Here is a 922746-nt window from a genome sequence, read left to right on the forward strand (position 1 = left end):
GATTATGAAACTCCTTTAATTGTCATTACCATAACAAAGGTAACATAGTTTCTCAAATAATTAGCACGTTACTAGTACGTCTATATACATATTGGTTTAAAAAATATTTTTTTCAAATGCTGGCTCTATACAATGCAAAGTTGATTTTATAATACTTCTACTATTAATAATTTCAAGATTATGCATAAATATCATACTTTTATTATTATTCTATAAAATGTCATACTTTTCTTTCATTTGACCCTTTATTTCTAATTTTGTATACTTCCCTCTAGTTATATATTTTCGATACGGAACAACTTCATATAGATGGGAGGAATTTTTCATGCTTCGTTATTCTCTTTTAGTTTTATTAGGAGCGTGTAGTTATGGAATTTTAGCTATTTTTGTTAAGCTTGCATATGCAGAAGGATTTTCACTTGGAGAGGTAATTGGCAGCCAATATTTGTTCGGTTGGATTATTTTGCTTGCTATTACACTTCTATTTTCTAGACATCGCGTTCCTTTAAAGCAAGCATTACTTTTATTCGTTGCAGGAACATCTGCAAGTTTTACCGGAATTTTTTATTATGCTTCATTAAAAACTGTACCAGCTTCTATTGCAATTATTCTTTTATTCCAATTTGTTTGGGTCGGAATTATCATTGAAGCAGTCGCAACAAAAACATTACCTTCAAGAGAAAAAGTTATTTCTGTTATTTTCTTACTTGTAGGGACATTTTTATCAAGTGGTTTACTTGAACAATCAGCAGGTGCTTTCGATACGACTGGGATCATTTTAGGTTTATTATCTGCTGTTACATTCGCAACATACATTTTCGTGAGCGGAAAAGTTGCTATTGAAGTACCTTCATTACCGCGCGGTGTTCTCTTAATGACTGGTGCTTTAACTTTAGTCATGATTGTATTCCCACCAACATTTATTTTTAATGGTGCCATTTCTCAAGGTCTTTGGAAATACGGTTTAGGATTAGGAACATTTAGTATCGTAATTCCATCTATTGCCTTTACAATCGGTATTCCAAAAATCGGTTCTGGCTTAGCGACTATTCTTGGTGCAGCGGAACTACCAGTTACAACAATTATGTCCGTATTCGTTTTAAAAGAGGCTGTACTATCTTCACAATGGTTCGGTGTATCACTTATTTTAATCGGGATTGCAATCCCGCAAATTGTATACGCAATGCGTGGACGTTATCGTAAACATCATACGCATAAAAAAGTCGCAGCATAAAGTGAAACTTTAATTAGTTGAACCAATCGGACTGCCCATTAATACGGGATAAACGAGAGAGGATTTTCATTTGAGAATCCTCTCTTTTATTGTTGTATACTTATGATAAATATTTTGCTGAAGAAAGAAGGCATACTACATGGTATCTATTTCAAATCAACTAAAAGAAAAACTTATTTCCATCCGTCGACATTTACATGAGTATCCAGAACTATCATATGAAGAGTTCGAAACAACAAAAGCAATAAAAAATTGGTTAGAAGAAAAAAACATTACTATCATTGACTCCAATTTAGAAACAGGAATTATCGCTGAAGTGTCTGGTAATAAAAACGGGCCAATTGTAGCAGTTCGTGCTGATATTGATGCCCTTCCTATTCAAGAAGAAACACATTTGTCCTATGCATCTAAAGTACGAGGGAAAATGCATGCTTGTGGACACGATTTTCATACAGCTGCCATTTTAGGTACTGCTTTCTTATTAAAAGAAAGAGAATCTTCCCTAAATGGAACGGTTCGCTTCATATTCCAACCAGCTGAAGAAAGTAGTAATGGCGCTTGCAAAGTTATTGATGCTGGACATTTACGTAATGTGCAAGCGATTTTCGGCATGCATAATAAACCTGATTTACCAGTAGGTACAATTGGCATTAAAGATGGTCCACTGATGGCTGGAGTTGATCGATTTGAAATTGAAATTCACGGAGTTGGTACACACGCGGCTGTACCAGATGCTGGCGTAGATCCTATTGTCGCATCCTCTCAAATTGTGATGGCACTGCAAACAATTGTAAGCCGAAATATAAGTTCATCTCATAATGCAGTTGTTAGTGTTACAAATATTCACGCAGGAAATACGTGGAACGTGATTCCTGAAAAAGCTACGTTAGAAGGAACGATTCGCACGTTCCAAGCTGAAACACGTGAAAAGATTCCAGCACTCATGGAGCGTATTATTAAAGGTGTATCTGATGCATTAGGTGTAAAAACGAAATTCCGTTTTTATTCAGGTCCTCCTGCTGTTCACAACGATAAAGCTCTTACAGACTTATCTACTCAAGTTGCCACAAAGATGAATCTTAATATCATCTCGCCTAGTCTATCAATGGCTGGAGAAGATTTCTCATTTTACCAACAGGAAATACCAGGTTCATTCGTCTTTATGGGAACGAGCGGTACACATGAATGGCATCATCCTGCTTTTACAATTAATGAAGAGGCACTGCCTATAAGTGCAGAATACTTTGCTTTACTAGCCGAAAGAGCACTTAAACAATTCTCATAAAAAAAGCCGTTCAAAGTGCATCTCAGCACCCTGAACGGCTTTTCTTATTAAGTTAAATCACGTTTTAAAAACACAGTATATGAAATACATAAAAATACGAACAAATAAAGTAGCAACATACATGATGCAAACGGGAATGTTACTCCATCAATAAAACTTCCGTTCTTTGAAATACTATATAAATCTGTGTTTGCTGGCAATAAATATTTCGCCCAGTTATATCTAGTGGCTGCTAATAACGCAATATTGCCTGATAAAGCAAGGAATAGTGAAATACCAATTGCACCTCCACTAGATCTCGTTAACACAGAAATCATAAATGCAAACGATGCGTACACAACCGTTGGTAACCACGATAAAACATAATATTTACTTGCTTCTACAAAAATGTTTTGTTTTATTATATTTCCATCTTGGAAAATAAACTCACTCCATGCAGGCTGTTGGAATTTATAAATAACAAGTCCACATAAAGCGGAGAAGATCATATTAAATATAAATAATAAAGCTGCAAATATAACGATTGCTAAAAATTTTGCTGTTAAAATTTTAAAGCGACTCGCTGGTCGTATCGTTAAAAATTTATATGTTCCCCAGCTATATTCATTCGCAAAAATTGTACTTGCATACACGAGGATAAATGGGAGCAAAATTGGAAATACGATAAAACCTGTATCTCTCATGAAAGAAAGTGGAGAACTGCTTGCCGGTGCTGTATCCGTATCTAAATGCTTCATCTTAAGCTGGTATTCTTTTACAAGCTCATCCCCTGATTTTTCTGCTAAAATAGCTTCTTTTTTCATGCCAAGCTTTTTCTCAATTTCTACAGTTCGTTCTGTATAATCTACTTTCCATCCTTTTGTTTCCGGTTCAAAATACTTTACCGTAACCCATCCTAATCCGATTATTAATACTGCAATAACTGCAAATGGAATAATCGTTCGCTTCCGCTTAAATATTTTATACAGTTCGTTATATACTAAATTAAACAATATCTTTTCCCCCTGTTAATTCTAAAAATTGCTCTTCTAACGTTTTTCTTTCTTCATATACACGATACACTTGAATATTTTTCTCAAGCAATGTACGAATAACATTTGGGATTTCTTCATCTTTTACATTAATAAGTAATTCATTATCTTTTACTAAAACATCATGCCCTAATATTTCTGCTGCTTTATTCGCATCATCTACACGTATACGGATCGTCTCCATCTCTTCGCTTTGGCTATGCTGAATATTTTGCGTAGCCACATATTCCCCGTGCTGAATAATGATAACTCTGTCACACATTAATTCAACTTCTGAAAGTAAGTGACTTGATACAAGTACAGCTTTTCCTTGTTCATGTGCAATTTTTTTTATGTACATTCTCATTTCATGTATTCCACTAGGGTCTAATCCATTTGTCGGTTCATCTAGTATCAACACGTCTGGATCGTGAATAAGTGCCTGAGCGATTCCTAAACGTTGTCTCATGCCGAGTGAATACGCTTTTACTTTGCGATCAATTACTTGTCCCATCCCTAACAATTTCACTACTTCATCGATACGTTCTTCGGTCACATTACCATTCATTCGTCCAAAATATGTTAAATTTTCATAGCCGCTCAAAAAAGGATAAAATTCAGGTGTCTCAATTACCGCTCCAATTTTCGCAGCTGTTTTTTCGAATTGCTGTTTCACAGATTGACCATCAATCCATACTTCACCTTCTGTCATACGGATCATACCAACCATCATTCTCATTAAAGTCGTTTTTCCAGCACCGTTTGGTCCGAGTAAACCGACAACCTCGCCTTTTTTCACTTCAAAACTAATATTTTGTACAAGTGTCTTTGATCCGATTCGCTTCGTTAACCGATCGACTTTTACAATTGATTGTTCATTTGTCATTCTATACAACCTTTCCTTCCTATTCTTTGTCAGGTCTTTTCACTGTAACATGATTATTTTTATGTGTAAAATGGAAAAAGGCATGATTTCTCATGCCTTTTTCTTGAAATGCAACGAATTTTTATCTTGTAAACTTTGAACAAATCGAAAACATTGCACCATCGATAATAGAAGGATAACAATCATAATTATACTCACTACTACTATTGCATATATTGTAATCGGTGCACTATTTATCCCTTGTATTCCTGCTATTCTTATAAAAATAATCGTAAATAATTTTAAAAATAACATCCCATTAACTAATCCAAAAACAAACGCTGCTCCATAAATGAATAATTGCTCCTGACATAATAAATATAGTACTTCTTTTCTTTTTATATTTTCTGCTACATAAGATGTAAACTCCTCTCTCCTCACTAGCAAAAGGGAGTACATCATTTTATATGTAGTAAAAATACATATGAAAATTAGTACAATAAACAGTGTGTAAAAATACATTTGAAATACAAATGCATCCCCTACTTTCAAAATAGCTCCTTCATTAAATTGTAACGATATCATAAAAAACAAAATCATAATACTCATAGCAATCCACATAAATTGCTTCATCCTTTTGGTAGCAAATGTTCTTATATTTTTTCTCGCTAACCGACATAAAGACATAAAATTCTTCCCCTACCTTATTACATACGCATTCTATACTACTAGTGTATAAAAATATGACATTTTAAACATCGCACTACAATCGGAATTTCTTCTAAGTCTTTAGTCCTAGAAAACGAAATGATAAAAAATCACATTTAGAATATAATTGTAAAAAGGAGGAGATTGCATGCGTATAAAATTACTATCAATCTTGTTTTTATTATTACTCACAAGTTGTAGCCAAATAAAAAACAATGAAGTTGCCATTGTTGAGCCATACAAATTAACAAAAGAGCAAGCTTCTATTTTACAAATGACTCCTTTTCAAGAAGGAAATAGCATGTTTTATAACGTTACGCTTAAAAATGATAAAGATGAAATAAATGCTACAATTGATTATTATAACAATGGTAAAAAAACAAAAGAAATTGCTAATATAGCTACCTCACATTTTTCAAAAAAGAAAGTAAAGCTTTCTTTTTTACCACCACATTTCCAATTCGATAAAGATATACAAGAAAAAAGGCAGTGGTATATGAATATTGAAGGTGCTTCAACGCTTGTTCATGAAGAAGCACCACCAAGCGTAAATAGCTCCGCAACTACTACAATCCAATCTATAAAAAATTTAAAATACAATCAAAAAACAATTTTAGCTGCTGTAATCCAAACAAGTAAAGAAACTGTAAGCGTTCCTACCATTGATGAAGAAACAGGTATTGATCTACTCTTAAAAGAAAATGAACACGTTTATCTATTCAGTATCGAGCTAAAAAAAGAACAATAAAGCGGAAATACAACTTAAGTTGCATTTCCGCTTTATTGTTTAATAAGGTGTACTTTTATGGATTTGAATTAAATCCATATTCTGTTACTACTATTGCTCATCCTCTACTTCTATTCTTTTCTTCTCTCTTGCAATTTTTAAAAACTCTAGCAGCTCTGGATTACTATTCATTTTTTTGTAAGCCACTGACATTTCTGCCACAAAATTAGAATCATATAATTCTTTATATACAACTTCTGTTTTATATAACTTATTTGCCGATACGGGTATTACTGTAATTCCAATCCCTGCCGCTACAAGCCCCATAACTGTTTGATACTCTGTTGCTTCTTGTACAATACGTGGACTAAATCCAACTTCTCTGCAAAGAGATAAAATTGTATCATACAAAGCTGGCCATACTGGTCTCGTAATAAATACAAACGGCTCATCTCGTAAATCTTCTATATGTATTTCATCTTTCTCTGCAAGTGGATGTGCCTTTGGTAAACATAAGGTACAAGATAACCTTTGAATTGGCTCTAATTCTAATAATTGTGTTGGAATTGGTGGACGTAAAAAGCCAATATCAATACGGTTATCATGAAGTGCATGAACTTGATCTGGTGTTGACAATTCATGTAATGCAACAGACACTCTCGGAAATTTCTTTCTATATTCCCTAACAATTGATGGTAAAATATCATATATCGCCGCACCTACAAAACCAATTGAAAGTGATCCTACTTCTCCCCTTTGCGCACTTTGTGCAACTTCTACTGCTTTTTCAATTTGTTCAAACGCTTTTTTTACTTCTTTTAAAAACATTTCTCCTGCTTCTGTTAGTTCAACCTTTCTTTTCGTTCTTGAAAATAATGTAACTCCCATTTCTTTTTCTAATTGCTGTATTTGTTGACTAAGTGGTGGTTGTGTCATTTGTAAACGAGCAGCTGCCCGTCCAAAGTGTAACTCTTCTGCCACAACAACAAAATATTGCAAATGCCGTAATTCCATTTTTGGACACCCTTTTCACTTTCGATTAATATGTCTAATATATTAATAACATATAATTTATATATTAGACAAATATTTTGAATGAACGTATAGTAGAAATTGTTAATTCTTTTTTACAATTTTTATGTAAAAAAAGAAAGAGGTGGTTACTGTATGAAATGGTGGAAGTTAAGCGGACAAATTTTATTACTATTTTGTTTCGCTTGGACAGGTGAATGGATTGCAAAACAGGCACACCTCCCAGTTCCAGGAAGTATAATCGGTATTTTTTTATTATTAATTTCGTTAAAATTTAACCTAGTTAAAAAAGAATGGATACAGGACGGAGCAGATTTTTTATTAAAAGAACTTATTTTATTTTTCATCCCTTCTGCAGTCGCTGTCATACGTTACAGAGATACACTAACACAATATGGAATCGATCTCATTTTAATTATTATGATTAGCACTCTTTGCGTTACCTTAGTTACAGGACTTTTAACAGAATTGCTACTAAAGCGGAAAGGATCAACGCAATGATCGGATTTCTTTGTTTACTATTAACACTATTCACATATTGGATATCAAAAAAAATGTATCAACGTTGGAATTGGAGTCTACTTTCTCCTCTTCTCGTCTGTCCCATTATTTTAATTGCTTTATTGCTCGGATTAGATACACCTTATGAAACATATGAATCTGGTGGTCACTGGTTAACTGAATTATTAAAGCCCGCAACAGTTGCTTTTGCATGGCCAATCTATAAATATTTTGATTTATTAAAGAAACATGGAATGGCTATCTTACTTAATGTCATTGTCGGTTCGTTTTTATCAGTCATTACTTCAGCACTACTAGCAAATTATTTTCAAATTGATTCATCACTAGAACATAGTTTAGCGCCACATATCGTAACAACACCAATCGCAATGGCTATTTCAGAAATGATTGGTGGTATGTCACAATTAACTGCTGTATTTGTCGTTTTAACTGCCTTAACAGGAGCATTGCTCGGTCCTTCTCTCATACGCATTTGCCGCATTAAAACAGCAATCGCAAAAGGTATTATGTTAGGAACGAGCGCAAATGGAACCGGTACATCAAAAGCATTCGAAATCGGTCCTGTGGAAGGAACAATTGCAAGTTTATCCATGCTTTTAACAGCAGGCGCTAGTTTAGTTATCGTTCCGCTTTTCTTGTCTTGGATACATTAAAGAAGCAAGTATTTACATACTTGCTTCTTTATCTATATATTGGCACAGCAATTCATAATCCTCTGGAAAAGCTAAACACAATTGTTCAATTTCATGTATCCCTTTCCAAGCAATTTCATGTATTAACTCATCAGGATCTTGGATTTTCATATTACCGCCTATTTGTTTAACAAAATAATAATGGACATACACTGGAACACCGTATGTAATACCCTCTTTTTCATATATTTTATTTACCACTTCCACATTGTAACCTGTTTCTTCCCAAACTTCCCTGATACAACATTCTTCTAGTGTCTCTCCCTTTTCAAGTCCTCCACTTGGGACAGACCATCTTTTTTCTTCTCCCTCTTTGCCCTGCAGTACCATTAAAACTTCATTTCTTTCATTTACACATACCGCTGCACTACCTATCCATCTCTCCATAAACATCCCTCCCCTACTAAAATTCGCCCTCTTTTTTATTTTCCCCTTGAAAAAAGAGGAAAATAATAAAACAATGACGAAAAATTACATCAACTTCATAGACAATCCTTTTTTAGAAATTAAAACTGGAAGGATGAAAATATGATTTCTAATTATGTTGTGGAATGTGTCTTTTGTGAAGAAAATCGAAAGGCTCGCCAAGCTATTGTCACAGTTCCCGCGACTACTCAGCTACTAGCCATTGAAAAAGTGCGTGCGGAATGCAAACGTCGCTTCGGAAAAACTGTATTATTACAAACAGAAATTAAAGAAAAAATTGTTTTTGAACAAAAAGAAAGCCGACCATAAATTGGTCAGCTTTCTTATCCGATCATATTTTCACATGAAGATTAGGGGCATCCTCTTTAAGGATCGGGATTTTCCCATTATGTACGTTCCATAATGGTCATCGAACAATATATTTCTATGCAATTAACTATTGAATAGAATAGGGCAAAACTTGTTCGCATTTTTAGAAAAGGGATAGGGATATAATTCAAGTAGTACTTCGAATACTCGAACTTTACACTCATAATATTAAAACAAATCCTTTTATATGGGAAATATGAATTACCTACATAATTCATTCGTAAAATATATTAATAGTTTGCTATATTAATTTTATCCCGCTATTTGTAAGCAGTAACCCCCTACTTATTATAATTTCACCTTACTCCATCAATAGCATACATCCAGCTAAAACCGGTGTCATAATCATCGAAAACCTCAAAAGCATTCGCGGTGCATAATTTGTAAACTTCGCGCCAATATATGCCCCTAACATGGTCCCAATTAATACTTGCAATAACAATATATAATCTAAATATCCTTCCGAACTATATCCTAGACCGCCTCCAATTGCAATCGGTAATATAACAAGCATTGTTGTCCCTACAGATTGCTGAATCGTTAATCCCAATAGAACCATTAATCCAAGCTGAATAAACGGTGCAGAACCAATCCCAAATGAACCAGCCATCATTCCAGTAACTAATCCAAGGCATATACATTTCAACAAGTAGTTCATGGAAAACTCTTTATGCTTATATAAAGATGACTGTTCTTTGTTTTGGAACATAATTAATTTAATAAACATAAAAATTGCCGATAAAAATAACATCCCAGCTGTAAACCAATGAAGAAGATGTGCTGGTATAAGTGAACCAAATTTAGAACCAATATAAGAGCCAATTGCGCCAAATCCCCCAACAATCCCGCCTATAATAAGTGCTACATTACCTTCACGGTAATGACTGACAACACCTGATAATGTCGTAAACGCCATTGCAGTTAAAGATGTTGCAAGAGCAACATGAATAGGAATATGAAATACTAAAGTGAGTATCGCGATAATAAACCCAGCTCCTCCAGCTCCAACAAATCCTAATAAAATACCCATTACTAACATTGTTATAATAATTGCCACAGACTTTCCCTCCAGTAACACAATTATCCATCATATTTATCCTTACATACAAATAAAAAGCATCCTAGATGGATGCTTTTTATTTCAATGATATGTACTTAATCTTGATTAATCAAAATAACCGCTGGACCAGCTACTACTACTCCAGCTACTTCTATTTTTTCAAATTCCTTTACTGTAATAGATATAACTCCTTCTCTTTCCATCAATTCTTTACTCAGGACATCAGTCGGGATTGCTTTCACCGTCTTACCTCCTTTTCATTTATACAATATGATAAAGTGAAACTTTCATCAGTGGGGTTTTGGTCCGTACTTATTGATTATTAACCCTCACCAATCGGGCGAATAATCGCCCAATGCATCTATATATATGCATCACCTCCGCTTTCATTCCTTATTCCACTCAAAAACCTTCTCCCCCTTCCTTGACATATTGAAAAATAAAAAAGAAGCTATAACATATAGCTTCCCTCCACGTTTCTTTAATCTTTATGCACCGTATATTCCATGACTTTACCATCTCTATCAAATTGTAAAATAAGCTGTTCGCTATCTATTGGGATAAAGCCACGTTCAGTCCCAAGATAATACAAAGTGATAACTCCTTCTCCCCCACTTCTCGTTTCCGTTGGGGCTCCTAACAATTGTGTAATTTCTTCATTTGATTTCCCTATTAATTTATATTTTTGTAATAGATCATCTACCATATGTACCCGCTTATCTGCATGATTTAACCATCTATTTTGATTAAACTTTGATGTATATTCATTTACACTTAGTTGTACAGTGCACACTATTAATGGTATGAGTGCTACTATTAACCCCCCCAACATTTGCTTCTTTTCTTCATTACGATTTTTAGAAACATATAAAATAGCCCTTTGAATCATGACTAATAAAACAAATGGTATGAATACTACAAAAATGCTCCTTACACTTAAGGGTATATGGACCATATCAATGACGAATATAAATACAATGTACATTACTATATACAAACAAAAATAGACATACAAAATGCCACGTAGCATAGCGTTCAGAAAGATCTCCCCTTTTAACTCACTATATAATTCATCCGGCTAATCATTTCTCGAATCTGTTCTAATTCTTGCACTGTATATACTATTTTTCCTGCTAAGATTTCATTTCTGAAGAACGTTACAATTTGCTCCCGATCTTTTAATCTAGGTGTTTCCTCACTTGAAAGATCTATTATTTCTTTTCCATTTTCATTATAAAAATATACAACTGGTTTTACCTTTTCTTTTATACTATTAGCCTGCATTTCTTTCAAACAATTGTATAAAATTTGAGATAGTTTCTTCGCCTTATATACTGGATTCCCTTCATTTTTCACTTGTATAGTTGCCGAATCTTTACCTACTATATATTCAAATGTCTCTTCTTTTTCAAGTTCTTGTTGATACTTACCCATTTCATCAATCATAAATGAATATATACCAGCATTTTCTTTCGTTAAACCATGAATTAATTTCTCTTCCCATTCTTTCGTCTCAAGTAGATAAATACCAGTTTTGCACAAAATGAGATGATGGATTCGATTATCGTTTATTTCACTATTATTTTTAATAAAAACATTCGGCATGATTTCAATTTCAGCATCTAATATGATGCCTTGCTCTATGAATCCTCGCTTCATATAATGTAATGTTTCGTACGTATTCATTTCAGCGCCGTTTTTAGTATATTCTCGTAAATTTGCAATTAATTTTTGAAACATATGTATTTCGTTATTATGTTTATTTTGTATTTCACCACGTTCTTTACTATGTTGCATAGCTAATTGATTCTTCATCATACGCATATTTTCAATTTCTCTATTTGCACTTACTTGTAAATCATTGTATTTTTTCTGTTCCATATTTTTTAAATTATTTTGTTGTTCTTTATGCTCTATCACCGTAGCTGCAATTTCGTTTTCATACGTTTCAATTGCTTGTTTCTTTTCAAATTCTACTTGCTGACTCTCTGATTCTAACTGTTTATTTTTATAAAACAGCACAAATACTACAGCTAATAATATTAAAACCGCACCTATTAGCACATAATTCATATTTTTACCCCTTTATTTCATTTTCGATTATTTTTTATAAATATATCTATTATAGTATACTATGGTTTCGATATAGACTTTGTAAAAGTTGTATATTTTTAATAAAAGGCACCTCTGACGGGGCACCTTTTATTTTCACTCTATTGTACACCATACTGAATATAACTTGGATCATAGTATATCCATTGATTTGTCCCTAAGCAAAGCCATCCATCTTGCTTACTCCATACTCGATACGATTCACCATGATGTAACTGTCTTATAACATTTCCATTTAATGATGGAGCATCACGCAAATTTACATTATCACCAGTAATAGTCGCCACATAATGTTTATACTGAATATAACTCGGATCATTATATACCCACTGATTTGTCCCTAAACAAAGCCATCCATCTTGTTCTCCCCAAACTTCATATGTTTCGCCACGATTCAATTGGCGAATTACACTAGACTGCAAAGATGGTCCACTTCTCAAATTCACATTATCTCCATTAATTATAGCAACCCCGTACACTGGAGTTGCATTATTAGGCGGGGAAACATTACCTCCACCACTTGCTCCATTCCCTTTTAAAGCTTCTAATGAAACTGCAGCTGATACATCACAATTTCCTACGCCTGAAATTTGTCCAGAATCTGTGTACTGCCACGCTGTCCACGTTGTCCATCCACCAGCATCAGCAGGCGGTGTACTCGAGTATTTAGCAATCCAAAGCGGTATATCACTTAATCCGCTAATTCCGAACTCATTAATATACCAAACTCCTGTATATAACATTACATCTTTTCCAGTAGCCTGTTTCACATAATTTATGAAGCTTCTTGCCCAATTCGATATAGCGTTACCAGTTAAATTACTGTTACTCGGATCTATTGGTGATTCTAAATCCAGAACTGGCATTAAGTCTGTCTGGTTATTTTGTAATATACTCACAAAATATTTTGCCTCTGAAATTGCATCATTTTGTTCTGGGCGTGCAAAATGGTATGCACCAATTAATACATTCGCATTTCGTGCTGCTTGTACATTCTTAGTAAAAGTAGGATCAATGTAGTTTACACCTTCTGTCGCTTTTGCATACGCTGCTGGAATTCCAGATGCCTTCACTGCATTCCAATCAATATTCCCTTCCCAATGAGACACATCAATAAACGTAACATTTGAACTTGATCTGTTTTGCATATAAAATCTCCTATCATTTTTTTACTTCGTATACATACAATATGTACAAGTTTCATAAGAGGACACGACATTTATGCTATAGAAACAAAGAGTAAACATATTTTGTATACAAAATAAAAAAGACCTTGTATTACAAGGCCTTTTGCAAACTCACTTTATTTTGTAGCAAATACATATTATAATACAAACCTTGCTCACTTAATAATTCTTGATGTGTCCCTCTCTCTACTATCTCTCCATCATGCATCACAAAAATTTGATCCGCATCTTGAATTGTAGATAACCTATGCGCAATGGCTATCGTCGTTCTACCTTTTCGCATTTGTTGCAACGCTGTTTGAATAGCCTCTTCTGTTTCTGTATCGATATTAGCTGTTGCTTCATCTAATACTAATACTTTCGGATTCGTTGCTATCGTTCTAGCAAAAGCAATTAATTGTCGTTGACCGCTTGAAAATGCTGCACCTCTTTCTACTACTTCTGTTTCATACTGTTTTGGTAACTTTTCAATAAACGTATTCGCTTGCACAAATCGAGCAGCTTCTTTTACTTCTTCATCCGTAATTTCTTCATTATACATACGAATATTTTGCTTTACATTTCCAGCAAATAAAAATGCATCTTGCAATACGAGTCCTATTTTCTTTCTAATTTCTCGTTCTTCAAATTTTTCTAAATCTACACCGTCTATTACAATATTTCCTGACTTAATATTATAAAATCGCATTAACAAATTCATAATCGTACTTTTTCCGCTACCAGTATGCCCAACAAAAGCAACCGTTTGCCCTTGTTTCACGTGAAATGATACATTTTTTAAAACGTCACGCTTTCCATCATATGAAAAAGTAACATTTTTAAATTCAATATCTCCATCCACGATTTGAGGATTCTCATTGCCTTTTTGAACCGGTGCTAAATCTTTCTCGTCCATTAAATGAAATACACGTGATGACGAAACAAGTGCCTGTTGGAAGAAGGACAATTTCATCATCATCTCATTTACAGGTTGGAAGAAACGATGTATATAGTTAACAAAAGCATATAAAACTCCTACTTCAACAGGGCTCTTTAAAGCATCAATCCCAAATAAACCTAGTACTAACGCAATAGCTACAATATGTACTAAATCCGTAGCTGGTCGTAAAAGTAATGCGTCTAACTTCAAAGTACGTCGCCCTGCACTATAATGTTTATTATTCACTTCTTCAAACTCTTTTCTCATACGTTTTTCTTGTCTGAACACTTGAACAATATTCATTCCTTGTATGGACTCGTTCAACTTTGCATTTAACACGCTTAGTTGATTACGTACTTCTAAATAAAAAGCTGCACTTTTCCGGCGATATAATACCATAATCGCAAACATTATCGGAATTAATACGAGAGAAAATAGCGCTAATTTTACATCTAATAAAAACATCGCTACTAAAATACCTACTAAAAAGACTACATTTTTTACAAATGTTGATAATACACTGACATAAAAATCTTTAATCGCTTCCGTATCATTTGTTATACGCGATACAAGTGTACCAATCGGCGTACGATCAAAGAAACTTAATGACAGCTTTTGAACATGTTCATATACTTCAACTCGCATATCTTGAACAATCTTAAAAGCAATGTTCTGAAAGTACAATAGATTTAAATACGTAAATAGTACTTTTAATAAATGAGCAACTATGTAAATTACAAATAAAGTAACGAGCGCTGATCGTTCAAAATCCCGCGGTACTAGGTGTTCATCGAGGAATTGTTTAATTAAAAAAGGACCCATCATTTCCGTTACTGTCGCACCAACTAAAAAGATAAATGCTAAAGATAGTAACCCTTTATATGGCTTCATATAGGAAAGCAATCTACTTAAATCACTTCGCTTCTTCTCTACCATCATACGCCTCCTTTCTCGACTAAAGCTTCTAATTGCTGGCTTTCATACATTTCCTTATACCAGCCGTTTTCCTTCATTAATTCCTCATGTGTACCTCTTTGTACAATTCTACCTTCATCAACAACAAGAATAAGATTGGCATGCTGAATTGCACTTAATCGGTGTGCAGTAATAATCGTCGTTTTCCCTGCTCTCTCCCTCTTTAAGGCACTTAAAATCGTCTCTTCTGTTTTTGCATCTACCGCTGATAAACAATCATCCAAAATTAAAATTTCAGCATTTGTTAATAAAGCACGAGCAATAGAGATTCGCTGTTTTTGACCACCAGATAACGAAACACCTCTTTCCCCTACTACTGTTTCATATCCTTCTGAAAATTGGAGGATGTCATTATGAATACAAGCAATCTCTGCTGCTTGGGTAATTTCATTATATGTAGCATCCGCCTTTCCAAAGGCAATATTCTCGCCAATACTTGCTGAAAATAAAAAATGATCTTGCGGCACGTATGAAATGGCAGAACGGACACCATGAAGTGTTATATCTCGAATATCTCGCTCCCCAATTTTTAATTCACCATTAAAATGATCATACTCACGGATTAAACATTTTAATAAAGTCGTTTTCCCTGCGCCTGTACGTCCTACAACTCCTAGCGTTTCGCCCTTCTTCAAATCAAAGTGAATATCGTTTAAATGTAACAATTCATTTTTCTTATACGAAAATGAATCAACGGCAAACGAAACATTACCGCTCGCTATTGTATGTACAGCATTTTCGCTATTTACTACATCTGATTTTTGTGAAAGAATTTTTTCTACACGGTCATATGAAGCACGCCCACGCTCCATAATATTGAATAACCATCCAAACGCTAACATTGGCCAAACGAGGGTACCTAAATATGTCGTAAATGTAACGAGATCACCTACTGTTAATTCACCTCTTACAACTAATACCGATCCGTAACATACTGCGATTAAAAAAGAAAATCCAACGATAAGAGAGATTGTCGGATCAAATAACGAATCAATACGTGCAACTAACACATTTTTATGTACAACATCTTCTGATTTTCTTCGAAACGCCTGTAAATCTTCTTTCTCTTGTCCAAGCGAGCGAATCACTTTCATTCCACTCATACTCTCTTGCACTTTATCATTGATTTCCGAAAACGATTGCTGTGCTTTATGAAACCTTTTATGTAATAAAGTTCCATAATAATTTGTCGAAATAGCTACAATCGGCATTGGAATTAAACTTAATAATGTTAACTTCCAACTAATTGTAAAACCCATCGCTACGAGTACACATCCTCCGACAGCTAATGAGTCAACAAGCGTCAAAACACCTGCTCCAGCAGTTTGCTGGATCGCTTGAATATCATTGGTCGCATGTGCCATTAAATCACCTGTCCGATTTGACTGATAGAAAGATGGACTCATCTTTGTAAAATGTTCATACAAATTTTTTCGTAATTGGCGAGCTAATTTTAATGAAGACCCGAAAATCATAATACGCCATATGTAACGTAATATGTACATCGTAATACCTACAATTACTAATAGTACAACCCATTTTAGTAACTTATCGGTCGTCAATGTTCCATCATTAATTTCATCTACAACGATTCCAATTACTTTTGGTGCTACAAGTTCTAAAAGTGCAACGCCAAACAATAAAATAATTCCAGTTATGTACGCTCGTTTTTCTTGTTTAAAAAACCACGCTAAATTCATAAACACTTTCATTTTTTTCCTCCTCCCTTAAAATGAGCGATGTTTTCAGTTTACCAAAAATACAGAATTTTTAAAAGTTTTAAAAACTATAACTAACAAAAAGAAAGACACTCTTAGCGAGTGTCTTTTAGCGCTTATTTCATTTGTTGCTTGTTCATTGCGCTCATCATTTGATTGATTTTCTTTTGGGAAGGTTTTTGTCCCATTTGCATCATCATCATTTTTAACATTTGTTCGTTAATTGGTGGATTTTTTTGTAAGTAATTCATCATGTATTTGCGGGCAATGAAAAATCCTAACGCCACGCCTGCTACTAGTGCTACTACGCCCACTAGAATACCTAACCAAATTGGCATATATTTTCCTCCTTCATGTTGTCTACCTTACAGTGTACTAAAACCTTTTCAATAAGACAAGATACAATTCGACATTTTTTACACATATGTTCGTACTTGTTTTAGAGGATTCAGCCATCCGTACTTTGTATTTTCATAATCCATAGCTAAAAATGTTAATTCACACTTTCTTAACACCTCAAAGAACGTCGTTTCCATAGAGACATTTCCAGAGGTATTCATACGAATATAGTGCGGTTTCACCATTATTTCGCCGTACTCCGCTCCCGTATAAAGTGTATGTGTATGATGTGTTCTATCATATTTACCAAGAACGCGCAAAGCTTGTTCTAATTTATGATGAATTTTCATTACTTGCAATGGCATCGTTATATACATCATTTGCTTATATAACACTTTTTTCTCCGAAAGGGACCCAGATTCTGAAAATCGAGCAAATAAATCAAAAAACAAATATTCACGACCAAAATAAGCTTTCGCAATATCCTCTTGAATTAAATACAATTCATACGTTTTCATTTTTCCACTCCCAATCTGGACAACCTTTTCTCTTCATTATATATAAGAAAATTTGCAATGATTGTCTGACTGCGGAGAGATAAAAAACTTTTTCTGTCGAAAAAACTCATTTACATAGAAAAACCTCTCCATGCCGGAGAGATTTTTCTGAAATGATTAAAGCATTTCTTTTACTTTACGAACAACGTTCTCTACAGTAAATCCATACTCTTCCATAATCTTCTCACCAGGAGCAGAAGCACCGAATGTATCGATACCTAACACATCTCCTTCAAGACCTACGTAACGGTGCCATCCGAATGTAGCACCCATTTCGATTGCGAAACGTTTTGTTACTGCTTTTGGTAATACAGATTCTTTGTACTCTGCAGTTTGAGCTTCGAAGCGATCCATAGATGGCATGCTGACAACAGCTGCGTCAACGCCGTCTACTGCTAATGCTTTTTGAGCTTCAACAGCTAGGCTTACTTCAGATCCAGTTGCAAGTAAGATTACGTCAGCCGTTTCTTTCTTGCTTGCAGAAACTACATATGCACCTTTTGCTACTTTTTCATACGTATCATCTTTTGCACCTTCTAATGTTGGAAGGTCTTGACGAGTTAATACTAAAGCAGTTGGTTTGTTTGTAGATTCTAAAGCTAGTCTCCAAGCTGCAACAGATTCGTTACCATCAGCAGGACGGATAACAGAAACGTTTGGCATTGCACGAAGCGCTGCTAATTGCTCGATTGGTTCATGTGTTGGACCATCTTCACCAACAGCGATACTGTCATGTGTGAATACATACGTTACTGGCAATTGCATTAATGCTGCAAGGCGAATTGCTGGACGTAAGTAATCAGAGAATACGAAGAACGTACCACCGTAAGTTTTTAAACCACCATGTAGTGCAATACCGTTCATTGCTGCACCCATTGCGAACTCACGTACACCGTACCAAATGTTTTTACCGCTGTAATCATCTCTTGTAAAGTCTTTTTCGTTATTCATGTATGTTTTGTTAGAACCAGCAAGGTCAGCAGATCCACCGAAGAATGATGGTACAGACTCTGCAATTGCATTAATTACAGCACCAGAAGAATTACGAGTTGCTGCTTTTGATCCTAATTCATAAGTTGGTAAGTTTTGCTCCCAACCTTCTGGAAGTTGACCGTTCATTGCTGCTTGGAATTCGTTTGCTAATTCTGGGTATGCTTGTGCATATTCACCTAGCATCGTGTTCCACTCAGCTTGCGCAGTTTCACCAACATCTTGTACTGTTTTACGGAAGTTGTCATATACTTCTTCTGCTACGTGGAAGTCTTGCTCAGCAGTCCAAGCATATGCTTCTTTCGTTAATTTTGTTTCTTCTACACCAAGTGGAGAACCATGTGAAGCTGATTTTCCTGATTTGTTTGGAGAACCGAAACCAATTGTCGTTCTTACTTCAATTAGCGTTGGGCGTTTTTCGTCAGCTTTCGCTTCTTCAATTGCTTTCGCGATTGCTTCAATATCGTTTCCATCCTCAACACGGATTACTTGCCATCCGTATGCTTTGTAACGATCTTCTACACTTTCAGAGAATGAACGATTTAAATCGCCATCTAATGAAATATCGTTTGAATCGTAAAGCACAACAAGACGACCTAATTGTAAATGAGCAGCTAATGAAGATGCTTCAGCAGAAACGCCCTCCATTAAATCTCCATCACCACAAATAGCGTATGTATAATGATCTACTACATTATACGCATCACGGTTATATTTAGCAGCTAAATGTCTTTCAGCCATTGCCATACCTACAGCAGTTGCAATACCTTGTCCAAGTGGACCAGTCGTTGCATCTACACCAGCTGTATGACCATACTCAGGATGTCCTGGAGTTTTGCTTCCCCATTGACGGAAGTTCTTTAAGTCATCCATTGTTACATCATAACCAGATAGGTGAAGTAGGCTGTATAATAACATTGAACCATGACCTGCAGATAATACGAAACGATCACGGTTAAACCACGTTGGGTTATTTGGATTGTGTTTCATAAATTGAGTCCATAATGTATAAGCCATTGGTGCTGCACCCATTGGCATTCCTGGGTGACCAGAGTTTGCTTTTTCAATCGCATCGATGGATAATGTGCGAATCGTGTTGATAGAAAGTTGTTCGATTGAATGTGACATGCTATTCTTCCCTTCGCTTATATTAGTAAACGTTTTATACATTTATATGATAGCTTCCCACGCAAGATTATACAACATGTATCGACAAATATGTTGATATTTTTTTGATTTTTTATAAAAAAATCAATGTATCCGGGAATGTATGGGCATTCAATATGACATACTTTTTCATTATTTTTATTTTAAAAAGAAAGGGAATTATCTGTATATTTATACAAATTTCTTCTACACTTACTTTTTTAAATAAGTTTTTAAAAACATAAAAAAGCATCTAACTTCGATGCTTTTCAAATAAGTTAAACAATCCGTTTCCGAATCGAGCTTGAAATCAAATCAATTATAATTACCATTAAAATAATACCTAATAAAATAATACCAACACGAGACCAATTCCGTGAACTCAGCGCAAAAATTAAAGGTGTACCAATCCCTCCTGCTCCGATAACTCCTAAAATCGCAGCGGATCGTACATTAATTTCAAATCTGTATAACGTATACGATAGAAAATCTGGTAACACTTGCGGTAACACCGCATACCAAAGTATTTGAAAACGATTTGCTCCTGTTGCTAGTAACGCTTCCGTCGGTCCTTTATCTATGTTTTCAATTCCTTCTGAATATAGTTTTCCTAACATTCCAATAGAATGCAATCCTAAGGCTAATACTCCTGCAAAAGAGCCTGGACCAACAGCTTTTATAAATAAAAGAGCCATAACTAATTCAGGAAACGTACGAACAAAACTAAGTACAAATTTCCCAAATCCTGAAGTTAATTTTCCACTACTCATATTCGTTGCCGCCCAAAAAGCAAACGGAACAGATAAAAATGCAGAAATAAATGTACCTAATATCGCAATTGCCAACGTATCAATTAATCCATGTAATAAATCTTCACCATCTGGCAAAGATACATACGACCAGTCTGGAGTCAATATCCCTGTCATAATTGCTTTTGTAATTTCTCCCGCCGTTTCCTTTATTCCCTCTAGCGGTACTCCTGAAAAAGCCCATATATAAACAAATGTAAGTGCTATAAAAATAAACGAGCGATACACACTCGGTTTCTTCGGTTTTGGTACGATTATCGTCGTTTTACTCATTATAATTTCTCCCGCAACAATGTACTTACATAATCAATTACCAATACAACAACAAGAGTATAGATGATAATAGATGCAGTTTGTTGATATTGTAAAAATCCAAGTGTACGATCATAATATAGTCCAATACCACCTGCTCCTACTAAACCTAGGACAGCCGCTGCCCGTACATTCACCTCAAATGTATATAGTACATAGGAAACAAAGTGTGCTTTTACTTGTGGAATGACTCCATAAACAATCCATTGCACCTTATTAGCCCCTACAACTGTCATCGCTTCTAGTGGGCCAGGGTCAATTGATTCAATTGATTCATACAACAATTTCGCCACGAGCCCAATTGAGAAAAAAGTAAGAGCTAAAATACCCGGAAGTGGTCCTATTCCAAAAATAGCTACGAAAATTGCCGCTAATAATAAATCTGGTATCGTTCGAATAAAATTTAAAATCAATCGAGCTGGACTGTATAAAAATGTACTAGTAAACACATTACTTGCCGCAAACAGTGCAAGTGGAATAGCTAAAATCGCTCCTAAAGTCGTCCCAATAATCGCCATACGTATTGTATCTAACATTGCTGTTGTAATAACTTGAAAATAACTCCAATCTGGCGGCACCATTTCTTTTAACAAATCCATTATATTAGGAAAACCAACTACTAGCTTTGAAAATGATGCGTCGACCTGTATACTACTTCCCCACAACAGTAAAATGAATAGAATAAACGTTAACATATGTTTTAACTTACTCGGCGGCTTCGGTATCGACTTCGAATATATCGTCACATCATTCATTTAGCTGCCACCTCTAACAATTCACTTTTCTGTGCTACGTCACCATAAATTTCAGCAAACTTTTCATCCGTTGCTGCTTCTACTAAACCATCAAAAACAATTTCGCCTGCATGTAATCCAATAATACGCGTCGCATATTGCCTAGCTAAAGCAATAGAATGTAAGTTTACAATTGTTGTAATTCCAAAATCTTCATTAATTTTCTTTAAATCATCTAATACTTGCTTTGTTGTTAGCGGATCTAACGACGCAACAGGTTCATCTGCCAATATGATTTTTGCTTCTTGCGCCAATGCTCTAGCTATCGATACACGTTGTTGTTGTCCTCCTGATAATTCATCAGCACGTGCATATGCTTTTTCTAAAATATTCACTCTTTTTAACGCTTGAAATGCGAGCTCCACATCCTCTTTCGGAAACAAACCTAACGTTGTACGCAATGTCGAATGATATCCAACACGGCCAGCTAATACATTCTTCAATACTGTTGATCGCTTTACAAGGTTAAAACTTTGAAAGATCATACCAATATCCCGGCGCATACGTCGTAAATCTTTTCCTTTTGCAGCAGTAATAGACTCACATTCAATCATGATTTCGCCTTCTGTAATCTCATGAAGACGATTTACCGATTTTAGAAGTGTAGACTTTCCAGCTCCGGACAGCCCTACCATTACAACAAACTCACCTTTTTGAATTTTCAAGTTTATATTATTCAATCCTTTTGTACCATTTGGATACACTTTGGAGACATTTCGAAATTCTATCACACATCTTACCTACCTTCTATGTATTCAAAACGGCAAACTAACTGAAAACATTCCCTTTCAGCTAGCTGCCATTTCCATATGTATTATTGCGTTTTTACTTTCTTCCCATATTCACGAACGATGTCAAATTTACTATCATCAGATTTAACATATCCTTCATGTGAATATACTTCTTTAATGATTTTGTGACCTTCCTCATTTTTTCCAATTTCAATGAAAGCATCCTGTAATTTCTTGCTCCACTCTTCATCTAAATCAGAACGTACCGAAATCGTATCGTTTGGAATTTTCTCCGTAAATTTCACTATTTTCGTTTGCTCGAATATATTCGGATAATCTTTTTTTACAATATTACGAGCATCTTGGAATACAACAGCTGCATCTACGTCACCATTTAAAAGAGCAATAAGCGACTGATCGTGACCTTTTAATGTAACAGGTTTCACATCTTTTAACGGATCAATTCCCTCTTTTAATAGAACAGCTGCAGGCCATACATACCCTGCTGATGATGTTACATCTTGATAACCAATCTTTTTACCTTTTAAATCTTTTACACTATTTATATTAGAGTCTTTTTTAACAACAAACTCAGATTTATAATAATCTACTAAATCTTTTGTAGGAGCTCCTGTTTCATCCTCTACTCCAAAACGTTGTGCTTGTAAAATTACATTTGCAGCCTTCTTTTCATGTGCTAATACGTACGCTGTTGGCGGTAAAAATCCTACATCTACTTGTTTAGATGCCATCGCTTCTACAATTGTATTGTAGTTCGTTGAAATACTAACTTTTACTGGAATATTTAACTTATCACTTAATAGCTTCTCAAGCGGTTTTGCCTTCGCCTCTAACGTATCTGCATTTTGAGAAGGAACAAATTGAACATTTAAAGTCTTCGGTACATACCCTTTTTTCGTATCTTCATTTTTACTTGCACTTGATTCCTTCGTTCCACAGCCACTTAATAATCCCGCTGCTAGTACAACTGTTGTGCTCATTGCAAAAACTTTTTTCAACATATTAATGCCTCCATTTTTCATTGTTATAAAATAACCTTTCATAAACATGAAGAAATATATCACATATTTTTACAAATAATTGATTATTTACAGAATCTTCACACATTCTATACACTCACATTAAAATTCTCTTCACATATTTGATATGATGAATTGGAAGATAACAATAGAAAAGGTGAGTCATATTGGAACAAAATCAAACTGTAACTTTAAACATCTTATTAACAAGCGATATACATGGCACTGTTTATCCTATTCACTACCAAGATAACTCCCCAGCAGAACTTGGTTTAGCTAAAATTTCTACTCTTATAAAAAAAGAACGTTCCCAAAATACAAACGTTCTTTTAATTGATAATGGCGACTTTATTCAAGGAACACCATTTACTTATCATTATGTTACATACGAAAAAAACAAAAAAAACCCAATGTCCTTATTAGCGAATTACTTACAGTATGACGCTGCAATTATCGGCAATCATGAGTTTAATTACGGGATGGGTATATTAAATAACGCTGTGACTACTGCGAACTTCCCGTACCTATCAGCAAACATTTTAGATAAAAACATAAAGAAACCTTATTTCGGAAAACCTTATATAATCAAACAGATTGAATCCAATATAAAAATCGCTATTTTAGGGGTGACAACGCACTACATTACCAATTGGGAACAACCCCATCACATTAAAGACTTACAATTTGAAGATGCATTAGAAACAACGAAAAAGTGGGTTTCTTACATTCGCAAACATGAGAAACCAGATTTACTAGTCGTAGCGTATCACGGGGGAGTTGAACGAGATTTACAAACCGGGGTACCGACTGAAGTTTTAACAGGAGAAAACCAAGGATATGCAATGTGCCATGAAATTGAAGACATAGATATTTTATTAACAGGTCACCAACACCGGGAAATTGCTCACACAATGGCTAACGGTGTAACAATTTTACAGACCGGATGTAATGGAAACTCAGTTGGAAAAGTAAAAATAACATTCGAAAAAACAAAACATAAATGGGTTAAAAAAGAGAGTTCTTCTGAATTATTATCTGTACAAGGAGTTGAGGCTGACCAAGATGTACTTTCATTGGTAGCCGATTACGAAGAGAAAACACAAAAGTGGCTTGATCAACCTATTGGAATCATTCAGGGGGATATGCAAATTTCAGATGCTATGCAAACTCGTTTGCATGATCATCCTTTTATCGAATTCATAAATAAAATACAGATGGATATAGCTAATGTATCAATTTCTTGTACAAGTTTGTTCCATAATACATCTCCAGGTTTCCCGGAACATGTAACAATGCGTGACATCGTTTCTAATTATATTTATCCAAACACATTAAAAGTAATTAGAATAACTGGAGCGGATATAAAAAATGCTCTTGAACTCTCTGCTTCTTATTTCACATTAAAAACAGATGGATCCATCACCGTAAGTCCTACCTACATAGAACCAAAGCCACAACATTATAATTATGATATGTGGGAAGGGATTTCATACGTATTAAACATTTCAAAACCAATTGGTGAAAGAGTAGAATCTTTACAGCATAACAGTGCTCCTCTTAATATGAATGAAGAATATGACGTTGTAATGAATAATTATCGTGCAAGTGGCGGGGGAAATTTCTTTATGTTTCAAAACAAACCGGTAGTAAAAGATATACCCACAGATATGTCTGAACTTATCGCTAATTATATATTGGAACATAAAACGATAGAAGCAACAGTTAATAACAACTGGAAAGTTATTAAATAACGATTTTTACATATAAAAAAGATGGGCTTCGCCCATCTTTTAATTTAATTTTGCATTATCTTGCTTTTTTAAAGCTTTTAATTTCGTCGGTGTAACATCTGTACCTTCTTCGTTAACAACTTTAATACCTTTAAGTTCGTTTAACATATTTTGACGAAATCCTTTTAAATATTGTTCACGTAGCGATTGACGCTCACGTTGCTCTTCTTCAGTTAAACCTTCAGCTTTTGCTTTTTTCGCTAAGAAGTTAATGCGTTCAACGAGTTCGTGATTAATCATCTCGAATCCCCCTTCTAATCAAAACTGATTATTATCATACAATAGTTACTCTTCTTTATCAAGCAATTGCTTCGTATACTCTACATATCTACGATGTACAGTCGCCTTTGAAACATTATGACCAAATCCACGTAATGTTGCTGCAATTTCTTCAAACGTGAGTTCACTTTTTCGCAAACGTACAATTTCCTCAATTGGCACTTCTTTTTTCTCTCTTCCTACACTTAAATGACGATTTTTTAAATTTTTTTCTGGACGATAACCTTTTTCTACTGCACGTTGCATACCTCGTTTAATTTTCAAATTATGAATCTTTCTTTGATATTCTTCAACAATACCAATAATATCTAATACCATTGAATCAGAATCCGACAATTGTAATTCACCATTATGTGTATGCGTATATACTTTTATGCCTTCTTTATGTAAACAATGCATTAACGCGATCTTCGCATTTCCTCTACCAAGACGCGTTTCATCTTGTATAAGTAACACATCAATTTGTTCGTCTCGAATTGTATCCAACACCTCTAATATACCGTCACGTTCAATTGTATATCCACTAGCCTGCTCTTCAATCACCTTAGTAACATTCATTTGATAGCGCTCAGCTAAATGCAATAATTCATCTTTTTGACGTAATAATGATGTTTCTTGCGCTTCTTTCGTTGTACTCACACGTGCATAAATAATTGCATTCATTTTGAACCCCTCTTTCTCCCTATTATTTCCCTATAGTGTAACATAAATCCGCCATTTGTTCGAACTTATGTTTGTAGAATGTTTTTTCACATGTTATACTTATTAATAAGAAAAATGAAAGAAAACGAGGTGTTAGAAAACATGGAAAAGTTAACGAAACGCCAGCAAGACATTCTCGACTTTATTAAGCTAAAAGTACAAGAAAAAGGATATCCACCTTCCGTACGTGAAATTGGTCAAGCAGTCGGCCTCGCTTCTAGTTCTACAGTGCACGGACATTTATCACGATTAGAAGAAAAAGGATACATTCGACGCGATCCAACAAAACCACGTGCCATTGAAATTTTAGGTGAAGACCGAATGGATACGGAAACACAATCTGTTATTCAAGTTCCAATTGTCGGAAAAGTCACTGCTGGTTTACCAATTACAGCGGTCGAAAGCGTAGAAGAACATTTCCCACTTCCAGCTAGTATTGTTGCTGGAGCAGACCAAGTGTTCATGTTACGTATTTCTGGAGATAGTATGATTGAAGCTGGTATTTTCGATGGAGATTTAGTTGTTGTTCGCCAACAGCAGTCTGCATATAATGGTGAAATTGTAGTCGCTTTAACAGAGGATAACGAAGCAACAGTTAAACGTTTCTATAAAGAAAAAGACCATTTCCGTCTACAACCAGAAAACTCTTCATTAGAACCTATCATTTTAAAACAAGTGTCAGTTATCGGGAAAGTAATTGGCGTATATCGTGATTTACATTAAAAATAACAAAAAGAAGATAATTACCTTATTTATATACGGTAATTATCTTCTTTTTGTATTTTGATAGATTTCCATGCATTCTATTTCTTATTAACGAGTTTCAATCGTCACATCTCCCACAGCCGTTTTACCGCTAATCTTTTTACTACCATTTCCAATTGTTACATTTTTATTTTCTTCATTAAAAATTGTTACATCTCCAGCAGCACTTTGCCCAGTAATTACCGCATCTTGTGGTTTTTCCGATAAAGTAATATCTATATCTCCCGCAGTTGAACTTGCTTCTAGATTATACTTAGAATCATGATCTTGAATATTTATTTCCCCACTTGTTGTTTTTGCGGTCACTTTCCCTAATACCTTCTTAAAGTTCACCTCACCAGCTTTTGTCGATCCCTCCACATTCTTAGCCGTTACTTGTTTCAACTCTACTTCTCCAGCAAGTGTCCTAACACTTACGCTATCACTTTTCACATCACTCATTTCGATTTGTCCAGCAGATGAATTTACTTTTACATCTTGGTAAGAGCGTTCGGGCACAAGGAGAGTCAATTTAGACGTTTGAAACCTAAAATCGTAAAAAGAAAAATCAAATGAAGCACCTTTTTCTCTTTCCCCAATAATTTTTAATGTGTCACCATCTTCTGCGATACGAATCTCTTGTTTACGTACATCTCCCGATTGCTTTACATAAAAAGAAGAGTCAGGAGATTTTTGGACAATAATATCCCCGGCATCTAACTTAACTTCTATATTTTTTAATGTTTCGTTTTTAATTACATTTTCTTTATCGCCTTTTTCAGCAGTTTGTACTGCTTTTTCATATGTTTGGGAAATTCCTATTACTCCAATAATGATACAAGCGATAGCGATTAAAAATAGTTTTTTCATCATTTACTCTCCTTTTATCATTTTGAAGTTCCATATTACATATCGTACACACAATCTCTTAAACCACTTTGTACTATAAAAAGCGATAATACATAAAAATAAACCTACCCCAACAAACGTTATACTAACGAAAAGATCCAACCATATAAAAGTACCCATAAATACTTTTCCAATAACGAAAAATGGTGTTACTACACTAGCAATACCACCGATCCAAAAAGAAAATATAAAAGCAATAATTGCGACTAACGGGCCTAACACAATAATAAAATTAAACAAACTAAGTCCAATCGCTGCCATAACAGCTCTTGTCACATTTGAAGTCGATGGATTTTTTTTCATTTCATCGAAGCGATACATCGCAAGTAATTCTTTCGCGATTACTTTCGGAGAACCAAGGCCCTGTATTATTTCCGATTCAGTTTTCCCCTCTTCTAGTCCAAACTGAAAGTGCTCTTCATAATCCAATAAAATATCTTGCCTCTCTTCCTCTGGTAACTTTCTAAGATAACTTGATAATTCTTTAAGAAACCCTTCTTTACTCATCCCATTCCACCCCTTCAATAATTTCTTGTACCCCTTTCGCAAAATCACGCCATTCTGTTACTAACAAATGAAATTGCGTCTCCCCTTGCTCTGTTAATTGATAATATTTACGAGGTGGCCCTTCCGTAGATTCCTTTAAATACGTTTGAAAATACCCTTCTTTCGTCAAACGACGTAATAAAGGGTATACTGACCCTTCCGATATTAAAAATTTATTAGAAATTTGCTGAACAAGTTCATAACCGTAACTATCTTTACGTTTTACAAGTGCTAATACACAAAGTTCAAGCACACCTTTTTTAAACTGAACGTTCAAGTGCCATCCTCCTTTCCTATCTTAGTACTGTTCAATACACGGTACCTGTTTTATCCATAATATACCACTTAGTATTGTTTATTGCAAGGTACTAAACTATATTTATTCCCTAAATTTAGAAAATGAACTAACGAAATCCTGAATAAGACTGTGTTATAACTAAGCATCATTACGTTAATATCATTGAGTGATAATCTGATTCACAAGCCACAAACTTATAGCCTTGCAGATGAGGACATAAAAATCATCGCTCGCGTTGTACAGGCAGTAAAGAATTATTAAGTTATAGCACAAGTGATTTAAAAAAGATAAAATCAATTCTTTTGAAAAGATTTTCTTAGTAACATGATTCAAAATAACCAAAAACAATCCATTATCTAGTAGTTAATATATCCAATAACTTCACTAAAAAAGCCCTGATACCGTAGTATCAAGGCTTTTTTAGTTCATAAATTATATAAAACTTACGTTTATCTGATAATGTTTTTCTATGATATCACTACTTGTTATTAATTATTGGCTTTTATGTGGTTGTTTTTCATTTTGCAACCACATAAAATTGTAATAATAGGGAATTAAAAAACCCTTGATACTAGTTGTATCAAGGGTTCAAGCCTCTTAGTATAGAGACATATATTGATCGCGTTCCCATTGGTGAACTTGTGTTCTAAAGATATCCCACTCAATCTCTTTCGCTTCGATGAAGTGCTCAAGTAAGTGTTCTCCTAGTGCACCGCATACTACTTCATTAGATTGTAATGTAACTAATGCTTGCGCTAATGTTGCTGGTAAGTCAACGATACCTGCTTCTTCGCGCTCTTCTTTTGTCATTACATAGATGTTACGATCTACTGCTGCTGGTGGAGTTAATTTGTTTTTAATTCCATCAAGACCTGCAGCTAATAATGTAGCCATTACTAAATATGGGTTTGCAGCTGGGTCAACACTACGCACTTCTACGCGTGTACTAATACCACGAGATGCAGGGATACGTACTAACGGACTACGGTTTTGTGCAGACCATGCTACGTAACAAGGCGCTTCATATCCAGGTACTAGACGTTTATATGAGTTTACAGTTGGGTTTGCTATCGCTGTAAATGCTGGTGCATGTTTTAAAATACCTGCGATGAAGTGACGAGCATCATCACTTAATTGTAAGTCACCGTTTGCATCAAAGAATACGTTCTCACCATTTTTAAATAATGATAAGTTACAGTGCATACCTGAACCGTTCACACCGTATAGTGGTTTTGGCATAAACGTTGCGTGTAAACCATGTTTACGAGCAATTGTTTTTACAACAAGTTTGAATGTTTGAATGTCATCACATGAGCGAATTGCATTTGCATATTTAAAGTCAATTTCGTGCTGTCCTGGAGCAACCTCATGGTGAGATGCTTCAATTTCAAATCCCATTTCTTCAAGTTCAAGAACGATATCACGACGACAGTTTTCCCCTAGATCCATCGGCGCAAGGTCGAAGTATCCACCGTTATCGTTTAGTTCTAATGTTGGATTTCCTTTTTCATCAACCTTAAATAGGAAGAATTCTGGCTCTGGTCCAAGATTGAAGTCTGAAAATCCTAAAGCTTCCATTTCTTTTAACACACGTTTTAAGTTGTTACGTGGGTCTCCATCAAATGGAGTGCCATCTGCATTGTAAATATCACAGATTAGTCGAGCTACTTTACCTTTTTCAGCTGTCCAAGGGAAAATTACCCAAGTGTCTAAATCAGGATATAAATACATATCAGACTCTTCAATACGTACGAAACCTTCAATCGAAGATCCATCAAACATCATTTTGTTATCAAGAGCTTTCGTTAATTGTCTCACTGGAATCTCTACGTTTTTAATTACCCCTAAAAGGTCCGTAAATTGTAAACGGATATACTTTACATTCTCTTCTTTCGCCAAACGGAAAATATCTTCTTTTGTGTATCTAGACATTATAAATTCCTCCTTAGTCCCTCTAATCGCCTTCAGAATCAGTTATCGTTAGTGAAAAAATCTTGAAATGTCACCTTGTCGCAATGAAGTTCGATTGAATCTACCTGTATGTTGTAGTTCATCTCGAAGTATTTTGCGAAGCTCAGTTTTTGAAATTTCTTTCGTTTCTTCTTTTACTTTCACTGCTTCTGTTTGATTTTCTTTCATTAGTAACACTTGTTTAATACCAGCCATATTCAAGCCTTGATCTAACAAATCTTTAATTTCTAACAACTTATCTACATCGTTAAATGAAAATAATCTACGATTCCCTTTTGTACGGGTTGGAGAAACAAGATTATGCTCTTCATAGTAGCGAATTTGACGTGCAGACAATTGTGTTAAATCCATAACAATACCAATAGGAAACAGCGGGGCAGAACGTCTATCTTCTTTCATTTTTCAGTTCCTCCTTCGCCTTAACTGCTTCTCATTTTATACCATGTTATGTTTAGTGTCAATAGATGTTAGCTTTTCTTACATGATTTTTTATAATTTTTTTATAAATTTTTTCATTCTTTTTTCTAATCGCATAAATTATTACTTTTATACGAAAAAAGCTGCCGACATCGACAGCTTCCCTTTAAGAAATTGTTAATAAATTCTTTTCAATCAATTCGTCAATCGCAGAACAAATCGCAATTTTAACATGCGAATACGTTAAGCCACCTTGCACATACGCAACATATGGCGGTCTAATTGGACCATCAGCAGACAATTCAATGCTTGCACCTTGAATAAACGTTCCCGCCGCCATGATTACATCATCTTCATAACCTGGCATATAGTTTGCATACGGAGTAAAATGCGAATTAATTGGAGATGCATATTGAATCGCTTGGCAGAAGGCAATCATACGGTCTTTATCATCAAATTGAACCGATTGAATTAAGTCTGTTCTTGGTGCATTCCACGCTGGTGACGTGTTCATTCCTAACTTTTCTAAAAACGCAGCTGTAAAAATCGCACCTTTCAGCGCTTGCCCTGCAACATGTGGCGCTAAGAAGAACCCTTGATACATTTCTTGCAGACTGTATAAAGACGCTCCAGCTTCCGCACCAATTCCCGGAGATGTTAAACGATATGCACACGCTTCAACATACTGTTCTTTCCCGACAATATAACCACCAGTTTTAACAATTCCGCCGCCCGGGTTTTTAATAAGCGAACCCGCCATTAAATCTGCACCAACATGACATGGCTCTTGCTCTTCAATAAACTCGCCATAACAGTTATCTACAAACACAACAACATCAGGTTTAATTTCTTTAACAAACGCGATCATCTCTTTAATTTGAGAAATAGTAAACGATGGACGAGTAGCATAACCTTTCGAGCGCTGAATACCGATCATTTTCGTATTATTATGAATCGCTGCTGCAACAGCCTCAAAATCAACAAGCCCAGCACTAGTTAGCGGAACTGCATTGTAACCGATATTATATTCTTTAAATGAACCTACACCTTTCCCACGTACACCAACAATTTCCTCTAACGTATCATACGGTTTCCCAGTGATATACAATAACTCATCTCCCGGGCGTAAAATACCAAATAACGCTGTAGAGATAGCGTGAGTACCTGAAATAATTTGCGGACGAACAAGTCCAGCTTCCGCCCCAAATACATCAGCATACACTTTTTCTAACGTATCACGGCCAATATCATCATAACCATAACCTGTTGTCGGGATAAAATGCGAGTCACTAATTTTATGTTTCCGAAAACTTTCTAATACACGAAACTGATTACTTTCAATCACTTCATCCGCACGTTTATGTACTTCTGTAATCTGACTCTCTACTTCTTTTACAATTGGAGCAATTTTTTCTCCATTTTTCAAACGATCAAACATTTTTATTTTCTCCTTCTTCCACTAAAAATCTCTTTAATTGCACATTAAGCGATGAATGAGTAAAAATATACCCTGCACAATCATATACAAATTTATCTTCCAGAAACTCCATCTTTGCTAATAGAGTTTCCGTCTTTAAAAGCGTTAACAACTTACCTTCACTCGGAGGGATTTCCACTCGATAACAATCCATTTCTTTCTTCATCTTCGTTTCTATCGCTTCTTTTATACGCAATAAATCACTTTCTTCAAAAGCACTAGTCATTAAGAAATCACTTTTCGGAAACGGAATAAAGTTTTGATGTAATTCATCTTTTTTATTATATAACGTAATAATAGGAATATGGTTAATTTCAAGTTCTGATAATAATCGTTTTACTGTTTTTTCATGCCCTATGTAGTTAGGATCCGCGGAATCAACTACATGTAAAATGACATCTGCTTCCCCCGCTTCTTCTAGTGTCGAACGAAAAGCAGCGATTAATGAAGTGGGTAAATCTTGTATAAAACCAACAGTATCAGTTAGTAATACTGTATAACCAGAAGGTAACGGCATCTTCCTCGTCGTTGGGTCTAATGTTGCAAACAGAAGGTTTTCTTCAAACGTATCAGCTTCCGTTAATCTATTAAACAGTGTCGATTTCCCTGCATTTGTATACCCTATTAACGAAACTTGAAATACTTTATTATCTTTTCTTCTCTCTCGATATCTTTTTCGATGTTCCACAACAACTGCAAGTTGTTTCTTTATTTCATCAATACGGGATCGAATATGACGACGATCCGTCTCTAATTTCGTCTCACCTGGTCCTCTCGTTCCAATACCACCACCAAGACGCGATAAGGACAATCCTTGCCCCATAAGACGCGGCATTGTATATTGCAACTGAGCTAATTCTACTTGAAGCTTACCTTCCCTCGACTTCGCACGTTGCGCAAAAATATCCAGTATTAGTTGCGTTCGATCAATTACTCTCGCATTTAATACTGAGGATAAATTCCGAATTTGACTCGGCGTTAATTCATTATTAAATACAATAACATCCGGCTCTAATTCTTGAGTTAACATTGTAAGCTCTTCTAATTTCCCTTTACCTATGTAAGTTGCCGGATGAAACTTTGGTCGTTTTTGCGTTGTTGACACTAACAATTCTGCTCGTGCAGTCTTCGCTAGTGATGCAAGCTCTTTCATGGAATGCATAAATTTTTCATCATCATCTTGTGGCAATTGACAGCCTACTAATATGACTTTTTCTTTTTCTTCCATCAAATATGTTCACTCATCCTTTTCGAAATTTAAACCTTCTAATATAATAGCAGAGGAAGCACATTTCATCTAGTTAGCGGGGGAGAAAATTCATGGCATGGGAGATTTTTAGCATCATAGGCACAATCGCTTTCGCACTAAGCGGAGCCATTGTTGCAATGGAAGAGGATTATGATATTTTCGGGGTGTATATTTTAGGAATGGCAACCGCATTTGGGGGAGGTGCCCTTCGTAATTTATTAATCGGTTATCCGATTGTCGCGTTTTGGCAACAAGACATGTTATTCCAAATCGCACTTTTATCAATGACTATTATTTTTCTTTTTCCAAATAAGTTAATTAGACATTGGAAAAAGTGGGAAAATATCACTGACGCTATCGGCTTATCAGCATTTGCTGTACAAGGAGCATTATATGCTCAAAAATTAAATTTACCAATTAGCGCCACAATCGTGGCAGCTGTTTTAACTGGTATCGGCGGTGGTATCATTCGCGACCTTTTAGCCCGCAGAAAACCTCTCGTTCTTCGAGCTGAAGTATATGCCTTTTGGACAATTTTAGCAGGTTTTTTAATTGGCGCTCAAATTATTGTTAGCGATTGGGCTCTTTACATTTTATTCATTTTAATTGTTTGCTTCCGCATGGTTTCTATTCATTACAAATGGCATTTACCACACAGACGTATCGAAACGAAAGAACGTTCAATCCATAAATAGCAATCTAACCTCTTTACATATCGTAAAGAGGTTTTTCTTTTCTAACGATTTTTTCTTTATATAATGTTTATACTAATTTTTAAAGTGAGGTGAATACAAATGACAAACCACGTTAATAAAGGAGCTCAAAAAAGTTCAGTAAACCAATTTGGACACGATCCTAATTCAGCACACGAAAAGAGCGCTAAAATGGAACGCTTCCATAAAGCGCACCAAGAAAAAGCAAAAAAAGAGTAAACGAACTTATACACAAAAATAGACGCACAGTTTATGTACTGTGCGTCTCCTCTTCGAGCATCAAATCCATACTCGATATTCCAATTAAATCATTTTTATCATACGTATCTTCTTGCAACAACCGCATCGCCTGTGTACGAATTGATTTTTCAACAATATTCCGTACATACCGCCCATTACTAAACGATGTAATTTGCGACGAATACTTCACCGCATGTAAATGATCCCTAAATTTCCATTCAGCTTCTTTTGATAACTGATATTCACGATCTTCATACATTCTCTTTCCAATTTCCAATAGCTGATTTACCGAGTAATCCGCAAATTCAATAATAAATGGAAAACGAGATTGCAGCCCTGGATTTAATGAAAGAAAGTGATTCATCTCTCTTGAATATCCAGCTAAAATCAATACAAAACCATGTTGTTTATCTTCCATATGTTTTACAAGCGTATCAATTGCTTCTTTTCCAAAGTCCTTCTCTCCTCCTCGAGCTAAAGAATACGCCTCATCAATAAACAAAATACCTCCCATTGCTTTTTTTATTAAGTCTCTTGTTTTTTGAGCTGTATGGCCGATGTACTCTCCTACAAGATCAGCACGTTCAGCTTCAACCAAGTGGCCTTTCGATAGAATATTCATCTCAAACAGCAATTTTCCTATCATTCTAGCAACAGTTGTCTTCCCTGTACCCGGATTCCCTTTAAACAGCATATGAAGCACTTGCTTCTCAGACTTCAATCCCTTCTCTTGTCTTTTTTTATTCACATAAATCCAAGCATATATTTCTTTTATTATCTTTTTTATATCATCCATCCCAACAAGCTTCCCCATCTCTTCTTCAATTCTCTGCAGCATTTCATGTTTAATTGTAGTTTCATTTGAAATTACCGTTTTATTTTCTGCGGCTGGCAAAGAAATTTTCTTTCGATGGTTTAACACAATATTAATTTGATTGTTGTTTTTCTTTCGCATCGATTGTTCCATACAATCACCTCATTTTATCCACTCACCAAATATTATTATTCCTGTCCCCCTTGTAAATGCCTATTTTCAGAAAAGTTTGCTATAATATAAGAAATAATTAAGGTGGTGGGACTATGGAGACAACGGAATTCCATGATACAATACAAGCCTTTTCTATTTTTTTATTGAATAAAGGCCGAAAACCCTCAACTATTAAACGTTATGTTTATGACGTTGAAGACTTCGGACATTGGTTAGAAAAAAACAAAAAGCTCCCTTCCAGTAATATATGGGCTACACTTTGTACAAAAGACTACGAAGATTACTTTTCCGATTTAAAAACGAATCGACATTACTCAGAAAAAACGATGCATCGTGTATTTATTGTACTAAATAGAATGCATCATTTTCTAAACATTCCTAACCCGTTGAAAAATATGGAAATTTCTATTCAACCAGACCGTACACTTCGTAACGAAGATTTCATTTCACCTGATGAAGAAAAAAGGTTAAAGTATATAGTCACTTCATTAGAAGGACTTTCAGAAAAACAACTTCCTGTGCGCCCTTTATTAATGGATCGCAATATTGCTATTTTAAATCTATTGATTGACTACGGTTTATCCTTACAAGAACTTACAGCATTAACAATGCATCACGTTCACTTTGAAACTAACACATTATCAATCCCAGCAACCGCAGGTGTAGAAAGAACAATTACATTAGCAAAAGAAGACAAAAAACAACTATATAATTATTACAAAAGCATCCCGGAACCAGTTCGTCCTAAATACCATAGTGATGATCCATTATTTGTCGCATTCGATTTTAACCGTGGAACATACAGGTGGGTATATGAAAATGATGCACCAAAGGCATTAACGGAAATTGCTATACAAAAAATGATTCGCCTCGAAGTGGCTAGAGCCAATTTACGTAAAGGAATTTCAGGACAACATTTTCGTAACACCTATATTTTAAACTTAATAAAAAAAGAAACTCCTGAATCAGAAATTATAAAACTCGCTGGATTCAAATCAAAAATTTCATTAAAGCGATATTATCAATACGCAGAAAATAGAAAAAACGCCTTATTGTAAGGCGTTTTTTCTATTTTTTCTTTAAACAAACGATTTTATTATGACCATTTAACTAATTTCTGCATCTACTATGATGAGTTTCGTTCACATTTTCGTGAGAAAGGAGAGATTTAATGTCTCGTTATAACGACAATCAAAACAAATTCTCCAAACCATGCTTTCCAAGTAGCGCCGGACGAATTCCAAATACTCCATCAATCCCAATTACTAAAGCTCAACTTAGAACATTTCGTGCGATTATTATTGATTTAACAAAAATAATCCCAAAACTTTTCGCAAATCCATCTCCCCAAAATATTGAAGATCTAATCGATACATTGAACCTACTGAGTAAATTTATTTGTTCACTAGACGCTACTTCCTCCCTGAAAGCACAAGGGTTAGCTATTATTAAAAACTTAATAACTATATTAAGAAATCCAACCTTTGTAGCAAGCGCTGTATTTATTGAGCTTCAAAATCTCATTAACTATTTACTATACATTACAAAATTATTCCGAATTGACCCATGCACACTTCAAGAGCTCCTTAAATTAATAGCAGCATTACAAACTGCTCTAGTTAATTCTGCTTCGTTCATTCAAGGACCTACCGGACCTACTGGACCAGCAGGCGCTACTGGTGCCACTGGGCCTCGAGGTAACACGGGCGCTACTGGACCTACCGGTGCCACTGGGCCTCGAGGTAACACGGGCGCTACTGGACCTACCGGTGCCACTGGGCCTCGAGGTAACACGGGCGCTACTGGTGCCACTGGACCTCAAGGTAACACGGGCGCTACTGGACCTACCGGTGCCACTGGGCCCCGAGGTAACACAGGCGCTACTGGACCTACCGGTGCCACTGGACCTCGAGGTAACACGGGCGCTACTGGGCCTCGAGGTAACACGGGCGCTACTGGCGCTACTGGACCTCAAGGTAACACAGGTGCTACTGGTGCCACTGGGCCTCGAGGTAACACGGGTCGCTACTGGCGCTACTGGACCTCAAGGTAACACAGGTGCTACTGGTGCCACTGGACCTCGAGGTAACACGGGCGCTACTGGCGCTACTGGACCTCAAGGTAACACAGGTGCTACTGGTGCCACTGGACCTCTACTGGACCTCAAGGTGTTCAAGGTAACACAGGAGCTACCGGCCTACTGGACCTCAAAGGTAACACGGGCGCTACTACTGGTGCTACTGGTGCTACTGGACCTCAAGGTAACACGGGTGCCACTGGCGCTACTGGTATAGGAGTTACCGGACCTACTGGACCTTCTGGCGGGCCTCCTGGGCCTCCTGGCTACTGGACCTCAAGGTAACACAGGTGCTACTGGCGCTACTGGTGCTACTGGACCTCAAGGTGTTCAAGGTAACACAGGTGCTACCGGCGCTACTGGACCTCAAGGTGTTCAAGGTAACACAGGTGCTACCGGCGCTACTGGACCTCAAGGTGTTCAAGGTAACACAGGTGCTACCGGCGCTACTGGCGCTACTGGACCTCAAGGTGTTCAAGGTAACACAGGTGCTACCGGCGCTACTGGTGCTACTGGACCTCAGGGTGTTCAAGGTAACACAGGTGCTACCGGCGCTACTGGCGCTACTGGACCTCAAGGTGTTCAAGGTAACACAGGTGCTACCGGCGCTACTGGTGCTACTGGACCTCAAGGTGTTCAAGGTAACACAGGTGCTACCGGCGCTACTGGACCTCAGGGTGTTCAAGGTAACACAGGTGGGCGCTACTGGACCTCAGGGTGTTCAAGGTAACACAGGTGCTACCGGCGCTACTGGTGCTACTGGCGCTACTGGACCTCAAGGTAACACAGGTGCTACTGGTGCCACTGGACCTCAGGGTGTTCAAGGTAACACAGGTGCTACCGGCGCTACTGGTGCTACTGGTGCTACTGGTGCTACTGGACCTCAAGGTAACACGGGTGCCACTGGCGCTACTGGTATAGGAGTTACCGGACCTACTGGACCTTCTGGCGGGCCTCCTGGGCCTCCTGGACCTACTGGACCTCAAGGTAACACAGGTGCTACTGGCGCTACTGGTGCTACTGGACCTCAAGGTGTTCAAGGTAACACAGGTGCTACCGGCGCTACTGGACCTCAAGGTGTTCAAGGTAACACAGGTGCTACCGGCGCTACTGGACCTCAAGGTGTTCAAGGTAACACAGGTGCTACCGGTGCTACTGGACCTCAGGGTGTTCAAGGTAACACAGGTGCTACCGGCGCTACTGGTGCTACTGGACCTCAAGGTGTTCAAGGTAACACAGGTGCTACCGGCGCTACTGGACCTCAAGGTGTTCAAGGTAACACAGGTGCTACCGGCGCTACTGGACCTCAAGGTAACACGGGTGCTACAGGTGCTACCGGCGCTACTGGACCTCAAGGTAACACGGGTGCTACAGGTGCTACCGGCGCTACTGGACCTCAAGGTAACACGGGTGCCACTGGCGCTACTGGTATAGGAGTTACCGGACCTACTGGACCTTCTGGCGGGCCTCCTGGACCTACTGGACCTCAAGGTAACACAGGTGCTACTGGACCTCAAGGTGTTCAAGGTAACACGGGTGCTACTGGACCTCAAGGTGTTCAAGGTAACACAGGTGCTACTGGACCTCAAGGTGTTCAAGGCAACACAGGTGCTACTGGACCTCAAGGTGTTCAAGGTAACACAGGTGCTACCGGCGCTACTGGTGCTACTGGACCTCAAGGTGTTCAAGGTAACACAGGTGCTACCGGTGCTACTGGACCTCAAGGTGTTCAAGGTAACACAGGTGCTACCGGCGCTACTGGTGCTACTGGACCTCAAGGTGTTCAAGGTAACACAGGTGCTACCGGCGCTACTGGTGCTACTGGACCTCAAGGTGTTCAAGGTAACACAGGTGCTACCGGTACTACTGGACCTCAAGGCGTTCAAGGTAACACAGGTGCTACTGGTGCTACCGGCGCTACTGGACCTCAAGGTGTTCAAGGTAACACGGGTGCTACTGGACCTCAAGGTGTTCAAGGTAACACAGGTGCTACTGGACCTCAAGGCATTCAAGGACCAACGGGTGCTACCGGCGCTACTGGTATAGGAGTTACTGGACCTACTGGACCTTCTGGTGGACCTACCGGACCTACTGGGCCTACTGGACCTAGCTTCCCTATAGCAACAATTGTTGTAACAAACAATATTCAGCAAACAGTACTGCAATTTAATAACTTTATTTTTAGTACTGCAATTAACGTAAACAATATTATCTTCAACGGCACAGATACAGTTACTGTTATTAACGGTGGTATTTATGTAATTAGCGTATCCATTTCTACAACTGCGCCAGGATGCGCTCCACTCGGAGTAGGAATTTCAATTAATGGAGCAGTCGCAACTGATAATTTCTCTTCAAATTTAATAGGCGACTCACTTTCATTTACTACAATCGAAACATTAGCAGCTGGTGCAAGAATTTCTGTTCAATCTACTCTTAATGAGATTACGATCCCTGCGACAGGAAATACTAACATCCGCCTTACTGTATTTAGAATCGCTTAAATTTCATCATATATTGTTTATGACAAATAAAAAAAGAGCGAGGAAACTCGCTCTTTTTTTGTTATGTACAATAATTCATTACTATTCTAATTCAATTGAAACATTTTTTTGTGGTACAAATGTGGAAATTGCATGTTTATAAATAAGCTGTTGCTTACCTTCTGTTTCCAGCAGGACTGTAAAATTATCAAATCCTTTAATTAGTCCACGAAGCTGGAAACCATTTAATAAGTACAGCGTAACAAACGTATTTTCTTTACGGAGTTGATTTAAAAACTGATCTTGAATATTGATTGATTGCTTCATGTCGAATCCTCCTCTTTTTCTCTACTTACTATTATTCGACTTTACTTGTAACTTTCCTTCTATGTATCGTAAAATTTCTGACGTTTTTTCACCGTCTGTAACATCAAACCACGTGACATCCATTTTATTACGGAACCACGTTAATTGACGTTTTGCATAACGACGCGAATTCGTCTTTAATTGTGACACCGCATCTTCTAAAGAGGCTCGATTCTCAAAATAATCATAGATTTCTTTATATCCAATCGCTTGAATAGATTGACAATCTCGTATCCCTCTATTATACAGCCCTTCTACTTCCTCTAATAGGCCTTGTTCCATCATCAAATCCACTCGTAAGTTAATGCGATCGTATAGCATTTCTCGATCCATTGTCAAGCCAATTAATGAAACATCATAGAGTAACTCTTTTTCTTGTTTCTCAATTTGTTCACTCATTTTTTCACCCGTCGTGTGGAAAATTTCTAACGCCCGAATGACACGTCGTACATTATTTGCATGAATACGCTCCGCACTTTCTGGATCTACTTCTTGCAATTTTTTATGTACATATTCCACACCGCGTTCTAAAGCTAACTTTTCCATTTGCTCTCGGTATATCACATCACCAGCATCATCTGTAAACTGATAATCGAATAAAACAGATTGTATATAAAGACCGGTCCCACCAACTATAATTGGTAATTTACCACGTTCTGTAATTTCTCGAATATGCTTGCGAACACGTTCTTGAAATTCCGCGACAGAAAATGAATCTTCCGGATTTTTTATATCGATCATATAATGTGGAATTCCGTCCATCTCTGCTTTTGTTACCTTTGCAGTTCCAATATCCATCGTTCGATAGATCTGCATGGAATCACCACTAATAATTTCACCGTTCAACACTTTGGCAAGATCGATACTTAACTTCGTCTTTCCAACAGCAGTTGGTCCAATGATGACAGCAACTTTTTCACGTTGCACTTCTCCCATATCATTCAACTCTCTTTATGTAATATACTCCATCTATTGATTATACCCAATCTTACCAATTTTAACGGCATGATTGCAAGTTCTTTCATTTCGGTACATGAAATTATACAGAAAAAAGAACATAGTTTGTCCAATTCTGCATATACATGATAAAAATAGTTTCGAGAGGATGAGTTAACTATGAAACAATCCACCATCAATTTTTCATCTTTGACAAAAGACCTCATTTTAGCCACTTCTACAAAAGAACAAAATTGTTCACAAGAGGAATTATACTTCGCCCTAAATTGTTTACTACGGGCTTTTCATTCTACTCTCCATGAAACAACATTACATCCAGAAAATAAAAATACAGAATATATACAAACGCAATTTTGCAGTGCATATAAAATTATTACAGGTAAAACTATTTATCCATTTCAATAATCCATAAAAAGCGGCTGCTTACATAGTTTTAAGCAACCGCTTTTTATATTAATATCGATAACCTATTGTATAACTTTCACTTTTACAGATTTGCGCCCCCAGCTATTAGCACTACCATCTGAACCGACTAATACATCAATACGATTTCCTTTAATCGCACCACCGGTGTCTCCAGCAATCGCTTCTCCATATCCTTCTACCCATACTTTTGATCCAAGCGGAATTACTTTCGGATCAACAGCAATTACTTTCATATTTGGATTTGCTGTTAAATCATGCCCCATTGCAGTTAATACACGACCACCATACGAACCATTCTCACTCGGATCTGCTGTATATGCCGTCGCTTCTACTGTAATTTCACGACCACCAGTAGGCGCACTTGTTTCAGTAGATTTTGCAACTGGTTTTGCAGCCGGTTTTTCTTTTACCACAGGTTTACTTGATTCTACATTCTTAATAGAATCGTTACTCTTAACAGACTCTTTATTCTTAACTACTGTATTATTTTTAACTGGCGTATTTGTTCTAGCTGGTGCTTCTTCTTGAGCTACAACCTCTTTCTTTTCGATTACAGGTGCTGTTCCTGTTAAAAATGGCACGTGAACATATCCAACTTTTCCATTGTAGTCGAATTGTAACCATTCATTTTGAACTTGATTCGTCGTTTCAATCACATCATTTTTATTAAGTTTACCTAAAATTTCAGAATCAGTATTCGCTCCAGCACGAACATTTAATACGCCCGCCGTTACATAATATGTGCTCTTTGTAAAATCGGCACTTACAAACGCTTCCTTACCGTTCAACTTAATTTTTGTCCATCCATTTTCTGTATTTATAACATCTAGTGTATTCCCACTGAACACTTTACCTACAAGCTTTGACTCTACATTTGGGTTTTCTCTAACATTTAATATGTCTGTTGTTACAATTGTTTCCGCTTTAGCAGAACCCGCAAAAATCCCAAGACCAAAAACTGCTGCTGTTGCTATACCTAATAATTTTTTCATGAATAGCCTCCATTTGCTTTGTTTTCGTATTTTCATTATAGCAACAGTTTTTTAGAATTTTTAGAAATCACACAATTACAAAGCATTCGTAATATACGATTAACGAGTTGTAACATAAATTTCCATATTAATAAAATGTATTTCTCATACAATCTCCAGTGGTTTTCATATATTTTTCATATAAGAGCACAAGAACTTTTTTCCAGAAAAAATTACAGTGTTACTTTTTTGTTACAAAAAATTCACAATTCGTTACATCTTTTACCAAAAAACATCAATATTCAATTGTTAACCTATTTTTTTGTAATAAAAAGAGAGCAGCTTCTAAATGAAGTGACCCCTAAAAGTTAGACACGGTTATTTCATTAGGCAGCTTGATAAAAGTGAGTCCGGTATTGTACCGGGCTCATTTTTAATTTTGCCTTAATCCGTTTCGTATTATAATAATCTATATATTTTTCTAATTCTATTTTAAAGTGCTCTACATTTTCAAATTCTTTTATGTAGAGGAACTCCGACTTCATAATCCCAAAGAAATTTTCTATTACTGCGTTGTCGTAACAGTTGCCTTTTCGAGACATACTCTGGACGATAGCTCTTGATTCAAGTGTCCGGACGTACTGTCTCATTTGATAATGCCATCCTTGATCCGAATGCATCAGTAGCTGGTGGGTTTCAGGTAAACGTTCCAATACTTTCTCTAACATGTCTGAAACAAGCGAATACGTCGGTCTAGAACCAATTGTATAGGTAATAATTTCACCATTATACAAATCTAATACAGGTGATACATACAGTTTTTCTCCAAACAATTTAAACTCTGTGATGTCTGTTACCCACTTTTGATTCGGTGCATCTGTATGAAAATTACGCTCTAAAATATTAGGTGCAATTCTACTGACTTTTCCTTTATAGGATTTATATTTCTTCATACGCACAACACACTTTAACCCAAGCTCTTTCATAATGCGCTGAACCTTCTTGTGGTTCACTTTCTGGCCACGATTCGTTAATTCATCACGAATGCGACGATAACCATAACGACCTTCATTTTCCTCATAAATCGCTTTAATCTCAGCTTTCAAATCGGCATCTACATCTGGACGATTCATTTTCTTTACTAAATCATAATACGTGCTTCGAGGAATAGTAGCTAGCTCCACGAGTGCCTTCACCGAATATTTATGCCTTAATTCATAGACTACTTGCGCTTTGTCTTGTTTTGTGATTTTTCCTTGTTTTGAACTAAGGCATTTAACTTTTTTAAGTACTCATTTTCCATCTCAAGCTGTTTAATGCGTGCTTCAAGTGCTTCGACTGATCCTTCAGCTAAAGGTTGTTTTACTTGTTTATTTGAATCTTTTTTCATGGATGGACGCCCCTTTTTCTTAGATTGAAGGGCATCAATTCCTTGTGTTTCGAGCTGTTTTTTCCAAACAGAAATCGTTGAAGGGGCAGGAATATTAAAGATAGCTGCCGTCTCAAATAAGGACATACCGTTTTCAATCATAAAGTTTAGTACGTCTAGTTTAAATTGTTGTGTGTAATTTGTACATCGTTTTAGAAAAGCTTCCAGACCATTCTGTTTATATTGGTTTACCCAATTCAAAATGATTGTGTCACTTATACCGAGCGATCTACCCATTTCTCGATAACTTTCATTTCCGTTCAAATAACGTAGAACGATTTGTATTTTTTCATCAGCTGTAAATTTAGCCATAGAAAAACTGCTCTCTTTTTATTTGTTATTGAACTTTCTTTTTCCAAACACCTAGCATAACAGCCGAGACAATTGTTCCAATTAATATAGAGAAAATATATAGTAACGGTTTATTTACTAACGCTATTACAAATAATCCACCATGCGGTGCCGGTAATGTAATTTGGAATAACATAGATAACGCACCTGCAATACTTGAACCAACAACACAACTTACGATTACTCGAACCGGATCTGCAGCTGCAAACGGAATCGCACCTTCTGTAATGAACGACGCTCCCATAATATAATTTGTTAAACCAGATTTACGTTCCGCTTCTGTAAACTTTGATTTAAAGAATGTAGTTGCGAATGCAATCGCAAGTGGTGGTACCATCCCACCAGCCATAACTGCTGAGTGCACTCCAAAATTCTGCGCTTCTATTGCAGCAATACCAAACGTAAATGCCGCTTTATTAATTGGCCCCCCCATATCAATTGCCATCATACCACCTAAAATAAGACCTAGTAATATAGCATTCGTACCGTTTAAACCATTTAACCACCCTGTCAACATTTCATTTAATGCTACTACAGGCGGAATTACTACTTTTTGCATTACAACTCCTGTAATCAATAATCCAAAGACTGGATATAACAATACAGGTTTAATTCCTTCTAATTGTACTGGTAGTCCTGAAAATAATCTTTTCAACCCTAAAACAACATATCCAGCTAAGAAACCAGCAATTAATCCACCTAAAAATCCAGCATTCGCATTCGCCGCTAAAAATCCACCTACAACACCAGGCATAAAACCAGGACGATCAGCAATAGAACTTGCAATAAATCCAGCTAAAATTGGTACAAGGAATAAAAACGCACCTGTTTTTCCTCCACCAATTGACATGAACAATTCAGCTAAAGGACCTTCCGCCTTTATACCACCAAACGAAAACGCTAGCGCTATTAAAATCCCGCCACCAACAACGAATGGAAGCATATTACTTACACCGCTCATTAAATGCTTATAAATTCCTAATCCTTTTTCTCCCTCAATACTTTCTGATTTCCCGTCCTCTTTTACACCTTTAAAGATTGGTGCATCTTGTTTGACAGCTCGCTTAAGCAGATTTTCCGTTTTTCGAATCCCATCAGCAACTGGCACTTGAATGACATGTTTACCAGCAAAACGATTCATTTCTACTTGTTTATCCGCCGCAACAATAATAGCTGTTGCACGTTCAATATCCTCTTTCGTTAAACCGTTTTTAATACCTGTTGATCCGTTTGTTTCAACTTTAATCGCTATTCCTAACTCTGTCGCTTTTGCTTTTAAGCTATCCGCTGCCATATATGTGTGAGCGATTCCAGTTGGACAAGCTGTAACAGCAAGTACGTACGGTTCATTTCCTTCTGGTTTTGCGACTTCAATCTCTTCTTCTTTTTCATTCTCTTTTTCATCAAATAGTTGAAGAAGCTCACTTTCATCCTTTGCTTCTAATAGTTGCTTGCGAAATCCTTCATCCATTAATAATGTCGATAAACGAGACAACGTTTCTAAATGAGTATTATTCGCTCCTTCACTTGCAGCAATCATAAAGAATAAGTGTGCTGGCTGTCCGTCAAGCGACTCATAATTGATACCGCTTACACTTCTACCAAAACAAATCGATGGTTGTTTAACAGCCTTTGTCTTCGCATGAGGTATTGCAATACCTTCCCCTATTCCAGTCGTACTTTGGGCCTCCCGCTTTAAAATAGCTTCTTTAAATTCCGTTTTACTATTTAAACGATTTGCCCCGTTTAATTTCTCAACTAATTCATCTATGACAGCTTCTTTATTTGAAGCTGTCAAATCCATAATGACTGTATCCCTTTTTAATAGTTCTGTAATTTTCATATGTTGCTTCCCCCTATCGCTTAGCTACAATTACTTGCGACAATAATTCTTCTACTTTTTCCTTCTTACATAAATCAGCTGAAAATGCTGTTGCACTCCCTGTTGCAACGCCGTATTGAAATGCCTTTTCAATATCTTTTGTCTGTTCATATTTGCCTACAAACCCTGCAACAAGAGAATCCCCGGCCCCAACTGAATTAATTACAACACCTTTTGGAACAGTCGCTTCATATATACCTTCTGCCGTAAATAATAAAGCTCCCTCTCCAGCCATCGATACGATAACGTGTTTTACACCTTGTTCAATTAATTTTCTTCCATAAGGTAAAACGTCCTCTACTGTTGAAAGCTCCACTCCAAACAACTCACCAAGTTCATGGTGGTTTGGCTTAATTAAAAATGGCTTATTTTTAATTACATGTTGCAGTGCACTTCCACTTGCATCTACTACTACACGAATACCTTTTTCAGCTCCAAACGCAGCAATTGATTCGTAAAAGGTATTTGGAATAGAAACTGGTACACTCCCAGCAAGTACAACACAATCTCCAGGTTGCATACTCTCAATTTTTTTCATTAACTGTTCGAACTGCTCTTTTGTTACAATAGGACCTTGGCCATTTAATTCTGTTTCTTCTTCCCCTTTTATTTTCACATTAATGCGAGTATCTTCATCTACTTGGACGAAGTTTGTTGTTACACCTTCCGTCTGTAATACCTCTTTAATAAATTGACCAGTAAATCCACCAGTAAATCCAAGTGCTATATTTTTAACACCTAAACGCTGAAGAACACGAGAAACATTAATTCCTTTTCCTCCAGGAAACTTCATATCTTTTTCCGCTCGATTTATTGTTCCTAAATCAAAGGAAGAAACTTGCACTACATAATCAATAGATGGGTTTAAAGTAACTGTATAGATCATTGTTTATCAGCCTCAATTACATTGGTTTGTTGTTTATATTTTTCTAAATCAATTTCTAAATGGTTTGTAATAATATTTGCATCTTCAACATTTGCAATTTTCGCAAACGCAACTTCTGAAAACTTACTTTCATCAATTAAGAAATATCCTTCGTTTGCTAATGTTAATGCCATTTGTTTTAAGAGCGCTTCTTCTGGATCTGGCGTTGTAAAGCCAAGCTGTTCATGTACACCATTTGCACCTAAAAAACATTTATCAAAACGATACTTCTGCATACTTTCCTGTGCCATAGCACCGATTAAAGCTTTCGTCCTACTCTTCATCATTCCGCCTAGTAAATACGCACGAATATTATTTTCAACTAAAGCTTCAATATGCATAAGTCCATTCGTAACGACAGTAATATCTTTATTTATTAAAAATGGAATCATTTCAAATGTTGTACTTCCTGCATCTAAATAAATACAATCACCTTGTTCAATAACGCTAGCCGCATACTTAGCAATTTGTTGTTTTATTTGAATGTTTTTGGATGATTTTTCGACCATCGTTGGTTCTTGCCCTTTTCCTGTTAAAACAGCGGCACCACCATGAACTCTTTTTAATAACCTTTGCTTTTCCAATTGTGCTAAATCACGGCGAATTGTCGACTCAGAGCTTTCTGTTCTTTCAACTAATTGCTGTAATTTTACAACTTTCTGTTCTTTTACAAGTTGCAATATCATTTGATGACGTTCAGGAGTTAACATTTTATTCACCTCTTCTTTGATTACAGTATAATGAAAACGGTCACAAAAATCAACCATAAACAATCAAAAATAATCAAAAACATCCACAAACATTTATAAACAGCAAAAAAAGAAACCTATTCGATCAAACAATCAAATAGATTTCTTTTCTAAATTCACTTATAAAGAAGCTTTATATATACTTAAAACATCATCTTTATTTAATTTTTTAAAGTTACCAAATTCACCATACGCCATCGCTTTATCCGCCATTAAATCAATTTCATTTTCTCCAATAGCGTAATCAGATAATGTTACTGGCGCCTCAATTGAAGTCCAAAATTGACGTAACGCCTGAATTCCTTCTAACGCAATTTCTCGATCAGTCTTTCCATCTGTTTCTACATTGAATACTCGAATAGCAAACTGTTTAAAACGACTTACATTTCCCTCTACAACATGCTTCATCCAGTTCGGGAATAAAATCGCAAGGCCACCCCCGTGTGGTATATCATGAACAGCAGAAACTGCATGCTCAATATTATGAGTCGCCCAATCTCCTTTTACTCCCATTGCTAAAATGCCGTTTAACGCCATAGTACCACAATATAAAATAGTTTCTCTATGCTCATAATTTTCTAAATCACTTAAAAGCTTAGGAGCTGTCTCAATTACTGTTTTTAAAACAGCTTCACAATAACGATCTTGTAGTTCTGTATTCGTTCCATGATGGAAATATTGTTCTAATACGTGCGACATAATATCTACCATACCGTAAATTGTTTGATCTTTCGGTACAGAAGTAGTATGAACTGGATCTAAAATCGAAAACTGCGGGAAAGTAACCGGGCTACCCCATCCATACTTTTCATTCGTTTCCCAGTTTGTAATTACCGAGCCTGCATTCATTTCAGATCCTGTTGCTGCAAGAGTAAGTACAGTACCAAATGGTAATGCCTCATTAGCAAATGTTTTTTTCGTTACAATATCCCATACATCTCCATCGTACTTACTACCAGCTGCAATTGCCTTCGTACAGTCGATTACACTTCCTCCACCAACTGCTAAAATAAATTCAACACCATTCTCTTTACAAATTTGAATCCCTTTCTTTACAGTTGATACACGTGGATTCGGTTCAACACCTGTTAATTCAAATACTTCTGCATTAATATCCTTTAAAATAGAAATTACATTATCATAAATACCGTTTCTTTTAATGCTGCCTCCCCCGTATACGAGAAGAACTTTTTTACCGAACTGTGGAATTTCAGTTTTTAACTGTTCTAATTGACCTTTACCGAAAATAAGTTTCGTTGGATTACGAAATACAAAATTTTGCATATTTCTTTACCATCCCTTCTATATGAAAAGCAACTATACTTTTGTATACCATATTTTTTTCATTTCACAAAAATATTTGCTTAATAAAAAAATCCCAGCCTACAGGCTGAGATTTTTTTATTGGTAATAAGGTGAGATCATTAAGTAAACAATAACACCAGATAAACTTACATATAACCAAATCGGCATCGTCCAACGTACAATTTTACGGTGACGTGTTAATTGATTTGTAAAACCAAATACAAGCGCAAACAATGCAAGTGGTACGATAATTGCTGCTAGGATAATATGTGTAATTAAAATGATGAAATACACATATTTAATGAATCCTTCTCCGCCAAAATGTGTTGCCGGTGCTAAGTAATGATACGATAAATACGACACACAAAATAGTAAAGTTGTCGTAAATGCTGCAAGGATAAAACCACGATGCATTTTCACATTCTTTTTAATGATCGAGAATAACGCTGCTAATAAAAATACGAACGTAAAGCTATTAAAAATCGCGTTTAACATTGGTAAAATCGTTACATCAAAATGTACTTCTCCTTCATAGCCAACAGGTCCAAAGAACAAAAATAAAATAATCGCATTTACAATTACAGAAAGCGTTATCACAATAGGAGCATAGCTTTTCTGATTTGTTGATTGATCCACCAAAATGGTCACTCCCTCTTCCTTCAAGTATGTATACATAACCTCACTATTTTAACATATTATTCACAGTGTAAATGTGACAATAGTTTGACACAGCAAGACCAGACAAAGAAAAAAATCCTTCTTAATAAAACTTCTTAAGAAGGATTTTATCGCTTTATTATTCAAATAGCAATGCGATTAGTTTTTGTTAAAAAATGTATCGCTATATGCTTGAAAAATTTCAGACACTTGATATCCCATTAATGAAATTGCTGTTAATGAAAAAAAACCAATCATAAGAAATCGAAACCACATATAAATCTCCTCCTTGTATTTAGCTTAAAAAACGTTAGCTACCTTACAAGTTGAGTGGCACTCTTCATCATCACTTTCCTTTTTCCTTACAATTGCTGTAATAAATCGAATCATAAAGAAAACTACAAAAGGAAATTGTTCGTAATTCACATTGGCATAGTTTAGCAACGGCTCGCGCTGCACATCGAACGGAGATGAGAAGGAATAGAACATACCTTGCTCTTCCATATATACAATTACAATTTTCATGCAAAATACGATTCCTAGAAACGAAACAATATCTTGCCATTCTGTCGTATATAACAGGTTATACAGCTCTAATACGTACTCTTCCATCATCATCCCCCCTTCCTTTTTTACCATTTTGCTCGCCTTCGTATAAAAAGTCAAGAAAAAAGTTTATATTCACTATGACAATAGTAATTACTTGTTTCTATGATTATATATGATTCTTTTATAGCAATGATTGGGTGTAACTCTCTTCGAAAATAAGAAAATTAGAATCGAACAGATTCCTCATTCTTACTTTTAGGATGCAAAACTGTGATATTTTTATTTCTATTAAAAATAAAATAAGAAAGTATGATAAGAACAGTAACAAACATTGTTAAAAATGCTTGTGAACGTAAAGTATCAATTGCGAACATCGCAACTAAAACTGCTATAATAGCAGCAATTGTAACATACGTTACATACGGAAAAAGCCACATTTTCACTTTCAAATTTTGTTGTTCTACTTTCCCCATTTTTTTACGCATCTTTAAATGCGAAACTGCAATAACGAGATAAACTAGTAACGCAATCCCGCCAGATGCATTCACTAAAAACAAAAAGACTTTATCTGGAGAAATGTAACTAAACACAACTCCAATATAAGCGAAGAAAGTTCCAAATAAAACCGCTCGAACGGGAACACCACTACTGTTCAATTTTAAAAATGACTTTGGAGCATCTCCTCTTTCTGCCATTGAAAAAAGCATTCTTGAATTTGTATATAAGCCTGAATTTAAGCAAGAAAGTACAGCTGTTAAAACGATAAAATTCATAATTTGTGCTGCCGCTGGTATTCCTATATGTTCAAGTACAGCTACAAATGGACTTTTTAATATGTTTGCTGAATTCCATGGCAGTAGCGTAACAACTACCGCTATAGACCCAATAAAAAATACAAGAATACGCCAAATCACACTGTTTGTTGCTGTTTTTACTGCTTTTACAGGTTCTGCAGATTCACCTGCGGCTACTGCTACAATCTCTGATCCCATAAATGAAAATATAACAACAGTAATTCCAAGCAGGACCGAACTTATACCGTTTGGCATAAATCCACCTTGTCCAATTAAATTCGAAGTGCCGGGTGCTTCTGTTCCTGGAACAAATCCTAAAATAACAGCAAGACCTAGACAAAGGAACAAAACAATACTTATTACTTTAATAAAAGAAAACCAATATTCAAACTCTCCAAATGATTTCACCGAAAAAACGTTCGTCAGCGTTAATAAAATTGTTAATATTAAACTTAATAACCAAAGCGGTATTTGTGGAATCCAATATTGGATAATACCAGCACCTGCTGTGGCTTCTATTGCAATAACAATTACCCAAAAAAACCAGTATAACCAGCCTATTGTATAACCCGCCCAAGGACCAATCGCTTCTCTTGCATACGTTGCAAATGAACCACTTGTCGGATTAACAGCTGCCATTTCTCCTAGCATTCTCATGACGAAAATGACTAGAAGTCCTGCTAATGCATATGAAACGATAGAACCTGGTCCTGCCGAATGTACAACTGCACCACTTCCAACAAACAAACCAGCCCCTATTACGCCGCCAATTGAAATCATTGTAATGTGGCGTATTTTGAGGTCTTTCTTTAGATTTTTATCCAAATCTTGTACATCCCCTTCCAAACTAAATTTTGAAACTTATGTAAGAGTACTGTGCGAAAGATTTTGTTCTATACGTTAAAATATATCAAAATATTCTGAATTTAACAATTACAATTCAACCTTCTTCAAAAATTATTACATTAGGTTTAATACTTTCCCATACACAATTGTTGAGAAAATTATAGTCCCCTTACAAAAGAAAGAATTTTCAGATATTATTAAATAAACAAGATTATACATCTAGACAACTTTTTGTATAGGAGTGTTGATATGTTAAACAAGTTCAAATTTTTTTGTTGCATTTTAGTAATGTTCTTACTTCTACCGCTATCCCCTTTCCAAGCACAAGCAGCAAACAATTTAGGTTCAAAATTACTCGTTGGATATTGGCATAACTTTGATAACGGTACTGGCATTATTAAATTAAAAGACGTTTCACCAAAATGGGATGTAATCAATGTATCTTTTGGTGAAACTGGTGGTGATCGTTCCACTGTTGAATTTTCTCCTGTGTATGGTACAGATGCAGACTTCAAATCAGATATTTCTTATTTAAAAAGTAAAGGAAAGAAAGTAGTTCTTTCAATAGGTGGACAAAATGGAGTCGTTTTACTTCCTGACAATGCCGCTAAGGATCGTTTTATTAATTCCATACAGTCTCTAATCGATAAATACGGTTTTGATGGAATAGATATTGACCTTGAATCAGGTATTTACTTAAACGGAAATGATACTAATTTCAAAAATCCAACTACTCCCCAAATCGTAAATCTTATATCAGCTATTCGAACAATCTCAGATCATTATGGTCCAGATTTTCTATTAAGCATGGCTCCTGAAACAGCTTATGTTCAAGGCGGTTATAGCGCATATGGAAGCATATGGGGTGCATATTTACCAATTATTTACGGAGTGAAAGATAAACTAACATACATTCATGTTCAACACTACAACGCTGGTAGCGGGATTGGAATGGACGGTAATAACTACAATCAAGGTACTGCAGACTACGAGGTCGCTATGGCAGATATGCTCTTACATGGTTTTCCTGTAGGTGGTAATCCAAATAACATTTTCCCAGCTCTTCGCTCAGATCAAGTTATGATTGGGCTTCCAGCAGCACCAGCGGCAGCTCCAAGTGGTGGATACATTTCGCCAACTGAAATGAAAAAAGCTTTAAATTATATCATTAAAGGAGTTCCGTTCGGAGGAAAGTATAAACTTTCTAACCAGAGTGGCTATCCTGCATTCCGCGGCCTAATGTCTTGGTCTATTAATTGGGATGCAAAAAACAACTTCGAATTCTCAAATAACTATAGAACATATTTTGATGGTCTTTCCTTGCAAAAATAACAAAGTAAAACTATAATTAGCCCCCATCAATCGGACATTTATGGGCAATCAATGCAGGATAAAAACAGCAATAGGACCCTTTATAGGTCCTATTGTTGTTTTTTATTTATGAAAATTACTTTGTCACATCTAAAGTTTTAAGAAACTGTTTTCCATCGCCCAACATCGCACGTTCCTCCGAATCATATTGTTAAATATTCTAGTCACTCTTTTGCTTCAACACAAAAACTGAAAGTTCAGGTACACTACAAAATCTAACAGGCATCCTAGTAGTCCCAATACCACGATTTACATATAAATATAACTGCTTACTCTTCCCCTCCACTTCATACATACCTTCAACATAACTCTCAGCTAGTTTGGTAGTAATTAACGGACCTACAAAAGGGATTTGGACTTGTCCTCCGTGACTATGTCCTGACAGTTGAAGATCAACTGGGTAACGATTTATTTTGGTTACAACATCCGGCTCATGTACTAATAACATGTTGAAATCATTTTGTTTCAAGTTTTTTAAAGTTGAATCTATTTTCGGCTTCCCTAATAGAAAATCATCCAAACCTGATATTGTAATATATTTGCCGTTTTCCACTTTAATTTTCTGCACTTCATTTACTAATACAAAAAAACCAGCTTCCTCCATATATTTTTTGTAAAATAAACTACCGCCCCCGCCCCTATCATGATTCCCAAACACAGCATATTTCCCTAAGGGAGCATAAATTTTCTGCAAAATAGCCTTCGCTTCCTCTCTTTCTGCACTATAAGAACCAAATTTATCTATTAAATCTCCGGTAAAAACTACTATATCTGGATGTAATTCATTCATCTTCTCCACCAAATGTTCAAGTTGCTTCAATGTAAACTCTGGCCCTAAATGTACATCTGAAAACTGTAATATTTTTTTATTATTAAATTCTTTAGGAATTGCAGAAGCTTCTATTTCATTCCATGTAACTGTTACTAGTTTTCGTTCTATTTCTGTCGCATAATAATACAAACTTACTAGTATCATTAATATACTTATAAAACTAATAATAAATATCTTTACGATTGATTTTTTTCGTTCTTTTTTTACATGATTTGTATTCATGTTTTCACCTCTAGAAACACTTTAAATCCTTATTGTTACATTAATGTGACAACATGAACTATGTTATTAATATGTAATTTCCTCCCTATTCACTTTGACAATTTTATACAGAAGTCATACCATATTTTTATAATACATATATTTTCGAATCTTTTTCTATTCATTCCATCATTTTATTACGGAGGGGTTATTCATGTCTGTATTTACACCAGAAGAAATTACGGAACTTGCTGCGAATTCCGGAAGGAAAAAAGCTCATTTATCATTACTCCCTATGCTAATTCTCGGTTTTTTTGGCGGTGCTTTTATCGCATTAGGGTATTTACTCGATATTCATGTTATTGGAACAATGCCAAAATATTGGGGATCATTTACTAGTTTTCTAGGCGCTGCTGTATTCCCTATCGGTCTTATTCTCGTTATTCTTGCAGGCGGTGAACTAGTAACTGGTAACATGATGACAGTTTCTATGGCTTGGCTTCAAAAGAAAATTACTTTATTTCATTTCATACGAAATTTAGTTATTGTTACGTTTAGCAATTTCATAGGGGCTGTATTTGTAGCCTACTTTTTCGGCCATATCGTTGGCTTAACTGAAGGAGCTTTTTTAGCGAAAACTATTTCTATCGCTCAAGCGAAACTACAAGATACACCATTGCAAGCATTTATTTCTGCAATCGGATGTAATTGGCTCGTTTGTTTAGCTGTTTGGCTCAGTATGGGAAGTAAAGAATTTATCGGAAAGATTATCGGTATTTGGTTCCCAGTTATGACTTTTGTTGCGATTGGATTTCAACACGTTGTAGCAAATATGTTTGTCATCCCAGCCGCAATTTTTGCCGGTCATTTCACTTGGGCTGAATATTTTCCAAACTTTATTTTTGTTTTCTTTGGAAATTTAGTAGGAGGTATGTTATTTGTAGCACTACCTTACTTCATATCTTATAATAAGAAACTATCTTCTTATCAAGAGAAGACTGAAATGAAGAACAAATCTCTGTCGGCTTAAATAGAATGTCTATAAAGGACCCTAAAAATATTACAAATTTCATTTTTTTTGCGAATATATGTACGTACACTTGTTCTCGAATGTTTTATACGTTATAATAACAACTTAAATAGCATTATTTACATATGAGGTGAAAAACATGAACAAAACAGAATTAATTAAAAACGTAGCACAAAATGCTGAGATTTCTCAAAAAGAAGCTACTGTAGTTGTACAAACTGTAGTAGAATCAATCACTAACACTTTAGCTGCTGGTGAAAAAGTACAACTTATCGGATTCGGTACATTCGAAGTTCGCGAAAGAGCTGCTCGTACAGGCCGTAACCCACAAACTGGTGAAGAAATGCAAATCGCAGCTTCTAAAGTACCTGCTTTCAAAGCTGGTAAAGAACTAAAAGAAGCTGTAAAATAATGAAAAATATCCTTCTCATTTATGAGAAGGATATTTTTTCATAACATAATTAATAAAAATCTGACCATTATGCTGTTTCTTTTGTTCTTTTATGCAAATAAAATCTTTACTTTCAAAAAAAGGTTTTGCGGTAATGCTCGCCTCTGTATATATCTCCCTATGTCCCAAGTTCACTGCTTCTTTTTCTAACTTCTGTAGTATGTATGAAGCGACTCTTTTTCCTTGATAATCTTTATGCGTAAATAAACGATCTACGTAACGATCATCGTTATAATCCCCAAACCCCACAATCATACCTTTATGATCCGCTACATAGCTAATATTCTTTTCTAAAGACTGTAACCAATTTTCTCTATCTAGTCGCTCCGGTGCCCACGCCTGTAGCTGTAACTCATTATAATCTTTTGCATTAACCGTATGAACTGTTTCATAGAATAATTGTAATACTTGATCTAAATCTTTTTTCTGGAATGTTCTAATTATAATATCTTTTAACATATATAAGTCTCCTTACCAAACTACCTCTTAACTTTTCTACTACATACGATTCTATATTTCTGCTTTATTATATCGTTTTAATTTCTATACGAACAAAAAAACAATACTTATTCAAGTATTGTTTTTTAATTCTATTCAATTACTTAATGTAGCTTTTTAAGGTTTTAATTTAACTCTTTGTAATCGTAATGCATTTAATACAACGGATACAGAACTAAATGCCATCGCTGCTCCAGCAACCCAAGGGGCTAAGAAACCTAATGCCGCAATTGGAATTCCTAACGCGTTATAAGCTAATGCCCAGAATAAATTTTGTTTAATATTTCTTATCGTCATTTTACTCATAAATATCGCATCAGCAATACTATTTAAGTCACCGCGGATTAACGTTATATCCGCTGCTTCCATCGCTACATCCGTTCCCGTTCCAATTGCCATACCAATGTTCGCTGTAGCAAGAGCAGGAGCATCATTTATCCCGTCTCCAACCATCGCTACTTTCTTACCATTTGCTTGCAGTTTTTTCACTTCTTCTGCTTTTCCTTCTGGCAATACTTCTGCAATTACGTGATCAATACCAACTTGCTTTGCAATTGCCTGAGCAGTTTGTGTATTATCTCCTGTAATCATCACAACGTCTAGACCCATTTTTTTCAGTCTTGCGATAGCTGCTTTTGAAGTATCTTTCACAGTATCTGCAACGGCAACTATACCAGCATATTCTTTATCGATTGCAATAAGCATTGCTGTTTTTCCTTCTCGTTCTAGCGCTTCCATTGATTTAGAAACTTCTTCAATATCAATATTGAATTTCTTCATTAATCGACGTGTACCAATTAATAAGTGTTTTCCTTCTACAACTGATTCGATACCAAATCCCGGAATCGCTTCAAACGTTTCTGAACTCGGGATATCAATTTTCTTTTCTTTAATTCCTTCTACAATCGCTTCTGCAAGCGGATGTTCAGAATTTCTTTCTGCTGCCCCTACTAATCTAAGCAGTTCATTTTCATTGAATCCATCTGCTACAATTACATCTGTTAATACCGGCTTCCCATTTGTCACTGTACCCGTTTTATCTAGAATAACCGTATCTAATCGGTGCGTTGCTTCTAAATGCTCTCCACCTTTAAATAAAATACCATACTCAGCCGATCTTCCTGATCCTGCCATAATAGATGTAGGCGTTGCAAGACCTAATGCACATGGACAAGCAATAACAAGTACTGCTATCATTTTCTCAAGTGCTCCGCCAAAATCACCAGGTGTAACAAATATCATCCATACTGCAAATGTGATAATCGCAATCACAACTACAACCGGTACGAAAATACCTGAAATTTGATCTGCTACCCTTTGAATAGGAGCTTTTGAACCTTGTGCCTCTTCTACTACTTTAATAATTTGAGCTAATGCAGTATCTCTTCCTACCTTAGTTGCTTTCACTTTTAAAAATCCATTTTTATTTATTGTCGAACCTATTACTACATCCCCAATTGACTTATCAACAGGAATACTTTCACCCGTTAACATCGATTCATCAATTGCTGACTTTCCTTCTACAATCTCACCATCTACTGGTATTTTTTCACCAGGCTTTACATAGACGATATCACCAGCTACTACTTCTTCAATCAAAATTTTTATTTCTGTTCCATCTCGCACAACTGTAGCTGTCTTCGCTTGTAAACCCATCAATTTTTTAATTGCTTCTGATGAGCGCCCTTTTGCTTTCGCTTCAAATAATTTACCTAAAATAATTAATGTAATAAGTACCGCACTCGTTTCAAAATATAAATCTGTCATATGTTCCGAAGAACCAATAGATTGAATACTTAAATATACACTATAGAAGTACGCGGCCGACGTTCCAAGCGCCACGAGAACATCCATATTAGCACTTTTATTGCGTAACGCTTTATAAGCCCCAACATAAAACTGTCCACCAATGATAAATTGAACAGGAGTTGCAAGTGCTAGTTGCACCCAAGGGTTCATTAACATATCCGGTAAATAAATAAATGACGTAAATGAGAAATGACTAACCATTGCCCACAATAATGGGAAAGATAAAATAAACGAAATAATAAACTTCTTCTTTTGTCTTTCAATTTCTTGTAATCGATGATCAGTTGATGCATCTTGATCATCTGGTTTCACTTCTAATTTATATCCTAGCTTCGTAATCGCGCTCTTCATTTCATTTACATTAACTTCATCAGGGTTAAAGTCTACTGTGGCTGATTCTAAAGCAAAATTTACTGTCGCCTTGTTCACACCATCTAACTTATTTAAACGCTTTTCAACTCTATTTGCACATGCTGCACATGTCATTCCTGAAACAGTAAATTCAGCTTTATCACTTACAATTCCATATCCTAATGATTCAACTTTTTCTTTAAATTGTTGCGGATTTGTTTTAGTTGGATCGTACATTATTTTTGTTTTTTCAAGCGCAAAATTTACATTTGCCTCATGAACACCTTCTACTTTTTTTAGACCTTTTTCAATTCTATTTGCACATGCCGCACATGTCATTCCTGATATTTGAAGATTGGCCTCTTTTTTTTCATTCATGTCTCTCACCTCTATATACCCTTATGAGGTATAATGATTAGCAAAATAAATCGTACTTCATTTAAAGTACGATTTATTTCCATATCTAAAAATAATTATTGAACATCGTATCCTTGATCTTCGATTACAGCAACGATATCTTTTAATGTTACAGCAGACGAGTCGATAGTAACTTCAACAGTTCCTTCTGCTAATTGAACCTTCACTTGTTCAACACCGTTTAGCTCTTTCACACTGCTTTCGATAGCATTTACACAATGTCCACAAGACATACCTTCAACCTGTAATGTTAACTGTTCCATTTAAAATCCTCCTCTTGTTTATTCATTGTTTGTTAATCACAATTACATCTTACCATACCCCCCTAAGGTAATCAATGGTTTTGTATCATGATTTTTCAATTATTTTCTAAAAGTTTATTTTACACACACTTTTTCACTACAATACACCCAAATCCAATATGAGGGTAAACAAAAAAACAAGCCAGTTAAATACTAGCTTGTTTTTACGCTTTTGAAAAACGTTCAAATACTGTCATTAATTCTTCAATTGCTTCGTCACCATTTCCATTTTTAATAGCTCCTGAAACACAATGACTCGTATGATTTTTGAGAACGCCCATTCCTACTTTTTTCATCGCTGCATTAATCGCTGAAATTTGCACTAAAATATCTACGCAATAACGATCATTTTCAATCATGTTTTGAATACCGCGGACCTGTCCTTCAATTCTCTTTAATCTATTTATAATCTGTTCTTTTTCTTTTTCTGATCTATGTGTTACTGCTTCATGCTCTTTATGATCCATATTATCACCTTCTTAAAGTTTCTCTTCATCCAATAAAACAATTGTTTTTTATGAGTATATCAATTATAGCATTAAATATCTACGCATGATACCCCATAAGAGTATATTTACACTTTATGATTATTCTTAACAACGCATTAGCTTCTTAATCTCAATTTTCAGTATACCCTTTCCTTTTAGTCAAAAAATCATTATATCTCTCATCAAAATTCAATAAAGTGAAACAAGAATAAGCGGGGATTACCCGCCCCCGCTTATTCTTCGTCTATAATGTTTTAATTTAAATTTTCAGATATTTAACCTAAGAATTTTTTCTTTCCATATATAATTATTGCTGATCACATACTTTTGTATCATTCACTACTGAAGTTCCTTCAACGGTTACCGTATGAAAACAGTCATTTACTCGAACTGTCACAACATTATCTTGCCGATCAATGATATGATATTCATTAAAATTTTTATTTAGAGCACTGCGAATTTGTTCTCCTTCATAAATTGGAATGCCATGTGATAGAACCCAAATAAGTCCAGCGATAGCAAGAATAGTTTTCATACGATCTACCTCCTTGGGAATATAGTGAACTTTTCATCCATACTTTTTCAGCTCTACAAATCATGATCGGAATAAACCAAGCCTTTTTGGAAATAAGTTCATTTCGTCTATTTTATGTTTATGCTAATTGTGACCGATTTGTGACAACTTTTTGTCTCTTTAGACGAAAAGTTGAAACAAAACTTTCGAAAAGGACAATTCTACATATTAAAAAAGGTTATGGAATGTTTCATCCATAACCTTTTTTCCTATACGTAACTAATAAACCTCAATCCTTTACTTAAAGACGTCGGCACAACAGATGCATGATTCTCCCCTTCAGCTTCATAAAACTTAAATTTAAGTTTATCGTGGTTTACTTGGAGAAGGCGCTCTGATAATTCATTTGCACCTACAACCATATGCTCTCGTTCAAGTGATCCAACTGTAAGGAACACTCCTGTTTCAAACTTAGCATTGTTTAATTCATGTATAAGGTTCTCTTCTTTTTCAAGAACGGATTTATTATTCCACCATATAGATGGACTACTAATAAAATAATTTTGAAAAGCGTTTAAGTTTGTAAATAGTATATGCAAAGCAAATAGTCCACCTAAAGAATGTCCAAATAACGTTTGCTTACTTTTATCAATCTCAAAATTCTTTTCAATTTGTGGTTTCAGTTCTTCTTCAATAAAAGTAAAGAAATTATGTGCTCCTCCTGTTTTAGGCCACGGTCTACCGTCTGGTTTTAAAGGGGCATCTTTTGAAATTACGCTAGGCGTAAAATCATAGCACCTTTCTTCCCCTGAAAATGCGCCTTCAATCGGATAACCCACTCCAACTATAACAGCTGGTGAAACACCAGTTTTTTCCGCTCTTACTGATTGTATTTTAACTGCTTCATGAAATGTTTGAAAAAAGGCATTGCCATCTAATACGTAAATAACGGGATATCCTGAATCCGGTGCTGGTTGCCTCGGCTTTGAAATATGAATTTGATATTCCTTACCTTCTAATTTTGAATACATTTTCCACTGCTCTGTATTAGATGTTATAATCTGCTGTTTTTCAATTGTAGTATTCACCCTATCCCCCCCTTTTAACTTGTTACATATATTTCGATTTTTTCTTCTTGAGATACAACGCTATCATAACCGAAACAAACAGGAGCCCCATTATGCGGATCAATCATGACACGCGCATCAATATGAAATACTTCTTTTAACACTTCATTTGTAATGATTTCTTCTGGGCTACCAGTTGTAACAATTTCGCCTTCCTTCATTGCAATAATTTCATCTGAAAACCTTGATGCATGGTTAATATCATGTAATACCATAACAACCGTACAATTATGTTCTTTATTTAACTTCTCCACAATTTGTAATACATCTAATTGATGAGACATATCAAGGTATGTAGTTGGCTCATCTAATAGCAACACTTCTGTCTCTTGTGCTAATGCCATCGCTAGCCATACCTTTTGTCTTTGACCACCTGATAAATTTGCAATTTGTCTCGTTCGAAATTCAGAAGTTTTCGTTATATCTAATGCCCAATCAATCATTTCTTTATCTTTTGTCGTTAACTTATTTACGTTATTTCGATGTGGATAGCGTCCATAAGAAATTAATTCTTCCACTTTAAGCTCACCTGGTGCAATTGGAGTTTGCGGGAGTAAAGCTAACTGCTTCGCAATTTCTTTCGTTGGAATTGTATGTAAATCCTGTCCTTGCAAATATACTTTACCGCTTTTTTGTTTTAAAATTCTTCCCATTGTTTTTAACAATGTCGATTTACCGCAACCGTTTGGACCTATAATTGTCGTTACTTTTCCTTCTTGTATTTCCACATTTAAATCGCGAAACACTGTAAGCTTTTCATAACTTGTTTCTAAATTTTTTGCACTTAAAATACTCACTTTTATTCCTCCTCTTACGCTTTCGCCTTATAAAGTAAATATAAGAAATACGGTACACCGACAATAGAAATAACGATTCCAACTGGTAGCTCTACAGGTGTAAAAACTGTTTTCGCAATAAAGTCTGAAGCAATTACAAGAAACATTCCGATTACGCCGCATGTAGGAATTATATACTTATGTTGAATACCGACAAGCCTTTTCGCTATATGCGGTGCCATTAAGCCAATAAAACCGATACTCCCTGAAACAGCAACACATGCGCTCACAAGCCCGATACTACTTAATAGTAAAATCGATTTCTCTCTTTCTACTGAAACACCTAAACTTGTAATACTCGTTTCTTCCAATTGAAATAAATCTAATAAATAAGCTTTCTTTTGTATAAGCGGAATTAAGATAATAAGCCATGGTAACATAGCCACAATATACTTCCAGTTTGCACTATATATGCTTCCAGACACCCACACTGCGGCCATTTCAAAATCAGTTGACTTCATTTTGAGTGATAAGTACATAGAAAAGGCTCCAAATCCTGATCCAATTGCAATCCCTGTTAATAAAAGTCGCTGTGAATCTAATTTACCGTTTTTCCAAGAAAACAGATAAATGATGATAGCTGCACCTAATCCGCCTACTAAACCAAACATTGGCATCATCATAATAGAAACCCAGTCTGTGCTTTTTAATTGCCCTTGAAAGAAAAACATAAAAATGACAATCGCTGTTCCTGCTCCGGCATTTACGCCTAAAATACCTGGGTCCGCCAACCCATTTCTCGTAATCCCTTGAATAACGGCACCCGCAACACCAAGGCCTAATCCTACTAATCCAGCAATTACGATGCGCGGAAGGCGAAACTCAAAAATAACTAAATCATGTTCTGGTACTGGATCAATTCTAAACAGTGTTTTAAATATATCTGTAATCGTAATGTCGAACGTACCATTTGTTAAACTAATATAAATAGCACATAGTATTAAAAATATAATAATCCCCATCGTCATTCCGAAACGTTGACTTGAACTTTTAAGCATGTCTCTCTCCTCCTCTAGTACGGATTAAATAAAGGAAGAAAGGAATTCCAATTAAAGAGGTAACGACTCCAATAGGTGTTTCAAATGGATAGTTTACAAATCTACTCAAAACGTCACATAACGCTAAGAAAACGCCACCAATAACACCTGCACATGGCAAAATCCACTTATAATCTACCCCAATTATAAAGCGCGTAATGTGCGGAATAATTAAACCTACAAAACCAACTTTCCCCACTAAAGCAACTGCTGTTCCTGTTAAGAAAATTACCGATAAAATTGCCATCGCTTTAACTAGTTTTGTACGTTGCCCTAAATTAATAGAAACCTCTTCGCCTAATGAAAGAATGGTAATAGATTTTGATATTAACAATGCTAAAATTATTCCAATTATCCCAAACGGTATCGTGATTTTAATGATATTAAGATCTACTTGATCTAACTTTGCATTAAACCAAAAACTAACATTTTGAGAAATTTGGAAATACGAAGCCATTGCAGCCGATACACTACTTAAAAATGTTCCAATAACTGTTCCTATAATCGCTAACCTAACTGGTGATAAGCCATTTTGAAGGAGCGAACCAAAACCAAACACGATACCGGCTCCTAGTGCAGAACCAATCATTGAACATACAACCATACCAATTGATGACATTCCCGGAAGAAAAATCATGCTAAGTGTAATAACAAAGGCAGCGCCATCCGTCACACCCATAATAGAAGGGGATGCAAGATAGTTTCTTGTCATCCCCTGCATAAGTGCTCCTGATATGGCTAGAAATGCTCCGACTAAAAGAGCTGCAACTACCCTTGGTAAACGTGAAGTAATAATAATATTATGATTTACATCGCTTGAATCAAAATGAAATAATGCGTTCCACACTGTTTCAGCGTCAATAATTTTTGCCCCATACAAAATCGAAAGTATAATTGTAAATAAGATGAGTATGGGTGCTATACATAATATAGTTACTGGTACTGCATTTGTTTTCTGCATATCATTCAACGCACCTTACTTATTGTATTATTTAGATAAATTTTTCACGGCTTCTTTTAAGAATGCTGTTTTACTCCAAGCTGTACCACCTTGTGCCATTGGATCTACAACATTTACAAATACTTTCTTTTCCTTCGCAGCATTCATACTTTGCCAAATTGGATTACTTTCAATTTCTTCTAACACTTTCGGGTTTTTATTTTCACTTGCCTCATATTGTAAGAAAATATAATCTGGGTTAAGTTCAGCAAGTTTTTCAAATGAAATTTTCTCTTGTGCTTTTACAGTTTTCAATTGTTCTGGAGCAGTTAGTCCAAGATCTTTATAAATTACAGGGTTGAAGTATACTCCTTCTGGATATAGGAATAATTCGTTTGCTCTTAGTCTTATGACAAGTACTTTTTTATCTTTTAACTTATCTCCTAGTTTTGCTTTTGCTTTTTCAGCGTCCGAATTGTAATCCTTAATAATTTTTTCTGCTTTATCTTTTTTACCAGTTAATTCTCCCATTAACTTTAAGTTATCTTCCCAATTTGTTGAAACGTGTGATACCGGGAATGTAGGAGCTACTTTCGTAAACTTTTCAGCTGTTTCTGCTGGGAATTTCGTACTCGATGTAATAACATCTGGTTTTAATTGTAGTAATGTTTCGAAATTGGGTTGCATTTTCTCACCAACAGATTTAGCACCTTCTAACTCTTTTTCAAGATATTTTGGTAATTTACCACCTACAGTAATGGCACCAACTGGTTTAATTCCAAGTACTGCCGCATCTTCCATTGACTCTAAACTAGCTGTCGCAATTTTATCTACTTTTGCTGGCACTGTATACTCTTTACCTAAATATGTGATTTTTCGTTTTTCATCTTTTTTCGTTTCCGTAGCTTTTGTCTGTTGTTTTTGCTCGCCTGAAGTTTTATCCGCACTATTACATGCCGCTAAACCTACACTTAAAACTGTAACCATCCCTAAAGTAAATAATTTCTTGTTCATCTTTATATGTCTCCTCTCGAATTTTCAAACTATATTCTCAATAAAATTTAACTATATGAACTTTGTCCCATATATATATTTCATTAGATTAATAATTTTATCCAGAACTCATTCCCGTTCACTTCCCCTAGACTATAATTCTTTTACGCCTTCATCACTTGATAATCATTTTCACTGATAATGATTATCGTTACTAAGTATATATTTAATATGAAATTATTTCAAGAATGATTTGAAAAATTTTAACAAACTGAATTAAAAAAAGAAGTATCTCCCTAATATTAGGGAGATACTTCTTTTTTTAGAAATTTATATGTAATTCAACTGGACAATGGTCTGACCCCATTACTTCACTATTAATTTTCGCTTCTGTTATTTGGTCTTTCATTCTTTCCGAAACAACAAAATAATCTAAACGCCATCCGATATTTTTCGCTCTCGCGCCCATACGATACGACCACCACGAGTATGCACCTTCTTGATTAGGATAAAGGTAACGATATGTATCAATAAATCCTTCTTCTAAAATACATGAAAATTTCTCTCGTTCCTCATCAGAGAATCCAGGATTTTTACGATTACTTTTCGGATTTTTCAAATCGATTTCTTTATGAGCAACATTTAAGTCTCCACAAAAAATAACTGGTTTCTTCTCATCTAATCGTTTGATATAGGACCTGAAATCATCTTCCCATTTCATTCTGTAATCTAATCGTTCTAATCCACGTTTTGAATTTGGTGTATATAACGTTATCATGTAAAAATCTTCGAATTCTAAAGTAATAAGTCGCCCTTCTTGATCATGCTCTTCAATGCCTAAACCATATGTAACTGAAAGCGGTTCTTTTTTCGAAAAAATAGCAGTTCCTGAATATCCTTTTTTCACAGCATAATTCCAGTATGTATAATATCCCTCTAAATTTAAATCAATTTGCCCTTCTTGTAATTTAATCTCTTGTAGACAAAATATGTCAGCACTTGATTCCTCAAGATATTCCAAAAATCCACCTTTTGCGATAACAGCTCGCAAACCATTTACATTCCATGAAATTAACTTCATCTATAGTCCTCCTCTTGATGTTTATTTCCAAATTTCATGCTATCACAAAATAGAAAACAATCATATTTTCACCTTTGTAATCTTGCTCTTACATTTATGAATACATACATACGCACTTTATTCAGGTTATACTAATTTCAGAGGTGATGTTCTATGCACAATGAAGGAGTTACATTAACAAATGAGTATTGGCAAGCAATTATTCATAATGATTCTTCCTATGATAGCAAATTCTTTTATGCTGTGAAATCAACTGGAATCTTTTGCAGACCATCATGCAAATCAAGAATACCGAATAGAAACAATGTACGAATTTTTCATCATGCAGAGCAAGCATTAAGTGAGAACTTTCGCCCGTGCAAACGTTGTAAGCCAAATGGGATCACTTTACCTAATGAAGAGTGGGTAGAACAAATTAAAGACTATATCGAAAAGCATTATGACGAATCCTTAACTCTCGACATGCTTGCGGAAATGTGTCACGGTAGCCCTTTTCATTTACAACGTACTTTCAAAAGAATAATAGGGTTAACTCCTATAGAATATATACAACAATTCAGGGTTCTTAAAGCAACCGAATACCTTTTACACACAAATCAATCTATTAAAGAAATTAGTACTGCTGTCGGGATAGAAAACCCAGAGTATTTCGCAACTTTATTTAAAAAGAAAACCGGATTTACTCCTACTGAATATCGAAAAAAGAACGAAATGAAAGAGGGATACGATAATGAATTCCTACAAAAATAATTATATATATTGGACGCTACTTACACATAAAAATTGGCGATTTCATATTGCTGCAACTGAAAATGGACTATGTTTCATTGGATCACAAGACGAAAACTTTGAAGAATTAAATATATGGGCTAGAAAAAAACTGCCCCAACATATATTGACCCATAGTCCAGATTACTTGCAAATATATACGCAAGAAGTTATCGAGTATTTAGAAAACAAGCGAGAAACTTTTACATTTCCTATCGATGCTTATGGAACTAATTTTCAATTATCTGTTTGGAATACGGTACGTGAAATTCCTTATGGAAAGACATATTCTTATACAGAAATTGCTGAAAGAATTCAAAAACCTAAAGCTGTGCGCGCCGTTGCTTCTGCTATTGCTGCTAACCCTCTTCTTATTACCATTCCTTGTCACCGCGTTATTGGGAAGAATGGGAAACTAACCGGATTTAGGGGTGGATTAGAAATGAAGAAAAAATTGCTTACATTAGAAAAGTTGCAGGTGGAATTCATATGACAGCAGAATATAATAGCGCATTATCTATAGCAGTTCCAAAAGAATTTTGTTTCCAAGAAAATTTACGTTATCTATCACGCTCTAACAATGAATGTATGTTCCATATTGAAGATAACAAAATTTATAAAGTTATCCCTGTTCAAGATGTAAATCCTTTAGTTGAAATTAGTGTGAATACAGATGGGAATATTCAAATACGTTGTTTAGAAGAACCATATACATCTGAAAAATCGATACGTGAAGCTGTAGTTAACTATGTAAAAGAATGGTTTGATTTAACTACTGATTTGGCCCCATTTTATACATTAGCTAAACATGATTTACTCCTTCAAGGACCAATTGAACAATATTATGGCCTTCGTACTTTAGGCATTCCAGACTTATTTGAGGCACTTTCCTGGGGAATTATCGGTCAACAAATTAACCTAACATATGCTTATACACTAAAAAGGAGATTAGTTGAGCAATTTGGAAGTTATGTAGAATGGGACGGTAGAAAACATTGGATATTCCCATCACCTGAAACAATTGCAAATCTACATGTAGAAAATCTTCAACAATTAAAAATGACGACTAGAAAATGTGAATATTTAATCGGTATTGCGAAGCTTATTACAGAGAGAAAATTATCAAAAGAGGATTTACTGCAAACACAAGATGTAAAGGTTGCTGAGAAACAATTAACTGCTATCCATGGTATAGGACCATGGACTGCCAACTATGTTTTAATGCGTTGTTTAAGATTTCCTTCGGCTTTTCCAATTGATGATGTTGGTCTGCATAATGCAATTAAATTTATAACAGGTTCCGAAAATAAACCGACAAAAAATGAAATAAAAGATTTCGCGGCAAACTGGGCTAATTGGGAGTCTTATGCGACTTTTTATTTGTGGCGAGTACTATATTAAAAGAACCAAGTAGCACATTCGTACTACTTGGTTCTTTTTTAAGCTTGCTCCTCAAAACGTCTTGCAATTTCCACAATAACTTGAACGGCTTTTTCCATAGTATCTACCGAAACATACTCAAATTTACCGTGATAGTTTTCACCACCAGTGAAAATATTCGGCGTCGGTAATCCCATATATGATAATTGTGATCCATCTGTGCCTCCGCGAATCGGATGAATATTTGGTTCAATGTCTAAACTTTTCATTGCTTCATATGCAATATCAACAATTTCTCTTACCGGTTCAATTTTTTCAAGCATGTTATAGTATTGATCATTCATTTCTAAAACGACTGCATCTTCGCCATATTTTTCTTGCATAGTTTTCACAATATTTTTAACGTTATTTTTACGTGCCTCAAAATTTTCACGATCAAAGTCTCGAATAATATAATATGCTTTACTTTGCTCAACATCACCATTTAAAGAAAGTAAATGATAGAATCCTTCATAGCCTTCTGTATATTCTGGCGCATCTTCTACTGGTAAATACCCATTAAACTCCATAGCAAGTTTAGTAGCATTGCGCATTTTATTTTTTGCTGTTCCAGGATGTGTATTCGTTCCGTTAAACGTTAACTTAGCACCTGCAGCATTAAAACTTTCATACTCTAAACCACCTAATGGACCTCCATCCATCGTATAAGCGAATGATGCACCAAACGCTTCTACATCAAAATGCGCTGGCCCACGACCAATTTCTTCATCCGGTGTAAATGCTACTCTTATTTTCCCGTGCTTAATTTGCGGATTATGTATTAAATGGTTCATTGCAACCATAATTTCTGTAAGACCAGCTTTATCATCTGCTCCTAGAAGTGTTGTACCATCAGTTGTAATAATGGTATGTCCTTTATATGATGGTAATTCCGGGAACTGCTCTGGTGTTAACACAACATTTAGCTCTTCATTTAACGTAATTGCATTACCATCAAAATTTTCATGAATTTGTGGTTTGACGTTTTTCCCTGTAAAGTCTGTTGCCGTATCTAAATGGGCTAAAAATCCGATTACAGGAACATCCTTGTCCGTATTAGCTGGAAGTGTTGCCATTACATAGCCATTATCATCCATCGTTACTTCTGTTAAACCAATTTCTTTTAGCTCTTCCACTAATAACTTACCAAACTCAATTTGTCCTGGTGTTGTTGGTACTGTATGACTTTCTTCATTTGATTGCGTATCAATTTTTACATATCTCGTAAATCTTTCAATAAGTTCTTGTTTCAAGTTCATTCACTCCCTTTTATGTTCCTCCCTCCATTATAATCCTTAAAACGAAATATTTTAACTTTTTTGACTGTGAAGATGTATATTTCATTTACATTGTTAACACTTTTACATAACAAAAAGAATATTAGTGAACATATTTAAAGTACAGCTTAATACAAATAAATTCACCCTATTTACGACTCTCATCGCAAATAGGGTGTTTCTGTTTTTATCTCGCAATTTAAGAATATATACTACTCATTTACAATAAAAGTATATACATCATCATAAATACAGCCATTTACTTTAATCACATACTTCCCAGGTTTATTAAAACTAATTGTGTATTTATTTAACTGAATTGCTTCTTTATCTCCAGAAAGAATATCAATGCTTCTGCCACTTAATACATACAATTCATTTAGATTCATCGTTACATCAATTGTATTGAAATTTTCTACTTTCACTTGCTGTGCTTCCGCAACGCTTACACTTGGTTCTAAAAACAGTAATCCACTTAATCCAATCGTCCCCGCTAAAGCAACTCCCGCAAACTTTTTAATCTGTTTCATTACAATGACCTCCTTATAGATTTTACGTAAAGGCAATGTCCTCCCTTACACCACAAAGCCTATATGTAATGAAATGAAAAGTAAACGGGGACTGTAAGACAAAATTCTACATCTTTTTCTCCTATTGAATATAAATCCAACGTTTGGAATTTTGACACATTTAAAATTGTTTCCCTAAACCAATTTCTCCATAATTTATTCAAAGACTGAATAATTACTTATTTATTTAACATTCTAACAATAGTTGATAAAGATGCTTTCTATTCAAAAAAAGACTTTGCTATAAAAGTAACTTTTACAACAAAATCCATGCAACTAATTTTATTCAGCTTTCCATAATCTCTCTACATTCATTAATTGTTCTTCTTTAAATTCCATCTTATATATATCCGGTTTTGACGTATTCATTAAAAATTCAAAACCATATTGTTTATCAAAATAGTTCATCATTAATGTCATGACAAGCCCATGTGTACCAATTACAATTTTGCATCCTCGAAAATCCATTAAGATTTCTTTTAATACTTTCACTACTCTTCTCTGGCAATCTGCATATGACTCTCCTTCCGTTCGTGCAAAGTCCGGATTAGAGAACATCTTCTGTACAAGTGGATACACCTCTTTGTCTGATATAACCTGATCCTCACTTGAAAACATACACTCTTTAAGATTTTCATATACTACTATTTCTTTTTCATGGAAATTAGCTGACTCCTCTATCGTTAGCATAGCCCGATTATAAGGACTGGAAATAAAAGTATCAATCCTCTCCGCTTTTAATATGTCAGTTACTCTACGGGCATCCATATGTCCCCTCTCAGTTAATCCACGCATTCTTTCATTTCCTTCTAGTTTTGGTGATTCACCATGTCTAACCATATAAATATATGTGCTCATAATTTCTCCTTAAAATTTTTTATAAAGTGAAACTTTAATCAGCCCTCACTAATCGGGCTGCCCGGCAAATAGCGAGATAAGTTAATAAATCACGTTCATTTATCCCATTTCAACACTTAGGGGTAATACTAAAATACTTTATAAACTGTGCTGATTTGTTCGTCTAATCCATTCTCCTACTAAACTCTCAAATAATTCAGGCTGCTCAATTTGCAAATTATGCCCTGCCATATCTAACACTGCTAATGTTGCCCTTGGATATTCTTCAATAATTTCTATAATATTTTGATAACCTACTGATATATCTTGTCTTCCAGTCAGTAAAAGAACGGGATTTTCATATTTTTCATGCTGAAAATCCATAGTAAGAGAGTAATTCTTTTGCAACCTTTCAATAAATTCATAATTAGCAACATCTAACCCAGGCTTAATTTCTTCTTTAAATCGCTTATATGTATATTCATTTGCTATTACAGCTAACTCACAAAACTCCTCTCTTTCTGTGGAAGTGAGCGTATTTAAAAATTCCTCATCTTGTACAATTACCTGTTTATCTGGAAGAATCCTTTTTTCTGGCTCCGCTACAACAACAGGACATACTAATAGTAATCCGCTAACTCTCTCAAACATCTTTGCAAGTATACCTTTGGCTAAATAGCCTCCATATGATTCTCCTACCAATAAAAATTTTTCAGTAGAAATGATTTCCTCAATAAATGTGATAAGCACTTCTACTATACGATCTGAACTATTTATCCAATTTGGAGCATTCGATTTTCCCATTCCAGGTAAATCAATATATATTCGCTTATAACCTTCATATTTCTGAAATACTGATTCCATACATTTCATCATTAACCTATGGTCAGGGGCGCAGCCATGTATGATAATGACCGGTTTACCCTCTCCCACAATTTCATAGTATATTTCTGAATCTTTAATTCGATATATCATAAAAAAGCCTCCCTATTTAGTGGCAATACTATTCCACTCTGTAAGAATACACGTTCTTATTTTATATCTTTTCTCAACATTTTCACAAATATTAATCTTCAGATTAAAAATAAAAAGCTCACCAAAAAAAGATACTCATCATTTTATATGCAATTTTGCATCTCCACTTACAAATCACTAAAAAAACTTTACAATTCAAAGGATGACTAAATATACAATTTCTATTTAAAGTCTTGATACAGTCTATACTATCAACCGCAATATTTTTTCAACCTTAAGAATACTTACACTCTTTAACACTTTCCTTATAAACATGATTTTTATAAGGAAATCTGATACAATTCTTAAATAATATTATTATGTATAGATATAACGAACATAGTGCATAATTAAAGAAGGTGATTTCATTGAAATTAAATAAAAATTTACAATTATGTATATTAATCGGAACATTAATATGCTATTCAATCTATTTTATGTTTTTCTATCTGTTCCCTACTCATTTTTCAAATTCAGATGTACGCTTCGCTTCACTTGTCGTTGAAGCCATTACATTTGTATCACTGATTTACTCTATATATTCTAAAAAAGTCAGTTCAAATCCGTTTTGGATATGTATTACAATAGCAATTGGTAGTTTTTTATTAGGGAAAATAGTATATACATATCAAGATAGCTTCTTCGAAATTCCAATACATCGTTTTACGGTTTCTGATGTATTTTACATGTTTTTTCTATTTTTCTGTCTTATCGCTTTCTGCTATAAAATCTTAAAGGAATGCAATAAATGGGAAAAAGCGTTCTTTATTTGTGATATATGCATAGTGCTTACTTCTATATTTACATTAGAATGGTATTTATTTAATCAACCAAATTTAAATATATTCACTCTTTCACTAGGAGATGTTTTCCTTTCATTTTTATACCCAATTGCAGATTTATTATTTCTACTGCTAGGTGTTAGTCTCTTTTTCCGTCCAACAATTTTTAATTCCAAACGGAAAATTTATATCTTTATTTTTGTATTAATAAGTTCTGCAACTTTTAACTATATTTATTTTTACTTAAATAACCACTTATCAACTGAAACGATAATATTATTACGTCTTTTATATAGAATACCTATATTACTTATTGCAATAGCTGGCTCTATTTCAGAAGATCATAATAGCCATAAAAATTATTTCCTTGTAAACCCTATAATAGGAAAAAAAGCTTTAGTTGTATTTCCCTATCTTGCTGTTGCAATACTAATCGGGTTTACATTAAAAGAACAAACATCATCTTCAACTCTCATTACAGGAAATTGTATTACTTTTATTTTCGTACTCATTCGTCATTCTATCGTACGTATGCAAAACAATTCCTTAACAAAACGTTTGCAGGCATTTAATGCCCAACTAGAAGAAAAAGTTACTTTACGGACTTCTGATTTAGTTCATAAATCAGAGGCTCTTTCTCAAAAACAACAAAAATTCAAATCATTATATGAATATCATCCTGACCCTATTTTCACCATTGATTTAAATGGAATATTCTTAAATGTAAATAAGGCTGGGAGTGTACTACTTGGAGCACCAACAGATGAGTTACTCGGTGAAACTTGTTTTTCGATTATTTTAGATGAAGATAAGCATAAGCTAGCATTGGCGTTAGAGAAAGTGAAACAACAAGAATCGGCATCCTTACAACTTAGTTCTCAATATAAAGATGGCTTTACTTATTTTTTATACGTTACAATCATTCCTATTATAATAGACGGACAAATTTCAGGAAGCTATATTATGGTGAAAGATATTACTGCACTAAAAAAACAGCAAGAAGAAATAAAATATTTAGCATTCCATGACACTGTAACGAAAATTGGTAACCGTGCCTTTTTCCATAAGAAATTAAAGAGAGTTATAAAAAATGCTGAAATAACAGAAAGCGAGTTTGCATTATTATATTTAGATTTAGATCGCTTTAAAGCAATTAACGATACACTTGGACATTCATCAGGAGACTACATATTAGAAGAAGTAGCAAAGCGCTTCCAATCATGTCTTCCATCACATACTCATCTTTCAAGAATCGGTGGCGATGAATTTACAATCATAATTGAAAACTATACTGACGAAGATTACTTATTCCAATTATGTAACCAATTATTTAAATGCATGAAAAAGTCATTTATCATACATGAGCATAAATTAACTTTATCACTGAGTATCGGCATCGCTATTTATCCACATTCCGGAATCGATACCGCTACACTTCTGAAAAACGCTAATGTTGCAATGTATGATGCAAAAGCAAAAGAACTTAACTCTGTATCTATTTATGACGATGTAATCGCTAAAAAAATTGAAAGACGATTGCGATTAGAAAAAGATTTACCAAACGCACTACAAAATGAAGAATTGTTCCTTTTGTATCAACCTCAAGTTGATAGTGAATCTAATAAAATTATCGGTGCAGAAGCTTTAATTAGGTGGAATCATCCTGAATTAGGTATTATTTCTCCATACGAGTTTATTCCGATTGCAGAAGAAACACTACAAATTATTTCAATAGGTAAATGGACATTAGAGCAGGCTTGTAAACAAATGAAACGTTGGCACGTACTCGGATATTCACATTTAAAAATAGGTGTAAATTTATCTGCTAAGGAATTTGAACAAGAGGATTTTGTAAAATCTATTTCTTCTACTTTAACAAATACAGGTTTACCAGCAAGCTCTCTTGATCTTGAATTAACAGAGCGAATTGCAATGATGGATGAGCGAGAAACATTGATAAAACTGCGTACACTAAAAAGTTTAGGGATTCACATTTCTATCGACGATTTTGGTACAGGTTATTCTTCGCTAGCCTACTTACCTTTGTATCCAATTGATACGTTAAAAATCCCGAGAGAATTTATTACAATGTCTGAAACATGTGATGATGGAATGGAAATTATTAAAACGATCATCACATTAGCAAATACATTAGGAATGTCTGTCATTGCTGAAGGTGTAGAAACGAAAGAGCACGTAAATTTCCTTCAAAAAAATAAATGTCAGTTTATTCAAGGTTATTATTACAGTAAACCTATTCATATTCATGCATTTACTGAGCTATTAGAAAACGGCATTCACCCATAGTACATAACTAATTAGAACAAATATAGCAAAAAGGAAAGAAGATACCTTCTTTCCTTTTGTTTTTCTATTTACATTTCTATTACTTCACCACTTCATTTATTATATCTATTATTTGATGAATTCCCTCATCATTTGTTTTCTTATATCCATTCATGTTTTGAATATATTTCTCCTTATTTGTATACAACTTATTTACTGCATGTATAAATGTATTCGTACTTACTCTGTCTTGGAGTATAACTTCCGCATATCCTTGCCGTGAAAAATATTCAGCATTTAAAACTTGATCTCCCCTACTGGAACTGTTAGTTAACGGGATAAGCAACATCGGTTTCTTCAAAAATAACAATTCAGAAATAGCAGTAGAACCCGCTCTAGAAACTACAACACTTGCCATATTTAGTATATGCGGCAACTCGTCGCCTATATATTCAAATTGCATATATCCCTCCATGCCAATAGATGGGTCTACCTTCCCTTTACCACATATATGAATAATATTAAAGTTTAATAGTATTGTATCTAAACATTCCCTTACCATATCATTTATCCACTTAGCACCTTGACTCCCACCCATAATTAATAATACTGGTTTATCTTGCTGAAATTCACAATATCTTCTTCCTCGTAATACGTTACCCTTCTCAATTTCTTCCCTTACAATTGGTCCTACATAAACCTTCTTCTCATTACTTACATTTTCTCCTGTCTGAGGAAATGTTGTGCATAGCTTTGTAGCAAAAGGTAATGCTATTTTATTGGCAAGCCCTAATGTGCTATCTGGTTCACGTATAATTATAGGCACACGATTTAACCATGCTCCTATAGCTACAGGAACTGAAACAAATCCTCCTGCTGAAAAGATAACGTCAGGCTTTGTTTTCTTAATTAAATTATAACTTTGTAAACAACCGCGTATAATTTTAAAAGGATCTTTAAAATTCTCCCAATCCCAATATCTCCTAAGCTTTCCCGTTGAAACACTATTGTATTTTACATTTTGCACTAATGATTTTTCAATTCCATTTTTGGATCCAATATACTCGACTCTCCAGCCTTTCTCTATAAATTTAGGAATTAATACAATATTAATCATAACGTGTCCGGCTGTACCGCCCCCAGTAAAAAGAATCGTTTTGCTCATAACTTATACCCACCTTTATTATTAAAAATCTAGCTTTCTCTTTACCTTTTAAATGTAAATAAACTTATTATTTTTTATATAAATCTTTAACTCCACCTCTATATCTTGTAAAAGATCGTTAATGAGTTCATAAAAATCATTTCCATACTCACTACACTCGTATTGAGCAAAGATTTGAATCACATATCTAGTTTCCGTCTCTAATGCTGACTTTATTCGATTAACCCTTTTTTCTTCTACATACGCTTGATATTTATGTATTGCCTCATAAATAAGCAATACATGCGCTTCTTCATCTCTCCAGTCCAGCGTATCAACAATTGAAAGAAATAGCGTATTTTGATTATCTATTACTTCATAACCATTCATATATTTCTTACACCCTTTTTTGTTTTTCATTGCACGCAGATGTCACTACACTTCGCATACTCAAGTACATCTTTTAATGATTGATGAAATTCAATTTCTGGGATCCAACCTAAATTTTTTATTTCCTCTGTTGCTAAACTCTCATTTGAGTCGCTCCCACTTTTCTCTGTTTCCTCTATAAAAAAATTTAGCTGTGTTAATTCTTTATATTGTTCTAGTACATCTAATAAAGATCGTTTTACTCCTGATCCGATATTATATTGTTTTCCATTTATTCCATCTCGTAATAACACATGATACGCTTTGACCGCATCACGTACATCTAGAAAATCTCTACTATCTTTCAAACTGTTTACTTCGATAATAGCCTTACTTCTACCTGATTCTATATCTATTATTTTCTTTGCGAGAATCGAACAAATACCATTCGATACCCCTGGACCAATTAAGTTTGAGGGCTTTGCAATGATAATATTTGAATCCATTAATCCTCCCCAAGCCTCTGCAATAATGACTTGCATCGTTTTACTTAAACTATATGGATTTGAAATTTTCATTTCGTTCATACTATCTGCTTGCAAAGCAGATCCTATAACTAATGTTCTACAATGCGAGGCTTCTTGCTTAATTGCTTCTAATAAATATAACGTTCCTATTACATTAATCTCTATATACTCAAGAGCAGCTGTCCAAGATTCTATAACCGAATTCCTTCCCGCTAAATGCAATACGTAGTCTGGCTTTATTTGTTTCATTACCTTCATTACTTCGCTCTTATTAGTTAAATTACACGTAATACCATTTCTAATTTTTTCTCTATGTGCACGATTTTGAAACATAGGAATTACATGAAAGCCCTGCTCTAAAAAATAGTGGCAAGCATGGCGGCCTGTGAAACCATTTGCACCAGTTATTAAAAGGCTCGCATTTTTTTTCATCGCAAAAACCCTCCTTTTAATAGCATTTGTTTCACCTCATGTTTTGCAAGTAAATCTTGTTGAGAACTAAAATTCTTCACATCCACTAGCGGATAGCTAGAATAATATTCTTGAAGTCCTTCGATAGGAATCGTCGGTAGTACCACAAAATAATTTTGACCAAAACTTATACTTGTTTTACTCTCTACCTCAGATAGAAGCATTTCACTTAATTTTTCACCCGGTCTTATCCCTACCTCTTTCACCTTAATATTTTCTTTTTTTGAATCTTCAATTAATATTTCCGCTAAATCTGTTATTTTACATGCCGGCATTTTCATAACAAAGATTTCCCCGCCTCTACCTTGAGATACGGCTTTAAATAACAATCCAACAGCATCTTCAACTGTTAAGAAAAATCTAGTCATATTCGCATCGGTAATCCCTACTTCTGAAGATCTTTTAATTTGTTGTTTAAAAAGCGGTACTACACTTCCACTCGTTCCTAAAACATTTCCACCACGAACACAAATGAATTTTGTTTTCTTCGTTTGTATATTCGCATGAACCATTAATTTTTCACCAATTGCTTTTGTCATCCCATACGTATTTGATGGATCAGCTGCTTTATCCGTTGAAACATATATAACTTTTTCAACTTGCATCTGTGTAGAGGCTTCAATTACATTTTGCGTACCATGTATGTTAGTTTTTATAGCTTCATAAGGATAATACTCACATACTGGAACGTGTTTTAAAGCTGCAAGATGGAATACATAATGTACACCTTGGCATGCATAGACTAGTTGATCTTTATCACGAATATCTCCAATAATAAATTTTAGCCTATCATCATTTATAAACTGTTGCTGCATTTCAAACTGAACCGTTTCATTTCTTGAAAAAACTCTAATTTCTTTCGGTGATTTTTCTAATAGTTGTTTTATAAGTTCATGCCCCCACGAACCTGTACCACCAGTAATTAAAATTATTTTATTTAACATTCCTTTTCCTCCTACGAAACATCTCAATTTAAATAATATTTATTGAATTATTTTCAATTGATTCAAATCATAATCGTCGTTTGTTACATTTAATTGACAAAATAAAAAAACAGAAACTATTAAACTTAGTTTCTGTTTTTCATTTCACCTCACAACAGTAAGATTTTCCATACTGTTTGCATGATAAATAAATTCCTTGTAAAAAAACACCGCTCATTTATTTCTTATACTCGTAATAAAATAAATAGAATGATTCATAGCCAATAATCATGTTTAAATTTATGAAAAAGGGAGGTAACGGAATGGACCGAAACAATTCATATCATACATATAACGGACCTTCCAAAGCACTGCCTCTCTCCCTATTCGATGTAAAAAATGAATTGAAACAAAAAAGCAAACTTATTCCTTCTGATACCATGTATAAATTAACGAAAGAAGAGCAACTCATCATCAACAAAATAAAAATACAAACAGAACAGCTAAATAAAAATAATGTTACAAGAACACGCGCATACTACCAATTTTACATTCAATATCCAGAAATACATTGGGCACTGCTTGGACATATGGTATCACGTAACGGCGGTTGGAATATGACTGATTTAAAGGGGGATTTATATACGAGAATTTTATCAGAGAAAGATCAATTCATATTTTTTTCTTTTTTAGAAAAAGGGAATTGGCTTATTTTCCAAGATGTATACCCTCAATTTTTACTTTACGAACAAAGTGTAAAGAGATCACAAAAGTTATTTCACCTTCTCCCTCACCTAAATGTTTCTACATTTATGGAAACGATGTGGCACCATTTTTGGAAAACAGGTAACAAAAAAACTTTAGCGATTGCCACTATTATTAATGAACAAAACTACTTAGAAAAAAGAGTGATTCAAAATGTACAATTTAAAAAGACTGTACTAAATAGTATTGGATTTAAACTCTTTGATTTCTTTCAGTTTAATCATATTCTTTTCCCATTCTACGAAAATGATAAGAAACAAAAAGTATTACTATTTGGTGATACAATGAAACATTTCACTTCCTTACATGAACGGATATTAATTGGAAAAAGATTGTACTCATTATTATTTCGAGATACACATGTTTTATCTCAAATAATAAGCTGGGCTCAACACCATCCACATACAGGATCAAGGAAAGATTACTGGCCCCATTTATTTTCAAGTGTAAATGAATCTTTTTCCCGTGAGTTTTATAAGCGCCGAATAAAGAAATGCCAGTTACGAAATGGCGCTTATCGCATATACAGCCCTGCACTCATCTATGCATGGCGAGATATGAAGCATGAAGAAGTTGACAGTGAAGATTGGTTTACCGATTGGCAAGTTGTAAATTACTTAGTTGATAAGGAGGAAAATATAAATGGACAAATTACAGAAGACTACTGCAAAACACTCGAAAAAATTGAACTCGCCATTCTCGCAAAGAAAAATGTCCTCCTCCGAGAAGAAGAATGAGTTTCTAGCATTAGTAGTTACAATCTTTCTCTCTTCTATTATTGGAACTTGCTTAGATGCCTTTTTTGTTCATAAACAAATATATTCCTTTCCGGCTAGGCCCTTCTCATCCACATTTTCGGTTAATATAGCTTTTACATTGTTCGTACTGCCGATTTTAACAGTTATCTTTATACACATTTCAAAAAAATTATCTAACGTTTCTAGAATTTTATTTATTATTTCAATCGGTATTTGTGCTAGCCTTTTTGAACAGATTGCTGAAAGTTTAGGTTTATTTGTACATAACGCGAATTGGAACCATACATATTCTTTATTTGGTTATATGATTTTTCATTCTTTTATTTGGAACGTATATAATTGGATAAAAAAATAAAGAGACCATTATAGGTCCCTTCTTAAGCATACTCTTCCGTTATTGCTAATGGTGCCAATGTTTGAAGGCTTTTAGAGCGTAAACGATAGGCAACGACTTTCTTCTTATATTGCTTAATGACATCAACATGTTCTTCATAGCTATATAGCGAAAATCTAATCTCTTTATTCCCTTTCTTCGTATCAATGACTATGGGTGTCCCTTCTCCGTGCGGCGGGAAATAATGTTTATCTAAAAACAAAGCCTCATTAAATTCATGAATAACTTGTAGTTTCATTTCTCCCTCTATATTTTTTCCATCTATCGATATAGAAGTATTTTCCACCTCAAGCTTTTGATGCAATTCAAATTTACTAATAATTGATTCCACAACAGAAGTGGGCATGCTAGAAACTAATACTTTAATAGCTCCAAAAACAAATAATGTAACTATAAACCATGTTGTCATTGTTATCATCTCCATTACATTTAAAAAATAAATTTCGTTCCATACGGTATTAGTATACTAATGAGTATTCCAGTTACAATCATCGTTACCGAACCGATTGTCGCCTCTTTCTCGCCTTCCTTCACGAGACGGCTCACACCGATAATATGTGATGCACAGCCCATTCCAACTCCTTTTCCAATCGTACTTGTTATACTGAAAAACTTAAGTACTGTTGGTCCGATAATAGCGCCTGTTATTCCTGCAACAACTACAAAACTAGAAGTCATAGATGGAATACCACCAATTTGATCCGCTAATGATAGGGCAATAGGCATCGTTGCTAACTGTGGTAAAGTAGTTAATATAAGTTCCTTATCTATATTTAAAATTCCGCCAATCACTACATTCATACTCGTTACAGCCACTATACCTATCACTACTCCAATAAGTATCGATAAAAAATTTTTCATAAGTATCTTTCGCTCTTTAAATAGAGGTATGGCTAATGCTACAATTGCAGGGCTCAATAAGCTTGAAAGAATGTCTCCTCCATTTTCCCTATACTCATGATGAGAAATACCAAAAATGAAAAATAAACAAATCATAATTGCCGTAACTGTTAACACCGGTAACGTAAATGCAAACGTAAATTTTTTATATAGCTTTGTCGCCAAGAAATAAATTGCTACAGTAATAATAATTAAGACCATTTGAATCGTGCACCTTGTCGATTTTATTTTTTTGTTGTTATTAATAATTGACTTATATACCCTGAAACAATCAAAGTTACTACAGTACTTGCAACTACTAAAAGGAATATAATACTCTCCTTACTGAAAAGAAAAGACCCGTATTCCATGAGCCCTGTTGTCGAAGGGATTAAAAATAACGGTAAAAATACGATTAACTTTTCCGCACCTAACTCAAACCATTTTAACGGTAAAACACGAGTGGAAAGGAGCAGGAACAGTATTAACATCCCTATTAAACTTCCTGGCATTGATAGATGGAATACTCCTTGAATCCACGTACCCACTAGGCTAAATACATATAGCACGCCTACTTGAAGTAAAAGCGTCACGTACTTCATTTCTTTCCCTCATTTCACTATCACACATCCATATTATGAAATCTCATTTAGCGTGTCGGCAAACCGTTTAATTCCAAGTTGAATTTGTTCTATATTCGCTCTACCAAACGTAAATCGTATATATTCATTTTTCGAACCTAAAACACTGCCCGGAACAAATGCGACACCATTCTGTATAGATTCACCTAATAAGTGATATTCATCAAACTTTCCTTTCACTTTACACCATACATGTATTCCACCCTCTGGCACGAAACATTCAACTCGGTCTCCCAATGTTCCTTCAAGCTCTGCAATTAATACATCTCTTCTTTGCTTCAATTGTCCACGAAGTATCGTAATATGTTTATGGAAATCCTTTGATTCTAAAAATTGATTTGCTACCCACTGCGTAAATACACTATGGCCAAAATCAACTTGTTGCTTTGCATCCGCTAAACGCTCAATTACACGTGTAGGACCAATTATCCATCCAATACGTAATCCTGATGCAACAATTTTTGATAATGAACTTATATAAAGAACATTTCCATTTTGGTCCATTGATTTTAATGTCGGGTTCACTTCTCCATTAAAAGAGATTAAACTATACGGATCATCTTCTACAATTGGTATACCGAACTCAGAAGACAGTTCTAAAATTTTTTTACGTCTCGCTAATGAAAGCACAGTCCCCGTCGGATTCTGATAATCTGGATTCAAAAACACCATACGAATGCGATGCTTTTTGTGCAAATCGATTAAGTCATCTGGATTCATTCCATGCTCATCAACAGGTAAATGAAATATGTTTAAACCGGCCGATTTAAACATTGGAAGCGAAAAACAATACGAAGGATCTTCAATCGCGATCGCATCACCAGGTTTTAATAAACATTGAACGATAAGATTAAGCGCCTGTTGTGCTCCTGACGTAATAAGAATAGAGCTTGAATCTGCTTCAATTTGTTTATATTGCTGAACATGTGCTGCAATTGTTTTTCTCAACATCTCATTTCCAAGTGGATGATCATAACCGAGGTTTTCCATAAATGTTTTCTCCGACAAAATTGTTCGAAATCTATCACTTGGAATTAATTCTGGTGACAGTTCACCGCTTGCTAAATTAATTAAATCATCTTTTTGTGTTTCCGTTCGAATTTGTTGAACGAGTGGTACGTTAGGTAAGAACGATCCATCCTCCACGTACCTACCCCAGTTCGGTATTCGTTTATGTGAGACACCCCATATGTCTGTATTGACCCGTGTTCCGCTTCCCTTTTGCCGTTCTACTACTCCAAGTGATTTTAATTCTTCATACGCAGCTACTATTGTACTCCGGTTCACCTGTAATTCCTTTGCTAACATACGCTCAGAAGGTAACTTACTATCAGAAGGAAATTCACCTGAAGAAATGCCTCTTTCAATATAATCCGCAATTTGTTTATATACAGGTGTCTTATCTGCACGATTTGGTTTCCATTCCATCTAGTTTCCTCCTTTCAAAACGAACTATCCTCATTTTTTACTAACAGTATTCACCGTAAAAATAGTATTAATTAGTCACATTTTCTTATCCGTAAATGGATATATCCAAAATGGTTCTCTTTCTGATTACTCAATAGCTTCTGAAATTCCAACTTCATACTCTCATTTCAGTTCTTTTACAAACTATTAAATCATTACCGCGTACCATGTTACCCCGGCCAGTAGAACAAAAAGAAGAAGAATATAGATTGCAGATAAGTTTTTCACATTTCTTTTTGTAGACTTACCGTAATTCTCCTCCACGTTTCTTGCAACTAGTACAGTCCCAAATAGCGATACAATTACAATAATAACGACTAGTGAAATTGCAAAACTCATTGTCTTTTCACCTCTCTAAGACCCATCTATTTTAATTAAAGAACTTACATAAAAACCTTCCTCTTTAAAACGTCGATAACATACTACCTTTCTTCTCTTATCATAATAGATGTTTGCAAAAAGCGGACCAACCACTTTCATGTTTTTTTGCTCATCCACTTAAAAAATAAAAAGCAACTGATCACTTAGGACCAGTTGCTTTTTTCACACGATAATTTTTCATTTAAAATTAATTCGATTTAAAAGTTTCGCCTTTTCATAATGAAACATCGACTGAGATAACTCAAAAATTGTTCCATTTACAAGATACACTGTATTTTCAATAAGAAGCGCCGGATCACCTTCATTTAATTCTAAAAGCTGTGCATTTTCTTTATTTACTTTTTCACAACTAATAACTTTATCAGCAAAACCAATATTTAATCGTAAATCTTCAATGAAATAACTGTATACAGAGCTTAATGCTATTTCTTCGTTCAAATATGGAATAATATCCTTTTTGAAATAACTTACTTCAATAGAGAATGGTTTAGCATCTACAATTCTTAAGCGCTTCAAAAAATACAACCTAGTTCCAGCTTCGCATTGCATCCGCTTTGCTATCTCTTCGTCCGCATCTATTACTTCCAGCTCTAACACTTTCGTTTCAATATTTTGTGAAACAAGATTTTTCGTTAATCCACGTAAACTTCCTAAATTAATGTAATCTGTTACAGAAGTTTCGCGTAAAAACATGCCACTACCTTGCACTTGAAAAATATAACCTCTATTCACAAGCTGACTAATTACTTTACGTATCGTATTACGGCTTACTTCAAATCGATTCATCAACGCTTCTTCTGTAGGTAGTTTTTTCGTTTCATTAAAAAGCCCATCTCGAATGTTTTGCTCTAACACATCTGCAATTTGTTTATACTTTGCACTCATACACTTTCTCCTAAAATACGCTTTTATCTGTTATAACTCTTCCCCTCTCGTTTCGATCACACGTTTATACCAATGAAACGAAAGTTTCTTCTTACGTTTTAAGTTATCATTATGATCGACAAAAATAAAGCCATATTGCTTTTTATATCCATTTAACCAACTTAAAAGATCAATCACTGACCATGCATAATAACCTTTTAAGTTAATTCCCTCTTCAATTGCACGCTTCATTACTTTTAAATGCGCTTCAATAAATTTAATTCTCGGAACATCTACAATTTCTCCGTCAATGATTGGATCTTCATCACCAAGTCCATTTTCCGTTACATACATCTTTATGTCACCGTAACGCGCTTTCAACATATGCAATCCCTCTAAGAAACCTTCGGGAGATATTTCCCATCCCCACTTTGTATATGTTTTATCATCCATTTTAACTGTTCGATAAAAACCATCAAAAGAAGGGTTACCTGGAGCAAGCGTTGAGTTTTCTCGAGAATGTTCCTCACTCTTTATATCCATATCGTATCTTTCTACTCGTATTGGTTGATAATAATTCAAGCCAATAAAATCATTTTCTTCTGCATTTTGTTTAATGATTTCTAATTCTTCAACCGTCCAATTAGGAGTCCATCCTTTTTCCTTTAATTGTTGTACAACATAAGACGGATACTCGCCTTTTAAAATTGGATCATAATACCAATAAGTTTCATATTCATTCGCATGATTTGCTGCTTGTATATTTTCTTTTTGATCATCCACACTATAAGCTGGTAAGAAAACATGTGTAATCCCAATCTCACCATATTGTTTCAGCTGCTTGTACACCGCAACTGTTTTCGCGTGTGCATAAAATACATAATGAGTCGCTTGAAAATACTTTGGAACATCATTTTGTATTCCTGGTGGATGTGCACCTTTTAAATAACCTAATCCACAAAACATTACGGTCTCATTAAAAGTAATCCAATGCTTAACTCTGTCACCAAATGCCTTAAAACAAGTTTCTGCATATTTTACGAAAGCCTCTGCTGTTCTTTTATTCGTCCATCCACCATCTTTTTCTAACGGTAATGGTAAATCCCAATGATATAAAGTGACAAACGGCACAATCCCGTATTTTAAACATTCATCAATTAAGTTGTTATAAAATTCAATCCCTTTTTCATTTACCTTTCCATCTCCAGTCGGCAATATTCTCGCCCAAGAAATAGAAAAACGATACGATTCTAATCCCATCTCAGCCATTAAGCGAACATCTTCCTTATATCGATGATAATGATCAACAGCTATATCACCATTTGTTCCATTGTATGTTTTGCCAGGAATTTTTGAAAACTCGTCCCAATTCGTAACACCTTTTCCATCTTCATTCCATGCACCTTCTACTTGATAAGAAGCTGAAGCAGCTCCGAATAAAAAATCATGTGGAAACTTCATAGTATATACCTCCATTTCATTACAACAAATCAAATTCAATCATACATATAAAATTTATAGGTACAAATTTTATATGTATGATTATATCTTATGTTTTTATTTTTTTCTATTATAAAAGTACAATTTATATTGTTGGTTATTGGAAAAGAAATAAGAAGCGATATATTTTATCGCTTCTCACTCTCATCATCTTTATTCTTTTATTAATGACTTATTCGCTCTTATAACTTCTTGATACAATAATGGTGACCACTTTTCATTTATGTAGTCTTGAATTACCCAGCCTACTCTCGCAGGATTCTTTTGTTTTATATGGTTTGCAATTTCAGGATTTATATAAGAGGCATAGTAATATGGACTATTCCATGCTGTACCACCAGAAGACAAGCTTGTAAAATTTATATATAGATGATTTAAATCCTCGCTATTGTTCATCGTTTCATTCATTGTATCTTTAATAGATTTTACTTTCTCATCATAACTCACTTTATATTTATCTTGTACTGTTACATTTACATTTTGATTTACAGTTGTGGTAAACGTCTCATTATCTGGCCAATAAAAATTATTATATCCTCCAGATTCATTACTACCACTATATCTTTTTAGTAGTACAATTTTCCCACGAGCATCTCCAAGTTTTATATTTCCTTCTGTTTTTAAAAAGATAGGATCAACAAAATAATTTTTTTCAAACGTACTACTAAATGAATCTTCTGCCCCTTTCATATCCTCATACTCTTTTTTTAAAGACATAATAATCGTTTCACTCGGGTTATCTCTTAAAAATTGTTTCGCTTCGTTTATGAATTCATGCAGTGTTACATAAAGATATAATGGCCCATGATGAAGAACTATCGTATTATCATCTGTTAAACGTCCTCTTATATCAAAAATGCGAGCTCCACGGTCCATTTGATAGCGAAAATCATATTCTTGCGTCATTCCCCATACTTGCTTAATCGGATTTTGCAACTTGAACGTCCCACTATCGTGTGTTCCTGGAATTGAAATTCGTGCTAACGGGATATTATCAGGTATAGGTTGCATCCATTTCGACCAATTTTCAAGCTCATTAACAGAGCTAGCTGCAACTACTTGCTTATCATGTAAAGCAAATACAAATGTGATAAATATTGTACTACATATGAATAATTTCAAAATTAACTTCTTATTGCTCATTATTATCCCTCTCTTTTTCTGTTTTTATATCAAACTTATTGAATATAATATAAGCTAGTTCAGAAAAAATAAATAACATTTCATCAATATGAAATATTGCATAGAAGTAAAGTTAAAAAATCATTCACATATACTAAATTAGAAAAATTTAAAGGAACTTCATCTGAAGTTCCTTTTACTTATTTTATGTTCAATACGTATGAACCATCTTTATTCTCATATTTATAGACGTATAAATAATATTTACCTGGCTTTGCATTATAAGTTCCTTTAACTACATTGCCTTCATTTTCACCATATGCTACATAGTTATTTAAATCTGATTCATGATGAAGTACCCATGTCATTCCGATATTTTGTTCATTTAGTAGAGAAATATTAATATTTTCCGGCGAGTCAATTTGGAAAGTAAATACATCTACTCTATCACTATTATGTAGCGTTCCTTTCACCGGTGTATGAAAGTTAACTTTATTTGCCTGTCTAGGCTCATTATTTGGTTCATTTTCTGTTACTTGTAATTCATTCCCACCGTTTGGTTTTCTTTGTTCATAGCCTAAGTTTACTAGTATAGACTTCAAATCTGGTAAAACACCAATTTTATCTGCATATGGATCTTTAGATTTTGTTCCTGTGCTCTGGTTGCTTAATATTGCTCTTAGTTCACTAGGTCTATATGGTTGTCCTAAATTTTCTTTAGCAATGCTTTGTACTAAAGTCGCTGCCCCAGCAATAATTGGCGAAGCACTAGATGTTCCGCTAAAGCTTGAAGTATAAAGATTTACAGCACTTCTACTTTGTTCAGCTGTAGTTGTATCTACATTTTCTCCCCATCCGTACACATCAATACGGCTTCCATAATTCGAAAACCACATACGTTCATGAGGGAAAGATGAAGAGCCAGCGCCTACCATAATTGCACCCGAATCTTTAAAATCTTTACTATTACGATTTAAGACTTGCTTACCTTTTCTATCTTTGAACTGGTCTAAATCATTCCACCCATTTGCTCCAGCCTCTATAATTACAATCCCTTTATCTGTACCAGCACGAATTGCATCAAAAATATCTGGTTGTACTTCAACAGGTAAATATTTTTCACCATATCCATCAAAGGATGCTTGCGCCTCTAATAATAAAACATCCCCAGCTTCTAACTGATTTACAGCGCTTAATATTGCATCAGCCGTATTATACTGTCCGTTATCTCTTATTTGAGAGATAACCTTTGCTTTCGCTTTTGGCGCAATCCCAATATTCCCGACTTCATTGTCCTCAGAGGATACAATTCCTAGTACAGACGTCCCATGACCGACATGCTGATCTATATTTCTTCCAGACATTAATTCAATATTTTGATGTAATAAATCCTCATGATTTAATAGCCATCCGTATTCCATATCAACAAAAGTAATACCATTTCCATTACCGCCTTGAATTCCCCAGGCGAAAGGCGCATTAATACCGTATGGGGCTGCTTCAAGATAACCTTGTTTTTTAAATCTAGGATTGTTATTAGGATTAAGAGCTACACTTGATGATTGCACTTCAGGTGGCATTATTTTCTCTTGTTTCTTCATATACGCATCTTCTATTAAAGAAGATGCCTTTAACTTATCTACTATTTCTTCTTCATACCCACTATTTTGATTTTGAAGAATATAGTAGTTTAATAGACTTGTAGATACATGATTAGGTGCTTTCACTTCAAGGTTTTGTATTTGTTCCGGGCTTACAGATGTGAATAAACGAGTAAATGTTACATCTGGATATTCTGTCAAAAGATCTTTTATTACTTTATCATTCGTTTGAGATTGTATTTGTTTTTCAATACCATCTTCATATGGCAAATCCAAATCCGCTTTAAATTTTACAATGATTTGCTTATCTGTTTCTTGTTCTATCCCTAATTTACTCTGCTGTTCTATAGAATCAGCATATACACTATTGATAGTGCCTCCTGTTCCTAAAAGTGTTGTAATGATTACAGTTGACGCACACATTTTTTGAAATATTTTCATTACATCAATCCTCCTATTAATAATTATTAATCATTATATTAATCTATAATGATTAATTCTATAACGTATTCCCTTTCTACTAAATAGATTATAGTAATCAGAAATATGAACTTCAATGTATTTTCATATGCAATATTTCATATTCTGACTCTACACTAAACGAATATGAAACTTATAGTGATTATTTATTTTATATGTGCTAATATACTTACATTAATATATTACGCATATACACATTTCAAACTACATTACTTAATCGTTTCACCTTAATTTTTTCTTAGGAGGATTTACAATGAAATTACTAAAACTAAAACATATAATTCCTTTATCTGCGGCCGCAATTACATTCGTATGTAGTCAAAGTACAGCTGAAGCTTCTACCATTCATACAGTTAAAAAGAACGATACACTTTGGGGCATTAGTAAACAATACGGAGTTTCAATACAATCCATTAAACAGGCTAATAATAAAGGAAACGATAAAACCTTTATTGGCGAACAGTTACATATTCCAGGGTCCGTGAAATCAAATGAAATCACTGTTCCTCAAAATGCCAAGCCTGCGAACATTTCTGAACAAATTATTTATCAAGTACAACCGGGAGATTCATTAGAAACGATAGCAAAGCGTTACAATGTCACTGTCCAATCTATAAAACAAATGAACAATACAGTCGGAAACAAGCTTTATACAGGACAACATTTAAAAATCAACTCAAGTATTTCACAAAAAGAAAAAGACTTAATGGCACGCTTAGTTACCGCTGAAGCAGGTGGCGAATCCTATAAAGGAAAAGTAGCAGTAGCCAAAGTTATACTAAATCGTGTAAATGCAAAAGGTTTTCCAAATACAATAACAGGCGTTATTTATGAACCTATTAAATACGGATATGCATTTACTCCTGTTACAGATGGAAGAATTAATCAACCTGCAAGTGCAGAAGCAAAAATGGCTGTAGAAGAGGCTATCTCCACAAATGGAGTAGATTCAGACTGGATTTATTTCTACAATCCAAAAACATCAACGGACAAGTGGATTACGACACGTCAAACAGTAGCAGTAATTGGTAATCATGTGTTTGCTAAATAAGATTTAAAATCATTAACAGACCTCTTCACTTAAAAGGTCTGTTTTTTTCTATGTAAGATGTTATTAATCATATGACATAGTTATTTTTTAAACTGTTTCTTCTTTCAAATAAAAATTTTTGTATTTACTCCACCACTCGTAGAAATTAATAAAGCATCAAGTTCAAAAACTCCCACTTTATTAATAAAAGCTATTTCTTAACTTCATAAAATTGTTATACACTAGAAAAATAAAAAACAAACTATTCGTTAGCAGGTGGAAGAATATGTATGATGTTACGATTATCGGCGCTGGAGTAAGTAGCATTTTTATGGCTTATTCACTAGCTAAAAGTAACAAAAAAGTTTTAATTCTTGATAAAGGTAAAGCGCTAGAAGATCGCCATTGTCCTTTAGACGAAGGAAAAGTGTGTAATTGTACTACATGTGATAAATATTTCGGGTTTGGTGGTTTAGGCAAATCTGAAGGGAAATTTAATTATACAAACGGATTTGGCGGAGAACTTGAGAAAAAAGTCGGTAAAGAGGGTTTTATACAACTCATGGCTGAAGTAGATGAAATTCTATGTCAGTTTGGTGGAAGTTCGGTTTCAAAATATTCTACTGAAAATTCAAGTCTCACTAAGAGAGCTGAAGCGTGTGGTTTACAAATGCTAACAACAGAAGTAAGACATCTTGGTACTACACTTTCCAGTAACATTTTTCAGCAGCTCTATGAATTTTTACTGACGAAAATAAAGATCCAATTTCATATAGATGTACAACATATTCTGAAACAGGAAGATCATTTTACAATAGATACAAATCAAGGAACAGTTCAAACTACGCAACTAGTATTTGCAACTGGGCGCTCTGGGGCCGATTGGTTAAAAGAAATGTGCAGTTCCCTAAATATTTCTCAGGAGCAAACACGTGTAGATTTAGGAATTAGAGTAGAAATGAAAGAACATCAATTACGTTCTATATTAAAAGATACTTTTGAAACAAAACTTTCTTATCAAGGTGAGCATTTCACAGCAACTACTTACTGTATGAATCCAAAAGGACGCATCATTCGAAAGTACGAAGAAGGTTTAGTTATGCCTGACGGTCAAAATTTTCGAGAGCAAGGAACTGGCACTTCTAATTTAAATTTCACTTTATTTATTCCTAGCTATTTTCCAACTCTCAAAGAAGCAAATGTATACGCAAGTTCAATTATTAAAGGCATTAACCAAGGACGAGATCGGATTGTTATACAGCGCTTAGAGGACTTACTAAAGAAACAACCTACGGTGGAAAACATCATGGAACATAGCCGTATACAGCCTACACTACAGGGGGATTATGGAGATTTGAATCAAGAAATTCCTCAATTATATATTGAAGGGCTCAAAGAATTTTTATTACGTTTAGAACAATTTATACAAGAACCTATTGATCAACATACTTTACTATATGGAATTGATGGAAAGTTCTATGCTCCTACGATAAAAATTAATAATCATTTTGAAACTAGTATACATGGGCTATTTTTAATTGGAGATTGTTCAGGCGTTACGCATTCATTATCTCAAGCAGCTGCAAGTGGTCTGTATGTTGGAAAGTACTTATCTGACATTTAATTTCTATCATTAAAATGTCAGTCAAATATTTTCAATTTCAAAACACTTTACTTACATATAGTAAAATTATATTAATAAAACCCCTATCCTTCCCTGCTAATAATTAACCGACAAAAAATCGGGATTTTACAAAATACATATGTAATATAACTGTATATTTAAAACGATTGACATTCAATTCTAATAAATTGAATGTCAACAGTTTTAAAAGTCTCTATCCATTTTCACTTTTATTTGTTCGATATTTTGTAACATCATCATAGTGTTTAATATGGTAGGATGTCTATAAGTCAATTTCACTACAACTATGACTTGTTCTGCCCGTTTCTCAAAAAGAGTTATATTTATGCTACTACGCTTTAAAAATCCCCATTGTATATATATGAATACTTCAAATTATTCCCTTTAGAAAACAAAGTCTAAATGGTTCATTACACTCTAATAGTTATAAAAACATAATATATAACTTTAGTTAAATAAATTATATAAAGAAGGTGTAAAAATGAAGAACAAAATAAATTTACAAATGCAAAATATAAGTTTTGTTATAATAATGGCTTTAGCGGTATGGTTAAAAACATATCTTATTACGCGATTCAGTTTTGATTTAAAAATCGAGTCTTCAACGCAAGAGCTCATTTTGTTTATTAGCCCTCTAGCCGCATCATTAGCATTTGTTGGATTAGCATTATTTGCAACTGGTGAAAAGCGAAATTATATAGCGCTCTGTATTAATTTCTTATTAACAATCGTGCTTGTTGGAAATGTAATGTTCTATGATTTTTATAGTGATTTCGTTACATTACCAGTACTTGGACAAACCTCAAACTTCGGCCAATTAGGCGGCAGTATTATAGAAATATTAAACTACAAAATTATACTCGCATTCGTAGACATTGTTTTCTTCTTTATTTTATTAAAAAAGAAATCATTGGTCTTTAAAACAGAACGTGTAAATCATTCTACGCGCTTGTTATACTTTCTTTTAACGATTGGTGTATTCTTTGCGAATCTACATCTTGCAGAAAAAGAGCGCCCTGAATTATTAACAAGATCATTCGACCGAGTCATGCTTGTCAAAAATTTAGGCTTATATACTCACCAAGTATATGACTTAACACTGCAAGTAAAAGCTGGGTCACAAAAAGCACTTGCTGATAGTAGTAAATTACAAGAAACTGAAAACTACGTAAAAGCAAATCAAAGCGAGCCAAACCCTAATATGTTTGGTGCAGCGAAAGGAAAAAACGTAATTGTCGTCACTCTTGAATCCTTGCAGACCTTCTTAATAGGCGCATCAGTGAACGGGCAAGAAGTTACACCATTCCTAAATGAATTCATAAATGAAAGTTATTACTTTGATAACTTTTTCCATCAAACTGGTCAAGGGAAAACATCTGATTCTGAATTTCTAATCGATACGTCGTTGTATCCATTAAATCGAGGAGCTGTATTCTTTACACACGGTAACAATGATTATACTGCAACTCCAGAAATTTTACGTCAGCAAGGTTATTTCACTTCTGTATTTCATGCGAATAACGCAACATTTTGGAATCGTAATATCATGTACTCTGCTCTTGGTTATGATCGTTACTATAATGAGCTTGATTACAAAATTACACCAGAAACAAATTTAAATTGGGGATTAAAAGATATCGAATACTTTGATCAATCAGTAGATATATTAAAAACTGTTAATCAACCATTCTATGCTCGTTTCCTTACTTTAACAAACCATTATCCATTTACGTATGATGAAGATACAAAATTCATTGAACCATACAACTCTGGTAATGGCGTATTTGATCGTTACATCGTAACAGCACGTTACTTAGACGAATCAATTAAAAAATTTATTGAACGTCTAAAGGCCGAGGGGCTTTACGATGATTCTATTATTGTGTTATACGGTGATCATTATGGTATTTCCGAAAAACATAATCGTGCAATGGCACAGTTTTTAGAAAAAGATCAAATAACAGAATTTGATACTTTAAATTTACAACGTACACCTTTATATATTCATATTCCTGGACAAACAGAAGGTCAAACTATTTCAAAGCCTACTGGACAAATCGATATGAAACCTACTATTCTAAATTTATTAGGTGTTGATTCTACGAATGATATTCGTTTTGGCCATGATATGTTTTCAGATGAATATACTGGCTTTGTTGTTTTACGTGATGGTAGCTTCGTTACAGATAAGTATGCATACAAAAACAACACTTTCTACGACCGTATAACAGGTGAAATTGTAGATTTACCAAAAAAAGAAGCTCAAGCCCTCATTAAACGTGCCCAAAATGAATTACGAATGTCTGACAAAATTATTGAAGGCGATTTATTACGCTTCTCAGAAAGTAATAAAATTAAAACTGGCGAAGTACAAACTAAAATTAAAGAAACAGAAAAATAATCTATATGAAAAAGGAGCAACTTATTACAGTTGCTCCTTTTTACTTTCTTATAACACATCAGATTTTTTATTCTACGCTTGTTTCTAAAACTACATCCGCAAAAGTATTATCATCACCTATATTTAAAATCACTTCACATTGACGCAATCTCAATTCAAAGAGCATGATAGAATCATGATAGATTTCAGGATTTGATTTCATCTTATGTAATATCTCTTGTTTTTCTTGTATTTCTAAATGCGTGTTTTCCACAGCTTGCTTTAAAGAGTTAAATGGATTCCTAAAGAATATATTAATATCTCGCTCTTGTGTGTTTTCAAACAGCTCAAATTGCAAGAAAAATTTCTTCATAATAGAAGCCGTTACTTCAGTATAATCTTCATTTTCTACATACTGTTTGTATTTGTTATATAGCATAGATTTATTTTTAGGAAGAACTCCAAACAATTTACCGGCACTTTTCAGTAAAAATTGTGCTGGCGTAAATCGACGTAAAATATTTACTTCATCCATTTGTATTCTAGTCGTCATCCTGTCAGTATCTCTGCGCCAGTCATCAAGCACTTTAAAGTCACATTCTAACTGTATTCTATTTTCTCCAAATAGTGAATTAAGCCCTTCACTAAGTTCTTCTAAATACGTTTGACTTTGAAGAAGCTCATTATTAGAAGTTGCAATCCAATTTTGCATAGAAAGAGCCAGATTAGGTAACACAGTTTGTTCTAAATATTTATGCACTCTTTCATTCATTGCTTTATTTAGTTCCGTATCCATGTGCCCGAAATCACTTTCTTCACTAATTAAATTAGAACAGCTCTTTAATATCTTCGGAATATTTTCAGTAAGATCATTTGTAATTTCAGTCTTCATTGAACGATATGATTGTGTAATGAAATGAATTTTTTCCCTCTCAAATGTAGTAAGGTTATTAATGCTACCGTTTAGTTTCACTAGCATATCTTCATTCCAATTAATAGCATCCACCAGATTATTTTCTTTCTCAACACGTTTATCCAAAAGATATGTAATTGTTTTTCGAATGAAAAATAATAACTTTTCAGTACGTTCTGCATCGATATTTTTATGATTAAAGTTAAAATGAATAAACTCAGTTAAATCATTTAATTGTTGACTACTTGTATATAACGAGGAATAAGGGAAAATTCTCGCATACGGGAAATATGTGTTTATTCTCGTTGCCGTATCATGTAATACCCTTTTCACTTCTGCTTCACTGTAAATGTTATCGATTTTATTTAATAAGAAATGAATTTGTAAATTTGGCGTATGTTCTTGAATACTTAATAGAATGTCACGTTCTTTATCAGTAAAAGGTGAATCCGCATTCAATACGAACAGTAATTCGTCTACAGAATTTAAATATTCGAATATCCCATCTCTAGTGTCGTTATTCCTATTAAAGCCAGGTGTCACTACAAATGTAAGTTTATTTTCATTTAAAAATCTGCATGGTAATTTAAATTCAACACACGCTCTATCTCTATATGTTTGATGGTGCTGAGACATCATATTATGGTAATCAGAGACATCTTCCGTTGTTGTAATTGCTGAGTCTGTTATAGCGTTTATTTCTATATGAGCATCATTTTTTAAAACTACTACATTTGAAATTGATTTTTCTAATATATTTTCTCCTAATATAGAGTTAATAAATGTAGTTTTTCCGTTCCCTGAAGTTCCCGTTACTAAAATACGATTTGTTCTTAAATCTGCGAGCTCGTCAACTAACCATTTAAATCGGTGACCTATTTCTATATTCTGCTTTTGTGCCCACTGTGTAATAGATTCAAAAAGGTGTAAGCTGTACTCTAAGCCATTTACATGATTAATAGAATGTGACAGTAAGTTTTCCGCATGTTCTATATTTGCTGAATCTATTTTGGAAGGGAAAATCTCATCCCATGCCAATACAGCTGCAGATGGAAATACAGCATAAGATGGATTGACTACCTTTAACCAATTTGCTAACAGATTTGGTATGATATCGTTTAATTGTCTAAGCGTATATTGACCTTGAATTAATGCAAAGTACGTTTCTTCGTAAAGAGCAGAAACTTTGTTCCATATATCGGACGAATGTATTTCAATATGTAAGAAAAATTCATTTATTGTGTTAAGCCACAATAAGTAATTTTTTTCATTTTTATAACTGTTCCAGAGTGATGAAACCATTTGCGTAAATTGTACTTGATCTACATTATTTAATGTAGCTAATGCATCATAAAAATAGTCTGGTGAAATATGTTTAGTAAACCCTTTATCGATATATCCTTTTAACACCTCAAACCAAGGATACGATTCTATGCGAATTAACTCATTCACAGCAAGCTCTACTGCACTATCAAAATCTTGCTGTTCCTCATAAAAGGAACGGGCAATTTTTGTGACATTCGGATAATCAGGATTTAAAGAAACTGCTTCTTTAATAACACCGAAAGCTGAGTCAAAATTATTTTGCTCAATGTAAAGAGAAAGTAATTGTAGTCTAATTTCGGTCATCAATATTTTATTATCAGTAGTAATAGAAGTATAAATATTTTCAGCAAATGATAACTGATTCAGTTCGAAATAAGCATCCGCAATATTTTTTTGTGCCCATGGTGCTAATTCATTACTAACCTTCTCCCATTTAAAAATAGCTGCTTCAAAATCTTGATGACGATAATAAAATTCACCTTGTGCAAAACGAATATAAGACCCATCAGAAATCTCATTTTTTTCTTCGTTTACATAAGCTTGTCCAAGTACGTCAAGAGTTGGTTTTGTTTCATTCTCCATTAGGAATGTTTCATAATACATCTTTTTTATTAATTGTTTTTCTAATCTCATCTTTTCCCCCACTATATCTTGAAAATACATTTTTAAGATATGTCAATACTTTTTGTATGTATGCTTTTTATCTTAACAAAGAATATCTTTTGGAAAATTTCATTTTCCTTTCATTTTTCAAGTTAGATTGAATTTTTATGAGAAAAGTTTCAGTTTTTTTTCAATTACCTTTCAGTTATGAAACAGCATTAAATGTTCCTAATAACCTAATAACACTATAATATTCCACATTATATTATCAAGAAAACCCCATATAAACCATATTATAAAAACAATCTATATTGAATTTATATACATAATTAACTGTGCTGTCAAACAAAAAAAACAACAATAGGAGCCAACAGCTATTCATACCATTTCTTTCTCAAATTGTTTTCCTTTAAAATGTTTCAGTAGTTATGTAATTAAATTCCATTAACCTATATAAATAACTAGTCCAAAAAATATCTATATGCATATCATGTTATAGTAAAGAATTTAGGAGATCCTAAAAGGAGGCATTTTCATGTTTGAAGATAAATCTAAAATAAATTACCCATATGAATTTACTGAAACTACAACAGTTCCTCTAAAGAACCCCATTGATAAAAAATTCAAGAACGGCACAGGTACACATAACTTCCCAATTAAGAAGCACTATAAAGAGCAAGTTCTATACACTGAAAAAATTAATAATAATAAAAATAAGTAATTGTATAGATCTTTATAACAATTAGCTAAATAAGAAGCAACATTCAACCATGCATAGTTATTTAGTTAGTAATGATACAATTCATGCACATTTTAAAAAGTGCTGTATACAGCGCTTTTTTATACATAGATAAATTTAAGCTAACACAACCAAGAAATAAACGGTAAAATTACTCCACCATATTCTCGTTTAACTATTAAATCTACATATGAAAAGGGAGCAACAGTAAATGTTGCTCCCTTTTGAAATATAATTTATTCACTCTACATAACCCTCTTAAACATCTTCTCCAACTCATAAGTAGAATGATGCACAAGAATCGGTCTTCCGTGTGGGCATGTGTATGGGTTTGTTGTTGTACGTAATTCTTCCAGTAAGGCAAATATTTGATCGTTCGTTAAATATTGATTCGCTTTAATGGATGCTTTACAGCTCATCATGATGGCTGCTTCTTCACGTAACTTTTTAATATCCACTTTTTTTAGTTTGACAACTTGCTCCATCATTTCATCGATAATTTCTGTTTCTTGTCCTTTCGGGAACCATGTTGGATGCGAGCGGACGATAAAGGATTGATGGCCGAATTGTTCTAAAAATAGCCCAACTTTTTTTAGTTCTTCTAACTGTTCTTCGACACGTAAAAATTCAGTAAGAGATAGATCAATACGGTACGGTACAAGTAACTCTTGTACTTCTTGCGCTACCCTTCCTACTTTATCACGGAAGTATTCATAATTAATACGTTCCTGCGCGGCATGCTGGTCAATCATATATAAGCCTTTATCATTTTGAGCGAAAATATATGTTCCATGCATTTGTCCAATTGGATAAAGCGGTGGTAAGTCATTCCCGTTCATTTCAATCTCTTTTATTTCCCGAACTTCTTCTTCTAATTCCTCTAGTTCAAAATCCTCTTCATTACTGTCCCACGATTTCTCTTCTTGAATTGGTTCTTCGATTATCGGTTTAGTGGATGGTTGCCAACTTTGTTCTTCTCTTATGAGCGACTGTGGTGGTTGCCATTCTTGTTTCGGCGGTTGCCACAGTTGTGGTGGCTGTTTCACAGCCTGCGGTTCTTCTTGTTTTGCATCCATGCCAGTTGGTAAAACAATGTCCGGCATAGATGGTTCTTTCGGCTTCGCATGCTCAAACTGGAACTGTTCTTGCACACTTTCGTCTTTTTCTTTTTTCTTCGTTGTTACGCCTGCATCTGGAATGAGCTGTATTTTTTTAAATGCAGCTTGCAATGTTTCTTCGATCAGCTTTAGCAATTCTTGTTCTTTACTAAAACGAACCTCTAACTTCGCTGGATGTACGTTAACGTCAACTAGCATTGGATCCATTTCAATCGATAAGAAGCCAATTGGATACCGGCCAACTGGCAGTAATGTATGGTAGCCTTGCTGAATTGCTTTCATTAGTACAAAGTTTCGAACGTAACGACCATTTACGATCGTTGACATATAATTACGAGATGCTCTCGTTACTTCTGGTAATGTTACATAGCCTTTAATTGTAAAGTCTAAAGATTCAGCTTCAATTGGAACAAGCTTCTTCGCAACTTGAATACTGTAAATCGATGCAAGTACTTGTCTTACATCACCGTTACCTGATGTATGAAGCAATTTCTTTTCATTATGAAACAGTTTTAACGATACTTCTGGATGTGACATTGCAATACGATACACGATATCTGTAATATTCCCGAGCTCCGTATGAATGGTTTTCATATATTTAAGACGCGCTGGTGTATTAAAGAATAAGTTTTGTACTGTAATATCTGTTCCTTTTCGGCTCGCAGTCTTCTCTTGCTTTATAATGTCTCCACCTTTAATTATGAGGTGTGTACCAGGCGCATCACCTGTGCTAGTAATTAATTCTAATTCACTAACAGAGGCAATACTCGGCAATGCCTCACCGCGGAAACCGAGTGTTCTTATGCGAAACAGATCGTTTTCATCTTTAATTTTACTCGTCGCATGGCGTTCAAAAGCGACGATACAGTCTTCTTCTGCAATACCATCACCGTTATCAATGATACGAATTTTCGATAACCCAGCTTCTTCTAAGTGGATTTCAATAGATGTACTATTCGCATCGATAGAATTTTCCACAAGTTCTTTTACGACTGAAGCAGGGCGCTCTACTACTTCCCCTGCCGCAATTAAGTTAGAGAGTTGGTCATCGAGTTTGCGAATTTTCCCCATCTACTTACTCATCCTTTCTTTAACTTTTTCTGTAAGCGATACAATTCGTTCATCGCTTCTAAAGGTGTCATATCAAGTAAATCGATTTTTTTAATTTGCGCCAATACTGCTGTTTCTTTTTGATCTAGCAGAGGTTTGTCTTGTTTCTTCGAAGACTGTTCTCCTCCAAAGAAAGATAGTTGCGATTCTTCTTCAGTCTCTACTTTCGTTTCCTGTATTTCTGCTATTTCCTCTTTTACAACTACAGGTTCTGGAGCAGCTTCTTGTACTTTCACTTCTACTCGTTTTGGAATAATAATTTCTTCCTGTCCTTCTAGCTGTGCTAACACTTCTTTCGCGCGGGCGATTAAGCTATCTGGAAGCTCTGCAAGTTGCGCAACGTGAATTCCGTAACTTTTATCTGCTGCCCCGTCTTGAATTTTATGAAGGAATACTACTTTTCCATTCTCTTCAATTGCTGAAACGTGTACATTTTTCAGTTGATCTAAACTCTCTTCTAACACCGTTAATTCGTGATAATGCGTAGAGAATAACGTTTTTGCACCAATTTGGTCATGAATATGTTCAATAATTGCTTGTGCAAGTGCCATACCATCATAGGTAGATGTACCGCGTCCAATTTCATCGAATAAAATTAAACTTCTTTCTGATGCGTTTGCAATTGCATTTTTCGCTTCTAACATTTCGACCATAAATGTACTTTGACCTGATATTAAATCATCCGCTGCACCAATTCTCGTAAAGATTTGATCAAATACAGGTAATACTGCTTCTGTTGCTGGTACGAAACAACCGATTTGCGACATAACCGTTACAAGTGCTAATTGTCTCATATACGTACTTTTACCAGACATGTTCGGCCCTGTAATTAAAAAGACATCCATATTCTCTGGCATAATACAATCATTCGGTACATACAATTTCCCGTTCAATACTTTTTCAACGACAGGATGACGACCATCTTTAATAAAGATTTCGCGCTTCGTTGTCAGTACAGGTTTTACAAACTGTTCTTCTTCACTAACTGTCGCAAAACTTTGCAGTACGTCTAATTCACTAATTACTTTCGCTAAATGTTGTAATTTCGGAATAAATACTTTTACTTCTTCACGAAGTGCTGTAAATAAATCGTATTCTAGCTGTACAATTTTTTCTTCAGCTTCTAAGATTAACGTTTCTTTTTCTTTCAGTTCATCTGTAATGAAACGTTCAGCATTAGCAAGCGTCTGTTTACGTTCATAGCGACCTTCTGGAAGTGCTGCAAGATTCGCTTTCGTTACTTCAATGTAGTAACCGAAAATACGGTTGTATCCGATTTTTAACGATTTAATTCCAGTAATATCACGTTCTCTTTTTTCAAGCTCAGCAATCCACGTTTTCCCGTTTTTACTCACGTAACGATATTGATCAAGCTTGTCATTATACCCATCTTTAATAATATCTCCATCTTTAATTGAAAGCGGTGGGTTTTCTTGAATACTTCTTCCTAGTAATTCTGTTAAGCTTTCACATGGATCTGCACCTTGAATTAATCTCGATGCATAAGCGTTATCTAACAAACTAATTGCTTCTAAAATAGCTGGCACTTGAAGTAATGAACGTCTTAATTGTAATAAGTCTCTTGCATTTACGTTACCAAATGCAACTTTTCCTGCTAAGCGTTCTAAATCATATACTTCTTTTAACTTTTCTTTTAAATCTTCACGTAAGAAGTAATCATTTACAAACGTTTCAACCATTTCTAAACGCTCTTCAATTCTTTCTTTCTGTATAAGTGGACGTTCCATCCACTGTTTTAACATACGACCACCCATAGCTGTTTTCGTCTTGTCCAATAACCATAATAGTGATCCTGTTTTTTCTTTCGTCCGAAGTGTTTCTGTCAGTTCTAAGTTTCGCTTTGAATGTACATCAATTTTCATAAATTGATTCGTATAATAAATTTCTACTGGTTGCAAATGATCTAAAGAACGTTTTTGCGTTCTTATTACATAGTTAAATAAACGTCCAACTGCTTTAATTAATTTTGCTTGTGAAACATTTTTCACAAGATGTTCTAATCCTTCCGGAATTGCCGTTGCATCTTCATACGAAATCGTCATTTTCAATGTTTCAGTTAACTTGTTTAGTTCATCTTTAGAAAATGAAGAATCAACAACAATTTCTTTCGAACCAGTTGCATACACTTCTAATAAAATATCTTCTACTGAACCAGTCAGTAACGTTACTGTATTTTGTCCAGTCGTTAAGTCGTTACAAGCTAATGCATATGATCCATCTTCAAAATGTGTTAATGCGGCTAAGAAGTTGTTTTCTTTCTCATCAATTGTACGCCCTTCCATCATCGTTCCTGGCGTAATTAATTGTACTACTTCACGACGTACTACACCTTTAGCTGTTTTCGGATCTTCTACTTGCTCACAAACAGCTACTTTATATCCTTTTTCAACAAGTTGTTCAATATAGTTTTTAGCCGCATGATATGGTACACCGCACATTGGTATACGTTCACTACTACCACCATCTCGGCTCGTCAATGTAATTTCAAGTTCATGGGCTGCTTTAACAGCATCCTCAAAGAACATTTCATAAAAATCGCCTAAGCGAAAAAATAAAAAGGCATCTTGATAATCTGCCTTAACCTTTAAATATTGCTGTATCATAGGCGTATATTGAGTCATACTTTTCCTCCATAATTCTTACATGATAATCTATTTTCATATATGTCGCATTTCACGGACACTCTTATCTCCTATTTCAGGAGTCTTTCTTCATTATAACATATTTCATAAAGAATCATGTTCATTCAGCGCCACTTATGTAAAGTAAAAAGCTAGGAAGAACTTCTCCCTAGCTTTCTATTACTCTTCTTCTGCATCAACGATAAAGTTCGGATCTAATTCTTCAAATTCATCATCAGCAATTTGGAAATCATCATCTGATTCTACGCAGCCTTCAGGATTTACACTTACACAAATTTTCGTTTCTCCAACTACTTCTGTTACAAATTCACGTTCTACAGTTACAACAATTTTATTACCATTTGGTGATACAAGTGCTTCTAAACAATTTGGCGGCTGAATAACACGAGCAATAATTTCTAAATCGTCACCAGAAAAGTTTTTATCACGATAACCAATACTTACTTCGTCCGTGTAGTTCACACGTTCTGTTACAACTTCAGTCTTTGTATTTCCATCAAATGAATACCAAGTGTTCACATCATAGAAACCTTCAATTTCCACATGTTTTCCATTCTTTCTTGCTTCGTACGAGTGGTTAATTACCCAGCACCCTAAAATACTTGTTGGCTCATTATTCGATTCACATGTATGCGTTGACTTTGTATACTTACGTCCTTTTCCAACCACTGCTTTTGTAATAATCTCTCTAAATTCGGACATTCGTAACCCTCCTCAATCACTATTCACTTAATCATATGCGTGACAATAGCGGAATGTGTCATTCTTTTTTTTGAGAAGACCTTACGTTTAATCCACAAAAAAAGAGATGTCAATATGACATCTCTTTAACAACCACAATTTCCTTTTTTACTTTCTACTGCTGCGCCAGTTTCACCCTTTAGTACATCGCCACCAGTTGAAATTAATATTTCATCTGTTACGTTGTTAGAAATTGTACTAGCAACTAACTGTAATAAGTCATTTACGTATGTTTGTGAAGATTTAAATTGTTGTACGACTGGAATACTGTCTAACTTATCTTGCAATGCATCAATTTCAGCTTCTACCTTTTTTAAAGCTTCCCATTTCCCGTAATGTTGCAAGTTTACTGCTTGTTTTTGCAGTGCTTTAATTTCATCGATTGCGCGCTTTACATTTTCATTTTTATGAATTTGCGCCTCTGCTTTCTTAAAAAAATCAACTTCTTCTGTTTCAGAAATCATTTTTGCTAATTCTTTCGCTTGTTCAACAATGTCATCTTTCGAATATACTTTCATCTATTATTTCACCTCAATCGGCTCTTCAACTAATTCCCCGTTAAGAGACCAAGTTTTTGCTTCCGTTATTTTTACTTTCACAAGCTGACCAATTAAAGATTTTGAAGCGACGAAGTTTACAAGTTTATTCGTACGAGTATAACCTGCAAGTACTTCCGGATTATTTTTACTTTCCCCATCAACTAACACTTCTACAATTTGACCTTTGTAACGACTATTCTTTTCAATTGCCAACGTATTTACTAGTGTATTTAAGCGTTGAAGACGTTCTTTCTTTACTTCCATCGGTACATTATCTTTCATTTTTGCAGCTGGTGTACCTTCGCGAGGAGAGTAAATGAATGTAAAGGCAGTATCAAACCCTACTTCACGATATAACGACATCGTTTCTTCAAATTGCTCATCTGTTTCATTTGGAAAACCAACGATAATATCTGTTGTTAATACTGCATCTGGAATTGCTTCTTTAATTTTTCTTACAAGTTCTAAATAATGCTCACGCGAATATTTACGTGCCATAATTTTCAGCATATCCGTACTTCCAGATTGAACTGGTAAATGGATATGTTCTACTAGGTTGCCACCTTTGCCAAGCACTTCAATTAAGTGATCATCGAAATCACGTGGATGGCTCGTTGTAAAACGAATACGGGCAATATCAACTTTACGAAGTTCGTCCATTAAATCGCCAAGACCGTATTCTATATCTTCAAAGTCTTTACCATATGCATTTACGTTTTGACCAAGTAAAGTAATTTCTTTATAACCATTTGCAGCTAAATGACGAATCTCTTGGATAATATCTTCTGGACGTCTACTTCGCTCTTTTCCGCGTGTATACGGTACAATACAATACGTACAGAATTTATCACAGCCATACATAATATTTACCCAAGCTTTAATATCACCACGACGTACTTTCGGAAGGTTTTCAATTACGTCACCTTCTTTTGACCATACTTCAACTACCGTCTCTTTCGAGAACATCGCATCTTTTAGAATGTACGGTAATCTATGAATATTATGCGTTCCAAATACCATATCTACATGCTGATTTTTTTGCATAATTTTATTTACAACAGATTCCTCTTGAGACATACAACCACATACACCAATTAAAAGGTCTGGATTTCTTCGTTTGAGTGACTTTAAATGGCCTAGCTCACCAAACACCTTATTTTCAGCATTTTCACGAATTGCACAAGTGTTTAATAAAACTACATCTGCATCCTCAGTTGAAAAAGTTGGTTCATATCCAAGTGCGGTGAAAATGCCTGCCATTACTTCCGTATCATGCTCATTCATTTGACAACCATATGTACGAATATAGAACTTTCTTCCTGTACCAAAATTGCGAAACTCTTCAGGTAAGCCAAAATCCCGTTCAATTTTAACTTCTTCTTTCCCGCGATTTTTCGCATCCTTTAAGGAAGGTGGTTGATATACACTTTCAAAGTATTTACTATAATCTTTCTCTTCTTTTTTCGTAGAGGAATTTGCTTGTTGACTTGCTAATCGTTGTTGCTCGTTCATCGGTAATCTCCTTTCACCCTTAACTATACATACTCTATAGTCCATTTTAATGCGCCTAGACTCACCTCAAAAATGGTTAGATAGCTTGAGAGATAACTTGTCCTTTGAAACTTGAGTAATCAATCTAATCATTCATAAGAATGAAGTCTTCCCCACGCAAATAGACATTCCCTTTTTATCATTTCTTGTTGTCCTACCAAAAAGCATATTGCTTTATCCCTATAAACATTACCATAGTATGATGTATTTCGCCAATTTTAACAATAAAGAGGCCCTTTATTATCTTACATTTCATAAGCAATGAACTTGCCATTTTCATACAACGATTTATATATTATTTTATCATTCTGAATTTTCTAAGTAAATAAAACTACCCTATATTTTTGTACATAAAAAAAGGTTACCAAATCGGCAACCTCCTCTTCTTACATTACATAAATTCAGCAACAAGCTCATCAAACATTTTCTGATCCATATTTAAATCAGATTTCACTAAAGGCTCTTCACTATAGCCTTTAACAAGTTCTTGATATGATGGTTGCTTAGTATTTTGATAAATTAACCCTGTTACTAAACCGTTATTTTCCATTAAAGTTTGCATAGCCATCATGCGATTAGATGGATCATATCCCTCTACTGTACTTAGTTTCGTTAAATTCTCTTTAAACCAATCGTAAGTATTTACTTTATTGTAAGTAACACATGGGCTAAATACGTTAATTAATGAAAATCCTTTATGGTTAATACCAGCTTCAATAATTTGTGTTAATTCTTTTAAATCACTCGAAAAGCTTTGCGCCACAAATGTCGCACCAGCTGTTAAGGCCATTTCCATTACATTTAGTGATGGTTCAATTGAACCTTGTGGTGTGCTTTTCGTTTTAAATCCAGCTTCACTACGTGGTGAAGTTTGCCCTTTTGTTAATCCGTAAATTTGGTTATCCATTACGATGTACGTAATGTCGATATTACGACGAATAGAATGGATTGTATGCCCCATACCAATCGCAAATCCATCACCGTCACCACCTGAAGCGATAACTGTTAAATCACGATTTGCCATTTTCACACCTTGCGCAATTGGAAGGGCACGACCATGAATACTATGCACACCATATGAATTAATATAACCTGAAATACGGCCTGAACAGCCGATACCAGAAATAACAGCAAGTTCATCTGGATTTAGGCCAACGTTAGCTGCCGCACGTTGAATTGCAGCTTGCACTGAGAAGTCTCCGCAACCTGGGCACCAGTTTGGCTTTACACTGTTACGAAAGTCCTTAAATGTTGCCATTTAATACAACCCCTTTTTTGCATTCGTTGTAAATCTCTTTCGGCAAGAATGGGTTTCCATCATATTTTAAAAGACTAGAAATTTTCTCACCATTACCAAGATTCATTTTCATAATGTTAGCAAGCTGACCTGTTGCATTGTTTTCTACTACTACAACACGCTTCGCCTTTTTCACAAGTGGATCGATTTCAGCTGTTGGGAACGGGTGAATTAAACGCACATGAGCATGGTTTACTTTCATACCCTCTTGTTCTAAACGCGTCATTGCCTCTTCGATCGCACCACGAGTTGAGTTAAATCCAACAAGCAATACGTCTGCTTCTTCATGCTTAACATTTTTATAAACAGGGGTATTAAACTTCAAGTTCTCCATTTTACGGAAACGTTTGTCCATTTGATCTTTACGGTTTATTGCTGATTCCGATGGTTTTCCAGTTTCATCATGTTCTACACCTGTAACATGGTGAACACCATTTTTCATACCAGGTAAAACACGTGGTGAAACGCCGTCTTCTGTTACTTCATAACGCTTGAAGTATGCTTTATTTTCACGTTCTGGTAATTCTACTTCTAAATCAAGCTTACCACGACGAATTTCCACTTTATCTAATTTAAGTGGTTCTACTGTTTGTTTTCCTAAAGAAAGCTGTAAATCTGTTAAGAAAATAACAGGAACTTGATATTCTTCAGATAAGTTAAATGCCTCTACAATGTCATAGAAAGCTTCTTCAACTGTACTTGGCGCCATTACGATTTTTGGAATTTCACCATGCGTACCGTAAATCATCGCCATTAAGTCAGACTGTTCTTGCTTAGTTGGTAATCCTGTACTTGGGCCGCCACGTTGTGTATCAACAATTACTAATGGAGTTTCTGTAATACCTGCTAAACCGATTGCTTCCATCATTAATGAAAGACCTGGACCAGCAGATGCCGTTAATGTACGAACACCAGCATAGTTTGCACCGATTGCCATTGTACAAGCTGCGATTTCATCCTCAGTTTGGATTACTGTTCCGCCGACTTTCGGTAATTTTTTAATTAAGTATTCCATAATTTCTGATGCAGGTGTGATTGGGTATGCTGACATAAAACGAGCACCACCAGCTACCGCACCAAATGCGATTGCATCGTTCCCAATCATAAACATGCGTTTTTTACCATCAGCTTTTTCAAGCTGCATCATGTTTACTTTCTCACCTAGTAATTCTTTCATATATTGAGAGCCACGTTTAATTGCGTCCATATTCTTTTGAACGACTTGCTCTCCTTTACGACCAAAGATTTCTTCAACAACATCTAAATAAGCTGTTTCATCTAATCCTAATACTGCACTTGATGCTCCAACAGCAACCATGTTTTTCATTAATGATGTGCCTAATTCTGAAGCAATATCTGTAAACGGTATCACATATAGATTTACATCTGTATTGTCAGGTATTGTTGGATTAAATTTCGCATCCGCAACTACAATTCCACCTGGACGTAGTTCGTGGAAATTAAAATCAATTGTTTCTTGGTCAAAAGCAATTAAAATATCTAAATCATCTGAGATCGCTCGTACTTCTGTTGTACTTACACGAATTTTATTATTTGTATGGCCGCCTTTTATACGTGATGAGAAGTGGCGGTAACCGTATAAGTAATATCCTAATCGGTTTAATGCAATACAGAAGATTTCTCCTGTACTTTCAATTCCTTCACCTTGTTGGCCTCCAACTTTCCATGAAAGTTGACTAATCATCTCCTACACCCCTTTTGGCTGCATTCATTGTAGTGTATTTTTTTACAGTAATAGTTTAGCATTTTTTATGCAAATAAACTACAACGGACGCAAATTATGCCTCTTCTGATTTCCCTGAATCTTTAGTATAAAGCTATTTTGTTTTTCATTCTAGTATTAGGTCTTAAAAAAAGCAATAAAATCAAATGAATTAATTTTAATTTTTCTGAATTTTAAACCGAAACTTAAAAACTCATATGTTCTACAAAATTATCATATAAAAATCGTTCTACAGTAGATGTAGCATAGTGTTTACAAAGCTCATTCATTACATTTTCATAATCTCGATAAACTGATACATTTACAACTGTTTCTAAAATCCCATCAAAATCTGAACCAAATCCTATATTGTACTCTCCACCTAATGAACAAATATATTCGATATGTCTTACTATATCTGTTATATTTGCTTCATTTTCATTCGTTAGAAACTGCGGTACAAAAGTGACACCGATCATGCCATTTTTCTTTATAAGAGCTTTAAGTTGTTCATCGTTTAAATTACGTGGGTGCTCGCAAAGTTTCATACAATTTGAGTGGGAAGCAATAGGATTTTTTGCAATCTCTATAACATCCCAAAAACTTCTTTCATTCAGATGAGACACATCAGTCCATACATGTAGCGCATTCAGTTCTTGTACAACCTGTTTACCAAAATTCGTTAAACCCGCCCCACGTGTCTCTAGCGCACCATCAGCTAAGAGATTGGCATAATTCCATGTTAGTCCAAAAGAACGTACTCCTAGGCGATACAACAACCGTAATTTCATTGCTTCTTTTCCAATTACTTCGCATCCTTCTAGTGTTAATATCGCTCCAACCTCGTCCTGTTTTAACATGTTAATATCATCTTTTGTCTGAATAAACTTTACACCTGGTAGGGATAAAATTTCATTATAAAAAATATCTACCATTTGTAATGCTGCTTCAAATCGGTTTTCATATGCCACTGTTTCTGGTACATATATAGCAAAACATTGTATACTTCCTTTTCTTCTCTTTAACTGTTCAAATGTAATATGTAATTGTGAATCATCGTTAAAATTCCTTTTCCCTTGTGCACTCCATAACTGAAGAAGCACGTCACAATGAGCATCAAAAATTTTCATTTTCATTCCTCCATTATAAAAACAACCTGTTTGCATACTGCAAACAGGTTGTTTAAAACTTAACGAGGTTCTACAATTAATTTTATTGCTGTACGCTCTTCGCCATCAATCATAATATCTGTAAACGCTGGGATACAAATCAGGTCCAAACCACTAGGCGCTACAAATCCTCTTGCGATTGCTACTGCCTTTACCGCTTGGTTCAATGCACCCGCACCAATAGCTTGAATTTCTGCTGTTCCGCGTTCGCGAATAACACCTGCAAGTGCACCAGCTACAGAATTAGGGACCGACGTTGCTTTAACTTTTAATATTTCCATTCCGCGTTTCCTCCTCGTTTCTTTAAAAAGTATTAGCAATTATTTCACTTTAACTTATATTCACGAGGAATGGCGCGTATTCCTGCTAAATTTTCGTAATTTTTCTAAAAAATTAAAATATAATAACTTATCTAAAATTTAACGGGAATTTACTCAAAAAATGGTTGATCGTCATTAATTAAAATACGTTCAATTTTCTTTGCTTTTCCTGTATTTGGATCCACATCAATTAACACTGCACTTAATTGCGTTCTACCATTTGTTACTTCAAATCGTACTGGTAAGTTTGTTAAAAACTTCTTCAATACTGCTTCTCTATCCATACCTAATATTCCATCATACGGCCCTGTCATTCCAACATCTGTAATGTATGCCGTTCCGCTTGGTAAAATACGGTTATCTGCTGTAGGGACATGCGTATGCGTACCTACTACTGCTGTAGCACGTCCATCTACATACCAACCTAGCGCTTGTTTTTCACTTGTAGTTTCCGCATGGAAGTCAACAAAGATAATATTCGTACGTTTTTTCGCAATATTAATTAATTCATCCACTTTACGGAATGGACAATCAATCGGAGGAAGGAAAGTACGTCCTTGTAAGTTAATAACTGCAACTTCTGTTCCATTACAGTTCACAAAGATAAGTCCTTTTCCTGGAGTTCCTTCTGGGAAGTTAGCTGGTCTTGCAAGATATTTTGCATCATCGATGAATTCAAATACTTCACGATTATCCCAAGCGTGGTTTCCAAGTGTAACTGCTTGCGCCCCACATTCTAAAAAGTTTCGATATATTTTTTCTGTAATCCCACGGCCACCTGCTGCGTTTTCTCCATTAATGATTGTTACTGTAGGTGTATATTTTTTCTTTAATGCCGGTACGTATTGTTGAATCATACCTCTACCAGGAGATCCTACTACATCCCCAACAAATAATATTCTCATATGTCTTACCCTTTCTATGTACTGCATTTTTTATTGCTATAGCATCAAGTAAATTCCTTATAATATGTTTATTATAAGTTTGTTTCACTTTTATACTATATAACTAACTGTCTTTATTTTATCCAATTCCAACACAAAAAAATAAAGTGGTGTTTCACCACTTTATTTTGCGTATTCCACTGCACGTGTTTCACGAATAACAGTTACTTTAATATGTCCTGGGTAATCCAGTTCATTTTCAATACGTTTTCGGATATCACGAGCTAAACGATGAGCTTCTAAGTCATCGATTGTATCTGGTTTTACCAAAATACGAACTTCACGTCCTGCTTGAATTGCAAATGACTTTTCAACGCCTTCATAAGACTCTGAAATCTCTTCTAACTTTTCAAGACGACGAATATAGTTTTCAAGTGTTTCACTACGAGCTCCCGGTCTTGCAGCTGATAAAGCATCTGCTGCTGCAACTAAAACTGCAATGATAGAAGTTGGTTCTGTGTCACCATGGTGAGATGCGATACTGTTTATAACTACAGGATGCTCTTTATATTTCGTTGCAAGTTCAACACCAATTTCAACGTGGCTTCCTTCTACTTCATGGTCAATCGCTTTTCCGATATCATGTAATAGACCTGCACGTCTTGCTAGTTTTTCATCCTCGCCAAGCTCTGCCGCCATAAGTCCAGTTAAATATGCAACTTCCATAGAGTGTTTTAAGACGTTTTGACCATAACTTGTACGGTATTTTAAACGACCTAAAATTTTAATTAAATCTGGATGTAATCCATGAACACCCACTTCAAACGTTGTTTGCTCTCCGACTTCGCGAATATACTCGTCCACTTCACGTCTTGATTTTTCGACCATCTCTTCAATACGCGCTGGGTGAATACGTCCGTCCTGTACTAGTTTATCAAGAGCGATACGAGCTGTTTCACGACGAATTGGGTCGAATCCAGAAAGGATTACTGCCTCTGGTGTATCATCGATAATTAAGTCAATACCCGTTAACGTTTCTAACGTACGAATATTACGACCTTCACGCCCGATAATACGTCCCTTCATTTCGTCATTTGGAAGATTTACAACCGAAACGGTTGTTTCAGCAACATGATCAGCTGCACATCTTTGCATTGCAAGAGATAAAATCTCTTTTGCTTTCTTATCCGCTTCTTCTTTCGCGCGAACTTCACTCTCTTTTACCATAACAGCGATTTCATGAGAAACTTCACTTTCTACTTTACCAAGAATAATTGCTTTCGCTTGTTCGCGTGTCAGATTGGAAATGCGCTCTAATTCTGTTTGTTGCTTTTGAACTAACTCTCCCACTTTGCTTTCCAACTCTTCAATCTGTTGTTGTCTCGCTACAAGAGATTCCTCTTTCTTCTCTAACTGTTGCTCGCGTTTATCGAGCGTTTCGTCTTTACGATCAAGGTTCTCTTCTTTTTGCATTAAACGATTTTCTTGTTTTTGTAATTCGCTTCTACGGTCACGAATTTCTAATTCAGCTTCTGTACGAAGTGTATGAATTTCATCCTTTGCTTCTAAAAGCGCTTCTTTCTTAAGTGCTTCAGCATCACGATTCGCTTCGTCTAAAATACGTCTCGCTTCATTAGCCGCACCATTAATCTTCGCTTCAGCAATAGACTTTCGAACAAAAAAGCCAACAACTGCACCGACTGTTGCAAGCAAAATGGAGATGAGTATCCAAACTGTACTCGTCATGATTTCACCTCCCCTTGCTATGAATGAAAAAAGACTGTCGGCATGTACATTGAATTACAACATACAGCAAAGACCGTCGTCCCGCTTTTTTAAGGGACTTTCTTCATTTCACAATTAAAATGTCATATTATTATTTCGGTAAGATTTAAACCTTACTCCGAATATTACTTCTCTTCTTGAGAAGAGTATATTGTATATAAGAAAAAATATACATTCTCATTGTATCTATCGTAATTTTCATTGTCAAGCGTTGTCTACTTTTACTTTCTTTGCCTTCAGCCTTGAATGTGACCTAAATTTTAAAAGTAAGGAGCCTACTATACTGGAAAACCTTAGTAATTCCCATTTCTTTTACTTAAAATATTTATATATCCCTCTTTACACAACGCATTTGAAGTAAAAAAATATTTTTTATCTATAGTATTATGCTCCTTAATAGTAGATAAAAAAATAAAAGACACGAGGCCGTGTCTTTTATTTTTTTAATCAAGAAGAGTTGAATCTTCTGCGCCCTCAGCACCAGAATCTTCACTAATTCCGTGATGCTCACGAATAAAGAAAGCAATTTCTTCTCTTAAATCTGTATTTTCTTTTAAGAACTGCTTCGAATTTTCACGACCTTGTCCTAGGCGTTCTTCATTATAAGAATACCAAGCACCGCTCTTTTGAACGATATCAAGCTCAGAAGCCATATCCAAGATTTCACCTTCTCTTGAAATACCTTCTCCGTACATAATATCAACTTCAGCAACACGGAATGGTGGTGCTACTTTATTTTTCACTACTTTTACTTTTGTTTTATTACCAACGATGTCGTTACCTTGCTTTAATTGCTCCGCACGACGCACTTCAAGACGAACAGTTGAATAGAATTTCAACGCACGACCACCTGGAGTTGTTTCTGGGTTTCCGAACATAACCCCAACTTTTTCACGAATTTGGTTAATAAAGATTGCAATTGTTTTTGATTTGTTGATTGCTCCTGAAAGCTTACGAAGTGCTTGTGACATTAAACGTGCTTGTAAACCTACGTGTGAGTCACCCATGTCGCCTTCAATCTCTGCTTTCGGTACAAGAGCTGCTACAGAGTCAATTACGATAATGTCAACCGCACCACTTCGTACAAGTGCTTCCGCGATTTCTAATCCTTGCTCCCCTGTATCAGGCTGTGATAATAGTAATTCATCTATGTTAACGCCTAATTTTTGTGCATATACAGGATCCATTGCGTGCTCCGCATCGATGAATGCTGCTTGTCCACCTTGACGTTGTACTTCTGCAATTGCATGTAATGAAACTGTCGTTTTACCTGAACTTTCAGGTCCGTAAATTTCGATAATACGGCCACGTGGATATCCGCCTACCCCTAGTGCCACATCAAGTGCTAAAGAACCACTAGAAACCGTAGAAACTCTACGCTCCGCTTGTTCTCCTAATTTCATAATTGAACCTTTACCGAATTGCTTCTCTATTTGTTTTAACGCCATATCTAACGCTGCTTGACGATCACTCATTCAAAATTCCTCCTTAACTGAATTGCTAATCTTATTATACCTATTTTCAATTCAATTTGCCAACAAAAATCGAACATTTATTCGATTTTTTTATTTTCTATCAAATAATATCTAAATTTAACCGTAAAAAAACTAGAAGAAACTTATATCTCTTCTAGCTTTTTATATAAATGATAAAATCCATATTTTGCTGTTCGTTCTCTAATTTGTTGACGACTTCCGCTTAAATTAAGAGGAAAGACTACAGTTGGTTCATCCTTAATCGAAAGCCCAACAAATACTGTTCCTGGTTCTTTCTGTTCTGAAGCATCTGGCCCTGCTACCCCAGTGAAACTAATTCCAATATCCGCTTTTAGTACATCCTTAACATTTTCAGCAAGATAACGAGCACATTCTTTACTAACTGCACCATCAGTATGCAACACTTCTTCAGGCACACGTAAAACATATTGCTTCACATCATTATGATAACAAATGACACCGCCTTTAAACACAGAAGAAACACCAGCGTTTTCAGTTACTTGATTTCCAAAAAGACCACCTGTTAAACTTTCTGCACACGCTAAAGTTAACCCTTTTCTCTTCAATAACTCGATTGCCTTATAATGCAAAAATTCTTGGTCATATCCGTAGAAAAATTCTCCAACTCTTTCTAAAATCAAATCTTCCACATGTTGAATTAGTTTCTCCGCTTCGCTAACATTTTGATGCTTAGCAGTTAAACGTAATGTCACTTCTCCATCATTTGCTAACGGGGCAATTGTTGGGTTTGTTTGTCCATCAATTAAATCTTGAACTTTCACCTCTAATTGGGACTCCCCAATGCCGAAGAAACGAAGCACACGAGAATAAATGTTTTCTCCTGTTGTAAAATTACGTAAAAAAGGCTCTACGTAACTTACATACATTGGTTTCATTTCTTTTGGCGGCCCTGGTAATAAAATATAAACTTTTCCGTTCTTATTTACCCCCATACCCGGCGCCATACCGTGGTCATTTGCAAATACTGTTGCTCCATTTAAAACGAGCGCTTGCTTTTTATTATTCTCCGTAAATTCACGGCCTGTACGCTTAAAGTAATTACTTATTAAGGCTAATGCCTTTTCATCATACACAAGCTCTTCATCTAAACTAGCAGCTATCGTTTCTTTCGTTAAATCATCTTTTGTCGGTCCTAATCCACCTGTAAAAATAAGTATATCAGCACGTTCTTCCGCAGCTTCAATCGCCTTTTGCAATCGCTTATTATTATCACCAACAACAGTATGATAGTACACGTTAATTCCGATTGAAGCTAACTTTTCAGATAAAAACTGGGCATTTGTATTTGCAATTTGTCCAAGTAATAATTCAGTTCCAACCGCAATAATCTCAGCATTCATCCCAATTCCCCCATAAACTTCTATTTTGAGTTTACAAAAGCAGCTCTATTTTTCCAGAAATAATCCCATCCTGAAATAACAGTAAAGATTAATGCAATCCATATGAAGATATCCGCAACTGGAATATGGATTAAATTTAAAGGTACATCGTGTAATAAATATGCTGCAATCGCAATAATTTGTGTCCATGTCTTAATTTTTCCTAGCTGGTTTGCTGCAACTACTTCCCCTGTTCCAGCAAGTACAAGACGTAAACCAGTTACCGCAAACTCACGACTGATAATTACAATAACAATCCAAGCCGGTACATATTGCATCTCTACCAATGTAATAAGTGCTGCCGAAACAAGTAATTTATCAGCTAACGGGTCAAGAAACTTCCCTAAATTCGTTACAAGATTATATTTTCTTGCGTAATGTCCATCAATCCAATCTGTAGCTGAAGCAATGATAAAGATAAGTGCCCCCACTAAATGCTGAATCGGTAAATCAACATCACCAATTTTGTATGAACCCCAATCAAAGGGTGCTAACATAATTACCATAAAAATTGGAATTAAGAAGATTCTAGATATTGTAATTTTATTTGGTAAATTCACAGCTATTCCTCCATCATATCAAAAACATTTGTTCATCGAAAAAAAGTCATCGAAGCGATGACTGTTATTGTGCAGGTTGCTCTATCCCTTGGTTTTTTATCACCAATCTTTGGTGAAGTTCTTTTTCTGGATCCAATGGATAAGCGACCACTTGGCCATTCAGTTTAACTTCAACATTCGTTGCATTTCCAATATTAAGTCGCACTTCTTTTAATGTTGATACATCACGTTTTTCTATTTGGCCCTCTTGTACTGTAGCGTTTAGAATCACATTCCCAGCATCATCTTTAACATCTACATAACTCGCACCTTTACCCGATAATTCCAGTTCTAATGTTTTATTATTATGAATTTCCAAAGTAGATACCTTTCCAGTTGTTCCAACTACTTTCACTTCTTGCTGTCCAGTTGGTTGTGCTGGTTGCTCCTCTTTCTTTGGTTCTTCTTTCTTTGGTTCCTCTTTTTTTGGCTCTTCCGCTTTCACTTCATCTTTCTTCGTATCTAACGGAGAATCTTTCGCTTTTTGAACTTCAATTTTCTCACTTTGAGCACTCGGAACTTTTTCATCATCTTTTCCAGTTAACGCTTGAAACACAAACCAGATTACCACTCCAACTGCGATTACTAACAGCGCAACTAAGATTTTCGGCATGTGATCTGCAATTGGCCATGATGAAGATTTTTGCATTGTTTCTTGTGTTTTTTGTCCCGTTGATACTTGTGGAACTTCACGCTTTTCAGATTGTGGTATCGTACTCTGATGTTCTACGAGCAGTTCCTCTCCATTTAATCCAACCGCATCTGCGTATTGTTTAATGAATGCACGCGCATAAAAAGCTCCTGGCAATACATCATAATTGCCTTCTTCAATTGCCACTAAATGGCGTTTTTGAATTTTTGTAATCTCATGCAGCTGATCAATAGACAAGCCTTTCGCTTCTCTTGCTTCTTTCAGCTTTTGTCCCAATTCCGTCACTACTAACACCTCAATATTTCTTTAAAAGTCAAACATAGAGAAATTATTTTGCGTACCTTGCTCAATTTCATCTACTAAATTATATTGAATTTCTTCATCATAATCGTTACGCAACTCGATAATATAATCAAAATCATCCAATGTGTATTCTGACTGACTCACAAATACATCAGGATGTTCCACAACTTTCGTTGCAGGCAATCTCATAATTTCACGAACGAGCTGCCAATGTCTTTCGTTAGCACGCTTCGTTGACACAATTCCATCTAGGATGAAAATATTGTCATCGCTATACTCATCTTCAATTAATTGACTACGAACAGTTTGCTTAATAAGAGTAGATGATACAAATAACCACCTTTTATTTGCACAAACACTTGCAGCAACAATGGATTCTGTTTTTCCGACACGAGGCATTCCGCGTATCCCAATTAGTTTATGGCCTTCTTTTTTCATAATTACTGCCATAAAGTCTACAAGTAAGCCTAATTCATCACGCACAAATCGAAATGTTTTCTTATCATCTGCATCTCGTTGTATGTACCTACCATGTCTAACCGCTAGCTTATCTCTTAGCTTGGGCGGACGATATTTCGTTACCGTTATGTTATCCATCGTATTTAAAATTGATTCAAGTCTAGAGATTTGCTCTTGATTATCACACATAAGAAGTAACCCACGTCGTGCATTATCTACACCATTAATTGTGACAATATTAATGCCGAGCATACCGATTAACGAAGAAACGTCACCAAGCAAGCCAGGTCGGTTTTTATGTATTTCATATTCAAAATACCATTCAATCATCCAAGATCACTCCCCTTGCTTACTTTACACCTACGTACTATATTATATGATTTCACCTTAATAGGGAAGCTAAATGTATAATCTACCCTGTGTAATTATTATACAAAAAAAGTAGAGAGGAGAATCTCCTCTCTACTTTTACTTATGTTGTACGAACTTAACCATTAAATTTGCAATTGTATGTTGCTCCTGTTCATCAGCAACTTTCCAAAGCTCAGCTAATAATTTCTCTTGGTCATTGCGTCCTTCTACCTCATTAGCAAGATAGTCGCCAACACGAAACGCCATATCTGATACCGCACCGCCATCTAAACCTTTGTCTTGCGCTTGCTCTAAACGTTCTCCTAAAAAGCTCTTCCACTGATCAAAATTATCTAATACTGACATAATTAAGCACCTCACTATTGAGTAATAAAATCATCCTTAATTTGTGCAACTATTCATTTTTTATGTAAGAATTTTTTAGCAGTGCCAACCGCCATTCACTCCGATAATTTGTCCAGTTATGTAAGACGCTCCTGGTGATACGAGGAATGAAACTGTTTTCGCTACTTCTTCTGGTAATCCTATTCTACCTAATGGTATATCTTCAGCAATTCCCATTTTATCTTCTTCAGAAAAAACACTTAACATTTCCGTTTCAATTGCTCCTGGTGCTACTGCATTCACACGTAATCCACTTAAAGAAACTTCTTTCGCTAAAGCTTTCACATATGAATTTTGTGCCCCTTTTACCATTGAATAAAGCACTTCACAAGAAGCCCCTATTTGTCCCCATATAGATGAAACAATTACAATATTACCACTTCTTCTCCCGATCATAGGCGGAAGTGCCATAGAAAGTAATTTATATACGTTCTTCACTTGAAGTTCTACCATATAATCCAATTCATCGTTTGTTACATCTGTTACTAGTCCAAAAATACTCTTCCCAGCTGCGTATACAATAACATCAATAGGATGTTCAATTTGTCCCCACAATTGCTCTGCTCCATCACTAGAAGCTAAATTCGCTTGAACAGGGATAACTTCTCCCCATGCCTTCTGCAATTCCAATACCTTTTCTTCACTGTTATTGTAATGAACATAAACTGTATATCCATCTTGAATTAATTGTTTCGAAATAGCAGAGCCAATTCCTCCGCTCCCTCCAGTTACTAACGCATACTTTTTCATAAAGTCCCTCTCTTATCTCTACAAGTTCAATTTTCACATAACTAAATAATACCCTCATCTTACAATTTTTCAATGATAAGATGAGGGTATCTTTTTAATTTTATTTTTTCGGTAACACCTGACAAATACTCATTTTGTCTTCTGATAACAATAATTTCGCTACTTCTTGTAAGTCTTGAACGGTTAGTCCTTCTAATACAGTCAATGCGTCAAATAGGCTAGATTCATTAAACGCGTATCGTGTAAATTGATTTGCAATATATTCTGGTGAATTCAACGAGCGTAAAAAACCACCAATTTTCTTTTTCTTCACTCGTTCTAATGCCGCCGCATCTAATTGATCATAATCTGTTTTTAATAAAATATCTTTTAAACGATTTGCCAATTCATCAGGTTGTTTCGTATCACCGCCAACCATTGCAAAACCGAAGTTATTTTCTTCTGTATAGTCATACGAGAATGAATCATCAATAAGCCCTTCATTATATAAAGTTTCGTAATGAACAGAACTTTTCCCAAATAAATAATCTAAGAGTAACGTAAGCGCAATTTCTTGTTTTAAAAGCGCTTGCCCCTTTTCCTTTAAATTAGTCGCTTTAATACCAACTAAACATTTCGGTGTTTGCACAGGCATTGAAATAATTTTTTTCTTTTCATTTACCTCATTTGGTTCTTCTTCAAATGAACGCACAATTTCTGGCTGGTTTTTATAATCTTTTTTCGCTTGATTTTCACGTACTAAATCCATTGTTTTCTCTGGATCAATTGCACCCACAACAAATAATAACATATTGCTCGGATGATAAAATGTTTCATAACATTCATACAATAAATCTTTCGTAATTTTACTAATAGATTCGATTGTCCCTGCAATATCAATTTTAATTGGGTGTTTTACAAACAAGCTATCAATTAACCCGAAGTACAAACGCCAATCTGGGTTATCTTGATACATTTGAATTTCTTGCCCAATTATCCCCTTCTCTTTTTCAACCGTTTTTTCAGAGAAATAAGGCTCTTGCACGAAGTTTAGCAATGTATTTAAATTTTGTTCTACGTTTGAAGTACATGAAAAAAGGTAAGCTGTTCGTGTAAAGGATGTAAAAGCATTTGCCGATGCTCCTTGTTTACTAAACAATTGGAAAGCATCGTGATCTTCTTTTTCAAATAATTTATGCTCAAGAAAATGTGCAATTCCATCAGGCACACGAATCATTTCTTCTTTCCCTAATGGTACAAATGTATTATCTACAGAACCATATTTCGTCGTAAACGTAGCAAATGTTTTATTAAATCCTTGTTTCGGTAAAACATATACATCTAATCCATTAGGAAGTTTTTCATAATAGAGTGTTTCTTTTAATTGCTCATAAACAATTTTCTCCATTTACTCTCCCTCCGTTCCTTGTAAAAAGTAAATTGTATCTAGTTCAATATTTTTAGCAACTTTTACAATTTCTTCTTTCGTCACACTTTCTATACCTGTAAGCCATTCTTCAACTGGACGTGTACGATCTGAAATAATACCATGATATAGCATTTCTACAAAGCCACGTGGTGTATCAATTGCCTCTAATATTTGATTTTGGATGACACTTTTTGTTTGATGTATTTCTTCTTCAGAAAACTCTCCGTTTTGCATCGCAAGCATTTGTTCTTTAATAATCTCAACTGCTTTTTCATAATTTTTCGCTTCGATTCCTGACATAACAAATAATAAACCTTTATGACTTTCAAAGCGCGATGCTGCATAGTACGCTAAACTATTTTTTTCACGCACATTTACGAATAACTTCGAATGAGAAAAGCCACCAAACAATCCATTGAACAATTGCAATGCAAAATAATCTTCATCTTTATATGTGACAAATGTACGATAACCGATGTGTAATTTACTTTGTTTTAATTCTTGTTTTTCAACAACTTCTTTTTCTTCATTATTTCGTCTATGAAGGAGTACATTTCTTTCTCTCACTGGACGAGTTGAAATAGAAAAATACTTACTTACAAGATCAACGGCGTTTTCTGAAATATCACCAATAATATATAGATCCATTTCATCTTCCGCTAACACCTTTTGATAATATTGATACAAACTTTCATTTGTAATAGACATAACACTCTCTTTTTTTCCATTTGCACTTAAACGATACGGTTCTACTTTGCACATTTCTTCAATTAAACGCTCGTTTGCATAACGCATTTTATCATCATAAGTAGCTTCAATTCTCTGTAACAGTGCTCTTTTTTCACTTTCTACGATAGAAGATAGGAAACCGTTCCCCTCCGTTGCTGGATGTAACACAATATCTGACAACATAGAAAGCGCTTTTTCAAATAACGGTGGTGCATCATGTAAATAAACTTCATTTGCAATGTCTACATAAATGGAGATAATATGGTCTTCCCCTTTTTTACTTACATCTACCGCTAAAGAAGATCCGTATAATTCTTCTAAATATTGACGAAGACGAATTACAGAAGGTAATTTTTCTGTCGCACTTTGCAATACGTATGGCAATAGGGCACGCTCTGTCACCGTCTCCTCATTTAAAGGCGCTTTAAAACGAAATACAAAGGTATTCGTTTTATATTTATCAGTCGGAATAATATGTACGCGCAAACCACCTAACTCATGTAGTTGTTGTTCCATTAGTTTCATTTATAGCCCTCCTTTACGTATATAGGAATATTCCTCTTCAATATACAGTTTTTAGAAATAAAAAATCAACTTTTCTCCCTTATTATGCTTACATATGATTCTTTCTAAAAACTTTAATATGTAAGGAACATAGTAAAATTCCGTATTAAATATATTCTATGTAAAAAAGCCCACACTAATGTGCGAGCTTTTTTATACTTATAAAATACTTATCGTTTTCCTTTTTCATAAGGAGTTCCTAAAGCTTTCGGAGCTTCAGAACGACCTACAAAACCGACAAGCGCTAATATTGTGAATATATATGGTAATATCGTTAATAAAACACTTGGAATTTGATCTAATACAGGGATTGTTCCGCCCGTTACACTTAGAGATTGCGCAAAACCAAAGAATAGAGCTGCACCTAGTGCGCCTAGTGGATTCCACTTTCCAAAAATCATAGCAGCTAAAGCTAAGAAACCTTGTCCTGTAATAGTTGCCCCTGAGAAGTTATTAGAAATTGACATTGCAAAAATCGCTCCACCAATTCCAGCAAACACTCCTGAAATACAGACTCCAATATAGCGCATTTTATATACGTTAATCCCCATCGTATCCGCTGCCATTGGGTGTTCACCAACAGCACGTAGACGAAGACCGAACGGTGTTTTATAAATAACATACCAAACAACGAACGCTAAAATAATGGCAATATATGACGTTATTGGTACGTTCGAGAAAAATATTTTCCCTAAAACCGGAATATCCGAAAGGCCTGGAATATCAATCTTTTCAATACGATACTGAATAAAGTCAGTCTGCCCTTTATCAAAAATCTTCTTAATTGCAAATACTGTTAAACCAAGAGATAAGAAGTTAATGGCTACACCACTTACAACTTGATCTGCTCGGAATGTAATAGAAGCTACCGCATGAAGTAATGCAAATAACCCACTACCAATTGCCGCAAATAGTAACGCAATCCACGGAGTCATCGTTCCCCAAGTATCACCCATTAATAAGTTTGTAACGACTCCAATAAATGCACCAAATAGCATTAGTCCTTCTAATCCGATGTTTACAACACCCGATCGTTCACTAAATACACCACCTAGTGCTGTGAAAATGATAGGTGCCGATGTATATAACGTACCCGTCACAAGAATGGCTAATATATCTAAAAAGCTCATTTATTTCCCCTCCTTGCTCATGCGTGTAAGCGCCCATCTTAACACATAACTACATGCAACAAAGAAGATGATACATGCAATAATTACATTAATAAGCTCTGACGGTACATCTGCCTCAAAGTTCATTTGAGGGGAAGCACTTTTCAAACCACCAAATAATAAAGCTGAAAGGATTATACCAAACGGATTATTCCCTCCAAGTAATGCTACGGCAATCCCATCAAATCCTACTCCTGTAAACGAAGACATCGCTGTCATACTCTGGAATGTCCCTAATCCTTCCATCGCTCCACCAATCCCCGCAAATGCACCAGCAATTGTCATGGAGAATACTACATTACGAGAAACTTTCATACCTGCATATTGAGAAGCATGCTGATTAAATCCTACTGACTTTAATTCGTAACCTAAAGTTGTTCGATCTAATAAGAACCACATTAAAATAGCGATTAAAATTGCTACAATAATTCCCCAGTGTAGACGTGAACCATCAGTAATAGAAGCAAGCCAGTCTGAAGATAGTGACGCACTCTCTTTAATATCATACGTTTTGTCATTACCCGCATGTAAGAAACGCTTAATGATGTCATACGTTACATACAAAGCGATATAGTTCATCATAATAGTTACAATAACTTCATTCACTTGAAACTTCCCTTTTAAATATCCCGGAATGAAGCCCCAAATTCCGCCCACCAATGCTGCAAATAAAATAGATAATGGAATATGAAGGAAAGCTGGTAGTGAGACTGCATAACCGAACCAAACCGCTGCAAGCCAACCAACTAACAATTGACCCTCTACCCCGATATTAAATAAACCTGTACGAAATGCAAACGCCACCGATAAGCCAGCAAGAATAAGCGGTATCATTGTACGAAGCGTTTCACCAATCGCACTTGCGCTGCCGAACATTCCTGTCCAAAGTGCACTATAACCAACAATTGGATCATAGCCACTAACTAGCATTACAATCGCTCCTACAAGTAAGCCGAAAATAACGGATAGTACTGGGACTAAAATATTTATCGTTCGTTCTGTTAAAAGCTTTTTAGCCATTTGTACCCACCTGCTCCTTCTTTGTTCCTCCAGCCATTAACAATCCAAGCTGTTGTTCATTCGTTTCTTTCGCATCAACTATTGCTACAATTTCCCCTTCATAAATAACAGCAATTCGATCGCTAACATTTAAGATTTCATCTAACTCTAATGATAAAAGTAATACACCTTTTCCTTTATCCCTTTGCTCTATTAATCTCTTATGAATAAATTCAATTGCTCCTACATCTAAACCACGTGTTGGCTGTGCCGCAATTAATAAATCTGGATTTCGGTCTACTTCACGTGCAATAATTGCTTTTTGTTGATTCCCCCCAGATAGAGCGCGTGCTAACGTTTGCTCACTAGGTGTACGCACATCAAACTGTTCAATAAGAGCCTTTGCTTTTTCTGTAATTTTGCTGAAATTTAAAATCCCTTTCTTTGAAAATGGATTTTTATAATACGTTTGCAGAACTATATTATCTCTAACAGAAAAATCAAGAACGAGTCCGTGTTTATGACGATCTTCTGGAATATGACCAATTCCTTCTTCTGTTATTCTTCTAACAGGCCAATTTGTTATTTCTTTTCCTTTAATTGCAATAGAACCTGACTCAACTTTTCGTAAACCAGTAATTGCTTCTATTAATTCACTTTGTCCGTTTCCATCAATCCCTGCAATCCCAACAATTTCCCCCGCACGAACAGTTAAGTCAAGGCCTTTTACAGCAGGTAGTTGACGTGCATCGTGAACAACAAGGTTTGCAATTGAAAGTACCTCTTCTTTTGGCTTCGCGTCTATTTTTTCTGTTTTAAAATTCACTTGACGTCCGACCATTAATTCTGCAAGTTTATTTTCATCCGTATTTGCAACGTCAACCGTTCCAATCCCTTTTCCTTTACGAATAATCGTACAACGATCGCAAACTTCCATAATTTCTTTCAACTTATGTGTAATAAGAACAATAGATTTTCCTTCTTGCACAAGCTTTTTCATAATTTGAATTAGCTCATGAATTTCTTGCGGTGTTAACACAGCTGTTGGTTCATCAAATATTAAAATTTCTGCACCGCGGTAAAGAGTTTTCAAAATCTCAACACGCTGCTGCATACCAACTGAAATATCCTGTATTTTCGCATATGGATCTACAGATAAACCGTATTGTTCAGACAGTTTTTGAATTTCTTTAGCAGCTTCCTCAACAGCAATTTTCCCTTTTTTCTTCGGTTCATTTCCGAGAATAATATTCTCTGTAACTGTAAAATTATGAACAAGCATAAAGTGTTGATGGACCATTCCAATACCAAGGTCATTTGCTATATTCGGATTTGTGATTTTTACAGGTTTACCTTTAATTTTAATTTCACCCTGCTCTGGTTGGTACAAACCAAATAGTACATTCATCAATGTGGATTTCCCTGCACCATTTTCTCCAAGTAAAGCATGTATCTCACCCTGCTTTACTTGCAGCGTAATATCATCATTCGCTACAATGCCTGGGAATACTTTCGTAATGTTATTCATCTCAATTACGTATTCCATTGTGTTCCTCCTTTTAACAGGGAACATTCCCTATTACACTATTAACTTATTAAGCAATTCGGAAGTTTTATACATACAAAGGTTAGTTCTATGAACTAACCTTTGCTATTTCTCTATTTATTTTTTTAGAGAAGCTTCATATTCTTTATACTCTTTATCTGTAGCTGGCACTTTAATTTCACCGGCTGTAATTTTCTTTTCAAGCTCTTCTACTTTTGTTAAAATTTCAGGGTTAACTTTTTTCACGTTATCAGTTGTTTTTGAAATACCAATACCGTCATCTTTTAAGCCAAACTCTTCAATTTTCCCGCCTTTTAAATTCCCATCTTTTGCTTCTTTAGCTACTTTTTCTACTGCTACATCAACACGTTTAATCATTGAAGTTAATGTTACATTTTCAGGCATACCTTCTTGATGTTGGTCACGGTCAACACCGATTACCCAAACATTTTCACCTTTTTTCTTACGGTTTTTCGCTTCTGTGAACACACCGTTACCTGTACCACCAGCAGCATGATAAATTACGTCTACGCCTTGACCATACATTGCTGAAGCAAGAACTGTACCTTTTTCAGGCTTATCGAATGCTTCTGCATATTCAGATACGATTTCAATGTTTGGATTTACTGCCTTTGCACCAGCTTTAAATCCATTTTCAAATTTACTAATTAAATCACTTTTCATTCCACCAACAAATCCTACTTTATTCGATTTTGTTGACATAGCTGCTACCGCACCTACAAGGAATGATCCTTCATGATCTTTAAACGTAATACTCGTTACGTTCGGTGCATCTACAACAGTATCTACGATTGCAAATTGTTGTTTTGAAGATTCTTTTGCTACTTCTTTAATTGCACCTTCTAATTTATAACCAATTCCGAATGTTAAATCATATTTATCTTTTGAGAATTTTTTTAAATTCGGAATATAATCAGCTTCTTTTTCAGACTGAAGGTAACGATAATTTGTCTTTTCTTTTAAACCATTATCTTTACCAAACTTTTGTAACCCTTCCCAAGAAGATTGGTTAAATGACTTATCATCAACGCCCCCAACATCCGTTACGAGACCAACCTTGAAGTCTTTATTGTCTTTCGTGTCTTTCTTGTCACTGCTCGCCTTATCCGAGTTACCACATGCACCTAAAACTGTACTTGCTGCTAAAGTTAATGATAATAAAAGGCCTGCTTTTTTCTTCATACTAGAAACCCCTCCAAAAATGATATATATTTATTTATTCTTACGCTGCTGTTCCTTACTTCTTGCTGTCACCTCCCTAAAAAGGAATTTACCTACATACGCTTTCTTAATACGTGGAAGCTAAATTTATCAGCTCTAAAGTAATTGATAGAATATAAGATTGGCTCATCATTTTGATCATAGTGCATTTGTTTTAATACAAGCAGTGCTGTTTCAGGCTCACATTCTAAAATTGGTGAGATTTTAGGGTGATAGCCAATTGGCTCAATGTGAGCAACCGCATATGTTATGCGCTTATGCGTGTTATTATGTATCACCGTTAATAATGATTCCTCATTGTAACCCGATAAGTCTGGCAATATTTCTTTTGCAAGTTTATCGATACAATACACAACAGGTTCCCCATCTGCTGTACGCACGCGTTCAATCATCACTGCATTAAAACCATCTTCACTATTAAACTTCTCTTTTTCCTCTTCTGTTAAAGTTGTAGTAGATGATGATAAAAAGATTGTTCCTGGTGTTTTCCCCACACTAGAAATCATATCTGTAATACTAGAAAGTTGTTCTATTCCAGAAGAAAATAATGGCTTTGCATTTACAAATGTCCCTACACCATGTCTACGAATGACAACATTTTCTTCTTCTAAAATACGCAACGCTTCCCTTAAAGTCGCTCTACTTACGCCAAGTTCTTTCGCTAAATCAAACTCTGATGGTAACTTTTGTCGTTCTTTATAAGCTCCATCTTTAATTTTTTCTTTGATGTGATCAATCACCCGTAGATATAGGTGACGACTATCAGATTTTACTGACATAAGACTCCCCCGCATTTCAATTATTCGACCTCTGATGTAAGACTTCTTTTCTCTTTTTTCAACTTACAACATAGTACAAATGACTAAACACCAAAATAAGTGTAATTGTCGAATAAATAATAATAATTTTTTAAAATAAAATTTTCACTCTTTATTGCATAAAAAAAACTTTGCACCATAAACATTCCTCATTTCGAGAAAAAGTTCGGCACAAAGATCCTTTACATCCTTTGTTACACACTTTTCCCCTCATAGTCTAGCAATTCATGGTTGCCAGGTAGAAACTTATGGACCTTATCTCCAAGATTATATGAGGCAGTGATTCTTTTCGAAGTAATCTTACCACTTGCTCTCATACGTGTCAACAAAATCTAACATTTTTCTGCATTAAATATCGAACATTTACATAAAACATACTCAAAGTATTCGTATTCTAAAGGGCACCCCTAAATGTAAGCCCTTTCTTTACCGCTGAGTATAGTATATAACAAAAACACTATATAAAAAAGCCTAATTGTAAAAACAATTAGGCTTTTTTTAAGAACTTTTTTCTTGTACATCATTAATGAGTACTTCTCTCGGTTTACTCCCTTCATACGGACCTACTACACCATTCATTTCCATTGCATCAATTAGGCGAGCAGCTCGCGTATAACCTACTCTAAACCTACGTTGTAACATAGAAACAGATGCTGTTTGCATTTCCACTACAAGTTGAACCGCTTCATCATATAATTCATCTTCTACTTCCTGCTTCGTATCAGGAACATCTTGCGGAATCATATCTTCTTGATATTGTGCTTTTTGCTGTCCAATAACATATTCTACAACTCTCTCAACTTCATCATCTGATAAAAATGCGCCTTGTACACGTACAGGTTTCGATGCACCAATTGGTATAAACAGCATGTCTCCACGACCTAGTAGCTTCTCTGCACCACCACCGTCAAGAATTGTACGAGAATCTGTTTGAGAAGATACAGCGAATGCAATACGTGATGGAATATTTGCTTTAATAACACCCGTAATAACGTCAACTGACGGACGTTGCGTTGCAATAATTAAATGAATACCAGCAGCACGAGCCATTTGCGCTAGACGCATAATCGCATCCTCTACATCAGACGAAGCAACCATCATTAAATCTGCTAACTCGTCCACAATTACTACAATATAAGGTAATTCGGGTTGTTTCGCTTCTGATTGACTATTATGCTCTTTTATATAATCGTTGTATCCTTCAATGTTACGTGTACCACTATGAGCAAACAATTCATAACGACGTTCCATTTCACTCACAACTTTTTTCAATGCTTGCGATGCTTTTTTCGGATCAGTTACAACTGGCGTTAACAAATGAGGCACACCGTTATATACATTTAGCTCTACCATTTTCGGGTCAATCATCATTAATTTTACTTCATGTGGTTTTGCACGCATTAAAATACTAACAATAATACCGTTAATACATACACTTTTCCCGCTACCTGTCGCACCAGCTACGAGTAAATGAGGCATTTTATTTAGCCGGGCTAATACAGCTTCACCTGTAATATCTCGGCCAAGACCAATTAACAACTTCTCTTCCGGATGATTATTAGCCTTAGAGTCAAGAACTTCCCTCAGCGTTACCATCGAAACTTCTGAGTTTGGAACTTCGATCCCTACAGCTGATTTCCCGGGAATTGGCGCTTCAATACGAATGTCCTTTGCAGCTAAAGCAAGGGCTAAATCATCACTTAAACTGACAATTTTGCTTACCTTTACCCCCATATCAGGATACACTTCATATTTTGTAACTGCAGGACCTCTATGCACTTTTGTTACTTTCGCTTTCACTCCGAAACTTTGGAATGTACGTTCTAATTTACGAGCATTCTCATAAATTTCCGCATTTTCATTTGTAACTTGCTTATTCTTTGGAAATTTTAATATATCAAGTGAAGGAAGCTTGTAATCTTTATTTTCTACATTTGAAAATTGCATAGGAGGTGCTTGCGCTTCACTCTCTAACGATTCAACAATTTTTTCTCCACGCTTTTTCTTTGGTTCTTCAATTGGCGGAGTCTCTTCAATAAACGGTGAAGTGATCAACTCTTCTTGCTCTACTTCGATTCGTTTATCCTCTTCTTCATTTACAGGATAATTCTCAGTGAAATTCGAAATAATCGGAGGATCAATTGAGATTTCTTCCATCGGCTCAATAATTTCTTCTTGTTCTGCAGCACGTTTGCTTCTTGTGCTTCTTGTTGTTTTTTTCTTTTCTGTTTGTTCAGCCGTTCTTTTGGCTCTCCAATCTTTATAATCCCCTTGCATCACTTGAAACTGACTTCTAAGAATTCTACCAACTGGAGCTAACACTTCTCCAATATGCTTATTTGTTATACAAAGTATACCGAGAATAACTAGAATAATACCAATGATATAAGCTCCTACTTCGTCAAATAAGAAGTAACATGTTGCGAACATAAGCGCACCAAACATACCACCACCTAAATGAACGCTATCTGGCCCCTTTTTCATTTCAAGAAAGAAGTTATCTTTCGTACTCACAATAACAGAAGTATTTTGCACTGCTCCATCTTTTGTAAGAAGGTTAAATAATGTAATATGACTAAACATTAATATCGCCAATACAATTAAATAAAATCCAATTAATCGTTTATTTAAAAGGTTCGGCCATCCGCGTTTTATAACAAAGGAAACCGATAAAGCTATTACACCTAACACACCAATTATGTACCACTCACCAAAGAAGAAGCGAAAAAATAACACAAACGATTTCCCTACAACGCCTAGCTGTAAAATCGTAATGATTGAAAGTGCAAAAAGAGTTAAACCGACGATTTCATAATACAAAGTTGGCTTTATCGTACGTCTTGCCTTTGCCTTCGTCCCTCTTTGCTTTTGTTTTGCCATTTCTTCACCTCGTGTTCTACATATAAGTAAAGCTCCCTTCAAAACGCTCTATTTATATGTCTGTTTTCTCTATTTTTCTGGTCTTTATATCTTCTATTTTTACACTTCTTGTAAAATGCTAAATAAACAGAAGAAAGCAGCCTACTCATGGCTGCTCAACCGTCTTGTTTTTTATATTATACCATAGCTTCTAAACAAAATCCTTCTTTTTGCTAAAAGGTTATTTTCTGACCGGGCTCAAACTCTAAATAGTGAAGTGGGTCCGTACTTAGCACACGTACAATAGAATAACATCCATGTTCCTCTTCAGAAACCATTAATTCCACACCATTTATATTTACAACTTTTTGACTTTCACATTGTGAATAATCGACCGGATACACAAGTTGCTCTGGCATAATTGTATATAAAATCATTGTAGCATTGTCCCTTCTGTACTATCTTCCGCACGAACATCTATTAATTCGTTTAATTTTCGAATCGCATTTCCAATACCGCCGACATCATCTATAAGACCGTACTTTACTGCATCCCCACCAATTACATTCGTCCCAATATCTCGCGTTAAATTTCCTTTCGCAAACATAAGCTCTTTAAAACGATCTTCTGTTACTTTCGAGTGCTTCGTCACAAAACGAATGACTCTTTCTTGCATCTTATCCAAATACTCAAATGTTTGTGGCACACCTATGACAAGACCTGTTAAACGAATTGGATGAATTGTCATCGTCGCAGTTTCCGCAATAAACGAATAGTCAGTAGAAACAGCAATCGGTACACCGATGGAATGTCCCCCACCTAAAACTAGAGATACTGTTGGTTTTGAAAGTGAAGCTACCATTTCAGAAATTGCTAGCCCAGCTTCAACGTCACCTCCAACTGTATTTAATATTAAAAGCAAACCTTCAATTTTCGGATTTTGTTCAATCGCAACAATTTGCGGAATGATATGCTCATATTTTGTTGTTTTATTTTGCGGTGGTAATTGAACATGACCTTCCACTTGTCCGATAATCGTTAAACAATGAATACGTGATTCATTCATCTGTGGTACATTTGTCTGTCCAAGCTGTTGAATTTTTTCAACTATTGAAGCCTCTTTTCCAGCTTCTTTTGGCTCAGCTTCTTTTTCTTCATTTGTATATCGATCACGTTCTGTCATTTCGCATCCCCTTTCACTCGTATATAACTATTATTTCTTAAGTTATAAATTTCATTCGATAGGGTTAAAAAGAAAAAAGATCACCCATAAGGGTGATCTTTTTATACTTCCATAATAATCGGTAAAATCATAGGTTTTCTCTTTGTCTCTTCGTACAAGAACTGTCCTAATAATTCACGAATATTTTGTTTTAACATTGACCATTCAATTGAATATTCTTTAATTGACTGCTCAACAATCATACGTACAATCTCTGTAGATCGTTCAATTAACGCTTCTGATTCACGAACATATACGAAACCACGTGAAATGATTTCTGGGCCAGAGATAATTTTCTTTTCATCTTTACCAAGCGTTACAACAACTACTAGTATTCCATCTTGAGATAACATCTTTCTATCTCGAAGAACGATATTACCAACGTCACCTACACCTAATCCATCAATTAAAACATTACCAGCTTGTACTTTACCGACTAAGTTTGCTTCATCGTCACCAAAAGCAATTACATCGCCTTTTTCTACGATAAAGATATTTTCTCTTGTAATACCTACATCTTCAGCTAAATATGCATGTGCTTTTTGCATACGGAACTCACCATGTACGGGTACAAAGTACTTTGGTTTCATTAAATTTAACATTAATTTTAATTCTTCTTGGCTACCGTGACCTGACACGTGAACTTTTCGTTCGCCGTAATAAACAACTTCAGCTCCAGCTCTAAATAACAAATCAATAATTTTTGATACAGATATTTCATTACCCGGAATTGGCGAAGCAGCAATGATAACAGTATCACCTTTACGAATTGAAATTTGTTTATGCGCTTGTTTTGCCATTCTAGATAGAGCAGCCATCGGTTCACCTTGACTACCTGTCGTTAAAATAGCTACCTTTTTCTCTGGGAAGTTGTCTACTTCTTGTAATGAAATAACCATACCTTCTGGAACATCTAAATAACCAAGACGTCTTGCAATGTCTACTACTTTCACCATACTACGTCCTACTACTGCTACTTTTCGCCCTGTTTCAGCAGCTGCATCAAATACTTGTTGAATACGATGTACATTCGATGCAAATGAAGCAACGATAATGCGACCTTCTGCGCCGTAGAACACTTTAGAGATTTCTACACCAACTTCTTTTTCTGAACCTGTATAGCCTGGGCGCTCTGCGTTTGTACTATCAGATAATAAGCAAAGTACGCCTTCATTTCCGATTTGTGCCATTTTACCAAGGTCTGCTCCACTATTTCCAATTGGAGTTTGATCGAATTTAAAGTCTCCCGTATATACGACTGCACCTTTTGATGTATGGAAACAAACGCCAACAGAATCCGGAATACTATGTGTCGTTCCGAAGAATGACACCGTTGTAGTGTTAAATTCTACTGTTGAATTTGAATCGATTGTTTTTAGGTCTACACGGCCTAACATGCCCGCTTCACCAAGTTTTTCTTGTATAAGTCCTACTGTTAATTTCGTTGCATAGACTGGAATAGATAATTTACGAAGTACATACACAATTCCACCAATATGATCTTCATGACCGTGAGTAATAAATAAACCTTTTACTCGCTCTTGATTTTCCACTAAATATGTAATATCAGGAATAACGATATCAATTCCAAACATTTCATCTCCCGGGAACATTAACCCTGCATCTACGATAAAGATTTCAGAATCAATTTCAACACAGTACATGTTTTTCCCGATTTCACCTACTCCACCAAGAGCAAATACTTTAACAGACTCATTCTCTTTTCTCTTCATGTTGTTGCCTGGTTTAAAAATCTTGCAAACACTGATTTCACTAAAATTGCAGAGACACCAGGGGAAACTCTACAACCACCATATTTTCACCGTCCAAGACGAATGTCCTTACCGTTATGCGATATCATGTCCTTGTTTATTTTTTAAACCAGGTTTCACCTCTCTTTCATTATATAAATCAAATATCTTATTCGATATGATATGAAAATTTAATTAAATTATAATTTTTCCCAATTTTGCTAAGCATACCCGTACTAAGCTACTTAGCCATATTATACCTGATACAAGAAATAGAACACAAGTTAAATCGTGCGAAAGAAAGAGGAAAAGAACGGAATGACAACAAAAGTATCGAACGTATTTCCTTTATATTTACTCCGATTTTATACTCCATATTATTTTGAAGAACTAGCCATACATACGCTAAATTCATTTCATAATAGGGAGTTTCAAGATTTATTTTTCTAGAATCCAACAAAAACACTTACAAAATGGAGTTTTTTTATGAATTACGTCACATTTGAGGGGATTTCTCTAAAAACAGACACCGTAGTTTATTACGTTTATGCCATAATATCTATCATTTTTTGACTCAGTTAAAGGGATACGATTATTTTCTTATACACATAATTAAGAAGCGATTAATATTCTTATAAGAACACATATAAGTAAGAAAAAGAGGAAAAGATTTGCATATAATAAAAAATGACCTAGTTCTACACTAGGTCATTTTTTATTAACGAGGGATAGATTGCATTACAGATTGTAACGTTACTCTTTCTTCTTCTGTTAATGGAAGAAGTGGTAAACGTACAGAACCTACATCTAATCCAACCATTTGTAACGCTGTTTTTACTGGAGTTGGACTTGGCGCCATAAATAATGAATCAGTTACTCTTACAAGTAATTGATGTAATTTTTGTGCCTTCTTAAATTCTCCTGCTTGAAATGCTGTAATCATTTCTTGCATTTCGTTTCCGATAACATGAGAGGCTACCGAAACGATACCTTTCGCTCCAACTGCCATAGCTGGTAACGTTAAACCGTCATCACCGCTGTATACCGCAAAGTCGTCCGCTGTTTTTTCAATGATTTCTGTCATTGTTAACACATCGCCGCCGGCATCTTTAATAGCAACAATGTTTTCTATTTCTGATAAACGAACAACTGTATCAACGGAGATTTGTACAATAGATCGTCCTGGAACGTTATATAGCATAACCGGAAGCGGTGTGCTTTCAGCAATTGCTTTAAAATGCTGATACATTCCTTCTTGACTCGGTTTGTTATAATACGGTGCTACTAGCATTACTGCATCCACACCAACTTCTGTTGCCTTTTTAGTTAAGTCAATAGAAGCATGCGTATTATTGCTACCTGTTCCAGCGATTACGGGCACTCTTTTATCGACAACAGATACGACATGGCGATATAACGCTACTTTCTCTTCTGAAGTTAATGTAGGAGATTCTCCTGTCGTTCCTCCTACCACGATTGCTGTTGTACCGTTATCAATTAAATAATTTACCAATTTCGTTGTCTTTGCAAAATCGATATTCCCGTTTATATCAAACGGTGTTACCATCGCGGTTGCAATTGTCCCAAAATCTATCATGGTCTCACTCCTTATTGTTCCAGTTGCTTTTCTTTTGAAAGCTCAAACGCACTATGTAATGCATTTACAGCCTCCACTAAATCAGTTTCTTTTACAAGAACCCAAATTGTTGTATGACTATCTGCCGATTGCAGGATTTGAATACCTTTTTCCGCTAAAGCTGTAACGATTTTCGCAGTAACCCCTGGGTATCCTGCCATTCCAGCCCCAACGATAGATACTTTCGCACAATGTTCTGTCACAATTGGCTCATATCCAAGGTTCTGTAATAATTTAACTGCATGACTTGATACATTATCACTCACTGTATATGCTACGCCAGTAGGTGAAATATTAATTAAATCAACACTTATTCCTTCGTTCGCCATCTCTTTAAACACATGTTGTTGCAAATCATATGCCGTTTCTTTTGCAAGCACTTTAATTTGCGTTACGTTTGATACGTGGGCAATGCCTGTAACAGGACGTTCTTCTACATCACGACCTCTTGTAGCACCGTCATATGCTGAAATAAGCGTACCTTCACTATCAGAATACGTAGAACGTACACGAAGTGGCACTTTTGCATGCATCGCAATTTCAACTGCACGTGGATGAACGACTTTCGCACCTTGATAAGCCATGTTACAAATTTCGTTATACGTTACAGTTTGAAGATGACGTGCATCTTTTACAATACGAGGATCCGCAGTCATAACACCTTCTACATCAGTGAATATATCGATGTATTCAGCATGAAGTGCAACACCTAATGCTGAAGCTGAAGTATCACTACCTCCGCGTCCAAGTGTTGTCGTATCACCTTTTTTCGTTTGTCCCTGGAATCCTGTAACGACGATTACATCTACATTTTCTAACTCTTCATGTATACGATCGCAATTCATTTCAATAATCTTTGCATTCGTAAAGTCATCATTCGTTACAAAACCAGCTTGTGCACCATTTAATGCTGCTGCTTTTATACCGTTCTCATTCAACATATTAGAGAAAACAATTGCAGAGATTAACTCTCCACACGATAATAATAAATCTTGCTCACGCTTAGAAATAGTAGATTCCTCTTGATTTACAAGACTTAATAACGTATCCGTTGCATATGGTTCACCTTTACGGCCCATAGCAGATACGACAGTAACTACTTTATAACCAGCAGCTAATGATTTTTTTATATGATGAAGCGCATGCTTACGTCCATTGTCATCACGTACTGATGTGCCACCAAATTTTTGAACAATTATTTTCATATTTTGCACCTTCTCTTAGCCGTTTACACTAATTGTAATTTTACTAAGCGCTCTGCAATTTGAACAGAATTCCATGCAGCGCCTTTTAATAAGTTATCAGATACGACCCAAAGATGGAATCCTTTATCGTTATTTAAATCTTTACGGATTCTTCCAACGAATACTTCGTTTTTACCTACTGCAGTAGCTGGCATTGGATATAACTGCTCTTCTGGATTATCTTGTAGAACAATACCTTCCGCATTTGCAAGTAAGCTCTTTAATTCTGCTACTGTTACGCCTTCTTTTTCTACTTCGATGTAAACAGACTCAGAGTGTCCTGATACAACTGGTAAACGTACACATGTTGCCGCTACTTCTAATTCAGGCATATGCATAATTTTTTTCGTTTCGTTAATCATTTTCATTTCTTCAAACGTAAATCCATTATCTTGGAATTTATCAATCTGTGGAATCGCATTAAAAGCAATTGGGAAATGCTTCTTATCACCTGATACAGGAAGAACATTTGCCTTAACTTCTTCGCCATTTAAGATTGCTTGTGATTGTTCATGCAGTTCTTCAATAGCTGCCGCACCAGCACCTGATACAGCTTGATATGTGGAAACGATTACTCGTTTTAAACCATATTGCTGACGAACTGGCTCAAGAGCTACTACCATTTGAATTGTAGAACAGTTTGGATTTGCAATAATACCATTATGTTCTTTTAAGTCGTTTTCATTTACTTCAGGTACAACAAGTGGCACGTTTTCTGTCATACGGAATGCACTTGTATTATCAACAACAATCGCACCGCGTTTTGCTGCTTCTGGCGCTAATTGTTTCGATACAGATCCACCAGCACTAAATAGTGCAATATCTACTCCTTCAAAGCTTTCAGGAGTTGCCTCTTGAACTGTAAATTCTTCGCCTTTAAATACAAGTTTCTTACCTGCAGATCGTTTAGATGAAAGTAACGTTAATTTCCCGATTGGAAATTCTCGTTTCTCTAAAGTATTTAACATTTGTTCACCAACTGCGCCGGTTGCTCCAACTACAGCGACATGAAAAGTTTTTTGCTTTTCCATCACTATGCCCCTTTCTAGATACCAATCCTTCTATAACTTAGAATCAGAAGGAGTATACAATACCCCTTCTAATCTTAATAACGTTAATTTTATCATATTCTACAGTAAGAATGATGGTTTCATCAAAAATTGTCCGTTTTTTTTCGTTTTTTAATTCATATATCTGAATTTTTCTACGACCACCGGTTGCAATTGCTTTCCTTGCAGCGCTTCTAATACTGTATCTTCCAGTAACTCCATACGAGCTACCATTGAGTTCGGTTTTTTCTCTGGCGCATCTTGACCGAATGGGACGAAGTAGATGTTTTTTGTTGCCATTAGGCGCATGAGATTTACCCCATTTAACCCTAAAGCATCATTCGTCGAAACCGCCAATACGACAGGCTTGCCATTTCTTAGCGTCGCTTTTGCTGCCATTAGTACTGGAGAATCTGTCATTGCATTTGCAAATTTACTCATAGAATTTCCTGTTAAAGGAGCGATTACCATGCAGTCTAATGGAATTTTAGGTCCAAGTGGCTCTGCTCCAACAATTGAATTAATTGCTTTAAAACCTGTTATTTCTTCAATCTTCTTAATCCACTCTGCTCCTTCTCCAAATCTAGTATTTGTTGATTGAACAGTGTATGAAACAACAGGACGTACTTCTGCTCCTTCAGCAATTAATTTTTCTAAGTGCGGCATAACTTCCTCATACGTACAATGTGAACCTGTAAATCCGAAACCAATTCGTTTCCCCTTCAAACTCATTTCTTTTCCTCCTCCTTTGCGATTGCATCTGCTGCTAATAACTGAGAAAGAACATTTGCTAAGATTTGCCCAGCCGTTTTTGGGGCAACAATACCTGGTAATCCAGGTGCTAGCAATGCTTTGACTCCTCTTTTTTCCGCATATCTAAAGTCAGTACCGCCTGGTTTAGAAGCTAAATCAATCACTAACGTATGAGCTGGCATTTTTGCAATAACATTCGCTGTTACAACGAGGTGCGGAATCGTATTAATTACAATATCGATATTTCCTACTTCTTTCTCTATGTCTTGCATATGAAAAGGAGAAAACATCATTTCTGTAATACGTGCAATATGTTCAGATCGTCTTGCTCCAACTTTGACATGGGCTCCTAATGATTGAAATGCTCTCGCAACACTCATTCCTGTTCTACCAAATCCTAGAACCATTACATTGGACCCATGAATTGTATAGTCGGTATGTTGAATTACCATCATTAATGTACCTTCTACCGTTGGAATAGAATTGTATATTGCTACATCATCACGATCAAATAATTTAACAAGTTTTCGGTTCGTAGTAGATACGAGATTTTCCAAGTAAGGTGTACCAATACCTGAATATATAGTAAAGTGTTCTGGTGTATTTTCAATTTGTTCTTTCGTTATTGAAACTTTTTCATTTGAAAAAATAGTATCTACTTCTCCTTTGGCATTTGTACCGGCAACCGGCAAAATAATTGCGTCTACAGAAGTGAAATCTAAATTTTGTATACTTTCTTTTGCTGCCCCTGTGAAACCATGATCTAACTGATCAAAACCTATCAAAGAAAGTTTCGCATCCAATTCAACTAGCTTACGAATTACTTCTAGCTGCCTTGCATCTCCTCCTATGACAGCAATATGCATCTCAGTCAACATTCCCTAATTCACCTTCTTTTTCTGTCATTTATAAGAAAAGTGCCTACTTTTTCTTTTTCCTCCACATCATATGTAATGTACGAGTTTATGGTGATTGAAAATCCAAATGCACATATGATTTATCAGGTTTCTATGTAGATACAAAAAAAGATGACCAAAATGGCCATCCTTCACTCCGAATTTGAACGATCTATACTATCACAAAGAAGCATATCGTGTCCGACTTTCTTTATTTGACTCCATGCCACCCTTACTTCTTGTGGTTCCTTTTTAAAACCTCCCCACTTACCTACAGGTATTATAAGTGTTTGTATTTGCCCGTCTTTCTCATTAATCTCTAAATCCATATAACCTAAGACTCCCATTTTTTCCGCTTTTTCTATATCTACAACCTCTTTACCACTTAATTCACTTAATCGCATACACACTCCACTCCCCTACTGAATTTTTCATTTGCATTGTCTATAATTAGTACCTATTCTATATGTATAAAAAAAATAACCTTCTCTCATTTAAAAAGAGAGAAGGTTATTTTTTATACATCGTAAAAATTGATTATAGTTTTATTCCTTTTGGAAGTTTTCCGTCTGGACTAATAAGTGCCGCAGAGAACTCGTCAGTAAACATATTGCGAATTAATCCGTCCACATTTTCTTTTGTTACAGTGTTTACACTTTCAATAATCTCATCAAGTGAACGATGTTTACGAAGAAGCAATTCATTTTTACCGTTACGGCTCATACGGCTATTTGTACTTTCTAAACTTAACATTAAGTTTCCTTTTAATTGCTCTTTACTATTCATAAGCTCTTTTTCTGTAATACCTGTATTTTTCAATGTCTCTAATGTTTCTTGCATTGTTTCATACAATGTATCTAATTGTTGGCTACCTGTTCCACCGTAAAGTGTTAACATGCCTGTATCTTCATAAGAAGAGTGGTAAGAAAATACTGAGTAAGCTAATCCACGTTGCTCACGTACTTCTTGGAATAAACGGCTACTCATGCTACCGCCTAAAACATTATTTAATACAATTAAGTTATAAATATCTTCGTGTCCCATTTGTAAGCCTTTATATCCTAGACATAAATGAGCTTGTTCCGTTTCTTTTTTACGGGCTACCTTATTGAAATGGAAAATTGGGCTATGTACTTGTTCACGGTTTGTTGTTCCTTCATAACTACCGAAATATTGCTCCACTGTTTGTAAAAATGCTTCATCAATATTTCCTGCGATTGATACAACTACATTTTCAGGTGTGTAATGATCTTTTATATATTGACGTAACGTATCACCTGTAAACGTATTAAGCGTTTCTTCTGTTCCTAAAATAGGATATCCAAGTGGATGCGTTTCATATGTTGCTTTCGTTAACATATCATGCACAATATCATCTGGAGCATCTTCGTACATTTTAATTTCTTCACATACGACATTCTTCTCTTTTTTCAGTTCTTCCTCATCAAATGTTGAATTAAAGAACATATCTGCTAAAACATCTAAAGCATATTTAGCATGCTCATCTAATACTTTTGCATAGTAACATGTATATTCTTTTGAAGTAAATGCATTCACTTGACCACCAATGCTATCAAATGATTCTGCAATCTCTCGTGCACTACGTGTTTCTGTCCCTTTAAAGAACATATGCTCTAAAAAGTGAGAAATCCCGTTATTTTTTTCATTTTCATTTCTTGATCCCGCATGGATCCAAATACCAATCGCAACCGATCTTACAGTTGGTATATTCTCCATAACTATTCTTACACCATTTTTACAAGTATATTTTTTAATCAAAAACTTTCCTCCTACTGCCAGTTTCTCTAAATAAGTGCTATTATTTAATGATAACAAGTTTAAGGATGAATGTCATGCAAATGTATTTAATCCACACGTTTTTCATCCAGTAATTCTGTTATATTCCCCACTTTATATCCTTGTTCCTTCAATTTTTTAATCATTGTATCTAATGCTTCTGCCGTTGACGAAGTAGGATGCATTAATACGATAGCACCTGGGTGTATTTTTCTCATTACTCTCTGCAATAGTACATCTGGCTCAGGTCGCTTCCAATCGATTGTATCGACAGTCCACATAATCGTTCCCATTTGGAAATCATCAGCGATTTTCACGACTTCATCTCGAAAACTTCCACTCGGCGGGGCAAACCATCTTACTTTTTGATTCGTTACTACTTCTATCATTCGATTTGTTTTTTGTAACTGCTCTCGTATTTCATCAGACGATAGCGTTTTCATATTAGGGTGCGTATAAGAATGATTTCCGACTTCTTGATTTGCATCGACAATCATTTTTGCAAATCGTAAATTTTCTTTCACCCAACGTCCTTCTAAAAAGAAAGTGGCCTTCACATCATGCTTTTTCAATATCTCTAATATGCGAGGCAAATACTCATTTCCCCATGCCACATTTATTGTTAATCCTACCATTTTTTTATTTGGATGGCCTCTATAAATTGGAGCGGGTGATAAATCTTCTAAATGAACACTCGGTGAGACTTCTTTGAATTCAAGATATTTTTGATCAAATTCCTTTAGCTTCTTCATATTATTATACGATGCTTCAATATCCACTTGTCTTCCATTATATCCAGGTGTTGCCTTCCATATTTTATCAATCATCGCATTTTGAGGTGCAATCTCATACTTTTTTGCATGCTTTTGAATTTCTTCATGCAAGTTATCTTGTGCAAAAACAGAATAAGAGCCTAAACTGACATATAAAGAAAATATACATATGTATGCCAATATACGAACTTTCATATAAACCCTCCCAAATTAACTATATAAAAACATTTTCTTCTTATCTTTGTTAATTTGAGCGTTATAATGAAAACTATACCTATGCTGACATAAAAATATATATAAATCATATTTTTACATAACAAAAAAAGCCAGTTAAACTGGCTTTTACTTATTGCTGCTCTTGTTTGTTTTCTTCTTTAGCAGCTTCTTTTTCTTGCTCTTCTTTTAGCAATACTTTTCTAGATAGATTTACGCGACCTTGCTTGTCAATCTCGATAACTTTAACTGTAATTACATCACCGATTTTTACAACGTCTTCTACTTTACCTACACGCTCAAGTGCAAGTTCAGAAATATGAACTAATCCATCTTTACCGCTGAATAATTCAACGAAAGCACCGAATTTCTCAACACGTTTCACTTTTCCTTCGTAGATTTCACCTACTTGTACTTCGCGAACGATATCTTCGATAATTTTCTTAGCTTTGTCGTTCATTTCTTGGTTTATTGAAGAAATGAATACTGTGCCATCTTGCTCGATGTCAATTTTAACGCCAGTTTCTTCAATAATTTTATTGATTTGTTTACCGCTCGGTCCGATAACGTCACGGATTTTATCTGGATTAATTGTCATTGTAATAATCTTTGGAGCGTACGCTGATAATTCAGTGCGTGGCTCTGGAATAACAGATAACATATGATTTAGAATGTGCACACGACCAACTTTTGCTTGTTGTAATGCCTCTTCTAAAATTTCACGAGATAGACCATCGATTTTAATGTCCATTTGTAGTGCAGTTACACCTTGTGCTGTACCTGCTACTTTAAAGTCCATATCACCTAAATGATCTTCCATACCTTGAATATCAGATAAAATTGTGTAATGCTCACCAGTTTTAACTAGACCCATTGCAATACCTGCAACTGGAGCTTTAAGTGGAACACCAGCATCCATCATTGCTAAAGTACTACCACAAATACTTGCTTGTGAAGTAGAACCATTTGATTCTAAAACTTCAGATACAAGACGTACTGTGTATGGGAAATCTTTTTCAGATGGAATTACAGGCTCAAGTGCGCGTTCTCCTAGTGCACCGTGACCGATTTCACGACGACCTGGTCCACGCATTGGTCTTGTTTCACCAACACTAAATGATGGGAAATTGTAATGGTGCATAAAGCGTTTTGATTCTTCTACACCAAGACCATCTAAAATTTGCACATCGCCTAATGCACCTAATGTACAAATACTTAATGCTTGTGTTTGTCCACGAGTGAACAAACCAGAACCGTGTGTACGAGATAAAATACCAACCTCTGATGCTAATGGACGGATTTCGTCACCTTTACGGCCATCTGGACGGATTTTTTCAACTGTAATAAGACGACGTACTTCTTCTTTTACAATTTTATATAAAATCTCATTTACTTGTCCTAATGTATCAGCGTCAGCTTCCTGCGCTTCGTAATGCTCAATAACACGCTTTTTCACTTCGTTAATTGCATCTTCACGTGCATGTTTCTCATGTACTTGAATTGCTGAATGCATATCTTCTTCAGCCATTTCACGTACAGCTTGGTTAAGATCAGCGTCAACTTCATAAAGTTTCACTTCTGATTTCTCTTTACCTACAGCTTGTACAATCTCTTCTTGGAATGCAATTAGACGTTTAATTTCGTCATGACCAAACATAATTGCTTCTAACATTGTTTCTTCAGGTACTTGATCTGCTCCTGCTTCAACCATGTTAATCGCATCTTTCGTACCAGCTACAACTAAGTGGATATCACTTTGTTCTTGCTGTTCTACTGTTGGGTTAATAACGAATTCGCCATTAATACGGCCAACTGTCGCACCAGCGATTGGACCTTCAAATGGAATATCTGAAATCGATAACGCTAATGAAGAACCAAGCATAGCTGCCATTTCAGAAGAACAATCTTGATCAACACTCATTACAATGCTGACAACTTGTACTTCGTTACGGAAGCCATCTGCGAATAGCGGACGAATTGGACGGTCGATTAAACGACTTGCCAAAATTGCTTTTTCACTTGGACGACCTTCACGCTTAATAAAACCGCCAGGAATTTTTCCGACTGCATATAAACGCTCTTCATAGTTTACTGTAAGTGGGAAGAAATCTACATTTTTTGCTTCTTTTGATGCAGTTGCTGTAGATAGAACCGCTGTATCGCCATATCTTACTAATACTGCTCCGTTCGCTTGTTTTGCAAGCTGACCAGTTTCAACTGTTAGCTGGCGACCAGCTAAATCTATCGAGAAGACTTGCTTTTCTTGACTCATTTAAGTACCCCTCTCAATTTAAAGTATTCAATTCTTCTATGTAAATGGATAGTATATCACAATATTCTACCTCTAGTATTGCCTAAAATTAAGTAAGCTATAAAGCGTAGAAGATATATTTTTACCTAACAAAAAAGCGGGAATATTCCCGCTTCTTTGACTATCGACGTAAGCCAAGCTTTGTGATTAATTCACGGTAACGTGTGATATCGCTATTACGAAGGTAAGTTAGTAAGTTACGACGTTTACCAACCATCTTTAATAGACCACGACGTGAATGATGATCTTTCTTGTGAGTACGTAAGTGCTCGTTTAGAGTGTTAATTTGCTCCGTTAGGACAGCAATTTGAACCTCTGGAGAACCAGTATCAGTCTCATGAGTTCTAAATTGTGCAATGATTTCATTTTTACGTTCTTGTGTTAAAGCCATCCTATTTCACCTCCTATTAATTAAACCCCCAATTACCTAGCAAGCGTCGGTGAGTCGCAATGCCAAGCAATGGTTGTCATAAAGTACATAACATAGAATACTACTTTTCATTTGAAAAAGCAAGTATATTCTTTTCGCTCATAAAATATTCTTGTGCTGTTTTCTTATCTTTTGCGATTTGTTCAACTAACTCATCAATACCGTTGAATTTCTTTTCTGCTCTTATACGCATATGCCACTCTACTGTAACATTTTGATCGTATATATCTTTGTTAAATTCAAATAAGTGCACTTCAATTGATAATTGACGCTCATCTTCTTTAAAAGTCGGTTTATATCCAATATTACATACACCATCGTACCATTCATCGTGAACTTTTAATCTCACTGCATAAACACCTACAGGTGGCAATAAATACTCATCACTTAAACCTACATTAGCTGTCGGGAAACCAATTTGACGCCCACGTTTGTCGCCGTGTATAACTGTTCCCGCTACAGTATAGGCTCTACCTAAAATAGATGGAATTTGCTCCATTTCGCCATTTCGAATTAACTTTCGTAATGCTGTAGAACTTACTTTCTCTTCTTGAAATTCAACTTTTTCAATCACAGTCTGTGTAAACTCCCCTCTTGCATGAAATGGTAAAGTCTCCATCTTTCCTTTTCCTAAACGTCCATATGAATAATCAAACCCTGCTACTACATGCTTTACATTTAAACCAATAATATAATCATCTACAAATTGTTGCGGTAATAACCCTGCAAATGATTCATCAAATTTAATCACATATAATATATCGATTCCTAAGCTTTCGACTATTTTTTCTTTATCACGCATTGGTGTAATATACTCCACATGCGCATCCTTTTTCCCTAAAACAACAGATGGATGAGGATGAAATGTCATAACTGCACTTTTATATCCTCGTTCGTCCGCTATTTTTTTCGCAGTTCGAATTACACATTGATGTCCTAAATGAATGCCATCAAAAAATCCTAATGCCATTACAGTAGGTGGTAATTCTAATTTATTTTGTTCATGTGGATGAGTTAAATGAATAAGTTTCACGCTTGAATTCACCTTTTTCTGTAATAATCCTTCCAATAATTCATTATAGCTTTAGTTCTTGATTATTCACAAGTACTTTCATCGGCTTTAACATGCCAGGATGTTTCGGATGATGTTCATAAATTGCTAAGCAACGATCATTTTTATCAAACACTGTAATAAATGGTGCTGTTATTTCTAATTCATTCTTTAAGAACATACCATTCTTTATTTTCTCTGCTTGCTTTCCATCTACAACCATTTTTGGAAACTTACTTAATGCTTCATCAATTGAAATGAAGATAGACTCTACTGTTCCATTTTGCACGTTTTCTTCAATTTCTTCAAATGATATGCAATCTTCTAATAAAAATTCACCAGATGCCGTTCTTACAAGGTGAGACATATGTGATGGGAAACCAAGTTTCTCCCCGATCATTACAGCTAACGTTCTTACATATGTTCCTTTACTACACGTTACACGGAAACGGAATGAAATATTTTCTCCTTCAAAAACTTCACGATCATCAAGTAATACGAATTCATGAATTGTAATTGTACGAACTGGACGTTCCACCTCTTGTCCTGCTCTTGCATATTCATATAATTTTTTCCCGTTTACTTTTACAGCCGAGAACATTGGTGGCATTTGTTCAATCGTGCCTGTTAATTCCGCAAGGACTTTCTCTACTTCCATACGAGTAATAGTACGATCTACTTTTTTCGTTTCAACAACCTCACCAGAAGCGTCTTCAGTTGTCGTTGAAAACCCTAATGTTACTTCACCTTCATATGTTTTCGTTTCACTTGTTAAAAATTGTGCAATTTTCGTTGCTCTTCCAACGCAAATTGGTAATACTCCTGTTACATCTGGATCTAATGTTCCCGTATGACCAATTCTCTTTTCTCGCAATATCTTTCTTAATTTAAATACACAATCATGTGATGTCATGCCTTTTGGCTTATGTAATAATACTACACCTTCCATATATGTTCACCTCATCATAATTCTTTCGTATTAAATATCCAAAACTTATTTTGCATTGAAAAAATGGATAGACAAATGTCTATCCATTATTCTTCACGTTTACCGTCTTTATTAATTTCATGTAAAAGTGTATCAATTCGATGACCATATCCGATAGACTCATCAAACTCAAAGGTAATTTCCGGTGTTTTACGAAGACGAATACGTTGGCCAATTTCTGAACGAATAAAGCCTTTTGCCTTCGCTAAACCTTTTAAAGTATTTTCTTTCTGTTCTTCGTCACCTAAAACAGAAATATATACTTTAGCAATTTGTAAATCACCACTCACTTGTACATCTGTTACTGTAACAAATCCAATACGTGGGTCTTTAATTTTACGACTGATAATATCGCCTAATTCTTTTTTCATTTGCTCGCCCACACGGTTCGCACGTAATTTCATAACTCTTCACCTCATTCAATACCATTCCAAATGTGTTATTGTACGTTCAATTTCAGGAAATGAATCGATGTACTCAAGTACACGATTCATTTCTTTTTCACAGATAACACGATTTGAGGATACGGAAACAATTGCAATTTCTGTACGTTGCCATACATCTTGGTGCCCAACTTCAGAAACAGCTACATTATAGCGCTGTTTCACACGAGTTAACACACGTTGTAAAATTGCACGTTTCTCTTTTAAAGAATGCACATCGTAAATCATACACTCGAATGAGAGTGAAGCGATAATCATCGCTTCACTTCTTCCATAATATACGCTTCAATGATGTCCCCTTCTTTAAGATCATTATATCTCTCAATTGTAATACCACACTCATAGTTTTGTGCAACTTCTTTTACGTCGTCTTTGAAACGTTTTAACGTATCAAGTTGTCCTTCGAAAATTACTACGCCGTCACGGATAATACGTACGCCACTATCACGCGTAATTTTACCGTCTGTTACATAACAACCTGCGATTGTTCCAACTTTTGTTACTTTAAACGTTTGACGAACTTCTGCTTGACCGATTACTTTTTCTTCGAATTCTGGATCAAGCATACCTTGCATCGCTGCTTCAATCTCTTCGATTACTTTATAAATAATACGGTGTAAACGAATATCAACGTTCTCTAATTCAGCTGTACGCTTCGCGTTCACATCTGGACGTACGTTAAATCCAATTACAATTGCATTAGATGCAGAAGCTAAAATGATATCAGATTCTGTAATCGCACCTACACCAGTGTGAATGATTTTAACTTTTACGCCTTCAACATCAATTTTACGAAGTGATGCTGCCATCGCTTCAACAGAACCTTGTACGTCTGCTTTTACGATTAAGTTAATTTCTTTTACATCGCCCTCTTGGATTTGTTGGAATAAATCTTCAAGGCTTAATTTAGATTTCTCACCACGTTGTGCAACTAACGCTTCTTGTGCACGTGATTCACCAATTTGACGAGCTTTCTTCTCATCAGCGAATGCCATGAAACGATCTCCAGCCTGTGGTACTTCGTTTAAACCAGTAATTTCAACAGGAGTTGATGGACCAGCAACTTTTACACGACGACCAATATCACTTACCATTGCACGAACACGTCCGAATGAAGTTCCAACAACGATTGGATCTCCAACTCGAAGCGTACCGTTTTGAACAAGTAATGTCGCGATAGTTCCTTTACCTTTATCAAGCTGCGCTTCGATTACTGTACCAGTTGCATAGCGGTTTGGATTTGCTTTGTATTCTTCTACTTCACTTACAAGAAGGATCATTTCTAGTAAGTTGTCAATGCCTTCGCCTTGAATTGCAGAAATTGGTACGAAAATAGTATCTCCGCCCCAAGCTTCTGGAACTAATTCATATTCTGTTAGTTCTTGCATTACGCGATCAGGGTTTGCAGCTGGTTTATCCATTTTATTCACAGCAACAATAATTGGTACTCCTGCTGCCTTCGCATGGTTAATTGCTTCAACCGTTTGTGGCATAACACCGTCATCCGCTGCAACAACAAGGATTGTAATATCCGTTACTTGTGCACCACGAGCACGCATCGTTGTAAATGCTGCGTGACCAGGTGTATCTAAGAATGTAATCTTCTTATCGTTTACTTCAACTTGATATGCACCGATATGCTGAGTAATTCCACCCGCTTCGCCTGCAGTTACTTTTGAGTTACGAATAGAATCCAGTAATGTTGTTTTACCGTGGTCAACGTGTCCCATGATTGTAACTACAGCTGGACGTTCTTTTAAGTTCTCTTCATCATCTTGCTCATCAATGAATGTTTCAAACTCAGTCTCGCTCACAATTACTTCTTCTTCTACTTCAATACCGTAGTCGTTAGCAATTAACTCAATTGTATCTTTATCCAAGTCTTGGTTAATTGTTGCCATAATTCCAAGCATGAAGAGCTTCTTAATAATTTCAGATGGCTCTTTGCTTAATTTTTTAGCAAGATCTCCTACTGTAAGGCTTCCAGAGAAAGTAATTTTATCTGGTGTTTCTACAATTTGAGTTTGTTGTCTACCAGCAAAGTTCTCTTGACGTTTGTCTTCGTTTCCTTTGCCTTTTTTCTTTTTCTTATTGCTGTTCTTTTTACTGCGAACAACTTTTTCTTCTACTTCAAACTCATCTGCAACAGAAGGTTTTTCAGTTTGATATTCATTATCTAATTTATTTACTACTTCATCGTCTAACATTGTCATATGATTCGAAACCTCGATATTCATTTCTTTTAGTTTTGTCATAAGATCTTTACTTGAGATATTATGTTTTTTTGCATATTCATGCACTCGAATTTTACTCATACCTTCACCCCCGGTAATTTGTATCGAGCATGCTACGCAGCTTTTTCGCAAAGCCTTCATCTAACACAGCTACAACGACTCGCTCATCTCTCCCAATCGCATGCCCTAATTGTTGTCGATTTTCGACCTTTCTCATTGGTACGTTGTAGTACGTAGTTTTATCTGTGATGCGTTTTGTAGTATTTACTGACGCATCTTCAGATAGCAATACAAGTTTTGCTTTGCCACTTCGTACTTCTTTTAAAACGAGTTCTTCACCCGAAATAATTTTCCGAGCCCGGTTTGCTAGTCCTAAAAACGATTTCCAATCGGACACTTATTTCGACTCCTTCTCAACAAGCTCAAGAAGCTCTTCATATAAAGAACCGTCGATTTTCGCTTTTAGATGATGTTCCAAAACATTTTTCTTTTGAGCTTGAAGAATGCTCTCCTTGTCCTTCGACAAGTAAGCACCTCGTCCTGATTTTTTCCCAGTTAAATCAATGGACACTTCTCCCTCTTTGGAACGAACAATGCGAACGAGCTCTCGTTTTGATTTCATTTCTTGCGTTGCAACACATTTTCGTAACGGAACTTTTCGATTGCTCATACTCATCACCTCTATTCGATTTCGTCTTCCACTGAATCGAATCCAAATGCGATTACGCTATCTTCTTCTGTTACAATACCAAGTTGTTTCGCATCAGACTCACTCTTAATGTCAATTTTCCAGCCTGTTAATTTAGCTGCAAGACGTGCATTTTGTCCACGCTTACCGATAGCTAATGATAGCTGGTGGTCTGGAACAACTACTGTTGTCGCTTTTTCTTCTTCATCTACAAGTACTTTAACAACTTGTGATGGGCTTAATGCATTTGCAACATATTCAACTGGATCATTTGACCAGCGAACGATGTCAATTTTTTCACCTTTTAATTCGTCTACAATGCGTTGTACACGTTGCCCTTTTGGTCCTACACAAGAACCAACTGGATCAACATCAGTGTTCTCTGCATATACAGAGATCTTAGAGCGATCGCCAGCTTCACGTGCTACAGAACGAATTTCTACAGTTCCATCATAGATTTCAGGAACTTCCATTTCGAATAAACGTTTTAAAAGACCAGGATGTGTACGTGATACGTAAATTTGTGGTCCTTTTGTCGTTTTTTCTACTTTCGTAATGAATACGCGAATACGATCATGTGGTTTGTATTGCTCATTAGGCATTTGCTCACTTACAGGTAATAAAGCTTCTACTTTTCCTAAGCTTACATAGATGAAACGAGCATCTTGACGTTGTACAATACCTACCATAATATCTTCTTCACGATCACTAAACTCAGAGTAAATAACACCGCGCTCTGCTTCACGCACTCGTTGTGTTACAACTTGTTTTGCAGTTTGTGCTGCAATACGACCAAAGTCTTTTGGTGTTACTTCAATTTCTAGTACGTCACCATCTTGGTAGTTTGGATTAATTTGTCTTGCTTCCTCTACAGAAATTTCAAGACGTGGATCAAACACATTGTCTACTACGTCTTTACGTGCTAAAACTTGAATTGTTCCCACTTCTGGGTTAAAGCTCACACGAACGTTTTGTGCTTGATTAAAATTGCGCTTATAAGCAGAGATTAAAGCTGCTTCAATCGCATCAATAATAATGTCTTTGCTAATGCCTTTTTCAGATTCTAATACGAGCAAAGCATCTAATAACTCAGTGCTCATGAAGATCCCCCTTCTAACTAAAACGTAACAGCAAGTCGCGCATTTGCGACTTTATCCATCGAAATTTGGATTTCTTTTTTACGTGTTTTAATTGTTAATAATAATGTTATTGTTGTACCATCGTAAGAAAGCAGTTTTCCTTCAAACATCTTTTCACCATCAATCGGCTCATATGTTTTAATTGCCACTTGTTTTCCTACCGCTTGCTGGAAGTCTTTTTCTTTCTTTAATGGGCGTTCCGCTCCAGGAGATGATACATCCAAAAAGTAAAGATGAGGAATTGGGTCCTCTTTATCTAAAGCTTCGCTTAAACGTTCACTTACCGCACCGCATTCTTCAATGTCGACTCCCTTTTCAGAATCGATGAATACGCGTAAGAACCAGTCTTGTCCTTCTTTCACATACTCTACATCTACAAGTTCAAGATTTAACTCTTCAACGATCGGCTGCGCAAATGCTTCTACAACTTCTGTGACTTTCTTATCCATAAACAGCCTCCTTCCTGCCGTCATGTACCATTTAAAAGAAGAAGACCCCGCCAATTTAAAAACGGTCTATCTTATTCTTTCTCGTTAGCTAACAAAAGCCCCTGCTGTTCAGCAGGGATTATCTGTCTTAGTATTACCAAATTTAAGAAGTAAAACTTGTAACAAAATATGTATATACGACAGAAATCTTTTACCTATCTACGTAGATAAAACATAGATAGTAACACGAAAGAGTGGGTTTCCCCACTCTTTTCTTTACACAATATACATGACATGGTTATCTCGGTTAATAGTATATCATAGGAAATGTTGATTTGCAAAGACTTTTCCTACCTACTAGAACAGTGATAACTGGTTTTGATCTGGTAAGTCTCCTAAACAACCTTGGCTATCTAAATACTCAATAATTGTTTTCGAAACCTTACTTCGCTGTTGCAAGTCTTCTTTTGATAAGAAGTCTCCATTTTTACGTGCTTCTACAATACTTAAAGCTGCGTTTGTGCCAAGACCAGGTACTGCATTAAATGGAGGGATTAATGTATCTCCATCAATAATAAATTCTGTTGCATGTGAGCGGTATAAATCCACCTTTTGGAATGAGTATCCACGCTCACACATTTCAAGTGTCATTTCTAGTACCGTTAATAAACTCTTCTCTTTCGGCGCAGCATCGAGTCCCTTTTGAGCAATTTCATCAATTCTTGCACGTATAGATGCTGAACCTTTCGCCATTGCCTCTACATCAAAATCATCTGCACGAACTGTAAAATATGCGGCATAGAATAACAGTGCAAAATGTACTTTAAAGTATGCGATACGTACAGCCATAAGTACGTAAGCAGCCGCATGGGCTTTAGGGAACATGTATTTAATCTTCTTACATGAATCAATATACCAACCTGGTACATTATTATTTTTCATGTCTTCTTCCCATTCTTCCGGTACACCTTTACCTTTACGAACCGACTCCATGATTTTGAAGGCTAATGATGGATCTAGACCTTGATAGATTAAATATACCATGATGTCATCACGACAACCGATAACTTCGCTCAGCGTACATGTACCGTTATAAATTAACTCGTTTGCATTACCAAGCCATACGTCGGTACCATGTGATAGTCCAGAAATTTGGACTAACTCTGAGAATGTCGTCGGTTTTGTCTCTTCTAACATCTGTCTTACGAATTTTGTACCAAACTCTGGTATACCAAGTGTACCTGTTTTACAGTTAATTTGTTCTTCCGTTACCCCTAACGATTCTGGACCAGAGAAAATTTTCATTACTTCTGGATCATCCGTTGGGATTGTTTTCGGATCAATACCACTTAAATCTTGTAACATACGAATAACGGTCGGATCATCGTGTCCTAGTATATCAAGTTTCAATAAATTATCATGAATCGAGTGGAAATCAAAATGCGTTGTTCTCCATTCAGCACCAATTGAATCAGCTGGATACTGTATTGGTGAGAAATCAAAGATATCCATGTAATCTGGCACAACGATAATACCGCCTGGATGCTGTCCTGTTGTACGTTTTACACCGGTACACCCTGCTACTAAGCGATCAATCTCTGCATTTCGAATCGTTAAGTTATGATCATTTGCATAACCTTTTACATATCCGTAAGCAGTTTTTTCCGCAACTGTACCAATCGTTCCTGCACGATATACATAGTCTTCACCGAACAGTACTTTCGTATAGTTATGGGCACGTGGTTGGTATTCCCCGGAGAAGTTCAAATCGATATCGGGTACCTTATCTCCTTTAAATCCAAGGAATGTTTCGAACGGAATGTCATGTCCATCTTTTACATATGGAATATTACAAGCAGGACATTCTTTATCTGGTAAGTCAAAACCAGAGCCTACAGAACCATCATTAAAGAATTCTGATTGCTTACACTTCGGACATACATAGTGTGGTGGTAATGGGTTTACTTCTGTAATTTCCATCATCGTTGCAACAAATGATGATCCTACCGATCCACGCGAACCTACTAGATATCCGTCTACTAACGATTTTTTCACAAGCTTATGTGAAATTAAATAAATTACGGCGAATCCATGCCCAATAATACTTTTTAATTCTTTTTCTAAACGTGCTTCTACAATTTCCGGTAGCTCTTCACCATAAATGCTACGCGCCATTTTATAACTCATATCACGCGTTTCATCATCAGCACCTTCAATTTTCGGTGTGTATAGATCGTCTTTTACTGGATGCACATCACCAATTAATGACGCAATCTTTTGTGTATTTGTTACAACAACTTCTTTCGCTTTATCTTCACCTAAGAATGAAAAACATTCTAACATTTCATCAGTTGTACGGAAATGTACTGGCGGTAATGAATGTCGATTTAACGGATTGGCTCCGCCCTGCGAACTGACTAAAATTTTACGATACATTGCATCCTCAGGGTCTAAATAATGCACGTTTCCTGTAGCAACAACTGGTTTATCTAACGTCTCACCTAGTTTTACTAAGTTAGAAATAATTGTTTTTAATTGACCTTCGTCTCGAACAAGTTCACGTTCTACTAAATGACGCAACACCTCTGGAGGCATTACTTCAATGTAATCATAGAACTGGGCAATTTCTTCTACCTCTTCAGGTGCCTTTTGCATCATTGCCTCGAAAACTTCACCTTTATCACAAGCCGTTCCTACTAAAATTCCTTCACGGTATTTTTTTAATAGTGACCTCGGCACACGTGGTACACGGTAAAAGTAATTAAGGTGAGAATATGAAACAAGTTTATATAAATTTTTCAATCCAACATCTGATGTGGCAAGTAACGTCATATGACTTGGACGGCCACGCTTATACGCATCCCCTTGTCCCATGCTATCATTTAATTGATCGTGATATTCAAATCCCTTTTCAATTACGTCTTTCAACATTTTCACAAGTAAATATCCCGTCGCTTCTGTATCATAAATCGCACGGTGATGTTGTGTTAATTCAATATCAAGTTTTTTACACATCGTATTTAATCGATGATTTTTCATTTCTGGGAATAAGAATCGTGCAAGTTCTAACGTATCAATAACGGGGTTATTCGTTTTTTCTAGTCCAGCCTTTTTAAAACCTACGTTAATAAAGCCCATATCAAAGCTCGCATTATGGGCAACAAGTGTATGGTCGCCCATCCATTCCTCAAACTTTTTAAACACTTCGTCCACTTCAGGTGCATCAGTTAACATATCATCTGTAATACCTGTTAATTCAATGATCGTCGCCGATAATGGTTGATGCGGATTTGCAAAAGATTCAAAGCGGTCAATAATTTCGCCACCCTTTACTTTTACAGCAGCCAACTCAATAACTGTATCGTATACAGCTGATAAACCTGTCGTCTCAACGTCGAAAACAACATACGTTTCCTCTGCAAGTAAACGATGCGCTTCGTTATATGCTATCGGTACACCATCATTAACTAAATTTGCTTCTACACCATATATAACTTTAACTCCAGCCTTCTTCCCCGCAGAATACGCCTCTGGGAAAGACTGAGCCACGGCATGGTCTGTAACCGCAATAGCCTCATGTCCCCATTTACCAGCTTGAGCAACAAGCTTAGAAACTGGAGTGACAGCGTCCATTTGACTCATCGGAGTATGGAGATGCAGCTCTACTCGTTTTTCGCCTTCTGGTGCTTTATCTTTACGAGACGGTCCTGTGATTTCATTAATATCATTTGCAATCATTACTAAATCTCGAACGAATGTATCGTTTTGAACAGAACCACGCGCTTTCACCCACATTCCTTTTTTCAAGGATTGCAGCATTGGAATATCTTCTTTGTCACGCGAGAACATTTTGATCATAATAGAATCCGTATAATCCGTTATTTTTAAAGTTAATAACGTACGTCCACTACGAAGCTCTTTTGTTTCTACATGGAAGACATATCCTTGAACCGTTTTTCTTCTTTCTTCATCTTGAATTTCTCGCATCGGTGTAATCTCTTCATCTGGCTTAATAAGATACCCGAGTGTAATCGGTCCTTCATACACAACGCTGCTTTCTTCAGCTTGCTTCTTCGCCATTTCTTCCATAGCTTGTATAACACGCTCGCGGTCTTCTTGCTGCGTTTGTTCACGAAACTTTTGCATTTCTTCTGTATTTTGCTGTATATGTGTGTCTAACTGAAAACGCGGGAATCCAAAAACTTCGTATTGATCCCCTACTGGTTTCGCAACGTTTTTCTTTAAAGCAGTAGACTCCAACTCGTTATTCACATTTATTAGCAACTTCACTCCATTCACCTGTGGAAGCTGCTTCTTTAAGTATGCGAACATAGGTGAAAATGTAATTCGTTCCGTACAAAGCGGCCAATACGCCCTCACTTCTTCTTCTGTAAATTGTTTATTCTCTGTTTCTAATGCAAATGTTGTTCTTGCAATATGAGAAAATGATTGCTTAAGCTTTGTTTCTAGCAATTCATATAATTCTGTAGGCAAAATACGTGGCACTTGTAAATCAAAATGCCAACTTTTATTCGCTTTATCAATAACGAGCCTTTCAATACCACCGCCTTGTAAATATTGATTTATAAGGTCGTCTGGTATTTGCAACTGCTGGAGCAAAATTTGAAATCGCTCTTGTTGTTCATTTGTTAAAGACATAAGCACTCTCCTTCCATTTGCTATTATAAATTGAAACGTACCACAAAGAAAGATTTCTCACCTCTTCTTTTACAAAATACGTTTACAAAGAAAGAGAAGGTACCCCATTACGAGGTACCTCTTCTTATTTTAAAATATTTGCAATATATGTTTGAAGTTCTTCTACTTTTACTTCTTCAGACTCACCTGTAGCACGTACTTTCACTTCTACAATACCTTCGTCTGCTTTTTTACCAACTGTAACACGAACTGGAAGACCAAATAAATCTGCATCTGCAAATTTAACACCTGCACGTTCTGCACGATCGTCTAATAACACTTCATAGCCTTGTTCTTGTAATGAGTTGTAGATATTTTCACCCATTTCACGTTGTGCATCCGATTTCATATTTACTGGAATTACATGCACATGGAACGGTGCTACAGCTTTTGGCCAAACTAAGCCGTTCTCATCGTTAAACTGCTCTGCAATTGCTGCCACTGTACGAGATACCCCGATACCGTAACAACCCATAATAAGTGGTTGTGTTTTTCCGTTTTCATCCAGGAATGTTGCGTTCATTGCTTCACTATAACGAGTTCCTAATTTGAATACATGACCAACTTCAATTCCGCGTGCAAAAAGAATTGTTCCGTTTCCATCTGGAGATTGGTCTCCTTCTTGGATGAATCGTAAATCTGTATATTGACTTACTTTAAAGTCACGTTCTGGATTTACATTTACATAATGGAATCCTTCTTCATTCGCTCCTGAACATCCGTTAACAATTGATGCTACAGCATGATCAGCAATAATTTCGATATCACCTGTTACATTAATCGGTCCTAATGAACCAACTTCACAATTTAATAATGCTTTTACTTCTTCATGAGAAGCAAGCTCAACAACTGAAGCGCCGTATACATTTTTCACTTTCACATCGTTTACTTCGTGATCACCACGAACAAGTACCACTACTAATTTCTCATCTACTTTAAACACCATAGACTTAATGCACTTGTCAGCTGCAATGTTTAAGAATGCGGATACTTCTTCAATTGCTTTTTGGTCTGGTGTTGCTACTTTTTCAAGTGCTTTTTCTGCTTCGTCACTCTTCGTATACGTAGCTACAACAGGAGCCATTTCGATGTTTGCTGCATAATCAGATGTGTCAGAGTATGCAATTGTATCTTCACCAACATCAGATAATACCATAAATTCATGTGTATCTTTTCCGCCCATTGCTCCAGAATCAGCAATAACTGCACGGAAATTCAAGCCACAGCGAGCAAAAATGTTAGAGTATGCTTTATATAAACGATCGTATACTTCATCTAAGCTCTCTTGTGTAGCATGGAAAGAGTATGCATCTTTCATTAGAAACTCTCTTCCACGTAATAAGCCGAAACGAGGTCTTTGCTCATCACGGAATTTTGTTTGAATTTGGTATAATGTTAACGGTAATTTTTTATATGATTTCACTTCATCACGCACAAGATCCGTAATTACTTCCTCATGTGTCGCTCCTAATGCGAATTCACGAGCATTACGATCTTTCATACGCATTAATTCAGATCCGTAAGAATACCAACGACCTGATTCTTGCCATAATTCCGCAGCTTGCATAGCTGGCATTAATAATTCTACAGCTCCTGCGCGCTCCATTTCTTCTCGAACGATACGTTCTACTTTGTGTAATACTTTTAATCCAAATGGTAGAAAGCTATAAATACCAGAAGCATTTTGACGCATAAAACCTGCACGAAGTAATAGCTGATGACTCTTAATTTCAGCATCAGCTGGAACTTCACGTAATGTAGGACTGAATACCATACTTTGTTTCATTTATTTGCACCTCTTCATTTTACTCTTACACGCAGTAAAACCCCTCACCTCGAGTTAGGTGAGGGATTTTATTCTACGAGCTCTATTTCATTATAAGTTTCACTTTATTTTACAAGAAAAACTTACGAATGTCATTCCAAGTTACAACTAACATAAGTAACATTAATAATGCAAAACCAATAAAGTGAACCATTCCTTCTTTTTGGCGATCAATTGGTTTCCCTCGTAACGCTTCAATTAAGAAGAAGAATAAACGGCCACCATCTAAAGCAGGAACTGGTAATAAATTAAATAAACCAAGATTAATGCTTAGAACTGCAGCTAAACTTAGTACACGCGTAAACCCATAATCTACAACTTGATCTGTTAGATTATAAATTCCTACTGGACCTGATAACTCATTAATAGAAAATTGACCAGTTACTAATTTAACAAGAGATTCAAAAATTAGTTTCGTCCATTGGTACGTTTGTTCAAATCCTGATTTAATAGAACCCATTACTGTTTTCTCTACAGGAGAATACACACCGATTCTACCAACTTCGTCTTTTCCTTCTTTATCGAGTGTTGGCGTTACTTTCACATTAAACTGTTCATTATCACGCTTTACTTGTAACGTAATTTCTTTATTTGGGTTTTCACGTACAATAGTAACAACATCTTTCCATGTACTTGTGTTTTTCCCATCAATAGCTTGAATTGTATCATTCTCTTTCAATCCAGCTTGCTGTGCTGCACTGTTATCCATCACTTTTCCGACCATTGGTTTGTCAATAGGAACCCCTTGTACAAATCCAAGAATCACAAAAATAACAAATGCTAAAATGAAGTTCATTGCAGGACCCGCAAAGATTGTTAAAGCGCGTTGCCCTAGTTTTTTCGAGCCAAATTGTCTATTATACGGAGCAATTTGAATTTCTTCCCCCGCAGTAATAATACGAGCCTTTTCATTCACTCGGAATGTTTGAAGCTCTTCCTCGTACTCTTCATAGCCCGAAATTGTTAAATTATGCTCCAAATCAGCTTGTTCGACTTCAATAACACGAACATTTGGATACTTTTCATATCCATCAAAAACTAATTTCACAACTTCGTCTTTTTCATTTAATACAAGGCCAACCTTTTTCCCAGGCTTTAACTCAACTGTGTCCGCATCCTCGCCGGCCATTCTTACATAGCCACCAAGGGGCAGTAATCGAATCGTATACACCGTTTCATTCTTTTCAAATGAGAATATTTTCGGACCAAAACCAATCGCAAACTCGCGGCATAAAATACCTGCTCTTTTTGCGAAATATAGATGCCCTAGCTCATGGAAAAATACGAGTGCACCGAAAATTAATATAAAGGCAATCGCTGTATTCAATTCCATAACCACCTTTGCTAAATTTGTTCCATCACAAACCGTCTTGTGGCCGCATCAATTTCCAAAATTTCCTCTAAGCTCGGTCGTGCAATGACATTGTGATGGTTCATTGCTTTTTCAATGAGGTCTTCCACTGTTAAGAAACCAATTCTCTTTTGTAAAAAGGCTTCAACAGCTACTTCATTCGCTGCGTTCATTACAGCTGGCATACTTCCACCTGCTTTTCCAGCTTCATACGCAAAACGTAAACAACGGAATCGTTCTTGGTCCATTTTCTCAAAATGCAACGTCCCTATTTCCCATAAGTTTAACTGTTTTGTGTCTGAAAGAGGCAATCTATCAGGATATGTAAGTGCGTATTGAATTGGTACTCGCATATCAGGTGAACCAAGCTGCGCCATTACACTACGATCTTCAAATTCAACCATAGAATGGATAATACTTTCTTTATGTAAAACAACATCGATTTGCTCATAAGGGATACCAAAAAGCCAATGTGCTTCAATTACTTCTAGTCCCTTATTCATCATTGTAGCAGAATCAATTGTAATTTTCGAACCCATTGACCAGTTTGGATGTCGAAGCGCATCTTCTACGGTCACATGATGCAATTCATCCCTCGTTTTATCACGGAAACTTCCACCAGAAGCCGTTATAATAAGACGAGAAATTCTTTTTTCATTTTCACCATTCAAGCACTGAAAAATAGCCGAATGTTCACTATCTACTGGAAGTAACGAAACATTATGTTTTCGTGCTGCTTCCATTACAAGATGTCCTGCAGTTACTAACGTTTCTTTATTTGCAATTCCAATTGTTTTTTTCGCCTCAATTGCACGAAGTGTTGGTAACAACCCTACGCTACCTACAACAGCATTTACTACAATCTCCGCATCTGGATGTAATGCTACTTCTAAAAGTCCTTCACTACCATATACAATTTTTGTATTACCAGAAACAGATTGTAATTTTAAAACATCTTCCTCTCTTTGCACAGAGACGATTTGCGGAGAAAATTCTTGAATTACCTTTACTGCGTAGTCAATATTTTTCCCTACAGAAAAAGCAACGAGACGGAATTGGTCTGGGTGCGAGCGTAATACATCTAAAGTTTGTGTACCAATTGATCCGCTTGCACCTAATAAACTAATGTTTTTCATGACTCCAACCCCTCGTTCATTTATTAATTGTATTGTAATAAGAAGTAGAGAATTGGTAAAACGAATAACCAACTATCTGTTCGGTCTAATATACCACCATGCCCAGGTAAAATTGTACCTGAATCCTTTACGCCATAATGACGTTTAAAAGCAGATTGTACTAAATCACCAATTTGTCCAAAAATAGAAATGATAATTGTCAGCACAATTAAAATTACTACATTCGATTCGACTGGGAAGAACACGTTGTAAACAAGTGCCACAATAATTCCACAAACGATACCGCCTAATGAACCTTCAATCGTTTTATTCGGACTAATTTCTGGCCACAATTTTCTCTTGCCCAATGCTTTTCCTACGAAATATGCGCCTGAATCAGTAGCCCATATAACAAATAATGCGCAAAATACATATTTAATTCCTAATATTCTCGTTTCATTTAAATATAAGAATCCCATTGCCACATATGTCGTTGCCATCAGTAAAAATGAAGCATTATCAAAAGTAAATGTATTCTTAGAAAGGACTGTATATGATAAAAGTAATAAAACAATCACAAATGTGATTTCCAATTTACCTAATCCAATCCATGTAAACAGTTCTGATGCACTACTTGGAATTAAAAGAATCCACAATAATACTGCAGCTAAAACTGTCGGTACTGAAATAAGCGTAAGCTTATTCATACGAATTAATTCATATAAACCTATAGAAGCAAGTGCATACACTAAAACCGTAAAAGGCACGCCACCGTATATTACGATGGGAATGAATAGCGCGGCAGCAACCACTCCAGTAATAATTCTCTGTTTCACTACCAAACCCTCTCTTTCTACACGCCTCCGAATCTGCGCCCTCTATGTTGAAAGTCAGTAATCGCATTTAGCAAATGTTCTTCTTTGAAGTCTGGCCAATACACGTCTGTAAACCAAAACTCCGAATATGCAATTTGCCATAACATGAAATTACTAATACGTAGCTCTCCGCTTGTTCGGATTAACAACTCTGGATCAGGTAAAGAACTCGTCATTAAGTAGGAGGAAAGCATTTCTTCACTTACCTCTTCAGAACGAATTTTTCCTTCCTCATTATCTTTCATCATATGTTGCACAGCAGAAACGATTTCATCTCGACTTCCATAGTTTAACGCGAAATTAAGAATTAATCCCGTATTCTCTTTCGTATCTTCCATGGCTTTCTCCATCGCTCTGCGTGTATGCGTAGGAAGACGATCTTTTTGCCCTATTACTTGGACTTGTACGTTTTCTTCAATCAATTCTGGTAAAAATGTACCTAGAAATTCTTCTGGAAGCTTCATTAAATAATCAACTTCCTTTTTCGGTCTTTTCCAGTTCTCAGTTGAAAAAGCATAGAGAGTTAACACTTTCACATTAAGTTTACTTGCAAATTTTGTAATTTTCTTTACAACTTGCATACCTTCATGATGTCCCGCAATACGAGGCATTGCTCTCCTCTTTGCCCATCTTCCATTCCCATCCATAATGATGGCAATATGTTCTGGGATATATCCTTTTTTCACTTCTTCAACGAGATGATCAAACGATGTGTCCTTTTTACCTTTAAAAAAAGGAAAGTTTTTAAACATCATTCATACCCTCCAGCAAGCAGACGTATGCCTAAAAGTGTAAAAAGACCCCCTTAAGAAGAGGGTCATATTTGCGAAGTTATCGCTATTACACTTCCATGATTTCTTTTTCTTTGTTTTTTGCGATTTCGTCAACTTTTGCAATATATTTATCTGTTTCTTTTTGGATATCTTCAGTATATCCTCTTAAATCATCTTCTGTAATCTCGCCAGCTTTTTCAAGCTTCTTAAGATCATCATTTCCGTCACGACGTACGTTACGAACAGCAACTTTTGCTTCTTCAGCATATTTTTTCACAACTTTTACAAGATCACGACGACGCTCTTCTGTTAGTGCAGGGAATGCAATACGAATTACAGTTCCATCATTAGAAGGGTTTAAGCCTAAATCTGCTTTTAAAATTGCTTTTTCAATATCACCGATAGAAGTTTTATCATAAGGTTGAATTACTAGTAAACGCGCTTCTGGAACTGTAATGTTCGCTAATTGCACAACTGGTGTTGGTGCACCATAGTAATCAACTTGTACCTTATCTAATACAGACGCGTTTGCACGACCAGCACGAACTGTTGCTAATTCACGAGAATAAGCAGCAACTGCTTTTTCCATTTTTTCATTTGAAGACTTCAATACTTGTTGTCCCATATTTATTTCCCCCTTACCACTGTTCCGATATTTTCGCCTAAAACGGCACGTTTAATATTACCTTTTTCCATAACTGAGAATACAATTAGTGGAATATCATTATCCATACATAGAGAAGAAGCTGTAGAATCCATTACACCTAAACCTTCTTTTAATACATCTAAGTAAGTAAGCGTTTCGTATTTTGTAGCTGTTGGATCAATAGATGGATCCGCATTATATACACCATCTACATTGTTTTTCGCCATTAAAATTACATCTGCTTCAATTTCTGCCGCACGTAATGCTGCTGTTGTATCTGTAGAGAAGTATGGGTTACCTGTACCTGCTGCAAAGATAACAACACGTTTTTTCTCTAAGTGACGAACTGCTTTACGACGAATGTAAGGTTCTGCAACTTGACGCATCTCAATTGAAGTTTGTACACGAGTTTGAATTCCGATATTCTCCAAGCTATCTTGAAGAGCTAATGAATTCATAACTGTCGCTAACATGCCCATGTAATCTGCCCCTGCACGATCCATGCCCATTTCACTTCCAATTTTTCCACGCCAAATGTTACCGCCACCAACAACAACAGCAACCTCTACATCAAGTTCTGCAATTTCTTTTACTTGTTCCGCAACTGACTTAATAACAGTTGGGTTAATTCCAAATCCTTGCTCTCCAGCTAAAGCTTCTCCACTTAGCTTTAAAACGACACGATTATATTTCGGTTTACTCATAATGAACCTCCAATTGCTTACATCTTTATTTTAAAAAAGGGAACACAATGTGTTCCCTAATCTGTATTAGTTACTACCTTTTACTTGGTTCATTACTTCTTCAGCAAAGTTGTCTTCGCGTTTTTCGATACCTTCACCAACAGCGTAGCGAACGAATCCTTTTAATGTTCCGCCTTTAGACTCAACGAACTGACGAACTTTCATATCAGGGTTTTTAACGAATGCTTGGTCAAGTAAGCAAATCTCTTCGAAGAATTTGCCTAGACGGCCTTCAACCATTTTCGCAACGATTTTCTCAGGCTTGCCTTCGTTTAATGCTTGTTGTGTTAATACTTGACGCTCATGCTCAACTTCTTCAGCTGTTACAGCATCGCGGTCGATGTATTTAGGGTTAACTGCAGCGATGTGCATTGCAACATCTTTAGCAGCAGCTTCATCAGTAGAACCTTCAAGAACTGTTAATACACCAATGCGTCCACCCATGTGTAGGTAAGCACCGAATGCATCTGCATCAGTTTTTGATACGATTTCGAAACGACGAAGTGTAAGTTTTTCACCAATTTTAGCGATTGCTTCGTTGATGTGCTCTTCAACTTTTTTACCGTTTTCCATTGTTTGAGCCATAGCTTCTTCAACGTTAGCTGGTTTGTTAGTTAATAAGTGAGCAGCTAATTCTTTAATTAGTGTTTGGAAACCTTCGTTTTTCGCAACGAAATCAGTTTCAGAGTTTAATTCTAAGATTAAAGCGTCGTTACCGTTTGTTTCGATGAAAGTTAAACCTTCAGCAGCAATGCGGTCTGCTTTTTTAGCAGCTTTCGCAATACCTTTTTCACGTAAGAAGTCAATTGCCTTCTCCATGTCGCCATTAGTTTCTGTTAAAGCTTTTTTGCAGTCCATCATACCTGCGCCAGTTTTTTCACGTAATTCTTTTACCATTTGAGCAGTGATTGCCATACTTTTCATCCTCCTAAAATATGTATTTATACCTTTTATAAAGGTGTTTATACCTTAAAAAAGGTGATAAAAGGCCGAACCCCTTATCACCTTTCCAACTTTGTTACGCAGTAACAGTTTCTTCACCTTGTTTTGCTTCAAGGATCGCGTCTGCCATTTTAGATGTAAGAAGTTTTACAGCACGAATTGCATCATCGTTTGCTGGGATAACGTGATCGATTTCGTCTGGATCACAGTTTGTATCAACGATACCGATGATTGGAATGTGTAATTTGCGTGCTTCAGCAACTGCAATACGCTCTTTACGAGGGTCTACTACGAATAATGCACTTGGAAGACCTTTCATATCTTTAATACCGCCTAAGAATTTCTCAAGACGCTCTAACTCTTTTTTAAGTTGAACAACTTCTTTCTTAGGAAGTACTTCGAAAGTACCATCTTCTTGCATTCTTTCGATGTCTTTAAGACGCTTGATACGCTTTTGGATTGTTTGGAAGTTTGTTAAAGTTCCACCTAACCAACGTTGGTTAACGAAGTACATACCAGCACGAGTTGCTTCTTCTTTAATAGCTTCTTGTGCTTGTTTTTTAGTACCTACGAATAAGATGTCTCCGCCTTCAGCAGCGATGTCGCGCATCGTTCTGTAAGCTTCCTCAACTTTTTTCACAGTTTTTTGTAAGTCGATGATGTAGATACCGTTACGCTCTGTGAAAATGTAACGCTTCATTTTTGGGTTCCAACGACGAGTTTGATGTCCGAAATGAACACCAGCTTCAAGCAATTGCTTCATAGAAATTACTGACATAATATAGTTCCTCCTAAATGGTTTTTGATATCCTCCGTTTACTTCATCTCTAAGCGAAACTACAAACGTAGCACCAACACTTAAATCAGTAAACGTGTGTACTTTGTACTGACACCACTGCTTACTATATCATACTGAAATATTACAATCAAGTCGAAAATGCGAACAATGTAAAACTTTCTTTGTTCATACTCGAATTCTAGTATTACCAACCTTCTTTTCTTTTAAGCAAAAAAGTAAATACAATTAATAGTTTTCCCAGAAAACACGCTTATGACACTTTTCACAAGCATCTTCTATCCATTGCACAAAAAAACTCTCCTCAATTGAGGAGAGTTTTTTATAAATTAGTTTGTTTTTAATTTAGCAAGTTCTTGTAGAAACTTGTCGTTTAGCACTTTAATGTATGTTCCTTTCATACCTAAAGAGCGAGACTCAATAACACCAGCACTTTCTAATTTACGTAGTGCATTTACGATTACAGAGCGAGTAATTCCTACGCGATCAGCAATTTTACTTGCAACAAGTAAACCTTCTGTTCCATTTAATTCTTCGAAGATATGCTCAATTGCTTCTAACTCACTGTAAGATAATGAGCTGATTGCCATTTGAACAACAGCTTTACTACGCGCTTCCTCTTCGATTTCTTCTGCTTTTTCACGTAAGATTTCCATACCTACAACAGTTGAGCTGTACTCAGCAAGGATTAAATCATCATCTAAGAACTCTTGACCAAGACGAGCTAATACTAATGTACCTAGACGCTCACCGCCACCAACGATTGGTACGATTGTAGTTAAACCTTGACCGAATAATTCTCTGTTTTCTACTGGGAATGCTGTGTAAGCACTGTTCACATCTAAGTTTGAAGATGTTTCTGTAATGTTGAATAAGCTTTGTGTATATTCTTCTGGGAATTGACGTTCTGCAAGCATTTGCTTCATGCGTTCGTTTTCGATTTGTTGGTGAATTGCATAACCTAGTAATTTACCACGACGGCTAACTACGAATACGTTTGCTTCGATTACTTCACACATTGTGTCAGACATTTCTCTAAAGTTTACAGGCTTCCCTGCTGCGCTCTGTAATAACGCATTTAATTTTCTCGTTTTTGCTAATAATTCCATTTCAAAAGTTCCTCCTACATGTTACTCACATATTTTTTCATCACTTGGAAACTAGGGCGAGTCACCTGATGACACTATTACAAAATAAACTGGCTCACATCTTTATTTTTAGCAATTGTTGCTAATTTCTCCTCAACGTATTGAGGTGTTATCGTTATTTTCTCTAACGTAATTTCAGATGCTTCAAACGATAAATCTTCAAGGAGCTTCTCCATAATCGTATGAAGTCTTCTTGCTCCAATATTATCTGTATCCTGATTAACTTGATAAGCAATCTCAGCAATCTTACGAATAGCTTCGTCTGAAAATTCAATTTCTATACCTTCAGTCGCTAATAATGCCATATATTGTTTAATTAACGCATTGTCAGGCTCGATTAATATTTTAACAAAATCGTCTGTCGATAATTTTGTTAATTCTACTCGAATCGGAAATCTCCCTTGCAATTCCGGAATTAAATCCGACGGTTTAGACATATGGAACGCTCCAGCTGCAACGAATAAAATATAATCCGTTTTTACTGATCCGTATTTTGTCGCAACATTCGACCCTTCTACAATTGGCAGAATGTCACGTTGCACACCTTCACGTGATACATCTACGCTATTCGACTGCTTACCAGCAATTTTGTCAATTTCATCGATAAAAATAATCCCGAGCTGTTCAGCACGATAAACAGCCTCTTGTGTAACTTCATCCATATCAATTAAGCGCTGTGCCTCTTCATTTGTCAAGAGTTTTCTTGCTTCTTTTACAGAAAGTTTACGTTTTTTCGTTTTTTTCGGCATAAAACTTCCTAGCGCATCTTGGAAATTCATTCCCATTTGTTCCATGCCAGTTCCTTGTAACATATCAAACATGGAAGACTGTTGTTCAGTCACTTCAATCGATACAATTTCTTCTTCAAGAAGCCCTGCAGCAAGCTTTCTCTCCACATCTTGACGTTTCTTTTCGATTTCAACATCTTCTTGTGTATCAGACGTTTGATTCGAATTTTGAGCGCCTCCAAAAAGCATCTCTAATGGATTTTTGAATCCAGATTGCTTCTCCGGACTCGGCACTAAAATTTCAACAAGACGTTGATTCGCTTGCTCTTCTGCTTTATCTTGAACTTTCACTACCATTTCTTCTTTTACGATACGAACCGATGTTTCCACCAAGTCACGTACCATCGACTCTACATCTCTACCCACATATCCAACTTCTGTGAATTTTGTAGCCTCAACCTTAATAAAAGGTGCTCCAACGAGTTTCGCCATTCGTCGTGCTACCTCTGTTTTCCCAACACCTGTCGGTCCAATCATTAAAATATTTTTAGGCGCAATTTCGTCACGTAAATTTTCAGCTAATTTACTGCGGCGATATCGATTTCTCAACGCTACAGCAACCGCTTTCTTTGCGTCTTTTTGACCGATGATGTATTGATCTAATTTTTCCACAATTTGGCGCGGAGTAAAATGTAAATGCATATAAAATGCCTCCCTTACGATTCTACAATTCTTCAACAATTATGTTGTGATTCGTATAAACACAAATATCGCCAGCAATCTCTAAACTCGCTTTCGCAATTTGCTTCGCTGTTAAGTGTTCACTTGCATATTGCTTTAAAGCACGACCTGCAGAAAGTGCATAATTCCCACCAGATCCAATTGCTAAAATACCATCATCCGGTTCAATCACTTCTCCTGTACCTGAAACAAGGAGCATAGTTGTTTTATCCATGACAATGAGCATCGCTTCTAGCTGACGTAACATTTTATCGCCACGCCATTGTTTTGCCATTTCAACAGCAGCACGCTGCAAGTTGCCATTATACTCTTCTAATTTCCCTTCAAACATTTCAAAAAGAGTAAATGCGTCAGCAACTGATCCTGCGAAACCAGCTAAAACTTTACCTTGGAAAAGTTTACGAACTTTACGAGCTGTATGTTTCATTACAACAGCATTTCCCATTGTCACTTGGCCATCTCCAGCCATTGCACATTCTCCATTATGATGAACTGCAAATATCGTTGTAGCGTGGAAATTCCCCATAGAAAAAACTCCTTTATTTGTTTTTATAGCTTTTAAAGCAATTTATGCCCGCGGGTGATGCTTCATGTAAACAGAACGCAATCTTTCTTTAGAGACATGCGTATAAATTTGTGTCGTCGACAAATTTTCATGGCCTAATAGCTCCTGTACAGTACGTAAATCCGCCCCTTCATCTAGCATATGTGTAGCAAATGTATGCCTTAACATATGGGGACTTATCCGCATTGTCAGCGAAGCCTTTTTAATGAGTTCATTTAAAACATAACGAACCCCACGACTTGTTAGCGGTGTACCTTTCGCATTTAAAAATACCATATGAGAATCTTCGTCAGTCTTATTAACTAACTGTTTTCTCCCATTCTCTATATAAGTAATTAAAGAATCTTGCGCATAGCTTCCGAACGGAATATACCTTTGTTTTTTTCCTTTTCCCATTACTAAAATTGTTCCCACCGCAAAGTCAATATCGGTAAGTTGTAAATTGACACATTCACTCACACGGATCCCAGTCGCATACATCAACTCTAATAAAGCTTGATTCCTTTGACCTAATGGCGTTTCCTTGTCAGAAACTTCAAATAATTCCTCTAACTCTTCAGCATATAAAAACTTTGGGATTGACAATTCTTTTTTGGGGAGTGACGCAAGTGCAAACGGATTATCCTTTCGATAACCTTCACGCATCAAAAAACGATATAAACTTCGTAAGCTTGATACTTTTCTTGCGACAGATTTACGGGCTAACTTTTCATCGTGCAACGTCGTTAAGTACAAACGAACATCCGCGTATGTAACGTCTAAAAAAGAGGATATGCCTTCTCGTTCCATAAATTGCACAAAATGTTCTAAATCATTTTGATAACTTGCAATTGTATATTTTGAATAATTTCTTTCAATTTGTAAATATCCAACGAATAATTGTAACAATTTCTTCACATTCACACAACTCACCTCAATAAAGGCTACTAAATCGTATCACAACTTAGTAGCCTTTGCAAGAAATTTAACTAAATATTTACAAAATTTCGAATCGTTTCTAAAGCGCGTGCTGCGTACGCTTCATTTCGTTCTACTTTCTTTTTAATCTTCTTCTCTAACGGTGCAAATAGACCGAAGTTCGCATTCATCGGCTGGAAGTTTTTAGCGTTCGTTGCCGTAATGTAATTTGCCATGCTACCCATCGCAGTTACTGGCGGTAATACAACTGGCTCTTCACCTTGCACAAGACGCGCAGCATTAATTCCTGCTAATAATCCTGATGCTGCTGATTCAACATATCCCTCTACTCCAGTCATTTGACCAGCGAAGAATAAATCATCACGTTGTTTATATTGATATGTTGGACGAAGCAAATTAGGTGAATTAATAAACGTATTACGATGCATTACACCATAACGTACAATCTCTGCATTTTCCAATCCCGGAATTAACTGTAGCACTTCTTTTTGCGGTCCCCACTTTAAATGAGTTTGGAAACCTACGATATTGTATAAAGTTCCCGCTGCATCATCTTGACGTAACTGAACAACAGCATATGGCGTTTTCCCTGTTTTGGGATCTTCCAATCCAACAGGTTTCATAGGTCCAAATACTAACGTCTGTCTCCCTCTACTTGCCATAACTTCTACTGGCATACAACCTTCAAAGAAAATTTCTTTTTCAAACTCTTTTAAAGGCACTGTCTCAGCAGCAATTAGAGCCTCATAAAAACGATCAAACTCTTCTTCTGTCATTGGGCAATTTAAATATGCAGCTTCACCTTTGTCATAACGCGATTTTAAATACACTTTATTCATGTCAATGCTGTCTTTTTCTACGATTGGGGCTGCAGCATCATAGAAGTAGAAATAATCTTCTCCTGTTAATTCTTTCAATTTTGCAGAAAGATCAGGAGATGTTAATGGACCTGTAGCAATAATTGTCGGTCCCTCTGGAATATCTGTAATTTCTTCATTCATTACAGTTACATTTGGATGGTTCTTTACGTATTCTGTTACTTTAGCTGCGAACTCATGACGATCTACAGCTAAAGCACCTCCAGCTGGTACAGAGCACTCATCCGCCGCACGAATAATTACAGAATCCATTAAGCGCATTTCCTCTTTAATAACTCCAACTGCATTTGTTAAAGTGTTTGCACGAAGTGAGTTACTACATACTAATTCAGCGAATTTATCTGTGTGATGAGCTGGCGTTTGCCTTACCGGTCTCATTTCATATAATCTAACTTGGACACCACGTTTTGCAATTTGGTAAGCTGCTTCACTTCCTGCAAGACCTGCGCCAATGACGTTTACTACTTGTGTTGTCATTTATATCACCTTTCCTTTTCTTCCCGAAAAAAATGTGAGCAGTTACGCTCACATTTGTTGTTCTTCTTCATAATCGCACGAAATACATTGTACTTGCACGCCTTTTTTCAACTTTTTCTCTACAAGCATGCCTTCGCACTTCGGACACTTACGACCAATTGGCTTATCCCAAGATACAAAGTCGCATTCCGGATACGTACCGCACCCATAGAAAAGACGTTTCTTTTTATTACTACGGCGTTCAATAATTTGACCCTTATCACACTTTGGACAAGTAACACCGATTTCTTTCACAATCGGCTTTGTATTACGACAATCTGGGAAATTCGAGCAAGCCATAAATTTCCCGTATTTACCCATTTTAAAGACCATTGGGTGATTACATAATTCACAATCTTCCCCAGCTGGTTCATCTTTAATTTCCACTTCACGCATTTCTTTTTCCGCTTTTTCTAAACGCGGTTCAAAACCTACGTAGAAATCATCAACAATTTTTACCCAATTCGCATTTCCTTCTTCTACTTCATCAAGGCTTTGCTCCATATTGGCAGTAAATTCAATGTTAATAATTTCTGGGAAAAACTCTAAAATAAGTTCAATTACTATTTCACCAAGTTCAGTCGGAACGAAGCGTTTATTATCCAAACCTACATACCCACGCTTTTGAATTGTTTCAAGTGTAGGTACATATGTTGACGGTCTTCCAATTCCAAGTTCTTCAAGTGTTCTTACTAGGCGAGCCTCTGTATAGCGCGGAGGAGGTTGTGTAAAATGTTGCTTTGGTTCTAAATCCTTTGAAAATACAGTTTCCCCTACTTCTAAAGGTGGCAACATCTTATCCTTTTCTTCAGCACCATCATCTTTTGACTCTACATACACTTTCATAAATCCTGGGAACTTTACAACTGATCCACTTGCACGGAACTGAACATTGTTATTAATGAGTCTCGCTGTCACAGTATCCATTATAGCAGACGCCATTTGACTTGCAACAAATCGCTCCCAAATCAATTTATATAATCGAAGTTGATCACGACCTAAGAAACTTTTTAGTTCCTCTGGCTTTCTCATTACTGAAGTAGGACGAATTGCCTCATGCGCATCTTGTGCATTTGACTTTTTCGTTTCTTTCTTCTTTTCTGTTCCTATGTATTCCGTACCATACGCTTCAGTGATGTAAGTACGAGCCTCTGTTTGAGCTGTTTCTGAGATACGTGTTGAATCAGTTCTCATATACGTAATAAGACCTACAGTTCCTTGTTTTCCAAGATCTATCCCTTCATACAATTGCTGTGCAAGCATCATTGTTTTCTTTGCTCGCATGTTTAACTTACGTGCTGCTTCTTGTTGCAAGGAAGATGTTGTAAACGGTAATGCAGGATTACGTTTTCGCTCTTTGCGCGTTACATTTTCAACTGAAAACGCATTGTCTTTCATCTGTTCAATTATTTCATTCACTTGCGTTTCATTTGTTAATTGAACTTTTTCACCATCTACACCGTAAAAGCTTGCTTCAAATGTGTCTTTTCCTTTTACAAATTCTGTTTTAATTGTCCAGAATTCTTCAGGTTCAAAGTTTTGAATTTCCCTTTCACGCTCGATGATTAAACGAACTGCTACAGATTGTACACGCCCTGCACTTAATCCTTTTTTTACTTTCTTCCATAATAAAGGACTAATATTGTAACCAACAAGACGATCAAGTATACGTCTTGCTTGTTGTGCATCCACTAAATCCATATTAATTGCACGAGGATGTTTAAATGATTCTTTGATTGCATCTTTCGTAATCTCATTAAACACAACCCGACAATCTGATTCAACGTCCACATTTAACGTATTCGCTAAATGCCAAGCAATCGCTTCCCCTTCACGGTCTGGATCGGCCGCGAGATAGACTTTCTTTGCTTTTTTCGCCGCTGATTTTAAATCTTTTAAGACGGGACCTTTACCACGAATGGTAATATACTTCGGGGTGAAGTTGTTCTTTACTTCTATCCCCATTTGACTTTTTGGCAAATCGCGAACATGTCCCATAGACGCGACAACTTTGTATTTTTTCCCTAAATATTTCTCAATGGTCTTCGCCTTAGAAGGCGACTCCACGATTACGAGGTAATCTGACATGCTAGTGCCTCCTTAAGAGGTGGATTCAAGTCTTCATTAATCTTATTGATTTCTCTTGTTTTTGTCAATCAAGAATGAATATACCATACAGTGCCAATCTACCATTTGTCAATAATTGTTTAATAAAAACATAAAAATATAAGGTTAATTTAAAATCTCTTCCAAGATATCTTCTGCATTTCTTACTAGTTTTGCTCCTTGCTGAATAAGATGATTCGTTCCCGATGCCCCCTCTACAAATATAGGTCCAGGAAGCGCAAACACCTCTCTATTTTGCTCTAACGCAAGGTCTGCAGTAATAAGTGTTCCACTTCTCGATTTCGCTTCTACAACTAAAACACCTTTACTTATACCACTAATAATCCGGTTCCTTTTTGGAAAATACCATTTTTTCGGTGCATAGTGCGGCGGATACTCTGTCAATAACAATATATATTCCTTCCACATTTCATATAAATGTCTATTTTCTTTCGGATACATAAAAGACAATCCATGCCCTAATATCGCAATAGTCGGGCAATGATGCCTTACTGTAATCTCATGAGACATTGTATCTATCCCTTTTGCAAACCCACTGACAATAAGCCACTCTCTTTCTAATAAAGGGTGTAAAATAAACTTCAAACTCTCATAACCATATAATGATGGTTCTCTCGTTCCAACAACTGCTAATTTATTTACTTTATTCAGGAAATCTTTCTCTCCTTTTCCATATAAAACGAAGGGAGGGTCTTGTATTTCACGTAATAATTGCGGATAATCTTCATCCCATATCGTTATATAAAAAATACGATTTCTCTCTAAATAAGATATATATTGCGGAAGATTTGAATTTTGAAGAAATTTTACTAGTTCTGAAGATTTTTTCGAGGATATTCCAGTGTAGTGTTCCATTTGTTTTTCGTTAAAATTATATATGTTCTTTAATTCTGGATCGACATATAGTAGCCTCTCCATCGCTTTCCAATAATCTGCTAGCAAGTAATGAACATGTAATAATCTCTCTCTTTTCATCTTGATTCTACTTACCCATAATTTTTATTATGTAAACAGAAAAAAGTGTAAAAAGACACCCTCAAGTAAGAAGGTGTCTTTCAACAGATTAATAGTTTTTACAAGTCTCAAATAAACCTTTTTCTTTTAAAACAGAGATTAGCGTTTCTCCCATAACTGCTGGAGTTTCAGCTACTTTAATGCCACAAGCTTCCATTGTTTTAATCTTTTCAGCAGCAGTTCCTTTACCGCCAGAAATGATTGCACCAGCATGGCCCATACGTTTGCCAGCAGGCGCTGTTTGACCACCAATGAAGCCTACGACAGGTTTTGTCATATTAGCTTTTACCCATTCAGCTGCCTCTTCTTCTGCTGTACCGCCGATTTCACCAATCATAATTACAGCATGTGTTTCTTCATCTTCATTAAATGCTTTTAACGCATCAATAAAGTCTGTACCGTTAACAGGGTCTCCGCCGATACCTACAGCAGTAGATTGGCCAATACCTTCTTGTGTTAACTGATGTACAGCTTCATAAGTTAATGTACCAGAGCGAGATACGATACCAACATGACCTTTTTTATGAATATATCCTGGCATAATACCAATCTTACATTCATCTGGTGTGATTACACCTGGGCAGTTTGGTCCAAGTAAACGTGTATGTTTACCCGCCATATATCTCTTTACGTTTACCATATCTAATACAGGAATCCCTTCAGTAATACATACTACTAAATCAATTTCTGCATCAACAGCTTCCATAATTGCATCTGCCGCAAAAGCGGGTGGAACGTATACAACTGAAGCGTTTGCGCCTGTTGCTTTCACTGCATCTTCTACTGTATCAAATACTGGTACACCTTCAATATCAGTGCCGCCCTTACCTGGTGTTACACCACCGACAATTTTCGTACCGTATTCAATCATTTGTTTTGTATGGAATAAACCTTGAGAACCTGTAATACCTTGAACAATAACTTTTGTATCTTTATTAACTAATACGCTCATTTTTCTCCCCCGCTTTCTATTAGCCCACTAGTGAAACAATTTTTTGTGCACCGTCTGCCATAGATTCTGCTGCAACAATATTTAAGCCAGACTCATTTAAAATTTTCTTACCTAGTTCTACGTTTGTGCCTTCAAGACGTACAACTAAAGGTAACTCAAGACCTACTTGTTTCGTTGCTTCAATAACACCTTCTGCAATAACATCACACTTCATAATGCCACCAAAAATGTTAACGAAGATACCTTTTACATTTTTGTCAGAAAGGATAATTTTGAATGCTTCTGTAACTTTTTCTGCGGTTGCACCGCCACCAACATCTAAGAAGTTAGCTGGGTCACCGTGGTAATGTTTAATGATATCCATTGTAGCCATCGCTAAACCTGCACCATTAACCATACAACCGATATTTCCATCTAAAGGAATGTAGTTTAAGTCGTATTTTGAAGCTTCAATTTCTTTTGAATCCTCTTCATCAAGATCACGAAGCTCTAAAATGTCTTTATGGCGATATAACGCATTAGAATCAAAGTTTAATTTTGCATCTAATGCCATAACTTTACCTTCGCCTGTTGTAACAAGTGGGTTAATCTCAGCGATAGAGCAATCTTTTTCGATAAACGCACGATATAAGCCCATCATAAACTTCACAGCTTGTCCTACAAGCTCTTTTGGAATATTGATGTTAAATGCAATTCGGCGCGCTTGGAAACCTTGCAAGCCTACTGCTGGATCAATATATTCTTTAAAGATTTTTTCAGGTGTTTTTTCTGCTACTTCTTCAATTTCTGTTCCGCCTTCTTCAGACGCCATTAAAACAACTTGAGAAGTTGCACGATCTAAAACTAGACCTACATAATATTCTTTTTTAATATCGCAACCTTCTTCGATAAGTAAGCGTTTTACTTCCTTACCTTCAGGACCTGTTTGATGTGTCACAAGTGTAGTTCCTAAAATGCTTTCTGCATATGTACGAACTTCATCTAAATTTTTCGCAACTTTTACTCCGCCAGCTTTGCCGCGTCCACCAGCGTGAATTTGTGCTTTCACTACACATACATCTGTTCCTAATTCTTTCGCTGCTTCTACAGCTTCTTCTACTGTAAACGCAACCTTCCCGTTCGGAACGCTAACCCCATAGCTTCTAAGGACTGCCTTACCTTGGTACTCATGGATATTCATGGTCCCATCCTCCCCTGTTTTCCTGTTTTACTCGAAAAGTTTTTTAATGTTTAAAAAACATTACATTGCCATTGTATAAGATGATTGGCACGCTGTCTACAATAAAGTGTCAGAAAACTGAAATCGCTTTATTCTTTTTCGAAAATAGTAATGTTTATATGCCAAAATAAAAAAATAAGCTGTATATTTACAGCTTATTTTTGAATCATATCTTTAATTGGTGCGAATGACTTGCGGTGTTCATCTAGTACTCCATGCACTTCAATTGCCTCTAAATGTTGCTTTGTGCCATATCCCATATGTTGCTCAAATCCATATTCAGGATACTTCTCTCCCAGTTCTTTCATCATACGATCTCTCGTTACTTTTGCTATAATGGATGCTGCTGAAATCGAAACACTTTTCGCATCACCTTTAATAATTGATGTTTGCGGAATTGGTGTAGGAAGCTTCATCGCATCAATTAATAAATGTTGAGGTGTACAAGATAAATTTGCAACTGCATCTAACATCGCTTGTTTCGTTGCTTGGTAAATATTAATGTCATCAATAACTTGCGGTGATACAATTCCTACTCCAATTGCAATTGCTTGTACTTTTATTTCATCATAAAAACGCTCACGTTTCGCTTCACTCAACTTTTTTGAGTCATTTAACCCTGGAATATAAAAATCCTCAGGAAGAACGACAGCTGCCGTCACAACAGGCCCAGCCAATGGCCCGCGCCCTACTTCATCAATACCCGCGATATATGTGACCCCTTTTTCACGCAAAGCATTTTCATACTTGGACATTTCAAAAAACTTCTCTTTTTCTTTCTGTTCTAACTCTTTTTGTTTATACCACTTCAAAACGAGCTTTTGAACACCTTTTCGATCATCTTTCATTAACAGTTGAAAGCGATCATCTTCTTCATTCATAATTTCTTTCAATACATTTTCCGCTTCTTTTATCGTCATAGTTTGCATTTATACAAGCTCCTTTTTAAACATATCCAAAAAGAAAAGACGCACAAACGCACGTCTTATACTTCTTCTATTTTTTCCACATCTTCCACTTGCTCTCCAAACTCTTCCGGTGTTTCAAACGTCATTTTTCCAAGTTTGCCACCACGAAGCTCACGAAGCACAAGCTCAGATGTCTTATCATAATCAATCATTCCGCCGCCCATTAAGCAGCCTCTATTTTTTCCAATTGCATCGAATAATTCCACAATATCTTCTGGAATCTCATTTAAATTATAGCGTTCTTTCAAGCGTTCTGGATAATGTTTCTCCATAAAACGTAATGCGTAAACAGCTACATCTTGTAAATTTAAAATTGAATCTTTAATTGCACCCGTTGTCGCTAAACGAAGACCCACTAATTGATCTTCAAATTTAGGCCACAGAATACCTGGTGTATCTAACAATTCCATTTCCTTCCCAACTTTAATCCATTGTTGAGCTGTTGTCACACCTGGACGATCTCCTGTTTTAGCAATATTTTTCTTTGCCAATTTATTAATCAATGTAGATTTACCAACATTTGGTATACCTACAATTAATGCACGAATCGCTCTCGGTCTAATACCTTTTGCAACCATTTTATCAAATTTTTCTTTAACAAGTACTTTACAAGCTGCTGCAATTTCCTTCATACCTTGTCCAGCTTGCGCGTTAATCGAAATTGCCATATGGCCTTTTTCTTTAAAATATGCGATCCATTGTTTTGTTAAACGATCATCCGCCATATCCGCTTTATTTAAAACAACAAGCCTTGGCTTATGTGTAATGATTTCATCAATCATTGGGTTTCGAGATGATAATGGTAATCGAGCATCTACAAGTTCAATTACAACATCAATTAATTTTAATTTCTCCGTTACTTGGCGTCTAGCCTTCGCCATATGCCCTGGAAACCATTGAATTACCATGTTGCCACCTTCTTTTTCATTTATTTCACAATACGTGCGTCTTCTAACGGCCAATATAACATATTAGCTTTACCAATTACTTGATCCATTGAAATCGTACCGATTGAACGGCTATCTTTACTAAAACGACGATTATCACCTAAAACAAATAATTGATCTTTTGGAACGGTTTTCTTGCCTGTCATTTCTTCAAGATTAAAATCATATGTAAGCGGTCCGTCAGCAATTTGCTTTTTCTGCTTGTCTAAATACGGCTCCTCATAAGCCTTTCCGTTAACATACAGTTTATCATTACGATACTCTATTTCATCGCCTGGCAGGCCTATAATGCGCTTAATGTAATCTTTATCTTCTGTTGCTCGAAATACGATAATATCAAAGCGTTTTGGATCTCCAATGTGATAACCAATTTTATTCACAATCATTCGATCACGATCATGTAAAGTAGGTGCCATCGATACCCCGTCTACGAGAATTGGCGCAAAGAAAAACTGTCTAATAACACCAGCTAATACAACAGCAATCAAAATTGCCTTAATCCATTCCCAAAGTGAACTCTTCTCTTTTTTCATGCATTTCCCCTCCACGGTTATGTAAACTGCTCGTATTATACCAAAATTTCATATAGATTGGAAAAAGGGAGCTTGTGCATTTACAAGCTCCCATACATGTCTTATCGAATTTCTTTAATACGTGCTTTTTTACCGCGAAGGTTACGTAAGTAGTATAACTTAGCACGACGTACTTTACCACGGCGAAGTACTTCGATTTTCGCGATTCTTGGCGTGTGAACTGGGAATGTACGCTCAACACCTACACCGTAAGAAATCTTACGAACTGTGAATGTTTCACTGATTCCGCCACCACGACGTTTAATTACAACACCTTCGAAAAGCTGAATTCTTTCACGAGTTCCCTCAACAACTTTTACGTGTACACGTAAAGTGTCACCAGGACGGAATGAAGGAAGGTCAGTTTTTAATTGGCCTTTTGTAATTTCTGCGATTAATTGTTGCATATTAAATTCTCTCCTTTAAACAGATGCTCTTATAAAGTCTTAATAAATTACAGCGGAACATCGTTAATACGGCTACTGATTTCAGTAGCACAAATGTTATAATAGCATATTACTAGGCCTGTTGCAATAGCAAATATATGAAGTTATTACTGCTCTCGCTTTATTTCCTCAAGCCATTTTTTCTCTTGTTTAGATAACTCTCTCTCATCTAACAAATCCGGTCTACGCGTATACGTTCGACGCAAAGATTCCTTATGTCGCCATTCATCAATGTTTTTATGATTCCCTGACATTAATACATCCGGTACCTTCATACCACGAAAATCAGCCGGACGTGTATAATGAGGATGCTCTAATAAACCTGTACTAAACGAATCCTCTACTTGTGAAGCATGATTTCCTAGCACACCTGGCAAGAGACGTACAACACTATCAGTAATAACCATAGAGGCTAATTCTCCGCCCGTTAATACATAGTCACCAATAGAAATCTCATCCGTTACGAGATGCTCACGAATTCGTTCGTCATACCCTTCATAATGCCCACATACGAAGATCAAATGTTCTTCCCCTGCAAGCTCTTCCGCTTTCTTCTGCGTAAATCTTTCGCCCTGCGGACACATTAAGACAACTCTAGGCTTACGCTCTGTCTCTTTCGTCAAATCTTCTACAGCATCAAAAATAGGCTGAGGAGTAAGCACCATACCAGCTCCTCCGCCGTAAGGATAATCGTCTACACTATTATGCTTACTTGTTGTATAATCACGAAAGTTAACAACACGAAGGTTTACCGCTTCTTTTTCTTGTGCCTTCTTTAATATAGAAGATCCAAATACACCGGTAAACATGTCTGGGAACAACGTTAAAATATCAATTTTCATTATAGCAGCCCTTCCATTACATGAATGGTTACTAATTTATTTTCAATATTAACTTGAAGTACAACGTCATCGATATAAGGAATTAAGAGATCTTGACCCTTCGGGCGTTTAATTACCCAAACATCATTTGCACCAGGAGATAGAATCTCTTTGATTGTCCCTAGCGCTTCTCCTTCTTCCGTTACAACACTGCAACCAATAATTTCATGATAGTAGTATTCACCTTCAGCAAGTTCACCTAACTGCTCTTCTGGTACTTTTATTAAAGAACCTTTAAACTTCTCTACTTCATCTACATTGTTATATCCTTCAAATGTTAATAAATCGAATGTCTTATGTTGGCGATGAGAAGTTACCTTCACCGGAAGGTAGTCTGTGCCTTTCTCATTCGATATGTATAACGTGTTTCCTACTTTATATCGCTCTTCTGGAAAATCAGTACGAGAAATAACACGGATTTCTCCTCTTACGCCATGAGTATTTACAATTTTCCCTACGTTAAACCATTTTGTCATAAATAGTATGTCACCCCTGGTTTCTATATAAATTAAGCATCTCCATTTCACAGATGGAACATGCACTCTCTATTTAAATGTTAAAAAAGGGAGAGGAATAACTCCTCGCCCTTTTTTACGTTTATTGAATTTCCAGTGTTACTTTTTCATCATTATGATGTCCCACTGAATACAAGAGCATTCGAATCGCTTTCGCAACTCTCCCTTGCTTTCCAATGACTTTTCCAACATCCTCAGGATGTACAGTTAATCGATACTTTATCTCTCCGTTGCAAAGTTCCTGTGTAACTTTTACATCTTCAGGATAATCGACAAGAGGCTTGACAATCGTCTCGACTAACTTCTTCATAGTCATTGCCTCAATTACTTACCTTGTTTAGATAAGTGGAATTTCTCCATGATACCTTGGTTAGAGAATAAGTTACGAACTGTATCAGATGGTTTAGCACCATTTCCTAACCATTTTAATGCTGCTTCTTCGTTGATCTTAACTTCAGCTGGTTGAGCAACTGGATTGTAAGTTCCGATTTCCTCAATGAAACGTCCGTCACGAGGAGAACGAGAATCTGCAACAACTACACGATAGAAAGGAGTTTTTTTAGCTCCCATACGTTTTAAACGAATTTTAACTGCCATTTATAAAGCACCTCCGAATTTATTTCACACAGATAATTATATTAGCAAAAAGACTATTGCTTTGTAAAGTATTTTTTCTTAACAGAGCCATCTTTTTTTCCTTACATGAATGGAAACTTCAATCCACCTAGTCCTTTTTTCTTACCTTTTTGCATTCCCGTCATCGTCTTCATCATTTTTTTCATGTCATCGAATTGTTTAATTAGACGATTGATTTCTTGTACAGTTGTACCGCTACCTTTGGCAATGCGCTTTTTGCGACTAGCATTGATTATTTCCGGTTGTTCTCGTTCTAATTTAGTCATAGAACGAATAATTGCCTCAATATGCCCAATTTGTTTTTCATCAACTTGTGCATTTTTCAGCCCTTTAATTTTATTTGCACCAGGAAGCATTCCTAACAATTCATCAAGCGGCCCAAGTTGACGCACTTGTCCAAGTTGTTCTAGGAAATCGTCAAGCGTAAACGAAAGCGTACGCATTTTTTGCTCAAGTTCTTTCGCTTTCTCTTCATCAACTGTAGCTTGCGCTTTTTCAATCAATGTTAAGACATCGCCCATCCCTAAAATACGGGATGCCATACGCTCTGGATGGAACGCTTCAATTGCATCTAGTTTTTCACCCATACCAGCAAATTTAATCGGCGTGTTTGTTACAGCCTTAATAGATAATGCAGCACCACCGCGCGTATCACCATCTAATTTCGTTAATACAACACCTGTTAAACCTAACTGTTCATGGAAACTTTGCGCAACATTTACCGCGTCTTGTCCCGTCATCGCATCGACAACAAGGAAAATTTCATCCGGTTTCGCAACTTCTTTAACTTTCGCTAATTCATCCATTAGTTCTTCATCAATATGCAGGCGACCCGCTGTATCGATTAAAACATAATCGTGATGATCTTCTTTTGCTTTTGCAATCGCTTGTTTCGCAATTTCAACAGGACTTACTTGATCTCCTAAAGAGAATACAGGCATGTCCAATTGCTTCCCTAATGTTTCAAGCTGTTTAATAGCTGCTGGACGGTAAATATCCGCTGCAACAAGCATCGGTTTACGGTTATGCTTTTTACGAAGCAAATTCGCAAGCTTACCTGTCGTCGTTGTTTTACCCGCACCTTGCAGACCAACCATCATAATAACAGTCGGTGGCTTATTAGCAACAGCAATTTTGCTTTGCTCTCCGCCCATAAGTTCTGTAAGTTCTTCCTGTACAACTTTAATTACTTGTTGTCCAGGTGTCAAACTTTTCATTACATCTTGTCCGACAGCACGTTCAGACACACGCTTCACAAAATCTTTTACTACTTTAAAGTTAACATCTGCTTCTAAAAGAGCTAGACGAACTTCTCTCATCATTTCTTTCACATCGGCTTCAGAAACTTTTCCTTTGCCGCGGATTTTTTGCATTGTCTGTTGAAGTCGGTCGGCTAATCCTTCAAATGCCATATTGCCGCCCTCCTAATCTAATTTTTCGATAGCTTCAACAACTTGTTTCATTTCTTCATTCACATGCTCTTCTTCGCTGATTAGCTGTTTTAGCTTTGCAACAAGTCGCTGTCGCTCTTGAAACTTTTGAAGTAATACTAATTTTTCTTCATATTCTTCAAGCATCGCTTCAGTCCGTTTAATGTTATCATACACGGCTTGGCGACTTACATCAAATTCTTCCGCAATTTCACCAAGAGATAAATCATCTAGATAATAAAGCGACATATAACTTCTTTGTTTTTGCGTTAACAACGATTGATAAAAATCAAATAAATAGTTCATTCTCGTTGTTTTTTCGAGCATGTTGGATCATCCTTTGTTAAGTGATTTCCCTTTACATGAATTAGTTTACATGTAGTCCAAAAGAGTGTCAAGTTTTTTTCTTAACATCATATATTTTTTATAGAAAAAAAAGCGGAAATACCGCTCCTTTCACTTATACTTCTTCTGTTTCTACTAAGTTCGCAAATAAACCATACACATATTGTTCTGGATCAAACTGTTGCAAGTCATCCATTTGCTCTCCTAATCCAACAAACTTCACTGGTACATCCATTTCGTTACGAATCGCTAATACAATACCACCTTTAGCAGTTCCATCTAACTTCGTTAAAACAATACCAGTTACATTCGTTGCTTCACGGAATGTTTTCGCTTGGCTTAAACCGTTTTGTCCTGTTGTTGCATCAATAACAAGTAATACTTCATGAGGAGCACCTGGTACTTCACGCTCAATTACACGCTTCACCTTCTCTAATTCTTTCATTAAATTTACTTTATTTTGCAAGCGTCCTGCTGTGTCACATAGTAATACATCTACCTTACGTGCTTTCGCAGCTTGTACAGCGTCATACATAACCGCCGCTGGATCAGATCCAGATCCTTGTTTAATCACTTCTACACCAACGCGATCGCCCCATACTTCTAATTGTTCAATCGCTCCAGCACGGAATGTGTCTCCTGCCGCTAATAGGACTGACTTACCTTCTGATTTAAACTTATGCGCCAGTTTACCAATTGTCGTCGTTTTTCCTACACCATTAACACCAACAAATAAAACAACCGTTAATTGGTCCTCTTGCATATTAATTTCGTTACTAAAATCGCTGTCGCCTTTGTAAATTCCTACTAGTTTTTCTGAAATAACAGCTTGTACTTCTTTTGGATCTTGAATGTTACGACGTTGTACTTCTTCTTTCAATTGGTCAATTAATTCCATTACCGTCGCAACGCCAACGTCTGCACCGATTAAGATCTCTTCTAACTCTTCAAAAAAATCTTCGTCCACTTTACGGTAACGATAAACTAAATCATTCACTTTATCCGCAAATGAATTTCTCGTTTTTTCTAATCCTTGTTTAAATTTCTCTGTAACTGTATCCGTTTGTTTTGAAATTTTTTCTTTTAGTTTTTTAAAAAAACTCATACTTTCCCATCCTTCCTATTCACTTGCAATAAGTTCTTCTCCGGCGTCTAAACGAACCGAAACAAGTTTAGATACCCCTGATTCTTGCATTGTTACACCGTACAACACATCAGACTCTTCCATTGTACCTTTTCTATGTGTAATTACAATAAACTGCGTCTCATTACTGAATTTCTTTAAATACTGTGCAAAACGAGCTACATTCGCCTCATCAAGGGCTGCCTCTACCTCATCTAGTACACAGAATGGTACTGGGCGTACTTTTAAAATACCAAATAAAAGCGCAATTGCTGTTAAAGCACGCTCTCCACCTGAAAGTAAACCTAAGTTCTGCAGTTTCTTCCCTGGCGGTTGTGCTACAATATCAATACCCGTATTTAGTAAATCCTCTGGATTAGTCATTACTAAATCCGCTCTACCGCCTCCAAATAATTCAGAGAATACCGATTGAAACTCCATTCTAATGCCTTCAAACGTAGTAGAAAAGCGTTTTTTCATTTCTTCATCCATTTCGGTAATAAGCTGGTGCAATGTCGCTTTCGCTTCTTCTAGGTCGTCTCTCTGCTCTAGTAAGAATGTATGACGCTCCGCTACACGTTCATATTCATCAATTGCCCCTAGGTTCACTGTACCTAACTCTTCTATAGATAATTTGATTAATTTTACTTTCTTACGCGCATCTTCTGCAGGCATTGTCATTGTATATTTTAGTTTTGCCGCTTCAAATGAAATCGTATATGTTTCACGTAAATGTTGTAATCTATTTTCCAACTCTACATCAAGTCGATTTATTCTCACTTCTTGATCTTTCAACATTTCAAGAATATATTTATGTTTACCTGTCGTTTCTTTCAAATTGCGCTCTAAATGTTCTACCCTCTCTTGCAACGATACACGTTGTTCACGACGAGAGCGAATTAATTCTGAAGTTTGATTACGATCATATGCTTTCTTCTCAATCATATTCGTAATTTGCTCTTCACCACTTGAATTAGATGTCATTTCTTGTTTTAAGAACGCTAAATCCTCTTTCGTTTTTACAAGTGTCGCATCCGTTTCTTCTTTTTCCTTCGTCAATCGTTCAACTTTTTCTTTTTGATTAAATAAGCGTTGTTGCTTTTCAGCTACCAGCACTTTTAACTCCGTCATTTCTTTTTGAACTTTTTCTTTCGAAGAATGTTGCTCACTTTTTTGTTTTGTTAAAGCTACAATTTTACTATCTAACTTAGTGATATCAGCTTGAAGATTCGTTAAAATCCCTTCTAACTCCTCTTTACGTCCTTGCATTTTTACTCGATCTTGTAAAAACCCTTCAATCTCTAAATCATAAATAGACAATCGATCATTAATACGATGTTCTTCTAATTCTAGACGATTAATCTCTTCTCTTAATTTCTGCTCATCTACACGATCTACTTCTACAGTTTGCCTTAGTTCGCGTATTTTCACTTCTTTTTCTTGAATCTCTTGTTTTACTGCTTTAACAAAGTTTTCTAACTTCATTGTTTTTTCTTCCATATCAGTTAACTTGCGAGTCCACTCTTCCAGTTCACGTTGGCGTCCTAATAAAGAAGATTTCGCTTGCTTTACCGCCCCACCAGTCATAGAACCGCCAGGATTCACTACATCACCTTCGATTGTTACAATGCGATAACGGTATTGCAGTTGTTTCGCCAACTCATTTGCTCCGCGTAAATCTTTCGCAACAATAACCGTACCTAATAAATTTGAAACTACATTTTCATATTTATTGTTGTACTGCACAAGTTCTGCCGCCACACCTACAAACGATGGGTGTTGATTTGCAATGCGTAATTGCTCAAATGATAAAGACCTGCTTTTAATAACAGCTTGCGGTAAAAACGTTGCACGTCCATGTTTATTTTGCTTTAAAAATGCTATCGCATTACGAGCATGCTCCTCTGTTTGTACAACAATATGCTGCATCGCTGCACCTAGAGCAATTTCCATTGCAACTTCGTATTCTTTCGGTACCGTTAACAGTTCCGCAACAGCACCCTCGATACCTTGCAACCTATTTTCTCTAGCTTTCAATACTTCACGTACACCTTGATAGAATCCAGAATAATCTTCTTGCATCTCTTCAAGCATTTCTTTTCGAGAACGTGCCTGTTGCACAAATTGATATGCTTGATACAGTTTTGTTTCATTTTCACTATACTGCGTCTTACATTTCCCAAGCGCCGCCTCTGTCTTCTGTATGTTTGAGAGAATGCCAGCTACTTTTTCTTTCGCTTGTTCGTAACTTTCTACAAGTTTCGTCTTTTTCGCTGTAATTTCCATACGCATTTCTACATATTTCGCATTCTCTTCATCTAGACGCTCGTTTTTAGACGTTTGCTGTTTAGATTGTTCTTCAATCATAGATAATTCATTACGATGACTAGCTTGTTGATTTAAAAGCTCAATATAGTCACCTTTTAAATTCTCAATCTGTTCCTCTAAATTGTCAGCAAAAGTAGCAAGCAGTTGCTCATTATCATGCAATTTTTGCTCCAACTCTTTTACTTCATTCACAAATTGCATTAAAGCTTCTGTACTTGACTCAATCTCACCATCGTAACTTTTAGCTTTCTCTGTTAATTCAACAATTAACTGCTCAAGTTGCGCACAATGCGTCGTAGCATTTTGCTTTCTCTCTTTTAACAACTCGCGCTGCCCTTCAAGTTTTTCTAGCTCTTTACTAGAAAGAAGAAGTACTTCTTGCAACGAGTCTACAGACTCATCTACCGCTTGTAATTGTCCTCGTAATTCCTCAAGCTCTTCTTCACTTTTTTGTAAATTCGTTGACATTTTAGCTTCTTCGTTTTTATTATGCCCAAACTGATTTCGAAGCGCTTCCCATTTCTCGTGCAATTCTTCAATTTCATGGACAATAAGCGCAGCTTCTACTTTCTCTAATTCTTCTTTATTCTCAAGATAATCTTTCGCAATAGAAGCTTGTCTTTCTAAAGGTTCTACTTGACTACTTAATTCATGAATTATATCTTGTACACGATTTAAGTTTTCTTGTGTTTCTGCTAATTTCCCTTCAGCTTTCTTTTTGCGAAGTTTGTATTTTAGTACGCCTGCCGCTTCTTCAAATACACCTCGACGCTCTTCTGACTTACTACTTAAAATCTCTTCCACTTTCCCCTGGCTAATAATTGAAAAAGCTTCTCTTCCCATACCAGAGTCCATAAATAAATCGATAATATCTTTCAATCTACATGATTGTTTATTAATATAAAAATCACTATCACCTGAACGAGATACACGACGTGTTACACACACCTCATTGTATTCAATTGGTAAACGTTGATCTTCATTATTTAAAGTTATTGTTACTTCAGCAACATTAACCGCTCTCCTCGTATCACTGCCTGCAAAAATAATATCCTCCATCTTTGCACCACGTAATGATTTTGCAGATTGTTCACCAAGTACCCAGCGAATTGCATCAGTAATATTACTTTTCCCGCTTCCATTAGGTCCTACTACAGAAGTTACACCTGGGACAAAATCAACAGATACACGCTCAGCAAAAGACTTAAACCCTGCTATTTCTAATCTTTTTAAAAACACGAAAGGCCTTCCTCCTATTCTCCGTCGTTATAAATGTTCTCTATACAAAAACAAGTATTATACGGATTTACCTTCTTTTTCATTATAAACAAAAAGAAAGTTTCATTCTATGCACAAGGAATCCCCCTCATTCAAAGGGGGATTCCTTATAGTTGTTCTTTTAATTTTTTCAATGCTTCTGCAGCAGCTTGTTGCTCTGCTTCTTTTTTCGACTTACCACTACCAAGACCTAAAGCTACGTTATTTAACGTAACACGTGACACAAATTCTCGATTGTGAGCTGGTCCTTTTTCTTGCAAAATTTGATACTCAACATTGCCACTGCCATCACGCTGAATCAATTCTTGCAACTGACTCTTATAATCCATCACATGAGAAAAAGCACCCTCATTAATTTTCGGATATACAATTTCTTTTAAGAATTCCCAAACTGTTTCTAGCCCTTGATCAAGATAAAGGGCACCAATAAACGCTTCAAAGACATCCGCTAATAAAGCTGGTCGTTCACGTCCACCTGTCATTTCTTCACCTTTTCCTAATAAAACAAGGCTACCAAATGACAATTCGTTCGCAAAACGAACAAGAGATGGCTCACATACAATAGCTGCACGTAGTTTTGTTAACTCTCCTTCGCTCATTGTCGGATATTTTTGAAACAGATACTGCGATACAGTCAGTTCCAATACTGCATCTCCAAGAAATTCAAGACGCTCATTATCTTCATGCGGTTTTTTTCGATGCTCATTCACATACGATGAATGCGTAAATGCTTGAATCAATAATTTTTCATCTGTAAACGTAATACCTATCTTTTCTTGAAACACTTTAAATGCTTCACGATATTTTGTTTCGTATTTTTTTTCTCTATATTTTCGGTACGGCATAGGTCCCTCCAGATATAAGCCAGAAAGCCCCGCTAAAAAACGGGACTTCACTTAAGCATTATAGATGACTCTCTATGTAAGTCACAGCATCGCCAACAGTAGCAATCTTTTCAGCATCTTCATCAGAAATTTCCATTTCGAATTCATCTTCTAATTGCATTACAAGTTCTACTACATCTAGGGAGTCTGCTCCTAAATCTTCCTTGAAGCTTGCAGCTGGTACTACCTCAGTCTCTTCTACTCCTAAACGATCAACGATGATTTTTGTTACGCGCTCTAAAACATCTGCCATTCCATTCACCTCCCCTCAAATATTATATTAAATATTGACCAAAAAAACTAGGTGAAATCGATTCTTTTATTACATTACCATACCGCCATCAACATTTAACGTTTGACCTGTAACATATTTGCTTTGATCAGAAGCAAAAAACGTTACAGCATTCGCGATATCTTTCGCTTCACCAAATTGAGCAGCTGGAATAACTTTTAACATTTCGGCTTTAATATTCTCATCTAGTACATCCGTCATATCAGTCGCAATAAAGCCCGGCGCAATTGCATTCACTGTAATATTTCGACTTGCTAACTCTTTTGCAGATGTTTTTGTTAATCCAATAACACCCGCTTTAGCAGCAACATAGTTAGCTTGTCCTGGGTTTCCTATAACACCAACAACCGAAGCGATGTTTATAATTCTACCGTGACGTTGACGCATCATATAACGAGATACTGCTTTTGTACATAAGAATACACCTTTTAAGTTTGTATTAATAACTGTATCCCATTCTTCTTCTTTCATACGCATTAATAAATTATCTTTAGTTACACCAGCATTATTTACAAGAATATCAACTTGTCCAAATGTATCTACTGTTTGTTTCACCATATTTGTAACATCATCAGCATTTGCAACATCTGCTCTTACCGCAATTGCATCAGAACCTAATTTTTTAATTTCATCTACTACTTCATTTGCTTTTTGTTCATTACCAGCATAATTTACTACTACATTTGCCCCTTGTTTCGCTAAATCAATCGCAATCGCGCGACCAATTCCACGTGAAGCGCCAGTTACTAATGCTACCTTCCCTTTTAACATCAGTTTTCTCCTCTCAAATTTGAAATGGTATCTTTTAATGTCTCTTCATCGTATATCGCATATGCTTTTACTGATGAATCAATTGACTTCATAAGTCCAGCAAGTACTTTTCCAGGTCCAATTTCAATAAATGTATCTACTCCCTGGTTCACCATATATTCAATAGACGGGTACCATAATACAGGCGAATAAAGCTGTTCGATTAACTTTTCTTGAATGTCTGCACCACGTGTAATAACTTCCGCCGTAACATTTGCAATAACAGGAATATTCGTGTCATGAATTGTAATTTCATTTAAAACACTTTGGAACTTCTCAGCTGCCGGCTTCATAAGTGAAGAATGGAATGGCCCACTTACTTTTAGTGGAATCGCTCTCTTTGCACCATTTTCTTTCGCTCTTTGAGAAGCAACCTCTACGCCTTGCTTCGTTCCAGAAATCACAATTTGCTTCGTACTATTCATATTAGCGATTTGCACTGCATATCCTTCACTTGTTACTTCTTCTGTAACTTGTTTCAGCATATGTGGGTCAGCACCTAATATAGCTGCCATTGCGCCTTCCCCGCCCGGAACAGCTTCTTCCATATATTCGCCACGTTTCCTTACAGCATATACAGCATCTTCAAAAGTTAATGCACCAGCTGCTACAAGAGCACTATATTCACCTAAACTATGACCAGCGACAAAGTCAGGTGTAATGTCATACTCTTTCAAAGCTGTCAAAATAGCAAAACTCGTTGTTAATAATGCAGGCTGCGCATTTGTTGTTAATGTAAGCTTTTCCTGCGGTCCTTCAAAAATCACTTCTGAAAGTGAATCTTCCAACACCTCATCTGCTTTTGCAAACACTTTTGCAACCTCTTTATTATTCTCTGCTAATTGTTTACCCATTCCAACTGCCTGTGAACCTTGGCCCGGAAAAAGAAATGCTATTTTTCCCATTTCAAATCCTCCTCTTATTGGAGTGACTCTTTCTCCATTACGCTTGAAATCGTAGGAATTACTTCTTTCGCTACCATTTCTCTCGTTTGACGAATCGCACTAAATATCGACTGATCATTAGAAGAACCGTGAGCCTTAATGACAGGTGCTTTCAATCCAAATAATGCAGCTCCTCCATACTCCGAATAATCCATTTTATCTTTTAATACCATAAGTTTTGGCTTTAATACCGCCGCTGCTAATTTGCTCGTAAATGAACTCATTAACTGTTCTTTCAACATAGAGAATAGCGCAAGTGCTGTTCCCTCTAATGATTTCAACGCTACATTCCCTGTAAAACCATCACATACAACAACATCTGCTACACCTTGCAATAAATCTCTTGATTCAACGTTCCCCACGAAATTAATTGGCGCATCTTTAAGCATTGCAAATACTTGCTTTGAAAGCTCGTTTCCTTTTCCATCCTCTGTTCCAACGTTTAATAGTCCAACGCGAGGATTTTCAATTCCTCTTACCTTCTCAGCATAAACAGATCCCATTACTGCATATTGATATAAATGAATTGGTTTTGCATCAACATTTGCTCCAACATCTAACATAACAAAACCTTTTCCATCTACAGTTGGCATTGTAGGCGATAAAGCTGGTCTCTCAATTCCTTCCATACGACCGACTACAAATAATCCAGCTGCCATTAAAGCTCCTGTACTACCTGCGGATATACAAGCGTCTGCTTCTCCATCCTTTACTTGTTGTGCCGCAAGCACCATTGAAGCTTGTTTTTTTCGACGAACCGCTCTTACTGGTTCCTCCGTTGATTCTATTTTTTCGTCTGTATGAAGAATAGTAATTCGTTCATCACTCGTTAAGTATTGACGAATTTCCTCTTCTTTCCCTACTAACGTAATATGTAAATCAGAATATTCCTTAATAGCTTTCATTGCCCCTAATACTACAGCCTTTGGAGCGTGATCTCCGCCCATTGCATCTATTGCGATTTTCATAAGTTGTTACCTTCCTCACTATAATTACTAGATCGATACATTTCAAAAGTGCCTGTAAAAACAAGTTCTTCTCCAACGAAGCTACGCACTTTGACAACCGTCCGTCCTTTATCATTCTCTACATCTTCAACGCGCGCTTTTGCAACAACACGCTCTCCTAATTTTACAGGGCGAATGTATCGAATGGTAGACTTTGCAGTTAAAGCTAATTCTTCATCAATAACCGCAACAGCTAGTGAGTTTGCTTGCGCAAACAGATGATGCCCACGAGCGATTTGATTTCTTTTAAATACATGTTCTATCTTTACTTCAAAGATAGAGATTGCATGTCTATCTAATTCAATATCAATAATTTCTCCAACAACCTCTTCTAACGGTAAAGATTTCACATCTTCTTCATGTTGCTTTGTAGCTACATGTTTAATTCTCTCTCTTAATTCAGGAATAGACAATTCCATACGATCAAGTCGTACCGTTTGTATACTCACTTGAAATTTTTCCGCTAAATCTTCATCCGTAATAAAAGGATTTGATTCGATTGTTTGTTGTAATAACTCTTGTCTTTCTTTTTTACTTCTTCTTTTTTTCATACCGCACCATCCATTTTATGACTAGGTACTAACAGTAGTATATAATCATTAAAAGTAGAATGCAACAAAAACTTTTGTTGACTCCCTTTAATCGAGCTTCTCTCCTTGGAACACACCTGTCCCATCAAGATACGTACGCAAGGCAGCATACTGATCATTGTGCCAAAACGCTTCTGAATCTACTAGTATCGCCGCATCTTGCCTTGCCGTTTCTAACGCTCGATAATCATGTACCATGTCAGCAACCTTAAATTCTGGTAAGCCACTTTGCTTACTCCCAAAGAAATCTCCAGGACCTCGTAATTCTAAATCTTTTTCTGACAATACAAATCCATCATTTGTTTCAGTCATTATGCGCATTCTTTCTTTCCCTGTTTCTGATTTAGGGTCTGCTATTAATAAACAATATGATTGTTCACTACCACGGCCGACACGCCCTCTAAGCTGATGAAGCTGCGATAAACCGAAACGTTCTGCATCATAAATAACCATTACAGTCGCATTCGGTACGTTCACACCTACTTCAACAACTGTTGTCGATACAAGAATTTGTACTTTATTTTCACTAAACTGTCCCATTATCTCTTCTTTTTCCTGAGACGATAATCTCCCATGCATCAATCCAACTTGGCATTTCCCTTGGTAATGATGCGTCAGCATACTATGTAAGTCGATAGCATTTTGCACATCAAGTTTCTCAGATTCTTCAATTAGAGGACAAATAACGTATGCCTGTCTTCCTTTTTTTATCTCCTTTTCAACGAAACCGAGAACGCGATCTAACATATCATGTTTTGCCCAGTATGTTTCAATCACCTTTCTACCTGCTGGCATCTCATCGATTATCGAAACATCCATCTCTCCAAATGCAGTAATTGCAAGCGTACGCGGAATTGGTGTCGCTGTCATAAATAATACATCTGGACTTTCACCTTTCTCCCGTAAAACTCGGCGCTGCGCTACACCAAATCGATGCTGTTCATCTGTAATAACGAGACCCAACCTATGAAATATAACTTCATCTTGAATTAAGGCATGCGTTCCAACAAGAATATCTATTTCTCCTTGTTCTAACTTCGCTAAAATTTCTCGACGTCTCGCCCCTTTAACAGAACTTGTTAACAGTTCCACCTTCATACCAAAATGCGAAAACGTTTCAGCAAGCGACTGATAATGTTGCTCAGCTAAAATTTCTGTAGGAACCATTAAAGCACCTTGATAATGAGCTAATTTCGATGCATAAAGACCAATCGCAGCAACAACTGTTTTCCCAGAACCAACGTCACCTTGCAATAGTCGGTTCATCCGATAAGGAGATGTCATATCTTTCAAAATTTCATCTACAACTCGGCGCTGCGCACCCGTTAATGGAAACGGCAGTGCATCGATAAATTCTTGTAATTCTGCTGACGGAATCTCTTTCTTCGTCCCTTTTGAATTTTCCCTCTCCATTTTCCGGAGCGTTTGCATTTTCAGCTGAAATAAGAAAAATTCTTCATATACAAAACGGCGACGCGCTTGCTTCAAATCTTCCTGTCCTACCGGAAAATGCAATGCCCTGAGCGCTTCATATCTTGGTAATAATTTATATCGCCCTAACAAACCATCCGGTAACACTTCGACTATAGAATCTCCATATTCCTTTAACGCTTGAGCAATAAAACGACGCATCTGTTTTACTGTAAGTTTCCCCTTTACTGAATAAACAGGTTCCACTTCTTGTTGACGTACAACCGGTCCAAAATGAAGTTCTGATACAGCAATTGTTTGACGATGTTGATCCCATTTACCAGTAATCGTTATCGTTTCATCTAACTTTAATTTTTGCTTATAGTAAGGCCTATTAAAACATACCGCCGTAATTAAATAACGACCGACGAGAACACGAACTGTTAAACGCGATTTCTTCTTACCATAATATTGCAGCAAAGGAGCACTATGAACCTTCCCTTCAACCGTTACACGTTCATCATGCTTTACTTCAGCAAGATCTTTCATCGCATAATCTTCATAACGGTACGGAAAATGTTCTAATAGATGAGAAACTGTATAAATACCCATCTCATGTAGTAACTCAGATGTTTCTCCTCCGATCCCCTTTACATCCGTAACAGGAACTTGTACAACATCATTCAAGATTCTCACACCCCGTCACATTATTTTCTTTATTGCATTTTATTTGAGTACCAATTAGCATCTGTAATCGCTCTCTTTCACCTTATATATTCTATCATAGGCATTCTAAGAGAAACTACTCAAATCCCTTATATAAAACAAGTAAAAAAGAGCCTCACTATTAGCAGCAAGGCTCTTTTCTCTCTTCAATATGCTAGCCTTTTGAATAAAAACTAGTAATAAACTTCATATTACTACTTCTTATCCATTAGCAAGTAAGTAATCCATTTATTTTCAAAACGAATCTTATCTTATTCTACAGAGAAGATGAAAGAATACACTGGTTGGTTTCCAGCATGTACTTCTACTTCTGCATCTTCAAATTTCTCTTCTACAAATTCAACTAACTCCGCTACTTCTTCATCAGTTGCATCTTCCCCTTGTAGAATCGTTACGATTTCAGAATCTTCATCAATAAGCGCTTCTAGTAATTGCTTCGCAGCTCCTACCTTTTCAGCATTTGTAGATACAATTTTCCCATCTGCAATACACATGAAATCATCTTTTTGAATTGCTACACCATCAATTTCCGTATCACGTACAGCATACGTAATTTGACCTGTTTTCACATGAGATAAAGCTTCTTGCATGTTTTCTTCATTCTCTTCTAACGTTCCAACTGGGTTAAATGCTAACATTGCTGCCATACCTTGAGGAACTGTTTTCGAACGAACAACAATAACTTCTTGATCTACAACTGATGCCGCTTGTTCTGCTGCCATTACAATATTTCCGTTATTCGGTAAAATAATGATTTTTTCAGCATTTGCTTCTTCAATTGCCTTCACGATATCCTCCGTACTTGGATTCATCGTTTGACCACCTTCGATAACTTTCGTTGCGCCAATGCTCTCAAATAAAGTTTTAATACCAGAACCCATAGCTACAGTTACGATACCATATGGTTGTTTTTCTTTCGATTGAGCTGGTTGCTCAGGAACCATAGTAGGTTCATCTAACAAAGCAGTATGCTGTTCACGCATATTTTCTACTTTAATCTTAATTAAACTACCGTATTTTTGCCCGTAGTTCATAGCGTCTCCAGGATGTTCTGCATGGATATGAACTTTTACAATTTCATCATCAGACACAACTAGTAGAGAATCACCATATACACTAATATCTTCACGGAATTTTTGTTCAGAGAAATTATGCTCTTTCACCTTTTCAGCCTCTAATTTCACCATGAACTCCGTACAATATCCATACTTAATATCTTCTGTACTCAATTGGCTTTGTACACTACGGTGATGTTCTGCGCGTACCATTTCATTCATAGATGGTTGCGTCGGTGCATCAGAAGAAATCGTTTCTCCTTTTAAGTCAGCTAAAAACCCTTCGTATACCACTACAAGACCTTTACCACCGCTATCTACAACGCCAACTTGTTTTAATACAGGTAATAAATCTGGCGTACGATTTAACGATGCGTTTGCTTCTTTCACAACGTCTTCCATAAACAAAACAAAGTCGCGCTGTTTTTTCGCAACTGTTACTGCATATTTACCCGTTTCTCTTGCAACCGTTAAAATCGTTCCTTCAATCGGTTTCATAACCGCTTTATAAGCCGCCTCTACTCCAGCTTCTAGTGCTGCAGCAAAATCAACTGTTGTTAATTCTTCTTTTTGTTCAATGGATTTAGAGAAACCACGGAACAACTGAGATAAAATAACTCCAGAGTTACCACGAGCTCCCATTAATAATCCTTTGGCTAAACTTACGCCGACTTTACCAGCATGCTGTGAAGGATTTGCTTTCACTTCACGCGCACCTGAAGTCATAGATAAGTTCATGTTTGTACCGGTATCGCCATCTGGAACTGGAAATACGTTTAATGCATCAACAAGCTGAACATTATTTGTTAAATTATTCGCTCCTTGCATGATCATTTGTGATAAACGTTTTCCATCAATTTTTTGAATTGACACAGATTTTCCTCCTTAATGCACATTACAAGTTTATTACTTTAACTCCTTGTACGTAGATGTTTACAGAATCTACTGCTAGTCCTACAGTTTGATCTAATGTATATTTCACTTTCGTCTGCACATTATGTGCCACTTCTGAAATTTTCGTACCATAGCTCACAATAATATACATATCAATATGTACTTCATCTTCATCTTTACGAACAATAACACCTCTAGTGAAGTTTTCTTTTCGTAAAATGTCTGTTAATCCATCTTTTAACTGATTTTTTGATGCCATACCTACGATACCGTAGCAATCTACCGCGGCACCTCCAGCAATTGTTGCAATTACATCTGTACTAATATCAATTTGACCGTACTTCGTTTTAATTTCAATTGACATCTCGTTTCCCCCTTCATAAATGGTGAAAGTGAGCTAGACTACTTTAGTTACTATCATATAATCTTTTTAAAGAAAATTCCATCGTTCTTTCTTTTCACTCTCATATTTTATGTTTTAAATTACACTTTTTTATGATGAGCAAAATAGTCCATTGTTATTATACAACATGTACCACTATAATATGTCAAGCAATTTTTATGGATTTCAACTTTTCTTCATTGACATATAGTGTCAAGTAAATTTTCTTGATTTCTTTTTTCTACGGTGTTGCATTCTCTTTTTAGTTGTGTTAAATTATAGTAGTGTTTTTAGCATCGCATAAAAGACTAACATTGAAAAATTACGTATGGTAAGGTATCAAGGGAGGGAAATATAAATGGCTCGTGTTTGTGCTATTACTGGAAGAAAAGCTCGTTCTGGTAACTCTCGTTCTCACGCAATGAACGCTACAAAACGTAAGTGGGGCGCTAACCTTCAAAAAGTTCGCGTACGCATCGACGGAAAAGTTCAACGTGTTTACGTTTCTGCTAGAGCATTAAAATCTGGCAAAATCGAACGTGTTTAATAATAAAAAAAAGAGCCGATAGGCTCTTTTTTTACTATAACAATGGAAAAAGCACCGGTGATAGGTGCTTTTTTTAATCTTTTTTGAAGGTATTTAACATTGCACGAACAATTCCACCAAGAAATTTAGGTAACTTAATTGTATAAAATCTCATGGTTTCCCTCCTAATCCCCATTACTCCACTTGGTCACTATATGATGTAAGGAGCAAAATTGTTTCTTCAATCAGTGCTTCTTATCAACATTAATATGCCAGAAGTAAATGAAAAAGTACCTTTTTCCTCAACGAGTTCGTTACTAATACAAAGTGTTGATCCCCACTCTATTGTTTTATTAGTAAGCGGGTACTTAAAACCAAACAATGTAATCCCTTCCACTATTTCAGTAACTGGTACAAAAGATACATAAGGAAAATTTTTATTTTCTTCAATTATATGTGTACCCACTTTTTTAACTGTTATTTCATTTTTATTGTCCACAATACACATTTCTATCTCTACTTCTAACCCTTTTAAAAGCATCTGTATATTTGCCAAACCGTGATCAAGCCTTCCACCGGTAGCACCAAAAATACGAATTAGTGCCGGCTTCTGTCCTAATGCCCAGTTAATTGCAATTTCTAAATCCGTTTGATCTTTTTCTCGCGGAACAATATGTAATTCGTTCGTTTGCTGTCCCATCCATACTAATTCTTCTTCGGTAACTGAATCGTAATCTCCAAACGCAACAGCCGGTGTAATCCCTTTCTTTAATAGACGGTATACTCCCCTATCAACCGCTGCCCACACTACTTCCTCATCCTCATATCGAGCAAAATCTGCACAATATTCCGAAGGTCCTCCTGCCAAAATATGAATAATCATTTTTTCTTCCCCTTCCATTGTAAAAAGGCAATCTGCCATTCGGTAGATTGCCTTTTTACATATTTTTACGCTATCCTATGAATACCTTACTAGGATAAAGTTCATCACTACCCACGAATTAAGCGAATTGCTTCACCGCGGTCTTTTTGATTGTATACTGCTGATCCAGCTACAAGTACATTTGCTCCTGCTTCCACACAAAGTCTTGCTGTTTCAGCATTTACACCACCATCAACTTCAATTTCTACTTCTAGATTGCGCTCTTTCACCATGTCTGCAACTTGTTTAATTTTCGGTAATACAGAATGGATAAACTTCTGTCCACCAAATCCAGGGTTTACTGTCATAAGTAATACCATATCTATATCTTCTAATACATGCTCAATTACTGAAACTGGCGTATGTGGATTTAATACAACGCCCGCTTTAATACCATGAGATTTAATTAACTGAATTGTACGATGTAGATGTGGACACGCCTCTACGTGAACAGTAATAATATCCGCTCCCGCTTGTGCGAAAGTCGGGATATAGTTATCAGGATTTTCAATCATTAAATGTACATCTAATGGTAATGATGTAATTGGACGGATAGCTTCTACAATTAACGGTCCAATCGTAATATTTGGTACGAAATGTCCATCCATTACGTCAACGTGAATGTAATCCGCTCCGCCCTTTTCTACATCTTTAATCTCTTCCCCTAATTTTGAAAAATCTGCTGATAAAATCGATGGTGCAATTTTAATCATAACTAATACCTCGGCTTTCTCTCTCTAATTTCTTCTACGAATTGTTTATAGTTCTTATAGCGATATTCTGTAATCTTCCCTTCTTCAACCGCAGCTTTCACCGCACATTTCGGTTCAGAAAGATGTGTACACCCTCTAAATTTACAGTATTGGCTCGCTTCTTTCAACTCTGGAAAACAATATGTAAGATCTTCTACTTCTATATCAATGAAATCTAGTGAACTAAAACCCGGTGTATCTGCTACTAGTCCACTCCCAATTGCAATTAATTCTACGTGTCTTGTCGTATGCTTCCCGCGTCCTAAATGGGAGGAAATATCATTTGTTTTCAGCTCTAATTCTGGACGTAGCACATTAAGCATTGAAGATTTCCCCACACCAGATTGACCCGCAACGACAGAAACACAATTTTCTAAGTATGGTTTTAATATATCAATACTTTCTGACGTATTAATAGAAGTAAATAAAACATCATAACCCATCTCACGATAATCATTCGCATAAGCTTCAACAGTTGCTTTCATCTTTTCATCTACTAAATCCATCTTGCTAATACAAATAATTGGCTTAATGTTATGATATTCAATCAGCACTAAAAATCGATCTAACAGTCCAGGATTAAAATCTGGTTCTACTGCAGAGAACACAAGGATCGCTTGATCGACATTAGCAATAGGAGGTCTAACAAGTTCATTTTTTCGATCAAACACTTCAAGCACATAACCTTCAGTTGGATTATCTGCCTGAAAAACAACTTGGTCTCCTACAAGTGGTGTAATTTTATTTTTTCTAAATACACCTCGTCCACGACATTGCGTAACCCCTTCTTCATGCTGCACGTAATAAAACCCACTTAAAGCTTTTATAATTTTTCCTTGTGGCATAGAATTCTCCTTTTTTGTATAAGGTGATGCTGAATTTAAAAATGAATGGATTTAAATTTTCTAAATAACGATTTCAAAACCTACCATATATACTTTCGCTAATATACATTAAATTTCCCATTAAATGCAAAAAAATATTTACAGCTGCATCACGTTACTAGCTTTTTGAATCATATATTTTTGCCTGCTATACCGTCCACTTTGTAGACAGCATAACAGGCAATAATAATAAGTAGACTTTCACTATTATTGAGTTGGATATGGTACTTCTTTATCAATAATCGTTACTCCATCTCGTACAATTTTATAGTGTCCCTTTGAACCTTCTTGAATTACAAATTCTAAAGAAATAGTCGCTGATTCAGTAATTGTTCTCGTTTCAACCGGTCTATCCATTTTTTGCTGCATGTCTTCTTTATAAATTTCTATTGTTTGCGGCTTTTTTTCACCTGTTACAGCAGGCTCATATGGGATAGAGATATTGTCCAATTTTACCGTTTTAGTCACTTTAGGCTTTTGACCATCAGAGATAATAATAGTTACTTTATCTCCCTCTTTTAATGGTGTACCTGGTTTTGGAAATTGCGAAATTACAAGTCCTTTTTCGACTGTATCTGAATACTCTCGTTTTATATCTGACGTTAGTTTTCTCTCATTCAAATAACCAGTTACACTATTTTCAGTCCACCCCGAAAAGTCACCTGGTCTAATTTGATAAGGACCTTTACTTACCCAGATTTTCAGTTCTTGCTCCGCTTCTATAACCATTTGATCAGGCGTCGGAATTTGCTCTACAATTTCACCTTTCGGCTTATCATTTTCAATATAATTTACTGTAACTTGTTTATATTTTTCTTCTAACTCAGCTTTTACACTCTCAAAGTTTTGCCCTGTGAAATTCGCCATCTTACTTTTCTTTTTCCCACCTGATTGATAGATAGTAATTTTAGCGTTTTCTTTTACGACTCTTCCTGCTACAGGGTCCGTTTTTATTACATCCCCAACTTCAACATCATCTGTATATACAATATTAGGCTCCGTCACCTCAAAGCCCTTTTCTACTAATGTATTTACAGCTGTCGTGTATTTCATACCAGCCACATCAGGAACTTTCACATCTTTCGGAATAAATAATCCTGGAATAACCGTAAGCGCTAATGTTATTCCTATTGCTAAAAATAAAAATGTTGAAATTAAAACTTTAAGCCACTTGTTACTCCGTTTTTTCTTCTTATCTAACTCAGCTGCTTCTGCTCTTATCGGTTCTTCCACCTTACTCCCTTTTAAAACAATCGTTTCATCACTTACATTTTCAAATAATTGTTCTTGTTGAATAATCGGAATCGCTTTCGTCGCTTCCATATCTTCTGGTATGTAAAACGGTTGCTCATTTATCCTCTCTGGATATAGCGCAGTTTCAATATCTCGCTTCATCGCATTGGCAGATTGATATCGATGGAACGGATCTTTTGCAGTTGCTTTTAATATAATATTTTCAACACTTTGCGGAATATTTTCATTCCATCTTTTTGGTGATGGGATTTCACTTTGTAAATGTTTTAAAGCTATAGCAACAGCAGATTCGCCAGAAAACGGTTGTCTTCCTGTTAACAATTCAAACATAACTATCCCAAGAGAATAGATATCTGATTGTTTATTTGCTATTCCGCCACGTGCCTGTTCTGGTGATAAATAATGGACTGAACCGAGCACTGAATTTGTATGTGTAATTGTTGTTGCACTTGTAGCTGTCGCAATTCCAAAATCTGTTACTTTTATTATTCCATCAGCTCGAATTAAAATATTGTGCGGCTTTATATCACGATGCACAATTTCAAAATGATGGGCGTGTGCCATAGCGGATGTTAACTGCTCCATAATATCAAGAGCTTCTCCTATAGGTAACATCCCTCGCTCAATTATGTATTGCTTCAATGTTTGTCCTGGTACATATTCCATGACAAGATAGTATATACCATCTTCTTCTCCGACATCATACATATTCACAATATTTGGATGCGACAACGTTGTAACAGACTGCGCTTCTCGATGGAAACGTTTAATAAACTCTTCGTTATTTGAGTAGTCGAGTCTTAATATTTTTACCGCTACATCTCGGCCAAGTATATCATCATGAGCTAAATATACATTGGCCATTCCGCCACCACCAATCATTTTCAGCAGCTTATAACGGTCATTTAAGCGTTTTCCAATCAGCACGTTGCACTTCACCTACTTTCGTTTGTCGAACCCGCATAATCAATAAGAACAAGTGTGATATTATCTTCTCCACCGCGATCATTTGCCAATTGAATGAGACACTGCCCTTTACCTTCAAGCTGTTCATTTAACTGTAAAATTTGTCGCATATCATCAATAGAAACTTTGTTTGATAACCCATCAGAGCAAAGAAGTAATTGATCATCTTCCTCAATCACCAACGTTTTAACATCTAACCCAACTTTTTCTTCTGTTCCTAATGCTCTTAATAACACATTCTTTTTCGGATGATACTCTGCGTCTTCCTTTGAAATTTCACCATGTTTCACAAGCTCATTTACAAGCGAATGATCTTCCGTTACTAGCGTCATTTCTCCTTCTGATACCATATAGCAACGACTATCTCCTATATGCCCTATTGTCACAAAGCTTGGTGTACAAACAGCTATTATAAGCGTTGTTCCCATACCATTACATTCTGCATTTTGCTGAGCATATTCATATATACGCTCATTAATAATCCCAACACTAGTATGTAACCATTGTTCTACTTTTTTCGGCTCATTCATATTATGTGTTTGCTTCCAATAATCATGGAATAATTGAATGGCCATCGAGCTAGCTACATCACCAGCTCGATGACCTCCCATTCCATCTGCTACTACCGCTAATACATTTCCATCTAAATTGTGAAAAACTCCTGCACTATCTTCATTATGTTGACGAACTTTTCCTTTATCCGATAGAAATACGGCTTTCATCTCGTCACCTCGTCTCTTCTTTGCGCTCCTTCGCACGCAACTGACCGCAGGCTGCATCAATATCATGACCTTGTTCACGGCGAATCGTTACATTCACTCCACGATCTTTTAACGTTTTTTCGAACAAGAAAATTTGTTCACGTGGCGTACGTACATAATCACGTTCAGGTACGTAGTTTACCGGAATCAAGTTCACATGACATTTTACACCTTTTAAGAGCGCAGCAAGCTCTTCAGCATGCTCTACTTGGTCATTTTCTCCTCCAAATAATCCATATTCAAAAGTAATACGACGCCCTGTTCTATTTACATAGTATTTAATAGCTTCCATTAAATCTGGTAATTTATAAGCACGGTTAATCGGCATTAATTTTGAACGTAATTCTGAGTTTGGAGCATGCAATGAAATCGCAAAATTAATTTGTAGATCTTCTTCAGCAAACTTATAAATTTTCGGGATAATTCCACTCGTCGAAACAGTCATATGTCTCGCACCAATATGAAGTCCTTTTTCATGGTTAATGATGCGTAAGAATCCCATTAAATTATCATAGTTATCAAATGGTTCTCCAATCCCCATAACAACAAGAGAACTTACACGTTCTTCTGTTTCATCAAGCGCACGCTGAACTTCTACTACTTGCGCTACGATTTCTCCAGCTTCTAGGTTTCGCTTTAATCCACCAAGTGTCGAAGCACAGAACGTACACCCAATACGACAACCAACTTGCGTTGTTACACAAATGGAATTTCCATATTCGTGTCGCATTAATACCGTTTCAATAGAATATCCGTCATATAATTGGAATAAGAATTTAATTGTTCCATCCGAAGACGTTTGTTTTACTAACGTTTTTAAAGTAGTAATATCAAAGGAATTCGACAATTTATCACGCAATCCTTTAGAAAGGTTTGACATATCCTCATAATTTTTTACACGTTTTTTATATAACCAATCAAAAATTTGTCCAGCACGGAACTTCGGTTCTCCTTGTTCCTTTAACCAATCTTGCATTTCATGAAGTTGTAAAGAGTAAATTGATGGTTTCTTCGTTTCTAAATTTTTCTTTTGTTTTCTTACAGTCGTTTCCATGATGCTACACCTTCTTCCTTAAACAAGCAATATAAAAGCCATCCGTCGCAAAATAATGCGGTAAAATTTGCACTTGACCTTCATCAATATACGGAGTTAATTTTTCTGGCATACGCTCTTTAAGCGTAGTATCCCATTCAAATTCAGGATGTTCTTGTAAAAATTTCTCTATTACTTGTTCATTTTCTATTTTCTCAATTGTGCACGTACTATAAACAAGACGACCGCCTTGTTTTAATAATGGTGCTATTTTTTCTAGTATTGCAATTTGAATCGTCGATAATCTTTCACTATCGCCTTTATCTTTTCCTAACTTAATATCAGGTTTACGTCTAATTACACCAAATCCAGAACACGGTGCATCTACCAATATTTTATCAAACGTTTCATTTGCAAAGTGCTCTTGCACTTTTCTAGCATCTAGCGCTTTAGTTTCGACATTTTCTAGACCAAGTCGCTCTGCTTGCTGTTTAATTAAACGTACTTTGTGTGCATGTAAATCAAGGGACATGACCTTACCAGTTCCCTTTAATCGTTCCGCGATATGCGTTGTTTTTCCGCCTGGAGCAGCACAACTATCAAGAACTGCATCTCCCGTATTCGGTTCTAAAGCGCGTGCTACAAGCATAGAACTTTCATCTTGAATAGAAAGAAATCCTTTTTTAAACGCTTCTGTATGCGCTACATTTCCTCTTTCAATCTGAATAGCATCATCTGATAAGTCACCACGTTTTGCTTCTATACCTTCACTTGCCAACAACTCAATCGCTTCTTCTACAGTTACCTTATCAACATTCACACGCGCTGTTGGTACAGGGGGTAACATGTTTACTTCGCACATTTTTTCTGCAGTTTCTAAACCGTATTCTGAAGTCCACTCTTGGACAAGCCAAACTGGATGACTTGTTGTAATTGCAAGACGTTCTACTGGATCCTTGATTTCATCTACAGAAGGTACACCTTCTCTCTGAATCGAACGTAATACACCGTTCACCATACCAGCAATTCCTTTATGCCCGCGACGCTTTGCAATCTCAACCGCTTCATGAATAGCCGCTCTTTCTGGCACTCGGTCTAAATAAATCATTTGATATAAAGATAAGCGAAGCAATACTCTTACCCACGCCTCAACCTTCTTTTTTAAAAAAGGCTGTAAATAATAATCTAATGTGTCACGACGTTGAATCGTTCCATATACAATTTCAGTTAATAAACCAATATCTTTTCTATCAATTGCACTTTTTTCAATTAGATTATTTAAAAGTAAGTTGCTATATGCACCACTTTTTTCCACTTGAATTAAACCATCAAGAGCTAATTCACGAACATTTTGTCTCATGCATTTTCTCCTAACTTCGTTCCAATTTCAGGTTTTGTTCCACGTAAAAATTGTGAACAACTCATACGCTTTTTACCAGAAGGTTGCAATTCAGTAATTTTAACACCTGTTTCATTACTCGTTGCTACAACAAAACCATCTTCTTCGATTGCAACAATCGTACCTGCTTCAGCCGGTTCAGTTATAGGCACTTTTTCCCCCCACCATACTTTAACAACTTGTCCTGCTAATGTTGTATAAGCAACTGGCCATGGATTCAATCCGCGAATGTGATTGTATACTTCTTCACCTGTTTTTGTCCAATCAATTTTCTCTTGCTCACGTTTTATATTGTACGCAAACGTTACTTCTTCTTCGTTTTGTTTAATCGGTTCTAACTTACCTTGAATTAATAAAGGCACTGTTTTAGATAGAAGGTGTGCTCCTGCTTCACTTAATTTATCAAATAATGAGCCTGTCGTTTCACGCTCTTCAATTTCAACTTCCACTTGCGTTAAGATATCACCAGCATCCAATTTTTCTACCATATACATAATTGTAATACCTGTTTTTTCTTTACCTTCCATAATTGCATAATGAATTGGTGCACCACCACGAAGTTCAGGAAGTAAAGAAGCGTGAACATTAATACACCCATACTTTGGTGCTTCTAAAATTTCATTTGGTACAATCTGCCCAAATGCAGCTGTTACAATTAAATCTGGCTCTAATGCCAATACTTTTTCATATTCATCTTTTTCACGAATTTTTAACGGCTGTAACACAGGGATACCATGTTTTTCCGCTTCAACTTTAACAGGTGTAGGTGTTAATACCTTTTTTCTACCTACTGGACGATCAGGTTGCGTCACAACACCTACTACCTCATAGCCATCTTCAATAAGACGACGAAGCACCGGCACTGAAAAGTCCGGTGTTCCCATAAACACTACTTTTATCATTTAAAAACCGCTCCTTTTAACACCTATTCTAGTTCGTTTTCTTCATAATATCTTGTCACTTTCGATGTAAATAAAACACCGTGTAAATGATCAATTTCATGTTGAATTGCACGCGCTAAAAATCCTTCCGCTTCTAATAAGAATACTTTCCCACGGCGATTTTGCGCTCTTACTTTAATATAATCGGCACGTTCTACTTCACCATAAAGTCCCGGGAAGCTTAAACAGCCTTCGGGACCTACTTGTTCACCACGTTTTTCTAATATTGATGGATTGATTAACTCGATTTTCCCAGTATCATCATCTACATCAACAACCGCTACTTGCAAGCTTACACCTACTTGAGGCGCAGCTAAACCGACTCCGTCCGCAATTAACATTGTTTCATGCATATCTTTCAACAATTTCACTAACTTTTTATCAAAGTTAATTACTCTTTCGCATGGTGTTTCTAACACTTCATTTGGATGCTTTATTATTTCTAAAACTGCCATATTTCCCTCCGCTACATTAACATTGTTGGATTAAAATCAATTGAGATTTGTAGCTCTTTTTGCATTTCTGCTTGATAATGTTCATTTACCATTTTGAGCACGTTCTTTAAGTTTGGTTCCCGTTTGTATTTTATCATGCATTGATAACGATATCTATCTTTTATCCTTGGAATCGCTGAAGCAACTGGTCCTAGCACCATTGTTTGCTGTGAGCAATGCGTTCGTAAATACGAGGCAATTTTTTCCGTCACTTGTACCGCTTTTAATAATTCTGGATGAGATACAGTTACGAGTACAACATAGTAATATGGGGGATATTGTCTTGTTCGTCTCATTTGCATTTCTTGGTCAAAAAACACATCATATTGTTGGTTCTTCGCTAACTCTATACTGTAATGTTCTGGCGTATACGTTTGAATCACAACTTCCCCTGGCAATTCATGTCTACCCGCTCGTCCACTTACTTGCGTCAATAACTGATATGTCTTTTCACTCGCCCGAAAATCAGGTAAGTGAAGCATCGTATCTGCAGTTAAAACCCCAACGAGCGTTACTTTCGGAAAATCTAATCCTTTAGCAATCATTTGTGTTCCAAGTAATATATCTGCTTTTTCTTCCCCAAACGCCTTTAATAATTTTTCATGCATTCCTTTTCGACTTGTCGTATCTACATCCATTCGAATGACTCGTGCCTCTGGAAATAGTTTTGTAATTTCTTCTTCTACCTTTTGTGTACCTGTACCAAAGAAACGAATGTATGTACTTTGACAAGCTGGACACTCAGTTGGCATATTCTCTTCGTAACTACAATAATGACATTTTAAACGATGATTCATTTTATGATATGTCAATGAAATATCACAATGCGGACATTGGACAACATACCCACAATCACGGCACATAACAAATGTAGAATGACCTCTTCTATTTAAAAAGAGTACCATTTGTTCTTTCTTTTCTAATCGATCTGCTATTTTTTCATGCAGCGCCTTAGAAAACATTGATCGATTCCCGTCACGAAGTTCTTCTCGCATGTCAACAATCTCTACCGTTGGTAAAGCTTGTTCATTCATACGTTTTTCCATTGTTAATAGTTCATAAACACCTTTTTTCGCCCTTGCAAACGATTCAAGTGTTGGTGTCGCACTACCAAGAACGATAGGACATTTATGATATTGTCCTCTCCAGACAGCTACATCTCTTGCATGATACCTCGGATTATCTTCTTGTTTGTAACTTGATTCATGCTCTTCATCAATAATAATAATCCCTAAATTCTCAAAAGGCGCAAAAACAGCTGAACGCGCACCAACTACAACTTTCACTTCTTTTCTTAAAATCTTACGCCACTCGTCATACTTTTCTCCAACAGACAACGCACTATGAAGAACTGCAACTTGCGAGCCAAACCTACCTTTAAAACGATCCACCATTTGGGGCGTTAGTGCAATTTCAGGAACAAGAACGATAGCTTCTTTTCCTTTCTTGAGCACTGCTGCTATAGATTGTAAATATACTTCTGTCTTTCCACTTCCTGTAACACCATATAGTAAAAATGGATTATAAGTTTCATTTGTAATTGATGATAAAATCGGTGTAATAACTTGTTTTTGTTCCTCCGTAAGTGGAAATGGTTTTGTTTGTTCAAAATCATCATCGTCATACGGATTTCGGTATACTTCCACATACTTTTCTGAAATGAATCCCTTTTTAACAAGTGCTTTTATTGGAGCATCTGTTATTTGTAACTCTTCTGTAATTACTTTCAACGGTGTACTTTTATAATTTTCCACAAAATAATAAAGTACATCTTGTTGTTTTTTACTTTTCAGTTCAAATGCCGCTAATTCCAATTTATCTTCTGGCAACTCCGGCTGAACCACTCTTTGCTTCTTCTTTTGTACTTTATCTTTCACCTGATAAACGACTTCAACCGTACCATTTTTAATTTCTTGTTGAATAGTTCGGTATAAATGTGGCTGTTGCTCGATTACTTCAAAATCAATTGCTTCTTTATCCTGAAATAAATATAGTATTTCAGGTGCTATTTCTTCCTGTTTACAAAGTTGTAGACGTTTTTTATACGTTGCTTTTATCGCAGTTGGAAGCATCACTTGAAAAGCTGAAATCATGTAGCATAACGTTTCACTTGTAAGCCAATATCCAAGCTTTAATAATTCATCATTTAAAACCGGTGTTACATCTAATATTTCATGGATTGTCTTTAACTTCTTACTTTCTACATCCACCGAATCTTTAATCCCAATAATAAAACCTTGCAATTTTCTTGGCCCAAACGGAACTACTACACGCATTCCTGTCTGTACAATATCTTCCCATTTTTTAGGAATAATGTAATCAAATGGTCGATCTGTCTGACGGGCAGGTACATCAACAATTACACTTGCAAATTTCATAAACGATCATCTTCTAACATCATTTCAATTTGCTTCAATATTTCACGAGCTACCTCTTTTTTCATTAAAAGTGGCAACTCAATAACTTTTCCATCTTTTCTATACATTGTTACAATATTCGTATCCGTGCCAAATCCAGCTCCTTGCGCTTTTACATCATTCGCGACAATCATATCTGCATTTTTCTCACGTAGTTTTTTCGTTGCATATTCCTCTACATTTGTCGTTTCAGCAGCAAAACCGATAAGTAACTGTTTATCCTTTTTCTGACCTAACGTTTTTAAAATATCCACCGTTCTTTCAAGTTCAATGACAGCATCACCATTTTGCTTTTTCATTTTATTCTCATGCACATATTTCGGACGATAATCTGCAACTGCTGCTGTTTTAATGACAACGTCTACGTTTTGATAATGTTGAAGAACTGCTTCTAACATATCTTGTGCAGATTCCACTTGCACTGTCGTTACATGTAACGGTGGATTTAATGCTGTCGGTCCTGAAACGAGTATAACATCAGCGCCTAAATTCGCTGCCACTTCCGCAATCGCATACCCCATTTTCCCAGAAGAAAAATTCGTCATAAAACGAACTGGATCAACCTTTTCACGTGTTGGGCCAGCAGTTATTAATATTCTTTTTCCCTGCAATGGTTTGTGTTCTGAGAAAGCTTCCTCTAACCGTGCAATAATTGCTTCAGGTTCTTCTAGTCGTCCCTTCGCTACATATCCACATGCTAAAAAGCCTTCCCCAGGCTCAATAAATGTATATCCTAGCGTTTTCAATGTCATCATATTTTTTTGAACTATTTTATTTTCATACATATGCACATTCATAGCAGGCGCAATCCATACCGGAGCTGTAGTAGCTAACAAAGTAGTTGTAATCATATCATCTGCAATACCACCAGCTAACTTTCCAATACAATTGGCAGTAGCAGGTGCGACAAGTACAACATCCGCCCAATCTGCTAAATCAATATGAGCAATAACAGCTGAGTCTTTCTCATCGAATGTATCCGTATATACATCATGGCGAGAAAGCGCTTGGAATGTAAGAGGCGTAACAAACTTCATTGCCGACTCACTCATCATTACTTTGACAATCGCGCCAGATTGTGTCAATTTACTCGTTAACGCAGCTGCTTTAAAAACCGCAATGCCTCCTGTTACACATAGAAGTATCTTTTTCCCTTTTAGCATATGACTCGTCCTCTTTCTTTTTCAAACTTATAATACTGAAATAGAATTCTCAGCTCGTCAGTACCGATATTTCATTCCTTTCGTAAAAAAATAACAACCTACTTGTAAATAGGTTGTTACCGTTACATAGAAAATTATAAAGTCTATGTTTTATTTTGTCGAAGGCAAAGGCTTATTCAGCTACTTTATCTTCACTTGGTACGTAGCTTAATGCTTCTGCATCGATTTCTTCTAATGCTTTACCTACACATTTATGAGAAACAGGTTTTTCTACAACACAGTTATTAGCAAGTTGCATTTCACGTGCGCGTTTTGCAGCCACTGTTACTAAAGTGTACTTAGAATCGATTTTTTGTAGTAATGAGTCAATTGATGGATTTAACATAATTATAGACCCTCCGTCATTTCTTTATAATATTTTGCTACCCTTTCGCGGCGGCAATGTTCGCCAACCACAATTGCTTTAATTCTATCACAAGCTAATTCAACTTGATCGTTTTCTACTACATAGTCGTAAGCGTCCATCATCTCGATTTCTTCTTTCGCTACAGTTAAACGATTTTCAATAACATCTTCAGTCTCTGTACCACGTCCGACAATACGGCTCTTTAGTTCAGATAAACTTGGAGGTGCTAAGAAAATAAATACACCTTCTGGGAAAGCTTTCTTAACTTGAATTGCTCCTTGCACTTCAATTTCTAAGAATACATCTTTTCCTTCTTGTAATGTTTTTTCAACATAGTCAATCGGTGTTCCGTAATAATTACCTACGAACTCAGCCCACTCAAGTAATTTTTCATTACGAATCATTTCCTCGAATTCTTCTCTTTCTTTAAAGAAATAATCCACACCATCTACTTCACCTTCACGCGGCTTACGTGTCGTTACTGAAATAGAGTACTGAAAACGTGTATCCTCATGGCTAAACAGCTCTTTACGAACCGTCCCTTTTCCAACCCCAGAAGGCCCTGAAAGAACGATGAGCAATCCTCTTCTACTTCTCATAAATATGTAAAACCTACCCTTCCTCACTTAAATCTTCTTTATTATTCAAACGATGTGCAATCGTCTCTGGTTGAATTGGACTTAATACAACATGCCCATCATCCATAACAATAACCGCCCTTGTTTTTCTCCCATACGTAGCATCAAGCAAAGCATTATGTTCGCGTGCTTCTTGTACTGTTCGTTTAATAGGAGCTGACTCCGGACTTACAATAGCAATAATTCGATGAGCAGATACAATATTTCCGTATCCAATATTTAAAAACCGCATGGCCATAGTTTGCGCCTCCTAGTAAGTCTATCCGATTTCTCCACCACGTATAACTTTATATATTTTTTGAAAGCTACTCAATATTTTGTACTTGTTCACGAATTTTTTCAAGGTTATTTTTCATTTCTACAACATATTTTGAAATTGTTAAGTCATTTGCCTTAGAACCAATCGTATTAATTTCTCTATGCATCTCTTGCACGATGAAATCCATTTTCCTTCCAACAGGCTCTTCAATCTGCAATGTTTCACGAAATTGCTCTAAATGACTTTGCAAACGAACTAACTCTTCATGAATATCACAACGCTCTGCAAAAATTGCGACTTCTGTTAGCAATCTTTGTTCATCTAGATCTTGATTATGTAATTCTTTTAAGCGATTTTCTAATCGTTCACGATATTTTTGTGTAACAATTGGTGCATGTGGAATAATCGCATTTACACAATTGCTAATCTCTTGTAAACGATACGCTATATCTTTATGTAATCGTTCTCCTTCGCCATCTCTCATCGTTTTCAACATATGAGCAGCTTGACGAACAGCCTCATATAAACTGTTCTCAAAATGTTCATTTACATTTTCTATTTCTTCAATTGCTGTTACTTCTGGCATTGCCATTAATTGTTCGAGTGTAATAGAATCTTGTAATTGAAATTTCCCTTTTATATCTTCCATCATCGATTGGTACTGCTCAAGAAGTGACCAATTCACACTTAATTTTCTTTCAACAAGTCCTTCACCTGCTATACTAATAGACACTTCGATGCGTCCACGTCGAACTTGCTGTGCAATTATTTTACGAATTTTGTCCTCAAATACCATCATTTGCTTAGGAAGTCGAATACTCATCTCTAAAAAACGGTGGTTCACCGATTTCATTTCTACTGTAATTTGAAAAGTATCACTTTCTACTTTCGATCTTCCAAACCCTGTCATACTAGAAATCATTTTTATCACATCCAAGCCATAAAATAACTCAATGAAAAAGGTAATAGAGACAAGGCTCTACTACCTTCTGTAAATTATATCACATTTTCATAACATTGACTATTTCAAGTTTAATCCCTTCTTATATAACATCGGCTTTTTCTTCTTAGCCTTTTTCCCTGTTAATAAAGAACCTACTAGTAGGAAAGTCGGAATTGATGACAAACCTCCAATTAATAACCAATCTCTTGCTTGTATCGGCATTGTGCTAAAGATCGGTTGTAACGGTGGATAATATATAACCACTAGCATAAGTAGTAACGAAATAATAACCGCCCCTACTAAATACACGTTCCCAAATGGATTACGGTGAAAGACAGAATGCTCACTACGACAATCAAATACATGAATAAGCTGTGCAAGTACCAACGTCGCGAACGCTACAGTTTGTGCATATTTCAGTTCATTTGGATGTTGGTTATACGCAATAATAAACGCCACTAACGTCACTGCTCCAATTAAAAACCCTCGACTTATTATTTTCCACGCAAGCCCTCTAGCGAATACCCCTTCTTTCGGGTGACGCGGTGTTCTCTTCATCACATCTCCTTCAGCCTTATCCAAACCTAATGCCATCGCTGGTAAACCATCAGTAACTAAGTTCACCCATAAAATTTGAATAGGAACCATCGGCAGTGGTAATGCAAGTAACATCGCAAATAACATAACTAAAATTTCTCCAACATTTGACGCCAATAAGTAGCGAATGAACTTACGTATGTTCTCGTATATATTTCTTCCTTCTTTAATCGCTGACTTAATTGTAGCAAAATTATCATCTAGTAAAACAAGTGAAGAGGCTTCTTTTGCAACATCTGTCCCTGTAATCCCCATCGCTATCCCAATATCCGCTGTTTTTATAGCTGGAGCATCGTTCACTCCATCACCTGTCATCGCTACTATATGTCCTTGATTTTGCAATGCTTTAACAATTTTCAATTTATGCTCAGGTGATACACGAGCGAATACATACGTATCTTCTACAACATTTTCTAATTCCTCCACATCCATATTCGCGAGTTCTACTCCTTCAACAACGCGTCCATCTGGTGGTAAAACTCCTAATTGTTCAGCAATCGCCATTGCTGTCACTTTATGATCACCTGTAATCATTACTGTTCGAATACCAGCTTCTTTACACTCTTTTACCGCCTGCGCGACTTCTGGCCTTGGCGGGTCAATCATACCTTGTATTCCAACCAACATAAAATCTTTTTCAACGTCTCTTTCATGTTCAATAGAATCCGTTACTTTTAAAGGTTTAAACGCAACTGCAATTGTTCGAAGCGCTTGACTACCTAAGCTATGAATAGCCGCCTGTACTTCTTTTCTATATAGCTCACTTAACGGCTGCTGCTTATCCCCCCATAAGATTGTTTGACTCAGTTGCAAAAGAACATCCGGTGCTCCTTTCGTAACAATAAACTTTTTCCCCTCTCGATCTCGTACAATAACACTCATCATTTTTCGAGTTGAATCAAAGGGAAATTCACGAATAATTTCAAATTTCCCTTTCAATGCCTCACGTGTTATCCCAGCTTTCATTGCCGCAGCTACAAGCGCTCCCTCTGTTGGATCCCCATCTAATACGTACGCCTTTTTCTTTTGAATAATATTTGCATTGTTACATAGTGAACCAAATGTAAGTAGCTGATAAAGTGATTTTGTCTTAGCTGGATTCACTTCTTTTTCACCTTTCATAAAAGAGCCATTAGGTTCATATCCTTGCCCTGTCACTTTCCACAATTCTCCGCCTGACCACATATGTGTTACCATCATTTTGTTTTGTGTCATTGTTCCCGTTTTATCAGAGCATATAACAGAAGCGCAGCCTAACGTTTCTACGGCCGGTAACTTCCTTACAATTGCTCTCTTTTTTATCATACGCTGTACACCAAGTGATAAAGCTACTGTAACAATTGCTGGCAATCCTTCTGGAATAGCCGCAACAGCTAGCGATACGCCAGCTAAAAACATATGATATACTTCATTCCCTTGATACACACCAGCCAATACAACGAGCGCTGTCAAAATAAGAGCTACAATAATTAATATTTTTCCGAGCTGTTCTAACCTTCTTTGCAGTGGCGTTTCCATTTGCTCTGCATTTTGCAACATATTTGCAATTTGCCCCATCGCTGTATTCATACCAGTTGCTACAACGACTCCTGTACCAGATCCTCGTGTAATCATTGTCCCCATAAAAGCCATATTTTTTTGATCCCCAATTGCAACATCTTGCCCTTGCAGTGCTTCTACCTTCTTTTGTACAGGTACGGACTCCCCTGTCAAAGCAGACTCTTCAATATATAAACTTGATGCCTCAACAAGACGCACATCAGCCCCAATACGATCACCACTGGAAAACTTAATAATATCACCTAAAACAAGTGCTTTAGATGGTGCTTTTACCCACTTTCCATTCCGCATTACAGTAACTTGCGGGGCAGCTAGTTCCTTTAAAGCTTCCAATGATTTTTCAGCTTTTCTTTCTTGAAAAAAGCCGAGAATACCATTGATAATAACAATGGCAACAATAGCAATAGAATCAATGTATTCACCTAAAAACGCAGAAACAATTGTTGCTCCAAACAAAACGAGTACCATGAAATCTTTAAACTGTGCTAAAAATACCATTAGTGCAGAAGGCCTTTTTGCTTCTTCTAATTCATTAGTACCAAATTTCTTTACTCGCCCTTCTGCTTCTTTCTCTGTAAGTCCAACCTTTACATTCGTATTCGTTCTTTCTTCCACTTCATGTGCTCGCATTCCATACCAGTTCATCCTGCTATCGACCTCCTGATTCCAGACATACTCTATTGAAAGCTTATTCAGCCTCGTCCAAAAAAATGCTATAATTAACATTTAGTTAGAAAGGAGTGTTCATTTATGGCATTCGATGGATTATTTACAAGAGCGATTACACATGAAATTGAAAATTCTCTTTACACAGGAAGAATTTCCAAAATATATCAACCTTCAAAATACGAGATTTTATTACATATTCGAGCGAATGGAAAGAACCAAAAACTAATTCTTTCATCTCATCCTACATATGCGCGTATGCACTTAACGAATCAAAACTACGATTCGCCAGCAATACCGCCGATGTTCTGTATGCTTCTTCGCAAACATTTAGAAGGTGGATTTATTGAAAAAATTGAACAAATCGACTTAGAACGCATTATTCAAATTACAGTACGCAGTCGTAATGAAATCGGAGACGAATCATTAAAAACATTAGTAATTGAAATAATGGGACGACATAGTAACATTATCTTATTAGATACGAAAACAAACGTGATTTTAGATAGCTTAAAACACGTTTCATTAGCCGTAAACCGTCACCGAACTGTATATGCTGGTGCTGAGTACGTCGCGCCACCAGCCCAACATAAAATCAATCCTCTGCAAATTGAAACCGCAGATGATTTTATTAGACCGCTAGACTTTCTATCTGGAAATATGGATAAACAACTCGTTGGTGCTTTCATGGGAATATCCCCATTATTTGCAAAAGAAGTAGTAAAGAAAGCCGGTATGGTAAACGAGAAAGCATTATCAGAAGCATTTTTCTCTATACAAACACCATTACTATCTCATGCATATACACCTACAATGATTACTGCAAATGGAAAAGAATTCTTTTATCTTTTCCCTCTTACACACTTGCAAGGAGAAGAAAAAACATTCTCATCAGTGAGCGAATTGTTAGATCGTTTCTTCTTTGGCAAAGCAGAACGTGATCGTGTAAAACAACAAGCTCATGATTTAGAACGCTTTATGCAAAACGAAAAAAATAAAAACGAGAAAAAACTCATTAAACTCGAAAAAACACTGCAAGATGCTGGAAAAGCAGATAAATATCAACTATTTGGAGAGCTACTTACAGCCAATATGTACGCTTTAAAAAAGGGCGATAAAGATATTGAGGTCGTTAATTATTACGATGAGGATGGTGGAACTGTAAAAATCACATTAGATCCTTTAAAAACACCATCTGAAAATGCACAACGCTATTTCCAAAAGTATCAAAAAGCAAAAAATTCGGTTGCTGTTGTAGAAGAACAAATCGAAAAAACAAATGAAGAAATTCTTTATTTTGATAGCTTACTTCAACAAATGGAAGCTGCTTCTTCAAAAGATATTGAAGAAATTCGTGAGGAATTAGCTGAAGAAGGTTATGTGCGCAATCGCAAAACGAAAAACGCAAAGAAAAAGCCTACTAAACCAGTATTAGATAAATATGTAGCAAGTGATGGCACAGAGATTTTCGTTGGTAAAAACAATAAACAAAATGATTATTTAACAACGAAGTTTGCCCGCCGTGATGAAATTTGGTTACATACGAAAGACATACCTGGCTCTCACGTTGTCATTCGTTCTTTAGAGCCTGCTGAAGAAACTTTACTAGAAGCTGCCAAAATTGCTGCCTATTACAGTAAAGCGAAAGAGTCTAGCTCTGTACCTGTTGATTTCACCAAAATACGCCATGTCAAAAAACCGAGTGGTGCAAAACTTGGTTTTGTTACGTACGACAATCAGCAAACCGTATATGTAACACCAGATGCTGATATTGTAATGAAATTAAAAGCGTAAATACAAAAATGCGTTGCTTATAAGCAACGCATTTTTTATATTCGTTCACACTAGTTCATATACCCATTTACTAATTCATAACATCTTGCTTTTGTCATCTTATATTTCTCTTCTGAAGCTTCTATACGCCTCATCGTTCCGTTATTTGTATCAGTACCAATTGCTTTAACTTTACTTTCTTTTTCTTTAACCCACGCAATTTGTTTCGTTTTTAACGACTGAAACGCATCAGGTGACATCGTACTTTTTAATGTACTGTAAATTTCATTTAGTTTATTATCCCACAGTTCATAATTTCCTTCTATTTCATTTACTATATCATTGGTTGACATAGCATTCGTATGTTTTTCTTGTTTATCTATAGCAGCTAATTCACTTAAAACATTTGCTCTATCTATCTTTGAAGAAGATTCTTTTTGCGATTGTTTCTCTTCTTTTGAGCCTGTATACGCACTCGAATCCTTTCTCTGTACTTGTTCTGTTTCTTGAATATTTCTTTCTTTCGTTACCTTTTCATACCTATTTTTATCTACATTGTATGAAATAAGAGATGTTTTCGCATTTACAGTAATTAATCCGTTACTATCTTTGAATATGTATTTCTTATCGCCACTATTTTCTTCACTTACAAATGACACATTCTTATCGTCTGGCATTTTTAAAATTCTATTTGCTTCTTCTTTTGTAAGTTTTAAATCTTCAGGAAAAACGAATGACCATTTATCCATTAACCATTCCCCTTCTTTATACACCAAATGAAATTCCCAATCTTGGGCCGCATGACCTATTTCATCTTCTAAACTTAATGTATGTACCGTTAAATTTTCTTTATCTTGTGAAGAAGAAAATCTTATTTCAGTTTGAAAATAATTTGGGAATGGTAACATATCAGTCTCTCTCGATCTATTAAAGTTAGCAAGCAATTCAGGAAGCTGATTCTCTACAAACTTTTCTGAAACCAATCCTTTAACTCCTTTTTTAGCTGTCTCTAAATCCCCAGGATTATTTCGGCTCCATCCATTTTCTTTTTCCATCTCACTAAACGCATTGGCTATTCCATCTACACTCTTTCTTACAATCTTTTTCGCTTCTTTTTCTGTCACTTCTGGCGCTTCATCAAGCTGTTCAATCGTTTCATTCACTTGAACTTTGTGTTCACTTGTTTCACACCCCGTTATAACAAGCATACTAGCGGCCAAACAAAATGACATTACTTTACTTAATTTCTTCATACACTCACATTCCTTAACCCAGTTTTTTTCGTTACATCTCTTTACCTATAAAAAACGTAACAATCCCTTATTATACCAATTAAATTAATCCATTTATACAAAAAATATAATATTAAAATTAAAAAGATTTTCGTTTGCGAGTTTATATTATTGTTCAGTCACATAAAAACTTACTGTAAAAATTTTATATATATTTATTTTACATTCGTCTAGTTTTTTTGACACACAGCTACCCTCTTCTCTTTTATTCTAAATAAATATACTGGCACAATTCTTGCTTTATTAATGTAAAAAGGAGGAATTAAAATGAATGTAAGAATAACTAACATCCAAAAACAACTACATAATTACGGAATCGACGGGTTACTTATTACAAAAAAAGAAAACCGTCAATACGCAACAAACTTTACAGGTAGCGCAGGCGTTGTCTTAATCGCTGCGCATAAAGCTATTTTCATTACTGATTTCCGTTACGTAGATCAAGCAAAAACGGAAATAAAAGCAGCAGAAATTATTATGCATAAAGGAAATTTAGAAGAAGAAGTTGCAAATCAAGTATCAAAATTAAAAATTCAAAAACTTGGCATAGAAGACAATAATATGACTTTGCAACAATTTAAGAAACTACAAAAATATATACATACAGAAATGGTTCCAGTGTGTGAGATTATTGAAGATATTCGACTTATTAAAGACACATCTGAAATAGAAACAATGAAAATCGCAGCTACGATCGCTGACGAAGCATTTCACCATATTGTTACATTTCTAAAGCCTGGAATAAGCGAGACTGACGTTCGAGATGAGTTAGAATTTTTCATGCGAAAAAAAGGGGCCACATCTTCTTCATTCCAAATCATTGTAGCCTCAGGCGTTCGTTCTTCACTTCCCCATGGAGTTGCATCAAATAAAATAATCGAACGAGGCGATATCGTTACATTAGACTTCGGTGCACTTTACGACGGATATTGTTCCGATATAACACGTACCGTAGCAATCGGGGAACCATCGGAAGAATTCCAAAAAATATACAATGTTGTACGAGAAGCGTTAAAGCGTGGGACTGAAGCAATTAAGCCTGGAGAAACTGCGAAAAGTATCGATGATATAACGAGGAATTACATTACAGAACATGGATACGGTCAATACTTTGGCCACTCTACCGGGCACGGTCTTGGGTTAGAAATACATGAACCACTTCGCTTATCCCAAGAAAGCAAGGCAACTTTACAAGAAGGTATGGTTGTTACAGTTGAGCCGGGCATTTACATACCGAACTGGGGCGGTTGTAGAATCGAAGATGATATTGTCATCACCAAAGATGGTTATGACGTTATTACAAAATCAAATAGAGAACTAATTATAATCCCTTGTTAATATTATGAAGGTTTAAACAAAACTTTTTTTGCACATAGAATTCCTTCTCTGGAGTATTCATTTAAAGAGGGGGAATTTTAATTGAATTTTGTAATTGATAAATTGGAGGGTTTACATGTAGAATTTTCAAAGCTTGTTTCCATGATGAATTACGCTCGCTATACAACAATGCAAGCAGTGGAAAGTTTAACAATTGAAGAACTTGATTATTTATATGATAAGGAAGCAAATTCAATTGGCATGTTATTGTATCATATGGCTGCTATTGAATTTTACTACCAAATTCATACTTTTGAAGACCGTGAACCAACGGAGGCTGAATTAGAACGCTGGTTACCTGGCATTGAATTAGGCGATCTTGGGCGTGAAAAAATAAAAGGAAACGCTATAGAATTTTACATAAATACATTACAAGAAGTACGTTCCAAAACAATCGAGACTTTTCAATCGTTACCTGATGAATGGTTATTTAAAACGACAGACTTTTGGTATGACAAACCAGCAAATAACTATTTTAAGTGGTTTCACGTTTTTGAAGATGAAATCAATCATCGTGGACAAATTCGTTTAATTAAAAAGATGCAAAAAGCTCATGCAGTAAAATGAGGAAATGCCACCGAATAAGGTGGCATTTTCTTTTATTCATTAACGAATAGCTTTTCGTTTACTATTTTAGCGACTACCACTACCAACATTAAAATGCATATTAAATATAGCATTTTCGCAATAAACAACCACCCTTGAAACATTACAATTCCATCTATTATCTCATTTCCTTTCCATAACAAAAACGGAATTGTGCTGATTATAATGACAAATTCGATGCTGAAAACCATTTTCTTTTTTCGACTATATGCTTTCCATTCATTCCAGCGATACATAGGAGCAAAAATCAATACTCCTATACATAATATAACTGGTACCCATTCACTGTTAAGAAATTGTCCTGAAATAATTGATAATAGTAAACAAACTAGCACACCATAATATCCTATTTTTTCTCTCATTCGTACTCCCCCATTCTACTTCTCCTTTAATATGTAACTTGCTATACTTATAACAATTCTTAGAAAAATAACAACTATAATTACAAGATAAAGAACGTTTGCAGAAGACATCCATTCTTGAAAAATAGACATTTTCTCCATTTGTTTCTGACCCTCTATTAAAATAACCCCTGCGAACAATGAGCAAACAACGATGATACCTATCATAATTCCGATACTTTTTACTGTATTGTTTCATACCATCCCAGTTATATAAAAGTATAAATACAAACCCGAAAACAGGTATAATACTTATCCATTCATTGTTTGTAAATAGCTTTAAAATGATTAATAGACTACAAGATATGATAAATCCCAAAAATCCAATTTTTTTGTGCATAAGCCCTCCTCGAATTCCATTTTTAGGATTAATTGTATTGTAACATCCATTTTTTTATCCTTACCATTGCAGTACATGAAATTTTACCTTTTTTTCTGTTTCTTATACTCACATACTTTCCCTACTTTCATACAATAAACTACACGATTGCCTAAGGATGTGAATGTTATGGGAGTTGAATTAACGCTATTACACGCTCTCTATGTTATTTGTTTACTCACTATTATTACCTTTTTTATTCTCCGGAAAGATACTACAATTATTTGTATCGTTTTTATCTTTTTATTAGCATTAACTGCTACAAGTTCTATCCCTCTTGCCGTTAGCGGCATTTTTCAAAGTTTTATTTACGCTATTACTGAGCTATTACCAACTATATTAATCATTTCTATTATTGTATCCATGAGCAATTTACTCGTTCATACCGGTATAAATGATACAATGATTTCACCATTTACAAAGATGATCCGTACCCCTACCCTCGCCTACTGGATTATTGGCCTTTTGATGATGACAATTTCTTTCTTCTTTTGGCCTTCTCCCGCTGTCGCCTTAATGGGAGCTATTTTATTACCGGTTGCTGTACGCGTCGGTCTCCCACCAATTGGAGTAGCAATTGCTATGAACTTATTCGGTCATGGGATTGCTTTATCCGGCGACTTCGTTATACAAGGCGCACCAAAATTAACCGCAGACGCTGCTGGTCTCCCTGTTTCCAGCGTCGTATCTGCAAGTGTTCCACTCGTTATCGTTATGGGCGTTGTGACAACTTCCGTCGCTTTTTTCTTCTTACGAAAAGAGTTTCATACAGGCTTAGCTATACAAGAATCTATTCTATCAACTGAGTCTTCTAAAACGCTCACTTCATTATCTCCTCGCACAAAGAAATGGCTCGCTATTTGTATCCCTATCGTATATATCATTGATATCCTTTGCATGATTCAATTTCAACTACAAGGAAGCGACGCAACTGCACTTATCGGCGGAACAACTGTTATTATGATTATCATCATTTCTCTCATCGCCTACAAAGGTAATGGACTGAATAAAACGACCGATTATTTCATAGAAGGGCTCCAATTTGGCTTTAAAATTTTCGGACCAGTTATTCCTATCGCTGCACTCTTTTATTTAGGAGATAGTGGCTTTGTGAAAATTATCGGAGACTATTTACCGAAAGGTTCACACGGAATCATTAACGACTTAGGCATCGCTTTATCTCAAACTGTTCCTTTAAATCAATATGTATCGGCAGGGACATTAACCATCGTGGGTGTCATTACCGGCTTAGATGGATCAGGTTTTTCAGGTATATCACTTGCTGGTTCCATTGCCAATCTTTTTGGAACAGCACTTGGCCATGGAACAGCTACATTAACAGCACTCGGGCAAATTGCAGCTATATGGACCGGGGGCGGGACGTTAATTCCTTGGGCGCTTATTCCTGCTGCTGCAATTTGCAAGGTAGATCCATTTGAACTTGCACGCCGAAACTTTTTACCGGTTGTTATCGGTTTAATTGTCACCACGATCGTTGCGATGTTTATCCTATAACGTAAGCAAGTGTTCTCTTGCTTACGTTTTTTGCTTGTAAAATTCATCATGAATTATCAGTTTTCAAGAGGGATTCGTTATTACTCAGCGAAATTATATTAGGAGAGTAATTATTTCAAAACGTTTACGAGAAACAGATTACTGCAATTAGAAAAGGGGACATACCTATGAATGAATTGATTTTTGTCTTATTAATTTGTCCGTTACTTATCTTTATCGTTTCTGTTATTGGAACGCGCAAGACGAAAACGTATTACGTAATGCCGATTGTAACGTTTGCTAGTTTTTTAATAATAGGTGTTATCGCCTTTACTCCAAAATTTTTCTTTTGGGTCGGCATGTACAGCATCTTCTCGTTTATCGTTTCTTATATGACGCTATTGTTTGTGAAAGGATATGAGGTTGCTGAAAACGCTAAATAGTTGTTAGCAAGGAGACAGCAATATGATTTTCTTTGATATTGATGGAACTTTACTTGATTATGAGGCTGCTGAAAGAAATGGTATTATAGATTTTTTTCAAATATATATTTACTTCTAGTGAACTTGGTATATCGAAACCAGATCCTGAAATTTTTCACAGAACCGTATTACAATCGAACCTTGAAATGAAAGATTGCTATTATATTGGCGATCGATTAGAGACTGATGCGATTAGTAGTACAGCAGCTGGGATGCAAGGGATATGGTTAAATCGAGATAACTCACAACTCAAGTACGATATTCCTACTATCTGTTCTTTACATGAAGTTTTAACAATAATATAAAAAACGACCGCGTTCCCCCGCGGTCGTTTTTTTCATGTTACGCTGTGATCCAAGCTTCGTTAGCTGGATTTTTACGCCACTCTTGTAATTTTTTCGTTTCAGCTTGTCCAATCATACCTTTTTCTGCTGCAACTTCAGTTAATGCACTGTAATCACTTAAAGAATATGATGCTACGTTAGCTGCTTCTAGTTTTTCTTTTCCTGCTTCTAACTCATATGTGAAGATTGATACGATTCCTAATACTTCACATCCAGCTTCGCGAAGTGCTTCTACACATGTAATTGCACTACCGCCAGTTGAAATTAAGTCTTCTACTACTACGACTTTTTGACCTTTTTCAGCTTTTCCTTCGATTTGGTTCCCTTTACCGTGACCTTTTGCTTTACTACGTACGTAGCACATTGGTAAATCCATACGATCGCTTACCCATGCAGCGTGCGCAATACCAGCAGTTGCTGTTCCTGCAATAATTTCTACAGTTGGGAAGTGCTCTTTAATTAACTCTTCTAATCCAGCTGCAATCGCTTGACGTACTTTTGGATAAGATAAAGTTAAACGGTTATCACAATAAATTGGTGATTTCATACCTGAAGACCAAGTGAATGGATCATTCGGTTGTAAAAATACTGCTCCAATTTCTAATAAATGCGATGCGATTTCTTTTTTCATACTGTTACACCTTCCCACTGTTGTTTTACTGTTTTATACGCTTCAAGCGGATTTTCTGCTTTTGTAATACTACGTCCAACTACGATGTAGCTTGAGCCAAGTTCCCTCGCACGTTTCGGTGTTGCTACGCGCACTTGGTCATTTACATCATCGCTTGCAAGACGAATCCCCGGTGTTACTGTTACAAATTCATTTCCGCATACTTCACGTAATTTTGGAACTTCAAGTGTTGAACAAACAACGCCATCAAGTCCACTTTCTTTCGTTAATTTTGCATAATGAGCAACCGCTTCTTCTAACGTTTTCTCAATGCCGATCTCTTTTTTCATCATAGCTTCCGAAGTGCTTGTTAGTTGTGTAACTGCAATACAAATCGGTCTCTCTTTTCCTTCTTGCTTACCTTCCTCTAATCCCTCAATCGCAGCTTTCATCATGCTGCTTCCCCCAGCAGCATGAACATTTACCATATCAACATCTAGACTAGCTAGGCTACGCATAGCGCTTTTTACTGTATTCGGAATATCATGAAGTTTTAAATCTAAGAAGATCTTATGTCCCTTTTCTTTTAAGTACGTAATAATCGCAGGGCCTTCTTTGTAAAATAACTCCATACCTACTTTGACAAATAACTCTTCCCCTTCAAAGTGGTGTAAGAATTGTTCTACTTCTTGTTTCCCTGGAAAATCTAGTGCAACGATTAACGACTGTGACATGTTTGCTTCCAGCTCCTTCCTTGACATTCCGAAATGTGATCAAATCCTAATTCATCTAATAATGCTGGTAACTCTTCAATAATTGTCGGACATACGAACGGATCGATAAAGTTCGCTGTACCTACTGCAACTGCGCTTGCGCCAGCATAGAAGAATTCAATTACATCTTCAGCTGTTTCAATACCACCCATTCCGATAATTGGAATGTTAACCGCTTGGCTTACTTCATGTACCATGCGAATTGCTACTGGCTTAATCGCAGGACCTGATAATCCGCCTGTACGGTTTGCTAAAATTGGTTTAGCTGTTTTTAAATCTAGACGCATACCAAGCAATGTATTAATCATCGTTAAACCATCTGCACCTGCATTTTCAATCGCTTTTGCAATTTCTACTATGTTTGCCACGTTCGGTGACAATTTCACGTATACAGGTACTTCAGAAACCTCTTTTACTCGCTTCGTTAAATCAGCAGCAATTTCAGGATTTGTACCAAAGGCGATACCACCTGTTTTTACGTTCGGACAAGAAATGTTTAATTCTAGTGCATGGACATTAGGCGCTTTAGAAATTTCCTTCGCAACCGCTACGTAATCCTCAGCTTGTGAGCCTGCAACGTTTGCAATAATTGGAAGGTCAAATTGTTCTAACCATGGTAATTCCGAATTCATTACTTTGTCTAATCCCGGGTTTTGAAGTCCGATTGCATTTAGCATGCCCCCTGGTGTTTCAGCAACACGAGGCGTTGGATTTCCATAACGTGGTTGTTCTGTCGTCGCTTTAATCATGATTGATCCTAGTACACTTAAATCGTAAAACTGTGCATATTCACGACCAAACCCAAAGCATCCAGATGCCGGTATAATTGGATTTTTTAATGATAATCCTGGTAATTCAACTTGCAATCTGTTCATAGTACAACCTCCCCGATTGGAAATACTGGTCCGTCGCTACACACCTTCTTGTAAGAATGTCCACTTGGATCTTCTTGTAAGTGGCATACACATGCGAAACAAGCTCCAATACCACAGCCCATACGTTCTTCTAATGAAATATAGGCTTTTTTCTCTTTGTAACGTCCTTCTAATGCACGAAGCATCGCTAGCGGACCACATGAATAAAGAATCTCAAAGTCAATTCCGTAATTATCAATTACATCTGTGACAAATCCTTTTGTACCGTGTGTACCGTCTACTGTCGCAACGTACGTATCACCAAGTTCTGCAAATTTTTCTTCATAGAAAACTACATCTTTCGTTTGAAAGCCTAAGATGTGAATAACACGTACACCTTTTGCAACGAGGCGCTGTGATAATTCATAAAGTGGTGGTACACCAATTCCCCCACCTACTAGTAAAGCTGTTTGACCAGCTTCTGCTTCTTCTACAGGAAAACCGTGTCCTAATGGTCCTAGTACATCTACCATTTCACCTTGTTTTCTAGTTGCTAATGTTTTTGTCCCTTGTCCTTCGGCACGATATAGCATTGTAAATTCGTTCTTCTCTTGATCTACATTACAAATACTAATTGGGCGGCGCAGAAGGGGCGCAATGCCCTCTGCTACCTTAATGTGTACAAACTGCCCTGGTTCGTTCATTTGCTGTACTAACGTTCCTTGAAGCACTAATTCGTAAATATTTTTTGCGATTTCTTTTTGGTTAACGACGATCATATTTTGCTTTTGCATCATGCATGTACCACCTCGTGACGCTTTGTTTGCGTAATTTCTTTCATTGAATGAGCTGAGAATGTCATAGATTCTAATACTCGTAAGATTGCTCTTGTTGTATCAAGTGATGTTAAGCAAGCCACACCATTTTCTACTGATTCACGGCGAATGCGGAAACCATCACGCGCTGGTTGTTTACCTTTTGTTAATGTGTTAATTACAAACTGTGCTTTTCCTTGACGGATAATATCTAGTAAGTTGTAGTCTTCAGAATCAATTTTGTTTACAACTTGTACTGGGATATTTTGCTCTTCTAATGATTGTGCTGTTCCAGCTGTTGCTAATAAGTTATAGCCGATTTCGTGGAAACGTTTTGCAATTTCCATCGCCTCTTCTTTATCTTTATCCGCTACAGTAATGATTACTGAGCCGTGCGTTGGGATGTTAATTCCAGAAGCAACTAACCCTTTATATAATGCTTTTTCAAGCGTTAAGTCTTTACCCATTACTTCCCCTGTTGATTTCATTTCAGGTCCTAATGTTGTATCAACTGAGCGTAGTTTCGCGAATGAGAATACCGGAGCTTTTACATATACTTCTTTCTCTTCAGGGTGATAGCCAGTTCCGTATCCTTGCTCTACTAGGTCTTGCCCTAAAATAACTTTCGTTGCAACATTCGCCATCGGTACGCCTGTAATTTTACTTAAGAACGGTACTGTACGGCTTGCACGTGGATTTACTTCAATTACGTACACTTGATCTTTGAATACTACAAACTGGATATTTAGTAATCCAACAATGTTTAATCCTTTTCCAAGTGCAATTGTATGTTCAATGATTTGTTCTTTTAGTTTTTCAGATAAACTTTGTGGTGGATATACTCCAATTGAGTCACCAGAGTGAACTCCAGCGCGTTCAATATGTTCCATAATACCTGGAATGAATACATTCTCACCATCGGAAATTGCATCTACTTCAATTTCTTTACCAACCATGTAACGGTCGATTAATACTGGGTGATCTGCATGAACTTTAACTGCATTTTTCATGTAGTGCAGTAGTTCTTCTTGACGATATACGATTTCCATCGCACGTCCACCTAGTACGTAAGATGGTCTTACTAATACTGGGTAACCAATTTCTTCTGCGATTGCTACCGCTTGTTCTACAGTCGTTGCTGTTTTACCAACTGGTTGCGGGATGCCAAGTTTTGTTAAAGCAGCTTCGAATTTATCACGATCTTCTGCACGGTCTAAGTCTTCAAGTGATGTTCCTAAAATTTTCACACCGTGTTCTTCTAGTTTCGCTGCTAAGTTAATTGCCGTTTGTCCACCGAACTGAACGATAACACCTTCTGGTTTTTCTAAATCGATAATATGCATTACATCTTCAATCGTTAATGGTTCAAAGTATAATTTGTCAGAAATACTGAAATCTGTTGAAACTGTTTCTGGGTTGTTGTTAATGATAATTGCTTCATATCCAGCTTCTTTAATTGCCCATACTGAGTGAACTGTTGCGTAATCAAACTCAACACCTTGACCAATACGGATCGGACCAGATCCTAGAACTACTACACTCTTACGATCTGTTACAATCGATTCATTTTCGTCCGCATATGTGCTGTAGTAATATGGCGTTGCAGATTCAAACTCTGCCGCACAAGTATCTACCATTTTGAATACTGGCATCATATTATTTTCTTTACGCATATCGTAAATTTCGCGCTCCGTTTTGTTCCAAGCTGCTGCAATGTAGTGATCGCTGAAGCCCATTTCTTTTGCAGTTTGTAGTACTTCCATATTTCCTACATTCGCTTTTACTTCACGTTCCATATTTACGATGTTTTCAACTTTTTGTAAGAAGAAGAAGTCCATTTCACACCATTCATTGATTTCTTCTTTCGTTACACCTTGGCGAATTGCTTCTGCTACAATAAACAGTCGTTCATCATCCGCTTTAATGATACGTTTTTTCATCGTTTCTTTATCAAGTTCTTTTAAGTGGTCTAATTCTAAGTGATAAATGCCAAGCTCTAAAGAACGAACTGCTTTTAGTAATGATTCTTCTAAGTTACGTCCGATTGACATAACTTCACCAGTTGCTTTCATTTGTGTTCCAAGCGTTCTGTTCGCTGATTCAAACTTATCAAACGGCCAACGTGGAATTTTTGAAACAACATAGTCTAACGCTGGCTCGAAGCAAGCGTAAGTTTTTTGTGTTACTGGGTTTACGATTTCATCTAACGTTAAGCCGACTGCAATTTTTGCTGCTAATTTCGCAATTGGATATCCAGTTGCTTTAGATGCTAGTGCAGATGAACGACTTACACGTGGATTTACTTCGATTACATAGTATTGGAAGCTATATGGATCTAGTGCAAGCTGAACGTTACATCCACCTTCAATTCCTAGTGCACGAATAATTCGTAATGACGTGTTACGTAACATTTGGTATTCACGGTCGCTTAGCGTTTGGCTCGGTGCTACAACGATTGAATCACCTGTATGAACACCAACTGGATCGATATTTTCCATGTTACACACTACAATCGCGTTATCATTTGAATCACGCATTACTTCGTATTCAATTTCTTTACAGCCAGCAATACTTTTCTCTAATAAACATTGTGTTACTGGGCTATGTTTTAAACCACTTGTTACGATTTCAATTAGCTCTTCTTCGTTATGACAAATTCCGCCGCCCGTTCCTCCTAATGTGAACGCTGGTCGAACGATTACTGGGTAACCAATTTCGTTTACAAATCCATATGCTTCATCAAGGTTATGAATAATTTCACTTGGTGGTGTTGGTTCATTTAAATCTTGCATTAATGTACGGAATAAATCACGATCTTCCGCTTGCTCGATTGCTGATAATTTTGTTCCTAAAATTTCAACTCCGCACTCGTCAAGTACGCCTGATTTTGCAAGTTCAACAGCCATGTTTAAACCTGTTTGACCACCTAATGTTGGTAGGATTGCATCAGGACGTTCTTTACGAATAATACGGCTTACGAATTCTAATGTTAATGGCTCGATGTATACTTTATCTGCTGTTGCAGTATCCGTCATAATTGTTGCTGGGTTAGAGTTAACAAGGATTACTTTGTAACCTTCCTCTTTAAGAGATTGACAAGCTTGTGTACCAGAGTAGTCAAACTCCGCTGCTTGCCCAATTACAATTGGTCCTGATCCGATTACTAAAATTGTGTTAATGTCTAGGCGTTTTGGCATAACTCTTCCCCTTCTTTCTTGAAGTTTTCAATCATTGTTAAGAAATCTTCGAATAAATCATTTGCATCTTCTGGTCCCGCTGAAGCTTCTGGATGGTATTGTACTGTAAATACCGGGAACTTCTTATGACGAAGACCTTCTACCGTTCCATCGTTTAAAGCAACATGTGTAATTTCAAGATCTGTATTTTCAACTGATTCTTCTTCTACTGCGTATCCGTGGTTTTGAGATGTAATTGCTACTTTTCCAGTTGCAAGATTTTTTACTGGATGGTTTAAACCACGGTGACCAAATTTCAACTTACTTGTATTTGCACCTGATGCTAGAGCGAACAATTGATGTCCTAGGCAAATTCCGAATAAAGGAACTTTACCGATAATGTCTTTTAACATTTCAATTGCTTCTGGTACATCTTTCGGATCTCCAGGTCCATTACTTAACATAATTCCATCTGGGCTAAGGCGTAAAATTTCTTCCGCTGTTGTGTTGTAAGGAACTACAATTACATCACAGTCACGCTTATTTAATTCTCGTAAAATACCATGTTTCATACCGAAGTCTACTAGTACAACTCGGTGACCACGACCTGGGCTTGGGTATGGATCTTTCGTTGATACGCGTTTTACATGATCTGTAAATACTGTCGCTTTTAATTGGCTTACAATGTACTCTACATCTGCATCCATGTTACAAAGGCGTCCACGTAATGTACCGTATTGACGAATTTTTCTCGTTAATTTTCTCGTATCAATCCCTGCTAATCCTGGGATATTTCTTTCTTTCAAGTAATCATTTAACGAAATTTCATTACGGAAGTTTGATGGGTGATCACAAATTTCGTTTACGATTAAACCATTTACAGATGGGTGAATGGATTCAAAATCGTCACGGTTAATGCCGTAGTTTCCGATTAATGGGTACGTGAATGTTACGATTTGACCGCAATATGATGGATCAGATAATGTTTCTTGATATCCAGTCATTCCTGTTGTAAATACAACCTCACCTGACTTTTCGATTTCGCCTCCGAAACCTGTTCCAATTAATACTGTTCCATCTTCTAAGATAAGTTGTCTTTTCATACTAATGCACTCTCCTTTTGCCATGCGATCTTACCACCAACGATTGTCATTACCGGCCATCCTTGGCATTTCCAACCTGCGAATGGTGTATTTTTTCCTTTTGATAAGAATGTTGTTGGGTCAATCTCTTCTTCTTGTTCTAAATCAATGATTGTAATATCAGCTGCTCTACCTTCTTTTAGGCGACCTGCTTCTAAGCCGAATGTATCAGCTGGCTTTTCTGTTAAGAATTGAATTAACTGTTCTAGCGTAATAACTCCCTTTTTCACAAGGTTTGTGTATAGAAGCGGGAATGCTGTTTCAAAACCAGTAATTCCAAACGGTGCTCTTTCAATTCCTTGTGCTTTCTCTTCCGCTGTATGCGGTGCATGGTCAGTTGCGATCATATCGATCGTTCCATCTAATAAACCTTCAATTAATGCTGCATGGTCTTCTTTTCCACGAAGCGGTGGGTTCATTTTAAAGTTAGGATCAGCTGATGGGATATCATCTTCACATAACACTAGGTGATGCGGTGTTACTTCTGCTGTTACTTTAATTCCAGCGCGTTTCGCATCACGGATTACACGTACAGAACCTTTGGTACTTACATGACATACGTGATAGTGGCAATCTGCTGCTTCAGCAAGCAGTATATCCCTTGCAATATGTACAGATTCACATACTGATGGGATACCGTTTAATCCGTGTTTCTCAGAAAACTTCCCTTCATGTACACAACCTTTATTAATAAGCGTATTCTCTTCACAGTGCGCAACTACTGCCATATCTAATTTTGCTGCACGTTTCATAGCCGCTAACATCATGCTCGCATCTTGTACGCCTACGCCGTCATCTGTGAAAGCAAATGCTCCAAGTTCTTTTAATGTTTCGAAATCTGTCATTTCAGAACCAGCTTGACGTACTGTAATTGCTCCGTATGGTAGTACGTTAACATGAGCTTTTTCTTCAATACGTTTTTGCAAGTCTTCCATATGTTCTCTGCAATCTGGTACCGGGCGTGTATTTGGCATTGCGCAAATTGTAGTGAATCCACCTTTTGCCGCTGCTAGTGTACCTGTTTCAATTGTTTCTTTATGTTCACCACCTGGTTCACGAAGATGTACGTGTACATCTACTAATCCAGGTGCGATTAACTTTCCGTTCACATCGATTACTTCAGCATTATCTGCCGTAATATTTTCTGCTACCTTAGCGATTTTACCGTCTTGTACGAGAAGATCCGTTGCTACGATTTTTCCTTCTTCATTCATATAACGACCATTTTTAAACAAATAATTCATGTTTCATTCCTCCTAATACATTTGGTAAGGCGCGTTTTAGTACAGCCATTCTTACGTAAACTCCATTTTCCATTTGTTTAAATATACGTGAACGCTCACACTCAACAAGTTCACTTGCAATTTCAACATCACGGTTTACAGGAGCTGGATGCATAATAATGCTTCCTTCTTTCATACGCTTTTCTCTTTCTACTGTTAATCCGTGTTTCTCATGATATTCTTTCATAATGTCTGTTTCATAATGATCATGACGCTCATGTTGTACACGGAGTAACATCATTACATCAACTTCTGGAACAAGTTCATCTAATGGTTTGTATGTTCCAAATGTGTTGTCTTCATCTTTCCACTCTTCTGGACTTGCAAAGTAAATTGTTGCACCAAGCTTCGTTAATGCTTCTGCATTAGAACGTGCTACTCGGCTATGACGAACATCTCCTACTATTGCAATCTTCAAACCTTCAAATCTTCCAAACTCTTGTTTAATTGTAAGAAGGTCCAGTAGGCACTGTGTTGGGTGGTTTCCGCATCCATCTCCAGCATTTAAGATTGGAATATTCACCTGATCTTTTAGTTCATCGAAGTAGCGATCTTGCTCGTGGCGGATGACCACTGCTTTTGTTCCGATTGATTCTAGTGTTCTTATCGTATCGTATAGAGTTTCTCCTTTTTGTACGCTAGATGCATCAGCTGAAAAGTTTAAAACATCAAGTCCTAATCTCTTCTCAGCAACTTCAAAGCTAAATCTCGTTCTCGTACTATTCTCAAAGAACAAGTTCGCAACAAAAGTTTGCTCTGTCGTTTTGCTCTCTTTTCCATTCGCAAAATCTTCTGCATCTTTTAGGATTTCTGAAATTTCTACTTCCGATAATTCACTCATCGTTAACAAATGGCTCATCGTCATCCCTCATCTTTCTGATTTTTATGTTACCACTTTTGAATTTTTATAACAACCTTTGCATAAAAATACCCTAATCGTGTGAGACTAGGGTGCAAGAAAGAAGCCACCCTTTCCGGTCTCACAGGACTGAATTAAAAGGTTATTATTATGAAGCAATCTGCTTAGATTGTTTTATTTGTTTCGTTTCCGGTAGTAGTAGATTTAACAGTACACCTACAATTGCTGCTAGTGCCATTCCTTCTACTTGGAATGATTCTCCTACATGAAGTACCGCTCCACCAATACCGATTACTAATATTACTGATGCAATCATTAAGTTTCGTTTGTCACTTAAATCTGTTTTATCATCTACCATCATGCGTAATCCGCTTGATGCGATTACACCGAATAGTAAGATTGATACACCACCCATAACTGGTGTTGGGATCGAATGAATCAGTGCAGAAATCTTACCGATAAATCCGAACATGATTGCAAATACTGCTGAACCGATGAATAAGTATACACTGTATGCTCTCGTAATTGCTAGCACACCGATGTTTTCACCATACGTTGTATTCGGTGGCCCACCGATTAGTGACGCGATTAATGTTGCTACTCCGTCACCGAAGATTGAACGGTGTAAACCTGGTTTTTCAATTAAATCTCTTTTAATAACATTTCCAAGAACAATTTGATGTCCTATATGTTCTGATATTGTTACTAGTGCAACTGGTACCATCAAGAGTACAATCTTCCATGAAAACTCTGGTGTGTATGTTACAAATGGTACTGTGAAATCTGGTACAACAAACCATTTTGCCTCAGCTACCGGCTTTAAGTCTACTAGCCCTTGGAAGTAAGCGAAGATATATCCGCCGATAATACCAAGTAACACTGGTATGATACTGAAAAATCCTCTTCCAAATATCGAGCATATAATTGTAATTGCTAATGTTACTAACGCTACTGAAAAGTGTGTAAAGCTATATTTGCCATCCGCACCGTTCATCGCCATGTTAACTGCTGTATGTGCTAAAGCTAGACCGATTACCATTACTACTGGACCAACTACGATTGGTGGTAGTAATTTCATAATCCACTCTGATCCTGATTTCTTAATTCCGAGTGAGATTAAGATGTACACAAGTCCTGCTAGCAAACCACCAAGCATTGCCGCTCCCGGTCCACCTGCCGTTTTCGCTGTTATAATCGGTGCGATAAAGGCGAATGATGATCCTAGATAAGCAGGTACTTGACCTTTCGTTATAAGAAGAAACGCTAACGTTCCTAATCCACTTGATATTAATGCTACTGATGGATTCAATCCTGTTAAAAACGGAACAAGCACTGTTGATCCAAACATCGCGAACAAATGTTGTATACTTAAAAATAACCATTTTCCCGGTTTCGGTACTTCATTAACGTCTAACACTGGCTTTTGTTCCATTGTTACATCCTCCTTCAGTTTAAATCTTTGCAATAAAAAAACTCTTTGTGCCTGTGCACAAAGAGTCCTACACTTTCGTATGCCAAATTTGACATATGAAAGCCAAGACCCTTTGGCAGCCTCACAGGACTACATTTAAAAGGGCTTTACTTATCGTATATGCTTACTCGATCTTGTTGATCTGTCTCTTGCAAATCAACTTCGATACGCTCTTCACTTGATGTTGGAATATTCTTCCCTACATAATCAGCGCGAATTGGTAATTCGCGATGACCTCTATCAACAAGAACCGCCAATTGGATTTGAGATGGTCTACCTAAATCCATAAGAGCATCCATTGCTGCTCGAACTGTTCTTCCTGTATATAATACGTCATCCACAAGGATAACTTTTTTCTTCGTAATATCTACAGGGATATCAGAACCTTTTACAAGTGGTTCTTTATTTTTCGATTGTAGTGTTAAATCATCACGATATAACGTAATGTCTAACTCTCCAACTTCCATTTCTTTTCCTTCAATTTGACCAATTCGTTCTGCCAAACGTTGTGCAATAAAAATTCCACGAGTTTTAATTCCGACAAGAACACAATTATCGACACCTTTATTTCGTTCCACGATTTCATGACTAATTCGTGTTAAAGCGCGGCGAATCATTTGGTCATCTAAAACGACAGCTTTCTCTTGCATGCTCTACACCTCCAAGCTTTTTTCTTGCGTGAGAGTAATGGTATAAAAAAAGTCCTCTCAGCGTGTGCGAGAGGACTTTTGAAAAAAGGGTACAACATACCCTAAGTATTTCAAACCGTTACCTTCTCAACCTCACGGGGCTGTGTTAAAGGATCATTATTTAACTGTTGTCAGTATCTCAGTTTTCTTATGATTTGTCAATACTATTTTCGTAAAATATTTAATGCGTCTTCAAACACTTCTGGAATCGGTGCCTCAAACTGAATATATTCACCAGTACGAGGATGATCAAAGCCTAAAATACCCGCATGAAGTGCTTGTCCATTCATATCTAACGTTTTCTTCGGACCATACTTCGGATCTCCTGCAAGTGGATAGCCAATATATTTCATATGAACACGAATTTGGTGCGTACGTCCCGTTTCTAAGCGACATTCTACAAGTGTAAAGTCTTTAAAGCGTTCTAACACTTGGAAATGCGTAACAGCGTTCTTACCATTTTCATCAACTGTCATACTTTGACGCTCTTTCTTATCACGAGCAATCGGAGCATCAATCGTTCCCTTATCATGCGGAATCACACCGTGTACAATCGCTTTGTAACGTCTCGTTACTGTTTTTGCTACAAGCTGATTCACAAGCGATTCATGTGCCATATCATTTTTAGCAACCATTAATAGTCCAGATGTATCTTTATCAATACGATGCACGATACCTGGACGCATTACACCGTTAATGCCTGATAAGTCTGTACAATGATGCATAAGGCCATTTACAAGTGTACCACTTGTATGCCCTGGTGCTGGATGTACAACCATACCACGTGGCTTATTTACAACAAGCACATCTGCATCTTCATAATAAATTTCTAAATTTAAATCCTCTGGTTGAATATCTAACTCTTCTGGTTCAGGAATTGTTACTGTAATTTCATCTTCTTCTTTTACTTTATAATTCCCTTTTACCGCTTTCCCGTTTACTGTCACAACGTCATCTTTAATCCATTGCTGCACTTGCGTACGTGACCATTCGTTATTTATCCCTGCAACGAATTTATCAATTCGCTCATTTTTTTGCTCTGCTGCAACTGTTACTTGTACTACTTCACTCATTCAATTACTCCTTCGCTTTCTTGCCTTCTAATAATGTTTGAATAATAATTAATACAACACCAATACATAATGCTGAATCAGCTATATTGAATACTGGATAGTTGTACGAGAAAATATACACGTGAATGAAATCCACTACTTCTTGTCTAAATACACGATCAATAAAGTTACCAATTGCCCCGCCCAAAATTAGGCCTAACGAAATACCTAGAAGCTTGTCTGTTTTCGCATACTTTTTCATATAAAATACAATAAACACTACAAAAACAACTGTAATAATGTAGAAGAACCACATTTTATTTTCTAAAATACCCCAAGCAGCGCCTCTATTTCGATGTGATGTTATGTATAATACATTGTCGATAATCGGAATACTCGTACCCAATTCCATGTTCTTTACAATTAACCACTTCGATATTTGATCGATAGCAATGACGAATAACGCTATTACATAATATATCATTTTCATTTCCCCCACAAAGACAGTGTACCTCAAAATTTTAGCATAGCTGCTACCTTTTCACAATGAACCTTTATAGAAGAATAAAATAAATTAAAAAAAGGTAATATAATATCGTTGTGCGTATTCATACATTTACCTTTTCATAAAAGAATTCATGAATCGTACGGGCAGTCGGCATTGTCTTCATTTGCTTTGTCGAAATTAATCTCCCCGTCTCTTCACAAATACCATACATGTCTATTTCCATTTTAAATAATGCGCGTTCTACATCCTTTAAATCCTCTTTTATATCATGTAATAGCAATTTTTTCTTTATCTCTTCCTTAATTTCATATCCAAGCTCTTGGCTGAACTCGACATCATATTTGTGCATTACTTCTTTAGCTAGTCTCTCTTGCAACTCTTTTCTCATCAATTGCAATTCTTCTTTTATTTCCATGTAAATTTCATTCACGTGTACATTCCTCCTAGCTGTAATGTACAGTTAGTGTGTCCGAAATTTATTTGCTTACCTCACACACATTTTTCCTTCACAGGAAAGAGTCTGAAAGTGATTTTGATATGCCATCAACAAAAAAACTGACTGCATCAATAGCAGTCAGCTTTTTTTATTATTTTACATAGTTTTCTTTAACAACTGTTGCACAACGCTCACATAATGTTTCATGTTCAGCATCTTTACCAATTGTTTCTGAAACTACCCAACAACGTTCACATGTTTCACCAGTTGCTTGAGCAACAACAACCGCTGTATGTTCATACTTCGGTGCATCTGCTGGCGCTTCATCCATCATACCACCAAGTTTATACTCAGAAACGATGAATAATTGCTTTAAGTCTTCGCTAATAGACTCTAACATAGCTTTCATTTCTGCAGTTGGATATAGCGTAATGCTTGCATTTAATGACTTACCGATTACTTTTTCATTACGAGCTACTTCTAGTGCTTTTAACACGTCATCACGTAATGTCATAAATGCATCCCATTTTGTTTTTAACGCTTCCGCGTCATCTAATTGTACAGCTTCTGGCATATCAGTTAATTGTACACTTTCTTCTGTTACGCCTGGAATGTATGGCCATACTTCATCAGCTGTATGCGGTAAGATTGGTGTTACAAGTTTCGTTAACGCAACAAGAACATCATATAATACAGTTTGAATCGCACGACGATCTTCGTGGTTTGCACCTTCAATATATAAAATGTCTTTTGCAAAGTCTAAATAGAATGAACTTAAATCAATTGTACAGAAGTTATGAATTGCATGATACACAGCAGCGAAGTCGTATGTCTCATATGCTTCTTTAACTTTTGTAATTAAGTCATTTAATTTCACTAACATGTAACGATCTACTTCACGAAGTTCAGCTACAGCTACTGCATTTTCACTTGGCTTAAAGTCGTCTAAGTTTCCTAATAAGAAACGGAATGTGTTACGGATTTTACGATACACTTCTGCTACTTGTTTTAAAATATCATCTGAAATACGTACGTCAGATTGATAGTCAACAGAAGATACCCATAAGCGTAAAATGTCTCCGCCTAATTGATCCATAATTTTCTTCGGTACGACAATGTTTCCAATCGACTTACTCATCTTACGTCCTTCACCATCTAGTACGAAACCGTGACTTAGTACGCCTTTATATGGAGCTTTACCTGTTACAGCAACTGCTGTTGATAATGAAGAGTTAAACCAACCACGATACTGGTCAGATCCTTCTAAATATAAATCAGCTGGACGCTGTAAATCTTCGCGCTCTTCTAATACCGCTTGGTGAGAAGAACCTGAATCGAACCATACATCCATGATGTCTGTTTCTTTACGGAATTCGCCATTTGGGCTACCTGGATGTGTAAATCCTTCTGGTAATAGATCTTTCGCTTCACGCTCGAACCATACGTTAGAACCGTGTTCACGGAATAAATCTGCTACATGGTTAATTGTTTCATCCGTAATAATTGGATCACCATTCTCAGCATAGAATACCGGAATTGGCACACCCCATGCACGCTGACGAGAAATACACCAGTCACCACGGTCACGAACCATATTATGAAGACGAGTTTCTCCCCATGCTGGTACCCATTTTGTTTCTGCTACAGCTTCTATTAATTCTTTACGGAATGCTTCAATAGATGCAAACCACTGTGCTGTCGCACGGAAAATAATTGGTTTTTTCGTTCTCCAATCATGTGGGTATGAATGTGTAATGAATGTTAGTTTCAGTAACGCGCCTACTTCTTCTAATTTTTCTGTAATTGGTTTATTAGCTTTATCATAGAATAAGCCTTCAAATCCAGGTGCCTCATTTGTTAATACACCTTTATCATCGACTGGGCAAAGTACTTCTAATCCATACTTTTTACCAACAACGAAGTCATCTTCCCCGTGTCCTGGTGCTGTATGAACACAACCTGTACCTGCATCTGTTGTTACGTGGTCTCCTAGCATAACTAATGAATCACGATCGTAGAATGGATGTTTTGCAACTGTGTACTCAAGTTCGCTACCTTTTACTGTTTTCACAACTTCAGCATTTTCCCACTCTAACGTTTTTGCAACTGTCTCAAACAGCTCAGAAGCAATGATATATTTCTCATCGTTTACTTTTACAATGCTATATTCAAGCTCTGGGTGAACAGAAATACCTAAGTTTGCAGGTAATGTCCAAGGTGTCGTTGTCCAAATGATGTACTTTTCATCACCTTCTAATACGTTCTTTCCATCTTTTACAGGGAATGCTACGTAAATAGATGCTGATTTTTTATCTTGATATTCAATTTCAGCTTCCGCTAAAGCAGATTCACTCGTTGGAGACCAGTAAACTGGTTTTTGACCTTTATAGATATAACCTTTTTTCGCCATGTCACCAAACACTTTGATTTGTTGTGCTTCATAAGCTGGCTCTAAAGTAATATATGGATTATCCCAATCTGCACGTACACCTAGACGCTTAAATTGTTCACGTTGACGTTCTACTTGTTCATATGCATACTCTGCACATAACTTACGGAACTCAGCAACTGTCATTTCTTTACGTTTTACCCCTTTATTTGTTAAAGCTTGTTCAATTGGTAAACCGTGCGTATCCCATCCTGGAACATATGGCGCACTAAAACCAGTCATTGATTTATAACGAACAATAAAGTCTTTTAATACTTTATTTAATGCATGTCCCATATGAATGTCACCATTCGCATATGGAGGTCCATCATGCAATACAAATAAAGGACGTCCTTTTGTATGTTCTTGTACTTTTTCGTAAATATTCATTTCAGCCCATTTTTCTTGCATTGCAGGCTCACGTTTTGGTAAATTCCCACGCATTGGGAACTCTGTTTTTGGCATCAGTAATGTATTTTTGTACTCCATGCTCAATTCCTCCTTACATGTATAAAAGAAACACTTAAAAAACGGAATAAAAAAGAGACCTTCTCATCCCAAAAAGGGACGAGAAAGTCTCCCGCGGTACCACCCTAGTAGATCATATACATATGTATAGAATCCTCTTTATATTCTTAACGCGAATACACGCCTACGCTTACTCTATTTGTTCAGCGCGGAACTCCAGGGTGATATTCCCACTATCTCCTTATCCTGAGCTTACACCATCCTCAGTTCGCTATATAAGGTTTGAAAAGGTACTTATCCCTATCTTCGTTTTTCTTAATAAATATGTTGTTTAAAATTATATGTAATAATGAGAAAAACGTCAAGCTTACACTGTTTCTTCTTTTTTCAACAGTTCATCTACTTCGTCTTCTAATTCAATTAGTTTATCCCAATCATCGTTGTTTAACATCTCAAGCTGTGTTTCTAATAACATACGGAAACGAGTTCGGAATACTTTCGCTTGTTTCTTTAGCTCTTCAATATCAAAAGCAACTTTTCTTGATTTTACTAATGCTTCGTTAATAATACGATCAGCATTCTTTTCAGCTTCACGCACAATTAATTTCGCTTCTTTTTGCGCATTACGTTTTACTTCTTCCGCTGCTTCTTGTGCAACGACGATAGATTTGTTTAACGTATCTTCAATATTAGAGAAATGATCTAACTTCCCTTCTAACTGCGCAACTTTTTCTTCTAAAGCTTTTTTCTCACGAATGACCAATTCATAATCTTTGATAATTTGATCAAGAAACTCATTTACTTGATCTTCATCATAGCCACGGAATCCGCGACCAAATTCTTTGTTATGAATATCTAATGGTGTTAACGGCACAACGCCACCTCCAAGTAGTTATCTAAATTTCCTCTTTCAATTATATCTTTTCTTCGACAAAATAGGAGGATTTCCTTCTAAAAAAACCAATCATTTTAGTATACCATACAAAATTCTCCATTTGTCGCGTTTTGTTCTACCTTCTACAGAAAATAATTTACTTCGGCCATATCCTCTAACAGAAAAAACATCTCCTGGATAGCATTCATAAGAAGTTTGCTCCACTGTTTTCCAATTGACTTTTACTAAACCATTTTTTATGAAAGGTTGTACTTTCTGTCTAGATAAATGTAACATTTCAGCTAACATAACATCTAAACGAAGTGAAGAAACCGTTCCAGATTTCTCTCCCCACGTTTCATCTATCTGTAGAATTTGTTCTCCTTGCACTGACGCTAAAGAGACTTTTACTTTCCCTATTGATTGTAAGTTCATCTCAATATACGATACAATTTCTTTCGCAACTACAATTTGGGCACGATTTTCTTGCAGCAAAATATCACCACATTTTTCTCTTGTTAAACCAAGAGACATAAATGTACCTAATATTTGCCTATGTTCTAGCGTATAAAACTTGGAAGGATAGTCAATTTCTAATACTTCTACTTGAAATTCTTCTTCATTTAATTCTAGATAGTCTGGATAAATAAGTGCTCTTTTACGCTCTGCATTAGGCGTTGCACCACCAAATTGTACAGCAACATCACCTTGTCCTATTACCATAGAAACAATTTGTTGTTGCCTAGGATCAAGAAAATCCGTTAACTTCACTTGATGGTACTCCGCCGCTCGCTTCCACTCTAGCACTTTATCCACAAAGACCTCCTCATCAGGCCTAAAATGTTCGTAGATGCTCATGTATTTACCTTCTTACTATAAGAAATAGCTTAATAAACTGAACAAACCAGTTTTAGCAAGTTTCAACGCAAAGATCGCAACGATTGGAGAAATATCAATCATTCCAAGCGGCGGAATAAAGCGGCGGAATGGTTCTAAATACGGTTCACAAATACGTGCCAGGAACTCTCCAAAAGATGATTCCTTTGCACCAGGAAACCATGATAGGAGAATGTAAATAATAAGTGCCCACGAGTAAATCTCGATAGCATAACTTAACACTATAAAAACTGTTGTCATGGCGTATTACCACCTCTTTATATTTGTTTCTTCTTCTTCACCGAATAACTCTGAAATCGCACCAACAATATCTACATTTTCAGGTGTACACATAAATGTTTTCGGCCCTATTTTTTGAATGTCCCCGCCTATAGCGTATACAGTACCACTTAAAAAGTCAACGATACGTACCGCTTGATCAGTAGACATTCTCTGCAAATTAATTACAACAGCTCGTCTACCTTTTAAGTGGTCCGCAATCCCTTGTGCTTCCGAATATGTGCGTGGTTCTAATAAAACAACTTTTGAAGATTGTTTTGCTGTTTCAATACTCACAACATTTTGCTTCGGTTGCGCTTTCGGAAACGTAACGTCTTGTTGTTCTGGTGGATCTTGCTGCTTTTTCATGTCTGTTTGCTCCTTTTCATAACCATATTGAGCTGCTTCTTTTTCTTCCGGTGTATCAAAAAAGAAGTATTTTACTTTTGACCAACTCATAATAAGATTCTCCTTCCTTTTACGCTTTTCCTACTAAAATCGTTCCCAAACGAATATATGTAGCCCCTTCTTCAATTGCAATTGTGTAATCGTTGGACATTCCCATTGATAATTCTTTACATGGCGCATGTAATAACTCTAGCTCCTGCACCTCTGTTTGCAGCATACGTAATTCCTTAAAACAGCGTCTGATTTCTTCCTCTTCTTCTGTAAATGGAGCCATCGTCATTAGTCCAACCACTTCAATTTTATCGAATTCTTGCAAACTTTGAATAAAAGAAACAACCTCTTCTATTGCCAATCCTTGCTTCGATTCTTCAGATGAGGTTTTCACTTGAATAAAGCATTTCACTTTCTTATCAGCACGTTTCTGAATTTCTTTCGCCAGCGAAAGACGATCTAACGAATGTAAATAATCAATTTCATTAATGATTTCTTTTACTTTTCTCGTTTGTAATGAGCCAATAAAGTGCCAATTAACTTTTGAACCGAAATGCTTGTATTTCTGTAAGAAACCTTCATTTCTATTTTCACCTAAATCGATAATTCCAGCTTCAATTACTTCGTTTGTTTTTTCAATCCCTACAGTTTTTGTAACTGCAACAAGTTTAATATCTTGCAACGAACGTCCAGCTCGAGCGCAAGATTCTTTAATAGCTTCATTTACAATTACTAAATTTTCTTGTACTGTCACTTGCTTCCTTCCTCCTTAAAACCTATGAAACTCAACATTCTTCCTGTCTTACCTTGATCACGACGATGAGAGAAAAATAGTTGCTCTTCACAGCTTGTACAAAGAGATGACATTACAATATGCTCTTCTTTTATGCCTGCTTGTACACATAATATACGATTAATTTCTTTTAAATTAATTGCGTACTGCCCGTCAGAAATTTTTTGATGAGGAACAGCACCGCTAACTACTTCCTGTGCTGCTGTTAATACACGATCATCCACAACATAACAACAAGATCCGATCGACGGCCCAATTGCAACATGAATTTCATCACTTGAAATACCTTCTGCATTCCACTTTTGAATCATTTCCTTTGCAATCTCTTGTACAGTGCCTTTCCATCCAGCATGCGCAAGTCCTATCATACCATGTGATGGTGCATAAAAATAGAGCGGAACACAATCCGCGTAACAAGACGTTAACAGAACATCTTCATTACTCGTATAAATGCCATCTGTTTTTGAAATGCCGTCCTCATATGAATAGACACCACTTCCCTTTTCCTGTTGCCCTACTTTTTCAACATGATGAGCATGAACTTGTTCAGAGCAAATCCAGTTTTCTAATGGTTTTTGTAACTTATTTGCTAAAATGCGTCTGTTTTCATGAACGTTCTCCACGATATCATTCACATGTAATCCTAAATTCATCGCATGAAAGGAGCCCGTACTTATCCCACCATCTTTTGTCGTAAATCCAGCAGTAATGTTTCCAAGTTCTTTCCACGCTTGTAAATACAGTATACCGTCCACATATTTAAATGGTTCTCTCATAATAAAGCGGCTCCTTTTAATTAAAATAACAGAAAAAAGCATGGTACTTCCTGTCTATTTTACCATACTTTTATTTTTTCATAATCCTAACAGAAAAAAAAGAGGAATTTGTAATATTCTTTATGAAATTGTCGGTGTTTGTATTGATTCTGTTACAGAATTAACAGGATTTACTCTTACAAGTATGACATCTTCCCCAATTTTCACAATTTCCTTCCAAGGAATTACAATCTCAACATCTTTTCCAAAAATACCTAGCATACGTGTCTGTTTGGAAATAATAACAGAACAAATTTTCCCTGTGTTCATATCAATTTCAATATCTCCAATATTCCCAATCCTTTTTCCATCTGAAATATTTATAACATCCTTCATCTGTAACTCTGAAATTCGTATCACCATTTTTATCCTCTCCCTTATATGACAAATTGGAAACTGTTTCTCATATTTACAGGAAGCCACCTATACGAAACACCATGCTAGTTTCATTATATGAACACTAATCCCCTACTATGAGCACAAACCATATTACATATAAAAAGGTCTCACCATAATTGGTGAGACCTTATCCTTGAATCGTTTTATTCATTTGTTTAATGGCTGACTTCTCTAAACGTGATACTTGCGCTTGGGAAATCCCAATTTCTTCTGCAACTTCCATCTGTGTCTTTCCTTGGAAGAAACGTTTTCTAATAATCATTTTCTCTCTATCATTTAAACGCTTCATTCCTTCTTTCAATGCTAATTCTTCAACCCACTGCTCGTCCTTTTGTTTTTCATCACTTAACTGATCCATAACAAAGATAGGATCTCCCCCATCATTATAAATCGGTTCAAATAATGAAACTGGATCTTGAATCGCATCTAAAGCAAATACTATCTCTTCATGAGTTACTTCTAGCACTTTTGCAATATCCATTGCTGTTGGTTCTTTTGAATTTTCTGCAATCAATTTTTCTCTTACTTGCAAAGCTTTATACGCAATATCTCGCAATGAGCGCGATACGCGAATCGGATTATTATCACGCAAATATCTGCGTATTTCCCCAATAATCATCGGCACAGCATACGTTGAAAATTTTACATTTTGGCCTAAATCAAAATTATCAATTGATTTCATAAGTCCGATGCAACCAACTTGAAATAAATCGTCAACATATTCTCCTCTGTTATTAAATCTTTGGATGACGCTCAGTACAAGACGTAAGTTTCCATTCACTAATTTTTCTCTTGCGCTTATCTCTCCACTTTGCATTTCACGAAATAATTTACGCATCTCTTCATTTTTTAATACTGGAAGTTTAGCTGTATCAACACCGCAAATTTCTACTTTGTTTCTCGTCAAAGTGTTCCCTCCTATCGGGAGTTGCTGTACAGTGTAAAGTATTTCCTTTGAAGGGGATTTTATGCATGTGGTTTTTTCACGATTTATTATTTAAATTATCTTTCCTAATACAACTAAATAGAATAAGACCAGCCTACATAACGGCTGGTCTTATTCTTTACACCATTTTATTAAATTCTTTTCGTAATCTTTTTATAATTCTTTTTTCTAAACGCGAAATGTATGACTGTGAAATCCCAAGCATATCAGCCACATCTTTTTGCGTCTTTTCCTCTCCTCCAGCAAGCCCAAACCGAAGTTCCATAATTTGTTTTTCACGATCATTTAATTGGTGTAATGCTTTCATTAAAAGGTGACGATCTACAGTAGCTTCTAAATCTTTTGTAATAATATCATCATCTGTACCTAACACGTCAGACAATAACAGTTCATTCCCATCCCAATCAATGTTTAGTGGTTCATCAAAAGAAACTTCCGAACGATTTTTGTTATTTCGACGTAAATGCATTAAAATTTCATTTTCTATACAACGCGATGCATATGTTGCTAATTTTATTTTCTTTTCTGGATTAAATGTATTTACCGCTTTAATAAGGCCGATTGTTCCTATACTAATCAAATCTTCAATATTTATCCCTGTATTTTCAAACTTTCTTGCTATATATACAACGAGCCTTAAGTTACGTTCAATAAGTAATGACCTTGCTGCCTGATCTCCTTTTGGCAATTTATTCAAAAGAACTTCCTCTTCTTCTTTTGTTAACGGTGGTGGCAACGCTTCACTTCCACCAATATAATAAATTTCATCGGTCTTAATTCCTAATTTCAGCAATACTTTATACCAAAGGTATACTAAATAAAATTTTAATTTCATCATATTATCCCGCCTCTCATTTATTAAGCGATCACCATTTTTTGCGAAATCAACATTTTTGGATGCACAATACATTGATACTCCCCATTAGTAGACAGCTGTTGTGTATTTAATCCAATTAATACTTTGTTTACAACAATAGAACTACCTTCATGGTCAACTTGCACACTGTCAGGCTTAATTGCCCACAAAAATTGACTCTCTACTCCTACTGCACGGAAAGGAATTAAGCGTAATTTGGTCGCCCAACCAGAATCATTTTCTGGTATTTGAGGAATTTCTGTTTTGGAATAAATTTGTTCTGTTAACCAAGATGGTAAGCAATGTTCTAATGATGAAACATGCATAATCATAACAGGTGTTTTTGTTAATGGGTCATAAAGTTGGTTCCCACTGTCAATAAGACCTGCGAGTTCTAGTTCTTCTTCGGCTAATTGAATTTTTACTTTCACAATTTGATCATAGTGTATTTTCGTGACCTCTACGCTTTCAATACGCTTTTTAGAAAAATAATAAATTACTGGAAAACCAAAAATAACAAATAACCAACTAATTGGATCACCGTAAGAAATTGACTGAGATTGAACCAATCCATTTACCATTTCATTCGTTTGCAAAAAGAAATGAGTTCCAATTAATCCTCCGCCAACCATAAAGGTTACAAAGTAAAAAGTAAAAACAGTTTGTGCATAATTTCTAAATGTCGTAAACCCAAATGCTGTATACACAATAAGTAACGAGTACAGTAGTTTCATAATTGGATGTGTCATCATAGAAGCAAAAGGAGTAAAGGCAAAAATAACAATAGTTGAACCTATAAATGCCCCTAACACAAGCCTCCATCTTTTGATTTTCTTTTTTAACACGGTAGCTGTTAATAAAAGCAAAAGAAAATCAATGCAGGCGTTTAACAACCAAACAACGTCGGCGTAAACAACCAAACAATTCACCTCTTTTTTCAAGTTGAGACTAGTATAATGCATATCCAATAGGAAAGTGTGTCAATTTGCGGAGGTGTTTTTTTGTTATTTTGTGATTTCTAGACATAATCTGTCGGTAAAAAATAAAAGTACAAATTCATAGAATGATATACTCTTATTTTCACAAACAAAATATATTGAAATATACGAAATAAAAAAAGACCTGCTTAGCAGGTCTTTTCCATAAAAAATAAAAAGGAGCATGAAAGCTCCTTTTTTTATCGTCTACGACGGTTACGTAAAAATGCTGGAATATCGATATCATCTGAATCTGAATGACGCTCATGTACAACTGGCTCTTCACGCTTCATTTCACGTTTTACTTCACGCTGTTTTGAAGGTTGAGCTACTGGTTGTTGCTGTTGTTGCGTGTGGTTCGCATTCGGACGAATAATTGGTTTTGGTGGTTGAGTTGCAATGCTATCATCAAAACCAGTTGCAATTACAGTTACAACGATATCATCTTTTAATCCTTCGTTAATAACAGAACCGAAGATCATATTTACTTCTGGATCTGAAGCTGAAGCTACGATGTCTGCCGCTTCTTGTACTTCATATAAGCTTAAGTTAGCGCCACCCGTAATGTTCATGATAACACCTTGAGCTCCATCAATAGATGTTTCTAGTAATGGGCTAGAAATCGCTTTTTTCGCAGCTTCTGCAGCACGATTTTCCCCATTACCAGAACCAATACCCATTAAAGCAGAACCTCTATTAGACATAATTGTCTTTACGTCTGCAAAGTCTAAGTTAATTAAACCTGGCGTTGCAATTAAATCCGAAATACCTTGAACACCTTGACGTAATACGTTATCAGCTTCACGGAATGCTTCTAACATTGGCGTATTTTTATCAACAATCTCTAATAAGCGATCGTTTGGAATTACAATAAGAGTATCTACATTTTCTTTAAATGCTGCAATACCAGATGCTGCTTGCGTCGCACGCTTACGTCCTTCAAAAGTAAATGGACGTGTTACAACACCTACTGTTAAAGCACCTAATTCTTTTGCAACTTGAGCAACAACTGGAGCTGCACCAGTTCCAGTTCCACCGCCCATACCGGCAGTTACGAAGACCATATCCGCACCACGAAGTGCTTCCTGGATCTGTTCTTTACTTTCTTCTGCAGCTTTTTTCCCTACTTCAGGGTTTGCGCCTGCACCAAGTCCACGCGTTAATTTTCCACCAATTTGCATTTTTGTTTCAGCTTTTGATAGATTTAATGCTTGTGCATCAGTGTTCACAGCGATAAAGTCTACACCTTGTACACCGTGTTCAATCATACGGTTTACAGCATTGTTTCCGCCACCGCCGACACCGATAACTTTTATATTCGCTAATTGATCTTGAGTAGTATCAAACTCTAACATGTCGAAATCCCCCTAGAACCTCATTTTTCGTGTCCAATTTTAATCCCATAAATAACGGAATACACGTTTTACTTTTGACATCATGCGGTCATCATTTTGATTATTATTGTTTTGATTACGAGTTTTTTGTTTCGTGGGTTGCTGTTGTACCGGCGTTGGTGCTGGTGCTGGTGCTGGTACTGGTTCAAAATGCTCTTGCTTTTCCTGCACATTTTTCCCACGTAATTTAGCTTTTTGATAAGAATGTTTAATTAATCCAACTCCACTTGTATATTGGGGCTCACGCACACCAATATAATCAGGAGTTGCTACACGAACATTTTCATGTAAAATATCATATGCAAGATCAAGAACACCTGGCATAGAAGCAATTCCGCCAGTTAGTACATAACCAGAAGCCACTTGCTTTACTCCTAACTTACGCACTTCATCTTGAACAAACATTAAAATTTCCTCTACACGAGCCTCTATTATATCCGATAATTCCAACTGAGAATATTGTTCTGTTTGATCACTTCCCATAATAGGAACCGTAAACATCTCTTCTTCAGATGCTGTATCATAAAAAGCATGTCCATATTTCAACTTAATTTGATCTGCATTTTCTGTTGAAGTTTTCAACCCAATCGCAATATCTTTCGTTATATGGTCTCCACCTAATGGTAATACGCTTGTCGCTTGTAACTCTCCATCTTTAAAAATAGATAAAGTTGTAGATCCTCCCCCCATATCAACAAGGGCTACTCCTCTATTTTTTTCATCTGAAGATATTGCAACTGTTGCAGCCGCTAAAGGTTGAAGACAAATATCAACAATTTCAAGACCTGCTTTTTCTACACAACGAAGTAGGTTATGTAGTAAAGTTCTCGAGCCTGTAATAAGTGTACCTTCCATTTCTAATCTTACACCGATCATCCCGCGTGGATCGTTAATCTCGTCAAGACCGTCTACGATGAACTGTCGAGGTACCACATCAATAAACTCACGTTCTGGAGCAATTGACACAACTTGTGCTGCATCTAGAACGCGTAAGACATCTTCATTCCCGATTTCACGATCTTCATTTGAAACAGCGACTACTCCGTGACAAGGAAGTAGCTGTACCTGGTTTGCATTGACACCTACTACAACTTGCTCAATGTGGATTCCCACCATGCGCTCAGCTTGTTCAATTGCTTTTTTAATTGATCGAACAGTCTCGTCTATATCAACTATCGATCCCTTCTTTAAACCATTTGATTTTACATTTCCAACACCAATAATGTTTAAGCTGTCATTAACCATTTCACCAATGATGACTTTAACATTGGATGTACCGATGTCAAGACTAACATATATTTCATTGCTGTTCATTCTTTGGCACCTCCTTCTTTATTTATACCATACAACTCAATATATGGAACAACAATCGCAACTTTACTATTTATAAGAAAAATATTCAACGTCTTTATACGTTTCCCTTTTTTAACCCTATATTTTTCTTATTTTTATTTAGCATTCAATTAAGAATATCGCAGTAAACTATGAATAACTGCTTATCTTGAAATAATTCTATTTCGAGTGTAAAGTTTACCGCCAAGTATAAGTCTACACTAAGATGTACTCATAGAAAAGTGAAACTTGTACCAATACTAGTATGAATCTAAGAATTTTTACATATTTTTCATCAAATGAACCATTCTTCTAAATTCGTATACACATAATAGAACATTCGTTTCGTTTTTTCTGCTATAAGTAACGAAAACTACCATTCTATTCTTTTTTTTCTTCCGCACCTAATTCTTTCGTATATGCACCTACTTCTAAGTCAATTAATACCTTCTTACCTGGCTCAATTGTTTTTAAAATAAGCGGATAGGCTTCCATACGTTTTGCGAAATTTTGAATTGTAGTGCTCACTTCATAACCTTCATTCATATATAAAGTAAGATGATCTTCATTCGCATTCGTTGGTGAATAGCGAATCTCCGAAATAGATTTTAAAATAGCTGGTGTTAATTTTTCTAGTTCAGCGATTAACTCCTTCATTTTCTCTTCTTTAAAAGGTTCGAAAATCGGTGCTGCAACAGGAAGTTTTCCATTAGGTAGTACATCAAGCGTTTTTCCATTCTCTAATAACGGTTGTAATTTTCCCTCTTTATTTATATAACCAATCGTTAAATATTCTTCGATATGAATATCAATATTGTTTGGAAAACGTTTTTTTACATTTACTGCTTTAATTTCTTTTCGCTTCGTTAAGTTTTCTTCAGCTTTATGTGCTGTCACTCGGAAATAACTTGTATCATATGTCACGCCTGAATCCTTCATTACTTGTTCATCCGTCATATAGTGATTTCCAAACACACTAATCTTTTTTATATTACTAAGCGGAGACCGAAAATAAATTAAAAAGAGCACTAATAAAAATAAAATTGATATGTATAAAATCAATCGATGATTAACATTTTTTTTGTTTTTTTTCTTTTGATTTTTCAATTTTGGTACACGATCTTGTAGTTTAATCACTTTACTATTATTCATGTACGATCCCCCTATGTAACATAAAGAACGGCATGTTCCTCATGCCGTTCTTATCTTCTTATTATAACATAAATGATAATGAGCGGAACGAATAACCGTTATCTTCCAATGATTTCTACTTCTGTGTGCATATCTACATCAAATTTATCCTTAATTGTATGTTTTATTAATTCAATTAAAGACAATACATCTTGCGCTGAAGCTCCCCCAGTATTAACAATAAAATTGCCATGCATTTCAGAAATTTGAGCTCCACCAATCCTATAGCCACGAAGCCCTGCTTTTTCTACTAAATCTCCTGCAAAATGTGGGATTGGATTCCGAAATACACTTCCTGCACACGGGTGATTCCATGGTTGCGTTTCACGGCGGTAATCTTTATTATTTTGCATGCTACGTACAATTTCTTCACGTTTCCCCGCCTGTAATTGAAACACCGCCTCTAAAACAATACCAGGACGTTTCGTTTGCAATACAGATGCCCGATAAGAAAACTCCAATTCTTTATTCGTTAACCAGTCAATTGCACCGTCTTCAAACAGAATGAGAGCCTTCGATAATACACTCGATATATCCGATTTATGTGCACCTGCATTCATATATACTGCACCACCGACACTTCCTGGAATACCGCTTGCAAACTCCAATCCAGCTAACCCTTGACGACTAAGTAAAGTTGACAATTTAATAAGAGGATATCCACTACCAACTCTTACCTTATGTTTTTCGACCTCTAAGTGATCTAATCCTTCTCCTAAACGAATAACAACACCTTCTATGCCTTGATCAGATACAAGAAGGTTTGAACCGCGACCAATTACAGTCCACTTCGTTTTGTATTGCTTTACTAACTGTAATGTTTTTTCAATACCGGCTACATGCTTTGGCACAATTAAAATATCCGCTGGGCCACCTATTTTCATAGTTGTATAACGTGCTAACGGCTCGTTAACCAAAACACGACCAACGTCTGCTTCTATAAGCTCATTTACTAATTGTTCCATAGACAATCTCCCCCATATTAAGTCTCCTTATGACAATAATATGCAGGGCGTTCACCTAACGTTATCCCTCTATTTACGGGCAGTACAGCTCCTAAATCAAAATTAGGTGTTAACAAAGAAATTAGGCGGAATGAGGATACCAGTAAACATCCGATTAGTGAAAGGTAATAATCAAAGAGAGAGAATCACTCCCCACTGATTAAAGCCTCACTTTATTTTTTTACAAGTTTATTCATTACTTCATACAGCTTATTTGCTGCATCTGGAATACCTAGTTGCTTAGCAGCTAACTTCATATTTTGTAATGTTTGTGCATCTAATAAAATCTCATCAATATCACGAATAAGCGTTTCAGCTGTTAAATCTTTTTCAAGTAACATTTTTGCCGCTCCTTTATCAACAACTGAACGTGCATTCTTTTCCTGATGATTATTTGTTACATACGGACTCGGTATTAACACACTTGGTTTTCCTAACGCTGTTAATTCTGCAAGTGTTGTTGCCCCAGCCCTTGAAACAACAAGGTCTACACCAGTTAGTACCTCTGGCATATTATGAATGAACGGCTTAATAATAACATTGCTTGGGTTCCCTTTTTGCTTCACGGCTTCCATCACTTTGTCATAATGTACTTCACCTGTTACATATAGTATTTCGTAGCTTTTGTTCCCAAACTGTTCAATTGCTTCAACGAAGGCATCGTTAATCGGTCTAGCCCCACGACTTCCACCAAATATAAGTACAGACTTTTTAGGAAGAGAAAGCCCAACTGAACGTTTCCCCTTCATTCCATTTTGTTCCATTACCTCTGATGCTCGTGGATTACCTGTCATTACCACTTTTGACTCTGGAAAATGCTCTATAGCTGCTTCAAAACAAACAGCAACTTTATCAACATAACGGCTTAAAAACTTGTTCGTTACACCTGGTACACTATTTTGTTCATGTACAATAGTTGGAATACCTAATTTGGCTGCAGCGTATACAACTGGTCCACATACATATCCACCCGTTCCAATTACGATATCCGGATTAAAACGACGAATATATCGTTTACTATCCTGTACACCTTTTAGAAAACGCATTACTGTTTTCACATTATCTAATGATATTTTTCGTTTAAATCCACTTATAACAATAGATTGAAATGGTATACCTGCTTTTGGAACGATTGTACTCTCTAGTCCATTTTCCGTACCAATATATAAAAATCTTGCTTCTGGATTTAACTTTTTTATTTCTCTAATTAAAGCAAGAGCTGGATAAATATGACCACCAGTACCCCCACCACTCACTAATACACGCACTACTAACTCCTCCGCTTCTCTTTTCTTATTTCCATTATATTTATTTCTATATACATATTGCATTTTTACACACATACGAAAAACCCTGTCTTATAAACAGGGTTTAGTAGCGAGAATGGCGACTTATATTTAATAATACACCTACTGCCATTAACATTAATGTCAAACTTGATCCACCATAACTTAAAAACGGCAAGGTAATACCCGTAACAGGCATTAGTCCTGTTACAACACCAACATTAATCATTACTTGAATCGCAATCATCGCCACAATACCTACTGCTAAAAACGTACCATATAAATCTGGCGCTCCTAATGCGATACGAATCCCGCGCCATAATAATAGACTAAATAATAATAACACAAATGAACCACCAATAAAACCTAATTCCTCGGATAAGATCGCAAATATAAAGTCAGTTTGTGGTTCAGGTAAATAAAGAAATTTTTGTCTACTTTGTCCAAGTCCAAGCCCAAATAATCCACCAGGTCCAATTGCAAGTAATGATTGGATAATTTGAAATCCACTCCCGAGCGGATCTGACCACGGATCTAAATATGATGTAATGCGTTTCATTCGATACGGTGCTGATGCAATTAACCCTACAAATCCTGCTACACCAATCAAACCAAACATTGCAAAGTGAAAAACTCTCGCTCCCGAAATGAATATCATAATGATACATGTCCCAACCATTACCGTTCCTGTCCCAAGGTCTGGCTGTAACATAATCATCCCAAAAGCAAGAAACACAAAACTAAGAGCCGGTAATAAACCACGTTTAAAAGATGTAATCAATTTTTGCCGTTCTGCTAAAAACTTTGCCAAGAAAATAATCATCGCAAACTTCATAAATTCTGACGGCTGAATCGAAAATGCTCCGATTCCAATCCAACTTCGTGCTCCTCCTCGAACAAGACCTACTCCAGGAATAAGAACGAGAATAAGAAGAATGAAGCAAACTAGCAAAATCACTTTTGAATACGTACGCCACACCCAATAATCAATTTTCATAATAAAAAACATAGCTACTACACCAAGACCCGCAAACAGTAATTGTCTTTTTGCAAAAAAGAATGAGTCCCCCATTTTATAAGAGGCCCAAACTGCACTCGCACTATAAACCATAATCATTCCGATTGTCAACAATGAAAGTGTTACGATGATGAGAATAAAATCAGGCGTTTTCTTCATTACCCACAAACACCACCTCTTTAGGCAGAACCTTTTGCCTTATGTAACAAAACATCAGTAGGTGTTAGCCTACTGATGTTTTGATTTACTTTATATAAGTTTATGCACAGCTTGTATAAAAATGTCTCCTCTTTCTTCAAATGTTTTAAATTGATCCCAGCTTGCACACGCTGGAGAAAGAAGAACGACATCACCATCTTTAGAATGAGCATAAGCTTTCACCACTGCTTCATCTAAAGTATCGACACTTTCAATTATATCTAATCCCGCTTTTTCTGCCGCTCTTACTAGTTTAGGAGCTGTTTGTCCAAATGTTACAATCGCTTTTACATTTTTGAAATACGGAATTAAATCATCGAATTCATTTCCGCGATCAAGCCCACCTGCTAGTAACACAATCGGTTGTGTAAACGCAGATAGTGCTTTCTCAGTCGCTAACATATTCGTTGCTTTTGAATCATTATAAAACTTACGGTTGTTAATCGTTGTTACATATTCTAAACGATGTTTTACACCCGTAAAACGTTTTAACACGACCGTAATTGCTTCATTAGAAGTACCTAATAATTTCGCAATACTCATCGCAGCTAAAATATTTTCTAGATTATGTTGACCAGGTAAAACGATATCGCTTACTTCAATAACTTTTTCACCTTTGAAATAAAGAGCGTTATCTTTTATACACGCACCATCTTCAATTTCTTTCGTTGTCGAAAACAGGATTTTTTGACCTTTAGAATACGCAGACAAAGCCATCACATCTGCATCATCCGCATTTATTACACTATAATCATTTTCTGTTTGGTTTTTAAAAATATTTGCTTTTGCTAAACCATATTCTTTCTTCGTCCCATGATAATCTAAGTGGGCCTCAAATAAATTTAAAAACGCAGCAATTTTAGGTTGGAACAATTCTACTCCCATCAATTGAAACGATGAAAGTTCTGTAACTACAACTTCATTTTCTTTTGCATCCTGTGCTACTTCACACGCTACAGTTCCAATGTTCCCTGCAATTACAGGATGCTTTTGTCCTTCTTTTAGCATTTCAAATGTCAGCATTGTCGTCGTCGTTTTACCGTTAGACCCCGTAATCCCAACAAATGGTGCTTCTGAAATACGATATGCTAATTCAACTTCCGTAACAATCGGAATTTGCTTTTCTTTCGCAGCAACTAATATTGGATTAGAATACGGGATTCCTGGATTTTTTACTACAAGAGAAATATTTCTCTCTAATAATTCTAAAGGATGACCACCGCATACAACGTCCATTCCTTTTGCTTGTAATTCTGCAGCAAGTACATTCTCTGCTAAAGGCTTTCCGTCATTTACAATAACATTTGCCCCTAACTTTTGTAACAATGTAGCTGCTGCATAACCACTTTTTGCAATGCCCAATACAAGAATATTCTTATTTTGAAATTCAGTTACAGTTTTCAATTACATCCACACCCCGATATAAATTCCTAACACAGCTAATAAAAATCCTGCAGACCAAAACGTCACAACAACACGCCACTCTGACCAACCACATAATTCATAATGATGGTGTAATGGACTCATTTTAAAGACACGTTTTCCTGTTGTTTTAAATGAAATGACCTGAATGATAACCGATAAAGTTTCCATTACGAATACTCCGCCAATAATTACAAGTAGCAATTCTTGTTTTAATAAAATCGCTACAGCTGCAATGGCTCCACCTAAAGCTAATGAACCTGTATCTCCCATAAACACTTTTGCTGGATTCGCATTGAATACTAAAAATCCAAGTACAGCTCCCACAACTGCCATACAGAATATCGCTACTCCAAATTGCTCTTGTGCCACAGCAATAATACTAAATGCTCCAAATGCAATAGCAGCTGTTCCTGATAATAAACCATCTAACCCGTCAGTTAAGTTAACTGCATTTGATCCACCAATAAGCATAAATAGTACAAGTACGAAATACGCCCAACCTAATTCAAACTTAACATCCGTTCCCGGAATCATGATGTATGTGTGGAACGCTTGCCCTTTTCCAATTAAAAAGAATGCAATAGCAATAACAAGCTGACCTACTAATTTTTGCTTTGATGTTAAACCAAGATTTCTCTTCTTAACTACCTTTATGTAGTCATCTAAAAATCCAATCAATCCGTAACCAAACGTCACTAATAGTAATAACGAAACCTCTGCACCTAAATAATTAAACTTAATCGCCATAATAAGTGAAGTTACCATCATAGATACGTATATGACGATACCACCCATTGTCGGTGTCCCTGATTTTTTTTGATGTGACTTTGGTCCCTCATCACGAATACTCTGTCCGAACTTTAATTTTCTTAAAAATGGAATAAACAATGGCGAAAGGGCAACAGAAATTAAGAATGCTACCCCAGCCGTTACTAATAAACCTTGCTCAAGCACATGTAGTCCTCCTCTCACGTTGTTACTCTTCGTTGTTTAAACGCCCTGTAATTGCTTCTTTAGCAACTTCACGATCATCGAAATGATGAACTTCTTTACCAATAATTTGATACGTTTCATGCCCCTTACCAGCAATAATAATGATATCATCTGCTTTCGCTTTAGCGATTGCATGGTGTATTGCTTCTTTTCTATCAATGATCATTTCATAGTTTTTCCCGCTTGCACCATGTACCATATCATCTAAAATAGCCGCTGGATCTTCACTTCTTGGATTATCTGATGTATAAATTGCATGAGTTGCATATTTTGTTGCAACACTTGCCATTATCGGTCTCTTCGTTCGGTCCCTATCGCCACCACAACCAACGATACAATACACATCACCTTTTGCAAATTGTTTTGCAGTTTTTAATACATTTTCTAAACTATCTGGCGTATGTGCGTAATCAACAATAACTGTATAATTTTGCCCTCCATCAACAACTTCAAAACGTCCTGGAACCCCAGCTAAATCCTTTATAACAGCAATGATTGTTTCTAATTTCACACCCGAAACAAGTCCTGCTGCTGTTGCTGCAAGTACGTTATATACATTAAATTTACCTATTAATTTCATCGTAACATTTACACTTTCATATGGTGTGACAAGCGTAAATGTAGTCCCGCCACTCGTCATAACGATATTTTTTGCCATAATATCACTTGTTGTATCAATACCATATGTTACAACTGTTGCTGCAGTACTTCTCATATACTCTTCTGTTACATTATCATCGCTATTCAGCACAGCGTACTTTTCACGATTATGATTATAACTATTGCCAAGCTGTGCAAATAGTAACCCTTTTGCATGTTTATATTCTTCCATCGTTTTATGATAGTCTAAATGATCTTGTGTTAAATTCGTAAACACCGCTACATCGTAATCACATCCGTGTACACGACCAAGATTTAACGCATGTGACGAAACTTCCATTACCGTGCTGTCCACACCTTGTTCAACCATTTTTGAAAACGTCTGTTGAAGTGTTAGTGCATCTGGTGTTGTATTTTTCACCTCAAATGTTTCATCACCGATTTTCATATTAATCGTTCCAATTAGCCCTGTTTTATGACCATGTGCTCGCATAATCTCATCCATAATATGCGATGTTGTTGTCTTTCCATTTGTACCTGTAATTCCGATTAAATGTAACTTGTGTGTCGGTTGACCATAAAAATAATCAGCTAAAACCGCTAACGAACGAAAAGTATTTTTCACAAGTACAACTGGAACGTCAACATCAATTGGTCTTTCCGCAACAATAGCAGCCGCTCCTTGTGCCGCTGCTTGCTTAGCAAAATCATGGCTATCAACCGTATATCCTTTCATACATACAAATAAGCTTCCCTCTTTCACTTTACGTGAATCAGCTTCTATAGATGTGATTTCTGGATTTTCTTTTGGAACAACTGGAAAATCATGCAAACATGATACAAGTGTATGCAACTTCATTTCACTAAACCCTCTCTACATTGTTTATTTATCTTTTTTTCAGTAAGCAACACATTACCTCCTATATAAGGAGGTAAGTGCTACTGACCTATTTATGAATGAGACACTTACTGTCTCAAATTAAGTAACTGTTCTATAAAGAACTCACTTCCACCAATTGTACCATAAAACGTACTATGTTACCTTTAATTCCCGAAGTAAATTCTAATTTTTGAGCCTTCTTTTACTTTAGCTCCCGCTTCTGGTGATTGTTTAATTACTTTCTCTCCATCTCCACTTATATCAAGCTTCAAATCGACGAGTTGTGTTTGTAAGTCTTTCTTTTTCATTCCAATTAAATTCGGAACTTCCACAGTTGGTGTATCGCCCCATTTATATTCTTTCTCAACTTGTTCTTTTCTCGGTTTCACTCCCATAACAGGAAGCGCATCTCGAAGGATATTCCCGACAATCGGAGCTGCTACCACTCCACCAAACTGTGTAACCCCTTTTGGATTATCAACAGCAACATACACAACAATCTCTGGATCATCCGCTGGAGCAAATCCGATAAAAGATACTATATAATTATTCTCTAAATATTTACCATCTTTCACCTTTTGAGCAGTACCCGTTTTTCCACCTACACGATATCCATCAATATAAGCACCTTTACCAGAACCTTTCGCTACAACATTCTCTAATGCATAACGAACTTTTTCTGAAGTTTCCTTGGAAATAACTTTTCTTTTCTCAACAGGTGTCTTTTTACTAACAACTTGATTATTTTTCGGATCAATAAACTCCTTAGCTATATACGGCTGATACAATGTTCCACCATTTACAGCCGCCGCTACAGCTGCTACTTGTTGAATCGGTGTAACAGAAACCCCTTGGCCGAATGAAGTTGTTGCTTGCTCTACTGGACCAACTTTATCTAAATTAAATAAAATCCCACTGCCTTCACCTTGCAAGTCAATTCCAGTCTTCTGCCCAAAACCAAAATTACGAATGTATTTAAATAATCGGTCTTTACCAAGGCGATCACCAAGTTCAATAAATCCCGGGTTACATGAGTTTTGAACAACTTCTAAAAACGTTTGACTGCCATGACCTCCTGCTTTCCAGCATTTCAATCTAGCTCCACCTACTTCAGCTGCTCCATCATCATAAAACGTATCCTTCTCTAAGTCTACTAAATTTTCATTCAATGCTGCAGCTAATGTAATGATCTTAAATGTTGAACCAGGCTCATACGTACTCCATACAGGTAGATTTCTGTTATACACTTCTGGAGAGACACTTTGAAAATCCGCTGGGTCAAAACTCGGTCGACTAGACATACCTAAAATTTCACCATTTTTAGGATTCATTGCAATCGCAATCATACCGTCAGGATTATAAGTTGACTCCGCAATATTCATTTCTCTTTCCATAATCCTTGTAATACGCGCATCGATTGTTAATCCTAAATTTAAACCAGCTTCTGGCTTTTTGAAATCATCACCAACATTAGGCATCCTTTGTCCTTTCGCATCTGCAAAAAAACGCACATGACCTTTGTCCCCATTTAGCTCTTTATCATAATATTTTTCTAGTCCCATAAGACCTTGGTTATCGCTACCTGCAAAACCTAATACATGTGATAAAAAGTTTCCAAATGGATAGTACCGGATAGAATCCTCTGCGATATACACGCCCTTCAAACTTAATCCTCGTACTTCTTTCGCTTTGTCATGTGATATTTTCCTTCCGCCTTTATCTAACCTTACAATCGATTCTTTTTTTGTAATCCTTTTATAAATCTCATCTTTTTCCACACCTAATACTGCAGCTAACTTCTCTGCAGTCTCTGCTGGTTTTTCAATTTGCCTCGGTACAACAAAAACAGTTGGAGCACTTTTATTCGTGGCAAGTTCCACACCATTTCGGTCTAAAATTTTCCCACGTTCGGGTTCAAAAGTAATATTACGACTCCATGAATCTTTCGCACGATCCGTTAACATATTCCCAAGAAAAAATTGCACATATCCAAGACGAATATCGATAATAGTGAAAATAAGTATACCTGATATAAGTATAAAAATAAGTCGTTTTCTAACTGTTACATTTGATACACGCATATCGGAACAAGCCTCCCTTACGCCTAGCTTGTTCCAATATATGCTTGTACTTATTTAATTAGAACTTATTCTCTTTTACCATTACGGCTTTTCTGCTTCTTGCTGTGGTTCGAGTGGCGGTACGAGTGTGACACCTAATTCTGTACCAGGTTGTAATAATGTTCCTTCCGCCACACTTTGTTCTGTTACGTATCCTGTACCAGAAGGTTTCAAGTTAAGCTGTAATGTCTTCGCTAAATTCATAACATCACGCAGTGCCCATCCTTGTATATTTGGCATTGTAGGCTTATCTCCTACCAAGAAGACTCGGTCGCCTTTTAATGTTTGTTCAGTCGCTTTTGGTACTTGTTGCTGTACTTTCCCTTCACCTAGTACGATTGGACGAAGTTTTGCTTTATCAATCGCTTTCCCCGCTTCAGCCATCGTTTTACCAGTTACATCTGGAACAGTAGTTTGTTGTTCTTTCAGATGTTTTTTCGGATCTTTCACTTCATTTGGCTTAATCTTTAAATACTCTAAACTATTTTTTGTTACATATTTAAAAATATCAGCTAAAGGTTGTGCACCGTTCTCATCATCTTTTAATTTCGGCTGTTTAACAGCTACATACACGACAAGTTGTGGATCGTCCATTGGTGCCATACCTAAGAATGAGAATATATAATTCTGTCTTCCTGTCATATAGCCGCCTTTTCCATCCGGAATTTGCGCTGTACCTGTTTTACCACCAACTGAATATCCATCAATTTTATAAGCTGTCCCTGTACCTTTCGGAGATGTAACAACACGTTCTAATAACTGTCTTACTTGCGCTGCTGTTTCCTTTGTAACAGGTTTTCCTACTTCTTCTGGCTTATGTTCTAATTTTACTTTGTCTGTTATCGGATCTACAATTTTATCAATTGCATAAGGTTTCATCATTTTCCCATCATTTGCAATGGCCGTTGCAGCTTGTACAAGCTGAATTGGTGTTACAGTGGAACCTTGTCCAAAAGCTGTTGTCACTTGTTGTATTTGCTGATCAAATAAAATTGTATTCGATCCTTCACCTGATAAATCAATGTTCGTTTTTTCATCTAATCCAAAACTATGAATATATTTTCGGAAACGTTCTGGACCAAGTTTTTGATCTCCTAAAATTGCAAACGCTACGTTTGAAGAACGCTCTACCCCTTCATCAAACGTGATAGAGCCCCAACCAGCACCGCCATTATGATCTTTTATTTTCCTATTTCCGACTTGATATGTCCCGGATTGATAATAATCTTGTCCTTTGTACACACCTTCATTAATAGCTGCCGCTAACGTGAAAATTTTCATTGTTGATCCAGGTTCAAATGCATTGGCAATTGCGTCATTATAAAAGTATTTATTATTCTCTATGTTCGGATCATAACTAGGTTTACTAGACATTGCTAATATTTTCCCCGTTTTCGGATCCGCCACAATTCCAATTAAACTTTCCGGCTCATAATGTTGACTCGCCGATTTCATCGCGTCTTCTAAATAACTTTGAATACGTTGATCCATTGTCAAATATACATTATCTCCATTTTTAGGTGCCTTCACATTCACTTTCCCACCGTCAAGAGATACCCCCCTACGATCACCTGTATAAGCTACCTCTCCATTTGAAGCTCCTAAATATTTATCCAAACTTTTTTCTAATCCAAATTGACCTACTGCAATTCCATCTTCATTCGGTTTCGCATGCCCTATAACATAAGATGCGAAATCACCATTTGGATAAACTCTCGCATTTTCGGTAATAAAAGAAACCCCTGGCAATTTCAATGCTTCTATTTGTTCTTTCTTTTCTTTCGTCAAGCCCTTACCTATCTTCCCAAATTCCACTTGACTTTTATCTTTATTTAACGTCGCTAAAATATCCTCTTCGCCTTTTCCAAGTACTCCTGCAATTTTCTTTGCAGTATCTTCTTTATTCTCAACTGAGTTAGCACCTTTTAGTGCAGCTACCATTTTGTAAGAGTTTGCGTCTTGCGCTAACACATGACCGTTTTGATCATAAATGGTTCCTCGGTTCGCTTCAAGAACTCCTTTTTTACTATGCTTTTGTTTAGCAAGTGCATCTAAATCCTGATTATGAACTGTTCCTGTTGATTGTATGTAAAAAAATCGGGCTAATAACAGCAAAAAGAGCAGGAGGAAAAATATCATAAAATAACCTGCTCCCTTATTGGTATGAAATTTAGTCATATTCTTCTTCATCGTTCCTTCACACCTATTGCCTTATTTGAGGCCTTTCACATTATTCGCATTAATTTCTAGCCCATGTTTTTTTGCAACTTCAGCGATTCGTTCATAGCGACTTAACTTCTCTACTTCAGCTTGTAATTCTTGATTTTCTTTTTGCTGCTGTACAATTTTTTCTTCTATCGTCGCTGCTTCTACATTAACTTGATAAAGGCCTGCTTTATTTCCAATAAACGCGACACAGGCATACAATAAAAAGCCAATAAACGCTACATACAACAGTTTTTCGATTCTTGTAATTTTCGCTTTAACCTTCGGCTCAGCCATCTGCTGTGGGGGCGTTTGAATTTGCACCTCTTCTTGCGCTTGTTGTTTGTACTTTACAGCTAAATTAGTCATACCTCTCTCTCCCTTTTATCGTTTTTCAGCGATTCTCAACTTCGCAGAACGCGCACGATTATTTTCTTCTAGCTCTATATCAGAAGGTAAAATCGGTTTTCTTGTAATAAGCTTTAATTTCGGCTTAAATTCATCAGGAATAATCGGTAATCCTGGCGGCAATTGTGGCGTTGTACTATTTCGCTTAAACGTTGTTTTACAAATACGATCTTCTAATGAATGGAATGTTATAACACTAACCCTTCCACCTGGCTTAACCATCTCAATAGCAGATTCCAATGCTTCTTCAAATACTTTTAATTCATCATTTACAGCTATACGAATTGCCTGAAACACTCGCTTAGCAGGATGCCCACCCGTTCTACGAGCAGGAGCCGGAATACCTTCTTTAATTAGCTCTACTAATTCTCCTGTCGTTTCAATAGCTTTATTCTCACGATAAGCTTCAATTTTTCTTGCAATTTGTTTTGAAAATTTCTCTTCACCGTATTGGAAGAAAATCCTTACAAGTTGTTCATATGACCAGCTATTTACAACATCGTACGCTGTTAATGGGGCATCTTGATCCATCCGCATATCTAGCGGTGCATCATGATGATAACTAAAGCCTCGTTCTGGTGTATCTAATTGTGGGGATGAAACACCTAAATCAAATAAAATACCGTCTACTTCTGTTATACCTATTTCCTGCAGTTTTTCAGCTAAATAACGGAAGTTACTCTTTACTGTTATAAACTGTTCACCGTATGAAGAGAACTTTTCTTTCGCGTTTTGAATCGCTATCTCATCTTGATCAAACGCTATTAATTTTCCACCTTCTGTTAATTGGGATAATAAATAAGAACTATGTCCTCCTCCCCCCAGTGTACAATCTACATATGTACCATCTGGCTTTATATCTAAGCCGTCTACTGTTTCCTTTAAAAGCACTGTTACGTGTTTAAACATTGTTGCACCTACTCTTTTTCCAATTAATTATGTTGAATGTATCCCTTCCTCTAAACACATATTTCACGCTTAGAGAAAGAAATAATACGAAAGAACGACTCATTTAACTTACCAACAAAGGCAACATACTATACAAATCGCTATTTTCTTTTATTATATACTAAATTTTATCATCTTTTGCGGGAATTTAAATAAAAAACTGTCGAAAAAGCGAATAATACGTTTACATTTTGTGCTATTTTGTCATATATTTAAGTATCCAACACAATTGCCATATTTAACACTTTTTTTGATTGATAATTCAGAAAAAAATCACTTCACAGTAAATTCAACGGAATAAAAATAAAATCCTGCTCCAAAGAGCAAGATTTTATAGTTTTATAACATGATGTTTTCCATCCCAAGAAAAAGGGTTTTCCATTACACGATCAACGAAATCCAAACCAAACTGATTTAAATAATAACATACATTCCACACACGTTCTTGCGGTGCACCTAATGGACGAAGTGCGAATTGTATACGGCGGAATTTATTTAGCTGAACCTCATACTTTTTCTCAACATTTCTTTTCAACATTCTTTCCAGCAGTTCAATTTGTTCATTAATTTTCAATTCGTTTTTCCCTGCAAACGCACCTAACCCTGGCTCTATTTTCTTTACAAATTGCTGTAAAGATGTATGAATATCGGCAATTTCTTTTTTCGCCTTTTCAAAATGAGCATCAATCGGTTCCTCTATTTGATTAGACAACCAGTTTTCACGCAATTTATCGACATCATTTAAAAACGGATCACTTTCTCTCAATTGCAAATCAAATAAATCCGTCGCTATATCTCTCTCCACATAAGTAATTGTAAGACGAGGAACGACAGGTGGCATTTGAAAACCGACAGTATGGAATACTTGTTGTAATTCACTCCAATAAGCTAATTCTCCTGGACCTCCAATAAATGCGAGCGTAGGAAATACATACTCTTGCATAAGAGGACGTGTTACAACATTATTACTAAAACGTGCCGGATTTCTCTCCATCTCTTCAATCAACTCTTCGTATGAAAAGGAATGCGCCCCATCCTTTCCAACAAACTTACCTTGTTGATCTTCAAGCAATACTCGTTCATTATCTATTTCCATGAATATATGCACTGCATGAGACTTCGTTTCAATAATCGGTTTGTATCCTAGTTCTTTAATTACTTCTTGCTGATTACGAAGCCCCTCTTGTACCTCTTTATACTTACTTATAATTCGCTTGAAAAATGGAATTTCTAACTTTCTTAATTCAGGATGATGTGAATCAACAAGGATTAAACCAGAATTAGCAAAGATTTTCGTAATAAGATGAGCAAAGAAATCTACATACGTATTCGATTTTTTCAAAGCATCATCAACAAATTTTAATACATCCTTTGTAAAATTTGTTTCTGGGTATGTTTTAAAAATCTCTTCAATCCAATTTCTACAATCTTCAACAGAAAGTTCAGACTCAGAAGCACTCGCCTTTTTCGGATTACGGTCATAAAAAATAGTTTTTTTCATCTTTTTATTTTTCGCTACAAAAGTATGGTTAATCTCATCCATATCATGGTCTTCACCCGCAATCCAGAAGACAGGGACAACTTTAACTCCTAAACTTTCTTCCTTTTCCTTTGCAAGCTGTAAAATTGAAATAACTTTATGAATTGTATAAAGCGGTCCAGTTAATAACCCTGCTTGTTGTCCAGCTATAACAACATATGTATTTTCATCTCCAAGCGCTTTTACATTTTGAAGTGTAGATTCTCCCGCTTGTAATTTTGTATTATATTCTAATAAATGCGCTACTAAATCTTGGCGGAAAAACTCCCTTTCACGCAAATCATGTAAACGTTGTTTAAAAGCATCTTCTGTTAACATATAATCAAAACATGACTGTATCTCTTTTTTACCGTTCATATAGTCCGCTACAACACCTTGTTGCGGAACAGAGATTTCTTTTATCTCCATATAATTCTTCCTTTCGTATCCAGTTCTCTCACCAATCCACATTGTAGTCAATGTTTCACGTAAAAGCAAAGAATAACACTTATACTCTTGTTTCTAACCCTTTTATTGCATCGAACAAAAATTGAAGTGTCGGAACTGGTAGTTGCTGTTTCTTAGCTTCTTCTAATACATATCCAACAATCGCATTAATTTCCGTCTGTCTATTCGCTCTTACATCCGCTAACATAGAGGATGTATTACGAGACGTTCCTTCACACACATTTCGTACCATTTGCCATACCATTTCTTTTTCTCCTCTAATAAGAAATGCGACCTCCTGAAACACTTGCTCCATCATTTGATAAAAAAAACGATTTGTGATTAATTCACCATTCTTAACTCCCAATAGTGCTGTCAATGGATTGATACATACATTTACTACTAATTTTTTGTGCATAATCTCTTCCCAATCCGTTTCTATTTGAACTGGAAAATAAGTAACAGGAAAATAACGGAATATTTTCTTGAAATGTATAGATTGACCACAAACCACTCCAAATTTTGTTACCCCTATCCCAGTATGATGAACGATATGCCCTCCCTCTTTTTTCGCACCATGTTCTACAATACCAACAGCTATATTTTCACTCCCTATTTTCAGCATCTTTTGAAGATGCGACATTCCGTTTTGCAAAAAGATTAATGATGATGCCCCTTCCACAAACGGTAGTACGTCATCTATATGATATTGCTTCACAGAAATAAATATATAATCTAAATTTTGTGCTACCATACTTTCTATCGGTAAAACAGATGGATATACTGTTTCACATCTTCCATCTCTAATACAAGTTACACCTGTTTCATTCAACTCTTCAGCCTGCTTAGCCGTTCTTGTAAACAACGTAACATCTTGGTTACTTTTTTGTAAATAAAATGTATACAATAGACCAATAGCACCTGGTCCGACAATTCCAATTTTCATTTTCACACAAGGGATTCACATTAAGCGCCCTTGCCTCCCCTCCTTTTTATATCTTTTTAAAGTACATGAGCACGCCCTATAATTTCGTTGTCCTCTGTCAAACAAATACACTCTCTTTTTTCGCTATGTATAATACTGCCTATTAATACACTTATACTCTTAGTTTAGCAAATCCTCAAAAAAATAATAAAAGAAATATACTATCTTCTTCATAAAAATAAAAAAATGAGTTATAATATTATTGTAAATATTTTTACTTTTCTGCATTCAACAAGATAACAAAAGGATGTGATGTAATGGGATTCCCAAAAGTTGAGCGCTTGCTCATCAATTATAAAACGTTAGATGAATTCAAAAAATTTAAAGGGTGCGGAGCCCAAGAACTATCTATGCTGGAAGAATTGCAAGCAAACATTATTGAAAACGACAGCGAATCTCCATTTTATGGCATTTATTATGGTGGATCACTAATCGCACGTATGAGTCTATATATGAAAAGAAACGGCGGAGAACCATTCGAAATTACAGGTCCTTACCTAGAACTTTATAAACTTGAAGTATTACCAACTTTTCAAAAACAAGGATTCGGGCAAATGCTTGTAAATCATGCGAAACAAATGCAATTTCCCATTAAAACAATAGCACGTATTCATTCAGCTGGTTTTTGGGATAAATTAAATTTCAACCCCGTATCAGTAACTGATGGTGATTTTTATATTTGGCATCCAGAAACAAATTTGAATGCGGTTACAAACGAAGAATCGGCTTAAAAAATAAAAAAACAGCTGTATAACAGCTGTTTTTTATTTCTTAAGCTTCTCTAACTTCTCATTCGAGCGAGCATTGTTTCTTTCCGCTACCATTACACTTCTTTTTTGATCGATATAATCAAGTAATGTTCTATACTCTTCTTCATATACTGATAATCGCTCCAGAAGGCGCTCTCTTTCTGTTTGTAATGATTCAACTTGTTGTTGCAACACCGTTAAAGAGTTTTCATCTTTATAATTTTGCAAGAAATCAATAACATCATTCAACGTAATTGACGTAGGTTCTAACACCTTTGTCTCTTTCACTTCATAATGTTCTACTTTACGAAGTTGCTTTGCTTCCTCAATACGTTCTTTATATTGCTTTCTTACGTAAGAATTCCATCTAAACCCACATGCTGCTGGTGTACGAGATAAATTTTTTCCCACTTCCTTAAAGGCAGAAAGTTGTGTTCCACCTTCTCGAATATGCCGGAGTACTACTTCTGCCAGAAGCAAATCTTCATCATCAGTCCAAGCATCTTGTCTTGTTGTCGCCATCTCTCTAGTCCTCCCTATGCATTTTTTATTAAGCATATGCAGTTACTAGAAAAGATAGAATACAACAACTAAAGATTAAGACAAAAAAAATAAACGCAGAAGATATCTTCTGCGTTTATTTTCCCGCAATTACTTGCTGATTACTTCTTTACCTTTGTAAGTACCGCATGCTTTACATACACGGTGAGCTAATTTCGCTTCACCACAGCTTGGGCACTCTACCATACCAGGTACTGATAATTTGAAATGCGTACGACGCTTTCTTTTTACTGTTTTAGAAGTTCTTCTAAAAGGTACAGCCATTCTTCCCACCTCCTTAAAAGAAATAGTTATTTTCATATGAAGGCCTGAACCAGTCTTCCGATTATTTGTCAAAAAACTTTGCAAGTCCTGCCAATCTTGGATCAACAGTCTTTTCTTTGTCTTCTTCCGAAATCACTTGCCAGTCTTGACCTTGCGTCGGTGCTCCACCAGAAACATCATCACTGAAAATTTGCATTGGAATCTCCAAAAGTATATTTTCCTTGATTACGGGCAGTAAGTCAAGTACTTCTCCTTCTAAAGAATGAATTTCAGCTTCAGTTTCAAATTCTTCTTGTGAAGTTTGGAACACCTCAGTTGTTTTAATGTCAAATGGTAATGTCACATCTACTAAAGAGCGAGAACATGGTAAAACCATGCTTCCAGTTATATGTAGATGAAACGTAAACTTACCGGAGCCAAAATCAACTCTTCCCGTTACATGAACAGGATTAATTTCACGAATATCTTTCTCGACCTCTTTTAGCTCACTTACATCTACCATCTCATCCAATGTCAATCCTTTATTTCTCAATTTATTCAATTGATGGATGGACCATTTCATATCATATCACCTCAAGGCAACAAACAAAATTATAGCTAGCCATTTTATATTTGTCAATGTTTTTTCTTTACACTATAATGAAGTCATCATAGTAAATAATATATAGAGTATCACGTTTTTCAAAAAGATGCTACATCGAAAGGAGAGATTACCATAAAAGCTGGTGGTATTGTTGTTGAATATAACCCTTTTCATAACGGTCATCTTTATCATGTGCAACAGACAAAAAAGTTAACACAATCCGATATAATAATTGCCGTTATGAGTGGTCCTTTTTTACAGCGTGGTGAGCCCGCACTCATTTCCAAATGGTATCGCACTAAAATGGCCTTAGCAAACGGCGTAGACCTTGTTGTAGAGCTTCCATACGTCTTCGCAACACAAAAGGCTGAAACCTTCGCAAATGGTGCTATTTCCATTTTAAATGCCCTGCGTGTTTCCGAAATTTGTTTCGGTAGTGAGGATGGACAAATCGAAAATTTTTATAATACCATCTCCATACAAAAAAACGAAGAAGAGACTTTTAACTGCCTTGTAAAACAATTCATGGACGCTGGTAATAGTTATGCAAAAGCAACATCGGATGCTTTCTCACACATTTTAACATCTGAAAAAAACATAGATATGTCACAACCAAATAATATTTTAGGCTTCCAATATATGAAAGCAATTCTGTCACAAAATAGCTCTATACAAGCTCAAACTATAAAAAGATTTGCCTCTCATTATCATGATGAAACATTTAATGACCAACATATTGCAAGCGCGACAAGCATCCGAAAACAACTCTTTAGCGAAGAAGGATCATTTACAACAATTGAACCTTTTCTCCCACAGGCAACCACTTCGCTTTTAGCAAATTACAAACAAAACTACGGGATATTACATAATTGGGAACAATACTTTTCATTTTTTAAATATAGACTCATGACGATGTCTCCAGAGGACTTACGACATATATATGAAATAGAAGAAGGTTTAGAGCATCGTATTTTATCAAAAATACAAAACAGTTCCTCCTTCTATTCATTCATGGAAGCATTAAAAACAAAACGTTATACATGGACTAGATTACAAAGAGCTTGTACACACATTTTAACAAACACAACAAAAGAGGATATACGTAGCGCAAATATAGAACAACACGCACCATATATTCGCCTGCTAGGCATGTCACAAAAAGGACAAACTTACCTTTCAAAAAATAAGAAAAAAATCGAACTTTCAATCCTTACTCATACAAAAACATTCGACCATGCCGCTTTAGATATAGAGAAAAAAGCAAACTCTGTATATTTCTCCATCATGCACGAACCGTTACGCACACAACTATTAAAACAGGATATAACACACCATCCTATTCGCTATGATGAAACAACTACAAAATTCCTATAAAAAACCTCTCTATTTCAGAGAGGTTTTTTCCTTATCCATCTTTTCTAAATATGTTAACGCATCATCCAGCGTATCCACTGGTACAATTTTCATTTTTGTTTTAATATCCTTTGCAGTCTCAAGTGCATCTTTATAGTTCGATTTCTCCGCACCTTTTTCATTTGGCGCAAAGAACACTTCAGCCCCAGCATCGCTAGCAGCCACCACTTTTTGATTTATACCACCAATCGGGCCCACTTCTCCTTTTTCATTAATTGTACCTGTTCCAGCTATTTCATGTCCTTTCGTTAAGTCTTCTTCCACAAGTTGATTATATATTTCTAATGTGAACATTAAACCTGCGGATGGTCCACCAATTTCATGAGAATTAATTTTCACTTTCGGATCGACCACTAATTCTCTTTCCGTAACGATAGAAACACCTATACCGACACGTCCATTCCCATTAGGAATCGTCTTTACATTTAAATTCTCTTTCAATTGTTTTCCATTTCTCATGTACTCAATACTTACAGCATCATTTTCTTTTTTCCCTGTCATATATTCAATAAATTGCTCCGTCTTTTCAAATGTTTTTCCGTCAACAGCTATAATAACATCACCAAGCTTAAGCTTTCCTTCTGACGGCATTCCTTTTGCCACACCAGCAACTAATACACCTTTATTTTCAAAAGATACTGAGCGATTTGCACGTTTATATGCATTATAAATCGCTGCATTTTGCGAATCTTTCATCGCATAATTTTGGCGAAATTGATATTCTTCATCACTCTCACCTTTTTGCAATATTTCTTCCGCTTTCGAAATATGTGTATATTTATTAAACTGTGCCGCTATTAAATTCACCACATTTGCTGGTCCCATTGAAACCGTAACAAGCATAAAATCACCAGATTCTTTCGTTCCACCCTCAACTTGAACATAAGGCTCTAATTTGGCAGCCATTCCTGGTTTTGTTATATAATACGGTAAACGTACGTAAACAAGTAACATCGCCAATATAACCCCTATTAAGATTGCATATATAAACCGAAAACGCTTAAACATTATGTTTCTCCTTCCACTGCTCAATTAATAAATAAATATTTGAAATATGTTTTTCTGCTTCTACTTCTCCAACTCGAATAATGTCTTCAATGTTTGTAAAAGCACGTGAACTAAATTGCTCTACAGCTGGTCGCATCATTAAATCCGATGCAATTTGCCGATTCATTACAAGCTCATGCTGCATAATTTCAATACTTTGCATGATTACGTCATAAATGGACGTAACATCGCCATTTACCTTAATTGGAGATACATCAACAGCGATAACAATATCGGCCCCTAACTCTTTCACAACCGATACTGGGATGCGATCAATGACTCCACCATCCACTAATAATCTTCCATCTATTTTTTCTGGTACAAACACTCCAGGAACAGATATGCTAGCCCTCACCGCATCTGCAACTGGCCCACTTGTAAAAACCACTTTTTCCCCCTTCAATATGTCAGTAGCCACAACAGCCGTCGGGATATCTAACTCTTCTAAATTTTTATTATATGTAAACATTTTAATCATATCTTTGACACGTTTTCCAGCAATAAATCCCATTTTCGGTACCGTGAAATCTAAATAATACTTCCGCTTAAAAACAGATGCTAATTTATACAATCTTTCAACGTTACTACTTGCCGCATAAAACGTACCTATTAGCGCCCCCATACTACTTCCTGCAATCATGTGAATAGGGATACCCGCTTCCCTTAAAACCTTTATTACACCAATATGAGCAAACCCTTTCGCTCCTCCAGACCCAAGTGCTAAACCAATCTTTGGTTCTTTCATTTTTCTCACCCTTTAATTTTTTTCATTCCTTTTTCATACTTATGGTCTAAATTCACTACGTATCCACGTATACTGAAATGAACGTTTTTTGGGACAAAGGGGGATTTACTTACATGTATGAAAAATGGAAAACCGCTTTCCTTACCATATCAATGCTATTTTTAACCTTTTCTCTTGTACTCCACCCCCAAGCCGCTTTGCAAGCTTCTATTCGCGGGTTAAATATATGGTGGGAAGTTGTATTCCCTTCACTACTACCGTTTTTCATCATTGCGGAACTTCTAATTAGTATCGGTGTTGTAAAATTTATTGGCGTTATATTAGAACCACTCATGCGCCCACTTTTTCGCGTTCCAGGGATAGGCGGATTTGTTTGGGCGATGGGAATGGCTTCTGGTTTCCCTGCAGGCGCCAAATTAAGCGCTAGACTACGAAAAAGCAATCTTTTAACTCAGATTGAAGCAGAGCGCCTCGTTTCTTTCACAAATTCTTCTAATCCACTTTTTATTTTCGGTGCTGTGTCTATCGGTTTTTTTAATAATCCGAAATTAGGAATTATATTAGCCGCTGCCCATTATTTCAGTAACTTTGCTGTCGGATTAATTATGCGTTTTTACGGCGATAATACCGCTTACAAAATTAATACACACACTACAAAAAAACGTCGCTTTCAAAACCCTTTTTTAATCCTTCACGAGACACGCTTACAAGAAAAAAGACCAATTGGTAAATTACTTGGGGATGCCATTGTTTCTTCTATTCAAACATTACTTATGATTGGCGGATTTATTATTTTATTCTCTGTGTTAAATAAAATGATTACTGTATTTCACATTACAGCAGCTCTTTCTTTTATTATGCAACATATTTTATCATTCTTCCAACTAAGTACAGATTTTAGTATACCTATATTATCAGGTATTTTCGAAATGACACTCGGAAGCCAAATGATTAGTCAAATAAATGAAACACCGCTCTTACAACAAGCTATGGTAACAAGCTTCATTTTAGCATTTAGTGGTCTTTCTATTCAGGCACAAGTTGCTAGCATATTAGCTGAAACAGATATCCGATTTAAACCCTATTTTTTCGCACGAATTATTCAAAGTATTCTTGCCCCTATTTTTACATTTGTATTTTGGACACCATTTTATGAGAAAGTGAGTTCTTTCTCGCCTATGCCAAAAGATATTCCTGTATTTTTATCCGAACATCCTTCTATACTACATGAAATTTGGACATCTTTTATACATTATGGACCAATTTTCACATTATTTTGTCTATACTTATATGTTATTTTATTATTTTTGCGCACATATAAAGAAAAACCCCGTTCACTTTAACGGGGTTTGAAACTTTTCTTTTAAAGCACGTTCTACAATAGGAGGTACAAGATCTACTACACTTCCTCCATACCTCGCAACTTCTTTTACAATACTCGAGCTTAAAAATGAATATTGATTGTTTGTCATAATAAAAAATGTTTCAATATTTTCATCTAATTTTCGATTCATAGAAGTAATTTGCATCTCATATTCAAAATCAGAAACTGCTCGTAAACCACGTAATATTGCATTTGCATTACGCATTTTTGCATACTCTACTAATAGCCCACTATGTGAATCTACTTTTACATTCGGGATATCCTTTGTCGCTTCTCGAATTAATTCTAATCGCTCTTCAACTGAAAAGAATGGTTTTTTTGATGAATTGTTTAAAACGACTACGTACACCTCATCAAATACTTTTGCTCCCCTTTTAATAATATCCAGATGCCCAAGGGTAATTGGATCAAAACTTCCTGAAGAAATAGCTATACTTGTCATTCTGTCCCCTCACCTTCATACTTATAAATCGATATTGCAGTAATCCCATAATTCTCAGCTCGTACTTTTACAAGCCTTCCTATTGAATTAGGTAAAACTACATCATTACCATGCTCTGCCATAATTAATCCATCACTATGTAGCAATCCATGTTGATCCATTATACTAATTAAAGATACAATTTTTTGCTCTTTATATGGAGGATCTATCAATATAAGATCGAATGACATTTCACGTTTTATTAGCGCCTTTACTGCACGTTCAGCATCATTTCGATATACTTCAGCTTGTTCCTGTACTCTACAACTTTCTAAATTTTGATGAATTACTTTTATCGCTTTACTATCCCGATCAACAAAAATTGCTTTATCAATCCCTCTGCTCAAAGCCTCAATTCCAAGACCACCACTACCACCAAATAAATCAAGGGCGATACCACCATCAAAATAAGGACCTATCATATTAAAAATAGATTCTTTTACTTTATCTGTCGTTGGACGTGTTGTATTACCAGGAACCGCTTTAAGTGGGTGTCCTTTACATTTTCCTGAAACTACTCTCATCTGTTGTCACTACCTTTATTTCAATCTATCGAGCGATTATAGAAAGCCATTCCCACTTCGGTAACCGTTAACAAACCACATTCACCTAACTATAGGAAAACTCGGCCTCAAATAACCTCTCGTTATTTTTATGTATTCATCTCATCATTCACTAATATGAACCCAATATGTATATTAGTTCCACTTTATCTTTTTTATCCTATCACAAAATAAAAAAAAGAAAAATAAAAAGCCCAACATAAAATTTAATTTCATTATGTATATCTTCATTTAGATTGGACATAAATAATTATAACAACATCACCTTCGATGTTGTTGCCAACCGCGGAGAAGACTTACGTTTCCCCATAAGTTCTTCCTCCGGTTTCTCCTCTCCCTTTGCCTTCTTACTAGTACATGCTAGTATAAGAAGGGCCCTGCTATGCAGGGTTTTTTTTCTTTGTGTGCTTTTCATTTAAAAAGTGAAATGGTACAGTAAAAGAAAGAGGAGGAAAAGATATGATTCAACGCTTTATAGAACTTGGAGAAGGCTACTCTGATTTATATGAATTACTTGAAATTGCCAAAACAAATCAAGAACGTATAGCACATATGTTACAATTTGAAACGATAAAAAACGATAAAAAAGTATGTTCGCTTGTTGTAATATTAAAACCAACTACTACTGGTGATTTCCAACCATTATACATATGTCGTGAAGGCATTCCTGTATTTGAAAATAAAAAAAGTAAACGTGTCATTTTATTTGAAGAAACGGCAGAACAACTCGGAAAAAAAGTGGCTACCTTTACTGTAAAACCATCTACAACTTTCCCAGAAAAAGAACTATTTTTTAATCATTTAATTGGTATTTTACGAATGAACAATTTCATTCCTCCGATGAAATAACACGTTATTTCAAGTGAAAAATCCCCGGCTAAATTTAGCCGGGGATTTTTTCTATTAGCTATAATCGTATTCTTTTGCTCGATCAGGACGGGAATTTTCAAATTCCGTTTTTAAATACGGGCGATACGACTGTTCTATCTTTTTCACAAAAGGAAGTTTGTTCAACTTATGCATCATATGCTCAATTTGTTCCATATCACAATATACTACAGCATATTTTAATCGTTTTGATATGTAATGTATGTTACCATATTTCCTTAAAATCTTGGCATGTTTCAATGAATGTAAATAAACAATCATACTTTGTCGTTGCCCGAACATAATCTTCTCCATCTTCTCCTTTTAAAAACATATATTTTATATTCTATGAAAACCAATCAGAAATTTATAACATTACAGGACAAACTCTGTATACGTTTTCTTCCAACTTCTAAAAAACGGGGTACATCACCCCGTTTTTTTACAACCACAACCTCCGCCAGTACCACAACCTCCACCACAGCCACCAGCATCAAAGAATGGATTTCCTGTTGGCACTTTAATGGAAGAAGACACTTCCGAACCGATTGCTACACTAACTTCGTCTAATAACTTCTGCAAAGCAGTTTCTGCTCTTTTAAAAGCTGCAACCTTATCATGTAAGTCCACAGAACGCTTTAATTCTCTCATTTTCATTGACACGGTAGTATAGTCAGGATGGTATTTTCCAAAACGCTGTACTTCCTCATACCGTTCTTTCATCGCTGTAAATTGCTGAATGAGCGTCTGAAGTTCCATATCTTCATGTAATTCTCTATAATACTTACGATAATCTTCTGCTATATCTGAACAGATAATCGCTTTTGCAAGCTGCTCTGCCTTATCTAATATTAATACGCTTTCTAGCGTCGCTACAATCATGAGAGACACCTCCGAGTATCCATCATACCACATTTAGATTAGAACTACTAATTGAAGTGACTTACTCAAAAGAAAGATATAATGAAACTATTTTTACACTATATCCGTACACACTTATACATTAATATGTTCCGCTATATTATATTTAAGAACATCCCACTTTCCACTATTTTGTTTCACATAACTAATACACGCATTTTTTAATGGTGTCTTAAATGTAATTTCATTTGGTTCAATGGCATGTAAAATCGCTTTTATCGCGTGTGAGTGAGCAACAATAATAATACGTTTGCCAAAATGAGTTGTCGCAACATCTTCTAAAGCAGCAAAGCAACGAGCTACAATCTCTTCATCTCGCTCCATACCTTCTACTTTACCTTCAGCAATCAACTCTCTAACAGCCGCAACCGGCTTCCCTGAAGCTTCTCCAAAATTCCGTTCAACAAATCGCTCATCTAATAAAATCGATTGTAATCCAACTGTCTTTGCAATTTCATTAGCCGTTTCTTGCGCTCTAATTAACGGGCTACTTATAATGATATCCCACGTTTCTTCTTGTAAAGCAGCTGCACTCTGACTCGCTTGCTTCTTACCAACTTCATTAAGCGGAATATCTTCTCGCCCCTGAATAATTTCTTGAAAATTCCAATCAGTTTGTCCATGTCGTACTAAACAAATTTCCGTCATGCTGCAACTCCTTTTTAAATAATCAACCTCTATTGTAACAAAAGTTCTGCATGACGGACATATTTTTCACTTCCAATTAGGTTGCATTTTGTTGCTTCATATACTGAAACATATCAATCATGATCGAAGCAACGGCCAATTGATTTTGAAACTTTTCCACTTTATCTGGTATTGTTTTTTTGAAATGTTGCATCGCCGCTAACTCAAAAGCCTCTTTTTCTTCAGGATTTCGTGTTAATTTTCTATACCAGTACGGTTGCTCTCTAATATAGCGAGATAAATCCTCATCAGCCTTTATAAACTCCATAATTTCTGCTCTCATCATCTTTCCCCCTAATCCTTTTGAAAGAAAAATGGGTTATTTTCTGAAGTACTTTGCTCTTGCTGCGTACGGTTACCTTGAAATTGCTGAATAACTTGTTGCACGCTCCCGATTGCACTCGTCACATTGGCTAAATGGTTCTGCATTTGTTCCACGTCCAACTTTTTAAAAAAAGAAAGCATTTGCCCCATCACATCAGCAGTTTTTTCCTCTTCAGTTCGATTATCTTTTTCTTTTTTATTTTCTTTTACCGAAGAAAACGCAGGCGCTCCATCCGGTCTATAAGTTGCCCATATTGGATCTTCTTCACCAAGTAAGTACCATTCTTCATAAAATTGTTGCCATGTTTTATGACCACTTCTAACCTCATGAACCATTTTAGGGTGATGGTTTACAAATTCTTTAAACTGTTGAACCGATGGATGTAACGGTCCTTTTGTTGTTGGCATAATCCTCACCTCTCCATGTATATCTACTATATAGTAAGAAAAAAAAGGCGCATGGTTCGCCTATTTTTAGACGATTCATGCACCTTTTTTTCTGCTATTTGCATACGGTCAGATTCCCACCTACAATTCAGTGAATACGAAGTAACTAATTTGGTGATGTTAACACCCCACCGCTTACAATTTCACTTTATTTTCGAATAAAGTTTTGTGTATAAAATTTATCGTATACACCAACACCTAATCCTGTAAATTGTTCATTTAATAAATTCTTTCTATGCCCCTCACTATTTAACCAACCTTGCACTGCCGCAATTCCATCACTATGTTGCGCCGCTATGTTCTCACCAGCAAGTTGAAATCCTACTTTCCCGCGCTGCAAACGATCTCCTAGTGTACCTAATGTAGGTGAGTCATGAGAAAAATAATTATTGTCTTTCATATCTTTACTGTGACCAACAGCAACATCTGCTGTTTCCTGATCCCATGTTAATAATGGTAATTTATGACGACTTCGAATGATATTTGTTAAATCAAAAATTTGTTGCATATTCCCATTTTCTACTTGTTTTATTTTTTCTGGAGTCAATGGTTGTTCTGCTATTAATTCACCTGAATAAACGAGCTGATACGGTCTTTGGCGTAATAAAGTTTCATCATCCATATAACGAACACCAATAAGCTCATGTGTAAATTGATCAAAATACAATTGCGCCCATCCATCTTCTACAGGTATTAACGGTTGTTCCATGACTTCGGTATCAGATAGCTCAAATTGATAACTATTTTTCCCTCTTTTTAATGAAATTTCATGCGAAAGCGGACTTTTTTTATATACTTCTTCATATTTTTCATTTATATAATAAGGTGGAACCTTAACTTGTTCACCAGCTGCGTATGCCGTTACAACTTTACGTTCAGAAACTCCAAATTGAACATACTGAGTTAAATCCTGGTTGTATACCCACCATTCATATCCGTATGCAGATGGCTCTATTCGAGAGGGTTCTCCCCACTTCGCTAATAAGTTTTCAGAGTCTTCACCAATCATATTTAAAACAGTGTCTGAGGAGTCTTCCTTAATTTGCTTTTTCTTTTTCACAATTTTATTTTCTTGCTTTGATTGAGATGGGGTTAATATATATTGTGAAACGAGTAATTTCCCGTATAAATCAACAGCTAAAATTAAAAATGTAATCATTACGATACGCAATAATTTCTTCAAACGATATACCTCCTGAACAAAACATAAAATTGAGATATACACAAATCCTTTTCTTTCTTTTTGTGTGTACCGTACTCTTTTCACTATATCATATTTTTGTGAAAAAAGTCTGGATTATCCCTTTTCTCTCAATATGAATTGCACTTTCTTATTATTCATACTATTATAAAAATAATGGTGTAACATTAAAAAAGGAGGTATTATATGCAATTTACAAATACGCAATTTAATGGAGCCGTCGTTGAATTAACTCTTTTAACTGAAATCATGGAAAACAACCACTTCGTACTTGCCGGACAGTGGGATTATGAGCGAGTTACATACGATTATAAATTTGAAATATTAAAGGATGTTTATTATTTACGAGTGCAAGGAGTTGCTGTTGAAGGTGACATTGGCAGTAGACACGCTGAAGTAAAACTACTTCCCCCCTTATTAGGAAAACATTATTATCCTCACGGCGTTGAATATGGTGATGATGAGACTTTCCCAACGAATGTACTTCAAAAAAGCGAACAACTCCTACAAAATGTCGAAAAAGAGTTAAAAGAATTTCAAATTATTGATTAACAAAAACAAGCGCATCAATATGATGCGCTTGTTTTATTTCCCTTCCCTAAGAATGAATCGTTTTTTTTTACTGGATATCCATAAATAGATCCATCTTTTACTTTAATCTCATCTTCCCAAGGAACCTTATATTTACCTTCAGCTAAATCTTTTACAAACGTATATGGATTTTCTTTCACCCCACCAGGAGTTGCTACATATCCTCTTGAACCTAGATTATATATATTATTTTCCAATCCCCATCCTAATCTAGCCTGATCTGCTAGTTCTGGATATACTTCAGCAGTAACAATCTCCCAAGGATTTCGATGTCCCTGTACTAAAGTAGTCCCATCAAAATTACATACTTGTCCTTCACCAAAGTAATAAAATACGCCATCATAACCCGCTAAGTTTACCGACAATGTATACATTAAATTCTGCCATGCATTTGAACGATTGGTTAGCATCCATTGTTCACTAACTTGTGTACTATATCCAGAAATACGAATTAAGACATTTGCACCTTTATAGGCCGCTTCACGAGCTACTTCAGGGAACATGCCATCATGACAAATACAAACAGCTAATTTACTTCCTCCAGGTCCATCACAAACAGGTAAGCCTAAATCTCCAGCTTTCCAAGGCTCGACTGGCACCCAAGGATTTAGCTTACGATACTTCAAAATCATTTCACCTTGTGGATCAATAATAACTGCTGTATTATATGGCTCTCCACCATCAGGATTTTTCTCCATTATTGAAAAAACACCATATACTTTAGATTCTTTACATGCCTCAGCAAATAAGTCTGTTTCTGGCCCAGGCACTGTACATAAAAATTCTTCTGTAGTCCATTTTTTTGTATTGAGCCCTTGTGTACTATATTCAGGAAATACTATCAATTCTAAACCAGGGTAACCTGATTTGGTCGAATGAATTGTTTTTATGATTTGTTGAATTTGTTTATCAATGTCTGCACGCGATTCTACTACTGGTACTGGATATTGAATTAGTGCTGTCAAAAAACCACTAATCGGCTTTACCATACTTCCACTACTACCCATTTAAACTCCCCCTTAAAATAGTTCGTGTTTATTAAAGATAACAATATATATTTGTAACTCTCTAAAAAACTTGCACTACATATGGAATTATTACGCATGAAAGCTAGTAGTAAATTTTATCTCCACTTTTAGTACACGCCTACACTAACTTAACATAAAAAATTAGAAAATTCAATCTTTTAAGGTAGCTAAAACTAAAAAGAAAAAGCGCATGGAATCCCATACACTTTTTTTACTTAGTCTGTAAATACGGCGGCAATTGTTGCAACTGCTCCTTATCCTTTTCACGTTCTCTACGTGCCCATCTAAAGAATACATAGCCTATAATTGTACCGTACACTATTTCCTGGACAATTTTCATTATGATACCACCAGTTTGCTGGTCTTGTACGACTGGCATCCAGTGCAAAAATTCTGGTCCCGTTATATTTAAATCTGATAAAGTGCCCGCTGGTACACATAGTTCCATCGCTTTCATCCAAGCAGCCGGATCCGTATACGTTGCAAATAACGGGGCTGTCGCAAAAATGATTAACGCACAAGCAGGCGTTAATAATATGCCATTAGCAAACATATAACCAAGTTTCTTTATATCACTTAATGTTTGATATTCTGGTAATGGATTTAACATCGGCCACCACATCATGATTGCTGTAAAAAACAATATAGCGAGACAAATAGGATGAGCTATTTGACTTTGTTTTACCGTATCAAAAACAACTGGTAAATGATAAAAAGAAAACAGGCCGTTAAATACAAATAACGCAATAAGCGGTTTAGCAAATGCCTTTAATATAATTTGAACAAACTTAAAAGAAGTAATGTAACGATATAACCAAATTGGTATACCAAGCAACAGTAACGGTGGAACTGCAATATACATGACTGCCATTTCAAACATATGAGCACTAAATATAATATGGCCAATTAAATCAATAGGCCCTCCCTTTACAAAATACAAAAGAACAATACCAGTCGTAAAATAAAAAATTTGCTTCTTACTTACCTTCGTCGCATTTTCAAATCGCATTCTATATGGCCCAATAATTAAGAAGTACCCAATAAGAATCGAAAGCATAAATAATAAAAAGATTGGACTCCATAAAGCCTGAAAACCAAATATCCACAAGTTACTCATTTTCACACCTACCTTCGTAAGGTTATCTCATAATATGAAGAGGGAGCTGTGACAACACAAGCTCCCTTATTTTTCACTTTTCAAATCCACACGATTGTCATAAAAGCTAAAATTGTAATTAACCCTATTAGCAGACCAGAGTAAAGAAAGAAACTTGCTGCTTCATGTCCTTTATGACTCATATGCATAAAATAATACAATTGAAAAATTACTTGTACCACTGCTAATAGTAAAATAAACGGTACAGAGAAAATCGGACTAAAAGTTTTTGGATACGCCACCGCTACAAATGCAACTAATGTTAAAAAAATCATTAATGCAAACGTAATAACTTGATGCCTCATTTCCTCCGCACTTTTTCTCTTCCGATAAACAAGATCAACTTTAGAATTATTCGTTTGCTTTATCGCCATTGTTTATCCCACCATTCCCATTAAATATACTACAGTGAAAATAAACACCCAAACTACGTCAATAAAGTGCCAATAAATCGATGCAACATAAAACTTCGGTGCATTGTATAAATTTAGACCTCTCTTCGCATTTCTAAAGATTAATGTTAGAATCCAACATAACCCAAACAATACGTGGAGTCCATGTGTACCAACAAGAGCATAAAACGCAGAGCCAAACGCACTACTTCTCATAGTATGCTTAAATTCATGTGTATAATGATAAAACTCATATATCTCAAACCCTAAAAACCCTAAACCTAGCAATACTGTTACTAGTAACCAAAGCTGCATTTTCTTAAAGTTAAAGTTTTTCATGTGATACATCGCATATACACTCGTTAAGCTACTCGTTAATAAAAGCATCGTCATAATGAAAACGAGTGGCATTTGGAACATCTCTTGAGATGTTGGTCCACCATTTGTAGAATTCTTTAACGCTAAATATGTTCCGAATAAGGAAGCGAACAACACTGTTTCGCCTCCAAGAAATAACCAAAAACCGACAAACTTATTTTTCCCTTCAAGGGTTGCTTTTTCAGGCTCTGCTGGAAATGTTTCATTCGTTAATTTTTCATCTACATGCATTATGCCTTGCCCCCCTTATCCTCTAAATCTTCTTTATGAATATGATACCCATGATCATCAATTACTGAACGTAGGAACATCGCGCCAAATGTAATGATTAAACCAATAATTGCTACTAATAACCAGAACTTATCTTTTCCGCCCTGCATATACATCGCACCAAATGCCGCTATAAACAATCCGAAAGAAATGACAAATGGTGAAAACGAAGGATTTGGCATATGAATATCACCAACTGGTTCCGCTGCTGTCATCTCTTTATTACCTTCACGTTTTTCAATCCAAAACGGATCTAATCCGCGAACAAATGGTAATTGTTTAAAGTTATATTCTGGTGTCGGTGCTGGCATTGTCCATTCTAATGTACGTGCATCCCACGGATCACGACCAGCTTTTTCTTTTGATACTGTCGTTTTAATTACATTGAATAGAAGAACAATCGTTCCAAGAGCCATAAACACCGCTCCGATGGAACTAATCATATTCCCCATTTCCAACCCTTGCCCTTCAAGATATGTGTAGTAACGGCGTGGCATACCAATCAAGCCAAGGAAATGCTGAATAAAGAACGTTAAATGGAAGCCGATAAAGAATAGCCAGAACGTTATCTTTCCTAATGTTTCATTTAATACTTTATTAAACATCAGTGGCCAATAATAATGAGCTCCTGCAAGTAAACCAAATACAACACCGCCAACGATTACATAATGAAAATGCGCTACTACGAAATAGTTATCATGAAATTGATAATCAGCTGGTGCAGATGCTAGCATAACCCCTGTAACTCCACCCATTACGAATGATGGAATGAAAGCTACTGCCCACATCATTGGTGTCGTAAAACGAATACTTCCGCCCCACATTGTAAAGAGCCAGTTGAATATTTTGATACCAGTTGGAACCGCAATCGCCATTGTTGCGACCGAGAAAATAGCATTAGCAACTGGACCAAGTCCAACAGTAAACATATGGTGCGCCCATACCATAAATCCTAAAAATCCAATTAATACAGTCGCAAACACCATCGATGAATAACCAAACAATCGTTTTTTCGAAAATGTCGCGAAGATTTCTGAGAATATTCCGAAAGCTGGGAGTATAAGAATGTATACTTCTGGATGACCGAAAATCCAGAATAAATGCTCCCATATAATTGTATTCCCGCCCAATGCCGGATTAAAGAAACTTGTTCCAAATAAACGATCTAACATTAAAAGTCCTAATCCTACAGTTAACGGCGGAAAAGCGAATAATATAAGCGAAGATGTTACAAATGTCGTCCATGTAAACATCGGCATACGCATGTACGTCATTCCTGGCGCCCGCATATTAATAATGGTTACAAGGAAGTTAATACCTCCAATTAATGTACCAATACCTGAGATTTGCAAGCCGAGTACATAGAAATCAACACCATGACCTTTAGAGGCTAAAGCTAAAGATGCATAAGATGTCCATCCTGCATCAGGTGCTCCACCTAAAAACCAACTTAAATTTAAAAATACTCCACCAAAGAAAAATAACCAAAATCCGAGTGAATTCAAAAACGGGAACGCTACATCACGTGCACCAATTTGAAGTGGTACAGCGGCGTTCATAAATGCAAACACGAGTGGCATAGCTGCGAGGAAAATCATTGTTGTACCGTGCATCGTTAATACTTGATTATAAGCATCCCCAACAAGAAAAGCGTTGTTAGGAATCGCTAATTGAAGGCGAATAAATAGAGCTTCTATTCCGCCTATTACAAAAAACAATCCACCTGCAATTAAATAGAGAATGGCAATCTTTTTATGGTCTACTGTCGTTAAATAATCCCATATGACAGCACCCATCCCCTGTTTTTTTGCTACAGAACTCACGTTTTCAACCTCCCCTTCGCGAATAATCCCTCTTTACTTTTCAACTTTTAACGTTTGTAAGTATGCATTTAATGCATCAATTTGATCATCCGTTAAGTTGCCATATTTGCCAGTCATTTTGTTTCCTGGCTTCATATTTTCAGGATCTTTCAGCCATTTTTTTAAGTTTTCTTCATTGTTTTCGGCAATACCGGCAACCATATCGCGATCCGCAAAGTTTGCTAAGTTTGGTGCGATACGAGCGGAAGGTGGTCTACTATCATTAGATCCAACTGCATGACAACCAATACAGCTTTTATTAAATATTTCTTGGCCCTCTTGCGCCTTTGTTGAAGCTACTTCTTTCTTCCCATCAATCTTCTTCATATCAGCAAGCCATTTTTTGTACTCGCTTTCATCTAAAGCTTTCACTTTAAATTGCATTAAAGAATGTGATGGGCCGCAAAATTCTGTACAAAAACCATTATAAGTGCCCGATTTATCTGCCTTTAACCACATTTTGTTCACATTGTCTGTATTTGTATCCATTTTCCCTGCTAAAGATGGAACCCAAAATGAGTGTTTAATATCGGCACCCTTCAAATTTAAATACACTTTCTTACCTGTGGGGATGACCAAATCTTGCGAAGTTACTATCTTTTCTGATTTATAAGAAAATTCCCACCAATAAAGATTCGCTGTTACATCAACAACGATAGTATCTTTATCAATATTCTTTTTCTCCATCGCACTTACATCAGCAAGTTTGAATGTATATGTAACTGTTGGAACAGCTAAGATTAGTAAAAGAATAATCGGAATAACTGTCCATATAATTTCTAGCTTGTGATTCCCTTCAACTTGCTCTGGAATATAATCTTCCTGACCTTTCTTTTGTCGGAAACGCACAATTACATATAAGAAAATAATAGTAACTACTAGTACTACTCCTACCATGATTGCACTCGCCAGTAGAAGTAAATCATATTGCATTTTTGCTACTTCTCCTTGCGGAATTAAAGTAGATTGAAAGGCTTTACCGCATCCCCCTAACAGTAAAGCCAGCAGTGAAACGAACGAAAGCAGTCGCCACTGTTTCTTCATACAAACAACCCCCACTTTCCTTGTGAATTAGATTGTACTTTATAGTTAAGTAAAGTAAATCTCAACGTAAAGAAATCCAATTATGTCGTTGTCTTAGAAGAATGTAACTACAATCATTGATACAAATAAGATTGTTAAATAATTTAGGGAATAAACAAACATTTGCACGGACCATTTGATGTCATCTTTCTTACGGAAGCCATAAAATCCTAAAACGATCCATCCGATGTTAAGCAGTGTTGCAATTACCATAAATGTTATCCCTAGTCCACTCATATAAAATGGTAGTGGTAATAAACATACTGTCCAAATCATAATTTGGCGTTTCGTAATTTCAAATCCATGAACTACAGGAAGCATTGGAATTCCTGCATTTCGATATTCATCAACACGTTTCATTGCTAATGCAAGGAAATGTGGGATTTGCCAAATAAACATAATTAAAAATAACATCCAAGCAATTGGATGGCCTAAAGATGGATCGATTGCTGCCCATCCAATTAAAGGAGGAACTGCACCAGATATACTACCTACAACAGTATTTAGTGTATACTTTCTCTTTGTCCATAAACTATATAGAACAACATATGTGAAAGCACCAATAAATCCCATTAAGACTGCCATTGGTGTTGTTAATAATAAAAATACAAAACCAAGAAGTAATATGACTAGTCCAAATGTAAGTGCAAATCCTGGTTTATACTTTCCAGTAACCGTTGGACGGGTCTTTGTTCTTTCCATTAATGGATCGATGTCTCGATCAATGTAGTTGTTTAAACAACATACCCCTGCCATAACTAATCCAGAACCAACGATTGTAAAGAATAACTTATCCAGATTGTCCATTACACTTAATCCATTAAAGTGTAATGCCAACCAAAATCCTGTAAATACAGTAAGTGTATTTGAGTTTACAATCCCCATTTTAACGAGTGCTTTTAAATCTTGTAACCGAGTTGTTTCCGGTACACTTGTAACAGCGGACTCATCATGCAGCTCACTTGTTGCATGGTTCATCACTCTAACCCCCTCTTAAAACTTTCATCTTTCTTTTTGCGCATATTTCAAATGAAATAATTCGCTTCTATATAGCAATATTATTACAGTAGAAACATTGTTAACCCATTCTACTACTAATCTACGCCCATACTCCAATATATTAAATCATATTTCCCGAACATTTTGTGAAGAAAACATGAACTTTTTGTGTCGAATATAAAAAACTTCATTCTGACTTGTCCTTATCATAACATGATGTTACCTTCTATAATAAACTATTTTGTCTTATTTAACACGTATTCTCCCCATTTCTTTTCAAAATAGCCTATTTTTCACCTAAAATTTTCCTTAGGAACCCTGTTTTTACACCTATTTTCTCCCCCTTTCCTTCCCCCTCCATTTCTTTGCTATTTTATTATTTTTTATATATCATAGGAACTAGCGCGTTTTATTCTATACATAATGGAATGAAAATATTTCGCAATAACTTCATAGCAGAAAGATGGTGAAAGAGATTGCAACGCTTTATTAAATGGTTAGCAGTCATTACAAGCCTTGATTTATTAATAGTTTTATTAGGAGGCGCTTTAGTTACAAAAACAGGTTCTGGTCAAGGTTGTGGTAAATCATGGCCACTTTGTAACGGTGAATTTGTTCCATCTAATTTATCAATGGAAACTATTATTGAACTTAGCCACCGATTAACATCCGGATCAGCTGGAATTCTTGTCACTCTCCTTTGTATTTTGTCCTGGAAATATTATAAACATGTGCGTGAAACAAAAACGTTAGCAATTTTATCCTTCGTATTTTTAGTTGCACAAGCATTAATGGGAGCAGCAGCAGTTGTTTGGGGCCAAATGCCAGCTGTACTTGCTATCCACTTCGGTATTTCCTTAATTTCATTTGCTTCTGTCATTTTATTAACGTGTCTTATCTTTGAAATTGACCAAAAATTTGATGCACGTTCACTTATTATGGACAAAAAAATGAAAATTCATATTTATGGTGTAACAATTTACAGTTATATCGTCGTCTACACAGGTGCTTTAGTACGTCACGAACGAGCTAGCTTAGCCTGTCCAGACTTTCCTTTATGTAGCAAAAACAGACCTATGCCAACTCAACTACATGAATGGGTTCAAATGGGCCATAGAGTTGCAGCGATGTTAATTTTCGCTTGGATACTATACGCGATGATTCTCGCTATTCGCCATTACAAACAGCAACCTGTCGTATATTGGGGATGGATCATTTCATTTATCCTTGTTACACTTCAAGCTGTAGTAGGAGTTTTAGTTGTATTTACAAACGCTAGTTTAGCAATGGCATTGTTACATTCTCTATTCATTTCTTGCTTGTTTGCCGTACTATGCTATTTAGTTATGTTAGGAACAAGAAGTAAAGTGAATGCAAAAGAAGCCGAATTAACTTCTAAACAAACAAAATAATTTAAAACTAAAATCCCTTGCCGAATTGGCAAGGGATTTTTTGCAATAAAAAAAGAGCTGTATTTTACACAGCTCTTTTTTTATTTTAGTGATCTAATTCAATAAGTAAATCACCCGTTTGAATCGCATCACCATCGTTAACATATACTTTCTTCACTTTACCATTGAACGGCGCTTGAACTGTCGTTTCCATTTTCATCGCTTCTGTAATTGCCATAGAATCGCCTTTTTTCACTTCATCGCCTTCTTTTACAACTACTTTAATTACCGTTCCTGGCATCGTTGCACTAATATGATTTGGATTCTCACGGTTTCCTTTCACACGTTGTGCAACTGTTGCTTTTACACTCTCGTCTTTCACGATAATTTCACGTGGTTGACCGTTAAATTCCAAGTAAAGGACACGATTTCCATCCAGCTGAGGTTCTCCAATTGATACTAGTTTAACCATCAATGTTTTACCCTGTTCAATTTCTACATCAATTTCTTCACCTAGTCTCATACCATAGAAGAACGTCGGTGTATCAAGTACAGATACATTTCCATAAAGCTCAGCAACTTTTTCATAATCCATAAATACTTTTGGATATAAAGCATATGCAACTACATCAAAAATCGTTACTTCGCGTCCAAGTTTATGGAATAATTCTTCTTTTAATGCTTCGAAATCTACTGGCTCTAGTAATTCACCTGGTCTTACTGTTAACGGCTCTTTCCCTTTTAAAATAATCTTTTGTAATTCTTTCGGGAAACCACCATACGGTTGACCTAAATCACCAGAGAACATTTCAACAACAGACCCTGGGAAGTCCATCGCATGTCCACGCTCTAAAACATCTTGTTCTGTCAGATGGTTTTGAACCATAAATAATGCCATATCACCAACAACTTTTGATGATGGCGTTACTTTTACAATATCTCCAAACATGTCATTCACACGGCGGTACATTACTTTCACTTCATCGAAGCGATCTCCTAAACCAACCGCCTTCGCTTGTTGCTGAAGATTACTATACTGCCCACCCGGCATTTCATGCATATATACCTCTGTATGCGGCGCATTCATACCACTTTCAAATGGTGCATAGTATTTGCGTACATCTTCCCAATAATGAGATAGTTTTTCTAAAGAATCTATATTAACATCTGGTTGTCTTTCGTTTCCACCTAATGCATAGTATAGCGTGTTCGCACTTGGTTGTGACGTTTGACCAGCCATAGAACTCACTGCTACATCGACGATATCAACACCCGCTTCAATTGCCTTCGTATACGTTAATATACCATTTCCACTCGTATCGTGCGTGTGCAGATGAATTGGAATCGACACTGTCTCTTTTAATGCAGAAACTAAATCATATGCTGCATTTGGTTTTAATAAGCCCGCCATATCTTTAATACCTAAAATGTGAGCTCCTGATGCTTCTAACTCTTTTGCTAAATTTTTATAGTAATTTAAATCATATTTACTACGCAGTGGATCATGGATATCCCCTGTGTAGCACATTGTTGCTTCTGCAATTTTACCAGTGTCTCGTACAGCGTCAATTGCAACTCTCATGCCTTCCACCCAGTTTAAGCTATCAAAAATACGGAATACATCAATGCCTGCTTGAGCAGAACATTCCACAAATTTTTGAATTAAATTATCTGGATAGTTTTTGTATCCAACTGCGTTTGAAGAACGAAGTAACATTTGGAATAAAACGTTCGGCATTTTTTCACGAAGATCTAGTAATCGTTCCCATGGATCTTCTTTTAAGAAACGATACGCAACGTCAAACGTTGCACCGCCCCACATTTCCGCTGAGAATAGGTTCGGTAACATTCTCGCTGTTGGCTCCGCAATTTGATGTAAATCTTTTGTACGAATACGAGTTGCAAGTAATGACTGGTGTGCATCACGGAATGTTGTATCCGTTAAAAGTACACGTTTTTGATCCTGTACCCATTTTACTAATCCGTCCGCTCCACGCTCGTCCAAAATTTGTTTCGTTCCATTTTGGATTGGCTCTGAATGTTTTAAACATGGAATACGAGCATCTGGGAATATTGGTTTTTCTTTTTTACCTACTCCTGGGAAACCATTTACTGTTACTGTACCAATGTAATTTAACATTTTCGTTCCACGGTCTTTACGTTTCGGGAACAAGAACAATTCAGGTGACGCATCGATAAATGAAGTATCATATTCTCCTGATAAGAAGTTTTTATGTTTTACTACATTCTCTAGGAATGGAATATTTGTTTTAATACCACGAATACGGAATTCTTTTAAGTTACGTTCCATTTTTGCAGCAGCTTGCTCAAAAGTAAGTGCCCAAGTTGTAACTTTTACAAGTAAAGAATCGTAGTACGGTGTAATAACTGCACCTTGGAAGCTATTTCCTGTATCAAGACGTACACCAAAACCACCGCCTGATCGATACGCCATAATTTTTCCTGTATCCGGCATAAAATTATTTAGCGGATCTTCAGTTGTTACACGAGATTGAATTGCAAATCCATGTACAACTACTTCCTCTTGCTTCGGAACACCTACCATTTTGCTATGTAATGAATGTCCATCAGCTATTAAAATTTGTGATTGAACAATATCTACTCCCGTAATCATTTCTGTAATCGTATGTTCTACTTGAACACGTGGATTTACTTCAATAAAGTAAAACTCATCATCTTTTACAAGGAATTCTACTGTTCCTGCATTTAAATAATTTACATTTTTCGTTAACTTCACAGCAGCATCACAAATACGCTGACGCAGATCATCTGAAAGTGATACACTCGGTGCAATTTCTACAACTTTTTGATGACGACGTTGTACAGAACAGTCACGCTCGTATAAATGAACAACATTGCCTTCTTCATCTGCTAAAATTTGTACTTCTATATGTTTAGGTTTTTCAACGAATTTTTCGACGTAAACTTCATCATTACCAAAGGCTGCTTTCGCTTCTGATTTCGCTCGATTATATGATTCTCCTAATTCCTCACTAGTACGCACAATACGCATACCACGACCGCCACCCCCAAGGGATGCTTTAATAATAATCGGGTAATCATACTTTTCAGCAAATTTTTCGACTTCTTCTAATGAATTTACTGGACCATCACTACCAGGTATAACTGGAATTTGTGCTAGCTGCGCTTGTGTTCTTGCTTTCACTTTATCTCCAAACATATCTAAATGCTTACTTTTCGGACCGATAAAGATAATTCCTTCTTCTTCACAACGTTTAGCGAATTGAATATTTTCTGACAAGAAACCATATCCAGGGTGGATTGCATCTACATGATTACTTTTTGCAATCTCAATAATGCCTTCAATATCTAGATAAGCATCAATTGGTTTTTTTCCTTCCCCAACTAAATAGGACTCATCGGCTTTATAGCGATGATAAGAACCACTATCCTCTTTAGAATAGATTGCAACTGTTTTTAATCCAAGTTCCGAACAAGCTCGAAACACACGAATTGCAATCTCTCCACGGTTAGCTACCAATACTTTTTGAATACGTTGCAGCTTTGTCATGATTTTCCCCCTCTACTTTCCTACCACTCTAGAGATAAAATATATACACACCTTAAAAAGCGTGAAGTTCTTCACTTTCCACATTATATTATACTTAGAAAGCTTCACTTTATTTTTATCCATCATACCTTATTTTTTAACAAATGATAAGTTTTCTGTGCAATTTGTTTCACAAAAATAGTATAGCATACCTCTTCCTTTTCTAACAACTTAATTGTATATCACATTTAACTTAATGTGATATATCTTTTAACTGAAAGAGAAATTAGTACATCATATTTAAAACTACTTAAAAATAAAAACACATCATGCTCTAAAGCACAATGTGTTTTTATTTTACAACTACAAGATGTGGTCCATTTTGTTCTTTTTCTTTCATTAATCCATTCTGTTGTTTCTCTTGTCGTTTCACGTGACTAGCAATATTGAGTAGTATCCCCATCGCAAGTAGATTAGCTAATAAAGAACTACCACCGTAACTGACAAACGGTAATGGTACTCCGGTAAGTGGTATTACTCCAGACATACCACCAACATTAATAAACGTTTGAACTCCAAACAAGCTTGCAATTCCGATAGCTATTAAACTTCCAAATGGATCTGTACACTTTTGTGCGACTCTAAATGATCGAATAATTATAAGCAATAAACAAATCAAAATGATTGCTACGCCTATAAAACCAAGTTCTTCCGATATAATTGCCATAATAAAATCCGTTTGTGGTTCTGGTAAATAACCATACTTTTGCACACTATTTCCTAATCCCCTACCATTAAGCCCTCCAGAAGCAATTCCAATAAATGAATTCACCAATTGGAATCCATCCTTTTGAGGATCATTAAACGGATCAAGGAAAACAGAAAAACGTGCCTTTTGATATGGATTTAATGCATAATTGCCAAGAAGATATAGTGCCGGAATCCATACTATAGAAGTTAAAGCAATTCGTTTAATCCATAAGTTAACCTGTACTCCCGAACAAAGGAACATAATTCCTACTGTTCCTGCAATTAACAAATCAGTACCTAAATCATTTTGCTTTAATATTAAAAACATGATTATACCAACACCAATAAGTACTGGACCTGACCCTTTGGAAACAGGTGTATTCGTTTCTTGTCTTTTGGCAAAGAAATGAGCTAAGACGAGAATAACTGTTATCTTAACAAATTCTGCAGGCTGTATTCCAAATATCCACCCGTTTGCACCGTTTACTTTCTTAGTGAAAAAGGCAGCTGCTGCTAATAATGCAACACTAATTCCATAACTCCCCAATAAAAAGATTCGTTTTCTCCACACTTTATATGGGATAATAGCAAGAATTATTAATAACACTGTTCCAGCAGCTAAAGTAATTAATTGTCTTTTAAAAAAGAAATTTGCTGGTTTATCAAATCGCGAAATCGCAACAATGGAACTAGAACTATATACCATTATTACTCCCAGCACACATAAGATAACAAGAGGAAGTAACAATGAATAATCCATTGATTTCCATACTTTTTTCATTTCATTTCCTCTTTCTGTTTCAATTTAATTATTGTTGTATTCCATATGTATATTGATTCTTCCTGCTTTATTATACAAATAAAAAGCTCAAACTAATTTAGTTTGAGCCCCCTTATTTGAACCCGTTATTGTTGTTTGTTTGTAAATGCTTCATGAAGTGCAGACAACTCACGTTCGAGCTCACCTAACATTGCTTTCCCTTGTTCTTCTGCAATAAGACCAAGGCGAACTGCAAAATCGACCTCGCGGGATAGTCCAAACATTTGTGTGTCTAACACTTCTTCATATAATGGACATTGCGGCATTGTAAGATGGTCCATTTGCACCTTAATAAGTCTTAAAATCTTCTCTGCATCCGCTTGTAGAAGGGCTAGTGCCTTTTCCTGATGATTTGCTACTGTCTCAGACGCCAAATTGATTCCCTCCGTTTCCGTCCTACTCTCCTCTATCCTATCTATTAATATTAGCGATAGTTTTAATAAATTGCAATAGAAACATTTTTTGTGACAACAGTGTCTAATGCTATTATACTGAAAAGTGGGAGTATAACACAAATGGGGGAACAACAATGAGCGAAATTTTATTTATTAACGGAAAAGTACGTTTTCCAATCACTATTGATCCAACTGTTTGGATCTTTGATGATCGAAAAGTAGATTTGACAACTTACTTTGATGAAACTAGAGAAAACACGTCTGAACTAGAAACTTATTTAAAAAACACTTCAGAACATTGGGATCGTGAAATTCGTGATGGTGCTGCCTTCCCACCGATACAACAAAGTGTAAAGAAATATAAAAAAGAACAGCTGATTACTGGAACATTTGGTATACCATTTCATCCATTCCTTGCTAACGCTGAAATTTTAGAGGACGCTACGCAAGTTGAAATTGAAACGGTAGATCATACAATGACACTTCCATTAGAAACTGTCAAAAATGCTATACTAGGCTTTTCAAAAGAAGGAAAACCATTAAAAGAAGACGGGCCTGTTCATCTCTATTTCAATGATGGATCTAATCAACAAAATCCAATCCGTAACATCCGTAAATTTACAATTATTTAAAGAAAAGGAGTGAGCTTAAGCTCACTCCTTTTTACAATAAATCTGCTGCTAGTTGAGCTAAATTAGATCGCTCCCCTTTAACAAACTTCACATGACCACTAATACGCTGTTCTTTAAACTTCTCTACAACATACGTTAAGCCATTATTATATTCATCTAAATATGGGTGATCAATTTGCTGAGGATCTCCCATCAATACAATCTTACTCTTTTCCCCTACCCTAGTTAATATCGTCTTCACTTCATGCTTTGTTAAATTTTGTGCTTCGTCAATGATAATGAACTGATCTGGAATACTTCTCCCGCGTATATAAGTAAGGGCTTCTACTTCAATCGAACCCATTCCAGCTAAAATAGCATCTAACTCTCCTGGCTTTTTCGTATTAAATAAATACTCTAGGTTATCAAAAATTGGCTGCATCCATGGTCTTAATTTTTCTTCTTTTTCTCCTGGTAAATAACCGATATCTTTTCCGACTGGAACAATTGGTCTTGCCACAAGTAATTTTTTATATAACCCTAAGTCTTCTGTTTGCATAAGTCCCGAAGCTAACGCAAGTAACGTTTTTCCTGTGCCGGCTTTCCCCGTTAACGTTACAAGCGGAATATCTTCACGAAGCAACAATTCTAATCCCATAATTTGCTGCACGTTTCGTGGTCGTATCCCCCACACTTGTTCATTGTGAAAAATAAGTTTCTTTACCTTCTTCCCTAAGTGATCCACAATGCCAAGCGCAGAACTAGAGCCCCCTAATGCATCTTTCATTACTACAAATTGATTTGGGTAAAAAGGATGATTCGCAATTTCAGATAGAGGCAATTCACCTTTCTCATAAAAATAATCCAATTGTTCTTTTGATATATATCCTTCTAAAAAACCAGAATATATATTTTCTACTTCAATTACGCGATCACTTAAATAATCTTCAGCCTTCAAACCAATTGCATCAGCTTTTACCCTTACGAGTACATCTTTACTTACTAAAATAACAGACTTCCCGTCCTCTTTTTCCTGTTCTTCTAAAGATAGATTTTTTGCTACAGCTAAAATTCGATTATCATTTGTTTTTTCTACAAAAATATCTTGTAGTTGCACAAATGAACGATGGTTCAATTCAATACGAAATGTTCCGCCGTTTTCTAGCGGGATACTTTCATGCAGCTTTCCTATTTCACGAAATTTATCTATTAACTTAGATACATAACGAGCGTTTCTTCCTACTTCATCCATATAACGTTTTTTCGAATCAACCTCTTCTAATACAACTGCTGGAATCACTACTTCATTGGTTTCAAATGAAAAAATAGATAAAGGATCCTGCAAAAGTACATTCGTATCTAACACATAAATTTTATCCAACCTGTTACCCCCTGACTCCACTTTTAAATTTGTAGAACAAGGGTTTCATCCATAAAATATGGACGAACCATTGTTATAATTATATGTACCGTGTAAACGAGGTAGAATCGAAAATCATAGTCATTAAACCTTTTATTTATTCTTTATTCATTTCTATTCAATATATTACTTTTTATTATAATTATTAACGTTAAATCACAATAACCGACTACAAAAGTGAATAAACGAATTTCTTATTTAGCATCTTTATAATTCTCTTATCCCTACTAACACTTCGTTATCCAGCTTTTTCGCTGCCCGAAGATCATATGTTTTTTCATATGTTGGTTCAATTGCAAGTTTCGCTCCATAAAACATAACATCACGCACTTCTTGCACCTTTACTTCTATTACAGTTAATTTTAGAGAAATACCTTCCATTCTATCTGTCAAAATTTCACCTGCACCACTTATAGAAAATACGGATTCATTCGCCATTATAGTCAATACCACACCTGTATTATGACGTATATTTTCCACAATACGTGAACGTTGATCTACTGCAAATCGAATACTAGTTTCACTCACTGCATACACCCAAGAAATAGCACTTACGTTAGGAACTTGTTTTTCGAAATCTGTCGTTGCTATCATAACAATACACTCTTTACGCAACGTTTGTACTAAATCCTCTGTTAAGGTAGGCTCTACTACATTCGCCATATTTTCACCTCCAAATATACTTGGTATATCCTTATCATAACTTATTTTTTGAATTGCGAAAATATTATTTTTTCCCACTATTATTCAAAAACATTATACTTCCATGATATACTTATACTGATAGAATTCGTATTGAGGTGACGAAATGAGAGTCAAATGTATGATTTGTGATAAAAAAGATATGTTAGATGATGAAAATCCTATGGCAAAAAAACTGCGTAATCGCCCTATTCATACATATATGTGCATGGAATGTTCGGAACGAATTGCAGAGCGTACAATGGAACGTCATGCAAGTGGTAATTTCCGATTATATCGTGATAAAAAAATCGAAGATGATTGGTAAAATGTAAATAAGTCCTTACTCATATAGATAAGGACTTATTTATATTTTTCTGGTTCACGATTCATCTGATCCAAAAAACAATCAATGGCTTCTAACGGAAACCTTGCAGATTTCCGTTCTCCATTTATTTCATATGTAATTAAATACATTTCCTCGTTCTTTTCGACTTCCACATTTCTTAATTTATGTTCTTCATATACCATATTTTGAAATAACAAATATGTTTCTTTTGCAGCACTATCATCTGGACGTGCTTCCGCAACTGTTTTAATTGTTAACCAATTATATAGTGCATCTTGTACTGAACGCATGAAAACTCCCCTTTCTTATCCTGCTTTTTGTTGTTTCGCTTGACGCAAACGCAGTCTATAAATTCCAAGTACAATTGCCGCTACAACAAGTCCTTCTCCAACAGGTAAAAACACAGCAAAAAAGGTTAATACTGTGCATCCAATTGCTAATGATATGTATATCACAATATTTTTTAGTACAGACAACTTTCTAGCAAACCCTAAATTATAAACGAGAGCACTTAATATAATAATCGTCCCATAAAGTAACCACATTCCTAACTCTGGATTTTCATCTACCTTACACAATTTTGCAAAAAAAGACATCCTTTCTAACACACTCTTCCCCCCTAGCAGTAAAATGCAATTTTCTTTATACACTTAATACAAGAGTAACTCGCAAAAAAAATACTGTCCACAAAAAAGAGTAAATATTCTAAAAAAATAAACAAAATAAAAAAACAACGCCCTTTATAAAGGGCGTTGTTTTTTTATTTTTACGCTTCAACAGATTTCTTTTTCTTAGCAGCTCTTTCGCGCTCACTCTTATCCAAAATCTTTTTACGTAGACGAATTGATTCTGGAGTTACTTCACAGAACTCGTCATCGTTTAAGTACTCTAATGATTCTTCTAAAGTCATTAGGCGTGGTTTCTTCATTGTTGAAGTTTGATCTTTCGTCGCAGAACGAATGTTAGTTTGTTGTTTCATTTTCACAACGTTAACTGTTAAGTCGTTCTCACGAGTGTGTTCTCCGACAATCATACCAGCATATACTTCTGTACCTGGTTCAACGAAGATTACACCACGGTCTTCAACTTGCATAATACCGTATTGTGATGCTTTTCCTGTTTCAAGTGAAACTAGAACACCTTGGCGACGTCCACCAACTTGTCCAGCGTGTACTGGTTGGTAGCAATCGAATGTATGGTTTAAAATACCGTAACCACGAGTTAATGTTAAGAATTCTGTTGTGTAACCAATTAAACCACGTGCTGGAACCATGAAAGTAAGGCGAACTTGACCGTTTCCGTTATTCACCATATCTAACATTTCACCTTTACGTGCACCCATAGATTCCATAATAGAACCAGTGTATTCTTCAGGTACATCGATTTGTACGCGCTCTACAGGCTCACATCTTACGCCATCAACTTCTTTAATGATTACTTCTGGCTTAGATACTTGTAATTCATAACCTTCACGACGCATGTTTTCAATTAAGATAGATAAATGTAGTTCCCCACGTCCAGATACGATCCACGCATCAGGAGAATCTGTATTATCTACACGTAAACTTACATCTGTTTCTAATTGTGAACGAAGACGCTCTTCAATTTTACGAGATGTAATGTATTTACCTTCACGACCTGCAAATGGGCTGTTATTTACAAGGAACGTCATTTGTAGTGTTGGCTCATCAATACGTAATAATGGTAACGCATCTTGATGTTCAACTGGACATACTGTTTCACCTACGTTAATGTCTTCCATACCAGAAACGGCTACTAAGTCCCCTGCTTTTGCTTCTTCAATTTCTTGACGTTTTAATCCCATGTAACCGAATAATTTCGTTACGCGGAATTGCTTCACGCTTCCGTCTACTTTCATTAAAGCAACTTGTTGTCCAACCTTCATTGTACCGCGGAATACGCGACCAACTCCAATACGTCCAACGTAGTCGTTGTAATCAAGAAGTGCTACTTGGAATTGAAGTGGCTCTTCGCTGTTATCAATTGGTGCTGGAATATGTTCGATAATTGTATCGAATAATGATTTCATATTCTCTTCTTGATTTGCTGGATTTGAATCTAAGCTTGCTGTTCCGTTCATTGCTGATGCAAATACAACTGGGAACTCTAATTGATCTTCGTTTGCACCAAGCTCAATGAATAAGTCGATTACTTCATCAACTACTTCATCTGGACGAGCAAAGTCACGGTCAATTTTGTTTACAACTACGATTGGAGTTAAGTTTTGCTCAAGAGCTTTCTTTAAAACAAATCGTGTTTGTGGCATACAACCTTCATATGCATCAACAACAAGTAAAACACCATCAACCATTTTCATGATACGTTCTACTTCTCCACCGAAGTCAGCGTGACCAGGTGTATCTAAAATGTTAATTCTTTTATCTTCATAGTGAATCGCTGTATTTTTCGCTAAAATTGTAATACCGCGTTCTCTTTCTAGATCATTTGAATCCATTGCGCGTTCTTCAACGTGTTCGTTCGCACGGAAAGTCCCCGCTTGACGTAATAACTGGTCAACAAGTGTTGTTTTACCATGGTCAACGTGGGCAATAATTGCTATATTACGTAAATCTTGTCGTTTTTTCAACATGTCCAACTCCTAATGTCTTTTTAATCCTTCTCTATTATAAGAGCGAAGGGGATACAATAGCAATTAAAATAAAAGCAAGAATGAAAATATAGTTGTATTCTTACTTTTGTGAAAGTAAAATGAGATTGGAGGGTGAAGAAATGGAACACATTCAATATCGCTTTTTATTAACTGCAATTATCGGTGTTATTTTCTTAATCGGTATCGGCATTATGATTGCTGAAAATAGTCCAATCGGTATTATTATTTGCATTATCGGCACATTTGTTACAGTTGGATACGGTTTTGTAACAAAAAGAAAAATGCGCAAATCACAATAACGCTAAAAAGTAAGAAGCTTATACACAGCCTCTTACTTTTTTTGTTGCTCTCATATAAACGATAACACTTCTTCATACACTCCTGGTTTTGCAACTAACACACTGCTCTTCTCTATGATAGAAAGTGGCGCTCCAGAGAATGTCGTCACCTTACCTCCAACTTCTTCTACAATTATCTGCCCTCCGCCAAAATCCCATGGTGATAATCTCGGCGTTACATATGCATCTATTCTTCCTGTTGCAACGTATACCATCTCTAATGCTGCACAGCCATATGACCTTGTGCCCCTTGCTTTCTTAACAAGTGCCATCATACTTTCCATATTAAGCAATGGATTATCTGTAAGCCATATCGCATTTAAAGCTACAATACCTTGCTCTACAGTTCCTTTTTCCAATGGAGGAATTGATATATCATTACAAAAAGCTCCAGATCCCTTGACTGCATGATATAGCTCATCATGCACTGGATCATATATAAGTCCAATCTTTCCGATACCGTTCTCATAAATCCCAATTGAAATCGCAAAATTTCTTTTTTGATGAACAAAGTTCATCGTGCCGTCAATTGGATCAATTAACCAAACAACCCCGTCAGAAGACGTTATCTCGTCTCCATAACCCTCTTCTCCTAAAATATTATGATTCGGGAATGTTTCTTTAATTTTCCCAATTAAAAACTGTTCTATCTCTCGGTCCATATTTGTAACTAAGTCAGCTGCATTTGATTTTGTTTCTATAATAAGTGCTTTTTTCATTGATGCCATTAAATGCTCTCCTGCATCCCGAATCCACCGTTTGGCGTGTGCATCGATGTCTTTCCATACTTCTTGCATGTTTAAACACTCCGATCTATACTGTTCACAGAAAAAACGAACCCTTTATAAGGTTCGCACCAACTAATTTTTTATACATATACTATTATTACGCTTCTAAGCGAATCATTTCAAGTCTTAATACTTCTAACTTTTGTACACACTCTTCTTTTTTCTGGTTATCATCTTCCATCATCGCATCATATAAAGTTGCTAATTCATAATCTAGCTCCAAACGTAGCACCGGTATTCTCTTTTCAGCATCTGTTCTCTTTAACGCATTAATCACCTGTCTCATATTATTTGCCTCCTCCCAATATTCGTCTGCCCTCGGACTAGAATTAATTCAATTTTCTGATTTTTTGTTTTATACTATACTATGTTGGATAAATCATCTATGCAACAAAATTATATTTTTTTATTTAAATTTTTTTGTGCTGTTTTTTTTATGAATAGTACAAGCTATGCTAAAATAAAAGCAAAATAGGAGTTGGAGGAACAATCATGACAATACAAATATTCAAGTCAACTGATTTTGATGTCTTTACAGTTGATGGTCTCGAAGAACGAATGAGTGCAATTAAAACGAACATTCATCCTAAGCTAGAAGCTTTAGGGGAACAATTTGCAGAATACTTATCCAAACAAACTGATGAGAACTTTTTTTATCATGTTGCAAAACACGCACGCCGCAAAGTCAATCCACCAAACGATACTTGGGTTGCTTTTTCAACAAATAAACGAGGATATAAAATGCTACCGCATTTCCAAATCGGCTTATGGGGTACTCATGCCTTCATATACTTTGGTTTAATCTATGAGTGTCCACAAAAAGTTGAGACGGCTCATGCCTTCTTAGAACATTTAAATGATTTAAAAACAAATATTCCAAATGACTTCGTTTGGTCCATTGACCATACTAAACCAAGTGTGAAATTACATAAAACACTTGAAACCGAAGACTTACAAAAGATGATTGAACGATTAGCTACTGTAAAAAAAGCAGAATTATTAGTTGGTATTCATATATCACCAGAGGAGTTTTCAGCAATGACCAACGAACAATTCCTTGCTAAGATTGAATCTACGATGCAATCACTCCTTCCTTTATATGCACTTTGTAATCGATAGTAGAAAACGGACAATTTATATTGTCCGTTTTTAGTTGTTATCACATTATATCACTTCAGTTTTTATTTTTCAAAATATTTTTTACATTTTTACAAGCTTTTGTTCTTCGACTTCTTTTGCCCTTTGAATAGCACGATATATAGAGTATCCACTTACCTCTTGAAATTCTTTATCAATTTTCTTTTCTTCTGCTTTCGATGGAACAATCTCTTTAAAACGACGATATAAACCCATTAACTCTTCTCTTATAATTCCTTTTTCATAAGCTTTCTCAATCGCTTCATAAAACTTCACCATTGTAACCATTTCCTCATTTGACCAATCATAATCTAACGGATATTGATATTCCATTTTGCACCTCATTTATCATTTCTTCTTGTTTCATTATGCTATCTTAAAGAGAATATTTTATTCTTCATTATAGCCACTCTGCATTATACACTATTTATTCATTTTAATGGAATTGTCTTCCTCTATTCATTAGTTGAGGCTAACTATTAAACATACTCACCTTAAAAATATTTTTTTCTATACATCTATAATTATTGGTGATATAATGCTTTTGTTTTATAGAAAATAAAGTGAAGCTACCATCTCAAAAACGATTTTTTGAATGGCAGAAAAACAAGCCTTATTCTAAAAAGGGCTACACTTTTTTAGAGCAGGATTATATAAAACAAATTACACTAAATATTATGAAGAAGAAGGGGTGTATAGATTGTCCCAATACGAAACACCATTGTTTACCGCTTTAGTTGAGCACAGTAAGCGAAATCCAATTCAATTCCATATTCCTGGTCATAAAAAAGGACAGGGCATGGATCCTACATTTCGCGAATTTATTGGGCATAATGCATTAGCAATTGATTTAATTAATATTGCGCCACTCGATGATTTACATCATCCAAAAGGTATGATTAAAGAAGCACAAGATTTAGCAGCAGCCGCATTCGGTGCAGATCATACTTTCTTTTCTATTCAAGGTACAAGTGGCGCTATTATGACAATGGTGATGAGCGTTTGCGGTCCTGGTGACAAAATCCTAGTACCACGAAACGTGCATAAATCAGTAATGTCAGCTATTATTTTCTCAGGTGCAAAACCGATTTTCATGCATCCTGAAATCGATCCGAAGCTCGGTATTTCTCATGGAATCACAATTCAATCTGTCAAAAAAGCACTTGAAGAGCACTCAGATGCAAAGGGCTTACTTGTTATTAACCCAACGTACTTTGGGTTTGCTGCAGACTTAGAACAGATTGTACAATTAGCACATTCTTATGACATCCCTGTACTAGTCGACGAAGCTCATGGTGTTCATATTCATTTTCACGATGAATTACCTATGTCAGCGATGCAAGCTGGTGCGGATATGGCAGCAACAAGTGTTCACAAATTAGGAGGCTCTTTAACTCAAAGTTCTATTCTTAATGTGAAAGAAGGCTTAGTGAATGTAAAGCATGTCCAATCTATTATTAGCATGCTTACAACTACATCAACTTCTTACATCTTGTTAGCATCCCTTGATGTTGCGAGAAAACGTCTTGCTACAGAAGGAACAGCACTCATAGAACAAACAATACAATTAGCTGAGCATGTTCGTGATGCTATAAATTCTATTGAGCATCTTTACTGTCCTGGAAAAGAAATGTTAGGTACAGATGCTACCTTTAACTATGATCCTACAAAGATAATTGTATCTGTAAAAGATTTAGGTATTACCGGCCACCAAGCTGAAGTATGGCTTAGAGAGCAATATAACATTGAAGTAGAACTCTCAGATCTATACAACATACTATGTCTTATCACTTTGGGAGATACAGAAAGTGATACAAATACACTTATTGCAGCATTACAAGATTTAGCAGCAACATTTAGAAATAGGGCAGATAAAGGTGTTCAAGTACAAGTAGAGATTCCAGAAATTCCAGTGCTAGCACTTTCTCCTCGAGATGCTTTTTATTCGGAAACAGAAGTCATTCCATTTGAAAATGCAGCGGGTCGTATTATAGCTGATTTTGTTATGGTTTATCCGCCAGGGATTCCAATCTTTACTCCGGGGGAAATTATTACACAAGAAAACTTAGAGTATATTCGTAAAAACTTAGAAGCAGGTTTACCTGTACAAGGTCCTGAAGATATGACATTACAAACATTACGTGTTATTAAAGAGTACAAGCCTATCAGTTGATAGGCTTTTTTTTCACCTTTTTTCCTTTTCTTCATACGATACTTAAGAATGTAACGTATAGGTGGGGATACTATTATGATTGTAATAGGCCGTTCTATTGTACATCCTTATATTACAAATGAATACGAGCCATTTGCAGCAGAGAAACAACAAATTTTATCAATAATGGCAGGAAATCAAGAAGTTTATTCCTTCCGAACAGCTGATGAACTCAGCTTTGATCTCAATTTACGAGTTAATATTATTATCTCTGCACTAGAGCTTTTTCAAAGTGGATTTCAGTTTCGTACATTTCAACAATCCTTTTGCAACCCCCAGTATTGGAAAAGAACGTCTCTTGGAGGATTCGAGCTTCTTCCAAACATACCACCTTCTATTGCCATACAGGATATTTTCAAAAACGGAAAACTATATGGAACTGAATGCGCAACCGCTATGATCATTATTTTTTATAAAGCTTTACTATCATTGTATGAGGAAGAAACTTTCAATCGTCTATTTGCAAACCTTTTACTTTATACATGGGACTACGACCAAGATCTAAGGCTCATAACAAAAAACGGTGGCGATCTTGTTCCAGGTGACCTCGTTTACTTTAAAAACCCACAAGTAAATCCAGCTACGATTGAATGGCAAGGAGAAAATACAATCTATTTAGGAAATTTCTTTTTTTACGGGCATGGCGTAGGTGTAAAAACAAAAGAAGAAATTATTTATTCATTAAATGAACGACGAGTCCCTTACGCTTTTATTTCAGCTTTCTTGACCGATACTATTACCCGTATCGATAGTCGTATAATGAGCCAATACGCTTCTTCTAGTACACCACAGACCTCCATAAGCTTTATTCCGATTAGGGATGATGCAATCGTTGCAACAGTTGGTCATACAACTACAATTTATTAAAAAAGCGCCTACACATGTAGGCGCTTTTTCTTATTATTAAGCTTTTGTATGTTCTTTATGGTCACATTCGCAATGAGATCCACATTTCCCGTATAGTACTGTTGATTTTTCATCTTCAAAATGTCCAATTGTTCCTTCACATACTTGGCATACGATTGTTCCCATTTTCATTTCCCCCTGAGTTTTAATAGTAATCTATTTATTTATCATTAAGCTTTCGCATTATCTTTTCTAGCACAGTCACAATTTGTTCCACATTTTCCGTAAAGTACCGTCGTTTTCTCATCTTCAAAATGTCCGATTGTTCCTTCACATACTTGGCATACGATTGTTCCCATTTTCATTTCCCCCTAAGTTTATGGTCCTAAAAACTTTTAGCTGTCCATTTCCTATCAATTATTGGGCTTTTGTATGCTCTGTGTGATCACATCCGCAAGATCCACATTTCCCGTAAAGTACCGTTACTTTCTCATCTTCGAAGTGTGCAATTGTACCTTCACAATCTTGACATACGATTGTTCCCATTTTTCATTTCCCCCTAAGTTTATAATCCCAAAAACTTTTTGTAACCGCTTAACTTTCTGCCTTTATTTTAATATGTTATACTTTTTACGTCAATAGGTTTTTAGTATAACACATTAAATATTTTTAATTTAAATTAGTATGCGATATTAAAATAAAAAAACAGCCATATTTATAAGTACGACTGTTTCACATTAATTATTCTTCATATTCCGCATGTAAAGAAGTTGACGGAACTAGAAATTTGAAAAACTGAGCTAACTCCTTTGCTTCCTCTTCTGATCCTAATTTAAAAATCTCCTGTATATATTGAACATTCTCTACATCATCTCGTCCGAGTAAAGTAGACCTTCCTGTTTGCATACAAACAATGAGCGGCTTTCCAAAAAACATATTTGTATAAATAACACCAAAATCATAACGTGTATCATGTGTCATAAACCCTAAAAATCGTACCTTCACACTTTCATGCTCATCATACAATTTTTCAAACATTGGTTTCCACCTTTCTACATCACGTTTCATTAATAGTATATTAAACAAAACATGTAATACTCCTTTTAATTGTCAAAAAATTCAGTAAGATGTAGAATGATAGTATTCTACTAAGCTAGGGGGAACTTATATGCAACACGCCTTTATTACGCTTGTACCGAAATCCAACCAACAATCAGTTTCAATAGATGATATAAAACAACTTTTTCATTATTATAAAACAGTTACTTCTAAAACTGGTGCCCAAATTAATTACACGTATACAAATACCGCTTTTCCTTATGAAATTTTAGATACATCTACAACAACATTAAAACTTCAATCCACTCACGACCGGTATGACTCAATTTATATTGGTGTTGGTATAGAAAATGAACAATCTTTCATCCAAGTTTCTTTACCACCTAATGCAACATTTGGTGACAAAGGGAAAGCAAATGAATTTTGCCGTTTTTTAGCGAAGAAATTAGAAGGAGAGTTACAATTATTTAATGGAAGAACAATGTATTTTTATAAACGCTAATTTAAAAAATAGATAATATGATTAAAAATAATATACAATTCGAACATGTAAGAAATAAAGCTTGCTTTCTTACGTGCAATACAAAATATGCTATTACATAGGCTAAATATAGAAATACGAAAAAAAGAATAACTTTATAATGAAACTTATCACCATTCGATAATGTTAATACAGTGGAAAAGCCACTCCATAGTAGTAAATGATAAAATATAACATGTAATATTTTCATGGAACCTTCTCCTTTGACATGCTCTATTTTATTAATATATGGGGGTAAGTTTGAATCAATTACATATTATAGGATGATATATATTACCTTCGAAGTAAGTTAAGCCTGAATCATTTGTTAAAGTATTATATATTCATTCGACAAGTACGTTTAAAGACCTTGCAAGTCATTTGATGAAAATAAAAATAGCCCCTCTCTTACAATAAGAGAAGGGCTATTTACATTACTTAAATTATTTTACAATGTGAATTGGCATTCCAAGAGCAACTTCAGCTGCTTCCATTGTGATTTCACCTAATGTTGGGTGAGCATGGATTGTTTGAGCGATATCTTCAGCTGTCATTCCAGCTTCGATAGCTAAACCAATCTCAGAAATAATATCAGAAGCACCTGCACCTGCAACTTGAGCACCTACAAGAAGACCATCTTCTTTACGTGTTACAAGTTGTAGGAAACCGTCAGTGCTGTTTAATGATAATGCACGACCGTTAGCAGCGAATGGGAACTTAGATACAGTTACAGTCATTCCAGCTTCTTCAGCTTGTTTTTTAGTGTAACCAACAGATGCTAGTTCTGGATCAGTGAAGCATACTGCAGGAATTCCGATGTAATCGATAGCTGATGCATGGCCACTAATTGCTTCTACAGCTACTTTACCTTCGTAAGAAGCTTTGTGAGCTAATGGTGGTCCAGGAACGATATCACCGATTGCATAGATGTTTGGTACATTTGTACGACATTGCTCATCGATTTCGATGATGCCGCGGTCAGTCATTTTAACTCCAACTTGCTCAAGACCGATTTCTTGAGTGTTTGGACGACGACCTACAGTTACTAATACGTAATCTGCTTCTACAGTTTGGATTTCACCTTTAACTTCAAAGCTAACTTTTACGCCAGTTTCTGTTTCTTCAACGCCTTTAGCCATAGCTTTTGTATGGATATTTACGTTACCTTTTTTCTGTAGAGCACGTTTAACAACAGAGCTCATAGCTTTTTCGAAACCAGCTAAGATTTCGTCGCCAGCTTCTACTACAGTAACTTCTGTACCGAAGTTAGCATATGCAGTACCTAATTCCATACCGATGTAACCGCCGCCGATTACAACAAGTTTTTTAGGAATTTCAGGTAAGCTTAAAGCACCTGTAGAGTTGATAACACGTTTAGAGTATTTGAATCCTGGAATTTCGATTGGTGTAGAACCAGTTGCAAGAACAGCATTTTTAAACGTATAAGTTTGAGCTGCATCTTCAGTCATAACGCGTAATGTATTAGCATCTACGAAGTAAGCTTCACCGCGAATGATTTCAACTTTGTTACCTTTAAGAAGGCCTTCAACACCGCCAGTTAATTTCTTAACTACGCCGTTTTTCCATTCTTGAACTTTTGTAAAGTCAACTTTTACGTTTTCTGCAGTAATACCCATGTCATCAGAATGCATTGCATTCTCATAACGATGACCTGCATTGATTAACGCTTTTGAAGGAATACATCCAACGTTTAAGCATACGCCACCAAGGTTAGCTTTTTCAATGATTGCTACCTTTTGACCTAATTGTGCTGCACGAATTGCCGCAACGTATCCACCAGGACCTGCACCAACAACGACTGTATCTAATTCAATTGGGAAATCTCCTACTACCATTGTTATTACGCCTCCATTACTAATAATTGTGGGTCATTCAATAGACGTTTAATTTGGTTTAACGCTTTTTGAGCAGTTGCACCGTCAATTAAACGATGGTCAAAGCTTAGAGATAATGCTAATACTGGAGCTGCAACGATCTCACCGTTTTTCACAACTGGTTTTTCAGCGATACGGCCGATACCAAGGATTGCTACTTCTGGGTGGTTGATAACTGGAGTGAACCATTGTCCACCTGCAGAACCAATGTTTGTAATTGTGCAAGAAGCACCTTTCATTTCAGCTGGAGCTAGACGACCTTCACGTGCTTTACCAGCAAGATCATTGATCTCGTTAGAGATTGTGAAGATAGACTTACGATCTGTATCTTTAACAACTGGTACTAATAGACCTTTGTCTGTATCAGCTGCGATACCGATGTTGAAGTAATGTTTATGAACTACTTCTTGAGATGCATCGTCTAAAGAAGTGTTTAACATTGGGTATTCACGTAATGCAGATGTTAAAGCTTTAACAACGTACGGAAGGTAAGTTAATTTAATACCTTTGTCAGCCGCTACTGCTTTGAACTTCTTACGGTGAGCAACAAGTTCTGTTACATCTACTTCGTCCATTAATGTTACGTGAGGAGCTGTGTGTTTAGAGTTAACCATTGCTTTCGCAATCGCTTTACGGATACCACTCATTTTCTCACGAGTTTCTGGATATTCACCAGCTGGGATTGGTTGTGCTTTTGGTGCTTCTTCTTTCGCTGCTGCTGGAGTAGCTTCTACTGCTGCTGGAGCCTCAGTTGCTGCTACAGTTTGTCCACCATTTGCAAATGCATCGATGTCAGCTTTTACGATACGGCCATTCTTACCAGTACCAGCTACTTTATGAATGTCTACACCTTTTTCACGAGCGTATTTACGAACAGATGGCATAGCAATTACGCGCTCATTTACTACTTCTGCAGTTGCTGCTGGAGTAGCTTCCGCTGCTGGAGCTTCTACTGCTGCTTCTTCAGCTTTTGGAGCTTCATCATGATCGTCACCTTTAAATTTAAGGTTTTCGTATCCAGGAGCATCAAATTTAATTAATGTATCTCCTACGATTGCAACTGTTCCTTCTTCTACAAGTACTTCAAGTACTTTACCTTTAACAGGAGAAGGGATTTCTACTACTGCTTTATCATTTTGTACTTCAAGAAGTACATCGTCTTCGTTTACTTCATCGCCTGGTTTAATAAACCATTTTACGATTTCACCTTCGTGGATACCTTCACCGATATCTGGTAGTTTAAATTCAAATGCCACGGAATTCAGCCCCCTGATTCATTTCATTATTATGGAATATGTACAAAAGAAACCAGCATGTGCTGATTTCTTTTGCACATGAAAAGCTAAAAATTAGAAGTTCATTACTTTGTTTACAGCTTCAACAATATCTTTGTGGTTTGGTAACCATACGCTCTCTGCTTGAGAGAATGGGAATACTGTATCAGCAGCTGCAACACGTACAACTGGAGCTTCTAAGTTTAAGATTGCACGGTCGTTAATTTCCGCTACAACGTTAGCTGCAATACCAGCTTGTTTTTGAGCTTCTTGAACTACAACTACGCGACCTGTTTTTTCAACAGAAGCGATGATTGTTTCGATATCTAATGGTTGAACTGTACGTAAGTCAACAACCTCTAAAGAGATACCTTCTTTTTCAAGTTCTTCAGCAGCTTTTAATGCAGCGTGAACCATAGCACCGTAAGCGATAACAGATACATCTGTACCTTCACGTTTGATATCAGCTTTACCTAAATCAATTGTGTAATCACCTTCTGGTACCTCTTGACGGAATGAACGGTACAATTTCATATGCTCTAAGTAGATAACTGGATCGTTGTCACGAATCGCAGAGATTAAAAGACCTTTAGCATCGTATGGAGTAGATGGAATAACAACTTTTAGACCAGGTTGTTGAGCCACTAATCCTTCTAAGCTATCAGCATGAAGTTCAGGAGTATGAACACCACCACCGAATGGAGAACGAACTGTTACTGGAGCAGTCCAACGTCCACCAGAACGGTAACGCATACGAGCTAATTGACCAGAAATTGAATCCATTACTTCATAAACGAAACCGAAGAATTGGATTTCTGGAACTGGACGGAATCCTTCAAGTGCAAGACCAACTGCAAGTCCACCAATACCAGACTCTGCAAGTGGAGTATCCATTACACGATCTTCACCAAATTCAGCTTGTAAACCTTCAGTAGCACGGAATACACCGCCGTTTACACCAACGTCTTCACCAAATACAAGTACGTTAGGGTCATTTTTCATTTCAACGCGTAAAGCATCAGTGATTGCTTGAATCATTGTCATTTGAGCCATGGCTTACTTCGACTCCTTTTCTTTGTAGATTTCATATTGTTCAGCTAAGTTGTAAGGCATTTTTTCGTACATGATTTCCATTAAATCCGTTACTTTTTGTTTTGGAGCTTGGTCAGCCTTAGCAATTGCTTGTTTGATATCTTCTTTTGCTTCTTCGATTACTGTCTCTTCAACTTCTTGAGACCATAGGCCTTTAGCTTCTAAGAACTTACGGAAGCGTACGATTGGGTCTTTTTGTTCCCATTCGTTTTCGATATCTTTTGTACGGTAACGAGTTGGGTCATCACCAGCCATTGTATGTGGACCGTAACGGAATGTTAAAGTCTCGATTAAAGTAGGGCCTTCGCCATTTACTGCGCGCTCACGAGCGAAAGCAGTTGCTGCGTATACAGCTAATGGATCCATACCGTCTACTTGAATTCCGTAAATACCTGCTGCTACTGCTTTTTGTGCTACAGTTTTAGCTGCAGATTGCTTTTCTACTGGAGTAGAGATTGCATAACGGTTGTTTTGAACAACGAAGATTGCTGGAGCTTTGAATGCACCTGCAAAGTTCATACCTTCGTAGAAGTCACCTTGTGAAGCACCACCGTCACCAGTGTAAGTAATTGCAACAGATTTTTTCCCACGTAGTTTCATACCTAACGCAACACCAGCAGTTTGGATGATTTGCGCACCGATAATGATCTGTGGAGCTAATGCATTTACATTCTCAGGCATTTGGTTACCCATGAAGTGTCCACGAGAGAATAAGAATGCTTGGTATAATGGTAATCCGTGCCATACTAATTGTGGTACATCACGGTATCCTGGTAAGATGAAGTCTTCTGCTTCAAGTGCGAAATGACTTGCTAATTGAGAAGCTTCTTGTCCAGCTGTAGGTGCGTAGAAACCTAAACGTCCTTGACGGTTTAAAGAAATAGAACGTTGATCTAATACGCGAGTATACACCATACGACGCATTAATTCTTTTAATTGATCATCAGATAATTCAGGCATAGCTGCTTCATTCACAACTTCACCGTTTTCATTTAAAATTTGTAATGTTTCAAATTGAGCTGCGATAGCTTTCATTTGCTCATCAACATTAAATAGGGTCTTTTTTGTTTTAGTACCCATTCCGTTCACCTCTTCCTCTCTTGAACCATATTCTGAAACGCTTTCACTGGCTATTTTCCAGTTTAAAAAGCGCAACGATGTAAACCAACATGTTTGTATGTCGGTTGAGAATAATTTTGTGTACCTAACAATCTGTACTAATGTTTTTTCAGAAACATATTAATACAATCTTGATCACGTTTTTTAGTTTACAACTATTCTAATTACGATGTCAATTACTTTGAATACGTTTTTTTATAAATAATATGCAGGTTTCTACTACACAAACGTGTTTTTATTTTTTACATCTGTATTAGTAAGCATTGACCTACTGTTATATTATTCCCTTTTTCACTTATTTTTTCTCTTAGAATAATATGTAAACGATTTAATTCTCTTTAGTTTTTCTCTCTTCGTAACAAAAATATACAAACTACTCTTCCTTTTTTAGGTAAATACCTATACATTTCTACCCTCTCTTCCATACATTATAGTAACCGCAGTATTAGCGGGAAATGATAAAGGAGGTCATCTCATGTACGGATACTCATATTGCTATCCAACTTGTTCATATCCTTCCTACGGTTATGGCGGTTCTTGTGGCGGGTCTGGACGCGGCTTCGCCTTAATCGTTGTGTTGTTTATTCTTTTAATTATCGTTGGTGCTGCTTGCATTCGCTAATTGTAAAACGAAACAACTATGGAAAGAAAAAGACGGCTTTGCCGTCTTTTTCTGTTTATCACATACATAACTACTCTATAATAGAACGATTTCCAAAATGCCTTCCCTTTCTTGCCGATGACTTTTTCTATCTCCTTTGGTAGACTAAAGAGGAAAGGAGAGATTACATATGCTTACAATGAAAGATGTTATTCGCGAAGGAGATCCTATTTTGCGCAACGTTGCAGAAGAGGTGTCCTTACCGGCAAGCGAAGAAGATACAACTACCTTAAAAGAAATGATTGAATTCGTAATAAATAGCCAAGATCCTGAAATGGCTGAAAAATATAGTTTACGCCCTGGAATCGGATTAGCGGCTCCGCAAATCGGTGTTTCAAAAAAAATGATTGCAGTTCATGTAACCGATGCGGATGGTACATTATATAGCCATGCATTATTCAATCCAAAAATCATTAGCCATTCTGTTGAACGTACATATTTACAGGGTGGTGAAGGCTGTCTATCTGTAGACCGCGAAGTACCTGGTTATGTTCCTCGTTATACAAGAATTACAGTAAAAGCAACTTCTATTAACGGAGAAGAAGTAAAATTACGTTTAAAAGGTTTACCAGCAATCGTATTCCAACACGAGATTGATCATTTAAATGGCGTTATGTTCTATGACCATATCAATAAAGAAAATCCTTTTGCCGCTCCTGATGATTCCAAACCTCTAGAGCGATAATAATAAAAAGGCGGAAGTTAATCTTCCGCCTTTTTATTATGAAATGGGTTCCATATTCACTTATAGCAATCCAGCCCACTTTAGTCCATGATATATACCGTCTTCATTAACATCCTTTGTCACATGATTTGCAAGTTTTTTCAAGTCTTCATGGCCATTTCCCATCACAATACCTGTGCCAACGGCTTCGATCATTTCTAAATCATTTAAGCCATCTCCAAATGCATACACTTGATCACGATTAAAACCTAACTTTTCAATGTATTTCTCAATTCCTTTTGCCTTAGAACCACCATTCGGAATGATATCCATTGAATATGCATGCCAACGAATAAAATGGAAATCTGGATAATGATTAATAAACTTTTCCTCTTCATTTACTTCACAAAAAAGTAGTGTTTGATAAATATTACGTTCCTCATAAAAATTAGGCTCATATGCTGGATGCTCAAAGTTTAAGCTTCCAAAGCCTTCTTTCACATAATCATGATATTCCACTGATGCTCTCATATCTTGATGGTCAAGATATACAAGTGGATATCCTTCTTGTTTTGCAAACTGAGTAAACTTATGTAAAGCATCTGGATGTAACGGATTATTAAATATTACCTCATCTTCAAAGACAACATATTGTCCATTAAAACTAACATAATTATGTATATCAAGTTCCTTACGAATATCTTCGAACATAAATGGCGCGCGCCCTGTCGCAATTGCTACATGTACACCTTTTTCTTGTAACTGTTTTACTGCATCTCGTGTAGATTGCGGAATTTTTTTATCATGATCTAATAATGTTCCATCAATATCAAAAAAGACAATTTTATCATTCATTTGTCAAAATCCTTTCTGGGACTCTATATTCCTATTTTGAATATCACTTTTCAAATTCTAAAAAAAAGTATAACATATTAAACATCTGTGAAGAAAGCGTTCCCTTTCTGACCTTATTTGTAAACTTTGCATATATATATTAGTAAAACATGTAGATACTTGTTCGGATGAATTTTCTTTTCCATTCTTCCTCATACTATACCTATAACTAACGGCTACTGATCGTTACTATAGAATAACTTTCACTGTATGGGAAAGGACAAGATTCACCATTCACTTTTGTCCTATCTCTTATATCAGAGATAGAGTTTTCACTAGTAATAGGCATGTTTAAAATAAGGAAAGGAAGGAGTAATCATGCTGAAGAAGCTGAAGAAAAAGCTCAAGCGTTATTTAAATGGTCTAGTCCGTAAAAAGACAGTCGCTTAAATTGTGCCCATTTCGGGCTTTTTCTTCATTCTCATTCGAAAAAACATGAAAATCGTGACTGTTTGCTTTATAATAAGTAACAGATAATGCAAAACATAGACAAGGAGAGGTTTTCCAAATGATTTTTAAAGTATTTTATCAAGAAAAATTAACTGAGGTTCCAGTACGTGAAAATACAAAAGTTTTATATTTAGAGGCTACGTCTGAAAAGGATGTTCGTACAAAATTAAATAAGTTCGCATATAATATCGAGTTTGTTCAGTCTGTTACTGGCGCTCATCTTGAATATGAAAAAGAAAACGCTGATTTAACATTAGCGGAAATCGTATAGCGATATGAAATTTCTAAAAAACGACCAAGTTGCTGTATTTGCTCTCGGTGGGCTTGGTGAAATCGGTAAAAATACATACGCTGTTCAATTTCAAGATGAAATTATTATAATTGATGCTGGAATTAAATTTCCAGAGGACGAACTTCTCGGAATCGATTATGTAATACCAGACTACACTTATTTTGTGCGAAACGAAGATAAAATTAAAGGGTTATTCATTACACATGGTCACGAAGATCATATCGGCGGAATCCCTTACCTATTACGTCAAGTGAACATTCCAATTTACGGCGGAAAATTAGCAATTGCACTCATCAAAAACAAATTAGAAGAACACGGCTTACTTCGTAAAGCAAAACTTTACGAGATTCAAGAAGATGACGTTATTAAATTCAAAAAAACGTCTGTATCCTTCTTCCGTACAACTCACAGTATTCCAGATTCGTACGGCGTTGTTGTGAAAACACCTCAAGGTCAAGTTGTTCATACAGGTGACTTCAAATTTGACTTCACACCAGTTGGTGAACCAGCTGATTTAACAAAAATGGCTGAAATCGGTAAAGATGGCGTACTATGTCTATTATCTGATAGTACGAACAGTGAAGTTCCAAACTTTACTATGTCTGAGCGTCGCGTTGGTGATAGCATTCAAGACATTTTCCGTAAAGTAGAAGGACGGATTATATTCGCAACCTTTGCATCAAATATTCACCGCTTACAACAAGTTGTTGAAGCTGCTGTTGAAAACAACCGTAAAGTAGCTGTGTTTGGTCGAAGTATGGAAGCAGCGATTGAAATTGGACAAAACCTTGGTTATATTCGTTGCCCGAAAGATACATTCATAGATGCATCTCAACTAAACCGCTTACCAGCTAATAAAGTTGTTATTTTATGTACAGGTAGTCAAGGTGAACCGATGGCAGCACTTTCACGTATTGCAAACGGTACACACCGCCAAATTCAAATTATTCCTGGAGATACAGTTGTTTTCTCTTCTTCACCAATTCCAGGAAATACAATTAGCGTAAGTCGTACAATTAACATGTTGTACCGCGCTGGCGCTGATGTAATTCATGGGAAACTTTCAAATATCCATACAAGTGGACACGGTGGACAAGAAGAACAAAAGTTAATGTTACGTCTAATTAAACCGAAGTACTTCATGCCAATTCATGGTGAATATCGTATGCAGCGTATGCACATGAACATAGCAAATGATTGTGGCATCCCTGAAGAAAATTGCTTCATTATGGATAATGGCGATGTTCTTGCTTTACGTTCGGATGAAGCTAGCGTAGCTGGAAAAATCCCATCTGGTTCGGTCTACATTGATGGGAACGGTATTGGAGATATTGGCAATATCGTATTACGCGATCGTCGTATCCTTTCTGAAGAAGGACTTGTAATTGTAGTTGTAAGCATTGATATGAAAGAATTTAAAGTTGCAGCAGGACCTGATATCATCTCACGCGGTTTCGTTTATATGCGTGAAAGTAGCGATTTAATCAATGATGCACAAACATTAATTACAACTCATTTAGAAAAAGTAATGGAGCGTAAAACAACACAATGGTCTGAAATTAAAAATGAAATTACAGACACATTAGCTCCATTCCTATATGAGAAAACGAAACGTCGTCCAATGATTTTACCAATCATTATGGAAATATAAGAAAAAGGACAATGCCATGAAGGCATTGTCCTTTTCTTTTCTCTTATCTTAAAAAGTGTTTAAATCGATCCACTTCATCGTCATGACCAATGACAATTAATATATCTCCTGCTTGAATATTCTCCGTAGCTCGAGGGGATACGATAACTTCTTTGCCTCGTTTAATTGCTACAATATTCAATCCAAACTTCGCACGAATATCTAATTCAATTAAAGAGTGCCCATCAATTTTTTTATTCGCAATAATCTCTACAATACTATGCTCATCTGAAAGCTCAAGGTAGTCTAGCACATTGCTTGATGCAATATTATTAGCAATCCTTTTTCCCATATCACGTTCTGGATGCACAATATGATCTGCACCTATTTTACTTAATACTTTTTCATGATAATCATTTTGAGCTTTTACAGTAATATTTTTTACACCCAACTCTTTCAAAATCAAAGTCGTTAAAATACTTGAATTTAAATTATCTCCAATAGCAACGACTACGTGATCAAAATTTCGAATACCAAGGCTTTTTAATACCATCTCATCTGTTGAATCTGCAATTACAGCATGCGAAGCTATATTTGCAAATTCATTAATTTTATCCTCATCTGAATCGATTGCCATTACTTCCATTCCTAATTGAGCTAGTTCTCGGCAAATACTTCCACCAAAGCGACCAAGTCCAATGACAGCAAATTCTTTTTCTTTCTCACCCACGGGAATTCCTCCAATAACTTCAAGTACTATTTATTTTCAGTGTAACACACTTTATATGCGTCACAAAAACTGTAATTAGCTCTTATTTTTGTTTTTGTATATAAAAATATTGTTGCAAGTAAAAAGCGATACCAACAAGTAGCATAGCAAATACAAATATATTTCCAAAAGAACTAAATGTTTCAAAAACGAATAATAATGTTTCTTGACCAAAAAAGGCAAATAGAAGCTGTGTGAATGCAAATAACAACGCCCATATGTAATGATGTTGATGGAATAAATAATGCGTTGCACCTAAAAAAGCAATAAACGAAAAGATAAAGATCCACCAATTTTCTAAAAATAGTTGCCAATTAGAAAATTGATATCCATTTACTAATATCGCAATAAGCGCGATAACTACCATCGTCGGCACACTCCAAAATAATGCCCGTCCTCTAAAGAAACGAGTGCCTTTAACATCTCCTTTTTCATGTGCAATATATGTTAGTACTACTGTGCTTATATACAAAACAGAAAGAATTGTTAAAACGATAATAAGCCAAAAATGTAATTGATAATATTCATGCTCTATATTTGTCACGATTGCAGCTAACATGCACGGAATTAACATTCCCGTCCAACCATCTACTTTTCTTTCATTCCAAAAGACCGTATTACCAATCCTTATTCCTAACAACATAAAAATAATGATACCCAATACAAATAACGTAGTTTTATTCCCTACTAAACTCGTTGAGAAAGCAATTAATCCAATAAATAAAAAGAGCACAAACCCATTCATAATTTCTAGTACAGGTGATAAATATCTCTTCACCCATTTGTATGTTTCGTCATATTCATTATTATCTACTAGACGATAGGCATAAAAACTTATCCCAAAATAAACCGCCGCAATAATAACATACGCATATAAGACGAAACATAAAATCGCACTGCTAATTTGCACGTAATTCCCCACCCTTTTTTCTATGTTTCACATTGATTTTACACACTTTTCATACTAAAAGTAAACATATATAAGTTAGTCAAATAATTAATAATGAGCAGTGGCTAAACCCCCTGCTCATTATTAAAACAGTACAATTAACTTTAATTCTTCCATTTGTATGTAAATGTCTAAAATCAATCTATACGAGCGTTACTTACACCTCAGAACAAAAAGTTTTTTGGAACCTTCAAGAAAGTGGAAGTTTTATTTTCTATTCCCTTTCCACTTTACATATTGGCTTAAAAATGTAATTGCCTTTTCAATCACTTCTTCGTCTGGTTTTAATTTTGCATGATGTAAACCATATTCTGAATTTACTCCAAGCCAAAACATAAATCCAGGGATTTCTCGAAGCATATAACCAAAATCTTCACCCGTCATTGCCTCAGTACATGTAATAACATTCATATCAGTTTGTTTATGTACAAATTCCATAAACTCTCTCGTTAACTCTTCATGGTTATATACTTGATGATACATTGCTCCGTAATCTATAATCGCCTCACACTGGAAAGAAGCTTCGATGCCTGCAACAATTGACTCAATTCTGCTTTTCACACGCTTCATTGATTCCACTGATAATGTTCGAATCGTTCCTTCTAAACGAGATTTTTCTGCAATAATATTTTGAACCGTACCACCAGTAATTTTCCCGATTGTAATTACTGCACTATCAAGAGGATTTACATTGCGACTAATAACGGATTGAAGCTGTGTAACAAGATGACTCGCTGCAACAATCATGTCATTTGCAGTATGCGGATAGGCAGCATGGCCACCTTTCCCTTTTAAATCAATATATAATTCTGAAGTATTGGCAAATAACAGTCCTTCTTTCGTTGCAATTGTCCCCACAGCGTATTCTGGTGCAATATGAAGACCAAGAATTATATTCGGTTTCCATTCTTTTAACTCTTCACTTTCTAACATAGGAAGAGCACCGCCTGGTCCTTCTTCTGCTGGCTGGAATAGAAATACAAGGTCATCATCTATTCTTTCGCTCACAGCTTTCGTTAGAAGGCCTAAACCGATTGTTGTATGTACATCATGGCCACATGCATGCATCATTCCTTCATGAATAGAAGCAAACTCGTATCCAGTTTCCTCTGTAATTGGTAAACCGTCTATATCTGCACGATAACCTATTATTTTTTCGGGATTTTTTCCATTTACTTTAACGATTACACCCGTTTTCCATGTCTTCACTTCCACAAATTCATGAGAAAGTGTTCCTATATAATCTAAAATATACTGTTGTGTTTTCCATTCCTTAAATCCGATTTCTGGAATTCTATGTAGATCTCTACGAATTTGGACAAATTTGCTTACTGTCATTTTTGCACCTCTATCTATAAAAAGCGTAAGAGCCCATTTACGCTCTTACGCTTTTTTTACTTTTTATTTCTCTGGGTTTAATTGACGAAGCTCTTGTTTAATTTCTGTTTTTGCTTTTGTCTTCTCATCAATTTCTTTAATTACACGTGCTGGAGTACCTGCAACAACTGTGTATGGAGGCACATCTTCTGTTACAACAGCTCCCGCTGCTACAACTGCACCTTTACCTACTGTAACACCCTCTAAAACAACTACATTTGCACCGATTACTACATCATCTTCAACGATAACTGGTTTTGCAGAAGGTGGCTCAATAACACCTGCAAGTACAGCACCTGCACCTACGTGACAGTTTTTACCGACTGTTGCACGTCCACCAAGTACTGCGTTCATGTCGATCATAGAACCTTCACCAATTACAGCACCAATGTTAATTGTTGCATTCATCATAATTACAGCGTTGTCACCAATTTCAACATGGTCACGAATAATAGCACCTGGCTCGATGCGAGCTTTAATACCTTTTAAATCAAGCATTGGGATTGCAGAATTACGACGATCGTTTTCTACAACGTAGTCAACGATGTGCTTATTATTCTCATCAAGAATTGTCTTAATTTCAGACCATTCTCCGAATAATACACCTGATTTTTTATTCACAAATGCTTGTACTGTTTCAGGGAATGTTACTTCTTTTAAATCCCCTTTTATGTATACCTTTACAGGAGTTTTCTTTTCACTTTTTTGAATAAACGAAATAATTTCGTTAGCGTCCATCATTTTCATTCTTGTTGCCTCCTAAATCCATTTATAATGTTACTCTACCAAACGAAAGAGCGAGTAGCAAGATAATAATCTTATTTTTCCCTTTGAATTTCTTCTATAATTTCTAAAAATGCTTGTACTTGCTTCAACTGCCTTGCCGAGTCACTTGTTAACAACCATGTTTCTCTCGTCAGTTGAACAGGTGTTTTATACATATTTTCCTGTACTTCCTTTAAAACAGTAGAAGGTAAAAGGGCATAACCTATACCATTTAAAACAAGTTGTTTACATGTTTCAATTTGGTCAACTACAATCGTTCGCTTAGGCGGATTAGAAAATAAACCATACCACCAATTTTGTATTTGTCCATAATAAGTCGAGTCACTTTTAAATTGAATGAACGGCCTATTTGTTTCTTTTAACATCGAAATATCTTTTATTTCTTTATCAACTAAATACAGTTCATCTTCAAATAATTGTTGCTTCTGACCTTTATATTCTTGTGTTCCCCTCAGTATAGCAACATGCACGTCTCCTTCATAAAACTGCTTTTGCACTTCACTACTCCATCCAGTAAACAGCGATATCTTTACAGAAGGATATTTATGCACAAACTTTTTCAAAACAGGAGGGAGCCAATATTGACCAATAACTGATGCAACAGCTATTTTTAACGTTCCATGAGTTTCCGTTCTGAAAACAGCCAGCTCACTTTTTATATCTTCTTCCCTTTGCAACATTTCTTTGGCATAATTTGCAACTTTTTCCCCTTCAGGTGTAATTGTCAATCCTTTTTGTGAGCGAATAAAAAACTTCATTCCCCATTGTTTCTCCATAGATTGTAATCGTTGACTCAGCGCAGGTTGGGAAACAAATAAACGTTCCGCCGCTTTTCTCATATTTGATTCCTGAGCTAACACAACCATCATTTGAAAATCATCAATTTGCAACTTTCTCCCTCTTTCCTTAGCTTCCATACACCTTATTTCAATAAGCTTTTCATCCTTAATTTACCCGAATGCTTTCATTCAGAAAATACAATTGTCCAGCGCAAACTTTCCTTATGTTTTATGTCTTTTTAAATATAATACATACACAAGTGATATGCACGAAAAAAAAGTGACTTCTTCGTTTCTATGAAGTCACTTTTTTCACTTTATCGATTATGTTGCCTTACTTTCTTATTCAACAATTTTAAAATAGCTCGACGTGTTAAAATCCCCTCAAAATAGCCTTCTTCATTAACAGCGCAAATAAAAGGATGATCAATTGTCATTTCTAAAGCTTTTGCAAATGAATCGTCTAATTTAAGAACAGGTATATCTTCTTTCATCACCTGCTCTACTTTCATATCATCGAGCCTTTCAAACTCAATACGTTCTAATCCTAACATACCATCTAATATCATGGCAGTACTAATCAAACCATGTAGTTTATACATTGGATCTAAGACAGGTATCGCTGAATATCCAGATTTTACAAGAACGAGTAAAGCATGTTCTAAACTATTTCCAATTTGGACATGAGCTACTTTTTCCGATGAAATCATTAAATCCTTCACAAGAATTTGTTGAAATTCGTCTTTCGGAATACTAATCATATTACATCCCCCATTTTCCCTTTTTCCTGCTTATGTTCACAACTCTATTCACATTTTATGACAGCGTTTTCATATTATTATTTTGTCCTAAATTTATTTCAATAAAAATACAATCACACAGCTATTTTAGCATACCGCACAAAAAAAAGACTACCATTCCGGTAGCGCTTAATACCCTTTATTTTTTAATCTGTAAAATAACCTTGTGATTTTTTTATATTGCATCACATCGGTCTGTTTCAAACCATTCTCAATATCTGTAAGTTCCACAGCTAAAATTTCACTTGCGTAATTTTGCTGAAATAAAATATCTAGTAGTAAACTTTCTTCTTCCTTCGTTAAAACAACTTCCCTTTGCATATACCCCTCTCCTTACACTCGCATCGTTACTCTTATTATATAAAAAATTCAACCTATTTAATAGATGTAATATTCAGTTTTTATTAAAAGATATGTAACAATCGCACACATACAAAAAAATCATTTCGTATATCGATTTGCATAGCTAAACGCCGCATAAGCATCCGGCTTAATTTTTGCAGTTAATCCCATCGCTCGAATTTTTTCTGTCATATCTAAAATAAATTCTTTTGTTAAGCCATCATTCCCAATGTCTAAATGAATTTCCATTATGAATCCAGCCCCATCTTGAGCATAAGGATGCAATAACTCCCATATTGTTTGTATATGAGTAGGCGTAAATAGACATGCGATTTCTTGACTAAACTGCGTTTCTAAATATATTTTCTCACGTAAGGTCGCTGGCTTATCTTTTACTGATCTATGGTGTAAACAACCCCAGGCACCTTTTCCAACACGATGAATATGGATTGCTGTAATAAACCTCGTATCCTTTTGATGCGCTTGCGAGTCTGTCCCAATGGATAATCGATACAAATTTCGCGGATCCTTTTCAATGAAACTACAAATACGGTTAAAGACCATATCAAAATTTAAATGTCTCTCTGAAACATTGTAAAATTTATGTGCACCGTCCACAGAGTCACGTCCTTTCAATTAGACAGACTTTTCGTATTCTCATTGTATGGGACAAAAACTAAAATTATAACTTCCTATCCTTTATTCGTTTCAATATTTCGAATTACAAAGTGACAAACTTGGCACGTATAAATTACATTTTGATTAGATTGAGCCGTTAATACATGAATAATCTCAGCAGAACTTTGACAATTAGGACAAATCACAACTGGTAAACGTTCCATACGATAACCTCCTAGTTATATTTCTCCCGCTATTTGCAAAACCCAGCGATAGTGAGAAGTTTAGCTTCACATATTCACCCGGTTGACGGGACTAATTATCCACATGGATAAGCAAACTTGCACGGATTAAATTTTCATTTTAATACCATTGTAGGAAAAATAAAAAACTTCTATACATTATGCTAGAAAGTAATAGAACTAAAAAAGGTACTGCCATGTGGCAGTACCTTTTTTATATGTATCAAGAAATGATATCGTAAATCTCAATTGCAACCATGTCGATATTATCGAATTGATATACTTGAGGTTTTTCACCTTGTTGATACACTTCTAACTCATACATTTCACTTTTATCGAAAAATTTCACGCTACATTTGCGCTCACCGTTCACTTCAAAATAGCGTTGTGCTACTTCACCGCTTTCAGCTTGTTCTTGTAGACTAACAAGTCGAGTTAAAATTCCTTGGAGTAGAGACATGAAATCTCTCCTTTCTCTGATCTTCCTACCAATAGGTTTTACAGCTATACTCATTCTATCCGTCATAACAGAAAAAATGTTCCACACTCTAGGATAAAGGTTATTGGCCAGAAACTCAACTAAAAATTTGTCGAAATGCGAAGGAAAAAACAGAAAGAACATATTTCTCCTTCATTATTGCGGTTTTTATACTGGAAGAATATAATAAAAAACAGAAAAAAAGGAGGAATTACAATGAAAAAAATTGAGGTTTATACACAACCCGATTGTCCGCCATGTGTTATTGTAAAAGAATTTTTGAAGCATAATAACGTTGCATATGAAGAATTTGACGTAAAAAAAGACGCTGCTGCTCGCAATCGTCTTTTATACGACTATGATTCTTATTCAACTCCAACAGTCGTAATTGATGGCGAAGTAGTTGCAGGTTTTCAAATTGAAAAGTTACAACAACTACTCAATATAGAATAGGAATAGGTAAATACCTATTCCTATTCTTATCCCGCTATTTGTAGGTAGTAAAACTCCCACCCACTGATTAAAAGTTTCACTTTATAATTGTTGCAACCTTTTTATTTCAGTTAAAAGTTCCTGACTTTCATGATATCCTGCTAACTTCCATTTATCTTGATCCCTTTTCAATGTTACAATTTGATATTGTCCACTTTTTGTCCGCTCATATACATATAAATTTTTATGTTCTTCATCATACGACATTTTCGTTTCTGAATTAAAAGAAAACGGCGCTTCTTTTGCCGGAAATAAATATTCACCACTTTGTTTATCACTTCTGCTATTTTCATCTGTAAATACTTGAAGGAAATTATCTGTAAAATACGGTGATAACGTCTCTATCATCTTATTCATCGGCAAATGCTTCCCACGAATTGAAAACTGGGTTTCATAGCCTTTTTGTATCGTTGTAAATACTTCTTTCCGATCGACTTCCACTTCCTCTTTTCCTAAAACAGTCGTAACACTATAACCAACTAGAAAGGCAACACATACAAATAGAACAAGCCATATTCCATATTTCCTCATTTTTTCACCTTCCTTTTAAAAGAACTTGTCTTTGTAGTATTCATTGTAACAATGATTATGCAAAGAAAGGACAGATTTCGTTCGTAAAATCTTTACAACGATAGACAGCATTTTCATCACCATTTTCACTATTACCAATTTATGATAAAAACAAACAAAAAATGCACGAATCTCTTCGTGCATTAAAATAAAACATCTTCTTCATATAAATATTCATAAGATAAATCTATAAATAAAAAGTTGTCATCATCAATCGGGAAAGAAAATGTTCGTACCATTTCTCCCGTTTCAATATCTGCATATAAATCTGAAAGCCTCGCCTTATTCTCAAAACGCATTTTCATTATATTCTCGAGAAAATACGGGCGCCAGCTCCAGTTCTTCATATAATAATCCGGCATCACAATCCATTCTCCATCTTTTTTCATAACATTTCCTGATTGTTGGAAACCATCTTCATTACAAATAAATATACGAAAACTACACTGTGATACACTTTGACTAAATTGTAATAACCAATCATTTATATCTTCATTCTTTTTTTGTTTTGATAAAACATCGCCAATGCGATCGCGTAACATCTCTGTTAAATTATAAATTTTTTGTAACTTCTTCTTTTCATGCTGAATAAACTGATGACATTCATTACCTAGTCGCTCTTTCAAAACATTCGTTTCAATAAAATCAGGTAAACATTCTTTTAAATAATTACCTTGATAATATCTTCCGCCGTTCTTCCAAGCATATTGCAGTTGATAAAAAGCATCTATTTCTTCATATAATAAAGTTGCACCAATTCTTCTAGCAAGTAATGATAAAGAATATAAAATATCTTGATAAGATTGTAAAAGTGCTGTTTGCCTTAAGTTTGTTAAATCTACTTTTAAAATATCAGGTACTAACACGCTAATACGCTCTAAATTACTTGTACCCGTTCCGACTTTATTAATCGAAATTTGAATACCATATGTACGATAATACATAAGCAAATGATTAAATTGCTCTATATCTTCTTTACATTCATGCTCTGTAATCTCTAAAACAATTTGTTTTAAATTTAAACCTTGTTCTTCATACCTCAATAAAAGTTGAAGCAAGCTTTCATCATCATCATTCATTAATACATTAGCATTCCGATGTATAAATAATAATAATTTTTGATCGCTTTCTAAATAACGATTTAAAGCTTTTTCTACTATAATATTATCCGCTTCCAGTTGAAATTCACTTGGAATCGAATCATCGTGAAAGAAAGAAGCTAAACTTTGTATGCCCTCTTCTGTTTGAATACGTCCTACTACTTCATATCCAATTACAGTATGCTCATCAGCACTAAAAATAGCTTGATAATAAGGAAGGACTTTATCCAAGTTACTCATTACATCTAATGCATCTATCAACGTGCTTCCCTCCCTTTACTTTTCAAAAATTATAACATGATATTTACGGAAAAATAATAAAAAATCCCTTCAGTTTTCCTGAAGGGATTAGAGGGGTAAAATGCTAAGGGGAATTAGCAATTCTACTATGAAGAAAAAAGAGGTCTTAAATATAACGTATATATGACCTCTTGTAAACACTTTTCTTTCATATGTCACAATTCCGTCACATTTAACCGTAAAAAAATGAATCAAACATTCATTTTTTTATCCCTTTTAAAATGGATATTGATGTAAATGTTGTCCTCCATCCATTGTCATGCAAGTTCCATTTATGTACGCAGCTTCATCTGAGCATAAATAATAAGCTAAACCAGCGATTTCTTCTGGCGTACCCAGCCTTCCAAGCGGAACACTTTGTATCGTACGCTTAGCCATTTCTTCTGAAATCCATAATTTATCAGCACCGCCCGTACGTTCAATTGGTCCTGGAGCGATAGCGTTAACTCGTATTCCATATTTACGTCCCCACTCAACAGCGAGCGTCTTCGTCATCGCTAATACTCCTGCCTTCGCTGCAGCCGAATGAATAACTCCTGGACCTGCATCCCATGCATATGTTGCTACCATGTTAATGATATTCCCTTTTATACCTTTTTCAATCCAATATTTTCCGACAGCATGGCTACAGTAAAATGTACCGTTTAATACAATATTAATGACCGAATTCCAGCCATTCACGGATAAATCTTCTGCTGGACAAATAAAGTTTCCAGCTGCATTATTTATTAAAACATCAATTCGACCAAACTTCTCATCAATCTGTTCAATCATTTTCTGAATGTCATCCGTATTTCTTACATCCATTTGTACAGGTAATACTTGCCCTGGAAATTGTTCAATTTCCAACTTTGTTTCCTCTAGTTTTTCTTTTGTACGTCCTGTAATAACAACTCGTGCCCCTTCTTTTGCAAAGCGAGTCGCCATTCCTTTTCCCATTCCACTCGATCCACCTGTTATAATAACTACCTTTTCTTTCACATACATCCCCTCCAAAAAATGAATACACATTCATTTTATCACTTTATTTAATAGAAATCTTTATATTTTTAAACTTTTCTGATATTTTAATGTAAAGAACTTTCTTTTTATTCATTTTTTTCGTAATCTATACTAATTTTTTATTATGTAAAGTATATTTTTAAATAAACTGAAAGGAGATTTGAGTAGCCTGTAAATGGAATAAAAACATTGAGGAATACTCATATTTTTATGACGCACATTACAAGAAGAAATTTTTTAAAAATTGGTATGCGTACTTGTCTCTATTCATTTATAACCAGTGGCATCGGATACTACTATGCTAAATATATAGAACCCCATTTCATTTCTTTTACACAGCACACATTAAAATCACAACTCATCCCAAAAAGTTTTCATGGTATGAAAATTCTTCAATTCAGCGATTTACATCTCGGATACTATTTCTCGCTTCAACATTTATCTCAAGTTGTTTCTAAAATTAATGCTGTAAATCCAGATATTGTCCTTTTTACCGGAGATCTCATTGATAATTATCAAACGTATACTGACACTCCTTTTGTCGCATCCATTTTAAAAAATATACAAGCCCCCTTCGGTAAATTCGCTATTTATGGTAACCATGATCACGGTGGATATGGAACTGAATACTATGAGCACATCATGCGTGAATCAGGATTTGAACTATTGCTAAATAGTGAAAAAAGAATTCGTCTAATGGATAATAGTGAAATTTCTATTTTCGGTCTCGATGATATACTACTAGGCAAACCAAAAATAGAGAAAACATTACAACATGCACGGCAAAATACTTATAACATCGTTCTTGTTCACGAGCCAGATATCGCGCCGCAAATTTCCAAATATCCAATCAACTTGCAACTTTCTGGTCATAGCCATGGCGGACAAGTACAAATTCCTTTTTTAGGGGCTATTATTACACCATCACTCGCCAAAGACTATATTGAAGGCTTCTATACGATGCAAGATTTAACTCTCTATGTCAATCGAGGTCTTGGAAGAACACGTGTCCCATTTCGTTTCATGTCAAAACCTGAAATCACAATTTTCACACTCCAACATTCGTAATAATTCGCCTATTTTCTTACATATCCTTTCTTGTACGCGCTCATCCATGTTTCGTTTACCATATGATAAAAGTGAGTCCAATAAAGGAGGTATGTTCATGTATCCATATTATCAACCAATTCCAGTCCGTTCAGCACCTATTGGTCCAGTAGGCGACTCACGCTTCTTCCCGTTTTTTGGCGTTCCCTTTCTAGCTGGAATTGCTGGTGGATTGCTCGGCGGAGCATTAGCTTTCGGCCCTCGACCATTTTATCCACCTTATCCACCACCTTTCCCGCCGCCAGCACCTTATCCTTGTTACGGTGGACCATGTCAGCAACCCTACTATTACTAGGTTAAAGTAACGATTCTTTCAAATATTATTCTCTCAACGAGCCATCTCATTACACGCTTATAATAAAACTATTGTTTCTACTCATCCTTCTATTTTTGGAGCATATGAGTAGAAAAAAGTAAAAACCTCTTATGGACATAAGAGGTTTTTACTTTTTTTCATTATTCAGCGTCTGTATTTTGATACGCCATCTTAAACAACTTCACTTGGCTATCAATTTCTTCTGTACTACCATTAATAACATAATAGTAATCACCATCTTTATTTTGTTCACGTGTTTTCACATTATCAGCTAATGTAAGCTGTAAAATCGCCTTAATTCGTGCCTTCATTTCAATATCTAATATCGGGAAAGATATTTCCACTCGCTTCTCCATATTTCGCGTCATCAAATCAGCTGAAGATAAATATATTTTCTCCTCCCCATTATGATGGAAATAATAAATACGGCTATGTTCTAAATATCTTCCAACAACACTAACTACACGAATATTTTCACTTACATTTGGAATACCAGGTCGTAGGCAACATGTTCCTCGAACAATGAGCTCTACCTTTACTCCAGCTTGTGATGCTTCGTACATTTTTTTTATTAATGGTTTATCTGTTAATGAATTCATCTTAGCGATAATATATCCATTTCCATATTGCCTATGATAACGGATTTCTTCATCTATTAAATCCATAAATTGCTCTCTTATATCAAATGGAGCAACCGATAAATGATGAAAATGTGGCTTTGTTGTATAACCACTTAAATAATTAAAGAAATTGGTTGCATCGACCCCAAAATCTTTTCTTGATGTAATATATCCAAAATCAGTATATAACTTCGCTGTTGCATCATTATAGTTCCCAGTTCCGAGATGTACGAACCTTTCGATTTTTCCGTTTTTTCTCCTTACAACTAGCGTAATTTTACTATGTGTTTTCAAGTGACTGACACCGTAAATAACGTGACAGCCTGCCTGTTCCAATTCTTTAGCCCAGTGAACATTGTTTTCTTCATCAAACCTTGCCTTTAATTCAACTAATACCGTCACTTGTTTTCCCTTTTCAGCCGCTATCTTTAACGCCTGAATAATCGGTGAATCACCACTTACACGATATAACGTTTGTTTAATCGCAAGTACATTCGGATCGTCTGCCGCATCACGGACAAAATCAACTACCGGCTGAAATGATTCAAAAGGATGATGTAATAAAATATCATGCTCAATTGCTTTTTCAAATACATCTTCTTCATCACCTAAATCTTGAGGCGGTTGCGGAATAAGAGCTGGATATACAAGATGTTCATATAAAGGAGCTAGTTTTTTATATAAAGAAAACAAACATGTTAAATCTAATGGGCCATCCATTATATATACATCTTCATCTTTTACTTCCAGAACCTCATATAATAACGCTAATACTCTTTCATCAATGTGTTCTTTCCCAACTTCTAAACGTACAGCAGCCCCCCACTTACGCTTTTTTAATTCTTTTTCAATTACCTTTAATAAATCTCTCGCACCTTCTTCATGAATCGTTAAATCTGCATTGCGTGTAATACGGAAACGAGTAACAGATGATACTGTATATCCCGTAAATAATTTATGAGTAAAGCTACTAATTACGTCTTCTAATAAAATAAATTTATGCTTTTGCCCTTCACTCGGTAAAATTATGAAGCGCTCAAGTAATGAAGGAACTTGTACAATCCCTAACTTCGTCCTGTTTTCTTCTTCCGCTTGCTTCTCATCATATAAAAGAGTAGCCAAATTCAAACTTTTGTTTAATAACATTGGAAATGGGCGATATGCATCAATAGCTACAGGAGTTAACACCGGAAAAATTTGCTCGTCAAAATACTCTTCTATAAATTCTCGCTGCTCTTTCGTCAAATCATTGAATGTTAAACGTTCAATTCCCTCTAACTCAAGCGCTGGTAATACATAATTTTTAAATGTATCATATTGTACTGTCATTAGTGCATGGGCTTTTATCGCAATTTTATTTAATTGCTTTTTCGGTGTTAAGCCAGCTTTATTTTCTGGTTGATTAAATCCAGCACTCACTTGATCCTTTAATCCCGCTACACGTACCATAAAAAATTCATCTAAATTCGAACTAAAAATACTAATAAATTTCAATCTTTCCAAAAGTGGATTATTTGCATCTTGCGCTTCTTGTAAGACACGTTCATTAAATGCTAACCAACTTAACTCTCGATTATTGTAATAAGCTGTATCATTTAAATTTACTGCATTCCCCTTCAATAATTCCATTCTCTTCACACTTCCCCTTGAAACTTTTTTACTATAATTTAGTTGATTTCATTTTATCAAATTACAATATTACAAAGTGTAAATTTTTCGTAAAGACATCCGTACAACCCTAATGTTTTAGTTCAAATAATAAATTAATATTCGTTTTTAATACTCTTTCTAACTGTTTTTTTTGTTTTTCAGCTTGTACTTTTTCTGCTAATGCCGATTGTTCACATAAAACTTTAAACGTTAATCCCTCTTCGCTTTCTGTTATAGATATGGTATCAATAAGCGATCGTTGCCTTACATTTAAAGTAGCTGAAAATTGTAAAACAGCTCCTAACAGGCGGATTTTTTTTTGTTCGCTTTTATCAAACCAACCTTCAAATGGAGATAAATGTTGTTTAAATAACATTTTTGATTTATACGATGCAATAAGCGCTAGCCTTACTCGATCTTTATGCATCATGCCATCAATTGTCTTATTCGCTAATAAATAAAACGTATGTAAACGGCTCGCTTCTTCGTCTATATATTTGCCTATATTAAATACTTTCGCAGCTTGATGGAACACTTCCCAGTCTTTTACTGACATAGAAATAAGCCCTATTTCCTCAAGTTGTTTGCAAATTAGTCTTCCATGTTTAATAAGTTGAATAACAAATTCCATGTCCATTTCGTATTCATGTGATAGTAAATGCAAACTTTCTTCAACTACGTTCGGATAATATGAAATCCCCAAATCTTTTGTCAACTCTTCATAGAAAACACCTTCTCTTAACCCTTTTCTACTTAATACAAATGCCGGTGCCTCTATAACATGAACAAGTGTATGAAATACTTCAACCGCTGGAATAATCGTATCTGCTCGATCTTTTGCTAATCCTTCCAATTTCTGAAGTTCTATGAACGACAATTTTTCCAATTCCTCTTTTACACTTTCAACATCTTCTTCTTTCATCTTGTATAAATGTAATCCTGCTATAGGATAACATATTAAATTTTGATGGATTTTTACTAAGTTCCTAGCACTACCACCAATTGCAATAAGAGGCAATTTCTTATTGATTAACCATGGTAACGTTCGAAATTGAAACTCTAAATACTGTTGCATTCCCTCTAACTCATCTTTAGTAGGAATATCACCTTTAATAAATTGTTGCTTTAAAGAAAGTGCCCCAAAAGGAAAACTATGGTACTCTAAAATCTCTCTATTTCTAAAGTATGTAACTTCCGTACTTCCCCCACCAATATCTACCGTTATTCCTTCTGAAAACGATGTAGAATTCATAACCGCCAGGTATCCGTAACGCGCTTCCTCATACTCTGATAATACTCTAAGAGTAAAGTCCGTTTGTCCTTCAACAAGCTTTTTAATTTCCTCTTGATTCTCCGACTGTCTAATTGTTGCTGTTGCAACACAAAGTACATGATGCAACTGATGGAATCTTGTACTTTCTTGAAATTGAAATAATGTCTGTAATAATACTTCTATTCCCTCTTCATTCAATACACCATCAATTAAGTAATTCCTTAACCTAGCAACAACTTTCGTATTTTCAATCTCTTTATAAAAACCTCCATTTTGCTTTTCATAAATAACTAAACGCATTGTATTAGATCCAATATCTATAATGGCATACTGTTGTTTTAATATTTCTTTCAAACTTCTCACTCTTTCATTATCAAATTTCAAAAACATATTCTATTACTATTATACAAAATAGTTGTTTTTTGTAACAATATTGCTTTAATATTGAAAATATATACAATCACTTTTTGCGTATAATAAATACCTATTTTATTTATGGTATAATAATGAAAAATTGAAAGGAGATTCAATATGAAACCTTCACAACCACAATCTCAATTACAAAACCAACATTCTATTAATCGACTAGCTCAATCTATTTTCGTTGTGAATCGTCATGCTAAAGCAGCTACTAATCCTAAATATTTATACTGGTTAAAAAAGACAGCTTTAGAACGTTTGATTGCTGAAAAAAAAGCAATTAAAGAAGGATTGCATTTTTCTAGAAACCCACGTTTTAGCCAACAACAATCTGATGTCCTTATACGTTTAGGCGATTATTTTTTCCACATCCCTCCTACGAAAGAAGATTTTCGAATTCTACCGCATCTTGGTCATCTTGAATCCTCCTATCGAAATCCGAAAACAACCTTATCTTTAACAGTAGCAAAAAAAACACTTCAAGATTATATTGGTCCTGAAGCATTAAAACAAGAAAAAAAATTAAGTGAGCCTGTTCCATGGTATAGTCGTACTTATACAAAAAAATAAAACAGTTTGGCCAAGTGTAGGCCAAACTGTTTTATTTTTTCTCTTCTTTAATTTTAATATTTGCTTGTTTATAAAAAGCTACTTTTTCTGTATTATAAGACTTTGTAAATTCATTAAATTTATCTTTTTCTGACTCAATATCCTTATAAGATTGATTTACTACTTTTACTTTTTCACTAATATCTTTTAATTTAGTACCTTTATCTTGTAACATTGTATATAACTCTTTTTCTTGTTTTAAAGATTTGTTATAGCTGTCATACATTTTATTAAATGAATCGTGGCGTTTCTCATACGTGCTTTTCACTTTATCAGCTTGATCTTTCAATTTCTTATCTTCAATTTTCTTCACATACTTATCAGCTGACTTCACTTCTTCTTGCGCTTTATTTAAAACTTCTTTTTCTTTTGTAAGCACTTTTTCTCGTTCAGTTGTATTTTTCACTGCTTGATTCAGTTTTTCTTTAACAGTTTGATTATTATCTTTTCCTTCTTGAACAATCTGGTTATATAATTCTTGTCCTTCTTTCTCTAAAGTCTCAAGTTTTTTTGCATCTTCAAACATTGTTTTTTCTTGTTTAGCAGCGTTTTCAAACGCTACATATAATTCTTCTTCTGGTTTCGGACCGAAACAACCGGCTAATAAAATCATTGATAATGTAGTTACAATTGCTAATTTACTATATTTCAACATCTCTTCCTCCTACTTATAAACGACCATCGTGTAATATAAAAAAGTTATAAAATATGTAATTGTTCTATACACTCGCATCTTTTTTACGAAGATCATTAATATTGTTTGTACAAATTATTACTTGATATTACATTATTCTTTTTGAATTATTTAGCAATTCCATATCCATCTTTAAGTATACTACTTCGTGTTTTTTAAGGCCTGTTCACACTATGTATTACTTTAATATCCACGGAATTTCACCTCAGTCTTAATAAGACTATAATAGTTCACCTGATAAAAGGTGATCGCTCCGCTCTCACGTCTATCATTCCCTTTCCAGCTTTCTATCAATTAATCTCTTTGTTCATTTTACACAGTACAATCGATATCTCGCAACAACTTACAAATATTCTTTTCATTTCCTAAAAAGGAAAAGTGTAGAGCTTGCTTTCCTCTACACTTTTAAAATAAAACACACTGTGCAAATTGCATTGGCACTACCATCATAATTATATGCTTATTTCATATATTTTTAAAGACTTTTATTACAAACGTGGCGTTTTTTGTAATAAAAGTCAAAAAAATGTTACAAATAAAACATCTTCCTATCATATATCTTCAAATCAAAGCTTCACTCATTTTCTTGCAAATTTCTATACTGGTACAATTGATTTTGCGACTTTCTCAACAGTTCTTCAAACGTTTTTCCTTCTACTGGATAGCTAGCTGCTCCAAATAAAAGAGTGACACTGAGTAAATCACCTTCTATTTCACTTTCAATATTTTTCATTAATCGTTTTGTTATTGTTGATGTTTCATGACCATTATCAATTGCTACAATAACGTACTTATTTTCATCCCACTTTGTAACAACATCGCCCTTCCGAATTGTCTTTACAATGGTACTCTCTAATTTTTGTACTAACACTCCCAACTTTTTTTCTTGCAACGTGTCTTTTAACCCTTCCCATTCTTTTACAGAAAGAATGTACACTGTAATATTACGAGAATCTCTTTCAGATAAAGCAGCTACTTTCCCAAAAAAATCAACAACAAAATCATTGCTTGCCATTCCTCCTACTTCCATACCCATACGCTCGTTTGTTCTTTTATCGTACCAATGTCCAAAATAATAACTTAGTATCATTTGCAATATATAAATAATAAAGACGGTATAAAATGATCGTGAATCCAGTTTTGCAATTACATCCTGAAGTGCAATCCATTCTGTAACTGCCACAGTATTGCCAAGCAATAATCCACTAATTTTTCCTTTATGTTTCATACTTTTCCCCCTTTTATACCAATATATGTTTCTATATCAATAATGTTTTTCTACAAAATAAAAAATGTACATATGCAATGTACATTTCTGCTTAAGCTTGTATACCTTTTCTACTCTATTTCATATATATAATATATAACTTTTATAGAAAGGAGTAATCTATATGCTACAAAAAGAGAATCTATCAGATGCTATGCGTTTGCTAGCTGGTTTTCTATTATCATTAAAATTATTATTTACCTCTTTCGGGATACACTTTATTACAAACGATCAAATCGACGCTATTGTTAATGTTGTTTCATTTTTATTTATTCTATACTTTGGCTACAAAAATAACTATGTAGGAAAAAAAGGAATGGCGCAAAAGAAAATACTCAAAAAACACAACCTTCACTAAAAAAGGAACCTTTTGTACAGGTTCCTTTTTATCATTGACGCACAACAACTTCATTTGTTTGCAGTGGGCCATATGATATCTCTTTATCTTGAAATGTATATGTAGCCTGAAAGAATGTTTGTTTAAGAGCTTTATCTTTATTAGCTTTTATTTTACAACGTAGTTCCACCTTCTCATTCGGTAACAAATCATCAATTCGCCATCTAACAAGCTGGAATAAAAACTCACTTATCCCCTTATCAACTTTTAAAGAATTAGGAATATAAGCAAAGTAATCTCGAATCATATGACTTACAACAACTCTCGAAATCATTTCTACCCCTTTATTTTCCACTTCAATTCTCATAATAAGTATGTCGTTTACATCGTAGGTCAATTCATACGAAAATTGTTCTGTATACATACTACCAATTTGTAATGTAACGGCTACTTGAGGAAATTCGTTTTCCTTTTTCGATCCGTCAATCCACAATACTGGTTGTAGCGGTATTGAATACTTTCCTGTATCCGAAATTCGTCCCCATATTTTCATAATATATATTCACCTCATTTCAGATGTAACATACACACAATGAATTCCCCAAATTCCTAAAGCTTGCTACAAGCAATGTTTAATATTTCTCTTCCTTTTATCCTATTCGACAATATGAAGAAAAAACCATTTTTCATCTATTAACAGAAGGTGTTCTTTATGAAATTTTTTTACAATTTACTTCATTCCCTTCATAGCAATATTCGTATGGCTCACTCGTTCTCTACTCATACGAAAGAATATTTTGACGGAAGAAAAAATTTGCCTTATAGTCAAATTTGACTATAATATTCTTTATGGCATATAAGTGCACTTATGGAAAAGAAATTAACATCAACTATACATTTAAATTTTTTATCCACTGCACTCAAAATTTAATATAGTTTACTTATTTCTAAAGGAGGGTTATATTTGGAAACTCAACCATTAAAAAAAGAAGCCAACAAGACAAAATTTGTTGTTGCTGGTTTACTGCTTGGTATATTAATGGCCGCAATGGATAATACAATCGTTGCAACCGCAATGGCAACAATCGTTGGAGACCTGGGAGGATTTGATAAGTTTGTTTGGGTCACATCAGCTTATATGGTAGCAACAATGGCAGGGATGCCTATCTTCGGGAAACTTTCTGATATGTACGGGCGGAAACGTTTTTATATTGGTGGCCTCATTCTTTTCTTATTCGGTTCTGCGCTCTGCGGAACAGCTTCAAGCATTGAGCAATTAAGTATTTATAGAGCTATTCAAGGGATCGGTGGTGGTGCCCTTATGCCTATCGCCTTCACAATTATGTACGATATCTTCCCACCAGAAAAACGCGGGAAGATGACAGGACTATTCGGTGCTGTTTTCGGGACATCTAGTGTATTCGGTCCTTTATTAGGTGCTTATATTACAGACTATATAAGTTGGCATTGGGTCTTCTATATCAATATTCCATTAGGACTTATCTCCTTTTTCTTCATTACTAAATACTACAGTGAGTCTCTAGAATTTAGAAAACAAAAAATTGATTGGGCTGGTGCTATTACACTTGTCATAAGTATCGTTTGCTTAATGTTCGTATTAGAACTTGGTGGTAAGGAATATGCCTGGAATTCTACTGTAATTATTGGCTTATTTACAACAGTAGTTATTACGCTTATTATTTTCTTCTTTGTAGAACGAAAAGCAACCGAGCCTATTATTTCATTCCATCTATTTAAAAAACCTTTATTCGCAGCTAGTCAAGGAGTTGCCTTTTTCTATGGTGCCGCTTTCATTATCTGTACAGTTTATATTCCAATCTTCATTCAAGGCGTCCTTGGAGGTTCCGCCTCTAATGCTGGATTAATTTTAACACCAATGATGGTTGGTTCTGTAATTGGAAGTCAAACGGGAGGACAATTAGCTTCTCGAACAAGCTATCGTAACATTATGATGGTATCTGGTGTCTTCTTCGTTCTTGGTATTTATTTATTAAGTACTTTAACAATGGACACACCTCGTTTACTCGTAACACTATTTATGATTCTCGCTGGGCTTGGTGTTGGTTTCTCATTCTCAGTATTAAGTATGTCTTCTATTCACAAGTTGGAAATGCGGGACCGTGGTTCGGCGACATCAACAAACTCATTCTTCCGATCACTCGGTATGACTCTTGGTGTAACGATTTTTGGTACAATTCAAAATCATATTTTTACAGATAAACTAAACTCTGTATTCCCCCCTGAACTAGCAAAATTAGCTCCAAAAGGCGGAGACACAAGTTTCTTATTATCACCAGGTGCTACCGCAAAAATTCCTGCTGAAATATTAGCGGGTATTAAGGAAGCTCTCGCTACATCTATTGCGAACACATTCTTCTGGGCACTCATCCCGGCTGTACTAAGTATTATTTGTATTTTACTTATGGGAAATGAACGCCTCTTTACAGGCCCTAAAAAGAAAGAAAAACAAAAGCAAGTTAGTTAATATAAAAAAGAAGCGGCATATCCCTTTATGAAAAAGGATATGCCGTTTATAATATGTATAAAGTTTTTATATACAGGAGTTGAGACAGCATGAGCATGAAATTAGTCATTCTCGGCTTACTACTCGAAGGAGATAAACATCCATATGAAGTGCAGCATATTATGAAAGAACGACAAATGGATTGTTACATTAAATATGCTAAAGGATCACTTTATTACGCCTTCGAGCAATTAGAAAAGCAAGGGGCAATTCATATTAAAAATGTAATTAGAGACACAAATCGACCTGACAAAACGATTTTTCATATAACAGAAGAAGGCAAAAAACTATTCCACACTTTACTATTAAAACAATTCGAAGCCAAAAACCAAATATATAAACCTATTTATTCAGCCTTATCTTTCGCTCACTTTAGCAATGATCACGAATTAGTTCCTATTTTAGAAAAAAAGAAAAACGATACTCTTCAATATTTACATACTATGCAAACGATATATGATTGTAATAAAGGAAAGGTTCCACGTGCACAACTATATATTTTGCAAAGTGTAATTGAGCATATTACAGTTGAATTACAATGGCTAAACACCCTCCTTAAAGATGCTATAGCAGGCCAACTTTCAGAAGTTGCTATAGATGAAGATTGAGCTATGAAAGAAGACATCCCTACTTCTTTCATAGCTCAATTTCTCTTTTCATACTGTAATATTATTAGTTACTCCAGAATATGAAAAGTCAGAATACTAAGAAATAAAAACTTTAGAATTTTCTTATTTTAAAACAGTAGACAAAATTCCAAAAATTATGTTAAAATTTGTTTCAATATCATATCGCTTGTTAAATTCCTTTCAAAAGGAAAATAGGTACACGAAAGTTTCGTTTCGTGTTTAAAAGGGAAGCTTGGTGAAACTCCAACACGGTCCCGCCACTGTAAATGCTGAGATTTCTTTTTGGTGCCACTGTGAAAACGGGAAGGTGAAAGAAATTATATGAAGCATAAGTCAGGAGACCTGCCTGTTTTAACAACACTGATAGATTCACGGATGATGATGAGGTGTTAAAACAAAAAGGAAGGCTTATTTTCTATGTCTTTGTACTTTTTGTTATAGGTATTTCCTAGTAAACGGAAATGCTTACTTTCAATTAGGGAGGAATTTAAAATGGCAATTCAAACAAGTAACTTAGGTTATCCACGTATCGGACTACAACGAGAGTGGAAAAAAACATTGGAAGCTTTTTGGTCCAATAAAATCGATGAAGAACAATTTTTAACAACAATGAAAGAAATTCGCCTTCAACACGTAAAAGTACAGCAAGAAAAAGGGATTGAACTCATTCCAATTGGCGACTTTACATATTATGATCACGTTTTGGATACTGCCTATATGCTAGGATTTATTCCATCACGTTTTTCTGAGTTTACATCTTACCTTGATGTATATTTCGCAATGGCGCGTGGCTCTAAAGATCACGTAGCTTCCGAAATGACAAAATGGTTTAACACAAACTATCACTATATCGTTCCTGAATATGAAGAGGGATTACAAATCTCTTTAAAAGATAATCGTCCACTTCGCTTATACGAAGAGGCAAAACAAGAATTAGGAGTAGATGGAAAGCCTGTTATTTTAGGACCATATACTTTCTTAAAATTAGCTAAAGGTTATACACAAGAACAATTTCCTACCATTTTAAAACAGTTAGTTGCACCTTACGTACAACTGCTTTCAGAACTACATGCAGCTGGTGCACCAGCCATTCAAGTTGATGAACCGATTTTCGCTTCTTTAACTAAAAAAGAAGTTCAACAAGCAAAAGAAATTTATGAAGCTATTCGTAAAGAAGTTCCAAATGCGACTCTTCTTTTACAAACATATTTTGATAGCGTAGAAGAAAACTATGAAGAAATTATTACATTCCCGGTATCCGGTATTGGATTAGATTTCATTCATGGTAAAGAAGGTAATCTAAATGCTATTTCAAAATATGGATTCCCAGCTGATAAAACTTTAGCTGTCGGTTGTATAGATGGCCGTAACATTTGGAGAGCTGACCTTGATGAAGTTCTTGATTTATTTACAACGTTACAAAAACAAGTCCAAACGAAAGATATCATCGTTCAGCCTTCTTGTAGCTTATTGCATACACCAATCGATAAAACAGAAGAAACTCACTTATCGACTGAGCTGTTTGATGCGTTAGCATTTGCAAATCAAAAATTAGAAGAATTAGTTCTTATTCATTCCGCTCTCACTCAAGGTACAGAAAGCATTAGTAATGAGCTGGAAACATATCGAAACGTACATCATACAATTCGTTCATCTGCTGCACGTAACCGAGAAGATGTCAAAGCAGCACGAACAGCACTAAAAGAAGAAGATTTTTCACGTCCTCTTCCATTTGAAAAACGATACGAATTACAACAAGTTGCTCTAGAGTTACCGCTATTACCAACAACGACTATTGGTAGCTTCCCGCAAACAACTGAAGTTCGTCAAACGCGAAAAGAATGGCGTAACGGTGTTATTTCAAATGAACAATATGAACAATTTATTGAAAAAGAGACAGAAAAATGGATTCGTTACCAAGAAGAAATTGGGCTTGATGTCCTTGTACATGGTGAATTTGAAAGAACTGACATGGTCGAATATTTTGGTGAGCGCCTTGCTGGTTTCTCATTCACTAAAAACGGTTGGGTACAATCATACGGTTCCCGCTGCGTAAAACCACCTGTTATTTATGGTGATGTAGCCTTTATTAACGGCATGACTATTAAGGAAACAGTTTATGCGCAAAGCTTAACAGAGAAAGTTGTAAAAGGAATGTTAACCGGACCTGTTACAATTTTAAATTGGTCCTTCGTTCGAAATGATATTCCAAGAAAAGAAGTTTCGTATCAAATTGCACTAGCTCTTCGTCACGAAATTGAACTACTTGAATCTTCCGGAATTAGAGTAATCCAAGTCGATGAGCCCGCACTTCGTGAAGGAATGCCACTAAAAGAAAAAGATTGGGATGCTTATATTACATGGGCAGTACAATCCTTCCTTTTAGCAACTTCTTCTGTAGCAAATGAAACACAAATTCATACTCATATGTGTTACAGTAACTTCGAAGATATTGTTGACGCGATTCGCGCATTAGATGCAGATGTAATTTCTATCGAAACATCAAGAAGTCACGGAGAATTTATTGATACATTAAAACATACAACATATGAAAAAGGCATCGGCCTAGGTGTATATGATATTCATAGCCCACGTGTACCGAGTAAAGATGAAATGTATAAAATCGTAGAACAATCTTTAGAAGTATGTGATCCTAAATATTTCTGGATTAATCCTGATTGTGGTTTAAAAACGAGAAGAACAGAAGAAGTTATTCCAGCTTTAGAACATATGGTGCAAGCAGCGAAAGATGCTCGTTCCCTTTTAAAAACAAACGCATAACAAAAATGGGTTATCCTTTTCTCAGGATAACCCATTTTTTATTCTTTACTTTCAAAAAAGAATTCATATTGTATTTTATATAATTCATCATCCGTTGGCTCTTCAAGAGGAATTGCTTGTAATACAACTGTATACTCACCATTTGGAATAGGTATTTGAAATTTATTAGAAAGAATACTCGTTATAACGATACTTTCATTTTCAACTGTAAAAGGAACCGTAATCGTTCTAACTACTTCTTCTTTTTCAATATGTTTCCCTGGGGTCACTTTCACTTCACAAGTATAATCAGAAAGTGCTTCAAAAATAACAGTTCCATCTGCCTTAGCATAACCTCTTTCAAAATCTTCATCAGTCCAATCTACATAAGGCTGCTCACCGTCATAGTTCATCAACATTAATTGCGAATAAGAAATCGTTAACTCCATAGTTCCCCTTCTCCTTCATTATGAAATATACAACTACTACTTCACTTCAAATTTTACTCGCGTACCATCTGGGTATTTATCTAACTTATTCCCTACCCAAGAACCTGCTCCGCGGTTATCCGCCGGACTTATATATTCAATATGTGCTCCTTTTCCGCCTTCCTTGCACATCGCCATTGGCCATTCATCACGATCATACCCTTTTTTTGATGGATATGGTGCTAACGACAATTTCCTTCTATCTGCAGCACCACCACGATCGATTGTACAAACTTCTGAATGCCCTTCTTTTATAGCATCCGTAATATGTTTTCCTGTCTCTGGATAACGTTCTTTTGGAAATTCTAACACTTGATCATACGTATTCGTTTTCTTTACACTTGTTTCCTCTGGCACAAGTACTTCATAAACTGCTACTAAAATAGACAGAATTGCGATAATTGAAATGATAATACCTTTTAATTGCTTCATGTATACCTCCATGTTTCTACCAGTTTCTTTTCCTCCGTTATTATAACAAACTTCTCCTGTATATGTTTTCAGACATTATTTTAGTTATTCCTTGCCATTCCGCCAAAAATTTTCATTTTTTCACTAATGCTGTAGAAAACTAATAGCCTTCCGACATTCTTTTTCAAAGGAAGTCCTCATAAAAGATTGAAATGATATATACGATACTTTTTGGGGAGGAAATATGATGGAAGCTACCTATAAAACGAAAGATGTCACGAATAAAACAGGCATCCCAAAACATATAGTTCGCAAATATAGTCAACTGTTAGAAGAACATGGTTATATGATTTCCAAAACAGCTGATGCTCGTATTTATAAACTTGATGATTTAAAATTATTGAAATCTATACACGAAAGAGCTGCTACATTACAAGAAGATATTTCAGAAACGATACCGATTATTTTAAAAGAAAAAGAGGCCCCACCTGTACCAGTTATACAAGATAAGCAAGAGATACAAACGAAAGAAAAAGAAGATGGGCGTAACTTTGAGGAGTTCATGTTAAAACTTGAAATGCTAGCTCAATTAAATGAGGCAATTATTCATCAAAATTCTACTTTAATTACACAAAATCGTTTAAAGGATGAGAAACTAGACGAATTGATGCAACAAGTTTATGTAAAAGAAGGCTCTCAAGAAAAAATGCTTCAAGAGTTAGTCGATCACGCCGCTCAAACAGATGCACTGCAAAAAGAAAAGATGGACTTATTAATGAATCATATGTATAAACGAGAATCCAAACAGGAAGAAAAAATGAATAAACTTGTTAGTCAAATTTATAATAAAGACAGTAACCGTGATGCACAGCTTATGCAAGTTATTCGAGAAATTCAAGAAACAAAAAGAATGGTTGCTGCCTCAAAAGAGCAAAGCTTCTTTCAATCATTTAAAAGTTTATTTAGCCGAGCAAAACAAGAAAAAACAAATGAATAAACAATATAAAATAAAAAGTTACCTTTCATCGGTAACTTTTATTCCTTATTTTGTACAGCTGGTAATATAATAATTGCTTCAGTGCCTTTTCCACTTTCACTCTTATATTCCAATGTACCATTATGCGCTTGTAAAATACTAAATGTTACCATAAGTCCTAATCCTGTCCCTTTTTCTTTTAAAGAATAATATGGTTGCCCAAGCCTTGCTAACTGTTCATTCGTCATACCAACACCACTATCTTTAACTCTTATTATGATTGTTTCGTCTTTTTGAATAGCTGTTACTTTTAAATATCCTTTATTTCCTTGAATTGCTTCAATACCATTTTTAACAACATTCATAATAGCTTGCTTCAATTTTGTCTTATCACCAATCGTATAAAGACTTTCTGAAATTTCAACTTGTAAATATACACCTTGCATCGCTGCAAATGACGACATGAGAGTGGTCATTTCTATTAATTGGGCTGATAAACAAATGTGTTCTTTTTTCTCAATTTGCGGCCTTGCTAAATTTAAGTAATCTGAAATAATTTGTTCCGCCCGATCCAATTCAGCTAATACGAGACGCATATAATCCTTATTCTTCACATCTTCCGTACTTTCTAGCAATTGGATAAATCCACGAACAACAGTTAGTGGATTTCGAACTTCATGTGCCACACTTGCTGCTAACTCACTTACAATATTAAGCTTTTCTGATTTTTGCATCTCTGTACGTAGCAATGCATTTTCATTTAAATATTCAGTTAAATACACCTGAAATACCATTGTCATGACCATGATAAGCGAGGCAAATATAAATCCGCTATATATTTGCGAAATATACGGTGTAAATCCTGTTTCCAAAAGAACAATAATCATGCCTAATACTAAAGAAACAAGCACATAAAATGATGAAATCATAAATGCTAAAATTAATTTCTTATCCCTTGAAAAAAGAGACCATTTCTTTGATAAAAATAGCGGAACTATCAATAAAAATATTACTTCTAAAACTGGAAGAAAGCTCATTCCCTTTAGTAACCATTCATATGCAACAAAAATAACCGCTGGGATTAAACCAACAATCCCACCATATAAAAAACCACTGACAATTGGAATGGGGTGAAAGTTATACCCACACACATTGCCAAAACAAATAGAGTATGTCATGGAGAGAACGAGCGTAACGCTAGATAAAAACATAATAAAGTAACGATTTGGCTTCGGAGGCATTTCTTGATAGCGATTTAAACGAATCGCTTCATATAAAAATAGTGGCAAAATTATGATGGCAATTTGAATCAATAAATCACGGATAAGCTCCATAACCTCTCATCCCCTATATGTATTTTGATATGATTATATCATTTTATAGGTGTATTTGTTTTAAAATTTTGATTTTTCTTAACATATTTGTTAATTCTTTGTTAACAACTCATAATAATTGTTACAGATTTTCGAAATGATTGTAAACCCTGTACCAAATTTCCTTCGTGCAGTATACAATGAATACGGATTACAAAGAAAATATAAAAATACTTTTTTAGACGGACAACTATAGCAAAATACAGCATATAATCCATACTATCTATGTTTACAAATAAGTGATCATTACTTTAGTAGGAGGAAGATAAATATGGCGGGTACTACGCTTGTTTTAAAAGAAGAAAATTTGGTTGTTCTAGAAAATGTTGAAAAATCAGTATATGAAGAGTTACAGCATAAAGCGGGAGATGAAAACTGCACATGTGCTGTGAACCAATCAGTCGTTCACCTTGGCAAGGTATCCTCTGTACTCTGGAATGAAGATGAAATAGATTGGGAATACGGATATTAAAAAGTCGCTTATAGCGGCTTTTTTTTCTCTTTTCTCTCTCTTTCTAAATAACATATACAAAGCGTAATCATAGAAAATATGATAAAATGAACTTAATTTTCAAACGGAAGAAAGGGAGATACAATGGAACAATTCATTAACCCTAGAGTGAAGGACATCCAAATTTCTGGAATCCGTCAATTCTCTAACATGATTCAAAACTATGATAATTTGATTTCTTTAACAATTGGACAACCCGATTTCCCTACACCTTCTCTCGTAAAAGAAGCGGCAAAACGGGCGATTACAGAAAACTATACAAGCTATACACATAACGCTGGTTTACTAGAATTACGTAAGGCAGCTTGTAACTTTGTAAAAGATAACTACGATTTACATTACTCACCTGAAAACGAAACCATCGTTACAATCGGTGCTAGCGAAGCAATTGATGTTGCATTCCGAACGATTTTAGAGCCAGGAACAGAAGTAATTTTACCTGCTCCTATTTATCCAGGTTACGAACCCATTATTCGATTATGCGGTGCAACGCCTGTTTTTGTAGATGTTCGTGAAACTGGATTTCGTTTAACAGCTGAAGCGCTTAAAAATGCTATTACAGAAAAAACAAGATGTATCGTACTACCGTATCCTTCTAATCCAACTGGTGTAACTTTATCAACAGAAGAGCTAAAAGATATTGTAGATGTTTTAAAAGATAAAAATATTTTCGTCCTTTCAGATGAAATTTATAGCGAGCTTGTATATGAACAAAAGCATACATCTATCGCTCATTTCCCAGAAATGCGTGAAAAGACAATTGTCATTAACGGTTTATCTAAATCACATTCTATGACTGGCTGGCGTGTTGGACTTTTATTTGCACCAAGCTATTTAGCAGGACACATATTAAAAGTTCATCAATACAATGTAACGTGTGCTACTTCAATCGCTCAATACGCTGCAATTGAAGCATTAACAGCAGCTAAAGACGCACCAAAAATGATGCGCCACCAATATAAAAAACGCCGTGATTACGTATATAATAGACTCACTCAAATGGGATTAACAGTTGAAAAGCCAACAGGTGCATTTTACTTATTCCCATATGTTGGTCATTTGACATCTTCATCATTTGATTTTGCACTTGATCTTGTCAAAGAAGCGGGACTAGCTGTAGTTCCTGGAACAGCATTCTCTGAATACGGTGAAGGCTACCTTCGCTTGTCCTATGCGTATAGTATCGAAACTTTAAAAGAAGGCTGCGACCGATTAGAAGCCTTTCTAATGAAAAAAGCTAAGAGTTAAACTCTTAGCTTTTTTATGCATAATGATCACAAGTTTGACGTTTTAGTAATTTATGAGGAATAATGATACACTTTGCAGTGGATTCTGCATTCTCTACTTTATCAACTAAAGCTTTTGCCGCCTCATATCCTAGCTGATAAATATTCACATCAACTGTCGAAAGTGGAGGGCTCGCAATTTCCGATAATAAAGCATTATTAAAGCTTACAATAGAAACATCTTTCGGTACAAAAAATCCTTTTTTAGAAAGAGCACTTAACACACCAAGTCCAATTAAGTCATCCGTTGCCATAATTGCCGTTGGCGGTTGCTGCAGTCCCATTAATTCCTCAACAGCTTGTTGACCACTTTCCCTCGAAAAATCAAAATGTAAAATATATTCTTTTGGTAATACAATGTCTGCTAATTTCAAGGCATCACTCATACCAGCTAAACGATCTCTCGTTACAAGTAAATCTGATCCACCACCAATGAACGCGATTTGTTTATGCCCTAATGAAATTAAATATTCTGCCACTTCTCTTGCAGCTGTATAATTGTCATTATCTACATATGTAATTTCATCTTTTCGATCATATGGTTTTCCTATTAAAACAAACGGGAAATTTTGTTCATGTAAATATTGAATAATCCGATCATTCTCCCTTGAATATAAAAGAATAATGCCACCAATTTGGCGTCCTTGTACCATCTTTACGACACCATTAAAAATTTCTTCTTCCGTTTCACCTGTCGACATGTAAAGCGCATAACCTTCTACGTGTGCAAATGAACTAATCCCTCTTATAACTTCTGGGAAAAATGGATTTTGAAAAGCTTTACTTGCAGAACTTGGCATAACAAGACCAAGTGTTTTCGTCGTTTGGTTCGCAAGATTTCTCGCATTTAAATTGGGATGATACCCTAATTCACTCATCACTTTCCTAACACGGCGCTTTGTCTTTTCACTTATACTTGGATTATCAGCAATTACACGAGAAACTGTTGATGGTGCAACATTCGCTTGCTTCGCCACATCTTTAATTGTAACTGTCATAAAAATCCCCCTCCTCTCATTTCTCTGCCATTTTTCATATATTTTATCTCGCACTCATTGCAAGTCATAAACTTTCATTTCTTATATCTTGCAAAACTAATCCTATTCTCCCTCTTCATGTATTGTAAGGGATATAGCTATTTTTTCCTATACTATAATATACTATTTATTTCACTTCTTTTCACATGTGATGTCAAATCTCTTTTCATCTCCCTATAAACTTATTTATAGGGAGATGAAAAGAAAAATGGGACGTAATGTCCCATTTTTCATCCTTTTGTACCTCCAGCTGTTAAACCAGAAATAAAGTATTTTTGTAGTGATAGGAATAAAATTGAAATTGGGATCGCAATTAACACAGAACCCGCTGCAAACGTTGTAAATTCATTACCGAATTTCTTCGCAACCATTTCATATAATCCAACTGCTAAAGTATAATTTTCTGGTGTTCGCAAAATAATACTCGCTAAAATGAAATCTGTAAATGGACCAATGAAAGTAAATAACGCTACAACCGCTACGATTGGCTTTGCAAGTGGCATAATGATTTGCCAAAAAATACGAAAATGCCCTGCTCCATCCATTCGAGCTGATTCATCTAGTTCTTTCGGAATCGTATCAAAATACCCTTTCATAAGCCATGTATTCATCGGAATAGCTCCGCCTACATAAATTAAAATTAATGCAAGGTGTGTATCAATTAATCCTGTTAATTGAGCTAATACGTATAAAGCAATTAACGCTGCAAAGTTTGGAATCATTTGCAGAATTAAAAATGTTAATAAACCATTTTTTCTTCCAACAAAACGATATCTCGAAAATGCATAAGCAGTAAAGCTAATTGCTAACACTGAGAAAATCATCGTTAAAACACTTACTTTTAATGTGTTTTTATACCATAGTAAGTAATTACTATTCTCTAGATCTAATAACTTACGATAATGATCTAACGTTGCATTTTGTGGAATAATACTTGATCCAGATAAACTATCACCCGGATTAAACGATGAGCCAATAATCCATAATAACGGATAGAAAATGATGGCACACATTACGAAAATAACTAAATAACTTAATGAGAGACGTAACATCTTCTGTCTTTTAATATTCATTTACATCATATCCTCTTCTTGGAATGATTTTGTTCTCTTAAATTGCCATAACGCAACTGTAATAACGATTAACGATAATATCATTGTAAGAGCTGCTGCTTTTCCGTACTGCGCTGAAGTCATCGTTAACTTATAAATCCATGAAATTAAAATATCCGTTCCACCTGCGTCTTGTCCAGCTACAGCAGGACCTCCACCGTTAAATAGATAGATGATACTAAAGTTATTAAAGTTAAACGTATATTGCGTAATTAATATTGGTGCTGTTGCATATAACACAAGTGGCAATGTAATTTTACGAAACTGCTGCCAAGCTGTCGCTCCATCTACTGTAGCCGCTTCATATAATTCTCCCGGAATCGATTGCAGTATACCCGTTGTCATCGCAAAGATAAACGGGAACCCAAGCCACGTTTGAATCATAATTAAAGCAATCTTCGCCCAAAATGGATCTGTCATCCAAGCAATTTTTTCAATTCCGAATAAAGCTAATACTTGATTGTTAATCGCTCCGAATGTTTCATTAAACATACCAGAGAAAACAAGAATAGATACGAATGCTGGAACCGCCCACGGTAAAATGAAGATTGTTCGAATAATTGCCTTTCCTTTAATACCGGGCTGATTTACGATAATCGCTAAGAAAATACCAAGCGCAACTTGTAATGTTGTTGCAACGAATGTCCAAATGACAGTCCAAGAGAATACACTTACAAATGTCTCTCTCCACATCGGTAAAGTGAAAATATCAATAAAGTTTTTAAAGCCCACCCAATCTACTAATTTTGCTGGAGGAGAATGATATAAATCATAGTTTGTAAATCCAATTAAAATTACGAAGATGATTGGAAATACGACAACAAAGATAAGTAGTAGAAAACCTGGTGAAACCATTAAATAAGGAAAACCTTGATCTAACAAATTACGGTATTGCTCTTTTACAGAATTTAACGGTGTTCCGATATCACGTTTCTTTCCATTTTGGTATGCATCGTATAAGTTAAATGCATATATGCCGAGCCCAAAAGCGATAACGATAAGGGCCAAGATTCCTTCTACTAATAGAAAGACAGAATGGTCACGTGGAACTTCTGTACCAAGCGTTACAATACCCCATAATCCCATATTTAATAAATCAGCAAAGGCTACAATAAATGAACCTGTTAATACTAGAAAAATAAGACCTTTTACAAATTGTTTATTATACATTTGGCCCACGCCTGGAATGATCGATAACATGGTTGCCATTTTTCTATGCTTTGAATGGTTTAACCCATTTGCTGGTTCCATAGATGTTTGCATGTTCCTTCCCCCTTTTTTCTTCCTACATGGAAGGGAGAGAATTCGTGCCTCTCATATTCGAGGCACGAATTTCACCTTATTTTTTCTTGTTATGATTTGCCTCAATATTACCTTTAATTTGTTTCACTGCACTATCAAGCGCCGCTTTTGGTGCCTCTTTATCTGTAACAACTAATTGAAGCGCATCTCCAGCTGGTTTCCAAACTTCTTGCATTTCTGGAATGTTTGGCATTGGAATTCCATTTTCAGATTGCGTTGCAACTGCTTTTGCAGCTTCGTTATCTTTAATAATTGGATCTTCCATTACTGATTTTACTGGAGGAATTTCTTTTGTTTTCTCAAATCGAATTTTTGCGTTTTCTTCATTTGTTACCCACTCAGTGAATTTTGTAGCTAAATCATTTTGTTTAGAGAAACTTGTTACATGCCATCCTTTAACCCCAACAAACGTTTTCATTGGTTGACCATTTGGTAATTTCGGCATTGGAGCAACGCCATAATCAATCCCGTTCTTTTCCATTGCTTGGAACGCCCATGGGCCATTCATGATAGAAGCTGCTTTTCCTTCATTGAATAGTCCATCAGCAGCAGGCCCACCTGATTCACCGATAATACCTTTTGGGAATAATTTTTCCTTGTACCATTTTTGAAGATATTCAGCACCTTGTACTGCTCCGCTATTATTTAATCCAACATCACTTGCATTTGGCTTTCCATCTTTTTCACCAAATACATAACCGCCCATACCTGCCATGAATGCATTAGCAAAGTAGAAGTTATCTCCTAATGCTAAAAATCCGTACTTGCCATCTTTCGTAAATTCTTTTGAGAAGTTAAACAGCTCGTCCATCGTTTCTGGCGCTTTTGGCATTAGTTTTTTATTGTAAATAAAGACTGGTGTCTCAATTGCTTTTGGTAAACCATATAATTTTCCATTATATGTCTGTGCTTCTATTGATGAATTAGTAAATTTACTCTTTACAGCATCATCTGCTTTCACTTCAGAAAGTAAACCTTCTGTTACTGCATTTCCGATTTGATCGTGTGGCAATGTTACAACATCTGGTCCAGTCCCCGCTGGTCCATCAAGGCGTAACTTCTTCACTTGATCTGTCATTTGCATTTCAACAACTTTTACTTTTACTTTATATTTTTCCTCAAAGCTTTTCACTGCTGGTTCTAAACCAACACCTTTTTTATCATCTTCCCAAACAAGAAGATCATAGTCTTTTTTCGCTTTACTTTCCTCTTTTTTCCCTGAATCTTTCGGTCCACATGCAGATAACATACCAATAGATAATGCTGAAACCGTTAATAATGATAATGCTTTCTTCATCCCAAAAACCTCCCTAAATTGTCTATGTACCTCAGTAACTGAAAACGTTTGCATTTAATAGTTTAATTGAAGCGCAAACAATATCTCAATCTATGAAAACGTTTGCGCTATTTGTCTATCATTATACATTCTTTTATTCATTTTGCAAATATTAATTTAAAAATTATGTCATTATACTCTTTATACATTGACTTTATATGAAATGAATACTACTCTTATAAGCAATATTAAAGCTACGAGAAAGGCAATCGTTTGCAATATAGGCTTTATTATTACACTTAAGGGAATACTATGTATAGAGATATTGAAGGGGGATTTTCTATATGTTTAAAGAAGCTATTTATCATAGGCCGAAAGATAATTATGCATACGCTTATGATGAACAAACAATTCACATCCGAGTACGTACTAAGAGAGATGATATTCAAAGCGCCGATCTTATTTACGGTGATCCTTACGAATGGAAAGACGGGAAATGGATATCAGCAAGTACACCCATGAAAAAAACGGGTTCTACTGCATTATTTGATTATTGGTCCATTTCAATCGAACCAAAATTTAAGCGCTTACGTTATGGGTTTGAATTAAAATCTGAAACAGACACTCTTATTTATGCAGAGCGAGGATTCTTTTCTAGCATTCCAAATGATGATGTTGGTAACTTTTTCTGTTTTCCATTTATTCATGCAGATGATGTATTCAAAGCACCATCTTGGATTAAAGACACCATTTGGTATCAGATTTTCCCTGAGCGATTCGCTAATGGCGATAGTACGCTGAATCCAGAAAACACCCTTCCTTGGGGAAGTGCGAATCCAACTCCAACTAATTTTTTCGGCGGAGATTTTTCTGGTGTTATTCAAAACCTTGATTACCTTGTTAAGCTTGGCATTTCCGGAATATATTTCACACCTATTTTCAAAGCTCATTCAAACCATAAATATGACACAATTGACTATATGGAAATTGACCCACAATTTGGGACGAAAGAAACTTTTAAAGAGCTCGTTGAAGAATGTCATAAGCACGGTATAAAAGTAATGCTCGATGCTGTGTTTAATCATAGTGGATACTTTTTCGAGAAATTTCAAGACGTACTAGAGAATGGTGAGAAGTCCGCATATAAAGAGTGGTTCCACATTCATGAATTTCCGATTATAACCGAACCACTTCCAAATTATGATACTTTCGCCTTTACACCGTATATGCCTAAATTAAATACAGCTCATCCAGATGTAAAAGAATACTTACTTGAAGTAGGACGTTATTGGGTACGAGAATTCAATATAGATGGCTGGCGCCTTGATGTCGCCAATGAAGTCGATCACAACTTTTGGAGAGAATTCCGAACTGAAATAAAGACACTAAATCCTGAAGTATATATTTTGGGAGAAATTTGGCACGATGCCCTTCCGTGGCTACAAGGCGATCAATTTGATGCTGTCATGAGCTATCCTGTTACAAACGCTCTACTTTCTTACTTTGCTAACGATTCCATTAAAGCAAGTGAATTCATGAAGCAAATTACAGAATCTCTACATTCCTACTCTATGAATGTAAATGAAGCAGCATTTCATTTATTAGATAGCCATGATACTCCAAGAATTTTAACAACATGCAACGGAGATAAAAATAAGTTGAAATTGCTCTATGTATTCCATCTTTCTTTCATCGGCTCTCCTTGTATTTATTACGGAGATGAAATTGGTATGGATGGCGGCATGGACCCTGATTGCCGTAAATGTATGATTTGGGATACTAAAGAACAAGATCATGCATTATTTACCCATATACAAACATTGATTTTATTACGGAAACAACATAAAGCATTTGGAGGACATGGTACTTTTCAATTCATCGAAGCAAATGATGAACATAATTATATTTCTTATACGAAAACATATGAGGATGAAACTATCTTTTTCGTTTTAAACCCTACTAATAGTGAAGTTACAGTTTCACTCCCTCTTCATGTTACTGGTAAGAAAATAATTAACATTTATACAAACGAAGAATTTTCAGCAGAAGCAAGTGTATTACAAGTTACACTTCCTCCATATGGATTCTCCATATTAAAATGGTAATCCAAAAAAGCCTTATGCCAATTTTGAAGTGGCATAAGGCTTTTTCTTATTTCAATTTGAACACTATCGCTTCATACGGACGTAATGGAATGTTATCTATTGATCCGATTTCTACATCGTAATTGTGTATAAATAACTCTGATTCACTATAACTAATATCCTTAGGCATTTCAAATACACTTTCATCCGCAGTAAAGTTTGCAATAACAAGTAGTTTTTCATCTCCATATGTTCTTACATAAGCAAAAATAGAAGGGTCATTATTTAATATTAAATCATATGATCCATACACAACTATTTCATTATTTTTGCGTAGTTCAATTAATTTCTTATAGTAATAAAAAATTGAACCTTCATCTTGGATTGCTTGTTTCACATTAATCTCTTTATAGTTAGGATTTACAGTAATCCAAGGTTCACCTTTTGTAAATCCAGCGTGATTCTGATCATTCCACTGCATCGGAGTTCTAGCATTATCACGACCCTTTATATAAATAGATTCCATTACTTTTTCTATATCTTCACCATGGTCTATCACTTTTTCTTTATACATATTTAACGTTTCAATATCTCGATATTCATCAATTGACTCAAATCGGACGTTCGTCATTCCGATTTCCTCTCCTTGATAAATATATGGCGTTCCTTTCATCATATGAAGAACTGTCGCTAACATTTTTGCTGATTCAATGCGATACATTCCATCATTACCAAAACGAGATACAACGCGAGGCTGATCATGATTATTCCAATAAAGGCTATTCCATCCGGTATGCTCTAATGCTTTTTGCCACTTTGTTAAATTCTCTTTTAAAGTAAGAAGTGAGCATGGTTTTACATCCCACTTTCCACCTTCTCCTGAATCTAAATCCATATGTTCAAATTGGAATACCATTTGCAATTCTTTTCGTTCTTCTCCAGTATACAATTTCGCTTCTTCTGTCGTTACACCAGGCATTTCACCAACCGTCATAATATCATAATGCGATAATACTTCCTCATTCATTTCATGTAAATATTTATGAATGTTTGGACCGTTCATAAAATGCTTATGACCTGAAACATACCCCTCTTCTTCTGTTTCAACAGCTGGTAATCCCTCTTCTTTAGAAATAAAATTAATAACATCCATACGGAAACCATCAATTCCTTTTTCTAACCAAAACTTCATCATTTCATAAACATCTTGTCTTACCTTTTCATTATCCCAATTTAAATCTGGCTGTTTTTTAGAAAACAGATGTAAATAATATTCATCTGTCATTTCATCATACTGCCATGCTGATCCACTAAACGCTGCTCCCCAGTTGTTCGGTTCTTTTCCTTCTTTTCCAGGGCGCCATATATAGTAATCTCTATATTTATTATCTTTTGATTTACGTGATTCAATAAACCAATTATGTTCATCAGATGTATGATTAACAACTAAATCCATCATCAATTTCATATTACGTTCATGCATTTCATGTAATAGCTCATCCCAATCTTCCATTGTTCCGAACTCGTTCATAATTTTACAATAATCGCTTATATCATAACCATTATCATCATTTGGAGATTCATAGACTGGTGATAACCAAATCACATCAATCCCTAACTCTTTTAAGTAATCTAGCTTTGAAATAATCCCTTGAAGATCTCCTATACCATCACCATTACTATCCATAAAGCTACGAGGATAAATTTGATATACTACACTTTCTTTCCACCATTGTTTTTCCATTATGCTACCCCATTTCATTCATCATTCATTTTTCTCTTTTTTAAGGCGCAAACGTTTTCATTAATGAATGATAACAGATTCTATCTCAATTTAAAATAGCGCTTACAATTTTTATTGTCTTTTTCTAAGAAAACATATGAAAACCACTAATAAATCTCCAATAAATGAAAACGTTTTATTTTTTTATTTATTTTTTGAATCTATTCGTTTATAATGAACTCAAAGAAAACGTTTGCATAATTATTTCTAGGGGGAAATACCATGGCAGAACTTAAATTAGAAAACATTTATAAAATATATGATAATAACGTAACAGCTGTAACTGATTTTAATTTACACATTCAAGATAAAGAATTTATTGTATTTGTCGGTCCTTCTGGATGCGGAAAATCTACAACATTACGAATGGTAGCTGGACTTGAAGATATTTCAAAAGGCGAGTTTTCAATTGATGGTAAACTAATGAATGATGTTCCTCCAAAAGATCGAGATATCGCTATGGTATTCCAAAACTACGCTCTTTATCCACATATGAGTGTATATGATAATATGGCATTTGGATTAAAACTTCGAAAAATACCAAAAGATGAAATCGATCGTCGTGTGAAAGATGCAGCAAAAATTTTAGGACTTGAACAATATTTAGATAGAAAACCGAAAGCATTATCAGGTGGACAGCGCCAACGTGTTGCGTTAGGTAGAGCAATCGTTCGAGATGCAAAAGTTTTCTTAATGGATGAACCATTATCAAACTTAGATGCTAAACTCCGTGTTGCAATGCGCTCAGAAATTTCTAAGCTACATCATCGTCTTGGAACAACAACAATTTATGTAACACATGATCAAACAGAAGCAATGACTATGGCTTCGCGTCTTGTCGTTATGAAGGATGGAAAAATCCAACAAATTGGAACTCCAAAAGAAGTATATGAAACACCAGAAAACATCTTCGTGGGTGGATTTATCGGCTCACCAGCTATGAACTTCTTCCGTGGTAAATTGACTGAAACCGATTTCGTTATAGACAATACTATAAAAATTAAAGTATCTGAAGGAAAAATGAAGATGCTACGTGAACAAGGCTATGTAAATAAGGAAATTGTTTTAGGTATTCGTCCAGAGGACATTCATGATGAACTACTATTTTTAGAAGCTTCACAATCTACTGCCTTCACAACAAAAATTGAAGTCGCTGAGTTATTAGGTGCTGAATCCATTTTATATATGAAACTTGGGAATCAAGATTTTGCGGCACGTGTAGATGCAAGACATACGTTTTCACCTGGTGACCAAATTAAATTAGCATTTGATATGAATAAAGCGCATTTCTTTGATAACCAAACTGAACAACGTATTCGCTAAAAAATTTATCTTTACTATACACATATAAAAAACCGTCCACATATATTGAGGGCGGTTTTCATTATTATACTAGGGCTTCTACTGTATGAAATGATTGTCCTTTCGTGCCAATAATACCGAAAATCGGTAAATCACTAAGCACCACTTCTTCTTGCTGTTTCATAAAAGATGACGTTAATTGTTTTATCTCTATCCAAACGTCATTAATACAAAGTACATTGGAATCGTTCTCTTGTTGGCGAGAAAAAATAGAATCTATTTTATATAAACCAGCATTTTGAAAAAGCATGTCAATGCGACTGAATGCATTCAAAGTAATGCTAATAACGCGTTGCCAATCTCCTTGCTTTTCCATATCATAGAATACAAAAAGGGCTTCTCCGCCTAGATTCGTAATTTCCTCCACTGTTGCTTGTCCACTCTCTTGATCAATGTCCGTCACAATAACTTTTGCGCCTTGTTTAGCCAACAAAAGAGCTGTATTACGTCCAATACCGATGCCACCGCCAGTTACGATAGCAACTTTTCCTGCAAGCTTCATTTTCATTACCCCTTCTATAAGTCTTACCGTCATTCAGTATACTCCTTTATGAGATTATTCTGCAAGCAAGAAAAATTGCCATTCGATTTGTAAACGTTTACTTTTTATCCTTCTTTTTTCTTACTCTTACGCTGATCAAGAACTAGACCGATAAAAATGAGAATGCCCCAAAAAATTATGCTACCTCCTGTCATCTCAACTTCCCCCTTATTATATAAAGTAAAACTTTAATCAGCCCCAAATGGTGAGATAAAGATATTATTTTTAATCATTATACCATTATCTTAATTTTCAATCTATTATAAATAGAAATGACACATTTTAGTTTTTCCTTACTGTAAATATTCACAATATACTTATAAAATAAAAAAAGACCCTTTTATATATAAAAGGGTCTTTTTTTATTTTATTATACAAGACTTATTATTTTCGTCTTTGTAATTAAGTCCTGAAAACCGCAATTGTCTTTGCGGAACAACATCATATATACGTTACATATTAATGGAATTCCTAATAGCAATACGTTCGGTAATAACACTACAAAAAATCTTATAATTAATGTTTGCAACGTTAGCTTTTCACTCTTCAATGAAATTAATTTTATTCTCGTTACCTTTTTGCCAAGTGTAACACCGTTCCAAATAAAGGGTAATACAATAAAATATATCGCCATTAATATGAAAACTACTGCGAAATCATATCTAAAATCACCTAAGCTTATATTAAAGCGCTTAAACATAGCACTATAGTTTCCGGTCATAATAGCTACTACTGCACCATACATAACCGAGATTAAAAACATGTCAATTAGGGAAGCACCTATGCGATTCATTACAAGCGCTGGACGATGCATCTTTAACTTCATTTTATGTCGACTCCTTCATATCCTTCTTTACCCGTCTCATCGTACCACTTCTAAAAAACATTGTAAACTAGCGTTTCTCTTACTTTTCTTGTACAATTTGTTACAATAGCATTATAAAGGAGGTTCCCATATTGAAAAAATGGATAATCCTATTCGTCGCCTTCCTATTAACTGGTTGTGCAGGAAACACAAGTCACTTAACTTATACGGTTAACGATGAATACGAACTCATACGTACTTCTGGAAATGCATTTGAACTTTTCCCCTCGCAAGATGCTGTATATGCCACACAATACATCCCTGCAAAAATTACAGACATTGCTTGGGATGATAAATACATTATTGCAAAACAAACTGAGGAAAAATCAGATCCAAATAACCCTGACGCAGCAATTGCAAATAAAAAAAGTGAACATTATTGGATTATTGATGTAAAGCACAATAAACGTTTCGGTCCCTACAATGAAAAGCAATTTAATGAACAAAAAGATGCGTTTAAAATTAAGGTGCCTTTTCAAAATGTAGATTCATACATAAAAGAAATAAAAAAACAGTCAGCATAATATTTGTATGCTGACTGTTTTGTCTTACATTATTTTAGTGAGATGTTAAACGTTTGTGGCTCTTTTACAACATCTTGTGTTTCTGAATCTCCTGCAAGTAAATCATCAGTTGTAAACTGAATATCCTTTACCTTGTCTTTTCCATCGTCAAGTATTAAACCAATAATACCATCTCTTATTTCACCAGGCTTATAGTCTTCTCTTGATACATTTTTTGTACCAACTAACGTATCTTCGTCATATAAAAAGTTTTGAGTGGCTACTTTAAAATGTTGCTTACCATTAATCATAACATCATTCATAGAGAAAAATTGCATATTTTTATTTCCGCTATTCTCCACTTTATATGTAATCTCAACGTAACGAATTGTATTACTAATCTCTGTTCCACTTAGCGATGCATATAATTCTGCATCTTCTTGGCTTACTTTATCCCCTAATCTACGTTTTACTTCTTCAGGAGTTAGTGCCGTGTATACTTTCAATGTATTTTTTGCCTTTTCACTCATTTGTGATAAAGAGATTACTTTCACATCTTGTACGTGAATTTTCATTGGCGCTACTTCAAATGTTTGATTCACAGAATGCATCTGCTCTAACTTGAAAGTACCCCATCCTGTTTCTTTCACTTTTTGTCCTACTTTTTTCAGCTCACGCCCACCATATTCTTTCGTTTCAGGAATAGATTCTTTCTTCTTCGGTTCAGCTTTCTTTTCTTCTTGATGGAAGCAACCACTTAACATAAGAAGAAAACTACATAAAACAAAAATACTTTTCCATGCTTTCATCATTTCATTTCTCCTAACGCTATCATTCATGAATATAAAATTAGTCCCTTGCTTTGTAAACTATAGAAACAATGACAATTCCACAAAATGAACTTGTCAGTCCAGATACTATTATACCTCCAATTTGGAAAATATGAAAATAGGGATCTAAGAACGCATGCACGATAAATATAAAAGCTGTCACAATGATTATCGAAACCCAATACTTTCTTTTTTCTAAAGCTACAATCATATCTTTCCCTGTTTCATCTTTATACTTCCATAGTACGTATAATAGCAATAATAAGCCAACACATGTACTCCCATGTTGCATATATTTATACAATGGAATACTGCGTAATTCAATTTGTAACAATGCTATTTTCATAACGAAATAGTCTGTATTATGAGTAAATGCATCCCAAACGACATGCGTGAGCATACCGAATAATGCAGAATAGCAAAATACAAAGAATTCTTTCCAGGTATGTAGCCCCCACCTCTCATCTATTGCATATGAATAATAACCAGCAAACGGTTTAGGCAAATGCGTTATAAACGGCTTTTTTAAAATGTAATGATATATGTATGCGATTAGAAATACAAGCGGTAAATTTAAATATAAGAACCCAAGCCATGTATGGCCAATAACACCATAGGGTCTAAAGTGCAAAAAATATTCAAAGTCAGGCGCCATACTACCTAATATAAGAGCCGTTACTGAAATATGTTTAGAGTGCTTTTTCGCAAAAGGAAGAACTGCTGCTGGATGTGCAAATGTAAACGGCATACTTTAACTCCTTCTCACATTTTCAATAGAATACCATATATCATAACGAGAGAATGGATCTTCATGCAATATTTATTTTCACATTGGAATATGATAGTTTAAATGATATAATCCACATAAAATATTCAGAAAACAAGAAGGGATTCAGGTGTCATTAACACTTGTATTTGCTGCCTTTTTAAATTCAAAATCCGTTATGAATTGAGGTTTATATATTGATTGACGTACCCTTTTTACAAAATGTCACATTAAAAAAAGAAAATATCCCTAGTTTTTCCGCATATCCTTACTGTTTACCCGCTATTCGAACATTACAATCACTAGCTTTCCATCCAAATGTAACATTCATTATTGGAGAAAACGGAACAGGTAAATCAACATTACTTGAAGGAATTGCAATTGCGTTAGGTTTTAATGCAGAAGGTGGAACGAAGAACTTCCGCTTTAGCACAAACGATTCCCATTCATCTTTACATGAATACCTTCGAATTTCAAAAAGTTTCAATACACCAAACGACGGTTTCTTTCTTCGCGCTGAATCATTTTATAACGTTGCTTCTTATATTGATGAAATAGATGCTGATAGAGAAGCACGTGGGAATCCGGTTATCAACTCTTATGGTGGTATCTCACTACACAAACAATCACACGGTGAATCATTCTTCTCATTATTTATGAACCGTTTTTCAGGACAAGGTTTATACATTTTAGATGAGCCTGAGGCAGCTTTATCACCAATGAGACAACTTTCCATGCTCATTCGAATGCACGAACTAGCTGAACAAGGTTCACAATTTGTTATCGCGACGCATTCTCCTATTTTAATGGCTTATCCTGAATCCACTATATATTCTTTAACACAAGAGGGAATTCACGAATCCACATTAGAAGAAACTGAGCATTACCAAACGACGAAACTTTTCTTTGAAAATCGCGATCGATTATTCCATCATCTATTTGAGTCGTAAAAAAAGAAGCAGCAATAGCTGCTTCTTTTTTATAGTGCTTCTATAAATAAGGCAACCCCGATACCGCCACCGACGCATAAAGAGGCAATTCCTTTTTCTAACCCACGTCTTTTTAATTCGTGAATTAAACTTACTGTAATACGAGCCCCTGTACAACCAATTGGATGCCCAAGTCCTACGCCACTACCGTTTACGTTCACTTTTTCACGGTCTAAGCCTAACTCTTTCTCTACAGCTAAATATTGAGCCGCGAAAGCTTCATTAATTTCAAGTAAATCTGCATCTTCCAATGACCAATCTACTTTTTCTAAACCTTTACGAATTGCTGGTGCTGGTCCAATACCCATAATTTTTGGATCTACTCCAGCTACTGAATATCCAACAATTCTAGCTAACGGTTGTAAACCTTTTTCTTTCGCTTTTTCTTCGCTCATTAATACTAGAACTGCACTCCCGTCATTAAGGCCAGATGCATTTCCAGCAGTCACTGATCCATCTTTACGGAACGCCGGCTTCAATCCAGCTAATTTTTCAGCTGTAATATCTGCACGTGGATGTTCATCCTTCGAAAATACAACTTCTTTTCTACGCTCTTTTATTGTAATAGGAACAATTTGATCGTCAAAGTATCCAGACTCGATTGCCTTCAGTGCCAATGTATGACTGCGAAGAGCAACTTCATCTTGTTCCTCTCTTGTAATTTCATATTGTTCAACTAAATTTTCCGCTGTTTCACCCATCATAATATGGTGAATCGGATCTTCTAACACTTCCCACACCGTATCACGAATTTCTCCGTGCTGTAGACGTTGTCCCCAGCGGTGCTGTTTCAATGCATAAGGGCTCGAACTCATCGCTTCTACCCCACCTGCAACAACAACATCACTTACACCTAATTGGATTTGCATTGCAGCTGACATAATTGCTTGCATACCTGAAGAACATTGACGTTGGATTGTATATCCCGTAACTGTGTCAGGAAATCCTGCCGCTAATGCAGCTGTTCTCGCCGTATTTGCTTCATCAGTTCTTTGAATACAATGACCTAAAATTACTTCATCAACTTCATGTGGTTCTACCCCGCCTCGTTTTACAGCTTCCTGAAGTACAGGAACAGCTAATTCTACTGGCGTTACATTTTTTAGCGCTCCTCCAAAAGTTCCAATTGGCGAACGAACTGCAGCTGTAATAACAACATTATGCATTTTGCACTTGCCCCTCTCTTATGTACCCTAGTCAGTTTTTAGGTGAAATTCCATAAGATGTATATCTATAACTATCATACTATAAACATACTAAAAAATCAAAATATTTAATATAATAAAAATAGAAGGAATTAACCTTCTATTCTGTCAGCGCATATAAAAACTTTTGTAAAATTTTCTCTGTCGTTTCATTCAATTTTGGCAACTTATCTACTGGAAAATATTGAAGTTTTAACCCTTCATGATCGAGCTTTAATTCCCCGCTCACATGATGTGCCTGATACAGATGAATAACATTGAAAATTTCATCGCCATTCGGATAACGGAAATATACTTCTTTTCCTGATAGAACACCAAGAAATTGCATTATTTTTGCAGTTAACCCCGTTTCCTCAAATAACTCTCTACGTGCAGTTTCTTCTGTCGTTTCGCCCAGTTCCATCGCCCCACCAGGTACACCCCAATCATATGTATCTGAACGATATTGAAGCAATACTTCTTGATTATCGTTTAATATAATAATTGCTGATCCTACGAGAATAAGCGGCCTTGTACCAACGACTTTTCGTAACTCTTCAATATACCCCATATGTAAATTCCCCTTTCCCTAACCTCCCTTATCATAACAAAATTTTGCTCTTTTTGTTCATGTAATTTTAAAGAAAAAAAGAAGCTTTCGCCTCCTTTTTTTCACCTTTATTTCTTAAAACTTTCATATTTTACAGCTTCAAAAGCTTCCTCAATTTCATCATTACGATAATGGACATATGTAAAACGCCCCAATTCTACTAATCTTGCTATTTCCTGTAACGCTTTATGCTGCTCATATGTTTCTTTCAGCTTAATATGTACATAAAACTTCATTAACGGATGTTCATATAAAGGTTCTCCCACCTCTACATATACATCTTCCACCCCTTGTACAACTCTTACATAACTTGCAAATTGATAAAGAGCTTCTCTGTCTGAAACGATTTTTAATGTATACATATATTCTCCCCCTTTTCTTTACTATATCAAAAAGATGATCACACTACGTTATAGAACTATGAAATTTTTTCGACTTGTCATCTATATATTCAATAAAGAAGGCGTTTATCCATACATGACATCTTTTCCCCACATATATTATAGGAAGAACTTTTTTTCAGTTGAGGTGTTCCTTATGGATCCATACGTCAATATATGTATTTGTATTACTCCCGGCGCCGATATTTCTGATGACCGCATCGCAAAAGATTTAGCTGTTGCAGAATCAATTTGGCACCCCATTACATTTCAAATTCAAGAAGTAATTGTATTAAATGAACTTTTCCGTTTTTTTGACCGTGAAATCAGTTATAAAAATTCCATTCAAAGTCAAGAAAAGCTGGCATCCTTTTTCCAAACATGTGTAAATGAAGCTCCTGAATGCGACCTTTATATTTGTTATATTGGCAGTGATTATTTCAAAGAAACAGCAGTAATTGCCTGCGCTTATTCTTTAGCAAAACAACAGCAACTTACTGGCTATATCGTTTTAACAAATTCGGCTGCTCCTATGAAAAATATATATACGCTCGCTCACGAAATTGGTCATATTTTATTTACAAGACGTGTTCACGGAAAACTTACTCATGCAGATCCTCATTCTCCAACCGGCTCCGAGCACCACCCTTCTCCAACCAATCTTATGTATCCGATAGTCCCGCGCCCTGAAAATGTTCCTATTCAGTCTCTATTGACGAACGAACAAAAAACACTCTCTTTACAAAGCTCTTTATTGCAAAGAAAAAAACAGTAACCCTCATGTTACTGTTTAAAACAACTTATTCCAATCAACAAAACAAATCCCGGCTGCTAGAAATAAAAATAGACAACTAAATGTAAATGTAATCCCTCTAAAAATCCCTATATAATATTTCTTTGGAAATAATTTTTGGTATATCCAGAGCAGCCGCTTTTTATTGAATTTCTAGTTCACACTTTTTCTTTCTTCAATTTTTAAAGACCATCTCATTAATCCATATATACTTCCATACATAAGTAATATCTTTGCAATTCCCCAAAATACATTTCTTTCTTCTAAGTCTTTAAATAAGAACATAATCGCAAGAGGAACAATTAGTACCAAAACACCCATCCAACCAAGAACATATACTTCACCAATAAGAAGTAATAAAAATATACTTACTGCTAATATATATGTCTGCATTGTCGACAATTGTAAAATTGGCGTCCCATACCATTTATTCATAAACATTAATAACACTAATAATAAAATAGGTATCATTACTATTACATAAATAATTCCAAACTCTACTGATTTACTTTTAAAAGAAGACATTCTAAACGCAAAAACCGTTCCAATAATTGTAATAATTAAAACGATAGGATAACCAATTACCTGTACATTTGTTAACGTAAATTGTTGATTCGGATTTCCAAATAAAATATTGGTTAGTAACCAATACCCACCTATCCCAATAATCATTCCTAAAACACTCTTTATACTTCCGCCTTTATCCTTCTCCATCTCTTTCGCTAATTCTTCCGCATACTCTTTTGGCGAATCACCAAATATATCACTTACTGTCTTTCCCTCTTTTTCACCTTCTATTAAATGAAGTTCTGCATCTTCTAGAAAGGCGTCCACATCTTCTTCTTTAATTCCTTTTGTTATTAAATATATTTTCGTATTGATTAAAAACTTTTCCCCTTCTTTAGAAATCTTCATAATAATCCCTCCCTTATTTAACCGTTGCTCTTCTATTCGTCTTCATCATAATTTCAAGGAAAATCAAAACAAACAAACTTCCGTATAAACATATAATTTGAAATAACATTGGAACAAGATCTTCCGTTGTAAATGTTTTAAACACTAACATAATTGAAAGTGGAATGATTAAATATAAGTTTTTAAACCATCCTTCAAAGTATATATTTATAGCTACTGTGATGATAAAAATCCCACCAGCTACTATATAACTTTGCACTTCGGTGAATGTGAGCATTTTTGTCGGATATATCACGTCTAATATCGTAACAGCTCCTAATAAAAACATTGGAGCGATCATAACTAAAGACCACATAGAAAACCATGTTTTTGTAAAACTTGTTACGAAGGCCATTTTGCGAAGTAGAAAATTAGGACCTATAACAACTAAAATCAATGAAAAACTATAACCGATACACTGAATAAGTGAAATCTGTAACATTCCATGATTCACTATTAAGATAGAAGCAATAATCCAAAACGATACGATATTCATTACTGTAAAACCAATTTGCTTCCACGTTTCCTGTCTATCTCTTTCCATTACTTTGACAAGTTCATTTGCATATTCTTTCGGTGAGCTTCCGAAAATATCTTCTACACTTTTCCCATCACTCTCACCCTCAATTAAATGGAGTTCCGCATCTTCTATAAAATTTTCAATATCGCTTTCTTTCACACTCTTTGCCGTCAAAAATAATCTCATATCTAACAAAAACTTTCGCGCTTCACTTGATAGCATTATTTTCTCCTTCCCTTCCCTTCAAGTAGACGTTCTACACTACTTTGCATCGTTTCCCAGCGATCCATAAATTCATCAAGTGCTTCCTCGCCTTTTTCTGTTAATGTATAATATTTTCTCTTTGGACCAGATGGAGATTCCTTCATTACGCTTGTTATTAGTCCTTCTTTTTGCATTCGTATTAATAACGGATAAATACTTCCCTCACTCGCCATTGTAAAACCATACTTCGCTAGCTTTTCACTCATTTCATAACCGTATATTTCGCCTTCAGAAATAATAGCAAGTAAGCATCCTTCTAAAATCCCTTTCAGCATTTGACTTGTCGACATAATTCAAATCCTCCTACTACCTTGCTTTACAAAATAGTATAGCAAAGACTATTTTGCAAAACAAGATAGCTAACGATATTTTTCCAAATGTTTGCAGGAATTTCATTATAGCTTCTCTAAATAGAGCACTATGAAAACTTTATTATGAAGGGATGTTTTTCATCATGGTTACAAATCGAGTTGTCTTTTTAACAGGTGCTGCAAGTGGTATTGGTTATGAAATGGGAAAGGCTTTTGCAAAAGAAGGTGCAAAAGTTGTGATTACCGATCGGCTTGAAGAACGTGCAAAAGAAGCTGCTGAACAATTACAAAATGAAGGTTTTCAAGCTATCGGTTTAAAATGTGACGTTACATCTGAAGAGGAAATTACAGCAGCAATTTCTCAAACAGTTGATCATTTCGGTTCATTACATATATTAATTAACAACGCAGGAATGCAACACGTTTCACCCATTGAAGACTTTCCAACTGAAAAGTTCGAGCTACTAATTCAAATTATGCAAATTGCTCCGTTTATTGCAATTAAGCATGCCTTTCCGATTATGAAACAACAAAAATATGGTCGTATTATTAATGTCGCTTCTATTAACGGCCTTGTCGGGTTTGCTGGAAAAGCTGCCTACAATAGTGCAAAACATGGCGTAATTGGATTAACAAAAGTTGCCGCTTTAGAAGGTGCTACGCATGGTATTACTGTTAATGCCCTTTGCCCTGGTTATGTTGATACCCCCCTTGTACGTAATCAACTACAAGACTTAGCTACTACACGAAATGTACCACTTGAAAATGTTTTAGAAGATGTTATTTATCCACTCGTTCCACAAAAGCGCTTATTACAAGTACAAGAAATTGCAGATTATGCGATGTTTTTAGCGAGTGAAAAAGCTAAAGGTATAACTGGTCAAGCTGTCGTTATCGATGGTGGTTATACCGCTCAATAAAAATAAAGTTTGCTCAAGAAGAGCAAACTTTATTTTTTATCCCGAGGATCTTCGTACTTTAGTAATTGCCGCGGGAGCTTCTCAATTGCAACAATTACCCCCTCTAATTTACTTTCAATACGGTGGAGTAAATATAATGTTACAACAATCGGAAACCCTACATTACCTATCATCTTGATCCACTCTTCCACCCTCTTCCCCTCCTTTCATTATATAAGTAAGAGAAAACACTGCATTTAGGCATAAAAAAACAAGCTATTATGTATTAGCTTGTTTTTCAAATAATGATGCAATTTCTCGTTTATAGTCCCCGCGTATAATACCTTTCTCAGTAATAATTCCTGTAATTAATTCATTCGGCGTTATGTCAAATGCTGGATTATAAACATCCGTTCCAATTGGTGCTACTTGTTTTCCAAAGATTTTCGTAACTTCTGTTTCATCTCTTTCTTCAATAATAATTTCGGCTCCAGTTTCTTTCGTAACATCAAATGTTGATAGTGGCGCAGCAACGTAAAATGGGATATTAAAGTACTTTGCTAAAATAGCTAAATTCATTGTCCCTATTTTATTGGCTGTATCTCCATTTGCGACAATTCGATCCGCCCCCACAATAATTGCGTTTATTTCTTTCGTTTGAATAGCATGAGCTGCAGTATTATCTGTTATAAGGGTCACATCAATATTTGCTTGCTTCAATTCCCACGTCGTTAAGCGACCACCTTGTAAAACTGGTCTCGTTTCACACGCATATGCATGTAAACGCACACCTTTCTCTTTTCCAATATAAAAGGGAGCTAATGCAGTTCCATATCTGGCAGTTGCGATACTTCCAGCGTTACAGATTGTTAAAATATTATCGCCATCTTTAAAACATGTTAACGCATATTCCCCAATATTTCGACACACCGCTTCATCTTCCTGTTGAATGCGAAGCGCTTCTTCTTCTAATATTTTTTGTGCTTCTTTTATTGTAGTAATCTCTCGAATAGATTCTCTCATACGATCAATTGCCCAAAATAAATTTACTGCCGTTGGGCGTGATGTCCCTAAATAGTTACAGTCTCTATTAAACTTCTTTTGAAATTCTTCGATATGTAAAGTATTATATTTTTTCGCTGCAAGCGCCAAGCCAAATGCAGCTACAATTCCAATTGCAGGCGCTCCGCGTACTTCTAACATTATGATACTTTTCCAAACCTCTTCAATAGTCGTTAATGTTTTGTATTCTGTGCTATGTGGCAATTTCGTTTGATTTAATACCGCAATTGCATCCCCTTTCCAACTTACAGATCTCGGAACAGTAACGATTGTACTCATGCTTTTACACCCCTTGAAACTGTCTGTTGAAATAATGTTCGAAACAGTTGAATATCAGCACTTTTAGATTCATATTTTATTAGTTCTTTTCCTAAGGATAGCGCTTGTTTCTTAGCTTGAATTCTTGTTTCTTTATTTTCTATTTCATCTAAATCTGCTACATGAGCTAAACCAATTGTTCTACGAATTAGTTCACATCCGGCAAATCCAACAGCATCAGTAAAGATATTTTGCAAAATAATTGGTAACCATTGTTTTTCTTTCGTATATGCTTCTACACCTTCTCCAATCCATAACTTTGTAAAAGTCTCTACAAAATAACTCCACGTCTTTTCTATATGGAAAAATAGTACACTTCTCTTCTCTTCTTCTCTAGATAACGCATTTAATAATAGATTTGCAATAAATTGACCTATGTCAAACCCAAATGGGCCATATGCCGCAAATTCTGGATCAATCACTTTCGTTTCAGAAGGTGACGAAAAAATACTACCAGTATGTAAATCACCATGAATAAGAGTTTCTTTTCTTGTTAAGAACTTATATTTATATTGTGCTACTTTTAGTTTTAAAGTTTTATCACTCCAAAGTTCATCAACCACGAGCTGTAAATCTCGCTCATAATCATTTGTATCATAATGTCCAAACGGATCTGTAAACACTAAATCCTCTGTAATTTTACAAAGGTCCGGATTTACAAAGGTACCTTCTAGTACCCTTTTCTCTTTTGACTGTAAACCAAAATCTGAAGTGTAAAATAAAACATGTGCTAGAAAACGACCAATATGCTGGGATAAAAGCGGATATTCTTCTCCGTCTATTAATCCTTTTCTTGTAATTGTTAGTCTTGATAAGTCTTCTATTACCGTTATCGCTAACTCTTCGTCATGACTGTACACTACTGGAACATAATCCGGTACATACTGCGCAAAAATTTGTAATGCCTTGCTTTCAATCGTTGCTCTTTTTATAGACAATGGCCAGCTTTCACCAACTACTTTCGCATAAGGCAGTGCTTGTTTTATTATAATGGATTTCTCTCCATCATCTAATTTGAACACGTAATTTAAGTTTCCATCTCCAATTTCATGACAAATGACATTTGCCTTCTCTTCAAAATAGCCATGATCTTTCGCATATTGTACAGCTGTTATTTCTGTTAATGAATAATATCCCATCTTCTTCTCCCCCTTTTTAAATTCAGAGGTTTTTCTAACATAGAAAAACCTCTTTCCACTAAGAAAGAGGTTTGAAGTTTATCTTCTCCCCTCTTATCTGCCAGAAAGTTTTACTTTCTGCTGGAATTAGCACCGTGCCTTTTGGCGTAATAAACGCCCCATTTCACAATGGTATTACGGTCGGTTGCTGGGCTTCATCGGGCCAAATCCCTCCACCTGCTCTTGATAAGAGTTGTATAATTTTTTGAATTTTTAACTTTATGTTGAAGACTATACCAAGAATAAAAATCACTTGTCAACATTTTATTTGTATAATTCTGGACGGCGATCCGCAAAAACTGGAATTCCTTTACGTACTTCTTTAATTTTCTCGAATTCAAGCTCTCCAAATAAAATTGATTCCTCTTCATTCGCCTCTACTACAACTTCACCCCAAGGATCCACAATTAAAGAATGACCTGCAAACACATTATTCGGATCCTTCCCTGCTCTATTACACGCAACAACATAACACTGATTTTCAACTGCTCTTGCTTGCAATAGCAAACGCCAATGTGCTAAACGAACTAATGGCCATTCTGCTACAACAAATAATACTTTTGCCCCTTTAGCAGTATGAACACGCATCCACTCTGGAAAACGAATATCATAACAAATTGTTCCAGCGCATTCAACATCATCTAGCTTAAATTCGCCCGTACCATTACCAGCTATTAAATATTTATGTTCATCCATAAGCTGAAATAAATGTACTTTACTATATTCGTTGACTAACTGTCCTTCATTATTTACAACATACATCGTATTTGTAACGCCTTGCTCTGTTTGCTTTGCTATGGACCCACCAACAATATGTACATCATATTGCTTCGCCCATTCTATTAACTTTTCTTTCGTTTCCACTCCATCCCTATCTGCAATTTCAGAAAGTCTCGTTAAATCATATCCTGTTGTCCATAGTTCTGGTAAGACGATAACATCTGGCCTTTCCTTCATAGCTTCACTTATTTTATTTTTAGCATTCTCAATATTTTTTTCTACATCTCCAAAAACAATATCCATTTGAATACATGCGACTTTCATTTTTTCAGCCCCATTCTTATTTTTCTCTTTACAAAATACTGGAAAGATTATATCATTTGTCACTAGAATTGTAACAACTTTCAAAAGAGGTGGAAAGTATGAAATTATTTCAACCTTCTGAGATAGTAACATCATTGCCAACACAATTTTTCGCTTCACTTGTTGCAAAAGTTAACAAAGTCGTTGCAGCTGGTCACGATGTTATTAATCTAGGTCAAGGTAATCCAGATCAACCAACACCGCAGCATATCGTAAAAGCTTTACAAGATGCTGCCGAAAAGACCATTCATCATAAATATCCGCCATTTCGCGGACATGAAAGCTTAAAGGAAGCCGTGGCTACATTCTATAAACGTGAATATGGCGTCGAATTAAACCCAAAAACTGAAGTTGCTATTTTGTTTGGTGGGAAGGCTGGACTAGTAGAATTACCGATTTGTTTTACAAATCCTGGTGATACGATTCTCGTTCCGGATCCAGGTTATCCAGATTATTTATCCGGGGTTGCTTTAGCAAAAGCACACTTTGAAAGAATGCCACTTATTGCAGAAAATAACTTTTTACCAGATTATACGAACATTGATGACTCTATTGCAGAGCGTGCAAAATTAATGTTTTTAAACTATCCAAATAATCCTACCGGTGCTACTGCATCAAAAGATTTTTTTGATGCAACCATTCACTTTGCTAATAAACATAATATATTAGTTGTTCACGATTTTGCTTATGGCGCTATCGGATTTGATGGTCAAAAACCTGTTAGTTTCTTGCAAGCAGATGGTGCGAAAAATATAGGAATTGAAATTTACACATTATCAAAAACTTTCAATATGGCTGGCTGGCGCATCGCTTTTGCTGTAGGGAATGAAAGTGTGATTGAAACAATTAACCTATTACAAGATCATATGTATGTTAGTATATTCGGTGCAGTTCAAGATGCTGCTCGAGAAGCACTATTAAGTTCACAGTCTTGTGTAATAGACCTTGTAAATAGTTACGAATCTCGAAGAAACGCTCTTATTTCAGCCTGTCACTCAATTGGTTGGAATGTAGACATTCCAACAGGATCATTCTTTGCATGGCTTCCCGTTCCAAAAGGATATACCTCTGAGCAATTTTCTAATATTTTACTAGAAAAAGCACATGTCGCAGTTGCTCCTGGTGTTGGATTTGGTGAGCATGGCGAAGGGTATGTCCGTGTTGGTCTCTTACATACAGAAGATAGATTACGAGAAGCCATTAATCGAATTGATAAATTAAATTTTTTCAAAAAGTAATTGACAACACGAAAAATATCTGACAAAATTCAGTTATCTTAAAAATTTAAACATTTCTAAATACTTCTTATCAAGAGCAGGTGGAGGGACGAGCCCGACGAAACCCGGCAACCGATCTACAATTGTAGACACGGTGCTAATTCTCGCAGCATTACGCTGACAGATAAGGAGCTGGTTGTAAAAAAACCTCTCCTTAGCTGAGAGGTTTTTTTATTTAACTAGGAGGTTATAACAATGAGCGGAATTATAGCGACGTATTTAATCCATGATGATTCACATAACTTAGAAAAAAAAGCTGAGCAAATTGCACTCGGTTTAACAATTGGCTCTTGGACTCATTTGCCACACTTATTGCAAGAACAATTAAAGCAGCATAAAGGCAACGTCATTCATGTTGAGGAATTAGCTGAACATGAACATACCAATTCGTATTTACGTAAAAAAGTAAAACGCGGAATTATTAAAATCGAATATCCGCTATTAAACTTCAGTCCAGATTTACCAGCGATTTTAACGACTACATTTGGAAAGCTATCACTTGATGGCGAAGTAAAATTAATTGACTTAACTTTTTCAGACGAGTTAAAAAAACATTTTCCTGGTCCAAAATTCGGGATAGATGGTATTCGAAATCTTTTACAAGTGCATGATCGTCCCCTTTTAATGAGTATTTTTAAAGGAATGATTGGACGAAACATTGGGTATTTAAAAACGCAATTACGCGATCAAGCAATTGGTGGTGTAGATATAGTAAAAGATGATGAAATATTATTTGAAAATGCATTAACACCACTTACGAAACGCATTGTATCTGGAAAAGAAGTTTTACAATCCGTATATGAAACATACGGACATAAAACGTTATATGCCGTAAATTTAACAGGACGAACTTTTGATTTAAAAGAAAATGCTAAACGTGCAGTGCAAGCTGGAGCTGATATTCTATTATTTAACGTATTTGCTTACGGACTAGATGTACTACAATCACTTGCAGAAGATGATGAAATCCCAGTTCCTATTATGGCACATCCTGCTGTAAGTGGTGCTTATTCAGCATCCAAGTTATATGGAGTTTCATCTCCATTATTACTTGGAAAGCTACTACGTTATGCTGGGGCTGACTTTTCATTATTCCCATCTCCATACGGAAGTGTTGCGCTAGAAAAAGAGGAGGCTCTTGCTATCTCAAAATATTTAACTGAAGACGATGCATCTTTCAAGAAGAGCTTTTCTGTTCCGTCTGCTGGTATTCATCCTGGTTTCGTTCCCTTTATTGTACGAGATTTCGGTAAAGATGTTGTTATTAATGCTGGCGGCGGGATACACGGACATCCAAATGGAGCGCAAGGCGGCGGTAAAGCTTTCCGTACTGCAATTGATGCTACTTTGCAAAATAAACCACTCCATGAAGTAGACGACATAAATTTGCATAGTGCACTACAAATATGGGGAAATCCCTCTTATGAGGTGAAATTATGAGTATTCAAGTATTTTGTGATTTCGATGGCACGATTACAAATAATGATAACATTATGTCCATTATGGAAAAATTCGCACCACCAGAAGCCGAAGAAGTAAAGAATAAAATTTTATCACAAGAACTATCCATTCAAGAAGGTGTTTCTCAATTATTTCAATTAATACCTACTAATCTGCACGATGATATTATTCAATTTTTAATAGAAACTGCTGAAATCCGTAGTGGTTTTCATGAGTTTATACAATTCGTAAAGGAAAATAACATTTCTTTTTACGTGATATCAGGTGGAATGGATTTCTTCGTCTATCCACTCTTACAAGGAATCATTCCAAAAGAGCAAATTTATTGTAATGAAACAGACTTTTCAGCAGAGTTTATTACAGTTAAATGGCCTCATTCTTGTGATGATCATTGTCAAAATCATTGCGGATTATGTAAATCATCATTAATCCGTAAATTAAGTGATACAGATGACTTTCATATTGTAATTGGAGATTCTATTACTGATTTACAAGCCGCGAAACAAGCTGATAAAGTATTCGCTCGCGATTTTCTTATTACAAAGTGTGAAGAAAATCATATTGCTTATACACCGTTTGAAACATTTCAAGATGTGCAAGCTGAATTAAAACTTTTGTTGGAGGTGAAGGCATGAAACAACTTTTTCGTCAATGGTATGACTTAAGCGAGATAAAAAAAGAGTTAACAACACGAAATTGGTTCCCAGCAACAAGTGGTAATATTTCTATAAAGGTTAGTCATGAACCACTTACTTTTCTTATTACGGCAAGCGGTAAAGATAAAACAAAAACCACTCCAGATGATTTTCTATTAGTAGATCATGTAGGAGTTCCCGTTTTAGAGACTGAATTACGCCCTTCAGCAGAAACAATATTGCATACACACATTTATAACAATACGAATGCCGGTTGCGTACTTCATGTTCATACAACCGATAATAATGTCATCACAAATTTATATAGTGATGCAGTCACCCTTCAAAATCAAGAAATTATTAAAGCTCTCGATATTTGGGAAGAAGGTGCAACCATTCACATTCCTATTATCGAAAACCATGCCCATATCCCAACACTTGGAGAAAACTTCCGAAAGCATATACAAGGAGATTCGGGTGCAGTATTAATCCGTAACCACGGTATTACCGTATGGGGCCGAGATAGCTTTGATGCAAAGAAGAGATTAGAAGCTTATGAGTTTTTATTCCAATTTCATATAAAACTATTATCAATTCAAGGAGGCGTTTCTAATGGCGCAAATTCGTATTCATGAAGTAAATACTCGTATTGAAAATGAAGTGGAAGTATCTAAATTTCTACAAGAGGAAGGCGTTTTATATGAGAAATGGAATATTTCTAAACTTCCTACTCATTTAAATGAAAATTATTCGTTAACAGATGAAAACAAAGCTGAAATATTAGCTATTTTTTCAAAAGAAATCGCTGATGTTTCAGCACGTCGAGGTTATAAAGCACATGATGTAATCTCACTTTCAAGTAGCACACCTAACCTTGACGAATTATTAATTAATTTCCAAAAGGAACACCATCATACAGATGACGAAGTTCGCTTTATCGTCAGTGGTCACGGCATTTTCGCTATTGAAGGTAAAGATGGGAAATTCTTTGATGTTGAACTTGAGCCAGGCGATTTAATATCTGTTCCTGAAAATGCAAGACATTATTTTACCTTGCAAGATGATCGCCAAGTTGTAGCTATTCGTATTTTTGTGACAACTGAAGGCTGGGTTCCAATCTATTAAGGTAGTTAGTTGAATAAAAGGACTTGGACCCCCTTTTCCAAACTTTTATTCACTCTACATATATACATCCTCCTATGGAACAGGCTTATTTCATTTTGAAATAAGTCTGATTTTTTATTTACTTGAAAGTACCATTTCATCACAAATTTACAGCTTAATTTTTCAAGTGCATTTTTCGAACATTTTTTGAACATTTATTGAATTTTTTCTGAAAATTCTGTTTTATATGTGATATACTACAATTAACTTAGAAGGAAAATAATATCGCAAACAGAGGGGGATAATCATGAGCTTACTTATCGCACTTATACTTGGAGTTACATGTGGAGCATTTCCTGTTATTTTAGGAGCTATTATGGAAGAGTTAGAAATTGGTGTTTTAGGATTTGTCGCATCTTGTGTAAGCGCTTTATTATTTGGTTTATTCGGCGCTATTCCTGTTTCAATTCTGTGTGCTTTTTATATAATACGCCATGCTCGTACAAAACAATTTGGTCCTAATCACATCGCACAAATTATCCCGTTCCCGGTTGAACGATGCCGACGCGCTTCTAACTTATAATTATAAAAATTAAAGATGACTAAATAAATAAAAGTCCTCAAATGAGGACTTTTATTTATTTTCTTCTAGAAATTGAAACAATTCTTGTAGATGTAGGGCATCTTCACCATAGCTAACAGATACATGAAATATACCATCAATCTCAGCTTGCATATAAAGATCCACTCCATCACGATCATATTTCAATGCCAAATAAAACTCCATTTCTTCTAACATCTTTTTTGAGGTTCGAATTACATAATGTCCCTTCTCATCTCTTCCATATTCAAATTCTGGTTCAAAATCATATTTTTGTTTAAAAGCTTCTTTTTGTTTTTCATTAATTTGCATACAAGTAGCTCGCTGTACAGTATCAATCATCTCATCAAACTTTTGAAGGTCCACCTCGTTTACCCCCTTATATATTTTTTATATAGTACTTGTGTTCCACTATTTTCTTCGCCATCCTTAATTAACTCTTCATACAATTCTTTCGCCAAACTTAAGCCTGGGACTGGTAATTGTAATCTTTCTGCTTCCTCTAAAGCAATTTTCATATCTTTCATAAAATGCTTTACATAAAATCCTGGCTCAAAGTCTCCTTTTAACATTCGAGGAGCTAAATTACTTAATGACCAGCTACCTGCTGCCCCTGTTGAAATACTCTCTAACACTTTATCTGGATTCAGTCCAGCCTTCTTCGCGTAAGCAACAGCTTCACATACTCCAATCATATTGGAAGCAATCGCAATTTGATTGCACATTTTTGTATGTTGTCCACTCCCAGCTGGTCCTTGTAATTGAATGTTTGTTCCTAACTTTTCAAGTAAAGGTAAGCATCTATCATATATTTCTTTCTCCCCACCTACCATAATTGCGAGTTTTGCTTCTTTTGCGCCAACATCTCCTCCTGAGACAGGTGCATCTAACGTATATATATTTTTTCTTTTTGCAACTTCATTAATCCGTTTTGCTAAAGTAGGTGTAGATGTCGTAAAGTCAATTGCTATCGTACCTTCTTTTGCATGTTCTATAATTCCTTCTATACCAAAATACACTTCTTCTACATCATGTGGATATCCAACCATTGTCATTACAATATCAACTTGCTTTACTAACTCTTTTGGCGTATTACACCAATTTGCACCATCTTGCACTAAAGAATCTGTTTTTGCTTTCGTTCTATTATATACATATACTTTATGACCATCTTGCATTAAGTGATAAACCATACTTTTTCCCATTACGCCAATACCAATGAAACCTATTGATAAAGTTTTATGTTCCATTTTCTCATCCCCTTTGTTCTAATAAATCATTTACCATCTTTCGGAACTCTTTATTAAAGTCATCATCCATACTATTTTTCACATTTGAAAATAAAATAACAAAAGTTCCTTTTTCTTTATTAAAATTATTGAAAGTGTTCCAACCAGATAATACACCATGATTATGAAAATAATCTGGATATATATAAAAACTAAATGCATATTTCCGTTCTGCTGAAGGTGAAAACATTGCTTGTATACTTTGTTCAGAAAGAAGTTTTCCATTTATAATTGCTTCGTCTAATTTCTTCATATCTCCAACTGTCGTATACATCTCACCACAACCATATAGCCAATCCATGCCTAACTTCTGCGCTGGTACAAGCTCTTGATCTTTTTTCACATAACCCTTTGTAAAATTTTTATCTCCAGGTACCATATTTCCCATACCGGATTCATGCATATCTGCTTTTACAAATATGTTTTCTTTTATGTAATCTCCTAAAGGTTTTTTCGATATATGTTCTATTATATAAGCAAGCACCATATAATTATAATCTGTATATCTCCAACCTGTTCCTGCAGGAAATTCTAAATTTTGACGTCCAATCCAATTAATTAATTGTAAGCGGGAAGCCGCATTAATATTGCCTTTTGCGTGTTCAGGTAAACCAGAGGTATGCGTTAATAAATGATATAGCGTAATATTTTTATTCTCCGGAAATGAAGGAATATATTTATTTACATTATCTTGAATATTCAATTTCCCTTGTTCTTGCAGCTGTAAAATAGATGTGGCAACGACTGTTTTCGTAATAGAACCGATACGATATTTTGTTTGAGGCGTATTTTCTATTTTATTTTGAACATCAGCATACCCATATCCTTTATTCAATATAACATGCTCTTTATCTGTTACCAAAACTGTTCCATTGAATTGCTTTCCGACTAAATATTGATCTAATTTTTGAGATATGCTAGCATAATCAATTTGTTGCTCTTCTTTTTCTTCTATATTCCCTTGTACTTCCGATTCAATAGTAGGATTCACTTTAGTTGTTAATACAGTGTTTTCCTTTATATTGGGGCTAACAAGAAAATAGTATACTCCGCCGCCAACTATAGCAGACAGTGAAGCCACCACCATTACTTTTTTTATCATATTGATCCTCCATAATTCCTTCGCTAAAAATTGTCCCCCTATTCTATTATCAAACAATAAAAAAAAATCGCAACAATTTGTTGCGAAAAATCACATTTTTTCTTTTCTATACACACATACTTGATTCTTTCCATTTTTTTTCGCTTCATATAATGCAATATCCGCTCGTTGCATTAATTCTTCTCTTGTAGTTCCTTGTTCATATAACGCAACTCCAAAGCTAGCTGTTAACTTCGAAATTCCAGTGAATTGCTTTGTTTCAATGAAGAATCGTAATGATTCCGCAACTTGAAATGCTTCCTTTTCTACTGTATTTGTCACTAATATAATGAATTCTTCCCCTCCCCATCTTGCAAATACATGTTGCTGCTCCACTTTAGATTTCATAAGCTCTGCAAGTTGTATTAATGCCAAATCGCCAAAATCATGACCATATGTGTCATTAACTGTTTTAAAATTATCTATATCAAATAAAATAATTGCTATTTTCTCATCATTACGTATTACCTTTTCCCATTCTACCTCTAGTATTTGTTGAAACTTTAAACGATTATAAATCTCTGTCAATGAATCTATCATAGCAAGTCTTTCTTGTTCTTGATAGATTTCATCTAATTCTGTAATTTCCGTGCACTTTACAATAAATCTTGATAAATCTTCTGGCAATGGTGTCGCACGTAATAGAAAAGTAGATACTGCCCCTTCATAATTTGACATCTTAATTCTTCTACCGCTTGATAAAGTATCGTCTAGCCATGTTATATCATGCGTCGTCGAGTAGTATCCATTTTCTCTAATAAAATGTTCAGCAAATACTAAATGTTGCTCGCGATAGGCAAACAAATTTTCATATCCGAAAAACGTTAAAAAATTTGTATTACAATCAACAATTTCATCATCTTCTACTATAAATAATAAATCATTTTGAAAATCAAACATCGTTTGAAGCAGTTCCTGTTGTAAACTAACTTGCCTTACTAAAGAAAGTTGATACAAACTCTTATTCACTTCTTCTAACACTGCTTGCGGAGTTACAGGGGCTATTACAATATTACGTATTCCTAATGCAAGTACATCTGTAAATTCCTTTGTTATTTGTTGATCCCAAATGACAATGAATGTACTTTGCGAGGTATACATATTCTTTATATATTTTATTTGAGAATAATCTGTTACATACATAATTATAATGTGCGGTTTCGTTCTTTGAAATAATAGTTCGCCCTCTTCAAAACTATTTGCTATAAACATACATTTTGGATGGATATTTTCTATCGTTTGTTGATGTTTACATCCATTTTCTATATAAAGGACATTTAACTGCAGATCTTGTAACACATTTTGGAAAACCGTATTCTCTAATAAAAAATGTAGTATGTTCATCACTAGTCTTCACTCACTTCATATATCTTGTTCTACTGAATTCCTCACAAACATTTTTAAAAGACTGTTCTCCAATAAACTTTAATTTGTGAGAAATACATATTAACAAGCTAATTGAGAATGTTATCTTCCCTTTTCACTCTATAAATTCCTTTTTTAGTGTATGATTATAGGAATTATATCGTTTGTATGAATGCCCTAGCTTATTTCTTAAAACTTGACAATTAAAATAAAGATATTATATTCTTAAATTCGATAACTTACAAAATGTAAGTTATATACATTGCGTTTTCCCGATAATTTTATATACAATTTGGAGGATATATTATGACAAACGACAACTTTTTTAACGTCCTATATGAACGCACATCTACACGTGCATTCAACCCAAATAAAGAAATCTCATCTACAGAATTACATGAGATTTTAAAAGCAGCAGCACAAGCACCTTCCGCTTGGAACTTACAACACTGGAAATTCCTTGTTTTTCAAGGTGAAGATGTACAAAAACGATTACACCCAATAGCTTATAACCAACAACAAATTCTTGATGCTTCTGCAGTAGTCGCTATTTTAGGTGATTTAGAAGCTTATAAAAATGTTGAGCCAGTATATGGTCCAATTGTAGAACAGGGATTTATGAAAGAAGAAGCAAAAGAACGCTTAGCTAAAAATATTGAATCTGCATATGCTCGTGAACAATTCCCAAGAGATGCTGCCTTTTCAAATGCATCTTTAGCAGCAATGCAACTTATGCTTGCAGCTAAAGCAACTGGTTGGGATACTTGTGCTATTGGTGGCTTCAATCCACAAGCACTGACAGACGAATTTAACGTTTCATCTCGTTACGTTCCTATTATGCTTATTACAATTGGTGAATCAACTTTAAAAGGCCACCCTGCACCTCGCATGAGCGTAGAGCAAGTAAGCGAGTGGGCAAAATAATAAAAAACGAAGGCAACTACATTGCCTTCGTTTTTTTATTCCCTGTCATAATTTTGTAATATTACTACAAATCATTCGACATTTATACTTATGGAAAAGTATATTCTATTCCCTTCTCATAAATAAACGTGACGTTTCGTGTCGAATTTTGTTAAGGCGTTGAAATATACCCGTGTATTTTTGTTACAATTGTGATACAATGATAACAAATAGATAACAAGAGAGGGATTTTCATTGAGTTCATACGGAAGCTTTATCGCACTTTTATGTTACATAGTAACTGTACTGCTTCTATATTTTATTGGTGATGCCGCAAACATCTCCATTTTACAATTTCCAAAAGAAGAAGCATTCCAATTAGAATCAGAAAAACATACTGCACGATCCATTGTACCACTACTCCTAGCTCTTCCTGTATATATCATCGTTTTATATAAAAGTAAAAAAGTGTAAAGGCTACCCATTTCATTTATTTCGGTGGTTTTTACATTTTTTTGTTATATTCCACCTATTTTAAACATCATTCCATACTAAACACCCAGCTAGTCATTTAAAATGAGAAAATCCCCTAGAAAAAATTCCACTCTCTGTCCAGTCACTAACTACCGAACTTACATAGATTATAAGTGTGAAGGGGGTGATGAGGATTATGTTTGGATCATTTGGATGCTGTGATAACTTTAGAGAATGTCATCATCATGAAAGAGAGCGCGACCATCGCGAGAAAGAGAGAGAGAGAGAGGTTAGACCACAACAACCAGCTGTATGTAACGTACTTGCTAGCATTTCAGTTGGAACAGAACTTTCTCTTTTAAGCATTAGAGGTAATGGTACTTTCAACAATGTAATTTTTGAAGGTTTCGCTAACGGTGTTGCTCTTTTCTCTGCTTTAGCTCGTAATGACAAAGACAACAAAGATAACAATAAAGACGATAAGAACAATCAAAATCGAAATACTTTTACTGGTATTTTACGTGTATGCCCAACTGATATCGTTGCAATCGCTATCTAATTCTGTCTCTTATCCTCGATAGTAAGCAAATAAGATTTACTTTTCTCATAGAAAAAACCTGAGACCGATTTCAAATCGACTCAGGTTTTTTTATTAATTAGATGCTTTTAACTAGTTCAACAACTTCTTCAGCAGTTGACATCATTAATGCTTTTTCTGCTAATGTTCCCATTTCTGCTTTTGACAACTTGCTTAGCTGTGTTCTTGCAGGAAGAATAGATGTTGCACTCATACTGAACTCATCTAACCCTAATCCTAATAGTAATGGGATAGCAAGTGAATCGCCCGCCATCTCACCACACATACCAGCCCATTTTCCTTCTTTATGAGCAGCATCGATAACCATTCTTACAAGACGTAAAATAGATGGGTTATATGGTTGGTATAAGTATGATACTTGTTCGTTCATACGGTCTGCAGCCATTGTGTATTGGATTAAATCATTTGTTCCGATAGAGAAGAAGTCAACTTCTTTCGCGAATTGATCTGCTAATACTGCTGAAGCTGGGATTTCAACCATCATACCAACTTCAATAGAATCAGAAACAGTTGTACCCGCTTCTACAAGTTTCGCTTTCTCTTCTAATAAAATTGCTTTCGCTTGACGGAACTCATCAAGAGTTGCAATCATTGGGAACATAATTTTTAAGTTACCGTATACGCTAGCACGAAGTAATGCACGAAGTTGTGTACGGAACACATCTTGCTCATCAAGACATAAGCGAATTGCACGATATCCTAAGAATGGGTTCATTTCTTTTGGTAAATGTAAGTATGGAAGCTCTTTATCTCCACCGATATCAAGTGTACGAACAACGACTGGTTGACCTTCTTTTACACCTTCAAGAACTGCTTTATACGCTTCGAACTGCTCTTCTTCTGTTGGAAGATTGTCACGGCCCATGTATAAGAATTCTGTACGGTATAAGCCAACGCCTTCTCCGCCATTATCGATAATACCTTGTACATCATTTGGTGTTCCGATATTTGCAACAAGCTCAACGTGATGTCCGTCACTTGTTACAGTAGCTTGGTCTTTTAATTTAGCCCATTCAGCTTTTTGCTCTTCAAATTTCGCTTTCTTTTCTTCAAACGAACGAAGAGTTTCTTCTGATGGGTTTACAATTACTTCTCCATCTAAACCGTCAATGATAACGATATCGCCGTTTTGGATTTTCTCCATAACAACTTTTGTACCAACAACAGCTGGAATTTCCATAGAACGAGCCATAATTGCTGAGTGAGATGTACGTCCACCGATATCAGTAGTGAAACCTTTTGCATACTTACGGTTTAACTGAGCTGTATCAGATGGTGTTAAATCTTCAGCAATGATGATTACCTCTTCAGAAATTGTACCAGGATTTGAGAAGTTAATTCCTAGTAAATGTGCAAGAACGCGTTTTGTTACGTCACGAATGTCCGCAGCACGTTCTTTCATATATTCGTTATCCATGTTTTCAAACATAGAAATAAACATTGATGCAACTTCATCCATTGCAAATTCAGCATTTACTTTTTCGCTATTTACTTTATCTTTTACTGGGTTTACTAGTTCTGGATCATTTAACACTAATAAATGTGCTTCAAAGATTGCAGCTTTGTCAGCACCTAGCTCAGCAAATGCGTGGTCCTTAATAGCTTCTAATTCAGTTTTTGCTTTCTCAAGCGCAGCGTCTAAGCGTGCAATTTCTGCAGCTTCGTTTGTAATTGATTTCTTTTCGATGTTAAATTCAGGATTTTCAAGTCTGAAAGCCTTTGCAATAGCAATCCCACTTGATGCAGCGATCCCTTGAATGTTAAGAGTCATTATTCTCCTAATCCTTCGTTTTTCATAGTTTCTTCGATAGCTGCTAGTGCTTGAGCTGCATCATCACCATTTGCAGTGATTTTAATTTCTGCGTTTTGTTGAATGCCTAAAGACATAACGCCCATGATTGATTTTAAGTTAACGTTCTTTCCGTTATACTCTAAGTTAATATCAGAACCGAATTTGCTTGCAGTGTTTACAAGTAGAGTTGCTGGACGAGCATGAATTCCTGAGTCGCTAGTTACTTTAAAGATTTTTTCCATGATAATTTATCTCCTTTAAATTACAGTATTTTTTAGTTGTATAGACGTGAGTACTACATCATCTATTGTATATAATAGGCGATGTTCGGTCAACCACATCGCCTATTATAATTATAAACATTTTGCGTCAAATTCCTACTGAATGTCAATAATAGCGGTTTCGCCCTTCTTAACATTTCCATCTTTTTTCAATTCGACTTGTTGCCCTTGTTGTAAGTTTGTAAAGACAATTGGTGTAATGATAGATGGTGCATTTTCTTTTACAAATGCAAGATCTACTTTTAATAATGGTTGGCCTTGTTTCACCTTGTCGCCTTGTGCTACAAGCGCTTCAAAACCTTCACCATTTAATTTTACAGTATCAATACCGAAGTGAATTAAAATTTCTTTTCCGCCTTCAGATTGAATACCAATCGCATGTTTTGTAGGGAATACATTGACAATCTCACCGTTCACTGGAGAAACTACTGTTCCTTCAGTTGGCTCAATTGCAAATCCGTCTCCCATCATTTTTCCTGAGAATACTTGGTCAGGTACTTCTGTAATTGGTAAGATTTTTCCTTCGATTGGTGATACAATTGTTTCATTTTCATCAACTTTTTGAGGAGTTTCTTCCACTTTTACAGGTTCTTCTTTTTCAACATGAGGTGTACGACCTGACATAATATCATGAATTTGTGATTTTAATGTGTCAGATTTCGGTCCGAAAATAGCTTGAATGTTATTTCCAACTTCAAGTACACCAGCTGCTCCAAGTTCTTTTAAGCGGTCTTTGTTTACATTCTTTTGTTCGTTAACTTGAACACGTAAACGAGTAATACAAGCATCTAAAGAAGCAATGTTTTCTTTACCACCAAGTGCTACTAATACTTCACGAGGGAGTTCGCCTGCTTCTGCTTTTCCTGCGCCGTCATTTGCATTTGCCACTTCACGACCAGGTGTTTTTAGATTCCATTTACGAATTGCAAAGCGGAATCCGAAGTAGTAAATAACTGCTAGTACAAGACCAACAATAATTACCCACCACCATGCTGTACGGCCTGGTAGTACACCGAATAATAGGAAGTCAATTAAACCACCAGAGAATGTCATACCAATTTTAACACCTAAAATTTGCATTGTCATAAATGATAGACCAGCAAATACAGCGTGAATTCCGAATAATACTGGCGCTACGAATAAGAATGAAAATTCAAGTGGCTCTGTAATACCTGTTAAGAAAGATGTTAATGCTGCAGAACCTAAAATACCTGCTGCTAATTTTTTATTTTCTGGACGTGCTTCATGGTACATTGCTAAAGCTGCTGCTGGAAGACCGAACATCATGAACGGATACTTACCAGTTGTAAATGTCCCTGCTGTTAATTCTACACCGTCTTTTAACTGTGCCATAAAGATTTTTTGGTCACCACGGATTAATTCGCCAGCTGCATTTGTATACTGACCGAATTCGAACCAGAACGGTGAATAGAAAATGTGATGTAATCCAAATGGAATTAATGAACGTTCAATTAAACCGAATATAAATGCTGCAATTGTTCTATTTGCATCAATCATTTGATGTGAGAACGTGTTTAAGCCACCTTGAATGTATGGCCAAACGAAGCACATGATAATACCTACTATTAAAGAGAATGTTGCAGTTGCAATCGGTACGAAACGCTTACCTGCAAAGAAACCTAAGTATGATGGTAATTCAATATTGAAGTATTTATTATAGCAATATGCCGCTACTATACCGACGATAATACCACCAAATACCCCTGTTTGTAGCGTTGGAATACCTAATACGTTTGCATACGCTGGATCTGCAAATCCAATTTTTACTGGGTCTGCTCCAGAACTTGTTACTTTCACTAGCTTATCTACTTCTAAGAACACACTCATCGTTTTGTTCATAATTAAGTAGCCGACGAATGCTGCTAAACCAGCTACTCCGTCTCCACCAGCTAAACCAATTGCTACCCCAACTGCGAATAATAATGCAAGGTTAGCGAAAATAATATCACCAGATTGTTCCATAATTTTTGCAACCATTACGAACCAATCTGCTTTTAAAGCAGGAATAACATTTGTTAACTGTGGATTTTGAAATGCATTACCAAATCCAAGTAAAATACCTGCCGCCGGTAAAATCGCTACTGGAAGCATTAACGCTTTTCCGACTTTTTGAAGAACACCAAAGATCTTCTTAAACATGGAAACCCTTCCTCTCTTATCTATATTGATACCTTCCGACAAACGCCAAAAAGACATGAGGAAAAAAAGATAGAACGATAGCTATACAAAGGGTAGTATATCCCTTTCTCTAGCTTACATTCCTTACTTTTCTCCACTCATGCCTGATCGAATCAGTAACACGTGTCAAAAATAGGTTTACGTATAAGTTCACTATAATTAAGGCAAACGTTTTCGTTACTCACCTTAATGTGTTTGTCGAAATTTGTATAACTTTGCAATAGTTATTATACATAACTATTGTAAGCGATTCAATCATTTTTTTTAACGTTTTCATTTTAGACAAAAATATATGGCTTTTTACACATGCTCTGCCTTTACTAAGCGTTGCAAGTGCATCGTTAAATAAATACTTTCAGCTTCATATACAGGTAGTTGCAACTCTTTTTGCATGACCTTAACTAGCTTCCAAGCCAAGTTATAGCAAGCTGGATACTCCGCCTTTAATAAATCAGCAAAACTTTGCGATTCCTCTACTTTTTCTCCTTTTTTCACCCTCTCAATAGCATATTGAAGATGACGAATAAGACGTAAATAATGAATGCTCTCTTGATCTAATGTAATTTGTAAGTTTGTCTCAATTAAAGATACAAGTTGTGCAATGAGACGGGAGTTTTGATTAACTGAAGATAAATCAGAATTTGTAAGCGAACTGTAAATGTGAAGTGCAATAAAACCAATTTCTCCTTCTGGCAATGTAATTTGCAAACGAGAATTTAAAAGTTCTACAACACCTTCCGCAATTTCATATTCCTTTGGATAGAGCATTTTTGTTTCAACTAAAAAAGGGTTATCAATTGTAAGTCCTTGTTTTAACCTTTTAATCGCAAATGAAATATGATCTGTTAACGCAATATGAATATGTTCATTTAGTGGCGATTTCGCTTTCCCTTGAATGTACAGCATAATATCGTTCATCAATTCAATTAATTTTTCACTAATATGCGGCACTAATAATTTGTATTGTTCACGATCACGTTCATTTTTTAAGACAAACATCTTTTCGATTTGTTCTTGCTCCAATACATCTTTCGCTTTTTTCCCAAATCCAATTCCTTTACCAATCACTACTACTTCCTCGTGTTCCGGATGGCTAGCAATGATGACATTATTATTTAAAACTTTTTTAATTTCTAGATAATTACTCATATAACACCACCCTCGTACTTAAATAGCCTACTTTTATGTTACAGAATATTCTTCTTTGTCGTCAATGTAAAACATCTGCCATTTAATAAAAATTCATTTTTTAGACATGTTTATATATGATGCGTATAATGTAAGAGCAACTGTACATAGAAAGGAGATAACAGCATGATTAAAATGTTTGTAAGTGATATCGATGGTACAATGATGCAACACGGAGGTCTTATTGACGAACAAGATGTTGCGGCACTGCGCAGCCTTGCCGAGCAAAATGTTATTCTTTGCTTCGCTTCCGGAAGACTTGATAATGAAATTGCAGACTTAATGAAAGCTGTAAATACAAATTTTCATCGCATTAGTGTAAATGGTGTTTTTGTATATACACATGAAAATAAACAACTATTATCTGCAACTTTTGATTCCAGCATACTTCCCGATTTGTTAGCTATGACGAATGAAGATCCTTATTTCCGTTATGTAAGTGATGAGCATAATTATTACATTGAAGAGAAAACACCTTTCATTCAAGAACTTGAAAAACAAGTAACTATGACTTCTGTTGAAGAACCAAACTTACTACAGAAGATTGATGATACAATTTTCCCAAATAAAATTTCTGTCGGTGGAACAAAGGAGAGCTTACAACTCCTTCAGAAAAAAATTGATGAAAAATTCCACGGGAAAGTTAGTACTTTCATCTCAGCAGAACAATGTTTAGATGTAATGCCACCGAATGTTAGTAAAGGCTCTGCCATTTCTGTTTTATTAAATGAGTTTCAAATAAAACCTGAGGAAATTGCTTGTATAGGGGATTCTTATAATGACATTCCTATGTTTTCTTTAACTCCTCACAGTTTTGCTATGTCGCAAGCAGATGATGCAGTAAAAAAACACGCTCACTATGTAGTAAATCACGTCAAAGATGCTGTTAACCACGTAATTGCTCATAATAAAAATACGACTCATTCCTTATAAGGATGAGTCGTATTTTTATTTCTTTACATGTTAACCATTTTCAATTCCACTGTACTTCACAAACTGAAATATACTATTTGTTACGTGCGATATTCGTAATAAATTTATAACGATCTCCACGATAAATACATTTCACGTACTCTAGCGGTATCTCACCTTCTGAATATGACCATTGACGCATTACAAGTACAGGCGCCTTTTTAGGAATATGCAGATGTTCAGCTTCATTTTCCGTCGCAACGGAAGCTTCAATTGACTGAGTAGCGCTAACAAGTTTAAAGCCCAGTTTTTTCTCTAAATGTTCATATAAAGATTGTTGCAATATCTCTTCGTTAATATCTTTTACAAGAGCTGGCGACAAATATGTCGTCTCAAAAGCAATCGGTTCATCATCAGCTAAGCGAATACGCCTCACTTCATAAACCGATTCCCCCTCCTGTATTCTCAACCGGTCTGCTATTTTAGCAGTAGCTGGAACTAGGCGGAAACTAAGTAATTGACTACTTGGGTTCATCCCACGAGAAATCATGTCTTCTGTGAATCCCGTCATTCCTTGCAATTTTTGTTCCACTTTCGGAAGTTGGACAAATGTTCCAATTCCACGCTTCCGATATAAATAGCCTTGTTCCACTAAATTATTAATCGCCTGTCTGATTGTCATTCGACTCACTTCGAACTTATCACAAAGTTCATTCTCAGATGGGATTTTATCTCCCGGCTTCCATTCGCCGTCCTCAATTAGCTGTTTCACCCACTCTTGAATCTGATAATAGATCGGAAATGGTGAATACTTGTCGATGTTCATCAGCAATCGCCTCACTGCATAAAGATAGAGCTTCTTGATCAGCGATTACGGTTACATTCGGATGACGTTGTAAAACTGTAGCCGGACACTCTTCACTATATTCACCTTGCAATAATTCTTTAACAGCTTCTGCCTTTTTAGAACCCATAGCAACAAGTAGAACTTGTTTCGCTTTCATAATGCTTCCAATTCCCATTGTAATCGCATGAGTTGGCACATCTTCTTCTTTTTCGAAGAATCGAAGGTTTGCTTGGCGTGTAGATTCTGTTAATTCAACAATGTTTGTTGGAGAATTAAACGGTGTTCCTGGCTCATTAAATCCGATGTGACCGTTTTCACCGATTCCAAGAATCTGTAGGTCAACTGGGTTAGCAGCTAGAATGCTCTCGTAACGTTTGCACTCTTCCTCTAAATCACTTGCCATCCCGTTTGGTACATAAGTTTGTTTAAATGGAAGATGATCAAACAACTGTTCTTGCATGAAATAGTGATAGCTGTTTTTATCTTCATGTGGTAAATTTACGTACTCATCTAAGTTTACAGTGGTTACACGGCTTGTATCAAGTTTATTTTTTCGCATTTCTGCATAAATACCTAATGGAGAGCTTCCTGTAGCCATTCCTAATGTTGGATTTTCTTTTGTTTTTACAACTTCTTCAATTAATTTATAACCTGCTTCTGCTAATTCTTCTGGAGTTTTTACAACAAGAATATTCATTTAATTACTTCCCTTCCTTCATATGAATTCCTAAACGAACCGTATCATATACATGTAAATCTTCATTCATCACAACAAAGTCTGCATCTTTTCCTACCGCTAATGCACCTTTATTATTTAATCCAAACTCTTCTGCTTGGTTAACTGATGTCATAAGTACTGCATCTTCGATTGAACAACCTGTAAATTCAATTACATTTCGGAAAGCTTGATCCATTTTTAGAATACTACCAGCTAACGTTCCATCTTCTAATCGAGCACTACCATCTTTTACATGTACTGGCTGTCCGCCAAGCTCATATAATCCATCTTCAAGACCTTTTGCACGCATTGCGTCAGTAATAACACTTACTTTTTTCGGTCCTTTTAACTTATATGCTAATTTCACCATATCAGGGTGAATATGAATACCATCTGTAATTACTTCAACCATTACATCTGGATTTAATAACACATGACCAACAACTCCTGGTTCACGGTGATGTAATCCACGCATTTGATTGTATAAATGTGTCGCATGTGTAATCTTTCTATTTTTTAGTTGCGCATCAATTGCATCTGTATGCCCCATTGTGCCAACTACACCAGTTTCAGCAAGATATTGTTCAAACTCTAATGCTCCCTCTTCTTCTGGTGCATATGTTACTAATTTAATTAAGTTCCCACTTGCTTCTTGCCATTGTTTAAATTGCTCAATATTTGCAGGAACGATATGTTCAAGTGGCTGTGCACCTGCACGTTTCTTTGAAACATAAGGTCCTTCTAAATGAATATATTCGAAATGCGCTCCTTTTTCTTTTGCTTCTTTCGCAGCAGTTAACGCTGCTTCAATTGCCTCTGGAGCTTGTGTCATTGTTGTTGGGAAGTAAGTTGTAACCCCTTCTTTTAACATTTCTTTACCTAGAGTTACTAACCCATCGCTATTTGCATCCATCGCATCAATATCGTATCCACCATGAATATGAACATCGATCATACCTGGAATTATAATCTTCCCTGTAGCATCAAAAACAGTTTCACTTTCTTGTGGTACATATTGAGCCATCAAACCAATTTCTTTAATGGTTTCTGCGTAACGAATAAATCCGTTTTCCACTATTTCTTGACCTGTGTAAATTTTGGCATTGATGACAATTTGCGTTTTCATTTTCATCGATCCTTTCCCATGAATTACCTACTTGTTATTATTACCTTATTCGCCTAGTTCCATCTTAATATACGCACGAGTAGTTGTCTATACATTCTAATGAAATTTCCTTTTTATTCAACAGAAAAGGAAATTTCTTACGTCTCTTATAATTATAATATATATTATTCATTTTTCCAAAAAGGGACAGTATCGCCCCCTAATATAGAAATCACTTCAACAATGGCATTAATCCGCTAGATTCTAACATAATATGTTCACCATCTGTTTCCATTTCTACTGTACGTTTATTCGTTCTATATACCATTATACCGTGCCTTTTTAAGCGTTTCACTACACTTTGGTGAGGATGTCCATACGGATTATTACTCCCGTACGATAGAATAGCAAACTGCGGTTCCACTTTTTTTATAAACGTTTCACTTGTTGAAGTATATGAGCCATGATGCCCCACTTTTAACACATCTGCATGGACATCAAATTGTTTTAATATTTCATGTTCTGTCCGTACATCCGCGTCACCCATTAATAAAAAATCCGCTTTTCCATATCGCACCTTTAAAACAATTGAGGATTCATTATTTTCATCTTTTGATTTCCCGTTGTTTAATACTTGTATAGAAACATGTGGATCCAGCGGTATATATTGTCCTTCCTTTACTGAAACGAAAGGTATCCCTCTTTTTTTTATATTATTCCGATACGTATGATAAGTAAGAGAACTATATGTTTTTCCGCTATCTAATATAAGCGATACCGGCATTTGCTCTACAATTGGAATTAACCCCCCTATATGATCCATATCGGGATGCGTACTGACAATTACATCTAAATGATTAATCCCTTTCTCAATTAATTTCTGAATAATAACCTCTCCTGCTTCATAAGGTCCTCCATCAATTAACATTGTTTGTCCATTTGGCATTATAATAAGTGTTGCGTCACCTTGCCCCACTTTTAAAAAGCTCACTTTCATTTTACTAAGATGTTGCCGATGCATATGTAAAGGAGACGTAGTATGAATGGACATCATATACCTTTTAGCTGATGCGCTATTTAAAGAAAAACATAATAAAACAGAAACTAATAATAAAATAATCCGCATACCTCTCATAACTCGTCTCCTTTTTTCATTTAGTATGGCACTGTAAATAATTGATATACAAAAAAAGCTTAGCAAAATGCTAAGCTTTTATTTCGATATCTCTTGTAAGGAACCGAAGAATAAATCTGCTTCATTCATTTGTTCATTCTCTTCAGAAAGCGGTGGTAAATCATCTAATGTTTTCAATCCAAATGTGTCTAAAAATTCTTTTGTTGTTCCGTATAAAATAGGACGCCCTGGTCCTTCTGCTCTTCCCATTTCTTTTATAAGTAAATGTGAAACCAACGTTTGTAACGCCTTATCAGTTTTAACTCCTCTAATCTCTTCCATTTCAGTCCTTGTGATTGGTTGGCGATATGCAACAATCGCTAACGTTTCGAGGGCAGCTTGTGAGAGTGAAGCAGCTGTTGGTGTATCTATTAATTTTTGATAATATGAAGCATGTTCTTTCTTTGTAGCAAAACGATATACTTTTGCATACTGTACAATTTGCAAACCACGGTTTGCACCTTCACATTCTTGTTGCATTTCTTCTAAAATATTAATTGCTTCATTCATTTCAATTTCAAGAACTTTCGCTATTTGTTCTGGATAAATCCCTTCATCACCAGAAACAAATAAAAGGCCTTCAATAATTGACTTTTGTTCTTTCCTATCCATTTCACGAGCTCCTTCCTTCTATTTTCTCATAAAAATACACATCAAAAAACCGAATCACAATTAATGCGTTCGGTTCAATATTTTTTCTCTTGTTCCAAACGATACATTAAAACATAGCATGAGATAAAATGTTGCTATCCCATTTTCACATACTTGCTCTATGCAGATTTATTAGAGCTTGATACGAAAATTTCATCAAAATTATGTTCTTGCTCAATTATGATTTGTTGGTTTTTCATAAGTTCCAGAACTGCTAAAAATGTTACAACCATTATTTCACGTTCATCATCAACAAACAAATCATAAAAACTTTGGCGACCACCCTTTATTTTTAACTGTTTTAAAATATCAGTCATTCGCTGTTCAATTGGTATTTCTTGACGAGTAATACGTGTTGTTACAGGTTTTTTTGCCTTTTTACGGCGCATTAATTTTTGAAATGCTGCTAGCATATCATATAACGTAACATCAAGAGGTAAGCTTGTCTCCTCTTCTTGTTGCAACGATGTAAAGTCAATTGGTGGACGTGTATATAGCTGTGCTCTTTCTTGTTCTCTTTCTTTTAACTCAGTAGCAACTTGCTTATATTTCTTATATTCAATTAACCTCTCCATCAATTCTTGACGAGGATCATCTATAAAATCATCACCGTTATCAAGTACATCTTCTTCATGTTTCGGCAACAACATCTTACTTTTAATTTGTAATAACGTTGCAGCCATTACTAAATACTCACTTGCAACATCTAATTGAAGTTCTTTCATCGTATGCACATAAGATAAATATTGCTCTGTAATATCTGCTACAGGAATATTATATATATCAATTTCATAACGATGTATTAAATGTAACAATAGATCTAACGGCCCTTCAAAAGCCTCTACTTTAAAATTATATTGCACAAAGCATCCCACCACATTTTTTCTATAACAACATAAGTATAGAGCATACTCATGTTCTATCCAACCTTTTTAAGAAATTTAATTAAAAATAGACCGATGCCTATGTCATCATGCCCACCACTTCATATGATAACAGTGTAGTAAGAACAATGTAGGAGGTCAAAAAACTATGGGTCACGTTGATTGTGGTTTTAGCGGTGGGTTCGCATTACTTGTTGTACTGTTTATTTTACTAATTATTGTAGGAGCAGCTTGCTTCTGCTAATATGAACAATAACGGCTAGGGGGAAACCTCCTAGTCGTTTATTGTTCATATTTCTATGATACACTTATATGTATAACCGTTAGATAGGAGCGAGAAAACATGTATCCTACCGAATACATACAATTTTTAATTCATTTCCATGGAGATTATGACTATTTTGAATGCCACGAAATACTAGAAGAGTATTGGAAGACAAAACCAAGAGGTAATCGTGATCATTACTTAGTTGGTCTCATTCAAATTGCAGTTTCTTTATACCACCAAAGACGTGCTAATTGGAATGGTTCTACAAAAATGATGAAAAGCGCAATTACAATTTTAGAAAAAAGCGGTGTGCCTTTACAACGTTTAGGAATTAATCAAGTACAACTTCTTTCCTTGCTCAATGAAAGATTGCAATCTATCCATAAAAAAGAACGTTTTGTACCTTTATTTTTACCCTTATCAGATTCATCGTTAGAGAAGCAGTGCATAGAGTTATGTCAAAAACAAAACCTCTCTTGGAAAGACTTGAATGCTATCCCAGGTGAATATATTATAAACAAGCACACTTTGCGTGATCGCACAGAGGTCATTACTGAACGAAACGAACAATTACAAAAAAGAAAGCAGAGATAATAAACTACTTATCTCTGCTTTCACGAATGTATATTTTGTTCTAGCCCTTTACATTTTTCGCAAAAACTTGCTGTTTGCTCATTTCCGCAAATTGTAAACTCAAGAAATTTACTCTTTAACTCTTGAACCATCTTCGTCCCAATCCCCACATGACGGTGAGACGGGTTCACACTCAAATGCTGAATTTCTAATACTTGATTCTCTTTTTTTACAATCCCCATTATTCCAACAAAATCTTCATTTTCTTTCCACAAATACAATTGCCAATCATCTTTTGCTTCATATTCTTTCATTGTCAATTGTAATGTTTTCACATCTTTTTCAGTTGGCATAAACGAAAGAAGCCCCATTGCAATTTTTTCATAACTTTTTTTAAAACGAATTAACATAACCCTTATCCCTTCTTACAAAAGTTACAAACTAGTAATCCCCTCAATCACTCTTTTCATATCACATTCATTTTACAATATTTTCAACAGAGTGAGAAGAGTCTAAAACAACTTGATAATCATACAAAGCGAAAAGAAGAAAGTCAAATCTATGTTTCAGCACTATTCCTTTAATAAATAGAGTTAAAAAAAGAAAATTTTATATGGAATGGAAAGAAACATATCATTCAACAGCACTTCATTTATAGTTACTCTAAAGCAGCACAATTCTAGCAAAATTAATATAACAAAAAATATTTATTGAAACATATAATGTAATGTATTCTATGTAATTGGTTAAAGGTTTGTTCTCACAAACAATATATTTTAGCAACAATACTACTTGTATGATGAGCTGTAGAAGTAGTACTCAATCTCATTAAAAATAAAAAAGAGAGCAAAAGCTCTCTTTTTCCTTACCTTATTCTTCCCAAACTTTAACTTCTTTCATTACATCGCCTTGACGCATTTTTAATACTGTTTCAATACCGCTTGTTGCTTTACCGAATACAGTATGAACACCATCTAAATGCGGCTGTGGCTCATGAACGATAAAGAATTGGCTACCGCCTGTGTTACGGCCAGCGTGAGCCATAGAAAGTGATCCTACAAGGTGTCTATGAGGGTTTCCATCAGTTTCACATGGAATAGAGTAACCTGGGCCACCTGCACCTGTACCTGTTGGGTCTCCACCTTGGCTTACGAAGCCAGGAATAACACGGTGGAATGTAACACCGTCATAAAATCCTTGCTCTGCTAATTTTTTAAAGTTTTCTACTGTTTTCGGTGCTTCTTCTGGGAAAAATTCCAAGTCGATTTTTTCACCGTTTTCCATTAATATGTATCCTAAAGTTTTCATACGTATATGTCTCCTTTCAACTATCTCAGCACTATATTACCACATTCATGACTAGAAACAAAAAGAATCCGACAATCTAGATACTTCTTTTTTGAAATGTGGAAAAAGCTAGGTGACAAATAAGAAATATATACTATAATAACTTTGTTGCCCGAAAATTTTAGAAAGAGAAAGGGAGCGATTTTTCGTGAAAACGAAATTACTAGCTCTGCTATTAGCTGTAACGGTATTTATGATGCCAACAGCTTCGTTTGCAGACATCATCGAGGGAGAATCAATTGTTACATTAGGAGAGAACTTATCTGAACAACAAAAACAAGATCTGTTAAAAGAAATGAAAGCACCGAAAGATGCTACAATTATTACTGTATCTAATGCGGAAGAACATAAATTTCTAGAAGGCATTGTTCCAAAAGCACAAATTGGTACGAGAGCAATTTCTTCTTCTATGATTACATACACAAAACCAGGATCTGGTCTTATTGTACGATCAAAGAACATTAACTGGGTAACAGATGCAATGTACACTAACGCTTTGATTACAGCAGGTGTAAAAGATGCAGAAATTCAAATTACTGCACCTTTTAAAGTTTCAGGAACTGCAGCTTTAACTGGATTAATGAAAGCATACGAAACTGCGTCCAATAAACAAATTCCTGAAGAAGTTAAAAAAGTAGCGAATGAAGAAATGGTACAAACAGCCCAGCTTGGTGATAAAATTGGTGAAGAAAAAGCAGTTCAACTTGTTGCAAAAATTAAAGAAGAAATTGCAAAAGAACAGCCAAAAACAACAGAAGATTTACGTTCATTAATTAAAAAAATTGCTGATCAACTCGGCATTACATTGACAGATGAACAGTTAGATAACTTAGTATCGTTATTTGATAAAATGAAAAATCTTAATATCGATTGGAATCAAGTTGGTAGTCAATTAAACAAAGCAAAAGAACACGTTTCTGCCTTCTTAGGTTCTGAAGAAGGACAAAGTTTTCTAGATAAAGTGAAAGATTTCTTCTCAAGTATCATTGATTTTGTTAAATCTTTATTCAAGTAAAAAAGAAGCCCGCCAGTGACGGGCTTCTTTTTTATACAAGTAATGGTAATTTCATAACAGCCTCTTCAACCGAGCGCACTATATGATTTGCTTTCTCCTTTACATATGGATGGGCATGATGAAGAGTAAATGAATGCGGGGTTACTTCAAACATAGAAATATCATTGAAAGAATCTCCAATACAAGCAACTTCATTTGCTTCAATTTGCAAATGGTCCATTAGTCGCTTTAGAGCACTCCCCTTACTCACGCCTCTTGGCATAATATCAACATAGCGTTTACCTGATATAAAAACTTCCGCTTCGCCTTGAAACGTATCTCGTAGCTCTTGATCTAACGTCACAATTTTCTCTTCTTCTCCAAAAACAAACAATTTTGCAGGGTGTACAGTCTTACCAAACTCTTCTTCTAACGCTTCAATTTCAGCGATATGCACGCCCATATACGCTTCAAAATTATGGTGATGTTCATTCTTCCTTTTTGTATATCGCTGCTCATTTGCACAAACAATATCCGCTAGTCCTTTTTTATGTATATATCGATATATTTCCTGGGCAACCACATTTTCAAAACTCGATTCATGAAATAAATTTCCATCCGGAAGCAACATTGTCGCTCCATTTAAGCCAGTTGTATAATATGGGAATGAAAACCTTTTTACAACTTCATCAATTCTGTGTGTAAAGCGGCCAGAGGCAAAACAAATATTTGTCCCTTTCTCAGCTAACCAACACAGCGCACGTTCATCTTCTTTTTGCATATGATTCACATCGTAAACGAGCGTGTCATCTAAATCACTTACAAATAATTTAATCATGTCCTCTTCCCCTTCCATACACAATATCTACTCTAAGTGTACACAAAAAATGTTTGATTTTTGTTAAAAAATAATAAATTTTTGCTAAAAAAAATAAACGGGTGTATAATCCCGTTTATTTTTGTCTTTTTACATTTTGAGGTCTTACAATACTTGGTCGTACTTTTAAACTAGACATCGTTGGACGGAGTAAAATTTTTGTTAATGCGCCCCAATCAAATGGTAAAAACGGCCATAAATAAGGTGTTTGTAAACTTTTTATAGACGTTAAAAATAAAATTAATATCGTCATACCAATTACAAATCCCATCTCATGGAAGAGGCCTGTTAAAATAATAACAAACAATTTCCCAACCTTATTCCCTAATCCTAATTCATAACTCGGTGTTGCATATGCACCAATCATCGAAACTGCTACATACAAAATTACTTCTGGCACAAACAAACCTACATCAATTGCAATTTGACCAATTAATATAGCGGAAATCAACCCTGCTGCAGACGATAACGGCGTTGGAGTATGAATGGCTGCCATCCTTAAAAACTCAAGTCCGACCTCTGCCATTAACACCTGTAATAAAATTGGTAAATGCGTCATCTTAGTCGGTCCAATAAAAGCAAGATTTGCTGGCAAAAGAGTTGGATCAAATACAAACACTAACCAAAATGGTAATAAAAATAACGAGAATATAACACCTAAAAAGCGCACCCAGCGTAAAAATGTACCGACAGCTGGATTTTGTCTAAACTCTTCCGCGTGCTGTAAATGATGAAAATATGTTGTCGGTGTAATCATAGCACTTGGCGATGTGTCAACAAGTACTAACACATGTCCTTCTAGTAGATGATTTGCTGCTACATCTGGCCTTTCTGTATATCGAATAAGTGGAAATGGGTTATAGCTTTGCTTTACAACAAATTCTTCTACTGTTTTATCCGCCATCGTAATTCCATCTACATCGATGTTATTTAATTCTTGTTTTATAATCTTTACTAAATCTGGATTTGCAACATCTTGAACGTATGTAATGCAAATATCCGTTTGTGATCTATCTCCTACTCGAACCATTTCATTTCGAAGACGTGGATCTCGAATTCTTCTACGGATTAATGCTGTATTTACAACGATATTTTCAACAAATCCATCCCTTGCACCGCGTACTACCTTTTCGGTATCTGGTTCTGTCGGCGTTCGCCCTGGATAACTACGAACATCGATTGCAAACGCTTCCGTTTCACCTTCCACAAATATCACGATGAGTCCTGATAATACTTGGAGCATTACCTCATCCATCGTTTTCACTTTACTTACTTGTTGATGGATTAAGCGATTCTCTAAAAGCTTCACTGTATCTTCTTCTACATCCCTTATCTCATTTGTATCCACCGCTTCTTCTAAAATAGGGATAATATAATTTGTATCACAAAGTCCGTTTACAAATAACACACCAATTTCTTTATTCAAAATTTGAAATTTACGAATGCCAACATCGTATGTAACGCCTAGCCCAACTGTCTGCTTTAAATAATTTTCATTGTCACTTATGAAAGTTGATATAGGGATATCCACTTTTTTAGGCTTCGTCATAAAAACCACTCCTTTCCAAAATTAATTGAATTGCTTTCTTCGTAATAGGTGATCCCCTCTCCCATTCATCATTTCCACACATCTTACCAATGTCACCGACTCCAACGATGACAGGAACATTCAAGTCATCTAAACAATAAATTGTATCTCCGCTAATTCTGCCAATTTCGCCATCTGGAAGTCCAAATTTATCAACACCGTATTCGGTTAAATTCCCATTCCGATCTACACTTACATCTACACGTGCCCATTCCCAATGATGCGTATTAGACGCTACCGCTAAAATACCGAGCACATCAATTTGTTTATGGGTAGCCACATATTTTAAAGCCTTTTCACCAGATCCTTCTCCAATAAATCCACTGTCATCAAACATGACAAATACAGGGTCATATGGCGTTTGCATAATAAGCTCAACAACTTTTTTCCCTGTCAATTTGGTTGGATTACTTTGTGATGCTGAAATACACCTTCCCCCAAATTCCTTCGTTAAAAGCTCAATTGTCCGCTTTGCATATTCATCTCCATCTGTGACCAAAACAACCCTTCGTCTCATTTGATTTATCCTTTCGGTTTACATATAAGTGCTATAAAAAACGAAAACAATATCGCTGCGGAAATGCCCGCAGACGTTAAACTAAACATGCCAATACCAATTCCTAAATATCCATGTTTTTCTGCTGCATGCATTGCTCCGTGCAATAGTGAATGTCCAAAACTTGTAATAGGGACTGTTGCTCCAGCACCTGCAAACTTTATTAGTTTATCGTACAATCCAAATCCATCTAAAATTGCTCCGATGACTACAAAAGTTGCCATTAAATGAGCTGGTGTTAACTTTATGAAATCTAACAATAGTTGCCCAATTAAACAAATAACTCCACCTACAAGAAATGCATATATAAAATCCACAATTCACTCTCCTTTAACTCTCTCAAATACGACACCATGTGCAATTGTCGGAATCGTTTCCTTCTGTTGCATCATCATCGGGCTTAATAATGCACCAGTCGCAACGACAAAAATTCGTTGTAAATTCCCTTTTTGCATCTCGTGTAATAAATGACCATATGTGACAACTGCTGAACAAGCGCAACCACTACCACCTGCAAACACTTCTTCTTGACTTGATTCATAAATCATCAATCCACAATCATTGTATATATGCCCAAGATCATAACCTTCCTCAAGTAAAAGTTGTTTCGCAATCGGCGTCCCAACAGCTGATAAATCACCCGTAACAATCAAATCATAATCATCGGCACTTCTTCTTAAATCTTCAAAATGTTGTTGAATTGTATGAGCTGCTGCTGGAGCCATCGCTGCCCCCATATCCAAAGGATTTGTAATTCCTAAATCTTGCACTTTTCCAATTGTAGCCGACGTAATTTTAATTGCACTTTTTTCATTGCTAATTAATATAGATCCTGCACCAGTCACAGTTGAATTTGCTGTCCCTGGCTTTTGTCCACCGTACTCTGTTGGATAGCGAAATTGTCTTTCAGCCGTTGCATTATGACTACTTACTGTCGCTAAGACACGATTTGCAAATCCACCGTCTATAAAAGCTGAGCCAACTGCTAAAGTCTCCATAGACGTCGCACAAGCGCTAAACATTCCTAAAAAAGGAATGCCCCACTTACGCGCAACATAATTTGCTGTCACTGTTTGATTTAATAAATCTCCCGCTAAAAAGAAATCAATTTGCGATGTTTTTATATTCCCTTTTTGCACTGCTTGTTGAATTGAGTCTGACATTAATCTTCGTTCGGCAAGCTCCCAATTTTCTTCTCCACAATGCAAGTCACCATATGAAATATCAAATTTTTTCCCGAGAGGGCCCTCAGCTTCTTTCGGACCGACAGCAGTACCCGTTGCATTCACATATATATCATTTTGAAATACCCACGTTTGTTTTCCGGTCAACCTCATACTAGCCCTCCTTTAAGACATAAAAATTTTAAAGGTATACCTTATTAACCCAATGATATATGCACCAACAACCCCAAATACAATCACACTTCCTGCCAGTTTAAACATATTTGTAGCAATCCCTAGAACAACCCCTTCGCTCTTATGTTCTAAGGCAGCGCTCGCCATAGAATTTGCAAATCCTGTTACCGGTACCGCTGATCCTGCTCCAGCAAATTGACCGATTTTATCATATACACCACACCCTGTTAAAATCGCGGATAATAAAACAAGGGTTGCAACAGTTGGGTTTCCTGCCTCTTGTTCACTGAAGTGAAAATAATGTATATAAAATTTCATCAATACTTCTCCAACTGTGCAAATGAGTCCACCTACAAGAAATGCTTTGATACAATTTAGTAAATAGTTTGGCTTTGGATGATACTCCTTCACTTTATTTATGTAATCATCCTTCAATTTCTGACTTGTCATTTATATACTGCCTCCTACTTTACGAAATAAATCCAGTGAAACAACGATCCTATTACTTTCCCAAGTACAAGAGCAACGAGTAAAACAATAATCTTCCCCTCTACCCCTACTCGTTTCGCTAAAATAGGCAGAACATTTAACACCTCTGTTAATGCCGCAGCAAGCATTCCGATGAATGTGCCACAAAATATCCCTAATATAACGAGCCAATACTGCGACGTTTGAAATGTAATGTTTTTCAAACTGCACCAAGCCCCTGTTAAAGTACCTGCAATGACTGCCCACTCAAAATATTGAATATGCTTTCCACTTCTCGTTAATTGGGCTAAGCGGGGGATTATACCAAGTACAGCTAAAAATGCGACATATCCGCTACCTACCGCAATCCCTCCAGCTAAACCAATTAAAATAACAAATCCAGACTCAATCATCGGCAAGTTGTTTCATATTATCCTTGTTTTCATTAACGATTACATACTGATCAAGTGACTGTTGGTATTGAAACATCTCAACTTCTAACGGACTCGGCTCTTCATTAATTCGCTTTTGAAATACATGATTAAAAAATAAAACCATCCCTAAGCCAAGACCTAAAGAATAAGGGATTTGAAATAAAAGTGGTTGCGCATTAAATTCTCCAGTAATCATGTAATATAACCGTTGATGTACTTGTTGCATACTTACATCTTCATGGAAATAAATGATCGCAAGGGCCGCTCCAATGAACAGTAACAGCCATACAAGCCCGAAAAAAATTGGGTGTGTCTTCTTTTTTTCGTATATAATTTCAACAAGAGTTTGTCCAGAACCGAGTAAATTAATTTGTACATGAGATGCTTTCTGTTGAATAATCTCAATTACTTTCATAACATCAATTACAACATGCGTCTTATCATGCGCTGTTATTTTGTAAACTATCTCATTTTGTAACAACTCAACTACGGAAGAATCTCCGGCAAGTTGAGCAACATCGCCCAGCTTTACTTCATAAGTAGGAGAAACTTTTAAACGATTGCGCATTTTAATATAAATCGTTTGTTCCAACTTTCATTCACCCCTTCACTCTTCCTCGTAGTTGTAGTATGGTTATTGAATTTTTTTCTAATACAATTTTTTCATAAAAAAACATCTGCACCATTTCGGTACAGATGTTTTTTACTTATGCCTTTTTCTTAAATAAGTTTACAATACTTAATGCAAGCCCTCCCCAAATGACTACTATTCCAATAACCATCATCATAATCGCTGATCCACTCATTATGAAACACCTCGATCTTTCCATTCTTTTTCAAGCTTGGCAGAATCCGAATGAATTTGTGCATCCCATTTTTTCAGGCCAATGATTATTGCAACAATGAGGAATGCTGCTGCTATCGACCAACCATACGTTACAACAAACTCAGTCGGATAATCTCCGTAGTTCTTTTTAATATTTTGGATTGTACCATCAATTAGCATATACCCTAACATAAGCGGAGTAATAACGAGTAAACTCACTCTCCAAAACGTTCCTAATTTAATATCAGATACAAAGTTTGCATGATTTTGATAAACTGGTAAACGGCGTAAAATGAGCCCTATCGTAACTACTTCCGCAAGTGCAATTGTAATTAATCCGAAATTATTAGCGAAATAGTCGACAACATCTAAGAACATAAGTCCACCACGTGTTGCAAAAACAAGAGAAACTAACACGAGAAGGGTTCCCATAATTCCAATAGTTTTTTCCCGACTTAAACTGAATTTTTCAGATACAGCGGCAAAGCATACTTCCGCGAGTGAAATAAGTGATGTAATTCCAGCAACCGTTAACGATAAGAAAAATAAAACACCAAACAACGGTGACATCGGCAATTCATTAATAATTTGGGGAAATACTACGAACGCAAGCCCAACGCCAGCACTTGCTACTTTATCAACCGGTACTCCCATATTATTTGCCATAAATCCAAGAGCTGCAAAGACCCCAATACCTGCTAATAATTCAAATCCTGAGTTTGCAAATCCAGTAATAAAGGCATTATTTGTTGTATCCGAGTTTTTCGGTAAATAACTAGAATACGTAATCATAATTCCAAATGCTAAAGATAAACTAAAGAATATTTGACCGTAAGCAGCAAGCCATACTTTCCCATCAAAAATACGACTCCAATCTGGTTTAAAGAATGCATCTAGTCCTTGCATAGCACCTTCCATCGTCACTGCACGAACAACGATAATAAGGAACATAACAACTAATAAAGGAATAAATATACGGTTAACAACTTCGATTCCTTTTTTAACTCCTTTAAATGCAACGCCAAGCACAATAATCCAAACGAGAGCTAACGGAATTAATACTTCTGGTACAAGTCCTCCAAATTGTCCTGGCTTATCTGCAACATGTAAGTACTCTTTAAATAAAAATGATTGCGTGTCTTTTCCCCATGCTCCAGTAATTGCAAAGTATGTATACGATATAGACCAAGCAATAATCACTGCATAATATGTTGAAACAATAAATGTTACGCACATTTGCCACCATCCAATAAATTCTGCACGCGGGCTAATACGGAAAAATGTAAGTGGTGCTGAGCCACGATGACGATGACCAAGGGCAAACTCAAACGCTAACAATGAAATACCAGTCGTTAATAATGCAAATAAATACGGTAAAAAGAATGCTCCTCCTCCATTTTCATACGCTGTATAAGGAAAACGCCATATGTTTCCTAATCCAACGGCAGATCCGACCGCTGCGAAAATAAATCCAGCTCTCGTTCCCCATTGTTGCCTCGTTTCCATGTTTCCTTCCCCCTTTATGACAAGTTCATACTTGGATTATATTTTAAATTGACTAAATTATCAATAAATTCTGTTAATTTTTGCGAAAATTAACATCTCTCTCCTATTAACGGCATAAAAAAATCGAATAGACAATTATTCGTCTATTCGATCTTTCATCTGTTTTAATATTTTCTTTTCAAGTCTTGAAACTTGTACTTGCGAAATGCCTATGCGCTCGGCTACTTCTGACTGTGTTTGATCTTTATAGTAACGCAAGTATACAATTAAGCGCTCTCGTTCATCTAGTTCTCTAATCGCTTCTTTTAAAGCAATTTTATCGAACCATTTCGTTTCAGATTGATCTGCAATTTGATCTAAAATAGTGATTGGATCTCCATCGTTTTCATATACAGTTTCATGTATAGATGAAGGGGCCCGGCTCGCTTCTTGTGCTAGAACAACTTCCTCTGGCGTTAGTTCTAGTGCCTCTGCCACTTCATTAATCGTTGGAGCCCTTCCGAATTCTTTCGAAAGCTCATCTCTCATCTTTCGAATTTTGTTTCCTGTTTCTTTTAAAGACCTACTAACTTTCACTGATCCATCATCGCGTAAGAAACGTTGTATTTCACCAATAATCATTGGAACTGCATATGTTGAAAATTTCACGTCGAAAGATAAATCAAATTTATCTACCGATTTCAAGAGCCCAATACATCCAATTTGAAATAGGTCGTCTGGTTCGTATCCTCGATTAAGAAACCGCTGTACAACCGACCAAACGAGGCGCATATTACTTTGAACGATTGTATCTCTCGCTTGTTGATCTCCATCTTGACTTTTTTGAATTAACGCTTTTAGCTCGTGGTCCTTTAACTGAGGTTTCTTCTTCTCATTTTTGACCTCTATGTCCATAGGCTATTCTCCTTAATTGCATAGAGCGTTACTATTTGATAAGTATTTTGTCAAATGGATTGTTGTCCCGAAAGATTCGTTTGAAATAACTTCTACTTCATCCATAAAATTTTCCATGATAGTAAATCCCATTCCGGAACGCTCTAATTCAGGTTTAGTTGTAAAAAGGGGTTGTCTCGCTTCATCTAAGTTAAAGATTCCAATCCCTTCATCTCGAATCGTGAGTTTCACCATTGCTTCTTCCAAAATTACAGAAATATAAACAATACCTTCTGCATTTCCTTCGTATCCATGAATAATTGCATTTGTAACCGCTTCTGACACAACTGTTTTAATCTCCGTTAATTCTTCCATCGTTGGATCTAGTTGTGCAATGAAAGCCGCCACTGTAACGCGAGCGAATGATTCATTTTGACTTAATGCTGAAAATTGAAGGTTCATTTCATTTCTCATCTATGCCACCCCCAACGTCGCGAGCGCGTGCGCTTCACTTTCTTCTAAGCGAACGATTTTGAATAAGCCCGACATTTCAAATAAACGCTTAACAGGCGGTGAAATTGCACAAACAACCATTTCTCCACCTAATCCCTTTACGTGTTTATATCGGCCTAATATAACACCTAGACCAGAACTATCCATAAACGATAAGTTCTCTAGGCTCAAAACAATATGATGAACACCATGTGTCTCAATCATATCTGTTACTTTCGTTCGCAACTCTTCAGCCGTATGATGATCTAATTCACCCTCTAGTCTCACACATAGGACGTCACGTTTTACTTCTAATTGCATGGAAAGACTCACACGATTTCCTCCTTATGCTCAAACTTTACTTATTCACATACATAAAGATTTTCGTGATACAAAATAAGAATCCTTCCTGCTGACAAAAGAAGAACTATTTCGTCATAAAGTGAAACCTTTCAGCATTATTCACTTACATACGAATAGAAAAGCGGCAAAATATTTGCCGCTATTTTGATGTTGAAAACATCCCAAAACTTCTTTTAAATAACTCCCACCAGCTCGCTGCAGCAACATCTTCTTTTGCTACAATTGTTTGTTTTAATAAAACATCTTTATCTTTTTTAATAACAAGTGTACCAAGCGCGTCACCTTTTTTAATCGGTGCTTTTACTTTCTTTTCAGCAATTACTTCTTGTTTTACCTTGTCCATATTCTCGCCCTTCTTCATAAGAAGAGAAACATTATCTGACGCAACTAAATCTACTTTTTCTTTTTTCCCTTTTCCTACTTGAACTGTCTTAATTTTTTCGCCGCGCGTATACAATTTCTTTGTCATATATTGTCCAAATGCATAGTCAAGAAGCTTCGTCACTTGGTTGTTCCGTTCTTTTGATGTTGGTGCTCCCATGACAACTGAAATGACACGCATGCCATTTTTTTCAGCCGATGCTGTTAAACAATATTTCGCTTCTGTCGTAAAACCTGTTTTTACTCCATCTACGCCAGGATAAAAACGTACTAGTTTATTCGTATTAACGAGCCAAAACTTTTTATCCGTATCTTCACGTAAATAATCTTCGTACTTACCTGTGTATTTACGAATAAGTGGATACTTCATCAATTCTCTCGCCATTATAGCCATATCATTTGCTGTCGAATAATGGTCTTTGGCCGGAAGACCTGTTGGATTTTGAAAATGTGTATTTTTCAGCCCTAAATCTTTCGCCTTTTTGTTCATCATATTTACAAATCCTTCTTCTGAACCTGCGATGTGCTCGGCTACTGCAACAGATGCGTCATTTCCAGATGCAATTGCAATACCCTTTAACATCTCATTTACAGTCATCTCTTCCCCAGGTTCTAAAAAGATTTGCGATCCACCCATTGAAGCTGCATGTTCACTCGCTCTAACTTTATCGTTCAGTTTTAGTTTTCCTTTTTCAACTTGTTCCATAATTAAAAGCATTGTCATAATCTTTGTCATACTAGCAGGTGGTAATTTTTCATTTGGGTTTTTATCAAATAAAACTTTACCTGTATCTTGCTCAATTACGATTGCTGACGACGCTTGTTCCGCTAACTTCGGCGTTGTTTCTTCTGTTTTCTCCTGCTTCGTTTTTTCAGATTGCGCAAAACTCACTGAAGTTCCAGAAAGCAATAACATGAAACAAACAAGTATTCCAAAAACTCGCTTCATGACTAACCCTCCATTCTATATCAGACCTATTTTTTCCAATTCTCCTTTTTTTAATACCAATTTTTTCTATTATTTTCAGTTGACAAATACATTCGTCCCCTATATTGTATTAAGTGTATTACATATAGTAGTACACTTAATACATATGAGGAAGGAGACATTGCTCTTGCATATTCAACTTGACCCAAGAAGCAACACTCCGATATGGGAACAAATTGTTCAAAATATAAAAGAACTCGTATTGAAAAGCATGTTGGCTCCAAGTGATAAACTTCCTTCTGTACGCGAACTCGCTTCTTTACTCGTTATAAATCCAAATACAGTGAGTAAAGCGTATCAAGAGTTAGAGCGACAAGGAATTATTGAAACGTTACGAGGAAAAGGAACATTTGTATCCCAATCGATTACCCCAACATTAGACGAAAGGAAAATCGCTATGGTTGAAAAGCAATTTCATCAATTACTATTAGAAGCCTCTTATCTTGGTGTTACGAAAGATAAAATTCATGATTGGATAGATTCATACTATAAAGAGATTGGAGGAAATACGGATGCTGAAAGTGACAAGCTTGAAGAAAACAATTGATACTCAAACAATTTTAGACGATGTTTCTTTCACATTACAAAAAGGTAGTATCATCGGGTTACTTGGAAGAAACGGCGCGGGAAAAACAACTTTATTACGAACGATGGTCGGCATTTTAGACCCAGACGAGGGAACTGTTACATATGAGGATATCGACATTCATAAGAATCCTGAAACGAAACAAAAAATCGTATATGTTCCGGATTCTACTAACATACTGAACGGTTATACAGTAAAAGAAATCGTGAAGTTTTATAAAGCAGTTTATACAGCTTTTGATGAACCATATTTCTATGAACTACTAGAACATTTCAACTTACCAAATAAACGAATTCGTAGTTATTCAAAAGGAATGAAAGCACTGCTTGCCATCATTTTAGCTGTTGCTGCACAGGCAGAATATATTATTTTAGATGAACCAACAAACGGACTTGATCCTATCGTTAAAAGACAGATTTTACAGTTTCTCGTTGGAGAAGTTGCAGAAAAAGAAATTACCATTTTCATCTCTACCCATCATTTAGATGAAGTGGAACAAATTGCAGATACAATCATTATGTTAAAAGGACATACTGTAGCATCTATTACGTCACTAGACGATGCAAAATCACAATTTGCAAAAATACAAGTAGCTTACGAGCGTTCATTACCTCAAAAACTAGAAAACTTAAGCAATATTAAAATATTAAATCAAACAGGAAAAGTATATACAATCTTAATTGAAGGAAATGTGGCTACAACACTCGAGAAGTTTTATAAAGAACAACCACTGCTCATTGAAGAATTAACAATGTCACTTGAAGATGTCTTCGTTACGACACTGGAGGAGGATGGATATGTTTCATAAAGCGTTATGGATGTGGAATTGGAAGCGTGGGAAATATGCTGCGTTACTATTCTTCTTTAGTTCGCTTTATCTTCTATCTCTCGGATACTATAGAAGTGCTCAGATGGAACTCGATAAATATTACGAATTACAAGAAAAAGGGGAACAGTATTATTATTTTTATACCTTTTCTGCACGAGATGGTAATAGTTTTTTGTTAACTGTTCTTATCATTGCTTTAGCCTGCTTATTGATAGGATGGGAACGTAGCAACCAATCTAATACACTACTTATGACGATGCCATTTAAAAGAAAACATGTTTTCTTATCTAAATGGGCTTTCGGTTCCTTCTGTATTGTGAGCTCGTTACTTATAAATTGGATTATTATGTATGTTATTTATAGAACAACTATCCATTTTGATTATCAATCATTTAGTCCACTTCACCGATACTTTCTTTATGCGATAGTTTCTTATGTTGCAGTCTATACAGCTGCTCTATGTATCGGTACTTTTACTGGAAGTATTGTTTCACAGGTCATTTTTTGCATTCCATGGCTACTAATGGGCCTTACATTTATTCCACTAGTGTACACTTTTACACTAAACCATTTAGAGGCTACCGATACTAAAAATAATAAATTAGATCAACAACTATATGAAATCAATCAAAAAACAAATATAGTTGTACCAATATATCGCTTTTCTATTGATTATAACTATCAGCCAGATTCTCGGAAGAGGGACAACGATCCAACTACTTTAAGAAATCCAGCATCTCACGTATATTATTCAGCCAAATCAATGTTAGTCCCTATTTTCTATACAATATTTTATTTACTACTTGGGACATATTTATATGTGCGTTCACCAAATGAAAATAGTCAAAGGATATTTATTTTCCAAAAACATTTAAAAATATGTATATGGGGGACAACCATTTACTTTTCATTACTAGGTGGCTATAAAATCAATCAATTTTATTTCTTACCTAACTACTATATCGGTTTGTTTCTCGCTGGAATCATTACTTATGTTGTATTATCACGCCTAACAAATTATAAAGTTTTTTAAAGGAGAGATCCTATGTTTCAAAAAGCACTATGGCTAAGAACGTATCAACAAAGTAAATATGTTGTATGGTTATTTTGGCTCGTCAGCTTCTATAGTTTGTCATATAAATACTATATGACTTCTATTCAACAGCAACACTTTCTAAATGACAATAAAAAATGGAACTATGTATATCATTATCACTTTGATTTAACACTTTTAGATCCTATCATGCTGTTAGGTAGCATACTGACCATTCTAGCTTGTACGTTAATTGGATGGGAAAGACAAAATAACGCTAGCGACTTGTTATGGTCTATGCCCTTTAAACGTTCACACCTTTATATAACAAAGTGGTTGTTTGGAATCTGTAATATCGCCGCTGTTGTCATTTTAAACTGGGGGCTATTTGCTATTATGAAAAGGTTGACTTTTCATAATAAATATCAAGTATTTTCACCGTTTCATAGTTACTTTATATATATGTTAATTGTATTAATCGCTATTTATACACTTGCCTTATGTATAGGAACAATCGCTGGAAATGTGATATCGCAAGGATTTCTTACTGCAGCTATATTAATCTTCCCAGCGTTACTTCCATCTCTAATATCAGGAGTCATTGCTGTTCACTCGAGTGCCGACTTTCATGAGAACAATGGCATTATACATGATGTTATGGAAAACATACGTATTTCTAGTCCAGCAGAAGATTTTACTATTAACTTTAATTATGATCCACAAAGCGCTTATACTGATCAAAATGGAGTACGTCATAACGAACCAAACTTTACAAAGATTCCGCCGGTAAAAACATTGATTGCACCTATTGCACATATACTTATTTTATTACCACTCGGTATTTATTTATATGCCCGTTCAATCAATGAGCGAAATGGTAACTATCTATTATATCCAAAGTTACAAAAGTTAGTAATGGCATGCACTATTTTCTTTGGTGGGATCGTTGGAGGTTTAATACTAAGTCGCGCGCACTCATTGTCAAGCTTTTACATCGGATTTTTAATAACTAGTTTCATTACGTATTTCTTCCTACCTAAAATATTAAAATGGAAAGTCTCTTGGAATTTCAAATAAAATAACCTCCTCTCGATGAGGAGGTTATTTCACATTCTCTCTCCTATCCCCATACACCATCTCTTCTTTCATTCCAAATCCATCACCATTTTGCACAATTTGCTCTGTCGGGGCAACTACACTTTCGGCAATTTTCCATTCCCCACGCTCTTTTACGAACACTTGTAGAAAATAGTTCATGCCATCTAATTGATATGCATTTTCTTTTTTCACATTATAGTGAATCGCAATGTAGTACACTTGAATGTTTTCTTTCCCTATTTTTGATACGTATTGCGATAGTCTCGGTATATAAAGTGCTGCTTTCTGAAAAGATAGTTGCTTCGCTTTAACAAGCGATGAACTTGTTACATTACGTAATGTGTCCCGATTACGAATATTATCGCTATGGTGGAATAATACTGCGTTTTGCATAGGACGAACCCATAATTTTGAATATAAGACTGTATTATCATTTTCAATGTACTTCACTTCTTTTCGCACTACTTGGATAGGCGTATCTGCGTACGTGAATGTTTGAAAACAGAAAAAACCACCAAATAAAATGGTAAGTGCAGCAATATATTTCATAATCTTTCCTCCGATCTTTTAATTAAAGTATCGGAGTTTCAAAATATTTTTATTCAAAAGAAAAAGGATAGGAATGCTTTCGCTTCCTATCCTCATTTATTATAATACGCGGCCAAATAGTTCTAAGACCATTTCTATTTCTTGGTCGCTCCAACCTTTAAATCTCTCTTTATAATATTCTTTACGCACAGCTTCAAGTTTTTCAGTTACTTCTCTTCCGTGCTCTGTAATTTCTAAGTACACGATTCGACGATCTGAATTAGAACGTTTTCTTTCTACTAATCCTTTTCGTACGAGACGATCTGTAACAGCTGTAATATGACTGGAGGTTACGTTTACTTCACTCGCAATTTGCGAAGCCATCTGTGGACTGTTTAAAAATAACGCACGTAATACAGAAAATTCATTATATGGCATATGTTCTGCAAAACGTGTATTAATATCATTTTGTAATAAACGTATCATTTTTCGAAATGATGCAGATAAATCTAAAATCAGCGTTTCTCTTTTTTCGTTCAATAGCCTCGTCCCTTTTTTATCATATTTACACATATTATAATCTATAAATACCTATGTTGTATATGCTTTCTTTCCTCAACATTCTCATTTATGTAACTTTTTTCATATAAATTTCTTTTTTGTTCACACATATACATATAAAAAGGATGGTGATGGAAAATGCAGGGTGGAATGAATCCTTATTTACACAACGTACGCACTGCTAATACTGGTAAAGAAGCTACTATTACTGTACAAGGAGAAGGTGTTGTAAAAGCAAAACCGAATGTTGTTATATTAACACTCGGCATTCGAACAGATGATAAAAATGTAAAACAGGCTCAAGAAGAAAATGCAGTGCAATCCAAACAATTGCTGGATGCACTTAAACAGCTTGGTATTGCCGATAAAGATATAGAGACGATTTCTTATACAATTACTCCTCAATACGAATATGTAAATGATAAAGCATTGCTGCAAGGATACCGTGTAGAGCATTTGTATGAAATTACCGTTTTAAATGTACAAAAAGCTGGGGAAGTATATGATATAGCCGTTTCAAATGGTGCAAATGTAGCAAAAGGTTTACGTTTCCGAGTATCTCATCCAAATAAATATTATGAGCAAGCTCTCATTCAAGCTCTGCACCAAGCAGTAGAAAAAGCTCGTGCTATTGCGAGTACATATAATTTAAATATTAATCCTGTTCCCCTCTCATTCGTTGAAGAATCTGCCCAATTACCAAGGGAGGTTACGTCTTATGCTACTTTACATGCGCAAGCAGCTCCACCCATTCAATCGGGAGAGTTAGAAATTATTTCAACAATACGGGCAATTTTTACGTATTTATAAATAATTTCATTTATAAGTAAACGTTATCATTTTCCTTGTTGTAAAAACATGATGTTCTGATATAATAAAGGACGGTGAGCTCTTACGAAAGAGATATCACGGGTGGGAGAGGGATATGAAAAAGAAGGTTTAACATGAAAGGAATACTTGAAAGAACATTTAAATTAGGTTTACACGAAACATCACCAAAACAAGAAGTTTTAGCTGGAGTTACGTCATTTTTCACGATCGTATATATTATGATTGTAAATGCATCAATTTTATCCGATGCTGGCATTCCTCTTGAAGCTGGAATTTTAGCAACTGTTTTCAGTTCATTTGTCGGATGTCTACTCATGGCATTTTGGGCAAATGCACCTGCTATTCTTGTCCCTGGTATGGGTGTAAATGCATTCTTCACGTACACAGCTGTGCATACGCTTGGACTAACTTGGCAAGAAGCATTGGCTGCTGTCTTTATCTCTGGTATTATTTTTGCAATTGCCGCTTTTACACCAATCGCTCGCGTGCTATCAGTATCAATTCCAAAGTCATTAAAGGAAGCAATTACTGTCGGCATCGGATTATTTTTAGCGTTTATCGGATTGCAAAAAGGTGGCTTAGTCGTTTCGAACCCAAATACTGCTGTTGCAATGGGTAAATTAAGTAACCCTGTCGTTCTTGCGACCGTGCTTACTCTTATCGTTGCACTTGTACTATTTATTCGTAACGTACGTGGAAACTTTTTATGGACGATTGCAATAGGAACTGGTATTGCATGGCTATTTGGCCTTGTTGATACAAGTCAAATCGGAAATAGTTCATTCTCATTCGCTAATTACGGCGATGTGTTTGGAGCTATGTCATTTGGCAAACTTTCTTCCTTACCGTTTTGGATTGCAACATTCTCCTTAAGCATGGTGCTTATTTTTGAGAACATGGGACTTCTGCACGGTTTATTAGAAGATGACCGTAAATTCCCACGTGCTTACCAAGCCAATGCAATTTCAGCAATGACATGTGGTCTATTTGGCACAAGCCCTACCGTATCAACAGTAGAGAGTGCCGCAGGTATTACTGCAGGCGGAAAGACAGGTCTGACGTCTATCGTTACGGGGTTGTTATTCTTTGCATCATTGTTTGCACTTCCGTTTGTCAAACTAATTCCTGATAGTGCCATTGCACCAATCTTAATTATTATTGGCGGCCTGATGATTACAAGCATTCAGCAAATTCCTCTGAACGATTTTTCAGAAGGATTTCCAGCGTTCTTAATTATTGTCATGATCCCGCTCACATATAGTATCGCTGATGGCATTGCGTTCGGATTTATTGCTTACCCTATCTTAAAAGTTGCTCTTGGAAAGCGTAAAGAAGTCGCACCATCTATGTATATCATTACATGCTTATTCTTAGCTATGTTTGTATTACATGCTATTGGTTGAAAAAAAACACCGAGGAAATCCTCGGTGTTTTTTTACTTAAACCATCCTTTTTTATAAAACCAGGCCATCATTCCGCCGCCAATTAATGCCATTAGAAGAAGACAAATAAAATAACTATATTGTCCACCAAGCTCTGGCATATGCGTAAAGTTCATTCCATATACTCCCGCAATAAATGTTAATGGCATGAAAATAGTCGAGAATACAGTTAATGTTTTCATAATGTTATTCATATGATGTGAGTTTAATGAAAAATAACTATCCCGAATATCCGCCGTTAACTCTCGACTTGCCTCAATCATTTCCGTAAGTTTAAGTAAATGATCATGTATATCTTTAAAATAAATCTCATGATCACTTATACCGTAAAAACGAGTGGAATTCAAAATACGATACAATAAATCACGCATTGGAATAATTGTACGTCTTAACTTAGATAAATCTGCCCTAATATCAAATACTTCTTCTAGTACGGCTCCTGCTGTCTCACCTGTTAAATTATCATCAATCGCATTTAAATGATCTTCAATGTAATATACAGGTGCGAAATAATCATCTACAATTTGATCAGTGATCGTATGTGCTACATGTAAAGGTCCTTTCTTAATCCGCCTCTTCTCACCAAGTGTTTTCCATACTCTTTCAATTGCATTATTATGAGAAAAATGGAAAGAAACAATATAGCGATCACTAACAAACAAATCAATTTCATGTGGTTCTAGCCCATCTTCTCCAAACGCGTGAAGAACTAAAAAGTTATATCCATCATAAAAATCAACTTTTGGCCTCTGTACGTATTCTAGACAGTCTTCAATTGCAAGGGGATGGAACTTAAAATGGTCTTGCAGAATATATGTATACTCTTCTTTCGTTGGCTTATATAAATCTAGCCAATACCATACAATATGGTCTTTCTTTGTTTCTTCTAGAGAAACATCATATAATACTTCATCTGTTTTTGTTACTGCACAAATTCTAATCATAATTTCACCCATTATTATTATAAACAAAAAATAGTAAAAAAAGCCAAGGAGAAATCTCCTCAGCTTTTTTTATTACTTCGTTACGATACCGTGTACTAAAGTTGGTGCATCTACGTGTTCTTTAGAGATCTTCATGTTCTCATAAATTTTCGCTTTTACATCTTCAACATTTTCGCGGTTTGCGTAAATTGTAACGAGAGATTCACCTTGCTTCACGCTATCGCCTACTTTTTTGCGCAGCATTAGACCAACTGCTAAATCAATTTCAGACTCTTTCGTTGCACGTCCTGCTCCTAAAAGCATTGCTGCTGTTCCGATTTCGTCTGCAACGATTTCTGATACATATCCGTCTTCTTTCGCTTCCACTTCAATTTTAAATTGTGCTTGTGGCAATTTAGAAGGGTCATCAACAACAGATGCGTCACCGCCTTGCGCTGATAAGAACGTTTTAAATGATTCTAGCGCTTTTCCGTTGTTCATTACTTCAATTAGCTTTTCACGTGCATCTTCTAAAGATGAAGCTTGTCCAGCAAGGTACACCATTTGACTTCCAAGTGTTAAACATAGCTCTTCTAAATCTTTCGGCCCTTTACCTTGTAATGTATCAATTGCTTCTTGAACTTCTAATGCGTTACCGATAGCTTCACCGAGTGGTTGACTCATATCAGAAATAACTGCCATCGTATTACGACCAACGTTATTACCGATACGTACCATTGCTTCTGCTAAACGTTTTGCATCTTCATCCGTTTTCATAAATGCACCTGCTCCAGTTTTTACATCAAGAACAATTGCATCTGCACCAGCAGCAATTTTTTTACTCATAATCGAACTTGCAATAAGCGGAATTGAGTTTACTGTTGCTGTTACATCACGAAGTGCATATAGCTTTTTATCAGCAGGTGTTAAGTTACCACTTTGGCCGATAACAGCGATTTTGTTTTCATTTACAAGACGCATGAATTCATCGTTTTCAATTTCCACATGGAATCCTGGAACTGCTTCTAATTTATCAATTGTACCACCAGTATGTCCTAAACCGCGTCCAGACATTTTCGCTACTGGTACATCTAAAGCAGCTACTAATGGACCTAATACAAGTGTCGTTGTATCACCAACACCACCTGTTGAATGCTTATCTACTTTTACACCTTCAATAGCCGATAAGTCGATTGTATCACCGCTATTTACCATTGCCATCGTTAAATCAGCACGCTCTTGATCGTTCATATCTTGGAAGAAAATTGCCATTGCAAGTGAACTTACTTGATAATCAGGAATATCACCATTCGTATATCCTTCAACAATAAAGTTAATTTCTTCTGTCGTTAATGCATGTCCGTCACGTTTTTTTGCAATTAGGTCCACCATTCTCATTGTGAAGTCACCCCTTCATTTGTTTTACGATTGCTTTTACTAATGCTAAGAAGTTAGCTTTAACACGTTCTGTCGTTTCAATTACTTCATCGTGGTGAAGTGGTTGATCTAAAATACCAGCTGCCATATTTGAAATACAAGAAATACCTAATACTTTCATACCAGCGTGACGCGCTACAATTACTTCAGGTACTGTTGACATACCAACTGCATCTCCGCCAAGTGTACGAAGCATACGAATTTCAGCAGGTGTTTCATATACAGGACCTGTCATTCCTACGTATACACCTTCTTGTACTTTAATATTTAAGTCTGCTGCAACTTGTTTCGCCATTTCGCGAAGTTCTACTGTATATGATGTAGACATATCAGGGAAACGTACGCCCATTTCAGAATCATTCGGTCCGATTAATGGATTCGTACCCATGAAGTTAATGTGGTCTGAAATTAACATAAGATCGCCTGGCTCAAATGATGTATTTACACCACCAGCTGCGTTTGTTACAACTACTGTTTCTACACCTAGTTCTTTCATAACACGAACTGGGAATGTTACTTTTTGCATGTCGTATCCTTCATAGAAGTGGAAACGTCCTTGCATTGCTACTACTGTTACACCTTGAAGTGTACCAAATACTAGTTGACCTGCATGGCCTTCTACAGTTGATACTGGGAATTCAGGGATTTCACTGTAAGGTACTGTTACTGCATTCTCAATTTCGTCTGCTAATACACCTAGTCCTGATCCAAGGATTAGTCCTACTTGTGGTGTCTCTTGAAATTTCTCTTTTAAGTATGAAGCTGATTTTGTAATAAGTTCACGATTCATTTGTTTATCCCCCTATTTCTTTAGCTCGTTTAAGAAGCTTGTTCCGTATTCTGGCATTTTCACACCGAAGTTTTCTGCTACTGTTGCACCAATATCAGCAAATGTTTGACGAAGTGGTAACTCTTGTCCGCCTTCTTTCATGCTTGGGCTATATGCTAATAATGGTACATATTCACGTGTATGGTCAGTACCAGGGTGAATTGGATCATTACCGTGGTCTGCTGTAATTAATAATAGATCATCTTCTTTTAGTTTTGCGAATACTTCTGGAAGACGTGCATCATATTCTTGCAGAGCTTCTCCGTATCCTTGTGGATCACGGCGGTGGCCGAATAATGCATCAAAGTCAACTAAGTTTAAGAAGCTAAGACCTGTAAAGTCCATATTTAATGTATCTACAAGCTTATCCATTCCATCCATGTTAGACTTCGTACGAAGTGATTCAGTTACCCCTTCACCATCATAAATATCAGAGATTTTACCAATAGCAATTACATCGTAGTCACTATCTTTTAATTCGTTCATTACTGTACGGCCGAATGGTTTTAATGCATAGTCATGACGATTTGGTGTACGTGTAAAGTTTCCAGGTTCACCAACGAATGGACGAGCAATAACACGACCTACCATGTATTTCTCATCTAATGTTAATTCACGTGCAATTTTACAGATTTTATATAACTCATCAAGTGGCACTACTTCTTCGTGTGCTGCAATTTGCAATACGCTATCAGCAGAAGTATAAACGATTAAAGAGCCTGTTTCCATTTGCTCTTGACCAAGTTCATCAAGAATCTCAGTTCCAGAAGCTGGCTTATTACCGATAATTTTACGGCCTGTTTTTTCTTCTAATTCATCAAGTAATTCTTTCGGGAATCCTTCTGGGAACACTTGGAATGGTGTATCAATGTAAAGGCCCATGATTTCCCAGTGACCTGTCATTGTATCTTTACCAGTAGATTTCTCTTGCATTTTTGTGTAATATCCAAGTGGTTTCTCTACTTTAGAGATACCTTTCATTTCTCGAATGTTACCAAGACCTAATTTCACCATGTTAGGCATTTGTAACCCATTCATATGTTCAGCAATGTGACCAATTGTGTCAGATCCTAGATCACCAAATTGCTCAGCATCTGGTGCTTCACCGATTCCCACAGAGTCCATTACGACTAGGAATATACGTTTATATTTATTCATAACTGCGACCTCCTATAAGTTCAGTTCTACTTCTTGTAGTATGTTCAAAACGCTATAAAGTGAAACTGTTATCCAAAAGAATTCTCATTGTCAAACAGTACTTCTTTAAATCATTTTCTAACCTATTTCGTTTACTTGAAACGATTCAAAAACATTTCTAGTTTTTTCTAAGTCAGATGTCAGACATCTGATACTGATATCATAACATGTTTACGCTTTCTTTTTAATACATTTTCGTAGAATTTCTCATTTTCTTCACACTTCTATTGTAATCCATTCTGCAACGAAGTGCTAATTTTTTTATGATTTATTTCTTCATATTAAAAATAAAAAGTAGCTCTAAAGAGCTACTTTTTATTTTACTTCTATTGTTTCTTCTTTATGTTCATGCAATTCGCCTTTTCTTACATGTACTTTCACTTTGTAAGCACCGTTCTCTTTGAAAGTATGTTTCGTTTCATACTCTCCTTTATTCCCTTCTTTCGCTGGAATAAATTCGTGTTTTTCAACACCATCTTTCCAAATCTCTAGTTGTACTTCAGCACCAGTTAATGCTTCTTCTTTTTGCTTTAAATGAACTTTCATTGTAGATTCAGCATTTGCCTTTATGTCTCCAGCCATAAGATGGATCATTGTGTCACTTTTATGATCTCCATGTCCTGCACTGTGATCACTATTTTCTTTTTTCGCATCTTCTACTTTCGCATTTCCTACAGCAACTTTCACTTCTGGCATAACGTGCATTTCACGTGCATTTGTGTGAGCAATAATATGGTATACTCCATCCGTTTCGAATGTTTTCTCTACTGCATAAACACCTTTTCCTTTATGCTTACCATCTAACATCTCGTGCTTTTCGTCGCCATCTTTCCAAATTTCAAACTTTACATCATCGGCATCCGTTACTTTTTCTTTCCCTTGTGTAACAAGTGCTTGTACTTCTGTTTTTTCACCTGGTTTAATTTCTTTCGGATTTGTTTGGACTGCTACTTTTACAGCTTCAAGTTTCTGTTCTTTTTTCGGTTCTTCTTTGTTTGTATTACAGCCAACCAACGCTAGCATCGCGATAAATAAAGTTATAATCAGTTTTTTCATCATCATTTCCTCCTTTATACTTTATTTAGTATAGAGGAAATACATTGTAATATTCCAGTCTTCTGCTGAAAACAATATACGAAATGTTTGTGAAGTTTCTGTGAAGCGGTCTTCCCCTCTTAATCTATGAAAAAAAGAGCATAGTAACTATGCTCTCGGATGAAACTGTTTATATACATCTTTTAATCTAGTTTTTGAAACGTGCGTATAGATTTGCGTAGTTGAAATATCTGCATGTCCAAGCATTTCTTGTACAGCACGTAAATCTGCTCCATTTTCTAATAAGTGCGTAGCAAACGAGTGACGCAACGTATGAGGTGTAAGTTCTTTTTCAATATTTGCCTCTTTCGCTAATCGTTTTAATATTTTCCAAAATCCTTGTCTTGATAATCGATTACCATGATGGTTTAAAAAGAGTGCATCCACTACTTTTTTCCCCATTAATTCTCTTCTTCCTTTTTCAATATACTTTTGAATCGCTTCCGTTGCTAAACTTCCTAGTGGAATAATTCTTTCTTTATTCCCTTTCCCTATGCAACGAACAAATCCCATCGTTAAATGTACATCTTCTAAATTGAGTGCAATCAATTCTGAAACACGAAGTCCTGTCGCATACAGTAACTCTAGCATCGCCTTATCACGAATACCAAAAGCACTTGTCATTTTTGGTGTTTGAAGTAACGCCTCTACTTCATCAACTGATAATACCTTTGGTAATTTCCGTTCCCCTTGTGGCGTTTCAATATGTACGGATGGATCGTGTTCTACCGCTCGTTCACGAAGTAAAAATTGGTGGAACGAACGAATTGATGCGATATGACGCGCCAATGTTTTCGAAGATTTTCCGTTCTCTTTTAAATACTGCAAAAAGTTAACAATGTGTAAACGGGTCACTTCATGAAAAGTTTTCGTCTGTTCCACATTTTGCAAATACTTTACGTAGCTTTTTAGATCCCGTTCATAAGATACTACTGTATTCTTTGCTAATCCTTTTTCGACAACCATATAATGAATAAAATCTTTTAATTGATCTTCCACTCTACACTACTCCCCATTTTCATAGAAAAACATCATTCTATTTACGAAAGCATCCTTTGCCGGTTCTTCATTCCCTGATACTTTTTCTACAGTCTCTTCTTTAGGTTTTTCATAACGATGATAGCTTTCATATTCTTCATTTATCCATAGTATAGCGAAATAAAACAAAATCGTACAACTTGTAAATAATAAAAATACTTTTATTCCATCAAAAGTTAATTTTAAAGCTCGGCGCATTGTAAATTCCTCCAAAATATAAGTTATTACAACATATGCCAAGCTTTCACCAATTTATACCTTATTCAAATAAAAAACCTCTTCCTAGATAAATAGGAAAAGGTTATTTTTCATCCGTTTCATTTTCTTGACAATTTTTACAAATCCCATGGAATGTTAAACGATGATCTTTCACCTTAAAGCTCCAGTCTCGTTCTACTTTCCTTTCCACTTCACCAAGTAAATCTTCTTGTATTTCTTGTACAGCACCACATTGTGTACAAATCAAATGATGGTGGAAACGCTGCGCACCTTCTTGGCGTAAGTCATAGCGTGAAACACCGTCTCCGAAGTTAATCTTATCGACAACTTTTAACTCAGATAATAGTTCTAAAGTTCGATAGACGGTTGCTAATCCGATCTCTGGCGACTTTTCTTTTACAAGGAGGTAAACATCTTCTGCGCTTAAATGATCTTCTTCATTTTCTAGCAGCACACGAACTGTTGCTTCACGTTGCGGTGTTAATTTGTAGCTCGCTGCATGTAATTGCTTCTTAATTCGTTCAATTCTTTCTTCCATTCGGTACTACTCCCTCCTCGCCACTCTTACACCATTATATCAGAAGAAGGGCTTCTGTCAAAAGAAAAAACAATAAAAACAAATTGATAATTATTCTCAAAAAGTATTTATTTTTTATTAATAGCCTCAACGACTTCTTTCATTAAAACTGGTGATGCGTAAGCCTCCACACTAGAAGCAAGTGCTAACACCACTCCAATTACGAGAAAGAAGCATGTATAACGGATTAATAATGGTAATAGTGGCTCGGTTATTTTTCTAATAAATTGATGCCTAATCATCCGTAAAGAAAAACTTGCAGCAATGGTTGTCATAACGAGAAAGACTGGAATGATAATTAAATTTTGTGGCAAAACAGATACAAATGCTAATAATAGTCCATTCCATCCATGCTGACTTACTAAAAAACCAACTGTAAATCCAACGACAACTCCTTTTACAAATAATAAAATAAAAATAAGTGGTAATCCAATAATTGAAATTCCTAAAATCCAAATAAATCCGATGTATTTTAATTGCGAAAAGTAACTTTCTCGAAACATTTCGCCCGCAATGGCAAATTCTCCTTTAGAGACTTGTCCAAAAAAACGTTGTAAATAAAATGATAAATCTTGTTTTTGATTGATTTGTAAACTATTCACGAGAATGGCTCCGAATATTACTCCCATCAATAATAAAACAGCGTTAAATATATATAATGAAGAGTTTTCCTGTATGTGAGACATTACACGGTCTTGCCAATTTTTTCGCCACATTTTTCTTCCCTCCGTTCACACTCTTATTAAAAATGTATGAAAGAAAGAAAAAAGTATGACGAATTAACATTGAAATTCCGCTCTACTTTGCTAAACTAAAAAGTAGAGAATAGGAGGGATTTCTCTTGAAACCATTATTATTAGATTTTCCAACATTATTTCAAACTGAACGCTTGCAAGTTCGTAAACCATTTCCAGGTGATGGTGCAGAAGTATATGAAGCAATCCAAGCTTCTTTAGAAGACTTAGTACCGTGGATACCAATTAACGCTGAAACAGAAGAGAGTGCTGAAGAAATTGTTCGCGAAGCTCACGGACAGTTTTTACTTCGTGAAACACTTGATTTTCACTTATACGATAAAGTATCTGGTACATTCATCGGAGCAATTACACTAAAGCCTGAAAACTGGGATATTCCAAAGTTTTCACTTCACTTCTGGCTACATAGTGCCTATACAAAACAAGGCTATATGACCGAAGCTGTTAAAGGTGCAATTCAGTTCGCCTTTGATAAACTAGGCGCTAGAAGAATTGAAATTCGTACTGATGCAACAAATATAAATGCATGTAGCTTAGCAGAACGTCTAGAATTCATTCTAGAAGGGACAATGGAAAATGATTTCCTAGCACCAGATGGTAGCTTACGTGATGCACGTGTATATGCAAAAATCAATTAAAAAACACTCGCCTTTGGCGAGTGTTTATTTTTGTAGTTGTAAATATTGTACTGCAAACATCGTCTTCGCATCATGAATACGAAGATCTTTCATAAGAGTAATCGCTTCTTCTAACGATACTTCCATTAATTCCACAAACTCATCTTCATCTAACTCAGCTTTATTTTCTTTTCTTGTCAAACCTGTCGCTTTATATACATATAAAATTTCATCTGCGAATCCTGGAGATGTATAGAAAGAAGTAATGAGCTCCATATTTTCACATACATATCCTGTTTCCTCTTCTAATTCACGAACTGCTGTTACCTCAGGTTTTTCACCAGGTTCTAACTTGCCAGCCGGAATTTCTATAATCGCCTTTTCAAGTGCTTTACGATACTGCTCAACAAGCACAATTTTCCCCTCATCAGTAATAGCAATAATAGCAACTGCACCAGGGTGATTTACAATTTCACGTTTACTCATTGCTCCATTTGGTAATACTACATCATCAACACGAACTTTTATAACTCTACCATCAAAAATTGGCTCAGTATTTACTGTTCTCTCTGCAAGATTACTCATACTACTTCATCTCCCTGTTCTATTTCCTATTCTTTCCTCATACATTTTACCACATTGAAAGGAGCGTGATAGAAATGAAAGTTTATATTTTACCAAATCGCGTCACTTTAGTCGGAAAAGCATGGCAAATTCGCCATAAGCTAAAGCAATATAGCAAAGAGTATACAACTGTACAAGAGTGGATTACAGCAAATAAAGTGAAACATTAATCATGCTTTTACGGGCAGTTAATGCGAAGCGGAAAGTAAACGTTTGTCAACCTCTTTTCCCTCTCGTACAATAAAGGTAAGGAGGTTGACCTATGAAAAAACGTCAATTAGGAAACTCAGATTTGTTTGTTACAGAAATGGGCCTTGGCTGTATGTCTCTCGGTACATCTGAAACAGAAGCTATGCATATTATCGATGAAGCGATCGATTTAGGAATTAATTTTTTTGATACAGCAGATTTATATGATTACGGATTAAATGAAGAATTTGTTGGAAAAGCCTTGAAGGGAAGAAGAGACCAAATTGTACTTACAACGAAGGTTGGAAATCGTTGGACAGAAGAAAAAAATGGCTGGTCTTGGGATCCTTCTAAAGCTTACATAAAGACTGAAGTAAAGGAAAGTTTACGTAGACTTCAAACTGATTATATTGACCTTTATCAACTTCATGGCGGAACAATTGAAGATCCAATAGATGAAACAATTGAAGCTTTTGAAGAATTGAAAAAGGAAGGTATTATTCGCCATTACGGTATTTCTTCTATACGCCCAAATGTCGTTCGTGAATATGCAAAACGCTCAAACATCGTTAGTGTACTAATGGAATATAACCTTTTAAATCGTCGTCCAGAAGAATGGTTCCCCCTTCTAAATGAACACCAAATTAGCGTCATTGCCCGCGGGCCACTTGCAAAAGGAATTTTAACTGACAATAATGCAAGAAAGATAGAAAGAGTAAAGGAAAAGGATTATCTCTCTTATTCTTACGATGAATTACATGCAACTCTAGCAAGTGTAAAAGAAATGATTGGAGAACGCTCTTTAACAGGAACAGCTATTCAATATTGCTTACATAATAAGACTGTTGCAGCTGTTATACCTGGTGCAAGCTCTCTTCAACAATTACAGGAAAATATACGAGCTAGTCAACAGTTACCTTTAACGAAAGAAGAATATATACAACTTCAAAAGATTGTTAAATATGACACATATGCTTTGCATCGTTAAAAATATCGAATTACCGATAAAACAGAAGACTGTCTCCAGTATTAGGAGACAGTCTTTTTTATAACGTATCATATTTATCAGGATTCGTTCCTACATGTAAATCACGATTCAACGTGTTAATTTGACGTATCTCTTCTTCAGTTAGTGCAAAATCAGAAATAGTAAAGTTTTCTTTAATACGAGATGGTGTAACAGATTTAGGAATTGTAACAATCCCGCTTTGAATATCCCACCTTAATATAACTTGTGCAGGTGTTTTTTCATATTTGTTAGCAATAGCCTGAATGATTGGATGCTGGAATACTTCTCCGCCCCTCATTAACGGACTCCATGCTTCCATTTGAATTTGCTCATCTTGACAATAATTTCGTAACTCAAATTGCGTCAACATCGGATGAAGTTCCACTTGGTTTACCATCGGCTTCACTTTGCAATTTGGTAATAATAGTTCTAAATGATGTTTATGAAAATTAGAAACACCAATCGCACGCACTTTACCTTCTTCATACAATTTCTCTAAAGCTCGGTACGTATCAACATACTTCCCTCTTACCGGCCAATGTATTAAATATAAATCTACATAGTCCATTTGTAATTTTTTCAAACTCTTTTCAAACGCCTCGAGTGTCTCCTCATATCCTTGATCGTCGTTCCATACTTTTGTTGTAATAAATATATCTTCTCTTGGAATTCCTGATTCACGTATCGCCTCTCCGACACCGCTTTCATTTTCATATACAGTTGCTGTATCAATCGAACGGTATCCAACTTCTAACGCTGTTTTTACTGCTTGCTTTACTTCGTCTCCTTCTTTCGCTTTATATACGCCTAGACCAATCATCGGCATTTTCACGCCATTATGAAGTGTAGTTGTTGGAATATGCACAGTCGTCTCCCTTTCATTGTTACATTTTTTATAAGCCACAATTTTATTTCAACAAGATTCATCCCAAAAGTCAAAACATACGTACAGTTTACATAACACTTTTATATAGCTAAAAAATAGCGTGAACTCATTCATTCACGTTATTTTTTCTCCATTCTTTCGCTTTTTCATCCACATTGCGCACAAACTCATTTTTTCCTTCCGTATATAACGCGCCATCATATGTATACTTTTCGGCTAATTCTTTCTTTAAGGTTGCATATGCCTCTGCTTCTTCACAATGAGCCATCATATAATCACGAAATGCTAAATGCCTTACTATCTCTGGATTTCCTTTTTCAAACACGTGTAAATGATACGAGCGTTTTTCTTCAGTTCCATGAATAAAATATCGGCGTCTTGAAATACCATTTTCCCCTTTTACGATGTAACCAAGCTCTATAAATCGTTCATTCCACCCATCTACTCTTTCGATATTTTCTACTTCCATGATCATATCAATAATAGGTTTAGCTGCCAGTCCGGGAACTGACGTACTTCCAATATGATAAATTTTTACCGTTTCTGGCATCGCTGATTTTAATCTTTTAGCCTCCATTTGAAATTTTTCACTCCAATGGTTTTCATGTGGAACAACGACAATTTTTCTCATTCTAACTCCCCTTTTCTTACAAGCTCGTCAAAAAATGATCAGTGGTATTTCACTGATCATTTTTTTATTATTTAAAGTCTTTCCAAGTAAGGTTACTTTCACTTAGCAGTTCTTCAAATGATTTATTCTTTTCACGTTCTTTTTGTTCTTGGCGCTTTCTTTCCAGTTCAGCTGCCTCTTTTTCCTCTTCCCTCACTTGCAACTCTTTCTTCTTACTCTTTAATTGTTGCATGAGTGAATCATTTAATTGATCGCCTAATGTAAGTGTTTCTTTCTTTGGTTGATTCACTTGTGATTGTCTTTGCATTTGTCTTTGTTTCTTTTTCTTCATGCTACTCACCTTTTACTTTTTTCTCCATTATAGTAGATACACAATGAAATCGACAATAAAAAAGGGTCTTTACTCTATTATTCACTTTTTGTAAATATGTTAATTTTTCGAAAAGACTAAATTTTTATGTAGCTATAATCCTATGAATCTATTAAAATTATGTCGTATGATGTCAGATTATAAAAAAGGAGAATTATATTATGTGGAAAAAAATTATTCCTGCCGTTGCTGTTTTAAGCACCATTACTTTTTCAAGCGTATTTGCCGCTCCCCCATCTCAGAATCCAGCTGAACAAAACCGCTACATAGACGTACAAATGCTTGGTATTAATGATCTCCATGGACAACTAGATACTGTTAAAAAAATCAATAATAAAGAAGCTGGTGGCGCTGATTACTTAGCTACTTATTTAAAAGAACATAAAAAACAAAACCCTAATACACTTCTCGTACATGCTGGTGATATCGTCGGAGCTAGTCCACCAGTTTCAGCATTATTACAAGATGAACCGACGATTGAATTTTTAAATGACTTAAAATTTGATGTCGGTACAATCGGGAACCATGAATTTGATGAAGGCATTGATGAAATGAAACGCCTCATTTACGGTGGATATCATGAAAAAACAGGAAATTTCAAAGGGGCTAACTTCCCCTATGTAGCTGCTAATTTCTATAACAAATCAACTGGCCGCTTATTTTTACCACCATTTACTGTAAAAATGGTAGATGGTGTTCCTGTAGGATTCATTGGGGTTGTTACAACTGATACACCAAATGTCGTTATGCCTACGATGCTTAACAATGTACAAATTACTGATGAAGTAGAAGCAATTAATAAATCAACACAACAATTAAAACGCCTCGGCGTTAAATCTATCGTCGTTCTTGCTCATGTCGGTGGAACAACCGATGAGTCTGGGGTAACAAATGGCGATCTTACTCGAATTGCAAATGAAACAGACCCAGAAGTTGATGTTATTTTCGGTGGACATAGTCATACGTATGTAAATGGTACAGTAAACAATAAACTAATTGTCCAAGCAAATTCATACGGAATGGCTTTCTCAGACGTCGATGTAACAATTGATCGTAAAACAAAGGATATTGTAAAGAAAAAAGCTGAAGTTGTTACAACGTATCATGAAGGTGTAGAACCTGATAAACAAGTAAAGAAAAAACTAGATCAATATAAAGAAAAAATCGCACCACTTGTAAATGAAGTGGTCGGAAAATCTACAGCACCTATCGACCGTAAACAAAATGATGCTGGTGAGTCCACTCTTGGAAATTTAGTTGCCGATGCTCAGCGTCAAACGATGCAAACTCAAATCTCCCTCATGAATCCTGGTGGCATTCGTAATGACTTAGATGCTGGTGATATTACGTGGGGTGAGTTATACGGCATTCAACCTTTTGGAAATCAATTGATTAAAGTAGATTTAACAGGTCAAGACATTCGCGATATTTTAAATCAGCAATGGCAAAAAGGAACAACAAGAATGCTTCAAATTTCAGGTATTCAATATACGTGGGATGCAAATAAACCAAACGGTGAAAAAGTTACAAATATACGTTTAACAAACGGAGAAGAATTATCTCCATCTACAACGTATAGCGTAGTTGCAAATGCCTTCTTAGCTTCTGGCGGTGATGGATTCGTATCATTTAAAAATGGTAAAAATGCAGAAACTGGGCCAAACGACTTTGAAGCGTTAGTCAATTACGTAAAACAATTAAAAGAACCAATTCAGCCAGTTATTGATGGAAGAATTCAAAAAGTAAATTAAGTGTTTCTCTAATAATAAATTTCATTTTTCACGTATAAAGGATTTGTACTGATCCTCTATTTTATACGTAATATACATCATAAAAAGGATACTCGTTCTTCTAATGAACATAGTATCCTTTTCTTTAGTTATCAAAATGTGATGTTTTGTCAACTTCATATTGCTGTAAAAATTGTTGCAACGCCTCTTCTACAAGTTTAGATTTTTGAATTCCTTTCGATTCTGATATAAGGTCCAATCTTGCTAATATTTCTGTATTAATAGAAAAGGTTCGTCTCTTTTTCTCTGTACTTTTACTCACAATTGGTGCAATTACTTCTTCTCTTTTTCTTAATAACTCATAAATACTTTGTAATTGCTCATAAATTAATAATTGATAATCTGTTTTCTCATATTGAAGGGCGGTCGCTTCTTGGAGTTGTAAGTGACGTGGTTCTTCTCCATCTCCTACAAAAATACGTTTCTTCTGCTCTCCATCATATTCGTATCCAATCAATCTTAATTTCTTCGATAATGTATACGGGCTTATTTCAAGACGTTTTGCTATAATAGCGATGGATTCACGTCTATTTAAACCATCTATAATTTCTCCAATCGTCACAATTTCCCTCCTCCCGTGTTGAAATGACACTAGTATGGTATGTTACAATGATTTTCTAACAGTATATGCAAAATGAATAGCCTGTGCGATTCATACGATTTCACAAAAGGAGGTTTTCAATATGCTTTTTCGTAGCTACACCCCTCAGTTCTATAACGAAAACAAACAACTCATTCCTAATAGTATCGCTACGATAGAAAGCGTTATGATTAATAATCGAAAACAAACTCTCCTTATGCGTGGACAAAACGTAGAGCAACCTATTTTATTATGCTGTCACGGCGGACCTGGGATGGCACAAATCGGATTTATTCGCCATTTTCAAAAAGAATTAGAGAAGCAATTTATTGTTATTAATTGGGATCAGCGCGGAGCTGGTAAATCCTTTTCAATGAAAGATTTCGGAGCAAATTTCACAATCGAACAATTCGTTTCCGATGCAAAAGAAGTGATTCAATATGTACTTAAAAAGTTCAACAAACAAAAACTATTTCTCGCTGGTCATTCTTGGGGAAGTATTATTGGGCTTAACATAGCACATCAATATCCAAAGTATATCGAGGCTTACATCGGTATTGGGCAAATTGTACATATGAAACAAAATGAAGAATTGCTATATCAACATTTAATTCATTCTGCAAAAAAACATGATCATAAAAAAGCATTAGCTTCCCTTTTAAAATTAGGCAAACCACCATTTTTAGATACGAGACGTCTCATTATTCAAAGAAAGTGGCTTGGCACATTTGGAGGCGCAATCCAAAACGGATCTTCCTTTTCTTTCATACGAAAAGGTTTCTTTTCTCCCGAATATACGCTATTAGATTGGTTCAAGTTTCTCGCAGGAAATTTAAAATCTGGCATTTTATGGGGAGAAATGCTGACAATCGATTTCTTTTCTTCTATCTCAAGTTTATCTATTCCAGTTTATTTTTGTTCTGGTCGCTATGATTATCAAACTCCTTATGCACTCGTTCAGGAATATTGCGATATTATTGAAGCGCCTATAAAAAAGATGATTTGGTTCCCAAATTCAGCACATTCTCCTGATTTAGAAGAACCAGAATTATTCGCTAATTCTTTACAATCAATTAAACAAGAGCTAGCTTTTCAGCATTAGTAACAAAAGGCTCTTTTACATTTCATAGAAAACATTTTATAATAATATGTCGCAAGTATGTATAAACATAGCAAAATGTTTCATATTTACTTGTCTTAACAGAATAAAAATTTAGGGAGATTACATTTATTATGAACGCTGTACTCGTCGCAGTAGCAATTATGCTATTGCTTAGTTTGTTACGTGTCCAGGTCATTGTCGCCATCATTGTTGGAGCTTTAACAGGCGGACTTATCGGCGGACTCGGTATTTCAGAAACGATTAACACTTTTACAACTGGTCTTGGAAACAGTGCTCCAATCGCTTTAAGTTATGCAATGCTTGGTGGTTTCGCTATTTCCCTTTCCAAAACAGGACTTCCAGATGCTATGATTCAAACTGCATTAAAATGGATTGGCAATGAACAAGACACGAAAAAACAAGTTTATTCTAAAATACTTATTTTATTCATTATTTTAACGATGGCTTGTTTCTCACAAAATGTGATTCCTGTTCACATTGCTTTCATCCCCATCTTAATTCCAGCACTTTTAAAAGTATTAAATGAGCTGAAAGTGGATCGCAGACTTGTCACATGTATTATTACATTTGGATTGATTACTCCTTATATGTGGATCCCTGCAGGGTTCGGAAAAATTTATCATGACGTATTGCAAACCAACGCTGCGCAAAGCGGCCTTACATTTGATGTCACACTTATTCCAAAAGCAATGACTATTCCAGCAATCGGTATGATTATTGGATTATGTGTAGCGGTATTCATTACGTACCGAAAACCTCGTACGTATGAAACAGAACAAATTCATACTACCGAAAATGAAATCGTTCCCTATACAAAACGTAGCATTACTTTCGGGTTATTATCTATCATTGCTACATTAACTGTTCAATTAACAACAGAATCCATGATTTTCGGTGCTTTAGCAGGTATTATCGTCTTATCAGTTAGTGGCAGTCTACCACTTAAAGAAGCAGATGCGATATTAACAAGCGGAATGCGTATGATGTCCTTTATTGGCTTTGTTATGATTGCTGCCGCTGGATTCGGCGCTGTTCTTCGAAAAACAGGACATGTTGAATCTCTAGTGCAAACGAGTGCACATATAATCGGAAATAACAAACCACTCGCTGCATTTCTTATGCTCGTTATTGGACTTCTCGTTACGATGGGAATTGGTTCATCCTTTTCAACCATCCCTATCTTAACAACCATTTTTGTACCTCTTTGCATTCAGCTTGGATTTAGTCCAATGGCCACAATTGCAATTATCGGTACAGCCGGAGCACTAGGTGACGCAGGATCTCCAGCATCGGATAGTACCCTTGGACCAACATCCGGTTTAAATGCTGATGGTCAGCACCATCATATATGGGATACATGTGTACCCACTTTTCTACATTACAATATACCGTTACTTATATTTGGCTTTATTGCCGCAATTACATTATAAAAAGGTGCGTATAAAACGCACCTTTTACTTTTTTATTTTTCCTTTTAATTGTTGAAAAGCTACTTTTCCGTTATCTTTGACATAGCTTTCAATTGTCGGTAGTGATGAACCTATCCATTCACACTCTATACTCCCATTCGGTCCAACAATTTTTAATTTATCTGGTATATGTATATTTAGAAATCTCGCTGACCGAATTAACTCAATAGCAATCTGATCACTTGAGGCTACAATTCCATCTATATACGGATTGTTTTGCAATAATGTAATAAATTGTTTATTTGTATACCCTTGTACACATTCTTCTCGATAAGAGATTCCTTCATCCCAAACAGTGTCTAAAAACCCTGCTATATAATCTTCCATTTCTTCACTTTCTTCTCCCTCACCGAAATATGCAAGAAAGTGACACCCTTTCTCTTTTAATAAAGAAACAGCTCTCTGTCCACTTTCATAATAATTTCCATGTGATTGTTGCTCATCGATCACAACAAACGGAAATGGAATTTCTCCTACACTTTTAAAAACTGCTCTCGTCAAAATAACACCTGCAATGTTATTTTGCTTCAGCATATGTATGTATCTATCTTTATTCTCTATATTACAAATAATGATTTGATAGCCTTCTTTATATGCTATTTCCTCAATACAATGTAGCAAAGTGATGTTTGATTGGTTACATAAATTATCTACAAGTAATGCAATTATCGTTGAACTCTCTTTAAATAGTGGCTTCGCTGCACTGTTTGGCCTATAACGTAATTCTTCAATTGCTTCCTTTACTTGTTTTACTGTGTCCTCATGAACGTATCCTTTTTCATTAATAACTCGTGAAACGGTTGCGACTGAAACACCTGCCAATTTTGCAACATCACGTATAGTTGCCACATCGTCACCCCTTAATATGGTAATAGATTACAATTTTACGGTAACCTAAATTACACTATCCGTCAAGATTAATAACTCACATTTCTGAAAATTGTTACATCATTTCACTAAACGATACTCCAACTGAATTTCATGTAAAATTGGGATATTATCATATCCCATACGTGGAATTTCTTTCTTTATTTTTCGTGCCTCCTCTACCGCATTCACATATAAATTAGTCATTACAAAATTACGTTTTTGGTAAAATCGTAACGCATTCATATTATCATTTGTTGTAATAAGCCAAACCTGTCTGCACCGTTCTTCTTCTGCAACTTGTAATACACAATCCACAAGTTTCGTCCCTATTCCTTTTCTTTCTTCAAAGCTATCTAGCGATACAATTTCGCATATATTTCCGGTCACTTCATACGTTATAATTCCGATTATTCTGTCATCTGAGAGCGCAACAAATCCTGGCAACTCTTCTAACTGATGCCCCTTACCACGTGAAACCATCAATGAACTTCCCCAGTTCTCACACATGAACATTCGGATTGTTTCTTTCATCGCTGGCGTAATTTTTTGTATATGCAGCATTTCCTATTTCTCCCCTTTTATATCATTGTGATACAATATAAGTGTATCACATGTAACGGTATTTGGAGGATGAGGTAAAGTATGAAACGTTTTTTTGCAGCATTGTTTACTATACTAGGTGCAATAACTGCCCTTGGGATTTTCTTTACAAATAAAGTGATGTACTTAAAGAAAAAAACAGAGGAAGAAGTACTCGAAAGAGAAACGAAAAAACATTTTCGTATAGAGGATTTTGATGCTCTTCATAAAGAAGAAATTCATATCCCTTCACAATTCGGATACGACCTTCACGGATATTACATTCCTGCTGGTCATTCCACCAATAAGTTTATGGTTTTTTGCCACGGTGTAACTGTAAATAAAATAAACTCTGTAAAATATGCAAACTTATTCTTAAAAAGGGGATATAACGTCCTCATTTACGATCATCGTCGTCATGGTAAAACTGGCGGAAAAACAACAAGCTATGGATACTATGAAAAACATGATTTAAAATCCGTAGTTGACTGGCTAAAAAACCGTTTTGGCACCAATATTACACTTGGTATTCATGGTGAATCTATGGGAGCTGCAACACTTCTTCAATACGCAGGACTTGTAGAAGATGGTGCTGATTTCTATATTGCAGATTGTCCTTTCTCTGATTTTCACGGACAATTACAGCACCGTTTAAAGGTTGAATTCCATTTACCAAAATGGCCTTTATTACCTTTAGCAAACGCATTTTTGAAAGTTCGTGACGGTTATACAATTCGTGAAGTTTCACCAATCGACTGTATAAAAAACATTAACAATCCCGTTCTCTTTATTCATAGTAAAGATGACGACTATATTTTAGCTGATATGACAAAAGCGTTATATGAAGCGAAAGAAAATAATAAGCAGCTTTATATTGCAGAACACGGTGCACACGCTTGCTCTTATAACGAAAATAAAGAAGAGTACGAAGCAGCCGTCGATCAATTTTTAAACACATATGTGAAAGAAACAAAAAACAGGCTTGCATAAGCCTGTTTTTTATTGCGCTAAAACGTCTGTAACTTGTTCCATATTTTCAGAAATCCATTGCATTGCATCATCTAACGTTGGGAATTCTGTCGTTTGAAATGTTACTTCATCTTGAAGTAACCAAACATCCTTTGCCTCTTGCCCTACACCTGCAATGGACCAATGTAACAAACTATATGGATGATTATCATTCAAAAATGATGCCCACGTGCGCTCATTTGCAATGTTTCGTAATGTATGTAATTGTTTATCCATCTCTCGTCACCTTACTCTAGTCAGTTATGAAAACTATTATAACACTCTCTTCTTTCTCAAACAAAGTGCTCTTTTTATATTGTCAAGCACTTCCCTTGATTATATGATGAAATTAAGCGTTTGGGAAGGAGGGATAACGTTGGCAAAAGTACAAATTAAAGTAAATGATAATGGCTCTTTTCGCGTTACAGGGGACGTGGAATTAGTCGACTCACAAGGGAATGTATTCCCAGCAAAACCGGCATTTTCTTTATGCCGTTGTGGTTTATCAAAAAATATGCCTTATTGCGACGCTTCGCATAAAGGTAAATTCGAGTCTGTTGTTAGAGCACCAGAGGCAGAATAATTTTACATGTGACATGCACATTTTTTTGTGCATGTTTTTTCTTTTTAGCAACTCCGTTATATCCCTTCTCCTTACAACATTTCTAATACTTTTATTTCCATTCCAGCCTGCATATATTTTCACACAATTCTTCACATTCGAATATTTTTTACTAGCCTTTTATTTTTTTTGTGCTATAATTTGAGCAAACAGCATCCTTCGGGGTCGGGTGAAATTCCCAACCGGCGGTGATGAAGTGAAAACTTCTAAGTCCGTGACCCGTTTTCAACTCGAAAACGGTGGATCTAGTGAAACTCTAGGGCCGACAGTATAGTCTGGATGGGAGAAGGATATGTTTCTAGTTTTTTATATAGTGAATACACTTTTATTTCAGTATGCATATTTTTAAAGATTCATTTTGATTCTTTATATATGTTTAATTTTCTATACTTATTTTTTATACTGAAATAAAAAGAGACAACTAGCGTTTAAAAATTCGATATTTTGCTAGGTTTTTTCCTTATGCAGAAATATCAATTATCGTTAGGTTTCTTTCCTATGCTTTCGTATTCAAACTATATTTCTAGAAATCACGTCTCCCAAACCCCAAGGATATTAAATCCTTGGGGTTTTTTGATTTTTTTAGGAGAGGTGAAGAAAATGACAGATCAAGAATATATGAGGATTGCCCTGCAGTTAGCAGAAGGGACATCAGGACAAACAAGTCCAAATCCTATGGTTGGTGCTGTTGTTGTAAAAGATGGAAACATCGTTGGTATGGGGGCTCATTTACGAGCTGGTGAAGAACACGCAGAAGTTCATGCCCTTCAAATGGCTGGTCAGAACGCCAAAGACGCTACCGTTTATGTAACACTGGAACCGTGTAGCCACTTTGGAAAAACACCACCTTGTTGTGAATTGCTCATCGAAAAAGGAGTTAAGCGTGTTGTAATTGCTACTCTCGATTGTAATCCGCTCGTTTCTGGTAACGGAAAAAGAAGATTAGAGGAAGCTAGAATTGAAGTAACGACCGGTGTTCTTGAAGCAGAAGCAGTTTTATTAAATCGCTACTTTTTTCACTACATGAAAACGAAGCGCCCTTTTGTAACAATCAAAACAGCGATGAGCTTAGATGGAAAAACAGCAACTGTAACTGGTGAAAGTAAGTGGATTACAGGTGAAGAAGCACGTGCTGATGTTCACCAATATCGCCATACACATGATGCAATTCTTGTTGGAGTGAATACAGTTATAGCTGATAATCCTCATTTAACAACAAGAATTCCAAATGGTGGGAAACATCCTATTCGCGTTGTTTTAGATACCCATTTACGAACGCCACCATCTTCTCATGTTATAACAGATGGTTTAGCACCGACATGGATTATTGTCGGTAAGGATGTAAAGGAAGAGAAGATATCTTCTTATGAATCTAAAAATATAGCTATATTCCAAATGGAAACGAAACATATAGAAATCGAGGACCTTCTTTCCTTTCTTGGAGAGAAACAAATTCTTTCTCTATTCGTTGAAGGTGGCCAATCGATTCATGCAAGTTTCTTAAAAACAAACAATTTTAATGAAATTGTAACCTATATAAGTCCGAAATTAATTGGTGGGAAAGATGCTCCTACTTTATTTGGAGGAAATGGTTTTTCAAAATTACAAAATGCGCTTTCCTTGAAAATTCAAGAGATGAAACAAATTGGTGATGATATAAAAATCGTTGCGAATGCCCGAAACGAGGTGACGAAATGTTTACAGGAATTGTAGAAGAATTAGGAACGATAGCAAACATGCAACAAAGCGGAGAAGCGATGAAATTAACGATTCATGCAAAGAAAATTTTATCAGATGTTCACTTAGGTGATAGTATCGCGGTTAACGGTATTTGCTTAACTGTAACAAGCTTTACAACTACTTCATTTACAGTTGATGCAATGCCTGAAACGATGCAGTCGACATCACTTCGCATGCTTAAACCGCACTCTAAAGTAAATTTAGAGCGAGCAATGGCTGCAAACGGACGATTCGGTGGACATTTCGTTTCAGGACATATTGATGGAATCGGAACGATTTTAAATAAAAAACAACATTACAATGCCGTCTATTACAAAATAGCAATTTCTGATGAACTACTGCGCTATTGTTTGCAGAAAGGGTCCATTGCTGTTGATGGAACGAGTTTAACGATATTTGATATAGACGAATCTTCCATAACGATTTCACTCATCCCGCACACAGTAAGCGAATCTGTCATTGGAGCAAAAAATGCCGGAGATATCGTAAACATTGAGTGTGACATGATTGGTAAATATATTGAACGCTTTATTACTAAACCTACAAAACGAGTAGGTTCAATGACCGAAAGCTTTTTACAAGAAAACGGATTTCTATAAGGGGGAAGCACAATGTTTCATCGTATTGAAGAAGCTCTAGAAGATTTAAAAAAAGGTAAAGTCGTTATCGTATGTGATGATGAAAACCGAGAAAATGAAGGCGATTTTATTGCTTTAGCAGAGTACATTACACCAGAAACAATAAATTTTATGATTACACATGGCCGTGGTCTCGTTTGTGTACCGATTACGGAAGGATACGCAGAACGTCTACAATTAGAACCAATGGTATCTCATAATACAGATTCACATCATACTGCGTTTACAGTGAGCATTGACCATGTCTCTACAACAACAGGGATTAGCGCTCACGAACGTGCAACTACGATACAAGAATTGTTAAACCCCGCATCAAAAGGTGCTGATTTCAATCGACCTGGACATATCTTTCCATTAATTGCGAAAGAAGGCGGTGTCCTGCGTCGTGCAGGTCATACAGAAGCTGCTGTTGATTTAGCAAAGCTATGCGGTGCCGAACCAGCTGGAGTTATTTGCGAGATTATAAATGAGGACGGCACGATGGCACGTGTACCTGATTTAATAGAATGCGCAAAACAATTTGATATAAAAATGATTACAATAGAAGATTTAATTGCTTACCGCCGCCATCATGAAACACTTGTGACGAGAGAAGTGGAAATTACATTACCTACAGATTTCGGTACTTTCCACGCAATTGGCTATTCTAACTCATTAGATACGAAAGAACATATCGCACTTGTAAAAGGTGATATTTCAACAGGTGAACCGGTACTTGTACGTGTTCATTCTGAATGCTTAACAGGAGATGTATTCGGTTCACATCGCTGCGATTGCGGACCACAACTCCATGCAGCACTTGCTCAAATTGAGCGTGAAGGAAAAGGTGTTCTTCTTTATATGAGGCAAGAAGGAAGAGGCATTGGGCTTCTTAATAAGCTTCGTGCTTATAAATTACAAGAAGAAGGATTCGATACTGTAGAAGCAAATGAAAAACTCGGCTTCCCTGCTGATCTTCGTGATTACGGTATCGGTGCTCAAATATTAAAAGATTTAGGTTTACAGAGTTTACGATTATTAACGAATAACCCAAGAAAAATTGCTGGCTTACAAGGTTACGATTTAGAAGTAGTCGAGCGTGTACCGTTGCAAATGCCAGCAAAAGAAGAGAATAAATCGTATTTACAAACGAAAGTAAACAAATTAGGACACTTACTAAACTTATAATTAAAGGAGAGATTTATTATGGTATTCGAAGGTCATTTAGTTGGTACAGGATTAAAAGTTGGAGTTGTTGTTGGACGTTTTAACGAATTTATTACAAGTAAGTTACTTGGCGGCGCTTTAGACGGATTAAAGCGTCACGGTGTAGAAGAAAATGATATTGATGTTGCTTGGGTTCCTGGTGCATTTGAAATTCCTTTAATCGCTAAAAAGATGGCTAGTAGCGGAAAGTATGATGCTGTTATTACATTAGGTACTGTAATCCGAGGTGCTACAACTCACTACGATTACGTTTGTAATGAAGTAGCAAAAGGTGTTGCGTCTTTATCACTACAAATGGACATCCCAGTTATTTTCGGCGTATTAACGACAGAAACAATTGAACAAGCGATTGAACGCGCAGGTACGAAAGCTGGTAATAAAGGATATGAATCAGCTGTTGCTGCAATTGAAATGGCTCACTTATCAAAACAATGGGCATAAAAAAAGAGGCTGCGGCCTCTTTTTATTTTTTCACCTTTTTTTGTACATCTTTTATTAATTCATTCATCGTTTTTCCTTCTGTTTTTATATGAAGAGCTTGTGCCGTTCTCCATACATTCTCTCTTTTTTTCGCTTCTTCTATAATAGTAATTTCTTTTCTAACTTCCTTTAAATCTTTTCCTTCCGTTTTCAATCCAAAATGTTCAGCTTTCGTTCGAAAGTGTTGTTCGATTCTTTGTTGCATTTCTTTTTGTTCAGGATTTTCAGCAGCCTTAACTGGATCAGAACTTATTGCTTTTATTAAAATTAAACAAGTCATAATCGCTAATATGTATTTGTACATGTAAAATCCTCCAACCCAATATAAATTACATATTTACTATGTACAACTAGGGCTTGGAAAATTCGTCCACAAAAATTCTTTTTTTCGCTTAAAAACCAATAATATCAAGCGTTCACAACTATTTATTACATTTTATTTACAAAAAAAGCAAACCCTTTTACAAGTTTGCTTTTTCATCTATCTTATAATGCACATTCTTCAATCTCAAATCCTAAATCTGCAATCATACCCCAGTCCGCAGTCGGCTCTTGTCCAGCTGTCGTTAAGTAGTCCCCGACAAAAATAGAATTTGCTGCAAATAAACCGATTGGCTGTACAGAACGTAAATTGATTTCACGTCCTCCTGAAATACGAATTTCTTTTGTTGGGTTTACAAAACGCATCATTGCCAGTACTTTTAAACATTCTACTGGAGTTAACTCTTTTTGTCCTTCAAGAGGTGTCCCCTTTACAGCAACAAGGAAATTGCAAGGGATAGAATCTGCATCTATACGTTGTAATTCAAATGCAATTTCAGCACGCTCTTCAATTGTTTCTCCCATGCCAAAAATCGCTCCCGAGCATGGGGAAATGCCCGCTTGTTTTGCTTTTTGAACTGTATCAACACGATCATCATACGTATGAGTTGAACAAATACTATCGTAATTATTTGCATGTGTATTTAAGTTGTGGTTATAACGATGCACGCCTGCTTCCGCTAAACGTCCTGCTTGATCTTCATTTAAGAAACCTAAACAACAACAAATCTTCAAGTCTGTCGTTTCACGAATTTCCTTAACTGCTCCAATTACGTGATTTACCTCTTTATCCGTCGGACGACGACCAGACGCTACAATACAATATGTACCTGCTTTACGGCGTATTGCTTCATGTGCCCCTTCTACAATCTTCTCCTGCGTTAACCATGCATATTTATCAATCGGTGCTTCTGAAATAATAGACTGTGAGCAATATCCACAATCTTCAGGACATAATCCAGATTTCGTATTAATAATCATATTCAATTTTACTTTCTTACCAAAGTGATGATGGCGAATAATGTAAGCCGCATTCATAATTTCTAAAACTTCGGTATCATCAGCTTCTAATATCGCTATTGCATCTTCTTTCGTAATCATCTTCTCTTCCACTACGTCGTATGCAAGTTTTTTCCAATCCCTTTTTGTTTGTACTTGTTTCATTTCATCTCTTCCCCTCTTTTGTTATATGTATAAATAAAGCATGATACGTTGCCATTATCCCTTCATTTCCCGTGAAGTCTCTTTCGTATATGCGTAGCATCGCACGAAAGAGTGAGGGACTTTGACAATATGATCCTTCATTGCTATTAGTTGCTCCTACTTTTCGAATAGAATGCAGAAACTCCTTAACTTCTGTAAAACTCTCTATGTAACATGTTTCAGAAACATGCACATCCCCTGTTTCTATCTTACATATATGAAGCAACTGATTTTTTGAATAAAAACGTTGACCAATCGATGTTTCATTTTTTATATTTCTTTCTTCTTTCGCACGTTGGAACGAAGCATGCAATTCTTGAAACGTTTCATGTCCAAACGTTGAAAAGAGTAATATCCCATCTATAGACAAATGTTGAAATAAATTTCTTAACACTTGTTGTAAATTATTTAACCATTGAAATGTAGCATTTGAAATAATGACATCATATGATTCTTCTAATCGTAATCGCTCAATATCTTCACAGTGAAACGTTACATTTTTTACATTTTGTCTAGTTTGCGCAATCGCAATCATACTTTTAGCAAAATCAACTGCTGTAATATGTGCTTTCGGAAATAACTTTGATAATTGCTCTGTTACATACCCCGTCCCGCATCCCAGTTCTAAAATACGTATTGATGCCGTTTCACTATATCGTTCCTTTAAGATTGAAAGTAATGAATGTGCCATCTTTTTTTGTACATTTGCATATCGATCGTAAGATACGGCTGCCCCATTAAACCGTTTTTGTAGTAACGTTTTGTTGATCATGTCGTATCCCCTCTACAAATTGAATTATCTCATTTGCGCAATATTCAAAATTCGTCACACATAATGCATGCCCTGCTTCACTTACTACTTTCAGCTCGCTGCTGCTATTTTCCGTCATACTACGTGCCGCAGACAATGGGCATATTACATCCTGTTCTCCGTGAATAAGTAGTATAGGTACTTTAATTTCTTTTAGTTCTTCTCTCATATCTGTTTCTATTAAATAATCCAAACCTAGTTGTAAAGACTGAATAGAATCACCTTTAAAACGGTATACAATGTCTTCAAAGTTTTTATTCTCTTTTAGCTCATCTTTCGTAAACATATTTTCATAAAACCGCTTGAGCGTATCTTCTTTCCTTCTCGCCAAATTCCTTTTCAGCCGTTCTACATGCAAAGCATTCCATCCGTTACTGTAATCGCTCGTATTTGTAAATTTAGCAGTACCACCAATTAATACGATGCCTTTTGCCTGAATCTTTTTATAAGCTTCAACTGCTGCTAACGCTCCTAGTGACCATCCAACCAATATTACGTTGTCATTATGCGCTACATCTATAATTCGTTCCGCAAATTCACTTCGTTCTTTCACATTACGCCAATCTATGCATTGAACAGAATATCCTTTAAAATACGGAAGTACTAAATCCCAAATATTCTCTTCCATTCCCCATCCGGGGATAAAAATAATCTTTAGCTCATTCATACGAAAAGCTCCTCTTCTTTCGCAATGTGGATAATTCGGTCAATAGCCCATTTTAAATCAGCTATTGTATGTTGCGATGTAACTGCAAAGCGAATTCGAGAACTATGAACCGGCACAGTTGGCGGACGAATTGCAATAGCCGCAATCCCTGCCTCTTGCAACCTTTTACTAAACCGTAAAGCATGTTCATTTGAACCGACTACAATCGGTACAATATGAGTTGAACTATTCCCAATATCAAAACCAGCATCCCTTAATTTAGTTCTGAAGTATTCTCCGTTTGCTATAAGGTTCTCTCTTCTTTCGTTATCTTCTTTTACAATTTCAATTGCTTTTTGCACCGCTCCTAACGTACTTGGTGGTAAAGCTGTAGTAAAAATAAAGCTTCTCATCATATTTTGTAAATACTCTATATAAATTTCATCACCTGTCAAATACGCACCATAACACCCTAAAGCCTTGCTAAACGTCCCCATATGTATATCAATTTTTTGAGCAAGATTTTTTTCTATATGAGATAACCCAGCTCCGCCGATTCCATATATTCCACTCGCATGTGCTTCATCAACTATAATGATTGCCCCGTATTTCTCTTTCAGCTGTACTAAATCTCTCAAATACGCAGTATCACCATCCATACTAAAAACGGTATCTGTTACGATTAATTTCCTTTTTTCAGGCGAAGCCATTTTCAACAACTTCTCTAAATGATCCAAATCATTATGACGATACCTTTTATGCTCTGCCCCGCTTAATATGATTCCATCAACAATACTTGCGTGATTTAACTTATCACTAAAAACAATATCGTGCCGAGAGGCTAAAGAAGATATAGCACCTATATTTGCCGTATACCCACTATTTACAATTAAAGCTCTTTCAGTACCTTTCCAGTCACATATGCTTCTCTCAACCTCTTCATATAATGGATGATTTCCTACAACGAGACGAGAGGCAGTCGCTCCAGTTCCATATCTTTTTGTACAGGCAATAGCAGCTTCTTTTAACCTTTCATCTCCAGCTAACCCTAAATAATTATTTGACGCTAAATTTAACATCCTTTTTTTATCTCGAATAAGCCAAGTCTCTTCTGCCTTCTCTGTTACATGCAAATCACGATACTGCCCTTGCTCATGTAATTGTTGTAATTTAGATTGAAGGTGCGCCCGCCACGTTTGATTCATTTTGGATAAACTCCTCTAATTTTGAAATCATAATATGTTCTTTTGCAGATTCTAATACTTCTTCTTTCGTAAACTCACCTGCAAAGAATGGCAATAATCCTAAAACTGGTACCCCGCTCAGCTCTTCAATCATCTCTTTATTTTCTTGCACTCTTTCCATTTCACATTCTTTGCAACCTGATAAAATGACACCCGCTACGGTTAAACCATGCGCCTTTGCGTAAGCAATCGTTAACACTGTATGATTTACTGTTCCTAATGTAGGACGAGCTACTACAATAAGAGGCAACTGTAATTCTTTTGCAAAATCAATTACTAAAGCATCTTCTGTATATGGGACAGCAAGCCCACCTGCTCCTTCTACAAATAAGCTATTAAACTCTTTTAATAGTTCATTATAGTAATCAGTAATTTCTTTTAACTTTACTACTCTTCCAGCTCTTTTCATGGCAAGTCTCGGAGCAAGTGGTTCTTCAATAGAATAAGGGCAAATTTCATTTTCTGGTGTCGGTACACCTGATAATGCTTTTAACCTTGCCGCATCTCCCTCAGGGTTTGATGCAACATACCCACTTTGCAACGGTTTATACACCCCTACGTTATATCCTAATTCTCTAAATACACCTGCTATAGCACCTGCAACTACTGTTTTTCCAACTTCAGTATCAGTTGCTGTTATGAAAAAACCACTCATTATTCTCCCTCCGTAACATCCGAGATTGCCTTATATAAAATGCGTAACATATCATCAATCTCTTCAAAAGTAGAAGCAAGTGGCGGCATAAATACAATCGTGTTACCTAGCGGTCGTAAAATCATACCCAGCTCTCTTGAGCGTTTACATACTTGAACACCGACTCTCTCTGTCCAGTCAAACGCTTCTTTCGTTTCCTTATTCTTCACAAGCTCAATACCAACCATTAATCCGCACTGACGAATATCACCTACATGTTTATAAGCAAAGAGCTTTTCTAATTGCGCTGCCACATAATCCGTTTTACGTGCCACTTCTTCTATTAAATTTGTTTTTTCATATAGTTCTAGATTCGCGATTGCTACGGCACACCCTAACGGATTGCCTGTGTAGCTATGTCCATGGAAAAATGTTTTTTGTTCTTCATATTCTCCTAAGAAGGCATTATATATTTCATCTGTCGTTACCGTAACTGCAATTGGTAAATATCCACCTGTTAAACCTTTCCCAGCAGTTAAAATGTCTGGCGTCACATTTTCATGTTCACAAGCAAACATTTTCCCTGTACGCCCAAATCCAGTTGCTACCTCATCTGTAATAAATAATACATTGTACTTAGTACATAAATCGCGCAGTCCTTTTAAATATCCTTTTGGCATTGTAATCATCCCGCCAGCACCTTGCATTAATGGCTCTACAATGATGGCAGCTACTTCTTCATGCTTTTCTTTCAACAATTCTTCCATTTCTTCTAAATGGCTTTTTACAATTTCCTCCTTATTATTTCCGTAAGGAGAACGATATGTATATGGATACGGCATTTTAATCGCATCAAATAAGAGCGAACTATACACTTGGTGAAACAAGTCTATTGCTCCTACCGAAACAGCTCCAATTGTATCACCGTGATATGCTTCTTTTAATGTAACGAATCTTTGTTTCTTTGGTTTCCCTTTATGCTGCCAATATTGGAAAGCCATCTTAATTGCAATTTCAACAGCGGTAGAACCTGAATCAGAATAGAATACCTTCTTCAATCCATCTGGTACAACCTCAATAATTTTTTCTGCTAATAAAATAGATGGAACGTTAGCAAGTCCTAACATAGTAGAATGAGCAATTTTATTTAATTGCTCACGAATTGCTTCATCTAATTCCGGTACTTGATGTCCGTGAACATTTAACCATATAGATGAAACACCATCCCAATATTCATTACCATTTACATCGTATAGCTTTCTTCCCTCTCCACGTTCAATAATGACAGGATCTTCTTCTAAATAATCTTTCATTTGTGTAAATGGGTGCCATACGTAAGCTTTATTTTTCTCTGCTAATTCTTCATATGTATAAGATGATTTTTCAATCGTTTTACTATTTATTGTCACAATTGTCACCCCTAATGTTAACTTATTTATAAATATAGTTAACATTAAATCCGAATGACTGTCAATTATTTTAAAATCAAATAGTTCTTAAAAAAGAACAACTTATCATACGATAAGTTGTCCTACTTTCCATGCTGTATCTTTCCAATTTCTAAAATAATTTCTTCATCTTTTTTCCCCTCTGTATCAATTCCAAGTTGCTTAGCGTGCTCAATTAATAAATCATGACGCTTCTCAAATCTAGCGGTATTTACTTCTTTCGTAACCTCTTCTTTTGTTTTCCCCTCAATAGAAACTCCTAGTTTTTCTGCTGCTTTTTCCATTGATTTCTTCTCTTCTATTTCTTTTACTTTCTTCACTTCTGACTGTTGTATTTGCTTTTGTTTCAACTGCTCTGATTCAGCCGCAAAAGCTGTGTAAATTCCAGCACTTCCTCCAATAACTAATAAAGTGGTAAAAAGAATTATTTTTTTCTTCACTCTTTCCTCCCCCTTTCAAATTCATTATAACGTACATTTTTACAGCGTTAAAAACAATTATCCTTTATTTCCCTAAAAAAACATTTAATATTTTTATTGACATGTAAGATGAAAATATGATAAAAATTTAACTAACATCATATGAATCGGCGTTGATAGGATTTAGTAGTATTTCGATTTCTGATTTCAGAGAGCTGGTGGTCGGTGCGAACCAGTACAGAGCGAATTATGAATTACCCCCTGGAGCTTCTTTTACGAAACGTGAGGAGTAGTGAAAGACGGTTATAGACCGTTATGTCTAAAGAGTGGTGAAGCGACACTGTTTCACAATTTAGGGTGGTACCGCGAATTTTTCGTCCCTGCATATATTGCAGGGGCGTTTTTTATTTTATAAGCGCATATCATATGACCCTTTATTTTGTGATGCATTCATTTCACAAGCTAGGGTGGTACCGCGATTTCTTCGTCCCTGCATAATTATATGCAGGGACGTTTTTTTATCCAATCATTTCCGTATCATATAGAAGGACTAACAATTACCGGTAATTTGTCACAAAATTCTAAATTTTAGAAGGAAATATACAATATTGGCGAATTTTATATAAAAAAGAGCTATTTCACATTACTTAGGAGGGGAAAACAATGGTTTCAAAAATTGAGTCTGTTCTTTTAACAATTTTTATCTTTTTCTGTATTGGTTTTAGTGTTATTCAATTAGAAGTTTCACCACACATCCCAATTTTATTTGGTATCGTTCTTTTATTAGCATTTGGATTCTTGAAGAAAATCTCTTGGTCTACTATGGAGAAAGGGATGATTAGTAGTATTTCAGCTGGTATTCCATCTATATTTATTTTCTTACTTGTAGGCGTATTAATTAGCGTTTGGATCGCAGCTGGAACTATTCCCACTTTAATGGTATACGGCTTCCAACTTGTATCTCCAAAAATTTTCGTTCCAACTGTTTTTGTTGTTTGTGCAATTGTTGGAACGAGTATCGGTAGTGCTTTTACAACTGCTGCAACTGTAGGACTTGCTTTTATGGGAATGGGTACTGCCCTTGGATACGATCCAGCTCTTATTGCTGGGGCAATTATTTCTGGTGCATTCTTCGGAGATAAAATGTCTCCTTTATCTGATACAACAAACTTAGCGCCTGCTGTAACGGGTGTAGATTTATTTGAACATATTCGTAACATGCTTTGGACAACAGTGCCAGCTTTCATTATTGCTTTTATCGCATTTTTCATTTTAGGAAGCGGATCTGGTGGAAACGTTGATTTCTCAGCATTTATTAACACACTAGAAAAAAATGCAACGATTTCTATCGTTACACTGATTCCTATTTTATTACTGTTCCTATTCGCATTTAAAAAGGTACCCGCAGTTCCAACATTACTTGCAGGAATTGTGGTAGGGATTATTATTCTCTTTATTTTTAAACCTAGCACTTCTTTAGCTGATTTAATAAAAATTATGCAAGACGGTTACGTTTCTAAAACTGGTATCAAAGACATTGACAGCTTATTATCTCGCGGTGGCCTGCAAAGTATGATGATGTCAATTGCTCTTATTTTCCTAGCTCTTTGTATGGGAGGATTATTACAAGGAATGGGTATTATAGCGCAGCTGATGAATATTATCTCTAGCTTCGTAAAAACTAGTACACGCTTAATTATTTCTACTGCTTCAACTGCAATTGGTGTAAACTTCTTACTTGGTGAGCAGTACTTATCCATCGTTTTAACAGGACAAGCATTTGCTAATAAATACGATGAAGTCGGTTTAGAACGTCGTAATTTATCACGAGTATTAGAAGATGCTGGTACAGTAATTAATCCACTCGTACCATGGGGTGTAAGTGGCGTATTCTTAACAAACGTTCTTAGCGTTCCAACATTCGATTACCTGCCATACGCAATCTTCTGTTTAGCATGTCCAGTCGTAACTATTATTGTCGGTTTTACTGGATTCGGTCTTTCATGGAAAAAAGAAAAAGCAGTACCAGTTTCATAATATAACAAAAAGGATTACCAAATCGGTAATCCTTTTTATATTTCTTGACTATCTATTCGCTTTCTTTCTTCTAAATAACAGAAGTAATCCCGCTCCAACAAACGCAAGACCAGCTCCAATTGTAGAAGCAATACTTGCACCTGTTTTCGGTAAATCACGCTCATCTTTTTCAGCTTCTTTATTTTCACTTACAGTTGTTGTTTCTTTTGTATTTTGATCATCTGTTGTAGTTTGTCCAGATCCAGTATTGTTTCCATCTTGCTTTGGTTCATTACCATTATTACCTTCTTCTGTTGGCGGTGTTGTTGGGTTTTCTCCATCACCTTTTGGTGGTGTCGTCGGATTTTCTCCACCACCTGTTGGCGGTGTTGTTGGGTTTCCTTCACCAGTTTCTTTATCATCATTTTTCTTCGTTATATCAATTGCATATTTCGCAAATTCATTTTCAGATGGTCCAACATATGAAATCTTTCCATCTTTCTTTATATACTTTTGTGCATTTGGTGAAGAATCAAATGTTGTATTTAATTTATCTGCAACAATCGGTTTAAATGTCCAATTTTGATCAGCTGCTGGATCAATATCTTTTATTTTTTGCATATACTTCACAATGATTTGACGTGTTTCATCTTGTGATTGGTATACAACTTCCCCTTTACTTACACCTGGGAACGTTTGGCTACTTCCACGATAGTTATTTGTAGCGACGATGAACTCTTGCTTGTCAGCTACTGGCTTACCTTCATATGTCATATTTACAATACGATTCGTATTTGCATTTACAACTTTTCCATCTTTATCGTATTTCGCCGGTTGTGTTACATCAATTTCGTATTTTAAGCCATCTAAAATATCAAAGTTATATGTAGGATACCCTATATTTACTAACGGCTGTTCTTCTGTTTTCTTTGGATCAATTTGATTAAACTGACCTGCAGACATTTCAAGCCATTCTTTCACTTGTGCCCCATTTACTTTTACAGCATATAACGTATTTGGATATACATATAAATCTGCAACGTTTTTAATCGCTAACGTTCCAGCTGGAATATCCGTATAATATGTAGCACCGTTTCGGCCACCTGCTTTAAATGGTGCGCCTGCAGATAAAACCGGAATATCTTTAATCTTTTCGTACTCTGGTTTTTTAAGTTCTTGTTCTACATACCATTTTTGCGCATTTGTCACAATTTGTACGGAAGGATCATCTTGTACTAATGAAAAATAACTATTAATTGGTGCTTTCGTTTTACCTACAGGTGTATTTACATAGTCGATTGTCGCTTGATGCTCATCTTTAATTTCATTAACTAATTTTTGATCAGATTCTACTAATGGGGTACCTTTACTATTAGCAATCGGGCGAAGTTGTGGCTTAGATTGATCTTTTTGTACTTCCCATTTTCCGTTTACCTTTTTCAATTGCATATCAATAATACCTAAGTTACTTCCAAAGACACCAGGCATTACAACTGGAACACCATTAAATACATCCTTCACTTCAGTATGTGAATGTCCCATTAATACTGCATCTACGCCAGGAACTTCTGTCGCTAAATAAAACGATGAATTTTCCATTCCTTCGTTGTATCCACTCTTATCAACACCTGAATGCGCTAGTGCAACTATAATATCCGCACCTTGCGCCTTCATTTCCGGAACTAATTTTTTCGCTGTTTGCACAATATCTTTTGCCTTTACTTTTCCTTCTAAATTCGCTTTATCCCAATTCATAATTTGTGGTGGAACAAATCCCATTACACCAATCTTCACTATTTGTTTTTGGCCTGCTTCATCCACTACTTCTTTCTCTAAAATATGATATGGTTTATCAAAGTAATGCTCGTCATTCTCATCATTACCATCATGGTCATCTATATAGACATTCGAGTTAATAACCGGGAAATCCGTTTTTTCAATCACTTTATTTAAATAATCTAAACCGTAGTTAAATTCATGATTCCCAAGAGAGATGACGTCATACTTCATTAAATTCATTACACGATATAATGGATGTGTATAACTAGGATCCACAGGATTCTTCGGATCTTTTATTTTATTTGCTACATAATCTCCAAGCGGTGTCCCTTGTAATGCATCTCCATCATCAAATAGGACAGAGTTTTTCGCTTCTTCACGTGCTTTATTAACGAGTGTTGCCGTTTGTACGAGACCTACTTTATTATCTGTTTTCGTTTGATAATAATCGTAATTCATTAAGTTAACGTGAATATCTGATGTTTCTAGAATTCGTAAGTTAACTGTACTCTCCCCAGCGTTCTCATCTGCATGAGCTGTTGTTGGCATTACTTGCGGTGCTATAACACCAATCGCAAGAGTTGCTCCAGCTAGCATTTTTTTTGACTTTTTCACAAAAAATCCCCCTTATACAATTACCAGAAATAATGAAATGAATCCCTATCTTCTCTAACCACATACCTTTTTTCTTCTATTAGAGACACAATTTTCATTTCACCCTGCGCTAACGAGTAGTCCCCTTAAACGCTCGATTGATGAAGACTAACAATTAATAGGAAATAAAGCTCCCACTAATTAAAATTTCACCTTATCTGACATTATCATATATAAAGTTCTTTCCTATCGTCAATATTTTTTGACAAACTTCAACAAATTTTCTGTAAAGTTATTATAAACTTTTCATAAACATATAATATGCCCTTACATTGCTAATACTGCTGAATATGATACAATTACCAATTACAAGGAGGATGAATTTATGAAAAAAGTCATCTTAACAATTGTTTGTCTCCTCCTTCTGATCATTTCTTATTCTTATTTTGAAAAGAACGACGAGACAAAACAAAATGAACCCGAAGAAAAAACAGAAAAAACATCTACTCCAAGTTGGATTGATAAGCAAACAAACGATTCCTTTTATCATCTCGTACTAGGTGATTCGCTCGCCAAAGGATATGGATCAACACAAGGTGGATTTGCTGAATTAGCCTCTAAACAAATAGAAGCACAAATTCATAAACCAATTACTGTAGAAAACCTTGGGATAAACGGTCTTACAACAGATCGTCTCGCTAAAAAAGTTCAATCAGAAGATGTAAAGCAAAAAATTAGAGCAGCAAATATCATTACCATTAATATTGGAGGAAATAATTTATTTCGCTTAAATCGTGATGTCGGTGTTATAGACGGTATTAAAATGTTAAATAAAGAAAAAGCTCATTTTGAAGCGGATGTAAAAAATATTGTAAAGACAGTCCGAGATCAAAATCCGGATGCTTTACTCATTCTTTCTGAACTCTATAACCCATTACAACTCGATGACTCCATCGCAAGTTATGCAGATATGTTTTTAGACGGCTGGAATGAATCCGTTTATTCCATTGCAAAAGTGAATCAACCATCTATCGTTTTGCCAATTCGTAAATTAATATCGAATGATAAAAAAGAATTGCTCTTTGACCAAGTACACCCAAATGATAAAGGCTATACGATTATTGCCGATTCATTTACAAAAAAAGTGTTGGCCTACAAATATTAAAATTCCCATGAAACAATTCTATTTTTATAACATGTCTTTTTTGTTACAATGAGAGTGGAAGGGGGCCTTTATATGGAATCACGCGAGTGGGAACGTATTGTTGATCATCTTCTTTCGCTAGTGCCTCTTTTTTATCGCAAATTTATGCTTCCTGGAGAATTTTCTTCTCAAAGACATATGCCGCCATCACATACACAAGTATTACTGCTTTTGCATGAAAACGGCACATTAGCAGTTTCCGAAATCGGCAAGCGGCTAGCGATTTCACGGCCTAACATGACACCTCTATTAAACAAACTTATTCAAGAAGAACTAATAGAGCGTCATTATAGCGAAAAAGATCGACGGGTCATTTTAATTTCCCTAACAGCTGAAGGGAAATTATTAGTAAATCAGTATCAGCAATTCATTTTAGACAAACTAAAAGAAAATTTCCAAACATTATCTGAGGAAGAGCGCGAAAAGCTCATTCATTCTCTTCAAACCATTCAAAATTTAATTTTGAAAACAAACGTATAAAGCTGCTTCTAAATAGAAGCAGCTTTATGATTCGTAATAATTACCATAGTACACATTGGAATATGGCCATGTTGTTAAATATGGTTTTTTTTCCTGTGTAGGCTGTTGTTGTGGTATTTGTGGTATTTGTGATAATTGCTGTAATTGTTGTTGCCGATATAATTCGTATTGTCTACTCGTATCATAAACCGGATAATAATTTACATATGGATATACTTGAGGTACGTAATAATAATACATTATCCTCTCCTCCTTTTTCTTAAACATATTCAAAGGAGAAAATGGATGTGACATTGTTTATAATTGTACAAGTGGTTCTCTCACTCGTTTCTTCCTTTTCTTCAAGCGTAACTTACGGTTCTTTTCGTATAAATAATGCACAACGAAATACGAAATGAGACCAAACACAACTCCTAAAATCGTCATTCCAATTAATACATACACTTCACTTTGTAATAAGCTCTTTAATATCGTAAAAATGTGACTTGAAAACAAGTCCGATATCGTAAATGGTTCATGATGAATTTTCTGTACATGAAATGGATAAATCATTTTTCCTAGCGCATACGCAAGCGGAAATAAAAATACTGGGAGAAACGATATTTTCCCAATAATATTGCCAATAACTGCCGCAGGAAAAGATCCCTTTGCTAACCTGACGATTGGATAAAATATTACATATACGAGCGATGCCGTATAAATGACTAACATTTCTAAGCCGAATCCTATAGCAAACCCTAACGATACTTTCTTTGCGCCTTCTGGCGATCGAAGCAACTTATAATATTGAAACTTTAATATTCTCCACATCCGCTGAAAAAACGAATATGTTTTCTTAGTTGTTTTCACCCTCATCATCTCTTTAACTATATTTTTATATGTAGTATGTCCTTACACACTCTGAAAAACAAATTTAGTTTTCTCTTTTATTATAAATGATATCGAAATGGTTAACTAAATATACATATGACATTTTAATATAAAAAAACCTCCCTTTTAGGAAGGCTCTTCTACATTTTTAAATAAACTCACTAATAACGCTTTTTGAGCATGCAATCGATTACCAGCTTGCTCAAAGACGATAGACTGCGGTCCATCTATAATTTCTCCTGTTACTTCTTCTTCACGATGGGCAGGTAAACAGTGTAAGAAACGATATGTTTGCTTCGCATGCTTAGCAAGTTCGTTATTGATTTGGTATGGCTGAAATAAAGTATATTTCTCTTCTTCGCCCTCTTGCCCCATGCTCATCCAAACGTCAGTATAAATGAAATCAGCTTCATTCACTGCTAATTCAGGATCATGCAAAACTTCAATTTCAGCTCCTGTTTCCTTGGCAATCGCTAACGCTTTTTTTACAATCTCTTCATTCGGTTCATATCCTACAGGCGTTGCAACAGTCATATGCATTCCGACTTTTGCACTCGCTAGCAACAATGAATGACATACATTATTTCCGTCACCTACGTAAGCCAATTTTATTCCTTTAAATGTATTTGTTTCTTCATATATCGTCATGAGGTCTGCCAATGCTTGACAAGGATGATGATCATCCGTTAAACCGTTAATAACAGGAATACTTGATTCTTTTGCAAGCTCTTCTACATCTGCGTGCGAGAATGTACGTATCATAATCCCGTCAATATACTGCGATAATACTTTCGCAGTATCTGAAACAGTTTCTCCTCTTCCCATTTGCATCTCTTTTCCACTTAAAAACATACCATGTCCCCCGAGTTGTACCATTCCCGCTTCAAAAGATACACGAGTACGAGTTGAATGCTTATCAAAAATAAGCCCTAATATTTTGCCTTGTAATAAAGGCTCTTGCTTATTCTTTTTTAAATATATAGCGAACTCAATTAAAGAAATAATTTCTTCTTTCGTTAATTCTTCTAGTGTTAAAAGATCTTTCGTATTTAATTTCGGTACTTGTACAGTTGACATGAAACTTCCCCCTTATATGATTGATACGTTTTTTGTACAAACTACTTTTTTTATTATATATACTGCCTGTTCTAACTCTTCATTCGTGACAATGAGTGGCGGTAATAGTCTTATAACATTAGGGCCTGCTTGTAATACGAGAAGCCCTTCGTTTTCTAGTTGTTCTATAAAACTTGCAACTTCATGCTTACACTCAATCCCAATCATAAGCCCCTTACCACGTATATTTTGAATACATTCGACATGCTGTAATTCCTCTTGCAACTTCTCTAATACGTACTCGCCCTTTTCTTGTACTTCTTTTAAAAACGATGGTTTTTTACTCACTTGCAATACTTCTTTCGCTGCAGCCATCGCGATGTAATTCCCACCAAAAGTTGAACCGTGTGATCCTGCAGTAAACGACGTTCCGAGCTCTTTCCGGCCAATCATCGCTCCGACAGGAACCCCATTCCCAAGTGCCTTTGCAACGGTAACGATATCAGGCTCTATTCGCACTTGTTCATAAGCGAATAGTGTTCCAGTTCTTCCTATCCCCGTTTGTACTTCGTCTATAATAAATAAGGAACCGAACTTATTACATAATGTTTCAATCTCTTTCAAAAAAGATAGATCGGCAGGTATTACTCCTCCCTCTCCTTGAACAACTTCTACCATTACCGCCGCAACTTCTTCATTCATTACTTCCTCTAATGCTTTAATATCATTAAAAGGGATATGTAAAAAAGATGGAAGTAATGGACCAAATCCTTCTTTTACCTTATCTTGGCCTGTTGCACTCATCGTTCCAAATGTTCTACCGTGAAAAGACTGCTGGCATGTTACGACGAGAGATTTTCCAGTATGCTTACGTGCTAACTTTAAAGCCGCTTCATTTGCCTCTGCCCCACTATTACAGAAAAACACATAATCTAATGCTCTATTTTCTGTTAATAATGACGCAACTTCTTCTTGTAAGCTGTTTGTAAACAGATTAGATATATGCCATATATCATCAAGTTGATCTTGTACACCTTTGAGAACAGTAGGGTGACAATGTCCTAAATTACATACGCCAATTCCTGATGTGAAATCTAAATATTCCTTACCGTTATTATCAATAACTTTCGTTCCAGTTCCCTTTACAAACTCAATAGTTCTTCTGCCATACGTTTGAAAAAGATGACTCGTCATGCAATACTCACGCCTTTCGTTACCGTCGTTCCAATACACTCTCCCGTAACCTCAGTAAAATCTTTTGTACCATTCACAATACTTATCTTTTGCACTCCCATTTTTAATGATGCTAGTGCCGCCTGTACTTTCGGAATCATCCCACCTGTAATAACACCTGTTTCTATAAAAGTAGCAATTTCAGATTCATCCGTTTCCTTTACCAAATTCCCTTCATGTAATATTCCATCTACATCCGTAATAAAAATCAGCTCTTTTGCCCCTAACGCGGCCGCAATCCCAGCTGCAGCATTGTCCGCATTTATGTTATAAATTTCATTACCATTTACCCCGATTGGAGCAATAACAGGAATATACCCCATATTTATTAATCCTTTTAATAAGGCTGTTTCTACATAACTTACTTCTCCCACATATCCTATCTCCTCGCTGACAGGTTGAACTTGAAGTAAATTGCCGTCACACCCTGAACAACCTACAGCAAGTAAATTATGCTTTTGTAAATTCATTACGAATTTTTTATTCGTACTTCCGCATAGCACCATTTGAACAACATCCATAACTTCTTTTGGTGTTATCCGTAATCCATCTCTTTTTTCTACGTTGATGTTACAATCTTTTAATTTGGCATCAATTTCTGGTCCACCACCATGAACAATCACTACTTTATACTTCTGTTGCAATTTCTTTATACATTCAAAAAACACATCATTTAATTGATTCAACATACTACCGCCGCATTTCACTACAATATAATCGCTCATCTTCTCTCTCCTTATGTACGATAACAAGCATTTATTTTCACATATTCATAGCTTAAGTCACAGCCCCAAGCTGATCCTGTCTCTTCACCTAAGTGTAAGTACACATTAATGACTATTTCATCTTCTTGTAATCTCTCTTTCATTTCTTCTTCAGAAAATATTTGAGGCTCACTATTTTTTAATACCGATATAGATTGAAGAGTAATGTCAATTGTGTTCGGATTAATAACTACTTCACTTTGTCCAATACTGCTAATAATTCGCCCCCAGTTTGGGTCTTCACCATGTATTGCTGTTTTCACAAGACTCGAACCGACTATTTGCTTTGCAATTTTTTTTGCCTCTTCATTCGTTTGAGCTCCTAGCACATTTACTTCTATTAACTTCGTAGCGCCTTCACCATCTTGCGCAATTTTTTTTGCTAAATCTTCACATACCTTCTGTAAAGTACATACGAAAGTTTCCCAATCTGTATGTTCCATATTTATCGGGCTTGTTTCTGATAATCCACTTGCCATAACGATGACCATATCATTCGTAGAAGTATCTCCATCTACCGTAATTTGATTAAATGTATGATTCGTAATTTGGGATAATGCTGTTTGCAATACGTCATGCTCTATATGAGCATCTGTCGTAATAAAACTAAGCATCGTTGCCATATTCGGATGAATCATCCCTGAACCCTTTGCAACACCCGCAATCGCCACTTTCTTCCCATCAATAATCATTTCATAGCAAGTTTCTTTCGTGATAAGATCCGTCGTTAAAATTGCTTCAGAAAAAGAATACGCTCCACTTTCTTCCTTCGTCGGTATAAGAGTTGCAATCCCCTTTCGGATTATATCCATCGACAGTGGAACACCAATTACACCTGTTGAAGCTACTGCAACGTAATTTTCTTTCACTCCAAAATGTTCCGCCCCTAACGCGCGCATCTCGTATGCGTCTTGTAATCCTTGCATTCCAGTACAAGCATTTGCATTTCCACTATTAACGATAATTGCTTGTAACTTCCCTTCTGCCGTTATACTATCCTTCGTTACTTGCAAAGGGGCTGCTTGTATTTGATTCGTTGTATACACAGCGGCACATGATGCTGGTACGTCACAAACGATTGCCCCTAAATCCTTTTTCTCCTTTTTCAGACCATTTACAGTACCAATTGCCGAAAAGCCTTTAGGCGTTACAATTGAACCATTTTCTAATTTTGTAATAGACGCTACTTTAATCATCATGTCCCCCTTATAGATAAAGCGGCATATGTTGTAAACCTGTTGTCTCTTCTAGTCCCGCTATTATGTTTGCATTTTGAATCGCTTGCCCAGCCGCGCCTTTCATCATATTGTCTATAACAGAAACGACTGTAACTCTTTCAGTTCTTTCATCGTAAGCTATGCCAATATCACAATAATTTGAGCCTCTCACTTCTTTTGGACTTGGAAATTTCCCTTGCGTACAAATTCGGATGAAAGGCGATTGTTCATACGTTTCTTCATACAATTTTTGAAGTTGCTTTATTTCCATCTTTTGTTTTACTTTTGCATAAAGTGTAATCATAATTCCTCGTGATATCGGTATTAAATGTGTGCTAAATGTAATTGGCTGTGATCCATTATTCCATTCTGTAAGCATTTGCTCAATCTCTGGAACGTGCTGATGCTCATTCACTTTATAAATGTGCAAGTTATCATATAGCTCAGGAAAGTGAGTCATTGTTGTTGGTGTTTTACCTGCTCCTGATACCCCTGATTTCGCATCAATAATAATCGAATCTTCTTCAATCATGCCGCTACGTACTAACGGCGCTATCGCTAGCAATGTGGCTGTAGCAAAACATCCTGGGTTTGCAATTAAATTTGCCTTTTGAATCCCAGTCCTTTTCCATTCACTTAACCCATACACTGCTTTTCTAAGAATTTCTTCTTTCGCTGCTGGCCTTTTATACCACAGTTCATATGACGAAGGATCTATCATACGAAAGTCTCCAGATAGGTCAATTACTTTTAAACCTTCTGCTAATAACTTGGGAGTTAACTCCGCCGATACTCCTGCTGGTGTTGCTAGAAATACGATTTCTGCTTCTTTCCCTATTGTCTTCACATCAATTTCTTGTAACGTATGAACGAGAACATTTCGAAGATGCGGATATACATTTGTTATACACTCACCAACTTGCGAAAAAGAATGAAGAGATGCTATCGAAAAATATGGATGTTGTTCTAATAAACGAATTAATTCAATGCCCCCATATCCAGTGGCTCCAATAATTGCGACTTTCATAAGTTCCTCCTCAAATCGATTCTTTAAATTAAGTATGATTATAATATTGTATATTTATAGAGTCAATTAAATATTTATAAATTTTTAAATCTAAAAAAACTTAATTTTATTAGAAAAATAATATACTCAACCGAATTTTTATACAAAAATAGTGCATAGTAGTTTTTTTATTTCACTTCAAGTACAATAAAACAATACATACGTACATACAGGCGGAAAAAAATATGAACGAAAAATTAATTGAGAAAATGATTATAAAAAGTTTTCAGCAATATCAATGCAGTCCAATATCAAAAGAAGATCAGGAAATGCTAGTGAAACATATTCAAACGGTGACTCATTCAAATATTGAAATTGATTTATACGAGGAGATTGAGGATATTGTTTATGATAATGTGACTGGAAAACAATAAAAAATAGGAGATTTCCATGTGGAAATCTCCTATTTTTTACTTAATGATTTACCTGCTACACGTTCAAATAAACCTGGGAATAAAGCATAAAGTTTTGGACCAATTCCCATCCACTTCGGTAAGTTTACTTCACGTTTTTTCGTGTGCATCGACTTTACGATTTGTTCTGCTACGTATGTTGGTTTTAACATGTAACGTCCCATATTCTTTACATATGTACCAGATTGATCCGCTATTTCAAAAAAGTTTGTATCTATCGGACCTGGATTAATTGCTGTAACATAAATATCTGTATTCGCTAATTCCATGCGTAAACTATTCGTAAATCCTAATACAGCATGTTTCGTTGCTGCATACGCACTTGATTTCGGAGTTGCAATTTTTCCGGCAAGTGAAGCAATATTAATAATATGTCCTTCGTTCTTGTTTACCATATAAGGTAGTACCGCTTTCGTACATGCTACTAATCCAAATACATTTACTTGGAACATATCTTTTACTTCACCCATTGACGCATCTTCAAACGTTTTAAAAATACCAAATCCCGCATTGTTTACTAATATATCAATACGTCCCACTTCTTGTAATACCTTTGAAAAAACAGACTGTACTTCCATCTCTTCACTTACATCTAATACATAATAATAGCAAGGCGTATTATAAGTTTCTTTAATTTTGTCTACTAACACTTGTAGTTTCTCTTCTGTTCGAGCCATTAATACTGGAGTCGCTCCCTGTGCTGCAACTTGCATTGCAACTTGCTCACCAATCCCACTAGAAGCACCTGTAATGACGATTACTTTATTTTGTAAACGTCCTGTCATTGCTGTCACCTACTTTGCATAATAAATCAATTGTTGCGATGACTCATCAATCATCACTTGTTGATTATATGCTAAATAGTCCAATTGTCCAACCGTTTCTGAAATAGTAAGTGGTAATTGTTCTTTATATAATACCGGAAATAGTTTTACACATACTTCAAATGCTGTCATTGGTTTTTCCTTTAATAACTCAAGCACTTTAAAAGCACGTGTTTCTTGCTTTTGTAATCTCGTTTCAATAAGTTGTTTCACATTTAGAACATCTTCCCCATGCCCTGATAAAATGCGTGAAATATTCATTTCGCTTAAACGCTGTAATGTTTGATTATATTGTAGTAATGGGCGTGCCCGCTCTGTTTGCCCTTCATATGGCGGTTCTAGTATTGGATTCGAAGAAATATGACTAATGAGAGCATCTCCACCAATTAATATTCCATCAGATTCTCTATATAAAGAAATATGAGTAGAAGCATGACCTGGTGTTTCAAGTACTGTAAATCCAGGCAAAGAATCAATACGATCTCCTTCTCTCACAGTATGCGTTAACGATCTATTACAAGAATATTTAAGTGTCCTCGTCGTCAATAACGACTCGTCTTTCAAAAATGCTGCTGGCACACCAAACTGTAAGGCCGTCTCTCTAAAAAATTCATGATACCGCTTTAAAAATTCTGGATTTTGTGTAATCCAAGGCTCATTCCAAGGATGTCCAATAATATTCGTCTTCTCAGAAAATATATTTAAAAGTCCACAATGATCTGCATGATGATGCGTAATGACTACTGTTTCAATATCTTCTATCGTATGTCCTAATGCACCTAATTGACTTTCTAACGCATTCCTTGCCTCTTCTGTATTCGTCCCTGTATCAATTAATGTTAATGTCTCCCCCTCAACTAAAAACACATTCACAGTTTCCACTGCAAATGGTACAGGAATCTCCATTCGGTGAATCGCCGTCATGCTTAGCCCCCCCTGTCTCTTTCCGGTTCAAAAATGAATACTTCTTCAGTTTACAACTTCTATATATATTTGTCATTATTTTCAGATAAAAAGAGGTGTTTCCTATAAAAAAACGAATGTATGTACATTTATAAGAATTTCTAACCAAAATTAAAGGAGGAACATCATGTCTATTCAAAACATTTCCTTTCTCGGTGCAGGCTCTATTGCCGAAGCTATTATTGGTGGCTTGTTACATGCAAATGTCGTTAAAGGTGAACAAATTACTGTAAGTAATCGTTCTAACGAGACAAGATTACAAGAGCTACATAAAAAATACGGTGTCAAAGGTACTCATAATAAAAAAGAATTACTTACTGATGCAAATATTCTTTTTCTAGCAATGAAACCAAAGGATGTTGCAGAGGCGCTTACCCCTTTTAAAGAATACATAAATAATAACGTGCTTATTATTTCATTACTAGCAGGTGTTTCTACTGACTCAATTAGAAAACTACTTCAAAAAGACGTTCCAATTATTCGTGCAATGCCAAATACATCCGCAGCCATTTTAAAATCAGCTACCGCTATCTCCCCTTCAAAACATGCAACAGCGGAGCATATTCGCACTGCTACATCTTTATTTGAAACGATTGGTCGCGTCTCTGTTGTAGAGGAAGAAGATATGCATGCTGTCACTGCATTATCCGGAAGTGGACCTGCTTATATTTATTACGTAGTGGAAGCTATGGAAGAAGCTGCAAAAAAAATCGGTTTAAAAGAAGATGTTGCAAAATCACTTATTCTTCAAACGATGATTGGTGCTGCTGAAATGCTAAAAGCAAGTGACAAACACCCTTCTATTTTGAGAAAGGAAATTACTTCTCCTGGTGGAACTACCGAAGCAGGTATTGAAGTATTACAAGAACATAAATTTCAACAAGCACTTATTTCTTGTATTACACAGGCAACGAAACGATCACATAATCTTGGAAAAACATTAGAACAACTAACAAAAGAAAAATAGAAAAAGGAGCTCAAGTTTATTTGAGCTCCTTTTTCTATAATTACACTTAGTTATTGTTCTTCCCAAAAATCTCTTCTTGCAGGCGACGACCAGTCGGCGTTGCTGCAAGTCCACCTTCTGCTGTTTCACGAAGTGCTACTGGCATCGTTTGTCCGATTCTAAACATTGCCTCAATTACTTCATCACATGGAATTGTACTCGTTACACCAGCTAATGCTAAATCTGCTGAAATCATCGCATTCGCAGCTCCTGCTGCATTACGTTTTACACAAGGTACTTCTACAAGTCCTGCCACAGGATCACACACTAAACCAAGCATGTTCTTTAATGAAATTGCCATCGCTGTAGCTGCTTGATCTTGTGTTCCACCAGCCATCTCAACTGCGGCTGCAGCCGCCATTCCACTTGCTGAACCAACTTCAGCTTGGCATCCTCCCGCTGCACCAGAAATACAAGCGTTATTCGCAACAACCATACCGAAAGCTCCTGCTGTAAATAAGAATTCAATCATTTCTTCACGTGTAGGCTGCAATTTTTCTCTTAGTGCAAATAGTACACCTGGCACTGTTCCAGCAGAACCTGCTGTTGGTGTTGCACAAATAATCCCCATCGCTGCGTTTACTTCATTTGTTGCAACAGCTTTGCTTACTGCATCCAAAATCGTATCTCCAGATAAGCCTTTTCCGCTCTTCATATACGCTTGAACTTTTACAGCATCTCCACCAGTTAAACCAGTTGGTGATTTCACGCCGCGAATACCACGTTCTACTGCTTGCTCCATCACGACTAAGTTCTTTTCCATACCAGCAATTACTTCTTCACGTGAAATACTTCTTGTTTCCATTTCACATTGAATCATAATTTCTGCGATTTTTACATTTTGTTCTTTAGCTTGCGCCACTAGTTCCGCTGCGTTCCGAAACATGGTGTGTCCCCCCTGCAATTATTCCATAATAGTTACTTGACAAATATTTTGTTGCGCTTTTATTTCTTCAATTACTTCATCTGCTAATAATTCATCTGTTTCAATGACCATAAGCGCTCTTCTTCCTTTTTCTTTACGAGAAACACTCATTGTACTAATGTTAATCTCATGTTTCGCAAGGATTGAAGCTACCGCTGCAATAGCACCGAAGCGATCGTTATTTACAATAAGTAGTGCTGGGCTCGTGCCTGATAATTGAAGATCGAATCCGTTTAATTCTACAACTTCAATTTTACCGCCACCAATTGAGCAAGCAACAACTTCAATTTCATCTTCACCTTTATACAAACGAATTCTCGCTGTATTTGGATGAGGTGCATTGGCATCTTCTTCAATGAATTCCACTTCAATTTCGCGCTCTTTTGCTATTTCTAGCGCCTCTGGAATACGTAAGTCATCTGTTTCAAATCCTAATATTCCACCGATTAGTGCTACATCCGTACCATGCCCTCGATACGTCTTTGCAAATGATCCATATAACGAAATGCTTACTCTTTCTGGTTCATGACGAAACAGCTGGCGAGCAACTTGCCCCATTCTTGCTGCGCCTGCTGTATGTGAACTTGATGGTCCAATCATAACTGGACCGATAATATCAAATACTGAGCGATACTTCATCATAACTCCCCCTAAACCTCTATGAAAAAATTTATTCTACTATTCTATTAAGCTGCTACATCTGTCGCTTTTCCAGTTGTACCACGAATTTGTTCTGCTGTACGAATTGGATAGTTTTTGAATAAAAGTAATCCAATATAACCTGAAATAATACGAGTTATCATAATACATAAGAATCTTAGCATTATTTTCATTTAAAAATGATACAAGATAATCCAGAATAAAGTCTGGTAGCAATCCAAAGTTTAACACAGAAGCCATTGCAAGCATAGCATAAACAAGTGATATAACCATTGCTAATGCAACTAAATTTGCACCCGCTATTCCGCCTAGACTACCTGCTGATGTTCTGAACTCTTTTAAAGAGTGGTGTACCAATTAAATCTCCACCACCTTATTAATAAAAAGCTTCTACTAAGGAACTCGCAATAGCTACACTTGCTAATCATATCGTTTAGCTAAAAAGTGAAAAAGACTTATGACAAATAATAGTAATATCTTTCCTATTATAATTCTCGTGTTACTCTCTCATGATTTAGTCAACTTCACTTGTTACGATAATGACTAAAATACATGCGACTTATCATAAATTATAATCTGCCCTCATTATAGCTTGTTTTTTATAAAACGCTTACTTTTGTTGAATTTTAAAAGTTCTGAATAAAAGTCCATTTCTGCTATTTGTATCACTTGTATGTCATCTGACTTATATAACAGTTTTTCTAAATAATCATTATTTCGTATTTTTATCCTATATATTCAAACCATCCTAATTTTCTGTATCATCCAAGTATAAGTATAAAATAATAACAGTTTTATTTTTAAATTTTTTTAGACATAAAAAAATGGTAACCTGCCGTTACCATTTTTTACAAAATTATTATTTTTCTACTGGGAATGATTTCAAATCTGTCGCTATTTCTGTATTAGAAAACAACTCTCTAGCCTCTTTCAATAATTCCTTATATGTATCTCCTTGATAGCGAGAACTAATGTGAGTTAATATTAGTCGCTTCGCATTTGCCTGAAGTGCAATGCTCGCAGCTTGCTTAGATGTAGAATGAAAATAATCATACGCTTGTTGCTCATCTTCTGCTGCGAAAGTCGCTTCATGGACAAGTACATCTGCATCTTGCGCAAGCTCCCTACTCGCTTCGCAATATCGCGTATCACCTAAGATAGTAATAATTCTTCCTTTTTGAGGTGGGCCGATAAACTCATTTCCATTTAATATCGTGCCATCCTCTAATTCAACTACTTCTCCATCCTTTAAACGTTTAAAGATTGGACCTGGTTTCACACCCATCTCAAGCAACTTATCAACTAAAAGAGCACCTTGTATATCTTTCTCTACAATACGATATCCAAAGCATTCTATACCGTGTGACAATCTTTTCGTTTCTACATAAAATTCATTATCTTCAAATACAGTACCTTCTTCTGTTATCTCCACAACTTCAAGTGGATATTTCACATGTGTCGTACTTACCGATAATGCCACTTCAATAAATTGTTTAATTCCTTTCGGTCCATACACCGTTAAAGGCGTAGTTCCTCCTTGAAATGAACGGCTACCTAATAAACCAGGCAATCCAAAAATATGATCGCCATGTAAATGCGTAATAAATATTTTTTCAATGCGGCGCGGACGTACAGATGTATGTAATATTTGATGTTGCGTGGCCTCGCCACAATCAAATAACCAAGTTTGTCCTCGTTCTTCTAACAATTGTAAAGCAATTGCTGAAACGTTCCTTCCTTTTGAAGGAACACCTGCACCAGTTCCTAAAAATACAAATTCCACTTTCTTTCCTCCAGCTCTAAATATACTCTATCTCTCATCTTACGGAATGTTATTTCAAATGGCAAATTGAATTTACATAACCAAACATCTAGACAACTATATAACACGAACGTTATACCCAAAAAATTTAGCTATCGTTCGTGTTTTGTGTTAAAATAATTATACTACATTTTAAGGGAGCGTTTTATTATGAAAGAAGTATTTCGTTTACAAACTGATTTTTCATCTTCATTTGATCGCTGGGTAAGTTCTTTCGTGTCTGATCACCCAGCACAATTAGAATGGACAACTTTAAAGGAATTAATCCATGAATATACAACATCACATACAAATGATACGTTACCAGCATATATTTCTTCAGCTTTAACATATTACGCCCAACGCGTTTCAACTACAAACAGTTCAGAGATTGTTATTTTTGAAAACCCTACAATCTCGTAATCTATAATAAAAAAGCACTGGTTACAGTGCTTTTTTATTTATACTTATTTAACAAATGATCATATTCCATCCAAAAGTCGGTATACATACTTCGCTCAAACTCATTTAAAATTATCTTTTCACTTGATTTATTGAATAATTCTTTTGCCTGTAGCGCAAAAGAAACAATTTGTTTTCTATATTCATTTTCATTTACTTCTATATGAAGCCCTTCATAGTATATAGCCTTTTGATCAGTAGAAATAACTTTGACAAAATCCTTTAAAACCACATTTTCACCTATATGGTTTATAGTCCAATGAATTGAAATTGGGCATCCTAACATGAGCATAGTGCCACATCCGTGCAAAATAAGCCCCTCTTCATTTTCAATATCACAAATATATTCTTTATCTAAAGTTCGTAACAGAGCTAAAGCTGATTCACTTATTCCCCATTCCTCATCCATACCTGTTTGTGTAATAATCGTTCCATCCACATTTAAATAAATTTCCCCGTGAGAACATAAATCTTCCTGCTCATTAAACAACCACTTTTGATTCTCAATATTTATAATAAAATTTTGTGGTACCATTACAAATTCCCCTTTTATAAAAATATTTATTTTTCATATTATTTATAATCAATATCATACATTTCATCCCACATATCTATTATAAATCCGTTTAATATTTTAAAAACACAGATAAAAAAGATATTGACACTACAATTTTACAGTGCTAACATTCAACATGTAATTGAATATGGTCTCTGTTAGGTGAGGCTCCTGTATAGAGAAACGCTGCTGCCCAAAAATGTCGAGAGACGCCAATGGGTCAACAGGAAAGGTCGGAATGAAGGCCTTTTTTAATGTAGCTGGTTTCAGTACCTATGCTATACAGTGCTAAAACTCAACGAGGGAGAGGTGCATGTATTTTGTCATACACAAAAACTGTTTTTATTTATGTCTACTAACAGTCTTTGTTGTGGACTCTTTTAACTGCGAATTCAGACCTTTACTCGTTTTGAGTAAAGGTCTTTTTACGTCTATATGCACCTTACTATGAAACAAACATAGCATATTCAGAAACTACTAAATTGTACGGAGGTGAGGAACAGTTGGCAATTGATGATTCGGCCCATATACCCATACGTTTTACATTCATATTTCATCATGTAGGTAGGAAAGAAACTGTTCCTCACCATTTCAAATAGTTAGGTAACAGATTGTTTCCTCCTTCATGACAGAGGAGGAACTACCGATGTTTAATTTACAAAGACAAGAAACAAAGCATGCTTATGAGCAAGATAGCATGAAAATAAATAACGAATTATTAGTGGAGGTTGCAACACAAGATGTAAGCTCTGCGTTAAAACTTTTAGAAACAACACAAGATGGATTATCTAAACAAGAAGCGTCTCGTAGACTTTCTTTATACGGTCCGAACGAAATAGCTCATAATAAAATAGCGCCGTGGTACATTCAATTTCTGTTGGCATTTAAAAATCCATTTATTTTCGTTTTATTAGCTCTTGGAGCACTCTCCTTTTTCACGGATGATATGCAAGGAACAATTGTCGTATCTGCAATGGTACTACTTAGTGCAACAATTCGGTTTTCCCAAGAATTTCGTTCTCAAAAAGCTGCCGATAAGTTAAAAGCTATGGTTCGAACAACTGCAAGCGTATTTAGAATAAATGGATTTGTACATGAAACAAAAAATGTAACGAATTTAAATCGAAATTACACAACAGAAATTCCAATTGAGGAACTTGTACCTGGCGATATCATTTCCCTTTCAGCCGGTGATATCATTCCAGCTGATGTGCGTATTGTATCCGCTAAAGATTTATTTGTTAATCAATCTTCTTTAACAGGGGAAGCACTTCCTGTAGAAAAATACGAACACTGCTACCATACAGAAAATAAGCATATCTTACCGACAAACATGAAAAAAAATTACAATCCACTCGATATGGAAAACCTTTGTTTCATGGGAACAAATATTGTAAGTGGTAGCGCAAAAGCTGTTGTCATCTCAACAAGTACCGATACGTATTTCGGCTCTTTAGCCAATAAGGTAATTGGAAAGCGTGTAGAAACAAGCTTTGATAAAGGTGTAAACAAAGTAAGCTGGCTCTTAATTACATTCATGCTTATTATGGCACCTATTGTCCTTCTCATTAATGGATTCACAAAAGGTGATTGGCAAGAAGCTTTCTTCTTCGCTATTGCCGTCGCTGTTGGCCTTACACCTGAAATGTTACCAATGATTGTAACTGCTAATTTAGCTAAAGGTGCCGTTAAAATGTCTAAACAAAAAGTAATTGTAAAACAGCTAAATTCTATTCAAAACTTAGGTGCTATGAACATTCTTTGTACAGATAAAACCGGAACTTTAACAGAAGATAAAGTTGTCCTTGTTCGTCACTTAGATTCCAAGGGAAATGAATGCAATCGCGTCTTGCAATTTGCCTATTTAAATAGTTTCTATCAAACTGGATTGAAAAATTTAATAGATAAAGCTGTTATTAAGCATACAGAGGAAAACAATACATTTAATCCATCAGCTTTTCAAAAGCTAGATGAAATTCCATTCGATTTCGCCCGCCGGCGTATGTCAGTCATCGTAAAGGATATTTCAGGTGAACATACAATGGTTTGTAAAGGTGCCGTAGAAGAAATTTTATCAATTTGTAACTACACTGAAGTGGATGAAAAAATCGTTCCACTCACCGAGGAAATACGTTCAAATGTCAAAAAAATAAGTGAGACACTAAATAGTGAAGGTATGCGGGTTATTGCTGTGGCTTATAAAAAAGATAGAAGAATAAATGATACAGAGTACGCAGTAAAAGACGAAACTGATATGATTCTCGCTGGATATATCGGCTTTTTAGATCCACCGAAACCATCTGCAGCAGCTGCAATTCAAGCATTACAAAAACATGGTGTACAAGTGAAAATTTTAACTGGCGATAACGAAATTGTTACAAGAAAGGTTTGTAAAGAAGTTGGATTAGATATCTGCGAACCAATCCTCGGTTACGAGATTGATTCTTTACCAGATAAAGCATTAGCAAAACTTGCCGAAGAAACGACTGTATTTGCGAAGCTTAATCCCATGCAAAAATCTCGTATTATACACGCATTACAAGGAAATGGATACACTGTAGGTTACATGGGAGACGGCATTAACGATGCTGTAGCATTACGTGAAGCTGATGTCGGAATATCTGTTGATACTGCTACTGATATTGCGAAAGAAGCTTCCGATATTATTCTACTCGAAAAAAGTTTAACTATATTAGAAGCAGGGATTTTAGAAGGACGTACTACATTCGGAAATATTTTAAAATATATTAAGATGACAGCTAGCTCTAACTTCGGTAATGTGTTTAGCGTGTTAGTAGCAAGTGCTTTCATTCCTTTTTTACCGATGCTTGCCATTCATCTTTTAATTCAAAACTTACTTTATGATATTTCACAACTTTCTATTCCATGGGACAAAATGGATAAAGAGTTTCTAGAAAAACCACGAAAATGGGATACTGCAAACTTACGAAACTTCATTATTTGTATCGGCCCAATTAGTTCTATATTTGATATTATCACATACGTAGTCATGTGGAATGTATTTGGTGCAAATACACCGAGCGAGCAATCATTATTCCAGTCCGGTTGGTTTGTCGTTGGGTTATTAACACAAACTTTAATTGTTCACATGATAAGAACACAAAAGATTCCATTTATTCAAAGCACTGCATCAACACCAGTCGTTTTATTAACCGCTCTTATTATGGCAATCGGGATTTATATTCCATTCTCACCACTTGGTGCAGCCGTTGGTTTACAAGCGTTGCCACTTAACTATTTCCCTTGGTTAGTAGGAATACTATTAGGCTACGCTTTTTTAACACAATTCCTGAAAAAGCTTTATATTAAAAAGTTTCATAGCTGGTTGTAAAAATAAGAATGAGTGGGTATCCCCCGCTCATTCTAAAAAACATAACACATATTATATATGGAGGTGACCATGATGGTATGGTACGACATTGTATTCAGGTTAGTTATAGCAATTATTGTAGGAGCTTGCATTGGAATGGAAAGACAATGGAGACACCGAATGGCTGGGTTACGGACAAATGCTCTCGTATCACTTGGTGCCTGTATATTTGTTTTATTATCCGTCATGCTTGATCATGATGCTAGCCCATCCCGCATTGCTGCTCAAGTCGTTAGTGGTATTGGATTTTTAGGGGGTGGCGTTATTATCCGCGATGGTTTTAGTATTAGAGGGCTAAATACAGCAGCTACTTTATGGTGTGCAGCTGCTGTCGGTACTCTTACAGGCGCCGGTTTCCTCGTTGCAGCTATATTAGGTGCAGCCGGCGTGTTACTAGCAAATATACTTCTTCGCCCAATTGCTCTTTTTATGAATAAAAAATCAAAAGAAGAATCACCAGAACAAACGAACTACTTACTTTCCCTTACTTGTTCAGAAGAAAATGAAGCACATATTCGTTTTTTACTTATGCATATGGTAAGTACAGAAGGAATCGGTTTAAAAGAGTTGTATAGTGAAGACGTAGATTCTAATCAAAAGGTGTGTATACAGGCTACATTACATTGCAAGACAAATGCGGCTATCTTAATTGAAAAAATAGTAAGTAGAATGCTATTAGAATCTGGCGTTACTGGAGCTGGATGGAAGACTTCTTTAAATTTAGAAGCGAGTTAACTAGGAAAGGTGTCATGATTTTACTACTTCATGACACCTTCTACATAAACTTATTTTCTAACTTTTGTTGAAACGACTTCTCTTGCTTACGTAGTAGTTGACTACCTCGTTGTAAAATCGGTGTTCCATACTTATCGTTAATTTGATCAATGACAGCAAGTAGTGGTTCTTTTTTCGCATCCTCTTCAAATGAAAATAAATCTAATTGTTTCACCGATTCTGTCTTCCACTCTATTTCAGTAGCTGTAACACCTAGTAAACGAACGGAATCACCATCCCAATGTTGCTTCCATAAACGGGATGCTGCTTGAAAAATATCGCGTTCTTCCCAAATTGCATTTTTCAATTGCTTACTCCGTGTTACTGTTCGCCTATCATGGTATTTAATCATAATTTGAATATTATAGCTGACAAGGGTTCGCTTTTGTAATCTTTTACTCACTGATTTTGATAACCGTTCTAACATATCAAGTAATTCTTTCTCTTCATCCATATCCTTTGAAAAAGTCATCGAGTTACCGACACTTTTATGTTGGCCCATTTGACTCGGATCCACTTCCCTATCATCCGTACCTTTTGCACGCTTTTGTAAATCAATACCGTGCTTGCCAATTTTAGCGCGAATGATATGCTCGTCTCCCTTCGCTAACTGTTCAATTGTATGTATATGAATTTCATTTAATTTTTCAGCTGTTTTTTCTCCAATCCCATGCATTGCTTCAACTGAAAGTGGCCAAATCATTTCTGGAATATCACGTTTTCGAAGTACGGTAATACCGAGAGGTTTTTTCATATCAGAAGCTGTTTTTGCTAGGAAAAGATTTGGAGCGATTCCGATACTACACGGAAGCTGCAACTCTGTTAATAGTGCTTGTTGAATCATCTTTGCTATTTCAAGAGGCGAACCAAGTGCGTAGCAATCTGTAATATCTAAATATCCTTCATCTATTGAGACTGGTTGTATCTTTTCTGTAAAACGAGAAAGGACTTGAAACATTTGAAATGAAGCTTCGCGATATAATGTGAAATTAGGACGCCTTACAACTAATTGCGGGCATAACCTTTTCGCTTCCCAAAGGGGCATCGTCGTACGTATTCCGTATTCTCTCGCCTCATAACTACATGTTATAATAATTCCTTTTCTCTCTTTTTCATTTCCAGCAACCGCTAATGGCTTTCCTTGTAATGATGGATCATGAGCAATTTCAACAGATGCGAAAAAGCAATTCATATCTACATGTAAAATAACACGACCATTTTTCGGATACATTTCTCGCATAGTACTCACTCCCTAATCAGAACGTTCGTTCTTTTATTATATCAAATTTTGCACAATAGTTATAATAATTACTTGTTCTTTTTTATAATCGATATAAATCGAAACTTTAATCAACTCTCACTAATCGGACTTTTACGGGCAGCAGGACCCCCACCTAACTTCTTTACTTTCGCTGAATTTTGAGGTAGGGGTCTTACTGTCTGGCAAATAGCGGGATAAACTCAACTATACATTCCTTGTAGTTATATTAATCATTGCAATTAATTAATTATTTACTACTTCCGATTTTCAATATGAATACGTTAAGGTTATTCCCTCGTCTAGTACATTTAGCAACAACGTATATACTTCCATAGTTTTTCTTATATTCGCTTATACGTCTTGTCAAAGCAATCGAATCAAAATAAAAAGCGTGTAAATCATAATTGATTTACACGCTTTTTCTATTCCATTACTTCGCTACTTCTTCAATAATTGCAACAACTAATTCTGCTGTTTTTGCTAATTCTTCAACAGGAATCTTCTCGTTTGTTGTATGAATTTCTTCATAACCAACCGCTAAGTTAACTGTTGGGATACCATGTCCTGCAATTACGTTTGCATCACTTCCGCCACCACTTTGGTGAAGAGAAGGTGTACGACCAATTTTTTCAGCTGCACGTTTTGCAACTTCTACAACGTGATCGCCATCAGCAAATTTAAATCCTGGGTACATAACGTTTACTTCAACGTCTGCATGACCGCCCATTTCTTTTGCAGTTGTTTCAAATGCTTCTTTCATTTTCGCAACTTGTGCTTCCATTTTCTCATTAATTAAAGAACGAGCTTCTGCAAAGATTTGTACATGATCGCAAACGATATTCGTTTGTGTACCACCTTCAAAACGTCCAATATTTGCAGTCGTTTCAGAGTCAATGCGACCAAGTGGCATCTTCGCAATTGCTTTCGCTGCGATAGTAATTGCAGATACACCTTTCTCCGGCGCTACACCAGCGTGAGCTGTTTTCCCGCGAATAATTGCGTTCACTTTCGCTTGTGTTGGAGCTGCAACAACGATTTCACCAACTTTTCCATCGCTATCTAATGCGTAGCCATATTTCGCTGTAATACGCTCACGGTCTAATGCTTTTGCACCAACAAGACCTGATTCTTCTCCGACTGTAATAATAAATTCTATTTTACCATGAGGGATATTTTTCTCTTTTAAAACACGGATTGCTTCGAACATTGATGCTAATCCAGCTTTATCATCCGCACCTAAAATTGTTGTACCATCTGATACGATATATCCATCTTTAATAGAAGGCTTAATTCCATTACCAGGAACTACTGTATCCATATGAGAAGTAAAGTAAATTGTATCAACACCATCTTTTGTTGCTGGTAAAGTACAAATTAAGTTACCTGCACCATGACCAGTTACAGCCATTGTGTCATCTTCAAATACTTCTACACCTAAATCTGTAAATTTCTTCGTTAATACTTTGCAGATTTCTGCTTCAAATTTCGTTTCAGAATCTACTTGTACTAATTCCATAAATTCATTTACTAAACGTTCTTGATTAATCATAAGACTGCGCCTCCTGCACTACCATTATGTATGTAACACTATTAATTATAACAGAATTTCGCAAAAGTTTCGAAATACAAGACAAAAAACAGATGGTTTACATGTCTAGATAACCATCTGCTTTCTATTACTCATTTAACAATACCCAGCGCATATGATCTTCCCACACGCCATTTACCATTAACATCTTCCTAGACACGCCTTCATATTGAAAACCTATCTTCGTTACTACTTGTATAGATGCTAAATTACGAGGCATAATCGGAGCTTCTATACGATGTAACTGAAATTCCCCAAAAGCAACTTGAATTGCTTTTCTAAGCGCTTCTGTCGTATACCCTTTGTTTAACTCTGCTTTATCTAATTTATAACTGAGTACACAAGATTGATAAATGCCACGAACGATTAAATTAAATGAAATACACCCAATTATTTTCGTATCATCACCCTTTTTAAAAATCCATAGTCTGATGATTTTCCCTTCTTCGAACTCTTTTCTATCCTTTTGCAACTTTTTCTTTTGATAATCTAGCGTAAAAAAATCATCCGGTCTATACTCTTCCCAAGCTTTTAAAAATTCACGATTTCTGTCGTAATATTGAAGAACTGTTTCAGCATACGACTCATCAATTTCCCTTAAGTATAAACGATCTGTTTCGTATATTTTCATCATCGTATCTCCATTCTTCAGCTTGCCCAACTAAAAATTAACAATATACCCTTTTACTATATTCTCTATACACACTCAAATTTCCTGTTATATTTTGCAATCCCCTCCCGAATTTTGTCCTCACTCTCCCCTTGTCCATAATTTCATTTCTCGTTACAATGAAATTGTACTGATTTGCAAGGAGGTATAACGATGCATAAAAAAGCTCAAAAAGTTATGGTTTATGTGATGCTGATTTCTATGCTTGTAACAACATTACTTGCTGGCGCGAGTATGTTTTGGTAAAAAGGGCGATGTGTTCGTCCTTTTTTTACTTTTTACACATGACAAAATAAACCATCTCGACATCGAGATGGTTTATTTTATATAAAACACAATCGCTACAATACTAAAGGAAAATGACATTACAAGTGCTATTACAAAACTTGTATATTGTTTCTGCTGAAATGCTCCAATAACAAAAGTTAGATTAAGCAATGCCATACATACAATCGCTACAAGATAAGAACATATATTAAAAGTTGCCAATATGAATGTAATAACAAATAGAAATCCCATAAAAAACTGCATATACGAAAGTTTTGGATTCAAGTACATATGAGCAACCCCTTTATCTAATTTTATCTTTCTATATTCTCATTAACGCACGGTTATGTACACATGTCAAGACAACTTATTATAATAGAAAAAGCCAACCTTTTCGTTGGCTTTTTCATATGCAACGGCTCCTTTTTCTTTTGCCAATTGCTGAAATGATTTTTTCGATTTCACAATCCATACTTTCGTTCCAATTGGAATGCGATCAAACAAATATTCCACATCGTTTTTCTTCATTCTTATACACCCTTGTGAAATATACTTTCCAATTGAACTCGGTTGGTTTGTTCCATGTATTCCATATTTACTTCCATCAGTTCCTCTTGCATTAAATCCAATCCACCTTGACCCAAGTGGATTTTTTGGCGACCCACCTGGAATATCCTTCGCAATATAATACGGATCCTTCGCTTTCATTACAACATCAAAAGTTCCTTCTGGAGTTAATTCATTCGTTTTCCCTGTCGCTACTGGAAAAACCTTTTGAATCTTTCCATCGTCAATGTAAGCTAATTTATTCGTTGCTTTATTTACAATAATAAAAGGATCTCCGGCACGTGGATTATCCCCAAGAGGCCAAATCGGCGATAAAGAAAGACATAATATGATAGAGAGAAGATACGGCATAGATAATTCCTACCTTCTATATAAGTTCTTTTATATTATCCTTTCCCTTAAAGCGACTTTTAATGAGTAAATATTGTTCCATTTCATACACAAGTTGAACAAGTTTCGCACGTATCTCAAATTCTTCGCGTGTAGCTGGTAATGGCATGTCTCTAAATAATCCCCTCATTTCTTGAAGCTGCCTTAAGGAAATAACGCCAGTACTCTCAGGGCTAATAGCATTACCAATGTTTTCAACAACATCTGCAATCATATCAGCTTGTTCATATGTCCATGATAAAGAAGCTGCTAGTGGTATCATTCTCTCTAAAATTTCGAATTGTTGCATACGCATATTAAAATAACGATAGTAATAATCATCTTCTCGCATAAATGCATTCTCAAGTTTTTTAAACGATAAATCTCTTGCTTCATTTAACATATTCTCGGTTTCAATGAGTTCTGCTCCACTCCAACTACTTTCTCGATTTCGTAAATACACAACCATTTCAAACAAAATCGTTTTAAAATTACTCTCTATTTTATCCTGATACTCTTTTAGCTTATTTTCACTACTCGGCATATACATATTTACTAATAACGCCACACTAATCCCTATCGTTAATATAGCAATTTCATTTCCAACTATAAGCCATGTAATTTGCTTCAATGAATATAGATGCATAACAATAACTGAACTCGTGACAATACCTTCTTGAATTTTAAGCATTACTGCAGTCGGAATAAATGTAAGTAACAATATGCTAATTGCAAGTGGTGTATAGCCGATCGTTTCAAAAATACAAAACGCGAATACCATTGATAATACACACGCTAGAAAACGATGTAACGACACTTGAAGCGATTTGCGCTTCGTATTTTGTACACATAAAATAACTAAAATACCTGCTGAACTATAAAATTCTAACCCTAATAACTGAGCAATAAAAACTGCCGCGCCTGTCCCTATTGCTGTTTTTACTGTACGATATCCAATTTTAAACATATCATTACTCCTATATGTATAAACGTATTTACAGCTAGTATAAAAAAAGGATGACACAATGTCATCCTTTTCTACTTATTATTCACATAACCTTTTCATATTACAATATTTTTTGTAAAAATTGTTGCGCACGTTCACTTTTCGGCGCTGCAAAAAATTCTTCTGGCGCACTATCTTCTACAAGCTTTCCTCCGTCCAAGAAAAGAACACGATCTGCCACTTCTTTTGCAAAGCCCATTTCATGTGTAACGATAGCCATCGTCATTCCTGTCGTAACTAACGATTTCATAACTTCTAACACTTCTTTCACCATCTCTGGATCTAGCGCCGATGTCGGTTCATCAAATAACATAACTTCCGGTTCCATTGCTAACGCTCTTGCAATTGCTACACGTTGCTTTTGTCCTCCCGAAAGACGATTTGGATACGTATCTTTTTTATCTACTAATCCAACCTTTTCTAAAAGTTTCTCAGCTTTCTTTTCAGCTTCTTGCTTCGTTATCCCTTTTACATTGATAGGAGCATACGTAATATTTTCTAATACAGTCATATGAGGAAATAAGTGGAAATGTTGAAATACCATACCGACATTTTCACGAACATGCATAACATTCGTTTTCGGATTCGTTACTTCTTCCGTTCCAATCCAAATGTGACCATCCGTTGGTGCTTCTAACATATTCATACAACGTAAAAATGTTGATTTTCCTGATCCAGAAGGTCCTATAATTGCAACTACTTCCCCTTTTTCAATCGTTGTTGTAATTCCTTTTAATACTTCGTTTTTACCAAATGATTTATGAAGGTTTTCAATTTTAATCACTTTTCTTCATTCTCCCTTCAATTGCCTTCCCGACTAATGTAAGAATAATGACTAACATATAATAAATCAGTCCAACAAAAAGTAATGGTTCAAGATATTTAAATGTCTCACCTCCTACAATGTAAGCACGACGCATTAAATCAGTCGCGCCTATTACCGTTACTACAGCCGATTCTTTTGTAAGTGTCGCAAATTCGTTCACAAGCGCTGGTAATATATTTTTTAATGCTTGAGGAAAAATAATATTTCTCATCATTTTTCCGTATGGTACCCCTAAAGCCATTGCTGCTTCTGTTTGTCCTTTATCAACCGCTTGAATACCAGCACGAATTACTTCTGACATGTATGCACCTGAATTCAAGCTAAATGCAAGTACAGCAGCTAAGAATGCTGGTATTTCATAACCAATTATTTGCGGGACACCGAAATAAATAATCATTAATTGCAATACAAGGGGTGTACCACGAAAAATTGATGTATAAAAATCTGCTGCTATATTTAATGCTCGTATTCTAGCAATTTTACAAAGTGCTAATAGCGTTCCTAAAATAAATCCTGCTAAAGCTGATACTGCTACAATTTTCAAAGTAACTTCTAAACCTTTTAGTATATATGGTATCGAAGGCGTAATCGCCGAAAAATCTAAGTTCATTCTTTTCATTCCCCTCACAGAAAAGTGAAAGGCAGCTTATTTTCCGCTGCCAAACCATTTCTTCACTAATTTATCCATTTCTCCATTTTCTTGCATTTTTTTAATTACTTTATTAAATTCAGCTGTTTTATCACTGTTTTTCGGAAGGGCAATTGCTGCTCCAACTTCTTCTGGCGCTTCTTTAATTTCAATTCCTTGTAAATCTTTCATTTTCTCTAAATAATTTTTAGCAACTGTGTCTTCTATAATTGCAGCGTCAAAACGACCAGCTTTAATTTCTTGTACGATTTCTGGTATACGGTCACGTCCCTCAACTTGGAAATCTACTTGTTTTTTAAATTCTGCTGCTTTCTCTTCTTGAATAGACCCTGTTTGTACTCCTACTTTTTTCCCTTTTAAATCCTCTACAGATTTAATGTTAGAATCCTTTTTAGAAACGACCATATTTTTCGCAACAAAATAAATATCTGTAAAATCAACATTATTTTTACGCTCTGCAGTTGGCGTCATGCCTGCCATTACGAAATCAACTTTTCCTGAACTAAGAGATGCTAATAAACCACCAAAATCCATATCTTTCACTTTCACTTCATACCCAAGTTCTTTTCCGATATATTTAGCAACATCAACATCAAAACCAATAATTTCATCGCTCTTTGACGCATCTACATATTCATAAGGTTTATAATCTGCTGAAGTTCCCATTACGAGTACTTTTTTATTTCCTTTTGTTTCTTTCGATTCCCCATTACTACAAGCGCTGAATATACTTACAATTAAAATAAGTGCAAACGATATTGATACTAACTTCTTCATCTTTCTTCCCCCTAATAATGTATATTTAAAAGTTTAATAGAATATTTATTCGATGTTTGTATTGTATCAGCACTTTTATTTTTATGCAATATATAAAATAAAAATAAATAACAAAACAATATAAATGCTATTTTTTATGTATAAAATGATGCATAAAATAACACAACTATGCATATTCCATAAATTTTAATAATAAATAAAAAAGGCGGCACATCCACTTGATTGTGGACGTGCCGCCTTTTCTCTTATTTTTTATAGTTCTTCACAATTCTCTTCAAAATATGATTGTAGTTTCGCAATAACTTGCATCGGTTCATGACCTTCAATTTCATGACGCTCTACCATCGTTACAATTTTTCCATCTTTTAATAAAGCAAATGATGGAGAAGAAGGTGGGTACCCTTCGAAATATTCACGCGCTCTTGCTGTCGCTTCTTTATCTTGACCTGCAAACACCGTTACAAGGTGGTTAGGACGTTTATCATAATGTACGGAATGCGCAGCAGCAGGACGAGCAATACCACCTGCACAACCACATACAGAGTTTACCATTACAAGTGTTGTTCCATTTCTTTTAAACGCTTCTTCTACCGCTTCTGGCGTCGTCAATTCTGTATATCCAGCAGAGACAATCTCTTCACGCGCTTGGCGGACAACATCATTCATAAAAAAGTTAAAATTAATCACTCTTTTCCCTCCTCTAAAACTACCTATTTGTATCTTACCAGTTAATGTTTATGAAATACAAGTAAGTTTACTTGTATTTAAGTATAGAAAAGGTGTTAGAGCTCTTGCTCTAACACCTTTTCTTTAATGACCACGATGTTTTTGCTTTGCTTTTTGTACTTTCATTAAACGTCTTCTTTCTTTTTCAGCTTCTCGCTTTTCTTTAGACTGCACTTTCTTTTCTTGTTTATGCAATTCATAAGATAAACTAATCGCCTCTTGCGCCTTAGTAAAACGTTTAATATTTATTTCTTTTGCTGCTTGTCGTATGATACGCTTTATGTTTTTAGGACGCTGTTTTTCTTTAACTTCTACACCACATTTTGCAAAGTGCTGAAAATGCTCTAAAATTGAACCATTCACAAACATAAGCACTTCTTCATCTGACGGTTCCGCCCCAAAAATATACCTCGCCCCATACAATTTCCCTTGTTCTTTACATGTAATGATTCCAACAAAAAATTGGCCATCGTGATATACTGTCAAATCCATTGACAGCCCCTCCTTTAAAAGATTAGAAATACAGGACATCCCGGAGGGGAAGGTTACTGACATGAAATCATGCGTCTGGACTACCAACCAGAACTGTGTTTTTGTATTTCTTTCACTATGATTATATCTTTTTTTCCATAATCTTCATATATTCAGCAATCATTTTTTTATGCGATCCTACAATATAGTCAGGTAGTTCTGTTACTGAAAAGAATTTAAGCTGAACTGCTTCTTCTTTATTCATAACAAAATCCCCTTCGTATTCATCTGTATAATAGGCGGTTGTTACAGATTGAAATTCATCACCGTTTGCTAATTTTGTAAAGTAGTTCGCTCCAGAAAATACATTGATTAGTCGCAAGTTCTTCACTTTTATTCCTGTCTCTTCATATACTTCACGATAAGCTGTTTCTTCTGGTGATTCACTAAGCTCCATTAGCCCGCCAGGTAGCCCCCATTTTCCGTACGGCTCTGTCCGCTGCTGCAATAAAACATATCCATTTTCATTTATAACGAGTACAACAGCACCAACTAAAATTAAAGGGCGATGACCAACTATTTTTCGTAATTCTTCTACATATCCCACCGTATCGCCTCCTTTTTCGTTGTCCACACTATTGTATCATATGTTCGAAACGACAAAATGCGTATATTTTTCATTTTTTTAACAAAATATTTATTTTATGTGATTCATCTACTGTAGCTAACATAATAGATTCCACTTCTGTACTCTCCTCTAGAAATTCTCGCGCCCAAGCTTCTGTTTTTCCTAATAATGCAAGAACATCTTTCTGTATCCTCCCATCCTTTACTAATACAAAAGAAACTGGAGATTTTTTTCCCGCCACTTTAAGATCAAGCCGCGAAACTGCTTCATATTCTGGATACCGAAATATAGAAACGACACCGTTTGCTTCCCATAATGCTAATTTAATCGTTTGAATATCGCTCACATTTCGCATACGAAGTTCCGAAAACAAATATTCCACGGTAATTCTCGCCTTTTTCAAATTGCTAAAATCAATGGAACCATTATGTATAAGAATGATAGGTGCTGGCTCTAAAAAACGTCTCCATCTATCCCATTTCAGCATTAAAACTGAGCTTATAATATGAAGTACAACGAGTATGAACGTTGTAATCATCGAGCCCAGTAACCCTACTTTTTCATCAGACAATGCGTTAGAAATATTCCCACCAAGCAATAACACTAATACAACATCTAAAAAACGAAGTTGTGCGATAGACCTTTGTCCCATCGCTTTCGCAACTAATATTAAAAATATGTATGCTATAATAGCCCGAATAACCCATTCACTACTAGAAAGATGCCGTGCTCCTTCAAAAATATGCATATGCATCACTTTGCACTCCTTACCCGTCTCAAACTGCTAACCTGTTTTAGTTTGCAACGTTTATGAGCATATATGTAAAAAAGCTGGTTCGTTTAAAAACGAACCAGCTTTTTTTACTTAACTGAAAACATATATTTTTTATACGTTTTCCGTACCGATAGTATGAGCCCCATCATAATCATATTCGAGAATAAGGAACTTCCCCCATACGATAAGAAAGGTAATGCAATACCTTTTACAGGCATTAATCCAACGATCATACCGATGTTTTGGAATATTTGAACTGTTAATATACCGATCGATCCAGCGCATAATAATGTACCAAATAAATTATCAGCGGAATAACCAATAATAATTGTTCGATATAGTAGTAATAGGAACAAGAAGACAACTAAGGCTGCTACGATAAATCCACCTTCTTCGGCAATTGTAGCGAAAATAAAGTCAGTATGCTTCTCTGGGATATAGACGCTTCCTCCCCCAAACCCTTTACCTTCCATTCCTCCACTACCTACAGCTAAAATCGATTGTTGCGTTTGATAACCTTGATCTGCATTTTCAAATGGATTTAACCAACCTACAATACGCGACTGTTGGTGAGGTTTTAGTAAAGTAACTAAATTATTATAGAAAAAATCTTGATACTTAAAGAAAATAAATATTAAAGCAGATAATATGGTCAACGGAATAACTGTACATAATGCTATCAATTTCTTTTGAATACCTGACATAAATAAAATACATGCAATAGCAGCAGCATATAAGAACACCATACCTGTATCAGGTTGACTATATACAACCGCCATAGGTGGAAGTGACACTAGCATAATTTTACCTACTAGCTTTAAATCTGTTTGGAATGTCCTTGCCATATACTGTGCATTATGTTTTACTGCTATACTCGCTACTACAAGTAGCAATGCAATTTTGAAAAACTCAGACGGCTGAATTTGTCCAAATACTGGGAAAACAAACCATCTTTTTGCACCTAATTTTTCAGGTGTAAAACCTGATGGTGGTAATACTTTCAAAAGAATAAGTGAAGCAAACCCAGCAATATAAAGCGGCCAAGATAATTTTTGTAACTGATCTAAATCAATGCTTGCAACAAGAAGTAACAATACAACCCCAATTATGTAGTTAACACCTTGTTTCATAGCAAAGTTTGCAGCTCCATACTGTCCCGTTTGCTGACTGCTATATATAGCAGCTATACTCGTCACACATAGTGCACACAAAATTAAAATTAATTTTACATCTAAACTTTTTAGAAACTCGGTACTTCTTTTCATGACATCCTCCTGAAACATTGTTACGGCAAAAATAAAAAACCAGGAGTCAACATTCTTCATGTTTTGACGACTGATTACACATTATCTATAAAACACTTATATAGAATAACTCTCTTTTTCATACAATACAATATATTATACTACAGTTTCATCAGTAAGATTTGCCAAAAAAATTATTCTTTTCTTATTTTATATCCATATACCATATATCAGCAATGTATTTTCGTAAATTCCTAATACATAATCATTTATTGTAAGATTACTGGGAAAGGTATTTATACATATAGTAGGATGTAGATGAAGAAATAAGATAATAAAAAGCTCGCATAAGCGAGCTTTTTATTAATATACAGATGTATTATTTTCTGACATGTTTTCTAAAATTTCTTTAACACGCCCTAAGAACTTACCACAAATTAAACCATCAAGTACTCGGTGATCAAGTGATAAACATAAGTTAACCATGTCACGAGCACCGAACATACCATTATCCATAATTACTGGGCGCTTTACAATTGATTCAACTTGTAAAATAGCCGCTTGTGGGTAATTAATAATACCCATAGATTGAACAGAACCGAATGATCCTGTGTTATTAATTGTAAATGTTCCACCTTGCATTTCATCTGCTTTTAACGATTTCGTACGTACTTTTCCTGCAAGTTCTGTAATTTCACGAGCGATACCTTTAATTGTTTTCTCGTCCGCTTGCTTAATTACTGGTACAAATAGTTCTTCCTCTGTTGCAACAGCGATAGAAAGGTTAATATCTTTCTTCTGAACAATTTTATCGCCAGCCCACATTGAATTAATTTGAGGATACTCTTTTAACGCTTGTGCTACTGCTTTTACGAAGAAAGCAAAGAACGTTAAGTTAAAGCCTTCACGCTTCTTAAAGTCACCTTTAATTGAGTTACGGTATGACACAAGGTTTGTCACATCTACTTCAATCATCATCCAAGCATGTGGTGCTTCATGTTTACTACGTAACATGTTTGCTGCGATTGCTTTACGCACACCTGTTACTGGAATTTCGATATCTCCAGGCATTGTAGGTACAGAAACTGGTTTCGCAGCTTCTACTTTTTGCGCTACTGGTGCTGCTTTTGGTGCTTCTGGGCGAGCTTCTACTACTGCCGCTACAGCTTCCTCTTTCTTCGCTGCACCTGCTTGCGGAATATTTCCAGATTCCACTAGCTTTAAAATATCTTTACGAGTGATACGGCCGTTTGCTCCCGTACCTTCTACTAGATCTAAATCAACGTTATGCTCACTCGCAAGTTTTAACACAGCTGGTGAAAAACGTGGTTTTCCATCAGTTGGTTGTTTTACTTTCGGTGCTTTTTCAGACGTAGCTACTTCTGCCTTTGGTTCTTCTTTCGTTTTTTCCTCAACAGCTGTTGCTGCTACTTCATCTGCGCCTTCTACTTGAATCACACAAACTACTTCACCTACAGCTAACGTATCACCTTCACCAGCGATTAACTCTTTTACAATCCCCGTGAAAGAAGATGGTACTTCAGCATTTACTTTATCAGTCATTACTTCTGCAAGCGGATCATACTTGTTTACGTGATCGCCAACATTAACGAGCCATTTACTAATTGTGCCCTCTGTAACGCTCTCCCCGAGCTGAGGCATTGTAATATTTTCTACAGCCATGTATAGTCCCCCCGATTAAAATTCCGCAAGTTCACGCATTGCTTTTTCAACTTTATCTGGATTTACCATAAAGAATTTTTCCATTGTTGGTGCATATGGCATTGCTGGAACGTCTGGACCTGCAAGACGTGCGATTGGCGCATCTAAATCAAATAGACAGTTTTCAGCAATAATTGCTGCCACTTCACTCATAATGCTTCCTTCTTTATTGTCTTCTGTTACAAGAAGAACTTTACCTGTTTTAGAAGCTGCTTCAATGATTGCTTCTTTATCTAATGGATATACAGTACGTAAATCAAGAATGTGTGCAGAGATGCCATCTTGTGCTAACTTTTCAGCCGCTTGAAGAGCAAAATGAACACATAATCCGTACGTGATAACTGTAATATCATCACCTTCACGTTTTACATCTGCTTTTCCGATTGGTAATACGTAGTCATCCTCCGGCACTTCACCTTTAATTAAACGATATGCACGTTTATGTTCGAAGAATAATACTGGATCTTCATCACGAATGGCTGCTTTTAATAAGCCTTTTGCATCATATGGTGTAGAAGGGATAACGATTTTTAAACCTGGTTGGTTTGCAAACATCGCTTCTACAGATTGTGAATGATACAATGCACCGTGAACACCCCCGCCAAATGGTGCACGAATTGTAACTGGACAAGTCCAATCATTATTAGAACGATAACGAATTTTTGCTGCCTCAGAAACAATTTGGTTTACTGCTGGCATGATGAAATCAGCAAACTGCATTTCAGCGATTGGACGCATACCATACATTGCCGCACCAATTGCTACCCCAGCAATTGCAGATTCTGCAAGCGGTGCATCAAGCGCACGATCTTCACCAAATTGATCATACAAACCGTGTGTCGCTTTAAACACGCCACCTTTTTTACCAACATCTTCTCCTAAAACGAATACTTTCTCATCGCGTTCCATTTCTTCGCGCATTGCTAATGTAATAGCATCAATATAAGACATTACAGCCATGAAACGTTCCCCCCTATTCTGCGTATACGTGCTTCAATGCATCTTCAGGTGCTGCATACGGAGCATTTTCTGCATATTCTGTTGCTTCATTTACGATATGCATAATTTCGTCTAACATTTGTTTTTCCGATTCCTCAGTTAATACACCAGCTTCTTTTAAATAAGCCGCGAATGTTATAATTGAATCTTTTTTCTTTGCTTCTTCTACTTCTTCTTTATCACGATAAACACGATCATCATCGTCACTAGAATGTGCTGTTAAACGATATGATACTGTTTCAATTAAAGTTGGGCCTTCACCACGACGACCGCGATCTGCTGCTTCTTTTACAGCTTTATATACTGCAAGCGGATCGTTTCCGTCTATTGTATATCCAGGCATACCGTAACCAATCGCACGATCTGATACGTTTTTACATGCTAATTGTTTTTCAACTGGAATAGAGATTGCATATTTGTTATTTTCACACATAAAAATAACAGGTAGTTTGTGTACACCAGCAAAGTTTGCCCCTTCATGGAAGTCACCTTGGTTTGAAGAACCTTCTCCAAATGTAACGAACGTTACTAAATCTTTCTTCTCCATTTTTCCAGCTAATGCAATACCAACTGCATGTGGTACTTGCGTTGTTACTGGAGATGAACCTGTAACAATACGATTTTTCTTTTGACCGAAGTGACCAGGCATTTGACGACCACCAGAGTTTGGATCTCCAGCTTTCGCGAAAGCAGACAACATAAGCTCTTTAGCTGTCATACCAAATGCTAGTACAACACCCATATCACGGTAGTATGGTAATGCATAATCTTTCTCTCTATCAAGAGCGAACGCCGCTCCAACTTGTGCAGCCTCTTGTCCTTGACAAGAAATTACGAATGGAATTTTACCAGCACGGTTTAATAACCACATACGTTCGTCGATTTTACGTGCAAGTAACATCGTACGGAACATTTCTAATACTTGCTCATCACTTAAGCCAAGCTCTTCATGGCGCTTTTCTTTTACTTCTGCCATTTTTCATAACCTCCTAAATCCACATTTTTATGCGTGTAACGCTCTTCCATCTACAGCAAGTGCTGCTTCACCAATCGCCTCAGATAATGATGGATGCGGATGAATTGTATGTGCTACTTCCCAAGGTGTTGCATCAAGTACTCTTGCAAGACCAGCTTCAGAAATCATATCTGTTACATGTGGTCCAATCATATGAACACCAAGAATGTCATTTGTCTCTTCATCAACTACAAGTTTTACGAAACCATCTGATTCTCCGTATACAAGTGCTTTTCCGATTGCGCGGAATGAGAACTTACCTACTTTTAACTTATAGCCTTTTTCTTTTGCTTCTTGTTCTGTTAAACCGACAGAAGCAACTTCTGGACTGCTATATACGCATTTTGATACCATAGAGTAATCAATTGGTGTAACTTCTTTCCCTGCAATATGTTCTACTGCAGCAATTCCTTCATGAGAAGCAACGTGAGCAAGTTGCAGGCCACCGATTACATCTCCAATTGCGTAAATATGCGATTCTTTCGTTTGATAAAACTCATTTGTTTGAATGTATCCTTTTTCCACAACGATATCTGTGTTCTCTAAGCCAATATTTTGCGTATTCGCTTGTCTTCCTACAGATACAAGCATTTTTTCTGCTTTAAATTCTTTATTTTCACCGTTGTGTTCAGCTTGGATTGTTACTCCATTATCTTTTACCAATGTTTCTGGTAATACTTTTGCACCAGTTACCACTTTAATACCTTTTTTCTTGAATAGACGTTGCATTTCTTTTGAAACGTCTTGATCTTCTAGTGGTAATATCGTTTTCGCATACTCTAATACTGTAACTTCTACACCGAAGTCAGCAAGCATAGATGCCCACTCAATACCGATTACACCGCCACCAACGATAATAATCGAACTAGGAAGCGTTTCCATTTTTAGAGCATGATCTGAAGACATTACGTACTCTCCATCTAATTCTAAACCTGGTAATGAATTTGGACGAGAACCTGTTGCAATAAGTACATTTTTTGGAATTAACATTTCATTCTCTTCTCCACTTGCAAGTTCAACTGAAATTGTCCCTGGCATCGGAGAGAAAATAGATGGGCCAAGAATACGGCCAATACCTTCAAACACATCAATTTTACCTTGTTTCATTAAATGTTGAACGCCTTTATGAAGCTGCGTTACTATCTTCTCTTTACGCTCTTGTACTTTCGCAAAGTTTAGTTCTACATTGCTTGCAATAACTCCGAACTCTTCGCTTTTTTTAGCAGTTGCATATACTTCCGCACTACGTAAAAGAGCTTTACTAGGAATACATCCTTTGTGTAAACAAGTACCACCAAGATTTTCTTTTTCGACTAGTGCAGTTTTTAACCCTAGTTGTGATGCACGAATTGCAGCAACATATCCACCAGTACCGCCGCCAACGATGACTAAATCATATTCTTTTGCCATTATCTCAACCCCTAGCTACCGTTTCTTTTTCACGTACAACGTATTCTTTTGGAGCTTCTTCTTCACGTAATACACGAAGTGCTCCTTCTGCTAACGCTTCTAACTCATCTTCGCCTGGATGTACGATAACATCTGCAATCCAGTCCACTCGCTCTTTTATTTCATCGACAAGAATTTTACTGTATGCCAGTCCACCAGTTAATACGATTGCATCGATTTTCCCGTGAAGTACAGCGCTAGCTCCGCCAATCTCTTTTGCAACTTGATATGCCATTGCTTTATAAATAAGAGTTGCTTCAGGATCACCTTTTTCAACCATTTGCTCTACTTTAATCGCATCATTTGTACCGATTAAACTTACAAGTCCACCTTGTCCGACAAGTTTTTTAATCATTTCATCACGGTAATACTCACCAGAGAAACACATTTCTACTAGTTGCCCTACTGGTACTGTACCAGCGCGCTCTGGACTAAATGGTCCTTCTCCGTTTAAACCGTTATTCACATCGATTACTCTTCCTTTTTTATGAGCACCAACTGTAATACCGCCACCCATATGTGTAACTAATAAATTTAAATCCTCGTATTTGTGATTTAACTGTTCAGCTACTTTACGAGCAACTGCTTTTTGATTTAATGCATGGAAGATACTTTTGCGTTCCATACCAACAATGCCACTTATACGAGCAACCGGCTCCATCTCATCTACAACGACAGGATCTACAATGAATGCAGGAATGTTTAATCCAGAAGCAATTTCATATGCTAAAATGCCTCCAAGGTTTGAAGCGTGATGACCACTAAAGCCATTTTTCAAATCTTCTAACATCGCATCGTTTACTGTATACGTACCGCCTTCGATTGGACGAAGTAATCCACCACGCCCACAAACAGCGTTTAATTTTGAAATGTTAATACCATGAGAATGTAGAACTTCTAAAATCGTTTCTTTTCGAAACTCATATTGGTCGATAATTCTCTTATATTTTCCAATCTGTTCTACGTCATGACGAATCGTTTCTTCTAGAACGGGTCTTTCATTATCAAAAACACCAATTTTTGTGGATGTACTACCTGGGTTAATAACAAGAATTCGATTTACAGACAATGTTGCTACCTCCACTAATAAATTCAAAAGGAAGTGGAAACCTCATAAGAGGTAACCACACCTTTTGTAAAAGTTATATATGAATGATTAGCGACGGCTAATAATATCGTGACCGTTGCGTAAGTAAGTGCTACGAGAATTCTTCAAGCTTGCAATGCGCTCTTCAGCTAGACGATCTGCCGCTACATAAGTTGCTATGCCATCGCGTTTTGAAATTTCGATTACTTTTGCAATCGTGTCATAAATAGACTCAACACGTTTTAGTGCACGTTCTCTATTGTATCCATATAATTCGTCTGCTACGTTAATTACGCCACCTGCATTAATTACATAATCTGGTGCGTATACAATACCCATTTCATGAATGATGTCACCATGACGATCTTCTTTTAATTGGTTATTTGCAGAACCTGCGATTACTTTTGCTTTAAGTTGTGGAATAGTTTCATCATTAACTGTTGCGCCTAGTGCACATGGTGCGTAAATATCGCATTCAACACCGTAAATTTCATTTGGTTCAACTGCTGATGCACCGAATTCTTCTACAGCACGTTGTACAGCTTCTTTATTAATATCTGTAACGATTAATTTTGCTCCTTCAGCGTGTAAATGTTTGCATAGGTGATATGCTACGTTACCAACGCCTTGAACAGCAATTACTTTTCCTTCTAAATTGTCAGTACCGAAAGCTTCTTTTGCAGCTGCTTTCATACCACGGTAAACACCGTATGCAGTTACCGGAGATGGGTTACCAGAAGAACCGAATGATGGTGAGATACCTGTTACAAAGTCAGTTTCTTCATGGATAATATCCATATCATCTACTGTTGTACCAACATCTTCAGCTGTAATGTAACGTCCGTTTAGTCCTTGGATATAACGTCCTAGTGCACGGAACATTGCTTCGCTCTTATCTTTACGAGGATCACCGATAATTACTGTTTTCGCACCACCTAAGTTTAAACCAGCTGCTGCGTTTTTGTATGTCATCCCTTTTGCAAGACGCAATGCATCTTCAATCGCCGCTTCTTCAGAATCATATGTCCACATTCTTGTTCCACCAAGAGCCGGTCCAAGTGTTGTATCATGAATTGCAATAATTGCTTTTAAACCAGATTCTTTATCTTGACAAAATACTACTTGCTCATAATCATATTTTTCTAAGTATTCGAAGATTTCTAATGTCATTGTCGTTTCCCCCTAATGTTTTACCCTTTTTGGTTTATTTTGAAGCAGTCGCAACTGCCAATACTAATGAATATACTTTTGTTTCTGCTGAATCAGCACGAGATGTTAAAACAATCGGTGCTTTTGCGCCAGCAATCAATGCTCCTACTTTTGCATCCGCAAAGTATACGAGTGATTTATATAGCACATTTCCAGCTTCAATCGTTGGGACGAGTAAAATATCTGCCTTACCTGCTACATCACTTACTATGCCTTTATGCTCTGCTGCAATTTGTGATACTGCATTATCTAAAGCAAGTGGTCCATCAACGATACAATCTTTAATTTGTCCGCGGCGATTCATTTGTGTTAACATCGCTGCATCAATTGTCGCCTGCATCGCTGGATTCACAACTTCTACTGCTGCAATTGGTGCCACTTTTGGCAAGTCGATTCCTATTGCCCGGGCAACTTCTACAGTATTTTGTATAATAGCAGCTTTTTGTGTTACATCAGGTGCGATGTTCATCGCTGCATCTGTAACGAAAATAAGACGATCGTAATTTGGAACTTCAAATGCTGCTACATGTGAAAGTACGCTACCTTTACGTAGGCCCCACTCTTTGTTTAACACAGCCTTCAAAATATTCGCTGTTGGGATGTTCCCCTTCATAAGCACGTCTGCTTCACCATTTCTCACAGCTTTAACAGAAAGTTCTGCAGCCTCTGCACTAGACATTGCTGCAATCACTTCAACATGTTCTGAAGTTTGTAAACCATGTTCTTGTAGCATCCCCATTATTTTTTCTTGATTTCCATATAGACGAAATTGAGCTAACTGTAATTTAATTGCTTTCGCTACAGCTTCAATTACTTCATGATCTTCAGCTACTGCTACAGCTACAGTTTTTTTAGGCTGCCCTGCTGCTTGATCAATTAAGTATTCTAACTTCATATTTTGTAATCAACCCTTTCCGTCGTCCCTCGTCTATTTATAAAGCAAATACCGTGCCAACTTTTAAAAGTGGTCTTACCAATAATGAAAACGCATTCAAAATGCAGTAAAATCAATACTTTGGAAAATAACAAAAGATTCTGTCTTATTTTGTCACTTTTTGTATACCATGCAATAAATTGCACGGTACGCAATTTATTGCATGCTATTTTTTGCATGGTCATACTTTTCTAGCTTGTAATATAAATTTCGAACGGAAATTCCTAACGCTTTTGCAGTTTGCGTTTTATTCCCATCAAATCTCTCCAAATATTCATGAATAATATTCCCTTCAAACTCTGTCACTAAATGTTCAAGTGGCTTTTCTTCTAATTCAGGTAATAAATGAGATTGCTTTGACTCCACCTGCTCTTCGTTATGTAATGGCGGTAAATGGTGTACATCAATATAGGTCTCGTTATAATTCATAAAGATAATAGCTCTTCCCAGAATATTTTCAAGTTCCCTCACATTCCCTGGCCATTCGTATGATTGTAAATATAAAATGGCTGAATCAGTGAGCCCTTCTACATTACGACCGTAATCTTGATTAATTTTTTGAATCAATCTGTCCGCAATTGTCGGTATATCTCCTTTACGTTGACGAAGAGATGGAATTTGAATTGGGATTTTATTTAATCGATAATATAAATCCTCCCTAAACTTCCCTTCTAGAATAGCCTTTTCTAAATTCACATGCGTCGCTGCAATTACTCGAACATTAATAGGTATCGCTTTCGTTCCACCAACTTTTACAATTTCTTTTTCCTGCAGTACACGAAGGAGTTTCGCTTGTGTATTTGCAGATAACTCCCCTATTTCATCTAAAAAAATACTACCGTTATTTGCTTCCTCAAAGAACCCACGTTTCCCGCCTCTTTTCGCTCCAGAAAACGCCCCTTCCTCATAACCAAATAATTCACTTTCTAACAACGTCTCCGAAATGGCCGCACAGTTTACACGGACGAACTTATTGTATTTTCGATTACTTCCATTATGGATTGCATGTGCAAACAATTCTTTACCAGTCCCAGATTCACCGCGTAACAGTACTGTTGCTGGTGTATTTGCTCCTAGCTTCGCCTGTTCGATAGCTGCCGTTGTTTCATCTGAATTCCCGACAATATCATCAAATGAATATTTCGCTTCTAATGTGCGAATAATTTGCCTTGCTCTATTCAATTCATTTGTTAACTTTTGAATTTCCGACACGTCACGGATAACGCCGACGCTTCCTTTCAATATTCCATCCACAATGACTGGTGCCACGTTTACAATTACATCGCGCTTTTTTTGCCCAATCTTCATATGTATTCCGCGCACCGCACGACGCGTTCGAAGTACTTTCATATGCATACTTTCGCCTTCTACAATATCAGTTGTAGCAGGCTTCCCAATAATATCTTCTTCTGTTAAACCCGTTAATTTCGTATATGCCGGGTTAATGACTAAACCTCTTCCTTTTTCATCCACAACCGAAATTGCTTCTTCAGATGAGTTAATAATTGCCTCTAATAGTGTTTGAATCTCCTTTAAATCTGTAACTTCTTCCGCTAAATCTACAACTTCTGTTATATCTTTAAAAATTGCAAATGCCCCTTGTACCTCTCCGCCCTCTTTTAATATCGGTATACGCGTTGTAATAATTTTCTTTCCATTCTCTAATGTTAGTTCATAATTTACTTCTATTTGTTTCGTACGTATAATGCGAAGTAATTTACTAGTTGGAATGACTTCTAAAATATATTTTCCTATCGCCTCTTCTTTTTTATAGCCGATAATACGCTCTGCACTTTTATTAAAAAGACGAACTTGTCCCTCTCGATCAATTACGATCATGCCGTCATGTGTAGAATTTAAAATTAATTCTCCTTGTTGCGTTTGTTCCTCTAATCGCCCAATTAGCCCTTCCTTCTCATGCGCTAATCCTGTAACAATTTTTGCGATATCACCTGGTATAAGAAGAGTGTCTTTTTTCTTTTTTTCCAATAAAACCTTATGCACATCATCTTCACCTGTCATATCAAATATTACATCGATATGCATAGAAAGAAATGGAGTTACACTTTCTCCAATTGCAATCCCGTATTCCTTAGCAATTTGTAGTCCTTTTGCCAACGGATTTATATCAATAATCCCTATAATTTGAAATATATTCGAACTTTGTAACAGATTCAGCAGTGCGCTCCCGCCTTCACCTGCACCAACAATTAATACTTTTTGTTTCATATATCCCACTTCCTCTCGAAGTAACTCTGCAAATTTTTTCACACCTTTATCTTACTCGTTCAGCACCCTCTTGACAAACCCCCTTTCCTTATAACATCATTAAAATATACAAAATAATCTGAAAAGGAGCGTTGTGTATGCAGCGTTACGTTGCTCTACTATTAGCACTCATCCCTATTTCATTAGCTGTGTTTGGTATAAAGTTAATGAGAGATACTGTATTCGGGATTCTATTTCCACCAATCTCTATACTGTGGTTACAATTTTTAATCGGCGCTCTCTGCTTCGGGCTCGGGTTTTATATCTTCGGTGGCTTCGTCTTGCACCGAGACCGTAAACGAAATAAAGTACAAGCTCGCTTTAGAAGATAGGAATGCCCCACTATTTATAAATAAAAAAATGAGACCGTTACACGCGGTCTCATTTTTTTATTGGCATTAACGTTCTGGCCGTTTCAGGGTAATCAGTAATAATCGCCGATATATTCATATCAAAATATTTACGCATAAGCGTTTCTTCATTAATTGTATAAGGGCGAACCTCTACACCACTTTCCATCGTTAGTTCGGCAATAGCATCTTGAAGGTAACGATAATTCGGATGTACTGCTGTAGCCCCCATTTTTTTCGCGTATGCCCACGGACTATGCAAACCTTCGCGATATAAAATTGCTGTTTGAATATCAGGAGCCATCATATGGCACCGTTTCATACTGTAGTGATTAAACGAAGAAAATATAACACGATCCTCTAGACTAAATTTCCGTACAAGCGTTATAACTTCTTCCTCTAAACCTCTGTATGGAATTTTATTATTTTTAAGTTCAATATTAAGTAGCAAACTCGTTTGTGCAAGCCATTCTAATACCTCTTCTAAAAGTGGTATTTTACAAAAACCTACTTTATCACCAAATTTATAACTTGCATCTAACTTGCATAAGTCCTCATATACATAATTCCGAACCGCACCTTTTCCATTTGTTGTCCGGTCCACCGTTTCATCATGAATGACGACAACTTTTCCATCTTTCGTTAATTGAACATCAAGTTCAATTCCATCCACTCTAAAAGACTCAGCCGCTTCAAATGAAATCATTGTATTTTCTGGGTACGTTCCAGCCGCACCACGATGTGCAAATATAAGAGTCATCCTCACTCCCCCAATCTTATGCTATACTATACGAAAAAGGAGGTACTTCTATGAGACCATTACAAATCTCTCCAGATACTGCAGTCCGCTTATCAAAAGCACTAGGTGTTCCACTTGAACAGCTCATGCATATGCCGCAGCACATTTTAATTCAAAAGCTAGTTGAATTAGAAAAACAAAATAAAGACGAAGAATAATACAGTCCTGTTTTGCAGGACTTTTTATTATTTTCTATTATATCACGGATGCCTTTCCTACTAAAATCCTTTAACAGATGTACTACGATGTGATTTAGCCGTTCCTTCATCATTTAATAATGAATCACATCTTTTCTTTTTTTGTTACACGTCATAAAGAAAGCAGACCGTTTATTTATAAGTCCCATTACGTCCTTAAAACACGATAATAAAAAAACTAGAGAAGTCCTTTATATTATTTTTTATTGAACGTGCGGAGCATCCCCTGATTCGTATAGTTCTTTCGCTTTTTCCTCCCCGAATGTAGTTAAAATATAATGTTGCTCTTCTAACGCATCCATTGCTCTAGTTACTTTACAAACGCTATCTTCTTGAGCATCCGAGAAATAATTGTGACCTTCTACAATTTTACTAAAATCTTTTTTCGCCCATCTATCAGCAATTGCTAAAAGTTCATTTTTCTTCGTAAAGCTACTCTTATTTATAATTTCTTTTAATTTTTTAGCATTACTTTGAATCATTGGGATAGAGCCCGATTTTCGTTCTGCCACCACTTTTTGATGAGTCATGCGATGCATCGCTGTAATGACTTCGCTTTCAGTAGAATTTTCAGTAACATACACATCAACAAAGACCCCATCCACCTCTCTACCTACTATTGTTTGGTCTTCTTTTTATCTATTTGAGCGCTCACTTCTTTATCTACTGGATTATCTGCAAGTTCTAACATTCCAAATGTAACTGCAATAGCAGGAACTCCCATAGCTGCTACTATTCCTAGCCAAGTTGAAATTTTATTTTCCATTCCCCTTCTCCCTATCTATATCTATTTTATTGCCTTATAAAAAACTCACTTACATGTAATATTACTGAAAATAGGATTTATTTTCCACACTATCAAATAATCTCTTTTTCTCAACAAAATAAAAAGACCAACGAATTATAACATTCATTGGTCTTTCATTAAAAAGTTTATTGGCTTTAAAATTAACATCGAGCATAGCGTTCCAGCATACATCGGTTTTACTAAAACGAAAACCCATTGCTACTTCTACTCTCAGCTAGCTTTATGTTCAAGTCTCAGCTTATCCGCAACCATTGCGATAAACTCAGAGTTCGTAGGTTTTGCTTTTGACATGGATACTGTATAACCGAATAAGGACGAAATAGAATCAATATTCCCACGGCTCCAAGCTACTTCAATCGCGTGACGAATTGCGCGCTCCACACGGCTTGCTGTTGTATTATATTTCTTTGCGATATCTGGATACAATACTTTCGTAATCGATCCTAATAATTCGATATCGTTGTATACCATGGAGATTGCTTCTCGTAAATACATATATCCTTTAATATGAGCGGGTACACCAATTTCATGAATGATACTCGTAATACTCGCATCTAAGTTTTTCGGTTTTCCATCTACTGTTGTTGCTGATCGGAATGATGGTAGTGGACGTTTAATCATAGCATTTGCTTTACCACTCACTTGACGAATATGACTCGTTAAATTCTCCATATCAAATGGTTTTAATATGAAATATGAGGCACCTAAGTCAACTGCTTTTTTCGTCACATCTTCTTGGCCAAATGCTGTCAACATAATTACGCTAGGCTGTTTTAACCTTTCAATATGTCGCATTTTCTCCAATACAGCTAAACCATCTAAGTGTGGCATAATAATGTCTAAAACGAGTACATCAGGTTGCTTATCTGTTAATAAGTTTAAACACTCTTGACCATTATAAGCAGTACCGATTACTTCCATATCATCTTGAGCGGCTACATAGCTCTCTAACATTGATACTAGTTCTTTATTATCATCCACAAGACATACTTTAATTTTCTCCACAGCTTTTCCTCCCTTACCGAATCGATTCTCCGACATGTGTATCCTTCTAGGCTACATGAATTGTTCGACAATTGTGTGAAAATTCCCTTTTAAAGTTTCTTACTTTCCGATAAAATCACAAAAAAATATGTTTATCGTTCATTTATTCCCTTTCGCAACACATTCCATCATAGAAATACAACGAAACGTTCAACCCTTTCCTTTTATTTTACAACAAAAAACACCTCTTGCGGAGCTTTTACAAAATTTCAACGAATTTTTCAACAGAAAAAGCGAGCTAATAATATATATTAGCTCGCTTTTTTCTCTTGATCATAAATATTAATTCCAGCTTGATGTAACATCCATTCAATATGAACACCATATCCTGATGTTGGATCATTTACAAATACATGTGTAACAGCACCAATTACTTTTCCATTTTGTACAATTGGACTTCCGCTCATTCCTTGTACGATACCGCCCGTTTTCGCTAATAGACGTTTATCTGTTACTTTTATTACCATACCCTTTGTGGCTGGGAATTTTTGCTGCACTGTACTAACGACTTCAATATCAAACGCTTCTACTTTATCTTGATCAATAACTGTTAATATTTTTGCCGGTCCTTCTTTTACTTGATGAGATAATGCGATAGGCATTGCTTTATCCATTATACCGTTTTTCATATTCGTATTTAATTTTCCAAAAATACCATATGGACTATTAATTGTAATATTGCCAATCACTTCACGGTCTGGTGAGAATCTTGCTAATTTCTCCCCTGGATTCCCATGACTACCTCTTTCAATTGATGTAACTGTCGAGCGCATAATTTGTCCATCTTCGACTTGAATCGGCTTTTTCGTATCATTATCAGAAATAACATGACCAAGTGCCCCATATTTCATAGAATCTGGATGAACAAATGTCATCGTTCCAATTCCAGCTGCCGAATCACGGATATACAAGCCAATTCGATAAGACGATTCACCGTTGTCTTTTTGTGGAGTTAGCTTCGTACGAATATATTTTCCATCTCTTAACAATACAAGATTAAGCGGTTCACCTGTTTCTCCACTATTATGAATAAACGGTGCTACATCACTCATTCTTTCAATTGTTTTACCATTAATTTCAGTAATCATATCTCCAATTTGTACACCTGCTGTTTCACCAGGAGATATTTTACCTTTTTCAGTTTGAATTAAATGATGGCCTACAACAAGTACACCTTTTGTATTTAATTTCACACCAATTGATTGTCCACCTGGAATCACTTTAAAATCTTTTAACACTTTCACATTTACTTTTTTTACTGGAAAACCAGCAAGCTGAAATACCATATCAGCTTCACCATTTTGATGAGAATTTACCATAAGTCCTTGTTTTTGTTCATTCGAACTCACTGTAAATACATGACGATTTGTGGATGAAGCTTTGAAAACTGGTAATGATGATATTTCTGATTGTTGTCCTTCAAAAACAACAAGTTGTTTCGGTGATGAAATAAACGTTCGAAGCGGTTTAAAACATCCAATAAAAACTAAAGAAACAAGGAGACAAAGACCTATTATTTTTCGAAATTTTTCTAATTTCAACTTGTTCACTCTCCTCGCTCCTACCCCACATTCAGCCTCTTGGCTTCACTTTTTAATCTCTCCTTGCAGTGCTTTATTTATAACCGGAAGAATTAAGAAATCGTCATTTGAGAAAAAAAGCTATCCATTACTGGATAGCCTCTGCTGTCTGTTTAAAATGATGCGCTTGCGTAAGTAATTCTTTCGCATGCTCTGTCGTTAAATCTGTGATTTCCACACCAGAAATCATTCGAGCTATTTCTGTTACTTTATCCTCCATAGTTAAAACAGTAACCGATGTAATTGTCCGATCATTCGCTACTTGTTTTCGAATAAATAAATGTGAATCTGCCATTGAAGCTACTTGAGGTAAGTGCGTAATACAAAGTACTTGCGAGTTTACTGATACTCGATAAATTTTTTCCGCAATAGCCTGTGCGACCCGGCCACTTACACCCGTATCCACTTCATCAAAAATAACAGATGCAACCCCTTGATGCTTAGAAAAAATGCTTTTTAAAGCTAAAATGATACGAGATAACTCTCCGCCAGATGCAACCTTTGAAAGTGGTTTTAGCGGCTCTCCTGGGTTCGTTGAAATATAAAATTCCACATGATCGTAACCATCCGCCGTAAGTCTTACCGGCGCACCTTCCACAAGGGGCTCTTCTACATTTCCTTCTCTCTTCATAATTCTCACTTCAAATTTCGTTTTTTCCATATATAATTCTTTTAATTCCTGATGAATTGCATTTGTAAGGTGTTCTGCAAGCTCATGACGCATATTACTTAACAACGTTGCTTCTTTCAGAATAACACTTTCTAATTCCTTCAACTGTTTCTTCGTCGTTTCAATATGAACGTCTTTATTTTCAATCGTAAAAATTTCCTGTTCAATTTTATCAGCATACGCTAAAATCTCTTCTACAGTATTTCCATATTTTCTCTTTAGCATACGAATTTCATTCAAACGTGTTTCGATTTCATCTAAACGATTTGGATCATATTCCATCATATCGAGCTTTTCTCTCAGTTGATAGGCAACCTCTTCTAATAAGTAATAGCTATTTGCAATTGAATCATGATTCTCCTGATACACTTCATCTAAATGTGTAATACTTTCCATTTGCCCCATTGCACTTCTTACATTATCTAACCCTTGTCCGTCGGCACTTAACGAACGATATGCATCACCTAACGCTTTATAAATCTTTTCAAAATTAGAAATTTGCAATCGTTCCTCAGTTAATTCATTTTCTTCATCCATCTTTAAATCCGCCTTGCGAATTTCTTCATGCTGAAATTGAATTAAATCTAAGCGATGTGCCATTTGTTGCTCATTTTCACTTAACGATTTCAATTGTTTTTTTAATTTTTCATAGTCAGCGTATACGTTTTGATATATGTCTAATTGTTTAACGATTCGATCCCCATCAAAGTGATCAAGCATAAACAGATGTCGTTCTTCATTCATTAAATCTTGCGTTTCGTGCTGTCCATGAATATCAACAAGTGTTTTCCCAATTTCTTTTAATATGCTAAGTGTAACAAGCTTCCCATTTACACGACATACACTCTTCCCGTTCGCAGCAATATCACGCTTTAAAATAATCATGCCATCTTCTATTTCTATATCTAACTCTTCTGCCTTTTCAATACATGGATGCTTCTCATCTTCAACATAAAATAGCCCTTCAATCTCAGCCTTCTCTGTTCCATATCGAACAAATTCTGCTGACCCACGGCCACCTACAAGTAAACTAATTGCATCAATAATAATCGATTTTCCGGCCCCTGTTTCACCGCTTAAAACCGTTAAACCTTTTTGAAAAGAAATATTTAATGCTTCAATAATAGCAAAGTTTCTAATCGATAATTCCGATAACAATGCCCCATTCACCTCGTTATAAAATAATCCCTTACTAAAGGATTTTCTCAGTTCTTCATTCAAATAATCATGCTATATATTTGTATGTATATACTCTTCTAACCCGCTTCATTGTACCAAACATTTGTTTTACGGGTCAATCCATCTATTTTCTAACTTTATGCAAACAAAATATTATATTACAATTGAAAATTCATATTTTTAACCAATAAAAATATCTTGTTCACTTTCCACTTTACGATGGAAAGCAAACAAGATTTTTTGTTACAACATATTTAAGAAACGATCAGAGACAACACCTGTATCGTCAGGTGTACGGCAAATAATTAAGCAAGTATCATCACCACAGATGGTTCCGATGATCTCATCCCACTCTAAATGATCAATAAGTGCTCCAAGTGAATGAGCGTTACCAGGCAATGTTTTTAGCACAAGCATATGTCCTGCCGTGTCTAATTTTACAAATGAATCCACTAGATTTCGTTTTAATTTTTGTAACGGGTTAAATCGTTGATCTGCTGGCAAGCTATATTTATAGCGCCCATCATGTAATGGCACCTTCACTAAGTGCAGTTCTTTAATATCGCGCGATACTGTTGCTTGCGTTACATTAAATCCCTCATTACGTAAAATATCAACTAATTCATCTTGTGTTTCAATTTCTTTGTTTGCAATAATTTCCCTGATTTTAATATGGCGCTGACCTTTATTCATACATTTGCACCTCACACTATCTCTTACCATAGTTTAAACATTGGTATACTTCACTTATTTATGTTAACTTATAATTCGTTTCTTGTACACAATTGTTTTTACAATCATTATACAATTACAGCAAAAAGAGGAACAACATATGTTATTCCCCTTTCCCTTTTTGTTTTAGAACTTCATGCGCTTCTGTAACAACTTGCTCTATAGAAATCGGAGAATGATTTTCGCCATTCTCACGTTCACCATGCCATTTCAGATGAATTAAAAATTCAATATTACCATCCCCACCCGTAATTGGTGAGAATGTTAAACCTTCCACATCATAGCCTTCTTTTAAAGCAAACTCGACAATCATTTCTACAACAGCTTCATGTACTTTTCTATCGCGAACGATACCTTTTTTCCCAACTTGCTCTCTTCCAGCTTCAAACTGCGGTTTAATTAACGCTGCTACATCTCCGTTAGGCATAAGCATTGTTTTTAAAACTGGCAGTATAAGCTTTAATGATATAAATGAAACATCAATACTTGCAAATTGAGGTAAACCACGTTCTAAGTCTGCTGGTGTCACGTAACGGAAGTTTGTTCGTTCCATTACAACAACACGCTCATCTTGACGTAATTTCCACGCTAGTTGATTGTATCCTACATCTAATGCATAAGATAATTTCGCTCCATTTTGAAGCGCGCAATCTGTAAAGCCACCAGTTGATGAACCAATATCTATCATAACTTTATCTTGTAAATCAAGATGAAATGTCTCTAATGCCTTTTCAAGTTTATAACCACCACGACTTACATACGGCATAACTTGTCCCTTCACCGTAATCTCAGTATCTTGCGAAATTTTCTCTCCTGGCTTATCAAGTCTCATCTCATTCGCATATACGAGTCCGGCCATAATGGCGCGCTTTGCTTTCTCACGCGTTTCTATAAGTCCTCGCTCTACTAATAGTACATCTACTCTTTCTTTTTTTACGCTCATTTGTTACGCCCTTTTTTGTTTTGATGGAATCATTGTATGAATACGGTCTACAACAGCATCTGTCGTTAAACCAATTTCTTCTAATAATTTTGTTACACTTCCGTGCTCTATGAAGCGATCTGGAATACCCATTCGTTCAACTAATGCACTATGGTAACCATTTTCAGATGCAAATTCAACTACTCCTGTTCCAAAACCACCGATTAAACAAGCTTCTTCAATCGTTAAAATCGGTATATTCTTTCCTAGAAGATCATGTAAATATGCTTCATCCATTGGTTTAATAAAGCGAGCATTCACTACTTTCACTGAAACCCCAGCTTTTTCAAGACGCTCAGCTGCTTCCATTGCCATTGGTATTGTCGTACCAAACGTTAAAATAGCTGCTTGTGTACCCTCTTTTAACGTCTCCCACGTACCGATTGGAATCGCCTTTAATTCTTCATCCATATGAACGCCAAGTCCATTACCGCGCGCATAACGCAATGCGATTGGTCCATCTTCATATTGCATCGCGGTATAAACTAAATGTTGCCCTTCATTTTCATCTTTCGGCATCATAAGCACCATATTCGGCAAGTGACGTAAGAATGAGATATCAAATACGCCTTGATGCGTTTCACCATCTGCTCCTACTAATCCCGAACGATCTATTCCGATGAAAACATTTAAATTTTGGCGGCATATATCATGAACAACTTGGTCATATGCTCTTTGTAAAAATGTTGAATAAATCGCTAAGAATGGCTTCATTCCTTGCGTTGCCATACCTGCTGCCATTGTTGTAGCATGCTGTTCTGCAATACCTACATCAATCATACGATCTGGGAATTCTTTTTGGAATTTCTCAAGTTTTGATCCAACAGGCATTGCAGGTGTAATTGCTACGATACGCTCATCTGCTCTCGCTAGCTTAAGTACTGTTTCACTAACGACAGCACTCCATGCTGGTGCAACTTCTTTCGGCTTAACGAAGTCACCTGATTCAATTTTATAAGGTCCTGTTCCATGCCAAGTTCCAATAACGTCACTCTCAGCCGGTTTATAACCTTTTCCTTTTTTCGTAATAACGTGAACGAGTACTGGGCCTTTTGTTTTCTTTGCATATTGCAACGTTTCGAATAACTTTTCATAATCATGCCCATCGACTGGACCTAAATATGTAAAGCCTAACTCTTCGAAAAAGACACCAGATACTAGTAAATATTTAAGACTATCTTTTATTTTCTCTGCTGTCGCAGCCACTTTCCCGCCAACTGCTGGGATTTTCTTTAATATATACTCTAATTCATCTTTTACCCAGTGATATTTTCCTGCGGTACGTAAACGACCGAGCACATTATGAAGCGCACCAACGTTTGGTGCAATTGACATTTCATTATCATTCAAAATAACAATCATGTCTGTTTTTTCATGTCCAATATGGTTCAATGCCTCTAAAGCCATTCCGCCTGTTAAAGCACCATCTCCAATAATTGGTATAACATATTCTTTCGTTTTCTTTAAATCACGTGCCAGAGCCATTCCCATTGCAGCCGATAACGAAGTCGAGCTATGACCAGTTTCCCATACATCGTGCTCACTCTCACAACGTTTCGGGAAACCACATAGACCTTGATATTGCCTTAATGTACCAAACTCTTTCGCGCGTCCAGTTAAAATTTTATGTACATAGGATTGATGTCCTACATCCCATAAAAATTTATCTTGCGGGCTATCAAATAATTTATGCAGAGCAATTGTGAGTTCTACTACACCTAAATTAGGTGCAATATGTCCACCTGTTTGAGAGAGCTCTTCAATTAAAAACTTACGAATATCCTCACTCAATCCCTCTAGTTCACTGATAGACATATCTTTCAAAAAACTAGGGTTTTGAATTTGCGTTAGATCCACACGGATCACTCACTTTCATTTCATAATCTGTCAACATGTCAAATATTATAAAAAACATTTACACAAAACAAGAAATTCTCTTTTCTATTTTTCGTCTTGTCCCGCTATTAACCAGTCTATTGCGCCTTAATCCTATTATAAACCATATTTCTTTAGGCGATGAAAAAAATAGCCGCTAACACGAAGTGATAACGGCAATGTAATCTACATATATTTTTGCCAATAACAAGAAAAGAAAAACCTTTTCCTACATTTATATCATAAAATGATGAATGACTCAACAAATGAAAACGCTGTTATATTAGTTATTACGTTTTGCAATCAAATCGCAAATAGATAGTAAATATTCATCTTGTAATTGCAAGGAGCTAATCGCACCTTTTGCTTCTGCAATTGTTTCTTCTAAAATCTCCTTTGCTCTATCTACAGTAAACAACGTCGTATATGTGCTCTTTTCATTAGAAAGATCGCTACCAATCGGTTTTCCAATCTCTTCTTCAGTTCCTTCCACATCTAAAATATCATCTCGAATTTGGAAAGCTAGACCGATATATTTGGCAAACGTAAGCAACTTTTCTTCTTGCTCTTCTGTCGCATCAGAAAGTATCGCACCCGCAAGTACAGCAAATTCAAGTAGTTTTCCGGTCTTATGTTTATGGATGTACTCCAATTCATCAATCGTAAGGCGTTTCCCTTCCGCTTCCATATCTGCCACTTGTCCGCCAACCATTCCTTCTGGTCCTGCTGCTTTTGCGAGTTCAAGTACAAGTCTTACTTTTTTTTCAGCAGAAATTTCTTTTTGCTCATATGCCATAATAACTTGAAAAGCATATGTCAATAAGCCATCTCCTGCTAAAACTGCCATCGCTTCACCAAATACTTTGTGATTTGTGGGCTTTCCTCTTCTTAAATCATCATCATCCATACAAGGTAAATCATCATGAACTAACGAATATGTATGAATCATTTCAAGAGCACAAGCTGCACCTACTCCAAGATTTCTTTCTTTCCCAAACGCTTGTAATGTTGCAAACAAAAGTAACGGGCGGAGACGTTTTCCACCCGCTTCCAAAGAATATGCCATCGCTTCACGAAGTACATTTGGACATTGTAATCCATTTGCATAGCTTACAAGTTTTTCTTCTACGAAAGTTTTACTTTCTTTCAAAAAAGTATCAAAAGCAATCGTCACTATGCTTCATCTCCTAAAGCAGTAAACGGTTCAAGCTCTCCATCTTCCCCAAGAATAACTGCCATTTGTTCTTGTACATTCTTCAGCTTCTCATCACAAAGCTTAGATAATTCCATACCTTCTTTAAAATAAGAAATCGCTTCTTCTAAAGGTACGTCACCTTGTTCTAGCTTAGAAACAAGATGCTCAAGTTGCGAAATTGCCTCTTCAAAGCTTAATTTATTTTCCATTATTCAATTCACGCTCCTCTATGCCTGATACGCTACAATCTAGTATTCCATCTTGTAATTGAACTGAAACAGCATCTCCAAGGCTTACATCTTTCACACTTTTTAACACTTGCTTCTCTTCATCATATACAAGCCCGTACCCTCTCATCATTACTTTAAGCGGACTTAATGCTTCAAGTTTTTGAGCAGCTCTTACAAAGGCAAATTCTTTCGTTTGAAGTAACGTTTGCATTTCACGTTGTAATTGCTTTTGCAACGTTTCCACAGCTACCTTCGTTTGCATAATTTTTTGAGATGGGTGGTGCTTCTCTAAATAAAATGAAAGTTGCTTTAACTGATTCACCTTTTTATCAATATAGCGCTCTTTCGCTAAAACAAGCTGTTCTAGCGCTCTATCTAATTGCTCTTCCTTTTGCTCATATACTTGTCTTGGATAACGGAACGCATACGATTTTTGCAACACTTGTAGTTTTTCTTCTTTTTTATGTACTAACTCTCTCATCGCTCTTTGCAATCTCAGAGTTCTTTGTAATACCTTTTCTTGTAACTCTATAATATTAGGTGCTGCCAGCTCAGCTGCTGCGGTCGGTGTTGGCGCGCGTAAATCTGCAACAAAATCTGCAATTGTAAAATCTGTTTCATGGCCTACTGCCGAAATAATAGGAATTTCACTCTTAAAGATTGCTCTTGCAACCATTTCCTCATTGAAAGCCCATAATTCCTCAATAGAACCTCCACCACGACCAACGATTAGTACATCTATCTCTCCCATTTCATTCGCTGTACGAATCGCTTGTACAATCGAGGGAGCCGCTGACTCCCCTTGTACAAGTACCGGAAATACAATAACATTCCCAATTGGATAACGACGTTTAATCGTTGTTATAATATCACGAATCGCTGCTCCTGTTGGCGACGTAATCACACCTATTGTTTTAGCGTAAGGAGGAATCGCTTTTTTATAAACTTGAGAAAAAAGTCCTTCCTCTTCTAAACGAACTTTTAACTGTTCGTACGCTAAATGTAAATTTCCGACTCCGTCAGGCTGCATGTCTTGAATATAAATTTGATAAGAACCACTCGCCTCGTAAACAGAGATTTTTCCTTTCACGAGTACCTTCATCCCATTTTCAGGTTTGAATTTAATATTACGATTATGGCCCGCAAACATAACCGCTGCGATTCTTGCATTTTCATCTTTCAATGTAAAATACATGTGGCCACGGCTATGATTTTTAAAGTTGGAAATTTCACCTTTTAACCAAACAGACTGCAAATGCGGATCATATTCTATTTTTGTTTTTATATAGCGTGTTAACGCTGTAACGGTTAAATATTGCTTCTCCATTTCTCTCTCCTCATAGCCGACTCAAATTATTTACAAACGACACCTGCACGTTTGGCAGATTCAACAGTATTATGAAGAAGCATTGTGATTGTCATTGGACCAACACCCTTTGGCACAGGTGTAATGTAACCCGCAACATCTAACACGTTGTCAAAGTCAACATCACCACAAAGTTTTCCTGTTTCTAAACGGTTAACACCAACGTCAATTACAACCGCCCCTTCTTTAATATAATCCGCTGTTATCATTTTAGGTCGTCCAACAGCTACGATTAAAATATCAGCTAACTTCGATAACTCTTTCATATTTTGCGTCTTAGAATGACAATATGTGACAGTGGCATTTTCATTTAAAAACAATTGCCCCACTGGTTTACCGACAATATTACTTCTTCCAATTACTACTACATGTTTTCCAGAAATATCAAGATTTGTTTCTTTTACTAATTCTACAATACCATGCGGTGTACATGGAAGGAATGTATCTTGTCCCGTCATCATACGTCCCACGCTGATTGGGTGAAATCCGTCTACATCCTTTTCTGGTGAAATTCTTTCAATGATAGCTTTTTCTTCAATATGTTTTGGTAAAGGTAATTGCACTAATATGCCATTAATACGGTCATCGCCATTTAAGCGATCGATTTCAGCAAGCAAACGTTCCTCAGTAATTGTTTCAGGAAGTTCAATTAGCTCTGAGTAAATCCCTACTTGTTCACAGCCTTTTTCTTTTCCTTTCACATAAGAACGAGATGCTGGATCTTCTCCAACTAAAATAACTGCTAATCCTGGTACAATACCTTGCTCTTTCAACTTCACAACTTCTTCTGTTAATTGTGCTCGTTTTTTCTCCGCAACTTCATTTCCTTTGATGATTACTGCTACCATTTTAAGATTCCCCCTTAAAGAATTTACAGTGTATCTTTTATATTAGATAAAACGCCGTTAATAAAACGACGAGATTCCTCATCCCCAAATGTTTTAGCAATTTCAATTGCTTCGTTAATTGTTACGTTGTGTGGAATTTCTTCCATGTATTTCATTTCATACACAGCTACACGTAAAATACTGCGATCAACAATACTAATACGCTCAAGCTTCCACTTTTTTAAATTTTGACGAATCGCTTCATCGATTGCTTCTTTATTTTCTACAAAACCTACTACAAGTGACTCTAGAAACTCATTTGTTTCTTCGCCTTCATCTAGCGTGTTTTCCACTGCTACTTTCGGTTCTAATTCACCTGTAATATCCATTTGGTATAATGCTTGCATTGCTCTTTCTCTAGCCGTCCTACGTTTCATTGTAACTCTCCTTTATGCTTCAAGTCTTTCCTTATACTTTGTTATATTATTATAATTTATAAGCCGTCAATTCACTTACTCTTACAGTTTTCATTGATTTTCCAACCTTATAATACAATGATAATAACACAATTTATCGTTTCACACACGGGTTACAAGGCTGAAAAATAATAAAAAGATTAACTTCAAGTTCCATATCTTATCACAATGTACGTTTTTTGGAAAAACGACACATTTTCTTGTTTATTTCTTATTTTTTGAAATAGTATAATAATTAGAGGGTTGTAATTTGTGAAGAAATGAAACGATAAAAAAGATGCCTATGTTACTAGGCACCTTTTCATTCTTACACTGGTTCGATTTCTGTTTTTTGTGTTTCGAATGTTACGCCAACGATGTGAACATTCACTTCTTTTGGCTCAAGTCCTGTCATTGTAAAGAGTGCTTGGCGAATATTGTCTTGAATCTTTTGTGCAACAACTGGAATTGCTACACCAAAATACATTACAACATAAAGGTCAACGATAATATCTTCGTTTGCTAATTCAACCTTTACACCTTTACCATGATTTTTCTTACCTAACTTCTCAACAACATCTGTAGCAAAATTACCGCGCATTGCCGCTACACCTTCTACTTCAGCAGCTGCAATACCTGCAATTACTTCAATTACTTCTGGTGCAATTTCTACTTTACCAAGAGTTGTATCTTGACCCATATCTAACATATGTTCAGCCATGAAAAAAACCTCCTTTAATGTATCACTGCGTCACAAGTTCATGCTCTTCCAAAAATTTCGTATTAAACTCACCTTTTACAAAATCAGGATGATCTAGCAATTGCAAATGGAACGGGATTGTTGTATGTACGCCTTCAATGACAAATTCACTAAGTGCGCGCTTCATTTTTGCAATTGCCTCTTCACGTGTTTTTCCGTGAACAATTAATTTAGCAACCATCGAATCATAGAAAGGTGGGATTGAATATCCCGGATATACAGCTGAATCGACGCGAATACCAAATCCTCCTGGTGGTAAGTACATTTCTACTTTACCTGGAGATGGCATAAATTTTTTGGCAGGGTTTTCCGCATTAATTCGACATTCAATTGCCCAACCATTAAATTGTACTTCTTCTTGCTGTAACGATAACTTTTCTCCTGAAGCAACAAGAATTTGTTCTTTAATTAAGTCCATTCCTGTTACCATTTCAGTAACCGGATGCTCAACCTGAATTCTCGTATTCATCTCCATGAAGTAAAAGGTTTTCGTTTTATATTCATAAATAAACTCAACCGTACCAGCACCTGTATAATCAACCGCTACCGCCGCTTTAACTGCCGCTTCACCCATCTGCTTGCGAATCTCTTCATCAAGTGCAGGTGATGGACTTTCTTCTAATAGTTTTTGCAAACGGCGCTGAATTGTACAATCACGCTCTCCTAAATGAATGGCATTTCCGTGTGTATCTGCCATTATTTGAATCTCAACATGGCGGAAATCTTCAACGTACTTTTCTAAGTATACACCAGGGTTCCCAAAAGCGGTACTAGCTTCTTGCTGTGTAATTTGAATTCCTTTTATAAGCTCTTCTTCATGGCGTGCAACACGAATACCTTTTCCACCGCCACCTGCAGTCGCTTTAATAATAACTGGATATCCAATTTGATTAGCAAGCTCAATCGCTTCTTCGGTATTTTTAATAATCCCTTGTGAACCTGGTACAATCGGAACCCCTGCTTCTTTCATTGTATCACGAGCAACGTCTTTTGTGCCCATCTTTGAAATAGCTTCTGGACTTGGACCGATAAAAATCAAGTTACATTCACGGCATAACTCTGCGAAATCTGCATTCTCTGCTAAAAATCCGTATCCCGGATGAATAGCATCGCAGCCTGTTAACTTCGCAACGCTAATAATGTTTGTCAAATTTAAATAGCTTTCTTTCGAAATCGTTGGTCCTACACAATACGCCTCGTCTGCAATCTGTACGTGAAGTGACTCTTTATCTGCTTCTGAATAAATTGCAACTGTTTCAATATCCATTTCTTTACAAGCACGAATAATTCGTACAGCAATTTCCCCACGATTGGCTATTAATACTTTTTTTATCATCACAAAGACTCCCTTATTACGCTTTTACAAGAAATAGCGGTTGTCCATATTCAACAAGCTGTCCGTTATTAACAAGAATTTCAACAATTTCGCCCTCTACATCAGCATCAATTTCGTTAAATAACTTCATAGCCTCGACAATACATACGATAGAATCTTTCGATACTCTATCCCCAACACTTACATATGGAGGTGTATCAGGCGAAGAAGAAGAATAGAATGTACCTACCATCGGTGATGTGATTTTATGTAGGTTTTCATTTTGAACAACCTTCTTCTCTTCTTGTTTTGGCACTTCTGCTTGCGCTGCTGCTACTGTCGTTTCAACTTCAACAGGCGCTACTGGTTGCATAGCTTGTTTTGCTGCAGGTGCTTGCACAGCAACAACTTCATTACCACGCTTTTTCATTTTGATTGTTGTACCGTCTTTTTTGTATTCAAATTCATCAATATTAGAGCTATCAATTAATTTAATTAATTCACGAACTTCTTGAATTTTAAACATGTAAAATCCACTCCCATACTCTTGTTTGTCCCGTTTTTACAGATTCTCGTCACGAAAACTAGATTGACTGTAAAAATACGATGTACTCTATTAGAAAATATATTTCATTAACTAATAGAAATATTTACTATTTCCATCTTACGATAAATTTTTTAAACATTCCAATTTATATTTCTTTATAATAAATCGAAATTCCTGTAAAAATATTATTCCAATAAAAATTTAATACCTAGTAATAATACCAAGTTTCACATGAAATTGGCAAGACCACTTCTTAAAAAACATTCACTACTTTTGCAAAACGTTACAAAGCAAACATGCCATTCCCTCCTCACTCTTCACCACACCTATAGTCAATAACGTATTTTTACCAAATATTATTTTTTTGTTTACACGCCGTTCATCATTCCTTCATATAAGAATAGTATGTTCAAAGTGTAGAAAATATATTGTGTTGAGGTGTGGAAATATGATATGGCTCATTCTCTTTTTACCTGCCGTAATCGTTTGGGCATGCGTTCTTTTCATCCACGTCAAATCCGGAAAAAGTAATCATCAGTACCATGAACCATTAATCTTTTACTCACAACGTGTTTCTCCATTCCGAGTTGAACATAGTAAAAATAATTACAAAGACGACATAGAAAAAAGCTATCGAAAATGATAGCTTTTTTCTATTCACACATTTACTTACATACTCTATTTTACTATTTGCATACCCTTTGCTTAGTAAAAGATAATAATCCGCAGGGAAATCCCTACGGATTAAAGTTTCACTTATTTCGCTGGTGGATCAAATTTCACACCTACATCTTTTGATCCGCCTTCACTTCTTACAAGTTGAATAATTTTATTTGCTTCTTTCTGTGAATGTTTTGCCGCTTTAACCGTTACTCTAATATCAGTGCCATCAGCTCTTACAAGAGCATCTGGATATCCTCCTTGAGATTTAATTACTGTCTCAAGTAATTCTTGCTTCGTTTCCATTGTCGTAATGGCATCAAAATTTTCTTTCGCTTTATTCTTTTCTGTTGCTGAAGCTTTTGTTGAACTCATCACTTCTTGTAATTTTGCTTTTTGTTCACTACGCTGATCTTCCATTTGCATACGTAAAGCTGTGAAATTCTCATCACTTGATTGAACTGATACATTGCCCTCTTTTTTACTTGTTTCTTTTTTTGCATTTTCTTTTTTGTCTGTTTCTTTATTTGTTGTTTCCTTGCTTGTATTTTCTTTTTTCGGAGTTTCTTTAGGCGCTTCGTTTGTTACTGCTTTATCAGTACCTTGTTTTTCTTGTCCAATCTTTTCACCTGTTGCCGGCGATGCTGTATTCATTTTGTCAGGAGTTGTCACGTAATACACAGATAGTACAACAACTAAACTTAACATCGTTAATAACCAAACTGTTTGTTTTTTTAACACTTTATTTCCTCCCTATCAATTTTTCGGTGAAACTGAAACGCGATGGGCCGGTACATCTAGCAGCCTTATCACAGCTTCTTTTACCATTGCTTTAACTTGTATATTATCCACTCCCTTTGCTACGACAAGAACACCACGTACTTTCGGCTTCTCTGTTCGTAAAACAACAGGAGTTTCTTTATCCCCTTCACGTATAATGACAGTCTTTTCATCAAGAGACTCGTCCTCTACTTCTCTCTTACCGCCTGTTTTATCTGTTTCACCTGTTGTTTGTGAGCGTTTCACTGTATTTTTTTCTAAAATTTTTTCTTCAGATGAATCTAAATTCACTTTAATCGTTACGTCTTTTACTCCTGCTATTTCTTCTAAAGCAGTTTTTAATTCTTGTTCATACGCTTTTTCATATTTTTCTACATTTGACATATTATCATTATTTTTTTGTCCAAAAGTTGGTACATCTTTTTCCTGGTTTTGAGTTTTTTGTTCTTTAAATACAGGTACTTCTTCTTTTTTACTTGAAAAAAAACTACTAGAAAACATAAGCAAAATTCCAAGTATGAGTAGGACAAGTAAGAACTTAGGTGTTACCTTTCTTCCCTTCTCATTACTTTCTTTTTCATCTCCATTCAATAAGTTTCGAAAAAATGAGAACTTCGAATTTTTATCTTTATTGTCCATTTACTCTACCTGTCCTCCCTTCCATTTGAACTTGGATTTGTTTATTCTCTAGTTGCCACCTGCTTGAAAAGAAGTCTTTCATTTCTACATTCGTTTCCTCTACTTTTTTCGGTGGTTCTTTCGTGTTAATTTCAACTGGTTTTACTGTTTCGATTGCATCATTTTTACTACGTTCTTTTTCTTTTAACGTCACAACAACAGATTGAATATCTTTCGCTGACTTTACTTCCGCTGTGCTTTCCGCTGCGACTATTTGTATTTCAGAGACTGACATACCATACTGTTTCTCAAACTCTTTTCCTACTTCTTTTTTCATTTTGGTAGCCATCTCTTCTAAACTATATGCACGTGTTAGAGCTTGTATTTCTTTTTTCTTCGAATCTATTGAATTTTTTACAGATCCTTCTGCTACGTACTTTTCTTCATTAAAATTTGCAATTACTTCATTTACATCTGTCTGCAATAGTTTAAAAAGGGGTGTTAAAATTAATACGACTAACAAAAGACTTACAACGAATTTAACGTATTTTTGCAAATTCGAATTTGGAAGAATAAGATGAAGCATTGTCGCTAAGAGCAAAAAAACGATAATATTTCTGATCCACTCTGTAACAAATTGCATACTCTTCACCTCCTACCGCATCATAAGTGTAATATTCCCCGCAGCAATAATAATTGTAATACTTAAAAAGAACATAAATGATACGATAGCTAAGCAAGCAAATACGTAAATGATGCTTCGTCCAATAATGTCTAAGCATTGAATAATTGCTCCGCCGCCAACCGGTTGCAATACTGCTGCTGCGAATTTATAAATAAATGCGATACAGAAAATTTGAATCGCTGGAAAAGCAACAATTAAACATAAAATGACGAGCCCAATAATTCCGACTGTGTTTTTCAATAATCCTGATGCGCTAATAACAGTATCTGCCGCTTCTGTAAACATCCTTCCGACTACTGGAATGAAGTTCCCTGTTACAAATTTAGCAGTTTTCACAGCTATTCCATCAGCAACGGCTGTTGCTGTTCCTTGTACAGATAATACTCCTAAAAAAATCGTTAAGAAAATACCGATAATCCCAACGCTAACGTTTTGCAGAAGCTTGGACAATTTCGTCACTTTATATTGATCACTCATTGTACTTACAATACTTAATATCGTTGCCAGTAATAAAAGCGGTAGAACGATATAATTCATAAGAAGCCCGCTTGTATTCATTAAGAAAATGATAATCGGATGAAAGAAAGATACAGATACAACCCCGCCACCAGTCGCTATAAGCGCCAATAAAATTGGCAATAGCGCTAATATGAAATCTACCATTGTTTGTATCGTTTCTCTTGCATATGTCATAACGACATAAAAACTATTTAAAGCAAAAATAATAAGTACCATATATACAACAGCATCAGCAATTTTACTTACACTACTTTTTGAAAAAGCGGATTGCAGTGATTGCAACAATGCACTAAAGATTGTGAGCATAATGAGTGTGCCAAGCAGTTTTCCATTAGCTGCAAGCTCATGAAATAAATATTTTAATAACCCTATCATCCACTCTTTTAGAGAGAATTCTTTTTCTCCCTTTACAAACTCCATAAAACTCCCTTTTTGACTCTCTGGCAAATAGCCTCCATATTTTGTAACAAGCCCGTCCCAAAATTGCTTCACATCTTCAATTCCGAGCTTATCCAATTGTTGATCAACGACGTTTGTTTCTACAGGAGAAGCTTGTACAACAACCGGTAAAGAAAAGAAAAGGAAGCAAGCAAATAGCAGCTTAGCTCCAAACCTCCTCAACATTCACTCCCCCTTATCCCGTCGGTAAAAATCCGAGAATAGTTTCAATTACAACCGTCAAAATAGGAATTGCCATAACGAGAATTAAGATTTTCCCAGCAAGTTCAATTTTCGAAGCGATGGCACCTTGACCAGCATCTTTTGTAATTTGAGCTCCAAACTCGGCAATATAAGCAATTCCAATAATCTTTAGTAACGTTTCCACGTAGACGTTACTAACTTTCGCTTCACTCGCTACTCTCTCAATCATTTGTAAAATAGAATGAATTTGATCGATTAAAATTAGAAACATCACGCTACCTACGAACACAATAAATAAAGATGTAATACTAGATTTATGCTGGTTCAAAACAGCAGCTAAAAACGTAGCAACGAGGCCTAATCCGACAATTTGTATAATTTCGATTCGAACCGCCTCCTTTACTGGAAGAGAAAGACACTTTTAATCTTGTCGAATAGCGTATTAATTAAAAATGCAACATGAAATAAAATGACGACAAAACCGACAAGGATAACCCAATTTGCAATATCCTCACGCTTCAATTCTTTTAGTACAGTATGAATGAAAGCTAAAACAATGCCGATTCCGGCGATTTGAAATATTAATCCAACATCAATGGACATCGCCTTTCTCCCCCCTATAGCAGTAAAATTACAATTAGTAGCCCTGCTAGTACCCCTAAGCTCTTAATCATTTTTTCGTATTGCAGTTGTAAAGCTTTCGCTTCCTCTTCTTCTCTCTCCAAATGTGTAATACATAAGCGAATATGTTTTTGTTGTGATTCACGATCATGTTGCCCGAGCGTTTCACCAAATTGCTGCAGTATTTCATACTCGGTTTGTTGAAAAGCCGTCAACTTCCAATTCTCTTTCAAACTATCTATCCAAGCTTCCCTTACCGTTTGTTCTCCACTTTCTAGTTTTTTAGCGAAACTTTGAAATATCCAATTTAATGGCTTTGGCATTTGTTTAACTAATCGCTCGGCAGCCTCAGATAAAGGTGTGTGTCCATACATAATTTCTGCCTCTAATGATTGAAGTGCTGATTTTAATAACCTAAGTTGCCTCGGCCTCTCACTGTATCTTTTAGCGTACGAAAACCCGAAAAAGGTGCTGACCGCAACGATTAACACTGCACCAAATATTTTCACCATACGCCCTCAGCCTTTCTATTTGATAACACTGGTTTTCCATATTTATCTTTCACCTGCATAACCGTTCCTGGACCCCTCGCTTTTGACAACTCCACAAACCTATCAAATATACCAAGCTCTAGCACTGCCTTGAGCGATGGACGTCTCACAACATCCTCATAGGAAAATCCGTGTGCGCTTATAAAAAGCTGAACACCTGCATGCACTGCCTCCATAATTGCTTCACTATCTTCTTTACGGCCAATTTCATCTACGATCAAAATATCAGGACTCATAGAACGAATCATCATCATCATTCCTTCTGCCTTTGGACATGCGTCTAACACATCGACTCGGGTACCAAAATCATATTGCGGGATTCCTTTCACACAGCCAGCAATTTCTGAACGTTCATCAACGATCCCCACTTTACAGGAAGGAATTTCCGAAGCACTTACCCCTTGACTCATGCAACGTGCTACATCTCTTAAAAGTGTCGTTTTTCCCGTTTGGGGAGGGCCAATTACCATCGTGTTTAACCACCTTTTTTCATACAAATATGGCAAAAGCGGTTCAGCAATCCCTATTTTTTGACGAGCAATACGAATATTAAAGGAAGAGACATCACGAATCATTTTCACTGCGCTTTTTTCTGTAATGACTTTTCCTGCTAACCCGATTCTATGCCCCCCGCGAAGCGTCACATACCCACGTTTTAATTCCTCTTCCATCGTATAAATTGAGAATTGACTTAATTTATTCAATAAGTAAATAGCATCCTCTGCAGTAGTGATATAGTCATAAAAAAACACCTTTCCGTGTGCAATACACTCTAGCGGCCTTCCAATTCGAACACGAATTTCCTCTAAAGCATCGTATTGCTTACATTCTTCAATTAAGTACTTCATCGTTTTTGGTAAAACTTCTAATACCTCTTTCATCGGCTTCTCCCCACTATACTCGACTTACTATTTCAGTAATGCGATAAAAATACAGCAAATTCCAAGCGCTAGAAAAAAGAGCTTCAAGAAAGAAATTTCACTTGCTACACTCGCTATCCCAATTGTCATTGTTAAAATTAATACGGTAGGTCCAACAAACGCCAACATACCATTTATAAACAACGCTTTCTTCGCATCATTCACATAAAGCATAAGCAAAGCAGCAAATATCTCCGCACTACCTGAAAATAATCGAAGTGCCCCCATAACAAGCACGGATGTTTCCATTGCCGCTAGCCACTGTTTCATTCTTCCACCTTCTCCCGTAACAGTTACTAACTTCGTATTCTAAAAAAGAATATATTTGTACAACCATATGCAGAGGTTGTCTATTTCAGAAGTAAAAACATAATTTTTCTCTAAAGTCTGAATTAGAATCTGAATATTCATATTATTTTATGGTATATTATGGTATATTTAGTTTGAAAGGGGTTTAAACCATGCAGCACATCACTTTATTACCACTAGATTTATGCTATACAAATGTGATTTTCGAGCTATCAAGTGATCCACATATAAAAAATGCATTGGGGATAACGGTAGAAAACATCGAAGACACGAAAACATTTCTTCTTTTCGCAATAGAAGAAGAGCGTCAAAAGAAATCCTTATCGAGAATGATTGTGAATGAAGAAAATGAAATAATTGGCCTCACCACACTTAAACATATTAATAATGAAAAAAAGCAATCTCACATTGGTAGTTGGATTGGCTATCCATACTGGGGAAAAGGCTATAACGAGGCTGCTAAAAAAGAAATCTTTAAAATCGCCTTTTTAGACTTACAACTTTCCTACGTATTTGCTGGTGCTAAAACGAATAATATCCGCTCACTAAAAGCACAAGAAAAACTACCCTATATTTCATTGCATGTGGAAAACAAGTTTCCAGACGAACACGCTGCACTAGAGAAAGAAGTAAGGTCACCTTGCTCTCTGCATGTCGTGTCACGTGAAAATTTTTTAAACTGGTTGAAATTACAGAATGAGGAGGAAAAATATGAAGGCATTGAAAATTAGTTTAACCGTTGTAGTAGAATTAGCTCTTATTTATCTTTTTTCATTATTAGTCGGTTGGTCATTTATAGAGACCTTTTTCCTTGGTAGTTTAGCAATATTTGCAATTATGTGGTTAATTATTATGAGTAACCATAGAAATAACATTACAGATCACGCAATAAGCAAAACATTAACTGGCGTTGAGACTGGCGAAATAAAACCATTTAAAATTGTTTTGACTCCATCTATTATGGGTACTCTTTCACTTGTTTTAGTCAGTTTTATAGTAACAGCTATTTACTATCTACCCTATTTCCTATAAAAAAAACACTCGTGAATTATCACGAGTGTTTTTTTACTATGCACGAGAAACGTATTTACCTTCACCAGTGTTGATGATAAGCATTTCGCCTTCGTTAATGAAGATTGGTACTTGTACAACAAGACCAGTTTCTAATGTAGCTGGTTTTGTTACGTTAGAAGCAGTATCACCTTTAATACCAGGCTCTGTTTCTGTAACTTGTAATTCAACTGTGTTTGGAAGTTCAACACCAAGTACTTCGCCTTGGTAAGTCATAATTGCTACTTCCATGTTTTCTTTTAGGAATTTAAGCTCGCGCTCGATTTGTTTTTCACCAAGTTCGATTTGCTCATAAGTTCCGTTATCCATAAATACGTGAGCCTCACCGCTTGCGTATAAGTATTGCATACGACGGTTTTCGATGTGTGCTTTTTCTACTTTCTCACCTGCACGGAATGTTTTCTCTTGAACAGAACCTGTGCGAAGATTACGTAGTTTAGAACGAACGAATGCAGCACCTTTACCTGGCTTTACGTGTTGGAAATCAAGTACTTGCCAAAGGGCATTGTCCACTGAAATTGTTAAACCTGTACGAAAATCGTTTACTGAAATCATGTAAAAAAATCCTCCTGTGTATTACAAAATAATAAGTTCTTTTGGTGATTTCGTAATTACTTCATTACCTTCACTTGTCACAATGATATCATCTTCAATACGTACGCCGCCAATACCTGGAATATAAATACCTGGCTCTACTGTTACAGCCATACCTGGTTCAAGTACTGTATCAGAACGGAACGCTAAACCTGGTGCTTCATGGATTTCAAGACCTATTCCATGACCAGTAGAGTGTCCAAAGTATTCACCATATCCTTTTTCCGTTATGTAGTCACGCGTTAGCGCATCAGCCTCGCGACCTGTTAAACCAGCTTTAATACCGTTCACACCACGTAGTTGTGCTTCTAAAACGATATTATAAATTTCTTTTAATTTATCAGATGGTTCACCGACTGCAATCGTACGAGTAATATCAGAACAATATCCTTTGTAATAAGCGCCGAAGTCTAATGTAACGAAATCTCCTGTTTCTATCACTTTTTCAGATGCCACGCCGTGCGGTAATGCCGAACGAAGACCTGAAGCAACGATAATATCAAACGAAGAAGATGTTGCTCCTTGTTTTCTCATGAAAAATTCAAGTTCATTTGACACTTCAATTTCAGATACTCCCGGGCGAATGAATGATAGAATATGCTCAAAGGCAGCATCTGCAATCTGTGCAGCTTCCTTTAATATCTTAATCTCTGAATCAGTCTTTATCAAGCGTAACTTTTCTACAAGTCCAGAAGTCGGGATAAATTCAGCATCAATCGCTTCCTTATGCACTGAATAAGAACTATATGTAAGAGTATCTTGCTCAAAACCAAGTTTTTGAATTCCAAGCTCTTTCACTTGCTTTGCCACTTCATCAATGATCAATCCTGCGTGCTGTACAACCTCATATCCAACCGCTTGTTTACTTGCCTGCTCGACGTAACGGAAATCTGTAATAAATTGAGCACGATCTTTTGAAATAAGAACAACGCCTGCTGTTCCTGTGAAGTTAGCCATATATCTACGACTATGTTCATTTGTTAACAAAATACCGTCAATGCCAGCCTCATCAAATGCACTTCGTAATCTTTCAATTTTCTCCATTACTTTATGCCTCCCTCAATTTCTCCATTAATGCAAATAACGCTAACTTATAGCCATAAAAACCAAATCCTACAATTTGACCTGCACAAACAGCTGCCGTCACAGATTCATGACGGAACGATTCACGCTGATGAATGTTAGAAATATGTACTTCAATAACAGGAATCGAAATGCTCGCAATGGCATCACGAATCGCATAGCTATAATGCGTAAATGCTCCCGGATTTAAAATGATCCCTTCATATATATCTTCCGCTTCATGAATAATGTCGATAATGGCACCTTCATGATTCGATTGGAAACATTCTAACTCCACTCCCATTGTTTCTGCTTCTTGCTTCATATCTGCTTCAAGTGTCGCTAGCGTGCCCTTTCCATATACATTTACCTCACGAACACCGAGGCGATTTAGGTTAGGACCGTTTACGAGGAGTAACTTTTTCATATTCTTAAAACTCCTTAATATTAAATATCTATACAATATTTTAACATAGGAGTTACTTATTTGAATAGTTCGTCTTCTCTTGCCCTTCTTGTTCTGCTTTATTGCTATTCACTGCGTAAGAAACAGAATATGCTATAAACACACCATACAATATAAAAATACATATTGTCGTCACAATTGTCTCTTTTGGTAAATGGAGCGCACTTTTAATAACAGGAGCCATTAAACCCATCCCCAAAAACAGTAGTGCCCACCAAAATAGCCCATAAATAATTCCCGCTATAATCCCTTCAAACTTCGCAAAAAATGCTTTATACAAAAAGGCGATCAAAATTGAAAGAAGTCCCATACACACTATTCCGAACACATTGCCCCATACCCCCTCTTTCCAACTTCCAAACGCAAATGGTAAAAGGAAATAATTCGGTCCCGCCTCCGTGAATGAAAATATATGAAGGAAATACCAGATCCCGCCCCAAAAGATTCCACCAAACAAACCAATCTGCACAAAATTCCTTGTTCCTAATTGTTCTTGACTCACATCGACACCTCCGCTCAATAGTATGCCCGAAACTATTTTGAAGCATGTTTAAATCCTGCGAAATTTGTCTATAAAAAGAATAAGAAATGTCCGACTCTCATAACATTTTCCCTTGTCATCTACTTGTATTTGCCGATAAAATAAAGGAAACTCGGTGATTGTCTTATTTCAAAACGACAGAACCCAGTATGACAATTGCCTCTTTTTCTACATAAGAGAGAAACAAATACAGGTTGGTGTTAACATGGCAGAAGAGTCAAAACAAATATATGGCGGGCAAGCGGTCATAGAAGGAGTTATGTTTGGCGGTAGAGAATATACTGTTACAGCGGTTCGTCGTAAAGATAAATCGATTGAATTTTATCGATTACCACGCGTTCGTAATAAAGTACTATCTACCCTAAAAAAAATTCCATTTTTACGAGGGATTGCCGCTATTGTAGATGCAAGTGCGAATGGAGCAAAGCATTTAAACTTCGCTTCAGAACGATTTGACGTCCACCCAGAAGATGATGAACAAATTGCAAATAAAAAAGAAGAACAATCAAAATTAACGATGGTATTAGGAGTTGCAGCTGTTGGCGTTTTATCTTTTATATTCGGTAAAGTCATTTTCACAGCAGTTCCTGCACTATTAGCTGAATTAACGAGACCGATTTTCCCATCTCATACTGGGCAAATCATTGTCGAAAGTGTCATTAAGCTCATGCTATTATTGAGCTATATATACTTTATTTCTTTAACCCCACTTATTAAGCGGGTATTTCAGTATCACGGTGCAGAGCATAAGGTAATCAATGCTTACGAGAATAACCTTCCTCTGACTGTAGAAAACGTTCAAAAGCAAACTCGTCTCCATTATAGATGCGGCAGTAGCTTTATTATATTTACAGTCATTATTGGAATGTTCGTTTATTTCCTAGTCCCTACAGATCCTCTTTGGGCACGAGTTATAAACAGAATTTTATTAATTCCAGTTGTACTTGGTATTTCTTTTGAAGTATTGCAATTTACAAATCGATTACGAGATATTCCCGTATTACGCGTACTTGGATATCCTGGATTATGGCTACAACTATTAACAACGAAAGAACCAACAGATGATCAAGTGGAAGTAGCAATTGCATCGTTTGAAGAATTATTACGTTTAGAGAACAAACAATAATTATTTAAAAATGGTGTTCAACTCCTTTCCTCATCGTTAATATACTAATTTCAATATATGTTTTTAGGAGGTGTCCCTTATGAACGGTCGTTCGTTTACTTTCGCTATATTTGTGCTTATTATCGGATTGGCAATATTCGGCCTTGTTTCATCTGTTATTACAAATCCCATGGGTGTATTAAGAAATATCGGGTACATGTTACTTGTTGTCGGTATCTTTTACTTGCTATACAAGATGTTTACAAATTCCAGTGGTTCCGCAAATTCGCAAAGCTCATATAAGCGTGCGGCAAAACAATCGAACCGCAAACATGGGAAACAAAATGTAGCACCCCTAGGCAATTCCTTCTTTAAGTCAAATACTTCTAATGACAAAAGTAAAAAAGGGAATTCTTCCACTTTGAAACGAAAAAGAAAACAGTCTCATTTAACTGTCATTGAAGGCAAAAAAAGCAAAAAGAAAGACCGTGCTTCCTTTTAGGAAATACGGTCTTTTTTTATACTTTGAAGCACTTCTTTTAAACTTTTCTCTCTCATACTTTCAATTCGAAGATGATGATTTTCAAACGGTAAATTCCGTGTCACATCATTAGGTACCACAACGCACGTTAATCCCGCTGCAACTGCTGCTCTCAATCCATTTAATGAGTCTTCAAATACAACAGCTTCAGATGGCTTAATTCCTAATTCTTCTATTGCAACTCGATAAAGAGCTGGATCTGGTTTTACCTTCTCAACATCTTCTCTCGTTTTAATTACTTCAAAATATTCTCGAATTTGTAGCTCTTCTAAAAAATGAATAACCCATTCTCTAGAAGAACTAGAAGCTAGTGCAATTTTTAATCCCATTCCTTTCGCTTCTTCTAAATATTCTTTTACCCCGTCACGAGCTTCTGGTATTCTCATTTTCTCTTTATGTAAAGTTGCCACTTTTTCTTTTAATACACTTTTGTTAAACTTCTCTTTTAATTGATCATTTAAATATGTATAAAGTACCTCATCTGTTGTTCCAATGCATTTCGCAAATTCCTCTAAAGGTAGTTCCCCGCCGTATTCACGAACAGCATCTCTGAAAGAGTGAAACCATATCGTTTCTGTGTCCACAATTAATCCATCAAAATCAAAAATAATTGCTTTCATAATTCTCCCATCCTTTTCGAATTGAAATAAAAAAGGAAACGCCATACGTTCCCCTTAATTACTTTTCTCTTCATTTGCTCTTTGAACACCGCGAAGTGTTTCCACTCGGAATGCATCTTGTTCAAAGTATTGCACTAAATCACCAATGCGATCAATCGCTTCCCAACTTAAATGATGTTCAATTCCTTCTACATCATTGTAAATTTTACTTTCATCCACACCGATAATACGCATAAATTGCTCTAGCAAGTCATGACGATATACGAGACGTTCTCCGATTTTTTTACCTTTTGTTGTTAATACAAGCCCTCTATATTTTTCATAAATTAGATATTCATCTTTGTCTAATTTTTGCACCATTTTTGTTACAGAGGATGGATGTACACTAAGCGCTTCAGCAATATCAGATACGCGGGCGTAACCCTTTTCATCAATCAACAAATAAATTTGTTCAATATAATCTTCCATACTAGGGGTAGGCATCGGTTTCCTCCATCCAAGTTCATTTTGCTTATTCCGTACGAAGCAATCAATAAAATGATACACCAGAAAGAATAACGTGACAAGTTGAAAACGAGCCTAAATATATAAAACAAAAAAGAATCTGTATTTGCATACAGACCCCCCTTAAGTAAAATATTGTATTTCTGCATTAGGAAAAAATTCATTTATATAACCTCTTATCGTTTCTTCCAATACTGCTGCATCATCCTTTTTATATATATATTTTCCGATGCCATATCGTCCCCATTTATACTTCCGCTTCTCTTCATCCATTTCAAGCTTCGTATTTGGATAACGCTCTTGAATAACCTTTTTCGCTGGTTTCGTAAAACGATGCTGAATTAATTCAAACGTTAAATTTGGTATCGTCATATCTTTCAGCGCATTGTACAGTCGCTCAAATAGTTCACGATATCCTTCTTCCCATCCTTCATGCATATAAAGTGGCGCGACTATAAAACCAAGTGGATAACCTGCACCTGCTACTTTACGTGCCGCCTCAATTCGCTCCTCAAATGGCGATGTCCCTGGTTCAAAATTTTTAATTACATATCGTGAATTTATACTAAACCTGAAACGAGTTTTCCCATTATGCTTTGCATCTAATAAATGATCAACGTGCGAATATTTCGTGACGAAACGTAAGCGCCCATATTCACTTTCTCCAATGAATTCAATCGCCCGCTTTAATGCATGTGTTAAATGATCAATCCCAACAATGTCTGATGTACACGCTGCTTCAAATCTTGTTATTTCAGGTGCCCTTTCATCCATATATTGCTTTGCCTTCTCAAATATTTCATCAAGATTGACATACACACGAACGTAAGGCTTACTCCCAAGTGTTGTTTGCAAATAGCAATAATGACAATGTCCCATACACCCTGTTGCGAGCGGAATTGCATATTCAGCTGATGGTTTTGACGTATCAAACTTTAGCGTCTTCCTTACTCCAACGACAAGTGTAGCCTTTGCATTACGATACTTTTGCAAATCATTTTCTCCTGGCAAATTTCTAATTTGATTATGTGATGTCGTTTCACGAATTTCTAATCCCATCTTCGTAAACTTCTCATAAAGCTCTTTTCCAAGCGGATATTCAAGTGCCTTTGGTTCAAAGTAAACGAGTTTTGGCATAAATGGTTTCATGTGCTTCCCTCCCTCTCGTTAGTATGGGAAACGTTGAAAAATTAACACGCATTAAAGTTTTCCACTTCAGTAACTTGCGTTGCAAGTTACTGAATGTTATAATTTGGATAACAGCTACCTTGCAACGCAAGTTACCTGAGTAAAAGGTGGTGAAATCATGCACAGCCAAATGTTAAAAGGTGTACTAGAAGGTTGCATCCTATACATCATTTCACAAGAAGAAGTGTACGGATATGAACTGAGCACAAAATTAAATAAACACGGATTTACATTCGTAAGCGAAGGAAGCATCTATCCGTTATTATTACGTATGCAAAAAGAAAAATTGATCGAAGGCACATTAAAAGCTTCCTCACTCGGTCCAAAGCGAAAATATTATCACATAACCGATAAAGGATTAGAGCAGCTTGAAGAATTTAAACAAAGCTGGGGAATGGTTTCAACTACGGTAAATAACTTATTACAGGGGGAGTGATAGGGATGAATGCACAAGACATGATTGAATTGAATAATAAAAAACGTGAGCTTCTAACACCTGAAAATGAAGTTGCTTATAGCGATATGTTAGTTTATCTTCGTTTATCTAACGTGCCAGAGCAACAAATGGAAGAACTGTTACTAGAAATATTAGATCACCTCATCGAAGCACAAGCAGAAAATAAAAACGCTTATGACATCTTTGGAGATAATTTACAATCTTATTGCGATGAACTTATATCAGCTTTACCAACTCAAACAAAGTTAGAAAAAGCCTCTTTAATTGGATTTTCTATTAGCTTACTTCTTGCTATACAGTTTGGCATAAATGCAATTATTTCATTTTTTATGTTTTTCTTTGAAAAAAACAATACATTATCAAGTCCGCCTTTTAGCATCCTTGGAACTACTTTGTCTGTTTCAATAATTATACTAGGTATACTATTTATTTTATATTTATTAAAGCGTTACTCCTTTAATCAGAAAATGAATTGGAAAAGAAGAATTCTATTTGGATTCGCATTTGCTACTCCATTTTGTTCCGCTGTATTCTTAAATATTTATTTCCAAAAGCAACCTTATCTCATTTATCATCTAAACTTTTGGCAAAATGCTTTAATTGCTATCTTATTTTTTATTTTATATAAATTACTATATAAAAAATCAAATTTTTAACAGCCCTTCAAAAGGCTGTTTTTTCTTCTGTCTAATTTTACAAATTGAAAAATTTCATAAAGAAAATAAGAAAAATGCAAAATAATTAAAGTTAATTGTTGACGTGATGCTTTTATTATCGGTATCATAAATCTTCGTGAGCAATTATTTTTCGTTATACGATTTTTTTATTATTACTGAATTTTTGAGAGGAGAAATTAGATGTCAGTTAAGAAGAAAACGCAAGTACGCACCGGCAAAATGGTACGTGAACTAATGTTAGCAGACGAAGATGTAAATGCTTCGCTAATTATGGTATATAGTGAAAACGGTGTAAACGCAGAAATTAAAATCGAGGGCTTAACGCCGAAATGTAACGAAGAATTATTTTTGAGCGGAAACGTGGATTGGAACAAGAGTGTTATTTATAAAATTGTTGATTTCACTGGAAACGCTGAAGTTGGTAAAGTTACATTAACAGCGATGAACAAAAACAATGTTTCTCTAGAAATTGAACGCGTTATGTGGAGTAAAGAAAATAAAGAAGCTGCCGAGCAAGAAGAAACACAGGTAGAAGCAGCACCGAAAAAGGAAGTAGTTGTAGAAGCTCCAAAAGCAATTACGCCTGCTCCTAAGCCTGTTACGCGTGTGGAAACACCTGCTATGGCACCTAAGCCTACTCCGGTACCGACACCGAAGCCAGTAAGCGTAGAAGCAGCTGTAGAACTAGTTACTCCAGCGCCTGTGAAAAAAGCGGTCCCTACTCCAGTTACAAAGCAAGAGACAGCACCGGTTGCTCCTGCAAAACCGAAGCAGCCTGCTTTGACTGAAACAAATTCAAAACTACAAGAAAATTATGTTAAACTCGTGAAAAAGACAATTGAAGTTTGTCAAGATTACGAGCTTGGCATCGACATAGATGATTCTATTGAAAGCTTAAAAGAAGAACTACAAAGCCAAGGTATTAGCGTTACATTTGACAAAGAAATTATGGACGTTGTAAGTCGCCTTCGTTCTTTACAAGATAAAGGAATCAAAGTAGAAAAAGTACTTAATTTACTATAAAAAAATAAGAGATGGCAATTGCCATCTCTTATTTTTTATAATTCCACTCATTACTTTCATACTTTTCTTTCGCTAACGTTTGAACTTCATGTAACTGTTCTTCTGTTAATTCATATGGAACAAGTTCTACATCCAATCCTTTTTCAAAGCCAACTTCAAACGCTTTAATTAACTGTTCTATCGTAAATGTACGGTCTGTTAATTCATTAATTGCTACTGCTTTAGAAGAGAACATACTCTTCATGCGTTCCTTCACACGTTCATTTGGGAATAAAAATAGATCATATAGTTCATCTAAATCAATTTCTAATGGAATCGATCCATGCTGTAGAATAACACCTTTTTGACGCGTTTGAGCACTACCAGCAATTTTTCGTCCTTCCACTACAATTTCATACCAAGATGGTGCATCAAAACATACGCCGGAACGTGGATTTTTTAAATTTTCACGATCTGCTTCTGTTTTTGGAACTGCATAATATGCTTCTAACCCTAATGCCTTAAAACCATCTAATAAACCTTGCGAAATAACACGATACGCTTCTGTAACTGTTTTCGGCATATTCGGATGATCTTCAGACACAATAACACTATACGTTAACTCTTTGTCATGTAGTACACCCCTGCCGCCTGTTTGACGACGAACGAATCCATATTTCTTTTCGTTAACTACATCCATATTAATATCTTTTTCAACACGTTGAAAATACCCAACTGTTAATGTTGGTACTTCCCATTCATAAAAACGAATTGTTGGTGGCATTTTCTTTTCACTTTGCCAATTTAATAAACATTCATCTAACGCCATATTAAATGCCGGTGAACATTGACCAGAGTTAATATAACACCATTTTTCTTTTCCCATCCTGCACCTCATATAACCAATTATTTTTCACATTCTCTAGTCTACCAAATTCGACAAAATTTGTGAAAGAATACGAAATTTCTTCTTATATGCAAATGAATCTGTTGCATAAATACATAAGGGCATTATAATATTGAAAGTAGGATAAGAAAAAAGGGAGCGATAGAATCGTGTCAACAACTTGGATTATTTTATTAGCCGTAATCGTAGCATTTATCGGCTACACTGTATGGATGTACTTCTATCAGAAAAAATTAATTAAAACTCTTACAGAAGAAGAATTTCGCGCTGGCTACCGTAAAGCACAGCTTATCGATATTCGTGAAGCAGACGAATATAACGCAGGGCATATTTTAGGTGCACGTAACATTCCGTTATCACAAATTCGCCTTCGCCATAAAGAACTTCGTCAAGATCAACCTGTTTACTTATATTGCCAAAGCGGATTCCGTACAGGTCGTGCAGCGCAATACTTAAAAAAACAAGGCTACAAAGATTTCTACCAATTACAAGGTGGATTTAAATCTTGGACAGGCAAAATTAAAAAGAAATAATAACATACAAAAAACTAGCTGAATAAATCAGCTAGTTTTTTCATTTCATCTTATTCGCAATGTATAATAAATTCTGCTTGATTACCTTTTCATCGTTCTCTTCTACATTCCGATACAGCAGTTGATATTCAATTCCTTTCTCTTTCCATATAAGCGTAGCAAATTCGTCACCACGTTCATAATCATCTTTATTTTTAAAATAAGTAGACGTTCCATTATTCAGTATTCAGTTTCATTTGTTCTTGAAATCGCTTCTCTTCCACAAGATCCGGAAAACTATAAGGAAAGTTCGCGACATTTAACTCAATATACTCATTTCTACCTGGCTCTTTCTGTTTATATTTAATCGTTAAGACAGTGCTCTTTTTCCCAAGCGTTCTTACTTCCCCCTTCACATCACTTGTAATGTCGTACGGTAAAAACGTTGGAACTTTAAACTTCACCGGAAAATATTTTGGAAGTTCCTTTAGCGGAATAGGATCTGTAACACGATCCATAGCTCCTCCCGTTGTTCCCACAAAGTGTTTTTCTTCTTGCATCGTTTGCTGAAACGAACACGAACTAAGCACGAAACTAGAAAACACGAAACAAATGATTCTTTTTTTCAATTTGTTTCCGCCCTTTCATATCGCTCTCTTAACGAACGAAGCGTTGATATTCTCTTCATATTCGCTTTGTCACCAAACTCCACCTTTGAAAACTTTCCACGTTATTCTCACACATTTTGACAACACTTTTTGCAAACAAAAAAGACCCCTATCATTCTTACGCCCAAGTGAAAAGGTTACGCGAATAAAAAGAAGTCTTATTAATACCATAGTTTGTGAAAAGCTTTTCAGGTCAAGATTTTTTCTTTCTTATTATTTTCCCTTTATAATAAGGGAAAGAGGTGATACATATGGCCAATATAAAACAAATTGCTAAAACTGCTGGTGTATCGATATCAACTGTTTCTCGTGTCCTGAATAATCACCCTTACGTAAAAGAAGAAAAGCGTAAGCGTGTTCTAGATGCTGTTGAAGAATTAAACTACGCAAAAAATATAAATGCTGTCCATTTAATAAGAGGGAAAACATATACAATTGGCGTTATGCTTCCTTTCATTAACCTCCCCTACTTCAGTACGATTATTGAAGGAATCGGAAACGAAGCGTTATTAGCTGGGTATCATATTAATTTATGTCAAACGAATTACGATAGCATTGAAGAAATTCGTGTTCTTGAAATGATGAAAATGAAACAATTTGATGGGATGATTATTTGCTCCCGAACGAGCTCTTGGGAACAAATCGAACCTTTTGCAAAATTTGCCCCTATTATTTCATGTGAAAAAATGAAACATCCCCTCATTTCATCCATCTACGTAGATCATTATGAAGGTTTCCGTCTTGGTACTGCCTATTTACTAAGTAGAGGCCATGAAAAAATCGGAATTTGTTTAGCAAGAAAAACAAGTGTAAATTCCATGGAGCGCGAAAAAGCGTTCGCCGATACACTTCGTAACGAAGGGAAAACGTTGCATCCTGAATGGATTTTCCACCAATGCTATACAATGCAGGACGGAGCACAAATACTCCATCGTATTTTAAATATGAAAAATCGTCCAACTGCTATTTTCACAGCGAACGATCAAGTTGCAGCTGGTTTATTAACAGAGGCTCGAAAACATGGTATTCGAGTACCTGAAGACCTTGCTATCCTTGGATTTGATAATCATGAAATTTCAAAGGCATTAGAAATTTCCACAATTGAACATCCCGGTCTCGCAATGGGCTCACATGCTTTTTCTTTATTCCATAAGCAGATCCAAAGCGAGCAAATTGTCGGCAGTGCAAAAGAACTTTCATTCCATTTAATTGAGCGAGAGACTGTCTAAAAAGAGCGTTACTTATAACGCTCTTTCTCAGCTCTTCACCTATTGACTTTATATTTCCCATCTCATATAATGAACCTAACGAACGGTAGGTAGGGGATGAAAATGACAGCAAACCGCATTAAAGCTGTAGCACTTTCTCATTTCGCACGCTACGGCTATGAAGGAACTTCATTGGCAAATATTGCTCAAGAAGTTGGGATTAAAAAACCATCGATTTACGCACACTTTAAAGGAAAAGAAGAGCTATATTTCATATGCTTAGAATCTGCTCTTCAAAAAGATTTGCAGAGCTTCACAGGCGATATCGAAAGCTTTTCCAATTCGTCCACTGAAGAATTGCTTTTAAAATTATTAAAAGGGTATGCAAAACGATTTGGTGAAAGTGAAGAATCAATGTTTTGGTTACGAACTTCTTATTTTCCGCCTGATGCATTTCGCGAACAAATTATTAATAAAGCAAATGTACACATTGAAAACGTCGGAAAACTTTTATTCCCTGTATTTAAAAGAGCAAGCGAACAAGATGAGCTGCATAACATTGAAGTAAAAGACGCCTTAGAGGCTTTTCTATGCTTACTCGACGGTCTTATGGTTGAACTATTATACGCAGGTTTAAATCGTTTTGAGACACGTTTAGACGCTTCTTGGAAAGTATTTTGGCGCGGACTTTCAAACTGACGGATTGCTCCTTTGCAATGCGTCGTTTTTAAGCACTTTACCTAACGACTGGTAGGAAGGAGAAATGACATATGGCATGGATTTATGTAATCATCGCTGGTATTATTGAAATATTTTGGGTGATTGGACTAAAAAAAGCAGAGGCACCACTTGAATGGGCTGGTGTTGCTCTATTAATTACAATTAGTTTCGTCTTATTATTTAGAGCTTATAAAGATTTACCTGTCGGCACTGTATACGCAGTCTTTACAGGAATCGGAGCTGGCGGAATCGTTCTTACAGAGATTTTCATCTTCGGAGAACCTTTCTCTATCGTAAAAGTTTTATTAATCGGTTTAATCTTCTTCGGAGTAATTGGTTTAAAACGAGTAACAGAAGAAAAAGAAGCGAAGGAGGCCGCATAAAATGGCTTGGGTATTTTTAATTCTAGCTGGTATTTGTGAAATTATTGGTGTACTCTTTATGAAAGTAGCCACTGAAAAGAAAGGCTGGGCACCAAAAGTTATTTTAATCGCTAACTTCGGCGTAAGCTTCTTCTTCTTATCTCTTGCGATGAACACATTACCGATGGGAACTGCTTACGCAATTTGGACTGGAATCGGAACTGCTGGAAGTGCACTTCTAGGCATTCTCATTTTCCGAGAATCAGCGGATTGGCGTCGTCTTGCTTTCTTAAGCTGTATTCTATGCGGCGCTGTTGGCTTAAAACTATTAAGCTAACGTGAGGTGAATGTCATGTGGAAAGAACAAGGAAAGAAAATATTAGCATGGATCACACTTGGTATCGTCATTCTATTACAAATAAGTTTTCATATAATAGAATCATTGTTTCATAAAGTATTATCCATTCTCACATTCCTTCCTAACATGACACTTGAAATTATATCAATTGTTTGGTCCATTATCGCCTCCATTGCAATCGTCATTATATGGAGTATCGCCAAACTATGGAATAAGTTATTAAAAAAGGACAGTACTTCTGAAAAAGAGTAACTGTCCTTTTTTATATTCATTCAGACTTTCTGTAGAAGTTAGATGTGATAAGACAAAACAGACCAACTATGGCAATACTTATACCAACCCTTTTATGTAAACTTGGAAATAGCGGTGGTATATCCGAGTATACATTTGCTAATATGAGACCGATTGAAAATAAAAATATTCCTATTCTATATAACCATTTTCTTTTGTTCATCATTCTCCCCTCCTAACATTTTTCATACACTCCTTTCTTTTGGACATACTACTTAAAAAAGGAGTGGATAATATGCAAAATTCTATACATAAGCAAATTCTATTTTTATTTTTCCTCTTTCTTATTCTCGTTATCGTTTTCAGCTTTATATTACATACTCCAAAAGATGTACCAAATAGCGTTTCTTTTTATAAACTACTGCTCTCGTATTGTCGTTATTGAAGAAGGTGCCTTTTTGAAATTTCCCCAAGAAAAAAAGACCAACATTTTCCTGTTGGTCTTTCGTATATGTATCACTTTTCAAAGCGATCTAACATCTCGTCTCTCATTCCGAAACTTACTACTGCAATTCCTATATACATAAACAGAAGGAATGCCGGATGAACCGTGTTGTACCAGCTGCTGTCAACGATTAAGTAAATCGTTAATGCGACAACAAGAACAAACGCTAAGATAAACATATAAAAGTGTCTTGTACTACCCATGATAAACTCCTCTCTTCTCACTTCACCATTCAACAGTTTATTTTATCGAATAATTCGATATGACTCAAGGTTAACTTTCTGTTATGTAATCAAGTTCTACCTTTACAATGTCCTCACATGCTATTGAAATGATTGTTCCTTGTTTATCAATCGCCGTCACTTCTCTATTATCCATTACACGATTTGCTACTCTTTCTAACACTTTTCCTTGGTCTCGATAGCAAAATTCTTTTACATCTTTAATTGTTTCTCCATTTTCTAAATGGTATACCATTCTATAACATCGATATCCCACACTTTCACCCCCGTCTTGTTCGTTTTTTCACATATACATAAAAATGAGTAATCTTTGCCTCATCACATCTTCTTAATTTCAATAAAATTCTAACAAAAATAAATACTTTTATCAAACCGACTTTTTCAACAAAACTACCTATAAAACTACACCTTTACACCATTAGGAAACAAAAAATATATTTTTTTAACATTTTCTTCACTATTTCTGCATAAAGTGAAACTTTAATCAGTGGGGATTTTTGTTCATCCCCACTGATTATTAGTTGAACCAATCGGGCATTTACGGACAGTTTATCTCCCACCTGGCTTCTTTGCACCAGCTAAGTTTTGAGTTGGGAGTTTACTGTCCGTTAATGCGGGACAAATTATCCATACAAAAAAAGAACCCGCCTCAGCGAGTTCTTCTTTTGTTATTCTAATCAAACTTGTACAGGAGCTGGCTTTGCATAACGTAAAACTGGTTTACGTGCAGCCATCGTTTCGTCTAAACGTTTAATGACTGTCGTATGCGGTGCTTCTTGTACAACTTCTGGATTTTCTTCTACTTCTTTAGCGATTTGAATCATCTTATCAATGAAACCATCTAATGTTTCTTTTGATTCTGTTTCTGTCGGCTCAATCATAATACATTCTTCCACATTTAATGGGAAGTAAATTGTTGGTGGATGGTAACCAAAATCAAGCAGACGTTTTGCAATATCTAATGTACGTACACCAAGTTTCTTTTGACGACGACCTGATAATACAAATTCATGCTTACAATGTCTATCGAATGGAAGATCATAGAATGGCGCTAATCTTCTCATCATATAGTTCGCATTTAATACAGCATACTCCGTTACTGCACGCAAACCATCTGGACCCATAGAGCGAATATACGTGTATGCACGAACGTTAATTCCGAAGTTACCATAGAATGGTTTCACACGACCAATTGCTTCTGGGCGGTCGTAGTTGAAGTGATAACCACTTTCCGTTTTCTCTAAAATCGGTTTTGGTAAGTACGGAATTAAATCAGCTTTCACACCTACTGGACCAGAACCTGGGCCACCACCGCCGTGAGGACCTGTAAATGTTTTATGAAGGTTTAAATGCACAACGTCAAATCCCATATCTCCTGGGCGTGCTTGGCTTAATACCGCATTTAAGTTTGCACCATCATAGTATAATTTACCGCCTGCATTATGGACGATTTCTGCCATTTCTAAAATATTTTCTTCGAATAGACCTAATGTATTAGGATTTGTTAACATAAGTGCTGCTGTTTCTTCGTTTACAACACGTTTTAAGTCTTCTAAGTCAACAAGGCCATTTTCATTTGATTTTACTGTAATTGTTTCAAAACCAGCTACAGTTGCAGATGCCGGGTTCGTTCCGTGAGCAGAGTCAGGTACAATTACTTTCGTACGGTTAAAGTCACCATTCGCTTCATGGTATGCACGAATTAACATTAAACCTGTCCATTCTCCGTGTGCACCAGCTGCTGGTTGTAAAGTAACAGTATCCATACCTGTAATTTCAATTAAATGCTCTTGTAAGTCGTACATTAATTCCATTGCACCTTGTACTGTCTTTTCATCTTGCAGTGGATGAATATTTGCAAATCCTGCGAAACGAGCTACACTCTCATTAATTTTCGGATTATATTTCATCGTACAAGATCCAAGTGGATAGAATCCAGAATCAACACCGTGGTTACGGTTTGAAAGTGCTGTATAGTGGCGCATAATATCAAGTTCAGATACTTCTGGTAGCTCTGCATCTTCTACTCGAATATAATCGCTCTCAAACACATCTTCTAGTTTCACTTCTTCTACATCTAATTTGGGTAAGCTATATCCTATGCGTCCTTCTTTACTCACTTCAAAGATAAGTGCTTGGTCTTGGTTCTTCATTGGATAGCCCCCATTTCGTTTACAAGTGTGTCAATTTCCTCTTTTGTACGAAGCTCAGTTACTGCTACAAGCATATGGTTTTCATGCTCTTTATAATCACGGCCTAGATCGTAACCACCGATAATATTCTTTTGTAATAATGCATCGTTTACTTCTTTCACTGGACGTTTGCAATCTACAACAAACTCATTGAAGAATGGTCCAGCAAATGTTACTGTGAAGCCTTTCGCTTCAAATTGACGTTTTGCATACTGTGCTTTAGAAATGTTTTGACGTGCCATTTCTTTCACACCTTGTTTGCCAAGTGCCGTCATTGCAACAGAAGCTGCTAATGCATTTAACGCTTGGTTTGAACAAATGTTAGATGTCGCTTTATCACGACGAATATGCTGTTCACGTGCTTGTAACGTTAATACAAATCCACGTTTACCATCTGAATCTACAGTTTGTCCAACAAGACGTCCTGGAATTTTACGCATAAATGCTTTCGTTGTTGCAAAGTAACCACAGTGCGGTCCACCAAACTGCGTTGGAATACCGAATGGTTGTGCATCACCGATTACAATATCAGCACCAAATTTCCCTGGTGGTGTTAATGCGCCTAATGATAATGGATTTGAAGAAACGATAAATAATGATTTTTGTTGATGAACGATTTTTTCAATATCAGCTAATTTTTCAACTTGTCCGAAGAAGTTTGGATATTGAACGATTACACAAGCAACTGTATCATCTACTTCACTTTGTAATACGTCTAAATCTGTTACACCATCTTTATGATTAATTTCAACAACTTCAAGATTTTGACCTTTTGCATACGTTTCAAGTACTGCTCTTGATTCTGGATGAACCGCGCTAGATACAAGAATTTTCTTTTTGCGAGTATGGCCAGCTGCTAACATTGCCGCTTCAGCTAAAGCTGTACCCCCGTCATACATAGAAGAGTTTGCTACATCCATTCCTGTTAATTCACAAATCATTGTTTGGAATTCAAAGATTGCTTGTAATTCCCCTTGTGAAATTTCCGGTTGGTATGGTGTATAAGCTGTATAAAATTCTGAGCGAGAAATAACATGATCTACAATTACTGGAGCATAATGATCGTATACGCCTGCTCCTAAGAAAGAAGCGTATTCTTTTAAGTTAGCATTTTTATTAGCCATTTGAGATAGCTCTTTTAAAAGCTCTGGCTCTGATTTTGCTTCTTTAATTTTTAAATCCCCTTTAAAACGAACACTCTCTGGAATATCAGAGAATAATTCATCGATCGTTTGAACGCCGATCGTTTGTAACATTTCTTTTTTGTCTTCTTCTGTCATTGGAAGATAACGATGCAACATGAAATCTACCCCTCTCCCCGTTACTTTGAACGTTTGTAAAATGGTGTTGGAACAACTACTGCTTTGACGCGTTTATTACGAATTTCAATTTCTACTTCTGTATCAACTGCTGCGTATTTTACATCAATTAGTGCTAAACCAATGCTTTTCTTTAACGTTGGAGATTGTGTACCACTTGTTACTTCCCCAATTTTTTCTTCACCAATAAATACAGGGTAATGCGTACGAGGAATTCCACGTTCGATTACTTCGATGCCGACTAATTTACGAGGCGCACCGTTTTCTTTTTGCTCTTTTAACGTTGCTTTTCCAAAGAAGTCGGCTTCTTTATTTGTTTTTACCGCAAAGCCAATTCCAGCCTCAATCGGTGTAATATCTTTTGATAATTCTTGTCCATAAAGTGGTAATGTTGCTTCGAATCGAAGTGTATCACGAGCACCTAAACCACATGCTTTTAAGCCCTCTTCTGCTCCAACTTCAAGAAGTTTCTCCCAAAGTTTTGCAGCATCTTCACTCTTACAGTAAATTTCGAATCCATCTTCACCTGTGTAACCTGTACGAGATACAAGTGCTGGAATTCCATCTACAAGAATATCGTTTTTAAATTTAAAGAACTTAATTTCTTTCAAATCTTCTGACACAACTTTTTGTAAAATGCCTTCTGCTTTTGGTCCTTGAATTGCAAGCTGTGCAACTTCACTAGAAACATTGACTACTGTCGCATCGCCAATTACATGACTTGCTAACCATTCGTAATCTTTCTCGATATTTGATGCATTGATTACTAATAAATAGTCTTCTTCACCACGTTTGTAGATTAATAAATCATCTACTGTACCACCATTTTCGTAGCACATAGCTGTATATTGTGCGCCCCCTACCTTTAAGGTAGATACGTCATTTGTAACAACACGTTGTAAAAATGCTAAACTATCTACACCTTTTACTTCAACTTCTCCCATATGAGACACATCGAACAAACCTGCAGCTGTACGTACAGCTTCGTGTTCTTCTTTAATGCTTGAAAATTGAACTGGTAATTCCCAACCACCGAAGTCGATTGTTTTCCCACCATACTTCGCGTATACATCAAATAACGGTGTACGTTGTAATGTAATCATGCTCTCTCCCCCTTATGCTTTGACAAATCAATAAAAGTTGCTTCCCTTTTCTAAACATTTTCATTCTGAAAAGATAGGATATACGGAATCTCATTATATTTTTTTATGAAAGCGTAAATAAAAAATCACTTTCTTGGATAAAATACGAAAGATTCCACACATTTCACACCATTATCCTAACATCATTCGCTATATTTCATCAATATTCTAGCATAAAAAATAATTTAGAATTTTTTATGTTAAAACACAATAAATACAGCTTTGGAGATTTAATACTTTATTATTGTCTATCATATAGCCTTTAATAACGATAATCATGCCTTCTTTTAAGGCAAATCATCATACATTAAAAAATAATTACTTTAGTTTATAAAAGGTGGGAGAGTCGTAATGAATGTCGATATTTCCGTAGATCGGACGTGGCAAAACAATTTTTTAAATAGAATTGATGAAGATGGTCCTTGGACAAACTGGGATTTATATCACTTAGCTTATGAAACAGAAAAATCGTTACTTGTTCCTACTTTTGATGGACTACAAGCACCGAAACATTTATCCCATTTCACACCGCTTCCGCATCAATTAGAAGTCGCTCAAAATGTAATTGAACAAATGAATGGTAAAGCGATTCTAGCAGATGAAGTAGGTCTTGGAAAAACAATCGAAGCTGGACTTATTTTGAAAGAATACATGGTCCGCGGGCTTGTGAAAAAGGTACTTATACTTGTCCCAGCTTCTCTCGTATCACAATGGGCATACGAGCTGAATACAAAGTTTTTCATTCCCGCTGTAGCACAAAAGAAAAGCTACTCGTGGGAACAAGCTGACGTAATCGTATCATCAATTGATACTGCGAAACGTTCACCACATCGCGATATCGTGTTGAACTTAGAATATGACCTTATTATTATCGATGAAGCACATAAACTGAAAAATAATAAAACAAAAAACTATGAATTTGCACAACGATTAAAAAAGAAGTTTTGTTTATTACTAACCGCTACTCCTGTTCAAAATAAGATTGATGAAATTTTTAACCTTGTTTCTTTATTAAAACCAGGACATTTAGGCAATCAATCCAACTTTGAAGAATATTACGCTTCCAAAAATCGTTCAGCCGAATCAGATGAAGACTTAAAAGCTCTCATTAATAAAGTAATGGTGCGAAATAGACGACATAATACCGGTATCGATTGGCCGAAGAGACATGTACGTACAATTTTTGTTGAGTTTAATGAACAAGAACAAGCTCTATATAATGATATCGAAAATTGGCGAGGACAAGACGCCTTCACATCTGCTTTCTCATCGTTAACGTTAAAACGGGAAGCGTGTAGTAGTCGTGAGGCTGTTTACTATTCATTGAAAAAGCATGTAGAAAAAAGACAGAAAGAAAATGAACATTATATAAAAGATCCACATATCGATGTGCTAATGGACAAAATTAATCATATTCCTTTCAACTCGAAAGCAACTAAAGCTCTAGAGCTTATAAAAGAAATTGACGATAAAGTCGTCATTTTCACGGAATACCGAGCATCACAGATGTACTTACAATGGTTTTTACAACAACACGGTATTTCTTCTGTCCCATTCCGCGGCGGATTTAAACGCGGGAAGAAAGATTGGATGAAGGAACTTTTCCAAAATCGTGCCCAAGTGTTAATTGCAACGGAAGCTGGCGGAGAAGGCATTAACTTACAGTTTTGTAGCCATATGATCAATTATGATTTGCCATGGAATCCAATGCGTCTTGAGCAAAGAATCGGACGTATTCACCGTCTCGGTCAAAAGAATGATGTTCATATTTACAACTTAGCTACAAAGCATACTGTTGAAGAACATATTCTGAAACTGTTATATGAAAAAATCAACTTATTCGAGCGTGTTATCGGTGAACTCGATGAAATTTTAACGAGAATTAATATGAAAAACATCGACGCGCACATTCAAGAAATTTTCGCGCAATCAAAAAGCGAAGGTGAAATTAGAATTAAGATGGAAAACTTAACATCTATAATCGACTTTGCGAAACGAAATGAAGCTGAGGTGCAAGGCTATGCAGCAACATGAAATTCATAATTACTTATACAATTTCTTTGAGGCGAATAACTGTGAAATTTTAGAACGTTCTCCTCATTTATTAGATGTACAGTTAACAATTGAGATGGATAAATTATTAATGAATCGCCCTTTTTATTGGCACTATCTTGAGAAAACAGGAGGCGTACCGAATCCGATGCGCCTTACTCTTATTACAAATCCAGAAAATGAAGAAAATGATGGTGAGCTTATTCACTACGGTTCACCACGTCTACATCAAATTTTCCAAACGACAAAAGAATTAGGCTCTTACATACGTTTATATGAGGATGTAAGACATAATGGGGCAACACATACACCGCTCCACCCTTGGCTCGGTATTAATATAAAAGTTTCCTATCAATGTGATCGAAAAAAAGACATCCTTCACTCGATTGGCATTCATCTCATTTCTGGAACAATGATGGCAAACTTTCATGAAACATTAACAAACATTAAACTTACACCAAAAATACCTGATTTTTGTTTTACGCTCTCGCCCATCATTAAACCTCAAAGTGGTTTACAACGTATAGAAGACGCTTTAAAAAATATAATTGCAGAAGATGACCATACGTGGGCAAAAGAAGCAAGAGTGCGTTGGAATCATGATTTAGACCTTTTAAACCGTTTTTATGAAGAAAGTGACGAACTTCCTGAGAGCTATGAAATTGAAAAACAAGCTCTGCAAGAACAGTATGAACCACGTATTACAGTGCAAATTATTAACGGTGGACTCTTTTATGTTACCGCGAATCATTTTCTATCAAAATAAAGCTCCTTCTGCTTTAGAAGGAGCTTTATTTCGAGTTACTCTCTATCCTCATTACGCTCTTGTTGTTTTTGCTTTGCCATGCGTTTTTGATACGCACGATCCTTCGCGCTCACATGATTTGCATCAGTTGGAAGATTTTCTTTCGAACGTCCAATTCCATTGCTCATCTTTCCCACTCCTTTTTACGTTTTTCAGAATACATGTTTATTTTCAGCTAGAGTTACAATCCTTATACAAAAAAATAAGAGCAGCCATTGGCTACTCTTACTCGCTCACATATTTTTGAAACATATCATGGATGCCTTTATTTACTAGGTTCGAGATCTGCTCGTCAGATTTATTCGGATAACGATCACGCAATCTGATAGATGCCTTCACCATTAAATTTTCTAATACAGAACGGCCACCTTCTCCATAAATAATTTCAGCATATTTAACAAGCCTTCCATCCTCTACTGTTGCTGGATTATGATTGAAGAAAAATTTACTCATTGTCTCCACCTCTCTCTTTTGATAACGTTTACATTTATATAGATTATTTATGTTATTTATTTCACAATATTGTATGCATGTATATTTAATTAGTTTCATTATAAAGCAACATATCGATAGTAAATATGTGATTTTCCGTCCATTTTGTGAACAAACTAAAAATGAAAGCGTTTCCTTTATTATATACTAAAAAAACTTACTACGCTAGGGGCAATTTTTTTCAATCTACTAATCCCTCAAAAATTGATATATTTTTTCTTTTCCCATTAAACCTTATACAATTTTCAGAAATTATATTATAAAATATATGTATGACTTAAGGAGGCTTTGTATGAATCAAAATAAAAAAGCTATATTAGATCTTGTCTTTTATCTCGTAATCCCATTCCTCATTTGGAAATTTGCAAAACCTTATATCGATCCTTATTACGCGATGTTACTTTCCTCTGTTCCAGGGATTATTTATACACTGTATACCTTTAAAAAAGAAAAACAGTTTAACGTGACAGGGTTCTTTATTTTAATTACACTCATTTCTAATACAACGGTAGATCTATTATCTGGGTCAGCTGAACGAATGTTGTGGAATGATGCATATTATCACATCGTACTCGGTATTATCGTCATATGTACAATTTTTATAAAAAAACCACTTATGTTATATTTCGCAGCAGATATTGCCGCACTTCAAGGTCATGACCGTGATAAAAGTCGTGAGCTTTATCGTGATAGTCGTATATATCCAGCACTGCAATATTTAACGTTATTTTTCGGGCTACAATTTATATTAAAAAGCTTTTTAAAAATTTATTTCATCTCTGTTTTTGGTGTAGATGGCTACGGTGAAATGAGAGCGATTATGACCGCTGTCGGATGGGGTATTTCTATTTGTATCGGAATAGGGTTCGTATGGGTGAACAATAAAATACATGCCGTTACGGAAGAACAAGAATCCGTGCAGTAAACAAAGATGCCCTAGTGTATTACGACACTAGGGCATCTTTATTTTGCTAGACATATGACTAAAATTTAACTTGATTTTTTTCTTTTACTTTTTACATTTCGATAAAACAAAGCAGCACTCAGCGGCATAACACCAAACCACTTATTCATAAATGGCTCTTTTTCAGCACGGCGTTGTTCTTTCTTTTGTTTTCGATCTTCTTTTGGAGCATCCATATACGACACAAACTGCTGCGTCACAAAGCGAACATAATCATTAGTAGACATATTATCATCACCTCTACTTGATTAGTATGTCCACTTTTTTATACATTAATCTTTTCCTTTAATTCATTCATAATTTGCTTTACAGACTTATTTGTCGTATCGATATGAATGTGAGCCTCTTCATAATAAGCTCGGCGTGATTCAAATTTCGTTACAAATGCATCTATATCTTTCTTTTGAAATAGTGGACGTGTCGTATCTTCACTAAGCCTTTCTGCAATTACATGCGGATCACAATATAAATACACGACAGTTCCGTTCTCTTTCATCCACTTGCGATTTTCCGCTCGTTCAATAATTCCCCCACCAGTTGTAATAATGACATTATGGACTGGTAGCGCACGTAACATTTCGCTTTCATATTCCCGAAAAGCCATTTCGCCTTCTTCGGCAAAAATATTTCGAATTGCCTTCTCTTGCTTCTCTTCGATTTTTTGATCAGTATCTACAACATCCATTTGAAGTTCTTTACTTAACGCTTTTCCAATTGTTGTTTTCCCTGCTCCCATGTAGCCGGTTATGTATATAGATTTCATTTTCTGTCCTCTCAATCGTCATTTATTAATTGTTATTATAACGAAAGATGCTACTTTGTTTAATAAAAAAACGTTTTGTTCTTATACTATGAAGAACAAAACGTAACACTCGCTTTTACTTATAAGTACCTCTTCTCACCCACTGCGTTGCAATCCATTTCTCGCCTTTCGTTACAGGTGCCCCTCCGTGTAACGTAAGCTCATTTAGTGATTGATCTTGATAAAAATACTCAAAGTATACTGCCATTCCCTTTCTAGGGTGTACAGAAAGATTTAATTTCGGGAAGTACGTTTCCCCGCCTTCTTCTACATCATTTAAGTACATTACAAGCGTACTAATACGATTGTTAGCAGCTGATCTACTATGTTCCGCAAAATAATCATAGTGTGCTTTATATTGTTGATCCACTTCATAATTTAAAATGTGTAATCCTTCACCATGCGACGCAGGAACATTCATGATAGATGAAATTCGTTTTTCAATCTTTGAAGTAAGTTCATTGTCTTCCAAAAATGCACCGCTACTTGTTCGAATATCATTTACATCACGTGATGAACCAATTTTAGAACGCTCCATTTTATTTTTAGACATTTCAATCAATTCATCACACTCTTCATCACTTAGTACATTTGCTAATACGACAATAAGAGGTTCTTCGAATTTTGAAATAATGTGTATTTCTCTATCTTCTGTCATAATCGTATTTCCTTTATGATCAAAAATAGTTTGTTCCTTATTTTCACCTATTTGATTGTTGTTTGTCATTTCCCTATTCTCCCTAAAAATAATGATTGGATAGCATGAATATATCATATTCTTTCTACCTTTCTCTTTTTTGAGAAAATTTAAACTTTTAATCATTATATTTATCCATTTCTTCTAAAAAATCAATTCAATTTACAATAGAAAATCCTGGTTTATCTCCATATATTTCACATATTATCCTTCTATCCAATCCACTATTTTTCCATCCTTTTTTCTATACCGAAAACTCACCGTATAGAAAGCTTCCTGTTTGAGTGTGCACTGCAACGCAACGAGAATTAAATCATTTTCAAAGACATAATTTCCACTCGCTTCTCCCTTTTCATACTGAAAGAAAAATGTACCTTCTTTTTCTTTTTGCTGTAAATCTTTTTTTATATCTGTAATAGATCGGTTAAGTAATTCATCCAATAAAAACTTTTGTTCTATTTCTATATAAAATTTTTTATCTGTAAACAACATATTTGTTTCGTATATAAAAAAAGAAGTTAATAAAATAAGAAAGATAATCGTTCCAGGCATTGTAAATCCATTTTGCTTTCTCATACATTTATTCCTATTTCGCTATATCGCATAACTACACCTTCATATATTTTCCCACTAGTATCTTTCACATTTATAATGAGTACATGAGGTGTTAGTTTGTAAGAAACCGTTCCAATATTTTGTAAAACAACTTCCCTCCCGCGCCTATTTACCTTTCTTATAAGACGACTATTCTCTTTTTCATACGATACTTCACTCCCATTACGCGATCGGAATCGTAAAATACTTTCTCCATTTTCAAATGCTAGCTGTTCTCCAGATGATACTTCACGAAACTCCAATTGCATTTGCCCTAAATACACATCCCACTCCCAATCATTTAACCCTTTCGACTGTTTATTTTCCATTTCAATGAAATGTAGGCGGGGAAAGAGCAAAAAAAATATTGATAATAGAAACAGACATACAATCATTTCTATTAATGAAAAACCAAATTCTAATTTATTTTTTCTCCTACATAAAAGCATTGTTCCATCATTCTTTCTTTCACATCTCTCCACACAGTACAAACTTCATTGCCTCCCCAATATGTGTAATACACAATTCCATTTATATTCTTTTCTATTATTCGCTTGTCTTCATTTCCATACATATATATAGCTGCTTCTTTTTTTAATAATCCAGTTGCCTTATAACGAATTTGTATATTTTTTCTTTCTTGCATAACTAATACTGTTTGCGGTAGTAGTAACGATACAGCCATCATTAAAACACTTAACGATACAATCATTTCAGCCATTATGGATCCTTTTTGACATTTCACGATACGTAAATCTCCCTCTTCCAAGCTGAAATACAATTTCATATTTATAATTTCGATACGAAATTATAATCGTACCACCTCTATTAATATTTCCACTTGGATTATATGTCATCGGATTTGGAAACGTATGCAAATCAATTTGTATATCTTCTTCATACTCTCGCTTGACGATATAATACTTTGTACCTGACTCTTTTATAGCATACATATTTCTATCTTTATGCCAACGTAATGTATAGTGCTTTTGACGGTTTATCGCTAATTGCTGCATATACAAAATATCATTTGAAAACTGTCTCAAAAATTGTTCAACTTTTTGTCGCTCGTATAAGGAATGAACACTAAAATACGTAACTATACTTAATACAGAAATAGCAAATAAAACGAGTAACATTTCTAAAAAAGTAAACCCCTGTTGTTTCACAATGCCCTAATTGATACTGCGCCATCATCTGAAATATGAATAGATTCGCCATTCGGGCACTTATCAGTTGTAATATACTTTTCATCTGTCAGTTCTTTTAACGATGGAATTTTATTATGTTGTAATTGATATACTTGTATTTGCGCTTCTATAGATTTCACGTAAGCTGCACAACCTTTTCCTTGGACCGATGAGCGCTGTGTAACTACATTCGGAATAATTAATAGTAATAATATAGTTATGACAACCATTACTAATAGCATCTCTAACAGAGTAAACCCTTCCTCATTCTGCATACAAATGCCCCCTAAATAGAATTCATCATTTGAAACATCGGCATAATCATCGCTAAGTACATAAGGACAACGATTCCTCCAATACATGTAAATAAAATAGGCTGAATGATAACTAACATATGTTTAATTTTCCGTTCCATCTTTTCCATAATAAGATCGCTATAGTCACCTAATTCAATCCCTAAATTGCCGTTTGCTTGTCCATGCGTAATAACATAAGAAAGTTCTTTCTCGTAATACCCACTTTTAGCAATGATAGATTGTAACTGTTCTCCTCCAATTAATTGTCTTTCAATCCGGCTCGCTTCATATTTAAAGAACGGATGATATCTTTGCTCCATCATTATTGTTAAAGCTTCACATACTGATAGTCCACCATTTAATAAACCACTCAACTGAGTAGCAAAATAATGTGAATGCTTTAAAATAAGAAATGTTTTGATGAGGGGAATACGAAGCATAATTTTTACCTGTCTAATATGTGGAAGTTTCCTAAAATACAACATGTATAAAATACCTCCAATAATAACAGTTAAAATAGCGGTTAAAATAATGTAAGGTAGCAGTTTTATTGCACTTAAAATTTGTTCTGTAAGTAGTGGTGTATTAGAACCGAACGAACTATAAACCATTTCAACCTGAGGTAATAAAATGAGTTTAAAAATAAAGAGCATGATTAGTAGAAAAAACATCAAAAACATAGGATACTGCATTATTTTCATCATGTCTCTCCTATACTTATCTTTCTTATAAAGAAGTGCACTTCCTTGTTGCAAAGCAAAAGAAATATCACCATGTTGCTCGGCATAAAATAAATAACTTAACATGTCCTGATGAAACTTTAACTGATGAAAAGAATCGTGTAGACTTTTCCCATCTTTTAACCCCTCAATCATGCGCTGCAATTGTACTTTCTTTTCTACAGGTAATTGAAACTGTAAAAATTCTAATGATTGTAAAAGAGAGTAGCCTTTTTCTAATAATTCTCCTAAACGTTTCAACAATACTACTTGATCACTTAAACTCCAAGTTTTCTTAAACATAAACATCTTCTTCTAAAAAACCTAAAGCATATCCTTTTCGTATTGACGATTCTAAAGTCTCATGTTTGTAAGTAACACATTCTCCACCAGCTTCTTTAAGCGCTTGTTTTAACTCATATCCATATAGTAGCTCATATATGCTAGCCTGCCTTACTTGCCTCATTGATTTACATAAAGTTGAGCACTTTCCTCTGCAAAACGGACACTTCAATTCGACAAGTCGCTGTGCAGCTACAGCCAATAAAGACTGTTCAATATCTTGCCTCGTTATACCATAATCCATGAAGCGAATGATTGCTCCTTTCGCATCATTCGTATGCAGTGTTGTCATTACTAAATGTCCTGTCAAACTTGCTCTTATAGCTATTTTTGCTGTTTCTTCATCACGGATTTCACCGACTAAAATAATATCTGGATCATGACGTAAAATAGCCTTTAATCCTGTTTCATATGTGAGACCCGCTTTTTCATTTATTTGAATTTGTAATACATCGTCACTTCTTTTTTCAACCGGATCTTCAAGTGTAATGATGCGACGTGTTTTCTTTTTTCTAATTACCTCTAATAATGCATACATTGTCGTCGTCTTCCCAGATCCAGTCGGTCCAGTAAACACAAGTAGCCCCTGTGAATAGCGTAAAAACGAGAGTAGTTTTGCTGCCGTACTTGGAAATAACGAAAGATGTGATAAGGGCTGAACAGATGCTTGTAAATGAAGGCGAATAACGAGACTTTCTTGATATACTGTTGGAAGTGTTGAAAGGCGTAAATACACTTCTTGTCCATCAATTTGCAAATACAACGAACCATTCTGTGGCTTCCGTTTCTCGCCTATGTCCATAGATGCTAAAAATTTGAAATGTGAGACAAGTTTTTCTCCAAACTCCTTTTCAATACACTGTCTCGTCATTAAATCTTTTCCTATACGTAGTTGCACCGCTACATCCTTCTGCCGGGGCACAATATGTAAATCTGACGCTTGTACCCTACACGCTTCTTTTAAAATTGCATTCGCAAAAATTTCAATCCCATTCATCACTTTTCCCTCCTCACTATGTATATAGCATGAAAACATGCGCAATAAAAATTTGGACTTTTGTATTTTCAATAGAGGAAAAAGGAAAAATATGTTTGTGAAATTATGAACAATTTCCGAATTATTGTCTGAAATTACCTATACTCATGTTTATCTGTATTATAATGTTATTATCTTGGATAAAGTGATAAAGGTGGAGATCCTCATGGAACAAGCTTTAAAAATTACAGGTGTATTATCTGACCCAACTCGTTATTACATTTATAAATATATTTCGCAAAAACATAGTTACGTAACGGTACAAGAAATTGCAGATGAGTTTGACATTCATCCAAACGTAGCGCGTTTACATTTATCTAAATTAGAAGATGTTCATATGCTAAAATCGGAAACGAAGAAAACTGGAAAAGGCGGACGACCGAGCAGATTGTATGTCTTATCTGAAGATGTTATCCAATTACAATTTCCATTCCGTGATTATCAATTGTTAGCAAGAATCGCATTTAATTCTTTACTTAGTCTTGGTGCTGCTGGTGAGAAAGCGCTATACGAAACAGGAAAACAATTCGGAGCTGAATTAATGCAACAACATATGCAACGTTTAAATGTGAGTGAAGATGCTTTAACAGTGGAACAAAAAGTTCAAATTGCAAAAGAAGCTTTCTCAACAGCTGGCTTATCACCTGCATTTGAATTAAGTGCAGATGGAACAAAAATTTTCTATGATGTACACAATTGTCCATTTAAAGAAGTTGCTGTTCATCATCCAACTGAAATTTGTAACATGCACGGAGATATGATGAAAGGGATTTTTGAAATCCTATTCCCTAACATGGAATTAACTCGAAATGATAGTCTATTAGATGGATGTAAATCTTGTAATTATAAACTAACAATTTAATTTTTCATATAAAAAGAAGCCAATAATAATTGGCTTCTTTTTATATGAACGAATATTTACAATAGTAAGAAAAATAAACTATAATGAGGTGAGGTTTACTTTTTTTAGAAAAGGAGGGAGATGGCATGGAGCGCATGTTTCGCGTTCTCGGCTTTTGGACTGGAATTTTCTCGGTTATGTTTTACGTAGGGGATATGCAACCGGCCGCACTACTATTTTTAGGACAAACAGGTTTCTTCGTACTTTTAAGCTATTTAAAATTAACAGAGCGTATGTATATATACGTATTTGGGGCATATTTAACTGTTTTCTTCATAGGATTTACATACTACACGACATTCTTACTTGTGCCTGGGGCTGGACATTAAAAGATGGCATTTTGCCATCTTTTTTTTAATTCCGGAATTTCCTAGTTGACTTATAGGTTTTATTACCTTATATTCTATATAACAGATTGGAATTAGGGGGAATCAACATGAATACACTGCTTGTCGGAATTAACGTTGCAGTCATGCTCATCTTAGTTGGCGTATTATATTATATGCAACGTAAGCATGTATCTTTTAATAAACGTGTATTTACCGCTTTAGGAGTCGGAATTTTATTCGGTCTTATATTACAATTTATTTATGAGCCAACTTCTAAAGTAATTATTGAATCAAATACTTGGTTTGGCTTAATCGGTAACGGTTATGTAAAATTACTTCAAATGATCGTTATGCCACTTATTTTAGTATCTATTATTTCAGCATTTACAAAATTACAGTTAACGAAAAACCTTGGTAAAATTAGTGGCCTTATTATCGGTATTTTAATTCTTACTACAGGAATCGCTGCAGCTGTCGGTATCGCTGCAAGTGCAGGATTTGATGTATCTGCAACCGGCCTACAACAAGGTGATGCAGAATCTGCTCGTCTGAAACTAGTTGAAGAAAGATTTACTTCTATTGAAAAGACAACAATTCCAGATAAATTATTAGAGCTATTACCTACAAATCCGTTTCTTGATTTAACAGGCGCTCGTCCAACATCAACAATTTCTGTCGTAATATTTGCAGCCTTTATCGGCATTGCCTTTATAGGTGTAAAACGAAAATATCCAGAACAAGCAGAGCTATTTAAGAAGATGCTTGATGCTGTATATGCAATCGTAATGCGTATGGTAACATTAATTTTACGCCTTACTCCATACGGCGTATTAGCTCTTATGGCAAAAACAGTTGCTGGTAGCGACATAAATGCTATTTTAAAACTTGGCAACTTCGTGTTAGCGTCTTACGTAGCACTTATCGTAATGTTCGTTATCCACTTATTATTAATTGCACTATCTGGTTTAAATCCAATTCAATATTTAAAAAAGGTGTTCCCTGTATTAACATTTGCATTCACATCTCGCTCTAGTGCTGGCGCGATGCCATTAAATATTGAAGCGCAAAAAGAAAAGCTTGGTATTTCCGAAGGAATTGCAAACTTCGCAGCTTCATTTGGGGTATCTATCGGACAAAACGGTTGCGCAGGTATTTATCCAGCAATGCTTGCAATGATGGTCGCTCCAACTGTAGGAATTGATCCATTACAACCACAATTTATTTTAACTTTAATCGCTGTTGTTGCTATTAGCTCATTCGGTGTTGCCGGAGTTGGTGGCGGCGCAACATTCGCAGCTTTAATCGTACTATCTACAATGAACTTACCAATCGGTATTGTTGCTCTAGTTATCTCGGTTGAGCCATTAATCGATATGGGGCGTACAGCTCTTAACGTAAGTGGCTCTATGACAGCAGGTCTTATTTCAAGTAAATGGCTTGGTGAATTAGATCAAGATACGTACAATCAAGATGATACAAAAACTGGTGAAATTGCTTCATAATGAAAAAAGACGCTAACATACAATTGTTAGCGTCTTTTTTATTCCGTCCCCTCTTTATAGATTTTATCTTGAGAATTATCACTCTAAGTATTCTTCTAGTTGCTCTTTTAACTCTTCCTCAATCTCATAACAAGATTCATCAGCGAGTTCCCCTACTTTCTTACTCCCCAAAATGTTTGATTGAATTGGCATTCCTAAAAAGATTCTTTCACATTTCCAAATTGGAATATTATGAAATCCAATCAGCTCTTTTTCTTCATCTAATATAGCTATAGCAACTGATGAATAATAACCCACCTCAAAGGGATTCTCTTTTTCTCTTGCAAATCCCATATCTAATTCCATGTGTTTTTCTATGTATAAATGTGAATACTCTTTATGCAGTTTAAGTGATATTCGCTCTATTTCCTTCTCCATACATTGAATGTTCTCTTTTAACTCCAACGTAAACTCCTGTTCTTTATATTTCATTTTCGCCTCCTTAAACATAGAAAAAGAGAATACAATAACATATCCTCTTTCCTCAAATATATTTCATTATCTCACAGCCCGTCCTTTTCACAAATAACCATTTTGTTCGCACCATTTATGAAATTGTCCTACGTCTACTCCAACTAACACGATATCCTTTAGCTCTACATCAATGACTTGTTCTCCAATTACAATAGCAAACTGCGATGCTAATTTTGTCTCATTTTTCTTTACAATTCCAATTCGGTTCCGATGCGGTCCATCTTTTATATATGCTTTTTGTCCTACAATATCAAAGTTCAAAATTCTCACCTCTTTTACTGCGCTCAAATTGGAAATACGATCTCCACCTCGGAAAATTTCCTTTCATTGCACTATTTCTCTATATATATGACGAAACAATAAAAGAGTCCTTCCTTCTTTACAATTATTTTTTCTTTGTTTCATTTTTGTGATTGAAACGTAAAGTTTATAATAAAATACACTTGGAAGCGCTTTCTATGTAATTTTTTATGTTATAATATATAAGTAGAACTTCGTAAAGAGGGTTAAAAAATGAATACAAAAATGATTAAAAAAGTAATTGAAGCATTAAAAGTATATGGCTTTCAGGATGTATCATTCTGTGACAAAACGAAGCAATTTTTATTTCATAACGAAACCGATATTATGAGCGGCTATGCAGAAATAACATATAGTAGTCAATTTGAAAAATTCAACGTACAAATTCATCCAATTGAAACGCATCACCAAGCAGAGTTACAAGAGATTGAAAGACATATACAAGCTTGTATAAGAAAAGTGGAATATTTAAACGCACTTCTTACCGGGCAGACAAAACTAGATGATAAAATTATTATTATGTAAAAAAAGAACGTGATCCAATCACGTTCTTTTTTCATTATACGTTCATCTTTTCCTTTAGTTGTAATCCTGTAACAGATTCTAATACATCCATCGATTCTCCAAATGTCATATCAAAAATTGTCTTGTCCTCTATGTATGGAAACTGTCTGAAACGCTTTTCTAACACCTTCACAGCATCTGATGTAAAGTTTGCACTATCAATGCCAAATTCTGTTTCAAGAAGAACGATCCAATCTAACACATGAAAACCTAATCCATTGACGAATGAAATCAATTTTTCTTCTGGGTTTGAAGATAAGAATACTTGGCGTTCCATCTCACTAAAAAGTTCTTCTCCTAAGATTTCAGCTAACTCATCATCATGTTCACGTTCAACAAGTTCTTCGTAGCCGTAATCATCCACAAGCTCTTCTACTTCTTCACTATCCTGACAAAGCAATTGACTAAGAAGTGCCTCTTTCTTAAATTCACTATTTTGTACGACTTCTAAAAAGCTCGTTTCCCATCCATTTTCTAATTTCATATTATGTACTCCTTTATATACGTTTCTTATCATCACTGTACCCAAAAGATCACTTTTATAACCTTTTAGGTAGTTACTATTATTTCATATGATTCATAACATAAGATGCAAACTCAGCTACATCTCCTTCAAAAATATTTATTTCTGGCAAGTGATAGAACGTTGTTTGGAGCGGGCTTCCTGCATGATATACATATATCGTTTTCTCTAGTGCAATCGCCATTCCAAACTCTGTATGGCTCCCATTTCCGCCATCTAATATAAGTAAAAATACATCCGCTGCTTTTACAGCATTTTGTTCTGCCTGACCAATTTCTCTTAATTGTTCTTCATTTGCTGCTTTTTCGTTTTTGGTCCAATCATATGTATGGTGCCATCCTGCATGTTTCAGTTCATTTGCTACGGAACGTACAAGATGTTTATTTTGGAAACCTGAGGCGATATAAAAATTCATTTATATACACTCCTTCATTATGTATAGGGAAACTCCTTTTTAGCGTTATTTGTTATAGCTACAATAAAGAACAACTTCAAAAAAAATCCCCATCTTTAAAACTTATTTGCGTTTAAATGATGGGATGCTTCATGGTCTTCTTTTATTTTTTGTTTTTTATAACTTTCATCAGCTAACATTTCTAGTTCAGCTGTTATCTCCGACTTTTCAAGCTCTCTTTCTTGCGAAAATTTCCTTGAAATATAAACAATAACACTACCAACGTACAACACAAAGCATATAATAAGTGCAGTATTTTCATAGAGACTTAGCTCCAACACAGTCACTCCTAATCCATTCGTATTTTCACGCCTCATTAATTGGAATTTCCCTATTAACCCATTTGTTATCCCGCTATTTGAGGGCAGTAAGACTCCCTCCTCAAAATTCAGTAACAGTAAAGAAGTTAGATGTGGGATGCACCCAACTGATTAAAGTTTCACTTTATTGTAACATAAAAATATCAATTCTTGGAATCTTTCACCCTACTAAAAGAGGCATGATTATTTCATCATGCCTCTGAAATATTTTGAATGATTGTTTTAATTGCTTCTTTTCCATTATATTTTTTTAGTGCTGTTTTATACTTCTCATTATTTTGATTTAATTCTTCGACATACTTTATAAGAGATTTTACATTTACATCTTCTTCATATAATACGGAGGCATATCCTTGTCTTTCAAAGGACTCTGCATTTAATATTTGATCTCCACGGCTTGCAAATTTCGATAATGGAATTAAAACCATCGGCTTTTGTAATGTTAAAAATTCAAAAATTGCGTTGGAGCCCGCGCGTGAAATAACAAAATCTGTTACCGCTAATATATCTGGCAGTTCTCCATGTACATATTCAAATTGTCTATATCCTTCTTTATTTTGTAAACTTTCATCAAGGTTACCTTTTCCGCAAAGGTGAACAATTTGATACTTTTTAAGAAGTTCTGGTAATGCTTCTCGAGCCGTATCATTAATTTTTTTCGCGCCCAAGCTGCCTCCCATAATCGTAATAACTGGCTTTTTACGTGAAAAACCTAAAAACGCTAAACCTTTTTCACGATTTCCCTTCAGCACTTCTTCACGTACAGGAGACCCCGTATATATTACTTTTTCTTTCGGTAAATGTTTCGCTGCTTCTTCAAATGTAACAAATATTTTCGAAGCAAAACGAAGCGCAATTTTATTTGCTAGTCCTGGCGTCATATCAGATTCATGTAATAAAACTGGTACTCTATTTAGCCATCCGCCAATTACGACTGGTACAGATACGAAACCGCCTTTTGAAAAAATCACATCTGGTTTTAGTTTTCGAATTCTTACATACGCATCCATAACACCCTTCATTACAAGAAAAGGATCTTTTATATTTTTTAAATCAAAATAACGACGTAGCTTTCCACTCGAAATACTATAGTAGGGAATGCCTTCCTTTTCTATAATCGTTTTCTCAATACCTTGGTGAGAACCAATATAAGAGATATCCCAGTTGTCTTCCTGTAAATATGGGATAATGGCTAAATTAGGTGTTACATGTCCTGCCGAACCGCCACCTGTAAAGACTATTTTCTTCATACGTCTCCCCCTTCTAGACTATAATACACTAAAATATCTTGCCTCAGGGTGAGAAAATACCATAGCCGTTACGGACGCTTCTGGCTCCATCATGAATCCTTCTGTTAATGAAATACCTATTTCCTCTGGATGAATTAAGCGAAATAGCTTTTCTTGATCTGCAAGTTCTGGACACGCCGGATAACCAAATGACACTCGTATTCCTCTATATTTCGTACGGAAACGTTCTTCCATCGTCAGTTCAGGTGAGTCCGGAATGCCCCAGCGGTCACGAATGAGCATATGTGTTTTTTCAGCAAGTCCTTCCGCTAATTCAAGCGCTAACGATTGAATGGCATGACTACGTAGGTAATCACCTTTCGCCTTCCACTCTTCAGCAATATCCCGAACTCCTTCCCCAACCGTAACAGATAAGAAAGCAACATAGTCCATCTCATCTCCTATTGGGCGCAAATAATCACCTAAAGTACGATAGGGAGCCTTTCCTTGTCTAGGGAATGTGAAACGCTCTATAACACGCGTATGATCTTCTGGATCATATATTACAATGTTTTGTCCGTCGCTTTGCGCTGGGAAAAATTGATACACTGCTTTCGGCTTTAACCAAGATTGTCCTTCCTGCAATAATTCATCTATTAAATCATTTAATTCATGTGCTCTCTTATCTCCCTCTTTCAAAAGCTTCTTCACATTTCCTTTTAATCCAAGGTGATGCCCAAGTAGCATTTGTCTATTCAGAAATGGTGCGAGATGAAGGGCGGGAACATCTCGTAATACAATTCGTTTTGTTGAATCAGGCACCATAACCTCTGATTTTGGTAATGGCTCAATTACTGCTGGAATTTCTACTTTCTTCTCCTCTTTTTTTACGATATGAAGATGACGTTCTTTTTTATCCTGCTTCATCTTCTCACGCTCTTCTTCTTTTTGAAGCTTATTAATAATATCGAGCCCCGTCATCGCATCACTCGCATAACAAACGAGTCCTTTATATGATGGTGAAATCCGATTATCTGTAAACTTTCTCGTTAACGCTGCACCACCTACAACAATGGGCACATCAATATTTGCCGCTTTTAAATCTTCAGCAGTCGTTACCATTTGTTGAGCTGATTTTACTAATAAACCTGAAAGGCCTATAATGTCCGGCTTCTTTTCTTGTACTTCTTGAACAATTCGATCCGAACGTACATTAATTCCTAAATTAATAATCTCATATCCGTTATTCGCTAAAATAATTTCAACGAGATTTTTCCCAATATCATGCACGTCACCTTTTACAGTTGCTAACAATACTTTCCCTTTTTTCGCACTATCACTAGATTCCATATGTGGCTCTAAATAGCTTACAGCGGCTTTCATACTTTCGGCACTTTGCAATACTTCAGCAACAATAAGTTCATTATTATTAAATAGTCGTCCTACCTCGTCCATCCCTGTCATAAGCGGACCGTTAATAATATCAAGAGGTTTTCTTCCTTCTTCAAGTGCAAGACTTAAATCCTCGTGTAATCCTTGTTTCGTACCTTCTACAATATAATTTGCTAGTCTTTCATCAAGCGTTAACGTTTCTTGCACAACGACATCTTTCTTTTTAGCAACTCGGTAAAAGTTTGTAAATTCTTCTAACGTCTCTTTCGTCGTTTCAAACAGTAATGCATCTGCAAGGCGTTTTTCTTCCTCTGGAATCGACGCATAGCGTTCTAATTTTTCCGTATTCACAATCGCGTAATCTAATCCTGCTTTCGTAGCATGATATAAAAAGACTGAATTTAATACTTCACGTCCAGCCGGTGGTAAACCAAATGATATGTTACTTACACCTAAAATCGTTAAACACTCTGGTAACGCTTCTTTAATAAGGCGAATTCCTTCTATAGTCGCTGCCGCTGAGCCAATATATTCTTCATCACCTGTCCCTACTGGAAACACAAGTGCATCAAAAATAATATCTGACGGGCGTATCCCATACTTCTTTGTAAGTAATTCATAGCTTCTTTTCGCAATTTCTATCTTTCGTTCCGCACTAACCGCCATACCGTCTTCATCAATTGTTCCTACAACTATAGCGGCACCATACTTTTGAAGAAGCGGTGTCACTTTTTTAAATCGTTCTTCTCCATCTTCTAAATTAATTGAATTAATAACAGCTTTTCCTTGAATATAAGTAAGAGCTCGCTCCATCACATTTTCATCTGTTGAATCAATCATAATCGGTACTTTTAAAACTTTCGTAACTTCTGCTAAGAAGTTTTCCATATCTTCTATTTCATCGCGATCAGGATCTGCCATACAAATGTCAATAATATGAGCATTTTTCTTCACTTGCGCTCTTGCCACTTCAGCAGCCTCTTCAAATTTCCCTTCTGCTACTAAGCGTTTAAATTTACGTGACCCAATAACATTCGTTCTTTCACCTACAAATAACGGTCTCATAGACTCATCATATTGCAGTGCTTCTAATCCACTAATTCCATGTCCTTCTCTCTCATGATGGTCACGAGGCCTAAGAGATGCTAGCGCGGATTTCATTGCTTTTATATGTTCTGGTGTCGTGCCACAACAACCACCAATAATATTAACCCATCCTTCTTCAGCAAATCGCTTCACCTTTTCAGCAAGAGAAGATGGAGATTCATGGTAATGTCCATCTTCATCAGGAAGACCTGCATTTGGATAACAAGAAATGTAACACTCCGATAAATCAGATAGTGAACGAATATGGTCCCTCATAAACTCCGGACCAGTCGCACAGTTTAACCCAACAGATAATGGTTTCATATGTTCTACTGATAAATAAAAAGCTTCAATTGTTTGCCCAGCCAGAGTCGTTCCCATTGGCTCAATCGTTCCTGAAATCATAATAGGAACCGTTTTTTTCAGTTCTTCAAAAGCCGCTTGAATTCCAATATAAGCTGCTTTCACGTTACGCATATCTTGACTCGTCTCAACGAGTAATACATCAACTGCTCCTTTTAATAATCCTCGTGCCTGCCTTGTATAAGCCTCAATCAATTCTTCAAAAGTCACACCACCTGTAACACTAATTGCTTTCGTTGTTGGTCCCATCGCTCCCGCAACATATACTTCCTTCCCGCTTTCTTTAACAGCTTGCTTCGCCAAAAGTGCTGCCTTTTCATTTAGTTCTTCATCTAAATGAGACAGATCATAATCACTTAGTACAATATTCGTTGCCCCAAATGTATTTGTTTCAATAATATCCGCTCCAGCTTCAATATAAGCTTTATGAATCTTTAAAATAACGTCTGGTCTTGTTTCCACTAAATATTCATTACAGCCCTCGTACTCTTCTCCTCCGAAATCTTCAGCAGTTAAATCCTCTTGCTGAATCATTGTCCCCATTGCACCATCTAATATTAAAATGCTATTTTTTAATTTTTCTTCTATACACTTCATCAATTAATACCTTCTTTCACTTCTTGCTTTTCTCTTACATATTTAACAAGATGTTCTGTAATTTCATACTTTAAAAATGGTGTAATAAGATAAATACCATTAAAATATTTCATCGCTGCGTCGACCAATTCTTGTGAAATGCGGATCCCTTCCTCAATTGCTGCCTCTTTCGTTTCATGTCCATCCATTCTCTCTCTTATTTCTTCAGGAAGAGTAATACCCGGCACCTCAAAATGAAGAAAATCTGCATTCCGCTTACTTACTAACGGCATAATTCCAATAAAAATAGGTTGTTCCAAATGCTTTGTCGCTTCATACACTTCTTCAATTAACTTGATATCGTAAATTGGCTGAGTTAAAAAATACTCCGCTCCAGCATCTATTTTTCGTTCCATTCGCTTAACCGCTGCTTTTAAGTGCCTCACGTGAGGATTAAATGCGCCGCCTACAGAAAACCTTGTCGCCGGTCCAATTGATTTCCCTAAAATTGAACGTCCATCGTTCATTTCTTTAATCATTTTAATAAGCTCAATAGAGGATAAATCATATACAGAAGTGGCACCGGGAAAATCACCAACGCGCGCTGGATCACCAGTTAAAGCTAACACTTCTTCCATCCCTAACGCCGATAAACCTAACAAATGAGATTGTAGTCCAATGACGTTATGATCTCTACACGTTAAATGCGTCAATACTGGGATATCATGCTTCGTTAATAACGCACCCATCGCCATATTAGAAACACGAGGCGATGCTAATGAATTATCTGCTAGAGTAATAGCATCTGCTCCCGCTCTTTTTAACGCTCTTGCTCCTTCAAAAAAACGCTGTGTATCTAACGTTTTCGGTGGATCTAATTCCACTACAACTGTTGTTTGTTTTTTCGCTTTCTCTGCTAGAGTGACGTGAGCCTTCGAACGTTTCTCATGCGTATGAACGACTTTCGGCCTTTGAATCGTGTCTTTTTCTATTACAGGGGTAATATTCGCAACAGCGCGCTTCATACTTTGAATATGTTCTGGAGTCGTACCACAACAACCACCCAATAACCGAATACCTTGCTCAATAAATCTCGGTGTCATCGCTTCAAAATAAGCTGGACTTCCCTCATATACGTAACGTCCATCCACATAATTCGGGAGGCCTGCATTTGGGTATGCTGATAAATAGCCATTTTGAGGAATCGATATCATTTTGAAAGCTTCCGTCATATGAAGCGGCCCTAGTTGACAATTCAATCCAACAACATTTGCACCGTAATCTATAAGTTGCTTTAATATTTCATTGACATCATTTCCATTTTGAGTCGTACCTGCTTCATGTAACGCTAATTGCGCAACAATTGGAATATTCGTTTGCTTACGCAATACTTTAACGGCATGAAGTAATTCAAATTCATCGTAAAAAGTTTCTAATAGTAATCCATCAACCTGTTCTTCTAGTAAAGCCCCTGCCTGTTCAAGTAACATAAACTCTCTTTCCATATCAGTCGTTGTAACAGCTCCGATATGTTTCATACCACCAATTGTTCCTAAAATTGCATTTTTATCTGTCACAGATGCTTTCGCTAGTTTTACTGCCGCTCTATTAATTTCTGTAACTTGATTTTCTAAACCATACATACGTAATTTCGCCTCATTTGCTCCATACGTATTCGTTTGAATTACATCTGCTCCAGCAGCTACATATTGTTTATGAATCGATATAATTAAGTCTGGATCAGATACATTCAATTCTTCAAAGCTACTTTGCAAACCATGTGAATGCAATAACGTCCCAACCGCACCATCACCTATTACAATTCCTTTTGATAATAAATCTAGTAATTTCACGACTCTCCCTCATTTCTATCAATATAAAAACCCCCTCTTCACTTTGAAGAGGGGGACATAATCGTTCCTCCTCTTATTATGCAAAACATTCGTTTTGCAGGTATTAGCACCGTTTCAAACATTTCGTTTGAAGGTTGCCGGGTTTCACAGGGCCTTTCCCTCCACCGCTCTCAATAAGAGTTGTCTTTATTATTTTATTTATGTAGCTAAAAGGAAATGCGTTCCCCTTTTAACAATGTTTGTTAATTTTTTAATAAATTTAGCATGCACAAAAGTAAAAGTCAATGACACTTGCGGAAAAATAAAAATTATTTAAAATAAAGTTGCAATTCAGTTATATTTTATTGTAAAGTTAAAAACATAATAAAAATTTCATACGAACATTCTTATCTAGAGAGGTAGAGGGACTGGCCCTGTGACGCCTCAGCAACCATTAACATTTTGTTAATAAGGTGCTAATTCCAGCAAATTGTGAAAGATTTGACAGATGAGAAGAAGACTCTATTCAAACCGAAAGCCTTCTTCTTAGAAGGCTTTTTTTATTTTATATTCACTTAATGTTTCAATTTAAAAAGGAGGAATTTTCATATGTCAACAATCGAAACAAAACTAGCACAAATCGGAAATCGCAGTGAAACTACAACCGGAACGGTTAATCCACCAGTTTATTTCTCAACCGCTTATCGTCACGAAGGAATTGGTAAATCTACTGGCTTTGACTATTCACGAACTGGCAATCCAACTCGAGGTCTTTTAGAACAGGCGATCGCAGACTTAGAATATGGCGAACAAGGTTATGCCTGTAGTTCAGGGATGGCGGCTGTTCTCCTCGTCCTTTCTCTATTCCGCTCTGGAGACGAACTTATTGTATCTGAAGATTTATACGGGGGAACGTATCGATTATTTTCTGAGCATGAAAAAAAGTGGAATGTTCGATGTAGATACGTAAATACACAGTCTATTAAACAAATTGAGCAAGCTATCACAACTGAAACGAAGGCTATTTTCATAGAAACTCCAACTAATCCATTAATGCAAGTTACTGATATTGCTGCTGTCGCAACTGTAGCGAAAAGGAACGGACTACTCCTTATTGTAGACAACACTTTCTACACACCTTATATACAGCAACCATTAACAGAAGGTGCTGACATTGTACTTCATAGCGCAACGAAATATTTAGGGGGACATAACGATGTACTAAGCGGGCTTGTCGTTGCAAAAGGAAAGGAACTTTGCGAGGAAATCGCTCATTATCATAATGCATCAGGTGCAGTTTTAAGCCCATTTGACTCATGGTTATTAATTCGCGGTATGAAAACGTTAGCGCTTCGCATGAGGCAACATGAAGAAAATGCGAAAGCAGTTGTTGCGTATTTAAATGATGAAGACGGGGTGACAGATGTATTTTATCCAGGAAGAGGTGGCATGATCTCATTCCGCCTTAAAGATGAAGCTTGGATTAATCCATTCTTACAATCTTTATCCTTAATTACATTTGCCGAAAGTCTTGGTGGTGTAGAAAGTTTAATGACTTATCCAGCAACGCAAACACATGCTGATATTCCTGAAGAAATTAGAACAGCAAACGGCGTATGCAATCGTCTTCTTCGATTCTCAGTTGGCATTGAAAATAGTAACGATTTAATTCAAGACTTAAAGCAAGCAATTAAACTCGTAAAAGAAGGTGTAAGAATATGAGCTATTCTATAGATACACTCTTACTACACAACCAATATAAACACGACTCGCAAACAGGCGCTGTGAACGTTCCTATTTATAACACATCAACTTTTCACCAGTTTGATGTAGATACGTTCGGAAAATATGACTATAGCAGGTCAGGAAACCCAACTCGTGAAGCTCTTGAAGATATCATTGCTTTATTAGAAGGCGGAACAAAAGGATTCGCCTTTGCATCAGGCATTGCAGCGATTTCCACTGCATTCCTCCTTCTTTCACAAGGTGATCACGTACTCATTTCAGAAGATGTGTACGGAGGCACTTACCGAGTGATAACTGAGGTACTCTCCCGTTACGGTGTTTCACATACATTTGTTGATATGACCAATTTAGAAGAAATAAAACAAAACATTAAACCAAATACAAAGCTCTTTTATGTAGAAACACCTTCTAACCCACTTTTAAAAGTGACAGATATTCGCGAGGTTTCTAAACTCGCAAAATCTATTGGGGCTCTTACTTTTGTTGATAATACATTTTTGACACCACTATTCCAAAAACCACTTGAACTTGGAGCTGATGTCGTTCTTCATAGTGCTACAAAATTTATTGCTGGTCATAGTGATGTTACTGCCGGATTAGCAGTAGTAAAAGATTCAGAACTCGCTCAAAAGCTTGGATTTTTACAAAATGCATTCGGTGCTATTTTAGGACCTCAAGATTGTTCTCTCGTACTTCGCGGTCTAAAAACATTGCATGTACGCCTCGAACATTCAGCTAAAAATGCCAATAAAATCGCACATTATTTACAAGAGCACTCTAAAGTAAAAAATGTCTATTATCCGGGATTACAAACTCATCTCGGATTTGATATTCAACAATCTCAAGCAACATCAGCTGGAGCGGTCTTATCGTTTACTTTGCAGTCAGAAGATGCACTCCGCAAATTTTTATCAAAAGTAAAATTGCCTGTTTTTGCAGTTAGTTTAGGAGCTGTAGAGTCAATTCTTTCTTATCCAGCAAAAATGTCACATGCAGCACTGTCGCAAGAAGCTCGTGATAAAAGAGGAATCTCTAATTCATTACTTCGGTTATCAGTCGGTCTTGAAAATGTTAACGATTTAATATCCGATTTTGAAAATGCCCTTTCTTATGTAGAAGAACCTGTAAATGCATAGAGAAAAAGAAGATATGAGATTAGGTTTTCATATCTTCTTTTTATGCGGTTTAGCTATATTCATTTGAATTTCTTCTTTTCTTATAGTCCATAAAAAATAAAAGTATATCATCTATTTCTAAATAATGGATTAATTGATATATTAAGAAATAAAAAGGGGTGAAAATAATGGATACTTGTGCAGATATTTTAATCGTTATCGATTTACAAAATGGCGTATGTTATAGCGAGGAGCATTTATTTGATTTACAGAACTTACTAAAAAAAGTAAATAAAAGAATTTATTCATATAGAAAATTAAATAAACCAATCCTTTTTGTTCAACATTGTGATGATGATTTAGTACCCGAGAAAGAACTTTGGGCTATTCATACCGATCTAGATGTTCAAGAACAAGATTTTTTTGTAAGAAAAACACATGCAAATTCATTTTATAAAACAAACTTAAAAGAAATTTTAGATCAATTATCTGTAAATCGCATTGAATTTTGTGGCGCCCAAACAGAGTACTGTATGGATGCAACGATTAAGTTTGCCCACGGACTAGGATACGAAAACTTTATGGGACAGAAAACAACCTCTACGTTGAATAATCCTTTTATGTCCGCAAAAGAGACAATTGATTTTTATGAGAACATATGGAATCACAGATTTTTAACGTTGCTAAAAGATGAATTTTAGAATAAATGACTAATGACTTGATCATCCTAAGATTTATCAGCCGTAATCAAATATTTCATTATCACCATAAAGAAGCGAATGACATTCAGCTTCTTTTCTTTTAACCTGTTTTATATTCTATATATATCATTATAATTCCTTTGTCATATTATTTTAAAAATTTCGTATATTCATTTGAAAGAATAAGAAAATCATGATAAAATTGTGTTACAAATATATCTATATCTTTCAATTTTTAAAACGCATCGAAATTTTCACCCAAAAATGTCATTTTACAAAAACATGCTAATTTACCTATTTTATTTACATCCGGGTCTCTTTTCTTACAATTTCTTTACTTTAGGACTTTTTTTCTGCAACAACTATTTTCTTTTCTTTAAATTTTTGGTATGTATAGTATGGTATAATAGCTCACACGGAGGTGGAAAAGAACATGTTAGAAACCTTTCAAAAAGAATTAGAACTATATGAAAGTAATGCAGAATTATTAAAAGTGCTAGCTCATCCTGTTCGTTTATGTATCGTAAAAGGATTAATCGAGCGCGGTCCAAGCAACGTTTCTACAATGTATACTGGCTTAAACATGCCACAATCTACAATTTCACAGCATTTAGCAAAATTAAAAAGCGCTAAAATCGTTTCTAGTGAAAGAAAAGGATTGGAAATTTATTACAAAGTAGAGAATGAAACAATCATTCAACTCGTTCGTGTATTATTAGGTTAGGGACTAATAATCGCAGAAAAAGAACGTATTCTATATTTTTTATCTCATATCTTTAATATAAATATATATCATGAGAGGAAATATATAATACTACATAAGTCGTATTAAAAAACAAGACACAGTATATACTGTGTCTTGTTTTTTATATTGTTACATACTGATCCAAATGTAAATGTTGCATATCTTTTGTATGTATAACAACATCAAACGAACTCCCTACTCCTCCATTTAAAATCATAGAACGAACTGCTCGATTTTGTTTTTGCGTTTCAGAAAAAGGATTCGTATCTTGATGGCTCGTAAGCTGTTCTAATATCCCTGCAGCTAACAAGAACTCAGATTGTTTCTTATGCCATACTGCACTCATTCCTTGCATACTAAAGATCTCCTTTAGCTCGTCCCAATGAACATGAGTAGTAAGATCCATTTCACCTGGATGCGCTAGTGGGTTACGCATTAGCTTATGCTGATAATATCCTCGCAAACTTCCTTCGCGGTGTGCTGGATGCATCCATTCTTCTTTTGTGTATCCGTAATCAACTGTAATACATATACCTTTTTGAAACCATTTCGAAATTTCTTTTATATACTCCTCCATAACAATTGGTACTTCAAAACGTTGCCCTTCAGCAATATAAATATTATATTTCAATAAATAGCGACCAATTCTTTTATTTAACGGCCTACATACTTCTGAAAGGTTTCCTTCCTCTGTATATGTAATACGTACTTCATACAATATACCATTTCTTTTCTCAATTACTTCAACAGGAAATGCATCAAACAACTCATTCGAAAAAAGAATTCCCTCGAAAGAATCTCCCATTTCACTATAGGAGGTATAGTACGATACATTAGAAAATGAGCCAAGTTGCTCCTGCTGTAATTTCCTATGAAAAGGGCTCACTTCAATCATTGAATAGTTTAAATTAATAAAGGTGTTTGGAGATAATTGCTTCCATTCTTGTAAAACATCATAGGCAAACTTCCCTGTTCCCCCACCAACCTCACAAATATTCGAAGCAACTTCACCATTTTCAACAAGACGAATAAAAAGTTTAGCAAAAGTTTTTGCAAAAACAGAGGATACATTGCTACTTGTAAAAAAATCCCCTTGTCTTCCAATCTTTTCACGTTCTTTCATATAATATCCATGACCCTCCGTATACAATACAAGGTTCATATACGTACTATATGAAATTGAATAATCCTTTTCTTTCCCCATCCATTCTCTTAAAATGAGCTCCATTCCCATAATAACTCCTTATTGTAAAAACGGATTATTTTCTTTTTCAAAGCCAATGCTTGTTTCTGGACCATGTCCACATAACACCGCTGTTTCATCTGGTAATACAAATAATTTCTCTTCAATACTTCCAATTAATTCAGCAAAACTTCCACCAGGCAAATCTGTTCTTCCAATGCTCATTTGGAACAATACATCTCCTGAGAATACAGCATTCGCTTCTTTACTATAATAAGAAATACTTCCTGGAGAATGTCCTGGTGTCTCAAAAACTTCAAAATTAAATGATCCAATTGTTAATGTACCTTCTGCATCAATAATATGATCCGCTGGTTTTGCTGTAATACTGCGGTTCATCATAAAAATTTGAGAGCCGTTTACAGTTGCATCTCCTAACCAATCTGCTTCTTCTTTATGTACGTACACAGGAATATAAAAAGCGTCTCTTACGGCATCAACAGCACCGATATGATCAAAGTGAGCATGTGTTAATAAAACAGCCAATGGTTTTAATTGTTCTTCTTGTAAATATGTAACGAGCTTTTCACCTTCATGACCAGGGTCAAAGATAATGCACTCTTTTTGATCGTTCATTAAAATATAAGCATTTGTTTGTAATGGGCCTAACGGCATTTGTATCCATTTCATATAAAAATCTCCTCCAGTTATTAAAAACTTACTTTTAATGATACAACATTTCTTTCTCTGAGGAAAAGAAAGGATGCTATCTCGACAATCATTTTTAAAACATGTACAATATAAAAGAGTAAATATTCCAAAAACTCATAATAAGAAATGGGTAGACAGAGGAGGATATTGTATGGGCCTTGTTATTATTTTTACACTTGTCACTCTGTTAGCTGTATTTGCTACGCTTAGAACACTTCGTGAAAAAAACTTTTTCGCGAGCGGCTTTGCAATTGCAACTGTACTCGTTTTCGGATGGTTTACGATCATGACTGTTCTATATAACGGGTATCCACCAGCAGCTTAATTCGTTTACACTTTATTCTTCATCGAGATTTTACACAAAAAGAGGAAGGGTTCCCCCTTCCTCTTTTCATATTTCACAACTTATATCATCTTCGCTTCGTATTTGTGCTTTTTTACAAGCCAAGCTCCTCCGATAACACCTGCATCATTACCAAGTGTTGCAATAGCTAACTTCGTGCTCTTTACAGCACGTGAGAAAGCGTATTGCTCGAAATAGCGTTGAATTGGTTCTAATAGCGCATCTCCAGCTTTAGACACGCCTCCACCAATAACAATTTTCTCTGGGTTCAATGTACTAGAAAGGTTCGCTACAGCTAATCCTAAATAAGAAGCTACTTTTTCTACTACTTCACCTGCTAATTCATCACCTTGTCCAAGTGCTTCAAAGACATCTTTTGATGTAATACGTCCTTCTTCAGCTAACATAGAACGCAACACGCTCTCTTTATTAGTCTCTTGTATTTTTTGCATAGCAACACGTACAATACCTGTCGCAGATGCTACTGTTTCTAAGCAACCAGACTTCCCGCAATTACATGGGAAAGCATTTTCTGTAACGACTGTAATATGTCCAATCTCACCAGCAGCACCACTCACGCCGTGTACAATCTCACCATTGGCGATTACACCACCACCAACGCCCGTACCAAGTGTCATACAGATTAAATCTTTTGCACCTTCACCAGCACCTTTCCACATTTCACCAAGCGCTGCTAAGTTCGCATCATTATCAATAACAACAGGTAATCCTGTTTCTACTTCTAATAAATCTTTTAGCGGATAGTTTTTCCATCCTAAATTAACCGCTTCATAAATCATTCCAGACGCCACATGTACAGGACCAGGAGCTCCCATACCAATACCAATTAATTTGCTCTTCAATTCGCCTAATTCTTCTAGCTTTTTATCAATTGCTTTCGCAACATCAAGTGTAATATGTTTTCCTTGCTCACCTGTATTCGTAGGGATTTCCCACTTATGTAAAATTTCACCGTATACATTAATAAATGCTAATTTAATCGTTGTACCACCAAGGTCAACACCAACTAACCATTTCTCTTCCATGTTGCTTACCTACCTTTATCTAATTCTTATTTAGCTCTTTTTGAATTTCTTGCTTCAATAAAAATAAAGCTGTTTGATAGTCTTGTGGATCGATTAGCTGTGATTGATTTAATTCACGCAATTCATCTTGCATTAATTGTAAATCTGCAATTCGATCTCCCGTATAAATAATCGTACCAAATTTCTTTAGCAATTGCTGAATATCATAAATAGATACCATTTCATCACCCTCTATGCTCACTTACTATAAAAAATTATAATAAGAAAACGTTCACATATTTCATTATAATCAAGAAGAAAAAGTCTCGTCAATTTTTATTTGTCTATACAAGCTTATTTATAAGCAGTGTTCCTTTTTCTGTAATAATTTTTTCTATGTTTTTATCAAATGGCTCTACTGGAATGTGTTTTACCATTTGAAAATCATACGCTAATGACAGCGTTTTCCCTTTATAATGCACGAGATAACGATCATAATAGCCACCGCCGTACCCAATTCGCTCTCCTCGTTCTGTATAAGCTACGCCTGGGACAATTTGAAGATCAATTTCATCCATATTCACTTCTTCCGTAAGCCCGGGAATCGGTTCACGTAAATTCATATACACCGTTTCTAATTGATCAAAATCATTAATTTGCCGGAAGGACATCGTTCTAGTTCCTTTATTACACTTAGGAACTACAACTTTCTTTCCTTCTTCCCAAGCTTTTTCGATAATAGGATATGTATTCACTTCATTTTCCATTGAAAGAGTAATTCCAATTGTTTTAGCTTCAACCCACTCTTTTTGCGCATACAACGAAAATGCAATCTGTTCTGATAAAGTTGTATACTGTTCTTCTGATAAAGAATTCATGTGTTCTATTATTTGTTTACGTAAACGTACTTTCTCTGCTTTCACACATTCTCCCCCTTACAGTGACACTTTACTCTATGCTGATAGTGTATCACTTTTAACATAGGAATCGAATAAAAAAAGAAACAGTAGGAAAATATTCCTACTGCTTACTTTGTTTCACGGTGTAACGTAGACTTCTTGTCACGCTTGCAATACTTTTTAAGCTCGATACGCTCAGCGTTGTTACGTTTATTTTTCTTTGAGATATAGTTACGATCTCCGCATTCTGTACATGCTAGAGTAATATTCACACGCATTCTTATTTCCCTCCAGTACTAATAACTTAAATCAGACTATACTATAATACCACTTTTAAAATAAAAATTCTACACCTTTTGATATTGTCTAATTTTTTCTATAAGATTTTTCATATTTTCCCTTGCTATTACTGGGTTTCTAGCATGTGAATACACCAAAAATTTTGGTTGTTTTGTGTCAGAAACGATATAAGACCACTCTTTTTCAGTATATTTGAACTGTACTCCTTCAAATATACCTTCTCCCTTCCTTTCTATATCATCCAATAATTTCCTCATAATTTCCCCTTTTTCATTCCATGAACATACCACTTCATCATAAAGTAAATAGAGCGGAGGTGATTGCTCTACTATGCTGAGAAACGTTTTTCCTTGCAATGCTATTAGCTCGAATAATTTTCCAATCCGATATAAAATATCTCGCTTCCACCTTACTTGAAACGACTTTCTTTCATCCTGCGTATAAAATAGAAGATAACATTCTCCTAACTTCAAAGACATTGGGTAAATATTTCCTGTCGATTCGAGTAAGAAATCTGGAATATCGACCTCTTCCAAATCTGTACCTTGGTAAATATTACTATGTTTATCGTATAACTCGAAATGATTTCCTTGCTCAGAAAACATAAGAGCCATATTCGCTTTACTTGATTTCATCAAAGCTTTCACATGATCTTTTTGTTCGCTTGCATAAATCCATGTAACTGTACAACCAAGTCTTTGTAGAAAGAGCATAAGTAAATGTTGCAACGTATCATTTCTCTTATTAATAAGAAGATGAAACTTCTGCATCTGTATTTTCTCGATATCAATATGCCCCAATATAACTTCTATATACTCATTCATAGAAACATGAACCAGCTTATTTCGCCCCATCTCTTTCTCATGCACGTAATAAAACAATTCGGACATATATACTTGTTCTATCTCTTTTTGCTGCTTATACGTTAACGGCATGCCAGCTTGACCATACAACTTTATAACAATCTCATTCTCATTCTCCACTTGAATGAAAACCCCACCTGCACATTGCAAATGATGAACACTATATTGAAAAAGTGACTCGTTCATTTCTTTACATTCCATCGTATGAATCCCTATACCATGAATAGCATGTAAAAATAAATTTTTATAAGAGGTTGTTTCTATATTTTCTTGACTTCCAATTAATATACTTTCTCCTTTTTTAAAAAGAGAACCATACGCCATCGCAATCTTCACGATAAACTGGGGAGTAATTTCAACATTCCCTCTTCCTACAATGCGGCTTTTTTGTAACCACCCTGCACTCATTTCACTCTCTTGAATACCAGCCGCTCCTACTATCGAATGACTATCAATCGCCTTATAAGGCCATAGTTTTCCTTTTTGCTTAATTACCGTACTTCTTCCGATGTGACAGTGATCCGCTACAACACTTTTTTGAAACAGTGTAACATCATCTTCAACTATTGTACGCTCTCCTATTGTCGTTTCTAATAGTTCACAATACTTCCCAATGTGGGTATTTGCAAAAACAATACTTTTTTGAAGATGAGAATAATTTGAAACGATACTATTTTTCCCAATAATAGAATATGGCTCAATTACAGCTCCTGTACCAATCTTTGCTCCTTCTCCAATAAAAGAGGGGCCATGAATTTTCGTCCCTTTACCAATCGTCACCCCTTCTCCCATCCATACCATCGGTAATACTTCTGTATAAGGAATAGGTACTTGTAACTTTTTCGTTAACAAATCAAATTGTGCTTGTCGATATTGATTAAATGTGCCGATATCTAACCAATAACCTTCTGACAAATATGCGAATAACACATTTTTGTTTGCCAATAACGGAAACACATCATGACTGAAATCAAAAAATTGCCTAGGCGGTATGTAAGAAAAGATTTCTGGCTCCATAATATATATGCCTGTATTCACAACATTAGATACTACCTCATTCCAGCCCGGCTTTTCTATATATCGTGTAACCTCCTGGTCTTTATTCATTACAACCAATCCAAATGAGAGTGGATTTTCTACTTCTTTCACAAACAATGTTACCATTCTTTTCTTTTGTTCATGAAACCTAATTCCTTCTGATAATTGAAAGTCAGTTAATGCATCCCCGCTTATCACAACAAATGTTTCATCTAAAAATTGTTCTGCTTGTTTAATACTCCCTGCTGTGCCAAGCGGAGGAGAGTCTTCAAAATAATACAAGTTAACTCCCCATTTACTACCGTCACCAAAATATTGCTTAATGGTCGTACTCATATATTGAACAGTAATTGCAATTTCACGAATACCATGCTGGCGTAATAACTCAATATTATATTCTAAAACTGGTTTTTCTAATAATGGTAACATCGGCTTTGGAGTATTACATGTTAATGGTCTAAGGCGCCTTCCTTTTCCTCCAGCTAAAATAACCCCCTTCATATACTTCAGCCTCCACTTATATAATGTTCAGTAACTCCATATACCATATGTATATTCCCTATCCCACATGAACTAGCAGCATAAACTTGATTAGTTAAACACATCCTCATTTAGAAGACTATATAATTAAATTTCTAACCTATAAAAAAGTACATTTCAAACAACAAGAAAGCGCTTACTATAAATTGGTAAATAATACTTATTAACGACAAACATATATACTAATTTTTCCATTACATTATGATACATCTTATCATCATAAACTAAAGGAAACAACGAGCTTTTTTTGTCATGTTTTGACTAAAAAAAGCAGGTGATTTCTCATCACCTACTTTCATTCCTACTCATTCAATAAATAATGCTTTCCTTTTACTAAATAAAAGACATTTTCAGCAATATTTGTAATATGATCTGCTACACGCTCAATATATCTCGCGACAAATGATAATTGTGTAATTTGCGTAATTGCTTCTGGTTGTTCCGGAACTGAAGATATAAACTCACGAATTGCTTTTCCATATATTTCATCAACGGAATCATCCATTTCAGCAATTTGTTTTGCAAAAGTTAAATTTTCTTGTTCATATGCTTCTAACGCTAAATGCAACATCTCATTTGCAACCGCAAACATTTCATCTAGGTTGTGCAAACTAACAGCCACTTCTTTTTCCCCAAGACGAATTGTAGCCTTTGCAATATTAACAGCATGATCTGCAATGCGCTCTAAATCTGTCGCTGTTTTAATTGAAATAAAAATCCTTCTTAAGTCACTTGCTACAGGTTGCTGCTTCGTAATGAGCATAAGCGCAAGATCGTTTATTTCCTCTTCTAAATTATCCATGCGGTAATCACCATCAATGACCTCTAACGCTTTCTCTACATCTCTTGTATGCAGACCTTCCATAGCAATCAATAAAGCCGCATTTGCTAATTCTCCAAGCTCAATCACCTTTTGCTGTAACGCTTTTAAATCACCTTGAAACTGTTCTCTTACCATTTTTCTTCCCCCTCAATATTATGTGCCATTATATAAAAGTGAAACTTTAATCAACCCTCATCAATCGGGATTTGATAGGCAGCAAGATCCCCTCCCTAACTTCTTTGCTTTCGCTAAATTTTAAGGTGGGGGTCTTACTGCCCGCAAATAGCGGGGTAAATCTCCTACATAGCCTCTTACGCTTGTAATAAAACTTAAGATAAGGAGAAGTATTACTTCTTTATTAACAGTAAGATAAAATAAGAAATGCCCTCTGTTAAGAGGGCATTTGCTCTTAGCTTTGAAACGATATCAACCAAAGCGACCTGTAATATAATCTTCTGTACGCTTATCTGAAGGAGTCGTAAATAATTTGTTTGTATCTGTATACTCCACAACTTCCCCGCTTAAGAAGAAAGCTGTTTTGTCTGAAATACGCGCTGCTTGTTGCATATTATGCGTTACGATAACAATACTAAAATCTTTCTTTAGCTCTTGAATTAATTCTTCTACTTTTAATGTTGAAATTGGGTCTAATGCCGATGTTGGCTCATCCATTAAAATAACGTCTGGCTCAATAGCTAAGCAGCGTGCGATGCATAGACGCTGTTGCTGTCCACCAGATAAACCGTATGCATTATCGTGCAAACGATCTTTTAACTCATCCCAAATCGCTGCTCCACGTAAACTTTTTTCAACAATTTCATCTAATGTCTTTTTGTCACGAATACCATGGATTTTTGGACCGTATGTTACATTCTCATAAATAGATTTTGGAAATGGATTTGGCTTTTGGAACACCATTCCTACATGCGTTCTTAATTCTTCAACTGGATATGATTTATCAAATATATTGCGTTCTCTATACTCAATTACACCTGTAGTTCGAACGATCGGTACTAACTCTACCATGCGATTTAATGTTTTTAAGTAAGTTGATTTACCACAGCCACTTGGACCGATAATGGCTGTAACTTCATTCTCATGAATACTTAAATTAATATCTTTTAAAGCATGGTCTTCCCCGTACCATAAATTTAAATTTTTCGTATCAAATACTACCTTCTTTGGCGCAGTCTCGATTTTCTCTTCGTTTTTCACCTGTACATTTACTACTGTTGCTACCATTTGAATTCCCCTTTCATCCACTTCCAACTTATTTTCGATTTCGTAACCATAAAACAAATATATTGATAAATAGCAACAAACCTAACAAAACAATCATCCCAGCTGCTGCTACATACTGAAATTCTTCTTGTGGCCTACTCATCCAATTAAAAATTTGAATTGGTAGAACTGTAAATCTATCAAACATACTAAATGGAACATAATTCGCAAACGCAAGTGCCCCAATAACTAATAGTGGTGCAGCCTCTCCAATTGCTCTTGATATCGCTAACGTACAGCCCGTTATAATCCCTGGGAAAGCATATGGCAATACAATTTGATACATCGTTTGCCACTTCGTAGCACCTAATCCGTAAGAACCCTCTAATAAAACACTTGGTACTGATCGAATTGCTTCTTGACTCGCCACAACAACTGTTGGTAAAACGAGTAGACTCATCGTCAATGCTGCTGCAACTATACTCTCTCCTAAATGAAGAGCATATACAAAAATAGTTAAACCAAGCAATCCAAATACAACGGATGGTACTCCTGCCAACGTTTGATTATTAATCTCTATTATTTTTTTAAATAGAGATTCCTTCGCATATTGCTCTAAATAAAGTGCTGTTCCAACTCCAAATATAAAAGAAACAGGTATAACAATACTCATAAATAATATTGTCCCTGACAAAGCTGCAGCAATACCAGCTTCTTTCGGATTACGTGAAGCGAAATTTGTAAAGAAATCTATTGAAAGATAACTTATACCTTTTTCAACAATTTGAAACAGTAACAAAAACAAAATTACGATTGAAAATAAAATTGCTATATAAAATAACAATTTGTAAATTCGATCTTTTAAAAAGCGTGATGCCATATTTTTTTGTATTTTTTTATGATTCAACATTCGCATATTATGTCATCCTCCTAAAACGGCGCATAATTGACTGCGAAATGATGTTCATAATAAAGGTAAACAAAAATAACGTTGCGCCTACAGCATACATGCTGTAATACGTAATCGTTCCATGCGGAGCATCACCTAAACTTACTTGCACAATATAGGCTGTTAACGTTTGAATAGAATGTGTCGGATCAAGCGATACATTTGGTGTGGATCCTGCTGCAATTACAACGATCATCGTTTCACCAATTGCACGAGAAGCTGCTAATATAATTGCTGCCATAATCCCTGTAAAAGCGGACGGAAACACCACTTGTTTTACCATTTCAAACCGCGTCGCTCCGAGTGCTAATGAAGCTTCTTTCGTCCCTTTCGCCACAGATCTCATCGCGTCTTCAGATAGAGATGCAATTGTAGGCATCATCATAAATCCGATAACGATTCCTGGACTAATCGCATTAAAAAACTGTAAATCTGGTATAATCCTTTGTAAAAGCGGTGTAACAACTGTTAATGCAAAAAAACCATATACAATTGTCGGGATACCTGCTAATAGCTCTAACATCGGCTTTAATATTTTCCGTGCACTATTTGAAGCATATTCGCTTAAAAATACGGCACACGCTAAACCGATAGGAATTGCTACAAACATAGCAATTGCTGTTACAAGGAACGTTCCACATATAAGTGGTAATATACCGAATTTAGGATCTTCAAAAAATGGTAACCATTCTTTCTCCGTTAAAAAGGAGTATAATGATATTTTTTGAAAAAACATGATTGTTTCATTAGAGAGCGTAAAAACAATTCCAAGTGTCGTCACAATAGAAACACTAGCAATTATTTTTAGTAATAAAGGCACTATTCGATTGATTCGCTGCGTTTTTTTTCTTTGTTTTGTATTTCTTTCAATCAAATGTTGTACAGAAAATGTAATTTGACTTTTGTCATTATGAGCCAAAGATGAAAACCCCTTTCCACCCTGACATTACCTTTTTATTTCTGTTAACATACGCAGCTGTTCATTGTATTTTTCTTTTCTTAATTTTACATATCCGACCTCTTCAGCGAGGTTACCGACATGCTGAATCATAAACTCAACATAGTTTGCTACATTCATTTTATTTCGGATAGATGCATTATTCACATAAGTAAGTAGCGGCCTAGATAACGGCTTATACTTACCTGATTGAATGGTCTCTTTCGTCGGAAATACACCATTTACTTTTATTGCTTTCACCTTATCTCGATTAGCCATATAATAAGCATATCCTACAAAAGCAATGGCATGTTTATCATTCATTACCCCTTGCATAATAACTTGATCATCTTCAGACAAAGAGACTTTTTTTACAATGCGATGATTTTGTAAGATGACATTTTGAAAATAATCATACGTACCAGAGTCTACGCCTGGTGCATAAAACTTCACTTGTTCACGTGGCCATGTTGAATGAATTTGTGACCATCGCTTCTCTCTTCCATCTTCACTCCAAAGTAGTCGTAACTCGTCTACTGACATATCGTCTACCCATGTATTATGGCGATTCACAACAATCGTAAGACCGTCGTTAGCAACCTCAAAAGGTGTGAACTGAATAGAGTTTTTCTTCATTTCATTTTTCTCGACTTGTTTCATTACTCTCGAAGCATTATTTATATCTACTTCTCCTTTACTGAAACGATTAAATCCTCCCCCAGTTCCAGAAATACTGATGGAAATTTTCACGTCTGGATGCACCTTTGTATATTCCTCCGCTACTGCTTCTATAATAGGAAAAACCGTTGAGGATCCATCAACTCTCACTTCTCCCGTATCATTTAAAGCAAATGCAGTAGACATTTCAAAACAGAGGAACCATATTGATAATACGAAAACTTTAATCGGTGTACGCATCCATTTCACGTGTTCTTCCTCCTAGAAGTAACCGGAAATAACAGGATTACAGATATAAGAATACTGCTAAACTATTAATTCGGTTTTAATTGTTTGTAAAAGTTTTGTAAAGTTCCAAAAAAATCAACATACGGTACAATTTTAATTCAGTAGTAGCTATTCATTTCCTCTGATGATTTCCCTATAAAACAGTTATCCCCTATCCCATCATATACAAGTATCATTTATACGGCCGCGTTTTTTCAATGTTGTATACTTGTCCACATTTATTACACGATATGCATAAACCATAAAAAAAAGCACACTATCTTTTCAGATAGTGTGCTTTTTTACAACTTTTTTATTCATCATCTTGCTCTTTATTTTTATTGTCTTTATCATCTTTTGGAGCTTCACCATTTACTTCCTTGTTTTTCAAATCAAAGTAAGCGTCCATAATTTCACGACCAATATATCCATTAATACCAGTCTTATCATCATGTACCCATGGAACGACAACAGAGAATGCTACTTCTGGATCTTCAAGTGGCGCATAACCTACTAATGTTAAGTTATATGTTTCCACACGTTCACCTTTTGCATTTCTACCAATCTCTTTATCTCCACCATACACAGTTTGCGCCGTACCCGTCTTCCCTGCCGCTTTATATTTTGCACCTGTAAAGTATTTTGTAGCTGTACCACCTGAATCATTATACACTTGTCTAAATCCTTCTTGAACATGTTTAATTTGCGATTCCGGCATATCAATACGATTTAATACTTTCGGTTCCATAGATTGAACAACTTTCCCAACTTCATCTGGTTTCACTGCCGGTTGACGAATTTCTTTTACAACTTGTGGTTGCATGCGATATCCGCCATTGGCAATCGTCGAAATATATTGCGCTAATTGAAGCGGTGTATACGTATCATACTGTCCAATTGATAAATCTAGTAAGAAACCTGGTTGACTACTTCTACCCATCTGACCAGCAGATTCATTCGGTAAATCAATTCCTGTTTTTACACCAAGTCCAAACTGTCCAAAATAATAACGCATCGTATCAAATGCTTTTTGAGGTATATCTAACGTACCACCTCTCACATATTTAACACCGGCGATATTCATCGCTGTTTTAAACATATAAACGTTAGAAGACATTTTTAAAGCTGTAAGGTCATTAATGTATCCCATCGTTTTCCAAGACGACTTCGTAGGTGTACCTTTTAATTTAATTGGTTCATCCAATTGCACCGATCCTGGTTGAATCGCACCAGTTTGATATCCAGTAAGTACTGTTGCACCTTTTACAGTTGATCCCATCGGATAAGAACTTGTCATGGTACCTAATGCAAAGTCATTTACTTTCGTTTGACCATCTTCGTTAACTAATTGTTTCCCCGCCATAGATAAAACTTCACCATTTTTTGGGTTCATCATTACAACGAATGCGCGATCTAAAAGAGGTTCGCTTCCTTTAAATCTCATTAAATTCTTCGCAAGAATATCTTCCACACGCTTTTGTAATTCCATATCAATTGTTAAATTCAGATCATTACCACTTTGTCCTTTTGATACATTAATCGTTTCTAAAATATTACCGTTTTTATCTGTAACATTTCTAACTTCTGCTTTCGTACCGTGCAGACTATCTTCATACTGTTGTTCAAGATAACTTTTTCCTACTCGGTCATTTCGATTATAATCACGAACAAGATAGTAATCTAGTCTTTCTCTCGGTAAGCCTTCATCAGATGTCGACACCCCACCTAGTACACTTCGGAATAAATCATCGTACGTATATTTTCGCTCCCAATCAACATTCGTATCTACACCTGGTAATGCTGCTAGGTTTTCACTAATAATCGAATATTCCTTTTCTGTAGCATCCTTTTTAATAACTTGAGGTGTCATTGCATATCCGCCGTCCATCTTACTTTTAATCGCTAGTATTTCTAGATCTTTTGCGGATAATTGATTAATCTCTTCTTCTGTTACACGACTTCGCTGACGCTCGTCTAATTCTTTATCATCAATTTTTTTATCTTTAAACTCTTGACGATCTTTATTCGTAATTTTTTCTTTAGCTTCCTCTTTATGCATAGCAAGCCAATAATCTTTTTTATCGCGATCTGTTAATTTATCTGTCGGTACTTCAATCAAATCTGCTAGCTTTTTCGCTGTTTCTAAGCGATCTTCTGCAGTTGATCCTTTCATTTTTGTAAATGTAATAGTACGAACGGCTGCATTATCTACTACAGGTCGCCCATAACGGTCAAATATTTTCCCACGCGGTACAGGATTACTTATCGTTGAGTTTTCTTTCTTCTCCACTTCATTCTTATATTCTTCACCGCGAACAATTTGTACATATCCGAGCCTTACAATAACCGCGGAGAACATTAAAAACACGCAGAAAAACAGCACGTTTAACCGAAAAGGAACGTGGGTCTTTTTCTTATTTTGCTTCTGCTTCTTGCTCATACAAACCCCCTCTACCAACAGCTATGTAATGTGAAAGGGACACCTTCATACAGGTGTCCTCACTGCTGTCTTACATCTTTTTCTATTCTAGCATAAAACAAACGAGAAGTTAACCTTCTGGTTCAGTTTGATTTTGCGCGTTCCCTTGCGTTACAACACTTGCTTTACTCGCATTTCCCTCATCATATTTGACATTTTTAACTGCAAAATAAATAAGAAAATGTCCAGCACCTAAAATACATAATAAGTAAGGTAAACTTTTTTCAGGTGGAAAGAATAGTACAGCACATAAAAAACTTAAAATGGAACAGATTCTTCCGGCGTTTAACCACAACTCCCGAACAACGACATATTCCACACGCCATTCTCTCGCATTTTTCGCTCTACCAATTACGTCATATGTCATTGATCCGTACGGAACAAGTAAAATAGGATATGCAATTGCAATACATGCCGCATAAATAAGTAATTTCGTGTATGTAACATTGAAAATAACTAAAAAGACGACAGCATATAAAATAATGCCTCCAAGTAAAATTGCTTTTTTTCGCCACTCCTTCTTTAACATACGAGCAACTAAGTAATAACATACAAAGGATACAGCAGAGTTCACTAAACTGTATTTCCCTAATGCAAACTCACTATTAGTTGCTAAATAAACATATACTGAAATGACAAAAATAAACGTTCCTTCTCTCAATCCTTGGAAAAAATGAGCTCGTGTAATCTTTCCCCAATTTTTATCAATCCGTCGTTCTTTCAATACTTGCACGATTTCATAACGCCCTTCACATTCTCTTTTAGATAAAAAGAAGCTTAAGACGACAGCAATTGCAAATAGAACTAATGAAAGAAAGAATATAACAGTATAGCCACTCCATTTCTCCATACGTGAAATTGTGTATCCTGCTGCTATTGGTCCAATCATTCCAGAGAAGGATGTAAGAAGTCCAAGAAACCCATTAAAGAAATCTCTTGTTTCTGGTTCTGTAATTTCAAATGTCAATAAGTTAAAAGCCAACCAGTAAAAACCGTATCCTACTCCTAAAAGAGCCCCCATTAATAAAATATACTGAGAAGCACTTTTCCCTGCTACTAAGACAACAATAAAAAAAATTGCGAGCGTCCCTACTCCTATTCGTAATAAAATCGAGCGATCGATACGTTTCGCTAATTTTCCCCCTACAAGAAATGTGAGAGGCTGTAATACCACGCTGGCTAAATTATACAAGCCAAGATTCACATAATTTTGTGTTTGTTTCCATAAATAAATATTTACAAACGTATTCGATAAAGAAATTGCGAGCGTGTATAAACCTCCTATAAGGAGCAATAACACTAAATCCCGATTCACTTCAACGTCACCAATTATATGTTTCCATTTCATACACAACTCTCCTTTACTTCATGTTCTAGTCTTCCAAAGACAAGCCCAATTATGTAAAAGGAAAGCATAGAAAAAAGCTAGGAGCTCTCCCCTAGCTTTTTCTATATTTATTACGATTATTTTGCTTCTTGGTAACGTTTTTCAGCAGCGTTCCAATCTACAACGTTCCAGAATGCGCCGATGTAGTCTGGACGACGGTTTTGGTAGTTTAAGTAGTAAGCATGCTCCCAAACATCTAAACCGATAACTGGAGTTTTACCTTCAGTTAAAGGAGAATCTTGGTTTGGAGTGCTTGTTACTTCTAACTCACCATTGTTTACTACTAACCAAGCCCAACCAGAACCGAAGCGAGTTGCGCCAGCTTTTGCGAATTCTTCTTTGAATGCATCGAAGCTACCGAATTTTGCTTCAATTGCAGTTGCAAGTTCACCTACAGGTTGTCCTCCGCCGTTTGGAGATAGGATTGTCCAGAAGAATGTATGGTTAGCATGTCCGCCACCATTGTTACGTACTGCTGTACGGATTGCTTCTGGTACTTCGTTTAAGTTTGCAACTAATTCTTCTACGCTTTTGTCAGCTAATTCTGCATGACCTTCTAAAGCAGCGTTTAAGTTTGTAATGTACGTGTTGTGATGTTTTGTATGATGGATGTTCATTGTTTCTTTGTCAAAGTGAGGCTCTAAAGCATCATACGCATAAGGTAAATTTGGTAATTCGTGTTTTGCCATTGTTATATTCCTCCCAGTTTATGTATTGCCACTTAAGTGACATACAACTTCATTCTACCCTAATTGCCATAGGGTGCAAACAAATAAATCACATTGTCTTGCTATCATTAAAGTAGCAAAATTCCCACTTCTTTTCAATTAAAATGCTCATATATTCCGTAAAAAAAGCTTCCTTCTACAAGGAAGCTTCCTGCTAACATAATAAACATGCGAAATGGATATGGACCCTGTAGGACTCGAACCTACGACCGGACGGTTATGAGCCGTCTGCTCTAACCAGCTGAGCTAAGGGTCCACAATTATGTATGTAACAACATATCAAATAGAGGAATTCCTATCGGATATGCTCTTTAAGAAATGTAAGATAAATTTACCATATAGAAAAGAAAAGTGTCAATTGTATTTTTCTTATTTAAAAGAAGAAAGTTAATAAAAGAAATTTAGTTATCTCCACTATATGTAAATATAATATATCTTGAGATTCTCTAGATTCCTACGTTACAATGATTTTATACATACATAAAGGAAGTGAATCTATGTCCATATTTACCCAATTCGTAAAAAGCATATACTCGCCTAAAGATATGGCGCTATTCCGTTTTCAAAAAATCGGTAAAACCATTTTGTATATTATGCTACTTTGCTTAATTACTACTATTCCAAGAACTTTTTTGTACGGTAGTTTTATCCAGGATGGTGTTGGCATGGTAAATCAAGTCATCGATAAAGATTTACCTGATTTTAAAATCGAAAATGGCGAACTAAAAGCCGATATTGATCAACCTATTGAAAAAGAAGAAGGAAATACACTTTTCGTATTTGATCCAAATTCAACAGACCTAGAAAAATATCAAAATAAAACAGGTTTATTTGTTTTAAAAGATAAAGTAGTCTCTATGGGAAATGGTCAAACACAAACGTATTCTTATAACGATTTGTTAGGTGCATCCCTGGAGAAAAAAGATTTACAAGAATTTATTTCTTTATTCGATAATATTTATCCAATTTTATTATTTGTTATTGGATTCTTAGTGTACCTATTCCAATTATTCATCACTTTTGTAGGCGTGACTTTACTTGCGTTCATCGGTTCTGCTATGAGCGGTCAACGTAAACTATCCTATAAACAAGTTTGGACACTAACTGCATACAGCTACACAATCCCAACCATTTTCTTCATGATTATGGATTTATTCAAAATCGTCGTACCTGGAGCAACGTTCATTTATATCGCTGTTGTTTTAATCGTTCTATACTTAACGATTAAAGAGGTACCCAAACCGAAAGAAAAATAAAAAATGCCTAAATAGGCATTTTTTTTTTGGACAAGCATATATTCCTAGCAAAGGAGTGAAGAATATGAAGAGATTAGGTATATTCCTATTCGTGCTTGTTCTCGGTTATATATTTTATTACGATATAAAAATCGGTACTTTACCGATGTTAAGTTCATATAAAAAAACAACTGCTGCTCAAACAATTAAAAAAGAAAACACAGACAGTCAACAAAATAAAGCGAACAAAACAGAAAAAGAAACGGATGTATCTTATAAAACAATTGAAGTAAAAACTGGTGAGACAGTTCTTTCTATTACAGAACAAATTAACAAGAAAAAAATTCCTTCCATAGAAAAAGTCATTGACGACTTTAAACAATTAAACAAAAGTACATCTGCTACAAAAATACAAATTGGAAAGTCTTATAAATTCCCGTTATATCAATAAGCTATCACTTAATCCTTGTCAATTACATAAAGGCGCTGATACAATAGTAAAAGTGAAACCGAGTACTTCGGTTTCTATAGCCCTATATCACGTATACTATCATTGATATGAGGGACTAAATAAGAAACTTCTTTTATAAGGAGAGCGATCTATTCGTGAATGAAATGACTCATCGTACAAAAACACGTCCAGTTAAAGTCGGTAATTTAACAATCGGCGGTAATAATGAATTAATTATACAAAGTATGACAACAACAAAAACACATGATGTTGAAGCAACAGTTGCTGAAATCAAGCGTTTAGAAGAAGCCGGCTGTCAAGTCGTCCGCGTTGCCGTTCCAGATGAACGCGCAGCAGATGCTATTGCTGATATAAAAAAACAAATCAACATTCCACTTGTTGCTGATATTCATTTTGATTATCGCCTTGCTTTAAAAGCAATTGAAGGTGGCATCGATAAAGTACGTATCAATCCAGGTAATATTGGTCGTCGCCATAAAGTAGAAGCTGTTGTAAATGCAGCAAAAGAGCGCGGTATTCCAATCCGTATCGGTGTAAACGCTGGTTCATTAGAGCGACACATTTTAGAAAAGTACGGGTACCCAACTGCAGATGGTATGGTTGAGAGCGCGCTACATCATATTAAAATTTTAGAGGACTTAGATTTCCACGATATTATCGTATCTATGAAAGCCTCTGATGTTAACTTAGCAATCGAAGCATACGAGAAAGCTGCTCGTGCTTTTGATTATCCATTACATTTAGGTATTACAGAATCTGGAACATTGTTTGCCGGAACTGTAAAAAGTGCTGCTGGTCTTGGAGCAATCTTAAATAAAGGCATCGGAAATACACTACGTATTTCATTAAGTGCTGATCCAGTTGAAGAAGTAAAAGTTGCTCGCGAATTATTAAAATCATTCGGTCTTGCGTCTAATGCAGCAACACTTATCTCTTGTCCAACTTGTGGTCGTATTGAAATCGATTTAATTAGCATTGCTAACGAAGTGGAAGAATACATCTCTACACTTCAAGTACCAATTAAAGTTGCAGTACTTGGTTGCGCTGTAAATGGCCCTGGTGAAGCTCGTGAAGCTGATATCGGTATTGCCGGTGCACGTGGAGAGGGATTATTATTCCGTAAAGGGCAAGTCGTTCGTAAAGTACCAGAAGAAACAATGGTAGAAGAACTGAAAAAAGAAATCGACGTAATTGCTGCTGAAATGGCTGCTGAACGAGAAAAAGAAAAAGAGACACAAGAACAATAAAAAGAAGGTTGCCACAATATTTGTGAGCAACCTTCTTTTCTACGTAAAAAAGCTCGTCAGTTACATAACCGACGAGCTTTTACTTTGCACATTTTGGACAACGACCATATATTTCAAACTTATGACCCGTTACTTCATAACCAGTAAAATCTTTATTCATAAAATCCATTGGGCAGGAAGTAATCTCTTTCGTCCCCCCACAATCCAAACAAATAAAATGATGATGATGTTCCATAATAGAACAAGTAAAACGAAAATGTTTTTCGCCATTTAATTCCGTTTGTTCTAAAACACCAATCTCAGCAAAAACTGTTAAGTTACGATAAATCGTATCAAAACTAAGCCCTGGATAATCGTCTTTCATATGTTCTAAAACGTCTTTCGCAGTTAAATAACGATTATGTGCTGCAAATAATCTGAGCATCTCTTCTCTTTTTCCAGTATGTTTATATCCTTTTTCTTTCATTAGGCGTAAAGCTTCTGTTAGATTCATACCTATCCCTACTTTATGCAGTTTTTTTCTTCTTCCATAAAATCGCACCGATTAAAATAAGAACTGCTATCATAACAATTGTACCACCTGGCGCTAGATCAAGTTGATACGAAGCAAACATTCCACCAATTACTGCAATTTCACCAAATAAAATGGAAAAGAAAATTGTTTGTTTAAATCCTTTAGCAATACGAATACTTGCTGCAACTGGTAATGTCATTAATGATGATACGAGAAGAACCCCCACTACACGCATTGATACTGCAATGACAAGAGCAACTAATATAATGAAAATAAAGTGAATCCATTTCGCTCTTAAACCAGTTGATACTGCGTATTCCTCATCAAATGATAATAGAAACAGCTCTTTATATAATAAAATAATTGTCGCAACAACAACAATTGCTACAATCCCAATAATAATTAAATCTGTACTTGTTACAGCACTGACACTACCAAATAAATAACTAAATAAGTCTGTGTTAAATCCATTTGCAAGTGAAATGAAAATAACTCCAACCCCCATCCCTGCCGAAAGGATAATTGGAATTGCTAATTCTTGATAGTGCTTATATACAGTTCGTAACTTTTCGATTAGTAGCGCTCCACCAATCGAGAAAATCATCCCCATATATAAGGGGTTTAAAAATCCACCTGTAAAAATGGTTTTTTCAAGTAATAAACTTGCTGCAATACCCGATAACGTCACGTGACTTAATGCATCCGCAATAAGAGATAAACGACGAATAACAACAAACACACCAATTAGCGGTGCAACAAGTCCAATTAAAATACCTGCGTATAAAGAATTTCGTAAAAAGTCATATTGTAAAAAATCTTGTATCATTATATCCTCCCGTGATGCTCATGTTCGTGTTCTAAACGATGAACATGATGTCCATATAAGACGGACATTTCTGCATCTTCTAACTCTCGGAACTTCTCTACATTTCCATGGAAATGTAGATGTTGGTTTAGGCATGCAACATGTGTTACTTTTTCAGTAACAGCTCCCATATCATGAGTAACAAGAATTAATGTGATCCCGAGCCTTTTGTTTAAATCCTCTAATATTTCGTAAAAACTTTCCACATTTTTCACATCGATTCCAACAGTAGGCTCGTCCAAAATAAGCAATTCAGGATCACTAACGAGCGCACGAGCAATAAATACACGCTGTTGCTGTCCACCAGAAAGCTCTCCAATGTTACGACCTTGAAACTCACTCATCCCTACATCAGCAATTGCTTTTTCTACCTTTTTTTTATCCTCTTTTGTAAAAAAGCGAAAAAGCCCTTTTTTCGAAACAAGTCCCATTGAGACAACTTCAGAAACAGTTGCTGGAAAACCAGAATTGAAACTATTTGCCTTTTGGGATACATAACCAACTTTGTTCCATTCCTTAAACTTCTTACTATCAACGCCAAACACGCGTATGCTTCCTTCTTTTGGCTTTAAAACGCCTAATAAACACTTAAGTAAAGTTGATTTACCTGAACCATTCGGTCCCACTAAACCTAAAAAAGCTCCCTTCGGAACTTGCAAATTAATATTTTCTAACACATTCCGATCTTCATATCGGAATGTTAAACCTTCAATTTCTAATATATTATTCATAGCATCTCACCTATTTTAATTCAGAATGATTCCGATTTATATCTATTTGAATTATAGTACAGCTTATTATAGTTGTAAACCAATCTGCCTAAAATATATCTATTTTTTCAAGAAACCTTACTATTATAACAAAAAGCAGAGAAAAATTCTCTGCTTTCAAAAAATATTCCTATAAACTTTTAGTGAATAGCCGATTTAAACTTACCACCATTTGTCTCTTGCGTGCTCATAATCGTAACAAACGCATTTTCATCAATTTCATGCACAATTGACTTTAATTTCGTCACTTCTAGACGCGTTACAACTGCATAAATAACTTCTTTTTCTTTATCCGTGTAACCACCTTTTGCTACAAGCTTTGTCGTTCCACGGCCAAGACGATGCAAAATCGCGTTTGATACTTCCTCATATTGATCAGATACAATTAAAACCGCCTTCGTTTCATCTAGCCCTTGAATTACTGTATCGATTGTTTTAAATGCGATATAGTACGTCATAACAGAATACATCGCTTGTTCCACACCAAACACAAATGCTGCCCATGCAAAAATAAATAAGTTCACAAACATTACGAATTCACCAACAGAGAACGGTAGTTTCTTCGTTAATAAAATCCCCATAATTTCAGTTCCATCTAACGACCCACCATGACGAATTACAAGTCCTACACCAAGACCTAAAATAAGCCCACCAAACACTGTCGCTAAAATAGGTTCTGTTGTAAATGGTGGCACCGCATGTAACGTTGACTCAATGAAAGCTAACGCTACAATACCAAATGTCGAAGATAACATAAATGTTTTTCCAATTTGCTTATAACCGGAATACATAAATGGGATATTGAGAACAACGACTAAAGTAGAAAAACTTAACCACCAAATGTTAGGAGTAAGATAATCTAATATAAGAGAAATACCAATAATTCCACCATCAATAATTTTATTTGGCATTAAAAATAGTTCAATCGCCACCGCCGCGCATGCTGCTCCAAAAATAATCATAACTAAACGATAAATGAGATGAATAACACTTTCTTTTCGATGTTGCTTTTGCTCCATAAGCCCTCCCTGTACTCTTTTTCTGTAGTTTCGTCCTTATATTATAACATACGCTTCTTTTCCTCATGAAAAAAGAAACTCCATACGAATATGTACAAGCTACATGCTCATATATTTCGATAGAAGAACGCGTGAAGGAGGATAATAAGATGAACCTCATTAAACAAATTGTTAATAAAAAATTAAATCATATTTCTACAAAAGAGTTATTAAAATATAGCAAAGAATACGAAGTTCCTATTACAGCCGCACAAGCTGACCAAATCGTTTTACTTATGAAGGGTAAAAATATTAATATTTACGATAACAACGAGCGACTAGAGCTATTAAAACAGATCGCAAAAGTAACTTCCCCTGCCACTGCCCAACAAGTAAATACATTATTTCAGCAACTACTAAAATAAGGAGGGGATTTCCCCTCCTTATTGCGCTTTAATTTTTTCAAGAAGCCCTTCATCAAAAGTGCCGTTTTTCAGCATTTCGATTTCCAATTTATATGGTGGCTTCTTATCTTTTTTATCTTCCCCTACATACGGTGTTTCAAGAATTTTTGGTACATGCATTAACTGTGGATGATGTACAATGTGATGCAATGCTTTATACCCAATGTGACCAAATCCAATGTTTTCATGACGGTCTTTTCCTGCTCCGCGTACATTTTTACTATCATTAATATGAAGTACTTGTAAACGATCTATACCAACGATCTTATCAAATTCGTTTAATACGCCGTCAAAGTCATTTACAATATCATATCCTGCATCGTGCGTATGACACGTATCAAAGCATACGGATAGCTTTTCATTATATTTTACACCATCAATAATCTTTGCAATTTCTTCAAAGCTACGACCGCATTCTGTTCCTTTTCCTGCCATCGTCTCTAACGCAATGTTAACCGTCTGTTCTGGCGTTAACACTTCATTAAGCCCTTTAATAATTTGTTGAATACCAGCATCTGCTCCAGCACCAACGTGCGCTCCTGGGTGAAGAACAATTTGTTTCGCTACACCTAATGCCGATGTTCTTTCAATTTCCATGCGAAGAAAGTCTACACCTAATTGGAATGTTTCTGGCTTCGTCGTATTCCCAACATTAATAATATACGGCGCATGGACGATAATTTCCTCAATTCCGTTCAGCTCCATATGTTTTCTTCCTGCTTCTATGTTCAATTCTTCAATTGGTTTTCTTCGTGTATTTTGCGGTGCACCTGTATAAATCATAAACGTTGTTGCACCGTATGAAACAGCCTCTTCACTTGCTGCTAATAACATTTTCTTACCACTCATAGAAACATGAGATCCAATCTTTAACATACAATCACCTCTTCAATATACAATAGATATAATGATAGCATAATTTGTAGAAATATGTAGTGAATTGTTTGTTCACAAAAGACGCACTACACAAATTCATATGACTATTTAGACAGACTATACTCTTCATTTAAATTAGCGGGATTAAAAAAAGATAAGGGAAACCCCTTATCTTTTTTTATTGCTATATTTTCTCTTCACTTTGTCACGTTCTGTTGCAAGTTTACGTTTATAGTTTGGTTTTACTTTTTTCGGTTTTTTAATAACTTTCGTTGCCATAACATCAAGTTCGTCATTTGGTTTTTTACGGCTCTTACGACGACGACGCTCACCTAAATCTGCCCACTCATCTCCACGTAAATCTACATGTTTAAACTCGATATGACGTTGTTTTTCTAAGCTATCTAATGCTTCTTCGTTTGCTGGATCATAAATCGTCACTGCAATACCAGAATGCCCCGCACGTGCTGTTCTTCCAACGCGGTGAACGAAGAAATCTAAATCTGATGGTAGCTCATAGTTAATAACATGGCTAATCCCTTCAATATCAATACCACGTGCTGCTAAATCAGTCGCAACAATATATTGGAATTCAAGGTCACGAATTTGTTTCATCATTTTTTTACGATCACGTGGTGATAAATCCCCGTGAATTCGTCCAACTTTTAAGCCACGTTCCATTAATCCATCAGCAACTTGGTCTGCCATCTTTTTCGTATTCGTGAAAACAACTGCTAAATACGGTTTAAATTGAAGTAGCATTTTATGCACTAAATCAATTTTATTACGATGTTTAGAAGGCACTAAATAGTGTTCAATGTTTCCAGCTGCAACTTGTTTTGGATTGATATGAATATGCTCTGGATTCTCCATATATTTCTTCAGAAACGGTTTTAGTTTTTGAGGAATTGTTGCAGAGAAAACTAACATTTGCAAGTTTTTAGGCATGCGTGCTGCAATTTTGTCTACATCATGAATGAATCCCATATCAAGCATTAAGTCTGCTTCATCGACAATAATCGTATTTGCTTTATGAACAAATAATGCTTGTTCTTCAACTAAGTCTTTAATACGTCCTGGTGTCCCAACTACGATATGAGGTTGTTTTTTCAATTTCTCAATTGAACGTTGTTTATCAGTTCCACCAATTAAACAACGTGCTGTAATCATTTGGTCTTCCGCACAAAACTTTGTTAATTTCACGATTTCTTCGTAAATTTGTTGTGCTAACTCACGAGTAGGCGCTGTAATAACAAGTTGTACTTCTTCACGACTTGCATTAATTCTGTTTAATGTAGGAAGTAAGTATGCATGTGTTTTCCCAGAACCTGTTTGGGATTGTCCAATTACACTTACACCTTTTTTCACGACTGGGAAAATTTTCTGCTGAATTCCTGTCGGCTCTGTAAAGCGTAGTTCACGAACTGCATCTATTAAAAATGGTTTAAAATCATACTGTGTAAAAGTTTGTTGTGTCATAAGTTACACCTTCTTTCTAAAATTTCTACTGCGCGCACAAATCAGTCAAGTCTACATTATATCGAAATCTACAAGTAAAATCCATCTTTAGTTTAGGTTTTCACTTCAAAAACTAACCTTCTTCCCTTTTATTGCATATTGTATGTGTATATACCTAACTGAAGAAAGGAGGATTTCTCACATGTTTCCGAAATCCCCTACAAGGCAAATGTATCCGAATCCAGGGCAGCAACCTTATACACCATATCCAATTCCACAACTACCACCAATGGCACAAAAAAAGAAAGGTTTTCTTGCTAAGCTTTTTAAAAAACACGATCCAACCGAGCCTTTTATGCAAATGGTTCCACCTTACCGACAAATGGAAGGGCAACCGATGATGCATCAGCAACCACCACCGCCCCAATATCAACAGCAATACCAACAACAATATCCGCAGCAACATCCACAATATCAACCATACATGCAGCAATATCCTGAGCAAATGATACCGCCTCAAATGTATGAATCAACTGAAACGCGCGGGGGCACAACTACAGCTGCGGCAACAGCAAGCAGTGGCATCGGCAGTTTTTTTTCGAACTTAATTTCAAATCCAACTAATATGATAAATAACATCGAAAAAGTATCCCAAGTCGTTCAATCTGTAGGTCCTGTCGTCGAACAGTACGGTCCTATTATGCGTAGTCTACCAAGCATTGTTAAAATCCTCACCTCTGGAAAAAGCACGGAAGAAAATCAAACGGAAAATGTAACAGAGCCAGTTGAAGTAGAAAGTCCGCCTCCTGCACCTCAAAAAAAGAAACGAAAACGAAAGAAAATAGTGATTGAACCTGTAATAGAAAAAGAGTTACCGAAAGAACCAGTTCAACAAACAGCAACAAAACCAAAACTATATGTGTAACAATCCTTTGTTTTCTATCCACTCCTCCTTTATAATGTAAAAGACTATGCACAAAAGTATCCCTTGTTTAGAAGGAGAGGATTACTCATATGAAAATTGTTAAAATTTCCCCTCGTGGTTATTGCTACGGTGTTGTCGATGCAATGGTAATTGCACGTAACGCCGCATTAGATAAATCATTGCCGAGACCCATTTATATTTTAGGTATGATTGTTCACAATAAACATGTTACAGACGCTTTTGAAGAAGATGGAATCATCACATTAGACGGTCCAAGTCGCTTAGAAATTTTAGATAAAATTGATTCTGGTACTGTTATTTTCACTGCACACGGTGTTTCTCCAGAAGTTAAACAACGCGCAAAAGAAAAAGGTTTAACAACAATCGATGCTACTTGCCCAGATGTTACCAAGACGCATGACCTTATCGAAGCTAAGAAAGCGGAAGGGTATCATGTCATTTATATCGGTAAAAAAAATCATCCAGAGCCAGAAGGCGCAGTTGGTATTGCACCTGACATCGTTCACCTTATCGAAAGAGCCGATGATTTAAAAACATTAGAAATCCCAACAGATAAAATTTTAGTAACAAATCAAACAACGATGAGTCAATGGGATGTTCAACATTTAATGGAGGACATTCAAAAAAAATTCCCAACAGCAGAATTCCATAAAGAAATTTGTTTAGCAACTCAAGTTCGCCAAGAAGCTGTCGCTAAACAAGCTGATGTTGCAGACTTAACAATTGTTGTTGGTGATCCGAAAAGTAACAATTCAAATCGCTTAGCACAAGTATCACAAGAAATCGCGGGTACAAAAGCATATCGAGTTGCTGATGTAAGCGAAATTCAATTAGAGTGGCTACAAGGTGTAGAAAACGTAGCTGTTACAGCAGGTGCTTCTACTCCAACGCCAATTACGAAAGAAGTTATCGCTTTCTTAGAGCAATATAACCCAATGAATCCCGCTACATGGGAAAGAGTTCGAAAAGTACCGTTACAAAAAATATTACCTCGCGTGAAAGTGAAAAAAGAACAATAATAAAAACCGTTGCTTGCATGAGCAACGGTTTTTATTTTTCTTATACAAATATAAATGGATCTGTATGTAACTGCGAAGCATGAATGTGTACATTGAGTTTCTTTGCATCTACTTTTTCTTGTAATTGCTTTTGTACACCTTGTTTCATTACTTTTTCAACATTATGTCCTGGGTCAACTATATTTAAACCGAGCATCATCGCATCATGAGCAACATGATAGTACATGTCACCAGTTACATATACATCTGCTCCTTTAAATTTCGCTTGGTTTATATATTTATTACCATCTCCACCAAGTACAGCTACTTTACGCACTTTATCGTCTAACTTACCGACAACTCTTGCGCCCTTCACGTCTAATGATTGTTTCACATGTTCTGCAAATTGACCAAGCGTCATTTCTTCTTGTAAGTATCCTATTTTTCCTAGGCCTAACGTTTCACCTTTATTATCAAGCGGATACACATCGTATGCTACTTCTTCATAAGGGTGCGCCGTTACCATTGCTTTAATCACTTTCCGCTGTAATGAAGCTGGAATAATCGTTTCGATTCGCACTTCTTCTACACGTTCTAACTGTCCAGTTTCCCCGATATAAGGATTTGTCCCCTCTTGAGGTACAAATGTGCCTGTACCCTCGCTACTAAACGTACAGTGGCTATAATTGCCGATATGACCAGCACCTGCGTCTCCTAATGCATTCCTTACTTCTTCTGCATGAGTGACTGGCACAAACACAACAACTTTTTTCATTTCTTCTGCATATGTCGGTGCCAAAACTTCTGTATTTTGCAATCCTAACGCCTCAGCAAGTAAATCATTTACCCCGCCCTTAGCAACATCCACATTTGTATGCGCTGCATAGATTGCAATATCATTTTTAATACACTTTTCAATAATTTTCCCATACGCCTTATCTGTATGAATCGCTTTTAACGGGTTAAAAATTAAAGGATGATGAGCAATAATGACATTTGCCCCTAATTGAATTGCTTCATCCACAACTTCTTCCGTTACATCTAACGCAATCAATACGTGCCGCACCGGTTTATTAAGCGCTCCAATCTGCAGGCCAATCTTATCTCCTTCCATCGCCAAATGCTTCGGATACATACTTTCAAATAAAGAAATAATTTCATGGCCATTTGGAATTTTACTCATGATAAAACCTCCCCTATCATTTTCATTTTCGCTTCTACTTCCCCACGCTTCGCTTTTGTTTCTTCAGAATCAGCTGCACGTTCTAACTGTTTTAAAATATTTTGGAAGTTTTTTAATTCTCCTTCCCATTTTTCAACGAAGGCTTCACTTTTTTCTGTTATTAAAAATGGTCCCATAAACAATTCAGCTTGTTTATTTTCAGAGTAAGGCGCTGCAACATTTCCTCGCTCCCCTACTAAAATTTCGTAAATTTTCCCATCTTCTTTTACGATTTTTTCATGGATAAGCTCCCAACCATTCTCAATAAACCATTCACGAATATGATGCGCTGCAATATTAGGCTGTAAAATTAAACGTGTTACACCTTCTAATTTTTCTTTACCACTTTCTAAAATGTCACGAATTAACGCTCCGCCCATTCCGGCAACTGTAATTACATCTACTTCTCCTGGTGCGATAACAGCTAATCCATTCCCTTTACGCACATCTACTTTATCTTGTAAACCACTTTCAGCTACAGTTGCTTGCGCAGAGCGAAATGGTCCATCTACGACCTCTCCTGCAACTGCTTTTGTAGCAATATTATTTATAATTGTATAACACGGTAAATACGCATGATCCGATCCAATATCAGCGACTGTAGATCCTACTGGTATTTCACGTACAACTTCTTCTAATCGTTTTGAAAGCTTTACTTCATTCATGTATTTCCATTACTCCTTCTCTTGTCAGTCTGTCTCCATGATAATGAATTTATAGTAGTTGTTGCAAGCCCATAACAACAATTCACTGCTCTATCATTCATCGTATTTTAGAAAATATAGAAAAACAAGCCCTTTGCATAAGCAAAAGGCTTGTCATACGGAACTTTATTTTTTCTTCGATAACCAATCAGCTACTTTAGCGGCTTGATCAGCTGGAACTATATTGGCAGGCATATTGCCTTTTCCTTTCGAAAGAATTTCTTTAATTTCATCCTTTGAAAGTTTCCCACCAATTTTTTGCAAGTTAGGTCCAACTGCCCCTTGTAACTGATCACCATGGCAGCTCGTACAGCTTTGCTTCACAATATCTTCTGGTTTTGATGCCGTTTGTGCTGGCTTCCCGCCATTTTTTGCATCAGCTAACTCTTTAGATTTATTTAGCCCCTGAAATGAAAATACAAACATAACGATAATACCCAATGCTGCAATAAGAGCGAACGGAATCAGCGGATTACGTTTCATATCTCTTCTCCCCCCTCTATACCCCTAAATAGTTAGATGATTCAGTCATTTCCATTGTACTTGAAAACGCTCTATCAGAAAAGAGTAAACTACCACTTGTTAAAAATATTCCATAAATTCAGTTTATTGTTTTTTATTGTCATATCGCTTATTATTTCGATAATTATTAACGTTTCTCATCATATTTTTCGCTTTTCTACATATATTTTTGTATAGAATAAACAAAATTAATCGAAAAATCGAAAAATGAGCATTTGCAAATCAAAAGACAATTCTGTAAAATAAATTACAAGAAATTGTAATCGTTGCCGATAGCTAAATTTTAACAAAAATTAACAAAATAAAAAAGTTTACTTCACAATGGTGAAGTAAACTTAAAAAATAACCTATTCTAAGAAATCCTTAAGACGCTTACTACGGCTTGGATGTCTTAATTTGCGAAGTGCTTTTGCTTCAATTTGACGGATACGCTCTCTCGTTACGCCAAATACTTTCCCAACTTCTTCAAGCGTACGAGTTCGTCCATCATCTAAACCGAAACGAAGACGTAGAACATTTTCTTCACGATCTGTTAGCGTATCTAACACATCTTCTAATTGTTCTTTTAGCAATTCATAGGCTGCATGGTCCGCAGGCGATGTTGCTTCTTGGTCTTCAATAAAGTCACCTAAATGGGAGTCATCTTCTTCACCAATTGGTGTTTCAAGAGAAACTGGCTCCTGTGCAATTTTTAAGATTTCACGTACTTTTTCTGGAGCAAGATCCATTTCTTCACCAATCTCTTCAGGAGACGGTTCACGACCTAAATCTTGTAATAATTGGCGTTGTACACGAATTAACTTGTTAATCGTTTCAACCATATGGACTGGAATACGAATTGTTCGCGCTTGGTCTGCAATGGCACGTGTAATAGCTTGGCGAATCCACCAAGTTGCATACGTACTAAATTTGAAACCTTTACGATAATCGAACTTTTCAACAGCTTTAATTAGACCCATATTACCTTCTTGAATTAAGTCTAAGAAAAGCATACCACGGCCTACATAGCGCTTTGCAATACTTACTACAAGACGTAAGTTTGCTTCTGCAAGACGACGTTTCGCTTCTTCATCGCCTTCTTCAATACGCGTTGCAAGTCGAATTTCTTCTTCTGCAGATAGTAAGTCTACACGACCAATTTCTTTTAAATACATACGAACAGGATCGTTGATTTTAACCCCTGGTGGTACACTTAAATCATTGAGGTCAAACTCTTCTTCTGTTTTTGAAATTTGGCGATTATTAGGGCCTTCTTCGTTGTCATTATCACCAACTAAGTCAATGCCTTGTTCACCTAAATATTCATAGTATTCATCCATTTGATCGGATTCAATTTCAAATCCATTCATGCGTTCTGCAATCTCTTCATATGTAAGAACGCCACGTTTTTTTCCGAGCTCAGTGAGTTGTTCTTTCACTTGCTCAAGGGTCATTTCAGTTTCAATTTGTTTAGAACGAGCTGGTTTGTCAGCCATCTGTTCCCCTCCTTACGCGAGATACAAACATTCATTATACTAAAACTTTATCAAAAAAGCTATTTTCTCGCTTTTTGATTTTGTAAATATGCTACATAATATTTAGCAGCCTCTACAGGATCTGTTTTTTCCATTTGTTTCACTTTAAAGATGATCTCCATCTTTTCAAGTTTTTCCTGATGCCGCCTAAGCGTCTCCAAATGGCCTTGCAACACTTCTTCTGTGTATTCTGGATTAATAAATTCATCCGTCGAAATATCAGTGATAATATTTTTCAACTTTTCATCAGAGAGCCAACTTAAAAATGTTCCGACTGAAGGTTCATTTCCCTTTTCATAATATGCGTATAGTTCATATAAAATCCCTTTATGTTCTTCTGTATGAAAATCTTCTATATGGGATTCCATACGAACAGCTACTTCTGCACTTTGCAACATATGGTAAATAATTTCTCTTTCCGCTCTTTCAAAACCTGTTAACTTCGGTTTTGTTTGAACGACTTGAGACGGTTTAGCAACCTGCTTTATTTGTTTTTGCTGTACCTTTTGTTCTTTGCGATATTGGTGCAATTGATTCAAAAGTGTTTCCATTGAATACGAAAATTCTTGCGATAATGACTTCAAATATGACTCTGCCTGCATCGCATCTTGTAACAACGATAACTCTTTTAAAACACTTTTCACATATTCTTCTTTGCCAGACTCATCTTGCAAATTTTTCCCTAAACGCAAATAATTTATTTTAAAACCAACAAAACTCACACTTGATTTCACAAGATTTTCAAAAGCGGTAGTCCCATATTGTTGCACATATTCATCAGGATCAAGCTTATCTGGCAAGGATGTGACTTTCACTTGGCAACCAACTTTTAGCAATAATTGCCCTGCTTTCATCGTCGCTTCTCGCCCTGCTTTATCACCATCATAGCAAAGAACAACAGTTTCAACGTTACGTCGCAGAAGTTTTGCTTGTTCTTCAGTTAAAGCTGTTCCCATTGTCGCAACAGCTTCTTCCACACCACTTTTTACCGCAGCTAGTACATCGGCATATCCTTCAAAAAGAACCACTTGCCCACGCTTTCTAATAAACGGTCTTGCTTGGTGGAAGTTATACAACAATTTACTTTTGTGAAAAATCGGTGTTTCAGGGCTATTTAAATATTTCGGAGTGTCATCCCCTAACGCCCTTCCACTAAACGCTATCACCTTACCTTGTAACGTATAGATCGGGAACATAACTCTTCCACGGAAGCGATCGTAATGACTACCATCCTTCTCACTTCTTATTAGAAGGCCAGCTTGTTCCATACTAGACAGCGATAAACCTCTTTTTTGTAAAATTTTCGTCGCCGCATCCCAAGCAGGTGATGCATAACCAATTTCAAACTTCTCAATCATCTCTTTCGTAATACCACGGTTTAATAAATATGAAAGTGCTTCATTTCCCTCTTCCGTATTTACTAATAAATGATGATAATACTTTTTCAATAATTCATGAGCTTGTTGCATGATGACAGTGTCATCAGATATGTCTTCTTGTTGTCCTTGTCCTGATGTGTACTCTGCAACCGCAATTCCATTTCTTTCGCCTAGCTTTTGAACAGCCTCGGTAAAAGCCAGTCCTTCCATTTTCATTAGAAAGGAAAATACATTTCCACCTTCTCCACATCCGAAGCAATGAAAAATTTGCTTATCAGATGAAACAGAGAATGAAGGAGAATTCTCACCATGAAATGGACAAAGGCCGAAATAGTTACGCCCCTGTTTTCTAAGTTGAACGTATTCACCAATGACTTCTACAATATCGGATGATGTCCGAATCTGTTCAACAACTTCTTCGGGAATTCTGTTCCCCATAACTCCATCTCCGTGTCGTATTTTGTATTCGATATAAATTAAAAAATTCCTTTATAATTCGACAATATTTTTCTAAACTTGTTAGAAAGTGTTGCCGATTACATTGTATAAACGATTTTGAACCTTTCCTATAGGTCCTTTATCTGCATAAATCGCATATACATACTTGCTATATAAAATTGTATACATTTGCTCATCTGTTACAAATGTATCTCTTAGAAACAATACATATACACCTTTTTCCAAGAAGAGTAGCAAGCCACATATACTGTTTGATCTTGAGATCTGTAACTTTTTCATGTTGATCCATATAACAATCAACTCCATTTTGTTCAGTATCTACAATGATCCAATTGCCTTGCTATTTCCTTAAAGGATGAGCATATGATGCGACAAACAAAATTCCGACATGAAATTCCGCTCCAACTTGCACAATTTCAGCCTTCACGGGATATACATCTACACCAACTAATATGTTGTTGATGTTTTGCATATTTCTGTATTCTACATCCCTTCTGTGAATCCTTCCATAATGTGCGTTTTCTTGTATAGATTTTGTCGATTTAACGTAATTACATGTCTTTTTCGTAAATCCTATCCCTAGTTTATTCTGAAAAATTAAAGTCTAAACGTAAAATATAGGTTTTTATCACAATTTTTTATTATAATATATTTTCTTCAACTACGCTACATATCCCTTTATTTTTTCATCTTACATTTCAGGATGACAAACTCACACCTTGAATATACTAAAAGACAAAGGAGTATAAGTATAACCATTACACTACAATCTATTACAAAATCCATAGGTATCATATTTCACACGAGCGAAAAAAGCACATTCACCTTTGGTAAATGTGCTAAAACATTTTTTGGTTTTGCACTGCATTCACAATAATATTTGCTGTTTCTTCAATCGCTTTATTCGATACATCGATTACTTGGCAATTTATTTTACTAATTACTTCCTCAAAGTGATCAATTTCTTCTTGAATACGATTAATATTTGCATATGTTGCTCCATCACTTAATCCAAGTGATTTTAATCGTTCTTTTCGAATATGATTTAACTTATCTGGCGTAATTTTCAAACCGAAACATTTTTCTTTTGCCACTTGATATAGTTCTTCAGGTGGGTCAACTTCTGGCACGAGTGGTACATTCGCAACTTTCAAGCGTTTGTTATGAGCTAAATATTGGGAAAGTGGTGTTTTTGATGTACGCGAAACACCAATCAACACGATATCTGCTTTTAAAATACCTCGTGCATCTCTGCCGTCATCATACTTCACAGCAAACTCAATCGCTTCAATCTTTTTAAAGTATTCTTCATCTAACCTACGGACAACACCTGGCTCATATCTCGGCACTTGCCCCGTAATTTCTTCAATTTGATCAATAAGAGGGCCGATAATATCGTATGCCTCTACCCCTTCTTTTGCAGCCTCTGTTACTAAATACTGGCGCATATCAGGCTTAACTAACGTAAAACATATAAGTGCTTGATTACTCTTAGCAATCGAAATCACTTCTTTTAATGTCCCTGTATCTTCTACATACGGTACACGTCTAATATCAGGAGCAAACGGGAATTGCCCCATTGCTGCTCGAACAACCAAATCAGCCGTTTCCCCTACAGAGTCAGATACGACATATACGATTTTATTATCCATTACATTACCTCACTTTAAACAAATTACACTTATTCGTTATTTACTAAATTTACAAACGCACGTGTAATATTTGTTTTTGTAATTCGCCCAATCACTTCTAAACCTTGTTTCGTATCTTTTACAACTGGCATTGCATCAATCTGTCTTTCTATTAATTCCATCGCAATATCATATAAAGAATCCTCTCTACGACACATCGCAATGTTTGGCATCCTTGTCATGATAATATTAACCGGAAGAGAGGTTAAATCCTGCTTTCCTAAGCTCGCTCTTAATAAATCTTTACGAGACACAACACCAACTAATAGAGTCATCTGATCTACAACGAACAATGTACCAACGTCCTCTAAAAACATCGTACAAATTGCATCGTATACGGAAACATTTTTATCAATTACAACCGGTCTAGATTGATAATCTTGTACTTTAATTTTCTTAACAGCTTCAGATAATAGCTGCCCCCCAGTTTTACCCGTATAAAAATAACCTACGCGTGGACGTGCTTCTAAATAACCAGCCATCGTTAAAATTGCTAAGTCTGGTCTTAGCGTCGCACGTGTTAGACCCAATTGCGCTGCAATTGATTCCCCTGTAATAGGACCGTGATCTTTTACAATCTGAATGATATGTTCTTGCCGTTTATTCAGCTCTATGATAATCACCACCTTTAATGCACAACGAAAAAAGTTATACTATCTCTTAAATATTATATACTAAATATGCTATTCGAAAAAGAAAGTATGTAAAAAGGACCGTATACGGCCCAAAATTATATTTGAAACTTATCAAGTTGTTCTAAAAAACGTCTTGATTTCAAATAAATTCCGCAATATTCATCATAATATGTATTCAATACTAAACGCATTTGTTTTTTTGTGCTATCCTTTACCGATACATTTCCGAGCCTATGTAAATCGAAATGGAAGAAAAGACGTAATAATTTATGAACAGCTTCTCCTACCGGTATACGATATGGGTCTTGCTCTGCATGACGTGAGCACAGAAAACCGCCTTCCCTGACGGAGAAGGCGACAAAGTCTGTTTCTTGATGACAAATCGCACATGTATCAAAGTACGGGCGCATCCCTAATACCGGAAGCATTTTCGTTTGATAAATTAATGATAATACTTCTGGATCAACACCCTCACACATATAATGCAACGTTTGATATAACATTTCAAATAAATACGGATTATGTTTTTTATCTTCTGTTGCTTTATCAGTTAACTCAACAATAAATGATGCATAAGCAGTTAAAAATATATCCTCGCGAATTTCTTTCATAGTTGAAATAATCTCGCCTTGTTGCAATGTTCCAAGCCCAGATCCCATTTGAATTAGAAAATGGCCATGTGTCATTAATTGCGACACAGATGCTAATCGGCTTTTCGGTTTTTTTGCCCCTCTTGCCATTGCACTTACCTTACCAAGTTCTCTTGAGAATATTGTAACAATTTTGTTCGTTTCTCCGTAATCTGTCGTACGGATAACGATGCCCTCAACTTTTTGAAACATGTTCGTCACCATCCAAGGTTTGAACAAAACGGGTCAAGAAATTGGAGAGTCTAGATGCGCTAGCTCCTCTTCATGTTGATCCATCTCATCGTTTACGTCTTTTTCCATTTCTTTCAAAAGCAAGTACGTTTCAATGCTTCCTGTTTTGGAGAAAAACTTCCAGGTAAAATCTAGCATAAGAATCCACCTTTCTCAATAAGCGTAGCCTATAAACCAATTTCCTTTGTTGTTATTAAATTGACCCATTTTGTCCATTTTCATGTGAGAAAAATTTTTCCTAATTTATCAAAGTTCATAAAAACCAATAATCAGTGGATGAACCAACCATCCACTGATTACAACTTTACTCTATTTTAGTACTCATCCTCGCGGAAACCTAGGTCACGAAGCTGAGACATTTTATTACGCCAATCTTTTTGCACTTTTACCCATACTTCTAAAAATACTTTAGAACCAAGTAGCGCTTCAATATCAAAACGAGCTCGCTTACCAACTTCTTTTAACATTTTTCCTTGTTTTCCGATGATGATTCCTTTTTGTGATGCACGTTCAACAACAATCGTTGCATTTATATAAACTGCCCCGCCCTCACGCTTTTGAATCGCATCGATAACAACAGCCACAGAATGCGGCACTTCTTCACGTGTTAAATGTAGTACTTTCTCACGAATAAGCTCTGCAATAATAAATCTCTCCGGATGATCCGTTACTTGATTCTCTGGATAGTATTGTGGTCCTTCTGGTAAATACTTTTTAATTGTTCCAATTAAAGCGTCCACATTATTACCGTCTAACGCAGAAATTGGTACAATCTCTGCAAATTCATGTAGTTTACGATATTGATCAATTAACTCTAGTAATTGCTCTGGATGAAGTTGGTCAATTTTATTAATGACTAAAAATACTGGTTGTTTCGTTTCTTTTAATTTCTCAATGATGAATTCCTCACCACGACCAAATCCTTCAACTGCATTAACCATAAACAGAACAATATCAACTTCTTTTAATGTCGTTTGCGCCATCTTTACCATGAAGTCGCCTAATTTATGTTTAGGTTTATGTATTCCTGGTGTATCAATGAAAATAACTTGTGCATCATTTTCTGTATATACACCTTGAATTTTATTACGAGTCGTTTGTGGCTTATCACTCATAATAGCAATTTTCTGGCCGATAATACGGTTTAAAAATGTAGATTTTCCAACATTCGGTCTGCCAATAATAGAGACAAAACCTGATTTATAACCTTTTCTATTCATGTAAATCCTCCGCTAAAAATGCTCCTGGTAACAATTCTCCGACTGTCGTCTCTTGAACGTCACCATGTAAGTTTGATAAGTATACTTTCGTATCCTGTTTACATAATTCTACCATAACTTGTCGACATGCTCCACAAGGAGGTACTGGACGCTTTGTATCTGCTACAACCGCAATGGCTACAAATTCGTTATCCCCTTCAGAAACCGCCTTAAATAAAGCTGTTCTTTCAGCACAATTACATAAGCCATATGATGCATTCTCAACATTACATCCACGATACACTTTTCCATCGCGCGTTAATAATGCTGCACCTACTTGAAATTTAGAATATGGTACGTACGCTTGTTTACGCGCTTCGATTGCTTCTAGAATTAATTGTTTACTATTCATATTCCCGCATCCTTCCTGTTCACAGCTATGAAGAGATACACTCTCTCATTAAAGGCCCTTACGGCACTTCCAAAGCTTAATAAAAGCTTCGGAATGCAACTATACCATATACGGTAAAAAGATAATAGCACCAATTATAACAGCTATAATTGCAAACAATAAAACCGCTCCTGCCGCAACATCCTTTGCAATTTTTGCAAACGGATGAATATCGGCAGTCGCTAAATCTACCGTTTTTTCCACAGCCGTATTTACCATCTCTAAACTCATTACACTCCCTATTACAATAAGTAATATCATCCACTCTATTTTCGTAATATGGAAATAAAAGCCGCAGCATATAACAATGACTGCGGCTAAATAATGGATTTTCATATTTCGTTCATGACGAAAACAAAAGAATATACCAGCTATAGCATATCCAAAACTATCTATAAGTTTTCCTTTTTTCATCGTCCTAATCCAAAAGCTTCTAAAATTTCTTTTTGTCTTCCGAACATTTCTTTTTCATCTTCTTCTGTCATGTGATCATAACCAAGTAAATGTAAAAAGCCATGTAACGCCAAAAATCCAAGTTCACGATCGAAAGAATGTCCGTACTCTTCAGCTTGCTCTTTCGCCCTTGGAATAGAGATAATAAGATCCCCTAACATGCGCGGCATCTCTGCACCAACAATCTCCATTTCTCCTTCTCCCATCTCTTCCATGGCAAAGGATATTACATCTGTAGGTTGATCTTTATCTCGGTAATCACGATTAATTTCTCTAATGCGCTCATTATCTACAAATGTCACCGATACCTCCGCACCATCCTCGATATTTTCCATTTGAGCTGCTTTTTCTAACACTTCACGAATTAAACTCATATACTCTTCTTTTACTTCTTCTGTTTCATCAATAAAATCAATTAACAAATTCATTCTTTCTCCTTTTCTTCCGGAGGTTCCGGATATGTAATACGCGAATGGAAAATACCATTTAACGTTTCACACAACGTTTTTCCAACGATTTGTAGTTCCTTAAACGTCAAATCACATTCACTAAATTGACCGTCTTGCAGTCGATCTTTAATAATACTTTGCACCAAATTATTAATTTGTTCTGGCGTTGGGTGATTCATAGAACGTACCGCAGCTTCTACACTATCAGCAATACCAACAATTGCCGATTCTTTCGAAGTTGCTTTTGAACCTGGATAACGGAACATCTCTTCTGTATATTTTTCTTTATCTTCTTTAATAGCTTTATAATAAAAATATTTCAGTAACGTTGTACCGTGATGTTGCCCAGCGATATCAATAATTTCTTGTGGAATATGATATTCTTCGAGCATTCTTACTCCATCCGTTACGTGAGCAATTATAATATCTTTACTCGTTACAGGATCTAATTTATCATGCGGGTTTTTAATTCCCATTTGGTTTTCAATAAAGAATTGCGGTTGTACTGTTTTTCCTACATCATGATAATATGCCCCTACACGCGCTAATACACCATTTGCCCCAACTGCTTCACAAGCAGCCTCAGAAAGATTCGCTACCATTACACTATGATGATATGTCCCTGGCGCTTCTAACAAAATTCTGCGTAAAAGCGGATGATTTGGACTTGATAGTTCCATAAGCTTCATACTTGATACGATTCCAAGTCCACTTTCTAAATATGGTAAAATCCCCATAGCCAAAACGGATGATATAATCCCTGAAAGTGAAGCCATTAATAATTGCGTACCAATTTCAAGAGGCGAAAAATTCCCATTACGTAATAATAAAAGCGCCGCCAATACGACTACATTTAATACAGAAACGAGTATACCAGCTTGTAAAATCATTGTACGACGATTTTTTTCTCGCAAGAAAATACTAACCGATAACGAACTTAACAATACGTAAATCCCTACACTATAATTTAATGTACTCGTTACTCCTTCATTAAACATAATACTTCCGCATACAGAAAAAATCATACTCGTTAAAAAGACAAATCGATCACCAATCATTAGTTTTACAAGTATTGTTCCCATCGCAACTGGGACAACATATGCAATCCCTGCGTATTCAAGTTTTTGAAACAAACTAATGATTTTCATTAAGACGATTGTGATAGACAAAATTGTAATATACGCTAAAACATACGGTCTATCTTCTCTTTTTCTCTTTAAAAATAATTCAAATTGTTTATGCATAAAGTATAGTAACACACCAATGAGTACCGCTAATCCAACATAAGGTTGAAAACCGTTCCCTTTTTCTAACAAACCAACTAATTTCAACTGATTATACACATCACTTGAAATTGTTTCACCTTCTCTAACAAGAACTTGTCCTTGAAGAATATAAACAGGTGGAACTAAATCTTCCTCTGCTTTTCTCTTCTCTTTCGTTAAGATTGGGTCATAAAAATAGTTAGCTGAAATTGCATATCTTCCTAGCGCCTTAATTGATTCTTTTAAACCATTATCAACATTAACACTATTCATCTCACTTACATATCGTTCTTTCGCATCTTTCAATTCGTCCATTTTAATATGCTCAGTCATGATACTATTAATCGCTGTGACCGCAGCATCTTTCGCTAATACTAATTGGCTCGGATCTGCATTAATCAAATTCAGTAAGTTTGAATCAGATAACTCTTTCGTTAAGTCAGCGGGTAGTTTCTTTTTTAACTTGTCCACTTTCTCAGCATCAGTCATCTTTTTTTGATCATCCGGTCCAACAGCTTTAATCTCTTGCACCACTTCATCCACTTTAGCAAAGACGTCATTCACAATATCAACTTTGTTTTGTTTATACTCACTTTTATATGTATATTGATCTTCAACTTTTGTAGCGGCTTCTTTTTTCTTTTTATCCGTTGTAACTTTATCTTCAATTTTTATAGGAGAATGGATTGTCTTTTTCGCAATAGAATACATATTAACATCTAATTGTTCTGGTTTTACATTATTCATAAGCGCAAAAAACAGCACTGCTCCTAACACAACGTAAGAAATCCAACTTAGTTTTTTCGAATGTTGTAAATTACGAAACCACTTAGAAATTTCTTGAGATCTTGACATGATTTCAATACCTTCTCCTCTCCAGAAATAAAGTGAAACTATTTATAGCTTTCATTTCTTCTACCAAACGATACTTTGAGGCAATATTTTATACACTAGTACCAATAGTTTATTTTCCTTATCTTTCATGATAGTAAAAAATATGACGTTCGCCAACCTTATCATACAAAAAGAAATGATCCTGACAAATAGGATCATTCCATTTTATCATATGCCTCAATAATACGTTGCACCAATGGATGTCTCACAACGTCCGTTTGTTCTAATGTAATAAATGACAGACCTGATACACCAGATAAAATATTAGCAGCTATAGATAGCCCTGATTTTACCCCTTTTGGCAAGTCTACTTGTGAAGGGTCCCCTGTAATAACCATTTTAGAACTAAAACCTAATCTTGTTAAAAACATTTTTATTTGAGCACCCGTTGTATTTTGAGCCTCATCTAAAATAACAAATGAATCATCAAGCGTACGCCCCCTCATATAAGCAAGCGGAGCTATTTCAATTACTCCTCGCTCCATCATACGCTGCGTATATTCTTGTCCAAGAATATCATGTAAAGCATCATATAACGGGCGTAAGTATGGATCTACCTTCTCTTTCAAATCCCCTGGTAAAAAACCTAAATTTTCTCCAGCTTCTACAGCAGGTCTTGTTAAAATAATTTTCTTTACATATCCTTGTTTTAAAGCCCTCACAGCCATTACTACAGCTAAATATGTTTTTCCAGTTCCTGCAGGCCCTATCCCAAAGACAATATCATTCTTCTTCATCGCATGAATATATCTTCTTTGCCCCATTGTTTTTACACGAATGGATTTACCTTTTGCAGTCTTGAAAATTTCTTCCTCATATAACTCTTCAAATTGAGCAATTTTCCCTTGTTGTGCAAGCTGAATCGCATACGCAACATCTCTCTCTGAAATTGATATACTTTTACGAATTACAACAAGTAATTGCTGTAAGATTTTTTCTACGAGTGCCACCGTTTCAACTGCCCCAGATACATGAACAGTTTCTCCTCTAGTTACGATCGATACATTCAGTTCTCGTTCAATTACTTTTAAATGCGCATCATTAACTCCAAAAAGAGCGATTGCTTCGTTAGCATTTTCCAATTGTTGGTTCATTTCTACTAATTGTTCTGCCATTACTCAGTCTCCTTGAATATCGGATTCGGATATTGGTTGTGGCTCTGCAATATTTTCAACCACAGTATAATGCAATGTAACTTTTAGTTGATCCGCCTCAACCTCTTTACTCAAAATCTTATCACTTACAATCATAGCATGTTCATCCAATTTTTTCTTTAGTTCTTTTTCGGCCATCTCCTTCGCTACTTTCAGCGCTTGCTTTTCTGTATATTCTCGATTCGCTTCTTCCTCTTCTCTCACAACATCTTTTTCATATGCAATCGGCAGTGTAAAACCAAATAATTTCACATCATGCTTTACACTTTCAGTACGAGAGCGTTTATACTTATCATGCTGAAATCCCCATATTTTTATTTTCGTATCCCCGAATTTAAGAAAATGTTCATTGTATACATTACCAGTATACACTTGGAATTGCGTCTTTAACGGGACATCCACCTTAGATGTATACCACGTTTCGCCATATACAATACCTTTCGCTGAAACAATCGTCGGACTTTCCTCATTACCATATATTCCCGATACGAGAATCTGTCCTTTTTCTACATGATCATTTTTCAGTACAACCGGCTTTCCAACTTCTACAAACGTTTTTGTAATAATCGCTTCTTTTTTTGCTACTAAATTTTGCGGCCTTTGTTCCTTTTCTTTCTTCGGTTCGTTTTTTTCAACAATTTTAAAATGATAAGTCGTTCCCCTTACTTCTAGTCCCGCCCAAGTAATGGCATTAATATTATCTGTCAAATGGCGTTGTACATCTTCTACATTCGGCATTTGAAATTGTAGTTTCCCTTTTTTAATACCCATTTTATCCAATTCTTTCATCAATATATATTCTGTTTCAGGTTTAGCTCCTGTAATTTCAATTTTCCAAACCATATTTGACATTGCAATCACACCAAAAAAGAAAATTAAAAAACCAATTAAAAATCCACTGTTTTTAATTAAACGTTTATTCCAAAAAGGAAAACCATAACGTCCAATAAAATATAATTTACATTCATTTTTTCTATAAATTGGTTTTATTTTTTTCACATCGCGTAACAACATACAAAAAACTAACGTTTCATCAGCTATCTTTTTAACATCCCAAACTAATAAATTCCTCCGTACACATTCATTAACAAACCGTTCCGCTCCTCTACCTTCAATTCGCACTTTTACATATCCAAGCCACTTTATAAACCATTTATTTTTCATTTACCACCTTCACTACCTTTCTAAAAGTAGATATACTACTTTTTATTTGAAGCATTAAAATAGCTCGTACTAAAATAAAACAGAGTAAAACTGTAATCAGTCTCTATCAACGGAACTTTTACAGGATAAAGAAGAAAAACTTCACAAATGGAAGTTTCACTTCAATCACCTTTTTTTTCATTTTCTAAAAATGTTACTTGCTCAATTATCCCCTCGAGTAAAAGCTCTTCTGGAAGAATCGTTTTAATAACAAAGGATTGTCCTTTAATTAATAATTGACCGTGTTTTAAAAGCAATCGCACTTCTTTATCTGAAAACACTAATAACCCCCGATGATTTTCTATATAAATATGTATTTGCCCAACAAGAGTAATCCGAGGTAGATCCATTAATACATCCACTGGTAGGTCTACTTGTTTTGTCAACCAATTTTTCATTTGTTCTAATTTCTTCATCTCGAAAGACCCCCTCTCATCCCATATATATGTATTTCTTCACAAGTGCCTATCGTGTTATAACGACTTCACTAACATAACTATATTCTGTAAGAGTTCATATCATGTTAATTAAAACAGTCGCTATATGAAATCATATTTGTCAGGACAATGATGGATCAGAGGATGTTACCTTTAATAATAGAAGTATTAATACAAGAATATGCGCCCCTACCGGATATCAGTACAAGTTACATTAAGAAATTGAGCCTAGCGAGAAGTGGGAAACTTGAAAAAACCTGTTACAATTCGTTCTGGACGTGACATACTGACCATAGAATAAGTAGTTGTCATTTATTGGACAACTGAGATAAAGTAAAACTATAATCAATCCTCACCAATCGGGCTACCCGTTAATGCGGGATAAAATCAAAAAAAAAGAAAATTTCTTCAATCTGAATGTTACGTTGTAAGTAAGAATATTTTATAGATGGTTGTTATATGAATTTCAAAAAATATTAGGGTTCATTAAAAAATGAATTAATAAATGAGGAAATACGAAAGGAAATCGGCTTTGGTCAAGAAATTTTGAATGTTATAAAACAAGTTACCGACAGTAATATCCAGCCATTTTATGCAACTGATGCAAAATCTAAAATAGTTAGAATCTCTTTCGTTACCTTTGAGGATTATGCTGAAGAGCAAGCTATAAAACTTCAATCCGAGTTTCAGAAGGCTCGGTACTTAGCTTTTATTCGCGAAAGAAGTTTTAGTCAAGGAAGTAAGAATAGGTGTAGAATCGGAATTATACAAGGAAATAATAAATTGAAACTTTAAACTAGAGGGGTTTCTATCACTTACAGAAACGCTTTTTAAGCAATATAGCGTTTCTCCTTAATAAGAACAATAAAAAAACGTCTCATACGAAATGAGACGTTTTTTTATGCTAATAGCTGGATAACCAGCTTATTCACAAGTGATCCGTCTGTTTTACCTTTTACTTTCGGCATAACAGCAGTCATCACCTTACCCATATCTGCTTTAGAAGTCGCACCAACTTCAGAAATAACTTGCTTGATTACATCAACTAGTTCTTCTTCAGTTAATTGCTCTGGCAAATATGCGCTTAAAATCTGAATTTCACTTTGCAGTTTATTAACAAGGTCTTCACGACCAGCTTTTTTAAATTCAAGGAGGGAGTCCTTATACTGTTTTACTTCACGAGCTAAAACTGTTATTTCCTCTTCTTCAGTAAGAGTATGTTGCAGTTTAATACCTTCATTTTGTAAAGCAGCCTTAACCATACGAATAACGGTTAATTTTTCTTTTTGTTTATTCTTCATCGCTTGTTTCATATCATCGTTTAAACGACCGAGAAGACTCATAACTTACACCCTCTCTTAGAATTTACGCTTTCTTGCCGCTTCAGATTTCTTCTTACGTTTTACACTTGGTTTTTCATAAAACTCGCGCTTTCTTGCTTCAGCAAGTGTACCAGTTTTAGAAACCGATCTTTTAAAACGGCGAAGTGCATCCTCCAAAGACTCGTTTTTACGAACGACTGTTTTTGACATTCTCTTTCCCTCCCTCCGAAACATCACACTTACATACTAACTTCAGCATGCAAAAAGAAACACTTCTTCAGCATGTCTTTTACGATTATAATACATTTTATCACTTCAGGTCAACTATTTGGCAGAATAAAAGAAGAATAGAAGCATTTCCTTTTCAAAAGTTATGCAAATAACTAGTATCCTTCACTGATGAAGACAACTATATTTTTATCATTTCATCTTTTTTCATACAGGGATGCATGAAACGCCTCCCCACCTTCTATTACTTAACCGCTTCAAATAAAGAAAGCATGCAAACCGTTTCCGGTTGCACGCTCTTTTTATGCGCTAGCTGATTCTTTTTTCACATCATCTTCAAGAACACGAACAAATTGCGCTTCGTTATATGGATAACCAGCTTTCGTAATTTTCACTTTCACTAGCTTACCAATTAATTCTTCTGATCCTTCAAATACAATTTTCAAGTAGTTATCTGTATAACCTACATATAACCCTTCACGGTCGCCCTCTTTAAATTGCTCTTCCGGAATGATTTCAAGCACTTCACCTTCAAACGCTGATGCGTACTCTTTCGCTAATTGATTAGATAGCTCAATTAAACGATGAACACGATCGTTCTTCACATCTTCAGGAACTTGATCTTCCATGCGCGCTGCAGGTGTTCCTGTACGTTTTGAGTAAGGGAACACATGTAACTCAGAGAAGCGGTTCTCTTTAATGAAATTGTATGTTTCCATGAATTCTTCTTCTGTTTCACCTGGGAAACCAACGATTACGTCAGATGTAATCGCAAGGCCTGGTAACGCTTCTTTCAAACGATCTAAACGCTCTTGGAAGAATTCCATCGTATATTTACGACGCATACGTTTTAATACAGTATTAGAGCCAGATTGCAACGGAATATGCAAGTGGCGTACAACTACTTCAGATTTATCTAACACTTCAATTACTTCATCTGAAATTTGACTCGCTTCAATAGAAGAAATACGAAGACGTTTTAATCCGCCTACTTCCGCTTCCATATCACGAAGTAATCCAGCTAAGTTATAATCTTTTATGTCTTCGCCGTATCCACCTGTATGAATACCCGTTAATACGATTTCTTTATAGCCTGCATCCACTAATTGTTGCGCTTGTTTAATAACTTCTTTTCCATCACGAGAACGCATTAAACCGCGCGCCCAAGGAATGATACAGAATGTACAGAAGTTATTGCAACCCTCTTGTATTTTTAAAGACGCACGTGTACGATCCGTGAAATAAGGTACATCAAGTTCTTCGTACACACGTGTTTTCATAATATTGCGGACAGCATTAATTGGTTGACGCTCTTTACGGAATTCTTCGATGTAACCTAACATCTTTTCACGATCCTGTGTACCAACTACAATATCCACACCCGGGATCGCCATAATTTCAGCTGGAGATGTTTGTGCATAACATCCCGTTACACAAATAACTGCATCTGGATTTTGACGCACAGCACGTCTGATTACTTGACGGCTTTTTTTGTCCCCAGTATTCGTTACTGTACATGTGTTAATAACATATACATCAGCTTTCTTTTCATATTCTGTTCTTTCATAACCACCTTGTTTAAACAATTGCCAAATGGCTTCTGTTTCATAGTGGTTTACTTTACAACCTAACGTATGGAACGCAACAGTTGACATTGATCATCACCCCATCAATTCAAAATGATACGAAGCAGCACTTAACGCGTATAACGGCGCCGTTTCTGTTCTTAAAATTCTTGGTCCTAAACTACATGGTACAAATTTATGTTCACGAAGCGCTGTAATCTCTTCCTCAGCTAAACCGCCTTCTGGGCCAAATACAATCAATAGCTTTTGACCTGGTTTCATTGTCGTTAAAGCTTTCGCAAAATTAGATTTCTCGCCTTGTTTTGCTTCCTCTTCGTAAGCAACAAGACAAGCATCATACTCACCACTCATTGAAAGCAATTGCTTAAATGATGCTGGAGCATGTACTTCTGGAATTTCACTTCTATGTGATTGTTCCGCAGCTTCTTTCACAATTTTTCTTAAACGCTCAACTTTTTTATCAGCTTTTTTCGCATCCCATTTTACGATAGAGCGAGATGCTTGAAATGGTAAGAATGCAGCTGCCCCAAGCTCAGTTCCTTTTTGAAAAATTAACTCTAGCTTGTCTCCTTTTGGCAGTCCACTTGCAATCGTCACGAAAACAGGAAGTTCACTTGACGCCTCTACCCATTCTACAATAGCCGTATTAATAAATTCACTGGTAATTTCATCAATTGAACATACTGCTGTTTTTCCATTTACACAGCAATAAATATGATCACCAGCTGACATACGCATCACTCTTGCGATATGATGTACGTCATCACCTACAATGCGAATACTTGTCTCATTTACATATTTCTCTTCTACAAAATAACGTTGCATATAATCACCTTAGTAGAGTTTCGTTCCTTTCGTAAGTCAACACTTACGAAAAGAACGAAACGTTATCATTTTTCATATAACAAACGGCAAGTCCCTCACCTTATAGTGAGAGACTCCCCTTTTCATTATAGACTAAAATCTATATTACGCATTTCGTGCAATAATTGCTACCCAATCTTCCATTCGTAACACTTCTTCAATTGTAAATCCAGCTTTTTCTAGCGCCTCAGAAATTACTTTTTCCTTCGCAGCAATAATGCCCGATGTAATAAATAATCCACCTGACTTCACAACTCTTGCTGCATCTTCAGGGAATAATAGAATAATTTCTGCTAATAAGTTAGCTACGATTAAATCAACAGGACCTTCAATACCTTCTAAAAGACTATTTTGTCCAACAGACACGATATCATCTGTTTTATTTAAACGTACATTCATTTCTGCACTTTCAACCGCAACCGGATCTAAATCATACGCTTGAACAGAAGACGCACCTAATTTTGCTGCTGCAATACTAAGTACACCAGAACCTGTTCCTACATCAATAATAGCGTCACCTGGCTGTACTGTTTTTTCTAAAGCACGGATACACATCGTTGTTGTTGGATGAGTTCCTGTACCAAACGCCATACCCGGGTCTAATTCAATGATTTTTTCATCAGGAGAAGATGGTGTATATTCTTCCCAAGTCGGTACGATTGTGAATGTATCAGAAATTTGTACTGGATGGTAATATTTTTTCCAAGCAGTAGCCCAATCTTCTTCATTGACTTCGTTAACGGTAATATTTCCAGTACCAATTTCGATGTCGTAAGATGGAAGCACATCAATAGATGATTTTACACCTGCAATCGTTTCATGTAAAGAATCGGTTTGCGGGAAATATGCTTTTATTAATACACCTTCCGCCGGATATTCATCTGGATTCAATGCATAAATTTCACCATATTGTTGCTCGCGCTCTTTCGTTAACTCCGCTGGATCCTCAATCGCAACTCCGCTAGCACCAGCTTCATGTAAAATATGAGAGACAGCTTCTACTGCTTCTTCTGTTGTATGAATACTAATTTCTGACCATTTCACAATTTACCAACTCCATTTTTTATTTCCATTATTCCCCTTTGAAAGCACGTTTAAGCTTTCCGAATAAACTATCATCCTGCTCTTCTTGTCCTGCAAATTCACGTAATAAATCTTTTTGCTGTGAAGTCAATTTCGTCGGTACAACAACACGAACGACTACATATTGATCTCCTTGACCATATCCACGTACGTTCGGAGCACCTTTTCCTTTTAAGCGGAACTCTGTTCCAGTTTGTGTTCCTGCTGGGATTTTCAGCTTCACTTTACCATGAACAGTAGGAACTTCCACTTCAGCACCAAGTGCCATTTGTGCAAATGTTAATGGCATTTCGCAAATAATGTGGTCTCCTTCACGCTCGAAGAATTCATGATTTCTTACATGAACAACAACATATAAGTCTCCTGCTGGTCCGCCATTTACGCCGGCTTCACCTTTTCCAGACACACGAATTTGTTGACCATTATCAATACCCGCTGGAATTTTAACATTAATTTTTTTACGTTTACGAACTTTACCTGAACCGTGACATGTCGTACATTTTTCTTTAATAATTTGTCCAGTTCCTGAACAATGACCACAAGCTTGACGGTTTACGATACGACCAAACGGTGTGTTTTGTTCAACACTCACTTGACCAGAACCTGAACAATGTTTACATGTTTCTTTTGAAGTTCCTGGTTTTGCTCCACTACCTTTACAAGTATCACATGGATCTTCTACTGGAATTTCCACATTTAATTCCTTACCAAAAATAGCTTCTTCAAAATCTAAAGTGACTTGATATTGTAAGTCAGCGCCTTGGCGCGGAGCATTTGGATCACGACGTCTGCCGCCGCCACCGCCAAAGAAAGAACTAAATATATCTTCAAAACCGAAGCCACCACCGAAGTCTCCTCCGCCGCCAAATCCACCGAATCCTTGATTTGCACCAGCATGACCAAATTGATCGTACTGCGCACGCTTTTGATCATCACTTAACACTTCGTATGCTTCTTGTACTTCTTTAAACTTTTCAATTGCATTTTCTTCTTTGCTTACGTCTGGATGGTATTTTTTAGCCAAACGACGATACGCTTTTTTTATTTCATCTGTTGAAGCGCCCTTGCTAAGTCCAAGGACCTCATAATAGTCTCGTTTACTCATAAATTTACAACCCCCGAATCTTTCACATAAACGTAATTTTAACACCGAAAGAAAGTGCTTTGCAACAAAGTTTCCTCACTTACAGTATGCAAAGCGAAAAACTTAAGATCCTCACACATCGCTTCTCATTCGTGAAAAAAGCCAAAGTCAAGGCACGCTTGACTTTGACTTTTTGTCATCTTACTTATTATGTTTACAGTTGAATTACTTGTCTTCTTTTACTTCTTCAAACTCAGCGTCAACTACATTGTCTTTCTTCGCGCCAGCGTCTTGTGCACCTTGCGCACCTTCTGCTTGACCAGCAGCTGCTTGAGCTTGCTCGTATAATTTAACAGTTAATTGTTGTACGATTTCTTGTAAAGCATCTTTTTTCACACGAATTTCTTCAAGCTCGTTTTTCTCGATTGCAGCTTGTAATGCTTCTTTCGCTTCTGTTGCTTTTGCAACTTCAGCTGCATCTACTTTACCTTCTAAATCTTTTACAACTTTGTCTGTTTGGAATACAAGTTGGTCAGCTTCATTACGAAGTTCAACTTCTTCCTTACGTTTTTGGTCAGCGTCAGCATTTGCTTCCGCTTCTTGTACCATACGTTCTACTTCTTCATCAGAAAGACCTGAAGAAGATTGGATTGTAATAGCTTGCTCTTTGCTTGTTCCTAAGTCTTTCGCACGTACGTTAACGATACCGTTCGCATCAATATCGAATGTTACTTCGATTTGTGGAATACCACGTGGTGCTGGTGGAAGGTCAGTTAATTGGAAACGACCTAACGTTTTGTTGTCAGCTGACATCGGACGCTCACCTTGTAATACGTGAATGTCTACTGCTGGTTGATTATCAGCAGCTGTCGAGAATACTTGTGACTTACTTGTTGGAATTGTAGTGTTACGCTCGATTAATTTCGTGAACACGCCACCCATAGTTTCAATACCTAAAGAAAGTGGAGTTACGTCTAATAATAGAACGCCTTCTACATCACCAGTAAGTACGCCACCTTGAACTGCAGCACCTAATGCTACAACTTCATCAGGGTTTACACCTTTATATGGCTCTTTACCAGTTTCACGTTTAATAGCTTCTTGTACAGCTGGGATACGAGTAGATCCACCAACAAGAATAACTTTATCTAATTCGCTTGGAGCAAAACCAGCGTCTTTTAATGCACGACGAGTTGGCTCTAATGTTCTTTCAACAAGACCTGCTGAAAGCTCTTCGAATTTCGCTCTTGTTAACGTTAATTCTAAGTGTAATGGACCAGCAGCTCCAGCACTAATGAATGGTAATGAAATTTGAGTTTGTGTTACACCAGAAAGATCTTTTTTCGCTTTTTCAGCTGCATCTTTCAAGCGTTGAAGCGCCATTTTATCTTGGCTTAAATCAATGTTATTTTCTTTTTTGAACTCAGCTACTAAGTGATCGATGATAACTTGGTCAAAGTCATCGCCACCAAGACGGTTGTCACCAGCAGTTGAAATAACTTCGAATGTGCCGTCTGCTAACTCAAGGATAGATACGTCAAATGTACCGCCACCTAAGTCATATACTAAGATTTTTTGTTCTTCGTCTTGTTTTTCTAAACCGTAAGCAAGTGCTGCTGCTGTTGGCTCGTTAATGATACGCTCAACTTCTAAACCAGCGATACGACCAGCATCTTTCGTTGCTTGACGCTCTGCATCGTTGAAGTATGCAGGTACTGTAATAACAGCTTTCGTTACTGTTTCACCTAAGTATGCTTCAGCAGAAGCTTTTAAATTTTGTAAAATGATTGCAGAAATTTCTTGAGGTGTATAATCTTTACCTTCAACTTCTACTTTGTAGTCTGTACCCATATGACGTTTAACAGACATGATTGTATTTGGGTTTGTAATTGCTTGGCGCTTTGCAACTTCCCCAACTTGACGTTCTTCATTTTTGAAAGCTACAACAGAAGGTGTTGTACGGTTCCCTTCTGGATTTGGGATAACCTTTGGTTCTCCACCTTCCATAACAGCTACACAAGAGTTTGTTGTACCTAAGTCAATACCGATAATTTTACTCATGGCGAATCCTCCTAGTTTTATGTAAATTATTGATTTACTTTTACCATTGATGGGCGAATCACACGGTCTTTTAATTTATAACCTTTTTGGAATTCTTCCACAACCGCGTTTGATTCAAATTCACTATCTTCCACTTGCATAATAGCTTGGTGTTCATTAGGATCAAACTGTTTACCAACAGCTTCAATCACTTCCACACCTTCTTTAGTCAGCGCTTCTAACAATTGACGATGCACCATCTCCATACCTTGTAACAATGATTTCGTTTGCTCATCAGTCGCTTCCACTTGCATTGCTCTTTCAAAATTATCAAGAGCTGGCAAGATGTCTGAAACTAGACTTTGTGCTCTATATTTTTCAGCAGCCTGTTTATCCATTTGGACACGGCGCTTATAATTTTCAAAATCAGCTTGTAGACGTAATGTGCGACCTTCCGTTTCCGTTAGTTTCGCTTGTAACTCATCTACTTTTTCTTGTAAAAGAGCAGCCTCACTTTTTTCTTCTACAGTTTCTTCACTGTTTTCTGGCGTGACAGCTTCTTCAACTTGCGCTTCTTTTACTTCTTCTACCACTTGTTCGTTACGCTCTTCCACAATATTCACCTCCTTAAAAGGTATTAGGTATCATGCATAGCATGATTACCTAATCATTATATATTACACACAGCAATGAAAATTTCATCACTTGAGCGAATGTATTACTCTCATTTAATTTTTAAGCCCATCAGTAAATTGTCTCGTAAATAACTGTAACAAACTAATTACACGAGAATATTGCATTCTCGTAGGACCTAAAATAGCAATTGTTCCAAGTTGCTCTTCGCCGATCGAATATGTTGCAGAAATTAAACTACAATCCTCCATAGCCGTCGAAGAGTTTTCCCTACCAATTTTCACTTGAATCCCGACTTGTTTATGACGCAAAATGTCATAAAATTCGGCTTCATTATCAATCATGGTAAGTAAAGATCTAACCTTTTGAATGTCATGGAACTCTGGCTGCGAAAGCATATTTGCTTTTCCTCCAAAGTATATCTTTTCCGATAACGGAACTTGAAATGTACCATCCAACATTTTTATTGCACTATCGTAATTATGAACATACCCACGTAAAACTGTAACAATTTCCTTAAAGATTTTATTATGAAGTTCTTCCATCGGTACGCCAGATAGCTTTTCATTTAAAATATTAACCATTTTTTCTAAATCTGATAAATCAACAGATTCCGGAACGGTAATCGTTTTACTTTGTACATGCCCTGTATCGGTTACAATAATAGCGACTGCAGTTTGACGATCAAGCGGCACAATTTGTACATTTTTAAGTTTATTTGTACTTAACTTCGGTCCAAGAACAATTGCCGTATAATTCGTAAGTTCTGATAAAATTTGAGCAGATTGCTGTGCAATTTTTTCCGCTTCAAAAATTCTTTCAGCAAATAAATCTTTAATTTGTACAATTTCAGCGTTCGGTAAGTTTTGCGGCGCTAAAAGATGGTCTACATAAAATCGGTAGCCTTTCTCAGAAGGAACACGTCCAGAAGAACTGTGCGTTTTTTCAATAAAACCTAATTCTTCTAAGTCCGCCATTTCATTTCGAATAGTAGCTGAACTAAATGTGATTTCATCTTTTTTAGCCAACGTTCTAGACCCAACGGGCTGCGCTGATCCAATAAAGTCATCAATAATTGTTTGTAAAATTAAGAGCTGACGTTCCGTAAGCATCTCATCATCACCTCTGTTAGCACTCTTTGTCTTTGAGTGCTAAATCTATTAATAACTTACCAAAATTGACATTCAATTGTCAACGGAAACGTCACGAAATAATGAAACTTTTTCACGCCTATGGAACATTTAATTAGTCAATCAAAAATGATTGGAATACTTCATTCCCTAATAATTTTCCTTTTCGCGTTAAACGCACATGTCCATCTTCCTCTTCAAGCAATCCCTGCTCTTGGTTGCTTTGTAACTGCTTCGCGAAAACTTGATCCATCTCTACATTAAATTTATTGCGGAACGCCGTTTTAGAAACACCTTTTGTTTTTCGAAGCCCTAAGAACAGCTCTTCTTCCATTCTTTCTTTCTCCGTCACTTTGTGAACATCTAAATACGGAAATCCTGTTTCATCAATTTTATTAAAATATTGCTTCAGAGGACCAACATTTTGAATACGTTCTCCGTTCACATAACTATGAGCTCCAGCTCCAAATCCATAATACTCTTCATTATTCCAGTATGTGAGATTATGTCTACTTTTATTGTCACCTTTTGAGAAATTACTAATTTCATACTGGTTATAACCGTGTTTCTCCATTTCATCCATTACTATTTCATACATTTTCGCTTCATGGTCTTCACCCGGAAGACGTAATTTCCCTTTGTTCATTAAGTTATAAAACACTGTTTTTGGCTCCACAATTAATGAATATGCCGAGAAATGTTGTACACCAAGCGTAAAAGCAATATCTAATGTTTCTTTTACATCTTCTATCGTCTGTCCTGGCAAAGCATAAATAATATCTACATTAATATTTTTAAAGCCTACTTCCTGTGCCTCTCGAATCGCGAGGAATGCATCTTCCCTCGTATGCTTGCGCCCGATCTTCTCAAGAAGTTCATCACGGAACGTTTGCACACCAAAACTAATTCGATTTACTCCACCTTCTAGCAGTACATTTAGCTTCTCTTTCGGTAAATCTCCTGGATTCGCTTCAAATGTTAATTCACAATTCGGGGCGAACGGACGCAAATGACGATTAATAATCTCGAGTAATTTTTTTGTCTGTTCCATATTTAACGCTGTCGGAGTTCCCCCACCCACAAAAATCGTTTTCATACTATCAAATGGAACTTTTTGAACCGTATTTATTATTTCCTTCTCTAAATAATCTAAATATTGATCAACCGGTTGGCGTTCAATAAACACTTTATTAAAATCACAATAGTGACAAATGTGCTGACAAAATGGAATATGAATGTATGCAGCTTGTACCAAATATAACTCCTACCTTTCTAAAAAGAAAACCTCCGCACTCCGGAGGGTTCTCTACTTCTCTAACGTATTACGAATTTGTTCCATTCGCATTTTTCCCCAATCATACATCATTTCAACGATCGGTAAAAGTGACATGCCTAGTTCCGTCATATAATACTCAACGCGAGGAGGAATTTCGGGATATACTGTCCGATCAACAATCCCATCTTCCATTAACTCTTTTAATTGGTTCGACAAAACTTTATGAGAAATGCTTGGGAATAACCGTTGTAATTCACTGAAACGATGCGGCCCTTCCACACCAAGATGCCACAGTATCACAACTTTCCACTTTCCACTAATAATAGAAAGCGTCAATTCCTTTTCACAATTAAAATTACCATTTTGTATTTTATCTTGAATATCTTTTCGAATATTTTCGGACATTAACAATCTCCTAACTCTATATGAACTAAAAAGCTCTCTCATTATTGTAAATGAGAGCTGCTCAGATGTCTAAAAAGTAATTATACAGAAAAAAGAAGCCGCACAAACGACTTCTTTTTTATTTCAAATATTAGTTGTCATCCATTTTCAGTACAGCCATGAATGCCTCTTGCGGTACTTCTACAGAGCCAACAGACTTCATACGTTTTTTACCTTCTTTTTGCTTATCAAGAAGTTTACGCTTACGAGAAATGTCACCGCCGTAACATTTTGCAAGTACGTTTTTACGCATCGCTTTAATTGTAGAACGTGCTACAACTTTATTTCCGATAGTCGCCTGAATTGGCACTTCGAACTGTTGTCTCGGAATTAATTCTTTTAATTTCTCTACGATTACTTTACCACGGTCATACGCTGAATCACGGTGTACGATAAATGATAAAGCATCCACTTGTTCATTATTTAAAAGAATATCCATTTTCACAAGTTTAGATGGCTTATAGCCAATTAACTCGTAGTCAAATGATGCATACCCTTTCGTATTTGATTTCAATTGATCGAAGAAGTCATATACGATTTCTGATAACGGGATTTCATATGTTAATGTAACACGCGTTTCATCTAAATATTGCATATCAATAAACGTTCCACGTTTACCTTGGCAAATCTCCATTACAGCTCCAACATAGTCATTCGGAACCATAATTGAAGCCTTCACAAACGGCTCTTCTACACGATCGATAGACTGTGGATCTGGCATATTAGATGGGTTATCAACAATAACATCTTCACCGTTAGTTAAATAAACTTTATAAATAACGCTTGGCGCTGTTGTAATTAAGTCAATCTTAAATTCACGTTCAATACGTTCTTGAATGATTTCCATGTGAAGAAGCCCTAAGAAACCACAACGGAAACCAAATCCTAGCGCTTGAGATGTTTCTGGTTCAAACTCAAGAGCAGAATCGTTTAACTCTAATTTTTCTAATGCATCACGTAAATCGTTATAACGAGCAGAGTCAATTGGATACAGACCACAGAATACCATCGGGTTTAACTTACGGTAACCTGCTAACGGCTCTGCAGCTGGACGTTTCGCATGTGTAATCGTATCACCAACACGTGTGTCACCAACATTTTTAATCGATGCTGCTAAGAAACCTACATCACCTACTGTTAACTCGTCACGTTGCGTAGTTTTCGGTGTAAATACACCTACTTCTGTTACTTCAAATTCTTTACCCGTTGCCATCATACGTACTTTATCGCCAACTTTTACTGTTCCATTTACAACACGAATATAAGCAATTACACCGCGGTACGGATCATATAAAGAGTCGAAAATCATACATTGTAATGGCTCTTCTGAATCACCCGACGGAGCTGGTACTTTTTCAACAATTTGTTCTAAAATTTCTTCAATACCAATTCCAGCTTTCGCAGAAGCAAGTACCGCTTCTGATGCATCTAAACCAATTACATCTTCTACCTCTTGACGTACACGTTCTGGATCCGCACTCGGTAAGTCGATTTTATTAATAACTGGTAAAATTTCTAAATTATTATCAAGCGCTAAGTATACGTTTGCTAACGTTTGCGCTTCAATACCTTGCGCTGCATCTACTACAAGAATCGCGCCTTCACAAGCCGCTAAACTACGAGATACTTCGTACGTAAAGTCGACGTGTCCTGGTGTATCAATTAAATGAAGAATATACTCTTCACCATCTTTTGCTTTATAGTTTAATTGTACTGCGTTTAATTTGATTGTAATACCACGCTCACGCTCTAAATCCATAGAGTCAAGCAACTGAGCTTTCATTTCACGTTGTGTTAACGCGTTTGTTTTCTCTAAAATACGGTCTGCTAACGTTGATTTTCCGTGGTCAATATGAGCAATAATAGAGAAATTACGAATTTTTGACTGTCTTTTTGCTCTTTCTTCTTTATTCATCTATGTTCTCAACTCCTAATAGTCTCGCCAATATACACTAGCACTGATTATATCAATAGAGCAACAAAGATTCAATGAAAACTCGTGCTGCTTACGATACAAATCATTCTATCTATATCTTATGCGAATAAACCATAAGAGACAAACCCTTTTCAAATTTTAAAACGGCTGTCTTACAAACCAGTAAAACAACCGCCTCCCATGTTACTCTTAGCTAAAAATTCCTTTTATTTTCCCAACAACGATATCCGTTCCGAACTTCGTCATTTCATAAGCTACACTTGCTACTGCCATCCCAATTCCTTCTACAACATTAAAACTTCTTAAACGTTCTAACTGTTGTTGTTTTTCTGAGGCCGAAAACGAGCTACCCAAAATTTCTGATTCAGCACCTGTACTTTCTGTCCCTGTCATATGAGCTATTTGTTCATATGACAGTTGCTGATAGCCTTTCATACTTTTCAAACCATGATTAGCAAGTGCCACTCCTGCTATCATCATAAGTAAACATAAAGCCACACTACATATACACAAAAGCGTAAAGCGACTCAAACGATAATCATCTGTTCCCCTCAATGTGTATATGCTCCCGTATTATCTTGATCAATTTGATGATGCAGCGCCGCATTTAAACCACTCGCTATTACATTCGCCATATCCTCAATAAAAGTATCTACTTCTTTTGGGGTTACCATTAAATTATGACCAAGAGGAGATAGCACTTCATAAATCAGCCTTCTTTTTTCTTCTTCTTCCAACGTGCCAACAGCACCTAAAAACATATTTCTGCTCTTTTCATCCGGCATATCTTCTTCCGTTAATTTTTTCTTTTCTCCAAATGAAAATCCCGCTGGTAACAAAGAGCGTGAAGGTTTATTTCCTTCTTTCATCTCTCGGCCGAAATGTTTCAAAATAAAATCAATCGTATCACTTGTAATCGAAACAGCATCGACCACAGTCGGAACACCAATCGCGATTACAGGGATACCTAATGTGTCTTTACTTAGTTCTTTACGTTTATTCCCAACCCCCGATCCGGGATGAATTCCAGTATCAGAAATTTGTATCGTGCTATTTACTCGTTCAATAGAACGGGCAGCTAATGCGTCAATCGCAATTACAAAGTCCGGGTTCGTCTTCTCAATAATCCCATAAATAACATCGCTCGTTTCGATCCCTGTAATTCCCATTACCCCCGGCCGAATTGCACTAACAGGCCTAAACCCTTCTTCTACACTTTCAGGCTGTAATTGAAACAAATGTCTCGTTACTAATACATTTTCTACAACTATCGGTCCAAGAGCATCTGGTGTTACATTCCAATTCCCAAGACCTACAATTAAACAGCTTGCTTCTTTTGTAACGCCAACCTCTTCTAAGAAATTAGAAAATTCTTTTGCAAAAATACGCTCCACTTTTTGTTGAAGTTCTGTATCTTGCTGACGTATACCTTGAACTTCAAGCGTTAAATAATTTCCAGGCTTTTTACCCATTGCTTCAGAGGCAGCTTCATCAATTGTTACTTTTGTAATTATAGTCCCCTCTTCTTCTCTCTCTTTTACAATAACTCCCTGTATCCCTTTTTGTTCCTCTTGGCTTTCTTGCAACATTTGATGGGCTTCTACAGCAAGGTCAGTTCTAATGCTATATTTACTTAAATCTAATGGTTCTTTCATCGTATCTCCTCCGTAATTCATAGTAAATATCGTTAGATTTCCCAAAGTTATATAAGGTCATTCTTTCCTTTACGTGAAATTTCATGGATATACTATTGCAATTCTCTTCACCGTTTGATAGAATATCACTTGTTCTATGTAAGAATCGAGTCATTCGATTGCACCAGGGAGGTGAAAAGTATGGCAAACATCAAATCTGCTATCAAACGCGCTAAACTTAGCGAAGAGCGTCGTGCACATAACGCTTCTATCAAGTCTGACATGCGTTCTGCTGTTAAAACTGTAGAAGCTTTAGTTACTAATAACGATCTTGAAAATGCTAAAGAAGCTTTCAAAACTGCTTCTAAAAAACTTGACAAAGCAGCTCGTAAAGGTCTTATCCACCAAAACGCTGCAGCTCGTCAAAAATCTCGCTTAGCGAAACAAGTAAACGCGTAAGGCGTTTAAAAAACGATCCATTTGGATCGTTTTTTATATACAAAAAAGTTCATGTACTTAGTACATGAACTTTTTTGTGTCATCACATATGATTTAATCGCATTAAGAAAAACTCGAGCACAAGTTTCTTATCCATCTTTCCCGTCTTCATACTATAATCAGCTTCCGCTAATTCTATAATCACTTTTTTTAATTCTTCAAAAGAGAAAAACTTCGTTTGATTCATTGCCAACTTCACGCGATACGGATGTACACCAATATGAGACGCAATTTGATTTTGTCCATAACCACGTTGCTGTAGCTCTTTCACTTGATACAACAAGCGGAATTGACTCACTAATAACGCAAGCAATTTAATCGGCTCTTCCTGCTGCGTAAATAATCCATCCAAAATTTGCATTGCACCTGCAATATCTTTTTTCACCACTTTTTCTGTCAAAGCGAATACATTTTGCTCAACGGATTTTGGTACAAGCTCTGCAACAAGTTTCGTCGTAATCTCTTCACCCATACCAACGTATAACGTTAACTTGTCCATTTCCTTCGCCAACATTGTTACATTACTTCCCACAAGCTCTAGCAACAAACTAACAGCCGTGTTATCAATATGCACATGCACTTCATCTGCACGAGCAACAATCCACTTCTGAACATCCTGTATTTGCATCGCATTTGCTTCTACTACATCTGCTGTTTTCTTTAATAGTTTTGTAATTTTTTTTCGCTCATCAAGTTTTTCGTAAGGCGCAACAAAAACAAGAATAGAAAATGGAGAAGGTTCACCAATGTATTCTTCTAAAATTTTTATATTTTGCTCTAACTTTTCTTTTTGCGAAGTCAAAAATAGCGGTGATTTTATTAACAGTACTTTCCGTTCTCCGAAGAAAGGAAGCGTACGCGCATCCTCAACCACATCTTCTAAATACGCTTCTTCTAAATCGTATGTCACAACATTAAACTCTCGATCTTCTTCTTCAAGTGCTTCTGTCGTAATAAGCTTTATCGTTTCATTTATAAAAAAAGCTTCCGTTCCATATAGTAAATATAACGGAGCAAACTGTTTCTTTTTAATTTTTTTATGTATATCACTCATACTTTTTCCTACTCCCTAACTTGGCAATATATATTTATACTAATGCCCTAGCTTTTGTTTTACAAGTACAAAGGAACAGGCTTTATAACCCGTCCCTTTATTTATATTAAACGCCACGCAATAAGCCCCGGGTTTCTTATTGGTGTGCGGTAATCACCTTCCCTTTATTATTCGCAATAAAAATTTGAGTATAAGTGCCAACTGTTAACATGCTTGGAAACGAAAAACTCACATTACTTCATGATTTAAAAGTAGCAAAAAAGCTCGTTTTCTCTTCATATGGAAATTGTAGATTTTTTTCTGACAATATTTTATACTAAAGTGGAATGTTGGGGAGGGATTCTAAATGAATGATTTTGAACAAAACGTTCAAAGTAAACGCAATGACGCTATTGATTCAGGGGTAGGATTTATCGTCTCATTTGGTTTTTTCGCAACACTTTTCATCATTGCAACTGTTATTAAATTTATCGGTTCTTAAAGACTGCCACTTCATGGCAGTCTTCTCTTTTTCATCTATTATGTGTTTTATCATATGTGATTTTACTTTTAAAGGTTCCATTTTCCCCTTTAAAAACATAGGAAATAGCACCTTGCTTGTCCGTGCGCCATATCGCACTCCCCATCTTCTCAAAACGCTCTATCACTTCTTTATGCGGGTGTCCATACCTATTCTGCTTACCAACAGATATAATCGCTACACGAGGCTGTATGACGTTCAAAAAAGGCTCTATAGATGACGTATCACTCCCATGATGAGCAACTTTTAAAACATCCACTTGTAAATCTGGATATGCCTCTACTAAAATCTTTTCCCCTTCTTCTTCCAAATCGCCTGTAAATAGCCACTTCAACCCTCCAAATTTTGCCCATATTACAATTGAAGCGTTATTTTCGCTTTTTTCTTTTCCTTTTGGAGCTAAAACGGAAAATTCCGCTTCATTTACACTCCAACTCGCCCCTTCCCCCACTTCAGTTATTTTCATTTCCTTTTCTAATGCCTGTTTCTTGACTACTTTTTCTAATACTGCATCTTTTCCCTTTCGGCCAAATACCACTTCTTTTACAGGTATATATGATAATAATTCTTGCGCAGCACCTATATGATCTGCATCTCCATGCGTTACGATTAATTTATCAATTGTTTTAATACCTTCTTTTTGTAAAAAGGGTATTAAAACATCATTCCCAACAGAAAATTCATGCTTTTTTTGTTGCCATTCTTCCTTATTCACACGAAGCGTTCCACCTGTATCAATAAGATAAATCCCTTTATCATACGGAAGGCGAATTAATATTGCATCACCTTGTCCAACATCAATAAATGTTACACTTCCGCTTCCTCTAAAATATGGATATACATAATGACATGTGCTAATAAAAATAAATACACTCGCAACTATACAAACCATTTTTTTCAGCGCTCTTCTTTCCCAAACCATCAATATACTGACAATACTCGCGCAATATACAGCTACAAGATTGAAGGGCGTTTCCCCGAAGATAAGCTGGGTAAATGGTAAACTTTCACAATAACTTAGAAAATCATTAGACATACTCAAGCCTATTGATAATACATCCGCAAATCCTTTTGCGAGAAACGGGACAATTGGCATACACAGTAAAATAATAATGCTACATGGTAATACAATGATAGATAAAAACGGAACGTATAAGAGATTGAGGAGAATGCTATATGGAGAAAAATAACCAAAGTGATATAACAAAATCGGAGTACTAACGAGCTGTGAAATGATAGAAATATAAATAGAATTTCGGATTACTCCGTTGCTACTCCCTAACAATAACGGAGCAGACAAAAGTAAAGCGAAGCTACCTACAAAAGAAAACTGAAATCCAATATTAAAAACAAGATAAGGGTCATATATAAGCATACATATAGCTGTTACACTTAAAGCATCTAAACTAGATAAACGAATCGAGCACATAAAAGCAATCAACATCAAAACCCCTGTTATAGAAGCTCTTATAACAGAGGGTGAAGCCCCTGCTAAAACCATATACAAAGGAATACAAATGATAAGGCAAATTGTTGCTACCTCCCTCGTCGCACCGCTTCTTAGCAAAATAAAATATACTATCACCATCAACAATACAATGTGTGAACCTGAAATTGCTAACAAATGTACAAGACCAAATTGTTGATATTGCTCTTCCACTTCAAACGTCATTTGTTGTCTATCACCAAAGAGTAATGCATTCATAAAAGCACCTGATTGCTCTGGAAACATTTCTGTAACTTTCGAGATTGCTTGTTGCCTTAAAAGAAGAATCCATTGCGTGAGCGACAATGATGTTTTATAGCATTCAGAAATATATGTAGCCTCAAATGTGAAATGAATATGTTGCTTGTATAAATAATCACGGTAATTAAAACCATGAAAATTCCGAGCTGTTTCCGGTTCTTTCCTCTCACCCTCGAATACACATGATATCCCTGCGTATAATTGTTGCATTTTTTTCTTTTCCAAAGCTGATTTTATTCTATAACTTAACTGCACTATATTTTTATTCTGATCTTCAAATTGAAAAGATAGGCGATCCCCATTAACAAGCGGTGTGTTTTGTATAACCCCTCTTGTAACTGCATAGGGCTTCCCTAGAGGCTTATTCCATACTTGAACATAGGAAGTGTATATAACGCTACTAAAGCACGCTACAATACAAAAAATGAAGGTTTTACGCGAAGTGCGATATAAACAGAAGAAAACATTTAAAAAGAGGCAAAAAACTATCAATAAAAGTGACGAGGAAAAGGCAATTGCAATCCCTATTATAAACGAGATTGCAACATACCCCCATTGTTCTTGCAACTTATACTCACTCCTTATAGCATCATTTTTGCTTTCGTGAATACATGCTGTAATTCTTCCATTGATAAATTATCTTTTTCTAAAGACACAAATAATTCTTTCAACTCTGTATAACGTTTTTGATCCTCTAATGCAGCAATATCATATTCTAGCGGAACGTGTTTCACTGTTACATTCGCTTGTTCAAATAACTCTATGGCGTATGGATGATTTTTATAATCCTGCGCATAATAAACCGCTGTAATACCACTTTGAATAATTGCCTTACAACATTGTAAACAAGGGAAATGCGTAACGTAAATTTCTGCTTCCTCTGTTTTCGCACCAAACTTGGCACATTGTAATAAAGCATTCATTTCGGCATGAATTGTCCGAACACAATGATTATCGATTACGTAACAACCATCATCTATACAATGTACGCCACCTTTAATTGAACCATTATATCCACCAGCAATAATTCGTTTATCGCGAACGATTGTCGCTCCTACCGCAAGCCTTGTACATGTACTACGCAAAGATAGTAGATGGCTTTGCGTCATAAAATATTGATCCCATGAAATTCGTTCCATATTTTTCACCTACTTTTTTGTCTACTTGTAGTGTAGCGAAAGAAGAAAAACTTCGTCAATCTTTTACGGAATAATAATTTGATCTTTTATCTTTTCAAGAGACTTCGCACCAATCCCATCAATCTCTAATAAATCTTCTATTTTCTGAAACGGACCATGTTCTTCTCGATATTTCAAAATACTTTCTGCCTTTCGAGAGCCAATCCCTGTAATTTTTTCTAGTTGTTCTTTCGCCGCTGTATTTATTCGAATCTTGCCATCTTCCTTAGAAGAAGTAAGCACCCCTTGTTCTGATTCATTTTTACTCGGTATATAAAGAAGCATTTGATCTTGTACAATTTGTGCTAAATTCACTTTTTTCATATCTACTTCTGATAAAAAACCACCAGCCTTTTGAACCGCATCCTTTACGCGATCTCCTTCCTTCATTTCATATACCCCTTCTTTACTAACCGCTCCTTTCACATCAATTATAATTGTTCTTTTCTGTTCCTTTGTATCCGATATTTTCGGTTTACCCTTTTTTTCGATCTCCTTCTCTTGTACATTCATTGTAATAGGCATTCGTTCTACACTCTGATTCGTTTTCCAAAAAACAAGAAAAAGTAAAGTTCCAATAATAGCTACTAAACCTAACCACTTTTTCGGAAAATCCCACATCATTTTACACCTCTAATCATAAATTTATAACATCATTCATATTGTTTAGGAGAAAGCTGTTACGAAGGAGGGATGAAACTTTGAACATAGGAATTATAGGGACAGGAAACATGGGGAATATACTAATCGATGCATTTTTAGAAACCCGTGCTGTCAAACCTTCGTGCCTTACAATCATTAATCGGACGCCTGCAAAAGCATATCATATAAAAGAAAAATACCCTTCTGTTCATATAGCAAAAACAATCCCGGAAGTAATCGAACAATCACAACTTATTTTTATTTGTGTCAAGCCGATAGATATATACCCTATCCTAAAAAAATACGCTGAACATTTTTCTGATGAAACGTGCTTAGTTTCTATTACAAGTCCAATATCTCCATCACAATTAGAGACTCTCGTACCTTGCCACGTCGCGCGTATCATTCCAAGTATCACAAATCGCGCGCTCTCTGGCGCCTCACTATTTACATTTGGAGATAATTGCTCTGAAGAATGGCAACAAAAACTACTTCGTCTATTCAAAAACATTTCTACACCTCTTGTAATAGAAGAAGATATAACGCGCGTTTCATCTGATATAGCAAGTTGCGGTCCTGCTTTCTTTAGTTATTTACTACAATGCTTCATTAACGCCGCTGTAGATAAAACAAATATTACACACGAAGAGGCTACTACTTTAGTAAGTGAAATGGTCGTGGGGATGGGGAAATTACTTGAAAAAGAAATCTTCACATTACCTACCTTACAAGAAAAGGTTTGCGTGAAAGGCGGCGTTACTGGGGAAGGCATTCGGGTTTTAGAAGAGCACGTTGGAGATATGTTCCATAAGTTAATCGAGCGAACACATGAAAAATTTGATGAAGATTTAGAATGCGTTGATCAGCAATTCAATAAACACACATAATAAATACGTCATTTTCATTCCAAATCCTTTTTATAAATACTTACTTTTTTACAATACATTTTCACTTCAACTACTATTCCCACACTTTACGCATACAATCTTCAGATTATGCTAGAACTAAAAATACATCTTCTTTATAAAACAAAAGCAACCTTCTCGGTTGCTTTTGTTTTATCCGTTTTTCTTCGCCATGAAGAAAATACGCTCTGTTTGTTCTGTAACTTCAAGTCGCTCAAAATCACCTGTTACACGAAGCACTGTAAAACCTGCTTCTTCAAGCCATTTCGTTAACTCTTCCACTTGATATGCACGTTGCACGTGACATTCGTCAAACCGATGGTACACATCTTCTTCCGGATCTTGAACAAAGAATGTTAAATCATGCTCTACACTATTTGATTCTTCACCAGGGAAGCAATTCCAAATAAGAGATATTTCTTCTCCATTCACTGTATACGTTTCATTTTGAAATACATGATGTATTTTATATAAAGAATGTACATCAAATAAAAACAAACCATCTTGACGTAAATGATGAAATACTCTTCTAAATGTTTCTTGTACTCCATCTTCTTGCAATACATAATTTAATGAATCACAAAAGATGGTTACACAATCAAACTCACCTGGAACATCAAGCTCTCGCATGTCTTGTTGATAAAAAGGAATAAAGTATCCCTCTCCTCCTAGTTTTTGCTGAGCGACTGTTAACATTTCTTCTGAAAGATCGACACCTATTAAATCGTAACCCTTTTGCACAAGCGGCAGGGTTACATTACCTGTACCGCATGCTACATCAAGAATTTTTGCCTCTTTCATATCTGCCTGCTGTAAACTTTCCTCTGTAAATTCCACCCATTTATCATAAGGGACATCATTCATTAGTTCGTCGTACAACAATGCAAATTGTTCGTATTTCATTGGCCTAACTCTTCTGTAATATCTTCACGTGGCACATCGCCCCATAGACGCTCTAAATTATAGTGATTACGCTCATCTTTATGGAATACATGAGCAACTACATCTCCAAGATCAACTAATACCCAACGTGCTTCGTCAAACCCTTCCATACGTTGTACGTCGATTTGGAACTCATGTGCTTTTGATTTAATTTCACGTGCAATTGCTTGCACTTGTTTGTCTGAATTCCCGTGACAAATAATGAAATAATCTGCAATTGGTGAAATACCTTGCATATTTAGGACAACCATATCTTCTGCTCTCTTATCATCAGCTGCTTTTGCCGCTAATACTAATAAATCTTTATCGTTCATTTACTCATTTCCTCCTTGATAACTGCATTGTATGTTTGGAATGTTAATGGATAAATCGTCTGATCTTTTTCCATTAAAAATTGAATTGTTCTCTTTAACGCAAATAATAAAGCTTGATTTATATCCGTATATGCGAGTTTACGAGCCTCTTCCACTCCTGGAAACTTTCGCCCAGGTTCAATGTAATCAGCTACATAAATCACTTTATCTAACATCGTCATATTCTCATGACCACTTGTATGATATGTAATAGCTTGCAAAATTTCAGAATCCGTAATGCCTACTTCTTTTTCTACTAAGTATGCCCCAACAGGTGCATGCCATAACTCTTTGTTATAGCAAAGTAAATCTTTCGGCAAATCTTCACGTTTAATAATCTCTTCCATCTCTGAAATTGCTCTACATTTCGCATAATCATGGAATATAGCTGCCATCTCTGCTTTTTTTTCGTCCACACCGTATAACTTAGCAAGCTCAATCGCTGTCTCCATTACACCAATTGTGTGTATATAACGTTTTTCATGCATTTGTTGTTTGACAATATGCAGTGCATTCTCACGATTCATACAACCCATTCCTCTCGATATATACCTGTACTTTTTCGGGAAGTAAATATTTACACGTTTTCTTCTCCTTATATCTCTCACGTAATAAAGATGAAGAAACTGCAAATTCCGGAATTTCCACTGTAGTAATCTTATATGGTGTATGCAATGTATACCCAGGTCTTGCAACTCCAACAAACGTTACAAGATTAAATAAAGCTTCAATGTTATACCACTTCGGTAAATACTCAACCATATCCCCACCAATAATAAAGTGAAACTGCACATCCGGATACTTCTTCGTCAATTGTAACATAGTGTCATACGTATAAGATGGGCCCTTCCTACTTAGCTCTTCTAAACAAATAGAAAAGTGCTCTTCTGCCTCAGTCGCGAGCTCTAACATATGTAAACGACTTTCTACACTTGTAATATTCCGCCCTTGTTTATGTGGCGGAATCTGGTTTGGCAAGAACCATACTTCTTCCAAGTTCAAAGCGTGATATACTTCATTTGCAATTAGCAAATGTCCATAGTGAGGCGGATCAAATGTACCGCCAATGATGCCAATTTTTCTCAAAAGAAACGCCCCTTCCTTTTACATACAGCAACTCTCCTCGGTTAGGAATGAAGAGAGTTGCTATTAATAAAAGTTCAATTGGTTTCGCTCTCTACATCATTACGCATAAACGATAAAAATAGCGCATGCTAGTCTTTTTATCGAGGAAGCTTAATTTGTTTATTTTCTCTTGATTCTTTGTATAAAACGATTGTGCTTCCAATTACTTGAACGATTTCAGCACGTGCACCTTTTGCAAGTTCTTCCGCAACCTCACGGCGATCAAATTCACAGTTTTGTAATACACTTACTTTAAATAACTCACGAGCTTCTAAAGTATCTGCGATTTGTTTAATCATATTTTCATTTACTCCGCCTTTTCCTACTTGAAAAATTGGTGTTAAATGATGTGCTTGTGCACGTAAAAATCTTTTTTGTTTTCCTGTTAACATATATGTTAGCCTCCAAGCTTTTCTATAACTAATTGTTTCATTCTCTCGATATTTGGCGTGCGTCCTGTCCACATTTCAAATGCAAGTGCTCCTTGATAAACAAACATATCAATACCATTTTGAATGATTGCACCTTGCTCTTTTGCCTCACATAAAATTTTCGTTTCAAATGGATTATAAATTATATCTGATACAATCGTTCCTTTTTTTAACGAACAAATTTGTAATGGCGTATGTTCTACGTGTGGATGCATACCTATCGTTGTCGTCTGAATGATAATATCATAATTTCCTTGTTCTTCTGTCGCTTTTTCTAACGACAAAGCAACAGAATTAACATCGGCCGTACGTGCAGCAATAAGTTCCTTTGCCTTATCTACTGTACGATTGGCTACATCAATCTCTTTTACACCTACATCAGCAAGAGAAAAATAAATAGCTCGGCTAGCACCACCTGAACCAAGTAACAAAATACGTTTCCCTTGAAGTGGTTCATTACTAATTGACTGCAGCGCTCGAACAAAACCAATCCCGTCTGTGTTATAGCCAATTAATCTTCCATCCTTATGAACCACTGTATTTACTGCACCGATTTTCCTTGCCAATGGGTCAATCTCATCCAAATACTCCATAATAGCAACCTTGTGCGGAGTTGTTACATTAAATCCTGAAATACCTAATGCTTTTAAACCTCTTACTGCTTCCCCTAGCAATTCCTCTTCAACAAGGAACGCATGATAATGGGCATCCATATTCAAGTGTTCAAATGCATCGTTATGCATAACGGGTGATAATGAATGTCCAATTGGATTTCCGATTACACCATATAATTGTTTCATAAATCCCTCTCCATATTAAATTAAAGATTTACGTAGTGAAACACTTACTCCTTTTGGTACGTGTGCAACAATTTTTGCTCCTGGTTCGTTCACAGTAACCCATCCTAATCCAGAGAATACAACATCCGTTTTAGGTTCACGAATATTAAATTCGTATTTCACTAGCTCAGGCATATTTGCTAATTCTTCTGGCGTTGGTGGGCTTAGTAAATCCCCGGCATGATTTTTATATAATTCATCTGCTTTCTCAAGCTTTGTACGATGGATTGTTAAGCGATTCGAGAAGTGACAAGTAAATGCACGACGACCACCACTTACATAATCAAAACGTGCCAATCCACTAAAGAATAACGTTTGTTCTTCATTTAATTGGAATACCATCGGCTTAATTTCTTTTGTTGGTGTAATAAGCTTTAAGCTTTGCTTTCCAACATAATGAGCCATTTGGTGGTGGTTAATAATACCTGGCGTATCATATAAAGAAGACTCTTCGTCCAATGGAATATCAATTAAATCAAGTGTTGTTCCTGGGAAATGAGATGTTGTAATCACATTTTCAGTCTCATCACTAAATTCTTTAATCATACGATTAATAAATGTCGATTTCCCTACATTCGTACATCCAACAACATAAACATCTTTGCCGCCGCGATAATACTCAATAGCATCTGCTAGTTCAGCGATTCCTTGTCCCTTCGCTGCACTAATTAAAAAGACATCTTCTGGTTTTAATCCTAGCTGCTTTGCACTATAGCGCATCCAATGTTTTACTTTATCATGTTTTACTGACTTTGGAATTAAATCAGCTTTATTTCCAACAAGTAATACTTTATTATTCCCTACGAAACGATGTAAGCCAGGTAACCAGCTACCATTAAAATCAAAAATATCTACAATTTTGACTACTAATGCATCTGATTTTCCAATTCCATTTAAAATGCGTAGGAAGTCATCATCTGTTAACGATACATCTTGAATTTCATTGTAATGCTTCAAGCGAAAACAACGTTGACAAATAACTTGTTCTTTCTCTAAAGATGAGGCAGGAGCATACCCCACTTCGTTTTTATTTTCTGTTTGAATTTCTACACCGCAACCAATACATTTAATTGTTTCAGTCAAACTTTATTCCTCCCAGTTAATTAAACCTTTTTTCTTCATATTTTTCATAATTCTTCGTTCAATTTTTCGATTAAAGCGCGTTACTAATCCGTCCGTTTGTGCTACCGGTACAACTAAAATTGTATGAAGGCCTACTCGGTTGCCACCAAGCACGTCCGTCAGTAACTGATCTCCAATTACTACAACTTCATCTGGCTGCAAACGCATCTCTTGTATCGCACGCTTAAATGCGCGAACAAATGGTTTACGTGCACTATGAATAAATGGAATACCTAATGGATCAGCAAAATCTTTTACACGTTGCTCATTATTATTTGAAACGACCGTTACTTGAATGCCTTGCTCTTTCATTTCCAAGAACCATTTTTCAAGTTGCGGTGTTGCATTGGGACGATCCCATTCAATTAAAGTGTTATCTAAGTCAGTAATAACGCCTTTAATCCCACGTTTTTTTAAATCTTCTGGTTGAACATGATATACATTTTTCACATATTCATTTGGTAAAAATAGTTTCAATTTCTTTCACCTCTTTGAGGATTTTTCATAAAATTTTTCGACAACATTTTTCGATATATAACCTGTGGATAAAATTGTACACATTTTCCACATTAATTTTTCAGTTAATTTGGAATTTACTAACAAACTATACACACTTTATCCACCTAGGTATGTGGATAACCACTCGTTTGTGACTGTCATATTTTTTTGGTACATTAAATGCATCAACGAATCAATCCTTATATTATTAGGAGGTGACTCACCTTGAAAACAAAACATATGGAACAGTTATCCACTGAGTTACTCACTGAGTCTTATTATAAAGCAAAAGAACTAAAATTAAATCCCGACTTCATTTTACTTATAAAACAAGAAATCATTAGACGCTCATTAGAGGACAAGCTTGTCAAATCATCTTGATTACATATAAAGTGAAAGTTTAATCAGCCCTTACCAATTAAACAGTTAAAGGATAATTTATTGGATGCCCTGTAAAAAGAGCCATCCTACGATGGCTCTCGAATAAACAAGTACTCCCATCTAGGGGATTTCATCATTAAGTATCTTTGCCCATAACTCTTACTTACGGTTATAAAAGCTTTTCTTTATTTATGAGCTAAGCGAGTAGCTATTTTTTGACCAAGACGAAGCTCTTGTCCACTCTTTAATTCCTGCACTACTTCTATCATATCTTTTTCAAACAATAACACAACTGTTGAACCAAATGTAAAGTATGCCATTTCTTCACCTTTTTGAACAGTGTCTCTCTCATGCAAAAGCTCAATACTATTAACAAACATGGCACCTACTTTTACAAGAGCCATATGCTCGCCATCACTGCTTACTTCTGTAACAGAACGATAATTTTTTGACAGTGGTTCTTTCCCGTATTCCATACCAGCTGCATTTACCGGATATGATTTTCTACCGAGTACAAATCTTTCAGTCACAGAACCAGAAAGCGGACTATGAATGCGATGATAATGACTTGGACTCAAATAAATTACCATATATGTACCGCCTGCGTATCGCGTTGCACGTTCTTCATTACCTAGCATATCCACAATTGAATAGCGCTTTCCTTTAATATCAAATGTTTTTGTATCCTCAATAGGACCTTGATCTGCAAAAACACCATCAACAGGACTAACGATACTCGATGCATCTGTATCAATACTACGCTTTCCTTCTTTTAGCTTACGCGTAAATAATTCATGCAATGTTCTATATTCCTTCAAACCCTTTTCCATCTCATCTTGATTAATTTGAAAAACTTTCGCATACGATGGAATAATGATAGAGCTCAAACGAGATTGTGCAAATTTACGTAATATATAAGAAGTAAAGCGACCATTTGTAAGTTCTATCATAAGTCGATATAATGTACGTCGCAAATTGCGAAACCCCCTAATCAGTCTATAACTTTAGTTTTCCCTTCTTTTCTTTCTATATCATATGTAAAATTGGTTCTTATTCCCACATATCATATAAAGCAGCCTTATTATACATACAGAAAACTAAGTATGGTATTATTCTTAAATTATTTAGCACCTTCTAATATTACAGATAGAATCCGTCATTTTCAACAGTGAACATGTATTTCTTCTTAGCATAACGCGTTTTCTTTTCTTATTTACAATAAGAAAAGCAGCCCATTTTAAATATGGCTGCTTCTAATACACTTTACTCTTTCGCTTTTTTCTCTTTCTCTGCCCTTACAAACTCGTGGAACATTTTCATTAAAGCACGCTTTTCAATCCGTGATACGTAGCTTCTAGAAATACCAAGCGCCTTAGCGATTTCCCGCTGTGTTTTCTCCTTATCTAGCCCAAGTCCAAAACGTTTCACAATCACTTCTTTTTCTCTTTCGTCTAAAATATCGATATACTCTTTAATTTTTTCTAACTCCATACTAAGCTGAATCATATCAATTACATCTTCAGACTCTGATTTTAATATATCAATAAGCGATATTTCATTGCCCTCTTTATCTTGCCCGATCGGATCATGAAGTGAAACATCTTTTTTCGTTTTCTTTAGTACACGTAAATGCATCAAAATTTCATTTTCAATACAGCGTGCTGCATACGTCGCAAGCTTCGTTCCCTTTCCAGCAGAATAGCTCTCGATCGCTTTAATGAGCCCGATCGTACCAATTGAAATTAAATCTTCTGCATCTTCTCCTGTGTTCTCAAATTTTTTAACGATATGAGCTACAAGCCGTAAATTATGTTCAATTAAAAGATTTCTCGCTTGAGCATCACCTTGCTCCATTAACTCTAAGTACTTTCTCTCATCATCTGATGATAACGGCTGCGGGAACGCATTATTCTTCACATAAGAAACAAAGACAAACACTTCTCGAACCATATATCCAATTGCGGCGAATAGACTCAAACCTTTCACCTCCGCCAAAATAGTGGTCTTTATTATGTGTATGTGGGCGTGAGGTTGTTTGTGTCTGTACAGTTTATTTATAAAACTCAACACTTCCAACATTTAAAATAATTTATTGTTATATTATAATTATATAAAATTGTTATTTATATATGAATATGCTATTAAAGGGGACATTATTCATGATTACATTAGAACGATTATTAAATGTAACAATTTATTTAGGAGTATTTTTACTTTTCATTTCGTTCATTACTTTTGTTATTAAAAGAGGGCCTGATTTATTATTTTTTCAATTTGGAATTTCTTTATTTTTTGGAGCTCAAATTATAACTGGAATAAAATTTTTTCATAACTATGGTTTCTCGTTTCACTCAAAACTAGAACTACTTATCTTTATTTTCTATGTAATTGGAATTATTACATGTATACTATTGTTCTTTCATTTTCAAAATCTGTATCGAATTTTTTTATTAATTTGTAGTTTTTTATTTTTAACTGGATCCAATTATTACTTTAAAGAAACATTAAATTTTAGTAAAAAAATTCCAAAGCAACATAAAACTTTTTTAAGTACACAAGAAGACTCTTTTCCAAAAGAAGTCCGTAAATTTTCAGAGGATTACAATAACATAATAAGGAATGACTTTTATGAAATACCGATGATTCCTACTGAATTACAGATTACAAGCAAAAAAGATTCTTCCCATAGTACATCTTTCTTAGTTGAACTTCATAATAGCGAGAATGAAATTACTGATGACTCTGTACAATTAACTCCATCAGACCGTTTTTATGTGCTGTTAAATACACAAAAAACAAAAATATCAAAAATAGTATATGAAGGGCAGAATTTTTTCACATTTACAGTCACACTAAAGGCTCTTAATTTACAGCAAGAACCAGAAATTCATAATATGTTTTTAGAAATAGATAAACGTAGAGCGATAAATCTTCTTAATTTTGAAATTAAAGCCCATACTAAAGAATGGAAAGTAATATTTAAAAGTGATAGTTCTCATTCCAATCTTCCTATCACATTTACTTTTGAAAAGCGAACAGGCAAATTATAAAAATAAAAAGAGTTATTTTCTTTGAAAAATAACTCTTTTTATTTTACTTACTCCAAATCTTTCTCCCAGTTTGGGCATCAATATAACGAATTTCCCGACTACAATCAAAAGGTTCTTTATATTTTTCATCTGTCGTTTGTTTGTACAGTAGTTTGTATTTCGTTTCCTCTGCATCATGATCTACAAACCATTCTAATTTAACTCTGATAGCCTCTCTGTATATTTCTAACGCATTTTCTTTTGTTACTTTTGGTGTTGTTTCATATGTAAGTAATTTTTTTATAAAGTTGCTAGACTCCCCCGAGTAGTGCATAACAGCACCATTTTCTGCATTGATGTTGATCATAAATTGGTTATACTCTGCCGGAATATCATTTATATATACAGAAAAGATAAATCTTTCAATCCCATCTTCTGCTTCTTCACGTTCCTCCCAAAGACGCAGATATTGTTTGATATCTGGAATAACTCGTTCTAAAAATTGAAGTGCTTTTTGTAAACATTCCTCTCTAGACAGTATTTGCTTTACTTCTTTATCATCTATCAGTTTTATAAAACCAGTTAATTCATTGGTTAATTTATCAATTGTAACGCTAACTAAATTATTATATTTCAACAACGGTAAATGCTTGTTAAAGAATTCATTCATTAAATACGGATTCTTTTCTTCTTTCTGTTTTTGTAATTCCTCTTTCGGAACAAATTTCATCCTTATTTCATCATCATTTTCCGTCTCATCTACTTTTGTAAAACCTTCTTTATTCCAGTCAAATAAATCGAATACATCATCTTGTTGGCTACCTTTTCTCGATTTTCCAACAGCTACAGCCGAAGACAATTTATAATGATCTGGCTCATATAAATCTTTACCTGTACTTGCATCAATAAACGCATGACTAGGCTCTGGTTCATATACAAGATGGTACCCTTTTACTTCTTCCCCGCTTTCATACTCACATGAAGAGTATGTTAAATCTATAAATACAAGTCTCATATCTTGTCTAGCTTTCAAATTTTCTAAAACGATATTCTCCTCAACAATTTCACTTGGCCATAACGGTTTTTTCTCTATAGCTTTTTGTCCATTGTAATGAAATTGCACAACATTACCTGAAGGGTTCACTCGCACAACGCACCCTGTATTCGGCAATGGATAGCTATTCACTTCTTGCATATAATTTACTTCTTTCCAACCACGCCTGTCGTCCTTAACCGTTACATATGTATAGAATTCATATCCTTCTTTTGTATATTTTTTCAAGAACGCATTTGCAATCTCTCTTGCCTTCTTCTCCTCTATCGCTTCCTTACCACTTGAAAAAGAATTTTCATCATCTATCCTAAACTCAATTAAATTACCAGTATGTCTATTCAATGTAATTTGTATCGTTCTCTCCTGATCCTCTTTATGCTCCCACCATAATAGATGATACGGGTCATCAACCCCTTCTTGATCATCTACAACAAGACTATATTCATCTGGAATGTTAATAATATGAGCCACTCGCTCTTTTCTTTCTTTATCTTTTTGATTCATCATACCGCTCCCTTTATTACATTTTAAGGTAATTATAACAAACAAAACCAAAGAACTATAAAAAAAAGACTAGAGATATCTCTAGTCTTTTACTTCGTCTCACGATGTAACGTTACTCGCTTTAATCGTGGACAATATTTTTTTAGTTCGATGCGTTCTGGATTGTTTCGTTTATTTTTTTTAGAAATGTAATTACGATCGCCGCACTCCGTACAAGCTAATGTAATATTTACACGCATATTTAATTCTCCTTTCTTTCAAAGATTGCAACTAAAACGTAATGATTACGATTTATATATTATAAAACTTCATTCTATTTGTCAATTGCAAAAACAAGAAGATTCCATTTAGAATCCCCTTGTTTTTTATAGTTAAATAAATTTTGTCCCGCATTAACGGGCAGTAAGACCCCCACTGATTTAAAGTTTCACTTTATTAAAACGATTCGTATGTAACAAATTCACTAATCGGCTTTCGATATCCTCGTGGGCGAGTTTTAGTCATATCACTTTTTCCTATCGTAATCATTAAAACAGGTACTATATGCTCTGGCATATTTAATTCACTTTGTACTGCTTTTTCATCGAAACCAATCATTGGACATGTATCATAGCCATAATATTTAGCTGCGTACATAAAAGTCATCGCGCTTAACGAAGCATTTCTAATCGCTTCATCCTCCATGAAACGCTCTCCTTTTCCTTCATATAAACCTTTCGTTTGCCTAATTGTATCTTCATATTCACATTCATCAATCATTTTTAAAACTTTCATACCGAAGTAAATATTTTCAACATTTTGGTATGCTTTTTTATCACCACAAACGAGCACTACCGCTGATGCACTCGATACTTTATATTGACCGAAAGCTAATTCTTTTAATCTTTCTTTTCGCTCTTGATCACGAATTACAACATAATGTGTGTGCTGCAAATTATAGCAAGATGGAGAAAGCTTAGTTAACTCAAATATTTTTTTAAAATCCTCATCCGGGATTTCTATACCTTGTATAAATTTCATTGCAGAACGTCTAGCAATTGCTAATTCTTCAAAGTTCACCATATATCCTCCTCAATAACTATAAATTTAAATATACATTAATTTATAAAAATAGATAAATCAAATAAAAACACTTTAAATCCGAATAATAATTATGATTAACAGCAAAAAAGACAAAAAGCTGAAACAATTAGTTCATACGAAATTCACACGAATCTATTACTATAGAAACTGTACATAGTGAACTTATTAACAATCATGTTTATTAATATAAAATCTTACTCGAAAGGAGTTGAAAGTATGAAAACTAAATATCGCTTTATGATCTCATCATTTGCTGCTTGCGCTTATATGATTTGGTATTTAGTATAATAACGACCTCACTTGCAAATAGGAAAAGGTGTGTATATAAATGGAATATAATCAATCAACAGTTAACTACTGGAAAGCTTTTGTATTACCATATACATTTGCTTTAGAAGAGTTAAAAACTAAATTTGAAATTATGAACCGGGAAGCTCAATTTCTAGAGGATTACAACCCGTTTGAACATATAAAAACAAGACTAAAACAACCTGAAAGTATTATTAAAAAACTAGAGCGCAAAAACTTATTACCAACAGTTGAAAATGCTCAAACACATTTACAAGATATTATTGGTATTCGTATTACATGTTGCTTCGTAGAAGATATCTATCATTTGAAAGAAGTCATTCAAAAACGCGAAGATATGGAAGTCATAGAAGTAAAAGATTATATCGCTAACCCAAAACGAAACGGATATAAAAGTTTACACATGATCATTAAATACCCTTTATCACTAAATTCTGGTACAAAAGATGTATTTGCAGAAATTCAGTTACGTACACTGGCAATGGACTTTTGGGCAAGTTTAGAACACAAACTTTATTATAAATATGAAGGGAAAATACCGGAGTATTTAAAAGATGAACTACATGATGCAGCAATGAAAGCTGAAGATCTGGATAATAAAATGGCCACAATTCGTCAAGATATTGATGATATTGAGGCATGTTCAAATCAAATTATGCTACCACTATAAAAAAAGGTTCTCGCCAATGAGAACCTTTTTTCTATCATTTTTGGGAAGTACGACTCCACACTTATTAAAGTTTCACTTTATTTTTTCTCTATCGTTCGAACCTCTTCAATCTTCCATTTATCATCTTCTTTCCCAAGAGCATACTGTACTTTCTTTTGAAGAGTGATACTGTCGTCTACTTCCTTTTCTTTCGTTTCAACAATAACATACCCTACTTTACTAACTTTCATATCTATATGTTCCAATTCAATTTTCTTATTTCCCTTTTGAAATGCGGCTTCTTTTTGTGTTTTTAAGTCTTCAGCACTAGGCATCTTCTTTGAAAATAACTCCATATGTTCTGCAAGATTTTTTTCATTCGTCGTTCGCACAAATGTATGAATAACATCTTGAATAGATCTCTCTTCTTCTTTTGTTATTTGTACCTTTTCCTCAGTTTTTTTAGTAGTAGATTTTTGTTCTACGTTATTCTCTTCTTGTTGACATCCAACTAGTAATACTACAAACACTAGAAGGAATCTTAATTTCCTAAATAACTTTTTCATATTCCCAACTCCTAAAAAGAAAAGTGAGGCATTTCGCCTCACTTTCGCTCTTAATTAGCGTCTTCCTTTATTCGGATCGCCACCGCCAACAATATCAAAGACACGTTTCGCTATATTTGTATTCTCTTGAACGCCAGAGAACAAGTATTTACCTGGACCAAATGCATATACGTTCACATCTTCCCCTGTATGTCCACCCGTTGTCCAGCCTGTAACCGAGCGCTTATTGAAAATATCTTCAATTGCATTATCAATCTTTGTTACATCTTTTGACGGAGCTATATCATTTACAGCTTGAATTTCTTCTGGAGTTAATTGTAAATCAATATACTTTTTCAATGTTTCTTCTACATTTGCACCTTTTGCAATCTCATTTGCCATAAAGTCTGGTGTGCGCTTTGCAGCTTTAATTGGTTCTACTTTAAAGTTATACTCGCCATTGGCACCTAAAGATAAGCCACCAGTAGCGTGATCTGCCGTTGCAACAACTAACGTATTTTTATCTTTTTTCGCAAACTCAATCGCTGCTTTGAAAGCTTTTTCGAAGTCTTCCATTTCACTCATTGCACCAACAATATCATTATCATGTCCAGCCCAGTCGATTTGACTTCCTTCCACCATTAAGAAGAAACCATTTTTATTTTTGTTCAAACGCTCAATTGCTGCATTAGTCATTTCTTCTAATGAAGGTGTTTTCTCATTACGGTCAATCATTTTATCTAATCCACCTGGTGCAAATAAACCAAGAATTTGGTCATTTTTATCATTTAACAATTGATCTCGATCCGTTACATAGCTATAACCAGATTTCTTAAACTCTTCTGTAAGATTACGATCTTTTCTAACAAAGTTCTTTACGCCGCCGCCAAGCATAACATCTACTTTATGCTTCCCTTTAATCTTCTCATCAAAATAATCATTTGCAATTGCGTCCATATTTTTACGGCTAATGTCATGCGCACCGAAAGCAGCTGGTGTTGCATGTGTAATTTCAGAAGTTGCAACGAGTCCCGTTGATTTCCCTTTTTCTTTCGCTTGCTCAAGAACTGTTTTCACTTCCGCTTTATCATTATCAACTGCAATTGCAGCATTATATGTTTTAATCCCTGCTGACATAGCTGTTGCTGCCGATGCAGAGTCTGTAATATTTTCATGTTCATCTTCTGGGTATGTTTTTTGTGTTCCTACAAGATGCTTATCAAATTCTGTAGATTCCATTTCAAAGGTTTTTGGATTATCTTTCATATAACGGTGAGCCGTCATATATGAAGGACCCATACCATCCCCAATTAATACGATAACATTTTTAATCTTTGCATTGCTTCCGTTCTCATCTGCATTAACCTCACTAGAACGAGTAAAATTCCATGTTGCTACCGAAGTAACTGCTAATGATGCCACAACTGCAAATGGCCATGCTTTTTTCACAAACTTTTTCACTGTCTTGTCCCCCTAATTAGGTTATTCATTTCCCACTATCAAATTTAATGGAAGACTATTAAGAGAAAATTAGCTGTATGTAAATTTTTTGTTAACTTATGTAAATATCAGTTATAATTTGTATAACTTTGTCTTTTTGTATCAATCATCCCGCCCTTTACAATTTAAATATAAACAAGTTGGATTTCATTTAACGTAAATCTCTTTTTTTACATTTTGACTCTATTTTTATGAAAATAAATAGAAATGCGGTGAGCCTTTATGAAAATAGTAAAGCTAAATGAGTCTTTTATTTTTGAATTACTTAATCTTTGCAAATCTGTTGGATGGTTACACGATGAAATTTTTATGAAAAAACAATTCGAAATGTATCTTTCTATCGGCACACTTGTAGGTTACATTCATGAAAACAAACTCATTGCGACTGGAGGAGTATTTCCCTTTCCAAGTAACTTCGCTTCCATTGGTATGTTAATCGTTCACCCTAATTTTCAAGGACGCGGATTAGGGCGCATGTTGCTAAATCATTGCTTGGAACAAATTCATCCAAAACAACCCATTGCACTTATTGCGACAAAAGCTGGCGAACCTCTATACACATCATGTGGATTTCAAACAGCAACAACGATTCATCGTTTTGAAAAGCAGACTATTAAGACGTATCCTTCTCACTTACAACAAGTACAAGAAGAAGACCTTATATCTCTTACTTCTCTGGATCAAATTGCAACTGGTATGAATCGTTCTCTACTTTACTCTTTGCTATTACCAAGGGCCGTATACTCTTTTAAAATTGAAAGAAATAACTGTATAGAAGCTATTTCATTATGCATACAAAAGGGCAATATATTATGTATCAATCCACTTATCGCCAAGCAAGAAGAAGATGCTATCCAATTATTAAAAAAGATATGTGAATGTTGGAATGGTATAGTACGAATTGATGTTCCACACTCACAATTTACATTTCGTCAATTTCTTCAAACAGAAAATTTCCAAGAAACGCTCCTTTCACCTCTTATGATAAAAAATGGTAGCCAACTTCCTGGAAATCGTAATATGCTATTTGCTATGATAGATACAGCGTTATGTTAGAAAGGAGACACCTAATTGAAGCGATTTAGCTATTTTATGGTAGGTTGTCTTACTCTTACACTATTAGTAGGATGTAGTGCAGCAGAAAAGCCAGTAGAACAAGTAAAACAAGTTAAAAATACAATTACAGCGAAACTAGCTACCGAGGAAAAAATGGTAGAAATAGATGGTCAAACCATTTACTTTAAAAAGATTGGTAATGAAAAACCACCTTTACTTATGATTCATGGCTTTGGAGGGTCATCAGATGGTTTTCAAAAGATTTACTCCGATTTAGCAAAAGATCATACAATTATTTCTGTAGATGCTTTAGGATTCGGGCGCTCATCTAAGCCAATGGATTTTTATTATTCTTTTCCAACTCATGCAAATTTGTATTATAAATTAATGAAAAAACTAGGGTATGATTCATTCGCAATACTGGGGCATTCCATGGGGGGAGAAATTTCTCTAAATTTAACATATTTATATCCTGAAGCAGTTTCTCACCTTATTTTAACTGATGCTACAGGTGGCCCTCATACATTCGTTAATAAACAAGGCTCACCAAAACCACAATTGTCGACTGATTTAAATGCCGTTTCTTCTATTACAGATTATGATGAAAGCAAAGTGAAATTCAAACGTAATGATGAAGAGCATTATAATAAAATGAAATTATGGCCTAGACGTCTTAAAATTAATGCAAATGAAATAAAACAGCCAACTTTAATTATATGGGGCAGAAATGATAGTAGCGTTTCCTGGAAAGAAGGAGAAACGTATCATCAATTCTTAAAAAATAGCACTTTACATATTATTGAAAAAGGTTATCATGCACCATTTCGCCAAGAACCACAAGAATTTGTCGGGTATGTAAAAGATTTCTTTAAGAACAATCCGATTAAAGTTGAAAAATAACATAAACGGGTATCTCAAAATGAGATACCCGTTTTCATATATTAAGCAGCTTGCTTTTGGCGTTTTGGAGTTTTTGATCCTAATACTTTCGGGATAACGAAGCCATCCATTCCAAATTTCCCAGCGTTCATACCGGAAACAAGAACAAACATAGATAAGATAACCATCTCAGGGTTCACACCAATTGACCCACTAAACATATAGGAAAAGTTCATTACAAGACCAAAAAAGACCGCTGTTTTTGTTAAACAGCCTACAATTAAACCAATTCCGACTAAAATTTCTCCCCATGTTACAAGTGTATTAAACAAATCTACATTTGGAATTGCAAATTCTTGTAAGAATGATGCCCACCAAGATTGAACAGCCGGTTGTGCACCTTTAGATTTTTCAATTGCCCCTTGCAAATAACCTGTTGCATCGAATCCTTTTCCTTGTAGTTTACCGATTCCAGCCATTAACCATGTGTAACCAAGATATACTCGAATTACTGCTAATGCAAAAGAAACTGCTTTGTTTTCTCTTAAAAATTGAATAACCATATCTTCCTCCTAAAGTTGTAATTAAGTTAGTTACAGATAATATAATAACATTAGTTACTTATTTTTCAAACGTTAATTATGAATAATCTGTGACATGCGTATGAAACATTAAAAACTAACGTTTATATAGTAACTTTTATTACCTGTAAAAACTTGAACATATCATACCACAAGTGATAACCATTTTCATTGAAAAAAATGTAAAAAAAATGTGAGTTAAATGTGAAACACGTTTATTCGAATATAGAATAAACGTGTTTCACACTAATTATAGAATCGAAATGTATGTGTCTCCTCATCAATTAAACTCGCTTCTTGAAAGGCTTCTTCTAACGTTTTCCCATGGTTAATAACCCCATAAAATAAGTGTATAGTAAACATAAGTGCTGCATTTCCATCTACATAATCAATCGATCCAATATATGATTTCGCACCACTATGTAAAAAAGATTTTGCTAGATTTTGCTCCCCTAACGTGCACCCGCTATTTACAATATGTGTATTATGCAATTTTGCATATTTATAAATTTCTTCTGTACCAAAATACCCTCTCGGTTCATCTTGTTCATATACTTCTTCGCCTAACTCTTCCATGACAAACTTCCCTTCTTCACCATGAAAGCAAAAAATAATATAATTAATATCGTTAAATAAGTTCCTTCCAGAAAGAACTTCCACAAAATCTTTCGGTCTACCAATCCAATATGTCACAACCCTTGCACCAAAATATTCAAGAGATGCTCGGATTGATTGCGCCTCTAAATCCGAATTAAAACCAACTACTAATGCAATATTCAACATACAACCCCCATCCTATAATCAGCCCTTATCAATCAGAATTTTATGGGATAAATCCATTTCATATATGCCCGTTTCTTTCAAAAAATCTGATCTAGTTAAAACGACTTTCTGTAAATATTGCCTATATGCTGTAATTGTTCCATCGTGAGATACAATGCAAATTCTTTCCGCACCCAGTTCATAACACCAAAGAAGAAATTTATCTATTATTTGCTGAAAACTATTCTCTGAAATAGTGTTTATACCTTCCTTCCATAACTGATTATTTGAGCTTTTCTCTATCGAAAAATGCGGAAATAACTTTGTTATCATTCCCTGATCTACTATATAATCGCACGGTAATGTTCTCGCTTCTTCTCGATAAGGAAAAATACGCGGAGATACATATGGATGAACGATTTTTTGACAAGCAACTTTCGCACTCCATATTGTCGCCGTTTGCAAAGTTCTAAGTGTAGGACTAGCAATTAATATATCCGCCTCTTGTAATGGCACATTGCATTGAAGTAATTTAGCCTGATTCCTTCCTTCATCCGTCAATGGCGGATGAAGCACTTTTAAACTTGATGGCAAATCCCTTGTATGTTCTCCTTCCCCGTGCCGAACAAAGACGATTTTCATCCCCTTCCTCCTCTCATTATGAAATCCTCTTACATATTTCTTCCCTATCTCATACTTTATTCCTGCTATATGAAAAACTGATATGTAAAACACTTTTTACAAGGGAGAAGTGAATCAAAAAATATAAAATGGATAACCATCTTAATTGGAATGATTATATGGGGATACATAAATGGATTTTTTAGTAGTGATAAAGTGAAACTTTAATCCGTGGGGGTTTTGTTCATCCCCCCACGGATTATTAGTTGAACCAATCGGGCTTTTACGGACAGTTGATCCCCACCTAACTTCTTTGCCTCCGCTGAATTTTGAGGTGGGGGTCTTACTGCCCGTTAATGCGGGATAAAACTGCTAATCCTTGGATTACAGATGATGAACGTGAAACAAAAATTAAGCAAAAAGCAATTACGGCAAGCTGGTCCGGTGTTTTTATGTTTTGTACCATTAGCCTCTTAAATAAATGGTTAGGTTTAAGCACAAATGATAACTCACCGTACTTACCAGACCCTATCGCAGCTATTTTAAAGGCAAATGTAGAGTTACAAGTTTTACTCATGCTATTTGTTATGTATGGAATATTTTACTTACATTATCGAAGAAAATTAAGTGCCTAACTTCTAACTCATGATTATCCTCCTAAATGGTTATAGTAATCATGACAAAATGAAAGGAGAGATATAAACATGAGTAACTCGAATGAATTTTTAGATACACTACATGAAAAACAAGCAAAAGATGAACAAAATAGAAAGCGCCAAGGGAACGGAAACCCAGCGAAAAAAAAGCCAAATAAAACACATAAATAACAGTAAAAAACTGCCTAAAACAATCTTTTAGGCAGTTTTTTATTCTTCTTTCACCGAGATAACATTTCCCCAATTCCATTTCTCATAATACCACGCTGGTACATCTATATTTTCAATCCACTTCTTTTCCTGCTTCCGATCTTTATGAGCAAGCCATACATCCGCTTTCTTACGGTCTGAACGTATCCAAATTAATTGATTACTCTTCTTCATGAAGATCGGGTGGTAATCCCCTTGCTTGTTCGTTTTCTTTGTGATTTGATGCTGTGCATTACTTGTACTATCGACCTCATATAAAGATGGTAGTGGCCTTTTTTCTGGTGGAGTTTCTATCCCTGCCTCTTTTGCTCGTGAAACGATAATTACTCTATCGTTCTTCCATACAAAATCCCAATCAACATATCCTTTCAGCGTAAATATGTTCTGCTGAAGTGCTGGCAATTCCTTTACTTTTAAATGTTTATTTTCTAATGCAACTCTTCCGCTCCCTTCAATATAAGCTAATATATTTTTTGATGGTGCCCATTGAAACCATTGTGCGTTTAATAACATTTGATCTACTTTTTCAAACCGACTGCCGTTTGCACGAACTAAGCAAAGCGTATTACTATCAACTGACCATGAAGCTGTCGGTACTGCTAAAAATGAAATCCACTTTTGATCTGGTGACCACTTAAAGCCACTTGCTACTAGCGCTAGGAAATCATCGTGTTCATTTGGCAATGCATACAAATGCTTCATTTTGTGAGGATTCATATGTGCATCTTTTTGCACTTCATATAGCTGAGCCCCTGTCCATCCTGTTGGAAGTAAGTGCGCTTCAGAGGATACAAGAAAGTTCTTTCCATCGGGGTACCATGCATAATCCCCTACACCAGCCGATACATTTTCAAAATCTGCATTCTTTTTTTCTACATCAAATGTATGTAATGTACCTGTAAATATAAATGCAATTATATTTTCTGTTGGTGACCATTGATAATTCGATGCTTCTGAGTGAAACGGCGTAACTTTCTTTCCATCTTTCAGCCGATATAACTCAAGAATATTTTGTTTCTCCCCTTTTACATATGCCAGCCATTCTCCATCATGTGACCACTTTGGCCCTGTTATGTTCTCTCCTTTTGTAAGTTGTTTTTCTTTCCCATCAACTTTAATCCAAAGGTTATGATGACGAATAAAAGCAACTTTCACACTATTATTTTCTGCGCTAGTAATAGCGATAGAACATAAAAACATAAACAACACTACACTACCACTTACTATTAGCCTTTTCATACCATCACTCCATTTCCCTCATAGCATTCCTCACTTTCTTCCTACAATATGTGAAAAATATCGATTCGACATAATCAGAAAAAATTCCCCAAGAAATTTTCAATTCATAGAGGATTGGTATGAATTATGTCGAAAGTATAGTTTAGCCAACATTTATATGTATAAGTTCTAACTAAAATGTAAGATTACATTTCTGAATATTGGCACTTTTTATTAGGGGGAGTATCAATGAAAAAAACTACATCTACACTATTAAGCATGGCGCTTGTCTTTTCTAGTTTTGGAGCTTTAAGCGCTCATGCTGAATCACTACAAAAGGAGAAGCAATTTAGTCCACAATTAAAAACAACGATTGAACAGTGGGGAGAACATAAAATTGCTCAAAATGTTGAAACGAAAACAACAAAAGAAATATCAGTAATTGTAGAATTGCAACATGCACCTCTCGCTGCTCAAAGTAATATTCAGCATGCTCCAGATTTACAAAATAGTAATGCGCAGTCTTATCATGCTGAGCTCAAAAAAGCACAAGAAGATACGACTAAGAAAATAAAAGAAAAAGCACCTGGTGCAAAAATTAAAGAAGTGTATAATACGTTATTTTCCGGATTCTCTATTTCAGTTCCTGGAGATCAAATTACCTCTCTTGCCTCTTTACCTGAAGTAAAAGCAGTCTATCCGAACTTAACATATAAATTGCATGAAATATCAAAAAGTACTACTAACGAAGAAGCACCAAATATCGGTGGACCGACAATTGGTGCACCTGAAGCGTGGAATTTAAAAGATCCATCTGGCAAACCGCTTGATGGAAAAGGCATGAAAGTAGCCATTATCGACTCTGGCGTAGACTATACACACCCTGACTTAAAGGCAAATTATATCGGTGGATATGACACGGTTGATGAAGATAGCGATCCAATGGATGGTAACGTACATGGTACTCATGTAGCTGGAATTATTGCTGGTAACGGAAAAATTAAAGGCGTTGCTCCAAACGCTTCTATTCTAGCCTATCGTGTAATGAATGACGGTGGAACTGGTACAACAGATGATATTATCCAAGGGATTGAGCGAGCGATTCAAGATGGTGCGGATGTGTTAAACCTCTCCCTTGGGCAGGATTTAAATGTACCTGATCAGCCTGTAACATTAACGTTAGAACGAGCAGCGAAACTTGGTGTTACTACTGTCGTTTCAAATGGAAATGACGGACCAAAACCTTGGTCTGTTGATGCTCCCGGTAACGCAAGTAGTGTCATTTCTGTTGGAGCATCTACGGTTTCTATCCCGTTTCCAACATTCCAAGTAGCTGGTTCCAGCAAAACATATCAAGGGTTACCGTTATCAAAATCCGATTTTCCAATAGGAAATGATTCCCCTCTTGTATACGTTGGTTATGGCAATCCAAGTGATTATGCAAAACAAGATGTGAAAGGGAAATTCGCACTTATTTTACAAGGTACTTCTAGTACATTAGTAAAAGCAGAACAAGCGAAGCAAGCTGGGGCACTTGGTGTGTTATTAATCTCTAGCGAAAAAGAAATTAATATGATGCCGGAATATTTTTCACGTGAACATCTAGCTGTCCCAGTAATGCAATTATCAAATACAAATGGGGAAGAATTAAAAACTTTAATTACAAAACGAAAGAAAAATATAAAAATTGGACAACCAAAGCAAACAGAACTTATCGGTAACTTTAGTTCAAGAGGACCATCACAAGGAAGTTGGCTAATAAAGCCTGATGTTGTTGCACCTGGAGTACAAATTACTAGTACAGTACCTCGAGGCGGCTATGAATCGCATAACGGAACAAGTATGGCTGCTCCGCAAGTAGCTGGAGCGGTTGCCCTCTTGCGTCAAATGCATCCTGATTGGACGACAGAACAATTGAAAGCGGCTCTTGCTAACAATGCAAAAACATTACATGATGTCAATGAAAATACATACCCTGTTATGGCACAAGGATCAGGTTTAATTAACATTCCGAAAGCAGCTCAAACAAATGTATTAGTAAAACCTAACAATGTCAGCTTTGGTCTTATTAAGCCAAATAGCGGAAAAGTAAAACTGACGCAAAATGTTACATTACAAAACCTTTCTAGTAAAAAGAAAAGTTTTTCAACTCGTGTGGAGTTACTAGATGCAAACACAAACACAAAAGTAAAAGCTTCTGTCCCTTCATCTATTAGCATACAACCAAATAGTAGTACCGAAAAACCATTTACTATCACTGTAGATAGCTCACTACCACAAGGTGTGTATACTGGAAATGTATATGTAAAAGAACAAGGGGCAAAAGAAGAAATTCGAATTCCATTCACATTTAGTATCGATCCTAAAGATTATAAACGTATCGATGGACTTGAAATTATTAATTCTACTTTTAGCCCAAATGGCGACCACGTACTAGATGATAATCTCATCAACTACTATTTAGTTGCGCCTGTGGATGATGTCACATTGCATGCAAATTTAGTTACGAAAGAACGTGTAACGTATCAAGGGATTATCCATCAAGCTAAAAATGCAACTCCTGGATACAAACCTTTCAAATGGAATGGTACAAAAGCCGATGGCACTCCTTTAGCTGACGGGCTATATCAAATCGAAGCAGTTGCTTCTAATTCTGGCGGAGAAACAAAACAAACAGCTGCTGTATTTCTTGATCGAACTGCACCTAAGTTAACATACGAAGTTGACCAAGAAAATCTCGTAATTAAAGGAAAAGTTGATGATATTCTACTAGATTGGATGTCAGAATCTGGTTGGATAGCACCTGGTATTCCAGTGAGAATGCAATATGAAATTAACGGAAATGGTGTATGGGACCAGGCATTCCTGAACCCTTGGGAGAAAAGCTATGACATTTATTTCGATCGTACTCAATTACAAGAAGGAAAAAATACTATTCACATTGTAGCAACTGATGCAGCTGGCAATACCTCTAATTTAACTGTTAATTTAGAAGTGAAATAAAGTAAAATTTTAATCAGTGGAGATTTCGTTCATCCCCACTGATTATTAGCCTTCACCAATCGGGAGTTACGGGCAGTTAATCTCCCATCTCACTTCTTTGCTCCAACCGAATTTTGAGGTAGGAATTTTACTGCTCATTAACACGGGATAAAAAATTTTTGTTGACAATTTTTTTAATATAGTTTTATAATACAAAACATAGTTTAGTTGAACGAATTATATATCGGCTTTGAAGGAATACTAGTAGCGACTTATATCACTGTCTCAGAGAACTGATGGTTGGTGCGAATCAGTACATATACAAGCGTGAATTACAATTCTGGAGCTTCTTTCCCGTAATGCTTTTTATGCATGAAGAGAAAGACGGATCTTTCCGTTATCGTAAAGTGAGTGGTAAACAATTAGTTGTTTACAAATAGGGTGGTACCGCGATTTTTATCGTCCCTATCGGATTTTCCGATAGGGACTTTTTTGCGTCCATCCTCTTACACAATTTCATATATACGCGTTGAAAGAATCGCAGTAGTATCTTATATCCCTGTTACAGAGAGCTAATGGTCGGTGGAAATTAGCACATATATAAGTATGAATTACAATTCTGGAGCTTCTTTTTCGTAGTGCTTTTATGCATGAAGGAAAAGACGGAATTTTTCCGTTATCATTAATTGAGATGTAAGTATATTTTCACTTACAAATAGGGTGGTACCGCGATTCTTTCGCCCCTATCGGATTTTCCGATAGGGGCTTTTTCTATTTCTCACAGAAACAGATGTTAAATAATTCCGAATCTTATGATAAAATTTTATAAGCGCTTACAAATAATGAAGGGAGGTGATACAAGCTATACGAAATCGATATTCAATTTTATAGAAAAAAAGGAGGATGTCTAAATGACAAAGAAAACAGAAATTCCATCGCATTTAAAACCATTCGTATCCACACAACATTATGATCAATACACACCGGTGAATCACGCTGTGTGGCGTTACATTATGAGACAAAATCATAGCTTCTTAAAAGACGTTGCTCATCCAGCCTATGTGAACGGACTACAATCATCTGGTATTAATATAGATGCAATTCCAAAAGTAGAAGAAATGAATGAGTGTTTGGCACCAAGTGGCTGGGGCGCTGTAACGATTGACGGACTTATTCCCGGCGTAGCATTCTTCGATTTTCAAGGACACGGATTACTACCGATCGCAACAGATATTCGGAAAGTAGAAAATATCGAGTACACACCAGCTCCAGATATTGTACACGAAGCCGCAGGACACGCACCGATTTTACTTGATCCTACATATGCAAAATATGTGAAACGTTTTGGGCAAATTGGTGCAAAAGCTTTCTCTACAAAAGAAGAACATGATGCATTTGAAGCTGTTCGTACATTAACGATAGTGAAAGAAAGCCCTACTTCTACTCCTGATGAAGTTAAGGCTGCTGAAAATGCTGTAATTGAAAAACAAAACTTAGTTTCTGGTTTATCAGAAGCTGAACAAATTTCACGTCTTTTCTGGTGGACAGTAGAATATGGATTGATCGGAAATATAGATGATCCAAAGATATATGGTGCTGGTCTCCTTTCTTCTGTTGGCGAAAGCAAACATTGCTTAACAGACGCTGTAGAAAAGGTTCCATTTTCTATCGAAGCATGTATAGGGACAACTTATGACGTAACAAAAATGCAACCACAACTATTTGTTTGTGAATCCTTTGAAGAATTAACAGATGCGCTTGAAACATTTTCTAAAACAATGGCCTTTAAAACAGGTGGAAAAGAAGGTTTAGAAAAAGCAATTCGCTCTGAGAACTATGCAACAGCTGAGCTAAATAGTGGATTACAAATTACAGGTACATTTAGCGAGACAATTGAAAACGATGCAGGTGAATTAATTTACATGCGAACAAATTCGCCAACGGCATTAGCGCTTCATAATAAACAGTTAGCAAATCATTCTACTTCTGTACACAGTGACGGATTTGGAACACCGATTGGATTACTCACTGAAAATATTGCATTAGAAAATTGTACAGACGAACAACTACAATCATTAGGAATTACAATTGGAACTATCGCTGAGTTTACTTTTGCAAGTGGTATTCATGTAAAAGGAACAGTAACAGATATTGTAAAAAACGATAAGAAAATTGCTCTTATTTCCTTTATCGATTGCACAGTTACTTATAACGCCCGCGTTTTATTTGATGCTTCATGGGGCGCATTTGATATGGCTGTTGGCTCACAAATCACTTCAGTATTCCCAGGTGCCGCAGATGCCGCAGCATTTTTCCCAATGGATGAAGAAGTTCACGAAATTCCTGCTCCACTTGTACTGAATGAACTTGAACGTATGTATCAAACAGTTCGAGATATTCGAAGTGAGGGGATTTTACACGACGCGCATATCGATCAATTAGTAGCAATTCAAGAAGTATTAAATAAATTTTATGCGAAAGAATGGTTGCTGCGCCTTGAAGTATTAGAGTTACTTTTAGAGCATAACAAAGGGCATGAAACATCTGCAGCATTACTACATCAACTTTCTACTTTCACAACTGACGAAGCTGTAACACGCCTTATTAACAATGGTCTTGCGTTACTTCCAGTAAAGGATGTGAAAAATGATGCTAAGATTAACTGAAGAAGAAGTTCACGAGGAATTATTGAAGGTAGATAAATGGATGGTAAAAGATGAGAAATGGATTGAACGAAAATATATGTTTTCCGACTACTTAAAAGGAGTCGAATTTGTCTCTGAAGCCGCCAAACTATCAGAAGAACATAATCACCATCCATTTATCCTTATCCAGTATAAAGCAGTTATTATTACTTTGTCATCTTGGAATGCAAAAGGTTTAACGAAACTAGATTTTGAGCTTGCAAAACAATTTGACGAACTATTTTTACAAAACGAAAATGCAATTATAAGAAAATAAAAAAGAGAAGCCTTTTTAGGCTTCTCCTTTTATTTTGAAATGGATACAATGTCCAAATGGATCCTCGACTTGTAATATTCCATCTTTGTACGTAGCAATCTTGCCAATATTTTTTAAGCTTTCACATACTTGCTCTTTTTGTTTTTCATCCGCTAGTACAATTGTGAAATATTTTAAACCAACAGAACCTGGCATTTGCGGTGGTACCCCTTCACCTTGCCACGTATTTAAACCGATATGATGATGATAACCACCTGCTGATACGAACAATGCTCCATTACGAGCTGGGATCGTTACTTCAAAACCAAGACCATCAACATAGAAACGTTTCGCTTCCTCTAAATCAGCTACATGAAAATGAATATGCCCCATCACAGTACCAGCTGGAAAGCCATTCCATGTACTTCCTTGCTGTAATAATTCTTCACCAGCTAACGGGTTACTAACAAATGGGAGTTCTCCATTCTCATCACGCCAAACTTCTTTTTGTCGATCATGATAAATTTCAATCCCGTTTCCATCTGGATCAGCTAAATAAAGAGCTTCACTAAAGTAATGATCGGCTCCGCCATGTAGTGGATATACCATCTCTACAAGATGACGAAGAACATTCGCTAAAACCTGTCTACTTGGTAATAAAATTGCGTAATGATATAACCCTGTTCTTCCTCTTTGCTTCGGAAAAGCTTCTTTCTTTTCTTCAATGATAAGAAGTGGTTCATCATTTTCATTCCCAAATGTAACGACTGCTTCTTCTTCTCTTAGCACCTTCATACTTAGTACTTCCGTATAAAACTCTAGTGATTTCTTTACATTAGATACGTATAAATGAACAACATCAAGTGTTGTATCGGGATGAAGTTGAAAACTCATCTTGTTAGCCCCCCCATTTAAATTAGTTCTTCTTTGACATTTTTTCTTTTAAGAAATTATCTACAAAGCCATCAGCTTTTGCAACAAATAAGTATGCACCCATTGCTAATAATGCAAGTTCTAATTCGAAACCAGGATTTTTTCCATCTCCCAATAAACCAGCTGACCATTTCACTTTTACGATTGCTCCAACCATAACAAGTGCAAATAATAATCCAATATATCTTACACCTAAACCTAGAATTAATAATAGACCTCCAACTAATTCAAACGTTGCTACACCGTATGCAAGTCCTCCTGGTAAACCAATACTTGTAAACCATCCTGCAATATTGTCAATTCCTGATTGGAATTTTGTTAAACCGTGCATGAAGAATGTTACCCCTAACACGATACGAATAATTAAGTTACCAATATGTTGATTCATTTCATTCTCTCCTTTATAGTTTTCTTATACAAAACTTTTATTTACATTACAAAACATACACTAATTTTTTTTATTCGTCAATTCATTTTCACTGGGAAAAAATATATTTTTTTTGCTATGATACAAATAGTTGTTTACAAAAAGGAGCTTGATTTTATGAATATTGGTTCTGCAATACGTGAAATTCGTCAACGTAGGGGCATAACAATCGCACAAATTTGTGAGGGAACAGGTCTTTCTAAAGGATTTATGAGTCAGGTTGAAAATAATAAAACATCACCATCTATCTCAACTTTAGAAACGATCTCCAATTTTTTAAACGTTCCCCTTCCCTATTTATTGTTAGAGCAAAAAGATCGATTACAAATTGTCAAAAAAGAAGAACGGAAATACAGTGTATACGGCAAAGATGAGCAAAGAATTGAACATGTTGCGGAGCAAGGGGGCCTTCGCCTATCTTTAGTAGAAATCCCTACTGGATTCCCGAAAGAAAATTCACCAAATGCCCATGAAGGGGAAGAATGTCACCTTGTATTACGCGGAAAATTAGAAGTTCAGCACGGTGAAGATATTGCAATTGTAGAAGAAGGTGATTCTTTCTCATGGAATGCATGCGTTCCTCATATTGTTCGTAATATAGGAGAAGAAACTGCATTATTACTCATCTCTAGTTATGCAGAAAATCGAAAACGTGTTTACTAAATAATAAAAAAGAAGCCTGTTAAACAGGCTTCTTTTTATCCCCTTATAATTCCATAACTTGTCCCAACTAGTACAGTCTTCTCATGCTGATTGCGATAAACTGACTCGATTGAAACTTTTTTATAGCCTTCCATTTGCTCAACATTTGTTAAAGTTAGTTCACAAGTGATCGTATCTCCTGTGAAAACTGGTCTAATAAACTCACTTACTAATTCTCTTGCTATGTAATGTAACTCTTCTCCCACTTTCGTCCCAATGCTAGCAGTCAATAAACCATGAACCATTAATCTTCCATTTTCATCGTATTCCACATGGTGTCTACCTTTATCACCTGTAATATTTGCAAATTCAAAAACTTCTTCCTCAGTAAATCTTCTTTCATATTTAAATACATCCCCAGCTTTTACACTCATTTTTATCCCCCTAATAATAAACAGAATTTTCTTTTATTTTATCATAAAACGAGCCTCAATCCATTCTCTATTATCAAAAGTCTCAAAATTACCTCGCTATACTTTTTTACTTTCCATTCATTTATCGGTGACCATCTCTTTTTGCGACTTGATATCCATAATACGCACATGTTCCATTTCTCGATAGCTCTCTAACTTCAAATCCACAGCTTCTATAAAAATCAAAATTGTTCGCTGATGTATGCGCAAACCAATCACCGTGGGGAAGTTTTTGCAGGCAAAGAGCTACAAGCTTCTTACCTAATCCCTTCCCTCTATATTCACACTTCACAACTAAATTTACTATGTTCGCAATCATAATTCCATCAGAAATGACTCTAACCATCGCAATCATCTCTTCCTCATCCCAAATTGTGAAAGCCCATGTTGAATTTTCGAATGCTATCGTAAATTTTTCAATTTGCCAAGAAGGGATATTATCATTACTCCAACCGGCATCTTCAAATAAAGCTTTAATTGCATATGCTGGTACACTACTCGTTCCCTCACGAATAATAAGTCCATTATGATAAATGTACATGTAACCCCTCCCTTTATTTTCATATACCATTCTTCAAAAAATGCAATTTACCTTTAAAAAAGTAATTTTTTCATCCAACACGCTTAATAGAATAAACTAGAGCATCGATTCCATGAAATGACGTTGTTTTCTCGTAGCTGAGCCCAGTTTTTCTAGCAACAAATATTGAGGCGGGATGATTCGGATTAATAAGAGAAATTAATTTATTCATTCGTAATGCTTGGAAACCATAGTCACGAAATGCTGCCGCCGCTTCTTTTGCATACCCTTTTCCCCAATACTGAGGAAGTAACCAATAACCAATTTCAATTTCCTCTTTTCCATCTATTTTCTGCTTTACCAGCCCTGCATGACCAATTCTTGTTCCCGTTTCCTTTTCAATCAATACAAATAAACCGAGACCGTTTTTATAGCTAGGAATCACCCATTCCTCCAGACTTTTTTTACACTGCATATATGTTTTTAATGTCCCATTTCCAATATAACGCATTACCTTCTCGTTCCCCCATAGTGAAGCGTAGAACTGTAAATCATCCATTGTATATTTGCGAATTTGTAAACGTTCTGTATGAAACATGCTGGCACTCCTTTCCACTAATTTATTCTTCATTTCACGATCATGTTTTGTATGTATACGGTATGTTACTATTTATTATAAAGTGAAACTTTAATCAGTGGGGAATTTTGTTCACCCCAATGATTATTAGCCTTTACCAATCCGACGTTTACGGGCAGTGGATCTCCCGTCTAACTTCTTTTCTTTAACTGAATTTTTAGGCGAGAGTCTTACTGCCTGGAAAATAGCGGGATAAATGAACCAACGATAAAATACAGAATATTCATTCTAAATAACTAAAAAAAGCAGTAGACAAATATTGTCCACTGCATCCATATCATAACTAGCATAAAGAAAACTACAATTGAGGGGGGTGTAGGATTTTCAAATATACTAGATACTTATCCCGTTCTAACGGGCGGTAAACTTTCCAATTGTTTCAAGTGAAAAGTTTACCGCACATAAGAACTTCCTTCGTTCATTAAGATAGTATTGCTAAATAATCATATACACGCTTAGATTTCTCTCCACCCATTCGTGCATGTTGAAGAAGAGAAATACCATGAGGGCCAGATGCACGCAATGCTTCTGGTTGAGCTACTAAAATAGCTTGTACAACTTCTAATTCACCAAGCATAGCTGCTGCAAAAATATCCATCCGAGCACCCTTTTCTAGTAAATAAAGAGCAATATCTTTACGACCTACATGTGCCGATGCGCCTAACGCACTTTCCCAATCTGATCCACCCCAATTATAAGAGGCGTGAAGTAAGCTTGGTGATTCAACCAATAGCTCTTGTACTTTCTCTAAATCCCCGTGAGCTGCCATAACAAATTCTCTTACTAATTCCGTGGTAATACGCTCTTCTGTTTGCATCGCTCTTCTCCCCTTTTAGAAATTCGTTTCGGTGTAAAAAAAGGCTTGTCACTTCCTTGAAAAATATCTACATCTATGCCAAATACATGTTGAAACATTTCATGGCATAGTACTTCTTCTGGTATACCATCATACTGAATCTTTCCTCGCTTTAATACAAGTAAACGATCGCTATATTGAGCAGCTTGGTTAATGTCATGTAAAACCATTATAATTGTCATTCCAAACTCCTCATTTAATCGTTTCACAAGTTCCATTACTTCCAACTGGTGAACGATATCTAAAAAGGTTGTTGGTTCATCCAATAATAAGACATTTGTACGTTGCGCTAACGTCATCGCAATCCAAGCACGTTGCCGTTCCCCTCCTGATAAAGAATGTAAAAGACGATATTCATACCCTTCAAGATTTGTAACAGACAATGCCCAATCAACAATTTCTTCATCTTCTTTATTTAAGCGGCTACTCCATGATTTATGTGGACCTCTTCCGAACTCAATTAGTTCTTTCACTGTTAAATCTAATTGATGATCATGCATTTGTGGTAACATTGCTAATTGCTTCGCTACATCAGCACTCTTCATCATATGAATATTTTTCCCATCTAAAATGATGTCCCCTTCGCTTTGTTTCAGTAGCCTTGCTATTAAACGAAGCAAAGTAGATTTTCCCGATCCATTCGGACCAATTAAACTAACGATTTCTCCAGCCTTAATATGTACATTCATATTTTGCATTTGAAATCTTTCAGAGTGTGCGTAAAACACTTTGTTAACGGAAATCACTTTGTTTTCCTCCTCTATGAATTAAATATAAGAAGAACGGACCACCTAAGAAGGACAGTAAAATACCAACAGGCAATTCGATTGGGTCAAACCAACTTCGAGCTATTGCATCCGCAAAAACAAGTAATACCCCGCCGCCAAGGCATGATAAAGGTAGCAAATATCTATAATCATTTCCAACTAATAAACGTAGCATATGTGGTACGACAAGACCGACAAATCCAATAAGACCAGACACACTTACTGCAATTCCAGCTAATAATGTACTTACTACGATTAAATAAAACCGACTTTTTTCCACATTATGTCCTAATAACTTTGCCATTTCATCTCCAAGCATTAACACTCGAATATGCTTAATACCAAAGAAAGCTAATATAATGGCGAATATTGCATAATAAATAATCATGTTTAAATGTGCCCAACTTACACCACCAATACCGCCCGCTAACCACGGTAACACCGATTGTACTTTGTCACTATGTAATAACATTAATGCTGACGTTGCTGCACCAATTAATGCATTGATCGACACCCCTACTAAGACGATTCTTGAAGGTGGTGCCCCTTTTTGCCATGATAAAGCATAAATAACCATCGCTGTTATGAAAGCTCCTAAAAACGCCCCTAGTGGTAAAAAAGCTAGATGCTGTGGGAATAAAATCATGATGACAATTGCTACAAGGCCTGCTCCAGATGAAACTCCGATAATACCAGGATCTGCAAGAGGGTTTCTCATAACCCCTTGTAGCAGTGTACCAGATGCAGCTAAACACGTTCCTACTATAAACCCAATAAGCACTCTCGGTATGCGAAGATCCCATACAATTCGATGAACTGTCGAACCTTCCTCTTGTATACCTGTTAAAATATCTCGTATAGAAAAGGATAAACTTCCTGCGAAAAGACCGTACAAGAGACCTAGGATTGTTAATACAACTAAAGTAACTGCTATTATCCATCTTTTTTTCGCAAAAGGATGTTCCTTTTCTCTTACTACTTCACTACTTTCCATACGTATCATTTCCTTACATCTTGTATACTTTTATACATAAAATCCATTGCTTCTGTAACTTTTGTACCAGGATTAGATCCAAATAAATCAGGTGGCAAAATAACTACGCGGTTTTGTTTTACTGCCTCTAAATTTTTCCACGCTTCATTTTTCATCATTTCGCCTTCGAATGCTTTTTTCACACTTTTTGGATCTCCGTGTGTAATTAAATAAATCACATCTGGATTCGCCTCAATAATACGTTCTACACTTAGCTGTGCATATTGCGGATATTCTTTCGTTTCTGGAAAATCAGAAGCAATATTTTTTCCGCCTGTTTTTTCTAAAATATCACCTGATAAAGATGTTGGTAATGCCGCTAAATAAGTACCTGGTGCGCCATACACTAGCAATGCTTTCACATCGCTCTTTTTCTCATATTTCTTCATTTGATCATTCATTTTTTGATTAATTTCTTTTGCTTTATCTTCTTTCTTCATTACCGTTCCATATAATTCAATATTCTTTTGAATATCTTGTACAGAATTCGCAGAAGAAATGATAACTTGCGTTCCTTGTCCTTCAACCGTTGGCACATTCTTTTGGAATCCATTGTTAGCAACAAGTACATCGGGCTTTAAACTAGCAATTTGCTCAAAATTCGGTTGATGTGCATTCCCAATTACTTGTGCTTTCTTTAACTCCTCTGGAAGAGTTAATTTCGTATCCGGGCGACCTACTATTTTTCCACCTAAAGCATGAATAATATCCATGTCCCCCATACTTAATGTTGCAAAATTTTCTGGCACTTTATCGAATGTTACCTTTCTTCCTGATAGGTCAGTAATTTCGATTTTCTCTTTTCCTTTTTCTGTTTTGGTTGCAGACGCTTTTTCGTCCCCTTTGGCACTGCAACCTATTAACAAGAAAAAAATAGATAAAATCGCTGTAAATAGCGTAATAGATTTTTTCATTCCTTCACCTCTAATTGATAATGATAATCATTAACTACTATTCTACTTTAATTGATAAGGATTATCATTGTCAACACGAAACGCATACATTTTTCTACAAAAAACAAAAAGCGTGACAAAAAGATTTTTTCTTTTCGCCGCGCTCTACTTAACAATATTATTCACATTCATTTTCCTCTAGCTGGTCACGCATCACTTTCACACGCTGAAAGAAAAAGAACGATAAACTTAAAAATATAACGATGCTCCCCATCATAACAAAAAATTGAATTGTCTCTTTTGCTCCATTCGGAATCAACAAGCCAACCATTAACAATGTACTTACAGCGAGAAGAATTTGTCCGAACCGAGTATAGTCTTCTATTTTTCCTTTTAATTCTTTCATTATATTCTCACTCCTCCATTTCACTGTATCATATTCTATGAAACTGAAAGACCAGTAAATACAGCCATTCTGGGAGATGTTTTCCAATAAAAAAAGAGCCGCTTTACTGCGGCTCTTTTGTAATCATTATTCACCTTTATATGCTTCCATATAAATTTCTTTCAGTTCTGAAATAAGTGGCAACTTTGGATTAGCAGTTGTACATTGATCTTCAAAAGCTCTTTCTGCTAATACTCCAACAACCTCTTCAAATTGCTCTTTATCTACTCCTTGTCCTGCAATACTCATATTAATATTTAAGCTTTTTCCAAGCTCAATAATTGCTTTGACGAGTGATTCCACCCCTTCTGCTGCCGAGCTTGCTGGAAGCCCGAGCATTCTCGCTATATGTGCATATCTTTCATCTGCCACAAAGTGCTCATATTTTGGGAACAATGCGTGTTTTCTTGGCTTAATAGCATTATAGCGGACTACATGCGGCATTAGAATGGCATTTGCGCGTCCGTGCGGAATATGGAATTCTGGTCCAATTTTATGTGCTAAGCTGTGATTAATACCGAGGAAAGCATTTGCAAATGCCATACCTGCAATTGCAGAAGCGTTATGCATTTTTTCTCTTGCTTCTTCATCATTTCCATCTTTATATGCTCTCGGTAAATATTTGAATACGAGATCAATAGCTTTTAATGCTAATCCATCTGTATAGTCATTTGCCATAACAGACACATACGCCTCAATTGCATGTGTTAAAACATCCATACCAGTATCTGCTGTTACATGTGGTGGTACTGTCATTACAAATTGCGGATCAACAATTGCTACATCTGGTGTTAATTCATAATCTGCAAGCGGATACTTTATATTATTTTTCTTATCGGTAATAACCGCAAATGGTGTCACTTCTGATCCCGTTCCTGATGTCGTTGGAATCGCAACAAACTGCGCCTTATTTCCTAATTCCGGATATTTACATGTACGTTTTCTTATATCTAAAAACTTCTGTTTAATGCCATAGAATGTCGTTTCTGGATGCTCATAGAATAACCACATTCCTTTTGCTGCATCCATAGCTGAACCACCACCAAGTGCGATAATTACATCTGGCTTAAAGCTTCTCATCATTTCCGCACCTTTAAAAACAGTTTCATCTGATGGATCTGGTTCGACCTCAAAGAAAACTTCAACTTTCACATCATTTGCATGCTTGTTTAAATAGTGCGCGACTGTATCGACATAGCCATGTTCAACCATTCCAGGATCCGTTACAATAAATGCACGTGAAATGTTAGGCATATTTGCTAAATAAGCTGTAGCATGTTTTTCAAAATAAATTTTTGGTGGCAATTTGAACCACTGCATATTCTTTTTTCTATTTGCCAGCCTTTTTATATTTAATAAATGAGTGGCTGTTACATTTTGGGAAACTGAATTCTTTCCGTATGAACCACAACCAAGTGTAAGTGATGGAATAAATCCATTATATATATCCCCTATTCCACCTTGTGATGAAGGTGCATTTACAATGAGACGGCAAGCTTTCATACGTAACCCAAATTGCTTTTGCACATCTTTATTTGTAGAATGGATAACTGCTGAATGTCCTAAACCACCTAGGTTCAACATTTCTTCGCAATATGTAAATCCTTCTTCTAATGAATTCGCCTTCACACAAGCTAATACTGGACTCAGTTTCTCACGAGATAACGGATATGCTGCTCCGATACCTTGAATTTCAGCTACAAGCATTTTTGTATGTTCAGGAACAGTAATCCCAACTAAATTGGCAATATACTGTGCTGATTTCCCTACAATATCACTATTTACAGCACATGTATTTTCATTTATAACAAGCTTTTCTAATTTTTTTCTTTCTTCTTCTGTTACAAAGTAACAATTGTTTTCAATCATTTCTGTTTTAACATCATCATAGATTTCTTTATCGACAATGATTGCTTGTTCCGATGCACAAATCATACCGTTATCAAATGTTTTCGATAAAATTAAATCATTAACAGCTCGTTTTACATGTGCTGATTTTTCTATATAACACGGTACATTACCAGGCCCAACACCTAACGCTGGTTTTCCAGTAGAGTAAGCTGATTTCACCATACCAGCGCCTCCAGTTGCTAGAACGAGTGCTACACCATCATGGTTCATTAATTGTTTCGTCGCTTCAACAGACGGTCTTTCAATCCATTGAATACAGTGTTTTGGTGCACCAGCTTTCATCGCTGCATCATATACTGTTTTCGCCGCTGCCACAGAACATTTTTGTGCGGAAGGATGAAATGCGAAAATAATTGGATTTCTTGTTTTTATCGCAATTAACGCTTTAAACATTGTTGTCGACGTTGGATTCGTTACTGGCGTTACCCCAGCTACTACACCGACAGGTTCCGCGATTTCTATTATTTCTTCATGAGAATCTTCGTGAATAATTCCTACCGTTTTATCTTGCTTTATACTATGCCAAATATATTCAGTGGCAAAAACATTTTTAATGCATTTGTCTTCATATACACCACGGCCAGTTTCTTCAACTGCCAATTTTGCTAGCGGCATATGTTGATCAACACCTGCTAATGCCATTTCATGAACAATGTTGTCAATTTCCTCTTGTGTAAAACTTTCTAATGCTTGTAAAGCTTGTTGACCATTATTTACTAGCATATCAATCATCTTTTTTACTTCCTGCATTTCATTTACAACTTTCTCTTTGACTACCATGTAAATTTCCTCCTATTCTACTATCACGGTCCTTATATGTCCCTATAGGTCAAAATAAGTCCCAATTAACATAAAAAAATAGAGATGCTTTCCTACATGAATTTCATTGTTTGTGAAATGTTTCACAAGTTTGTTCGTGAGTAACATTTCCTGAATTCAATATACATGAAATCATTTCGATTGTGTATGTCTATTTTGTGAAATATTTCACAAAATGATGTAATAAAAAAACGCACTGCTCTATATTAGCAGTGCGTTTTTTTATTATGCTAGCGCTTGTGCTAAATCTTCAATTAAATCTTCACCATCTTCAATACCGACAGAAATACGAATTAATGTATCTGTAATTCCTAATTCTTTGCGGCGATCAGCTGGGATTGATGCATGTGTCATTTGAGATGGAATAGAAATTAAACTTTCTACTGCTCCTAAACTTTCAGCAAGTGTAAAGTACTGCAATTTCTCAAGTACTTTATTTAATGTCTCTTCACTATCTACATCAAATGAGATAATAGCACCAAATCCATTTGCTTGTTCTGTTGCTAATTCGTGGTTTTGATGTGATTCAAGACCTGGGTAATATACTTTATTTACTTTTGGATGATTATTTAAGAACTCAGCAATAGCGCGTGAATTCGTTTCATGTTCTTCCATACGAATTCCTAATGTTTTTAAACCACGAAGTAGTAAGAAGCTATCTTGCGGCCCAAGAATACCTCCTGTTGAGTTTTGTACAAAGTGAAGATCTTCTGCTAGTTGTGGGCTATTTACAACTACTAGACCTGCAACTACGTCACTATGACCTCCTAAATATTTCGTTGCACTATGAAGCACAATATCTGCTCCTAAAGAAATCGGCGACTGCCAATATGGCGTCATGAATGTGTTATCAATAATTGTTAATAAGTCTTTCTCTTTAGCAAGAGTAGATATTTTCTTAATATCAGTAATTTTTAGTAGTGGGTTCGTTGGTGTTTCCACATAAATTGCTTTCGTATTTGGACGAATCGCTTCTTTAACTTCCTCTAAGTTTGTTGTATCTACAAATGTATGCTCAATACCGAAACGGTTTAATACTTTTGTAATAACGCGGTATGTTCCGCCATAAACATCATCTGTTAAAATAACGTGGTCACCTTTTGAGAACAACATAATTGTCGCTGTAATAGCAGCCATTCCTGAACCAAATGCAAATCCAGCATGCCCATTTTCTAATACAGCAATCATTTCTTCTAAAGCTGCACGTGTTGGGTTACCTGTACGTGAATATTCATATCCTTGATGCTTACCAACTGCTTCTTGTTTGTACGTACTTGTTTGATAAATCGGTACGTTTACAGATCCAGTTGAAGGTTCTCCTATGCGAATACCATGAATTAACTTTGTCTTTGCTCTCATTTTTTATTCCCATCCTTTGTATATGTCTTTACTTAAATAGCGCTCACTGCTATCAGGAAAAATGGTTACAATATTTGTACCTGGTGCTGCCTTCTCTGCCTCAAGTAAGCTCGCATGAAATGCTGCTCCTGAAGAGCTCCCAACGAGAAGTCCTTCTTTTTGCGCTAATTCTTTCACTCGTAAAAATGCATTTCGATCAGAAATCGTATGAATTTCATCAAAATAAGATGTCTTCAAAAATGGCGGGATAAATTCCAGTCCAATTCCTTCGGTCTCATGTGAACCAGCCTTACCACCATTTAAAATAGATCCTTCTGGCTCTACGATAACTGTTTTAATATCTATATTTTTTTCTTTCAAATAAGATGCAGTCCCCATAAATGTACCGCCAGTTCCTGCTCCAGCAACAAATATGTTAATCTCTCCATTCAATGCGTCCCACAGTTCAGGTCCTAATGTTTTAAAATATGCACGAGGATTTGCCTCATTTGCGAACTGACTTGGAGAGTATGAATTCGGTATTTCATTTACTAACTCTTTTGCTTTGGCAATTGCACCGGTCATTCCTTGCTCAGTCGGTGTATGCACGACAGTTGCACCTAGTGCTTTCATTAATTCTTGTTTTTCAATACTAAATTTCTCTGGTACACAAACAATAACACGTAAATCATGTTCTAATGCTGCAAGTGCCAGTCCAATACCAGTATTCCCAGCAGTCGGTTCAATAATTGTTCCACCCTGGGTAACAAGCCCTTTTTCTAGCGCATCTTCGATTAATTCTCTTCCTAAACGATCCTTAACGCTTCCGCCTGGATTATAAAATTCAAGCTTTGCAAATAAACGGACCCCTGTTGGAAGTGAAAAACGAGTAATTTCTACAATTGGTGTATGACCAATTAACTCATGAACTCCACGATATACATTCATCGTGTTCTCCCCCTTGTTTGCCAATAAAGAAAAGGCAACTGTATGTATTTTCTTTATATGAGACAGTTGCCTTTTTGTTACATTACTTTAACTCTTCTAACACTTTTACGATAAAGTTTGTAGAATGAAGAGCTGCTTGATCTAAAAACTGATCAAATGAAACATTTGATTCTTTACCAGCAATATCAGAAAGTGCGCGAATGATAACAAACGGAATTTCATATTGGTGGCATACTTGTGCAACAGCTGCTGCTTCCATTTCTACCGCATAAAGATTTTCAAATTTATCACGGATGGCTGCAACGCGGTTCGGATCACTCATAAATGAATCACCTGTTGCAATCATACCTTTTACAACTTGAATATTTTCTTCAGCCTGCATACATTTCTCAGCTAATGCAACTAACGCCTCATCAGCTTTAAATCCAGGCGGCATTCCTGGTACTTGACCATATTCATAGTTAAATGCTGTTACATCTACGTCATGGTGACGAACTTCAGTGGAAATAACTACATCACCAACGTTTAGAGAATGATGGAATCCACCAGCTGAACCAGTATTAATTACTTTTTCAGGCTTATATTTTTCTAATAAAATTGTCGTTGACATCGCTGCGTTTACTTTACCAATACCAGACTTTAACAAGATTACTTCATGCCCTGCTAATAGCCCTTTCGTAAATTCACAACCAGCAACCGTTTCTGTTTCTGCTTGTTCTAATTTGTCACGTAAAATACGTACTTCTTCTTCCATTGCTCCAATTACAGCAATTCTCAATCTAATCCCTCTTTCTATTGCTTAGTTGCCTCCATTACCCAAACGAAATGATTTAATCTCGTGAATGTTACATGGAAGCCATTGTTTTCAAAAATAGTCTGCATAACTGGAATACGTGTATAGTATTCCGTTTGCAAATCGTTTGCTAACTGGTGGAAACCTCTTTCTTGTGCTGTTTCAACAGTTTTATCATATGCATCTTGATCTGCAAATATCGTATCAGCAAACACTATTTTACCACCTTTGTTTAGCAATTGACTATACTTCGCAATCGCTACATTTTTTTCATCATCTGTTAAATGATGAAATGCATAGGTGCTTACAATGGTATCAATTGAATTTGGAACTTCAAACGAAAGAAAATCACCCTCTGTAATTGAAAATTCTTTTGGCAATTTCTCTTTTGCAATCATGCGCATTTCACGCGACGGTTCTATACCGTAAACTGTGCGGCCAGCAAGTAATAATTTATTTGTTAAATTACCTGTACCGACACCAAATTCTAATACATTACCAAATGACTTGTTAACTACATCCTCTAGAATGTCCTCATAATGGGCGAAAACTTCTTTATATTGTATATCTTCGCCTTGTACAAATGAGTCGTACGTATGAGCCCACTCATCAAATAAACCATTAAATTCTGTACCCATAAAAATTCCCCTTTTTCTTATCGGTTTTATCAGTATGATATTCCCTCTTTCTAAAAATGTCAATTGAAATGTACATGGTATTTCCTTCTTTTCTTTGTTACACTATAGTTGATTACATAGGAGAGGGGCCGTCTTCATGTCATTTACCTTTGAAATGTTAGAAGATAAAGTAGAGTTTTTTGAAGCGGGAGACTTAGCTTCTTTAGAACGAAAAATTAGTGAACAAATCGATAATAATAAAGCGCTTATGCTTGAAGTTCATCACATCTCTCATCAAATGGTTATGGATCCTGAAAGCAAAAGACCGTATTATAGCGCGGTTGTTCATTTTAAATTAAAGAAATTGCGTTAACAAAAAAGAGAAGCTCCTAAGGAGCTTCTCTTTTTTAGTTTAGAGTTTGAACAAGTACTGGTTTCCAGCCCTCATTGTCTACCCAATCAATATTTACGTAATATCTTTTCCCACTTTGCTTATCTTGAACATCACCATAAGCTTTGCTCTTTCCAGTTTTGTCTCTTCCAACAAAATGGAATACTAATTGCTCTTTCGGTATCTCAACACCTGCAGCAATTGCACTTTGCATCTCATTCCAATCTGATGACCCTTGTTTAAACGTCATCGCCGGTGATGAACCTTGTTCTGTTCCTACAGCTTTCCAAGAAGGTTTTGTGTAAGCCTCTTTTGCCTTAGATACAGTTTTTTCAGCTGATACTTTCTCGTTAGCTTTCGCTTCTTCTTCAGCTTTTTTCTGTTCTTCTTCAGCCTTTAGCTTCTCTTCTTCAGCTTTTTTCTTAGCTTCTGCTTGCTCTTGTTCTTTTTCTTTTTTCTTAGCAGATTCTTTATCTTCTGATTTTCCAGCTTTCTCATTCTTTGTTGTTTGTTGAGAGACTTTCTTATCAGTAGAAGATGCTTGCTCTTTCGTACTAGGAACGAACAATTGATATGCTACAATAGCTACTAATAGTAATACAATAGCGATTGCAATATTTAAAACACCGTTTTGACGACGTTTTTGTTGTTTCTGTTGGAATCTTGATCCTCCTGCCATTCTCCAAACCTCCATGCAGTTTTTCCTAATTGCTATTGTAACATTAAATCTAGAAAGGTTGAACATTTACAATGATATTTTCATGAAATGAAGACATTTCACTATAAATTGCAAGATTACTTTTCATTCTCCAATTGATAGATTGCTCCCACCATATCTTTAAAAATAGGTGTAACTTTATTCACTTTGCTATCAGTCTCTAGATCAACAACAACTAAAGCATATCTTGGATTCTCATACGGAAAATAACCTGCAAACCAGCGATTCACCCTCGTCCCTTTCCCCGTTTGCGCTGTCCCGGATTTTCCAGCGACACTTAGTGGCAACGAACGGAATGCCGTTCCTGTTCCTTTCTCCCTTGTTACAACGCCTCTTAATAACTCTTGTAATGTTTTCACTGTTTCATACGAAAGCTGTTTTCCATTTAACGTATGGCTCTCAAATGTAAAAAAATCCGCTCCATTTTTATATACTATTTTTTCAACAGCTTTCACTTCCATCTTTTCTCCATTCCTCGCAATCGTCGCCATCATATTGGCAATTGCTAGAGGTGATATACGTACATCTTTCTGTCCAATCGCTGTTTGTTCTACCGCTTTTTTATTACTTTTATTTTCTTCATTCCCCCAAATAGTAGTGCCTTTCTCTTCTGACATTTGCTCAAAATGAGGTGTATGAAATACAGAACCTTTCCATCCAACCTTTTCATTTGCTCCTAGAGCTGCTACGTATGTTTCTAACACCGTCCTATCCTTTTGTAATAGCTCGTTACCTAACTCGGAAAATGTTCTGTTACAGCTCCTAGCAAAGCTCTCTTTAAAGTTAAGTGTACCCATCCTAACTTGCGGGTCGTTTTCACCATATAAATCTTTATTACAGTTAAATGTCCGATTAAACAAATTTACTTTTTGATCAATGACTGCAGCTGCAACTACTGTTTTAAAAACAGAGCCTGGAAAATGTGGCGTTAACATTTGATTTTCAAGTGTAGTTTTATATAAATTCTCATCCCTTACTTGTAAAGACGGCTTACTAACCATCGCTAATATTTCATTTGTCTTTACATCAAGTAATACTAATCCCCCCTTCTTTATTTCATTTGCTTCAATCACTTCTTCTGCTTTTTGCTGCAACTCTTTATGTAAAGTAGTTTGAACCCTAACTGGATAAAACGGATTTCCTGGTGAAGTGTATTTCGCTTGCTTTCCGAAAATTGGTTCTCCTTGCCGATCTACTTGATATAATACTTTTGCCTCTCCATCAGTCAATAGAAATTCATCAAATGATTGCTGTAATCCTGAAATACCTATCGGCGTTTGTTTTGAAATTTTTTTCAATTCTCCATATCGATTTTGAAATTCCCTTTCGTTCTCCCCTACATCACCAATTAAATGACTGATTTCTCCAGTTTGTTTTAATCGCACTTCAGCTGCTACAATACCTAATACATGTAATTCATTTACCTTCTCCATCTGCTCTCGTGTCACTCGAAATGGAGCAGTTTCTCCTTGTAGGGTAAATGCATTTTTGTTATTTTTCATTTGTCTTCTAATCTCTTGTCTCGACACACCAATGATATGCGCGATTTTCTCTAACATGTCATTTTTTATTTGTAAAAATGGAAAAATAATTAAAACAGGATATTTTTCCTCACCTATTTCTTTACCATTACGATCTATAAACTGCCCACGTCCATCGTCTACTGTAATGGATTGTGTGCGTTGCGTAACACTTTTTTCAATTAAATTTATTTTGCGATCAGTAAATGATTCTGTATCTATAATTTGAATTTGGATTAAACGACAAAGCAATAAAAACATAACGCTCATAAAACAAATTAAAACAATTGTAATTCTCCATTTTATTTTCATAAAAAACACCTCGTCTATTGTAGTTTAGACGAGGTACTATTTTATTTATACAAGCTCCAAAACAAAAATAGATATTATATAAAGCTATTATTGTTTTTTTGGCTTCTCTAAAAATTTCGTAAGAAGCGATTTAAATTCAGTTTCACTCACTCCAGTGTTTTTAGCAACTTCAATTACAGTAGTTGTTACATTAGCCGCTACTTTTAAATAGTCCTTACTGAAATTATCCATTTCATTTCTTTTTTCTTTTGCATTCTCAACTGTTACAGAATCAATACAAGTAATCATCTTATCTACAATATGTAAATAATTATTTTGTGCATCTATTATTTTTTGAACGTCATCTTTATTACTTACTTTCGATTGTTTTAAATATGTATATGCTTGATTCACTTCATCTTTTAAAATTTTATCATTATTCTTCGCCTGTTCTTGTAACATATTCTTCATATCATCTATTGTTTTTTGATCCATCGAATCTCGCAATAAATAATCTGGATTCCCAATCGCATAATCGTACTTAATCGTTACATCTTGAAATATTTTCATCACAATAGCTAATTGATACGCTACATCAAAATTATTGAATTCCTTTTTATCTTGTGGATTTGCTAAGGCTTTTGAACTCTCCGTTGCTTTAATATCCTGTTTTTCTTCTTGCTTCACTTTTTCTCCCTTTGATGATGTAGTTTCCTCTTTCGTTCCGCAGGCAGCAAGTCCTAATATGGAGATACTACAAACCAACCCTGTAAAGATTTTATGTTTCATAATTAGCCCCTTTTCCCTTTTGAAACCTATATTCTCCAATTATGATATCAAAGTTTAAAATGTTTTTTTGACATTTTTTGTCGAATCACTCCCAGGTTTACACAAATTTTTCTATTCTACAGATAAAGTGAAAGTTTAATCACCCCTCACCAATCGGGCGTTTACGAGCAGCCCAACACCCACTTAACTTCTCTGCTTCCGCTGAATTTTGAGATAGTGGTCTTACTGCCTGGCAAATAGCGGGATAAAAAAAAAAGATTCTCCCGATAGGAGAATCTTTTTTTTTATTTTACAGAGACAATCTCTACTTGCATTTCTCCACCTGGTGTTTGGATTGTTACTTTCTCACCAATTTGCTTACCTAATAAGCTTTTTGCGATTGGAGAATCGTTAGAAATTCTTCCTTCGAATGGATCAGCTTCCGCGCTACCTACGATTGTGTACGCTTCTTCATCTCCGTTTGGTAATTCTTTAAATGTTACTGTTTTACCTAATGTAACAACAGTTGATACTTCGCCAGTATCTTTAATGATAACTGCATTACGAATCATATTTTCTAATTGTGTAATACGTCCTTCTACGAACGCTTGCTCATCTTTCGCTGCATCGTACTCAGAGTTCTCAGAAAGGTCCCCGAAGCTACGTGCGATTTTAATACGTTCTACTACTTCTTTACGTCTTACTGTTTTTAATTGCTCAAGTTCGTTCTCTAGTTTTTGCTTACCCTCTTGCGTCATAGGGTATGTTTTTTCTGTTGACATATTTTCCACTCCTTTTATATACCAATCCCCCGAAAAAAAGAGGAGTTCCATATGAAAACTCCTCCGCTTCCATTGTTAGCGGAGGTTTCTAGTACCCTTGCACTAGCGGAGTTGTCACATACAACCCCGTATTTCCAATTCTTCTTTATATAAAGAAGATATGTATGGAAAGTTGATATAAATATGCCCTCACCTATATATAGATGAGGTTGCATGTTTCATTGTATTCGATAGGAAGGGAAAAAATCCCTTCCTACCGTATATCTTTTACTATGCTATTACAAATTTACTTTTTGTTCAAGAATTGTTGCAATTTTTGTCACCATAATATCAATTGCAACGTGGTTTTGTCCACCTTCAGGGATAATAATATCCGCAAATTTCTTAGAAGGCTCAATAAATTGATTGTGCATTGGACGTACAACATTTACGTACTGATCAATAACTGAATCCATCGTACGACCGCGCTCTTTAATATCACGCTGCATGCGACGCAGAATACGAAGGTCAGCATCCGTATCAACGAATAATTTAATGTCCATTAACTCGCAAAGACGTGGGTCTTCTAAAATAAGAATTCCTTCTAAAATAATTACATCTTTCGGCTCAACTGGAATAATTTCTTCTGAACGCGTATGCAATGTATAGTCATATACAGGCTTATCAATTTGCTCATATGCAAGCAACTGCTGCAAATGTTCAATTAACAGATCATTATCAAACGCAAGCGGATGATCATAATTTGTTTTTAAACGCTCTTCCATTGGTAAATGGCTTTGATCTTTGTAATAATAATCTTGCTCTAAGATTAAAATAGAATGACCTTTAAAATGGTCAAAAATCGCTTTCGTTACACTCGTTTTACCTGATCCCGAACCACCAGCAATTCCAATTACAACAGGCTTATTCGTCCCCATTCGACTATCACTCTTTCTTATTGAAGTATGCTTTTGCGCATCATATTATTCACATACACTCGTTGATCCACTTTGAATTTCACGATTTGCAACGGATGTCTCGCTGCATCTAATTCGTTTCCATCCTCATCCCAAATTTTCTCCACCGTTTGCGTAAAGTTTTCTATTTCTGGTCCAAAGAACTCCACTTCATGTCCTGGTTTGAAATGATTACGTTGCTCAATCGTTACGATGCCCGTTTCTTCATTATAATCTAACACTAAACCAGCAAAATCATACGTTGTTTTCTTACTATGATTTCCAAACATTTGCTCTTGATGTCCTGGAACCCCTTCAAAGAATGCAGGAGCTGTATCACGATTTGCACATTTATCAAGCTCATCTAACCATTCTTGTTTAAACTCAAAGTTATCTGGATCCGCACAATAAGCATCAATTACTTTACGATATACAGTTGCTACAGTCGCTACGTAATGGATTGATTTCATACGTCCTTCTACCTTTAAGCTATCGATTCCGATTTCAATCATTTTCGGAATTGATAAAATTAAATTTAAATCTTTTGGACTCATCGCAAAGTGAGCATCTCCTTCTTGGAATAGAGGAAGCTCTTTTGCATCTTTATGTTGTGATACTGTTTGAACTAAATCATAATCCCAGCGGCAAGATTGGCAACAACCACCACGATTAGAATCACGCGCTGTCATATGGTTACTTAATGTGCATCTTCCTGAATATGCGATACACATTGCACCATGTACGAATGCTTCAATTTCAATATCCACTTTTTCTTTAATTTCTTTCATTTCTTCATAGCTTGCTTCACGAGCTAATACAAGACGATGTAAACCTTCTTCTTTCCAATACTGTGCTGCTTTCCAGTTGGATAGTGATTGCTGTGTGCTTAAATGCACCTCAACAGAAGGCGCTACGCGTTTACAAGTCTCAATGATAAGCGGATCAGCAACGATAATTCCCGTTACGCCAGCTTTTTCAATCCCTTTTAAATATTCCTCTAGCCCGTCCATATTTTCATTATGTGCAAAGATATTTGTTGTTACGTATATTTTTGCTCCATACTTCTTTGCAAACTCAACGCCTTCTGCCATTTCTTCTAGCGTAAAGTTACCTGCATTCGAACGAAGACCAAATTCTTGTCCACCTAAATATACAGCATCTGCCCCGTAATGGATAGCTACTTTTAATTTTTCTAAGTTACCCGCAGGGATTAACAGTTCAGGTTTCTTCACAATAACACGTTTGCCATCGATCACTCGTGAAATTTCTTGTACAGTCATTTCCTACACCCTCCTCGTTTAGTAAACCGTTTCTTTAAAGAAGAATCCTGTATCTAACGGACGATTTACTGGTTGCATTTCTTCTATTTCTTTATATAGATCATCTTTCACGTCATAATATGCATCACGATCTTCTACGCATAAATCAATCGCTTGACGATATTTCTTCGTTACTTCAATAATGTATTCAGAGCTTTTTAGTACACCGTCGATTTTTAAGCTATCAACTTCAGCTTCGATTAGTTCCTCTAATTCATCGATGAAACAAATATCGTTCGGACTCATAATGTGAGTACCATTTTCATCTTCATAAATTGGATATTTATTGTTACGCTCTGGGTCATATAAGAACATATTCTCTTCATATTTTTTCTTTTCAATGTCAAGATTACGTCCTTGATACTCAAAGTAGTTTCCTACTAATGAACGCTTCGATTGGAACATACAAGTCATACCGTGAATTTGTACTTCTAGTTCCACTTCAGCATTTTCTTTTAAATCAACAATTTCATCTAAGCTCAGCTCACGAGCTAATACAGCGCGCTTCGCTCCTCTTTGTCCCCAGTAGTTACAAGTGAACCAGTTTGTTGCTGTCGTTTCTGTATTCCAGTGCAACTGCATATTTGGTGCTACTTCGCGAACAGCCATTAATACCGCTGGATCTCCGAAAACAATTGCATCTACATTTACTTCGTTTAAAAATGAAACGTAATCTGTTAATTCTTCTACTTTATCGTTGTGGAACATAGCGTTCATGGCTACGTATACTTTCACACCATTTTCATGTGCAATCTTCACAGTTTGTTTTACATCTTCACGTGAAAACTCCCCTGCTAAACGTAAACCAAACTTTTGCTCACCGATCATTACCGCATCTGCTCCTGCTTTCGCAAGAGGTTCGATATCCGCCACCGCTCTTGGCGTTACTAACAATTCAGTTTTCTTCATACTTTGGTCACCCTCTCTTTTTACTAACAGCTACTCCATCACCAATTGGGAAAATCGTTGTATCATATCCTTCATGATTCATAAGCCACTCATTGTACGTCTTAATACGACGGATTAAACCACGTGTACGTCTGTTTTCAATTTTCTCTTTTGTCGTTACAAGACCGTGGTACATAACATTATCTGAAATAATTACTCCACCAGGATTTAATAACGGTTCATATAAGTCAAAAAAGCGACGATACTGTCCTTTTGCTGCATCAATAAAAATAACGTCAAATGTCCCGTGTTCTTTTACTTGTTCACCTGTCTCTAACGCATCACCGTAAATAACTGAAATACGATCTGTTACTGGGGAACGTTCTATATATTCAAGTGCTTTTTCATATCGCTCACGATTGCGCTCAACTGTCACAATACGTGAATTTGGAATAGCTTGCATCATACGAATACTAGAATAACCGATTGCTGTTCCAAGTTCTAAAATGCTTTTCGGTCCAATTAAACGTAAAAATTGCAGCATAAATTCCATTCCAAGTCGATCCATAATCGGCACATGATTTTCTGTTGCATATTCTTCCATTTCAAGAATTAATTTATCTTTCGGATCAATAAATGATAATAGGTACTCGTTAACTGCATCCTCCATAAATGGTCCTCCTTATTTACATGGAGAAGTGCCTCTATGACGTCTTTTCACACATAGAATGCAATAAAAATACAAGCCAGCTTTACCCTTAGCTTGTACGTCCCGTTTTGATATTAAAAACGATTCTTCTGCCAGTTTTTAACCCGATATATTTTACCACAAAAAAGAGGGATGTGCGACTTTTTTCGCTATCCCTCCCCATTTCACTGTTTTTTCGTAATGTATTTTTGCTTTAATGCATTATGCTCTTCTAATGTTTTCGCATAATACACTTCACCACTTGGTGCAGCTAAGAAATAATAATAATCTGTTTGCACAGGTTCTAACGCAGCTTCCACTGAATGTTTACCAGAGTTTGCGATCGGCCCTACCGGCAATCCTTTTACAACATACGTATTATACGGTGAGTTGACCTTTAAATCTTCGTATAATACACGTTGTTTATGCTTTCCAAGTGCATATAATACCGTTGGATCCGTTTGAAGTGGCATGCCTTTTGCTAAACGATTATAAAAGACACTAGAGATCTTTTGACGATCTGTAAAACCTGTTGCCTCTTCTTCAATAAGTGAAGATAATGTTAAAAGCTGATGAACATCCCAATTCTTCGCTTTCATTTTCGCCTCATTTTGAACAATGATTGCATTTGTTTTCTCAAGCATCGGAATTACAATTTCTTCCAACGTCGTATCTTTCTTATAAAACGAATACGTTGCAGGATATAAATAACCTTCTAATGGGTATTTAATATTACTATCAAAGATTTTATCCGTTAATAACTTCGGATACTTTTGCTGCATTTTTTGAATAAATGCTTTATCGTTTAATTGACGCGTAACATCATCTTTATTCCACTTTAGTTCTGTCGCAATCGTTTCTGCAATTTCAGTTACTTGCGCCCCTTCTTTAATCGTCACTTTATAAAGAGCTGGACGATGCACGTTGCCAGATGACATTTGTTCGATCACATCTTCAGCATTCATTGAAGGATTTAATAAATATGTACCTGCTTGTAAACTTTTCGATTTAGCCTTTGTATAAAAACTAAAAACTGTACCGTTTTTTACAGCGCCTTTTTCTTCTAAAATTTCTCCAATTTTACTTGTAGATGATCCTTTCGGAATTTCTACTTCAATCTCTTTTTTATTCCCGCTATCAACTGGTCCTAATGCGGATGAAATATACGCATAGACTGAACCACAAACTAAAAGCAGTGCAATAATCGAAAATAAAAAGATGCGTCTACGCTTCTTTTTCACTTGATTCTCTATCAAAACATTTCCTCCTTACTTAATTGTAGACCGTATGTACACCTTTCTATACAGCACGATGTAAAAACGCAACAAATTCACTTATCTTTTTTAATTGACACTTTATTTTTCTACAATCCGTCTCATTATACTACAAAGACTTACACAGTTTCGACAAAAAATCTTTCATTTTACATATAAATACAAAAAAAAGATGGACTGTATGTCGTCCATCTTTTCAGTACTTATTATTCAGCTTCTTGCTCATCAGCTAGAGTGTTGAACATTTCTTGTACCATTTCCCACTCTTCTTCAGATTCGATTGGAAGTAAAGTTCCGCCCTCTTCTTCATTTTGCTCATAAGCCATTGCATCATAAATTTGGTCTCCATCTTCGTCTACTTCACCGATTGGAGAGAAGACTACGTATGATTTTTTGCCAAATTTTTCAGCGTCAAAAGTGAAAATAATTTCACATAAATGTTCGTTACCTTTTTCGTCTACAATTGTAATTTGATTTTCTTCCATTTTGGTCACCTCTTATTTACTATCTAAAAATCCTTGTAAGATTACGACTGCAGCCATCTTATCAATTACTTGCTTTCGCTTCTTACGGCTTACATCGGCTGAAATGAGTAGACGTTCCGCTGCCATTGTTGACAAACGCTCGTCCCACATTACAACGTCTAATTGTAACAGCTCTCGTAGGTTTTCTGCAAATTGTTGGCACGCTTCACCACGTGGGCCAATTGTACCATTCATATTTTTAGGTAAACCTACTACTATTTTGTCCACATTGTACTGCTTTACTAACTCAGAAATACGATCAAAACCAAAGTGACCTCGTTCTTCGTTAATCTTAATTGTTTCTAATCCTTGTGCTGTCCAGCCCATCTCGTCGCTAATTGCAACTCCGACTGTTTTTGTACCTACATCTAAACCTAATATCCGCATAAACTACTCCTCACGATGATGTTTCAAGTAAGACTTCACAAGCTCTTCAATTAACTCATCACGTTCAAGCTTGCGAATGATGCTACGTGCATCTTTATGGCGAGGTATGTATGCTGGGTCTCCACTTAATAAATAACCGACGATTTGGTTAATCGGATTATAGCCTTTTTCTTGAAGTGCATCATACACAGTTAAAAGTACATCATTTACATGGACACTCTGTTTTTCATCTTGAATGCTAAACTTCATTGTTTTATCAAAACCGTCCATTTCAAGCACCTCACTTATATAGTAAGTATAGGGAGAAGAACTTCTCCTCTCCCTACCATTGTACACTACTATCTCTTTATTTTGAAACAGATTTAACGTACTCTTGTACAAATGCTAAAGCTTCTTCGACTTGAGCTGGGTTTTTACCGCCTGCTTGTGCCATATCAGGACGGCCACCACCGCCACCGCCGCAACGAGAAGCTACTTCTTTCACAAGTTTACCAGCATGGTAACCTTGGCTAATTAAGTCTTTCGTTACACCTGCTAGGATGTTTACTTTATCGTCATTAACAGACGCTAATACAACAACTGCTGACTCTAATTTATTTTTCAGATCATCCATCATCGTACGTAAGTTGTTCATATCTGCAACATTTACTTTCGCTGCTAATACATTCACACCATCAACTGTCATTACAGAATCAGTTAAGTTTCCAGCTTCGATATTGCTTAATTTCGCAGCAAGAGATTCATTTTCTTTTTGCAGTTGTTTCACTTCAGCAAATAGACCATCAACTCTTGTTAAAATATCTTTCGGATTTGTTTTCATTTTTCCTGCTGCTTCTTTTAATAAACCTACTTGATCGTTCATTAATTCGTATGCAGACTTACCAGTTACTGCTTCAATACGACGAGTTCCTGCACCAATACCAGACTCAGCAACGATTTTGAAAATACCGATAGAAGCTGTATTATCAACGTGACAACCACCACAAAGCTCTAAGCTGTAATCGCCAACTTGTACAACGCGTACAACATCTCCGTATTTTTCACCGAATAATGCCATTGCGCCCATTTCTTTCGCTTCTTCGATTGCTTTTTGAGAAATCTCAACATCAATACTTTCCCAAATTTTTTCGTTTACCATACGCTCAATTTTTTCTAATTCGTCAGCTTGTACTTGACCGAAGTGAGAGAAGTCAAAACGTAGACGTTCAGAAGTTACAAGAGAACCTGCTTGGTTAACGTGTGTTCCAAGTACGTCTTTTAATGCTTGGTGTAGTAAGTGAGTTGCTGTATGATTTTTTACAACGCTACTACGGTTTTTCGTATCGATAATAGCTTTTACAGCCGCATCTTTCGTTAATGTACCTTCTTCAACAACAACTTTATGCAAGTTTTGGCCGTTTGGTGCTTTTTGTACGTCTTTTACAAGAACTTTCACACCATCTGCAAGAAGGTAACCACGGTCTGCAATTTGTCCACCACTCTCAGCATAGAATGGTGTTACATCAAGAATTAACTGTCCTTCTTCACCAGCTTGTAAGCTGTCTGTGTATTCGCCGTTTTTCACAAGTGCAACAACGTTACTTTCTGTTGCAACTGTACCGTAACCAACGAATTCGCTCGCTACTTTAATTTCTCCAAGGACACCACCTTGAACTTGCATAGAATCAACGTCTTGACGAGCAGCACGTGCACGCTCACGTTGTTTTTCCATTTCATTTTCAAAACCTTCATGATCAACTGTCATGCCAGCTTCTTCTGCATATTCTTCTGTTAATTCAATTGGGAAACCGTATGTGTCATATAGACGGAACGCATCTACTCCAGAAATAACAGTTGTTTTTTCTTCTTTTGCTTTTGCAATTACTTCAGCTAAAATTGCTTCACCATCATGAAGTGTTTCATGGAAACGCTCTTCTTCGTTCTTCACAACTTTCGCAATGAAATCTTTCTTTTCAAGTACTTCTGGATAGAAGTCTTTCATTACTTCTCCAACAACCGGTACTAATTCAAACATAAATGGACGGTTGATGTTTAATTTCTTCGAATAACGAACAGCGCGGCGTAATAAACGACGTAATACATAACCACGGCCTTCGTTAGATGGAAGAGCACCGTCACCAACAGCGAATGTTACTGTACGGATATGGTCAGCAATTACTTTGAATGCCATATCTTTTTCTAAATCGCCATTACGATATTTTTCACCAGAAATTGTTTCTGTTGCACCAATCATCGGCATGAATAGGTCTGTATCAAAGTTCGTAGGTACATCTTGAACGATAGATGTCATACGCTCTAGACCCATCCCTGTATCAATGTTTTTCTTAGGAAGTGGTGTATATGAACCGTCTGGATTATGGTTAAATTGAGAGAATACAAGGTTCCATACTTCTAAGTAACGCTCGTTTTCTCCGCCTGGATATAATTCTGGGTCACTAAAGTCATTACCGTAAGCTTCTCCGCGGTCATAGAAAATCTCTGTATTCGGTCCACTTGGCCCTTCACCGATATCCCAGAAGTTTTCTTCTAAGCGGATAATACGCTCTTTTGGAACGCCCATTTTCTCATTCCAAATTGTGAATGCTTCTTCATCTTCTGGATGGATTGTAACTGATAGTAATTCTTTATCGAATCCGATCCATTTGTCGCTCGTTAAGAATTCCCAAGCCCATGTAATTGCTTCTTCTTTGAAGTAATCACCAATTGAGAAGTTTCCTAACATTTCAAAGAATGTATGGTGACGAGCTGTTTTCCCTACGTTTTCAATATCGTTTGTACGAATTGATTTTTGAGCATTTGTAATACGTGGATTTTGTGGGATTACACGTCCATCAAAATATTTTTTTAATGTAGCTACACCACTATTAATCCATAGAAGAGATGGATCTTCATGTGGAACTAGTGATGCACTAGGTTCTACTGCATGTCCTTTTTCTTGGAAAAAGTCTAAAAACATTTGACGAATTTGTGCGCCTGTTAGTTGTTTCATTGTATTTTCCTCCTTAAATATAAAAAACTCCCGTCCCTATAAAAGGGACGAGAGTTAACTCGCGATACCACCCTAATTATGAATTGATTACAATAACAATCAATTCATCACCTCATGGTGCCGTAACGTGGCAAGACGGCAGTGATTAGCTGCTCTCAGGATTAGCTTTCTGTTACCCTTCATTTAAAGCTTCTTTCAGCCATATGGAAGCTTCTCTCTATAAATGGACTGTAACGTACTTGTTCCGTCATTGATTTAATGTATTATATGACTAAATATAATAGAATTCTCTTAAGTTTGTCAATGTAGATAATCATTTATATTGTATTAATTGCTTATTAATCATAGGTATTCTACTATTCATTCTTAACAGCCTTTTCATATATTATGCGTTTATTAACAAATCGGAATCTCCTTATAAGAATGATTTATAAAAATTTCTAAATATTACTTTTTTTGCTACAATTAAATTATTGTTAATAAAATAAAGGAGCGATCACAATGACAACCTTACTTAGCAAAGCTAAAAACATATTAGCGACTGACGAAACGATATTATTTTACGCAGCATGTTCATTAGACATATTTATTTATCGTTCCGTCGCAAGGCCAGGATTGCTAATTTTAACGAACAAAAGACTATTCTTTTATGGGCCAGATGTAAGTAAGAATCCAATATTTGAAGAGTACTCTTTCGCAAAAATTTCTAATCTAAAAGAACAAAAGCGTCTTTTCAACAATCAAATTATATTTATGTATGATAACGAATGGAAAAAAATAAAACATATTCAAACAAATGATGTGAGCTCCCTCGTTCAAAAAATACACGAGCAACTTTCTAAATAAATATATGATTAGCCCTCTATTTCTTACATAGAGGGCTTCTATACTTACACATCTTCTTTTTTCAAGAGCGGTCTCACATGAACAATGACAGTGCGAATAACTGCTAAAATCGGAACCGATATTAGCAATCCTACAATCCCAGCTACCTCTCCCCCAACTAGTAAGGCAAGCATAATAATAACGGGATGCATACGAAGTGACTTACCAACGATGTAAGGCGATAAAATGTTACTCTCCACAAATTGCAAAATCGCAATCGTAATCCCCGCCTTAATAAGTAAACTCGTTGATACTGTTGCTGCAATCATTAACGTCGGGATCGCTCCTAAAATAGGACCGAAGTATGGGATTATATCCGTTACCCCAATAATAATGCCAAGCAATAATGGATATTTCATACCGATAAACCAAAAAGAAAGAGCTGATACTCCCCCTAATACTAAACAAACAAATAACTGTCCTCGAATATAGCTTCCAAGTGACTTATCAATTTCTTTCGCAAGCATTTGCCCCGTACCTCGCCATTTACTTGGGACTAGTTTCCAAAAGATATGATAAAACTCACCATAATCTTTTAATATGTAAAATACAATAAACGGTATTAAGAAAATAATGAGCAATGAATCGAGTACACCACGAGCTGTACTCATCACTTTATTTAAAAGCGCTTGAATCTTCGTTTCCACACCCACAAAAAGTTGCTTCACCTTTTCATGAATGAACGAAGGGAAATTCGCTGTTTGTTCTGTAACGCCATCCATCCACGAATCGTACATCTTTGTAAACTGGGGAAATTGTTCATTAATCTCTTGTAACTGTTTAATAACAACTGGTGTTCCTTTATAAATCCCATAACCAATTCCGCCAAAGAAAAGGATATAAATGAGCAAAATGGCAAGTGTACGGGGCATCCCTTCCTTATGAATTTTTTCAATTAAAGGGTGCAATAAATACGCAATAAAACACGCGATAAGAAACGGCGTGATTGCTACTTTAAATACAAAAATAATCGGTGCCCATAGCGGCTTAATTTTTAAAAAGACGAGCAGACAAAGAAAAACAAGTAACAATAATCCTAAACGATATATCCAAATGATTTTAAGATTCTTCACATGAAAAACCTCCTCCACCTTTATTTTGAAAATAAATGGGGTAGGTTATGTGCGAAACTTTTAAAATCTTTTCATACGGACCATACTGTTTTTTAAAGACGTACATATAAATAACATAACAAGGACAACCACCCCTGAGAATACAGCATGAATTAATATAATCAGGAGGGCTAATTATGGTTTTGTTTATGCTTGGATTATCAGCACTTTTTATGATTCTTGAATGGATTTGTATCGGGTTCGGTATTTGGAAGGGGTTCTTTATTCATTCCTCACGTAAAGAAAAAGCGAAGCAATTATGGCAGTATGGAATACTTGGCGTTGGCTGCTACGGTCTATCTTATCTTTTCTCAGAGATCGGACTTTTTTATTTGCATATGGGTGCATAAAAAAACTCCCTTGTCTACAAGGGAGTTTTTCAATTTATCGAAATGATTATAAGTAAGACTTAATCATCTTACGTGCTTTTTTCATATTGCGTTTTGAAAATACATCTTGTTTACGAGCATATTGATATGCTGCAGCTCCAACACCTAATGCGATTAATGAATTGCGTAGATTCAAAGTAAATCCCCCTTTTCGTTATCCGATCGTTCTTTCATTCTCATCAAATAAATCATCAAGAGAGCTTAATGAACCGTCTTCCTCAACTTGATGTGTATGGATTTTCCCCTTTGAAACCGATAATTCGATATAACAATTCCAGCAATAAAATTGGTTGACACCTATTTTTCCAATGTCTTTCCCTTTGCAATTTGGACAAATGAACATATGGCTTTCATCTCCTTACAGTCTCCCAGATTCTATTCGCCATTATGTCCAAACTGCATTCATTTATACATTACTGGAGCCTTTCAACGCTATGCGTTTGAAAGTTTCACTATATAATTTCACCTTGTTACATGAAATCATACGGTGAAATGTTTTCCACGTCCATTTCCTCGCCATTAACTGTGACCATCTGTACTTCTCCTTGTGATTCTTGCAAGCGACTAGCTAAAGTTGTTTGACGCATTGCATCATCAAGGCGATTTACACCAGATTGGAAAGCTGCTTCCTCCCCGCAAATAATAAGGAACTTCTTACTTCTTGTAATACCCGTGTAAATTAAATTACGACGTAACATACGGTTGTAACTTTTCACGATTGGCATAATAACAATCGGAAATTCACTACCTTGTGATTTATGAATGGAACAACAATATGCATGCGTAATTTGATTTAAATCGGGCTTCGTATACGTTACCTCAATTCCATCAAATGAAACGATAATCATATCTTGTTGCTCAACGTTTTCTTTTGCATAAAACACCGAAACAATTTCCCCAATATCACCATTAAACACTTGGCTCTCCGGCTGATTCACGAGTTGCAGTACTTTATCACCTCTTCGGTACACAACATCACCGTAAGCAATTTCTTTACTCTTTTCCCTCTTCGGATTAAATACTTGTTGCAGCGCTTCGTTTAATACATTAATACCAGCAGGCCCGCGGTACATCGGTGCTAATACTTGAACATCTCTTGCACTAAAGCCTTTTGTTTTAGCATTTTCGCAAACTTTTTTCACAACCTCAACAATTTGAGCCCCTGTACAGCTGATAAACGAACGATCTTTTTTGTTTTGCGCTAAATCTGGTGGTAGAGTTCCATTTTTTATCGCATGGGCAAGTTGAATCACTGATGAGCCTTCCGCTTGACGATAAATTTCAGTAAGCTTCACTGTCGGAACTGCGCCTGCATTTAATAAATCTTTTAATACTTGTCCAGGTCCTACAGATGGCAACTGATCTTCATCACCTACAACGATAACTTGAATATTCGTCGGCAACGACTTAAATAGCTGATTTGCAAGCCAAATATCAACCATTGAAAATTCATCGATAATAAGGAGCTTACCTTGGACAGGATCCGTTTCATTACGCTGGAAAGATCCTTCTGGCGTCCAACCAAGTAAACGGTGAATTGTGCAAGCTGGAAGTCCTGTCGATTCACTCATCCGCTTCGCTGCTCTTCCTGTTGGAGCTGTTAATAGTATTGGAAATGGATTATCATCACTGTATTCATTCGGATTTAACGATAATCCGTGAAGTGACGCATACATTTCAACAATCCCTTTAATAACTGTTGTTTTCCCTGTTCCTGGTCCACCTGTCAATAACATCATCGGTTTATGAAGTGCCGTTTGAATTGCTTCTTGCTGAAACGGTGCATATTGTACGTTCAGTTGTTCTTCAATTTCACCTAACGTTTTTAACACTTCCGCTTCTGGAAATGAAGGTGTTTCTTCTTGATTCATAAGCCTGCGAATAGACTTTACAACACCTTTTTCAGAGTAGAATAACGTCGCTAAATACACTCGTTCTTCTTCTATGATGACTTTCCCTTCACTTTGCATCGTTTCAATACAACCTATAATATCTTCCTCAGTCACTCTTCCTTCTTGATTGTTTAAAAGTGACATCGTTTCTCTTACAAGTTGATCTTTCCTCATATAAACATGACCAAGTTGTAATGAGACATTCTCTAATGTGTAAAAACATCCCGCTCGTACACGGTCGTCATGATTACCCGATATCCCTAACGCACGCCCTATATCATCCGCTCTTCCAAAACCAATCCCGTCCACTTCTTCAATAAGTTGATACGGATTATTACGAATCACTTCTAATGTCATCTCTTTATATTGCTGGTAAATCTTAATAGAAAGTTTCGTTCCAAAACCGTAGCCATTTAAAAAGCTCATTACTTTCTCTAATCCTTGATGTTCAACAATTGTCTCATATATTTCCTGAGCCTTTTGTTTATTAACAACACCATTTAACGCCTCAGGGTCATCCATAATTTTAGAAATAGCATGTTCTCCGAGATGGTCCACAATTTTTTCAGCTGTACGTTTTCCTATCCCTTTAAATAAATCACTCGCTAAATATTGCACCATACCTGCTTTTGTTTGCGGCAATTCTTTTTTAAATGTTTCAACCATATATTGTTTTCCATACTTTGGATGGTCCTTAAAATGACCTGTCAATGTAAACACTTCATCTTCATGCATGCGGGGAAAATGACCGTTTATCATTACTTTCTTTTCGTCATACGTTTCATTCGTTTCAATGACTTTCATACTGACAACGGAATAGAGGTTTTCTTCGTTGTGGAAAATGGTATGAAGAACTTGCGCTTTTATAAACTTTTTCTCTTCCTCAAACAAATCCATTGCATGTTGATTTCCCATCTTTCCTCTCCTTTCCGATATTTTCACTTTAATGAGCAGTACATCCCCCACCTTTTTAGATGAGGGATAACTACCCATTAAACTATATTTTTATCTTATTCAGCTTCTTGCTCTAATAAACGAACGCCATTACCCGCTAAAAAGTGATCTGGCTGAATTTCAGTTGCTTTCTTAAATAAAGCGAGAGCCTTCTCATTATTTTCCTCAAATACGTACGCAACACCTAAATTGTAATACGCATCTGCATGCTCTTCATCCATTTCTAATACCTTTTCAAAATAAGGTTTCGCCTCTTGAACATGTTCTAATCGCGCGAAGCAAAGTCCGCACTGGAATACAGCTTCTACATCGTTTTCATCTAATTCTGTTGCTCTTTGTAAGAATGGTAGTGCAAGACGATCATTTCCAAGCTGTACATGTGTGATACCTAACATAAATGTTACATCAGCTGATTGTAATCCAGCTTGCATTGCTTGTTCAAATACAGCTTTCGCCTCAGTAAATTGCTCTTGGCCATAATATACATTTCCTAAACCATAATAGGCAGCTGCAGATTTATCATCTAACTCTAGTGCGCGTTTATAAAATAAAATCGCTCGCTCGCTATCACCTAATAAGTCTAATAAATTTGCAAAATTAATGTATCCAAGCGCATCTTTCGGATTTTCTTCGATTGCTTCTGTAAAATTTTTAGCTGCTTCTTCCCAGTTTCCTTCTTGCATATATTGAATACCTGTTTCAAGTTTGTTTGACATGTCCTTCACCTCTACAACAAATTATAACAAAGAATGTATTTTCCAAGCGAACGAAAATTCGCTTTATGTAAAAGAAACCTCTAACCGCTAATCGGCAGAGGCTTCTCGTTTATCCTAAATAATCCAATTTCTTACCACTACGGTATACTTCATCAATTGTAGCACCGCCTAAGCACTCATCTCCATCATAGAAAACGACTGCTTGTCCTGGTGTAATTGCACGAATTGGCTCATCACAAAGAATACGAACTGTATTTTCATCAACGATTTGAACCGTTACTTTATTGTCTTCTTGACGATAACGGAATTTCGCCGTGCACTTAAATTCGGTTTCTTTTTCTTTGTTACTTACCCATCCTACATTCGTAGCAATAACTTCATCACCATATAGAAGTTCGTTATGGAATCCTTGATCAACATATAAAATGTTTTCTTTTAGATTTTTCCCAACAGCAAACCATGGATCACCATTACCACCAATTCCAAGGCCATGACGTTGTCCAATTGTATAATACATTAAACCGTCATGCTTCCCTTTCACTTCACCAGATAATGTTTGCATTACACCTGGTTGTGCCGGTAAGTAGTTACTTAAGAAATCCTTAAAGTTACGCTCACCAATGAAGCAAATACCTGTACTATCTTTTTTCGCCGCTGTCGCTAAGCCAGCTTCTTTCGCCATTTCACGAATTTGCGGTTTCTTTAATTCACCTAACGGGAACATTGTTTTTGATAATTGCTCTTGGCTTAATTGATTTAAGAAATATGTTTGATCTTTATTGTCATCAACGCCGCGAAGCATTTTATATTCGCCGTCCATATAAGCAACGCGTGCATAATGGCCTGTTGCCACATAATCCGCACCAAGCGCAATTGCATGCTCTAAAAATGCTTTAAATTTAATTTCTTTATTACACATTACATCTGGGTTTGGTGTACGACCAGCTCGATACTCATCTAAGAAGTACGTAAATACTTTATCCCAGTATTGTTTTTCAAAGTTTACTGCATAATACGGAATACCAATTTGGTTACACACTTCAATTACATCATTGTAATCTTCTGTTGCTGTGCAGACACCATTCTCATCTGTATCATCCCAGTTTTTCATAAAAATTCCGATTACATCATAACCTTGCTCTTTTAATAAAAGTGCTGCTACAGATGAATCGACGCCACCGGACATTCCGATGACAACGCGTGTTTCGTGAGGTAGTTTGTTCATCATGTCACCTCCCATGCTAATTTTGTGTTAATCGCTTCACGATTTTCACTGTTTCGTACGCCGCTTTTTCAATTTGCTCTTTCGTATTTCCAAGTCCAAAACTAAAGCGTACGGATGAACGTATTTGATCGGAGTCTTTTCCAAACATCGCTACTAATACATGTGATGGATCAATCGAACCAGCTGTACAAGCAGAACCGCTTGATACTGCAATGCCAGCAAGGTCTAAGTTCACAAGAAATGGTTCAATGTTCATTCCTGTAAAACTTACATTAAGTACATGCGGTAAGCGATGTTCTAAGTTTCCGTTTACCTCGAAAGTAATGCCTTCATTTTTGAAGACAGATACCATTATATCTTTAAACTCTTCATATTGGGCATTTTTTTGCTCACGAGTTTTTTCAGCTATAAGAATTGCATGCTGAAGCCCAGCAATACTAGGCACATTTTCCGTACCAGCACGGCGTTTTCTTTCTTGCTCTCCGCCTATTAATAACGGTTCAAATTTCACATTTGCACCAGCGTATAAGAACCCTACACCTTTTGGCCCATTAATTTTATGAGCTGAAATTGATAATAAATCAATTCCAAACTCTTTCACATTAATTTCTACTAAACCGTAAGCTTGTACCGCATCTGTATGGAAATAAGCTTGATGATCTTTTAGCAACTTTCCTATTTCCACAATTGGTTGCATTGTCCCTACTTCATTATTCCCAAACATAACAGATACAAGAATCGTCTCTTCTGTTAATGCCTTTTGTATGTCAGAAACTTGAATAAGCCCTGTTTCATCGACAGGTAAATATGTCACTTCAAACCCTTCACGCTCTAACAATTCGCACGTATGCAAAATCGCATGATGTTCAATTTGCGTCGTTATTATGTGGTTACCTTTATGACGGTTCGCACGTGCTACACCGATAAGCGCTAAATTATCAGCTTCTGTACCACCGCTCGTAAATATAATTTCATTCGGATTCGCATGAATGCTGCGTGCACACACTCGTCTCGCCTCATCTACTGCATGGCGCGTTTGACGTCCATAAAAGTGAATACTAGACGGGTTCCCGAATATTTCTGTCATATATGGAATCATCTTTTCGACCACTTCTGGGTGAGTCGGAGATGTCGCAGCATGATCTAAGTAAATGCGTTCCATTAAATCTCCTTCTTTCCAAATCGTTTCACAAGGAATTAAATGTAAAACATATAGCCCCCGTGATTTTCTTCCTCATAACGTACTAAATCTTCTAACGTTGTACTATCTAACACTTCTTGCACCGCATCACGAACACGCATCCATAACTGGCGCTGTGCTGGCTCTTCTTCTTCTATCATTTCTACAACACTAATCGGTCCCTCTAATACACGGATTACATCCCCAGCTGTAATGTTAGCCGGTTGATCAGATAATACATATCCGCCGTATGCCCCGCGCGTACTCTTTACAAGACGAGCGTTACGAAGTGGTGAAATTAATTGCTCTAAGTAATGCTCGGATAAGTCATGCGCCTGCGCAATTGATTTTAATGAAATCGGACCTTCACCAAACTTTTTTGCAAGATCAATCATAATTGTTAAGCCATAGCGGCCTTTTGTTGAAATCTTCATCTATTTTGCACCTCTTTTCAAATTTTCACTTCTATTGGTTATATCTTATTTATAAAAAGAACACAATTTAAAATCCTATGAAATTATAGCATAATATAGTATTATAAGAAATTTCAACTTGTGTATCAAAATGATAACATAAAATCACATTGAAAAACTCGGAAATTATTACAATTGAAAGAAAAATGAAAATATTAACCTTCATTTTTCCCATAAAACAGCATCCTATTTTAAATTCCGTAGAAAAAAATGATACGATAGAACGAGATTATATATTAAGGGAGACGGTCCAAATGAAACAACCACTCGCACATCGAATGCGCCCTACAAATATTCAAGAAATTATTGGGCAACAACATTTAGTTGGTGAAGGAAAGATTTTATGGCGAATGGTCCAAGCCAATCATTTTCAATCTATGATTTTATACGGTCCTCCAGGTACAGGAAAAACATCCATTGCCAGTGCAATTGCAGGAAGTACCGGTACCCCGTTTCGTCTATTGAACGCTGTTACTCACAATAAAAAAGATATGGAAGTTGTCGTACAAGAAGCGAAGATGCATCGACACCTCGTTTTAATTTTAGATGAAGTTCACCGTCTAGATAAAGCAAAGCAAGACTTTCTATTACCTCACTTAGAAAGCGGACTTCTTACTTTAATTGGTGCTACGACAAGTAATCCATTCCATGCAATAAACTCCGCTATTCGAAGCAGGTGTCAAATTTTCGAATTACACGCACTAACAGAAGAAGATATTTTAATTGGGTTAAAAAGAGCTTTAGAAGATAAAGAAAAAGGGCTTGGAGAATATGCAGTAACGGTAACAGATGAAGCACTACATCACTTTGCAAACGCCTCTGGTGGTGATATGCGTTCCGCTTATAACGCACTTGAGCTTGCTGTATTATCTAGCTTTACTACAGACGACCAAGCGGCTGAAATCACACTCGAGATTGCAGAAGAATGCTTACAAAAGAAGAGCTTCGTCCACGACAAAGGCGGCGATGCTCATTATGATGTATTATCAGCATTTCAAAAATCAGTGCGCGGAAGTGATGTAAATGCAGCACTCCATTATTTAGCACGCCTTATTGAAGCAGGTGATTTACAAAGCATTGGCAGACGCCTTCTTATTATGGCTTATGAAGATATTGGACTTGCTAGCCCACAAGCTGGACCACGTACACTAGCTGCAATTGAATCAGCTGAACGAGTTGGATTCCCAGAAGCACGCATCCCACTTGCAAATGCCGTTATCGAGCTATGCTTATCACCAAAATCAAATTCAGCTTATAAAGCACTTGATGCTGCATTACACGATTTACGCAACGGTCAAACAGGTGACATTCCAAGCCATTTAAAAGATAGTCATTACAAAGGCGCAGAATCACTTGGAAGAGGCATTGGATATTTATATCCGCACGACCATCCAAACGGCTGGGTAAGGCAACAATACTTACCTGATAAAATAAAAAGCAAGCAATATTATAAACCGAAAACGACAGGAAAATTTGAGCAAGCACTTTCTACTGTTTATGAAAGATTACAAACTTCGAATAAAACGAAAAATAAAGGGTAACATAAACGAAAACGTCACCATTATGGAGGCTTCGCTTATGAAAACACGTCAAGATGCATGGACAAAAGAAGATGATCTCCTTTTAGCAGAAACTGTTTTACGACATATTCGCAGTGGAAGTACACAAATAAAAGCATTTGATGAAGTTGGCGATGCGTTGAACCGGACTTCAGCAGCTTGCGGCTTTAGATGGAATGCTGAAGTAAGACCGAATTACGAAGATGCGGTGCAGCTTGCAAAAAAACAACGTAAAGAATTAAAACGTTCTGAAGCTAATATAGAAAAAAATCGGTTCAAGAAAACGAAACAACTCGTAATTGACGCCGATTTTTCAGAAGATATTACGCCAAGTAAACAAGATCTTACAATGCAAAATGTCATTTCATTTTTACAAAATTTAGAACATAACAATCCTTCACTTGCAAAGTTGCAAACTGAAAATGATGTATTACAAGCTCAACTCACCTCTCTGCAAAAAACGAATCATGAACTTGAAACGAAATTAGCGGTACTCACAAAAAAACAACAAGCAATCGAAGAAGATTACGCGATGCTTGTTCGAATTATGGATCGTGCTCGAAAACTTGTTTCAGTCGAAGAGCAAGAAGAGCAAATTGCCCCGATTTTCAAAACCGATCAAAATGGGAATTTAGATATTATTTATTCTGCAGAGAATTAAAAACAGGGATGTCACTTTTTTAACTGAGTGACATCCCTGTTTGTTTTCGGTGAATCATATATAGATATCGGTAAATGAAATTATATTAACGGTTTTTCGAATATATCTATCATAACTTGCAATATATCAACGATTTTTCAAATATATCTATCACAACTTGCAATATATCAACGATTTTTCAAATATATCTATCACAACTTACAATATATCAACGATTCAATAAAGGATATCGATTTAACGACAAAGATTGACAATAACATTCCTCCTTGTCATACAAGGAAACTCCTAAAACAGATTGGATATTTTTTACTAAAATGTTATTATAAACATATACCTTTAAAGGGAGATGGTTGCTATTTCATTAATAATCTTCAAAATAACTCTTGGCCTTCTCGTCCTAACTTTAGCTCTTTTCACCATTAACAGTCTAAAAAAGACATCCGCCTATAAATCAGATAAATATGATTATTGCTTACTAACCTTACTTACATTTGAACTAGTAGTGATGCAAATATTCATATTTCTTTAATACATATAAAAAAGCATATATCCAAAATGGATATATGCTTTTCTTTTATTCTTGCCCTACACGTTTCACTTCTACGTTTTTAATGCGTTCACGTACAACGTGACTTGCCATAATTAAGCCTGCCACAGATGGTACGAATGCATTTGATGAAGGCGGTAATTTCGCCTTACGAATTTTTGCATTCTCGTCTGGTACAATTTCTTTACGTACTTCTTCACGAATTACGATTGGGTTTTCGTCAGAGAAGACAACTTTTACACCTTTTTTAATACCCTCTTTACGAAGCTTCGTACGAATGACTTTCGCAATTGGATCTGTATGTGTTTTAGAGATGTCCGCAATACGGAAACGAGTTGGGTCCATTTTATTCGCTGCACCCATACTTGAGATAATTTTAATTTTACGACGTAAACATTGTTTAATTAAATGAATTTTGAACGTAATCGTATCAGATGCATCCACTACAAAGTCTAAACCGTACTTAAAGAACTCTTCATATGTTTCATCTGTATAAAACATTTCTAGTCCAATTACTTCACACTCTGGGTTAATGTCCGCGATACGCTCTTTCATTAATTCTACTTTTGAACGTCCTACAGTAGATACTAAAGCGTGAATTTGACGGTTTACGTTTGTAATATCTACAACGTCTTTATCAACTAATACGAGACGTCCTACGCCAGAACGTGCTAACGCTTCAGCTGCAAAAGAACCTACACCGCCAATTCCTAAAATACCGACTGTACTATTTTTTAATATTTCAAGTCCTTCTTTACCGAAGGCTAATTCATTACGTGAAAATTGATGTAACATTCAGCTCTACACTCCTATTACAAAAATGGTCTACCATGTATTCTAGCGTTTTTCCGACTATTTGTATAGAAAAAGTTATAGAATTCCTAAAAATACATATTTCGAGAATGAAAACATAGACCAGAATTTTATTTCTTCCTAAATACACGTTTAAAAAAGAGGATTTAGAGAACCGAGCAGATCGAGGCGCTGAAGCCAGGAGGAGCGCAGTGTAGAAACACTACTCGAGCACCGGACTGGCGAAGCAACGATGAGATGCGACAGTTATCTAAACCGGACTTTTTAAACAACCTCTCAAAAAAAGTCTAGACGGTTATAGTATAACCATCTAGACCCTATTCTTACTTCTCTTCTTTCAAGCTTAATTTTAAGTTCAGTTCTTCAAGCTGCGCTTCTGCAACTGGGCTTGGAGCTTCTGTTAATAAGCAGCTTGCGCTTGCTGTTTTCGGGAATGCAATTGTATCACGAAGGTTCGTACGGCCTGCAAGTAACATAACAAGACGATCTAAACCTAATGCGATTCCGCCGTGTGGTGGTGTACCGTATTCGAATGCTTCTAATAAGAATCCGAATTGCTCTTGCGCTTCTTCTTGTGAGAATCCAAGTGCTTTGAACATTTTTTCTTGTACGTCACGCTCGTAAATACGAAGTGATCCACCACCAAGCTCATAACCGTTTAATACAAGGTCATATGCTTGTGCACGTGCTTTTTCTGGTGCTGTTTCTAGTAACTCAACGTCTTCACGGAATGGCATTGTGAATGGGTGGTGAGCTGCGAAGTAACGATCTGCATCTTCATCGTACTCAAGTAGTGGCCAATCAGTTACCCATAGGAAGTTAAATTTACTTTCATCAATTAACTCAAGCTCTTTACCTAGACGTAAACGAAGTGCGCCTAAGCTATCTGCAACAACGCTCTTCTTATCTGCTACGAATAGTAATAAGTCGCCAGCAGTAGCTTCTAATGTGCTCATTAACACATTTGCATCTTCTTCACCGAAGAATTTCGCAATCGGTCCTTTTAGGCCGTCTTCTTCAACTTTAAGCCAAGCTAGACCTTTTGCACCGTATACTTTCACGAATTCAGTTAATGCATCGATGTCTTTACGAGAATATTTACTTGCAGCACCTTTTGCATTAATTGCTTTTACTTGTCCGCCGCTTTCTACAGCACTTGTAAACACTTTAAAGCCACAATCTGCTGCAAACTCAGATAAGTCTGTTAGTTCCATTTCAAAGCGTGTATCTGGCTTATCAGAACCGTAGCGAGCCATTGCATCAGCATATTTCATACGAGGGAATGGTGCACTCACTTCTACACCTTTTGCATCCTTCATAACTTTCGTCATCATACGCTCCATCATATCTAAAATTTCATCTTGTGTTAAGAATGAAGCTTCGATATCGATTTGCGTGAATTCTGGTTGACGATCCGCACGTAAATCTTCATCACGGAAACAACGTGCTACTTGATAGTAACGCTCAAATCCGCCGACCATAAGAAGCTGTTTAAATAACTGTGGTGACTGTGGTAATGCATAGAATTCACCATCATGTACACGACTTGGCACTAAATAGTCACGAGCTCCTTCTGGCGTGCTTTTCGTTAAAATTGGTGTTTCTACTTCTAAGAACTCTTCTGTATCTAAGAAGTTACGAATTGTTTTTGTTACGTCGTGACGCATTTTGAATGTGTTGAACATTACAGGACGACGTAAGTCTAAATAACGATATTTTAAACGCACATCTTCTGATGCATCTGTATCATCAGCAATGATAATTGGCGTTGTTTTCGCTGCATTTAGTACATTTACTTTTGTTGCTTGTACTTCAATACGACCAGTTGCCATATTGTCATTAATTGCGCCTTCACCACGTTCAACAACTGTACCTTCTACGTGTAATACGTATTCGCTACGAATTGTTTCTGCTACTTCTAACGCTTCTTTTGATGTTTCTGGGTTAAATACAACTTGTACGATACCTGTACGGTCACGTAAATCGATAAAGATTAATCCACCTAAGTCACGGCGTTTTTGTACCCAACCTTTTAATTGAACTGTTTGTCCAACAGCTTCTACTGTTACTTTTCCACATGCATGTGTTCTTTCAGCCACTGTAAGTTCCCCCTATATTAATTTCTCTGCTACGTATGAAGCAAATACATCTAACGCTACTTCTTCTTGTTCACCTGTTGCCATATCTTTTAAGTTAATGATGCCTTTATCTAGCTCATCTTCTCCTAATACAGCTACAAATTTCGCCTTTAGACGATCTGCTGATTTAAATTGTGCTTTCATTTTGCGATCTAAATAATCTTTTTCAACTGACAATCCAGCTTTACGAAGATCGAACGCAACTTTTGCAGCATGGTCTTTCGCTTTTTCGCCAAGCGCTACAACGTAACAATCAATGCTATGTTCAAGTGGTAATTCAATGTTTTCAGCTTTTAGCGCCATAATTAAACGTTCAATACTCATTGCAAAACCGATACCTGGCATTTCTGGTCCACCGATTTCTTGTACAAGTCCGTTATAACGGCCACCACCGCTTAATGTAGTGATCGCACCGAAACCTTCTGCCTCACTCATAATTTCAAAAACAGTGTGTTGATAGTAGTCTAAACCACGCACTAAGTTCGGATCTTTTTCAAATGGAACATCCATCATCGTTAATAGTTCTTGAACTTTGTCATAGTATACTGCTGAATCTTCGTTTAAGTATTCTGTAATAGATGGTGCTGTTCCCATTAATTCATGGTTACGGTCTTTCTTACAGTCTAAAATTCGAAGTGGGTTCTTTTCTAAGCGAGATTGACAGTCAGAACAGAATTCGCCGATACGTGGCTCAAAGTGTGCGATTAATGCATCACGGTGTGCTTGACGGCTCGCTGCGTCACCTAAACTGTTTAATACAACTTTAATATTTTTTAAGCCCATGCCGCGGTAAAATTCAACAGCAAGTGCAATTACTTCTGCATCAATTGCAGGGTCATTACTGCCGATTGCTTCGATACCGAATTGTACGAATTGACGATAGCGACCTGCTTGTGGTCTTTCATAACGGAACATTTGACCGATATAGTATAATTTCGTTGGTTGTGTCGCATCACCAAACATTTTATTTTCAACGTAAGAACGTACAACAGGTGCAGTACCTTCTGGACGTAATGTTAAGCTACGCTCTCCACGATCTTGGAATGAGTACATTTCTTTTTGTACGATATCTGTCGTATCACCAACACCGCGTAAAAATAGCTCAGTGTGTTCAAAAATCGGTGTACGAATTTCTTTATAATTGTAACGACGGCAAATTTCGCGTGCTTGCCCTTCGATATACTGCCATAACTCAACAGTGCCTGGAAGAATATCTTGCGTTCCGCGTGGGATTTGAATAGACATATTCAGTTCCTCCTCAAATTGTTTTAATCTTAATAAAAATAAAAAAACTCCCGCCTCTACTGTTTAAACAGTAGGGACGAGAGTATTATACCCGTGGTGCCACCCTAATTGAAGCACGTATGCTTCCACTTTTTTAATAACGCTTAAATATGCGTTCATCCCTACTAAGCATATATGCCGTTCAAGTTGAAACCTCTAGAGTGTCATTCAATCAGTCATCATGCAGAAATGTTTTCAGCCTAAGACATTCCTTCTCTTTCCATGTGTGTCTCATTTACTCTTCTCTATCAACGGTTATATTCATATGTAAATATAAAATTACTATACGTTTGTTAAGTAGGATTGTCAAGTGCTCTAAGAACGTTCAATCTGCTTCTTTAAACGCTTTACATCTTGAAGAGAAATCCCAAACTCCGAAGCAAGCTCCATTGAAGTATTGTTTTGCTCTTTTGAAATAAAATCATGAAAATTCACGTTAAACAGTTGATTTGCACCATTTGTAACAGAATGCCCTTTTTCATTCATACGCATACGTATATCCCTCACATTCAATATGGATGTTTTACTTTTTATTGTTCCATATTGATGAGAGAGTTATACATAACCGAAACTGCTATTGATTCCAAATAAATGAACAAAACATACAACAATGTATAAAAAAGAGAGGATTATATAACCCTCTCTTTTTTATGAACACTATTTACTTTCTACAATTAAGGTCACCGGACCATCATTGATTAAAGAAACGTCCATCATTGCTCCAAACTTCCCTGTTTCCACATGTAATCCTTGTTTACGAACTTCTTCATTAAAGAAATCGTATAAACGCTCTGCATAATCAGGTTTCGCAGCATCCATAAAGTTTGGACGTCTGCCCTTGCGGCAATCTCCGTATAATGTGAATTGCGAAATAGATAGAACTTGTCCTTCTACATCAAGTACAGAATGATTCATCTTTCCGCTCTCATCTTCAAAAATACGTAAGTTTGCAATTTTTTCCGCAATGTAAGTTGCATCTTTTTCTGTATCTTCGTGCGTAATGCCAACTAGTAATGTTAAACCGAACGGAATTTGTCCTACGATCTCACCGTCTACTGTGACAGACGCTTTCTTTGATCGTTGTAAAACAACTCTCATCTTTCTACACTCCCTATTAATGCATCATGCGTCGTACTGCATAAATTTCTGGAACGCGTTTAATGCGTTCTACTACTTTTTTCAAGTGTTGTAAGTTACGAATCGAGATTGACATATTAATTGTTGCCATCTTATTACGGTCACTTCTACCAGAAACAGCTGAAATGTATGTTTTCGTCTCTGTAACAGCTTGCAGTACTTCATTTAATAAACCGCGGCGATCGTAACCTGAAATTTCAATATCAACGTTATACTCAATTTCTTTTTCAGGGCTACCTTCCCACTCTACCTCTAATAATCGTTCTACAGCTTCTTCTGTATGAACATTTACACAATCACGGCGGTGAATTGATACACCTCGGCCTTTCGTAATATACCCAACGATATCATCGCCCGGAACTGGGTTACAGCATTTCGATAAACGGATTAATAAATTATCAGCACCGCTTACCTTTACACCAGAATCCCATTTTCGAATTTTCATCGGTTTACGGACTTCTTTAACTTCAACAATTTCTTCTTCTTCGCGTTGTTTGCGGAACTTGTCCGTTAGTCGCGTAACAATTTGCGAAGCTGTAATTCCGCTATATCCAACTGCTGCAAACATATCTTCTTCATTTGCAAAGTTAAATTTCTCAGCGACGCGTTTTAAGTTATCCGGCGCCAATACTTCTTTCATCTCATACTCTAGACCACGTACTTCCTTTTCAACAAGTTCACGGCCTTTTTCAATATTTTCGTCTCTACGTTGTTTCTTAAAGAATTGACGAATTTTATTTTTCGCATGAGATGTTTGAGCAAGTTTTACCCAATCCTGGCTTGGGCCATATGAATGTTTCGACGTTAAAATTTCAATGATGTCGCCTGTTTTTAATTTATAATCCAGCGTCACCATTTTCCCGTTTACTTTTGCACCAATTGTTTTATTCCCAATTTCCGAATGGACACGATACGCGAAATCAATCGGAACAGATCCAAGTGGTAATTCCATTACATCGCCTTTCGGTGTAAAGACGAATACCATGTCAGAGAATAAATCAATTTTTAATGACTCCATAAATTCTTCTGCATTAGAAGCTTCATTTTGCCATTCTAATATTTGACGGAACCATGTGAGTTTCTTCTCTAATGTACCTGTTGTTTCTGCTGTTTTTCCTTCTTTGTATGCCCAGTGTGCCGCGATCCCGAATTCTGCAATTTCGTGCATTTCTTTCGTACGAATTTGCACTTCAAGTGGATCACCTTTCGGTCCAATTACAGTCGTATGAAGAGATTGATATAGATTTGCTTTTGGCATTGCAATATAATCTTTAAAACGACCTGGCATCGGCTTCCAGCACGTATGAATAATTCCAAGCACAGCATAACAATCTTTAATACTATTTACAACGACACGTACAGCTAATAAATCGTAAATTTCATTGAACTGCTTATTTTGCAGTGCCATTTTACGATAAATACTGTAAATATGTTTCGGTCTTCCAGAAATCTCAGGTTGAATTGCAACTTCTTTTAATTTCTCACGAATACCAGTCATTACTTCGTCTAAATATTCTTCACGTTCTGCACGTTTACGCTTCATTAAATTTACAATACGATAATATTGTTGTGGATTTAAATAGCGAAGTGACGTATCCTCTAGCTCCCATTTAATAGTACTAATTCCGAGTCTATGTGCCAAAGGTGCAAAGATTTCTAACGTTTCATTCGCTATGCGACGCTGCTTCTCTTGAGGCAAATGTTTCAATGTACGCATGTTATGAAGACGATCAGCTAGTTTAATTAAAATAACTCGAATATCTTGAGCCATTGCAATAAACATTTTGCGATGGTTTTCTGCTTGTTGTTGTTCGTGAGATTTATATTTGATCTTCCCAAGCTTTGTAACGCCATCAACAAGCATAGCAATTTCTTTGTTAAATTCCCGTTCAATATCTTCTAACGTAATCTCTGTATCTTCCACTACATCATGTAAGAAACCTGCTGATACCGTAGCTGGATCCATGTGTAAATCAACTAAAATACCTGCAACTTGAATCGGATGAATAATATACGGTTCACCCGATTTTCTATATTGTTCGCTATGCGCATCACGTGCATATTCATAGGCACGTGCCACTAGCTCAATATCTTCATCCGCTAAATATTGACTTGCTTTCTCGAGTACCTGTTCAGCTGTTAGTACCTGCTCATTTGCCATCGAATCACCTTTTATTGAAAATTGACTTTATCTTTATTTAATAGAATAAATTATATTCTATCATTATAACCCAATGATTGTGAATTGTGAAAAGGAAAAGATTTTACTGACATTTCACCATAATTTTTTGTTCAATTATACAAAAGTACCCGCTCCTCTCCAAGAGATTCACGGGTACTTTTTATCACCGTAGTTTTACCTATATAGTGATTAGTATTTTTCTAATACTAATACATCGTAACCATCTAACATTTTACGACCATCTAAGTAAGTAAGTTCTACTAAGAATGCAATTCCTGCTACAACTCCGCCTAGCTCTTCAACTAACTTAATTGTCGCTTCGATTGTTCCACCTGTAGCTAATAGATCATCTGTAATTAATACGCGTTGACCTGGCTTAATTGCATCTTTATGGATTGTTAAAACGTCTTTACCATATTCTTTACCGTAGTCAACTGTAATTACTTCACGTGGTAATTTTCCTAATTTACGAACTGGCGCAAATCCTACTTCTAACGCATAAGAAACTGGGCAACCGATAATGAAACCACGAGCTTCTGGTCCTACTACAACATCGATATCTCTTTCTTTTGCGTACTCAACGATTGCGTCTGTTGCTGCTTTGTATGCTTTACCGTCATTCATTAAAGGTGTAATGTCTTTAAACACAATACCTTCTTTCGGATAATCCGGTACAATTGCGATATGTTGCTTGAAATCCATATTTCTGAATCCTCCTCAGATCTAAAAGGTTTGTAAATACAAATCCTTTACCCTAACTGTTCTACTTCTTTATGATTACGAATCGTTTCAAACCATGTATATAGTTGCTGATATGTGCTATAAACCAATTCTTTTTCTAATTGTAAGTGGTTCATTTTCTCACGATATGTGTTCGATTCAATTAAATCACGCTTTTGTTTTTTGTCTGCCATAAAAATGACGCCATCTTTTATTGTAACAAATTCTAACTCAAAAAACACCTGTGTCATGAAATTTACTGTATCTTTTGACCAACCTTTATGACGACATAGTTGTTCTCCATATTGTCTTAAAGAAAATGGTGTTTTTTGGCTTAAGAAAGAATAGTACCATTTAAAGTGTTCTCTCGTCGGAACTGTACTAAATAAGTGGTTATTCTCTTGATAAAATAGCGTATAAATTCGCGCTGGGAATCCTACCTTAAATAGCTCACGTAATTCATCTGTTCCTTTTGGTAAATCAAGTAACACGATATATTGATCATCTAAATGCGTTACTTCTGAAGCATGCATGAGCTTTTCTTTATAGCTCTCTAAAGAAAATTTATTCAATACCTCTTCAGAAAAATACACCATTGTTATTTTTTCTTTCGGAAGTTCTGCTAAATTTGCTTCTGCATTACGCATACTACGCCAATCAAATAATTGCCACGCCTCTACAGCAATATCTTGTACCATTAGTTGTGGCTTCTTAAAGTTATTCCATTCATTAATAGACGCTTCTCCTATTACAGATACTTTTGCAACTGGAGAGATTTCTTTCGCATATGCACCAAAGCCAAATCCAATTGTATCCAGTGTTGCTTGTCCATCACGAAGAGCCATTTTTAAATGAGAGCCATCTGATCCGATTGCGCGAATGCTTTCTAACTCTGCATCTTTTACTGCAATACGTGGTTTCGGATTTCCAACACCAAACGGGGCTAGTTTTTGCATATCTTCAATTGCCGCTAGCGTTACATCCTCTACTTTACAAAAAACATCAACTGCTGTAATTGGAATAAAATCTTCTTCTGTTAAAATTGCATCTGCTTGTTCATTTAAGCGGCGACGTAATTCATCTACATCATTCATATGTAGCGTCATTCCCGCTGCCATCGGATGCCCTCCGAAGTGTGGTAATAACTCTCTACAATCTGATAAATTTGCAAACAAATCAAATCCTGCAATACTACGTGCTGAGCCTTTTGCTGTTTCTTTTATAGGATCAATGCTTAATACAATCGTCGGACGATAAAAACGTTCAACTAATTTCGAAGCAACAATTCCAATTACCCCTGGGTTCCAGCCTTCTTTCGCAAGTACTAATACTTTATTTTCTTCTGGTGGGAAGTTATTTTCCACTTCAGCGATAGCCTCTTCTGTAATTTGCTTTACAATATCTTTTCGCAGTTTGTTCAGCTCATCAATTTCTTCAGCTAGCTCTTTCGCTTCCTCTGGATCATCTGATAATAAAAGGTGTACAGCCGGCGTAGCATCTTCTAAACGCCCAACCGCATTAATACGAGGTGCAATTGAGAAACCAATACTCTCTTCGGTAATTTCACTTTGCGAAACGTTAGCAACTTTAAACAATGCCTTCAAACCAATATTTCTCGTCATACGCATATGTTTTAAACCGCGTTTCACTAGCAACCTATTTTCACCATGAAGTGATACTAAATCGGCTACTGTACCGATTACTGCGATCTCTAATAAATGTTCTGGTACACGGCCTAATAGTGCATGCGCAACTTTAAACGCAACACCTACACCAGCTAAATAGTGAAACGGATATACACCGCCATCTAATTTCGGATGTATAATCGCAAGTGCTTCTGGCAATTCTGGCGGTGGCTCATGGTGATCTGTAATAATTAGATCTATTCCAAGCTCTTTCGCTACATTCGCTTCATGTACCGCTGCAATACCAGTATCGACAGTAATAATTAGCGAGAACCCTGCGCTATGCGCCCAACGAAATGCTTCTTCGTTCGGTCCATACCCTTCTGTAAAACGATTTGGAATGTAAAATTCTACTTCTGCACCTAATTCTTGAAGAGCAAGATATAAAACTGTCGTACTACTTACTCCGTCCGCATCGTAATCACCAAATATTAATATTTGCTCTCCATTTTGAATCGCCTTATTTACACGTTCTACCGTTCTATCCATTCCTTCTAATAAAAATGGATCATGAAATTCTTGATTTTCTGTATTTAAAAAATCTAAAATCTTATCTTCTGTATCGAGTCCTCTACCGAGGAATAACGAAACGACAAGTGGCGATAACTGTAATTTACTTGCTAATTCACTCACTCGCTCGTCATTATATTCTTTTTCTTTCCAACGCGTCTTCGGTTGTAACACGAAATCACCCCTTAACCTGTTCATTATACAAGACAGATTAAGGGGTGACAATATAATGCAAACTACGATGCAATATCTATATACTAAAATGTTAATGATGTTTAATTTGGAGAATACGGATTTATATGTACGAATACATTTTGTACATTATCTTGTTTCATAAGTATTTCTTTCACATGTTTTCCAATACGGTGTCCTTCTTCTACAGTAATGTATGGATCTACGGACACTTTAATATCGACAATAACATAATGACCATGCTCCCGTGCATATAAAGAACCAATTTTTTTCACACCATCTACTTGAAGAACTGCTTCTCTAAGCGGAATAACATCCTCCTCATGAAGAACATGGTCAAGCGTTGCATGAATTGCTTCCGCTCCAATGCTCCATGCCATTTTTACAACAAGAAGTGAAACAACTAATCCCGCAATTGGATCAGCGTATACAAGCCAGTCTATACCAAGCTTACCACCTATTATAGCTGCACAAATACCGATTAAAGCTGCAATTGAAGAAAATACATCCGAACGGTGCTCATATGCATTTGCAATAATTGCATCACTGTTTACTCTTTTCCCTAATCGGAATTTATATTGAAACATTCCTTCTTTCACGACGATTGAAAGAACAACAGCAAATATCGTAATTCCTTTCGGCGGTTCTAGTTCTTGCGAAAAAGCTTTTATAGACGAAATCGCGATTTCAAGTCCCACAATAAATAATAATACCGCAACAATAATCGCTGAAATCGATTCCGCTTTACCATGACCATACGGATGATCCTCATCAGGTGGCTGCTTTGCCGCTCGCAATCCAAAAAGTACAGCTAGCGAACCTATTACATCTGATGCAGAATGCACGGCATCCGCTAATAGCGCTTTACTGTTCCCAATATAACCAATTACCGCCTTTACAATCGCTAATATAATATTACCAACGATCCCGACAATAGCACCAAACTCGGCCTGTTTAAAACGTTCATCTTTTTCCATAATTAAAATCCCTTCTTTTCTTAACCTATCTTTTTATTTTAACAAAAACAGCGATAACACCACCACTTTCTTCCATCTTCTTTCTGTTAAAAAGTTGCTATCTTATTGTATCCACAAACGAAAAAAGAGATGCCTCATAAAGAGACATCATCTTTTCTATACTTGCGGTTCAGATTCTACTTTCTCAACCTTCTTCTTGTTTTTTCCCTTTTTCAAACGACGGTTTTCAAGCATTAACCAAATTTGAGAGGCAACGAAAACAGAAGAGTACGTACCTACAATTAATCCAACAAGTAGCGCAAACGAGAAGTTACGTAGTGACTCACTACCGAAGATAAGCAGTGCAATTACTGGGAATAACACTGTTAATACGGTGTTAATCGAGCGACCAAGCGTTTGGCGAATACTTGCATTTACGATTTCTTCTAGATCTTTTATATCGCGCACTCGTTTTTTCTGTTTGTATAATTCACGGTTTCTATCAAATGTAACAATCGAGTCATTAATAGAATAACCGATGATTGTTAGTACTGCAGCAATAAACGTTAAGTCTACCTCTAGTTGGAAAATACTAAACATAACAATCATAACGAATGCGTCATGTAATAATGCAAGTACTGCAGATAACGCATACGTAAATCGGAAACGAATACTTACGTATAAAATGATAACCGCAGAAGCAATCAGTACTGCGATAAATGCATTTCGTGCAATTTCTTTACCGATTGTCGGTGAAACTGTACTTACGTTTGGATCTGTACCATATTTATCGTGGAAGAATGTTTTTGTTTTCGCAATTTCATCTTTTGATAAAACACCTAATGTACGAACTGCGAAACCTTTATTGTCATCTCCAGTCGGTACAATATTTTCTTCCTTCACATCAATGTTCAATTCTTTAAAATCTTTATGAACATCAGACACAGTAACGGCTTGTTTTGATTGCAAGTCGATACGTGTACCACTCGCAAAGTCAATACCAAGATTCAATTTGAAAATTGGTAAGATAATTGCACCCGCAATTACAACTACAATCGAGAAGATAAGGAATTTATGACCGATATTTACGAAATTAATACGATCAAATCTTGTTGGCGGATGTACTACACCTTTTGTTAATGGAATAATATCCTTTTGTTTCACACCAAAATATCCTGGTTTTTTATCAAAGTAACGGCTCTTTACAAGTAGACCTAGTAAGAAACGAGTACCGAATACGTTCGTAATAAAACCAACTAAAATACTTACGATTAAACTTGTTGCAAATCCTTTTACAGAGCTATTACCATAAACGAATAACACACCAGCTGCTGCAAGAGTCGTAACGTTTGCATCTAGAATTGTTGCTAATGAACGATGGTTACCAGCACGGAATGCCGACATCATTGACTTACCAATTTTCAGCTCTTCTTTCAGTCTCTCGTACGTAATAATATTTGCATCAACTGCGATACCTACCCCGAGCACTAACGCTGCAATACCTGGCAACGTAAGAACTGCATGCATCCAGTTAAAGACAAGTAATGTAACGAAAATGTATAACCCTAACATAATAACCGCTACAAGTCCTGGTAAACGGTAGAATACAAGCATAAATAAGAAAATAAGAGCGATACCAATCGCACTAGCGAAAATCGTTTGCTCTAACGCTTGTTGACCAAATTTCGCTCCAACAGATGTTGAATACATTTCTTTTAAATCAACAGGAAGTGCACCTGCATTTAATAAAGATGAAAGTTGTTTCGCACTTTCAACTGTGAAGTTTCCACCTACGATAGATACTTCAGCTTGGTTAAATACTTGGTTTACTGTTGCTGCTGATAAGAATTTCGGATTCGGTTTTGCAGATTCTGCTTTATACGAATCTTTTCCTTCTTCAAAGTCAAGCCAAATTACCATTAAATTCGTTGGTGGTGGCATTTTAGAAATTTTTTCAGTTACTTCACGGAATTTTTCAGCGCTTTTTAGTGTAAGACCTACGCTCGCACGGCCTTGCTCATCAAATGTTTGCTTCGCTCCGCCGCCTTTTAAATCCGTTCCATCCATAAGAAGGTTATCATCCACATCACGGAATGTTAATTTCGCTTGTGTTGATAACATTTCACGTGCTTTTTGCTGATCTTGTACACCAGCAAGCTGTACACGAATTCGATCTTGCCCTTCGATTTGAATGTTCGGCTCACTTACACCGAGAACATTGACACGATTTTCAAGAGCACCTACTGTACTTACAAGTACATCTCGATCGATTTTATCACCTTTTTTGGCTGGTTTTACTTCATACAGAATTTCAAAACCACCGCGAAGGTCTAGTCCTAGACTAATTCCTTTTGCTATGTCTTTTCCTGCCGCACCAATTACTCCACCGATTAATAAGACGATGAGGAAAAAGGCGGCAATTCTCGTACCACGCTTTGCCATATGTACCCTCTTTCTGCTACTAACACTTTCAATAAATCTCTTACGATTCACTGCTATACGTGTGCATACGCCTAGTTAGTAGACTTCCTTTCTATAATTTTTGCTAGTTCATCACTAGCTCTATAGGTAAGCTTTTACACTACCTACACTTCCATCATTTATTTTCCTCTTCACTACCTCCTTTATATATAATCTTAGACATAATTATTTCCTCTTTATCAATACATATCATTATACTGCAAAAGGAAGAACAAACCAATTGCAGTCGGTTATTTATTTTCGTACTCATCAAATGACCAAAGTGGCGCTTGGTAAGCTTCAACAGTTAAATATGTCATATATTCATTAGCTGTTACTGTTAATACGTCATTAACTAATTCATACAATCTAACATCGCTGTCTATCTTCTTCCACTTTTTCACTTTAAGAAACTTCCAAATGTCATCATCTGTCACTCGGTCGTAACCGAACATTTGAAACTCTTCTACTTTACTTTCTAAAACGACTTGTAACTGTCCGCGGTATGATTCTACCAAAGCCTCTCTATCTAACATCTATAAACATCTCCTTCTTATTTCAGCACGAAAAAGTCGCTTTAATCCCGCTCTAATGGACAGCAATAACTACTTTCAAGAGCACTATCATACTTCACTCTCTTAAATGCTTGTCATTCTTGTCTCGTACGTGCATATAAATTATTGTAAATCATTCCATTGATTTTGAGAAGGTAGGAGAAGAACATGACGAGACAAAGCTTTTTAAAAGGCGCATTTATTTTAATGATAGCCGGCTTTATTACAAAAATACTCGGCTTTATCAACCGCATAGTAATGGCACGTATTTTAGGAGAAGAAGGCGTTGGTCTTTATATGATGGCCGTTCCTACATTCATTTTAGCAATTACATTGACACAAATTGGTCTTCCTGTCGCAATCGCAAAATTTGTAGCAGAAGCGGAAGCTGTGAACGATAAACAAAGAGTTAAAAAAATATTAACCGTATCACTAGCTGTTACATCCGTTATTAGTATCATTTTAACAATCGGAATTATGTTCCTCACACCTATTTTAGCAAAAACATTATTAACCGACGAAAGAACCTACTATCCATTAATGGCCATTTTGCCCGTTGTTCCTGTTATTGCTGTTTCTTCTGTGTTGCGTGGTTACTTTCAAGGGAAACAAAACATGAAACCTAGCGCTTATGCGCAAGTTCTAGAACAAGTCGTCCGCATTACCATTATCGCTATATGCATTCAATTATTTTTACCTTACGGCATAGAATATGCTGCAGCCGGCGCTATGTTATCAGCTGTTCTCGGTGAAGTTGCATCCTTATTATTTTTACTCACGTTATTTCAGCGAGAAAAACATTTATCAATACGCTCTGGATTTTTCACTACTGTAAAGGAAAGCAAAGGGACATTTTATTCTCTGATGGATATTGCCCTTCCAACTACAGGAAGTCGTTTAATCGGCTCCGTTTCATATTTTTTTGAACCTATTGTCGTTATGCAAAGCTTAGCAATCGCTGGTGTCGCTGCTTCTGTTGCAACCCAGCAATACGGTATATTAAACGGTTATGCATTCCCGCTCCTATCACTACCCGCCTTTATTACATACGCTCTCTCTACAGCGCTCGTTCCTTCTATTAGTGAAGCAATGGCAAAAAGACAACATAAATTAGTAGAGCACCGTTTACAACAAGCACTTCGAATTTCATTAATTACCGGCGGATGGTCTGTCGTTATATTATACGTATTCGCTTCTCCTGTTTTAACTCTTATGTATGGATCAGACAGCGCAACAGCATTCATTCAACTTCTTGCGCCTTGTTTTTTATTTCATTATTTCCAAAGTCCACTTACCTCTGTTTTGCAGGCTTTAAACTTAGCAAGAGCCGCAATGATGAATACATTTATTGGTGCCATCGTGAAATTAATCGTTATTTTTGTACTAGCATCAAGGCCAGAGTTTCAAATGATGGGGGTTGCACTTGCTATTGCTGCAAATATTGTAACAGTAACATTTCTTCACTACGCTACTGTTTTAAAAAAGATTACATTTACCATTTACGCAAAAGACTATATTTTCGGCGGACTTGCCATCGGTATCGCAGGCGCCTTCGGTTTTTATCTTCATAAATATATTATTTTCTCTCATTCCCTTGGCATACAAACATTATGGGAAATCACTTTAACAACAATTGTTTATATCGTACTTCTCTTCACTTTCAAACTCATTCGAAAAGAAGAGTTAAGTCGTCTCCCTATCATTCGTAAGCTTTCATTTTTGAAATAAGGTGAAACTTTAATCAGTGGGGTAATCTCCACTGATTATTAGTTATACTAATCATTCTTACTCTTCCAAAGGATAAGTCTCTAATTTTCTTTTACATCAACAAAAAATTGTCCATTTTGAAAACTACAGTATAAAATTTGTGTTATATCGTTATAACCTAAGTTTTTTAATTTCTCAATAAGCCATTCATCTGTATGCTCAATCATTTGTAAATGACTAGATTGAATTTCTCCATCAATAATAAGAGGAAGCGTAAACTGCAATGTATCTTGTTTATTTTTTTGTTTTTGAAAGACAGATAACTTCCCAGACGGTTCCAAAATAGCATATTCTACATCCCGAATATCTCCAACTCCTTGTTCCCTTAATTGCATCATTAAATCATCAATATTATATCGTTGGTTTCTCATCTTTTTTTCATCAATCTTTCCCGCATTAATAATAATTGCTGGTTCACCTTCTATTAAATGCCGAAATCGTTGAAACTTTAATGAAATGACTGACAAAATGATTTGTATGCACATAAGAAAAGTCATCGGAACTAATTGATGCCAAAGTGATTTATCGGTATTTTCAATTGCTACTACAGCCATTTCTCCAAGCATAATAAATACGACTAAATCTAATACACTTAGCTCTCCTATCTCACGTTTACCCATAAGACGAAAAATAATTAAGATGATGATATACAAAAGCATTGTCCGTCCAATTACCGATATCCATTCCATTTCTACATCTCCTTTTTTACGTATAGACTCCCCTATAAAAAAGAAACTAGTCTAACTTGAGCAAAAGGAAAATATGCTTGTATTAAAAAGGGGGAATGCATAAATGGATGGAACGAAAAAATTATCAACTGCAATTGGCTTCGGTATTGTTACGCTACTAATTCTCGCATCTATTACTAGTATGATTATGGCTCTTTTATTAAAGTTTACGAATATAAATGAAGGGACATTAACCGTTACTATTTTTATACTCGCTCTTTTATCTATGCTTATGTCTGGATTTACTGCCGGCAAAAAGGCTCAAGGAAAAGGTTGGCTAGTAGGTTTCACAACAGGGCTCACGTTCACTATACTCGTCTTTCTAGTTAACTATTTAGGCTTTTCTCAAACCTTATCGAACTCACAATTACTATATCAATTAGCATTAATGGGGGCGAGTACACTCGGTGGTATTTTCGGTGTAAATATGTCAAAGCAAAGTAACTAAAAAAGGCCCTGCACATTTCATGCAGGGCCTTCCACATTAGTTTTTCACAACTTCACGAATCGCATTGCGATCGAAAGTTAAGTGTGAACCACCAGATTTAATAACGATTTTTGTCTCATCTACTGATTCGATTGTACCGTGTAAACCACCGATTGTTACGATAGCATCACCTTTTGCTAACTCACTTTGCATTTGAGCAACTGCTTTTTGACGTTTTTGTTGCGGGCGAATTAATAAGAAATAGAAAATCGCAAACATCGCAACGATCATAACGATATTCATCATACCTGCATTCATCTTTTGTTCCTCCTTTTAAATTATGTATTAGAAGTTTTTAGCATTCGGTTTATTAAAGCCATACTGTTCAAAGAACTCTTCGCGGAAATCGCCAAGACGGTCTTCACGAATAGCTTGTCTCACCTGCTCCATTAAGTTTAACAGAAAATGAAGGTTGTGATAAGACGTTAAACGAATTCCGAACGTTTCATCACATTTCATTAAGTGACGAATGTACGCACGTGAGTAGTTTTTACATGTGTAGCAATCACAGTTTGGATCAAGCGGACCGAAGTCTCTTGCGAATTTCGCATTTTTTACAACAAGGCGACCTTCACTTGTCATACACGTACCATTTCGAGCGATACGAGTTGGAAGTACGCAGTCAAACATATCAATCCCACGAATTGCGCCATCGATTAACGAGTCAGGAGAACCTACACCCATTAAGTAACGAGGCTTATTATCTGGAAGAAGTGGTGTTGTAAACTCAAGAACACGGTTCATAATATCTTTCGGTTCACCAACAGATAAACCACCTACAGCGTAACCAGGGAAGTCCATTGAAACAAGGTCTTTCGCACTTTGACGACGAAGCTCTTCGTACTCCCCGCCCTGTACAATACCGAATAAACCTTGATCTTGCGGACGTTCATGCGCTTTTAAGCAGCGTTCTGCCCAGCGGCTCGTACGCTCTACAGATTTCTTCATATATTCAAAAGTAGCTGGGAATGGTGGACACTCATCAAATGCCATCATAATATCTGAACCTAATGCATTTTGGATTTCCATCGCTTTTTCTGGTGATAAGAATAATTTATCTCCATTTAAGTGATTACGGAAGTGAACGCCTTCCTCTTCAATACGACGGAAGTCACTTAAACTGAATACTTGGAAACCACCAGAGTCTGTTAAGATTGCACGATCCCAGTTCATAAATTTATGCAAGCCGCCTGCTTCACGAATAATTTCATGACCTGGACGTAGCCATAAATGATACGTATTACTTAAAATAATGCCAGAATCCATTGCTTTTAATTCTTCTGGTGACATTGTCTTAACTGTTGCAAGTGTACCAACTGGCATAAATGTTGGTGTATCAAATGAACCGTGCGGCGTATGCACACGACCTAAACGGGCACCCGTTTGTTTACATGTCTTAATAAATTCATAACGAATTGCTGTCATAACTTACTCCTTTTATTTGTTTCTCATTTTAGCGTGAGATGCAACGAACATTGCATCACCGAAGCTAAAGAAACGATATTTTTCTTTTACTGCTTCATTATAAGCATGAAGTACATTATCTCTATTTGCAAATGCACTTACAAGCATAATTAATGTTGATTTCGGTAAATGGAAGTTTGTAATTAAACCATCAATTGCTTTAAATTCATATCCCGGATACATGAAAATATCTGTCCATCCAGAAGCGGCGCAGAGCTTACCGTCATGATCTGTTGCAATTGTTTCTAACGTACGAGTTGATGTCGTACCTACAGTAATAATACGTCCACCATTCTCTTTCACACGATTTAATAATGCCGCTGTCTCTTCAGACATATGATAATATTCTGCGTGCATATGGTGTTCTTCAATCGTGTCTGCAGAAACTGGTCTAAATGTTCCAAGTCCTACGTGAAGTGTAATGAATGCTAACTGAACGCCTTTTTGCTTTAACTTCTCAAGTAACTCTTCTGTAAAGTGAAGTCCCGCAGTCGGCGCTGCTGCTGAACCGATTTCTTTCGCATATACTGTTTGATAGCGATCGCGATCTTCCAGCGTCTCTTTAATATATGGAGGAAGCGGCATTTCCCCAAGTTCATCTAAAATTTCATAGAAGATGCCATCATATGAAAATTCAAGCTGGCGTCCACCTTGATCTGCAGTTCCTGTGCAAGTTGCTTTTAATTTCCCTTCGCCAAAAGAGATAACAGTTCCTTCTTTTACACGTTTCGCTGGCTTTACAAGCGTTTCCCACTTATCACCTTCTTCTTGTTTTAAAAGAAGTACTTCAATGTGCGCGCCTGTATCTTCTTTCACACCGTGCAAACGAGCAGGCATAACTTTCGTTTCATTTAAAACTAAGCAATCCCCCTCATGTAAGTAAGAAAGAATATCCGTAAAATGTTTATGCTCAATATCACCTGTTTCACGGTCTAACACCATTAATCTTGATGTTTCACGATCTTCTAACGGGACTTGTGCAATAAGTTCTTCTGGTAAATGAAAATCAAACAGATTTATATCCATAGCTATATCCACCTATTTCTTATTTAAATCGATTTATTATATACATAATAAAAGATAATACAATACTTAACACAATACATGTAATGATAGGAAAATAAAAGGTAACGTTTCCTTTTTTCACAAAAATATCGCCTGGAAGCCTTCCAATGAACTTCCAAGCTAATCCAACAACGATGAGTAAGATCCCGGCTGTAATAAGCAGCTTTGGCATCTCCGTCATACTTTTGGTATCTCCATTCCGAAATGTTCATACGCAAGCGGCGTTACAATTCGGCCCCTTGGCGTTCGTTGTAAAAAGCCAATTTGTAATAAATACGGCTCATACACATCTTCAATCGTATGAGATTCTTCTCCAATTGTTGCTGAAACCGTTTCTAATCCAACTGGACCGCCACGGAATTTCTCAATAATACCAAGCAGTAATTTATGATCAATATGATCTAGACCTAATTTATCTACTTGCAGTAGCTCTAATGCCATTTGTGTAATTTCCATCGTAACCGTTCCGTTACCACGAACTTGCGCGAAATCACGTACACGTCTTAAAAGACGATTCGCAATACGAGGTGTACCACGAGCACGTCTTGCAATTTCTAATGCAGCTAACGAATCGATTTCAACTTCAAATACTTCTGCTGTACGTTCAACAATCGCAGAAAGCTGATCTACTGTGTAGTACTCTAACCTTGAAAGTACACCGAAGCGGTCACGAAGCGGTGCCGATAATGCTCCAGCACGTGTTGTTGCTCCAACTAATGTAAATGGCGGTAAATCTAGGCGTACAGAACGTGCTGAAGGCCCTTTTCCAATTACAATATCAAGGCAAAAGTCTTCCATCGCAGGATACAATACTTCTTCAATTGATCTATGCAAACGATGAATTTCATCAATAAATAATACATCCCCTGGCTGAAGCGCTGTTAATACAGCAGCTAAATCTCCTGGTCTTTCAATTGCGGGACCTGAAGTTGTTCTAACATTAACGCCCATCTCATTGGCAATAATATTCGCAAGCGTCGTTTTACCAAGACCTGGTGGTCCATATAAAAGCACGTGATCTAACGTTTCTTCACGCATTTTCGCCGCTTCAATAAATACTTCTAAATTATGTTTTGCTTTATCTTGGCCAATATACTGACGGAGCGTCTGTGGCCGTAATGAATATTCTAAATCCGCATCTTCATATGCAGATTCCCCTGAAAGGAGACGTTCGTCCATTATACTCACCTCTTACCATTTAGTAAAAGACTAAGTGCCTTTTTAATATACTGATCCGTCGTTAATGATTCTTTTAATAACTCTGGTACAACACGAGAAACTTCGCGTTCTGCGTATCCAAGTGCGCGGAGAGCTTCCAGTGCCTCATCAAGCTCAGCTGATGAACCTTTCTTCTCATCAAAACGTTCTGTGTCTGAGAATAAATCAACAAATGCATCTGGTACGACATCTGCTAGTTTTCCTTTTAAATCTAAAATCATTTGGCGTGCTGTTTTCTTTCCGACGCCTGGGAATTTCACTAAAAACTTCTCATCTTCATGCTCAATCGCTTGAACGACCTGTCCTGTTTGACCAGAAGCTAAAATTGCAAGAGCTCCTTTTGGCCCAATGCCAGACACGCCTAACAACTTTGTAAATAATAAACGCTCTTCACGTGTTTTAAACCCGTAAAGTGCCATAATATCTTCTCTCACATAATGATATGTATAGACACGGATTTCTTGCTTACTTCTTTGAAATACATACGGATTTGGTGTGAAAATTTGATAACCAATTCCATTATGATCAATTACGACATATTCCGGCCCTACATACTCCACGTAACCTGTAACATATTCAAACAAAATACGATCTCTCCCTCTTAAATCATGTATTCCATTTTAACATATTTAATGATAGAAAAGCGAGACTGCCCCAACAAATGTTCTCCACTTGAAACTTCTGTTATTTTCCATTGACAGAAAGGTTAAAGCACCTTAATATACAGAAGTCGATAATGATTATCAATACTAATTAAAGGGGTTACATCAGGATGAAACGTAAGCTATTTATTTTATTTACTATTATGCTCGTTGTTCTTTCTATCGTTGGATGTTCTTCTCAAAAAGAAGAATCGAAGGCAAAAGAACAACCGAAAACAAAAGTTGTAAAACATGCTAAAGGTGAAGCTACAATTCCAGTAAATCCAAAGAGAATTGTTGACTTATCTGGATCAACAGAAGAACTATTACTTCTTGGACACAAACCTGTTGGTACAGCAAATACATATAAAGATAAAATCCAAAATCACTTAACAGACAAGTTAGATGGAGTAAAAGCAGTAGGTTGGTACTGGGCACCTAAAGTTGATTTAGAAGCTGTTACTGCTTTAAAACCAGACTTAATTATTTTAAACAACCGTCAATTGAAAATTTATGATCAACTAGAAAAGGTTGCACCTACAGTTGTTCTAGAAACAAACTTAGAAGACTGGCGTGGTAAGTTTAAAGAAGTAGGTAAGCTATTTGACGAAGAGAAGAAAGCAGACAAATGGATTGCAGACTACGATAAGAAAGCAGACTCTTTATCTAAAAAAATTAAAGAGAAAACAAAAGATGAGAACTTTATGTTCGTTGCAGTTACACCACAAAACTTCCGTGTATACGGTAGCTTCGGATACGGTGACATCATCTTTAATGACTTAAAACTTCCAGCAACAAAAGGTACGGATTTAAAACAAACGATGGCGCAAGTATCACTAGAAGGTCTAGTTGCATTCCAGCCTGACCAAATGTTTATTGTAAACTTCGGCGGCGAAGCTGATAAAGTTTACGAAGACTACAAAAACAGTGCCGTTTGGAAAGACAATAAAGCAGTTAAAAATAATCACGTATATGAAGTATCAAATGAAGTCTTCAATACGAAAGCATTCAATCCAATCGGAAAAGATATGCTAATTGATGAAATCGCAAAAGAAATTTTAGCTAAAAACAAATAAGAAAAAAAAGCAGCTCACCATGAGCTGCTTTTTTTCTTACTTTGAACTGCGTATTGCTTCATTTTTTCAATCGTCTTCACAAAACCTTCTTTTGATTTAATACGAATGCCACGTTTCAATTTCGCACGTTCATAGCTCTCAAGCTTTTTCATATCAATTTGAAAGAAAGAATGGATCGCATTATCACTTTTCGGTACACCTTTGAAAATTTGTAATATCCCTTCCTCTGAAACACCAAAATACCCGCTCGTTTTCAATAACGGAGAAATATCATCAACTTTCTTTTGCAATACAATTTGTACATCATCACGATCAACGAGCTGCCATTCTTTATACTGCTGTAAAAACTTTTCTAAATCCGTCACTTTTTCTGTAAGTATTTCTTCGCTTACTTCGCCATCAACATACATACGCTCTAATAAAATTGTAACCTCTGGTTCTTTTTTCGTTACTTCTGGTACTGGCCCTTCCGCCTTCACATTCGTTCCATAAACGAAACAAAACATCATAACGAAAGCTTGCATCGCAATCAGTATCCATTTCATTTCCGTTCACCTCTTTTAGGCAAGATCATACTTTCATTAGTAGTTTTTCCGGAAATGGGGGTTTTATCCATATTACATTTCTTTCGAAAAATAAAAAATGCAGATAAGAGTTTACCTCATCTGCATGTATCATTTACTTTTATATAAAATGAAAGACGCCTGCAAAGCAGGCGTCTTGATGCGTTTACGGCGAGAGACCAGGCGACCACATTCGCGTGTTTAGCACTTAAGCATATCTCTCGTCTTACGTAAATTAGCTCATCGCTTTGCTAATATAACATTAATAAAGTATAAGTGCAACATGTTTATAAAAATATTTTATTTCCTCTTTCATCCAAATTATTTTATGTAAATTATAAATTGATAATTGCAATATATATGTTACAATTAATGTGACAGCGAAATCATAATAAGCAGGGGATGAATATTATGAAAAAAATAAAGGATGAACGCCTCATTCTTCAAATGTTAAAAAACATACGTATTGTCTTTCTTTTTCAATACATTGGCGTAGTTGGAATTTTAGGCTATATCGGATTCACTGAAGGCATTGATCAAATTACGAAATCTCCATTGTGGCTATTATTTATGTTTACAAGTATTTTACTTGCTTATTTACAGTTAAGTGTTTCAATCGATGTAGAAGAAGGCGGAAAGGAAATACAGTTAACTCCTTATTACAAACTTGTCTTCCACTCCCTTATTGTAGGAATCGTTACGGCTATTATTTATATTATTTTCAGTCCAGAAAGACCTCTATTTGAAGCTATTTCAACAGGTAGTATTCTTTTCATATGCTTTTTAGTTTCTTATTCCGTTAGTTATTTTATTAAAAAACGTCGCTTACAAGACAACGATGAATAAAGAGGAAGGGCTATCCCTTCCTCTTTTGTTTTGTTATCGCACTGTACCAGTTAAACCGTAACGAATGTCTCGGAACATATTCACTATGTCACGATTAAAATCGTTTGTAACTGTACCATTACGTAGACGCGTACTCATTGCATCGACACGAGTAAACATATCATTTCTTACAGAAACATATACGTTTCTGTTTCCAACTTCATTTGCAACAGCTTGACGAATTTCGTTAGCCATCGCCGTTTCATTTGTCACTGTGTTACGTGGTTTTACCGCAATCGCTACATCGTTTCCATATACAACTGTAGACACACGGTCTACGTTATTCATACGTTTCACACGATTTGTTATTCTTTCAGCTGTTTTACCATCATTGTTAATGTATGAATTGTTCATTGTAATATTACGAGTTGGATGCGGATTAGCAATTTGTCCATTGTAATTTACATCTCGATAATAATTGTATCCTGTATCGTTACGACCATTTCTATATGTTACATAATCTGTATAACGATCATTACGTGTCACATTATCACGATACTGGTGTGTATCATTATAAGATGTACGCTCGTAATTGTAGTTACGTCCATCCATTGCATTGTTATCTTTCGGTGTACCACATGCAGCTAATGCACTGGTAACTAACAAAGAAGCAGCAATCACTTTTACTTTCGTATTCAATACAAAAACCCCCTCTGTTAGAATGAGCTTCTCTACTGAAAAGCTCCCTCTTATGATGAGTAACCGAGAAGGTTTTTACACTGTTAATATTTCACTGGGAATTTTCTAGCACTTCATAAAAAAACTTCATTTTCTTAATTAACAGGAATGTAAAAAAGGCGGGAATACTCCCGCCTTTTTAAACTTCTTCTTCGTCCTCTTCTTCTGAAACGGGCTCTCCAAATACATTCGGTGGATCTGGTTGATAATACATCGTTCCTGGCTGTGGTGCATATGCAGACTGAGTTGGTTGGTAATATAAAGGATTCGCATATTGCGGACCGCCTGGTTGTGGACTATATAGTCTACTTTCTCCTCCGCATCCACAATCTTCCTCACCCTGCACAAGCGGCGGCATATTATTATCCATTGGCATCATATTCTGGTTTGGCATAGACGTATATTGCGGTCCAAACGGCGCTCCTTGCTGATATGGCATTTGATATGGATTTGGTTGTTGATAATACGGATTCGGCGGCATCATGGGCTGTTGATACGGCATTTGATAGGGCATCATATTGGGTGGTTGATTGTTATCCATAATCGGCATCATATTCGGCATTTGATTGTTATCCATAATCGGCATCATATTCGGCATTTGATTGTTATCCATAATTGGCATCATATTCGGCATTTGATTGTTATCCATAATCGGCATCATATTCGGCATTTGATTGTTATCCATGATCGGCATCATATTCGGCATTTGATTGTTATCCATAATCGGCATTATATTCGGCGGCTGGTTGTTATCCATAATTGGCATTATATTCGGTGGCTGGTTGTTATCCATAATTGGCATTATATTCGGTGGCTGGCTGTTATCCATGATTGGCATTATATTCGGTGGCTGGTTGTTATCCATGATTGGCATTATATTCGGTGGTTGGTTGTTATCCATGATTGGCATTTGAATATTTGGCGGTATGACTTGTGGAATAACTACATTTTCTTTCGATACATTTGGCGATACTATATTCCCTACGTTTTCTTTTTTCACTTGCGGTGACACTATATTCCCTACACTTTCTTTTTTCACTTGCGGTGACACTATATTCCCTACATTTTCTTTTTTCACTTGCGGCGATACTATATTTCCTACATTTTCTTTCTTCACTTGTGGCGATACTATATTTCCTACATTTTCTTTCTTCACTTGCGGCGATACTATATTTCCTACATTTTCTTTCTTCACTTGTGGCGATACTATATTTCCTACATTTTCTTTCTTCACTTGCGGCGATACTATATTTCCTACATTTTCTTTCTTCACTTGTGGCGATACTATATTTCCTACATTTTCTTTCTTCACTTGCGGCGATACTATATTTCCTACATTTTCTTTCTTCACTTGCGGCGATACTATATTGTTTTTTTTCGTTTGCGGAGAAATGATATTGTTAGGTTTCATTTTACTAATTTGAGGAGCAATTAACTCGCTTCCTTTTTTTATTACATCTGAAATTTTATATTCTTTTTTCGGTTTTATTGGTGGTTGTGGCGGCTGCGGTAATACATTTACCGAAAACTTCGTGTTTTCTTTTTCCGCCGGTTTTTGTTTTTCTATCACAGGTGGTTTTTGAATAACAGACGGTTTTTCAACTGGTTTTTCTTTTTGAATTGGCTGTTCTTTTTGCACCTCTTTTTGCGGTTTCACCTGTACTTCTTTTTGTGGCTTTACCTGCATCTCCTTCTGTGGTTTCACCTGTACTTCTTTTTGCGGCTTTACCTGCATCTCCTTTTGCGGTTTTACTTGCACTTCTTTTTGTGTTTGTTGCATAGCTGGCTGCTGTGTAATTGGTGCTGATTGATACGTAACTTCTTCTTCATCTTCTATTCCAAGCGGAGTTGGTGTTGCTGCAAATTCTTTTTGCTGCACTTCTTTTACGTATTGCTTTGGAGGCGCTGAACCTGCTCCAGCCTGTTGTTTCATGTGAACACTCTTGGATGGCACTTTAATTTTCATACCTGGCATAATTAAATCTGGATTACTAAGTTGTGTATTTGTTTTTTTCAACGTGTCAAAATCCACTCCGTACTTTTTCGCAATTTTCCAAAGGGTATCCCCTTTTTGCACGATATGAATTTTCAAATTTTCCCCCTCCTGTATAACTTATCTATAAGTAACAAATCTCATGAAGTAACTCTTTCTAAATAACATTAACTTCTTTTCACTTTTATCACTTCTTCGATTTTCAATATCATTCGAAGCGGAATAAGCATAAAGAACCACAATGATTTCTTCAAAACAATGTATGCCCATTTCGTTCTCGTTATGATTATATGTATGAAAAAAAGCAACAGGAATACCGTTGCTTTACACACGCTCTAACATACGATTTAATGCAAGAACCGCTTCTGCCGTTACTTGTTTGTCTACGCTAATAACGTTAATTTCTTCTCCTCTTTCTATCGTTTCAAGTGTCCATAATAAGTGAGGCAGATCAATTCGGTTCATCGTTAAGCACGGACACATAAATGGATTAAGTGAAACAATTTCTTTATCTGGATGTTGCTGAATAATTCGGTTCACTAAATTCATTTCTGTACCAATCGCCCATTTGCTACCAGATGGCGCTGATTCAATCATATCAATAATATATTTCGTTGAGCCTGCATAATCTGAAGCAGCTACAACTTCATAGCAACATTCTGGATGTACAATAATATTCATATCAGAATGATTTTTTCGTACGCTCTCAATGTTCTTCACTGTAAAATTTTGATGAACAGAACAATGCCCTTTCCATAAAATTACTTGAATTTCTTCTATATCCCCATCGTACTCTAATGAATCTGTGTGTGGGTCCCATACTGCCATTTTATCTAACGGGATACCTAAATCGTACGCTGTATTTCTCCCTAAATGTTGGTCTGGTAAAAAGACGAGACGTTCTTTTTGAGTAAACGCCCAAGATACCATTTGCTTTGCATTAGAAGATGTTACTGTTGCTCCTCCGTTACGACCACAAAACGCTTTAATTGCAGCTGTAGAGTTCACATATGTTAACGGAATCATCGTATCTCCAAATAATTTCGTGAGCTCTTTCCATGCTCTTTCTGTTTGTTCAATATCTGCCATATCCGCCATCGAACAACCTGCACGCATATCTGGTAAGATGACAACTTGATCATCTGTCGTTAACATATCTGCTGTTTCCGCCATAAAGTGCACCCCGCAAAACACAATATATTTTGCGTCTTTATTGCTCGCTGCAATTTGTGCAAGCTGAAGTGAATCCCCTGCTGCATCTGAAAATTGTACCACTTCATCTTTTTGATAATGATGCCCTGGAATGAATAACATTTTCCCCATTTTCTCTTTAATTTCACGAACACGCTTTTCCATATCTTCCGTTGACATCGTGTAATAACGCTCTGGTAACATCGTTTCAATTGGCTGTACTTGTTCTAAAATACTCATATACGTTTCTCCCCTCTAAGCCACTTTCCTTATCCTTCAATATTGAAACTAATATCAAGTGCTTTCACTGAATGTGTTAACGCTCCAAGTGAAATATAATCTACCCCTGTTTTTCCGTATTTCGGTAAATCTTCAATTGTGATGCCCCCTGAAGCTTCTGTAACGATAGCACTTGGTACAATTTTTGAAAACTCCCGGATTTCATCTGGCGTGCGATTATCGAACATAATAATATCAGCACCAGCAGCAACAGCCTCTCTCACCTGTTCCTCAGTTTCTGTTTCTACTTCTACTTTCACCATATGTCCTAACTTCTCTTTCACTGATGTAACAGCTTTTGTAATAGAACCAGCAAACACAATATGATTGTCTTTAATCATGACACCATCATATAAACCGAAGCGATGATTAAATCCACCGCCGCACACGACTGCATGCTTATCAAACATACGTAGTCCTGGCATCGTTTTTCGCGTATCACAAATGCGAGTATGACTGCTATCTAAAGCAAGAACCGCTTTACGCGTCATCGTCGCTATTCCGCTCATACGCTGAATAACATTTAATATAACGCGCTCTGCTGTTAATAACGATGCAATTGGACCTTGCACAGTTGCAATGATTTCGCCTTTTTCTACAAGGTCCCCATCTTTTTTATGAAGCTCTACTTCAATTCTCTCATCAATTAATTTAAATCCTGATTCAATTACTAAACGTCCTGCAAAGACCCCTGTATCCTTCGCAAGAAACGTTCCTTTCGAAAGCAAGTTATCTGGAAAAATAAGCTGAGATGTTACATCTCTTTCCCCTATATCTTCTAAAAAAAATCGATTTAATGCTTCTTTAACTTTTATCGTGTTCATAAAGCCCCTCTTCCCCTCATTACACAAGTTGTCGTTTTCTCTTTACTCGAACAATCTCTTTCTTTCCTATATTTCTATCTGGATAATCACTCCGGTAATGCCCGCCAATACTTTCTTCTCTTTGCAAGGCTGACACAACTATAAGCTCACAAACCGTTAACATATTAATAAGCGTTATCTCTTCATTCGTAAGAACATCATGTTGTAATATCATATTTCGAACACCATACTTACTAAGCCATCTCTTCGCATAAGATAAACTTTGCTCTGTTCGCACAATCCCAACATATTTCATCATGCATTTTTGTATTTCTTCTTTCGTCGGTAAATGATTCAGAACGATAAACTTTGCTTCCTTTTCGGCTAGCATGTTCACCTTTTCTTTTGTCTCTCTAGATAAAATGTGTCGTCCGATTCTTTTTCCAAACACAAGACCTTCTAATAATGAATTACTCGCTAATCTATTTGCACCATGAACCCCGTTACAAGCTACTTCACCGACTGCGTATAAGTTCGGAATAGACGTCTCTCCATCACAGTTCGTTTTCACGCCGCCCATGTGAAAATGAGTACCAGGCACGACTGGAATAAGTTTTTTATTTATATCGACTCCATTTGTTTTACATATCGATGACACGGTCGGAAAGCGTTGTTCAAAGTTTTGAATCATTTCGATGTTTAAGTACACTTTTTCACCCGCAAGTAGCTGTTCATGAATAGCCCTTGCGACTACATCACGAGGCGCTAAATCCTGTTCGGAATGTATATCCATCATAAAACGCTGCCCTTTTCCATTTATAAGGACAGCTCCTTCTCCGCGAACAGCTTCGGATACAAGACCAGAACAACGCCCACCCGCGTATAACATCGTCGGATGAAATTGTATAAACTCTAAATCTACAAGCTCTCCGCCTGCACGGTACACCATTGCAAGTCCATCGCCTGTAATCGTCTCATCATTAGAAGTAAAGGCGTATAAACCGCCAATACCGCCTGAAGCTAACACCGTATAATCTGCATTGTAACGTTTCAATTCTCCTTTATTGTTGCGAGTTAAAGCCCCAACACATTTATCTTTTTCTATAATAAAATCGAGCACCATTTCCTGTTCCACTACCGTAACGTATGGAGCTACTTCTTGAATAAGATGCTCTAATAAATTCTTTCCTGTTGCATCGCCACCTGCATGTAAAATACGACGTTTTCGATGCGCTCCTTCTTTTCCAAGATGAGAACCTGTTTCATCTCCATCAAATTTCATTCCATTTTCAATAAGGTTATTAATTTCTTTCGGTCCTTCCTCGACTAAATAACGGACCACTTCTTCATTGTTATAATGACACCCTGCTACTAGCGTATCTTCAAAATGATCATTAGGATTGTCGTATGTAGCTACCGCTGCGGCAATTCCACCTTGAGCTAAATGTGTATTATTATTACGTTTCGTCTCCTTTGTGATAATAATCACATTCTTTTCGTGACAAATCTCTTTTGCAACACGAAGTGCCGCAACGCCACTTCCAATAATTAAGACATCTGCGCTTGGCATAATTGTTGCCTCCTACTTTACACTTTTCAACTGTCTTGACACCTATATTTACATAGTTTTAAAATAATGACAAGAGTTTTTTTATAATTCTTATTTTCACTACCATTTAAAAAGTAAAAGAAATGTAACTCTTACTAGAGAGAGGAACTTACATGATGATATATCTTGACTATGCAGCTACTACACCTATGAGCGAGGAAGCGTTACAAACATATATGAAAGCAGCTTCACAATACTTCGGAAATGAACAAAGTTTACATGATATTGGAGGAACGGCTTCTTCTTTATTACAAGTTTGCCGAAAAACATTTGCGGAAATGATTGGAGGCAAAGAACAAGGAGTATTTTTCACAAGCGGTGGATCGGAATCGAACTATCTTGCGATTCAATCACTTCTAAATGCCCGAAATAAGAAGCATATTATTACGACACCTATGGAACATGCATCCATTCGAAGTTATTTTCAATCTCTAAAATCAAAAGGCTATACGATCACTGAAATTCCTGTTGATAAAAATGGACTCATTTGTTTAGTAGATTTAGAGGCAGCTATTACGGAAGATACTGTGCTAGCAAGTATACAGCATGGAAACTCTGAAATCGGAACCGTTCAAAACATTACAGAAATCGGGGCACTTTTAAAAAAATATAATGTTTTATTTCATACGGATTGTGTGCAAACGTTTGGTAAACTGCCTATCCATGTTTTTGAGATGGGGATTGATAGTCTTTCTGTTTCAGCACATAAAATATACGGACCAAAAGGTGTCGGCGCTTGCTACATAAATCCGCAAACTCGCTGGGAACAAGTATTTCCAGGAACTTCTCACGAAAAAGGATTTCGCCCAGGTACAGTGAACGTTCCCGGCATCGCATCTTTTTTAACAGCTGCTGAAAATATATTAAAAACTCAATGGGAAGAAAGTTTACGTTTTAAAGAGTTACGATCCTACTTTTTAGAGCAAATACAAACACTTCCGCTAGAAATTGAAGTAGAAGGTCATTCTACTTCTTGTTTACCACATATTGTTGGGGTTACAATAAAAGGAATAGAAGGTCAATATACTATGCTAGAATGTAATCGCCATGGTATTGCCATTTCCACCGGAAGTGCTTGCCAAGTCGGTAAACAAGAACCTTCGAAAACTATGCTTGCAATTGGAAAAACGTATGAAGAGGCAAAACAATATGTCCGCTTCTCTTTCGGACAACAAACAACGAAAGATCAAATTGATACTACTATTCATGCACTACACACAATTGGAAATCAATTTTATAGAGGTGTTAAATCATAATGAAACAAAATGAACAAAAAAAGATTTTAGGTGAAGAAAGACGACAACTTATCCTCCAGTGGCTTCTTGCTGCAAATGAACCGTTATCGGGGAATGAACTATCGAAAAAGACGAACGTAAGTAGACAAGTTATCGTGCAAGATATTTCCTTGCTTAAAGCACGAAACGAACCAATTATTGCGACTGCTCAAGGTTATTTATATTTAAAGCCACAAGAGAAGCAACAAACTTTTGAACGCGTAATCGTATGCCAACATAAACCAGCAGAAGTACGTCAGGAACTTACAATGCTTGTTGACCATGGCGTTACGATTAAAGACGTAAAAGTTGAGCATCCTGTATACGGTGACTTAACAGCCTCCATTATGGTAAGCAATCGCTTTGATGTAGAGCAATATTTACAAAAAATCGAAAACACAAATGCTTCCTATCTTTCACAACTAACAGATGGTATTCACTTACATACAATCGAGGCAGATTCTAAAGAAAAATTAGATGCTGCTTGTGAGGCGTTAGATAAAGCAGGATTTCTCGTTTATTAATGTAAAGCACAGAGTTTTTATCATTCTCTGTGCTTTTTTAATGCTATAATATTGTAATCAATCGTAAAGGAGATCAAATATGGGAATTGAACTCGTTCACTTTAGCATTGGCAAACCGAAACAAATGAAATATGGCGAAGATAAAGAAATGATAACAGGTATATGTAAAGATCCTACAGAAGAGGCCTTTCTCTCAAAAGACGGATTTCGTGGTGATGACGTAGCGGATTTAAAACATCACGGCGGACCTGATCGCGCTGTTTGTGTGTACCCACACGAGCATTACGCACTATGGGAAGAGGAATTTCAAACTACGCTTCCCGCTTCCACATTTGGTGAAAACATTACCGTAACAAATATGTTAGAGCATGACGTATGCATCGGAGATACATATCAACTAGGCGAAGCAATCATTCAAGTAACGCAAGCTCGCGTACCTTGTAGCACAATTTCAAAACGTCTTGGCATCCCTGGCATACTGCCGCGTATTGTAGCAACTGGATTTACTGGCTACCTATGCCGCGTTCTTCAAGAAGGTACTGTACGTAAAGATTCAAAAATTACATTACTAGAACGTCCATCAAGCAATGTTTCTGTTTTATTCTCTAACGAAATTTATTTTCATAATAGAAAAGATAAAGATGGCATCGAGAAGATTCTTGCTGTTCCAGAACTAGCTGATATTTGGCGTGGTCAATTAGAAGATCGTCTTGCGAAGTTAAAATAAAGAATCCCACCTTCTGCAGGTGGGATTTTATTAATCTATTAAAAAATATATTAGGCAATGAAATGATATTGACGATTAGACAAACACCAACATTCCATCTACATCTTACAACCAATAAGAAGAATAACTCCCCAGCACAGTAACAGAAAAACCGAGTGCTTCAAGTTCCATCGTTACGCCTGGCAATAATACGTCATCGTATGCTTTATCGACATCGATTAAGAAAAAGTAATTTCCAAGACCTGTTTTCATCGGACGCGATTCGATTTTTGATAAGTTTAATTTTCTCCATGCGAAAGCTGATAACACTTGATATAGGGCACCTGCATAATCTGCAGGTAACGTTATCATAAGCGTCGTTTTCTCTCCGCGGTTCTCTCCGTTATTCGGGAGTACTGCTTTCTTTTTCTTATGGAGTACTAAGAAACGTGTGTGATTATTTTTATGCGTATGAATACTACGTCTCACAATTGTTAATCCGTATTTTTCTGCAGCCGCTTCATTTGCAATAGCGGCAATTTTCTCTTCAGGATGTTCTTTCACATATTGTGCAGCAGCACTTGTAGATGTCATATCTCGAACAGTTACTCCTTTTAATTCTTCATTTAAAAATTTATGGCACTGTGCAATGGCATGCGGATGAGAATGCACTGCATATACTTCTTCCCACACTTCTGCATACTGCGGATGTACAAGTAAATGCTGCTGAATTGGTACTGTAATTTCTCCTACAATGGAAAGCGGCTGCTCATGTACAAGGTAATCAACCGTTATATTCACTGAACCTTCTATTGCATTTTCTAACGGTACCACTGCGAAGTCTACATTTTCATTTGCAGCTGCATCTATACAATCTGGAATCGTTCGATACGGTACATGCTCTGCTTCCGGAAAAAAACGACTCACCGCCATATTTGTAAATGTTGCTTCTGGTCCTAAATATCCTACTCGAATCATCGTCTTTTCCCCTCTTTTTCGTTTTCTTACTGTTATACCATACTTTTTTATATTCTTCTATGTAAATTTCGAATATTTAAAAAAGACTAGCATTCGCTAGTCTAAATGTTTCTTATACTCTCTTTGAGCGAAGAAGAAATAAATGATACATGCTGCGATATAAAACAGAATGAACAAACCTACTTTTCTTAATGATCCATCCATAAAAAGCGTATTATGAAACGTATATAATGCAACTGCACTATGCATACTCCCTACTATAATTGGCGCAAAAAATAGCATACATAATTGCCAACGAGAAATTTTCCATACTTCTTCCTTCGTCATTCCAAGTTTAGAGAGTGCACCATACTGCTTTCGGTCCGATGCAATATTATGGAACCATTTAAAATACACGATACTACATGAAGTGAGGAAGAATAATATACTAATAAATGAGCCTACAAATAGAGTAATATCGCCGCCTTCTTTCATATTTACATACAACTCCATATTGCTTCGAAATGCATTATTATTATCTTGTTTTATATGTCTCCGTAAATCTTCATTTAATTTCTTCGTCTTTTCGATATTTGATAATGTGTAGCCTCTATATATCATTTTTTCAGAATCAGGAACCTGATTTGCTATACTGTCAAAATCTTCATCATTCATAACGAAGAACAGACCATTAATGTACGAAGGGTGATGGTTAAATTGAACCCCTTCTTTCTGACCGTTAAATACGAATTGATATGGTTGATTCATTACTTGCAATTGAATCTCTTTTTGATTATATACATTCGAATTATTGTATTTATTATAATAAACGAGTGTCACTGTACCTTTTTTAGGACGATACGTTTTCTGTCTTTGTTTCCTTGCTTCTTGGTTATATTCACTTTCTTTTATAAGCGGTACTATTGTTGTTTCTCCCTTATTAGACTGAAAGGATGCATAAACTCCAACAAAACTCATATATTGAAAATCATCATACTCAGATTGATGCAGTAATTTTTCAACCGCACCTTCCTCAAAGACTTCATGAGTAGAAATACCTTTTTCTATGTACGAAAACGAGTGTACCCCTCCAGTTCGCCACATATCTTGCATGCTAGAAAAATATAAGAACACCGTACCTGTTGCTGTAACTACAAACGTCGTTGCCATAGACATCAGAAAGAAAAAGCGACCATTTTCCTTCATTCGATGTGACAATTGATTCACTATAAATAAATACGGATATGTATACATAATCTTTTTATTTCGCTTTATCATTTCTAACACTTGGGTAGCTCCATGTGTAAAAGAAAAGTACGTTCCAAAAAAGACAAGTATAGACACAGGGAAAAAGTATATTGCTATCGTAGTCATCGTCACTTGTAGCGCCAACGCATACCCGCCCACTAAACAAGCAAAACCGAATAAACAAAGCCACTTTGATGTTTTCTTCTCTTTTTTATCTGTTCGAAATTCTTTCAATAACCGAATGATTTTTATATTCCATATACGTAAAGCACTTATAAAAGATAACAAAATAAAAACGGCCATATATGTAATAAATGTTACACCAATCGCCCTTACGTCAAATATCACAGGGAGTTCTTTCGGAAGCCCCAGTAACATACTAAATACCATAAAAAAGAGTTTTAAAAATATCATACCGAGCACAATACCGAAAATATTCGCGAAGACCCCGATTAAAATTTGTTCGGTCATAATCATTCCTATTACGTTAGATTTCGTTGCTCCCATTAACATATATAACCCTAATTCTTTCTTACGTGCTTCTATGAAAATAGAAGTAGAGTACAAAATAAATATGACGAAAAAAGAAATGATTATAACATTACATATGATAAGTCCCCAACGTACGTTTTGATACCACATCGTCTCTTGCATATACGGATGCACAATGACAGACATATATGCGTAAGAAGCAAATATTGCAAAACAACTACTTAAGAAAAACACTTTATAATTACGCCAATTTCCTTTTATATTTTGCAGCGCTAGTTGCCAAATGTTCATCTATCGTCCTCCTGTAACTTACTACATAGGCAAAAAGCTAGAGGTTCCCCTAGCTTTTTACGTGTTTTAAATATCCTCTTTGCGCGATCATAAAGTAAATGGCAGAAGCTAAAATGTATGCTCCAATTACAAGCGCACCTGATTTCCATAAATCAATATAAAGCATTTTCCCTAACGTATGAAGAGCAACTCCACTATGAATGGAACCGATTAAAATTGGGATAAAGAAGATAACTCCCATTTGTCGAATCGCAATTTTGCGAATTTCTTTATCTGTCATACCGATTCTCTTTAACGATTTAAATTGAATACGATCTTGTTCTTTATCGTTAAACCATTTAAAGTATGTCATACTACAAGCGAAGAAGAAGAACAGTACCGCTACGAAGAAACCGATGAACATTGTAATTGCTCCACCTTCTCTTATATCCTTATACGCAAACACTGAATTTCTCAATTCTCCTTGCTTTTCTGGTGCAATTTCATTTTTCAAATCTAATACAAGATTTTCTGTATTTTTCCAATCCTCGATATAATAACCGTAATATTTCGTCTTTTCTTCATCTGGTACGAGTTTTGCATATTTCTCAAAATCTTGATCATTTACAATAAGATATTCACTATCATTAAAAACAGAATACTGCGTTGGATTATTTAATTGAACAGACTGCTTTTGCCCGTTAATTGTAAATTCATACGGTTTCGTACGATCTATCTTCATCAGTTCATTTGACATATCAATCATAACCATCGTTGCACTACCTGGTGCATTATGAACTGCTGTAGGTTGCTCTCTCTTTTGTTTGCGCACTTCTGCATTATATTCTTTTTCTGAAATAATCGTCATCGGTACTTCATGTTCACTATTAAACAACGTTATTTTCTGTGTTGCCGGTAGTTTAACGTAGGTTACTTTTCGCGCATCTTCAAACCCGTGTCTCTTCACAAGCTCCTGTACCTTTTCTTCATTAATAAGATTATGCGTATTTAACCCCTTTTCCTCATATGAAATAGCATGTGGTGTAAGTTCTACCGTTTTCGCACTCATATTTTCAAAATATACGTACAGTGTACCTACTGCTGAAGATACTACCGCCGTAATAATAGAAATTACAAATAGAAAACGAGCATTATCTTTCATTTTATAAATAAGATTGCTAAGAACAAACATATTTGGATACGTATAGAAAGATTGCTTTCTTTTTTGTAATGCTTTTAATACAACTGTACTACCTTGTGTAAATAATAAATACGTTCCGCCAATTGTCAGTCCTACCACCGGTAAAAAGAGGATGAGGAAATTCAGAAACGTTACTTGGAAGCTAAGTACATATGCAACAATAATACATCCTATACCAACTACACATAACCATGTAAATGCAAACGGCTCTACTTTTTGCTTTCTAGCTTCTCTTAATAAATCAATAATTTGCAAGCGTCCTACCGTCCAAACGCTAAACAATGATAGGATTAAAAATAGGATAAAGTATACGCCAGCTGTAATAAGAACTGCTTTACTATTCCAAACAAGTGGAAGTGTCTTATCTATTTTCAATAATACGCTTAACGCTTGGAAAAATAATTTTGAACAAAGCATTCCAACCCCAATACCAATTACAATTGCAATACTACCTAACATCAGTTGCTCTAATATAATCATTCGGCCGAGCTGCGATTTCGTTCCGCCTATTAATGTTAGTAGACCAAACTCTTTTTTTCTTGCTCGTAAAAACGTTGAATTTGCATATAAAATAAAGAGTGCCGAGAAGATGACCACAATATAATTCATCGATTCTAATCCTTTTGTGATCATCTTTCTCATACTAATATTACCGCTTACGACATCTGGATGATAAATAAAAGAAGCATACATGAAAAATACGACAATCGATAAACAACTACTTATAAGAAACGCTTTATAGTTACGCCAATTTCCTTTTACGTTATTAAGCGCGAGCTGGCGAAAGTTCATGATATTCTCCTCCTAGCATCGCAAGTACGTCCAGAATTTCTTGGAAAAAGGCTTGTTTCGTTCTTCCTTTATGTATTTCCGAGAAAATTTCCCCATCGCGTATGAAAAGGATACGTTCACAATAACTAGCCGCTACTGGATCGTGCGTAACCATTGCAATCGTTACTTTCTTTTGCTCGTGTAAATCTTGCAGAGCGCCCATTAGCGATTTCGCTGACTTCGAGTCTAAGTTTCCAGTTGGCTCATCTGCTAAAATTAACGTCGGTTCATGAATGATTGCTCTCGCTGCTGCTGCACGTTGTTGTTGTCCCCCAGATACTTCGTATACTTTTTTATTTAATATTTCTTCAATATTTAAGAACTTTGCAATCTCAAGCACTTTTGCATCTATTTCATTTACAGATTTCTTCGCCATTACAAGAGGTAAAATAATATTTTCTTTAATCGATAGCGTATCAAGTAAATTAAAATCTTGAAAGATGAACCCTAAATGTGTACGGCGAAACTCCGCTAATTTTGCAGCACGCATTTGATTAATTTCTTCACCATTTACAAGCACATGACCTGAAGTTTGCTTATCAATTGTTGCTAATAAATTTAAAAGCGTCGTTTTCCCGCTTCCTGAAGGACCCATAATCCCTACAAATTCGCCTTCTTCTATTTTAAAATTTATATCGTTTAAAGCAGTCGTCGCTACTGAACCTTTTGATTGGTACACCTTCGTTAATCCTTTTACTTCAAGAACACTCATTTCTAATCCCCCTACGTGTTTTCTTCTTACATTTACTATAAGAAAAATAAGAAAAAGAAACGAGTGATTTCCCTTACAAAACGTTTTGTTATCTTACAGTTTTGTCATTTTTCTCATCAATGTATGATATTCTTCATCTTTTGCAAATTGGAACGTGAATGTTGTCCCTTCTCCTTCAGCCGATTGAACATACATTCCATGATGTAAATTATCGCAAATTTCCTTCGTAATATATAAACCCATTCCAGTCGCTTCTCTCGTTTTACGGCCATTTACCCCCGTAAAGAATGGATCAAATATACGCTTTACATCTTGCTCTGGAATACCGATTCCATTGTCCTTAATATGTAATAACACCTTTTGGTCTTTCTCTTCAATTTGAAATTGAATTTCTTTTTTCTCTGCCGCTGAAATTTTTGTATACTTAATTGCGTTTACAACAATTTGACCTATAGCAATACTTAGCCATTTTCTATCAGAGGCAACCATACAAGTATCTTCTTCAAACATCACTTTCGGAAATACAGACGATTGAATGAAGGATTTCCGATTTTCATTAATAATACCTCGCACGACATCTATAACATTTACTACTTCTACCTTATAATCTTTCGCAAACTGCTCTAGTCTTGCCATATGTAACGCTAAATCTAAACCATTTAGTATACGGTTATTTTCTTCACGAATACTTTCAACTGTTGCTCTTGCCTCACGATGCTCTTTGCCAAACTTTTGCAGCAATAATTCAATAACAGATACTGGTGTTTTCATTTGGTGAATCCATTGGTTCATAAATATCATTTGCTGTTGCTCTTTCGCATGCTGTTTATGAACTTCATTCATATATTGCTGTCTTAATAACGTAAAAGATTCAACGACCATTTCTTGCTCTGATGTATAAGATTCATCAATAAGTAAAGAGTCATGTAATGTATTTCCACCAGTAACATACTTTTCGATCCTCTTTAAAAACACACTCCGTTTTCGGTAATCGTAAATGAGGTATACAGTAAACACAACTGTTCCTAATAAAAGTCCATATAACCATGTACTCCAATCAATGGATCGCTTTTCTAAAAGACTTTGCAACTGTAAAACGAGCCCAAATAAACAAAGGCTAACAATATAAGAAAGAATTAAAGAAAAGCGGTCCATGAGGTAAATTTTAACCTTCATGCCCTTCGCCCCACTCCGTAAGAAGCGCATAACCATATCCACGTTTCGTTACAATTGCATTTTTAATGCCTAACTCCTCTAGTTTCTTCCTTACACGTTTTACATTTACGGTTAATGTATTATCATCCACAAATGCTACTTCATCCCATAGAGCTTCTAACAGTTCTTCGCGCGTTACATATTGATTCACCTGTTTCATTAAACACTCTAATAAGTAAAACTCATTTTTTGTCAGTTCAGTTTGTTGTCCTTGCCACTCAACAATATGCTGAGACGGGAATAACAACAGTCCATTTACACCTAAACAATCACTCTCAGCAGCAGAAGCATACTCTCCGTAACCACGGCGAAGCGCACTCTTCACCTTTGCCATTACGATATCTAAATGGAATGGCTTCGTAATATAATCATCGCCGCCATTTTCAATCGCCATTACTTGGTCCATTTCTCCTGTTCTTGCAGAAACAAAAATAATTGGCGCATTCGATACAGTACGAATTTGACGACACCAATAAAAACCGTCAAAGTACGGTAAATTAATATCAAGTAACACGAGATGAGGATTCACTTTTACAAACTCATCTTTTATTTGACGTAAATCACTTGCTCTAAATGATTGATAGCCATATCTTTCTAAATGCTCTTCTAATATTCCCGCGATTTTCTCATCATCTTCTACAATTAATATTTTATACATGTTCGTTTTCTCCCCATAAAAAATTCTTCTAAAAACCACTCCCCTTTTTATTATAAATTGAAAATTTAATTAGTGGGGATTTTTCCCTATACAAATCCGATTTTTACGATATAAAAAAAAGACTGCCGTATTTCGGCAGTCTTAATCGATAAATTCAAATTCATATTCAAGAATTTTTACAATATCTCCGTCTTTTGCACCACGTGCACGAAGCGCTTCATCAATACCCATTCCGCGCATTTGACGAGCGAAACGACGTACAGATTCATCACGTGAGAAGTCTGTCATCTTGAATGTTTTCTCGATATCGTAACCAGAGATAACAAACGTGCCATCACTTTCACGTGTAATTTCAAATTTAACACCTTCAGTATCAAATTTGTACATTACACTTGTATCAGACTCATCCGCAACTTCATGTATTGGGAATTCTGGTGTTGTTTCTATTAAGTTCGCTACTTCAAACAGTAAGTCACGAACACCTTGTCTTGTTACAGCTGAGATTGGGAAGATTTTTACTTCGTCTCCCACTTTCTCTTTAAATGCTTGTAAGTTTTCTTCTGCATCTGGCATATCCATTTTGTTTGCAACAACAACTTGCGGACGCTCAGTTAAGCGAAGATTGTATTCTTTCAATTCATTATTAATCGTTACGTAATCTTCATATGGATCACGGCCTTCTAAACCAGACATATCAATAACATGCACGATTACACGTGTACGCTCAATATGACGTAAGAATTGGTGTCCAAGTCCGACGCCAGCATGTGCGCCTTCAATTAGTCCTGGAAGGTCAGCCATAACGAAGCTGCGGTTATCACCAGTTTCAACAACACCAAGATTCGGAACGATTGTTGTGAAGTGATACTCTGCAATTTTCGGACGCGCTGATGATACAACAGATAATAATGTAGATTTACCTACACTTGGGAATCCAACAAGTCCAACGTCTGCTAGTACTTTAAGTTCTAGAATAACATCACGCTCTTGACCTGGTTCCCCGTTCTCAGCGATTTCTGGCGCTGGGTTCGTAGCTGTTGCGAAACGTGAGTTACCACGGCCACCACGGCCACCTTTTGCAATTACAGCAGTTTGTCCATGCGTTACTAAATCGGCAAGAATTTGACCAGTTTTTTCATCTTTTACTACTGTTCCTGGCGGAACCTTTACAAGTAAATCTTCAGATTTACGTCCGTGCTGACCTTTACTCATTCCGTGCTGACCGCGATCAGCTTTGAAATGACGTTGGTAGCGGAAGTCCATTAATGTACGTAAGCCTTCCTCAACTACGAAAACAACATCTGCACCTTTACCTCCGTCGCCACCTGCTGGGCCACCTTTTGGTACATACTTCTCACGACGATACGCAACCATACCATTACCACCGTCGCCGCCTTTTACATATATCTTGACCTGATCTACAAACATTATTTCACCACACTTTTTTCAATTGGTTGTAATATAACTGAGACTTCTTCGTCTCGCACTGTATAAGAAATGGAATACCATTTATTGTTTTGGGTCGCAAGCCAATTCTGTAGTTCTTCTACACTCGTTAGCTTACCACGAAAATCAAAAAAGAAACGAGCATTATCCGCGTCACATTCAATTGTGATACAAACATAATTTTCAACATATACGTCTAAACTATGCTGAAGCATCGAGAAAAATTGATTCGTCCATGTACATACAGTCTCATCTAAGTGAGATAAGTTATGTAATTTCCCTAATACTTCGTACTCCAATAAGCACGGCTGCTGTTTCCAATTATATGTTAAAATCCACTCTGAAAATAAAGGCATTGATAGCCCCATCAGGTTGGATTCTTGTCTCGCTTCTTGGACAAAACGATCGATGAGACTATGAATTTCTTCCACTTTTCCAAGGGAAAGGTTTCCTTTCACCATCTGCATACGATTGAGCCAATCATGTCTTGAATGGCGCAATGCATCTATAATTGTCCATTTTTCATTCATTTAGATACCCCTTAATATAGAAAAACTCTAACCTGCACTCAGGTTAGAGTTTTCCGTGAGTTCTTATGCTTCTTGAGCAACAGGATATACGCTCACTTGTTTGCGGTCACGACCAAGACGCTCAAAGCGTACTACGCCGTCAACTTTCGCGTATAAAGTGTCATCGCCACCACGACCAACGTTAACACCTGGATAAATTTTTGTACCGCGTTGACGGTAAAGAATTGAACCACCTGTAACCGTTTGACCATCTGCGCGTTTAGCACCAAGACGTTTTGACTGAGAGTCACGACCGTTCTTTGTACTACCTACACCTTTCTTAGATGCGAAAAACTGAAGATCTAATCTTAACATACGTTACACCTCCTGCACTTTTTCTATTAAACGGATATACTTTCCGTAATCAAGTTCGATCGTCTTAAGCGAAACAACTAATCCTTCTAAAAGCGTTTGTGCTTTTTCTGCTGCATGAACGTCTAAATCATTAGGCAATTCATACGTTAAGAATCCGCCATCACTTCCGAGTTCAATAGTTGCTTGCACATTACAAAGTTCTTCCACTGCATTTATAGAACCAAACACAACCGCTGTAGTTCCAGCACAGACAAGGTCTTGTCCATGTGGCGCATAATCGGCATGTCCAGTCATTTTAAATGATTGGATACTTCCTAATTTCGTGCGACTTATCGTAATTTTAATCATGTTAACCAGAATTAAGCGTTGATAGCTTCAACAACTAGCTTAGTGTAAGGTTGACGATGACCTTGTTTCTTACGATTGTTCTTTTTCGCTTTGTATTTGAAAACGATGATTTTCTTAGCGCGACCTTGTTTTTCAACTTTCGCAGTAACTGTTGCACCTTCTACAACTGGGCTACCAACTTTAACGTTTTCGCCACCAACGAAAAGAACTTTGTCAAAAGTAACAGTTTCACCAGCTTCAACATCTAATTTTTCAATGTAGATTGCTTGACCAGCTTCAACTTTAATTTGTTTTCCACCTGTTTCGATAATTGCGTACATACTTGCACCTCCTCTTAATTACTAAGACTCGCCAAAAACGAGGTAGACATAAATGCCTTTAGGGAACCTGTCTTGTGCGGTTGTAGCATATAGCCGTTTAGGTGCTATAAACTATAACATAAAGATGTTATCATGAATCATAGACGGTTGTCAATAAATGTTCTGCTAACTATTTTTTCCGTTCTACAATTTCTTTTTTACTTCCAAAACGAACGATAGCATACTTTTCGATAATATCATCTTTGAAATAAATTTCAAATGGAATATTTTTTTGTAATCCTTTTTGCAAAAACTGTTTTTGCAGTTCTTTAGGCGCAGCGATTAATACTGCTTCATCTTCTATATTGCCATATGTGATTAGTTCTCTCTCTAACTCATACGCAATTGTTTCATGCGACATCACATAACCCGTCGCTTTGCAAGGTACACACTCTTTTAATAATACGTCCCGTAAAGAATGCTTTTTACGTTTACGTGTCATTTCCAAAATCCCTAGCTCCGTAAAGCCGAGCACCCTTGTATATGTTCGGTCATCTTGCATAGCAGCTATGAGACATTCTCTTACCTTTTCTTTATCTTCTCTTTTTTTCATATTAATAAAATCAATTAATATCATACCACCAATATCACGAAGTCTTAATTGGCGTGCAATTTCTTCAGCGGCTAGCTCATTTGTACGAAGTACTGTATCTTGTAAATTTTGTTTTCCCGTAAACTTGCCCGTATTCACATCAATTACAGTCATCGTCTCCATTTGTTCTACAATTAAATAAGCACCATTTGGAAGCCAAACAATTTTTTGGAGTGCTTTCTCAATCTCACGCTCTATTCCAAAATGGTTAAACATCGAAGACTTTTCATTATAAAAAGATACTTTTTCTTTTCCAACTTTGTCTTCTAATTCCTTTACTATACTTCTTGTATCTACAACTACTTTTTCAATTGTTTCAATTGGGTTCTCTTGAAATACACGATCTAAAAAGGTCGCCGGTCGATGAAGTAATAACGGCACCTTTCCTTGACCCTCTTTTCTTTTTAACTCTTCATACAACTGTTGTAATCCTTGCATTTCAGCTTGTATTTCTTCAATTGCTTCTTTTTCAGAAGCAGAACGGAAAATGTACCCCCCCGTTCCCTCTATTTCAATTTGGAGTAACTGTTGTCTTCTTTTATTATTTTTTATTTTTCGAGAAACAGCGCGCATCTCATCAAACGGCATATAAACGACATATTTCCCGGTAAATTCTATATTCGCTGTCAATTTAGGCCCTTTCGTATCAATTGCCTCTTTCACAACTTGTACGAGTATCGCTTGCCCTTCATGTATACGATAAGAAGATGGTACATCATCGTATGAAAGGTAAGCATGTTTTTCTAAACCGATGTTTACAAAAGCTGCATTCATTCCAGCAATTGTTCTTACGACACGTCCAACATAAATATGCCCAACAATCTCTTGCTCTTCATTACGTTTCCATAAAAACTCAACAATCTTTTTCTTCTCTTCAATTGCAACGCGCTTTTCCGAACCAGCGTAATTCACATATAACGTTTTCAAAATTATTTCCTCACTTTATAATCTTCTTTGCTTTTACAATAATAAAAGGTTAGTGCTATCGTCAACACTAACCGATTAATTCTTCAACTGATGAAGTTGTTCGTTTTTCAGTAAAATATGCATAGAGCAATTCATTTTCATCCAATGTGTAATGCTCTTTATATTTTCCACGGACGATAATAGAATGCTTATATCCTCTACGAAATTTTGTGAAGATCGTATATAAACGATCTTCCGTTTGCACTTCAATAGGTGCAATCTTTTCGATTCCTCTTTTGTTTCCATAATAACGTTCTAATAAAAAACGCATAAATGCATACCGTCTTTGTTTCCACTCTTGATATAATGACACTGCTAAAAATATGAGTAGTACCCACATCATAATATTGTTACTATTCCAAAGTAACTGCCATCCTAATATTACACTAAAAAAAACACATGACAATTGCATCATCTTTTCATGTGCTTGTAAATAAGGGAAACGATATGATAATACATTAAACAATACTTTCCCGCCATCTAACGGCCAAATAGGAAGTAAATTGAATGCTAAAATAATTATATTATTCCACATGAAGAAATAATATAAATCTGCATTCAGCCAACCAGCTTTGAACAACATATAACCTACCAGCATCATCCAAACATGTTGAATCGGTCCTGCAATTACGACAACAAGTTCCTCTTTCAATGACTTATTACCATGTTCCTCAAGCTCGGCAACGCCACCAAACGGCAAAAGCTGAATTCTTTTTATACGCCAATTATAGTGTGCTGCTGCAAAAGCATGCCCAAGTTCATGAATAAGAACAATACAAAATAACAGTAGTAACTCTTTAAAACGCGCAGTAAAAATACCAATGACAATAATAACCCAAAATAATGGATGCACGGAAATTTTCGTTAAAACGTCCCTATATTTAATCAAATGATATCACCTGGATCGGATCAATAAATTTCTCATTCTTTTTTATCGCGAAATAAAACTTTCCATTTTTATCATTTGTATCATTACTCACCGTTCCAATTTTTTGTTTCTTTGAAACGTAATCATATAATTTCACTGACATATCGTTTAAGTTTGCATACCATGACTCCGTACCATCTGCATGTTGAATTTGAACTGTATTTCCAAGTTCCTCTTTCTTGCCTGCAAAAACAACTAACCCTTCATTTACTGACTCCACTTTTGCATTTGTAGCTGTTTGGACAAATACACCTTGGCCATTTTTTTGAAACCCTTGCATTACCTTTCCAGAAGCAGGAATTGCATAATCTTTTTGCTGAATACTTCCTTCTTTTTTCTCGTTCGGCGAATAGAATACAAGCGGTTTTCCAAATTGCTTTTCGTACCATTTCGCTACAGTAGCAAACTGAAATTCCTCTTTCATCACTTTTTCTGTAACAGCTTTAGCTCCATTGAATGAAGAAGGAGCATTCTTATATAAAATAGCAACCGAAAGAACTAATATTGCTGATAATAAAACTTTGAAGAAAAAGACTTCCTTTCGAAATAAAGGATGCATTTCCTTTTCTCCATCTTCAATAAATACTGCTTCACTATCAAAATTCCCTCCGTTAAAATACTGCTCTTCCTCCATCCTTGCTTGCTCGGCCTTCCTTTTTGCAATCCGCTTTTTAATTTCTTCTACGCGTCTATTCTTCATACTGTCTCCTTTCTTTCGTTAAGCTAATTTCATTAGAAACAGTTGTATACAGTTTGTACATATGTATGAGCTAAGAAAGAAAGATATTCGTGTGAAGAAAAAAGAAAGCACCTCGCATATGTGCGAAGTGCTCTTAACGGATTCCAAAGAAGTTTTTCACCTTTGCAAATACCGATACCTTTTCTTGTTCAAATGCTTGTAATGGTACATTCTCACCTAACAAGCGTCTTGCAATATTACGATAAGCCAACGCTGCTTTTCCGCTTGGTTGCAACGCCACAGGTTCACCTGTATTTGTAGCTCGAATAACTTCATCGTCATCTTCGACAACACCAAGAAGCTCGATTGACAATGTACGTACAATTTCATCAACATCTAACATATCCTGTTCATGAAGCATATGACTACGTACACGGTTAATAACAAGTTTGGGTGGTTCAATATCCTCTTTTTCTAAAAGCCCAATAATACGATCCGCATCGCGCATTGAGGATACTTCTGGAGTCGTAACAACGATTGCTTTATCCGCACCAGCTACCGCATTTTTAAATCCCTGCTCAATCCCCGCAGGACAATCGATTAATATGTAATCATAATCTTGACGTAATACTTGTATTAATTCATCCATTTGTTCAGGTGTTACCGCTGATTTATCACTCGTTTGTGCTGCAGGTAATAAATAAAGATCATCAAAACGTTTGTCTTTAATAAGAGCCTGAGGTAAACGGCAACGCCCTTCAACGACATCAACAAGATCAAATACAATACGATTTTCCAGCCCCATTACTACGTCTAAATTTCGAAGACCGATATCTGTGTCAATTAAGCACACTTTCTTTCCAGATAACGCTAGGGCCGTACCAATGTTCGCAGATGTAGTAGTTTTACCTACTCCGCCTTTTCCAGATGTAATTACTATTGCCTCTCCCACAGCTATACAATTCCCCTTTCTAACTTTGTTAAATTAGGTCTAAGATGAGTGAGAAGTTGCAGGCGATCGACAACAATGTGATTGTTCTCATTAATATACGCACATTCTGCCGCCTCCGCTCCGTCTTCTTTCTCTTCCGGAGCCCGCATTGCCACATCACTAATTCGAAGTTGCATCGGGTTCATAACAGATGCAGCGATTACAGCATCCGAATCCCCATAATACCCAGCATGTGCAATTCCTCTTAATGATCCTACGACAAAAATATTCCCCCCAGCGATAACCGTTCCGCCTGGATTAACATCTCCAATTAACAACAAATTTCCTTTTACATGTAAAACTTGTCCAGAGCGAACAATTTTGGAAATAGGGACAATTTCTGTTTCTTCTTTCCAAGCTATTGCTTCTGCTTTAGTGATAACATCACTTTCAATTGAATCCACAACAAGATTCTTTTTATTACGAATTAACGTACGAATCTCTTCTTGTTGGACTTCTGTTAAATAACGATTTCCTACTTTCACATGCACTTCAATTAAAGAGCGCCCATCACCATCGTAGTAATGTGTAGAAAGTTTTTCGTCTAATTCCATCAATAATTCTGAGAATGAACAACAATCATCTAAATGAAGCGTTATCCCATCTTTTGTCCCTTTTATCGTTACATTTTGTTGCTTTTTTTCTTCCACTAAAGTTCACCCCACCGATTCAATTCGACATAAAATTAGAAAATCCTTTTTTCTTTTTCTTCCATCGCTTTTGAAAGACGCACTATATATCGTCTCAGTGGGAAACAAACTATCAATAAGAAAATAGCATTTAACAATAAAGTAGAAAGGAGACGATCTGTGAAAAAGACATACGCTGGCATATGAGTACGTCCTAATAAAGTTAAGAATCCATACACATAATACTCTAGTGCTACAACGCTAGCTAATATGATAGAAACAACAATAAATAAATTCAATTGTAGTACTTTCATCACACTATATACTAAATAAGCTAAAATCGGATAAGCAAAAATATATATCCCGACAAGTTCTGTGTATACGGTATCAAATAAGAAGCCAAATAATAGTCCGTAATAAATCCCTTGGACCGGACTATAATACACTGTAATAAAACATAAGACGATTATAAAGAAATGCGGTGCTGCTATGCTGTCTTTCCAAAACACATCCGTTGGAACAACAGTAGCAAACATATTTTCAAATAGAAACACAAAAAGGAGCAAAAGAGGAAGAGCTGCTCTTTTTAATATCTTCATCATCTCTTCTTCTCCTCCTATTCTAATGGCGCTGAAGGTGTTGCACGTTTAGCAACCGTAATATGCTCTACGTCATTTAAATCAGCGGCAGGTTTTACATAAGCTGTTTTTGTTAAGCCATATGCATCCGGCTGAACTTCAACGATTTTTCCAATTACAAGACCTTTCGGGAAAATATCACCCAGTCCAGATGTTACAACTAGTTGATCTTTCTCTACCGGTGCATCAGAGCCAATCTTTGTGAAAAGAAGTAATTGCTTTTCTTTGTCATAACCTTCAATCAATCCAAAGATTTTCTCTTGCCCTTGTACAATAGCAGAAACGCGATTTGTTCGGCTCATAGAACTTAGTAATTCTACTGATGATGTAAACTGAGATACACTTTTCACTCTTCCAACTAACCCTTGTGAAGTTACTACAGCCATATCTTTTTTAATTCCTTGCTGTGCCCCTTTATCAATTCCAATTAAATCGTACCATTTATCTGGATTACGAGAAACAACAGTAGCTGGAATTTCAGTATACCCGCTATTTAACTCTTTTTTACCAGTTAGCTCTTGTAACTTCTTGTTATCATCTTCTAATTGTTTTACTTTCCCTGATAGACCTGCATAATTATCTAATTTTGCTTTTAATTCTTTATTCTCTTCATACGTGCGCTTTACATCCTCTACATTTTCGAAGAATCCAGCTACGTATTTCGCTGGCTTTTGGAATACACGTTCTACAACACCGACAGTATCTTTAACAAACTGCTCTGGCCATGTTAAACTGTTCCGTTCTTTCAATGAGATTCCAATCAATGCCACGAGAAGAATAATACTAACCAACAAAACAATTAATCTTTTGTTTAAGAAAAACTGTGGCACGTTCACACCCTCTTAATTTCACTGATTTTTATTTTGCAATATTATCGAGCAGCAGTTTTGAAAAGATCGATATTGTCTAATGCTTTACCTGTTCCAATTGCTACGCAATCTAATGGATCTTCTGCAACAAGAACTGGCATTTTCGTTTCTTCACTAATTACTTTATCTAAATTACGTAGTAATGCCCCGCCACCTGTTAATACGATACCGCGGTCCATAATATCAGCCGCTAATTCAGGTGGAGTTTTTTCTAACGTATTTTTAACTGATTCTACAATCGCATCTACTGTATCTTTTAATGCATCTGCAATTTCTTCTGGCTGAATTAGTACTGTTTTTGGTAAACCACTTACTAAATCACGACCGCGAATTTCCATAGGCTCGATACCTTCTGGCTCACCTGCAGAACCAATTTCTAATTTTAATGCTTCAGCTGTTCTTTCACCGATCATTAAGTTATAGCTTTTCTTAATGTACTGAATGATTGAATCGTCCATATCATCACCAGCAACACGGACTGACTGGCTTGTTACAATACCACCTAGAGAAATAATTGCAACTTCTGTTGTACCACCACCGATATCAACAACCATACTACCAGTTGGTTCCCAAACAGGTAAGTTTGCACCAATTGCTGCTGCAAATGGCTCTTCGATAGGATAAGCATCACGAGCACCCGCTTGACGAGTCGCATCGATTACTGCACGTCTTTCTACAGCTGTAATACCAGATGGTACACATACCATTACATACGGCTTACGTGAGAAGAAACCGTTTGATTTTTGAGCTTGTTGAATGTAATATTTCATCATTGTTGCAGTTGTTTCATAATCAGCAATTACACCGTCTTTCATCGGGCGAAGTGCCACAACGTTCCCTGGTGTACGACCAATCATTTGTTTTGCATCGCTACCTACAGCAACGATTTGTTTCGTATCAGTTTGTAACGCAACTACTGAAGGTTCACGTAAAACTACACCTTTTCCTTTTACATATACAAGCGTGTTCGCAGTTCCTAAGTCTATTCCAAGATCGCGAGTAAATCCACCAAATCCAAACATATTATTTATCTTCCTTTCTTGTTTTCACGGACTCATTTTTTCTTACTTTATATTATAAAAACAGTACGTTTTTTATATCTTTATCCTTTTTGTAGATAAATTTCTACAAAAAACTCATAAATCACATTATAAAACAAAATAAGTAAAAAGCATAGTCTTAAATATGACCTTTTTCCTTTAAACTCACGAATTTATGGTCACCTATTATAATATGATCAAGCACTTCAATTCCGATAATCTGGCCGCATTCTACTAAGCGTTTTGTTACTGCAATATCTTCACGGCTCGGCGTGGGATCTCCTGAGGGATGGTTATGAAGACATATGATAGAGGCTGCTGCACGACGGAAGGCTTCTTTAAAAACTTCCCTCGGGTGTACAATTGACGTGTTTAAACTTCCAATAAAGATCGTTTGCCTATGTATAACTTGATTTTTTGTATTTAAATATAAACATGTAAAGTTCTCGTAAATACGAAAAATTACAAAACAAAAGAGCACAGCGTGTATAAGTAGTGCTACCAACACTCTTATACCGTTCACCTGAGCTGACCAGGTAAACACTTGCTATACTCTCATGAGTTATTGTACATCATGCAGGGTCTATTAAGCAACGTTTACCAAATTATTGGTGACGTTGCTTTTTTGTTTCCGAGAAGGAGACATATAATATGGAAAAGAAATGCATAGACGTAATAGCAAGCGAAGAATCATTTCGTAACTTATCACCATTTATAGAATTGGAAGAACTCAACAAAACTATACGTACATACAGAGATAATATCCGTATGTCTATTAAGCGTACGGATGTACAATCTAAACTCATTACATTACTTGAAATTTTAAAGTGCCACAGCTGCAAATATGTAGGTGTTAGTTTCCTTTGCAAAAATTCAATTGCTGACATGATGGAAGTTTCATATAAAACTGTACAACGTTTAATGAAGAAACTTGTGGATTTAGAGATGATTAAACAAGTAGCAATGAAACGTAAAAAGGATATGCTTCAAACTTCTAATGCTATTATTATTCAACCAATTGTGGAAGAAATGTCCGACAAGGTAGATACTAAAAGTCCTACAAAGTGTCCTACCATTAAAACAAAACCTATTTCCTTAAAACAAAATATAAAAGATAAAAACAAACGTAATAGTAATGAGGATAGCAATACTCCAGAAAAGAATATTGAACAAGCTGATTTCGTTGCTCACTGGGTACCAGAACGTTTTGTTTCTTTAGTTAGCTCTTTTTACAGTGAATCTAAAACAATTCAAGAACTGTGGAAGGTCGTAAGACAGTGTAATAAAACCATTAACTTCTCTACAGGTGATAAAGCATTTACTAAAGACCAGGAACTTACTATTGGCTTAAAAGCTATCAAAGAATTTGTTATGAAGATTAAATCCGGAGTAAAAATGAAGAAAGGTAAATTCGCTTATTTCAACGGAATTGTAAATAAATTAATGGACAAGTTCTATTTCGATAAGGAATTTATGGGAGCATAATCCCCATTAAAAAGACGAACAAGCGTTTGATTTTTTGTTATTACCTTGGTATTATATGGCTATATATTTCATACAAAAAGTGAGGATATACACCATGAAACCATTGACAAGTAGACAAGCTGAAATTTTAACTTTAATCCAAGAAAAAGTAATAGAAAACGGATATCCTCCCACTGTTAGGGAAATTTGCCAAGCAACCGGACTCGCTTCTAGTTCTACAGTACATATGCACCTAATGCACTTGGAAGAAAAGGGATATATCCACCGCGATCCATCCAAATCACGCACAATAAAAGTTTTAGTAGGAAGCAATATTTAAACAAGTAGAAACGAGGAAACAACATGGAGAATTGGGGAGTTCCAAGAATAAAAGGTCGCGGCATGGTAAAGTGGCAAGCTTTTAAAAGTCTTCCAGAGCAATATGAAGCAATAGATCAAATGATCGAAGAACAATACAAGGTTCCAAAACCATTCCTGACTGATGATACTAAAGAGCGAATAGAGCGAAGTTTAAGTGAATCTTTGCAGAACGCCAAAGAAATACTTGTTTCTTATTACAGAAATGGATTCGTACATGAAGAACATATAACAGTAATTAACATAGATGTACATTCAAAAATAGTTTTATGTACTGACGCCTTCCGGTTAAATATGAAATTTAAAATTGATGAATTTATCGATGTGAAATAATGAAGCATTTACAGTTGTTGCATGAAATTGGTATGATTTAGGTATTATTTCAAGGAGGTTTTTTCATGAGTTATGATACAGTCGCATCCTTACAACGTATGCAACAATTACAACAATCTGAAGCCGCTGCTGGGGATAGATTAATTTTAAAAAGAGCTGATTCTAAAGCAGAACTTATAATCACTGTTTCTGCAATAGTATTAATTCCTTTCACATTAGGAATATCCCTTGTATTATTCGCAATTTGGTTCTTAATAAAAGAACTTACAGCTAAAACATATTTAGTAAAAAATGTAGCTACTGGTGAGAAGTTTAGAGTCGACCGGAATGACTTTAAACAATATAAAAAAGACTTTAAAGCGAAAGAAAAAGAAGTAAAGAAAATCTCAGACTTATAAGGTGTGAGAATGAGAGGACGTTAATCTATGAAAGTTATTCGTTCAATCTTTAACGCATTTCGTTTATTGAGTAAAATCATAAACCCTATATTAAAAGCATTATCTAAAAGTAAATTTTAATTACATATGAATAAGAAAAGACTTATTAAAGTCGATTTCTAACTATTACATATTAATAGTGTTTTTTAGAAAGGGTGTTCTTTTTGGATTTTATATTAAATAATTGGGCTAGTATTCTTAGTATCATTAGTTTCATTTTATCTTGCTTTGCTTTATATTTTAATTGGCAGAACACCAGCATTAACAAGAAAAAATTTAAAAATGAGCAAGATAATAAAAAGAAAGCAAAGATAGTTTGGCAAGAAATAAAGGGAGATAGTAACTTAAATGGTGCCAAATTAATAAAGATAAGTAATACAGGAGAATCTGATGCAAAAAACTTTAATATCACTATCAATGATAATGCATTAGAAAAAATACAAAAAAATGATATACAACCAGGGAATTCATATCCGACTACCTATCTATATGATGGACTAAAATTAACGAATTGGAATGATAATTTCATTCCAAATGAAATTAGTGCGGGTTTATCAATTACATTTGAAGTTAGGTCTAATCTTATTAGTAGTCAATTCGTTTCAGTAAAATGTATCTGGGATGATGAATTTGAAGAAGGAAGAGAAATATCATTTAAATATATACCTGGAAATACTAAATTAGCAAATTAATAAAAAAAGCCGCCCTATTAAGGACGGCTTTCATTGTTTATTTTTTAATGTACTCGTACCACCAATTTCTATCATCCATCCAAGCTGTGATTTTATCTAATTCACCGTTTGGCAATACTTCAGTTTGTAAATATGCTAAGCCAGTTATTGGATCTGCAATAACTTCTCCTTTTGTTCCGCGCTCATTCATAACGTTTACGACTTCCTGTACCAATGAAATACCGAAACCACCAGATTTAACATATTGATAGCCACCATTGGTAATAGCTTGTTCTGTTTGTTTATCTCCTGTAAACCAATCTAACGTTTTATTTCCTTGAATTAAATTGATATCCACTTTTCCAATACCATCAATATAACCATTATCAGTATATTGCCAGATATCACAAGGATAGGATGGTTTCCTCTGTGGGCTACCATCATTTGTTCCGTATCGTGGTAACCAAATAAAATCAGCTTGTACACTTTGTAAATTATATTCACCGTACATGTGATGCGCTACATAAAATCCTACTTTCCAACCTGCAGCTTTACATGTATCGATAAACACTTGTGATGCTTTAGCTAATTCATTAAGGTTACCTTTGCTCTTCATTGATTTTACTGTATCGTCTTCCACATCTAACACAAGAAATTTAGCATTAGGATTTACTCTCGCTAAGAAGTCCTTAGCTTCCACAATTGCATCCGCTACTGATACAAAACATCCATAAGCATATGCAGCATGTGGAATACCATATCTCTCTAAATTCACTACATGGTCATTATACAAGTGATCTACTAAATTCGAACCATATTGTACACGGCAAATAGCTAATTCAATTTGTGGTGCTGCAACTGGCCAATTCATTTTATTGTTCCATTTTGATAAATCTACAATGTGTCTCATTACTGTACATCTCCTTCAAATAATTTTTGTTTAATTTCTGTTACATCTTTAGAAATAGATCCAAAAGCCTTTGCCTGTTCTTCAATTACTTGCTGGTTTCTATCAATTACTTGTTGATATTTTTCTTCACGCTGCTCATTCTTTTTTTGTGTAGTAAATAGCATCCACACAAATAACGCTGCAAATGCACCTTGTTGAATGACTGAATTGAAAATTGCATCTTCCACCGTTCTCATCTCCTTTTTAGGCAATAAAAAAAGACCAGCTATTGCTGCTCCTGCTCTGTTTGTGTGTTATTTTCATTAGTTGGTGTTGGCGGTTCTTGGGATGGATAATTCCCTGTAAGTGATGTATAACACTCTAAACAAATGTTCTTTTTCGCAAATCCCATATCTAGTGGGTACAAACGCGCTCCGCGTTTACATATTTCACACAGCGTAGCAATTCGAAACTTTACTGTCCCATCCATCTCTCTCCATACTTCAACCCTGCTAACACCATTTAGAAGACCTGCATTATTTAACATATCAGCAGGTATTTGCACAAAAATCCCTGTCTCTGTGCGCTCTGCATCCACCAGCCTCCCCACAAAAGGAAAGCCTTCACCTGCTTGAAGTGGCATCATTTGATTCTCATTCATTCTTATTTCTCCTTTCTATCCAAGTGCGTTAAATTTCCAACCACTTGGAGTACTTGTATAAAAACCAGCTCCAGCATTACCGTCTGTAAAACGAATATGCCCCCATTGTTGGAATCCACCGCCACCTAAGTTAACTCCCTGCATTGCTCGTATATTCCTAAAGATTTTAACTTCTTTTTCAGTACTTATATCAAACGTTTGTCCGTCTGGTGCTGGAGATATATTGTTATTCACACCGCCTACAGCAAGTGCGTTAAACGGCTGAATGCCATCTGCTCTTTCTGCTGCAGCACGATCCCAATTATACATAGATGCATATTTGCCACTGTATAGCGTTACACCACTTACACAAATCGCTGTCCCTTGTCTCATGTCAGCATTTCCAGAACAAACTTTAATAATCAATGCGTGTTGTTGCGGAATATAGTTTGTTGGCACTTTGAAAGTGAAAGAGTATCTTCTGATTTCTCCATAAAATGTAGACGGTTCAGGGAAATCCATTTTTTGTTCATTCCATATATCGTAACTTACATTGTCTCGGAATTTAACGCAGCATACTTGTAAACGCGGTTTCCCTGTTTTACGTACCCCATTTATCATTGCTGTTCTAAAATGAGCAGATAATGTGTATTCATTTCCAGGATGTATCCCATTATTCACGATTGCTTCTGGATAGTTATACATATCTACCCTTGCAGCATTTACCATTTGCTCGTAATCGAATATATGTGTATTCTTTTCAATTACGACATTTCCCCATGACTTCCAAGTAAGGCCGTATCCACCTTCAAACCCATAATAATCGTTATGTCCGATGTTTTTCTTTGTAACACTAGAAAAGTCAGGATCTGCTATCAGGTTTCGTCTTGATACCGCAGTTGTTTTTGTACCCCATTCGTCTTGGAATAGGAAGTCTAGCATTTTAACCGTTACACCATCTTTATCAATGGTTATCTTATCACCATCAATTCTAATAAGATTCGTATCAATACCTTTTGCTGTTAACCATTTCACCATTGTATCTGCATTAATATCCAGTTTTGCAGCATTAATTGTAATTTTTCCAGGAGTCATATTGATGGCAGTAACGATACCATCTTTTAAAATCTGTGCAAGGATTCCTTCATCTAGTACCTGTAACTTAGATTCCGTTTTCTTTACATAGGCATTATAGGTCTCATTAATAAAACTTTCCTGTTTTTTTGAAATGATAGTAACGCCTTCTTCATTAGTAGCGATACTTCTTTCTAATTCGGTTACTTTTTTATCGTAATCTTTAGTTGCTACTCTATTAGCAATATCCTCTATCATTTTGTCAGCATCCGTTTGATCTTTTGGATGTAGCCAAAATTCTGTAGCAATAGTGCCACGTTGTAACATAGGTGCAGCACACCATAAACGCCCATTTCTCGTAACGTAATAACGCCATCTCACAAACGCTGCATTGGCTGGTGCTTTATCTGTACATACAGCACGAATCCATGTATGATTTACAACCTTGATATTCGTTCTAGCTGTTTTAATGCGAGTTTTTTTGTCAGCAGTCCACCACTCAATTTCAATAAATGCACCACCACTATCAATAGGTGTTTTCCCATCGGTATTGAAATAGCCTGATGCCACAAAGTCTTCGTTAACCTGACACTCAATGAATTGACTTGTAAGTCCCCACCAACGATCTTGAGTCTGGCCAGTAACGGTAATTGCAAATGTATTCATACCTTTGTATTTTAAATTCGTATCAACAGATCCAGTTGCTCCATTACCACTATTCCAAAACCAATATTTCTGTCCTAACTTAAAATCAGCATCACGCAACTCGTTTACAGTACCTAAACCACCTACATAATTCTCAACATCTTTTATTTCTACTTTTCCTTCCAGAGCTTTTGCAGTAGTTTCCCAACCTGCTTTAGCTTCTTGTAATTGCGTACCTTGTTTGGTTTGTATTTCTTGTATACTAGTAACATTTTCTTTAATACCATCTGCTGTTTTCTCTACAGTAGTAACACGCTCGCTAAAATCGACTTGTGTTTTTTCTACTGTTTTGATACTTTCTTTGATTCCATCCACACTTTTCTCAATCTCGTTTGTTTTCTTATTGAATTCCTCATTCGTTACTTGGTCTTCTGGTGCCGGTGTCCATGCAGTAGGTACTGTGCCAACTTCTAATTTAGGCTTTTCAATTAACACGTCTCCTGTGAAATCACGTCCTAAAGCGTAAACTAAAATCTCTTTAATAGGCTTATCCATTACTACAGCACTCGCTGTAAATCTTTCCTGTTTATACTGTTTACCTAGTGTTAGACGGTTTTCTATACGGCAGCTAGGATAAGCAAATGTATTGTCTGTAAAAGTAATTTTCACTTCAAAACCAGCCCATTTATTCGTTGTACCCCATGCAGTAACCTTACCTGTAAATAGAAAGCTCATAGCAATATTCTTGCCCTGAATTAAAGTAACCGCATCCTTAGCTACACCAAAATAGGTATGAGGCTTATTTTCTCCAGTCTTCACTGAATGGGATTTAGTAGCTGTTTCTAGTAATAGATTTCGAATACCAATTTCCGTATTATCAACTTTCTTTTCTACACTTGTTAACTTTTCACTGATTTCCCCAGCTTTTTCTTCTATTTCAGTAGTTGTTTTCTTTAGATCATTTGTTGTTTTCTGTACCTCAGAGATTTTCTTTATTGTGCCTTCGGAAGTCTCTACTACTGTATTTAATTTCTCAGTGATCTCACCGTTTTTTTTCGTTAACGAGTCAATAGATTTAGTAAAACCTTCGTTGGTTTGTTTCATTTCAGAGACAGTTTTGTCAATTTCACCTTGAGAGTTTTGTACATTTTTAATAGTTAAAGAAACTTCTTGAAGGTTTTCTGTTACTTCCTTGAATTGACCAGCAGTTTCATTTTGCGCTTCTTCCACTCTCTTATTTAATTCTTCTTTTGTGAGTTTAATATCCTTATTAACCTGCTCCAGTGTATCTTTCTTAACTGACTCCACATCAGGAATAAGAAGCTCCCAATCTTTCCCGTTCCATACTTTTAAAATACCAGGTTTACCGTTGCTAATATCTCGCCATAATGTTTTACCTACTATAAGATTATCAATTGGTGGATTTTTAGCTTCAATAATATTTACCGTATTATTTTTCAGGTTTTCCTGGACCTTATCAGCAATTTTCTTAGCGGATTCAGATTCTTTTTGAGCATCATTTGCTTTTTCAGCAGTCTCTTTAACCAACTTATCTAGCTGATTTAAAATTTCTTGTTTACTACCTAATGAAGCCAGGACTTTATTATAGAGCTTACGTAATTCTTCATTAGCATCCACAATTTCTCGATAATCTCCAAATGTATATTTATCTTGTGAAGGATCAGTAAATGACTCATCACCAGCAATTGCTCTTGCTTCTAAATAAAGTTTTGGTGTAAACCCTGTATCTTTTATTCGGATTGTATCCCCCTCATTAATCAGCTCATGAGCTAGTCCAAATACACGACCTATACTTTGTGCTTGAACTTCATATATATAGGATGTATTTATTCGTTTGGCTAGTTCTGTTTTCATAAGAGTTAAAAGACGTTGTGGTGTTATATCTTCTTCTGTTTCTGGTGTATAAAAGCCAAATTTATGTTGACCTCGCTCATTCCATCGCTGAAATGCATCATTGTCTACAAGATAAGGGACTCCATTATTAATAGTAGAGATGGTTATAAAATCTCCACCTTCTTTTTTTACGAACCCTAATAGGGCTGTACAGATGTTTTGGGAATTCTCAATTCGTTTGATACCCATCAAATCTTTACCAAGAGTTACTTCTTTACCTGTATCACGTCCTCGCTTTTTCACCATATCTACATAACGACCAACAATTTGAGACCCTACAACTTCCGCGCGATATTGGATTTCTAGCTCAAACAAGGAAGCAATATTTTTTAAAAACTTAAGTGGATCTATAAATTCATCAATGGTCATTGTGTGGAATCCAGCGTATTCTGTTTTTCCTCTTTTCCACTTCGTACCCACAAGAGCTATATCGATAAACTCATTGACTGTTTTACCTACAATCTTCTGTGGATTGATAATGCCAGCTTTCGCGAGTTGAATCCATTCACCAGATGCATAAGCAATGACTGATCTATCATCTGAATCTTTTTCAGCTTCAGTAATTACATATGGAACAATGCGACCATCACGAACTTCTTTTAAAACTAAATTTTGCTGCATGAGTGTCACTGCATGATCTGTATTATCAAATACTTTAAACTCTAATGTATCAATGTTATTTTTTATTTCCCAATGTCGTTTATCGTCCCAATAATCTTTTGGTTGTATGTTGGAAACAATTTGACTCGTTTTAAAATCAACAACATGTAAGATTCCACTTGGTGTCCTCATCTAAATCGCTCCCTATACGTTACTTTGGCTGTTCCGACAGTTGAAGGCATGATTTCTAGCTTATTCGAACCCTTATGAATAACAGGATAGTCACTAAATATATCTTTTAGATTAATAGCACTTTTACCATTTATCGTTACAAGACTTCGCTCAGTATCAATAACTACTTTGTCACCAACATCAAAGATATAAGGAGGATTATTTTGAGTATTCATGTTAACCTTCCAAATTTTTAAATCGTCAATAGACATTTCCGAACAAAACATGTTGTTAGAGAATTGAGAAATACTGATTTGTACTTGAGTGACTTTATTCATATTGACGTTATTTTCATCGAACCATACAACAAACCTTTCAGCATCATCAATCTCCGTACCTAATATGAATTTGGAAATATACGCTTCCCATCTGTTCCCAGTTCTAGCAAGCCATAAACGACCTCTAAAATTTGTCCAAGTGTCTGGGTGATCGCCATGCTCGTTGATAAAGACTTGTCCACCCGGTTTCTTACTATTCCCAACAGAAGCGAATCCGCTGTTTTGCTCGGCTTCCCATTGAACATCGCTCATCGATATACGAGCTACATAATCGCTATTTTCATCAAGAAGACCGATTTCCACACGTCCCATTTGATCCCAATGATGACTATTAATACGTACATAGGCTTGCATGATGAAATCCTGTAATGGTCCTTGTGGAATATTCTTTTTGGCTATGCAACCATGCCAACCTTTTACTGTAGGTTCACCTAGATACTCGGCCATTAAACGGTATCCATCCGATTTAAACTTTCCTCCACCTGTCATATCCTCAGTTTTAGGTACATCCGTCCATCCTACGGTTGTCCCCATCTCGTCCCATAACACACGTTGATTTCTTTCCACTGGAACCTGGTCTGCTTTTAATGGATATCCAATGCGAAAATAATCCGTTCCATTCCATACATCAAGAAATGTGGAAGGCTTCGTCACTTCAACCTCTATAATCGGATTGGATTCTACACTTCCTTTATTTTGAACATTTGCTATTAACCCACGCCCGTCCATTTCAAATTCTACCGTTTTAGTAGGCCCTAACTTATATGGCATCGGACAAACAAAATTCAAAGTACCTTTACCTAAAGTAACAAAATCCTCAGGATCAAAATCTTCATCAATAACCGCCAGGTATGTCCTATCAGGTGTTACATCAAAGACTAATTCAACAGGTTTTTCTGTAATTAACCAGGCTGCTATTTCTTCTTTTAATGTTTCTAGGTCAGATCCATCAGGAACAATAATTCCGACTGGAACAGGTAAAACTCGCATTTCAGTTTCTGTCGTTAATAATCTTGCACCTGGATAACCTGGAACACTTAGAAATTTTCGTTTTAACGGCGCCCACGCTGGTCTTTTCCATCCCTTTTCTATTTGAACAAAATCTTTGCGTATATTGTTAAATGTAAAAGAACTCATACTGTCACCCCATTTCTTTATAAAATAAAAGAAACCCAAACCTAAAAGTCTGAGTTTCTTTTTGCTTCTCTTTCTTGGTATTCGGTTGTATAGCGATAGGTACCGCGTGCCACGTCTCTTCCTTCTAAATTAACAGGTACTTCAATAACTAAATCTCCACCAAGCATTGGAATGACTCCACCGCCAGATGATCCTGAAGAATAATTAATCACTTGATTCGCAACACTAGCTGCCATAGCTTGTCTACTATTTGACATATTTCCATACACACCACTCATAACACTCTTTAACCCTGATAATTGACTCATTGAACTAGCCATCATTCGGCTCATATCACTCATTAGTTGATTCATAGTTCCAGTGATACCGAGGGATCTTTCTTTTGAAGATAACGGCGTAACTGTAATTGAATTTCCTCTTTTAGTAAACAGTTCGGGGCCTTTTTCTCCAGTAATAAATGAGCCATCTCCTACAGGCTTTCCGCCTTTAGCAAGCATCGGTACATGTGGAATAGTTGGCGCGCTAACTCCTGGTATATTGTTTAATAATTCTGCTGGTGTATTAAAGCCATCTATAAATTTATTTATGATACGAATAATTCCATTGATAGCTGTACGAATACCGCTTTTAATACCATCCCATACGCCTAATACTGCTGATTTCATGCCTTCAAATGCCCCACTAACCGCATCTGTTACCCAACGAACAGGAGTCATAATTGCTTCTTTTAATCCATTCCAGACAGAAGATGCGGTTGACTTGATACCTTCCCAAATGTTTGAAAGTGTAGATTTAATACCATTCCAAATACTACTGCTTGTGCTACTAATCATGTTCCAAACCGTTGAAATGGCTTCTTTGATGCTATTGAATACAGAACTCGCTGTGGAAACAATTGCATTCCATAAGCTAGATAGATAGCTTTTAATCGTATTCCATACTGCACTTGTTGTGGAACTAATCGTATTCCATGTATTCACAATCCAATCTTTTATTGAGGTGAATATTGGCGTTACAAAAGCTACTAACCCGTTCCAACATGATTGTAAGAAATTCTTAACAGCATTCCATACAGACATTGTTGCTGAACTGATCGTATCCCAAACGGTTGTAACTGTATTTTTAATCCACTCAAATACAGTTGTCGCAATTGAAACTATTCCATTCCAACAAGTTGTTAAGAAATTTGTAAGTGCATCCCACACCGCTGTAGCTTTTTCTTTAATAGATTCCCATACCGAAGCTAAAAACTCTCGTATAGACTCGAAAATTGGAGTGGCGAAATATAAAATAGCCGTCCAAATTGCTTGTAAGTATTGAGTAATAAAACCCCATACAGTTTGAATCACTGTGGAAATACCGTTCCAAATCATAGAGAAGAAATCAGCAATTCCTTGTAAAATAGGAGTTAGAAAGGCAACTAATCCATTCCAAGTTTCTTGGAAGAACTCACTAATCGCCGTCCACACTTCAGAAGTGGTTTGGCTGATACTATTCCAAACTTCTGATAGCGTTTCAACTACTCCATCCCAAATTCCAGTCAAATACTCCACAACGGAATTCCAGGTTTCTGTAGTAGTTTCAACAATAGAATTCCATATTTCAGATAAGGACTCAACTAGCCCATTCCATAACTCCATTAAGTATTCTTTAATTGAGTTCCAAACTTCCGATGTAGATTCACTTATACTATTCCATGTTTCACTTGCCCATTGTACAATCCCATCCCATATTCCTACTAAGAACTCTACAATTGCATTCCAAGCATCAATGGTCCATTGTTTGATGTCGTCCCAATTTTTATAAATGGCAATTCCTAGAGCAACTATGGCCGCTATGATAATAGGAACTATGGCAACTATGCCTAGTGCGGCGGCGGCTCCGATTTCAAATACACCCATGACAGCCATAACTATAGGAGCAAGCGCCATAATAGCACCTGAGATTACGCCAATAGCTATTGCAACAGCTGTTAATGTGGCCGCTAATTCCGGGTTATTAGAAATCCATTCAGCTACTTTAGAAATAACATCAGCTATAACACTAAGAACCGGCTGAAGCGCAACTTGTAAATCTTGCATTGCTTTTTGAAATTTAACTGCTGGGTTTGCATCCATTTTCTTAATGGAATCATTCAGTTTATCTTGTTGCTTCCCAAAATCAATTGTTTTATCTTTTGCACCCAACAAAGTATTTATAATGTTTTGTCCTTGATCTTCATACATTGTACCGAAAAACTTAACACCTAATTCATTACGCTTTGTTTCATCGTCGACTTCTGATAATGCCTGTGCAATTTCAGTCATGGCGGCTGAACCTTCTTTACCACCGTTAGCTACAGCTTTCCCCCAATTTTCAACTTGTTCTGCTGAAATCTTCGTACCTTCAAGTGATTCTTTCATAGCTTTATCGACACCTTGACCAAATTCAGCCGCTTTAACACGGCCTTCTTTCAGTCCATCTAGCAAATTATCGATATTCCAGGTTCCTGTTTCAACACCAGCTGCCATGATTGCTTGGACCTCTTCAGCGTTATAGCCTGCTCGCGTCAGCTGACCACCATATTCAGCGATAATATCTAATTGTTCGGGTGGAAATCCTATACCTAACAAAGCATCCGTCATAGATAGGGCATATTCTTGGGATACTCCCAACTCATTACCGATTTCATTTGTTTCTTGAATTAACTCAGTAAAATCTATGCCACCATAGGCATTAGAAATAACAGCTGCACTCTTTACTAAAGAAGCATTTGCTTCATCGCTAACATCTTTATTTAATGCCCATTGTCTTCTTACCCCTTCAAGCGATTCTTCTGCATCTAATCCATAAGCTGAAATCCCTCTCACCGCATCCTCTACTGATTTTTTCGAGGATTCGGGAACATCAAATCCTATTTCAATTTTTGTTTTTAGCTTTGACATATCCATCGCTTTTTCAACTGCTGCTGCGATTCCGCCACCAGCTGCCATTCCACCAATGACGTTTTCGAGTCCTACTTTGAGTCCTTCAAACTTCTTTTCTGTTCTTTCGGCCTCTTGTTGCAAATCCCTTAACTCATTTCGAACTTGTTGAATTGAATTTCCAGCATCCACAGATCGAAGAGCACGTTGTAATTTTTCTATGTCAGCTTCTGTTCCTAATGCTTCCCGTCCAATAATTCCAATTGCTTGTTCTAATTGTTTACTTGTCGCTGTGCCGCTTCTAATTGCGTTTACAAGACGATTACCTAATGCGCCTGCAAAATCATCAACGCTTTTTCCTGTAGCACTAAACAACGTTTCTAGTTGTCTTGTTGAACTCGCTACATTCTCTTGTTCAGCTTTCATGTTACCGAGCTTATTTTTCAGGCCATCAAGTGACCCTTGTGTAAATTCAATTTCACGCCTAAACGCGCGGTACTGTTCTTCAGAAATCTTTCCATTTTGAAATTGGGCTTGAACTTGTTGTTCTGCTGCTTTCAATTTATCTAGCTTTTCTGTTGTATTTTCAATTTGTTGAGTCAATAACTTTTGCTTTTGAGCTAAAGCTTCAACATTACCAGGATCGAATTTCAAAAGACGTTCTACATCTTTCAGTTCTTTAGCCAAGTTGTCACTCTGCTTATTTACATCTTTTAAAGCGTTTTGAAGACCTGTGGTTTCGCCGCCAATTTCAATCGTGATCCCTTTAATTCTTCCAGCCATAATCTAACTCCTTTCTTAGAATGAATCAAAGTCTTTTTGGTTTGCTTTTCTTACTTTTTCTTTGTCTGGATTCTCCATTTCAGCGAATTCAGCAATGTAATCAAAGCAATCACCAATTGTCATGACGTCCAGATCCCAATGCGTTAATTTCGCTTTATAACAAAGAGCAAGGAACGTATCAGTGGTTAATTCTTCATCACTGAATGTTCCTTGCTCTCCATTACTTTTGTTTATTTTTTTTTTGCTCCCATTGTACTTTGAATCATATCCATAATTTCCGGAATAATATCCGAAATAGGGAATTCATCAAAACCGTCTAACCATGTAATTGGTTCGGAAATTTCTGGATTTGCTGTTTTCGCATACAACCAAACTAAATCATATACAACTTCAAAATCTAGCTTACTTAAATCTGCATTAGCTAAATCAATAGTAGCTAGTGAGCCCTCTTGAGGATTTGAAGGAGACAAAATCCCTAACTTAAACATATCAGCAAATAAATCACGTCTGAATTGCGCTTTATATCGTTTAACAGTAGCTGCTGTACTTTTTAATCGGACTTGTTTTCCGTCTATTGTAATTGTCTTTTCCACTCACTTACGCTCCCTTTTGTATCTCTACTGATTTTTTTGTATATACTTCTTTGAACCAATTATCATAAACTGCTTGTGTTGTTTTAGATGTAGTTTTCGTTTTAACCATACGTTTTCCATTAATATCAATTGGACTAGAAACAAATTTAAGTTCATTCGTATTTGGTTCAGCTGAATTTGTTTTCGTCTTAGATGCAACTGTAGGACGACTTGCTGAATTGTTAAATAGAACATGACGAGTCGCTTTTTCATCTCCATCAAATTCAAATAACAATGCAAATTGTTTTCCTTTGGCATCAGCTAGTTCATTTAGTACACCGTCTACTTCATCTAACTCTTCACCTAAAACATCTACAGCAAATTTTTCTGGAATTGTAGCGATATTTAATGCACCATCATAGCCTTGGTTATTACTTGCTGAGTAGTAAAGCATGTCATCAGCATAGAACTCAATTAAATCACCTCGTGGATCTAATGTTAGTTCAACAGCTCCTGGAATCGGAATTGGAGTTTTAAATTTTACTACCCCATCTAAAATTTCATACAATGCATAATAAACATTTTTTAAACCGAAAGTAACTTTGTTCTCACCCATTTATATCAACCTCATTTCATAAAATTTTTGATACATTTTTTCAGATTCAATAATCCCTTCGAATGGCGAATCGTATGGTATTTCATTATCATCTAGGACCTTTTCAAGTTTGGCTTCTGCAACTAAATCTTTTCTAGTTGTATAAAGCTCTATATTTAAGTCATTTATCTTGTGATAGACCTTGTTATCGGCCATTAAATTTGCCGATCCGTCCACAAGAAAACAAATATAAGGTGGCGCTGGAACTGGATTAGTTGGTGTTGCTGTGAAATGCGAATAGGCCACAGGATATCCTGTAGCATCTAGAATTTTCTTTAATTCACCTAATGTCATTGTTGAACCGCCCTTTCCACACGCTCAACGAAATCATTAATCGCATGCTCTTCAGCCGGAGCAATGTGAACTTTTGGTGGAACACGCCCTCCATTGGCTTTCGCATGGCCAAATTCTAATAAATGTGCAACCTGATGCTTCGTTGCATTGTGAACAATAATTGCATCTCCCATTTTCTTTTTACGCCAACCTTTAGCATATTTACCCGTATCTTTAGGGCTTTTTTGCTTTAATTCTTCAACTAGGGCATCCGCTACTTTTTCCTTTGCAACCTCAATTTCCTCTTCAACAACATTCGCATATCGCTGCAACTCTCTTGCAATATCAGCTGATAGACTATCGATACTTCCCATTAAACTTCACCTCACACACGCTCTTGAGCAATAATAGTGAGCGTTTCATTACTTTCGCTATCATTAATTGGAGGATGTGTTATGTCAAAAATACGTCCTTTAAACTTAATTTTCATAGTTGTTTCAATGTCAGGTCGATATTGAATAATAAAACGGTACGTTCTTTCCGCTTGAGATGCTGCCGCCGCAAAATATTCTTTACCTAGCATTGTTTTAATATCTGCCCAACAAATAGCATGATCAACATCTTTCTCATCGATAACCTGCCCCAAGTCATCTTTACTCGTCTCAGTTTTAATAAAAGTTATTCGATGTTTTCTGTTATTACTCAATCTCTTCGGCATCACTAAATACCTCCTGGACAAAGAAAGGTGTCATTGCATCTAAAGCTGCACTCAATTCTTTTTCGGATACACGATACTCATAAAAAATACCAGCGCACATAATAACTAGATATTCTGTTTGCTCGCCAGTTGCCTTGAGAACGTAATTTTGTCCTTGTTTCAAATAAAATGAGAGCATAGAATCATCCATACCCTCATCCCATCTTATATGTTCTTTAAATGTGCTAATTAAATCATCCATATTAAGCTCCAGTAGAAACTTTTACTTCATAACGATAAATAGTTGGTTCAAATGGTGAATAGATTAGTTGAGCATCAAGTAATGAATACAACTTAAATCCTACTCGGTTTGTATTAGTGAATAATTCTCTTAATACTTCTAATTCTAATGAACCAGTAACATCTTGAATTTTGAATGAAGAGAAGTCACCAAAATAGAAAACAGGTGTATCTTCTTGTCCTTCTTTACTGATTTCTTCCTCTTCTTCCACCAGATAGCCTAACAATTTATAATCACAACCATCTTGAGCTTGTTCTAAAGGTTTTAATAATGGGAAACCATCTTTAGTTTTCATCTTCTCAATTTTTGTAATCGCTGCTGTATTAAGCACCCAACGGGCTTTTTTACGAACAACTTTTGGCACACTATTTTTCATTGAAACAAGTTGATCATATAATTCAACATCTTCTGCTGTCGGTTTATACTCTACTGCTTTTTTAGCTAGTGCCCCTGGATTGACATTATCAGTTTCGTCGCCATGAACCATATAACGGACTTCTTTACGAACATAAGCTTTCTTTAATTCATCCATGACAATTTGTTCAATTGGTAAACCTGATTGTTTTAATAATTTTTTCGTTACAGTTGCTAATGCATCAAATTCTGTGGGTTCAAGGTATACTTCATCGAATTCGATGTCTGTTTCAGGGATTGGATTTGAACCTGTACGTTCTTTCTTATGACCTTGCGCTGTAGCCTTCTTAACTAGAATTGGATATTTCATATTACCAGTTGTTTTTACACCTTGGCCAAGTCGACGCAAGAAGTTTTCTTCTTGAGCATAAGTAATAATTTCACTAGCAATGACTTCTGGAACTGTAACTGAGCCATTACCTGCTTCGATACCTAATGCACGTGCTTCCATTTCTGAAATGTTACCAACAACAAAGTTAGCAAAAGCTGAGCGTATTTCTTTTTCCTTCGCTTTATTTGATTTTGCATTACGAGTAGATAATGCCGATTTAATAGCTGCCATTGCTGCTTGACGTTGTTCCGGACTTACACCTGCATTCCCTTCTGGGTTTCCAGATCTTCCTTCTCCACCTTCTCCAGATCCGGATGAGCCCTCATCTCCAGAAGAACCACCTTCATCACCTTCACCAGAACCCTCACCTTCGTCACCTTCACCATCATCTTCAAGGTTAGCTAAAGCATCCGCAACTTCTTGTAATTGCTTGTTAATTTCATCGATTTCTTCTTGAATTGCTGGTAAGTCTTCAGCACGTAATTCAGGATTCTCAACCTGTGTACGTAATTCCACTAATCTTTCATTGCTTCGTTTTTGTAATGCTAATAATAATTGTTTGTTCATTTTACTTTTCCCCCAGGATTTGATTTATTTGTTTGATCATTTTCATTCGTTGCTCTATTTCTTTACCAATCTCTTTACTGCGAACTAAAGATACTTCCGTATCGTCATAAGCTGGTATTGAAACAACCGATATTTCATAAAGTTCTACTTCTTTAATGGTCCTTAATGCTGGTTCAACATTGTAATCCCAATTTTCTTCTGTTATCCAAAATCCAAATGAGCATTGGTTAATATCGCCCCTGGACATACTTTCTGCTAAATCTCGACCAACAGACGTATTAGGTAATTCAATTTCGAATTTCAGACCTTTTTCATCTTCTTCCAGTCGCAAAGTACCACTTTTTGTTCTTCCCAGGACATTATCCCAGTTGTGATTGAATAATGCTCTAATATCACTATTCTCAGAAAGAGAACGAGCAAATGCACCAGGTTCAATAACTTCATCAAACCAGCCACCAATAGTTGTCTTTGAATTAAATACGGCTGCATAACCAGTTATCTTGGAAGGTTGTTCTTCCGTAGCATCCCTGGTACTTAATTTGGTGATGTCAAATGTCCGTGTTTCCTTTGTCTTTGCCATTTCCATCACCTCCCTTCAGTGAATCATCTGTAGCTTGTTTCTCACCAATTTTTGATAAGTCGTTTGAAATATAAATCGCTTGTGACTCAGGTGTATTTTGCATAGGGAATCCAAGCATATCCGCAACATTATCTGGTGAAGTAATTCCTGTCCGAACAATGTTGTAAGCAATGTTTGTTTTCATGCTATAAGTAACAAAATCAAGGATATTTATCTTGAATTTAATACGTTTATCCGAATTTTTTCCGAAAAAAAGAAGACTCAAATGGTCTTCAAAGTTTTTCATTATCGGTCTAACTGCCTTGTTATGCAAATACATCATTGCTTGCTCAAGGTCTTCCTTAATCAAGGCCGTATATGTGTCCACATTTACGCCTAAAAACTTACCTAAATCCTTTTTGTATACATTTAGATATGCTAAGGTCTTTTCATCATCTAGCGGGCTTTTAAGCGTCTCTATTGAATATCCTTTTCCGAGTGGAATCATTTTAACTGACCTTGCATCATCGATGGATTCCAGTTGATCTAAAATCTTTTTAATTAATTTGGACTGTGCACCGTTCTGTGGATTAATATGCGCATCTAACTTAAGTAAAAATGCTAGTAATCCACCTTTTTTATACTTGTCAGTTAAAGTTTTCTCGGCTGACATAACACCTTCAAGTGTATCTTTACCCAAATCAAGAATACCTTTTCCTTTTAGATGATCAGCACCAATATTTTTCACATGACGAATCATGAATGATGGAATTTCTTCTCCGTTTACTTTAAAATGTTCTATCAATTTATCATCCAATTCTGTATAAACATTAGATGCTAAATGTAATCGATCACCATCCAACACTGGGAAAACCTCACCTTGAAGCAAATAAGTATTAGTCATTAATTTAATGAACTCAGACTGTGTAAGATAATTGTTTGGATTTTTTAAAACTTTAAGAGCTGAATCATTTTTAATTTCCTTACCGTCTTTGTCTTCCACAATAATCTCAGCCAACATCATTTGATTACTTATATCTTGTAGCAATTCATAAACATCACTAGATTCCAAGATATGATCATCACCTGCATATCTACCACCATAACGAACAACGTTATTGAAAATATCTTCAAACAAACCGCGCTTTTCAGCTTGTCTAATTAAAAAATTTGAAAACCTATTCCTTAAACCCAATTTCTCACCGCCTTTCAGGTATAAAAAAGAAGCCGTTTATCGCCATGCTTAGGGCTCTTTAGTTATATACCTTTCTTCTAATTCATTATAAAAACTCTCCGTCCACTCCCCATGATTCTCCAACGAATCACTAAAGATTCTCATTATCCTTATATATATATCATCTTTTTCAAGATACTCTTGAACCTGGGAATCTTTTATTTCACCGTTGGCTCTTTTCCACTCTACCTTAAAATAAATTCTAAGAAAGTCTCTTAACACGTCAACCTGATCAGCAAGTGCTGGAAGTTCCATTACATCATACCAACCACTCTTATTTCTCGTTCGTTCCAGTATATTAGCAACTATAGATACAATCAATTCATTATTCTTATTAGAATCTGGGCCAAAATATAAGATTAACAAAGTTCCATGCTTTTCAACTTCACTTTTTAACTTTAAAAATTCTTCACTTTTTGCTGGAGCCACTTCAAATGAACTAAGGAATTCAAATAAGTTGTAACACGCAGACATAAAGTCTACACTCTTTTTTCTCACTTCCTGAATCCATTCAATTCTGGCTTTAGATACTACATTTCCCTTAAAGTTAATCTTGTTCATCTTCTCTTGTAAATCAAGGTTAGCTTGGCTCATCCGTTCTTGTTTATCTATAGTATTTTTATTATTAAGCCACGCTATCCATACACTTGCACAACTCCCAATAAAAGCTATAAATGCTGCTATACTAGCCCATTGAAAATTATCTTTGTTATCAAAAAAAATATTTACCAAATACATTACATTAAGTCATCTCCTTTCCTATATCATAGCAAAGAAAACTCAATACTATATAGTAAAATATTTCTATCTATAAATATCATCTAAATATTCATCATACTCTCCATCAGGAATAGCATCTTCCATCATATTCAACGTTTCTTTATGGCCAATTAACATGGCCACAAATCCATCGATATGCTCCGGTGATTTACGTTTAGATGGTGTTTTTAAATTATTAATGTTTGTAATTATTTTCGCGTTACTTGCACAGAAAATAAGTAAAGGATTGTCCGTTTTAATTCGGTCCTGGAGTAATAAAATTTCAAAGTCATCAAACGGTTCATTCATGTGAGTTGGGTACTGTGGAACTTCCACACATTGAATTCCGAGCATTTCCCATTTCTCAACAAGCTTTTCAGCCAGAGCTGGATCGTAATTTATTTGACGTAAATCAAAGTTCTCGAATACCCATTCCACATACTGATTTACCATTTCTTCATCGACTGTTTTTCCAGGACAAATTGTCACAAATTCTTTTTCAGCTAATGCTCTATACGGAACGTTTCTTTGCTGCTCTTTGTCTTCGATTCCAAACTCCGGAATAAAATACATTTGTTTAACGATTAATATCGCATTCCCTTCATCATCGTATGTTGGAATATTTATTGATACACAAGTTAAATCCGTGCGCCTTGATAAGTCCACACCGACAACACAAGTTAATCCTTCAATATCACCTAAATAATCCACAAGCATTTTATCCAGTTGGTCTTTATCGAAATATGTTTCTGCATAATTAACGAAAACATCCAAATGCTTTGATAAGAATTCCGCCTTATTAAAGCTATTGTTTTGAGCTTCTTTAAATGCATTCTCAAGAAACTCCATGTTAACCGATACATCCATATTTGGATTAACCATTCGCCAAACGTCACGGTCTGTCCAATCAAACTTTTTGTTCGGCTCATAGATCATCATGAACCAGGAATCATCTTTATCATCCTTCAAAACTTCTTTTGCATAAGTGTAAATTTGAGTTCCAAGAGAGCCGGTATTCTTTCCTGCTGTGGAAGTGATGATGTTGAGTGGTTCTTCTTGAGCGATTTGCGCTGAACGTAAGTTATCGTATTGTTCACGGTCCATCTGAGCATGAACTTCATCAAAATAATTGATATACGGGTTTTTACCTTCGTTACCAGCATTATCTTTCGTAAGAACTTTAATTACATTTGCATATTTAATATCGTCTTCCACAAATGTGTATTTAACCGACTTAATCGTATCTTCTTTGCCTTTATAGATACGCGTATCCGGACGTAAATCAGGACTGTTTTCAATCGTTAAAGCAATCGGACCAGCTGCATTTTGACATTGTTCGAAAGTATTAGCGGAAATATAACAATCAGCGCCTTTTACACCTTCTCCGTACATCGCATAAATGACTGGTGAACCGCCCATAATTGTTTTTCCGTTTTTCTTTGGAACCTGCAAATAAGCCGTACGAATTACTCGCACCGCTTTACCATCTTCATTATATTTTTGCCAACCATAAATGTTAGCAAAGTAAAACTTTTGCCAGGACTCTAAAATTAACGGCTGCCCTGCCCATTTACCTTTTGCATGTTTTAAAAATGTTTCTGTGAAATAAATCATCGCATTTGCTTTTTCAACATCAAACCAAATATCTTTTCGTTTCTTCCATTTCTTATATCGTTTGATTGCTAATTTAATAGAATCAGGATATAAGTGCGGGGCTGCATCTACTTCCGAAACGAATATATCAGCGTAATTTGTTTCAAAATCAATCATCGACTTTTCATCTTCCTAAACTGCAATAATTTGTTGTTATCAGTAGGCTCAGTGGACTCTTTCTCTGCTTTTCCTTTTTCGAGAAGAACCCCACTTTTTTTAATTAAATCTTTGTTCTTTCCGTCCAGTCCTAATTGCCCCAAATACTTTGCTTTTTGTTTAGACCAAACTTCTACTTGTTGAGCTAACGGATGCTTTGATTCCTTCACATCACCATTTACATTCTTGGTTTTTTGGACTGTTGGAAAGTTTGAATTCTTCCACAACCCATATTTGACGCTGTATATCTCAACTGCATCAAGATAAACTTCAATCAATGGATCAAGCGCTGGCGAATAAGTTCCGGCTTCAACCAAAACATTCATAATACGCTGCGCTTCTAATTCTTTTTTCTTTTCAGCTTCAATTACGACCTTCGATTTTCTGGCCATTCCTTAAATCACCACCTAAAAAAACGAATTTTTTTCAAAAAATCATTTTGAGGTGCGCGTTTGCACCCCCACTCCCTATCCCCCCATAAGGCCAGCGTTTCTTTTTTTGATAGGGGGGCTTATAGTTTCCAGTCGAACTTTTTCTTTTCCTGGTATTTTTCATTTGTTTCTCTTTCTACAATCGGGTGACACTTAGAACAAAGTGTATCGATATTATCTGGATCTAATCTTAATGAAGGATTGATTTTAATTGGAACAATATGATGATGATGTGCTTGCTTACCAAACACAAACCTTCCACATCGTTGACACAATCCTTTGTCTCTTTGATAACAGAATGACTTTAAATCTTGCCAAGCTTTTGTACGATAGAATGATCTGTTCTTTGAATACACAACTGTCTTCTTCTGTTTACGTTTATGATTGAGACAGTATCGTCCTTTATCGATTAATGTCTTGCAGCCTTGCTCAGCACAGTACTTCATGATAGTAAATCAATGATGTCTTCTTTCTTTTTAACATCAGCTGGAATCTCAACATTAATCGATGCAGCATAATCATGTAATTGTTTCACTGTCATACCATTTAAATTAACTACTGTCTTATCAGGTTTATTTGATAAGTCCATGCCCAGGATCATACTCTCAGGATTAACAGTAACTTCAAATCCTGGTTCTTCACCAGTTGGAACAAATAGACTTCGTTTTTCTTTGTTATCCCAATACTCTGTACCAGATATTGTTTTTCTTATTTCAGTAATCATTTACTTAACACCACCTATATATTTTTTATAATAAAAAGCCACACCTTTAGATGTGACTTAAAAATAACTTATTTTAACTCTGTAATACCACCTCTTTGGAAAGTATATTTCTTGTTACACTCTCCACAATTACAAGTGATATGAGTTCCTTTGAAGCCAGGAATATCATCTCTTTCGTAGTAAACTTTCCCTTTACCGCATGGGCATTCATAGACCGCTTCTTTTATATGACCGCTATGAGAAACATAACCTACATCCGAAAACTTACTATCACCAATTTGTTTTAACTGCATTTCCTACACCCCCTATCTACATTATCTGATAGAAGGTAATATTTTTCTAGTTCGATAGTTCTCCTTTATTCGACAATAAAAGAGCAACCGTGCACCAGTTGCCCTTTCGTCAATTTCTTATGTTATTAATATAATCGATATTTTCAAGAGTTAACATTCATAAAACTGGGTGTCAGTAAAGTGCAAGTTCCTCAGCAAACTTTATTCTTCTTATTATTTCAGCATGCTTCTTATAGATATAACTAGAACTGTAATTCATGTTCTCCGCTATTTCTTCCAATGTCATACCGTCCACATACTTCATTTTTAATAATTTATTTTCTAATCCTTTAAACTTACTAATCAATTTCAATAAATCATGCATCGCATTCATCTTATGTCCTAATTCATATTCAATTGCTTCAATACGTTCTTCTACCTTTGCACCTTCCGATTCAGCGGTTAAACGTACCTCTCGCAAATCACCACTGACCCAGCGTTTTAATTCAGCTTTTGTTTTATCTAAGTTGTAATCTAAGTACTCAATATCTTCTTCTAATTTCTGATAATCTTTTAGCCAGTCAAACAAATGATGATTCACCTACTTTCTACTTAAAAACTATAAATCTCATAAAACTCGTTTATTTTCCTTTCTAAGACGTTTTAACACTTGTACACCTATTTGTATTAAGAAAGAAAAACAACTTCAAATTACTATGATTCTGACGGTCATTTATATGTCGAAACGTGTCGATTGCATTCGGTTAATACTCCCATTTACTTTTCTTCACATTTACAATCATGCAGCCACTCATCACACTTTCTACATTCGCATTCACAGTTCTCTATTTTTTCTTCGCACCTAGCACAATAATCTATAACTTCATAAGTCATTCTGATTCCTCCTCATTATTTCTTTACAAAAATTCAAATTGTATTAATATCCTGAGCCGAAGCCCAGGATATATGTTTATTCAGCAATCGTTTCTTCATCTACAATCTTTAATTGACCAGGAGCAACTTCCGTTGTTCCGTCCTGTTTAACGTTGTATTCCATGCCTTCATGCGGTTCCTCATAAAACTCATCAATAGACATTTGAGAAGGCTCAAGAATGATATCAACATTTCCACCAGCGAAAGGATAAAGCTGATTTACTACGCCTTTCGCATCACTTTTTACATTTAATTTAATTGCTGTTTTCTTGCTATCACGTTGAATATTTGCGAACTCGGCACCGATTGGTTCAACTTCACTTTTCTCCACAGCTAGATATACAATTGTACCTGGCATTTTTAGTAGATCATCAGCATGTGGCAATTCATCACTTAATACATGGAACATTAAAACTTCCTTTTTATCATCCTTTTGCATTTTCTTAAATAAAACGTTCAATTTTACCTTTGTCATGTCTTCCGACTCCTTTTATATTAGATTGATATTAGAACTAAAGTTTTCCTGTTATTTTAGTGCATTTCTAGCCTTAGAAAGTCTTTCGGCCGCTTTCTGTCTTTGCTCTTCTGTCATAACTCGTAAATTTTTCATTGTTACCTGTTTTTCTTGAAGAATCCCCTTAACCGCTATCGGTCTTCCGTCCTCTTCTTCTAATGTTTTTAACTCACACAAATTATTTAGTTTTCGAATGTGTTTAGGAACAGTAGAGTAAACACTCCACTGACCTGTACTATTGTCAAAAACCATTGTAGTTTCTTGCTCTTCACGAGAATATGCCATATTAAAAAGCTCCTGTTTTCAGATAGTATTTTGCCTGGTAATAAAATCTGTGATAAATATTGTGACCAATCATATTTTTGCTCATTGGTACTATTTCAAAGTTGTATTTTGCTTTAAGACTTTCCAATCGACCTTTTAAAGCTTTCGGATCGTATCTACTTCGATACATCCCCTTCGCTATTTTTTCATCAAAGTCAGGTTCTTCCACAAATAATACAAACTTACTCTCTTGCGCCCTTATTAACTCGTTAATAAATGCCTGTTGGGTGTCTTTCTGTAAATTACCTGTGATTTCGTCTACCCCATTTTTTCTTTCAATGAAACTATTTAAATAAATATCACGGGAGATACCCAATTCTTCATTTTTCGGCACCATACAACTGTAATCCCCATGATTTAATTTTTGTATTTTAACTGATACATCTTTTTGAACTAGATAATCACGAATATGTTGATTCTGTTTCTCTCTTGTATCAATAACGATTGTGAGTGTTTTAAGAATGTTGTTTATTTCTTTATCTGTGTAATGGAAACGAATCATTTTGATTCCTCCAGTAACTCTGGGTTTTCGTATATATTTCCGATGACTTTATAAAGAATGTGAGTATTCCATGCCATAGGCTCTATTTCTCTTTGTCTCAAATGGATTGTATTTGCATCATGCCACTTTCGACAAAATGATGGGGCTTGATAAACAATTTCACATCGCAGAACACTTTTTTCATCCAAAGATAAGTCAAGAATATCTCCTTCATAAATCTCCTTGCCGTTCTTATCTTTTAACCCTGTGTATTGCATAACATTAAATGGTCGTTGTTCTGGCGTTCCCGGGAAAATCTCCCATGCTGGTAAATCAAAAATTTCTCCCCATTCCATCATTTTTTTACTCATTACATTCCAAACTCGAAATTGATATCTCATCCTCATGCTCCTTTCCTTGCATATAAAACCGCACGTTCATATATCTTTCTTGCCATTGCATTTGATTCATCATTTTCAAATTGACGATGATCCTCATAAACATCTGTCCAACCGTTATTAGCAAGGACAATCGTCCACTCATAAAACAGTTGCAATGAATCTTCTTCTTCAACTAACCAATTGTGTAATTTTTGATTATGTTTCCACCCACAAAAATGATGAAATATCTTCATTAACGTAATTTTCTCCGCACTCTCATCTTTCCAAGATTGAAACCAATCATAAATAGCTTGATAGTTTTGTTCAGCAGCTTTCATTACTTCCGTTGGAATTAAATTTTGTTTTTTTATCGCAACTTGATTATCTTTTTCATCAAGATAGATATTTGCACCTGATTTCCAAATTAAACTTAAAATTAGTAGTACTTTCATTTTTCGAAGAAACTCCCTTCGGGTTATTAAAAAATGAAAAAGTTACTTAAAAACCCTCAATTGTTACTAAAGAATTTCTTTAATAACCCACTCGAACCTTACAGCCACAAGGGATTACACCAAAACTGTTATTAAAGTTATCGGTGTTTAGGTATTACGACTCCTAATATATATATTTTTATTTTTTATTTTTTTATTTATATAGAATCCCAATAACCAAAATAACAAAATAACTATAAGATATAACCTAAACCCTTGATATAACTGAATTTATAGAGGGTTATTAAAAATCAAAAAGGGTTATTAAAGTAACAAAAAGGTTACTGAGTGACCTTAAATTTGCCGTTTTTATTGTTTTCAGTAACACCTTTAGTAACAGGCTTGCGTTCATTTAAGGTAATTCCTGTAAGAAACGTTCTGTTTTTAGAGCCTTTCGTTTTTCCAAATCCTTTTGTTTCTAACATCCGATAAAATGATCTATTTCCCAAAGCTCGTTCGCCAGAATTAAAGCACCATCTTTCATAAACGTTGTATAGTTCTTTAGCTTCAATCGTGATTGATTCATTTTCACGCTCATCTACATAACAAACTTCATCAAGGAATGGCGCTAAGATATCCATATCGTCTTTATATTTCCCAGTCGCTTCTGCTACGACCTTCGGCTCTTTTAACCTTCCCTGCTGCCACTTCATGCAGCCTTCAATTGCCCAATTTAAAATACCTGGCATTTCTAGTGATAACTTTTCAGGTAATCTTTTATCTCGTTTATGAGATGGTAGATTCAAGTTAAAAGGAATTAATTTAACACGTCGCCAAATCCCTTCATCTAGGCCGCCAATTACTGGCTTATGATTTGTCGTGAAGAATACTTTAAATTCCGGAATAAACTCAAAATATTCTTGTCTCAAGAATCGTGCTAATACTGGCTCGCCACCTGTAATTTGTTTAACAAATGACTCAGAAAGCTTTTCTCCTTCTTCACTTTCAATGGCACTTACAAACCGCGCCCCAACAAGCCGAGCGATATCATTATTTGCACCGGTATCTTTTTTCTTAATGAATGTATCTGACTTTGCTTGCTTTCCATATTCGCCAAGTAAGTCTTTGATAGTATTGATAAATGTTGATTTACCATTCGAACCACCACCAACTAAGAACATCATGATTTGCTCTGAAATATCACCTGTTAAGCTATAACCTATAAGCCTTTGCATATACTCCACTAGATCCTGGTCACCTAAGAATATTTGATCTAAGAATGCCAACCATGTTGGACATTTTGCGTTTTCATCAAATGAAACATTAGTAATTTTAGTTAAACCAAGTTCACGATCATGTTGCTGCAGCTTCCCTGTTTTCAAATCAACAATTCCGTTCTCAACATTGAATAAATATTTATACTTATCAAATTCCTCACGTTCTCCTGGTACTAATGGCATAAGGTCCTTGATGCTATTCATTCGGATGTTTCTTCGTTCACACATCCGAGCCCATTTTGTTTCTAATTCATCTTCTGATTTATAAAGACTTCTAAGTACTTTTGCTGTAATTCTTTCAATTTCTTTTTTCGTATCCAACTTCCATCGTTTGCCGTCCCAAATGTACCAACCAATGTCGCTAACATATTTAATCACATGCCCATATTCATATGCGATACGTTCAGCATTTCCTAATTCAGTTAAACGGAATTTCTTTTTCGGTTTGTCCTCCACAACTTCAACCGCATCTTCATTAATAAAATCAAATGAAAATTCTTCGAATTGTTGTTTGTTATCTAAAATAGTTGTGGATGTCGATGAAATAGCCGTTGCAATCGTTCTTTCACCGTACGTTTCGTTTGTATCACTAAAATGGATAACATCCCATTTATCACGAATTAAGCTAGTCTCACGAAACATCGTATCCATTCGAGTTGCTGATTTACCTGTCCAAAAAGCTAAGTGATTACATAAAGCAAGATCAGTTGCCGAATGGTCATTATTTATTAAGTTGCCATTGTATAACGAACGAATTTCATCACCATTCTTACTTCTAAACATTCTTTCCCATAGAGCATCGTTCGAAATTTTGATTTCATCTTTTTCAAACTCTGCTAAATTTACACGACCTTGAATGTCGCTATCATCAAAATATTTTTCAAATACTTCAGCTAGTTCATCCGTTCGCTCGTATACATCATTGGAATTCTCACGATTTCCAGTAAAAGTAAAGAAGCGGCCGTATGAATAAATTTCTAAACCATGCTTTGTATTTTTTCGTCCAGTACCTAAAACTGATTGTGGAAGACCACCTCTGATAATGATGTGAATCCCATTTCCTGACGGCGAAAATTCTGTATAGCTATCTAATGTATCAATAATCTCTGTTGCAAATGCATTTGTTTTTTCATCTACAACACACTTATCAATATCGACTCCTATATACTTATCCTGCTTACTGAATACAAAGCCTATCCCGTCATAGTCACCTTCTAAATAGAATTTAACTGCTGTTGCAAACGTTGACCAAGTACGTCTATTATTAGCTTGCGCCATTTCACCAGTGACTTGATATGGAACCTTTGTTGGTTTGCCATTTCTTTTTTCCTTACGCCATAATATCCATTGCGGAAGGGCTTTTAACTCAGTAGGAATTTCATTAAAATTGTATGGATTTTCTTTCATTGCGCCCTCCAATTAGCTTTTTAGGGTATAAAAAAGAGAAGTCGGTAAAACCAACCTCTCTATTTAGTTCTTTAGAATGGTAAATCATCATCGCCAACAGTAATTGGTGGTCCACTTGGTTCTGGTGGCGTTACATTCGATGGTGCCACAAACTTGACTTTAGCAAATGTTTTATCATCCTTATTTGTTTCGTGTTTTACATAAGCTAAAACTGTTTTACCTACAATCTCACGTACAACAACAGCTAAATCTAAATCTTGTTTACCTGTGTAGCCACAAGCTTTCAAGAATGAGTTACGTTTCCTTTCAGTGTCTTCTTTGTAATCTGGAATACTGCTAGTTAGATATAGCGTGTTATATAAGATTTTTGCTCCTTGATGTTTTTGTTCAATATCTGAACGGATTTCTACATCAAATCCGATAGAATATTGACCTTGCCATTCTTTTGCTTCAGCAGTAATAATCGTAACTTCATATTTACCTTCCTCTACTAAGCCAAACCCTTGTGATACATTTTCTTCATCAAAATTAATTTTGAAACTCATTATTTACTTCCCCCTATTTTTTCATTTGTAGATGACACTATTAATTCACCTTGTACGCAGCCTTTACGCTGATCCAAATGATTCTTAGCATAAGTACTTTGGTCGCCTTCTAGGACAAATCCCCGTGTACCATCTGCTTTTTTCACTAACCTAGCAACAACACTAACAACACCCAAAATATGATTAACAATTTTATCCCGAATATCCGGAATAAATTGAGTGTACTGCTGCCCATTTTCATGTGTAATAGTATGCGTTGTTTCCCAAGCGGTAAAAATGATATTTGCATCTAAAGTTTTAAATGTTTCTACTAACTTTAAAAGATGGTTATCTAGTAAAGCGTAATCCTTCAATTCAGGCATACCACTTTTTGTATTTTCACCTTTCTTCAATAACCATAACTTTTGATAATGCGTTAAGTTATCGATAAAGATATTGTCGTATTTATTAATGTTCGCTTTAGCATGTCCATAAAATTGTAAAATGCTATCATGTGGATTACTTTCATCAATCTCCGCTACATCTACATTTTCATATCCTTCTAAAACTTGGCTTGTTCCATCAATATCAAGAACTAATGTTTTTCCTGGTAGCAACCCAGCAACCGTCGTTTTACCGTCACCCGGTTTTGAATACATGATAATTTTTGCATTATTACTTTTCGTAATTTCAGTACCGTTTTTGATTTTCATTTATAAATCTCCCTCCTATTCTTTAATATCTAATTCTGTAGCTTTACTTTGCAGACTCTCTAGCATCTGTGGAATATTAAGCCTTTGAATAATATCAACGGATAACTGTTCTTTTAGATTGTTTTCAAGCGCCTTAACTATTGTTTCCTCTGCATCTTTTCTTGCAGTTTGAATCATCGTGCTAACTTTAGAAGTAAGCTCCTTAGCAAGATAGTTTTGAATAAAATACTCGCTTATGGATAACTTTCTATCACCTGAGTACTTAGCCTCTCGGCCATTTTCATCAAGTGTTTTTTCAGTCAGATATCGTTCATACCTCATACCAATAAACTCACTGATCGGCATTAATTCCACTTCTGATCCCCAACCATTTTTCTTATATGGTATTTTTAATTCATCGATTTTCTTTTCCAAAGCTCCATGAATAAAATTATCTATAACCTCATTTGCCTTTTCCTCAACTTCACGTTCGATTTTCGCTAAAACCTTTTGTTCTGCTTTTTGAATCAATCTATCCTGTAAGCCCGTAATAACTTGACTTTTGATTAATTCATCAAGATTTTCACCTTCTTCTAACCAATCTACATCTAATTCAATTTTTACTTTAGCCATTTTTATTAAACCTCCACACTGTAAGAAATCATCTCTGGCTTAATCGTCACCCCTGGAACAATTTGTCCATCCTCATCTACAACTACTTTTTCATCACCGATTTTCTTGATTTTGAATTTCTTCTTTAACTCTCCCCATTTGATTTCGGTTTTAATGCAATCATCAAGTCCATTTTCAATGGCATAATCCAATAGTTTGGTTTCATCAGCCTTTTCCAGTGCTTCACTACTCTTACGAGTTTTTGATTTACCATAAGGCGTACTAATTGTTTTCTGTTTTGGATCTGCTGCAAGTTGTTCCACATGATAACGTCGGATATGATTTTCAAAGAATGAAATACTATTGTGGATAGGCTTCAACTCATTTTGCTCCCACTCAGTAATACGGTTACGTTCAGAATTTGCTAACGTTGTGATTTCTTTTTCCTTTTCTTTAAGAGCACTGATTTTACGTAACGACCAGTTGAAACCATCAATATCCGTAATTTCAAATTGTTGCTCCGTATCTTGTAATTCATCTACTTCTAATAATTCATTTTGTTGTAATGCATTCATCGATATTACCTCCAAAGATATTTTTTATTTGTTCTTCAGTGTGGATAGAATAATAAGTTATGCCGTTTCGCTTGAAGTTAGCTCGAAAAGGATAATCAGAACACTCACGTGTTACTACTTCCAAATCTCCTTTTTCGTTAAGAAGTTCTTCAAACAATTCATCAGTTACTTGCACTTCGTTTCCAAAGACATTCAAGATTCCATGATTTTCTGCTGAATTAATAGCTTGTATATATTCTTCAATCACTTTAATATCCATTACTGCCATTCCTCCCCTACAGCTTTTAATGCAGCTTTGCAAATAGCTAAAGGAGCAGTTCTTTCATATCCCTGATATTTATCTTTTAGATGTCCACTTGGGAAATGTTCAGTTATAATCACATTTGTCATTCTGTCTTCAATAAATATTTCCACTGATTTAAATGACTCTTGTAATTTATCAACAACTAACCATGCATCTTCCATATTCATACTAAATTTAGGTAATTCACGATGAACCATACCTATTGGCTTAGAAACCCACATTGATTTAAGGATTGATGTTTCAGGTGGTTTAATCCATCCCATGACCTTTTCTGCAACTAATTCATCAATTGGTTTATCATTCATTTCAGGTCCTCCTTGATCGTCATTGGAGTAAGTTCAAACGTCTCATCAACAATACTTTTTATATCAATCGTTAATTCTTCAAACCCCTTATTTTTTTCATTGTAAAAACCGACTACAATACTTAATGGTTTTACAAATTTAACGATGCAAGGTGTACTAATTTCTGTACGTCTGCTGTAGTTGTATTTACTCAACCAATATGCGGTACCACTTTTAATGTTTTCCGTATCAAATTGTGGTTTATTTACTATCATGCCTTTCACTCCTTTACACAAAGTCAATTCATGCTATAATGACCAAGAAATATGTTTTTATTAGACCGTCAGCCCCAACTGGCGGTTTCTCTTTAATCCAAATCAACATCTTCTAAATCCATGTTGTATTCTTCACCCATATTGTCACTTACACGAACAGAAACTCCAGTTGGATATTCCTGCGCATCAATAATAGTTAAATTCCTTGTAACAGATCCTGTTAAACCGATTAAATCAGTTCTTTTTTTAACCTCATTTTCCAATTAACTCACCTCCCTTCGAGATGAAACCTTACGGTTCATTTCACTTAATTCACGCCTTCTTTTCATCTCTTCCACGAACATTTGCGCAGGGCTGTTCTTCGCTTCAGCACATCTTTTTACAACCTCTGAAGCTTTCATTAATTTACTTGCGGATAATACTCCGTTCATGATTGGTCACGCTCCTTTTTCTCTTGTTCTGCTTTACGAGCAGCTAATACACGAGGAACCATTGTTTTCATTAAAAATTCAACCATTTTCAACTTAGTTTCTTCACTTGGTGGATTATCCAACACTGTTCGCTTCATTGATACCATCCCTCTCAAAAACTTCATATTTCATGAAGTTAGTTGGCAAAAAAATTTCTTCAATTCCTTTGCCAAACTTTTGAGCAATTAAAAACATTTCATTCGCCTTAAATTGAGTAACCCCATGCTCTTTGTTGACATATGTTCTTTTATCAACTCCTATTAAATCAGCCATATCCTGTTGATTTAACCTATTATACATACGCAACTTTATTAGATTGTCTTGCAATGTTCCCACCTCCTCGCTAACGATTTTCATATTACATGAAGTTTTGACATATTTCAACATTTATTTTCATATTTTATGAAATTTATTTATTATTTTCTCGTTTCATGAAATTTTTAGTTTAAAACTTCATGAAATATGATATAATAGAGTCTGAAAGGAGGTGAAACTTCATGAAACAAGATGTTTCTAAATATGTTGGTAAACAAATTAAAAACTTTAGGAAACTAAAGAAAATGACACAAAAAGAATTGGGATTACGAATAGGAAAAAAACATAATACAATTTCATCTTATGAAAATGGGACAAACGAACCTGAACAAGATGTACTATTTGCAATAGCACAAGCATTGGATATATCTATTAATGATTTGTTCCCACCAACAAATGAAGTGTATAAGACGAATACTCCAACTATTTCTTTAATAAGTGAATCTTCATATACTTATGTTCCAACTGCAATTTCAGCTGGTTTACCTCTAGAAATTGATGGAATGACAGAAATGGATTTGGAAACTATACATATTCCCGATGCATTAATGGGGAAATGGGCAGGTAGGGAAGATATTTTTATGACTCGTGTTAATGGTGACTCGATGAATAAAGTTATTCCACATACCTCTTTGATTGCCGTAAAAGAAGTTACTTTAGAAGATCTTTACGATAATGACATAGTTGTTTTTAGTAACGGCTGCGATTATTCTGTAAAACGTTTCTTTAATGATAAGGAGAATAAGCGAATAATTTTCCGACCAGATTCATATGACAATCGTTTCTTTGATTACACAGTTTCTTATGAGGATGCTGTGAATATAAAAATACACGGTAAAGTAGTGATGTACATAGCTACATTAGACTAATACCTAAATAAATTAGATCTTTAGCGCTAAAAATTTAATGGACAGCCTTGCTAGCTGTCCTCTTTTTTAAAGGAGAGAGAATAGTGACTGTTGGAATTTATATAAGAGTAAGTACCGAAGAACAGGTGCGAGATGGCTTCTCTATCTCAGCTCAACGTGAAAAATTAAAAGCATATTGTATTGCACAGGATTGGGATAATTTTAAGTTCTATGTGGATGAAGGTGTGTCAGCAAAAGATACAAATCGTCCACAATTAAACATAATGTTAGACCATATCAAAAAAGGATTAATCAATACTATTTTAGTTTATCGTCTAGATCGTCTAACACGTTCTGTTATGGATCTATACAAACTACTAGATACATTCGATAAATACAATTGTGCTTTTAAGTCAGCAACAGAAGTTTATGATACTTCCACAGCTATGGGGAGAATGTTTATTACAATTGTTGCCGCATTAGCTCAATGGGAAAGAGAAAATTTAGGTGAACGTGTACGAATGGGACAATTAGAAAAAGCTCGACAAGGAGAATATTCAGCAAAAGCTCCTTTTGGATTTGATAAAAACGATCATAGTAAACTTGTGATAAATGATATTGAAAGTAAAGTGGTTTTAGACATGGTAAGGAAAATTGAAGAGGGTTACTCTATCAGACAACTTGCCAATCATTTAGACAGCTATATTAAGCCCATAAGAGGTTACAAATGGCATATACGAACCATATTAGATATTCTGTCTAATCACGCCATGTACGGAGCGATAAGGTGGTCTAATGAGATAATAGAGAATGCACATCCAGGAATTATTACGAAAGATAGATTTATGAAATTACAAAAAATCATTTCAAGTCGTCAAAATTTCAAAAAGCGTCAAAGTAATTCAATATTTATTTATCAAATGAAATTAGTATGTCCAAACTGTGGTAATCGTTTAGGTAGTGAGAGGTCCAGATATTACAGAAAAAAAGATGATCAACATATAGAATGTAATCAATATCGTTGCCAAGCTTGCGCTTTAAATAAAATAAATAAGCCTTTCGCTTCCAGTGAAAAGAAAATAGAAAAAGCTTTTTTGAAATATATTTCAGATTTACGTTTCGAACATATTCCACTATTAAAAGAAGATGATAACGAATCTGAAATAATAAAAAAACAAATTTCCAAAACAGAACGTCAAAGAGAAAAATTCCAAAAAGCATGGTCTAATGATTTAATGACCGACGAAGAATTTACTGATCGAATGAAAGAAACAAAGAAAATGCTGGAGGAATTGACCGAAAAACTACATGCTTTAAAACCAATCGAAAATACAAAAATCGATTGTGATGTTATAAAAGATATTGTAGATAATATTAAAAACAATTGGTCATTCCTACCTCCAACAGATAAAAAACAATTCATGAATATGTTTATAGAGAGTATCAAAATTGATAAAAAGGATGGAACTACAGAAGTATTAGATATAGCATTTTATTAGTGTTTATGTTACATTTACACAAACAAAATGCTCTTGTTGTAAAAAACGCATTTCTTCCATCATGTATTTCGCACAATCTTCTGGACTTCGAATACTATATCTATTTTGATATTCTAAACGTACCATTCTTCTGCCTAGTTCAAAGGCTGCCATAAGTTGCGATGCCTTTGAAATCCCAATACCATGTATACTAATTAGCTCTTCTAATGTTGCATCTTTCAACATACGTAAGCCATCAAATTGATGTAAAATTTTATCTGACAACTTTAAAACTGTTTCTTCTTTAGAACCTGTTCTGAGTAACACTGCGAGAAGCTCTCGATTTGATAAACTTCCAGCACCTTCTAACAATAAACGCTCCCGTGGCTGTTCTTCTCTTACAACATCACGAATACCGTTCATCTCTCCACCCCTTTATTTGTTCTCTCAAAGAAAACCCCATGCAATTTTACGCATGGGTTACATCAATATCAAATTGTTTTAATTCCCGAACGAGACGTGCAATTGGTAAGCCAACTACACTATAGTAGTCCCCTTGAATATTTTGAACGAAAATAGATCCTTTACCTTGAATCCCATAACTACCGGCTTTATCAAAAGGTTCTTTCGACGCGACGTATGTATCAATTTCCTCTTCTGTTAACTCCCAAAATGTAACTTCTGTACGCTCATAAAAAGTAACCGTTTTTTCTTTTGCTATAATTGCAACACCTGTATACACTTCATGTGTTTTCCCTGATAGTAATTGCAACATCTCTTTCGCCTCATCCTCATTAGAAGGCTTACCAAGAATACGCGACTCATATGTAACAATTGTATCTGCACCTAACACAATGTGATCACTATTATTTTCTGCCACCGCTGATGCTTTTTGCAAGGCAAGCGACATTACAATATCAGAAGGCGATGAATATGCACCAATTGTTTCCTCTACTTCACTTACAACGATTTCAAATGGCACACTAGCTAACTCAAGCAATTCCTTCCTCCGAGGTGACCCTGAAGCTAAAATTATTTTTCTCATATTTTCTCCTTCCTTTCTCACATGAAGCAGAACAATTTATATTAATCGTATCAAAGGAATAGTTTGCCCACAAATAAAAGAAATATTAATTTCTCTAACTAAAATAACACTTCTTTATTGCATACGATTATATTCCTGTCATAGAGAAAGCACTTTGCTCTAAATTCAAAAGAAAAGAAAGAAGTACATGTACTTCTTTCTTACTCATTTTATTATCCTATCATTTCACTTTCTACGAAACAATTTTTTCATACGAGAGTAAACCATCAATAATAACTTGATTTAATTTCGCCAAAGATTCCTTATCCATCTTCCCATCTTTTACTGTTTGTACAGCTACCGACGTATACATATACAGTTTCTTTGCTTCTTCTTGTTTCATACTTTTCCCTTCTTTTTCAACCTTTTTCCATTCTTTTTCAATTACTTCTATATCTTTTGCGCTGCTTTTTCCACCAACTTGTACGCTAGAAGCATATTTTGCTAAATGAGTGTATAATGGCTGCACTTTTGTTAAAAATGTTCCTACTTCTTTATCATCTTTCAGCAATGCTTTATCTGTTATATCCCAGTTCTTTTTTAAAACGGAGACACCATCATTTTTATACTTAGTCATTAATTGATTTATAGACTGTTCATCGCTAGCAATACCAACAACTATTGCATACTTATCACCGCTCGGTCTCAAAGCACCAATGCCCCCATTGCCTTTCCATTCTTCAAGAGCTGCCTGTCCCTTTTCTTCAGAAGAATAAAGCCCCCCTTGAACAAAAAATAATTTCATTGGATCCAATGACGTTCCTGCTTGTGCTTTTTGTTTTTCTTCTTTCGGTGCTGGTGTTTGTTCTGCCGTTCCACCCACCTTTGATTCTCCATTTCCAGTCGGCCTTGAAGCTGTCACTTCACTTCCTCCTGTCGTTCCTTGTCCAGTAAGTAAATGAAGCATCCCCATTCCAAACGCCGTACCGATAATGATTGCAGTTGCAACGATTACAATTAATGTATTACTCCACTTCTTTCGGTATTTTTCCACAGACATTGATTTCGCTTTTTGAAACGGAACAACATTTTTCGGTCGTTCACTTTCTACTACCATCCATTCAAATTCATCTTTCTTTTTTTCCTCATACTTCGCTTCTGTTCCATTCACTTTCACTGAGATCGTTCGTGATTGCTTGTCCATACACTCACACCTCACCTCTTATCGTTGTCCGCATCATATCATATTCATTTCATAAAAAAACGAGATATTTGTCAGAGGAATTCGCCAAATAACCCTATATATTTATCTTATATGTATGCATTTGACTTCATTTGTAGAACAAAAAAACTAGATAGCAAAGACTATCTAGTTTTTCTCGCAAATATATTTTCGTACTTCAGAAATGAAATAAAGAGAACCTGTTATGATAAAAACATCATTTTCTGCTATCATTTCAACTTTTGTATCAATTGCCTCTTTCCAATTTTCAAAAACTAATTTTGATTCTTTCTGTGAATATGATGCAAGCTTATCAGCAGAAATAGCACGATCAAAGGCGAATGTTGTAAAAATAATTTCATCTGCAATGGTTTCTAATTGGCCTACCATGTTATGTAATTGTTTATCACCAAGGGCAGTAAATAACACTATTACATTTTTATCTTTGTAATGCGCTTCTACTGTTTTCACAAGGCTTTCGATACCTTCTGGATTATGAGCACCATCTATAATAATATCTGGATTACTTTGCAGTTTTTCAAAGCGCCCCACCCAATACGCTTCCTGTAATCCAGTTCTTATTTCTTCTTCCTCAATTAAAAATGATAAGTATGTTTTTACATACATGACTGCCATAAGCGCAAGTGCTGCGTTTCCTACTTGGTGGCTGCCTTTCATTGTGATTCGCACATCTTCAAAAGAGGCGAAAGGACAAGTGAAATCGAACTGTTCTCCATCTTCACTAGACTGTTTATGTAATGCTGTAAAATGGTTGCCCATCTCGTATAAGTTTGCATGATTTTCCTTTGCAACATTTTGAATGACTTGCAAAGCTTCTTCATCTTGTACACCAGTAATTACCGGCACGCCAGACTTAATAATCCCCGCCTTTTCATATGCAATTTCTCCTAGTGTATTTCCTAAAATATGCATATGATCGTGACCGATATTCGTAATAATCGTGAGAACAGGGTGTATAACATTGGTAGAATCAAAACGTCCACCAAGCCCTGTTTCAAATAAAACAACATCACAGAAATTGAATTTGCCGAAATAGCAAATCGCCATAACAGTAATAATTTCAAACTCTGTCGCTTCCCCTAAATCCGTTTCATCTAGTTTTTCCACGACTGGTTTTACCAGCTTTACAAGTTCAGTAATCTCTTCGTCTGCAATTGGTGTTCCATTCACACTAATGCGTTCATTAAATGATTCGATGTAAGGAGAGGTAAACGTTCCTACCTTATATTTCGCGCCTTCTAACATGTAACGCATATATGTTAACGTTGAACCTTTTCCATTTGTACCAGCAAGATGAACACATTTTATATGACGCTCTGGATTTCCAAGTTCTTCTAACATCCAATTCATTCTTTCTAATCCTGGCTTAATTCCAAATTTCAATCGGCTATGGATCCACCCTATCGCTTCTTCGTATGTATGTATCACGTATATTTTTCCCCTTTCAAAAGACAACTTTCATAGTTCTATTATACGCAAAGAAAAGAGACTCACCAATATAGTGAGTCTCTAAAAACATTTTTACTTTTCAAGATCTGCTAGACGTTGACGAACTGCTTCGCGTTTTTCTAGGTAATCTTGCTCTTTCGCACGCTCTCCTTCAATAACCGCTGCAGGAGCTTTCGCTACGAAACCTTGGTTAGAAAGTTTCTTCTGTACACGTTCTACTTCTTTATCGAACTTCTCAAGTTCTTTCTCAAGACGAGCTCTCTCTTCATCAAGATTGATAAGATCAGCTAACGGTAAGAATAACTCTGCACCTGATACGATTGCAGTCATTGCTTTTTCTGGCGCTTGTAAGTCCGTTTGAATTGTTAATTCGCTTGGGTTACAGAAACGCTCAATGTAAGAGCTATTTTTCGTAAGTTGAACAAGTACAGCCTCATCTTTTGCTTTAATTTGCATTTGAACTTTTTTGCTCATTGGCGTATTTACTTCTGCACGGATGTTACGAACAGAGCGAATGATATCAACTAGAAGGTGCATTTCTGCCGCAGCCTCCGTATCTTGTAAATCTTCGCGAACTGTTGGCCACGCAGCTACTGTAATAGACTCGCCTTCATGCGGTAAATGTTGCCAAATTTTCTCTGTTACGAATGGCATGAATGGGTGTAATAGACGCATTGTTTGATCTAATACGTAAGCTAAAATAGAACGAGTTGTTTTCTTAGCTGCTTCATCTTCACCGTATAGTGGAAGTTTCGCCATTTCAATATACCAATCACAGAAATCGTCCCAAATGAAGTTGTATAATGAACGACCAGCTTCACCGAACTCATATTTATCCATGTTACGTGTTACGCTTTCGATTGTTTCGTTTAAGCGAGTTAAGATCCACTTATCCGCAACTGATTTTTCACCAGTTAAATCGATTTCTTCATACTTCATATCATCCATGTTCATTAATACGAAACGTGATGCGTTCCAAATTTTATTAATGAAGTTCCAAGTAGATTCTACTTTTTCCATGCTGAAACGTAAATCTTGACCTGGTGCACTTCCTGTTGATAAGAAGAAACGCATTGCATCTGCACCGTACTTCTCGATAACATCCATTGGATCAATACCGTTACCAAGAGATTTACTCATTTTACGACCTTGCTCGTCACGAACTAAACCGTGAATTAATACATCTTTAAATGGACGCTCGCCTGTAAACTCTAAACCTTGGAAAATCATACGAGATACCCAGAAGAAGATGATATCATAACCCGTTACTAGTGCATCTGTTGAATAGTAACGTTTGAAGTCTGCTGAATCTTCATTTGGCCAACCAAGTGTGGAGAATGGCCATAATGCTGAACTGAACCATGTATCAAGTACATCGTTATCTTGATTCCAGTTTTCAATATCTGCTGGTGCTTCTGTACCTACGTATACTTCACCAGTTTCTTTATGGTACCAAGCTGGAATACGGTGTCCCCACCATAATTGACGAGAAATACACCAGTCATGAATATTTTCCATCCAACGTAAATATGTGTTTTCAAAACGCTCTGGTACGAACGTTACTTTTTCTTCTTCTTTTTGTTGAAGCGCTACTGCTTTTTCAGCAAGTGGAGCCATTTTTACGAACCACTGTGTTGATAAATAAGGCTCAACAACCGCACCGCTACGCTCACTATGACCTACTGAATGCATATGTGGCTCGATTTCTACTAATACGCCAGCTTCTTGTAAGTCTTTTACTAATTCTTTACGGCATTCGAAACGATCCATACCGTTATACTTACCAGCTTTTTCGTTCATCGATCCATCTTCGTTCATTACTAAGATGCGTGGTAAGTCATGACGGTTACCTACTTCAAAGTCATTCGGGTCATGAGCTGGTGTAATTTTTACAACGCCCGTTCCGAAATCTTTTTCTACGTACTCATCAGCAATAATCGGAATCTCACGGCCTACGATTGGAAGTGTAACTGTTTTTCCGATTAAATGTTTGTAACGATCGTCTTCTGGATGAACTGCTACTGCTGTATCACCAAGCATCGTTTCTGGACGAGTAGTAGCAAGACGAATGTGACCAGAACCATCTGTTAACGGATAGTTCATATGGTAGAATGCACCTTGAACTTCTTTATGAATTACTTCAATATCAGAAAGAGCTGTACGTGTTGCTGGATCCCAGTTGATGATATATTCACCACGGTAAATTAAGCCTTTTTCGTATAATTGAACGAATACTTTATTAACCGCATCTGATAAACCTTTGTCTAATGTGAAGCGTTCACGAGAATAGTCTAGTCCTAAACCAACTTTCCCCCATTGTTGACGAATGTGAGAAGCGTACTCTTCTTTCCACTCCCAAGCTTTTTCAAGGAATTTTTCACGGCCAAGATCGTAACGTGAAATACCTTCTTCACGAAGTTTTCCTTCTACTTTCGCTTGTGTTGCGATACCAGCATGGTCCATTCCTGGAAGCCATAGTACATCGTATCCTTGCATACGCTTCGTACGAGTTAAAATATCTTGAAGAGTTGTATCCCAAGCATGACCTAAGTGTAACTTACCAGTTACGTTCGGAGGTGGAATTACAATTGTATACGGTTGTTTCTTCTCGTCTCCTGTTGCTTCAAAATATTTGCCTTCAAGCCACCATTGATAAAGGCCTTCTTCAACGGACATATGATCATATTTAGTTGGTAAATTCTTTTCCGTGTTTGACATTATTTTCCCTCCTTAAAATAAAAAATGTCCCTCATCCAAAAAGGACGAGGGACATCGCGGTACCACCTTTATTTACAAACAAATTCATAATTTGCTTATACTCTTAATTTGATAACGGACAAATCCGTCTTTTCCTAATAAGAACTATTCCGTTCAGAAAAGATGCTCCAGGGCTACCTTCTAACATAACTATCTAGAGAATCTCCCAGCTAATGATTCTCCTCTCTGAAGACGTTTCATGTTATACTCTTCCCCTTCAAGGCATTTATATGATTGTTAATTATTATATACAATAGTGTAAAAAACGAAACCTTATTCGTCAAGATAAATTTAAAACTACAGCTTTTGGTGCCAAAAAGAAGATAAGTAGAATCCTCTACTTATCTTCTTTACCCCGCTATTTGTGGGCAGTAAGACCTCCACCTCAAAACTCAGCTGAAGCAAAGAAGTTAGATGGGAGCCCTGGTGCCCGTAAACGCCCAATTAGTGAAGGCTAATCATCAGCGGGGAATGTTTACTTTATCCGTTCCCTTGCTGGGCAGCTTGTAATTGTGACAGGAAATATTCTATATTGCTAACGAGCCAATGCGATTGTTGCAAACTCTTTACTCCGCGCAGTTCATTTTCCTCGTTATGATTATCTCTTCTTTTCTTATAAGACTGGATTTGCCGAATAAATTGCGATGGATACGTCATATACGCAAACATAAGTAGTTGCTCTTCTTTCGTAAAAGGGAAATTTTTTTGATACATTTGAAACCATTCAAACCGATCACTTCTTGCGATTGGATATGTGTTTAAAGACCGTGAATAAAAACCTACTATATCTTGCACAGGCGTTGCAAACTTCGATTTTTCTAAACTAATAAAATAGCCATTCCGTTCATAGTCAAATAAAAAATGATTCAGTGACACATTACCATGCACAAAAGTAATACGCGTTTTCTCCTTTTCTTTCATCGCATCGTTCCACTCATTTAATTGCTTCGTTGCAAATTCACGCGCTCTCATTACATGATGATAGTACGTACAATATTGCAATTCAAACGGGGACATATACCATTTTGATTCAGATTCTACGAGAAACTCTTCTAACATCTCACCATCATTTTCCCAACGATCGGATATACTTGTATAATGTTTTTCTAAATCTTCTTCCGTATACGTTTCTTCCTTCACAGTTTTTTGATGCAACGTTCCAAGTGTCTGAAACATTTTATGGTATTGATCATTGTCCTCACCGTTTCCTTCTGCACGTTCTAACCAAGGCATTAAATAATAATTATACGTCCCGTCACTTAAAATATAACTTCCATCCGTCGCATGATATATAGGTACATAATTTGAAAAACCTTTCTCCTTCAAATATTGAATATGATGCAGAAAGTTATTCCGCTCTAACTTTCTGCCTTCTATTTTCTTGAGTGCATATGGACCTTGATTCGTATAAATTTTCATTACATTTCCGTGCTCTTCCATATGCTGCGTATCCAATCTATATTGCCTCACGATAGGTTCATAGTGATTTCGCAACTCAATATCCATACGAATAACCCTTTCTATTCAAAACATAGCCTCTAAGAAAGGAAGTGAGTGAAAACACTCACTTCCTTATTTCGCCTTTACCCTTGAAACGGGAATATAAATAATTTGCCCCGTATTTAAAAATATATCTTCTGTTTGATTGACACGGTATAAATTTTGTACAGACGTTTCATAACGGTCTGCAATAGATTCAATTGTATCCCCTTCTTGCACGAAATACATTCTTAACTTTGTAAATTCTTCTTCCGGTTCTTTCGTAAATAGTTTTGTTAAATAAAGCGCATTTTCATCTCGCTGTGAGTACTCTTCTTCTTGTTCTTCCTGCTTTTTCGCTTTTTCTTTCTTGAAATCTTTTCGTCCGAACAGTTCAAATTGCGGCGTTGTTTCTTGCTCCTCTTCACGTTCCACAAATTCATGTTCTTCTATTTTCTCTTCTTCTAATTCCTGCTCTTTTCTTTCCTCTAATTGGAACGGTTCAAATGCGTAATCTTCCCACTCATCTGATTCCTTATATGCTGGTTCTTCTACATGCGGCGCCGGTCTATTTTCATCCTCTTGCGCTGAATCTTCTTCTAACTCAGCATACACCGTTTCTTCCTCTTCAACTTCATCCTCGCTTCTCTCTTCATCACACAAACCGGTAATAGATATATCCGCTAATAATTGTAAGCAACCATTTTCCTTTAATTCATAATCAAATTCCTCGATTGATACATATAGCTCTTCAATTACTTTCACTCGATTTCTCGGAATTGATATTTCAAGTGGAAAGGAATGAACAAGTTCATTAACCCCATCTTCTCTTGTTTCTACATAATCAATTGACTTTGCTGGCGATAGTTCTCTTAATGAATACGCGGAATCATCTTTTCGTGCAACATACTCTCCCGTTAAATCTAATTGTCCTCTCACGATTACTTCATGATCAAGCTCTTCTATCTCAACGTCTGGATCTAACGAAATTGACAAAAGTTCTTCGACTTCCTGTCCTTTTTGGAACCACACAGATTCTTTTAATGAAAATCGTAATGAATGATCTGTAGCCACTTCTTTTCCCCCTCCCAAACTATATGTCATTACAGATTTATGTGTGGGAAGCTTACTTTATGAATAAAAAAAATCGCTCCCCTTATGGAGAGCGATTTTCTCTAATACACTACGCTTTTAATTTTGACATTGCAATTTCAGCTGCTGCAATCGTCGCTTCAATATCTGCATCACTATGTGCTGTCGATAAGAATAAACCTTCGAATTGAGATGGTGGTAAGAATACACCTTGTTCTACCATTTCACGATAGTAAGCCGCAAAGAATTCTAAGTTTGAAGATTTTGCTGCATCGTAATTAATAACGGGTTCATCCGTAAAGAAAATACCAATCATAGAGCCTGCACGGTTAATATGATGCGGAATGCCATGTTTTTCAGCTGCTTTACGTAATCCAGCTTCTAACATTTCAGCTTTACGCTCAAATTCTACATATGATTCTGGCGTTAACTGTACTAACGTTTCATAACCTGCCGCCATTGCAAGTGGATTACCTGATAAAGTACCAGCTTGGTAAATCGGTCCGCTTGGCGCAACTTGGCGCATAATTTCCGCTTTACCACCGTATGCTCCTACCGGTAAACCACCACCGATTACTTTACCTAGGCATGTTAAATCAGGCGTTACGCCATAATAACCTTGGCCACAATTATAAGCTACTCGGAACCCTGTCATTACTTCATCAAAAATAAGCAATGCACCGTTTTGTTCTGTTACTTCACGAAGACCTTCTAAAAATCCAGGCTGCGGAGGAACAACCCCCATATTTCCTGCTACTGGTTCTACAATTACACAAGCAATATCATCACCGAATTGTTCAAACGCGTATTTTACGCTTTCTAAATCGTTATAAGCTACTGTAATCGTATTTTTCGCTACACCTTCTGGTACACCAGGACTATCTGGTAAACCTAAAGTCGCCACACCAGAACCAGCTTTAATTAATAACGAATCACCATGACCGTGGTAACAACCAATAAATTTCAAGATTTTATTACGACCTGTATAACCACGAGCTAAACGTAGTGCACTCATTGTTGCTTCCGTTCCAGAGTTAACCATACGCACAATCTCAATTGATGGCACGCGCTCAATAACAAGTTTTGCTAATTTATTTTCAATTTCTGTTGGTGCACCGAAGCTTGTACCTCTTTCAGCAACAGATTTTAACGCTTCTACAACACGATCATTTGCATGACCATGAATTAAAGGACCCCATGATAATACGTAGTCGATGTATTCATTCCCATCGATATCATATACTTTAGAGCCTTTTCCACGCTCCATAAACAACGGATTCATCCCAACAGACTTAAAGGCACGAACCGGGCTATTTACGCCACCAGGCATTAAGTCTTGCGCCTCTTCAAACGCTGCAATTGACTTATCAAACTTTTTCATTATTTAGCGCCTCCTTCTTGTAACCATCTTGCTGCATCTTTTGCATGATACGTAATAATTAAATCTGCCCCTGCACGTTTCATACTAATTAATTTTTCAAGAACAACTTCTTTTTCATTAATCCAACCATTTTGCGCTGCCGCTTTAATCATCGAATATTCACCACTTACATTATAAGCGACAACTGGTAAATTAAAGTTATTTTTCACATCACGAACGATATCTAAGTAAGAAAGAGTTGGTTTTACGATTAAGAAATCTGCACCTTCCATTACATCTGATTCTGCTTCACGGAATGCTTCCATACGGTTTGCCGGATCCATTTGATATGTTTTACGGTCACCAAATTGCGGTGCACCGTGCGCAGCATCACGGAATGGTCCATAAAATGCTGATGAATATTTCACAGCGTACGACATAACTGGCACGTGTCCAAAACCATTTTCGTCTAATGCATGACGAATTGCTGTTACGAAGCCGTCCATCATGTTTGATGGCGCAATAATATCCGCTCCTGCTTTCGCTTGACTTACAGCTGTTTTCGCAAGAACTGCAAGAGACTCGTCATTTAAAATAATCCCATCTTCAATTACACCGCAATGACCATGGCTTGTAAATTGACATAAACATGTATCTGCAACTACTACTAGCTCAGGGAAATCACCTTTAATTTGCTGAATAGCACGTTGTACAATTCCATGATCACAATATGCTGATGATCCAACTTCATCCTTTTCAGCAGGTAAACCAAATACAATAACAGAACGAATACCTAAATCAACAACTTCTTGCATTTCAGCTTGCAATAAATCTAAAGACATTTGATATACGCCCGGCATAGAAGGAACTTCATTACGAACATTTTCACCTTCTAATACAAAAATAGGGTAAATAAAATCTTCCGTATGTAAAAACGTTTCACGCACAAGTGCACGCATGCCCCCGCTTTGTCTTAAACGACGATGACGATTAAATTGTAAAGAGTTCATAGATTTCTATCCCCATTCTTTCATTTTATAGATTCACAAACATATTGTAGTAATGCTTCTACAGTGTACTCTTTCGGCACAATAACAGACGGAAAATAAAGACTTGCCTCTTTTTCCGTAATAGGTCCTATACAAGCAATTGTACATTTTTTTGTCCATTCTCTCCAGTTTGTACCCTCAAGTAAACGAACAAAACTAGTAACAGTTGAAGGGCTCGTAAATGTAATAATGTCTACTTTCCCTAACTTCAATGCTGCTATAAGTTCTTGCTTTTTTTCTATATTCACTTTCGTACCGTATACGATTAGCTCATCTAGAGAAACACCAATTTCCCGAAGTGCAACCGGAATTACCTCTCTTGCTAAATTCCCTTTCGGAAATAAAATACGTTCGTTTCCACTTAATTCTTTTAGAAACTCTTCTGCAAATGCTTCTGCAACAAATGAAGTCGGAACAAAATGAACTTGATAGCCCCTTTTTTCTAACTCTAATTTTGTTTTCACACCTACCGCAGCGATTCTAATGGTTAGCGGTAGTTTCTTTTTTAAACTATCTAGAAAAAAAGCTACACCATTTCTGCTCGTAAAAATAACCCAGTCGTATGAATGTAGCTGCTCTTCAATATGTTGAATTTGCCTATGAGACATACCTTCCATACGCAAAAGCGGAATTTCCAATGGAATTCCGCTCTTTTCTTTCACTGCTACACTCATTTGTTTCGCTTGATGCTGGGCACGTGTAATCAATACCGTTTTTCCAGCGAGAGCGTTCATATTTATTGTTGCTCCTTATTTGCAGCAAGAATGAGTTCTTTGGCGCCTTGTTTAATTAAACGGTCCGCGGCCTCTAACCCTACTTCCTCAGGATTAGTACCCACTACTGTCTCTTTTAATAAAACAGAGCCATCCATAGAGCCGACAAGAGCTGTTAATTCGATTGCATCGTTTTCTGTAAGGGTTGCATATCCAGCAATTGGAACTTGGCATCCACCTTCAAGTTTATGAAGAAATACTCGCTCCGCTGCCACTGTTCTTTCTGTTATCGTATCATTAATATGCGCTAACAACTGCAATAAATCCTTATCATCCTCACGACACTCAATCGCTAATGCACCTTGTCCTACAGCAGGTACACATAACGTATCATCTAAATGTTCTGTAATAACATCATTATCCCAGCCCATTCTTTGTAATCCAGCTGTCGCTAAAATAATCGCATCGTAATCTTCTTCTTTTAATTTACGTAAACGTGTATCGATATTCCCGCGAATCCACTTCACTTGTAAATCTGGTCTCGCAGCGAGTAGCTGTGCACTACGTCTTAAACTACTCGTACCTAAAATAGCACCTTCCGCTAACTCTTTAAACGATGCTCCATTTTTTGAGATAAAAGCATCACGAGGGTCAACACGCTTTGGTGTACAGCCAATCATTAAACCTTCTGGAAGTACGGCTGGCATATCTTTCATACTATGTACAGCCATATCGATTTCTTTCGTAAGTAACGCATGCTCAATTTCTTTAACGAACAAGCCTTTTCCGCCTACTTTTGAAAGAGTAACATCTAAAATAACATCACCTTTTGTGACAATTTCTTTCACTTCAAATTCATATGGTAGACCTAGGGCTTTTAACTGATCAATAAACCAGTTTGTTTGCGTTAATGCTAGTTTACTCTTTCGTGACCCTACAATAATTTTGCGCATAATTCTCTCTCCTCATTATAAATACCAAAAGTGGAAATTGGACAAACTGCTTAATAGAAAAATGTTTACTAGCATTACGAGAAACGATCCGATATTCCACTGTACAATTTTCTTACCTTGCAACACATCTGCCGCTCGTAAATATAAACCTGTGCAATACACAAATAGAACGACAAAAGATCCGATTACTTTCGTATCATACCAATGGAAATTATCCAATTTTGTATATCCCCATATACATCCTAATAAAATTGCTAGTAAGAAAAATGGAACAGAAAATAAATTTAATCCGTAAGACATAGATTCTAGCTTCGGTAAATTCCCTAACCTTCTTAATCTCGCATTCCATTTTTTCTTTTTTAATAGGCGATATTGCAATAAATACATAATAGAAAAAATGAACGATACAGTAAACGTTGCGTAAGAAATAATTGCCATACCGACATGCACGTATACAAGTTCTGAAACTAATTGTTCCGCAAGTACTGGCGACATCTTTCCGAGCGGTGTAAAAATAGAAAAAGCGCTTACGCCAAATGCTACAACATTTGTAAAAAAGACTAAAAAGTCAATTCTCATAAATCGATTAATAACTAACGACATCGTAATCAATAACCAAACATAAAAATAAATCCCTGATAATAAAGTTAAAATAGGATTCGTTTCTGAATCTGTAGCTCTAAGCAACATAAAAATAGACTGCAGGACCCATACAATCGCAAGTAACCAAAAAGCAAATCGGTTCGCCTTTCGGTTACTTTGGAAATAATCTATAAAATATAAACTAATGCTACAAGCATATAAAATAATTGCAATATGATAAATAATACTGTTATTTAAAAAACTCATCCGATCATCCTTCCAAATTATAAAGATGGAACGGATGGTGTCCACACTCTTTTATGTTCTACTTCTTCCGCACGACTCTCTACTTCTTCCGTTTCTAAATCAAAAATCTTTGCAAATAACGCTAATTTTTCGCTCGCTCCCTCTTCAGCAGCTATTTCTTTCGCTACTAAAATTGGGTCTTTTAATAATTGATTAATAATACTTTTCGTATGCTTACTAATAACTTTTTTCTCACGATCACTAAGGTTTGGTATTTTTCGCTCTAGGCTTGCCATCGTTTCACTTTGGATTGCAAGTGCCTTATCACGAAGAGCTGATATTAATGGAACAACACCAAGTGTACTTAACCACGTTTTAAACAGAACAATTTCCTCTTCAATCATAAATTGAATTTTCTCTGCCTCTTTCAAACGCTCAGCACGGTTTGCCTCCACTACTCCTTGTAAATCATCAATATCATACAAGAAAGAACCTTCTAGCTCATCAATCGCTGGATCAATATCACGCGGCACTGCAATGTCAACCATAAATAATGGACGACCAGAGCGCATTTTCTCCACCTTTGTCATCATCTCTTTCGTAATGACATACTCAGATGCACCAGTTGAACTAATTAAAATATCTGCTTCTAATAATGCACATTGTAATTCGCTTAACGATTTTGCATGTCCCATATATTTCTCAGCCATTACTTCTGCTTTCGAAAGCGTCCTATTCATAACTGTTACTTTACGAGCACCACTTCCATATAAGTTTTGTAGTGCAAGTTCGCCCATTTTACCAGCACCAAGAATAAGCACATGACAATCTGTTAACTCGCCAAATATTTTCTTTCCAAGCTCAACAGCAGCATAACTAACAGACATTGCACTTTCCCCGATTGTTGTTTCTGAGTGGGCACGTTTTGCTAATGTAATGACTTGCTTAAACAATTCATTAAAAATTGTGCCTGTTGCTTTAACTTGTTGCGCTTCTAAAAAGCTATCTTTTATTTGACCTAAAATCTGCGTTTCTCCGACTACCATTGAATCTAAACCGCACGTTACGCGGAATAAATGATCTATTGCGCCATCTTGTTCAAAAATAGTTAAATATGGCGCGACTTCTTCTATTTCAAGCTGAAACCAATCAGCTAAAAACTTCTTAATATAATACCGTCCCGTGTGTAATTGATCGACAACAGCATAAATCTCAGTGCGATTACAAGTTGACACAATGACATTCTCTAACACGCTCTTTTGATTTTGTAATGTAGTCATCGCTCGCTCTAGTTCTGCTGCCTGAAATGTGAGTTTCTCACGAAATTCTACAGGGGCTGTTCGATAATTTACACTAACAACAAGAATATGCACGCAGCATGTCCCCCTTCACCCGTTTTATCACTTTATCTACTATCATAATACAACTTTCCTCTTATGAATCTGACAATCGTGTGAACAACCGATTATTTTTTAATTATTCTCCGTATGTAATAAAGGAGATTCAGTAACACTAATAAAAAAATTTCTACTTTATAATGATTATAAATTAATAACTCTATTTGTACGTTACCAAAAAAAGCCCTCATAATCAAGTGATGGAAACTATTCCATATAAATTATAACATCATCTTCCCTATCTTCTTTCATCATGAAGGAAAATATGTATGATTGTTCCAAAATGTAACAAAGACTTTCTCAATACAATGTATTTGACATTGCATTTCTTTTTCGTTATATTAGTTTTACAAAATTAAATTGTGCACAACTTAATTAGAAGGGAGTTATTTATGACAGAAGACTCTTTGCATCTAGATAACCAACTTTGTTTTTCTATTTACGCCTGCTCTAGAGAGGTTACTCGTTTTTATCGACCTTATTTAGAAGAAATGGGTATTACGTATCCCCAGTACATTACTTTACTCGTACTATGGGAGCAAGATGGACTAACAGTAAAAGAAATTGGAGAACGTCTATTTTTAGATTCTGGTACGTTAACACCTATGTTAAAACGTATGGAATCATTAAAACTTGTAAAACGTGTTCGTTCCAAAGAAGACGAGCGAAAAGTTTGTATTGAATTAACAGAACAGGGCAAAGATTTAAAGGAAAAGGCTTGTTCATTACCGACAACGATGGCTACAAACTTAGGAATTACAGAGCAAGAATATCGCTCTTTATTAATTCAACTAAATAAACTGATTGACACAATGAAAACAATTAATGATGGAAAAGGGGAATAAATATGGATAAATTATATACTGCTTCAGTAACAGCAACAGGTGGAAGAAATGGGAAAGTAGTTTCAGATGATGGCATATTAAATCTTGATGTAAAAATGCCGAAAGCACTAGGTGGTGCAGGCGGAGAAGCAACAAATCCAGAACAACTATTTGCAGCTGGTTATGCAGCTTGTTTCGATAGTGCATTACAACTTGTCATTCGTACAAAACGTGTGAAAGTAGAAAGTACAGAAGTAACTGCTCACGTTTCTATCGGAAAAGATACAGATGGTGGTTTCGGCCTATCTGCTGTACTTGATGTACATGTGGCTGGCGTTTCACATAGCGAAGCACAAGAACTTGTAGAAGCGGCTCACGGTGTATGTCCTTACTCGAAAGCAACACGAGGAAATATTGAAGTTACATTAAACGTACGCTAAAAAATTTAGCAAAACAAAAACGCGCGACATTCGTCACGCGTTTTTTGTTTTTGTAAATTTATGAATTGCTTTCCACGCTTCTTCTTTTCCAAGTCCTGTTTCAGAAGAGAATAGAACAATTTCATCGCCAATTTCAACAGCAAGCGTTTCTTTTACAACTTTTAAATGCTTTTGCCATTTCCCTTTCGGAATTTTATCGGCTTTCGTCGCAATAATAATTGTTGGGATTTCATAATGCTTTAAGAAATCATACATCATCACGTCATCACTTGTTGGTTGGTGACGTAAATCAACTACTAATACAGCTGCGTCTAATTGTTCACGCGTTGTAAAGTACGTTTCAATCATTTTCCCCCATGCAGCGCGCTCCGATTTAGATACTTTCGCATATCCATAACCTGGAACGTCAACAAAGTGCATCATCTCATTGATTAAGAAAAAGTTCAGCGTTTGCGTTTTTCCTGGTTTAGAAGAAATACGTACTAACTTTTTACGATTTAAAATTTTATTAATAAAGGAAGACTTCCCCACATTTGAACGACCTGCTAATGCAATTTCTGGTAAATCACTGTCTGGATATTGTTCTGGTTTAACAGCACTAATTACAATATCTGCTTTTGTTACTTTCATTGTTTCACTCCTACTAATGCGTGCTCCAATACTTCATCTAAATGAGATGCAAGCACAAACGTAAGGTTTTCTTTTACGCTCTCTGGAATATCATCTAAATCTTTCTCGTTTTCTGCTGGCAAAATAATTTTTGTTAAGCCTGCGCGGTGAGCACTTAATGTTTTTTCTTTTAAACCACCAATTGGTAATACACGACCACGAAGTGTAATTTCACCTGTCATACCGACTTCTTTACTTACAGGAATACCTGTTAGCGCAGAAATAAGTGCCGTTGCCATCGTAATACCTGCTGACGGTCCGTCTTTTGGAACTGCTCCTTCTGGAACGTGAATATGAATATCATTTTTCTCATGGAAATTCGGATCGATCTGAAGCTCTTCTGCACGAGAACGTATATAACTAAACGCAGCTTGTGCTGATTCTTTCATAACATCCCCAAGTTTCCCTGTTAAAATTAGTTTCCCTTTTCCTGGCGCTACAGAAACTTCAATGGCAAGTGTATCGCCGCCTGCTGCTGTGTAAGCTAGACCTGTTGCCATACCAACTTGGTCTGTTTTTTCAGCTTGCCCATAACGGAATATGTGTTTACCAAGTAAATCAACAATCTTTTTCTCTGTCACAACGATACGTTTACGTTCTGCTGTAACGATAATCTTCGCTACTTTACGGCAAACTTTTGCAATTTGGCGCTCTAGCGTACGAACACCAGCCTCACGTGTATAATAACGAATAATCTCAAGCAGCGCTTCATCACGCACTTGTAAATTACCTTTTCGTAAGCCATGTTCTTTTAATTGTTTCGGCAATAAATGCTCACGAGCAATGTGTACTTTTTCAAGTTCTGTATAGCCAGCAATCGAAATGATTTCCATACGGTCAAGTAATGGACCTGGAATACTTGAAAGTGTATTAGCAGTTGCTACAAACATAACTTTTGATAGATCATATGGTTCTTCAATGTAATGATCACTGAAGTTATGGTTTTGTTCTGGATCTAATACTTCAAGTAATGCCGCTGATGGATCTCCACGGAAATCGTTAGACATTTTATCAATCTCATCTAATAAGAAGACTGGATTAACTGTTTTCGCCTTTTTCATACCTTGAATAATGCGTCCTGGCATTGCTCCAACATATGTACGGCGGTGACCACGAATTTCAGATTCATCACGCACACCACCAAGAGATACACGGACGAAGTTACGATTCAATGATGTTGCAATTGAACGCGCTAACGAAGTTTTGCCGACCCCAGGAGGGCCTACTAAACAAAGGATAGGTCCTTTTAATGAATTCGTTAACTTCTGTACAGCTAAATATTCAAGTACACGCTCTTTCACTTTTTCAAGACCGTAATGATCGTTATTTAAAATCTCTTCCGAATGAGCAAGATCAATTATATCTTCTGTTGCCTCTGTCCACGGAAGCGCTAATAACCAATCAATATAATTGCGAATAACACCACTCTCCGCAGAACTTGCTGGTAACTTTTCATAACGATCTAATTCTTTCAGCGCAGCCTTCATTGTTTCTTCCGGCATTCCTGACTGTTCAATTTTCTCACGAAGTTCTTCTACTTCTCCGCCCTTGCCTTCTTTGTCGCCAAGTTCAGTTTGAATCGCCTTCATTTGCTCACGTAAGAAATATTCTTTTTGCGTGCGCTCCATGGAACGTTTCACTTTTTGCCCAATTTTCTTTTCTAGGCTAAGTAACTCTTGTTCATCTTGAATAATTGAAATAAGTGTTTGTAATCGTTCTTTTACAGATACAATCTCTAGAATCTCTTGTTTCTGCTTCGTTTTAATCGGCAAGTGAGAAGCAATTAGATCAGCTAATCTCCCTGGTTCTTCCACATCAGCTACCGTTGCAAATGTTTCATTTGAAACTTTTTTCGAAACTTTAATATATTGTTCGAAATGCTCCAGTAACGTACGCATAAGAGCTTTCTCTTCTAAATCATCTTCTACTTCTTCAGTTACCGTTTTAATCGACACTTGTACTACATTTTCTTCTTCGATAAACTCTATTACTTCTGCTCTATGTAAACCTTCCACAAGGACACGAAGCGTACCGTTCGGCAATTTTAACATTTGCTTCACTTTCGCCACCGTACCTACACTATATATGTCATCTTCTTTCGGATCATCGATATTCATTTCTTTTTGCATTGCTAAAAAGATGATATTTTCATCCATTGCCGCCTGCTCTAGTGCTTGTATCGATTTATCACGTCCTACATCAAGATGCAAAACCATCGTTGGATATACGAGAACGCCTCTTAATGGTAGGAGGGGCACGATTCTTTCGTTCGTATTCATACTAGACATAGCACCTCCATAATAAATTAAACTCCTGTTCAACTATTTTATATTACAATACACCTAGATGCAATTGCTGAGATTCCGCGCAATTGTAAATAGCTTGTTTTTCTACCTCACGAAAAGAAAAAAGACTCCGATTAAGCATACAAACTTAAACGAAGTCTGGCAAATTTTATTATTGTTTATTTTCACATAGATTGTGCATCAGTTTCGTCTACCTTAGTATGTACATCTAGCTCTCTATGCATATTTTCTTGCATAAACGTTAACTCAAATACTTCTTTTAACTTACGGACAGGAATAATTTCAATTCCCTTGATCGTATACAAAAATGGTTGCATATTTTCAGCAGGAATAATGACTTTCTTAGCTCCCGCTTTTTTCGCAGCTTTTATTTTTGCGTACACGCCACCAATAGGTTTTACTTCTCCGTGTATACTTATTTCCCCTGTCATCGCTACTTCATTATTTACATACGTGCGGTGCACCGCAGAATATACACCTGTTGCCATAGCGATTCCTGCAGAAGGGCCATCAATCGGGATACCACCTGGAAAATTAATATGTATATCATATCCTTCTGGCAACACATCTAAAGAACGAAGTACTGTTAATACATTATCAACAGAGCCTTTCGCCATACTTTTACGACGAATCGATTTCGTTTGACTACCAATACTTTCTTCTTCCACAATTCCGGTAACATTTACCGATCCTTTATCTTTCGCCTTGATTGCTGTTACTTCAATTTCTAATAACGCACCTGTATTTGGTCCGTATACAGCAAGACCATTTACAAGACCAATCCTTGGAATCGGATAAATGCGCTTTTCATATTTCGGTGTAAGCTGACTTGAGTGAACAACCCACTCTATATCTTCATCCTTAATGAAAGGACGTTCTTCATTTATCGCCATACCAGCAGAGATTTGCACGAGATTAATCGCTTCTCGTCCATTCCTTGCATACATCCCGATCATTTCAATACCATTTTCACCTATTTGCATTTCCACTTTTTCCGCGGCATTTTTCGCTACTTTTTGAATTTCTTCCGTATCTAATTCACGGAAAAATACTTCTAAGCAACGTGACCGAATAGCAGGAGGAATTTCCTCTGGCGAACGTGTCGTTGCTCCAACTAAGCGAAAATCTGCCGGTAAGCCTTTTTGGAAAATATCATGTATATATGTTGGGATCATCGTATTTTCTTCACTATAGTACGCACTTTCTAAAAATACTTTTCGATCTTCTAACACCTTTAACATTTTGTTCATTTGAATCGGATGGAGCTCGCCAATCTCATCAATAAACAAAATACCACCATGTGCATCTGTTACAGCACCTTTTTTCGGTTGCGGAATACCTGCTTGCCCCATCGCCCCAGCACCTTGATAAATCGGATCATGCACCGAACCTATTAAAGGGTCTGCGATACCACGTTCATCAAACCGAGCTGTTGTCGCATCAAGTTCAATAAATGTTGCATTCGTACGAAATGGAGATTTAGGATTTCGTTTCGCTTCTTCTAATACAAGACGTGCTGCCGCTGTTTTCCCAACACCTGGCGGGCCATATATGATTACATGTTGCGGATTCGGACCACAAAGAGCCGCTTTTAACGACTTAATTCCGTCCTCTTGCCCTACAATATCTAAAAAGGTTGTAGGACGCACCTTTTCTGCTAGCGGCTCTGTTAAAGAAATCTCACGCATTTTACGAAGCTGTTCTAATTCTTTTTTCGATTCTCGATCAATTGAAACTTTTTGTGTTCGTTGATTTCGAAGTAAATGCCAGAAATACAATCCGACAATTACACCAAAAACAAGTTGAACAACTAAAAATATATTTGTCCAGCTCATTATTTATTTCCTCCCGCAATATTTTATCTCTTAGTATTTCCGCGGAGGAACGTAGCTAAACATAAAGAAAAACAGCAATTATAAAAATTGCTGTTTCCCTTTCGCATTATGCAGATGTTTTTGTATCAAGTACAGTACCGTCTTGTAACACCAATTTTGGCGGCTCATTATCAGCTACTGTTTCTTTTGTAAGAATACACTTCTCGATATCTTTACGAGATGGAAGTTCGAACATTACATCAAGCATTAAGCCTTCAATAATAGAACGAAGTCCACGAGCACCCGTTTTACGTTCAATTGCTTTTTTCGCAATTTCGATTAGTGCACCTTCTTCAAACTCTAACTCAACATCGTCAAGCTCCAATAATTTTTGGAATTGCTTAACAAGTGCATTTTTCGGTTTCGTTAAAATATCAACAAGAGCATCTTCATCAAGTGGCTCTAGGTTCGCAATAACTGGAAGACGACCGATAAACTCTGGAATTAAACCAAATCTTAAAAGATCCTCTGGTAATACGTGAGATAAAACATGCTTCTCATTCACATCAGCATTTTTCTTCTCAGAACCAAATCCAATTACTTTTTCACCAAGGCGACGTTTAATAATCGGCTCAATGCCATCAAACGCTCCACCACAAATGAATAAGATGTTCGTTGTATCAATTTGAATAAACTCTTGGTGCGGATGCTTACGACCACCTTGAGGTGGAACGCTTGCTACAGTACCTTCTAAAATTTTCAGAAGTGCCTGCTGCACACCTTCACCAGATACATCACGTGTAATTGATGGATTTTCGGACTTACGTGCCACTTTATCAATCTCATCAATATAAATAATTCCTTTTTCCGCTTTCTCTACATCATAATCAGCTGCTTGAATTAATTTTAGTAAGATATTTTCTACATCTTCCCCAACATATCCAGCTTCTGTTAAAGATGTTGCGTCCGCGATTGCAAATGGAACATTTAAAATACGCGCTAACGTTTGTGCAAGTAATGTTTTACCACTACCTGTTGGCCCGATAAGTGCGATATTACTCTTCGCTAATTCTACATCATCAATTTTGCTATTAGAATTAATGCGTTTGTAATGGTTATATACCGCTACCGCTAGTGCTTTTTTCGCGCTATCTTGCCCGATGACATACTCATCTAAGATTTCACGAATTTCTACCGGTTTCGGTACATCTTTGAATTCTACTTCTTCGTCCTTCGCAAGCTCCTCTTGTACAATTTCAGTACAAAGTTCGATACACTCATCACAAATGTAAACACCTGGACCTGCCACTAACTTTCGAACTTGCGTTTGTGTTTTACCACAGAAAGAACATTTTAATTGCCCTTTTTCATCATTAAATTTAAACATATTTTCACACCCCTTACAAAGTGCTAACCTCTTGCCTTCGTATGTACACGATAAATGTATCGTATGTAAATACATATTATGTCACTACGTGGCGAGAAATACAAATAATATGACTAGTTATGTACAAATAAAAAAATTTTAAAACTTTTGAAATATGTATATTCGACTTGTAAAGGAACTTTTCCTTCTCCATCGAAAAGTTTTATAAATATATTTCTATATTTATAAAACAAGGCACGATTTTAATCGTGCCTTGTTATTTTATTATGCAGCGTTTTCTACTAAGAAGTCTACAGCTTTACGCACTTTAAGATCTTCAGCTAAAGCGTCTACGCTTCCAAGAGCTTGCTTGATAGCGTCTACTGGCATACCGTACATTTCAGCCATTTTTTCAACTTCTGCAGTTACTTCTTCTTCAGTAACTTCGATGTTTTCAGCTTCAATGATAGCTTCAAGAACAAGATTGATTCTTACACGTTTTTGTGCATCTTCTTTCATTTGCTCTTTTAATTTGTCAGCATCAGTACCTGTGAATTGGTAGTAAAGCTCAAGGTTCATACCTTGTTGGCTTAAACGTTGCTCGAATTCACGAACCATACGATCTAACTCAGTGTTGATCATAGCTTCTGGAATTTCGATTTCAGCGTTAGCAGCAGCTAATTCTACTACTTCGTCACGTACTTTGTGCTCAGCTTCGTGCTTTTTGCCTTCTTCTAAGTTTGTGCGAAGTTTTGCTTTTAATTCATCAAGAGTTGCAACCGCTTCGTCTGCTTCTTTAGCGAACTCGTCGTTTAACTCAGGAAGTTCTTTTGTTTTGATTTCGTGAATTGTTACTTTGAATGTTGCTGGTTTGCCAGCTAATTCAGCAGCATGGTACTCTTCTGGGAATGATACTTCAACGTCTTTAGACTCACCAGATTTAAGACCGATTACTTGCTCTTCGAAACCTGGGATGAATGTACCAGAACCGATTGCTAGAGAGTAGTTTTCGCCTTTTCCGCCTTCAAATGCTTCGCCATCAACGAAACCTTCGAAGTCGATTACAGCTGTATCACCGTTTTCAACAGTTCCTTCTTCTTTAACAACTAGTTCAGCTTGACGTTCTTGTAAAGATTTTAATTCGTTCTCTACATCTTCGTCAGTTACAGTTGTTTCAACTTTTTCTACTGCTAAACCTTTGTACTCACCTAATTTAACTTCAGGTTTCACTGTAACTTTTGCAGTGAAGATAAGGTTAGCATTTTTTTCGAACTTCTCGATGTCGATTTCAGGATGATCAACTGGGAAGATACCAGCTTCTTCAATCGCTTCACCGTATGCTTTTGGTAAAATGATATCTAAAGCATCTTGGTATAAAGATTCAATACCAAAGCGTTGTTCGAATAATGGACGAGGCATTTTTCCTTTACGGAAACCTGGTACGTTAATTGTTTTTACTACTTTTTTGAACGCAGCGTCGATAGAGTTGTTTACTTCTTTAGCATCAACTTCGATTGTTAAAACGCCAACGTTACCTTCTAATTTTTCCCATTTTGTAGACATTTATTCTTTCCCTCCAACTATAATAATGTATGCACATACCTCTATAGATTAAGATCTTCATTATCTCTTTTTTGAAATAACAAATACACAAATAATCCTCTAGCAAAAGCTTTCAGATATAATGTTCCAATCTACTAATTGCCCAGAAGACAACTACGGTATATTTTGTTCGAGAATAATATGAAACATATTAAGTAAGAGAATTACACTTCTCTTCTCTTACAAACAGGCAGTTTTCTGCCTTTTGCAACCCTTACATTATAACATAGAATATGCTCGTTTCAAGAACTGAACGATTCTTTTTCATAATTATACGGGCAAATATCCTTCTCTTTCAACACGTAATAACCATTGATAGGCAATATGAAACTCTTCCAATTCGATATTGTATGCTGCCATAAGCTCTTCTTCATCAATAGCCAATCCGAAACGCTTTCTTCCAATTCTCTCTAAAACAGCTGACCAAATCTCTTCTTTATCCATTAATAGAGCAAATGGGAAAACACTAATTTGCAATTCTTTCCAATATGTAACCATTGCTTCAAATATATCGGGATAATTTTGCTCTAATCGACTTGATAATTTATGTATAATGTTATTGGATTGCTCCTCATTATGACCTGTAAATGCTGGAATTACCTTAATCGTATTCCCAAACTTTTCTACCTCTATTTCCTCTTCTACCTGACTTTCTATCATTTTATACAAAATAGAAGTTTTCAAATAGGGGTGTTGCTCTTCTTCTATTAAAAATTTCTTTAAAACAGGTAATGCAAGATCTAAGTCTTTTAACGAAAGTCGCTGAATCGCTCTTAGCTTCTGTCCAAAGTTTTCTCCAAAAATTTCATTAGTAAACTCATCCAACTCAAAATTTGAATCGACTAGCGATGCGTCTCCCTCATTGAGCATACCTTCTGCAAATAAAGCAAGTTGCGCTAATTTTTCCTTTTGATCAGGCATTATATCTTTCGTTTGTAAAACCTTTTCAACAGTTTCAATAACACCTTCATAATCATTTGTTTGAACTAAAATAGTCACGTACGTTTCAAGAATATCACCAAATAAGACAACTCCTGTTTTAAGCAACTGTTCACATTTGTCTTTCGCTTCTTCCATACGTTTTAATTCGAGTAAACAAATAACTGAAGCTAATTCCGTTTGTTCCGTTTCCGCATTATACTGACGTAATATTTCAAAGCAGCGCAATGCATCTTCGAACTTCCGCTCTTTCAGCGCTAAAAAACCTTCATCAATATAGCGCTCTGATAGTTGTGGAAACAATACGACCGTATTTTCTTTTTTATCCATACGTCCGCCTCTTTTTCTTGATTTTAATTATGTTCAAAGTAAATATATCAAATGCGTAATGAGAACACAACATCCCAAAACTATTTGTTTGAAATATAAAAATATTTAATTTTTACATTCCAATACGAATAAATCTCTACTAAAAATTAAAATTGTACAAATAAAAATCCCCAGCAACAAGCGCAGAGGATTCATCATTAATGGAAAGCTTTTATAATTGTGGGGTATATTACAAGGGTAATAATTTGGAGAACAATAATTGCCATAACAATCATGCTAAAATAGAAGATTGGTTTACTTCGCTTCATTAAAAACATAATAATAAGCATCGTACAAGCAAACAAACTTAAGAAGAACAAACTTGTTGTCGAACTAAGTATACCACTTGGGACAAAGAACAATAACACTACACTACAAGTACCTATAATTCCAAATAACCATTCCATTCATTCACTCATTCCCTTTCCCTCTCATGGCTGTTTTCTCTAAGCAATCAAATGTTTCACAACATCAACTACATACGTTAATTTCTCATATGCTACAAATCCAAAAGCAACCGTTAAGCCCGTTACAACTAATCCTTTCATCATTTCTGCCTCCTCGTTTTATCGTTGTTATCTTCATTATAAAAGATTAGCAATTTGTTACCATCGAACTACCTTACAGTTACCTTACAGAATTGTAAGATTTCAAAAGAGGATAGAAAAACACCTCACATAGCTTGAGGTGCTTTCACGGAATTTCTCTATAATCACTTGCAAAATTAACTTTTTTCTCTTGGTTATTTTTCGGAGAATCCAATCTTAAACTAATAGATTTACTAAATAATTTAGGATCAAAATAATTATTCATTACTTTTCTTAACTTACCTTCAGATATTTTCGTATTACAAGAAAACAAAGGATGAAAATCATGTTAATATATTTTTATACAATTAAGAATTTAATTTACAAGGGGGATTATATATGTTTAAAAAAATGGCCGCAGATGTATTAGGACTAAGCGATGTAGGTTCTGTTATTACACCTAAAGACTATGATAAGGTCGATGCCGATGATTATGTAATGCATGAAGATGGAGAGAAAATTTACTTTCTAATTAAATCGAAATCAGATGAATATTGCTTCACAAACAAAGGGTTAATTCACTTAGACGGTACAAGCGCAACAAGTAAAAAACGTACACTACGCCGCTTTCGTTATAGTAAATATCAAATTAAAAACGTAGCACTCGAAACTGCAGGAACGATTGATTTAGATGTAGAAATTAAGTTTCAAATGGGCGATGAACATTACTCAATTGATGTTCATAAAAAACATATTGAAGAATTAAAAGATTTATATAAGGCTTTACTTAAAATCGAAGAAATTTCATACGACAACGATATTACATTACAATATGCACATAAAAGTTTAGATATGGCATCTAATGCCTTTAGCCGCATTTCAAACGCACAAGTAAATTTAGCAGAGCAATTTAAAGAAATGAACGAGATTGCCTTTAACTGGCTTGTTGATACGAAGAAACAATATAATGTGAAAGATTATGGTTTTGTATTTGAGAAGTTTATTAACAACTAATTTCAAATACACAAAAAACCTTGTTATCAAGAGATAACAAGGTTTTCTTAGCGTCCCAGGAGAGATTCGAACTCCCGCTCCGCCCATTTCCGTACTATTTTATATATTTTGATCGCAGTCTTAATATATCTTCTCCTTCGCGAATGCCTGCCGATCCCTTCCTCACATTTTTTACGACAGTCCAATTCGGGTTAGTTTCATCACCGATGTTCTGTACTGTAAAATTGCCATCACCATATTTTCGGTGGCCTTCTGCCAATTTCTCCGTTAAATCATTCTCATTTGATCTCGCCATCTTTGCGCCATCTCCCTTTTTTATACGACCTTCTTAAACCATCTAACCAATCACAGGTCCAGTCAATTGGAGATTCTCATTTTCCGCTTCTATTAATTGTAACACACTGCCGGGGATAAGTTCCGATAACTGCTGCTCAACCGTACTAGAATGGTAAAGAATTTTATAATATTGCAAGTAAACAATTAAGAGAATCTGGATATGGATTTGAGTTCCATCATAAACCTATTAATTCTTTAAATTAAATAAGATGAATAGGGCGCATAAATGGCGCTCTTTTTATTTAAGAAAAAAAGTACATATGCAACTGCTTAATATCAAAGGAAAGGTCGCAAATATTAAGCATGAACTACACTTATAACCCAAACATCAAATTTTAGACAAACAAAAAACCTTGTTATCTTTTGATAACAAGGTTTTTTTAGCGTCCCAGGAGAGATTCGAACTCCCGACCGTACGCTTAGAAGGCGTATGCTCTATCCGGCTGAGCTACTGGGACATGGAGCGGGTGAAGAGAATCGAACTCTCGACCAGAGCTTGGAAGGCTCTTGTTTTACCACTAAACTACACCCGCATATGTTATTTTCTTTTATTCGTTAGCGCCGTTGCCCTATCGACAATATTTATTATATGTATAACCACACATAAAGTCAACACCTTTTTTAAAAGAGGATAAATTTTCTTATCCTCTTTTAAAAACTGCCTGTTCAACTAGTTGTCCGTCTAACGTTTCAAAACGAACTTCCATTTGATTTTCATCCATTTCTAATAAAGCAAATGTCTTTTCTACACGCTGACGTGGTAATAAAATACTGCCTGGATTAATAAATAAAACGCCCTCGATTAATTCCGCACCTAATACGTGAGAATGTCCGAAGCATGCAACTTGCGCTCCCACTTCTTCAGCATGGTACGCTAGCGTTTGTAATGTCATTTTTACATTATGTCGATGCCCATGTACAACTAAGAAGCGAATTCCATCTACATCAGTTACAATTTCATCTTGAAAGTTAGCATAATCACAATTTCCTTTTACAACATGGAAACCTTGCAGCTCTTCATGAGCAGGCGTTAGCTCTGAATCACCGCAATGAATCATGATATCTACTTTCCCTTCATACTTCTCTTTTAACTGCTGTAATTCCTTCACAGAGCTATGACTATCGCTTACGATTAAAGCTTTCATCAATCTCTCTCCCTTATTCTCCTAAAAACCATTCAGGGATTTTTTCTTCTAGCTTACGAAGAGCACGTCCGCGGTGACTAATAGCATTTTTTTCATCTGAACTTAATTCCGCCATTGCTTTTTTGTATTCTTCCACATAAAAGATCGGATCGTATCCAAAGCCATTTTCTCCGCGGCGTTGTTCTAAAATAAATCCTTCACATGTCCCGTTTACAATGACAGGCTTTTTATCACCTTCAGGGAAAGCTACTGCTAATGCACAGTAGAAGCGAGCTTTACGCTTATCAAACGGTATTTCATTTAATTCTTGTAAAACTTTATCAATATTCGCTTGATCATCTTTTGGCTCTCCAGCAAAACGAGCTGAATACACGCCTGGTTTCCCGTTTAACGCATCTACAATAAGACCTGAATCATCCGCAATTACAATTGCATTCAACTGTCTACTCAAACTATCCGCTTTTAAGATCGCATTTTCTTCAAATGTTTCACCAGTTTCTTCGACTTCTTCAATATGAGGAAAATCGTGTAATGATTTCACTTCTAAATCAAATCGCTCAAATAACTCAGCAAATTCACGTACTTTCCCCATATTTTTTGTCGCTACAACAACTTGTTTCATACTTTCCACCTCTACTCTATATGAGATACGATGTCACCTAACGCTTCTTTTTGCATATCAATCAGTTGGAAAATGCCTTGTTCTGCTGCATCAAGTAATTCATTTAACTGCGCTCTACTAAACGTCGCTTCTTCTCCAGTTCCTTGCACTTCAACAAACTGACCTTTTCCAGTCATAATTACATTCATATCAACGTCTGCTTTAGAATCTTCTGCATAGTTTAAATCTAAAACAACACCTTGCTCTTCAACAATTCCTACTGACGTTGCTGCTAAATAATCTTTTACTGGAATTTTAGATACTTTTTCTGCTTGTAATAACTTCTCAAACGCTAATACCATCGCTACGTATGCACCTGTAATAGAAGCTGTTCTCGTTCCACCATCTGCTTGGATGACATCACAGTCAATCCAAACTGTTCTCTCGCCAAGCGCTTCTAAATCAACTACCGCACGTAATGCTCGTCCAATTAAGCGCTGGATTTCCATTGTACGCCCTGTTACTTTCCCTTTGCTTGACTCCCTAATCGTACGTTGTTCTGTTGCACGCGGAATCATCGCGTATTCAGCTGTTACCCATCCTTTTCCTTCTCCACGCATAAACGGTGGTACACGCTCTTCAATTGTTGCTGAGCAAATCACCTTTGTATCCCCAACTTCAATTAATACAGATCCCTCTGGATGTTTTAAATAATTCGTATGAATATGTATATGGCGTAATTCTGTTTTCTCTCTACCATCTACTCGCATAAAAATAACCTCCTCTTAATTACTACTCGTTAGTATAGCCAAATTTAAATGTATGATATGTATACAATAAAAGAAGGAGAACCCAAAAAGCAATTCTCCTTTCTTACTTAAGTATATCAAATTATTCAAGATTAAAAACTACCTGTATTCACGTTTTCTGGACGATCTACAGGTTTTATTAACTTTCCGCCCTTTTCATCTATAAGATTTGCTTTTCCATTCACTTCAATAGAAATATTTTTCACACCTTTCTTTTCTGTTAAAGATAAAACTAACGACTTCAATACGTAATTTGAGATCATATTTTTATCTGGGTTTACAAATATATTTTCATTAAAGTTTAATGTAAGATTTCCGTCTTGTAATTTCGGATTCGTAATAAGCTTAACGCCTGGATTAAAATCATTCAGGAGCGATTGATGGATCGGACCTTTTACAAGTTCATCTATAATTGCTGCATAGTCATTTTCTTTACCTTCCGCAACGCGGCGTGTGACTGGTACGTAGTATTGCTGTTTATTATTATTTTGCGCCATAAAATACAGTGTGACTGGTTTTGTATTTGTTACATCTGCTACTTGTTCATCATCGAAGTTAATACCATTTGCACGGCTCACTCCTTCACCAAGCGGTGTACCACCAACCGGCATCTTTGCCAATTTCTCACCATTTATTTGGAACTGCACTTGTTTTATCTCTGTAAATTGCGTCAACGTCCAAGCTATAGATTCAACGATTTGACGCTCTTCTTCTTTCGCATAGTTTTTCATTTCTTTAGAGAAATCAATAACTGCCGTTCCGTCCTTTTTCAAATCTAAAGTCATCGTTGTATTCGCCGGAATGACTGCACGAAACCCATTCGGTAATAAATTCGTTACCGGTCCATCTTTCACAAGGTATTCTAACGTTTGCTTCACAGTCTCATTTGCTTTCGGAGTAGGTATAGCTAACGTTTGTGGTACAACATAACCATTTTTATCAACAAGGTATAGTTCTCTGTTTACCATTTGCCCTTGCTTATCTTTTTTAGCTACTTCTTTCTTCCCACCCTCTGTATACGTAACTTGTTTTGGCGGATCAATTTGTTCAGTTGCTTTCTCTTGATTTATAAAGCCACACCCTGTTAGTAAAACAGCGCTCACAGTAGCACCAACAACCCATTTAAAAGTGGATTTAGGCATGCCATTCCCCCCCTAAAATCTAAGTTTGTACTATTATGTATACGAGCTGTTTCACGTTTTAGAACAAGCTGCGCCTCTTATAAATTGAAACTTTAATCAGTAGGGGTCTTACTCCCCAGCAAATAGCAAGATAAAACAAAAACTCCTGATTTCTCAGGAGCTCACTTATATAAATTCTACTATTATTCTTTTTCTAAATGAATATGCTTCACATTTTCAATCGGTTGACCGAACCATTTTGATGCAATTTCTTTAAACAAGCCTATTTTTCCTGTTGTTAAGAAGAGATGATCGCTTTGTTCTTCTCCTTCATTCAACATTTTACTATGATATAAGATTGTACTTACTTCACGTGCTGTTTCATCACCAGAACTAATTAGTTGCACTTTATCTCCCATTACTTTTTTAATAACAGGTCCTAAAATCGGATAATGTGTACACCCTAATATAAGTGTATCAATATCGGTACTTTTCAGTGGTTGCAACGTTTCTCTTACAACTTCATACGCCATTTCACTTTCGAAATTCCCACTCTCTACAAGTTCAACGAAAGGTGGACAAGCTAAACTTTCTACCATAACACGGTTATTAATAGACTTTAACGCCTCTTCGTATGCACCACTTTTCACCGTTCCAATCGTTCCAATAATCCCAACGTGATACGTGTTTGTCACTTTTAAAGCTGTACGTGATCCTGGGTGAATAACTCCTACTACTGGAATTGGTAATTGTTTTTGCATCTCTTCTAATACAACTGCAGTTGCTGTATTACACGCAATAACTAACATTTTAATATTTAAGTCTAGTAAATGCTCTGTCATTTCCCACGTAAATTGACGTACTTCTTCTCGAGAACGTGGACCATAAGGACAACGTGCTGTATCTCCTAAATATATGATACGCTCTTTCGGCAACTGACGAATTAATTCCTTCGCTACTGTTAAACCGCCAACTCCTGAATCGATAACACCGATTGCTCTATTCAACTTCATCACCCGTTTTCTCATTCATCATCTTTTATGTTTATCATTATATTTTACACACTTTAAGTTCGCTCACTTCAAATGCTTCTGTATGAAAATTTTCATTTTCCCATGTATAGACTAGGACCTTTTTTATTTTGCTCCTTTTTTTCGTAATTTGCAAGATAGAAAAATAACCGACCTTCTATAAGAAAGTCGGTTTCTTCTATATAAAGTGCATATTCATTGCTCCATCTTTTTTTGAAAAGAAGACATTCCCATCAATAAGAAGAAATGAGCAGCAATTAAAATGACGATCAAAATAAAATTTAATCGATAACTATTTGTAGATTCCATAATTTTGCTCGCTACAGCTGGTCCAAATGCCATACCGAAAAAGTTAATTAAATTATATAAACCAAGACCGACTCCAACTTTAGCTGGATTTAATGTTTTCGGGATAAATGTGTTTAATGATACTTGAATTGCCGAATAACTCATAAATGTTAAAATAACCGCAAATAAAATAAAGAGTAAGTTCCCGTCCGGAATAATCCCTAAAATTAAAAAGCCAATGATCATAACTACAGAAGCTACATACATCATCTTCACATTCCCAAACGAAGGAATAATCTTTCCGGTAATAAAACTAGATACAATACCAAAGAGAGATGCAATAAACAATACAATTCCAATAACGAATGGAGACAATCCATGTCCTCTTCCTAACAGTAATGGTAATAATAATAAACTAGCACATAACGCCACATTAATGATAAATCCGACCGCTATTAAACGAAGTAATGGTTTATTTGTAAATAACTCAATATCAATAAACGGCGACTCTGTTCTCTTCATATGAGCCTTAAATAAAAATAGAAAAATAACAGATAACACAAAAAGCCAACTATTAATATTCACTCCTAATAAAATGGTCGTAATCAATACAAATAATAAAACTGCTCCAATGAAATCAAAGCGAAACACTTCATCTGTATGTCGCGCCTCTTCTGGCATAAATTTTACGAGTAAGAAAATACCAATCATTGAAATAACCATAAATAAAAATAAATACGGCCACCCTAACGTATTTGTAATTGCCCCACCTACTAAAGGTCCAATACCAACCGCTAATGCAATAGAAGAACTAATCATTGCTAACGCACCTGGTTTTTTAGCTGGAGCAACTAATTTCGCCACCGCAATCATACTAAGCGCAATAAACGCTGCTCCCCCGCTCGCCTGCACTAACCTTGCGAAAATGATAATTTCATAAGATTGATTCATAAATCCAACAATAGAACCAGCTACAAATATGATAATAGAAATAATTAATAGTCTTTTTACACTGTAACGATCAGCCAGCTTTCCATATATTATCGAACCAATACCGACAACTAAGGAATACCCTACTACAATCCAGCTTACTTTCGATTGACTAATTGATAAATCATTGGCAATATCCTCTAGCGCTACATTAAATAACACAGCGTTCATCGGTCCTAACAAAACAATAAAACATAATGTAAAAACAAACCATTTCGAATGGTTTCTTATATCTTTCCCCATGTGTAACACTCTCCTGATTGCAATTTTAAAACTATCAAACTATAGATAAAAAAATGAACTTATTTAAATGTTGTATCACCACTAAACAACTTCATTAAATGTGTAAAAGTTGCTAATTTATCGCGCGATAAAGTGAAACTTTAATCAGTGAGGTTTGTGTTCATCCCCCACTGATTATTAGCCCTCACCAATCGGGCTTTTACGGGCAGCCCAACCCCTACCTAAATTCTTTGCTTCCGCTGAATTTTGAGATGGAGGTCTTACTGCCCGTTAATGCGGGGTAAATTGAATTCGAAACGAAACACGTATGTTGTTCGATATTCATGGAACTATCATAGTTTCAGCATTACAGTTTGTCAACGAAAAATATACAAATTAAACTAATTAAGCCTTTTTAGTTTACTTTGTTCAAAAGTTATTATACACTAATTTCGAAGCCGATATAAGGAGGACTGGCATGATTATTCAAATTTACATTTTTTAACTTAATAAAATGAAACGCATACAGAACTTTTATATAGAAGAGACATTATAGGAGGATTATGATGAAGAGAAAAATGTTAGTTGTATTAACAAGCGTAGAAAAATACCCAAATTTAAATAGGGCTACCGGACTTTGGCTTGGTGAAGCTGTACATTTCGTAAAAAAAGTAGAAGAAGCGGGTTACGAAGTTGATTACGTCAGTCCACAAGGCGGTTATACACCAATTGATCCACATAGTTTAGCAATGGCGGAGAGTATCGATTGGGAATGGTATCAAAAGAAAGAGTTTATGAATCGCCTCGGTTCTACAATGAAACCAAGTGAAGTGAATCCAGAAGACTACGCTGTTATTTATTACGCAGGTGGCCACGGGGTTATTTGGGACTTCCCAGAAAATAAAGAACTTCAAAATATTAGCCGCAATATTTATGAAAACGGCGGAATTGTTTCTTCGGTTTGTCATGGAGCTGCTGGTTTATTTCATATTACATTAAGCAATGGGGATCGTTTAATTAGCGGTAAGAAGGTAACAGGCTTTTCAAATGAAGAAGAAAAATTAGCTGAATTAGATCAATTCGTTCCATTTTTAACAGAAGATAAACTCATTAAAAATGGAGGACTTTACGAAAAAGCCGCGCAACCGTGGGAAGCTTATGCTCTAGAAGATAATCGTGTTATCACTGGTCAAAACCCAGCTTCAGGTGGTCTAGTAGCCGAATTAGTATTAAAACAGTTGCAAAAATAATATGTACTAAAAAAGCAGATTCTCCTCTATTAAGGGAGATCTGCTTTTTTACGAAATCATTTGCAAAATAGCAATAACTTCTTTTTCAATTTCAGAATCATCAATTGCTTCTATATACTCTGGTTTAAAAAGTTGATACTTCTTTAATTGATAAAAATCAAGTATCGCTTTCTTTAACGTAATATCGTACTGAATACAAAAAGAATGATCTATAATACGTCTTAACATCACATCATCTTGTACCATAAATAATTGTGCATTCATTTTATTAAAATAACCTTGTTCCATACCCGCTTCAAAAAACATTTGCAAATTATGGTTACGATTTTGTTGGGCAGCGACTAATTGATCCGACAAATGCGGATATGCTTCTTTCAAATCTTGCAAAAAAACATCCGAAATATATGTCACACATTTTAAAGAATGGATAAACGTCTTTTGGAAACGTTCTGTAAATGACATACTTTCATCTTGATTATCCGCATCACCTTCGAGTAGATAGTTCATGAAATCCTCTACTACCGCCTCAATAATTTCATCTTTCGAAGAAAAACGTTTATATAAAGTAGCTTTACTAATATCCATATATTTCGCAATTTCATCTATTTTCAATTGGCTAAAACTTGTCTTTCTAATAATGGGCTTTATTTTATTAATATAAGTATTTGCACATGCGACTTTTCTCATTTAAAAGAGCCTCCCCTTTTGTCCATACAAAATAGTATAGCAAATTCACGAATGATTATAAATGAAGTTATTATACTCACTATGCCTTTTTAGTTTATTACATTTTCATATACTATACATAAAAAACTATAATCAATTATTACCAACTGGACGGTTACAAACCAATTTCGAGGCGGGAATTTTAGAATACAGTGAAACTTTAATCAGTGGGGGGGCGTTCATCCCCACTGATTATTAGCTCTCACCAATCGGGGGTCCTACTGCCCGGCAAATAGAGGGATAAAAATACCCACTACCTTTGTTAGTAGCGGGTACTTTTTCTATAATTTATTTACAGCCCTTTTTATAGCCTTACCTATTTCCACGCTAGACTGTGGATTTTGTCCTGTAATTAAATGACCATCTACTACTACATGCGGCGTAAAATTGGGGGCTACATAAAACAAAGCTCCTTCTTCTTTCAACTTACTTTCTAGCAAAAACGGAACGCGCTTTTCTAAATGTACAGCTCTTTCTTCATCGTTTGTATAACCTGTTATACGCTTACCCGCAACAAAAAACGAGCCATCCTTATTTTTCACACCGACTAAAGAGCTTACTCCGTGACAAACAGCCGCTACAATCCGGTTATTGTTATACATATTCTCAATCAAATTTGCTACATATGGATTACCTGGAAAATCTACAATCGCCCCGTGCCCACCACCAAATAAAACCGCATCATAATCCGAAAAATGAACATTTGAAATCGGCTTCGTATTTTGCAATAAAGAAGCTACATGCTTGAATTCGCGAGGTATACCATTCGGAATAGACACTCTATCTATAGGTACTCTCCCGCCTTTTATTGACACAATATCAACATCAAACTTAGCCTTTTTTAATACATGATAAGGAGCTGCGAGCTCTTCAAGCCACAAACCAGTCGGGTGTCCATTCATATCATGAGCACTTGTTGAAACTAACAGTATCCTTTTCAACATATCCCCTCCTTATTACCTATTTATGTATGAAACGTTTTTATCATTCATATAGCAAGTGAAGCAAACAAAAAAATAGCCGACTTTTATATAAAAGTCGGCTGCTTTCTTATAATTCGAGCTCTCCCATACGAAGAAGCTCCACAACTGCTTGTGAACGTCCTTTAACCCCTAGCTTTTGCATTGCGTTTGAGATGTGGTTGCGAACTGTCTTTTCACTTATAAAAAGTTCACCTGCAATTTCCTTCGTTGTTTTATCTTGAACCAGCAATTCAAATACTTCTCTCTCTCTCTTTGTGAGTAAAGGTTTAGATTGATACGCTTTTTCCTTCAACTGGTATAACCCTCCTTGCTTAAGCCAGAGCTGTGTATGTGTAAGTTGGGTGTTTATTTAGTCAAGATATTGTATGAACGAAATGTGCAGGTGGTGAATGAAAATGGGCTTTATTTCCTATGTTATTTTAGACTTTTATACAGTGCGTACACTCTTTTTATCCACTTACTTTCCAACGCGCCATATTTGTTCTAGCAATATACTTACAACCGTACCTACAAATAAGCCATTACCGAATATATATTGCATAACAGACGGCAAGGATTGGAGTGCTCCAGACGGTAAAAACATAACGCCGCTGCCAAATAATACTGCAACGCCTAAAATCGTTACATTCCTTTCACTCATCGGCACTTGTTTTATATTATTAAATCCAATTCCAATTAACTGTACGAACGAAGCCATTAAAACAGCCGATGCGACAGCTGATGGTAAAGATGCTAAGTAACGAATAATACTTGGAAAAAGAGACATTACGACTAGTAACGCACATGCCATTAAGAACGATCGGATATATTTTTGTTTTGTTAAACGTATAAATCCTGCCGTTGCTGGTAACGGAACGACACCTACAGTTGAAAATACAGAAGAGATGATATGCGAAATCCCCCCAACCCATGTTCCATCTTTCAACTGTTTTTGTTCAATAGTCGCTTTATGAATAGTTGCTTGATTAATTGCTATAATAGCTGCCACCGTATTCGAAACTAAAATACATACCATAACAAAACTTGATACAGCCATACCTGTATTCCATTTTGGAAGTCCCCAAGCAAATATATGTGGAAGTTGCACAAAATGAGTTACTTGAGATGGGATTGTCACTTTTCCTGCAATGAGAAAAATAATCCACCCACTAATTAATCCTATTAAAACTGCATAACTTTTGACAAAGCCTTTTCCAAAATTAGATAGTATAATAACGAACAGAAATATACTAAACGCGATCATTGCTGTAAATCCGTCGATTTGAGAAATAGTAGCTGTAATTCCTAACATTCCTTTTAAAAATACACCACTTAATTGTAAACATAATAAAAGTAAAAACGTCCCTGTCACAAGCGGCGTAAATAAAAATAAAATACGTCCTATAAAACCAGTTACTCCTAATCCTATTAAAATAATACCGGAGATTATCATTCCTAATTCTAAAATTTGCAGTGTACTATGTAATTGATCTTGTCCGGCCGTTGCATAAGCAAGTACGGTAAATACACCAACCCAAGATCCAGCCGGCCCATCCGCAATTGGTAGTCTATGCCCAAGCCATCCTTGTAAAAAAGAAGATATACCAACTACAAAAAACGTACGCTGCATTAAATAAAATATTTCTTCCGTCGTAAGATGAAATAATCCGCCAACGACAATTGGTAGTGCGATTGAATTTGCTAATAAAAATATAAACCATTGCAAAGTTCCCATAATATGATTTTGGTTATGTTGATTGTCCAATTTTTTCATCCCTTCTAGCTTTCCTATAAAAATATATTGTAAGAATAAAAAAGAAGAGTTCTATACTCACCATTAGAACCCTCCTCAAAATATTTAAACGATTCTTCTACACAAGATTATTTAATTCCACCTCATTTAAACTTCCAACAACAATATTTCCTTTATACACGACTAAACGTTTTTCTGTTTGACGCGCTACTGCTTCAGCAGCGCATGTCGCATTCGTCAAAACAAAGCTCGCTTCATCCCCTACATTCGGCCATACTCGCTTCCCTTCCTTATTTAACGTTTCTTTTCCTCCTGTAATAAAGCGGAGTGCTTTTCCTAAAGACCTTTCGTCACTCCACCCAAAACGCTCTGCTAATCGATTCGCCTTTTGAAGCATATCACCTGTTCCAAACGGTGACCAATGATCTGTAATGCTATCATTGCCTAATGAAACCTTAACACCTTTTTTATCTAATAACGGAATTGGGATTACTTGTTTACCAATTGGCACTGTTGAAGTAATATCAATATTTACATTTGCGAGTCTTTCTGCCACTTCTTCAGCCTCTTTATCAGTAACACCACCAAGTCCAAGTGCATGACTAATCGTTACACGGCCTTGCCATCCTGCTTCTTCTGTTAAACTTGCCAATCTCTTCATCGTAAACGTTCCAAGATTATTCGCATCGTGCAAATGAATATCAACATCCGCATTAAATTCGACTGCGATATCCATAATTGTATGTAATGACTTTTCAATGTCATTATCCACTGTAGCTGGATCTACTCCTCCGACTAGATGGGCACCCATACGCATCGCATCTTTCACGAGTTGCACAGAATTACTGCGCAATAATCCATGTTGCGGAAACGCAACAATTCTACTAGATACTCGATTTTTATATGTTTCTAATGCCGCTAACGTCGCCTCCAAATTACCAAGCCCAATAATTGGATCAACATTACAATGCGTTCTAATATTCGTTGCACCATTTTGCAGTAGTAACTCTAGCATATTTTCCGCTCTATTTTGAGCAGTCGCTAATTGCTTTGGTAAAATTTTTTCTTCTTCATTAAAACGTGTAAAAATACTTTCTGCTGGCATACAAGCTTTCCATGGGCCACTATAATATGTTTTATCAATGTGAATGTGCATCTCTTTGAAAGCTGGCAACATTAATAAGTTCTTAGCATCAAAAGTTACTATATCTTCCTCTTGAACAATCCCTTTTATAATTTTTTTAATTCGACCATCTTCAATAAGTAAACTGCATAATTCTGTTTCTGTTTGTGAAATTCTCTCTTCTTCATATGTATACCCTGATTCAAGCATTACGTTAGTCAACCAATATACTGTCATCTCTATTTCCCCACCCTTTATTAAAAATCACCTCATAACTACAAGTTTAATATCCACTGAAAATTAAGACAATTAATACGATCGCTTCTCACAAAAAAAATGTAATACAACCCCATAGTCTTCTCATAAATTTCCATATAGAATAAAAGTATGCAGTTTGATATAAAAAGGAGTTGATTGGAATATGTCAAAAAAGTTATGTAAATCCGAAACTGATAAAATGCTATTTGGTATATGTGGTGGTTTAGGAGAATATTTTGATATTAGCTCTACTCTTATTCGTATCATTTGGGTTATTGCTGTTTTATGTTTTGGGACAGGATTTTTAGTTTATTTCATTTGTTTATTACTTATGCCACGTTCGTACTAATGGCATCATTTCACATACTTAAGAAGAGCAAATCACCTATAGAATCCTATAGGTGATTTTTTCATGAAGAATATTTCATCGTTAAATGTAATACCGCCACTTCTTCTTCTTCATTTTTATAAATATGCTTCTTATTCGCTTCAAATTGAATGGAATCAAACTCATTTAATTCGTATACATCATTCTCCACTTGAATAGACACTTTCCCTTTCATTACCGTTACAAGCTCAATCGCACCTTCATGATGAGCTTCTGGCTCATATATACTATTTGATCGTAAACAAGCACGGTGCATTTCCATCCCTGTTTCTTTCGTATAACGGAACATCGTTTCTAAATGCCACGCTTGTCCTTCATCTACTGCAAATCCTTCTCCACAGCGCGCAACAGCTACAGGTTCTCCAACAACCATTAATCTGGATAAAGGAATTGATAACCCTTTCGTTATTTTCCAAATGACAGCTAGTGTCGGATTTGTTTCCCCTCTTTCGATCTTTCCTAATGTTAATTTACTAACTCCTGTTTTATGGGCTAATTCTTCTAAACTTAATTTCTGTTCATTTCGAATTTGTCTCAATAACTGTCCAACTTGTTGAATGACTTCTTTCGTTTGCATATCTTCATTTTCTTTCATATATAAAACCACCTCAAAGTATAAAATAGTTTACTTTTAAAAATTAAAAGTATATCATACTATACATAATTATTTATTTTCGAAAGGAGTGCTATACTTCATGCGCGCAATTTTATTAGGTCTTTTATCATCGGCCTTTTTTTCTGCAACCTTTATTATTAATAGAGCAATGAATGTATCTGGAACGAGCTGGGCTTGGACAGCTTCCTTCCGTTTTTTATTTGCTCTTCCTATTTTATTCCTTATCGTTTTATTTCGCAAAAACTTTAGGGGATTATGTGAAGAGTTAAAAAAACATCCATTGGCATGGATCGGATGGGGTTCTGTTGCCGGTATTGGTTTTTATTCTTTATTAAGTTTCTCAGCTGTCTTTTCTCCAGCTTGGCTCGTTGCTGGAACTTGGCAAGTTACGATTTTAGCTGGTTTACTACTATCACCACTATTTTTCGTGAAAATAGAAACAAAATCAGGTACGAAACTTGTACGCGGAAAAATTCCACTTCGTAGCTTATATGTTGCATTATTTATTTTACTTGGTGTAATTTGTATGCAAGCAACTGCCGCAGGCCATATTACAATGACTCAGTTCATTTCAGGTTTTTTACCTGTCGTATTAGCCGCTTTCTTATATCCGTTCGGTAACCGAAAAATGATGGAGCTTGTTGGTGGACGCCTTGATACGTTCCAACGTGTATTAGGAATGGCAATTGGAAGTCTTCCTATAACAATCTTGCTTGGTATATACGGATTTTCTACTACTGGCATTCCAACATCCAACCAAATGCTTCAAGGATTTTTGTTAGCATTATGTTCCGGCGTTATTGCAACGATGACATTTTTCTTTGCTACTGACTTAGCAAAAGATAACCTCGCTCTACTTGGAGCTGTTGAAGCAACACAAGCTGGAACGATGGTCTTTACCGTACTTGGAGAAATCATTTTCTTAAATGGTTCACTCCCTGGAGGACTTTCTCTCATCGGAATGATTATTATCATGTTAGGAATGGTTGCAAATAGTATTTTAAACCGTTCTGTTCCAGTCGTTAAACAGAAAAAATCGGCATAAAAAAAGGGTATGGTTCTATAGAGATGAACCATACTCTTTTTTATTGTCCCCCTATTTCGCCTTATCAGAATAGTATTTCATTGGCTGTTTATACTAAAACTTATGTTATAATACGTTTCATGCGCATTAATAGGAGGTAAATTATGTTAAAAAAAGCAATCGCTGAATTTATTGGTACATTTGTACTTGTATTATTCGGAACTGGAGTAGCTGTCACTGGCGGCGGAATTGAAGGAATTGGAACATTAGGAATCGCTATGGCTTTCGGCTTATCTATTGTAGCTATGGCATATAGCATCGGAACAATTTCTGGATGTCACATTAACCCAGCAGTATCAGTAGCTATGTTCATCAACAAACGAATGAACGCTATGGAACTTTGTTATTATGTATTAGCTCAAATTTTAGGTGGTTTATTAGGAACTGCAACGTTAGTAACAATTTTAAAATCTGCTAAAACACCTTTAGATAATTTAGGACAAAATGGTTTCGGAACTCTTGGTTTATCTGGAGCATTTTTAGTTGAGTTCATTTTAACTTTCGTATTTATTTTAGTTATCGTTGCTGTAACAGGTAAAAAAGGAAGTTCTTCTTTAGCTGGACTAGTAATTGGTTTCACATTAGTTTTAATTCACTTATTAGGAATTCCGTTAACTGGAACATCTGTTAACCCAGCTCGTAGTATCGCACCAGCTTTATTTGTTGGTGGAGAAGCACTTTCTCAACTATGGGTATTCATCGTAGCACCAATTCTTGGTGGTATCTTCGCAGCTATCGTAGGTAAATTCATTTTAAATACTGAAAAATAGAATTTTCAATATTTCTGAATAAAAAAATGCGAGCCCTCATTATGAGGAAGCTCGCTTTTTTTATTCTTTCATTTTAGACTTTAAATTTGTAACTAATTGATCTACCGTTACATTTGCAAGTACGTTTTCCATCGCTTCTTGCGCTTGCATTAAAATAATTTCTAATACTGATTGAATATTAGCTCCTACTGGACATTCAATGTTGGGATTTTCATGGAAGGAAAATAGTTGTCCTTCTTCTACAACTTCCACTGCTTTATATACATCAAGTAATGTAATTTCTTCTAAATCTCGAGCAAGTGTCGTACCACCTTTACCAGCTTGTACATCAACAAGTCCTGCTCTCTTCAACATTCCTGTAATGCGACGAATCACAACTGGATTTGTATTCACACTACCGGCAATCCATTCAGAGGTACAGCGAGAGTTTCGATCTATCGCAAGTAATGTCAACATATGAACACCTACTGTAAAACGACTACTAATCCCCATCTGCACACCCTCCTTTTTATTCATTCTATTAAAAGACGACTCTTATTATTATATACTATTTTTAATTTATACATAAAGAAAAAGCATGATTTCAATAGGAAATCATGCTTTTCTCTCATTATTGACGCTTTATAAATTTCGCTAAATCTTTAAATTTCACTTTATCTGAGTAATTCATTACGCCGTTTACGTAAATGCGGCTTGTAACAGCATTTAATACTGCAATTGTCGCCAATAAGACTGCTAATGTTATCGTAATTTCTAGCATACCTGCTTCACCAGCTACAATACGTGAGAAGGTAACCATCGGTGTAAAAAATGGAACGTAAGAACTTACAACAACGATAGTACTATTCGGATCACTTAATGATTTAATACTAATAAAGAATGCAGCCATAATTAAAATCATTACCGGGAAAGATACAGCTTGTAAATCCTCCGTCTTAGATACGACAGCTCCAGCAGCAGCATACATCATCGCATAAAGTAAATATCCCGTAATGAAATAAACAAGAAACATGCTGATAACTTTTGCATCTAATTTTGTAAAGTCAATTGGAATACCAAATAGTGAGGCACTTTCTAAATCGACCCAACCTAACAAATATGGAATAAGATAACCACACGCCAATACGACAAGTTGCAATAACGCCGTTGAAACAACCGCTAAAATTTTCGCATACATCATCGTAAGAGGCTTCACTTTCGGAAGCATTACTTCCATTACACGTGACGCCTTTTCAGATGCAATATTCATTGCGATTGTATTTCCGAACGCTACAATAAACATATATAAAGCAAATGTAAAGAAATAGGCAATTCCGAAAGAAGATGTACGATCTTTTATCGCTTCTTGCTTCACTTGAATTTCTGTTTGTAATTGCTGTGCAATTTCTGGTGAAACATTATTTTTGGCAATCGTTACCATCGTATATTGTTGCTTTAAATATCCTGCCATAATTGCAGAAGTTGCTTGGCTTGGAAATCCATTATACATATATGTAATCGATGGAGCCCCACCCTTTTCCGTCACATGGAATAGACCATCTAAATCGCCTTCTTCTACTTGCTTATGCAGTTTATCAAAATCATCCTTTGAACCAATTGTTATTTTTGCTGATGGCAATAGCTTATTTAGCTCATCTTTTTGTACTTTATATGTGGAACTCTCTACTACAACTGCAATTTTATCTTTATCCTTATTTTTATCATCGCCTGAAGTAAAATGATTAAATGCAAAAATCCCAAACACAACTAAAAATAAAATCGCACTCGTAATTAATGATTTCTTAGATAAAAACGCTTCCCTAAAATAAAATGAAAATACGTGAGAAAATTTACGCATCGTTATTTCGCCCTCTCTACAAAGATTTCGTTTAACGTCGGCTCTAACATTTTGAATTGTCGTAAGCTAACACCTTGCTCTTGCAACTGTTGCAAAATCTTGAGAGCTTCCGCATCGTCTTGTACTTTCACATAAAGAAGGCCTTGTTGTTTTTCATACGATACATGTATAGCTTCTAATCCCTTTTCATTCTCTACTGTATCTTCAATCGTTAAATTACGGAAACCGTATTCTTTCTTAATATCACTTAGCTGTCCTTTTACGACTGCTTCACCTTTTTTCAAAATACATACATGTTGGCAAAAAGCCTCTACTTGTTCCATACGATGACTTGATAAAATAATCGTCTTTCCGCTCTGTACTTGTTCTTCAATAATACTAGCTAACATCCCAGCATTAACTGGATCAAGGCCGCTGAATGGTTCATCTAAAATGAGAAGTTCCGGATTATGAAGAAGAGCAGCAATTAATTGGATTTTTTGCTGATTCCCTTTTGAAAGCTCTCCAGCCGTTTTAAATTTATATTCTGGTATCGCTAAACGCTCTAACCAGTGATCAATAGCGTGATCCACTTCTTTCTTCGACATTCCTTCTAATCTACCAAAATATCGCAGCTGATCTATTACTCTACTTTTTGTATATAAACCTCTTTCTTCTGGTAAATACCCAATTGTTACACCACTATTTCCAAATGCTTTTCCATCCCATGTAATCGAACCTTCATTAGGCGTTAATAATCCGAGAAGCATTTTGATTGTTGTTGTTTTCCCTGCACCATTTCGTCCAAGTAACCCTAGTACTTCACCTTTTGGTAACGAAATTTGCAAACCGTTAACTGCTTTTGATTCCTCAAATTGTTTCGTTAAGTTTTGAATTTGTAAACTCAAGTATAAAGCCTCCCCTTTAGTATCATTCGTACTCTCTTTCAAAGACTATGTTTATTCAAGACAAAATATAGCACCACGCTTCATCCTCTTATATGTAAACATCGTCATGAATCCATCATTTGTTCTATTTAGTTAAAATTGTAAATAACAAAGTTCTTTTTGTCAATTATAATTGTCATTACGACAATAAAACTTGTCAAAACAGCTATTATTATTTTGCTCATCTTTCTAATATAGGACATACTACTATATATACAAAAGACAATATGCAAATGTTCATATAAAAATATTATATTTTAATATATAATATAAAATGATTTTCTAACATCAAGGAGGATACATATGAAGATGAAGAGGGGCATTACCACTTTATTATCTGTAGCGGTTCTATCTACATCACTTGTAGCATGTTCAGGAACACCAGAGAAAACAGTGGCGAAAGAAGAGAAAGTAAAATTAACAGAACAACAATTAATGGCTGATTTATGGTATCAAACAGCCGGTGAAACGAAAGCACTTTACTACCAAGGGTACAACATTGGTCAATTAAAGCTTGATGCAATTCTTGCAAAAGGGACAGAGAAAAAACCTGCTATCGTGCTTGATTTAGACGAAACTGTTTTAGATAACAGTCCTCATCAGGCAATGAGCGTAAAAACAGGCAAAGGCTATCCTTACAAATGGGATGATTGGATTAAAAAAGCTGAGGCTGAAGCCCTTCCAGGCGCAATTGATTTCTTAAAATATACAGAGTCTAAAGGTGTAGATATTTACTACATCTCAAATCGTAAAACGAATCAACTAGATGCAACAATTAAAAATCTTGAGCGTGTAGGTGCTCCTCAAGCAACGAAAGAACATATATTACTACAAGATCCGAAAGAAAAAGGAAAAGAAAAACGCCGTGAACTCGTTTCTCAAACCCATGATATTGTCTTATTCTTCGGTGATAACTTATCTGATTTCACAGGTTTTGATGGAAAATCTGTAAAAGATCGTAACCAAACAGTAGCAGATTCAAAAGCACAATTTGGTGAGAAATTCATTATTTTCCCGAATCCAATGTATGGCGATTGGGAAGGCGCTTTATATGATTATGATTTCAAAAAATCAGATTCAGAAAAAGATAAAATCCGTCGCGACAACTTAAAATCATTTGATGTAAAATAAAAGAGGATGGCATTCGCCATCCTCTTTTATTTTACTTTCTCTGTTAAAGGCAAGATAAATACTTCCACACGTCTATTCTTTGCCTTTCCTTCTTGTGTATCGTTTGGAGCAATTGAACGGTATTCTCCGTATCCAATCGCACTAAATTTTTCTGGTTGTAATTCTTTATTTTGCAGTAATACTTGCATAAAATTAACTGCCCGCTGCGTACTTAATTCCCAATTCGACGCAAACTGCGCATTGGCAATAGGGACATTATCCGTATGACCCGATACTGTAATTTCACGAGGTGACGCTGAAACAAGTAAGCTAGACATCTCTTTTGCAATCCCTAAAGATTCTAATTTCACATCTGCTTTCCCCGAATCAAACAGTATATTTTCTAATATTGTCACCATTAATCCCTTTTCAGTTAATTTAGTTTGAAAAGAAGAAGATAATTGTTTTTCATTAATATATTGATCAATCTTTTTTTGTAATGCTTTCAATTCATCCATCTCTTTTTTTTCTTTAGCTCTAGCTTCTTCTTGTTTTTTTGCTTGTTCTGCCTCAAGGCTACTTGCTGATAATTCTTTTTCATCATTTGGCTTTTGATCACTTAAAAATTCTTTGTTACCTGTTCCCCCAGCTAATTCACTTCGAAAAGCAACTGCCATCTGTTTAAACTTCGCAGCATCTATACTACTCATTGCGAATAAAACGATAAACAATGCAAATAACAACGTTAACATATCAGAATATGGGATTAACCACGTTTCATCGATATGCTCATCATGTTTTTTCTTTTTGCCTCTTCTATTTTTCTTACTCCGCATTTTTTTCTGCTCCTTTTTCTAGCTTTTTACGCTCAGTTGCAGAAAGTGCACCTAAAATGCGGTTCTTCATAATAAACGGATATGTACCTTCTTGTAACATTAATAAACAATCAATGATTAAACGTTTTTTCTCAATTTCAGCTGAAGATTTTTGCTTTAACTTATTTGCAAATGGATGCCATAATACATAACCTGAAAAAATACCAAAAATCGTTGCAATAAACGCACCCGAAATAGCATGACCTAACTTTTCAATATCAGTTAAGTTACCAAGCGCAGCTACAAGACCGATAACAGCACCTAAAACTCCTAATGTCGGTGCATACGTACCAGCTTGTGAAAAAATAGCAGCTCCCTTTGCATGTCTTTCTTCAATTGCTTCTAATTCAGATTCCAAAATCTGCTCTAAATCTTCTGCGGATACGCCATCAATCACAAATTTCATACCGCGCAAAAGAAATTCATCTTGAATTTTGTCTAATTGTTGCTCTAAAGACAAAATACCGTATTTTCTACTTTCAGATGTCCAATGAACAAATAATTCTAGCAACTGTTCATAACTTAAATCCTTTTTATTTGAACCAAAAAGAACTTTAAATAGTTTTGGAACCCTTTTTAGTTGATTCATCGGAAATGCAATACATACTGCAGCAAATGTACCGATAAAAATAATTAATGCTGCGGCAGGATTTAATAAGGCTGTTACGTCAGCGCCCTTGACGACCATCCCTACTACCACTGCTACAAATCCTAAAATAAGTCCAATAATTGTTGCAAAATCCATTCCCATTCACTCCTAGTCTATACAAGAAGTTCTTTATTCTCGATAATCGCTACATCTTCTTATGTATATATATTACATAAAAAATGCAAATCATGAAAGATAAGAAATGAATTATATAAAAAAAATACTACAAATTCACACATTTTCTGACATTTTCTTTGCATTTCTATTACGTTATGACTCTTATATTCCTTTTCCAACAAACTAGATTTATAATAAAAAAAACAATACACATTTTATGAAGAAGGGACTGTGATTACAAGGCATCATGAAAAAGATAATAATTATTTCTGCCACTACTATTGTAATCGGGATCACATCTTTCGCTTACTTTGGTTCTAAAACACCACTACATAATGAAGCAAAAGCTGTCGAAAGTCAAAAGCATAATAACCATAAAAAAGAAGAGATTCCTGCTTTTCCAAAAGCTGATCATAATGCAAAGAAAATAGACAATGACTTTTCAGTTGTAACAAATCCAAAATCTAATCTTGTCTTAATTAATAAACATCGAAAACTACCAGATGGATACATTCCTGAAGACTTAACGAGACCAAATGTACCATTTATTAGTCCAAAAGATAAAGAAAAAACATTGCTGCGCAAAGATGCTGCCGAGGCACTTGAAAACATGTTCAAAGCTGCGAAAAAAGAAGGGCTTGATCTTACAGCTGTATCTGGTTATCGTTCATACAAACGCCAAAAATCGTTGCATGATACATACGTTAGACGTCAAGGAAAAGCCGAAGCTAATTCGGTAAGCGCAATTCCTGGTACAAGTGAACACCAAACGGGTTTAGCAATGGATATTAGTTCAAAATCAGCTAAATTTCAATTAGAGCCTATCTTCGGAGAGACAGCAGAAGGAAAATGGGTCGCGGAACATGCTCATGAATTCGGCTTTGTCATTCGTTACTTAGAAGATAAAACAGATACAACAGAATATGCCTATGAACCATGGCACTTACGCTACGTTGGTAATCCATACGCTACATACCTATATAAACATCACTTAACATTAGAAGAAGCGATGGAAGACAAAAAATAAGAGAGCAAATTGCTCTCTTATTTTTCTTTCACTCTATTATTGTAGTAATTTCTTCTTCCATTCTTCAGGCCATGGTTCGCCTCTTCCTGTTTTTTTCGAAGCTTGAACCATCATTCCGCGACCTACTAAACAAACCTCTCCTGCTGCATTCTTCACCATATAATGTAAATCTAAAGAAGAATTCCCGACCGATCCTGCCTTTACATACACCTTCAGCTGTTCATCAAAATATATTTGCTTAATAAAATTACATTGTAAATCCGCAACAACGATCATCGTTTCTGATGATGCATGTGTCCACTCTTGCATAAATCCAAGTTCTTTAAACAACGCAATACGAGCTTCTTCAAAATAAGTAAAAGCAACGACATTATTTACATGTCCAAACATATCTACTTCACCAAAACGAACCTTTACAGGGTTGTAAAACGAAAAACCACTTTCCCATTGCTCAAAGTCTTCAATATAAGAAATCCTCTTCATTGTTATCTCTCCTTTTCACCTTGAAATAAACAGAATAAACAGAAAAATAAAGTTATAAATATTGCCTCTTCGATATGAAGAGGCAATATTTATTAATAGTTATTATCGCTACCAAAGAAATCTTTGAACGATTGAATTGTTGTATCACGGTTTAATGCCGCAATTGAAGTTGTTAAAGGAATACCCTTCGGACATGATTGCACACAGTTTTGAGAGTTACCACAGTTTGCTAGTCCTCCATCTCCCATAATTGCACGTAAGCGATCTGCTTTATGCATTTCACCCGTTGGATGTGAGTTGAATAAGCGAGCTTGTGATAACGGTGCTGGTCCAATAAAGTCAGACTTACTGTTTACGTTTGGACATGATTCTAAGCAAACACCACATGTCATACATTTTGAAAGCTCATAAGCCCATTGACGCTTTTTCTCAGGCATTCTTGGTCCTGGACCTAGGTCATACGTACCATCAATTGGAATCCACGCTTTAACGCGTTTTAGAGCATTAAACATGCGACTACGATCAACTTGTAAGTCACGTACAACCGGGAATGTCTTCATCGGTTTTAAGCGAATTGGTTGCTCTAATTGATCGATAAGTGCCGTACATGATTGACGTGGTTTTCCGTTAATCACCATCGAACATGCACCACATACTTCCTCTAAGCAGTTCATATCCCAGGCAATCGGAGTTGTTTGGTTCCCTTTTGAATCAACAGGATTACGACGGATTTCCATAAGTGCTGAGATAATATTCATATTCGGACGATATGGAATTTCAAACTCTTGGTCAAACGCTTGCGCATCTGGCCCGTCTTGTCTCGTAATGATGAGGCGGATTGTTTTCTCAGACATGTTGTTTATCCCCCTTCTCTTCACCCTTAGCAGCTACATCGTGTTTTGAAGAATAATCACGTTTACGCGGTTTAATTAACGAAATATCAACGTCCTCGTAATGGAATGCTGGTGCATTTCCTTCTCCCTCAAATTTTGCCATCGTAGTTTTTAAGAAGTTTGCATCATCACGATTTGGGAATTCAGGTTTGTAATGCGCCCCACGGCTCTCATTACGGTTATATGCGCCAATTGTAATAACACGTGCTAACTCAAACATATTTGCAAGTTGGCGTGTAAATGAAGCACCTTGGTTACTCCATCTTGCTGTATCGTTAATGTTAATACGTTTGTAACGAGCCATTAATTCTTCAATTTTCGCATCTGTTTCTAATAATTTTTTATTTTCACGAACTACTGTAACGTTATCTGTCATCCATTCTCCAAGCTCTTTATGAAGAACATACGCATTTTCGTTACCATCCATCGTTAAAATATTGTTAAATTTCTCTGTTTCGATTAATTCATTTTGCTCATATACAGTAGATGAAACAGCATCAGATGATTTAGAAAGACCTTTCATATACTCAATTGCGTTTGGTCCTGCTACCATACCACCATAAATTGCTGATAATAGTGAGTTCGCACCAAGACGGTTACCACCGTGCATAGAATAATCACACTCACCTGCTGCAAATAAACCTGGAATGTTTGTCATCTGTTTATAATCAACCCATAGTCCGCCCATTGAATAGTGAACAGCTGGGAAGATTTTCATCGGTAGTTTACGAGGATCATCCCCTGTAAATTTCTCATAGATTTCAATAATTCCACCTAGTTTAATATCTAGTTCTTTTGGATCTTTATGAGAAAGATCTAAGTACACCATGTTTTCACCGTTAATACCTAGTTTTTGCTCTACGCAAACATCAAAGATTTCACGCGTTGCGATGTCACGAGGTACAAGGTTTCCGTAAGCCGGATATTTTTCTTCTAAGAAGTACCATGGTTTACCATCTTTATATGTCCAAACACGTCCACCTTCACCACGTGCAGATTCACTCATAAGACGTAATTTATCGTCTCCAGGAATTGCCGTTGGGTGAATTTGAATGAACTCACCGTTTGCATAATATGCGCCTTGTTGATATACAGCAGAAGCTGCTGTACCTGTATTGATAATGGAGTTTGTTGATTTTCCGAAAATGATACCAGGGCCCCCTGTTGCCATAATCACGGCATCTGCTCCGAAACTTCTAATCTCCATAGTTTGTAAGTCTTGTGCAACGATTCCTCGGCACACACCTTCATCATCAACAACAGCTCGTAAGAAATCCCAACCTTCATATTTCGTTACAAGTCCTGCTACTTCGTGACGACGTACTTGCTCATCTAATGCGTAAAGTAATTGCTGTCCAGTTGTTGCACCAGCAAATGCTGTACGGTGATGTTGCGTTCCACCAAATCGACGGAAATCAAGAAGTCCTTCTTCCGTACGGTTGAACATAACACCCATACGGTCCATTAAATGAATGATACCAGGTGCTGCTTCACACATTGCTTTAACTGGTGGTTGGTTCGCTAAGAAGTCCCCACCATAAATTGTATCGTCAAAGTGGATCCATGGAGAATCCCCTTCACCTTTCGTATTTACGGCACCGTTAATTCCGCCCTGAGCACATACAGAATGTGAACGTTTTACTGGTACTAAAGAAAACAGTTCAACATTTACTCCTGCTTCTGCCGCTTTAATCGTTGCCATTAAGCCAGCCAAGCCACCGCCGACTACTATAAGTTTCCCTTTCATGCTCTCCCACTCCTTACTGGTTTGCTAGCTGTGGATCGATGAACGCTAATAATGCACTCACACCTACATAAGATAAACCTAAGAAAATAGCTAATGTTACATAAGTAGAGATTCTTTGTGAACGTGGAGATACTGTAATTCCCCAGCTAATGCAGAATGTCCATAGTCCATTTGCAAAGTGGAAAATTGTTGAAACAACACCAACTAAGTAGAATGCAAACATAGCTGGATTGTTTAAAATATCTGCCATCATATCATAGTTTACCTCTTTACCTAACATTGCTTGAATACGAGTTTCCCAGACGTGCCAAGAAATGAAGATCAGCGTAACGATACCTGAAATTCTTTGGAAGACGAACATCCAGTTACGGAAATAACCGTAAGAAACCGCATTGTTCTTAGCTGTAAATGCAATATATAAGCCATATATAGCATGGTACAGTATCGGTAAAAAGATGATGAAAATTTCTAGCGCATACCGGAATGGAAGGAGCTCCATAAAGCCTGCAGCTTTGTTAAAAGCCTCTGCTCCTCGTGTTGCAAAGTTGTTTACAATTAAATGTTGCGTCAAAAAGACACCAACCGGGATGACCCCCATTAATGAGTGCCACTTACGAAACGTATACTCGCGGCCTTTCATGTCCCCATTACCCCCCTTGAATGTTTGACTGCTGTTTTCAGATTAGTTTATGACAATAATGTTTTTTCACTATTGGCATAAGAAAAACTGAAAAAATTATTCGAAATATTTCAGCATAATTTGATACCAAGTTCATTTTACTCCTATTTTTGTCGAAGCGTCAAGAAAACGTATACATAATTTGCATATAATTTGCCAATTCTTTTTTTCTTCTTATATATTCAGATTTTCCTAAAGAAAAATCTGTTTTTATAAATGTGAAATGTTATATAATAATCCCTATAGAAAGAGGGGAATATTGTGAGTAAAAATACAATCGATACAACATCTTTAGAAGATGTTTCATTGAACGCCTTCGCTTATGAATTGCTACGTGAAGAATTACTACCTGATTTAATCGGCAACGATTTAGATGGTATTTTATACTGGTCTGGTAGAAACCTTGCAAGAAAATATCCGCTAGAAACAATTGAAGAAGTCATTCAGTTCTTTGAAAAGGCTGGCTGGGGCACTTTAAGCATTGTTGAACATAAGCGTCGTGAAATGCAGTTCCAACTTAAAGGCACACTCATCGCAGAACGTCAAAAACAAAAACGACATTCTTCTTATCAACTAGAAGCCGGATTCATCGCTGAACAAATCCAAAAGCAACGGAACGTCGTTGCAGAGTCATACGAAGAAAAGAAAAAACGTTCTGACTCTATTACATTTCTTGTAAAATGGGATATAAAAGATCTCATTGAAGTGTAAGCATTACCTACAGTCAACTAGACATATCAGTTTAGTTGACTTTTTTGTATTTTCATTCAGATGAGTTTATTTTAAATCTTCAGAAATTATACCAAAAAACAGAAGACGTTGTAAACTACAACGTCTTCTTATCTGTTAAATACGTATAAATCGTCTCCGCGACATTTTTCGGCATACCCGCTTCGACAAATTCCTCTATAGAAGCTTCTTTCATCTTCTTTAATGAACCAAAATGTTTTAACAATACCTTTTTCCGTTTATCACCGATTCCTGGAATATCATCCAATGCTGATTGAATGACAGATTTCCCATGTAATTGACGATGGAATGTAATCGCAAATCGATGCACCTCATCTTGAATACGCTGCAATAAATAAAATTCTTGGCTATTTCTCTCAAGCATCACAGGTTCCGGTGGATCCCCAATAATTAAATGGGAGGTTTTATGTTTATCATCTTTTACAAGACCTGCCATCGGAATATATAATCCGAGCTCATTCTCTAAAATATCACTTGCAGCCGCTAGATGGCCTTTTCCTCCATCAATAATAATCAAATCAGGTAAAGGTGAATTTTCTTTAAGCGCCCTTGTATAACGGCGCCTCACAACTTCTCTCATAGACTCATAATCATCTGGCCCTTGAACCGTTTTAATTTTATATTTTCGATACTCTTTCTTCGCCGGTTTCCCATCGATAAAAGCAATCATTGCAGAAACGGGATTTGTTCCTTGAATATTTGAGTTATCAAACGCTTCAATACGATACGGCGTTTCAATCCCAAGCTGCTTCCCTAAATGATCTACCGCTTTAATCGTTCGTTCTTCATCACGTTCAATTAAGTAAAACTTCTCTTCAAGAGCAATCTTCGCATTTTTATTTGCCAATTCTACAAGGTCTTTTTTCTTACCACGTTTCGGCTGCGTCGCTTCCACTTCTAAAAAGCGCTCTACTAATTCCGAGTCTATACTTCCTGGAACGACAATTTCCTTCGGCTTAAAATGACTACTGTTTTCATAAAATTGGCCGATAAACGTTAAAAAACCCTCTTCTGGTTCATCGTAAATTGGAAACATAGAAACATCACGTTCAATTAGCTTTCCTTTTCGAACGAAGAAAACTTGAACACACATCCATCCTTTATCCACTGCATATCCAAACACATCACGATCTACTAAGTCACTCATAATCATCTTTTGTTTTTCCATAATCGCATCAATATGAGCAATTTGATCACGCAACTCTTTTGCACGTTCAAACTCTAGTTTCTCTGAGGCCTCATACATTTTTATTTCTAGTTCTGAACGAACTTCTTTATGTCCACCATTTAAAAACTTAATAATTTCATCTACAATTTCTTTATTTTGTTCTTCCGTCACTTCTTTCACACAAGGCGCTAAACATTGACCCATATGATAATACAAACAAACTTTATCTGGCATATTCGTGCATTTCCGAAGTGGATACATACGATCTAGCAGTTTTTTCGTTTCATGAGCAGATTGTGCATTTGGATAAGGACCAAAATATTTCCCTTTATCCTTTTTTACGTTTCGAGTAATGAGTAAGCGCGGTTGCTTCTCCGCCGTAATTTTAATAAAAGGATATGTTTTATCATCTTTTAATTGAATATTATATTTCGGATCATATTTTTTAATTAGATTTAACTCTAAAATAAGTGCTTCTAAATTCGAAGAGGTTACAATATATTCAAAATCAACAATTTCTCCTACAAGCCGCAGTGTTTTCCCATCATGTGAACCAGTAAAGTACGAGCGCACACGATTTTTAAGCACTTTTGCCTTTCCGACATATATAACCGTTCCTTGCTTATCTTTCATCAAATAACAACCAGGTTGATCTGGTAAAATAGCCAACTTCTCTTTCAAATGTTCGTGCACTCGTCTCCCTCCATTTCTACATACTTAGCATTTTTATTTTCCCTTGAAAACATACTATGCCCAAACACCCAACATACGTTCTTTTATTGTAACGGAAAGACTGTAAAAAAGAAAATAAAAAAAGCTACCAAATGGTAGCTTTTTTTATTTTAGAAGTGTTTAGAAACTAATTCTACTAACGCTTCTTTCGGTTTGTAACCTAACGCTTGATCAACTACTTTACCGTCTTTTAATACGAAAAGAGCTGGAATGCTCATTACTTCGAATTGACGAGCAGTTTCTTGGTTTTCATCAACGTCTACTTTTACTACTTTTACTTTTTCGCCTAGTTCTGCATCAATTTCCTCTAATACAGGAGCGATCATTTTACAAGGTCCACACCAAGGTGCCCAGAAATCTAATAATACAACACCTTCGCTAGTTTCTGCTGCGAAGCTTTGGTCATTTGCGTTTACAATTGCCATTTTATTTCCTCCTTCAAGTATATTCTACCAAGAGTATATCATTAACTTATATACGTGGCGAATAATATGTATCGTTATGTATTGTAACAAAAAAATGTTCCTTTATACTATATAAAAATACGGATTAAATACTAAAAAGATGAGAGACAGGGGATCTCTCACCTTTTTCTATATATAGGGGTACTTCACTTGGAACTCAAGGGTACTTAAATCATGAATGTACTTTTAACTTTTTAAACTCTTCTGTTAAAAGAGGTACAACTTCGAATAAGTCACCGACAATACCATAGTCAGCTACTTTAAAGATACTTGCTTCTGGATCTTTATTAATCGCAACGATTATTTTTGAGTTAGACATACCTGCTAAATGCTGAATCGCACCAGAAATACCACATGCAATGTATAAGTCTGGCGTAACAACTTTACCAGTTTGACCAATTTGTAATGAGTAATCACAGTATTCAGCGTCACAAGCACCACGAGATGCCCCAACAGCGCCGCCTAGTACGTCTGCTAACTCTTTTAATGGCTTAAAGCCTTCTTCACTCTTCACACCACGTCCGCCAGCGATAATAACTTTTGCTTCAGAAAGATCCACACCTTCTGCTGTTTTACGGACAACATCTTGAATGATTGTACGTAAATCTTTCACATCAACTGTAATAGAAGATACGTCACCGCTGCGAGACTCATCTTTTTCCAGAGTTGCAATATTATTTGGACGCACTGTCGCAAATAAGATGCCGTCTGTTACAATCTTCTTCTCGAATGCTTTACCAGAGTAAATTGGACGAGTGAAGATAACATTTCCACCTTCAACCTCTAAAGCAGTTACGTCAGAAACTAAACCAGCTTCAAGCTTCGCTGCTAATTTTGGTGATAAATCTTTACCAAGTGCTGTATGTCCAAAAACGATACCTTCTGGATTTTCTTCAGCATGTACAGCTAAAAACGCTTGTGCATAACCATCAGATGTATATGATTTTAATTTATCATTTTCAACTGTCACAACGCGATCTGCACCGTAATGAATCAATTCATTTGCAAAAGAGGCAACGCTGTCTCCAATTAGAAGACCTACTACTTCACCGCCTTCTGCAATTGTTTTTGCTGCTGCTACCGCTTCAAAAGAAACGTTACGTAGCGATCCATCACGAACTTCACCCATTACTAATACTTTACGAGCCATAGATTTTCCCTCCTGCATATATAATTTCGTATTTTATTAGATTACTTTCGCTTCTGTATGGAGCAACGATACAAGTTCTTTTACTTGATCTTGCAGCTCGCCTTGTAACACTTTTCCTGCATCTTTCTTAGGAGGCAAATAGATTTCAATTGTTTTTGTCTTTGCTTCCACATCATCTTCTTCTAAATCTAAATCATCTAATTCTAATTCTTCTAGCGGCTTTTTCTTCGCTTTCATAATACCTGGAAGCGATGGATAACGCGGTTCATTTAAACCTTGCTGTGCTGTTACTAAAACTGGTAATGAAGTTGCAATCACTTCTGTATCACCTTCAACATCACGCTCAATCTTCACATTTGTACCGTCAATTTCAAGTTTTGTAATTGTCGTTACATACGGAATATTTAACGCTTCAGCTACGCGTGGTCCTACTTGTCCAGATGCACCATCAATTGCAACGTTTCCGCCTAAAATTAAATCTGCATCTTTATCTTTTAAATATTCAGCAAGCACTTTTGCTGTCGTGAACTGGTCACCATTTTCTACATCATCTTCAATATTAATTAATACAGCTTTATCACAGCCCATTGCTAATGCAGTACGAAGTTCTTTCTCACTATCTTCGCCACCGACTGTTACAACTGTAACTTCTCCACCTTGTGCGTCTCTTACTTGAATTGCTTCTTCAATTGCATATTCATCGTAAGGGTTGATGATGAATTCCGCTTCGCCATCGTAAATTGCACCGTTTTTAATTACGATTTTTTCTTCTGTATCAAATGTTCGTTTCATGAGTACGTAGATGTTCATTCCATTTACCCCCTTGTTTTTCAGAAAGATTCTATCAATTTTAATTTTCTGTTAATTTATATTAAAAAAATAATTGAACTACCTGCCACTAAATGAAGGTTTACGCTTTTCTAAAAATGCAGCTACACCTTCTCTTCCATCTTCACTCGTAAATACTTCACCAAAAATTTGTGATTCACGTTGTACACCTTCATAGTAATGAGACGATTTTGTCGTTTGCAATAACTCTAGTACAGCACGAGTTGTTGCTGGACTTTTTCCAGCAATTTGTTTTGCAACTTTAAGCGTATCATCTAAAAGAGATTCTTCAGAGAACAATCCGTTAACAAGTCCCCACTTTAATGCTTCTGCACCAGTAATTGGTGTACTTGTTAACATCATTTCACAAGCTTTCGCTTTCCCAACATAACGTGGTAAGCGCTGTGTACCTGCAAAGCCAGGAATTAATCCAAGTGTTAATTCAGGTAAACCAAGTTTTGCACTTTCAGTTGTAAAGCGCATGTGGCAAGACATAGCAAACTCAAGGCCGCCGCCCAGTGCCGCTCCATGAATTGCCGCAATAACTGGTTTTGAACATTTTTCAACACGCTCAAACGTAACTTGTCCAAGCTGTGCTAATTCTGTTGCTTGCTTCGCTTCAGTAACAGATGTAAATTCTTTAATATCTGCTCCCGCTGAGAAGAAACGTCCTTCACCGTGAATAACAACAACGCGAATGTTATCATCCTTTTCCACTTGATCAATTAATTCAGTAACATCATGCATAACTTGTGAAGACATCGCATTCGCTGGTGCGTGATTTAATGTCGCCACCGCGATATGATCTTCAACTCTTACAGATAGGAATTTCAACATGATCCCTCCCATTATTGACGATAACCACAAGCTGCAATAAGTAGCCCGTGTACCGTTTTTGAAAGTGCGACCAGATCATACTTATGATCGCTCATTACCCAATTGGTCACAACTTCATCTACTGTTCCAAAGATCATTTGTCTTGCCACGCGAACATTTAAATCTGCTTGAAATTCACCTTGTTTTATACCAGTCTCTAAAATCTCATCCATAACTTGTAAGTAGCCTTTTAATACTTCATTTATTTTAAGGCGCAAGTCTTGATTGGACTGCCTTAGCTCTAATTGCGTAACGATAGCAAGAGGATCATTTTGCGACAACAGCAAGAAGTGCGTTTCTACCAACATGAATAACTTCGATACAGCGCTTTCAATTCCTGCTGTTTTTTGACGAATTGTTTCGACAAATTCTCCCATCTTCTCTTGGAATAAGGATATTAATATATCTTCTTTATTTTTAAAATATAAATAAATCGTGCCATCAGCTACCCCAGCTTGCTTTGCGATTTTAGAAACTTGCGCTTGGTGGTACCCATTCTCCGCAATCACAATGACTGCCGCATCAATAATTTGATTGTATTTCGGTCTATTTTTCTTCACTTTACTGTCCCCTTCAAGAAGATGACTGAATGAATAGTCATTCATATTCTTATAATACTGACTATTTAGAAAAGTGTCAATCCTATTTTTTCAAAAAGAAAGGGCCTTAGCCCGTTTGCTCATCCTCATTCTTTCTCTTCTCTTCATCTATTAGAACACGGCGTAAAATTTTCCCTACTGTCGTTTTTGGCAATTCATCTCTAAACTCATATACTTTCGGCACTTTATAAGCCGCTAAATATTTACGTGCAAACTGATTTAATTCTTCCTCAGAGCACTCCGTACCTTCTTTTAACACAACAAATGCTTTAACCGTCTCTCCTCGGTACGGATCTGGAACTCCAATTGTCACTACTTCTTGCACTTTTTCATGCTCATATAATACTTCTTCAACTTCACGAGGATACACATTAAATCCACTCGCGACAATCATATCTTTCTTGCGATCTTTTACATAGAAGAATCCATCTTCATCCATGTAGCCAACATCACCTGTATGGAGCCAGCCATCTTGCAATACAGCCGCTGTTTCCTCTGGCTTATTCCAATATCCTTTCATAATTTGAGGGCCTTTCACTACAATTTCACCTATTTCTCCTGGCGGTAATGCCTCACCAGTTTCAAGCGACATAATGATTGCTTCTGTATCTGGCCACGGAACTCCGATGCTACCTGGCACTCGCTTTTCCCATAAAAAATTACTATGTGTAACCGGAGAGGATTCTGTTAAACCATATCCCTCTACTAGTTTACCACCTGTAACTTTTTCGAACTTTTCCTGTACTTCTACTGGCAGTGGTGCTGATCCACTAATACAAGCACGAATAGAAGAAATATCGTATTCTTTTAAAAGCGGACTATTTAAAAGAGCGATATAAATAGTTGGTGCCCCTGGAAACAATGTCACTTTATGCTTCTTAATCGCTTCAAAAACCATTTTCATATCAAACTTTGGAATAAGGACCATTTTGTATCCTTGCATAATACTTAAATTCATAACAGCTGTCATACCATAAACATGGAAAAATGGAAGAACCCCAAGAACGACTTCTTCTCCTTCTTTGCAATTATATAACCATTGAACTCCCATTAACGTGTTAGAGACGAGGTTTTTATGCGTTAACATAACTCCTTTCGGAAATCCGGTTGTTCCTCCTGTGTACTGTAAAAGAGCTAGATCATTTTCAGGATCACAAGGCACCTCAACATTCGTATTCACTTCTTTTTCTACTGAATTCCAAAGATGAATCGTTTCACTCTCTGATACTTTCACAACTAAATTCGACTGTTTTTTCTGCACAAATGGATACAATAGATTTTTAGGGAATGGTAAAAAGTCTGCAATACGAGTTACGATAATATGCTCAATTTTTGTAGCAGATTGAACATTCGTTACTCTTGGAAACACTAAATCGAGACAAAGAATTACTTTTGCTCCCGAGTCATGAAGCTGATATTCTAATTCCCTTTCTGTATACAGTGGATTGGTTTGTACTACGATACCTCCCGCAAGTAATGTACCGTAATAACCAATTACAGCTTGCGGACAATTCGGCAACATAATAGCAACTCGATCACCCTTTTCCACACCGAGCTTTTGAAGATAATTTGCAAACCGCTTCACCTTATCATGGAAGTCCGAAAACGTAATATCCTTCCCTAAAAAGTGAAGCGCTTTCTTTTCTGGGTAGCGAGAAGCCATCTGTTCTACATATCTATGAAGCGGCTGAATATCATAAGAAACCGTACTCGGAATTTCCTCTGGATAACTTTTCAACCATGGTTTTTCCACCTTCATTCCCCCTTCAAATACATAAAAAATAAATGAATGTTCATTCATGATGGTTATTTTCATTATATTATAGTCACCATAGCGTTACAATCATAATATTCTGACTTTTATATAACTATGCTTTACTTCATTAATTTCTTATTATATGTAGAAACTCTCTTAATCTTAAAAGAGTAAGAGAGTTATGGCTTAGCTCAATCTTATTATCGTTAACACTGCTCCTGGGGTAGTTGTTGATAATGTTGCGACAGCTAACAAACCAAATAATTGTAAGCTAATAGCATCTCCTGCTGCAAGAGTTGTAATAATTGTTGCACTAAATGATGTGGTTGCTACCGCAGGAGAATTTATCGTCCCAGCAAGTGCCCCTCCATTAATTGTAATCCGTGAACTGACTAATAATGAAGCCGTTATATTAATTGTATATGAAATATAATAATTACCAGCATTTGCAACCGTAAATACTGTGTTTCCACCAGAAACAGTAATTCCTGGACCGATGTTTTGATTATTTGGAAGCGGGACATTCGTTCCACCAAGAACTACCGATATCGCTGTTCCCGACGTATTATTTGCAAATGCATATGTCGCCGTGATACTTGTACCTGTAGCCCCGGTTGAACCCGTTGAGCCCGTCGCTCCTGTTGCTCCTGTCGGACCGGTTGAACCCGTCGTTCCCGTTGGACCTGTTGAGCCTGTTGCTCCCGTTGGGCCTGTCACTCCTGTTGAACCCGTCGCTCCCGTTGCCCCTGTTGAACCTGTCGCTCCTGTTGGGCCTGTCGCTCCCGTTGGACCCGTTGCTCCCGTTACTCCTGTCGCTCCCGTTGGACCCGTTGCTCCTGTTATTCCTGTCGCTCCCGTTGGGCCTGTTGCTCCTGTTATTCCTGTCGCTCCCGTTGGACCTGTGTCGCCTGTTACTCCTGTCGCCCCCATTGGGCCTGTGCCACCTGTTGCTCCTGTTGCTCCCGTTGGGCCTGTGCCACCTGTTGCTCCTGTTGCCCCCGTCGGACCGGTTGGACCAACCTTAGGAACTGTCCCATCGCAACTAAAACAGCATGAATCAACATGTACACCATTTTGATTATTACACCCACAATATCCATTTACGTTATTGCTCCATGAAGACATGTTGATCACTTCCTTTACATTCGATCTTTTTAGCGCAATCACCGACTTAAAAAACACCTATCTAAATAACAAAGAAATACTTTGCCTAGTTGGGGATAAAACACAGATTTCCTCCATACATTCTAGTAATTATTACATGCCATTCACTCTCCTTTTGCTTGTACTTTCGCCTTATCTCCACAGACTATTAACAATACACATTACACTATCGTACACAGCCACTTTCCCATTTAAACTTTCCACATTCGCCAATATTTTTAGTAAAGAGGCTTATTCTTCATAAATAGCGACTATAATATATAAAAATCCGTATAGTTCGTTATTTTTCGTCAAAATTTTAAAAATATATTGACACTTAAAATATCCTCATAGTATGATTTGGGTGTTGTAATTGATAACCATTTTCACTTATGGTACTAGTTACAAAAAACACTTAATTTGGGGGCAGAAGATGAAGAAAATTCTCAGTATTTTCATAGTAGTTCTTCTATTCGCTGTTGGATGCGGACAGCAAAAAGAGGAGAAAAAAGAAACAAAAGCGGACAATAAAAATCAAGCTCTAACAATTAAACACGCTGAAGGGGAAACGAAGTTAGATAAACCAGCAAAAAAAGTAGTTGTACTTGAGTGGGTATATTCTGAAGACTTATTAGCACTTGGTGTTCAGCCAGTAGGGATGGCAGACATTAAGAATTATAATAAATGGGTAAATACAAAAACAAAACCGAGTAAAGATGTTGTAGATGTAGGGACACGTCAACAACCAAACTTAGAAGAAATTAGCCGTTTAAAACCAGACTTAATTATTACAGCTTCATTCCGTGGTAAAGCAATTAAAAATGAATTAGAGCAAATTGCACCAACAGTTATGTTTGATCCATCAACAAGCAATAACGATCACTTTGCTGAAATGACAGAAACATTTAAACAAATTGCAAAAGCAGTTGGAAAAGAAGAAGAAGGTAAAAAAGTATTAGCTGATATGGATAAAGCATTCGCTGATGCAAAAGCAAAAATTGAGAAAGCAGACTTAAAAGATAAAAACATCGCAATGGCACAAGCATTTACTACTAAAAACGTACCAACATTCCGTATTTTAACTGACAATTCTTTAGCTTTACAAGTTACAAAAAAATTAGGTCTAACAAATACTTTTGAAGCAGGAAAATCTGAGCCAGATGGTTTTAAACAAACAACTGTAGAATCATTACAAAGTGTACAAGATTCAAACTTCATTTACATTGTAGCGGATGAAGATAACATTTTTGACACGCAACTAAAAGGCAACCCTGCTTGGGAAGAATTAAAGTTCAAAAAAGAAAACAAAATGTATAAATTAAAAGGCGACACTTGGATTTTCGGTGGTCCTGAGTCTGCAACATCTTTAGCAACACAAGTAGCAGATGTAATGACAGCGAAGAAGTGATTACACAATGAATAGCTTACAACATACACTTCGAGCAAGTCTTGTATTCGGAGGAGGAGCAGCTCTCTTGCTCCTCCTTTTCTTTATTCATATCGGACAAGGTCAAGCAAACATTTCCTATAGTATGATTATTGATGCTCTTATCTCACCGAACCAATCACTAGAACATCAAACTTTAATTATGCTTCGATTACCTAGAGCTGTAATTGCCATTTTAGCTGGAGGCGCTCTTGCTGCATCAGGGGTTATTTTACAAACGTTAACGAAAAATCCACTTGCTGAATCCAGTACAATGGGTATTCACTCTGGCGCATATTTCTTTCTAGTAGCGGCTACAATTTTCTTACCGAAAGATTTACAAATTAATTCTCTTCTGTTCACATTTATCGGTGGTGCTATTACTGCTTTATTTGTATACCGTATTTCTGGTGGAAAAAAGGGAACCCCACTTAGAATGGCATTAGCTGGTATGGTCGTTACATTAATGCTCTCTGCCTTTACCGGAACGATGCAGCTTTTCTATGAAAATGAAACAGCTGGTTTATTTTTATGGGGAGCTGGCTCTCTTATTCAAAATAACTGGGATGGCGTTCAATTTGCTTTTCCATTTATCATTATTTCTTTCCTAGTTTTACTATTTATGTCTCGTAAACTCAACATTCTCTTACTTGGTGATGATGTTGCTATTTCTCTTGGTGAAAAAACAGCAGTAACACGTCTTATCGCCTTCATTGCTGCAATCTTTTTAACAGCAGTAATTGTTACTGTTGTTGGACCAATTGGCTTTGTCGGCTTAGTTGCACCTCATTTAATGCGCCTTATCGGATACCGTCAACACTTTACTCTTCTTCTCTCTTCTTTCTTATGGGGGGCAGTATTATTGCTTGGAGCAGATGTTGTCGGTAGATTAATAGATCCAACCGGTGCAGAACTTCCTGTTGGGGCAGTCACAGCAATGATTGGATCTCCTTGGCTTATTTACTTAGTGTATCGAATGATGAAATCGAAACAATATATGAATGATAACGGTGCGAATGCAGCTGGAGCTAGTTCCCGCTATTACTCTTATAAAAAGGTAATCATTATATCTATCACACTTTGTATTGTGACGATTGCTCTTGGTGTTACAATCGGTAGTAACGCTTATATCGAAAGCATTACTAATGTTATATCAGGTCAATTAACACAATTTGACAAAAATATGATGATGAATCTTCGTTTACCAAGAATGCTTGTTGCTGCTATTGCTGGCGCATGCCTTGCAATAAGTGGGCTTGTTTTCCAAAGTATATTACGAAACCCACTTGCCGATCCTTCTATTATTGGTATTTCATCGGGAGCTGGTGTCGGTGCTTTAACGATTATGTATGTCTTTCCTGCACTTCCTGGTTTCTTCCTACCAATTGGTGCATTTATTGGCGGACTACTTGCAGTTGGAATTGTCCTCTTCTTCTCTTGGAAATCAGGATTTAGTCCAACAGCTCTCGCTTTAATAGGGATTGGTATTTCTGCGCTTGGCTCAGCAATTATTCAAATCTTTATCGTTAGAGCCAATTTGAATGTTGCCGCTGCTTTAACATGGTTATCTGGCAGTACGTATGCAAGAGGGTGGAATCACTTAGAAAATATCATTCTATATCCATCTCTAATTCTTGTATTCATTATCTTTTTCTTAATAAAACAACTTGACGTTCTCGTACTGGGAGACGATTTAGCAACTGGACTTGGGCAACCAGTAAATAAAACACGTCTTGCTCTAATTGTGCTAGCGACACTACTTGCGTCAGTAAATATCGCTGCTGTCGGTACAATTGCCTTTTTAGGCCTTGTCGCACCTCACTTAGCAAGAATTGTTGTTGGTATGAACCATCAAAGACTATTCGTTTGCTCAGCACTGTTTGGAGCAATTCTTCTTTCCATTGCTGACTTACTCGGCCGAACAATTGCATATCCGAAAGAAATTCCTTCTGGTCTTGTCGTCGCTGTACTTGGAGCACCTTATTTCTTATGGTTGATGAGGAAGAGTGGGAAGAAAGTTAATTAAAAAGGAGGCTTCTTGTTAGAAGCCTCCTTTTTAATTAACTTTCTTTAGTGGGGGTTTTCTTCATCCCCGCTAATTATTAGCCCACACCAATCGGGCTTTTATGAGCAGTGAATCTCCCACCTAACTTCTTTGCTCCAGCCGAATCTTGAGGTGGAAGTTTTACTGTCCGACGAATAGCCGGATAAATTACTCTGATCTCACTAATTTCACAGATTCAGTACTCCCCATAAACTCATGATATACAGTTAATGTGTTCTCCTCAATTTTCAAATCAGCCTTATGCTTTATTTCCCCCACTAAAAATACAAGCTCTACAGAAATAATCCCTTGGTCCACACTTAATATTCGAAAGTCTCCTATAGTAGTCCCTTTCCCAAAAATATTATGTTCCATAAATTCTCCGCCTGTTTTCTCACTATTAATAGATTCTATTTCCAACCCAACTGGCCTGTCTGTACTTTCTGATGACATCCAAGACCCTTTTAACTTTCCAATATCATCCTCTTTTTTCTTTTCATTTTTTAACTCTTCCTCTTTTTCCTTAACTTCTGCTTGTTGAGTTAGTAAGCCATCGATTTGCTTATTCAGCTCTTCGGCCCGTTGATTTTCCGAAATAAATTGTTGATTTTGGCCAGTATCGTTAACAATTTTATTTACTATCCCTTTAGCCTCTTCATACTTTTTATCATTCTTTAACTTCTCTGCCTTTTCCAATTGACCTATATATTGACCTTTTAACTCTTTATGCTCTATGAGCGAATCTTTTTGTTCTTTCGCTTGACTTTGAAGGATTGCGGAACCATCTTTCATCTTTTCTACTTCTTGAAACAAACCTATTGCTTGTTCTATATTTCCACTCGATTTCTCTTTTATCGAACTTATCATCTTAGTAGTTTGGTCTTTTAATACCTTTGCTTCTTTATCATCCTTTTTCTCTTCTAATGCTAGCTCAAATGATGCTACTGCCGTGTCATATTCTTTACTCGCTAACGCCAATTTCCCTTGATCCATTGCTTTTTTATAGGTTTCATTGCTACATCCTACCATTAAAAATAAAATTATGATTCCTAAAATCAATCTTTTCATAATATCCCCCTAAATTAATATAATTCTATATACACTCAATAGTATCATAAAATTTATATATAAAATTTTAAATACCATCATTAAAACATAAAGGGAACTTGTCATTTCTTCTCGAACTTAATCTATGAACATAAGTAGAGGGGGATAACAATAATGTACCAAACAATTGAAGGCTTCTTGCAATCATGGACATACGAAGCAGAGTCTACTCAGAAAATACTTGATTCATTAACCGATGCATCTTTATCACAGGAAATTGCACCTGGACATTGGACGTTAGGCAGAGTTGCTTGGCATATCGTGACGGCAATTCCTGTTATACTATCTGGCACAGGGCTAAAGTTTGAAGGCGAAACGAAAGATTATCCTGTTCCTACTTCTGCAAAAACAATTGCAGATGAGTACCGTAAAGTGAACGCGGCTTTTGTTGAAGCACTTCAAAGCGAATGGACTGATAAAGATTTAGCAACTATTAATGACTTCTTTGGTCGCCCTATGCCGAATTCTATATTTTTAATGACACTTATTAATCATCAAAATCATCACCGCGGGCAAATGACGGTTTTAATGCGACAAGCTGGCTTAACAGTTCCTGGCGTATATGGTCCCGCAAAAGAAGAATGGGCTACGGCTGGAATGGAAGCTCCTAAAATGTAACAACAGAAAAAGACAAGGTGTTTACACATCTTGTCTTTTTCTGTAACTTGTTTCATGTGAAACTTTATATTGCATCTTCCCTCTCAATATTTTTAATTCCATAATAAGCAATCGCCACACCAATCACTGCAAATGCGAATTGAAGAGGAAGAAAGGTCGCTATAGGAAATATTGGTGGGTTATTAATTGCGATTAGCACAACGATAATAGACGAAACAATAGTAGTTGGCACTGAACGTTTACGCATCCCGAAGTATAGAGGAATTAAGCTTATTCCCGCAGTGGCAATGGCTAAAGGAACGAGATTTATCCCTTCTTGAATCAATTGATCTACTGCGAATGAATTAGGAAGAATCGAAAAATAACTATCTATTCCAATGAAAATTCCCACTACAAAAATATTAGATAAAATAACTGTTATGAATGTTAATATTGCTGTAATAGCCAACTTACTAATCATTATTTTCTTTCGATTAATTGGATAAGAAAACATCAATAATATTGTTTTGTTTTTATATTCATCAATTATTAACTTAGCTATTAGTACAGCACCAAAAATAATAAATGTTGCTCTCACTATTGAACTAGCCATTAACAAAATGGCCTGCGGATCTCTTATTTCTGGATCTCCCTCTATTTGAGAAACGATGCTAACAAAAATCAATAATGCCAGTATAGCAAGATTTGCAATTACTGCTCTCTTCACGTACCAGCCAAGTTTAATTTTCTTCAGTTCTAGCTTCATAAGACGTAGCATGATAGTCCTCCCTCCTCCTAAGACTTAATCAATATAAATGACCCCTGTCTTACTTAAAATCTCCACTTTGTTTTTTGCATCACCAATCGTTCCTACTTTTATTTTGTCTGTATTTTTATCTTTCTTAAGTTCTTTTAAATCCACTATTACGTCAGCCGAATTACTTTTAGCCATAAGCTTCAATGATGCCGGGACACCTTTATACCGTACGCCAATATCCCCTGATTTTGTTTCTATAAATAATGATTTTCCTTCTGTCATATCTTTCAGCAATACTTCCCCAAATGTTGAAGTGATGTTCATATTTGAGTTACTTACATTTGTTATATAGTTATCACCAGTCGTAGACTTTATATTTAATTCTTGTACTGAACTATCTTTTACAACTAACTCTCCACTTTGCGATATGAATTCACCTTTCTCGGCTGATAGTCCTACAATCATTCCATCCCCAGATTTGCCTTTCGTCACGATACTTTTTACTACTATATCTCTTATTTTCACATCACCTGATTTATTATTTAATACAATTTTATCTATTTCTTTCTTCGGAATAGCTATACATATACTATTCTTCTTCCTAAACGTAAAACCATTAAAAAATTTGTTCGCCTCTTGTTTTTGCTTAACCATAATTTTATTTTCATCATTTTCTATTTTGACGGGATCTATCTCTTTATCTGCTTGTTCACCTTGAGCGGAAATTATTATTTTATTAGCGTCTGTACTTTTAAATTCAAGATTCCAGTTTTCATTGTCTACTTCTATTTCTTTTATATTATTTATCTCAAAAGACTTTTCTTTCTTAAAATCTTTCCCCTGAAATATCTTAAAACCAAAAACCGCACTAGCAATTGTAATGAATAATATTGCAATTACTATTATTTTTTTCACTATTCATACCCCAGTTCGTTTTCGTTTTAAGCTTGCTTCACGCCACATCGATCTTGTCGATTTTACGAAACGATAGATAACTAATGAAAATTCCTAATAAACAGAGCACGATTGGGATAGCTATAAAATCAAACATACTTACTTGACCGTTTCCAGGACCATAGTTACCACTAATCAGCAAGCCAATTATTACTGCTGAAGTAATCGTTGTCGGTGTCGATTTCTTTCTCATTCCAAAAAATAAAGGAATTAAACTTATACCAGATATCATAAATGCACTTATAATAGTACCTGGAACGATAGCTATTATTTCACCTATCGTAGCAGGTGTTTCAATCAGTCCCATCATTGGACTCACAAAATATACGAGCAAGCTAATAATGAAAGTCGCGATAATCGTGCTCACAAAACAAAAACAGAAAACAATTGTTAATTTCGCACTCATTAGCATTTTCCTTTGTAGCGGATACATAAATGATAGTTGTATCGTTTTGTTCTTATACTCATCAATTACTAAACGTGATAAAATGACTGAACTAAAAATAATGAATGTTATCCTAATAAAAATATTTACTAAAGCCATGTTCTGTGTGAAGTCAAAGAAGAGCACGTCTCCCTCGGCTTTCATTCCCCATGCCATAAGGCTTACTGCAGCGAAAATTGCTATAATACAAATTGCTACACTTTTAAAGTAACTAGATAATTGATGTTTCTTCCATTCGAGCTTCATTAATTTAAACATATAAACCACGCCTCCATTCTTTATATACCTGTCTCTACGCTGCTAACATTCTAATTCCAGCAGTAACGAAGCTTAACATTCCTATCACTAGTAGGATTAACAACCATTTCCGCTCTGGTTTTCTATAATATAAAATTCCACTTACTAGCATTACGATAAATCCACTTACCAGGTTCAGCCACAGTCCATTAAGCATGAATGCCCTCTCCATCCATTACATTTAAGAAATATTCTTCTAAGGAACTATGTTTCTTATTAATACTTTCAATTTCCACATCGTTCATAATAAGTGCTTTGGAAATGGCTTGCTGTGTCACCGCCACTTCATAAACCCGAATCATGTTTCCACTCATTATTTTGTAGTTTTTTATACCAAGTTTATCTTCTAAAATATAAGCTGCACGCTTCACATCAGGAACAGTAATTTCAATGTACTCTGTTTGTTTTCCGTTAATACTCTTCATTGAAACTTCTTTTATTAGTTTTCCATTTTGAATGACACCAATTGTATCCGCCATTAATTCCATCTCACCTAAAATATGGCTAGAAACTAATAATGTAATGCCATATTCTTTGCAGAGCATTTTAAATAAGTCTCTTAATTCTTTAATACCAATTGGATCTAAACCGTTAATGGGTTCATCTAAAATGAGTAATTCTGGCTTTGTTACGATTGCCCTTGCAATACCGAGTCGTTGTTTCATTCCTAATGAAAAATCTTTTACTTTTTTATTATCTATACCTTGCAGCTTCACTAAATGTAAAGCATGGTCAATTTCATTTTTATCGTAATAGCCCATATATTCACAATGTAATTCTAAGTTTTCTTTCGCCGTTAATTTATCATAAAAGATTGGATATTCAATAATCGTCCCCATTCTCTTTAATACTTCATAAGATGTATCTGTTAACTTCTCACCGAAAATTTCAATCTCACCGCTCGTCGGTTTTATTAAATTTGTAATCATTTTCATAATCGTTGTTTTACCAGCACCGTTTGGTCCTAAAAAACCGTAAATTTCTCCTTTTTTCACATGCATGTTAACACCGGAAATAACTTCTTTCCCTTTAAACACTTTCGTTAACTGATTTGTTTTTAATATATATGTCATGTTACTTTCCCCTTTCGCAATACTCTATATTTCTATAATAGACAACGGAAATCTCTTTTTTCTTACCCGTTTCTTACAAATTCCTTACGCTGAAAAAAAGCTTGTAGAATCTACTGCTCTACAAGCTAAAACTGTATCTTTGTTAATACAATTGTAAAAATTGTTTTTTCATACGGTTTACTAGAAAGATGGATTTTCCCGTCCATCGCTTCCACCAGTCTTTTCGTAATCGTTAACCCTAAACCGCTTCCTTGGTACAATCTATTTCTCGAATCTTCAAGTGTGTACATACGCTCAAACACTTTATCAATATGAGATTCATCAATCCCTTTTCCTGTATCCCATACGTCTATATACACATTCGTTTCATCATCTCTTAACGTCATACCCAGTATCTTTCCATCGTCTCCATATGTAATTGCATTTGATATTAAATTGTTCAATACCCTACCTAATACTTCTACATTTCCAAGTGCATATATATTTCTTTCTGGTATATCAATATGAACTTGAAACCCTTTCGCCGTCACTAAATCATAAAAAGATAAAATCTTCTCACGACAAACTTCATTCATATTTACTTTTGTCATCTCGATTGCCTTGTCACCAGATTCTAGTTTTGCTAAATCAAAAAACTTATGAATCAGTTCCATTACTTCTAGTGTTTTCACATGCACCTTTTCAAGTAATATTTGCTGTTCTTCTTTATTCATCGTTTTATCCTTATTTAACATTTCTGTATATCCAAGAATAACTGTTAGTGGCGTCTTTAAATCATGTGAAATATTTGAAAGCATTTTTCTCATCGAAATTTCTACTTTTGCATGATCTGCATTCGTTTTCTGTTTTGCATCTAATAATTGATTAATTGCCACTAATAATTTTTGCAATTCTAGATCATCTGTCATAACGAGTAGCGTCTCGCCTGTTTGTAAATTTACAATATTTTCTAATTTTTCATATGTGTATCGTAAATTTTTACTACTATTTTTTCTCATTTTATATTGTATGTAAATGACACATAACAATATAAAAATAATACTTATTAACAAATTGACCATATTACATCACTTCCAACTTATAGCCGATACCCCATAACGTTTTAATATATTCTGGATTAGATGGATCACTTTCGATTTTCTCACGCAACCTTCTCATATGAACATTAATAACGTTATCGTCACCGTAATACTCTTCGTTCCAAATTAGTGTATATATTTGTGCTTTTGTAAATACACGATTTTGATTTTTTACAAACAATTTTAGAATCTCAAATTCTTTTAAAGTAAGTTTGAGAGGCTTCCCGTTTTTTTCCACAGTAAAATTAATTGGATCAATCGTTAAATCACCAATTTGAATCATCTTTTCTGTTGTTTCTGTAGCCGAATATTTCGTAGATCTTCGAATACCTGCCTTTACACGTGCAGCTAATTCAATCATAGAAAATGGCTTACAAATGTAATCATCTGCTCCAAGTCCTAATCCAACAGCTTTATCAACATCTGTATCTTTTGCCGACATCATTAAAATCGGAACAGCACTTTTTTCTCGAATGATTCGTACAACCTCTAAGCCATCTAGCTTCGGCATCATAATGTCGAGGATAATCAAATCAAATGAACCTTTTAAATATGTGTTCACGCCTTCTTCTCCATCAGACGCAATTGTTACTTGAAAGCCCTCTTTTATCAAATACTTTTCCACCATCTCTTGAATTGAGAGATCATCTTCAACTAATAAAATATGATGTGACATATGTCTATCCCCTTTTTACAAACGTTAACAACTCAATTGTATCGTAACTACTACAGACTTGAAACAAATATATGAATTTTCAAACCAACTTCCCTTCCTTCCTTAACAATGATATGATGAAATTCACTATGATTGTTCATAATTAACTTTATATAAAGGAGACTTATCATGTCAGAAAACAAAAAAGTAAGCTTAGCTGATTTAATGCGTGAACAACTTGCTAAGAAAAAGCAAGGAAATGGAAATGGTCAAAATGCAAAAAATCAAAGCCAAGAAACAAAAAAATTACAAAACCAACAAACAAAGAAAACAAACAACCAACGTAGACGTACAGGTGTGTAAATGAACGGACAAAAACGTTCTAATATCGCGCCCGGTCTTGAAGTTGATATTGTATTAAAACAAGATCAACGAACAGGCAAATTAACACGTGGAATTGTAAAAGATATTTTAACAAACTCCCCTTCCCATCCGCATGGCATTAAAGTGCGATTGCAGGACGGACAAGTCGGTAGAGTACAAAATATCGTTCAATAAGAAAAGGAGCTCAAGTAAACTCGAGCTCCTTTTCTTTATTAACCTTTAATTTTCTCGATGAAAACTACTTTTAAGTAGTCTCCTTCTTTAAATTGATCAATGGTACGGAAATCTTCTGGTAAAGAATGTTCTTCTAATATTTTATATTTGCCATTCATTTCTTTAAAGGATGTATCGATAAAGCCTTTAAACTTTTTCATATCGAATGCGCTACAATTTGTAGAAGCAACGATAATACCGTTATTTTCTGTAATAGCAATTGTTTCTTTTAATAAATTTTTATAATCTTTTGCTGCACTAAATGTATATTTTTTTGAGCGGGCGAAGCTTGGAGGATCAAGTACGACCATATCAAATTTCATCTTTTTTTTAGCTGCATATTTGAAGTAAAGAAATACATCTTCTACAATAATATCTTGTGCTTCATAATCAACTTCATTTACACTAAACTGCTCAATCGTTTTACTTAAACTACGATTTGCAAGGTCAACACTCGTCGTTTTACTTGCTCCGCCAAGCGCTGCAAATACAGAGAAAGCACCTGTATAAGAGAACATATTTAACACTGTTCTTCCCTTTGCATATTTATCACGAATTTGTTTTCGAACGTTACGTTGATCTAAAAATACACCAACCATTGCCCCATCATTTAAATAAACCGCAAAGTTCACACCGTTCTCTTTTACGATAAGTGGGAACTCGCCGCGCTCTCCTGCTACGAAATCATCACCCTCAATATATTTCCCTTTCGTATCAAAACGCTTTTTCTCATAAATACCTTTAAAGTTTGCTACTTTTTGAAGAGCGGCTATAATCTCATCTCTGAAAGTGTAAATCCCTTCACTATACCAACTTACTACGTAGTAGCCATCATAATAATCGATAATTAGTCCTCCAAGACCATCACCTTCACCATTCACCACACGGAATGCTGTCGTATCACTTGATTTATAAAATTGCTTTCGTTTATGTAGGGCAGATTTGATTTTACTTTCAAAGAAAGATTGATTAATTTGTTCACTCTCTTTTCTCGTTAAAATCCAGCCGTATCCTTTATTTTGCTTTCCATAATAACCTTTTCCGACAAAGTTGTTCTTCTCATCTACTACTTTGATGATTGTTCCTTCTTCACGAACATCATTTAAATTTTGAATCGCATCTTTTAAAATAAGCGGATATCCACTTTTAATTTCTTTTATAAATTTCGGTTTTATTTTTACAGTTACTTCTAATCGCATATAATAACTTCCTTTCCATTTGCATGCTTTCTCTACAGGAAGCATTTGAAAAACGAGACTGAAAAAACAGCCTCGTTTCACTATACCATATTATTGCTTTGCTAGTACAACTAGCTCATTCTCGCACTTAACCGCCACATATTTACTATGTTTTGAAATGAAAATCTCACTGTCCAAAATAATAGAAAAAAACTTATATATTTCACATTTACCATTGACAATGATAATGATTTTCATTATCATTTGATGTATATGAGTTCTTGAAAATATAGCTACATTTATAGGAGGAATAAACATGATTATTGTTACAAATACAGCTAAAATTACAAAGGGAAATGGGCATAAATTAATTGAGCGTTTTAATAAAGTAGGTAAAGTTGAAACGATGCCAGGCTTTTTAGGTCTAGAAGTTCTTTTAACACAAAATACAGTTGATTATGATGAAGTAACAATTAGCACTCGCTGGAATGCAAAAGAAGATTTCCAAGGTTGGACAAAGAGCGCTGCATTTAAAGATGCTCACTCACATCAAGGCGGAATGCCAGAATATATTCTTGATAATAAAATTGCTTACTATGATGTAAAAGTTGTACGTATGCCAATGGCTGCAGCACAGTAAGAACAGTCCTTTTTTAAAGTATAGAATATGAGAAGAGTTATCTATCACTTCTCATATTCTATACTTTTTTCTTTAATTTCTTTTTACTAATTTTGCGTGTACAACTAGCCTTCCAGCCTCTGGATCAAGAGCATAATCACAAGTAGAAAGTGTTACGATTTCATCATTAGCCGTCAATTCCGTATCCGTTTTGTACAGTGATTTTTCTTGAATTTCCTTTAAGAACGATGCATATGCTGCATCATTTCCAAAATCCGTTTCAATGTAATAAAAGTCCGTTGTTGTCGTGTATACTGAAAAAACTTCAACGTCGTATCCTTCAAATAATGTATCGTAATATAATTTACGATGAGACATAAAAAAGTCTTCATCCAACATTTTTTTCAAACTACCAAACATAGAACCATCTTTCATACGATGGCCATATAAAATCGTATTTCGATTTTGAGATTTCACATCATTACGATGGTCCATAAAAATGCTTCCCGCTCTCATATCTTCACCTTTATAATTACGAAATAAATAGTAATCATTATCTTTTGCTTGAACGATTGGATAATTAATTTGTGTATCATCCATCGTAATCCATCCGACTATCTCTGGATTAATTTTCTGGAGATCCTGAAACTGTTTACGTACCTCTCCATTTTCTGATTTTTCTTCCATTGGACTTCTCTTATAAATATGTTGTGCCTCAGCCATTACTTTACGATTTTCATAATAATCCATGAAAATCCCGCCCAACTCATACATTGAATAGAAAAAGATTCCTAAAAACACAATTGTAAGTATGCGTTGAAAAAAAGAATTCTTTTTCCGTCCTTTCTTACTATTCAAATTATCACCTCAAAACGGATTATGCTCAGCCTTTAGATTCCCATAGGTACCATGTACAATCCGGTATCTTCATCCTGCTTTACAATGACATCTACACCATATATTGCTTTAACCATTTCTTCTGTTATTACATCATTAGGAATACCTTTCGTAATGATTTCTCCATCTTTCATAACGATAATATGGTCGCTATAACGAATGGCTTGATTAATATCATGTAATACCATTACAATCGTTAGTCCATGCACTTCATTTAACTCTTTCACTAACTCTAATATTTCTAACTGATAGTAAATATCTAAATATGTGGTCGGCTCATCTAAGAAGAGCATTGGTGTATTTTGAGCTAATGTCATCGCGATCCAAACTCGCTGCCTCTCTCCACCAGATAAAGCATAAATTGGCTTATCACGCTTACTTTGTAAATTCGTACATACTAGTGCACGCTCAATCGCTTCTCTATCTTCATCTGTTTGCGGAGAGAATATATTTTTATATGGCATACGCCCGAAGCTTATTAGCTTTTCCACTGTAATATCTGCTGGAGCCTCATTTTGTTGATGGACAACTGCTAGCTTTCTAGCAAACTCTTTCGGTTTATATTCACCAATCGCTTTCCCATCAAGTATTACTTCTCCACTGCTAGGAGCGTGGTTTCTAGACATGACACTAAGTAATGTTGATTTCCCACATCCATTCGGTCCAATGATTGTTGTAATTTTCCCAATTTCTATTTCACTACTAACAGACTTTAAACGATTTGTTACGTTATCGTATGAAAAGGTTACATTTTTAATTTCCATGAACTTTATCACTCTTTCTAAGCAAAAATATTAAGAATGGACCACCAATAACCGCCATAATTGTTGCTGCTGGAATTTCGTTAGGTGGCACAATTAACCTTCCAATTGTATCTGCCGTCAAAATTAATAACGCCCCTGCAAGCGCAGAAAATGGAATTAATACTTTATGGTCTGAACCGACTAATTGTCTTGAAATATGCGGAACTAGTAATCCTACAAAAGCAATAACACCTGCAATCGCTGTTGATACTGCCGCTAAGAGTACTGCAATGGCAGAAATAATAAGACGAACTCTCGTCACGTGCAAGCCTAAGTTTTTCGCAGTCTTATCTTGTAGCGATAATAAGTTACACCAAGCTCCTACGAACAGAGCAAGAATAAGACCAATCGTTCCATAAGTCACCATTATTTCTACATCGCCCCACGTCTTCATTGTTATATTAGAAGTCGTCGTTTGCTTAATACTCTTAATAAAATACCCACAGATCGTAACGAATGATTCATTTAATCCAGTAAACATTGCATTAATGGCAATACCAATTAAAATAATGCGAAGCGGGCTTAATCCTGATTTCCATGAAAACGAATAAACGAGATAACATGCAAGCGCACCACCTAAAAAGGCGAATACGGGTGTCCAGAAAAAGAATTGCGGAAACAACGTAATAATAACGAGTGTCATAAAACTTGCTCCTGAAGATATACCGATTACCCCAGCATCGGCGAGTGGATTTTTCATAACAGCTTGAAAAAGCACACCTGAAACAGCGAGAGCCGCTCCAGTGAACAACGCAATAATAATACGCGGGAAACGTAAATCTTTAATGACTTCAACATCTTCATTTCCACCTGTAAATATCCCTTGTACAAGTTCAACAATACCTACTTCTAAACTCCCTTTCATCGCTGACAATGATGTCATAACAATAAGCAATGCAGTAACAATGAGGAAACTCCAAGTTTTTTTATTCATTCTACTCTTCCTTTATATTAAAATGCATCACGGATACATCATTTTTTTCAATTCATCTAACGCTTCAATTGCTGCTAAATTGCCTGTCGTTCCAAATAAACGCTCTTCTAAATCGTAAACACGGTTATTTTTAACCGCAGCAAAGTGTTTCCAAATATCATTTGTTTTAAATTCTTTATCAAACATTTTTACAACTTCATCAGGCATACCATGAGCTGCTCGTAAAATAATATCTGGATCAGCTTTCTTTAAATACTCTGTATTAGAAGCTAAATATTCTACTTGTTCACCTTGCACAATATTTTTACCACCTAGTTGTTTCACTAAATCTCCAATATAAGAATGCTCTGTTGCTACTAAATAACTTCCCGGCACACCTAATAAAATAAGCACTGTCGGTTCTTTCTTTCCTTTTACTTCTTTTTGAATGCTAGCAACCTTTTTATCTAATTTAGTTACTACTGCTTCGGCCTGTTTTTCACGCCCATATTTCTTACCTAAATCGCTAATAGAACTTTGCATATTTTTCAAACTCGTTAAATCTAAAAAGTTTGCTTTCATACCCACACCATCAAAAACTGGCTTTAATTCATATTCAAGTGTTGTCACAGATAACACTTCTGAAGGCTTTAATGACTTTACCATTTCCATATCTGGACTCATTGGATTCCCAACTTCAGGTAAACCTTTATATCGCTTCGGTAAAGTTTTAGAGCTTGTTGGAACGCCAACTAAATCTACTTCTAACGCATCCATAATTTCAGTAACAGCCACTGTTGTTGCAACAACGCGCTCTTTACTCTCACTCTTTACCTGCTTTGCTGTTTCTTTTTTGGGTGATGAGCACCCAGCTATACTCATTAACAAAATGATAGCCATTAGTACACTTGCAATTTTCTTCACTCTCAATCACCACTCCTTTCCATACAATATGAAACAAGTCTTGATGCACGCGAATATGCATCAAGACTCCAAAAATTACAATCTACCTGCTCTATATTTACGAACTAGTAAAGCAAGTGAACCTAGCAGTAACACCATATATAAACCAAGTTGTGCTGTATCTGCAGTTTTTGAGTTTTTCTCTTTTTTCGAATCATTTTTTGTATCTTCTTTTTTCTTCTGACCATCTGCATTTCGGTTAAAATCAGGAGTACCTACTGTTTTTACATTATCTACTTTCGGTGTAGTCACTGGATTTTTCGGTTCATTTTTCGGTTCCTCTTTAAGAGTTCCTAACGCGCCGATATTATTTGTATCAAATTGAATTTGCACATCGTAGAAATGATGGTAGTTCATCTCATCGATGTCTACCTTTACTTTTGCGTTTAATTTTTTAAATAGATCTTCTACTTCAAACTGTACTACTCGCGTATTTACATTTTTATCTTCGCTTACTACTTTCGCATCAGCGAATAGTTCATTGTTTTCCGTTTGGAATTTCGTAATCCACGCACTATTTTTCAGCGTCATCTCAATATATTTTTTACCATCTTTTACGATTAATTTCGCTGGATTTACAACATAGTCATTCATCTTTGAAATCTCATCTGTTTTATCTTTTAATACTTTAAATGTAATATCATATTGGCCATCTACTAAATTTTTCGGATCAACTATTACTTTCGGGTTATTATTTCCACCTTGGTTGTTGTTTCCGTCTTGGTTGTCGTTTCCGCCTTGGTTGTCGTTTCCACCTTGGTTGTCGTTTCCGCCTTGGTTGTCGTTTCCGCCTTGGTTGTCGCTTCCGCCTTGGTTGTCGTTTCCGCCTTGGTTCCCTAAGGCTTTAATACTGTCTTGATCAAATACAAATTGAACATCATAGAAATGGTGATAATTCATTGAATCAATATCTACTTTTACTTTTGCATTTAATTTTTTAGACAAATCGTTTACTTCTACTTCTACTACTCTTGTATTTTGTTCTTTATTTTCACTTAACACTTTTGCATTAACGAAAGAACCATTTTTCTCAAATTCAAATTTCGTAATCCATGTACTATTTTTTAATGTAAACGATACGTATTTCTTACCATCTTTTACTTTTAATACACCTGGGCTTTTTGTGTATGTGTTCATCATTGAGATTTCATCTGTTTGATCTTTTAACACTTTAAAGCCAATTCTGTATTCACCATCTTTAAGAGCTTTTGGATCAATTGTTGTGTTTTCACCTTGGTTGTTGTTTTCACCTTGGTTATCTAACGACTTAATGCTACCTTTATCAAATGCAAATTGAATATCGTAAAAATGGTGATAATTCATTGAATCGATATCTACTTTTACTTTTGCATTTAACTTTTTCGATAAATCTGGTACTTCTACTTCCACTACGCGTGTATCAGTTTTTTTATCTTCACTTATTACATTTGCATCAACAAACGAACCATTTTTCTCAAATTCAAATTTTGTAATCCAAGAACTGTTCGTTAACGTAAATGATACATACTTCTTACCATCTTTTACTTTTAGCACACCTGGACTTTTTGTATATGTGTTCATCATTGAAATTTCGTCTGTTTGATCTTTTAATGCTTTAAAATTGATGCTGTATTCACCATCTTTAATTGTTTCAGCATCTGTTTTTTTATTTTCATCTGGTTTTTCTACTTCTGGTTTTTCTGCTCCCGGTTTTTCTACTTCTGGTTTTTCTGCTTCCGGTTTTTCTGCTTCCGGTTGTTTCTCTTCATTTTTAATTTGTTCAAGTTTATCTTGTTCAAATAAAAGTTGTACATCATGCATTTGCTTATAATTTCTTGATGCCATTTCGATAAATACTTTTGTATTTAGTTTTTTAGATAAATCGTTTACTTCAAACTCTACTACTCTTGTATCTTTTTCCTTATCCTCACTCACTACTTTTGCATCAACAAATGCGCCATCTTTTTCCGTTTGGAAATTTTTAATTAATGAGCTACTTTTTAGTGTTACAATTGCTTTTTTCTTACCGTTTTCTACTTTTAATACTCCTGGATTTACCATGTAACTATTCATCTTAGATTCTTCATCTGTTTGATCTTTTAACACTTTAAATGGAATGCTGTACGCACCATCTGTAATTGTGTTAGAATTTGGTTGTTGATCTGGGTCAGGCTTTTGGTCGGGCTTCTGACCTGGATCGGTAGTTTCATTTGGATCTGGCTTATTAGCTGGGTCCTCTTTTTCATTTGGTTTTTCTACATGAATTGGTGTAATGCTATTTTGATCAAATGCAATACGAACGTCGTACTCATGATGATAATTTAAAAAATCAATATCTACTTTTACTTTTGCATTTAATACCTTCTCTACATCTTCTACATCAAATTCTACTACTCTTGTATCTTTTTCTTTATCTTCACTAATTACATTTGTCGCAACTAGCTTACCTGCTTTTTCTGTTTCAAATTTCGTAATCCATGAACTATTTGTTAATGTAAAGGATACTTTCTTTTTCCCATCCTTCACTTTTAAAGTTCCCGGACTTACTGAATATTGATTCATCATCGATTCTTCATCTGATGTATCTTTTAAAACTTTGAAGCCAATTGAATATTCACCGTCAGCCAACTTGGTAGCTGCTTGAACTGCAAGTGGTTGTAATGTTGATACGAATGTAAATATCATTAAAAACATAGCAACAATAATTTTTGTATACCTGTTCAATGGAACGACTCTCCCTTTTGAAAATTATTTAATACTGTTCCCATCAAATACAAAGCGAATATCATACGAAGCATTATAATTAATAATTGGAATATTAATTTTCACCTTGCCATTTAGTTTTTTTGACAAGTCAGCAACTTCAAATTCTACAACTCTAGTATTATCTTTTTTGTTTTCACTTAACACGGTTGTTTCTACAAATTGACCATCTTTTTCTACTTGGAAACTTTTAATAGAAGCACTATCTTTCACTTTAAATGAAACATATTGTTTTCCATTTTTAACTGTTAATGTTGCTGGGCTTTCAAAATAACTATTCATTCTAGACGATTCATCTTTATCGCCTTTCCATACAGTAAAAGCAATATTATATTTTCCATCAGCTAGTTTTGTAGCAGCCTTTGCATCTTGTAAACCTAGTGTTGCGATAAATGTAAATAAAACAGCAAATACGGCAATAATCATTTTAAATTGTTTAAACATATATTCATCACCCTTCAAAAGATTTATTTACTCAATTTCACTTTACGAATTAAGAAAGCACCTGAAATAAGAATTAACGCTGCAAACAATCCAATACGTGCTTCATCGCCTGTTTTTGGGTTATCTGTTTTTTCAGCTTTTCCATTTTCATTTTTTGTTTCTTTATTCACTTCTTTAGCTGTTTCCTTACTCTCTACTTTTGTTTTCTCTTCTTTTACTTGTGTATCTGTTTTCGCTTGATCATTATTTTTTGTTGTAGCAGCTACGCCATTATCGCCACCTACAGCTTTTACATTTGCATCAAAAGCAAAACGAATTGTGTAGTGGTGGTCATAGTTTGCACTTGGTACAACAACATGAATTTTTACAGCTGCCGGTTTGGATAAATCATCTACTTTAAACTCTACTGTTCTTTTATCTGCCGATTCATCTTTACTAACAACTTTCGCATCAACAAAATTTCCGTTCTCTGGTGCTTTAAATTCTGTAATCCAAGCACTATGATTCATCGGAACTTGTACTCTCATCTCACCGTTTTTCACTATTAATTTTGCCGGCTTTTCAAAATAGTCATTTGCCATTGAAGCTGAATCATTTTCCGCTTTTTGAATTACGTAATTAATATCGTAAGTACCATCAGCTAGTTTTGCTGAAGCATTCCCGTATGGCATTACAAGAAAAGCTAGCATACATACGAACGTTATAATAAAAGCGGGTAATACAGAAACCTTTTTCATTTTTCTTGTTTCCTCCTTGGTTATCTTTCATTTCACTTTTTCTGAAAATGATAATTATTCTCAATTCGCAAGAAAAAAATAATCTCTTCTACCTATTATTTAATTAGCATTCTTTTATGTAATATAAGTGTTATTGATTATCATTCTCATTGGATATTAAAAATAATATCTCACCCTATTCCTTATACGAAGGCATAGAAACTGAGAAAAAATTATAAAACGTATTTATTGATTATCATTCTCAATGTAAGTCAAAAAAATAAACTTTCTCTTCTCCTCTTTCACCTCTTCCCATAACAACACTATAGTTATAGAAACCCCGTTTCCCTCACTTCCCTTCCAATATTTCCACAACTAAGTCAATCTTAGCCTACTCATAAATTTTTTGTCAACTATATTACGTATAAAATTTTTAATATCTAAATTTCTCTATATGCGGCTTTTTTTACAAAAAAAGAGACTTTCTATTATAGAAAGCCTCTTTTCTCTATTTTTCTACAGCAATTTCCTGCTTTCGAAACTTAGAAACTATATAACCAAATCCTATACCGATTATGCCTGGAACTAACCAACCAATCCCTACACTATATAATGGAATCTTATCTAAAATAGGTGCTAGCGCTGCAATTTGAAGGTTTGCATTGTGTAACCCATCAAAGAAACTTATTGCAAATGCTCCTACAATCCCGCCCACATACATCGCTAATGGAAGACGAACGTAGTTTTCAACAAGTGATAATACGATAAGTACGATTCCAATTGGATAAATTGCGATTAAGATTGGTAATGCTAATGCATTTAACTGAGTTAACCCAAGGTTTGCTACCATAAATGCTAATACACAGAAAATGAAAACGACTTTTTGATAAGAAAGCTTTGGTAATAAAGAAGAGAAGTAATCACCACAAGCTGCAACAATACCTACAGAAGTTGTTAAACATGCTGCTGTAATTGCGATCCCTAGTAATAAAGTTCCGTAGCTACCAAATAAATGATTCACGACATTTGTTAAAATAATTCCTCCGTTTGCGCCCATTCCAAGTGACACACTAGAAGCTCCAAGATAAGCAAGTGCTAAATACACAAGTAGTAGACCAAGCGCTGCAATAAATCCTGCAAAGATTGTTACTTTTGCAATACTGTTTTTATTTGTAATGCCTTTTTCTTTTAACGCATGAATTACAACATTTCCGAATACCAGTGCTGCAAGTCCATCTAAAGTTAAATATCCATCAATAAATCCTTTGAAGAGAGGAGCACTATACGCTTCTGTCGGTGCACCAAATTCTCCAATTGGTGTAATAAGTGCTTTACCTACGATAATTGCAATAACAGCTAATAATATTGGAGTTAGCACTTTACCAATACGACCCACTAATTTCGAAGGATTTAAAGCTAAATAGAAAGTGACTGCAAAGAAAATAAGTGTAAAGATAACAAGTGGATATGACTGACCAGCTATCTCACTTGGTAAAAACGGTGCAATACTCATCTCATAAGCTACTGTTCCTGTACGCGGCACACTTACGAATACGCCTAAACATAAATAAATTGCAGTGATAAAAACAAGTGCGAATATAGGATGTACACGTCCTGCTAGCTCATTAATATCTCCCTTTAAAGCTATAACAATTACTCCTAATAAAGGTAGTCCAACGCCTGTTACGATAAAACCAAACAACGCAATCCATACGTCTGTTCCAGCGCCTTGTCCTAACGCTGGTGGAAAAATCATATTACCCGCACCAAAAAACAGTGCAAATAACATTAAACTTATTGCAAACATCTCTGAAAACTTTAAAGATGATTTCATTTCTACTAACCTCCTAAAATAATAAATTAACAAAATATTCTGAATTAAAATCCGTCACATATCCTCTTTCAAGCATACTTCCCCGTAAAAGAACGCAAAAAACACCCGTCCCTAATAAAGGGACGAGTGTTGAAATCGTGGTTCCACCCTTATTCTAATAAAATGAATTTATAACGAAATAAGCTCATTTTATAGCTCGTGTAAATTGATAACGGTTTTATCCGCCAAGAATTACAATGCATCATGTATGCAGTTCACTCTTGAAGTTTAGAGGTGGTAAGCTTGTCTTTTCGTATTAGGAAGCTCACAGCCTAAGGCTTCCCTCTCTGAGAATCGTAAAATACAACTCATGTCCTCATCATTACTTTTATAAAATATCTTGTCGAAACTTGTTGTTTTTTATTATATGGGCTATTTTTTAAAAAATCAATAGTTTTATTTTTTCTGACAAAAAAATATAGGGAGAAAATTTTTCCTCCCTATAACTGCCCTATTAAAATTTCTAACTCTTCAGCTGTAACGCTCCGCCACTTTCCAACTTCAAGCTCATTTAGCTCTATATTCATAATGCGTACTCGCTTTAGCTTTATTACAGTAAATCCGAAAGCACGACTCATTCTACGAATTTGCCTGTTCATTCCTTGCGTTAAAACGATACGAAATGTTGATTGATCGACTCTTGTCACTTTGCACGGCTTCGTCATTCCATCTTTAATCTTTACACCGCGGGACATCTCATCAATAAACCAGTCCATAAAAGGTTTATCGACTGTGACAACATATTCTTTCTCGTGCTCATGATCACCATGTAAAATTTGATTCGCAATGCCGCCGTCATTCGTTAATAAAATAAGTCCTTCTGATGCTTTATCTAATCGCCCAACTGGAAAGATTCGCTCTGGGTAATTGATATAATCAATAATATTATCTTCAATATGATCGGCTGCTGTACAAGTAATTCCGACTGGTTTATGAAATGCGATATACACTTTTTCTTTCTCTTCTTTTACAATAACTTGCCCATCAATCGTTACCCTATCACCATCGCTTACGAGTGCACCGTGCGTACATATTTCGCCGTTAATAGCCACGCGTCCAGCTTTAATGAGACGATCTGTTTCACGTCTGGAGCATAATTTTGCTTCGCTTATGTATTGGTTGATTTTCATGTTCTATTCCTTTTCACATATATTAAAAGCGTCAATCTATGGCAATATCATTCTGCCACGATTGACGCTTTTTCACTTCGCAAAAACAACTAAATAAATAACCCCAATCACCAAAAATATTCCACAACAAGCTAACAATACTTTTGCAAGTTTGTCCATAAACATATAATGGTTTCCCCTTTGTTTCGTTGTTTTCTATTTTAATTCGACAACTGTTACGCCTAGGCCTCCCTCGCCCATGTCACCGTAACGGAAGGTTTTTACACCGCGATGCTTCTTCAAGTAATCTTGTACACCTTGGCGAAGTGCTCCTGTCCCTTTACCGTGAATGATTGATACGCGAGGATAGCTTGCAAGCTGGGCATCGTCTAAGTATTTCTCAACGCGCGCCATTGCATTTTCAAATCGTTCACCACGAAGATCAAGTTCTAATGAAACGTGATAGTCTCTACCTTTTACCGTTGCAACTGCTTTTTTCTCTGTTTGCTTCGGTGTGTTAATGTATTCCATATTAGATTCTTTCACTTTCATCTTCAGAATACCGATTTGTACGCTCCACTCTGTATCGCTTACTTTTTCAAGTAGTTGACCTTTTTGACCGAACGTTAATACTTTCACTTCATCACCTGCACGTAACTGTTGTTTCGGTGCAGTATTTTTCACATTTACTTTTTGTTTCTTAACAAGCTCTGGCGCTGCGCCTTCTAGACGACTCTTCGCTTCAATTAGCTCGTGGTCTTTCACATTTGCAAGCTGTGCTTTACGCAATTGACGAAGTTCTTGAATAATGCCTTCTGCTTCTTTCTTTGCAGCTTCGACTTTTTCTTCTCCTTCTTTTTGCGCTTTTAATAATCGTTCATCACGATCTTCGTTAAATTCAATGATTTGACGTTGTAATTCACGATGCAGTTTTTCAGATTGTTTGCGAAGCGCTTCTGCTTCGTTCCAGTCACGCTCTGCGTTCTTCTGGCTTTCTTCTAACTTCGCAATCATATTTTCAATTTTATTCGTATCTGTACTAATGTGATTGCGTGCTTGCTCAATAACGCGATCAGATAATCCAAGACGTTTCGAAATTTCAAAGGCATTACTACGGCCTGGTACACCGATTAATAATTTATAAGTTGGACTTAATGTATTTACATCAAACTCAACACTCGCATTAATAACTTGCTCACGGTTATATCCGTATGCTTTTAATTCTGGATAATGCGTCGTTGCAACAACGCGAGCACCGCGATTACATACTTCATCTAAAATTGAAATGGCAAGTGCAGCCCCTTCCTGTGGGTCTGTTCCAGCACCTAATTCATCGAATAAAACTAAGCTTTCAAAATCAGCTTTTTCTAAAATATCAACGATGTTCACCATATGTGAGGAGAACGTACTTAAACTCTGTTCAATCGATTGCTCATCACCGATATCAGCAAAGATATTTTTGAATACACAAATCTCTGACTCATCCATTACTGGAATGTGAAGGCCAGATTGCGCCATTAACACACAAATACCAACTGTTTTCAGCGTAACTGTTTTACCACCTGTATTCGGTCCTGTAATAACAATTGTCGTGAAATCTTTCCCTAACATAATGTTATTTGGCACGATTATTTCTGGATCGATAAGCGGATGGCGTGCTTGTCTTAAGTCCATGTAACGCTCGTTATTTACAATCGGCTTTGTCGCTTTAATTCGCTTCGCATAAAAAGCTTTCGCAAAGATGAAATCAAGATTTGCAACTACTTCTACGTTTGATAAAACGATATCCGCTTCTACTGCCACTTCTTCTGTTAACATTAATAAGATGCGTTCGATTTCTTGTTTTTCTTTCACACGTGCTTCTTGCAGTGCATTATTTAATTCTACAATGACTTGTGGCTCAATAAATAACGTTTGTCCAGAAGCCGATTGATCGTGAACAATACCACCATATACGCCGCGATATTCTTGTTTTACTGGGATTACGTAACGTTCGTTACGAATCGTTACAATCGAATCAGACAGCATCTTTTGCGCGTTTGAAGAGCGCGTCATATTTTCTAACTTTTCACGAATACGACTTTCCGCAGTACGAATTTGAGTACGAATACCACGCAGTTTATCACTTGCGCTATCGACTACTTCACCGCCGTCACCGATGCAATTTGTAATTTTCTTTTCTAAATCATATAAAGATACAATTTGAGCGACGTGAGTTTCTAAAATCGGAAGCTCGACACCGTTATCAGCCATATCTTCAATGAAGCGTTTCATATTACGACTACCATACATCGTATTTGCAATATCAAGTAATTCATTTGGACTTAACATACTCCCAATTTTTGCACGCTTCACATTTGAGCGAATATCCGTAATACCACCTAATGGTGCACTACCTTTTAAACGAATAACTTTCGCTGCTTCATCCGTTGTATCTTGCATTTCTACAATTTCTTCAAAATCAGTGCTCGGCACTAAATGCTTCACTTTGTCACGACCAAGTGAAGATGCTGTATGTTCAAGTAATTGTTCTTTTACTTTATTGTATTCTAATACACGCAACGTTCTTTCTAACATGTTGCAGGTCCCCCTTGTATTACTTATTACGTTTAATATAGTCTAATAAACGTTCAATATCCCACGTGTTAATCACGTTATCTTTTTGAATCCAACCTTTACGTGCTGCTGCTACACCTGTTTCCATATCTTCTAACATTTCAAGCGTATGAGCATCCGTATTAATCGCTACTTTCACACCAGCATCTTGTGCTTGTTTTAATAATTTCGCGCTTAAATCTAAACGGTTCGGATTCGCATTTAATTCTAAAACTGTATTTGTCTCTTTTGCTAGTTCAATTAATAAATCTGTATCTACATCATAACCCTCACGACGCCCGAGAAGACGTCCTGTAGGATGGGCAATCATTGTGACATGTTTATTCTCAAGTGCAGTACGTAGACGCTTCATAATCGTTTCACGGTCTTGTGAGAAGCTAGAGTGAATCGCTCCAATGACATAATCTAATTCTGCTAATACTTCATCATCAAAATCAAGCGAGGCATCTGGTAAAATGTCCATTTCAATTCCGCGTAAAATTGTAATGTCTGGATACTTTTCATTCATACGTTCAATTTCTTTCGCTTGCTCACGAAGACGCTCTTTCGTTAAACCGTTCGCCACTTTTAAGTATTGCGAGTGATCAGTAATCGCCATAAACTTATATCCACGAGCACGGCACGCTTGTACCATTTCTTCAATAGAAAAAGCACCGTCACTCCAAGTTGTATGCATATGTAAATCACCTTGTATATCGGAAAACTGAATTAAGTTCGGATACTCTTTAATTAATTCAATTTCTTTTCCATCTTCACGCACTTCTGGCGGAATAAATGGCAAACCGAAATGAGCAAAGAAGTCTTCTTCAGTCTCAAATGTTTTCACTTCACCTGTTTCCAAGTTCTCTACACCGTACTCACTAATTTTCTCGCCTTTATCTTTTGCGATTTGACGCATTTTTACGTTATGATCTTTTGATCCTGTGAAATGGTGAAGAGTTGTAATAAACTCTTCTGGTTTTACTAAACGGAAATCAATTGAAATATCATATTCATATTGAAGACGGACAGAAACTTTCGTATCTCCACTTGCTATTACTTCAATCATATTATCAAATTGTAGTAAATGCTCACGTACCGCTGCTGGTTCTGTCGTTGCAATGATAAAATCTAAATCTTTCACTGTTTCACGAACACGGCGCAAACTACCAGCGCGAGAGAAACGAATTACTTCAGCAATATTCGACAATTTCTCCTCTATTTCCCCGGCAATAGGCAATACCATCGCAATTGGTAAACGCTCTGGACGAGAGCCTACTTGATCGATTGCTTCTAATATTTTCTCTTCTGTCTTCTTACCGAAACCAGCTAAAGCTTGTACTTTATTTTCCTCACAAGCAGCTTTTAACGTCTCCATATCAATAACGCCTAGCTCTTTATATAACTTAGCCACCTTTTTACCACCAAGACCTGGTAGTTTTAATAACGGCAATAAGCTACTTGGTACTTCTTTTTCAAGTTCTTGTAATACTTCAGATGTTCCCGATTCTATATATTCTTGTATAACGGCTGCTGTTCCTTTTCCGATTCCTGGAATCTTTGTGAAATCTTCAATTTCAGAAAGACTACGATCGTCACTTTCTAATGCTGCTGCCGCTTTACGAAATGCAGATATTTTAAATGGATTCGCACCCTTTAGTTCCATAAAAAGCCCGATTGTCTCTAATAATTTGATCACTTGTTTTTTATTTACTTTCATCATTGCCCCGCCTTTCTTTCATAGAAAAAAACTTCTCTTTCCGAAAAAAGAGAAGTTATACTCTGCTACCTGTCTGCCATAGTTCCTTCACCTTTTCAGATAGAATCGGTGTATCGTCTACAATTATTTTGCTAATTGATGATTTTTGTAATGGTGTTTGTACTTGTTCAATCGGAAGAATATTTCCAATGATAATTAAGACAAACAAAATAATATATACTTCTAAAAATCCGAGGATTGCCCCCGCAAACGCATTTACTTGCTTTAAAACCGGTATTTCTGCAAACATATTTAACAAATTACCAAGTAATGAAAGTGCAATTTTAGTGATAATAAACAATATGATAAACGCAAGCGCTTGATAAAATACTGTCTCAATATTATTTGCATCAATCCATTCTGGAACAGATACGTTTTTATCAAATGGATACGGAATAAATTTCGCAAGTGCTGGCGCTAAATCTTTACAGTACCAGTATGCAACAAGGTATGCGATAATAAAGCTTGTTAACTTTACAAGTTGCAGAATAAACCCTCTGCGTAAGCCGAGGAAAAATCCCATAACAAGCAGTAAAATGATAATAATATCAATCATGTTATTCCATTCCTTTTTTTGTCATACTTTCTTTCAATTTCTCATGTTCTTCTTTTAATTTTATGTAATCGTGTATGACGTTTACCGCCGTCAATACCGCTAGTCTACTCGTGTCAAGCGAAGGATTCTTGGCATTGAGTTCGCGCATTTTATCATCCACAATCGCTGCTACCATGCGGATATGACTTGTACTTTCATCGCCAACAACTGAATATTGCTGACCATAGATTTCTACATTAATTCGACTTTTCTTTCCCTTTTGTTGTGACAACTCACCGGCCTCCAATCACGTACAGAATCCTAAAGTTTATCATACCATGAACCTTCATAATATGGAAACAGAAAGAACAATCCGATATGATAAAAATAACAATATAAAAAAAGGGGCGACCATTATGTCAAATTCTATCGTAATTCAAACAAATTCTACAGTAATTGAAGACATGAAACAACAATATAAACATTCGCTTAGCCCGAAAACTCCGCAAGGCGGGATCTTTATGGCAAAGGTACCATCTTGCACGATTACAGCGTATAAATCTGGAAAAGTAATGTTCCAAGGAGGCCGCGCTGAAGCAGAAGCTTCTCGTTGGCAAACTGTCTCTCAAACACCGAAAACAGCTGCAAAAAAATCTGTTGATTCACACCGTTATGCACCGCCTGCTTCCATCGGTACAATGTCTATTGTAGGGTCTGATGAAGTTGGTACTGGTGATTTCTTCGGACCGATGACAGTCGTTGCTGTATATGTGGATGCAAAGCAAATTCCACTACTAAAAGAACTTGGTGTAAAAGACTCTAAAAACTTAAATGACGATCAAATTACTGCCATTGCGAAACAACTTCTACACGTTGTTCCTTATAGCTCTCTTGTCCTTCATAACGAAAAATATAACGAGCTATTTGATAAAGGAAACAACCAAGGTAAGTTAAAAGCTTTACTACACAATAAAGCTATTACAAACTTATTAGCTAAAATGGCACCTACAAAACCTGAAGGCGTCTTAATCGATCAATTCACACAACCTGATACATACTATAAATATTTAGCAAAACAAAAACAGGTACAGCGTGAAAATGTTTACTTCGCTACGAAAGGTGAAAGTGTTCATTTAGCTGTTGCCGCCGCTTCCATTTTAGCTCGCTACTCATTCGTAAAACAGTTTGACGAACTAAGTAAAAAAGCTGGTATGCCACTTCCAAAAGGTGCTGGTAAACAAGTTGATATCGCTGCTGCTAAATTAATTCAAAAGCTTGGTAAAGAACGATTACCTGAGTTTGTGAAACTGCATTTCGCTAATACGGAGAAGGCGCTTCGCTTATTAAGATAGTATCGACAAAAACAGGAGCCTACAAACTCCTGTTTTTTGTTTCATGTGTTCTCGATTCAATGTAATTGCATTTACTATTTTCCTCTTCTAACTATATCGCTAAATTAACTCATTTTTAGTAATTCCCCTATAAAAAAGGAGAGCCGCCAAGACTCTCCCTTTTTTATATTAGCTTCGTTTCTGCTTCTTATTTGATGAAGATACTTTATGAGAACCCGTTTCATGTGTTGTTGTCCCTTGTCCTTCCACTTCTGGAGAACCTAGGATTGATCTTGAATGGTCTTTTTTCACTTTTTTACTCATTGCACTCACCCCCAAGGTTACTTTTTACTTAAGGGTAAAAAACTATTCAACATAATAATCTGAACATATACTCGCTACTCTTTTACTCTCGTGTTTGGTTTTCGCTTATGTCCCATAGCCGCTTTGCTGCATCCTTATCCAAGGCAGCTTCAGACATTTCCCCTACTTGTTTATCGGCATAGTAATAACCACTCTGATTAGTAAATCCAGTTGATTCTGCTAGCCATACTAAAGTTTCAGCACCTTTCTCCGGCGTACGGGAGAAAGGTTTCATTGCTGCCATAGTTAAGCGAGCAGCTAGACCATTATCCTGGTTAAAATTTGTATTCACTAGCCCCGGGTCAAAGCTATAAGCACTAACACCCGTTCCCTCCAACCGCTGTGCCAATTCAGAGGTGAATAAAATGTTAGCTAGTTTTGTTTGTGCATAACGCATTGTAGGACCGCCCATGAACTTCTTAATACCGCGATACAGTTGTTCTGCATCTAGATCATCGAAATCAATTCCCTTTTTAGCCATTTTATGACCGTGAGATGCAGTGGTAATGACGCGAGCAGGAGCACTTTCTTTTAAACGCTCCAACAACAAATTTGTAAGTAAGAATGGACCTAAATGGTTTACCGCCCAGGTCATCTCCAAACCGTCCTCTGTAATTTGTCTTGTTTGAAATAAAGCACCCGCATTATTTACTAATATATCAATTCTCGGACATCTTTCTAAAATATCGGTAGCTACCTGGCGTATAGATTGTTGGGAAGACATATCAGCGAAAAATATATCTACCACTGCATTCCCATCCGTTATATTTTCAAGTTGAGTCATAACATCATTCGCTTTTGCTTCATTACGTGCAATGATTCCTAGCTTAGCACCGCTTTTTGCAAACATCTTAGCTGCCGCTAATCCAATACCACTTGTTGCACCAGTGATTACTATATACTTGTCACGCAATGTCCACTTTGTATGACTTGGAATTTCCCCCATTGTATAAAAACCCCTTCCCTATATAAATGTCGCATTCGTTTTACTTATATATGAAGTGGGAATTGAACTATGAACAACATCTTTTCTAGTCGTGAAATACTTTATAAAGTTCAGGTTGCAATTACAACCTTTCTCAATAAAAAAAGCGAGAGCAGTTGCTCTCGCTTTTTTTATATCTTAAAACTCAGAAGAACCTGGAGTTCTTGGGAATGGAATTACGTCACGGATGTTAGCCATGCCAGTGATGTACATTAGGAAGCGCTCGAAACCTAGACCGAATCCAGCGTGTTTTGTACCGCCGTATTTTCTAAGTTCTAAGTACCACCAGTAGTCCTCTTCGTTCATACCTAATTCTTTAATTCTGTCTACTAAAACGTCCATTCTTTCTTCACGTTGACTTCCGCCGATTAATTCGCCGATGCCAGGAACTAGAAGGTCAGTAGCAGCTACTGTTTTACCGTCTTCATTCAAACGCATGTAGAATGCTTTAATGTCTTTCGGATAGTCAGTTACGAATACAGGGCGTTTGAAGATTTCTTCTGATAAGTATCTTTCGTGCTCTGTTTGTAAGTCAATTCCCCATTCTACTGGGTATTTGAAGTCAGCACCTGATTCTTGAAGTACTTTAATTGCTTCTGTATAAGTGATGCGACCGAAGTCTGAGTTAATTACGTTGTTCATGCGCTCAAGAACTGTTTTATCAACGAAGCTGTTGAAGAATTCCATTTCTTCTGGTGCATGCTCTAATACGTATTTCATTGCATATTTCAGCATATCTTCTGTAAGGTTCATTACATCCCCTAGTTCCGCGAATGCAATCTCAGGCTCAACCATCCAGAACTCAGCAGCGTGGCGAGTTGTGTTTGAGTTTTCTGCACGGAATGTAGGTCCGAATGTGTATACATCACGGAATGCTAATGCATAAGCTTCAGCGTTCAGCTGTCCACTTACTGTTAGGTTTGTTTCTTTACCGAAGAAGTCTTTTGACTCATCAACTTTTCCGTCTTCACCTTTTGGTAGGTTATTTAAATCTTGCGTTGTTACGCGGAACATTTCGCCAGCACCTTCTGTATCACTACCAGTGATGATAGGTGTATGAACATGTACGAATCCACGCTCTTGGAAGAATTGGTGAATCGCAAATGCTGCGATAGAACGTACGCGGAACGTTGCAGAGAATGCATTTGTTCTTGGACGTAAGTGAGCGATTGTACGTAAGTATTCAAATGTATGACGTTTCTTTTGAAGTGGGTAATCAGAATCTGATAAGCCCTCGATATCAATTTTTTCTGCTTTAATTTCAAATGGTTGCTTCGCTCCAGGCGTTGCAATTACTTTACCTTCTACTTTAACTGAAGAGCTAAGTGGAAGTTTTGCAATTTCTTTGAAGTTCTCTAATTCTGTATCGAAAACGATTTGAACGCTTTTGAAGAAGCTACCGTCGTTTAATTCGATGAAACCAAATGCTTTTGAATCACGTAAGTTACGAATCCACCCTGATACTTGTACTGTTTGATCTGCATACTTTTCTGTATCTCTATACAGACTTTTTACTAATGTGTTTTCCATAGTGAAATTCTCCTTTGCTCATATATTTAAATACAAAAAAACCTTTCATCCATAAAGGGACGAAAGGTTAAACTTCGCGGTACCACCCAATTTGTCATAAAGACCAACTTTAACTCGTATGTAATACATACTTCCCGGTTTGTAACAGGCCGGATTCCCGTCTAAGTCTACTCTTGAATACGAGATTCAATTTCGGTTAGCAACTCCAAGGTGTTCTTCACATATACCGCCTCATCAGGCTCTCACCGTCCCTGACTCGCTTTGGATTATAGTATATACTACTTTTCCTTATCATCGTCTTTCATTTTGTTAAACTAAAATTAATGTACTACATTCGAGAGAAAGATGCAAGATGTCGGAAAATATATCAGTATTTTTCTTTTTTCAACAACATATATTTAAACGATTTCCATGAGAGATTAATTCCCTACTGTATTATCCTAATTTCCTTTTAATAATTCTTTCATCTTCATTTTTGTATCTTCCTCTATACGTGGCTGATAAATTGTAAGCTTTAATTCAGGTGCATCATAAACCTGGAGTGTAACATGATCCATGACCAACGTCCCTATGGCAGGATGTAAAAGTACTTTCCGACCAATAGGTTTTCCTTGCACTTCATGATTTGACCACCACATACGAAATTCGCTACTTCTTTCCGTAAGTTCCTCAATCACATTTTTAAACCACTCATCCCCAATAAATTGTGTATATGTAGCACGGAACTGTGCAATTAAACGTTGCGCATGATTTTCCCAGTTTTCAAATAGTTTACGGTATTCTTTTGATGTAAAACAACGCCAAACCGCATTTCGATTTCTCTCATCCATTTCACCAAAATCACCAAATACAACACTAGCAGCCTTATTCCAATGAACAATGTTAAGTTTTTCATCAATTACATAAGCAGGACAAAATTGTAATTGATCTAGTAACCCCTCTAAAACCCCATTTATATGTCCAGCAATCGGCTTCCTTATTTGAGAAGGTAGTGAAAGATTTGCCAATAAAATCAAATGATTTCTTTCTTCTCCCTCCAACCGAAACACACGAGAAATTGACTCTATAACTTCTTGAGAAACTTGGATATCACGCCCTTGTTCTAACCATGTATACCATGTCAATCCAATTCCAGTTAATTGTGCAACTTCTTCCCGTCTTAATCCTTTTGTTTTTCTTCGCTGACCAATTGGTAAATTAAATTGCTCAGGAGTCAACCTAGCTCGGCGGCTTTTCAAAAAATCTGCTAGTTCCTTCCTTCTATCTGCATCGCTTAACATATAATATTCCCCTTTATTAGTGGTAGTTTTTATACCAGTATAAATACACTCCTATTTTCATTATAAACCTACCTTTATCTTAATGAGTAAAGGAGGTGAATTTTATGATAATAAAAAATATAGAAACACATTCTTTTGAACTAACACAGCGATTTGTTTTATTTATGGCGGTAATATGTGGTTTTACAGTAGCAAACGTGTATATAAATCAAACCCTTTTAGTAAGCATAGCCCATACTTTTCATGTTTCAGAAACTAGAATCGGTATTGTTGCTACCGTAACCCAAGTCGGATATGCATTAGGAAATCTTTTCATAGTTCCTTTAGGGGATATACTTGAGAGAAAAAAATTAATTTTAATTTTATTGTCTCTCATTTGTATTAACTTAGCTTTAGCCGCTTTCTCAACAGATATGACTTGGCTAATTGCAGCTAATTTTATTCTTGGATTTGTTACAATCATCCCCCAGATTGTAATCCCTTTCGTCTCTCAATACGCCACTGATCAAAATAGAGGTCAAATTTTAGGAAATGTATCTATCGGTCTAGTTTGCGGCATTTTAGGAGCTCGATTAATTAGCGGATTCATTGATATTCACTTCGGATGGCGAACTGTTTATGGGATTTTTTTCATAAGTACTTTCATTCTTATGTTATTAGTGAAAATGTATTTCCCTAAAGGAGATAAGACTCATCACATGCAATATAAAAAGCTTCTCTTTTCTTTCATTCCACTCTTGTTGCAAGAGAAAATGTTACGAAAGGCTTGTTTAAGTCAAGGGATGGTATTTGGAGCTTTCAGTGTTTTTTGGACTACACTTATTTTCTTATTAACTACACATCCTTATCATTACGGAAGCTCTACTGTTGGATTAATCGGTTTAGTAGGAATAGTAGGAGCATTTGCAACACCTATTATCGGGCGCATTATAGATAAAAAAGGAGCCATATTTGCAAACGCTTTATGTACGTCTATTTCATTTTTTTCTTTTTTACTATTTTTGTTTTCAGGGTACTGGTTACCAGGACTCATTGTAGGGGCTCTTTTACTTACAGCTGGCACTCAAGCAAATCAAGTAGCTTGTCAAGCACACCTTTTGCAATTACATCCTGAGAAACGAAGTAGTTTGAACGGCATATACATGGTGGCAACATTTCTCGGTGGGTCTATAGGCTCTTACTTCGGACTGCTCGTCTGGAGCAAATGGCAGTGGACCGGAGTATGTATTCTTGGAATTTCCATGATAAGTATTACACTAATCTCATTTATAAAAATGCCCAATTATACTAGAAGGGAAGATGTATGTAATGAAAGAAACTAGTGTGAATTATGAAAAAGGGATGGGAATTTTAGCAAAAATCTCTCCTGAACATTACCAAAACATCGTAAATAACCTTGCAGATTCTGTTGCACCTGATTTAGGAACATTAGCTGTAGAATTTAACTACGGTCAAATTTTTGCCAGACCAGGTCTTGACTTGAAATCTCGATTACTTGCGACCGTTGCTGGATTAACAGCTTTAGGGAATACTGAACAACTGAAATTTTATATAACCGGAGCTTTAAACGTCGGATGGACAGAAGAAGAAATCATTGAAGTAATGATGCAAATGATTATATATGCCGGATTTCCTGTAGCATTAAACACCATTTTAACGGTTGCTACCGAAGTATTTACAGAACGAAAAACAGATACAATGTAATTAAAAATAAAAAGGTTGAGTTCCCTTCAATGGGTACTCAACCTTTTTATTTATAAATTACTTACGTAACTCCGCACCAAATTTCTCTTCTACCGCTGTTAATACACGGTTATGTGCTTCTGTTACTTCTTCGTCTGTTAATGTACGTTCTGCATCGAAGTAAGTCATAGAGAATGCAAGTGATTTCTTGCCTTCTTCCATTTTTTCACCTTCGTATAAGTCGAATAGTGTTACGTCTTTCAGAAGTTCTCCGCCAGCTTCAGCAATGACTTGCTTCATTTCACCAGCTTTTGTTTCTTTCGTTACTACAACAGCCATGTCACGTGTCATAGATGGGAAACGTGGAATTGCTGCGTAGTAAGTTTCTTCAGCGTCTGCACCGAATACTTTTACAAGAGATAATTCAAATACGAATGTATTTTTCACATCTAATTGTTTTTCTGCTTCTGGGTGCAATTGACCGATGAAACCAATTACTTCGCCATCTAATACGATGTCAGCTGTACGGCCTGGGTGCATACCTTCGCGTTTTGCTGGTGCATATGTGATTTGGTTTGCAACGCCAAGTACGTCGAATAGTCCTTCTAGTACACCTTTCACAACGAAGAAGTCTACTACTTTCTTCTCACCTTGCCATGCATGGTGAAGAGCAAGACCTGTCATAACACCTGCAAGATGTTGTTCTTCTTTCGGAAGTTCTCCTTCTTCTGTCGGTAAGAAGATAGAACCTACTTCGTATAAAGCAACGCTGTCGTTTTTACGAGCGACATTGTATGAAACTGCTTCTAGTAATTGCGGTACTAAGCTTAAACGAAGTTGGCTACGTTCTTCACTCATTGGAAGCGCAAGACCTACAGGCGCCTTTTCGTTTGGCTCAACCATATATTGTTTCGCTTTGTCAGCGCTTGTTAATGAATACGTGATTGCTTCATATAAACCAGCACCCTCTAAGAAGCGGCGTACTTTACGACGTTTCGTTTGTGCTGATGTTAATTTACCACGAGTCATCGTTCCAGAAGGTAATGTAACTGGAATGTGGTCATAACCGTATAGACGGCCCACTTCTTCTACTAAGTCTTCTGAAATTGTAATATCAGGACGACGTGCTGGTACATTCACGTGGAATGTTCCTTCTACTTCTGTGAATGGGAATTTCAAGTTTGTGAACATTGTACCCATTTCACTCGCAGAAATATTTGTACCTAATACACGGTTTACTTTTTCAGCAGTAACAGATACTGTACGCTCTTGTACTTGTAAGTTGTCAGCTTCTACTACACCTTCAAGTGCTTCACCGCCAGCATATTTCGCCATTAAAGCAGCTGCGTGTTGAATTGCTTCAAATGTACGTGTTGGGTCGATTCCTTTTTCGAAACGTGCACTTGATTCACTACGAAGACCTAAGTCTTTTGATGTACGACGTACTGTTTGACCTGCAAAATATGCAGACTCAATTAGAACGTTTACTGTCTCATTTGTAACTTCAGAATCCGCCCCGCCCATTACACCAGCAACAGCTAAAGCTTTCGTGCCGTTTGTAATTACAAGGTGGTGGCTTTGTAATGTACGCTCTTGATCATCTAACGTTTCAATTTTTTCGCCTTCTTTTGCAAGACGAACAACGATTTCTTTTGAACCTAATTTATCGTAATCGAATGCATGTAACGGTTGACCGTATTCCATTAAAATGTAGTTTGTAATATCAACTACGTTGCTAATTGGACGAATGCCAGCTGCCATAAGACGAGTTTGCATCCACATTGGTGATGGACCAATCTTTACGTTTTTAACCATTTTTGCAATGTATAATGGGTTTTCTTCTTTCGCTTCTACACTTACAGAAATATAATCAGAAGTTTTTTCTGCTGTTTCTTGTAAGTCGATAGCTGGAAGCTTTACTTCGCGGCCATAAATAGCAGCTACTTCGTAAGCAACACCTAACATGTTTAAGCAATCTGCACGGTTTGGTGTTAAGCCAAGCTCAAGTACTTCATCGTGTAAGTTTAAAATTTCAAGTGCATCTGCACCAACTTCAGCGTCACTTGGGAAGATGAAGATACCATCTGCGTATTCTTTTGAAACTAACTTTCCATCAATACCAAGCTCTTGAAGAGCACAAACCATACCGTGAGAAGCTTCACCGCGTAGTTTTGCTTTTTTGATTTTGAAGTTACCAGGAAGTACAGCTCCAACTTTTGCAACTGGTACTTTTAAACCTTTTGCAATGTTAGCAGCTCCACAAATAATTTGAACTGGCTCTTCTTCACCGATATCGATTAAGCATTTGCTTAATTTATCAGCTTCTGGGTGTTTTTCACATTCTAATACGTGACCAACTACAACACCTTTTACACCTTTATTTAATACTTCAACGCCTTCTACTTCAATACCACTTTTCGTGATTTTGTCTGCTAGTTCTTGTGCTGTTACATCTTTAATATCTACATACTCTTGTAACCAACGATATGATACGAACATACTTATCCTCTCCTTCCCTTACGCTCGTTTGAATTGTTGTAAGAAACGTACATCATTTGTATAGAAATGACGAATGTCATCTACTCCGTATTTCAACATTGCGATACGCTCTGCGCCCATACCGAATGCGAAACCTTGATATTCTTTTGAATCATAACCAGCCATTTCAAGTACGTTCGGGTGAACCATACCTGCGCCTAGAATTTCAATCCAGCCAGTTCCTTTACAAGTGCCGCAGCCTTTGCCATGACACATCATACAAGAAATATCCATCTCTACAGATGGCTCTGTGAATGGGAAGAAACTTGGACGAAGACGGATTTCACGATCTTCACCGAACATCTTTTTCACGAATACTTGCAGTGTACCTTTTAAGTCACTCATACGAATGTTTTTATCAATTACAAGACCTTCAATTTGCATGAACTGATGTGAATGCGTCGCATCGTCGTCATCACGGCGATACACTTTACCAGGACAAATAATTTTAATTGGGCCTTTTTCTTTATTATTTTCCATCGTACGTGCTTGCACAGAAGATGTATGTGTACGTAGTAACGTTTCTTCTGTGATGTAGAATGTATCTTGCATATCACGCGCTGGGTGATCTTTCGGTAAGTTTAGTGCTTCGAAGTTGTAGTAGTCTTTTTCTACTTCTGTTCCTTCAGCTACTTCATAACCCATACCGATGAATACATCTTCAATTTGCTCAACAACAGCCGTTAACGGATGGTGACAACCTGTTTCAACAGGACGACCTGGCAATGTAACATCAATTGTTTCAGTAGCTAATTTCGCTTCAATTACTGCTTTTTCTAAGTTACTAATTTTGTCGTCTAGACGCGTTTGAATCGCTTCACGTACTTCATTTACTAATGCTCCCATACGTGGACGCTCTTCTGCTGATAATTTTCCCATGCCGCGTAATACTTCTGTAATTGGACCTTTTTTTCCTAAATACGCTACGCGTACGTCGTTTAAGCCTTTCAGCTCTTTCGCTTCTTCAATAAGCTCTAGCGCTTTTTGCTTTAGCTCTTTTAAACGTGCTTCCATTTTGGAACCCTCCTAATTTTAAAAATAAAAAAACCTCGCTCCCAAAAAGGGACGAGGTAAATTCGCGGTACCACCCTAAATTGACAGAACATGTCTGCCCACTCATTAGTTATAACGATCAATTCTGACCGGAACGCCTTTACATATACATGGTCCTGGCGTCAACTCCAGAGGTGAATTCACTTTCGTCTACCATAAGAATGCTTTCAGTCTACGACATTCTCTCCCTATATGGCGATTTTGTAAGCTACTCTTCTCTATCAACGTTTTTCGTTATTTAACTTTTAATATAATGTACTTCAACTTATTATAAGAAGTTTTTTATTTGTTAGCAACCGGGCTTTGCAAATAATACGTTAAAATCCCTGCTGCAACCGCAACATTTAATGATTCTGCCCCGCCGTAAATCGGAATATACAAGTTTTGATCCGTTTTTGCAAGAATTTCTTGGCGTACGCCATTTCCTTCATTTCCTACAATTAATGCAAAACTGCCAGCCGGCGTTACTTCACCATACGGAACTCCATTTTCAAGAGCTGTTCCATATACAGGAACGTTATTTTCTTTTAACTTGTCTACCCATTCTTCTAAGTTCCCTTTTACAATTGGTAAGTGGAAAATAGAGCCTTGTGTAGAGCGGAGTACTTTACTATTGTAAACATCAACACAACCTTCTCCAAGCACAACGGCGTGAATACCAGCTGCATCAGCTGTACGAATAATTGTTCCTAAATTACCTGGGTCTTGCAGGCCATCTAATAAAAGGAATTTCCCATCAGTAAGAGCTACTTCTTTCTCATGCTTCTCACAAACAGCAAATACACCTTGCGTCGTTTCTGTTTCACGAAGTATTTTTACAATCGCCTCAGGTACGATGTACATTTCCACATCATTAACTGTCCAATCTTTCGGAAGGTCTGTCTGATCTGAAACGATAAGTTCTGTTACAATTCCTGTCTTCAAAGCTTCCTCGACTAAGTGGAATCCTTCTACAAAAAATAAACCTTTTTTATCGCGTTCTTTTTTCGTTTGCAGCTTTTTCCACTGCTTTACACGCGGATTTTGTACTGAATCAATGTTTTTCATAATATGTATTTCCCTCTCTTCTTGTCTTATCATTATAGCCTATTTTTCATACATATTTACATAAAAAAGAACAAAAACTAACGTCAGTTTCAATTCTGAAGAAGAGGTGAAAGCAATGAGTTTTAATTTACGCGGTGCCGTATTAGCGAATGTATCTGGAAATTCACAAGATCAATTACAAGAAACAATCGTCGATGCAATTCAAAGCGGTGAAGAAAAAATGCTTCCAGGTCTTGGCGTTTTATTTGAAGTCATTTGGAAAAACGCTGATGAAAATGAAAAGCACGAAATGTTAGAAACACTAGAGCAAGGATTAAAAAAATAAGCAATTTGAAAATCACCTTTGCATAAGCTAAGGTGATTTTTTTGCAGAAAAATTTTTTCTTCTCCTAAACATTTCTACTTTACTAACGAACTATGATGGAGTACAATGTTCAAAATACATTTAAACCGATCGATTTTTCTTCATATACACCATAAGATAAAAGGAGTGAATGTTTTATGCACCGTATTACGCTTGAACAAATTTTTAAACACCACATTACACAAAAATACGTAAACCGTTCTGGAATGGTCCACGCGATCGCTGTCGCTTACCATGCGTTTCACCTAGCCAAAAAGCATCACGCCTCAGTCGATGCTGCCACAAAAGCTGGCTTCCTTCATGATATCGGACATCATACGTGGTACACAGGCGGCGAATGGGATTATGACTTATATAAAAAGAATGATATCCATGCAATTAAAGGCGCTGAAAGAGCACATAAATTACTTATTAGATTAGGAGAACATCCAAAACTAGCAAAAGAAATTTCTATTGCAATTCTTCTTCATACAGATTCTTTCTTAGTGGAACAAGAAATTGAAAGAACATCTCTTCAAAATATTATTAAATGGGCAGACGAAGCAGATGAAGAACCGGGCGGAGCGCATCATTATCGAACAATTTCTTATGAAAAAGCACTTAAAGCAATTCAGCAATTAGATCGATTGGTAGAGCGTGAATTGCAAATAGAGCAAGCAAAATTGAATAACAAGACAGAACATAGTTATCAATGAGAAAGAGGCATCACTACAGGGTGATACCTCTTTTATTATTTTATGGAAAATAAACCTTTATCCCGCATTAACGAGCAGTAAGACCCCCACCTCGAAATTCAGCAAAGACGAGGAAGTTAGGTGGAGAATCAACTGCCCGTAAAAGCCCGATTGGTGAGGGCTGATAATCAGTGGGGGATGAACCTCCCCAATGATTAAAGTTTCACTTTATATGTAATATTTAAATGTTACATTCAAAAACATCTTACTTTATAATTAAATATACAAATATAAAAGAGGTGATTTTACAAATGCAACCCGCTACACAGCTTTCTAATGAACAAAAACACTCGATGTCATGGGGACAATTTATTAGCTCTGTTTTATTCGCCTTTTTTGGAACTGGACTTATTACTATGTTCCTCGCAATGCCATTAACAATTTATACAGCAGGTCTTACAGATAAAAAACAAGTTGCCCTGTATGAATCTATTGCAAATACTGCAAGTACCGTATTACAACTAGCTGTATTGTTATTCTTCATTTTTAAATTCGAACCCGCAAAAAAATTACTACTAAAATCTTTTAACTTTAAAACACTGAAAGAATGGCGCACATACGTATACTTACTTCTTTTCTTCGTTATCAACATCATACTCAATTACATCTTGTTAAATTATGTGTTCCAAGACGCAACAAAGCAGCAATCTTCCGCACTAAGCTTAGACGTCTTTAAGCAATATCAAATATTATTACTTCTCAGCTTTGCAATACTCACACCCATTTTTGAAGAACTTATTTTCCGTGGTTTTATACTTCGCTTCTTCTCAGAACGCTTTCCATTTTGGATTGCAGCCATCGTAACAAGTTTCTTCTTCGGTATCGCTCATACATACTCACTTGGGGTAATGGTAATTACTTTCTTTATGGGATTATTAATGGCCATTTTATGTAAAAAAACAAAGTCCATTATTCCAGCTATGTTATTTCATATTATGAATAACATGTTGGCATTCTTGAGTTAAAAAGAGGTATCATCGCGATACCTCTCTTTACTCTTTTATCATAACTTCAAACTCTTCTGCGGTTAGCGTTTTTGATAATCCGTATCGTTATTACCCATTTCCTTCAATTTATATATACTCATTAATAATATCCAAAATAAACCTCATGTAGTAAAATATAACTTAATTCACATAAAGGAGTTTACATATGTTCAGTATTATTTGGATGCTTTTCACGCCACTTCTCTTACTATGCGGGATTGCTGGTGGTATTTTTTTAATAGTAACGGGGATTAAATATCGGAAATTACTCGTTGGTTTAATGGGGCTACTTAGCCTATCCTTTGTCACACTACCTTTTGTTCTTTTAAGTGTAGGGATTCATATCGATACAATTTTCCCGATTCCAACTGCTCTTTACTGGACCCTATTTTCTTTAACTGGATTATTAGCAGGGGTAAGTGGAGTACAAGCCAAAATTAAAAGTATACGTAATATGGGATTCATTATTTTTACCATTGGAATATTAGGTGTTATCTTCTGGGAGCTCATGTCTGTAGGTGATTCATTCTATATATAATATTTTTTAGCAACCTACAAATCGGAGGTAATACAGAAGTGTTTGGAATATTAACTTGGATGATTTTAGCTCTTACTTTAATGTTATGCGAATTCATCGTCGGCATTTTTTTAATTATTGCTGGCATGAAACATCGTAAATTACTTACCATTATAGCTGGTTTCACTAGCATATTACTCATCGTTGTTCCTATTGTTTGTATAGGTTCTGGAATAGATTTAGAGGGGATGGTTCCAATTTCGGGAACTTTATATTGGTGCTTCTTCTCTTTAGCTGGACTATTAGCTATTATAAGCGGCAGGCAAATATCGAGTATTTGTTCTATGGGGACAATTTTGTTTATAACAGGGCTGTGCTCCGTAACTGGTTATCATTTTTTATATCTCACTCTTTAAAAAGGCAAAAAAGCAGGGAAATTAATTCCCTGCTTTTCTATTTGGTTTATTGCCTGATTGTAAGAAGAACGATAACACCCAAGCGATACCTGCAAGTATCGTTGCGATTAAGAAGGCATCGTTAATACCGTTAATTGCAGATAGCTTTGAAATTTGTCCATATAATAGTTGTGTGCTCATCGCGTCTCCTGCTTGAGCTGATCCAGCTAAGGCCGCTAAGCTTTGACCCATGCCGTGTACTTTATCAACTAAAATTGGGTTTGATGTTGTTAACATGTTGCCGTAATCTGCTACGTGGGCAGTTGTTTGTTGCGTCATAAGTGTAATTAAAATCGCTGTTCCAATTGAACCAGCTACTTGTCTTGACGTATTTTGCGTTGCTGTACCGTGAGAAATTAATTTCATCGGCAGCGCGTTCATACCAGCTGTCATAATTGGCATCATAATGAATGACATACCAATTGAACGTATAATATAATCCGTCATAATAACGCTATACGGTGTATCCATCGATAATTTTGTAAATTCATATGTCGCATACGTCGTAATTGCCAATCCAATTATCGCTAATGGACGAATACCATATTTATCGAATAATTTACCCGCTACTGGTCCCATGATCCCCATAATTAATGATCCTGGAAGAAGTAGTAAACCAGATTCAATTGGCGTAAAGCCACGAATGTTTTGCAGATATACTGGAAGCAATAACATACCTCCGAATAATGCCATCGTAACGATTGCATTAATTACTAAAGTAAAAGTAAATACTGGATATTTAAATACTTGTAAATCAAGCATTTTATTGTCCGTTGTTAACTCTCTCCAAATAAATAACGCTAAACCAATTACACCGATAACAAGTGAAATAATGACTTCTGCACTAGTCCAACTATTATTTCCAGCTTCACTAAATCCGTACAATAAGCTTCCTAGTCCAATACTTGAACTAACCACACCGAATATATCTAATTTCGTTTTAGACACCGGCTGAGCTAGTGTAAAGAATTTTAAAGATAGGAACGTAATAATTAAACCAATAATAAACATCGCATAGAACATTAAGTTCCAGCTATAGTTTTCAATCACCCAACCTGTTACAGTTGGTCCGATAGCTGGTGCTAAAATCATCGCTACACCTAGTAATCCCATCGCCGCTCCGCGTTTATGAGGCGGGAATAACGTCATGAAGATATTCATACCAACCGGCATTAAAATACCCGCACCAACTGCTTGAATTACGCGACCTGTCATCATCATTGTAAAGTTTCCTGAAGTAGCACAAATGATAGATCCTACCGTGAAGAATAACATTGCTGCTACGAATAATTTACGATACGTAAATCGTGAAACTAAAAAGGCACTAATCGGTACTAAAATACCATTTACAAGCATGAAGCCTGTAATTAACCATTGTGCTGTTGAAGTTGATACATTAAATTCATTCATTAACGGAGGTAATGCAACATTAATGATTGTTTGGTTTAAAATAGAAACGAACATGCCTAGAATTAATACAGCTACAACTGCTTTTACGTTCACATTCTCTACAGGCATAGACATTTGTTTTTTCGGCACTTCTTTTTCTTGTTTTACTTCTTCTTGCTTTCCTGTTTCTAACTCAACTACATTAGAAATTTCCGATTCTTGCTTTCGTTCAATTTCTTTCTCTTCTGTTTCAACTTTACTTACTTCTATTTTACTTACGGCTGGGACTTGTTCTTCTCCCATTTTCGTTTTTTTCTTTCGTAAAAGACGATTTACAAGGAAGAAGACGATTATACAAAATAGTGCATATCCTGCAATTACAATTGAGGACATCTCATCTCCCCCTTACTTATGAATACGAACTGTCACATTCATGCCAGGAACAATATTTACTGATTTGCTATGATCTAAAGAAATTTTAACTGGTACTACTTGTGTTACTTTCGTATAGTTCGCTGTTGCGTTGCTTGATGGCAACATAGAGAATGTATTCGCTGTTGTTAAGCCAACTTGTTCTACTTTTCCTGTTAACGTTGTATCTGGGTATGCATCTACATACACATCTACATCTTGACCTTTTTGAACATCATCAACATCTGTTTCTTCAATGTTTGCTGTTACCCATAAATTGTTCATATCAAATGCATAAGCAATCGGGCTACCCGCTCCAACGAAAGCATTTGTTGTCGCGTTTGATTGTACAACTGTTGCATTTTGTGGAATTGTTACATCTACTGTTTGTTCTCCATTAGCTGCCGCTACAGTAACAGTACCTAATTTATCGTTCTCATTATAATTTTTTCCTACTTCAGCTTTCCAGTCAGTTAGTTTACCTGCTACTGGTGAAGCAACCGGAATTACCTTTCCATCAATCTTTGCATTGTCTGTTTTTAAGTAATTTTCCGTTTGATTGTAATAGTAATAACCGCCAATACCGCCGCCAACTAGTACAATTAATGTGATAATGTTGATAATTACCATTCTTCGAAACTGATTCATTGCATTCCTCTCCTTATATCGCATATAATTTTTTTCTAAACTATTTATGTCCTTATTGTTTAGATTGTTTAATTGTTAATTATATTAACCTTTTAACAAAAAAATCACACCATCTGCAGCTTAAATCGAAACTTCTCTACCTGCGAGCGGTGCTGATTTCTGAAGGACTATCGTTTATAATTATAAATAATTATTTTGAATCTACAACCGACAATTTACGTATGAAATGTCGTTTAAACAACAATATAATACCAATATGTTGTTTAAGTATAGAAAATTAAACGAGGGGAAATAAAAATGTCTATTAAAAATACAAATGATCCACGTGTAAAACGGACGAGACAACTCATACAGGATGCTTTTGTCGCTTTAGTAGGCGAAAAAGGTTTTGAAAATGTTACTGTTCAACATATCGCAGAACGCGCTCCTGTAAACCGCGCTACATTTTATAGCCATTACCACGATAAATATGACTTACTAGACAAAAGCATTGAAGAAATGTTAGAAAAGCTAACTGAAGTAATTAAACCGAGAAATAGAAATAAAGAAGATTTCCAACTAACATTTGATTCGCCACATCCAAGTTTTTTGGCCTTGTTCGAACATATTGCAGAAAACACTAACTTCTATAACGTCATGCTTGGTGATAAAGCTGCTGGAAACTATACGTATAAGATGATGAAAGCAATTCAAACGCATTTAACATTAAGCCTCTCTATTTCACAACCTAACGATGAAAAACTAATGGTTCCACGCGATATTCTCATTAGTTATGTTACTGGTGCCCACCTAGGAATGATTATGTCATGGCTAAAAAGAGGGATGATATATACCCCGCATTTTATGGCGATGCAATTAACTCGTTTAATTATTTTAGGGGCTCATACTGCTGCAGGATTAGAAAGGCCTTTTTAAAACATAAAAAAGCGAAGGAGAAGCTCCTTCGCTTTTTCTATTAATTAAATGTAATGTTATGTACAGCCTCTTTATCAAGACGTTTAATAACTTCTACAATTAACTTCACTGCATTTTCATAATCATCACGATGTAACATTGCCGCATGAGAATGGATATAGCGCGTTGCAATTGTAATTGCCATAGAAGGAATACCATTTACAGCAATGTGAATCGCACCCGCATCCGTTCCTCCGCCTGCTACTGAATCATATTGATACGGGATTTGTAATTCATCAGCAACATCAACTACGAAATCACGTAAACCTGTATGTCCAATAACAGAAGCATCATATAAAATGATTTGTGGTCCATCGCCCATTTTACTTTGTGCTTCTTTTGACGTTACACCCGGTGTATCTCCAGCGATACCAACATCTACTGCGAACGCGATATCTGGTTTAATATAATTCGCAGATGTTTTTGCGCCACGAAGACCAACTTCTTCTTGTACAGTTCCAACGCCATATACAACGTTTGGATGCTTTTCATCTTTTAATTGTTTTAATACGTCAATTGCAATTGCACAACCGATTCGGTTATCCCATGCTTTTGCAAGTAACATTTTTTCATTCTTCATCACTTGGAATTCAAAGTAAGGTACAACTTGATCTCCTGGTCGTACGCCCCACTCCATCGCTTCTTCTTGGCTAGAAGCACCGATATCGATGAACATGTCTTTAATTTCAACTGGCTTTTTACGAGCTTCTGGAGGTAAAATGTGCGGTGGTTTTGAACCAATTACACCTGTTACATCTCCTTTACGCGTTACAATCGTCACGCGTTGCGCAAGCATAACTTGTGACCACCAGCCACCAACCGTTTGGAAGCGAAGGAAACCTTTGTCATCGATTTGTGTAATCATAAATCCAACTTCATCTAAATGACCTGCAACCATAATTTTCGGGCCGTTTTCTTCCCCTACTTTTTTCGCAACTAAACTCCCTAAATTATCAGTAGAAAGTTCGTCCGCAAACGGCTCAATATATTTCTTCATTACTTCACGTGGTTCACGCTCATTACCAGCAATACCACGTGCATCTGTTAATTCTTTTAGCATTGTCAATGTCGCGTCTAATTTTGTCATTGCCAACACCCTCCTTTTTCTTCAGTCAATTCATTATACAATAATTAAATTGAAATATTCAAAAATTAAATTAGTATCCTTGTGTTTGACGCTGATGATTTACTTCATTTTTATCTAAATATGCTTTTTCAATCTCTTCTTGTTCAAATTCAAGTGCTTGTCCAAGTCGAAGATAGCTCGTAAATAATTCAATATAGTTTGTAATAGATGGTTGATCTGTAAAACGAATTACTTTCGCATATGTGTCTAAGAAAATTTCCACTTGTGTTTTATTCGTCTGTGCACATTTATAGAATAGGAAGTTTTTATCAATACCTAAATCAATTCCGATTGATAAAATAAAATGCAAACCATCTACGTATTCTTCTAATATTACTTCACGTTCTGATGCTGGTTTGTTGCTCCAATATTTAAAACAACGTGTTTCATTTGCAAGTTCTCCAATTTCTACAAGAAGAGCTAACATTTTTTCTTTTAACAATTTTTTCGGTTGTAAGTCATGTTCTTTTGCAATACGGTCATCTAATTCTTTTTGTAATTTAAATAGTTGTAGTAAGTCCATTCTATTGTCCTCCTCCAACATCGCATTTTACGCAACAATGTTGTTTCATCTCAAAGTTCATTATTATGTTTCAGTTCTTATGAATAAGTCAGCTATCTAACTCTTTATAAAATAGCTTGTCCTTAATTTACAAATACGTTTCAGTCATCGCTCTTAAATTGTTCATCTGATGAAAGTTCCATATCATCTTTCCATTATAGCAGTGTCGTTTCAGCTAGGAAAGATACTCTTCTTTCCAAACGAGCAGAATTGAAAAAAGCCAGGAGTATTCTCCTGACTTCATATGTATATTCTTCTATACTGCTATAACTTTTATATTGATTTTGTCATATTGATAACAACATAGCCGTTAATCTTTAGAATTTCTTTCACTTCTAACTTCTATTTGAATACAAATAAAAAAACCTTAGAAGAAAATTCTTCTAAGGTTTCAACTAATTAATTAGTTAATGTTGTTTTTTGCAACTGTTGCTAATTCAGCGAAAGCTTTTTCGTCATGAACAGCTAAGTCAGCAAGCATCTTGCGGTTAACTTCGATGCCAGCATTTTTAAGACCGTGCATTAAGCGGCTGTAAGAAAGACCATTCATACGAGCTGCTGCGTTGATACGTGTAATCCATAATTTACGGAAGTCACGTTTCTTTTGACGGCGGTCACGGAATGCATACATTAGAGATTTCATAACCTGTTGGTTAGCAACCTTGAATAATGTATTTTTTGAACCGTAGTAACCTTTTGCTAATTTAATTACTTTTTTACGACGTTGACGAGTAACTGTACCACCTTTTACTCTTGGCATAATATTACCTCCTAATTGTTCTATATATCAGCCGAACTTATTTTAAGTTGTCAAGCATTTGACGAATGCGTTTGAAGTCACCAGCGCTTACTACACCAGCTTTACGTAGTTTACGTTTAGCTTTTGTAGATTTGTTAGCGAATAAATGGCTTGTGTAAGCGTGAGAACGTTTCAGTTTACCTGATCCAGTCTTTTTGAAACGCTTTGCAGCGCCGCGATGAGTTTTTTGTTTAGGCATAGGTATTTCCTCCTCTATCTATTACTTATCGTTTTTCGGTGCTAAAACTAAGAACATACTGCGTCCTTCCATTTTAGGCTTAGATTCAACTGTGCTAACTTCAGCACAAGCTTCTGAGAAGCGATCTAAAACACGTTGACCGATTTCTTTATGAGTAATGGCACGTCCTTTAAAGCGAATTGATGCTTTAACCTTGTCGCCTTTCTCTAAAAACTTGATAGCATTACGAAGTTTTGTGTTAAAGTCGTGTTCATCAATTGTTGGACTTAAACGAACTTCTTTCATGCTAATTACTTTTTGATTTTTGCGCTGCTCTTTTTCTTTCTTCTGTTGCTCAAAGCGGAATTTACCGTAGTCCATAATGCGGCATACTGGCGGTTTCGCATTTGGAGCAACTAATACTAAATCAAGATTAAGATTTGCAGCTAAGTCTAAAGCGTCATTACGAGACTTGATTCCAAGTTGATCGCCATTTGCGCCAACTAAACGTACTTCACGTGCACGAATTTGCTCGTTAATCATCATATCCTTGCTAATAGTAAGCCACCTCCAAGGTTTTCTCAGAACATATTTTGTAGTCATAGAACCCGAACAAAAAAAGTGCGGGCATACGACACCCACACTTGTAAAATCTTAAGTAAGAAATACATTTACCTGTTAACTGCGAATGCGTCCATCAGGTGAGAAGCGGGTGCTTCTACTTGTTCCACAAAACAATATTCTATTATCCTTGATGAGTTTATCATAGGACATGACGTCTGTCAAGAAGACGCGATGTGTTTTACTAACAACAAGAAATATTGTAACAAACAACTAACATACTTGCAATACTTTTTTATGATAAGTGTTACATGGTTATTTTTTCTAATTTTTCTCAAGTATATTACATAAAAAAGCCGCGGTATACCGCGGCTTTTTCTTATCGTTTTCCTTCTACTTTAATCATGTCAACAAAAGCATCTAATGCGATTGTTTCTGATTTTTGTTCACCATATTTACGTACGTTTACGCCGTTTTCAGTTACTTCATTGTCACCTACTACAAGCATGTACGGAATTTTTTGCATTTGTGCTTCACGGATTTTGTAACCGATCTTCTCTTCACGAGTGTCTAATTCAACACGGATACCAGCACGACGCAATTCGTCTTGTACTTTCTTCGCATAGTCTAAATGTACTTGCGGAGAAACTGGAATTACTTGTACTTGAACTGGAGCTAACCATGTTGGGAATGCACCTTTGTATTCTTCAATTAAGAAGGCTACAAAACGTTCCATAGTTGATACAACACCACGGTGAATTACAACTGGACGATGTTGTTTACCGTCTTCACCAACGTATGATAATTCAAAGCGTTCTGGAAGCAAGAAGTCTAATTGTACAGTTGAAAGTGTTTCGTCTTTTCCAAGAGCAGTACGAACTTGAACGTCAAGTTTTGGACCGTAGAATGCCGCTTCACCTTCAGCTTCATAGTAATCAAGCCCCATTTCATCCATAGCTTCTTTTAACATACCTTGTGCTTTTTCCCACATCTCATCATCCGCATAATACTTTTTAGTATCTGCTGGGTCGCGGTAAGATAGACGGAATGAGTAGTTCTCTAAACCGAAATCTTTGTACACTTCTAGAGTTAAGTTTACAACACGTTTTAACTCTTCTTTAATTTGATCTGGACGAACGAAAATATGCGCATCGTTTAAAGTCATTCCGCGTACACGTTGTAATCCAGATAACGCACCTGACATTTCATAACGGTGCATTGTTCCAAGTTCCGCAATACGGATTGGTAATTCACGGTAGCTGTGAATATCATTTTTATAAACCATCATATGATGAGGACAGTTCATTGGACGAAGAACTAATTCTTCGTTATCCATTTCCATTGATGGGAACATGCCATCACGATAGTGGTTCCAGTGACCAGAAGTTTCATAAAGCTCTCTGCTTCCTAGTACTGGAGTATATACGTGATCATAGCCTAAGCTTGCTTCTTTATCAACGATATAACGCTCGATAATACGACGAATTGTTGCACCCTTTGGTAACCAAAGTGGTAAACCTTGTCCTACTTTTTGGCTATTAGTAAATAGTTTTAATTCTTTACCTAATTTACGGTGATCGCGCTCTTTCGCTTCTTCAAGCATACGTAAGTGCTCATCTAATTCCGCTTTTTTAACGAATGCAGTACCGTAAATACGTTGTAGCATTTTATTATTGCTATCGCCGCGCCAGTAAGCACCTGCAACGCTTAATAATTTAAACACTTTAATTTTCCCTGTAGATGGAAGGTGAACACCACGACAAAGGTCGAAGAATTCGCCTTGCTCATAGATTGAAATAACTGCATCTTCTGGAAGATCGTTAATTAAATCTAATTTTAACTCATCGCCGATTTCTTCAAAGCGACGAATTGCTTCTGCACGTGGTACTTCATGACGAACGATTTCCAAGTTCTCGTTCACGATTTTTTGCATTTCTTTTTCGATTTTCTTGAAGTCTTCAACTGTAATTGCTTCTTCCATATCAATATCGTAGTAGAAGCCATTTTCAATTACTGGACCAATGCCGAGCTCAACCTTAACATCTTTATATAAACGTTTTAACGCTTGTGCTAAAAGGTGGGCTGTTGAATGGCGTAAAATATATAGGCCATCTTCAGAATCTAATGTAATGATAGAAACTGCACCATCTTCTTCGATTGGTGTAACAAGATCGATCATCTCATCGTTTAATTTTCCAGCTACAGCTTTTTTCTTTAAGCCTGGGCTAATAGAAGCTGCGATTTCTTCAGTTGTTACGCCTTTTGGAAACTCCTTCACAGCTCCATCAGGGAAAGTAATTTTAACTACATCTGCCATCACTGGTCACTCCTCTTTTTCTCAAAATAAAAAACACTCATCCCGTAAAAAGGGACGAGTGTTGAATTCGTGGTTCCACCCTTGTTCCAATTAACATAATTGTTAATTGCTCAAGTTCAACATAACGGTGTTGTCCGTTAGCAATTACTAGAAAAACCGTTCACTGCTAAAGTTTAGAGGTGGTAAGTAATAATCCCGTACTAGGAAGCTCACACCCTAAGGCTTCCCTCTCTGAAAATCGTAGAAAACTACTCATGTCCTCATCATGACATTTCAATATATTTCATTTATGTAGGTAATTATATGCTCAAAAACTTAGAAAATCAAGGGCGTTACCTTTATTTTTTAAATTTTTCACATTGCGCTCAAAATCATGTAATCCATGTAATTGGACCCGTTCTTGGAACACATTTCGCAAAGTAATTATCATATTATGGTCTTGTTCTTTCGTATATAAATAAATCTTTTTGGGCGAAATAGAAAGAAGCGGCGCAATTACTTTCGTATCAATATATACATCATTTTGCTTTAATAATTCCTCATCTATATATTGGACCAACTTCTCCTGTTTTAAACGCCTACCTTTATCATCATAAAAGATAAAGCTTTCATCAAAAATAAGATGCATGCAAGACAAACGTGATTTACGGCTACTTACTTGTTGCCGAAGCGTCTCAATGAACATTTGGTATTCTTGCTCCATCTTATATTCATCAATTGCCACTTCCGCAAGTTTAGCCACCATTTCCCTATATGTACGAAGACGAAAACGGATATATGATGAAAACGAGAATGAGAGCGGATCACAAAGCCAATTATTTAAAGAAGACTTAATATATGACTCAAATGCGTTACGCGTTAAATCCTGAGCTACACCTTTTCTTCTTCCCTTTAAAATCTCATGTGCCATGTGCAATATTTGATGACACTCTTCTTGTTCTTCATAAAAAAACTTTTCTTTTAAAATCGTATAAATCCACTCATTTTGTTTCACATTCACAATGAAATACACCATTACTGGCAATAAGATCTTTTCAATATAATTCGATTCACGTACTGGTATGTGAATCACCACTTTTTGTTCCTGTAAATACACACTCGTTTCCTTATATAATACTTCCGCTCTTTTCAGCAATTGTCTATATACGTACATAGCATCATTTTTTTCTTCGAAGCAAATTTCAATCACTTTTGTCCCCCCTTTTATCCCCGCTCTAAAGGACTGTATCTATACGTTACAAATCCTATAAGAGTCCGTTCCGCGTGAAGTTCACTCTTAGTAGAATTACATTTCCTATCGTTAGAAAATCCACTCAATATGGCTTGCTAATTTTATATATATTAAGGGAGGGAGAAAAAAATGATACAAGCTACTATGAATTTTTATTGTATACTTTACTTATCAATAAAAGGGGGTATCTGAATGTTTGAATATAAATTCGTAAAAGTCGAATTACATTGGGGGTTCACTCGCTCAAAACCAGCTGAAGACTACCAAGAAATTATTCAAGAACATGCTAGAGATGGCTGGAGGTTCGTACAGATTGTTGCCCCTACGTTTGGCAGTTCTGGACAACCTGAATATTTCGACCTCATATTTGAAAAGAAAATATCACTATAATACAAAAGAGCAAGCTTCTCAGCTTGCTCTTTTACTTATGACGACGGTTTTTCCCACCAATCGGAATTGGTTTCGCTAAATATTTAATTCGTTCCATAATGCGTGCTGCCTTCATTTCTTCAGCCTCGCCACGCTGTGTATACGTTAAATGGTGTTCCAGTTGTTTAAAATCAAAATTAGACGTAAAGAACGTCGGTAAGTTTTCTAACATACGGAATTGTAAGATTGCACCGAGTACATCGTCACGGACAAAGCTTGACATCGCTTCTGCCCCGATATCATCTAACATTAAAACTTGTACGCGTTTAACCGCATCAATCTTCTCACCAATCGAATTATCTTGAATTGAACTTTTAATTTCACGTAAAAATTCCGGGAAGTATACGAGCATCGAACTTATTTTCTTTCGAGCAAGCTCGTTCGCTATTGCTCCTAACAAATACGTTTTTCCTACACCAAATTTACCGTACAAATATAAACCTTGTGCTTTTTTACCTGGTTCATATGTACTTAAAAATTCATTCGCTGCACCAATCGCATCGATACGTGCATTTAAATCAGAAGGATCTAAGTTTTCCATAGTTGCCTGTAAAATATCCGTTGGCATATATACACTTTGAACAAGTTTTTCATATTTCTTTCTCTCGTCATGCGCTACTTTTCTAACGCAGCGATCGTATTGAATATCAATCATCTTCCCTTGAATAACAAGCTTTGGCTCGTACCCTTGTAGCATATTTTTACATGAGCCTAAATCCGGACAATCCACGCAACCTACACTTTGTCCAATATATTCATATAACTTCACAAGACTGCGCTCAATCATAGAAGTCGTTACTTCACCCTTATGTTCATCTATAAATTCTTTCACACGCGGATGCGCCATTACTTCTGCCTTTAATACTTCATATCTATTTTTAAAGTTTTCATTTTCCATTAATTTTGCAAATGAATTTTGAATATGCTCCATTTTCTCACCTCAAAGAGCGTTCATTCTCTTCTATTAATCACGCTTATATTTTTTTAACACTTCTTCTAGTCGTTTTCGTTCATCTTCTAGCGTACTTGCATCTTTTTCTACACTTACATCTTTCTTCACTGTTTCTTTCTCTTGTTCTTTCGGCTCTTCTTCCTTAAGCCAATCTGGCACCATTTCTTTCCGCACCGTTTTCTTCGCCGTACGGCCTTTTTTCTTCGTCTCAGCCCACTCTTGATATTGACGGTTCTCTTCTTTCGCTAACGCCATCGCGTCCGCTACTGTACCGACCTTTTTACGTGCCCAATGCCCAGCAATCTTCTCGACATACGTTTTCGCAAGTTTCATATCTGAGCGTAGCATAACGTAATAAATAAGTACATTCACAACTCCTGGTGTCAATTTTTGATTAATCATGACATCTTCAACGATCTGCAAGTCCGCTTTCGTTGCCTCTGCACCACCAGAAATCTCTTTCAATAGTTGTTTTGGTGAGATTTCCTCTAGCTGCTTTATTAGCATCTCCTCTTGCGATGAAGGCTCTTTCTCTTTCATCGTACGTGCAGCATGAGGCTGTACTCTTTCACTTAATACCGGTAATGCTTGACCATTTTCAAATTGATACCAATCGCGCGCTCCTTTTCTAAGCCTTTCCATATCAATTGTTTGCATCTCTGTCACTGCACCAAGAACGATATTTTGCATCGATAACACATCTACACCATACACGTAAGCAAGTGTTATAACGCAGTCTCTCACTTGATCTGTAATCGCCTTTTTAGGAACAAGAGCGGACAATCCATCTACAAATAAAGAGAAATCAAAGAAATCATTCCAAACTTTCGGAGCGTCTCCCTTCTCGTTACTTGGCATAGTTGTCGTTTTTGGAATACGAAGGTCTTCTTGCGCATGCTCAAGTTGTCCTGGATTAAACGAACCAAACACATCATTGAAAGAACGCGTAACATTTTCATAAGAAGCAAAATCAAATTCTTCTTCTAAGAAATATTGCTTTACTTGATTATATTTTGTCCTGCTCAATCGATTGTATAAAAAGATACTTAAAACAATATCATCAAAAAACTGCTTCGGAGATAAAGGTGGTTGCAACTCATATATGAACATTCGAATATCTTTTTCTTTCTTAATATATACCTTCAAAAGCCCAATTGCCTCTAACTTTACTCGTTCCTCATATACTTCAGGAAGTTGCATTTGCATAGTCACCATAAGGGAATGATGCGTATTCTCTTTTCCAAATACACGATCTTGCTCAAGCTCTCCCCATAGTGTCATGTATAAGCTAAAAGCTCTACTACCTATTAACGGCTGATACAACATCGTTAACACTTTTCGGTCGTAATTGTGCAGTAGTCCTTTCGCACTTACTTTATAACGATCAATCGGCAATAGCTCCATCCATGACTGTTTTTCCATTCTTGCTTTTCCTTTCTCTCATCCAATCTATCCTCTACTTCATTCGTTCTATCTTCATTATATAAATTCTTAGTGAAAAAGAGCTATTAGCTTGCGCTTCTAGCTCTCTTATCCTATTACTTACGGTATGTAAAGAGAATAAAATACAACTTCTACTCTCTTTCTTTTTGCAGTATATCTTTTAATTCTTCAATAAATACATTTAAATCTTTAAATTGACGATATACAGAAGCAAAACGTACGTAAGCAACATCATCAATATCGCGAAGTTCTTCCATAACAATTTCACCAATCATATCACTTTTCACTTCTGATATACCTAAATTACGCAGTTCACGTTCCACGCTTTGTGTTACTTCTTCTAATTGCCTTAAAGATACTGGTCTTTTTTCACACGCTTTAATTAAACCGCGTAAAATCTTTTCTTTATTAAACTCTTCTCGTGTGCCTTCTTTTTTTACAACGATAAGAGGTGACTCTTCTACCCTTTCAAAGGTCGTAAAGCGACTTAAGCAGCTTTCACACTCTCTCCTTCTTCGAATAGAGCGCCCCTCGTCTACCGGACGCGAATCTAACACTCTTGTACCATTATGAGAACAGGATGGACAACGCAATTCATTCACTCCTTTACACTATACTCTTTATTTTTCTCTACTCACTTCACCTAAAATATATATACAATATTATATAACTCATTCTAACTCTCTTACCACTTTAAGTTCCAGCGCATCACTTTATCATCTCATCCTTAAAAATAAGATGGTATATAGGGCACTACCTCATTTGCAAGAGTCCAATTTATTCAACTAACGAGTACGTTATATTTTCCCTTTTTTATAAACTAAAAAAGAGGTGCATTATACACCTCTTTACATTTTAAATCAATTATGTTCTTTTTTAAAGAGCTTTTGTTTCTCTCTGCTTAATTTCGAAGCTACCAGTGCCTCGAGGAAGCTCGATGCTCTCACGCGTTTTCGCGTTTAAACCTTCTGCAATATATTCTGCAGCAACATTTGGATCAATACGATCCCCACAAGTATAAACATCAATACTTGCGTAACCGTGCTCCGGAAAGCTATGAATTGTTAAATGTGATTCTGAGATAATTACTACTCCACTTACACCTTGTGGTGCAAATTTATGGAAAGCAACCTCACGCACTTCAGCACCAGCTCTTAGTGCAGCATCCACAAATAATTGTTCAATATACGGCATGTCATTAAGCTTGTCGAAATCGCAATCCCAAAGTTCAGCGATCACGTGACGACCCATCGTATCCATAGTATCCATTCTACAGTTCCCCCTTGTAAATTTATTCTAACTGTTCGAATTGAAAACTAATTTGCAATTTGGCTTGCTCCACTACCACGGGGGAAAGTTAGTCCAGAGAGGTCCTAACCCTTTAAGTAGTGACTACGTACCTCAGCTCTTAAGTTTACGAGTGTTAGTATACTTTGTTTATTTTCATTTTGCAACAACAGTTTTTTCGATTTTCTGTCATATTTTCCTCTTTACTTTTCCCTAAAAAAAATAAACGATTCACAAATGCAGTAATCACAACGTTTCGTGGTATGTCCACTTTTTAAAATATACTTATATAATTTTTTTCCTTTTCAGAAAAAATTAAAAAAAGAGGGCAAATATCGCCTTGCCCTCTCCTCCCTTATTCACTTAAATGTGTTGCACATTTTCTTGTTTCGCTAACTCTTCAACAACTAACGTTACAAGATCTACAACACGACGAGAGTAGCCCCACTCGTTATCATACCAAGCAAGTACTTTCACTTTACGATCACCCATTACCATTGTAGATAAACCATCGATAATAGCTGAGTGTGTATTTGTATTAAAGTCGATAGATACTAAAGGCTCTTCGCTGAATTCTACAATACCTTTTAACGCACCGTTTGCAACAGTTTTGAATGCATCGTTAATAGCTTCAACTGTCACATCGCGTTTTACATCTACTACTAAATCAACAAGAGACACGTTTGGTGTTGGTACACGAAGTGCCATACCATGAAGTTTTCCGTTTAAATGTGGAAGAACTTTTGCTAGCGCTTTCGCAGCACCTGTCGTTGTCGGAATGATTGATTGTCCGCAAGCACGTGCTCTTCTTAAATCTTTATGTGGGTTATCAATATTTTTTTGGTCATTTGTATAAGCGTGAACTGTCGTCATTAAACCGTTTTCAATTCCAAACTGCTCATCTAACACCTTCACAACAGGCGCTAAACAATTTGTTGTACAAGATGCATTTGAAATAACAGTATGTTTTGTAATATCTAATTGGTCTTCGTTCACACCAACTACAATTGTTACATCTTCATTTTTACCAGGCGCTGTTAAAATAACTTTTTTCGCTCCAGCTTCAACGTGAAGAATTGCTTTTTCTTTCGAATTAAATTTACCAGTTGCTTCAATTACAACTTCAACACCTAAATCTGTCCAAGGCAATTCCTTTGGATCGCGGTTGTTTAAAAGGCGAATCATTTTTCCATCAACTAATAAGTGATCTTCAAATGCTTCTACTGTTCCGTCAAACTTGCCATGAACTGTATCATATTTAATTAAGTGTGCTAACGTTTCAGATGGATAGCTTGCATTGATTGCTACAATTTCGAATGCGCTTTCTTTTATTGCTTGACGAAATACCATTCTCCCAATACGTCCAAATCCATTAATTGCCACACGAGTCATAATATGTTATCCCCCTTGAATGCGTTATACTATTTATCTCCAATCCCAATAATAGTATAACACAAAAAGGGGATATGTCACTAAGCATTTTCATTAATTTCACAATTTTTTAGTCAATAATGTTCCACTTTTTTAAAATTACCTGCAATTGTGTTTTCGTTCCCATAATTGTGCCATCATTATTTATCACTTCATCTGCATTTTTCATTTTTTCTTCTAACGGCATTTGAGATTGAATACGAGCTGTTGCTTCCTCTTCTGAAAAGTTATTTCGTTTCATTAAACGTTCTAATTGCGTATGCGGCTTAACCGCTACAACTAAAATGCGGTCAACGAGACTTGTTAATTTGCTTTCAAATAAGAGAGGAATATCTAACACAACCGCTTGCATACCTTCTTTTATGTACATTTCCTTTTGCCTATTCATTTCCTCACGCACTGCAGGATGAACAATTTTATTTAACTGCAATCGTTTTTCTTCATTATAGAAAACGACACTTCCTAGTTTTGGACGATCTAGTTCTCCATCCTCTTGTAACACTTCCGTTCCAAATACTTCTACTATTTTGTTATATGCTGGTTTTCCTCGCTCTACAACTTCTCTTGCGATAATATCTGCATCAATAACTGGTATGCTCAGTTCACGAAACATTTCTGATACCGTACTTTTTCCGCTTGCAATGCCTCCCGTTAATCCAATTACTACTGTCATAATAATCCTCCTCATAATAAAAGGCGCGAAACTAATGTTCCACGCCCATACTTACATTTTCCAAATTCCAATAATGATGAGTAATACTCCAGGCAGGAATGTAAATTTTTGTAACCATTTCATATTTGATAAAACCGTTCCAAGTTTCATTCCAATAAATAAAAACAAAGAACTCATAACTGCAACTAATATCGCCATCATAGCGGGTGCATACCCTAATAAAGATGCACCAATTCCGGCACCAAATGAATCTACAGAAAGAGCTATACCAAGAAGTAATGCTTCTCCTGCAGAAATGGTGCCTGATTTATCAAAATCTGCTACAGTCGGTTTCCGTAAAATTTGAATCACTAGCCCTAGCGAGGCAATCTCTAATTTCCAGACCTTCTCCTCTTGCTTCGGTTCTTCTTTTTTCTCACTTCGAAAAAATTGATATAATACCCAAATCCCTATTCCAATAAGAACAAGCCCACCGATACGCGTTGCGATAACAGGTGAAAATACTTTCGCGATCATATGTCCAATTCCCATTGAAACAAGCATAACAGCCGCTGAACACATTCCGATAATTATAATTGATCTTAGTGGAATTCTTACGCTTCTTAAACCATATGTTAGCCCTACACTACAGCTATCTAAGCTTAATGTAAAAGCTAATAAAATAAGAGATAAATAAAGGTACATCGGTAAGCTCCTCCCTTATACATAGCTCTGCTGTATGTATATGACAAATGCCTATCCGATGTTATCTCTTTTCTATATTCTAGGCTGACAAATTGGGCAGTAATGCGTTCCTCGCCCGCCAACAACTGTTTTTTCTAATATCGTGCCACAAGTTACGCACGGCTCTCCTTTTTTCCCATATACATTTAGGAGTTCTTGGAACGAACCAATTTGCCCTTGTGAGTTGATATACGTCCGAATTGTACTTCCGCCACGCTTTACTGCTTCGCCTAGCGTTGTAACGGTAGCCTCATAAATTCGCTCAATTTCTTCTACTGTTAAAGACGAAGCTTCTCGTTCTGGATGAATTTGAGAACGGAATAAAACTTCATCTACATATATATTTCCAAGCCCTACTAAAAGACGCTGGTCCAGTAGCACAACTTTTATTTTACGATTTGTCTTTTGTAATCTTTCTTGTAAATACTGCGGTGTCATTTCAGCATCAAATGGCTCCGGACCTAAGTCAGCAAGAGGCATTTGGTTCATTTCTTCACCTTTCTTAAAGAGATGCATCGTACCAAACTTTCTCACATCTTTATAATGTAATTCCGTTCCATCTGTAAATAAGAAACGGACGTGCGTATGTTTATCAATCGGCTCATCCTCTTGATGTAATAAAAACTTACCTTCCATACGCAAATGTGAAACAATGACATAATTCGTTACATATAAAAGCAAAAACTTTCCTCTTCGCTTTATATTTTCAATCTTCTCGCCTTTTAGCATTTCTTTAAAGATTTCTGCATCATCCGGTCGTTTCACTATTTTTGGATAAGTAACAATAACATCTTCAATCGTTTTTCCTGTTACAAGATTTTCAAGTGTCCGTCTGACGTTTTCAACCTCTGGTAATTCAGGCATTTCATCACTTCCTTATTTTGCGTCGTACCAAGTTGGACCGTAAGAATAATCAACTTTCAGCGGAACTGCAAGTTCAATCGCATGTTCCATTACTTCAGGTACAAGCTGCTCTAATTTTTCGATTTCTTCTTTTGGTGCTTCAAATATTAATTCATCGTGTACTTGCAGAAGAAGACGCGCTTGTAATCCTTCTTCTTCTAAACGATCTGCCATAATAATCATCGCTTTTTTAATAATATCTGCTGCAGTACCTTGAATTGGTGTATTCATCGCTGTACGCTCAGCGAAGCTACGCAAGTTAAAATTACGACTCGTAATTTCTGGAATATAACGGCGACGATTTAATAATGTAGCTACATATCCTTTTTGTTTCGCATCTTTTACGATGTCCTCCATGTATTCTTGTACACCAGGGAAACTTTCTAAATACTTTTCAATAAATTCCGCTGCTGCTTTTCTTGTAATTCCTAAGTTTTGTGAAAGACCATAATCACTAATACCATACACAATTCCGAAGTTAACAGCTTTCGCTTGTCGTCTCATATTTGAAGTTACTTCATCTTTTTCAACGCCAAATACATCCATAGCTGTTTTCGTATGAATATCCATGTCATGTTGGAACGCTTCAACTAGCCCTTTATCATTTGCAATATGAGCTAATACACGCAGTTCGATTTGTGAATAATCAGCCGCATACATAATCCATCCTTCTTCTGATGGAACAAATGCCTGACGAATCTTTCTTCCTTCTTCTAATCGAATCGGGATATTTTGCAAGTTCGGATCCGTTGAACTTAATCGACCTGTTTGCGTTAACACTTGATTAAAGCGAGTATGAATTTTAGATGAATCTTCATGTACAACTTTCAGTAAACCTTCAATGTAAGTTGAATTTAGTTTCCCTAATTGACGATAATGTAAAATATTTGGAATAATTTCATGGTGATTCATAAGCTTATCTAGTACATCAGCTGACGTAGAATAACCTGTTTTCGTCTTTTTAATAACCGGTAAGTTTAAGTTCTCAAACAGAATAACACCAAGCTGCTTCGGTGAATTAATATTAAACTCTGTTCCCGCAAGCTTATAGATTTCCTGTTCCATTTCCTTTAATCTACCCGCAAGTTCTTCTCCCATATTACGAAGACGCTCTGTATCAACTTTTACACCCTTTACTTCCATATCAGCTAATACACGTGCAAGCGGCAATTCTAACTCTGTAAACAGTTCATATTGCTCATTCTTCTTTAACTCTTCAACGAATGTTTGCTTTACATCATATAATACATGCACTTTACGAGCCACATGCTCCGCGACTACCTTTAACTCTGGAACAGCACGCTTCGCACCTTTTCCGTAAACTTCTTCATCTGATTTCACAGCATGCGTTTCTTTCATTTTCGCTACAGTACGGAAATCTTTATCTGTATCAGCCGGGTCAAGTAAATAAGCAGCGATTAATAGATCAAAGTCAATCCCTTGCATATCTATCCCATTCCATTTCAGTGCAACGATTGCACGCTTCGCATCAAATGTATGCTTTCTCATTTCTCCATCTGCAAGCCACTCTTTAAAAGCATCTGACTTAAGAGCAATGTCTGTCTGAATAAAGTAACATCCATTTTCATTTTGAATACCGAAACCTTGAATGTCTGCTTTATGATAGTTATCTTCTTGTACTTCAACGATAAGCGCACTATCTTGCTGAAGCATTTCTTCTGTAACTTCTTCCACAATATCAAATGTAATATCATCTAATTCAGCTGGAGCTGTTTCTTCTGGCGTAACGCCTAATTTATTTAAAAGAGATGTAAATCCTAAACTCTCGAACATTGGAATGACATCACTTGCTTCATATCCTTTATACGCCATATCATCCACATGAACTGTAATCGGCGCGTCTGTAATAATAGTTGCAAGATCCTTACTCATAAGAGCTTGTTCTTTATTTTCTTCCAGTTTTTCTTTTAATTTCTTCCCACTTACTTGATCTAGATTTTCATACACTTCTTCAACCGTTCCAAACTGTGTTAACAATTTAATTGCCGTTTTTTCACCAACTCCTGGTACACCCGGTATATTATCTGACTGGTCTCCCATTAAACCTTTCATATCGATAATTTGCTTTGGTGATAAGCTGTATTTTTCAAATAAAGCTTCTTTCGTATATTCATCCACTTCTGTAATCCCTTTTCGCGGAATACATACAAGCGTGTTATCAGAAACAAGTTGAAGTAAATCTTTATCTCCTGAAATAACTTTTACACTCGCCCCTTGCTCACTCGCTTCTTTCGCTAACGTTCCCATGATGTCATCCGCTTCATAATTTTCTAATTCATAACGCGGTACATTGAACGCATCCAGCATCTCACGAATAAACGGGAACTGCTCTGATAATTCAGGTGGAGTCTTTTGACGTCCTCCTTTATACTCACTATACGTTTTATGACGGAACGTTGTTTTGCCTGCATCAAACGCCACTAACATATGAGTTGGCTTTTCTTCCTCTAATATTCTCATTAACATCATTGTAAAACCGTAAATTGCGTTCGTATGTATACCTTTGTCGTTATTTAAAAGCGGTAGTGCAAAGAAAGCACGATACGCGATATTATTACCATCTACTAATACGACCTTTTTTTCCAAAATTGAAACCTCCCCATACAAATTTGAAATGATTTTTTTCACAGAAAAAAACCGTTCCTTTCCTCTCTCTATATTAACATGACTAATAGAGAGAAGAAAAATAACGGCTATTTTCTTTCATATATAAAACAGACTTATATTGGCATAAAGGGAAGTGACGAGAACAGCTTAACTATTCTCGTCCAAAATTACTCCTTGGATGAAGGGGTTTTCATGTATTATATTAACAGAGCTTTATTAATATTTAATTAAGCCATTGTTAATATATTGTAAACATCCTTCATCCTATTTTTCAGTTGCTGATTTCGGTAAAACAACTGTAAACGTTGTCCCTTCTCCAACTTCACTATCTACTGTAATCGTACCTTGATGCGCCTCAACTAAATGCTTTACGATCGACAATCCAAGGCCGGTACCACCAGTATTTCTACTTCTTGCTTTATCCACCCGGTAGAAACGTTCAAAAATACGCGGAATTTCCTCTTTACTAATACCAATTCCAGTATCCGATACTTTTATATAAGCATTATATTTATCTTCCGCTAACTCTACTGAAACAACGCCTCCAGCCGGTGTATATACGATTGCGTTATTAATTAAATTAATAAAGATTTGTTTCAAACGACTTGGATCTCCAATAACAGAGGCACGTTTTAATACATTAACTTGTAAAGAGATTTCTTTTTCTCCTGCTTTATTATCAAGTACCATATGAATATCTTCAAGCAGCCCCTTCATATCAACGGTTCCCATATTTAATTTAAATCCTTGTTGTTCGATCTTCGACAAATCTAATAAATCTTCAATTAATCCTTGCATGCGCTCACTTTCTTTTAAAATAATGTGCAAGAAATGTTCGCAGAATTTTTTATTATCCATCGCTCCGTCTAAGAGTGTTTCTGAAAAACCTTTAATAGAAGTAATCGGTGTCTTTAATTCATGAGAAACATTCGCTAAAAAGTCTTTTCTCATTTGTTCTAATTTCTTTAACTCTGTTATGTCATGGAATACGAGAACAATCCCTTTCCATTCATGGTTTGTCCCGATAATCGGCGCTCCATATACTTCGAAATGCTTCCGTTCAATTCCAAGTGGCAATAACATTTGTTTACGCACTTTCACTTCTGTCATAAAGATTTCTTCTACAAGCTCAATAATTTCTGTATGATGAAACGATTCATAATATAAGCGATCTAAATATTCTTCATCTGTTACGTGGAAAGTTTCCTTATAAGAGCGGTTTACAAGGTTTATATATCCTCGGCTATCAATTAAAATCATTCCGCTTCCCATATTTTCAATTAACGTATGCAGACGATCTTGCTGCATTTCTTGTTCAAGTGTCATCTCTTGTAAATTTCGAGCTAAAATATTAATCGCTTTACTCAGCATTCCAGTTTCATCCGAATGACTTTCGTATGCACGTGCTTTATAATTGCCCTTTGCCAATTCAATTGCAACTTTCGTAACCGATTCAATTGGCCTAATATATTGCCCTGTAATTTTCATACCTAAAAATACAACTACGAGACAAGCAATGACAAATCCGATAATTAATAATCCCCACGTTTTTTGATGTACGTCTCTTAAAGGATCAATTATACTTTTCACCAAAATGTATCCTTGTTTTCCTTCTACATCTTGAACGAACACCGCATGATAAAATTCATTCTTTCGATCCGTTTCTTTCGTAATCACTTTACTTCGTTGTTTTGCCACTTCCGAAGAAAGTTCTTTAATCGTCTCTGGACTAAATGCCAATTCTTGTCCTTTTCTATATTGAACTTTCTTTTTTTCATCCAAAAATACGATAGAAGCTGGTATTTTTTCTTCTAACTTTTCAAATATGTATGGGTTTTTTAAGACATTATCAAAACCTTGCTCTTCTGCTAACGTCGCAACATACTCTGTCTCTTTTACCATTCTCTCTTTAGCATGATCTATATAGTAGTTTTCAAACACAGTTTCTAGTAATAAACCTAGTCCAACTAAAATAAATACAATAAGAGAAACAAATGTAAAAAGAAGCCTGGAACGAAATTTATTCATTCCCTTTTGGCTCCTCTAATTTATATCCTAAACCACGTATCGTTTTAATGTACGTCGGTTTTTTCGTATTTTGTTCAATTTTATCGCGCAAATGGCTAATATGAACATCAACAATTCGTGTATCACCAGCAAAATCGTAATTCCATACAGCACTTAGTAATTGATCACGTGTCAACACGCGACTTTTATTTTTCGCAAGATACACAAGTAGTTCAAATTCTTTTGGTGTTAATTCAAGCTTTCTTCCTTGGAAATAAGCCTCATAAAATTCCGGTAAAATTTTAAGTTCTGCAATTGTGATGCTATCTTCATCTGGCGCTTCTGCAACTTGTTCTTCTTGTTGTAATTTCGTACGACGCAAAATCGCCTTCACACGAGCAACAACTTCTCTTGGACTAAATGGCTTTGTCATATAATCATCCGCCCCAAGTTCAAGGCCTAGCACCTTATCAAACTCATCATCTTTTGCCGTTAACATTAAAATCGGCGTCATAACGCGCTGCAATCGTAATTCTTTACACACTTCCATACCATCCATTTTCGGAAGCATTAAATCTAATATAATTAAATCTGGGCGTTCTGTTGTCGCTTTTTGAAGCGCCATTTCTCCATCCATCGCTGTTATAACTTCAAACCCAGCTTGTTGTAAATTAAATTCGATTAAAGTTAAGATAAATTCCTCATCATCAACTACTAAAATACGATTGTTCATTCTTTTCCTCCAAGTTATAGACTTGAAACCTTCTTCATCCTAGTATTTTCCCCGTTATTCTCATCATACTAGAAAACAAGGTCCCTCTCAATATAATTGTCTATTCATGGAGATCGTTTGTGTAGAATTGAGAAAATAGAAGTAATTACGATTCACCTGCAACTACACAGGATTTTGCCAAACTTTATAGATTGCTCTCTCTTCTTTAAAGCTCACTTCCGTATGAACTATAAAATCTTGATTTTGTGCTAGGAAAAACGAAAGAGCATACGCTATTTTATAATCTGGTGTTTCATATCCATCAAATACTCTCCCGTACATTTCATTCGCAACCCCGTCTGCCCACACTTCAGCTTCTCTTACTGTTTCAAAGATCACGTCTTCTCTTTTCCACCTCACCTAAAAAACCACTCCTTTAATTGACTTCAATTACCGATAATTATATTATTAATCTTAATATATAAATTAATAATATAAGGAGGTCTATTATGCGACTAATACTATCCATTCTATCTTTAGCAGTCACATGTATCCTTGCTTTTAACGCTCCGAGCTGGGATACGATTAAAACGGGGTGCTCAGAATTTGCTGAAGGGTTCAAAGAAGGATTCTTCAACTAAAAATAGCGCTAGCATCCTTATTAAAGGTATGCTAGCGCTATTCATATTTTCATCTTTTTAAAAATTATCTAATGCTTTTTCCATAATAGAGACTGATTTAAAAGGTGGCGTTACTGTTAATGAACCTTTCACAACAGTTTCTCCTTTTTCATCATGAGCAGATACAAGCATATCAATTGTATGTTCCTCCTCAGAAACAGCCACAACTTCAAAGTGGATTTGTAACGTTTCATAATGGTGAACATGCTTCACGAACGTAAGGTCCTTTCTCGTAATATGACTACCTGGACCTGGTAAATATTTCGTAACTGCCGTTGTAATCATTCCAGTTAGCATAATGCTTGGTACAATCGGCTTTTCATACGGAGTTTGGGATGCGTAATCATGCTGAATATATAATGGATTGGCATCATTCGTTAACCCTAAGTACAATAACAAATCTTTATCCTCAATTTTTTCAGTGATAGATAATTTCTCTCCTACTGTAATTTCATCCATTTTACGACCAATTTGAACTTTTTTCTTTAACATGTTACAACCCCCTCCGATTTTTTCACCTTATTATCCTACTAAAAGCGATACCTGATCCGAATTTTACTATGATGAGGGCAATGTATAGTATAAATCTACAGTTTCGTTATAGGATACACCAAATGACAGCGTTTTCATATTATTTCAAAAAAACATTTGTATAAATAGTAGAAAAAGATTCGGGGCCCCGAATCTTTTTCTACTTCTATTTCATTATTAAACAAGAACCTTCATAACATTGCGTACAGATTCTACAGAGCGATCTAACGCTTCTTTTTCATCTGCAAGAAGTTCTAATTCAATAATTTTTTCAATTCCGTTACCACCTAGAATTACTGGTACCCCTAAGTAAAGGTCACTATAACCATATTCACCTTCAAGGTACGCAATAGCCGGTAATACACGGCGTTGATCTTTTAAGATTGCTTCTGTCATTTCAACTAAAGAAGCAGCTGGTGCGTAATATGCACTACCGTTTCCTAATAAGCCTACAATCTCACCGCCACCTTTACGTGTACGTTCTACGATTGCTTCTAAACGCTCTTTCGGAATTAACGTTTCTAACGGAATGCCACCTGCATAAGAATAACGTACAAGAGGTACCATATCATCACCGTGTCCACCAAGAACAAATCCTGTAATGTCTTTCACAGAAAGATTTAATTCTTGTGCGATGAATGTACGGAAACGAGCTGTATCTAATACGCCCGATTGACCGATAACACGCTCTTTCGGGAATCCTGCTTCTTTAAATACAGAATATGTCATTGCATCAACTGGATTTGTTAATACAACAATAATCGCATTTGGTGAATGTTTTGCAATGTCGCGCGTAATACTTTTCATAATTTTAGAGTTTGTTGCTACTAAGTCATCACGGCTCATACCAGGCTTACGCGCAATACCTGCTGTAATTACAACAACGTCAGAATCAGCAGTATCTGCGTAATCAGATGTTCCAATAATGTTAGCATCAAAACCTTGTACTGGGCTCGCTTCTAACATATCTAACGCTTTCCCTTTTGTTGGATTTTCCAGTTGTGGGATGTCCACTAATACAACATCTGCAAGTTCTTTTTGTGCTAATAAGAATGCTGTTGTTGCTCCTGTAAATCCTGCACCGATGACTGAAACTTTCTTGCGTTTGATTGTCATAATTTACCCCCCGCTTTAATTATGCGTTTTTGATTATCGCTACATCCATGTTTTTAATAAGTTCATTAGCGAACTCAGAACATTTCACTTCTGTTGCACCTTCCATTAAGCGTGCGAAATCATAAGTTACTACTTTTGAAGCAATTGTTTTCTCAACTGAAGCAGTTACTAATTTCGCAGCTTCGTTCCATCCTAAGTGCTCTAATAATAATACACCAGAAAGAAGAACTGAAGATGGGTTTACTTTATCTAAACCTGCATATTTTGGAGCTGTACCGTGCGTAGCTTCAAAGATAGCATGTCCAGTTACATAGTTAATGTTTGCACCAGGTGCAATACCAATTCCACCTACTTGTGCAGCAAGTGCATCAGAGATATAGTCACCATTTAAGTTCATTGTTGCAACAACATCGAACTCACGTGGACGAGTTAAAATTTGTTGTAAGAAGATGTCTGCAATAGAATCTTTTACGATGATTTTTCCAGCCACTTCAGCGTCTGCCATCGCTTTATTCGCTGCATCTTTACCATCTTTTTCAACGATACGATCGTATTCAGCCCAAGTAAATACTTTGTCGCCGAATTCTTGTTCCGCTACTTCGTAACCCCAGTTTTTGAAAGCACCTTCTGTAAATTTCATAATGTTTCCTTTATGAACTAATGTAACAGAAGAGCGTTTTTCGTTAATTGCATATTGAATTGCAGCACGAACAAGACGCTTTGTCCCTTCTTCTGAAATTGGCTTAATACCAATACCAGATGTTTCTGGGAAGCGGATTTTATTAACACCCATTGCTTCTTTTAAGAAAGCAAGAACTTTTTCTGCTTCTGGAGATCCTTGCGCATATTCAATTCCAGCATAAATGTCTTCTGTATTTTCACGGAAAATAACCATATCAGTATCTTCCGGACGTTTTACAGGTGAAGGAACACCTTCAAAATAACGAACTGGACGTAGACATACATATAAATCTAATTCTTGACGAAGTGCTACGTTTAGAGAACGAATACCACCGCCAACTGGAGTTGTAAGTGGACCTTTAATCGCGATTAAATATTCACGAATTAAGTTTAAAGTTTCTTCTGGTAACCACTCGCCTGTTTGGTTGAATGCTTTTTCCCCTGCAAGCACTTCTTTCCAAACGATTTTCTTCTCACCATCATAAGCTTTTTCAACTGCTGCTTCTAGTACGCGAGATGCAGCTGCCCAAATATCAGGACCAATTCCATCTCCCTCGATAAATGGAATAATCGGATTGTTTGGTACATTCATAACACCATTAGTTACAGTAATTTTTTCACCTGTCGTCAATGTGATAACCCCCATGTTTGAAATTTCATATGTATGAAACTGAGGGAATAACCCCTCAGTTCAAACCGTTAGTCAAATTAAAATATTCTAATCATTACATCTTTCCGAAAAAATCAGACTTTTGAAAGCGTATTTTCACTATCAAAATAGTGTTATTCGCTTATCGTTGTGCAATTGGAACATACACTTGATGCGTTGGTCCATTATAATCAGCACGCGGACGAATTAAACGGTTGTTTTCATATTGTTCTAGAATATGAGCTAACCAGCCTGACATACGGCTAATTGCAAAAATAGGTGTAAATAAGTCATGGTCAATTCCTAAACAATGGTATACAGAAGCTGAATAGAAATCAACATTTGGTGGAAGACCTTTTTCTTTTGTTACAATGTCTTCAATTTTGATAGACATATTATACCATTTCTCTTCTCCTAAAAGCACGCATAATCTCTTAGACATTTCACGTAAGTGTTTTGCACGTGGATCACCCTGCTCATACACACGGTGGCCAAAGCCCATGATTTTCACTTTATTTTGAAGAGCATTATGAATATATGACTCTACATTTTCTTCTTCACCAATCTCAGTTAACATCTTCATTACATTTTCATTTGCCCCACCGTGAAGAGGACCTTTTAATGCACCGATTGCTGCTGTAATACCAGAATATACATCTGAAAGTGTAGCTACGCAAACACGTGCAGTAAATGTAGAAGCGTTTAACTCATGATCTGCATGAAGTACAAGCGCCTTATCAAAAGCTTCAATTTCAACTTCATTTGGCTCGCGATCATTTAACATGTACAAGAAGTTTGCAGCTAATGATAGATCCTTTCTTGGCTCAACAATATCTAAACCTTTACGGATTCTCGCGTAAGCAGCAACTAAAGTTCCTACTTGCGCCTGTAATTTAACCGCTTTCAAATAATTGGACTTTTCGTCCATAATTTCAGCGCTCTCATCGTATAATGATAGCATGGAAATTGCAGTTCGTAAAACAGACATCGGATGTGCAATTTTTAAATCTACTTGTTTCAAATATGTTAAAATCTCACCTGGAACTTTATAGTATTCTGATACAATTTCATTAAATTCTGCTAGTTCTTTTTCATTAGGAAGCTTGCGGTGCCATAATAAGTACACTACTTCTTCAAACGTAGCATTCTCAGCTAAATCATCAATATTATACCCAACATAAGTTAATGTATCATCAATAATAGAGCTCACAGATGATGTTGTTGCTACTACCCCTTCTAAACCTCGAATAACAGTCATGACATTCTCTCCTTTTCCTGAAAATTCTCCCAACCTTGCTCCTTATATCTATTTGCTCCCCTTATGAATTATGAACGCCCGTTCACTCTTTAGGCAAGCAAAATGCACGATCATGCAAATTTGTTGCGATGTTCCCCTCTTATTGTCCATTGTTTACATGGAAAGCATGAGCGTGAATGTCTCCCCGAATCCTCACGCTCAAAACAACAAGTTAGTGAGGAAAATACATTCCGAAGAGTTTTATGATAAAAACAACATAAAACAATATCATTATAAAATTGTTTTATGTTGTTTTTATTTTATCTGGTGTAAAGTCTCTGCTGTTATGTAACTTTTCAAAGTTTCTAATCCTATTATAAACAATTATCTGACTTTTGTGAACAGAAAGAATTCAAAAATTTTATATTACTATAAAATTCCTTATTTAAACATTTGTATAATACTCATAACCGCATAGGCAATTCCAGCCCCAATTAACGGACCAACAGCAACCCCATTAAATAGCGCAACCGCTATAATTGTCCCAAAAACAAGCGCAGTTGTAATGTGGGGATCCGTTGTCAACAATTGTACGCCGCCTTTCGCTAACAAAGCGACCGCTACACCTGAAGCTAAAGCAATCCACGCATAATAAGATTTTGCCGCTTCTCCAAGTTGTTTAAAACCTATTTCCCCCGTCGCAATCGGTACGAGCACCGCTATTGTAATGACCGTTACACCTAGGTTAATTCCTTTCGTTTGTAAATAAGGAAAGACCTTATCTCCTAAAAACGTAAACTTCAATAAAAATAACACACCAATAGCCACAGTAAGCGATTGGTTTTTCGCAATAAGTCCTATAATAAGTAGTATGAATAAAAATAACGTTGACTGACTAATCATGTTTGCACTTCCTTTCTGAAAATAATGAACTCATTTCCAAACAAAAATACCTTTAAACCTATCGTTATACATGATATATCGATGCCTATTCAACATGAATCACTTCATTTTTTATGTATTTTAAAATGATAAATTGAGACTTTCACCATAAAAATTTAAGCGTGTATACATTTTAAAAAACAGACGTCTCTTCTTTCTTTTCTAATTAGAAACAGGTAAAATAAAAAGAAGAGAAAATGAAGTTTTTACCATATAGTAGAAGCATCAACACCAAGCTTTCACAGTCACTCACATACTGAAAAAGCAGGAAAAATCCATCATTCCACTATAACATAAAGTGAAACTTTAATCAGTGGGGCACACTCGTTATAAGTTGAACGAATTAGGATAATCCAAATTGGAATGGGAGGTATACATCTTTGAACCGAAACTTACTATATATGATATTGCGACTCATATTTGTCATTGTAGCAACGGTAGCTGGGTTCTATGTATTACTATACATGTCAGGGCTTATCTATCCTTTTATTATCGCTTTTGCATTTGCTTATTTGATTAATCCTGTCGTCAATTTCCTTAATCAAAAACTACAATTTCCTCGCGCACTAGCAGTACTCGTTAGCTTAATTCTCGTATTTGGAGCTATCGTTGGACTTGTTACATATCTTGTGACTGAAGCAATATCTGCCACAACATACTTACTACAACTTGTTACAGTAAAGTTTCCAGATATTGTTACATTCGCTCAGCAATTTGCACTTAATCATATTATGCCTCTCTACGATGATTTAATCTCTAAATTTAATCATCTTGGAGAACCACAGCGCTATACAATTACACAAAACATTCAAAACTTAGGAACAGAAGCGACAACACAAATGAAAGAACTTTTAACCGCCATTATAAGCGGGTTAACGAATTTCATTAGTGCACTGCCAACAACTTTAACTGTCCTTGTATTCATTTTATTAGCCACTTTCTTCATTAGTTACGATTGGCACCGTCTTGCTCAGAAAGCAAGAAAATTGCTACCGAATCGTGTACATGGCTATGGAAAAACTATTTTTGTCGACTTAAGAAAAGCTTTGTTTGGTTTTGTGAAAGCACAACTTACACTCGTATCTATGACAACTGTCATTGTACTAATCGGGCTTTTAATATTACGCGTACCATACGCCATTACTATCGCGATTATTACAGGGGTTGTAGATTTACTACCATATTTAGGAACAGGCGCAGTCTTTGTTCCATGGGTTATATACGTATTTTTCACTGGCGATACCGCATTCGCCATTGGTCTTCTCATTTTATACATCGTCGTGATTGTCCAAAGACAAATTATGGAGCCGAAAGTACTTTCATCTAACATCGGTCTCGATCCATTAGCAACACTCGTCGCTCTATTTGTCGGCTTTAAACTTTTTGGCTTTTTAGGATTAATCATCGGCCCAGTCACCTTAGTACTACTTAATACATTACACAAAGCTAATGTCTTCCATGACTTGTGGAAATATATTAAAGGTTCACCTTCAAAATAATAGTTTCTAATTCATACACAACAAAAAACTTACATGTAATCAGTGGGAAATTCCCACTGATTATTCCTTGTACTTATTTTTCATACTTATTACATAAAACAAGAGAATTGCACTCAAAAAAGATAATTCTCTTGTTTTTTTGCATGAAAAACGCATATTCCGTGGTGTTTTTACATATTTATTCTATTTATTTTATAATTATCATTTACATTTATTACTTTTTATGTAAATGAATAAATATACAAAATAGCATAAAATAAGACTTCAACTAACAATCTCCGCCTTTTTATATGAATTTTTTACACCAATCGTTCCTCTATATAAGAAAGCAAAACTTTAATTTAGCAGTGTTTCCCTCCATCTTATTCATCTAAATTAATAGCACTAAAAAATCACAAGTTTAATCGAAGTACACACAAGAGTTCAAACGAAAATTATATAGCAAATATAATAAGCGAACGTTTTGTTCATCCCCACTCATCATTCGCCCCACATCAGACACTTACGAGCAGCCCAGCTTTGAGATAGAAATTCCACCCCACAAATAGCGCGGTAAAACAAAGCTTCAATCAGCAAGTTCCTCTCCTTTTACAAGACAAAAAATAGCACTTAGATTTCTACAATCTAAGTGCTATTTCTGAATAATAATAGTAGAATTCTTTCTAAATTTCCATTCCATCCACTTCATAACAAGCGGCTTCAATAAAGCTCTCGTAATAGGGATCACGCAGATAAACCCTAGCATATCTGTCACATACCCAGGAAGCACTAAGAGAATACCTCCTACAAATACAAAAATACCATCTAGTACCGCCTCACCTGGCATTTCCCCTCTATTCAACTTAGATTGAATCTCTCCAAGCACTTTAAACCCTTGTCTTTTCGCCAAATACACACCTACAACACCTGTAAATACAATCATAGCGAACGTAGACCATAAACCTATTACATGACTTGATCCAATTAAGACCGTAATCTCAATCGCCGGTATTAAAATAAACAAGAATAGTAACCACTTCATAGTTCTACACCTCTCTCACATCTCACTTTTAACGCCCTCACAATGCCTATATACATCATATGAAATATAGATACCCTTTCATATTAAAACCCATAACAAACAGCTTTTAAAAGCAATTCTAGGCGCTTTAAGCTAATTTTATCTCGTTTTTGTGTAAAAAAAAAAAAAAAAGAGAAGGACTCCGATCCTTCTCTCCGTATTACTTATAGCACTTCCGCATGTCCATTATAAACAATTCCGCGTGCTGCATCAACTGTTACTTCTTGGCCATTTTTTAAAGTTGCTGTTACGCCGTTTACACCAACGATAACAGGAATACCGATTGATACACCTACAACAGCTGCATGGCTTGTTAAGCCACCTTCTTCTACAACTAAAGCTGCAGCTTTTTCGATTGCAGGAATCATATCTTTATCAGTGCTTGTTGTAACAAGGATATCACCTTCGTTTACGTTCGCTACAGCTTCAGCAGCTGTTTTTGCTACAACTACTTTACCTTTTGCAGCTTTACGACCGATTCCTTGTCCTTTAGCAATTTCTTCACCAACAACGTGGATTTTCATTAAGTTTGTTGTACCAGTTTCAGCAACTGGAACACCAGCAGTAATCACTACAGTATCTCCAAGTCCGATTAGGCCTGCATCCATACCTGTTTGAATTGCTGTATCTAACATTTCGTCAGTTGAAGCTGCGCGCTTCTCAGCCATAAATGCTTGTACACCCCAAACAAGCGCAAGACGACGTCCTACTTGCTCGTCAGATGTTACAGCTACGATTGGAGATTTTGGACGGTATTTAGAGATCATTTTCGCAGTATATCCACTTTCTGTTGGAGCTACGATTGCAGCTACATCAAGAGCAAGTGCTGTATGTGCAACAGATTGGCTAATTGCATCTGTAATTGTTGGAGTGAACTCTTTAATACGTTTTTTGAACATATCTTCATATTGTAATGATTTTTCAACACGTACCGCAATGTTAGCCATCATTGTTACTGCTTCTACTGGGTATTGTCCAGCAGCTGTTTCACCTGAAAGCATGATTGCATCTGTACCATCGAAGATTGCGTTAGCTACGTCACTTGCTTCCGCACGAGTTGGACGTGGGTTACGTTGCATAGAATCTAACATTTGTGTTGCAGTAATAACTGGTTTACCTAACACGTTACATTTTTTAATTAGACGTTTTTGTACTAACGGTACTTCTTCTGGTGGAATTTCTACACCCATGTCACCACGAGCTACCATTAAACCGTCAGAAACTTCTAAGATTGAATCGATGTTGTCGATACCTTCTTGGTTTTCGATTTTTGGTACGATTTGGATGTATTGAGCGTTATGCTCTTCTAATAATTCACGGATTTCTAATACGTCAGACGCTTTACGTACGAATGAAGCTGCAATGAAATCAACTTTTTGCTCGATACCGAAGATGATATCTTTTACGTCTTTTTCAGTGATACCAGGAAGCTTAATGCTTACGTTTGGTACGTTAACACCTTTTTTATTTTTTACAGTTCCGCTGTTAAGAACTTTTGTACGGATGTTTCCATCAGCTTTTTCGATTACTTCTAGTTCGATAAGACCGTCATCGATTAGAATACGAGAACCTGGGTCTACATCGTCATAAAGACCAGCATAAGATACAGAGAACTTCTCTGCAGTACCTAATACTTGCTCAGTAGAAAGAACTACTTCTGCACCTGTTACAAGCTCAGCTTGTCCGTCTACGAAGTCGTGAGTACGGATTTCTGGACCTTTTGTATCAAGTAAGATACCAACTGTTTTACCAGTTTTCTTTGAAGCTTCACGAATGTTTTTAATACGAGCTCCGTGCTCTTCATGGCTACCATGAGAGAAGTTTAAACGAGCAACGTTCATACCTGCTTCGATTAATTGCTCTAATTTTTCAATACTTTCACTAGCAGGACCTATAGTACATACAATTTTAGTTTTACGCATATTGCACCTCCGAAAATTATGAAACCGTTCCCAAATATCTGACATTACGCCGATTAGATGGATAATTCTTTAGATAATTGATACATGTCTTTATCGATTGTATGCTTTTGAGCTAACGCTTCGATAATGTCATGATCAACAAGTTTGTTATCTTGAATACCTACACAACGTCCGCCTTTACCAGCAATTAATAATTCAACTGCTCTTGCGCCAAGACGACTTGCTAATACACGGTCTTGTGCACTTGGTGATCCACCACGTTGTACGTGACCTAATACAGTTACACGAGTATCAAAGTTTGTTGCTTCTTCAATGTGCTTACCGATGTCAATTGCACTTCCAACACCTTCAGCTACAACGATAATACTGTGTTTTTTACCACGTTCACTACCACGCTTCAGACGAGCGATAACATCATCCATGTCATACTCTTCTTCTGGAATTAAGATCGTTTCCGCACCATCAGCTAAACCAGCCCATAATGCGATATCACCAGCGTGACGTCCCATTACTTCGATAACATATGTACGTTCATGAGATGTAGCTGTGTCACGAATTTTATCAATTGCATCAATAACAGTGTTTAAAGCTGTATCGAAACCAATTGTGAAGTCTGTTCCAGGGATATCATTGTCGATTGTACCTGGTACACCAACACATGGGAATCCTTGTTCAGTTAATTTTTTAGCGCCTTGGTAAGAACCATCTCCACCAATAACAACAAGTCCTTCGATACCGTGTTTCTTTAATTGCTCGATACCTTTTAGTCGTACTTCTGGATCTTTAAACTCAGGACATCTTGCTGTATATAATTTTGTACCACCGCGGTGGATAATATCGCCAACAGAACCAAGTTCTAATTTTTCAATGTGACCAGAAATTAATCCAGCGTATCCATGGTAAATACCATATACTTCAATATCATGGAAAATCGCTTTACGAACAACTGCACGAATGGCAGCATTCATACCAGGTGAATCTCCACCACTTGTTAATACACCAATACGTTTCATTTGTACTCACCTCATAAAGATTATTTGCCTTATAATAAAATAACACGAAAAAATATAAAAATACAATGGAGAAGATGTGTCTTTTCATAATAAAAACGTGCATTCGCGAAGTGGAACGCACGCTTTTCTTATTTTATCCAAATGGAAGCGTTTGAAAACGAAACTTGCCCAATTTTCATATATTTTTCATAACGTTTTTCGATTAATTCATCTTTCGAAATTTCGTTTAATTGTTCAAAAGTTTTTCGAATCATTAAGTCTATATTTTCTGACTGTTTCAAAATATTACGGTGAGCTCCGCCTCTTGCTTCTGGAATAATTTCGTCAATCACACCTAATTCTTTCAAATCTGCTGCTGTAATTTTCATTGCCTCTGCAGCTTCCTTTGCTTTTCCTGCATCTTTCCAAAGAATTGCCGCTGCACCCTCTGGTGTAATAACAGAATAAGTGGAATTTTCTAGCATATGAATGTAATCTCCAACTCCAAGGCCTAGCGCACCACCACTACCACCTTCGCCGATAACGATACAAATAACAGGTACCGTTAAACCTGCCATTTCAAATAAATTGCGGGCGATAGCTTCACTTTGACCACGTTCTTCAGCAGCTTTACCAGGATAAGCTCCTTTCGTATCAATAAAACAAATAATAGGACGATTGAACTTTTCCGCCTGCTTCATTAAACGTAATGCTTTTCGATATCCTTCTGGATGAGGCATTCCAAAGTTACGGCGAATATTTTCTTTCGTATCTTTTCCGCGCTGATGCCCAATTACAGTTACAGGCATCCCTTTATATTTCGCAATGCCGCCGACAATCGCTGCATCATCGCCAAATAGACGATCTCCATGACATTCGAAAAAATCAGTAAATAAGTGCTCAATATAATCGAGCGTTGTCGGTCGTTCTGCATGACGAGCAATTTGAACACGGTCCCATACTTTCAGATTGCCGTATATATCTTCCTCTAAATTTTCTAGCTTTTCTTCCAAAATACGAATCTCCTCACTGAAGTCCATCTGGCTGTTTTTCGTATAGTCTTTCAGTTCACGAATCTTATTTCTTAGCTCAACAACTGGTTTTTCAAATTCTAGCTCTGCCATACAGCCATTTCCCCTCCTTGATGAACTTCTAAAATCTTGCGAAGTGATTCTCTCATATCATCACGATGCACCACCGCATCTAATTGACCATGATCTAGTAAGAATTCTGCCGTTTGGAAATCTTCTGGTAGTTTCTCACGCACCGTTTGTTCAATTACACGTCTACCAGCAAATCCGATAAGTGCACCTGGTTCTGCAAGATTATAATCACCAAGTGAAGCGAAACTCGCTGAAACCCCGCCCGTCGTTGGGTGAGTCATAACAGAAATAAATAATCCTCCTGCATTACTATGCTTTTTCAAAGCTACGCTTGTTTTTGCCATTTGCATTAAACTTAATATACCTTCTTGCATACGGGCACCACCCGAAGCAGTAAAGATAATAAATGGAACTTGTAAGTCGTACGCCTTTTCAACCGCACGGGCGATTTTTTCTCCTACTACAGAGCCCATGCTCCCCATTCGAAAACGAGAATCCATTACTGCAACAACAACAAGCATGTCATCAATTGTTCCTTCACCAGTTACAACCGCTTCGTTCAATTCAGTCTTCTTACGATCGCTCTCTAGTTTCTCTTCATAACCTGGAAACTCGAGTGGATTTAATGAAACCATTTCTTTGTCATACTCACGGAATGACCCTTCGTCCAATATACTATCAAGACGTTCCCATGCATTCATAGGATGATGATATCCACAATTCACACATACTTTTAAATTTTTTAGAAGTTCTTTCGTATACATGATTTTTTTACATTCCGGA

Annotated in this window: 955 protein-coding genes, 3 tRNA genes, 11 pseudogenes, 8 riboswitches and 13 other annotated features (2 of these 990 only partly in view); of the genes and pseudogenes, 206 read left to right on the forward strand and 763 right to left on the reverse strand. The window is 36.0% G+C overall.

Translation table 11 applies throughout. The features are described 5' to 3' along the window. Positions 1-3: pseudogene (locus V7S45_RS17925) on the reverse strand (peptidase T); it reaches 146 nt to the left of the window's first position. 322 nt (positions 4-325) lie between these two features. Between V7S45_RS17925 and V7S45_RS17930 the strand changes: the two are divergent. Continuing rightward, positions 326-1234, forward strand: coding sequence for a DMT family transporter (locus tag V7S45_RS17930; protein WP_342761452.1), 909 nt, complete (start codon positions 326-328; stop codon positions 1232-1234). Between the two features lie 139 nt (positions 1235-1373). Further along, a complete protein-coding gene (locus V7S45_RS17935; protein ID WP_000253675.1) occupies positions 1374-2519 on the forward strand; it encodes a M20 peptidase aminoacylase family protein in 1146 nt (381 codons plus the stop codon). A gap of 47 nt (positions 2520-2566) precedes the next feature. On the opposite strand, the gene V7S45_RS17940 is transcribed toward V7S45_RS17935, so the two are convergent. The 3 genes from V7S45_RS17940 to V7S45_RS17950 form a co-directional block, all read right to left on the reverse strand. Further along, positions 2567-3511, reverse strand: coding sequence for an ABC transporter permease subunit (locus V7S45_RS17940; RefSeq protein WP_000482759.1), 945 nt, complete (start codon positions 3509-3511; stop codon positions 2567-2569). Further along, a complete protein-coding gene (locus V7S45_RS17945; protein WP_000180622.1) occupies positions 3504-4415 on the reverse strand; it encodes an ABC transporter ATP-binding protein in 912 nt (303 codons plus the stop codon). Before V7S45_RS17945 ends, V7S45_RS17940 begins: the two co-directional genes overlap by 8 nt. Positions 4416-4505: 90 nt before the next feature. Beyond that, the gene (locus V7S45_RS17950) at positions 4506-5081 is read right to left on the reverse strand and encodes a hypothetical protein (protein WP_025687646.1); all 576 of its coding nucleotides are present in this window, start codon (positions 5079-5081) and stop codon (positions 4506-4508) included. Positions 5082-5250: 169 nt separating this feature from the next. Here V7S45_RS17950 and V7S45_RS17955 point away from each other — a divergent pair, with 169 nt between their 5' ends. Further along, a complete protein-coding gene (locus tag V7S45_RS17955; protein ID WP_025687645.1) occupies positions 5251-5850 on the forward strand; it encodes a hypothetical protein in 600 nt (199 codons plus the stop codon). Positions 5851-5940: 90 nt separating this feature from the next. On the opposite strand, the gene alsR is transcribed toward V7S45_RS17955, so the two are convergent. Then, a complete protein-coding gene (gene alsR / locus V7S45_RS17960) occupies positions 5941-6843 on the reverse strand; it encodes an acetoin biosynthesis transcriptional regulator AlsR (RefSeq protein WP_000423235.1) in 903 nt (300 codons plus the stop codon). Between the two features lie 153 nt (positions 6844-6996). Here alsR and V7S45_RS17965 point away from each other — a divergent pair, with 153 nt between their 5' ends. Together V7S45_RS17965 and V7S45_RS17970 are read left to right on the forward strand one after the other, a co-directional pair. After that, complete coding sequence (locus V7S45_RS17965) at positions 6997-7362, forward strand: CidA/LrgA family holin-like protein (RefSeq protein WP_000872365.1); 366 nt, start codon at positions 6997-6999, stop codon at positions 7360-7362. Beyond that, the gene (locus V7S45_RS17970; protein WP_000578954.1) at positions 7359-8036 is read left to right on the forward strand and encodes an LrgB family protein; all 678 of its coding nucleotides are present in this window, start codon (positions 7359-7361) and stop codon (positions 8034-8036) included. Before V7S45_RS17965 ends, V7S45_RS17970 begins: the two co-directional genes overlap by 4 nt. Positions 8037-8048: 12 nt before the next feature. Here V7S45_RS17970 and V7S45_RS17975 read toward each other — a convergent pair whose 3' ends face one another. Further along, positions 8049-8462 (reverse strand): NUDIX hydrolase, encoded by a 414-nt coding sequence (locus V7S45_RS17975; RefSeq protein ID WP_000442981.1) that lies wholly within the window; start codon positions 8460-8462, stop codon positions 8049-8051. Between the two features lie 141 nt (positions 8463-8603). Here V7S45_RS17975 and V7S45_RS17980 point away from each other — a divergent pair, with 141 nt between their 5' ends. Further along, on the forward strand, positions 8604-8810 hold the full coding sequence (locus V7S45_RS17980; protein ID WP_000625222.1) for a DUF3903 domain-containing protein: 207 nt from the start codon (positions 8604-8606) through the stop codon (positions 8808-8810). A gap of 361 nt (positions 8811-9171) precedes the next feature. On the opposite strand, the gene V7S45_RS17985 is transcribed toward V7S45_RS17980, so the two are convergent. The 14 genes from V7S45_RS17985 to V7S45_RS18050 form a co-directional block, all read right to left on the reverse strand. Further along, the gene (locus V7S45_RS17985; RefSeq protein WP_000974659.1) at positions 9172-9927 is read right to left on the reverse strand and encodes a sulfite exporter TauE/SafE family protein; all 756 of its coding nucleotides are present in this window, start codon (positions 9925-9927) and stop codon (positions 9172-9174) included. 98 nt (positions 9928-10025) lie between these two features. Beyond that, positions 10026-10172: a BC1881 family protein gene (locus tag V7S45_RS17990; protein WP_000644411.1), complete on the reverse strand. Its 147-nt coding sequence runs from the start codon at positions 10170-10172 to the stop codon at positions 10026-10028. Between the two features lie 239 nt (positions 10173-10411). Beyond that, a complete protein-coding gene (locus V7S45_RS17995; protein ID WP_000943753.1) occupies positions 10412-10960 on the reverse strand; it encodes a hypothetical protein in 549 nt (182 codons plus the stop codon). Between the two features lie 23 nt (positions 10961-10983). Beyond that, positions 10984-12003 (reverse strand): NERD domain-containing protein, encoded by a 1020-nt coding sequence (locus V7S45_RS18000; protein ID WP_025689692.1) that lies wholly within the window; start codon positions 12001-12003, stop codon positions 10984-10986. 140 nt (positions 12004-12143) lie between these two features. Beyond that, positions 12144-13190 carry a GH25 family lysozyme gene (locus V7S45_RS18005; RefSeq protein WP_001181393.1) on the reverse strand — a complete coding sequence of 349 codons (1047 nt, stop codon included), beginning with the start codon at positions 13188-13190 and terminating at the stop codon, positions 12144-12146. Between the two features lie 130 nt (positions 13191-13320). Continuing rightward, a complete protein-coding gene (locus tag V7S45_RS18010; RefSeq protein WP_000229520.1) occupies positions 13321-15084 on the reverse strand; it encodes an ABC transporter ATP-binding protein in 1764 nt (587 codons plus the stop codon). After that, complete coding sequence (locus tag V7S45_RS18015; protein ID WP_000862455.1) at positions 15084-16835, reverse strand: ABC transporter transmembrane domain-containing protein; 1752 nt, start codon at positions 16833-16835, stop codon at positions 15084-15086. The genes V7S45_RS18010 and V7S45_RS18015 overlap by 1 nt, the downstream gene beginning before the upstream one ends. Before the next feature lie 122 nt (positions 16836-16957). Next, positions 16958-17179: a YneF family protein gene (locus V7S45_RS18020; protein ID WP_001123317.1), complete on the reverse strand. Its 222-nt coding sequence runs from the start codon at positions 17177-17179 to the stop codon at positions 16958-16960. A 78-nt stretch (positions 17180-17257) separates the two neighbouring features. Beyond that, positions 17258-17698: a sporulation inhibitor of replication protein SirA gene (sirA, locus tag V7S45_RS18025; RefSeq protein WP_000860645.1), complete on the reverse strand. Its 441-nt coding sequence runs from the start codon at positions 17696-17698 to the stop codon at positions 17258-17260. Positions 17699-17854: 156 nt separating this feature from the next. Further along, positions 17855-19855: a transketolase gene (gene tkt / locus V7S45_RS18030; RefSeq protein ID WP_000019766.1), complete on the reverse strand. Its 2001-nt coding sequence runs from the start codon at positions 19853-19855 to the stop codon at positions 17855-17857. A gap of 296 nt (positions 19856-20151) precedes the next feature. Beyond that, complete coding sequence (phnE, locus tag V7S45_RS18035) at positions 20152-20955, reverse strand: phosphonate ABC transporter, permease protein PhnE (protein ID WP_000047897.1); 804 nt, start codon at positions 20953-20955, stop codon at positions 20152-20154. After that, a complete protein-coding gene (gene phnE, locus V7S45_RS18040; RefSeq protein WP_342761453.1) occupies positions 20955-21749 on the reverse strand; it encodes a phosphonate ABC transporter, permease protein PhnE in 795 nt (264 codons plus the stop codon). The genes phnE (V7S45_RS18035) and phnE (V7S45_RS18040) overlap by 1 nt, the downstream gene beginning before the upstream one ends. After that, on the reverse strand, positions 21746-22519 hold the full coding sequence (gene phnC, locus V7S45_RS18045) for a phosphonate ABC transporter ATP-binding protein (RefSeq protein WP_000569244.1): 774 nt from the start codon (positions 22517-22519) through the stop codon (positions 21746-21748). Before phnC ends, phnE (V7S45_RS18040) begins: the two co-directional genes overlap by 4 nt. Before the next feature lie 83 nt (positions 22520-22602). Next, the gene (locus tag V7S45_RS18050) at positions 22603-23541 is read right to left on the reverse strand and encodes a phosphate/phosphite/phosphonate ABC transporter substrate-binding protein (protein ID WP_000915065.1); all 939 of its coding nucleotides are present in this window, start codon (positions 23539-23541) and stop codon (positions 22603-22605) included. Positions 23542-23726: 185 nt separating this feature from the next. Here V7S45_RS18050 and V7S45_RS18055 point away from each other — a divergent pair, with 185 nt between their 5' ends. Further along, positions 23727-25310 (forward strand): bifunctional metallophosphatase/5'-nucleotidase, encoded by a 1584-nt coding sequence (locus V7S45_RS18055; protein WP_000437456.1) that lies wholly within the window; start codon positions 23727-23729, stop codon positions 25308-25310. 39 nt (positions 25311-25349) lie between these two features. Here the strand turns inward: V7S45_RS18055 and V7S45_RS18060 are convergent, their stop codons facing one another. Together V7S45_RS18060 and V7S45_RS18065 are read right to left on the reverse strand one after the other, a co-directional pair. Continuing rightward, positions 25350-25589 (reverse strand): DUF896 domain-containing protein, encoded by a 240-nt coding sequence (locus V7S45_RS18060; RefSeq protein ID WP_000607015.1) that lies wholly within the window; start codon positions 25587-25589, stop codon positions 25350-25352. Positions 25590-25634: 45 nt separating this feature from the next. After that, positions 25635-26291, reverse strand: a complete 657-nt coding sequence (locus tag V7S45_RS18065) for a recombinase family protein (protein WP_000991469.1) — start codon at positions 26289-26291, stop codon at positions 25635-25637. A 141-nt stretch (positions 26292-26432) separates the two neighbouring features. On the opposite strand from V7S45_RS18065, the gene lexA reads away from it, so the two are divergent. Further along, on the forward strand, positions 26433-27053 hold the full coding sequence (gene lexA / locus V7S45_RS18070) for a transcriptional repressor LexA (protein WP_000413738.1): 621 nt from the start codon (positions 26433-26435) through the stop codon (positions 27051-27053). A 90-nt stretch (positions 27054-27143) separates the two neighbouring features. On the opposite strand, the gene V7S45_RS18075 is transcribed toward lexA, so the two are convergent. From V7S45_RS18075 to V7S45_RS18085, 3 genes are read right to left on the reverse strand one after another with little or no spacing between them, the layout of a single operon-like run. Then, positions 27144-27947, reverse strand: a complete 804-nt coding sequence (locus V7S45_RS18075) for a DUF4097 family beta strand repeat-containing protein (protein WP_342761454.1) — start codon at positions 27945-27947, stop codon at positions 27144-27146. After that, complete coding sequence (locus V7S45_RS18080; RefSeq protein ID WP_000031382.1) at positions 27948-28490, reverse strand: DUF1700 domain-containing protein; 543 nt, start codon at positions 28488-28490, stop codon at positions 27948-27950. Next, on the reverse strand, positions 28483-28806 hold the full coding sequence (locus tag V7S45_RS18085) for a PadR family transcriptional regulator (RefSeq protein ID WP_001102628.1): 324 nt from the start codon (positions 28804-28806) through the stop codon (positions 28483-28485). Before V7S45_RS18085 ends, V7S45_RS18080 begins: the two co-directional genes overlap by 8 nt. 162 nt (positions 28807-28968) lie before the next feature. Here V7S45_RS18085 and V7S45_RS18090 point away from each other — a divergent pair. Next, positions 28969-29088, forward strand: a pseudogene (locus V7S45_RS18090) (LexA family transcriptional regulator); the annotation flags it as partial. A gap of 336 nt (positions 29089-29424) precedes the next feature. On the opposite strand, the gene glnA reads toward V7S45_RS18090, so the two are convergent. The 4 genes from glnA to hflX all read right to left on the reverse strand — a co-directional run bounded on the left by glnA (position 29425) and on the right by hflX (position 33920). Next, entirely contained in the window at positions 29425-30759 is a 1335-nt protein-coding gene (glnA, locus tag V7S45_RS18095; protein ID WP_000092763.1) for a type I glutamate--ammonia ligase, read from the reverse strand. Positions 30760-30807: 48 nt separating this feature from the next. Next, the gene (glnR, locus tag V7S45_RS18100) at positions 30808-31197 is read right to left on the reverse strand and encodes a transcriptional repressor GlnR (RefSeq protein WP_000656783.1); all 390 of its coding nucleotides are present in this window, start codon (positions 31195-31197) and stop codon (positions 30808-30810) included. A gap of 184 nt (positions 31198-31381) precedes the next feature. Next, complete coding sequence (locus tag V7S45_RS18105; RefSeq protein ID WP_025686811.1) at positions 31382-32653, reverse strand: aminotransferase class I/II-fold pyridoxal phosphate-dependent enzyme; 1272 nt, start codon at positions 32651-32653, stop codon at positions 31382-31384. Beyond that, on the reverse strand, positions 32646-33920 hold the full coding sequence (gene hflX, locus V7S45_RS18110) for a GTPase HflX (protein WP_025686812.1): 1275 nt from the start codon (positions 33918-33920) through the stop codon (positions 32646-32648). Before hflX ends, V7S45_RS18105 begins: the two co-directional genes overlap by 8 nt. A 92-nt stretch (positions 33921-34012) precedes the next feature. Here hflX and V7S45_RS18115 point away from each other — a divergent pair, with 92 nt between their 5' ends. Together V7S45_RS18115 and V7S45_RS18120 are read left to right on the forward strand one after the other, a co-directional pair. Further along, positions 34013-34636: a trimeric intracellular cation channel family protein gene (locus V7S45_RS18115; protein ID WP_000312266.1), complete on the forward strand. Its 624-nt coding sequence runs from the start codon at positions 34013-34015 to the stop codon at positions 34634-34636. Positions 34637-34735: 99 nt separating this feature from the next. Beyond that, on the forward strand, positions 34736-34873 hold the full coding sequence (locus V7S45_RS18120) for a hypothetical protein (protein WP_000181505.1): 138 nt from the start codon (positions 34736-34738) through the stop codon (positions 34871-34873). Between the two features lie 31 nt (positions 34874-34904). On the opposite strand, the gene spoVK is transcribed toward V7S45_RS18120, so the two are convergent. Then, a complete protein-coding gene (gene spoVK, locus V7S45_RS18125; RefSeq protein ID WP_000438177.1) occupies positions 34905-35861 on the reverse strand; it encodes a stage V sporulation protein K in 957 nt (318 codons plus the stop codon). Positions 35862-35974: 113 nt separating this feature from the next. On the opposite strand from spoVK, the gene V7S45_RS18130 reads away from it, so the two are divergent. The 3 genes and pseudogenes from V7S45_RS18130 to V7S45_RS18140 all read left to right on the forward strand — a co-directional run bounded on the left by V7S45_RS18130 (position 35975) and on the right by V7S45_RS18140 (position 40463). Next, entirely contained in the window at positions 35975-36940 is a 966-nt protein-coding gene (locus V7S45_RS18130) for a site-specific integrase (RefSeq protein WP_000450326.1), read from the forward strand. A gap of 113 nt (positions 36941-37053) precedes the next feature. Then, positions 37054-38647, forward strand: a pseudogene (locus V7S45_RS18135) (collagen-like repeat preface domain-containing protein); the annotation flags it as partial. Further along, positions 38637-40463, forward strand: a complete 1827-nt coding sequence (locus V7S45_RS18140) for a Gly-Xaa-Xaa repeat protein (RefSeq protein ID WP_342761455.1) — start codon at positions 38637-38639, stop codon at positions 40461-40463. The pseudogene V7S45_RS18135 and the gene V7S45_RS18140, both read left to right, overlap by 11 nt. An 81-nt stretch (positions 40464-40544) precedes the next feature. On the opposite strand, the gene hfq is transcribed toward V7S45_RS18140, so the two are convergent. Next, positions 40545-40769: an RNA chaperone Hfq gene (gene hfq / locus V7S45_RS18145; RefSeq protein ID WP_000813896.1), complete on the reverse strand. Its 225-nt coding sequence runs from the start codon at positions 40767-40769 to the stop codon at positions 40545-40547. Between the two features lie 21 nt (positions 40770-40790). Continuing rightward, complete coding sequence (miaA, locus tag V7S45_RS18150) at positions 40791-41744, reverse strand: tRNA (adenosine(37)-N6)-dimethylallyltransferase MiaA (protein ID WP_000504956.1); 954 nt, start codon at positions 41742-41744, stop codon at positions 40791-40793. 180 nt (positions 41745-41924) lie between these two features. Here miaA and V7S45_RS18155 point away from each other — a divergent pair, with 180 nt between their 5' ends. After that, the gene (locus V7S45_RS18155; protein ID WP_000814429.1) at positions 41925-42170 is read left to right on the forward strand and encodes a hypothetical protein; all 246 of its coding nucleotides are present in this window, start codon (positions 41925-41927) and stop codon (positions 42168-42170) included. Positions 42171-42232: 62 nt separating this feature from the next. Here V7S45_RS18155 and entD read toward each other — a convergent pair whose 3' ends face one another. From entD to gabP, 9 genes are all read right to left on the reverse strand, one after another. Then, positions 42233-43183: a cell wall-binding protein EntD gene (gene entD, locus V7S45_RS18160; protein ID WP_000734605.1), complete on the reverse strand. Its 951-nt coding sequence runs from the start codon at positions 43181-43183 to the stop codon at positions 42233-42235. A 365-nt stretch (positions 43184-43548) separates the two neighbouring features. Further along, positions 43549-44903 (reverse strand): IS3 family transposase gene (locus V7S45_RS18165; protein WP_342761456.1). Its coding sequence is split into 2 segments (ribosomal slippage): positions 43549-44450 and positions 44450-44903, totalling 1356 coding nucleotides; the frame shifts between segments, so codons are not numbered across the junction. A 25-nt stretch (positions 44904-44928) separates the two neighbouring features. Beyond that, on the reverse strand, positions 44929-46785 hold the full coding sequence (locus V7S45_RS18170; RefSeq protein ID WP_000704605.1) for a PTS fructose transporter subunit IIABC: 1857 nt from the start codon (positions 46783-46785) through the stop codon (positions 44929-44931). A gap of 13 nt (positions 46786-46798) precedes the next feature. After that, complete coding sequence (gene pfkB / locus V7S45_RS18175; protein ID WP_086403757.1) at positions 46799-47710, reverse strand: 1-phosphofructokinase; 912 nt, start codon at positions 47708-47710, stop codon at positions 46799-46801. Beyond that, positions 47707-48459: a DeoR/GlpR family DNA-binding transcription regulator gene (locus tag V7S45_RS18180; RefSeq protein WP_025687333.1), complete on the reverse strand. Its 753-nt coding sequence runs from the start codon at positions 48457-48459 to the stop codon at positions 47707-47709. The genes pfkB and V7S45_RS18180 overlap by 4 nt, the downstream gene beginning before the upstream one ends. 159 nt (positions 48460-48618) lie before the next feature. After that, positions 48619-49782 (reverse strand): iron-containing alcohol dehydrogenase, encoded by a 1164-nt coding sequence (locus V7S45_RS18185; RefSeq protein WP_001179093.1) that lies wholly within the window; start codon positions 49780-49782, stop codon positions 48619-48621. Between the two features lie 117 nt (positions 49783-49899). Next, the gene (locus tag V7S45_RS18190; protein ID WP_000228315.1) at positions 49900-50442 is read right to left on the reverse strand and encodes a DUF420 domain-containing protein; all 543 of its coding nucleotides are present in this window, start codon (positions 50440-50442) and stop codon (positions 49900-49902) included. 318 nt (positions 50443-50760) lie between these two features. Further along, on the reverse strand, positions 50761-51099 hold the full coding sequence (locus V7S45_RS18195; protein WP_121868051.1) for a hypothetical protein: 339 nt from the start codon (positions 51097-51099) through the stop codon (positions 50761-50763). A gap of 134 nt (positions 51100-51233) precedes the next feature. Then, positions 51234-52628 (reverse strand): GABA permease, encoded by a 1395-nt coding sequence (gene gabP / locus V7S45_RS18200; protein ID WP_000360111.1) that lies wholly within the window; start codon positions 52626-52628, stop codon positions 51234-51236. 270 nt (positions 52629-52898) lie between these two features. Between gabP and V7S45_RS18205 the strand changes: the two genes are divergently transcribed. Continuing rightward, the gene (locus V7S45_RS18205) at positions 52899-53981 is read left to right on the forward strand and encodes a chitinase (RefSeq protein WP_000932437.1); all 1083 of its coding nucleotides are present in this window, start codon (positions 52899-52901) and stop codon (positions 53979-53981) included. A 199-nt stretch (positions 53982-54180) separates the two neighbouring features. On the opposite strand, the gene V7S45_RS18210 is transcribed toward V7S45_RS18205, so the two are convergent. Further along, positions 54181-55074: a metallophosphoesterase gene (locus V7S45_RS18210; protein ID WP_025687334.1), complete on the reverse strand. Its 894-nt coding sequence runs from the start codon at positions 55072-55074 to the stop codon at positions 54181-54183. Positions 55075-55267: 193 nt separating this feature from the next. On the opposite strand from V7S45_RS18210, the gene V7S45_RS18215 reads away from it, so the two are divergent. Together V7S45_RS18215 and V7S45_RS18220 are read left to right on the forward strand one after the other, a co-directional pair. Then, positions 55268-56083, forward strand: a complete 816-nt coding sequence (locus V7S45_RS18215; protein ID WP_000110545.1) for a formate/nitrite transporter family protein — start codon at positions 55268-55270, stop codon at positions 56081-56083. Between the two features lie 139 nt (positions 56084-56222). Next, positions 56223-56495: an HU family DNA-binding protein gene (locus V7S45_RS18220; RefSeq protein WP_001043904.1), complete on the forward strand. Its 273-nt coding sequence runs from the start codon at positions 56223-56225 to the stop codon at positions 56493-56495. A 15-nt stretch (positions 56496-56510) separates the two neighbouring features. Here V7S45_RS18220 and V7S45_RS18225 read toward each other — a convergent pair whose 3' ends face one another. The 11 genes from V7S45_RS18225 to V7S45_RS18275 form a co-directional block, all read right to left on the reverse strand. Further along, positions 56511-56993 (reverse strand): GNAT family N-acetyltransferase, encoded by a 483-nt coding sequence (locus tag V7S45_RS18225; protein WP_000910167.1) that lies wholly within the window; start codon positions 56991-56993, stop codon positions 56511-56513. 156 nt (positions 56994-57149) lie between these two features. After that, positions 57150-59570, reverse strand: a complete 2421-nt coding sequence (locus V7S45_RS18230; protein WP_001003178.1) for a heavy metal translocating P-type ATPase — start codon at positions 59568-59570, stop codon at positions 57150-57152. A 95-nt stretch (positions 59571-59665) separates the two neighbouring features. Continuing rightward, positions 59666-59872, reverse strand: a complete 207-nt coding sequence (gene copZ, locus V7S45_RS18235) for a copper chaperone CopZ (protein ID WP_000436973.1) — start codon at positions 59870-59872, stop codon at positions 59666-59668. A 203-nt stretch (positions 59873-60075) separates the two neighbouring features. Beyond that, positions 60076-60378 carry a metal-sensing transcriptional repressor gene (locus V7S45_RS18240; RefSeq protein ID WP_000349637.1) on the reverse strand — a complete coding sequence of 101 codons (303 nt, stop codon included), beginning with the start codon at positions 60376-60378 and terminating at the stop codon, positions 60076-60078. A gap of 328 nt (positions 60379-60706) precedes the next feature. Continuing rightward, on the reverse strand, positions 60707-60934 hold the full coding sequence (locus tag V7S45_RS18245) for a hypothetical protein (protein WP_000849103.1): 228 nt from the start codon (positions 60932-60934) through the stop codon (positions 60707-60709). 248 nt (positions 60935-61182) lie between these two features. Next, complete coding sequence (locus V7S45_RS18250) at positions 61183-62001, reverse strand: alpha/beta hydrolase-fold protein (RefSeq protein ID WP_025687335.1); 819 nt, start codon at positions 61999-62001, stop codon at positions 61183-61185. 14 nt (positions 62002-62015) lie between these two features. Then, the gene (locus tag V7S45_RS18255; protein WP_000025765.1) at positions 62016-62837 is read right to left on the reverse strand and encodes an ABC transporter ATP-binding protein; all 822 of its coding nucleotides are present in this window, start codon (positions 62835-62837) and stop codon (positions 62016-62018) included. Positions 62838-62851: 14 nt separating this feature from the next. After that, positions 62852-63874: an iron ABC transporter permease gene (locus V7S45_RS18260; RefSeq protein ID WP_000920438.1), complete on the reverse strand. Its 1023-nt coding sequence runs from the start codon at positions 63872-63874 to the stop codon at positions 62852-62854. Next, positions 63867-64874, reverse strand: a complete 1008-nt coding sequence (locus V7S45_RS18265; RefSeq protein ID WP_342761457.1) for an iron ABC transporter permease — start codon at positions 64872-64874, stop codon at positions 63867-63869. The genes V7S45_RS18260 and V7S45_RS18265 overlap by 8 nt, the downstream gene beginning before the upstream one ends. 27 nt (positions 64875-64901) lie before the next feature. After that, the gene (locus tag V7S45_RS18270; protein ID WP_001035506.1) at positions 64902-65867 is read right to left on the reverse strand and encodes an iron-hydroxamate ABC transporter substrate-binding protein; all 966 of its coding nucleotides are present in this window, start codon (positions 65865-65867) and stop codon (positions 64902-64904) included. Positions 65868-66168: 301 nt separating this feature from the next. Further along, complete coding sequence (locus tag V7S45_RS18275) at positions 66169-66927, reverse strand: exodeoxyribonuclease III (RefSeq protein WP_000767621.1); 759 nt, start codon at positions 66925-66927, stop codon at positions 66169-66171. 153 nt (positions 66928-67080) lie between these two features. On the opposite strand from V7S45_RS18275, the gene V7S45_RS18280 reads away from it, so the two are divergent. From V7S45_RS18280 to V7S45_RS18290, 3 genes are read left to right on the forward strand one after another with little or no spacing between them, the layout of a single operon-like run. Beyond that, the gene (locus V7S45_RS18280) at positions 67081-67677 is read left to right on the forward strand and encodes a bifunctional transcriptional activator/DNA repair enzyme AdaA (RefSeq protein WP_000551322.1); all 597 of its coding nucleotides are present in this window, start codon (positions 67081-67083) and stop codon (positions 67675-67677) included. Continuing rightward, positions 67658-68188 (forward strand): methylated-DNA--[protein]-cysteine S-methyltransferase, encoded by a 531-nt coding sequence (locus V7S45_RS18285; RefSeq protein WP_001089840.1) that lies wholly within the window; start codon positions 67658-67660, stop codon positions 68186-68188. The genes V7S45_RS18280 and V7S45_RS18285 overlap by 20 nt, the downstream gene beginning before the upstream one ends. Continuing rightward, complete coding sequence (locus V7S45_RS18290; protein WP_000123504.1) at positions 68185-69096, forward strand: DNA glycosylase; 912 nt, start codon at positions 68185-68187, stop codon at positions 69094-69096. Before V7S45_RS18285 ends, V7S45_RS18290 begins: the two co-directional genes overlap by 4 nt. Positions 69097-69134: 38 nt before the next feature. On the opposite strand, the gene pepT is transcribed toward V7S45_RS18290, so the two are convergent. The 4 genes from pepT to V7S45_RS18310 all read right to left on the reverse strand — a co-directional run bounded on the left by pepT (position 69135) and on the right by V7S45_RS18310 (position 72772). Further along, positions 69135-70367 carry a peptidase T gene (pepT, locus tag V7S45_RS18295; protein ID WP_002164459.1) on the reverse strand — a complete coding sequence of 411 codons (1233 nt, stop codon included), beginning with the start codon at positions 70365-70367 and terminating at the stop codon, positions 69135-69137. 236 nt (positions 70368-70603) lie between these two features. Then, the gene (locus tag V7S45_RS18300) at positions 70604-70921 is read right to left on the reverse strand and encodes a hypothetical protein (protein WP_000809495.1); all 318 of its coding nucleotides are present in this window, start codon (positions 70919-70921) and stop codon (positions 70604-70606) included. Between the two features lie 321 nt (positions 70922-71242). After that, positions 71243-71818, reverse strand: a complete 576-nt coding sequence (locus V7S45_RS18305; RefSeq protein WP_000109179.1) for a histidine phosphatase family protein — start codon at positions 71816-71818, stop codon at positions 71243-71245. A 138-nt stretch (positions 71819-71956) separates the two neighbouring features. Continuing rightward, complete coding sequence (locus V7S45_RS18310; protein WP_000640346.1) at positions 71957-72772, reverse strand: alpha/beta hydrolase; 816 nt, start codon at positions 72770-72772, stop codon at positions 71957-71959. 407 nt (positions 72773-73179) lie between these two features. Here V7S45_RS18310 and V7S45_RS18315 point away from each other — a divergent pair, with 407 nt between their 5' ends. Then, complete coding sequence (locus tag V7S45_RS18315) at positions 73180-75900, forward strand: bifunctional diguanylate cyclase/phosphodiesterase (protein ID WP_025687336.1); 2721 nt, start codon at positions 73180-73182, stop codon at positions 75898-75900. A 79-nt stretch (positions 75901-75979) separates the two neighbouring features. Here the strand turns inward: V7S45_RS18315 and V7S45_RS18320 are convergent, their stop codons facing one another. From V7S45_RS18320 to V7S45_RS18335, 4 genes are read right to left on the reverse strand one after another with little or no spacing between them, the layout of a single operon-like run. Beyond that, positions 75980-77044 carry an undecaprenyldiphospho-muramoylpentapeptide beta-N-acetylglucosaminyltransferase gene (locus V7S45_RS18320; RefSeq protein WP_000047562.1) on the reverse strand — a complete coding sequence of 355 codons (1065 nt, stop codon included), beginning with the start codon at positions 77042-77044 and terminating at the stop codon, positions 75980-75982. Positions 77045-77092: 48 nt separating this feature from the next. Continuing rightward, positions 77093-77443, reverse strand: coding sequence for a DUF6572 domain-containing protein (locus tag V7S45_RS18325; protein WP_002164458.1), 351 nt, complete (start codon positions 77441-77443; stop codon positions 77093-77095). Further along, a complete protein-coding gene (locus tag V7S45_RS18330; protein ID WP_000739078.1) occupies positions 77440-78351 on the reverse strand; it encodes an NAD-dependent epimerase/dehydratase family protein in 912 nt (303 codons plus the stop codon). Before V7S45_RS18330 ends, V7S45_RS18325 begins: the two co-directional genes overlap by 4 nt. Beyond that, complete coding sequence (locus V7S45_RS18335; protein WP_025687339.1) at positions 78348-79334, reverse strand: UDP-N-acetylglucosamine 4,6-dehydratase family protein; 987 nt, start codon at positions 79332-79334, stop codon at positions 78348-78350. The genes V7S45_RS18330 and V7S45_RS18335 overlap by 4 nt, the downstream gene beginning before the upstream one ends. Positions 79335-79636: 302 nt before the next feature. Between V7S45_RS18335 and V7S45_RS18340 the strand changes: the two genes are divergently transcribed. Together V7S45_RS18340 and V7S45_RS18345 are read left to right on the forward strand one after the other, a co-directional pair. Then, complete coding sequence (locus V7S45_RS18340) at positions 79637-80815, forward strand: DUF2515 domain-containing protein (protein ID WP_000375773.1); 1179 nt, start codon at positions 79637-79639, stop codon at positions 80813-80815. Then, positions 80790-81191 carry a CBO0543 family protein gene (locus V7S45_RS18345; protein ID WP_033666325.1) on the forward strand — a complete coding sequence of 134 codons (402 nt, stop codon included), beginning with the start codon at positions 80790-80792 and terminating at the stop codon, positions 81189-81191. Before V7S45_RS18340 ends, V7S45_RS18345 begins: the two co-directional genes overlap by 26 nt. Positions 81192-81213: 22 nt before the next feature. On the opposite strand, the gene V7S45_RS18350 is transcribed toward V7S45_RS18345, so the two are convergent. From V7S45_RS18350 to V7S45_RS18390, 9 genes are all read right to left on the reverse strand, one after another. Further along, positions 81214-81639, reverse strand: coding sequence for a YfmQ family protein (locus tag V7S45_RS18350; RefSeq protein ID WP_025687340.1), 426 nt, complete (start codon positions 81637-81639; stop codon positions 81214-81216). Between the two features lie 20 nt (positions 81640-81659). Further along, complete coding sequence (locus V7S45_RS18355; protein ID WP_000242939.1) at positions 81660-82331, reverse strand: LrgB family protein; 672 nt, start codon at positions 82329-82331, stop codon at positions 81660-81662. Positions 82332-82354: 23 nt separating this feature from the next. Further along, on the reverse strand, positions 82355-82711 hold the full coding sequence (locus tag V7S45_RS18360) for a CidA/LrgA family holin-like protein (RefSeq protein ID WP_000878488.1): 357 nt from the start codon (positions 82709-82711) through the stop codon (positions 82355-82357). Positions 82712-82744: 33 nt separating this feature from the next. Next, complete coding sequence (locus V7S45_RS18365) at positions 82745-84178, reverse strand: PLP-dependent aminotransferase family protein (RefSeq protein ID WP_000454965.1); 1434 nt, start codon at positions 84176-84178, stop codon at positions 82745-82747. A gap of 186 nt (positions 84179-84364) precedes the next feature. Beyond that, positions 84365-84556, reverse strand: coding sequence for a hypothetical protein (locus V7S45_RS18370; RefSeq protein WP_000006458.1), 192 nt, complete (start codon positions 84554-84556; stop codon positions 84365-84367). Positions 84557-84775: 219 nt separating this feature from the next. Beyond that, the gene (locus V7S45_RS18375) at positions 84776-85483 is read right to left on the reverse strand and encodes a GntR family transcriptional regulator (RefSeq protein ID WP_001274912.1); all 708 of its coding nucleotides are present in this window, start codon (positions 85481-85483) and stop codon (positions 84776-84778) included. A 30-nt stretch (positions 85484-85513) separates the two neighbouring features. Then, positions 85514-86923, reverse strand: coding sequence for a glycoside hydrolase family 1 protein (locus tag V7S45_RS18380; protein ID WP_000671620.1), 1410 nt, complete (start codon positions 86921-86923; stop codon positions 85514-85516). Between the two features lie 192 nt (positions 86924-87115). Next, complete coding sequence (gene plcA, locus V7S45_RS18385) at positions 87116-88105, reverse strand: phosphatidylinositol diacylglycerol-lyase (protein WP_025689485.1); 990 nt, start codon at positions 88103-88105, stop codon at positions 87116-87118. A 179-nt stretch (positions 88106-88284) separates the two neighbouring features. Beyond that, a complete protein-coding gene (locus tag V7S45_RS18390; RefSeq protein WP_088343831.1) occupies positions 88285-90126 on the reverse strand; it encodes a S8 family serine peptidase in 1842 nt (613 codons plus the stop codon). Positions 90127-90418: 292 nt separating this feature from the next. Here V7S45_RS18390 and V7S45_RS18395 point away from each other — a divergent pair, with 292 nt between their 5' ends. From V7S45_RS18395 to V7S45_RS18405, 3 genes are all read left to right on the forward strand, one after another. Next, on the forward strand, positions 90419-91216 hold the full coding sequence (locus V7S45_RS18395) for a cell wall hydrolase (RefSeq protein WP_000771172.1): 798 nt from the start codon (positions 90419-90421) through the stop codon (positions 91214-91216). 265 nt (positions 91217-91481) lie between these two features. Then, positions 91482-92819: an NAD(P)-binding protein gene (locus V7S45_RS18400; protein ID WP_000272399.1), complete on the forward strand. Its 1338-nt coding sequence runs from the start codon at positions 91482-91484 to the stop codon at positions 92817-92819. A gap of 502 nt (positions 92820-93321) precedes the next feature. Further along, on the forward strand, positions 93322-95241 hold the full coding sequence (locus V7S45_RS18405) for an LTA synthase family protein (RefSeq protein ID WP_000791023.1): 1920 nt from the start codon (positions 93322-93324) through the stop codon (positions 95239-95241). Between the two features lie 67 nt (positions 95242-95308). On the opposite strand, the gene V7S45_RS18410 is transcribed toward V7S45_RS18405, so the two are convergent. Then, positions 95309-98092 carry a dynamin family protein gene (locus V7S45_RS18410; RefSeq protein WP_025688904.1) on the reverse strand — a complete coding sequence of 928 codons (2784 nt, stop codon included), beginning with the start codon at positions 98090-98092 and terminating at the stop codon, positions 95309-95311. Positions 98093-98597: 505 nt separating this feature from the next. On the opposite strand from V7S45_RS18410, the gene V7S45_RS18415 reads away from it, so the two are divergent. Further along, entirely contained in the window at positions 98598-98783 is a 186-nt protein-coding gene (locus V7S45_RS18415) for a hypothetical protein (protein ID WP_000461138.1), read from the forward strand. Between the two features lie 263 nt (positions 98784-99046). Here V7S45_RS18415 and mutL read toward each other — a convergent pair whose 3' ends face one another. The 88 genes from mutL to V7S45_RS18855 form a co-directional block, all read right to left on the reverse strand. After that, positions 99047-100990 carry a DNA mismatch repair endonuclease MutL gene (gene mutL / locus V7S45_RS18420; RefSeq protein ID WP_000516465.1) on the reverse strand — a complete coding sequence of 648 codons (1944 nt, stop codon included), beginning with the start codon at positions 100988-100990 and terminating at the stop codon, positions 99047-99049. A gap of 8 nt (positions 100991-100998) precedes the next feature. Then, entirely contained in the window at positions 100999-103671 is a 2673-nt protein-coding gene (mutS, locus tag V7S45_RS18425) for a DNA mismatch repair protein MutS (protein ID WP_000196026.1), read from the reverse strand. A gap of 180 nt (positions 103672-103851) precedes the next feature. Beyond that, positions 103852-104394, reverse strand: a complete 543-nt coding sequence (gene cotE / locus V7S45_RS18430) for an outer spore coat protein CotE (RefSeq protein ID WP_001288799.1) — start codon at positions 104392-104394, stop codon at positions 103852-103854. Positions 104395-104519: 125 nt separating this feature from the next. Further along, positions 104520-104951, reverse strand: coding sequence for a RicAFT regulatory complex protein RicA family protein (locus tag V7S45_RS18435; protein WP_000870461.1), 432 nt, complete (start codon positions 104949-104951; stop codon positions 104520-104522). Between the two features lie 3 nt (positions 104952-104954). Then, entirely contained in the window at positions 104955-106484 is a 1530-nt protein-coding gene (gene miaB, locus V7S45_RS18440; protein WP_001005394.1) for a tRNA (N6-isopentenyl adenosine(37)-C2)-methylthiotransferase MiaB, read from the reverse strand. Between the two features lie 430 nt (positions 106485-106914). Further along, complete coding sequence (locus V7S45_RS18445) at positions 106915-107781, reverse strand: 2-oxoacid:ferredoxin oxidoreductase subunit beta (protein ID WP_000190155.1); 867 nt, start codon at positions 107779-107781, stop codon at positions 106915-106917. Further along, the gene (locus V7S45_RS18450) at positions 107768-109525 is read right to left on the reverse strand and encodes a 2-oxoacid:acceptor oxidoreductase subunit alpha (RefSeq protein WP_000625418.1); all 1758 of its coding nucleotides are present in this window, start codon (positions 109523-109525) and stop codon (positions 107768-107770) included. Before V7S45_RS18450 ends, V7S45_RS18445 begins: the two co-directional genes overlap by 14 nt. A 224-nt stretch (positions 109526-109749) precedes the next feature. Then, positions 109750-110673 carry a dipeptidase gene (locus tag V7S45_RS18455; RefSeq protein WP_000688048.1) on the reverse strand — a complete coding sequence of 308 codons (924 nt, stop codon included), beginning with the start codon at positions 110671-110673 and terminating at the stop codon, positions 109750-109752. 59 nt (positions 110674-110732) lie between these two features. Further along, positions 110733-110993 (reverse strand): stage V sporulation protein SpoVS, encoded by a 261-nt coding sequence (gene spoVS / locus V7S45_RS18460; RefSeq protein ID WP_000404341.1) that lies wholly within the window; start codon positions 110991-110993, stop codon positions 110733-110735. Between the two features lie 149 nt (positions 110994-111142). Then, positions 111143-111937: a TIGR00282 family metallophosphoesterase gene (locus V7S45_RS18465; RefSeq protein ID WP_001221095.1), complete on the reverse strand. Its 795-nt coding sequence runs from the start codon at positions 111935-111937 to the stop codon at positions 111143-111145. 162 nt (positions 111938-112099) lie between these two features. Further along, positions 112100-113662 (reverse strand): ribonuclease Y, encoded by a 1563-nt coding sequence (gene rny, locus V7S45_RS18470; protein WP_000204911.1) that lies wholly within the window; start codon positions 113660-113662, stop codon positions 112100-112102. Positions 113663-114144: 482 nt separating this feature from the next. Next, a complete protein-coding gene (gene recA / locus V7S45_RS18475; protein ID WP_001283860.1) occupies positions 114145-115176 on the reverse strand; it encodes a recombinase RecA in 1032 nt (343 codons plus the stop codon). A 143-nt stretch (positions 115177-115319) separates the two neighbouring features. Next, complete coding sequence (gene cinA, locus V7S45_RS18480) at positions 115320-116558, reverse strand: competence/damage-inducible protein CinA (protein WP_000990690.1); 1239 nt, start codon at positions 116556-116558, stop codon at positions 115320-115322. A gap of 20 nt (positions 116559-116578) precedes the next feature. Further along, a complete protein-coding gene (pgsA, locus tag V7S45_RS18485) occupies positions 116579-117157 on the reverse strand; it encodes a CDP-diacylglycerol--glycerol-3-phosphate 3-phosphatidyltransferase (protein WP_001052967.1) in 579 nt (192 codons plus the stop codon). Between the two features lie 64 nt (positions 117158-117221). Continuing rightward, positions 117222-118133: a RodZ domain-containing protein gene (locus V7S45_RS18490; RefSeq protein WP_000137461.1), complete on the reverse strand. Its 912-nt coding sequence runs from the start codon at positions 118131-118133 to the stop codon at positions 117222-117224. 21 nt (positions 118134-118154) lie between these two features. Further along, entirely contained in the window at positions 118155-118940 is a 786-nt protein-coding gene (locus tag V7S45_RS18495) for a DUF3388 domain-containing protein (RefSeq protein ID WP_342761458.1), read from the reverse strand. Positions 118941-119078: 138 nt separating this feature from the next. Next, positions 119079-119327: a DUF3243 domain-containing protein gene (locus V7S45_RS18500; RefSeq protein WP_000114450.1), complete on the reverse strand. Its 249-nt coding sequence runs from the start codon at positions 119325-119327 to the stop codon at positions 119079-119081. Positions 119328-119402: 75 nt separating this feature from the next. Continuing rightward, on the reverse strand, positions 119403-120116 hold the full coding sequence (locus V7S45_RS18505; RefSeq protein WP_000759604.1) for an SDR family oxidoreductase: 714 nt from the start codon (positions 120114-120116) through the stop codon (positions 119403-119405). A 100-nt stretch (positions 120117-120216) separates the two neighbouring features. After that, on the reverse strand, positions 120217-121503 hold the full coding sequence (locus tag V7S45_RS18510) for a pitrilysin family protein (RefSeq protein ID WP_000411976.1): 1287 nt from the start codon (positions 121501-121503) through the stop codon (positions 120217-120219). Continuing rightward, positions 121504-122778, reverse strand: coding sequence for a pitrilysin family protein (locus tag V7S45_RS18515; RefSeq protein WP_000772418.1), 1275 nt, complete (start codon positions 122776-122778; stop codon positions 121504-121506). It abuts the gene before it with no gap. A gap of 209 nt (positions 122779-122987) precedes the next feature. Beyond that, positions 122988-123947, reverse strand: a complete 960-nt coding sequence (locus tag V7S45_RS18520; RefSeq protein ID WP_000008856.1) for an ABC transporter permease — start codon at positions 123945-123947, stop codon at positions 122988-122990. Continuing rightward, positions 123948-125006 (reverse strand): ABC transporter permease, encoded by a 1059-nt coding sequence (locus V7S45_RS18525; RefSeq protein ID WP_001085254.1) that lies wholly within the window; start codon positions 125004-125006, stop codon positions 123948-123950. Then, positions 124999-126531 (reverse strand): ABC transporter ATP-binding protein, encoded by a 1533-nt coding sequence (locus V7S45_RS18530; protein ID WP_000456914.1) that lies wholly within the window; start codon positions 126529-126531, stop codon positions 124999-125001. Before V7S45_RS18530 ends, V7S45_RS18525 begins: the two co-directional genes overlap by 8 nt. Before the next feature lie 117 nt (positions 126532-126648). Then, positions 126649-127734: a BMP family ABC transporter substrate-binding protein gene (locus tag V7S45_RS18535; RefSeq protein WP_000725771.1), complete on the reverse strand. Its 1086-nt coding sequence runs from the start codon at positions 127732-127734 to the stop codon at positions 126649-126651. A 92-nt stretch (positions 127735-127826) separates the two neighbouring features. Beyond that, a complete protein-coding gene (locus tag V7S45_RS18540; RefSeq protein WP_000114182.1) occupies positions 127827-128552 on the reverse strand; it encodes a GntR family transcriptional regulator in 726 nt (241 codons plus the stop codon). Positions 128553-128784: 232 nt separating this feature from the next. Further along, a riboswitch (purine riboswitch) is annotated at positions 128785-128886 on the reverse strand. A 203-nt stretch (positions 128887-129089) separates the two neighbouring features. After that, positions 129090-131471, reverse strand: a complete 2382-nt coding sequence (locus tag V7S45_RS18545) for a DNA translocase FtsK (RefSeq protein ID WP_001118782.1) — start codon at positions 131469-131471, stop codon at positions 129090-129092. Positions 131472-131683: 212 nt separating this feature from the next. Next, positions 131684-131887, reverse strand: a complete 204-nt coding sequence (locus tag V7S45_RS18550) for a YlzJ-like family protein (RefSeq protein ID WP_000605036.1) — start codon at positions 131885-131887, stop codon at positions 131684-131686. Then, a complete protein-coding gene (tepA, locus tag V7S45_RS18555) occupies positions 131884-132633 on the reverse strand; it encodes a translocation-enhancing protein TepA (protein WP_000139806.1) in 750 nt (249 codons plus the stop codon). The genes V7S45_RS18550 and tepA overlap by 4 nt, the downstream gene beginning before the upstream one ends. 101 nt (positions 132634-132734) lie before the next feature. Then, positions 132735-134405 carry a ribonuclease J gene (locus V7S45_RS18560; protein ID WP_000823096.1) on the reverse strand — a complete coding sequence of 557 codons (1671 nt, stop codon included), beginning with the start codon at positions 134403-134405 and terminating at the stop codon, positions 132735-132737. Positions 134406-135141: 736 nt separating this feature from the next. Next, the gene (dapA, locus tag V7S45_RS18565; RefSeq protein ID WP_000564763.1) at positions 135142-136020 is read right to left on the reverse strand and encodes a 4-hydroxy-tetrahydrodipicolinate synthase; all 879 of its coding nucleotides are present in this window, start codon (positions 136018-136020) and stop codon (positions 135142-135144) included. A gap of 11 nt (positions 136021-136031) precedes the next feature. Then, complete coding sequence (gene dapG, locus V7S45_RS18570; RefSeq protein WP_000692451.1) at positions 136032-137264, reverse strand: aspartate kinase; 1233 nt, start codon at positions 137262-137264, stop codon at positions 136032-136034. A 23-nt stretch (positions 137265-137287) separates the two neighbouring features. Beyond that, the gene (gene asd / locus V7S45_RS18575) at positions 137288-138334 is read right to left on the reverse strand and encodes an aspartate-semialdehyde dehydrogenase (protein ID WP_000414846.1); all 1047 of its coding nucleotides are present in this window, start codon (positions 138332-138334) and stop codon (positions 137288-137290) included. Between the two features lie 150 nt (positions 138335-138484). Then, positions 138485-139084: a dipicolinate synthase subunit B gene (gene dpaB, locus V7S45_RS18580; protein WP_000053596.1), complete on the reverse strand. Its 600-nt coding sequence runs from the start codon at positions 139082-139084 to the stop codon at positions 138485-138487. Continuing rightward, positions 139081-139983: a dipicolinic acid synthetase subunit A gene (dpaA, locus tag V7S45_RS18585; RefSeq protein ID WP_000954735.1), complete on the reverse strand. Its 903-nt coding sequence runs from the start codon at positions 139981-139983 to the stop codon at positions 139081-139083. The genes dpaB and dpaA overlap by 4 nt, the downstream gene beginning before the upstream one ends. A 170-nt stretch (positions 139984-140153) precedes the next feature. Beyond that, entirely contained in the window at positions 140154-140405 is a 252-nt protein-coding gene (locus V7S45_RS18590; protein ID WP_001239759.1) for a YlmC/YmxH family sporulation protein, read from the reverse strand. A 133-nt stretch (positions 140406-140538) separates the two neighbouring features. Then, positions 140539-141780, reverse strand: coding sequence for a pitrilysin family protein (locus V7S45_RS18595; protein WP_000592996.1), 1242 nt, complete (start codon positions 141778-141780; stop codon positions 140539-140541). A gap of 86 nt (positions 141781-141866) precedes the next feature. Then, positions 141867-142766: a polysaccharide deacetylase family protein gene (locus V7S45_RS18600; protein ID WP_000868217.1), complete on the reverse strand. Its 900-nt coding sequence runs from the start codon at positions 142764-142766 to the stop codon at positions 141867-141869. 151 nt (positions 142767-142917) lie between these two features. Further along, on the reverse strand, positions 142918-145056 hold the full coding sequence (gene pnp / locus V7S45_RS18605; RefSeq protein ID WP_000076737.1) for a polyribonucleotide nucleotidyltransferase: 2139 nt from the start codon (positions 145054-145056) through the stop codon (positions 142918-142920). A gap of 160 nt (positions 145057-145216) precedes the next feature. Beyond that, positions 145217-145486 carry a 30S ribosomal protein S15 gene (gene rpsO / locus V7S45_RS18610; protein ID WP_001229392.1) on the reverse strand — a complete coding sequence of 90 codons (270 nt, stop codon included), beginning with the start codon at positions 145484-145486 and terminating at the stop codon, positions 145217-145219. Positions 145487-145586: 100 nt separating this feature from the next. Then, positions 145587-146558, reverse strand: coding sequence for a bifunctional riboflavin kinase/FAD synthetase (ribF, locus tag V7S45_RS18615; RefSeq protein ID WP_000766706.1), 972 nt, complete (start codon positions 146556-146558; stop codon positions 145587-145589). 43 nt (positions 146559-146601) lie between these two features. Continuing rightward, on the reverse strand, positions 146602-147525 hold the full coding sequence (gene truB, locus V7S45_RS18620) for a tRNA pseudouridine(55) synthase TruB (protein ID WP_025688876.1): 924 nt from the start codon (positions 147523-147525) through the stop codon (positions 146602-146604). An 86-nt stretch (positions 147526-147611) separates the two neighbouring features. Next, on the reverse strand, positions 147612-147968 hold the full coding sequence (gene rbfA / locus V7S45_RS18625) for a 30S ribosome-binding factor RbfA (RefSeq protein ID WP_000776437.1): 357 nt from the start codon (positions 147966-147968) through the stop codon (positions 147612-147614). A gap of 15 nt (positions 147969-147983) precedes the next feature. Continuing rightward, a complete protein-coding gene (locus V7S45_RS18630) occupies positions 147984-148265 on the reverse strand; it encodes a DUF503 family protein (protein ID WP_000582363.1) in 282 nt (93 codons plus the stop codon). Continuing rightward, complete coding sequence (gene infB / locus V7S45_RS18635; protein WP_000036343.1) at positions 148262-150322, reverse strand: translation initiation factor IF-2; 2061 nt, start codon at positions 150320-150322, stop codon at positions 148262-148264. The genes V7S45_RS18630 and infB overlap by 4 nt, the downstream gene beginning before the upstream one ends. Positions 150323-150326: 4 nt before the next feature. Further along, positions 150327-150638: a YlxQ family RNA-binding protein gene (locus V7S45_RS18640; RefSeq protein ID WP_001286523.1), complete on the reverse strand. Its 312-nt coding sequence runs from the start codon at positions 150636-150638 to the stop codon at positions 150327-150329. After that, positions 150639-150911 (reverse strand): YlxR family protein, encoded by a 273-nt coding sequence (locus V7S45_RS18645; protein WP_000071127.1) that lies wholly within the window; start codon positions 150909-150911, stop codon positions 150639-150641. An 11-nt stretch (positions 150912-150922) separates the two neighbouring features. Next, complete coding sequence (nusA, locus tag V7S45_RS18650) at positions 150923-152029, reverse strand: transcription termination factor NusA (RefSeq protein WP_000102604.1); 1107 nt, start codon at positions 152027-152029, stop codon at positions 150923-150925. Positions 152030-152046: 17 nt separating this feature from the next. Further along, complete coding sequence (gene rimP / locus V7S45_RS18655; RefSeq protein WP_000359096.1) at positions 152047-152517, reverse strand: ribosome maturation factor RimP; 471 nt, start codon at positions 152515-152517, stop codon at positions 152047-152049. 336 nt (positions 152518-152853) lie between these two features. Then, complete coding sequence (locus tag V7S45_RS18660) at positions 152854-157155, reverse strand: PolC-type DNA polymerase III (RefSeq protein ID WP_000060005.1); 4302 nt, start codon at positions 157153-157155, stop codon at positions 152854-152856. Positions 157156-157279: 124 nt separating this feature from the next. Beyond that, positions 157280-158980, reverse strand: a complete 1701-nt coding sequence (locus tag V7S45_RS18665; RefSeq protein ID WP_000814299.1) for a proline--tRNA ligase — start codon at positions 158978-158980, stop codon at positions 157280-157282. Between the two features lie 109 nt (positions 158981-159089). After that, on the reverse strand, positions 159090-160346 hold the full coding sequence (rseP, locus tag V7S45_RS18670; RefSeq protein WP_001090243.1) for an RIP metalloprotease RseP: 1257 nt from the start codon (positions 160344-160346) through the stop codon (positions 159090-159092). A 17-nt stretch (positions 160347-160363) separates the two neighbouring features. Beyond that, a complete protein-coding gene (dxr, locus tag V7S45_RS18675; protein ID WP_000790373.1) occupies positions 160364-161506 on the reverse strand; it encodes a 1-deoxy-D-xylulose-5-phosphate reductoisomerase in 1143 nt (380 codons plus the stop codon). Between the two features lie 23 nt (positions 161507-161529). After that, a complete protein-coding gene (cdsA, locus tag V7S45_RS18680) occupies positions 161530-162321 on the reverse strand; it encodes a phosphatidate cytidylyltransferase (RefSeq protein ID WP_000813592.1) in 792 nt (263 codons plus the stop codon). Between the two features lie 17 nt (positions 162322-162338). Continuing rightward, positions 162339-163115, reverse strand: a complete 777-nt coding sequence (gene uppS / locus V7S45_RS18685; RefSeq protein ID WP_257115651.1) for an isoprenyl transferase — start codon at positions 163113-163115, stop codon at positions 162339-162341. A gap of 85 nt (positions 163116-163200) precedes the next feature. Next, a complete protein-coding gene (frr, locus tag V7S45_RS18690; RefSeq protein WP_000531501.1) occupies positions 163201-163758 on the reverse strand; it encodes a ribosome recycling factor in 558 nt (185 codons plus the stop codon). 2 nt (positions 163759-163760) lie between these two features. Further along, the gene (pyrH, locus tag V7S45_RS18695) at positions 163761-164483 is read right to left on the reverse strand and encodes a UMP kinase (RefSeq protein WP_000042668.1); all 723 of its coding nucleotides are present in this window, start codon (positions 164481-164483) and stop codon (positions 163761-163763) included. A 66-nt stretch (positions 164484-164549) separates the two neighbouring features. Next, the gene (gene tsf / locus V7S45_RS18700; RefSeq protein ID WP_001018578.1) at positions 164550-165437 is read right to left on the reverse strand and encodes a translation elongation factor Ts; all 888 of its coding nucleotides are present in this window, start codon (positions 165435-165437) and stop codon (positions 164550-164552) included. 103 nt (positions 165438-165540) lie between these two features. Further along, complete coding sequence (gene rpsB, locus V7S45_RS18705) at positions 165541-166242, reverse strand: 30S ribosomal protein S2 (RefSeq protein ID WP_000111485.1); 702 nt, start codon at positions 166240-166242, stop codon at positions 165541-165543. Positions 166243-166589: 347 nt separating this feature from the next. Further along, a complete protein-coding gene (codY, locus tag V7S45_RS18710; RefSeq protein ID WP_000421290.1) occupies positions 166590-167369 on the reverse strand; it encodes a GTP-sensing pleiotropic transcriptional regulator CodY in 780 nt (259 codons plus the stop codon). A gap of 77 nt (positions 167370-167446) precedes the next feature. After that, positions 167447-168838: an ATP-dependent protease ATPase subunit HslU gene (gene hslU, locus V7S45_RS18715; protein ID WP_000550078.1), complete on the reverse strand. Its 1392-nt coding sequence runs from the start codon at positions 168836-168838 to the stop codon at positions 167447-167449. A gap of 22 nt (positions 168839-168860) precedes the next feature. Continuing rightward, positions 168861-169403: an ATP-dependent protease proteolytic subunit HslV gene (gene hslV, locus V7S45_RS18720; RefSeq protein ID WP_000526272.1), complete on the reverse strand. Its 543-nt coding sequence runs from the start codon at positions 169401-169403 to the stop codon at positions 168861-168863. A gap of 42 nt (positions 169404-169445) precedes the next feature. After that, positions 169446-170345: a tyrosine recombinase XerC gene (xerC, locus tag V7S45_RS18725; RefSeq protein WP_025688856.1), complete on the reverse strand. Its 900-nt coding sequence runs from the start codon at positions 170343-170345 to the stop codon at positions 169446-169448. A 65-nt stretch (positions 170346-170410) separates the two neighbouring features. Then, positions 170411-171715, reverse strand: a complete 1305-nt coding sequence (gene trmFO, locus V7S45_RS18730; protein WP_000213003.1) for an FADH(2)-oxidizing methylenetetrahydrofolate--tRNA-(uracil(54)-C(5))-methyltransferase TrmFO — start codon at positions 171713-171715, stop codon at positions 170411-170413. Positions 171716-171763: 48 nt separating this feature from the next. After that, positions 171764-173842 (reverse strand): type I DNA topoisomerase, encoded by a 2079-nt coding sequence (gene topA / locus V7S45_RS18735; RefSeq protein ID WP_001286963.1) that lies wholly within the window; start codon positions 173840-173842, stop codon positions 171764-171766. Between the two features lie 144 nt (positions 173843-173986). After that, the gene (gene dprA, locus V7S45_RS18740) at positions 173987-174856 is read right to left on the reverse strand and encodes a DNA-processing protein DprA (protein WP_000818060.1); all 870 of its coding nucleotides are present in this window, start codon (positions 174854-174856) and stop codon (positions 173987-173989) included. Between the two features lie 88 nt (positions 174857-174944). Next, the gene (gene sucD / locus V7S45_RS18745) at positions 174945-175847 is read right to left on the reverse strand and encodes a succinate--CoA ligase subunit alpha (protein WP_000115178.1); all 903 of its coding nucleotides are present in this window, start codon (positions 175845-175847) and stop codon (positions 174945-174947) included. 19 nt (positions 175848-175866) lie between these two features. Continuing rightward, a complete protein-coding gene (gene sucC / locus V7S45_RS18750; protein WP_001020791.1) occupies positions 175867-177027 on the reverse strand; it encodes an ADP-forming succinate--CoA ligase subunit beta in 1161 nt (386 codons plus the stop codon). Between the two features lie 194 nt (positions 177028-177221). Beyond that, entirely contained in the window at positions 177222-177995 is a 774-nt protein-coding gene (locus V7S45_RS18755) for a ribonuclease HII (protein WP_001194265.1), read from the reverse strand. 56 nt (positions 177996-178051) lie between these two features. Then, complete coding sequence (gene ylqF / locus V7S45_RS18760) at positions 178052-178942, reverse strand: ribosome biogenesis GTPase YlqF (protein WP_000236704.1); 891 nt, start codon at positions 178940-178942, stop codon at positions 178052-178054. 20 nt (positions 178943-178962) lie between these two features. Continuing rightward, positions 178963-179514 (reverse strand): signal peptidase I, encoded by a 552-nt coding sequence (gene lepB / locus V7S45_RS18765; protein WP_000711853.1) that lies wholly within the window; start codon positions 179512-179514, stop codon positions 178963-178965. A gap of 101 nt (positions 179515-179615) precedes the next feature. Beyond that, positions 179616-179960, reverse strand: coding sequence for a 50S ribosomal protein L19 (gene rplS / locus V7S45_RS18770; protein WP_001186516.1), 345 nt, complete (start codon positions 179958-179960; stop codon positions 179616-179618). Between the two features lie 146 nt (positions 179961-180106). Continuing rightward, a complete protein-coding gene (trmD, locus tag V7S45_RS18775) occupies positions 180107-180841 on the reverse strand; it encodes a tRNA (guanosine(37)-N1)-methyltransferase TrmD (protein ID WP_000686903.1) in 735 nt (244 codons plus the stop codon). Beyond that, positions 180841-181356 carry a ribosome maturation factor RimM gene (gene rimM, locus V7S45_RS18780; RefSeq protein WP_000170278.1) on the reverse strand — a complete coding sequence of 172 codons (516 nt, stop codon included), beginning with the start codon at positions 181354-181356 and terminating at the stop codon, positions 180841-180843. The genes trmD and rimM overlap by 1 nt, the downstream gene beginning before the upstream one ends. Positions 181357-181477: 121 nt before the next feature. Further along, complete coding sequence (locus V7S45_RS18785) at positions 181478-181705, reverse strand: KH domain-containing protein (protein WP_000737401.1); 228 nt, start codon at positions 181703-181705, stop codon at positions 181478-181480. 14 nt (positions 181706-181719) lie between these two features. Then, on the reverse strand, positions 181720-181992 hold the full coding sequence (rpsP, locus tag V7S45_RS18790) for a 30S ribosomal protein S16 (protein ID WP_000268750.1): 273 nt from the start codon (positions 181990-181992) through the stop codon (positions 181720-181722). 101 nt (positions 181993-182093) lie between these two features. Further along, positions 182094-183443: a signal recognition particle protein gene (gene ffh, locus V7S45_RS18795; protein WP_000863460.1), complete on the reverse strand. Its 1350-nt coding sequence runs from the start codon at positions 183441-183443 to the stop codon at positions 182094-182096. 12 nt (positions 183444-183455) lie between these two features. Continuing rightward, on the reverse strand, positions 183456-183788 hold the full coding sequence (locus tag V7S45_RS18800) for a putative DNA-binding protein (RefSeq protein WP_000891062.1): 333 nt from the start codon (positions 183786-183788) through the stop codon (positions 183456-183458). A 133-nt stretch (positions 183789-183921) separates the two neighbouring features. Next, positions 183922-184911 carry a signal recognition particle-docking protein FtsY gene (gene ftsY, locus V7S45_RS18805; RefSeq protein WP_000007655.1) on the reverse strand — a complete coding sequence of 330 codons (990 nt, stop codon included), beginning with the start codon at positions 184909-184911 and terminating at the stop codon, positions 183922-183924. A 15-nt stretch (positions 184912-184926) separates the two neighbouring features. After that, on the reverse strand, positions 184927-188496 hold the full coding sequence (gene smc, locus V7S45_RS18810) for a chromosome segregation protein SMC (protein WP_000478973.1): 3570 nt from the start codon (positions 188494-188496) through the stop codon (positions 184927-184929). Positions 188497-188642: 146 nt separating this feature from the next. Then, positions 188643-189380: a ribonuclease III gene (gene rncS / locus V7S45_RS18815; protein ID WP_001146875.1), complete on the reverse strand. Its 738-nt coding sequence runs from the start codon at positions 189378-189380 to the stop codon at positions 188643-188645. 58 nt (positions 189381-189438) lie between these two features. After that, the gene (gene acpP, locus V7S45_RS18820; RefSeq protein WP_000786062.1) at positions 189439-189672 is read right to left on the reverse strand and encodes an acyl carrier protein; all 234 of its coding nucleotides are present in this window, start codon (positions 189670-189672) and stop codon (positions 189439-189441) included. A gap of 69 nt (positions 189673-189741) precedes the next feature. Beyond that, a complete protein-coding gene (fabG, locus tag V7S45_RS18825; protein WP_000911773.1) occupies positions 189742-190482 on the reverse strand; it encodes a 3-oxoacyl-[acyl-carrier-protein] reductase in 741 nt (246 codons plus the stop codon). Continuing rightward, positions 190482-191426, reverse strand: a complete 945-nt coding sequence (gene fabD, locus V7S45_RS18830) for an ACP S-malonyltransferase (RefSeq protein WP_000515899.1) — start codon at positions 191424-191426, stop codon at positions 190482-190484. The genes fabG and fabD overlap by 1 nt, the downstream gene beginning before the upstream one ends. A gap of 14 nt (positions 191427-191440) precedes the next feature. Next, positions 191441-192433, reverse strand: coding sequence for a phosphate acyltransferase PlsX (gene plsX, locus V7S45_RS18835; RefSeq protein WP_000684100.1), 993 nt, complete (start codon positions 192431-192433; stop codon positions 191441-191443). Beyond that, on the reverse strand, positions 192430-193023 hold the full coding sequence (gene fapR, locus V7S45_RS18840; protein WP_000747348.1) for a transcription factor FapR: 594 nt from the start codon (positions 193021-193023) through the stop codon (positions 192430-192432). Before fapR ends, plsX begins: the two co-directional genes overlap by 4 nt. An 87-nt stretch (positions 193024-193110) precedes the next feature. Further along, the gene (gene recG / locus V7S45_RS18845; RefSeq protein WP_001000816.1) at positions 193111-195159 is read right to left on the reverse strand and encodes an ATP-dependent DNA helicase RecG; all 2049 of its coding nucleotides are present in this window, start codon (positions 195157-195159) and stop codon (positions 193111-193113) included. Positions 195160-195449: 290 nt separating this feature from the next. Beyond that, a complete protein-coding gene (locus V7S45_RS18850; RefSeq protein WP_000027129.1) occupies positions 195450-197126 on the reverse strand; it encodes a DAK2 domain-containing protein in 1677 nt (558 codons plus the stop codon). Positions 197127-197148: 22 nt separating this feature from the next. Beyond that, on the reverse strand, positions 197149-197511 hold the full coding sequence (locus V7S45_RS18855) for an Asp23/Gls24 family envelope stress response protein (RefSeq protein WP_000021109.1): 363 nt from the start codon (positions 197509-197511) through the stop codon (positions 197149-197151). Between the two features lie 376 nt (positions 197512-197887). Here V7S45_RS18855 and rpmB point away from each other — a divergent pair, with 376 nt between their 5' ends. Beyond that, positions 197888-198076, forward strand: a complete 189-nt coding sequence (rpmB, locus tag V7S45_RS18860; RefSeq protein ID WP_000124776.1) for a 50S ribosomal protein L28 — start codon at positions 197888-197890, stop codon at positions 198074-198076. A gap of 73 nt (positions 198077-198149) precedes the next feature. Here rpmB and spoVM read toward each other — a convergent pair whose 3' ends face one another. From spoVM to V7S45_RS18945, 17 genes are all read right to left on the reverse strand, one after another. Continuing rightward, positions 198150-198230 carry a stage V sporulation protein SpoVM gene (spoVM, locus tag V7S45_RS18865; protein ID WP_001213599.1) on the reverse strand — a complete coding sequence of 27 codons (81 nt, stop codon included), beginning with the start codon at positions 198228-198230 and terminating at the stop codon, positions 198150-198152. A gap of 66 nt (positions 198231-198296) precedes the next feature. After that, positions 198297-198977 carry a thiamine diphosphokinase gene (locus tag V7S45_RS18870; RefSeq protein ID WP_002026234.1) on the reverse strand — a complete coding sequence of 227 codons (681 nt, stop codon included), beginning with the start codon at positions 198975-198977 and terminating at the stop codon, positions 198297-198299. Between the two features lie 68 nt (positions 198978-199045). After that, positions 199046-199690, reverse strand: a complete 645-nt coding sequence (rpe, locus tag V7S45_RS18875) for a ribulose-phosphate 3-epimerase (RefSeq protein WP_071741402.1) — start codon at positions 199688-199690, stop codon at positions 199046-199048. A gap of 2 nt (positions 199691-199692) precedes the next feature. Continuing rightward, positions 199693-200574 (reverse strand): ribosome small subunit-dependent GTPase A, encoded by an 882-nt coding sequence (rsgA, locus tag V7S45_RS18880; protein WP_001135536.1) that lies wholly within the window; start codon positions 200572-200574, stop codon positions 199693-199695. A gap of 246 nt (positions 200575-200820) precedes the next feature. Beyond that, entirely contained in the window at positions 200821-202794 is a 1974-nt protein-coding gene (gene pknB / locus V7S45_RS18885) for a Stk1 family PASTA domain-containing Ser/Thr kinase (protein ID WP_000904747.1), read from the reverse strand. Between the two features lie 8 nt (positions 202795-202802). After that, entirely contained in the window at positions 202803-203555 is a 753-nt protein-coding gene (locus tag V7S45_RS18890) for a Stp1/IreP family PP2C-type Ser/Thr phosphatase (protein WP_000648703.1), read from the reverse strand. Between the two features lie 4 nt (positions 203556-203559). Beyond that, positions 203560-204648: a 23S rRNA (adenine(2503)-C(2))-methyltransferase RlmN gene (gene rlmN / locus V7S45_RS18895; RefSeq protein WP_000450540.1), complete on the reverse strand. Its 1089-nt coding sequence runs from the start codon at positions 204646-204648 to the stop codon at positions 203560-203562. A gap of 4 nt (positions 204649-204652) precedes the next feature. Continuing rightward, entirely contained in the window at positions 204653-205987 is a 1335-nt protein-coding gene (rsmB, locus tag V7S45_RS18900; protein ID WP_001249666.1) for a 16S rRNA (cytosine(967)-C(5))-methyltransferase RsmB, read from the reverse strand. Further along, positions 205984-206928, reverse strand: coding sequence for a methionyl-tRNA formyltransferase (gene fmt, locus V7S45_RS18905; RefSeq protein WP_000598804.1), 945 nt, complete (start codon positions 206926-206928; stop codon positions 205984-205986). The genes rsmB and fmt overlap by 4 nt, the downstream gene beginning before the upstream one ends. Positions 206929-206951: 23 nt before the next feature. Then, entirely contained in the window at positions 206952-207422 is a 471-nt protein-coding gene (def, locus tag V7S45_RS18910; protein WP_000279455.1) for a peptide deformylase, read from the reverse strand. An 11-nt stretch (positions 207423-207433) separates the two neighbouring features. Continuing rightward, on the reverse strand, positions 207434-209839 hold the full coding sequence (gene priA, locus V7S45_RS18915; protein ID WP_000666720.1) for a primosomal protein N': 2406 nt from the start codon (positions 209837-209839) through the stop codon (positions 207434-207436). Next, complete coding sequence (coaBC, locus tag V7S45_RS18920; RefSeq protein ID WP_000911750.1) at positions 209836-211041, reverse strand: bifunctional phosphopantothenoylcysteine decarboxylase/phosphopantothenate--cysteine ligase CoaBC; 1206 nt, start codon at positions 211039-211041, stop codon at positions 209836-209838. The genes priA and coaBC overlap by 4 nt, the downstream gene beginning before the upstream one ends. Positions 211042-211213: 172 nt before the next feature. Then, positions 211214-211426, reverse strand: coding sequence for a DNA-directed RNA polymerase subunit omega (gene rpoZ, locus V7S45_RS18925; RefSeq protein WP_000933960.1), 213 nt, complete (start codon positions 211424-211426; stop codon positions 211214-211216). 2 nt (positions 211427-211428) lie between these two features. Further along, the gene (gene gmk, locus V7S45_RS18930) at positions 211429-212046 is read right to left on the reverse strand and encodes a guanylate kinase (protein WP_001257741.1); all 618 of its coding nucleotides are present in this window, start codon (positions 212044-212046) and stop codon (positions 211429-211431) included. A 13-nt stretch (positions 212047-212059) separates the two neighbouring features. Beyond that, positions 212060-212323 (reverse strand): DUF370 domain-containing protein, encoded by a 264-nt coding sequence (locus V7S45_RS18935; protein WP_001251456.1) that lies wholly within the window; start codon positions 212321-212323, stop codon positions 212060-212062. Between the two features lie 67 nt (positions 212324-212390). After that, positions 212391-213266 (reverse strand): YicC/YloC family endoribonuclease, encoded by an 876-nt coding sequence (locus V7S45_RS18940; protein WP_000625866.1) that lies wholly within the window; start codon positions 213264-213266, stop codon positions 212391-212393. Between the two features lie 99 nt (positions 213267-213365). Continuing rightward, positions 213366-216089, reverse strand: a complete 2724-nt coding sequence (locus V7S45_RS18945) for a calcium-translocating P-type ATPase, SERCA-type (protein WP_001104776.1) — start codon at positions 216087-216089, stop codon at positions 213366-213368. 105 nt (positions 216090-216194) lie between these two features. On the opposite strand from V7S45_RS18945, the gene V7S45_RS18950 reads away from it, so the two are divergent. Beyond that, positions 216195-217904 (forward strand): NFACT RNA binding domain-containing protein, encoded by a 1710-nt coding sequence (locus tag V7S45_RS18950; RefSeq protein ID WP_000863284.1) that lies wholly within the window; start codon positions 216195-216197, stop codon positions 217902-217904. 50 nt (positions 217905-217954) lie between these two features. Here the strand turns inward: V7S45_RS18950 and V7S45_RS18955 are convergent, their stop codons facing one another. After that, positions 217955-219136, reverse strand: a complete 1182-nt coding sequence (locus tag V7S45_RS18955; protein ID WP_000736520.1) for a lysozyme inhibitor LprI family protein — start codon at positions 219134-219136, stop codon at positions 217955-217957. 306 nt (positions 219137-219442) lie between these two features. Between V7S45_RS18955 and V7S45_RS18960 the strand changes: the two genes are divergently transcribed. Both V7S45_RS18960 and V7S45_RS18965 read left to right on the forward strand, forming a co-directional pair. After that, complete coding sequence (locus V7S45_RS18960; protein WP_025689245.1) at positions 219443-220513, forward strand: Xaa-Pro peptidase family protein; 1071 nt, start codon at positions 219443-219445, stop codon at positions 220511-220513. Positions 220514-220594: 81 nt separating this feature from the next. Continuing rightward, the gene (locus V7S45_RS18965; protein WP_001012056.1) at positions 220595-221119 is read left to right on the forward strand and encodes a DUF664 domain-containing protein; all 525 of its coding nucleotides are present in this window, start codon (positions 220595-220597) and stop codon (positions 221117-221119) included. A gap of 32 nt (positions 221120-221151) precedes the next feature. On the opposite strand, the gene V7S45_RS18970 is transcribed toward V7S45_RS18965, so the two are convergent. Both V7S45_RS18970 and V7S45_RS18975 read right to left on the reverse strand, forming a co-directional pair. Then, a complete protein-coding gene (locus V7S45_RS18970) occupies positions 221152-221520 on the reverse strand; it encodes a YoqO family protein (protein WP_001208249.1) in 369 nt (122 codons plus the stop codon). Between the two features lie 15 nt (positions 221521-221535). Beyond that, a pseudogene (locus V7S45_RS18975) lies at positions 221536-221899 on the reverse strand (YoqO family protein). A 168-nt stretch (positions 221900-222067) separates the two neighbouring features. Here V7S45_RS18975 and V7S45_RS18980 point away from each other — a divergent pair. The 3 genes and pseudogenes from V7S45_RS18980 to V7S45_RS18990 all read left to right on the forward strand — a co-directional run. Beyond that, a complete protein-coding gene (locus V7S45_RS18980; RefSeq protein ID WP_000537906.1) occupies positions 222068-223453 on the forward strand; it encodes a membrane protein in 1386 nt (461 codons plus the stop codon). A gap of 167 nt (positions 223454-223620) precedes the next feature. Then, a complete protein-coding gene (locus V7S45_RS18985; protein WP_025689243.1) occupies positions 223621-223875 on the forward strand; it encodes a YbeF family protein in 255 nt (84 codons plus the stop codon). A gap of 92 nt (positions 223876-223967) precedes the next feature. After that, a pseudogene (locus V7S45_RS18990) lies at positions 223968-224219 on the forward strand (HAD family hydrolase); the annotation flags it as partial. A 37-nt stretch (positions 224220-224256) separates the two neighbouring features. Here V7S45_RS18990 and pyrE read toward each other — a convergent pair. The 39 genes from pyrE to panE all read right to left on the reverse strand — a co-directional run bounded on the left by pyrE (position 224257) and on the right by panE (position 267950). Further along, on the reverse strand, positions 224257-224889 hold the full coding sequence (gene pyrE / locus V7S45_RS18995; RefSeq protein WP_000711440.1) for an orotate phosphoribosyltransferase: 633 nt from the start codon (positions 224887-224889) through the stop codon (positions 224257-224259). After that, positions 224886-225602 carry an orotidine-5'-phosphate decarboxylase gene (gene pyrF, locus V7S45_RS19000; RefSeq protein WP_000083510.1) on the reverse strand — a complete coding sequence of 239 codons (717 nt, stop codon included), beginning with the start codon at positions 225600-225602 and terminating at the stop codon, positions 224886-224888. Before pyrF ends, pyrE begins: the two co-directional genes overlap by 4 nt. After that, the gene (gene pyrD / locus V7S45_RS19005; protein WP_001081049.1) at positions 225587-226516 is read right to left on the reverse strand and encodes a dihydroorotate oxidase B catalytic subunit; all 930 of its coding nucleotides are present in this window, start codon (positions 226514-226516) and stop codon (positions 225587-225589) included. Before pyrD ends, pyrF begins: the two co-directional genes overlap by 16 nt. Next, entirely contained in the window at positions 226513-227292 is a 780-nt protein-coding gene (pyrK, locus tag V7S45_RS19010) for a dihydroorotate oxidase B electron transfer subunit (RefSeq protein ID WP_089607601.1), read from the reverse strand. Before pyrK ends, pyrD begins: the two co-directional genes overlap by 4 nt. Further along, a complete protein-coding gene (gene carB, locus V7S45_RS19015; protein WP_001126101.1) occupies positions 227289-230507 on the reverse strand; it encodes a carbamoyl-phosphate synthase large subunit in 3219 nt (1072 codons plus the stop codon). The genes pyrK and carB overlap by 4 nt, the downstream gene beginning before the upstream one ends. Continuing rightward, positions 230492-231589: a carbamoyl phosphate synthase small subunit gene (locus V7S45_RS19020; RefSeq protein WP_089607602.1), complete on the reverse strand. Its 1098-nt coding sequence runs from the start codon at positions 231587-231589 to the stop codon at positions 230492-230494. The genes carB and V7S45_RS19020 overlap by 16 nt, the downstream gene beginning before the upstream one ends. Next, positions 231586-232872 carry a dihydroorotase gene (pyrC, locus tag V7S45_RS19025; RefSeq protein ID WP_001108367.1) on the reverse strand — a complete coding sequence of 429 codons (1287 nt, stop codon included), beginning with the start codon at positions 232870-232872 and terminating at the stop codon, positions 231586-231588. Before pyrC ends, V7S45_RS19020 begins: the two co-directional genes overlap by 4 nt. After that, the gene (gene pyrB / locus V7S45_RS19030; protein WP_000018849.1) at positions 232856-233770 is read right to left on the reverse strand and encodes an aspartate carbamoyltransferase; all 915 of its coding nucleotides are present in this window, start codon (positions 233768-233770) and stop codon (positions 232856-232858) included. Before pyrB ends, pyrC begins: the two co-directional genes overlap by 17 nt. A gap of 148 nt (positions 233771-233918) precedes the next feature. Then, a complete protein-coding gene (uraA, locus tag V7S45_RS19035; protein WP_000435928.1) occupies positions 233919-235202 on the reverse strand; it encodes a uracil permease in 1284 nt (427 codons plus the stop codon). Positions 235203-235348: 146 nt separating this feature from the next. Continuing rightward, on the reverse strand, positions 235349-235891 hold the full coding sequence (pyrR, locus tag V7S45_RS19040) for a bifunctional pyrimidine operon transcriptional regulator/uracil phosphoribosyltransferase (protein ID WP_001156491.1): 543 nt from the start codon (positions 235889-235891) through the stop codon (positions 235349-235351). Between the two features lie 203 nt (positions 235892-236094). Next, entirely contained in the window at positions 236095-237003 is a 909-nt protein-coding gene (locus tag V7S45_RS19045; protein ID WP_000005829.1) for an RluA family pseudouridine synthase, read from the reverse strand. 4 nt (positions 237004-237007) lie between these two features. Further along, positions 237008-237466 carry a lipoprotein signal peptidase LspA gene (lspA, locus tag V7S45_RS19050; RefSeq protein WP_000642180.1) on the reverse strand — a complete coding sequence of 153 codons (459 nt, stop codon included), beginning with the start codon at positions 237464-237466 and terminating at the stop codon, positions 237008-237010. Positions 237467-237590: 124 nt separating this feature from the next. Further along, positions 237591-237920, reverse strand: a complete 330-nt coding sequence (locus V7S45_RS19055) for a molecular chaperone DnaK (protein WP_001002956.1) — start codon at positions 237918-237920, stop codon at positions 237591-237593. Positions 237921-238077: 157 nt separating this feature from the next. Then, entirely contained in the window at positions 238078-240843 is a 2766-nt protein-coding gene (gene ileS2 / locus V7S45_RS19060) for an isoleucine--tRNA ligase (RefSeq protein ID WP_000455951.1), read from the reverse strand. A gap of 71 nt (positions 240844-240914) precedes the next feature. Continuing rightward, positions 240915-241138: a binding site (T-box leader), on the reverse strand. 51 nt (positions 241139-241189) lie between these two features. Further along, positions 241190-241696: a septum site-determining protein DivIVA gene (divIVA, locus tag V7S45_RS19065; protein ID WP_001131611.1), complete on the reverse strand. Its 507-nt coding sequence runs from the start codon at positions 241694-241696 to the stop codon at positions 241190-241192. 90 nt (positions 241697-241786) lie between these two features. Then, positions 241787-242554: an RNA-binding protein gene (locus tag V7S45_RS19070; protein ID WP_002164454.1), complete on the reverse strand. Its 768-nt coding sequence runs from the start codon at positions 242552-242554 to the stop codon at positions 241787-241789. Positions 242555-242569: 15 nt separating this feature from the next. Continuing rightward, a complete protein-coding gene (locus tag V7S45_RS19075; RefSeq protein ID WP_000214233.1) occupies positions 242570-242833 on the reverse strand; it encodes a YggT family protein in 264 nt (87 codons plus the stop codon). A gap of 6 nt (positions 242834-242839) precedes the next feature. After that, positions 242840-243310, reverse strand: a complete 471-nt coding sequence (locus tag V7S45_RS19080) for a cell division protein SepF (RefSeq protein ID WP_000119129.1) — start codon at positions 243308-243310, stop codon at positions 242840-242842. A gap of 19 nt (positions 243311-243329) precedes the next feature. Beyond that, on the reverse strand, positions 243330-244004 hold the full coding sequence (locus V7S45_RS19085) for a YggS family pyridoxal phosphate-dependent enzyme (RefSeq protein ID WP_025689225.1): 675 nt from the start codon (positions 244002-244004) through the stop codon (positions 243330-243332). Beyond that, a complete protein-coding gene (gene pgeF / locus V7S45_RS19090; protein ID WP_001209008.1) occupies positions 244001-244819 on the reverse strand; it encodes a peptidoglycan editing factor PgeF in 819 nt (272 codons plus the stop codon). The genes V7S45_RS19085 and pgeF overlap by 4 nt, the downstream gene beginning before the upstream one ends. A 120-nt stretch (positions 244820-244939) precedes the next feature. Then, complete coding sequence (locus tag V7S45_RS19095; protein WP_000236745.1) at positions 244940-245221, reverse strand: YlmC/YmxH family sporulation protein; 282 nt, start codon at positions 245219-245221, stop codon at positions 244940-244942. A 163-nt stretch (positions 245222-245384) separates the two neighbouring features. Continuing rightward, positions 245385-246164 carry an RNA polymerase sporulation sigma factor SigG gene (gene sigG / locus V7S45_RS19100; protein ID WP_000197755.1) on the reverse strand — a complete coding sequence of 260 codons (780 nt, stop codon included), beginning with the start codon at positions 246162-246164 and terminating at the stop codon, positions 245385-245387. A gap of 157 nt (positions 246165-246321) precedes the next feature. Beyond that, complete coding sequence (sigE, locus tag V7S45_RS19105; RefSeq protein WP_000976948.1) at positions 246322-247041, reverse strand: RNA polymerase sporulation sigma factor SigE; 720 nt, start codon at positions 247039-247041, stop codon at positions 246322-246324. 20 nt (positions 247042-247061) lie between these two features. Next, complete coding sequence (gene spoIIGA / locus V7S45_RS19110) at positions 247062-247979, reverse strand: sigma-E processing peptidase SpoIIGA (RefSeq protein WP_000261975.1); 918 nt, start codon at positions 247977-247979, stop codon at positions 247062-247064. Positions 247980-248236: 257 nt separating this feature from the next. Continuing rightward, entirely contained in the window at positions 248237-249391 is a 1155-nt protein-coding gene (gene ftsZ / locus V7S45_RS19115) for a cell division protein FtsZ (protein WP_000888984.1), read from the reverse strand. Between the two features lie 39 nt (positions 249392-249430). Then, positions 249431-250744: a cell division protein FtsA gene (gene ftsA / locus V7S45_RS19120; RefSeq protein ID WP_025689217.1), complete on the reverse strand. Its 1314-nt coding sequence runs from the start codon at positions 250742-250744 to the stop codon at positions 249431-249433. A gap of 399 nt (positions 250745-251143) precedes the next feature. Next, positions 251144-251914: a cell division protein DivIB gene (gene divIB, locus V7S45_RS19125; protein ID WP_001065793.1), complete on the reverse strand. Its 771-nt coding sequence runs from the start codon at positions 251912-251914 to the stop codon at positions 251144-251146. 98 nt (positions 251915-252012) lie between these two features. After that, entirely contained in the window at positions 252013-252918 is a 906-nt protein-coding gene (gene murB, locus V7S45_RS19130) for a UDP-N-acetylmuramate dehydrogenase (protein WP_000437020.1), read from the reverse strand. Positions 252919-253130: 212 nt separating this feature from the next. Next, the gene (murG, locus tag V7S45_RS19135) at positions 253131-254225 is read right to left on the reverse strand and encodes an undecaprenyldiphospho-muramoylpentapeptide beta-N-acetylglucosaminyltransferase (RefSeq protein WP_025689214.1); all 1095 of its coding nucleotides are present in this window, start codon (positions 254223-254225) and stop codon (positions 253131-253133) included. Positions 254226-254328: 103 nt separating this feature from the next. After that, positions 254329-255420 carry a stage V sporulation protein E gene (spoVE, locus tag V7S45_RS19140; protein ID WP_000753520.1) on the reverse strand — a complete coding sequence of 364 codons (1092 nt, stop codon included), beginning with the start codon at positions 255418-255420 and terminating at the stop codon, positions 254329-254331. Between the two features lie 90 nt (positions 255421-255510). Beyond that, positions 255511-256863, reverse strand: coding sequence for a UDP-N-acetylmuramoyl-L-alanine--D-glutamate ligase (gene murD / locus V7S45_RS19145; protein ID WP_000860115.1), 1353 nt, complete (start codon positions 256861-256863; stop codon positions 255511-255513). Further along, positions 256864-257838: a phospho-N-acetylmuramoyl-pentapeptide-transferase gene (gene mraY, locus V7S45_RS19150; RefSeq protein ID WP_000893060.1), complete on the reverse strand. Its 975-nt coding sequence runs from the start codon at positions 257836-257838 to the stop codon at positions 256864-256866. A 22-nt stretch (positions 257839-257860) separates the two neighbouring features. Next, positions 257861-259336 (reverse strand): UDP-N-acetylmuramoyl-L-alanyl-D-glutamate--2,6-diaminopimelate ligase, encoded by a 1476-nt coding sequence (gene murE, locus V7S45_RS19155; RefSeq protein WP_000766320.1) that lies wholly within the window; start codon positions 259334-259336, stop codon positions 257861-257863. Positions 259337-259521: 185 nt separating this feature from the next. Then, a complete protein-coding gene (locus V7S45_RS19160; protein ID WP_001266234.1) occupies positions 259522-261438 on the reverse strand; it encodes a stage V sporulation protein D in 1917 nt (638 codons plus the stop codon). Positions 261439-261519: 81 nt separating this feature from the next. After that, on the reverse strand, positions 261520-263616 hold the full coding sequence (locus V7S45_RS19165) for a PASTA domain-containing penicillin-binding protein (RefSeq protein WP_025689207.1): 2097 nt from the start codon (positions 263614-263616) through the stop codon (positions 261520-261522). Between the two features lie 72 nt (positions 263617-263688). Further along, positions 263689-264051, reverse strand: a complete 363-nt coding sequence (ftsL, locus tag V7S45_RS19170; RefSeq protein WP_025689205.1) for a cell division protein FtsL — start codon at positions 264049-264051, stop codon at positions 263689-263691. Positions 264052-264066: 15 nt separating this feature from the next. Further along, positions 264067-264999 carry a 16S rRNA (cytosine(1402)-N(4))-methyltransferase RsmH gene (rsmH, locus tag V7S45_RS19175; RefSeq protein ID WP_000472508.1) on the reverse strand — a complete coding sequence of 311 codons (933 nt, stop codon included), beginning with the start codon at positions 264997-264999 and terminating at the stop codon, positions 264067-264069. 370 nt (positions 265000-265369) lie between these two features. Continuing rightward, positions 265370-266986, reverse strand: a complete 1617-nt coding sequence (bshC, locus tag V7S45_RS19180) for a bacillithiol biosynthesis cysteine-adding enzyme BshC (protein ID WP_088343873.1) — start codon at positions 266984-266986, stop codon at positions 265370-265372. Between the two features lie 79 nt (positions 266987-267065). Beyond that, on the reverse strand, positions 267066-267950 hold the full coding sequence (gene panE, locus V7S45_RS19185; RefSeq protein ID WP_002182931.1) for a 2-dehydropantoate 2-reductase: 885 nt from the start codon (positions 267948-267950) through the stop codon (positions 267066-267068). 296 nt (positions 267951-268246) lie between these two features. On the opposite strand from panE, the gene V7S45_RS19190 reads away from it, so the two are divergent. After that, complete coding sequence (locus V7S45_RS19190) at positions 268247-268720, forward strand: N-acetyltransferase (protein WP_000506694.1); 474 nt, start codon at positions 268247-268249, stop codon at positions 268718-268720. 33 nt (positions 268721-268753) lie between these two features. On the opposite strand, the gene V7S45_RS19195 is transcribed toward V7S45_RS19190, so the two are convergent. The 3 genes from V7S45_RS19195 to V7S45_RS19205 form a co-directional block, all read right to left on the reverse strand. After that, the gene (locus tag V7S45_RS19195) at positions 268754-269260 is read right to left on the reverse strand and encodes an RsfA family transcriptional regulator (protein ID WP_000246467.1); all 507 of its coding nucleotides are present in this window, start codon (positions 269258-269260) and stop codon (positions 268754-268756) included. Positions 269261-269389: 129 nt separating this feature from the next. Further along, positions 269390-269563, reverse strand: coding sequence for a 50S ribosomal protein L32 (gene rpmF, locus V7S45_RS19200; protein WP_001984764.1), 174 nt, complete (start codon positions 269561-269563; stop codon positions 269390-269392). Between the two features lie 61 nt (positions 269564-269624). Further along, positions 269625-270125: a DUF177 domain-containing protein gene (locus V7S45_RS19205; protein WP_000872149.1), complete on the reverse strand. Its 501-nt coding sequence runs from the start codon at positions 270123-270125 to the stop codon at positions 269625-269627. A 213-nt stretch (positions 270126-270338) separates the two neighbouring features. On the opposite strand from V7S45_RS19205, the gene V7S45_RS19210 reads away from it, so the two are divergent. After that, positions 270339-271520: a nucleotidyltransferase gene (locus V7S45_RS19210; RefSeq protein WP_025689200.1), complete on the forward strand. Its 1182-nt coding sequence runs from the start codon at positions 270339-270341 to the stop codon at positions 271518-271520. 9 nt (positions 271521-271529) lie between these two features. Here the strand turns inward: V7S45_RS19210 and V7S45_RS19215 are convergent, their stop codons facing one another. Then, the gene (locus tag V7S45_RS19215; RefSeq protein ID WP_000476280.1) at positions 271530-272567 is read right to left on the reverse strand and encodes a SepM family pheromone-processing serine protease; all 1038 of its coding nucleotides are present in this window, start codon (positions 272565-272567) and stop codon (positions 271530-271532) included. Next, positions 272560-273351, reverse strand: a complete 792-nt coding sequence (locus tag V7S45_RS19220) for a patatin-like phospholipase family protein (RefSeq protein WP_000662588.1) — start codon at positions 273349-273351, stop codon at positions 272560-272562. The genes V7S45_RS19215 and V7S45_RS19220 overlap by 8 nt, the downstream gene beginning before the upstream one ends. Positions 273352-273464: 113 nt before the next feature. Between V7S45_RS19220 and ylbJ the strand changes: the two genes are divergently transcribed. After that, positions 273465-274694 carry a sporulation integral membrane protein YlbJ gene (ylbJ, locus tag V7S45_RS19225; protein WP_025689197.1) on the forward strand — a complete coding sequence of 410 codons (1230 nt, stop codon included), beginning with the start codon at positions 273465-273467 and terminating at the stop codon, positions 274692-274694. Here ylbJ and coaD read toward each other — a convergent pair. Continuing rightward, positions 274686-275177, reverse strand: coding sequence for a pantetheine-phosphate adenylyltransferase (gene coaD, locus V7S45_RS19230; RefSeq protein WP_000200601.1), 492 nt, complete (start codon positions 275175-275177; stop codon positions 274686-274688). The genes ylbJ and coaD overlap by 9 nt on opposite strands. Continuing rightward, entirely contained in the window at positions 275174-275740 is a 567-nt protein-coding gene (gene rsmD / locus V7S45_RS19235) for a 16S rRNA (guanine(966)-N(2))-methyltransferase RsmD (RefSeq protein WP_001266978.1), read from the reverse strand. Before rsmD ends, coaD begins: the two co-directional genes overlap by 4 nt. 498 nt (positions 275741-276238) lie before the next feature. Between rsmD and V7S45_RS19240 the strand changes: the two genes are divergently transcribed. Further along, a complete protein-coding gene (locus tag V7S45_RS19240) occupies positions 276239-276628 on the forward strand; it encodes a hypothetical protein (protein ID WP_000616017.1) in 390 nt (129 codons plus the stop codon). A 54-nt stretch (positions 276629-276682) separates the two neighbouring features. Here the strand turns inward: V7S45_RS19240 and V7S45_RS19245 are convergent, their stop codons facing one another. From V7S45_RS19245 to V7S45_RS19270, 6 genes are all read right to left on the reverse strand, one after another. Then, positions 276683-276949 (reverse strand): YlbG family protein, encoded by a 267-nt coding sequence (locus V7S45_RS19245; RefSeq protein WP_002082261.1) that lies wholly within the window; start codon positions 276947-276949, stop codon positions 276683-276685. Positions 276950-277075: 126 nt separating this feature from the next. Continuing rightward, positions 277076-277528 carry a YlbF family regulator gene (locus tag V7S45_RS19250; RefSeq protein ID WP_000634366.1) on the reverse strand — a complete coding sequence of 151 codons (453 nt, stop codon included), beginning with the start codon at positions 277526-277528 and terminating at the stop codon, positions 277076-277078. Positions 277529-277642: 114 nt separating this feature from the next. Continuing rightward, positions 277643-278215, reverse strand: coding sequence for a histidine phosphatase family protein (locus V7S45_RS19255; RefSeq protein WP_025689194.1), 573 nt, complete (start codon positions 278213-278215; stop codon positions 277643-277645). A 76-nt stretch (positions 278216-278291) separates the two neighbouring features. Continuing rightward, positions 278292-278537, reverse strand: a complete 246-nt coding sequence (locus V7S45_RS19260; RefSeq protein WP_001200990.1) for a YlbE-like family protein — start codon at positions 278535-278537, stop codon at positions 278292-278294. Positions 278538-278548: 11 nt separating this feature from the next. Continuing rightward, entirely contained in the window at positions 278549-278986 is a 438-nt protein-coding gene (locus V7S45_RS19265; RefSeq protein ID WP_001143346.1) for a YlbD family protein, read from the reverse strand. Positions 278987-279173: 187 nt separating this feature from the next. Next, complete coding sequence (locus V7S45_RS19270) at positions 279174-280208, reverse strand: CAP domain-containing protein (protein WP_000735375.1); 1035 nt, start codon at positions 280206-280208, stop codon at positions 279174-279176. Positions 280209-280412: 204 nt separating this feature from the next. Between V7S45_RS19270 and V7S45_RS19275 the strand changes: the two genes are divergently transcribed. Next, the gene (locus V7S45_RS19275; RefSeq protein ID WP_001160952.1) at positions 280413-280778 is read left to right on the forward strand and encodes a YugN family protein; all 366 of its coding nucleotides are present in this window, start codon (positions 280413-280415) and stop codon (positions 280776-280778) included. A gap of 14 nt (positions 280779-280792) precedes the next feature. Here the strand turns inward: V7S45_RS19275 and V7S45_RS19280 are convergent, their stop codons facing one another. From V7S45_RS19280 to ctaB, 7 genes are all read right to left on the reverse strand, one after another. Then, positions 280793-281824, reverse strand: coding sequence for a formamidase (locus V7S45_RS19280; protein ID WP_070184355.1), 1032 nt, complete (start codon positions 281822-281824; stop codon positions 280793-280795). Positions 281825-282056: 232 nt separating this feature from the next. After that, a complete protein-coding gene (gene ctaG, locus V7S45_RS19285; RefSeq protein WP_000069023.1) occupies positions 282057-282962 on the reverse strand; it encodes a cytochrome c oxidase assembly factor CtaG in 906 nt (301 codons plus the stop codon). A gap of 80 nt (positions 282963-283042) precedes the next feature. After that, positions 283043-283375 (reverse strand): cytochrome c oxidase subunit IVB, encoded by a 333-nt coding sequence (gene ctaF, locus V7S45_RS19290; protein ID WP_025689190.1) that lies wholly within the window; start codon positions 283373-283375, stop codon positions 283043-283045. A 3-nt stretch (positions 283376-283378) separates the two neighbouring features. After that, positions 283379-284002 carry a cytochrome c oxidase subunit III gene (gene ctaE, locus V7S45_RS19295; RefSeq protein ID WP_000557861.1) on the reverse strand — a complete coding sequence of 208 codons (624 nt, stop codon included), beginning with the start codon at positions 284000-284002 and terminating at the stop codon, positions 283379-283381. After that, positions 284002-285837 (reverse strand): cytochrome c oxidase subunit I, encoded by a 1836-nt coding sequence (ctaD, locus tag V7S45_RS19300; protein WP_153579316.1) that lies wholly within the window; start codon positions 285835-285837, stop codon positions 284002-284004. The genes ctaE and ctaD overlap by 1 nt, the downstream gene beginning before the upstream one ends. 60 nt (positions 285838-285897) lie before the next feature. Further along, positions 285898-286947 (reverse strand): cytochrome c oxidase subunit II, encoded by a 1050-nt coding sequence (gene coxB / locus V7S45_RS19305; RefSeq protein WP_000745268.1) that lies wholly within the window; start codon positions 286945-286947, stop codon positions 285898-285900. 93 nt (positions 286948-287040) lie between these two features. Continuing rightward, positions 287041-287964, reverse strand: coding sequence for a protoheme IX farnesyltransferase (gene ctaB / locus V7S45_RS19310; protein ID WP_001015058.1), 924 nt, complete (start codon positions 287962-287964; stop codon positions 287041-287043). Between the two features lie 497 nt (positions 287965-288461). On the opposite strand from ctaB, the gene ctaA reads away from it, so the two are divergent. Beyond that, positions 288462-289397 carry a heme A synthase gene (gene ctaA / locus V7S45_RS19315; protein WP_025689187.1) on the forward strand — a complete coding sequence of 312 codons (936 nt, stop codon included), beginning with the start codon at positions 288462-288464 and terminating at the stop codon, positions 289395-289397. A gap of 85 nt (positions 289398-289482) precedes the next feature. Here the strand turns inward: ctaA and pyc are convergent, their stop codons facing one another. The 3 genes from pyc to V7S45_RS19330 all read right to left on the reverse strand — a co-directional run bounded on the left by pyc (position 289483) and on the right by V7S45_RS19330 (position 294852). Then, complete coding sequence (pyc, locus tag V7S45_RS19320; RefSeq protein WP_342761459.1) at positions 289483-292929, reverse strand: pyruvate carboxylase; 3447 nt, start codon at positions 292927-292929, stop codon at positions 289483-289485. Positions 292930-293260: 331 nt separating this feature from the next. Next, positions 293261-294439, reverse strand: coding sequence for an FtsW/RodA/SpoVE family cell cycle protein (locus V7S45_RS19325; protein ID WP_025689183.1), 1179 nt, complete (start codon positions 294437-294439; stop codon positions 293261-293263). A gap of 125 nt (positions 294440-294564) precedes the next feature. Further along, positions 294565-294852 carry a YlaN family protein gene (locus V7S45_RS19330; RefSeq protein WP_000135694.1) on the reverse strand — a complete coding sequence of 96 codons (288 nt, stop codon included), beginning with the start codon at positions 294850-294852 and terminating at the stop codon, positions 294565-294567. A 155-nt stretch (positions 294853-295007) separates the two neighbouring features. Here V7S45_RS19330 and V7S45_RS19335 point away from each other — a divergent pair, with 155 nt between their 5' ends. Continuing rightward, positions 295008-295505, forward strand: a complete 498-nt coding sequence (locus tag V7S45_RS19335) for a hypothetical protein (protein ID WP_001289809.1) — start codon at positions 295008-295010, stop codon at positions 295503-295505. A 31-nt stretch (positions 295506-295536) separates the two neighbouring features. Here the strand turns inward: V7S45_RS19335 and V7S45_RS19340 are convergent, their stop codons facing one another. Both V7S45_RS19340 and V7S45_RS19345 read right to left on the reverse strand, forming a co-directional pair. Next, positions 295537-296865: a PhoH family protein gene (locus V7S45_RS19340; protein ID WP_000358083.1), complete on the reverse strand. Its 1329-nt coding sequence runs from the start codon at positions 296863-296865 to the stop codon at positions 295537-295539. Between the two features lie 246 nt (positions 296866-297111). After that, entirely contained in the window at positions 297112-297567 is a 456-nt protein-coding gene (locus V7S45_RS19345) for a pyridoxamine 5'-phosphate oxidase family protein (RefSeq protein ID WP_000024593.1), read from the reverse strand. 145 nt (positions 297568-297712) lie between these two features. Between V7S45_RS19345 and V7S45_RS19350 the strand changes: the two genes are divergently transcribed. Then, positions 297713-297913 (forward strand): YlaI family protein, encoded by a 201-nt coding sequence (locus V7S45_RS19350; protein WP_002082250.1) that lies wholly within the window; start codon positions 297713-297715, stop codon positions 297911-297913. A gap of 35 nt (positions 297914-297948) precedes the next feature. Here the strand turns inward: V7S45_RS19350 and V7S45_RS19355 are convergent, their stop codons facing one another. From V7S45_RS19355 to typA, 3 genes are all read right to left on the reverse strand, one after another. Further along, the gene (locus V7S45_RS19355; RefSeq protein ID WP_001258151.1) at positions 297949-298224 is read right to left on the reverse strand and encodes a hypothetical protein; all 276 of its coding nucleotides are present in this window, start codon (positions 298222-298224) and stop codon (positions 297949-297951) included. Positions 298225-298239: 15 nt separating this feature from the next. After that, complete coding sequence (locus V7S45_RS19360; protein WP_000893662.1) at positions 298240-298542, reverse strand: YlaH-like family protein; 303 nt, start codon at positions 298540-298542, stop codon at positions 298240-298242. 158 nt (positions 298543-298700) lie between these two features. Next, positions 298701-300545, reverse strand: coding sequence for a translational GTPase TypA (gene typA, locus V7S45_RS19365; protein ID WP_000914762.1), 1845 nt, complete (start codon positions 300543-300545; stop codon positions 298701-298703). A 140-nt stretch (positions 300546-300685) separates the two neighbouring features. On the opposite strand from typA, the gene V7S45_RS19370 reads away from it, so the two are divergent. Continuing rightward, on the forward strand, positions 300686-300865 hold the full coding sequence (locus tag V7S45_RS19370; protein WP_000400127.1) for a DUF5325 family protein: 180 nt from the start codon (positions 300686-300688) through the stop codon (positions 300863-300865). A 50-nt stretch (positions 300866-300915) separates the two neighbouring features. On the opposite strand, the gene V7S45_RS19375 is transcribed toward V7S45_RS19370, so the two are convergent. Further along, complete coding sequence (locus V7S45_RS19375) at positions 300916-301701, reverse strand: inositol monophosphatase family protein (RefSeq protein ID WP_001158701.1); 786 nt, start codon at positions 301699-301701, stop codon at positions 300916-300918. An 88-nt stretch (positions 301702-301789) separates the two neighbouring features. Next, positions 301790-301978, reverse strand: a complete 189-nt coding sequence (locus V7S45_RS19380; protein WP_001250165.1) for a hypothetical protein — start codon at positions 301976-301978, stop codon at positions 301790-301792. Positions 301979-302184: 206 nt separating this feature from the next. On the opposite strand from V7S45_RS19380, the gene V7S45_RS19385 reads away from it, so the two are divergent. Beyond that, positions 302185-302811 carry a DUF1054 domain-containing protein gene (locus tag V7S45_RS19385; RefSeq protein WP_089607605.1) on the forward strand — a complete coding sequence of 209 codons (627 nt, stop codon included), beginning with the start codon at positions 302185-302187 and terminating at the stop codon, positions 302809-302811. An 81-nt stretch (positions 302812-302892) separates the two neighbouring features. On the opposite strand, the gene V7S45_RS19390 is transcribed toward V7S45_RS19385, so the two are convergent. Beyond that, on the reverse strand, positions 302893-303162 hold the full coding sequence (locus V7S45_RS19390) for a UPF0223 family protein (RefSeq protein ID WP_000456562.1): 270 nt from the start codon (positions 303160-303162) through the stop codon (positions 302893-302895). A 367-nt stretch (positions 303163-303529) separates the two neighbouring features. On the opposite strand from V7S45_RS19390, the gene speA reads away from it, so the two are divergent. Beyond that, complete coding sequence (gene speA / locus V7S45_RS19395) at positions 303530-305002, forward strand: arginine decarboxylase (protein ID WP_000084899.1); 1473 nt, start codon at positions 303530-303532, stop codon at positions 305000-305002. Positions 305003-305077: 75 nt separating this feature from the next. After that, positions 305078-305908 carry a protein-glutamine gamma-glutamyltransferase gene (locus V7S45_RS19400; protein ID WP_000635337.1) on the forward strand — a complete coding sequence of 277 codons (831 nt, stop codon included), beginning with the start codon at positions 305078-305080 and terminating at the stop codon, positions 305906-305908. Between the two features lie 36 nt (positions 305909-305944). Here the strand turns inward: V7S45_RS19400 and V7S45_RS19405 are convergent, their stop codons facing one another. From V7S45_RS19405 to V7S45_RS19420, 4 genes are all read right to left on the reverse strand, one after another. Continuing rightward, on the reverse strand, positions 305945-306073 hold the full coding sequence (locus tag V7S45_RS19405; RefSeq protein ID WP_000536796.1) for a GapA-binding peptide SR1P: 129 nt from the start codon (positions 306071-306073) through the stop codon (positions 305945-305947). A 44-nt stretch (positions 306074-306117) separates the two neighbouring features. Next, complete coding sequence (locus V7S45_RS19410; protein WP_000536803.1) at positions 306118-306246, reverse strand: GapA-binding peptide SR1P; 129 nt, start codon at positions 306244-306246, stop codon at positions 306118-306120. Positions 306247-306304: 58 nt separating this feature from the next. After that, positions 306305-306433 carry a GapA-binding peptide SR1P gene (locus tag V7S45_RS19415; RefSeq protein ID WP_000536778.1) on the reverse strand — a complete coding sequence of 43 codons (129 nt, stop codon included), beginning with the start codon at positions 306431-306433 and terminating at the stop codon, positions 306305-306307. Between the two features lie 195 nt (positions 306434-306628). Further along, complete coding sequence (locus tag V7S45_RS19420) at positions 306629-306925, reverse strand: DUF3055 domain-containing protein (RefSeq protein WP_000462038.1); 297 nt, start codon at positions 306923-306925, stop codon at positions 306629-306631. A gap of 130 nt (positions 306926-307055) precedes the next feature. Here V7S45_RS19420 and V7S45_RS19425 point away from each other — a divergent pair, with 130 nt between their 5' ends. Further along, positions 307056-307448 carry a DUF1885 family protein gene (locus tag V7S45_RS19425; RefSeq protein ID WP_001163302.1) on the forward strand — a complete coding sequence of 131 codons (393 nt, stop codon included), beginning with the start codon at positions 307056-307058 and terminating at the stop codon, positions 307446-307448. A gap of 1 nt (position 307449) precedes the next feature. On the opposite strand, the gene V7S45_RS19430 is transcribed toward V7S45_RS19425, so the two are convergent. From V7S45_RS19430 to pdhA, 5 genes are all read right to left on the reverse strand, one after another. After that, complete coding sequence (locus V7S45_RS19430) at positions 307450-307677, reverse strand: hypothetical protein (protein ID WP_000697469.1); 228 nt, start codon at positions 307675-307677, stop codon at positions 307450-307452. Positions 307678-307909: 232 nt separating this feature from the next. Further along, positions 307910-309322, reverse strand: coding sequence for a dihydrolipoyl dehydrogenase (lpdA, locus tag V7S45_RS19435; protein ID WP_000260104.1), 1413 nt, complete (start codon positions 309320-309322; stop codon positions 307910-307912). Between the two features lie 5 nt (positions 309323-309327). Beyond that, positions 309328-310617 (reverse strand): pyruvate dehydrogenase complex dihydrolipoyllysine-residue acetyltransferase, encoded by a 1290-nt coding sequence (pdhC, locus tag V7S45_RS19440; RefSeq protein WP_000863419.1) that lies wholly within the window; start codon positions 310615-310617, stop codon positions 309328-309330. Positions 310618-310710: 93 nt separating this feature from the next. Continuing rightward, the gene (pdhB, locus tag V7S45_RS19445) at positions 310711-311688 is read right to left on the reverse strand and encodes a pyruvate dehydrogenase complex E1 component subunit beta (protein WP_000068168.1); all 978 of its coding nucleotides are present in this window, start codon (positions 311686-311688) and stop codon (positions 310711-310713) included. 3 nt (positions 311689-311691) lie between these two features. Then, on the reverse strand, positions 311692-312807 hold the full coding sequence (gene pdhA / locus V7S45_RS19450; RefSeq protein WP_000536895.1) for a pyruvate dehydrogenase E1 component subunit alpha: 1116 nt from the start codon (positions 312805-312807) through the stop codon (positions 311692-311694). Positions 312808-313321: 514 nt separating this feature from the next. Here pdhA and V7S45_RS19455 point away from each other — a divergent pair. Then, the gene (locus V7S45_RS19455; RefSeq protein ID WP_000274562.1) at positions 313322-313468 is read left to right on the forward strand and encodes a YjcZ family sporulation protein; all 147 of its coding nucleotides are present in this window, start codon (positions 313322-313324) and stop codon (positions 313466-313468) included. A 169-nt stretch (positions 313469-313637) separates the two neighbouring features. Next, the gene (gene def, locus V7S45_RS19460) at positions 313638-314192 is read left to right on the forward strand and encodes a peptide deformylase (RefSeq protein WP_000957048.1); all 555 of its coding nucleotides are present in this window, start codon (positions 313638-313640) and stop codon (positions 314190-314192) included. 60 nt (positions 314193-314252) lie between these two features. Here the strand turns inward: def (V7S45_RS19460) and V7S45_RS19465 are convergent, their stop codons facing one another. After that, positions 314253-315026 carry a Cof-type HAD-IIB family hydrolase gene (locus tag V7S45_RS19465; RefSeq protein ID WP_000998268.1) on the reverse strand — a complete coding sequence of 258 codons (774 nt, stop codon included), beginning with the start codon at positions 315024-315026 and terminating at the stop codon, positions 314253-314255. Between the two features lie 547 nt (positions 315027-315573). Here V7S45_RS19465 and V7S45_RS19470 point away from each other — a divergent pair. Beyond that, positions 315574-315786, forward strand: coding sequence for a DNA-dependent RNA polymerase subunit epsilon (locus V7S45_RS19470; protein ID WP_000576435.1), 213 nt, complete (start codon positions 315574-315576; stop codon positions 315784-315786). Positions 315787-315790: 4 nt separating this feature from the next. Continuing rightward, positions 315791-317458, forward strand: a complete 1668-nt coding sequence (gene rnjA / locus V7S45_RS19475; protein ID WP_000670377.1) for a ribonuclease J1 — start codon at positions 315791-315793, stop codon at positions 317456-317458. Positions 317459-317501: 43 nt separating this feature from the next. On the opposite strand, the gene V7S45_RS19480 is transcribed toward rnjA, so the two are convergent. The 10 genes from V7S45_RS19480 to V7S45_RS19525 form a co-directional block, all read right to left on the reverse strand. Next, a complete protein-coding gene (locus tag V7S45_RS19480; protein ID WP_000504032.1) occupies positions 317502-318167 on the reverse strand; it encodes a TrkA family potassium uptake protein in 666 nt (221 codons plus the stop codon). A gap of 82 nt (positions 318168-318249) precedes the next feature. After that, positions 318250-319116, reverse strand: a complete 867-nt coding sequence (locus V7S45_RS19485; protein ID WP_001167324.1) for a cytochrome c oxidase assembly protein — start codon at positions 319114-319116, stop codon at positions 318250-318252. A gap of 246 nt (positions 319117-319362) precedes the next feature. Further along, positions 319363-320493, reverse strand: coding sequence for an N-acetyldiaminopimelate deacetylase (locus V7S45_RS19490; protein ID WP_000218672.1), 1131 nt, complete (start codon positions 320491-320493; stop codon positions 319363-319365). 63 nt (positions 320494-320556) lie between these two features. Continuing rightward, entirely contained in the window at positions 320557-321279 is a 723-nt protein-coding gene (gene dapD / locus V7S45_RS19495; protein WP_000783241.1) for a 2,3,4,5-tetrahydropyridine-2,6-dicarboxylate N-acetyltransferase, read from the reverse strand. A gap of 71 nt (positions 321280-321350) precedes the next feature. Beyond that, complete coding sequence (locus V7S45_RS19500) at positions 321351-322235, reverse strand: LysR family transcriptional regulator (RefSeq protein ID WP_001987174.1); 885 nt, start codon at positions 322233-322235, stop codon at positions 321351-321353. A 179-nt stretch (positions 322236-322414) separates the two neighbouring features. Then, positions 322415-322858 carry a cyclic-di-AMP-binding protein CbpB gene (cbpB, locus tag V7S45_RS19505; protein ID WP_000623579.1) on the reverse strand — a complete coding sequence of 148 codons (444 nt, stop codon included), beginning with the start codon at positions 322856-322858 and terminating at the stop codon, positions 322415-322417. A 168-nt stretch (positions 322859-323026) separates the two neighbouring features. Further along, positions 323027-323218, reverse strand: coding sequence for an antirepressor AbbA (abbA, locus tag V7S45_RS19510; RefSeq protein WP_001188692.1), 192 nt, complete (start codon positions 323216-323218; stop codon positions 323027-323029). A 120-nt stretch (positions 323219-323338) separates the two neighbouring features. Continuing rightward, positions 323339-323857: a ribonuclease H-like YkuK family protein gene (locus tag V7S45_RS19515; protein ID WP_000348489.1), complete on the reverse strand. Its 519-nt coding sequence runs from the start codon at positions 323855-323857 to the stop codon at positions 323339-323341. A gap of 74 nt (positions 323858-323931) precedes the next feature. Further along, the gene (locus V7S45_RS19520; protein WP_000440540.1) at positions 323932-324081 is read right to left on the reverse strand and encodes a hypothetical protein; all 150 of its coding nucleotides are present in this window, start codon (positions 324079-324081) and stop codon (positions 323932-323934) included. Positions 324082-324322: 241 nt separating this feature from the next. Next, a complete protein-coding gene (locus V7S45_RS19525; RefSeq protein WP_000055151.1) occupies positions 324323-324559 on the reverse strand; it encodes a YkuJ family protein in 237 nt (78 codons plus the stop codon). A gap of 234 nt (positions 324560-324793) precedes the next feature. On the opposite strand from V7S45_RS19525, the gene V7S45_RS19530 reads away from it, so the two are divergent. Further along, complete coding sequence (locus V7S45_RS19530) at positions 324794-325030, forward strand: glutaredoxin family protein (RefSeq protein ID WP_000717875.1); 237 nt, start codon at positions 324794-324796, stop codon at positions 325028-325030. Positions 325031-325111: 81 nt separating this feature from the next. Here V7S45_RS19530 and V7S45_RS19535 read toward each other — a convergent pair whose 3' ends face one another. The 3 genes from V7S45_RS19535 to fadH form a co-directional block, all read right to left on the reverse strand. Then, on the reverse strand, positions 325112-325600 hold the full coding sequence (locus tag V7S45_RS19535; protein ID WP_342761460.1) for a DUF3993 domain-containing protein: 489 nt from the start codon (positions 325598-325600) through the stop codon (positions 325112-325114). A 182-nt stretch (positions 325601-325782) separates the two neighbouring features. Beyond that, complete coding sequence (locus tag V7S45_RS19540; protein WP_342761461.1) at positions 325783-327000, reverse strand: EAL-associated domain-containing protein; 1218 nt, start codon at positions 326998-327000, stop codon at positions 325783-325785. A 255-nt stretch (positions 327001-327255) separates the two neighbouring features. Next, positions 327256-328020, reverse strand: coding sequence for a 2,4-dienoyl-CoA reductase (gene fadH / locus V7S45_RS19545; protein ID WP_000660913.1), 765 nt, complete (start codon positions 328018-328020; stop codon positions 327256-327258). 231 nt (positions 328021-328251) lie between these two features. Here fadH and V7S45_RS19550 point away from each other — a divergent pair, with 231 nt between their 5' ends. Further along, positions 328252-329109, forward strand: coding sequence for a metallophosphoesterase (locus V7S45_RS19550; protein ID WP_002024756.1), 858 nt, complete (start codon positions 328252-328254; stop codon positions 329107-329109). A gap of 97 nt (positions 329110-329206) precedes the next feature. Further along, positions 329207-329443: a hypothetical protein gene (locus V7S45_RS19555; protein WP_000283738.1), complete on the forward strand. Its 237-nt coding sequence runs from the start codon at positions 329207-329209 to the stop codon at positions 329441-329443. A gap of 161 nt (positions 329444-329604) precedes the next feature. Here the strand turns inward: V7S45_RS19555 and V7S45_RS19560 are convergent, their stop codons facing one another. Both V7S45_RS19560 and V7S45_RS19565 read right to left on the reverse strand, forming a co-directional pair. After that, positions 329605-331713 carry a polyphosphate kinase gene (locus tag V7S45_RS19560; RefSeq protein WP_000421680.1) on the reverse strand — a complete coding sequence of 703 codons (2109 nt, stop codon included), beginning with the start codon at positions 331711-331713 and terminating at the stop codon, positions 329605-329607. A gap of 109 nt (positions 331714-331822) precedes the next feature. Beyond that, positions 331823-333397 carry a Ppx/GppA family phosphatase gene (locus tag V7S45_RS19565; protein WP_002198132.1) on the reverse strand — a complete coding sequence of 525 codons (1575 nt, stop codon included), beginning with the start codon at positions 333395-333397 and terminating at the stop codon, positions 331823-331825. A gap of 141 nt (positions 333398-333538) precedes the next feature. Here V7S45_RS19565 and V7S45_RS19570 point away from each other — a divergent pair, with 141 nt between their 5' ends. Beyond that, positions 333539-333997 (forward strand): YkyB family protein, encoded by a 459-nt coding sequence (locus V7S45_RS19570; RefSeq protein WP_000804864.1) that lies wholly within the window; start codon positions 333539-333541, stop codon positions 333995-333997. 31 nt (positions 333998-334028) lie between these two features. Here V7S45_RS19570 and V7S45_RS19575 read toward each other — a convergent pair whose 3' ends face one another. Continuing rightward, positions 334029-334691 (reverse strand): YkyA family protein, encoded by a 663-nt coding sequence (locus tag V7S45_RS19575; protein ID WP_000922498.1) that lies wholly within the window; start codon positions 334689-334691, stop codon positions 334029-334031. 613 nt (positions 334692-335304) lie between these two features. Further along, positions 335305-335958, reverse strand: coding sequence for a diguanylate cyclase (locus V7S45_RS19580; RefSeq protein ID WP_000680820.1), 654 nt, complete (start codon positions 335956-335958; stop codon positions 335305-335307). 163 nt (positions 335959-336121) lie between these two features. Between V7S45_RS19580 and V7S45_RS19585 the strand changes: the two genes are divergently transcribed. After that, positions 336122-336355, forward strand: coding sequence for an SPP1 phage holin family protein (locus V7S45_RS19585; RefSeq protein WP_089607606.1), 234 nt, complete (start codon positions 336122-336124; stop codon positions 336353-336355). Between the two features lie 31 nt (positions 336356-336386). Here the strand turns inward: V7S45_RS19585 and V7S45_RS19590 are convergent, their stop codons facing one another. Then, positions 336387-336887 (reverse strand): hypothetical protein, encoded by a 501-nt coding sequence (locus tag V7S45_RS19590; RefSeq protein ID WP_000708120.1) that lies wholly within the window; start codon positions 336885-336887, stop codon positions 336387-336389. Between the two features lie 411 nt (positions 336888-337298). Between V7S45_RS19590 and V7S45_RS19595 the strand changes: the two genes are divergently transcribed. The 3 genes from V7S45_RS19595 (at position 337299) to metE (ending at position 342289) form a co-directional block, all read left to right on the forward strand. After that, positions 337299-338840 (forward strand): MDR family MFS transporter, encoded by a 1542-nt coding sequence (locus V7S45_RS19595; RefSeq protein WP_025688000.1) that lies wholly within the window; start codon positions 337299-337301, stop codon positions 338838-338840. 89 nt (positions 338841-338929) lie between these two features. Beyond that, a complete protein-coding gene (locus V7S45_RS19600) occupies positions 338930-339487 on the forward strand; it encodes a PadR family transcriptional regulator (protein WP_089607607.1) in 558 nt (185 codons plus the stop codon). 197 nt (positions 339488-339684) lie between these two features. Further along, a riboswitch (cobalamin riboswitch) is annotated at positions 339685-339873 on the forward strand. A gap of 127 nt (positions 339874-340000) precedes the next feature. Beyond that, positions 340001-342289 (forward strand): 5-methyltetrahydropteroyltriglutamate--homocysteine S-methyltransferase, encoded by a 2289-nt coding sequence (gene metE / locus V7S45_RS19605; protein WP_088343883.1) that lies wholly within the window; start codon positions 340001-340003, stop codon positions 342287-342289. 38 nt (positions 342290-342327) lie between these two features. Here metE and comJ read toward each other — a convergent pair whose 3' ends face one another. Both comJ and nucA read right to left on the reverse strand, forming a co-directional pair. Further along, positions 342328-342717 (reverse strand): competence protein ComJ, encoded by a 390-nt coding sequence (gene comJ / locus V7S45_RS19610; RefSeq protein WP_000424030.1) that lies wholly within the window; start codon positions 342715-342717, stop codon positions 342328-342330. Positions 342718-342753: 36 nt separating this feature from the next. After that, complete coding sequence (gene nucA / locus V7S45_RS19615) at positions 342754-343188, reverse strand: DNA-entry nuclease (RefSeq protein WP_000811494.1); 435 nt, start codon at positions 343186-343188, stop codon at positions 342754-342756. Positions 343189-343414: 226 nt separating this feature from the next. Between nucA and V7S45_RS19620 the strand changes: the two genes are divergently transcribed. Then, positions 343415-344164, forward strand: coding sequence for a DUF3967 domain-containing protein (locus tag V7S45_RS19620; protein ID WP_000388471.1), 750 nt, complete (start codon positions 343415-343417; stop codon positions 344162-344164). Between the two features lie 38 nt (positions 344165-344202). Here V7S45_RS19620 and kinB read toward each other — a convergent pair whose 3' ends face one another. Next, positions 344203-345477, reverse strand: a complete 1275-nt coding sequence (kinB, locus tag V7S45_RS19625) for a sporulation sensor histidine kinase KinB (RefSeq protein WP_088343885.1) — start codon at positions 345475-345477, stop codon at positions 344203-344205. A gap of 310 nt (positions 345478-345787) precedes the next feature. On the opposite strand from kinB, the gene V7S45_RS19630 reads away from it, so the two are divergent. Both V7S45_RS19630 and V7S45_RS19635 read left to right on the forward strand, forming a co-directional pair. After that, on the forward strand, positions 345788-345988 hold the full coding sequence (locus V7S45_RS19630) for a hypothetical protein (protein ID WP_000929278.1): 201 nt from the start codon (positions 345788-345790) through the stop codon (positions 345986-345988). Between the two features lie 123 nt (positions 345989-346111). After that, positions 346112-347275 carry an aminotransferase A gene (locus tag V7S45_RS19635; RefSeq protein WP_000434582.1) on the forward strand — a complete coding sequence of 388 codons (1164 nt, stop codon included), beginning with the start codon at positions 346112-346114 and terminating at the stop codon, positions 347273-347275. Between the two features lie 13 nt (positions 347276-347288). On the opposite strand, the gene malR is transcribed toward V7S45_RS19635, so the two are convergent. The 4 genes from malR to V7S45_RS19655 all read right to left on the reverse strand — a co-directional run bounded on the left by malR (position 347289) and on the right by V7S45_RS19655 (position 352061). Continuing rightward, on the reverse strand, positions 347289-348311 hold the full coding sequence (gene malR / locus V7S45_RS19640) for a maltose operon transcriptional repressor MalR (RefSeq protein ID WP_089607609.1): 1023 nt from the start codon (positions 348309-348311) through the stop codon (positions 347289-347291). A 269-nt stretch (positions 348312-348580) separates the two neighbouring features. Next, positions 348581-349423 carry a maltosaccharide ABC transporter permease MalD gene (malD, locus tag V7S45_RS19645; RefSeq protein WP_001022608.1) on the reverse strand — a complete coding sequence of 281 codons (843 nt, stop codon included), beginning with the start codon at positions 349421-349423 and terminating at the stop codon, positions 348581-348583. Next, on the reverse strand, positions 349424-350725 hold the full coding sequence (gene malC / locus V7S45_RS19650) for a maltosaccharide ABC transporter permease MalC (RefSeq protein ID WP_001194993.1): 1302 nt from the start codon (positions 350723-350725) through the stop codon (positions 349424-349426). It abuts the gene before it with no gap. A 76-nt stretch (positions 350726-350801) separates the two neighbouring features. Next, on the reverse strand, positions 350802-352061 hold the full coding sequence (locus tag V7S45_RS19655; protein WP_000709923.1) for an extracellular solute-binding protein: 1260 nt from the start codon (positions 352059-352061) through the stop codon (positions 350802-350804). Between the two features lie 323 nt (positions 352062-352384). Here V7S45_RS19655 and V7S45_RS19660 point away from each other — a divergent pair, with 323 nt between their 5' ends. Beyond that, the gene (locus V7S45_RS19660; RefSeq protein ID WP_000471782.1) at positions 352385-354145 is read left to right on the forward strand and encodes an alpha-glycosidase; all 1761 of its coding nucleotides are present in this window, start codon (positions 352385-352387) and stop codon (positions 354143-354145) included. A gap of 46 nt (positions 354146-354191) precedes the next feature. Here the strand turns inward: V7S45_RS19660 and malL are convergent, their stop codons facing one another. Continuing rightward, positions 354192-355868 carry an oligo-1,6-glucosidase gene (gene malL, locus V7S45_RS19665; RefSeq protein WP_000415177.1) on the reverse strand — a complete coding sequence of 559 codons (1677 nt, stop codon included), beginning with the start codon at positions 355866-355868 and terminating at the stop codon, positions 354192-354194. Positions 355869-356129: 261 nt separating this feature from the next. On the opposite strand from malL, the gene ugpC reads away from it, so the two are divergent. Continuing rightward, positions 356130-357230, forward strand: coding sequence for a sn-glycerol-3-phosphate ABC transporter ATP-binding protein UgpC (ugpC, locus tag V7S45_RS19670; protein ID WP_000818931.1), 1101 nt, complete (start codon positions 356130-356132; stop codon positions 357228-357230). 64 nt (positions 357231-357294) lie between these two features. Here the strand turns inward: ugpC and V7S45_RS19675 are convergent, their stop codons facing one another. The 3 genes from V7S45_RS19675 to V7S45_RS19685 form a co-directional block, all read right to left on the reverse strand. Then, complete coding sequence (locus V7S45_RS19675) at positions 357295-357804, reverse strand: SDR family NAD(P)-dependent oxidoreductase (RefSeq protein WP_000218413.1); 510 nt, start codon at positions 357802-357804, stop codon at positions 357295-357297. 71 nt (positions 357805-357875) lie between these two features. Continuing rightward, a complete protein-coding gene (locus tag V7S45_RS19680) occupies positions 357876-357965 on the reverse strand; it encodes a hypothetical protein (protein WP_000145638.1) in 90 nt (29 codons plus the stop codon). Positions 357966-358180: 215 nt separating this feature from the next. Then, positions 358181-358636 carry an RDD family protein gene (locus V7S45_RS19685; protein ID WP_000769080.1) on the reverse strand — a complete coding sequence of 152 codons (456 nt, stop codon included), beginning with the start codon at positions 358634-358636 and terminating at the stop codon, positions 358181-358183. 131 nt (positions 358637-358767) lie between these two features. Between V7S45_RS19685 and V7S45_RS19690 the strand changes: the two genes are divergently transcribed. Then, positions 358768-359199, forward strand: coding sequence for a DUF3997 domain-containing protein (locus tag V7S45_RS19690; protein ID WP_000758789.1), 432 nt, complete (start codon positions 358768-358770; stop codon positions 359197-359199). 29 nt (positions 359200-359228) lie between these two features. Here V7S45_RS19690 and V7S45_RS19695 read toward each other — a convergent pair whose 3' ends face one another. Both V7S45_RS19695 and V7S45_RS19700 read right to left on the reverse strand, forming a co-directional pair. Further along, a complete protein-coding gene (locus V7S45_RS19695) occupies positions 359229-359990 on the reverse strand; it encodes a hypothetical protein (protein WP_000973899.1) in 762 nt (253 codons plus the stop codon). 37 nt (positions 359991-360027) lie between these two features. Then, complete coding sequence (locus V7S45_RS19700; RefSeq protein ID WP_088343887.1) at positions 360028-360756, reverse strand: DUF4184 family protein; 729 nt, start codon at positions 360754-360756, stop codon at positions 360028-360030. A 215-nt stretch (positions 360757-360971) separates the two neighbouring features. Here V7S45_RS19700 and V7S45_RS19705 point away from each other — a divergent pair, with 215 nt between their 5' ends. Then, complete coding sequence (locus V7S45_RS19705; protein ID WP_000567998.1) at positions 360972-361724, forward strand: AAA family ATPase; 753 nt, start codon at positions 360972-360974, stop codon at positions 361722-361724. 29 nt (positions 361725-361753) lie between these two features. Here the strand turns inward: V7S45_RS19705 and V7S45_RS19710 are convergent, their stop codons facing one another. The 3 genes from V7S45_RS19710 to V7S45_RS19720 all read right to left on the reverse strand — a co-directional run bounded on the left by V7S45_RS19710 (position 361754) and on the right by V7S45_RS19720 (position 363919). Continuing rightward, positions 361754-362929 (reverse strand): acetyl-CoA C-acetyltransferase, encoded by a 1176-nt coding sequence (locus V7S45_RS19710; protein ID WP_000552078.1) that lies wholly within the window; start codon positions 362927-362929, stop codon positions 361754-361756. A gap of 139 nt (positions 362930-363068) precedes the next feature. Continuing rightward, positions 363069-363518, reverse strand: coding sequence for an NUDIX hydrolase (locus V7S45_RS19715; RefSeq protein WP_000540529.1), 450 nt, complete (start codon positions 363516-363518; stop codon positions 363069-363071). 107 nt (positions 363519-363625) lie between these two features. Beyond that, a complete protein-coding gene (locus V7S45_RS19720; protein WP_000288330.1) occupies positions 363626-363919 on the reverse strand; it encodes a DUF3928 family protein in 294 nt (97 codons plus the stop codon). A gap of 175 nt (positions 363920-364094) precedes the next feature. Here V7S45_RS19720 and V7S45_RS19725 point away from each other — a divergent pair, with 175 nt between their 5' ends. Next, the gene (locus V7S45_RS19725; protein WP_000371608.1) at positions 364095-364712 is read left to right on the forward strand and encodes a hypothetical protein; all 618 of its coding nucleotides are present in this window, start codon (positions 364095-364097) and stop codon (positions 364710-364712) included. Between the two features lie 15 nt (positions 364713-364727). Here the strand turns inward: V7S45_RS19725 and V7S45_RS19730 are convergent. From V7S45_RS19730 to V7S45_RS19745, 4 genes and pseudogenes are all read right to left on the reverse strand, one after another. Next, a pseudogene (locus V7S45_RS19730) lies at positions 364728-364871 on the reverse strand (DNA-binding protein); the annotation flags it as partial. Between the two features lie 12 nt (positions 364872-364883). Then, positions 364884-365645 (reverse strand): DUF1129 domain-containing protein, encoded by a 762-nt coding sequence (locus V7S45_RS19735; RefSeq protein ID WP_088343889.1) that lies wholly within the window; start codon positions 365643-365645, stop codon positions 364884-364886. Between the two features lie 13 nt (positions 365646-365658). After that, positions 365659-366426: a DUF1129 domain-containing protein gene (locus V7S45_RS19740; RefSeq protein WP_088343891.1), complete on the reverse strand. Its 768-nt coding sequence runs from the start codon at positions 366424-366426 to the stop codon at positions 365659-365661. After that, positions 366426-366758, reverse strand: coding sequence for a PadR family transcriptional regulator (locus tag V7S45_RS19745; protein WP_000107982.1), 333 nt, complete (start codon positions 366756-366758; stop codon positions 366426-366428). The genes V7S45_RS19740 and V7S45_RS19745 overlap by 1 nt, the downstream gene beginning before the upstream one ends. Positions 366759-366922: 164 nt before the next feature. Between V7S45_RS19745 and V7S45_RS19750 the strand changes: the two genes are divergently transcribed. Then, on the forward strand, positions 366923-367699 hold the full coding sequence (locus V7S45_RS19750) for a 3-hydroxybutyrate dehydrogenase (protein WP_000258428.1): 777 nt from the start codon (positions 366923-366925) through the stop codon (positions 367697-367699). A gap of 29 nt (positions 367700-367728) precedes the next feature. Here the strand turns inward: V7S45_RS19750 and V7S45_RS19755 are convergent, their stop codons facing one another. The 4 genes from V7S45_RS19755 to V7S45_RS19770 form a co-directional block, all read right to left on the reverse strand. Beyond that, complete coding sequence (locus V7S45_RS19755) at positions 367729-367890, reverse strand: YvrJ family protein (RefSeq protein ID WP_000393336.1); 162 nt, start codon at positions 367888-367890, stop codon at positions 367729-367731. Positions 367891-367957: 67 nt separating this feature from the next. Continuing rightward, positions 367958-369019 (reverse strand): S-methyl-5-thioribose-1-phosphate isomerase, encoded by a 1062-nt coding sequence (gene mtnA / locus V7S45_RS19760; RefSeq protein WP_089607610.1) that lies wholly within the window; start codon positions 369017-369019, stop codon positions 367958-367960. Next, positions 369016-370197, reverse strand: coding sequence for an S-methyl-5-thioribose kinase (mtnK, locus tag V7S45_RS19765; RefSeq protein WP_000542684.1), 1182 nt, complete (start codon positions 370195-370197; stop codon positions 369016-369018). Before mtnK ends, mtnA begins: the two co-directional genes overlap by 4 nt. Before the next feature lie 90 nt (positions 370198-370287). Next, a riboswitch (SAM riboswitch) is annotated at positions 370288-370429 on the reverse strand. Positions 370430-370500: 71 nt separating this feature from the next. Next, on the reverse strand, positions 370501-371364 hold the full coding sequence (locus V7S45_RS19770) for a carbon-nitrogen family hydrolase (RefSeq protein WP_016512349.1): 864 nt from the start codon (positions 371362-371364) through the stop codon (positions 370501-370503). A gap of 14 nt (positions 371365-371378) precedes the next feature. On the opposite strand from V7S45_RS19770, the gene V7S45_RS19775 reads away from it, so the two are divergent. From V7S45_RS19775 to V7S45_RS19800, 6 genes are all read left to right on the forward strand, one after another. Beyond that, positions 371379-372557: a pyridoxal phosphate-dependent aminotransferase gene (locus V7S45_RS19775; protein WP_086400821.1), complete on the forward strand. Its 1179-nt coding sequence runs from the start codon at positions 371379-371381 to the stop codon at positions 372555-372557. A 64-nt stretch (positions 372558-372621) separates the two neighbouring features. Further along, positions 372622-372727: riboswitch (SAM riboswitch) on the forward strand. 64 nt (positions 372728-372791) lie between these two features. Next, positions 372792-374036: a 2,3-diketo-5-methylthiopentyl-1-phosphate enolase gene (mtnW, locus tag V7S45_RS19780; RefSeq protein ID WP_000014181.1), complete on the forward strand. Its 1245-nt coding sequence runs from the start codon at positions 372792-372794 to the stop codon at positions 374034-374036. Then, a complete protein-coding gene (locus V7S45_RS19785; RefSeq protein ID WP_000027461.1) occupies positions 374033-374692 on the forward strand; it encodes a 2-hydroxy-3-keto-5-methylthiopentenyl-1-phosphate phosphatase in 660 nt (219 codons plus the stop codon). Before mtnW ends, V7S45_RS19785 begins: the two co-directional genes overlap by 4 nt. Further along, positions 374689-375327: a methylthioribulose 1-phosphate dehydratase gene (locus tag V7S45_RS19790; protein WP_000811341.1), complete on the forward strand. Its 639-nt coding sequence runs from the start codon at positions 374689-374691 to the stop codon at positions 375325-375327. Before V7S45_RS19785 ends, V7S45_RS19790 begins: the two co-directional genes overlap by 4 nt. Next, a complete protein-coding gene (locus V7S45_RS19795) occupies positions 375305-375817 on the forward strand; it encodes a cupin domain-containing protein (protein WP_000057314.1) in 513 nt (170 codons plus the stop codon). Before V7S45_RS19790 ends, V7S45_RS19795 begins: the two co-directional genes overlap by 23 nt. A gap of 286 nt (positions 375818-376103) precedes the next feature. After that, positions 376104-376379, forward strand: coding sequence for a hypothetical protein (locus tag V7S45_RS19800; protein ID WP_000054659.1), 276 nt, complete (start codon positions 376104-376106; stop codon positions 376377-376379). A gap of 51 nt (positions 376380-376430) precedes the next feature. On the opposite strand, the gene V7S45_RS19805 is transcribed toward V7S45_RS19800, so the two are convergent. The 4 genes from V7S45_RS19805 to V7S45_RS19820 form a co-directional block, all read right to left on the reverse strand. Further along, on the reverse strand, positions 376431-376763 hold the full coding sequence (locus tag V7S45_RS19805; RefSeq protein ID WP_000365619.1) for a DUF3909 family protein: 333 nt from the start codon (positions 376761-376763) through the stop codon (positions 376431-376433). A gap of 5 nt (positions 376764-376768) precedes the next feature. Then, complete coding sequence (locus V7S45_RS19810) at positions 376769-377647, reverse strand: NAD(P)-dependent oxidoreductase (protein WP_000400429.1); 879 nt, start codon at positions 377645-377647, stop codon at positions 376769-376771. 4 nt (positions 377648-377651) lie between these two features. Further along, positions 377652-378788 carry a serine hydrolase gene (locus V7S45_RS19815; protein WP_000592910.1) on the reverse strand — a complete coding sequence of 379 codons (1137 nt, stop codon included), beginning with the start codon at positions 378786-378788 and terminating at the stop codon, positions 377652-377654. A 90-nt stretch (positions 378789-378878) separates the two neighbouring features. Then, positions 378879-380171 (reverse strand): GGDEF domain-containing protein, encoded by a 1293-nt coding sequence (locus tag V7S45_RS19820; protein ID WP_001023185.1) that lies wholly within the window; start codon positions 380169-380171, stop codon positions 378879-378881. Positions 380172-380498: 327 nt separating this feature from the next. On the opposite strand from V7S45_RS19820, the gene V7S45_RS19825 reads away from it, so the two are divergent. The 3 genes from V7S45_RS19825 to V7S45_RS19835 all read left to right on the forward strand — a co-directional run bounded on the left by V7S45_RS19825 (position 380499) and on the right by V7S45_RS19835 (position 382128). Continuing rightward, a complete protein-coding gene (locus V7S45_RS19825) occupies positions 380499-381116 on the forward strand; it encodes a nitroreductase family protein (protein ID WP_000180387.1) in 618 nt (205 codons plus the stop codon). Positions 381117-381350: 234 nt separating this feature from the next. Further along, positions 381351-381569: a hypothetical protein gene (locus V7S45_RS19830; RefSeq protein WP_000100485.1), complete on the forward strand. Its 219-nt coding sequence runs from the start codon at positions 381351-381353 to the stop codon at positions 381567-381569. Positions 381570-381765: 196 nt separating this feature from the next. Next, entirely contained in the window at positions 381766-382128 is a 363-nt protein-coding gene (locus tag V7S45_RS19835) for a DUF3915 domain-containing protein (protein ID WP_000468041.1), read from the forward strand. A gap of 97 nt (positions 382129-382225) precedes the next feature. On the opposite strand, the gene ptsP is transcribed toward V7S45_RS19835, so the two are convergent. From ptsP to glcT, 4 genes are all read right to left on the reverse strand, one after another. Further along, positions 382226-383938 carry a phosphoenolpyruvate--protein phosphotransferase gene (gene ptsP / locus V7S45_RS19840; protein ID WP_088343893.1) on the reverse strand — a complete coding sequence of 571 codons (1713 nt, stop codon included), beginning with the start codon at positions 383936-383938 and terminating at the stop codon, positions 382226-382228. Then, positions 383938-384201 (reverse strand): phosphocarrier protein HPr, encoded by a 264-nt coding sequence (gene ptsH / locus V7S45_RS19845; protein ID WP_000411080.1) that lies wholly within the window; start codon positions 384199-384201, stop codon positions 383938-383940. Before ptsH ends, ptsP begins: the two co-directional genes overlap by 1 nt. 135 nt (positions 384202-384336) lie before the next feature. Then, entirely contained in the window at positions 384337-386400 is a 2064-nt protein-coding gene (ptsG, locus tag V7S45_RS19850; protein WP_000473178.1) for a PTS glucose transporter subunit IIABC, read from the reverse strand. 339 nt (positions 386401-386739) lie between these two features. Then, positions 386740-387588, reverse strand: coding sequence for a ptsGHI operon transcription antiterminator GlcT (glcT, locus tag V7S45_RS19855; protein WP_000073860.1), 849 nt, complete (start codon positions 387586-387588; stop codon positions 386740-386742). Between the two features lie 165 nt (positions 387589-387753). Between glcT and V7S45_RS19860 the strand changes: the two genes are divergently transcribed. Continuing rightward, entirely contained in the window at positions 387754-388560 is an 807-nt protein-coding gene (locus V7S45_RS19860; protein WP_088343895.1) for a Cof-type HAD-IIB family hydrolase, read from the forward strand. 73 nt (positions 388561-388633) lie between these two features. Here V7S45_RS19860 and V7S45_RS19865 read toward each other — a convergent pair whose 3' ends face one another. The 6 genes from V7S45_RS19865 to scpA form a co-directional block, all read right to left on the reverse strand. After that, entirely contained in the window at positions 388634-389365 is a 732-nt protein-coding gene (locus V7S45_RS19865) for a GntR family transcriptional regulator (protein ID WP_014894892.1), read from the reverse strand. Next, a complete protein-coding gene (gene nagB, locus V7S45_RS19870) occupies positions 389295-390083 on the reverse strand; it encodes a glucosamine-6-phosphate deaminase (protein WP_001024210.1) in 789 nt (262 codons plus the stop codon). Before nagB ends, V7S45_RS19865 begins: the two co-directional genes overlap by 71 nt. A 4-nt stretch (positions 390084-390087) precedes the next feature. Next, a complete protein-coding gene (nagA, locus tag V7S45_RS19875) occupies positions 390088-391230 on the reverse strand; it encodes an N-acetylglucosamine-6-phosphate deacetylase (protein ID WP_002164437.1) in 1143 nt (380 codons plus the stop codon). 211 nt (positions 391231-391441) lie between these two features. After that, positions 391442-392344: a ComEC/Rec2 family competence protein gene (locus tag V7S45_RS19880; protein WP_001214826.1), complete on the reverse strand. Its 903-nt coding sequence runs from the start codon at positions 392342-392344 to the stop codon at positions 391442-391444. Between the two features lie 78 nt (positions 392345-392422). Then, positions 392423-392995 (reverse strand): segregation/condensation protein ScpB, encoded by a 573-nt coding sequence (gene scpB, locus V7S45_RS19885; protein ID WP_000375168.1) that lies wholly within the window; start codon positions 392993-392995, stop codon positions 392423-392425. 158 nt (positions 392996-393153) lie between these two features. Further along, positions 393154-393897, reverse strand: coding sequence for a segregation/condensation protein A (scpA, locus tag V7S45_RS19890; RefSeq protein ID WP_001199753.1), 744 nt, complete (start codon positions 393895-393897; stop codon positions 393154-393156). Positions 393898-394066: 169 nt separating this feature from the next. On the opposite strand from scpA, the gene V7S45_RS19895 reads away from it, so the two are divergent. Next, positions 394067-394162: a YjcZ family sporulation protein gene (locus V7S45_RS19895; protein WP_000510194.1), complete on the forward strand. Its 96-nt coding sequence runs from the start codon at positions 394067-394069 to the stop codon at positions 394160-394162. Between the two features lie 99 nt (positions 394163-394261). Next, on the forward strand, positions 394262-394780 hold the full coding sequence (locus tag V7S45_RS19900) for a DUF309 domain-containing protein (protein WP_000283597.1): 519 nt from the start codon (positions 394262-394264) through the stop codon (positions 394778-394780). Positions 394781-394800: 20 nt separating this feature from the next. Here V7S45_RS19900 and ribT read toward each other — a convergent pair whose 3' ends face one another. Both ribT and V7S45_RS19910 read right to left on the reverse strand, forming a co-directional pair. After that, entirely contained in the window at positions 394801-395169 is a 369-nt protein-coding gene (gene ribT, locus V7S45_RS19905; protein WP_000908401.1) for a GNAT family N-acetyltransferase RibT, read from the reverse strand. 460 nt (positions 395170-395629) lie between these two features. Further along, a complete protein-coding gene (locus V7S45_RS19910) occupies positions 395630-396067 on the reverse strand; it encodes a peptidylprolyl isomerase (protein WP_000853782.1) in 438 nt (145 codons plus the stop codon). Between the two features lie 187 nt (positions 396068-396254). On the opposite strand from V7S45_RS19910, the gene V7S45_RS19915 reads away from it, so the two are divergent. Then, the gene (locus V7S45_RS19915) at positions 396255-397121 is read left to right on the forward strand and encodes a DUF1002 domain-containing protein (protein ID WP_000850515.1); all 867 of its coding nucleotides are present in this window, start codon (positions 396255-396257) and stop codon (positions 397119-397121) included. A gap of 31 nt (positions 397122-397152) precedes the next feature. On the opposite strand, the gene V7S45_RS19920 is transcribed toward V7S45_RS19915, so the two are convergent. From V7S45_RS19920 to dacF, 14 genes are all read right to left on the reverse strand, one after another. Further along, positions 397153-397956, reverse strand: coding sequence for a Cof-type HAD-IIB family hydrolase (locus V7S45_RS19920; RefSeq protein WP_002026273.1), 804 nt, complete (start codon positions 397954-397956; stop codon positions 397153-397155). A 97-nt stretch (positions 397957-398053) separates the two neighbouring features. Continuing rightward, positions 398054-399526, reverse strand: coding sequence for a spore germination protein SpoVAF (gene spoVAF, locus V7S45_RS19925; RefSeq protein WP_000165595.1), 1473 nt, complete (start codon positions 399524-399526; stop codon positions 398054-398056). Next, positions 399513-400082 carry a stage V sporulation protein AE gene (locus V7S45_RS19930; protein ID WP_001254415.1) on the reverse strand — a complete coding sequence of 190 codons (570 nt, stop codon included), beginning with the start codon at positions 400080-400082 and terminating at the stop codon, positions 399513-399515. The genes spoVAF and V7S45_RS19930 overlap by 14 nt, the downstream gene beginning before the upstream one ends. 5 nt (positions 400083-400087) lie before the next feature. Beyond that, positions 400088-400438: a stage V sporulation protein AE gene (gene spoVAE, locus V7S45_RS19935; protein WP_088343897.1), complete on the reverse strand. Its 351-nt coding sequence runs from the start codon at positions 400436-400438 to the stop codon at positions 400088-400090. 3 nt (positions 400439-400441) lie between these two features. Then, positions 400442-401458, reverse strand: a complete 1017-nt coding sequence (spoVAD, locus tag V7S45_RS19940; protein ID WP_001241166.1) for a stage V sporulation protein AD — start codon at positions 401456-401458, stop codon at positions 400442-400444. Between the two features lie 12 nt (positions 401459-401470). After that, a complete protein-coding gene (gene spoVAC / locus V7S45_RS19945) occupies positions 401471-401929 on the reverse strand; it encodes a stage V sporulation protein AC (protein ID WP_000203810.1) in 459 nt (152 codons plus the stop codon). 14 nt (positions 401930-401943) lie between these two features. Beyond that, a complete protein-coding gene (spoVAB, locus tag V7S45_RS19950; RefSeq protein WP_000572936.1) occupies positions 401944-402360 on the reverse strand; it encodes a stage V sporulation protein SpoVAB in 417 nt (138 codons plus the stop codon). Further along, a complete protein-coding gene (locus V7S45_RS19955) occupies positions 402353-402973 on the reverse strand; it encodes a stage V sporulation protein AA (protein WP_000438369.1) in 621 nt (206 codons plus the stop codon). Before V7S45_RS19955 ends, spoVAB begins: the two co-directional genes overlap by 8 nt. A 115-nt stretch (positions 402974-403088) precedes the next feature. Next, entirely contained in the window at positions 403089-403187 is a 99-nt protein-coding gene (locus V7S45_RS19960) for a methionine/alanine import family NSS transporter small subunit (RefSeq protein ID WP_000016828.1), read from the reverse strand. Continuing rightward, a complete protein-coding gene (locus tag V7S45_RS19965; RefSeq protein WP_000450088.1) occupies positions 403187-404713 on the reverse strand; it encodes a sodium-dependent transporter in 1527 nt (508 codons plus the stop codon). Before V7S45_RS19965 ends, V7S45_RS19960 begins: the two co-directional genes overlap by 1 nt. Before the next feature lie 135 nt (positions 404714-404848). Continuing rightward, positions 404849-405607, reverse strand: coding sequence for an RNA polymerase sporulation sigma factor SigF (gene sigF / locus V7S45_RS19970; protein ID WP_000350729.1), 759 nt, complete (start codon positions 405605-405607; stop codon positions 404849-404851). Between the two features lie 12 nt (positions 405608-405619). After that, entirely contained in the window at positions 405620-406060 is a 441-nt protein-coding gene (gene spoIIAB / locus V7S45_RS19975) for an anti-sigma F factor (protein WP_001243398.1), read from the reverse strand. Then, a complete protein-coding gene (gene spoIIAA, locus V7S45_RS19980; protein ID WP_000059135.1) occupies positions 406061-406411 on the reverse strand; it encodes an anti-sigma F factor antagonist in 351 nt (116 codons plus the stop codon). It abuts the gene before it with no gap. A 169-nt stretch (positions 406412-406580) separates the two neighbouring features. Next, positions 406581-407771, reverse strand: a complete 1191-nt coding sequence (dacF, locus tag V7S45_RS19985; RefSeq protein ID WP_089607611.1) for a serine-type D-Ala-D-Ala carboxypeptidase DacF — start codon at positions 407769-407771, stop codon at positions 406581-406583. A gap of 166 nt (positions 407772-407937) precedes the next feature. On the opposite strand from dacF, the gene V7S45_RS19990 reads away from it, so the two are divergent. From V7S45_RS19990 to V7S45_RS20005, 4 genes are read left to right on the forward strand one after another with little or no spacing between them, the layout of a single operon-like run. Continuing rightward, a complete protein-coding gene (locus V7S45_RS19990) occupies positions 407938-408357 on the forward strand; it encodes a GntR family transcriptional regulator (RefSeq protein ID WP_000548045.1) in 420 nt (139 codons plus the stop codon). Further along, a complete protein-coding gene (locus V7S45_RS19995) occupies positions 408323-409204 on the forward strand; it encodes an ABC transporter ATP-binding protein (protein WP_088343899.1) in 882 nt (293 codons plus the stop codon). The genes V7S45_RS19990 and V7S45_RS19995 overlap by 35 nt, the downstream gene beginning before the upstream one ends. Further along, positions 409194-410258 carry an ABC transporter permease gene (locus tag V7S45_RS20000; protein ID WP_342761462.1) on the forward strand — a complete coding sequence of 355 codons (1065 nt, stop codon included), beginning with the start codon at positions 409194-409196 and terminating at the stop codon, positions 410256-410258. The genes V7S45_RS19995 and V7S45_RS20000 overlap by 11 nt, the downstream gene beginning before the upstream one ends. A gap of 12 nt (positions 410259-410270) precedes the next feature. Then, the gene (locus V7S45_RS20005) at positions 410271-411335 is read left to right on the forward strand and encodes an ABC transporter permease subunit (protein WP_071741171.1); all 1065 of its coding nucleotides are present in this window, start codon (positions 410271-410273) and stop codon (positions 411333-411335) included. A 24-nt stretch (positions 411336-411359) separates the two neighbouring features. Here V7S45_RS20005 and V7S45_RS20010 read toward each other — a convergent pair whose 3' ends face one another. Both V7S45_RS20010 and V7S45_RS20015 read right to left on the reverse strand, forming a co-directional pair. Further along, entirely contained in the window at positions 411360-411905 is a 546-nt protein-coding gene (locus V7S45_RS20010) for a hypothetical protein (RefSeq protein ID WP_071741170.1), read from the reverse strand. 99 nt (positions 411906-412004) lie between these two features. Beyond that, positions 412005-412424 (reverse strand): MarR family transcriptional regulator, encoded by a 420-nt coding sequence (locus V7S45_RS20015; RefSeq protein WP_001003307.1) that lies wholly within the window; start codon positions 412422-412424, stop codon positions 412005-412007. Between the two features lie 159 nt (positions 412425-412583). On the opposite strand from V7S45_RS20015, the gene V7S45_RS20020 reads away from it, so the two are divergent. Both V7S45_RS20020 and V7S45_RS20025 read left to right on the forward strand, forming a co-directional pair. After that, positions 412584-413255 (forward strand): SIMPL domain-containing protein, encoded by a 672-nt coding sequence (locus V7S45_RS20020; RefSeq protein ID WP_001161449.1) that lies wholly within the window; start codon positions 412584-412586, stop codon positions 413253-413255. Between the two features lie 134 nt (positions 413256-413389). Continuing rightward, positions 413390-414679: an NCS2 family permease gene (locus tag V7S45_RS20025; RefSeq protein WP_000676248.1), complete on the forward strand. Its 1290-nt coding sequence runs from the start codon at positions 413390-413392 to the stop codon at positions 414677-414679. A gap of 32 nt (positions 414680-414711) precedes the next feature. Here the strand turns inward: V7S45_RS20025 and corA are convergent, their stop codons facing one another. The 9 genes from corA to spoIIM all read right to left on the reverse strand — a co-directional run bounded on the left by corA (position 414712) and on the right by spoIIM (position 422719). Then, positions 414712-415674, reverse strand: a complete 963-nt coding sequence (gene corA, locus V7S45_RS20030; RefSeq protein WP_002026281.1) for a magnesium/cobalt transporter CorA — start codon at positions 415672-415674, stop codon at positions 414712-414714. Between the two features lie 60 nt (positions 415675-415734). Beyond that, the gene (locus V7S45_RS20035; RefSeq protein WP_001243069.1) at positions 415735-417039 is read right to left on the reverse strand and encodes a pyrimidine-nucleoside phosphorylase; all 1305 of its coding nucleotides are present in this window, start codon (positions 417037-417039) and stop codon (positions 415735-415737) included. Between the two features lie 7 nt (positions 417040-417046). Further along, entirely contained in the window at positions 417047-417868 is an 822-nt protein-coding gene (locus tag V7S45_RS20040) for a purine-nucleoside phosphorylase (protein ID WP_001078446.1), read from the reverse strand. A gap of 12 nt (positions 417869-417880) precedes the next feature. Beyond that, complete coding sequence (gene deoB, locus V7S45_RS20045) at positions 417881-419065, reverse strand: phosphopentomutase (protein ID WP_001046079.1); 1185 nt, start codon at positions 419063-419065, stop codon at positions 417881-417883. 354 nt (positions 419066-419419) lie between these two features. Continuing rightward, a complete protein-coding gene (locus V7S45_RS20050; protein ID WP_088343903.1) occupies positions 419420-420160 on the reverse strand; it encodes a FixH family protein in 741 nt (246 codons plus the stop codon). A 147-nt stretch (positions 420161-420307) separates the two neighbouring features. Next, positions 420308-421198: a site-specific tyrosine recombinase XerD gene (xerD, locus tag V7S45_RS20055; RefSeq protein WP_000390088.1), complete on the reverse strand. Its 891-nt coding sequence runs from the start codon at positions 421196-421198 to the stop codon at positions 420308-420310. Between the two features lie 6 nt (positions 421199-421204). Next, positions 421205-421435, reverse strand: coding sequence for a YqzK family protein (locus V7S45_RS20060; protein ID WP_001250432.1), 231 nt, complete (start codon positions 421433-421435; stop codon positions 421205-421207). A 103-nt stretch (positions 421436-421538) separates the two neighbouring features. Continuing rightward, positions 421539-421994, reverse strand: a complete 456-nt coding sequence (locus V7S45_RS20065; protein WP_000392657.1) for a Fur family transcriptional regulator — start codon at positions 421992-421994, stop codon at positions 421539-421541. Positions 421995-422101: 107 nt separating this feature from the next. Beyond that, positions 422102-422719: a stage II sporulation protein M gene (spoIIM, locus tag V7S45_RS20070; protein WP_013142149.1), complete on the reverse strand. Its 618-nt coding sequence runs from the start codon at positions 422717-422719 to the stop codon at positions 422102-422104. Positions 422720-422874: 155 nt separating this feature from the next. Between spoIIM and V7S45_RS20075 the strand changes: the two genes are divergently transcribed. Continuing rightward, entirely contained in the window at positions 422875-423426 is a 552-nt protein-coding gene (locus V7S45_RS20075) for a GNAT family N-acetyltransferase (protein ID WP_000803479.1), read from the forward strand. Between the two features lie 24 nt (positions 423427-423450). On the opposite strand, the gene V7S45_RS20080 is transcribed toward V7S45_RS20075, so the two are convergent. Then, entirely contained in the window at positions 423451-423990 is a 540-nt protein-coding gene (locus V7S45_RS20080) for an NUDIX hydrolase (RefSeq protein WP_089607612.1), read from the reverse strand. Between the two features lie 74 nt (positions 423991-424064). Between V7S45_RS20080 and mciZ the strand changes: the two genes are divergently transcribed. Then, positions 424065-424199 (forward strand): Z-ring formation inhibitor MciZ, encoded by a 135-nt coding sequence (mciZ, locus tag V7S45_RS20085; protein WP_000870302.1) that lies wholly within the window; start codon positions 424065-424067, stop codon positions 424197-424199. 92 nt (positions 424200-424291) lie between these two features. After that, the gene (locus V7S45_RS20090) at positions 424292-425206 is read left to right on the forward strand and encodes an aldo/keto reductase (RefSeq protein ID WP_000747210.1); all 915 of its coding nucleotides are present in this window, start codon (positions 424292-424294) and stop codon (positions 425204-425206) included. 58 nt (positions 425207-425264) lie between these two features. On the opposite strand, the gene V7S45_RS20095 is transcribed toward V7S45_RS20090, so the two are convergent. The 3 genes from V7S45_RS20095 to V7S45_RS20105 form a co-directional block, all read right to left on the reverse strand. Further along, complete coding sequence (locus tag V7S45_RS20095) at positions 425265-426092, reverse strand: aldo/keto reductase (protein WP_000547993.1); 828 nt, start codon at positions 426090-426092, stop codon at positions 425265-425267. Positions 426093-426219: 127 nt separating this feature from the next. Next, the gene (locus V7S45_RS20100; RefSeq protein ID WP_001227190.1) at positions 426220-426744 is read right to left on the reverse strand and encodes a GrpB family protein; all 525 of its coding nucleotides are present in this window, start codon (positions 426742-426744) and stop codon (positions 426220-426222) included. Positions 426745-426811: 67 nt separating this feature from the next. Further along, positions 426812-427075 carry a YqkE family protein gene (locus tag V7S45_RS20105; RefSeq protein WP_000727561.1) on the reverse strand — a complete coding sequence of 88 codons (264 nt, stop codon included), beginning with the start codon at positions 427073-427075 and terminating at the stop codon, positions 426812-426814. Between the two features lie 200 nt (positions 427076-427275). On the opposite strand from V7S45_RS20105, the gene V7S45_RS20110 reads away from it, so the two are divergent. Next, complete coding sequence (locus tag V7S45_RS20110; RefSeq protein WP_000265551.1) at positions 427276-428865, forward strand: 5'-nucleotidase C-terminal domain-containing protein; 1590 nt, start codon at positions 427276-427278, stop codon at positions 428863-428865. 124 nt (positions 428866-428989) lie between these two features. Here V7S45_RS20110 and V7S45_RS20115 read toward each other — a convergent pair whose 3' ends face one another. Beyond that, positions 428990-429466 carry a ribbon-helix-helix domain-containing protein gene (locus V7S45_RS20115; RefSeq protein WP_000151931.1) on the reverse strand — a complete coding sequence of 159 codons (477 nt, stop codon included), beginning with the start codon at positions 429464-429466 and terminating at the stop codon, positions 428990-428992. Between the two features lie 121 nt (positions 429467-429587). On the opposite strand from V7S45_RS20115, the gene V7S45_RS20120 reads away from it, so the two are divergent. Beyond that, positions 429588-430586, forward strand: coding sequence for an alpha/beta hydrolase (locus V7S45_RS20120; protein WP_089607613.1), 999 nt, complete (start codon positions 429588-429590; stop codon positions 430584-430586). Between the two features lie 131 nt (positions 430587-430717). Beyond that, a complete protein-coding gene (locus tag V7S45_RS20125; protein ID WP_000994816.1) occupies positions 430718-432037 on the forward strand; it encodes a Na+/H+ antiporter family protein in 1320 nt (439 codons plus the stop codon). A gap of 24 nt (positions 432038-432061) precedes the next feature. Here V7S45_RS20125 and V7S45_RS20130 read toward each other — a convergent pair whose 3' ends face one another. Then, positions 432062-432925: a LacI family DNA-binding transcriptional regulator gene (locus tag V7S45_RS20130; protein WP_025687580.1), complete on the reverse strand. Its 864-nt coding sequence runs from the start codon at positions 432923-432925 to the stop codon at positions 432062-432064. Positions 432926-433024: 99 nt separating this feature from the next. Continuing rightward, the gene (locus V7S45_RS20135; RefSeq protein WP_000902435.1) at positions 433025-433507 is read right to left on the reverse strand and encodes a GNAT family N-acetyltransferase; all 483 of its coding nucleotides are present in this window, start codon (positions 433505-433507) and stop codon (positions 433025-433027) included. Between the two features lie 81 nt (positions 433508-433588). Here V7S45_RS20135 and V7S45_RS20140 point away from each other — a divergent pair, with 81 nt between their 5' ends. Further along, entirely contained in the window at positions 433589-434515 is a 927-nt protein-coding gene (locus V7S45_RS20140; RefSeq protein WP_000819234.1) for an alpha/beta hydrolase, read from the forward strand. A 9-nt stretch (positions 434516-434524) separates the two neighbouring features. Here the strand turns inward: V7S45_RS20140 and V7S45_RS20145 are convergent, their stop codons facing one another. Next, on the reverse strand, positions 434525-434770 hold the full coding sequence (locus tag V7S45_RS20145) for a DUF2552 family protein (RefSeq protein WP_000360793.1): 246 nt from the start codon (positions 434768-434770) through the stop codon (positions 434525-434527). A gap of 139 nt (positions 434771-434909) precedes the next feature. Between V7S45_RS20145 and V7S45_RS20150 the strand changes: the two genes are divergently transcribed. The 5 genes from V7S45_RS20150 to ribH all read left to right on the forward strand — a co-directional run bounded on the left by V7S45_RS20150 (position 434910) and on the right by ribH (position 439180). Next, entirely contained in the window at positions 434910-435116 is a 207-nt protein-coding gene (locus tag V7S45_RS20150) for a CDGSH iron-sulfur domain-containing protein (RefSeq protein WP_001151582.1), read from the forward strand. Positions 435117-435306: 190 nt separating this feature from the next. Beyond that, a riboswitch (FMN riboswitch) is annotated at positions 435307-435450 on the forward strand. Positions 435451-435755: 305 nt separating this feature from the next. Further along, entirely contained in the window at positions 435756-436868 is a 1113-nt protein-coding gene (gene ribD, locus V7S45_RS20155) for a bifunctional diaminohydroxyphosphoribosylaminopyrimidine deaminase/5-amino-6-(5-phosphoribosylamino)uracil reductase RibD (protein WP_000131986.1), read from the forward strand. After that, positions 436850-437494: a riboflavin synthase subunit alpha gene (ribE, locus tag V7S45_RS20160; RefSeq protein ID WP_000493908.1), complete on the forward strand. Its 645-nt coding sequence runs from the start codon at positions 436850-436852 to the stop codon at positions 437492-437494. The genes ribD and ribE overlap by 19 nt, the downstream gene beginning before the upstream one ends. A gap of 12 nt (positions 437495-437506) precedes the next feature. After that, positions 437507-438700, forward strand: a complete 1194-nt coding sequence (gene ribBA, locus V7S45_RS20165) for a bifunctional 3,4-dihydroxy-2-butanone 4-phosphate synthase/GTP cyclohydrolase II (RefSeq protein WP_000468976.1) — start codon at positions 437507-437509, stop codon at positions 438698-438700. An 18-nt stretch (positions 438701-438718) separates the two neighbouring features. Next, positions 438719-439180 carry a 6,7-dimethyl-8-ribityllumazine synthase gene (gene ribH / locus V7S45_RS20170; RefSeq protein ID WP_000230895.1) on the forward strand — a complete coding sequence of 154 codons (462 nt, stop codon included), beginning with the start codon at positions 438719-438721 and terminating at the stop codon, positions 439178-439180. Positions 439181-439202: 22 nt separating this feature from the next. Here the strand turns inward: ribH and V7S45_RS20175 are convergent, their stop codons facing one another. From V7S45_RS20175 to V7S45_RS20210, 8 genes are all read right to left on the reverse strand, one after another. Further along, positions 439203-439523 carry a hypothetical protein gene (locus V7S45_RS20175; protein ID WP_000280032.1) on the reverse strand — a complete coding sequence of 107 codons (321 nt, stop codon included), beginning with the start codon at positions 439521-439523 and terminating at the stop codon, positions 439203-439205. A 182-nt stretch (positions 439524-439705) separates the two neighbouring features. Continuing rightward, positions 439706-440704 carry a biotin synthase gene (gene bioB, locus V7S45_RS20180; RefSeq protein ID WP_000815856.1) on the reverse strand — a complete coding sequence of 333 codons (999 nt, stop codon included), beginning with the start codon at positions 440702-440704 and terminating at the stop codon, positions 439706-439708. A gap of 1 nt (position 440705) precedes the next feature. Further along, positions 440706-441515 (reverse strand): malonyl-ACP O-methyltransferase BioC, encoded by an 810-nt coding sequence (bioC, locus tag V7S45_RS20185; protein ID WP_342761463.1) that lies wholly within the window; start codon positions 441513-441515, stop codon positions 440706-440708. Next, positions 441481-442221, reverse strand: coding sequence for an alpha/beta hydrolase (locus V7S45_RS20190; protein WP_048655593.1), 741 nt, complete (start codon positions 442219-442221; stop codon positions 441481-441483). Before V7S45_RS20190 ends, bioC begins: the two co-directional genes overlap by 35 nt. After that, complete coding sequence (gene bioF / locus V7S45_RS20195) at positions 442218-443405, reverse strand: 8-amino-7-oxononanoate synthase (protein ID WP_063220775.1); 1188 nt, start codon at positions 443403-443405, stop codon at positions 442218-442220. The genes V7S45_RS20190 and bioF overlap by 4 nt, the downstream gene beginning before the upstream one ends. Next, on the reverse strand, positions 443371-444099 hold the full coding sequence (gene bioD, locus V7S45_RS20200) for a dethiobiotin synthase (RefSeq protein WP_088343915.1): 729 nt from the start codon (positions 444097-444099) through the stop codon (positions 443371-443373). Before bioD ends, bioF begins: the two co-directional genes overlap by 35 nt. After that, complete coding sequence (gene bioA, locus V7S45_RS20205; RefSeq protein WP_142292876.1) at positions 444099-445532, reverse strand: adenosylmethionine--8-amino-7-oxononanoate transaminase; 1434 nt, start codon at positions 445530-445532, stop codon at positions 444099-444101. Before bioA ends, bioD begins: the two co-directional genes overlap by 1 nt. Positions 445533-445609: 77 nt before the next feature. Continuing rightward, positions 445610-445966, reverse strand: a complete 357-nt coding sequence (locus V7S45_RS20210; RefSeq protein WP_088343917.1) for a hypothetical protein — start codon at positions 445964-445966, stop codon at positions 445610-445612. Between the two features lie 143 nt (positions 445967-446109). After that, positions 446110-446330 (forward strand) — a binding site (T-box leader). A gap of 278 nt (positions 446331-446608) precedes the next feature. Between V7S45_RS20210 and nhaC the strand changes: the two genes are divergently transcribed. Further along, complete coding sequence (gene nhaC / locus V7S45_RS20215; RefSeq protein WP_000253730.1) at positions 446609-447982, forward strand: Na+/H+ antiporter NhaC; 1374 nt, start codon at positions 446609-446611, stop codon at positions 447980-447982. Positions 447983-448030: 48 nt separating this feature from the next. On the opposite strand, the gene cpdB is transcribed toward nhaC, so the two are convergent. After that, a complete protein-coding gene (gene cpdB / locus V7S45_RS20220) occupies positions 448031-450355 on the reverse strand; it encodes a bifunctional 2',3'-cyclic-nucleotide 2'-phosphodiesterase/3'-nucleotidase (protein ID WP_089607614.1) in 2325 nt (774 codons plus the stop codon). A gap of 364 nt (positions 450356-450719) precedes the next feature. Here cpdB and V7S45_RS20225 point away from each other — a divergent pair, with 364 nt between their 5' ends. Beyond that, positions 450720-451499, forward strand: coding sequence for a GDSL-type esterase/lipase family protein (locus V7S45_RS20225; protein ID WP_000755838.1), 780 nt, complete (start codon positions 450720-450722; stop codon positions 451497-451499). Between the two features lie 72 nt (positions 451500-451571). Further along, positions 451572-452018 carry a MarR family transcriptional regulator gene (locus tag V7S45_RS20230; RefSeq protein ID WP_000445819.1) on the forward strand — a complete coding sequence of 149 codons (447 nt, stop codon included), beginning with the start codon at positions 451572-451574 and terminating at the stop codon, positions 452016-452018. A 24-nt stretch (positions 452019-452042) separates the two neighbouring features. On the opposite strand, the gene V7S45_RS20235 is transcribed toward V7S45_RS20230, so the two are convergent. The 7 genes from V7S45_RS20235 to argC form a co-directional block, all read right to left on the reverse strand. Beyond that, positions 452043-452258, reverse strand: a complete 216-nt coding sequence (locus tag V7S45_RS20235) for a hypothetical protein (protein WP_000291955.1) — start codon at positions 452256-452258, stop codon at positions 452043-452045. Between the two features lie 57 nt (positions 452259-452315). Continuing rightward, the gene (locus V7S45_RS20240; protein ID WP_002005691.1) at positions 452316-452876 is read right to left on the reverse strand and encodes a DUF2062 domain-containing protein; all 561 of its coding nucleotides are present in this window, start codon (positions 452874-452876) and stop codon (positions 452316-452318) included. A 138-nt stretch (positions 452877-453014) separates the two neighbouring features. Further along, positions 453015-453965, reverse strand: coding sequence for an ornithine carbamoyltransferase (gene argF, locus V7S45_RS20245; RefSeq protein ID WP_000108863.1), 951 nt, complete (start codon positions 453963-453965; stop codon positions 453015-453017). A 12-nt stretch (positions 453966-453977) separates the two neighbouring features. After that, positions 453978-455138 carry an acetylornithine transaminase gene (locus V7S45_RS20250; RefSeq protein ID WP_000200549.1) on the reverse strand — a complete coding sequence of 387 codons (1161 nt, stop codon included), beginning with the start codon at positions 455136-455138 and terminating at the stop codon, positions 453978-453980. Further along, the gene (gene argB, locus V7S45_RS20255) at positions 455135-455902 is read right to left on the reverse strand and encodes an acetylglutamate kinase (RefSeq protein ID WP_001286796.1); all 768 of its coding nucleotides are present in this window, start codon (positions 455900-455902) and stop codon (positions 455135-455137) included. The genes V7S45_RS20250 and argB overlap by 4 nt, the downstream gene beginning before the upstream one ends. Positions 455903-455913: 11 nt before the next feature. Further along, positions 455914-457137, reverse strand: a complete 1224-nt coding sequence (gene argJ / locus V7S45_RS20260; protein ID WP_119683905.1) for a bifunctional glutamate N-acetyltransferase/amino-acid acetyltransferase ArgJ — start codon at positions 457135-457137, stop codon at positions 455914-455916. Positions 457138-457147: 10 nt separating this feature from the next. Then, entirely contained in the window at positions 457148-458185 is a 1038-nt protein-coding gene (gene argC, locus V7S45_RS20265) for an N-acetyl-gamma-glutamyl-phosphate reductase (protein ID WP_000861256.1), read from the reverse strand. A gap of 224 nt (positions 458186-458409) precedes the next feature. On the opposite strand from argC, the gene V7S45_RS20270 reads away from it, so the two are divergent. Beyond that, entirely contained in the window at positions 458410-458598 is a 189-nt protein-coding gene (locus tag V7S45_RS20270; protein ID WP_088343927.1) for a YqzH family protein, read from the forward strand. 29 nt (positions 458599-458627) lie between these two features. Here V7S45_RS20270 and V7S45_RS20275 read toward each other — a convergent pair whose 3' ends face one another. Next, the gene (locus V7S45_RS20275; RefSeq protein WP_000147797.1) at positions 458628-459422 is read right to left on the reverse strand and encodes an SDR family oxidoreductase; all 795 of its coding nucleotides are present in this window, start codon (positions 459420-459422) and stop codon (positions 458628-458630) included. Between the two features lie 9 nt (positions 459423-459431). Then, positions 459432-460385, reverse strand: coding sequence for an MBL fold metallo-hydrolase (locus tag V7S45_RS20280; protein WP_000125119.1), 954 nt, complete (start codon positions 460383-460385; stop codon positions 459432-459434). A 166-nt stretch (positions 460386-460551) separates the two neighbouring features. Here V7S45_RS20280 and proI point away from each other — a divergent pair, with 166 nt between their 5' ends. After that, entirely contained in the window at positions 460552-461391 is an 840-nt protein-coding gene (gene proI, locus V7S45_RS20285; RefSeq protein WP_089607616.1) for a pyrroline-5-carboxylate reductase ProI, read from the forward strand. 46 nt (positions 461392-461437) lie between these two features. Here proI and sdaAA read toward each other — a convergent pair whose 3' ends face one another. The 4 genes from sdaAA to rnz all read right to left on the reverse strand — a co-directional run bounded on the left by sdaAA (position 461438) and on the right by rnz (position 464798). After that, entirely contained in the window at positions 461438-462316 is an 879-nt protein-coding gene (sdaAA, locus tag V7S45_RS20290; protein ID WP_000489461.1) for an L-serine ammonia-lyase, iron-sulfur-dependent, subunit alpha, read from the reverse strand. 18 nt (positions 462317-462334) lie between these two features. Beyond that, entirely contained in the window at positions 462335-462994 is a 660-nt protein-coding gene (gene sdaAB / locus V7S45_RS20295) for an L-serine ammonia-lyase, iron-sulfur-dependent subunit beta (RefSeq protein ID WP_000877445.1), read from the reverse strand. Positions 462995-463033: 39 nt separating this feature from the next. Continuing rightward, the gene (locus tag V7S45_RS20300) at positions 463034-463288 is read right to left on the reverse strand and encodes a hypothetical protein (RefSeq protein ID WP_232732740.1); all 255 of its coding nucleotides are present in this window, start codon (positions 463286-463288) and stop codon (positions 463034-463036) included. A 586-nt stretch (positions 463289-463874) separates the two neighbouring features. Next, the gene (rnz, locus tag V7S45_RS20305; RefSeq protein ID WP_000397455.1) at positions 463875-464798 is read right to left on the reverse strand and encodes a ribonuclease Z; all 924 of its coding nucleotides are present in this window, start codon (positions 464796-464798) and stop codon (positions 463875-463877) included. A 189-nt stretch (positions 464799-464987) separates the two neighbouring features. On the opposite strand from rnz, the gene V7S45_RS20310 reads away from it, so the two are divergent. Then, positions 464988-465239 (forward strand): DUF3932 family protein, encoded by a 252-nt coding sequence (locus V7S45_RS20310; RefSeq protein ID WP_000665709.1) that lies wholly within the window; start codon positions 464988-464990, stop codon positions 465237-465239. A gap of 34 nt (positions 465240-465273) precedes the next feature. Here the strand turns inward: V7S45_RS20310 and V7S45_RS20315 are convergent, their stop codons facing one another. Then, positions 465274-465813 (reverse strand): hypothetical protein, encoded by a 540-nt coding sequence (locus V7S45_RS20315; RefSeq protein WP_000249063.1) that lies wholly within the window; start codon positions 465811-465813, stop codon positions 465274-465276. 168 nt (positions 465814-465981) lie between these two features. Next, positions 465982-466149: riboswitch (M-box (ykoK) riboswitch) on the forward strand. Positions 466150-466480: 331 nt separating this feature from the next. Here V7S45_RS20315 and mgtA point away from each other — a divergent pair. Then, positions 466481-469186 carry a magnesium-translocating P-type ATPase gene (mgtA, locus tag V7S45_RS20320; protein ID WP_157797752.1) on the forward strand — a complete coding sequence of 902 codons (2706 nt, stop codon included), beginning with the start codon at positions 466481-466483 and terminating at the stop codon, positions 469184-469186. Positions 469187-469258: 72 nt separating this feature from the next. After that, the gene (locus tag V7S45_RS20325) at positions 469259-469960 is read left to right on the forward strand and encodes an MgtC/SapB family protein (protein WP_000262342.1); all 702 of its coding nucleotides are present in this window, start codon (positions 469259-469261) and stop codon (positions 469958-469960) included. A 40-nt stretch (positions 469961-470000) separates the two neighbouring features. On the opposite strand, the gene V7S45_RS20330 is transcribed toward V7S45_RS20325, so the two are convergent. The 3 genes from V7S45_RS20330 to V7S45_RS20340 all read right to left on the reverse strand — a co-directional run bounded on the left by V7S45_RS20330 (position 470001) and on the right by V7S45_RS20340 (position 473482). Then, entirely contained in the window at positions 470001-471239 is a 1239-nt protein-coding gene (locus tag V7S45_RS20330) for a DNA polymerase IV (RefSeq protein ID WP_001208858.1), read from the reverse strand. Positions 471240-471690: 451 nt separating this feature from the next. Further along, positions 471691-472809 carry a tripeptidase T gene (locus V7S45_RS20335; protein ID WP_000609803.1) on the reverse strand — a complete coding sequence of 373 codons (1119 nt, stop codon included), beginning with the start codon at positions 472807-472809 and terminating at the stop codon, positions 471691-471693. A gap of 127 nt (positions 472810-472936) precedes the next feature. After that, positions 472937-473482, reverse strand: a complete 546-nt coding sequence (locus V7S45_RS20340; RefSeq protein WP_001987197.1) for a GNAT family protein — start codon at positions 473480-473482, stop codon at positions 472937-472939. A 189-nt stretch (positions 473483-473671) separates the two neighbouring features. On the opposite strand from V7S45_RS20340, the gene prli42 reads away from it, so the two are divergent. Further along, positions 473672-473764: a stressosome-associated protein Prli42 gene (gene prli42, locus V7S45_RS20345; RefSeq protein WP_000549040.1), complete on the forward strand. Its 93-nt coding sequence runs from the start codon at positions 473672-473674 to the stop codon at positions 473762-473764. A 72-nt stretch (positions 473765-473836) separates the two neighbouring features. Here prli42 and V7S45_RS20350 read toward each other — a convergent pair whose 3' ends face one another. From V7S45_RS20350 to V7S45_RS20440, 19 genes are all read right to left on the reverse strand, one after another. Beyond that, positions 473837-474076, reverse strand: a complete 240-nt coding sequence (locus tag V7S45_RS20350) for a DUF3894 domain-containing protein (RefSeq protein ID WP_000281167.1) — start codon at positions 474074-474076, stop codon at positions 473837-473839. 66 nt (positions 474077-474142) lie between these two features. Next, positions 474143-474703 (reverse strand): L,D-transpeptidase, encoded by a 561-nt coding sequence (locus tag V7S45_RS20355; protein WP_001146566.1) that lies wholly within the window; start codon positions 474701-474703, stop codon positions 474143-474145. A 16-nt stretch (positions 474704-474719) separates the two neighbouring features. Continuing rightward, positions 474720-475688 carry an aromatic acid exporter family protein gene (locus V7S45_RS20360; RefSeq protein WP_000472673.1) on the reverse strand — a complete coding sequence of 323 codons (969 nt, stop codon included), beginning with the start codon at positions 475686-475688 and terminating at the stop codon, positions 474720-474722. A gap of 100 nt (positions 475689-475788) precedes the next feature. Continuing rightward, positions 475789-476511 carry an amino acid ABC transporter ATP-binding protein gene (locus tag V7S45_RS20365; protein WP_000590200.1) on the reverse strand — a complete coding sequence of 241 codons (723 nt, stop codon included), beginning with the start codon at positions 476509-476511 and terminating at the stop codon, positions 475789-475791. Next, positions 476504-477163, reverse strand: a complete 660-nt coding sequence (locus V7S45_RS20370; RefSeq protein WP_001046916.1) for an amino acid ABC transporter permease — start codon at positions 477161-477163, stop codon at positions 476504-476506. Before V7S45_RS20370 ends, V7S45_RS20365 begins: the two co-directional genes overlap by 8 nt. 36 nt (positions 477164-477199) lie before the next feature. After that, entirely contained in the window at positions 477200-477979 is a 780-nt protein-coding gene (locus V7S45_RS20375; RefSeq protein WP_000737673.1) for a transporter substrate-binding domain-containing protein, read from the reverse strand. A 252-nt stretch (positions 477980-478231) separates the two neighbouring features. Then, positions 478232-478645, reverse strand: a complete 414-nt coding sequence (locus V7S45_RS20380) for a BrxA/BrxB family bacilliredoxin (RefSeq protein ID WP_001979317.1) — start codon at positions 478643-478645, stop codon at positions 478232-478234. Positions 478646-478789: 144 nt separating this feature from the next. Next, positions 478790-479197, reverse strand: a complete 408-nt coding sequence (locus tag V7S45_RS20385; protein WP_089607619.1) for a YjdF family protein — start codon at positions 479195-479197, stop codon at positions 478790-478792. Positions 479198-479318: 121 nt separating this feature from the next. Further along, positions 479319-479783, reverse strand: coding sequence for an NUDIX hydrolase (locus V7S45_RS20390; protein WP_000542551.1), 465 nt, complete (start codon positions 479781-479783; stop codon positions 479319-479321). Between the two features lie 70 nt (positions 479784-479853). Then, positions 479854-480558: a YetF domain-containing protein gene (locus V7S45_RS20395; RefSeq protein ID WP_000550974.1), complete on the reverse strand. Its 705-nt coding sequence runs from the start codon at positions 480556-480558 to the stop codon at positions 479854-479856. A gap of 107 nt (positions 480559-480665) precedes the next feature. Continuing rightward, the gene (locus tag V7S45_RS20400) at positions 480666-481844 is read right to left on the reverse strand and encodes an FtsW/RodA/SpoVE family cell cycle protein (protein ID WP_000831181.1); all 1179 of its coding nucleotides are present in this window, start codon (positions 481842-481844) and stop codon (positions 480666-480668) included. 342 nt (positions 481845-482186) lie between these two features. Beyond that, positions 482187-483506 (reverse strand): dihydrolipoamide acetyltransferase family protein, encoded by a 1320-nt coding sequence (locus tag V7S45_RS20405; protein WP_089607620.1) that lies wholly within the window; start codon positions 483504-483506, stop codon positions 482187-482189. Between the two features lie 15 nt (positions 483507-483521). Next, positions 483522-484505 (reverse strand): 3-methyl-2-oxobutanoate dehydrogenase subunit beta, encoded by a 984-nt coding sequence (gene bfmBAB, locus V7S45_RS20410; RefSeq protein WP_000290071.1) that lies wholly within the window; start codon positions 484503-484505, stop codon positions 483522-483524. Between the two features lie 13 nt (positions 484506-484518). Further along, on the reverse strand, positions 484519-485520 hold the full coding sequence (bfmBAA, locus tag V7S45_RS20415; RefSeq protein ID WP_000852551.1) for a 3-methyl-2-oxobutanoate dehydrogenase subunit alpha: 1002 nt from the start codon (positions 485518-485520) through the stop codon (positions 484519-484521). A gap of 27 nt (positions 485521-485547) precedes the next feature. After that, positions 485548-486969 carry a dihydrolipoyl dehydrogenase gene (lpdA, locus tag V7S45_RS20420; RefSeq protein ID WP_001051289.1) on the reverse strand — a complete coding sequence of 474 codons (1422 nt, stop codon included), beginning with the start codon at positions 486967-486969 and terminating at the stop codon, positions 485548-485550. Between the two features lie 4 nt (positions 486970-486973). Then, complete coding sequence (gene buk, locus V7S45_RS20425) at positions 486974-488077, reverse strand: butyrate kinase (RefSeq protein ID WP_089607621.1); 1104 nt, start codon at positions 488075-488077, stop codon at positions 486974-486976. 87 nt (positions 488078-488164) lie between these two features. Then, on the reverse strand, positions 488165-489265 hold the full coding sequence (locus tag V7S45_RS20430; RefSeq protein WP_000171355.1) for a leucine dehydrogenase: 1101 nt from the start codon (positions 489263-489265) through the stop codon (positions 488165-488167). Positions 489266-489299: 34 nt separating this feature from the next. After that, positions 489300-490199: a phosphate butyryltransferase gene (yqiS, locus tag V7S45_RS20435; RefSeq protein ID WP_342761464.1), complete on the reverse strand. Its 900-nt coding sequence runs from the start codon at positions 490197-490199 to the stop codon at positions 489300-489302. Between the two features lie 195 nt (positions 490200-490394). After that, a complete protein-coding gene (locus V7S45_RS20440; protein WP_033666632.1) occupies positions 490395-492467 on the reverse strand; it encodes a sigma-54-dependent Fis family transcriptional regulator in 2073 nt (690 codons plus the stop codon). A gap of 137 nt (positions 492468-492604) precedes the next feature. Here V7S45_RS20440 and V7S45_RS20445 point away from each other — a divergent pair, with 137 nt between their 5' ends. Further along, positions 492605-492838, forward strand: coding sequence for a DUF2627 domain-containing protein (locus tag V7S45_RS20445; RefSeq protein WP_001190211.1), 234 nt, complete (start codon positions 492605-492607; stop codon positions 492836-492838). Positions 492839-492887: 49 nt separating this feature from the next. On the opposite strand, the gene V7S45_RS20450 is transcribed toward V7S45_RS20445, so the two are convergent. Beyond that, positions 492888-493616 carry a glycerophosphodiester phosphodiesterase gene (locus tag V7S45_RS20450; protein ID WP_089607623.1) on the reverse strand — a complete coding sequence of 243 codons (729 nt, stop codon included), beginning with the start codon at positions 493614-493616 and terminating at the stop codon, positions 492888-492890. 50 nt (positions 493617-493666) lie between these two features. On the opposite strand from V7S45_RS20450, the gene V7S45_RS20455 reads away from it, so the two are divergent. Next, on the forward strand, positions 493667-493813 hold the full coding sequence (locus V7S45_RS20455) for a YycC family protein (RefSeq protein ID WP_001247671.1): 147 nt from the start codon (positions 493667-493669) through the stop codon (positions 493811-493813). Between the two features lie 242 nt (positions 493814-494055). Here the strand turns inward: V7S45_RS20455 and V7S45_RS20460 are convergent. From V7S45_RS20460 to accB, 15 genes and pseudogenes are all read right to left on the reverse strand, one after another. After that, positions 494056-494618: pseudogene (locus V7S45_RS20460) on the reverse strand (PRK06770 family protein). Between the two features lie 252 nt (positions 494619-494870). Next, complete coding sequence (gene spo0A, locus V7S45_RS20465; RefSeq protein ID WP_011110369.1) at positions 494871-495665, reverse strand: sporulation transcription factor Spo0A; 795 nt, start codon at positions 495663-495665, stop codon at positions 494871-494873. Between the two features lie 290 nt (positions 495666-495955). Then, positions 495956-497254: a SpoIVB peptidase gene (spoIVB, locus tag V7S45_RS20470; protein WP_002000940.1), complete on the reverse strand. Its 1299-nt coding sequence runs from the start codon at positions 497252-497254 to the stop codon at positions 495956-495958. A 118-nt stretch (positions 497255-497372) separates the two neighbouring features. Beyond that, entirely contained in the window at positions 497373-499112 is a 1740-nt protein-coding gene (recN, locus tag V7S45_RS20475) for a DNA repair protein RecN (protein ID WP_000947768.1), read from the reverse strand. A 264-nt stretch (positions 499113-499376) separates the two neighbouring features. After that, on the reverse strand, positions 499377-499826 hold the full coding sequence (gene argR / locus V7S45_RS20480; protein ID WP_001032580.1) for an arginine repressor ArgR: 450 nt from the start codon (positions 499824-499826) through the stop codon (positions 499377-499379). 142 nt (positions 499827-499968) lie between these two features. Next, the gene (locus tag V7S45_RS20485; RefSeq protein ID WP_000111875.1) at positions 499969-500808 is read right to left on the reverse strand and encodes a TlyA family rRNA (cytidine-2'-O)-methyltransferase; all 840 of its coding nucleotides are present in this window, start codon (positions 500806-500808) and stop codon (positions 499969-499971) included. Between the two features lie 3 nt (positions 500809-500811). Then, positions 500812-502704 carry a 1-deoxy-D-xylulose-5-phosphate synthase gene (gene dxs, locus V7S45_RS20490; RefSeq protein ID WP_000366452.1) on the reverse strand — a complete coding sequence of 631 codons (1893 nt, stop codon included), beginning with the start codon at positions 502702-502704 and terminating at the stop codon, positions 500812-500814. A gap of 301 nt (positions 502705-503005) precedes the next feature. Next, positions 503006-503896, reverse strand: a complete 891-nt coding sequence (gene ispA, locus V7S45_RS20495; RefSeq protein ID WP_000150381.1) for a (2E,6E)-farnesyl diphosphate synthase — start codon at positions 503894-503896, stop codon at positions 503006-503008. After that, the gene (gene xseB, locus V7S45_RS20500; RefSeq protein ID WP_000428423.1) at positions 503896-504126 is read right to left on the reverse strand and encodes an exodeoxyribonuclease VII small subunit; all 231 of its coding nucleotides are present in this window, start codon (positions 504124-504126) and stop codon (positions 503896-503898) included. The genes ispA and xseB overlap by 1 nt, the downstream gene beginning before the upstream one ends. Continuing rightward, positions 504116-505474, reverse strand: coding sequence for an exodeoxyribonuclease VII large subunit (xseA, locus tag V7S45_RS20505; RefSeq protein ID WP_000415249.1), 1359 nt, complete (start codon positions 505472-505474; stop codon positions 504116-504118). The genes xseB and xseA overlap by 11 nt, the downstream gene beginning before the upstream one ends. 26 nt (positions 505475-505500) lie before the next feature. Next, a complete protein-coding gene (gene folD, locus V7S45_RS20510; RefSeq protein WP_000226732.1) occupies positions 505501-506361 on the reverse strand; it encodes a bifunctional methylenetetrahydrofolate dehydrogenase/methenyltetrahydrofolate cyclohydrolase FolD in 861 nt (286 codons plus the stop codon). 23 nt (positions 506362-506384) lie between these two features. Further along, positions 506385-506777, reverse strand: coding sequence for a N utilization substance protein NusB (gene nusB, locus V7S45_RS20515; RefSeq protein ID WP_000830247.1), 393 nt, complete (start codon positions 506775-506777; stop codon positions 506385-506387). Positions 506778-507123: 346 nt separating this feature from the next. Continuing rightward, positions 507124-507516, reverse strand: coding sequence for an Asp23/Gls24 family envelope stress response protein (locus V7S45_RS20520; protein WP_000807630.1), 393 nt, complete (start codon positions 507514-507516; stop codon positions 507124-507126). A 22-nt stretch (positions 507517-507538) separates the two neighbouring features. After that, positions 507539-508891 carry an acetyl-CoA carboxylase biotin carboxylase subunit gene (accC, locus tag V7S45_RS20525; RefSeq protein WP_000592871.1) on the reverse strand — a complete coding sequence of 451 codons (1353 nt, stop codon included), beginning with the start codon at positions 508889-508891 and terminating at the stop codon, positions 507539-507541. Between the two features lie 16 nt (positions 508892-508907). Beyond that, a complete protein-coding gene (accB, locus tag V7S45_RS20530) occupies positions 508908-509396 on the reverse strand; it encodes an acetyl-CoA carboxylase biotin carboxyl carrier protein (protein WP_000472866.1) in 489 nt (162 codons plus the stop codon). 469 nt (positions 509397-509865) lie between these two features. Here accB and V7S45_RS20535 point away from each other — a divergent pair, with 469 nt between their 5' ends. Continuing rightward, a complete protein-coding gene (locus V7S45_RS20535) occupies positions 509866-510060 on the forward strand; it encodes a hypothetical protein (RefSeq protein ID WP_002179810.1) in 195 nt (64 codons plus the stop codon). A 113-nt stretch (positions 510061-510173) separates the two neighbouring features. Here V7S45_RS20535 and V7S45_RS20540 read toward each other — a convergent pair whose 3' ends face one another. Genes V7S45_RS20540 through V7S45_RS20580 form a run of 9 tightly spaced genes read right to left on the reverse strand, consistent with a single transcriptional unit; the run spans position 510174 to position 515683 of the window. Continuing rightward, entirely contained in the window at positions 510174-510818 is a 645-nt protein-coding gene (locus V7S45_RS20540) for a SpoIIIAH-like family protein (protein ID WP_000914710.1), read from the reverse strand. Between the two features lie 15 nt (positions 510819-510833). Further along, on the reverse strand, positions 510834-511496 hold the full coding sequence (gene spoIIIAG / locus V7S45_RS20545; RefSeq protein WP_000368880.1) for a stage III sporulation protein AG: 663 nt from the start codon (positions 511494-511496) through the stop codon (positions 510834-510836). Continuing rightward, positions 511486-512118 (reverse strand): stage III sporulation protein AF, encoded by a 633-nt coding sequence (spoIIIAF, locus tag V7S45_RS20550; RefSeq protein ID WP_001161052.1) that lies wholly within the window; start codon positions 512116-512118, stop codon positions 511486-511488. Before spoIIIAF ends, spoIIIAG begins: the two co-directional genes overlap by 11 nt. A gap of 12 nt (positions 512119-512130) precedes the next feature. Then, positions 512131-513303 carry a stage III sporulation protein AE gene (gene spoIIIAE / locus V7S45_RS20555; RefSeq protein ID WP_000946110.1) on the reverse strand — a complete coding sequence of 391 codons (1173 nt, stop codon included), beginning with the start codon at positions 513301-513303 and terminating at the stop codon, positions 512131-512133. A 10-nt stretch (positions 513304-513313) separates the two neighbouring features. After that, complete coding sequence (gene spoIIIAD, locus V7S45_RS20560) at positions 513314-513697, reverse strand: stage III sporulation protein AD (RefSeq protein WP_077393170.1); 384 nt, start codon at positions 513695-513697, stop codon at positions 513314-513316. Positions 513698-513720: 23 nt separating this feature from the next. Next, on the reverse strand, positions 513721-513924 hold the full coding sequence (gene spoIIIAC / locus V7S45_RS20565) for a stage III sporulation protein AC (protein ID WP_000020914.1): 204 nt from the start codon (positions 513922-513924) through the stop codon (positions 513721-513723). Positions 513925-513938: 14 nt separating this feature from the next. Continuing rightward, positions 513939-514454 (reverse strand): stage III sporulation protein SpoIIIAB, encoded by a 516-nt coding sequence (spoIIIAB, locus tag V7S45_RS20570; protein WP_000238702.1) that lies wholly within the window; start codon positions 514452-514454, stop codon positions 513939-513941. Continuing rightward, on the reverse strand, positions 514448-515374 hold the full coding sequence (spoIIIAA, locus tag V7S45_RS20575) for a stage III sporulation protein AA (protein WP_000665905.1): 927 nt from the start codon (positions 515372-515374) through the stop codon (positions 514448-514450). The genes spoIIIAB and spoIIIAA overlap by 7 nt, the downstream gene beginning before the upstream one ends. Positions 515375-515401: 27 nt before the next feature. Continuing rightward, positions 515402-515683 (reverse strand): YqhV family protein, encoded by a 282-nt coding sequence (locus tag V7S45_RS20580; protein ID WP_000816050.1) that lies wholly within the window; start codon positions 515681-515683, stop codon positions 515402-515404. 191 nt (positions 515684-515874) lie between these two features. Here V7S45_RS20580 and V7S45_RS20585 point away from each other — a divergent pair, with 191 nt between their 5' ends. Together V7S45_RS20585 and V7S45_RS20590 are read left to right on the forward strand one after the other, a co-directional pair. Then, positions 515875-516453: a GNAT family N-acetyltransferase gene (locus V7S45_RS20585; RefSeq protein WP_001163837.1), complete on the forward strand. Its 579-nt coding sequence runs from the start codon at positions 515875-515877 to the stop codon at positions 516451-516453. Further along, positions 516434-516754: a hypothetical protein gene (locus V7S45_RS20590; protein ID WP_000645569.1), complete on the forward strand. Its 321-nt coding sequence runs from the start codon at positions 516434-516436 to the stop codon at positions 516752-516754. Before V7S45_RS20585 ends, V7S45_RS20590 begins: the two co-directional genes overlap by 20 nt. Before the next feature lie 36 nt (positions 516755-516790). Here the strand turns inward: V7S45_RS20590 and efp are convergent, their stop codons facing one another. Genes efp through V7S45_RS20610 form a run of 4 tightly spaced genes read right to left on the reverse strand, consistent with a single transcriptional unit; the run spans position 516791 to position 519417 of the window. Next, positions 516791-517348: an elongation factor P gene (gene efp / locus V7S45_RS20595; RefSeq protein ID WP_000626516.1), complete on the reverse strand. Its 558-nt coding sequence runs from the start codon at positions 517346-517348 to the stop codon at positions 516791-516793. A gap of 21 nt (positions 517349-517369) precedes the next feature. Continuing rightward, on the reverse strand, positions 517370-518431 hold the full coding sequence (gene pepQ, locus V7S45_RS20600) for a Xaa-Pro dipeptidase (RefSeq protein ID WP_000411040.1): 1062 nt from the start codon (positions 518429-518431) through the stop codon (positions 517370-517372). Positions 518432-518435: 4 nt separating this feature from the next. Continuing rightward, positions 518436-518876 (reverse strand): type II 3-dehydroquinate dehydratase, encoded by a 441-nt coding sequence (gene aroQ / locus V7S45_RS20605; RefSeq protein ID WP_000735140.1) that lies wholly within the window; start codon positions 518874-518876, stop codon positions 518436-518438. A 52-nt stretch (positions 518877-518928) separates the two neighbouring features. Then, a complete protein-coding gene (locus V7S45_RS20610) occupies positions 518929-519417 on the reverse strand; it encodes a YqhR family membrane protein (RefSeq protein WP_000076881.1) in 489 nt (162 codons plus the stop codon). A 244-nt stretch (positions 519418-519661) separates the two neighbouring features. Here V7S45_RS20610 and V7S45_RS20615 point away from each other — a divergent pair, with 244 nt between their 5' ends. Together V7S45_RS20615 and V7S45_RS20620 are read left to right on the forward strand one after the other, a co-directional pair. Further along, the gene (locus V7S45_RS20615; RefSeq protein WP_000807121.1) at positions 519662-520582 is read left to right on the forward strand and encodes a DUF1385 domain-containing protein; all 921 of its coding nucleotides are present in this window, start codon (positions 519662-519664) and stop codon (positions 520580-520582) included. 79 nt (positions 520583-520661) lie between these two features. Next, the gene (locus V7S45_RS20620) at positions 520662-521063 is read left to right on the forward strand and encodes an SA1362 family protein (protein ID WP_001014463.1); all 402 of its coding nucleotides are present in this window, start codon (positions 520662-520664) and stop codon (positions 521061-521063) included. Here the strand turns inward: V7S45_RS20620 and V7S45_RS20625 are convergent. The 3 genes from V7S45_RS20625 to splB all read right to left on the reverse strand — a co-directional run bounded on the left by V7S45_RS20625 (position 521060) and on the right by splB (position 523375). After that, positions 521060-521722 (reverse strand): HAD family hydrolase, encoded by a 663-nt coding sequence (locus V7S45_RS20625; protein WP_048538414.1) that lies wholly within the window; start codon positions 521720-521722, stop codon positions 521060-521062. The genes V7S45_RS20620 and V7S45_RS20625 overlap by 4 nt on opposite strands. Before the next feature lie 54 nt (positions 521723-521776). Then, positions 521777-522205 carry a transcriptional regulator MntR gene (gene mntR / locus V7S45_RS20630; RefSeq protein ID WP_075677907.1) on the reverse strand — a complete coding sequence of 143 codons (429 nt, stop codon included), beginning with the start codon at positions 522203-522205 and terminating at the stop codon, positions 521777-521779. Positions 522206-522349: 144 nt separating this feature from the next. After that, positions 522350-523375 (reverse strand): spore photoproduct lyase, encoded by a 1026-nt coding sequence (splB, locus tag V7S45_RS20635; protein WP_089607624.1) that lies wholly within the window; start codon positions 523373-523375, stop codon positions 522350-522352. 157 nt (positions 523376-523532) lie between these two features. On the opposite strand from splB, the gene V7S45_RS20640 reads away from it, so the two are divergent. The 3 genes from V7S45_RS20640 to V7S45_RS20650 all read left to right on the forward strand — a co-directional run bounded on the left by V7S45_RS20640 (position 523533) and on the right by V7S45_RS20650 (position 525571). Then, on the forward strand, positions 523533-523850 hold the full coding sequence (locus V7S45_RS20640; protein WP_000556078.1) for a PadR family transcriptional regulator: 318 nt from the start codon (positions 523533-523535) through the stop codon (positions 523848-523850). 5 nt (positions 523851-523855) lie between these two features. Continuing rightward, entirely contained in the window at positions 523856-524527 is a 672-nt protein-coding gene (locus V7S45_RS20645) for a DUF1129 family protein (RefSeq protein WP_000993581.1), read from the forward strand. A 201-nt stretch (positions 524528-524728) separates the two neighbouring features. Next, complete coding sequence (locus V7S45_RS20650) at positions 524729-525571, forward strand: hypothetical protein (RefSeq protein ID WP_000111900.1); 843 nt, start codon at positions 524729-524731, stop codon at positions 525569-525571. 28 nt (positions 525572-525599) lie between these two features. Here V7S45_RS20650 and V7S45_RS20655 read toward each other — a convergent pair whose 3' ends face one another. After that, positions 525600-526436, reverse strand: coding sequence for a biotin/lipoate A/B protein ligase family protein (locus V7S45_RS20655; protein WP_000514081.1), 837 nt, complete (start codon positions 526434-526436; stop codon positions 525600-525602). A gap of 170 nt (positions 526437-526606) precedes the next feature. Here V7S45_RS20655 and V7S45_RS20660 point away from each other — a divergent pair, with 170 nt between their 5' ends. Then, the gene (locus V7S45_RS20660; RefSeq protein ID WP_000108653.1) at positions 526607-526990 is read left to right on the forward strand and encodes a rhodanese-like domain-containing protein; all 384 of its coding nucleotides are present in this window, start codon (positions 526607-526609) and stop codon (positions 526988-526990) included. A gap of 40 nt (positions 526991-527030) precedes the next feature. Here V7S45_RS20660 and V7S45_RS20665 read toward each other — a convergent pair. After that, positions 527031-527574, reverse strand: a pseudogene (locus V7S45_RS20665) (DNA polymerase III subunit delta). A 314-nt stretch (positions 527575-527888) separates the two neighbouring features. Between V7S45_RS20665 and V7S45_RS20670 the strand changes: the two are divergent. The 5 genes from V7S45_RS20670 to V7S45_RS20690 all read left to right on the forward strand — a co-directional run bounded on the left by V7S45_RS20670 (position 527889) and on the right by V7S45_RS20690 (position 530537). After that, positions 527889-528866, forward strand: a complete 978-nt coding sequence (locus V7S45_RS20670) for a LacI family DNA-binding transcriptional regulator (RefSeq protein WP_001273985.1) — start codon at positions 527889-527891, stop codon at positions 528864-528866. A gap of 96 nt (positions 528867-528962) precedes the next feature. Continuing rightward, on the forward strand, positions 528963-529544 hold the full coding sequence (locus V7S45_RS20675) for a TetR/AcrR family transcriptional regulator (protein ID WP_002005730.1): 582 nt from the start codon (positions 528963-528965) through the stop codon (positions 529542-529544). A 71-nt stretch (positions 529545-529615) separates the two neighbouring features. Then, a complete protein-coding gene (locus V7S45_RS20680; RefSeq protein WP_000312339.1) occupies positions 529616-529948 on the forward strand; it encodes a multidrug efflux SMR transporter in 333 nt (110 codons plus the stop codon). A 1-nt stretch (position 529949) separates the two neighbouring features. After that, a complete protein-coding gene (locus tag V7S45_RS20685) occupies positions 529950-530264 on the forward strand; it encodes a multidrug efflux SMR transporter (protein ID WP_000312623.1) in 315 nt (104 codons plus the stop codon). Between the two features lie 15 nt (positions 530265-530279). After that, positions 530280-530537, forward strand: a complete 258-nt coding sequence (locus tag V7S45_RS20690; protein ID WP_000265430.1) for a DUF3975 family protein — start codon at positions 530280-530282, stop codon at positions 530535-530537. Positions 530538-530553: 16 nt separating this feature from the next. On the opposite strand, the gene V7S45_RS20695 is transcribed toward V7S45_RS20690, so the two are convergent. The 6 genes from V7S45_RS20695 to gcvT form a co-directional block, all read right to left on the reverse strand. Then, complete coding sequence (locus tag V7S45_RS20695; protein ID WP_002164431.1) at positions 530554-530742, reverse strand: hypothetical protein; 189 nt, start codon at positions 530740-530742, stop codon at positions 530554-530556. Positions 530743-531032: 290 nt separating this feature from the next. Continuing rightward, positions 531033-531224 (reverse strand): hypothetical protein, encoded by a 192-nt coding sequence (locus V7S45_RS20700; RefSeq protein WP_000535933.1) that lies wholly within the window; start codon positions 531222-531224, stop codon positions 531033-531035. A 70-nt stretch (positions 531225-531294) separates the two neighbouring features. Beyond that, entirely contained in the window at positions 531295-531498 is a 204-nt protein-coding gene (locus tag V7S45_RS20705; RefSeq protein ID WP_000262496.1) for a DUF3929 family protein, read from the reverse strand. Positions 531499-531940: 442 nt separating this feature from the next. After that, positions 531941-533416: an aminomethyl-transferring glycine dehydrogenase subunit 2 gene (gene gcvPB, locus V7S45_RS20710; RefSeq protein ID WP_000795703.1), complete on the reverse strand. Its 1476-nt coding sequence runs from the start codon at positions 533414-533416 to the stop codon at positions 531941-531943. Further along, the gene (gcvPA, locus tag V7S45_RS20715; RefSeq protein WP_000903228.1) at positions 533413-534756 is read right to left on the reverse strand and encodes an aminomethyl-transferring glycine dehydrogenase subunit 1; all 1344 of its coding nucleotides are present in this window, start codon (positions 534754-534756) and stop codon (positions 533413-533415) included. The genes gcvPB and gcvPA overlap by 4 nt, the downstream gene beginning before the upstream one ends. Before the next feature lie 20 nt (positions 534757-534776). Continuing rightward, positions 534777-535877 (reverse strand): glycine cleavage system aminomethyltransferase GcvT, encoded by a 1101-nt coding sequence (gene gcvT, locus V7S45_RS20720; RefSeq protein WP_000631769.1) that lies wholly within the window; start codon positions 535875-535877, stop codon positions 534777-534779. A gap of 390 nt (positions 535878-536267) precedes the next feature. On the opposite strand from gcvT, the gene V7S45_RS20725 reads away from it, so the two are divergent. Together V7S45_RS20725 and V7S45_RS20730 are read left to right on the forward strand one after the other, a co-directional pair. Further along, positions 536268-537950, forward strand: coding sequence for an SNF2-related protein (locus V7S45_RS20725; protein WP_001100040.1), 1683 nt, complete (start codon positions 536268-536270; stop codon positions 537948-537950). Beyond that, a complete protein-coding gene (locus V7S45_RS20730; protein WP_001183964.1) occupies positions 537937-538734 on the forward strand; it encodes a YqhG family protein in 798 nt (265 codons plus the stop codon). The genes V7S45_RS20725 and V7S45_RS20730 overlap by 14 nt, the downstream gene beginning before the upstream one ends. A 35-nt stretch (positions 538735-538769) precedes the next feature. On the opposite strand, the gene V7S45_RS20735 is transcribed toward V7S45_RS20730, so the two are convergent. Beyond that, positions 538770-538901, reverse strand: a complete 132-nt coding sequence (locus V7S45_RS20735; RefSeq protein WP_000064668.1) for a hypothetical protein — start codon at positions 538899-538901, stop codon at positions 538770-538772. 97 nt (positions 538902-538998) lie between these two features. Beyond that, positions 538999-539226, reverse strand: coding sequence for a hypothetical protein (locus V7S45_RS20740; RefSeq protein WP_000032702.1), 228 nt, complete (start codon positions 539224-539226; stop codon positions 538999-539001). Positions 539227-539299: 73 nt separating this feature from the next. Between V7S45_RS20740 and V7S45_RS20745 the strand changes: the two genes are divergently transcribed. Both V7S45_RS20745 and V7S45_RS20750 read left to right on the forward strand, forming a co-directional pair. Beyond that, positions 539300-539416, forward strand: a complete 117-nt coding sequence (locus tag V7S45_RS20745; protein ID WP_003279814.1) for a hypothetical protein — start codon at positions 539300-539302, stop codon at positions 539414-539416. 141 nt (positions 539417-539557) lie between these two features. Next, the gene (locus V7S45_RS20750; protein ID WP_001073111.1) at positions 539558-540190 is read left to right on the forward strand and encodes a VC0807 family protein; all 633 of its coding nucleotides are present in this window, start codon (positions 539558-539560) and stop codon (positions 540188-540190) included. Positions 540191-540255: 65 nt separating this feature from the next. Here the strand turns inward: V7S45_RS20750 and V7S45_RS20755 are convergent, their stop codons facing one another. The 10 genes from V7S45_RS20755 to comGA form a co-directional block, all read right to left on the reverse strand. Further along, positions 540256-540456, reverse strand: coding sequence for a YqzE family protein (locus V7S45_RS20755; protein ID WP_000106083.1), 201 nt, complete (start codon positions 540454-540456; stop codon positions 540256-540258). Between the two features lie 38 nt (positions 540457-540494). Beyond that, positions 540495-540992: a shikimate kinase gene (locus V7S45_RS20760; protein ID WP_089607627.1), complete on the reverse strand. Its 498-nt coding sequence runs from the start codon at positions 540990-540992 to the stop codon at positions 540495-540497. Between the two features lie 115 nt (positions 540993-541107). Further along, entirely contained in the window at positions 541108-541758 is a 651-nt protein-coding gene (locus V7S45_RS20765) for a 2OG-Fe(II) oxygenase (protein ID WP_000183857.1), read from the reverse strand. 174 nt (positions 541759-541932) lie between these two features. Then, complete coding sequence (comGG, locus tag V7S45_RS20770) at positions 541933-542304, reverse strand: competence type IV pilus minor pilin ComGG (RefSeq protein WP_089607628.1); 372 nt, start codon at positions 542302-542304, stop codon at positions 541933-541935. Next, a complete protein-coding gene (gene comGF, locus V7S45_RS20775; protein ID WP_000923101.1) occupies positions 542301-542771 on the reverse strand; it encodes a competence type IV pilus minor pilin ComGF in 471 nt (156 codons plus the stop codon). The genes comGG and comGF overlap by 4 nt, the downstream gene beginning before the upstream one ends. Further along, entirely contained in the window at positions 542741-543043 is a 303-nt protein-coding gene (locus V7S45_RS20780; protein ID WP_000829470.1) for a hypothetical protein, read from the reverse strand. The genes comGF and V7S45_RS20780 overlap by 31 nt, the downstream gene beginning before the upstream one ends. Further along, positions 543036-543491 (reverse strand): competence type IV pilus minor pilin ComGD, encoded by a 456-nt coding sequence (gene comGD, locus V7S45_RS20785; RefSeq protein ID WP_000813141.1) that lies wholly within the window; start codon positions 543489-543491, stop codon positions 543036-543038. Before comGD ends, V7S45_RS20780 begins: the two co-directional genes overlap by 8 nt. Next, on the reverse strand, positions 543488-543787 hold the full coding sequence (gene comGC / locus V7S45_RS20790; RefSeq protein WP_001178687.1) for a competence type IV pilus major pilin ComGC: 300 nt from the start codon (positions 543785-543787) through the stop codon (positions 543488-543490). Before comGC ends, comGD begins: the two co-directional genes overlap by 4 nt. Before the next feature lie 11 nt (positions 543788-543798). Further along, positions 543799-544836, reverse strand: coding sequence for a competence type IV pilus assembly protein ComGB (comGB, locus tag V7S45_RS20795; RefSeq protein WP_100249632.1), 1038 nt, complete (start codon positions 544834-544836; stop codon positions 543799-543801). Further along, entirely contained in the window at positions 544823-545866 is a 1044-nt protein-coding gene (comGA, locus tag V7S45_RS20800) for a competence type IV pilus ATPase ComGA (protein WP_089607630.1), read from the reverse strand. Before comGA ends, comGB begins: the two co-directional genes overlap by 14 nt. 205 nt (positions 545867-546071) lie before the next feature. On the opposite strand from comGA, the gene V7S45_RS20805 reads away from it, so the two are divergent. From V7S45_RS20805 to V7S45_RS20815, 3 genes are all read left to right on the forward strand, one after another. Beyond that, the gene (locus V7S45_RS20805) at positions 546072-546767 is read left to right on the forward strand and encodes a helix-turn-helix domain-containing protein (protein ID WP_000434125.1); all 696 of its coding nucleotides are present in this window, start codon (positions 546072-546074) and stop codon (positions 546765-546767) included. Between the two features lie 125 nt (positions 546768-546892). Continuing rightward, positions 546893-547135 carry a DUF2626 domain-containing protein gene (locus V7S45_RS20810; RefSeq protein WP_000440716.1) on the forward strand — a complete coding sequence of 81 codons (243 nt, stop codon included), beginning with the start codon at positions 546893-546895 and terminating at the stop codon, positions 547133-547135. Between the two features lie 107 nt (positions 547136-547242). After that, a complete protein-coding gene (locus V7S45_RS20815) occupies positions 547243-548637 on the forward strand; it encodes an L-cystine transporter (RefSeq protein ID WP_001094345.1) in 1395 nt (464 codons plus the stop codon). Positions 548638-548715: 78 nt separating this feature from the next. Here the strand turns inward: V7S45_RS20815 and V7S45_RS20820 are convergent, their stop codons facing one another. Then, complete coding sequence (locus V7S45_RS20820; RefSeq protein ID WP_000875394.1) at positions 548716-549108, reverse strand: hypothetical protein; 393 nt, start codon at positions 549106-549108, stop codon at positions 548716-548718. 87 nt (positions 549109-549195) lie between these two features. Beyond that, the gene (locus V7S45_RS20825) at positions 549196-549411 is read right to left on the reverse strand and encodes a DUF3912 family protein (RefSeq protein WP_001008327.1); all 216 of its coding nucleotides are present in this window, start codon (positions 549409-549411) and stop codon (positions 549196-549198) included. 252 nt (positions 549412-549663) lie between these two features. Between V7S45_RS20825 and V7S45_RS20830 the strand changes: the two genes are divergently transcribed. After that, positions 549664-549975 (forward strand): hypothetical protein, encoded by a 312-nt coding sequence (locus tag V7S45_RS20830; RefSeq protein WP_001093237.1) that lies wholly within the window; start codon positions 549664-549666, stop codon positions 549973-549975. A 34-nt stretch (positions 549976-550009) separates the two neighbouring features. Here V7S45_RS20830 and V7S45_RS20835 read toward each other — a convergent pair whose 3' ends face one another. From V7S45_RS20835 to V7S45_RS20860, 6 genes are all read right to left on the reverse strand, one after another. Then, complete coding sequence (locus V7S45_RS20835; protein WP_000764267.1) at positions 550010-550498, reverse strand: hypothetical protein; 489 nt, start codon at positions 550496-550498, stop codon at positions 550010-550012. A gap of 79 nt (positions 550499-550577) precedes the next feature. Further along, entirely contained in the window at positions 550578-550952 is a 375-nt protein-coding gene (locus V7S45_RS20840) for a nucleoside 2-deoxyribosyltransferase (protein WP_089607631.1), read from the reverse strand. A gap of 95 nt (positions 550953-551047) precedes the next feature. Then, the gene (locus V7S45_RS20845) at positions 551048-551308 is read right to left on the reverse strand and encodes a DUF3966 domain-containing protein (protein WP_001250699.1); all 261 of its coding nucleotides are present in this window, start codon (positions 551306-551308) and stop codon (positions 551048-551050) included. A 194-nt stretch (positions 551309-551502) separates the two neighbouring features. After that, on the reverse strand, positions 551503-552561 hold the full coding sequence (murG, locus tag V7S45_RS20850) for an undecaprenyldiphospho-muramoylpentapeptide beta-N-acetylglucosaminyltransferase (protein WP_000724776.1): 1059 nt from the start codon (positions 552559-552561) through the stop codon (positions 551503-551505). Between the two features lie 18 nt (positions 552562-552579). Continuing rightward, a complete protein-coding gene (gene metH, locus V7S45_RS20855) occupies positions 552580-555978 on the reverse strand; it encodes a methionine synthase (protein WP_000649674.1) in 3399 nt (1132 codons plus the stop codon). After that, the gene (locus tag V7S45_RS20860) at positions 555978-557810 is read right to left on the reverse strand and encodes a bifunctional homocysteine S-methyltransferase/methylenetetrahydrofolate reductase (protein WP_000770352.1); all 1833 of its coding nucleotides are present in this window, start codon (positions 557808-557810) and stop codon (positions 555978-555980) included. The genes metH and V7S45_RS20860 overlap by 1 nt, the downstream gene beginning before the upstream one ends. Before the next feature lie 70 nt (positions 557811-557880). Next, positions 557881-557990, reverse strand: a riboswitch (SAM riboswitch). A gap of 203 nt (positions 557991-558193) precedes the next feature. Further along, positions 558194-558304, forward strand: a riboswitch (SAM riboswitch). Between the two features lie 94 nt (positions 558305-558398). Between V7S45_RS20860 and metI the strand changes: the two genes are divergently transcribed. From metI to V7S45_RS20880, 4 genes are all read left to right on the forward strand, one after another. Further along, positions 558399-559511 (forward strand): cystathionine gamma-synthase/O-acetylhomoserine thiolyase, encoded by a 1113-nt coding sequence (gene metI / locus V7S45_RS20865; RefSeq protein ID WP_000103897.1) that lies wholly within the window; start codon positions 558399-558401, stop codon positions 559509-559511. After that, a complete protein-coding gene (gene metC, locus V7S45_RS20870) occupies positions 559508-560671 on the forward strand; it encodes a cystathionine beta-lyase (RefSeq protein WP_000122299.1) in 1164 nt (387 codons plus the stop codon). Before metI ends, metC begins: the two co-directional genes overlap by 4 nt. Before the next feature lie 167 nt (positions 560672-560838). After that, positions 560839-561351, forward strand: coding sequence for a cysteine hydrolase family protein (locus tag V7S45_RS20875; protein WP_000379156.1), 513 nt, complete (start codon positions 560839-560841; stop codon positions 561349-561351). Positions 561352-561784: 433 nt separating this feature from the next. After that, positions 561785-562075 (forward strand): metalloregulator ArsR/SmtB family transcription factor, encoded by a 291-nt coding sequence (locus tag V7S45_RS20880; protein ID WP_000894377.1) that lies wholly within the window; start codon positions 561785-561787, stop codon positions 562073-562075. 142 nt (positions 562076-562217) lie between these two features. Here V7S45_RS20880 and V7S45_RS20885 read toward each other — a convergent pair whose 3' ends face one another. Both V7S45_RS20885 and V7S45_RS20890 read right to left on the reverse strand, forming a co-directional pair. Further along, on the reverse strand, positions 562218-563330 hold the full coding sequence (locus V7S45_RS20885) for an SAM-dependent methyltransferase (protein WP_000525154.1): 1113 nt from the start codon (positions 563328-563330) through the stop codon (positions 562218-562220). A 9-nt stretch (positions 563331-563339) separates the two neighbouring features. Then, positions 563340-563969, reverse strand: coding sequence for an MBL fold metallo-hydrolase (locus V7S45_RS20890; protein WP_000871231.1), 630 nt, complete (start codon positions 563967-563969; stop codon positions 563340-563342). Between the two features lie 172 nt (positions 563970-564141). On the opposite strand from V7S45_RS20890, the gene V7S45_RS20895 reads away from it, so the two are divergent. Beyond that, complete coding sequence (locus V7S45_RS20895; protein WP_000524852.1) at positions 564142-564315, forward strand: DUF2759 domain-containing protein; 174 nt, start codon at positions 564142-564144, stop codon at positions 564313-564315. Positions 564316-564395: 80 nt separating this feature from the next. Here V7S45_RS20895 and glcK read toward each other — a convergent pair whose 3' ends face one another. The 14 genes from glcK to V7S45_RS20965 all read right to left on the reverse strand — a co-directional run bounded on the left by glcK (position 564396) and on the right by V7S45_RS20965 (position 578723). Continuing rightward, on the reverse strand, positions 564396-565379 hold the full coding sequence (glcK, locus tag V7S45_RS20900; protein WP_000391704.1) for a glucokinase: 984 nt from the start codon (positions 565377-565379) through the stop codon (positions 564396-564398). Positions 565380-565398: 19 nt separating this feature from the next. Then, entirely contained in the window at positions 565399-565599 is a 201-nt protein-coding gene (locus V7S45_RS20905) for a YqgQ family protein (RefSeq protein ID WP_000253699.1), read from the reverse strand. A 103-nt stretch (positions 565600-565702) separates the two neighbouring features. After that, positions 565703-566281: a 5-formyltetrahydrofolate cyclo-ligase gene (locus V7S45_RS20910; protein ID WP_000642749.1), complete on the reverse strand. Its 579-nt coding sequence runs from the start codon at positions 566279-566281 to the stop codon at positions 565703-565705. A gap of 104 nt (positions 566282-566385) precedes the next feature. Beyond that, positions 566386-566535, reverse strand: coding sequence for a 50S ribosomal protein L33 (gene rpmG, locus V7S45_RS20915; RefSeq protein WP_001265616.1), 150 nt, complete (start codon positions 566533-566535; stop codon positions 566386-566388). Positions 566536-566604: 69 nt separating this feature from the next. Continuing rightward, the gene (locus V7S45_RS20920; RefSeq protein ID WP_089607634.1) at positions 566605-568959 is read right to left on the reverse strand and encodes a sugar phosphate nucleotidyltransferase; all 2355 of its coding nucleotides are present in this window, start codon (positions 568957-568959) and stop codon (positions 566605-566607) included. A gap of 340 nt (positions 568960-569299) precedes the next feature. Then, a complete protein-coding gene (phoU, locus tag V7S45_RS20925; RefSeq protein ID WP_000251240.1) occupies positions 569300-569956 on the reverse strand; it encodes a phosphate signaling complex protein PhoU in 657 nt (218 codons plus the stop codon). A 291-nt stretch (positions 569957-570247) separates the two neighbouring features. Then, positions 570248-571063, reverse strand: a complete 816-nt coding sequence (gene pstB, locus V7S45_RS20930; protein ID WP_000226686.1) for a phosphate ABC transporter ATP-binding protein — start codon at positions 571061-571063, stop codon at positions 570248-570250. A 28-nt stretch (positions 571064-571091) separates the two neighbouring features. Continuing rightward, positions 571092-571958 (reverse strand): phosphate ABC transporter permease PstA, encoded by an 867-nt coding sequence (pstA, locus tag V7S45_RS20935; protein WP_001242557.1) that lies wholly within the window; start codon positions 571956-571958, stop codon positions 571092-571094. Between the two features lies 1 nt (position 571959). Further along, positions 571960-572910, reverse strand: a complete 951-nt coding sequence (gene pstC / locus V7S45_RS20940; RefSeq protein ID WP_089607635.1) for a phosphate ABC transporter permease subunit PstC — start codon at positions 572908-572910, stop codon at positions 571960-571962. 27 nt (positions 572911-572937) lie between these two features. Further along, complete coding sequence (locus V7S45_RS20945; protein ID WP_000871830.1) at positions 572938-573855, reverse strand: PstS family phosphate ABC transporter substrate-binding protein; 918 nt, start codon at positions 573853-573855, stop codon at positions 572938-572940. 331 nt (positions 573856-574186) lie between these two features. After that, complete coding sequence (locus tag V7S45_RS20950) at positions 574187-576313, reverse strand: penicillin-binding protein 2 (RefSeq protein WP_000038992.1); 2127 nt, start codon at positions 576311-576313, stop codon at positions 574187-574189. 109 nt (positions 576314-576422) lie between these two features. After that, a complete protein-coding gene (locus V7S45_RS20955) occupies positions 576423-577700 on the reverse strand; it encodes an MFS transporter (RefSeq protein ID WP_000871384.1) in 1278 nt (425 codons plus the stop codon). A 116-nt stretch (positions 577701-577816) separates the two neighbouring features. Continuing rightward, positions 577817-578428: a superoxide dismutase [Mn] gene (sodA, locus tag V7S45_RS20960; protein WP_001052031.1), complete on the reverse strand. Its 612-nt coding sequence runs from the start codon at positions 578426-578428 to the stop codon at positions 577817-577819. 221 nt (positions 578429-578649) lie between these two features. Then, a tRNA-Ile gene (locus V7S45_RS20965) sits at positions 578650-578723 on the reverse strand. Positions 578724-578964: 241 nt separating this feature from the next. On the opposite strand from V7S45_RS20965, the gene yqgB reads away from it, so the two are divergent. From yqgB to ispG, 3 genes are all read left to right on the forward strand, one after another. Beyond that, positions 578965-579723 carry a protein YqgB gene (gene yqgB, locus V7S45_RS20970; protein WP_000021898.1) on the forward strand — a complete coding sequence of 253 codons (759 nt, stop codon included), beginning with the start codon at positions 578965-578967 and terminating at the stop codon, positions 579721-579723. Positions 579724-579787: 64 nt separating this feature from the next. Beyond that, the gene (gene yqfZ / locus V7S45_RS20975; RefSeq protein WP_000825414.1) at positions 579788-580153 is read left to right on the forward strand and encodes a protein YqfZ; all 366 of its coding nucleotides are present in this window, start codon (positions 579788-579790) and stop codon (positions 580151-580153) included. A gap of 164 nt (positions 580154-580317) precedes the next feature. Then, on the forward strand, positions 580318-581421 hold the full coding sequence (gene ispG, locus V7S45_RS20980; RefSeq protein WP_153577907.1) for a flavodoxin-dependent (E)-4-hydroxy-3-methylbut-2-enyl-diphosphate synthase: 1104 nt from the start codon (positions 580318-580320) through the stop codon (positions 581419-581421). A gap of 79 nt (positions 581422-581500) precedes the next feature. Here the strand turns inward: ispG and V7S45_RS20985 are convergent, their stop codons facing one another. The 4 genes from V7S45_RS20985 to V7S45_RS21000 form a co-directional block, all read right to left on the reverse strand. Continuing rightward, positions 581501-581914 carry a Fur family transcriptional regulator gene (locus tag V7S45_RS20985; RefSeq protein WP_001054516.1) on the reverse strand — a complete coding sequence of 138 codons (414 nt, stop codon included), beginning with the start codon at positions 581912-581914 and terminating at the stop codon, positions 581501-581503. A 13-nt stretch (positions 581915-581927) separates the two neighbouring features. Continuing rightward, entirely contained in the window at positions 581928-582761 is an 834-nt protein-coding gene (locus tag V7S45_RS20990; protein ID WP_000613815.1) for a metal ABC transporter permease, read from the reverse strand. Further along, on the reverse strand, positions 582761-583531 hold the full coding sequence (locus V7S45_RS20995) for a metal ABC transporter ATP-binding protein (RefSeq protein WP_001059662.1): 771 nt from the start codon (positions 583529-583531) through the stop codon (positions 582761-582763). Before V7S45_RS20995 ends, V7S45_RS20990 begins: the two co-directional genes overlap by 1 nt. 179 nt (positions 583532-583710) lie before the next feature. Further along, positions 583711-584589: a YitT family protein gene (locus tag V7S45_RS21000; RefSeq protein ID WP_000435963.1), complete on the reverse strand. Its 879-nt coding sequence runs from the start codon at positions 584587-584589 to the stop codon at positions 583711-583713. Positions 584590-584738: 149 nt separating this feature from the next. On the opposite strand from V7S45_RS21000, the gene V7S45_RS21005 reads away from it, so the two are divergent. Beyond that, positions 584739-584993, forward strand: a complete 255-nt coding sequence (locus tag V7S45_RS21005) for a DUF2624 domain-containing protein (RefSeq protein ID WP_001048954.1) — start codon at positions 584739-584741, stop codon at positions 584991-584993. 18 nt (positions 584994-585011) lie between these two features. Here V7S45_RS21005 and V7S45_RS21010 read toward each other — a convergent pair whose 3' ends face one another. Then, positions 585012-585908: a deoxyribonuclease IV gene (locus V7S45_RS21010; RefSeq protein ID WP_000912460.1), complete on the reverse strand. Its 897-nt coding sequence runs from the start codon at positions 585906-585908 to the stop codon at positions 585012-585014. A gap of 168 nt (positions 585909-586076) precedes the next feature. After that, positions 586077-587387 carry a DEAD/DEAH box helicase gene (locus tag V7S45_RS21015; RefSeq protein WP_000194017.1) on the reverse strand — a complete coding sequence of 437 codons (1311 nt, stop codon included), beginning with the start codon at positions 587385-587387 and terminating at the stop codon, positions 586077-586079. Positions 587388-587568: 181 nt separating this feature from the next. Between V7S45_RS21015 and V7S45_RS21020 the strand changes: the two genes are divergently transcribed. Further along, the gene (locus V7S45_RS21020) at positions 587569-588291 is read left to right on the forward strand and encodes a YqfQ family protein (protein WP_063537466.1); all 723 of its coding nucleotides are present in this window, start codon (positions 587569-587571) and stop codon (positions 588289-588291) included. 89 nt (positions 588292-588380) lie between these two features. Beyond that, complete coding sequence (locus tag V7S45_RS21025; RefSeq protein ID WP_000706662.1) at positions 588381-589331, forward strand: 4-hydroxy-3-methylbut-2-enyl diphosphate reductase; 951 nt, start codon at positions 588381-588383, stop codon at positions 589329-589331. A 40-nt stretch (positions 589332-589371) separates the two neighbouring features. Here the strand turns inward: V7S45_RS21025 and V7S45_RS21030 are convergent, their stop codons facing one another. From V7S45_RS21030 to gpr, 32 genes are all read right to left on the reverse strand, one after another. Further along, complete coding sequence (locus V7S45_RS21030; RefSeq protein WP_000036243.1) at positions 589372-590493, reverse strand: Nif3-like dinuclear metal center hexameric protein; 1122 nt, start codon at positions 590491-590493, stop codon at positions 589372-589374. Next, positions 590490-591197 (reverse strand): tRNA (adenine(22)-N(1))-methyltransferase TrmK, encoded by a 708-nt coding sequence (locus V7S45_RS21035; RefSeq protein ID WP_001006542.1) that lies wholly within the window; start codon positions 591195-591197, stop codon positions 590490-590492. Before V7S45_RS21035 ends, V7S45_RS21030 begins: the two co-directional genes overlap by 4 nt. A 165-nt stretch (positions 591198-591362) precedes the next feature. After that, positions 591363-591719, reverse strand: coding sequence for a cytochrome c550 (gene cccA / locus V7S45_RS21040; RefSeq protein ID WP_000828141.1), 357 nt, complete (start codon positions 591717-591719; stop codon positions 591363-591365). A gap of 386 nt (positions 591720-592105) precedes the next feature. Next, the gene (gene rpoD, locus V7S45_RS21045) at positions 592106-593233 is read right to left on the reverse strand and encodes an RNA polymerase sigma factor RpoD (protein ID WP_000764065.1); all 1128 of its coding nucleotides are present in this window, start codon (positions 593231-593233) and stop codon (positions 592106-592108) included. A gap of 59 nt (positions 593234-593292) precedes the next feature. Beyond that, complete coding sequence (gene dnaG, locus V7S45_RS21050) at positions 593293-595089, reverse strand: DNA primase (RefSeq protein WP_000528221.1); 1797 nt, start codon at positions 595087-595089, stop codon at positions 593293-593295. Positions 595090-595170: 81 nt separating this feature from the next. Further along, positions 595171-595314: a hypothetical protein gene (locus V7S45_RS21055; protein WP_000479733.1), complete on the reverse strand. Its 144-nt coding sequence runs from the start codon at positions 595312-595314 to the stop codon at positions 595171-595173. A 635-nt stretch (positions 595315-595949) separates the two neighbouring features. Further along, positions 595950-596762 (reverse strand): pyruvate, water dikinase regulatory protein, encoded by an 813-nt coding sequence (locus V7S45_RS21060; protein ID WP_000368944.1) that lies wholly within the window; start codon positions 596760-596762, stop codon positions 595950-595952. Positions 596763-596791: 29 nt separating this feature from the next. Next, positions 596792-597424, reverse strand: a complete 633-nt coding sequence (locus V7S45_RS21065) for a helix-turn-helix transcriptional regulator (protein WP_000583756.1) — start codon at positions 597422-597424, stop codon at positions 596792-596794. Between the two features lie 107 nt (positions 597425-597531). After that, positions 597532-598278 (reverse strand): DNA repair protein RecO, encoded by a 747-nt coding sequence (gene recO, locus V7S45_RS21070; RefSeq protein WP_000487009.1) that lies wholly within the window; start codon positions 598276-598278, stop codon positions 597532-597534. A gap of 33 nt (positions 598279-598311) precedes the next feature. Continuing rightward, positions 598312-598455, reverse strand: a complete 144-nt coding sequence (locus V7S45_RS21075) for a YqzL family protein (protein WP_000883924.1) — start codon at positions 598453-598455, stop codon at positions 598312-598314. A 176-nt stretch (positions 598456-598631) separates the two neighbouring features. Beyond that, entirely contained in the window at positions 598632-599537 is a 906-nt protein-coding gene (gene era, locus V7S45_RS21080) for a GTPase Era (protein ID WP_001080230.1), read from the reverse strand. Further along, positions 599530-599928 (reverse strand): cytidine deaminase, encoded by a 399-nt coding sequence (locus V7S45_RS21085; protein ID WP_001086283.1) that lies wholly within the window; start codon positions 599926-599928, stop codon positions 599530-599532. Before V7S45_RS21085 ends, era begins: the two co-directional genes overlap by 8 nt. A gap of 99 nt (positions 599929-600027) precedes the next feature. After that, a complete protein-coding gene (locus tag V7S45_RS21090; RefSeq protein WP_000715464.1) occupies positions 600028-600381 on the reverse strand; it encodes a diacylglycerol kinase family protein in 354 nt (117 codons plus the stop codon). Beyond that, positions 600378-600848, reverse strand: coding sequence for an rRNA maturation RNase YbeY (ybeY, locus tag V7S45_RS21095; protein ID WP_001050397.1), 471 nt, complete (start codon positions 600846-600848; stop codon positions 600378-600380). The genes V7S45_RS21090 and ybeY overlap by 4 nt, the downstream gene beginning before the upstream one ends. Continuing rightward, positions 600845-602989, reverse strand: coding sequence for an HD family phosphohydrolase (locus tag V7S45_RS21100; protein ID WP_000091510.1), 2145 nt, complete (start codon positions 602987-602989; stop codon positions 600845-600847). Before V7S45_RS21100 ends, ybeY begins: the two co-directional genes overlap by 4 nt. A 194-nt stretch (positions 602990-603183) precedes the next feature. After that, positions 603184-604143: a PhoH family protein gene (locus tag V7S45_RS21105; RefSeq protein ID WP_000840501.1), complete on the reverse strand. Its 960-nt coding sequence runs from the start codon at positions 604141-604143 to the stop codon at positions 603184-603186. 3 nt (positions 604144-604146) lie between these two features. Beyond that, positions 604147-605346, reverse strand: coding sequence for a sporulation protein YqfD (gene yqfD, locus V7S45_RS21110; RefSeq protein ID WP_000792498.1), 1200 nt, complete (start codon positions 605344-605346; stop codon positions 604147-604149). Between the two features lie 161 nt (positions 605347-605507). Further along, a complete protein-coding gene (yqfC, locus tag V7S45_RS21115) occupies positions 605508-605801 on the reverse strand; it encodes a sporulation protein YqfC (RefSeq protein ID WP_000732269.1) in 294 nt (97 codons plus the stop codon). A gap of 920 nt (positions 605802-606721) precedes the next feature. Beyond that, the gene (locus tag V7S45_RS21120) at positions 606722-607165 is read right to left on the reverse strand and encodes a GatB/YqeY domain-containing protein (RefSeq protein ID WP_000054562.1); all 444 of its coding nucleotides are present in this window, start codon (positions 607163-607165) and stop codon (positions 606722-606724) included. Between the two features lie 15 nt (positions 607166-607180). Continuing rightward, a complete protein-coding gene (gene rpsU / locus V7S45_RS21125; RefSeq protein WP_000048061.1) occupies positions 607181-607354 on the reverse strand; it encodes a 30S ribosomal protein S21 in 174 nt (57 codons plus the stop codon). A gap of 320 nt (positions 607355-607674) precedes the next feature. Further along, positions 607675-609027, reverse strand: coding sequence for a tRNA (N(6)-L-threonylcarbamoyladenosine(37)-C(2))-methylthiotransferase MtaB (mtaB, locus tag V7S45_RS21130; RefSeq protein WP_000108680.1), 1353 nt, complete (start codon positions 609025-609027; stop codon positions 607675-607677). 6 nt (positions 609028-609033) lie between these two features. After that, positions 609034-609783 (reverse strand): 16S rRNA (uracil(1498)-N(3))-methyltransferase, encoded by a 750-nt coding sequence (locus V7S45_RS21135; RefSeq protein WP_001190154.1) that lies wholly within the window; start codon positions 609781-609783, stop codon positions 609034-609036. Between the two features lie 144 nt (positions 609784-609927). Continuing rightward, on the reverse strand, positions 609928-610866 hold the full coding sequence (prmA, locus tag V7S45_RS21140) for a 50S ribosomal protein L11 methyltransferase (RefSeq protein WP_000872097.1): 939 nt from the start codon (positions 610864-610866) through the stop codon (positions 609928-609930). 28 nt (positions 610867-610894) lie between these two features. Next, positions 610895-612010: a chaperone protein DnaJ gene (dnaJ, locus tag V7S45_RS21145; RefSeq protein WP_000043946.1), complete on the reverse strand. Its 1116-nt coding sequence runs from the start codon at positions 612008-612010 to the stop codon at positions 610895-610897. A gap of 204 nt (positions 612011-612214) precedes the next feature. Continuing rightward, positions 612215-614050 carry a chaperone protein DnaK gene (gene dnaK, locus V7S45_RS21150; protein ID WP_025687679.1) on the reverse strand — a complete coding sequence of 612 codons (1836 nt, stop codon included), beginning with the start codon at positions 614048-614050 and terminating at the stop codon, positions 612215-612217. 26 nt (positions 614051-614076) lie between these two features. Further along, positions 614077-614643, reverse strand: a complete 567-nt coding sequence (gene grpE, locus V7S45_RS21155; RefSeq protein ID WP_000392711.1) for a nucleotide exchange factor GrpE — start codon at positions 614641-614643, stop codon at positions 614077-614079. Between the two features lie 114 nt (positions 614644-614757). Further along, positions 614758-615774 (reverse strand): heat-inducible transcriptional repressor HrcA, encoded by a 1017-nt coding sequence (gene hrcA, locus V7S45_RS21160; RefSeq protein WP_089607636.1) that lies wholly within the window; start codon positions 615772-615774, stop codon positions 614758-614760. Between the two features lie 133 nt (positions 615775-615907). Continuing rightward, positions 615908-617047, reverse strand: a complete 1140-nt coding sequence (hemW, locus tag V7S45_RS21165; RefSeq protein WP_000249433.1) for a radical SAM family heme chaperone HemW — start codon at positions 617045-617047, stop codon at positions 615908-615910. A gap of 51 nt (positions 617048-617098) precedes the next feature. Continuing rightward, complete coding sequence (locus V7S45_RS21170; RefSeq protein WP_001293539.1) at positions 617099-617473, reverse strand: helix-turn-helix domain-containing protein; 375 nt, start codon at positions 617471-617473, stop codon at positions 617099-617101. Between the two features lie 130 nt (positions 617474-617603). Then, the gene (gene lepA / locus V7S45_RS21175; RefSeq protein WP_001030951.1) at positions 617604-619427 is read right to left on the reverse strand and encodes an elongation factor 4; all 1824 of its coding nucleotides are present in this window, start codon (positions 619425-619427) and stop codon (positions 617604-617606) included. A 210-nt stretch (positions 619428-619637) separates the two neighbouring features. After that, a complete protein-coding gene (locus V7S45_RS21180) occupies positions 619638-620003 on the reverse strand; it encodes a YqxA family protein (RefSeq protein WP_001215037.1) in 366 nt (121 codons plus the stop codon). Further along, the gene (gene gpr / locus V7S45_RS21185; RefSeq protein WP_000662618.1) at positions 620000-621103 is read right to left on the reverse strand and encodes a GPR endopeptidase; all 1104 of its coding nucleotides are present in this window, start codon (positions 621101-621103) and stop codon (positions 620000-620002) included. The genes V7S45_RS21180 and gpr overlap by 4 nt, the downstream gene beginning before the upstream one ends. A gap of 180 nt (positions 621104-621283) precedes the next feature. Here gpr and rpsT point away from each other — a divergent pair, with 180 nt between their 5' ends. Then, positions 621284-621541, forward strand: a complete 258-nt coding sequence (gene rpsT, locus V7S45_RS21190) for a 30S ribosomal protein S20 (RefSeq protein ID WP_001274011.1) — start codon at positions 621284-621286, stop codon at positions 621539-621541. A gap of 82 nt (positions 621542-621623) precedes the next feature. On the opposite strand, the gene holA is transcribed toward rpsT, so the two are convergent. Further along, positions 621624-622634 (reverse strand): DNA polymerase III subunit delta, encoded by a 1011-nt coding sequence (gene holA / locus V7S45_RS21195; RefSeq protein ID WP_025687678.1) that lies wholly within the window; start codon positions 622632-622634, stop codon positions 621624-621626. Between the two features lie 346 nt (positions 622635-622980). Between holA and V7S45_RS21200 the strand changes: the two genes are divergently transcribed. Continuing rightward, positions 622981-623115, forward strand: coding sequence for a YqzM family protein (locus tag V7S45_RS21200; RefSeq protein ID WP_000997609.1), 135 nt, complete (start codon positions 622981-622983; stop codon positions 623113-623115). A 31-nt stretch (positions 623116-623146) separates the two neighbouring features. Here V7S45_RS21200 and V7S45_RS21205 read toward each other — a convergent pair whose 3' ends face one another. The 3 genes from V7S45_RS21205 to V7S45_RS21215 form a co-directional block, all read right to left on the reverse strand. Then, positions 623147-625468, reverse strand: coding sequence for a DNA internalization-related competence protein ComEC/Rec2 (locus tag V7S45_RS21205; RefSeq protein ID WP_342761465.1), 2322 nt, complete (start codon positions 625466-625468; stop codon positions 623147-623149). A gap of 14 nt (positions 625469-625482) precedes the next feature. After that, positions 625483-626040 (reverse strand): ComE operon protein 2, encoded by a 558-nt coding sequence (locus V7S45_RS21210; RefSeq protein ID WP_000439770.1) that lies wholly within the window; start codon positions 626038-626040, stop codon positions 625483-625485. Between the two features lie 63 nt (positions 626041-626103). After that, positions 626104-626703, reverse strand: a complete 600-nt coding sequence (locus V7S45_RS21215; protein WP_000989932.1) for a helix-hairpin-helix domain-containing protein — start codon at positions 626701-626703, stop codon at positions 626104-626106. Between the two features lie 77 nt (positions 626704-626780). On the opposite strand from V7S45_RS21215, the gene comER reads away from it, so the two are divergent. Next, positions 626781-627608 carry a late competence protein ComER gene (comER, locus tag V7S45_RS21220; RefSeq protein WP_001020554.1) on the forward strand — a complete coding sequence of 276 codons (828 nt, stop codon included), beginning with the start codon at positions 626781-626783 and terminating at the stop codon, positions 627606-627608. A 171-nt stretch (positions 627609-627779) separates the two neighbouring features. Here comER and V7S45_RS21225 read toward each other — a convergent pair whose 3' ends face one another. The 8 genes from V7S45_RS21225 to V7S45_RS21260 all read right to left on the reverse strand — a co-directional run bounded on the left by V7S45_RS21225 (position 627780) and on the right by V7S45_RS21260 (position 632915). Beyond that, entirely contained in the window at positions 627780-628529 is a 750-nt protein-coding gene (locus V7S45_RS21225; protein WP_000873069.1) for a class I SAM-dependent methyltransferase, read from the reverse strand. After that, positions 628526-628882 carry a ribosome silencing factor gene (gene rsfS, locus V7S45_RS21230; protein ID WP_000998173.1) on the reverse strand — a complete coding sequence of 119 codons (357 nt, stop codon included), beginning with the start codon at positions 628880-628882 and terminating at the stop codon, positions 628526-628528. The genes V7S45_RS21225 and rsfS overlap by 4 nt, the downstream gene beginning before the upstream one ends. Next, entirely contained in the window at positions 628879-629448 is a 570-nt protein-coding gene (gene yqeK / locus V7S45_RS21235; RefSeq protein WP_001078477.1) for a bis(5'-nucleosyl)-tetraphosphatase (symmetrical) YqeK, read from the reverse strand. Before yqeK ends, rsfS begins: the two co-directional genes overlap by 4 nt. Beyond that, entirely contained in the window at positions 629438-630007 is a 570-nt protein-coding gene (nadD, locus tag V7S45_RS21240) for a nicotinate-nucleotide adenylyltransferase (protein WP_001226046.1), read from the reverse strand. Before nadD ends, yqeK begins: the two co-directional genes overlap by 11 nt. 137 nt (positions 630008-630144) lie before the next feature. After that, the gene (yhbY, locus tag V7S45_RS21245; RefSeq protein ID WP_000955224.1) at positions 630145-630438 is read right to left on the reverse strand and encodes a ribosome assembly RNA-binding protein YhbY; all 294 of its coding nucleotides are present in this window, start codon (positions 630436-630438) and stop codon (positions 630145-630147) included. A 5-nt stretch (positions 630439-630443) separates the two neighbouring features. Continuing rightward, entirely contained in the window at positions 630444-631277 is an 834-nt protein-coding gene (gene aroE, locus V7S45_RS21250; protein WP_000812076.1) for a shikimate dehydrogenase, read from the reverse strand. Between the two features lie 15 nt (positions 631278-631292). Continuing rightward, positions 631293-632399 (reverse strand): ribosome biogenesis GTPase YqeH, encoded by a 1107-nt coding sequence (gene yqeH, locus V7S45_RS21255; protein WP_000140799.1) that lies wholly within the window; start codon positions 632397-632399, stop codon positions 631293-631295. A gap of 3 nt (positions 632400-632402) precedes the next feature. Further along, on the reverse strand, positions 632403-632915 hold the full coding sequence (locus V7S45_RS21260) for a YqeG family HAD IIIA-type phosphatase (RefSeq protein ID WP_000765314.1): 513 nt from the start codon (positions 632913-632915) through the stop codon (positions 632403-632405). Positions 632916-633161: 246 nt separating this feature from the next. On the opposite strand from V7S45_RS21260, the gene V7S45_RS21265 reads away from it, so the two are divergent. Next, on the forward strand, positions 633162-633317 hold the full coding sequence (locus tag V7S45_RS21265) for a sporulation histidine kinase inhibitor Sda (protein WP_000850094.1): 156 nt from the start codon (positions 633162-633164) through the stop codon (positions 633315-633317). A gap of 185 nt (positions 633318-633502) precedes the next feature. On the opposite strand, the gene V7S45_RS21270 is transcribed toward V7S45_RS21265, so the two are convergent. Together V7S45_RS21270 and sigK are read right to left on the reverse strand one after the other, a co-directional pair. Then, positions 633503-634291, reverse strand: a complete 789-nt coding sequence (locus V7S45_RS21270; protein ID WP_001255003.1) for a phosphatidylserine decarboxylase — start codon at positions 634289-634291, stop codon at positions 633503-633505. Between the two features lie 289 nt (positions 634292-634580). After that, positions 634581-635294, reverse strand: coding sequence for an RNA polymerase sporulation sigma factor SigK (sigK, locus tag V7S45_RS21275; protein ID WP_000051382.1), 714 nt, complete (start codon positions 635292-635294; stop codon positions 634581-634583). A gap of 152 nt (positions 635295-635446) precedes the next feature. On the opposite strand from sigK, the gene V7S45_RS21280 reads away from it, so the two are divergent. Further along, positions 635447-636367 carry a hypothetical protein gene (locus V7S45_RS21280; protein ID WP_002198192.1) on the forward strand — a complete coding sequence of 307 codons (921 nt, stop codon included), beginning with the start codon at positions 635447-635449 and terminating at the stop codon, positions 636365-636367. Positions 636368-636410: 43 nt separating this feature from the next. Here V7S45_RS21280 and V7S45_RS21285 read toward each other — a convergent pair whose 3' ends face one another. The 3 genes from V7S45_RS21285 to V7S45_RS21295 all read right to left on the reverse strand — a co-directional run bounded on the left by V7S45_RS21285 (position 636411) and on the right by V7S45_RS21295 (position 638966). Next, a complete protein-coding gene (locus tag V7S45_RS21285) occupies positions 636411-637904 on the reverse strand; it encodes a YcdB/YcdC domain-containing protein (RefSeq protein ID WP_342761466.1) in 1494 nt (497 codons plus the stop codon). 89 nt (positions 637905-637993) lie between these two features. Then, a complete protein-coding gene (rpmG, locus tag V7S45_RS21290; RefSeq protein ID WP_001265617.1) occupies positions 637994-638143 on the reverse strand; it encodes a 50S ribosomal protein L33 in 150 nt (49 codons plus the stop codon). 196 nt (positions 638144-638339) lie between these two features. Further along, positions 638340-638966, reverse strand: a complete 627-nt coding sequence (locus V7S45_RS21295; RefSeq protein ID WP_025686879.1) for a nitroreductase family protein — start codon at positions 638964-638966, stop codon at positions 638340-638342. A 349-nt stretch (positions 638967-639315) separates the two neighbouring features. Here V7S45_RS21295 and V7S45_RS21300 point away from each other — a divergent pair, with 349 nt between their 5' ends. Beyond that, positions 639316-639966 (forward strand): GTP pyrophosphokinase family protein, encoded by a 651-nt coding sequence (locus V7S45_RS21300; protein WP_000456219.1) that lies wholly within the window; start codon positions 639316-639318, stop codon positions 639964-639966. A 77-nt stretch (positions 639967-640043) separates the two neighbouring features. Here the strand turns inward: V7S45_RS21300 and V7S45_RS21305 are convergent, their stop codons facing one another. Together V7S45_RS21305 and V7S45_RS21310 are read right to left on the reverse strand one after the other, a co-directional pair. Beyond that, positions 640044-640511, reverse strand: a complete 468-nt coding sequence (locus tag V7S45_RS21305; protein WP_000732795.1) for a hypothetical protein — start codon at positions 640509-640511, stop codon at positions 640044-640046. Positions 640512-640565: 54 nt separating this feature from the next. After that, positions 640566-641951: an alkaline phosphatase gene (locus V7S45_RS21310; RefSeq protein ID WP_000714913.1), complete on the reverse strand. Its 1386-nt coding sequence runs from the start codon at positions 641949-641951 to the stop codon at positions 640566-640568. Between the two features lie 261 nt (positions 641952-642212). Here V7S45_RS21310 and V7S45_RS21315 point away from each other — a divergent pair, with 261 nt between their 5' ends. Together V7S45_RS21315 and V7S45_RS21320 are read left to right on the forward strand one after the other, a co-directional pair. After that, a complete protein-coding gene (locus V7S45_RS21315; protein ID WP_025686966.1) occupies positions 642213-643046 on the forward strand; it encodes a GNAT family N-acetyltransferase in 834 nt (277 codons plus the stop codon). Between the two features lie 15 nt (positions 643047-643061). Further along, entirely contained in the window at positions 643062-643946 is an 885-nt protein-coding gene (locus V7S45_RS21320) for an alpha/beta hydrolase (protein ID WP_000819807.1), read from the forward strand. A gap of 41 nt (positions 643947-643987) precedes the next feature. On the opposite strand, the gene V7S45_RS21325 is transcribed toward V7S45_RS21320, so the two are convergent. From V7S45_RS21325 to V7S45_RS21335, 3 genes are all read right to left on the reverse strand, one after another. Next, the gene (locus tag V7S45_RS21325) at positions 643988-644488 is read right to left on the reverse strand and encodes a DoxX family protein (RefSeq protein ID WP_000236592.1); all 501 of its coding nucleotides are present in this window, start codon (positions 644486-644488) and stop codon (positions 643988-643990) included. Positions 644489-644752: 264 nt separating this feature from the next. After that, positions 644753-645289, reverse strand: a complete 537-nt coding sequence (locus tag V7S45_RS21330; RefSeq protein WP_025686965.1) for a hypothetical protein — start codon at positions 645287-645289, stop codon at positions 644753-644755. Positions 645290-645307: 18 nt separating this feature from the next. Beyond that, positions 645308-645910 (reverse strand): histidine phosphatase family protein, encoded by a 603-nt coding sequence (locus V7S45_RS21335; protein ID WP_025686964.1) that lies wholly within the window; start codon positions 645908-645910, stop codon positions 645308-645310. Between the two features lie 123 nt (positions 645911-646033). Here V7S45_RS21335 and V7S45_RS21340 point away from each other — a divergent pair. From V7S45_RS21340 to V7S45_RS21350, 3 genes and pseudogenes are all read left to right on the forward strand, one after another. Next, positions 646034-646105 (forward strand): annotated as a pseudogene (locus V7S45_RS21340) (phosphoglycerate mutase); the annotation flags it as partial. Between the two features lie 140 nt (positions 646106-646245). Then, positions 646246-646524 carry a hypothetical protein gene (locus tag V7S45_RS21345; protein WP_002026353.1) on the forward strand — a complete coding sequence of 93 codons (279 nt, stop codon included), beginning with the start codon at positions 646246-646248 and terminating at the stop codon, positions 646522-646524. Positions 646525-646593: 69 nt separating this feature from the next. Beyond that, entirely contained in the window at positions 646594-646716 is a 123-nt protein-coding gene (locus V7S45_RS21350; protein ID WP_000071866.1) for a DUF4023 domain-containing protein, read from the forward strand. Between the two features lie 39 nt (positions 646717-646755). Here the strand turns inward: V7S45_RS21350 and V7S45_RS21355 are convergent, their stop codons facing one another. Continuing rightward, entirely contained in the window at positions 646756-647994 is a 1239-nt protein-coding gene (locus V7S45_RS21355; RefSeq protein ID WP_025686963.1) for a PD40 domain-containing protein, read from the reverse strand. 228 nt (positions 647995-648222) lie between these two features. Here V7S45_RS21355 and V7S45_RS21360 point away from each other — a divergent pair, with 228 nt between their 5' ends. The 3 genes from V7S45_RS21360 to V7S45_RS21370 all read left to right on the forward strand — a co-directional run bounded on the left by V7S45_RS21360 (position 648223) and on the right by V7S45_RS21370 (position 653916). Continuing rightward, complete coding sequence (locus V7S45_RS21360; RefSeq protein WP_089607638.1) at positions 648223-650976, forward strand: S8 family serine peptidase; 2754 nt, start codon at positions 648223-648225, stop codon at positions 650974-650976. Between the two features lie 220 nt (positions 650977-651196). Next, positions 651197-651425, forward strand: a binding site (T-box leader). A 50-nt stretch (positions 651426-651475) separates the two neighbouring features. Beyond that, positions 651476-651703 (forward strand) — a binding site (T-box leader). A 163-nt stretch (positions 651704-651866) separates the two neighbouring features. Next, positions 651867-653621, forward strand: coding sequence for an aromatic amino acid hydroxylase (locus V7S45_RS21365; RefSeq protein WP_000163188.1), 1755 nt, complete (start codon positions 651867-651869; stop codon positions 653619-653621). Beyond that, positions 653602-653916, forward strand: a complete 315-nt coding sequence (locus V7S45_RS21370) for a 4a-hydroxytetrahydrobiopterin dehydratase (protein WP_000979538.1) — start codon at positions 653602-653604, stop codon at positions 653914-653916. Before V7S45_RS21365 ends, V7S45_RS21370 begins: the two co-directional genes overlap by 20 nt. A 15-nt stretch (positions 653917-653931) precedes the next feature. Here V7S45_RS21370 and V7S45_RS21375 read toward each other — a convergent pair whose 3' ends face one another. After that, on the reverse strand, positions 653932-654789 hold the full coding sequence (locus V7S45_RS21375; RefSeq protein WP_025686961.1) for a VOC family protein: 858 nt from the start codon (positions 654787-654789) through the stop codon (positions 653932-653934). A 22-nt stretch (positions 654790-654811) separates the two neighbouring features. Next, positions 654812-655216 carry a DoxX family protein gene (locus tag V7S45_RS21380; RefSeq protein WP_001071553.1) on the reverse strand — a complete coding sequence of 135 codons (405 nt, stop codon included), beginning with the start codon at positions 655214-655216 and terminating at the stop codon, positions 654812-654814. A gap of 156 nt (positions 655217-655372) precedes the next feature. On the opposite strand from V7S45_RS21380, the gene V7S45_RS21385 reads away from it, so the two are divergent. Continuing rightward, on the forward strand, positions 655373-655918 hold the full coding sequence (locus V7S45_RS21385) for an XRE family transcriptional regulator (RefSeq protein WP_089607639.1): 546 nt from the start codon (positions 655373-655375) through the stop codon (positions 655916-655918). Positions 655919-655953: 35 nt separating this feature from the next. On the opposite strand, the gene V7S45_RS21390 is transcribed toward V7S45_RS21385, so the two are convergent. The 13 genes from V7S45_RS21390 to V7S45_RS21450 form a co-directional block, all read right to left on the reverse strand. Next, on the reverse strand, positions 655954-656331 hold the full coding sequence (locus V7S45_RS21390) for a MaoC/PaaZ C-terminal domain-containing protein (protein WP_000111564.1): 378 nt from the start codon (positions 656329-656331) through the stop codon (positions 655954-655956). A 121-nt stretch (positions 656332-656452) separates the two neighbouring features. Continuing rightward, on the reverse strand, positions 656453-656911 hold the full coding sequence (locus tag V7S45_RS21395) for a GNAT family N-acetyltransferase (protein ID WP_000276126.1): 459 nt from the start codon (positions 656909-656911) through the stop codon (positions 656453-656455). 70 nt (positions 656912-656981) lie between these two features. Continuing rightward, the gene (locus V7S45_RS21400) at positions 656982-657521 is read right to left on the reverse strand and encodes a GNAT family N-acetyltransferase (RefSeq protein WP_004408018.1); all 540 of its coding nucleotides are present in this window, start codon (positions 657519-657521) and stop codon (positions 656982-656984) included. Positions 657522-657948: 427 nt separating this feature from the next. Continuing rightward, positions 657949-658344 carry an ankyrin repeat domain-containing protein gene (locus V7S45_RS21405; protein WP_001192766.1) on the reverse strand — a complete coding sequence of 132 codons (396 nt, stop codon included), beginning with the start codon at positions 658342-658344 and terminating at the stop codon, positions 657949-657951. Then, complete coding sequence (locus V7S45_RS21410) at positions 658311-659129, reverse strand: ABC transporter ATP-binding protein (RefSeq protein WP_006926759.1); 819 nt, start codon at positions 659127-659129, stop codon at positions 658311-658313. The genes V7S45_RS21405 and V7S45_RS21410 overlap by 34 nt, the downstream gene beginning before the upstream one ends. Continuing rightward, positions 659116-660144, reverse strand: coding sequence for an iron ABC transporter permease (locus V7S45_RS21415; RefSeq protein ID WP_002024813.1), 1029 nt, complete (start codon positions 660142-660144; stop codon positions 659116-659118). Before V7S45_RS21415 ends, V7S45_RS21410 begins: the two co-directional genes overlap by 14 nt. A gap of 5 nt (positions 660145-660149) precedes the next feature. Further along, on the reverse strand, positions 660150-661097 hold the full coding sequence (locus V7S45_RS21420; RefSeq protein WP_000748452.1) for an ABC transporter substrate-binding protein: 948 nt from the start codon (positions 661095-661097) through the stop codon (positions 660150-660152). A 157-nt stretch (positions 661098-661254) separates the two neighbouring features. After that, entirely contained in the window at positions 661255-661482 is a 228-nt protein-coding gene (locus V7S45_RS21425; protein ID WP_000661263.1) for a YrhC family protein, read from the reverse strand. A gap of 126 nt (positions 661483-661608) precedes the next feature. Further along, positions 661609-664212, reverse strand: a complete 2604-nt coding sequence (adhE, locus tag V7S45_RS21430; protein ID WP_089607640.1) for a bifunctional acetaldehyde-CoA/alcohol dehydrogenase — start codon at positions 664210-664212, stop codon at positions 661609-661611. Positions 664213-664476: 264 nt separating this feature from the next. After that, positions 664477-665610 (reverse strand): bifunctional cystathionine gamma-lyase/homocysteine desulfhydrase, encoded by a 1134-nt coding sequence (locus tag V7S45_RS21435; RefSeq protein WP_001201917.1) that lies wholly within the window; start codon positions 665608-665610, stop codon positions 664477-664479. A 3-nt stretch (positions 665611-665613) separates the two neighbouring features. Continuing rightward, a complete protein-coding gene (locus V7S45_RS21440; protein ID WP_001103883.1) occupies positions 665614-666537 on the reverse strand; it encodes an O-acetylserine dependent cystathionine beta-synthase in 924 nt (307 codons plus the stop codon). Between the two features lie 82 nt (positions 666538-666619). Beyond that, entirely contained in the window at positions 666620-667315 is a 696-nt protein-coding gene (gene mtnN / locus V7S45_RS21445; protein ID WP_001217024.1) for a 5'-methylthioadenosine/S-adenosylhomocysteine nucleosidase, read from the reverse strand. Between the two features lie 14 nt (positions 667316-667329). Next, positions 667330-667968 carry a class I SAM-dependent methyltransferase gene (locus V7S45_RS21450; RefSeq protein ID WP_000536321.1) on the reverse strand — a complete coding sequence of 213 codons (639 nt, stop codon included), beginning with the start codon at positions 667966-667968 and terminating at the stop codon, positions 667330-667332. Between the two features lie 136 nt (positions 667969-668104). On the opposite strand from V7S45_RS21450, the gene V7S45_RS21455 reads away from it, so the two are divergent. After that, positions 668105-668320 (forward strand): YrzA family protein, encoded by a 216-nt coding sequence (locus tag V7S45_RS21455; RefSeq protein ID WP_000010984.1) that lies wholly within the window; start codon positions 668105-668107, stop codon positions 668318-668320. Between the two features lie 34 nt (positions 668321-668354). On the opposite strand, the gene V7S45_RS21460 is transcribed toward V7S45_RS21455, so the two are convergent. The 13 genes from V7S45_RS21460 to alaS all read right to left on the reverse strand — a co-directional run bounded on the left by V7S45_RS21460 (position 668355) and on the right by alaS (position 681421). Continuing rightward, entirely contained in the window at positions 668355-669017 is a 663-nt protein-coding gene (locus tag V7S45_RS21460) for a YrrS family protein (protein ID WP_000897098.1), read from the reverse strand. A 116-nt stretch (positions 669018-669133) separates the two neighbouring features. Then, a complete protein-coding gene (locus V7S45_RS21465; protein WP_025686955.1) occupies positions 669134-670888 on the reverse strand; it encodes a penicillin-binding transpeptidase domain-containing protein in 1755 nt (584 codons plus the stop codon). An 87-nt stretch (positions 670889-670975) separates the two neighbouring features. Then, positions 670976-671656 carry a hypothetical protein gene (locus V7S45_RS21470; protein ID WP_025686954.1) on the reverse strand — a complete coding sequence of 227 codons (681 nt, stop codon included), beginning with the start codon at positions 671654-671656 and terminating at the stop codon, positions 670976-670978. Positions 671657-671940: 284 nt separating this feature from the next. Further along, entirely contained in the window at positions 671941-672417 is a 477-nt protein-coding gene (gene greA / locus V7S45_RS21475; RefSeq protein WP_000102591.1) for a transcription elongation factor GreA, read from the reverse strand. A 278-nt stretch (positions 672418-672695) separates the two neighbouring features. Then, positions 672696-673334, reverse strand: a complete 639-nt coding sequence (gene udk / locus V7S45_RS21480) for a uridine kinase (RefSeq protein WP_000537078.1) — start codon at positions 673332-673334, stop codon at positions 672696-672698. A 17-nt stretch (positions 673335-673351) separates the two neighbouring features. Next, positions 673352-674632 (reverse strand): U32 family peptidase, encoded by a 1281-nt coding sequence (locus V7S45_RS21485; protein WP_000217974.1) that lies wholly within the window; start codon positions 674630-674632, stop codon positions 673352-673354. An 18-nt stretch (positions 674633-674650) separates the two neighbouring features. Next, entirely contained in the window at positions 674651-675580 is a 930-nt protein-coding gene (locus tag V7S45_RS21490) for a peptidase U32 family protein (protein WP_025686953.1), read from the reverse strand. Between the two features lie 7 nt (positions 675581-675587). Next, positions 675588-676229: an O-methyltransferase gene (locus V7S45_RS21495; protein WP_000389102.1), complete on the reverse strand. Its 642-nt coding sequence runs from the start codon at positions 676227-676229 to the stop codon at positions 675588-675590. Between the two features lie 203 nt (positions 676230-676432). Then, a complete protein-coding gene (mltG, locus tag V7S45_RS21500) occupies positions 676433-677503 on the reverse strand; it encodes an endolytic transglycosylase MltG (RefSeq protein WP_025686951.1) in 1071 nt (356 codons plus the stop codon). Positions 677504-677727: 224 nt separating this feature from the next. Beyond that, the gene (locus tag V7S45_RS21505; RefSeq protein WP_000392247.1) at positions 677728-678006 is read right to left on the reverse strand and encodes a DUF1292 domain-containing protein; all 279 of its coding nucleotides are present in this window, start codon (positions 678004-678006) and stop codon (positions 677728-677730) included. A 12-nt stretch (positions 678007-678018) separates the two neighbouring features. Then, positions 678019-678432 carry a Holliday junction resolvase RuvX gene (gene ruvX, locus V7S45_RS21510; RefSeq protein ID WP_001221193.1) on the reverse strand — a complete coding sequence of 138 codons (414 nt, stop codon included), beginning with the start codon at positions 678430-678432 and terminating at the stop codon, positions 678019-678021. Positions 678433-678435: 3 nt separating this feature from the next. Then, a complete protein-coding gene (locus tag V7S45_RS21515; RefSeq protein WP_000348590.1) occupies positions 678436-678702 on the reverse strand; it encodes an IreB family regulatory phosphoprotein in 267 nt (88 codons plus the stop codon). A gap of 76 nt (positions 678703-678778) precedes the next feature. After that, on the reverse strand, positions 678779-681421 hold the full coding sequence (gene alaS, locus V7S45_RS21520) for an alanine--tRNA ligase (RefSeq protein ID WP_000811825.1): 2643 nt from the start codon (positions 681419-681421) through the stop codon (positions 678779-678781). Positions 681422-681461: 40 nt separating this feature from the next. After that, positions 681462-681681: a binding site (T-box leader), on the reverse strand. Positions 681682-681922: 241 nt separating this feature from the next. Between alaS and V7S45_RS21525 the strand changes: the two genes are divergently transcribed. Beyond that, positions 681923-682267, forward strand: a complete 345-nt coding sequence (locus V7S45_RS21525; RefSeq protein ID WP_000209578.1) for a PH domain-containing protein — start codon at positions 681923-681925, stop codon at positions 682265-682267. 44 nt (positions 682268-682311) lie between these two features. Here the strand turns inward: V7S45_RS21525 and V7S45_RS21530 are convergent, their stop codons facing one another. Further along, positions 682312-683379, reverse strand: coding sequence for an AI-2E family transporter (locus V7S45_RS21530; RefSeq protein WP_000793128.1), 1068 nt, complete (start codon positions 683377-683379; stop codon positions 682312-682314). Positions 683380-683555: 176 nt separating this feature from the next. Between V7S45_RS21530 and V7S45_RS21535 the strand changes: the two genes are divergently transcribed. Continuing rightward, a complete protein-coding gene (locus tag V7S45_RS21535; protein WP_000242535.1) occupies positions 683556-683768 on the forward strand; it encodes a hypothetical protein in 213 nt (70 codons plus the stop codon). A gap of 46 nt (positions 683769-683814) precedes the next feature. Here the strand turns inward: V7S45_RS21535 and V7S45_RS21540 are convergent, their stop codons facing one another. The 7 genes from V7S45_RS21540 to V7S45_RS21570 all read right to left on the reverse strand — a co-directional run bounded on the left by V7S45_RS21540 (position 683815) and on the right by V7S45_RS21570 (position 690208). After that, a complete protein-coding gene (locus V7S45_RS21540; protein WP_001053553.1) occupies positions 683815-683943 on the reverse strand; it encodes a YrzQ family protein in 129 nt (42 codons plus the stop codon). A gap of 18 nt (positions 683944-683961) precedes the next feature. Then, positions 683962-684150, reverse strand: coding sequence for a hypothetical protein (locus V7S45_RS21545; RefSeq protein ID WP_000469281.1), 189 nt, complete (start codon positions 684148-684150; stop codon positions 683962-683964). 127 nt (positions 684151-684277) lie between these two features. Next, positions 684278-686614, reverse strand: coding sequence for an ATP-dependent RecD-like DNA helicase (locus tag V7S45_RS21550; protein WP_000528082.1), 2337 nt, complete (start codon positions 686612-686614; stop codon positions 684278-684280). Positions 686615-686709: 95 nt separating this feature from the next. Next, entirely contained in the window at positions 686710-687369 is a 660-nt protein-coding gene (locus V7S45_RS21555) for a tetratricopeptide repeat protein (protein WP_089607642.1), read from the reverse strand. A gap of 109 nt (positions 687370-687478) precedes the next feature. Beyond that, the gene (mnmA, locus tag V7S45_RS21560) at positions 687479-688594 is read right to left on the reverse strand and encodes a tRNA 2-thiouridine(34) synthase MnmA (protein WP_001038010.1); all 1116 of its coding nucleotides are present in this window, start codon (positions 688592-688594) and stop codon (positions 687479-687481) included. Between the two features lie 16 nt (positions 688595-688610). Beyond that, positions 688611-689756 carry a cysteine desulfurase family protein gene (locus V7S45_RS21565; RefSeq protein WP_000439881.1) on the reverse strand — a complete coding sequence of 382 codons (1146 nt, stop codon included), beginning with the start codon at positions 689754-689756 and terminating at the stop codon, positions 688611-688613. A gap of 35 nt (positions 689757-689791) precedes the next feature. Next, complete coding sequence (locus V7S45_RS21570; protein ID WP_000704116.1) at positions 689792-690208, reverse strand: Rrf2 family transcriptional regulator; 417 nt, start codon at positions 690206-690208, stop codon at positions 689792-689794. A gap of 293 nt (positions 690209-690501) precedes the next feature. Here V7S45_RS21570 and V7S45_RS21575 point away from each other — a divergent pair, with 293 nt between their 5' ends. Both V7S45_RS21575 and V7S45_RS21580 read left to right on the forward strand, forming a co-directional pair. Continuing rightward, the gene (locus tag V7S45_RS21575; protein ID WP_000812943.1) at positions 690502-691788 is read left to right on the forward strand and encodes a replication-associated recombination protein A; all 1287 of its coding nucleotides are present in this window, start codon (positions 690502-690504) and stop codon (positions 691786-691788) included. Positions 691789-691825: 37 nt separating this feature from the next. Then, positions 691826-692467, forward strand: coding sequence for an RsfA family transcriptional regulator (locus V7S45_RS21580; protein WP_017657184.1), 642 nt, complete (start codon positions 691826-691828; stop codon positions 692465-692467). A gap of 574 nt (positions 692468-693041) precedes the next feature. Here V7S45_RS21580 and V7S45_RS21585 read toward each other — a convergent pair. The 11 genes from V7S45_RS21585 to V7S45_RS21635 form a co-directional block, all read right to left on the reverse strand. After that, entirely contained in the window at positions 693042-693809 is a 768-nt protein-coding gene (locus V7S45_RS21585; RefSeq protein WP_000903179.1) for a tRNA threonylcarbamoyladenosine dehydratase, read from the reverse strand. A 341-nt stretch (positions 693810-694150) separates the two neighbouring features. Then, a complete protein-coding gene (gene aspS, locus V7S45_RS21590) occupies positions 694151-695926 on the reverse strand; it encodes an aspartate--tRNA ligase (protein WP_000840891.1) in 1776 nt (591 codons plus the stop codon). Positions 695927-695938: 12 nt separating this feature from the next. Continuing rightward, positions 695939-697210: a histidine--tRNA ligase gene (gene hisS / locus V7S45_RS21595; RefSeq protein ID WP_000027084.1), complete on the reverse strand. Its 1272-nt coding sequence runs from the start codon at positions 697208-697210 to the stop codon at positions 695939-695941. A 69-nt stretch (positions 697211-697279) separates the two neighbouring features. Beyond that, positions 697280-697510 (reverse strand) — a binding site (T-box leader). A gap of 54 nt (positions 697511-697564) precedes the next feature. Further along, positions 697565-697741, reverse strand: a complete 177-nt coding sequence (locus tag V7S45_RS21600) for a hypothetical protein (RefSeq protein WP_001242605.1) — start codon at positions 697739-697741, stop codon at positions 697565-697567. Between the two features lie 165 nt (positions 697742-697906). After that, positions 697907-698347 carry a D-tyrosyl-tRNA(Tyr) deacylase gene (locus tag V7S45_RS21605; RefSeq protein WP_001266965.1) on the reverse strand — a complete coding sequence of 147 codons (441 nt, stop codon included), beginning with the start codon at positions 698345-698347 and terminating at the stop codon, positions 697907-697909. A gap of 16 nt (positions 698348-698363) precedes the next feature. Next, positions 698364-700547, reverse strand: coding sequence for a GTP diphosphokinase (gene relA / locus V7S45_RS21610; RefSeq protein WP_001262795.1), 2184 nt, complete (start codon positions 700545-700547; stop codon positions 698364-698366). Between the two features lie 210 nt (positions 700548-700757). Then, positions 700758-701270 carry an adenine phosphoribosyltransferase gene (locus V7S45_RS21615; RefSeq protein WP_000346215.1) on the reverse strand — a complete coding sequence of 171 codons (513 nt, stop codon included), beginning with the start codon at positions 701268-701270 and terminating at the stop codon, positions 700758-700760. Positions 701271-701317: 47 nt separating this feature from the next. Continuing rightward, positions 701318-703657 (reverse strand): single-stranded-DNA-specific exonuclease RecJ, encoded by a 2340-nt coding sequence (gene recJ / locus V7S45_RS21620; RefSeq protein ID WP_000941231.1) that lies wholly within the window; start codon positions 703655-703657, stop codon positions 701318-701320. 101 nt (positions 703658-703758) lie between these two features. After that, positions 703759-704652 carry a cation diffusion facilitator family transporter gene (locus V7S45_RS21625; protein WP_000409743.1) on the reverse strand — a complete coding sequence of 298 codons (894 nt, stop codon included), beginning with the start codon at positions 704650-704652 and terminating at the stop codon, positions 703759-703761. Positions 704653-704808: 156 nt separating this feature from the next. Beyond that, a complete protein-coding gene (gene secDF / locus V7S45_RS21630) occupies positions 704809-707073 on the reverse strand; it encodes a protein translocase subunit SecDF (protein WP_001119066.1) in 2265 nt (754 codons plus the stop codon). 269 nt (positions 707074-707342) lie between these two features. Then, entirely contained in the window at positions 707343-707627 is a 285-nt protein-coding gene (locus V7S45_RS21635; RefSeq protein WP_000886980.1) for a post-transcriptional regulator, read from the reverse strand. Between the two features lie 186 nt (positions 707628-707813). Between V7S45_RS21635 and spoVB the strand changes: the two genes are divergently transcribed. Next, the gene (spoVB, locus tag V7S45_RS21640) at positions 707814-709373 is read left to right on the forward strand and encodes a stage V sporulation protein B (RefSeq protein WP_000198301.1); all 1560 of its coding nucleotides are present in this window, start codon (positions 707814-707816) and stop codon (positions 709371-709373) included. An 80-nt stretch (positions 709374-709453) separates the two neighbouring features. Here the strand turns inward: spoVB and V7S45_RS21645 are convergent, their stop codons facing one another. Next, on the reverse strand, positions 709454-710101 hold the full coding sequence (locus V7S45_RS21645; protein ID WP_000454838.1) for a DUF421 domain-containing protein: 648 nt from the start codon (positions 710099-710101) through the stop codon (positions 709454-709456). Between the two features lie 103 nt (positions 710102-710204). On the opposite strand from V7S45_RS21645, the gene V7S45_RS21650 reads away from it, so the two are divergent. Beyond that, positions 710205-710588, forward strand: coding sequence for a TIGR04086 family membrane protein (locus V7S45_RS21650; protein WP_000349148.1), 384 nt, complete (start codon positions 710205-710207; stop codon positions 710586-710588). Between the two features lie 36 nt (positions 710589-710624). On the opposite strand, the gene yajC is transcribed toward V7S45_RS21650, so the two are convergent. Genes yajC through ruvA form a run of 6 tightly spaced genes read right to left on the reverse strand, consistent with a single transcriptional unit; the run spans position 710625 to position 714958 of the window. Next, positions 710625-710885, reverse strand: a complete 261-nt coding sequence (gene yajC, locus V7S45_RS21655; protein WP_000991115.1) for a preprotein translocase subunit YajC — start codon at positions 710883-710885, stop codon at positions 710625-710627. Positions 710886-710912: 27 nt separating this feature from the next. After that, positions 710913-712052, reverse strand: coding sequence for a tRNA guanosine(34) transglycosylase Tgt (tgt, locus tag V7S45_RS21660; protein WP_000125365.1), 1140 nt, complete (start codon positions 712050-712052; stop codon positions 710913-710915). A 12-nt stretch (positions 712053-712064) separates the two neighbouring features. Continuing rightward, entirely contained in the window at positions 712065-713117 is a 1053-nt protein-coding gene (queA, locus tag V7S45_RS21665; protein WP_000354014.1) for a tRNA preQ1(34) S-adenosylmethionine ribosyltransferase-isomerase QueA, read from the reverse strand. Positions 713118-713136: 19 nt separating this feature from the next. Then, positions 713137-713337, reverse strand: coding sequence for a DUF2905 domain-containing protein (locus V7S45_RS21670; protein ID WP_000138162.1), 201 nt, complete (start codon positions 713335-713337; stop codon positions 713137-713139). After that, entirely contained in the window at positions 713334-714335 is a 1002-nt protein-coding gene (ruvB, locus tag V7S45_RS21675; protein ID WP_000344449.1) for a Holliday junction branch migration DNA helicase RuvB, read from the reverse strand. Before ruvB ends, V7S45_RS21670 begins: the two co-directional genes overlap by 4 nt. A gap of 5 nt (positions 714336-714340) precedes the next feature. Continuing rightward, positions 714341-714958, reverse strand: coding sequence for a Holliday junction DNA helicase RuvA (ruvA, locus tag V7S45_RS21680; RefSeq protein ID WP_000464511.1), 618 nt, complete (start codon positions 714956-714958; stop codon positions 714341-714343). Positions 714959-715146: 188 nt separating this feature from the next. Here ruvA and V7S45_RS21685 point away from each other — a divergent pair, with 188 nt between their 5' ends. Next, positions 715147-716091: an iron-hydroxamate ABC transporter substrate-binding protein gene (locus tag V7S45_RS21685; protein WP_000823606.1), complete on the forward strand. Its 945-nt coding sequence runs from the start codon at positions 715147-715149 to the stop codon at positions 716089-716091. A 14-nt stretch (positions 716092-716105) separates the two neighbouring features. Here V7S45_RS21685 and V7S45_RS21690 read toward each other — a convergent pair whose 3' ends face one another. After that, positions 716106-716636: a BofC C-terminal domain-containing protein gene (locus V7S45_RS21690; protein WP_000871192.1), complete on the reverse strand. Its 531-nt coding sequence runs from the start codon at positions 716634-716636 to the stop codon at positions 716106-716108. A 429-nt stretch (positions 716637-717065) separates the two neighbouring features. Between V7S45_RS21690 and V7S45_RS21695 the strand changes: the two genes are divergently transcribed. Further along, on the forward strand, positions 717066-717500 hold the full coding sequence (locus V7S45_RS21695; protein ID WP_157797754.1) for a branched-chain amino acid ABC transporter substrate-binding protein: 435 nt from the start codon (positions 717066-717068) through the stop codon (positions 717498-717500). Between the two features lie 33 nt (positions 717501-717533). On the opposite strand, the gene V7S45_RS21700 is transcribed toward V7S45_RS21695, so the two are convergent. The 5 genes from V7S45_RS21700 to nadB form a co-directional block, all read right to left on the reverse strand. Further along, on the reverse strand, positions 717534-718178 hold the full coding sequence (locus tag V7S45_RS21700) for a YhcN/YlaJ family sporulation lipoprotein (protein ID WP_001093536.1): 645 nt from the start codon (positions 718176-718178) through the stop codon (positions 717534-717536). Positions 718179-718356: 178 nt separating this feature from the next. After that, positions 718357-720309: a spore coat assembly protein ExsA gene (gene exsA / locus V7S45_RS21705; RefSeq protein WP_089607645.1), complete on the reverse strand. Its 1953-nt coding sequence runs from the start codon at positions 720307-720309 to the stop codon at positions 718357-718359. 225 nt (positions 720310-720534) lie between these two features. Next, positions 720535-721641 (reverse strand): quinolinate synthase NadA, encoded by a 1107-nt coding sequence (gene nadA / locus V7S45_RS21710; protein WP_089607646.1) that lies wholly within the window; start codon positions 721639-721641, stop codon positions 720535-720537. A gap of 29 nt (positions 721642-721670) precedes the next feature. Next, entirely contained in the window at positions 721671-722504 is an 834-nt protein-coding gene (nadC, locus tag V7S45_RS21715) for a carboxylating nicotinate-nucleotide diphosphorylase (protein WP_017673424.1), read from the reverse strand. Positions 722505-722523: 19 nt separating this feature from the next. Next, positions 722524-724053 carry an L-aspartate oxidase gene (gene nadB, locus V7S45_RS21720; RefSeq protein ID WP_089607647.1) on the reverse strand — a complete coding sequence of 510 codons (1530 nt, stop codon included), beginning with the start codon at positions 724051-724053 and terminating at the stop codon, positions 722524-722526. Positions 724054-724205: 152 nt separating this feature from the next. On the opposite strand from nadB, the gene V7S45_RS21725 reads away from it, so the two are divergent. From V7S45_RS21725 to V7S45_RS21735, 3 genes are all read left to right on the forward strand, one after another. Beyond that, positions 724206-725348 carry an IscS subfamily cysteine desulfurase gene (locus V7S45_RS21725; protein ID WP_000973777.1) on the forward strand — a complete coding sequence of 381 codons (1143 nt, stop codon included), beginning with the start codon at positions 724206-724208 and terminating at the stop codon, positions 725346-725348. Beyond that, positions 725348-725890: a transcription repressor NadR gene (locus V7S45_RS21730; protein WP_000812275.1), complete on the forward strand. Its 543-nt coding sequence runs from the start codon at positions 725348-725350 to the stop codon at positions 725888-725890. Before V7S45_RS21725 ends, V7S45_RS21730 begins: the two co-directional genes overlap by 1 nt. A 79-nt stretch (positions 725891-725969) precedes the next feature. Next, a complete protein-coding gene (locus V7S45_RS21735; RefSeq protein WP_000510666.1) occupies positions 725970-726617 on the forward strand; it encodes an MOSC domain-containing protein in 648 nt (215 codons plus the stop codon). A 105-nt stretch (positions 726618-726722) separates the two neighbouring features. Here V7S45_RS21735 and pheA read toward each other — a convergent pair whose 3' ends face one another. The 20 genes and pseudogenes from pheA to radC all read right to left on the reverse strand — a co-directional run. After that, positions 726723-727574 (reverse strand): prephenate dehydratase, encoded by an 852-nt coding sequence (pheA, locus tag V7S45_RS21740; RefSeq protein ID WP_000621705.1) that lies wholly within the window; start codon positions 727572-727574, stop codon positions 726723-726725. A 96-nt stretch (positions 727575-727670) separates the two neighbouring features. Continuing rightward, entirely contained in the window at positions 727671-729584 is a 1914-nt protein-coding gene (locus V7S45_RS21745; protein ID WP_089607648.1) for an ABC transporter permease, read from the reverse strand. A 49-nt stretch (positions 729585-729633) separates the two neighbouring features. Continuing rightward, a complete protein-coding gene (locus V7S45_RS21750; protein ID WP_088345827.1) occupies positions 729634-731556 on the reverse strand; it encodes an ABC transporter permease in 1923 nt (640 codons plus the stop codon). Continuing rightward, positions 731531-732307 (reverse strand): ABC transporter ATP-binding protein, encoded by a 777-nt coding sequence (locus V7S45_RS21755; protein WP_000114529.1) that lies wholly within the window; start codon positions 732305-732307, stop codon positions 731531-731533. The genes V7S45_RS21750 and V7S45_RS21755 overlap by 26 nt, the downstream gene beginning before the upstream one ends. A gap of 93 nt (positions 732308-732400) precedes the next feature. Further along, entirely contained in the window at positions 732401-733483 is a 1083-nt protein-coding gene (locus V7S45_RS21760; protein WP_000865181.1) for a HAMP domain-containing histidine kinase, read from the reverse strand. Further along, positions 733473-734180 carry a response regulator transcription factor gene (locus V7S45_RS21765; RefSeq protein WP_000276723.1) on the reverse strand — a complete coding sequence of 236 codons (708 nt, stop codon included), beginning with the start codon at positions 734178-734180 and terminating at the stop codon, positions 733473-733475. Before V7S45_RS21765 ends, V7S45_RS21760 begins: the two co-directional genes overlap by 11 nt. A gap of 141 nt (positions 734181-734321) precedes the next feature. After that, positions 734322-735608 (reverse strand): GTPase ObgE, encoded by a 1287-nt coding sequence (gene obgE, locus V7S45_RS21770; protein ID WP_000497128.1) that lies wholly within the window; start codon positions 735606-735608, stop codon positions 734322-734324. Continuing rightward, positions 735608-736156: a sporulation initiation phosphotransferase B gene (locus V7S45_RS21775; protein ID WP_001003584.1), complete on the reverse strand. Its 549-nt coding sequence runs from the start codon at positions 736154-736156 to the stop codon at positions 735608-735610. The genes obgE and V7S45_RS21775 overlap by 1 nt, the downstream gene beginning before the upstream one ends. A 63-nt stretch (positions 736157-736219) precedes the next feature. Next, positions 736220-736510, reverse strand: a complete 291-nt coding sequence (gene rpmA / locus V7S45_RS21780; RefSeq protein WP_000944958.1) for a 50S ribosomal protein L27 — start codon at positions 736508-736510, stop codon at positions 736220-736222. A 3-nt stretch (positions 736511-736513) separates the two neighbouring features. Next, positions 736514-736858, reverse strand: coding sequence for a ribosomal-processing cysteine protease Prp (locus tag V7S45_RS21785; protein ID WP_001973720.1), 345 nt, complete (start codon positions 736856-736858; stop codon positions 736514-736516). 11 nt (positions 736859-736869) lie between these two features. Further along, positions 736870-737178: a 50S ribosomal protein L21 gene (gene rplU / locus V7S45_RS21790; RefSeq protein WP_000270907.1), complete on the reverse strand. Its 309-nt coding sequence runs from the start codon at positions 737176-737178 to the stop codon at positions 736870-736872. Positions 737179-737192: 14 nt separating this feature from the next. Continuing rightward, positions 737193-737270 (reverse strand) — a sequence feature (ribosomal protein L21 leader region). 77 nt (positions 737271-737347) lie between these two features. After that, positions 737348-738736: an Rne/Rng family ribonuclease gene (locus V7S45_RS21795; RefSeq protein ID WP_089607649.1), complete on the reverse strand. Its 1389-nt coding sequence runs from the start codon at positions 738734-738736 to the stop codon at positions 737348-737350. Positions 738737-738803: 67 nt separating this feature from the next. After that, entirely contained in the window at positions 738804-739664 is an 861-nt protein-coding gene (gene spoIVFB, locus V7S45_RS21800; protein ID WP_000599058.1) for a stage IV sporulation intramembrane metalloprotease SpoIVFB, read from the reverse strand. Then, positions 739657-740403 (reverse strand): stage IV sporulation protein SpoIVFA, encoded by a 747-nt coding sequence (gene spoIVFA / locus V7S45_RS21805; protein ID WP_089607650.1) that lies wholly within the window; start codon positions 740401-740403, stop codon positions 739657-739659. Before spoIVFA ends, spoIVFB begins: the two co-directional genes overlap by 8 nt. A gap of 133 nt (positions 740404-740536) precedes the next feature. Beyond that, complete coding sequence (minD, locus tag V7S45_RS21810) at positions 740537-741334, reverse strand: septum site-determining protein MinD (RefSeq protein ID WP_000503309.1); 798 nt, start codon at positions 741332-741334, stop codon at positions 740537-740539. 2 nt (positions 741335-741336) lie between these two features. Further along, positions 741337-742023 (reverse strand): septum site-determining protein MinC, encoded by a 687-nt coding sequence (minC, locus tag V7S45_RS21815; protein WP_000391521.1) that lies wholly within the window; start codon positions 742021-742023, stop codon positions 741337-741339. Positions 742024-742058: 35 nt separating this feature from the next. Beyond that, the gene (gene mreD / locus V7S45_RS21820) at positions 742059-742604 is read right to left on the reverse strand and encodes a rod shape-determining protein MreD (RefSeq protein ID WP_000975766.1); all 546 of its coding nucleotides are present in this window, start codon (positions 742602-742604) and stop codon (positions 742059-742061) included. A gap of 14 nt (positions 742605-742618) precedes the next feature. Continuing rightward, positions 742619-743470 carry a rod shape-determining protein MreC gene (gene mreC, locus V7S45_RS21825; RefSeq protein ID WP_001135488.1) on the reverse strand — a complete coding sequence of 284 codons (852 nt, stop codon included), beginning with the start codon at positions 743468-743470 and terminating at the stop codon, positions 742619-742621. Positions 743471-743511: 41 nt separating this feature from the next. Next, on the reverse strand, positions 743512-744531 hold the full coding sequence (gene mreB / locus V7S45_RS21830; protein WP_000466736.1) for a cell shape-determining protein MreB: 1020 nt from the start codon (positions 744529-744531) through the stop codon (positions 743512-743514). 157 nt (positions 744532-744688) lie between these two features. Further along, positions 744689-744997, reverse strand: a pseudogene (radC, locus tag V7S45_RS21835) (DNA repair protein RadC); the annotation flags it as partial. Between the two features lie 203 nt (positions 744998-745200). On the opposite strand from radC, the gene V7S45_RS21840 reads away from it, so the two are divergent. The 5 genes from V7S45_RS21840 to V7S45_RS21860 all read left to right on the forward strand — a co-directional run bounded on the left by V7S45_RS21840 (position 745201) and on the right by V7S45_RS21860 (position 747853). Beyond that, complete coding sequence (locus V7S45_RS21840) at positions 745201-746034, forward strand: helix-turn-helix domain-containing protein (RefSeq protein ID WP_342761467.1); 834 nt, start codon at positions 745201-745203, stop codon at positions 746032-746034. Positions 746035-746128: 94 nt separating this feature from the next. Beyond that, positions 746129-746353: a helix-turn-helix domain-containing protein gene (locus V7S45_RS21845; protein WP_342761468.1), complete on the forward strand. Its 225-nt coding sequence runs from the start codon at positions 746129-746131 to the stop codon at positions 746351-746353. 23 nt (positions 746354-746376) lie between these two features. Beyond that, positions 746377-746724, forward strand: a complete 348-nt coding sequence (locus V7S45_RS21850; RefSeq protein ID WP_342761469.1) for a YolD-like family protein — start codon at positions 746377-746379, stop codon at positions 746722-746724. 65 nt (positions 746725-746789) lie between these two features. After that, the gene (locus tag V7S45_RS21855; protein WP_049106735.1) at positions 746790-747122 is read left to right on the forward strand and encodes a hypothetical protein; all 333 of its coding nucleotides are present in this window, start codon (positions 746790-746792) and stop codon (positions 747120-747122) included. 203 nt (positions 747123-747325) lie between these two features. Then, on the forward strand, positions 747326-747853 hold the full coding sequence (locus tag V7S45_RS21860; protein ID WP_342761470.1) for a hypothetical protein: 528 nt from the start codon (positions 747326-747328) through the stop codon (positions 747851-747853). A gap of 37 nt (positions 747854-747890) precedes the next feature. Here the strand turns inward: V7S45_RS21860 and V7S45_RS21865 are convergent, their stop codons facing one another. From V7S45_RS21865 to V7S45_RS22055, 39 genes are all read right to left on the reverse strand, one after another. Next, positions 747891-748742, reverse strand: a complete 852-nt coding sequence (locus V7S45_RS21865) for a GH25 family lysozyme (protein WP_342761471.1) — start codon at positions 748740-748742, stop codon at positions 747891-747893. Further along, positions 748742-748978 (reverse strand): BhlA/UviB family holin-like peptide, encoded by a 237-nt coding sequence (locus tag V7S45_RS21870; protein WP_001261076.1) that lies wholly within the window; start codon positions 748976-748978, stop codon positions 748742-748744. The genes V7S45_RS21865 and V7S45_RS21870 overlap by 1 nt, the downstream gene beginning before the upstream one ends. 29 nt (positions 748979-749007) lie before the next feature. After that, positions 749008-749382, reverse strand: a complete 375-nt coding sequence (locus tag V7S45_RS21875) for a hypothetical protein (protein ID WP_098287016.1) — start codon at positions 749380-749382, stop codon at positions 749008-749010. 15 nt (positions 749383-749397) lie between these two features. Next, complete coding sequence (locus tag V7S45_RS21880) at positions 749398-753786, reverse strand: phage tail spike protein (protein ID WP_342761472.1); 4389 nt, start codon at positions 753784-753786, stop codon at positions 749398-749400. Next, complete coding sequence (locus tag V7S45_RS21885; RefSeq protein WP_342761473.1) at positions 753783-755240, reverse strand: distal tail protein Dit; 1458 nt, start codon at positions 755238-755240, stop codon at positions 753783-753785. Before V7S45_RS21885 ends, V7S45_RS21880 begins: the two co-directional genes overlap by 4 nt. A gap of 41 nt (positions 755241-755281) precedes the next feature. Next, positions 755282-758926, reverse strand: coding sequence for a DUF2207 domain-containing protein (locus tag V7S45_RS21890; RefSeq protein ID WP_342761474.1), 3645 nt, complete (start codon positions 758924-758926; stop codon positions 755282-755284). Between the two features lie 230 nt (positions 758927-759156). Then, on the reverse strand, positions 759157-759519 hold the full coding sequence (locus tag V7S45_RS21895) for a hypothetical protein (protein ID WP_342761475.1): 363 nt from the start codon (positions 759517-759519) through the stop codon (positions 759157-759159). Between the two features lie 4 nt (positions 759520-759523). Further along, positions 759524-760114: a major tail protein gene (locus tag V7S45_RS21900; RefSeq protein WP_060851550.1), complete on the reverse strand. Its 591-nt coding sequence runs from the start codon at positions 760112-760114 to the stop codon at positions 759524-759526. Then, entirely contained in the window at positions 760115-760447 is a 333-nt protein-coding gene (locus V7S45_RS21905; protein ID WP_060851549.1) for a hypothetical protein, read from the reverse strand. It abuts the gene before it with no gap. Then, a complete protein-coding gene (locus V7S45_RS21910; RefSeq protein ID WP_000534732.1) occupies positions 760444-760800 on the reverse strand; it encodes an HK97 gp10 family phage protein in 357 nt (118 codons plus the stop codon). The genes V7S45_RS21905 and V7S45_RS21910 overlap by 4 nt, the downstream gene beginning before the upstream one ends. Positions 760801-760811: 11 nt before the next feature. Then, positions 760812-761144, reverse strand: a complete 333-nt coding sequence (locus V7S45_RS21915; protein WP_342761476.1) for a phage head closure protein — start codon at positions 761142-761144, stop codon at positions 760812-760814. After that, positions 761125-761385, reverse strand: coding sequence for a head-tail connector protein (locus V7S45_RS21920; protein ID WP_060851546.1), 261 nt, complete (start codon positions 761383-761385; stop codon positions 761125-761127). The genes V7S45_RS21915 and V7S45_RS21920 overlap by 20 nt, the downstream gene beginning before the upstream one ends. A 1-nt stretch (position 761386) precedes the next feature. Then, positions 761387-762736, reverse strand: coding sequence for a phage major capsid protein (locus tag V7S45_RS21925; protein ID WP_342761477.1), 1350 nt, complete (start codon positions 762734-762736; stop codon positions 761387-761389). Position 762737: 1 nt separating this feature from the next. Further along, the gene (locus tag V7S45_RS21930; RefSeq protein WP_042596662.1) at positions 762738-763316 is read right to left on the reverse strand and encodes an HK97 family phage prohead protease; all 579 of its coding nucleotides are present in this window, start codon (positions 763314-763316) and stop codon (positions 762738-762740) included. Beyond that, positions 763285-764490: a phage portal protein gene (locus tag V7S45_RS21935; protein ID WP_342761478.1), complete on the reverse strand. Its 1206-nt coding sequence runs from the start codon at positions 764488-764490 to the stop codon at positions 763285-763287. Before V7S45_RS21935 ends, V7S45_RS21930 begins: the two co-directional genes overlap by 32 nt. A 48-nt stretch (positions 764491-764538) precedes the next feature. Then, positions 764539-765267 (reverse strand): hypothetical protein, encoded by a 729-nt coding sequence (locus V7S45_RS21940; protein ID WP_342761479.1) that lies wholly within the window; start codon positions 765265-765267, stop codon positions 764539-764541. A gap of 66 nt (positions 765268-765333) precedes the next feature. Then, on the reverse strand, positions 765334-767058 hold the full coding sequence (locus V7S45_RS21945; protein WP_342761480.1) for a terminase TerL endonuclease subunit: 1725 nt from the start codon (positions 767056-767058) through the stop codon (positions 765334-765336). Next, complete coding sequence (locus V7S45_RS21950) at positions 767055-767489, reverse strand: P27 family phage terminase small subunit (protein ID WP_060851541.1); 435 nt, start codon at positions 767487-767489, stop codon at positions 767055-767057. Before V7S45_RS21950 ends, V7S45_RS21945 begins: the two co-directional genes overlap by 4 nt. A 119-nt stretch (positions 767490-767608) precedes the next feature. Continuing rightward, positions 767609-767974, reverse strand: a complete 366-nt coding sequence (locus tag V7S45_RS21955; RefSeq protein ID WP_000872542.1) for an HNH endonuclease signature motif containing protein — start codon at positions 767972-767974, stop codon at positions 767609-767611. Then, positions 767971-768252, reverse strand: coding sequence for a hypothetical protein (locus tag V7S45_RS21960; protein WP_342761481.1), 282 nt, complete (start codon positions 768250-768252; stop codon positions 767971-767973). The genes V7S45_RS21955 and V7S45_RS21960 overlap by 4 nt, the downstream gene beginning before the upstream one ends. Positions 768253-768320: 68 nt before the next feature. After that, a complete protein-coding gene (locus V7S45_RS21965) occupies positions 768321-768545 on the reverse strand; it encodes a hypothetical protein (RefSeq protein ID WP_342761482.1) in 225 nt (74 codons plus the stop codon). A gap of 172 nt (positions 768546-768717) precedes the next feature. After that, positions 768718-769113 (reverse strand): ECF-type sigma factor, encoded by a 396-nt coding sequence (locus tag V7S45_RS21970; protein WP_342761483.1) that lies wholly within the window; start codon positions 769111-769113, stop codon positions 768718-768720. Between the two features lie 381 nt (positions 769114-769494). After that, on the reverse strand, positions 769495-769932 hold the full coding sequence (locus V7S45_RS21975) for a hypothetical protein (RefSeq protein ID WP_342761484.1): 438 nt from the start codon (positions 769930-769932) through the stop codon (positions 769495-769497). 51 nt (positions 769933-769983) lie between these two features. Continuing rightward, a complete protein-coding gene (locus V7S45_RS21980) occupies positions 769984-770256 on the reverse strand; it encodes a hypothetical protein (RefSeq protein ID WP_086390976.1) in 273 nt (90 codons plus the stop codon). 1 nt (position 770257) lies between these two features. Further along, on the reverse strand, positions 770258-770797 hold the full coding sequence (locus tag V7S45_RS21985) for an ERCC4 domain-containing protein (RefSeq protein WP_044796176.1): 540 nt from the start codon (positions 770795-770797) through the stop codon (positions 770258-770260). After that, a complete protein-coding gene (locus tag V7S45_RS21990; RefSeq protein ID WP_044796177.1) occupies positions 770794-771177 on the reverse strand; it encodes a YopX family protein in 384 nt (127 codons plus the stop codon). The genes V7S45_RS21985 and V7S45_RS21990 overlap by 4 nt, the downstream gene beginning before the upstream one ends. Before the next feature lie 2 nt (positions 771178-771179). Continuing rightward, positions 771180-771608, reverse strand: coding sequence for a hypothetical protein (locus V7S45_RS21995; protein ID WP_325856857.1), 429 nt, complete (start codon positions 771606-771608; stop codon positions 771180-771182). Positions 771609-771928: 320 nt separating this feature from the next. Further along, a complete protein-coding gene (locus tag V7S45_RS22000) occupies positions 771929-774271 on the reverse strand; it encodes a phage/plasmid primase, P4 family (protein ID WP_325856856.1) in 2343 nt (780 codons plus the stop codon). 71 nt (positions 774272-774342) lie between these two features. Beyond that, the gene (locus tag V7S45_RS22005; RefSeq protein WP_000008625.1) at positions 774343-774816 is read right to left on the reverse strand and encodes a DUF669 domain-containing protein; all 474 of its coding nucleotides are present in this window, start codon (positions 774814-774816) and stop codon (positions 774343-774345) included. After that, positions 774816-775508 carry an AAA family ATPase gene (locus tag V7S45_RS22010; protein WP_000694784.1) on the reverse strand — a complete coding sequence of 231 codons (693 nt, stop codon included), beginning with the start codon at positions 775506-775508 and terminating at the stop codon, positions 774816-774818. Before V7S45_RS22010 ends, V7S45_RS22005 begins: the two co-directional genes overlap by 1 nt. A 15-nt stretch (positions 775509-775523) precedes the next feature. Beyond that, positions 775524-776120, reverse strand: a complete 597-nt coding sequence (locus tag V7S45_RS22015) for a hypothetical protein (protein ID WP_325856855.1) — start codon at positions 776118-776120, stop codon at positions 775524-775526. Positions 776121-776125: 5 nt separating this feature from the next. Then, the gene (locus V7S45_RS22020) at positions 776126-776674 is read right to left on the reverse strand and encodes a host-nuclease inhibitor Gam family protein (protein ID WP_342761485.1); all 549 of its coding nucleotides are present in this window, start codon (positions 776672-776674) and stop codon (positions 776126-776128) included. Further along, positions 776652-776933, reverse strand: a complete 282-nt coding sequence (locus V7S45_RS22025; RefSeq protein ID WP_327869400.1) for a hypothetical protein — start codon at positions 776931-776933, stop codon at positions 776652-776654. The genes V7S45_RS22020 and V7S45_RS22025 overlap by 23 nt, the downstream gene beginning before the upstream one ends. Then, entirely contained in the window at positions 776933-777283 is a 351-nt protein-coding gene (locus tag V7S45_RS22030) for a hypothetical protein (protein ID WP_342761486.1), read from the reverse strand. The genes V7S45_RS22025 and V7S45_RS22030 overlap by 1 nt, the downstream gene beginning before the upstream one ends. Next, complete coding sequence (locus V7S45_RS22035; RefSeq protein WP_342761487.1) at positions 777280-777537, reverse strand: hypothetical protein; 258 nt, start codon at positions 777535-777537, stop codon at positions 777280-777282. Before V7S45_RS22035 ends, V7S45_RS22030 begins: the two co-directional genes overlap by 4 nt. A gap of 92 nt (positions 777538-777629) precedes the next feature. Then, positions 777630-777800: a hypothetical protein gene (locus V7S45_RS22040; protein WP_165365583.1), complete on the reverse strand. Its 171-nt coding sequence runs from the start codon at positions 777798-777800 to the stop codon at positions 777630-777632. Continuing rightward, on the reverse strand, positions 777801-777968 hold the full coding sequence (locus V7S45_RS22045) for a hypothetical protein (RefSeq protein ID WP_342761488.1): 168 nt from the start codon (positions 777966-777968) through the stop codon (positions 777801-777803). It lies immediately after the preceding gene. Further along, positions 777965-778105 carry a hypothetical protein gene (locus V7S45_RS22050; protein ID WP_171840937.1) on the reverse strand — a complete coding sequence of 47 codons (141 nt, stop codon included), beginning with the start codon at positions 778103-778105 and terminating at the stop codon, positions 777965-777967. Before V7S45_RS22050 ends, V7S45_RS22045 begins: the two co-directional genes overlap by 4 nt. Next, a complete protein-coding gene (locus V7S45_RS22055; protein ID WP_074642902.1) occupies positions 778083-778334 on the reverse strand; it encodes a transcriptional regulator in 252 nt (83 codons plus the stop codon). The genes V7S45_RS22050 and V7S45_RS22055 overlap by 23 nt, the downstream gene beginning before the upstream one ends. A 170-nt stretch (positions 778335-778504) precedes the next feature. Between V7S45_RS22055 and V7S45_RS22060 the strand changes: the two genes are divergently transcribed. Together V7S45_RS22060 and V7S45_RS22065 are read left to right on the forward strand one after the other, a co-directional pair. Then, positions 778505-779191, forward strand: coding sequence for an XRE family transcriptional regulator (locus V7S45_RS22060; RefSeq protein ID WP_074642906.1), 687 nt, complete (start codon positions 778505-778507; stop codon positions 779189-779191). A gap of 83 nt (positions 779192-779274) precedes the next feature. After that, the gene (locus V7S45_RS22065) at positions 779275-780669 is read left to right on the forward strand and encodes a recombinase family protein (protein ID WP_342761489.1); all 1395 of its coding nucleotides are present in this window, start codon (positions 779275-779277) and stop codon (positions 780667-780669) included. 15 nt (positions 780670-780684) lie between these two features. Here the strand turns inward: V7S45_RS22065 and V7S45_RS22070 are convergent. The 13 genes and pseudogenes from V7S45_RS22070 to hemA form a co-directional block, all read right to left on the reverse strand. Next, positions 780685-781071, reverse strand: a pseudogene (locus V7S45_RS22070) (UPF0758 domain-containing protein); the annotation flags it as partial. Positions 781072-781117: 46 nt separating this feature from the next. Then, positions 781118-781693 carry a Maf family protein gene (locus V7S45_RS22075; protein WP_001226290.1) on the reverse strand — a complete coding sequence of 192 codons (576 nt, stop codon included), beginning with the start codon at positions 781691-781693 and terminating at the stop codon, positions 781118-781120. 232 nt (positions 781694-781925) lie between these two features. Next, a complete protein-coding gene (locus V7S45_RS22080) occupies positions 781926-782876 on the reverse strand; it encodes a stage II sporulation protein B (protein ID WP_000361009.1) in 951 nt (316 codons plus the stop codon). Positions 782877-783041: 165 nt separating this feature from the next. Further along, positions 783042-784343 carry a bifunctional tetrahydrofolate synthase/dihydrofolate synthase gene (gene folC / locus V7S45_RS22085; protein WP_000582039.1) on the reverse strand — a complete coding sequence of 434 codons (1302 nt, stop codon included), beginning with the start codon at positions 784341-784343 and terminating at the stop codon, positions 783042-783044. A 93-nt stretch (positions 784344-784436) separates the two neighbouring features. Next, positions 784437-787082 carry a valine--tRNA ligase gene (locus V7S45_RS22090; protein WP_088345823.1) on the reverse strand — a complete coding sequence of 882 codons (2646 nt, stop codon included), beginning with the start codon at positions 787080-787082 and terminating at the stop codon, positions 784437-784439. Between the two features lie 37 nt (positions 787083-787119). Then, positions 787120-787351 (reverse strand) — a binding site (T-box leader). Between the two features lie 250 nt (positions 787352-787601). Beyond that, the gene (gene ysxE / locus V7S45_RS22095) at positions 787602-788627 is read right to left on the reverse strand and encodes a spore coat protein YsxE (RefSeq protein WP_088345821.1); all 1026 of its coding nucleotides are present in this window, start codon (positions 788625-788627) and stop codon (positions 787602-787604) included. 66 nt (positions 788628-788693) lie between these two features. Then, positions 788694-789704, reverse strand: coding sequence for a stage VI sporulation protein D (gene spoVID / locus V7S45_RS22100; RefSeq protein ID WP_002024850.1), 1011 nt, complete (start codon positions 789702-789704; stop codon positions 788694-788696). A gap of 79 nt (positions 789705-789783) precedes the next feature. Next, positions 789784-791073 (reverse strand): glutamate-1-semialdehyde 2,1-aminomutase, encoded by a 1290-nt coding sequence (hemL, locus tag V7S45_RS22105; protein WP_000712943.1) that lies wholly within the window; start codon positions 791071-791073, stop codon positions 789784-789786. Further along, positions 791073-792062: a porphobilinogen synthase gene (gene hemB / locus V7S45_RS22110; RefSeq protein ID WP_088345820.1), complete on the reverse strand. Its 990-nt coding sequence runs from the start codon at positions 792060-792062 to the stop codon at positions 791073-791075. Before hemB ends, hemL begins: the two co-directional genes overlap by 1 nt. A gap of 20 nt (positions 792063-792082) precedes the next feature. Continuing rightward, positions 792083-792835, reverse strand: coding sequence for a uroporphyrinogen-III synthase (hemD, locus tag V7S45_RS22115; protein ID WP_000992353.1), 753 nt, complete (start codon positions 792833-792835; stop codon positions 792083-792085). A 2-nt stretch (positions 792836-792837) separates the two neighbouring features. Next, the gene (gene hemC / locus V7S45_RS22120; protein WP_001226407.1) at positions 792838-793767 is read right to left on the reverse strand and encodes a hydroxymethylbilane synthase; all 930 of its coding nucleotides are present in this window, start codon (positions 793765-793767) and stop codon (positions 792838-792840) included. A 15-nt stretch (positions 793768-793782) separates the two neighbouring features. Beyond that, complete coding sequence (gene ccsA, locus V7S45_RS22125) at positions 793783-794616, reverse strand: cytochrome c biogenesis protein CcsA (protein ID WP_000008991.1); 834 nt, start codon at positions 794614-794616, stop codon at positions 793783-793785. A 17-nt stretch (positions 794617-794633) separates the two neighbouring features. Next, positions 794634-795968: a glutamyl-tRNA reductase gene (gene hemA, locus V7S45_RS22130; RefSeq protein ID WP_342761490.1), complete on the reverse strand. Its 1335-nt coding sequence runs from the start codon at positions 795966-795968 to the stop codon at positions 794634-794636. Positions 795969-796384: 416 nt separating this feature from the next. On the opposite strand from hemA, the gene V7S45_RS22135 reads away from it, so the two are divergent. Both V7S45_RS22135 and V7S45_RS22140 read left to right on the forward strand, forming a co-directional pair. Further along, positions 796385-796837 (forward strand): MarR family transcriptional regulator, encoded by a 453-nt coding sequence (locus tag V7S45_RS22135; protein ID WP_000133916.1) that lies wholly within the window; start codon positions 796385-796387, stop codon positions 796835-796837. A gap of 2 nt (positions 796838-796839) precedes the next feature. Further along, positions 796840-797256, forward strand: coding sequence for an organic hydroperoxide resistance protein (locus V7S45_RS22140; RefSeq protein WP_000359781.1), 417 nt, complete (start codon positions 796840-796842; stop codon positions 797254-797256). A gap of 33 nt (positions 797257-797289) precedes the next feature. Here the strand turns inward: V7S45_RS22140 and ysxC are convergent, their stop codons facing one another. From ysxC to V7S45_RS22175, 7 genes are all read right to left on the reverse strand, one after another. Further along, positions 797290-797886, reverse strand: coding sequence for a ribosome biogenesis GTP-binding protein YsxC (gene ysxC, locus V7S45_RS22145; protein ID WP_000869116.1), 597 nt, complete (start codon positions 797884-797886; stop codon positions 797290-797292). Continuing rightward, positions 797883-800213 carry an endopeptidase La gene (lon, locus tag V7S45_RS22150; RefSeq protein WP_000097289.1) on the reverse strand — a complete coding sequence of 777 codons (2331 nt, stop codon included), beginning with the start codon at positions 800211-800213 and terminating at the stop codon, positions 797883-797885. The genes ysxC and lon overlap by 4 nt, the downstream gene beginning before the upstream one ends. A gap of 182 nt (positions 800214-800395) precedes the next feature. Further along, positions 800396-802066, reverse strand: coding sequence for an ATP-dependent protease LonB (lonB, locus tag V7S45_RS22155; RefSeq protein WP_157797755.1), 1671 nt, complete (start codon positions 802064-802066; stop codon positions 800396-800398). A 106-nt stretch (positions 802067-802172) separates the two neighbouring features. Beyond that, the gene (clpX, locus tag V7S45_RS22160; RefSeq protein WP_000472289.1) at positions 802173-803432 is read right to left on the reverse strand and encodes an ATP-dependent protease ATP-binding subunit ClpX; all 1260 of its coding nucleotides are present in this window, start codon (positions 803430-803432) and stop codon (positions 802173-802175) included. A gap of 264 nt (positions 803433-803696) precedes the next feature. After that, positions 803697-804974, reverse strand: a complete 1278-nt coding sequence (gene tig, locus V7S45_RS22165; RefSeq protein WP_000105215.1) for a trigger factor — start codon at positions 804972-804974, stop codon at positions 803697-803699. 309 nt (positions 804975-805283) lie between these two features. Further along, positions 805284-806282, reverse strand: a complete 999-nt coding sequence (locus V7S45_RS22170; RefSeq protein ID WP_000358277.1) for a hypothetical protein — start codon at positions 806280-806282, stop codon at positions 805284-805286. A 197-nt stretch (positions 806283-806479) separates the two neighbouring features. Next, a complete protein-coding gene (locus tag V7S45_RS22175) occupies positions 806480-806728 on the reverse strand; it encodes a hypothetical protein (protein ID WP_001983650.1) in 249 nt (82 codons plus the stop codon). A gap of 519 nt (positions 806729-807247) precedes the next feature. On the opposite strand from V7S45_RS22175, the gene V7S45_RS22180 reads away from it, so the two are divergent. Continuing rightward, positions 807248-807862: a PH domain-containing protein gene (locus V7S45_RS22180; protein WP_000473863.1), complete on the forward strand. Its 615-nt coding sequence runs from the start codon at positions 807248-807250 to the stop codon at positions 807860-807862. Between the two features lie 94 nt (positions 807863-807956). Here V7S45_RS22180 and V7S45_RS22185 read toward each other — a convergent pair whose 3' ends face one another. From V7S45_RS22185 to V7S45_RS22225, 9 genes are all read right to left on the reverse strand, one after another. Beyond that, a complete protein-coding gene (locus V7S45_RS22185) occupies positions 807957-808157 on the reverse strand; it encodes a hypothetical protein (protein ID WP_000124460.1) in 201 nt (66 codons plus the stop codon). 425 nt (positions 808158-808582) lie between these two features. Further along, positions 808583-808656: transfer RNA gene (locus tag V7S45_RS22190), tRNA-Arg, on the reverse strand. A 1-nt stretch (position 808657) separates the two neighbouring features. Continuing rightward, positions 808658-808731, reverse strand: a tRNA-Gly gene (locus V7S45_RS22195). Between the two features lie 108 nt (positions 808732-808839). After that, positions 808840-809343 carry a metallophosphoesterase gene (locus V7S45_RS22200; protein ID WP_000645488.1) on the reverse strand — a complete coding sequence of 168 codons (504 nt, stop codon included), beginning with the start codon at positions 809341-809343 and terminating at the stop codon, positions 808840-808842. 13 nt (positions 809344-809356) lie between these two features. Then, positions 809357-809965, reverse strand: coding sequence for an XTP/dITP diphosphatase (locus V7S45_RS22205; RefSeq protein ID WP_000815939.1), 609 nt, complete (start codon positions 809963-809965; stop codon positions 809357-809359). Between the two features lie 11 nt (positions 809966-809976). Continuing rightward, positions 809977-810714 (reverse strand): ribonuclease PH, encoded by a 738-nt coding sequence (gene rph, locus V7S45_RS22210; protein WP_001261765.1) that lies wholly within the window; start codon positions 810712-810714, stop codon positions 809977-809979. 131 nt (positions 810715-810845) lie between these two features. Continuing rightward, entirely contained in the window at positions 810846-811895 is a 1050-nt protein-coding gene (gene gerM / locus V7S45_RS22215; protein ID WP_001126746.1) for a spore germination protein GerM, read from the reverse strand. A 182-nt stretch (positions 811896-812077) separates the two neighbouring features. Beyond that, a complete protein-coding gene (racE, locus tag V7S45_RS22220) occupies positions 812078-812887 on the reverse strand; it encodes a glutamate racemase (protein WP_000774005.1) in 810 nt (269 codons plus the stop codon). A gap of 213 nt (positions 812888-813100) precedes the next feature. Next, the gene (locus V7S45_RS22225) at positions 813101-814426 is read right to left on the reverse strand and encodes an MFS transporter (protein ID WP_088345816.1); all 1326 of its coding nucleotides are present in this window, start codon (positions 814424-814426) and stop codon (positions 813101-813103) included. Between the two features lie 545 nt (positions 814427-814971). On the opposite strand from V7S45_RS22225, the gene V7S45_RS22230 reads away from it, so the two are divergent. Further along, positions 814972-815655: a type 1 glutamine amidotransferase domain-containing protein gene (locus tag V7S45_RS22230; RefSeq protein ID WP_000823849.1), complete on the forward strand. Its 684-nt coding sequence runs from the start codon at positions 814972-814974 to the stop codon at positions 815653-815655. 48 nt (positions 815656-815703) lie between these two features. Here V7S45_RS22230 and V7S45_RS22235 read toward each other — a convergent pair whose 3' ends face one another. The 5 genes from V7S45_RS22235 to V7S45_RS22255 all read right to left on the reverse strand — a co-directional run bounded on the left by V7S45_RS22235 (position 815704) and on the right by V7S45_RS22255 (position 820456). Continuing rightward, on the reverse strand, positions 815704-816342 hold the full coding sequence (locus V7S45_RS22235; protein WP_001233006.1) for a TetR/AcrR family transcriptional regulator: 639 nt from the start codon (positions 816340-816342) through the stop codon (positions 815704-815706). Between the two features lie 320 nt (positions 816343-816662). Continuing rightward, entirely contained in the window at positions 816663-817325 is a 663-nt protein-coding gene (locus V7S45_RS22240) for a type 1 glutamine amidotransferase domain-containing protein (protein WP_000919607.1), read from the reverse strand. Positions 817326-817431: 106 nt separating this feature from the next. After that, positions 817432-817656 (reverse strand): spore germination transcription factor GerE, encoded by a 225-nt coding sequence (gene gerE / locus V7S45_RS22245; protein ID WP_000659484.1) that lies wholly within the window; start codon positions 817654-817656, stop codon positions 817432-817434. 165 nt (positions 817657-817821) lie between these two features. Next, positions 817822-819117 carry a purine/pyrimidine permease gene (locus V7S45_RS22250; RefSeq protein WP_000732140.1) on the reverse strand — a complete coding sequence of 432 codons (1296 nt, stop codon included), beginning with the start codon at positions 819115-819117 and terminating at the stop codon, positions 817822-817824. Between the two features lie 97 nt (positions 819118-819214). Beyond that, positions 819215-820456 carry an amidohydrolase family protein gene (locus V7S45_RS22255; RefSeq protein WP_000219564.1) on the reverse strand — a complete coding sequence of 414 codons (1242 nt, stop codon included), beginning with the start codon at positions 820454-820456 and terminating at the stop codon, positions 819215-819217. 184 nt (positions 820457-820640) lie between these two features. Here V7S45_RS22255 and V7S45_RS22260 point away from each other — a divergent pair, with 184 nt between their 5' ends. Next, positions 820641-820826 carry a PspC domain-containing protein gene (locus V7S45_RS22260; RefSeq protein WP_000038411.1) on the forward strand — a complete coding sequence of 62 codons (186 nt, stop codon included), beginning with the start codon at positions 820641-820643 and terminating at the stop codon, positions 820824-820826. 61 nt (positions 820827-820887) lie between these two features. Here the strand turns inward: V7S45_RS22260 and V7S45_RS22265 are convergent, their stop codons facing one another. Further along, on the reverse strand, positions 820888-821460 hold the full coding sequence (locus V7S45_RS22265; RefSeq protein WP_000661924.1) for an XRE family transcriptional regulator: 573 nt from the start codon (positions 821458-821460) through the stop codon (positions 820888-820890). A gap of 100 nt (positions 821461-821560) precedes the next feature. Between V7S45_RS22265 and V7S45_RS22270 the strand changes: the two genes are divergently transcribed. Together V7S45_RS22270 and V7S45_RS22275 are read left to right on the forward strand one after the other, a co-directional pair. Beyond that, the gene (locus tag V7S45_RS22270) at positions 821561-822526 is read left to right on the forward strand and encodes a multidrug resistance efflux transporter family protein (protein WP_088345814.1); all 966 of its coding nucleotides are present in this window, start codon (positions 821561-821563) and stop codon (positions 822524-822526) included. A 143-nt stretch (positions 822527-822669) separates the two neighbouring features. Further along, positions 822670-823335 carry an aquaporin gene (locus V7S45_RS22275; protein ID WP_000913213.1) on the forward strand — a complete coding sequence of 222 codons (666 nt, stop codon included), beginning with the start codon at positions 822670-822672 and terminating at the stop codon, positions 823333-823335. A gap of 60 nt (positions 823336-823395) precedes the next feature. On the opposite strand, the gene V7S45_RS22280 is transcribed toward V7S45_RS22275, so the two are convergent. From V7S45_RS22280 to V7S45_RS22290, 3 genes are all read right to left on the reverse strand, one after another. Then, complete coding sequence (locus tag V7S45_RS22280) at positions 823396-823827, reverse strand: Rrf2 family transcriptional regulator (RefSeq protein WP_000512998.1); 432 nt, start codon at positions 823825-823827, stop codon at positions 823396-823398. A gap of 118 nt (positions 823828-823945) precedes the next feature. Then, a complete protein-coding gene (locus tag V7S45_RS22285; RefSeq protein ID WP_001224982.1) occupies positions 823946-825172 on the reverse strand; it encodes an ABC transporter permease in 1227 nt (408 codons plus the stop codon). A gap of 2 nt (positions 825173-825174) precedes the next feature. Next, positions 825175-826059 (reverse strand): ATP-binding cassette domain-containing protein, encoded by an 885-nt coding sequence (locus V7S45_RS22290; RefSeq protein ID WP_342761491.1) that lies wholly within the window; start codon positions 826057-826059, stop codon positions 825175-825177. Between the two features lie 342 nt (positions 826060-826401). Here V7S45_RS22290 and V7S45_RS22295 point away from each other — a divergent pair, with 342 nt between their 5' ends. Next, the gene (locus tag V7S45_RS22295) at positions 826402-827229 is read left to right on the forward strand and encodes a 5'-nucleotidase, lipoprotein e(P4) family (protein ID WP_088345812.1); all 828 of its coding nucleotides are present in this window, start codon (positions 826402-826404) and stop codon (positions 827227-827229) included. 26 nt (positions 827230-827255) lie between these two features. Here V7S45_RS22295 and motB read toward each other — a convergent pair whose 3' ends face one another. Together motB and motA are read right to left on the reverse strand one after the other, a co-directional pair. Continuing rightward, complete coding sequence (gene motB, locus V7S45_RS22300; RefSeq protein ID WP_001256734.1) at positions 827256-828044, reverse strand: flagellar motor protein MotB; 789 nt, start codon at positions 828042-828044, stop codon at positions 827256-827258. Next, positions 828034-828828 carry a flagellar motor stator protein MotA gene (gene motA, locus V7S45_RS22305; protein WP_000344859.1) on the reverse strand — a complete coding sequence of 265 codons (795 nt, stop codon included), beginning with the start codon at positions 828826-828828 and terminating at the stop codon, positions 828034-828036. The genes motB and motA overlap by 11 nt, the downstream gene beginning before the upstream one ends. A 268-nt stretch (positions 828829-829096) precedes the next feature. On the opposite strand from motA, the gene V7S45_RS22310 reads away from it, so the two are divergent. After that, positions 829097-829876, forward strand: coding sequence for a M15 family metallopeptidase (locus V7S45_RS22310; RefSeq protein ID WP_000720201.1), 780 nt, complete (start codon positions 829097-829099; stop codon positions 829874-829876). 36 nt (positions 829877-829912) lie between these two features. Here V7S45_RS22310 and V7S45_RS22315 read toward each other — a convergent pair whose 3' ends face one another. From V7S45_RS22315 to sdhC, 4 genes are all read right to left on the reverse strand, one after another. Continuing rightward, positions 829913-830359 (reverse strand): thioesterase family protein, encoded by a 447-nt coding sequence (locus tag V7S45_RS22315; protein ID WP_000822734.1) that lies wholly within the window; start codon positions 830357-830359, stop codon positions 829913-829915. Positions 830360-830451: 92 nt separating this feature from the next. After that, positions 830452-831213, reverse strand: a complete 762-nt coding sequence (sdhB, locus tag V7S45_RS22320) for a succinate dehydrogenase iron-sulfur subunit (protein ID WP_001291827.1) — start codon at positions 831211-831213, stop codon at positions 830452-830454. Then, the gene (sdhA, locus tag V7S45_RS22325; RefSeq protein ID WP_000676750.1) at positions 831206-832999 is read right to left on the reverse strand and encodes a succinate dehydrogenase flavoprotein subunit; all 1794 of its coding nucleotides are present in this window, start codon (positions 832997-832999) and stop codon (positions 831206-831208) included. The genes sdhB and sdhA overlap by 8 nt, the downstream gene beginning before the upstream one ends. A 13-nt stretch (positions 833000-833012) precedes the next feature. Beyond that, on the reverse strand, positions 833013-833639 hold the full coding sequence (gene sdhC, locus V7S45_RS22330) for a succinate dehydrogenase cytochrome B558 (protein ID WP_000678354.1): 627 nt from the start codon (positions 833637-833639) through the stop codon (positions 833013-833015). A gap of 300 nt (positions 833640-833939) precedes the next feature. Here sdhC and V7S45_RS22335 point away from each other — a divergent pair, with 300 nt between their 5' ends. Next, complete coding sequence (locus tag V7S45_RS22335; RefSeq protein WP_000042226.1) at positions 833940-834389, forward strand: YslB family protein; 450 nt, start codon at positions 833940-833942, stop codon at positions 834387-834389. Positions 834390-834504: 115 nt separating this feature from the next. Here the strand turns inward: V7S45_RS22335 and uvrC are convergent, their stop codons facing one another. The 8 genes from uvrC to V7S45_RS22375 form a co-directional block, all read right to left on the reverse strand. Further along, entirely contained in the window at positions 834505-836289 is a 1785-nt protein-coding gene (gene uvrC / locus V7S45_RS22340; RefSeq protein ID WP_000544296.1) for an excinuclease ABC subunit C, read from the reverse strand. A 149-nt stretch (positions 836290-836438) separates the two neighbouring features. Beyond that, positions 836439-836753: a thioredoxin gene (gene trxA, locus V7S45_RS22345; protein WP_001018943.1), complete on the reverse strand. Its 315-nt coding sequence runs from the start codon at positions 836751-836753 to the stop codon at positions 836439-836441. 211 nt (positions 836754-836964) lie between these two features. Further along, on the reverse strand, positions 836965-837942 hold the full coding sequence (gene etfA, locus V7S45_RS22350) for an electron transfer flavoprotein subunit alpha (protein WP_000101945.1): 978 nt from the start codon (positions 837940-837942) through the stop codon (positions 836965-836967). A gap of 36 nt (positions 837943-837978) precedes the next feature. Beyond that, the gene (gene etfB / locus V7S45_RS22355; protein WP_001029028.1) at positions 837979-838752 is read right to left on the reverse strand and encodes an electron transfer flavoprotein subunit beta; all 774 of its coding nucleotides are present in this window, start codon (positions 838750-838752) and stop codon (positions 837979-837981) included. 78 nt (positions 838753-838830) lie between these two features. Then, positions 838831-839607: an enoyl-CoA hydratase gene (locus V7S45_RS22360; protein ID WP_088345808.1), complete on the reverse strand. Its 777-nt coding sequence runs from the start codon at positions 839605-839607 to the stop codon at positions 838831-838833. Positions 839608-839618: 11 nt separating this feature from the next. Further along, a complete protein-coding gene (locus V7S45_RS22365) occupies positions 839619-840251 on the reverse strand; it encodes a TetR/AcrR family transcriptional regulator (protein ID WP_002001012.1) in 633 nt (210 codons plus the stop codon). A 61-nt stretch (positions 840252-840312) separates the two neighbouring features. Further along, positions 840313-841998: a long-chain-fatty-acid--CoA ligase gene (locus tag V7S45_RS22370; RefSeq protein ID WP_000414746.1), complete on the reverse strand. Its 1686-nt coding sequence runs from the start codon at positions 841996-841998 to the stop codon at positions 840313-840315. Between the two features lie 189 nt (positions 841999-842187). After that, positions 842188-843126 (reverse strand): collagen-like protein, encoded by a 939-nt coding sequence (locus V7S45_RS22375; RefSeq protein WP_342761492.1) that lies wholly within the window; start codon positions 843124-843126, stop codon positions 842188-842190. 451 nt (positions 843127-843577) lie between these two features. Here V7S45_RS22375 and V7S45_RS22380 point away from each other — a divergent pair, with 451 nt between their 5' ends. Both V7S45_RS22380 and fhuB read left to right on the forward strand, forming a co-directional pair. Beyond that, the gene (locus V7S45_RS22380) at positions 843578-844552 is read left to right on the forward strand and encodes an iron-siderophore ABC transporter substrate-binding protein (RefSeq protein WP_088345806.1); all 975 of its coding nucleotides are present in this window, start codon (positions 843578-843580) and stop codon (positions 844550-844552) included. Between the two features lie 7 nt (positions 844553-844559). Beyond that, positions 844560-846596, forward strand: a complete 2037-nt coding sequence (gene fhuB / locus V7S45_RS22385; protein WP_001087088.1) for a Fe(3+)-hydroxamate ABC transporter permease FhuB — start codon at positions 844560-844562, stop codon at positions 846594-846596. 186 nt (positions 846597-846782) lie between these two features. On the opposite strand, the gene V7S45_RS22390 is transcribed toward fhuB, so the two are convergent. Beyond that, positions 846783-847682 (reverse strand): hypothetical protein, encoded by a 900-nt coding sequence (locus tag V7S45_RS22390; RefSeq protein ID WP_088345206.1) that lies wholly within the window; start codon positions 847680-847682, stop codon positions 846783-846785. Positions 847683-847835: 153 nt separating this feature from the next. On the opposite strand from V7S45_RS22390, the gene V7S45_RS22395 reads away from it, so the two are divergent. Further along, positions 847836-848339, forward strand: a complete 504-nt coding sequence (locus V7S45_RS22395; protein ID WP_000284968.1) for a DinB family protein — start codon at positions 847836-847838, stop codon at positions 848337-848339. 64 nt (positions 848340-848403) lie between these two features. On the opposite strand, the gene V7S45_RS22400 is transcribed toward V7S45_RS22395, so the two are convergent. From V7S45_RS22400 to V7S45_RS22430, 7 genes are all read right to left on the reverse strand, one after another. Further along, on the reverse strand, positions 848404-849096 hold the full coding sequence (locus tag V7S45_RS22400) for an ABC transporter permease (protein ID WP_000945198.1): 693 nt from the start codon (positions 849094-849096) through the stop codon (positions 848404-848406). A gap of 24 nt (positions 849097-849120) precedes the next feature. Then, positions 849121-849990, reverse strand: coding sequence for a DUF4097 family beta strand repeat-containing protein (locus tag V7S45_RS22405; protein ID WP_088345208.1), 870 nt, complete (start codon positions 849988-849990; stop codon positions 849121-849123). 37 nt (positions 849991-850027) lie between these two features. Continuing rightward, positions 850028-850732 carry an ABC transporter permease gene (locus V7S45_RS22410; protein ID WP_000475549.1) on the reverse strand — a complete coding sequence of 235 codons (705 nt, stop codon included), beginning with the start codon at positions 850730-850732 and terminating at the stop codon, positions 850028-850030. 34 nt (positions 850733-850766) lie between these two features. Then, positions 850767-850928 (reverse strand): hypothetical protein, encoded by a 162-nt coding sequence (locus V7S45_RS22415; RefSeq protein WP_000931817.1) that lies wholly within the window; start codon positions 850926-850928, stop codon positions 850767-850769. After that, complete coding sequence (locus V7S45_RS22420) at positions 850921-851844, reverse strand: ABC transporter ATP-binding protein (RefSeq protein WP_000221069.1); 924 nt, start codon at positions 851842-851844, stop codon at positions 850921-850923. The genes V7S45_RS22415 and V7S45_RS22420 overlap by 8 nt, the downstream gene beginning before the upstream one ends. 125 nt (positions 851845-851969) lie before the next feature. After that, positions 851970-852905 (reverse strand): HAMP domain-containing histidine kinase, encoded by a 936-nt coding sequence (locus V7S45_RS22425; protein WP_000247684.1) that lies wholly within the window; start codon positions 852903-852905, stop codon positions 851970-851972. A gap of 1 nt (position 852906) precedes the next feature. Beyond that, on the reverse strand, positions 852907-853599 hold the full coding sequence (locus tag V7S45_RS22430) for a response regulator transcription factor (protein WP_000018056.1): 693 nt from the start codon (positions 853597-853599) through the stop codon (positions 852907-852909). A gap of 168 nt (positions 853600-853767) precedes the next feature. Here V7S45_RS22430 and V7S45_RS22435 point away from each other — a divergent pair, with 168 nt between their 5' ends. Continuing rightward, entirely contained in the window at positions 853768-853941 is a 174-nt protein-coding gene (locus tag V7S45_RS22435) for a hypothetical protein (protein WP_001293578.1), read from the forward strand. Further along, positions 853942-854136, forward strand: coding sequence for a YwbE family protein (locus V7S45_RS22440; RefSeq protein ID WP_001014310.1), 195 nt, complete (start codon positions 853942-853944; stop codon positions 854134-854136). Between the two features lie 38 nt (positions 854137-854174). On the opposite strand, the gene V7S45_RS22445 is transcribed toward V7S45_RS22440, so the two are convergent. Beyond that, on the reverse strand, positions 854175-855374 hold the full coding sequence (locus tag V7S45_RS22445; RefSeq protein WP_088345210.1) for a class I SAM-dependent rRNA methyltransferase: 1200 nt from the start codon (positions 855372-855374) through the stop codon (positions 854175-854177). 295 nt (positions 855375-855669) lie between these two features. Here V7S45_RS22445 and isdG point away from each other — a divergent pair, with 295 nt between their 5' ends. After that, entirely contained in the window at positions 855670-855993 is a 324-nt protein-coding gene (gene isdG, locus V7S45_RS22450; RefSeq protein ID WP_000587818.1) for a heme oxygenase, read from the forward strand. Between the two features lie 72 nt (positions 855994-856065). Here isdG and srtB read toward each other — a convergent pair whose 3' ends face one another. The 13 genes from srtB to zapA form a co-directional block, all read right to left on the reverse strand. Then, positions 856066-856830 (reverse strand): class B sortase, encoded by a 765-nt coding sequence (gene srtB / locus V7S45_RS22455; protein ID WP_001086126.1) that lies wholly within the window; start codon positions 856828-856830, stop codon positions 856066-856068. A 32-nt stretch (positions 856831-856862) separates the two neighbouring features. Then, the gene (locus V7S45_RS22460) at positions 856863-857633 is read right to left on the reverse strand and encodes an ABC transporter ATP-binding protein (protein WP_000403758.1); all 771 of its coding nucleotides are present in this window, start codon (positions 857631-857633) and stop codon (positions 856863-856865) included. Next, complete coding sequence (locus V7S45_RS22465) at positions 857623-858606, reverse strand: iron ABC transporter permease (protein WP_001036848.1); 984 nt, start codon at positions 858604-858606, stop codon at positions 857623-857625. Before V7S45_RS22465 ends, V7S45_RS22460 begins: the two co-directional genes overlap by 11 nt. Positions 858607-858633: 27 nt before the next feature. After that, positions 858634-859515, reverse strand: a complete 882-nt coding sequence (isdE, locus tag V7S45_RS22470) for a heme ABC transporter substrate-binding protein IsdE (protein ID WP_142292933.1) — start codon at positions 859513-859515, stop codon at positions 858634-858636. 69 nt (positions 859516-859584) lie between these two features. Beyond that, complete coding sequence (locus tag V7S45_RS22475) at positions 859585-862251, reverse strand: NEAT domain-containing protein (RefSeq protein WP_342761493.1); 2667 nt, start codon at positions 862249-862251, stop codon at positions 859585-859587. Positions 862252-862275: 24 nt separating this feature from the next. Continuing rightward, entirely contained in the window at positions 862276-862734 is a 459-nt protein-coding gene (locus V7S45_RS22480; RefSeq protein ID WP_000476164.1) for an NEAT domain-containing protein, read from the reverse strand. 23 nt (positions 862735-862757) lie between these two features. Beyond that, a complete protein-coding gene (gene isdC / locus V7S45_RS22485; protein WP_000757953.1) occupies positions 862758-863471 on the reverse strand; it encodes a heme uptake protein IsdC in 714 nt (237 codons plus the stop codon). A 487-nt stretch (positions 863472-863958) separates the two neighbouring features. After that, on the reverse strand, positions 863959-865284 hold the full coding sequence (gene brnQ / locus V7S45_RS22490; RefSeq protein WP_000842636.1) for a branched-chain amino acid transport system II carrier protein: 1326 nt from the start codon (positions 865282-865284) through the stop codon (positions 863959-863961). 115 nt (positions 865285-865399) lie between these two features. Further along, positions 865400-865655, reverse strand: a binding site (T-box leader). A gap of 108 nt (positions 865656-865763) precedes the next feature. Then, on the reverse strand, positions 865764-866453 hold the full coding sequence (locus V7S45_RS22495) for a pseudouridine synthase (RefSeq protein ID WP_342761494.1): 690 nt from the start codon (positions 866451-866453) through the stop codon (positions 865764-865766). A 195-nt stretch (positions 866454-866648) separates the two neighbouring features. Continuing rightward, a complete protein-coding gene (locus V7S45_RS22500) occupies positions 866649-869009 on the reverse strand; it encodes an endonuclease MutS2 (protein WP_000893715.1) in 2361 nt (786 codons plus the stop codon). 19 nt (positions 869010-869028) lie between these two features. Continuing rightward, positions 869029-870747 carry a DNA polymerase/3'-5' exonuclease PolX gene (gene polX / locus V7S45_RS22505; protein ID WP_000867515.1) on the reverse strand — a complete coding sequence of 573 codons (1719 nt, stop codon included), beginning with the start codon at positions 870745-870747 and terminating at the stop codon, positions 869029-869031. A gap of 55 nt (positions 870748-870802) precedes the next feature. Next, a complete protein-coding gene (locus V7S45_RS22510) occupies positions 870803-871342 on the reverse strand; it encodes a CvpA family protein (RefSeq protein WP_000565409.1) in 540 nt (179 codons plus the stop codon). 1 nt (position 871343) lies between these two features. Continuing rightward, positions 871344-871613, reverse strand: a complete 270-nt coding sequence (gene zapA / locus V7S45_RS22515; RefSeq protein ID WP_000082701.1) for a cell division protein ZapA — start codon at positions 871611-871613, stop codon at positions 871344-871346. A 124-nt stretch (positions 871614-871737) separates the two neighbouring features. On the opposite strand from zapA, the gene rnhC reads away from it, so the two are divergent. Next, positions 871738-872673, forward strand: coding sequence for a ribonuclease HIII (gene rnhC, locus V7S45_RS22520; protein WP_000071587.1), 936 nt, complete (start codon positions 871738-871740; stop codon positions 872671-872673). A gap of 168 nt (positions 872674-872841) precedes the next feature. Here the strand turns inward: rnhC and V7S45_RS22525 are convergent, their stop codons facing one another. The 4 genes from V7S45_RS22525 to V7S45_RS22540 form a co-directional block, all read right to left on the reverse strand. Beyond that, the gene (locus V7S45_RS22525; protein ID WP_000039591.1) at positions 872842-872976 is read right to left on the reverse strand and encodes a YuzL family protein; all 135 of its coding nucleotides are present in this window, start codon (positions 872974-872976) and stop codon (positions 872842-872844) included. Positions 872977-873058: 82 nt separating this feature from the next. Then, positions 873059-873961, reverse strand: a complete 903-nt coding sequence (locus V7S45_RS22530; RefSeq protein WP_078187372.1) for an SDR family oxidoreductase — start codon at positions 873959-873961, stop codon at positions 873059-873061. A gap of 177 nt (positions 873962-874138) precedes the next feature. Continuing rightward, on the reverse strand, positions 874139-875530 hold the full coding sequence (gene asnS / locus V7S45_RS22535; protein WP_000432177.1) for an asparagine--tRNA ligase: 1392 nt from the start codon (positions 875528-875530) through the stop codon (positions 874139-874141). 52 nt (positions 875531-875582) lie between these two features. After that, positions 875583-875834, reverse strand: a binding site (T-box leader). Between the two features lie 136 nt (positions 875835-875970). Next, positions 875971-876810, reverse strand: a complete 840-nt coding sequence (locus tag V7S45_RS22540) for a helix-turn-helix transcriptional regulator (RefSeq protein ID WP_342761495.1) — start codon at positions 876808-876810, stop codon at positions 875971-875973. 104 nt (positions 876811-876914) lie between these two features. On the opposite strand from V7S45_RS22540, the gene V7S45_RS22545 reads away from it, so the two are divergent. Both V7S45_RS22545 and V7S45_RS22550 read left to right on the forward strand, forming a co-directional pair. Continuing rightward, complete coding sequence (locus V7S45_RS22545) at positions 876915-878132, forward strand: MFS transporter (RefSeq protein WP_088345220.1); 1218 nt, start codon at positions 876915-876917, stop codon at positions 878130-878132. Further along, positions 878119-878514: a carboxymuconolactone decarboxylase family protein gene (locus V7S45_RS22550; protein WP_089607802.1), complete on the forward strand. Its 396-nt coding sequence runs from the start codon at positions 878119-878121 to the stop codon at positions 878512-878514. Before V7S45_RS22545 ends, V7S45_RS22550 begins: the two co-directional genes overlap by 14 nt. Before the next feature lie 57 nt (positions 878515-878571). Here V7S45_RS22550 and pheT read toward each other — a convergent pair whose 3' ends face one another. From pheT to V7S45_RS22565, 3 genes are all read right to left on the reverse strand, one after another. Continuing rightward, positions 878572-880992 carry a phenylalanine--tRNA ligase subunit beta gene (pheT, locus tag V7S45_RS22555; RefSeq protein ID WP_078187112.1) on the reverse strand — a complete coding sequence of 807 codons (2421 nt, stop codon included), beginning with the start codon at positions 880990-880992 and terminating at the stop codon, positions 878572-878574. Between the two features lie 18 nt (positions 880993-881010). Next, entirely contained in the window at positions 881011-882045 is a 1035-nt protein-coding gene (gene pheS / locus V7S45_RS22560; RefSeq protein ID WP_000388219.1) for a phenylalanine--tRNA ligase subunit alpha, read from the reverse strand. 44 nt (positions 882046-882089) lie between these two features. After that, positions 882090-882318, reverse strand: a binding site (T-box leader). 48 nt (positions 882319-882366) lie between these two features. Continuing rightward, entirely contained in the window at positions 882367-883164 is a 798-nt protein-coding gene (locus V7S45_RS22565; RefSeq protein ID WP_002026395.1) for an RNA methyltransferase, read from the reverse strand. Between the two features lie 82 nt (positions 883165-883246). Here V7S45_RS22565 and sspI point away from each other — a divergent pair, with 82 nt between their 5' ends. From sspI to V7S45_RS22590, 5 genes are all read left to right on the forward strand, one after another. Continuing rightward, complete coding sequence (sspI, locus tag V7S45_RS22570; protein ID WP_000009509.1) at positions 883247-883456, forward strand: small acid-soluble spore protein SspI; 210 nt, start codon at positions 883247-883249, stop codon at positions 883454-883456. 176 nt (positions 883457-883632) lie between these two features. After that, positions 883633-884190, forward strand: a complete 558-nt coding sequence (locus V7S45_RS22575; RefSeq protein WP_000554786.1) for an HD domain-containing protein — start codon at positions 883633-883635, stop codon at positions 884188-884190. A 290-nt stretch (positions 884191-884480) separates the two neighbouring features. Further along, on the forward strand, positions 884481-885194 hold the full coding sequence (locus V7S45_RS22580; RefSeq protein ID WP_001182108.1) for a CPBP family intramembrane glutamic endopeptidase: 714 nt from the start codon (positions 884481-884483) through the stop codon (positions 885192-885194). 187 nt (positions 885195-885381) lie between these two features. Continuing rightward, positions 885382-885753 (forward strand): hypothetical protein, encoded by a 372-nt coding sequence (locus tag V7S45_RS22585; RefSeq protein ID WP_000491395.1) that lies wholly within the window; start codon positions 885382-885384, stop codon positions 885751-885753. 38 nt (positions 885754-885791) lie between these two features. Further along, positions 885792-886148: a hypothetical protein gene (locus V7S45_RS22590; RefSeq protein WP_000467059.1), complete on the forward strand. Its 357-nt coding sequence runs from the start codon at positions 885792-885794 to the stop codon at positions 886146-886148. Between the two features lie 21 nt (positions 886149-886169). Here V7S45_RS22590 and V7S45_RS22595 read toward each other — a convergent pair whose 3' ends face one another. Both V7S45_RS22595 and V7S45_RS22600 read right to left on the reverse strand, forming a co-directional pair. After that, entirely contained in the window at positions 886170-887969 is a 1800-nt protein-coding gene (locus V7S45_RS22595) for a DHA2 family efflux MFS transporter permease subunit (RefSeq protein ID WP_000095295.1), read from the reverse strand. A gap of 12 nt (positions 887970-887981) precedes the next feature. Then, positions 887982-888635 (reverse strand): HlyD family efflux transporter periplasmic adaptor subunit, encoded by a 654-nt coding sequence (locus V7S45_RS22600; RefSeq protein WP_001071419.1) that lies wholly within the window; start codon positions 888633-888635, stop codon positions 887982-887984. Positions 888636-888932: 297 nt separating this feature from the next. Here V7S45_RS22600 and V7S45_RS22605 point away from each other — a divergent pair, with 297 nt between their 5' ends. Further along, a complete protein-coding gene (locus V7S45_RS22605; RefSeq protein ID WP_000023672.1) occupies positions 888933-889550 on the forward strand; it encodes a TetR/AcrR family transcriptional regulator C-terminal domain-containing protein in 618 nt (205 codons plus the stop codon). A 40-nt stretch (positions 889551-889590) separates the two neighbouring features. On the opposite strand, the gene V7S45_RS22610 is transcribed toward V7S45_RS22605, so the two are convergent. From V7S45_RS22610 to ytxC, 7 genes are all read right to left on the reverse strand, one after another. Continuing rightward, positions 889591-890676, reverse strand: coding sequence for a M42 family metallopeptidase (locus tag V7S45_RS22610; protein ID WP_000163555.1), 1086 nt, complete (start codon positions 890674-890676; stop codon positions 889591-889593). A gap of 70 nt (positions 890677-890746) precedes the next feature. After that, positions 890747-891238, reverse strand: a complete 492-nt coding sequence (locus V7S45_RS22615) for a dUTP diphosphatase (RefSeq protein WP_000365050.1) — start codon at positions 891236-891238, stop codon at positions 890747-890749. 442 nt (positions 891239-891680) lie between these two features. Continuing rightward, the gene (gene rplT / locus V7S45_RS22620; protein ID WP_001138362.1) at positions 891681-892037 is read right to left on the reverse strand and encodes a 50S ribosomal protein L20; all 357 of its coding nucleotides are present in this window, start codon (positions 892035-892037) and stop codon (positions 891681-891683) included. A gap of 37 nt (positions 892038-892074) precedes the next feature. After that, the gene (gene rpmI / locus V7S45_RS22625) at positions 892075-892275 is read right to left on the reverse strand and encodes a 50S ribosomal protein L35 (protein ID WP_001125945.1); all 201 of its coding nucleotides are present in this window, start codon (positions 892273-892275) and stop codon (positions 892075-892077) included. 21 nt (positions 892276-892296) lie between these two features. Next, positions 892297-892800: a translation initiation factor IF-3 gene (gene infC / locus V7S45_RS22630; protein ID WP_000973215.1), complete on the reverse strand. Its 504-nt coding sequence runs from the start codon at positions 892798-892800 to the stop codon at positions 892297-892299. A gap of 63 nt (positions 892801-892863) precedes the next feature. Then, positions 892864-892984: a sequence feature (ribosomal protein L20 leader region), on the reverse strand. Between the two features lie 210 nt (positions 892985-893194). Further along, positions 893195-895132, reverse strand: coding sequence for a threonine--tRNA ligase (gene thrS, locus V7S45_RS22635; RefSeq protein ID WP_000786083.1), 1938 nt, complete (start codon positions 895130-895132; stop codon positions 893195-893197). A gap of 47 nt (positions 895133-895179) precedes the next feature. Next, positions 895180-895408: a binding site (T-box leader), on the reverse strand. A gap of 31 nt (positions 895409-895439) precedes the next feature. Continuing rightward, positions 895440-896321: a putative sporulation protein YtxC gene (gene ytxC, locus V7S45_RS22640; RefSeq protein WP_061457748.1), complete on the reverse strand. Its 882-nt coding sequence runs from the start codon at positions 896319-896321 to the stop codon at positions 895440-895442. Positions 896322-896555: 234 nt separating this feature from the next. On the opposite strand from ytxC, the gene V7S45_RS22645 reads away from it, so the two are divergent. Beyond that, positions 896556-896753 (forward strand): DUF4177 domain-containing protein, encoded by a 198-nt coding sequence (locus tag V7S45_RS22645; RefSeq protein WP_000464456.1) that lies wholly within the window; start codon positions 896556-896558, stop codon positions 896751-896753. 31 nt (positions 896754-896784) lie between these two features. Here the strand turns inward: V7S45_RS22645 and dnaI are convergent, their stop codons facing one another. From dnaI to V7S45_RS22705, 12 genes are all read right to left on the reverse strand, one after another. Then, positions 896785-897723, reverse strand: coding sequence for a primosomal protein DnaI (gene dnaI, locus V7S45_RS22650; RefSeq protein ID WP_000400104.1), 939 nt, complete (start codon positions 897721-897723; stop codon positions 896785-896787). Positions 897724-897756: 33 nt separating this feature from the next. After that, positions 897757-899166, reverse strand: a complete 1410-nt coding sequence (locus V7S45_RS22655) for a DnaD domain protein (RefSeq protein ID WP_000415049.1) — start codon at positions 899164-899166, stop codon at positions 897757-897759. A gap of 152 nt (positions 899167-899318) precedes the next feature. Continuing rightward, on the reverse strand, positions 899319-899780 hold the full coding sequence (gene nrdR / locus V7S45_RS22660) for a transcriptional regulator NrdR (protein WP_001203687.1): 462 nt from the start codon (positions 899778-899780) through the stop codon (positions 899319-899321). A 283-nt stretch (positions 899781-900063) separates the two neighbouring features. Further along, positions 900064-900447, reverse strand: coding sequence for an adenosylmethionine decarboxylase (gene speD, locus V7S45_RS22665; RefSeq protein ID WP_002003660.1), 384 nt, complete (start codon positions 900445-900447; stop codon positions 900064-900066). Between the two features lie 390 nt (positions 900448-900837). Next, the gene (locus V7S45_RS22670) at positions 900838-901866 is read right to left on the reverse strand and encodes a glyceraldehyde-3-phosphate dehydrogenase (protein WP_000198974.1); all 1029 of its coding nucleotides are present in this window, start codon (positions 901864-901866) and stop codon (positions 900838-900840) included. Between the two features lie 109 nt (positions 901867-901975). Next, complete coding sequence (gene coaE, locus V7S45_RS22675; RefSeq protein ID WP_000219283.1) at positions 901976-902578, reverse strand: dephospho-CoA kinase; 603 nt, start codon at positions 902576-902578, stop codon at positions 901976-901978. A 51-nt stretch (positions 902579-902629) separates the two neighbouring features. Beyond that, a complete protein-coding gene (ytaF, locus tag V7S45_RS22680) occupies positions 902630-903262 on the reverse strand; it encodes a sporulation membrane protein YtaF (protein WP_000281744.1) in 633 nt (210 codons plus the stop codon). Positions 903263-903334: 72 nt separating this feature from the next. After that, entirely contained in the window at positions 903335-904165 is an 831-nt protein-coding gene (gene mutM / locus V7S45_RS22685; RefSeq protein ID WP_001114478.1) for a DNA-formamidopyrimidine glycosylase, read from the reverse strand. Between the two features lie 12 nt (positions 904166-904177). After that, the gene (gene polA, locus V7S45_RS22690; protein ID WP_000412825.1) at positions 904178-906811 is read right to left on the reverse strand and encodes a DNA polymerase I; all 2634 of its coding nucleotides are present in this window, start codon (positions 906809-906811) and stop codon (positions 904178-904180) included. A gap of 285 nt (positions 906812-907096) precedes the next feature. Further along, positions 907097-908860, reverse strand: coding sequence for a sensory box histidine kinase PhoR (phoR, locus tag V7S45_RS22695; RefSeq protein WP_001032102.1), 1764 nt, complete (start codon positions 908858-908860; stop codon positions 907097-907099). Next, entirely contained in the window at positions 908853-909572 is a 720-nt protein-coding gene (gene phoP / locus V7S45_RS22700; RefSeq protein WP_001065220.1) for a two-component system response regulator PhoP, read from the reverse strand. The genes phoR and phoP overlap by 8 nt, the downstream gene beginning before the upstream one ends. Positions 909573-909734: 162 nt before the next feature. Beyond that, a complete protein-coding gene (locus V7S45_RS22705; RefSeq protein ID WP_001267383.1) occupies positions 909735-909971 on the reverse strand; it encodes a hypothetical protein in 237 nt (78 codons plus the stop codon). An 89-nt stretch (positions 909972-910060) separates the two neighbouring features. Here V7S45_RS22705 and V7S45_RS22710 point away from each other — a divergent pair, with 89 nt between their 5' ends. After that, positions 910061-910192 (forward strand): hypothetical protein, encoded by a 132-nt coding sequence (locus tag V7S45_RS22710; protein ID WP_001237022.1) that lies wholly within the window; start codon positions 910061-910063, stop codon positions 910190-910192. Between the two features lie 57 nt (positions 910193-910249). On the opposite strand, the gene V7S45_RS22715 is transcribed toward V7S45_RS22710, so the two are convergent. The 5 genes from V7S45_RS22715 to V7S45_RS22735 form a co-directional block, all read right to left on the reverse strand. After that, a complete protein-coding gene (locus tag V7S45_RS22715; RefSeq protein ID WP_000914180.1) occupies positions 910250-910723 on the reverse strand; it encodes a MaoC/PaaZ C-terminal domain-containing protein in 474 nt (157 codons plus the stop codon). A gap of 216 nt (positions 910724-910939) precedes the next feature. Next, on the reverse strand, positions 910940-911878 hold the full coding sequence (mdh, locus tag V7S45_RS22720) for a malate dehydrogenase (RefSeq protein WP_000153232.1): 939 nt from the start codon (positions 911876-911878) through the stop codon (positions 910940-910942). Between the two features lie 19 nt (positions 911879-911897). Beyond that, positions 911898-913190, reverse strand: coding sequence for an NADP-dependent isocitrate dehydrogenase (gene icd, locus V7S45_RS22725; protein ID WP_000206898.1), 1293 nt, complete (start codon positions 913188-913190; stop codon positions 911898-911900). Positions 913191-913350: 160 nt separating this feature from the next. Continuing rightward, entirely contained in the window at positions 913351-914499 is a 1149-nt protein-coding gene (citZ, locus tag V7S45_RS22730; protein WP_000503652.1) for a citrate synthase, read from the reverse strand. Positions 914500-914886: 387 nt separating this feature from the next. Then, positions 914887-915348: a DUF441 domain-containing protein gene (locus V7S45_RS22735; RefSeq protein WP_000625507.1), complete on the reverse strand. Its 462-nt coding sequence runs from the start codon at positions 915346-915348 to the stop codon at positions 914887-914889. Positions 915349-915767: 419 nt separating this feature from the next. On the opposite strand from V7S45_RS22735, the gene ytvI reads away from it, so the two are divergent. After that, positions 915768-916886: a sporulation integral membrane protein YtvI gene (ytvI, locus tag V7S45_RS22740; RefSeq protein ID WP_001081388.1), complete on the forward strand. Its 1119-nt coding sequence runs from the start codon at positions 915768-915770 to the stop codon at positions 916884-916886. Positions 916887-917517: 631 nt separating this feature from the next. On the opposite strand, the gene V7S45_RS22745 is transcribed toward ytvI, so the two are convergent. From V7S45_RS22745 to accD, 5 genes are all read right to left on the reverse strand, one after another. Further along, positions 917518-917907, reverse strand: a complete 390-nt coding sequence (locus V7S45_RS22745) for an FxsA family protein (RefSeq protein WP_000871628.1) — start codon at positions 917905-917907, stop codon at positions 917518-917520. A 203-nt stretch (positions 917908-918110) separates the two neighbouring features. Further along, entirely contained in the window at positions 918111-919868 is a 1758-nt protein-coding gene (pyk, locus tag V7S45_RS22750) for a pyruvate kinase (protein ID WP_001232673.1), read from the reverse strand. A gap of 53 nt (positions 919869-919921) precedes the next feature. Then, a complete protein-coding gene (gene pfkA / locus V7S45_RS22755) occupies positions 919922-920881 on the reverse strand; it encodes a 6-phosphofructokinase (RefSeq protein ID WP_000821157.1) in 960 nt (319 codons plus the stop codon). 128 nt (positions 920882-921009) lie between these two features. Further along, the gene (gene accA / locus V7S45_RS22760; RefSeq protein WP_342761496.1) at positions 921010-921984 is read right to left on the reverse strand and encodes an acetyl-CoA carboxylase carboxyl transferase subunit alpha; all 975 of its coding nucleotides are present in this window, start codon (positions 921982-921984) and stop codon (positions 921010-921012) included. Further along, on the reverse strand, positions 921972-922746 hold the 3' portion of the coding sequence (gene accD, locus V7S45_RS22765) for an acetyl-CoA carboxylase, carboxyltransferase subunit beta (protein ID WP_000942856.1). Its footprint extends 95 nt past the window's final position; the window shows 775 of its 870 coding nt (coding positions 96-870); the start codon falls outside the window, past its right edge — the gene reads right to left on this strand; the stop codon is at positions 921972-921974. Before accD ends, accA begins: the two co-directional genes overlap by 13 nt.

Origin of the sequence: Bacillus sp. BR3(2024), from assembly GCF_039134555.1 — a bacterium.
Lineage (GTDB): Bacteria > Bacillota > Bacilli > Bacillales > Bacillaceae_G > Bacillus_A > Bacillus_A cereus.

Bases quoted from the DNA above. Each gene is read 5' to 3' on its own strand.
- V7S45_RS17930 (WP_342761452.1), top strand. From the start codon at position 326: ATGCTTCGTTATTCTCTTTTAGTTTTATTAGGAGCGTGTAGTTATGGA.
- V7S45_RS17935 (WP_000253675.1), top strand. From the start codon at position 1,374: ATGGTATCTATTTCAAATCAACTAAAAGAAAAACTTATTTCCATCCGT.
- V7S45_RS17945 (WP_000180622.1), bottom strand. From the start codon at position 4,415: ATGACAAATGAACAATCAATTGTAAAAGTCGATCGGTTAACGAAGCGA.
- V7S45_RS17950 (WP_025687646.1), bottom strand. From the start codon at position 5,081: ATGTCTTTATGTCGGTTAGCGAGAAAAAATATAAGAACATTTGCTACC.
- V7S45_RS17955 (WP_025687645.1), top strand. From the start codon at position 5,251: ATGCGTATAAAATTACTATCAATCTTGTTTTTATTATTACTCACAAGT.
- alsR (WP_000423235.1), bottom strand. From the start codon at position 6,843: ATGGAATTACGGCATTTGCAATATTTTGTTGTTGTGGCAGAAGAGTTA.
- V7S45_RS17965 (WP_000872365.1), top strand. From the start codon at position 6,997: ATGAAATGGTGGAAGTTAAGCGGACAAATTTTATTACTATTTTGTTTC.
- V7S45_RS17970 (WP_000578954.1), top strand. From the start codon at position 7,359: ATGATCGGATTTCTTTGTTTACTATTAACACTATTCACATATTGGATA.
- V7S45_RS17975 (WP_000442981.1), bottom strand. From the start codon at position 8,462: ATGGAGAGATGGATAGGTAGTGCAGCGGTATGTGTAAATGAAAGAAAT.
- V7S45_RS17980 (WP_000625222.1), top strand. From the start codon at position 8,604: ATGATTTCTAATTATGTTGTGGAATGTGTCTTTTGTGAAGAAAATCGA.
- V7S45_RS17995 (WP_000943753.1), bottom strand. From the start codon at position 10,960: ATGCTACGTGGCATTTTGTATGTCTATTTTTGTTTGTATATAGTAATG.
- V7S45_RS18000 (WP_025689692.1), bottom strand. From the start codon at position 12,003: ATGAATTATGTGCTAATAGGTGCGGTTTTAATATTATTAGCTGTAGTA.
- V7S45_RS18005 (WP_001181393.1), bottom strand. From the start codon at position 13,190: ATGCAAAACAGATCAAGTTCAAATGTTACGTTTATTGATGTGTCTCAT.
- V7S45_RS18010 (WP_000229520.1), bottom strand. From the start codon at position 15,084: ATGGTAGAGAAGAAGCGAAGTGATTTAAGTAGATTGCTTTCCTATATG.
- V7S45_RS18015 (WP_000862455.1), bottom strand. From the start codon at position 16,835: ATGAAAGTGTTTATGAATTTAGCGTGGTTTTTTAAACAAGAAAAACGA.
- V7S45_RS18020 (WP_001123317.1), bottom strand. From the start codon at position 17,179: ATGCCAATTTGGTTAGGTATTCTAGTGGGCGTAGTAGCACTAGTAGCA.
- sirA (WP_000860645.1), bottom strand. From the start codon at position 17,698: ATGAAAACGTATGAATTGTATTTAATTCAAGAGGATATTGCGAAAGCT.
- tkt (WP_000019766.1), bottom strand. From the start codon at position 19,855: ATGTCACATTCAATCGAACAACTTTCTATCAACACGATTCGCACATTA.
- phnE (WP_000047897.1), bottom strand. From the start codon at position 20,955: ATGAGTAAAACGACGATAATCGTACCAAAACCGAAGAAACCGAGTGTG.
- phnE (WP_342761453.1), bottom strand. From the start codon at position 21,749: ATGAATGATGTGACGATATATTCGAAGTCGATACCGAAGCCGCCGAGT.
- V7S45_RS18050 (WP_000915065.1), bottom strand. From the start codon at position 23,541: ATGTTGAAAAAAGTTTTTGCAATGAGCACAACAGTTGTACTAGCAGCG.
- V7S45_RS18060 (WP_000607015.1), bottom strand. From the start codon at position 25,589: ATGATTAATCACGAACTCGTTGAACGCATTAACTTCTTAGCGAAAAAA.
- V7S45_RS18065 (WP_000991469.1), bottom strand. From the start codon at position 26,291: ATGAATGCAATTATTTATGCACGTGTGAGTACAACGAAAGAAGCGCAA.
- lexA (WP_000413738.1), top strand. From the start codon at position 26,433: ATGGAAAAGTTAACGAAACGCCAGCAAGACATTCTCGACTTTATTAAG.
- V7S45_RS18075 (WP_342761454.1), bottom strand. From the start codon at position 27,947: ATGATGAAAAAACTATTTTTAATCGCTATCGCTTGTATCATTATTGGA.
- V7S45_RS18080 (WP_000031382.1), bottom strand. From the start codon at position 28,490: ATGAGTAAAGAAGGGTTTCTTAAAGAATTATCAAGTTATCTTAGAAAG.
- glnA (WP_000092763.1), bottom strand. From the start codon at position 30,759: ATGTCTAGATACACAAAAGAAGATATTTTCCGTTTGGCGAAAGAAGAG.
- glnR (WP_000656783.1), bottom strand. From the start codon at position 31,197: ATGAAAGAAGATAGACGTTCTGCCCCGCTGTTTCCTATTGGTATTGTT.
- V7S45_RS18105 (WP_025686811.1), bottom strand. From the start codon at position 32,653: ATGTTTGATCGTTTGAAAAATGGAGAAAAAATTGCTCCAATTGTAAAA.
- hflX (WP_025686812.1), bottom strand. From the start codon at position 33,920: ATGGAAGAAAAAGAAAAAGTCATATTAGTAGGCTGTCAATTGCCACAA.
- V7S45_RS18115 (WP_000312266.1), top strand. From the start codon at position 34,013: ATGGCATGGGAGATTTTTAGCATCATAGGCACAATCGCTTTCGCACTA.
- V7S45_RS18120 (WP_000181505.1), top strand. From the start codon at position 34,736: ATGACAAACCACGTTAATAAAGGAGCTCAAAAAAGTTCAGTAAACCAA.
- spoVK (WP_000438177.1), bottom strand. From the start codon at position 35,861: ATGGAACAATCGATGCGAAAGAAAAACAACAATCAAATTAATATTGTG.
- V7S45_RS18130 (WP_000450326.1), top strand. From the start codon at position 35,975: ATGGAGACAACGGAATTCCATGATACAATACAAGCCTTTTCTATTTTT.
- hfq (WP_000813896.1), bottom strand. From the start codon at position 40,769: ATGAAGCAATCAATCAATATTCAAGATCAGTTTTTAAATCAACTCCGT.
- miaA (WP_000504956.1), bottom strand. From the start codon at position 41,744: ATGGGAGAAGTGCAACGTGAAAAAGTTGCTGTCATCATTGGACCAACT.
- V7S45_RS18155 (WP_000814429.1), top strand. From the start codon at position 41,925: ATGAAACAATCCACCATCAATTTTTCATCTTTGACAAAAGACCTCATT.
- entD (WP_000734605.1), bottom strand. From the start codon at position 43,183: ATGAAAAAATTATTAGGTATAGCAACAGCAGCAGTTTTTGGTCTTGGG.
- V7S45_RS18170 (WP_000704605.1), bottom strand. From the start codon at position 46,785: ATGAAAATTACAGAACTATTAAAAAGGGATACAGTCATTATGGATTTG.
- pfkB (WP_086403757.1), bottom strand. From the start codon at position 47,710: ATGATCTATACAGTTACTTTAAACCCATCTATTGATTATGTAGTGCAA.
- V7S45_RS18180 (WP_025687333.1), bottom strand. From the start codon at position 48,459: ATGTTAACTCCTGAACGTCATCAAATGATATTGCAACTTGTAAAAGAA.
- V7S45_RS18185 (WP_001179093.1), bottom strand. From the start codon at position 49,782: ATGCAAAATTTTGTATTTCGTAATCCAACGAAACTTATTTTCGGTAAA.
- V7S45_RS18195 (WP_121868051.1), bottom strand. From the start codon at position 51,099: ATGGTAAAAAAGGAAGGGGGGATGATGATGGAAGAGTACGTATTAGAG.
- V7S45_RS18205 (WP_000932437.1), top strand. From the start codon at position 52,899: ATGTTAAACAAGTTCAAATTTTTTTGTTGCATTTTAGTAATGTTCTTA.
- V7S45_RS18210 (WP_025687334.1), bottom strand. From the start codon at position 55,074: ATGAATACAAATCATGTAAAAAAAGAACGAAAAAAATCAATCGTAAAG.
- V7S45_RS18215 (WP_000110545.1), top strand. From the start codon at position 55,268: ATGTCTGTATTTACACCAGAAGAAATTACGGAACTTGCTGCGAATTCC.
- V7S45_RS18220 (WP_001043904.1), top strand. From the start codon at position 56,223: ATGAACAAAACAGAATTAATTAAAAACGTAGCACAAAATGCTGAGATT.
- V7S45_RS18225 (WP_000910167.1), bottom strand. From the start codon at position 56,993: ATGTTAAAAGATATTATAATTAGAACATTCCAGAAAAAAGATTTAGAT.
- V7S45_RS18230 (WP_001003178.1), bottom strand. From the start codon at position 59,570: ATGAATGAAAAAAAAGAGGCCAATCTTCAAATATCAGGAATGACATGT.
- copZ (WP_000436973.1), bottom strand. From the start codon at position 59,872: ATGGAACAGTTAACATTACAGGTTGAAGGTATGTCTTGTGGACATTGT.
- V7S45_RS18240 (WP_000349637.1), bottom strand. From the start codon at position 60,378: ATGGATCATAAAGAGCATGAAGCAGTAACACATAGATCAGAAAAAGAA.
- V7S45_RS18245 (WP_000849103.1), bottom strand. From the start codon at position 60,934: ATGAAAACTATTCTTGCTATCGCTGGACTTATTTGGGTTCTATCACAT.
- V7S45_RS18260 (WP_000920438.1), bottom strand. From the start codon at position 63,874: ATGCTTAAAAGTTCAAGTCAACGTTTCGGAATGACGATGGGGATTATT.
- V7S45_RS18265 (WP_342761457.1), bottom strand. From the start codon at position 64,874: ATGCAGAAAACAAATGCAGTACCAGTAACTATATTATGTATAGCACCC.
- V7S45_RS18270 (WP_001035506.1), bottom strand. From the start codon at position 65,867: ATGAACAAGAAATTATTTACTTTAGGGATGGTTACAGTTTTAAGTGTA.
- V7S45_RS18275 (WP_000767621.1), bottom strand. From the start codon at position 66,927: ATGAAGTTAATTTCATGGAATGTAAATGGTTTGCGAGCTGTTATCGCA.
- V7S45_RS18280 (WP_000551322.1), top strand. From the start codon at position 67,081: ATGCACAATGAAGGAGTTACATTAACAAATGAGTATTGGCAAGCAATT.
- V7S45_RS18285 (WP_001089840.1), top strand. From the start codon at position 67,658: ATGAATTCCTACAAAAATAATTATATATATTGGACGCTACTTACACAT.
- V7S45_RS18290 (WP_000123504.1), top strand. From the start codon at position 68,185: ATGACAGCAGAATATAATAGCGCATTATCTATAGCAGTTCCAAAAGAA.
- V7S45_RS18300 (WP_000809495.1), bottom strand. From the start codon at position 70,921: ATGAAACAGATTAAAAAGTTTGCGGGAGTTGCTTTAGCGGGGACGATT.
- V7S45_RS18305 (WP_000109179.1), bottom strand. From the start codon at position 71,818: ATGAGCACATATATTTATATGGTTAGACATGGTGAATCACCAAAACTA.
- V7S45_RS18310 (WP_000640346.1), bottom strand. From the start codon at position 72,772: ATGATATATCGAATTAAAGATTCAGAAATATACTATGAAATTGTGGGA.
- V7S45_RS18320 (WP_000047562.1), bottom strand. From the start codon at position 77,044: ATGAGCAAAACGATTCTTTTTACTGGGGGCGGTACAGCCGGACACGTT.
- V7S45_RS18325 (WP_002164458.1), bottom strand. From the start codon at position 77,443: ATGAAAAACAAAAAAGGGTGTAAGAAATATATGAATGGTTATGAAGTA.
- V7S45_RS18330 (WP_000739078.1), bottom strand. From the start codon at position 78,351: ATGAAAAAAAATGCGAGCCTTTTAATAACTGGTGCAAATGGTTTCACA.
- V7S45_RS18335 (WP_025687339.1), bottom strand. From the start codon at position 79,334: ATGTTAAATAAAATAATTTTAATTACTGGTGGTACAGGTTCGTGGGGG.
- V7S45_RS18340 (WP_000375773.1), top strand. From the start codon at position 79,637: ATGGACCGAAACAATTCATATCATACATATAACGGACCTTCCAAAGCA.
- V7S45_RS18345 (WP_033666325.1), top strand. From the start codon at position 80,790: ATGTCCTCCTCCGAGAAGAAGAATGAGTTTCTAGCATTAGTAGTTACA.
- V7S45_RS18350 (WP_025687340.1), bottom strand. From the start codon at position 81,639: ATGACAACATGGTTTATAGTTACATTATTTGTTTTTGGAGCTATTAAA.
- V7S45_RS18355 (WP_000242939.1), bottom strand. From the start codon at position 82,331: ATGGTCTTAATTATTATTACTGTAGCAATTTATTTCTTGGCGACAAAG.
- V7S45_RS18360 (WP_000878488.1), bottom strand. From the start codon at position 82,711: ATGAAGTACGTGACGCTTTTACTTCAAGTAGGCGTGCTATATGTATTT.
- V7S45_RS18365 (WP_000454965.1), bottom strand. From the start codon at position 84,178: ATGGAATGGAAACCAAATCGTGCAGATAAGACACCTGTATATAAACAA.
- V7S45_RS18370 (WP_000006458.1), bottom strand. From the start codon at position 84,556: ATGAGTTTTGCAATTTCACTAGTCGTTATTATTGTAATTGTATCGCTA.
- V7S45_RS18375 (WP_001274912.1), bottom strand. From the start codon at position 85,483: ATGAGTGCAAAGTATAAACAAATTGCAGATGTGTTAGAGCAAAACATT.
- V7S45_RS18380 (WP_000671620.1), bottom strand. From the start codon at position 86,923: ATGAAGTTTCCACATGATTTTTTATTCGGAGCTGCTTCAGCTTCTTAT.
- plcA (WP_025689485.1), bottom strand. From the start codon at position 88,105: ATGAGCAATAAGAAGTTAATTTTGAAATTATTCATATGTAGTACAATA.
- V7S45_RS18390 (WP_088343831.1), bottom strand. From the start codon at position 90,126: ATGAAAATATTTCAAAAAATGTGTGCGTCAACTGTAATCATTACAACA.
- V7S45_RS18395 (WP_000771172.1), top strand. From the start codon at position 90,419: ATGAAATTACTAAAACTAAAACATATAATTCCTTTATCTGCGGCCGCA.
- V7S45_RS18400 (WP_000272399.1), top strand. From the start codon at position 91,482: ATGTATGATGTTACGATTATCGGCGCTGGAGTAAGTAGCATTTTTATG.
- V7S45_RS18405 (WP_000791023.1), top strand. From the start codon at position 93,322: ATGAAGAACAAAATAAATTTACAAATGCAAAATATAAGTTTTGTTATA.
- V7S45_RS18410 (WP_025688904.1), bottom strand. From the start codon at position 98,092: ATGAGATTAGAAAAACAATTAATAAAAAAGATGTATTATGAAACATTC.
- V7S45_RS18415 (WP_000461138.1), top strand. From the start codon at position 98,598: ATGTTTGAAGATAAATCTAAAATAAATTACCCATATGAATTTACTGAA.
- mutL (WP_000516465.1), bottom strand. From the start codon at position 100,990: ATGGGGAAAATTCGCAAACTCGATGACCAACTCTCTAACTTAATTGCG.
- mutS (WP_000196026.1), bottom strand. From the start codon at position 103,671: ATGACTCAATATACGCCTATGATACAGCAATATTTAAAGGTTAAGGCA.
- cotE (WP_001288799.1), bottom strand. From the start codon at position 104,394: ATGTCCGAATTTAGAGAGATTATTACAAAAGCAGTGGTTGGAAAAGGA.
- V7S45_RS18435 (WP_000870461.1), bottom strand. From the start codon at position 104,951: ATGAAAGTATATTCGAAAGATGACATTGTTGAACAAGCGAAAGAATTA.
- miaB (WP_001005394.1), bottom strand. From the start codon at position 106,484: ATGAACGAGCAACAACGATTAGCAAGTCAACAAGCAAATTCCTCTACG.
- V7S45_RS18445 (WP_000190155.1), bottom strand. From the start codon at position 107,781: ATGGCAACATTTAAGGACTTTCGTAACAGTGTAAAGCCAAACTGGTGC.
- V7S45_RS18450 (WP_000625418.1), bottom strand. From the start codon at position 109,525: ATGATTAGTCAACTTTCATGGAAAGTTGGAGGCCAACAAGGTGAAGGA.
- V7S45_RS18455 (WP_000688048.1), bottom strand. From the start codon at position 110,673: ATGAAAATTTTTGATGCTCATTGTGACGTGCTTCTTCAGTTATGGAGT.
- spoVS (WP_000404341.1), bottom strand. From the start codon at position 110,993: ATGGAAATATTAAAAGTTAAAGCAACGTCGGTCCCTAATTCTGTAGCT.
- V7S45_RS18465 (WP_001221095.1), bottom strand. From the start codon at position 111,937: ATGAGAATATTATTTGTTGGGGATGTAGTAGGATCTCCTGGTAGAGGT.
- rny (WP_000204911.1), bottom strand. From the start codon at position 113,662: ATGACGAGTACAGTTTGGATACTCATCTCCATTTTGCTTGCAACAGTC.
- recA (WP_001283860.1), bottom strand. From the start codon at position 115,176: ATGAGTGATCGTCAAGCAGCGTTAGATATGGCGTTAAAACAAATAGAG.
- cinA (WP_000990690.1), bottom strand. From the start codon at position 116,558: ATGAATGCTGAGATTATTGCGGTTGGAACTGAATTATTACTTGGACAA.
- V7S45_RS18495 (WP_342761458.1), bottom strand. From the start codon at position 118,940: ATGATTGAATGGTATTTTGAATATGAAATACATAAAAACCGACCTGGC.
- V7S45_RS18500 (WP_000114450.1), bottom strand. From the start codon at position 119,327: ATGTCAGTATTAGATAATTTTGATCAGTGGAAGAGCTTTTTAGGAGAA.
- V7S45_RS18505 (WP_000759604.1), bottom strand. From the start codon at position 120,116: ATGAAAAAGTATGCGTTAGTAACTGGAGGGAGCGGAGGAATTGGCTCT.
- V7S45_RS18510 (WP_000411976.1), bottom strand. From the start codon at position 121,503: ATGGAGAAAATTGTTTATGAGCAATTAAAAGAAACACTCTATTATGAA.
- V7S45_RS18515 (WP_000772418.1), bottom strand. From the start codon at position 122,778: ATGAAACTAATGGAACAACAACTACATGAGTTAGGTGGTTTGCGCGTA.
- V7S45_RS18520 (WP_000008856.1), bottom strand. From the start codon at position 123,947: ATGAGCTTTTTAGATATATTAGCCATTCTTGTGACGGGTACGTTATAT.
- V7S45_RS18525 (WP_001085254.1), bottom strand. From the start codon at position 125,006: ATGGCTAAAAAGCTTTTAACAGAACGAACGATAAATATTTTAGTCCCA.
- V7S45_RS18530 (WP_000456914.1), bottom strand. From the start codon at position 126,531: ATGGAATACGTAATTGAGATGAATAACATTACGAAAGTATTCCCAGGC.
- V7S45_RS18535 (WP_000725771.1), bottom strand. From the start codon at position 127,734: ATGAAGAAAAAAGCAGGCCTTTTATTATCATTAACTTTAGCAGCAAGT.
- V7S45_RS18540 (WP_000114182.1), bottom strand. From the start codon at position 128,552: ATGTCAGTAAAATCTGATAGTCGTCACCTATATCTACGGGTGATTGAT.
- V7S45_RS18545 (WP_001118782.1), bottom strand. From the start codon at position 131,471: ATGGCAAAACAAAAGCAAAGAGGGACGAAGGCAAAGGCAAGACGTACG.
- V7S45_RS18550 (WP_000605036.1), bottom strand. From the start codon at position 131,887: ATGATTTTATATACAATTATGCCAGAGCAACTTGTGTATCCGGTCGAT.
- tepA (WP_000139806.1), bottom strand. From the start codon at position 132,633: ATGACAGAACGTGATCGATATACAAATGAAGAAAAAGAAGCTGAGCCA.
- V7S45_RS18560 (WP_000823096.1), bottom strand. From the start codon at position 134,405: ATGAAGAGAAAAGAGAATGAGTCTGTTAAAGTATTTGCTCTTGGTGGA.
- dapA (WP_000564763.1), bottom strand. From the start codon at position 136,020: ATGATAGATTTTGGGACAATTGCAACCGCGATGGTAACACCGTTTGAT.
- dapG (WP_000692451.1), bottom strand. From the start codon at position 137,264: ATGAAAATAATTGTTCAAAAATTTGGTGGCACATCAGTACGTGATGAC.
- asd (WP_000414846.1), bottom strand. From the start codon at position 138,334: ATGGAAAAGCAAAAAACTTTTCATGTCGCTGTAGTTGGAGCAACCGGC.
- dpaB (WP_000053596.1), bottom strand. From the start codon at position 139,084: ATGAGTTTGAAGGGGAAACGAATTGGTTTCGGATTTACAGGTTCACAT.
- dpaA (WP_000954735.1), bottom strand. From the start codon at position 139,983: ATGTTGACTGAGATGCATATTGCTGTCATAGGAGGAGATGCAAGGCAG.
- V7S45_RS18590 (WP_001239759.1), bottom strand. From the start codon at position 140,405: ATGCGATTAAGTGAATTAAGTGGTAAAGAGGTTGTAGATATAGAAAAA.
- V7S45_RS18600 (WP_000868217.1), bottom strand. From the start codon at position 142,766: ATGAAAGTTCGTATATTGGCATACATATGTATATTTTCTTTATATGTC.
- pnp (WP_000076737.1), bottom strand. From the start codon at position 145,056: ATGAGTCAAGAAAAGCAAGTCTTCTCGATAGATTTAGCTGGTCGCCAG.
- rpsO (WP_001229392.1), bottom strand. From the start codon at position 145,486: ATGGCTTTAACACAAGAACGTAAAAATGAAATCATTGCACAATTTAGA.
- truB (WP_025688876.1), bottom strand. From the start codon at position 147,525: ATGGAAGGTGTAGTATTATTACATAAGCCAAAAGGCATGACATCACAT.
- rbfA (WP_000776437.1), bottom strand. From the start codon at position 147,968: ATGAAATTACGTGCGAACCGTGTGGGCGAGCAAATGAAAAAAGAATTA.
- V7S45_RS18630 (WP_000582363.1), bottom strand. From the start codon at position 148,265: ATGATTATCGCTTCACTCTCATTCGAGTGTATGATTTACGATGTGCAT.
- infB (WP_000036343.1), bottom strand. From the start codon at position 150,322: ATGAGTAAAATTCGAGTGCATGAATATGCAAAAAAACATAATATCTCA.
- V7S45_RS18645 (WP_000071127.1), bottom strand. From the start codon at position 150,911: ATGAGCAATCGAAAAGTTCCGTTACGAAAATGTGTTGCAACGCAAGAA.
- nusA (WP_000102604.1), bottom strand. From the start codon at position 152,029: ATGAGCACTGAGTTATTAGATGCTTTGCTCGTATTAGAATCTGAAAAA.
- rimP (WP_000359096.1), bottom strand. From the start codon at position 152,517: ATGGATAAGAAAGTCACAGAAGTTGTAGAAGCATTTGCGCAGCCGATC.
- V7S45_RS18660 (WP_000060005.1), bottom strand. From the start codon at position 157,155: ATGTCTTTAACAAATGAACAACAAGAGCGATTTCAAATTTTGCTCCAG.
- V7S45_RS18665 (WP_000814299.1), bottom strand. From the start codon at position 158,980: ATGAAACAAAGTATGGTATTCAGTCCTACATTACGTGAAGTTCCAGCT.
- dxr (WP_000790373.1), bottom strand. From the start codon at position 161,506: ATGAAAAACATTAGTTTATTAGGTGCAAGCGGATCAATTGGTACACAA.
- uppS (WP_257115651.1), bottom strand. From the start codon at position 163,115: ATGATGTTTAAAAACTTTCCTTTTTTTAAAGGTAAAAAGGACACATCG.
- frr (WP_000531501.1), bottom strand. From the start codon at position 163,758: ATGGGACAACAAGTATTGAAGTCTTCAAATGAAAAAATGGAAAAAGCA.
- pyrH (WP_000042668.1), bottom strand. From the start codon at position 164,483: ATGAGTAAACCGAAATATAATCGTGTCGTTTTAAAGCTAAGTGGAGAA.
- tsf (WP_001018578.1), bottom strand. From the start codon at position 165,437: ATGGCAATCACTGCTCAAATGGTAAAAGAATTACGTGAAAAAACTGGC.
- rpsB (WP_000111485.1), bottom strand. From the start codon at position 166,242: ATGTCAGTAATTTCTATGAAGCAATTGCTTGAAGCTGGTGTTCATTTC.
- codY (WP_000421290.1), bottom strand. From the start codon at position 167,369: ATGGAATTATTAGCAAAAACGAGAAAATTAAATGCGTTATTACAGAGC.
- hslU (WP_000550078.1), bottom strand. From the start codon at position 168,838: ATGCATTTACATTTTACTCCGCGCCAAATTGTGGAAAAATTAGATCAA.
- hslV (WP_000526272.1), bottom strand. From the start codon at position 169,403: ATGGGGAATTTCCACGCTACAACGATATTTGCAGTTCATCATAATGGA.
- trmFO (WP_000213003.1), bottom strand. From the start codon at position 171,715: ATGACAACACAAGTAGTAAACGTCATTGGCGCAGGTCTTGCAGGAAGT.
- topA (WP_001286963.1), bottom strand. From the start codon at position 173,842: ATGTCAGATTACCTCGTAATCGTGGAGTCGCCTTCTAAGGCGAAGACC.
- dprA (WP_000818060.1), bottom strand. From the start codon at position 174,856: ATGAAAAGAGAGAGATTATTACATGTTCATTACTTGCTAGCAGATTAT.
- sucD (WP_000115178.1), bottom strand. From the start codon at position 175,847: ATGAGCGTATTAGTTAATAAAGATACAAAAGTTATTGTTCAAGGTATT.
- sucC (WP_001020791.1), bottom strand. From the start codon at position 177,027: ATGAATATCCATGAGTACCAAGGTAAGGCAGTCCTTAGAAGCTATGGG.
- V7S45_RS18755 (WP_001194265.1), bottom strand. From the start codon at position 177,995: ATGCAAACTATGACGATAAAAGAAGCGGAAAATGTATTGAAAGAAATT.
- ylqF (WP_000236704.1), bottom strand. From the start codon at position 178,942: ATGGTAATTCAATGGTTTCCAGGGCATATGGCGAAGGCTAGACGCCAA.
- lepB (WP_000711853.1), bottom strand. From the start codon at position 179,514: ATGAAAAAAGAGAAGAGTTCACTTTGGGAATGGATTAAGGCAATTTTG.
- rplS (WP_001186516.1), bottom strand. From the start codon at position 179,960: ATGCAACAATTAATCGCAGAAATTACAAAAGGCCAATTAAAAACTGAC.
- trmD (WP_000686903.1), bottom strand. From the start codon at position 180,841: ATGAAAATTGATATTTTAACGTTGTTCCCAGACATGTTTACCGGTGTA.
- rimM (WP_000170278.1), bottom strand. From the start codon at position 181,356: ATGACAAAATGGTTTAACGTAGGGAAAATTGTAAATACTCATGGCGTA.
- V7S45_RS18785 (WP_000737401.1), bottom strand. From the start codon at position 181,705: ATGAAGAAGTTAGTCGAGACGATTGTCAAGCCTCTTGTCGATTATCCT.
- rpsP (WP_000268750.1), bottom strand. From the start codon at position 181,992: ATGGCAGTTAAAATTCGTTTAAAACGTATGGGAGCTAAAAAAACTCCT.
- ffh (WP_000863460.1), bottom strand. From the start codon at position 183,443: ATGGCATTTGAAGGATTAGCCGACCGACTTCAACAGACAATGCAAAAA.
- V7S45_RS18800 (WP_000891062.1), bottom strand. From the start codon at position 183,788: ATGCTCGAAAAAACAACGAGAATGAACTATTTATTTGATTTTTATCAA.
- ftsY (WP_000007655.1), bottom strand. From the start codon at position 184,911: ATGAGTTTTTTTAAAAAACTAAAAGAAAAAATTTCAAAACAAACGGAT.
- rncS (WP_001146875.1), bottom strand. From the start codon at position 189,380: ATGCCGTACCGAAAATATAGAGAAAAAAAATACGAAACAAAATATCGT.
- acpP (WP_000786062.1), bottom strand. From the start codon at position 189,672: ATGGCAGATGTTTTAGAGCGCGTAACAAAAATCATCGTTGATCGTTTA.
- fabG (WP_000911773.1), bottom strand. From the start codon at position 190,482: ATGTTAAAAGGGAAGGTAGCATTAGTAACTGGCGCTTCACGTGGAATT.
- fabD (WP_000515899.1), bottom strand. From the start codon at position 191,426: ATGGGAAAAATAGCATTTCTTTTTCCGGGCCAAGGTTCACAGGCAGTT.
- plsX (WP_000684100.1), bottom strand. From the start codon at position 192,433: ATGAAAATCGCAATAGATGCAATGGGCGGAGATCACGCTCCAAAGGCT.
- fapR (WP_000747348.1), bottom strand. From the start codon at position 193,023: ATGAAAAAAAGAAGAAGTAAAAAAGAAAGACAAGAGTTATTACAACAA.
- V7S45_RS18855 (WP_000021109.1), bottom strand. From the start codon at position 197,511: ATGTCAATTGAAATTAAAACGAAGTACGGTCAAATTGATATTAGTACA.
- rpmB (WP_000124776.1), top strand. From the start codon at position 197,888: ATGGCTCGTGTTTGTGCTATTACTGGAAGAAAAGCTCGTTCTGGTAAC.
- spoVM (WP_001213599.1), bottom strand. From the start codon at position 198,230: ATGAGATTTTATACAATTAAGTTACCTAAATTTCTTGGTGGAATTGTT.
- V7S45_RS18870 (WP_002026234.1), bottom strand. From the start codon at position 198,977: ATGGCAGATTGCCTTTTTACAATGGAAGGGGAAGAAAAAATGATTATT.
- rpe (WP_071741402.1), bottom strand. From the start codon at position 199,690: ATGATTAAAATTGCACCATCGATTTTATCAGCAGATTTTTCAAAATTA.
- rsgA (WP_001135536.1), bottom strand. From the start codon at position 200,574: ATGCCACAAGGAAAAATTATAAAAGCTTTAAGTGGGTTTTATTACGTG.
- V7S45_RS18890 (WP_000648703.1), bottom strand. From the start codon at position 203,555: ATGAAAGCCGTATTTCTATCGGATAAAGGAAAAGTTCGTCAACATAAT.
- rlmN (WP_000450540.1), bottom strand. From the start codon at position 204,648: ATGGAAACGACTGTAAGAAAACAAAAGAAAAATTTAGAAACGAAGAAA.
- rsmB (WP_001249666.1), bottom strand. From the start codon at position 205,987: ATGAGACAAAATGTTCGTGAATTAGCTCTTGATGGTTTAATTCAAGTG.
- fmt (WP_000598804.1), bottom strand. From the start codon at position 206,928: ATGATAAAAGTAGTGTTTATGGGAACACCGGACTTTTCAGTGCCGGTG.
- def (WP_000279455.1), bottom strand. From the start codon at position 207,422: ATGGCAGTTTTAGAAATAATAAAGCATCCAAATGAAGTGTTAGAAACA.
- priA (WP_000666720.1), bottom strand. From the start codon at position 209,839: ATGAAATTTGCAAGTGTAATTGTTGATGTACCTGCCCGTCAGACAGAT.
- coaBC (WP_000911750.1), bottom strand. From the start codon at position 211,041: ATGCTAAAAGGGAAAAAGATACTTCTATGTGTAACAGGAGGCATTGCG.
- rpoZ (WP_000933960.1), bottom strand. From the start codon at position 211,426: ATGTTAAATCCATCAATTGACTCATTACTACAAAAAATCGATTCTAAG.
- gmk (WP_001257741.1), bottom strand. From the start codon at position 212,046: ATGAGAAGTAGAAGAGGATTGCTCATCGTTCTTTCAGGGCCTTCTGGG.
- V7S45_RS18935 (WP_001251456.1), bottom strand. From the start codon at position 212,323: ATGGCCATGCGGTTTTTAAATATTGGATACGGAAATATTGTATCTGCT.
- V7S45_RS18940 (WP_000625866.1), bottom strand. From the start codon at position 213,266: ATGATTTCTAGTATGACAGGGTTTGGAAGATCGAAAGTAGAAAGTGAT.
- V7S45_RS18945 (WP_001104776.1), bottom strand. From the start codon at position 216,089: ATGAACTGGTATGGAATGCGAGCACATGAAGTGGAAGAAAGAACGAAT.
- V7S45_RS18950 (WP_000863284.1), top strand. From the start codon at position 216,195: ATGGCATTCGATGGATTATTTACAAGAGCGATTACACATGAAATTGAA.
- V7S45_RS18955 (WP_000736520.1), bottom strand. From the start codon at position 219,136: ATGAAGAAATTAAGTAAAGTAATGTCATTTTGTTTGGCCGCTAGTATG.
- V7S45_RS18960 (WP_025689245.1), top strand. From the start codon at position 219,443: ATGAATGTAAGAATAACTAACATCCAAAAACAACTACATAATTACGGA.
- V7S45_RS18970 (WP_001208249.1), bottom strand. From the start codon at position 221,520: ATGAGAGAAAAAATAGGATATTATGGTGTGCTAGTTTGTTTACTATTA.
- V7S45_RS18980 (WP_000537906.1), top strand. From the start codon at position 222,068: ATGGGAGTTGAATTAACGCTATTACACGCTCTCTATGTTATTTGTTTA.
- V7S45_RS18985 (WP_025689243.1), top strand. From the start codon at position 223,621: ATGAATGAATTGATTTTTGTCTTATTAATTTGTCCGTTACTTATCTTT.
- pyrE (WP_000711440.1), bottom strand. From the start codon at position 224,889: ATGAAAAAAGAAATCGCATCGCATTTATTAGAAATTGGAGCAGTATTT.
- pyrF (WP_000083510.1), bottom strand. From the start codon at position 225,602: ATGTCACAGTCGTTAATCGTTGCACTAGATTTTCCAGGGAAACAAGAA.
- pyrD (WP_001081049.1), bottom strand. From the start codon at position 226,516: ATGAACAGATTGCAAGTTGAATTACCAGGATTATCATTAAAAAATCCA.
- pyrK (WP_089607601.1), bottom strand. From the start codon at position 227,292: ATGATGCAAAAGCAAAATATGATCGTCGTTAACCAAAAAGAAATCGCA.
- carB (WP_001126101.1), bottom strand. From the start codon at position 230,507: ATGCCAAAACGCCTAGACATTAACACAATTTTAGTAATCGGATCAGGA.
- V7S45_RS19020 (WP_089607602.1), bottom strand. From the start codon at position 231,589: ATGAAAAGACAACTTATCTTAGAAGATGGAACAGTATTAATTGGAACA.
- pyrC (WP_001108367.1), bottom strand. From the start codon at position 232,872: ATGAATTATTTGTTTAAAAATGGTCGTTATATGAATGAAGAAGGAAAA.
- pyrB (WP_000018849.1), bottom strand. From the start codon at position 233,770: ATGAGCCATTTGTTAACGATGAGTGAATTATCGGAAGTAGAAATTTCA.
- uraA (WP_000435928.1), bottom strand. From the start codon at position 235,202: ATGGAACAAAAGCCAGTGTTAGACGTTAATGAAGTACCGAAACCGGGA.
- pyrR (WP_001156491.1), bottom strand. From the start codon at position 235,891: ATGCAAGAGAAAGCTGTCGTTTTAGATGACCAAATGATTCGCCGCGCT.
- V7S45_RS19045 (WP_000005829.1), bottom strand. From the start codon at position 237,003: ATGAGTGAAGTAGTACAAGTAACAGTTGCAGCAGAGCAAAAAAATGAG.
- lspA (WP_000642180.1), bottom strand. From the start codon at position 237,466: ATGATATATTATGTAATAGCGTTATTCGTCATTGCTATCGATCAAATA.
- ileS2 (WP_000455951.1), bottom strand. From the start codon at position 240,843: ATGGAGTACAAAAATACATTACTGATGCCAAAAACAGAGTTCCCAATG.
- V7S45_RS19070 (WP_002164454.1), bottom strand. From the start codon at position 242,554: ATGAGCATCTACGAACATTTTAGGCCTGATGAGGAGGTCTTTGTGGAT.
- V7S45_RS19075 (WP_000214233.1), bottom strand. From the start codon at position 242,833: ATGACAACAGTTTTTATAGTGTTAAGTTATGCTATCGAGATTTACTCG.
- V7S45_RS19080 (WP_000119129.1), bottom strand. From the start codon at position 243,310: ATGAGTTGGTCAAAAGTAAAATACTTCTTTTTTGATACACCGGAAGAA.
- pgeF (WP_001209008.1), bottom strand. From the start codon at position 244,819: ATGAGAGAACCATTTAAATATGTGGACGGTATACTGTATTTACAAGCG.
- V7S45_RS19095 (WP_000236745.1), bottom strand. From the start codon at position 245,221: ATGGTGATACGAATTTCAGAGTTACAGATGAAGGATGTTATAAATATT.
- sigE (WP_000976948.1), bottom strand. From the start codon at position 247,041: ATGATGAAATTAAAATTTTATTTAGTATACCTTTGGTATAAAGTATTG.
- ftsZ (WP_000888984.1), bottom strand. From the start codon at position 249,391: ATGTTAGAGTTTGATACTACTCAAGATCAATTAGCGAATATAAAAGTT.
- ftsA (WP_025689217.1), bottom strand. From the start codon at position 250,744: ATGAACAGCAATGAAATATATGTTAGTCTTGACATCGGTACATCCAAT.
- divIB (WP_001065793.1), bottom strand. From the start codon at position 251,914: ATGAATAATAGTAAAGTGATTAAACTACAAGATCGTGTACCAAAATTG.
- murB (WP_000437020.1), bottom strand. From the start codon at position 252,918: ATGGAACAATTAGTAAATGAGCTTATAGAAGCAGACGTTGGTCGTGTT.
- spoVE (WP_000753520.1), bottom strand. From the start codon at position 255,420: ATGAAGAAAACGCCTGATTTTATTCTCATCATCGTAACACTTTCATTG.
- murE (WP_000766320.1), bottom strand. From the start codon at position 259,336: ATGAAGTTGCATACACTTGTATCATGTTTGCATGATTTTCCAGTTGTT.
- V7S45_RS19160 (WP_001266234.1), bottom strand. From the start codon at position 261,438: ATGCGTGTATCAAATGTAACAGTTAGAAAACGACTTATTTTTATACTT.
- V7S45_RS19165 (WP_025689207.1), bottom strand. From the start codon at position 263,616: ATGATATTTTTCCTCCTGCTCTTTTTGCTGTTATTAGCCCGATTTTTT.
- ftsL (WP_025689205.1), bottom strand. From the start codon at position 264,051: ATGACTAATTTAGCTGTAAAGTACAAACAACAAGCGCAAGAAGAGGTG.
- rsmH (WP_000472508.1), bottom strand. From the start codon at position 264,999: ATGTTTAAACACGTAACAGTGCTTTTAAAGGAAACAGTAGACGGCTTA.
- bshC (WP_088343873.1), bottom strand. From the start codon at position 266,986: ATGGAGATAAAAGAAATCTCTGTTCCGCAACAAGGTGTTGTAGCGGAC.
- panE (WP_002182931.1), bottom strand. From the start codon at position 267,950: ATGAAAATTGGAATTGTCGGACCAGGTGCTATTGGTCTATTGTATACA.
- V7S45_RS19190 (WP_000506694.1), top strand. From the start codon at position 268,247: ATGGGATTCCCAAAAGTTGAGCGCTTGCTCATCAATTATAAAACGTTA.
- V7S45_RS19195 (WP_000246467.1), bottom strand. From the start codon at position 269,260: ATGGCGACAACAAGACAAGATGCTTGGACTGATGATGAAGATTTGCTT.
- rpmF (WP_001984764.1), bottom strand. From the start codon at position 269,563: ATGGCTGTACCTTTTAGAAGAACTTCTAAAACAGTAAAAAGAAAGCGT.
- V7S45_RS19205 (WP_000872149.1), bottom strand. From the start codon at position 270,125: ATGAAATGGTCCATCCATCAATTGAATAAATTGAGAAATAAAGGATTG.
- V7S45_RS19215 (WP_000476280.1), bottom strand. From the start codon at position 272,567: ATGTTTAAGCGTTTTCGGTTTATATATGCAATCTTAATAGGGGTTATA.
- V7S45_RS19220 (WP_000662588.1), bottom strand. From the start codon at position 273,351: ATGAAAGAACCAAAGATTGGTTTAGCACTTGGGTCTGGAGGAGCGAAA.
- ylbJ (WP_025689197.1), top strand. From the start codon at position 273,465: ATGTATGAAAAATGGAAAACCGCTTTCCTTACCATATCAATGCTATTT.
- coaD (WP_000200601.1), bottom strand. From the start codon at position 275,177: ATGACAAGTATAGCTATTTCTTCAGGAAGTTTTGATCCAATTACCCTT.
- rsmD (WP_001266978.1), bottom strand. From the start codon at position 275,740: ATGAGAGTAGTTTCAGGAAAATGTAAAGGACACCCACTTAAAGCGGTT.
- V7S45_RS19240 (WP_000616017.1), top strand. From the start codon at position 276,239: ATGATTCAACGCTTTATAGAACTTGGAGAAGGCTACTCTGATTTATAT.
- V7S45_RS19245 (WP_002082261.1), bottom strand. From the start codon at position 276,949: ATGTTCGGGCAACGACAAAGTATGATTGTTTATTTACATTCATTGAAA.
- V7S45_RS19250 (WP_000634366.1), bottom strand. From the start codon at position 277,528: ATGATTGTAGCGACGCTAGAAAGCGTATTAATATTAGATAAGGCAGAG.
- V7S45_RS19255 (WP_025689194.1), bottom strand. From the start codon at position 278,215: ATGACGGAAATTTGTTTAGTACGACATGGACAAACTGATTGGAATTTT.
- V7S45_RS19260 (WP_001200990.1), bottom strand. From the start codon at position 278,537: ATGAGAGCAGAAATTATGGAGTTTATAAAGGCTGATGAGGATTTATCT.
- V7S45_RS19265 (WP_001143346.1), bottom strand. From the start codon at position 278,986: ATGCCAACAACAAAAGGACCGTTACATCCATCGGTTCAACAGTTTAAA.
- V7S45_RS19275 (WP_001160952.1), top strand. From the start codon at position 280,413: ATGCAATTTACAAATACGCAATTTAATGGAGCCGTCGTTGAATTAACT.
- V7S45_RS19280 (WP_070184355.1), bottom strand. From the start codon at position 281,824: ATGGGTAGTAGTGGAAGTATGGTAAAGCCGATTAGTGGTTTTTTGACA.
- ctaG (WP_000069023.1), bottom strand. From the start codon at position 282,962: ATGAGTAACTTGTGGATATTTGGTTTTCAGGCTTTATGGAGTCCAATC.
- ctaF (WP_025689190.1), bottom strand. From the start codon at position 283,375: ATGGCGATAAAGCAAACGAATAATTCTAAAGTTGATCTTGTTTATCGG.
- ctaE (WP_000557861.1), bottom strand. From the start codon at position 284,002: ATGCATGTAGATGAAAAATTAACGAATGAAACATTTCCAGCAGAGCCT.
- ctaD (WP_153579316.1), bottom strand. From the start codon at position 285,837: ATGGGTGCTGTCATATGGGATTATTTAACGACAGTAGACCATAAAAAG.
- coxB (WP_000745268.1), bottom strand. From the start codon at position 286,947: ATGAAGAAACAGTGGCGACTGCTTTCGTTCGTTTCACTGCTGGCTTTA.
- ctaB (WP_001015058.1), bottom strand. From the start codon at position 287,964: ATGAACCATGCAACAAGTGAGCTGCATGATGAGTCCGCTGTTACAAGT.
- pyc (WP_342761459.1), bottom strand. From the start codon at position 292,929: ATGACAAAGCTGCAACGTATTCAAAAAGTATTGGTAGCTAACCGTGGA.
- V7S45_RS19325 (WP_025689183.1), bottom strand. From the start codon at position 294,439: ATGAAAAAAGTATGGAAATCAATGGATTATTCATTGTTACTTCCTCTT.
- V7S45_RS19335 (WP_001289809.1), top strand. From the start codon at position 295,008: ATGAGCGAAATTTTATTTATTAACGGAAAAGTACGTTTTCCAATCACT.
- V7S45_RS19345 (WP_000024593.1), bottom strand. From the start codon at position 297,567: ATGGCGAATGTAGTAGAGCCTACCTTAACAGAGGATTTAGTACAAACG.
- V7S45_RS19350 (WP_002082250.1), top strand. From the start codon at position 297,713: ATGAGAGTCAAATGTATGATTTGTGATAAAAAAGATATGTTAGATGAT.
- V7S45_RS19355 (WP_001258151.1), bottom strand. From the start codon at position 298,224: ATGCGTTCAGTACAAGATGCACTATATAATTGGTTAACAATTAAAACA.
- typA (WP_000914762.1), bottom strand. From the start codon at position 300,545: ATGTTGAAAAAACGACAAGATTTACGTAATATAGCAATTATTGCCCAC.
- V7S45_RS19370 (WP_000400127.1), top strand. From the start codon at position 300,686: ATGGAACACATTCAATATCGCTTTTTATTAACTGCAATTATCGGTGTT.
- V7S45_RS19375 (WP_001158701.1), bottom strand. From the start codon at position 301,701: ATGCAAGAAGTATGGAAAGACATCGATGCACACGCCAAACGGTGGATT.
- V7S45_RS19380 (WP_001250165.1), bottom strand. From the start codon at position 301,978: ATGAGACAGGTGATTAATGCGTTAAAGAGAACAGATGCTGAAAAGAGA.
- V7S45_RS19385 (WP_089607605.1), top strand. From the start codon at position 302,185: ATGACAATACAAATATTCAAGTCAACTGATTTTGATGTCTTTACAGTT.
- V7S45_RS19390 (WP_000456562.1), bottom strand. From the start codon at position 303,162: ATGGAATATCAATATCCGTTAGATTATGATTGGTCAAATGAGGAAATG.
- V7S45_RS19400 (WP_000635337.1), top strand. From the start codon at position 305,078: ATGATTGTAATAGGCCGTTCTATTGTACATCCTTATATTACAAATGAA.
- V7S45_RS19405 (WP_000536796.1), bottom strand. From the start codon at position 306,073: ATGGGAACAATCGTATGCCAAGTATGTGAAGGAACAATTGGACATTTT.
- V7S45_RS19410 (WP_000536803.1), bottom strand. From the start codon at position 306,246: ATGGGAACAATCGTATGCCAAGTATGTGAAGGAACAATCGGACATTTT.
- V7S45_RS19415 (WP_000536778.1), bottom strand. From the start codon at position 306,433: ATGGGAACAATCGTATGTCAAGATTGTGAAGGTACAATTGCACACTTC.
- V7S45_RS19420 (WP_000462038.1), bottom strand. From the start codon at position 306,925: ATGTTTGAAAAATTGTATGATGAGCATGAAAGTGTGAAGGTACGATTT.
- V7S45_RS19425 (WP_001163302.1), top strand. From the start codon at position 307,056: ATGCAACACGCCTTTATTACGCTTGTACCGAAATCCAACCAACAATCA.
- V7S45_RS19430 (WP_000697469.1), bottom strand. From the start codon at position 307,677: ATGAAAATATTACATGTTATATTTTATCATTTACTACTATGGAGTGGC.
- lpdA (WP_000260104.1), bottom strand. From the start codon at position 309,322: ATGGTAGTAGGAGATTTCCCAATTGAATTAGATACAGTCGTTGTTGGT.
- pdhB (WP_000068168.1), bottom strand. From the start codon at position 311,688: ATGGCTCAAATGACAATGATTCAAGCAATCACTGATGCTTTACGCGTT.
- pdhA (WP_000536895.1), bottom strand. From the start codon at position 312,807: ATGGGTACTAAAACAAAAAAGACCCTATTTAATGTTGATGAGCAAATG.
- V7S45_RS19455 (WP_000274562.1), top strand. From the start codon at position 313,322: ATGTACGGATACTCATATTGCTATCCAACTTGTTCATATCCTTCCTAC.
- def (WP_000957048.1), top strand. From the start codon at position 313,638: ATGCTTACAATGAAAGATGTTATTCGCGAAGGAGATCCTATTTTGCGC.
- V7S45_RS19465 (WP_000998268.1), bottom strand. From the start codon at position 315,026: ATGAATGATAAAATTGTCTTTTTTGATATTGATGGAACATTATTAGAT.
- V7S45_RS19470 (WP_000576435.1), top strand. From the start codon at position 315,574: ATGATTTTTAAAGTATTTTATCAAGAAAAATTAACTGAGGTTCCAGTA.
- rnjA (WP_000670377.1), top strand. From the start codon at position 315,791: ATGAAATTTCTAAAAAACGACCAAGTTGCTGTATTTGCTCTCGGTGGG.
- V7S45_RS19490 (WP_000218672.1), bottom strand. From the start codon at position 320,493: ATGACAGTAAGCAAATTTGTCCAAATTCGTAGAGATCTACATAGAATT.
- dapD (WP_000783241.1), bottom strand. From the start codon at position 321,279: ATGAAAATGATGGACGCTAACGAAATTATTTCGTTTATTCAAAAAAGT.
- V7S45_RS19500 (WP_001987174.1), bottom strand. From the start codon at position 322,235: ATGGAAGCTAAGGAAAGAGGGAGAAAGTTGCAAATTGATGATTTTCAA.
- cbpB (WP_000623579.1), bottom strand. From the start codon at position 322,858: ATGATTAGTATTCCGAAAGACGAATTTCAACAAATTCTTGTGAAGGAT.
- abbA (WP_001188692.1), bottom strand. From the start codon at position 323,218: ATGCAAAGGGAAGTTGTTTTAACGAAGGAAGAAGAAAGTTTACTACTA.
- V7S45_RS19520 (WP_000440540.1), bottom strand. From the start codon at position 324,081: ATGGAACGTTTACCAGTTGTGATTTGTCCTAATTGTCAAAGTTCTGCT.
- V7S45_RS19525 (WP_000055151.1), bottom strand. From the start codon at position 324,559: ATGTCTCTACTCCAAGGAATTTTAACTCGACTTGTTAGTCTACAAGAA.
- V7S45_RS19530 (WP_000717875.1), top strand. From the start codon at position 324,794: ATGAAAAAAATTGAGGTTTATACACAACCCGATTGTCCGCCATGTGTT.
- V7S45_RS19535 (WP_342761460.1), bottom strand. From the start codon at position 325,600: ATGAGGAAATATGGAATATGGCTTGTTCTATTTGTATGTGTTGCCTTT.
- V7S45_RS19550 (WP_002024756.1), top strand. From the start codon at position 328,252: ATGACGCACATTACAAGAAGAAATTTTTTAAAAATTGGTATGCGTACT.
- V7S45_RS19555 (WP_000283738.1), top strand. From the start codon at position 329,207: ATGTATCCATATTATCAACCAATTCCAGTCCGTTCAGCACCTATTGGT.
- V7S45_RS19560 (WP_000421680.1), bottom strand. From the start codon at position 331,713: ATGGAATTATTGAAGGGGAATGCAGTAAATTTAAATGATACAGCTTAT.
- V7S45_RS19565 (WP_002198132.1), bottom strand. From the start codon at position 333,397: ATGTTTTTGAAATTTGATAATGAAAGAGTGAGAAGTTTGAAAGAAATA.
- V7S45_RS19570 (WP_000804864.1), top strand. From the start codon at position 333,539: ATGAAACCTTCACAACCACAATCTCAATTACAAAACCAACATTCTATT.
- V7S45_RS19575 (WP_000922498.1), bottom strand. From the start codon at position 334,691: ATGTTGAAATATAGTAAATTAGCAATTGTAACTACATTATCAATGATT.
- V7S45_RS19580 (WP_000680820.1), bottom strand. From the start codon at position 335,958: ATGAAACATAAAGGAAAAATTAGTGGATTATTGCTTGGCAATACTGTG.
- V7S45_RS19585 (WP_089607606.1), top strand. From the start codon at position 336,122: ATGCTACAAAAAGAGAATCTATCAGATGCTATGCGTTTGCTAGCTGGT.
- V7S45_RS19590 (WP_000708120.1), bottom strand. From the start codon at position 336,887: ATGAAAATATGGGGACGAATTTCGGATACAGGAAAGTATTCAATACCG.
- V7S45_RS19600 (WP_089607607.1), top strand. From the start codon at position 338,930: ATGAGCATGAAATTAGTCATTCTCGGCTTACTACTCGAAGGAGATAAA.
- metE (WP_088343883.1), top strand. From the start codon at position 340,001: ATGGCAATTCAAACAAGTAACTTAGGTTATCCACGTATCGGACTACAA.
- comJ (WP_000424030.1), bottom strand. From the start codon at position 342,717: ATGGAGTTAACGATTTCTTATTCGCAATTAATGTTGATGAACTATGAC.
- nucA (WP_000811494.1), bottom strand. From the start codon at position 343,188: ATGAAGCAATTAAAAGGTATTATCATTTCAATTATCGCAATTCTGTCT.
- V7S45_RS19620 (WP_000388471.1), top strand. From the start codon at position 343,415: ATGGAAGCTACCTATAAAACGAAAGATGTCACGAATAAAACAGGCATC.
- kinB (WP_088343885.1), bottom strand. From the start codon at position 345,477: ATGGAGCTTATCCGTGATTTATTGATTCAAATTGCCATCATAATTTTG.
- V7S45_RS19630 (WP_000929278.1), top strand. From the start codon at position 345,788: ATGGCGGGTACTACGCTTGTTTTAAAAGAAGAAAATTTGGTTGTTCTA.
- V7S45_RS19635 (WP_000434582.1), top strand. From the start codon at position 346,112: ATGGAACAATTCATTAACCCTAGAGTGAAGGACATCCAAATTTCTGGA.
- malR (WP_089607609.1), bottom strand. From the start codon at position 348,311: ATGACAGTTACAATTAAAGATGTGGCGAAGCAAGCGAATGTTGCACCA.
- malD (WP_001022608.1), bottom strand. From the start codon at position 349,423: ATGAATATTAAAAGACAGAAGATGTTACGTCTCTCATTAAGTTATTTA.
- malC (WP_001194993.1), bottom strand. From the start codon at position 350,725: ATGCAAACATCTATGGAACCAGCAAATGGGTTAAACCATTCAAAGCAT.
- V7S45_RS19655 (WP_000709923.1), bottom strand. From the start codon at position 352,061: ATGAAGAAAGCATTATCATTATTAACGGTTTCAGCATTATCTATTGGT.
- V7S45_RS19660 (WP_000471782.1), top strand. From the start codon at position 352,385: ATGTTTAAAGAAGCTATTTATCATAGGCCGAAAGATAATTATGCATAC.
- malL (WP_000415177.1), bottom strand. From the start codon at position 355,868: ATGGAAAAACAATGGTGGAAAGAAAGTGTAGTATATCAAATTTATCCT.
- ugpC (WP_000818931.1), top strand. From the start codon at position 356,130: ATGGCAGAACTTAAATTAGAAAACATTTATAAAATATATGATAATAAC.
- V7S45_RS19675 (WP_000218413.1), bottom strand. From the start codon at position 357,804: ATGACGGTAAGACTTATAGAAGGGGTAATGAAAATGAAGCTTGCAGGA.
- V7S45_RS19680 (WP_000145638.1), bottom strand. From the start codon at position 357,965: ATGACAGGAGGTAGCATAATTTTTTGGGGCATTCTCATTTTTATCGGT.
- V7S45_RS19685 (WP_000769080.1), bottom strand. From the start codon at position 358,636: ATGAAGTTAAAGATGCATCGTCCAGCGCTTGTAATGAATCGCATAGGT.
- V7S45_RS19695 (WP_000973899.1), bottom strand. From the start codon at position 359,990: ATGATGAAAGCATGGAAAAGTATTTTTGTTTTATGTAGTTTTCTTCTT.
- V7S45_RS19700 (WP_088343887.1), bottom strand. From the start codon at position 360,756: ATGCCGTTTACATTTGCACATCCAGCAGCAGTTCTTCCTTTTGCGAAA.
- V7S45_RS19710 (WP_000552078.1), bottom strand. From the start codon at position 362,929: ATGCATAATGTTGTTATTACAGCTGCAGTTCGTTCGCCAATTGGAACT.
- V7S45_RS19715 (WP_000540529.1), bottom strand. From the start codon at position 363,518: ATGGGGTATATTGAAGAGTTACGAAAAGTCGTTGGTACAAGGCCGCTT.
- V7S45_RS19720 (WP_000288330.1), bottom strand. From the start codon at position 363,919: ATGTATACATTAAAAATCGTTTCAGACAGAGAAGCTCTTTATCAATTT.
- V7S45_RS19725 (WP_000371608.1), top strand. From the start codon at position 364,095: ATGGATCCATACGTCAATATATGTATTTGTATTACTCCCGGCGCCGAT.
- V7S45_RS19735 (WP_088343889.1), bottom strand. From the start codon at position 365,645: ATGAAGATTTCTAAAGAAGGGGAAAAGTTTTTAATCAATACGAAAATA.
- V7S45_RS19740 (WP_088343891.1), bottom strand. From the start codon at position 366,426: ATGCTATCAAGTGAAGCGCGAAAGTTTTTGTTAGATATGAGATTATTT.
- V7S45_RS19745 (WP_000107982.1), bottom strand. From the start codon at position 366,758: ATGTCGACAAGTCAAATGCTGAAAGGGATTTTAGAAGGATGCTTACTT.
- V7S45_RS19750 (WP_000258428.1), top strand. From the start codon at position 366,923: ATGGTTACAAATCGAGTTGTCTTTTTAACAGGTGCTGCAAGTGGTATT.
- mtnA (WP_089607610.1), bottom strand. From the start codon at position 369,019: ATGAGTACAATCGTTACTGTTCCGAGATCTGTAAGTTGGAAAGGGGAT.
- mtnK (WP_000542684.1), bottom strand. From the start codon at position 370,197: ATGGGATATTATTCATTAACAGAAATAACAGCTGTACAATATGCGAAA.
- V7S45_RS19775 (WP_086400821.1), top strand. From the start codon at position 371,379: ATGAAATTATTTCAACCTTCTGAGATAGTAACATCATTGCCAACACAA.
- mtnW (WP_000014181.1), top strand. From the start codon at position 372,792: ATGAGCGGAATTATAGCGACGTATTTAATCCATGATGATTCACATAAC.
- V7S45_RS19785 (WP_000027461.1), top strand. From the start codon at position 374,033: ATGAGTATTCAAGTATTTTGTGATTTCGATGGCACGATTACAAATAAT.
- V7S45_RS19790 (WP_000811341.1), top strand. From the start codon at position 374,689: ATGAAACAACTTTTTCGTCAATGGTATGACTTAAGCGAGATAAAAAAA.
- V7S45_RS19795 (WP_000057314.1), top strand. From the start codon at position 375,305: ATGGCGCAAATTCGTATTCATGAAGTAAATACTCGTATTGAAAATGAA.
- V7S45_RS19800 (WP_000054659.1), top strand. From the start codon at position 376,104: ATGAGCTTACTTATCGCACTTATACTTGGAGTTACATGTGGAGCATTT.
- V7S45_RS19810 (WP_000400429.1), bottom strand. From the start codon at position 377,647: ATGGAACATAAAACTTTATCAATAGGTTTCATTGGTATTGGCGTAATG.
- V7S45_RS19815 (WP_000592910.1), bottom strand. From the start codon at position 378,788: ATGATAAAAAAAGTAATGGTGGTGGCTTCACTGTCTGCTATAGTTGGC.
- V7S45_RS19820 (WP_001023185.1), bottom strand. From the start codon at position 380,171: ATGAACATACTACATTTTTTATTAGAGAATACGGTTTTCCAAAATGTG.
- V7S45_RS19825 (WP_000180387.1), top strand. From the start codon at position 380,499: ATGACAAACGACAACTTTTTTAACGTCCTATATGAACGCACATCTACA.
- V7S45_RS19835 (WP_000468041.1), top strand. From the start codon at position 381,766: ATGTTTGGATCATTTGGATGCTGTGATAACTTTAGAGAATGTCATCAT.
- ptsP (WP_088343893.1), bottom strand. From the start codon at position 383,938: ATGACTCTTAACATTCAAGGGATCGCTGCATCAAGTGGGATTGCTATT.
- ptsH (WP_000411080.1), bottom strand. From the start codon at position 384,201: ATGGAAAAAATCTTTAAAGTAACTAGCGACTCAGGAATTCATGCTCGT.
- ptsG (WP_000473178.1), bottom strand. From the start codon at position 386,400: ATGTTTAAGAAGATCTTTGGTGTTCTTCAAAAAGTCGGAAAAGCGTTA.
- glcT (WP_000073860.1), bottom strand. From the start codon at position 387,588: ATGAGTAATTATCTAGAAATTAAAAAAGTTTTAAATAATAATGTCATC.
- V7S45_RS19860 (WP_088343895.1), top strand. From the start codon at position 387,754: ATGATTAAAATGTTTGTAAGTGATATCGATGGTACAATGATGCAACAC.
- V7S45_RS19865 (WP_014894892.1), bottom strand. From the start codon at position 389,365: ATGAACATCGACAAGTATTCACCATTTCCGATCTATTATCAGATTCAA.
- nagB (WP_001024210.1), bottom strand. From the start codon at position 390,083: ATGAATATTCTTGTTGTAAAAACTCCAGAAGAATTAGCAGAAGCAGGT.
- nagA (WP_002164437.1), bottom strand. From the start codon at position 391,230: ATGAAAACGCAAATTGTCATCAATGCCAAAATTTACACAGGTCAAGAA.
- V7S45_RS19880 (WP_001214826.1), bottom strand. From the start codon at position 392,344: ATGAGAGGTATGCGGATTATTTTATTATTAGTTTCTGTTTTATTATGT.
- scpB (WP_000375168.1), bottom strand. From the start codon at position 392,995: ATGGATAGGAAAGAACAAAAGTCAATTATTGAAGGCCTTTTATTTGTT.
- V7S45_RS19895 (WP_000510194.1), top strand. From the start codon at position 394,067: ATGGGTCACGTTGATTGTGGTTTTAGCGGTGGGTTCGCATTACTTGTT.
- V7S45_RS19900 (WP_000283597.1), top strand. From the start codon at position 394,262: ATGTATCCTACCGAATACATACAATTTTTAATTCATTTCCATGGAGAT.
- ribT (WP_000908401.1), bottom strand. From the start codon at position 395,169: ATGTTAATTCGTTTTAAAAAAAGTTATGAAAAAATTGCAATGGGGCTT.
- V7S45_RS19910 (WP_000853782.1), bottom strand. From the start codon at position 396,067: ATGAAAACTTTAGGATACATATTAATGGAAAACGGTGAAAAAATCGAC.
- V7S45_RS19920 (WP_002026273.1), bottom strand. From the start codon at position 397,956: ATGGAAGGGGAAGAGGACATGATTAAATTATTTGTAAGTGATTTAGAT.
- spoVAF (WP_000165595.1), bottom strand. From the start codon at position 399,526: ATGACGAAGCCTAAAAAAGTGGATATCCCTATATCAACTTTCATAAGT.
- V7S45_RS19930 (WP_001254415.1), bottom strand. From the start codon at position 400,082: ATGAGACGAAGGGTTGTTTTGGTCACAGATGGAGATGAATATGCAAAG.
- spoVAD (WP_001241166.1), bottom strand. From the start codon at position 401,458: ATGAGGTTGACCGGAAAACAAACGTGGGTATTTCAAAATGATATATAT.
- spoVAC (WP_000203810.1), bottom strand. From the start codon at position 401,929: ATGACAAGTCAGAAATTGAAGGATGATTACATAAATAAAGTGAAGGAG.
- spoVAB (WP_000572936.1), bottom strand. From the start codon at position 402,360: ATGATTGAGTCTGGATTTGTTATTTTAATTGGTTTAGCTGGAGGGATT.
- V7S45_RS19960 (WP_000016828.1), bottom strand. From the start codon at position 403,187: ATGAGTGGATCAGCGATTATGATGATGGTTATTGGAATAGTAGTCATT.
- V7S45_RS19965 (WP_000450088.1), bottom strand. From the start codon at position 404,713: ATGGAAACGAGGCAACAATGGGGAACGAGAGCTGGATTTATTTTCGCA.
- sigF (WP_000350729.1), bottom strand. From the start codon at position 405,607: ATGGACATAGAGGTCAAAAATGAGAAGAAGAAACCTCAGTTAAAGGAC.
- spoIIAB (WP_001243398.1), bottom strand. From the start codon at position 406,060: ATGAGAAATGAAATGAACCTTCAATTTTCAGCATTAAGTCAAAATGAA.
- dacF (WP_089607611.1), bottom strand. From the start codon at position 407,771: ATGAAGCGAGTTTTTGGAATACTTGTTTGTTTCATGTTATTGCTTTCT.
- V7S45_RS19995 (WP_088343899.1), top strand. From the start codon at position 408,323: ATGCTGAAAGTGACAAGCTTGAAGAAAACAATTGATACTCAAACAATT.
- V7S45_RS20000 (WP_342761462.1), top strand. From the start codon at position 409,194: ATGTTTCATAAAGCGTTATGGATGTGGAATTGGAAGCGTGGGAAATAT.
- V7S45_RS20005 (WP_071741171.1), top strand. From the start codon at position 410,271: ATGTTTCAAAAAGCACTATGGCTAAGAACGTATCAACAAAGTAAATAT.
- V7S45_RS20010 (WP_071741170.1), bottom strand. From the start codon at position 411,905: ATGAAATATATTGCTGCACTTACCATTTTATTTGGTGGTTTTTTCTGT.
- V7S45_RS20020 (WP_001161449.1), top strand. From the start codon at position 412,584: ATGCAGGGTGGAATGAATCCTTATTTACACAACGTACGCACTGCTAAT.
- V7S45_RS20025 (WP_000676248.1), top strand. From the start codon at position 413,390: ATGAAAGGAATACTTGAAAGAACATTTAAATTAGGTTTACACGAAACA.
- corA (WP_002026281.1), bottom strand. From the start codon at position 415,674: ATGGGTGAAATTATGATTAGAATTTGTGCAGTAACAAAAACAGATGAA.
- V7S45_RS20035 (WP_001243069.1), bottom strand. From the start codon at position 417,039: ATGAGAATGGTGGACCTAATTGCAAAAAAACGTGACGGACATGCATTA.
- V7S45_RS20040 (WP_001078446.1), bottom strand. From the start codon at position 417,868: ATGAATCGTGAACTTATTACAAAATCAGCTTCATACTTAAAAGAGAAA.
- deoB (WP_001046079.1), bottom strand. From the start codon at position 419,065: ATGAATAAATATAAACGTATATTCCTAGTCGTAATGGACTCTGTGGGA.
- V7S45_RS20050 (WP_088343903.1), bottom strand. From the start codon at position 420,160: ATGAAAAAACTGATTATAACTTTATTTATCGCGATGCTAGCGTTGGTT.
- V7S45_RS20060 (WP_001250432.1), bottom strand. From the start codon at position 421,435: ATGCGCCGAGCTTTAAAATTAACTTTTGATGGAATAAAAGTATTTTTA.
- V7S45_RS20065 (WP_000392657.1), bottom strand. From the start codon at position 421,994: ATGGAAGAAAGAATTGAACGAATTAAGAAGCAATTACATGCAGCGAGC.
- spoIIM (WP_013142149.1), bottom strand. From the start codon at position 422,719: ATGTCTCACATACAGGAAAACTCTTCATTATATATATTTAACGCTGTT.
- V7S45_RS20080 (WP_089607612.1), bottom strand. From the start codon at position 423,990: ATGAGTAATCTTGCAGAGAGAACAGTAAATACTGAGCCAATTTTTGAT.
- mciZ (WP_000870302.1), top strand. From the start codon at position 424,065: ATGAAAGTTTATATTTTACCAAATCGCGTCACTTTAGTCGGAAAAGCA.
- V7S45_RS20090 (WP_000747210.1), top strand. From the start codon at position 424,292: ATGAAAAAACGTCAATTAGGAAACTCAGATTTGTTTGTTACAGAAATG.
- V7S45_RS20100 (WP_001227190.1), bottom strand. From the start codon at position 426,744: ATGAGAAAAATTGTCGTTGTTCCACATGAAAACCATTGGAGTGAAAAA.
- V7S45_RS20105 (WP_000727561.1), bottom strand. From the start codon at position 427,075: ATGAAGAAAAAGAAACAAAGACAAATGCAAAGACAATCACAAGTGAAT.
- V7S45_RS20110 (WP_000265551.1), top strand. From the start codon at position 427,276: ATGTGGAAAAAAATTATTCCTGCCGTTGCTGTTTTAAGCACCATTACT.
- V7S45_RS20120 (WP_089607613.1), top strand. From the start codon at position 429,588: ATGCTTTTTCGTAGCTACACCCCTCAGTTCTATAACGAAAACAAACAA.
- V7S45_RS20125 (WP_000994816.1), top strand. From the start codon at position 430,718: ATGAACGCTGTACTCGTCGCAGTAGCAATTATGCTATTGCTTAGTTTG.
- V7S45_RS20135 (WP_000902435.1), bottom strand. From the start codon at position 433,507: ATGCTGCATATACAAAAAATTACGCCAGCGATGAAAGAAACAATCCGA.
- V7S45_RS20140 (WP_000819234.1), top strand. From the start codon at position 433,589: ATGAAACGTTTTTTTGCAGCATTGTTTACTATACTAGGTGCAATAACT.
- V7S45_RS20145 (WP_000360793.1), bottom strand. From the start codon at position 434,770: ATGGATAAACAATTACATACATTACGAAACATTGCAAATGAGCGCACG.
- ribD (WP_000131986.1), top strand. From the start codon at position 435,756: ATGACAGATCAAGAATATATGAGGATTGCCCTGCAGTTAGCAGAAGGG.
- ribE (WP_000493908.1), top strand. From the start codon at position 436,850: ATGTTTACAGGAATTGTAGAAGAATTAGGAACGATAGCAAACATGCAA.
- ribBA (WP_000468976.1), top strand. From the start codon at position 437,507: ATGTTTCATCGTATTGAAGAAGCTCTAGAAGATTTAAAAAAAGGTAAA.
- ribH (WP_000230895.1), top strand. From the start codon at position 438,719: ATGGTATTCGAAGGTCATTTAGTTGGTACAGGATTAAAAGTTGGAGTT.
- V7S45_RS20175 (WP_000280032.1), bottom strand. From the start codon at position 439,523: ATGTACAAATACATATTAGCGATTATGACTTGTTTAATTTTAATAAAA.
- bioB (WP_000815856.1), bottom strand. From the start codon at position 440,704: ATGAAACAAGTACAAACAAAAAGGGATTGGAAAAAACTTGCATACGAC.
- bioC (WP_342761463.1), bottom strand. From the start codon at position 441,515: ATGATCAACAAAACGTTACTACAAAAACGGTTTAATGGGGCAGCCGTA.
- V7S45_RS20190 (WP_048655593.1), bottom strand. From the start codon at position 442,221: ATGAATGAGCTAAAGATTATTTTTATCCCCGGATGGGGAATGGAAGAG.
- bioF (WP_063220775.1), bottom strand. From the start codon at position 443,405: ATGAATCAAACGTGGCGGGCGCACCTTCAATCTAAATTACAACAATTA.
- bioD (WP_088343915.1), bottom strand. From the start codon at position 444,099: ATGAGTGGTTTTTTCATAACAGCAACTGATACTGAAGTTGGAAAAACA.
- bioA (WP_142292876.1), bottom strand. From the start codon at position 445,532: ATGTTAACTATATTTATAAATAAGTTAACATTAGGGGTGACAATTGTG.
- nhaC (WP_000253730.1), top strand. From the start codon at position 446,609: ATGGTTTCAAAAATTGAGTCTGTTCTTTTAACAATTTTTATCTTTTTC.
- V7S45_RS20225 (WP_000755838.1), top strand. From the start codon at position 450,720: ATGAAAAAAGTCATCTTAACAATTGTTTGTCTCCTCCTTCTGATCATT.
- V7S45_RS20230 (WP_000445819.1), top strand. From the start codon at position 451,572: ATGGAATCACGCGAGTGGGAACGTATTGTTGATCATCTTCTTTCGCTA.
- V7S45_RS20235 (WP_000291955.1), bottom strand. From the start codon at position 452,258: ATGTATTATTATTACGTACCTCAAGTATATCCATATGTAAATTATTAT.
- V7S45_RS20240 (WP_002005691.1), bottom strand. From the start codon at position 452,876: ATGATGAGGGTGAAAACAACTAAGAAAACATATTCGTTTTTTCAGCGG.
- argF (WP_000108863.1), bottom strand. From the start codon at position 453,965: ATGTCAACTGTACAAGTACCGAAATTAAATACGAAAGATCTTTTAACA.
- V7S45_RS20250 (WP_000200549.1), bottom strand. From the start codon at position 455,138: ATGACGAGTCATCTTTTTCAAACGTATGGCAGAAGAACTATTGAGTTT.
- argB (WP_001286796.1), bottom strand. From the start codon at position 455,902: ATGAGCGATTATATTGTAGTGAAATGCGGCGGTAGTATGTTGAATCAA.
- argJ (WP_119683905.1), bottom strand. From the start codon at position 457,137: ATGATTAAAGTAGCGTCTATTACAAAATTAGAAAATGGTTCAATTGTA.
- argC (WP_000861256.1), bottom strand. From the start codon at position 458,185: ATGAAAGTCGCAATTATTGGAGCCACTGGATATGGGGGCATTGAATTA.
- V7S45_RS20270 (WP_088343927.1), top strand. From the start codon at position 458,410: ATGAACGAAAAATTAATTGAGAAAATGATTATAAAAAGTTTTCAGCAA.
- V7S45_RS20275 (WP_000147797.1), bottom strand. From the start codon at position 459,422: ATGACAGGACGTTTACAAAATAAAGTAATCGTCATTACAGGTGCTTCT.
- V7S45_RS20280 (WP_000125119.1), bottom strand. From the start codon at position 460,385: ATGACGGCGATTCACCGAATGGAGATTCCTGTACCATTTGCAGTGGAA.
- proI (WP_089607616.1), top strand. From the start codon at position 460,552: ATGTCTATTCAAAACATTTCCTTTCTCGGTGCAGGCTCTATTGCCGAA.
- sdaAA (WP_000489461.1), bottom strand. From the start codon at position 462,316: ATGTTTCGGAACGCAGCGGAACTAGTGGCGCAAGCTAAAGAACAAAAT.
- sdaAB (WP_000877445.1), bottom strand. From the start codon at position 462,994: ATGAAGTATCGCTCAGTATTTGATATTATCGGTCCAGTTATGATTGGA.
- V7S45_RS20300 (WP_232732740.1), bottom strand. From the start codon at position 463,288: ATGGTTATATCACTTGTTTATGCTATGCTTGCAATGGCTTCTGTGTTA.
- V7S45_RS20310 (WP_000665709.1), top strand. From the start codon at position 464,988: ATGAAAGAAGTATTTCGTTTACAAACTGATTTTTCATCTTCATTTGAT.
- V7S45_RS20315 (WP_000249063.1), bottom strand. From the start codon at position 465,813: ATGGTACCACAAAATTTTATTATAAATATTGAGAATCAAAAGTGGTTG.
- mgtA (WP_157797752.1), top strand. From the start codon at position 466,481: ATGTTTAATTTACAAAGACAAGAAACAAAGCATGCTTATGAGCAAGAT.
- V7S45_RS20325 (WP_000262342.1), top strand. From the start codon at position 469,259: ATGGTATGGTACGACATTGTATTCAGGTTAGTTATAGCAATTATTGTA.
- V7S45_RS20330 (WP_001208858.1), bottom strand. From the start codon at position 471,239: ATGCGAGAAATGTATCCGAAAAATGGTCGTGTTATTTTACATGTAGAT.
- V7S45_RS20335 (WP_000609803.1), bottom strand. From the start codon at position 472,809: ATGATTAATCAAGAACGTTTAGTAAATGAATTTATGGAATTAGTACAA.
- V7S45_RS20340 (WP_001987197.1), bottom strand. From the start codon at position 473,482: ATGATGAAAATATACGAAACAGATCGTTTATACTTAAGGGAAATTGAT.
- prli42 (WP_000549040.1), top strand. From the start codon at position 473,672: ATGCATAAAAAAGCTCAAAAAGTTATGGTTTATGTGATGCTGATTTCT.
- V7S45_RS20350 (WP_000281167.1), bottom strand. From the start codon at position 474,076: ATGTACTTGAATCCAAAACTTTCGTATATGCAGTTTTTTATGGGATTT.
- V7S45_RS20355 (WP_001146566.1), bottom strand. From the start codon at position 474,703: ATGCCGTATCTTCTCTCTATCATATTATGTCTTTCTTTATCGCCGATT.
- V7S45_RS20360 (WP_000472673.1), bottom strand. From the start codon at position 475,688: ATGTTTAAAATTGGATATCGTACAGTAAAAACAGCAATAGGGACAGGC.
- V7S45_RS20370 (WP_001046916.1), bottom strand. From the start codon at position 477,163: ATGAACTTAGATTTTTCGGCGATTACGCCTTCGATACCATATATACTA.
- V7S45_RS20375 (WP_000737673.1), bottom strand. From the start codon at position 477,979: ATGAAGAAGTTAGTATCAATATCGTTTGCACTTATTTTAATTGTAAGT.
- V7S45_RS20380 (WP_001979317.1), bottom strand. From the start codon at position 478,645: ATGAATGATGTTGTCCGCCAAGCGCGTGAAGAGATTGTCTCTGCTGGA.
- V7S45_RS20385 (WP_089607619.1), bottom strand. From the start codon at position 479,197: ATGGATTTGACAGTATATCACGATGGCCAATTTTTTGTTGGAATCATT.
- V7S45_RS20395 (WP_000550974.1), bottom strand. From the start codon at position 480,558: ATGCATATGCATATTTTTGAAGGAGCACGGCATCTTTCTAGTAGTGAA.
- V7S45_RS20400 (WP_000831181.1), bottom strand. From the start codon at position 481,844: ATGAAAAGAAGTACCGAGTTTCTAAAAAGTTTAGATGTAAAATTAATT.
- V7S45_RS20405 (WP_089607620.1), bottom strand. From the start codon at position 483,506: ATGGCTGTAGAAAATATTACAATGCCTCAGCTCGGGGAGAGCGTTACA.
- bfmBAB (WP_000290071.1), bottom strand. From the start codon at position 484,505: ATGGCTGTAATGTCTTATATTGATGCTATTACATTAGCAATGCGCGAA.
- bfmBAA (WP_000852551.1), bottom strand. From the start codon at position 485,520: ATGGCAGAAGTAAAAGAAAAGCGCCATGAAGAGCTTGGCTTAAGTGAT.
- lpdA (WP_001051289.1), bottom strand. From the start codon at position 486,969: ATGGCAAAAGAATATGATTTAGTCATCGTTGGCGGCGGTACTGGTGGA.
- V7S45_RS20430 (WP_000171355.1), bottom strand. From the start codon at position 489,265: ATGACATTAGAAATCTTCGAATACTTAGAAAAATATGATTATGAGCAA.
- yqiS (WP_342761464.1), bottom strand. From the start codon at position 490,199: ATGAAGTTAGAATACTTAATTGATCAAGCAGCAGGGCAGCCTAAAAAA.
- V7S45_RS20440 (WP_033666632.1), bottom strand. From the start codon at position 492,467: ATGAAACAAAAAGTATTAATTGTTGGTGCAGGTGAAGGCGGGAGCGCA.
- V7S45_RS20445 (WP_001190211.1), top strand. From the start codon at position 492,605: ATGCAGCGTTACGTTGCTCTACTATTAGCACTCATCCCTATTTCATTA.
- V7S45_RS20450 (WP_089607623.1), bottom strand. From the start codon at position 493,616: ATGACTCTTATATTTGCACATCGTGGTGCGGCTGGAACGTACCCAGAA.
- V7S45_RS20455 (WP_001247671.1), top strand. From the start codon at position 493,667: ATGAGACCATTACAAATCTCTCCAGATACTGCAGTCCGCTTATCAAAA.
- argR (WP_001032580.1), bottom strand. From the start codon at position 499,826: ATGAATAAAGGTCAGCGCCATATTAAAATCAGGGAAATTATTGCAAAC.
- V7S45_RS20485 (WP_000111875.1), bottom strand. From the start codon at position 500,808: ATGAGCGTAAAAAAAGAAAGAGTAGATGTACTATTAGTAGAGCGAGGA.
- xseB (WP_000428423.1), bottom strand. From the start codon at position 504,126: ATGGAAAATAAATTAAGCTTTGAAGAGGCAATTTCGCAACTTGAGCAT.
- xseA (WP_000415249.1), bottom strand. From the start codon at position 505,474: ATGGAGAAGCAATATTTAACCGTTACAGCGTTAACACGCTATATAAAA.
- folD (WP_000226732.1), bottom strand. From the start codon at position 506,361: ATGGTAGCAGTAATCATCAAAGGAAATGAAGTTGCGGAGAAAAAACGA.
- nusB (WP_000830247.1), bottom strand. From the start codon at position 506,777: ATGAAACGTAGGACGGCTAGAGAAAGAGCAATGCAAGCATTATACCAA.
- V7S45_RS20520 (WP_000807630.1), bottom strand. From the start codon at position 507,516: ATGGCTGAACATATGTTAGATATGGGTCAAGATACAACTCTTGGTAAA.
- accC (WP_000592871.1), bottom strand. From the start codon at position 508,891: ATGATAAAAAAAGTATTAATAGCCAATCGTGGGGAAATTGCTGTACGA.
- accB (WP_000472866.1), bottom strand. From the start codon at position 509,396: ATGTTTAAAATTCAAGAAGTTCGTGAATTAATTAAATTAATTGATAGC.
- V7S45_RS20535 (WP_002179810.1), top strand. From the start codon at position 509,866: ATGATATGGCTCATTCTCTTTTTACCTGCCGTAATCGTTTGGGCATGC.
- spoIIIAG (WP_000368880.1), bottom strand. From the start codon at position 511,496: ATGGACAATAAAGATAAAAATTCGAAGTTCTCATTTTTTCGAAACTTA.
- spoIIIAF (WP_001161052.1), bottom strand. From the start codon at position 512,118: ATGCAATTTGTTACAGAGTGGATCAGAAATATTATCGTTTTTTTGCTC.
- spoIIIAE (WP_000946110.1), bottom strand. From the start codon at position 513,303: ATGTTGAGGAGGTTTGGAGCTAAGCTGCTATTTGCTTGCTTCCTTTTC.
- spoIIIAC (WP_000020914.1), bottom strand. From the start codon at position 513,924: ATGTCCATTGATGTTGGATTAATATTTCAAATCGCCGGAATCGGCATT.
- spoIIIAB (WP_000238702.1), bottom strand. From the start codon at position 514,454: ATGGTGAAAATATTTGGTGCAGTGTTAATCGTTGCGGTCAGCACCTTT.
- spoIIIAA (WP_000665905.1), bottom strand. From the start codon at position 515,374: ATGAAAGAGGTATTAGAAGTTTTACCAAAAACGATGAAGTACTTAATT.
- V7S45_RS20580 (WP_000816050.1), bottom strand. From the start codon at position 515,683: ATGAAACAGTGGCTAGCGGCAATGGAAACATCCGTGCTTGTTATGGGG.
- V7S45_RS20585 (WP_001163837.1), top strand. From the start codon at position 515,875: ATGCAGCACATCACTTTATTACCACTAGATTTATGCTATACAAATGTG.
- V7S45_RS20590 (WP_000645569.1), top strand. From the start codon at position 516,434: ATGAAGGCATTGAAAATTAGTTTAACCGTTGTAGTAGAATTAGCTCTT.
- efp (WP_000626516.1), bottom strand. From the start codon at position 517,348: ATGATTTCAGTAAACGATTTTCGTACAGGTTTAACAATTTCAGTGGAC.
- pepQ (WP_000411040.1), bottom strand. From the start codon at position 518,431: ATGGAGAAAATTGAAAGATTACGAAGTGCATTTGATGAGGCTGGCATT.
- aroQ (WP_000735140.1), bottom strand. From the start codon at position 518,876: ATGAAAAAGTTACTCCTCGTAAACGGTCCTAACCTAAATCGCCTCGGT.
- V7S45_RS20615 (WP_000807121.1), top strand. From the start codon at position 519,662: ATGGCAGAAGAGTCAAAACAAATATATGGCGGGCAAGCGGTCATAGAA.
- V7S45_RS20620 (WP_001014463.1), top strand. From the start codon at position 520,662: ATGAACGGTCGTTCGTTTACTTTCGCTATATTTGTGCTTATTATCGGA.
- V7S45_RS20625 (WP_048538414.1), bottom strand. From the start codon at position 521,722: ATGAAAGCAATTATTTTTGATTTTGATGGATTAATTGTGGACACAGAA.
- mntR (WP_075677907.1), bottom strand. From the start codon at position 522,205: ATGCCTACCCCTAGTATGGAAGATTATATTGAACAAATTTATTTGTTG.
- splB (WP_089607624.1), bottom strand. From the start codon at position 523,375: ATGAAACCATTTATGCCAAAACTCGTTTACTTTGAACCAAAGGCACTT.
- V7S45_RS20640 (WP_000556078.1), top strand. From the start codon at position 523,533: ATGCACAGCCAAATGTTAAAAGGTGTACTAGAAGGTTGCATCCTATAC.
- V7S45_RS20645 (WP_000993581.1), top strand. From the start codon at position 523,856: ATGAATGCACAAGACATGATTGAATTGAATAATAAAAAACGTGAGCTT.
- V7S45_RS20650 (WP_000111900.1), top strand. From the start codon at position 524,729: ATGTCAGTTAAGAAGAAAACGCAAGTACGCACCGGCAAAATGGTACGT.
- V7S45_RS20655 (WP_000514081.1), bottom strand. From the start codon at position 526,436: ATGGGAAAAGAAAAATGGTGTTATATTAACTCTGGTCAATGTTCACCG.
- V7S45_RS20670 (WP_001273985.1), top strand. From the start codon at position 527,889: ATGGCCAATATAAAACAAATTGCTAAAACTGCTGGTGTATCGATATCA.
- V7S45_RS20675 (WP_002005730.1), top strand. From the start codon at position 528,963: ATGAAAATGACAGCAAACCGCATTAAAGCTGTAGCACTTTCTCATTTC.
- V7S45_RS20680 (WP_000312339.1), top strand. From the start codon at position 529,616: ATGGCATGGATTTATGTAATCATCGCTGGTATTATTGAAATATTTTGG.
- V7S45_RS20685 (WP_000312623.1), top strand. From the start codon at position 529,950: ATGGCTTGGGTATTTTTAATTCTAGCTGGTATTTGTGAAATTATTGGT.
- V7S45_RS20690 (WP_000265430.1), top strand. From the start codon at position 530,280: ATGTGGAAAGAACAAGGAAAGAAAATATTAGCATGGATCACACTTGGT.
- V7S45_RS20695 (WP_002164431.1), bottom strand. From the start codon at position 530,742: ATGATGAACAAAAGAAAATGGTTATATAGAATAGGAATATTTTTATTT.
- V7S45_RS20700 (WP_000535933.1), bottom strand. From the start codon at position 531,224: ATGGGTAGTACAAGACACTTTTATATGTTTATCTTAGCGTTTGTTCTT.
- V7S45_RS20705 (WP_000262496.1), bottom strand. From the start codon at position 531,498: ATGGTATACCATTTAGAAAATGGAGAAACAATTAAAGATGTAAAAGAA.
- gcvPB (WP_000795703.1), bottom strand. From the start codon at position 533,416: ATGAAGAACCAAGACCAAGCACTTATCTTTGAAGTGAGTAAAGAAGGA.
- gcvPA (WP_000903228.1), bottom strand. From the start codon at position 534,756: ATGTTGCATCGTTATCTTCCAATGACAGAAGAAGACAAAAAAGAAATG.
- gcvT (WP_000631769.1), bottom strand. From the start codon at position 535,877: ATGATTACATTACAACGTACACCGTTATTTGATGTATACGCGAAGTAT.
- V7S45_RS20725 (WP_001100040.1), top strand. From the start codon at position 536,268: ATGAATGTCGATATTTCCGTAGATCGGACGTGGCAAAACAATTTTTTA.
- V7S45_RS20730 (WP_001183964.1), top strand. From the start codon at position 537,937: ATGCAGCAACATGAAATTCATAATTACTTATACAATTTCTTTGAGGCG.
- V7S45_RS20735 (WP_000064668.1), bottom strand. From the start codon at position 538,901: ATGAGCAATGGAATTGGACGTTCGAAAGAAAATCTTCCAACTGATGCA.
- V7S45_RS20740 (WP_000032702.1), bottom strand. From the start codon at position 539,226: ATGAGTAAATTTTTCTTCAATCATAATCCAGCAACAGTAGAGGATGGA.
- V7S45_RS20745 (WP_003279814.1), top strand. From the start codon at position 539,300: ATGCATGTATATTTAATTAGTTTCATTATAAAGCAACATATCGATAGT.
- V7S45_RS20750 (WP_001073111.1), top strand. From the start codon at position 539,558: ATGAATCAAAATAAAAAAGCTATATTAGATCTTGTCTTTTATCTCGTA.
- V7S45_RS20755 (WP_000106083.1), bottom strand. From the start codon at position 540,456: ATGTCTACTAATGATTATGTTCGCTTTGTGACGCAGCAGTTTGTGTCG.
- V7S45_RS20760 (WP_089607627.1), bottom strand. From the start codon at position 540,992: ATGAAATCTATATACATAACCGGCTACATGGGAGCAGGGAAAACAACA.
- V7S45_RS20765 (WP_000183857.1), bottom strand. From the start codon at position 541,758: ATGACAAACAACAATCAAATAGGTGAAAATAAGGAACAAACTATTTTT.
- comGG (WP_089607628.1), bottom strand. From the start codon at position 542,304: ATGAGAAAGCAAAATGGATTTACAATGCCTGGAACGATTATCTTTCTT.
- comGF (WP_000923101.1), bottom strand. From the start codon at position 542,771: ATGCTTTTATGTAGGAGAAAAAATAAATTAGAATTTGGTTTTTCATTA.
- V7S45_RS20780 (WP_000829470.1), bottom strand. From the start codon at position 543,043: ATGGCTGAAATGATTGTATCGTTAAGTGTTTTAATGATGGCTGTATCG.
- comGC (WP_001178687.1), bottom strand. From the start codon at position 543,787: ATGCAGAATGAGGAAGGGTTTACTCTGTTAGAGATGCTATTAGTAATG.
- comGB (WP_100249632.1), bottom strand. From the start codon at position 544,836: ATGTTTATGTTTAAGAAAACTTGGAGTTTAAGTGATCAAGTAGTATTG.
- comGA (WP_089607630.1), bottom strand. From the start codon at position 545,866: ATGAATGGGATTGAAATTTTTGCGAATGCAATTTTAAAAGAAGCGTGT.
- V7S45_RS20805 (WP_000434125.1), top strand. From the start codon at position 546,072: ATGGAACAAGCTTTAAAAATTACAGGTGTATTATCTGACCCAACTCGT.
- V7S45_RS20810 (WP_000440716.1), top strand. From the start codon at position 546,893: ATGGAGCGCATGTTTCGCGTTCTCGGCTTTTGGACTGGAATTTTCTCG.
- V7S45_RS20815 (WP_001094345.1), top strand. From the start codon at position 547,243: ATGAATACACTGCTTGTCGGAATTAACGTTGCAGTCATGCTCATCTTA.
- V7S45_RS20820 (WP_000875394.1), bottom strand. From the start codon at position 549,108: ATGAAATATAAAGAACAGGAGTTTACGTTGGAGTTAAAAGAGAACATT.
- V7S45_RS20830 (WP_001093237.1), top strand. From the start codon at position 549,664: ATGAATACAAAAATGATTAAAAAAGTAATTGAAGCATTAAAAGTATAT.
- V7S45_RS20835 (WP_000764267.1), bottom strand. From the start codon at position 550,498: ATGAAATTAGAAAATGGATGGGAAACGAGCTTTTTAGAAGTCGTACAA.
- V7S45_RS20840 (WP_089607631.1), bottom strand. From the start codon at position 550,952: ATGAATTTTTATATCGCCTCAGGTTTCCAAAATAAACATCTTGTACGT.
- V7S45_RS20845 (WP_001250699.1), bottom strand. From the start codon at position 551,308: ATGAGGCGTGAAAATACGAATGGATTAGGAGTGACTGTGTTGGAGCTA.
- murG (WP_000724776.1), bottom strand. From the start codon at position 552,561: ATGAAGAAAATAGTCTTTACAGGTGGCGGTTCGGCAGGACATGTAACA.
- metH (WP_000649674.1), bottom strand. From the start codon at position 555,978: ATGAAGTGTATAGAAGAAAAATTAAAAAATAGCATTTTAATATTAGAT.
- metI (WP_000103897.1), top strand. From the start codon at position 558,399: ATGTCAACAATCGAAACAAAACTAGCACAAATCGGAAATCGCAGTGAA.
- metC (WP_000122299.1), top strand. From the start codon at position 559,508: ATGAGCTATTCTATAGATACACTCTTACTACACAACCAATATAAACAC.
- V7S45_RS20875 (WP_000379156.1), top strand. From the start codon at position 560,839: ATGGATACTTGTGCAGATATTTTAATCGTTATCGATTTACAAAATGGC.
- V7S45_RS20880 (WP_000894377.1), top strand. From the start codon at position 561,785: ATGTTAGAAACCTTTCAAAAAGAATTAGAACTATATGAAAGTAATGCA.
- V7S45_RS20885 (WP_000525154.1), bottom strand. From the start codon at position 563,330: ATGGGAATGGAGCTCATTTTAAGAGAATGGATGGGGAAAGAAAAGGAT.
- V7S45_RS20890 (WP_000871231.1), bottom strand. From the start codon at position 563,969: ATGAAATGGATACAAATGCCGTTAGGCCCATTACAAACAAATGCTTAT.
- V7S45_RS20895 (WP_000524852.1), top strand. From the start codon at position 564,142: ATGGGCCTTGTTATTATTTTTACACTTGTCACTCTGTTAGCTGTATTT.
- glcK (WP_000391704.1), bottom strand. From the start codon at position 565,379: ATGGAAGAGAAATGGTTAGTTGGTGTTGACCTTGGTGGTACAACGATT.
- V7S45_RS20905 (WP_000253699.1), bottom strand. From the start codon at position 565,599: ATGGTATCTATTTATGATATTCAGCAATTGCTAAAGAAATTTGGTACG.
- rpmG (WP_001265616.1), bottom strand. From the start codon at position 566,535: ATGCGTGTGAATATTACTCTAGCATGTACAGAATGCGGAGATCGTAAC.
- V7S45_RS20920 (WP_089607634.1), bottom strand. From the start codon at position 568,959: ATGAAGGGGGTTATTTTAGCTGGAGGAAAAGGAAGGCGCCTTAGACCA.
- phoU (WP_000251240.1), bottom strand. From the start codon at position 569,956: ATGGTAAGAGAACAGTTTCAAGGTGATTTAAAAGCGTTACAGCAAAAG.
- pstB (WP_000226686.1), bottom strand. From the start codon at position 571,063: ATGGTAGCAACAGTAGTAAATGTACAGGTGAAAAACGAAGAGAAAATC.
- pstA (WP_001242557.1), bottom strand. From the start codon at position 571,958: ATGCGAATGTTGAATCATAAAAAAATACAAAAAAATATGGCATCACGC.
- V7S45_RS20950 (WP_000038992.1), bottom strand. From the start codon at position 576,313: ATGAGCAAGAAGCAGAAGCAAAATAAGAAAAAGACCCACGTTCCTTTT.
- V7S45_RS20955 (WP_000871384.1), bottom strand. From the start codon at position 577,700: ATGAAATGGAAACATATAATTGGTGACGTTGAAGTGAATCGGGATTTA.
- sodA (WP_001052031.1), bottom strand. From the start codon at position 578,428: ATGGCAAAACACGAATTACCAAATTTACCTTATGCGTATGATGCTTTA.
- yqgB (WP_000021898.1), top strand. From the start codon at position 578,965: ATGTCCATATTTACCCAATTCGTAAAAAGCATATACTCGCCTAAAGAT.
- yqfZ (WP_000825414.1), top strand. From the start codon at position 579,788: ATGAAGAGATTAGGTATATTCCTATTCGTGCTTGTTCTCGGTTATATA.
- ispG (WP_153577907.1), top strand. From the start codon at position 580,318: ATGACTCATCGTACAAAAACACGTCCAGTTAAAGTCGGTAATTTAACA.
- V7S45_RS20985 (WP_001054516.1), bottom strand. From the start codon at position 581,914: ATGAATCTAACAGAAGCTTTACGCCTAATGAAAGAAAAAGGATATAAA.
- V7S45_RS20990 (WP_000613815.1), bottom strand. From the start codon at position 582,761: ATGATACAAGATTTTTTACAATATGACTTTTTACGAAATTCTTTATAC.
- V7S45_RS20995 (WP_001059662.1), bottom strand. From the start codon at position 583,531: ATGAATAATATATTAGAAATTGAAGGTTTAACATTCCGATATGAAGAT.
- V7S45_RS21000 (WP_000435963.1), bottom strand. From the start codon at position 584,589: ATGGAGCAAAAGCAACATCGAAAAGAAAGTGTTATTCATCTCATTTAT.
- V7S45_RS21005 (WP_001048954.1), top strand. From the start codon at position 584,739: ATGAACCTCATTAAACAAATTGTTAATAAAAAATTAAATCATATTTCT.
- V7S45_RS21010 (WP_000912460.1), bottom strand. From the start codon at position 585,908: ATGTTAAAGATTGGATCTCATGTTTCTATGAGTGGTAAGAAAATGTTA.
- V7S45_RS21015 (WP_000194017.1), bottom strand. From the start codon at position 587,387: ATGACACAACAAACTTTTACACAGTATGATTTTAAACCATTTTTAATA.
- V7S45_RS21020 (WP_063537466.1), top strand. From the start codon at position 587,569: ATGTTTCCGAAATCCCCTACAAGGCAAATGTATCCGAATCCAGGGCAG.
- V7S45_RS21025 (WP_000706662.1), top strand. From the start codon at position 588,381: ATGAAAATTGTTAAAATTTCCCCTCGTGGTTATTGCTACGGTGTTGTC.
- V7S45_RS21030 (WP_000036243.1), bottom strand. From the start codon at position 590,493: ATGAGTAAAATTCCAAATGGCCATGAAATTATTTCTTTATTTGAAAGT.
- V7S45_RS21035 (WP_001006542.1), bottom strand. From the start codon at position 591,197: ATGAATGAAGTAAAGCTTTCAAAACGATTAGAAGAAGTTGTACGTGAA.
- cccA (WP_000828141.1), bottom strand. From the start codon at position 591,719: ATGAAACGTAATCCGCTGATTCCGTTCGCTCTTATTGCAGCATTGGGT.
- rpoD (WP_000764065.1), bottom strand. From the start codon at position 593,233: ATGGCTGACAAACCAGCTCGTTCTAAACAAATTGAAACTGAAATGACC.
- dnaG (WP_000528221.1), bottom strand. From the start codon at position 595,089: ATGGGGAACAGAATTCCCGAAGAAGTTGTTGAACAGATTCGGACATCA.
- V7S45_RS21060 (WP_000368944.1), bottom strand. From the start codon at position 596,762: ATGGATAATAAAATCGTATATGTCGTATCTGACTCTGTAGGGGAAACG.
- recO (WP_000487009.1), bottom strand. From the start codon at position 598,278: ATGTTTCAAAAAGTTGAGGGCATCGTTATCCGTACGACAGATTACGGA.
- V7S45_RS21075 (WP_000883924.1), bottom strand. From the start codon at position 598,455: ATGCTAGATTTTACCTGGAAGTTTTTCTCCAAAACAGGAAGCATTGAA.
- era (WP_001080230.1), bottom strand. From the start codon at position 599,537: ATGAATAGAAAAGGTTATAAATCAGGTTTTGTCTCTATTATTGGCAGA.
- V7S45_RS21085 (WP_001086283.1), bottom strand. From the start codon at position 599,928: ATGAATAGTAAACAATTAATTCTAGAAGCAATCGAAGCGCGTAAACAA.
- V7S45_RS21090 (WP_000715464.1), bottom strand. From the start codon at position 600,381: ATGAAAAAAGGAAAACTTATAGATAGTTTTGGATATGCTATAGCTGGT.
- ybeY (WP_001050397.1), bottom strand. From the start codon at position 600,848: ATGAATTTGTTAATTGATTTTATTGATGAAACAGAAGAAGTAAAAGAA.
- V7S45_RS21100 (WP_000091510.1), bottom strand. From the start codon at position 602,989: ATGTCAAGATCTCAAGAAATTTCTAAGTGGTTTCGTAATTTACAACAT.
- V7S45_RS21105 (WP_000840501.1), bottom strand. From the start codon at position 604,143: ATGGCAGAACAATTAGTAGAAATGAACCAACAATTGGAAAATGCTAAC.
- yqfD (WP_000792498.1), bottom strand. From the start codon at position 605,346: ATGAAAAATAAATGGTTTATAAAGTGGCTTGGATATGTAAAAGTGCGA.
- yqfC (WP_000732269.1), bottom strand. From the start codon at position 605,801: ATGAAGAAATTAGAACAAATGAAAAATTGGTTGACAAAACAAGTAGAC.
- V7S45_RS21120 (WP_000054562.1), bottom strand. From the start codon at position 607,165: ATGAGTCTTCTCGGTCGTTTAAACGATGATATGAAACAAGCGATGAAG.
- rpsU (WP_000048061.1), bottom strand. From the start codon at position 607,354: ATGTCAAAAACAGTCGTTCGTAAAAACGAGTCTTTGGAGGATGCACTT.
- mtaB (WP_000108680.1), bottom strand. From the start codon at position 609,027: ATGTCAACTGTTGCGTTCCATACGTTAGGTTGTAAAGTAAACCACTAT.
- V7S45_RS21135 (WP_001190154.1), bottom strand. From the start codon at position 609,783: ATGCAACGTTATTTTGTAGAAGAGAAATATGTAAATGAGACAAGTATT.
- dnaJ (WP_000043946.1), bottom strand. From the start codon at position 612,010: ATGAGTAAACGAGACTATTATGAGGTCCTTGGACTTAGCAAGGGCGCT.
- dnaK (WP_025687679.1), bottom strand. From the start codon at position 614,050: ATGAGTAAAATTATCGGTATTGACTTAGGTACAACAAACTCTTGTGTA.
- hrcA (WP_089607636.1), bottom strand. From the start codon at position 615,774: ATGCTTACGGAACGTCAGCTCTTAATTTTACAAACAATTATTGATGAC.
- V7S45_RS21170 (WP_001293539.1), bottom strand. From the start codon at position 617,473: ATGTCCGAAAATATTCGAAAAGATATTCAAGATAAAATACAAAATGGT.
- lepA (WP_001030951.1), bottom strand. From the start codon at position 619,427: ATGAATAAAGAAGAAAGAGCAAAAAGACAGTCAAAAATTCGTAATTTC.
- gpr (WP_000662618.1), bottom strand. From the start codon at position 621,103: ATGAAAGAACCATTAGATTTAAGTAAATATAGCATTAGAACTGACCTT.
- rpsT (WP_001274011.1), top strand. From the start codon at position 621,284: ATGGCAAACATCAAATCTGCTATCAAACGCGCTAAACTTAGCGAAGAG.
- holA (WP_025687678.1), bottom strand. From the start codon at position 622,634: ATGAGTGATATACATAAAAAAATTAAAAAGAAACAGTTTGCTCCGTTA.
- V7S45_RS21200 (WP_000997609.1), top strand. From the start codon at position 622,981: ATGAATGATTTTGAACAAAACGTTCAAAGTAAACGCAATGACGCTATT.
- V7S45_RS21210 (WP_000439770.1), bottom strand. From the start codon at position 626,040: ATGGAACGAATTTCATGGGATCAATATTTTATGACGCAAAGCCATCTA.
- V7S45_RS21215 (WP_000989932.1), bottom strand. From the start codon at position 626,703: ATGATGTGGGATTTTCCGAAAAAGTGGTTAGGTTTAGTAGCTATTATT.
- V7S45_RS21225 (WP_000873069.1), bottom strand. From the start codon at position 628,529: ATGAAATACGAACAATTTGCATTGTTGTACGACGAACTAATGAATGAT.
- rsfS (WP_000998173.1), bottom strand. From the start codon at position 628,882: ATGAACGATAAAGATTTATTAGTATTAGCGGCAAAAGCAGCTGATGAT.
- yqeK (WP_001078477.1), bottom strand. From the start codon at position 629,448: ATGAATCGTGAGAATGCACTGCATATTGTCAAACAACAAATGCATGAA.
- yhbY (WP_000955224.1), bottom strand. From the start codon at position 630,438: ATGTTAACAGGAAAACAAAAAAGATTTTTACGTGCACAAGCACATCAT.
- aroE (WP_000812076.1), bottom strand. From the start codon at position 631,277: ATGAAACAATTATATGGTGTAATCGGAAATCCAATTGGACATTCATTA.
- V7S45_RS21280 (WP_002198192.1), top strand. From the start codon at position 635,447: ATGAATATGCTATTAAAGGGGACATTATTCATGATTACATTAGAACGA.
- V7S45_RS21285 (WP_342761466.1), bottom strand. From the start codon at position 637,904: ATGAATCAAAAAGATAAAGAAAGAAAAGAGCGAGTGGCTCATATTATT.
- rpmG (WP_001265617.1), bottom strand. From the start codon at position 638,143: ATGCGTGTAAATATTACATTAGCTTGTACGGAGTGCGGCGATCGTAAT.
- V7S45_RS21295 (WP_025686879.1), bottom strand. From the start codon at position 638,966: ATGGTGAACTTTGAAGAATTAGCAATTGCTAGACGTTCTGCAATGAAA.
- V7S45_RS21300 (WP_000456219.1), top strand. From the start codon at position 639,316: ATGGAATATAATCAATCAACAGTTAACTACTGGAAAGCTTTTGTATTA.
- V7S45_RS21305 (WP_000732795.1), bottom strand. From the start codon at position 640,511: ATGAAAAAGTTATTTAGGAAATTAAGATTCCTTCTAGTGTTTGTAGTA.
- V7S45_RS21315 (WP_025686966.1), top strand. From the start codon at position 642,213: ATGAAAATAGTAAAGCTAAATGAGTCTTTTATTTTTGAATTACTTAAT.
- V7S45_RS21325 (WP_000236592.1), bottom strand. From the start codon at position 644,488: ATGGTTATTCAATTTTTAAGAGAAAACAAAGCAGTTTCTTTTGCATTA.
- V7S45_RS21330 (WP_025686965.1), bottom strand. From the start codon at position 645,289: ATGTTGAATATTGCATTAGTAGTTGGTTTTAATTCGGATTTAGAGGCG.
- V7S45_RS21335 (WP_025686964.1), bottom strand. From the start codon at position 645,910: ATGAAAATCGTCTTTGTTCGGCACGGGGAAGGAGAACATACAAGGGAT.
- V7S45_RS21345 (WP_002026353.1), top strand. From the start codon at position 646,246: ATGCGGGATAAAACTGCTAATCCTTGGATTACAGATGATGAACGTGAA.
- V7S45_RS21350 (WP_000071866.1), top strand. From the start codon at position 646,594: ATGAGTAACTCGAATGAATTTTTAGATACACTACATGAAAAACAAGCA.
- V7S45_RS21355 (WP_025686963.1), bottom strand. From the start codon at position 647,994: ATGAAAAGGCTAATAGTAAGTGGTAGTGTAGTGTTGTTTATGTTTTTA.
- V7S45_RS21360 (WP_089607638.1), top strand. From the start codon at position 648,223: ATGAAAAAAACTACATCTACACTATTAAGCATGGCGCTTGTCTTTTCT.
- V7S45_RS21365 (WP_000163188.1), top strand. From the start codon at position 651,867: ATGACAAAGAAAACAGAAATTCCATCGCATTTAAAACCATTCGTATCC.
- V7S45_RS21370 (WP_000979538.1), top strand. From the start codon at position 653,602: ATGATGCTAAGATTAACTGAAGAAGAAGTTCACGAGGAATTATTGAAG.
- V7S45_RS21375 (WP_025686961.1), bottom strand. From the start codon at position 654,789: ATGAGTTTTCAACTTCATCCCGATACAACACTTGATGTTGTTCATTTA.
- V7S45_RS21380 (WP_001071553.1), bottom strand. From the start codon at position 655,216: ATGAATCAACATATTGGTAACTTAATTATTCGTATCGTGTTAGGGGTA.
- V7S45_RS21385 (WP_089607639.1), top strand. From the start codon at position 655,373: ATGAATATTGGTTCTGCAATACGTGAAATTCGTCAACGTAGGGGCATA.
- V7S45_RS21390 (WP_000111564.1), bottom strand. From the start codon at position 656,331: ATGAGTGTAAAAGCTGGGGATGTATTTAAATATGAAAGAAGATTTACT.
- V7S45_RS21395 (WP_000276126.1), bottom strand. From the start codon at position 656,911: ATGTACATTTATCATAATGGACTTATTATTCGTGAGGGAACGAGTAGT.
- V7S45_RS21400 (WP_004408018.1), bottom strand. From the start codon at position 657,521: ATGAAGAATAAATTAGTGGAAAGGAGTGCCAGCATGTTTCATACAGAA.
- V7S45_RS21405 (WP_001192766.1), bottom strand. From the start codon at position 658,344: ATGCAAACAGAAGAGCGTATTACCACGGAATTAGTAAGAGAATTTGTT.
- V7S45_RS21415 (WP_002024813.1), bottom strand. From the start codon at position 660,144: ATGGAAAGTAGTGAAGTAGTAAGAGAAAAGGAACATCCTTTTGCGAAA.
- V7S45_RS21420 (WP_000748452.1), bottom strand. From the start codon at position 661,097: ATGAAAAAATCTATTACGCTATTTACAGCGATTTTATCTATTTTTTTC.
- V7S45_RS21425 (WP_000661263.1), bottom strand. From the start codon at position 661,482: ATGAAAGAATTAAAAGGAAAAATAGAAGACTATACTCGGTTCGGACAA.
- adhE (WP_089607640.1), bottom strand. From the start codon at position 664,212: ATGGTAGTCAAAGAGAAAGTTGTAAATGAAATGCAGGAAGTAAAAAAG.
- V7S45_RS21435 (WP_001201917.1), bottom strand. From the start codon at position 665,610: ATGAGAGCAAAGACAAAGTTAATTCATGGTATTCGCATAGGAGAACCT.
- V7S45_RS21440 (WP_001103883.1), bottom strand. From the start codon at position 666,537: ATGAATGTATATCGTGGAGTTCATGAGTTAATTGGTCATACACCAATT.
- V7S45_RS21450 (WP_000536321.1), bottom strand. From the start codon at position 667,968: ATGGGTACAGAATTTAATGGTTTATTTGATGAGTGGGCTCATACGTAC.
- V7S45_RS21455 (WP_000010984.1), top strand. From the start codon at position 668,105: ATGTCATTTACCTTTGAAATGTTAGAAGATAAAGTAGAGTTTTTTGAA.
- V7S45_RS21460 (WP_000897098.1), bottom strand. From the start codon at position 669,017: ATGGCAGGAGGATCAAGATTCCAACAGAAACAACAAAAACGTCGTCAA.
- V7S45_RS21465 (WP_025686955.1), bottom strand. From the start codon at position 670,888: ATGAAAATAAAATGGAGAATTACAATTGTTTTAATTTGTTTTATGAGC.
- V7S45_RS21470 (WP_025686954.1), bottom strand. From the start codon at position 671,656: ATGAAACATAAAATCTTTACAGGGTTGGTTTGTAGTATCTCCATATTA.
- greA (WP_000102591.1), bottom strand. From the start codon at position 672,417: ATGTCAACAGAAAAAACATACCCTATGACGCAAGAGGGTAAGCAAAAA.
- udk (WP_000537078.1), bottom strand. From the start codon at position 673,334: ATGGGGACGAATAAGCCTGTTGTAATTGGAATTGCTGGTGGTTCGGGA.
- V7S45_RS21485 (WP_000217974.1), bottom strand. From the start codon at position 674,632: ATGACTGTACAAGAAATTTCACGAGTGATCGATGGCAAACGTGTTATT.
- V7S45_RS21490 (WP_025686953.1), bottom strand. From the start codon at position 675,580: ATGAAGAAAACTGAATTGTTAGTAACGCCAAGAGCGGTGGCGGATATC.
- V7S45_RS21495 (WP_000389102.1), bottom strand. From the start codon at position 676,229: ATGGAGGATGCAGTTAACGAGTACCTATTATCATTTATTGATCCGAAA.
- V7S45_RS21505 (WP_000392247.1), bottom strand. From the start codon at position 678,006: ATGGAAGAAAATCAAATTACAATTGTAGACGAAAAAGGTAACGAACAT.
- ruvX (WP_001221193.1), bottom strand. From the start codon at position 678,432: ATGCGGATATTAGGTTTAGATGTAGGTACAAAAACAGTCGGAGTTGCA.
- V7S45_RS21515 (WP_000348590.1), bottom strand. From the start codon at position 678,702: ATGGACGGTTTTGATAAAACAATGAAGTTTAGCATTCAAGATGAAAAA.
- alaS (WP_000811825.1), bottom strand. From the start codon at position 681,421: ATGAAACAACTAACAGGCGCACAAATTCGTCAAATGTTTTTAGACTTT.
- V7S45_RS21525 (WP_000209578.1), top strand. From the start codon at position 681,923: ATGACAACCTTACTTAGCAAAGCTAAAAACATATTAGCGACTGACGAA.
- V7S45_RS21535 (WP_000242535.1), top strand. From the start codon at position 683,556: ATGGTTTTGTTTATGCTTGGATTATCAGCACTTTTTATGATTCTTGAA.
- V7S45_RS21545 (WP_000469281.1), bottom strand. From the start codon at position 684,150: ATGTTCATTTGTCCAAATTGCAAAGGGAAAGACATTGGAAAAATAGGT.
- V7S45_RS21550 (WP_000528082.1), bottom strand. From the start codon at position 686,614: ATGGGAAATCAACATGCAATGGATTTGTTTGAGGAAGAGAAAAAGTTT.
- V7S45_RS21555 (WP_089607642.1), bottom strand. From the start codon at position 687,369: ATGTCAAACAAACTTGAAACAGGTATTCAATATATGCAAGAAGGAAAC.
- mnmA (WP_001038010.1), bottom strand. From the start codon at position 688,594: ATGAACAAACTACCTCACGAAACACGCGTTGTCATCGGAATGTCCGGT.
- V7S45_RS21565 (WP_000439881.1), bottom strand. From the start codon at position 689,756: ATGGAACGCATTTACTTAGATCATGCTGCGACATCTCCGACTCACCCA.
- V7S45_RS21570 (WP_000704116.1), bottom strand. From the start codon at position 690,208: ATGAAGATTTCAACAAAAGGCCGCTATGGCTTAACAATTATGATTGAT.
- V7S45_RS21575 (WP_000812943.1), top strand. From the start codon at position 690,502: ATGAAACAACCACTCGCACATCGAATGCGCCCTACAAATATTCAAGAA.
- V7S45_RS21580 (WP_017657184.1), top strand. From the start codon at position 691,826: ATGAAAACACGTCAAGATGCATGGACAAAAGAAGATGATCTCCTTTTA.
- V7S45_RS21585 (WP_000903179.1), bottom strand. From the start codon at position 693,809: ATGTTACATCAATTTTCACGTAATGAATTAGCCTTCGGTAAAGAAGGA.
- hisS (WP_000027084.1), bottom strand. From the start codon at position 697,210: ATGTCTATTCAAATCCCACGCGGAACGCAAGATATTCTTCCAGGCACT.
- V7S45_RS21600 (WP_001242605.1), bottom strand. From the start codon at position 697,741: ATGCGTATGAATGAAAAAGGGCATTCTGTTACAAATGGTGCAAATCAA.
- V7S45_RS21605 (WP_001266965.1), bottom strand. From the start codon at position 698,347: ATGAGAGTTGTTTTACAACGATCAAAGAAAGCGTCTGTCACAGTAGAC.
- relA (WP_001262795.1), bottom strand. From the start codon at position 700,547: ATGGCAAATGAGCAGGTACTAACAGCTGAACAGGTACTCGAGAAAGCA.
- V7S45_RS21615 (WP_000346215.1), bottom strand. From the start codon at position 701,270: ATGGATTTCAAGCAACATATCGCAATTGTACCGGATTATCCGAAAGAA.
- V7S45_RS21625 (WP_000409743.1), bottom strand. From the start codon at position 704,652: ATGGAAAAAGATGAACGTTTTAAACAGGCCGAGTTTGGTGCTATTGTC.
- secDF (WP_001119066.1), bottom strand. From the start codon at position 707,073: ATGGCAAAGCGTGGTACGAGAATTGCCGCCTTTTTCCTCATCGTCTTA.
- V7S45_RS21635 (WP_000886980.1), bottom strand. From the start codon at position 707,627: ATGTTAGATAGAGAGGCTTTGGTAGAATCATACCGCGGACAGTTACAA.
- spoVB (WP_000198301.1), top strand. From the start codon at position 707,814: ATGACGAGACAAAGCTTTTTAAAAGGCGCATTTATTTTAATGATAGCC.
- V7S45_RS21645 (WP_000454838.1), bottom strand. From the start codon at position 710,101: ATGGAATGGATATCGGTAATTGGACGGACAATGCTTTTGTATATCATC.
- V7S45_RS21650 (WP_000349148.1), top strand. From the start codon at position 710,205: ATGGATGGAACGAAAAAATTATCAACTGCAATTGGCTTCGGTATTGTT.
- yajC (WP_000991115.1), bottom strand. From the start codon at position 710,885: ATGAATGCAGGTATGATGAATATCGTTATGATCGTTGCGATGTTTGCG.
- tgt (WP_000125365.1), bottom strand. From the start codon at position 712,052: ATGACAGCAATTCGTTATGAATTTATTAAGACATGTAAACAAACGGGT.
- queA (WP_000354014.1), bottom strand. From the start codon at position 713,117: ATGGATATAAATCTGTTTGATTTTCATTTACCAGAAGAACTTATTGCA.
- V7S45_RS21670 (WP_000138162.1), bottom strand. From the start codon at position 713,337: ATGACGGAGATGCCAAAGCTGCTTATTACAGCCGGGATCTTACTCATC.
- ruvB (WP_000344449.1), bottom strand. From the start codon at position 714,335: ATGGACGAACGTCTCCTTTCAGGGGAATCTGCATATGAAGATGCGGAT.
- V7S45_RS21685 (WP_000823606.1), top strand. From the start codon at position 715,147: ATGAAACGTAAGCTATTTATTTTATTTACTATTATGCTCGTTGTTCTT.
- V7S45_RS21690 (WP_000871192.1), bottom strand. From the start codon at position 716,636: ATGAAATGGATACTGATTGCGATGCAAGCTTTCGTTATGATGTTTTGT.
- V7S45_RS21695 (WP_157797754.1), top strand. From the start codon at position 717,066: ATGAAAAAAATAAAGGATGAACGCCTCATTCTTCAAATGTTAAAAAAC.
- nadA (WP_089607646.1), bottom strand. From the start codon at position 721,641: ATGAGTATTTTAGAACAAGTACAGCCAATTGAAACGATGTTACCAGAG.
- nadC (WP_017673424.1), bottom strand. From the start codon at position 722,504: ATGAACACGATAAAAGTTAAAGAAGCATTAAATCGATTTTTTTTAGAA.
- nadB (WP_089607647.1), bottom strand. From the start codon at position 724,053: ATGCCAAGCGCAGATGTCTTAATTATTGGAAGTGGCGTTGCGGCACTT.
- V7S45_RS21725 (WP_000973777.1), top strand. From the start codon at position 724,206: ATGATGATATATCTTGACTATGCAGCTACTACACCTATGAGCGAGGAA.
- V7S45_RS21730 (WP_000812275.1), top strand. From the start codon at position 725,348: ATGAAACAAAATGAACAAAAAAAGATTTTAGGTGAAGAAAGACGACAA.
- V7S45_RS21735 (WP_000510666.1), top strand. From the start codon at position 725,970: ATGGGAATTGAACTCGTTCACTTTAGCATTGGCAAACCGAAACAAATG.
- pheA (WP_000621705.1), bottom strand. From the start codon at position 727,574: ATGATTCGAGTAGGATATTTAGGACCAGAAGCAACATTTACAAATATG.
- V7S45_RS21745 (WP_089607648.1), bottom strand. From the start codon at position 729,584: ATGAACATTTGGCAACTAGCGCTGCAAAATATAAAAGGAAATTGGCGT.
- V7S45_RS21750 (WP_088345827.1), bottom strand. From the start codon at position 731,556: ATGAACTTTCGCCAGCTCGCGCTTAATAACGTAAAAGGAAATTGGCGT.
- V7S45_RS21755 (WP_000114529.1), bottom strand. From the start codon at position 732,307: ATGAGTGTTCTTGAAGTAAAAGGATTAACGAAGGTGTACCAATCAAAA.
- V7S45_RS21760 (WP_000865181.1), bottom strand. From the start codon at position 733,483: ATGAAGGTTAAAATTTACCTCATGGACCGCTTTTCTTTAATTCTTTCT.
- V7S45_RS21765 (WP_000276723.1), bottom strand. From the start codon at position 734,180: ATGTATAAAATATTAATTGTAGAAGATGATGAGAAAATCGCGGGAATA.
- obgE (WP_000497128.1), bottom strand. From the start codon at position 735,608: ATGTTTGTAGATCAGGTCAAGATATATGTAAAAGGCGGCGACGGTGGT.
- V7S45_RS21775 (WP_001003584.1), bottom strand. From the start codon at position 736,156: ATGAATGAAAAATGGACAATTATAGATGCATTGCGCCATTCAAGACAT.
- rpmA (WP_000944958.1), bottom strand. From the start codon at position 736,510: ATGTTAAGATTAGATCTTCAGTTTTTCGCATCTAAGAAAGGTGTAGGT.
- V7S45_RS21785 (WP_001973720.1), bottom strand. From the start codon at position 736,858: ATGATTAAAATTACGATAAGTCGCACGAAATTAGGAAGTATCCAATCA.
- rplU (WP_000270907.1), bottom strand. From the start codon at position 737,178: ATGTACGCAATTATCGAAACAGGTGGAAAACAAATTAAAGTTGAAGCT.
- spoIVFA (WP_089607650.1), bottom strand. From the start codon at position 740,403: ATGAAGAATAGACGCGTAGAAGAAATTAAAAAGCGGATTGCAAAAAGG.
- mreD (WP_000975766.1), bottom strand. From the start codon at position 742,604: ATGATGAAGATATTAAAAAGAGCAGCTCTTCCTCTTTTGCTCCTTTTT.
- mreB (WP_000466736.1), bottom strand. From the start codon at position 744,531: ATGTTTGGATTTGGTGGATTTACTCGCGATCTTGGAATAGACTTAGGA.
- V7S45_RS21840 (WP_342761467.1), top strand. From the start codon at position 745,201: ATGGAAAAGAAATGCATAGACGTAATAGCAAGCGAAGAATCATTTCGT.
- V7S45_RS21845 (WP_342761468.1), top strand. From the start codon at position 746,129: ATGAAACCATTGACAAGTAGACAAGCTGAAATTTTAACTTTAATCCAA.
- V7S45_RS21850 (WP_342761469.1), top strand. From the start codon at position 746,377: ATGGAGAATTGGGGAGTTCCAAGAATAAAAGGTCGCGGCATGGTAAAG.
- V7S45_RS21855 (WP_049106735.1), top strand. From the start codon at position 746,790: ATGAGTTATGATACAGTCGCATCCTTACAACGTATGCAACAATTACAA.
- V7S45_RS21865 (WP_342761471.1), bottom strand. From the start codon at position 748,742: ATGAGACACATTGTAGATTTATCAAAATGGAACAATAAAATGAATTGG.
- V7S45_RS21870 (WP_001261076.1), bottom strand. From the start codon at position 748,978: ATGAGAACGGTGGAAGATGCAATTTTCAATTCAGTCATTCAACAAGGT.
- V7S45_RS21875 (WP_098287016.1), bottom strand. From the start codon at position 749,382: ATGAATGAGAATCAAATGATGCCACTTCAAGCAGGTGAAGGCTTTCCT.
- V7S45_RS21880 (WP_342761472.1), bottom strand. From the start codon at position 753,786: ATGAGGACACCAAGTGGAATCTTACATGTTGTTGATTTTAAAACGAGT.
- V7S45_RS21885 (WP_342761473.1), bottom strand. From the start codon at position 755,240: ATGAGTTCTTTTACATTTAACAATATACGCAAAGATTTTGTTCAAATA.
- V7S45_RS21890 (WP_342761474.1), bottom strand. From the start codon at position 758,926: ATGGCTGGAAGAATTAAAGGGATCACGATTGAAATTGGCGGCGAAACC.
- V7S45_RS21900 (WP_060851550.1), bottom strand. From the start codon at position 760,114: ATGGGTGAGAACAAAGTTACTTTCGGTTTAAAAAATGTTTATTATGCA.
- V7S45_RS21905 (WP_060851549.1), bottom strand. From the start codon at position 760,447: ATGACATTAGGTGAATTAAAGAAAATTCTAGATGCTACAGGATATCCT.
- V7S45_RS21910 (WP_000534732.1), bottom strand. From the start codon at position 760,800: ATGGGAAGTATCGATAGTCTATCAGCTGATATTGCAAGAGAGTTGCAG.
- V7S45_RS21915 (WP_342761476.1), bottom strand. From the start codon at position 761,144: ATGCCGAAGAGATTGAGTAATAACAGAAAACATCGAATAACTTTTATT.
- V7S45_RS21920 (WP_060851546.1), bottom strand. From the start codon at position 761,385: ATGGATGATTTAATTAGCACATTTAAAGAACATATAAGATGGGATGAG.
- V7S45_RS21925 (WP_342761477.1), bottom strand. From the start codon at position 762,736: ATGAACAAACAATTATTATTAGCATTACAAAAACGAAGCAATGAAAGA.
- V7S45_RS21930 (WP_042596662.1), bottom strand. From the start codon at position 763,316: ATGGCAAAGACAAAGGAAACACGGACATTTGACATCACCAAATTAAGT.
- V7S45_RS21940 (WP_342761479.1), bottom strand. From the start codon at position 765,267: ATGTATTTGGTAAATATTTTTTTTGATAACAAAGATAATTTTCAATGG.
- V7S45_RS21945 (WP_342761480.1), bottom strand. From the start codon at position 767,058: ATGATTGATTTTGAAACAAATTACGCTGATATATTCGTTTCGGAAGTA.
- V7S45_RS21950 (WP_060851541.1), bottom strand. From the start codon at position 767,489: ATGGCCAGAAAATCGAAGGTCGTAATTGAAGCTGAAAAGAAAAAAGAA.
- V7S45_RS21955 (WP_000872542.1), bottom strand. From the start codon at position 767,974: ATGAAGTACTGTGCTGAGCAAGGCTGCAAGACATTAATCGATAAAGGA.
- V7S45_RS21960 (WP_342761481.1), bottom strand. From the start codon at position 768,252: ATGATTACTGAAATAAGAAAAACAATATCTGGTACAGAGTATTGGGAT.
- V7S45_RS21965 (WP_342761482.1), bottom strand. From the start codon at position 768,545: ATGCAGTTAAAACAAATTGGTGATAGTAAGTTTTCGGATGTAGGTTAT.
- V7S45_RS21975 (WP_342761484.1), bottom strand. From the start codon at position 769,932: ATGACAAAGGTAAAATTGAACGTTTTATTTAAGAAAATGCAAAAGGAT.
- V7S45_RS21980 (WP_086390976.1), bottom strand. From the start codon at position 770,256: ATGGCATATTCTCGTGAAGAGCAAGAAACTACAATGGTTTTTGACAAT.
- V7S45_RS21985 (WP_044796176.1), bottom strand. From the start codon at position 770,797: ATGATTCGTTTCCATTACACAGATAAAGAAATAAACAACATTCTTAAA.
- V7S45_RS21990 (WP_044796177.1), bottom strand. From the start codon at position 771,177: ATGAGATATCAATTTCGAGTTTGGAATGTAATGAGTAAAAAAATGATG.
- V7S45_RS21995 (WP_325856857.1), bottom strand. From the start codon at position 771,608: ATGAAAGTACTACTAATTTTAAGTTTAATTTGGAAATCAGGTGCAAAT.
- V7S45_RS22000 (WP_325856856.1), bottom strand. From the start codon at position 774,271: ATGAAAGAAAATCCATACAATTTTAATGAAATTCCTACTGAGTTAAAA.
- V7S45_RS22005 (WP_000008625.1), bottom strand. From the start codon at position 774,816: ATGAGTTTCAAAATTAATTTTGATGAAGAAAATGTATCACAAGGGTTT.
- V7S45_RS22010 (WP_000694784.1), bottom strand. From the start codon at position 775,508: ATGAAAATCAAAAACGGTACTGAAATTACGAAAAGTAATAATGCAAAA.
- V7S45_RS22015 (WP_325856855.1), bottom strand. From the start codon at position 776,120: ATGGCTAAAGTAAAAATTGAATTAGATGTAGATTGGTTAGAAGAAGGT.
- V7S45_RS22020 (WP_342761485.1), bottom strand. From the start codon at position 776,674: ATGAATGCATTACAACAAAATGAATTATTAGAAGTAGATGAATTACAA.
- V7S45_RS22025 (WP_327869400.1), bottom strand. From the start codon at position 776,933: ATGGATATTAAAGTGATTGAAGAATATATACAAGCTATTAATTCAGCA.
- V7S45_RS22030 (WP_342761486.1), bottom strand. From the start codon at position 777,283: ATGAATGATAAACCAATTGATGAATTAGTTGCAGAAAAGGTCATGGGA.
- V7S45_RS22035 (WP_342761487.1), bottom strand. From the start codon at position 777,537: ATGATAGTAAATAAACCACAATTTGATACGGAAAACATTAAAAGTGGT.
- V7S45_RS22045 (WP_342761488.1), bottom strand. From the start codon at position 777,968: ATGAACGGAGTATTATCCGCAAGTAAATTAATGAAAGCTTCAGAGGTT.
- V7S45_RS22050 (WP_171840937.1), bottom strand. From the start codon at position 778,105: ATGAAGCGAACAGTGTTGGATAATCCACCAAGTGAAGAAACTAAGTTG.
- V7S45_RS22060 (WP_074642906.1), top strand. From the start codon at position 778,505: ATGAAACAAGATGTTTCTAAATATGTTGGTAAACAAATTAAAAACTTT.
- V7S45_RS22075 (WP_001226290.1), bottom strand. From the start codon at position 781,693: ATGAGAAAAATAATTTTAGCTTCAGGGTCACCTCGGAGGAAGGAATTG.
- V7S45_RS22080 (WP_000361009.1), bottom strand. From the start codon at position 782,876: ATGGACAAGCAATCACGAACGATCTCAGTGAAAGTGAATGGAACAGAA.
- V7S45_RS22090 (WP_088345823.1), bottom strand. From the start codon at position 787,082: ATGTCAAACACGGAAAAGAATTTACCAACTAAATATGATCATATGTCC.
- ysxE (WP_088345821.1), bottom strand. From the start codon at position 788,627: ATGGATATTGAGTTGCGAAATCACTATGAACCTATCGTGAGGCAATAT.
- spoVID (WP_002024850.1), bottom strand. From the start codon at position 789,704: ATGACATATAGTTTGGGAGGGGGAAAAGAAGTGGCTACAGATCATTCA.
- hemL (WP_000712943.1), bottom strand. From the start codon at position 791,073: ATGAAAAAGTTTGATAAGTCAATTGCAGCGTTTGAAGAGGCGCAAGAC.
- hemB (WP_088345820.1), bottom strand. From the start codon at position 792,062: ATGAACTCTTTACAATTTAATCGTCATCGTCGTTTAAGACAAAGCGGG.
- hemD (WP_000992353.1), bottom strand. From the start codon at position 792,835: ATGAACGCTCTCGCTGGAAAAACGGTATTGATTACACGTGCCCAGCAT.
- hemC (WP_001226407.1), bottom strand. From the start codon at position 793,767: ATGCGCAAAATTATTGTAGGGTCACGAAAGAGTAAACTAGCATTAACG.
- ccsA (WP_000008991.1), bottom strand. From the start codon at position 794,616: ATGAGTTTTTTAAATAACAGTATTATTTATCATATTGCAATTATTTTA.
- V7S45_RS22135 (WP_000133916.1), top strand. From the start codon at position 796,385: ATGACAGAAGACTCTTTGCATCTAGATAACCAACTTTGTTTTTCTATT.
- V7S45_RS22140 (WP_000359781.1), top strand. From the start codon at position 796,840: ATGGATAAATTATATACTGCTTCAGTAACAGCAACAGGTGGAAGAAAT.
- ysxC (WP_000869116.1), bottom strand. From the start codon at position 797,886: ATGAAAGTAACAAAAGCAGATATTGTAATTAGTGCTGTTAAACCAGAA.
- lon (WP_000097289.1), bottom strand. From the start codon at position 800,213: ATGTCTAGTATGAATACGAACGAAAGAATCGTGCCCCTCCTACCATTA.
- lonB (WP_157797755.1), bottom strand. From the start codon at position 802,066: ATGAGCTGGACAAATATATTTTTAGTTGTTCAACTTGTTTTTGGTGTA.
- clpX (WP_000472289.1), bottom strand. From the start codon at position 803,432: ATGTTTAAATTTAATGATGAAAAAGGGCAATTAAAATGTTCTTTCTGT.
- tig (WP_000105215.1), bottom strand. From the start codon at position 804,974: ATGTCTACAAAATGGGAAAAATTAGAAGGTAACGTTGGCGTTTTAACA.
- V7S45_RS22170 (WP_000358277.1), bottom strand. From the start codon at position 806,282: ATGGATAAAAAAGAAAATACGGTCGTATTGTTTCCACAACTATCAGAG.
- V7S45_RS22175 (WP_001983650.1), bottom strand. From the start codon at position 806,728: ATGGAATGGTTATTTGGAATTATAGGTACTTGTAGTGTAGTGTTATTG.
- V7S45_RS22180 (WP_000473863.1), top strand. From the start codon at position 807,248: ATGTTTAAAAAAATGGCCGCAGATGTATTAGGACTAAGCGATGTAGGT.
- V7S45_RS22185 (WP_000124460.1), bottom strand. From the start codon at position 808,157: ATGGCGAGATCAAATGAGAATGATTTAACGGAGAAATTGGCAGAAGGC.
- V7S45_RS22200 (WP_000645488.1), bottom strand. From the start codon at position 809,343: ATGAAAGCTTTAATCGTAAGCGATAGTCATAGCTCTGTGAAGGAATTA.
- V7S45_RS22205 (WP_000815939.1), bottom strand. From the start codon at position 809,965: ATGAAACAAGTTGTTGTAGCGACAAAAAATATGGGGAAAGTACGTGAA.
- rph (WP_001261765.1), bottom strand. From the start codon at position 810,714: ATGCGAGTAGATGGTAGAGAGAAAACAGAATTACGCCATATACATATT.
- gerM (WP_001126746.1), bottom strand. From the start codon at position 811,895: ATGCCTAAATCCACTTTTAAATGGGTTGTTGGTGCTACTGTGAGCGCT.
- racE (WP_000774005.1), bottom strand. From the start codon at position 812,887: ATGAAGTTGAATAGAGCAATCGGTGTTATCGATTCAGGAGTTGGCGGT.
- V7S45_RS22225 (WP_088345816.1), bottom strand. From the start codon at position 814,426: ATGGGGAAAGATATAAGAAACCATTCGAAATGGTTTGTTTTTACATTA.
- V7S45_RS22230 (WP_000823849.1), top strand. From the start codon at position 814,972: ATGAAGAGAAAAATGTTAGTTGTATTAACAAGCGTAGAAAAATACCCA.
- V7S45_RS22235 (WP_001233006.1), bottom strand. From the start codon at position 816,342: ATGAGAAAAGTCGCATGTGCAAATACTTATATTAATAAAATAAAGCCC.
- V7S45_RS22240 (WP_000919607.1), bottom strand. From the start codon at position 817,325: ATGTTGAAAAGGATACTGTTAGTTTCAACAAGTGCTCATGATATGAAT.
- V7S45_RS22250 (WP_000732140.1), bottom strand. From the start codon at position 819,117: ATGAAAAAATTGGACAATCAACATAACCAAAATCATATTATGGGAACT.
- V7S45_RS22255 (WP_000219564.1), bottom strand. From the start codon at position 820,456: ATGACAGTATATTGGTTGACTAACGTAATGCTTGAATCAGGGTATACA.
- V7S45_RS22260 (WP_000038411.1), top strand. From the start codon at position 820,641: ATGTCAAAAAAGTTATGTAAATCCGAAACTGATAAAATGCTATTTGGT.
- V7S45_RS22265 (WP_000661924.1), bottom strand. From the start codon at position 821,460: ATGAAAGAAAATGAAGATATGCAAACGAAAGAAGTCATTCAACAAGTT.
- V7S45_RS22270 (WP_088345814.1), top strand. From the start codon at position 821,561: ATGCGCGCAATTTTATTAGGTCTTTTATCATCGGCCTTTTTTTCTGCA.
- V7S45_RS22275 (WP_000913213.1), top strand. From the start codon at position 822,670: ATGTTAAAAAAAGCAATCGCTGAATTTATTGGTACATTTGTACTTGTA.
- V7S45_RS22280 (WP_000512998.1), bottom strand. From the start codon at position 823,827: ATGGGGATTAGTAGTCGTTTTACAGTAGGTGTTCATATGTTGACATTA.
- V7S45_RS22285 (WP_001224982.1), bottom strand. From the start codon at position 825,172: ATGCGTAAATTTTCTCACGTATTTTCATTTTATTTTAGGGAAGCGTTT.
- V7S45_RS22295 (WP_088345812.1), top strand. From the start codon at position 826,402: ATGAAGATGAAGAGGGGCATTACCACTTTATTATCTGTAGCGGTTCTA.
- motB (WP_001256734.1), bottom strand. From the start codon at position 828,044: ATGCGGAGTAAGAAAAATAGAAGAGGCAAAAAGAAAAAACATGATGAG.
- motA (WP_000344859.1), bottom strand. From the start codon at position 828,828: ATGGATTTTGCAACAATTATTGGACTTATTTTAGGATTTGTAGCAGTG.
- V7S45_RS22310 (WP_000720201.1), top strand. From the start codon at position 829,097: ATGAAAAAGATAATAATTATTTCTGCCACTACTATTGTAATCGGGATC.
- V7S45_RS22315 (WP_000822734.1), bottom strand. From the start codon at position 830,359: ATGAAGAGGATTTCTTATATTGAAGACTTTGAGCAATGGGAAAGTGGT.
- sdhB (WP_001291827.1), bottom strand. From the start codon at position 831,213: ATGTCTGAGAAAACAATCCGCCTCATCATTACGAGACAAGACGGGCCA.
- sdhA (WP_000676750.1), bottom strand. From the start codon at position 832,999: ATGAAAGGGAAACTTATAGTAGTCGGCGGTGGCTTGGCTGGCTTAATG.
- sdhC (WP_000678354.1), bottom strand. From the start codon at position 833,639: ATGAAAGGCCGCGAGTATACGTTTCGTAAGTGGCACTCATTAATGGGG.
- trxA (WP_001018943.1), bottom strand. From the start codon at position 836,753: ATGGCAATTGTAAACGCAAATGACCAAAGCTTCGCAGCAGAAACTAGC.
- etfA (WP_000101945.1), bottom strand. From the start codon at position 837,942: ATGGCTCGTAAAGTATTAGTAATGGGTGAAGTTCGTGATGGATCGCTA.
- etfB (WP_001029028.1), bottom strand. From the start codon at position 838,752: ATGAACATCTACGTACTCATGAAACGAACATTTGATACAGAAGAAAAA.
- V7S45_RS22360 (WP_088345808.1), bottom strand. From the start codon at position 839,607: ATGTTGAAATTCCTATCTGTAAGAGTTGAAGATCATATCGCGGTGGCG.
- V7S45_RS22365 (WP_002001012.1), bottom strand. From the start codon at position 840,251: ATGAATGACTATTCATTCAGTCATCTTCTTGAAGGGGACAGTAAAGTG.
- V7S45_RS22375 (WP_342761492.1), bottom strand. From the start codon at position 843,126: ATGTCTTCATGGAGCAATAACGTAAATGGATATTGTGGGTGTAATAAT.
- V7S45_RS22380 (WP_088345806.1), top strand. From the start codon at position 843,578: ATGAAGAAAATTCTCAGTATTTTCATAGTAGTTCTTCTATTCGCTGTT.
- fhuB (WP_001087088.1), top strand. From the start codon at position 844,560: ATGAATAGCTTACAACATACACTTCGAGCAAGTCTTGTATTCGGAGGA.
- V7S45_RS22390 (WP_088345206.1), bottom strand. From the start codon at position 847,682: ATGAAAAGATTGATTTTAGGAATCATAATTTTATTTTTAATGGTAGGA.
- V7S45_RS22395 (WP_000284968.1), top strand. From the start codon at position 847,836: ATGTACCAAACAATTGAAGGCTTCTTGCAATCATGGACATACGAAGCA.
- V7S45_RS22400 (WP_000945198.1), bottom strand. From the start codon at position 849,096: ATGCTACGTCTTATGAAGCTAGAACTGAAGAAAATTAAACTTGGCTGG.
- V7S45_RS22410 (WP_000475549.1), bottom strand. From the start codon at position 850,732: ATGTTTAAATTAATGAAGCTCGAATGGAAGAAACATCAATTATCTAGT.
- V7S45_RS22415 (WP_000931817.1), bottom strand. From the start codon at position 850,928: ATGCTTAATGGACTGTGGCTGAACCTGGTAAGTGGATTTATCGTAATG.
- V7S45_RS22420 (WP_000221069.1), bottom strand. From the start codon at position 851,844: ATGACATATATATTAAAAACAAATCAGTTAACGAAAGTGTTTAAAGGG.
- V7S45_RS22425 (WP_000247684.1), bottom strand. From the start codon at position 852,905: ATGGTCAATTTGTTAATAAGTATTATTTTTATATTGTTATGTGTCATT.
- V7S45_RS22430 (WP_000018056.1), bottom strand. From the start codon at position 853,599: ATGTCACATCATATTTTATTAGTTGAAGATGATCTCTCAATTCAAGAG.
- V7S45_RS22435 (WP_001293578.1), top strand. From the start codon at position 853,768: ATGTCAGAAAACAAAAAAGTAAGCTTAGCTGATTTAATGCGTGAACAA.
- V7S45_RS22440 (WP_001014310.1), top strand. From the start codon at position 853,942: ATGAACGGACAAAAACGTTCTAATATCGCGCCCGGTCTTGAAGTTGAT.
- V7S45_RS22445 (WP_088345210.1), bottom strand. From the start codon at position 855,374: ATGCGATTAGAAGTAACTGTAAAAATAAAACCGAAATTTATAAAAGAA.
- isdG (WP_000587818.1), top strand. From the start codon at position 855,670: ATGATTATTGTTACAAATACAGCTAAAATTACAAAGGGAAATGGGCAT.
- V7S45_RS22460 (WP_000403758.1), bottom strand. From the start codon at position 857,633: ATGGAAATTAAAAATGTAACCTTTTCATACGATAACGTAACAAATCGT.
- V7S45_RS22465 (WP_001036848.1), bottom strand. From the start codon at position 858,606: ATGAATAAAAAAACTTGGAGTTTCCTCATTGTTACTGCATTGCTTATT.
- V7S45_RS22480 (WP_000476164.1), bottom strand. From the start codon at position 862,734: ATGTTTAAACAATTTAAAATGATTATTGCCGTATTTGCTGTTTTATTT.
- isdC (WP_000757953.1), bottom strand. From the start codon at position 863,471: ATGAAAAAGGTTTCTGTATTACCCGCTTTTATTATAACGTTCGTATGT.
- brnQ (WP_000842636.1), bottom strand. From the start codon at position 865,284: ATGAAATCATCTTTAAAGTTTTCAGAGATGTTTGCAATAAGTTTAATG.
- V7S45_RS22495 (WP_342761494.1), bottom strand. From the start codon at position 866,453: ATGAAAATCAACCAATACATAAGCGAAGCAAAATTATGCTCCAGACGT.
- V7S45_RS22500 (WP_000893715.1), bottom strand. From the start codon at position 869,009: ATGTTAGAAAGAACGTTGCGTGTATTAGAATACAATAAAGTAAAAGAA.
- polX (WP_000867515.1), bottom strand. From the start codon at position 870,747: ATGAAAGTAAATAAAAAACAAGTGATCAAATTATTAGAGACAATCGGG.
- V7S45_RS22510 (WP_000565409.1), bottom strand. From the start codon at position 871,342: ATGATTGATATTATTATCATTTTACTGCTTGTTATGGGATTTTTCCTC.
- rnhC (WP_000071587.1), top strand. From the start codon at position 871,738: ATGTCAAATTCTATCGTAATTCAAACAAATTCTACAGTAATTGAAGAC.
- V7S45_RS22525 (WP_000039591.1), bottom strand. From the start codon at position 872,976: ATGAGTAAAAAAGTGAAAAAAGACCATTCAAGATCAATCCTAGGTTCT.
- V7S45_RS22530 (WP_078187372.1), bottom strand. From the start codon at position 873,961: ATGGGGGAAATTCCAAGTCATACAAAGTGGACATTGCGTGACAAGTAT.
- asnS (WP_000432177.1), bottom strand. From the start codon at position 875,530: ATGGAAAACACATTAGTAAAAAGTCTGTATAGAGATACAGAAAAGTAT.
- V7S45_RS22540 (WP_342761495.1), bottom strand. From the start codon at position 876,810: ATGTTAAGCGATGCAGATAGAAGGAAGGAACTAGCAGATTTTTTGAAA.
- V7S45_RS22545 (WP_088345220.1), top strand. From the start codon at position 876,915: ATGATAATAAAAAATATAGAAACACATTCTTTTGAACTAACACAGCGA.
- V7S45_RS22550 (WP_089607802.1), top strand. From the start codon at position 878,119: ATGAAAGAAACTAGTGTGAATTATGAAAAAGGGATGGGAATTTTAGCA.
- pheT (WP_078187112.1), bottom strand. From the start codon at position 880,992: ATGTTCGTATCATATCGTTGGTTACAAGAGTATGTAGATATTAAAGAT.
- pheS (WP_000388219.1), bottom strand. From the start codon at position 882,045: ATGGAAGCACGTTTAAAAGAGCTAAAGCAAAAAGCGCTAGAGCTTATT.
- V7S45_RS22565 (WP_002026395.1), bottom strand. From the start codon at position 883,164: ATGATAAGACAAGAAGAGAGGGAAATACATATTATGAAAAACATTGAT.
- sspI (WP_000009509.1), top strand. From the start codon at position 883,247: ATGAGTTTTAATTTACGCGGTGCCGTATTAGCGAATGTATCTGGAAAT.
- V7S45_RS22575 (WP_000554786.1), top strand. From the start codon at position 883,633: ATGCACCGTATTACGCTTGAACAAATTTTTAAACACCACATTACACAA.
- V7S45_RS22580 (WP_001182108.1), top strand. From the start codon at position 884,481: ATGCAACCCGCTACACAGCTTTCTAATGAACAAAAACACTCGATGTCA.
- V7S45_RS22585 (WP_000491395.1), top strand. From the start codon at position 885,382: ATGTTCAGTATTATTTGGATGCTTTTCACGCCACTTCTCTTACTATGC.
- V7S45_RS22595 (WP_000095295.1), bottom strand. From the start codon at position 887,969: ATGTCCTCAATTGTAATTGCAGGATATGCACTATTTTGTATAATCGTC.
- V7S45_RS22600 (WP_001071419.1), bottom strand. From the start codon at position 888,635: ATGAATCAGTTTCGAAGAATGGTAATTATCAACATTATCACATTAATT.
- V7S45_RS22605 (WP_000023672.1), top strand. From the start codon at position 888,933: ATGTCTATTAAAAATACAAATGATCCACGTGTAAAACGGACGAGACAA.
- V7S45_RS22610 (WP_000163555.1), bottom strand. From the start codon at position 890,676: ATGACAAAATTAGACGCGACATTGACAATGCTAAAAGAATTAACAGAT.
- V7S45_RS22615 (WP_000365050.1), bottom strand. From the start codon at position 891,238: ATGGACTTACTACAACTATTTAAATTACAAAAAGAATTAGATGACCGT.
- rplT (WP_001138362.1), bottom strand. From the start codon at position 892,037: ATGCCAAGAGTAAAAGGTGGTACAGTTACTCGTCAACGTCGTAAAAAA.
- rpmI (WP_001125945.1), bottom strand. From the start codon at position 892,275: ATGCCTAAACAAAAAACTCATCGCGGCGCTGCAAAGCGTTTCAAAAAG.
- infC (WP_000973215.1), bottom strand. From the start codon at position 892,800: ATGATGATTAACGAGCAAATTCGTGCACGTGAAGTACGTTTAGTTGGC.
- thrS (WP_000786083.1), bottom strand. From the start codon at position 895,132: ATGGCAGATGTAGTTAAAATTACTTTCCCTGATGGAGCTGTGAAGGAG.
- V7S45_RS22645 (WP_000464456.1), top strand. From the start codon at position 896,556: ATGTTTGAATATAAATTCGTAAAAGTCGAATTACATTGGGGGTTCACT.
- dnaI (WP_000400104.1), bottom strand. From the start codon at position 897,723: ATGGAGCATATTCAAAATTCATTTGCAAAATTAATGGAAAATGAAAAC.
- V7S45_RS22655 (WP_000415049.1), bottom strand. From the start codon at position 899,166: ATGGAAAAACAGTCATGGATGGAGCTATTGCCGATTGATCGTTATAAA.
- speD (WP_002003660.1), bottom strand. From the start codon at position 900,447: ATGGATACGATGGGTCGTCACGTGATCGCTGAACTTTGGGATTGCGAT.
- V7S45_RS22670 (WP_000198974.1), bottom strand. From the start codon at position 901,866: ATGACTCGTGTGGCAATTAATGGATTTGGACGTATTGGGAGAATGGTA.
- coaE (WP_000219283.1), bottom strand. From the start codon at position 902,578: ATGACAGTAGTAATTGGATTAACGGGAGGCATTGCAAGCGGAAAAAGT.
- ytaF (WP_000281744.1), bottom strand. From the start codon at position 903,262: ATGTACCTTTATTTATCTCTTATTTTATTAGCTTTTACATTAAGCTTA.
- mutM (WP_001114478.1), bottom strand. From the start codon at position 904,165: ATGCCTGAATTACCAGAGGTTGAAAACGTCAGACGGACACTTGAAAAT.
- phoR (WP_001032102.1), bottom strand. From the start codon at position 908,860: ATGAATAAATTTCGTTCCAGGCTTCTTTTTACATTTGTTTCTCTTATT.
- phoP (WP_001065220.1), bottom strand. From the start codon at position 909,572: ATGAACAATCGTATTTTAGTAGTTGATGATGAGGAATTTATCTTAACT.
- V7S45_RS22710 (WP_001237022.1), top strand. From the start codon at position 910,061: ATGCGACTAATACTATCCATTCTATCTTTAGCAGTCACATGTATCCTT.
- V7S45_RS22715 (WP_000914180.1), bottom strand. From the start codon at position 910,723: ATGTTAAAGAAAAAAGTTCAAATTGGTCGTAAAATGGATGAAATTACA.
- mdh (WP_000153232.1), bottom strand. From the start codon at position 911,878: ATGACAATCAAACGCAAGAAAGTTTCAGTCATCGGTGCAGGATTTACA.
- V7S45_RS22735 (WP_000625507.1), bottom strand. From the start codon at position 915,348: ATGATTAGTCAGTCAACGTTATTTTTATTCATACTACTTATTATAGGA.
- V7S45_RS22745 (WP_000871628.1), bottom strand. From the start codon at position 917,907: ATGAAGTGGTTACTATTCTTGTTTATTTTAATACCGGCGATTGAGATT.
- pyk (WP_001232673.1), bottom strand. From the start codon at position 919,868: ATGCGTAAAACTAAAATTGTATGTACTATAGGTCCTGCTAGTGAAAGT.
- pfkA (WP_000821157.1), bottom strand. From the start codon at position 920,881: ATGAAACGTATTGGTGTATTAACAAGTGGTGGAGATTCACCTGGTATG.
- accA (WP_342761496.1), bottom strand. From the start codon at position 921,984: ATGGCAGAGCTAGAATTTGAAAAACCAGTTGTTGAGCTAAGAAATAAG.